The organism is Pseudomonas citronellolis (genome assembly GCF_001586155.1).
GTDB lineage: Bacteria > Pseudomonadota > Gammaproteobacteria > Pseudomonadales > Pseudomonadaceae > Pseudomonas > Pseudomonas citronellolis.
In genome coordinates, this window is record NZ_CP014158.1 from 1799749 (window position 1) to 2704016 (window position 904268).

Below are 904268 nucleotides of genomic sequence, written 5' to 3' on the forward strand. Positions count from 1 at the left end.
GGTCAAGGTGCTGCGCGCCCTGGAGCCGATCCCGCCGGAGCAACTGGCCGGCCGCGTGGTGCGCGGCCAGTACACCGCCGGCTTCATCGACGGCAAGGCGGTGCCCGGCTACCTGGAAGAGGAACACGCCAACCGCATGAGCGGCGCCGAGACCTTCGTCGCCCTGCGCGTGGACATCCGCAACTGGCGCTGGTCCGGCGTGCCCTTCTACCTGCGCACCGGCAAGCGCATGCCGCAGAAGCTGTCGCAGATCGTCATCCACTTCAAGAACCCGCCGCACTACATCTTCGCCCCGGAGCAGCGCTCGCTGATCAGCAACCGCCTGATCATCCGCCTGCAGCCGGACGAGGGCATCTCCCTGCAGGTGATGACCAAGGACCAGGGCCTGGGCAAGGGCATGCAACTGCGCACCGGGCCGCTGCAGCTGAGCTTCTCCGAGGCGTACCAGGCCGCGCGCGTGCCGGACGCCTACGAGCGGCTGCTGCTGGAAGTGATGCAGGGCAACCAGTACCTGTTCGTGCGCAAGGACGAAGTGGAGTTCGCCTGGAAGTGGTGCGACCACCTGATCGCCGGCTGGGAACGCCTGGGCGATGCCCCCAAACCCTACGCCGCCGGCACCTGGGGACCCCAGGCGGCCGTGGCGCTGATCGCGAGAGACGGGAAGGACTGGTATGGCGACCATTGATCTGAAACTGCCGGCCGGCGTGCGCTGGACGGCCTGGGAAAGCCCGGTGGCGCAGGCCCGCGGCCTGGCCGCCAATGTGGCCGAACAACTGCGCGGGGCCATCGCCGAGCGCGGCCGCGCGCTGCTGGCGGTGTCCGGCGGACGCAGCCCGGTGGCCTTCCTCGAAGCCCTGAGCGGCGAAGTCCTCGACTGGGACAAGGTGACCGTGACCCTCGCCGACGAGCGCTGGGTGCCGGAAGTCCACCCCGACAGCAACGCCGGCCTGGTGCGCCGCCACCTGCTCAAGGGCGCGGCGGCCAAGGCGCTGTTCTGCGGCCTGTATCACTCGGCGCCGAGCCTGGAGGAAGTGGCGACCATCGCCGACCGCCAGGTCGCCGAGCTGGCCCTGCCCATCGACGTGCTGGTGCTGGGCATGGGCGACGACGGCCACACCGCCTCGCTGTTCCCGGCCAGCCCGGGCCTGGCCGAGGCCCTCGACCCGGCCGGCGCGCGCCATTGCCTGCCGGCCTGGGCGCCGAGCGTGCCGCACCAGCGCCTGACCCTCAGCCGCGCGCTGCTGGCCGCCTCGCGGGTGCAACTGCTGGCGATCCAGGGCGAGGCCAAGCTGGCCACCCTGAAGGCCGCGCTGGCCGCCGAAGACGAAGCAAGCATGCCGGTGAGCGCCTTCCTCCGCGCTCCCCTGTCGATCCACTGGTGCCCTTGAGGCACGGAGTTACCGCAACATGAGTCTCGATTCCCACATCCAGCGCATCGACGCCCTCGCCGAGCGCGCCCGCATCCTGCCGGTGATCACCATCGATCGCGAGCAGGACATCCTGCCCATGGCCGACGCCCTGGCCGCCGGCGGCATCACCGTGCTGGAAGTGACCCTGCGCACCCCGCTGGGCCTGACCGCCATCCGCACCCTGGCCGAGCAGCGCTCGGAATTGTGCGTGGGCGCCGGCACCGTGCTGGACCCGCAAACCTTCCGCCAGGCGGAAGAGGCCGGCGCGCAGTTCATCGTCACCCCCGGCTGCACCGAGGAACTGCTGCAGCACGCGGTGAGCCGCCCGGTGCCGCTGCTGCCCGGCGTGGCCACCGCCTCCGAGATCATGGCCGCCTATCGCCACGGCCTGCGCCGCTTCAAGCTGTTCCCGGCCAAGGTGTGCGGCGGCGTGGAAGCGCTCAAGGCCTTCGCCGGCCCCTTCCCGGAGGTGCGCTTTTGCCCCACCGGCGGGGTAGGACCGGACAACCTGAACGACTACTACCGCCTGGACAACGTGATGTGCGTGGGGGGCACCTGGATGCTGCCCAGGGCCGCCGTCGCCAGCGGAGACTGGGCTGAGGTCGAGCGCCTGTCGCGCGAGGCCCTGGCGTTGCTCGAATCACACTGAGCTGTCCCATGATCGGACGTGCCCGGCCTTGTGCCGGGCTTTTTTATGCGTGCGGGCGGCTGCTCTTCGTAGGAGCGAGCTTGCTCGCGAACGGGGATCTGCCGGTGGCTTCGGTGCTTGCCCTGAAGAACGCCCTCTCCCTAACCCTCTCCCTGAAGGGAGAGGGGACTGTCCTCTGCCTGCTGAGGTCCCCGAGTGGTCCTGTGGTTTCCGGCTGACGCCTGACTTCCCAAGCACGCCGAACGGCCCCCTCTCCCTTCAGGGAGAGGGCTGGGGAGAGGGTGCTCTTAAACCCGGCACCTACGCCACCGGGAAACCCCGTTCGCGAGCAAGCTCGCTCCTACGAAAGACCCTCTTCCAGATAATCCCGCAACCGCTCCTGCAGATAGGGCACTGCCTCCCCCTCATCCAGCCCGAGGTACTCCTCCACCGCCATCAGCCGCCAATACTGCCCCTCGTCGCCGAAGCGGATGGCTTCGAGCTCCGCCGCCCGCAGCCGCGCCACCAGGAACCAGGCCCAGGGCGCCGGGCCGTGGGTGGCGCGGTAGCGGCGCTGCCATTCGATGCGCTCCTGGCCCAGGCGGATGGCGAACTCCTCCTCCAACTCGCGCAAAGCGCATTCGGCCGGGGTTTCCGCACCTTCGCGGCCGCCGCCGGGAAAGTCCCAGCAACCGGGGAAGGGGATGCCGGGTTTCTCGTCGCGCAGGTAGACCACCAGGTGGCCGTCGTGGAACAGCGCCAGCTTGGCGCCGGTGAAGGCGGATTGGTCGCTCAACTCGGTTTCCCCCTGAAAGCGGCGCGAATGGCAAAAGCGGCTAGGCTTTCCCGATCACGGACGGTGCTTTGCCGCGCCCAAGCGCGTATGATGCGCGACCTTTTTCTTCGTTGCATGACACACCGGGAGGTGCCCAGATGAACGACACGCACGAAACCACCGAAATCTCCCCCGCCGGCGAGAAGCTGCAGAAGGTCCTGGCCCGTCTGGGCGTCGGCTCGCGCCGTGACGTCGAGGCCTGGATCGAGGAAGGCCGGGTCAAGGTCAACGGCGTGGTCGCCAGCCTCGGCCAGCGCGTGGAAAGCCACGACGCCATCGCCGTCGACGAGCACCTGATCCGCCGCGAGCAGGCCGAAGAGCACGTGCGCCGCGTGCTGATCTACAACAAGCCCGAGGGCGAGGTCTGCACCCGCGACGACCCGGAAGGCCGCCCGACCGTGTTCGACCGCCTGCCGCGCCTGCGCAGCGGCCGCTGGATCAACGTCGGCCGCCTGGACATCAACACCACCGGCCTGCTGCTGTTCACCACCGACGGCGAGTTGGCCAACCGCCTGATGCACCCGTCCTACGAGATGGACCGCGAGTACGCCGTGCGCGTGCGCGGCGAAGTCGACGAAGAGATGATCGAGCGCCTGAAAGCCGGCGTGATGCTCGAAGACGGCCCGGCCAAGTTCAGCGACATCCAGCAGGCGCCCGGCGGCGAAGGTTTCAACCACTGGTACCACGTGGTGGTGATGGAAGGCCGCAACCGCGAAGTGCGCCGTCTGTGGGAATCCCAGGGCGTGGTGGTGAGCCGCCTGAAGCGCGTGCGCTTCGGCCCGGTGTTCCTCACCTCCGAGCTGACCATGGGCCGCTACCGCGAGATGGACCAGCGCGAACTGGACATCCTCAGCGAAGAGGTCGGCCTGAAGCCGGTGAAACTGCCGGAGATGACCACCAAGGCCAAGGACAAGCTCGAACGCCAGCAGCGCAAGCTGGCCAAGCCGCTGGCGCGCAGCGAGCGCCCGGATGCCGGTCGCGGCAACCGCCAGCGCAAGGAATCCTTCGGCGGCGAGCGCCCGGCCCGTGGTCCGCGTCCGGTGGCCGGCGAGCGTCCCGCCCGAGGGCCGCGTCAGGACTCCGACCGCCCGGCTCGCGCTCCGCGTCAGGATGCCGACCGTCCGGTTCGTGGTCCGCGCCAGGATGCCGACCGTCCGGTTCGTGGTCCGCGCCAGGACTCGGATCGTCCGGCTCGTGGTCCGCGCCAGGATTCGGATCGCCCGGCCCGTGGTCCGCGCCAGGACTCTGATCGTCCGGCTCGTGCTCCACGCCAGGATTCGGATCGTCCGGCTCGCGGCCCGCGCAAGGACTCCGACCGCCCGGCCCGTGGCCCGCGTCAGGATTCCGAGCGCCCGGCCCGCGCGCCGCGTCCGGAAGGCCGTGGCAAGGCCCCGGCCGGCGAAGCGCCGCGTTCGCGTCCGGCCAAGCCGAGCGCCGAGCGTGACGAGCGCCCGTCCAAGCCGGTGGCGCGCAAGCCGTTGAACAAGCGCCGCCCGCAGCCGGCCGGTGACGGCATGCGTCCGGGCTTCAAGCGCTAAGCGTCAGGCATGAAAAAAGGGCTCCGCGGAGCCTTTTTTTCGCCTTCCGGAAAGTCCGCTCAGCCAGCGCAGGCCAGGCGGTTGCGGCCGTCGCGCTTGGCTGCGTAGAGCGCGGCGTCGGCCCGGTGCAGCAGGTCGTCGACGCGCTCGCCGGCGATCAGGGTGGCGCAGCCGAGGCTGACGGACAGCGGCACCGGCTTGCCATCGACGGCAAAGTCCAGCTCCTGGATGGCATGCCGCAGCCTTTCGCCGACCTGGGCGGCGCTGCTGCTGGGCGTGTTGGACAGCAGCACGAGGAACTCCTCGCCGCCGAAGCGGAAGACCATGTCGACGTTGCGCAGGCTGGCCTTGATCGCCCTGGCCACGCAGCGCAGGGCTTCGTCGCCGTGGCTGTGGCCATACTGGTCGTTGATGCGCTTGAAGTGGTCCAGGTCGAGCATCAGCACCGACAGCGGCTGCAGGCTGCGCCGCGCCAGCTCGACCTCGCGGCCCAGGGCCTGGTCCATGGCGATGCGGTTGCCGGTGCCGGTCAGCGCGTCGCGCAGGGCGGCCTGGATGGCCGCGCGGTAGAGCAGGGCGTTGCGCAGCGGGTAGAGCAGGCTGGCGATCAGGCTTTCCAGCTGGCCCAGTTCGGTCTCGTCGAAGGGGCGGCGGCGGCGGAAGGCCAGCTCGCCCAGGTATTCCCCGGCATGGTTGAGGTTGTAGGTGGCGCCGTGGCTGGCCGCTTCACCGAACTCCAGGCGCAGGTCGGCGCTGCTGTTCTGGTAGCTCAGGTAGTCCAGCGGCAGCAGCGCCTGGATCTCCTGGAAGAACAGGCCCAGGACGCGTTCGATCTCGAGGCTGGTCTGCAACTGCACGGCGAGTTGCCGGCGCACGTCCGTCAGGCTGGCCGGGCGCCGGCCGCGCGGGCGGCCGCTCTCGACCTGGCTCAGGCGCTGGAGCTTGGCGGTATCGAAATCGATGGTGTTGGACTGCTTGGGCGGGGCCATGACGCGTGGCGACCTCTGGCGCAAAACGGCGACAGTGAGGGCTGAGCTATTTTCGTGCCAACCCGCGAAAAGTTCTGTTCTGACGGCTCAAGGGACCGTCTGGCGCGGGCTTGGTTCCGTAGGCTGGGAGTGCCCCGGAGGGTGGGATGTCAAAATGATGGCGAATTTTCCGGGGTGGCCGTAGGCTATTTCCCCGGGCGTAGTCGGAAAACCGGCGGGGCGGCTGTCGCGCCGCCCCGCGCCGGTCAGGCCTGGGCGTCGAAGGCCTGGCCGTTGACGCCGATGCTGTCCGGGCCCATCAGGTACAGGTAGACCGGCATGATCTCGTCCGGCGCCGGGTTGTTCGCCGGGTTCTCGCCCGGGTAGGCCATGGCGCGCATGCTGGTGCGGGTGGCGCCGGGGTTGACGCTGTTGGCGCGGACGGCGTTGGTGCCGTCGCACTCGTCAGCCATCACCTGCATCAGGCCCTCGGTGGCGAACTTGGACACCGCGTAGGCGCCCCAGTAGGCGCGGCCCTTACGCCCGACGCCGCTGGAGGTGAAGATCACCGAGGCGTCGCTGGCCAGCTTGAGCAGCGGCAGCATGGCGTGGGTCAGCATGAACACCGCGTTGACGTTGACCTGCATGACGCGCATGAAGTTTTCCCCGGAGATCTGCTCGATGGGCGAGCGCAGGCCGAGGATGGAGGCGTTGTGCAGCAGGCCGTCGAGCTTGCCGCATTCCTTCTCGATGGTCGCCGCCAGCTCGTCGTACTGGTGCGGCTGGGCGGTTTCCAGGTTGAAGGGGATGACCACCGGTTGCGGGTGGCCGGCGGCCTCGATCTGGTCGTAGGTCTGGTTGAGGTTTTCTTCGCTCTTGCCCAGCAGCAGCACGGTTGCGCCGTGGGCGGCATAGGCCCGCGCGGCGGCGGCGCCGATGCCGCGGCCGGCGCCGGTGACCAGGATCACCCGGTCCTTGAGCAGGTCGGGGCGGGCGGAATAGTCGAACATGGAAACTCCTTGGGAGCGCTGGAAGCCTGAAGCCGGAAGCTTGAAGTCGAGCGGCGGAGCGCTTCCGGCTTCAGGCTTCCAGCTTCAAGCTCAACAGGAACAAAGCGCGCGGTCGAGCACCGCCAGCAGGTCGCGCGGGTGGTCGACGATCACGTCGGCGCCCCAGTGCGCGGGGTTGTCCTCGGGGTGGATGTAGCCGTAGCGCACCGCCGCGGTCTTGGTGCCGGCGGCGCGGCCGGATTCGATGTCGCGCAGGTCGTCGCCGATGAACAGCACCTGGGCCGGGTCGATGCCCAGCTGGCTGCAGGCCAGCAGCAGCGGCTCCGGGTCGGGCTTGCTGTTGCTCACGTGGTCCGGGCAGACCAGCACCGCCGAGCGCTCGGCCAGGCCCAGCTGCTGCATGATCGGCTCGGCGAAGCGCACCGGCTTGTTGGTCACCACGCCCCAGATCAGGTTGGCCCGCTCGATGCTTTCCAGCAGCTCGGCCATGCCGTCGTAGAGGCGGCTGTAGACCGCGCAGTGGTCCTGGTAGCGGTCGAGGAATTCCTGGCGCAGCGTCTCGAAGCCGTCGGCTTCCGGGTCCATGCCGAAGGTCGCGGCGACCATGGCGCGGGCGCCGCCGGAGACCACGTCGGCGATGCGCTGGGCGTCGATCGGTGGGCGGCCGTGGGCGGCGAGCATGGCCTGGCACACGGCGATGAAGTCCGGCGCGGTGTCCAGCAGGGTGCCGTCCATGTCGAAGAGAACCGCTCTGAGCTGCATCGCCGTCATTCCTCGCGCAGGGTCTGGATCATGTAGTTGACGTCGACGTCGTCGGCCAGCTTGTAGTGCTTGGTCAGCGGGTTGTAGGTCAGGCCGATGATGTCCTTGACCGCCAGGCCCGCATCGCGCGACCAGGCGCCCAGCTCGGAGGGGCGGATGAACTTCTTGAAGTCGTGGGTGCCGCGCGGCAGCAGGCGCATGACGTACTCGGCGCCGACGATGGCGAACAGGTAGGCCTTGGGATTGCGGTTGATGGTGGAGAAGAACACCTGGCCGCCGGGCTTGACCATCTTGTGGCAGGCGCGGATCACCGAGGCCGGGTCGGGCACGTGCTCGAGCATCTCCAGGCAGGTGACCACGTCGAACTGCCCGGGCATTTCCTCGGCCAGCTGTTCGGCGGTGATGTGCCGGTATTCCACCGGCACCCCGGATTCCAGCTGGTGCAGCTGGGCCACCGCCAGCGGCGCCTCGCCCATGTCGATGCCCATGACGCTGGCGCCGCGCTGGGCCATGGCCTCGCTGAGGATGCCGCCGCCGCAGCCGACGTCCAGCACCTTCTTGCCGGCCAGGCTGGCGCGTTCGTCGATCCAGTTGACGCGCAGCGGGTTGATGTCGTGCAGCGGCTTGAACTCGCTCTCGCGGTCCCACCAGCGATGGGCCAGTGCCTCGAATTTGGCGATCTCGGCGTGGTCGACGTTGCTCATGGCGTACCTTCGTTGCAAATCATGGGAAATCGTGGCGCGCAGGCCGACTATGATGCCAGCTTCGCGCGGCGGATGGGCGCGGCATGACAGATTGTCGCAGCCGCGCCTGGCAGTGTTCAGGCGCCGGCGATGCGCCGGCCCCAGGCGCCGACCTCGGCGGCCAGGCGGCCCTCGTCCAGGCGCGTCAGGCGGCCGGCGTCCAGCAGCTGCTTGCCGCCGACCCACAGGTGGCGCACGCAGTCGCGGCCGCTGGCGTAGATCAGTTGCGAAACCGGCTCGTAGACCGGCTGCTGGGCCAGCCCGGAGAGGTCGAAGGCCACCAGGTCCGCGGACTTGCCCAGCTCCAGAGAGCCGATCTCCTGCTCCAGGCCCAGGGCGCGGGCGCCGTTCAGGGTGGCCATGCGCAGCGCGCGGTGGGCGTCCAGGGCGGTGGCCTGGCCGGCCACGGCCTTGGCCAGCAGGGCGGCGGTGCGCGTCTCGCCGAGCAGGTCGAGGTCGTTGTTGCTGGCCGCGCCGTCGGTGCCTATGGCTACGTTGACCCCGGCCTGCCACAGGCGTTCCACCGGGCAGAAGCCGCTGGCCAGCTTGAGGTTGGATTCCGGGCAGTGGATCACCGAGCTGTTGGTTTCCACCAGCAGCTCCAGGTCCTCGTCGCTCACCTGGGTCATGTGCACGGCCTGGAAGCGCGGCCCCAGCAGGCCCAGGCGGTGCAGCCGGGCCAGCGGGCGCTCGGCGCTCTTCTCCAGGGCCTGCTGGACCTCGAAGGCGGTCTCGTGGACGTGCATCTGGATGCCGGCGTCGAGTTCCTCGGCCAGCATCAGCACGTTCTCCAGCTTGTCGTCGCCGACCGTGTAGGGCGCGTGCGGGCCGAAGGCCACGCGGATGCGCGGGTGGTGCTTGAGGTCGTCGTGCAGCGCCACGCCCTGGCGGATTGCCTCCTGGGCGTCGCGGGCGCCGGGCATGGGGAAGTCCAGCACCGGCACGCAGACCTGGGCGCGGATACCGCTGTCGTGGACCGCCTCGCAGGTCACCCGCGGGTGGAAGTACATGTCCGAGAAGCAGCTGATGCCGCCCTTGATCTGCTCGGCGATGGCCAGCTCGCTGCCGGTGCGCACGAAGTCCTCGTCCACCCATTTCGCCTCGGCCGGCCAGATGTGCTCCTGCAGCCAGGTCATCAGCGGCAGGTCGTCGGCCAGGCCGCGGAACAGGCTCATGGCGGCGTGGCCGTGGGCGTTGACCAGGCCCGGGGCGAGCAGCATGCCCGGCAGCTCGCGGGTTTCCGCCGCCGGCTGGCGCAGGGCCTCGGCGCGCGGGGCGAGCAGGGTGATGCGGCCGTCGCGGATGCCCAGCGCATGGTCGCGCAGGACCACGCCGGCGGGTTCCACCGGGACTATCCAGGTCGGCAGCAGAAGCAGGTCGAGAGGGGCTTTGGCGTCGGGCATGGGGCGCTTCCTGCGGCGCGGGAACGGGTGGTCGGCAGTATACCCGAGCGCCTTGGCCTGCGGCTCGTTATACTCGCGGGTTTTCCCGGCCCTGGCCGGGCTCGATATCGGCGCGCCGCCCGGCGCGCCCGGACCTGATTAGAAGACGAGGTGTTCCATGCGTGAGCGACTGTTGGCGGCCGAGCGGGTCACGGCCATTGATTGGCGCAAGGGCACCCTTCGTCTGCTCGACCAGCGCCTGCTGCCGCTGGAGGAAACCTGGCTGAGCTACGACAGCGCCGCCGGCGTCGCCGAGGCCATCCGCCAGATGGTGGTGCGCGGCGCCCCGGCCATCGGCATTGCCGCGGCCTACGGCCTGGTGCTGGGCCTGCAGGCCCGCCTGAACAACGGCGGCGCCTGGCGCGAAGCCCTGGAGGACGACTTCCGCGTGCTGGCCGAATCGCGGCCCACGGCGGTCAACCTGTTCTGGGCGCTGAACCGCATGCGCGAGCGCCTCGAACGCCTGAAGCCGGGAGACGACCCGCTGCAGGTGCTGGAGGCCGAGGCCATCGCCATCCACGAGAGCGACCGCGAAGCCAACCTGACCATGGCCCAGCTCGGCGTCGAGCTGATCCGCAAGCAGCACTCCGGCCCGCAGAAGATCCTCACCCACTGCAACACCGGCGCCCTGGCCACCGGCGGCTTCGGCACCGCCCTGGGGGTGATCCGCGCGGCGCACCTGGAGGGCCTGGTCGAGCGCATCTACGCCGACGAGACGCGCCCCTGGCTGCAGGGCGCGCGCCTGACCGCCTGGGAACTGGCCAACGAGGGCGTGCCGGTCACCCTGAATGTCGACGCCGCGGCGGCGCACCTGATGAAGACCCAGAGCATCACCTGGGTCATCGTCGGCGCCGACCGCATCACCGCCAATGGCGACGTGGCGAACAAGATCGGCACCTACCAGCTGGCGATCAACGCCATGCACCACGGCGTGCGCTTCATGGTGGTGGCGCCCAGCTCGACCATCGACATGAACCTGGAGAGCGGCGAGGACATCCCCATCGAAGAGCGCAACGGCCGCGAACTCCTGGAAATCGGCGGCAAGCGGATAGCCGCCGAGGTGGATGCCTACAATCCGGTGTTCGACGTGACCCCGGCCGACCTGATCGATGCCATCGTGACCGAGCGCGGCGTGGTCGAGCGTCCGGACACCGAGCGCATGGCCCAGTTGATGAGCCGCAAGCGCCTGCATTGAGGGCGCCCGGCGGGGATAGGTGTTCCCCCTGGCTTGTGGTAAGCTCCGACGGTTCTCAGTGGGGCCTTTTTCTGGCCCCGTCGATTGCGCGGATCATTGACCTAAGTCGTTGATTTGTTGTGAGTCGATGGCGTTCTGATGGCGCTGTCGCACTCCGCCGGGCTCGGGACGGGCGAGGCGGAGTTCCATCTGCAAAAGGAACCAGGCTTCTCATGGGCGAACTGGCCAAAGAAATCCTCCCGGTCAACATCGAAGACGAACTCCGACAGTCCTACCTCGATTACGCCATGAGCGTGATCGTCGGTCGTGCCCTGCCCGATGCACGCGATGGCCTCAAGCCCGTGCACCGCCGCGTCCTGTACGCCATGAGCGAACTGGGCAACGACTGGAACAAGCCCTACAAGAAATCCGCCCGTGTGGTCGGCGACGTGATCGGTAAGTACCACCCGCACGGCGACACCGCGGTGTACGACACCATCGTGCGCATGGCCCAGCCGTTCTCGCTGCGCTACATGCTGGTGGACGGCCAGGGCAACTTCGGTTCGGTGGACGGCGACAACGCCGCGGCCATGCGCTACACCGAAGTGCGCATGGCCAAGCTGGCCCACGAGCTGCTGGCGGACCTGGACAAGGAAACCGTCGACTGGGTGCCCAACTACGACGGCACCGAGCAGATCCCGGCGGTCATGCCGACCAAGATCCCCAACCTGCTGGTCAACGGTTCCAGCGGCATCGCCGTGGGCATGGCCACCAACATCCCGCCGCACAACCTGGGCGAGGTGATCGACGGCTGCCTGGCGCTGATGGACAACCCCGAGCTGTCCGTCGACGAGCTGATGCAGTACATCCCCGGTCCCGACTTCCCGACCGCCGGCATCATCAACGGCCGCGCCGGCATCATCGAGGCCTATCGTACCGGCCGCGGGCGCATCTACATCCGCGCCCGCGCCGATATCGAGGACATGGAGAAGGGCGGCAACCGCCAGCAGATCATCATCACCGAGCTGCCCTACCAGCTGAACAAGGCGCGGCTGATCGAGAAGATCGCCGAGCTGGTGAAAGAGAAGAAGATCGAAGGCATCACCGAACTGCGCGACGAGTCCGACAAGGACGGCATGCGCGTGGTCATCGAGCTGCGCCGCGGCGAAGTCGGCGAGGTGGTGCTGAACAACCTCTACGCCCAGACCCAGCTGCAGAGCGTGTTCGGCATCAACGTGGTGGCCCTGGTCGACGGCCAGCCGCGCACGCTGAACCTCAAGGACATGCTCGAAGTCTTCATCCGCCACCGCCGCGAAGTGGTGACCCGGCGGACCGTCTACGAGCTGCGCAAGGCCCGCGAGCGCGGCCACATCCTCGAAGGCCAGGCGGTCGCGCTGTCGAACATCGACCCGGTGATCGAGCTGATCAAGACCTCGCCGACCCCGGCCGAGGCCAAGGAACGCCTGATCGCCACCCCCTGGGAATCCAGCGCGGTGGAAGCCATGGTCGAGCGCGCCGGCGCCGATGCCTGCCGTCCGGAAGACCTGGACCCGCAGTACGGCCTGCGCGAGGGCAAGTACTACCTGTCGCCGGAGCAGGCCCAGGCCATCCTGGAACTGCGCCTGCACCGCCTGACCGGCCTGGAGCACGAGAAGCTCCTGTCCGAATATCAGGAAATCCTCGCCCTGATCGGCGAGCTGATCCGCATCCTGACCAACCCGCAGCGCCTGATGGAAGTCATCCGCGAGGAGCTGGAGAAGGTCAAGGCCGAGTTCGGCGACGCCCGCCGCACCGAGATAGTCGCCTCCCAGGTGGACCTGACCATCGCCGACCTCATCACCGAGGAAGAGCGCGTGGTGACCATCTCCCACGGCGGCTACGCCAAGTCGCAGCCGCTGGCCGCCTACGAGGCCCAGCGCCGCGGCGGCAAGGGCAAGTCGGCGAGCGGAGTGAAGGACGAGGACTACATCGAACACCTGTTGGTGGCCAACAGCCACGCCACCCTGCTGCTGTTCTCCAGCAAGGGCAAAGTCTACTGGCTGCGCACCTTCGAGATCCCGGAAGCCTCGCGCACCGCGCGCGGCCGTCCGCTGGTCAACCTGCTGCCGCTGGACGAAGGCGAGCGCATCACCGCCATGCTGCAGATCGACCTGGAAGCCGTGCGCGCCCAGTTCGCCGGCGAGGAAGGCGATGACGACGACGTGGTCGCCGAGCAGGTCGCCGAGGTGGTGGAAGCCGAAGAGGCCGAAGAGGGCGACGACGCCGACTTCAGCCAGGACGAGCCGACCGGCGCGTACATCTTCATGGCCACCATGAAAGGCACCGTGAAGAAGACCCCGCTGATCCAGTTCACCAAGCCGCGTTCCAACGGCCTGATCGCGCTGAAGCTGGAGGAGGGCGATTCGCTGATCGCCGCCGCCATCACCGACGGCTCGAAGGACGTGATGATGTTCTCCGACGCCGGCAAGGTGATCCGCTTCAAGGAAAGCAAGGTGCGTATCATGGGCCGCAACGCACGTGGCGTGCGCGGCATGCGCCTGGCCGAAGACCAGCGCATCATCTCCATGCTGATCCCCGAATGCCGCGAGGCGCAGATCCTCACCGCCTCCGAACGCGGTTACGGCAAGCGCACCCCGCTGGCCGACTACCCGCGCCGCGGCCGTGGCGGCCAGGGCGTGATCGCCATGGTCATCAACGAGCGCAACGGCAAGCTGGTGGGCGCCGTGCAGGTGCTGGACGGCGAGGAGATCATGCTGATTTCCGACCAGGGCACCCTGGTCCGCACCCGCGTCGACGAAGTCCGCGGCGCGGGCCGGAATACCCAGGGCGTGATCCTCATCAAGCTGGCCGCCGACGAGACCCTGGTGGGCCTGGAGCGGGTGCAGGAGCCGACCGTGGTCGAGGGCGAAGTCGTGGACGACGAAGCGTTCGACGAGAATCAAGAAGCAGGCGAAGCCGCGGCCGAGGAAGCGCCGCAGGCCAGCGAAGACTGATTAGCGAGAGTGGATGTGAGCAAGCGAGCCTATAACTTCTGCGCAGGTCCAGCTGCGCTTCCCACCGAGGTGCTGGAGCGCGCCCGCGAAGAGCTGCTCGACTGGCAGGGCAAGGGCCTGTCGGTCATGGAGATGAGCCATCGCAGCGACGACTACGTGGCCATCGCCGAGAAGGCCGAGCAGGACCTGCGCGACCTGATGGGCGTGCCGTCGAACTACAAGGTGCTGTTCCTCCAGGGCGGCGCCAGCCAGCAGTTCGCCGAGATCCCGCTGAACCTGCTGCCCGAAGACGGCGTGGCGGACTACGTGGAAACCGGCATCTGGTCGAAGAAGGCCATCGAGGAAGCGCGCCGCTTCGGCAACGTCAACGTGGTCGCCAGCGCCTCCAAGTACGACTACTTCGCCATTCCCGGGCAGAACGAGTGGAACCTGACGCCGAACGCAGCCTACCTGCACTACGCGTCCAACGAGACCATCGGCGGCCTGGAGTTCGACTGGATTCCGGAAGTGGGTGACGTGCCGCTGGTGGTGGACATGTCCTCGGACATCCTCTCGCGCCCGGTCGACGTGTCGAAGTTCGGCCTGATCTACGCCGGCGCGCAGAAGAACATCGGCCCGTCCGGCCTGGTGGTGGTCATCGTCCGCGAAGACCTGCTCGGCCGCGCCCGCAGCATCTGCCCGACCATGCTCAACTACAAGGTCGCCGCCGACAACGGCTCCATGTACAACACCCCGGCCACCTATTCCTGGTACCTCTCCGGCCTGGTCTTCCAGTGGCTGAAGGAGCAGGGCGGCGTCGAGGCCATGGAGAAGCGCAACCGCGCGAAGAAGGACCTGCTGTACTCCTTCATCGACGCCAGCGACTTCTACACCAACCCGATCCAGCCCAGCGCCCGTTCCTGGATGAACGTGCCCTTCCGCCTGGCCGACGAGAAGCTCGACAAGGCCTTCCTCGCCGGCGCCGACGCCCGTGGCCTGCTCAACCTCAAGGGCCACCGTTCGGTGGGCGGCATGCGCGCCTCCATCTACAACGCCCTGGGCCTGGACGCCATCGAGGCCCTGGTAGCCTACATGGCCGAGTTCGAGAAGGAGCACGGCTGATGAGCGACGCTGACCAGCTCAAGGCTTTGCGCGTACGCATCGACAGCCTCGACGAGAAGATCCTCGAGCTGATCAGCGAACGCGCCCGCTGCGCCACCGACGTGGCGCGGGTGAAGATGCAGTCCCTGGCCGAGGGCGAGAAGCCGGTGTTCTACCGGCCCGAGCGCGAGGCCTGGGTACTCAAGCACATCATGGAGCTGAACAAGGGCCCGCTGGGCAACGAGGAAGTGGCGCGGCTGTTCCGCGAGATCATGTCCTCCTGCCTGGCCCTGGAGCAGCCGCTCAAGGTCGCCTACCTCGGCCCCGAGGGCACCTTCACCCAGGCCGCGGCGCTCAAGCACTTCGGCCATGCGGTAATCAGCACGCCGATGGCGGCCATCGACGAAGTGTTCCGCGAAGTGGCCGCCGGCGCGGTGAACTTCGGCGTGGTGCCGGTGGAGAACTCCACCGAAGGCGCGGTGAACCACACCCTCGACAGCTTCCTCGAACACGACATGGTGATCTGCGGCGAGGTCGAGCTGCGCATCCACCACCACCTGCTGGTGGGCGAGAACACCAAGACCGACAGCATCACCCGCATCTATTCCCACGCCCAGTCCCTGGCCCAGTGCCGCAAGTGGCTGGACGCGCACTACCCGAACGTCGAGCGCGTGGCGGTGCCGAGCAACGCCGACGCCGCCAAGCGGGTGAAGAGCGAGTGGAACAGCGCGGCCATCGCCGGCGACATGGCGGCCAGCCTGTACGGCCTGGACAAGCTGCACGAGAAGATCGAGGACCGCCCGGACAACTCCACGCGCTTCCTCATCATCGGCAGCCAGGAAGTGCCGCCGACCGGCGACGACAAGACCTCGATCATCGTCTCCATGCGCAACAAGCCCGGCGCGCTGCACGAGCTGCTGGTGCCGTTCCACACCAACGGCATCGACCTGACGCGCATCGAGACCCGCCCGTCGCGCAGCGGCAAGTGGACCTACGTGTTCTTCATCGACTTCGTCGGCCACCACAAGGACCCGCTGATCAAGGACGTGCTGGAGAAGATCAACAGCGAAGCCGTGGCGCTGAAGGTGCTGGGCTCCTATCCCAAGGCGGTACTCTAACAAGCGGCTGGAAGCCGGAAGCCCGAAGCTGGAAGTTGGAGTCGCGCGGTCGCTTCCAGCTTCAAGCCTCCAGCTTTCGGCTTTCAGCTCCAGCGGAGCTGAAAAAATGTCTTGCGACTTCCTCGCCCTGGCCCAGCCGGGCGTACAGAAACTCTCGCCCTACGTGCCGGGCAAGCCGGTGGACGAACTGGCCCGCGAACTGAACCTGGACCCGGCGAAGATCGTCAAGCTGGCCAGCAACGAGAACCCGCTGGGCCCCGGCGCCAAGGTGCTGGAAGCGATCCGCGGCGAACTGGCGGAAATGACCCGCTATCCCGACGGCAACGGCTTCGAGCTCAAGAGCAAACTGGCCGCCCGCTGCGGCGTGAGCACCGCCCAGGTGACCCTCGGCAACGGCTCCAACGACATCCTCGACCTGGTCGCCCGCGCCTACCTGGCGCCGGGCCTGAACGCCGTGTTCAGCCAGTACGCCTTCGCCGTCTACCCGATCTCCACCCAGGCCGTCGGCGCCGAGGGCAGGGCGGTGCCGGCGAAAGACTGGGGGCATGACCTGGAAGCCATGCTGGCGGCCATCGACGCCAACACCCGCGTGGTCTTCATCGCCAACCCGAACAACCCCACCGGCACCTGGTTCGGCCCGGATGCGCTGGAGCAATTCCTCTCCCGCGTACCGGAAAACGTCCTGGTGGTGCTGGACGAGGCCTACATCGAGTACGCCGAGGGCGACGAACTGCCCGACGGCCTGGCCTACCTGGCCCGCTACCCGAACCTGCTGGTCTCGCGCACCTTCTCCAAGGCCTACGGCCTGGCTTCGCTGCGCGTCGGCTACGCCATCTCCTCGGCGCAGATCGCCGACGTGCTCAACCGCGTGCGCCAGCCGTTCAACGTCAACAGCCTGGCCCTGGCCGCCGCCTGCGCCGCGCTGGACGACGCCGAGTACCTGGCCGAGGGCAAGCGCATCAACGACGCCGGCATGCAGCAGCTGCAGGACGGCCTGCGCGCCCTGGGCCTGGCCTGGATTCCGTCGAAGGGCAACTTCCTCGCCGTCGACCTGCGGCGCGACGCCGGCCCGGTCTACCAGGCCCTGCTGGCGGAAGGCGTGATCGTCCGTCCGGTGGGCGGCTACGGCATGCCGCAGCACCTGCGCATCTCCATCGGCCTGCCGGAAGAGAACGCACGCTTCCTCGAAGCCCTGGCCAAGGTGCTCGCCCGTGCCTGAGGTGACGCCGCGCAAGCTCCGCCGCCTGGTGGTGGTGGGGCTGGGCCTGATCGGCGGCTCCTTCGCCAAGGGGCTGCGCGAGAAAGGCCTGTTCGAAGAAGTGGTCGGCGTCGACCGCGACCCGCAGACGCGCCGCCTGGCAGTGCAGCTGGGCGTGGTCGACCGTTGCGAGGAGAGCCTGCGCGAAGGCTGCCGCGACGCCGACGTGATCCAGCTCGCCGTGCCCATCCTGGCCATGGAGAAGGTGCTCGCCGAACTGGCCACCTTCGACCTCGGCCACGCCGTGCTCACCGACGTCGGCAGCGCCAAGGGCAACGTGGTGCGCGCGGCCAGGGTCGCCTTCGGCGAGATGCCGGCGCGCTTCGTTCCCGGCCATCCCATCGCCGGCTCCGAGCAGAGCGGGGTGGAAGCGGCCAACGGCAAATTGTTCCGCCGTCATAAAGTCATCCTCACGCCGCTGGATAATGCCGATGCGGACGCGGTCCAGTGCGTCGAGGCGCTGTGGCGCGAGCTGGGCGCGGACGTCGAGCTGATGGAAGTCGAGCACCATGACGAGGTGCTTGCCGCCACCAGCCACCTGCCGCACCTGCTGGCCTTCACGCTGGTCGACTCGCTGGCCAAGCGCAGCGAAAATCTGGAAATCTTCCGTTATGCCGCCGGCGGCTTCCGCGACTTCACGCGGATCGCCGGCAGCGACCCGACGATGTGGCACGACATCTTCCTTGCCAACCGCAAGGCGGTGCTGCGCATCCTCGACGTTTTCCGCGACGACCTCGATGCCCTGCGCGAGGCCGTCGATGCAGGGGACGGGCAGCAACTGATGGGCGTGTTCACCCGCGCCCGCGTCGCCCGTGAACACTTCAGCAAAATCCTGGCCCGCCGGGCCTATGTGGACGCCATGCACAACAACGACCTGATTTACCTGGCCCAGCCGGGTGGCCGCCTGTCCGGGCGCGTACGCGTTCCGGGCGACAAGTCCATCTCCCACCGCTCGATCATGCTCGGCTCCCTGGCCGAAGGCACCACCGAGGTGGAAGGCTTCCTCGAGGGCGAGGACGCCCTGGCCACCATTCAGGCGTTCCGCGACATGGGCGTGGTCATCGAAGGCCCGCACCACGGCCGCGTGACCGTCCATGGCGTCGGCCTGCACGGCCTGAAACCGGCGCCGGGCCCCATCTACCTGGGCAACTCCGGCACCTCCATGCGCCTGCTCAGCGGCCTGCTGGCGGCGCAGCCGTTCGACAGCACCCTGACCGGCGACGCCTCGCTGACCAAGCGCCCGATGAATCGCGTGGCCAAGCCGCTGCGCGAGATGGGCGCGGTGATCGAGACCGCCGCCGAAGGGCGCCCGCCGCTGACCATCAAGGGCGGCCAGAAGCTGACCGGCATGCACTACGACATGCCCATGGCCAGCGCCCAGGTGAAGTCCTGCCTGCTGCTCGCCGGCCTCTACGCCGCCGGTGAAACCTCGGTGACCGAGCCGGCGCCGACCCGCGACCACACCGAGCGCATGCTGCGCGGCTTCGGCTACCCGGTGGAGGTGGAAGGCAGCACCGCCAAGGTCGAAAGCGGCCACAAGCTCAGCGCCACCAACATCGAGGTACCGGCGGACATCTCCTCCGCGGCCTTCTTCCTGGTCGCGGCGAGCATCGCCGAAGGTTCGGAGATCGTCCTCGAACACGTCGGTATCAACCCGACCCGTACCGGCGTCATCGACATCCTCAAGCTGATGGGCGCCGACATCACCCTGGAGAACCAGCGTGAAGTGGGCGGCGAGCCGGTGGCCGACCTGCGCGTGCGCTCGGCCAGGCTGAAGGGCATCGACATCCCCGAGGACCTGGTGCCCCTGGCCATCGACGAGTTTCCCGTGCTGTTCGTCGCCGCGGCCAATGCCGAAGGTCGCACCGTGCTGCGCGGCGCCGAAGAGCTGCGGGTGAAGGAATCCGACCGCATCCAGGTCATGGCCGACGGCCTGCTGGCCCTGGGCGTGAAATGCGAGCCGACCCCGGACGGCATCATCATCGACGGCGGCCCCTACGGCGGCGGCGAAGTCTGGAGCCACGGCGACCACCGCATCGCCATGTCCTTCAGCGTGGCCTCGCTGCGCGCCTCGGCGCCGATCCGCATCCACGACTGCGCCAACGTCGCCACCTCCTTCCCGAACTTCCTCGGCCTGGCCGCGGGCGCCGGCATCCGCGTGGCGGAGGAGGGCAACTGATGGCCGCCTCCGACTTCGCCGCGGCCTGGCCGGTGGTCGCCATCGACGGCCCCAGCGGCTCCGGCAAGGGCACCGTGGCCGGCATCCTGGCCAAGCGCCTGGGCTGGAACCTGCTGGACTCCGGCGCGCTGTACCGCCTGCTGGCCTTCGCCGCCGGCAACCACGGCATCGACCTGACCAACGAGGAAGCCCTCAAGGTCCTGGCCGCGCACCTGGACGTGCAGTTCACCCACGCCAAGGGCGGCGAGGGCCAGCACATCATCCTCGAGGGCGAAGACGTCACCGACACCATCCGCACCGAGCAGGTCGGCGCCGGCGCCTCCCAGGTCGCCGCGCTGCCGGCGGTGCGCGACGCCCTGCTGCAACGCCAGCGCGCCTTCCTCGAAGCCCCGGGCCTGGTGGCCGACGGCCGCGACATGGGCACCGTGGTGTTCCCCGGCGCGCCGCTGAAGATCTTCCTCACCGCTTCGGCCGAAGAGCGCGCCCGCCGCCGCTACCTGCAGCTCAAGGGCAAGGGCGTGGACTGCGACATGGCCGCGCTCACCGAGGAAATCCGCGCCCGCGACGAACGCGACAGCCAGCGCAGCGTGGCCCCGCTGAAACCAGCCGAAGGCGCCATCGTGGTGGATTCCACCAGCATGAGCATCGAGGCGGTGGTGGACAGCATTCTTGGTGAGGTCGAGAGGCTCGGTCTGACCGACTGAGGCCTGGGAATCCTTCAGCTGCGGCAGTTTTCGGCGTCGCGTGCTTGAAGATATTTCTGAGGATGATTCCTCTTGATGCTGAGGACGTTTCTTCTAGAGACGTCTTGCCCGGGCTGCCAAACTTCCGCGCTGTTCAATAGCGCCCGCTCGACCCGAGCGGGCCGTGAATAGCGTGGAGGCCCCTTGTCCGACAGTCCCGTCCCCGCCGCACTGCATTCTTCGCAGGGCGCGTGGGTCCAGTTGTTGCTCGCACTGACCCGGCGGGAAATCCTCGCACGCTACCAGGGTGCCCTGTTCGGGCGGTTGTGGCTGCTGCTGTCGCCCTTCCTGCTGCTGGCGGTCTACACCTTCGTTTTCGGCCAGGTGCTCAAGTCGCGCTGGGGGGCGGAGCAGAGCACGGCCTCCTTCGCCTTGACGCTCTTCGCCGGGCTGCTGCTCTACGGCATGCTGGCGGACAGCCTGTCCCGCGCGGTCACGGTGATGCACAACCACCGCAACCAGGTGAAGAAGCTGGTCTTCCCGCTGGAACTCCTGCCGCTTTCGCTGGCACTCTCCGCCCTGTCGAACGCCGTCATCGGCTTTCTCGTACTGCTCCTGCTGATGCCCTGGCTCGGGCGACCGCTGGGCTGGAGCATCCTCTACCTGCCGTTGGTCCTGCTGCCCTTCGTGCTGTGCGTGTGCGGCCTCAGCTGGATCATCGCCGTGTTCGGCGCCTATTTCCGCGATACCAGCCAGTTCATCCAGTTTCTGCTCGTATTGCTGCTGTTCCTCAGCCCGGTGTTCTACCCCGTGAGCGCCTTGCCGGAAGCCTTGCGCCCCTACCTGTTGCTCAATCCGCTGAGCGTTCCGGTGGAAGCGGTGAGGGCCTGCCTGTTCGGCATGCCGATGCCGCCGATGGGCGTCCAGTTGGGTTATGCCGCCATCGCCTGTCTGTTGGCGGTACTGGGCTGGCTGTGGTTCCGGCGTATGAAGGACGGTTTCGCCGATGTCCTCTGAACCGCTCGCCGACACCGTGCCGGCGGTCGTTGCCGATGCCCGTCCGCTGGGGCAGATGCTCGTCGAGCGCGGCCTGTGCAACGCCCAGGAGCTGGAACGCGCGCTGGAACTGCAGGCCAGGATCGGCGGGCGCCTTGGGGCGCTATTGCTGCGCTCGGGCGGTGTTTCGGAGGCGGCCCTGCTGGAAGTGCTCGCCGAACAACTGCGCCTGCCTTTGGTGGGCGTGGACCTGGAGGCCCCCGGCAACGCCGAGTTGCTGGCCTTCCTCGAAGCGACCTCCATCGGTGTGGAATGGTTCGTCGCCGAACAGGTGGTCGTCTGGAACGATGCCCAGGGCGGCCTGCTGGTCGCCTCCCGTGACCCGATGGCGTCCTTCGTCCTGGAGGTCCTGCGCTATTTCCATCCCGGGCAGCCGCTGCGCACGGTGCTGTGCCGTTCCCAGGATCTCGACGCCTGGCTGGAGCTGCTCAAGGCGCGCCTGCAGCAGGAGAGCCGCGAGGGGCTGCGCTTCGCCTCCGACGACATCCGCCAACTGCGGGAAATGGCGGAGGAGGCGCCCATCGTCGAGCTGGTCAACAACGTCATGAGCCAGGCGGTGGAGAAACGCGCCTCGGACATCCACATCGAGCCGCGCGAATTCAATTTCCATATCCGCTTCCGCATCGATGGCGTCCTGCAGTCGCAGCTGAGTCTGCCGCGGGAGCGCTTCGCCGCGGTGGTCTCGCGGATCAAGCTGATCTCCGCCATCGACATCGCCGAGCGGCGCCTGCCCCAGGACGGGCGGATGAGCACCAGAGTGGGCGGGCAGGACATGGACGTCCGCGTTTCCACGCTGCCCGGGGTGCATGGCGAGTCGGTGGTGATGCGCCTGCTGCCCAAGGCCCGCGAAGGTCTGCGCCTGGACCGCCTGGGAATGCTGGCGGACCACCTGGACCTGATGCGCGCCTGGATCGCCGAGCCCCACGGCATCGTGCTGGTCACCGGGCCCACCGGCTCCGGCAAGTCGACGACCCTCTACGGCACGCTCGAGGCCATCAACGACGGCATCCGCAAGATCATCACGGTGGAGGACCCGGTCGAGTACCAGGTGCCGAACATCACCCAGGTCCAGGCCCACGCCGACATCGGCCTGACCTTCGCCGCCGCCCTGCGCTCGATCCTGCGCCAGGACCCGGACGTGATCATGATCGGCGAGATCCGCGACCTGGAGACGGCGGAGATCGCCGTGCAGTCGTCCCTCACCGGCCACCTGGTGTTCTCCACGCTGCACACCAACGATTCGCTCAGCGCCTTCACCCGCCTGATCGACATGGGCATCGAGCCGTTCCTGGTCGCCTCGCCGGTACGCGGCGTCCAGGCCCAGCGCCTGGTGCGCACCCTGTGCCGGCATTGCGCGGAGCCCTGCGAGCCCGGCCTGGCGGCAGAGGACAAGGCCGCGCTGGACGCGGCGATCCAGCGCCTCTACCCCGGGCAGGCACCGAACTGGCTCCGCGCGAAGGGCTGCGAGCAGTGCCAGGGCACGGGCTATCACGGGCGGCTGGGAATCTACGAGATGGTGGACGTCGGCCCCGAACTGCAGGCGCTCATCCTGCAACAGGCGCCCGTCGAACAGATGCGCCGGCTGGCGGCCAGCCAGGGTTTCCGCAGCATGCGCGAAGACGGCTTCATCAAGGCCTGGCTGGGCCTGACCTCGCTGGACGAGGTACATCGGGTCACCAGCGGTTAACGGCATGCGCTTCGAATACCAGGCAGTGGACCGGCAAGGCCGGCGTTGCAGTGGCGACCTCGATGCCGGCTCTCGCAGCGACGCGCTTCGTCAACTGGAGGCCCAGGGCCTGACGCCCCTTAGCCTGGAGGCGGGCCAGCGTGCGCTGCAACCCGGGCGCCGGCGCCTGCGCGCGGAAGAATTGAACATGGCCCTGCACGAGTTGGCGACCCTGCTGGGGGCAGGCGTTGCCCTGGCCGACGCGGTCTCCGCCCAGGAGCGCTCGAGCAGCCATCCACGTCTCTGCGCGGCGCTGCAGAGCATGAGCGAAGGCCTGCGCCAGGGACGTTCCTTCCCTCAGGTGCTGGAGACAGCTGACTTGCCCCTGCCGCGTTACGCCTACCAGTTGGTGGCGGCGGGCGAGATGACCGGCAACCTGGCGGCGGCGCTGCGGGACTGCGTGACGCAGATGGAGTACGAGCGGCGCACCCGCGAGGAAGTGCGCAACGCTCTGATCTACCCGAGCGTGCTGGTGCTCAGCGGAATCGGGGCGGTCATGGTGATGTTCGTCTTCGTCGTGCCCAAGTTCGCCAACCTGCTGGAGCACGCCGACAAGCTGCCTTGGCTGGCCTGGGCAGTGCTCAGCACCGGCGTCTGGAGCAAGGCCAACGCCTTGCCGCTGCTGCTCGCCGGCCTGCTGCTGGGCGCCCTGGGGCTGCCGTTGGCCAGAAGCGAGAAGGTTCGCGGCCGCTTCCTCAACGGCTTGTTGCGTTTGCCATTGCTCGGCGACTGGCTGTTGCAGGCGGAGATCGCCCAGTGGGCCAAGGTCCTCGGCACCCTGCTGGGCAACCGCGTGGCGCTGGTCGAGGCCCTGCGCCTGGCCAGCGCGGGCGTGCGCATCGGTCTGCAACGCGAGCTGCTGGAAAGGGTCACCCAGGACGTGAGGGGCGGGACTTCCCTGTCCGAGGCATTGGAACTGCGCAGGGCGATCACCGCTACGGGCGGCAATCTGGTGCGCGTCGGCGAAAGGTCCGGGCGCCTGGCCGAGATGCTCGACAGCCTCGCCGAACTCTACGAGGGGCTGGGGCGTTCGCGCATGCGCAAGGTCCTGGCGCTGATCGAGCCGCTGGCGATCCTGCTGATCGGCGCGCTGTTCGGCGTGATCATCACCGGCGTGGTGCTGGCCATCACCAGCGCCAACGACATTGTGTTCTGAAAAAGGGGGAGTGGATGCGCGACGGGCATGAGGGAAGAGGACCCCGGCAGGGGAACAGGAAAGTGCCGGCGCCGGGACGCGAGCGCGGCTTCACCCTGCTGGAAATGATAGTGGTGCTGGTGATCATCGGGCTGCTCATGGGGTTGGTCGGGCCGCGCCTGTTCAGCCAGGCCGACAAGGCCAAGGTGCAGACCGCGGATACCCAGGTGAAGATGCTCAAGGGCGCGCTGATGACCATGCGCCTGGACATCGGCCGCCTGCCCAGCGAACAGGAGGGGCTGGCCCTGCTCAACGCGGCGCCTGCGGACGAGCGGATCAAGGCCTTCTGGAAAGGCCCCTATCTGGACGGCGGGGTACCGCTGGATCCCTGGAACCGCGCCTACGTCTACAGCAATGCGCCCAGTGCCGAACAGCCGTTCTCGCTGTACAGCCTGGGGGCCGACGGGCAGCCTGGCGGGGAAGGGGAGAATGCGGACATCGGCTTCCTGCCCCGGCAATGAGCGCTGCGGCGGTTTCACCCTGCTCGAACTGCTGGTGGTGCTGGCCCTGGTCGCCGCGGTGGGCGCCGTCGTCATGCCCAACCTGCTGAACATGCAGGAGGCCTGGCGTCGGCGTATCGACCTGCAGGACATCGCCAACCAGTTGCAGACGCTGGGCTACCGGGCCCGGCTGGAAGCCCGGCAGACCCTCATCGGGCCGGCTGGCGTCGAGCCGCCGCAGATGCTGAAGCTGCCCCAGGGCTGGACGCTGAGCGCAAGCGCGCCCGTCGTCTACCTGGCCAATGGCGTCTGCCTGGGGGGGACGCTGGAGTTGCGGCAGGGGGATGTCGCTCGGCAGTTGCAACTGGTTCCGCCGCAATGCCTGCCGGAGTTCGTCCAGTGAAGCGCGGGCGGCAAGCCGGTTTCACACTGCTGGAAGCTGTGGTCGCCCTGACGCTGCTGGCTGTGGTGGGCAGCGCGCTGCTGGCCTGGCTGGGGACGGGCTTCCGCAGCCTGGAGCGAATGAACGAGGTTCAGCGCCGCATCGATGCGACCCGCACCGGCCTGGCGTTTCTCGAGGGGCTCAACCCGATGCTCCAGCCGAGCGGCAGCGCCGCCCTTGGAAGCTACCGGCTGGACTGGGAGAGCCGGCTTCTCGCCGCTCCGCGCCCCGTCGTCAGCCGCTACAGCGGCCACCCCGGACCCTTCGACAGCGCCCTGTATCGCGTCCAGGCGACCTTGTCCGGCGAGGACCTGCCGCCGCTGCCCTTGAGCCTGGAACTGGCGGGGTACCGGATGGCTCGCCTGCCGGACGGTGGGGGTGCGCCATGAGCCGGCGCATTTCGCGGGGGCGGGAGCGGGGCTTCACCCTGCTGGAACTCATCGTGGTCCTGTTGTTGGCGGCGATGGTCACCACCCTGTTGATGCAGGGGATGGACTATGTCTCGCGGGCCAACGACAGCTTCCTGCGCCAGGGCGAGTCACGGCAACTACGGGTGTTGGCCTTCGGCTGGTTCGACGACGCGATAGCGCAGCTGGCTGCGCCGGCCAGGGGGGATGCGCCGGCTCGTTTCCGCGGCGATCCGCTCAGCTTCGAAGCCGTCTCCCTGGCCAGCGCCGAGCGTATCGAAGGCGTCCCGGTGCCCTTTGCCTTTCGCCTGGAACGGCTTGGCGAGCCGGGCCGGGAGCGGACCGCGATGATCTACGTGCGCCGGTTGCAGGCCAGCCGCTGGCCACTGCTGGAATTGCAGGGGGCTGCGCATTTTCTCTATCGCGACGAGCAGGGGGCCTGGCATGACAACTGGCCGCCCTTGCCGGTGCTGGCCGACAGCCTTCCTGCGGCGGTGGCGTTGAACGTGCCCGAGGAGCGCCTGTTCCGCCTGGCCAGGGTCGCGACGCCGCTTCGACGGGTGAATGCGGATGCGGACTGAGCGTGGTTTCGTGCTGGTCGGCGTCATCTGGTTTCTCGCCATCATGACCTTGGTGGTGGCCTCGGCCGTGACCTGGATCGAACGCTCGCTGGACGGTATCGAAAAGGAGCGTCAGGGGTTGCTGCGCGACATGACGGAACGCTCCATGCTCAGCCGGCTGACCTGGCTGGCATCGACCCAGCGCTTGACCCTGGCCGGATTGACCACACCCGACAGCCCGGCGCCGAGCCTTGCCGACATGGATATGTCGGTCCTGCCGGTAGGGGCCGAGCTGGCCCTGGATGGTCGCGAATACTGCCTGGCCAACGGCTGGTGCTTCGCCTTCGTCGACCGCGCATCGCGTCTTGGTCTGGAGCAGGCCCCGCCGGCGGCCTTGGCCTCGTTGCTGGAAGGGCTGGGGATAGCGCCGGAGAGGATAGCGCCAATGCTGGCGGAGCTTGCCGGCCATTTGCGCGGCCCACCGGGTAGCGCCGCGCTGCGCAGCCTGCATGCCCCGCAGGAAGTCTTCGTCCTCGACAGCTGGCGCCCCTGGGAGGCCGCATTGCGGGCTGCCGGCTGGGAGGAACTGGTCACGGTCGGCGAGCCGTCCCTGAACGTGAACACCGCCAGCGGCCAACTCCTGCGCCTGGCCTGGCGGCTGCCGGAGGACAGCCTGGCGCTGTTGCTCGCGGCACGCCATGAGCGGCCGTTGCGGGGCGTGGGCGACCTCGAGGGCGTGTTGGGCATGTATCTGCAGCAATTACCCGCGGAGAACTGGTCGCGCCTGGCCAGCGCCACCCTGTTCATCCGCCTGCGCCCCGCGGACGCCGTGGCGCGTTACGAATACCAACTGCGACTCGAGAGCGACGACCTGCAAGGGTCGCCCTGGCAATTTCTGCAACGGAGGTCCCTACCGCGCAATGTCCCCATCACCGACACAGCGCCCATCCATCATGAGGCGCCTGGACTGCTTTCCGCCCCGCTTGTGGCAAGCCCATGACGCGGATGGCTCGCCCTGCCTGGAGTGGCGGCGCCAACCCCGTGGCCTGGGGCGGATGCTCCGTACGCAGTGGGTCATCGAGCGTTCGCAATGCCTGTACCGCTGCCTGGACCTGTCCCATGTGCCGGCCAGCGGGAGGGCCCAGGCCCTTGCCCTGAAGCTCGCCGGCCTGTCGCCGTTCCGCTTGCCGGGGCACTACGCGGTCTGGCGCGACGGCTGGGTGCAGCTGTGGCTCTGGGACGAACAGCAGCGCCAGCGGCTCGCCGAAGCGCAACAGGCTGCGTCCGGCTGCCTCTGCCTGCCGGAAACCCTGCTGCAGGCTCCGCCGGCGGCGACTCCAGAGCCAAGTGTTCGCCTGGTGAGCGTCCAGGACGGTGTGGACCTGCAGGTCTGGCGGGCCGGCGTGCTGCGGGCGAGCATCTTCCAGGATGGCCTGCCGCTGTCCGCGACGGCCTGGCAGGCAGTGCGAGGGGTTCCCGGCGTACGCCTGCCCGAGCGGCTGGAGGAAGAGGTACCGGCCTGCCTCGAGCGTCCCTGGGCCTCCGGCGCCAGTCTGGTGGGACGGGACTGGGAGCGCTGGTTGCCCTATGGCCTGGCGGCCACCCTGCTGGCGGGCAGCGCTTTCAACCTGACGCAGGGGGCGCAATGGTGGTGGGCCGAGCGCGGCCTGGCGGGGCAGCAGGTCGTGCTGGCCCAGCAGGTCGAGCCGGTGCTGGCGGCACGTACTCGGGCCATGCAGGCCGAGAGCGAAATCCAGGCTCTGCTGCGCTTGCAGGATGCACCTTCGCAGGTCGAACTGCTGCGCACCGTGGCGGGGCTGCTGCCGGAGGATAGCCGCCTGCTGAGCTGGCGCTTCCGGGAAAGCGCGCTGGAACTGCTCATCCAGACCAGTCGCGCGGACCCGCGGTTCTTCGTCCAGCGGCTGCAGGAGGGCGGCAGGTTCCAGGATGTCCGGGTCGAACCCTCGCCCAGGGGCGATGGCCTGCAACTGGCCATGAACATTCGACAGGGGGAATAGATGGACGCTCGATTGCAAGAGATGCTGCCCCACTGGTCCCGGCTGCGCGAGCAGTGGCGGGAACAGCCCCGCCTGCGCCTGGCGGGATGGATGATCCTGGCGCTGCTGGTCGTGCATCTGCTGTTGCTGGGCAACGACTGGCGCGAAGCCCGCCGTCAGGCGTTCGAGGAGTCGGCCAGGCGCCTGGCGCAGATGCGCGCGCTGGCCGCCCAGGAGCACTGGCCGGACCGCGCCGTCCAGGCGGAAGACGTGCGCAGCGCATTGCGCATGCGTTTGTGGCAGGCACAGAACCCCTCGTTGGCCAGGGCCGATGTGCAGGCCTGGCTGGATGTCCAGACCAAGCAGAGTGGCCTGCAGGAGGCACGCATCTCGGTGTTGCCGCCCCTGGACTTCGAAAAGGAGGGCGTCGGCGCCCGGGTCCAGGCACAAGTGCGCGGACGTTTCGAGCCGAAGAGTTTCGGCCAGCTGCTGCATGCGCTGGAAACGGCGGAGCACTGGGTGAGCATCGACGCCCTCGAGTTGAACGACCGCGGCTCGCCGTCGGTGAGCCTGCAACTCACCTTCCATTTTCGTCCGAACGCAACGCCCCCTTGAGCGGATGAGCGCGGAACGCCCTGATTCGGACGGACATTCAGGCCATTCAGGCACTGTCGATCGTTCGCAGTCCCAGGTTGGGAAACTTCCTTCATGGAAAGCGGCAAAGGCAGCATTTCTGTAATGACAGAATCCCGCCTTCAACTTGTTTCGAATGCACCTTTCCCTAGCGGTATCGATTCATCGGTTTCCTATGACTTCCTTCTTCCCCTTCCGATTGGCCTGGGCGGCGCTTGCCGGCGGCGTCCTGCTGGCGCTGCTCTGGCAGCCACGGGCAGCCATACCCGAGGCTCCGGCTGAGACTGCGCAGTGGCGGCTACCGGAGGTCCGGCCTGTCTCCCGCAATGCCAGCATTCCGGCGCAGATCGCCAGCATGGCCTGGTGGGGCAGCGCCAGGGAGGAGGCCGAGAAAGCACGCTCGGCGCGCATCAGCGTGGACGAGCAGGGCGTGGCCCGGGTCAAGGTCCAATGGCTGTTTCGCGGTGTGGTCGCCGAGGGCGGACAGCGTTTCGCCCTGATCGCCAAGGATGCCGCCGCGCCGCTGTTGCGCTATGCCCCGGGCGACCAGCTACCGGGAGGCGAACGCCTCGAACGGATCGAAGGGCAGGGCATTCGTTTCTCGCTGTCCGAGGATGGCGCAACACAGGACTTTGAAAGGAAACTCTATGCCCCCCTCGAATGACGCCCTTGCAGGTTTTCCCCAGCATCCCCTGTGGCTCGCGATCTGCCTGGGACTGCTGGGAGGTTGCAGTACGGCGCAGCTTCAACTGCCCGCGCCCTTGCTGGAGCAGCGTCAGGCCACGGAAGAAAGCCTGCCGCAGGAAGGGGGCAAAGGGCCTTCGCAGCGACCGCAGCAATCCATGGGGCCGTTGGTGAGTGCGACGCCGACGCCACCCGCTGGGCCCATCGGCGGGCGCGTGGACAAGGCCGATCGCCTGGTGCTCGATGACAAGAATGCCGATCTGCAGGTAAACGTCGAGGATATCGCCCTGCCGGGCTTCATCAACGAAGTCTTCGGCAACCTGCTGGGGCTTTCGTTCGAGATCGACGGCAACCTGAAGAATCGCAACGACCGGGTCACCCTGCGCCTGGAGCAAGCGCAGACCCGGCAGACCGTCTACGACATCGCCTCGCAGGTCATGGCCAATTACGGCGTCGAGATCGTCAAGCAGGGCGGCATCCTGCGCTTCCAGGTCAAGCAGGTCGGCCTGAGTCCCGAGGAACCGCCGATCCTCATCAGCGGCGAGGCTCGGCCGGACGTGCCTATAGCCTACCGACCGGTCTTCCAGTTCGTGCCGCTGCACAACGTTGACCCGAAGGACGTGATCCCCTGGTTGAACAGTGCCTACGACAAATCCGGACTGTCGGCCAGCGCGGACAATCCGCGTGGTGGTCTGATGCTCAAGGGCATGGCCTCCATCGTCAGCCAGGCGGCGCAGGCCGTGAGGCTGCTCGATCAACCATTCATGCGGGGCCAGTACAGTCTGCGCATCGACCCGGCATTCATCACCTCGGCAGAGATGGCCAAGCAACTGAAGACATTGCTCGAGGCCCAGGGTTACAGCGTCAGCATCGGCGAAGCTTCCGGGAGCGTCGTACTGGTGCCGCTGGAAAACTCCAATGGCCTGATCGTGTTTTCCAGCCGGCGCTCGCTGCTGGACCTGGCGCGTGACTGGGCCGGACAGGTGGACCGGGTGCCGCTGGCCAGCGCTGTGGATTCCGCTGGCGCCGGAGCGGAAAGCGAGGGGCTGTTCTTTTATGAGGTGCGTAATACCCGGGCCCAGGAGGTCGCCCGTTCCCTGCGGTCGCTGGTTTCCGGCCTGGGGGCGGGGGGAGCCTATGGGCTGACGCCTGGCCTGGGCAATAGCGCTTCGAGCCGGGCCGCGGCCGCCGCTGGCAACAATGCCCCGTCTTCGCGCCTGGCGATGGGGCGGGGCGACGGTGACATGGGGGCCGGACGATCCGGCGTCGCCCCGCTCGTGCGGCTGGCCGGCGCCCAGGCTCTGCTCTCGGGCAACAACAGTAGCCTGATGGACAGCCTGGCGGCTGGTGTGTCGGGCAGCGGCACCATCGTCGAGGACGAGAATCGCAACGCCATCCTGTTCCGTGGCCCGGCCAGGGTCTGGCAGCAAATGCAGCCACTGCTGCGGCAGTTGGACAAGCCGGCGCGCCAGGTGTTGATCGAGGTGACGGTTGCCAGCGTCACCCTGGGCGACAACCAGGCCATGGGGGCGAACTGGTCGTTCCTGAGTGGGGTGGCGAATGTTGACCCCAGGTTCGCACGGGATATCTCCGGAGGGGAGTCCGGCTTCAAATACATGATCAACACCGCCGGGGGGACGAAAGCGACATTGACGGCTCTGGCCAACGACTCTCGTACGCGAATCCTGGCCACCCCTCGGATCCTGGTGAAAAGTGGCGAGCAGGCCAACATCAATGTCGGCACCGACATTCCGATCGTGACCGGCCGGCAAACCGATGGCAGCAACACCGGTGGAAACTCCAACCTGCTGCAATCGATCTCCTATCGCTCCACCGGCGTCATCCTCAATGTTTCTCCGGTCGTCTACTCGAACAACCGGGTCGACCTGACGGTCAGCCAGGAAGTCAGCGATGGTGGCGGCGGGGCCTCTACCGGGAGCGATGGAGGCGATGTTTCCTCTCCACCGATCAAGCGCACGTCGCTGGAGACCTCGCTGACCCTGCAAAGCGGCGGCTCCATCTTCATGGGCGGGTTGATCAACGAGAGCCATGTGGACAGCAATGCCGGCGTACCGTGGCTGAAGGATCTGCCGGTCTTAGGCTATCTGTTCGGCAAGCAGTCCCGGACCAAGTCCAAGGACGAGGTGGTGATGCTGATCCAGCCCTACATCATCGACGGCGCGGAAGACGCCAGGGAGATCACCGAGAAGCTTCGGCGGATGATCGAACCCGCAATCAACTGTGACAGGTCGCTGGCCGAGTGTCGCAGCGTGTAAGAATCGATTTTTATATTTCTGGTTTCAGTCTGAAATAAAGTTGATGTTTAGTAGGAGATTTCCTGTTTTTTCAAATTTGCTTATGCGGTCTTATTTGAGGGAATTGTTAGGTTCATGGCGTTGCAAATTACTCATCAGGGACGGGAATATCCACTCATGGAATGCCAGGTTAGTCTGTCGTTTCATATTCAGTTCTTGGGACGGTGCCGCTGAGGCTGAGTCCCTATTCTGGTAGTGATTATGGAGCCGGCTTGATTTGTTCCGGGTGAAAAGTTTTGCTCGGAGAAAATCGGAGTTCGGTCTATTGCCAGTGTTCGACTGAATGGAGTGAGTCAAATACAAATGGAGATTGAGATGAGAAAGACAATTCTGAGTGCGGCTATTGCTTCCATGGTTTTCGCAGGTGGAGCCAACGCAGGGGTTATCAGTATTGCAAGTGGGCAGGGCGGGGAAGGTGTCATCAAGAACTCTCCGGGCGTAGTCGATCAGTATGCTCCGGGGCAGGGCAATTACAAATCCGGAGCAAGCCTAGGGAGCGGTGCCGGCTATACCAGCCGAGCTGCCAATATGACCATAGCCCAGGAAGTATTCGGCAGGAATGCCGAACGAGTCGAACTGGTTCTTCCTGACGTTGAATACCAGTTGGATGCGGCTAAGGCAAAGCACATCAGGGCTGGGCACGCGATCCGTGTGACCCTGGACCGGTCGGGCGGACGTTTTGCCAACGGCGTGACTGCAAACCAGATTCAAATAGGTACCCTTGCTCCCGGCAAGGGCTTCGTTGTCGAGGGTAGCGTGGGGACCAGCACGCTGAGCCTGACGCTGGATGAACTTGGTGCCCTGGAGCTCGCAAAGGGGAGCGCCGAGAGTTCGATCGTTCGTTTCAATTTTCGAACGCCTAATACTTCCAGCCGGCAGTCTACTTCGGTCAATGATCTGAGCAACGCATTGCGGGGGGATTCGACTTTCCTGGGGCAGTCCGATATCGGCATAGCAGGAGGTGAGTTGTCGGATGATCGGCCGTTCCATGTGACGCTGTCCGCCCTGCTGGATACGACTGTCGGCCCCAATGCCGGGAGTGCGCAGAATAACGATTCGACTCAGCCCTTGATGATATTCACTTCCTTGCCTGCGGTATATTGGGATGTATTGAACGTCAATAAGTACGGTCAGAACAGGGTTCTGTATCCCTTGAATGGCTCTGATAGAAAGTTTGATACCTCTGCCTCCGCGAATCCGGAAGTGCGTGATAACTCCAACTATGGCGATAGCTATGCTCGCTTGGGTAGCGTGCGCTTGGGAGTGAATCAGGACGTACTGAACGCTTGGAGGGAAGGGGAAAGGCGGTTCTTCATCGAAACCAGCGATCAGCTTTCCACTTACATCGCTGGTAATTTCTCTGGTATCAAGTCGGTTGCTCTGACGACATCCAGTTGTCGAGAATATAAAGAGGGCGTTGCTGGAGTTGCGCATGTATGGCAGGGGAAAGAGCTCGTTGGAAAGCCTGAGGCCGACGGTGTAACCCAGCTGTGGTTCGGGTTGTCGAATAATGATGCGAACAAGGTCTACAACATTTGCGCGGTTGCCGATGGCGTAACGCCGATGGCCGCTCAGCAGAATTTTGCCGTCGGAAACTTGATCGTGAATTTCACCAATTACAATTATGTCGATCGGGTGCTCCCTGGCGGCAAACTCGATCATTTCTGGAGAAACAGCTGCGTTGCAAGCCTGTTCAACCTTCCAAACTCGAGCAACTCCGATATCTTTTATATTCGTTTGACGAATACCAGTAACGATGGTCGTTCTGGAGGGGTGCGTGGCGTTCTATATGATGAGAATGGAAAGCGCTACCCCGCGAAAGGCAGTGCGTCCCTTGTCGACCAGAGCGGAAAAACGATGCTGCGTGCGCATGAGACGGGTATCTACACCGTTCGGCAGGTAGCCTCGGCTTTTGGTGTGGATGGCACAAACTGGAACGGTGCGAATGGTCGAGCACGGTTGGTCCTGGAGGGCGATTTCCCGTCTTGTGAGGCTTTGGGCCTGCTGCGGATGGCGAATGGCACTTTGGTGAACATGACTGCGACTACCCAGGGCAATTTCAATGGTGATGGTCCTTCCACCACCGTTGGGCACAATGCAGGCAACAATCGCAATTGATCTGCTCTGGGGCGGGGAGAGGCGGGCTGTCTCTCTCCGCTCTTTTCGAAGGTGTCTCCCTGGACGCTGCAGCCGCAAGCATGGGGTCTGCATGAGCAGGCTGCTCACGAGTCTGCCGGCATTTGACGCCTGTGACAGCGGTTGCTAACATTCCAGACCTTGTATTGGGAGGCTTTCGTCCATAGTTGGCGGAGCAACCCGTAAAAATTGAATGTGGAGTGCCCGGCTTCGGCCTGGCGCGGCCAGGGGCCGGCAGGATACCAGTCTCGATCCTGCTGGCTTCTTTTTCATCACTTGACCGCGTTCGCTGGTGGCGCGGAGCCGGGCCTACAGGCCTTTGACTACAGGTATAAACATGAGCGAAAGCTTCGCAGAACTCTTTGAAGAAAGTCTGAAATCCCTCGACATGCAGCCGGGTGCCATCATCACCGGCATCGTGGTCGACATCGACGGTGACTGGGTCACCGTGCATGCCGGCCTGAAGTCCGAGGGCGTCATCCCGGTCGAGCAGTTCTACAACGAACAGGGCGAGCTGACCATCAAGGTGGGTGACGAAGTCCACGTTGCGCTGGACGCGGTTGAAGATGGCTTCGGTGAAACCAAGCTGTCCCGCGAGAAAGCCAAGCGTGCCGAATCCTGGCTGGTTCTGGAAGCTGCCTTCAACGCTGATGAAGTGGTCAAGGGCGTAATCAACGGCAAGGTCAAGGGCGGCTTCACCGTCGACGTCAGCGGCATCCGCGCGTTCCTGCCGGGTTCCCTGGTCGATGTCCGTCCGGTGCGTGATACCACTCACCTGGAAGGCAAAGAGCTCGAGTTCAAGGTCATCAAGCTGGACCAGAAGCGCAACAACGTTGTCGTTTCCCGTCGTAGCGTCCTGGAAGCCGAGAACAGCGCCGAGCGCGAAGCCCTGCTGGAATCCCTGCAGGAAGGCCAGCAAGTCAAGGGTATCGTCAAGAACCTCACCGACTACGGCGCATTCGTGGACCTGGGCGGCGTAGACGGCCTGCTGCACATCACCGACATGGCTTGGAAGCGCATCAAGCACCCGTCGGAAATCGTCAACGTCGGCGACGAGATCGATGTCAAGGTTCTGAAGTTCGACCGCGAGCGCAACCGCGTCTCCCTGGGCCTGAAGCAACTGGGCGAAGACCCGTGGGTTGCCATCAAGGCTCGTTACCCGGAAGGCACCCGCGTCATGGCCCGCGTCACCAACCTCACCGACTACGGCTGCTTCGCCGAGCTGGAAGAGGGCGTGGAAGGCCTGGTACACGTCTCCGAAATGGACTGGACCAACAAGAACATCCACCCGTCGAAAGTCGTTCAGGTTGGCGACGAAGTGGAAGTTCAGGTTCTGGACATCGACGAAGAGCGTCGTCGTATCTCCCTGGGCATCAAGCAGTGCAAATCCAACCCGTGGGAAGACTTCTCCGGCCGCTTCAACAAGGGCGACAAGATCTCCGGCACCATCAAGTCGATCACCGACTTCGGTATCTTCATCGGTCTGGAAGGCGGCATCGACGGCCTGGTTCACCTGTCCGACATCTCCTGGAACGAAGCCGGTGAAGAAGCCGTGCGTCGCTTCAAGAAGGGCGACGAGCTGGAAACCGTCATCCTCTCCGTCGATCCGGAGCGCGAGCGCATCTCCCTGGGCATCAAGCAACTGGAAGACGATCCGTTCTCCAGCTACGCCGGCCAGCACGAGAAGGGCAGCATCGTTCGCGGCATCGTCAAGGAAGTTGACGCCAAAGGCGCCGTCATCAGCCTGGGCGACGAGATCGAAGGCGTTCTGAAGGCTTCCGAAATCAGCCGCGACCGCGTCGAAGACGCCCGCAACGTGCTGAAGGAAGGCGAAGAAGTCGAAGCCAAGATCATCAGCATCGACCGCAAGAGCCGCGTCATCAGCCTCTCCATCAAGTCCAAGGACGTCGATGACGAGAAGGATGCGATGAAAGAGCTGCGTAGCAAGCAAGAAGTAGAAAACACCGGTCCGACCACCATTGGTGATCTGATTCGTGCGCAAATGGAGAATCAGGGCTAAGTCCTGATTCCTCTAAGAAAAAGGGCGACCTCGGTCGCCCTTTTTCGTTTTCCAGGAAGCCCTTACCAAGGAAGCACGATCGTGTCTTGCAGGCCGCGCCGAGGTGCTCTTCGTAGGATGGGTATCGCTTCGCTCAACCCATCCTACGGGGCTCGCGAATAAGCCCCCGCAGCGGAATCTGTTCGCGAGCAAGCTCGCTCCTACGATGCGTCCGCCTCCGAGGCCACCTGTAGGAGCAACTGTCTTGCCGACTGCGCCGAGATGCTCTTTGTAGGATGGGTTGAGCTTGCGAAACCCATGCGGCCGCGGTGATGGGTATCGCTTCACTCAACACCATCCTACGGGTTTTTTTGCCGGAAGGTGTAGGCGCGGGCCCTGCCCGCGAATCGCGCGCAGGGTCTAATCCTCCCCCGCCAGCTTGCGCTCGTACTGGAAGCGCCAGCGGGTGTACAGCAGCGCCGCGCAGAACAGGCTCACGCTGAGCAGCACCTCGGCCCAGCCGTAGATGCGCTGGCCCGGCTCGAAGGTGTTGAGCACCCCGGTGATGAAGTACAGGTTGACCACGTAGCAGGCCCAGGCGTGGCCGCGGGCGCTGCCGATCAGCATGCCCGGGGCGATGATCAGCAGCGGCAGCAGCTTGAGCGCGGTCCACACCTTCGGCACCCAGTCCGGCGCGCCGCGGGCGTCGGTGAACAGCAGGCCCCAGGTGAGGATCAGCAGGACCAGGCCCAGCAGGCTGCCCAGGCTCACCGCTCGGCTCGCGGCCAGGCGCGGGCGCAGGTGCTCGAGGGAGGGCAGGGGTTTCTTCTTGCGGGCCATTCAGCGCTCCAGTTTGCCGGCGACCTCGGCCAGGCGCTTGCCCAGCGCGCGGCACAGGGTGATCTCGTGTTCGTCCAGGGCGCGCTTGCCGTCGGCGCCGGCGAAGTGGCTGGCGCCATAGGGCGTGCCGCCGCCGCGGGTCTCCAGCAGGGCCGGTTCGCTGTAGGGGATGCCGGTGACCAGCATGCCGTGGTGCAGCAGCGGCAGCAGCATGGACAGCTGGGTGGTCTCCTGGCCGCCGTGCAGGCTGGCGGTGGAGGTGAACACCGCCGCCGGCTTGCCGACCAGGGCGCCGGTCAGCCACAGGCTGCTGGTGCCGTCGAGGAAGTACTTCAGCGGCGCGGCCATGTTGCCGAAGCGCGTCGGGCTGCCCATGGCCAGGCCGGCGCAGTCCTTGAGGTCGTCGAGGGTGGCGTAGAGCGCGCCTTCCTCGGGCAGGTCCGGGGCCACCGCCTCGCACTCGGTGGACACCGCCGGCACCGTGCGCAGGCGCGCCTCCAGGCCGCCCTGCTCGATGCCGCGGGCGATCTGCCGGGCCATCTCGGCGGTGGCACCATGACGGCTGTAGTAGAGCACCAGGATGTAGGGCGCGCTCAAGGCAGGATCTCCAGCACCTTCTCCGGCGGCCGGCCGATCACCGCCTTGTCGCCGGCCACCAGGATGGGCCGTTCGATCAGCTTCGGATGCGCGGCCATGGCCTCGATCAGCTGGGCGTCGCTGAGCTGCGGGTCAGCCAGGCCGAGGGCCTTGTATTCCTCCTCGCCGGTGCGCAGCAGCTGGCGCGCGCTGATGTCCAGCTTGCCGAGCAGCGCCTGCAGTTCGGCGGCGCTGGGCGGCGTTTCCAGGTAGCGCACGATGGTCGGGGCCAGGCCGCGCGCCTCGAGCAGTTCGAGGGCGCCGCGGGACTTGGAGCAGCGCGGGTTGTGGAAAAGTGTCAGTTGGCTCATATCCATGGGCTCGCTGGGCCGTTAAAGTGGCGGCTATTCTAACCGCCTCCCGAGGGTTGGCTGAACCATCGGCGTTCGGCCGGGCCGGCGGCCCTGCGACTTAAGGACACAGCATGCACCCGCGCCTGCGGAACCTGATCGAGTTCTGGCGTTATCTGCTCCAGCGTTTCCATGCCGACCGCGTCAGCAGCCATGCCGCCGCGCTGACCTACACCACGCTGTTCGCCGTAGTGCCGATGATGACCGTGACCTTCGCCATCGTCTCGGCCATTCCCACCTTCGAAGGCATGGGCGAGCGCATCCAGCTGTTCATCTTCCACAACTTCGTGCCGTCCACCGGCGAGGCGGTGGAGACCTACCTGCGCGCCTTCATCGTCCAGGCGCGCCACCTGACCTGGCTGGGGGTGGCCTTCCTGGCGGTCACCGCGTTCAGCATGCTGGTGACCATCGAGCGGGTGTTCAACGAGATCTGGCGGGTGCGCAAGCCGCGCCGCGGGGTGACGCGCTTCCTGCTGTACTGGGCGATCCTCAGCCTGGGGCCGCTGCTGCTGGGCGCCGGCTTCGCGGTGTCGACCTACGTCACTTCGCTGTCGCTGCTGTCCGGGCCCCATGCGCTGCCCGGCGCCGGCATGTTGCTGAAGTTCATGCCGCTGCTGTTCAGCGTGGCGGCCTTCACCCTCATCTACGCCGCGGTGCCCAACGCCCGCGTGCCGCCGCTGCACGCCCTGGCCGGCGGCGCGCTGACGGCTTTCCTGTTCGAGGCGGCCAAGTCGCTGTTCGGCCTCTACGTCGGCCTGTTCCCCGGCTACAAGCTGATCTACGGCGCCTTCGCCACTGTGCCGCTGTTCCTGCTGTGGATCTACCTGTCCTGGCTGATCGTGCTGTTCGGCGCCGAACTGGTCTGCAATCTGTCCTCGACGCGCCTGTGGCGGCGCAGGGCGTTGCCGCGGCTGCTGGTGCTGCTGGGCGTGCTGCGGGTGTTCTACGAGCGCCAGCGCCAGGGCGAGGCGACGCGCCTGGCGCACCTGCACCGCGCCGGCTGGATGCTGCCGGAGGACGAATGGGAGGAGCTGCTGGCCTTCCTCGAACGCGAGCAGATGGTCTGCCGCTCGGGCGGCAGCGACGATACCTGGGTGTTGTGCCGCGACCTGGGCAGCTACAGCCTGCATCGCCTGCTCAACCGCTGCCCCTGGCCGCTGCCGTGCCTGGAGACGCTGCCGGACAGCCTGGCGGAGGACTGGTACCCGCCCCTGCGCGAGGCCCTGCAGCGCTACCAGGCGGAGCGGGAGGTGCTGTTCGGCGGCAGTCTCGCAGAATGGTTGAGTCCGTCACATTCCAGGTGACGTAAAAGGTCAGTTTGCGGCGAAACGGAATGCTGGAAGCGGTCGGGCGGAGATGAAAATGCGTGGAATCGCGGGCCTCGAAAGTTTGGCACGCTTCTGGCTATAACCGGTTCAGGACAGTGGTGTTCCCCAGAAGTTCCGAGAAGGCCCGCATCTTCATGAACAAAGACCTGAACAAAGTTGTACACCTGCACCAGCGCGACCCGCAGAGCGCCCTGGAGCGGCTGAATAGAATCACCGGTCTGCAGTTCAGCAGCTGGCCCGAGTCGCTGCTGCCCAGCGTGCATGCCGCGCTCGACGAGCGGGCTACCAGCACCGCCGAGCCCGTCGGCGAACCCGCCCGCCAGCTGGGTTGAGCGCTACGACAGCTGGCCGGCGTTGATCCGCTGGTCGCTGGCGATCTGTTCCACCGCCTGGACGAAGAGTTCTTCCACCGTCAGGCGCGAAAGTCCCACCGCCGAACGCAATCTGATCTGCAGATTGTCGATCCTGTAGCGATACGGCAGCCGCGCGATGCCGGACAGCAGTATGCGTCCGCTGGCGTTGAGGGTGCCGTGGTCGATCACCACCTCGTGCTGCCGCTCGCCGTCGCCGTAGCTGGCCAGCAGCGTCACCGGCAACTGGGCCATGCCCGGCACCAGCAGCCAGGCGGCGACGTTGTAGTCGCAAGCCCGCCCACCGTTGCTGGTACCGAGGGGCCTGGCATTGGCCACTATGTGTTCGGGCACCCGGCTGACGATCTGATCCGTGGGCTGCATATGTCTGTCGCTTCCGTGAATGGGTTCGGCCGGCGTACTTGGCGCCTGCGTGTTCTGACAGGATGTAGGGCCTGGCGGAAGGAAAACTTCCGCAAGCCCCGCATTATAGGGAGCAACAGGCCCACAAAACGTGCGTGTTAGCGATCCTGGCTGTGACCTGTTTCCCAAATGACATCATCAGCCCAGCCGCAGCGGATGCCGGCTGACCAGGGGCGTGGCCAGGTTGGCCGTGGGCAGCGGGAGGATGGTCTGGTTGTCGAAGCTGGCCAGTTGCAGCCAGAGATTCTCGCCCTCGACGAATTGCCCCTGGGGCAGCCAGATGCCGTGGTACCAGCCGTTGCCCGGTTCCGGGGTGCTCTGCAGGACCGCCGGGTGCCGCTGTGCGTCAGGCGTGCGGCGCAGCCAGGCCGGCCGCGGCAGGCCCTTGAGGAAGCGCAGGCCCAGGTGCAGGCCGTCGCCATTGAGGTGACGCCAGCGCACCACCGCCAGGATCGGCGAGCCCGGCTTGTCGAGGATCAGCAGCAGTTGCCCGACCGGCAGGCGCTGTGCCTGGCTGCCCTGGCAGACGATGCGCGCCCCGCCGGGGCTGGCGTCGGCCATCTGCGCCTCGCAGCTGCCGGCGGCGCTGGCCAGCAGGTGGGCCTGGATGGCCGTCAGGCCGATCACCAGTTGGCAGCTCGCATGCTTCTCGGCGCGCGTATGACGGCGCGGCTGGTGGCCCAGCCAGTGCGGGCGGACACGCTCCAGCAGCAGGCTCTCGGCCGCCGGGCGCAGCGGTGCCGGGTCGTGCAGGGCGATCAGCAGCGCGCCCAGTTCCAGGCGGCGCAGGCGTTCGGGCGGTGCCTCGGGCTTCTGGTCGAAGCCCAGGCAGGGGCGGTCGTCGCCAAGGTCGACCAGGTAGCCTTCCTGCTCCTCTTCCTCGTCGTCCCAGTCCTGCAGCCGGGCCATGCCGGCCAGCGGCGCGAGGGCGCTGAACAGGTGCGGAGCCTCGCCCTCGGTGAGGTGGAAGGGGTTGCTCAGCGCCAGCAGCAGGGATTGCTGGTACAGGCCCCGCAGGGTTCCGGCCGGGGTGGGTTCGAAGGCGGCGGCGATGGGTTCGTCCAGGCACTGCTGGTATTCGCCTATCCAGTACAGCAGGTGGCTGTCGCGCCACAGCGAGCCCGGCGGCTGCTGGTACTGCTGGTAATGGCGCAGCAGGGCCTGGGCGAGGAAGTGCTCGGCCATGTACAGGCACCACGCCAGGTGCGGGCGCGAAGGCTTGTGGCCGTTGAGTATCTGCAGCAGCAGGCGCTTGAAGCCGGCGGCCAGTTCGCCGCACAGGTGCACGAAGAGAGCCGGCGGCGTCTTCTCGGCGCGGATCAGCCGGGTGTAATGGCGATATTCTTCGGCGAGGCTTTGCAGCGCGCGCTGCCTTTCCAGTAAGGTCAGTGCGCAACGGTTGAGCCTGAAGAGGACGCCCAGGCAGTGCTGCAGGCCTTCGTGCAGGGGCAGCCGCCGGGCCTGCAGCAGTCCTGCCGACAGGTTGCTCGCCGCGTCGCCGTTGTCTTCGAGAATGTCCGGCACTTCCAGGCGCAGGGCAGAGAGCATCATGACCACCCCGCATACACGAGGACTGAAGGCATGGGAGTACGGCTCCGTTTTGTCAGTGGACTGTTGGCCGGCCTGATCCTGGCCGGCTGCTCGGCGGATTACGGCGTCGATCAGCATGGAAAGAAGGTACCTACAGCAAGCCTAGATGGCCAGTGGCTAGTCATCAATTACTGGGCCGACTGGTGCGTGCCTTGCCGCAAGGAAGTGCCCGAGCTCAACCGCCTGGCGGAGGACAGCCGGGACAAGGGCGTGCGGGTGCTGGGGGTCAACTACGATGGCCTGCGCGACGCCGAGCTGAGCAAGGCCGCGCAAGACCTGGGGATCCGCTACACGGTGCTGGCCGACGACCCGGCGCCGCGCTTCAAGCTGCCGCGCAGCGAGGCGTTGCCGGTGACCTACATCGTCGACGCCAAGGGCCAGGTGCGCGAGCGCATGCTGGGCGAACAGACGGCCAGCGGCGTACAGGCTCGCCTGCTGGCCCTGCAAGGGGAGAAACGCTGATGGCGAGAATCTGCATGCACGGCTTCGTCAGTGGACGCGTGCAGGGCGTCTACTATCGCCAGGGCACCCAGGAGCAGGCCGACCGGCTGGGTATCGACGGCTGGGTGCGCAACCTGCCCGATGGGCGGGTCGAGGTGCTGATGGAAGGGGAGGAGAGCGCCGTCCACGCGCTGCGCGAGTGGCTGCACCAGGGCCCGGAGAAGGCCCAGGTGACGGACGTGGCGTTGCAGGACATGCCGGTCCAGGGCATCACCGGCTTCATCGTGCGGCGCTGAGCCCCGGCGGCGGCCCGGGCTCAGTTGCTGGCGCCGGGGTCCGCGGCCAGGCGGCCGGCGTCGCTCAGCAGGCGCTGGAGAAATTCCTTCTGCAGCTCCGGATCGTTGCGCGTCAGCTCGATCAGGCTCTGCTCCAGCTCGCTGGCTTCCTCTTCCAGGCCGAGGTCGGACAGGCGCTTGACGCGGTGCACCCAGTGCTGCACGTCCTCGCCTTCAAGGTCGTCGTAGATCAGCGCATGAGCTTCGTGCAGCTTGCCCCGCAGCGTCGGGCTGACCAGCAGGCTGGCCTCGGCGTGGGCGCTGTCCTGGGCATCGCGCACGCTCAGCTGCAGGCGGCCGGCGCGGTACACGGCGTCGTCGCTGAAGGGGCTGTCCAGCAGGTTCAGGCGCAGGATGCCGTGACGGTCGGTCAGCAGTTCCTGGGTCTCCTTGCCGACGCTCACCTGCACCGGGCGCTCGGCCCAGGGCAGGCTGGAGTACTCGGTGTGCCTGTTGCGCCGCTGTTCGTCGATGTTGGCCAGGTTCTGCTCGGCGCGGCCGTTGGATTGCACGTTCATGAACGGGTTCATGCCGTCGATGCCGTAGCTGATCCAGCCGCGGGTGACGCTTTCCGGCAGGTTGCCCAGGGCGAACACGTTGACCACGTTGGCGCCGATGCCGGCGACGAAGGTCAGCGCGCCCAGCGGCACTTCGTAGAACTCGCGCCAGCCCTGGTAGGGCGTGTAGCGGTCGTAGCGGCGGGTGACCTCGAAGGTGGTGACTTCGAAGGTCTTCTGCTCCTGCACGCGGACGCGGCGCTGCGGCAGCTGCAGGACGCCGGGCTCGCCGACGTCGATCTGCAGGCTGTGGTCGAGCAGCTTGCGCTCGACGCGCTCCTCGTGTTCGCTGCGCTGCGACATCTGGTTGGCGCAGCCGCTCAAGACAAGGCTGCCGCACAGGGCGGCAACCTTGAGGCCGGTGGTGCTTCGGGACATCGCGCTGCTCAGTTGCCGATCTTCGCCTTGAGGAAGCTCATCACGTCGGCCACGGCGACGTTCTGCGACTCGCTGTCGCGACGGCCCTTGTACTCCAGGGTGCCTTCGCCCAGGCCGCGGTCGCTGACCACGATGCGGTGCGGGATGCCGATCAGCTCCATGTCGGCGAACTTCACGCCGGGGCTGGTCTTCTTGTCGCGGTCGTCCAGCAGCACTTCGTAGCCGGCGGCGGTCAGCTCGGCGTAGAGTTTGTCGGTGGCCTCGCGCACGCTTTCGGTCTCGTACTTCAGCGGCACGATGGCGACCTGGAAGGGCGCCAGGGCGGCCGGCCAGAGGATGCCGCGCTCGTCGTTGTTCTGCTCGATGGCGGCGGCGACCACGCGGGATACGCCGATGCCGTAGCAGCCCATGATTAGGGTGACCGGCTTGCCCTGCTCGCTGAGCACGGAAAGGCCCATCGCCTCGCTGTACTTGGTGCCGAGCTGGAAGATGTGGCCGACCTCGATGCCGCGGCGGATCACCAGGGTGCCCTTGCCGTCGGGGCTGGGGTCGCCGGCGACGACGTTGCGCAGGTCGGCGACTTCCGGCAGCGGCAGGTCGCGTTCCCAGTTCACGCCGAAGTAGTGCTTGTCGTCGAGGTTGGCGCCGATGGCGAAGTCGCTCATCAGGGCCACCGAGCGGTCGACGATGCAGGGTAGCGGCAGGTTCAGCGGGCCGAGGGAGCCGGGGGCAGCGCCGATGGCGGCCTTGATCTCGGCTTCGCTGGCCATCTGCAGGGGGCTGGCGACCAGGGGCTGGTTGGCGGCCTTGATCTCGTTCAGCTCATGGTCGCCGCGGACCACCAGGGCGACCAGCTTGCCTTCCTCGGCGCCGCGCACCACCAGGGTCTTGATGGTCTTCTCGATGGGCAGGCCGAACTTCTCCACCAGGTCGGCGATGGTCTTGGTGTCCGGGGTATCGACCAGGCGCAGTTCCTCGGTGGCGGCGCCGCGCGCGGTTTCACGCGGTACGGCCTCGGCCTTCTCGATGTTGGCGGCGTAGTCGGAGCTGTCGCTGAAGACGATGTCGTCCTCGCCGGAGTTGGCCAGCACGTGGAATTCGTGGGAGCCGCTGCCGCCGATGGAGCCGTTGTCGGCCTGCACGGGACGGAAATCCAGGCCCAGGCGGGTGAAGATCTTGCAGTAGGCCGTGTACATGCCGTCGTAGGTCTGCTGCAGCGATTCCTGGTTCATGTGGAAGGAGTAGGCGTCCTTCATGATGAACTCACGGCCGCGCATCAGGCCGAAGCGCGGACGGATCTCGTCACGGAACTTGGTCTGGATCTGGTAGAAGTTGATCGGCAGCTGCTTGTAGCTGGACAGCTCGTTGCGCGCCAGGTCGGTGATGACCTCTTCATGGGTTGGGCCGACGCAGAACTCGCGGTCGTGGCGGTCCTTAAGGCGCAGCAGCTCGGGGCCGTACTGCTGCCAGCGGCCGGACTCCTGCCACAGCTCGGCGGGCTGCACGGCCGGCATCAGCACTTCCAGGGCGCCGGCGGCGTTCATTTCTTCGCGGACGATGGTCTCGGCCTTGCGCAGCACCCGCAGGCCCATCGGCAGCCAGGTGTAGAGACCCGAGGCCAGCTTGCGGATCATGCCGGCGCGCAGCAGCAACTGGTGGCTGATCACCACGGCATCGGCAGGGGTTTCTTTCAGGGTGGACAGCAGGTACTGACTGGTACGCATGGTTGGCCGTTATTCGATTGCGAGACAGAGGTAGGCGGGCATTGTACGGTGCGTGCCTGGCGCCGTACAGGGCGCGGCCGGGGGAGCCGGATGCCGCGGAACGCGGAAAAGGAAAAGCCCGGCGCGGGGCCGGGCTTTCCTTGACCTGCGGTCGTTCCGGTTACAGAACGGACAGCGGGTAGTCGACGATCAGGCGGAACTCGTCGATATCGCCTTCGGCCTGGTCGGAGTTGGCGCGGTGCCAGGCTTGGCGGATGCGGAAGGACAGGTCCTTCGCCGGGCCGCTCTGGACGACGTATTTGGCTTCCACGTTGGTTTCGTGGTGCTTGCCATCTTCGCCGTAGCCGTAGGCAGCGTAGGCGCTGGTCGGATCGATCTTGGTGCCGTCGATGTCCTTACCGTTGATGTAGCGAGCCATGAAGGTCAGGCCAGGTACGCCGTACTCGGCCATGTTCAGGTCGTAACGAGCCTGCCAGGATTTTTCGCCCGGGCCGTTGAAGTCGGAGTATTGGACGGAGTTGGCGAGGAAGATCGAGTCCGCCGCTTCGTTGTTGTCACCGATACCGATGTAGTCGAACGGAGTGTTGCCGTTCACCTTCTGGAAGGCCAGGGTGAAGGTGTGGGCACTCAGGGTGTAGGCGGCGGCCAGGGAGAAGGTGTTGTTGCTGATGTCGCCAGCTTTCGCGCTGCCTTCATCCTTGGTGTTGTAGTAGTTGAAGTCGAAGCCCAGGGACTGGGAGTCGGCGATCGGCAGGGTGTAGTTCAGGTTGACGTAGTACTGCTTCCAGATGTCTTCCAGCTTGGCGCCGTACAGCGATGCGCTGAAGTTGTCGTTGAAGGCGTACTTGCCGCCGACGAAATCGGCGGAGCTGGCGTCGATGCCGGCATAGGTGGCCCAGATGTCACCATCGCGGTTGGTGGTGGTCTGGCCAGTGCCGGAATAGTAGTGACCTGCCTCGACGTCCAGACCTGCGATCTCGCTGCTCATCAGGCTGAAGCCGGTAGCGGTCTGCGGCAGCAGGCGGGTACCGCCAACGGCGAATACCGGTGCGGTGGGCTGCATGTCGCCGAATTTCAGCTCGGTCTTGGATACGCGGACTTTGACGGCTGCACCGGCTTTGCCGTAGTCGTCGGCCTTGTCGCCGTCGTCGTGGACCGGCAGGTTGCCGGTGGCGCCATAACCGCTGCCGCCATCCAGTTTCAGGCCCAGGTAGCCGAAGGCGTCAACGCCGAAACCGACAGTACCCTGAGTGAAGCCGGAGTTGTAGTTGGCCCAGAAACCTTGGGTCCAGTCACGGGCGTCAGCGGCGCCATCTTTCTTGTTGCGGTTGAAGTAGTAGTTGCGAACCAGGAAGTTCAGGCTGCTGTCTTCGACAAAGCCTTTGGATTCCGCTTGGTCGCTGACGAAGGCTTCGGCCATGGCCAGTTGCGAGGTGGCTGCAGAAATCGCCAGGGCAATGGCGCTCCACTTCATCACTTTCATCGTGATTGCTCCTTTGGTTTTGAAATTATTTGCCATCACTATGTGCCGCGGTGACGGCTCGTTCTTCTTGTCGGCGCTAACTTATAGCACGCGTGTTGTCTTGGCGATAGTTGCCGGAAACTTCAAACGGTTTCTTTATGGCACTGTCGCAAACATGTATGACAAGTGTCGCTTCCAAGTAGGTCTCATCTTGAGAATCTGGTTACGCGACCACTTGACACTCGTTTCTTTTATTTCCCCTTGGTGATGTCGCGTATCTTCTGGTTGTTTTTTGCTCAGTTGCGATCCGCGCTTTTGTTTGTTCTTCCCGGTGGCGAGCATCTAGCAACATCCGTGCTCAAAACCCGATTCGTCCCCTCGAAGGTTTCGCCATCGTCCCGGATGCTGCACGGTGTATGCCGTTGGCGCGCAGATTTCAAGATGTTGCGAGAATATTTGCGGCTTGCCTTACTCCCTTGGTGCTCGCCCGGGGTTGCAGGTTCGTTCGAGAAGCCGGGGTTTTCCTGCCAGGTTCCTTTCCGTAGGCAGCAGATGCCCCTGCTTCCCTGTTGTCGGAAAGTGCCCCGATTTGGCGCAGTGCACGAATAGGGTGCCGTGCCGCCGCGGGACGGCTGCCGTTCCCCGCCTGCCTCTAGTATCCTGCGCGCCCAGCGCTCCCCCGAGGGGGCTAAGCTTCTATTTCAAGACTGGTCGAACAGGAGAAGTCAGATGTTCGTCTTGGATTCCCGCCTGCAGCAGGACACCATCGCGCTGGGCGACTTTCCCCTGAGCCGCCTGCTGCTGATGAACGATGCGCAATATCCCTGGCTCATCCTCGTGCCGCGCCGCGACGATGTCAGCGAGATCTTCCAACTGGCGCCGGACGAGCAGCAGGAGCTGTGGCGCGAGGCGACCCATCTGGCGGAAGTGCTCAAGGACACTTTCAAGGCCGACAAGATGAATGTCGCCAACCTGGGCAACGTGGTTAGCCAGTTGCACATGCACGTCATCGTGCGGCGCCGCGACGACGCGGCCTGGCCGGGCCCCGTCTGGGGCCGGCATCCGGCGCGCCCTTACACGCCCGAAGAGTTGCTGGCGGTGCGCGGCAAGCTGCGCATGGCCCTGGGCGACGCCTTTCGTTTCGAGGAGTGAATGCCATGAGCCTGGAGGAACGGGTAACCGATCTGGAGAGCCGGCTGGCGTTCCAGGATGACGCTCTGCAGACGCTGAGCGACGTGGTCTATGAGCAGGAGCGGCTGATCGAGCGCCTGCGCCTGCAGATGCAGGTGCTGCTCAAGCGCCTGGAAGACCTGCAGGGGCAGGTCGGTATTGCCGAGGATGATGTGCCGCCGCCGCATTATTGAGTGATGGTGGCAGAGGCAGCGTCGTTTACGGGGCTGGTGTCTGCCGGTGGCGTTTAAGAGCCCCCTCTCCCGAAGGGAGAGGGGGTTGTTCTGAGCGGCTTCTTGGTTTGGCGCCATCCTCCTGCCCTCGTCATTTCCGCGAGCGCGGGTTTCGCTCGGCCTTCTGAAGGGGCGTTTCGGCGTGCGCGGAGGTTTCTCTGGAAATCCGTAGGGCGCATAACGCCTACGGCGTTATCCGCCGAATCGCGGACAGGGTCCGCTCCTACACCCTCCGGCAAGCACAAGACCCGTAGGATGGTGTTGAGCGAAGCGATACCCATCGCCATGACCGCATGGGTTTCGCAAGCTCAACCCATCCTACGAAGAGCACCCCGGCGCGGCTTGCAAGACAGTTGCTCCTACGGTTACAGGGAAGCGCGGGCGTAGGAGCGGACTTGTCCGCGATTGGATTCACCGGCCACGCCGGACGCTCAGGTGGCACGAACAGCCCGCTCTCCCTTCCAGGCAGGGCGCGCAGCCGGGGGTTGGGAGAGGGCGCTCTTGAGCCAAAAATGAAAAATGCCGTTTCCCCATGGGGGAAACGGCATCTGTCTCAAGCAACCGGCATTGCGCCGATCGGCGCTTCGGCACGGGCCTCAGCGGCGGCCGGGCAGGGCGGCGATCACATCCTCCGCCTGCAGGCCCTTGTCGCGTTGCACCACGGAGAACTCCACGCGCTGGCCTTCGATGAGGATACGGTGCCCTTCGCCACGGATGGCGCGGAAGTGCACGAAGATGTCCTCGCCGGTGTCGCGGGAGATGAAGCCGAAGCCCTTGGAAGTGTTGAACCACTTCACGGTGCCGGTCTCGCGGTTCTCGTCGCTGATCGGGGCTTCGGGCGCTGTGCTTGCGCTGGGGCGCTTCTGCAGTCGGCCGGCGAGTTGCAGGGTCACGGCGACGGCCAGGATCAGCAGGGGCAGGACGATGGCCGGCTGGTCGCCGATGGACGGCAGCGGCGCCAGCAGGATGAGAATCTGCAGGACCACGGCCAGGGCGATCAGCGCCGATACCAGGCTCTGCAGCTGTTGTACCCGCTGGCTGGCGGGAGTGAGCAGCAGGGCGGTCAGGCCGAGCAGGGCCAGGTAGACGGCGTCGGGGTTCTGCAGGTAGGGGATGGCATCGGTGCGCAGCGAGGGTGCGAAGGACAACACGAGGGCGGCAACGCCCGTCAGCAGGTGGACGATTTTCAGCATGGTTATGGATTCACCTTGAGCGATAAGCGTAAAGAGAAGCAGCCGGTCGTGCGGTCTGGTTCGCAGCGATGAAAATGACCTGAAAGATGCCGGCGGCCTATGCGCGAGGCGCACGGGCGGTATTTAACAGCAAACCGATAGCCTTCTCAAATCAACCGCTTAGCGCCTGGGCGAGCAGAGGGGGCCCGGCATGATGCCGGGCCCGGCGGGGTGGTGTCAGTGGGCGAGCAGGCTGCGCAGCATCCAGGCGGTCTTCTCGTGGACCTGCATGCGTTGCGTCAGCAGGTCGGCGGTGGGCTCGTCGGCCGCCTTGTCGGCCAGCGGGAAGATGCTGCGCGCGGTGCGCACCACGGCTTCCTGGCCCTGGACCAGCAGGCGGATCATTTCCTGGGCGTCCGGCACGTCCTGCTCTTCCTTTATAGAGGAGAGGCGGGCGTAGGCAGCGTAGGTGCCCGGCGCCGGGAACCCGAGGGCGCGGATGCGCTCGGCGATGCTGTCCACCGCCAGGGCCAGCTCGGTGTACTGCCCCTCGAACATCAGGTGCAGGGTATTGAACATCGGCCCGGTGACGTTCCAGTGGAAGTTGTGGGTCTTCAGGTAGAGGGTGTAGGTATCGGCCAGCAGGCGCGAGAGCCCCTCGGCGATGGCGGCGCGGTCCTGTTCGGCGATGCCGATGTCGATTTCCATGGCGTCTTCCTCTTGGTGAAAATTCCTGGTCAGGCTAGCACGGGGGTGGGTAGGATCCTTTTGGTTTGAATCAAAGCTTTCGATAGTGGATTTCTATCGACTGCCCGCCGCGGGGGCCGCTGGAGGGCGGCTGCAAGTCATGGTTTTTTCAGGCTATAATCCGCGCCTTTGCCGCGGGATGCGGGCCCGCGGCCATGTAGCAGCCAAGGTGTCCCGATGCCGATTTACGAATACCAATGCCGTTCCTGCGGCCATCAGCTGGAAGCCATGCGGAAGCTCAGCGATGCGCCGCTGGTCGATTGCCCGGCCTGCCAGGCCCCGGAATTGAAGAAGATGGTCTCCGCCCCCGGCTTCCGCCTGAGCGGCGGCGGCTGGTACGAAACCGACTTCAAGACCGGCGCGAAGAAGAACCTGGCGTCCGCCGAGTCCGCCTGCCCCGCCACGGGCTGCGGCTCGGGCGCCTGTGCCGCCGGCGAATGAGCGGTTCCCTCGAATCCAAGACTTGCGAGAAGCGAAACACACCATGATGCGCAGCCACTATTGCGGCCAATTGAACGAGAGCCTGGACGGCCAGGAAGTCACGCTTTGCGGTTGGGTGCACCGCCGCCGCGACCACGGCGGGGTGATCTTCCTCGACATCCGTGACCGCGAAGGCCTGGCCCAGGTGGTGTTCGACCCGGATCGCGCCGAGACCTTCGCCAAGGCCGACCGCGTGCGCAGCGAGTACGTGGTCAAGGTCACCGGCAAGGTGCGCATGCGTCCGGAAGGCGCGCGCAACGCCAACATGGCCTCCGGCGCCATCGAGGTGCTGGGCTACGAACTGGACGTGCTGAACCAGGCTGAGACTCCGCCGTTCCCGCTGGACGAATATTCCGATGTGGGCGAGGAAACCCGCCTGCGCTACCGCTTCATCGACCTGCGCCGCCCGGAAATGGCCGCCAAGCTGAAGCTGCGCGCGCGCATCACCAGTAGCATCCGCCGCTACCTGGACGACAACGGCTTCCTCGACGTCGAGACGCCGATCCTCGGCCGCCCGACCCCCGAGGGCGCGCGCGACTACCTGGTGCCCAGCCGCACCTACCCGGGCCACTTCTTCGCCCTGCCGCAGTCGCCGCAGCTGTTCAAGCAGCTGCTGATGGTCGCCGGCTTCGACCGCTACTACCAGATCGCCAAGTGCTTCCGCGACGAGGACCTGCGCGCCGACCGCCAGCCGGAATTCACCCAGATCGACATCGAGACCAGCTTCCTCGACGAGAGCGACATCATCGCCATCACCGAGAAGATGGTGCGCCAGCTGTTCAAGGAAGTGCTGGACGTGGAGTTCGACGAATTCCCGCACATGCCCTTCGAGGAAGCCATGCGCCGCTACGGCTCGGACAAGCCGGACCTGCGCATCCCGCTGGAACTGGTCGACGTCGCCGACCAGCTGAAGGAAGTCGAGTTCAAGGTCTTCTCCGGCCCGGCCAACGATCCCAAGGGCCGCGTCGCCGCCCTGCGCGTTCCGGGCGGGGCGAGCATGCCGCGCAAGCAGATCGACGACTACACCAAGTTCGTCGGCATCTACGGCGCCAAGGGCCTGGCCTACATCAAGGTCAACGAACGCGCCAAGGGCGTGGAAGGCCTGCAGTCGCCGATCGTCAAGAACATCGCCGAGCCGAACCTGAACGTGATCCTCGATCGCGTCGGTGCGGTCGATGGCGACATCGTGTTCTTCGGCGCCGACAAGGCCAAGGTCGTCTGCGACGCCCTGGGCGCCCTGCGCATCAAGGTCGGCCATGACCTCAAGCTGCTCACCAAGGAGTGGGCGCCGATGTGGGTCGTGGACTTCCCGATGTTCGAAGAGAACGACGACGGCAGCCTGACTTCGCTGCACCACCCGTTCACCTCGCCCAAGTGCAGCCCGCAAGAGCTGGAGGCCAACCCGGCCGCCGCGTTGTCCCGCGCCTACGACATGGTGCTCAACGGCACCGAGCTGGGCGGCGGTTCCATCCGTATCCACGACAAGTCCATGCAGCAGGCGGTGTTCCGCGTGCTGGGCATCGACGATGCGGAGCAGGAAGAGAAGTTCGGCTTCCTCCTCGACGCCCTCAAGTACGGTGCCCCGCCGCACGGTGGCCTGGCCTTCGGCCTGGACCGCCTGGTGATGCTGATGACCGGCGCCGCGTCGATCCGCGAAGTGATCGCCTTCCCGAAAACCCAGAGCGCCGGCGACGTCATGACCCAGGCTCCGGGCACCGTGGACGGCAAGGCCCTGCGCGAGCTGCACATCCGCCTGCGCGAGCAGCAGAAGGCCGCCGAGTAATTCCAGATGAACCGCGGCGGCGCACAGCCTGCGCCGCCACCGCAACAAGCTAGACGGAGTGAGTTATGGCTGGTCATTCCAAATGGGCCAACATCAAGCACCGCAAGGAGCGTCAGGACGCCAAGCGCGGGAAGATTTTCACCAAGCTGATCCGCGAACTGACGGTCGCCGCCAAGCAGGGCGGCGGCAACCCGGCTGACAACCCGCGTCTGCGCCTGGCCGTGGACAAGGCGCTGACCGCCAACATGACCCGCGACACCATCGATCGCGCCATCGCCCGTGGCGCCGGCTCGAACGACGCGGACAACATGGAGGAGCTGACCTACGAAGGTTATGCGCCCAGCGGCGTGGCGATCATCGTCGAGGCCATGACCGACAACCGCAACCGCACCGCGGCGGAAGTGCGCCATGCCTTCAGCAAGTGCGGCGGCAACCTCGGCACCGATGGCTCGGTGGCCTACATGTTCGACCGCAAGGGGCAGATCAGCTTCGCCCCCGGCGTCGACGAGGATGCCCTGATGGAAGCGGCCCTGGAGGCCGGCGCCGACGACGTGGTGACCAATGACGACGGTTCCATCGACGTCTTCACCAGCTTCGCCGACTTCATCGCGGTGAACGAGGCGCTGACCGCCGCCGGCTTCAAGGGCGAGGAAGCGGAGATCTCGATGATCCCCTCGACCACCGCGACCCTGGACCTGGAGACCGCGCAGAAGGTACTCAAGCTGATCGACATGCTCGAGGACCTGGACGACGTACAGAACGTCTACTCCAACGCGGACATCCCCGAAGAGGTGATGGCGCAGCTTGGCTGACGCCATCCCCGACATGGGCCTCGCGCCGGAAGCCGGAGCCGTCGGATTCGACCGCTCCGGCTTCCGGCTTTTGGTTTCCGGCATATGACCCTGATCCTAGGCATCGACCCCGGCTCGCGCATCACCGGCTTCGGCGTGGTGAGGGACACCGGCCGCGGCTGCGAATACGTCGCCTCCGGCTGCATCCGCACCGGCAGCGGCGCCCTGCACGAACGCCTGCAGATCGTCTTCCGCGGCGTGCGCGAGGTCATCCAGACCTACCACCCGACCATGATGGGCATCGAGCAGGTGTTCATGGCGCGCAACGCCGACTCCGCGCTCAAGCTCGGCCAGGCCCGCGGCGCGGCCATAGTGGCGGCGGCGGAGGAGGGGCTGGAGATCGCCGAATACACCGCCAGCCAGGTCAAGCAGGCCATCGCCGGTACTGGCGGGGCCGATAAGCTGCAGGTCCAGATGATGGTCATGCACCTGCTGAAACTGACGCAGAAGCCGCAGATCGACGCCTCCGACGCCCTGGCCATCGCCCTGTGCCACGCCCACACCCGGCAGAGCCTGGTGCCCCATGGCCTGTCCACCGCGCGCCGCCGCGGCGGGCGCCTGCGCCTTTGACCGACAACCTGCAAGGACCCTGAGCCGTGATTGGACGCCTGCGTGGCACCCTGGCGGAAAAGCAGCCGCCGCACCTGATCCTCGACGTCAATGGCATCGGCTACGAGCTGGAAGTGCCGATGACCACCCTTTATCGCCTGCCCGCCCTCGGCGAACCGGTGACCCTGCACACGCACCTGGTGGTGCGCGAAGATGCCCACCTGCTCTACGGCTTCGCCGAAAAGCGCGAGCGCGAGCTGTTCCGCGAGCTGATCCGCCTCAACGGCGTCGGCCCCAAGCTGGCCCTGGCCCTGATGTCGGGCCTGGAAGTGGATGAGCTGGTGCGTTGCGTGCAGGCGCAGGATACTTCCACCCTGGTGAAGATCCCCGGGGTCGGCAAGAAGACCGCCGAGCGCCTGCTGGTGGAGCTCAAGGACCGCTTCAAGGCCTGGGAGAACATGCCGACCATCGCCCCCCTGGTGGCGGAACCGAAACTGGCCGCAACAGTCTCAAGCGCCGAGGCCGATGCCGTCAGCGCGCTGATCGCGCTAGGCTTCAAGCCCCAGGAGGCGAGCCGCGCCGTGGCCGCCGTGGAGGAAAAAGATTTGTCCAGCGAAGAACTCATCCGCCGCTCGCTCAAGGGCATGGTCTAGGTAGCCGCGCATGATCGAGACCGATCGCCTGATCTCGGCCGCCACTGCCGGCCCTCGCGAGCGCGAGGAGCAGCTGGACCGCGCCATCCGCCCGCTGAGCCTGTCCGACTATATCGGCCAGCCCAGCGTGCGCGAGCAGATGGAGCTGTTCATCAGCGCCGCCCGCGGCCGCAAGGAGGCCCTGGACCACACGCTGATCTTCGGCCCGCCGGGCCTGGGCAAGACCACCCTGGCGAACATCATCGCCCAGGAGATGGGCGTGGCCATCAAGAGCACTTCCGGCCCGGTGCTGGAGCGCCCGGGCGATCTCGCCGCGCTGCTGACGAATCTCGAGCCGGGCGACGTGCTCTTCGTCGACGAGATCCACCGCCTCTCGCCCATCGTCGAAGAGGTGCTGTACCCGGCGATGGAAGACTTCCAGCTCGACATCATGATCGGTGAAGGGCCGGCGGCGCGCTCCATCAAGCTCGACCTGCCGCCCTTCACCCTGGTCGGCGCCACCACTCGCGCCGGCATGCTGACCAACCCGCTGCGCGACCGCTTCGGCATCGTCCAGCGCCTGGAGTTCTACAGCGTCGACGACCTGGCGACCATCGTCGCCCGGTCGGCCGGCATCCTCGGCCTGGACATGGACCCGGCCGGCGCCTTCGAGATCGCCCGCCGCGCCCGTGGCACGCCGCGCATCGCCAACCGCCTGCTGCGCCGCGTGCGCGATTTCGCCGAGGTGCGCGCCAGCGGGGCGATCAGCAGCGAGGTGGCGGACAAGGCGCTGAACCTGCTGGACGTCGACGAACGTGGCTTCGACCACCAGGACCGGCGTCTACTGCTGACCATGATCGACAAGTTCGACGGCGGGCCGGTGGGGCTGGACAACATCGCCGCGGCCATCGGCGAAGAAAAACATACGATCGAGGACGTGCTGGAGCCCTATTTGATCCAGCAAGGCTATATCATGCGCACGCCGCGGGGACGGGTGGTCACCCGGCATGCATACCTGCATTTCGGCCTGAAGTTGCCGAAGCGGATGGGCGAGGGGGCGATGCCGGATCTTTTCTCCCCTGAAGATGGTAATTAATTGCATTTGTGGCTGATTGCCGATTGGCAAAGCCCCAACTTGGTTCTAGAGTATGCGCGCGCAACACGGGGGTCAGCCGTTCGAGCATCGATTCCGGGTCTATTACGAGGACACCGATGCAGGCGGCATCGTCTACTACGTCAACTACCTCAAGTTCATGGAGCGGGCTCGCACCGAGCGGCTGCGGGCTTTGGGCTTCGCCCAATCCCAGCTGGCAGGTGAGAACCTGCTTTTCGTCGTTCATTCGGTCGAAGCGCGCTACCACGCGCCGGCCCGTCTGGACGACGAGCTGATCGTCAGCGCCGAGGTCGAGGAGTTGAACCGTGCGAGCCTGCGGTTCCGCCAACAGGTTCGTCGAGCGTCGGATTCGGCCCTGTTATGCGAGGGCTGCTTCCTGGTGGCGTGCGTGCGGGCCGACAACCTGAAGCCCCGTGCCATCCCCGAAGCGTTGCGTGCGGCATTTGCCGGCACTCCGGACACCCTTTCAGCAGGAGAATAACGTGGAACCGAACGTCGTCGACCATACCTCCATGTGGAGCCTGATCAGCAACGCCAGTATCGTGGTGCAGCTGGTCATGCTCACCCTGGTGGCCGCCTCGGTCACTTCTTGGATCATGATCTTCCAGCGCAGCAACATGATGCGCTCGGCCAAGAAAGCCCTGGATGGCTTCGAAGAACGCTTCTGGTCGGGCATCGACCTGTCCAAGCTGTACCGCCAGGCCGGCAGCAACCCCGACCCGGATTCGGGCGTGGAGCAGATCTTCCGTGCCGGCTTCAAGGAATTCTCGCGCCTGCGCCAGCAGCCCGGCGTCGACCCGGACGCGGTGATGGAAGGCGTGGCCCGTTCCATGCGCGTGGCCATCTCCCGTGAGGAAGAGAAGCTGGAAACCAGCCTGCCGTTCCTCGCCACCGTCGGTTCCACCAGCCCGTACATCGGCCTGTTCGGCACCGTCTGGGGCATCATGAACTCCTTCCGCGGCCTGGCCGCCGTGCAGCAGGCCACCCTGGCCACCGTCGCCCCCGGCATCGCCGAGGCCCTGGTCGCCACCGCCATCGGCCTGTTCGCCGCGATCCCCGCGGTCATCGCCTATAACCGCTTCGCCGCGCGTTCGGAAATGCTGATCGGCCGCTACTACACCTTCGCCGACGAGTTCCAGGCCATCCTGCACCGCAAAGTCCACGCCAGCGACGATTGACCAGAGAGGTAAGCCGACATGGCAAGGGTCCGTCATAAACGCAAGCCGGTCGCGGAAATGAACGTGGTGCCATACATCGACGTGATGCTGGTACTGCTGGTCATTTTCATGGTGACCGCACCGATGCTGAACCAGGGGGTCAAGGTCGACCTGCCCAAGGTTTCCAGCGAAGTGCTCCCGCAGGACAACGATTCGCGGGTGCTGACCATATCGATCAAGGCCGACAAGACCTACTACTGGAACATGGGTTCGGAAGTCGATCCCGACCAGGGCAAGGGCAGTCAGACCGCGATCAATCTCGACCAACTGGTGAGCGCAGCCACCGGCATCATGGCCGAGAACAGCCGTCAGGGTAAGAAAGTGCAGGTCTTCGTGCGTGGCGACAAGGCTGTCGACTACGGCTCCGTCATGGCTGTCATGGGCGGGTTGCAGAAGGCCGGTGTGGGTAACGTCGGGCTGATCACCGAGGCGCCCGGAAGCTGATATGCACCAACTCGAACGCTCTCCATCGGAAAGCTACTTCTGGCCGGTCGTACTGGCGGTAGCGCTGCACGTCCTGATTTTCGCGATGCTCTTCGTCAGCTGGGCCATGACGCCCGAGTTGCCGCCTGCGCGTCCGATCGTCCAGGCTACGCTCTACCAGCTCAAGTCCAAGAGCCAGGCCACGCAGCAGACCAACCAGAAGATCGCCGGGGAGGCGAAGAAGACCTCTGCCAAGCAGTACGAGCAGGAACAGCTGGAGCAAAAGAAGGTCGAGCAGCAAGCCATAGCCGAAGCGAAAGCTGCGGAACAAAAGAAAGCCGATGAGGCTCGAAAGGCTTCGGAGGCCGAGAAAGCTGCGGAAGCAGCCAAGGCCGCCGAGGCGAAGAAGGCCGCGGACGCCGCCAAGAAGGCGGCCGAGGCCAAGGCTGCGGCGCAGAAGCAGCAGGCCGACATCGCCAAGAAGAAGGCCGAGGAAGAGGCCAAGAAGCAAGCCGAGGAAGAAGCCAAGAAACAAGCCGCGGAGGAGGCCAAGAAGAAGGCCGCCGAAGAGGCCAAGAAGAAAGCTGCGGAGCAGGCCAAGAAACTCGCCGCCGCGGAGGACGCCAAGAAGAAGGCGGCCGCCGACGCCGCGAAGAAGAAGGCTGCTGCCCAGGCTGCGGCGAAGAAGGCTCAGGAAGACAAGAAGGCCCAGGCCCTGGCCGAACTGCTGTCCGACGACACGCAGCGGCAGCAGGCCCTGGCCGACGAACAGGGCAACGAGGTGGCAGGCAACTTCGACGACCTGATCCGCTCCCGGGTATCCGAGGGCTGGTCGCGTCCGCCATCGGCCCGTAACGGCATGAGTGTTACCGTGCAGATCAATATGCTGCCCGATGGCACCATCACCAATGCGACCGTCGTCCGCTCCAGCGGCGACAAGGCGTTCGACAGTTCCGCGGTGAACGCCGTGAGGAACGTCGGTCGCATTACTGAAATGCAGGGCCTGAGTCCCAAGGACTTCAATCCCTACCGTTCCTTCAAGATGACCTTCACGCCTGAGGACCTCACGCTGTGATCAAGATTTTCAGAGGATTGCTCGTCGCCCTGCTCTGCGTGGCAGGCGTGGCGATGGCAGATGAGAAGAACATTCTGGTGACCAGCGGCGCCGATCGCGCCGTGCCGATCGCCGTGGTGCCCTTCGGCTGGCAGGGCGGCAACGTCCTGCCCGACGACATGGCCAACATCATCGGCAACGACCTGCGCAACTCCGGCTACTTCGAGCCGATCCCGCGGCAGAACATGATCAGCCTGCCGGCCCAGGCCAGCGAGGTGATCTACCGCGACTGGCAGGCCCTGGGCGCGCAATACGTGCTGATCGGCAACATCACCCCGGCCGGCGGCCGCCTGCAGGTGCAGTACGGCCTGTTCAACGTCGCCACCCAGCAGCAGATCGTCACCGGCAGCGTCGGCGGCAGCGTCGAGCAGCTGCGCGACATGTCGCACTTCATCGCCGACCAGTCGTTCGAGAAGCTCACCGGCATCAAGGGCGCCTTCTCCACCAAGCTGCTCTACGTGACCGCCGAGCGCTTCTCCGCCGACAACACCCGCTTCACCCTGCAGCGCGCCGACTACGACGGCGCCCGCCCGGTGACCCTGCTGCAGTCGCGCGAGCCGATCCTCTCGCCGCGCTTCTCGCCCGACGGCCGGCGCATCGCCTACGTGTCCTTCGAGCAGAAGCGCCCGCGCATCTTCATGCAGTACGTGGATACCGGCCGCCGCGAGCAGCTGACCAACTTCGAAGGCCTCAACGGCGCCCCGGCGTTCTCCCCGGACGGCAACCGTCTGGCCCTGGTGCTGTCGCGCGACGGCAACCCGGAGATCTACCTGATGGACCTGGGCTCGCGCCAGCTGCGCCGCCTGACCAACAACGCGGCCATCGACACCGAACCCTTCTGGGGCAAGGACGGCTCGACCCTGTACTTCACCTCGGACCGTGGCGGCAAGCCGCAGATCTACAAGATGAACGTCAACAGCGGCGCCACCGACCGCGTGACCTTCACCGGCAACTACAACGCCAACCCGAAACTTTCGGCCGACGAGAAGACCCTGGTGATGGTCCACCGCCAGGAAGGTTTCACCAACTTCCAGATCGCCGCCCAGGACCTGCAACGCGGCAATCTGCGGGTGCTTTCGAACACCACGCTGAACGATTCGCCCACTGTTGCGCCAAATGGCACGATGCTAATATACGCCACCCGCCAGCAGGACCGGGGCGTGTTGATGCTCGCCAGCATCAACGGACGTGTTCGGTTACCGCTACCCACCGCTCAGGGCGACGTGCGCGAGCCATCCTGGTCCCCTTACCTGAACTGACGGTTGCCAACTGTTCCAAACTTATACACTGGGGTTCATTAGGAGTTACATGATGGAAATGCTGAAATTCGGCAAATTTGCCGTTATCGCCCTCGCCATGGCCGTAGCCGTAGGTTGCTCGTCCAAGAAAGGCGATGCTACTGGTGAAGGCGCCAATGGCGGCGTTGACCCGAACGCTGGCTACGGCGCCAACAGCGGTGCCGTTGACGGCAGCCTGAGCGACGAAGCCGCTCTGCGTGCGATCACCACCTTCTACTTCGAGTACGACAGCTCCGACCTGAAGCCGGAAGCCATGCGCGCTCTGGACGTACACGCCAAAGACCTGAAAGGCAGCGGCCAGCACGTCGTCCTGGAAGGCCACACCGACGAACGCGGCACCCGCGAGTACAACATGGCTCTGGGTGAGCGTCGCGCCAAGGCCGTTCAGCGCTACCTGGTACTGCAGGGCGTGTCCCCGGCTCAGCTGGAACTGGTTTCCTACGGTAAAGAGCGTCCGGTTGCCACCGGCCACGACGAACAGTCCTGGGCTCAGAACCGTCGCGTTGAGCTGAAGAAGTAAGACCCTATGCGCCTGCGACTCCTGACCTTGATGGTCTGCGGCCTGCCGCTGATGGCGGCGGCCGCGGTTCCGGTGGTGGATGGTAACGATGGCGGCTACGCCAGCGCGCCGCCCGCGGGGTACGGCACCGCAGGTGCTGATGGTGCTTATGCCGGTGGCGGGGCGGCTTCGGCCGCTCCCGTCTCCGGGCAAGCCCAGCTGTTCCTGCAACTGCAGCAGATGCAGGACGAGATTGCCCGCCTGCGCGGCACCCTCGAAGAGCAGCAGAATCAGATCCAGCAGCTGAAGCAGGAAAGCCTCGAGCGTTATCAGGACCTCGACCGCCGCCTTTCCTCCGCTCCGGCAGCCCAGAACCCCTCCACCGACGGCAGCGCCGCCGGTGCGGGCGCAGCGGCCGGCGCCGCTGCCGCCCAGCAGCAACAGGCCCAGCCCGCGAGCAGCGAGCCGGGCGATCCGGCGAAAGAGAAGCTCTACTACGACGCGGCTTTCGACCTGATCAAGGCCAAGGACTTCGACAAGGCCAGCCAGGCCTTCGGCGCCTTCCTGCGCAAGTACCCCAGCAGCCAGTACGCCGGCAACGCGCAGTACTGGCTGGGCGAGGTGAACCTGGCCAAGGGCGACCTGCAGGGCGCCGGCCAGGCCTTCGCCAAGGTCAGCCAGGCCTACCCGAGCAGCCCCAAGGTGCCGGACTCGCTGTACAAGCTGGCCGACGTGGAGCGCCGCCTGGGCAACAACGACAAGGCCCGCGGCATTCTCCAGCAGGTGGTCGCCCAGTACCCGGGCAGCTCCGCCGCCCAACTGGCCCAGCGGGACCTGAAGAGCCTCAAGTAAGCCTCTTGTCGTTCATCTGAAAACGCCGTTTCTTCCAGCAGGGGGAAACGGCGTTTTTCATTCCAGCGGGACATGCTCCTCCTGTAGGAGCGAGCTTGCTCGCGAACCTTTATCCCGCGCTCCAATCCTCACCCTCGTCATTCCCGCGAACGCGCACTACTGTCCGGAATATTTTCGAGGGGGCGTCTGGAGGGCTTGCGGGGGCTGAAGGCACGGGTTAAACCGTTGAGCGCCAACTCAACCTCACAGCCCCCGCAAGATGTTCAGGATAAGCCGTTTTCACGATGTACTAAAAGCGCTGCCTCGCGGCGTCTTCGATCGACTGGTCGCCGAACACGGCGCCGACAAGCACAGCAAGCGCTTTGGCAGCTGGGATCACCTGGTCGCCATGGTGTATGCCCAACTGGCCGGCGTGAGCAGCCTGCGGGCGCTTGAAACCAGCTTCAACAGCCATCCCCATCAGCACTATCACCTGGGGACGGGCCCGATCCGGCGTTCCACCCTGGCCGATGCCAACGAACGCCGTAATACCGAGGTCTTCGCCCAGGTTGCGCACTACCTGATGGCGGGCGTCTGCCGGCAGTTACGCCGTGACGGGAAGGAACTGCTGTACCTGCTGGACTCCACCACGATCACCCTCAAGGGCCCTGGCTTCGACGAATGGACGCTGTCCAATCGAACCCGCTCCCAGGGGCTGAAAGTCCATGTGCTGTATGCCGAGCAGGCGGCAGCACCGGTGCATTGCAGCTTCAGCGCAGCCAACGTCAACGACATCGACGAAGGCCGGACGCTGGGTATCGAGCCACAGGCCACCTACGTATTCGACAAGGGCTATTACGACTTCAACTGGTGGGCGAGCCTGGATGCCCAGAAGGCCCGCTTCGTCACACGATTCAAGTCCAATGTGCGGCTCAAGGTCCTGGCCCAGCGCGAGGTTCCCCAGCAAGACCGGGAAACGATCCTGCGAGACGAAGAGGTGAGCTTCTCCAACCGCAACCCAGGTGGCCGACGGCGTAATCACTACACCCAGCCCCTGCGGCGGATCCTGGTGAACCGCCCAGGCGATGAGCCGCCTCTGAGCCTGGCGACCAACGACCTGAGCAGCCCGGCGGCAGAAATCGCCGAGCGCTATCGGGATCGCTGGCGGATCGAGCTGTTTTTCAAATGGATCAAGCAACACCTGAAGGTCAGGCGTTTCCTGGGCCGTAGCGAGAATGCCGTGCGCATCCAGATTCTCTGTGCGCTGATCAGCTACTTGCTGCTGAACCTTTACCAACGCAGGACGGGAACGCGGCAAAGCCTGTGGATGCTGATGGTGGAGGTACAGGCAACGCTGTTTCAGCGCCCAGGCCTGGAGGCCGAACGTTACCGACGACGGCAGGAGCGAATACGCGAGATCAACCTGCGTCAGGGGCAGCTGTTAATAGCATGAGGCGTGCCGGACAGCAGTGCGCGAACGCGGGAACCCAGCTGCCTTCTTGCTCGGTGTAGCGCGCCGCACCGAGTCTGCGGAGATTTTTTGTTTCGCCCCCTCGGGCGAGTCACTTTTGTCAGTCGGTGGAAGGCCACCCCCGCAAAAAGTAACCAAAAAGGCTTGCCCCGCATACGGGCCCGATGAAGCCGGGCTACCCTCGCGAATTCCCCCGCCACGGAGGCCCGCCCCGAGGGTACGTCCCTGTAGCCCATCGGGGCTCTCGCGACATCCATGTCGCATGACCTCCTGAGCGCGGGTTTCGCTCGGCCTTCTGAAGGGGCGTTCCGGTGCGCTCGGATATTTCTCTGGAAATCCCAAGAGCAAACGCGCTTTTGCTTTTGCTTTTCGTAGGAGCGAGCTTGCTCGCGAACCCCGCAGTCACTGGGTTTCCGCGTTCGCGGGAATGACAGGGTGGGATTAGGAGTATCAGGATGACTCCGAACTCTCCAGCAGCTCAGAACAGCCCCCTCTCCCTTCAGGGAGAGGGCTGGGGAGAGGGCGCTCTTGAACCCAACACCTACGTCACCGGTAACTACTGTTCGCGAGCAAGCTCGCTCCTACGAAAAGCCGCGCCCACCCAGCTACCGCCCGAACGAACGACACCACGCGCCGAGCGCCGGGTTTTCCGTTAGAATCGCCGCCACCCGGAGTCGCGGAGCGGTTTCAGCTCGGCTGATGTCTGCCCGCCCGGGAATTCCCGAACGCCCGGCGTTCGTTCGATTACACCGCAACGGAGGCGGATGGCCTGTGTCGCCGTCACGCCCGTGGCTGATATGCAACAGACCCTGCGAATCACCGAGATCTTCTACTCGTTGCAGGGGGAAGCGCGCACCGTCGGATTGCCGACCGTGTTCGTGCGCCTGACCGGCTGCCCCCTGCGTTGCCAGTACTGCGACTCCGCCTACGCCTTCAGTGGCGGCGAGATCCGCAGCCTGGACAGCATCCTCGAAACCGTCGCCGGCTACCGGCCGCGCTACGTCTGCGTCACCGGTGGCGAGCCGCTGGCGCAACCCAACTGCCTGCCGCTGCTACAGCGCCTGTGCGACGCCGGTTACTCGGTCTCCCTGGAGACCAGCGGCGCGCTGGACATCTCCGCCACCGACCGCCGCGTCAGCCGGGTGCTCGACCTGAAGACCCCGGGCTCCGGCGAGGTGCGCCGCAACCGCTACGAGAACATCGCCGAGCTCACCGGCAACGACCAGGTCAAGTTCGTCCTCTGCTCCCGCGAGGACTACGACTGGGCGGTGTCCAAGCTGATCGAATACCGCCTCGACGAGCGTGCCGGCGAAGTGCTGTTCTCGCCGAGCCACCACCAGCTGGCGCCGCGCGAGCTGGCCGACTGGATAGTCGCCGACAACCTGCCGGTGCGCTTCCAGATGCAACTGCACAAGATCCTCTGGAACGACGAACCGGGCCGCTGAGACGTGGACGGGAAGGGTAACCACATGACTCAGAAGAAAGCCGTCATCCTGCTCTCCGGCGGGCTCGACTCCGCTACCGTGGTAGCCATGGCCAAGGCCGAGGGCTACGCCTGCTACAGCATGAGCTTCGACTATGGCCAGCGCCACCGCGCCGAACTCCAGGCCGCCGAACGCGTGGCCCGCCAGCTGGGCGTGGTCGAGCACAAGGTCATCGGCCTGAACCTCAACGGCATCGGCGGCTCGGCGCTGACCGACAGCAGCATCGCCGTGCCCGAGGCGCCCAGTGAGGGCATCCCGGTGACCTACGTGCCAGCGCGCAACACCGTATTCCTTTCCCTGGCCCTGGGCTGGGCCGAGGTGCTCGGTGCGTGGGACATCTTCATCGGCGTCAACGCCGTGGACTATTCCGGCTACCCGGACTGCCGCCCCGAGTTCGTCGAGGCCTTCGAGCGCATGGCCAACCTGGCCACCAAGGCCGGGGTGGAAGGCGATGGCTTCCGTATCCAGGCGCCGCTGCAGTTCCTCTCCAAGGCGCAGATCATCCAGGCCGGCGTGGCCCGCGGCGTGGACTACGCGCTCACCGTGAGCTGCTACCAGGCGGACGACGCAGGCCGCGCCTGCGGCAAGTGCGACAGCTGTCGCCTGCGCGCCGAAGGCTTCGCCGCGGCGGGAATTTCAGACCCTACGCGATATTTCTGAAAAATTTTTCGTAAAGGTGTTGTTTTTGCGTTAGAAATCAGTATTATACGCCTCGCGTTGGGTCGTTAGCTCAGTCGGTAGAGCAGTTGGCTTTTAACCAATTGGTCGTAGGTTCGAATCCTACACGACCCACCACTTCGCAAAGCCCCTGGCCATCGGCCAGGGGCTTTTTCTTTGCCCGCGGGAAACTCAGAACGGCCGGCTGCCGCCCAGGCTGATGCGCTTCAGGCGGCGCCGCTCGCTGGCCGGGAAGGCGTTGCGGCCGTGCAGGGTGGCCTGGTTGTCCCACCAGACGATGTCGCCGATCTGCCATTTGTGGCTGTAGATCAGCTCCGGCTTCTGCAGGTGGGCGCGCAGGCGCTCGACCAGGGCCTTGCCCTGCTGCGGCTCATGGCCGGGGATTTCCACTTCGGTGTGGACGCTGAGGTAGAGCACGCGCTTGCCGCTTTCCGGATGGGTGCGCACCAGCGGGTGCTCGGTGCCCTGGATCGGCTCTATGTCCGGAGTGCGGTAGGTGACGAAGCCGCCCGAATAGCCGTTCTTCAGACGCACGAAGGGGTTGTAGCTGATCAGCCGCAGGTCGTCGATTTCCTTGCGCGTGGCTGCGTCCAGGCTCTGGTAGGCGAGCGCCAGGTTGGTGAACAGGGTTTCGCCGCCCTGGCTCGGCACTTCCAGCGCGTAGAGGAAGGAGCCGGAGGAGGGCAGCGGCGTCCACTGGTGGTCGATGTGCGCGGGCAGGGCGAAGTTGCCCAGTTCGCCATCGCCGGTATTGGCCACCTTGACGATGTCCGGGGCCTTGCCGTCGACGCCGGAAGACAGCACCGGCACGTCCGCCGGCGGCTGGAACACCGCGCCGAACAGGGTGGCGAAATTCAGGTACTGCCGATCGTCCAGTTGCTGGTTCCTGAAGATGAGGATGTGGTGGTCGCGGTGGGCCTGCTTGATCGCCAGGATCTGCTCGGGCGTCAGCGGCTGGCGTGCGTCCAGGCCGCGGACCTCGGCGCCCAGCGGGGCGTCGAGGGGGATGATGGTGAAGGTTTCGGGGGCGATCTTCAGGGCGGTGGATTGGCTCATGGTCTGGTGCTCCGTATGGGCTTGGGTTGCCCTCTCCCCAGCCCTCTCCCTTCAGGGAGAGGGTTAGGGAGAGGGGCTCTTGAAAGCAGGACTCAAACTTTCCTGACAGTCCGGCTCCGCTGCCCATCCACCCCCACCGGTACCTCACCGGCCAGCGTCACGCGCCGCACGATGCGCGGCTGGGTGCCGTAGTCGTCCACCGCGTAGTGCTGGGTGGCGCGGTTGTCCCAGATGGCCACGTCGCCGGCCTGCCAGCGCCAGCGCACGGTGTTTTCCAGGCGGGTAACGTGGCTCTGCAGCACCGCGAAGAGATGCTGGGAGTCGTGCTGCGACAGGCCTTTCAGGCGCTTCACGAAGTGCCCCAGCAACAGGTTGCGCTCGCCGCTGACGGGGTGCACGCGCACCACCGGGTGCTCGGTCTCGTAGACGGTGGAGGTGAACACCTTGCGGTACTGCTCCAGGCGCGCCGGGTCGGCGTTGGGCTTGATGGCGGCGTAGTCGTATTCGTTGCTGTGCACCGCCCAGAGCTTGTCGGCCAGGGCCTTGAGTTCGTCGCTGAGGTCGTCGTAGGCGCTCGCGGTGTTGGCCCAGACGGTGTCGCCGCCGGCCTGCGGGGCCACCACGTTGCGCAGGATCGAGGCCTTCGGGTAGGCCTCGACGAAGGTCACGTCGGTGTGCCAGGAGTTGGCCCGGCGGCCTTCGGCGCCGTCCAGTTCGAGCAGGTATTCGGTGCCGTCGCGCACCGGCACCGTCGGGTGCGCGACCGGCTCGCCGAGCAGCTTGGCGAAGGCTTCCTGGCCCTGGTCGTCGAGCTGGCTCTGGCCGCGGAAGAAGATCACCTTGTGCTTCACCAGGGCGGCCTGGATGGCCTCGACCGTGGCCGCGTCCAGGTGGCCGGAAAGCGTCACCCCGCGGATCTCGGCGCCGATGCGCCCGGCCACCGGGTGGATGTCGAGTTGTACGGCGGGTTGAATGGCTTGTGCTGCGTTGCTCATCTCGTATTCCTCATTGCTGTAGGTGGTACTGCAAGGGGCCGCGCGGGGCGGCGAGTGGGATCAGAAGTCGTAGCGAACCGAGGCGCCCAGGGTGCGCGGCTGGCCCACCGAGGCGGTGTAGGAGCCGTTGATGCTGGCGAAGGCGGCCAGGTAGTAGTCCTTGTCGAAGGCGTTCTTCAGCCAGACCGAGGCGTCCAGCTGGCCGTCGCCCAGATCGTGGCGCACGCCCACGGAGAAGTTCGCCAGGCCGTAGCCGGGGATTTTCGAAAGGTCGGAATCGTCCAGGGTGCCCTCGGCCTCGGAGCGGTACGAATAGCTGGCGTTGACGTAGGGCTCGAAGCGGTTGGCCAACTGCCACTTGTATTCGCCGTTGAGGTTGGCGATCCATTTCGAGGCGCCGACCACGCGCTTGCCGGTGAGGTCGCAGCTGGCCGGGGCGCCGGGCTGGGTGCTGATCTCGGCCGGGCACGGGGCGTCCTTGAACGACAGGTAGCTGACGTCGTTGTAGGAGCCGTTGAAGTTCAGCGTCAGGCCGCGCAGCGGCAGCGCGGTGGCCTCCAGCTCCAGGCCGCGGGAGCGCACGCTGCCGGCGTTGGACAGCACCTGCACCAGTTGGGTGGAGCCGGCCGGCTGGTACAGGGTGGTGGCCTGGTAGCCGTGGATGCCGGTCCAGAAGATGTTGGCGTTGAGCTGCAGGCGGCGGTCGAGCAGCGTCGACTTGATCCCCAGTTCGGCATCGTTGGCGCGTTCCGGGCCGACCAGCAGCGAGTCGGCGCCGGCGCTCGGCGCGCTGGCCACCGCCAGGTTCACCCCGCCGGACTTCTCGCCGTGGGACAGCGAGGCATAGCCCAGCAGCTCGTCGCTGAACTGGTAGCTCAGGCTGAGCAGCGCCGAGGGGGCGAAGCTGTAGACGCTGAGGTCGCCGGAATCGTAGGCGCCCAGCTGGCCGTTGCGCACCACCGCGCCGGCGCCGCTCACGGGCGCACCGCCCACCGGCGCGTAGCGCTTCACCTTGGCGTCCTTCTCCTCGTAGGTGCCGCGCAGGCCGGCGGTGAAGTCGAGTTTGTCGGTGAGGTGCCAGGTACCCTGGGAGAAGAGCGCGAAGCTGTCCGTCTCGATCTTGCCGTTGGCCTTGCTGGAGGTGTCGTTCAGGGCTTTGAGGTTGGTGCCCAGCAGGTAGCTGTCGGCGAAGGGGCCGTAGTCGGTGAAGGTCTTGTTGCCCAGGTTCTGGTTGAACGCGTAGGCGCCGACCACATAGTCGAAGGCGCCGCCGGTGGGCGAGGCCAGGCGGATTTCCTGGGAGAACTGGCGGTCGCGCACCGCCACCCCGGTATTGCGGATCGCCGAGACGTTCAGCTGCTCGTCGTTGGCCGGGGTGAAGTTCCAGAAGCGGTAGGCGCTGATGGAGGTCAGGGTGAAGTCGTTGGCCAGCTTCCAGTTGGCCTCCACCGAGCTGCCGCCCTGGTGCACGCTGACGTGCTGGCGGCTGTCGATGTTGACCTTGTGCCGGCCCGGATCGGCGATCGGCGAGGCGCCGACCAGCGCGGCGCGCTGCCAGAAGCGCGGGGCGGCGCCGTAGACCACCATGCTGCCGTTGCTGGAGTCCTCCTCGTTGTACTCGCTGATCCAGCGCAGGCTGAAGTCCTCGCTGGGCTTGTACAGCAGCTGGCCGCGGATGCCCTGGCGCTCGCCGCCGTTGAGCTTGTTGTCGTCGTGGATGTTGGTGATGTAGCCGTCGCTGCGCGTGCGGTAGGCGGAAACGCGCCCGGCCAGTTCGTCGGTGAGTGGCCCGGAGACCGTGCCGCGGCCCTGGAAGTAGCCTTCCTGGCCGCCGGAGACCTCCACCGTGCGCTCGGGGGTGAAGGTCGGCGCGCGGGTGCTGATGTTCAGCACGCCGGCGGTGGTGTTCTTGCCGAACAGCGTGCCCTGCGGGCCGCGCAGCAGCTCCAACTGCTCGATGTCCAGCAGGTCGAACACCGCCATGCCCGGGCGGCCCAGGTAGACGTTGTCCAGGTAGACCCCGGCGGAGCCCTCCAGGCCGTCGCTGGCCGGGTTGTTGCCGATGCCGCGCACGGCGATGCTCGACTGGCGGGCGTGGATGTAGGCGACGTTGACGCTGGGCAGCACCTGCTGCAGGTCCTGCACCTTGGTGATGCGTTGGTTCTCCAGGGTGGCGCCGTCGAGCACGGTGATCGGCGTGGGCACCTTCTGCGAGTCTTCCTCGCGGCGCCGGGCGGTGACCGTGACCTTGCCCAGGGCGGTGGCCTGGGTGCTGGTGCCCTTGTCGGCGGTGATGGCGGCCTCTGGCGTGGTGCTGGCGTCGTCCTGCTCGGCGGCCTGCAGCGGCAGCGCGCCGCCCAGGGCGAGCAGCAGGGCCAGGGCATAGTCGGGGGCGCCGGGCCGGGTTCGGCCGGGGCGCAGCGTGAACGGGGTTTGCAGCGAAGCACTCTGGCTCATCGTCTTTTCCTTGCATCAGGCACTGCCCGGCGGATCGCGGGCAACAGGGGGCCGCGCCATGCGGGGCATGGCGAAAACGGCTCTCTTCTAATCGGTGGGCGTCGTCCGGCGACGCCGGGGCTCAGCGGCTACAGCCGCGAGAGGGAAGCATTCGTGCCGGCAACGGGCGTGGGGCGAAAGGGTGCAAGGCCATTGGGGGCTCCTGGTCGAGGGGCATATTCTTATTTCTTAAAAGAATAAATTTAAGTTTTATTCTTCGTTGACGGAATAAGAGCTTGCATTTAAAACCAGCGCATCCCCGACGGCAAATGCCTTTGTCCAATATTTTCAATGCCGGTAAAGCATCATGGATCTGCGCCAACTGCGTTACTTCATCGCCCTCACCGAACACCGCAGTTTCGTCCGCGCGGCCGATGCCATGGGCATCACCCAGCCGGCCTTCAGCCGCAGCATCCAGGGCCTGGAGCAGGAGCTGGGCTGCCAGCTGGTGGACCGCGGCAGCAAGGAGCTGCGCCCCACGCCGGAAGGCCAGGTGGTGCTGCAGCACGCGCTGCGCCTGGTGCAGGGCGCGGCCAACCTGACCCAGGAAATCACCCAGTTGAACAAGCTGGATGCCGGCGAGCTGCACTTCGGCTGCGGGCCGGCGCCGGCGCAGAAACTGGTGCCCGACGCGGTGGCGCGGCTGATCCGGCGCCACCCGCGGCTGCAGATCGATTTCCAGGTGGACAACTGGGAGCGCCTGTCGCGCAGCCTGCTGCGCGACGAGATCGAGTTCTTCATCGCTGATATCCGCCACTTCGAGGCCGACCCCGGCTTCCAGACGCGGCCGCTGAGCCCGCGCCGGGGTTTCTTCTTCTGCCGCACCGGGCACCCGCTGCTGGCCAAGGAGAGCCTGTCCACCAACGACCTGTTCGCCTACCCGCTGGCCTCGGCGCGGATGCCGCCGGGCATCCGCAAGTTGCTGGCCAACCTCAGCGGCAAGAGCGACCTGCAGGCGAACATCCAGTGCGAGCACCTGGGCTCGCTGGTGCGCATCGTCAGCCAGACCGACGCCATTGGCGTGGGCAGCGAGGATGGTTTACGGCATGCGCTGGCCAATGGCGAGGTGGCGCGCCTGCATCTGCGTAACCTGCCGCATAACATCGACAGTCTGCAGGCGCGCTGTGGGATCGTCAGCCGTACCGGCTACCGCCTTTCGGCGGCGGCGCGGGCGTTGATCGAGATGTTGGTGGAGTTGGATGAGGAGGAGCGGAGTGCGGTGGCGTGAAGGTTTGCGGGGAGGGGGCGGCGGATAACCGCGAACGGTTATACGCCCTACGGTGGGCTTGGCGTAGGGCGAATAACGCTCCGCGTTATCCGCCGTTTGGCCTTGGTTCCAGGCGGCGCCGGGGTTGACCTGGGCGTTATCCGCGATTGAGCTCGCAGGCTGCTACGAGCTCAATCACTGCACCTGCGCCACCGGCTGCGCCGCAGCCAGCTTGGCGGCGGCTGCCAGGTAGTCCGGCTTGGCCCAGTCGGCGGCCTTGAAGTCGCGGCGGATCAGGCCGTACTGCCTGGCCGCCTGGATCGAGGCGTCGAGCTGGCCGAGGAAGCCGGCGTCCAGTTGCGGCGACAGGGCCTCGGCCAGCGGGCGGTCCTTGTATTCGGTCTGCAGGATGATCGGCGGGTAGCCGGCCTGGTTCGACACCAGGTCGATGAAGGCCGCGTGGTTGGCTTCGGCGCCGGCCCAGGCCAGGGCCTGCAGTTCCACCTTGAGCAGGCGCTGGGTGATTTCCGGGTGGGCGTCGACGAAGGCGCCGTTGCCTACCAGCACAGCTTGCAGGGTGCCGGCGCCGCCGAGGTCGCGGGTGCTCAGGGGGATTTCCGCCAGGCCCTTCTCGCGCAGGGCGAAGAGGCCGGCCAGGCCCCAGGTGGCGTCGATCTGCTTGGCCGCCAGCGCCGCCAGGGCGGCGTTGAAGTCCAGGCTGATGACTTTCAGGTCCTTCTCGCTCAGGCCCGCGCTGGCCAGGGCGTTGTCGAACGACAGTTGGCTGGCGGTGCCGCGGAAGATGCCCATGCGCTTGCCCTTGAGGTCGGTCAGGGTCTTGATCCCCGAGCCCGGCTGCACGCCCAGGTAGTGATTGACGCCGCGCCCGGTGGCGGCCAGCAGGCGGGTGTCCAGGCCGCTGGCCTTGCCGATGATGGCCGCCAGGTCGCCGAGGTAGGCGAAGTCCACCTGGCTGTTGGCGAAGGCCTCGTTGATCACCGGGCCGGCGCCCTTGAAGTAGGTCCACTTGATCTGGATGCCGTCGTTGGCGAACTCCTTCTCCAGCAGCTTGCGGGTGTAGAGCACGTCGACGAGGCCGCCGCCGGAATGGCTCTGCCCGGCGCCCACGTCGGGCACGGCGATGCGGATTTCCTTCGGCGCTTCGGCGGCGCTGGTGAACGGGGCGTAAGCGCCGAGCAGCCCGGCGAGCACCGGGGCGGCGAAGAGCGACAGCAACGGGTGGGTGAGGGCCTTCATGGCGCCTGCCTCCTGCGGGGGAATGGGAAAGGCACTAAGGCAGGTCATAGATGATTAATAAAATAATAAAAATTTATTTTTTAATAATTTGTGGAGATAAGTCAGTCCGCATCCCCGCTGCCGGGCGAATGCACGAAAGGCATAAAAAATATTCGTCGAATGCATTGGCCGCGCTGGGGAGGCTTCCCTTAAATGGGGACTCTTAGCTCATAAATGCATTGATAGATTTTTTCATATTCCAATGAAGAATATTTCTAAGGCACTCGCCTTGCCTGTGTACCCCACCGCAAGCGCTGCCGCCTCGCAGCGGCTGGCGCTGATCGCCCCGCGCTTGCTGCCCTGGCTGTTGCCGGTGGCCCTGTTCGTTCTCTGGTGGCTGGCCGCCACCCAGCACTGGATGTCCGCGCAGATACTGCCGGCGCCGTCGCTGGTCTGGCAGAGCGCCCGCGAGCTGTTCGCCGGCGAACTCTGGCAGCAGCTGTGGATCAGCCTGCAGCGGCTGTGCTGGGGCCTGCTCGCCGGCATCGCCAGCGGCGCGGCCCTGGGCGCCTGGCTGGGCTTCAGCCGCCGCGCCGAGCGCTTCGTGCTGCCGACCTTCCTGGCCCTGGCGCAGGTCCCCACGCTGGCCTGGATCCCGCTGTTCATGCTGTTCTTCGGCATCGGCGAACTGCTCAAGCTGGTGGTGCTGGTCAAGGCGGTGATAGTCCCGGTGGCGCTGCATACCCTGGTCGGCGTGCGCGATGCCCAGCCCAGGCTGCGCGAGGCCGCCGCCGTGCTGCGCCTGCCGCCGCCGCTGCTGGTGCGTCGGTTGCTGTTGCCGGCGGCGCTGCCGGCCTTCCTCACCGGCGTGCGCCTGGCCCTGGCCCAGGGTTGGACCTCGCTGCTGGCGGTGGAGCTGCTGGCCTCCAGCGAAGGCATCGGCTACCTGATGGTGCAGAGCCGCCAACTGTTCATGCTCGACGTGGTGTTCGTCTGCATCCTCGTCATCGGCCTGGTGGGCGCGGCCATGGACCAGGGCATCCAGGCCCTGGAGCGGCGCCTGGTGCACTGGCCGCAGCAGGCCGCCGGCGAGTTCCGCCGTAGTGTCCGCGGCCAGGGCTGGCAGCGCCTGCAGCCCTGGCTGTTGCCGCTGGCGCTGGTCGGCCTGTGGCAGGCGGCGAGCGTCGGCCAGTGGGTCGATCCGGCGATCCTCGCCAGCCCCACCGCGGTGGTCGAGACCACCTGGCGCGGCCTGCTCGACGGCAGCCTGCCGACGGCCTTGCTGGCCAGCCTGCAGCGTTCCCTGCTGGGCCTGCTGCTGGGCGGCGGCGCCGGCTTCCTGCTGGGCCTGGCCCTGGGGCTGTGGCGCCCGGCGGAGCGCCTGCTCGGCCCGTCGTTCTCGGCCCTGCGCCAGGTGGCGATCTTCGCCTGGGTGCCGCTGCTCACCGCCTGGTTCGGCCTGGGCGAGGCGGCCAAGGTGGTGTTCGTCGCCCTGGCCAGTTTCTTCCCGCTGCTGCTGGCCACCCAGCGCGGCATCGCCAGCCTGCCGGCGCAACTGGGCGAGGCCGCCCGCGTGCTGCGCCTGTCGCCCTGGCAGCGCCTGCGCCGCCTGGTCCTGCCGGGCGCGGCGCCGTCGATCTTCGCCGGCCTGCGCCTGGGCCTGATCTACGCCTGGCTGGGCACCATCGGCGCCGAGTACTTCATGCCCTCGGACGGCGGCATCGGCAGCCTGATGATCGGCGCCCAGCAGCTGTTCCGCATGGACCTGGTCAGCGCCGGGATGCTTCTGGTCGGCCTCACCGGCGCCCTGCTCGGCGCCCTCGGACAACGCATCGAAGCGCGTGCCACGCGCTGGAGACACGCATGAACGCTTTCACTTCCGCGCCGCTGGTGAGCTTCCGCCAGGTCGGCAAGAGCTTCCCGGTGGACGGCCGGCAACTGGAGGCCATCCAGCGCTTCGACCTGGACATCGCCACGGGCGAGTTCATCGCCATCGTCGGCGCCAGCGGCTGCGGCAAGTCCACCCTGCTGCGCCTGCTGGTGGGCCTGGACCGCGAGTACCGCGGCGAGATCCGCATCGGCGACAAGGCCATCGACGGCATCGGCGGCGAGCGTGGCATCGTGTTCCAGGAGCACCGCCTGTTCCCCTGGCTGACGGTGGAGCAGAACGTCGCCCTGGGCCTGGTCAACGAGCCGCTGAGCGAGGAGGGCAGGGCGCGCAAGGTCGCCGACTACCTCGAACTGGTCGGCCTGTCCGCGTTCAACCGCGCCTACCCGCACCAGCTCTCCGGTGGCATGGCCCAGCGCGTGGCCATCGCCCGCGGCCTGGTGGCCAGCCCGCGCATCCTGCTGCTGGACGAACCCTTCGGCGCCCTCGACGCGCTGACCCGCCAGCAGTTGCAGGAAGAACTGTTGCGCATCCGCGAGCGCGAGCGCATCACCACCTTGCTGGTGACCCACGACGTGGAGGAGGCGCTGTTCCTGGCCGACCGCGTGGTGGTCATGGCGCCGCGCCCGGGGCGCATCAAGCGTATCGTCGAGGTGCCCCTGGCGCACCCGCGCGAGCGCGGCGGCTTCGACTTCCTGCGCCTGCGCGAGGAGCTGCTGCACGAGCTGACCGGCGATGGCGACTACCTCGCGCCGCAGCCCAGGCGGGTGGAGAACCTGCCGTTCGAGTTCATCGCCTGCTGAGGCGCCTCTTCTTTTTTTGTAGGAGCAAGCTCGCTCCTACAAGGCCTACCCCAAACACCGACCGAGTTTCGACATGAGCAAACGCCCCAACTTCCTGGTGATAGTCGCCGACGACCTCGGCTTCTCCGACATCGGCGCCTTCGGCGGCGAGATCGCCACGCCCAACCTCGACGCCCTGGCCCACGCCGGCCTGCGCCTGACCGACTTCCACACCGCACCGACCTGCTCGCCGACGCGCTCGATGCTGCTCACCGGCACCGACCATCACATCGCCGGCATCGGCACCATGGCCGAGGCGCTGACCCCGGAGCTGGAAGGCAAGCCCGGCTACGAGGGCTACCTCAACGACCGCGTGGTGGCGCTGCCCGAACTGCTGCGCGAGGCCGGCTACCAGACGCTGATGGCCGGCAAGTGGCACCTGGGCCTGAAGGCCGAGCAGGCGCCCCACGCGCGCGGCTTCGAGCGTTCCTTCTCGCTGTTGCCCGGCGCCGCCAACCACTATGGCTACGAGCCGCCCTACGACGAAAGCACGCCGCGCATCCTCAAGGGCACGCCGGCGCTCTACATCGAGGACGACCGGTTCATCGAGCAACTGCCCGAGGGCTTCTATTCCTCCGACGCCTTCGGCGACAAGCTGCTGCAGTACCTCAAGGAACGCGACCAGGCACGGCCGTTCTTCGCCTACCTGCCGTTCTCCGCGCCGCACTGGCCGTTGCAGGCGCCCAAGGAGGTGGTGGACAAGTACCGCGGCCGCTACGACGCCGGCCCCGAGGCGCTGCGCCAGGAGCGCCTGGCCCGGCTCAAGGAACTGGGCCTGGTGGCGCAGGACGTCGAGGCGCACCCGGTGGTCGCCATCAGCCGCGAGTGGGAGGCCCTGAGCGACGAGGAGCGGGCCAAGTCGGCGCGGGCCATGGAAGCCTACGCGGCCATGGTCGAGCGCATGGACTGGAACATCGGCCGGGTGGTCGACTACCTGCGCCGGCAGGGCGAGCTGGACAACACCTTCGTCCTGTTCATGTCCGACAACGGCGCCGAGGGCGCGCTGCTGGAAGCCTTCCCGAAGTTCGGCCCGGACCTGCTGGGCTTCCTCGACCAGCACTACGACAACAGCCTGGAGAACATCGGCCGCGCCAACTCCTACGTCTGGTACGGCCCGCGCTGGGCCCAGGCGGCCACCGCGCCGTCGCGGCTGTTCAAGGCCTTCACCACCGAGGGCGGCATCCGCGTGCCGGCTTTCGTGCGCTATCCGCAGCTGGCGCGCCAGGGCGTGATCAGCGAGCAGTTCGCCACCGTCATGGACATCACCCCGACCCTCCTCGACCTGGCCGGCGTGCGCCACCCGGGCAAGCGCTGGCGCGGCCGCGAGGTCGCCGAGCCGCGCGGCAAGTCCTGGCTGGGCTGGCTCTCCGGCGAGACCGAACGCGCCCACGACGAGAAGACCGTGACCGGCTGGGAGCTGTTCGGCATGCGCGCCATCCGCCAGGGCGACTGGAAGGCGGTGTACATCCCCGCGCCGGTGGGGCCGGCCAGTTGGCAGCTGTACGACCTGGCCAGGGACCCGGGCGAGATCCACGACCTGGCCGAGGCCCAGCCGGGCAAGCTGGCGGAGTTGATCGAGCACTGGAAGCAGTACGTCAACGAGACCGGCGTGGTGGAAGGGGCTTCGCCGTTCCTGGTGAAGTGATGCGCTGAGCGACGAAAAAGCCCCGGGCAGTGATGCCCGGGGCTTTTGTTTTTTGCACCTCCTTTAGGCTGTTCAAAGCTTGAGCTGCGTGCTAAAAGAACCTAGAGCTGATCTAGCCGCTTGAAAAAGAAGGGAAAACCATGACCAAGTCGGAGTTGATCGAGAGAATCGTCACCCATCAGGGGCAGCTTTCCGCAAAGGATGTGGAGCTGGCGATCAAGACGATGCTTGAGCAGATGTCCCAGGCTCTGGCTACCGGCGATCGCATCGAGATCCGTGGGTTCGGCAGTTTCTCTCTGCATTACCGCGCACCGCGCGTCGGCCGGAATCCGAAGACCGGCGAATCGGTGCGTCTGGATGGTAAATTCGTTCCGCACTTCAAGCCGGGCAAGGAATTGCGCGATCGGGTGAACGAGCCCGTGTAGCCGGCTAGAGAACGATCGAGGATTTTTCATGCTTCGGCTCAAACGCTTTCTGGCCTTCCTGGCTGCCATCCTGCTCTGCGCAGTAGTGGTCGTCTTCGTCCTGGAGAACCTGCAGAAGGTCCAACTGGCCTTCCTGGGCTGGCAGACGCCGGAGTGGCCGCTGGTGGTCTTCATTACCCTGTCCTTCGTCCTGGGTGGTGTCATCGGCCTGCTGCTGAGCATTCCGTTCCGGGCGCGCACGCGCCTGCATCTCTCGGGGCTGCGTTCCGAAGTGTCGCGCTTCCGCAAGGAAAACCAGGCCCTGCGCGACCAGTCGCTGAAGACCCAGTGACACCGGGATGTCCAGCGTTGTAGCAATGTTGCTGTTCGTTTTGGCCCTGGCCGTCGGTTGGTGGCTGGGGCGTCGCTCGTTGCGCCCGGGCTCTTGGCCGGCTTCGGCTGACGAGGCGTTGCGCGAGCGGGTGCGCAACATGCACAACCTGCTCGACCGGCATTCCGACGACGCGCTGGAGCGCCTTTCCCAGGGGCTTTCGCTGAACGAGGAAACACTCGAAAGCCACGTTCATGTCGGCAACCTGTTCCGCCGCCGCGGGGATATCGAGAAGGCCATCCAGATCCACCAGGAACTGTTGGACAAGGCCTCCGCCAACGCCGAGCTGTCCGCGCAGATCAGTCTCGAGCTCGCCCGTGATTACATCGCCGGCGGGTTGCTTGGCAGCGCCGAGCAACTGCTGGATGAGCTGATGCAGCGAGATGGCCAGGCCATCTCGCTGGAAGCGCTGGACGAGTTGCGTCGCATCGCCGAGCGCGAGAAGGATTGGGCGCGTGCCGTGGAACTCGCTGCGCGTCTGGTGGGGCGGCGCCCTCAACTGAAGACGGTGCTGGCCAACTATTATTGCGAGCAGGCCCAGGAACGCATTCGCGCGGGCGACCGCGACGGTGCCCGTGAGCTTCTCAAGGAAGCCCGGCGGGTCGACCCCCAGTGCGTGCGCGCCTTGCTGATGCGCCTGGATTGCGAGCTGTGGCAGCGCAACTTCCAGGCTGCCGACGCCTCCATCACCGAGCTCTGTGCGGCCGATGCCGGCTTTCTCGGCGAGCTGCTGCCCATGCTGCGGCGCCGCGAGTGTTGTGCCGAGCCGGAAATCCTCGCCTGCCTGCGCCGTCTTGCCGAGGTGCCGGATGCATCGCCGGCGCTGCTGGCGATCCTGGCCCAGCTCGATGCGGATGGGCAGGGTTGGCGTGGCCGCTTGCTGGCCAAGGTCCAGCAGCAACCTTCCTGGCGAGGCTTGCTGGACATGCTCGGCACCCTGGGCGGCGGACGGGCGGACCAGGAGCTGTTCACCCACATGCAGCCGATCATCCTCGGCCTGTATCGATCGATGCCGCACTATCGCTGCGGCAATTGCGGTTTCGCCGGGCGTGAACTGCACTGGCAATGTCCGGGCTGCCACGGGTGGAATACGCTCAGGCCGATCGCTGCTCCCCAGCAGTGATGCCGATGCCCGGAATCATGGATGGTGCCCTGGCGCCTTGAATCTCTAGGAGTGGTGTTGAAAGTACTTCTGACCGGTGCGACCGGTTTTGTCGGGCGGGGCATTCTCGAAACCTTTGCCGCGATACCGGGACTGCGCCTGGCGGTGGCGGTGCGTTCCCGTCTGCCTGGCGAATTTCCCGGTGTGGAGGTCCATTCCATCGATGGCCTGAACGCAACCCAGGACTGGACTTCTGCACTGGCTGGCGTGGACGTCGTGGTCCATGCCGCGGCCCGGGTGCATGTCATGCGCGAAACCGCGGGCGATCCCCTGGCCGAGTTCCGCGCGGTCAACGTCGAGGGCACCCTCAACCTGGCGCGCCAGGCCGCAGCCGCAGGGGTGCGGCGTTTCATCTTCATCAGTTCGATCAAGGTCAACGGCGAGTCGACGCCGCCCGGCCAGCCGTTCCGTGCCGAGGATCGGCCGGCGCCGGCCGATCCCTACGGCCAGTCGAAGCTGGAGGCGGAAAGGGCGTTGTCGCGCCTGGCCGAAGAGTGCGCGATGGAGTGGGTGGTCATCCGCCCTCCGCTCATCTACGGCCCGGGCGTGGGGGCCAACTTCGCCAGCCTGATGCGCGTGGTGCAGCGGCAGTTGCCCCTGCCGTTCGCTCGGGTGCGCAACCGGCGGAGTCTGGTGGCCAGGGACAACCTGGTCGATCTGCTGCGCGTCTGCCTGGAGCACGAGCGTGCCGCCAACCAGGTCTTCCTGGTGAGCGACGATCACGATCTTTCCAGCGCCGAACTGTGCCGTCGCCTGGCCGTGGCGCTCGGCGTACGCCCGCGGCTGCTGCCGGTGCCGGTGGCCTTGCTGCAGGGGCTGGCCGCGCTATTCGGGCGAGGAGCCCAGGCGCAGCGCGTGCTGGGTTCGTTGCAGGTCGATATCGGCAAGACCCGCGAGCTGCTGGGCTGGCAGCCACCGGTGAGCGTCGACCAGGCGCTCGCGGAGACGGCGCGCTGGTACCGGGAGGCCCGCGCATGATCTTCCTCCTGCTGTTTCTCGCCCTGCTGCTGGCCTGGGCCGGTACCGCCGGGGTTCGCCACTATGCCCTGGCGCGCAGCGTGATGGACGTGCCCAACGAGCGCAGCTCCCACAGTGTGCCGACGCCGAGGGGCGGCGGGGTGGCGATAGTCCTGAGCTTCCTGCTGGCGCTGCTGCTGTCCTGGGGGATGGCCCTGACCGATACGCGCGCCATGCTTGCCCTGCTGCTGTCGGGGGGCTGGATAGCCCTGGTGGGATTCATCGATGACCACCGCCACGTACCGGCGCGCTGGCGCCTGCTCGGTCATTTCCTCGGCGCGGCCTTCCTGCTCTACATGCTGGGGGGGCTGCCGGCCCTGTCGTTCGCCGGCGCTCGTTGGGACCTGGGGCTATTCGGCTCGCTGCTGGCGTTGTTCTACCTGGTGTGGCTGCTGAACCTCTACAACTTCATGGACGGCATCGACGGCATCGCCAGCCTGGAGGCGATTACCGTCTGCGGCGGCGCGGCGCTCTGCTGCTGGTTGGCGGGGGCGGGGTCGGCCGCCTGGCTGCCGCTGTTGCTCGCCGCGGCCACCGCGGGGTTCCTGGCCTGGAACTACCCGCCCGCGCGGATATTCATGGGCGATGCCGGCAGCGGCTTCCTCGGCATCATGCTGGGCGGGCTCTCGCTGCAGGCGGCCTGGCAGGCGCCGCAACTGTTCTGGTCGTGGCTGATCCTGCTGGGCGCCTTCGTGGTCGATGCCACCTGGACCCTGGCGCGGCGCTTGCTGCGCGGCGAGCGGGTTCACGAAGCACACCGCAGCCATGCCTATCAGCGGGCTTCGCGGCGTCTTGGCCAGCATCGCGCCATCAGTTTGTCGGTGGCTGCGATCAATCTGATATGGCTGTCGCCGATCGCCGTTTTCGTGGCGCTGGGCCGAATCGACGGCGTCGCCGGTCTGTTTCTTGCCTATGCTCCATTGGTGCTGGTCGTGGCATCGCTGGGCGCCGGTGGGCCTGAAAACGGCCAACCGAAATGAACTCCATGGGAAATGGTGGTCAATGTAACGGGAGACTGCGCTCCCGGACTGGGAAGGATGAAAGGATATGCTGCGAGAGCGCCTGCTGAGGTTGCCCCGACGTTACAAGCGAATGCTGCAGGTCGTCACGGACGTGTTCCTGGTCTGGCTGGCCCTGTGGCTTTCTTTCGTGGTGCGCCTGGGCACGGATGACCTGACCTATCCCTTCCGTGTGCATGCCTGGCTGTTCATTGCCGCGCCCTTGATCGCGATACCGCTGTTCATCCGCTTCGGCATGTACCGGGCGGTCATGCGTTACCTGGGCAACGATGCGTTGATCGCCATCTGGAAGGCGGTGACCATTTCGGCCCTGGTGCTGTCGCTGGTGGTCTACTGGAACCGCTCGGTCGTCGAGGCGGTGCCGCGTTCCCTGGTGCTCAACTATTGGTGGCTGAGCCTGCTGATGGTAGGCGGGCTGCGCCTGGCCATGCGCCAGTACTTCATGGGCGACTGGTACAGCGCGATCCAGGTCGTGCCCTTCCTCAAGCAGGATGACGGCCTGATCAAGGTCGCGGTGTACGGCGCCGGCACCGCGGGTAACCAACTGGTCGCCGCGTTGCGCATGGGGCGGGTGATGCGGCCGGTGGCTTTCATCGACGACGACGACGAGATCGCCAACCGGGTGATCGCCGGCCTGCGGGTGTTCAAGCCCAAGCATATCCAGCAGATGATCGAAGAGACCGGGGCCCAGGAAATCCTCCTGGCGATTCCTTCCGCCTCGCGGGCGCGCCGACGCGAAATCCTCGGTCTGCTCGAACCCTATCCGCTGCACGTGCGCAGCGTGCCCGGCATCATCGACCTGGCCAACGGCCGGGTGAAGGTGGACGACATCCAGGAAGTGGACATCGCCGACCTGCTGGGGCGCGACCCGGTGGCGCCGCGCAAGGAGCTGCTGGAGCACTGCATCCGCGGCCAGGCGGTGATGGTCACCGGGGCGGGCGGCTCCATCGGTTCGGAACTGTGCCGCCAGATCCTGCCTTGCGGGCCCACGGTGATGGTGCTGTTCGAGCACTGCGAGTTCAATCTCTACCGCATCCACCAGGAACTGGAGCAGCGCGTCCGGCGACAATCCCTGCCGGTGCAGCTCGTGCCCATCCTGGGCTCGGTACGCAGCGCCGAGCGCCTGCTGGAGGTGCTGGGCAGCTGGAAGATCAACACCGTCTACCACGCGGCTGCCTACAAGCATGTGCCCATCGTCGAGCACAATATTTCCGAAGGGGTGCTGAACAACGTCCTGGGGACGCTGTATGCGGCCCAGGCCTCGATCCAGGCCGGCGTGCAGAACTTCGTGCTGATCTCCACCGACAAGGCTGTGCGACCGACCAACGTCATGGGCGGGACCAAGCGCCTGGCCGAGATGATCCTCCAGGCACTCAGTCTGGAGCCCGCGCCGGTGCTCTTCGGCGACAAGACCGGGGTTCACCATGTGAACAAGACCCGCTTCACCATGGTGCGTTTCGGCAACGTGCTGGGCTCGTCCGGCTCGGTCATCCCGCTGTTCCGCGAGCAGATCAAGCGTGGCGGCCCGGTGACCGTCACCCATCCGGCGATCACCCGCTACTTCATGACCATTCCCGAGGCCGCGCAGCTGGTGATCCAGGCGGGCTCCATGGGGCGCGGCGGCGACGTCTTCGTGCTCGACATGGGCCAGCCGGTGAAAATCCTCGAGCTGGCCCAGCGGATGATCCACCTTTCCGGGCTCAGCGTGCGCTCGGAGAGTTCGCCCCACGGCGACATCGCCATCGAGTTCAGTGGCTTGCGTCCCGGCGAGAAACTCTACGAGGAGCTGCTGATCGGCGATGAGGTAGGCGCCACCGAGCACCCGATGATCATGAAGGCGAACGAGGAAATGCTGCCCTGGGAGGCGTTCAAGACGGTGCTGGTCTCGCTGCTGAAGGCGGTGGAGCGGGGCGACTACGCCCAGGTGCGTATGCTGCTGCGCGAGACGGTCAACGGTTACTGCCCGGATGGCGACATCGTCGACCTGGTCCACCAGCAGCGCCGTATGGAGCCCTGACAGACCGATACCGGTGCTCGGTCGGACACTGCCTTGTTGCAGGAGGGGCTCTTCGTCCAATCGGCGAGGAAGCCCCTGATTCATTCAAAGTGTGATTTTCCCTTCTTCCCCTTGCCCCGCTCCTGTCGCTAAAGGTGAATGGCGAGCCCGTTCTGGCTCGCCATACCCAGTGACTAAAAGGAGTTGTTCATGCATAAGGCATTCGCGCTACTGCTGGTCGTGCTTTCCTCCCTTTCCCTGTCGGGCATGGCTGCCGCCGCTCCCGCGCCGGAGAAGCTGACGCCGGCGACGGTCACCATGCACGACGAGAAGGAAGGGCTGGTCAGCCTCAACACGGCGGACGCAGAGACGCTGCAAAAGCGGCTCAAGGGGATCGGCAAGGCCAAGGCCGAAGCCATAGTGGCCTATCGGCAAGCCAATGGCCCCTTCACCAGCCTGGATCAGTTGCTGGAAGTGAAGGGCATCGGCAAGGCGATCCTGGAGAGCAACCGGGAGGCGATCAGTCTCGACTGAGGCACTCCGCGATGGAAAGGCCGGTCCGGGGGGCCGGCCTTTTTCGTTGCACAGGCGGGATGACGCTTGACCCTGGCCAGCAGTGGGCATGGGGCGATCACCCTGGGAGGACAGGCCGAGGGTGTCTGGTGCTGGAGGCGTCCAGGCGACGAACCAGTGCTGTTCTCAGGGCAAGCAGAGAGCCTGCACCAGCGGGCTCGGGGTTGATGTATGCGGGAGAGATGGGACGGGAGAGGCCGCTCTTGGCAGATGGCCGGCTCTCGATCTAGAATCTCCCGATATGGGAGAAATGAGGCAGATGCGAGTTATTGCAAAGAGCACGCTGGTGAAGTTCTGGGGGATTCCTGGCCAGGAAGATACCAAGGCCCCTTTGGAGAGTTGGTACGACGCGGCGATCAATGCTGAATGGAAGACTCCGCAGGACGTGAAGAATCAATTCGGCAGCGCGAGCATCTGCGGCAACAACCGCGTGGTGTTCAACATCGGCGGCAACAAGTATCGCCTGGTTGTGGAGATGCAGTACCGCTGCGGCATCGCCTGGGTGAAGTTCATCGGCACTCATGCCCGGTACGACCAGATAGACGTGGAGACGGTGAATGAATATTAGGCCCATCCGAAACGACGAGGACCTGCGCGCGGCTTTCCAGCGCCTGGAATCCATCTTCCAGGCGGAGGAGGGCACGGCTGAGGCTGACGAAATGGAAGTGCTGGTGACGCTGATCGAGGCGTATGAGAACAAGCACTACCCGATAGGCCCGGCCGATCCCGTCGAGGCCATCAAGTTCAGCATGGAGCAGCGAGGGCTGACGCCGCGCGACCTGGAACCTTTCATCGGCAGCAGCGGCCGTGTCTCGGAGGTGCTGAATCGCAAGCGTGGCCTCAGCCTGGCGATGATCAAGCGCCTGCATGATGGCTTGAATATTCCCTATGAGAGCCTGCTGGCCGGGGCTGCCTAGGCCGGTCCCGGCGTTCCGTCATCGGCTCTGTCGAGGGCTGCTTTCTAGGCGCGTTGCGGTTAGGAGGCCCCGAAGGACGGGACACCCACAAAGAAAAAGCCCCCGGCATATACCGAGGGCTTTTGAATTTGGCTCCGCGACCTGGACTCGACGGCGTGAGCCGAACGCGCTTCAGCGCGGCCCCGAAGGGGGTATCACCTGGGACGCAGTCCCTGGCGAGAGTCCAGGGAGCCCCCCACAAAGAAAAAGCCCCCGGCATATGCCGAGGGCTTTTGAATTTGGCTCCGTGACCTGGACTCGACGGCGTGAGCCGAACGCGCTTCAGCGCGGCCCCGAAGGGGGTATCACCTGGGACGCAGTCCCTGGCGAGAGTCCAGGGAGCCCCCCACAAAGAAAAAGCCCCCGGCATATGCCGAGGGCTTTTGAATTTGGCTCCGCGACCTGGACTCGAACCAGGGACCCAATGATTAACAGTCATTTGCTCTACCGACTGAGCTATCGCGGAACAACGGGGCGTATCTTACTGATTAAAAAGGGGAAGTCAACATTCTGCCGATGACTTCCCCGATTTTTTTCAGAGCACCTGGACAATGGCGCGGGTGACGGTTTCCAGGTTGCCGTTGTTCAGCGCGGCGACGCAGATGCGGCCGGTGCCGACGGCGTAGATGCCGAACTCGTTCTTCAGGCGTTCCACCTGCTCGGCGGTCAGGCCGGAGTAGGAGAACATGCCGCGCTGCTGGGCGACGAAGCCGAAGTCGCGCTTGGCGCCCAGGGCAGCCAGTTGCTCGACCATGGCGACGCGCATGTTGCGGATGCGGCTGCGCATTTCGCCCAGTTCCTCTTCCCACAGGGCGCGCAGTTCCGGGCTGTTGAGCACGGTGGAGACGACGCTGGCGCCGTGGGTCGGCGGGTTGGAGTAGTTGGTGCGGATCACGCGCTTGACCTGGGACAGGACGCGGGCGGATTCCTCGCGGCTGTTGGTGACCACCGACAGCGCGCCGACGCGCTCGCCATACAGCGAGAACGACTTGGAGAAGGAGCTGGAAACGAAGAAGTTCAGGCCGGACTGGGCGAACAGGCGCACCGCGGCGGCGTCTTCGTCGATGCCGTCGCCGAAGCCCTGGTAGGCGATGTCGAGGAAGGGCACGTGGCCCTTGGCCTTGAGCACGTCCAGCACCTGTTTCCAGTCGTCCAGGCTCAGGTCGACGCCGGTCGGGTTGTGGCAGCAGGCGTGCAGGACCACGATGGACTGCGAAGGCAGGGCGTTGAGGTCTTCCAGCAGGCCGGCGCGGTTCACGCCGTGGCTGGCGGCGTCGTAGTAGCGGTAGTTCTGCACCGGGAAGCCGGCGGCCTCGAACAGCGCGCGGTGGTTTTCCCAGCTCGGGTCGCTGATGGCCACGGTGGCGTTGGGCAGCAGGCGCTTGAGGAAATCGGCGCCGGTCTTCAGCGCGCCGGTGCCGCCCACGGCCTGGGTGGTGACCACGCGGCCTTCGGCCAGCAGCTCGGAGTCGGCGCCGAACAGCAGCTTTTGCACGCCCTGGTCATAGGCGGCGATGCCTTCGATCGGCAGGTAGCCGCGCGGAGCGTGTGCTTCGATGCGGGCTTTCTCCGCGGCCTGTACCGCGCGCAGCAACGGGAGGCGACCCTCTTCGTTGTAGTACACGCCAACGCCCAGGTTGATCTTGCCCGGGCGGGTATCGGCGTTGAAAGCTTCGTTCAGGCCCAGGATGGGGTCGCGGGGGGCCATTTCGACAGCGGAGAACAGACTCATTTTGGCAGCAGCTCTAAGGCGGGAGTGAAGATGCAATTGCAACCCCCCGCGCACGGCGCTGGGGGATGCGTCGACGGGCCGGTATTATATAGGCCTCTATGGCAGGCGGCGAGTTGATCGCGCATGCTTTCGCCTGGTTTGACGCCGCAGCCGCGCCCGCGTCACACCCCACAGCGAGGTTCCCATGTCGACATTCCAACTGGATTCGCGCTTCAAGCCGGCGGGCGACCAGCCCGAGGCGATCCGACAGATGGTCGAGGGCCTGGAAGCGGGCCTTTCGCACCAGACGCTGCTGGGGGTGACCGGCTCCGGCAAGACCTTCAGCATCGCCAACGTCATCGCCCAGGTGCAGCGCCCGACCATGGTCCTGGCGCCGAACAAGACCCTGGCCGCGCAGCTCTATGGCGAATTCAAGACCTTCTTCCCGCACAACGCGGTGGAATACTTCGTCTCCTACTACGACTACTACCAGCCGGAGGCCTACGTCCCGTCCTCCGACACCTATATCGAGAAGGATTCCTCGATCAACGACCACATCGAGCAGATGCGCCTGTCGGCGACCAAGGCCCTGCTCGAGCGCGAGGACGCCATCATCGTCTGCACCGTGTCGTCGATCTACGGCCTGGGCGACCCGGCGTCCTACCTGAAGATGGTCCTGCACCTGGACCGCGGCGACCGCATGGACCAGCGCGAGCTGCTGCGCCGCCTGACCAGCCTGCAGTACACCCGCAACGACATGGACTTCGCCCGCGCCAGCTTCCGCGTGCGCGGCGACGTGATCGACATCTTCCCGGCGGAATCCGAGCTGGAGGCCATCCGTGTCGAACTGTTCGACGACGAGGTGGAGAGCATCTCCGCCTTCGACCCGCTGACCGGCGAGGTGATCCGCAAGCTGCCGCGCTTCACCTTCTACCCCAAGAGCCACTACGTGACGCCGCGGGAAACCCTGATGCAGGCGGTGGAGCAGATCAAGGAAGAGCTCAAGGTGCGCCTGGACTACCTGCGCACCAACAACAAGCTGGTGGAGGCCCAGCGCCTGGAGCAGCGCACCCGCTTCGACCTGGAGATGATCCTCGAACTGGGCTACTGCAACGGCATCGAGAACTACTCGCGCTACCTCTCCGGGCGCGGCCCCGGCGAGCCGCCGCCGACCCTCTACGACTACCTGCCGGCCAACTCGCTGCTGGTGATCGACGAATCCCACGTCAGCGTTCCCCAGGTCGGCGCCATGTACAAGGGCGACCGTTCGCGCAAGGAAACCCTGGTGGAATACGGCTTCCGCCTGCCCTCGGCGCTGGACAACCGGCCGCTGCGCTTCGAGGAGTGGGAGGCGATCAGCCCGCAGACCATCTTCGTCTCGGCGACGCCCGGCCCTTACGAAGAGCAACACGCCGGGCGGGTGATCGAGCAGGTGGTGCGGCCCACCGGCCTGGTCGACCCGCAGATCGAGGTGCGCCCGGCCTCCACCCAGGTGGACGACCTGCTCTCGGAAATCCGCCTGCGCGTGGCCAGCGGGGAGCGCGTGCTGGTCACCACCCTGACCAAGCGCATGGCCGAGGACCTCACCGACTACCTGGGCGACCACGACGTGCGCGTGCGCTACCTGCACTCGGACATCGACACCGTCGAGCGCATGGAAATCATCCGCGACCTGCGCACCGGCGCCTTCGACGTGCTGGTGGGCATCAACCTGCTGCGCGAGGGCCTGGACATGCCCGAGGTGTCCCTGGTGGCCATCCTCGACGCCGACAAGGAAGGCTTCCTGCGCTCCGAGCGCTCGCTGATCCAGACCATCGGCCGCGCCGCGCGCAACCTCAACGGCAAGGCGATCCTCTACGCCGACAACGTCACCGGCTCGATGCAGCGCGCCATGGACGAGACCGAGCGGCGGCGCAACAAGCAGATTGCCTTCAACGAGCAGCACGGCATCGTGCCCAAGGGCGTGAAGAAGGACATCAAGGACATCCTCGAAGGCGCCAGCGTGCCGGGCGCCAAGGGCAAGCGCCGCGGCGTGGCCAAGGTGGCCGAGGAGAGCGGGCGCTACGAGGGCGAACTGCGCTCGCCGAACGAGATCGGCAAGCGCATCCGCCAGCTCGAAGAGAAGATGTACCAGCTGGCCCGGGACCTGGAGTTCGAAGCCGCCGCCGCGGTGCGCGACGAAATCCACAAGCTGCGCGAACGCCTGGTGGAGGTCGGCTGACCTCCACCGCAGTGCTCAGTGCGCGCCGGCGCCAGCCTGGGCGCCCAGGCCCGCGGGCAGGGGGCGCGTCAGCAGGGCGGCGAGCATGCTCACGGCAAGGACGATGCCGATGGCGTGGAAGGCGTCGTTATAGGCCATGATCGCCGCCTGCTGGTGGACGATCACGCTCACTTCGCCCAGCGCCGCCTGCTGGCTGCCCAGTTGCGCGGCCAGTTGGGCCAGGCGCTCTTCCACCGCGCCATTCATCGGCACCACCGCTTCGCGCAGGTAGTCGTAGTAGACCTTGGCGCGGCTATCCAGCAGCGTCGCCAGCAGGGCGATGCCGATGGCGCCGCCGAGGTTGCGCAGGATGTTGAACAGGCTGGAGGCGGAGCCGGCGTCCTGCGGCTGCAGGTAGGCGGTGGCGATCAGCGAGATGGTCACCATCACCATCGGCTGGCCGAGGGCGCGCAGCAGCTGGATCTGGTTGAACTGCGGGCCGGCGAAGTCCGGGTTGAGCACCCCGGAACTGAAGCTGGCCAGGCCGAACAGGCCGAAGCCCAGGGCGCACAGCAGGCGCGGCTCGATGATCTTCATCAGCTTGGGGATCAGCGGGATGAGGAACAGCTGCGGCACGCCCATCCACATGATCACCTCGCCGATCTGCATGGCGTTGTAGCCCTGGATCTGCGCCAGGTACAGCGGCAGCACGTAGATCGAGCCGTACAGCCCCATGCCCAGGCCGATGCTGGAGATGCTCGCCAGGCCGAAGTTGCGGTTGCGCAGGATGCCCAGGTTGATCAGCGGGTTCGGCCGCGAGGTCTGCAGGATGACGAAGAGGATCAGGCTGACCAGGGCGATGCTGCCCAGGGCGACGATCAGGTTCGACTCCAGCCAGTCCTTGCGGTGGCCTTCCTCGAGGAATACCTGTAGGCAGCCCAGGCCGATGGCCATGGTGACGATGCCGGCGTAGTCGGTGCTCTTGAGCAGTTCCCAGTGCGGCGGCTTCTTCTCCAGGCCGTAGAGCAGCCCGGCGATCATCAGCAGCCCCGGCGGGATGTTGATGTAGAAGATGTATTCCCAGCCGAAGTTCTCGGTCAGCCAGCCGCCCAGGGTGGGGCCGATGGACGGCGCGAAGGTGGCGGTGATGGCGAACAGCGCCATGCCCTTGGGCCGGTGGTGCTCCGGCAGCTTGAGCAGGCTCAAGGTGAAGGCCAGGGGGATGAGCGCGCCGCCGGTGAAACCCTGCATGGCGCGGAACACGATCATGCTCTCCAGGTTCCAGGCGAAGGAGCACAGCAGCGAGGAGAACAGGAAACCGATCGACACCATCACGGCCAGGCGCCGCGCCGACAGCAACTGCACCAGCCAGGCGGTGAGCGGGATCATGATGATCTCGGCCACCAGGTAGGAGGTGGAGATCCACGAGCCTTCCTCCAGGGTCGCGGCCAGCGCGCCCTGGATGTCTTTCAGCGAGGAGTTGGTGATCTGGATGTCCAGCACCGCCATGAAGGCGCCGAGCATCGCCGAGAGCACGGCGATCCAGTCGCGCCGGGTGGGCTCCCCGGCGGGGCGGACGAGGACGTCAGCGCTCACCGAGCTGCACCTCGGCCTCGACCGACATGCCCGGGCGGATCAGGCCCTTGAGCGGGTTGTCGGCGGCGAAGGTGATCTTCACCGGGATGCGTTGCACCACCTTGGTGAAGTTGCCGGTGGCGTTGTCCGGCGGCAGCAGGCTGAACTGGGCGCCGGAGGCGGCGAAGAGGCTGTCCACGCAGCCTTCGATGGGGGTGTCGGGGAAGCTGTCGAGGACCAGGCGGGCCTTCTGCCCGGGGCGCATGTGGCCGACCTGGGTTTCCTTGAAGTTGGCCTGCACCCAGATGCCTTCGTCGGGCACCAGCGCCAGCAGCTGGCTGCCGACCTGCACATACTGGCCCACCCGCGCGCTGCGCTGGCCGACCAGGCCGGCGACGGGCGCGCGGATCTCGGTGCGCGCCAGGTTGATCTCGGCCTGGGCGATCTCCGCCCGGGAGGCGTCGATCTGCGCCTGCAGGCGCTTGATGTCGGCGTTCAGGGCGTCGATCTGGATGCGCTGGGCCTGCAGGTCGGCCTGGGCCTTGGCCACCTGCGAGCGGGCCACGTGGGAGTCGGCGGTCAGGGTGGTGACGCGCTCCTCGGAAACGTAGCCGGGCTTGCGCAGGGTCTGGGCGCGGTTGAGGTCGATCTGGGTGCGGCCGAAGGTGGCCTGGGTGGCGTTCAGGTCGGCCTCGCTGGCGGCGATCATGCTGCCCTGGCCCTTGAGCTTGCTGCGCGCCTGGGCCAACTCCGCCTCGTGGGTGGCGAGGGCTGCTTTGGCGCGGTCCAGGGCCAGGCGGAAGTCGGCATCCTCCAGCTTGACCAGCAACTGGCCTTTTTCCACGTGCTGGTTGTCGGTGACCAGCACCTGGTCGATGCGCGCGCCCAACTGGCTGGCGATGCGGGTGATCTCGCCCTGGACGTAGGCGTTGTCGGTGGTTTCCTGGAAGCGGCCGATGAAGTACCAGCGGCCCAGGAACGCCAGGGCGACCAGGCAGAAAATGACGAAGAAGATGCTCAGGCGGCGTTTCAATTGTGCGGGCATGATAAACGAGCGTTTGTTTGGCAGAATTTTTCCCGGCAATGTAACAGTGTTCCCGGCCGGGGCGCAGTCGCTACAATTCGGAAACTTTGTTGTTTATAAGGAACAATAATGGGGCTGGATGATGCGCTGATCTTCACCCGTGTCGTGGAATTCCACAGTTTCACCCAGGCCGCCCACAGCCTGGGCATGCAGAAGTCCACGGTCAGCCGGCGCATCGCGCTGCTGGAAGAGCGCCTGGGCGTGCGTCTGCTCAACCGCACCACGCGCAAGCTGCGCCTGACCGAGGTGGGGCAGGCCTACTACGACCGCTGCCGGCAGATCATGCTCGACTTCGCCGAGGCCGAGCAGGCGGTGATGCAGTTGCAGCAGGAGCCTTCGGGCCTGCTGCGGATCACCGCGCCCATCGAGTTCGGCCAGCTGTACCTGGCTGAAGTGCTCGGCGATTTCATGCGTCTTTATCCGCAGATCACCGCGGAAGTGGAGCTCAGCTCGCGCACCGTCGATCCGCTGGAGGAGGGCGTGGACATCGCCATCACCGTCGGCCAGCCGGAGGACTCGACGCTGATCGCCCGCCGCCTGCTGGTGACCAGCCGCTGCCTGTGCGCCAGCCCCGGCTACCTGCAGCAGCACGGGCGGCCGCTGCACGTCGAGGACCTGGCGCGGCACCGCGCGGTGTTGCTGGCGCAGGACTCGCAGCGCTACTGGCCGCTGTTGAACGAGAGCGTGCCCTGCCAGCGCGTGCTGTCCTGCAACAACATCTCTTTCGCCCGCGAGGCGGTGCTGGCCGGGGCGGGCATCGCCTCGCTGCCGGAGCTGATCGTCGACGTGGCGCTGGAAAGCGGCCGCCTGGAGCGCCTGCTGCCGGAGGTGCAGCTGCCCATCGGCGAGCTCTATGCGGTCTATCCCTCGCGGCGCTTCCAGGCAATGAAGGTGAAGACCTTCCTCGACTACCTGATCCACCGCCTGCCCATCGACGAAGCCCATCGGCTGGAGCCGGGGGCGGCGCGCCTGATAACATCGCACCCATGAATGCGGGCCGCGGTCCGCATCTTTCATTCCGGTTTTCACGAGAGCTTTCATGACCACTGTCCGCACCCGCATCGCGCCGTCCCCCACCGGCGACCCGCACGTCGGCACCGCCTACATCGCGCTGTTCAACCTGTGCTTCGCCCGCCAGCACGGCGGCAAGTTCATCCTGCGCATCGAGGACACCGATCAGGTGCGTTCCACCCGCGAGTCGGAACAGCAGATCTTCGACGCCCTGCGCTGGCTGGGCATCGAATGGGACGAAGGCCCGGACGTCGGCGGCCCGCACGGCCCGTACCGGCAGAGCGAGCGCGGCGCCATCTACAAGCGGTACAGCGACGAGCTGGTGGAGAAGGGCCATGCCTTCCCCTGCTTCTGCTCTGCCGAGCGCCTGGACGCCATCCGCGCCGAGCAGCAGGCGCGCAAGGAAACCCCGCGCTACGACGGCCACTGCATGCACCTGCCCAAAGAGGAGTCGCAGCGCCGCATCGCCGCCGGTGAATCCCACGTGGTGCGCATGAAGGTGCCGACCGAAGGCGTCTGCGTGGTTCCGGACATGCTTCGCGGCGACGTCGAGATTCCGTGGGACCGCATGGACATGCAGGTGCTGATGAAGGCCGACGGCCTGCCCACCTACTTCCTGGCCAACGTGGTCGACGACCACCTGATGGGCATCACCCATGTGCTGCGCGGCGAAGAGTGGCTGCCCTCGGCGCCCAAGCTGATCAAGCTGTACGAGTACTTCGGCTGGGAGCAGCCGGTGCTCTGTTACATGCCGCTGCTGCGCAACCCGGACAAGAGCAAGCTGTCCAAGCGCAAGAACCCCACCTCCATCACCTTCTACGAGCGCATGGGCTTCCTGCCCCAGGCACTGCTGAACTACCTGGGCCGCATGGGCTGGTCGATGCCCGACGAGCGCGAGAAGTTCAGCCTGCAGGAGATGATCGACAACTTCGACCTGTCCCGCGTCTCCCTCGGCGGGCCGATCTTCGACATGGAGAAGCTGTCCTGGCTGAACGGCCAGTGGATCCGCGAGCAATCCGTCGAGGAGTTCGCCCGCGAAGTGCAGAAGTGGGCGCTCAACCCCGAGTACCTGATGAAGATCGCCCCCCACGTGCAGGGCCGGGTGGAGAACTTCAGCCAGATCGCCCCGCTGGCCGGCTTCTTCTTCAGCGGCGGCGTGCCGCTGGACGCCAAGCTGTTCGAGCACAAGAAGCTTGACGCCACCCAGGTGCGCCAGATCCTGCAAGTGGTGCTGTGGAAGCTCGAAGCGCTGCGCCAGTGGGAGAAGGAGCGCATCACCGCGACCATCCAGGCCGTCGCCGAACACCTGGGCCTGAAGCTGCGCGACGTCATGCCGCTGATGTTCCCGGCCATCACCGGCCATGCCAGCTCGGTGTCGGTGCTCGACGCCATGGAAATCCTCGGCGCCGACCTGTCGCGCTATCGCCTGCGCCAGGCCCTGGAACTGCTGGGCGGCGCGTCGAAGAAGGAAGCCAAGGAGTGGGAGAAGATCCGCGACGCCATCGCCGGCTGACGGATCCCGCCTGACAAAAGGCCGGCCGCCTCCGGGCGCCCGGCCTTTTTCATGTCCATAATCCCTGTGGCCGGGCCGCGGCTTAAGGGGCTGAAGCCACGGCGCAGGGGAGGGGAACCGGGCTCCTTTGCTAAGTGATTGTTCTTTGGGAGAAAAAATTTAAAAAAGTCGAAAATTCTTGTTGACAGGGTTACCTCCCGCCCCTAAGATGCGCCCCGTTCCAGCGACGAACTGAACGACAGAGCGAAGCGGAACGGTAGATGTAGCGGTACTTTGGGGCTATAGCTCAGCTGGGAGAGCGCTTGCATGGCATGCAAGAGGTCGACGGTTCGATCCCGTCTAGCTCCACCAAATTACCAGTAGGTTTCGCCGCTTCGGGGCGGAGCCGAAAATCGAAGGTTTGCGTCCCCTTCGTCTAGTGGCCTAGGACACCGCCCTTTCACGGCGGTAACAGGGGTTCGAGTCCCCTAGGGGACGCCACTTATTCCAGCGACGATGCGTTCGCGTCGTCCGCCAGAGTCATCTGGGGCTATAGCTCAGCTGGGAGAGCGCTTGCATGGCATGCAAGAGGTCGACGGTTCGATCCCGTCTAGCTCCACCAAATCGCCAGAGTCCGCCAGGCGCGGATTTTCTCGAAGGATACGTCCCCTTCGTCTAGTGGCCTAGGACACCGCCCTTTCACGGCGGTAACAGGGGTTCGAGTCCCCTAGGGGACGCCAATTTTCCCGCTCTGCGGGGCCTATAGGGCCACTCAATTTTCGAGTGGCCTTTTGTTTTTTCCCCTTTCGAAAATCTTCTCGCCCGACCAGCGGTCGCCATCGACGCTTGCCGATTTTTATTATGAGCATAATATTTCACTCATAATATTTTTGGAGTGCGTCATGAGCCCGAAGACCGGCAGCAACGAAAAAGGCCTGGGTGAGAAGAAGGCCCAGACCCGTGAGCGCATTCTTTGCGCGGCCGCCGATGCTCTGGTCCGCCGCGGCCCGCTGGAGCCGAGCGTGGCCGAGGTGATGGGCGCCGCCGGGCTGACCGTCGGCGGCTTCTACGCGCATTTCCAGAGCAAGGATGCGCTGATGCTGGAAGCCTTCCGCCACCTGCTGTCTTCGCGCCGGGCCAAGCTCAAGCATTTCGACCCGGACATGCCGTTCAGCGAGCGCCGGCAACTGGTCGCGGCCTTCTACCTGTCGCGCAGGCACCGCGACAGCGAGGAGCCGGGTTGCCCCATCCCCAGTTCCCTGGGCGACATGGCGCAACTGCCGGAGAGCTTCCACGAAGCCCTGGCCGAACACCTCGAACTCATGGTCGCCGAGCTGGCCGAGCGTCCCGAGGACGCCGACACCGTGCTCGCCGACATCGCCCTGATGGTGGGCGGACTGGCATTGGCGCGGGCCCTGGGCCCGAGCGACCTGTCCGACCGTGTCCTGCGTGCCGCCAAGAAAGCGGTGGATTGAGACCTCGAAGGAGGGCCTGGCAATGAGCAGCTTGACCTGGATCCGTGGCGTCAACGCCACCCTGGGGCGTGTGGCGCCGGAATGGGCGGCGCGACGCATGCGTGAAGTCTTCATGACGCCGCGGGCGCTGCAGCTGCGCGACTGGGAGTTGCCGCTGCTGGCCAGTTCCGAGCGCATCACCCTGCGCTTCGGTCTCTCCGCGCTGCGCTGGGGCGAGGGGCCGGCGGTACTGCTGATGCACGGTTGGGAAGGGCGGCCGACGCAGTTCGCCCACCTGATCCGCGAACTGGTCGGCGCCGGCTACGCCGTGGTGGCGCTGGATGGCCCGGCCCATGGCCGTTCGCCGGGGCGTGAGGCCCATCCGTTGCTGTTCGCCCGTGCCTTGCTGGAAGCGGCCAGCGAGTTGCCGCCGCTGCGCGCGGTGATCGGCCATTCCATGGGCGGCGCCAGCGCCCTGCTGGCGACGCAGATGGGGCTGCGCACCGAGGCACTGGTCAGCATTGCCGCGCCGAGCCGGGTCATCTCCGTGCTGCGTCGCTTCGCCGGCTTCATGGGGCTGCCGGCCGAGGCGAGGCACCGCTTCATCCGTCAGGTCGAGGCCTACACCGGCATGCCGGCGGCGCAACTGGACGTCAGCCGCTACACGCTGAATATGCCCGGGCTGGTGGTGCACGCCGAGGACGACCCGCAAGTGCCCGTGGCGGATGCGCTGGACATCCATGCGGCCTGGCCGCGCAGCCGCCTGTTGCGCCTGGAAGGCGGCGGCCACCAGCGCGTGCTGGCCGACCCGCGCCTGAGCGACGCCGTGCTGGCGCTGCTGGAAGGCCAGGAAGAACAGTATCTGCTGCCCATGGCGTTGGCCTCCTGACGACAGGGGAGGGGCGGGACGCCGCCGAGCCCTGTAAACTGCCGGCTTCGATCATGCGGCCGGGTCCCGGACCCGGCCCCGGACTGGAGCAAGTGCATGGCCTGGGACCTGCCCGACCCCTTCGTCATCGACATCAGCGTGAACGCCGAGGACATCGACGGCCTCGGCCACGCCAACAACGCCGTCTACGTGAGCTGGCTGGAGCGCTGCGCCTGGCGCCACTCGCAGCGCCTGGGCCTGGACCTGGCCGAATACCGCCGGCTCGACCGCGCCATGGCGGTGGTGCGTCACGAAATCGACTACCTCGCCGCCGCCTACGAAGGTGAGGAACTGCAGATGGCCACCTGGATCGTCGAGTCCGACCAGAAGCTGCGCATGGACCGCCGCTTCCAACTGGTGCGCCCGGCCGACGGCGTGACCCTGCTGCGCGCCCGCACCACCTTCGTCTGCATCGAACTGTCCAGCGGCCGGCCCAAGCGCATGCCGGTGGAGTTCATCGAAGGCTACGGCCGCGCGTTGCTCGGCGCCGCGCCGGCCTGACGGCACTTTGCGCGGGCGGCGAGTCCCCCTAGAATTCGCCGCCTTCGACAGTAAAGGTTCCCCGCCGTGCAAATTGCCCTGGCCCCGATGGAGGGGCTGGTCGACGAAATCCTCCGCGACGTGCTGACCCGCGTCGGCGGCATCGACTGGTGCGTCACCGAGTTCATCCGCGTCACCGACCGCCTGCATCCGCTAGCCACCTACGAGAAGCTGGCGCCGGAGCTGCTGCACGGCAGCCGCACCCCCGCCGGCACGCCGATGCGCGTGCAGTTCCTCGGTTCCGACCCGCAGTGCCTGGCGGAAAACGCCGCCTACGCCTGCGAACTGGGTGCCCCGGTGATCGACCTGAACTTCGGCTGCCCGGCGAAGACGGTGAACAAGTCCCGCGGCGGGGCCGTGCTGCTCAAGGAGCCGGAGCTGATGTTCGCCATCGTCGAAGCCGTGCGCCGCGCGGTGCCGGCGCAGATCCCAGTGACCTCGAAGATGCGCCTGGGCTACGAGTCCCCGGACGGCGCGCTGGACTGCGCCCGCGCCCTGGCCGACGGCGGTTCCGCCCACGTGGTGGTCCACGCGCGGACCAAGACCGACGGCTACAAGCCGCCGGCGCACTGGGAGTGGGTGGCGAAGGTGGCGGACGCAGTGAAGGTGCCGGTGTTCGCCAATGGCGAGGTCTGGAGCCTCGACGACTACCTGCGCTGCCGCGCCATCAGCGGCGTCGACGACATCATGCTGGGCCGCGGCCTGGTCTCGCGCCCCGATCTGGCCCGGCAGATAGCCGCCTGGCGCGAGGGCAGGGAAGTGCAGCCGATGCCCTGGCACGAAGTGCGCGTGCTGCTCGACGACTTCTGGCGCCAGGCCCGGCGCAAGCTGGCGCCGCGCTACGCGCCGGGGCGCCTGAAGCAGTGGCTGGGCATGCTCACCCGCAGCTACCCCGAGGCGGTAGAGCTGTTCGCGCAGATCCGCCGCGAGAGCGACTGCGAGCTGATCGACCGGTTGCTGCAGGTCGAGGTGGAAGAAGCCGCGTAGGGAGGGTTGCGCCGGTGCTCTTCGTAGGAGCGGGCCCTGCCCGCGATTTCGCGCGCAGGGCGCGCTCCTACATGGAATGGTGCGGGTGGGGCGGCGTAGGAGCGGATCCTATCCGCGAATCGTGCCGGTGGTTCCGGCTATCGCGGACAAGGTCCGCTACGCTGTCCCGCCCACGTCATTCCCATGTAGGTGCGGGGGAAATGCGGTGCCTCACGGAGCGCGTAGGGGCACGGAGTCGAGCGAGCAGGCCTGCGGCCCCCTCACCCTAACCCTCTCCCGGAGGGAGAGGGGACCGTTCGGAGTGCATTGGTGTTTCGGCGTTAGCCGGCTAGCACAGGGATCGCCGGCTGAAACCAGGCCTCTTCTCGGCACGGACTAGCCCCCTCTCCCTCCGGGAGAGGGGACCGTTCGGAGTACATGGGTGTTTCGGCATTGGCCGGCTAGCACAGGGACCGCCGGCTGAAACCAGGCCTCCTCTCGGCACGGACTAGCCCCCTCTCCCTCCGGGAGAGGGCTGGGGTGAGGGGAAAGCCCGAGCGCCGATGTCATTCCCCTGTAGGAGCGCGCCCTGCGCGCGAATCGCGGGCAGGGCCCGCTACAGTTCGCCGTGAGGCATGGCGTTTACCCGTCCTACCGCCCGCCACTGACATCGACGAATGTCCCGGTGCTGTAGCTCGACTCCTCCCCGGCCAGGAACAGGATCGCCCGCGCCACTTCCTCCGGTTCCCCGCCACGGCCCAGCGGAATGGCGCTCTTCAGCCGCTCCACGCGCCCCGGCTCGCCGCCGCTGGCGTGGATTTCCGTGTCGATCAGCCCCGGCCGTACGGCGTTGACGCGGATGCCTTCGGCCGCCACTTCCTTGGCCAGGCCGATGGTCATGCTGTCGATGGCGCCCTTGGCCGCGGCGTAGTCGATGTACTCGTTGGGCGAGCCCAGGCGCGAGGCCATGGACGACACATTGACGATGCTGCCGCCCGCGCCGCCATGGGATTTCGCCATGCGCCGCACCGCCTCGCGGGCGCAGAGGAAGCTGCCGGTGACGTTGACCGCGAACACCCGCTGCAGGCGCGCCGCGTCCATGTCTTCCAGGCGCATCTGGCGTTCCAGCATGCCGGCGTTGTTCACCAGCACGTCGAGGCGGCCGAAGGCCTGGTCCAGTTCCCGGAACAGCTTCACCACTTCCTCTTCGCAGGCGACGTCCGCGGCGAAGGCCTCGGCCTGGCCACCGGCGTCGCGGATGCGCCGTACCAGCCCGTCGGCCGCTTCGCGCTGGCGGTGATAGTTGATGGCGACGGCATAACCGCGTTCGGCGGCGAGCAGCGCGGTGGCGGCCCCTATGCCGCGGCTGGCGCCGGTGATCAGCATGACTTTGCGCATGTGGCTGTTCCTTCGACGAGTGGTCTTGAAAGGCTGCGAGGCGACCCTATCTGTATCCGTGCGGGAGGCCGAAACCGGGTCCCGCTTCCGGAGTCCTGCAGACAGGCTCCACCAATGACCTTGCTGATTATTCAGGAGATTCGCCATGAGCAACGTACTTTCTCTTGCCCCGCTGTTCCGCCAGTCGATCGGCTTCGATCGTTTCAACGACCTCTTCGAATCGGCGTTGCGCAGCGAGAACGGCAGTTCCTACCCGCCCTACAACGTCGAGAAGCACGGTGACGACCAGTACCGCATCGTCGTCGCCGCCGCCGGCCTGCAGGAAGAAGACCTGGAGCTGCAAGTGGAGCGCGATGTGCTGACCGTTAGCGGCGGCAAGCGCGAGAAGGCTGCCAGCGACGTCACCTACCTGCACCAGGGCATCGCCCAGCGCGCCTTCAAGCTGTCCTTCCGCCTCGCCGACCACATCGAGGTCCGCGGCGCATCGCTGAAGAACGGCCTGCTGAGCGTCGAGCTGGTGCGCATCGTCCCGGAAGAGGCCAAGCCCAAGCGGATCGCCATCAACGGCCAGCGCCCGGCCATCGAGGGCTGAGCGGCTCCAGCGGTCGCTGAATGAAAAACGCCCGCCTGATCCAGGCGGGCGTTTTCTTTGCGCGGAGAAACTCAGCCGCGTTGCGTTTCGCCCAGTGCGGCGCCGCGGTCGCGCCACCAGGTGACGACGATGGCCAGCATCAGCACGAAGCCCAGGTAGCCCATGGCCGGATAGACCATGCCCACCAGCTTGACGAAGCCGAACTGGCTGCCGACGAAGGCCAGGATCACGGCGGCCACGGTGCACAGGCGGAACGGCAGGCCGTAGGCCGCGCAGCGCGCGACCAGGGCGTAGGTCAGGCCGGTGGTGGTGCAGTACAGCTTGACCAGCAGCAGCGCCAGCATCACGTCGCCGAACCAGGGCGCGATGTTGTTGCTCAGCAGCAGGGTGGGGATGGCGCTGGCGCCGATGACGTCGATCTGCACCAGCATCACCAGGGCCATGACCAGGATCAGCAGGCCCACGCCGGCGCCGCCGAGCAGGCCGCCGAGGCCGGCCTGGCGCAGGTTCGCCACGCTGCCGCCCATCACCACCAGCACCGCCGCGGTGGCGGCGATGTTGTAGGAGACGTAGAGGAAGGCGCTGAGCAGCCAGTTGGACGCCGGGTGCGGCATGGCGAGGGCGATCTGCTCCAGCTCCGCCAGCGGCTTCTCGACGTGGCTCAGCGCATAGACGGCGATGATCGCCACGATCAGCATCAGCACCGGGGTGATCAGGCTCATCAGGGTGATCACCCGCTTCAGCCCCAGGCACACGGTGATGATCGTCAGCACGCCGAGGACCACGCCGCCGATGGAATGGCCGATGCCCAGTTGCTGCTCGAACGACGAGCTGGCGCCGGCGAGCATCACCACCACGGTGCCGAACAGGAAGAAGGTGAGCATCAGGTCGACGACCCGGCCCAGGTGGCGGCCGCAGATGTACTCCATGGCCTCCTTGTGCGACTGGGTCTGCAGGCGGCTGCCGATCTGGTAGAGGTTCATGACCAGGAAGGCGAACAGCGCCAGCGCCAGCAGGGCGCCGATCAGGCCCATGACGCCGAAGCTGCCGAAGAACTGGAGGATTTCCTGACCGGAGGCGAAGCCGACGCCCACCACCAGGCCGATGAACGCGCCGCCGAGCTTGAGACTGGTCTTCATGAAGTGAATCCCTATTGTTCTTTTCGTTGGGAGGCCCGCGCCACCGGCCCCTCGCCGGCGCCGCGGGCGTGCAGGATCAGGCTTCGCCGACGTAGGCCTGGACTTCCACCTCGACGTCCACGCCCAGCGCCAGGCCGGCGGTGACGCAGGAGCGCACCGGCAGGCCCTGCTCGAAGTAGCGCTTGTAGACTTCGTTGAAGCCGGCGAAGTGGGCCATGTCGCTCAGCCACACGGTGGCCTTGACCACCTGGCCGAAGTTCGCGCCGCAGGCCTGCAGGCTTTCGCCGATGCGCTGCATCACCGCCTCGGTCTGGGTCTGGATGTCGCCCTTGACCACCTGGCCGTCCGCGCTCATCGGGATCTGCCCGGAGAGGAACAGGAAACCGCCGGCCTTGACCGCGCGGGAGAAGGGGAAGGGCAGGCTGCTGGGGTAACGCTGGATGTCGCTCATGTTCTGGTCTCCAGGGAAATGCTCAACGGAAGCGCGCCGGGCTCAGGCGCTGGGGATCGACGCCTTCCTGGCGCAGGGATTCGGGCAGCGGCTGCTCCAGCAGCAGCGCCTGGGCCAGGCGCGAGACGCCGTCGGCCGACTGGATGCCGTAGCCGCCCTGGGCGGCCAGCCAGAAGAACGCCGGGCAGTCCGGGTCGCGGCCGATCACCAGGTCGCCGTCGGCGACGAACGAGCGCAGCCCCGCCCAGCTGTGGCTGGGGCGGCGGATGTTCAGCGTGGTGTGCTCTTCGATGTGGTGCACGCCCAGGGCGATGTCCAGCTCTTCGGGCTGCACGTCCTGCGCCTCCACCGGGTCGGCGTTGGCCGGCGAGCCGAGCAACTGGCCGGCGTCGGGCTTGAAGTAGAAACTTTCGTCGATGCCGATCACCGCGGGCCAGGCGCTGCTGTCCATGCCTTCGGGCGCGGCGAAGGTGAAGGCGGTGCGGCGCTTGGGTTGCAGGCCCACCGGAGGGATGCCGCAGCGGCGCGCGACCTGGTCGGCCCAGGCCCCGGCGGCGTCGACCAGTTGCGCGGCGGCCAGGCTTTCGCCATCGCTCAGCTGCAGGGTCCAGGCGCCGTCGGCGAAGCTCGCCGCCAGCAGCTCGACGTTGCAGCGCAGCTCGCCGCCGCGCTGGCGCAGGCCGCGCAGGTAGCCCTGGTGCAGGGCGTGCACGTCGAGGTCGCGGGCATCGGGCTCGTAGAGCGCGCCGATGATGGCGTCCTCGCGCAGGCAGGGCAGGCGCTCCAGGGCCTCGGCGACGCTGATCGGGTGCACGCCCGGGGTGCCGGCGGCATCGCGCAGCAGTGCGTCGTGCCCGGGGCCGCCGACGTACAGGCAGCCGCGCGGGGAAAGGATCGGGTGCTCGCTGAAGCCTTCCGGCGGGCTCTCGTAGAAGGCCCGGCTGGCGCGGGTCAGCGCCTGGATCTGCGGGGTGCCGTAGGCCTCCATGAACATGGCGGCGGAGCGCCCGGTGGAGTGATAGCCGGGCTGCTCCTCGCGCTCCAGGACCAGCACGCGGTGGCTTTCGCTCAGCCGGTAGGCCAGCGACGCGCCGGCGATACCGGCGCCGATGATGACGAAATCGTAGGGTGGGGTAGGGCTCACGGCAGGGCCTTATGGATATTTCTCGTATGTGAGAAATCTAAGATATGAGAATTTTTACGTCCAAGGCAAGGGCCGGTAAACTCCGTCCATCCACTTTCGAGACCTCCCATGAGTGCCAGCGATACCCAGCCCCTGCCCATCGAGGGCGCTTCTTCGTCACTGGACCGGCATGAGGTCGGCGCGCGCCTGCGGGCCGTGCGCAAGCAGCAGAAGCTGACCCTGAAGCAGCTCTCCGAGCGCTCTGGCGTGGCGGTTTCGACACTGTCGAAGATGGAGCTGGCGCAGGTCGCGGTGAGCTACGACAAGCTGGCCGCCGCCGCCCGCGCGCTGCAGGTCGACATCGCCCAGCTGTTCCGCCCGCTGCAGCCGCGCGCGGTGCCGCCGGCGCAGGCGGTGGTGGTGAAGACCCGCGTCGACGAAGTGGCCGGCTACGACACCGGCGGCTACGAGTACTACCCGATCGCCGGCGATTTCCCGCAGCGCGCCATGACCCCGCTCTACGCGCGCATCTTCGCCCGCGACCTGGTCGAGTTCGACGACTATGTGCGCCACCCGGGCCAGGAATTCGCCCTGGTCATCGCCGGGCGCGTGCGCATCCAGTTCGAGAATGGCGAGTCGGTGAGCATCGGCCCGCGCGAGACGGCCTACTTCGACAGCAGCGTCGGCCACCTGTACCTGAACGACGGCGAGGACGACGAGGCGCAGGTGATGGTGGTGATGTCCGAGCGCTGACGCCCCACCACCACGCCATTCCCCAGCATGAGCGAGCATGGCTTTGCCGCAACCGCATGGGTATCGCAGGCTCGCCCCATCCGTTGAGGAGCGTCGCTTTTCGTAGGATGGTGTTGAGCGAAGCGATACCCATCACCGCAACCGCATGGGTATCGCAGGCTCGCCCCATCCGTTGAGGAGCGTCGCTTTTCGTAGGATGGCGTGGAGCGAAGCGATACCCATCGCCGCAACCGCATGGGTATCGCAGGCTCAACCCATCCTACGAAGAGCATCCCGGCGCGGCCTGTAAGACAGCGCCCGTAAGAGGGCGCCTCGGTTCAGACCACGCAGGCCATGGGCGCCACCGCCTGGGCGTCGAGCAGGGCCATGAAGGCCCGCGCGGCGTTGGACAGGGTGCGCTCGGTGTGCAGGATGTAGCCCAACTGGCGGCTGAGCTGGATGTCCTGCAGCGGCAGGCGCACGACGGTCTCGTCGAGCATGGTGCGCGGCAGCACGCTCCAGGCCAGGCCGATGGAGACCATCATCTTGATGGTCTCCATATAGTTGGTGCTCATGCCGATGTTCGGCGTCAGCCCCTCGGCCTCGAACATGCGCCGCACGATGTGATGGGTGAAGGTGTTGCCGCCGGGGAACACCGCCGGGTGCCTCGCCACGTCGGCGAGGAACACCGGGCCCTGCATGGCCAGCGGGTGCTCGGGGGCGGCGACGAAGTCCAGCGGGTCGTCCCACACCGGCACCGCGCGCACCGGCTCGGCGGTTTCCGGGGCCAGGGTGATCACCGCCAGCTCGGCGCGACCGTGGAGAATCTCCTCGTAAGCCACTTCCGAATCGAGGAACTGGATGTCCAGCGCCACCTGCGGGTGCGCCCGGGTGAAGGCGCGCAGCAGCGGCGGCAGGCGGTGCAGGCCGATGTGGTGGCTGGTGGCGAGCACCAGGCGGCCGCTGACCTCGCCGCTGAGGTTGGTCAGCGCGCGGCGTGTGTCGTCCAGCACGTTGAGGATCTGGTAGGCGCGCGGCAGCAGGGCGCGGCCGGCTTCGGTCAGGCTCACCTCGCGGCCGACGCGGTCGAACAGGCGCACGCCGAGCTGGCTCTCCAGGGCGGCGATGCGCTTGCTCACCGCCGGCTGGGTCAGGTGCAGGCGCTCGCCGGCTTCGGAAAAGCTGCCGGACTCGGCGATGGCGAGGAAGGTATTGAGGCTGGTCAGGTCCATTTTTTGGAGCTCCAAGCGGCAAGCCGCAAGCTTCAAGAAAAAAGCTGCGGCGTTCGCTTGCAGCTTGTGGCTTGAAGCTTATAGCTGGTGGATTCCATTTGGGAATCCTTTGAATAAAAAATATGAATTTGAGTTATTCGTCGACAGACCATAGCATCATCCCCACAAGCCCAAGGGGCATAGAAATACGCTGATGAGGAATCTCTGATGGCCGGCAAGACGCTCTACGACAAACTCTGGGAACTGCACGAGGTGAAGCGCCGCGATGATGGCTCGTCGCTGATCTACATCGACCGCCACATCCTCCACGAAGTGACCTCGCCGCAAGCCTTCGAAGGCCTGCGCCTGGCCGGCCGCAAGCCGTGGCGCATCGACGCCAACATCGCCACCCCGGACCACAACGTGCCGACCACCCGCGCCGAACGCCAGGGCGGCCTCGAAGCCATCGCCGATGAAGTCTCGCGCATCCAGGTCAAGACCCTGGACGAGAACTGCGACGACTTCGGCATCCTCGAATTCAAGATGAACGACGTGCGCCAGGGCATCGTCCACGTGGTCGGCCCGGAGCAGGGCGCGACCCTGCCGGGCATGACCGTGGTCTGCGGCGACTCGCACACCTCCACCCACGGCGCCTTCGGCGCGCTGGCCCACGGCATCGGCACCTCCGAGGTCGAGCACGTGCTCGCCACCCAGTGCCTGGTGGCCAAGAAGATGAAGAACATGCAGGTGCGCGTGGAGGGCAAGCTGCCCTTCGGCGTGACCGCCAAGGACATCGTCCTCGCGGTGATCGGCAAGATCGGTACCGCCGGCGGCAACGGCCATGCCCTGGAGTTCGCCGGCAGCGCCATCCGCGACCTGTCCATGGAAGGCCGCATGACCATCTGCAACATGTCCATCGAGGCCGGCGCCCGCGTGGGCATGGTGGCGGTGGACGAGAAGACCATCGAGTACGTCAAGGGCCGTCCGTTCGCCCCGCAGGGCGCCGACTGGGCCAAGGCCGTGGAAGCCTGGAGCGACCTGGTTTCCGATGAAGACGCCCACTTCGACACCATCGTCGAGCTGCGCGCCGAGGACATCAAGCCGCAGGTCAGCTGGGGCACCTCGCCGGAAATGGTCCTGGCCGTCGACCAGAACGTGCCGGACCCGGCCGTCGAGGCCGACCCGGTCAAGCGCGACTCCATCGTCCGCGCCCTCAAGTACATGGGCCTGAACGCCAACCAGGCGATCACCGACATCCAGCTGGACCGCGTGTTCATCGGCTCCTGCACCAACTCGCGGATCGAGGACCTGCGCGCCGCCGCCGCCGTGGCCAAGGGCCGCAAGGTCGCCTCCAGCGTCAAGCAGGCGCTGGTGGTGCCGGGCTCGGGCCTGGTCAAGGCGCAGGCCGAGCGGGAAGGGCTGGACAAGATCTTCATCGAGGCCGGCTTCGAGTGGCGTGAACCGGGCTGCTCCATGTGCCTGGCGATGAACCCGGACCGCCTGGAGAGCGGCGAGCACTGCGCGTCCACCTCCAACCGCAACTTCGAGGGCCGCCAGGGCGCCGGTGGCCGCACCCACCTGGTGAGCCCGGCCATGGCCGCCGCCGCCGCGGTGACCGGCCGCTTCATCGACGTCCGTGAATTGATGCAGGCCTGAGGAGACCGAACATGAAAGCCTTTACCCAGCACACCGGTCTCGTCGCGCCGCTCGACCGCGCCAACGTCGACACCGACCAGATCATTCCCAAGCAATTCCTCAAGTCGATCAAGCGCACCGGCTTCGGCCCCAACCTGTTCGACGAGTGGCGCTACCTGGACGTCGGCCAGCCGAACCAGGACAACTCCAAGCGCCCGGTGAACAAGGACTTCGTGCTGAACTTCCCGCGATACCAGGGCGCCAGCGTGCTCCTGGCCCGCGAGAACTTCGGTTGCGGTTCGTCTCGCGAGCACGCGCCCTGGGCGCTGGACGAGTACGGTTTCCGCACGGTGATCGCGCCGAGCTTCGCCGACATCTTCTTCAACAACAGCTTCAAGAACGGCCTGCTGCCGATCATCCTGAAGGACGAGGAAGTCGACGAACTCTTCCAGCAGTGCGAGGCCACCGAGGGCTACCAACTGACCGTCGACCTCGCCGCGCAGACCGTGACCCGCCCGGACGGCAAGCAGTACAGCTTCGAGGTGGACGCCTTCCGCAAGCACTGCCTGCTCAACGGCCTGGACGACATCGGCCTGACGCTGCAGGACGCGGACGCCATCCGCGACTTCGAGGCCGGCTACAGGCAGCGCCAGCCCTGGTTGTTCCGCGACGCCTGACGGCGTCGCATCATCACCCCGCGAGGAGAAAGTCATGACCCAGAGTCGCCACGAAGCAGTGGTCGAGCGCCAGTTCGGCGCCCAGGCCAACGCTTACCTGAACAGCGCCGTGCATGCCCAGGGCGAAGAGTTCGCCCAACTGCGCGAGCGACTGTCGGCGAGCAGCGGCGCCCGCGTGCTGGACCTGGGTTGCGGGGCGGGGCACGTCAGCTTCCATGTCGCGCCGCTGGCCGGCGAAGTGGTGGCCTACGACCTCTCCGAGCAGATGCTCGCCGTGGTGGCCTCGGCCGCCGCCGAGCGCGGCCTGGACAACATCCGCACGCGTCAGGGCGTGGCCGAGCGCCTGCCGTTCGAGGATGGCGAGTTCGACTTCGTCTTCAGCCGCTACTCGGCACACCACTGGCGCGACGTCGGCCAGGCCCTGCGCGAAGTGCGCCGGGTGCTGAAGCCGGGCGGCGTGGCCTGCTTCATCGACGTGGCGGCCCCCGGGCTGCCGCTGCTCGACACCCACCTGCAAGCGGTGGAAGTGCTGCGCGACACCAGCCACGTGCGCGACTATTCGCCGTCCGAGTGGGCGCGCCTGGTCGGCGAGGCGGGCCTGGCGCTCACCGCGTGCAGCCGCCAGCGCCTGCGCCTGGAGTTCACCTCCTGGGTCGAGCGCATGCGCACGCCGGAGGTGATGCGCCAGGCCATCCGCGCCCTGCAGCTTTCCGTGGGCATTGAGGTGCGCGAGTATTTCGAGATCGACGCCGAGGGCTCCTTCAGCACCGACGTGCTGGTGCTCTGGGCGAACAAGTAACGGCTGCAAGCGACAGGCTGCAGGCGGCAAGCAAGAGCCTGCAGCCTTTAACCTTTTCCGAAGGAAAGAAGTGATGAGCAAACAGATTCTGGTTCTCCCCGGCGACGGCATCGGCCCGGAAATCATGGCCGAGGCGATCAAGGTCCTGGAGCTGGCCAACGACAAATTCCAGCTGGGCTTCGAGCTGACCGAGGACGTCATCGGCGGCGCCGCCATCGACAAGCACGGCGTGCCGCTGGCCGACGAGACCCTGGAGCGTGCGCGCAAGGCCGATGCCGTGCTGCTGGGCGCCGTGGGCGGGCCGAAGTGGGACAGGATCGAGCGCGACATCCGCCCCGAGCGCGGCCTGCTGAAGATCCGTTCGCAACTGGGCCTGTTCGCCAACCTGCGCCCGGCCATCCTCTACCCGCAACTGGCCGACGCCTCCAGCCTGAAGCCGGAAATCGTCGCCGGCCTGGACATCCTCATCGTCCGCGAGCTGACCGGCGGCATCTACTTCGGCGCCCCGCGCGGCACCCGCGAGCTGGAAAACGGCGAGCGCCAGTCCTACGACACCCTGCCGTACAGCGAGAGCGAGATCCGCCGCATCGCCCGCGTCGGCTTCGACATGGCCCGCGTGCGCGGCAACAAGCTGTGCTCGGTGGACAAGGCCAACGTCCTGGCCTCCAGCCAGCTGTGGCGCGAGATCGTCGAAGAAGTGGCCAAGGACTACCCGGACGTCGAGCTGAGCCACATGTATGTCGACAACGCCGCCATGCAGCTGGTGCGCGCGCCCAAGCAGTTCGACGTGATGGTCACCGACAACATGTTCGGCGACATCCTGTCGGATGAGGCTTCCATGCTCACCGGCTCCATCGGCATGCTGCCTTCAGCGTCCCTGGATGCGAGCAACAAGGGCATGTACGAGCCGTGCCACGGTTCGGCGCCGGACATCGCCGGCAAAGGCATCGCCAACCCGCTGGCGACCATCCTCTCGGTGTCCATGATGCTGCGCTACAGCTTCAACCAGGGCGCCGCGGCGGACGCCATCGAGCAGGCGGTGAGCCAGGTCCTCGACCAGGGCCTGCGCACCGGCGACATCTGGTCCGAAGGCTGCAAGAAAGTCGGAACCCGCGAAATGGGCGATGCGGTAGTCGCCGCGCTGCGGAATCTGTAATCTCTCCGGTTCGCCCGCCCCTGGGCACCCGCACAGAACGGGCAGGGGCGGCGGTCCACTACTTATTCGAAGGTGTAGTAGCGATGAAGCGTGTAGGTCTGATCGGTTGGCGTGGCATGGTGGGTTCGGTGCTCATGCAGCGGATGCTGGAAGAGCGGGACTTCGACCTGATCGAGCCGGTGTTCTTCACCACCTCCAACGTCGGTGGCGAAGGTCCGTCCATCGGCAAGGACATCGCCACCCTCAAGGACGCCTACAGCATCGAGGAACTCAAGACCCTCGACGTCATCCTGACCTGCCAGGGCGGCGACTACACCAACGAAGTCTTCCCCAAGCTGCGTGAAGCCGGCTGGCAGGGCTACTGGATCGACGCCGCCTCCAGCCTGCGCATGCAGGACGACGCGGTGATCGTCCTCGACCCGGTGAACCGCCGCGTTATCGACCAGTCGCTGGACGCCGGCGCCAAGAACTACATCGGCGGCAACTGTACCGTCAGCCTGATGCTGATGGCCCTGGGCGGCCTGTTCGAAGCCGGCCTGGTCGAGTGGATGAGCGCCATGACCTACCAGGCCGCCTCCGGCGCCGGCGCGCAGAACATGCGCGAGCTGATCAAGCAGATGGGCGCGATCAACGCCGCCGTGGCCGACGACCTGGCCAACCCGGCCAGCGCCATCCTCGACATCGACCGCAAGGTCGCCGAGGCCATCCGCAGCGAAGCCCTGCCCACCGAGCACTTCGGCGCGCCCCTGGCCGGCAGCCTGATCCCCTGGATCGACAAGGAACTGCCCAACGGCCAGAGCCGCGAGGAGTGGAAGGGCCAGGCCGAGACCAACAAGATCCTCGGCCGCTTCAAGAACCCGATCCCGGTGGATGGCATCTGCGTGCGCATCGGCGCCATGCGCTGCCACAGCCAGGCGCTGACCATCAAGCTGAACAAGGACGTGCCGCTGACCGACATCGAAGGCCTGATCAGCCAGCACAACCCCTGGGTCAAGCTGATCCCCAACCAGCGCGAAGCCAGCATGCGCGAGCTGACCCCCGCCGCCGTCACCGGCACCCTGAGCGTCCCGGTCGGCCGCCTGCGCAAGCTCAACATGGGCTCGCAGTACCTCGGCGCCTTCACCGTCGGCGACCAACTGCTGTGGGGCGCGGCCGAGCCGCTGCGGCGCATGCTGCGCATCCTGCTGGAGCGCTGATCGCAGCCTCCCCGAAGACGCCGGCCCTGTGCCGGCGTCTTGCTTTGTACAGGCGGAAAAGGTCGATCACTCGACAGAACGGCGAAGTCGCCGGCGCCGGCGTCGTTTTCTGTGACGGAGCGCGGACTGGCATCCGGCGCCCTGTGATTATCCTCGCTGCCCGGCCCGTTCGGGCCGGCCGGTGGGTTGGGGCCGCCGGGGGAGTCATCGACAGCAGGGGATGGGGATGTTCCGCTTCGCGCACGTATTTCTGGCCGCCGCCGTCGCGGCCGCTTTCCTGCCGGCACGCGCCAGCGCGCTGGAACTGGGGGATATCGCTTCGCAGGCCGCGCTGGGCCAGACGCTGGATGCGCGGATCGAGCTGCGCGGCATGGGCGATCTCGGCGCCGAGGACCTCAAGGTCAGCCTGGTGCCGCAGCAGGAGGCCGAGCGGCTGGGCATGGAGCCCAACTACGTCTTCCTTTCCGGATTGCGCTTCACTCCGGAGGTCGGGCGCAACGGCCGCGGGGTGATCCGCGTGCAATCCAGCGGCCCGGTGCGCGAGCCCTACGTCAATTTCGTCCTGCAGGTGGCCTGGCCGCAAGGGCGGGCCATGCGCGAATACACCCTGCTGCTCGACCCGCCGAACTACCAGGCCGTCGCCCAGGCGCCCAGCGCACCGGTCGTTTCCGCCGCGCCGTCGGCGGCCATCGCGGCGCCAGTGAAGGCGCCAGTCGTCGCTGCGTCAGCGCCTTCGGGCAGCCACCGCATCGCCGCCGGCGACACCCTGTGGGCCATCGCCTCCCGCCACCGCCCGGCCGGGGATGCCTCGGTGATGCAGACCATGCGGGCGATCCAGGCGCTGAACCCGCAGGCCTTCATCGACGGCAACGCCAACCTGCCGCGGGTCGGCGCCGTGCTGCGCCTGCCCGACGCCAACCAGGTCCGTGCCCAGGGGCATGCCGAGGCGGTGAGCCACTTCCAGGCCCAGGAAGCCCGCTGGCGCGAACGCCCCCGCGCACTGGACGCCACCCGCAAGGCGGCGCCCGGCGCCGCGCCTGCCGTGGCGGAGGTGCGCGACCAACTGCGCCTGCAGTCCGGGCAGGCCTCGAAGCAACCCCAGGCGAAGGCCGCCGCGGAACGCCTGGCGCTGCTACAGGAAGACCTGGACAGCGCGCGCCGCCAGGGCGAGGAGCTGACCAGCCGGATCGGCGACCTGCAGAGCCAGTTGGACAAGCTGAACAAGCTCATCGAACTCAAGGATGCGCAGATCGCCACCCTGGTGGCGCGCCTGGCGGCGCAGTCGCGGCAACAGGCCGCGGGTGCTCCGGCCGAGCCGCCGGTCGCCGTGGCGGGCAGCCCAACGCCGCAGGCGGCGCCGGTTGCCGCGCAGGAAGTCGCCCGATAGGGGGAGGGCGCACGGCGATCGACGGCCACGGGCGCGATTGCCTGGGCGGGGAAGGGGGCAGTAAAGTGCTGCGTCTTGTTTCCTTCTAGCCCATGGGATTTTCGATGTCCGTCGACGTTGCTGTAGTAGGGGCCACCGGCCTGGTTGGCGAAGCGCTGGTCGAGTTGCTGGAAGAGCTGGATTGCCCCGTGGCCGAGCTGCACCTGCTGGCCAGCGGCGAGTCCGCCGGCAAGAGCGTGCCCTTCCGCGGCCGCAACCTGCGGGTGCGCGAGCTGGACGGTTTCTCCTTCGCCCAGGTGAAGCTGGCGCTGTTCGCCACCTCGGCCGAGGTCGCCGGCGAGCACGCCGCGCGCGCCCTGGCCCAGGGTTGCACGGTGATCGACCTGAGCGGCAGCGTGGAAGGCGCCCTGGTGCTGCCGGCGCTGAACCCGGCGCGCCTGGACGAACTCAGCTTCCCGGCGCTGCTGCGCGTACCCTGCGCCCCGGCTGCCGAGGTGGCCGAAGTGGTCGCCGCCCTGGGCGATTGCGTCGAACTGCAGGAACTGTCGCTGACCGCCTGCCTGTCCGCCTCGCAACTGGGCCGCGAAGGCGTGCAGGAGCTGGCCCGGCAGACCGCCGAGCTGCTCAACGCGCGCCCGGTGGAGCCGCGCCTGGTCGACCGCCAGTACGCCTTCAACCTGCTGGGCCTGGTCGGTGCGGCCGACGCCTCGGGCTACAGCGCCATCGAGCGGCGCCTGAATGCCGAGCTGAACGAACTGCTGCCGCAGCTGCAGGGCAGGGTGCAGGCGGACTGCCTGCTGGCCCCGGTGTTCTTCGGCGACGCCCTGAACCTCAACTTGCGCAGCGCCGTGCCGATAGCCTTGTCGGAAGTGCGGGCCGCTCTGGAGGCGGCCGAGGGCATCGAACTGGTCGAGGACGATTACCCGACGGTGATCGGCGATGCCCTGGGCCAGGATGCCATCCACGTCGGCCGGGTGCGTCAGGGTGCCGCCGGCCCTTGCAACGTCAATTTGTGGATTGCGTCTGATAATGTGCGAAAAGGCCTGGGACTGAATGCTGCGAACCTGGCTGCATTATTGATAAAACACTATCTGTAAAAGATACTTATCGAATATTTGAAGAAGCATTCTAGCTTGGCAATACTGGCTTGGACGGCCCTGGCGGGGGGATATCCCGGCGTTTTCGACGCCGGGCATAGCGGGCGCCAGGTGTTGTTCCGAAACGCTCGAATCCAGAAGAAAGCTGTTAAAACAAGGGATTAGATTATGGTCCGGCTTCGTAAACTGGTGCAGGCAATTGCGGCTGCTTCGGCGTTGACCACCGGCATGGCGCATGCGCTGGGGTTGGGAGACATCCACCTGCACTCGGCGCTGAACCAGCCGCTGAATGCCGATATCGACGTGACGGACGTCCGCGACCTGACGGCCGGCGAGATCATTCCCAAGCTGGCTTCGCCGGAGGACTTCAGCAAGTCCGGCGTCGATCGCAACTTCTTCCTCACCGGGCTCAAGTTCACCGCGGTGGTCCAGCCCAACGGCAAGAGCGTCATCCATGTGACCTCCGACAAGCCGGTGCAGGAGCCCTACCTGAACTTCCTCGTGGAAGTGCTCTGGCCCAGCGGCCGGGTGCTTCGCGAATACACCGTGCTGCTCGACCCGCCGCTGTACTCGCCGCAGGTGGCTGCCGCCGCCGCGCCGCGTGCGCCGGTCGCCGCGCCCGCGCCCATCGCGCGCCAGCCCGTGGCCCCGGCCACGCCCCGCGCCGTGGAGCCGGCCCCCGCGGCCAGCGCGCCGCGCCAGGCCCGCCTGGACGGTAACGAATACCGCACCGGTTCCCGCGACACCCTGTGGGAAATCGCCTCGCGCGCGCGTCCCGACGGCAGCGTGACCGTCAACCAGACCATGCTGGCGATCCAGGACCTCAACCCCGACGCCTTCCTCGACGGCAACATCAACCGCCTGAAGAGCGGCCAGGTGCTGCGCCTGCCCGATGCCGAGCAGATCCGCAGCCGCTCCGCGGGCGAGGCCGACGTGCAGGTGCGCGAGCAGCGCAGCGCCTGGCGCGAAGGCCGCAGCCTGGCCGGTTCCTCCCGCCAGCTCGACGCCACCCGCCGCGCCAATGCCGGCGCTGCGCCCGAGCAGGCCGAGAACAAGGACAACCTGCGCCTGGTCTCCGGCGAAGCCGGCAAGGCCAAGGGCTCCGACAAGGGCGCGAAGAACGGCAAGGCGCTTTCCGACAAGCTGGCCGTCACCCAGGAAAGCCTGGACAGCACCCGCCGCGAGAACGACGAACTGCAGAGCCGCATGACCGACCTGCAGAGCCAGTTGGACAAGCTGCAGAAGCTGATCGAACTGAAGGACGCACAACTGGCCAAGTTGCAGGGCGAGCTGGCGACTACGCCGCAGCCCGCCGCGCCGGGTTCCGCCCCCGCCGGCCAGCCGCCGGCGCCCGGCGCCGAAGTTCCGGCCGCCCCGGCAACGGCTCCGCAGCCCGATGCCACGCCTGCCGCCCCCGCTCAACCTGCCGCGCCGGCCGCCGCCAAGCCAGCCGAACCCAAACCGGCGGCGCCCAAGCCCGCTGCACCTGCACCGGCCGCCGAAAACGAGCCGGGGCTGATCGAGGAACTGCTGGCCAACCCGACGCTGCTGGCCGCCATCGGCGGCAGCCTGGTGCTGGTCCTGCTGCTGGTGCTGCTCCTGCTGCGCCGCCGCGCGGCCCAGGCCGAGGCCGCCAAGGTCGAGCCCGCCGCGGCCGGCCCGAGCGGAACGGACGAGCCGCTGGAACTGGCTGCCGGCGAATTCGACAGCCTGAGCCTGGAAGACGAGGACGCAGCCCCGGCAAGCGCGCCGGCCGCCGGTGAAAAGGTCGCCGCGCAGACCAGCGATCCGCTGGGCGAGGCCGACATCTACATCGCCTACGGCCGCTTCAACCAGGCCGCCGAACTGCTGCAGGGCGCCATCTACGACGAACCGCAGCGCGCCGACCTGCGCCTGAAGCTGATGGAGGTCCTGGCCGAGATCGGCGACCGCGAAGGCTTCGCCCGCCAGGAAAACGAACTGCGCGAACTGGGCGGCGCCGAACCGCAGGTGGAGCAGCTGAAGTCGCGCTACCCGGGCATGGTCGCGGCGGCTGCCGTGGCCGGCGGCCTGGCCGCGGCCGCAGCCAGCAGCGACGAGCTGGATCACTTCAGCCTCGATGACCTCGACCTGACCCACGACGGCGATGCGCCCGCCGGCGAACCGGTCGCACAGGCCGCCGGCGACCTGGACGACGCCTTCGACCTGGGCCTGGACGACCTGCAGCTCGACGACGAGGTGCCGCACGCCGCAGCCGAGCCGCAAGCCAAGGCCGACGAACTGTCGCTGGAAGACTTCGACCTCGAAGACGACCTGCGCCTGGACGAGTCTGCCGCGGTGGCCCAGCCGGCCCAATCGGCGAAGACGGACGACGACTTCGCCTTCGACCTCGACCTGGAAGACGACCTGGCCAAGGCCGCCCCCGCGGCGCCCACGGCCAGCGACGCGCTGGACGATTTCACCCTGGACCTGCCGGACGAGCCGGCGGCCCCCGCGGCCAAGGACGAGGACTTCCTCTTCGACCTGGGCGAGGAGGGCGCCGGGCTCGCCGCGAGCGCCGACGACGACTTCAGCTTCGACCTGGGCGCCGAGAGCGAGCCCGCGGCCAAGCCGGTCGAGGGCCTGGCGGACGACTTCGACCTGTCGCTGCCCGAAGAGGCTCCCCAGGAGCTGCCGGCCGACGACAGCTTCGCGGCCCAGCTGGACCAGGTCAGCGCCGAGCTGGACAAGCTCGCCAGCGACCTCGAGCAGCCGGCCAGCCCGGCGGCGCCGCTGGAGCCCGAGACCGAGCCGTCGCTGGACTCCGCGCTGGACGAGGGCGACATGGACGACGAGTTCGACTTCCTCTCCGGCGCCGACGAGGCCGCGACCAAGCTCGACCTGGCCCGTGCCTACATCGACATGGGCGACGCCGAGGGCGCGCGTGACATCCTCGACGAGGTCATCAGCGAAGGCAGCGACCAGCAGCAGCAGGAAGCTCGCGAGCTGCTCGAACGCCTGTCCTGAGCAGGTCGTAGGTAAAGCGATGGCAGCCTTCGGGCTGCCATCGTCGTTTCAGGGCGCGGACATTGCGCGCCTGGCGGCGCCGCGCCGGTCGCGGCGCATCGCCCGGGCGCGGCAATCCAGGCAGAATAGCCAGCTGAATTGCCTTTTCGGGATGGCCTGAGCAGTTGAACGAGTTCGAGAGCGCGGTGGGCGAGGTCGCCACCGCTGACGTCACCAGGATCGCCCTGGGCGTCGAATACAAGGGCGCGCGCTACCGCGGCTGGCAGCGCCAGGAGGACGGCGTGCCGTCGGTTCAGGGAGCGCTGGAGCGCGCCCTGTCCAAGGTGGCCGCCGAGCCGGTGAGCGTCATGTGCGCCGGGCGCACCGACGCCTCGGTGCACGGCAGCGGCCAGGTGGTGCATTTCGACACCCGCGTCGAGCGCCCGCTGAAGGCCTGGGTGATGGGCAGCAACGCCAACCTGCCGGCGGATATCAGCGTGACCTGGGCCAAGGTCATGCCGGCGGACTTCCATGCGCGCTTCTCGGCCGTGGCGCGGCGTTACCGCTACGTCATCTACAACGACCCGATCCGCCCGGCGCACATGGCCGAGGAGGTCACCTGGAACCACCGGCCGCTGGACGTCGAGCGCATGCGCGCGGCGGCGCAGAAGCTGGTCGGCACCCACGACTTCACCTCGTTCCGCGCCGTGCAGTGCCAGGCCAAGTCGCCGATCAAGACGGTGCACCACCTGCAGGTGCTGGAGCATGGCCGCTTCATCGTGCTGGACGTGCGCGCCAACGCCTTCCTCCACCACATGGTGCGCAACTTCGCCGGGGTGTTGATGACGGTAGGGGCGGGCGAGCGGGAGCCGGAATGGGTCGACGAGGTGCTGGCGGCGCGCGACCGCCGCGCCGGCGGCGTGACCGCGCACCCCTTCGGGCTCTACCTGGTGCGGGTGGAATACCCGGAAGCCTTCGAGCTGCCGCAGCGCTACCTGGGGCCACATTTCCTTTCATCTTTGCCCGATACGCTCGGCTGACGCTGTCCGGGGCATTTGCTACCATCGACGGATTGCTTTGAAGGAAGGTCGCCGCATCTTGTCCGCCGTTCGCATCAAAATCTGTGGCATTACCCGTGTCGAGGACGCCCTGGCCGCCGCCGAGGCGGGCGCCGACGCCATCGGCATGGTGTTCTACGCCAGGAGCCCGCGCGCGGTCAGCGTGCAGCAGGCGCGCGCCATAGTCGCGGCGCTGCCGCCCTTCGTCACCAGCGTGGGCCTGTTCGTCAATGCCAGCCACTGCGAGCTGGGGGAAATCCTCGATACGGTGCCGCTGGACATGCTGCAGTTCCACGGCGACGAGCGCGCCGCGGACTGCGAGGGCTACCACAAGCCGTACCTGAAGGCGCTGCGGGTGAAGGCCGGCGACGACATCGCCGCTCAGGCCGCGCTTTATCCCGGCGCCGCCGGCATCCTGCTGGACACCTACGTCGAGGGCGTTCCCGGTGGAACCGGCGCGGCCTTCGACTGGTCCCTGATTCCCGAAGCCCTGCCGCGCCCGCTGGTGCTGGCCGGCGGCCTGAACGCCGACAATGTCGCCGCGGCGATCCGCCAGGTGCGCCCCTATGCCGTGGACGTCAGCGGCGGGGTGGAGGCGAGCAAGGGAATCAAGGACGCCGAGAAGATCCGCGCCTTCATCCGCCGCTGCCGCGAGGCGGATTCCCGGTGAGGTGCATGTGACGGCAGGCGGTCTGCCACCGTCATTAGGAGCTGTTGACGTTTTGTCACGCGAGCGCCGGCCCCGTGTCGGCCTGGCGAAGGCGCCGCCCAGGGCGCGCCGCGATTTCGAGGGGCCGTGGCCGAGCCACGGCGCCGATGGTGATTTTTTCTGCTCACGGGCAGGCGCAAGGCTTCGGGCCGCTGAGCGCACTGTCCCCGCATTGGAGAACAGAGCATGAGCAACTGGCTGGTAGACAAGCTGATCCCTTCCATCATGCGTTCCGAGGCGAAGAAGAGCTCGGTACCGGAAGGCCTGTGGCACAAGTGCCCGTCCTGCGACGCCGTGCTGTATCGGCCGGAGCTGGAAAAGACCCTGGAGGTCTGCCCCAAGTGCGACCACCACATGCGCATTGGCGCGCGCACCCGCCTGGACATCTTCCTCGACGAGGAAGGCCGCGAGGAGCTGGGCGCCGAGCTGGAGCCGGTGGATCGCCTGAAGTTCCGCGATACCAAGAAGTACAAGGACCGCCTGGCCGCCGCGCAGAAGGACACCGGCGAGAAGGACGCGCTGATCGCCATGAGCGGCAAGCTGCAGGGCCTGCCGGTGGTGGCCGCGGCCTTCGAGTTCTCGTTCATGGGCGGTTCCATGGGCTCCATCGTCGGTGAGCGCTTCGTGCGCGCCGCCAACTACGCCCTGGAGCACCGCTGCCCGATGATCTGCTTCTCCGCCTCCGGCGGCGCGCGCATGCAGGAAGCGCTGATCTCGCTGATGCAGATGGCCAAGACCTCCGCCGCCCTGGCGCGCCTGCGCGAGGAAGGCATCCCGTTCATTTCCGTGCTGACCGACCCGGTCTACGGCGGCGTTTCCGCGAGCTTGGCCATGCTCGGCGACGTAATCGTCGGCGAACCCAAGGCCCTGGTCGGCTTCGCCGGCCCGCGGGTGATCGAGCAGACCGTGCGCGAGAAGCTGCCCGAAGGCTTCCAGCGCAGCGAGTTCCTCCTCGAACACGGCGCCATCGACATGATCGTGCACCGCGCGGAAATGCGCGACCGCCTGGCCAAGCTGCTGGCCAAGTTCACCAACACCCCCAGCACCGCCCTCGCAGGATGAGCCAGCGTTCCCTGGCCGACTGGCTCGGCTACCTCGAACAGCTGCATCCCTCGGCCATCGACATGGGCCTGGAGCGCTCCCGCGAGGTGGCCGTCCGCCTCGGCCTGGGGCGCCCGGCGCCGCGCGTGGTGACCGTCACCGGCACCAACGGCAAGGGCTCCACCTGCGCCTTCCTCGCCGAGCTGCTCGGCGAGCAGGGCCTGAAGGTCGGCGTATACGCCTCGCCGCACCTGCTGCGCTACAACGAGCGCGTGCTCATCGAGGGCCGCGAGGCCAGCGATGAAGCGCTCTGCGAAGCCTTCGCCGCCGTCGAGGCGGCGCGCGGCGAAATCTCCCTGACCTATTTCGAGATGGGCACCCTGGCGGCCTTCTGGCTGTTCGAGCGCGCCGGCCTGGATGCCGTGGTGCTGGAAGTCGGCCTCGGCGGCCGGCTGGACGCGGTGAACCTGGTGGACGCCGACGTCGCCGTGGTCACCAGCATCGGCCTCGACCATGCCGAATGGCTGGGCGACAACCGCGACAGCGTGGCCTTCGAGAAGGCCGGCATCTTCCGCGCCGGCAAGCCGGCCGTGTGCGGGGACCTGGAGCCGCCGCAGCCGCTGCTGGACCAGGCCCGCGCCCTGGGCACGCCGCTGCTGCTGCGCGGCCGCGACTTCGACCTGGCCATCGGCGAGCACGACTGGCACTGGCACGGCCGTGGCGCCGACGGCACTCCGCTGCGCCTGCACCACCTGAGCCTGCTCGACCTGCCCATGGAGAATGCCGCCCTGGCGCTGCAGGTCTATGCGCTGCTGGGCCTGCCGTGGCAGCCCGAGCGCCTGCTCGCGGCCCTGCTGCGGACCCGCGTGAGCGGCCGTCTGGACCGCCGCGAGGCGACCTGGCAGGGGCAGTCGCGCCACCTGCTGCTGGACGTCGGGCACAACCCCCATGCCGCCGACTACCTGGCCCGCCGCCTTGCCGCGCGGCCGCCGCAGGGCCGGCGCCTGGCGGTTTTCGGCCTGCTTTCGGACAAGGATCTGGACGGGGTGCTGGAACCCTTGCTCGGCTTGGTGCAGGATTGGGCGGTCGCCCCCTTGCCCACGCCGCGCTCGCGCCCGGCCGGCGAGCTGGCGGCAGCCTTGCTTGCGCGTGGCGCGCAGGCCAGCGTGCATGACGACATCGCCGCGGCGCTCGAAGCACAGTGCGCGCAGGCGTCGGCGGACGACGAGATCCTGGTGTTCGGCTCCTTCTACAGCGTGGCGGATGCCCTGAGCTGGCTGGACGGCAACCAGGACTGACAAGCGGTCAAGAAACGGGGGAGTGGCAATGGCTTTGCTGGATAAGGGGCTCAAGCAGCGGATCGTCGGTGCGCTGGTGTTGCTGGCGCTGGCGGTGATCTTCCTGCCGATGCTGTTCAGCCGCCAGGACGAGGTGCGCCAGGTGACGGTCGACGCCCCGGCGATGCCGAAGACGCCGGCCATGCCTGCGGTGGAAGTGCAGCCGACGCCGGTGCCCGAACCCCAGGCCCCGGTGGCCGAAGCGCCACAGGCCCCCGAGGCTCAGCCCCAGGTTCAGGCGCCGGTGCCCAGTCCCGCGCCGACCACTGCGCCTTCCACGCCCATCGCCAGCCTGCCGCAAACGCCGGCCCAGCAGCCCGCCGCCCCGGCGCCGCGCCCTGCCCAGCAACCGGCCACGCCGCCGGCCCAGGCCAGCGCGCCCGCCGCGCCGGCCCAGCGCCTGGACGCCGACAAGCTGGCGGTGAGCTGGTCGGTGCAACTGGCCAGCCTGTCCAACCGCGCCCGTGCCGAGGAACTGCAGAAGAGCCTCCGCAGCCAGGGCTACAACGCCTACGTGCGCAGCTTCGACGGCATGAACCGGGTGTTCGTCGGGCCGGTGATCGAGCGCGCCGAGGCCGACCGCCTGAAGGCGCAGCTGAGCAAGCAGCAGAAGCTCAACGGCTTCGTGGTGCGCTTCCAGCCCGAACGCGGCTGAAACCGGCGAGCGGCTCCCGATGCATCGGGGGCTCCGCTAAACCCCGGGGCTCTGCTAAAATGCGGGGCCTTTTTCGTTTCTGGGCCGCAACGTGGCATTTACCTGGGTCGATTGGACGATGATCGGCATCATCGTCATTTCCAGCCTGATCAGTCTGAGCCGCGGCTTCGTCAAGGAAGCCCTGTCCCTGCTCACCTGGATTGTCGCGGGTGCGGTCGCCTGGATGTTCGGCGGCGCGCTGGCCGAACGTCTCGCGCCTTACATCCAACTGCCCTCCGGCCGCGTCATCGCCGCCTGCGCGCTGCTTTTCGTGGTTACCCTGCTGCTGGGGGCGCTGGTCAATTTCCTCATCGGCGAACTGGTCCGGGTGACCGGCATGTCCGGCACCGACCGCGTGCTCGGCATGGCCTTCGGCGGCGCCCGCGGCGTGCTGCTGGTGGTGCTGCTGGTCGGCTTGCTGAGCCTGGCGCCGGTGCAACAGGACCCGTGGTGGCAGCAGTCGGTGCTGCTGCCGCACTTCCTGCTGGTCGCCGACTGGTCGAAGAACATCGTCCTCAACCTGGCCGGGCACTGGTTCGCCAGTGGCCAGCTGGCACCGCCGGTCGGGATGGGGAGTATGCTGCCCAGCCAGTGACGGCTGGGCCAGGGTGGCGCAGTGCGCCGCCCGACGCCGGCCCGGGTGGGGCGGCGGGAACGGAATTTTTTAGCCTGTAAACCAACTAGGGGTTGCGTCGCATGTGTGGCATCGTCGGTATCGTGGGCAAGTCGAACGTCAATCAGGCGTTGTATGACGCGCTCACCGTTCTCCAGCATCGCGGCCAGGACGCTGCCGGCATCGTCACCTGTCAGGACGACAGGCTCTACCTGCGCAAGGACAACGGCCTGGTCCGTGACGTCTTCCAGCAGCGCCACATGCAGCGCCTGGTGGGCAAGGTCGGCATCGGCCACGTGCGCTATCCGACCGCCGGCAGCTCCAGCTCCGCCGAGGCCCAGCCGTTCTACGTCAACTCGCCCTACGGCATCACCCTGGCGCACAACGGCAACCTGACCAACGTCGAGCAACTGGCCAAGGAGATCTACGAATCCGACCTGCGCCACGTCAACACCAACTCCGACTCGGAAGTGCTGCTCAACGTCTTCGCCCATGAGCTGGCGGTGCGCAACAAGCTGCAGCCCACCGAGGAAGACGTCTTCGCCGCGGTGGCCGGCGTGCACGCCCGCTGCGTCGGCGGCTACGCCGTGGTGGCGATGATCACCGGCTACGGCATCGTCGGCTTCCGCGACCCCAACGCGATCCGCCCGATCGTCTTCGGCCAGCGCCACACCGAGAACGGCGTGGAATACATGATCGCCTCGGAAAGCGTGGCCCTGGACGTCCTCGGCTTCACCCTGATCCGCGACCTGGCGCCGGGCGAAGCGGTGTACATCACCGAGGAAGGCAAGCTGTTCACCCGCCAGTGCGCGGCCAACCCGAAATACTCGCCGTGCATTTTCGAGCACGTCTACCTGGCTCGCCCGGACTCGCTGATGGACGGCATCTCGGTGTACAAGGCGCGCCTGCGCATGGGCGAGAAGCTGGCCGAGAAGATCCTCCGCGAGCGCCCGGAGCACGACATCGACGTGGTCATCCCGATCCCCGACACCAGCCGCACCTCCGCCCTGGAGCTGGCCAACCGCCTGGGCGTGAAGTTCCGCGAAGGCTTCGTGAAGAACCGCTACATCGGCCGTACCTTCATCATGCCCGGCCAGGCCGCGCGCAAGAAGTCGGTGCGCCAGAAGCTCAACGCCATCGAGCTGGAATTCCGCGGCAAGAACGTGATGCTGGTGGACGACTCCATCGTCCGCGGCACCACCAGCAAGCAGATCATCCAGATGGCCCGCGAGGCCGGGGCGAAGAAGGTCTACTTCTGCTCCGCGGCGCCGGCCGTGCGCTACCCCAACGTCTACGGCATCGACATGCCGAGCGCCCACGAACTGATCGCCCATGACCGCAGCACCGAAGAGGTGTGCGAACTGCTCGGCGCCGACTGGCTGGTCTACCAGGACCTGTCGGACCTGATCGACGCGGTCGGCGGCGGCAAGATCAAGATCGAGCACTTCGACTGCGCGGTCTTCGACGGCCAGTACGTGACCGGCGACGTCAACGAAGCCTATCTGAACCGGATCGAGCAGGCGCGCAACGACGCGACCAAGGCCAAGGCCAACGCGGTCAGCGCCATCATCGATCTGTACAACGACTGAAGGAGAGCAGGGGATGGCACAGGAATGGGAAGCCGGTCGCCTGGACAGTGACCTGGAAGGCGCCGCCTTCGACACCCTGGCGGTACGCGCCGGGCAGCAACGCACCCCGGAGGCGGAGCACGGCGAAGCGCTGTTCCCCACCTCCAGCTACGTGTTCCGCAGCGCCGCCGACGCCGCCGCGCGCTTCGCCGGCGAAGTGCCGGGCAACGTCTACTCGCGCTACACCAACCCGACGGTGCGCACCTTCGAGGAGCGCATCGCCGCCCTGGAAGGCGCCGAGCAGGCGGTGGCCACCTCCACCGGTATGTCGGCCATCCTCTCGCTGGTGATGACCCACTGCAGCGCCGGCGACCACGTGCTGGTCTCGCGCAGCGTGTTCGGCTCGACCATCAGCCTGTTCGAGAAGTACTTCAAGCGCTTCGGCGTGCAGGTGGACTACCCGCCGCTGAGCGACCTCAAGGCCTGGGAAGCGGCGATCAAGCCGAACACCAAGCTGCTGTTCGTCGAGTCGCCGTCCAACCCCCTGGCCGAGCTGGTGGACATCGCCGCCCTGGCCGAGATCGCCCACGCCCACGGCGCGCTGCTGGCGGTGGACAACTGCTTCTGCACCCCGGCGCTGCAGCAGCCGCTGAAGCTCGGCGCGGACGTGGTGATCCACTCGGCGACCAAGTACATCGACGGCCAGGGCCGCAGCATGGGCGGCGTGGTCGCCGGCAGCCGCAAGCTGATGGAGGGCGTGGTCGGTTTCCTGCGCACCGCCGGCCCGACACTGAGCCCGTTCAACGCCTGGATCTTCCTCAAGGGCCTGGAAACCCTGCGCGTGCGCATGCAGGCGCATTGTGCCGCGGCCCAGGACGTGGCCGAGTGGCTGGAACAACAGCCGGGCATCGAGCGCGTCTACTACGCCGGCCTGGCCAGCCACCCGCAGCACGAGCTGGCCAAGCAGCAGCAGAAGGGCTTCGGCGCGGTGGTCAGCTTCGAGGTGAAGGGCGACAAGGCCGCGGCCTGGCGCTTCATCGACGCCACCCGGATGATCTCCATCACCACCAACCTGGGTGACACCAAGACCACCATCGCCCACCCGGCGACCACCTCCCACGGCCGCCTGTCGCCGCAGGAGCGCGAGAACGCCGGCATCCGCGACAACCTGATCCGCGTCGCGGTGGGCCTGGAGGACGTCGACGACATCAAGAAGGACCTGGCACGAGGCCTGGCGGCACTGTGAGCGACCTGGCAGCGATCATCGGCAACGGCAAGGTCGCGCTGGTCACCGGCGCGGCGCGGGGCATCGGCCTGGGGATCAGCGCCTGGCTGATCGCCGAGGGCTGGCAGGTGGTGCTGGTCGACCAGGACCGCGAGCGCGGCGCCAAGGTCGCCGAGGCGCTGGGCGACAAGGCCTGGTTCATCGCCCTGGACGTAGCCCAGGAAAGCCAGGTGGCGCAGACCGTGGCGGAGGTGCTCGGGCAGTTCGGCCGCCTCGACGCCCTGGTGTGCAACGCGGCCATCGCCCGCCCGGGCGTCACGTCGCTGGAGAGCCTGACGCTCAACGAGTGGAACCGCACCCTGGCGGTGAACCTCAGCGGCCCGATGCTGCTGGCCAAGCACTGCGCGCCCTACCTGCGGGCGCACCAGGGCAGCATCGTCAACATCGCCTCGACCCGCGCGCACCAGTCCGAGCGCAGCTCCGAAGCCTACGCGGCGAGCAAGGGCGGCATCCTCGCCCTGACCCACGCGCTGGCCATGAGCCTGGGCCCGGAAATCCGCGTCAACGCGGTCAGCCCCGGCTGGATAGACGCCCGCGACCTCCACGAGCGCCAGGCGGCGCCGCTCACCGAGCTGGACCACGACCAGCACCCGGTCGGCCGCGTCGGCACGGTGGAAGATGTCGCTGCACTGGTGGCCTGGCTGCTGGGCGACAACGCCGGCTTCGTCACCGGCCAGGAGTTCGTCGTCGACGGCGGCATGACGCGCAAGATGATCTATCTCGACTGAGGTCGGGGGGGCTCCGTGACCGTCTCCGAAGCGCGCCTGGGATCGAGGTCAAACGGCGGATAACGCCGTAGGCGTTATGCGCCCTACGCCAAGGTCGAGCCTGGCGTAGGGCGAATAACCGTTCGCGGTTATCCGCCGTTACACCAGACTCATGCCCGGCGTCGCGGTCGGGCTCGAAGCGCCCGGAAAGCAGTGCTCCGTGACCGTCCCCGAAGCGCGCCTGGGATCGAGGTCAAACGGCGGATAACGCCCTAGGCGTTATGCGCCCTACGCCAAGGTCGAGACTGGCGTAGGGCGAATAACCGTTCGCGGTTATCCGCCGTTTCACAGAGCTTATGCCCGGCGTCGCGGTCGGGCTCGAAGCGCCCGGAAAGCAGTGCTCCGTGACCGTCCCCGAAGCGCGCCTGGGATCGACGTCAAGCGGCGGATAACGCCGTAGGCGTTATGCGCCCTACGCCAAGGTCGAGCCTGGCGTAGGGCGAATAACCGTTCGCGGTTATCCGCCGTTTCACAGAGCTTATGCCCGGCGTCGCGGTCGGGCTCGAAGCGCCCGGAAAGCAGTGCTCCGTGACCGTCCCCGAAGCGCGCCTGGGATCGAGGTCAAACGGCGGATAACGCCGTAGGCGTTATGCGCCCTACCAAGGTCGAGCCTGGCGTAGGGCGAATAACCGTTCGCGGTTATCCGCCGTTACACCAGACTCATGCCCGGCGTCGCGGTTGAGCTCGACGCACCCGGAAAGCGGATGCTCGCAGCGGCGCGCTACACCCAACCCCAAAGGCAGCTGGCTTCCCGCGTTCCCCCCAAAACGCGAAATTTCAAAAAAAATCCAATCAGGGCATTGACTTAGGAAATGCCGCCGGTAGAATGCGCCCCACTTCGAGACGAAGGGTGATTAGCTCAGCTGGGAGAGCATCTGCCTTACAAGCAGAGGGTCGGCGGTTCGATCCCGTCATCACCCACCATCTCGCAAGTTACGCGCAGCGGTAGTTCAGTCGGTTAGAATACCGGCCTGTCACGCCGGGGGTCGCGGGTTCGAGTCCCGTCCGCTGCGCCATCTTCCCCCTCCTGGAGTTCATCACCCCGAACTCGCCGCCACGTAGAGTCAAGGCTCCGTAGCGACAGGCAGGATGGAAGGCCGTAACACCCTTGGACGCAAGTCCAGCCGACGCGCAGCGGTAGTTCAGTCGGTTAGAATACCGGCCTGTCACGCCGGGGGTCGCGGGTTCGAGTCCCGTCCGCTGCGCCATATTCCAAGCCCTCAGGCAGCCATGCCTGGGGGCTTTTTCATTGCGCCGGGAAAAGTCCTCGGTCATGTGCGCTTCATCCACGCCGTCTAGGCTGCATCCATGACCTTGTCGAACGCGATGGGAGGCAGCCATGGACGACTACCAGGAAGAACTGCTCGAAGAGCACCGCGCCGAGTGCGATCCGCCGGAGCCGGCGGACGACGCCACCGAGATGTGATCAGCCGGCCTGCCGCTGCGCGCGGCGGTATTCCCCCGGCGGCTGGCCGCTCCAGCGCTTGAAGGCGCGCTGGAAGGCCTCGGCCGAGGCGAAGCCGAGCAGGTAGGCGATCTCGCCGAAGGCCAGGTCGGTGTCGCGGATGTAGATCATCGCCAGATCGCGGCGCGTCTCGTTGAGGATGCTGCGGAACTGCGTGCCTTCCTCGGCCAGCTTGCGGCGCAGCGTCCAGGTCGGCAGCTTGAGGCGCGCGGCGACCTCTTCCAGGTCCGGCTCGCGGCCGTTGAGCAGCGGCCCCAGCAGTTGCACCACGCGCTCGCGCAGGGTGCGCGTGCGGGTGCGCAGCTCCAGTTCCTTCTCGCAGATTTCCTGCATCTGCCGCCAGGTGCTGGGGCAGTGCTCGCGGTTGCCCAGGGCCAGGCTGGCCTGGTCCAGGCGCAGGCGGTTGGCACCGGCGGCGAACTCCACCGGGCAGCCGAAGAATTCCTCGTAGCGGGCCGCGTAGTCCGGCGCCGGGTACTCGATCTCCACCCGGAGCGGGCGCAGCGGCTGCCCGGCGATGCGCGCCAGGTAGCTGAGCCAGCCGGCCAGCACCGAATCCACCACGAAGCGGTTGTAGGCGTTGTACGGGCTGATGGAATAGAAGCTCAGCCAGGCGCCGCCGGCATCCTCGGCCAGGCTGGAGCGGCCGCGGTAATTCTGCGCGTAGAGCGGTTCGAAGCGGATCAGCGCGCGGCTGGCGGCGCGCAGGTCGGGGGCCAGGGCGGCTGTGACGCCGGGCAGGCCGAGTTGCTGGATGCGGCTGAACTGGCCCATGCGCAGGCCCAGGGCGGGGTCGCCGCTGAGCTGGATGGCCGCGTGGCCCAGGCGCATGTAGCGCGGGATCGACAGGCGCCCGCCGGGTTCGGCGAAGCGCGCCGCGTCCAGCCCGTACTGCAGCAGCAGCGGCTGCGCCGGCACGCCGCGGTCTTCCAGGGCGTCGGCCAGGCCGTGGACGAAGCCTATGGAGAGGTCGCCCAGCCGCATGCCCGGTTGCTTCATGGTCACAGCCAGAGGTTGATCAGGCGCGCGCCGGGGCCGTCTTCGGCGAGCTGCTGGCCGCCTCGGTCGACCACCAGACCGGGGCCGGAGCTGCCCAGGTCCCACAGCTGCCCGCGGAGGAACACCGCGATGCCGGCCTGGGCGCCGCTGGCGGCCAGGCGCCCGCCGAGGGCCAGCTGTTGCCAGGCCTGGCCTTCGCTCAGCTCACCGGGCTTGAGCTGCACGTCGGAAGGCGTGCGCGCGCCGTTGTAGCCGCGCCAGGGCTGCTGCCACTGGCCGTTGCCGGTGAGGAAGGCGGGCACCGCCAGCAGCTCGACCTTTTCCGAGGCCAGCACCGCGTAGTTGATCGGGTACCAGCTGTCGGCGCAGATCAGCACGCCCAGGCGCCCGGCCGGGGTGTCCAGCACCTGCAGGTTGTCGCTGTGGCCGGCGCGGATGAAGGGCTTCTCGTCGTCGATGGGGAAGACCTTGCGCTGCGGCTGGCCCAGCGGCTTGCCGTCGCTGCCGAACACCAGGCTGGCGTTGTACAGGCTGCCGTTGCCGGTGACCAGCACGCCGTCCTCCACCTTGGGGTTGGGCAGGACGATGGAGCCGGCTACCAGGGTGACGCCGAACTGCCGGGCCAGGCCGCCGAACAGCGTCTGGTAGTCGTGGGCCATGTCCACCGCCTTCATGCGGAACAGGGCGTCGGTGAAGCGGTCGCGGCCTTTGGCGATGAGCCAGCCGCGGGCCAGCTTCACCGGGTTGCTGACGGCCATCCACTGCATGGCCTCGGCCAGGTGCCGGGCCTGGTAGACCTCGGGCTTCTCGCCGGCGGCCACCAGCCAGGTGCCAATGTGCTCGGGGAACACCACCACCGTGCGCGGGCCGAGCAGGCCCTCGCTGCGGGCCTTCTCCAGGTAGGCCGCAAGCTTCAGGCGCAGGCGCTCGACGTTCTGGTAGTCGGGGGCGTAGAGCTCGGGCTGCACGCCCAGCAGGTTGCCGCGTTCGGAAGGCGCGCCCTGGTTGAGCACCACCTGGCTGCGCAGGTCGGACAGGTAGTGGCCCACCGGGCGGCGCTCGGCCCAGCCGGCGTAGGCGGCGAAGAGGGTGACCAGGATAAGGAATGTCAGCTTGCGCATGCGGGGCTCCGGGACTGGCCGTCAGGGTAGGGGAGCGGCGCCGGCTTGCCAAGCGGTGCTGTCATCTTCGATCAGTAAGTTGTCATTTCCGGTCATTGAGCGCGCCCGGGGCGCTGCTTAGAGTCTGCCCCATACCGACCGTGGCCCGTCCGAGGCCCCGGCACCATGCCCGATGTGGAGGAATCATGACCGCCGCCCGCTACCCGCACCTGCTCGCGCCCCTGGACCTGGGCTTCACCACCCTGCGCAACCGCACCCTGATGGGCTCGATGCACACCGGCCTGGAAGAGAAGCCCAACGGCTTCGAACGCATGGCCGCCTATTTCGCCGAGCGCGCCCGCGGCGGCGTCGGCCTGATGGTCACCGGCGGCATCGGCCCGAACGAGGAAGGCGGCGTGTACGCCGGCGCGGCCAAGCTGACCACCGCCGAGGAGGCCGAGAAGCACAAGGTCGTCACCCAGGCGGTGCACGAGGCCGGCGGCAAGATCTGCATGCAGATCCTCCACGCCGGGCGCTATGCCTACAGCCCGAAATCCGTGGCGCCCAGCGCCATCCAGGCGCCGATCAACCCGTTCAAGCCGCGCGAGCTGGACGAGGAGGGCATCCAGAAGCAGATCCAGGACTTCGTCACCTGCTCGGCCCTGGCCCAGCAGGCCGGCTACGACGGCGTCGAGATCATGGGTTCGGAAGGCTACTTCATCAACCAGTTCCTGGTCGCCCACACCAACCAGCGCACCGACCGCTGGGGCGGCAGCTACGAGAACCGCATGCGCCTGCCGGTGGAGATCGTCCGCCGCGTGCGCGAGGCGGTGGGGCCGAACTTCATCATCATCTACCGCCTGTCGATGCTCGACCTGGTGGAAGGCGGCAGTACCTGGGACGAGATCGTCCTGCTGGCCAAGGCCATCGAGCAGGCCGGCGCCACCCTGATCAACACCGGCATCGGCTGGCACGAGGCGCGCATCCCGACCATCGCCACCAAGGTGCCGCGCGCGGCCTTCACCAAGGTCACCGCCAAGCTGCGCGGCGAGGTGGGCATCCCGCTGGTCACCACCAACCGCATCAACACCCCGGAAGTGGCCGAGCAGGTGCTGGCCGAGGGCGACGCCGACATGGTCTCCATGGCCCGGCCGTTCCTCGCCGACCCGGACTTCGTCAACAAGGCCGCCGAAGGCCGCGCGGACGAGATCAACACCTGCATCGGCTGCAACCAGGCCTGCCTGGACCATACCTTCGGCGGCAAGCTGACCAGTTGCCTGGTCAACCCGCGCGCCTGCCACGAGACCGAGCTGAACTACATCCCCACCACCCACGTGAAGAAGGTCGCCGTGGTCGGCGCCGGCCCGGCCGGCCTGGCCGCCGCCACCGTGGCCGCCGAGCGTGGCCACCAAGTGACGCTGTTCGACGCCGGCGGCGAGATCGGCGGACAGTTCAACGTGGCCAAACGCGTGCCGGGCAAGGAAGAGTTCTACGAGACCCTGCGCTACTTCAAGCGCAAGCTGGAGACCACCGGCGTCGACCTGCGCCTGAACACTCGCGTGTCGGTCGACGACCTGGCCAAGGGCGGCTTCGACGAGATCCTCCTGGCCACCGGCATCGTCCCGCGCACCCCGGCCATCCCCGGCATCGACAGCCCGAAGGTGATCAGCTACCTGGACGCCATCCTCGAGCGCAAGCCGGTGGGGCAGAAGGTGGCGGTGATCGGCGCCGGCGGCATCGGCTTCGACGTCTCCGAGTACGTCACCCATGACGGCGAATCCACCAGCCTGGATCGCCACGCCTTCTGGAAGGAGTGGGGCATCGACGAGAACCTGGAAGCCCGCGGCGGCGTCGCCGGCATCCAGCCGCACCCGCATGCCGCGGCGCGCCAGGTGTTCCTGTTGCAGCGCAAGAAGTCCAAGGTCGGCGACGGCCTGGGCAAGACCACCGGCTGGATTCACCGCACCGGGCTGAAGAACAAGCGGGTGCAGATGCTCAACAGCGTGGAGTACCTCAAGGTCGACGACGCCGGGCTGCACATCCGCATCGCCGAGGGCGAGCCGCAGGTGCTGCCGGTGGACACCGTGATCGTCTGCGCCGGCCAGGAGCCGCTGCGCGAGCTGCACGACGGCCTGGTCGCCGCGGGGCAGAAGGTGCACCTGATCGGCGGCGCCGACGTGGCCGCCGAGCTGGACGCCAAGCGCGCCATCAACCAGGGCTCGCGCCTGGCCGCCGAACTCTGATCCCTTGCCTTTGCCGCCCGGATGCGCTGTCCGGGCGGCAAAGGGCGGAGCCCGTCACAGTTTTCTGTCTGTCGTACGTCGCCTTCTTACAGCCTGCCGAGTGACTGCCAACCCAGTCACATCGCCTGCGTCACTATTTCCCCTAGACTTGCCCCGGCAGCGGTGCGTTCGAAGCCCGGCTGCCGGCCCCTCTGCGGGCCCAACCCTGTTCGCGACAGTCCAGAGGTCCCGTCATGAGCCTGCAGAAAAAGCCTCAGATGGTCGAGGCCGTGGCCTTCTTCGATGAGCGAGGCATCTGCAAGCAGATGCTCTATCCCGAATTCGAGGCCCTGCTCGACAACGTCGTGCAGATGCACGAGTTCGCCGACCGGCAGATGCGCCTGGCCTATGTGCTGATCAACGGGCGCCTGCAGGTCAAGGCCGCGGTGTTCTTCTACCTGGATTTCGACGAGAACGGCGAGGCCGACCGCGGCTGGAACCTGCCGCTGCGCCAGCTCGCCGACCGCGCCGGGCGCGGCCCGGACATGGGCGCCGGGCCGATCCGCCTGGCCTGCCGCAGCCAATGCCCGGTGTCCTGGCACCAGATGCACCTGTGGGACCCGAGCCTGGTGACGGGCAACAACCACCTGGTGATGCTGCGCGACGCGATCCGGCGCAACCACCTCGGCCTGCTGGTCGAGGAGGAGCCCGCCGCCGTCGAGCCGCAGCGCCTGAAGGTGGCCGCCGAGCACCAGTGGTACGCGACGCCGGCGCAGGACCCGCAGGAGCAGGCCGAGAAGCTGGCCCAGGCGATGCTGGAGGAACATCGGCAGAAGACCGCCGAGCTGCTCGGCCAGCAGGCCTCGCGCCTGTCCAGCCTGAGCCAGCAGCACGAGCAGGAGCTGCAGCGCCTGCGCCTGGGCGCCGAGGAACAGGTCAAGGTGCTGCAGGCCGAACTGGCCGCGCTGCGCGAGGGGCTCAAGCGCGAGGAAGAAATCAATGCCGGCCTGCGCCGCGAGCTGGATGAGCGGGTGGACGGCTTCCAGCGCGGCCGCGAGGAACTGACCGCGCAACTGCGCAGCATCGAGCAGCAGGGGCGCGCGGAACTGGAAGAGCTGCGCACGCAGTTCGAGGGCGAGGCCGATGCGAAGGTCGCGGCGGTGATCGCCCAGTACAAGGAACAGTTGGCGCTGCGCGATGCCGAGCTGAGCTACCGCAACGAACTGGACCGCCAGCTGCAGCAGGACAACGAGGCCCTGCGCCGCGAGCTGGCTGCCCAGGCGGCGCGGGCGCAGAGCGATGCGCTGTTGGAGAAGCTGACCTCGCTCGGGGTGATCTTCGTGGTCTATCATCCCGGCGCCGGGCACCTGACCATTCCGCTGCAGGACATCCCGCGCTACCAGGAAAACCCCATGGCCTACGCCGCCGCCAAATGCTTCGTCTCCGAAGCCCAGTATTGCCAGTGGCTGGCCCACTACCAGCAGCCGACCTGCGACGGCCGCCTGTCCAACGGCGAACGCTGCGCGCTGCCGGTCGACCGCGTGGATACCCCGGGCCGCTTCGTCGACGGCGACAGCAACTGCTGCGCCCGGCACAAGACCAGCGGCGGCCTGCGTGGCGTGACCGCGGGCTAGGTGGCTGCCCTGCGATTCCCCGACTGGCGCCCGCTACCTCCCTTGCAACAGCTGCGCCTCGACTGGCTGGAACAAGCTGGCGTCGAGCTGGCACTGTTGCGTCTGGACCAGGTCGACGAGCGGGTGTCCGGCAACAAGTGGTTCAAGCTGGCGCCCTACCTGCGCCAGGCCGCCGAACAGGGCCTGGAAGGCCTGATCAGCCTGGGCGGCGCCCATTCCAACCACCTGCACGCCCTGGCCGCCGCCGGCCAGCGCTTCGGCTTCGCCACCGTCGGCCTGCTGCGCGGAAACGAACAGGACACGCCCACGGTGCGCGACCTGCGCGCCTGGGGCATGCAACTGCACTGGCTCGGCTACGCCGGCTACCGCGAGCGCCATGCCGAAGGCTTCTGGGCGCCCTGGCGCGAACGTTACCCGCGCCTGCTGGCGGTGGACGAGGGCGGCGGCGGTTTGCCCGGCGCGCTGGGTTGTGCGCCGTTGGTGGAGCAGCTGCGTGAGCAATTGCCGGGCATCGGCTGGAACGGCTACGACCAGCTCTGGGCCGCCTGTGGCACTGGCACCACTTTGGCCGGGCTGGTGCTGGGCGAGCAGAGCATGCACCCGCTGATCGGCGCCCTGGCGGTGCCGCCTGGCCATGGCGTGGAAGCCATGTTGCCACGGCTGCTGGCCGAGGCGGGGCATGCCGATGGCGGTTATCGCCTGCTGGACGCTAGCCGCGGCGGCTTCGGCAAGGTGGATGCCGGGCTGGTGCGCTTCATGGCTGACTTCGAGGCCGCAACCGGCGTGCCGCTGGAGCCGCTGTACACCGGCAAGCTGCTGCTGGTCCTGCATGATGAGGTAAGCGCTGGGCGGATACCCCGCGGCAGCCGCCTGGTCGCCGTGCACAGCGGCGGCCTGCAGGGTAGGCGGGCGATGGAAGAGCGTTTGGGGCGATTGTCATAGGGTATTCGTTCGCGCCAGACGGATAGATCGGCGCGGGTCGCGGATAAGATCCGCTCCTACGACCCACCCACGTCATTCGCGCGCCCTGCGCGCGGAATCGCGGGCAGGGCCCGCTTACAGGTGTAGGCCGTACTCCACGGCGAACACGTAGGGCACGGTTGTAGGCGTGACTGTCTTGCCGACCGCGCCGAGATGCTCTTCGTAGGATGGGTTGAGCTTGCGAAACCCATGCTGCCATGGCGATGGGTATCGCTTCGCTCAACCCATCCTACGGAACCACCCCGCCGCTCCGGGCAGCCATCAGTGGGAATAGCCGTTATGCACCCGCGGCCACTGGTCGCCGACCAGGAACAGCCGTTCGGCCTCGCACCATTCCCCCTGTTGTTCCTCCAGGCGCACCAGCAACTGCGGGAAGGCATCCGCCGGCAGTTGTTCCAGCCAGGCATCGAAGCGCTCCGGCGCCCAGCTCTGCTCGGCGGCCTTGCGCGCCGGAGCCAGCCATTCGCTGCGTGGCAGCGGCTGCCAGCGCCCCGTGCCCTGGGCGCGGTACAGCGGCCAGTGACTGCGGTGCAGCCAGGAGCCGCTCAGGTGCTCGGGGTTGGCGCCCTCCGGCGCCGGGCACTCGCCGGGCCAGGGGTAGAACAGGTAGCCGCCCAGCCAGAGCGCGGCTTGCACCGGGGCGCTGCTGAAACCGGCGATCAGGTCGCGGCCGCGTGGGGTGGAGGAGAGCGGTAGCTGGTGCTCGCGCAGGTGGCGCAGCTTGTTCGCCAGGCGGTCTTCGGCGCCGGGGCCGAGCCAGTCTTCCGGGCCTTCGCGGCTGGGGCCCAGGTAGAGCTTGATGGCCAGCTCCAGGTGGTGCAGGCCGTCGTCGTCCTCCAGCAGCAGGTCCAGCTCGCCCAGGGTGTGGCCGTTGTCGCGCACCGCCAGGTTGGCGCCGAGCAGGCGCAGGTCGGGGGCCTGCTGCAGGGCGAACTGCCAGAGGCGTTCATAGTAGCGGCCCAGGCGCTGCTGCGGCGAACTCTGCAACCAGGCCTGCAACGCTTCGCTGTGCCTTTCCTGTTCGCGCAGCCAGTCGCCCAGCAGCCGCGGCTCGGCCAGCCAGCGGCTCGCCGCCAGCGGATGGCGCAGGGGCAGGGCGCCACCGGCATCCAGCAGGGGTTCGCCGAGCAGGGTCCAGGCGAGGTCGCGTACCGCGGGTTGGCGCAGTTCGGCTAGCAGCTCAGCGAGCAGGTAGGCGGTCGACTTCATCCGTGCAGCCTAGCCGAACGCCCGCGCTGGTGCGCGGGTTTGCCGCTGTTCGGGGGTTTCCCCCATAATTCCGGGCACTACCCGCTCGCACCCGCCGCCTGGAGTCTCATGGAATCCTTTCGCAACATCGGCATCATCGGCCGCCTCGGCAGCACCCAGGTGCTGGAAACCATCCGCCGGCTGAAGCGCTTCCTGACCGAGCGGCACCTGCACGTGATCCTCGAGGACACCATCGCCGAAGTGCTGCCCGGCCACGGCCTGCAGACCTGCTCGCGGAAGATCATGGGCGAGATCTGCGACCTGGTCGTCGTCGTCGGCGGCGACGGCAGCATGCTTGGCGCGGCGCGCGCGCTGGCCCGGCACAAGGTGCCGGTGCTGGGTATCAACCGCGGCAGCCTGGGCTTCCTCACCGACATCCGCCCGGACGAGCTGGAAACCAAGGTGGACGAGGTGCTCGGCGGCCAGTACATCGTCGAAAGCCGCTTCCTGCTCGACGCCCAGGTGCGCCGCCACGGCGAATCCATCGGCCAGGGCGACGCGCTCAACGACGTGGTGCTGCACCCCGGAAAGTCGACGCGGATGATCGAGTTCGAGCTGCACATCGACGGCCAGTTCGTCTGCAGCCAGAAGGCCGACGGCCTGATCGTCGCCACGCCCACCGGCTCCACCGCCTACTCGCTGTCCGCCGGCGGGCCGATCATGCATCCGAAGCTGGACGCCATCGTCATAGTGCCGATGTACCCGCACACCCTGTCGAGCCGGCCGATCGTGGTCGACGGCAACAGCGAGCTGAAGATAGTGGTGTCGCCGAACATGCAGATCTACCCGCAGGTCTCCTGCGACGGGCAGAACCACTTCACCTGCGCGCCGGGCGACATGGTCACGGTGAGCAAGAAGCCGCAGAAGCTGCGCCTGATCCACCCGATCGACCACAACTACTACGAGGTCTGCCGGACCAAGCTCGGCTGGGGCAGCCGGCTGGGGAGCAGCGAGTGAGCGAACTCGACCCGGGCCGTGGCTACGACCTGATCGGCGATGTCCACGGCTGCGCACACACCCTCGACCGCCTGCTGGAGCGGCTGGGCTACCAGTTGCACGGCGGCGTCTGGCGCCACCCGCGGCGCCAGGCGCTGTTCCTCGGCGACATCGTCGACCGCGGCCCGCGCATCCGCGAGGCCCTGCACCGGGTGCACGACATGGTCGCCGCCGGCGAGGCCCTGTGCATCATGGGCAACCACGAGTACAACCTGCTCGGCTGGTCCACCCCGGCAGCGCCGGGCAGCGGCCGCCAGTACCTGCGTGAGCACACCCCGCGGCACGCGCGGCTGATCCAGGAAACCCTCGACCAGTTCGAGGGCCACCCCGGCGACTGGCGCGACTTCCTCGGCTGGTTCCGGCGCCTGCCGCTGTTCCTCGACGCCGGGCGCTTCCGCATGGTCCACGCCTGCTGGGACAACGAGCTGATCGATTCGTTGCGCCGGCAGTTCCCCGACGGGCGCATCGACGAGGCCTTCCTGCAGTCCTCCGCCGAGCACGGCAGCTTCGCCTACCAGGTGTGCAACCGCCTGCTGCGCGGCACCGACATGCGCCTGCCCAACGGCATGACCCTGACCGGCAGCGACGGCTTCACCCGCGCGTTCTTCCGCACCAAGTTCTGGGAAGAGGACCGCGAGCCGGAGACCTACGGCGACATCGTCTTCCAGCCCGACGCGCTGCCCGACGAGGTGGCCGCCGAGCGCCTGAGCGCCGAGCAGAAGTCCAGCCTGCTGAGCTACGGCGCCGACCAGCCGTTGCTGTTCGTCGGCCACTACTGGCGCCGCGGCACGCCGGCGCCGATCCGCCCGAACCTGGCCTGCCTGGACTACAGCGCGGTCATGTACGGCAAGCTGGTGGCCTACCGGCTGGACCAGGAAACGCGCCTGCAGCGCGACAAGTTCGTCTGGGTGGACGTGAAGCGTCCGGGAGAGGATGAGTGAGCGCGGTAGTGGCCATGCGCCTGCCCCTGGCGGCGGACCTCGCCGGTTTCGTCGGCCTGCTGCAACGCCTGAACCTGCCCTTCCGGGTCAGCGAGGAGGCCGGCGAACAGGTGCTCTGGGTGCCGGACGAAAGCCTGGCCGAGCAGGTGCGCGACCTCTACCGGCGCTACCCGCAGGGCGACCCCGAGCTGGCTTCCAGTACCTTGCCGCAGCGCCGCGGCCCGGGCTTCCTGGCCCAGGTGCGGGCCAGCAAGGTGACCGCCGCGGTGCTGCTGGTGACCTTCGCGGTCGCCGCCCTGACCCTGCTCGGCGGCAACCCGGACACCCTGCGCTGGTTCACCTTCCAGGACTTCCAGCTGGTCGGCAGCGACCGGGTGCTGTTCCAGCCGCTGGCCGAGGGCCTGGCGGCGGGGCAGTGGTGGCGCCTGTTCACGCCCATGCTGATCCACTTCGGCTGGCTGCACCTGGCGATGAACGCCATGTGGTACTGGGAACTGGGCCGGCGCATCGAATACCGCCAGGGCGGCGTCATGCTGCTGGGCCTGAGCCTGGGCTTCGGCCTGGTGTCCAACGTCGTGCAGTACCTGGCTTCCGGGCCGAGCCTGTTCGGCGGCCTGTCGGGCGTGCTCTACGGGCTGCTCGGGCACTGCTGGATATTCCAGCTGCTGGCGCCGACCCCGGCCTACCGCCTGCCGAAGGGCGTGGTGGCGATGATGCTGATCTGGCTGCTGGTGTGCCTGTCCGGCGTCATCGACCTGCTGGGCTTCGGCTCCATCGCCAACGGCGCCCACGTCGGAGGGCTGGCGATCGGCTGCCTGACCGGCGCGCTGGGCGGCATGCTGGCGCGCGGGCGCCAGGCCTGATCCTTGGCGCCGTAGGATGGCGTTGAGCGAAGCGATACCCATCGCCGCAACATCCAATTCATCACCGGCACCAGGGTTATCGGTTTCCCGCATGACCGCGAGCAGGCCGGCGGTCACGGCCAACCGGCGTATAACGCGGAGCGTTATACGCCCTACGTCCATGCCACCGTTTGACCTCTGTTCGTGCGCCAGGCCGCCCGGCCCGGTAGAATGCCGGTTTTGCCCCCAGCAGGAGCCGGCCCCATGTCGTCCTTCGCCGAAACCATCGAGAACATCACCCCGGAAATCTACGAGAGCCTCAAGCTCGCCGTGGAGATCGGCAAGTGGCCGGACGGCCGCAAGCTCACCCAAGAGCAGAAGGAGCTGTGCCTGCAGGCGATGATCGCCTGGGAGCTGCAGAACCTGCCCGAGGACCAGCGCACCGGCTACATGGGCCCGCAGGAGTGCGAGTCCCACGCCGAGCCGATCCCCAACATCCTCTTCTCGTCCAATTCGCTGCACTGATGGCCGGGCTTTGATGGAAGAGCTAGGACGCGGCGCCCTGAGCAAGATGTCGGCGCGCCTTGAAAGCCCCGTGCAGTACGCCTTCCGCCTCGGCGAGGAGGAAATCGCGGTCAACCCGCTGATCGGCAGGACGCTGCGCCTGGAATACCTGGGCGCCATCCACTGCTGCCATTGCGGGCGCAAGACGAAGAAGAGCTTCAGCCAGGGCTACTGCTACCCCTGCTTCACCAAGCTGGCGCAGTGCGACAGCTGCATCGTCAGCCCGGAGAAGTGCCACTACGACGAAGGCACCTGCCGCGAGCCTGCGTGGGGCGAGCGTTTCTGCATGACCGACCACGTGGTCTACCTGGCCAACTCCTCGGGTGTGAAGGTGGGCATCACCCGCGCCACCCAGGTGCCGACGCGCTGGATCGACCAGGGCGCGCGCCAGGCGCTGCCGATCCTGCGGGTGGCCACGCGCCAGCAGTCCGGGCTGGTGGAAGACCTGCTGCGCAGCCAGGTGGCCGACCGCACCAACTGGCGCGCCCTGCTCAAGGGCGAGGCCGAGCCGCTGGACCTGGCAGCCATCCGCGAGCAGCTGTTCGACCACTGCGCCGAGGGCCTGCGCGAGCTGCAGCAGCGCTTCGGCCTGCAGGCCATCCAGCCGGTGAGCGACATCGAGCCGATCGAGATCCGCTACCCGGTGCAGGCCTACCTGGCCAAGATCACCAGCTTCGATCTGGACAAGACGCCGGTGGTGGAGGGTACCCTGCAAGGCATCAAGGGCCAGTACCTGATCTTCGACACCGGCGTCATCAATATCCGTAAGTACACAGCTTATCAGCTAGCCATCAGCTATAAGCCTCAAGCGGCAAGCTGAGCCGGCGAACCACGAACTTGCGGCTTGAAGCTCGAAGCTTGAAGCTGCCCGGAGGGCCACATGCGCACCGATCAACCGAAAGTCATCTACCTCAAGGACTACCAGGCGCCCGAGTACCTGATCGACGAGACCAACCTGACCTTCGAGCTGTACGAGGACCACACCCTGGTCCACGCGCAACTGGTCATGCGCCGCAACCCCGAGCGCGGCGAGGGCCTGCCGCCGCTGATGCTCGACGGCCAGCAGCTGGAACTGCAATGGGTGGCCCTGGACGACCGCGTGCTGGAAGAGGGCGACTACCAGCTGGACGAGAACCACCTGACGCTGCAGCCGACCGCCAGGCAGTTCACCGTCGACAGCACCGTGCGCATCCACCCGGAGAAGAACACCGCCCTGGAAGGCCTGTACAAGTCCGGCAAGATGTTCTGCACCCAGTGCGAGGCCGAGGGCTTCCGCAAGATCACCTACTACCTCGACCGCCCGGACGTGATGAGCAGCTTCACCACCACCGTCTCGGCCGAGCAGCACAAGTACCCGGTGCTGCTGTCCAACGGCAACCCGGTGGCCAGCGGTTCGGAAGAGGACGGGCGGCACTGGGCCACCTGGCAGGACCCGTTCAAGAAGCCGGCCTACCTGTTCGCCCTGGTCGCCGGTGACCTCTGGGCGGTGGAAGACACCTACACCACCCTGAGCGAGCGCGAAGTCGCCCTGCGCATCTACGTCGAGCCGGAAAACATCGACAAGTGCCAGCACGCCATGGACAGCCTGAAGAAGGCCATGCGCTGGGACGAGAAGGTCTACGGCCGCGAGTACGACCTGGACATCTTCATGATCGTCGCGGTCAACGACTTCAACATGGGCGCCATGGAGAACAAGGGGCTCAACATCTTCAACTCCAGCTGCGTGCTGGCCAAGGCCGAGACCGCCACCGACGCCGCGCACCAGCGCGTCGAGGGCGTGGTGGCCCACGAGTACTTCCACAACTGGTCGGGCAACCGCGTGACCTGCCGCGACTGGTTCCAGCTGTCGCTCAAGGAAGGCTTCACCGTGTTCCGCGACAGCGAGTTCTCCGCCGACATGAACTCGCGCACCGTCAAGCGCGTCGAGGACGTGGCCTTCCTGCGCACCAACCAGTTCGCCGAGGACGCCGGCCCCATGGCCCACCCGGTGCGCCCGGACTCCTTCATCGAAATCTCCAACTTCTACACCCTGACCGTCTACGAGAAGGGCTCGGAAGTGGTGCGCATGATCCACACCCTGCTCGGCGCCGAGGGCTTCCGCAAGGGCACCGACCTGTACTTCGAACGGCATGATGGCCAGGCGGTGACCTGCGACGACTTCGTCAAGGCCATGGAAGACGCCAACGGCGTCGACCTGACGCAGTTCAAGCGCTGGTACAGCCAGGCCGGCACCCCGCGCCTGGCGGTGGAGGAAAGCTACGATGCCGCGGCGCAGAGCTACACCCTGACCTTCCGCCAGAGCTGCCCGCCGACCCCGGGCCAGAAGGACAAGCAGCCCTTCGTCATCCCGGTGGAAATGGGCCTGCTCGACCACCTGGGCAACCCGCTGCCGCTGCGCCTGGCCGGCGAGGAACACGCCCACGGCAGCAACCGCGTGCTGCAGGTGACCGAGGCCGAGCAATCCTTCACCTTCGTCGGCCTGGCCGAGAAGCCGCTGCCGTCGCTGCTGCGCGGCTTCTCCGCGCCGGTGAAGCTGAGCTTCCCCTACGACCGCGACCAGCTGATGTTCCTCATGCAGTACGACGAGGACGGCTTCAACCGCTGGGAAGCCGGCCAGCAGCTGTCGGTGCAGGTGCTCCAGGAACTGATCGGCCAGCACCAGCGCGGCGAGCAACTGGTGCTCGACGAGCGCCTGATCGCTGCCTTCCACACCCTGCTGCAGGACAACGCCCTGGACCAGGCGATGGTCGCCGAGATGCTCTCGCTGCCCAGCGAGGCCTACCTCACGGAGCTGAGCGAAGTGGCCGACGTCGAGGCCATCCACGCCGCCCGCGAGTTCGCCCGCAAGCGCATCGCCGAGGCCCTGCGCGAGCCGCTGTGGCAGCGTTACCAGGCCAACCGCGAGGCCTCGCGCAAGACGCCGTACCTGGCCGAGGCCGAGCACATCGCCCGGCGCAGCCTGCAGAACATCGCGCTGTCCTACCTGATGCTGGTGGGCGGCGACGAAGTGCTGGCGGCCTGCCTCGAGCAGTACGAGGCCTGCGATAACATGACCGAACGCCTGACCGCCCTGGCGGTGCTGGTCAACTCGCCATACGACGACGAGAAGGCCAAGGGCCTGGAAATGTTCGCCGACTATTTCAAGGACAACCCGCTGGTGATGGACCAGTGGTTCAGCGTGCAGGCCGGCTGCACCCTGCCCGGCGGCCTGGAGCGCGTGCAGGCGCTGATGGGCCACCCGGCCTTCACCCTGAAGAACCCGAACAAGATCCGCGCCCTGATCGGCGCCTTCGCCAACCAGAACCTGGTCAACTTCCATCGCGCCGACGGGGCGGGCTACCGCTTCCTGGCCGACCAGGTGATCACCCTCAACGCGCTCAACCCGCAGATCGCCTCGCGCCTGCTGGCGCCGCTGACCCGCTGGCGCAAATACGCCCCGGCGCGCCAGGCCCTGATGCGCGCCGAGCTGGAGCGCATCCTGGCCTCCGGCGAGCTGTCCAGCGACGTCTACGAGGTGGTCAGCAAGAGCCTCGCCTGACGCTGCTCCCGGCTGACGGAAAAAAGGTGTTATCGGCCCCGCCGGTAACACCTTTTTTTCGCCTGTGGACTTGCTGTCTCGCCAATCGCGCCGAGGCGTTCTTCGTAGGATGGGTTGAGCCAGCGAAACCCATGCGGTGGTGGTGATGGGTATCGCTTCGCTCAACACCATCCTACGGTTCTCCGGACAGCCCCCTCTCCCGCTTGCGGGAGAGGGTTGGGGAGAGGGCGCTCTTAACCTCAACGCACACAGCCGCCGGCAACTCCCGTTCGCGAGCAAGCTCGCTCCTACGGGAAAGCATCCGCCCGCCGACCGAGCCAAGTTCCCAAGTGTTCCCGCGAGCGCTTCCAGGTACCCGGAAATACCCGGAGTGTTACCGTCGGTATCTTTTTTCCTGTGCGCTGGAGGCCGCGTGGCGACTGGGCTGCAGCTTTCCCTAGTCCTTTCGGATGACTCCCGCTGCGCTTAACAAAAGATAACGTGCCTTTAATTGTCAGGCTGGGTAAAGGCTGGCATATAACGACCACTCCCTATCCGCCTGCAATAAAAACAAAGAGGTAAGGCTATATGCGTGAGCATCTGCGGCACGCCACCGGCGAGCTGTCCGTGCGTTCGTCCGGGCTCTCGGTTTCCGCCACCCCGTCCCCCCTGCGCAAGTCGCTTTCGCTGCTCGGCGCGTTCTCGCTGCTGTGGCTGGCGGCCGCGCCGCTGCATGCCGGCGCGAGCGAAGCCCCGGCCAGCGACACCGATGGCTACGCCATCGCCTCGGCCAAGGCCCCGAGCAGCCTGCTGCTGAGCGTCAGCCACGCCGGCAAGCGCCTGGTGGCGGTCGGCGACCGCGGGCACATCCTCTATTCCGACGACAACGGCAAGACCTGGACCCAGGCCAAGGTGCCCACCCGCCAGCTGCTGACCGCGGTGTTCTTCGTCAACGACAAGAAGGGCTGGGCGGTCGGCCACGACGCGCAGATCCTCGCCAGCGAAGACGGCGGCGCCACCTGGACGCGCCAGTTCGAAGACCTCAAGCGCGAAGCGCCGCTGCTGGACGTGTGGTTCCAGGACGAGAACCACGGCCTGGCCGTGGGTGCCTATGGCGCCATGCTGGAAACCCACGACGGCGGCAAGAGCTGGGAAGACGTCAGCGAGCGCCTGGACAACGAAGACCAGTTCCACCTCAACGGCATCGCCGCGGTGAAGGATTCCGGCCTGCTGGTGGTGGGCGAATCCGGCAGCCTGTTCCGCTCCAAGGACTGGGGCGCCACCTGGGAGAAACTGCAGGGCCCCTACGAGGGTTCGCTGTTCGGCGCCGTCGGCACCGCCCAGCCCGGCACCGTGCTGATCTACGGCCTGCGCGGGCACCTGTTCCGCTCCACCGATTTCGGCGACACCTGGCAACAGGTGGCGCTGCCCATCGCCGGTGACGGCACCCTGGAGTTCGGCCTGGCCGAAGGCTCGCTGCTGCCCGACGGCAGCATCGCCGTGGTCGGCAACAGCGGCAGCGTGCTGGTGAGCAAGGACGACGGGCGCACCTTCAACATCTTCAACCGGCCCGACCGCCTGGCGCTGGCCGGGGTCGGCGCGGCCGGCGACGGCAACCTGGTCCTGGTCGGCCAGGGCGGCATCCACCTGGCTTCGGCGACCGGCGCCGAGCTGACAGAACAACAATGAGCCGGGGAAGCCCTATGAACGCAGTCAACTCGCATCACCAGGACAAGGCGACCCTGCTCGAACGCCTGATCTTCAACAACCGTCCGATCGTTATCATCCTCTGCCTGCTGGCGACCCTGTTCCTCGCCTTCCAGGCGACCCAGGTGCGGCCGTCCACCAGCTTCGAGAAGATGATCCCGCTCAAGCACCCGTTCATCCAGAACATGCTGAGCCACATCAACGACCTCTCCAACCTTGGCAACACCGTGCGCATCTCGGTGGAAGCGGTGAACGGCGACATCTTCACCAAGGAATACATGGACACCCTGCGGCAGATCCATGACGAGGTGTTCTACATCCCCGGCGTCGACCGCTCCGGCCTGAAGTCGCTGTGGAGCCCCAGCGTACGCTGGACCGAGGTGACGGAAGAGGGCTTCGCCGGCGGCGAGGTCATCCCGCAGACCTACGACGGTTCGGCCAAGGCCCTGGACAAGCTGCGCGACAACGTCCTCAAGTCCGGCCAGATCGGCCGCCTGGTGGCCAACAACTTCAAGTCCAGCATCGTCGACGTGCCGCTGCTGGAGGTCTACCCCGACGCCCAGGACCAGAGCAAGCTGCTGAAGCTGGACTACCGCCAGTTCTCCCATGAGCTGGAAGAGAAGATCCGCGACAAGTACCAGGCGCAGAACCCCAACGTGAAGATCCACATCGTCGGCTTCGCCAAGAAGGTCGGCGACCTGATCGACGGCCTGGTCATGGTGGTGGGCTTCTTCGGCATCTGCTTCGTCATCACCCTGGTGCTGCTGCTGTGGTTCACCAAGTGCGTGCGCTCCACCATCGCCGTGCTCTCCACCACCCTGGTGGCGGTGATCTGGCAGCTCGGCCTGCTGCACACCATCGGCTTCGGGCTGGACCCGTACTCGATGCTGGTGCCCTTCCTGATCTTCGCCATCGGCATTTCCCACGGGGTGCAGAAGATCAACGGCATCGCCCTGCAGTCCAGTGACGCGGAAACCCCGCTGCTGGCCGCGCGGCGCACCTTCCGCCAACTGTTCCTGCCCGGCATGATCGCCATCCTCGCCGACGCCGTGGGCTTCATCACCCTGCTGGTGATCGATATCGGGGTGATCCGCGAACTGGCCATCGGCGCCTCCATCGGCGTGGCGGTGATCGTCTTCACCAACCTGATCCTGCTGCCGGTGGCGATCTCCTACATCGGCATCAGCAAGCGCGCCGTGGAGCGCAGCAAGAAGGACGCCGTGCGCGAGCACCCGTTCTGGCGCCTGCTGTCCAACTTCGCCAGCGCCAAGGTGGCGCCCATCTCCATCCTGATCGCCCTGGTGATGTTCGCCGGCGGCCTCTGGCAGGGCCACCATCTGAAGATCGGCGACCTCGACCAGGGCGCGCCGGAACTGCGCCCGGACTCGCGCTACAACCAGGACAACGACTTCATCATCCGCAACTACTCCACCAGCTCCGACGTGCTGGTGGTGATGGTCGAGTCGGCGGCCGAGGGCTGCTCCAGCCACCAGACGCTGCAGGCCATCGACGAGCTGTCGTGGAAGCTGGAGAACACCGAGGGCGTGCAGTCGGCCATCTCCCTGGTCACCGTGTCCAAGCAGGTGATCAAGGGCATGAACGAGGGCAACCTGAAGTGGGAAACCCTGTCGCGCAACAAGGACGTGCTGAACAACTCCATCAGCCGCGCCGACGGCCTGTACAACAGCGCCTGCTCGCTGGCGCCGCTGCTGGTATTCCTCAACGACCACAAGGCCGAGACCCTCGACCGCGCCGTGCACGCCGTGCAGGAGTTCGCCAAGGACCACGAGAAGGATGACCTGAAGTTCAAGCTCGCCGCGGGCAACGCCGGCATCGAGGCGGCCACCAACGAGGTGATCAAGCAGTCCGAGCTGATCATCCTGGTGCTGGTGTACATCTGCGTGGCGGTCATGTGCATGATCACCTTCCGCTCCTTCACCGCGACCCTCTGCATCGTCCTGCCGCTGATCCTCACCTCGGTGCTGGGCAACGCGCTGATGGCCACCCTCGGCATCGGCGTGAAGGTGGCGACGCTGCCGGTGATCGCGCTGGGCGTGGGCATCGGGGTGGACTACGGGATTTATATCTACACCCGCCTGGAGACCTTCCTGCGCCAGGGCCTGTCGCTGCAGGAGGCCTACTACGAGACGCTGAAGTCCACCGGCAAGGCCGTGCTGTTCACCGGCCTGTGCCTGGCCATCGGCGTGGCCACCTGGATCTTCTCGGCGATCAAGTTCCAGGCCGACATGGGCCTGATGCTGACCTTCATGCTGCTGTGGAACATGTTCGGCGCGCTCTGGCTGCTGCCGGCCCTGGCCCGCTTCCTGATCAACCCGGAGAAGGTCCGGGCGAAGAAGGCCTCGATCCTGGTCCACTGATCCTGGCGTGACCCAGAAAACCGCGGCTCCGGCCGCGGTTTTTTTGCTTGCCGGGGCGACGGCGGGCGGAGCCGCGGACGGGAAATATCCGGACGTGTAGGAGCGGGCCCTGCCCGCGAATCGCGCGCAGGGCGCGCTCCTACAAGGAAGCGCTGCTGAGGTGCTTTTCGTAGGCGCGAGCTTGCTCGCGAACGGGGTTTGCAGGGGACTTTAGGTGCTGGGCTTTAGAGCGCCCTCTCCCCAACCCTCTCCCGCAAGCGGGAGAGGGGGCTGTCCTGAGCGGCCGGAAAATCCGCAGCCATCCTGATACTCCTGGCTACGTCGCCACTCCCAGCGTAGGGCGAATAACCGTTCGCGGTTATCCGCCGTTGGCCTTGGCCGCCCCCCGGCTTCGTCGGAAATCCGCGCCACACCTGGCTCCGGCAAAGTTGGAACACTTCCTGCAAATACCCTGTCGGCGCCACTTTCGGCGTCAAAAATTCGTTGTAGCAGGGTAGGGGAGTTCGGGGTGGATCGTACGCAATTGATCGGAACAGTGCGCAGCAACCTGGCCGGCCTGGGCCGTGGCAACCTGGGCGTGCCGCTGCTGCTGCTGGCGATGCTGGGCATGATGACCCTGCCGATCCCGCCGTTCCTGCTGGACGTGCTCTTCACCTTCAACATCGCCCTGTCCATCGTCGTCCTGCTGGTCTGCGTGTACGCCCTGCGCCCGCTGGACTTCGCCGTGTTCCCGACCATCCTGCTGGTCGCCACCCTGCTGCGCCTGGCGCTGAACGTCGCCTCCACCCGCGTGGTGCTGCTCCACGGCCACGATGGCCACGCCGCCGCCGGCAAGGTGATCCAGGCCTTCGGCGAAGTGGTGATTGGTGGCAACTACGTGGTCGGCATCGTGGTCTTCGCCATCCTCATGATCATCAACTTCGTGGTGGTCACCAAGGGCGCCGGGCGGATCTCCGAGGTGAGCGCGCGTTTCACCCTCGACGCCATGCCCGGCAAGCAGATGGCCATCGACGCCGACCTCAACGCCGGCCTCATCGAGCAGGCCGAGGCCAAGAAGCGCCGCGCCGAGGTGGCCCAGGAAGCCGACTTCTACGGCTCCATGGACGGTGCCTCGAAATTCGTCCGCGGCGACGCCGTCGCCGGCCTGCTGATCCTCTTCATCAACCTGATCGGCGGCGTCGCCATCGGCGTGATCCAGCACTCCATGTCGTTCGGCGACGCCGGCAAGGTCTACGCCCTGCTGACCATCGGCGACGGCCTGGTGGCGCAGCTGCCGTCGCTGCTGCTGTCCACCGCCGCGGCGATCATGGTGACCCGCGTGTCTTCCTCCGAGGACATGGGCCAGCAGGTCAACCGGCAGATGTTCGCCTCGCCCAAGGCGCTGGCCATCTCCGCCGCCATCCTCATCGCCATGGGCCTGGTCCCGGGCATGCCGCACGTGTCCTTCATCGGCCTCGGCGCCGTAGCCGCCGGCGGCGCCTGGATGATCGTCCAGCGCCAGCGCAAGGCGGCCCAGGCCGAGGTCCAGGAAGCCCAGCGCCAGCAGGAGCTGCTGCCGGCCCAGCGCAGCCAGGAAACCAAGGAGCTGGGCTGGGACGACGTCACCCCGGTGGACATGGTCGGCCTGGAGGTCGGCTACCGGCTGATCCCGCTGGTGGACCGCAACCAGGGCGGCCAGCTGCTGGCGCGGATCAAGGGCGTGCGCAAGAAGCTGTCCCAGGACATGGGCTTCCTGATGCCCTCGGTGCACATCCGCGACAACCTCGACCTGCTGCCCAACGCCTATCGTTTGACGCTCATGGGCGTCAGCGTGGCGGAAGCGGAGATCTACCCGGACCGCGAGCTGGCGATCAACCCCGGCCAGGTGTTCGGCACCCTCAACGGCATCGCCGGCAAGGACCCGGCCTTCGGCCTGGAAGCGGTGTGGATCGAGCCCGGCCAGCGCGACCAGGCGCAATCCCTGGGCTACACCGTGGTGGACGCCAGCACCGTGGTCGCCACCCACCTCAACCAGGTGCTGCACAAGCACGCCCACGAGCTGCTCGGCCACGAGGAAGTCCAGCAACTGCTGCAACTGCTGGCCAAGACCTCGCCGAAGCTGGCGGAAGAACTGGTTCCGGGGCTGATTTCCCTGTCCACCCTGCTCAAGGTCCTGCAGAACCTGCTGCAGGAGCAGGTGCCGGTGCGCGACATCCGCACCATTGCCGAGGCCATCGCCAACGTTGCCGCCAAGAGTCAAGATCCCGCCGCCATGGTGGCAGCGGTACGCGTGGCGCTGAGCCGCGCAATCGTCCAAGGCATTGTGGGACTAGAGCCGGAGCTGCCCGTGATCACCCTGGAGCCCAGGTTGGAACAGATCTTGCTGAACAGTATGCAGAAGGCCGGGCAAGGTTCGGAAGACGGCATTCTGCTGGAGCCGGGCATGGCGGAAAAACTGCAACGCTCGCTGGTCGAGACCGCGCAGCGCCAGGAAATGCTCGGCAAGCCGGCGATCCTGCTGGTGGCCGGGCCGATCCGCGCGATGATGTCGCGTTTCGCGCGGATGGCGGTGCCGAGCATGAGCGTGCTGGCCTACCAGGAAATTCCGGATAACAAGCAAGTCACCATCGTCGCCACCGTTGGACAGAACTGAAGGACAGCGCCATGCAGGTTAAACGCTTCTTCGCCGCCGATATGCGTCAGGCCATGAAACTGGTCCGTGACGAGCTGGGCGCGGATGCCGCCATCATCGGCAACCGCCGGGTCGCCGGCGGTGTCGAGCTGACCGCGGCGCTGGACTATCAACCGCCGGCAGCGGCCAGCAAGCCGAACCCGGCGCTGGAGGCCGAGCTGCGCCAGACCCAGGCGCGCATCGCCCAGGCCCGCGCCGAGCTGGACAGCCCGGTGCGCGCCGCCGCCACCGCGCGCAAGGACCGTCAATTGTACGGCGCCGAGCCGGCCAGGCGCCCGAGCCTGGCCGAGGCCATGGCCGCCCCGGCGCCCGCCGCCGCGCCGGCCGCCGTCAGCCAGCAGGCGCTGGACGCCATGCGCTTCGAACTCAACGGCCTGCGCGAGCTGCTCGAAGTGCAGCTGGGCTCCATCGCCTGGAGCCAGCTGCAGCACCGGCGCCCGAAGCAGGCCGGCCTGTGGCGCCGCCTGCAGCGCATGGGCCTGCCGGCGGACCTGAGCCGCCAGCTGCTCGAACGCGTGGCCTCCATCGCCGAGCCCAAGCAGGCCTGGCGCATGCTCCTGGCCCACCTGGCGCGCGCCATCCGCACCCCCGACGAAGACCTGCTGGAGCAGGGCGGGGTGATCGCCCTGGTCGGCCCGGCCGGCATGGGCAAGACCACCACCCTGGCCAAGCTGGCGGCGCGCTACGTCCTCAAGTACGGTGCGCACAACCTGGCGCTGGTCAGCATGGACAGCTTCCGCCTGGGCGCCCAGGAGCAGATCAAGTCCCTGGGCCGCATCCTCAACGTGCCGGTGACCCTGGTCGACCCCGGCCAGTCGCTGCTGCAGGCCATGGCGCCGCTGGCGGGCAAGCGCCTGGTGCTGATCGACACCGCCGGCCTGCCGGCCAGCGACCCGGCGCTGCGCATGCAGCTGGAAGCCCTGGCGGCGCAGAGCCTGAACGTGAAGAATTACCTGGTGCTGGCCGCGACCAGCCAGAGCCAGGTGCTCAAGGCCGCCTTGCACGCCTATCGCAGCTGCGGCCTGGCCGGCTGCATACTGACCAAGCTGGACGAGGCGGGCAGCCTGGGCGAGGCCCTGGCGCTGGCGATAGCACAACGCTTGCCGGTTGCCTATCTGGCGGACGGGCCGCGAATTCCGGATGATCTGCAGGTGGCGCGCGCGCACCAGCTGGTCAGCCGCGCGGTCAGCCTGCAGGCTCCGGAGGAGCCGTGCGAAGACACCATGGCCGGCATGTTCGCCGGCCTCTACCAGCAGCCGGCGCGACACGTCGGCTGACGGATTCCAGGGGCGCCCCCGCACGCGGGGCGCCAGGCGGATACGGATGCTCGAGCAGATCCGTAAGCGCTGGTGGCGGGAGAGCACCGCGACCGGCAGACCCAGGCGCCAGACGCGCCGGGGACGATGAAGAGACAAGGTAAGACTATGGGTATGCATCCCGTTCAGGTAATCGCGGTCACCGGTGGCAAGGGTGGCGTCGGCAAGACCAACGTCTCGGTGAACCTGGCGATGGCGCTGGCCGACCTCGGCCGCCGCGTCATGCTGCTGGACGCCGACCTCGGCCTGGCCAACGTCGACGTGCTGCTGGGGCTTTCGCCCAAGCGCACCCTGGCCGACGTCATCGAAGGCGAATGCGACCTGCGTGACGTGATCCTCCAGGGCCCCGGCGGCATCCGCATCGTCCCGGCGGCCTCGGGCACGCAGAGCATGGTGCAGCTCTCGCCCATGCAGCACGCCGGGCTGATCCAGGCCTTCAGCGACATCAGCGAGAACATCGACGTGCTGCTGGTGGACACTGCCGCCGGCATCGGCGATTCGGTGGTCAGCTTCGTCCGCGCGGCCCAGGAAGTGCTGCTGGTCGTCTGCGACGAACCGACCTCGATCACCGATGCCTATGCGCTGATCAAGCTGCTCAACCGCGACTATGGCATGACGCGCTTCCGCGTGCTGGCGAACATGGCACACAGCCCGCAGGAAGGGCGCAACCTGTTCGCCAAGCTGACCAAGGTCACCGACCGCTTCCTCGACGTGGCGCTGCAGTACGTCGGCGCCATCCCCTACGACGAGTCGGTGCGCAAGGCCGTGCAGAAGCAGCGCTCGGTCTATGAAGCCTTCCCGCGCAGCAAGGCCTCGCTGGCCTTCCGCGCCATCGCCCAGAAAGTCGACAGCTGGCCGCTGCCGGCCAACCCGCGCGGGCACCTGGAGTTCTTCGTCGAACGCCTGGTGCAGCATCCCACCACGGGTTCGACCGTATGATGAGCGGCTCCGGAGCGCTTATGTACAGCAAGACGCAGGCGCGCAATGCCCAGGAAGAGCTGATCCAGCGCTATGCGCCGCTGGTCAAGCGGATCGCCTACCACCTGCTGGGCCGGCTGCCGGCCAGCGTGCAGGTGGAAGACCTGATGCAGGCCGGAATGATCGGCCTGCTCGAAGCGGCGAAGAAGTACGACCAGGGCAAGGGCGCCAGCTTCGAGACGTATGCCGGCATCCGCATCCGCGGGGCCATGCTCGACGAGGTGCGCAAGGGCGACTGGGCGCCGCGTTCGGTGCACCGCAACACCCGCATGGTGAGTGACGCCATCCGCACCATCGAGGCGCGGACCGGACGCGATGCTAAAGATCAGGAGGTCGCTGCCGAACTCAATATGAGTCTCGACGATTACTACGCGATCCTGAGCGACACCCAGGGCAGCCGCCTGTACAGCTTCGACGACCTGCTGCAGGAAGGCGCCCAGGGCCCGGCGGAAGACACCACGCACCTGGACAACGAGCCCTCCCACGGCCTGGAGGACGAGCGTTTCCAGCAGGCGCTGGCCGACGCCATCACCAAGCTGCCCGAACGCGAGCGCCTGGTGCTGGCGCTGTACTACGACGAGGAGCTCAACCTCAAGGAAATCGGCGAGGTGCTGGGGGTCAGCGAGTCGCGCGTCAGCCAGTTGCACAGCCAGTGCGCCGCGCGCCTGCGGGCCCGGCTTTCGGAGTGGCGGGCGCACTGAGCGACCGGTGGGCGCAAGGAAGTAACGGATTTTTCCGGCGGGGCGTATAGAATCCCGTCGGTTCGACACTGCTGGCCCTTTGCTATGAGGGCGGCGAAAAGGGCGGGGCACCCCGCCACCGACAAGCAACACGGCAGGCGCCGCCAAGGCGCCCGCCCAAGGGTATTCAAGGCGCGCCCGCCACGGCGCGCCGGGACTGGACGGAGGCAGGTTTGGACAAGAACATGAAAATTCTCATCGTGGACGACTTTTCCACGATGAGGCGCATCATCAAGAACCTCCTGCGTGACCTGGGGTTCACCAACACCGCGGAAGCCGATGACGGCACCACCGCGCTGCCCATGCTGCACAGCGGCAACTTCGACTTCCTCGTCACCGACTGGAACATGCCCGGCATGACCGGCATCGACCTGTTGCGCGCGGTACGCGCCGACGAGCGCCTGAAGCACCTGCCGGTGCTGATGGTCACCGCCGAGGCCAAGCGCGACCAGATCATCGAAGCGGCCCAGGCCGGGGTCAACGGCTACGTGGTCAAGCCTTTCACCGCCCAGGTGCTGAAAGAGAAGATCGAGAAGATATTCGAGCGGGTCGGCGGCTGAAGCCGACCAAGAGGGCGTCATGGATCTCGTCAACGAATCCAAGGGGGGCGACTTCGAGTCGACCCTGAAGAAACACGCGCGCGAATTGGTCGAGAGCCTGGAGCGCGGCGAAGTGCAGCAGGCCGTGCAGCTCATCCAGGAGCTCAACGAAGCCCGCGACCGCGGCCTCTACCAGGAGGTCGGCAAGCTCACCCGCGAGCTGCACAACGCCATCGTCAATTTCCAGATCGACCCGCGCTCGCGCCACGCCGAGGAAATGTCGCAGATCGCCGACGCCACCGACCGCCTGTCCTACGTGGTGCAGATGACCGAGAAAGCGGCCAACCGCACCATGGACCTGGTGGAAGAGTGCACGCCGCTGGTCGGCCACATCGAGGGCGAGGCCAAGGAGCTGCAGGAACAGTGGTCGCGCTTCATGCGCCGCGAGCTGGGCCCGGAGGCCTTCCGCGAGCTGGCCAAGCGCGTCGAGGCCTTCCTCTACAGCAGCGCCCAGGACAGCCGCAAGCTCTCCGCGCACCTGAACGACATCCTCCTGGCGCAGGACTTCCAGGACCTCACCGGGCAGGTGATCAAGCGCGTCACCAAGCTGGTCACCGAGGTGGAGAGCAACCTGGTCAAGCTGGTCTGGATGGCTGGGCAGGTGGATCGCTACGCCGGCATCGAGCACGACCACGAGGGCCTGCGCACGGCGGTGGAAAAAGAAAGATCGTCCAAGGGTGAAGGTCCGCAGGTTGCTGCCGATAAGAGAGTGGACGTCGTATCCGGTCAGGACGATGTCGATGACCTGTTGTCCAGCCTTGGTTTTTGAGGTGTGTGAACACACCGTGGGGAGCACCGAATGAGCTTCGACGCCGATGATGAGATCCTCCAGGACTTTCTGGTGGAGGCCGGCGAGATTCTCGAGCAACTGTCCGAGCAACTCGTCGAGCTGGAAAGCCGGCCCGACGACATGGACCTGCTCAATGCCATCTTCCGTGGTTTCCACACCGTCAAGGGCGGCGCCGGCTTCCTCCAGCTGAACGCCCTGGTGGAGTGCTGCCACATCGCGGAGAACGTCTTCGACATCCTGCGCAAGGGCGAGCGCCGCGTCACCTCCGAGCTGATGGACGTGGTCCTGCAGGCGCTGGACACGGTCAACGTCATGTTCGCCCAGGTCCGCGACCAGGAAGAGCCGACCCCGGCCACCCCGGAGCTGCTCGCCGCGCTGGCGCGCCTGGCCGAGCCGGGCGACGATGACGCCGTCGAAGCCGCGCCCCAGGAACAGGAAGAAGCCGCCGCGCCGCAGCCCGCCGCCGAACCGGCCGCCTATGGCGACATCACCGACGCCGAGTTCGAGCAGCTGCTCGACGCCCTGCAGCCGAGCAGCCAGGCCGCGCCGGCCGAACAGCCGCCGCAGGCTGAAGCGCCACAGGCCGAGGCTGCCGGCGCCGGCGACGAGATCACCGACGACGAATTCGAAGCCCTGCTCGACCAGTTGCATGGCAAGGGCCAGTTCAGCGGCGCCAGCAGCCAGCCGGAAGAGCCGGCCGCCGCCGCGCCCGCTCCGGCCGAAGCGCCGGCCGCTGGCGACGAGATCACTGACGACGAGTTCGAAGCGCTGCTCGACCAGCTGCACGGCAAGGGCAAGTTCGGCGGTGCGGCGGAAGAACCCGCCGCGCCGGTCGCCTCCGCTGCGCCGGCCGAAGCCGAGGCGCCCGCCGCTGGCGGCGACAACATCACCGACGACGAATTCGAGGCGCTGCTGGACCAACTGCACGGCAAAGGCAAGTTCAGTGCCGACGCCGCTGCCGCGCCGGCCCCGCAAGCCGCCCCCGCGCCGGCCAAGGCTGCCGAGTCGGCCGCCGTAGCCAAACCCAAGCCCGCGCCCAAGCCGGCCGCCAAGCCCGCGGAGAGCCCGCGCCAGGCTGCAGCTCCCGCGCCGGCCCATGAAAAGAGCGCCAGCGAGGCGGAAACCACGGTGCGCGTGGACACCGCGCGGCTGGACGAGATCATGAACATGGTCGGCGAGCTGGTGCTGGTGCGTAACCGCCTGGTGCGCCTGGGCAGCAACAGCGGCGACGAAGCCATGGCCAAGGCCGTGGCCAACCTCGACGTGGTCACCGCCGACCTGCAGATGTCGGTGATGAAGACGCGCATGCAGCCGATCAAGAAGGTCTTCGGACGCTTCCCGCGGCTGGTGCGCGACCTGGCGCGCAACCTGAAGAAAGAGATCAACCTGGAGCTTGTGGGCGAGGAAACCGACCTGGACAAGAACCTGGTCGAGGCCCTGGCCGACCCGCTGGTGCACCTGGTGCGCAACGCCGTGGACCACGGCATCGAGTCGCCCGAGGAGCGCGAGGCCGCCGGCAAGGCGCGTGGCGGCCGGGTGGTGCTGTCCGCCGAGCAGGAGGGCGACCACATCCTGCTGTCGATCTCCGACGACGGCAAGGGCATGGACCCGGACATCCTCCGCGCCAAGGCGGTGGAGAAGGGCCTGCTGGACAAGGACGCCGCCGAGCGCCTGAGCGAGTCCGACTGCTACAACCTGATCTTCGCCCCGGGCTTCTCGACCAAGACCGAGATTTCCGACGTGTCCGGCCGCGGCGTCGGCATGGACGTGGTGAAGACCAAGATTTCCCAGCTCAACGGCATCATCAACATCTACTCGGCCAAGGGCCAGGGCTCGAAGATCGTCATCAAGGTGCCGCTGACCCTGGCGATCATGCCGACGCTGATGGTGATGCTGGGCGACCAGGCCTTCGCCTTCCCGCTGGTCAACGTCAACGAGATCTTCCACCTCGACCTGTCGCGCACCAACGTGGTCGACGGCCAGGAGGTGGTGATCGTCCGCGACAAGGCCCTGCCGCTGTTCTACCTCAAGCGCTGGCTGGTGCCGGGCGCCGAGTGCGACGAATCCAGCGAGGGCCACGTGGTGATCATCTCGGTGGGCACCCAGCGCATCGGCTTCGTGGTCGACCAACTGGTGGGCCAGGAAGAAGTGGTGATCAAGCCCCTGGGCAAGATGCTCCAGGGCACCCCGGGCATGGCCGGGGCGACCATCACCGGCGACGGGCGCATCGCGTTGATCCTCGATGTGCCGAGCATGCTCAAGCGCTACGCGCGGCGTATCTGATCCGGCGCGCGGGGACGCCCGCGCGCCCGCAAGGCTTTAATCAGGAGTGTTTATGGCTGTCAAAGTCCTGGTAGTGGACGATTCGGGATTCTTCCGCCGCCGCGTCTCGGAGATTCTTTCCGCCGACCCGCAGATCCAGGTGGTCGGCACGGCCACCAACGGCCGCGAGGCGATCGAGCAGGCGCTGGCGCTCAAGCCCGACGTCATCACCATGGACTACGAGATGCCGCTGATGGACGGCATCACCGCGGTGCGCAACATCATGCAGCGCTGCCCGACGCCGGTCCTGATGTTCTCCTCGCTGACCCACGAAGGCGCCCGCGTCACCCTCGACGCCCTGGACGCCGGCGCGGTGGACTACCTGCCGAAGAACTTCGAGGACATCTCGCGCACCCCCGAGAAGGTGCGCCAACTGCTCTGCGAGAAGGTCCACAGCATCGCCCGCGCCAACCGCCGCTATGCCTCGGTCCTGAGCGCGCCGAGCAGCAGCGCCAGCGCCCCGGCGCCGGCCAGCAGCGCGCCGCGCGCCTCCACACAGCCGGCGCCTGCCTCGGCCCCGGCGGCCTCCGCCGCGCCAAAGCGTAAGCCCTACCGGCTGGTCGCCATCGGTACTTCCACCGGTGGGCCGGTAGCCTTGCAGCGGGTGCTGACCCAACTGCCGGCCAACTTCCCCGCGCCGCTGGTGCTCATCCAGCACATGCCGGCGGCCTTCACCAAGGCCTTCGCCGAGCGCCTGGACAAGCTCTGCAAGATCAGCGTCAAGGAAGCCGAGGACGGCGACCACCTGCGCCCCGGCCTGGCCCTGCTGGCGCCCGGCGGCAAGCAGATGATGATCGACTCGCGCGGGGTGGTGCGCATCCTCCCCGGCGACGAGCGCCTGAACTACAAGCCCTGCGTCGACGTCACCTTCGGCTCGGCGTCCAAGGCCTACGGCGACAAGGTCCTGGCGGTGGTGCTCACCGGCATGGGCGCCGACGGCCGCGAGGGCGCGCGGATGCTCAAGCAGAGCGGCAGCCAGGTGTGGGCCCAGGACGAGGCCAGCTGCGTGATCTACGGCATGCCCATGGCCATCGCCAAGGCCGGCCTGGCCGACGCCGTGTACAGCCTCGACGACATCGGTCGGCACCTTTCCGAGGCCTGTGGCTGATGGATGTGCTGAGCCTGGTCGGCCTGATCCTCGCGCTGGTCGCCATCATCGGCGGCAACTTCCTCGAGGGCGGGCACATCGGCGCCCTGGCCAACGGCCCGGCGGCGCTCATCGTGGTCGGCGGCACCCTGGCCGCGGCCCTGGTGCAGACCCCGGTGCTGGTGCTCAAGCGTGCCCTGAGCCTGCTGCGCTGGATAGTGCTGCCACCGAAGGTCGACCTGGCCGGCGGCATCAACCGCGTGGTGGGCTGGAGCATGACCGCGCGCAAGGAAGGCCTGCTGGGCCTGGAGACCATCGCCGACGCCGAGCCCGACCCCTACGCCCGCAAGGGCCTGCAACTGCTGGTGGACGGCGTGGAGCCGGAGGCCATCCGCAGCATCCTCGAAGTCGACCTGTTCAACCAGGAAGGCCGCGACCTGCAGGCCGCCAAGGTGTTCGAGGCCATGGGCGGCTATGCGCCGACCATCGGCATCATCGGCGCGGTCATGGGCCTGATCCACGTGATGGGCAACCTGGCCGACCCCAGCCAGCTGGGCAACGGCATCGCCGTGGCCTTCGTCGCCACCATCTACGGCGTGGGCATGGCCAACCTGCTGCTGCTGCCGGTGGGCAACAAGCTCAAGAGCCTGGTGCTGCGCCAGTCCAGCTACCGCGAGATGCTGATGGAAGGCCTGCTGTCCATCGCCGAAGGCGAGAACCCGCGCTCCATCGAACTGAAGCTGCAAGGCTTCGTCGGCTGAGGGGCGCTGCGCCATGGCCCGTCGACCGCCCCGCGAGGAGCATGAGAATCACGAGCGCTGGCTGGTGTCCTACGCGGACTTCATCACCCTGCTGTTCGCCTTCTTCGTGGTCATGTACTCCATCTCCTCGATCAACGAGGGCAAGTACAAGATCCTCTCCGAGACGCTGACCGGCGTGTTCAACCAGCCGGACCGCTCGATCCGCCCGATCCCGGTGGGCGACGACCGCCCGCACACCACCCAGCAGCCCAACGACGCCATGCAGCAGGGCGGCGACGACAACGTCGATGGCGACCCGCTGACGCAGATCGCCGACGCCGTGCGCGAACAGTTCGGCGACCTGATCGGCAGCGACCAGCTGAGCGTGCGCGGCAACGAACTGTGGATCGAGATCACCCTCAACTCCAGCCTGCTGTTCCCCAGCGGCGACGCCATGCCGGCGGACGCCGCCTTCGGCATCGTCGAGAAGGTCGCCAGGATTCTGGCGCCCTACCAGAACCCCATCCACGTCGAGGGCTTCACCGACAACGTGCCCATTCACAACGCCCAGTATCCCACCAACTGGGAGTTGTCCACGGCGCGGGCAGCGAGCATAGTCCGCCTGCTGGCCCAGGACGGCGTCGCCCCCTCGCGCCTGGCCGCGGTGGGCTACGGCGAGTTCCAGCCGGTGGCGGACAACGCCAGCGCCGAGGGCCGCGCGCGCAACCGCCGGGTGGTGCTGGTGATCTCCCGCAACCTGGAAGTGCGCCGCAGCGTGAGCGGAGTGGGCAGCGCCAAGGCGCAGCCCGACGGCGCCCTGCGCCAGGCTGGCACGCAACCTGCACCGGTGGCTGCCAGTGGTGCGCCCGCGGCCGGCGGCGTCAATTCCCCGCCGCCGGCGCCGGCGCCTGGAAGCTGAGAAAGATGAAGTACATGAACCGAGCATACGGACCGGGGAGAGCAGCATGAAAGTCTGGGCGGTAGCCAACCAGAAGGGCGGCGTCGGCAAGACCACCTCGTCCATCGCCCTGGCCGGCCTGCTGGCCGACGCCGGCAAGCGCGTGGTGGTGGTCGACCTCGACCCCCACGGCTCCATGACCAGCTACTTCGGGCACGATCCGGACACCCTGGAGCACAGCGTCTTCGACCTGTTCCAGCACCAGGGCGCGGTGCCCGAGGGCCTGCCGCGGCAACTGCTGCTGCCCACCAGCCACGAGAAGATCGCCCTGCTGCCGTCGAGCACCGCCCTGGCCACCCTGGAACGCCAGTCGCCCGGGCAGAACGGCCTGGGCCTGGTGATCTCCAAGGCCCTGGCGCAGCTGTGGCAGGACTTCGACCACGCCATCATCGACAGCCCGCCGCTGCTGGGCGTGCTGATGGTCAACGCCATGGCCGCCAGCCAGCACCTGGTGATCCCGGTGCAGACCGAGTTCCTCGCCCTGAAGGGCCTGGAGCGCATGGTCAACACCCTCAACATGGTCAACCGCTCGCGGCGCCAGGCGCTGCCCTTCAGCATAGTGCCGACGCTGTTCGACCGCCGCACCCAGGCCTCCATCGGCGCCCTGCGCATGCTGCGCGACACCTACCCGGAGACCCTCTGGCCGGCGTTCATCCCGATCGACACCCGCCTGCGCGACGCCAGCCGCCACGGCGTGGTGCCGTCGCGCCACGACGCCAACAGCCGCGGGGTGATCGCCTACCGCGCGCTGCTCAAGCACCTGCTCGGCCAGGTGCCGGCGAGCCAGGTGGCCTGAGCGATGTTTTTCCGACGGCTGCCTTCAAGTCCGGGCCCGGTCCAGCCGATAGACTGGGTGAACCCTTTGCGCGGATTTTCTGCATGAGCCGCTCCGCTACCGCCACACGCCCCCAGCTCGCGCTGCAGTCCTACCTGGACGCGCTGCTGCAGGAGGCCACATTCGACGATTTCGAGGTCGAGGCGCCGGTCCCCGCGCCGGCCGCCCCGGCCCTGGCCGCCGTGCCGGCGCCTGCATCGGAGCCGGTCGCCGAGCCCGTCAGCAGCGTCAGCCTCGACGAGTTCGAGGCCGCGGTGCTCGAAGAGCAGGTGCGCGATGCCCACCGCGTCACCCGCGCCGCTGTCCCGCTGCCGCTGGCCGAGGCGCCGCTGCCCGTCGCGCCGGTGATCGAAGCCGCGCCGCCGGTGGAGGCTGCCGACGAGGTGATCGACCTGCACCGCCCGGGCAGCGCGCAGATGCCCCCGGCGCCGCTGGCGCTGCTCGACGACGGCCGCCCGGAGTGGGCCGCCGAGCCCTTCGAGTGCCTGCTGTTCGACGTCGCCGGGCTGACCCTGGCGGTGCCGCTGGTGTGCCTGGGCTCGATCTACCCGCTGGCCGGCAAGGAACTGACGCCGCTGTTCGGCCAGCCGGACTGGTTCCTCGGCATCCTGCCCAGCCAGTCGGGCAACCTGAAGGTGCTGGACACCGCGCGCTGGGTGATGCCCGAGCGCTACCGCGACGACTACCGCGAGGGCCTGCAGTACGTGATCTCCGTGCAGGGCTACGAATGGGGCCTGGCGGTGCACCAGGTCAGCCGCTCGGTGCGCCTGGACCCGTCCGAGGTGAAGTGGCGCAGCCAGCGCCAGCAACGCCCGTGGCTGGCCGGCACGGTGATCGAACAGATGTGCGCGCTGCTCGACGTCTCGGCCCTGGCCGGGCTGATCGACAGCGGCGCGCTCCGCAGCCAGGCCCGTCACTGACGGGCCGGCAACGCAATTGAACGACAACCGCCGCGCTACTCTTCGAGCGTGGCCGAACACGAGAGGCTAGGGATATGAACAAGACGTCTGCGCAAGGTGCCGAGGATCCGATCCTGCAGTGGGTCACCTTCCGTCTGGACAACGAGACCTACGGCATCAACGTGATGCAGGTCCAGGAAGTGCTGCGCTACACCGAGATCGCCCCGGTGCCGGGCGCGCCCAGCTACGTGCTGGGGATCATCAACCTGCGCGGCAACGTGGTCACCGTGATCGACACCCGCCAGCGCTTCGGCCTGGCCCCGGCGCCGGTCTCGGACAACACCCGCATCGTCATCATCGAGGCGGACAAGCAGGTGGTGGGCATCCTGGTCGACAGCGTCGCCGAGGTGGTCTACCTGCGCCAGTCGGAGATCGAGACCGCGCCCAACGTCGGCAACGACGAGTCGGCCAAGTTCATCCAGGGCGTGTGCAACAAGAACGGCGAACTGCTGATCCTGGTCGAGCTGGACAAGATGATGACCGAGGAAGAGTGGTCGGAGCTGGAGAGCATCTGAGGTGCTCGAGCTCGTCATCCTGCTCGCCGTCGCCTGCCTCGGCCTGGGCGGCTTCTGCGCCTGGCTGCTGCAGGGGCAGCGCCGCCAGGCCGCGCAGCTGGCCGAGCAGGCCACGCGCCAGGCCGCACTGGAACAGCGCCTGAAGGAGCTGGCCAAGCGCAGCGAGGCCTACCAGCGCGTCAACGTGCGCATGGGCGAGGAACTGGGCGAGCTGCGCAAGCAACTGGCCAACCTGCCCGAGCGCCTGGCGCGCCTGGAGCAGCGCGACCCCACCAGCCTGTCCTTCAGCCAGGCTGCGCGCCTGGCCGGGATGGGCGCCTCGGCCTCTGATCTGGCCCAGGCCTGCGGGCTGTCCCAGGCCGAGGCGGAGCTGATCACCCGCCTGCACAGCGGCCACAAGCCCGAGGAATGATGCCGGGCGACCGCTCGGTATACCCTTAGGTGCTTTTCGGATTTGTCCGATCTCTTTCCTCGGAAGCTGTCTTTACAGTGGCTGCTGTCGCCATCTTCGAGGAAACCGCCATGTTGCCGCTGTCGCGCCGCACCCTGGTGTTCTGCCCGCATCCCGGCTGCCTGCAGCAGTACGGCATCCTGCTGAATCGCCTGGAAGTCTTCCACCTGAGCCTGTGCGTGAGCCTGGCCGAGGTGGACCAGGCGCTGTCCGGCGGGCAGCACTACAACCTGTTCATCTACGACAAGTTCAGCCTCTGCGAGGACGACCTCGCGACCCTGCTGCACCTGAGCCGCAACCCGCAGATCCAGCAGTTCCTGTTGGTCGGCAGCTTCAGCGACACGCAGCGCCGCGAACTGCTGGACTGGGCCTGGAACCAGCACGTGCCGTTGCTGCAGGTGCTGGAACGGCCCTTCAGCCTCGGCCAGCTGCGCGCAGTTGTCGCCAGCCTTGTCGACTATTCCGAAGCCGACCAGGGAAGCTTCCCGGGTGCCCACCCGCTGGTTCCCAGCGAGGCCCCGTCGTTGAAGCCGGTCCGCGGCATGCCGGAGTGGCCGGCGCGCGGGTAGGGCTGGCGTCCGCAAAGCCACGCCATCGATAGCGAAGGCACTTCACCCTGAAGTGCCTTCGCTGTTTCGCTAGGGCCGCAACATCAACGCCTTCGCGGCATTCTCTGGCGCTCGCGGCGCCGGGCACTTGCCCTTGAGGTACCAGGCGAAGGCGATGATTTCCGCCAGGGTGCGGTACAACGGCTCGGGGATGGCGTCGCCCAGCTCCAGGCGGGCCAGCAGGCGCACCAGTTCGCCGTTCTCGTAGATCGGCACTTCGTGTTCGCGGGCGATGGCGAGGATGGCTTCGGCCAGTTCGGCGTCGCCCTTGGCGCTCAGCGTCGGGGTGTTCTGCCCGTCGTAGTTGAGGGCGATGGCCTGGCGCGGCGCGGTCTGTCTGTTCATGCCTTTTCGTCCACCCAGCGTTGTTCCAGCGCGGTGCGCGCGCCTTGTGGCGCGCGGCCTTTGTTGCAGCACAGTTCGCGCACGGTGAAGCCGGCGTCCTGCAGGCGCTGGCGCAGGTAGCCGAGTTCGCTTTCCATCAGGCTCGCGGTGCTTTCGCGCTCGGCCCAGAACTGGCTGCTCAGGCCCAGCGGCGCGAGGGTGGCCTGGACCTGCAGCGGCCCCAGCGGGTCGAGGTCGAAGGCCAGGTCGATGCGCCACAGGCTTTCCCGCGGCTGCTCAGGGTCCTGGGAGTCGCGCCTGTCCTCGTGCTGGATGCGCACCTGCAGCGGCACCAGCGAATCCTCGGCGCGCATGGGCACTTCCATCTGCCAGGTGTGCAGTTGGCCGCCGCCGCGCAGCGGCTCGCTCTGCACCAGGCTGCTCAGTTGGTGCGTCTGCAGTCGCGCCACGGCAGCCGCGGCCAGTTTCAGCAGGGACTCCAGGTCGTCTTCGTCTTCCAGCTTCTGCAGCATGCGCGAGGGTAGCGGGAAGTCCGCCTGCTGCAGGCGCGGGCTGCCGTTCTGGTTGAGCGCGCCCAGGGCGTTGCGGACGAAGGCTGGCAGGCTGCTGGCCAGGTTGGCGGCGGCGTTGTTGGCGAGGTTCGCCAGCAAGCCCGGTGTGGCGTTGCCCTGTTCGGCGGGCAGCAGCTGGCCGAGCAGGCGCAGCAGGTTGGCCTTGAAGTCGCCCGGCAGCGGCGCCAGGCCTTGCAGCAGGCGCGCTTCCAGGAAGCCGCCGCTCTGTTGCAGGGCCTGGGCCAGGCCCTTGGCGTCGCTCAGTTGGCGCACGTCGGGCAGGCCGGCGAGCAGGCGCTCGACGGCGCCGCGCAGGGTCTCGGGCAACTGGTTGCCGGCCTTCAGCGCCAGCAGGTTGTCGAGCAGGCCCTCGGTCGAGGCCTGGCGGGCCTGCTGGGTGCCCAACTGGCTGGTCAGTTCGAGGCGGTCGAGGCGCCCGGCCAGGGGCAGGAAGAGCAGGGCGCGGCTGTCCTGGACCTGGGCGCTGAGCAGGCTGCCGGCCTTCAGCGGGCGCGCCGAGTCGATGTCCAGCAGGCGGCCGGCCAGGGGGCCGCCGAGCAGGCTGAGCAGCACCCGGTAGCTGGCCGGCTGCGCCGGGGTGCCGCCCTGGGGCGTGCTGGACAGCACCTTGCCCTGCAGCAGGCTGCCCACCGGCAGTTGTTCCAGGTCGAGGCTGTCCAGCGGCGGCAGGTCGCCCAGCGCCTGCTGGGCGCTGGAGAGCAGGGTGGCGGCCAGGCTGGTGGCGCTCAGGGCGGAGATGTTCAGGGTGCTGCCCTGGGGCAGGGCCTGCGGGCTCTCGGCGGTGACCAGCGTCTGCTGGCCGCCGGCCAGGGTCAGGCGCAGCAGCAACTGGAAGTTGTAGGCCGCCTGCTTCACGCCCAGCACCTCGGCCTGGGCGCTTTGCCCGGGCGGCAGCAGGTCGCCCAGGCTGCGGGCGAGCGTGAGCGACAGCTGCGCGGCGTTCTGCACGGAGCGGCTGGCCGTGGCCATGGGGAGCGGGCGGGAAGCGCCAATCTCGCTCGGCATCTGCGTCCTTCAGGGCTTGCGGCGCATCGTCGCGGGGGCGGCGAATGCCTGAAAAGCCTTAACAAGCTGTCGAAATTGCCGGCGCCGGGGCCGGAAACAGGCGTGTATAATGCGCCGCCCGTGGCCACTATAGCGGCCTGCGCTGCACCGACTTTAGCCTGATTTCGATTTTCCCGATGGGTGCCGATGCCTTGACCAGCCCGCTTCTCGAAACCGTGGCGCTCGCCTGCGAGCGGGACTGGCGCATGCTCTTCGAGCGCCTGGACCTGCGCCTGGGCGCCGGCGAGATGCTGCAGGTGGTCGGCCCCAACGGCAGCGGCAAGACCAGCCTGCTGCGCCTGCTCTGCGGGCTGATGCAGCCCACCGCCGGGCAGGTGCGCCTGAACGGCCGGCCGCTGGAAGAACAGCGCGGCGAACTGGCGCGCAACCTGCTGTGGATCGGCCACGCCGCCGGCATCAAGGGCCTGCTCAGCGCCGAGGAGAACCTCGCCTGGCTCTGCGCCCTGCACCAGCCGGCGGACAAGACGGCGATCTGGCGCGCCCTGGAGGCGGTCGGCCTGCGCGGTTTCGAGGACGTGCCCTGCCACACCCTGTCCGCCGGCCAGCAGCGCCGCGTCGCCCTGGCGCGCCTGTACCTGGAGGCGCCGCCGCTGTGGATTCTCGACGAACCCTTCACCGCCCTCGACAAGCAGGGCGTCGCCCAGCTCGAAGAGCACCTGGCGCGGCACTGCGAGGACGGCGGCCTGGTGGTGCTCACCACCCACCACACGCTGAGCCGCATGCCCAGCGGCTATCGTGACCTGGACCTCGGCCAGCACGTCCGCGAAACGGCCGGGGAGGGCGCATGAGCAACGTCTTCGGCCTGCTCCTGGCCCGCGAGGCGCGCCTGCAGTTCCGCCGCCCGGCGGAGCTGGCCAACCCGCTGGTGTTCTTCGCCATCGTCATCGCCCTGTTCCCCCTGGCCGTCGGCCCGGAAACCCGGATGCTGCAGGACCTCTCGCCCGGCCTGGTGTGGGTGGCGGCGCTGCTGGCGGTGCTGCTGTCGCTGGACGGCCTGTTCCGCAGCGATTTCGAGGACGGCTCCCTGGAACAGTGGGTCCTTTCGCCGCACCCCCTGCCTCTTCTGGTCCTGGCCAAGGTGCTGGCACACTGGCTGGTTTCGGGGCTGGCCCTGGTCCTGCTGTCGCCGCTGCTGGCCCTGATGCTGGGTTTGCCGGTACGCTGCCTGCCGGTGCTGCTGCTGTCGCTGTTGCTCGGCACCCCGGTGCTGAGCCTGCTCGGCGCGGTCGGCGCGGCGCTGACCGTGGGGCTCAAGCGCGGAGGGCTGCTGCTGGCGCTGCTGATCCTGCCGCTGTACATCCCCGTACTGATTCTCGGCAGCGGTGCCCTCCAGGCCTCGCTGCAGGGGCTGCCGACCGCCGGGCACCTGCTCTGGTTGGCCAGCCTGACGGCGTTAGCATTGACGCTGACGCCCTTCGCCATCGCTGCCGGCCTGAAGATCAGCGTGGGCGAATGACGCCTGCCGGTGCCGCGGAGCGGCGCCGGCACTAGAAAAAAGTGCCCTGACACACAGAGCCTGATGATGAACTGGACTTGGTTTCACAAGCTTGGGTCGCCCAAGTGGTTCTACGAGATCAGCGGACGCTGGCTGCCCTGGTTCGCCGTCGCCGCGGCGTTGCTGATGGCCGTCGGCCTCGTCTGGGGCCTGGCCTTCGCGCCGCCGGACTACCAGCAGGGCGACAGCTTCCGCATCATCTACATCCACGTGCCGGCGGCCTTCCTGGCGCAGTCCTGCTACGTGATGCTGGCGGTGGCCGGCGCCATCGGCCTGATCTGGAAGATGAAGATCGCCGACGTCGCCGTGCAGTGCGCCGCGCCCATCGGCGCCTGGATGACCTTCGTCGCCCTGGTCACCGGGGCCATCTGGGGCAAGCCGACCTGGGGAGCCTGGTGGGTGTGGGACGCGCGCCTGACCTCGATGCTGATCCTGCTGTTCCTCTATTTCGGCGTCATCGCCCTCGGCCAGGCCATCGGCAACCGCGACAGCGCGGCCAAGGCCAGCGCGGTGCTGGCCATCGTCGGGGTGGTCAACATCCCGATCATCAAGTTCTCCGTGGAGTGGTGGAACACCCTCCACCAGCCGGCCACCTTCACCCTCACCGAGAAGCCGCCGATGCCGCCGGAGATGTGGATTCCGCTGTTGCTGATGGTGCTCGGCTTCTACTGCTTCTTCGCCGCCGTGCTGCTGATGCGCATGCGCCTGGAAGTGCTCAAGCGCGAAGCCCGCGCGTCCTGGGTCAAGGCTGAGGTGGAGCGCGCGCTATGAGTTTCCATTCCTTCGGCGAATTCCTCGCCATGGGCCACCACGGCCCCTACGTGTGGTCGGCCTACGCCATCAGCCTGGTGGTGCTGGCGATCAACGTGGCCGCGCCCATCCTGGCGCGCAAGCGTTACCTGCAAGAAGAGGCGCGCCGTCTGCGCCGGGAGGCCAGCAAGTGAATCCGGTCCGCAAGAAGCGTCTGTACATCGTCCTCGCCATCGTCGCCGGTGTCGGCGTTGCCGTGGCCCTGGCGCTGTCCGCGCTGCAGCAGAACATCAACCTGTTCTACACGCCGACGCAGATCGCCAACGGCGAAGCGCCGCACGACACGCGCATCCGCGCCGGCGGCATGGTCGAGAAGGGCTCGCTGAAACGCTCGGCCGACTCCCTGGACGTGGAATTCGTGGTCACCGACTTCGCCAAGGAAGTCACGGTGAAGTATCGCGGCATCCTCCCGGACCTGTTCCGCGAAGGGCAGGGCATCGTCGCCCTCGGCAAGCTCGACGAGAGCGGCGTGCTGACCGCCGACGAGGTGCTGGCCAAGCACGACGAGAAATACATGCCGCCGGAAGTCACCAAGGCGCTGAAGGACAGCGGCAAGCTCGGTGAATACCAGCAGGGCGGCCAGCCCGGCGCCGCGGCCCAGGGGAGCAACTGACGATGATCCCGGAACTCGGCCACCTGTCTCTGATCCTGGCGCTGTGCATGGCGCTGGTGATGTCCTTCTTCCCGCTGGTCGGCGCCTGGCGCGGCGACCGCCAGTGGATGAGCCTGGCGCGCCCGGCGGCCTGGGGGCAGTTCGCCTTCCTGGCGTTCGCCTTCGCCTGCCTGGCCTGGGCCTTCCTGCATGACGACTTCTCCGTGGCCTACGTGGCCAGCAACTCCAACAGCGCGCTGCCCTGGTACTACAAGTTCAGCGCCGTGTGGGGCGCCCACGAGGGCTCGCTGCTGCTCTGGGCGCTGATCCTCGGCGGCTGGACCTTCGCCGTGTCGATCTTCTCCCGCGAGCTGCCCGAGCCGATGCTGGCGCGGGTGCTGGCGGTGATGGGGATGATCAGCACCGGCTTCCTGCTGTTCCTGATCATCACCTCCAACCCCTTCAGCCGCCTGCTGCCGCAGGTGCCGGCCGACGGCAACGACCTCAACCCGCTGCTGCAGGACCCGGGCCTGATCATCCACCCGCCGATGCTCTACATGGGCTACGTCGGCTTCTCGGTGGCCTTCGCCTTCGCCATCGCCGCGCTGCTCGGCGGCCGCCTCGATGCGGCCTGGGCGCGCTGGTCGCGGCCCTGGACCCTGGTGGCCTGGACCTTCCTCGGCATCGGCATCGTGCTCGGCTCCTGGTGGGCCTACTACGAGCTGGGCTGGGGCGGCTGGTGGTTCTGGGACCCGGTGGAGAACGCCTCCTTCATGCCCTGGCTGGTGGGCACCGCGCTGATCCACTCGCTGGCGGTGACCGAGAAGCGCGGGGTGTTCAAGAGCTGGACGGTGCTGCTGGCCATCGCCGCCTTCTCCCTCAGCCTGCTGGGCACCTTCCTGGTCCGCTCCGGGGTGCTGACCTCGGTGCACGCCTTCGCCTCCGACCCGGAGCGCGGGGTGTTCATCCTGGCCTTCCTGCTGGTGGTGGTCGGCGGCTCGCTGACGCTGTTCGCCCTGCGCGCGCCGGTGGTCAAGAGCCAGGTCGGCTTCGCCCTGTGGTCGCGCGAGACCCTGCTGCTGCTGAACAACGTGGTGCTGGTGGTGACCGCCGCGATGATCCTGCTCGGCACCCTCTACCCGCTGGTGCTCGACGCCATCAGCGGCGCCAAGCTGTCGGTCGGCCCGCCGTACTTCAACGCGCTATTCGTGCCGCTGATGACGGGGATGATGCTGGCCCTGACCGTGGGCGTGCTGGTGCGCTGGAAGGACACCCCGACGCAGTGGCTGCTGCGCATGCTGACGCCGGTGCTGATCGGCGCCGTGGTGCTCGGCGGCGTCGCCACCTTCCTCTACGGCGACCTGCACTGGCCGGTGCTGGCGGTGTTCCTGCTGGCCTTCTGGGTGATCCTCGGCGGCGTGCGCGACTTCCTCGACAAGGTCCGCCACAAGGGCCTGGTGGCCGGCGCCGCGAGCCTCAACCGCAGCTACTGGGGCATGCAGGTGGCGCACCTGGGCATCGCCGTGTGCGCCATCGGCATCGTCCTCACCAGCCAGTTCAGCGCCCAGCGCGACCTGCGCATGGCCCCGGGCGAGAGCGTGGAGCTGGGCGGCTACCAGTTCGCCTTCGAAGGCACCAGGCACTTCGAAGGCCCCAACTTCACCTCCGACAAGGGCACCATCCGCGTCACCCGCAAGGGTAGCGAAGTGGCCGTGCTGCACCCGGAGAAGCGCCTGTACAGCGTGCAGCGCTCGATGATGACCGAGGCCGGCATCCACGGCAGCCTGACCCGCGACCTCTACGTCGCCCTGGGCGAGCCGCTGGATAACGGCGCCTGGGCCGTGCGCCTGCACATCAAGCCGTTCGTCCGCTTCATCTGGCTGGGCGGCCTGCTCACCGCCCTGGGCGGCGTGCTGGCGGCCTGCGACCGGCGCTACCGGCTGAAAGTGAAAACCAAGGTGCGCGAGGCGCTGGGCCTCGCCGCCGGACAGGGAGCCTGAGTGTGAAGCGTGCGATCCTGCTGTTGCCGCTGGCGATTTTCCTGGTCGTCGCGGTATTCCTGTTCCGCGGCCTGTGGCTCGACCCCAGCGAGCTGCCCTCGGCGCTGATCGACAAGCCGTTCCCGGCCTTCGCCCTGCCCGGCGTGCTGGAGCCGGGCAAGACCTACACCCAGGCCGACCTCAAGGGCCGCCCGGCGCTGGTCAACGTCTGGGGCACCTGGTGCCCGACTTGCCGTTTCGAGCACCCGGTGCTGGCCAAGCTGGCCGAGCAGGGCGTGGTGATCGTCGGCATCAACTACAAGGACGACAACGCCGCCGCGCAGAAGTGGCTGCAGGACCTGCACGACCCCTACGTGCTGAACATCGCCGACGCCCAGGGCACCCTGGGCCTGGACCTGGGCGTGTACGGCGCGCCGGAGACCTATGTGATCGACAAGGACGGCATCATCCGCCACAAGCTGGTCGGCGCCGTCGACGAGAAGGTCTGGCGCGAGCAGCTGGCGCCGATCTACCAGCGCCTGGTGGACGAGGCGGGGGGCAAATGAAGCGATTCCTCGCCGCGGCCCTGCTGGGCCTGAGCCTCGCCGGCGTGGCCCACGCCGCCATCGACACCTACGAATTCCCCAACGAGGCCGAGCGCCAGCGCTTCCGCAGCCTGACCACCGAGCTGCGCTGCCCGAAGTGCCAGAACCAGGACATCGCCGACTCCAACGCGCCCATCGCCGCCGACCTGCGCAAGCAGATCTACGAGCAGCTGCAGCAGGGCAAGAGCGACGAGCAGATCGTCGACTACATGGTCGACCGCTACGGCGACTTCGTGCGCTACAAGCCGCCGGTCAACGCCCGCACCTGGCTGCTCTGGTTCGGCCCGGCAGCCCTGCTGGGCCTGGGTGTGCTGGTGGTGGGCGTGCTGGTGGCGCGCCGCCGCCGCAGCGCCGCCGGTCCGTCCGCCAGCCTGTCCGCCGAGGAACAGGCCCGCCTGAATCAATTGCTGGATAACCAAGACAAATGATCGACTTCTGGCTCGCCGCCGGCCTGCTCGCGCTGGTGGCCATGGCTTTCCTGCTGATTCCGCTGCTGCGTGGCCGCCGCGCCCAGGCCGAGGAAGACCGCACCGCCCTCAACGTCGCCCTGTACCAGGAACGCCTCGCCGAGCTGGACGCCCAGCACGCCGCCGGCACCCTCGACGACGCCCAGCTGCAGGCCGGGCGCGCCGAGGCCGCCCGCGAACTGCTGGCCGACACCGAAGGCGAGGGCGAGCGCCGCTCGCGCCTGGGCCGCGCCGCGCCGCTGCTGGCGGCCGTGCTGCTGCCGCTGCTGGGCCTGGGCCTGTACCTGCACTGGGGCGCCAGCGAGAAGCTGGCGCTGTCCCGCGAGTTAGCCGAGCCGCCGCACTCCATGGCGGAGATGACCGAGCGCCTGGAGAAGGCCGTGCAGGCCCAGCCGGATTCCGCCGAGGGCTGGTACTTCCTCGGCCGCACCTACATGACCCAGGAGCGCTTCGAGGATGCCGCCAAGGCCTTCGAGCGCGCCGCCAACCTCTCCGGGCGCCAGTCCGAGGTGCTCGGCCAGTGGGCCCAGGCGCTGTACTTCGCCAACGGCAAGAAGATGGCCGGCGCCGCCCAGGCCCTGGCCGACGAGGCGCTCAAGCAGAACCCGGAGGAAGTCACCACCCTCGGCCTGATGGGCATCGCCGCCTTCGAAGACCAGCGCTACGCCGACGCCGTGGACTACTGGCAACGCCTGGTCGCCGCACTGCCGGCCGACGATCCGTCGCGCGCGGCCATCCAGAGCGGTATCGAGCGCGCCCGCCAGCATCTGGTCGAGCGTGGCGAGAAGCTGCCGGAAGCGCCGGCTGCGGCAGCCACTGCCGGCGTGACGCTGAAGGTGCGGGTGGACCTCAGCGACGCGGTGAAGGGCCAGGTCAAGCCGGACGACAGCGTGTTCGTCTTCGCCCGCGCGGTGAACGGCCCGCCGATGCCGCTGGCGGTCAAGCGCCTGAAGGTGGCCGACCTGCCGGACGAGGTGTCGCTCAGCGATGCCGACGCCATGATGCCGCAACTGAAGCTGTCGGCCTTCCCGAAGGTGGAGCTGGTGGCGCGGGTGTCGCGCGCCGGCAATGCCATCAGCGGCGAATGGATCGGACGCAGCCAGCCGTTGTCTACTGCCGGCGCGGGCGATCAGGCGGTGACCATCGACAGCCCGGACCAGCATTGACCGAACCCTTCCTGGAGGTGCGCCCGTGAAAGGCCGAATCCTCGCCCTCGCGGCCCTGCTCGCCCTGGCCGGTTGCGCCGGCCAGCAGCCCCACACGCAAGCCCCGGCGCCGGCCCCGCAACCCGGCGCCAGCGGCCAGCCGCCGGCGGCCCTGCCGTCGAACAAGCCGGCGCCGCGCACGGCCATCACGCCGAACCCGCAGAACCCCTCGAACAAGCCCCGCAGCACCCACACCCAGTTCGCCCCGCCGCCGGGCGGCAAGGGCCGCTGGGACCCGAACCTGGGCGTCTACGTGATCCAGGGGCAGAAGGACCTGTACTACCGCCAGCGCACCTACTACCACTGGGACGGCGCCTGGTACTGGGGCGTGAGCCCGCAGGGCCCCTGGACCGCCACCGATGCCAACGGCGTGCCGCCGGGGTTGAGCCGCCGCTACGCACAGCCCTGAGGCCGGGGATTTTCGTAGGAGCGAGCTTGCTCGCGAATGGTGCTTCCCGGCGGCTGTGACGCTCGGGTTGACTCCGCTCCCTCACCCCAGCCCTCTCCCAGAGGGAGAGGGGGCTGTCCCGAGCGAGCGGCGAGGCCGGAGTCATCCTGAAACGCCTACGCGACTACCCGCCGCCGAGGCCGGCGAATCCAATCGAGGACGGACTCCGCTCCCATATGGCAGGTAGGCACATCGTCGTAGGATGGTGTTGAGCGAAGCGATACCCATCACCACGGCCTCCCTGGAACCGTTCACGGTTATCCGCCATACGGGCTTAGGTGTATCAGGATGACGCTGGATTTACCGCCCGCTCCGAACGGCCCCCTCTTCCTTCAGGGAGAGGGTTGGGGAGAGGGAACGGCGTCAACCCCAAACACCGCAGCCACCGGGAAACGCTGTTCGCGAGCAAGCTCGCTCCTACGAAGAGCCGTGCCAGTTCTTGCTTGGGGACTGCCGGCCCGTAGGGCGCATAACCGCGGACGCGGGAATGGCGGAAGTAGATGGGAGTGTCAGGATGACTCCGAATTTACCGCCCGCTCCGAACGGCCCCCTCTCCCTCTGGGAGAGGGCTGGGGTGAGGGGGCGGAGTCAACCCCAAACACCGCAGCCACCGGGAAACGCTGTTCGCGAGCAAGCTCGCTCCTACGAAGAGCCGTGCCAGTTCTTGCTTTGGGACTGCCAGCCCGTAGGGCGCATAACCGCGGACGCGGGAATGGCGGAAGTAGATGGGAGTGTCAGGATGACTCCGAATTTACCGCTTGCTCCGAACGGCCCCCTCTCCCTTCAGGGAGAGGGTTGGGGAGAGGGAACGGCGTCAACCCAAACACTGCAGCCACCTGGAAACGCTGTTCGCGAGCAAGCTCGCTCCTACGAAGAGCCGTGCCACATCTTGCTTTGGGACTGCCAGCCCGTAGGGCGCATAACCGCGGACGCGGGAATGGCGGAAGTAGATGGGAGTGTCAGGATGACTCCGAATTTACCGCTTGCTCCGAACGGCCCCCTCTCCCTTCAGGGAGAGGGTTGGGGAGAGGGAACGGCGTCAACCCAAAACACCGCAGCCACCTGGAAACGCTGTTCGCGAGCAAGCTCGCTCCTATGAAGAGCCGTGCCACATCTTGCTTTGGGACTGCCAGCCCGTAGGGCGCATAACCGCGGACGTGGGAATGGCGGGAATAGATGGGAGCTTCAGGATGACTCCGGATTTACCGCCCGCTCCGAACGGCCCCCTCTCCCTCTGGGAGAGGGCTGGGGTGAGGGGGCGGAGTCAACCCCAAACACCGCAGCCACCGGGAAACGCTGTTCGCGAGCAAGCTCGCTCCTACACAAAAGCTCACTCCAAGGTCCCATGGGGCGAGGCATCCATCACTTCCACCCGGTTGCGCCCGCTGGCCTTGGCCCGGTACAGGGCCTGGTCCGCCGTGCTGTAGAGCCTCTCGTAAGTGCTCGACACGCCGCTGGCCAGGCCGGCGATGCCGAAGCTGGCGGTGAGGTAGAGCAGGCCGTCCTTCATCGGCAGCGGGGTGTCTTCCAGCAGCTTGCGCAGCTTCTCGGCTATCACCCGGGCCTGGGGCGCGGCGGTGTCCGGCAGCAGCAGGAGGAACTCCTCGCCGCCCAGGCGCGCCACGCTGTCGCTGCTGCGGGTGTGCTTGCGCAGCAGGGTGGCGGTGTGGCGGATCACCTCGTCGCCCAGCGGGTGGCCGTAGCGGTCGTTGATGAACTTGAAGTGGTCCAGGTCGATCATCAGCAGGCTCACCGGCATCGGCTGGCGGTCGCAGCGCGCCAGTTCCTGCTTCACCAGCTGGTCGAACTGGCGGCGGTTGAACAGCCCGGTCAGCGGGTCGTGGCCGGCCAGGTATTCCAGCTGCAGGTTCTTCTCTTCCAGTTCCTTGCGCTGCCGGCGCAGGTGCTGGCGCTGGCGCAGGTTGCGCAGATGGCCGAACCAGAGGATCTGCGACAGCAGCAGGCCGATGCCGCAGATGGTCAGGCCGCCCATCTGGTTGGACAGGCGCAGCTGCGGGTCCGGCTGGGCCATTTCCATGGCCAGTTCGAAGGCGATGAACAGCACGACGTAGAGCAGCGTGGCGAACACCGGGCGCAGCAGCAGGATCAGCGCCGTGGCCACCGCGCCCATGAGGAAGGGCGTGATGCTGCTGGTCACCTCCTGGTCGAAGCAGGTGATGACCAGGCCGAAGCCCAGCAGCACGCCGGCGCCCAGCAGCGCCAGCAGCTCGCAGTACCACGGCGGCGGCGCCTGCGGGCGCTGCCGGGCCTGCCAGGCGAGCAGGCCGAGGCCGAGCAGCAGCGCGGCCACCACCGCGTGGGTGAGGATGATGTGCTGGCGCCAGCCGTCGAATTCCGGAAGGCTGCCCTGCAGGTTGAGCCAGAACACCAGGATGTGCACCAGGCCGAAAGGCACGGCCAGCAGCGCCAGCCAGACCAGGCGCCTGAGGTTCTCCGTGGCCACCGGTCGCGCCAGGGAGCGGGCGAGCCGGAATTGCTGGCGAAGGCGTTGCGGGAACGGCTGGGACACGGGGCTCGTCCTGTGCGCGATGGCATCCGGCTATGAGCATAGCCATATGCCGCCAGGCTGTCCCGCCGCCTGCCGGGGGAGCGCGGCTTTTCGCTTGCAGCCTGGCCTGGCGGCTGGGCATAGTCCGCTACCTGTCAGGCAGCACGGCGAAAGGAGTAGGACATGGGCGAACGGGTACTGCGGTTTTCCGCACAGGACGGCCTGGATGCCGAACGCGCCGCCCTGGACCAGGTGTTCAGCGGCCAGGCCGACAGCCGCCTGCTGTTCTGGCGCCCGCTGCAGCAGGCGCTGGTGATGCCGCGCCGGCTCAGCCGCCTGGCCGGTTTCGCCGAGGCCGAGGCGCGCTGCGCCGAACTCGGCTGGCCGATCGCCCTGCGCGACACCGGCGGCGAGCCGGTGCCGCAGTCGCCGGCGGTGCTCAACGTCGCCCTGTGCTACGCGGTGCCCGATGGCGACAACGAGCAGACGCGCATCGACACCGCCTACCTGCGCCTGTGCCAGCCGCTCTGCTACTGGCTCGCGGCCATGGGCCTGGACGCCGGCGTGGGCGAGGTCGACGGCGCCTTCTGCGACGGCCGCTACAACGTCAACATCGGCGGCCGCAAGCTGGTCGGCACCGCCCAGCGCTGGCGCCGCCGGCAGAGCGACGGGCGCTACGTGGTGCTGGCCCACGGAGCCATCCTCATGGAGAACCAGCGCGAGGCCATGGCCGAGGTGGTCAACGCCTTCTACCGCGCCGTCGAGTTGCCGGCCGACATCCGTGGCACCAGCCACGTCGCGCTGGACGAACGGCACGCGCAGCCCTGGCAGCAGGTCGAAGCGCTCGCCGGGCAGTTCCAGCGCCACCTGATCGACCAGGGCCTGCCGCCGGTCTGATCGACACCCTTTCCGTTCCACCCGCCCGGCCGCGCGCCGGGCCTCATCCTGCCAAGGAGCGTTCCGGCATGGAGCATGGTTCCAACTATCTGCAATCGACGGTGGTCTTCCTCATCGCCACCGTCTTCATGGTGCCGCTGGCCAAGCGCCTGCAACTGGGCGCGGTGCTCGGCTACCTGCTGGCCGGGGTGCTGATCGGGCCTTCGGTGCTGCGCCTGATCGACGATCCGGAAAGCGTCTCCAGCCTGTCCGAGCTGGGCGTGGTGCTGCTGCTGTTCATCATCGGCCTGGAGCTGTCGCCCAAGCGCCTGTGGGTGATGCGCAAGGCGGTGTTCGGCATCGGCCTGGCCCAGGTGCTGCTCACCGCGCTGGTGATCGGCGTGCTGGCGCACCTGGCCTTCGAGTTGCCGCTGAACACCTCGGTGGTGCTCGGCGGCGGCCTGGCGCTGTCGTCCACCGCCTTCGGCCTGCAGATTCTCGCCGAGCGCAAGGAACTGGCCAGCCCCCACGGCCGCCTGGCCTTCGCCATCCTGCTGTTCCAGGACATCGCCGCCATCCCGCTGATCGCCGCGGTGTCGCTGCTCGGCGCGCGGGCCGACGAGGCCGCGCCGGGCGGCGACTGGCGCCACTTCCTGGAAGTGGTGGGGAGCATCGCCGTGGTGGTGGTCGGCGGGCGCTACCTGCTGCGCCCGGTGTTCCGCACGGTGGCGCGCACCGGCATGGCCGACCTGTCCACCGCCACCGCGCTGCTGGTGGTGGTCGGCACCGCCTGGCTGATGGAGCTGGCCGGGGTGTCCATGGGCCTGGGCGCCTTCCTCGCCGGCCTGCTGCTGGCCGACTCGGAGTACCGCCACGAGCTGGAATCGCAGATCGAGCCGTTCAAGGGCCTGCTGCTGGGGCTGTTCTTCATCAGCGTGGGGATGAGCGCCGACCTCGGCCTGCTGTTGCATTCGCCGCTGCTGGTGCTGGGCCTGACGCTGCTGCTGATCGGCCTGAAGCTGCCGCTGCTGTACCTGCTCGGGCGCCTCACCGGCGGCCTCGACGGCCATTCGGCGCTGCGCCTGGGCATCGTCCTGGCGGCCGGCGGCGAATTCGCTTTCGTGGTGTTCAAGCTGGCCCGCGCCGAAGGGCTGCTGGACGCCAACCTGCACAGCCTGCTGGTGCTGTGCATCACCCTGTCGATGGCGGTGACGCCGCTGCTGGTGCTGCTGGCCGCGCGCCTGATGAAGCCCGAGCCCGTGCCGGTGCGCGAGGCGCCGGAGGAGTACAAGCGCATCGAGGGCGACGCGCCGCGGGTGGTGATCGCCGGCATGGGCCGCATGGGCCAGGTGGTCGCGCGGATCATGCGCGCCCAGCGCGTGCCCTTCATCGCCCTGGACACCTCGGTGGACACCATCGAGCTGAGCCGCAGCTACGGCAGCATCCCGATCTTCTACGGCGACCCGCTGCGCCCGGAAATCCTCCGCGCAGCCCAGGTGGACAAGGCCGAGTTCTTCGTCGTCGCCACCGACGACCCGCAGACCAACATCGACACCGCGCGCCTGGTGCGCAAGCTCTACCCGCACGTGAAGATCATCGCCCGGGCGCGCAACCGCCAGCACGTCTACCACCTGCTCGACGCCGGGGCCAGCCCGGTGCGCGAGCTGTTCCACTCCAGCCTGGAGATGAGCCGGCGGGTGCTGGTGGAAATGGGCCTTTCCGAGGAGCAGGCGCTGGCGCGCATCCGCCGCTTCCGCCGCCACGACGAGGAAGTGCTGATGGCCCAGTACAAGGTCTACGACGACGCCGCAGCGGTGATCCAGACCGCCCGCGAGGCGCGCCAGGAACTGGAGACGCTGTTCGAGGCCGACCAGTTGGAAGACCGCGGCGTGGGCAAGCCCTGAGCGGGCTGGGCGCTACGGATGGACCGGCCGCGCTTCAGCCGCGCACGCGGCGGCGCGGCGGTTCGTCGATGCGGATGGGCTCGCCGGGCGAGCGCAGGTCGGCGTGGGCCAGGCGCGAACCGCCGGGGCCGTCCAGCGGCTGCTGCGGCGGGGCCGGCCTGGGCGCCGCGGGCCAGCAGGCCGCAGAGCAGCAGGGTGGCGAGCCGCCATGGGCGTTCGGCCATGGGGCTGCCTCTTGCCAGGGGTTTTCCTCAGCCTGGCCGGCATGGCTCAGCGCGGGTAGAGCGGTGGCAGGCTGTTGCCCTCGGCCGTCGCCGCGCTGCCGCCTTCCGCGGCGGGCAGGGTGCGGATCGCCCGCCAGAGGTCCTCGCCTTCCCAGTTGTGGCCACCCTCGCTGTCGCTGTAGAGCGCGCCGTTGAGGCCGTCCATGGCGTCGGACAGCGGCACGAAGCGCGCCGCCATGTCGGCCAGGGTTTCCGGCTGCTGGCGCGCCCAGGCGTCGAGGGCCTGGCGGGTGGCGTGGGGGTCGTTGGCCTGGCAGCAGCGGCGCAGTTCGTCGAGCAGGGTGCGGGCGCTGGGCGCGTTGGCCGCGGCGCGGACGATGGCCGGCTGGCGCCGGGCACGCCACCAGAGGCCGAAGCCGAGCAGGCTGGTCAGGGCCAGCAGCAGGGTCGCCAGTTGCCACGGCCAGAGGCGCTGGCCGTCGGGGCTCACGGCGCCTTCCAGCGGCGCCGGGGGTGGGGCCGCCAGCTGCGGGTTGGCGCCGACGTCCAGGCTGCGGCCGGGCAGGGTGGTGTGCTCCAGGCGGTCTTCCTGGGTGTTCCACCAGGTGATCTCGATGTCCGGCAGGCTCAGCTGGCCGGCCTGCTCCGGGATCAGGGCCTGGCGTTCCTCGCGGCTGCCGATCACTCCCTGGTCGCCCTGTTCCTCGGCCAGCTGCGGCTGGTCGGGGTAGTGCCGCAGCCCGGCCGGCAGGGCCTGGGGCAGCGGCGGCAGCTGGGCGCTGGAGAGGCCTTCGACGCGCAGCATCAGGTTGCGCGTCAGGGCTTCGCCGGCCTTGGCCTGCTCCGGCTGCGGCGCCCAGCTTTCGCTGAGGGCGACGGCGCGGGCCGGCAGCCAGGGCGCGTCGGCCGGGTAGTCGGCGGGCTTGGGTTTCACTTCCAGGGGAATCTCCGGCGAGCTCACCCGCAGGCGCTTGCCGGGCAGCACGCCGAAGGCGCCGCCGGGGCTGTTGCGCGCCACCCGGGTGGCGCTGAAGTTCAGCGCCGGGATGGTCAGCTCGCCGCTGTGCTGCGGGAAGATCGCGAAGCGCACCTCGATGACGCCGTGGCGCACGCCGTTGATTTCCTTCTCGTAGGTGCGCGGCTGGCCGAGCTGCTCGACCTTGGCGTCGTCGATCTGCAGCGGGCTGAGGCTGCTGTCGTCGTACAGCGACACCGAGTGGTAGATGCGCAGGGTGAGGATGGCCTGGGCCTGCACGTAGACCGACTCGTGGTCGAGGCTGGCGTCGATGAACACCGGCGAGAGTTTCTGCTGCTCGTCCGCGTCCTCGGCCTTGAGCACCTGCAGGGCGATCGGCTGGGTCTGCCCGTTGCCCATGCGCAGCGCCGGTATCTGCAGGGCGCCGCTGCGGGTGGGGCGCAGGGTGATGATCCAGCGCGTGGTGGCCTGGGCCTGGCCGTCGAGGGTGGTCAGGCGGTTGACCTGGCGGGTGCCGAGGATTTCGAAGGCGTCGCCCAGGGGCGTGAGGTCCGGCTTGCCGAACTGCGTGGGGTCGTCGGACTCCAGCGTCAGGTCCAGGCTCTCGCCCTCGGTCAGGCGCGCGCGGTCGACGCTGGCGGTGAAGCTGGCCTGCGCCTGGAATGCGAGCAGGCTGAGCAGGATCAGGCAGATCATCCGTTTCATGGCAGGTTTTCCTGGCGCTGCTGCTGTTGGTACCAGAACTTGCGGCGCAGCAGTTCGGAGGGTTCGTCGGGAATCTGCCGCAGCCATTGTTCCAGGGCCTGGCGGCTTTCGTCGCTGAGCTTCCCTTCGTCCGCCGTGGGGGCGGGGAGTTCCGTCGAATCGGCGGGCGGCTCGTCGTCCGGGCCGGCGGCCTGCAGGCGCTCGGCGCTGGCCTGCTGGCGATTCTGCAGGGCCGCGGAGGGGCGCGTGGGCCGTTCTTCCAGGTTCTGCTGCTGCGAAGGCTTGGCCGCTGTCGTTGGCGCCGCTTCGGTTTCGCCGCTGCGGCTGGCCTGGGAGGCATTGGGGCGCTGCTGGGCGGCGTCCTGTTCGCGCTGGCGCAGCAGGTCCTCCAGCAGCGCCTTGTTGCGCTGGGCCTGTTGCAGGCCGGGCTGCAGTTCCAGCGCCCGCTCGTAGGCGTCGATGGCGGCCTCGTACTGCTCGGCGCGGGCCAGGGCGTTGCCGCGGTTGTAGTGGTCGGCGGCGCTGTCGCCCAGGGCGAAGGCGTGGGCCGCGCCGTCGTAGTCGCCGGCCTGGTAGAGGGCCAGGCCGCGCCAGCGGAAGTCGGCGAAATGCCGGGCGGCGTCGGCCGGGCGCTGCTCGGCGAGCAGGCGCTGGCCCTGCTGGTCGGGGCGCAGCCAGAGGTCGGCGAACTCGAAGGCCATGGCCGGTTGCGGCGCGCCCAGCCACAGCGGCAGCAACAATGGCAGGCTGAACAGCCAGCCGCGGCGGCCGGCGCAGGCGGCCAGCAAGAGCAGCGGCAGGAGCAGCCAGTAGCCCTGGTCGGCCCAGCGCTGCAGGCGCAGCACAGCGTCGTTGCCGGCGGCTTCCAGGCCGCGGTTGGCGTCCAGCAGGCCGAGGGCCCTGAGGTCGCGGTCGCTGGCGCCCAGGCGCTGGTAGCCGGCGTCGAGGCTGGCGGCGAACTGGCGCAGCCCGGCCTCGTCGAGGCGCGGCAGGAGGATGCCGCCCTGGTCGTCCTTCAGGTAGGTGCCGTCTTCCTGCGGGATGGGCGCGCCGCCGGCAGTGCCCACGGCGAGGATGGCGAAGTCCCGGCCGTGGCCATGCAGGGCCTGGCGGATGCCCTGCCGTTCGCTTTCCTCCAGCCCGCCGGTGAGCAGCAGCAGGCGCCCGTTGCCCTGGGCGCCCTGGTCGAGCAGGCGGCGCGCCTGCTGTACGGCGAGGTCGGCGCGCTGCCCCGGCTCGGGCATGATCGACGGCTTGAGCGCATCGAGCAGGTTGCGCGCGGTGAACAGGTCGTTGGACAGCGGCACCAGGGTGTGGGCGCTGCCGGCGTAGACGACGATGGCGGTCTGCGCGTCGGGGCGCGCGCGCAGCAGGTCGAGGAGCTTGCGCCGGGCCTGTTCCAGGCGGCTGGGCGGCAGGTCGCCGGCGAGCATCCGCGGCGTCAGTTCGAGGATCACCACCAGCGGGTCGCTGCGCTGCATGGCCGGCTGCTCGACGCGCTCCCAGCTCGGCCCGAGCAGCGCCAGCACCGCCAGCAGCCAGGCCAGGCCCAGGTACAGCCAGGGGCGGCGGTCCGGGCGGCCGCTGCCGCCCTGCAGCAGCCAGGGGTGGAAGGCCGCCGGCAGCAGCAGTTGCCAGCGCCCGGCGCGGCGCTGGCGGTGCAACAGCTTCCACAGCAGCCAGGCGAGCAGCGGCAACAGCAGCAGCCAGCCGGGGTAGAGCAGGTGCGGCCAGAGGCTCATGGACGCCTCCACGGCCAGCGCCAGTGCTGCTTCGGCCAGAGTTCCGCGGCCACCAGCAGCAGGCTCAGCAGCAGCGCGGCGGCCAGCGGCCAGTGGTAGAGCGCCAGGGCCGGGCGCGCCTGGGTGGGCTTCTGCGTCACCGGTTCGAGGCTGTCCAGGGTGCTGGAGACGGCCTCCAGCTCGGCGCCGTTGCGGGCGCGGAAGTATTCGCCGCCGGTGAGGCCGGCGATCGCCTTCAGGGTGGCTTCGTCCAGGTCCAGGCCGGGGTTGAGGCCGAGCATGCCGAGCACGCCGCCGGGCTGCGGATCGGCGCCGATGCCGATGGTGTAGATCTTCACGCTCTCCTCGGCAGCCAGGCGCGCGGCGGTCAGCGGCGGGATCTCGCCGGCGGTGTTGGCGCCGTCGGTGATCAGCACCAGCACGCGGCTTTGCGCCGGGCGCTGGCGCAGGCGCTTGACGGCAAGGCCGATGGCGTCGCCCAGGGCGGTGTCCTTGCCGGCGATGCCGATCAGCGCCTCGTCCAGCCAGACGCGCACGGTGTGGCGGTCGAAGGTCAGCGGCGCCTGCAGGTAGGCCTTGCTGCCGAACAGGATGAGGCCGACGCGGTCGCCGCGGCGCGCCTCGATGAAGTCGCCGAAGAGCTTCTGCACCAGGTTCAGGCGGCTGATCTCGCTGCCCTGCCAGGTGAGGTCGGCGGTGTCCATGGAGCCGGAGACGTCCACCGCCAGCAGCAGGTCGCGGCCGCTGGCGGGGATCGGCAGCGGCTCGCCGACCCACTGCGGGCGCGCCGCCGCCAGCAGCAACAGCAGCCAGAGCAGCACGAAGGGCGCCTGCAGGCGCCAGGCCGGCAGTTGCGCGCGGGCGCGGCGGCCGGCCAGGCCTTCGAGTTCGGCGAGGAAGCTGACCTTCAGCGCCGCCTCGCCGCTGTCGGCCGGCGGCAGCAGCACGCGCAGCAGCCAGGGCAGCGGGGCGAGCAGAAAGACCCAGGGCCAGGCGAACTCAAACATGCTTGCGCACCCAGGTTTCCACGGCGGCGGCGAGGCCGTCGATGGCCTTGTCGTCGAGCTTGCATTCGGCGCGGTAGCCGCCTTCCACCAGGATCATCCAGCGTGTCAGGCCGGCGGCCGGGCAGCGGTTGTCGAGGAACGCCAGCCAGGCGCGGCCGCTCAGGGTGTGGCAGCTGTCGTCCGGCCAGCGCGCCCGCGACAGGCGCTTGAGCAGGGCGTTCTGCGCCTGCAGCCAGGGGCCGGCGGGGGCGCCGCCGTAGGGCCGCGGCAGGCGCGCCAGTTCTTCCAGGGCGGCGACGCGGATAGGCTCCAGCGGCGCTTCCGCCGGAACTGGCGCGCGGCGGCGCGGCAGCAGGCGGTGGCGCCAGCGCCACAGCGCCCAGGCCAGCGGCGGCAGCAGCGCGGCCAGCAGCCACCAGCCCGGCGCCGGCGGCCACCAGGGCACGGCGGCCGGCTGGATCAGCGGTTCCAGGGCGTCGAGGGGATTCACGGGCGTTTCCCCGCGGCGGGCTGTTCGAGTTGGTCGAGCAACTGTTCGACCAGGTCCAGCTGGGTGCTCAGCGGCAGCAGCGGCACGCCCAGGCGCTGGCTGACCCGCGCCCAGCGCTCGCGGCGCGCCTCGCCCAGGGCGCGGTAGGCCAGGCGCTGTTCGTCGACGTGGGTGTCCACTTCGAGCAGGGCCTGGCCTTCGGCGAAGCGCATCAGCCCGGCGGCCGGCAGGGCGTGGTCGAGCGGGTCGGACACCGGCAGCAGGACCAGGTCGGTGTGCCGCGCCAGCAGGCCCAGCTGTTGCTCGGCCAGGTCGCCCTGGGGCGAGTGGGCGAGGGCGCGTTCGTCGCAGACGATCATCACCAGGCTGCCCGGCCGCAGCACCTCGCGGGCGCGGCGCAGGGCCAGGCCGAAGTTGTCGCCGGAGGACGCCGCGGCGCTGTCGGTGAGCAGCGCGTGGTTGGCGCGGACGATCAGGTTGAGCAACTGCAGCTGGCTCTGCTTGCTGCGCCGCGGCTTGATCTCGTGGGTGTCGTGGTCGCTCAGCACCAGGCCGCCGATGCGGTCGTTGTGGGCCAGCGCGGCCCAGCCGAGCAGGGCCGCGGCGCGCGCGGCCAGCACCGACTTCAGGCACAGGCCGGAGCCGAAGAAGGTCCGCCGGCTCTGCTCGACGAGGACGAACACCGGGCGCTCGCGCTCCTCGTGGAACAGCTTGGTGTGCGGCTCCTGGGAGCGCGCGGTGACGCGCCAGTCGATGGTGCGCACGTCGTCGCCGGGCTGGTACACGCGCACCTGGTCGAAGTCCACGCCGCGCCCTCGCAGGCGCGAGTGGTGCAGGCCGATCAGCGGGCTGCGCCGGGCCGGGGTGGAGAACAGCTGCACCTCGCGCAGGCGATGGCGCATGTCGATCAGCTCTTGCAGGCTGACCGTCACGCCGTTGCTGGCGGTGTCCGGCATCAGGCCACGGCGACCACGTCGAGGATGCGCTGGACCACGCGGTCCTGGTCGATCCCCGCGGCTTCCGCCTCGAAGGAGAGGATCAGGCGGTGGCGCAGCACGTCGAACAGCACCGCCTGGATGTCCTCGGGGCTGACGAAATCGCGCCCGGCCAGCCAGGCGTGGGCCCGCGCGCAGCGGTCCAGGGCGATGGAGCCGCGCGGGCTGGCGCCGTAGGCGATCCACTCGGCCAGCTCGGCGTCGAACTTGGCCGCGGTGCGGGTGGCCATGACCAGCTGCACCAGGTATTCCTCCACCGCGTCGGCCATGTACAGGCCGAGGATTTCCTTGCGCGCGGCGAAGATCGATTCCTGGGTCACCTGGCGCTCCGGCCGCGTCTCGCCGTTGAGCGCCTCGCCACGGGCCTGCTGGAGGATGCGGCGTTCCACCGAGGCTTCCGGGTAGCCGATCTTCACGTGCATCAGGAAGCGGTCGAGCTGGGCCTCGGGCAGCGGGTAGGTGCCTTCCTGCTCGATGGGGTTCTGGGTGGCCATCACCAGGAACAGCGGCGGCAGGTCGTAGGTGCTGCGGCCGATGCTGACCTGGCGCTCGGCCATGGCTTCCAGCAGCGCCGACTGCACCTTGGCCGGGGCGCGGTTGATCTCGTCGGCCAGCACCAGGTGGTGGAAGATCGGCCCCTGCTGGAAGCAGAAGGTGCCGTTTTCCGGGCGGTAGATCTCGGTGCCGGTGATGTCCGCCGGGAGCAGGTCGGGGGTGAACTGGATGCGATGGAACTCGGCCTCCAGGCCTTCGGCGAGGTCCTTGATGGCCTTGGTCTTGGCCAGCCCGGGCGCGCCTTCCACCAGCAGGTGGCCGTCGGCGAGCAGGGCGATGAGCAGGCGCTCGACGAGCTTTTCCTGGCCGAGGATCTGGCTGGAGAGGAAATGTCGCAACGCGAGGAGCGACTCACGGTGTTCCATCGAATGCGGGTTCCTGGAGTGGGGAAGGCGGCGTGCCGGGGCCGCCGGGGGCATTACTTTACTGCATCGGCGCAGGCGCGTGCAGGGTGGCGTGGCGCCGCCGCGCGGCTCCCCGCTTCCACGGGCCGACGAGGAGGCTTCCCACGGGACAAGGACGCGTTTCCGAAGCGCACTGCCACTAATTTGGGAAGCTCCTCATGGACAACGTGGAGTAGATGGACATGGAACGCAATGCTCTGCATTTCCCGGCCGTCCTGGCCGGCCTGCTGTTCTTCGCTCACCCGCACGCCGCGGCCGCGCCGCTGAGCCTGGCCCCCGGTTCCGGCAACGCCGGCCTGGGTTCCGCCGGCAACGGCGTACCCGTCGTCAACATCGCCACCCCCAACGCCAATGGCCTGTCGCACAACAAGTTCGGCCAGTTCAACGTCGGCCGCGAAGGCCTGATCCTCAACAACTCGCCGGGCGGGGCGCAGTCGCAGCTGGGCGGCGCCATCGCCGGCAACCCCAACCTGGGCAAGGGCGCGGCGCGCAAGATCCTCGGCGAGGTCACCGGCGGCAGCCCCTCGCAGTTGCTGGGCGCCATCGAGATCGCCGGGCCGGGCGCGCACTTCATCCTTGCCAACCCCCACGGGGTGACCTGCAACGGCTGCGGCTTCATCAACATGCCGCGGGCCACCCTGACCACCGGCAAGCCGATATTCGACGGCGACCGCCTGGCGGGCTACGACGTCGACGGCGGGCACATCGGCATCGAAGGCGCCGGGCTCGATGCCCGCCAGGTGGGGCGCTTCGAGCTGATCACCCGCAGTGCCACGCTCAACGCCGCACTGTATGCGCAGCAGCTCGACGTGGTGGCCGGGCGCAACCGCGTGGACGGCGAAAGCCTGGCGGCCAGCGCCAAGGCCGACGATGGCCGCCCGCGGCCGCGCCTGGCCATCGACAGCTCGGCGCTGGGCGGCATGTACGCCAACGCCATCCGCCTGGTCGGCACCGAGCAGGGCGTGGGCGTGAAGCTGACCGGGGAACTGGCCGCCAGCGCCGGCGACATCCGCATCGACGCCAACGGCCGCCTGGAGCTGGCGCGCCTGCAGAGCGCCGGCGGCGTGCGCCTGAAGGCCGGGGACATGCACCTGAGCGGGCCGGTCAGCGCAGGGGGCGACGCCGAGCTGTGGGCTTCCGGGAGCCTGACCAACCAGGGCCGGCTGGACAGCGCCGGCCGCCTGTTCATGCGCCTGGGCGGCGGCCTGGTCAACCGGGGCGGCGAGCTGCGCGCCCAGAGCATGGACCTGAGCCTGGCCGGGGCGCTGGACAACAGCCGGGGGCTGATCGAAAGCCGCGGCGGCCTGCGCCTGCACGCCGCGTCCCTGAGCAACGGCCAGGGGTGCATCCGCGCCCGCGGCTGGGAGGGCGGCACCGACATTGGCATCGGCGGTGTGCTGGACAACCGCAACGGCAGCCTGGAGACCTACGCCCGCGACCTCGACCTGCGCAGCGGCAGCCTGCTCAACGACAACGGCTGGGTCTGGCACGGCGGCAACGGCCGCTTCGGCATCGACCTGGCGCAACTGGGCCTGGCCGGCGGCCGCTTCGTCACCCGTTCCGTGCTGCACATCAAGCGCGACCACTGGCTGAACAACAGCAGCCTGCAGGCCCGCGAGCTGATCCTGGAGGTGGGCGAGCTGGAGCAGGGCGCCAGCGGGCGCCTGAACGGCACCCTCGGCGTGCGCGGTAGCGGCCACGACTGGCGCAATGCCGGGTTGATCGCCAGCGAGTCCGGGCTGTCGCTGGAGCTGAGCGGGCGCTATAGCGGCAGCGGCCGGTTGCTCAGCCAGGATGGCTTGAGGATCAGTGCCGATTCCCTGGAGCTGGAGCGTGGTGGCAGCCTGATCAGCGGGATGTATGCCCAGCTCGACATCCGTAACGCGATCGTCAACCACGGCACCCTCCTGGCCTATGACGAGATCTGGCTGAATGCCGGGCGGTTGGTCAACTACGGGGTGCTGGGCAGCGGCTCCGAGTTGTACCTGGACGTGGGTAGCCTGGAGGATGAAGGGAACATGTTCAGCAATGGCGATGTGGAGTCGCATATTCCCTGGAAGTGGACGCTCTAGGCCGGTGCTCCGAGCCTGATGCCGTTTCTCTGCCCGGGAGAAGCGGCCCCGTAGGATGGGTTGAGCGAAGCGATACCCATCACCCTGGCCCGATGGGTATCGCAAGCTCAACCCATCCTACGAAAAGCACCTCGGCGCGGCCTGCAAGACAGCTGCAGGGAAGCACGGGCGTAGGAGCGGACTCCGTCCGCGATTGGATTCACCGGCCACGCCGGACGCACCGGTGGCACGAACAGCCCCCTCTCCCGCTGCGGGAGAGGGTTGGGGTGACGGGGCCCCGGAAAGGGACGCTCAGTCCTTGCCCGAATGAACAGCCTCAGGCACCCCGAACCGGGCTTCTTCCTCTGGCCCGGCGGCTGCGCCGGGGATCGGCGTCAGGCAGCGCAGCGGGCTGTTGCCGTTGTGCACCTGGCGCATCTTCGGCGCGCCGCCGAGCACCACCGCCAGGTAATAGACCCAGGCCAGCGGGCGGGGCATGCCGGCATTGCGCAGCATCCGCAGGAACAGGCGGTCGGCGCTGGCCTTGTCCAGCGGCGAGACGTTGAGGAACTGGTAGAGCGCGTCGTGCACCAGGCTGGCATGGTGCGCCACCGGCCAGAACACCTGCTTGCGACGGACCTCGCCATCGCGGATGCAGGCCACGTCTTCCAGGTGCTCCCACCAGTCCGGGGTGCCGAAGATCGCCAGCCAGTAGAAGGGCACCTTCGGCGAGCAACCATCCCAGGCGTAGGTGCGCGGTCGGTCGAAGTGGTAACGCACCTCGCCGCGGGCCAGGTCGACCTCGCTGTGCCCGGGGTTGACGATGATGCGCCCGTCGTGGATCACCAGCCATTCGCTATAGAAGAAGCGGCCGCGGGCCTCTTCGCAGAACACCGTCAGCGGGAAGTCGATGTAGTTGACCCAGGGGCCGGGCCTGTCGCGGCTGCAGAAGCCCCAGCGCTCCACCGAGGCTGCCCGCGCGGCACGCACGCGCCGCAGGCGCTCGCGGCGGCCGACCAGTTGCGGCAGCAGCACGCCCAGGTACACCGGCAGGGCGCCGGCCAGCAGGTATTGCAGCAACAGCGGCTGCAGCAGCCAGGCCAGGCCCAGCAGGAGCAGGCCGAGCAGGGTGACCAGCAGGTTGGCGAGGTGGCGCAGCAGCGGGCGCTGCAACGGGGGAACGGCTTGCATGGCATCCTCCGTGATGTCGGGGATGCCATTGTGCCATTATCGTTGGCCGGCTTCAGTCGACCTGTCGCCATTGCGCCAGCAACTGCCGGTGCGCCGCCAGCGCTGCGGGTTGCACGCTGGGCCGCAGGCGCAGCTCGGCGCCCGGCAGGCATTGCGCCAGGCGCGCCAGGGCCCTGGGGCTGAGGGCGCCCAGGCGCGGGTAGCCGCCGATGGTCTGGCGGTCGTTGAGCAGCACTATCGGCTGGCCGTCCGGCGGCACCTGCACGGCGCCCAGGGGAATGCCCTCGGAGATCATCGGCCGGCCCAGGTACTGCAACGCCGGGCCGAGCAGGCGCATGCCCATGCGGTCGGCGCGCTGGTCGAGGGTCCAGGTGGCGTCGAAGGCGTCGAACAGGCTCTGCCCGGCGAAGTCGCCTGCCTGGGCGCCGAGCACCAGTTCCAGTTCCGCCGGGCCGTCGTAGCGCGGTTGCTGGTGGGCCTGCATATGGCGCTGCGGGGGCGTTCCGCCGGCGGCGCGCAGTTCGTCGCCGGCCATCAGCGGCTTGCCCTGGCCGTCGAGGCCGCCGAGTCCTTCGCGGACGACGGTGGCGTAGCTGCCCAGCACCGCTTCGCCGAGGAAACCGCCGGGCGCCGCCAGGTAGGCGCGGGCACCGCTGCGCGGCTGGATGAAGATCAGGCGTTGCCCACTGCGCAGTTCGAAGGCCTGCCAGGGCGCCAGCGGCTGGCCGTCGATTTCCGCCGCCAGGTCCGCGCCGGCCAGGGCCAGGCGCACGTCGGCATGGGCGCGCAGGGTCACGCCGCCCAGGGGAATCTCCAGCACCGCCGCGTCCAGGCGGTTGCCCAGTAGCCAGTTGGCCCAGGCCTGGGCTTCCCAGTCCAGGGCGCCGCCCTGGGTCACGCCCAGGTGGCGCACGCCGAAGCGGCCGCCGTCCTGCAGCTGGGCCAGCGGGGTGCTCTTTTCCACGTGGAGGATTTTCATGCCTGGCCCTCCTCGGCGGGCATGGGCGTGTCGTCGCCGCCCAGGCGGATGAATTCGGCGTGGTCGATGGCCTCGAAGCGCACCCGGTCGCCGGGTTGTAGCAGGCTGTAGCCGTCGCGCCCGCGGTCGAACAGGCGCGCCGGGGTGCGCCCCAGCAGGTTCCAGCCGCCGGGGGAGGCCAGCGGGTAGGCGGCGGTCTGGCGCTCGGCGATGCCGACGCTGCCGGCGGCGACGCGCTGCCGCGGGGTGGCCAGGCGCGGGGTGGCCAGGGCCGGCTCGACCAGGCCCATGAAGGCGAAGCCCGGGGCGAAGCCGAGGGCGAACACCTGGTAGGCGCGGCCGCTGTGGCGGCGGATCACCTCGGCCACGGCCAACCCGGTGTGCCGCGCCAGGCGCGCCAAGTCGGGGCCGACGCTGGGGTCGTACCACACCGGCAGGACCTGCTCGCGGCTGTTCTCGCCGGCCAGCGGCTGCAGGCCGTCGAGGGCGGCGAACAGGCGCTCGCGGATCGCCAGCGGCTCCAGCCGCAGCGGGTCGAAGCGCAGCATCAGGGTGGTATAGGAGGGCACCAGCTCCAGCAGCTCGTCGCCGAAGACCGCGCGCAGGCGCTGCGCGGCGGCCAGCAGCCAGGGCATGTTGGCTTCGTCGATGGCGTCGAACAGGCGCAGCATGTAGCTGTCCAGGGCGACCACTTCCAGGCGCGGCCTCATGCCGGCACCAGGGCGCCGAGGGCGGCGCGCAGCTGGCGCACGGCTTCCACCGAGCCGGGGTTGTCGCCGTGCACGCAGATGCTGTCGGCGCGCAGGCGCAGCGCGCTGCCGTCGCTGGCGCCGAGCGCCTCGCCGCGGGCCAGGGTCAGCGCCTGGGCGATCACCTGGCGGCTGTCGTGGTGTACCGCGCCGGGCAACTGGCGCGAGACCAGGTGGCCTTCGGCGGTGTAGGCGCGGTCGGCGAAGGTCTCGAACCACAGGCGCAGGCCGAACTCGGCGGCCATGGCCAGGGCGCCGTGGTTGTCGCGGGTGGACAGCAGCATCAGCGGCAGCCCGCGGTCGTAGGCCGCGACCGCGCGCATCACCGCGCGCAGTTGCTCGGGCTTGCGCATCATGTCGTTGTACAGCGCGCCGTGCGGCTTGACGTAGCTCACCCGCGCGCCCTGGGCGCGGCAGATGCCGTCGAGGGCGCCGATCTGGTAGTGCAGCATGTCCTCGATCTCCTGCGCGCTGCAGTCCAGCGAGCGGCGGCCGAAGCCGAGCAGGTCGGGGTAGCCGGGGTGGGCGCCGATGCGCACGTCGTACTCCAGCGCCAGGGCCACGGTGCGGCGCATGCTGCCGGGGTCGCCGGCGTGGTAGCCGCAGGCGATGTTGGCGCAGTCGATGTACGGCATGACCTCGGCGTCCAGGCCCATTTTCCAGGCGCCGAAGCTTTCGCCGATGTCGCAGTTGAGCAGGGGGAGGTGCATGGTCGTCCTCGTAGGTCGCTGCGGCTCAGGGTTCCAACTGCTTGCCGCGGGTTTCCGGCAGGCTCAGGGCGGCGAGGATGACCACGCCGTAGGACACCGCGGCGAAGCCGCCAATGCCCAGGCCCAGCGGCACGTGCTGGCTGATCATGCCGATGAGCATGGGGAAGAGCGCGGCGATGGCGCGCCCGGCGTTGTAGCAGAAGCCCTGGCCCGAGCCGCGGATGCGGGTGGGGAAGAGTTCGGTGAGGAAGGCGCCCATGCCGCTGAAGATGCCCGAGGCGAAGAAGCCCAGGGGGAAGCCCAGCCAGAGCATGGCTGCGTTGGGGATTGGCAGCTGGGTGTAGAGCAGCACCACGATGAACGAGCCGACCGCGAACAGGATGAAGTTCTTCTTGCGCCCCAGCAGGTCGGTGAGGAAGGCGCTGATCACATAGCCGACGTAGGAGCCGAGGATGACCATGGCCAGGTAGCCGCCGGTGCCGAGCACGCTGAGGTGGCGTTCGGTCTTCAGGTAGGTCGGCAGCCAGGAGGTGATGGCGTAGTAGCCGCCCAGGGCGCCGGTGGTGAGCAGCGAGGCGCGCAGGGTGATGCTGAGCATGCCGGGGGCGAAGATTTCGTGGAAGCCGATCTTTTCGTTGCTTTCCAGGGCCTTGGCGCGCTGGTAGACCTCCGGCTCCTTGACCAGGCGCCGGACGAACAGCACGAACAGCGCCGGCAGCAGGCCGAGGAGGAACAGCGCGCGCCAGGCGTACTCGGGCGGCAGCACGCTGAACAGCAGGGCGTAGAGCAGGGCGGTGACACCCCAGCCCAGCGCCCAGCCGGACTGCACCAGGCCCACCGCCTTGCCGCGGTCGCGGGCGCGGATCACCTCGCCGATCAGCACCGCGCCGGCGGTCCACTCGCCGCCGAAGCCGAAGCCCATCAGGGTGCGCGCGATCAGCAACTGTTCGTAGTTCTGCGCCAGCCCGCAAAGGAAGGTGAAGAAGGCGAACCACAGCACCGTCAACTGCAGGGTGAGGACGCGGCCGATGCGGTCGGAGAGAATGCCGGCAACCCAGCCGCCGGCGGCGGAGGCCAGCAGGGTGAGGGTGTGGATCAGGCCCGCCTCGCCGGTGCTGATGCCCCACAGGGCGATCAGCGTGGGAATGACGAAGCTGAGCATCTGGGTATCCATGCCGTCCAGGCCGTAGCCGATCTTGCAGCTCCAGAAGGTCCGTCGTTCCTGCTTGTCCAGGTCACGGTACCAGCCGAAATAGCTGCCGCTGCTCACGTCGAGGGGGACGGCCGGGCTCGCCTGCTTTTCCATGGGGGATCTCCGCTCTTGCGTTCTTGGAATTGTTCTAGCGGCCGGTGCCACATCTCGCCGTCGCCTGGGCCCTGATTCTTCGAGGCGCGGGGGCATGCGTCCAACTAATTTATGCGGTCGCCGGTGACAAGAATTTCCGATACCCGCCCCTGGCGCGGCATTCGCGGTGCCGGCGGGGCGGGGTTATGCTTGCGCGTCCCCGTCCGGTACCGGCCATGAACCTGAAATTCCTCGAGACCTTCGTCTGGGTCGCCCGCCTGAAGAGCTTCCGCCTCACCGCCGAGAAGCTCTTCAGCACCCAGGCCGCCATTTCCAGCCGTATCGCCGTGCTCGAAGGCGATCTGGGCGTGAAGCTGTTCGTTCGCGATTCCCGCGGCGTGACCCTGACCCCCGAGGGCCACCAGGTACTGGAGTATGCCGAGCGCATGCTCGACACCGCGCAGTCGCTGCGCCAGGCCATAGATGCCGGTCGCGTCGGCCAGGGGCGTATCCGCATCGGCGCCATGGACACGGTCATCCACACCTGGCTCAGCCCCCTGGTGGCGCGTGGCATGGAGCGCTTCCCGGACCTCGAGATCGAGCTGATGGCGGACACCGCGATCAACCTCGCCGAGCAGTTGCGCAAGGGCTACCTGGACCTGATCTTCCAGACCGACGCCATCCGCCACGAATCGGTGCTCAACCTGGAGCTGGGCAGCTACCCGCTGCGCTGGGTGGTGCCCCGGGGCTCGCCCTACGACCGCGACTACACGGGGCTGGAGGACCTGTTCCGCGAGCGTGTGCTGACCTTCTCCAAGCATTCGCGGCCGCACCTGGACCTGCTCACCATGCTCCAGGCCCGCGACGTCAGCCTGCCGCGGCTGAACTGCGTGAACTCGGTGGCGGCGATGACGCGCCTGGTGCGCGATGGCTTCGGCATAGGCGCGCTGCCGCCGGCCCTGGTGGTCCAGGAGCTGGAGCGCGGCGAACTGCGGGTGCTGGACGTGGAGCCGTCGCCGCCGGAGCTGCCATTGGTGGCCTCCTGGCGCGGCGGCAGCGGCCTGGAGCTGGTGGAGCAGGTGGTGGAAATGAGCCGGACGGTGCTCGCCGACTATGCGGCCGGCGCCGGCGAGTCGCGCATCGTGCTGCTGCCGGCGGGCCGCTGAATCAATTTTTCCGATGCCCGGGGGCGGAAACTATTTGTTGGACGGCCTCGGCGCCGGCCGACTAGAACGGGGGCCTTGCCCACCATCAGGAGACCGCCGATGACCCCGGCCCAGCACCACGATCTCGCCTCCCTGAGCCCCCTCGAACTGCGCCGGCTGATCCGCCGCGGCGACTACGCCGGGCACACCAGCGGCCTCGGCCAGCGCCACCTGCAGGCCAACATCGTGATCCTGCAGCGTTCCTGGGCCGACGAGTTCCTGCGCTTCTGCGTGCTCAACCCGCGCGCCTGCCCGCTGCTGGACGTCACCGAACCCGGCTCGCCGCGCTTGCACAAGCTCGGCGTCGACATCGACGTGCGCAGCGACGTGCCGCTGTACCGCGTGTATCGCCGCGGCCAGCCCCACCGCGAAACGAGCGACATCGGCGAGCTGTGGGAGGGCGACTTCGTCGCCTTCGCCATCGGCTGCTCGTTCTCCTTCGAGCAGGCGCTGCAGGACGAAGGCATCGCCCTGCGCCACATCGAGCAGGGGCGCAACGTGGCCATGTACCGCACCCATATCGCCAACACCCCCTCCGGGCGCCTGGCCGGCCACATGGTGGTGTCGATGCGTCCGCTGAAGGCCGCCGACGCGGTGCGCGCCAGCCAGATCACCGGGCGTTTCCCGCTGACCCACGGCGCCCCGGTGCACATCGGCGACCCGGCGCTGATCGGCATCGCCGACCTGCAAGCGCCGGACTACGGCGAGCCGGTGGCCCTGGCCGCCGACGAACTGCCGGTGTTCTGGGCCTGCGGCGTCACCCCGCAGGCGGTGCTGGCCGAGGCCGAGCCGGAGCTGTTCATCACCCATGCGCCGGGCTGCATGCTGGTCAGCGACCTGCTCTACGGCCAGCTCTGAGTCCCGCGCCCAGAGCGCCTGTTGCGGGGGTAGCTCGGCTGTCTGGGCGCCCCCGCTGCCCTTGCATGCCCGCTACCGCGCAGGCGCTGCGCCAGGCCATCCACGCCTGGCCCAGCCCGCAGGCGGCACGGATAACGGAGCGTTTCCCGGCGTGTTACCGGCCACCTTAGGCCGTGCAGCCTGCTCGTTGCCTGGTTTGTCGCTGTTACCGCCGGGGCGCTGGGTAGCCTTTCGCTAGCACGCTGCTCCATTTGGTAACGCCCGCCCCGTAGTGGGGCATGTGGGCGCCGGCACTTCCCCCGAAAGCGCGGATTTTTTCCTTCCCAACGCCATTTTCAGTCGGCCTTCTTATTAATTGGCATCAAGTTTGATTACTCGTAACGCAAAGATTGTTGAACAATCACCGTACGAGGGCTTCACCATGAAACAGCGATTTGCAGGCAAGGCGGGCTGGCTGGCGGCACTGGCGTTACCCGGCGTACTGGCGCTGGCCGCACCGGCCATGGCGGCGGTAACCGGCACCCTGGAGGCGGGCCGCTTGAGCATCGGCTCGGACCTCACCTACCCACCCTACGCCTACCTCGAGCAGAGCCAGCCCGCCGGCTTCGACCCGGAGTTCATGAGGGCGCTGGGCAAGCAGTTGCAGCTGCAGCCGGAGTTCCGCGACACCCGCTTCGCCAACCTGGTGATGGGCGTCAACGCGCGGCGCTTCGACGTGGTCGCCTCGGCGCTCTACGTCACCCCCGAGCGCGCCCGCCAGGTGGACTTCCTGCCCTACCTGAAGAGCGGCGCCTCGCTGCTGGTGCGCAGCGACGACGACTTCCGCCCGCAGCGCGCCGAGGACCTGTGCGGCAAGCGCGTGGCCTCGATCAAGGGCGGCTCGTGGATTCCCAGGCTGCTGGAGGTGTCCCGCCAGTATTGCGAGGCCCAGGGCAAGCCGGCGATCCAGTCGCGCGAGTTCCCCACCTCGCCCGAGGCCGCCCAGGCGCTGCTGGCCAAGGCGGTGGACGTGCAGTTCGAGAACGCCGCGGTGGCCAAGATCACCGCCGAGAAGCTCCAGGGCCGCCTGCAGATCGCCTCCCGCGAGCTGATCTACCCGGTGGTCATCGGCCTGGCCGTGCGCAAGGGCAACGGCGAACTGCTCGACGGCCTGCGCCAGGGCTTCGAGGCCATGAAGCAGGACGGCGAATACCAGGCCCTGCTGGCGCGCTACAACCTCGCCGAACCGAGCGCGGCGGACGTCGCCCAGGCGCTGGGCAACTGAACCGACGACCGGCCGAGCAATACGGAGCAAGAACATGCATTTCGATTGGCACTATGCCCTGGGCCTGCTGTGGAACGCCGATTTCTGGCACGCGGTGGGCACCGTGGTGGAGCTGAGCCTGGAAACCTGGCTGCTGGGCATCGTCCTCGGCTTCCTGGTGGCCCTGGCCCGGCAATCCTCGCGGCGCTACCTGCGCGACGCGGCGGCGCTGTACATCTGGTTCTTCCGCAGCCTGCCGCTGCTGGTGCTGCTGATCTTCGTCTACAACCTGCCGCAGGTCTTCCCCGGCACCAGCGCGCTGCTCTCCAACCCCTACGGCGCCGGGCTGATCGCCATGGTCCTGAGCGAGACGGCCTATATAGCGGAGATCCACCGCGGCGGCCTGCTGGCGGTCGCCAAGGGCCAGCTGGAGGCGGGCAAGGCGCTGGGCATCGGCTACCGCGGCGTGCAGTGGCTGATCGTGATTCCCCAGGCGCTGCGCGTGGCGCTGCCGACCCTGGCCAACGAGTACATCACCATCGTCAAGCTGACCTCGCTGGTCTCGGTGATTTCCCTCAGCGAAATCCTGCTGGTCGGCCAGCAGCTCTACACGCAGAACTTCCTGGTGATGGAGACCATGCTGGCGGTGGCCTTCTACTACGTGTTCATCGTCACCGTGTTCAGCTACCTGCTGCGGCGCCTGGAGAACCACCTCGACGTCACCCGCCGGCAGCCGCGCCCGGTGCCGGTCGGCGAGCTGCCGGCGGTGGTCTCGCGGCGCAGCGAGGCCAGCGCCGGGCAGGGCGCCTTCGCCCTGCAGGTGCGCGGGGCGCGCAAGCACTACGGCCAGTTGGAGGTGCTCAAGGGCATCGACCTCGACGTGCGCTGGGGCGAGGTGGTGTCGATCATCGGCCCCTCGGGTTCGGGCAAGACCACCCTGATCCGCACCCTCAACGGCCTGGAAGCGCTCGACCAGGGCGAGGTGACTCTCTGCGGCAAGCCGTTCCTGCGTGGCGCGCGCGAGCCGGGCGGGCCGCTGGGCAACAAGGTGCACATGCAGGGCATCGTCCAGGTCGGCATGGTGTTCCAGGGCTTCAACCTGTTCCCGCACAAGACGGTGCTGGAGAACGTCATGCTCGCCCCGCACCACCATGGTCACGCCGACGCCGCCGAGCTGCGCCAACTGAGCCTGGCGCTGCTGAACAAGGTGGGCATGCTCGAACACGCCGGCAAGTACCCGCACCAGCTCTCCGGCGGCCAGCAGCAGCGCGTGGCCATCGCCCGCGCGCTGGCCATGCGCCCGGCGGTGATGCTGTTCGACGAGCCGACCTCGGCGCTGGACCCGGAGCTGGTCGGCGACGTGCTGGCGGTGATCGAGGAGCTGGCCAAGGAGGGCATGACCATGGTCATCGTCACCCACGAAATGAACTTCGCCTTCCGCCTGTCCGACCGCGTGGTGTTCATGGAGGCCGGGCGCATCGTCCAGGCCGGGCCGCCGCGCGAGCTGCTGGAGCAGCGCAGCGAGCGCATGGGGCGGTTCCTCAAGGACGTTCAACTGGCCTGAGGAGGGCCGCAGATGAAAAACAAAGACGCCGGCGGCCTGTCGCTGTCGGCCCAGGTCGCCAACGAACTGCGCGAGGACATCATCGGCGGGCGCCTGCTGCCGGGCATGGCGCTCATCGAGAGCGAGCTGGTGAAGGGCTACAACGCCTCGCGCAACACCATCCGCGAGGCCCTGCACCAGCTCGGCCGCGAGGGCCTGGCCACCTACGTGCGCAACAAGGGCGTGATGGTGCGCCGCCTGGGCCTGGCCGAGGTGCGCGACATCTTCCTGGTGCGGCGCACCCTGGAGCTGCAGGCGATCCTCGCCAGCAAGCCGCTGCGCGAGTACCAGTCCGACCGCATGCTGGAGGCCATAGAGGCCGCCGAGCTGGCCCAGGACCGCGAGGACTGGCAGGCCTTCGGCACCCACAGCCTGCACTTCCACCAGCACATCGTCGGGCTGATGCGCAGCCCGCTGTTCGACGAGTTCTTCGCCAACGTCGCGGCGCAGATGCGCCTGGTGTTCTCCCTCGCGCCCAACGAGGAGAACTTCCAGCGCCCCTGGATCGACCGCGACCGGCACATCCACGACCTGCTCGGCGCCGGCCGCAAGCACGAGGCGGCGGAGGCCATGGCCAGCTACCTCGAGGATTCCGAAAACGCGCTGCTGGACCTGCTCGGCACGCCCCACTCCCTCTGAACCAGGAGACACCGAACATGTACAAGGACTATCCCGCCGCCTACCAGGCCAACAAGGGTTCCGCCCTGCAGGTGGACAAGGCGTTCTACGACCGCCTGCGCGAGGACAAGGACGCGCGCAGCCTGATCGAGCAGTTCGAGGTGCCGATCCGCACCGGCCGCGCCTGGAAGGTGCCGGCCGGGCACCTGTTCCGCGTCACCACCCCGGTGGGTCCGCAGGTCGGCGACTTCAACGTGTGGAACGCCAACGACCCGCGCGAGCGCATGTGGGCCGCGCGCACCCGCCAGCTGCAGGGCGCCCACGTCAGCACCTACGACCGCCTGTGGTCGAACCTGCCGTTCCTCCGCCCGCTGCTGACCATCACCGACGACAGCCTGGCCGCCTACGGCATCGACGAGCACGGCGGGCGCGTGCACGACCTGCTCGGCACGCGCTGCGACCCCTACGTCAACAAGATGCTCACCGGCGAGGACTTCCACCACCACTGCCACTCGAACCTGACCCGCGCGGTGCTGCCCCACGGCCTCACCGAGTTCGACGTGCACGACGTGCTGAACATCTTCCAGTGCACCGGCCTGAACCACGACGACATGTACTTCATGAAGGCCTGCCCGGCGAAGCAGGGCGACTACCTGGAGTTCTTCGCCGAGATCGACGTGCTCTGCGCGCTGTCCACCTGCCCGGGCGGCGACCTGTCGCTGCCCATGTGGGGCCCCGAGGCGCAGGACCCGCTGAGCGTCTGCCGCCCGCTGGGCGTAGAGATCTACCGCGTCGAGCCGGCCCTGCTCGAAGGCTGGCAGCCGCCGCAGCGCGCGGCCTACGACGGCCTCCACGGCCTGCGCCTGCAGAAGCCCGACTGGGAGCGCTGAGCCCGCCGCGACGGGCGTGCCGGCCGGCGGCCGGCACGCCCCCGCTACCCCTGCATGAACGAATATGTCGCGGCTTGGTAATCCCATTGCCGCGCCGTCTCGTTAAGCTCCGCAAGTGAATCGTGACCGGGCGGTCCGGCCGCCTACCTGGATGCTTCCCCTGCCTGGATTAATGCCCAGCATCTGCTGAACTTCATCGGAAGACGGTGGCCCGGCGCCACTCCCGGGGCGATTCGCAGCTCGAGAAAGCCCTTGCTTCACCCAATGACAAGCCAAGCGGAGCATTGACCATGGCGTTCTTCACCGCGGCCAGCAAAGCCGATTTCCAGCAGCAACTGCAATCGGCCCTGGCGCAGCACGTCGGCGAAAAGGTGCTGCCACAAGTAGCCCTGTTCGCCGAACAGTTCTTCAGCCTCATCTCCCTCGACGAATTGACCCAGCGCCGCCTGTCCGACCTGGTCGGCTGCACCCTGTCCTCCTGGCGCCTGCTGGAGCGCTTCGACCCGGCCGAGCCGGAAGTGCGCGTGTACAACCCCGACTACGAGAAGCACGGCTGGCAGTCCACGCACACCGCCGTGCAGGTGCTGCACCCGGACCAGCCGTTCCTGGTCGACTCGGTGCGCATGGAGCTGAACCGCCGCGGCTACAGCATCCACACCCTGCAGACCACCGTGGTCAGCGTGCGCCGCAACGCCAAGGGCGAGCTGCTGGAAGTGCTGCCGAAGAACAGCCAGGGCAAGGACGTGCGCCATGAGTCGCTGATGTACCTGGAGATCGACCGCGCCTCCCATGTCGGCGAGCTGCGCACCCTGGAGAAGACCCTGCTGGAAGTGCTGGGCGAGGTGCGCCTGGCGGTGGCCGACTTCCCGGCCATGCGCGCCAAGGCCGAGGAACTGCTGGCCTGGCTCGGCAAGTCCAAGGCCAAGGCCCGCGCCGAGGAGACCGCCGAGGTGCGCGCCTTCCTCGAATGGCTGCTGGACAACCACTTCACCTTCCTCGGCTACGAGGAGTTCACCGTGGTCGACGAGGCCGACGGCGGCCGGGTGAACTACGACGAGAAATCCTTCCTCGGCGTGACCAAGCTGCTGCGCACCGGCCTGAGCAAGGAAGACCTGCACATCGAGGACTACGCGGTGGCCTACCTGCGCGAGCCGCTGCTGCTGTCCTTCGCCAAGGCCTCGCACCCCAGCCGCGTGCACCGCCCGGCCTACCCGGACTACGTGTCCATCCGCGAGATCGACGCCAAGGGCAAGGTGCTGCGCGAATTCCGCTTCATGGGCCTGTTCACCTCCTCGGTGTACAACGAGAGCGTCAGCCAGATCCCGTCGATCCGCGGCAAGGTCGCCGAGGTCGAGCGCCGCTCCGGCTTCGACGCCAACGGCCACCTGGGCAAGGAACTGGCCCAGGTGCTGGAAGTGCTGCCGCGCGACGACCTGTTCCAGACGCCGGTGGACGAGCTGTTCGCCACCGCCATGGCCATCGTGCAGATCCAGGAGCGCAACAAGATCCGCCTGTTCCTGCGCAAGGACCCATACGGCCGCTTCGCCTACTGCCTGGCCTACGTGCCGCGCGACATCTATTCCACCGAGACGCGGATCAAGATCGAGCAGGTCCTGCGCGAGCGCCTGAAGGCCAGCGACTGCGAGTTCTGGACCTTCTTCTCCGAATCGACCCTGGCGCGGGTGCAGTTCATCCTGCGGGTGGACCCGAAGACGCGCATCGACATCGACACCAAGCTGCTCGAGGAAGAGGCCATCCAGGCCTGCCGTTCCTGGCAGGACGACTACGCCGCGCTGGTGGTGGAGAACTTCGGCGAAGGGCAGGGCACCAACATCCTCGAGGACTTCCCCAAGGGCTTCCCGGCCGGCTACCGCGAGCGCTTCGCCCCGCACTTCGCGGTGGTCGACCTGCAGCACCTGCTCAGCCTGTCCGAGGCCCGCCCGCTGGTGATGAGCTTCTACCAGCCGCTGGCGCAGAGCGAGCAGCAGCTGCACTGCAAGCTGTACCACGCCGATGCGCCGCTGGCGCTGTCCGACGTGCTGCCGATCCTGGAGAACCTCGGCCTGCGCGTGCTCGGCGAGTTCCCCTACCGCCTGCGCCACGCCAACGGCCGCGAGTACTGGATCCACGACTTCGCCTTCACCTATGCCGAAGGCCTGGACGTGGACATCCAGCAGCTCAACGAAATCCTCCAGGACGCCTTCATCCACATCGTCAACGGCGATGCCGAGAACGACGCCTTCAACCGCCTGGTGCTGACCGCCAGCCTGCCGTGGCGCGACGTCGCCCTGCTGCGCGCCTACGCCCGCTACCTCAAGCAGATCCGCCTGGGCTTCGACCTGGGCTACATCGCCAGCGCGCTGAACGCCCACGTGGACATCGCCCGCGAACTGGTGCGGCTGTTCAAGACGCGCTTCTACCTGGCCCGCAAGCTCACCGCCGAGGACCTGGAAGACAAGCAGCAGAAGCTCGAACAGGCCATCCTCAGTGCCCTGGACGACGTCCAGGTGCTCAACGAGGACCGCATCCTGCGGCGCTACCTGGACCTGATCAAGGCCACCCTGCGCACCAACTTCTACCAGCCCGACGCCGCCGGCCAGAACAAGAGCTACTTCAGCTTCAAGTTCAACCCCAGGGCGATCCCCGAGCTGCCCAAGCCGGTGCCCAAGTACGAAATCTTCGTCTACTGCCCGCGGGTGGAAGGCGTGCACCTGCGCGGCGGCAAGGTCGCCCGCGGCGGCCTGCGCTGGTCCGACCGCGAGGAGGACTACCGCACCGAAGTGCTCGGCCTGGTCAAGGCCCAGCAGGTGAAGAACGCGGTGATCGTCCCGGTCGGCGCCAAGGGCGGCTTCATCCCGCGGCGCCTGCCGGTGGGCGGCAGCCGTGACGAGATCCAGGCCGAGGCCATCGCCTGCTACCGCATCTTCATCTCCGGCCTGCTGGACATCACCGACAACCTCAAGGAAGGCGAGGTGCTGCCGCCGGCCAACGTGGTGCGCCATGACGAGGACGACCCCTACCTGGTGGTGGCCGCCGACAAGGGCACCGCGACCTTCTCCGACATCGCCAACGGCATCGCCGCCGAGTACGGCTTCTGGCTGGGCGACGCCTTCGCCTCCGGCGGCTCGGCCGGCTACGACCACAAGGGCATGGGCATCACCGCCCGCGGCGCCTGGGTCTCGGTGCAGCGGCACTTTCGCGAGCGCGGCATCGACGTGCAGAAGGACAGCGTCACCGTCATCGGCATCGGCGACATGGCCGGCGACGTGTTCGGCAACGGCCTGCTGATGTCCGACAAGCTGCAGCTGGTGGCCGCCTTCAACCACCTGCACATCTTCCTCGACCCCAACCCGGACCCGGCGGTGAGCTTCGCCGAGCGCCAGCGCCTGTTCAACCTGCCGCGCTCGGCCTGGTCGGACTACGACGCCTCGCTGATCTCCGCCGGCGGCGGCGTGTTCCCGCGCAGCGCCAAGAGCATCACCCTGAGCCCCGAGGTGCGCGCGCGCTTCGACATCCAGGCCGAGCGCCTGACCCCCACCGAGCTGATCAACGCGCTGCTCAAGGCGCCGGTGGACCTGCTGTGGAACGGCGGCATCGGCACCTACGTCAAGTCCAGCAAGGAAAGCCACGCCGACGTCGGCGACAAGGCCAACGACGCCCTGCGCGTGGACGGCCGCGAGCTGCGGGTGAAGGTGGTGGGCGAGGGCGGCAACCTGGGCGTGACCCAGCTGGGCCGCGTCGAGTTCGGCCTCAATGGCGGCGCCTGCAACACCGACTTCATCGACAACGCCGGTGGCGTGGACTGCTCCGACCACGAGGTCAACATCAAGATCCTGCTCAACGAGGTGGTGGCCGCCGGCGACATGACCGGCAAGCAGCGCAACGTGCTGCTCGCCGAGATGACCGAGCAGGTCGGCGACCTGGTGCTGGGCAACAACTACAAGCAGACCCAGGCGCTGAGCCTGGCCGAACGCCGCGCCCGCGAGCGCATCGCCGAGTACAAGCGGCTGATGAACGACCTGGAGGCGCGCGGCAAGCTCGACCGCGCCCTGGAGTTCCTGCCCACCGACGAGGCCCTGGCCGAACGCATCGCCGCCGGCCAGGGGCTGACCCGCGCCGAGCTGTCGGTGCTGATCTCCTACAGCAAGATCGACCTCAAGGAGTCGCTGCTCAAGTCGCTGGTGCCGGATGACGACTACCTCACCCGCGACATGGAAACGGCCTTCCCGCAGACCCTGGTGGCCAAGTTCGGCACGGCCATGCGCAAGCACCGGCTGAAGCGCGAGATCGTCAGCACGCAGATCGCCAACGACCTGGTCAACCACATGGGCATCACCTTCGTGCAGCGCCTGAAGGAGTCCACCGGCATGACCCCGGCCAACGTCGCCGGCGCCTACGTGATCGTCCGCGACGTGTTCCACCTGCCGCACTGGTTCCGCCAGATCGAGCAGCTCGACTACCAGGTGCCGGCGGAAGTCCAGCTGACCCTGATGGACGAACTGATGCGCCTGGGCCGCCGCGCCACCCGCTGGTTCCTGCGCAGCCGCCGCAACGAGCAGGACGCCGCCCGCGACGTGGCCCACTTCGGCCCGCGCATCGCCGCCCTGGGGCTGAAGCTCAACGAACTGCTCGAAGGCCCGACCCGCGAGCTGTGGCAGGCGCGCTACCAGGCCTACGTCGACGCCGGCGTGCCGGAACTGCTGGCGCGCATGGTCGCCGGCACCAGCCACCTTTACACCCTGCTGCCGATCATCGAGGCGGCAGACGTCACCGGCCGCGACCCGGCCGAAGTGGCGCGCGCCTACTTCGCCATCGGCAGCGAGCTGGAGCTGACCTGGTACCTGCAGCAGATCAGCAACCTGCCGGTGGAGAACAACTGGCAGGCGCTGGCCCGCGAAGCCTTCCGCGACGACCTCGACTGGCAGCAGCGGGCGATCACCGTCTCGGTGCTGCAGATGCAGGACGGCCCGCAGGACATGGGCGAACGCGTGGCGCTGTGGATAGAACAGCACCGCGAAATGGCCGAGCGCTGGCGCGCCATGCTGGTGGAACTGCGTGCCTCCACCAGCACCGACTACGCCATGTACGCGGTGGCCAACCGCGAACTGCTGGACCTGGCGCAGAGCAGCCAGCACGGCGCGAGCGTCGCTGCCTGACGCCCGCCGGCTGAGCCCGTCGCTGTTCCCGAGCCCCGCCTTGTGCGGGGCTTTTTTTGCCCGGACGTCAGGCGTGGAGCTGCCTTGCCGCTTTTCGTAGGATGGGTTGAGCCTTGGCGAAACCCATGCGGCCATGGCGATGGGTATCGCTTCGCTCAACGCCATCCTACGACGGCCCCATCCACGCCATTTCCATGTAGGAGCGCGCCCTGCGCGCGATTCGCGGGCAGGGCCCCGCGGCGCGGCCTATGGAACAGGAGAAGCACCGTCGTAGGAGCGGACCTTGTCCGCGATAGCCGGGTATATCGGCGCGGTTCGCGGACACCCCACGCCCACCTCCGAATCCACCTGTAGGAGCGCGCCCTGCGCGCGAAATCGCGGGCAGGGCCCGCTCCTACGGGGGCGGGTGGGGCTTATCGGCCGGTTCCGCCGAAGATTTCCCTTGGCTCGGTTTCGCCATCGCCGCCCAGGCTCATGAGCCTGGCCAGCTCCTTGGGCCGAAAAGGCGCCTGGAGCACGCCCAGCAACGGGATGCGTTGCGCTCTCGCCCAGCGGAACAGCGCCTGGCGCTCCTGCGAGTTGGCGTCTGCCACCGCGATGATCGAGCCTATGGCCTCATACCAGGCCAGTAGCTCCAGCGAGCGGGTATGGAGGCTCTTGCCGAGGTCGTCGACGAGCAGCAGTTCGAATCGTTCGCCTCGCTCCAGAAGCTCCACCAGCTCTTCCACCGAGCCACTGAGGACGACGCTGTAATGCCCCAGTTCGTTGAGGGCGCTCCAGTAGTTCAGCAGCGAGCCGGGGTGTATTCCGAGCACCGCGATCTTTCCTTTCTCGTGCACCCCTGGGCTCCCGGTAAATGGGAAGTACCGTAGTGCGGGAAGGCGTGGGGCAACACGGGAGGCTTCCCGATTTCCTCCGGGGATCGTCTGGAATGGGGCTCGGCGGGGGAGGGCGAGGTACGACCAAGAAAAGTCTCCTACCATGGTGAGAAAAATCAGGAAAATTCCTGGCAAGCGGCTTGATGTCTTCGTGATGCCTTGCCTGCAAACTTTCTTGCGAAATAGCAGGAAATACGCTGCGGAAAACGAGAAATTTCGGTCGTGCCCAGGCTGGCTCATACGACGTCACATGGCGTCGCAGGCCGCATGGCTCGCGCTTCTTGCACTCCTCCCACCCAGGTTGCCCGAGACTCATGAGCAAGACTGTACTGATCGTCGATGACCATCCCCTGATCTGCCAGGCCATACGCCAGGCGCTGGCCTCCGTCGGTTTCGAGACGCTGGGCGAGACGGCCGACGGCGTGGACGCGCTGCGGATGATCGAAACCCTGAAGCCGGACATCGTGATCCTCGACATCGGCCTGGAGAAGCTGGATGGGCTGACGGTGCTCAAGCGCATCACCCGGGAGCGCCTCGACACCCGCGTGCTGGTGTACAGCTCGCAGACGAAGGAGACCTACGCCACGCGCTGCCTGCAGGCGGGCGCCAGCGGGTTCGTCAGCAAGAGCGAGCCGATCGGCAAGCTGATGAAGGCGATCGAGACCATCGCCGAAGGCTACGTATTCTTCCCCAGGGACGCGATGCCGCTGCCCGGCGGCGGCGACGGCGCGGTGGGCGACCTGGAGGACCTGACCGACCGCGAGTTGCAGGTATTCAAGCTGCTGGCGGAGGGATTCTCCAACCGGGAGATCGCCGACAAGCTCAGCCTGAGCAACAAGACCGTCAGCGGCCACAAGGTCAACATCCTGACCAAGCTCAGCGTCACCTCGATCGTGGAGCTGGCCGATATCGCCCGCCAGCACAACCTCATCTGACCGGCCGTCGGTGAAGCCGTTGCCGATCCTTCTGCGCTGCCTCGTGTGGCTATCGCTCGTGCTCTGCGGCGTCACGGGCGGGGCCTGGGCGCAGGACCTCACGCCCATCGCGCGGCAGTCGCTGGATGAGCTGAAGGTGCGGCTCACCGAGCAGGAGCGCGGCTGGCTCGCGCAGAGGAAGACGCTGGTGGTCGGCGTGCTCCACGACCCCTTGCCGCCGCTGCGCATCTTCGTCGAGCGGCAGGGACTGGAAGGGATCATGGCCGACTACCTGGTGGCCCTGCAGCGCGAGCTGGGCGTGCCGATCCGGGTGCGCCCGTTTCACAGCCGCGACGCGATGTACGACGCGCTGCAGGCCGGAAGCATCGACCTGGTCAGCAACGTCACCCCGCTGATGGCGCAGCACCGTGGGCTGGTGCTGACGCCGCCCTACGCGCTGACCGAGCTGGCGCTGTTCGCCGAGGGCGGCGACCTGCGCGAATACAGCACCACCGATGGCAAGACGCGCATCGCCGTGGCCAACGACGTCATGCTGGACATGTACCGCGCCGCCGGCGGACGCGGCATCATCCAGCACTACCCCTCGGCGCTGGTGGCCATGGCCGCGGTGCTCACCGGCGATGCCGACGTCTTCCTGGGCGACACGCTGTCCACCCACTACCTGTCCAGCCAGCTGTTCAGCAACCAGTTGGCGATCAACCAGAGCGCGCAACTGCCCGAACTGGCGGTGGGCTTTGCCCTGGAGCCGGGGAATACGCTGCTGCAGGGTATCTTCCAGCGTGCCCTCGGCGGCCTCACGCGCTGCCAGACCGTCAACGCGCAGTACCTCTGGGGCGACCTCGAGGGTTGCGAACTCAACGATTTCCGCAGCCGCCTGAGCGAGTCGGAGCGGGCCTGGCTGGAGCGCGCCGACACCGTGCAACTGGCCGTCAGCGAGGACCTGGCGCCCTACGCCTTCTTCAACAGCCGCGGGCGTTTCAACGGCATCGCCTCGGATGTGCTGGACATCATCCGGCGCAAGACCGGCATGCGCTTCAAGATCGTCCGCGTCAGCTCGCTGAGCGAGGCCGACGCCTTGCTGGACCGTGGCGAAGCGAGCCTGAGCATCCTGCCGGAAATCACCCCGCGCCAGCCGCCGTACCTGCATACCCAGCCCGTCGCCACCGCGCCCTACCTGTTCGTGATGCGCCAGGATGCCGGCCAGGGCGCGCTGGATGCCGGCAGCCGGGCGACGGTGGCCATCGCCAGGGGCTACCTGCTGCCGGAAATGCTTGCCAGCCACTATCCGCACCTGGCGTTCAAGCAGACCGAGACCATGGGCGAGGCCTTCAAGCTGGTGCGCGACGGCAGCGCCGACATCGTGCTGGCGCCGGCCAACGTGGCGCGCTACTACCTGTCCTACAAATACGAGACCAGCCTGAAGATCGGCGGCATCTTCGACGGCCCCGGGGCGCAGATCGTGTTCGCCGCGCCTAATGGGCAGCCACAGCTGATCTCGATCCTCGACAAGGCGATGCTGGAAATCACGCCCCGCCAGTACCTGCAGATCGTCGGCCGCTGGCGCGCCAACTCGGCCACCGACGACAAGTACTGGGAAGGCGTGGCCTCGTACATCCAGCGCTCCTTCGAGGTGCTCGGCGTGCTGCTGGTGGTGGCGGCTCTGCTGATCCTCGTCCAGCGCGGGCGCATCCGCCGCAAGCGCCGCGACCTGGAGCAACGCCAGTTGCTGCTGGACGAACTGCGGCGGGCCAAGGAGTCGGCGGAAAAGGCCAGCCGCGCCAAGTCAGTGTTCCTCGCCACCATGAGCCATGAAATCCGCACGCCGCTCAACGCCATCATCGGCATGCTGGAGCTGGTGCTGACGCGCAGGGACGACGCCGAACTGAATGCGCAGTCGGTGCACATCGCCTACGAGTCGGCCATCGGCCTGCTGGCGTTGATCGGCGACATCCTGGACATCTCGCGCATCGAGTCGGGCAAGCTGACGCTGGTGCCGGAGCCTGCGCGGATGAAGGACCTGCTGGAGTCGGTGGGCAACGTGTTCTCGGCCCTGGCGCGGCAGAAACAGCTGCGCCTGAGCCTGGACATCGACCCGCTGGCCGCCGAGCTGGTGTGGGTCGACGGGCTGAAGGTCAAGCAGATCCTTTCCAACCTGGTGAGCAACGCCATCAAGTTCACCGAACGGGGCGGCGTCGACGTCCGTTGCACGGTAGCGCCGGCTGGGGCGGCGCTGCGCTTCGTGATCGAGGTCGTCGATAGCGGTGCGGGGATTCCTGCGGCGCAGCTGGACCAGGTGTTCAGGCCGTTCTTCGTGGCCGATGGCGCGGTGAACGACCCCAACGCCGGCGCCGGCCTCGGCTTGGCGATCAGCCAGTCGCTGTGCCTGCTGATGGGCGGCACCCTGGACGTGCGCAGCGAAGTGGGCGTCGGTACGCGGATGACCTTCAGCGTCAGCCTGGACCGGGTGATCGCCGAGCCTGCCCAGCCCAGGGCCACCGAAGGCGAAGAGGCGGGGCAGGGCGCCGAGGGGCCGCTGACGGTGCTGATCGTCGAGGACCACCTGCCCAGCCAGTACCTGCTGTACCAGCAGGTCAGCTACCTCGGCCACCGGGCGCTGACCGCCAGCAACGGCCTGGAAGGGCTGGCCGCGTGGCGCGAGCATGAAGTCGACATCGTCATCACCGACTGCAACATGCCGGAGATGGACGGCCACGAGATGACCCGCGCCATCCGCCGCCTGGAGCAGGGGCAGGGGATTCGTCCCTGCCTGATCATCGGCCTCACCGCCGACGCCCAGCGCGAGGAACTGGAGCGTTGCCGCGCCTCGGGCATGGACCATGCGCTGGCCAAGCCGATCAACCTGGCCGGGCTCAACCGCCTGATTCCCAAGTTCGGCGCAGGCCAGCCGCAACCCGCGGGCATGCCGTCGCGCATGGACGGCATCCGTGCGGCCATGGCCGAACAGGTGGTGCGCAGCAACGAAAGCGAGCGCGCGGCCATGGGCCACGCGCTGGATGGCGGCGACCTGCCGGCCATCAGGCGCATCGCCCACAAGCTCAAGGGCACTGCCTACCTGCTGAACCATCAGAAGCTGCTGGAACAGTGCGTGGAGGTCGAGGACCTGTGCGCCGCCAACGTGCTGTCCGACGACCTGCGCGAGGCGATAACCGCGCTGCTGGAAACCCTGGGCGAGATCGATCGCGCGTTGCGCACGAGCTGAATCCCGCGGGCGGGAAAAGTCTCGTTCCGACTCGGGAAGAGCCCCGGTCGAACCCCCGATGCGTCTGTGAGGGTGCGGAAGACCGCTCGCATAAGCTTTCCGGGTGATTCGAAGCGAGGTTCCAGCCGTCATGCCCCAGCATTCACTGAGCGCCCTGCTGCTGAGCAGCGAAACCAGCCGCCGCGCCTACGCCTCGCAATTGCGCCGGGAATGCCCCAACGCGCTCATCCTCAGCGCCAGGGACTGCCAGCACGCCCGGGCCTTGCTGCAGCAGTTCGGCCCGGTCGACGTCGCCCTGTGCGAGGCGCAGCCGAATCCGGAGCGACTGGCCTTCCTCCAGCAGGCGCGGCGCGGGCGCAAGTTCCGCTCGCTGCTGCTGCTCGCCGGCAACCCGGCCATCGAGCGTGGCATGCGCCACTGGGCACAACTGCGGGGGATTCCGCTGATCGATCGGCTGGCCGACTATTCGCCGGCGCTGGGCATGCTGGATGCCGATGTCGTTGCCGAACCGCCCAGCGCCGAGGACCTGCGCCTGGGGCTCTGGCATCGGGAGTTCCAGGCCTACGTGCAGCCGAAGTTCGACCTGCGCAGCGGTGCGGTGCGGGCGGTGGAAGTCCTGGCGCGCTGGCAGCATCCTTTCCGTGGCCTGCTCGCGCCGGCCAGCTTCATCCCCCTGATGAGCCGCGAGGGGTTGCTCGACGATCTGTTGTTCGACCTGCTGGAACAGGGCCTGGCCTGCCAGCTCGAGCTGCATCGCCAGGGCCACGACCTGGCGTTCGCCTTCAACCTCAGCCTGGGCCAGGCGAGCGACGCCGCGCTGATCCAGCGCCTGGTCGAGCGCCTGCGGCAGCATCCCCTGCCGCTGTCGCAACTGACCTTCGAGATCACCGAAGACGGCCCGGCCAGCGCTGGTGCGACCTGCGTGGAAAACCTCATCCAGCTCAGCCTGCTGGGCGTGCGGCTGTCCATCGACGACTTCGGCACCCAGCATTCCTCGCTGCTGCGCCTGTGCCAGTTGCCCTTCGACGAGATCAAGCTGGCCGCCGAGTTCACCCGGCAGATCGCCGACAGCGAGCACTACCGCAGCGTGGCCCGTCACGTGCTGGCGCTGGCCGGCGAGCTGGGCATGCAACTGGTGGTGGAGGGCATCGAGACCGAGGCGCAGCGTCATTGCCTGGTGGACATGGGCGTGCGCACCGGCCAGGGTTACCTGCGCGCTGAACCCTTGAGGGCGGATCTTCTGGAAAGCTGGCTGAAGTTGCAGGGCGCGGGCTTCGCCGCCTGAGATCGATGAACCGGCGCAGGGACGTGGCCCTGCGCAGGAGGATCAGTCGTATTCGAGAATGTAGTTGAGCACGGCATTGGCCATGCCTGGAGTGACTGGATCCGCGCCCTTGCGCACGTATTGCGCCTTGACCGGCAGGCGGTAGCGCTCGCCCGTGGCTTCGGTCCTGATCCAGCTCATGTTCAGCGCGCTGGCCTTGGCGAAGGGCAGCTTCAGGCCCCAGTCGGTGGTCAGCGCGATCTCCACGCCCTTGGCGCCGCCCGGCGTCAGGTTGAGACGGCCGGGGCCGTCCGAGTTGCCGTCGAAATAGACCTTGACCGGCAACTGCGAGCCCGCCGGCACGCCCGTGCAGAGTACGTCGATGTCGAAGTCGCGGGAGGCCTCCTGCTGGCCCAGCCTGTCCGCCGTTACCCGCCCTAAGGGAATGCTGAGAAATTTGCTGCCCACGCAGCTGGAAAAGGAGCCGCGGCTGGCCAGTTGCGACGTGAGGGGGGTCCTGATCTCCAGGATATACTCGTCGTTTACGTAGAGCCCCAGCGAGGGGTAGGTCAGGTAGATGTTATCGCCGGTCGCTACCTTCTGCCCGGTACGGATGAGCTCGATGTCGATCGTGGGCGGGATCGGGACGTGCGCCCCGGGATGGTTCCCATATTCCCCGCTTGTCATCCTGTAGGGGTGCAGAAAATACCGAACGCCCAGCCCGGGCACGTTGGTCGTGTACACATCCGAGTAGCCTGGCGCCAGAGAGGCATTCGTTGGCGTGAAGCGCCAATAGACGTAGTCCACGAAGGGGGAGCAAATGGGCCAACTTGTACCGAGCCCCTGTCCCAGGTTGTCCTGATAGACAAACAGGATGACGGTGGCCATCGGCTGACCGATTGGTACATTGTCCAGGTCTATTAGGTTAGGCGGCAACTCGGTCTTGGTTTGGCGGAACTGGGGGGCTTGGGGCCAGCCACACATGGGAAGGGCGTGGGCTGTGCCGATGCTTGCGGCGGCCAGGGCTGTCAGGAGGAGCGCAAGAATGGACATCTTCATGGGGGCATCTTCTTTCGTTGGACGGATGGGCAAGGCAACCCAGGGGAGGGGGCTCGGTTTGGATTCCTTGCTGCCTGAGTAGGCGGAAGAGGCGCAGGACATGGCCCGGCGCAGGCGTTTCAGTTGTATTCGAGAATGTAATTGAGCACGGCGTTGGCCTTGCCTCCCCCGACCGGCTCCTTTCCCTTGCGTACGTATTGCGCCCTGATCGGCAGGCGGAAGAGCTCGCCCTTGGGTTCGCTGCGGATCCACTTCATGCCCAACGCGTCAGCCTTGGTGAAAGGCAGCTTCACGCCAGGGTTGTCGGTGGTCAGCGCAATCTCCACGCCCTTGGCGCCGCCCGGCGTCAGGTTCAGGCGGCCAGGGCCATCCGAGCTGCCTTCGAAATAGACCTTGACCGGTAGCTTCGAGCCGGCAGGCAAGCCACTGCACAATACGTCGAGGTTGAAGTTCTGGGCCGCCTCCTGCTGGCCCAGCTCGCTGGCCATAACCCGCCCCATGGGGAGATCGAGCATCTTGACGCCCGTGCAGCCGGAAAAGTAGCCATTGTTGATCAGGTTGATCTGGCCGACGAGCCCAACTTCCGCGGCAGTCCAGCCGTTCACCACGAACTTCACCCAGTGGTTCAGCTGGAGGTTGCCTCCCGCCACCTCACGAGCGGTACGGACCAACACGAGCCTGGCCGTCCTCGAGAGAGAGACTGTTGAAGTCGGTGAGTTCTCGTATTCACCGCTCCCAGACAGCCCCCGCTCCCAAGCGATATGAATACCCACTCCGGGCAAGTTGGTCTTATGCACATTATCGTAGAGTCCTACGTTGGTCCCTTTCCCGTCGTCCGAATATTGCCAGCGGACACGAGGAACGCTCATGGCACATTTGACTTTCTCTATATCGCCGATGAGGGGCGTGATAGATACATCGATAACCGCCATCGACTTGCCGATAGCTGCCTCATACAGACGCGTTGAGGCGGGCAGCCTAGCGTTCTCGATACGAGTCTGCTGGTCATTCATGTTGGGGTACCAGTAACAGAGGTCGGCGGCGTGGGCTGTATCGATGCCTGCCGCGCCCAGGATGATCAAGGGAAGGAGAGCGAGTTTCTTCACGGATTTGCTCCGTCGCTGGATGGAACGCCGCAGACGAGTTGCACCTGGTCGTAGGTCAGGGATGCGTCCCTGCTCGGCAGTTCGTAGGGCGCCGAGCAACTGCCATCGGCCCAACTGACGGTCAGCCGGCCCTGGTCCTCGAGGCCGAACACCAGGGCGCGGGACTGGTTGTCGACCACCGCCAGCAGCTTGCCGCTGGCGTCGGACACCTGGGCGCCGAAGGGTAATTTGCTACCGTCGGCCAGGCTCAGGTCGAGTTGTACGCGGCGGCCGGAGGCGGCGGCGAAACGTGCCTTGACCACCGCGCCACGGCGTGGCACCACGCGTTGCGAGGTCTCGTCGACGTCCACGTCGACGCCCAGAGTCTGGGTGTCGAGGTCCAGGTAGTTGTAGCGGTAGGGCTGCACGTAGCCTTCCACGGTGTAGCCGGCGTCATCCGTGCGCGCGGTCGAGCCGCCGATGCCCACGCCTTTCACCCCGGGCACTTCCACCAGCGCGAAGGTTTCGCCCACGGGCTGGCTGAAGGTCACGCCACCGCTATGGGCCACCATGGAGCCGGAGGCGGTGAGGTCCAGGTGGCGCGAGTCGCCGGACTTCGAATAGTTGCCGGCGAGCTTGGCCGAGGGCGCGTCCCAGGCCAGGCCGACGCTGCCCGAGTGCTCGCTGCCGTACCGCCCGGTCTGGGCCGAGTAGGACAGGGTGTTGGCGTCGTCGAGGTAGCCGGAAACGCCGGCCTGCAGGCTGTCGTCGCCGCGGCTGCTACTCGTGTAGCTGCTGTAGAGGCGTTGCGAGCGCGTTGAGCCGAAGGGAATGCTCACCGAGAAGGACAACTGATTGTCCGTGTCGGCCCAGCCGCCCGCACTCCGGGTATGCGAGGCGGAAATGCTGTAGCTGACCTCGCCGAGGTTGCCGCTGTAGCCCAGTTGCAGGCGCCGCGTGTTGCCGCTGCGGTCCCAGTAGTTGGTTTCGCCGGCGCTGAGGAAGAGCGAACCGTAGCCGCCCAGCGTCTGGTTGATGTTGAGATCGAGGCGGTTTTTCGGGCGGCCCCTGGCGAAGCTCTGGTGGTCGACCTCGCCCATTTCCTGGATGTGTTCGCTCAGGGTGCGGTAGCCCACTGTCGAATAGCGGTAGCCGACCATGGTGAAGGTGGTGTTGGTGCTGTTGAGCGTCTTGGAGTAGAGGAAACGCGCGCTCTGGCCACTGGTGGCCTTGCCGCGGTCGGGCCGCGAGCGGCTGTTGGTCACGTCCAGCGAGGTCCCGCCCAGGGGGGTGTTGAGCCCCAGGCCGAAGTTGAATGCCGTGTAGCCGTCGGCGCCGAGCATGCCGCCGTAGGTGGTCAGGTTGTCGGTCGCGCCGTAGACCGCCGTGCCCTGCATCAGTTGCGGCGATTCCGAGCCGTCGTTGTCGTACTTGCCCAGCGACAGGCTGTACTGGAAGGTGCCGCGGCGGACCATCACCGGCAGGTAGGAATAGGCTTGGGTGAATTTGCGCTTGCGCCCGTCGGATTCGATGACGGTGATTTCCAGGTCGCCGTTGGAGCCGCCGGGGTAGATGTCGCGGATCTCGAAGGCGCCCGGGGACACGCTGGTGGAATAGATCACGTAGCCGTTCTGGCGCACTTCCACGGTCGCGTGGCTTTCGGCGATGCCACGCACCACCGGCGCATAGCCGGCCTCGTTGTCGGGCAGCATGCCGACGTCCGAGCCGAGCTGGACGCCGCGGAAGCGGCTGCTGTCGAAGATGTCGCCACTGGTGTACAGCTGGCCGATGGCGAAGCGGCCCTTGAGGGCGGTGACGTCGTGCTCCAGGTAGGTGCGATTGCTGGAGAAGTTGCGTGATACGCCGGTGCTCTGGCTGATCGACGACTCGTTGCGCAGGTGCCACTGGCCGAGGTTGAAGCCGTTGCGCAGCCCCAGGTAGCCATAGTCGCTGCGCCTGCCGTCGCCGCTGTTGCGGTTGAAGTTCAACTGGTAGTTGCTGAAGAACGCGGCCACGCCGTCGTCCCACAGCGACGGGTCGACGTAGCCGCGCGAGTGGCGCTTGATATAGGCCTGGGGCACGCTGAGATACAGCGCCAGTTTCGAGACGTCCATTTCGACGGACGCCCCCTCGATGCGCAGCAGGGCGACCGGTTCGGCGTCGCCGCTATCAATGGGAACGATGCCTTCCTTCTTCAGGCGCTCCACGTCCACACCGATCTCGCGCAGCAGGCCGAGGCTCAGGACCGGTTGCGCATCGTCTTTTTCGGCGTTCTCGTCGGTCTTGAAGGCGATGTCCTGGCGGCGCTCCAGGCGCTGGTTCAGGTAGAGGTCGACGCTGTAGGTCCCCGGCAGCATGCCGTTGCTTTTCTCGAAGAAACGCAGATCGACCTGGGCACCCTTGTCCTTGAGGAACATTGGGTTGAATTGCGTGGCGGATACCGAGGTCGCACCCAGCAGGCTGACGGCGGCCAAGTAAGGGAATCCTTTGTTGAAACGCATCCTGGCGTCCTTTCTGCTCGGTTTCTTCCTGATGTTTTTCATCTTTCTCGAAAGGAGTGGGCGCCCTGCCGGAACAGTGTTTTTCTGCGCAGGAAGCCCCATGGGCGTGATATCCCACGAAGTACATGAGGAGTGTGTGGAGAGGATTCAAAAACGCGTCAGAGTTGAATCGCAGCCTTGTGTTTTATCAGGGCGCCATAATCATTTATGGATTCCCAGTGAACTTCCGCGCTATCTCTAAACGTTTTCGGAAGACCTTCGATCTTCATCTTTTCGCTACTCTGCGGACTTATCATCGCGGCTTGGACCGGATATTCCTTCTGCCCGGCAATGACCTTCACCTGGCCGAATGAAACATGGAAGGCCGAATCATTGGCGGCCTGCAGCACCAGCCCGTCGGCAGTTTCCAGGACCTTCCAGCTCAGCTTGTTCGCCGCCTCGTCGGCCGTGCCCGGCAGCCCCTTCGGCCGGTAGAAGATTTTCAGGCGCTGGCGGAAGGCGACCTGCAGGCTGTTCTCGGTCCTGGAGACCTGGGGAATCTCCTGGACGCTGAGCCAGACCACGGATTCGCGATCCTCCGGCAGGCCCTTGCCCTGGTAGAAGATGCGCAGCATCTGCTGCTTCTTGTGGCCCAGGCGCGCCAGCGACGGAGTGATGGCGAAGGGCAGGTCGCTTTCCGACTGGCCCGGCGCGGCTTCGATCCAGGATTGGATCATGATGTCCTCGGTGCCTTCGTTGCGTACCTGGATGGAGGCTTCATGGTCGGTCGCGGGGAATACGACCCGCGTGCCGCCGACCTGGATGGCGGCCAGGCACAGGCCGGAAAGGGAGCAAAGCGCCAGCAACAGGCTGGTGCGAAACAGGAACCTGGGTTTCATCGTTCGACTCGCAGGGTGACGGGAGCGCTGGGCGCTCCCGTTCGGTGGCTTACTCGTAGGTCAGGGTGAAGGGCAGGGTGCCGTTGGCGGTGCCGGGCTGGAGTTGGTTGCCGTTGGCCACGTAGGAGGCACGCATGTTCAGCGTTGCGCTGTACTGGGCGTCCTGGCCTTCTCCGGTCTTGATCAGCGGGGCGACGTAGGTTTCGTTGGCGGACAGGTTGATCAGGTGGCTGTCCGCATCGAACATGCCGATGCCCACGCCGCTGGCGGTGCCGGTGGTCTTCAGCAGGCTGTTGTTCTTCGGGTCGACGCCCGAGCCGGACAGCGGGTCGAAGCCGAACTTGACGGTGCTCAGGCCAGCGGCGGTGTTGCCGCAGTCCAGGTTCAGGTTGATCGCGGTGCCGGCGGCCAGGCCCGCTTCGGCGGAACCGCCCAGGGCGTCCATGCTGACCTTGCCGAGGTTCACGTCGATGATCTGATTGCCTTTGCTACCGCTGACGGAAGCGCCGGCGCCTCCCGAAGCGACGCAGGAAGCAGCAGTGATTTCACCGGTGAAATTGATGACGCCGTCGGCGGCCAGCACATGGTTCGCCATCAGGCAGGTGGCGGAAGTCAGCAGCAGGAGTTTGAAAGGTTTCATTGGACCGATATCCCTTAGATAAGAGCTTGAATGCTTCAAGTACGGCTCATCTTGAGCCGCGGCAAAGAATATCGGGGGCCATGCTCCTCAAATACCAGACACTCGCCAGGGATCAACCGAGAACTTTCTTGTTCTGATGGGGGCACCTGCGAAATATATGGGGTAATGGGTGCGTGGATATTTTGCTGGGCAAGACTTGAAAACTATTCGGAGGAAGTGGCTGGAGTTCAAAATAAGGGCCGTATATTTAATACGGCAACATAATCATGAATATGCCGAAAAAATAACGCCGTTATTCTCACTGTCCCCATCGACAGCGTTCAGAAGAATGGCGCGACGTCGAGGGAGCCTGATACCGACACTTTCCCCATCACCCTGCCTTCCTCCTTCCACCCACAGGATCCTTTTCCGGACAGGAGGTAGTTCTGAAATATCTTGTTACTTTTATTTTCGATCCTTCAGAAGAACCGACTATGGTCAATGGCTATTGGCCATCCATCGACGGGTTTCCCGATAAACAAGAATAAATGTCGATATTTATCGGTATTAAGGCCCCCGAATGGCCTCTCCTGTGAAGTCGTAGCGCACCTCCGTCAAAAAATCGCGCTGCCAGGTTTCAGCTGTATTCGTCAATTTATTGTCTTCCGCTTCGCCGAGATGAGTGGTTCGTCGTAGGACGTCAGCGTTTTTTCACGAACGGCAGTTGACTAAATTCTGACGGAAAGCTTTTCTTCTCGCCTCAATGTCAATAAACCGGCATGCGGCGGCTGCGTCAGTTATCGACAGAGTGTCGGCTTTCGCGCGGCTTCCATGCAGTTAGGGATGATTGCTTCGTGCTGTCCAAGACCTCCTTGTCCTTTCTCGCTTCGCAGCTTCTCCAGCGACGGCTCCCCATGGGCGGTTGCCTGGCCGTGCTGCTGCTCGGCAGCGCCTGGGCCCAGGCCGCCGAGGATTACGACCAACTGGTGCGCGAGGCCCGCGCCGGCAATTACCAGCCGGCCTTGCAGCGCCTGCGGCAGAACCCCGACGACCCCGCGCGCCTCGACGATCACCTGATCATCGCCGGCTGGGCGGGGCTGGACGAGGAGGTGCTGCAGACCTACCAGCGCCATCCCCAGGCGCGGTTGTCCAACGGCGCCTGGGCCTCGGTGGCGCGGGCCTATCGCAACCTCAAGCGCTGGCCCCAGGCATTGGAGGCCTACCGTCGCGGCCTGGCCGCCTACCCCGGCGACCAGGTTCTGCTGCAAGGCCAGGCGATGACCCTGGTGGATGCCGGGCGTGGCGCCGAGGCGCTGCAGAAGGCCGCGGCCCTGGTCGCCGCCGCGCCGCGCGATGCCGAGCGGCGCCTGGCCCTGGCCTATGTCCACCAGCAGATGGGCGAGCCCTATGCGGCGCTGTTCCAGGTGGACCAGGCCCGCCAACTGGCCCCGCAGCAAAGCCGCGTGCTCAGCGAATACGTCGATGCCTTGCAGGCTGCCGGCCTGCCGCGCCAGGCGCTGGCCTTCGGCGAGCGCCACCCCGGCGTGCTGTCGGCGGCGCAGCAGCGCAGCCTGCAGGCCGACCGCGTCGCCGAGCTGGTGCGCCTGGCGGAAGTGTCGCCCCTGCGCGACAGCGAGCGCTTCGTGGTCGCCGACCGGGCCATCGCCCTGGCCGACCAGTCCCTCGCGCAATGGGCCGGCGACCCGGCCGCGGCACAGGAAGTGCGCCGGGTGCGCATCGACCGCCTGGGCGGCCTCTATGCCCGGGCGCGCATGGCCGAGGTGGTCGAGGAATACGAGCGGCTGCATGCCGAGGGCGTGCAACTGCCGCCCTACGCCCTGCGCTGGGTCGCCGGCGCCAGCCTGTACCAGCGCCAGCCGGAGCGGGCCGCGGAACTCTACCGCCAGGTGATCGCCAGCGAGAACGACAAGGACAGCGACTGGATGGACGACCACCAGGGGCTGTTCTACGCCCTGGTGGAAAGCGAGCAACTCGACGACCTGTCTGTCCTGTCCGACGACCTGGTGGCGCAGCAGCCGATGCGGCTGCATCCGCCGGGCATGGGCGTGGCCCTGCCCAACGACGACTGGCTGGAGGCCCGCCTGCTGCAGGCCAACGGCCGGCTGTACCGCAACGACCTGCCGGCGGCGCAGCAGGACTACGAAAGCCTGGTGGAAAGCGCGCCGGACAACTCGCGGCTGCGTACCGGCCTGGCCAGCACCTACCTGTCCCGCGGCTGGCCGCGGCGCGCCGAAGACCAGCTGAAGATCGCCGAAAGCACCGACCCGCGCGGCGTGGCCCTGGAAACCGAGCAGGGCATGGTGGCGCGCGAGCTGCAGGAATGGCGGCAGCTGGACCTGCTGGCCGACGACGTCATCCAGCGCTTCCCCGAACAGTTGCAGGCCCAGCGCCTGGACTACCTGCGCCAGGTCCACCACATGGCCGAGCTGCGCATCAGCGCCTACGGCGGCCATGCCAATGGCGGCGAGGTCAACGGCAGCCGCGACCTGGGCTTCGACAGCGTGCTCTACAGCCCGCCCATCGTCGACCACTGGCGGCTGTTCGGCGGCGCCGGCTACGCCACCGGCGATTTCGAGGAAGGCACCGGGCATTACCGCTGGCAGCGCGTCGGCAGCGAATGGACCGGGCGCAACACCACGCTGGAGGCGGAGGTGTCGCACAACGATTACGGCGACGGCGACAAGCTGGGCCTGCGGCTGTCCGGCGTCCACGACATCGACGACCAATGGCAGTACGGCTGGAGCGCCGCGCGCCTGTCCCGCGAGACGCCGCTGCGGGCGCTCAACAGCGGCATCCGCTCCGACCGCCTGGACGGCTACCTGCGCTGGCGCCAGAACGAGCAGCGCGAATGGCGCCTGGCCTATTCACCCTCGCACTTCAGCGACGGCAACATGCGCCACGAACTCGCCCTGACCGGCAGCCAGCGTGTCTACAGCTCGCCCTACCTGGTGGCGGACCTCGGCCTGGAGGTTTCCGGCAGCCGCAACAGTAAGTCGGAGGACGTCCCCTATTTCAACCCGAAGTCGGACTTGCTGCTGCTGCCCAGCCTGAACCTGGAGCACACCCTCTACCGCCGCTACCAGACGCGCTGGACCCAGCAGGGCCAGCTCGGCGCCGGCAGCTACAGCCAGCAGCACCACGGCACCGGCGCCGTCGGCCTGCTCGGCTACGGCCAGCGCCTGAGCCTGGACGACCGCTTCGACGCAGGCTTCAACCTGTCCGCCGTCAGCCGCCCCTACGACGGCGACCGCGAGCTGGACTACCGCCTGGTCTTCGACCTCAGCTACCGCTTCTAGGACCCGAACATGAGAGCCACCTACCGTTTCCTGCTGTTGGGGCTGGCGCTGCTGATCGGGGCTTGCGCCAGCGAGGCGCCCCCCTTCGTCGAGCCGGCGCAGCGCACCCTTGCCGCCAACGAGAAGCCCTGGCCGTCGGGGCGCATCCTGACCCTGGCCTACCACGAGATCGCCGACCGCGACGCCAATCAGGCCTTCATGACCGTGCGCACCGCCAACCTGGTGGACCAGCTGGCCTGGCTGCACGAGCAGGGCTTCCAGGCGATTTCCGTGGACCAACTGCTGGCCGCCCGCGCCGGCCGCGGCAGCCTGCCGGAGAAACCCCTGCTGCTGAGCTTCGACGATGGCTACAGCAGCTTCTACCAGCGCGTGCTGCCGATCCTGAAGGCCTACGACTGGCCGGCGATCATGGCGCCGGTAGGCGTCTGGCTGGATACCCCGGACCAGCAGCGCGTGGACTTCGGCGGCCTGGCGGTGGAGCGCCGGCGCTTCCTCACCCGCCAGCAGCTCGCGGAAATCGCCCGGTCCGGCCTGGTGGAAATAGGCGCGCACACCGAGGCCCTGCACTTCGGCGGCCCCGGCAACCCGCAGGGCAGCCAGCTGCCGGCAGCGGCCAACCGCCTGTACCTGGCCAATGCCGGGCGCTACGAAACCGAGGCCGAATACCGCAACCGCGTGGGCATCGACGTCAAGCGCATCAGCCGTACCCTGCAGGGCATCACCGGCAAGGCACCGCGGGTGTGGGTGTGGCCCTACGGCGCGGCCAGCGGCACCGCCTTGCAGGTGGTCGGCGACGACGGCTACGCCCTGGCCCTGACCCTCGAAGACGGCCTGGGCAGCATCGACCACCTGGACAACCTGCCGCGCTTCCTGCTCAACGGCGACCCCAACCTGCATCACTTCACCTCGGCCATCAGCCGCGTCCAGGCGCAGGACAACCTGCGCGTCGCCCACGTCGACCTGGACTACGTCTACGATCCCGACCCGCAGCAGATGGAGGCCAACCTCGGGCAACTGGTGCAGCGCATCGCCGACCTGCGCATCAACACCGTGTTCCTCCAGGCCTATGCCGACCCGCTGGGCGACGGCACGGTGAAGGCGCTGTACTTCCCCAACCGGCACCTGCCGATGCGCGCCGACCTGTTCAACCGCGCCGCCTGGCAGCTGCGCACCCGCGCCGGCGTGGAAGTGTTCGCCTGGATGCCGGTGCTGGCCTTCGACCTGTCGCCGCAGCTGCCGCGGGTGCAGCGCTGGGACCCGCACAGCGGGCGCCTGGAGATCGACCCGCAGCAGTACCGGCGGCTGTCGCCGTTCGACCCCGAAGTACGCCGGCAGATCACCGAGATCTACGAGGACCTGGCGGGGCACGCCGCCTTCGCCGGCCTGCTGTTCCACGACGACGCGCTGTTCTCCGACTTCGAGGATGCCGGGCCCCAGGCGCTGGCGGCCTATCGCGCGGCCGGCCTGCCGGGCGACATCGCCAGCCTGCGCGGCGATGCGCAGACGCTGCAGCGCTGGACGCGCTTCAAGAGCCGCTACCTCATCGACTTCACCCGCCAGCTCGCCGAGCGCGTGCGCGCCATCCGCGGCCCGCAGGTGCAGACGGCGCGCAACATCTATGCGCTGCCGATCCTTGAACCGCAGAGCGAAGCCTGGTTCGCGCAGAACCTGGACGACTTCCTGGCCGCCTACGACTGGACCGCGCCCATGGCCATGCCGCTGATGGAGGGCGTGCCCCTGGAGCAGTCCGAGGCCTGGCTGCAGCGCCTGGTGCGCGAAGTGGCCAAGCGCCCCGGCGCGTTGCAGCGCAGCGTCTTCGAACTGCAGGCGCGCGACTGGCGCGAGGGGCGCGAGGCGCCCATCGACGCCGCGCAGTTGCGGCGCTGGATGCACCGCCTGCAGTGGGAGGGCGTGCGCAGCTTCGGTTACTACCCGGACGATTTCGTCAACGACCAGCCCGAACTCAAGGCGCTGCGTCCGGCCATCTCCAACGCCTGGTACCCCGAGCCATGATCGATCGCATCGTTGCCTTGCTGGTCCTGCTGCTGTTGCTCGGCGGCCCGATCGGCGTAGCCATCGTCCTCACCGGCGAGATCCTGCTGAACTTCGTGTTTTTCTATCCACTGTTCATGTCGGCCCTGTGGATGGCCGGCGGCATCTACTTCTGGGCGCACTGGGAACGCCACTGGGCCTGGCCGGAGGACGTCCCGCAACTGGAGGGCGAGCCGCTGGTGTCGATCCTGATCCCCTGCTTCAACGAGGGCGACAACGCCGCCGACACCATAGGCGCGGCCCTCGCGCAGCACTATCCGAACATCGAAGTCATCGCCATCAACGACGGTTCCTCCGACAACACCGCGCAGGTGCTCGATGCCCTGGCCGAAGGCGAGCCGCGGCTGCGCGTGCTGCACCTGGCGCAGAACCAGGGCAAGGCCGTGGCCCTGCGCATGGGCGCGCTGGCCGCGCGCAGCGAGTACCTGGTGTGCATCGACGGCGACGCGCTGCTCGACGCCAACGCCGCGGCCTACCTGGTGGCCCCGCTGATCGACAACCCGCGGGTCGGCGCGGTGACCGGCAACCCGCGCATCCGAACGCGCTCGACGCTGATCGGCCGCGTCCAGGTCGGCGAGTTCTCCTCGATCATCGGCCTGATCAAGCGCACCCAGCGCGTCTACGGGCGGGTCTTCACCGTCTCCGGCGTGGTCGCCGCGTTCCGCCGCACGGCCCTGGCGCGGGTCGACTACTGGAGCACGGACATGATCACCGAGGACATCGACATCAGCTGGAAGCTGCAGCTGGATCACTGGTCGATCTTCTACGAGCCGCGCGCGCTGTGCTGGATCCTCATGCCCGAGACCTTGCGCGGTCTGTGGAAGCAGCGCCTGCGCTGGGCGCAGGGCGGGGCCGAGGTGCTGCTGAAGAACGTCCGCAGCATCTGGACCTGGCGCTACCGCTACATGTGGCCGCTGCTGATCGAGTTCAGCCTGTCGGCGGCCTGGGCCTTCACCTTCCTGCTGTCGATCCTGCTCTGGGCGCTCGGCCTGGTGGTCGAGATGCCGCCCAGCCTGCGCGTCGCCAACATAGTGCCGCCGGCCTTCACCGGACTGCTGCTGGCCTGCGTGTGCCTGCTGCAGTTCGCCCTGAGCCTGCTGATCGAAAGGCGCTACGAGCGCCACCTGGCGAGTTCGCTGTTCTGGGTGATCTGGTACCCCTTCGCCTTCTGGCTGGTCACCTTGCTGACCACCCTGGTGAGTTTCCCCAAGGTCATGCTCAAGACGCGCCAGGCCCGGGCGCGCTGGACCAGCCCCGACCGTGGCATCAAGAGGAGTTCGTGATGAACCTGATCAAGACACCGCAGCACTGGCTGCCCCGGAGCCTGGACGTTCTGCTGACCCTGTGCGCCTGGGCGATCTTCGTCTGGCTGATGGAGCGCGGCATCGCCAGCCTGCTCGCCAGCGGCTGGCGAGGGCCGCGCCTGGACTGGGGCGGGCAGTTCCTGCAGACGCTCGATACGCTGATGGTCTATGTGCTGTGCAGCGCCTTGATCGCCGCGCTGCTGGTGTCCTGGGCCCGCTACAACCAGATTCGCGCGGCGCGCTACGAACGCCGCTCACGCATGCCCGACCTGTCCCGGCAGGCGCTGTCGCGCAGCTTCAACATCAGTGGCGATACCCTGGCCCGCCTGCACGGGGCCCAGGTGGTGACCCTGCACAACGACGAACATGGCAACCTGGTGTGGGTGGAGAACCCGGCGGAGATGGAAGTCGAGACGCCCTGAGCGGCCTCAGCTGCCGCTGTTGCCGTGGTGCGGCTCGGTCAGGGCGCGGCGGTAGCGCGCGTAGAGGTCGCTGTCCATGTTGCTGGCGCTGAGGATCTTCAGGGCGAAGGCCTTGACCTCGGCGTCGCTGTACGCCCGCTGGGGCTCGGTGGCGGCCGGTTGCGCGGCGCAGCCCACCAGCACGGGGACGGCCAGCACCAGGCTGGAAAGGGATCGGAACATGGCGGGTTCACCCGGGGCATGGATAGTGGGGATGGACAAAGGCTAGCGATGGCTCGCCGGCCTGGGAAATCATCTCGGTCGATAGTCGCTATCGTCCGAGCCGGCTTCCGACACCCGGGAGCGCCAATAGGTTCCGGCGGCCCAGCAAGCCGGGCCGAATCCGGCTATCCTTCGCGGCCTTCGCCACTTCCCGGGACCGCGCCATGAAAGAACAGCTCGTCGAACTCCTCACCCTGATCAGCTCCGGCTGCATGGGTGCGGAGGAAATCCGCCAGATCGCCGAGGATGCCGCCGCGGCCTACGCCGACCCCGAGGCCTTCCTCGCCGCCAACCCGGACATCAACTACGACGACAGCTTCCCCATCCCGCTGGGCGAGTGGGTGGTGGTCGGCAGCCTGCCGGACATCGTGCTGTTCCAGGGCGACGACTACAAGGAACTGTTCGAAGGCATCCGCGCCTCGTTCGACGCCAGCGTGAACTTCGTGCTGCAGGCCAAGCAACTGCACAAGGCCGAGCCGCTTGCCGCGCTGAAGCGCATCCAGGTGCAACTGAGCGCGCTCTATCCGGAAAAGGGCGGCTACGTGCTGCTGGACTTCAGCGAACCGCTGGACGACGAACTGCAGGCGGTGCTGGTGTACCGCTGCGACCTGGAAAGGGTCATGGCCCTGTGCCTGGAAATCGGCATTCCGGCGGCGCCGGCCTACGAACGCCTGGTCGAGGCCAGCCGGGAAGAGTGATGCCCCCTCGGCCGCCGTCCTTCCGGCGGCCCCTGCCAGGGAAAAACGCCCTGGCTATTCTCAAGGCACGGCGGATGACCGCGCACCTGCTCCCGGTGGGCTGCTTATAAATGTGGGAGTTCCGGCGTGTTCAGGGCTTTGGTTTCCCGTCCGGTCGTAGGAATGCTCTGAGGTCAACCAGGCGATGTCCTGCAATTACCCGCGTCGGCAGCTTGCCGTTGGCGATCCATTCCTCCAGAACCTCCGGCTGATCGGACATCCCGAGCAATTCGGCGAAACGCTCGAGGCTCAGGTAATAGGTTTCGTCCTCGGGAGCGGGGGAGAAGGGTTCTTCCACTTTCATGTGGTGTCCTGCACCATGGCCTGCGCTATTAGGGGAGAGAGACTAAATGACTCTCTCGAGACAATACACTAAATATTAGTGTTTTTGTATGGTGCTTCGAATGTCCGGAAATGGATTACAGATCGTGAAGAAACGTTTCCTTTTTACCGCTGGGGAAAGACTACGTGGCCTGCGTGAGCTGACCGGGCTCAAACGCCCGGAATTCGCCAAGATCGTCGGCATGAAGGCCAAGACGGTGGAGAACATCGAGTTCGGTCGCCAGCGCATGCGCGACGAGGATTTCGAGAAGGTCTGCAGCGTCTATCCGGATTTCGCCCGCTGGATCACCTACGAAGGGCCCATCGACTCGGCATCGGTGGCCTGGGAGATCGCCGATTCGGCGCAGTCCGCCGCCGTCTACCTGGTGGAGCAGAACCCCGCATTGCTGGAGAGCAGCAGCTTCAGCCTGGAGGAGTGGCGCAACCGCCACCACGACGTGCTCGAGCGCCTGCGCCATGAGCCGGGGCGCGAGCTCGTCGCAGAGACCGACGACGATGACGACGAGTCCGAAGAAGAGACGCGGGACTAGGCGACGCAGCCGCGCAGGTAGCCCAGCAGGTCCGGGGCGCCGATGCTGCGCAAGCCGGCGCCGAATTCGTCGGCTTGCGGGTGGTCCTTGGGCAGCAGCAGGGATTCCGGCGTTTCGCTGTTGAACAGGCCGAAGCGCGCATAGGGCAGGCCGGTGTCCAGCAGCAGGCCCATGAACCCGGCATCGCTCCAGGCCTGGGTCGGCATCGCCAGCATGTGGTAGCGCCGCTCCAGGTCGTCCAGGGCGCTGCCCTGCAGGCTGAACTGGCGCACCCTGCCGGGCAGGCGCAGTTCCAGGCCGCGGCGGCGCGCATAGGCCACCGCGCAGGCGAACGCCTCGGTGTGGTTGTCCAGCTCCAGGAACAGCCGCTGGCCATGCCAGTCGGCCCGGCGCAATTGCAGCTCCACGCCGCGCTCGAAGCCGGGCAGGGCCTGCCCGAGCGCCTTGCCGAAATCCCGGTAGCTGATGATCCGCACCTTGCGCCCGGCGTCGCCGGCCGCCACGGCTTCGAAGTCGGGTAGCGCCGAATTCGCCAGGGGGCCGCGGGTGCACAGGCCGTCCACCTCGCGCAGGTCGACATCGTGCAGCTCCAGCAGACGGGAGCCGACCAGTTTCTTCAGTGCGGCATGGGCGCGCGCCTTGTCTTCCTGCACCGGCCCGGACAGGGCGCCGCGCGGCAGGTCGATCAGGCGGTACAGCGGCGCGCCGGACTGCCAGCCGATGCCGCTGGGCGGGCTCGCCGGGGCGCTGAAGCTCAGGGCCAGGGACCGGGTGCGCTGCGAGACCTTGTGCAGGTCGGCGTTGCCGAGCCCCAGGCGCTGGGCGATGGCCGCGAGGCGCTGGGCCATGTTGCGGGGTGGATTCATGATCGAAGGCAAACTCCCGATGCCCGGCCGACAGCCCTAAGCATAGGTAAGCCAGTCGCGGTTGTGCTTCCGGGCAGTGACAAATGTTGCTTCCTTCCTTTCAAGGGCGGGCGCCATGCCGGGGCCCGCCGCGGCCGCGCCTCGCCTAGGGGCAGGCCGGCCGGCTATACTAGCGCCCCATTTTGCCGACCGATGCCCGACCATGTATAGCCTGGCCCGCGAGCTGCTGTTCAAACTGTCCCCGGAAACCTCCCATGAGCTGTCCATCGACCTGATCGGCGCCGGCGGCCGCCTAGGGCTCAACGGCCTGTTCTGCCCGAAGCCGGCCAGCCTGCCGGTGCAGGTCATGGGCATCGACTTCCCCAACCCGGTGGGCCTGGCCGCCGGCCTGGACAAGAACGGCGACGCCATCGACGGCTTCGCCCAGCTGGGCTTCGGCTTCGTCGAGATCGGCACCGTCACCCCGCGCCCGCAGCCGGGCAACCCCAAGCCGCGGCTGTTCCGCCTGCCGCAGGCCACCGCGATCATCAACCGCATGGGCTTCAACAACCTGGGCGTCGACCACCTGGTGGAGCGGGTCAAGGCCGCGAAGTACCGCGGCGTGCTGGGCATTAACATCGGCAAGAATTTCGATACCCCGGTCGAGCGCGCGGTGGACGACTACCTGATCTGTCTGGACAAGGTCTACGCCCACGCCAGCTACGTCACGGTCAACGTCAGTTCGCCGAACACCCCGGGCCTGCGCAGCCTGCAGTTCGGCGACTCGCTCAAGCAACTGCTGGAGGCCCTGCGCCAGCGCCAGGAAGACCTGGCCGAACAGCATGGCCGCCGCGTGCCGCTGGCGATCAAGATCGCCCCGGACATGACCGACGAGGAAACCGCCCTGGTCGCCGCGGCGCTGGTGGAGGCGGGGATGGATGCGGTGATCGCCACCAACACCACCCTGGGCCGCGAAGGCGTCGAGGGGCTGCCGTTCGGTGACGAGGCCGGCGGCCTGTCGGGCGCGCCGGTGCGCGAGAAGAGCACTCACACGGTCAGGGTGCTGGCTGGCGAACTGGGCGGCCGCCTGCCGATCATCGCCGCCGGCGGCATCACCGAGGGCGCCCACGCGGCGGAGAAGATCGCCGCCGGCGCGAGCCTGGTGCAGATCTACTCGGGCTTCATCTACAAGGGGCCGGCGCTGATCCGCGAGGCGGTGGACGCCATCGCCCAGGCGCAGCGCGCAGGCAAATAAAAAGGGCTCCTTTCGGAGCCCTTGGGCTTACGCCCTGCCGCCCGGATGGGGCGTGCCTTGGGGAAATCGGTGTGATCCTTTGGTCAACTGGTGGCGTGTTGCATCTGATTCAGACGTTGAAGACCGGCGGTGCCGGTGAGGCCATCCCAGTTGTCGCCGCGACCCTCGCGCCAGCCGTTGAGCCAGGACTGCCGGGTGGTGGGATGGGTGAAAGGACAGAGATCGCGAGACTTGCCACTGATGCCGTACTGGTAACCGCGCATAAAGGCTCTTTCCAACGGATCACGCTTGAGTCTTCTCATAGGGTGTTGCCCTCACTTGTTGACTGTTATGTCCCGTTGGCCCCCTGGGGAGGCCTGGCGGACAGTTCCGCCAAAAAGGGGCCTGTTGCCGGCGTGACAGACCCCGCCCGACACCTTTGCGGCGACGGGTTAAGCTGAGTTCTAAACCATGGGCTTCGAGCCTGTGAACAACCAATTTGTCATAAAGACTTAACTCTTATGGGTTCAAGCCATAAGTTTTTCCCCCGGGCGGGTCGGGCAAATTGCCCGAAACCGCATGTTCAGGGGCTTGTGCGAGGCAGCCTGGCGAACTGCCAGGAAATTGAGAGGTTCTCTCATCCCGACGAGCGGGCAAGTACCTGCGACCTCGGGTCGCAGGTTTTGTGAAACCTTTTGAAATGAACCATGGCCGGGTGCCAGCGTTTTCACGCGGCATCCGCTCAACAGGGGCCGAGGCCCCTCTGGAAAGGGCTGCGGCCCGGGAATGGCGATGTCGGAACACTACGAACTCTTCCTCACCTGCCCCAAGGGCCTCGATGGCCTGCTGCTGGACGAGGCACAGGCGCTGGGTCTGAGCGATGCCCGCGCGCAGGTGTCCGCCGTGCGCGGCCGCGGCGACCTGGAGACGGCCTACCGGCTGTGCCTCTGGTCGCGCCTGGCCAACCGCGTGCTGCTGGTGCTGGCGCGCTTCCCGGTGGCCAACGCCGAGGAACTGTACCTGGGCGTGAACGCGGTCAACTGGAGCGATCACCTGGACCCCGGCGGCAGCCTGGCGGTGGAGTTCAGCGGCAAGGGCTCGGGCATCGACAACACCCACTTCGGCGCGCTCAAGGTCAAGGACGCCATCGTCGACAACCTGCGCGCCGAGTTCGGCCGGCGGCCGACGGTGGACAAGGTCAACCCGGACATCCGCGTCCACCTGCACCTGGACCGCGGCCAGGCGGTGCTGTCCCTGGACCTCTCCGGGCACAGCCTGCACCAGCGCGGCTACCGCCTGCAGCAGGGCGCCGCGCCGCTGAAGGAAAACCTCGCCGCGGCCATCCTCATCCGCGCCGGCTGGCCGCAGCTGGCCGCCGAGGGCGGGGCGCTGTCCGACCCCATGTGCGGCGTCGGCACCTTCCTGATCGAGGCCGGCCTGATGGCCGCCGACATCGCCCCCAACCTCAAACGCGAGCACTGGGGCTTCGACAAGTGGCTGGGCCACGTCCCGGTCCTCTGGCGCAAGCTGCTGGCCGAGGCCGAGCAACGCGCCTCCGTCGGCCTGGCGCGGCCGCCGCTGTGGATCCGTGGTTACGAGGCGGACCCGCGGCTGATCCAGCCGGCGCGCAACAACATCGAGCGCGCCGGTCTGGGCGAGTGGGTGAAGGTCTACCAGGGCGAGCTGGCCACCTTCGAACCGCGCCCGGACAAGGGCCAGCGCGGCCTGGTGATCTGCAACCCGCCCTACGGCGAGCGCCTGGGCGACGAGGCCAGCCTGCTGTACCTCTACCAGCACCTGGGCGAGCGCCTGCGCCAGGCCTGCCTGGGCTGGAACGCCGCGGTCTTCACCGGGGCGCCGGAACTGGGCAAGCGCATGGGCATCCGTAGCCACAAGCAGTACGCCTTCTGGAACGGCGCGTTGCCGTGCAAGCTGCTGATGTTCGAGGTGGAGCCGCGCCAGTTCGTCACCGGCGAGCGCGGTGCCGAGGCGCGCCAGGACGGCGCCGTGCAAGCTCCGGCGGAGCCGGCGCGCCTGAGCGAGGGCGGGCAGATGTTCGCCAACCGCCTGCAGAAGAATCTCAAGCAACTGGGCAAATGGGCCAGGCGCGAGAAGATCGAATGCTACCGCGTGTATGACGCGGACATGCCCGAGTACGCCCTGGCCGTGGACCTGTACCGCGACTGGGTGCACGTGCAGGAATACGCCGCGCCCAAGTCCATCGACCCGGCCAAGGCCCAGGCCCGCCTGCTCGACGCCCTGGCGGCGCTGCCGCAGGCCCTCGGCATCCCCAGCGAGCGCATCGTCATCAAGCGTCGCGAGCGCCAGGCCGGCAGGAAGCAGTACGAACGGCAGAACAGCGAAGGCCGCTTCATGGAAGTGGAGGAGGGCGGCGTGCGCCTGCTGGTCAACCTCACCGACTACCTGGACACCGGGCTGTTCCTCGACCACCGGCCGATGCGCCTGCGCCTGCAGCGCGAGGCCGCCGGCAAGCGCTTCCTCAACCTGTTCTGCTACACCGCCACCGCCACCGTGCATGCGGCCAAGGGCGGCGCGCGCAGCACCACCAGCGTCGACCTGTCGAAGACCTACCTGGACTGGGCGCGGCGTAACCTGTCGCTCAATGGTTTCTCCGACAAGCAGAAGCTGGTGCAGAGCGATGTCATGGAATGGCTGCGGGCGGACCGCGGCGAGTACGACCTGATCTTCATCGACCCGCCGACCTTCTCCAACTCCAAGCGCATGGAAGGGGTGTTCGACGTGCAGCGCGACCAGGTCGAGCTGATCGACCTGGCCATGACGCGCCTGGCCAAGGGCGGCGTGCTGTATTTCTCCAACAACTTCCGCAAGTTCGAGCTGGAGCCGAGCCTGGCGGCGCGCTACCAGGTCGAGGACATCAGCGCCCAGACCCTCGACCCGGACTTCGCCCGCAACCCGAAGATCCACCGGGCCTGGCGCATCAGCGCTCGCTGATTCGCCAGGGCCCCGCGGCTGGTTTCACTGGCCGCGGGTGGAGGCGTAGAGGTCCAGCAGCACCTGGTCGAGGATGGACGAAGCGCCCCACGGCCGGTTGCTGTTGAGGATGGCCACCACCACCCAGTTGTTGCCGCGGGCGTCGCGGCTGAACCCGGCCAGGGCGCGGACGGTGTTGAGGGTGCCGGTCTTGACGTGGGCCTCGCCGGTCATGGGCGTGTGGCGCAGGCGTTTGCGCATGGTGCCGTCGACGCCGACGATCGGCAGCGAGGAGATGTACTCCGAGGCGTAGGGGCTGTGCCAGGCGGCCTGCAGCATGGCAGCCATCTCGCGAGCGCTGACGCGCTCGTCGCGGGACAGGCCGGAGCCGTTCTCCATCACCAGGTGCGAAGCGGTGATGCCCTTGCGCGCCAGCCACTGGCGGATCACCCGCTGTGCCGCCAGGCCATCGTTGGCGTCCGCGCTGGTGCGGTTCTGCGCGCCGATGCTGAGGAACACCTGGCGGGCCATGGTGTTGTTACTGTACTTGTTGATGTCGCGGATGATGTCCACGGTGTCCGGCGACAGCGCGCGGGCCAGCAGGGTGGCGTTCTTCGGCACGGTGCCCTGGCGGTCGGCGCCGCTGATGCTGCCGCCCAGTTCCTGCCAGATGCCGCGGATGGCGCCGGCGGTGTAGCCCGGATGGTCGAGCAGCGACATGTAGGTCTGCGCGCTGCAGCCGCGCGGAATCTCGCCGGCGGCCACCAGCACGGTGCCCTCGGCGCGGGTTTCCGGCACGAAGCGCAGCTTCGGCCAGGCCGGGCAGTTGGCCGGGCCGCTGACCTTGATCTGGTTCTCCAGGCGCACGTTGGCCAGCGGCGGGTCCATCATCACCGAGGCCTGGTTGCCTTCGCTGCGCACCACCAGGCGCACGCTCTTGAGGTTGACCATGGCGGCGTCGGGGCCGACCAGGAACGGCTTGTTGTCGTCGCCGCCGTCATCGTTGAACACCGGCAGCTGCGGCTGGTTGAAGTAGCTGCGGTCCAGCACCAGGTCGCCGTTGACCTTGAGCACGCCGTTGGCGCGCAGGTCGCGCATCATCAGCCAGAGCTTTTCCAGGTTCAGCTTGGGGTCGCCGCCGCCCTTGAGGTAGAGGTTGCCGTTGAGCACGCCGTCCTGCAGCTTGCCGTCGGTGTAGAACTCGGTCTTCCACTGGTAGGTGGGGCCCAGTAACTCCAGGGCGGCATAGGTGGTGAACAGCTTCATGGTCGAGGCCGGGTTCACCGAGACGTCGGCGTTGAAGTAGGTGGGCGTACCCGGGCCGTCCAGGGGAATCATCACCAGCGACAGGGCGTCGTTGGTCAGCTTGCTGGCCTTGAGCGCCTTCTCCACCCGTTCGGGCAGGGCGGACTTGATCGGGGCGGCCAGGGTGGGCAGGGCGAAGGGCAGCAGGGTGGCGAAGGCGAGAACACGCAGTGACTTGAACATATTTGAAGTGAAATCCCGGTTCAGGGCATTGACATGACGAAGGTGACGAAAGAAGACACTGACGATAGACGATTGCGCCAGTGACGCGGCAACGCGCCGGCGCATTATGCCGCAAGCCGTTGCGGGATGCGCTGGGGTTTGTGAGCCGATGCGCGTGGGAGCGCCGCGCCCGAGCTGCTAGAGTCTGTGCGGGGCGGCTCCCGCCCAGCCCCGCATGCCGTCATCAATCGAGGAGATCCGCCACATGGCCAGCAACCGTTCCCGTCGTCTGCGCAAGAAACTCTGCGTCGATGAATTCCAGGAACTGGGGTTCGAGTTGTCGCTCGACTATCGCGAAGGGCTCCCCGAACAGGAGCTGCAGGCCTTCCTGAAGCGCTTCGTGGAGCAGGCCATCGGCGCCAACGGCCTGGCCTATACCGGTTGCGACGATTTCGGCTTCGTGTGCCTGGCGCGCCGCGGCTCGGTCACCGAGGAGCAGCGCAAGGCCGTGGAGGACTGGCTGAAGCAGCAGGGCGAGCTGAGCGGCAGTTCGGTCAGCCCCCTGCAGGATGCCTGGTATCCGGAGCAGCCCATTCACCAGCCTGGCTGAGAACGGGCTGAGGGTGGGCGCCCGCCCCGGGTTCAGCCCGGTGGGTTCTGCGCGCCCTCCAACTCCAGCGCGGAGCCGGCTTCCGCCTCCGGCGGTTGCAGGTCGACGCCCGTCCAGTGGCGATAGGCGTCCTCCGACATCGGCCGGGCGAACAGGAAGCCCTGGCCGAACCGGCAGCCCAGTTCGCGCATGCGCTGCAGTTGCTGGTAGGTCTCGATGCCCTCGGCGATCACCCGCAACTGCAGGTGGCGCGCCAGCACCAGGGTGCTGGCGACCGACTCGTGGGTGCGCGGGTTGTGCTGCATGTCGCGGATGAAGGAGGCGTCCAGCTTGATTTCGTTGCAGGGCAGGTCGCAAAGGCGCTGCAGCGAGGAGTAGCCGGTGCCGAAGTCGTCGATGGCGACGTTGCAGCCGAGCAGGCGCAGGCGGGTGAGGTTCTCCAGGCTGGCCAGGGGCGTGGTCGCCAGCCCCCCTTCGATGATCTCGATGGTCAGGCTGGCGGGGTCGACGCCGGTCTGCCGCAGTTTTTCCTTCAGGTGGCCGGCCAGGTCGCGCTGCTGCAGCACCTCGAGGTCGATGTTGATCGACAGCGCCCGCTGGGTGCCGTGGCGCAGCTCGCGCCGGGCGAAATCCAGGGCCTGGTCCAGGACCAGGTCGAAGAGGTCGGGCAGCAGTTTCATCCGGCGGATCGCGGCGAGGAAGTAGGCCGGGCGCAACAGCCCGTGGACCGGGTGGTCCCAGCGCACCAGCACCTCGGCGCCGATCTCCTGCAGGGTGTCTAGGTCGACCTTGGGCTGGTAGTAGGCCCTGAGCTCCCGGTTGCGCATGGCCTGCCAGACCTCCAGCGCCGATGGCGTCGGCCGCGGCAGCGGCGGGGCGGCGGCGGGCGCAGGGCTGTAGTGGCGCAGGCGTGCCTGCAGGCTGGACATCTGCAGCGGCTTGGTCAGCTCGCCGAGCACCGACAGGCCGTACAGCGTGGCGATGTGGGCGATGGCCCGGCGCAGGTCGGCGGGTACCTCGCTGACCACGATGATCGCCCGCAGCAGCTTCTCCTGGGCCGCCAGGCGCAGGAACCCGAGCAGGTCCATGCCCGGCGGCAGCACGTCGCAGATGCAGATGTCGACTCCGCCCTTCTGCCTTAGCAGTTCGATGGCGCTGTCCCCGTCGCCGGCGGCCAGGACCTGCTCGTAGCCGAGGACCCGCAAGCCGTGCACGGTGGCCTCGCGCAGAAATGCATGGTCCTCCAGCACCAGCAGGCTGGATGGGATCGATATGTTCATGGTCGCGCGTACCGAATTGGATAACGGCCGCAGTGTGCCGGCTGGCGGGTGCCATTTATTTAAAAAACTTCCATTTCCGTTGTAGGAAATTGCATTAGGAGGTGTTGAAAAAGTCCGGCTTGAAAATTAACGGAAGTTGGTCGATCAAGTTTGTGTAGGAATTTATACTTTGATGTATGGGAATTTACTTAAGATGTTAAAAGTGGCACCAGTTAATCTCGACACTGATTTCCTAGACGATATCTTACGGCGCACTCTTGGGAAGTCTGTCGGAGATTGAAAATTGAGCAAGGTTCTTATCGTCGATGATCATCCGGTGATACGGATGGCAATGCGCGTTCTGCTGGAAAAGGAAGGTCATACCATCATCGGGGAAACCGACAACGGCGTGGACGCCCTGTCCCTGGTGAAGGATCTGCTGCCGGAGCTGGTGGTGCTGGACATCGGTATCCCCAAGCTGGACGGGCTCGAAGTCATCAGCCGTCTGACCGCGTTCAACCTGCCCCTGAAGATCCTCGTGCTGACCGGCCAGAGCGCCTCGCTCTATGCCATGCGCTGCATGCAGGCCGGGGCCTCCGGGTTCGTCTGCAAGCAGGGCGGGCTGGCCGAGTTGATCAGCGCGGTCAATGCGGTGATCGCCGGGTACAACTATTTCCCCAGCACGGCCGTGCGCCCGGCGCGCAAGAACAACGGCAGCATGGATGACCATGAACTCATCCAGCGCCTCTCCGACCGGGAAATGTCGGTATTGCAATACCTGGCCAATGGTTATTCGAACAAGGACATCTCCGAGCAGATGTTCATCAGCAACAAGACCGTCAGTACCTACAAGACGCGCCTGCTGCTGAAGCTCAATGCCCATTCGCTGGTCGACCTGATCGAGTTCGCCAAGCGCAACGCACTGGTCTGAGACAGTCGCCATGGGCTCGAAGTGCAGGGCGCTGCTGGGTGCCGTTCTCGGTGCGATGCTGGCGATGGGGGCCTGGGCCGCAGAGGTCCAGGCCCCCGCGCCCTGGACGCAACTCGCCTTGCTGGCCCGTACCGCGGCGCTTCCCGAGAGGCCGCGGGTCGAGCTGCCTGAGTCGGACTGGCAGTGGCTGCGCGAGAAGCGCACGTTGGTGGTGGGGGTGGCCGCGCCGGACTATGCGCCACTGATCGTCACCGTCAGCGGCAGCGAGCTGGAGGGAGTCACCGCCGACTACCTCGGGCTGGTCAGCGAAGCGCTCAACGTCCGCATCGAGATGCGCCGCTACCCGTCCCGGCGCCAGACCATCCAGGCGCTGCAGGATGGCGAGATCGACCTGATCGGCCGCGCCACCGGCTTCGAGGCCGAGATCCCGGACCTGCTGCTGTCGCGCCCGTATTCCCTGAACCAGCCGGTGATCGTCGGGCAGCAGGACATGCGCCTGGAAGGCGACCTGCAACTGGCCGGCCGGCGGCTCGCCGTGGTGGGCGACTACTTCTCGCCGAAGGAGCTGGCCGACCATTTCCCCGATGCCGAGGTGGTGCATTTCGACTCGCTGCGCCGCGCCCTGGAATCCGTCGCCCTCGGGCAGGTGGACGCCTACGTTGGCGACGCCCTGAGCGCGCAGTACCTGATCAGCCAGGGCTACCTGGTCAACCTCAAGCTGCTGAACTTCGCCAACTTCAACGGCGTCGGCTTTTCCTTCGCCGCGCGCAAGGACGGCAGCCCGCTGCTCTACAGCGTCAACGAAGTGCTGCAGAACATCAGCGCCCAGCAACACCTGTCCATCCAGCGGCGCTGGAGCGTGGGCGGCGTGTTCTCCATCTCCAACCACCGGCTGAACCTCACGCCCCAGGAGCTTCGCTGGCTGGAGCACAACCGGCGGCCGCGCCTGGGCATCGACCAGTCGCTGGCCCCGCTGACCTTCTTCGACTCCCAGGGCAATTTCCGCGGCATAGTCGCGGACCTGCTGGACCTGATCCGCACCCGTACCGGCCTGCAGTTCGAGGTGGTGCCGACCTCGTCGATCTCCGGCATGTTCACCCAGGTGCGCCGGGGCCAGGTCGATGCCCTGGCCACCATGTCGCCCACCGTCGAGCGCGAGGCGCACGTAGACTTCACCCGGCCTTACCTGAGTACCTCCTTCGTGCTGCTCACGCACAAGGACAACACCCGGCTGAACAACCTCGCCGACCTCAACGGCAAGCGCGTGGCGGTGGCCCATGGCAGCTCGCTGGTGTCCTACGTGCGCGAGCAGTTCCCGCGGGTGAAGCTGGTCGAGGTGGACAACTACAGCGATGCCCTGCCGTTGCTGCAGGAGGGGAAGGCGGACGCCGCGCTGCAGCCGATGCTCACCGCCACCTTCCTGGTCAACCGCTACTACCGCGACCTGCGCATCGCCGCGACCCTGGACCTGGAGCCGGCGCAGATATCCCTGGGCGTCTCGCGGGCCGACCCGGAGCTGCTGAGCATCCTCAACAAGGCCCTGCTGGCGATCTCGCCGGAAGACATGGCCAGTATCATCAGCCGCTGGTCCACCAGCGGCGCGTCGCCGGACAGCGTCTGGGAAGGCTACCGCTCGCAGTTCTTCTGGCTGCTGTGGGGCGGGCTGGCGCTGCTCGGGCTGATCCTGCTGTGGAACTGGTACCTGCTCCTGCGGATGCGCGCGCGCCGCCGCGCCGAGCTGGAGCTGCAGGACCGCCTGGCGTTCAAGCGCGCACTGATCGACGGCATTCCCCAGCCGGTCTCGGTGCGCGACGCCGATGGGCGCCTGATCACCTGCAACAGGGCGTTCCGCGAGGCCACCGGGCTGCCGGAAGACCTGGCGGTGGGCTCGCAGCTGGCGGACTGCACCTGGCTTTCGGCGGAACAGGCCGAGGGCCTGCACCGGGAATACCTCCAGGTGATGGCCAGCGGGGAGCCGGTCGCCGTCGACCGCATGTTGGAGATCAACGGCGAGACGCGCCAGGTGCACCATTGGCTCACGCCCTACCACAGCGCGTCCGGCAAGCTCCGCGGCGTGGTTTCCGGCTGGGTCGACGTCACCGAGCGCGAGCGCCTGCTCCAGCAACTGGAGATCGCCAAGGAGCAGGCCGAGGAAGCCAGCCGGGCGAAGAGCACCTTCCTGGCGACCATGAGCCACGAGATCCGCACGCCGATGAATGCGGTGATCGGCATGCTTGAACTGGCGTTGACGCGCAATCGCTGCGGCGGTTGCGGCGAACAGGGGCCGATCGAGGTGGCCTACGAGTCGGCCAAGTCGCTGCTGCTGTTGATCGGCGACATCCTCGACGTCGCCAAGATCGAGTCCGGCCGCCTGACGCTGCTGCCCGAACGGGCGCGCCTGCGCGAACTGATCGAATCGGTGGCCCGCGTCTTCGACGGCCTGGCCCGGCAGAAGGGCCTGCTGCTGAAACTGGAGATCGAAACCGAGGCCGCCTGCGACGTGCTCATCGACCCGCTGCGCTTCAAGCAGATTCTCTCCAACCTGGTGAGCAACGCCATCAAGTTCACCGATGCGGGCAGCGTCTGGGTGCGGGTGTCGGGCGAGCCGCTGCCGAACGAGCGGCTGGCGCTGGAGGTGTGTGTCGAGGACAGCGGCATCGGCATCGCCGAGGAAGACCAGAAGCAGCTCTTCGAACCCTTCAGCCAGGTACAGCGCGAGGGGCGCACCAACCATGGCGGCACGGGGCTGGGGCTGACCATCTGCCGCAAGCTGGCGGAAATGATGGGCGGCTCGGTGCGCCTGGAGAGCGTGGCCGGCATGGGCACCAAGGTGCACGTCAGGTTGGTGCTGCAGGTGCTGGAGCCCCTGGCGCCGGAAGACGATTCGATCATCCTGCGCAGTGCGGTAGTGCAGAGGACGCTGCGCGTACTGGTGGTGGACGATCACCCGGTCAACCGCCTGCTGCTGGCGCAGCAGCTGGAACACCTCGGGCACACCGTGGCCATGGCCACGGACGGCGGCGAGGCGCTGCAGATGTGGCGGCCCGGTGAATTCGACCTGGTCATCACCGACTGCAACATGCCGGTGCTCAGCGGCTACAGCCTGGCCCGGCGAATCCGCGAGATCGAGCGGGAGAGCGGCGCGGCGCGTTCCCCCATCCTCGGTTTCACGGCCAATGCCCAGCCCGACGAAATCGTTCGTTGCAAGGAGGCCGGCATGGACGACTGCCTGTTCAAGCCAATCAGCATCGAGCAACTGCGTGAGCAGCTGGAGCAACTTCAGCGCGGCGAGATCATGCCGCCGGAGCCGGTTCCTGAAAAACACCCGCAGGAGGAGGGCGACCTGGACATCGGCGCCCTGCTGGAGATGACCGGCGGCAACGCCCAGCTGACGCGCAACCTGATGGCCGAGCTGGTGTCGAGCAACGAGGCGGACGCCGAACAGCTCGAACCCTTGTTGCACGCCCAGGACAGGCGGCGCCTGGCCGAGCTGGCCCACCGCATCAAGGGCGCGGCGCGGCTGGTAGGTGCCATGGCCCTGCATGATCGTTGCGCGGAGCTGGAGAAGGTCTGCACCGAGCGCGCCGAGTTCTCGACCTTGCGCAGTGCCGTGGAGCAACTGCGCAGGGCGCTGGATGCGCTGCAGGCCAGCCTGCATGGCCACCTGAAGCGACTGGACGAGGAAGGCCAGATCCGCCCGGCGCAGTCGGCCACCGAGGACGATCCGGCCTAGCGCCGTAAGGATGCCGTTTCTCCGTCTGGGAGAAACGGCATTTTTCATTTGGGCTCATGGCGTGGTCTGGGAGCCCGGCCGAATCGCGGACGGAGTCCGCTCCTACCCCCGGTAAACACCACACCCCGTGCCACCACCGCATGGGTTTCGCAGGCTCAACCCATCCTACGGGGCTGCCTTGCCGGCCATGCCGTGGGGCTCTTCGTAGGAGCGGACCCTGTCCGCGATAGCCGGACATATCGGCGCGATTCGCGGATGAGAGCCGCTCCTACGCCGCCCACCCGCACCATTCCCATGTAGGAGCGCGCCCTGCGCGCGAAATCGCGGGCAGGGCCCGCTTACAGTTCCAGGAAGGCACGGACGTAGGACTCCGTCCGCGATTGGGCTCACCGGCCACGCCGGAAATCCCGGCGGCACGGATGGCGGTGGAGGTCATGCGCCCTACGCTCCTGCCTTCGCCAACTCAAAGCATCGCTTAAATGAACGGCATTGGGCCTCGCGCCGGGGTTTCGTCGCGGCCGCGACGAAACCGGGCCTCACACCGGGCTGGAGCGCCCGGTCATCTCCCGCGCCATTTCGGTGGCGTAGCTGTCGGTCATCCCGGCGATGAAGTCGATGACGCGCAGGAAGGCCTTGTGCAGCGGCCAGTCGGGGTCCGGTGCGTTGTGCCCGAGCAGGTCGAGGATGCGCTGGTTCTTGAACGACGGGCTGCGCCCGCCATGCTGTTCCAGGGCCGCGCCGCAGAAGGAATTGAGGAGGATTTCCAGGGTGGTGTAGGCGCCGATCTCGTGCAGCGTCTTGCGCTTGTCCTGGAAGATTTTCTGCCGCGCCAGCGCCTTGGCCTGCTGCACGCAGCGCTTGGCCGGGCCGCTCATGTGCTCGACCAGGTCGCCGCCCAGGCGCCCGTCCAGCAGGGCCTGCTTCTGCTCGACGAAGGCTCGCGCGGCGGCATTGCTCAGGTGCTCGATGGCCTTGCCGCGGAGGATCGCCAGGCGCCGCCGGCGGGAATCGCTGGGGCCGAGCTGGCGGTAGGTCTCGGGGATGTCGTCGCCGACCAGGTCGAGCAGCAGGGCTTCCACCTCGGGGTAGTCGAGCAATTCCATTTCCAGGCCGTCTTCCAGGTCGATCAGGCCGTAGCAGATGTCGTCCGCCGCCTCCATCAGGTAGACCAGCGGGTGGCGCGCCCAGCGCTCGTCGTCGAGCTTGGGCATGCCCAGCTTCTCGGTGATCTGCTCCAGCAGCGGCAGCTCGCTCTGGTAGCAGCCGAACTTGTGCTTCTTGTAGCCGAGGGAATCGGCGTGGCGCGCGGTCCAGGGGTACTTCAGGTAGCTGCCCAGGGTGGCGTAGGTCAGGCGCATGCCGCCGTCGAACTGGTGGTACTCCAGCTGGGTGAGCACCCGGAAGCCCTGGGCGTTGCCCTCGAAATTGAGGAAGTCGGCGCGCTCGTCGGCGTCCATGGCGTCCAGCCAGCCCCGCGCGGCGGCCTGTTGGAACCAGTGGCGGATGGCGTCCTCGCCGGAATGGCCGAAGGGCGGGTTGCCGATGTCGTGGGCCAGGCAGGCCGACTGCACGATCACCCCGAGGTCGCTGGGGTCGCACCATTCCGGCAGTTCGCCGCGCAGCATCTCGCCGACGCGCATGCCCAGTGAACGGCCGACGCAGCCGACCTCCAGGGAGTGGGTCAGGCGCGTGTGGATGTGGTCGTTGCTCGACACCGGGTGGACCTGGGTCTTGCGCCCCAGGCGGCGGAAGGCGCCGGAGAAGATGATGCGGTCGTGGTCCTTGTGGAAAGCGCTGCGGCCGAGTTCCGCGCTGCTGTGCACGGGTTTGCCGAGGCGCTCGCGGGGGAGCAGGGTATGCCAGTCCATTCGCTCGTCCGATTGCTCGTGGTGCAGCCAACGCTACCCCTTGCCCGCGGCAATCTCAATCGCGGCCTACAGGCCTTCGGCGTCGATGTCGATCAGCAGCAGGCGGCGGCCCTGGTCGATGAACTGTCCGGCGGTCATGCAGTACTGGTTGGAGGTGGCGTCGCGGTAGGTGTTGGACAGCGTCAGCCGGCGCTCTTCCCAGCCCTCGGCGAGCAGTTGGTAGAAGTAGGGGCGCCAGGACCAGTTGTGGCCGACGTAGCGCCGGTCCTCCTTCCAGAACAGGCCGTTCCATTCCAGGTTGGGCGAGATCTGCGTGCCGTGGCGGTCGCACTGGTAGACGCGCAGCAGGCGCGGGAAGCCGTCGGGCGTGGGCAGGCTGGCCAGGCGCGCGCCGCCCTCGGCCCAGGGGCGCAGGTTGGCGACCAGCTCGGCCAGTTGCTGGCGCAGTTGCACCAGCCGGGCGCGTTCGCTCAGCTTGCGCTGCACGTAGCGGTCGCGCCACTGGCCGAAGGCGTCGAGATAGGCGTCGCTGGCGGGGAAGTCCAGGGCCGGGCGGGCGAACAGGTAGCCCTGGACGAAGCGCGCGCCGCATTCCAGGGCGAAGTCCAGTTCCGCCTCGGTCTCCACGCCTTCGGCGATGATCCAGCAGCCGGTCTTCTCGGCCATCTGCGCCAGGGCCTTGACCACCTCGCCGCTGGGGCCGCCGCGGGCGGCCTGCTGGAACAGGCGCATGTCCAGCTTGAGGATGTCCGGTTGCAGCGCCAGCACGCGGTCGAGCTGGGAGTAGCCGGCGCCGAAATCGTCGATGGCGATGCGCGCGCCGGCGTCGCGGTAGCGCGCCACCACCTCGGGCAGGCGCTGGTTGCCGCCGCCCAGCTCGGTGATCTCGAAGACCACCCGGTGCGGGTCGACGCCGTGCTGTTGCAGTTGCTTGAGGCTGGGCAGCGGCTGGTTGGGGCGCAGCCGGCTGATCCAGCGCGGCGAGATGTTCAGGCTGAGGAACCAGTCCGCCGGCGCTTCCGGCAGGCGCGCCAGGGCGTCGTCGCGGATCTGCCGGTCGAGGCGGCGCAAGGTGGCCGGGGGAATCTTCGGATCGACGAACAGCGGGCCCACCGAGAGCAACTGGCCGTCGGCCTGGCGCATGCGGCCGAGGGCCTCGACCCCGGCGATGAGGCCGGTGGCGGTATCGATGAAGGGCTGGAAGCAGGCGATCGGTTGCCCGTCGATCAAGGGACACATCCTTAGTGGGAGGAAAAGGAAGGCGTTGCCGCCGGCCCGGGATTGCCTCCTAGCAAGAATGCAGCCAGGGCGCTCAGCCGCCCTGGTCCGCAGTCGGTTTCGCCGGTTTGCCCGCCGTCTGCCGCAGCTTGAGCAGCAGGGGCGCCAGCACCACGGCCAGGCGCAGCAGACGCACCAGGCCGCGTTTGCGACGCAGCATCAGGGCGGCCGCGGCTGCTGCGCCGCCGGCGGCCCACAGGGAGGCGCCGCCGCTAAACTGCTGGCGCACGCCCTGGCCCAGGTCGCGGGCCTGGCGCAGCGGCTGCAGGAGCTTCTCGCTTTCCTGGCGCAGTTGCTGGCGCTGGACTTCCAGGCGCAGGCGCAGCACCGCCTTGCGCAGTTCCCGCCGCGAGGGGCGGGGGGAGAGTTGCGGCAGTTCACTCATGGCAGCAGTTGCTCCCGGTCGCGGGCCAGTTCTTCCAGGGTGGCGCTGAACGGCGAGCTGTCGTCATCCACCAACTGGTACAGGCGCCAGGCGCACAGCCCGCCGCCCAGCGCATAGAAGGCGCACAGGCCGAGCACCGCGGCCAGCCGGTCGCTGTCCCAGAACAGCACCAGCACCAGCAGCGACAGGCCCAGTATCAGCAGCAGGGCGAACAGCAACGCCAGCCCGGCGAACAGCAGCAGCGCCAGGGTGCGGCTCTTCTGTTCCTGCAGTTCCAGGCCGAAGAGTTCGACATGGCCATGCAGCAGGCCCAGCAGTGCGGCGCCGAAGCGCCGCACGGAAGGGCCATGGTGTTGCGGGGCGTCCGTGGCGTCGCTCATCGGTCAGCGCCGTCCGACCAGCAGGCCGAGCAGGAAGCCGACGCCGGCAGCCACGCCCACGGCCTGCCAGGGATGTTCGCCGACGTAGTCCTCGGTGGCGTCCACCGCGGCGCGGCCCTGGTCGCGCACGGCGCTCTGCGCCGCATCGATGCGTTCGCGGGCCCGGCCCAGGCCGGAGCGCAGCTGCTCGCGCAGGGCGTCGGCTTCCTCGCCGGCCAGTTCTGCGGAGGTCTGCAGGAGTTTCTCGGTATCGGCCACCAGGGCCTGGAACTCGGCCAGCAGTTCGTCCTTGGTGGTATTCGCAGTGCTCTTGCGGGGCATTGTGAGGCTCCTTGTGTTTGCGAGGGGTTCACTGGTTTCTGAGCCCCGTGGCGTTGGGAAGTTTCCCATAAATCGCCGGCGAAGCGGCGATGCAGAGCAGGGCCCAGGCCCGTTCATTGAAGACCAGTCCGCGCCGCTTCGCCCGTTTCACGCATGGTATGCCGCTTGCAACGCCATGGTGCGTCATCCGGTGCGAGTGCCCCAGAGAGGGGCGTTCAGGGACGTCCGAAGACCGCCGGAAAATCCATTAACCATATGAAAGACAAAAGAAAAATCAAAAAAACAGAGGTGCCCCCGCGCATCCTCGTGTGCTGTGTGGAGCAGTGGGGTGGACCTTATCGGTGCGTCTGCGCTTCATGCTGGTGCGGCGCGCCGGGGCGATGAGCTGTTTTGGTGCTTTTTCGGTCTGATCCGGGGCTGCCTGATTCATGGAAAACCTCAACAGTGCCGTGGAAACCCTGATCCACGGTTCCAATACCCTGTTCATCCTGCTGGGCGCCGTGATGGTGCTGGCCATGCATGCCGGCTTCGCCTTCCTCGAGGTCGGCACGGTGCGCCTGAAGAACCAGGTCAACGCGCTGTCGAAGATTCTTTCGGACTTCGCCGTGTCCAGCCTGGCGTATTTCTTCATCGGCTACTGGATCGCCTACGGCGTGGATTTCCTCAAGCCGGCCAGCGAGCTGAGCGCGGAGAACGGCTACGCGCTGGTCAAGTTCTTCTTCCTGCTGACTTTCGCCGCCGCCATCCCCGCGATCATTTCCGGGGGCATCGCCGAGCGCGCCAGATTCGCCCCGCAGCTGTGCGCCACGGCGCTGATCGTGGCCTTCGTCTACCCCTTCTTCGAGGGCATGGCGTGGAACGGCAACCATGGCCTGCAGGCCTGGCTGGCGCTGAAGTTCGGCGCGCCTTTCCATGACTTCGCCGGCTCCGTCGTGGTGCACGCCTTCGGCGGCTGGCTGGCGCTGGCCGCGGTGCTGCTGCTGGGCCCGCGCAACGGCCGCTACCGCGAGGGCCGGCTGGTGGCCTTCGCGCCGTCGAACATCCCGTTCCTGGCCCTGGGCGCCTGGATCCTGGTGGTCGGCTGGTTCGGCTTCAACGTGATGAGCGCGCAGACCCTGGACCACGCCAGCGGCCTGGTGGCGGTGAACTCGTTGCTGGCCATGGTCGGCGGCACCATCGCCTCGTTGCTGGTGGGGCGCAACGACCCCGGCTTCCTGCACAACGGCCCGCTGGCCGGGCTGGTAGCAGTGTGCGCCGGTTCCGACCTGATGCACCCGGTGGGCGCCCTGGCCACCGGCCTTGTAGCCGGCGCGCTGTTCGTCTGGGTGTTCACCGCGGCGCAGACGCGCTGGAGGCTCGACGACGTACTCGGCGTGTGGCCGCTGCACGGCCTGTGCGGCGCCTGGGGCGGTATTGCCTGTGGCATCTTCGGTCAGCAGGCGCTGGGCGGTTTGGGCGGTGTGAGCCTGGCCAGCCAGGCGCTGGGCACCCTGCTGGGCGTGGTCATCGCCTTCGCCGGCGGGCTGCTGGTCTACGGTGGGATCAAGGCGGTGGTGGGCATCCGCCTGAGCCAGGAGGAGGAGTACTACGGCGCGGACCTGTCGATCCACAAGATCGGAGCGATCAATCACGATTGAATGCTGTCCGCGCCATCTGGGGCATCCGGCGTGGCTGGTGAGTCCGCTCCTACGAAAAGCACTTCGGCGCAGGACAAGACCATTGCTCGGAGATATGGTGTTTTCCGGGTGTTGGGGTTCAAGAGCGCCCTCTCCCCAACCCTCTCCCGCAAGCGGGAGAGGGGGCAGTCCGTGCCGAGAAAAGAATTGGCTCCAGCCGGACATCACCGAGGCTGCCGGCTAACGCCATAACATCAAGCCCTGCCCAACGGTTCCCTCTCCCTTCAGGGCGGGGCGCGCAGCCGAGGGTTAGGGAGAGGGGCGGAGTTGAACTCGTGCGCGGATGTCACCGGCCAGTTCGCGAGCAAGCTCGCTCCTACGAAAAAACAAATGCGCATTCGCTCTTGCTTTTGGACTTCCAGAGAAACCTCCGCGCACTCCGAAACGCCCCTTCAGCAGGCCGAGCGAAACCCGCGCTCAGGAGGTCATGCGACATGGATGTCGCGAGAGCCCCGATGGGCTACAGGGACGTACGCTCGGGGGGGGACGCCTAGTTCGGGCCTCCGTGGCGGGGGAGTTCGTGAGGGTAGCCCGGCTCCATCGGGCCCGTATGCGGGGCAAGCCTTTTTGGTTCCTTTTTGCGGGGGTGGCCTTCCACCGTTTGACAAAAGGGACTCGCCCGAGGGGGCGAAACAAGACGGTCGGGCAGACTCGGAGCGGCGCGCTACACCAAGCCCCCACGCCACTGGGTTATTCCCCTTCGGGCCAGCGCAAGCGCTGTTCGCGATGGAGCCGCGTCCCGCGTTCGCGGGAATGGCGGGGATGAGTTGGGCGCCACAGAGCAAACTCGTATAGCCCACATGAAAATGCCGTTTCCCCCAGGGAGAGAAACGACATTTTCATGAGTGGCCCAAATTACCACCAAGGCCACTGGCACCAGGCCGGAAGGCCACTACGCATGGCCCCCCAGCGGCTGTCCGCTACCAGAGCGGCATGGTGTAGCTGAGGATCAGACGGTTCTCGTCCGCAGCGTTGCTGGCCACAGAGTTCCGGCTGAAGTTGCTGCGAGTGGTCGCGTTACGCCATTTCACGCCGAAGCCCTTGAGCGCACCGTCCTGGAACACGTAGGCGATGTCGGTATCGCGTTCCCATTCCTTGCCTTCACCGCTGGTGGTCATCAGGTCGATGTTGTCGCCCTTGACGTAGCGGGTCATGAAGGTCAGGCCGGGGATGCCGATGCCGGCGAAGTTGTAGTCGTAGCGGGCCTGCCAGGACTTCTCGTCCTTGTTGGCGAAGTCGTTGATCTGTACGAAGTTCACCAGGTAGGGATCGGTGCCGTTGATGTAGGCGAAGCCGGTGTCGCCGCTCATCTTCTGGTAGCCGAGGCCGAAGGCGTGGTAGCCCAGGCTGTAGGTGAACATGGCGTTGAGCGCCTTGTTGTCGACATTGCTGGTGCCGTCGTCGTTGGACTTGGCCCAGCGCAGGTCGGTCTTCAGCGACTGGCCCTCGGTGATCGGCAGGACGTAGGTCGCGGTCAGGAAGTGCTGCTTGTAGAAGTCCTCCAGCTGGCCGTAGTGGTAACCGGTGCTGAAGTTCTTGGTCCAGGCGTAGGTGCCGCCGGCGAAGTCGAATTCGTTGGTGGTGGTGCCGGTGCGGAAGCTGATGTTCTTCTTGCCGCCGCCGGTGATGGTCATCTCCTGGTAGTCGGAGGAGTCACGCAGGTTGGTCTGGTTCAGGCGGCCGGCGTCGAAGGTCAGGCTGTCGAGCTGGGTGGAGTTGAAGGCGCCACCCAGGAACACCTGCGGCAGCAGGCGGCTGTCGTTGGGCATGATGACCGGCAGTTTCGGGATCAGGGTGCCGACCTTCAGGGTGTTCTTCTCGTAGCGCAGCTTGGCGGTCATGCCCAGCTTGCTGTAGTCGTCGGCGGCGTCGCCGCTGGCGGTCTTGGGCAGCAGGCCGGTGCCGGTGCGGTCCGCGCTGGAATCCAGCTTCAGGCCGAGCATGCCGATGGCGTCTACCCCCACGCCAATGGTGCCCTCGGTATAGCCGGACTCGTAGCGCAGGATGAAGCCCTGCGCCCACTCTTCGGCCTTGCTCTGCTGGGCCGGGGTGGAGGTGCGGAAATCGCGGTTGAAGTAGAAGTTGCGCAGTTCGACGCTGGCCTTGCTGTCCGAGATGAAGTCGGCGTGAGCCAGGGCGGGGATGATGCAGGTGGAACCCAGCGTGGCCATGGCCACGGCGCGGGCGATCGGAGTCTTGCTCATTGTTATTGTCTCCTCGAGCGCTTTGAGCAGTTCGGTGATGCCTGGACTACGCCGGCATGTCGATCTGTTACAGCCTGCCTACTAAATCATTACAGGCTTTTTCCGACTCTTAGACCTTAGTCGCTGTTCTCCGAGTTATCCCGCTGATTTGCCTGGAGTTGGCCTACCCCCTGTGCCCTGCACCAAAGGAGGGCCTTTCACTGGACCCAGCGCGGGTAGTAGCCGAGGCGGTCCTGTACCTGCGCGTCGTGGGCCGGGACCACGGTGATTTCCGGGTGCGCCAGGAGCATTTCGTGGACCTTCGCCAACTGCGCCAGGGTCTGCCCGCGGTCGCGGTCCACCAGGCGGCTGCTGACCCAGAACTTCTGCCGCGGGCCGGTGAAGCCTTCCAGGCGCCAACTGGTATCGCCGCTGAAGAAGAAGCGGCGGCCATCCTCCAGCGTGAGGAACAGGCCGACCGAGCCGGGCGTGTGGCCGGGCATCGGCACCAGTACCAGGCTGCCGTCGCCGAACAGGTCCAGGCTCTCGTCGAAGGCCAGGAAGGGCGTGGGCGAGAACGCGTAGGGCCGCCAGGGCGTCGCCGCGCTGAACTGGCTGGGGAACACCGCTGGCGGCGTGGCGATGTGGGCATAGTCGATCTCCGCATAGGGCGCCCACACCGGCACCTCGGGGAAGTCCACCAGCGCCGAGGCATGGTCCCAGTGGGTATGGGACAGGTAGATGCGGTCGATGCGGATGCCGCTGCCGGCCAGTTGCTCGCGCACCGGATGCACCTCGCCGAAACGGAACAGCGGCTTGTCCCACCAGGGCATGTCCTGGGCGAACTGCGCCTGCGCCTGGCTGCCCAGGCCGGTGTCGAACAGCAGCGTGGCCGCATGGTGCTGGATGAGCAGCGCTGTGTGGTTGACGCGCACCTTTCGCGTCCAGTCGCCGTCGGCCAGGGTCAGGGCGTCGAGGGTGGTGAGCCCGGAGGTACGCACCAGGGCGAAGCGTAGCCCGTCGGCGTGGCCGGGCAGGCTGGCCAACCCCAGCAGCAGGGCGAGGAAGCATCTGGCGAGGCGCATGTTCGGCATCCTTTTCGACGGCTCAGAGCGTGGGCAGGGGGAGGTAGCCGGGGAGGGCGCGGATGCGTTCCTGCCAGGCCTGCACGTGGGGGTAGGCAGTGGTGTCCAGGCCGCCTTCGGGGGCCAGGGCGACGTAGGGGTAGACCGCGATGTCGGCGATGCTCGGCCCGGCCGTACGGGCCAGCCAGGGTTGCCGCGATAGTTCTCCGTCGAGCAGTTCCAGGGCCTGGCGCGCCTTGGCCTGGGCCGCGCCGAGGTCGCCGGGGCGCTTGAACAACTGGATGACCCTCGCCTGCGCCGGCCCGTGCTGGATCTCGTTGGCGGCGAAGCTCAGCCAGTGGGCGATGCGCCCCTGGGGCTCGGCGTCCAGCGGGTACCAGGACGGCTCGGCATAGCGGCGCGCCAGGTAGACCAGGATGGCCTGGGAGTCGCCCAGGCCGAAATCGCCGTCCTCCAGGGCCGGCACCTGGCCGCGCGGGTTGATGGCGAGGAAGGCGGGGCGCTTGTGCACGCCGCTGCGCAGGTCGACGTTGACCAGTTCGGCGCTCTGGCCGATCAGGCTGAGGAACAGGCGGACCTTGTAGGCATTTCCGGAGAGCGGGATGTCGTGCAGTTTCATGGCGGTGTTCCTGCTGGGTGTTGTTGTGGGGAACGGCTCCGGCAAATATTAGACAGACAAGTCTGTATAGTTCAAGCTCGAAATACGGTCATCCCGTGCCCGCCGGTTCAAGAGCGCCGACGCCTCGCGCATAATGGCCGCCCAGGAGGTGCCCATGACGTCCAGCAAGGCTTCCAGCAAGCGCGAGCAGTTGCTCAATACCGCCCTCGAGCTGTTCTACCGCGAGGGCTACCACGCCACGGGCATCGACCGCATCCTGGCCGAGTCCGGGGTGGCCAAGATGACCCTGTACAAGCACTTCAAGTCCAAGGACGAGCTGATCATGGCCGCCCTGGAGGAACGCCATGCGCGCACCTTGCGGCGTTTCGGCGATGCGCCGCGGCGGGCGCCGCGCGAGGCCATCCTGGCGGTCTTCGACAACCTGCACGGCTACCTGCACGAGGACGGCTTCAGCGGTTGCGCCTTCATCCACGCGGCCGCCGAGTTCCATGACCGCGGGCACCCGATCCACCGCCAGGCCGCCGAGCACAAGGGCTTCGTCGAAGCGTTCTTCCGTCGCCAACTGGAGGCCCTCGGCGTGCACGAACCGGGCAAGCTGGCGCGGCAGCTGCAATATTTGCTGGAAGGGGTGCTGGTCATGGCGCACATGCACGGTCCGGCCGACCAGGCCCTGGAAGCGCGCGAGGTGGCGGAAACCTTGCTGCGCCAGGCCGGCCATTGACGGGGGAGGAGACGATGGGCCCTGAATGCCAACTGTTCGGAACCCTGGGCTGCCACCTGTGCGAGGTGGCGGAGGCGGTGCTGATGCCTTTCGTCGAGCACGGCCTGCTGGTGGAACTGGTCGACATCGCCGACCGCGAGGACTGGGTCGAGCGCTACGGCCTCAGCATCCCGGTGCTGCGTCGTTGCGACACGGGGGCGGAGCTGAACTGGCCGTTCGACGCCGAACAGGTAGCTGCTTTCTTGCGCTGCTGATTTTTCCTCCGACGTTTCTGCGTCTGGCGCTGCCCTGTGTCAGTCTTGCGCTGTCGTACCCTTTCGTTGGAGACAGCACTATGAAAATCGGATTCCTCGGCCTTGGCGGCATGGGCGCCGGCATGGCCGCGAACCTCATCCGCGGCGGCCACCAGGTGCACCTGTGGAACCGTTCGCCGGCGGCGCTGGAGCCATTGCTGGCCCTGGGCGGCCTGGCAGCGGCCGATCCGCTCGCGGCCTTCGATGCCGACGTGGTGATTTCCATGCTCGCCGACGACACCGCGACCCGCGCGGTGCTTCTCGACAGCGGTGCCCTGGACTCGGCGCGGCCGGGGCTGATCCACCTGAGCATGGCCACGCTGTCGGTGGCCCTGGTGGGCGAGCTGGCCGAGCGCCATCGCCAGCGCGACCTCGCCTTCATCGCCGCGCCGGTGTTCGGCCGCACCGACGTGGCCGCGGCTGGCAAGCTCAACATCCTCGCCGCCGGGCCCGCCGAGGCCATCGCCGAAGTGCAGCCGCTGCTGGACCTGATGGGGCAGAAGACCTGGCCGCTGGGCGACGATCCCCTGAGTGCGGCGGCGGTGAAGATCGCCGGCAACTTCATGATCGCCAGCGCCATCGAGGCCATGGGCGAGGCTTCGGCCCTGGCCAAGGGCTTCGGCGTGGAGCCCGCGCAGTTGCTGGACATCATGGGCAGCACTCTGTTCAACGCACCGGTGTACCGCAACTACGGCGCGCTGATCGCCGAGCAGCGCTATGAGCCGGCGGCGTTCCGCCTGGTGCTCGGCCTGAAGGACGTGAGCCTGGCCCTGGCGGCAGGGCAGAGCCGTCACGTGCCGCTGCCGTTCGCCAGCGTGCTGCGCGACAACCTGCTGGAAGCGGTGGCCCAGGGCGACGGCGAACGGGACTGGGCGGCGCTGGCGCAGGTGGCGATGCGCCGTTCGGGGCAGGCCTGAAGCCAGGCACTTGTAGGAGCGGAGTCCCTCCGCGATGGCATGAACGCCGGCCTTGCCGGCGGAATCGCGGATAAATCCGCTCCTACGCTCTCCCGGACAGCATGTAGGCGCGCGCCCAGTGCGTGATTCGCGGGTGGGGAAATGCCTGCCGGGAAAAATCGCAGGCAATAAAAAACCCGCCGGTTAAGGCGGGTTTTTCGGGATTTGGTCGGAGCGACTGGATTCGAACCAGCGACCTTCTCGTCCCGAACGAGACGCGCTACCAAGCTGCGCTACGCTCCGTTTGATGGCGCGCATTCTACCGAAAAACTTTTGATGCACAAGGGGTTAGCGAAAATTTTTTCAGAAATATTTTCCGCCCCCCGAAAAAGCCGACGCCCCGCGGGACTCTGAGTCCGGCGGGGCGCCCGGGTGCTGGCGGTCGGGGATCAGAGATCCTTGACGGTACGCACCTGGTCCTTGTTCACGCGTACGCGTTTGCCGTCCAGTTGTTCGAATTCATAGAAACCGGTGTCGTCGTCGTACTTGGGCGTGTCGACGGACTGGATCTCGCGGCCGTCGTTCAGGGTAATGACGCTGGGGCTGGAGCAGCCAGCGAGTGCGCCAAGGCCCAGGACGAGCAGGAAAGCTGGGAGCGCGCGATTGATCATTCGTATATCTCCTGTACGAATCGAAGTTTGTTCGGAGTTTCCGACTGGGAGAGTAGTGGCAAAGTTCCCGGTAAATTCTCGAAAGACAGAGTATCGGCTGTCTAGCCCGGGCCGTTCAGCAGTTCGGGGGAGTTCAGGTTGGCCAGGCGGGGGTCCCCCTTGGCGCAGGCCACGGGACGCGCGCCCAGGGGCAGCAGGACCTGGCGCGGGCTGCGCTCGCCGCGTTGCCAGGCGGCTTCCAGCTGCGGCGCCAGGGCCTTGGGCAGGATGCAGAACAGCGGTTCCCAATGGTCGCCGTCGTGCAGCATGTGCGGCGCCTGTGGTTGCGCCGCGGCGGCCTGGCGCAGGCGTTCGATGAGCTCTTCGTCGAACAGCGGGGCGTCGCAGGGCAGCACCAGCAGCCAGGGGTGGCGGGCGGCCTGCAGGCCGGCGCGGATGCCGGCGAGCGGGCCGGGGTAGTCCGGGGTGTCGTCGTGCACCAGTTGGTCGGCGTAGGCCCGGTAGATGTCGGCGTTGCGGTTGCAGGAGATGATCAGGTCGTCGCTCAGCGGGCGCACGCGTTCGTGCAGGTAGCTGATCAAGGGCCGCCCGCGCCATTCCAGCAGGCCCTTGTCGCGTCCCCCCATGCGTTGGCCGCGCCCCCCGGCGAGCAGCAGGACGGAACAGGGCGGCAGGGTGGCGTCAGGCATGGCGAGGTCTCCGGAACGGGCCTGTGATATAACACCGGCATCCCCGTCTCTCAAGCAAGGACACCGTCCATGAGCCATTTGGCCACGCCCGAATTCGTGCCGCTGAACATCGCCGTGCTCACCGTCAGCGACACCCGCACGCTGGAGACCGACACCTCCGGCCAACTGTTCGTCGACCGCCTCACCGCCGCCGGGCACAACCTGGCCGCGCGGGTGCTGCTGAAGGACGACCTCTATCGCATCCGCGCCCAGGTCGCCGCCTGGATCGCCGAGGAGCAGGTGCAGGTGGTGCTGGTCACCGGCGGCACTGGCTTCACCGGCCGCGACAGCACCCCGGAGGCGGTCACCTGCCTGCTGGACAAGCTGGTGGACGGCTTCGGCGAGCTGTTCCGGCAGATCTCGGTGGCCGACATCGGCACCTCCACCGTGCAGTCCCGCGCCCTGGCCGGGCTGGCCAACGGCACCCTGGTGTGCTGCCTGCCGGGTTCCACCAACGCCTGCCGCACCGCCTGGGACGGCATCCTCGCCGAGCAACTGGACGCCCGCCACCGCCCGTGCAACTTCGTGCCGCACCTGAAGCAGGCCGCGCCCTGCGAGAGCCGCGGATGAGCGGCTGCGACAAGCCCGGCCTGCTGCCGGTCGAGGAGGCCCTGGCGCGGCTGATGGCGCTGGCGGCGCAGGCGCCGATTTCGGAAGTCGAACAGGTCCCCCTGAGCGAGGCCGAGGGCCGCGTGCTGGCCGCGCCGTTGCTGGCCGGCCTGGACCTGCCGCCCTGGGACAACAGCGCCATGGACGGCTACGCGCTGCGCCTGGCCGACTGGCAGGGCGAGCCGCTGCTGGTGAGCCAGAAGATTTTCGCCGGCATCGCCCCCGAGCCGCTGCAACCCGGCACTTGCGCACGCATCTTCACCGGCGCGCCGGTGCCCCATGGCGCGGATTGCGTGGAGATGCAGGAAAACGTCGAGGTGCTGGCGGACGGCCGCGTGCGCTTCCGCGAAGCGCTGCGCTTCGGCCAGCACATCCGCCCGCAGGGCCAGGAGACCCGCCAGGGCGACCAGGTGCTGCCGGCCGGCACGCGCCTGGGCGCCATCGAGCTTGGCCTGGCCGCCTCGCTCGGCCAGGCCGTGCTGAACGTGCGGCGCAAGCCGCGGGTGGCGCTGCTGTCCACCGGCGACGAGCTGGTGGAGCCGGGCCAGCCGCTGCGCACCGGGCAGATCTATAACAGCAACCGCGCCCTGCTGAAGGCCTGGCTGCTGCGTTCCGGCTGCGAGGTGCGGGATGCCGGCATCCTCCCCGACGACCTGGCGAAGACCCGCGAAGTGCTTGGCTCGCTGGGCGGCGCCGACCTGATCCTGACCACCGGCGGCGTCTCCGTGGGCGAGGCCGACTTCCTCGGCGCGGCCCTGCGCGAGGCCGGCGAGCTGGCGCTGTGGAAGCTGGCGATCAAACCGGGCAAGCCGCTGACCGTGGGCCGCTACCAGGGGACTCCGGTGATCGGCCTGCCGGGCAACCCGGCCTCCACCCTGGTCACCTTCGCCCTGCTGGCGCGTCCCTACCTGCAGCGCCGCCTGGGCGTGGACGAGGTGACGCCGCTACGCTTCGAGGTGCCCGCCGGCTTCGCCTGGAAGCACGCCGGCAACCGCCGCGAATACCTGCGCGCGCGGCTGGAGAACGGCCGTGCGCTGATCTACCCGAACCAGAGCTCCGGCGTGCTGCGCAGCGCCGCCTGGGCCGACGGCCTGGTGGAAGTGCGCGAGGGGCGGACGCTGGAAGAGGGCGAGACGGTGCCCTTCATTCCCCTGAGCGAAGTGCTGTTGTAGGGCGAATAACCGTTCGCGGTTATCCGCCGACACACCGAGGCCATGGCCAACGCCAAGGTCAACCCCGGAGCCGCCGGGCACCGAGGCCAAACGGCGGATAACGCCAGGCCCGACCGTGACGTAGGGCGAATAACCGTTCGCGGTTATCCGCCGATACACCGGGGCCACAACCAACGCCAAGGTCAACCCCGGAGCCGCCGGGAATCAAGGCCAAACGGCGGATAACGCCGTAGGCGTTATTCGCCCTACGCTCCGGGAGAGACCGCTCACCCCGCCGCCGGCCGATGGCGCTGGCGGTATTCCCCGGGCGTCTCCCCGGTCCAGCCCTTGAAGCTGCGGTGGAAGGAGCGCGATTCGGTGAAACCCAGGTACTGGGCGATGTCCTGGATCTGCAGGTCGCTGTGCAGCAGGTAGTGCTCGGCCAGCTCCTGGCGCAGGGTGTCGAGGATCTGCTGGTAGCTGGTGCCGGCCTGCTGCAGGTGGCGCTGCAGGGTGCGCACGGTCATGTCGAAGCGCTCGGCGACGCGCTCCTTGCGCGGCAGGCCGTCCTTCATCAGCAGGCGCAGGGCGTTCTTCACCCGTAGCGGCAGCGGTTCGTCGTCGTCCAGTTCGGCCATCATGGCCAGGGCGTGTTCTTCCAGGGTGCGCAGCAGGTTGGCGTCGGCCTGGCGCAGCGGGAAGGCCAGCAGGGGCAGCGGCACCAACAGGGCGCTGCAGGGTTTCTCGAAGCGCACCGGGCAGCCGAACAGCCGCTCGTACTCGGCCAGCTCGGTGCCGGCCGGCTGCGGGTGCTCGAACCGGACTTCCTCGGGCGAGCCCTCGAAATCGGCGATCCAGCGCGCGTAGAGCAGCCACGAGGCCAGCACGTTCTCCACCATGTGGCGGCGGATCTCGGCGGCCTGGTGGCGGCAGTTCCAGACCAGGCGCACGTGGCCGTCGCCCGGTTCGACGCGGCTCACGCCCATGTCCCCCACCAGCTTCTCGTAGGGAATGATGCGGTTCATCGCCTCGCCCAGGGTGGCGCAGTTCATGGTGATGTAGCCGAGCACGCTCCACGAGCCCGGCTGCACGAAGCGCGCGGCGTGCAGGCCGAACAGCGGATCATTGGCGTGTTCGCAGAAATACCCCAGCAGGCGTTCGTGGGCTTCGCTGGGCAGGCGCTGGCTGTTGTCGGCCAGCTGCGCGCGGGTGAGGTCGGCGGCCCGCAGGGCGGCGTCGACGTCCAGGCCGAGGTGCTCGGCCTGGCGCAGGTACTTGAGCAGGGCGGGTACGGAGGTATAGCCGAGGGCGTGCATGGTGCGCTCTTGTTCTGGTGGCTCTATTGGCGACTGGCGCTGGCCCGATCCGACAGTGACAGGCCCGGGCGGCCGACTAGTATAGGCAGCCATTGCGAGCGACCGGAACAGGAGCACGGCAGGCATGCGACGCTGGAATGGCTGGGGTGAGGAAAGCACTTCGATGGAACTGCCCGGCTCGGGCCGGACCTTTCTCGCCGAGCAGATAGGCCCCGGCCTCGCACTGCCCGATGCCAGCCTCGACGCCGTGCTGGCCAAGGTGCCGGCCTCGCGCCTGGCCGAGCACCCGCTGCTGCTGCGCGAACCCATGGACCGCCTGTTGCACGCCCGCGGCCAGAGCCTGCCGGACTGGCTGGCCATGCGCGAGGGCGAGTTCGGCCGCTTCCCCGACGGCGTGGCCTACCCGCAGAGCGCCGAGCAGATCCGCGAACTGCTGCGCTACGCCGAGCGCACCGATTGCCTGCTGATCCCCTACGGCGGTGGCACCTCGGTGGCCGGGCACATCAACCCGCCGGCCTCCGACAAGCCGGTGCTGACCGTTTCCCTGGCGCACATGAACCGCCTGCTGGAGCTGGACGAGGAAAGCCTGGTGGCCACCTTCGGCCCCGGCGCCAACGGCCCGCAGGTGGAAAGCCAGCTGCGCGCCCGCGGCTACACCCTTGGCCACTTCCCGCAGTCCTGGGAGCTGTCGACCCTCGGCGGCTGGGTGGCCAGTCGCTCCAGCGGCCAGCAGTCGCTGCGCTACGGACGCATCGAGCAACTGTTCGCCGGCGGCACCCTGGAGACCTTCGCCGGGCCGCTGGAAATCCCCACCTTCCCGGCATCCTCCGCCGGCCCCGACCTGCGCGAGCTGGTGCTGGGCTCGGAGGGCCGCTTCGGCGTCATCTCCTCGGTCAAGGTGCGCGTCTCGCGGCTGGCCGAGCAGGAGCGCTTCTACGTGGTCTTCCTGCCGTCCTGGGAACAGGGCCTGGCGGCCATCCGCAGCCTGGCCCAGGCGCGGGTGCAGCTGTCCATGCTGCGCCTGTCCAACGCGGTGGAAACCCGCACCCAGCTGACCCTGGCCGGCCATCCCGGGCAGATCGCCTGGCTGGAGCGCTACCTGAAGTGGCGCGGGGCGGGCGAGGGCAAGTGCATGCTGACCTTCGGCGTCACCGGCAGCCGCGCGCAGAACGCCGCCTCGCTGAAGCTCGCGCGGCGCCACCTGAAGGGCTTCGGCGGGGTGTTCACCGGCACCCTGCTGGGGCGCAAGTGGGAAGCCAGCCGATTCCGCTCGCCCTACCTGCGCGAGACGCTCTGGCAGGCCGGCTACGTGGTGGACACCCTGGAAACCGCCACCGACTGGAGCAACGTCGACAACCTGATGCAGCGCATCGAGGCCAGCCTGGGCGACGGCCTGGCGGCGGAGGGCGAGCGGGTGCACGTGTTCAGCCACCTGTCCCACGTCTATGGCGAAGGCTCCAGCATCTACACCACCTACGTGTTCCGCCCCGCGCCCAGCTATGCCGCCACCCATGAGCGCTGGCGCCGGCTCAAGCAGGCCGCCAGCCGGACGATTGTCGAGAACCGCGGCACCATCAGCCACCAGCACGGCGTGGGCCGCGACCACGCGCCGTACCTGGCGCTGGAGAAGGGCGAACTGGGCATGGCCACCCTGCGCGCCCTGGCCGGCCATTTCGACCCCGCGGGCCGGCTCAACCCCGGCACCCTGCTGCAGGACTGACGCCATGTGGAACGCCGCCTGGCGTCGGCAGGCGCTGGCCGAACTGGCCGGGCGCGACTGGGACCTGATCGTGGTCGGCGGCGGCATCACCGGCGCCGGTATCCTCCGCGAGGCCGCGCGGCGCGGCTGGCGCTGCCTGCTGCTGGAGCAGCGCGACTTCGCCTGGGGCACCTCCAGCCGTTCCTCGAAGATGGTCCACGGCGGCCTGCGCTACATCGCCAAGGGCCAGTTCGGCCTGACCCGCGACTCGGTGCGCGAGCGCCAGCGCCTGCTCGGCGAGGCGTCGGGGCTGGTGGAGCCGTTGAGCTTCATCATGCCGCACTACCGCGGCGGCTTCCCCGGGCCGAAGGTGTTCGGCGGCCTGCTGGCCGTGTACGACGCCCTGGCCGGCAAGCGCAACCACCTCTACTACCCGCTGCAGCAACTGCGCTACCTGGCGCCGGGGCTGAAGGAGGACGGCCTGCTGGGCGGCACGCGCTTCGCCGATGCGGTGGTGGACGACGCCCGCCTGGTCATGCGCGTGCTGGACGAGGCCCGCGCCGACGGCGGCGAGGCGCTCAACAGCCTGCGCGTGCTGGAACTGAGCCGGGAAGGCGGCCGGGTGACCGGCCTGCTGGCCGAGGACCGGGAAAGCGGCGAGCGCTTCGCCTTGCGCGCCGGCGTGGTGGCCCTGGCCACCGGCGCCTGGGCCGATGGCCTGCGCCGCAGGGAAGGCGACGAGCACATCCGCCCCCTGCGTGGCAGCCACCTGCTGCTGCCGGCCTGGCGCCTGCCGGTGGCCCACGCCTTCAGCTTCATGCACGCGGCGGACCGGCGCCCGGTGTTCGTCTTTCCCTGGGAAGGCGCCAGCGTGGTCGGCACCACCGACCTGGACCATGGCGACGGCCTGGACAGCGATGCCTGCATCAGCGAGGAGGAAGTCGACTACCTGCTGGCCGCCTGCGCGCAGCAGTTCCCCGCCGCGTGCATCGGCCGGGCCGATATCCGTTCGACCTGGGCCGGCGTGCGTCCGGTGGTCAGCAGCGGCGCGGCGCAGAAGAAACCCTCGGACGAAAAGCGCGAGCACGCCCTGTGGCAGGAGCCCGGCTGCGTGACCCTGGCCGGCGGCAAGCTGACCACCTTCCGCCTGCTGGCCCTGGAAGTGCTGCAGGCCTGCGCGCCCATGCTCGGCAAGACGCTGGAGGATAGCGGCTCAGCAATTTTTGCCGCAGTGCCCGAGGTCGACCTGCCCGGCCTGGGCCCGCAGCAGCGGCGGCGCCTGGCCGGCCGCCACGGGCGCAACCTGCCGCACCTGGCGAGGTTGCTGGCGGAAATCGGCAACGGGCGAGTGGGCGACAGCGACTGCCTGTGGGTCGAACTGGCCTGGGCCGCCGAAGGCGAGCTGGTGCTGCACCTGGACGACCTGCTGCTGCGCCGCACGCGCCTGGGCCTGCTGCTGGAGAACGGCGGCGCCGCCGAACTGCCGGCCATCCGCGCGCTGTGCCAGGCGCGCCTGGGCTGGGACGATGGGCGCTGGAACGAAGAAGAACGCGCCTACCTGGAGCTTTGGCGGCGCTGTTATAGCTTGCCGGGGGGAGAGTGATGGGTATCGCAGGCTCAACCCATCCTACGTGGAGCCCGTGCCATCGGCGCGGCGATACCTATCACCGGCAAGGCCCCCTGACGAGAAGGATCGCACCTTGAGCGAACAGAGCTACCTGCTGGCCATCGACAACGGCACCCAGAGCGTGCGCGCGCTGCTCTTCGACCTCGCCGGCAACCTGGTGGGCAAGGGCAAGGTCGAGCTGGAGGCCTACTATTCCAGCCAGCCCGGCTGGGCCGAGCAGGACCCGGAGTATTACTGGGCCAAGCTCGGCGAGGCCTGCCAGTTGCTCTGGGCGCAGAGCGGCATCGACCGCAGCCTGATCCGCGGCGTGTCGCTGACCACCCAGCGCGGCACCGTGATCCACGTCGATGGGCAGGGCAAGCCGCTGCGTCCGGCGATCCTCTGGCTGGACCAGCGCCGCGCCGAGGTCGAGGGCCGCATCGAGGGGCCCTGGGGCTGGCTGTTCAAGCTGGCCGGTGCCGAAGGCGCGGTGGATTACTTCCGCAGCCAGGCCGAGGTCAACTGGGTCGCTCAGCAGCAGCCGGAGTTGCACGCGGCCACGCACAAGGTGCTGCTGTTGTCCGGCTTCCTCACCCATCGCCTGTGCGGGCGCTTCGTCGACTCCCTGGCGTGCAGCGTGGCCTACCTGCCGTTCGACTACAAACGCCTGAAGTGGGCTGCCCCGCGGGACTGGAAATGGCAGGCGGTGAAGGTGCGCCAGGAGCAGTTGCCGGAGCTGTTCAAGCCCGGCGCGAAGCTCGGCGCGATCAGCGCCGAGGCCAGCCGCCACACCGGCATCCCCGAGGGCCTGCCGCTGATCGCCGCCGGCGCCGACAAGGCCTGCGAGGTGCTCGGCGCCGGGGCCATCGAACCCAGCGTGGCCTGCCTGTCCTACGGCACCACCGCGACCATCAACACCACCCGTGCGCGCTACCTGGAAACCATCCCGCTGATCCCGCCGTACCCGGCGGCGATTCCCGATCACTTCAACACCGAAGTCATGATCTACCGCGGCTTCTGGATGGTCAGCTGGTTCAAGCGCGAGTTCGGCCTGCGCGAGATGCAGCGCGCCGCCGAGCTGGGTGTGGAGCCGGAGAAACTGTTCGACGAACTGGTCGAGCAGGTGCCGCCCGGCTCCATGGGCCTGATGCTGCAACCCTACTGGACGCCGGGCATCCGCGAACCCGGCCTGGAAGCCAAGGGCGCGGTGATCGGCTTCGGCGACGTGCACACCCGCGCGCACCTCTACCGCGCCATCCTCGAAGGCCTGGCCTATGCGCTGCGCCAGGGCAAGGAGCGCATCGAGAAGCGCTCCGGCACCCGCATCGAGCGCCTGCGCGTGGCCGGCGGCGGCTCGCAGAGCGATGCGGCCATGCAGCTGACCGCCGACATCTTCGGCCTGCCAGCGGAGCGCCCGCATGTCTACGAGGCCTCCGGCCTGGGCGCGGCCATCGACTGCGCGGTGGGGCTGGGGCTGTTCCCGGACTTCGCCGCCGCCATCGCCGCCATGACCCGCGTCGGCCAGGTGTTCCAGCCGCGCCCGCAGGCGCAGCGCACCTACGAGCGGCTGTACCGCGAGGTCTACCAGCGCATGTACCGGCAACTGAAGCCGCTGTACCGGAGCATCCGCGAAATCACCGGCTACCCGGCCTGAACTTCGCGCCCCGGTTCGATGGTCCATAGTGAATGGATTTCGAGGAGGGGAGAGGGACCATGGCGAAACCCGAAGCGATGCTCATCCTGCACGGCAAGCAGGCGGCCAACGATGAGGTGCGCGCGGCGGTGCTGGCGCGCCGCGAGGCCGGCTGGCGGCTGGACGTGCGCGTCACCTGGGAGGAGGGCGATGCCGAGCGCCTGGTCGGCGAGGCCCTGGCGGCCGGCTACCCGACGCTGGTCGCCGGCGGCGGCGACGGCACCGCGCGGGCCGTGGCCGAGGCGCTGTACCGCGCTGACGCCGAGGCCAGCCTGGCGCTGCTGCCGCTGGGCACGGCCAACGACTTCGCCCGCGCCGCCGGCATCCCGCTGGAGCCGGCCGCGGCGCTGGGCCTGCTGGAGGAAGCGGCGCGGCCCATCGATCTGGGCGAAGTGGAGGGACGCATCTTCCTCAACATGGCCACCGGCGGCTTCGGTTCCACGGTCACGGCCAACACCTCCGAAGACCTGAAGAAGGCCCTGGGCGGCGCGGCCTACCTGCTGACCGGGATCAGCCGCTTCTCCGAGGTGCACTCGGCCGAAGGCCACTTCCGCGGCCCGGGCTTCGACTGGCAGGGCGAATTCCTCGCCCTGGGCATCGGCAACGGCCGCCAGGCCGGCGGCGGGCATCCGCTGTGCGCCCAGGCGCTGGCCGACGACGGCCTGCTCGACGTCAGCATCCTGCCGGCGCCGGGCGACATGCTGTCCGCCCTGGGCAGCCTGCTCGGCAGCGGCGGCGGACTGCAGGAACTGTTCGTCCGCGCGCGCCTGCCGTGGCTCGAACTGGAGGCCGGCGAGGGCCTGGCGATCAACCTCGATGGCGAGCCCCTTCAGGCCAGCCGGGCGCGTTTCGAGGTGCGTCCGGCAGCGCTGCGCCTGCATCTGCCGGCGGACTCGCCGCTGCTCGGCGGCTGATCGCCGGGGCTGGCCCGGAACGGGCTTCTGAGGCATGATGGCGTTACGCCAGTATTTCGTCGCCGGAATTCTGGCCGATACAGCGACACGCTATTCATCCCGATTTCAGGAGCCCCCATGGCCGGCATTCTCGACAGCGTCGATCAACGCACCCGACTGGTGGGGCAGAACCGCCTGGAGATCCTGGTGTTCCGCCTGGCCGGCCGGCAGCAGTTCGCGATCAACGTGTTCAAGGTCCAGGAGGTGCTGCAACTGCCGCGCCTGACGCTGATCCCGCAGCGCCACCCGATGATCTGCGGGGTGATCAACCTGCGCGGCCAGACCCTGCCGGTGATCGACCTGTCCCACGCCATCGGCATGCGCCCGCTGCGCCCCGAGGAGCGCAGCACCATCATCGTCACCGAGTACAACCGCTCGGTGCAGGCCTTCCTGGTCGGTGGCGTGGAGCGCATCCTCAACCTCAACTGGGAGGCGGTGCAGCCGCCGCCCGGCGGGGCCGGGCGCCAGCACTACCTGACCGCCATCACCCGCATCGACGAGCGCCTGGTGGAAATCATCGACGTGGAGAAGGTGCTGGCCGAGATCGTGCCGATGAACACCCGCGTCTCCGCCGAGCGCCTGGACGACGACCTGCTGGCGCAGACCAGCGGCCGCGAGGTGCTGGTGGTGGACGACTCCAGCGTCGCCGTCAACCAGCTGCGCGACACCCTTGGCCAGCTCGGCCTGAAGCTGCACGTGGCCACCGACGGCCTGCGCGCGCTGCGCCAACTGCAGGCCTGGGCCAACGCCGGCGAGGACATGGACGAGAAGCTGCTGATGGTCTTCACCGACGCCGAGATGCCGGAGATGGACGGCTACCGCCTGACCACCGAGATCCGCAACGACCCGCGCCTGGCCGGGCTCTACGTGGTGCTGCATACCTCGCTGTCGGGCAGCTTCAACGATGCCATGGTGCGCAAGGTGGGCTGCGACGACTTCCTCTCCAAGTTCCAGCCGGACCTGCTGGTGGACGTGATCCGCCGGCGCCTGGAGAGGTTGCCGGCCTGAGCCGTGACCGCCCGGCACGGCTGGGTGGTTCGGCGTCAACCTGTCTTACGGGTCGCGCCGAGGTGCTCTTCGTAGGATGGGTTGAGCCTGCGAAATCCATGCTGCCACGGTGATGGGTATCGCTTCGCTCAACCCATCCTACGGTGAAATACCATGCCTCCCGTGTAGAGCGGGCCCTGCCCGCGATTTCGCGCGCAGGGCGCGCTCCTACATTGGAATGGCGCGGGTGGGGCGGCGTAGGATCTCATCCGCGAATCGCGCCGGAACCGCCGGCCATCGCTCCTACGGGGAGGCGCCATGCCTCACGGCGGATTGTAGGCGGATCCTATCCGCGAATCGCGCCGACAGGTCCGCGATGCCCGATTGCGAGGCGCCGGCCCGCCCCGTATAACGGCTTCTTTGCCGCATCAAGGAAGCCGCCAGCATGATCACCCTCAGCGCCCTCTACCGTTACCCGCTCAAGTCCGGGCAGTTCGAGCCCCTGGAGCGCATCGGGCTGGACGCCCTCGGCCTGCAGGGCGACCGTCGCTGGATGGCGGTGGAGGCTTCCAGTGGGCGCTTCCTCACCCAGCGCCTGCTGCCGCAGTTGGGCCGCATCGAGGCGCGCTGGCAGGACGGCGGCAAGGCCCTGCGCCTGCGCGCGCCGGGCATGGAGGACCTGCTGGTGGCGGTGCCCGGCGTGGACGAGTCGCTGCGTGGCGTGACCATCTGGCGCGACAGCCTGCAGGTGCCGGATGCCGGCGAGGCCGCGGCGGACTGGCTGAGCCGCTTCCTCGGCCGCCCGTGCCGGCTGGTGGAGATTCCCGAGCAGCGCGCGCGGCAGGTGGACACCGCCTATGCCGAGCCGGGCGAGAAGGTGCATTTCGCCGATGGCTTCCCGCTGCTGCTGATGAGCCAGGCTTCGGTGGACGACCTGGCCGCGCGCGTCGGCCATCCCCTGGAGATGCTGCGCTTCCGCCCCAACCTGGTGCTGGAGGGCAGCGCGCCCTATGCCGAGGACGGCTGGAAGCGCATCCGCATCGGCGACGTCGAATTCCGCGTGGCCAAGCCCTGCGGCCGCTGCATCCTCACCACCATCGACCCGCACACCGGCGAGCGCGACCCCAACCGCGAACCCCTGGCGACGCTGCTCAAGTACCGCCAGGTGGACGGCGAGGCGCTGCTGGGGCAGAACCTGCTCCCCCTCGGCCGCGGCGAACTGCGCGTGGGCATGCCGGTGGAAATCCTGGAGTGATCCAGCTCCCGCGGATGCGCATCCGCCCGCACCTGTAGGAGCGGGCCCTGCCCGCGATTTCGCGCGCAGGGCGCGCTCCTACAGAAGAGCGGCGAGGAGCGGATCTCATCCGCGAATTGCGCCGGAATGTCCAGCTATCGCGGACCAGGTCTGCTCCTACCCACGCCGGCAAACCACCCCGTAGGATGGTGTTGAGCGAAGCGATACCCATCACCGCAACCGCATGGGTTTCGCAAGCTCAACCCATCCTACGAAGAGCATCTCGGCGCGGCCGGCAAGACAGTTGCTCCTACATTCTTCGGTAGACACAACCCTAGGATGGGTGGAGCGAAGCGATACCCATCGCCACGATTCTGGAAGGCGCTCCGGCCCGCGCTAGAAGTGCGCGGATGCGAAGGTCAGGCGGCGGATAACCGCGAACGGTTATCCGCCCTACGCCAAGCGTGCGGGAGGGGCGATCAAAGCTCGTCGAAGAAGCGCTCGTGCCAGTCCACCAGCGGCTGCGGCACGCCGATCTTCTGGCCGTAGATGACCGCGTAGGACAGCACGTTCTGCACGTATTGGCGGGTTTCGTCGAAGGGGATGCTCTCCACCCAGACGTCGAAGGACAGGTGGCGGGCGTCCTTCAGCCACTGGCGTACGCGGCCGGGGCCGGCGTTGTAGGCGGCGGTGGCGAGCACGCGGTTGCCGTTGAACTGGCCCTGCACCTGGCTGAGGTAGGCGGCGCCGAGGCGGATGTTGAGGTCCGGCACTATCAGCTGCTGCGGCCCGGCCAGGGGAATGCCGAACTTTTTCGAGGTTTCCTTGGCGGTGGCCGGCATCAGTTGCATCAGGCCGGTGGCGCCGACTCCGGAGCGCGCATCGGACATGAAGGCGCTTTCCTGGCGGGTGATGGCGAACACCCAGCTGGGGTGCAGGTCGCGGTTGCGCGCTTCGCGCAGCAGGCTGTCGCGGTGCGCCACCGGGAAGCGGATGTCGAGGTCGTCCCAGTACTGCGCCTGGCTGATGGCGCGGATGGCCGGGAAGTACCACTGCATGTCGTAGGCCATGCGGGCCTGGGCCAGCAGTTCGTCGCGGTTGAACACCCGCGCGGCGTAGTACCACTCGCGGCGAGCGCTGATCACGTCGCCGCGGGCGTAGAACTCCAGGGCGCGACGGGTGCTGGCGGCGTTGCGCACACGCTGCATCACCTGCGGGCTGATGCTCACCGGGCGGTTGTTCAACTGGTAGGGCGCGTTGATCCGGTCGGCGGCGAGGAAGCCGTAGAAGTCGCGCTCGCGCGCCAGCGGCTGGTACAGCGCCATGGCCTGCGGGTTCTGCGGCTGGGCCAGTTGCAGGGTGCGCGCCTGCCAGTAGCGCCAGCGGTTGGTCTCGGCGAGGTCCTTGGGCAGCTGGCGCGTCAACTGGTAGGCGTCTTCCCAGCGGCCCAGGCGCATCAGCAGGCGCAGGCGCCATTCGCTGACGGTGTTGTCGCGCAGCTCGGGATCGTAGCGGGTCATCAGCGGCAGGGCGCGCGGGTCGTAGCGGCGCGCCAGGCCCAGGCCGATCTGCCGGGCGATGTTGACCTTCTCCTCGCCGGTGAACGGCAGGCTGCTCTCGTAGCCATCGAGCAGGCCCAGGGCGCGTTCCGGGTCCTGCTTGGCCAGGCGCCGCAGGCCCAGGCCGACCACGTCGGCCATGGCGTGGGTGCGCAGGCTGAAGCGTTCGGTCTGGCTCAGCTGGGCGGGGTTCTGCGCCACCTTGACCATCAGCTCGCCGAGGCTGCCGAGGGTCGGCAGGCGCTTGGCGAGGGTGGTGGCCAGGCCGTAGTTGCCTTTCTCGGCCGCCAGCTTCAGGCGCCTCCAGACCATGTCTTCGGTGAGTTGGCCGTCGGTCTGCCAGAGGTCGAACAGGGTGTCGCAGGCGTCGGGTTGCGATTTGCCCACCAGCCACAGCTTCTGCGCGGTCTCGTAGCCGGCGGCTTTCTGCCCGTGGGTGAGCTGGTACTGGCCGTACAGGCAGTCCAGCTCGGTGAAGTTCATCTTCGGGTCGTAGTAGTTGAGGAAGGTCTTCCAGTCCTGGCGGTCGGCCAGCTGGCGCAGCCAGCGCAGCTTCAGCCAGTTGATCTGCGGCAGGTCGCCGTGTTCGGTGAGGAAGCCTTCGATCTCGGCGTCGCTGGCGCTTTTCAGACGGTTGGTCAGGTCGTCGTAGCCCAGGTAGGGTTCCAGCGGATAATCCGCCAGGGCCTGGCGGTAGCGCAGGTAGGGGCCGTTGTCGTTGCGCGCCAGGGCGGCCTTGGCCTCGTCGTACATCTGCCGCTGTTGCTGCAGCGGGGCAGCGTGCGCCGGCGCGGCGCTGGTCAGGGTGAGGATCAGGCAGGAGAACAATAGTGAAAGGCGACCGCGCATGACTCTTCCGCAAAGTGATTCGTGGCGCGGTCTGGCCGGCGCCGATAGGCACAAGCTTAGCCTGTTGCGACGCGATGGCGGAAGCGTTGCGGCGGTACCGTCGGGCACAAAAGATGACAGCCGCGGCGCTCCTGCAAGGCTCTGACTTTTTTCGAGTTTCCCTTACACTGCGGCCCCAGTTTCCGGAGATGCCCCATGACCCTGCTGAAGTTCACCGATGTATCCCTCGCCTTTGGCACCACGCCGCTCCTGGACAAGGTGTCCTGGCAGATCGAGAAGGGCGAGCGGGTCTGCATCATCGGTCGCAACGGCACCGGCAAGTCGAGCATGCTCAAGCTGGTCAAGGGCGAGCAGATGCCCGACGACGGCGACATCTGGCGCGCCCCGGCGCTGAAGATCGGCGAGCTGCCGCAGGAGCTGCCGGTGGCCGACGAGCGCACGGTCTACGATGTGGTCGCCGAGGGCCTGGCCGAGGTCGGCGAGCTGCTCAGCCGCTACCACCACCTGAGCCTGCACATCCAGGGCGAGGACGACCTGACCCAGTTGGCGCGCGTCCAGCAGGCCCTGGAGGCCCGCGACGGCTGGCGCCTGCAGCAACTGGTGGAAACCACCCTGACGCGCCTGCAACTGCCGGCCGACAAGACCCTCGCCGAGCTTTCCGGTGGCTGGCGCCGCCGCGTGCTGCTGGCCCAGGCGCTGGTCGCCGAGCCGGATCTGCTGCTGCTGGACGAGCCGACCAACCACCTGGACATCGGCGCCATCGCCTGGCTGGAAGAGGCGCTGTCCGGCTTCCCCGGCGCGGTGCTGTTCATCACCCACGACCGCGCCTTCCTGCAGGCCGTGGCCAACCGAATCCTCGAACTGGACCGCGGCCACCTGATCGACTGGAAGGGCGACTACGCCAGCTTCCTGGTGCACAAGGAGCAGCAACTGGCGGCGGAAGAGGCTGCCAACGCGCTGTTCGACAAGCGCCTGGCCCAGGAGGAAGTGTGGATCCGCCAGGGCATCAAGGCCCGGCGCACCCGCAACGAGGGCCGCGTGCGCGCGCTCAAGGCCATGCGCAACGAGCGCGCCGAGCGCCGCGAGCGCACCGGCAAGGCCAGCTTCCAGATGGAGACGGCGGAGAAGTCCGGCAAGCAGGTGATAGTCGCCGAGAAGGTCGGTTTCGCCCACCCTGGCGGCGAGCCGCTGATCCGCGATTTCTCCCTGGTGCTGCAGCGCGGCGACCGCATCGGCCTGCTGGGCGCCAACGGCACCGGCAAGACCACCCTGCTCAAGCTGCTGCTGGGCGACCTGCAGCCGACTTCCGGCAGCATCAAGGAAGGCACGCGCCTGGAAGTGGCCTATTTCGACCAGTTGCGTCACCAGCTGGAGCCGGAAAAGACCGTCATCGACAACATCGCCGAAGGCCGCGAATTCATCACCATCAACGGCCAGAATCGCCACGTGCTGAGCTACCTGGGCGACTTCCTGTTCTCCCCGCAGCGCGCCCGCACGCCGGTCAAGGCGCTGTCCGGCGGCGAACGGGCACGGCTGTTGCTGGCCAAGCTGTTCAGCAAGCCGGCCAACCTGCTGGTGCTGGACGAACCGACCAACGACCTGGACGTGGAAACCCTGGAGCTGCTGGAAGAGGTGCTGCTGGGCTTCGACGGCACCGTGCTGATGGTCAGCCACGACCGCGCTTTCCTCGACAACGTGGTGACCAGCACCCTGGTGTTCGAAGGCGAGGGCCGCGTGCGCGAGTTCGTCGGCGGCTACCAGGACTGGCTGCGCCAGGGCGGTTCGCCGCGCCTGCTGGGCGTGGGCGAGGAGAAGGCGGCGAAACCCGAGCCGGCCCCGCAGGCAGCTGCGGCACCGGCCGCGGCGCCGGAGGCGGCGAAGAAGAAGCTCAGCTACAAGCTGCAGCGCGAACTGGAGGCCATTCCCGGGCAGATCGACGCCCTGGAGGCCGAACTGGCCGGCGTGCAGGAAGAAATCTCGGCGCCCAGCTTCTACCAGCGCCCGGCGGAGGAGACCCGCGTGGTGCTGGAGCGTCTGGACAGCCTGCAGGCCGAGCTGGACCGGCTGATCGAGCGCTGGGCCGAACTGGAAGAATGACCCGCCCCGTCGGGAAGGTGCCCGGGGGCTGCCGCTGCGGCGGCGATCGGCGAGTTGGGGAAGGGCATGGCGATCGAGTACCGCATCAATCTGGATGACGAACAGGGCTTCAGCTACCGCATCGAACTGGAACGCCGCTTCGATGGCGAGCAGGCCGTCGGGGCGCCGGCGTGGACGCGCCTGGAGCACAACCAGTGCAGCAACTGCCCGCTGTCCCGCGAGCAGCACAGGCATTGCCCGGCGGCGGTGGACCTGCACCGGGTGATCGAGGATTTCCGCGGCCTGCCGGCGCTGAAGAAGGTGGACGTGCTGGTGCGCACCCCCGAACGCGAGTACCGCAAGCAGGTCGGCCTGGAGGAAGGCCTGCGGGCGCTGCTGGGGGTGATCATGGCCACCAGCGCCTGCCCGCTGCTGGGGCGGCTCAAGCCCATGGCCCAGCAGCACCTGCCGTTCGCCAGCAACCAGGAGTTCATCACCCGCGCGGTGTCGCTATACCTGATGCGCCAGTACTTCAACTACCGCGAGGGGCGCCACGCCGACTGGGAACTGAAGGGGCTGGTGCGCCTGTACCAGCAGCTGCAGCTGGTCAACCAGGCGTTCTGGCAGCGCATCCACGACAGTTGCGTGGGCGACTCCAACCTCAAGGCCTTCCTCAGCTTCTTCTCCATGTCCTCGAGCATGAGCTATTCGCTGGAGGCGCAGTTGCAGAAGGTTCGCCCGGTCCTGATGAGCGGGGGAGAGGTGTTCTGAAACCGGGCGCCCGCCGCGGCAGGCGCCCGGGCTGACTCACTCGGTCTTCTGCAGGCGCACCGCCAGCACGTCGCAGGGCGCGCCGTGCAGCACGTCGTTGGCGGTGGAGCCCAGCAGCAGGGCCAGGCCGTGGCGGCCGTGGCTGCCGACGATGATCAGGTCGCAGCCCTGTTCCTTGGCCAGGCGGTGGATTTCCTGGCGCGGCTGGCCGTAGACCAGGTGGCTCTGGGCGATGGACACCTGCGGGTAGCAGAGGGTGAACTGGTGCATGCGCTCCTTGGCCTGGTCGAACTGCTGTTGCTGCAGCATCGACAGGTCCATCGGCACGTCACCGCCGAAGGCCATGGCCATGGGCTCGACCACATGCACGGTGGACAGCTGCGCCTGGGTGCTGGAGGCCAGCGCCACGGCGCGCTTCATCACCGGATCGCATTCGTCGGTGAGGTCCACGGCGACCAGGATGTGTTGGTAGGGCATGAGCGTCTCCTCCGGGGGACAGTTATGAATGCAAGTATGGCCCTTTGGGCCGAGGTATACCCGATATGACGGTCTGGTGGTCGATTCTGCTCCTGGCGCTGGTGCTCAGCCCGCTGGCCTGGCTGATGCCTTCGCGCGGCCAGCGCGGGCAGATGGACCTGCGCCTGCAGGCGCGGCGCCTGGGGCTGGCCATGCAGATGGCGCGCCAGGAGTGGCCGCACTGGCTGGAGCGGCAGCCGCCGCAGAGCTGCGCGCAGTACCACCGCGGCCGCAGCCGCGGGCGCAACGACGAGTGGCGCTACTGGCAGAGCGCGCCGGGCGTGTGGCTGGATCGCTGGCGCGAGCCCTGCGCCGACGCGGAACTGCTCGCCGACCTGGCGACGCTGCCGGGCGACGTGTACATGGTCGAGGCTTCGGCGCAGTTCATCGCCCTGTACTGGGGCGAACGCGGCGACGCCAGCCACCTGCAGCGCATCGCCGAGTTCCTTTCCCGGCGCGCCTGAGCGCCGTGGCGCTGCCGTCATTCAGAGCTGCGCCGCGGCATAGTGGCCGGAGACCTGCTCCAGGTCGGCGATGATGCCGTCGGAGTACTTGTCGATGAGGAAGGGCACGTTGCTCTGCGCGGCGCCCTGCAGCGATTTCTCGATGAATCGCCACTTGGTGGAGATGGCCCGCAGCTCGCGGCCGATCTCCGGGCTGGTCTGCGGCGCCTGCTGCAGTTGCAGCAGGTTGATGGCGAAGCGGTTGGTCAGGTCGTCCAGGGCCTGCTGGTCCTCGCTGCGCACCGGGTTGGCGCCCACCGAGGCGTTGCGCGACACGTAGTTCCAGGTGATCGACTGCATCAGCAGGCTCTGCTCGCGGCTCTGCTGGGTGAGCGGCGGCACCTGCTGGCCGCTGTCCTTCTGGATGCCCTCGTAGAGCTGTTCGGCGGTATCCAGCAACTGGCTGTTGCGGCGGGCCAGGTCGCCCAGGGGCTGGAAGTCGTTGTAGCCGTTCTGCTTCTGCGCCTGCAGCTGCTGCTCCAGGGCCTGGCGGTAGCCGTCCCACTGTTCCTGCAGCTTGCTCCTGAGCTGCGCCGAGGCGCTGCCGGGCATCTGCCCCAGGCGCTCCAAGGCGCCGCCGGCCTCGGCCGTGGAGCTGGCCACCAGGCCCGCGTAGCGCGGGTCCCCGGCCATGGCGTTGAGCAGGAACAGGTCGCTCAGGCTGCGCTGGGCGGCCAGGCGCATCTGGTGCAGCGCCAGCAGGTCGCCGGCGGGCTCGGCGTGGGCCAGAAAGGGCAGGGCGGACAGGACGAACAGGGACAACAGGCGGGCCAGCGGGCGGCATGGCATGGGCGCGTCTCCTTGGGGCCGTGGGGCTTCTTGTTGTTCTTCGCGATGCTCGGCGACAAGCGATTCGCCGGACTCTAACCCGCGTCCGGGCATTTTGCCAACGACGGGGCTGGCTGCGGGCCAGACAGCGGCACGGGGCGCCATGGTTTTGCTGAATGTCGCGGCAGAACCTCGCTGAATGCGGCGAACCAGAGGCCTTTCGGACAGCCGTCCGCGATTGACAAGCGCAGGCTTTTCGAAGAAGGTGTGCACACCCGAATCAAACGGGCGTATGAATCGAGCGTTTGCCATGTACGAACGGTCGAACCAAGGCCCCGACTATCGCATCGGCGGGTGTGCCGCAGGCTTTGGGACTATGCTCCGCGACTGCGGAACGGTCCCGATACACGGCGTCCGATGCGTGAGTTCAAGCTTCCCTAGCGTGGAGATCAGTTGATGATTTACCAAGGTAAAGCCATCACGGTTAAGGCTCTTGAGAGCGGCATCGTCGAGCTGAATTTCGACCTCAAGGGCGAGTCCGTCAACAAGTTCAACCGGCTCACCCTGAACGAACTGCGTGAAGCAGTCGATGCGATCAAGGCCGATGCGTCCGTCAAGGGCGTGATCGTGACCAGCGGCAAAGGCGTGTTCATCGTCGGCGCCGACATCACCGAATTCGTCGACAACTTCAAGCTGCCGGACGAAGAACTGCTGGCCGGCAACCTCGAAGCCAACAAGATCTTCAGCGCCTTCGAGGACCTCGAGGTCCCGACCGTCGCCGCGATCAACGGCATCGCCCTGGGCGGCGGCCTGGAAATGTGCCTGGCCGCGGACTTCCGCGTGATGAGCGCCACCGCCAAGATCGGCCTGCCGGAAGTCAAGCTGGGCATCTACCCGGGCTTCGGCGGCACCGTGCGCCTGCCGCGCCTGATCGGCGTGGACAACGCCGTCGAGTGGATCGCCTCGGGCAAGGAAAACCGTGCCGAGGACGCCCTGAAGGTCGGCGCCGTCGACGCCGTGGTCGCCCCCGAGCAGCTGCAGGCCGCGGCCCTGGACCTGGTCAAGCGCGCCATCGCCGGCGAGCTGGACCACAAGGCCCGCCGCCAGCCCAAGCTGGAAAAGATCAAGCTCAACGCCATCGAGCAGATGATGGCCTTCGAGACCGCCAAGGGCTTCGTCGCTGGCCAGGCCGGCCCGAACTACCCGGCCCCGGTCGAAGCCATCAAGTCGATCCAGAAGGCTGCCAACTTCGGCCGTGACAAGGCGCTGGAAGTCGAGGCCCAGGGCTTCGTCAAGCTGGCCAAGACCTCGGTTGCGCAAAGCCTGATCGGCCTGTTCCTGAACGACCAGGAACTGAAGAAGAAAGCCAAGCAGTACGACGAAGTCGCCAAGGACGTGAAACTGGCCGCCGTGCTCGGCGCCGGCATCATGGGCGGCGGCATCGCCTACCAGTCGGCGGTCAAGGGCACCCCGATCCTGATGAAGGATATCCGCGAAGAGGGTATCCAGATGGGCCTGAACGAGGCCTCCAAGCTGCTCGGCAAGCGCGTCGAGAAGGGCCGCCTGACCCCGGCCAAGATGGCCGAGGCGCTGAACGCCATCCGCCCGACCATGTCCTACGGCGACTTCGGCAACGTCGACATCGTCGTCGAAGCCGTGGTCGAGAACCCCAAGGTCAAGCAGATCGTGCTGGCCGAGGTGGAAGGCGTGGTGAAGGAGGACGCGATCCTCGCTTCCAACACCTCGACCATCTCCATCAGCCTGCTGGCCCAGGCGCTGAAGCGCCCGGAAAACTTCGTCGGCATGCACTTCTTCAACCCGGTGCACATGATGCCCCTGGTCGAGGTCATCCGCGGCGAGAAGTCCGGTGAAGTGGCCGTCGCCACCACCGTGGCCTACGCCAAGAAGATGGGCAAGAACCCCATCGTGGTGAATGACTGCCCCGGCTTCCTGGTCAACCGCGTGCTGTTCCCGTACTTCGGCGGCTTCTCCAAGCTGCTGGGCTTCGGCGTCGACTTCGCGCGCATCGACAAGGTCATGGAGAAGTTCGGCTGGCCCATGGGCCCGGCCTACCTGTCCGACGTGGTCGGCATCGACACCGGCCACCATGGCCGCGACGTGATGGCCGAAGGCTTCCCGGACCGCATGGCGGTGGAAGGCAAGACCGCCGTCGACGTCATGTACGAGGCCAACCGCCTGGGCCAGAAGAACGGCAAGGGCTTCTACGCCTACGAGACCGACAAGCGCGGCAAGCCGAAGAAGGTCAGCGACCCGCAGGCCTACGAACTGCTCAAGGCCATCGTCAGCGAGCAGCGTGAGCTGACCGACGAGGACATCATCAACTACATGATGATCCCGCTGTGCCTGGAGACCGTGCGCTGCCTGGAAGACGGCATCGTCGAAACCGCCGCCGAGGCCGACATGGGCCTGATCTACGGCATCGGCTTCCCGCCCTTCCGTGGTGGTGCGCTGCGCTACATCGACTCCATCGGCGTGGCCGAATTCGTCGCCCTGGCCGACAAGTACGCCGACCTGGGCCCGCTGTACCACCCGACCGCGAAGCTGCGTGAAATGGCCAAGAACGGCCAGAAGTTCTTCGGTTGAGTGCGAACGAATAGAGCGAGAGTGAATTTATGAGCCTGAATCCGAGAGACGCCGTCATTGTCGACTTCGGCCGCACCCCGATGGGCCGTTCCAAGGGCGGGATGCACCGCAACACCCGTGCGGAGAACATGTCCGCGCACCTGATCAGCGGCGTGCTTGCACGCAACCCGAAGGTCGACCCGGCGGAAGTCGAGGACGTCATCTGGGGCTGCGTGAACCAGACCCTGGAGCAGGGCTGGAACATCGCGCGCATGGCCTCGCTGATGACCCAGATCCCCCACACCAGCGCCGGCCAGACCGTCAGCCGCCTGTGCGGCTCGTCGATGAGCGCCCTGCACACCGCCGTGCAGGCGATCCAGACCGGCAACGGCGACGTCTTCGTCGTCGGCGGCGTGGAGCACATGGGCCACGTCGGCATGATGCACGGCGTCGACCCGAACCCGCACCTGTCGCTGTACGCCGCCAAGGCCTCCGGCATGATGGGCCTGACCGCCGAGATGCTGGGCAAGATGCACGGCATCACCCGCGAGGCCCAGGACAAGTTCGGCGTGCGTTCGCACCAGTTGGCGTGGAAGGCCACCCAGGAAGGCAAGTTCAAGGACGAGATCATCCCGATGGAAGGGTATGACGAGAACGGCTTCCTGAAGGTCTTCGACTTCGACGAGACCATTCGTCCGGAAACCACCCTGGAAGGCCTGGCCTCGCTGAAGCCGGCGTTCAACCCCAAGGGCGGCACCGTGACCGCGGGCACCTCCTCGCAGATCACCGACGGCGCTTCCTGCATGATCGTCATGAGCGCCCAGCGCGCCAAGGACCTGGGCATCCAGCCGATGGCCGTGGTCCGCGCCATGGCCGTGGCGGGCGTCGACCCGGCGATCATGGGCTACGGCCCGGTGCCCTCGACCAACAAGGCGCTCAAGCGCGCCGGCCTGACCATCGACGACATCGACTTCGTCGAGCTCAACGAAGCCTTCGCCGCCCAGGCCCTGCCGGTGCTGAAGGACCTCAAGCTGCTCGACAAGATGGACCAGAAGGTCAACCTGCACGGCGGCGCCATCGCCCTGGGCCACCCGTTCGGCTGCTCCGGTGCGCGCATCTCCGGCACCCTGCTGAACGTGATGAAACAGAACGGCGGCACCCTGGGCGTGTCCACCATGTGCGTGGGCCTCGGCCAGGGCATCACCACCATCTTCGAACGCGTCTAAGCTTTCGTCGATGGACGAGCCGGGGCCTTGTGCCCCGGCTTTCGTTTTTCCGGGCGGCGGGGTTGCCCCGATCGCCCTGGGCCTGGAGAATCGCGGCTTTTTTGCCGAGGAGGGCAGCGAATGGAACTGCAGACCGGCCTGTACCGTCACTACAAGGGCCAGCACTACCGCGTGCTGGGCGTGGCGCGGCATTCGGAGAGCGAGGAGACCCTGGTGGTCTACCAGGCGCTGTACGGCGAGTTCGGCCTCTGGGTGCGCCCGCTGGGCATGTTCACCGAAGCGGTGGAGGTGGACGGCGAGCTGGTTCCGCGCTTTGCTCTGGTGAGCGCCGAAAACGACCCGCTGGGATTGACCCAGGTCGGTTTCGGCGAATCCTGAACTTGACCTTGGGCGGACCACCACTATATATAGCGGTGCCGTTCCGGGCGCCTCCCTCCTTATATTCATCTTCTCGAAGCAGGAATCTTCCGATCCATGGGTAAATCGCTGGTCATCGTGGAATCACCGGCCAAGGCCAAGACCATCAACAAGTACCTGGGCAGCCAGTACGTGGTGAAGTCGAGCATCGGCCACATTCGCGACCTGCCCACCAGCGGTTCGTCCAGCGCGAAGGAGCCGGCCGCGGCCAAGGCCCGCAAGAGCGCTGCCGAAGCCCCTGCGCTGTCGCCGAAGGAGAAGGCCAAGCGCCAGCTGTTCACCCGCATGGGCGTGGACCCGGAGCACGGCTGGAAGGCCAAGTACGAGATTCTCCCCGGCAAGGAGAAGGTGATCGAGGAGCTGCGCCGCCTGGCCAAGGATGCCGACACCATCTATCTCGCAACCGACTTGGACCGCGAAGGGGAGGCCATCGCCTGGCACCTGCGCGAGGCCATCGGCGGCGACGACAGCCGCTACAAGCGCGTGGTGTTCAACGAAATCACCAAGAAGGCCATCCAGGAAGCCTTCTCGCAGCCTGGCGAGCTGGACATCAACCGCGTCAACGCCCAGCAGGCGCGGCGCTTCCTCGACCGCGTGGTGGGCTACATGGTCTCGCCGCTGCTGTGGTCGAAGATCGCCCGCGGCCTGTCCGCCGGCCGCGTGCAGTCGGTGGCGGTGAAGCTGGTGGTGGAGCGCGAGCGCGAGATCCGCGCCTTCGTTCCCGAGGAATACTGGGAAATCCACGCCGACCTGAACACCCCGCGCGGCGATAAGGCCCGCTTCGAAGTGGTGCGCGAGAAGGGCGAAGCCTTCAAGCCGCTCAACGAAGCCCAGGCCATGGCCGCCCTGGAGAAGCTCAAGGCCTCCAGCTACAGCGTGGCCAAGCGCGAGGACAAGCCGACCTCCAGCCGGCCCTCTGCGCCCTTCATCACCTCGACCCTGCAGCAGGCCGCGAGCAACCGCCTGGGCTTCGGCGTGAAGAAGACCATGATGATGGCCCAGCGTCTCTACGAGGCCGGCTACATCACCTACATGCGTACCGACTCGACCAACCTGTCGGCCGACGCCATCGACATGGTGCGCGGCTTCATCGACAGCGAGTTCGGTAAGAAATACCTGCCGGCCAAGCCGAACTTCTATTCCAGCAAGGAAGGCGCCCAGGAAGCGCACGAAGCGATTCGTCCGTCCGACGTCAACCTGCGTCCGACCCAGCTGTCGGGCATGGAGCGCGACGCCGAGCGCCTGTACGACCTGATCTGGCGCCAGTTCGTGGCCTGCCAGATGCCGCCGGCCGAGTACCTGTCCACCACCGTCAGCGTCGCCGCCGGTGACTTCGAGCTGCGCGCCAAGGGCCGCATCCTCAAGTTCGACGGCTACACCAGGGTGCTGCCGCAGCAGGGCAAGCCGGGCGAGGACGACGTGCTGCCGATGATGGACCAGGGCGATGCGATGAAGCTGCTCAAGCTCGACCCGAGCCAGCACTTCACCAAGCCGCCGGCGCGCTATTCCGAAGCCAGCCTGGTCAAGGAGCTGGAGAAGCGCGGCATCGGCCGCCCGTCGACCTACGCGGCGATCATCTCGACCATCCAGGAGCGCGGCTACGTCACCACCCACAACCGCCGCTTCTACGCCGAGAAGATGGGCGACATCGTCACCGACCGCCTCAACGAGAGCTTCTCCAACCTGATGGACTACGGCTTCACCGCCGGCATGGAAGAGCACCTGGACGACGTGGCCCAGGGCGAGCGCGACTGGAAGCACCTGCTCGACGAGTTCTACGGCGACTTCAAGAAGAAGCTCGAAGTGGCCGAGGTCAGCGAGAAAGGCATGCGCGCCAACCAGCCGACGCCGACCAGCATCCCCTGCCGCGAGTGCGGCCGGCCGATGATGATCCGCACCGCCTCCACCGGCGTGTTCCTCGGCTGCTCCGGCTACAGCCTGCCGCCGAAGGAGCGCTGCAAGGCCACCATCAACCTCATCCCCGGCGACGAGATCGCCGCGGACGACGAGGGTGAGTCCGAATCCCGCGTGCTGCGCGGCAAGCACCGCTGCCCGATCTGCAGCACGGCGATGGATGCCTACCTGCTGGACGAGAAGCACAAGCTGCACATCTGCGGTAACAACCCGGACTGCCCGGGCTACGAGATCGAGGAAGGCCAGTACCGCATCAAGGGCTACGAAGGTCCGAGCCTGGAATGCGACAAGTGCGGCAGCCAGATGCAGCTCAAGACCGGCCGCTTCGGCAAGTTCTTCGGTTGCACCAACCCGGCCTGCAAGAACACCCGCAAGCTGCTGAAGAACGGCGAGCCGGCGCCGCCGAAGATGGACGCCATCCGCATGCCCGAGCTCAAGTGCGAGAAGGTCGACGATGTCTACGTGCTGCGCGACGGCGCTTCCGGCCTGTTCCTGGCCGCCAGCCAGTTCCCCAAGAACCGCGAGACCCGCGCGCCCCTGGTGAGCGAGCTGATCCCGCACAAGGACGAGCTGGACCCGAAATACCACTTCCTGCTCGCCGCGCCGCAGAAGGACCCGGATGGCCGCCCGGCGGTGATCCGCTTCAGCCGCAAGACCAAGGAGCAGTACGTGCAGTCCGAGGTGGACGGCAAGCCCAGCGGCTGGCGCGCCTTCTTCGACGGCGGCAAGTGGAAGGTCGAGGACAAGCGCTGATGGGCGGCGCGCCCCGCGCAGGCGGGGCGCGCATATACTGCCGAGTGACCGCATGAGGGCGCGCTGATGGCTCAGGAACTCTACACCCGCACCAACCAGAAGCTGTATTTCGCCGGCCTGGCCCTGGAAGCCTGGCGCAAGGCGGAAGAGGCGCGGCCGATGAACGCCCAGGCGCTGGTGCAGGCCGAGCGCGAGGCGGCGTTGTTCCACCTGTATGGCGCGGTGCTGGGCGTAGCCCATGAGATCGCCGGCTACTACCGCCTGCCCGAGGCCAATGCGCCGCGCGTCGAGCTGCTGCTCAACGCCGAGGTGCTGGCGGCCTCGCCGAGCCCGGAACTGGCCGAGCTGGTGGAGCTGGCGCAGCAGCCGGAAACCTGGCTGGCGCAGCTGCTGGCCGCCTACGCCGAGCTGTTCCAGCCGCCGCGCGAGCCGCGCAAGGCCAAGGTCGACCCGACCCAGCCGCTGATCCAGGCCGTCAGCCTGGACGAGGAAGAGCCGCAGGCCCTGGGCAACGCCGAACTGGAAGCCTGGCGCAAGTCGCTGAAGGAAATGGTGTTGCGCTTCCGCGGGGCGCTGACCGAGCTCTGAAGCCTGCCGGAAGTCGGTTGGGCTAGGGGAGAGCGGCCATGACTGTTACAATGGCCGTTCTGCTGTGAGAGAACCTAGCCATGCCGACCTCATTCCTGGAAATCGTTGAACTGCCCGATGGGCGCATCGTACTGCGCCGCGCGGAAGACGAGGAGGCGCTGGTGACCCTGGAGTTCTCCAACGACGCCAAGGGCTTCCTGCAGGGCCAGCACATCGAGATCGCCAAGGCGATGTTCAACGTCGGCGTGCAACTGGCCGGCCGCCTCGCCGAAGGTGGCGAGGTCGAGCAGGACGGCCCGCGCGTCCTGCACTGATCCCCCTTCCTTTACTACCCCAGACGGATATTCAGGCTCTGCGCCTGCCCGGCGAGCGCCGCACGGGACAGTTGCGCGCGCGCCTTGCCGCCGAGCGCCGATAGCCAGCTGACCACCGTGTGGCTGTGGCCCAGGCGCAGCGCCTCGCAGGCCAGGCTCAGGGCGGAGGCCTGGTCGCGCGCCGGCAGCAGCAGGATGCGCTCGCGGTTCAACCCGGCCTTGCGCAGCCAGTCGTGGGTGAGGCTGGCCGGCGGGGCGATCAGCGTCAGCCAGCGGGCATCCTTCTCTTCGCTGAGTTCGCGCAGGATGGGCGCCAGCAGGCTCTGGCAGTGGCCCGGCAGGCCGCGCAGCGACAGTTCGCTGAAGGCTTCGTCCTCGACGGCATCCGGTTCTGCCAGCTTGGCCAGCAGGGGCTCTTCGGCGTTGGCCCAGAGCGCCTCCTGGAATAGCGGCAGTTGGGGCAGGTCCAGCGGCTGGGGATACTGCATGGGGCCTCCTGTCAGCGGCGGATGACGCCGACGCTCAAACCTTCGATGGTCAGTTCCTGTTCCTCGAGGTCGACCTCGATGGGCGCGAACTCGGGGTTCTCGGCGATCAGCCAGACCTTGCTGCCCTCGCGCTTGAAGCGCTTCACCGTGACCTCTTCGCCAAGGCGGGCGACGACGATCTGGCCGTTGCGCGCCTCGCGGGTGACGTGCACGGCGAGCAGGTCGCCGTCGAGGATGCCGACGTCCTTCATGCTCTGCCCGCGCACGCGCAGCAGGTAGTCGGCGCGCGGGTTGAAGAAGGCCGGGTTGATGCGGCAGGCGTCCTCGACGTTCTGCTCGGCGAGAATCGGCGCGCCGGCGGCGACGCGGCCGATGATCGGCAGTTCGTCCTCGTTGGCGGCGGCCTTGGGTTCGAAGCCGGGGATGCGGATGCCGCGCGAGGCGCCGGGGGTCATCTCGATGGCGCCCTTGCGGGCCAGGGCCTTGAGGTGCTCCTCGGCGGCGTTGGGCGACTTGAAGCCGAGCTCCTGGGCGATCTCGGCGCGCGTCGGCGGGTAGCCGTTGTCTTCCAGGCAACGCTTGATGAAGGAGAGAATCTCGGCTTGGCGCGGCGTCAGCTTCTGCATGTCCCTACTCTGTCTTTTTGTACAGTGGCTGGGATTATATACAGTGGTCGGCCACTGGCAACGAATTATTTCATCGGCCGGGGCTGTAATTCGGCGGATTCGGCCAACGTCCCGCTGGCATCGTTCGTCGTATTGCCCGAGAATCCGCAACAATCCCCCCGCGCCAGGCTTGACAATGGATTGATTTGAAACGTAAGTTTCAAACAAGTGTTTGTCAGGTGAAATCATCCATGGCCCAGTCGGAAACCGTCGAACGTATCCTCGATGCTGCGGAGCAGCTGTTCGCGGAAAAAGGCTTCGCCGAGACCTCGTTGCGTCTGATCACCAGCAAGGCCGGGGTCAACCTGGCGGCGGTGAACTACCACTTCGGCTCGAAGAAGGCGCTGATCCAGGCGGTCTTCTCGCGCTTCCTCGGGCCTTTCTGCGCCAGTCTGGAAAAGGAACTGGACCGGCGCCAGGCCAAGCCCGACGCGCCGCGCGCCAGCCTCGAGGAACTGCTCGAACTGCTGGTGGTGCAGGCCATGGCGGTGAAGCCGCGCAGCGGCAACGACCTGTCGATCTTCATGCGCCTGCTGGGCCTGGCCTTCAGCCAGAGCCAGGGGCACCTGCGCAAGTATCTCGAAGAGGTCTACGGCAAGGTGTTCCGCCGCTACATGCAGTTGGTCAACGAAGCCGCGCCGCGCCTGCCGCCCATCGAACTGTTCTGGCGCGTGCACTTCATGCTCGGCGCCGCTGCCTTCAGCATGTCCGGGATCAAGGCGTTGCGCGCCATGGCCGAGAACGACTTCGGCGTGAACACCTCCATCGAGCAGGTGATGCGCCTGATGGTGCCGTTCCTCGCCGCCGGCATGCGCGCCGACAGCGGCGTCAGCGACCCGTCCCTGGCCGGCGCCCAGCCCAAGCCGCGCAGCAAGGCGCCGGCGCCGGCCAAGGTCTGACCGCGCTGGGCCTGCCACGGCCGATCGGCTAAAGTAGCGGGCCATTCCTGCTGTCGCTGGCGGACGATGCCCGATCTCGACCTGCTGCACATTTCCCTCGCCGACCAGGTGCTCTACGGCTTCGCCGCGCAGCGTCTGGTGCTGCGTTTGCCCGTCTCCACCGCGCTGAACGGCGCCGGCGAGCGCCAGGGCTCCGGCTGCACGCCGCGCGGCCTGCACCAGGTGCGGGCGAAGATCGGCGAGGGCCTGCCCTGCGGCGCGGTGTTGCGTGGCCGGCGCTGGACCGGCGAGGTGTGGAGCCCGGCGCTGCACGAGCAGTTTCCCGGGCGCGACTGGATCCTCACCCGCATCCTCTGGCTGAGCGGCTGCGAGCCCGGCGTCAACCGCCTGGGCGAGGTGGATACCTTCCGTCGCTACATCTACCTGCACGGCACGCCGGACTGCGAACCCATGGGCGCGCCGTTGTCCCATGGCTGCGTGCGCCTGCGCAACGCCGACCTGCTGCAACTCTTCCCCCGTGTGCCGCTGCACTGCTCCGTGCGCCTCGACGAGGCGCCGCAGCCGCAGTGGCGCGCGGCCGAACTCTGTTAAGGATTCCCCCATGCAAGGCTCCCTGATGCTCGACATCGGCGGCACCTGGCTCACCGCCGAGGACCGCCGGATCCTGCGCCACCCCGAAGTGGGCGGGCTGATCATCTTCGCCCGCAACATCGAAAGCCCGCGCCAGGTGCGCGAACTCTGCGCGGCCATCCGCGCCCTGCGCCCGGACCTGCTGCTGGCGGTGGACCAGGAGGGCGGCCGCGTGCAGCGCCTGCGCCAGGGCTTCCTGCGCCTGCCGGCGATGCGCGCCATCGCCGATAACGACAATGCCGAGCGCCTGGCCGAGCAGTGCGGCTGGCTGATGGCCACCGAGGTGCTGGCGGTGGGCCTGGACCTGAGCTTCGCCCCGGTGCTGGACCTGGACCACCAGCGTAGCGCCGTGGTCGGCAGCCGCGCCTTCGAGGGCGACCCGGCGCGCGCCACGCGGCTGGCCGGCGCCTTCATCCGCGGCATGCACGCCGCCGGCATGGCCGCCACCGGCAAGCACTTCCCCGGCCACGGCTGGGCCGAGGTGGATTCCCACGTGGGGATTCCCGAGGACGAGCGCAGCCTCGACGAGATCCGCCGCAGCGACCTGGTGCCCTTCCAGCGCCTGGCCGGCGAGCTGGATGCGGTGATGCCCGCCCACGTCATCTACCCGCAGGTGGATGCCGGCCCTGCCGGTTTCTCGCGGCGCTGGCTGCAGGACATCCTGCGCGGCGAGCTGGGCTTCGACGGGGTGATCTTCAGCGACGACCTGTCCATGGCCGGCGCCCACGTGGTGGGCGACGCCGCCAGCCGCATCCAGGCCGCGCTGAATGCCGGTTGCGACATGGGCCTGGTGTGCAACGACCGTGGCTCGGCGGAACTGGCCCTGGGCGCCCTGCAGCGCCTGAAGACGAAAGCTCCCGAGCGCCTGGCGCGGATGCGCGCCAGGGCCTGGCCGGGCATCGAATACAAGCAGCTGCCGCGCTGGCAGCAGGCCGTGGGCGAACTGCGCGCGGCACAACTGATCGACTGAGGATTCGCCATGACCGTCTACGCCATCATCGGCGGCACCGGCCTGACCCAGCTGGAAGGCCTGACCCTGAAGGATTCGCTGAACCTGGACACGCCCTACGGCGCGCCCTCGGCGCCGATCCAGCGCGGCGAGTACGCCGGCCGCGAGGTGCTGTTCCTGGCCCGTCACGGCCACCCGCACCGCTTCCCGCCGCACCAGGTGAACTACCGCGCCAACCTCTGGGCGCTCAAGCAGGCCGGCGCCCAGGCGGTGCTGGCGGTCAACGCGGTGGGCGGCATCCACGCCGCCATGGGCAGCGGCCACCTCTGCGTGCCGCACCAGATCATCGACTACACCTACGGCCGCGAGCACACCTACTTCGCCGGCGACATCGATCATGTCACCCATATCGACTTCAGCCATCCCTATGACGAGGGGCTGCGCCAGAAGCTGGTGGCGGCGCTGCAGGCGCTGGGCCACCCGCACAGCAGCCATGGCGTCTACGCGGCGACCCAGGGCCCGCGCCTGGAGACGGTGGCGGAAATCGCCCGGCTGGAGCGCGACGGCTGCGACATCGTCGGCATGACCGGCATGCCCGAAGCCGCCCTGGCCCGCGAGTTGGAGCTGCCCTACGCCTGCCTGTCGCTGGTGGTCAACCCGGCGGCCGGCAAGTCCAGCGGCATCATCACCATGGCCGAGATCGAACAGGCCCTGCACGAGGGCATCGGCAAAGTGCGCGAGGTGCTGGCGCGGGTGTTGGTGGGCTGATAGGCCTGCCGCCGCGATTCGTGCTGATCGCGGACAAGGTCCGCTCCTACAATGGAACGCCATGCCTCCCGGCGGCTGTAGGAGCGGGCCCTGCCCGCGATTTCGCGCGCAGGGCGCGCGTATGGTGTGAGGGCGTACCCGTAGGAGCGGATCTTATCCGCGAATCGCGCCGGGAGGTCCGGTTATCGCGGACAAGGTCCGCTCCTACAATGGAACGCCATGCCTCCCGGCGGCGGTAGGAGCGGGCCCTGCCCGCGATTTCGCGCGCAGGGCGCGCTCCTACATGAGAATCGTGCGGCAGGTCAGGCTTTCGGCAGGGGCGCGAAGAGGGCGTCTATATCGCTGTCCTGCAGCTGAAGACCGCTGTCCTTGCCTTCTTCCAGCACACCGGCGGCCAGCGCTGCCTTCCTTGCCTGCAATTGCTGGATCTTCTCTTCCAGGGTGCCGCGGGCGATCAGCTTGTAGACGAACACCGGCTTGTCCTGGCCGATTCGGTAGGCGCGGTCGGTGGCCTGCTGTTCCACTGCCGGGTTCCACCAGGGGTCATAGTGGATCACGGTGTCGGCGGCGGTGAGGTTGAGGCCGGTGCCGCCGGCCTTCAGGCTGATCAGGAACAGCGGCACGCGGCCCTGCTGGAAGTCTTCCACCGGCTGGCGGCGGTCGCGGGTGTCGCCAGTGAGCAGGGCGTAGGGGATGCCGCGTTGCTCCAGCTCCGCCTGGATCAGTTCGAGCATCGAGGTGAACTGCGAGAACAGCAGCACGCGGCGGCCTTCCTCCAGCAGTTCGTCGAGCATTTCCAGCAGGCCGGCGAGCTTGCCCGAGCCCGCCGCCGGCAGGGTTTGGTCCAGCAGGCGCGGATCGCAGCAGACCTGGCGCAGCTTGAGCAGGGCTTCGAGGACCACGATGTGGCTGCGTGCCAGCCCCTTGCGCTGGATTTCCGCACGGACCTTGCTGTCCATGGCCAGGCGCACGGTTTCGTAGAGGTCGCGCTGGACGTCGCTGAGTTCCACCCAGTGGGTGATCTCGCTCTTGGGCGGCAGTTCGTTGGCCACCTGTTCCTTCTTGCGCCGCAGCAGGAAGGGCTTGATGCGGGCGTTGAGGTGGGCCAGGCGCTGGCTGTCGCCGGCCTTTTCGATGGGAGTGCGGTACAGGCGGGCGAAGCTGCGCGCATCGCCCAGCCAGCCGGGCATGACCAGGTCGAACAGCGCCCAGAGCTCGCCCAGGTGGTTTTCCAGCGGCGTGCCGGTCAGGCACAGGCGCTGGCGGGCGTCGAGCTTCGCCGCGGCCCGGGCCGACTTGCTGCTGGCGTTCTTCAGGTACTGCGCCTCGTCGAACACCGCCAGGTGCAGCGGCTGGCGGCTCAGCGCCTCGATGTCCCGCGGCAGCAGGGCGTAGGTGCTGAGCAGCAGGTCGTACTGGCCGAGTTCGTCGAAGCCCTTGTGGCGGTCGCTGCCGTGCAGGGTGAGCACGCGCAGGTCCGGGGCGAAGCGTTGTGCCTCGTCCTGCCAGTTGGCCACCAGGCTGGTGGGCATCAGCACCAGGGCCGGGCGGTCCAGGCGCCCGGCGCGTTTTTCCGTGAGAACGTGCGCCAGCACCTGCAGCGTCTTGCCCAGGCCCATGTCGTCGCCGAGGATGCCGCCCACTTCCAGTTCGCGCAGCGCCTGCATCCAGGCCAGGCCCTGCAACTGGTAGGGGCGCAGCTCGGTCCGCAGGCCCTCGGGGGGCTGGCACGCTTGCTGGTGGTGGTCGCGCAGGCGCTTGGCGAAGCGCAGCAGGCGTTCGCCGCCCTGCCAGTGCAGGGGATGTTCGTCGAGCGGGGCGAGCAGCCCGGCGTCGGCGCTCGACAGGCGCAGGCTGTCGCCGTTGTTTTCCGGGCTGGCGAGGTACAGCCCCTCCAGAACCTGCAGTATCGCCTTGACCCGCTCCAGCGGCAGGCTGACCTTCAGCGGCTTGCCGTCGGCCTGGCGATGCGCGTGGAGCCGTATGGGCAGCTCGGCTCCGGGGGCGTTGGCTGCGCCATCACGCAGCGCCTCGGGGCGCTGGCGGAGCAGTTCCAGCAGCGGTTGCAGCAGGCTGACTTCCTGGCCGTCGACGCGGATGCCCAGCTCCAGGTCGAACCAGGCGTTGCCGGCCTCTTCCTCTATGTGGACGAACCAGTCCTCGACTTCGCTGAAGTCGAGGAGGAACTCGTCGGCCATCTCCACCACCCAGCCCTGTTCGCGCAGTTTCGGCAGGCCGCGGAGAACCGCGGGCCAGCGCTCGGCATCCGCCGAGAAGACTTCGGACTTGTACTCCAACTGGCGGGGAGTGTCGTATTTGCCGAGTTTCTCCAGGCCCAGCTTCTGCAAGCTCTTGCGCAAGGCCTGCTCGATCTTGGGTTGGCGCTCGATGGTGACGAAGCTGCCATCGACGTGGAAGCGGATCGGCTGGTCCTTGCGTGCAGGGCCATGCACCCGCTGCCCCTGGTAGGCGAAGTCAAGGGCGGCGAGGTGGCGCAGCTCCTCGACGAAGCCATAGCGTTCCCTGCTGTAGGAGCGCTGGGTCAGGCTGGTCAGGTACAGGTGGGGAACGGGGCGGACGTCTTCCAGGCGCTGCTCCGCGTAGCTCACCGGCAGGGGCGCCTGGGGCGCCAGTTCCTTCAGTTGCAGGGCGAACAGCATGGCCTCTTCCTCGCTCACCGGCGGTGCGCTCGGCAGATAGCTGGCCAGGGCCTCGGGCAGGCCGTGGTGCAGCGGGCCCACGCGCAGGTTCTTGCGGTCGAGGTACCAGGGTGGCGTCAGTTGCGTCAGCAGTTGTGGCCGGGGCTCGGCGTCGGTATCCCAGGCGACCCTGTAGTCACCGTACTCGTCCCTGCGCCAGGCGAGCCGAGCGGGCAGTTCCGGGCCTGCGAGCAACTGGCTGGCCGGCGGGCCCAGGTCGAGGAACAGGCGCCCGCTGCGCAGGATCAGCTCCAGCAGCTCGGCGCCCTTGCGGCCCTTGAGCGCTATTTCGCTGGTGTGGGGCTGGGTGCCCGGGGCGTCCAGTGCGCGGACCAGGATTTGCTGGTCCACGGCATCCACGCAGGGCAGGCTCTGGGCTATCGAGGAGATGCGCAGGTAGCCCTGGAGCTTGCCGCCTGCCGTATGGGCGGCGGTGTGGATCAGTATTCGGCCGCTCTTGGTCAGGCGGTAGTACAGGGGCGACTCGTGCAGCGCCGTGCCGGGCGGCTGCTCCCTGAGGACGGCGGGCAGCTTCCTCAGCCAGTGCTGCAGGTCGTAGGACAGCTCGGTGGCGGTCCTCTGGGGTGGGCGGGCGGCTGGCGCGGGCTCCGCGGAGGTCGAGGGGGGCAGGCCTTCCAGCAGGTGCAGCAGCGCCGCCGCGCAATGCTTGCAGTCGAAGCCGACCGGGCAATCGCACTGGCACTCGAGGGTGTCGCCGCTGGCGGAAAGGCCGATGCGCTGGCGGTAACGATTGCTGCCCGAGCCATCGCACACGCTGTCCAGCGTGCGCTCGGTCAGGCGGGTGATCTGTATCCGGCCCTCGCGGGCGTAGGCTTCGCCGCGGACCAGGGTGACGCTGGGGAACAGGCGGCGCCAGGGAATGCGTCGCAGGTGCTCGATGAACGGCGGCATGCTGCCCCCCTTTGCGTTTACTGCTGGTCTGGCTCGCTCGCCGGCGGGGCGTCGAAGCCGCCGTTGGCCGGGGCTTCCGGGGCGGGTTGCTGCGGTTGCCCGGCCGGCGCCTCTTCCTGCATTTCCGCCGGCGGCGGGGTGGTCGGCTTGGCGTTGAGCGGGCTGACGCGGATCAGCATGCCCAGGCTGGGATGGTCGAGGTAGGCCAGCACGTCGTTCTTCAGGCTGACGTCCTGGACCATGTGCTGGCTGTTGGCGAGCAGGCCGTCGGCGCCGAACTGGTTGATCCAGAAGTCCACCTGGGTGTCGACGAAGCGCTGCTGGCGCAGGCTGATGGTGCCTTCCACGGGGAAGTGGTCATCCTGCTGGCGGCCTTCGCTGAGGGCGATCTTCACCGGCGTGTCGCCGATGGACTGTTTCCAGGCCTTGTGCATCAGCACGTGGTAGCCCTGGGCCTGGGCCAGCTTGTTGGCCTGGGCGTCCATCGCCGTCGGCCGGCGGGCGTCCTCGCCCAGCGGCTGGGCGCCCTTGGCCCAGTCGTCGGGCGCCGGCTGGCTGGAGTAGACGACGTCGCCTTCCTGCTGGAACAGGATCAGTTCGACCTGGTAGAGGTCGTCGGCGAAGCTCGCCGGGGCGATAAGGGCAAGCAGCAGCGGCAGGTAGCGGAACATACTGGTCCTTTCAGGATGCGTTGGGCGCGAGGCGCTCGAACAGCGCCTCGAGGGTGTTGAAGCGTTCTTCCGGGCGCTCCATGGGCACCTGGAACTTGAACAGGGTCGCGCCTTCGAACTTGTAGCGGTTCGGCTGGCTCTGGATCAGCTTGATCAGCACCAGCGGGTCGACGCAGGTATCGGCGGCGAATTCTACCCGGCCTCCCTGGGGGCCGGCATCCACCTTGACGATGCCGAGCTTCTCCGCCTGCAGTTTCAGGAGCGTCAGACGCACCAGGTTCTTCGCCGGCTCGGGCAGCAGGCCGAAGCGGTCGATCATCTCCACCTGCAGTTCGCGCAGGCCGTCCTCGTCCAGCTGGTTGGCGATGCGCTTGTAGAGGATCAGCCGCGCGTGCACGTCGGGCAGGTAGTCCTCGGGGATCAGCGCCGGCACCCGCAGGTTGATGTCCGGGCCGCCGCCCAGGGGCTGCTCCAGGTTGGGCTGCTCGCCCTTGCGGATGGCTTTCACCGCGCGTTCGAGCATTTCCATGTAGAGGGTGAAGCCCACCGCCTGGATCTGCCCGCTCTGGCCTTCGCCGAGCAGCTCGCCGGCGCCGCGGATTTCCAGGTCGTGGGTGGCCAGGACGAAGCCGGCGCCCAGGTCCTGGGCGTTGGCGATGGCCTCCAGGCGTTTCTCGGCGTCCGGGGTCATCTGCTTGCGCGGCGGCGTCAGCAGGTAGGCGTAGGCCTGGTGGTGGCTGCGGCCGACGCGCCCGCGCAGCTGGTGCAGCTGGGCCAGGCCGAACTTGTCGGCGCGCTCGATGAGGATGGTGTTGGCGCTGGGCACGTCGATGCCGGTCTCGATGATGGTCGAGGCCACCAGCACGTTGAAGCGCTTGTGGTAGAAGTCGCTCATCACCCGTTCCAGATCGCGTTCGTGCATCTGCCCGTGACCGATGCCGATGCGCGCCTCGGGCACCAGTTCGGCCAGGTCGCGGGCGCACTTCTCGATGCTCTTCACCTCGTTGTGCAGGTAGTAGACCTGGCCGCCGCGCAACAGCTCGCGCAGCAGCGCCTCCTTGATCACCGCGTTCTGCTGTTCCATGACGAAGGTGCGCACCGACAGGCGGCGCGCCGGCGGCGTGGCGATGATCGACAGGTCGCGCATGCCGGCCACCGCCATGTTCAGCGTGCGCGGGATCGGCGTGGCGGTGAGGGTGAGGATATCCACCTCGCTGCGCAGGGCCTTGAGCTGCTCCTTCTGGCGCACGCCGAAGCGGTGTTCCTCGTCGATGATGACCAGGCCGAGGTTCTTGAAGCGCACGTCCTCCTGCAGCAGCTTGTGGGTGCCGATGACGATGTCCACCTTGCCTTCGGCGAGCTGGCCGACCGCGCCCTCGACTTCCTTGGCGGTCTTGAAGCGGCTCATCACCTCGACGGTCACCGGCCAGTCGGCGAAGCGGTCGCGGAAGCTGTTGTAGTGCTGCTGGGCTAGCAGGGTGGTGGGCACCAGCACCGCTACCTGCTTGCCGCTGTGCACGGCGACGAAGGCGGCGCGCATGGCCACCTCGGTCTTGCCGAAGCCGACGTCGCCGCACACCAGGCGGTCCATCGGCTTGTCGGCGAGCATGTCGGCCACCACGGCGTCGATGGCCGCCTGCTGGTCTGGCGTCTCCTCGAAGGGGAAGCCGGCGGAGAAGGTGGCGTAGTCGGCCTGCGGGTCCTTGAATGCGTAGCCCTTGCGCGCGGCGCGGCGGGCGTAGATGTCGAGCAGTTCGGCGGCGACGTCGCGGACCTGCTCGGCGGCCTTGCGCTTGGCCTTCTGCCAGGCCTCGGAGCCGAGCTTGTGCAGCGGCGCCAGGGCGTCGTCGCTGCCGGTGTAGCGGGCGATCAGGTGCAGGTTGGCCACCGGCACGTAGAGCTTGGCCTCGTCGGCGTACTCCAGGGCCAGGAACTCGGCGTTCTGCCCGTCGATCTCCAGGGTGATCAGGCCCATGTAGCGGCCGACGCCGTGGTCGATGTGCACCACCGGCGCGCCTTCGCGCAGCTCGGTGAGGTTCTTGATGACGTTCTCGCCGCCGTCGCGGGTCTTCTCGCGGCGCCGGCGCTGCATCACGCGCTGGCCGAACAGCGGGCTCTCGGCGATCAGCGCGACTTCGCCGCTCAGCAGCAGGCCGTCGTCCAGCGGCGCGATGGTGATGGCCAGGCGCTCGGGCTGGGCGAGGAAGGCCGGCCAGCCGTCGACTTCGCCGGGGCGCAGCTTCAGCCGCGCCAGCAGTTCCAGCAGCACCTCGCGGCGCCCGGCGGATTCGGCGCTGAACAGGATGCGCCCGGGGAATTCCTCGATGAAGCGGCGCAGCCGGGCCAGCGGCTCGCTGGCCTTGGCCTCGATGGCCAGGTCCGGCAGGGGCTCGGCGGGGAAGCTCTCGCGGCCCACGCCCGGCTCGACCGGCTCGGCGCTGACCACCACGCGCGGCCAGCTCTTCAGGCGGGCGAAGCAGTCCTCCACCGGCAGGAACAGCTCGGCCGGCGGCAGCAGCGGCCGCTCGGGGTCGTAGCGGCGGTCCTCGTAGCGGCTGCGCACGTCGTTCCAGAACTGCTCGGCGGCCTGCTCGATGCCCGGCAGGGAGAACACCTGGGTGTCCTGGGGCAGGTAGTCGAACAGGGTGGAGGTCTCGCCCTCCTCGAAGAACAGCGGCAGGTAGTACTCGATGCCGGCCGGGGTCAGGCCGCTGGCCAGGTCCTGGTAGATCGGGCAGCGCCGGTAGTCGACGTCGAAACGCTCGCGGAAGCGCCCGCGGAAGCCGGTGACCGCCTCCTTGCGCAGGGGGAATTCGCGCGCCGGCAGCAGGCGGATGCTCTGCACCTTGTCGATGGAGCGCTGGTTCTCCGGGTCGAAGGTGCGCAGCGTTTCGATCTCGTCGTCGAACAGGTCGATGCGGTAGGGCAGCTCGCTGCCCATCGGGAACAGGTCGATGAGCGCGCCGCGCACGGCGAACTCGCCGTGTTCGTAGACGGTGTCCACGCAGCGGTAGCCGGCGGCTTCCAGGCGCAGGCGCATCTGCTCGACGTCGAGCTTCTGGCCGACGTCCAGCACCAGGCTGCCGCCCAGCAGGAACTTCACCGGCGCCAGGCGGTGCAGGGCGGTGGCGATGGGCGCCACCAGCACGCCGCGGCGCAGCTCGGGCAACTGGTAGAGGGTGGCGACGCGCTGGGAAATGATGTCCTGGTGCGGCGAGAACACGTCGTAGGGCAGGGTTTCCCAGTCCGGCAACTGCAATACCGGCAGGTCCGGGGCGAAGAAACGCAGCTCCTGTTCCAGGCGCTCGGCGCTCTGGCTGTCGGTGGTCAGCAGCAGGGTGAAACGGCTGGCCCGGGCGGCGGCCTCGGCCACCGCCAGGCTCAGGGCGGCGCCGGGCAGGTTGCCCCAGGTTTGCTTGCCGGCCGCGGCCGGCAAGGCGGGAATACGCAATACGGACACGGGCGTAGCGGGCTCCGGTCGGAAATTTGACCGGGTGGATTGTAACTATCCCGATTGACGGCTGTCAGTCTTTGCAGCGCTGCAGATTGCCGGCGATGGCCTGCACCGTCATAATGTAGCCCCTTTTTTCTTCTCCTACATGTGGAAGGTAATGCCCGTGAATCAGAAGCCCGACCAGTGTCTCGGTGAGTGGATCGATCGTGAAGCCCTCGCGGAAGCCATGATTCCGCTGATCGGCCAGCTCTACCGCAACAACAACGTGGTGACCTCGATCTACGGCCGTGGCCTGATCAACCGTTCGGTGATCGACATTCTCAAGGCGCACCGTTTCGCCCGCCACCGCCTGGCCGACGAAGCCGAGCTGTCGGTTCACGACACCTTCCCCGTCCTCAAGGCCATGAGCGAGCTGAAACTCGGCGCCGCCTCGGTCGACCTGGGCAAGATGGTCGCCAAGTTCAAGGCCGAGGGTAACGGCCGCAGCATCGAGCAGTTCACCAAGGACGAGCTGGCCGACGTGGTCGGCAAGCAGAACGGCGCCGCCCGCGAAGGCACCGACGTCGTGCTGTACGGCTTCGGCCGCATCGGCCGCCTGCTGGCGCGCATCCTCATCGAGAAGACCGGTGGCGGCGACGGCCTGCGCCTGCGCGCCATCGTCGTGCGCAAGGGCGCCGAGAACGACCTGGTCAAGCGCGCCAGCCTGCTGCGCCGCGACTCCGTGCATGGCAAGTTCGACGGCACCATCACCATCGATGAGGCCAACAACACCATCACCGCCAACGGCAACCTGATCCAGGTGATCTACTCCAACGATCCGTCCTCGGTGGACTACACCCAGTACGGCATCAAGAACGCCCTGCTGGTCGACAACACCGGCAAGTGGCGCGACGCCGACGGCCTCGGCCAGCACCTGAAGTGCCCGGGCGTCGACCGCGTGATCCTCACCGCTCCGGGCAAGGGCGCGCTGAAGAACATCGTCCATGGCATCAACCATGGCGACATCACCGCCGACGACAAGATCGTCTCCGCCGCCTCCTGCACCACCAACGCCATCGTGCCGGTGCTCAAGGCAGTCGATGACCAGTACGGCATCGTCAACGGCCACGTCGAAACCGTTCACTCGTACACCAACGACCAGAACCTGATCGACAACTTCCACAAGGGCAGCCGCCGCGGCCGCAGCGCTCCGCTGAACATGGTGATCACCGAGACCGGTGCCGCCACCGCCGCCGCCAAGGCCCTGCCGGTGCTCAAGGGCAAGCTGACCGGCAACGCCATCCGCGTTCCCACCCCGAACGTGTCCATGGCCATCCTCAACCTGAACCTGAACAAGTCGACCTCCCGCGAGGAGATCAACGAGTACCTGCGCCAGATGGCCATGCACTCCGACCTGCAGAAGCAGATCGACTTCGTCAGCTCGCAGGAAGTGGTCTCCACCGACTTCGTCGGTTCCCGCCACGCCGGCGTGGTCGATGCCGAAGCCACCATCTGCAACGACAACCGCGTCGTGCTGTACGTGTGGTACGACAACGAGTTCGGCTACAGCTGCCAGGTGGTCCGCGTGATGGAAGAGATGGCTGGGGTCAACCCGCCGGCCTTCCCGCGCTAAGCCAGGCCTGAAAATCGAAAACGGGAGCTCTCGGGCTCCCGTTTTTCGTTAGTCTTCGCGCTTACCCGCGCACCATAACGATAAAAATGCCAACCCCTCTACCGAGGAACCCCGCAATGGATGGACACCCCCATCTGCATGAAGGCTCGCTCAAGCGTGGCCTGAAGAACCGCCACATCCAGCTGATCGCCCTGGGTGGCGCCATCGGTACCGGCCTGTTCCTGGGCTCGGCCGGTGTACTGCAATCCGCCGGCCCGTCGATGATCCTCGGCTACGCCATCGGCGGCTTCATCGCCTTCCTGATCATGCGCCAGCTCGGCGAGATGATCGTCGAGGAACCGGTCGCCGGTTCCTTCAGCCACTTCGCCCACAAGTACTGGGGCGGCTTCGCCGGCTTCATGTCCGGCTGGAACTACTGGGTGCTGTACATCCTGGTCGGCATGTCGGAACTCACGGCGGTCGGCAAGTACATCCAGTTCTGGTGGCCGGAGTTCCCCACCTGGGCCACGGCGGCGATCTTCTTCGTGCTGATCAACGCCATCAACCTGTTCAACGTGAAGGCCTTCGGCGAGACCGAATTCTGGTTCGCGATCATCAAGGTCGCCGCCATCATCGGCATGATCCTGCTCGGCATCTGGCTGCTGGCCAGCGGCCACGGCGGCCCGCAGGCCTCGGTGAGCAACCTGTGGAGCCACGGCGGCTTCTTCCCCAACGGCATTTCCGGCCTGGTGATGGTCCTGGCGATCATCATGTTCTCCTTCGGCGGCCTGGAGCTGGTGGGCATCACCGCGGCCGAAGCGGCGGAGCCGAAGAAGGTGATCCCCAAGGCGATCAACCAGGTGATCTACCGCATCCTGATCTTCTACATCGGCGCCCTGGCCGTGCTGCTCTCGCTGTACCCGTGGGACGCGCTGCTGCAGAGCATCAACAGCTCCGGCGACCCGTACAGCGGCAGCCCGTTCGTCAAGGTGTTCTCGCTGCTGGGCAGCGACGTGGCGGCCAACGTGCTGAACTTCGTGGTGCTGACCGCGGCGCTGTCGGTCTACAACAGCTGCGTGTACTGCAACAGCCGCATGCTCTTCGGCCTGGCCGAGCAGGGCGACGCCCCGCGCGCCTTCGCCAAGGTCGACGACCGCGGCGTGCCGCTGCTGGCCATCGGCGTCTCGGCCTTCATCACCCTGGCCTGCGTGGTGGTCAACTACGTGATCCCGCACCAGGCGCTGGAGCTGCTGATGTCGCTGGTGGTGGCGGCGCTGGTGATCAACTGGGCGATGATCAGCCTGGCCCACCTGATGTTCCGCCGCGCCAAGAACCGCGAGGGCGTGCGCACCAGCTTCCGCGCCCTGTGGTACCCGTTCGGCAACTGGCTGTGCCTGGCCTTCGTGGTGTTCATCCTCGGCATCATGCTGCAGATCCCGGGCATCGACGTGTCGGTGTACGCCATCCCGGTATGGGTGGTGCTGATGGGCATCTGCTACCTGCTCAAGCGCAAGGGCGAGGCACGGGCTACCGCCTGATCCCGCCGGCGCTGGACGAGAAAGGGCCGCATTCCTACCGGGGTGCGGCCTTTTTGTTTCCAACGGCGGATAACCGCGAACGGTCATGCGCCCTACGTCATGGTTGGGCATTGCGTAGGGCGGATAACGCCTACGGCGTTATCCGCCGTTTGACCGTGATTCCAGGCGTGTTCCGGAGCACCTGTTCCCGGGCACTCCGGGCCCGACCCGCCATGGCGATGGGTATCGCTTCGCTCAACCCATCCTACGGGGGAATGGCGTGGGTGGGGCAGCGCGGATCTCATCCGCGAACCGCGCCGATACCTCCGGCTATCGCGGACAAGGTCCGCTCCTACAGATTGCCCGGAGACATGGCGTTCCCACTCGTAGGATGGGCCCCACCGGCGGCGCTGTAGGCCGGCCAGCGCCGTACTACAGCTGCCCGTCGCGGTAATCCCGCGCCACCGCCTCCAGCCCGGCCTGGGCGAACAGCTGCAGGTGGCGGGCGAGGTCTTCCGGCGGTTGCTCGAACAGGCCGGTCAGCGGCGTGGGGATTTCCCGGCTGATCACCTGCAGCGTCAGGTAGGGCGCTATCACGCTGAACAGGCAACGCAGCAGCGCCGGCTCCTGGGCGGGGATGCCGGTGACCTCGCCGAGCAGCGCCAGCACCAGGCGCACCTTGGGCATGGCCTCCTGGTCGATGAGTTCGGAGAGGAAGGGCGAGGGCGTCAGCAGCTCGCGGGCCCACAGGCGCGCCTGCCAGCGCTGGCCGTTGGCAACGTTGAGGGTCAGCGCCGCGATCAGGTCGGCGAGCTTGTCGCGGGCCGGGCGCTGGCCGCAGGTCAGTCGTTCGAGCTGGTCGTAGCCGATCAGGTGCTTGTGCATGTCCTGCAGCACCGCGCGGTAGAGGCCATCGCGGCTGCCGAAGTGGTAGTTCACCGCGGCCATGTTGCACTGTGCGCGCTGGCAGATGGCCTTGCTGGTGGTGTCGGCGTAGCCACGCTCGGCGAACAGTTCGCCGGCCGCCAGGAGTATCCGGCGACGAGTGGCTTCGCCGTCCTGGCGCGGCGCGCGGGGCGGCTCCTGGCGAGCCTTGCGGGGTGGTCCAGGCATGCTTGCACCCTGCTGGATGGGAGTCTGTGCAGACTAGATCCGGGCTAGATCAAATTCAAATTTGAATTCGTTGTCTATGCTTGCCCCTTGTCGTCAACCGATAGCGGGTCGTCATCATGCGCAAGAAGCTCGTCGTTGTCCTGCTGCTGCTCGCCGCGGCGGGCCTTGGGGCCTGGTACTACTTCCACTCGAAGGCCGAGCAGGGCGGCGACCTGGTGCTCTACGGCAACGTCGACATCCGCCAGGTGTCCCTGGCCTTCACCGGCAGCGAGCGCATCGCCGAGATGCGCGTGGAGGAGGGCGACGCGGTCAAGGCCGGGCAGGTCCTGGCCAGCCTCGACAGCCGCACCCTGAAGCTGCAGATCGACCAGGCCAAGGCGCAGATCGCCGCCCAGGAGGCCAACGTGCTGCGTCTGCACAACGGCTCGCGCCCCGAGGACATCGACCGCGCCAAGGCCCAGGTGGACGGCGCCAGGGCCCAGGTCGAACTGGCCGGCATCCAGCTGCGCCGCCTGCAGGGCATCCGCGCCAACAGCCCCGGCGGGCGCGCCGTCAGCCAGCAGGACCTGGACAACGCCAGCGCCCAGCTGAAGGTCGACCAGGCCCGGCTGGAGGATGCGCAAAAGGCCCTGCGCCTGGCGAAGATCGGCCCGCGCGCCGAGGACATCGCCCAGGCCGAGGCCCAGCTGCAGGGCGCCCGTGCCCAGCTCGCTCTGCTGCAGCACAACCTTGACGAAACCCAGTTGCGCGCCCCGCAGGACGCCACGGTGCGCTCGCGCCTGCTGGAGCCGGGCGACATGGCTTCGCCGCAACGCGCGGTCTACGCCCTGGCCATCACCGATCCGAAGTGGGTGCGGGTGTACGTCAACGAAACCCAGCTCGGCCACATCAAGCCGGGCATGCGCGCCAGCGTCAGCACCGACAGCCATCCGCAGCAGCCGGTACAGGGGCACGTCGGCTACATCTCCGACGTCGCCGAGTTCACCCCCAAGGCCGTGCAGACCGAGGAGCTGCGCACCGCGCTGGTCTACGAGGTGCGGGTGATAGTCGAGGACAAGGACAACCGCCTGCGCCTGGGCATGCCGGCCACGGTGCGCATCGCCGAGGGCGACCAGCTGCGCGACGGGAAGGCCGACTGATGGACCTGGTGATAGACGCCCGCGGCGTCGCCAGGCAGTTCCTGGTCAAGGAATCCGGGCAGATAGTGCAGGCCCTGCACGGCCTCGACCTGCAGGTGCGCAAGGGCGCGCTGACCGCGCTGGTGGGCCCGGACGGCGCCGGCAAGACCACCTTCCTGCGCCTGGTGGCGGGGCTGCTGCGCGCCGACGGCGGCGAGCTGGAGGTGCTTGGCATCGACGTCAAGGCGCACCCGCAGCGCGTGCAGGACCTGATCAGCTACATGCCGCAGCGTTTCGGCCTCTACGAAGACCTGAGCGTGCAGGAAAACCTCGATCTCTACGCCGACCTCCACGGCGTCGGCGCGCAGCAGCGCCGCCAGCGCTTCGAGCGCCTGCTGCAGATGACCGACCTGGGACGCTTCACCGACCGCCCGGCGGGCAAGCTGTCCGGCGGCATGAAGCAGAAGCTCGGCCTGGCCTGCACCCTGGTGCGCTCGCCGCAACTCCTGCTGCTCGACGAACCGACCGTGGGCGTCGACCCGCTGTCGCGCCGCGAGCTGTGGGAAATCGTCCAGCAGTTGGTGGAGGAGGAGAGTCTCAGCGTGCTGCTGACCACCTCCTACATGGACGAAGCCGAGCGCTGCTCGGAGGTGTACCTGCTGCACCAGGGCCAGTTGCTGGCCCAGGGCCTGCCCGAGGACATCCGCCGCCACGCCGACGGCCTCTGCCGCATCGCCGTGCCGCCGGCCGGCGAGCCGGCGCGCAAGCTGCAGGCGCGGCTGCTGGACGATCCGCAGAACATCATCGACGCGGTGCCCCAGGGCGGCGAGGTGCGCTTCATCCGCCAGCGCGATGCCGATGAAAAGCGCCTGGACGAACTGCTCGACGGCGCCCCGGTGCGCGAGGTGGAAGCGCGCCTGGAGGACGGCTTCATGGTCCTGCTGCGGGCCAGGAGCGGCGCCGAGCAGGTGGATACCGAGGCGCTCAAGGCCGCCGCGCCGGGCGGTACTTCCGGCAACGGCGAGGCGGTGATCGAAGTGAAAGACCTGGTGCGCAAGTTCGGCGACTTCACCGCGGTGGACCGCACCAGTTTCAGCGTGGCCCGCGGCGAAATCTTCGGCCTGCTGGGGCCCAACGGCGCCGGCAAGACCACCACCTTCCGCATGCTCTGCGGGCTGCTGCCGGCGTCGTCCGGCAGCCTGCAGGTGGCCGGCGTCAACCTGCGCCACGCCCGCGCCCAGGCGCGCCGGCGCATCGGCTACGTGTCGCAGAAGTTCTCGCTGTACGGCAACCTCTCGGTGCGCGAGAACCTGCAGTTCTTCGGCGGCGCCTACGGCCTGGCCGGCAGGCAGCTGGGGCGGCGCATGGACGAGGTGTCGCGGCAGTTCGACCTTTCCGGCCACGAGGGCGAGCCCAGCGGCCAGCTGCCCGGCGGCTACAAGCAGCGCCTGGCCATGGCCGTGGGCCTGCTCCACGAGCCGGAAATCCTCTTCCTCGACGAACCCACCAGCGGCGCCGACCCCCTGGCCCGGCGCGGTTTCTGGCAGCGCATCACGGCGCTGGCGGCCGGCGGCACCACCATCATCATCACCACCCACTTCATGGAAGAGGCCGAGTACTGCGACCGCATCGTCATCCAGGACGCCGGGCGCATCCTCGCCATGGGCACGCCGCAGCAGGTGCGCGAGCAGGCCGGCGGCCAGGGTAGCTTGCTGAACATGGAGCAGGCCTTCATCGAGATCGTCGAGCAGGCCCGCCAGCACCAGCAGGAGGCGCGCGCATGAGCGGTTCGTTCTGGCGCCGGCTGCTGTCGCTGACGCGCAAGGAGGTGCGCCAGCTGGTGCGCGACCGCAGCAACCTGATGATCGGCATCGGCCTGCCCATCGCGCTGATCCTGATCTTCGGCTACGGCCTGTCGCTGGACGTGCGCCACAGCCTGGTGGCGGTGGTGCAGGACGACCCGGCGCCGCAGGCCCGCGACCTGCTCGCCAGCATCAGCGACTCGGAGTACCTGCGGCCGCTGCCGCTGAAATCCTTCGAAGAGGGCCGGCGGCTGCTGGAGTCGCGCCAGGCCGACGCCCTGGTCTACCTGCCCGCCGACTTCAGCCGCCGCCTGCAGGACGGCGATGCCCAGGTGCTGGTACTGGTGCAGGGCTCCGACGCCACCCGCTCCTCGGGGGTGAGCAACTACCTCAACCAGGCCCTGGCGCTGTGGGGCGAGAAGCAGGTGGCGCGCAACGCCGGCCTGCAATCCGGCGGTGTGCGCATCGAGCAGCGCATGTGGTTCAACGCCGCCAACACCAGCACCTGGTACCTGGTGCCAGGGCTGATCGTGCTGATCATGACCCTGGTGGGCGCCTTCCTCACCGCGCTGGTGATGGCCCGCGAATGGGAGCGCGGCACCCTGGAGGCGCTGTTCGTCACCCCGGTGCGCTCGGTGGAAATCCTCCTGGCGAAGATCATCCCCTGCTTCCTGGTCGGCCTGCTGGGCCTGGCGCTGTGCCTGCTGGCGGCGCGCCTGCTGTTCCACGTGCCCATGTACGGCTCGCTGCTGGCGCTGCTGGTCAGCTCCATGCTCTACCTGTTCGTCGCCCTGGGCATCGGCCTGCTGATCTCGGCGGTGACCAAGAACCAGTTCCTCGCCAGCCAGATTTCCCTGCTCGCCAGCTTCCTCCCGGCGATGATGCTCTCGGGCTTCATCTTCGACCTGCGCAACGTGCCCACCGCCGTGCGGGTGATCGGCAACCTGCTGCCGGCCACCTACTTCATGGAGCTGGTGAAGTCGCTGTTCCTGGCCGGCGACTTCTGGCCGCTGATCATCCGCAACTGCCTGATCCTCGCCGGCTACGCCGTGGTCCTGCTGGGCCTGGCGCAGTTGGCCACGCGCAAGAGGCTGGACTGAAATGGGCGCCTTCGCCGAACTGCTGCGCCGCCTGGCCAATCTCTGGCGCAAGGAGCTGCTGGTGATCCTCAAGGACCCGGCCAACCGCATCGTGCTGCTGGCGCCGGTGCTGATGCAGAGCCTGCTGTTCGGCTACGCGGTGACCTTCGACCTCAACGACGCGCCCTACGCGCTGCTCGACCAGAGCCACAGCGAGTCGTCCCAACGCCTGGCCAACCGCCTGGACGGCAGCGGCATCTTCCACCGCGTGGCGACCCTGCGCGCGCCGCGCGACATCGCCAGCGTGATCGACGCCGAGAAGGCGCTGCTGGTGATCCAGATTCCCGCCGACTTCGAAACCCGCCTGACCCGCGGCGAGCCGGCGCCGCTGCAGGTGATCCTCGACGGGCGCAACTCCACCACCGCCGGCGCCGCGGCGGCCGGGCTGGCCAGCGTGGTCAACGACTTCAATCGCGAGCGCGGCCTGGTCCAGGCGCCGGTCAGCGTGGTCACCCGCGCCTGGTACAACCCCAACCTGGAGACGCGCTGGCCGCTGATCCCGGCGCTTATCGCCTCGCTGAGCATGCTGCAGACGCTGATGCTCAGCGCGCTCTCGGTGGCCCGCGAGCGCGAGCAGGGCACCTTCGACCAGTTGCTGGTCACGCCCTATTCGCCCATGGAGATCATGCTCGGCAAGGCCCTGCCGCCGATCCTCATCGGCCTGGTGCAGGCGTCGCTGGTGCTGCTGATGGCGCTGTACTGGTTCCGCATCCCCATGGCCGGCTCGCTGCCGGACTTCTACGGCGGGCTGCTGGTGTTCATGGTCTCCTGCGTCGGCCTGGGCCTGTCGATCTCGGCGGTGTCGCTGAACATGCAGCAGGCGATGCTCTACACCTTCGTGCTGATCATGCCGATCATGCTGCTCTCGGGCCTGGCCACGCCGGTGCGCAACATGCCCGAGGCGCTGCAGATGGCCACCTACATCAACCCGCTGCGCTTCGCCATCGACCTGATCCAGCGCATCTACCTGGAAGGCGCCAGCCTGTTCGAGGTGGCCCATGACCTGTTGCCGATGCTGGTGGTGGCGAGCGTGACCCTGCCGCTGTCCGCCTGGCTGTTCCGCAATCGACTCGCCTGACCGGAGGCCGCCATGTCGTCGTCGCCCAATCCCTACCTCCTCCTGCCACTGCTGCTGGCGCTGGGCGCCTGCGCGGTGGGGCCGGACTACCAGGCGCCGCAGCCGCAGGCCCCGGCCGACTGGCGCGCGGCCCATGCCGGCGATGCCGCGCTGCTGGGCGCGGGGCAGGGCGGCCAGGCCATCCCCGCGCAGTGGTGGACGCAGTTCGCCGACCCGGCGCTGGACTACCTGCAGCGCCGCGCCACGGCGGCCAGCCCGGACCTGCAGAGCGCCGCGCTGCGCTTCGCCCAGGCGCGCATGCAGCGGCAAATGGTCGCTGCCCAGCGCGGGGTGAACGTCGACGGCAAGGCCGACGTGCAGCGCCAACGGCAGAGCGAGCGTGGCGCCAGCGCGCGGATGATCTCCAGCCTGGCGCCGGGCGACAGCGACGAGCTGGCGAAGACCCTGGCCCAGCCCTTCACCCTCTACGAAGCCGGCTTCGACGCCTCCTGGGAAATCGACTTCTGGGGCCGCGTGCGCCGCTCCATCGAGGCCGCCGACGCCCGCGTCGAGCAGCAGCGCGCCTTGCTGGAACAGGCGCGGCTGCTGGTCGCCAGCGAGGTAGCGCGCGGCTACTTCGAGCTGCGCCGGGTGCAGCAGCAGATCGCCGTGACCCAGGAAGACCTGCGCGCCACCGAGGAATCCCTGGAACTGGTGCAGGCCCGCGCCGACGGCGGCCTGGTGGACGACTTCGACCTGGTGCGCCAGCGCAGCCAGCTGGAAGAGCTGCGCTCGCGGCTGCCGCAACTGCAGGCGGCCGAGGGCCAGGCGATCAACCAGCTCGGCGTGCTGGTCGGCGCGCAGCCGGGCGAGCTGCAGGCGCAGCTGAAGACGCCGCCCGCGCAACCCGCCGTCTTGCCCGACCTCAGCCCCGGCCTGCCCTCGGAAGTGGCGCGGCGGCGCCCGGACATCCGCGCCGCCGAAGCGCAATTGCACGCCGCCACGGCCAACATCGGGGTGGCGGTGGCCGAGCTGTACCCGAGCATCCGCCTGGGCGCCAGCTTCGGCTATTCCTCCTTCGAGAGCGGCGACCTCTCCGACTGGGGCAGCCGCCAGTGGGCGGTGGGGCCGAGCCTGAGCGTGCCGATCTTCGACAACGGCCGGCGCCGTTCCCAGGTGACCCTGCGCAAGCTGGAGCAGCAGGAAGCCGCGGTGAACTACCAGCAGACCGTGCTCAAGGCCTGGCAGGAAGTGGACGATGCCCTCAGCGGCTACGGCGCCGAGCGCCAGCGCAACGCCCAGTTGCAGGCGCGGCTGAACAGCGCCGGGCAGGCCTACGACATGGCCAAGGCGCGCTATGCCGGCGGCATGACCGATTTCCTGGTGGAGCTGGACGCCCAGCGCAACTACCTGCAGGCGCGCCGCGACCTGGTGGACAGCGACGGCCAGCTGCGCCTGGACCTGGTGGCGCTGTACAAGGCCCTGGGCGGAGCTGACTTACATTATCAGGCTCGCCCTGGGGCGCTAATCGAAAAGCGCTAAGGGTATCGACAGGGGGATAAACCTCGTGCCGATTGTGGCCTTGTTGAAGTGAGAGACACCGGCACAAGGCCGGTGTCGGTGGTAACGTCAATTTCATGCTTCTTTAGAAGATGAAAATGCATAAAAGTAACATTAGGTCAATTGTTAAGATAATTTGGCCTAGAGTGCAAAATTTTTGGGCGCTATTTGTATAGCTTTTCTGTATAAACACCACCAGGGACCAATTGCTATAATTCTTTGCCCTGTCTTGGCATAGGGATATGCCGCAATCATTAAAGTTAGATAGAATAGACTAAGTGCTGCAAAGAAATAATGAGTCATTGGATTAATACTCAATAGGACCAGTACTGAAATTTGGTCCAGGAATACCACCCATAAGTCCTCCGTAAGCGCAAAATGTTCCGTCGGGATTTAACTGCCCACCTACAAATAGCCCTGCGCGTCCGGGAGCTCCGGACACTGCTCCCCCACTGGGAATATTGTCTTTCCAGTCTGGACCGCAGCTTGTTTCGGGTGGTGGTGGCATTTCGCATACTAATATTGCAGCTCCTAAGCCGCCAACACCAATACTTCCTGTTGCTGCTGAGTCCCCTTGAATATACGAAGTACATGGTGAAAGTCGCTAATGAGCGCTACAGCCTATTGCAGGCAGTAGCGCTCAGGGTGACACAGTTTCAATCTCATCATTGAACACATAAGACATCTGCAGAACTCAAGCCTTCAGAAGCCCAGGATACTCACCCCAAAGCCTAAATGAATTGAAGCGAGAGCGTTCCGCCTAAAAGACTGAGTTCTGCCAGCGTAGAAGGCGACAAAAACCTCCTTCCTGCTCCTCTGAATCATTGACAGGCAAAACCAAATTAACCTCAAGATATTCAGGTTTTATCTTTTCTTTGATTTCACGAATGCGGTCATACCTCCGAGATGAATCCAAAGCGCTGGAATCATATCGTCCATCCGGCAAGAGTTTGGAAACGTCAACGAGAACCTGACAAACGATAGCTTCAGTCGGGTTTTTACGGTAGATCTAGCAAGCTCGCCACGGATACCTAACTCTGACGCCGCTGCTCCAAACATAAGGCGCTGGCCCAGCGTGATACTTAAACCGAAAAGGTCTAAACACCCTGCTGGTGAAATTAATACAGTTGATGCCGAGATGACCGGCCTTTTGACGATATTGAAGAATGGTATGAGATTACTCAGACACTCAGAGAAGGAGTCTGGGTGAAGCGCTACGACATCCCCTCAAGCCGTAGCGCTTCGCATGCATCATGATCCAACCTAAAAATCATCCTCGTGGAGTAGGACAAGGATCTCACTTTCATCCAGCAACTTGGCAAGTTCAGCTGGTGAAACTCCATCATCATTTAGAGCTTCAGGATTTGCGCCATGCTTTAGAAGATAATCGACAGCGTCTCTATGGCCCTGTTCAACTGCATCGTGCAGAGCTGTATATCCATGCTCCCCTTTACAGTTAATGTCAGCTCCTTGACTCAATATCAGCTGAATCTCATTAATGTCGCCACGTGTTGCAGCAATGTGAATGGGCTTATCTCCAAATAAGCTCGCGCTATTAACGTCTGCACACTCTAAGCCACTAAACTCGGGAAGGTTCGAGTATTCCGCTAGCAGCAGTGAAAGTTTCTCTTGGTTAGTTGCATTGCTCACCGCAAACCCTCCGTAGGAAATCCTTCAAATTCTCAATAGCCTTTCTGGTATTGTTTATCTCTGTAATATGCCCGGCTTCATTATCGTTGAACCATTTCTTACTGAAATTCTCACGTAACGCCAAGCATTGCTGAAGTCTATCGAGATTAGCTTTAGCATCTTTGCATTGGTCTCCAGTCGGCGGTATCGGAGTTTTGCAAATCCGACTGTATTCCTTACGCTCCCTAGCCTTGTCCGCAGCACTTCCTGGGCTCGAATCTGCAGATGCACCACCATCTTCATTAGCGTTCTCGTGATAAGCATCCCAAGCGGCATTTGCACCCCAGGCACCTACCCCAAGACCAATAAGCCCCCCAACCACTGCTCCAGGTGGCCCTGCGACAAAAAAACCGCCTGCTGCACCTGCCCCGGCTGTAGGGCTCAATCCGTTAGGATCGACCAGTCCAACTGGATTAGACCCTGCATAAGCGTAAGTATTTAGCCCGCCATTGAGCCCAATCGGATCACTCTCCACATACCGTCCGGTCTGCGGGTCGTAGTCCCTGAAGTAGTTGTAGTGCAGGCCGCTCTCGGCGTCGTAGTACTGCCCAGGGAAGCGCAGGTTCACCACGGCGTTGTCCGGGCTGCTGGGCTGGCCGTTGCCGAAGGCGTCGGATTGCCATTGCCAGGCCAGGCGCTGGTCGTCGTCGCTGGCCAGCCGCGGGGTGTCGAGGTGGTCGCTGTGCAGGTAGAGCACGCGGGGGTTGCCCGGATGGCCCTGGTCGTCGTAGGCCGTGCTCAGGGTGGCCAGGGGCAGGCGGTCGAGCCACAGGTAGTACTGTTCGCGGCGGGACTGGCCATTCCGATCGTAGGCGGCTTCGCCGAGCAGTTGGCCGTCGGGGCCGTAGAGGTAGGTGGTGAAGCCTTGCGCGGTCAGCTTGGCGATGCGCTGGCCGTGGGCGTTGTAGCGGTACTGGGCGACTTCCTGGCCGTCGATCCGCACGTTCGCCAGGCGGCCCTGGGCGTCATAGCCGAGCAGGCGGCTGGCGCGGTCCTGGAGCAGGTTGCCGGCGGCATCGCTGGTCACCGTGTGGCCATTGAGGGCGGTGAGGCGGTTGCTGTCGTTGGCGTAGCGGTAGCTGTCCTGCAGGGATTCGCCGTCGGCCAGGCGCGTGGCGCTCTTCTCGGTGCGGTTGCCCACGGCGTCGTAGCCGTAGCGGCGCTCGGCCTGGCTGCTGCGTTCCGTGGTCAGGCGGTCCAAGGAGTCGTACTGGTAGTCCAGCGTGCCCCAGAGGCTGTGGGCCAGTTGGGTGATGTTGCCGTTGGCGTCGTGCCGGTAGTCGCTCTGCCAGGGGCCGATGCGCTGGCGGATCAGTTGGTAGTCCTGGTCGTACTCGCGGGCCAGGCTGATGCCGTTGGCCCAGCTCAGGCGTTGCAGGGGGCCAAAGGGCAGATAGGCGATATCGCTGGCCAGGACGAGGGGCGCCTGGCTGCCTACGCCCAGGGTGACGCTGCTCACCTGGCCGCCGGCATTGCGCGGGTAGCCGAGGGTGTAGCCGGACGGATAGCCGATGCCAACCAGGCGGTCGGCGGCGTCGTACTGGAAGCTCAGGGACGCTTCCAATACCTGGCCGTTGACGCTCAGGCTGCGCGCCTGCTGCACCAGATTGCCGCGCGCGTCATAGCGATAGGCGAGACGGCCGCTGCCATCCTCGATGGCCGTCAGGCGGCCGATGCCGTGGTTGCCGTCGGCACTGCCGTCGTACTGGTAGCGCACGTCGAAGGCCGGGGTGGCCGGGTAGCGGCGTTCGCTCAGGCGGTTCAGGGCGTCGTAGCTGAACTCCACCACCACGCCACGCGCATCGGTCTGGCGGATGACGTTGCCGGCTGCGTCGTACTCGAAGTGGGTGGTGCCGCTGTCGGGGCTGATGCGCTGGGTGAGGTTGCCCAGGCCGTCATACACATAACGCGTCGTGACGCCGCGGGGATCGCGGACCTGGGTGAGGTTGTCCTGGGCGTCGTAGGTCAGCTGGGTGACGCCATCGAGCGCGTCGGTATGGCTGACCAGGCGATCGAGGGCGTCGAACGCCTGGGTGCTGGCGTACTGGCGCGGGTTGGTCCGGCCGGTGGGGTTGTCGTTGAGATCGTACCGGTAGCGGTGGGTCTGGCCGGCGGCGCCGACCGAGCGCAGCAGCCGGCCGAGTTCGTCGTACACCCACTGCTGCTGTCGCACCAGGCTGCCGCTGGCGTCCTTCAGCCGCTGCGCCGTGCGGTTGCCCTGGGCGTCGACGTCGTATTCCAGGCGCTCGCCGAGGTTGTTGGCGATGGCCACCAGGCGCCGCGCGTCGTCGTAGGTGTAGGCCAGCCAGCTGCCGTCGCCACGGGTCAGGCGGGTGATCTGCCCGACCGCGTCGTATTCGAAGCGGGTGGTGCTGCCGGCGCTGCCGATGGACGCCAGACGCGCGTCGATGCCGCTGTAGGTCAGGGTGCTGACCACGCCGTTGGCGTCGGTGAGGGTGCCGGGGTTGCCGCGCTCGTCGTGGTCGGCCAGGCGAGTGACGTGGCCAAGGGCGTTGGTCACGGCGGTGAGGTTGCCCTTGGCGTCGTAGCTGTAGCGGGTGATGTCCTGCACGTCGGTGCGCGGGCCGTCGGCGCTCTCGATCAGGCCCAGGTCGTTGTAGCTGTAGGACCAGCTGCGCTCGGCGGCCTGGGCGGGATGCCCAAGCAATATCGCCAGGGACAGGGCGCCGAATAATTTCGTTTTCATGTCAGCCTCCTTGCTCAAAGCGCTTCGGTGGTTTGCGCAATGACGCGACCACGGTTGTCGTACTGGTAGCGGGTGACCTGCCCCGGCTCGGTGACGCTCAACGGCAGCGCGAAGGTCGGATGCCAGGTGGTGGTGATGGTGCGTGCCTGCGGCGTGCCGGCCGCTTCGGTGCGCGAGACTTCCAGGCCGCGCTCGTCGTACTGGTGGGTGGTCAGGTTGCCGTTCCAGTCGGTTCGGCTGGCCGGCAGCCCATTGGCCAGGTAGGTGACCTGCTGGCTGGCGGCCGGGCAGTGGGCGCTGGCTTCGCCGTCCCGGCGGGTGACCAGGCGGCGCTGGTCGAAGGTCTGGTAGTGGTAGAGCGTCGACTTGCCCAGCGGGTTGGTGATCCGCACGCGGTTGGCATCGAGATAGGCGAATTGCACGGTGCCGGCCTCGCCGGCATGGCTGCTGGAGGTGGCGCGCCCCTGGCCGTCATAGGTCCAGGTGGCGAAGCGCAGGCCGCGGGCGTCGGTGATTCCCGTGAGCAGGTGCGGGCGCTCGGCGACTTCGTAGTGGTAGTGCTGTTCTTCGTCGCCGCGCAGGACGCTGGCGAGGCGACCGTGCTCGTCGTAGCGGTAGCTGATGCTCCAGTTGCCGAACTGCAGGTTCGCCAGCCGTTCACCGGCATAGCCGAGGGTGATCTGGCGGCCACCCGCATCGCTGATCCGGACCAGCCGGCCAGCCGAATCCCGGGCAAAATGCAGGCTGCCGCCGAGCACCGGATCGAGGCGTTTCAACTGCCCGAGCGCATCGTAGGTTTCGACGCTGGCGTCGGCGCCGGTGAGGCTCCAACCGCCATGGTCGGGCAGTTCGACCAGCATGAGTCGCTCGTCGGCGGAAGCCGTCCACTTGCCCGCCACGCGGGTGAAGGCCACTGCCCGGCCATCGTCGCGATAGGCCTTGAGCCGGTCGGCCGTGAGCTTGGCAATGCGCTGGTTCCAGCCATGGCTCCAGCCGACGCCGAGGTCGCCGGCCTGGTTGCGGCTGCTCCAGTAGTTGCGGCTGAACCCCAGCCGCGAACCGGGCACGCTCAGGTCGACCTCGATCTGCACCTTCTGCCCGGTGGCGCCAAGGATGGGATTGCTGTCATTGCATTCGTTGCTCTGGCATTGCGCGCAGCACTGGCCGCTGCCATCCAGCACGCCGCTGGGGCACAGGTCCGGCCCGCCGGAAAGGTAGACGGAGGAGAAGTGGTAGGTGTCGGGAAGCCAGCGACCGAACAATTTGCGTTCGATCGTGAAGCGGCAGAAGGCTTCGCCACCGATGTCGGTGAGCGAATAGTTGTTGATGCGCCATTGCTGGCGGGGATTCTGCTCACGCTTCTGGAGCAGCAGGCGGATGCTCTCGCCCTGTTCGCAGGCCGCTTCGGCCGAGGGCCAGGCGGTCCTCGTCGCGTCGTGCCACTGGTATTGCGCCAGGCTGGCCTGGCTGGCTAACAAGGCTCCCAACCCTGGGAGCAGGCAATGCAGAACTAGACGGGGGCGCATGCTTGGGTCCTCCATGAACAGTGGAGGCCCCAGTCAAGCGATGGCGGCAGGCGAAGAACGTTAACGCCTAGCCACTCCTGAAATCAGCAAAACATCCCACGCCGATCGAGGCCCCTGCCTACGCGCAGGACGCCATCTCTGGCAGATAAATCCAGGGAAACGTTGATTGCCTTGATCGAACTGGACTACCCCGGGTGGAAGATGGTCGTCCAGCTTTCCGGCCTGAGCCAGGAGCGTATTTCCGATGAAACCACCCTGCTCAACGTCCGCCGCCTGCGGGTTCTTGTTTCTGTATGAGAGGGCTTTGGTCAATATGCTGACGTGGTCAACGAACCTTTACCGCCTGGGCAACAGTAAGCCCCGCCGTTTCCGGTAGAATGTGCGCCGCCCGTGCCGGGGCAGGGGAATGGAGGTGGCGCGTTGCGAGGCATCTGGCTGTGCTTGGGGCTGTTGGCGTTGGCCGGTTGCGGCGAGCGTGTCGAGCGCTTCGGCGGCCCGACCATGGGCAGCAGCTATTCCGTGCAGTACCTGCCGACGGCGCAGAGCCCCGCGCCGCAGCGCCTGCAGGCGGAGGTCGAGGGCATTCTCGGCGAACTCGACCGGCAGTTCTCCACCTACCGCGACGACTCCGAGGTCTCGCGCTTCAACGCCCTGCCGGCCGGCGCCTGCCAGGCCATGCCGACCGAGCTGGTGGAGCTGCTGCGCTACGGCAACGAGCTGTCCGAGGCCAGCGCCGGCGCCTTCGACCTCAGCGTCGAGCCGCTGATGAATCTCTGGGGCTTCGGCCCGCAGTCCCGCGGCGAGCTGGTGCCGGCGCCCGAGGCGCTGGAGCGCGAGCGGGCGCGTGTCGGCTACCGCCACCTGCGGGTGGACGGCAGCCTGGTGTGCAAGGACGTGGCGGCGCAGCTGGACTTCGACAGCATCGTCGCCGGCTACGCGGTGGACCGTGTCAGCCAGCGCCTGGCCGAGCTGGGCGTGAAGAATTACCTGGTGGAGATCACCGGCGAACTCAAGGCCGTGGGCCACAAGCCCGACGGCTCGCCCTGGCGGGTGGCGCTGGAGGTGCCCAGCGGCGAACGCGAGCGCAGCGTGGCGCGCTCGCTGGCGGTGGACGGCTACGGGGTCTCGACCTCGGGCGACTACCGCAACTATTTCGAGGAAGGTGGGCAGCGCTACTCGCACACCTTCGACGCGCGCACCGGCACGCCGGTGCGGCACAGGCTGGCGGCGGTGACCGTGGTCGACCGCTCGACGCTGCACGCCGACGGCTTGTCGACCCTGCTCATGGTGCTGGGCCCGGACGAGGGCTACCGCTACGCCGAGCAGCACGGGCTGGCCGCCTGGTTCGTCGTGCACCAGGGGCAGGGCTTCGCCATGCGCGCCAGTACGCGCTTCGCCGAGCTCTTCCCCGATCCGGCGCGGCCATGAAAGCCGCACCAAATGTAGTGATGGCAAAATTCGCCTACCGCACGACCAAGCGCTAATGTGCAGCAATTTGTCACGCGGCTAAGCTGCCAACATCGATTCGATCGCTCCCGGCGCCAGGCGTGCCGGGACTTTGCCGGAAGCGCCACAGGGGCGCCCCGGCCTGTTCTGAAGGAGTACGCATGGCTGTCTACAACTACGACGTGGTGATTCTCGGCACGGGCCCGGCGGGCGAGGGGGCGGCGATGAACGCCTCCAAGTACGGGCGCAAGCTGGCGGTGGTGGACAGCCGTCGCGTGGTCGGCGGCAACTGCACGCACCTGGGCACCATCCCGTCCAAGGCGCTGCGTCACTCGGTGAAGCAGATCATCGAGTTCAACACCAACCCGATGTTCCGGCAGATCGGCGAGCCGCGCTGGTTCTCCTTCCCCGACGTGCTGAAAAGCGCCGAGAAGGTGATCAACAAGCAGGTCTCCTCGCGTACCGGCTACTACGCGCGCAACCGCATCGACATGTTCAACGGCACCGCCAGCTTCGTCGATGAGCGCACCGTCGAGGTGGTCACTCCCAGCGGCGCCGTGGAGCGCCTGGTCGCCGACCAGTTCGTCATTGCCACCGGCTCGCGCCCGTACCGCCCGGCGGACATCAACTTCAACCACCCGCGGGTCTACGACAGCGACACCATCCTCTCGCTGAGCCACACCCCGCGCCGCCTGATCATCTACGGAGCCGGCGTTATCGGCTGCGAGTACGCGTCGATCTTCAGCGGCCTGGGCGTGATGGTCGACCTGATCGACACCCGCGACCAACTGCTGAGCTTCCTCGACGACGAAATCTCCGACGCCCTGAGCTACCACCTGCGCAACAACAACGTGCTGGTGCGCCACAACGAGGAGTACGAGCGCGTCGAGGGCCTGGACAACGGCGTGATCCTGCACCTGAAGTCGGGCAAGAAGATCAAGGCCGACGCCCTGCTGTGGTGCAACGGCCGTACCGGCAACACCGACCGCCTGGGCCTGGAGAACGTCGGCATCAAGGTCAACAGCCGCGGCCAGATCGAGGTGGACGAGAACTACCGCACCTCGGTGTCGAACATCTATGCCGCCGGCGACGTGATCGGCTGGCCGAGCCTGGCCAGCGCCGCCTACGACCAGGGCCGCTCGGCCGCCGGCAACATCGTCGAGCAGGACACCTGGCGCTTCGTCAACGACGTGCCCACCGGCATCTACACCATTCCGGAGATCAGCTCCATCGGCAAGAACGAGCACGAGCTGACCGCGGCGAAGATTCCCTACGAAGTGGGCAAGGCGTTCTTCAAGGGCATGGCCCGCGCGCAGATCTCCAACGAGCCGGTGGGCATGCTGAAGATCCTCTTCCACCGCGAGACCCTGGAGATCCTCGGCGTGCACTGCTTCGGCGACCAGGCCTCGGAGATCGTCCACATCGGCCAGGCGATCATGAACCAGCCGGGCGAGCTGAACACCCTGAAGTACTTCGTCAACACCACCTTCAACTACCCGACCATGGCCGAAGCCTACCGCGTAGCGGCGTTCGACGGCCTCAACCGGCTTTTCTGAAATACCCCGACCGGCGGCCTGAGCCGGCCGGGGGCGACCCGCTCAGCGATTCCCGAGCGTGGCAGTGGCCAAACCGGGAAAGTCTGTAATCAGGCTGTCCACGCCGAAGTCGGCGAGCCGGCGCATCAGCGCCGGTTCGTTGACCGTCCACACCGACACGTGCAGCCCCTGCTTCTGCGCCTTGAGCAGCCGCTCGGGGGTGCACAGCGTCCAGTTCAGCGCCAATAGCTCGCAGCCATAGTTCGCCGCCACCTTCAGCGGGTCGAGCCAGGCGTATTCGGCCACCAGCCCGCGGGACAGGTCCGGCGTCAGCTGCTGCAGCGCGCGCAGCACGGTGCGCGAGCTGGAGGTCACGGTGATGCGCTCGCGCAGGCCGAAGCGCCCGACCAACTGGTGGATGGCCTGCACGGTACGCGCCGCGCGCTCGCGCGAAGCGCTCTTCACTTCCAGTTGCCAATGCTCGAACTCGCAGCGCTCGAACAGCTCGGCCAGCCGCGGGATGGGGCAGGGGCGCACCCAGCCCGGCCCGCCCTGGCGCGCGTCGTAGGTGACCAGGTCCTCGGCCAGTTGCTCGGACACCTTGCCGCGGCGCCCGGTGGTGCGCTTGAGCGTCGGGTCGTGGATCACCATCAGTTCGCCGTCGCGGGACAGGTGCAGGTCCAGTTCGCAACGCGTCACGCCGTGCTCCAGGCAGCGCTGGAAGCTGGGCAGAGTGTTTTCCGGCGCTTCGCCTTTGGCGCCGCGATGGCCATAGATGAGAGTCACTGGGGCTCCTTGGGAGAGGGAAGGATCGGGTTCTGCGGGCGATGCGCGCGAACCGCGTCGACCACGTGATCGTATTCGAAATAGACGCTGAATTCGCGGTAGTCCCAGCGGGTGATCGGCGGGCTGCCCACGGCCGGGTGCTCCTCGTCGGGCAGGCCGAAGCGCTCCAGCACGGCGCGCCGGCTCTCGCCGCGGGCGGGCAGGGCGATGCTGGCGTCGCCCTGGGCGCCGACGGGGATTTCCAGGGTGTCGGCCGCGGCCGGCAGGGCCATGCCCAGGCACAGCAGCAGGAAGGGGATGTGCAGGGCCTTCATGGGTCGTCGCGGTCCTTCGCCTGGCGCCGTTCGGCCGCCTGTTTCTGCAGGATGTGCCGGGCCAGCAGCTGGCGCTGCGGCTCCTCGATGTTCTCGAACAGGGTGCCGATCTCGTACTCGCCCAGCCCGCGCGACTCGCAGTGGGTGACCCGCGCGCGCAGGCTCAGGCCCAGGGCCTGGGGCAGCAGCACCAGCTTCAGCGCCAGCAACTGCCCGGGGTGGAAGGGCTCGGGGGCGATGAAGGCGATGCCGCCCTCGGAGAGGACCACCGGCTGCGCCGGGCCGACCTGCTCCAGCAGCCCGCGGGCGAGGGCGCCGGCCACCAGGTCCAGGCGCTTGTCGAGCAGCTTCAGGTAGCTGGCCAGGGGGCGGTCGCGCTCGGCGATCTGCCGCAGCAGGTGCTGCGCCTCCACCTCCAGCAGGTGCAGGTCGCCGAGCAGGTTGAACAGCGGCGAATCATCCTGTAACGCTTGCGCCACCTGCTCCGCGTCCTCCGCAAGAGGGCGAAATTCCAGTGCGAGGTGATCCTCGATACGGTAGTATTCGCGGCGGTCATCCGCGTCTGGAGTGGACATGGCGAACCCACGGCGGCAGTGATGGTCTGAGTGTAAAGCCGCCCGCCGTAGCTCGCCACAACGGCCTCCGCAAACCCTTGCGCGGTAGCGGACGCCGGCCGGATCGACGCCCCAATCCCCTGACAACGGCCCTACATGTTCAGACCTCTTTCCGTCTATATCGGGACGCGCTACACCCGCGCCAAGCGCCGCAGCCACTTCGTTTCCTTCATCTCCCTGACTTCCATGATCGGCCTGGCGCTCGGCGTCATGGTGATGATCGTGGTGCTCTCGGTGATGAACGGCTTCGACCACGAGATGCGCACCCGGGTGCTGGGCATGGTGCCGCACGCCACCGTCGAGGCCTACCAGCCGATCGACGACTGGCGCGGCCTGGCCACGCAGATCAAGGCACAGCACCCCAACGTGCTGGAAGTGGCGCCCTTCATCCAGATGCAGGGCCTGCTGAGCAACAACGGCGTAGTGCAGAAGATTCTCATCAATGCCGTGGACCCGGCCGAGGAAGGCAAGGTCTCGATCATCGGCGACTTCTTCCGGCAGGGCAGCCTGGCCAGCCTCAAGCCCGGCGAGTTCGGCATCATCATCGGCGACAAGGCCGCGGCCAACCTGGGGGTGAAGGTCGGCGACAAGGTCACCTTCGTCGCCCCCGAGGTCTCGGTGACCCCCGCCGGCATCTTCCCGCGCATGAAGCGCTTCACCGTGGCCGGCATCTTCCACGTCGGCGCCGGCGAGCTGGACGGCTACGTGGCCCTGGCCAACGTCGAGGACGCCGCGCGCATGCAGCGCTTCAAGGACGGCGAGGTCCAGGGCCTGCGCCTGAAGCTCGACGACCTGTTCCAGGCGCCGCGCACCGCCTGGGAAATCGCCCAGACGCTGAAGGGCAACGACTTCTACGCCCGCGACTGGACGCGCACCCACGGCAACCTCTACCAGGCCATCCAGATGGAGAAATCCATGATCGGCCTGCTGCTGCTGCTGATAGTCGCGGTGGCGGCGTTCAACATCATTTCCACGCTGGTGATGGTGGTCACCGACAAGAAGTCGGACATCGCCATCCTCCGTACCCTGGGCGCCACGCCGGGGCAGATCATGGCCATCTTCATGGTCCAGGGCAGCGTGATCGGCGTGATCGGCACCCTGATCGGCGGCGTGCTCGGCGTGCTCGCGGCGCTCAAGGTGAGCGACGCCATCGCCCTGCTGGAGAAGCTGATCGGCCACAAGTTCCTCAGCTCGGACGTCTACTTCATCGATTACCTGCCCTCGCAGCTGATGCGCGAGGACGTGATCCTGGTGTGCGCCGCCGCGCTGATCCTGAGTTTCTTCGCCACCCTGTATCCGGCCTGGCGTGCCGCGCGCACCCAGCCCGCGGAGGCCCTGCGTTATGAGTGACAAGACCGTCCTGAGCTGCCGCAACCTGCGCAAGAGCTACGAGGAGGGCCCGCAGTCGGTCGAGGTGCTGGTCGACGTGCAACTGGAGCTGTTCCCCGGCGAGCGCGTGGCCATCGTCGGCAGCTCCGGCTCCGGCAAGAGCACCCTGCTGAACATGCTCGGCGGCCTCGACATCCCCAGCAGCGGCAGCGTCTGGCTGGCCGGCGAGGAGCTGTCGGCGCTCAACGAGAAGCAGCGCGGCCTGCTGCGCAACCGCGCGCTGGGCTTCGTCTACCAGTTCCACCACCTGCTGCCGGAATTCACCGCCCTGGAGAACGTCTGCATGCCGCTGCTGATCGGCCGCATGCCGATCCCTGAGGCCCGCGAGCGCGCCGCCGCGCTGCTGGAGCGGGTGGGCCTGAAGCCGCGCCTGCAGCACAAGCCGTCGGAGCTGTCCGGCGGCGAGCGCCAGCGCGTGGCCATCGCCCGCGCCCTGGTCAACCAGCCGCAGCTGGTGCTGCTCGACGAACCCACCGGCAACCTCGACCAGCACACCGCGCATTCCATCCAGGAGCTGATGCTCGAACTGTCGCAGTCGCTGCAGACGGCCTTCCTGGTGGTAACCCACGACCCGCACCTGGCGCAGCAGATGGACCGCGTGCTGCGCCTGGAGGACGGCCGCCTGATCGCTGCCTGATCGAGCCGCAGACGCCATGTTCAGACCCTTATCGATCTTCGTCGGCACCCGCTACACTCGGGCCAAGAAGCGCAACCACTACATCTCCTTCATCTCCCTGACCTCGATGATCGGCCTGACCCTCGGGGTGCTGGCGATGATCGTGGTGCTCTCGGTGATGAACGGCTTCCAGAAGGAAATGCGCTCGCGCATCCTCGGCATGGTGCCCCACGCCGTGCTGCAGAACGCCGACGGCAAGCCGCTGGCCGACTGGCAGGCGGTGGCCGCCGAGGCCTCGAAGCAGCGCGAGGTGGTCGGCGCGGTGCCCTACACCGAGCTGGACGGCATGCTCTCGTTCAAGGGCATGATGCAGCCGATCGAGGTGGATGGCGTCGACCCGGCCCTGGAGCCGAAGGTCTCGATCATCGGCTCGCACATGGTCCAGGGCAGCCTGGACGCGCTGAAGTCCGGCGAGTCCGGGGTGGTGATCGGCCAAATCACCGCACGGCGCTTCCGCGTCAACGTCGGCGACAGCCTGCTGCTGATCGTTCCCGAGTCCACCTCCGCCGCCGGCGGCGTGACGCCGCGCATGCAGCGGTTGAATGTGGTCGGGGTGTTCAAGGTCGGCGCCGAGCTGGACGGCACCCTGGCGCTGGTCCACGTCGACGACGCCGCGCACCTGCTGCGCTGGGAGCCGGGCCAGGTGCAGAGCGTGCGCATCGCCCTGAAGGACCTGTTCCAGGCGCCGGAAGTCGGGCAGCGCATCGCCGCCGACCTGGGCCCGGGCTTCCGTTCGGTGGACTGGACGCACACCCAGGGCAGCCTGTTCGGCGCCATGAAGATGGAAAAGACCATGATCGGCCTGCTGCTGCTGCTGATCGTCGCGGTGGCGGCCTTCAACATCATCGCCACGCTGATCATGGTGGTGGCCGACAAGCGCACCGATATCGCCATCCTCCGCACCCTGGGCGCCACGCCGGGGCAGATCATGACCATCTTCATGGTCCAGGGCACGGTGATCGGGGTGATCGGCACCCTGGTCGGCGGTACCCTGGGCGTGCTGGCGGCGTTCAACGTCACCGCCATCGTCTCGGCGATGGAGAAGGCCCTGGGCACCCATGTGTTCAGCTCCGACGTCTACTTCATCAACTACCTGCCCTCCGACGTCCAGGTGACGGACGTGGTGCTGGTGTGCTGCGCGGCCCTGCTGATGAGCTTCCTCGCCACGCTGTACCCGGCCTGGCGCGCCGCCAGGACGCAGCCGGCCGAAGCGCTGCGCTACGAATGAACGAAGCCGCCCCGAGGGGCGGCTTCTTCGTTCCGTGGGCGCTGTCTTGCCGACTGCGCCGATCTGCTTTTCGCAGGATGGGTTGAGCTTGCGAAACCCATCGGGCCATGCTGATGGGTATCGCTTCGCTCAACCCATCCTACGGGGGCGTGTTTGCCGGAGGGTGTAGGAGCGGGCCCTGCCCGCGAAATCGCGCGCAGGGCGCGCTCCTACAGGGGAATGGCATGGGTGGGGCAGCGTAGGAGATCTCATCCGCGAACCGCGCCGATGCCTCCGGCTATCGCGGACAAGGTCCGCTCCTACGAGGGAATGCCATGCCTCCCGGCAAATTGTAATTGCTACCCGGCATTCTGTAGCGGGCCCTGCCCGCGAAATCGCGCGCAGGGCGCGCTCCTACAGGGGAATGGCGTGGGTGGGGCAGCGTAGGAGCGGATCTCATCCGCGAATCGCGCCGATACCTCCGGCTATCGCGGACAAGGTCCGCTTACGGGGAGGAATGCCGTGCCACCCGGCGACCTGTAGGAGCGGGCCCTGCCCGCGATTTCGCGCGCAGGGCGCGCTCCTACAGGGGAATGGCATGGGTGGGGCAGCGTAGGAGCGGATCTCATCCGCGAACCGCGCCGATACCTCCGGCTATCGCGGACAAGGAAGGGGCTCATAACCCCTGCCGCAGATTGCGCAACGCCTGGCGCCGCCGCCAGCTGCGGCCTATCCACCAGCGCCAGTAGGCCTGGGTGGCCAGGTAGCCGAGCAGGCCCACCAGCAGCCCGCAGATGATCGAACCGAGCAGGAACGGCTGCCAGAGCAGCGACAGCTCGCCGCTGATCCATTCCCAGGTGAGGTTCTCCGGCAGCGTGCGTGCCGGCACGCCCATGACCCAGGCGCCCATCTTGTAGGTGCAATAGAACACCGGCGGCATGGTGATGGGGTTGGTCAGCCAGACCAGCCCCACCGAGATCGGCAGGTTGGCGCGCACCCACACCGCCAGCGTGGCGGCCAGCAGCATCTGCAGGGGAATGGGCACGAAGGCGGCGAACAGGCCCATGCCCATGGCGCGGGATACCGACCTTCGATTCAGGTGCCAGAGGTTGGGCGAGTGCAACAGGGGCCCGAAGCAGCGCAGGGACTTGTGGTTCCTGATCAGCTCGGGGTCCGGCATGTAGCGCTGGAAAAGTCGGCGCGGCATGGGGAAATCTCTGGCAGACGAACACCGGCCATTATGCCTAGCTAGATGACAGCTTCTGTTCACCAACTATGTCCATGTGTAACCGGGCGCGGTGCACCGGACTTCGCTGCCAGGGAGGCAATTCGTGCGCACAGGGATGATGGCGCTGGCCTGCGGCCTGGTGCTGCTGCGTTTCCTGCCCCAGCTGCCACCCTTGGCGGCCCTGCTGCCATTGGTCGGAATGGCGCTGCTGTGCCTGTATCGGCGACATCACGCGGTGGCGCTCTTCCTGCTCGGCTTCGCCTGGGCCTGCCTGTTCGCCCATGACTCGTGGGAAGGGCGCCTGGCTCCCGAACTGGACGGGCGGACGCTGTGGCTGGAAGGGCAGGTTGCCGGCCTGCCGGCTAGCGCGGATGGCATCGTCCGCTTCGAGCTGGAGGACGTCCAGGCGCGCCTGGACCTGCCCGGGCGCATCCGCGTGTCCTGGTACGGCGGCCCGGAGGTGCGGGCCGGGGAGCGCTGGCGCCTGGCGGTCACCCTGCGCCGCCCCCATGGCCTGGCCAACGACTTCGGTTTCGACTATGAAGCCTGGCTGGCGGCCGACGGCATAGGCGCCACCGGCAGCGTCAAGGATGGCCGGCGCCTGGCCGAGGCCGCCGGCCCCATGGCCTGGCGCGAAGCCTGGAAGGACCGGCTGCTGGCGGTGGATGCCCGGGGACGCAACGCCTACCTGGTGGCCCTGGTCCTCGGCGACGGCAGCGGCCTGGGCCGGGACGACTGGGACATGCTGCAGGACACCGGCACCCTGCACCTGATGGTGATCTCCGGCTCGCACATCTCCCTGCTGGGCGGCTTGCTCTACGCCCTGGTGGCGGGTTTGGCGCGCCTGGGAGCCTGGCCCGCGCGCGTGCCCTGGCTGCCCTGCGCCTGTGCCGTTGCACTGGCTGGCGCCTGGGGCTATGGCTGGATCGCCGGACTGCAGGTGCCGGCGCTGCGTGCCTGCCTGATGCTCAGCATGGTGCTGCTGTGGCGCCTGCACTTTCGTCGCCAGGGCGTCTGGCTGCCGCTGCTCGGCGCTCTGCTGGTGGTGCTGCTGGTCGATCCATTGGTCAGCCTGACGCCCGGCTTCTGGCTGTCCTTCGCCGCCGTGGCGCTGCTCGTCTACGGCTTCGCCGGGCGCCTGGGGCGGGGGGCCGGCTGGCTGGCCTGGGGGCGCGCGCAGTGGCTCATGGCTCTCGGCCTGGCGCCGGTGTTGCTGGCCCTGGGCCTGCCGCTGAGTCCCGCCGGCGCGCTGGCGAACCTGATCGCGGTGCCCTGTGTCGAGTTGCTGGTGGTGCCCCTGGCGCTGGTCGGCAGTCTGCTGCTGTGGCTGCCGGTGGTGGGCGAGGGGCTGCTGTGGCTGGCGGGTGGCGTGCTCGACGTGCTGCTGGGCCTGCTCGGGCGCCTGTCGCTGTATTCCCCGGCCTGGCACCCCATGGCGCCGCCGCCCTGGAGCATCGCCCTGGCCCTGTTCGGCGCGCTGCTGTGCCTGGCGCCGGTCGGGCTGCCGCTGCGTCCGCTGGGCCTGGCGTTGCTGTTGCCGATGTTCTGGCCGCATTCCAGCGCGCCGCCCCATGGCCATGCCGAAGTGCGGGTGCTGGACGTGGGCCAGGGGCTGTCCGTGCTGATCCGCACCCGCCAGCACACCTGGCTGTACGACGCCGGACCGCGCCGGGGCGATTTCGACCTCGGCGAGGTGGCGGTGCTGCCGACTCTCCGTGGCCTGGGCATCGAGCGCCTGGATATGCTGCTGCTCAGCCACGCCGACAATGACCACGCCGGCGGCGCCCGCTCGGTGGCGGCGGCCGTGCCGGTAGCGCGGATCATCAGCGGCGAGCCCGGGCGTTTGCCGGACAGCCTGCCTGCCGGCCCCTGCGGCAACGAGGCATGGCAGCTGGACGGCGTGCGCTTCTCCACCTGGCAGTGGCCCGATGCGACGGACAGCAACGGCCGCTCCTGTGTGCTGTACGTCGAGGCCGGCGGCGAGAGCCTGCTGCTCACCGGCGACCTGCCGGCCGCGGGCGAGGCCGCCTGGCTGGCCAGCCATCCCGGGCTTGGCGCCGACTGGCTGCTGGCCGGCCACCATGGCAGCCGCAGCGCCTCTTCCGCGGCCTTCGTCAGGCAACTGGCGCCCCGCGCGGCGCTGGTTTCCCGCTCGCGGCACAACGCCCATGGCCATCCGTCCAGCGAGGTATTGCAACGCTTTGCCGAGCAGGGGACGAAGGTGCACGATGTGGCCCGGGAGGGCGCCCTGCGCCTGCTCCTGGGCCAGCGTGGAACGCTGCGCGGCGTGCGCGAAAATGCCGGATTCTGGAGGGAAAAATGAGAACGGCGACGGTCGGCGGGGCAGGGGCCCTGTGCTAGAGTGTCGCCACTTTTTTTCAGGGGATTCGCCACTGTGTGGGAACTGGTCAAAGCCGGCGGCTGGATGATGCTGCCGATCATTCTGAGCTCCATCGCCGCCACCGCCATCGTCGCCGAACGACTCTGGACCCTGCGCCGCAGCCGCATCGCCCCGCCGCAGCTGCTGGGCCAGGTGTGGAAGCAGATCAAGGACAAGAAGCTGAACAGCCAGGCGCTCAAGGAACTCAAGGCGTCTTCCCCGTTGGGCGAGGTGCTCGCCGCCGGCCTGGTCAACTCCAAGCATGGCCGCGAGATCATGAAGGAGTGCATCGAGGAGGCCGCCGGCCGGGTGATCCACGAGATGGAGCGCTACCTCAACGCCCTCGGCACCATCGCCGCCATGGCCCCGCTGCTCGGCCTGCTGGGCACGGTGTTCGGCATGATCCAGATCTTCAGCGCCTTCATGGGCGACGGCATGGCCAACGCCCCGCAGCTCGCCGGCGGCATCTCCAAGGCCCTGGTGACCACCGCCTCCGGCCTGATCGTGGCCATCCCGGCCGTGTTCTTCCATCGCTACCTGCTGCGTCGCGTCGATGAGCTGGTGGTGGCCATGGAGCAGGAAGCGATCAAGCTGGTGGAAATGGTCCAGGGCGACCGCGAGGTCGACCTCTCCGAGGATGGCAAAGCGTGAAATTCCGCCGCAGAAACGGCAGCGCCGCCCGCGATGACGTGTTCATCAACCTGGCGTCGCTGATCGACGTGATCTTCGTCCTGCTGCTGTTCTTCGTGGTCACCACCACCTTCAGCCGGCCGACGCAGCTGAAGGTCGAGCTGCCCGAGGCGGTCAGCGGCACGCCGCCGGAAGCCACCGACATCAAGCCGCTGGAACTGGACATCGACGCCGCCGGCCACTACGCGCTGAACGGCCAGACTCTGGTCAACGGCGACATCGCCACCCTGATGGCGGCGATGCAGAAGGAATCCGCCGGCGACAGCAGCCTGCCGCTGGTGATCACCGCCGACGGCAAGGCCACCCACCAGTCAGTGGTCACCGCCATGGACGCCGCCGGCAAGCTCGGCTTCAGCCACCTGCGCATCACCACCGTCGAGGCGCAGCCGGCGGCCAAGCCCTGATGGCGTTTTCCGAGCGCCTGCTGCAGGCCTGGTACCAGGGCCACCCGGCCCTCGGCCTGCTGCGCCCGCTGGAGGCGCTGTACCGGCGCGTCGCCCTGCGCAAGCGTGCCGACTACCTGGAAGGCCGCCGCCAGGCCTTCCGCGCGCCGGTGCCGGTCGTCGTGGTCGGCAACGTCACCGTCGGCGGCACCGGCAAGACGCCGATGATCCTCTGGCTGATCGAGCACTGCCGCGCCCGCGGCCTCAAGGTCGGCGTGGTCAGCCGCGGCTATGGCGCCAAGCCGCCGAGCCTGCCCTGGCGGGTGCGCGCCGAACAGAATGCGGCGCAGGCCGGCGACGAGCCGCTGATGATCGTCCAGCGCTGCGGCGTGCCCCTGGTCATCGACCCGGACCGCCCGGCCGCGGTGCGCGCGCTGCTGGCCGAGGAACCGGTGGACCTGATCCTCTGCGACGACGGCCTGCAGCACTACCGCCTGGCCCGCGACCTGGAGCTGGTGCTGATCGACGCCGCGCGCGGCCTGGGCAACCGCCGCTGCCTGCCGGCCGGCCCCCTGCGCGAGCCGGCCGAACGCCTGGAGTCGGTGGACGCGGTGCTCTACAACGGCGCCAGCAGCGATCCGGCCGGGGCCTTTTCCTTCGTCCTGCGGCCGAGCGCACTGGTCAACCTGCGCAGCGGCGAGCGCCGCGACCTGACGCACTTCCCGCCGGGCCAGCAGGTCCACGCCCTGGCCGGCATCGGCAACCCCCGGCGTTTCTTCGCGACGCTCGAGGCGCTACACTGGCGGCCTGTTCCGCACGCCTTCCCGGACCACGCGGCCTACAGCGCCGAGCAGCTGCAATTCAGCCCGCCGCTGCCCTTGCTGATGACCGAGAAGGATGCGGTGAAATGCCGGGCCTTCGCCGCCGCCGACTGGTGGTACCTCGCGGTCGACGCGCAGCCATCCCCGGCCTTCGTCGCCTGGTTCGACGCCCGGCTCGAGCGTCTGATCGCGCGCTGACGGGTGGCGCCGCCACCCATTGCTTTCCAAGGATTCCGCCATGGACCCGAAACTCCTCGACATCCTCGCCTGCCCGCTGTGCAAGGGGCCGCTGAAGCTCACCGACGACAAGTCCGAACTGATCTGCAAGGCCGACGGCCTGGCCTACCCGGTGCGCGACGGCATCCCGGTGATGCTCGAGGGCGAGGCCCGCACCCTGAACGTCGACGAGCGCCTGGACAAGTGACCGAGACGCAGCGATGAGCCAAGCCTTCACCGTCGTCATCCCGGCCCGCTTCGCCTCCACCCGCCTGCCCGGCAAGCCGCTGCAGGACATCTGCGGCAAGCCCATGGTCCAGCACGTCTGGGAGCAGGCGCGCAAGAGCGCCGCATCTCGCGTGGTGATCGCCACCGACGATGCGCACATCCTCGAGGCTGCCAACGTCTTCGGCGCCGAGGCGCTGCTGACCCGCGTCGACCACAACTCCGGCACCGACCGCCTGGCCGAGGTGGCCGATGCCCTGGGCCTGGCCGACGACGCCATCGTGGTCAACGTGCAGGGCGACGAGCCGCTGATCCCGCCGGCCATCATCGACCAGGTGGCCGCCAACCTGGCGGCCCACCCGGAAGCCGGCATCGCCACCCTGGCCGAGCCGATCCACGAGCTGGCCGCGCTGTTCAACCCGAACGTGGTGAAGGTGGTGACCGACCTCAACGGCCTGGCGCTGACCTTCAGCCGCGCGCCGCTGCCCTGGGCCCGCGACGCCTTCGCTAAGGAGCCGGACGGCCTGCCGCAGGGCGTGCCCTACCGCCGCCACATCGGCATCTACGCCTACCGCGCGCGCTTCCTCCGCGACTTCGTCGCCTGGGGCCCGTGCTGGCTGGAAGACACCGAGTGCCTGGAGCAGCTGCGGGCGCTCTGGCACGGCGTGCGCATCCACGTCGCCGACGCCCTGGAGGCGCCGCAGGCCGGGGTGGACACCGCCGAGGACCTGGAGCGCGTCAGGCGCATCCTGGGGGGCTGATGCGGGTTCTCTTCGTCTGCCTGGGCAACATCTGCCGTTCGCCCACCGCCGAGGGCGTGTTCCGCCACAAGCTGCGCGAGGCCGGGCTGGAGGCGCGGGTGACCGTCGATTCCGCCGGCACCGGCGACTGGCACGTGGGCAAGGCGCCGGACGCCCGCACTCGCGTCGCTGCCATGCGCCGTGGCTATGACCTGTCGGCGCTGCGCGCGCGCCAGGTGAGCGCTGCCGATTTCGCCGACTTCGACCTGATCCTGGCCATGGACCTGAGCAACCTGGCTCATCTCGAACGCCTGGGACGGGGCGCCGGCCCGGCCGAACTGGACCTGTTCCTGCGCCGCTACGCCGGCGCGCTGGACGAGGTGCCCGATCCCTATTACGGCGGCGAGGCCGGTTTCGAGCAGGTGCTGGACCTGATCGAGCTGGCCTGCGACGCCCTGCTGCTGGAAGTGAAGGGGCGCCTGTGAGCCTGGTTCTGCAGAAAGACGTTTCCCTGAAAGCCTTCAATACCTTCGGCATCGAAGCGCGGGCGCGACTGTTCGCCGAGGCTCGCGACGACCAGGAAGTGATGCAGGGCCTCGCCCTGGCGGTGGAGCGCGACCTGCCGCTGCTGGTGCTCGGCGGTGGCAGCAACCTGCTGCTGACCCGCGACGTCGAGGCCCTGGTATTGCGCATGGCCAGCCGTGGCGTGCGCATCCTCGAAGACGACGGCGATCGGGTGCGTATCGAAGCCGAGGCCGGCGAGGTCTGGGACGACCTGGTGCGTTGGAGCCTGGAGCAGGGCTTCGCCGGCCTGGAGAACCTCAGCCTGATCCCCGGCACCGTCGGCGCCGCGCCCATGCAGAACATCGGCGCCTACGGCGTGGAGCTGAAGGACGTGTTCGACAGCCTGGTGGCGCTGGACCGCCACAGCGGCGGCCTGCGCGAATTCCACCTGGACGATTGCGCCTTCGCCTACCGCGAGAGCCTGTTCAAGCGCGAGCCGGGGCGCTGGGTGATCCTGCGCGTGCGCCTGAAGCTCGCGCGCCGGGCCAGCCTGCATCTGGACTATGGTCCGGTGCGCCAGCGCCTGGTGGAGGAGGGCATAGACGCTCCTGGCCCCGCCGACGTGGCGCGGGTGATCTGCGCCATCCGCCTCGAGAAGCTGCCCGACCCGGCCGTGCTGGGCAATGCCGGCAGCTTCTTCAAGAACCCGCTGGTATCCGCCGTCGTGGCTGAGCGCCTGCGTGGCGAATACCCGGACCTGGTGGCCTATCCCCAGGCCGACGGCCAGGTCAAGCTGGCCGCCGGCTGGCTGATCGACAAGGCCGGCTGGAAGGGCTTCCGCGACGGCGCCGCTGGCGTGCATGCCCAGCAGGCGCTGGTGCTGGTCAACTACGGCGGCGCCAGCGGGGCGCAGATCCAGGCGCTGGCCGAGCGTATCCGCGAGGACATCCGCCAGCGCTTCGGCGTGGAGCTGGAGATGGAGCCCAACCTCTACTGAGGTGTGCGGGCTTGGAAAAAGGCGCTTGCCGTTGCCGGCAAGCGCCTTTTTTTGTCCGTGCTGCTTTTCGTAGGAGCGAGCCGTGCCCACCGGTATGGGGGTAGGAGCGGACCTTGTCCGCGATAGCCGGACATCCCGGCGCGATTCGCGGATGAGATCCTACACTGCCCCACCACTCCATTCCCCTGTAGGAGCGCGCCCTGCGCGCGATATCGCGCGCAGGGCCCGCTCCTACAGTTGTTGTCGTGAGGCATGGCGATCTACCCCACGCAACCCAGGAGCCATAAAAAAAGGGGATGCCTAGGCATCCCCTTTTTCAGCACGCGGGCGATCAGCCGTGGTGCTTTTCCACTTCTTCGCGGTGCTGCTCGGCCTTGTCGGCTTCGACTTGCTCCTCGACGGCCTGGATGGCCTGCTCGCCTTCGGCAGCTTCGGCAGCTTCGGCAGCTTCGGCAGCTTCGGCAGCGGGTGCTTCGGCGGCTTCGGTGGTGGCAGACGCTTCGACAGTCTCCTGGGCCGCTTCTACGACGCTTTCTTCCGCGGCCTCGACTTGCTGCTCGGCGATGGCTTCCACCTCGGCGGCCTGTTCGACCCCGGCGGTTTCCACTACGGCCGGGGCGGCAGCGGCGGCTTCCGCGGCTTCACGGGCCAGGCGCTCGGCTTCGCGCTGCAGGCGACGACGCTCGCGCGGGTCGTTCAGGGCGCGGCCGGTGGCGTTGGCTGCCGGCTGGGCTTCGTCCTGGCTCGGCGCGGCAACAGCAGGCTCGGCCTGGGCGACCGTTTCGACCACCTGGGGTTCGACGTGAGCGGTCTCGACGACCGGAGCGGCTTCGACCACGGCTTGCGCAGCAGGCTGCTCGACCGATTCGGCGGCGGCCGGGGCGGATTCGCTCGGCTGCAGGCTGAACTCGACGATCTGCTCGCCGGCGCTTTCCTCGCGGGTCTCGGTGACCACGACGGTGTCGGCGCCGGCTTCGACGGCAGCGGCCGGCTCGGCGGTTTGCTCGCTGGCGGCTTCGACGACCTGCTCGGCGACCACGGCTACCGCGGCAACGCCGGTTGCGGCCAGGGCCGGGGCGGACGGCGACTCGCTGCCTTGCGGCTGCTCACCGGCCTCCGGGCCTTCCACGCCGACTTCGCGCTGACGCTCGCGGCGGTTGCTGCGGCGGCGCTGGCCACGGGAGCGGCGGCGCGGACGATCGTCATCGCTGCCTTCCTGGTCGTCCTGCTCCAGCAGTTCCTCGTTGTTCGGCTCTTCGGCTTCCAGCGCGGCTTCGCGGGCCTGGCGCTCCTCGCGGGGCTGGCGTTCGCCACGTTCGCGACGCTCACCACGCTCTTCGCGCGGCTGGCGTTCCTCACGGGGCTGACGCTCTTCACCCGGCTGGCGCTCGGCACGTTCTTCACGCGGTTGGCGCTCCTCGCGGGGCTGGCGCTCGGCGCGCTCTTCACGCGGCTGGCGTTCCTCGCGGGGTTGACGCTCGGCACGCTCTTCACGCGGTTGGCGCTCGGCACGCTCTTCGCGCGGCTGACGTTCCTCGCGGGGCTGACGCTCGGCGCGCTCTTCACGCGGCTGACGTTCCTCGCGCGGCTGACGCTCGGCACGCTCTTCGCGCGGTTGACGCTCCTCGCGCGGCTGGCGTTCGGCGCGTTCTTCGCGGGGCTGGCGTTCTTCGCGGGCCGGGCGCTCGGCGCGCTCTTCACGACGGCGCTCGTTGCGCTCGCCACGCTCCTCGCGGGGCTTGCGCTCGTCGTCGCGACGGCCGCCGTCACGGCGACGGTTCTGCTGACGGCCGTTGCGGCGCTCCTCCGGCGTCGAACTGCGCTCGCTGGCGGGTTTTTCCGCGCTGACGGCCGGCTTGGCTTCTTCTTCCTTGCCGGCGAACAGGCTCACCAGCGACTTGACCAGGCCCTGGAACAGGCTCGGCTGCGGCATCGGCTTGGCGGCTTCCACCGGTTGCGGAGCGGCGGCCTGTTCGGCCTGCTGCGGGGCGGGAGTCTGCGGGGAGACGGTCTTCACCGCGGCTTCCTGGCGTACCAGGGTGCGGGTGGCGCTGACCGGCTGGACTTCCTCGTGCTCGACCTGGGCCATCTCGTAGCTGGTGTGGCCGACCAGCAGGTCCGGGTTGTCGTCACGCAGGCGCTGCACTTCGAAGTGCGGGGTTTCCAGGTGCTCGTCCGGCAGGATGAAGATGCGCGCGCGGGTGCGCAGCTCGATCTTGGTGATGGCGTTGCGCTTCTCGTTGAGCAGGAAGGCGGCGACCTGGAAGGGCACGCGGGCGCGGACTTCCGCGGTGCGGTCCTTCAGCGCTTCTTCCTCGATCAGGCGCAGGATGGCCAGCGACAGGGATTCCACGTCGCGGATGATGCCCTGGCCGTTGCAACGCGGGCAGACGATGCCGCTGGTCTCGCCGAGGGACGGACGCAGGCGCTGGCGGGACATCTCCAGCAGGCCGAAGCGCGAGATGCGCCCGACCTGCACGCGCGCGCGGTCGGCCTCGAGGGCTTCGCGCACGCGCTCTTCCACGGCGCGCTGGTTCTTCGCCGGGGTCATGTCGATGAAGTCGATGACGATCAGGCCGCCGATGTCGCGCAGGCGCAGCTGGCGGGCGATTTCCTCGGCCGCTTCCAGGTTGGTCTGCAGGGCGGTTTCCTCGATGTCGCCGCCCTTGGTGGCGCGCGCCGAGTTGATGTCGATGGAGACCAGGGCCTCGGTCGGGTCGATGACGATGGAGCCGCCGGAGGGCAGCTTCACTTCGCGCTGGAAGGCGGTCTCGATCTGGCTCTCGATCTGGAAGCGGTTGAACAGCGGAACGCTGTCCTGGTACAGCTTGACCTTGCTGGCGTACTGCGGCATCACCTGGCGGATGAAGTTCAGGGCTTCTTCCTGGGCGTCGATGCTGTCGATCAGCACTTCGCCGATGTCCTGGCGCAGGTAGTCGCGGATGGCGCGGATGATGACGTTGCTTTCCTGGTAGATCAGGAAGGGCGCGCCGCGCTCGCCGGAGGCTTCCTTGATGGCGCCCCACAGTTGCAGCAGGTAGTCCAGGTCCCATTGCAGCTCTTCGGAGCTGCGGCCCAGGCCCGCGGTGCGGACGATCAGGCCCATGTCGGCGGGGGCGTTCAGGCCGTTCAGGGCTTCGCGCAGTTCGTTGCGCTCTTCGCCCTCGATGCGGCGGGAGATGCCGCCGGCGCGGGGGTTGTTCGGCATCAGCACCAGGTAGCGGCCGGCCAGGCTGATGAAGGTGGTCAGGGCCGCGCCCTTGTTGCCGCGTTCTTCCTTCTCGACCTGGACGATGACTTCCTGGCCTTCGCTGAGCACATCCTTGATGTTGATGCGCCCTTCGGGGTTCTTCTTGAAGTACTCGCGGGAAATTTCCTTGAGGGGGAGGAAGCCGTGGCGCTCGGCGCCGAAGTCGACGAAGGCGGCTTCCAGGCTGGGCTCGACGCGGGTGATGCGGCCCTTGTAGATGTTGGCCTTCTTCTGTTCGCGCGCGCCGGACTCGATGTCCAGGTCGAACAGACGCTGGCCATCTACCAGCGCTACACGCAACTCTTCGGGTTGAGTTGCGTTGATCAGCATTCTTTTCATGTAGTACCAATGGTTTCCGGGGCCACCGGAAACGGCAATCGGCACCCACGACTCTCACGGTCGGTGCTCAGGCGCGTACTCAGGAACGGCGGACCATTCCCGTGTCCAGCGACGTCCGGCCAGCAACGGGCCGGGTCGCGACTACGTCTCCTGCTTGTCCTGCGAACAAGCAATCAACAGGAGGAGGAATCAGCTGTCGGAGGCGGACGAAAGAGTGCGTCTGAAACAAGGCTATGCCAGCTACGCGGTCCGACAGTTGTGCATCTCCACCCTGCACGTTTCCTATTGAAGAAGCGGGTGCCGCTCGCAGAATCCGGGAGCGGGTTGGCTTTTCACGGCTACCGAGGCAGCCGTGCGTCATGTCTCAAGGCTCGGGTTCCGAATCGTTGCGGCGAGGGATTCATGGGTCCGCCACGGCAACGCTTCGCAGGACTGCCTCACGTCCGTTCAATGTGCTTGCAGGCAGCGGGGATGGCGATTTCGCTGACATCCGCGGGCCCGGCCACTTTTGGCGGCCTCCCGAATATAGCAGCAATGATTAAGTGCTTCAATTGAATGAAAAATTGCTATGATGGGTGGATGACGACTTCCACCCCTCCGACTTCCGGCGTCCAGCTGCTTGAAGTCGCGCCGGAATATGCCGGCCAGCGCATCGACAATTTCCTCAGAACTCAGCTCAAAGGCGTACCCAAGACCTTGATCTATCGCATCCTGCGCAAGGGCGAGGTGCGGGTGAACAAGGGGCGGATCAAGCCCGAGTACAAGCTGCAGGCCGGGGACGTGGTGCGTGTGCCGCCGCTGCGCCTGGCCGAGCGCGACGAGCCGGCGCCGCTGGCCCAGGGGCTGCTCGAACGCCTGGAGGCCGCCATCGTCTACGAAGACAAGGCGCTGATCGTGATCAACAAGCCCGCCGGCATCGCCGTGCACGGCGGCAGCGGCCTCAGCTATGGCGTGATCGAGGCCTTCCGCCAGCTGCGCCCGGAGGCCAAGGATCTGGAGCTGGTGCACCGTCTGGACCGCGACACTTCCGGCCTGCTGATGATCGCCAAGAAGCGCAGCATGCTGCGCCACCTGCACGACGCGCTGCGCAACGAGCACGTGGTGGACAAGCGCTACCATGCACTGGTGCGCGGCAGTTGGCCGGCGGCGAAGAAGCAGATTCGCGCGCCGTTGCTGAAGAACAATCTGCGCTCCGGCGAGCGCATGGTGGAGGTCAACGTCGAAGGCAAGGACGCGCTCACCGAGTTCAAGGTGCTGCGCCGCTTCGGCGATTTCGCCACCCTGGTGGAGGCGCGGCCGATCACCGGGCGCACCCATCAGATTCGCGTGCATGCCAAGCACGCCGGGCATTCCATCGCCGGCGACGCCAAGTACGGCGACGACGAATTCTCCCGCGAGATCCGCGAGCTGGGCGGCAAGCGCCTGTTCCTGCATTCCGCGCAGCTGCGCGTGCCCATGCCCGACGGCTCCACCCTGGAGCTGGAGGCCGAGGTGGACGACATCTGGCGCAGCACCCTGGAGCGCCTGGATGCCTGATTACGCGCTGCTGGTCTTCGACTGGGACGGCACTCTGGTCGATTCCGTCGGCCGCATCGTCGAGTCGATGCGGGTGGCGGCCGAGCGTTCCGGCCTGCCGCGGCGCAGCGACGAAGCCATAAAAGGCATCATCGGCCTGGGGCTGCCGGAGGCGATCCAGACGCTGTACCCGGAAGTCGACGATGAGGCGGCGCTGACAGTCTTTCGTGGCGATTACGCCGAGCATTATCTGATGCTGGAGGTCGAACCTTCTCCTTTGTTCCCTGGCGTAGCCGATGCGCTGGAGCATTTCCGCCAGTCCGGCTACCGTCTGGCGGTCGCCACCGGCAAGAGCCGCCGCGGCCTGGACCGGGTGCTGAAGGGGCAGGGCTGGGAAGGCTTCTTCGACATCACCCGCGCCGCCGACGAGTCGGCGAGCAAGCCCGATCCGCGCATGCTGCATGAAATCCTTGCGCATTGCCGGGTCGAGCCGGGCCGCGCGCTGATGGTCGGGGATGCGCCCTTCGACCTGGAGATGGCGCGCCGGGCGGGCATGGATTCGGTGGCGGTGTCCTACGGGGCGCAGCCGCTGTCCGTGCTGCGCGAATACGGCCCGCGCCTGGAGATCGGGCATTTCAACGAATTGCGCGCCTGGCTGGATGGCCGGGCGCAGGACCTACGGATCGAGGTGAACGAGCATGTCGGATGAGTGGAAGGCCGAGGAGCCCGGCAAGGAAGACGCGAAGAGCTGGAAGCTGCTGGAGAAGGCAGTGCTGGCGGGCGTGCAGGAACAGCGCCGGGCCCGTCGTTGGGGTATCTTCTTCAAGCTGCTGACCTTCATCTACCTGTTCGGCGCCCTGGCGCTGTTCACCCCGTTGAGCGGTCTGTCCAAGTCCGCCTCGCGCAGCGGCAGCCATACCGCGCTGATCGAGGTGAAGGGCATGATCGCCGACGACGAGCCGGCCAGCGCCGACAACGTCGTCGGGGCGCTGAAGGCGGCCTTCGAGGACAGCGGCACCAAGGGCATCGTCCTGCGCATCAACAGCCCGGGCGGCAGTCCGGTGCAGTCCGGCTATATATATGACGAGATCAAGCGCCAGCGCGGCCTGCATCCGGACGTGAAGGTCTACGCGGTGATCAGCGACCTGGGGGCGTCCGGCGCCTACTACATCGCCAGCGCCGCCGATGAAATCTACGCCGACAAGGCCAGCCTGGTCGGCTCCATCGGCGTCACCGCCGCCACCTTCGGCTTCGTCGGCACCATGGAGAAGCTCGGCGTCGATCGCCGCGTCTACACCTCCGGCGAGCACAAGGCCTTCCTCGATCCCTTCCAGCCGCCCAAGGCCGAAGAGACGCAGTTCTGGCAAGGCGTGCTGGACACCACCCACAAGCAGTTCATCGACAGCGTGAAGAAAGGGCGCGGCGATCGCCTGAAGGACAAGGACCACCCCGAGCTGTTCTCCGGGCTGATCTGGTCCGGCGAGCAGGCGCTGCAGCTCGGCCTGATCGATGGCCTGGGCAGTACCAGCTACGTGGCGCGCGATGTGATCAAGGAAAAGGAAATCGTCGACTACACCGTGCAGGAAACGCCGTTCGACCGCTTCGCCAAGAAGATCGGCGCCAGCGTCGCCGAGCGCCTGGCGCTGTGGATGGGCTGGCAGGGGCCGGCGCTGCGCTGAGGCCCTGGTGTTCGAAACGAGCCGCTGCCTTTATATATAGAGGCAGCGGCTTTTTCGTTTCCGGGCGGGCCTTGTCGACCTCCGCTCCTACACCGCCCGCCCATGCCATTCCCCTGTAGGAGCGGGCCCTGCCCGCGATTCGCGCGCAGGGCGCGCTCCTACATGTTCCGGAAGGGGGCCGATTGTAGGGGGGGGGGGCGGACTCCGTCCGCGATGCTCAGGGAATCTGCACGCCTTCCGCCAGCAGCATGTCCACCAGGCGAATCAGCGGCAGGCCGACCAGGCTGGTGCCATCCTCGCCCTCGGTCGCGCGGAACAGGCTAACGCCCAGGCCCTCGGCCTTGAAGCTGCCGGCGCAATCGAAGGGGCGTTCGGCTTCCAGGTAGCGGCGGATGCGCGCCTCGTCCAGTTCGCGGAAGTGCACGCGGAAGGGGATGCAATCCACCTGGCAGCGGCCGCTGGCGCTGTCCAGCAGGGCCAGGCCGGTGAGGAAGCTGACGCTGCTGCCGCTGGAGGCCTTGAGTTGCTCCATGGCCCGCTCCAGGGTGTGCGGCTTGCCGAGGATCGCCTGGCCCTGGACGGCGGCCTGGTCCGAGCCGATGATCAGGTGCTCGGGAAAGCGCGCCGCCAGCGCCCGCGCCTTGGCTTCGGCGAGGCGGCGCACCAGTTGTTCGGCGCTTTCGCCGGGCAGCGGGCTTTCATCTATATCCGGGCTTGCGCATTCGAAGGGCAGGCGCAGGCGTTGCAGCAATTCGCGGCGGTAGGGCGAGCTTGAGGCGAGAATCAGTGGGCGCATCGGGAGTCTCCTGGGCGAAGTCCGCGATTCTAGCGAAAAGGCTGTCCATACAGCGGTTTATGCCTAATTTCCTTTGACAGAGGCGGGTGCATCCCTATAATGGCGCGCTTATGTTGAATGGGCCGATACCACCTCACGTCGATCCGCGCAAATTGGTAGAGCGCGAAGCCACCCTCGAGGGTGTGCTGCCGCTCGCCAGTATGCCGCGGGTTTGCGAACAGCTGACCAGCAGCGAAGGCAACGTCCGGGCGAAGTTCTTCTTCCACCGCGACGAGCAGAAGCTGGCGGTCATGCATGTCGAAGTCGACGCGCAGGTGAGCATGGTATGCCAACGCTGCCTCGAGCCGGCGACCTTCCAGGTCACCAGCGAGTCCGACTTCGCCATCCTCTGGGAAGGCCAGTCTGCCGAAGGGCTGCCGAAGGGGTACGATGCGCTGGAAGTGGGGGAGGAACCCCTCGACCTGCCGCCTCTGGTCGAGGACGAGCTGTTGCTCGCCTTGCCCATCGTTCCGGCCCATGACCCTGAAGAATGCCAGCATCCGGCGGGATTTGCAGCAGCGCCCGAGCCGAGCGAGAACGTGGAAGAACGTCCCAACCCGTTCAGCGTACTGGCGCAGTTGAAGCGTGACCCAAACGTTTAGGAGTTAATCAATCATGGCTGTTCAGCAGAACAAAAAATCCCGTTCCGCTCGTGACATGCGTCGTTCCCACGATGCGCTCGATGCGAACGCTCTGTCCGTGGAAAAGAGCACCGGTGAAGTCCACCTGCGCCACCACGTCTCCCCGGACGGCTTCTATCGCGGCCGCAAGGTCGTAGACAAGGGCTCTGACGAGTAATCCTTGTCCGCACCAATCATCGCGATTGATGCAATGGGTGGGGACTTCGGTCCCCACTGCATTGTTCCGGCCAGCATTTCCTTCCTGGCCCAGCACCCCGCTCTGCAACTGGTCCTCGTCGGCCAGGCTCCCCTTCTCGAAGAACTCTGCGCCCGCGTTCCCGCGGTCGACCGCCCGCGCCTGCACATCCAGCACGCCAGCGAAGTCATCGGCATGGACGAACGCCCGTCCCAGGCCCTGCGCAGCAAGCCCGACTCCTCCATGCGCGTTGCCCTGGAACTGGTCCGCGACGGTACGGCCCATGCCTGCGTCAGTGCCGGCAATACCGGCGCGCTGATGGCCCTGTCGCGCTATCTGCTCAAGACCCTGCCGGGCATCGACCGGCCGGCCATGGTCACCGCCGTGCCGACCCAGACCGGGCATTGCCATCTGCTGGACCTGGGGGCGAACGTCGATTGCAGTGCCGAGCACCTCTACCAGTTCGCCGTGATGGGCGCGGTGGCGGCCGAGGCGCTGGGCAAGGCCAACCCGAGGGTGGCGCTGCTCAACGTCGGCACCGAGGAAATCAAGGGCAACCAGCAGGTCAAGCTGGCCTCGACCCTGCTAGAGCAGGCCCGCGGCATCAACTACATCGGCTACATAGAAGGCGACGGCCTGTACCGTGGCCTGGCCGACGTGGTGGTGTGCGACGGCTTCGTCGGCAACATCCTGCTGAAAGCCAGCGAGGGGCTGGCGGCCATGGTGGTCAGCCGCCTGGAGCAACTGTTCGCGTCCAGCCTGTCGGCCAAGGCCATTGGCCTGGTGGCCATGCCGCTGCTGCGCCGCCTGCGCAGCGACCTGACGCCGGCCCGGCACAACGGCGCGAGCTTCCTGGGGCTGCAGGGCATCGTGGTGAAGAGCCACGGCAGCGCGGCCGAGGAGGGCATCCAGAGCGCTCTGCGCCGGGCCCTGGCGGAAATCCGCGAGAACCTGCCGCAGCGGCTCCATGGGCGGCTCGAGAGCCTTCTCTAAGTAACTGAATAGAAAGGAAATAGAGATTTCTGGCGGTAATGGAAGTATGCTTGCGCACCGCGCTCGCAAGGCTGCCCAGCGAGATGAAGTGCTCGCCCTGGCAATGTGACCGCGCGGTCGAGGCCGTCATCCAACTGTCAGTTCCATGCGCCAGGCTGCTGCTGGCGTTACCCTTCGACGAAACAGACACAAGGGACCCGTTGCAATGTCCGCATCCCTCGCATTCGTTTTCCCCGGCCAGGGCTCGCAATCCCTCGGCATGCTGGCCGAGCTGGGCGCGCAGCACGCACTGGTGCGTGACACCTTCGCCGAAGCCTCGTCGGCCCTGGGCTACGACCTCTGGGCGCTGGTGCAGGAAGGCCCGGAAGAGCGCCTGAACCAGACCGACAAGACCCAGCCCGCCATCCTCACCGCCTCCATCGCCCTGTGGCGCCTGTGGCAGGCCGAGGGCGGCGCCGCGCCGGCCTACGTCGCCGGCCACAGCCTGGGCGAGTACTCGGCCCTGGTCGCCGCCGGCAGCCTGGGCTTCGCCGAGGCGGTGAAACTGGTCGAGCGCCGCGGCCAATTGATGCAGGAAGCGGTGCCCGCCGGTACCGGCGGCATGGCCGCGATCCTCGGCCTGGAAGACGCCGACGTGCTGGCCGCCTGCGCCGAAGCCGCGCAGGGTGAGGTGGTCAGCGCCGTCAACTTCAACGCTCCCGGCCAGGTGGTGATCGCCGGTGCCGCCGCCGCGGTCGAGCGTGCCATCGAGGCCTGCAAGGCGCGCGGCGCCAAGCGCGCCGTGGCGCTGCCGGTCAGCGTGCCGTCGCACTGCGCGCTGATGCGTCCGGCCGCCGAGCGCTTCGCCGAAGCGGTGGAAGCCATCGCCTGGCAGGCTCCGCAGATCGCCCTGGTGCAGAACGTCAGCGCCCAGGTGCCGGCGGACCTCGACACCCTCAAGCGTGACCTTCTGGCGCAGCTGTACAGCCCGGTGCGCTGGGTCGAGACCGTGCAACTGCTCGCCGCCAAGGGCGTGAGCGATCTGGTAGAGTGCGGCCCTGGCAAGGTCCTGGCCGGCCTGAACAAGCGTTGCGCCAAGGGCGTGAACACCCACAATCTGGATTCGGCGGACGCCTTCGCGGCGGCTCGTGCGGCTCTGGCTTGAATAGGAGATAAGAGCATGAGTCTGCAAGGTAAGGTTGCCCTGGTCACCGGTGCGAGCCGCGGCATCGGCCAGGCCATCGCCCTGGAACTGGGCCGCCTGGGCGCCATCGTCATCGGCACCGCCACCAGCGCCTCGGGCGCCGAGAAAATCGCCGAATACCTCAAGGCCAACGGCATCGAAGGCGCCGGCCTGGTCCTGGACGTTTCCAGCGACGAATCCGTCGCCTCCACCCTCGAACACATCCAGCAGCACCTCGGCCAGCCGCTGATCGTGGTCAACAACGCCGGCATCACCCGCGACAACCTGCTGATGCGGATGAAGGACGACGAGTGGTTCGACGTGGTCAACACCAACCTCAACAGCCTCTACCGTCTGTCGAAAGCCGTGCTGCGCGGCATGACCAAGGCTCGCTGGGGTCGCATCATCAACATCGGCTCGGTGGTCGGCGCCATGGGCAATGCCGGGCAGACCAACTATGCCGCGGCGAAGGCCGGCCTAGAGGGCTTCACCCGCGCCCTGGCGCGCGAAGTGGGCTCCCGTGCCATCACCGTCAACGCGGTGGCCCCGGGCTTCATCGACACCGACATGACCCGCGAGCTGCCCGAAGCCCAGCGCGAAGCGCTGCTCGGCCAGATTCCGCTCGGGCGTCTCGGCCAAGCCGAAGAGATCGCCAAGGTGGTAGGATTCCTCGCCTCCGATGGTGCCGCCTATGTGACCGGCGCCACGGTACCGGTGAATGGCGGAATGTACATGAGCTGAATGTGACCTTACTCTTCGCGGATGTGTCATATGCGCTGTCTAAAATCCGTTATATAGATGCAACTGGGTTATAGACAGAACATCGTGGTGGTCGCGAAGGGGCGTCGGCGTTCAGCTTGAAATGCAGAAAACCCTTTCTATACACTTACCCGCAGCCCAGCTGTACGGATTGTCCATAGGAGTGAAAACAAGGTATGAGCACCATCGAAGAACGCGTCAAGAAGATCGTTGCTGAGCAACTCGGCGTTAAGGAAGAAGAAGTCACCAACAGCGCTTCCTTCGTCGAAGACCTGGGCGCGGACTCCCTTGACACCGTTGAGCTGGTGATGGCTCTGGAAGAGGAATTCGAGACCGAAATCCCCGACGAGCAAGCCGAAAAGATCACCACCGTGCAGGAAGCCATCGACTACATCGTTGCCCACCAGCAATAAGTAGCCGTTTCCGACGGAAGAAGCCGCACGGCCTGCAAAGGCGTGCGGCTTTTCTTTAGCATGGCGCTGGACAGCCCTGGTCGCGGTCCGGCGCCTATGCCGTGTATTCGCAAAATGAGGAAGTCGTAGTGTCGCGCAGACGCGTCGTCATCACTGGCATGGGTATGCTCTCGCCGCTGGGCGTGGACGTGCCGAGTTCCTGGCAGGGTATCCTGGCCGGCCGCAGCGGTATCGCCCCGATCGAGCACATGGACCTTTCCGCCTTTTCCACCCGCTTCGGCGGTTCGGTGAGGGGGTTCGACGTCGAGCAGTACATGTCCGCCAAGGAAGCCCGCAAACTCGACCTGTTCATCCAGTACGGCCTGGCCGCCAGCTACCAGGCGGTGCGCGATTCCGGTCTGGAAGTCACCGACGCCAACCGCGAGCGCATCGGCGTCGCCATCGGCTCGGGCATCGGCGGCCTGACCAACATCGAGAACACCTGCCGTTCTCTGTTCGAGCAGGGGCCGCGGCGCATTTCGCCGTTCTTCGTGCCCGGCTCGGTCATCAACATGGTTTCCGGGTTCCTGTCGATCAACCTCGGTCTGCAGGGCCCCAACTACGCCATCACCACCGCCTGCACCACCGGCACCCACAACATCGGCATGGCCGCGCGCAACATCGCCTACGGCGAGGCTGACGTGATGGTCGCCGGCGGTTCGGAAATGGCCACCTGCGGCCTGGGCATCGGCGGTTTCGGCGCCGCCCGCGCGCTGTCCACCCGCAACGACGAGCCGGCCAGGGCCAGCCGTCCGTGGGACAGGGATCGCGACGGCTTCGTGCTCTCCGACGGCGCCGGCGCCGTGGTGCTGGAAGAGCTGGAGCACGCCAAGGCCCGCGGCGCGCGCATCTACGCCGAGCTGGTAGGCTTCGGCATGAGCGGCGACGCCTTCCACATGACCGCGCCGCCGGAAGATGGCGCCGGCGCTGCCCGTTGCATGAAGAACGCCCTGCGCGACGCCGGCCTGAACCCGGAGCAGGTCGACTACATCAACGCCCACGGCACCTCCACCCCGGCCGGCGACATTGCCGAGATCTCCGCGGTGAAGTCGATCTTCGGCGAGCACGCCTACAAGCTGTCGATGAGCTCGACCAAGTCCATGACCGGCCACCTGCTCGGTGCCGCCGGCGCGGTGGAAGCCATCTTCTGCATCCTGGCGCTGCACGACCAGGTGGCGCCGCCGACCATCAACCTGGACAACCCGGACGAAGGCTGCGACCTCGACCTGGTGGCGAACCGGCTCAAGGAGCGCAGCATCGAAGTGGCGGTGTCCAACTCCTTCGGCTTCGGCGGCACCAACGGTTCCCTGGTGTTCCGCCGGTTCAACGGCTGATGTCCGCCTGGGTCGACGGCCGGCCCGCCGAGGCCCTGTCCGTGCGCGATCGCGGGCTGGCCTACGGCGATGGCCTGTTCGAGACCATCGCTGTGCGCGCCGGCCGGCCACGCCTGCTGGCGCGGCACCTGGCGCGCCTGGAAGAGGGCATCCGGCGCTTGTTCCTGCCGGTGTCGCTGGCCCAGGTCGAGCAGGAACTGCTGGCCTTCGCCGCGCAACTGGGCGAGGGCGTGGCCAAGCTGATGCTGACCCGCGGCGAAGGCCTGCGCGGTTATGCCGCGCCGGCCGATGCCCAGGCGCGGCGCATCCTCATCGGCTCGCCGGCGCCGGCCTACCCGGTGGCCCATTTCGACGAGGGCATCGCTCTTTTCCCCTGCGCCACCCGCCTGGCCGAGCAGCCGTTGCTGGCCGGCCTCAAGCACCTCAACCGCCTGGAGCAGGTGCTGGCCCGCAGCGAATGGAGCGACCCGGCCTTCGCCGAGGGGCTGATGCGCGACCAGGGCGGGCGCGTGGTCGAAGGCGTATTCAGCAACCTGTTCCTGGTCCGCGACGGCCGATTGATCACGCCCGAACTGAGCCGCTGCGGAGTGGCCGGGGTCATGCGCGCCGAACTGCTGGAATGGGCGGCGGGGCAGGGCATTCCCACTGCGATCCGGGATGTTGCCTACGCCGAACTGTTGCAGGCCGATGAGGTCTTTCTCTGCAACAGCCTCTATGGTGTCTGGCCGGTGCGTCGACTCGAAGCCCATGCCTGGCCGGTCGGGGCGATCACCCGTAAACTGCAAGCCCACTTCCGCGAACGCCTGGATTCCTGACCTGTGATGCGCAAATTGCTGGTGCTGCTGGAAAGCGGCCTGCTGTTGGCCGGGCTGTTGCTCGGCCTGGCCGGCTGGGAGCAGCGCCGGGCCCTGCAGCAGCCGCTGCAGCTGACCGAAGAACGCCTGCTGGACGTCCCTTCCGGCGCCACGCCGGGGGCGCTGCTGACGCGCCTGCAGGACGAGGAAGTGCTGCACGGCGCCTTCTGGCTGCGCCTGTACTGGCGCTTCAACCTGGCCGGGCAGGCCCTGCACAGCGGCGAATACCGGCTCAAGCCGGGGATGAGCGGCGATGACCTGCTGGAGCTGTGGCGCGAAGGCGACGTGGTGCAGTACAGCCTGACCCTGGTCGAGGGCTGGACCTTCCACCAATTCCGCGAACTGCTGGCGCGCCAGCCCAAGCTGGAAGCCACCCTGGCCGGCCTCAGCGACGAAGAGGTGATGAAGCGCCTGGGCAAGGCCGGCGTCGTGCCCGAGGGGCACTTCTTCCCGGACACCTATCGCTACGTCCGCGGCATGCGCGACATCGACCTGCTCAAGCTGGCCTACCAGCGCATGGAGCGCATCCTCGACCAGGAGTGGCAGGCCCGCAGCGGCGACCTGCCCTACAAGGACCCGTACCAGGCGCTGATCATGGCATCGCTGGTGGAGAAGGAAACCGGCGTGCCCCAGGAGCGCCCGCAGATCGCCGGGGTCTTCGTGCGCCGCCTGCAGAAGAACATGCTGCTGCAGACCGACCCGACCGTGATCTACGGCATGGGCGAGCGCTACAGCGGCAAGATCAGCCGCGCCGACCTGCGCGAGCCCACCCCCTACAACACCTACGTGATCGCCGGCCTGCCGCCGACGCCGATCGCCATGCCCGGGCGCGAGGCGATCCATGCCGCGCTCAATCCGGCCGATGGCCAGAGCCTGTATTTCGTCGCCCGTGGCGATGGCAGCCACGTGTTTTCCGACAACCTCGACGACCACAACAAGGCGGTGCAGGAATACCAGCTGAAGCGGCGCGCGGACTACCGGTCCAGCCCCGCGCCGATTCCCGCACCGGCGCCGGCGGAAGCTCCCGGGCAACTGCCGGCGCAGCAGTAGCACAGACAGAAGGAGAGCCGAGTGAGCGGCCTGTTCGTCACCCTGGAAGGCCCCGAAGGCGCGGGCAAGACCACCAACCGCGAGTACCTGGCCGAGCGCCTGCGCGAACGCGGCGTGGAAGTGCAACTGACCCGCGAGCCCGGCGGCACGCTGCTGGCCGAGCGCATCCGCGAGCTGCTGCTGGCCCCCAGTGACGAGCCGATGGCGGTGGATACCGAGCTGCTGCTGATGTTCGCCGCCCGCGCCCAGCACCTCGCCCAGGTCATCCGCCCGGCCCTGGCCCGCGGCGCCGTGGTGCTCTGCGACCGCTTCACCGACGCCACCTACGCCTACCAGGGCGGTGGCCGCGGCCTGCCGGAGTCGCGCATCGCCGAACTGGAACGCTTCGTCCAGGGCGAGCTGCGCCCGGACCTGACGCTGGTCTTCGACCTGCCGGTGGAAGTCGGCCTGGCCCGCGCCGCCGCCCGCGGCCGCCTGGACCGCTTCGAGCAGGAAGGCCGCGAATTCTTCGAGGCGGTGCGCCAGACCTACCTGCGCCGCGCCGCCGCCGAGCCGCAACGCTACCAGGTGCTCGACGCCGCGCAGCCGCTGGCGCGCGTACAGGCCGACATCGAGGCCCTGCTGCCGAACCTGCTGGAGCGCCTGCATGGCTGAGATCTACCCCTGGCAGGCCACGCTCTGGCAGCAGCTCAGCGGCCGCCCGCGGCATGCCCACGCCTACCTGCTGCACGGCCCCGCGGGCATCGGCAAGCGCGCCCTGGCCGACAACCTGGTGGCCCTGCTGCTCTGCCAGCACCCGGCCGGCGGCCGCGCCTGCGGCCAGTGCAAGGGTTGCCAGCTGCTGGCCGCCGGCACCCATCCGGACTTCTTCCTGCTGGAGCCGGAAGAGCCGGAGAAGCCCATCCGCGTCGACCAGGTCCGCGAACTGGTGGACTTCGTGGTGCAGACCGCGCAGCTGGGCGGGCGCAAGGTGGTGCTGCTGGAGCCGGCCGAGGCGATGAACCTCAACTCCGCCAACGCCCTGCTCAAGAGCCTGGAGGAGCCCTCCGGCGACACCGTGCTGCTGCTGATCAGCCACCAGCCCAGCCGCCTGCTGCCGACCATCAAGAGCCGCTGCGTGCAGCAGGCCTGCCCGCAGCCGAGCGCCGAGCAGAGCCGCGCCTACCTGGCCAGCGTGCTGCCCGGCGAGGACGCCGCCGCGCTCGACGAACTGCTGGTCCTGGCCGGCGGCTCGCCGCTGACCGCCCAGCGCCTGTACGGCCAGGGCGTGCGCGAACAGCGCGCGCTGGTGGTGGAGGGAGTGAAGAAGCTGCTCAAGCAGCAGATCGCCCCCGGCCAACTGGCGGAAAGCTGGAACGCCGTGCCGCTGCCGCTGCTGTTCGACTGGTTCTGCGACTGGGCGCTGGGCATCCTGCGCTACCAGCTGACCCGCGACGAAGCGGGGCTGGGCCTGGCGGACATGCGCAAGGTGCTGCAGTACCTGGCGGAGAAGTCCACCCAGCCCAAGGTCATGGCGATCCAGGACTGGTTGCTGGAGCACCGGCAGAAAGTCCTGAACAAGGCCAACCTCAACCGTGCCCTGCTTCTCGAAGCCCTGCTCGCGCAGTGGGCAAGCCTGCCGGGGCCGGGCTAGAATCGGCCAATCGGATCATCGCTAGGACAGCCCAATGAGCTTGCCACCGAACCTGGGACCGCGTAACGGTATCCTGTCCCTGACCATCAAGGACAAGTCCGTACTCTATGCCGCGTACATGCCGTTCATCCGCAACGGCGGGCTGTTCATCCCGACCAACAAGACCTACAAGCTGGGCGACGAGGTCTTCATGCTGCTCAACCTGATGGACGAGCCGGAGAAGATCCCGGTGGCCGGCAAGGTGGTCTGGATCACCCCCAAGGGCGCCCAGGGCAACCGCGCCGCGGGCATCGGCGTGCAGTTCAACGACGGCGACAACACCGCGCGCAACAAGATCGAGACCTACCTGGCCGGGGCGCTGAAGTCCGACAGGCCGACTCACACCATGTAATCCGCGGCAGACGTACCGTCGAACGCAGGAGGCGCCCGAAGGGGCGCTTCGTCATTTCCGGAGTAGCCTTTCCATGCTCGTCGATTCCCATTGCCACCTCGACCGCCTCGACCTGGCCGCCCACGGCGGCTCGCTCGACGCTGCGCTGGACGCCGCGCGCGCCCGGGGCGTCGGGCAGTTCCTGTGCATCGGCGTCAGCGCCGACAACGCCCGGGCGGTCAAGGCCTTGGCCGAACGCTACGCCGACGTGCACTGCTCGGTGGGCGTCCACCCATTGGACCTGGAACCCGGCGCAGCCCCGGCCCTGGACTGGCTGCTGGCCGAACTGAACCACCCGCGCGTGGTGGCCATCGGCGAGACCGGCCTGGACTACCACTACGAACCCGAGGCCGCCGAACTGCAGCAGCAAGCCTTCCGCCTGCACCTGGAAGCGGCGAAGCTCACCGGCAAGCCGGTCATCGTCCACACCCGCGAGGCCCGCGCCGACACCCTGGCGCTGCTGCGCGAGGCGGCGCTGCCCCAGGCCGGCGTACTGCACTGCTTCACCGAGGACTGGGAAATGGCCAAGGCGGCGCTGGACATCGGCTTCTACATCTCGCTGTCGGGCATAGTCACCTTCCGCAACGCCGAAGCCCTGCGCGAAGTGGCCCGCCAGGTACCGGCCGACCGCCTGCTGGTGGAAACCGACTCGCCGTACCTGGCGCCGGTACCGCACCGCGGCAAGCCGAACCTGCCGGAGTACGTGCGCGAAGTGGCCGAGTACCTGGCGGTGTTGCGTGGGGTGAGCTTCGAGGTGTTGGCCGAGCAGACTACGGCGAACTTCAGGCGGTTGTTCCCGTTGGCGGCGTGATCTGATCGCCGGCCTGTAGGAGCGAGCTTGCTCGCGAATGGGGTTTGCCGGCGGCGTAGGTGTTGGGGTTAAGAGCGCCCTCTCCCCAACCCTCTCCCGCAAGCGGGAGAGGGGGCAGTCCGTGCCGAGAAAAGAATTGGCTCCAGCCGGACATCACCGAGGCTGCCGGCTAACGCCATAACATCAAGCCCTGCCCAACGGTTCCCTCTCCCTTCAGGGCAGGGCGCGCAGCCGAGGGTTAGGGAGAGGGGCGGAGTTGAACCCGTGCGCGGATGTCACCGGCCAGTTCGCGAGCAAGCTCGCTCCTACGAAAAGCAAAAGCGCGTCCGCTCTTGTTCTTGGACTTCCAGAGAAACATCCAAGCGCACCGAAACGCCCCTTCAGAAGGCCGAACGAAACCGGCGCTCAGGAGGTCATGCGACATGGATGTCGCGAGAGCCCCGATGGGCTACAGGGACGTACCCTCGGGGCGGGCCTCCGTGGCGGGGGAATTCGTGAGGGTAGCCCGACTGCGTCGGGCCCGTATGCCGGGGCAAGCCTTTTTGGTTCCTTTTGTGGCGACTGACAAAAGGGACTCGCCCGAGGGGGCGAAACAAGACGGTCGGGCAGACTCGGAGCGGCGCAGAAACACCCAAGCCAAGGCAACTGGGTTATTCCCCTTCGGGCCAGCGCAAGCGCTGTTCGTGATGGAGCCGCGTCCCGCGTCCGCGGGAATGTCTGGGGTGGGGATGGAGGTGCGGGCCAAGGTTCGCGAGCAAGCTCGCTCCTACAGGCATGAAAGGGCACGCACAGCCCAATTATTTCACGCACATAAAAAAAACCCGGGTTCTGGGGGATGAATCCGGGTCAAGACCATTAGGAGTGTAACAATAAGGTACGCGATCCTCGGTACCTTCACTGGCGGGGCACTTGGGGGGAGATGCCGCACACCAGTAAGTTCAAGTATTGGCCAAGATGGCGGAGCTTCCACAACCGCCCGGCGGTTTTTTAAACGGATTTGGAATACTGCCGGGCCCATGGCCCGCCATTTGCCGCCTGCCCCCGGGGCCAGGCCCCCTGGCTCGCGGGTTGCGGCTTATTCCCGGGCCAGGGCCGAGATGATGGCCAGTGTGTCCTCTATCACGTTTTCCGGGGTATAGAAGTGCGGCGAGAAGCGCACCCCGGCGCCGCGCTGGATGCAGACTACCTGTTCGGCCTTCAGCCGCTCGTGCAGGCGGGCGTTGTCCCAGCCGTCGAGGCTGAAGGTCAGGATGCCGGCCCGGCGCTCGGGTTGCTGCGGGCTGTGCAGGCGCGCTCCGGGGATGCGTTGCAGGCCATCCTGCAAGGCCTGTACCCGTTCGGCCAGGGCTGCGCCGACCGCCGGCATGCCGAATTCCTCCAGCAGCCCCAGGCTGGCGTCCAGGGCCACGGCACCGAGCATGTTCGGGCTGCCGCATTCGAAGCGCCGTGCGCTGCGCGCCGGCTGCCAATCAGTCTGGTTGTAGTTGCCGGCGTTCTCCAGCATGTGCCAGCCGTATTCCTGCAACGACAGCAGGTCGCGCTCGGCGGCGCGGCAGTAGAACACCCCCAGGCCCTCGGGGCCGAGCATCCACTTGTGGCCGTCGGCCATGGCGAAGGCGCAGTCGTAGGCCTGGGCGTCGAAGGGCAGGGCGCCCAGTTGCTGGATGGCATCGATGCAGAACAGCACTCCCCGCTGGCGGCAGCCGGCGCCGAGGCGCTCCAGGTCCATGCGCAGGCCGCTGGCGTACTGCACGGCGCTGATCGACAGCAGGCGCGTGCGCGGCCCGCAGGCGGCCAGCAGGTCGGCCTCGGGATCGGCGCCTTCCAGGCTCACCTGGATGACCTCCACCCCGCGCGGCTTCAGGGCTTCCCAGACGACGCGGTTGGAGGGGAATTCCTGGTCGCTGATCACCACCTGGTCGCCGGGGCGCCAGTCGAGTCCGAAGGCCACGAAGGAAAGGGCTTCGGACGTATTCTTCACCAGGGCGACGTCGCCCGTGGTGGCGGCGCCGACCAGCTGCGCAAGGCGCTGGCGCAGGCGGTTCTCCACCTGCAGCCACTGCGGATAGTCGCGCGCGCCCAGGCGGATGTTCTCGCTGGCGAAGGCGGCGACGGCGTCGGCGCTACGCTTGGGCCAGGGTGCCACGGCAGCGTGGTTCAGGTAGCGCAGGCCGGGTTCCTGGGGAAACTCTAAAGAAAGCGGATTCATGGCGGATGTTCCGTGCATTTTGTCGCTGAATAGGCATAATACGCGGCTCCGGATTTTGACTATTTTTGACCGAACAGTCTTTTTATGCAGAAAGAGCCACGCAAGGTTCGCGAATTCCGTCGTCGCGAACAGGAGATCCTCGACACCGCCCTCAAGCTGTTCCTTGAGCAGGGCGAAGACAGTGTCACGGTCGAGATGATCGCCGATGCCGTGGGTATCGGCAAAGGCACCATCTACAAGCACTTCAAGTCGAAGGCGGAGATCTACCTGCGCCTGATGCTCGACTACGAGCGCGACCTGGCGGCGCTGTTCCACTCCGAGGACGTCGCCCGCGACAAGGAACGCCTGTCGCGCGCCTACTTCGAGTTCCGCATGCGCGATCCGCAGCGCTACCGCCTGTTCGACCGTCTGGAAGAAAAGGTGGTGAAGAACAGCCAGGTGCCGGAGATGGTCGAGGAACTGCACAAGATCCGCGAATCCAACTTCGAGCGCTTGAGCCAGTTGATCAAGGAGCGCATCGCCGCCGGCAAGCTGGAGGACGTGCCCGCGTACTTCCACTACTGCGCGGCCTGGGCCCTGGTGCACGGCGCCGTGGCGCTGTACCACTCGCCCTTCTGGCGCGAGGTGCTGGAGGACCAGGAGGGCTTCTTCCAGTTCCTCATGGACATCGGCGTGCGCATGGGCAACAAGCGCAAGCGCGACGGCGACACCCCTGCCGCCTGAGCCAATGCCGGCGGCGCTTTCGGGCCGCCGCCGCGGCCCGGCGGGGATATACTGATAGAACCACTCTCCGCCGGAGTCGATCGATGATCGTCGACCGCCAGGGCAGGCGCTTCCGCAACCTGCGCGTCAGCCTTACCGCCGCCTGCAACTACGCCTGCACCTATTGCGTGCCGGACGGCAAGCGCCTGGTCGCCGCGCAGGACGAGCTGTCCGCGCAGAGCCTGGTGCGCGGCGTGGCCTACCTGATCGAGGCCGCCGGCATCGAGCGCCTGCGCATCACCGGCGGCGAACCCCTGGTCAGCCCCAAGCTCGACGAATTCCTGCATGGCGTCAGCCGCCTGGGCTTGAAGGACATCAGCCTGACCAGCAACGGCCAGTTGCTTTCGCGCAAGCTGCCGCTGCTGCTGGAATGCGGTATCCGCCGGTTGAACGTCTCCCTCGACACCCTGGACGCCGCGGCCTTCCGCGGCATCGCCCGCGGCGGCGACCTGGCCACTGTGCTCAAGGGGCTGGACGAGGCCAGCGCCGCGGGCATGAAGGTCAAGGTCAACATGGTGCCGCTGCGCGGGCAGAACCTCGACCAGGTCGTCCCGCTGCTGGACTACTGCCTGGCGCGCGGCTTCGAGCTGCGCTTCATCGAGCTGATGCGCATGGGCCACCTGGCCCGCGACGGCAACGCCTTCGCCGGCCAGTTCGTCGGCCTGCGCGAGCTGCTCGAACTGATCGGCCGCGACCATCCCTACGTCCAGGCCGATGCGCCGGTGGACGCCACCGCGCTGCGCTACGAAGTGCCGGGGCAGGGCTTCTTCGGCGTGATCGCCAACGAAAGCGTACCCTTCTGCCGCACCTGCTCGCGGCTGCGCCTGTCCTCCACCGGCTGGCTGCACGGCTGCCTGTCCTCCAGCAACCGCCACTACGTCGGCGACCTGCTCGACAAGCCGCGCCACCAGGCCCTGCCGGCCCTGCAGCGGCTGCTGGTGAAGGCCCTGGCGGACAAGCAGGAAGTGGCCTTCTCCGGCGGCGTCACGGTGATGAAGATCATCGGCGGCTGAAACCCGACATTCCCCAAGCCAAGCGATCCATGCACGACTTCCCCATTTCCTATATCGAACCGGTGTTCCGCCCGCCGAGCGAGGCGCATTCGCTGATCCTGCCGGTGACCAACGGCTGCTCCTGGAACCAGTGCGGCTTCTGCGAGATGTACACCCAGCCGCAGAAGAAATTCCGCGCCCGCGACGAGGCCGAGGTGCTGGAGGAGATCCGCCGCTGCGGCGAGCGCCTGATCGTCCAGCGCGTGTTCCTCGCCGACGGCGATGCCCTGGTGCTGCCGACGCGGCGCCTGCTGAACGTCCTGCGGGCGATCCGCGAGCACCTGCCGGAGGTGCGGCGGGTGTCCAGCTACTGCCTGCCGCGCAACCTGCGCAAGAAGTCGGTGGCGGAACTGAAGGAACTGGCCGACGCCGGGCTGGGCATGGCCTACGTCGGTGCCGAGTCCGGCGACGACGAGGTGTTGGCGCGGGTGAACAAGGGCGAGACCTACGCCTCGACCCTCGACGCCCTGGACAAGCTCGGCCAGGCCGGCATCAAGCGCTCGGTGATGATCCTCAACGGCCTCGGCGGCCAGGGCCTGAGCGAGCAGCACGCGGACAACTCGGCGCGCCTGATGAACGCCGCGCAGCCGGAGTTCCTCTCCACCCTGGTGGTCAGCTTCCCCACCGGCGAGCAGCGCTTGCGCGAAGGCTTCCCCGACTTCCAGCCGCTGGGCCAGGCCCAACTGTTCGCCGAGGTCGAGCGCCTGCTGCAGGGCCTGGAGTTGCGCGACACTGTGTTCCGCAGCGACCACGCCTCCAACTACCTTGTGCTCAAGGGTGTGCTCGGCGCTGACAAGCCGCGCCTGCTGGCCCAGGTGCGCGAGGCCATCGAACGGCCACAGCAGGCGAAGCTGCGCCAGGAATGGCAGCGCGGCCTGTGATGGCGCGGAAGCTGCATCCGTCCGGCCAACGCCGGTTTTTCGACGCCGGCCGCGGAGAGATCGAATGCGCTACCTGTTGTTGACCCTGGCCCTGGCTGCGCTGGCCGGCTGCATGAAGCCCAGCGACATGGCCGAACGCACCGGCTACTACATGGGCGACGCCGGCTTCCTCGACCACAGCCACACCCACCGCACGGGGAACTGGCGGGTGCAGCCGGACTCCTTCATCTACATCGCCCAGGGGCACTTCGTGCCGCCGGGGCATCCCTACGCGCGGCCCAACGTGGTGGCGGAGGAGGCCTTCAAGGGCTTCGTCGAATACTTCCCGCAGGTGCGCCGGGCCAAGGCCCCGGAGGGCCTGGACGAGGCCATGCAGGAGGCGCGGGCGGCCGGCGCCGACTACCTGCTGTACACGCGCTTCGCCCGCGGCGAGGACAATGTGGGAAACTGGGAAGAGTACGAAGACACCGACAACGACGTCGGACGCGACCGCAGCGTGATCCAGGTGATGCTGATCGACACCGGCAACCGCTTCCTGCTGGACAGCGCCACCATCCGCAGCCGCGGCGGTTTCCTGACGTTCTACGACGCCCGGCCCGAGGACCTGATCGGGCCGCCGCTGGAAGACTACGCCCGCAGCCTGCTGGGGGTGAAGACGACCGAGGAGTTCCAATGACCGATACAGGCAAGGCCGGCGACCTGCTGGCGCAGATTCCCGCCAGCAAGGGCCTGCCGCCCGTGCACCTGTGGAACCCGCCGTTCTGCGGCGACATCGACATGCGCATCGCCCGCGACGGCACCTGGTACTACCTGGGCACGCCCATCGGGCGCAAGCCGATGGTCAAGCTGTTCTCCAGCATCATCCGCCGCGATGGCGACGACTACTTCCTGGTCACCCCGGTGGAGAAGTGCGGCATCCGCGTCGACGACGCGCCTTTCGTCGCCGTGACGCTGAGCGTGGAAGGGCAGGGCGAGGCCCAGCAACTGCGCTTCACCAGCAACGTCGAGGACGAGTTCGTCGCCGGCCCCGACCATCCGATCCGCGTCGACATCGACCCGCAGACCCAGGAGCCGGCCCCCTACGTGCTGGTGCGCAGCAACCTGGAGGCGCTGATCCACCGCAACGTCTTCTACCAACTGGTCGAACTGGCCGTGCCGCGCCTGATCGATGGCCGGGAATGGCTGGGCGTGTGGAGTGGCGGCGAGTTCTTCGCCATCGGCCCGCAGCCGTGACCGGCGGGTCCCGGAGCGGCCGGTAGTTCGCGGAAGGTGTCGCTACAGCGGTTGGGGCCTCAAGCCCCTGCGCCCGTACTCCTTGTAGGAGCGCGCCCTGCGCGCGATTCGCGGGCAGGGCCCGCTCCTACAGTCCAGCAACTGTCTTGCCGGCTGCGCCAGGTTTGCTCTTACGACAGGCACAAAAAAACGCCGTTTCCTGTGAGGGAAACGGCGTTCTTTCTACGCGAGGGCCTTACATATTGGGGTAGTTCGGCCCGCCGGTGCCTTCCGGGGCGACCCAGGTGATGTTCTGCGCCGGGTCCTTGATGTCGCAGGTCTTGCAGTGCACGCAGTTCTGCGCGTTGATCTGGAAGCGCTTGCTGCCGTCGTCGTTGCTTACCACTTCGTACACGCCGGCCGGGCAGTAGCGCTGCGCGGGCTCGTCGTAGAGCGGCAGGTTCTTGGCGATCGGCACGCTCGGGTCGGTCAGCTTGAGGTGGATCGGCTGGTCTTCCTCGTGGTTGGTGTTGGAGAGGAACACCGAGGAGAGCTTGTCGAAGCTCAGCTTGCCGTCCGGTTTCGGGTAGTCGATCTTCGGCGCTTCGCTGGCCTTCTTCAGGCAGGCGTAGTCCGGGGTGGTGTCGTGCAGGGTGAGCGGAATCTTGCCGCCGAAGAAGTTCTGGTCGATGAAGTTGAAGGCACCGCCGCCGATGGCGCCGAACTTGTGGATGGCTGCGCCGAAGTTGCGGCTGCGGAACAGCTCGTCGTACAGCCAGCTGGCCTTGAAGGCGTCCACGTAATTGCTCAGCTCGTCGCCGCCTTCACGGCCGGCGGCCAGGGCTTCGGCGATGGCCTCGGCGGCCAGCATGCCGGACTTCATGGCGGTGTGGCTGCCCTTGATCTTGGCGAAGTTCAGGGTGCCCAGGTCGCAGCCGATCAGCGCGCCGCCGGGGAAGACCATCTTCGGCAGCGAGTTCAGGCCGCCCTTGCAGATGGCGCGGGCGCCGTAGGCCACGCGCTTGCCGCCTTCGAGGTACTGCTTGATCACCGGGTGGTGCTTGTAGCGCTGGAACTCGTCGAAGGGCGACAGGTGCGGGTTGCTGTAGGACAGGTCGATGATCAGGCCGACCACCACCTGGTTGTTCTCCAGGTGATAGAGGAAGGAGCCGCCCGGGTTGTCGTCGTTCAGCGGCCAGCCGGCGGTGTGCACCACCAGGCCCTGGTCGTGCTTGGCCGGGTCGATGTCCCAGATTTCCTTGATGCCGATGCCGTAGTGCTGGGCGTCGGCGTAGCTGTCGAGCTTGTACTTCCTGATCAGCTGCTTGCCGATGTGGCCACGGCAGCCTTCGGCGAACAGGGTGTACTTGGCGCGCAGCTCCATACCGGGGGTGTAGTACCCTTCTTTCGGATTGCCTTCGCGGTCGACGCCCAGGTCGCCGGTGACGATGCCGCGGACCACGCCGTTCTCGTCGACCAGCGCTTCCTGGGCGGCGAAGCCCGGGTAGATCTCGACGCCCAGGCCTTCGGCCTGCTGGGCCAGCCAGCGGCACAGGTTGCCCAGGGAGATGATGTAGTTGCCCTCGTTGTGCATGGTCTTGGGCACGAAGAAGTTCGGCACCTTGGTGGCGGCCTGGTCGTTCTTCAGGACGTAGATGTCGTCGCGCTTGACCGGGGTGTTCAGCGGGGCTTCGAGTTCCTTCCAGTTGGGGAACAGCTCGTTCAGCGCGCGGGGCTCGAACACGGCGCCAGAGAGAATGTGGGCGCCTACTTCGGAACCCTTCTCGACCACACAGACGCTGATTTCCTGACCCGCGTCGGCGGCCTTCTGCTTCAGTCGGCATGCGGCGGACAGACCGGCAGGGCCGGCGCCGACGATGACGACGTCGAATTCCATGTATTCGCGTTCCACTTCTCGATCTCTCCTAACTCAAGGCTCTACAGGCTATTTGTTGGTATGGGGCCGGGGGCGCTACCCCGGACAGAGCGGGGCGCAATTATAGCGACAGGGCCCAGCATAGTTATACCCCCCGTTTTGGGCAATACAAACGTTTGTTTGAAATGCGCGGAAGCCTGATAGAATCGGCTTCCGCGCCTTATGAACGGGCATTCACGCGTATTGACCCGACAGGGCGATGCGGTCAAGATAGCCACGGTTTTGCGGTCGCGGTCTCGCTGGATGTAGTCGCAGATGGCGTGCACTACCGGCCAGGCCTGTCTGGCGACATTCCTATTCACCGGAGAAAAACGAGGAATCCATGAAGGTTCTTGTAGCTGTCAAACGAGTGGTTGACTATAACGTCAAGGTCCGCGTCAAGGCGGACAACTCCGGCGTCGATCTCGCCAACGTGAAAATGTCCATGAACCCCTTCTGCGAAATCGCCGTGGAAGAGGCCGTGCGTCTGAAGGAAAAAGGCGTCGCCACTGAAATCGTCGCCGTCTCCGTCGGCCCGACCGCGGCCCAGGAACAACTGCGCACCGCCCTGGCCCTGGGCGCCGACCGCGCCATCCTGGTCGAGACCAACGAAGAACTGAATTCCCTGGCCATCGCCAAGGCCCTGAAGGCCGTGGTCGACAAAGAGCAGCCGCAGCTGGTGATCCTCGGCAAGCAGGCCATCGACAGCGACAACAACCAGACCGGCCAGATGCTGGCCGCGCTGACCGGCTACGCCCAGGGCACCTTCGCCTCCAAGGTCGAAGTGGCTGGCGACAAGGTCAACGTCACCCGTGAAATCGACGGCGGCCTGCAGACCGTTGCGCTGAACCTGCCGGCGATCGTCACCACCGACCTGCGCCTGAACGAGCCGCGCTATGCGTCGCTGCCGAACATCATGAAAGCGAAGAAGAAGCCGCTGGACGTGGTGACCCCGGACGCCCTCGGCGTTTCCACCGCTTCCACCGTGAAGACCCTGAAAGTGGAAGCTCCGGCTGCCCGCAGCGCCGGCATCAAGGTCAAGTCCGTGGCTGAACTGGTCGAGAAACTGAAGAACGAGGCGAAAGTAATCTGATGGCTATCCTGGTAATCGCTGAGCACAACAACGGCGTCCTGGGCGCTGCCACCCTGAACACCGTCGCTGCCGCCCAGAAGATCGGTGGCGATGTCGCCGTGCTGGTCGCCGGCCAGAACGTCGGCGCCGTGGCCGAAGCCGCCGCCAAGATCGCGGGCGTTGCCAAGGTGCTGGTCGCCGACAACGCCGCCTACGCCCACCAACTGCCGGAGAACGTCGCTCCGCTGGTGGCCGACCTCGGCAAGGGCTACAGCCACATCCTGGCCGCCGCCACCACCAACGGCAAGAACTACCTGCCGCGCGTCGCCGCGCTGCTGGACGTCGACCAGATCTCCGAGATCATCGAGGTGGTCAGCGCCGACACCTTCAAGCGCCCGATCTACGCCGGCAACGCCATCGCCACCGTGCAGTCCTCGGCTCCGGTCAAGGTCATCACCGTGCGCACCACCGGCTTCGACGCCGTCGCCGCTGAAGGCGGTTCGGCTGCCGTCGAGCAGGTATCCGGCCCGGCCGACGCCGGCAAGTCCGCCTTCGTCGGCGAAGAGCTGGCCAAGTCCGACCGTCCGGAACTGACCGCCGCCAAGATCGTGGTCTCCGGTGGCCGCGGCATGGGCAACGGCGACAACTTCAAGATCCTCTACGCCCTGGCCGACAAGCTGGGCGCCGCCGTCGGCGCTTCCCGCGCCGCGGTCGACGCCGGCTTCGTGCCGAACGACATGCAGGTCGGCCAGACCGGCAAGATCGTCGCGCCGCAGCTGTACATCGCCGTGGGCATCTCCGGTGCCATCCAGCACCTGGCGGGCATGAAGGACTCGAAAGTCATCGTGGCCATCAACAAGGACGAAGAGGCGCCGATCTTCCAGGTCGCCGACTACGGCCTGGTGGGCGATCTGTTCGAGCTCGTACCGGAGCTGGAAAAGGCCGTCTGAGCCTGAACCGCTGACGAAGGAACCCGCTCCCAGGAGCGGGTTCTTTCATTTCCGGCCCCGGGTTTCCCGTGTTCGCCGCAGGGTATGACCCATTGGTCACGAATCTTCTCCCGGTTGCGCCCAAGAGAAGGTGTCTCATCTACAATGCGCGACGTCTTCAGTACCTGAACCTGTTCTAACGGCACCTGGCAAACGAGGTTTTCATGATCATCAAACCGCGCGTGCGTGGCTTCATCTGCGTCACTACCCATCCGACCGGCTGCGAAGCCAACGTCAAGGAACAGATCGAGTACGTCGAGGCGCATGGCCCCATCGCCAACGGTCCGAAGAAGGTCCTGGTGATCGGCTCGTCCACCGGCTACGGCCTGGCCGCGCGCATCAGCGCCGCCTTCGGCGCCGGCGCCGCCACCCTGGGCGTGTTCTTCGAGCGCCCCGGCAGCGAGACCAAGGCCGGCACCGCCGGCTGGTACAACTCGGCGGCCTTCGAGAAGTTCGCCCACGCCAAGGGCCTGTATGCCCGCAGCATCAATGGCGATGCCTTCTCCGACGAGGTGAAGAAGGTCACCATCGAAACCATCAAGCAGGACCTGGGCAAGGTCGACCTGGTGGTCTACAGCCTGGCCGCCCCGCGCCGCACCCATCCGAAGACCGGCGAAGTCTTCAACTCGGTGCTCAAGCCGGTGGGCAAGACCGTCAACTTCCGCGGCCTGGACACCGACAAGGAAGTGATCAAGGAAAGCGTGATGGAGCCGGCCACCCCCGAGGAAATCGCCAACACCGTCGCGGTGATGGGTGGCGAAGACTGGCAGATGTGGATGGACGCGCTGCAGGAAGCCGGCGTACTGGCCGATGGCGCCAAGACCACCGCTTTCACCTACCTGGGCGAAGAGATCACCCACGACCTGTACTGGAACGGCTCCATCGGCGCGGCCAAGAAGGACCTGGACCAGAAGGTCCTGGGCATTCGCGAGAAGCTGGCCGCCACCGGCGGTGACGCCCGCGTGTCGGTGCTCAAGGCCGTGGTCACCCAGGCCAGCTCGGCCATCCCGATGATGCCGCTGTACCTGTCGCTGCTGTTCAAGGTGATGAAGGAGAAGGGCACCCACGAGGGTTGCATCGAACAGGTCGACGGACTGTTCCGCGACAGCCTCTACGGCAGCCAGCCGCACCTGGACGCCGACGGCCGCCTGCGCGCCGACTACAAGGAGCTGCAGCCGGACGTGCAGGACAAGGTGAAGGAACTGTGGAACCAGGTGACCAACGAGAACCTGTACCAACTGACCGACTTCACCGGCTACAAGACCGAGTTCCTGCGCCTGTTCGGCTTCGAGATCGCCGGGGTGGACTACGAGCAGGACGTCAATCCGGACGTGCAGATACCCGGCCTGATCCAGCTTTAAGCGCTGATCTTCGCTCCGCACAGAACCGGCCGCCCAGGCGCCGGTTCTGCATTCCGGCTTCAGCGAATCGCGGTGCGCTGGGCCTTGGCCTGTTCGAGGAAGTCCAGGTAGCGGCCGGCGGTCTCTTCCGGGCGCTCGATCATCGGCACGTGGCCGCAGTCGCGCAGGATGGCCACGCTGGGATGCCTGAGCAACGGCTTCATCACCTCGATGCTGGAAACGTCCAGCACGCGGTCGCGGTCGCCCCACAGCAGCAGGGTGGGCGCGGTGATCTTCGGCAGCTCCGGCTCCAGCGGGATGTAGCGCTCGCGCAGCTGGCCGAAGATGTAGGCGTTGAGCTGGCTGCGCTGCACGCCGCGCTCGCCCAGGTACAGTTGCAGGCGCTCGGGCATCGGCGGGCGCTGGTAGAAGACGAAGTCCATCAGCCCGGAAAAGTCCTCGGGGCGGCTCAGCACCAGCGGGTTGGACTGCCCGCCGAGCACGCGCCTGAACAGCTCGCTCTGCTGCGGGGCCATGATCCCGGCGTTGTCGAACAGGCCCACGGAGAAGGCCATGTCCGGATGCCGCGCGGCCATCAGCGCGACTATCTGCCCGCCCATGGAGTTGCCCACCAGGTGCAGGCGGCCGATGCCCAGGGCCTTGGCGAAGTCCACCAGGCGCTCGGCCTGGGTGCCGACGTCGTAGCTGATGGCCTGGGGCTGGCTGCTTTCGCCGAAGCCGGGCAGGTCGGGGATGAGCACGTGGTAGCGCGAGGTCAGGTAGCGGGCGAAGCGCGGCCAGTTGTCCTTGTCGGCGCCAAAGCCGTGGACCAGCAGGACGGTCTCGGCCTCGCGCGGGCCACCCTCGTAGTAGCGGATGTCCAGGCCGTCGACGCGCACGCTCTGCTCGTCCAGGCCGGCGCGGGTGCGCTCGACGAACTGGGCGCTGGCCAGCAGGGTGGAAGGGAAGACGTAGAGCACGCCGGCGCCGGCGGCCAGCAGCAGGACGAGGGCGAGCAGGACTTTCTTCATCGGTGATCCTTGTGACCGTGGGAGCGGAAATCGAGGATAGGGAAGGGAACGCGACGGTTCCCGGCTTGGCGTATCCACCTGAACAGTGACATGCTGCACTGGCGTCCGAATTCGCCTAGTCTGACCCTTCGCTCAGAACTTTTTCTTACAGAAGCTAGCATGCCGTCGTCATACGCATCGCCCTCCCTTTCGCCGGTTCGCGAGGACCGCGCATGATCAGGCGCAGCCGCGTCCTGCTGGCCATGGTCGGCCTGCTGGCGCTGTATGCCCACGCCCAGAGCAGCCAGTGTTCGGTGCTGGTGGCCAGCGGCAACCCGGAATACCCGCCGTTCCTCTGGCGCGACCCCGCCCAGCCGGAGCGCCTGGTCGGGGCCAGCGCCGAGCTGCTGGAGCAACTGGGCAAGTCCATGGGCGTGAGCATCCGCGTGCGCTACACCGGCTCCTGGGCCCGCGCCCAGGAAGAGGCGCGCCTGGGCCGCGTCGACCTGCTCGCCGGCGCCTTCCTCACGCCCGAGCGCGAGGCGATCATGGACTACATCCGCCCGGCCTTCCTCAGCACCGACAACGTGGTCTGGGTGCACAAGGGCGAAGGCTTCCCCTACGCCCGCTGGGAAGACCTGCGCGGCCACAAGGGCGGCACCCTGGTGAACAACAGCTTCGGCGCCGCCTTCGACGACTTCGCCGAGCAGCAACTGACCCTGGAAGAGGTGCCCAGCGTAGCCCAGGCCTTCCAGAAGCTGGCCCTGGGGCGCACCGACTACGTGCTCTACGAGCGCTTCCCCGGCCTGGCCACGGCGGCCCGGCTCGGCCTGCAGCAGCGCCTGCAACCGCTGGAGCCGCCGATCTCCAGCGAAGGGCTGTACCTGACCCTGGCCCACGCCTCGCCCTGCTACGGCCCGGAACTGCGCGGACAACTGCAGGAAAAGATGACAGAATTGATTGCCGCCGGCGTACCGCAGCGCCTGTTGCAGCGCAACCTGCAGCGCTGGCAGGCCGAGCAAGCGCGGTCCGCCGCCTCTCCCACGCAGTAGAGAAGATTTCGTGAGCAAGCCAAGCATGACCCTCCCCGGGCTGTTGCTGTGCGCCCTGGCGGGATGCGCCAACGACCCGCTTCCCAACGAGCAGATGCGCCTGACCGAACAGGCCCTGGACCAGGCCCGGGCGGTCGGCGCCACGGACGCGGTGGCCGAGTTCAAGCTGGCCGAGGACAAGTACCAGGCCGCCCGCGAGGCCCTGGCCGGCGCCGCCAACAAGCGCGCCCGGCAGCTCGCCGAGCAGGCCGAGCTGGACGCGCGCCTGGCCGAGGCCAAGGTGCTGACCGGCAAGAGCGCCGCGCAACTGGCCGAGCAGGGCAAGAGCATCCAGCGCCTGCGCCGCCAGCTGGGGGAAGTGAAATGAGCCCGCGGCGGTTGATGCCATGCGGCCTGGTCGCCGCCGCCCTGGCCCTGGCGGGCTGCACCCACGGGCAGCTCGCCGAGCAGTCCCTGGAGCGCGCGCGCAGCGAGTTCCAGGCGGTCAAGGACGACACCGGCGTGCTGCACAGCGCGCCGCGCGACGTGATCCGCGCCGGCGAGTCCCTGGCCCGCGCCGAGCGCCTGTCCAGCTACTGGGGCAGCAACGACGACGTGCTGCAGTACGCCTACCTCAGCCAGCGCTACAGCGAGATCGCCCGCGAGCGCAGCAACCTGGCGCTGAATCAGGAACGCCTGGCTCGCCAGCAGCTCGACCGCGAGCGCCTGCAGCTGGCCCTGCGCGAGGCCAAGCTGGCCAGCGTGCAGGAGCAGAGCAAGTGGCTGGAAGAGCAGATGGTCAGCCTGGCCACCGACCAGACCGAACGCGGCCTGGTGCTGACCCTCGGCGACGTGCTGTTCGACAGCGGCGAGTCCGACCTCAAGCCCGCCGCCAACCGCACCGTGCTCAAGCTGGTGCAGTTCCTCCAGCTCAATCCGCGGCGGGTGATCCGCATCGAGGGCTACACCGACAACCAGGGCGACGAGCAGGAGAACCAGCAGTTGTCCCGGGACCGCGCCCAGGCGGTGGCCGACGTGCTCACCGACCTCGGCGTGGACGCCAAGCGCATCCAGGTGCAGGGCTTCGGCGAGGCCTATCCGGTGGCGGACAACGCCTCGTCCCTGGGCCGCGCGCAGAACCGCCGCGTGGAAATCGTCTTCTCCGACGACAAGGGCCAGCTCGGCGCCCAGCGCTGAGCCCCTGGCGCCGGGCGGGCCGGCCCGGCGCTGCTAACCTGTTGGCAGGGTGGCATCTCGAAGCTGTTCGAGGGTCGCCTTGGCGAAAATACGCCGATGGGACCACCCCACTCCGGGGCGTCCGCCAGCAGGAACCCGCAATGCCCTTCAAACGTGAAACTCTCAAAGCCCTCGTCGCCGATGCCCAGCCGCTGACCGGCTGGGGGTTGCAGCGCTACCTGGCCGACCAGAGCCAGGTGCAGGTGCTGGACTGGGTCACCGATACAGATTCGCTGCTGCGCCAGTTGAGCGAACGCCCCGACCTCGATCTGCTGATCACCGAGATGGCCTTGCCCGGCTCGCGCGGGCGCGATGGCGTGCACTTGCTCGAATGGCTGCAGCGCAACTACCCGCAGCTCAAGGTGCTGGTCTACTCGGTATCGGGGGCGCCGCTGATGGCGCGGGCCTCGCTCAAGTGCGGCGCCAGCGCCTATGTCTGCAAGCGCAGCCCGTTGTCGGTACTGGACGAGGCGGTGACGCGGATTCGCCAGGGGCTGACCTACACCGACCCCACCCTGCGCCCGCAGCGCCATACCGGCCAGCCGCTGAGCCCCACCGAGATCGACATCCTGCTCCGCCTGTCCCATGGCGCCACGGTCGGCGAGATCGCCGAGCGCACCAGCCGCAGCGTTTCCACCATCAGCACCCACAAGCGCAACGCCATGAGGAAGCTGGGCGTGACCAACGACGCGCAACTGGTGATCGCCGGCATGCTGGACTGGCTCGGGGAGTTCTGAGGCGCTCTGGCGCGCGGCCTGCGCCGATCATCGGCGGCGGGCTGTATCGGCATGTTTCCCTGCTACTGTTCTGGAACAGTTTCGAGTTTTTGGCTACTGTTTCGGTCCAATGCCCGAGGGATCGCCGCCATGAGCAATCTGCTTCTGTACCAACGCATCGCCCAGCAACTCGCCGAGGACATCCGCCGCGGCGTCTACCAGCCGGGCGAGCGCGTGCCCTCGGTACGCAAGCTGAGCACCCAGCTCAACGTCAGCCACGCCACCGTGCTGCAGGCCTACGCCACCCTGGAGGACCAGGGGCTGATCCGCGCGCGCCCGCAGTCCGGCTTCTACGTGCACCACACCCCGGCGCTGACCGCCTCGACCCCCGACATCGCGCGGGTCGAGCGCCCGGGCCTGGTGACCCGCAGCAGCATCATCAACCAGGTGCTGGCCGAGGCGCGCCGCGAGGGCGTGTTCCCCCTGGGCGCGGCGGTGCCCCACGTGGACTACCTGCCGGTGCGCGCGCTGCACCAGCAACTGGCCAAGGTCACCCGCTTCTCCAGCCCGCGGGCCTTCAGCTACATGTTCAGCCCCGGCTACGAGCCGCTGCGCCGCCAGGTGGCGATCCGCATGCGCGACGCCGGCGTGGTGGTCGACCCCAGCCAGGTGACCATCACCCACGGCTGCGTGGACGCCATCCACATGGCGCTGCGGGTGATGACCCGCCCCGGCGACCTGATCGCCACCGAGTCGCCCAGCTACTACGGCCTGCTGCAACTGGCCGACATCCTCGGCCTGAAGGTCATCGAGATCCCCAGCGACCCGCTCACCGGCATCAGCCTGGAAGCCCTGCAGCTGGCCGCCAACCAGTGGCCGATCAAGGCCCTGGTGCTGACCGCGCGGCTGTCCAACCCGCTGGGCGGGACCATCCCCGAGGAGCGCCAGAAGCAACTGCTCAAGCTCACCGCCGAGCACAACATCGGGGTGATCGAGGACGACATCTACGGCGAGCTGATGTTCGACGAGGGCCAGACCAAGTCACTCAAGGCCCACGACCGCGAGGGCAGGGTGGTGTATTGCTCGAGCTTCTCCAAGACCATCTCGCCGGGGGTGCGCATCGGCTGGATCATCGCCGAGCGCTACCAGGAGGAAATCCGCCGCCTGCAGACCTTCACCACGCATTCGGCATGCACGGTAACGCAGATGGGCGTGGCCGCCTACCTGGAGAACGGCGGCTACGACCGCCACCTGCGCTACATCCGCCAGGAGTACCGCAAGAACATGACCGCCTACCAGCTGGCGGTGCAGCAGTACTTCCCGGAGGGCACGCAGATGACCCGGCCCAAGGGCGGCTTCATCCTCTGGGTCAGCCTGCCGGCCAAGGTGAACACCAAGGAACTGCACGTTCGCGCGCTGGAGCAGGGCATCAGCATCGCCCCGGGGCTGATCTTCAGCAACACCGAGCAGTTCAACAACTGCCTGCGCCTGACCTGCGGCATCCCCTGGAACCGCGAGGCGGAGCGGGCGATCATGACCCTCGGCATGCTGGCCTGCCAGCTGTGCCAGGAGGAGCAGATCGCTGCCTGAAACACCTGGGGTTGAATAGGGTTGATGCTTAACCCGTTTTGGCTGACGGCCTCGTCTGAAGGTTTGACTCCTTCACCGAGGCCGCCGTCATGTCCCTTCCCGCTTCCGCCTTCCGTCCCGTCGCCATCGGCCTGCTGCTGGCCGTGGGCGGTTGTGGCCAGTCCACCCAGCAACAGGCCGCCCAGCCTTCGATGACGAAACAGGCGCCGCTCGCCGACCTGGCCGCCAAGCGCGAGGCCCGCCGCGCCATGCCGACCGCCGCCCCGATGCTGGAAAGCTACGCCCTGCCCGTGGCGCCCGAGCCGTTGCCGGCCGGCTATCGCGACCAGGACCGCGAGCAATACCAGAAGCTGGCGCAGAACCCGGTACACAGCGTCGCCGAGGCGCCGGTGTCGACCTTCGGCATCGACGTGGACACCGGCAGCTACGCCAACGTCCGCCGCCTGCTCAACGATGGCCGCCTGCCGCCCCAGGGCGCGGTGCGCCTGGAAGAGATGCTCAACTACTTCCCCTATGCCTACGCGCCGCCCAGCGACGACAGCCCCTTCGGCATCACCACCGAGCTGGCGCCGTCGCCGTGGAACCCGCACACCCGGCTGCTGCGCATCGGCATCAAGGCTTCGGAGCGCAGCGTCGAGCAACTGCCGCCGGCCAACCTGGTGTTCCTGGTGGACGTCTCCGGTTCCATGGACCGCCGCGAGGGCCTGCCGCTGGTGAAGGGCACCCTCAAGCTGCTGGTGGACCAGTTGCGGCCGCAGGACAAGGTGTCGCTGGTGGTCTATGCCGGTGACTCGCGGGTGGTGCTGGAACCCACCTCGGGCAAGGACAAGGCGAAGATCCGCGCCGCCATCGAGCAATTGCAGGCCGGCGGCTCCACCGCTGGCGCGGCAGGCATCGAACTGGCCTACCGCATGGCGCAGCAGGGCTTCATCGACAAGGGCATCAACCGCATCCTGCTGGCCACCGATGGCGACTTCAACGTCGGCGTCAGCGACTTCGAGACGCTCAAGGCCATGGCCGCCGAGAAGCGCCGCAGCGGGGTATCGCTGACCACCCTGGGCTTCGGCGTGGACAACTACAACGAGCGCCTGATGGAACAGCTGGCCGACGCCGGCGACGGCAATTACGCCTATATCGACAACCTGCGCGAGGCGCGCAAGGTGCTGGTGGAACAACTCAGCTCGACCCTCGCGGTGCTGGCGAAGAACGTGAAGCTGCAGCTGGAATTCAACCCCGCGCAGGTCAGCGAGTACCGCCTGCTGGGCTACGAGAACCGCGCGCTGAAGCGCGAGGACTTCAACAACGACCAGGTCGACGCCGGCGAGATCGGTGCCGGGCACACGGTCACCGCGCTCTACGAGATCGTCCCGAAAGGGCAGAAGGGCTGGCTCGAGCCGCTGCGCTACCAGGCCGAGGCCAGGCCCGCCGGCAAGGGCGACGAACTGGCCTGGCTGCGGGTGCGCTGGCAGAAGCCGGAGGGCGGGCCCAGCCAGCTTGTCGAACGCCCGATAGCCAGCAGCGGCGCCAGCGACCTGGTCCGGGCCAGCGACGACCTGCGCTTCGCCGCGGCGGTGGCGGCCTTCGCCCAGCAACTCGACGGCGCGCGCTACACCGGCGGCTTCGACCTGGGCGATACTCTGGCCCTGGCCCGAAGCGCGCGCGGCGAGGACCCGTTCGGCCTGCGCGGCGAATTCCTCCAGCTCGTCGAGCTGGCGCGCAGCCTGCAAACCCCTTTGGCACGGAACCCCTGACTTGACCACGGACGAAGACGACGCCGCGCTGCTGCGGCGCTACCGCAAAGGCGATGCCGAGGCCTTCGCCGCGCTCTACGCGCGCCATCGCCTGGGCCTGTACCGCTTCCTTTGCGGCCTGGGCGGCGACGTCGCGCTGGCCGAGGAAGTGTTCCAGGAAACCTGGCTGAGCCTGATCCGCAGCGACAGCGAGTCCGAGGGCCGGGCCAGCTTCCGCACCTGGCTGTACCAGATCGCCCGCAACCGGTTGATCGACCACTGGCGGCGCAACGGCCGGCGCAGCGCGCAGCACGAGGCTTTCGACGAACAGCTACATGGCGAGGCGCTGCCCGGCGAGGCCGAGGACCCGCTGCGGCAACTGAGCCTGAGCCGCGACCGCGAGCGCCTGCAGCAGGCCCTGGAGGCATTGCCCGGCGAGCAGCGCGAAGTGTTCCTGCTGCGCGCCCATGGCGACCTGGAACTGCAGGAGATCGCCGAACTGACCCGCACGCCCGCCGAGACGGTGAAGAGCCGCCTGCGCTACGCGTTGCAGAAACTGCGCCGGTTGCTCGCCGACCCGGCGGCGACCCAGGAGGTAGCCCCATGACCCGCCATCCGCAGCGGCCGGACGCCGAGGAAGCCGAGCTGCTCGAGCATTTCCGCCGGCACGGCGGCGAGCAGCCCCCGGCGCAGCTGGACGCCCGCATCCTGGCGGCGGCCCGCGCCGCCGTGCAGCCGCGCGCGAGCGCCTGGCAACGCCTGGGCCGCTGGCTGTTCGGCCGGCCACAGCGCTGGTCGGTGGCCCTGGCCGGGGTGGCGACCCTGGGCATCGGCCTGAGCCTGGCCTTGCGCACCTTCGAGGAAGCCCCGCGCTACGACGCCGTCGCGCCGGCCATGGCCCCGGCGCCCAAGGCCGAATCCATGGCCCGCTCCGCCCGCCAGGCCGCCCCGGCGCTGTACTCGGCGCCGGCCGCCCCCGCCGCGGCGCCGGCGCCGCAGCTGGAGCAGCGCAAGCAGATGGCGGAAAGCGCGGTAGCCGCCGACGAGGCAGCGCCCATGGCCAAGCGCAGCGCCGAGCCGGCCCCGGCGGAACCGCAGGCCAGCCTGCGGCGCCTGGCCGAGTTGCAACGGCAGGGCGACCAGGCGGCCGCCGCGAGCCTGCGCGAGGACCTGCAGCGACGTTATCCGCGGCTGGATATCGACGCCGAGCTGCGGCGCCTGGAGGCCCGCCCTTGAGAGCCTGAGCGCGTCCATCGGAATTGCCTTCGGATTGGTCCGAGCCTCTTGTCTTACAGATCAACTAAGGCGAGGATGGCGCGCCCCTGGCCATTTGCCTGCCCCGTGATGTTGCGACGCTTCGTTCTGCTGACCCTCCTGCCGCTGTTGCTGAGCGCCTGCGGCGATGCCGACAAGACGCCACCGGCCAAGGCCGGGGCGCCCGCGGTGGCGCCTGCCGCCCCGGCGGAAAAGGCCCCGCCGCCCGAACCCGCGGCGCAGCCCAGGCCGGCGCCCGCCGCCAGCGCGAAGCCGGCCGCGCCCAAGGCGGAACTGGGCAAGCCCCTGGCCCCCGCGCGCCTGCCAGTGGCCGACGCCAAGCCGAAGAAAGCTCCCGAGCCCAGCGTGAACAAGCCGCTGCCGCCCTCCAAGCTCGACCTGCGCCTGCCCAGGGACGTGCTGCACGGCCTGGAACCGGGCCGCGCCCTGCGCGAGGATATGGACAAGCCGCTGCTGCCGCCGATGTTCGAGGAGAAGGAGAGCCCGTTCCAGGTGGGTGGCCGGTTGATCCAGCGGGAGCGCGGGGAGCGCAGTGATCCCAGTGACGACAGCTGGCATTCGGAGATTCGTGGGGCGGAGGTGCAGTTTCAGTTTCGGAATTGAGTCGGGGGGCTTTTCGTAGGAGCGAGTTTGCTCGCGAATGGAGTTTCCCTGTAGCTGCGGTGCTTTCGCTGGACTCCGTACCCTCTCCCCAGCCCTCTCCCTGAAGGGAGAGGGGGCTTGTCCGTGCCGGCTGAAGGTATGGTTTCAGCCGGATGCCGTAACGTCCGGCTGACTCAGGAATATCCAAGCACTCCGAACGGTCCCCTCTCCCTTCAGGGAGAGGGTTAGGGAGAGGGCGCTCTTCAGGGCACGCACCACGCCCAATTTGGAAACCCCTTCGCGAGCAAGCTCGCTCCTACGGAAAGCCCGTCAGAACCGATGTTCCCCGCGCTGGATGGCCCCGAACACCCCCTCATCCAGCAGCCGATAATCCACCTCGCCCGGCAACCGCACGAACAGCGCCTCGCCAACCTGCCGCGGATCGAATCCGGCGCTCTTCAGGTCCGCCTTCTTGTACTTGAAGGTCCCGGTGGTTTCCACCTGCTGCAGCAGGCGCAGGAACAGCGGCACGGCATAGGCCGGCAGTTCGCGGTCCAGGTGTTCGGCCAGTGCCTTGCCGTCCAGCGCCTGGCCGGGCGCCAGGCGTAGCGCGGCCATGCCGCAGCGGCCGTCGGTGCCGGGGATTTCCACGCCGTAGACCACCGCGTCTTCCACGCCGGGGAAGGCGCCGAGGACGTTTTCCACCTCGGTGGTGGAGACGTTCTCGCCCTTCCAGCGGAAGGTGTCGCCCAGGCGGTCGACGAACTGGGTGTGCTTGAAGCCCAGGTCGCGCATCAGGTCGCCGGTGTTGAACCAGGCGTCGCCCTTCTTGAACACGTCGCGGTAGATCACCGCCTGGGTCTTGGCCGGGTCGGTGTAGCCGTCGAACGGCCACTTGTCGCTGATCTCGCTGATCAGCAGGCCCGACTCGCCCTTGCCGACCTTCTCCATGAAGCCCTTGGCGTCGCGCAGCGGGCGGTCGTTCTCCAGGTCGTAGCGGACGATGGCGTAGGTGGCCGGGGAGAAGCCCACGGTATTGTCGAAGTTGAAGACGTTGGTGAAGCCGATGTTGCCTTCGCTGGCGGCGTAGAACTCGGTGATGCGCTCGATGCCGAAGCGCGCCTTGAACTCGCCCCAGATGGACGGCCGCAGGCCGTTGCCGATCATGCAGGTCAGGCTGTTGTCGCGCTCTTCCTCGCAGGCCGGCTGGTTGAGCAGGTAGCGGCACAGTTCGCCGATATAGCCGAAGCAGGTCGCGTTGTAATGGCGCACGTCCTTCCAGAACGCCTTGGCGGAGAACTTGCGGCGCAGGGCGATGGCCGCGCCGCCGGCCAGCACCGCGCTCCAGCACACGGTGACGGCGTTGTTGTGGTAGCAGGGCAGTGTCAGGTAGAGCACGTCGTCGCGGCCCAGGCCCAGGCCGGAGTGGCCGAAGCCGCCGTAGGCCTTGATCCAGCGCCCGTGGCTCATGATCGAGGCCTTCGGCAGGCCGGTGGTGCCGGAGGTGTAGATGTAGAAGCAGGCGTCCTTCAGGCGCACCTGGGCGGTTTCCGCCAGGTTGTCGGAGCCCTGGGCCTGCGCCAGGCGCATCAGGTTGGCCCAGCCCGCCGGGGCCTGGCCGGGGTCGCGCAGGGTGTCGTCGTCGGCCACCCAGTACAGGCGTTGGGCGCCGCCCTGCAGGCTGGCGCGGACCTCGTCGAAGGCCTCGCGCAGTTCCTCGCCGACCACGAAGTGGCCGGGGCTGACCAGGTTCAGGCTGTGGGCCAGCACCTGGCCGCGCTGGGTGGTGTTGATCAGCGCGCCCACGGCGCCGAGCTTGGCCAGGGCGGCGAGGGTCACCAGCAGTTCGGCGCGGTTCTCCAGCATCACCGCGACCACGCTGGCGTGCTTCACGCCCTCGGCCTGGAAGGCGCGGGCCAGGCGGTTGGCCCAGCCGTTGAACAGGGCATAGGACAGGCGCCGCGGGCCTTCCAGCAGGGCCGGGGCGTCCGGGTACAGGCGCGCCGCGCGCTCCAGGGCCCAGCCCAGGGACAGGTTCTTCTCGCGGTTGCGGATGCCGGTGTAGTAGAGCCCGCGCAGCATGCGCGGCACGCGCCCGAGGGTGGCGGGCAGGTGGGCGATGAAGCGGGTGGGGGTGATCAGGTCGGCATGGCTCATTGACGCGGGCCCTTGTTGTCATTGTTGTCTGGCGTGTGCACGCCCGTTCGACTCTAGGGCGCTGGCGAGGCTGGGGATATGACTCTGGCGCGTTTTGCGGGGGGCAGTTGGGTCAAGGGGGAGCTGGAAGCTTGAAGCCGGAAGCTGGAAGTCAAAAGCTGCGACGCCTCCAGCCTTTAGCCCAGAAACAGATCCGGCACCAGCGGGCCGCCCTGCGGATCGAAGCGGTATTGCTCGAAGTCGCTCACGCCCTGTTCGCGGAGGATGTCTTCGTCGATCAGCAGGCGCCCGCTGATGCTGCGGCCCGTGCTGTCGAGGATGGCGTGGGCGGCGTCAGCCATGATCGCCGGCGTGCGGGCGCGCTTGAAGGCGTCGCGGCTGCCCAGTTCGAACTCGATGGCGGCGGTGGCGATCATGGTCTTCGGCCACAGGGCGTTGACGCTGATGCCGTACTTCCCGAACTCCTGGTGCATGCCGAGGGTGAGCATGCTCATGCCGTACTTGGTGACCGTGTAGGGGCCGTGCTGGGCGAACCATTTTTCGGCCAGGTTCAGCGGCGGCGACAGGCTGAGGATGTGGCCCTGGCTCTGCTTCAGGTAGGGCAGGGCGGCCTGGCTGCAGACCATCACCGCGCGGGTGTTGATCTGGTACATCAGGTCGAAGCGCTTGGGCTCCAGGCGCTCCACGCCCACCAGCTTGATGGCGCCGGCGTTGTTGACCAGCCCGTCGATGCCGCCGAAGTGCTCGGCGGCGCGGGCCATGGCCTCGCGCACGGCGTTCTCGTCGCGCACGTCCAGCTGCAGGGCCAGGGCCTTGCCGCCGGCGGCCTCGACTTCCTCGGCGACGCTGTGGATGGTGCCGGCGAGCTTCGGATGGGGTTCGGCGCTTTTCGCCGCGATCACGACGTTGGCGCCGTCGCGCGCGGCGCGCAGGGCGATCTCGCGGCCGATGCCGCGGCTGGCGCCGGTGATGAAGAGGGTCTTGGCGTTCAGGGACATGGTTTGGCTCCGTGTTTTTCATCGTTGTGCGGGTGCCGGGCTCGGCCCATCGCGGACGGAGTCCGCTCCTACGCCGGGGTTTCCCGCATACCCGTAGGAGCAACTGTCTTGCCGACTGCGCCGAGATGCTCTTCGTAGGATGGGTTGAGCTTGCGAAACCCATGCGGTGGCGGTGATGGGTATCGCTTCGCTCAACGCCATCCTACGGGGTGGTTTGCCGGCGGGGGTATGGACTCCATCCGCGATCCGTGGTCTTTCAGGCGTCTTCGGCCTCGACCTCCACCAGCAACTGGCGGCTCTTGACCTGTTCGCCCTTGCTCACCTGGATGCGGCGGATAATGCCGTCGACCCCGGCCTTGAGCGGATGTTCCATCTTCATCGCCTCCAGCACGAGCAGCAGTTGGCCCTTGCTGACCCGCGCGCCTTCGCTGACCAGCACGTCGACGATGGCGCCGTCCATCGGCGCCTTGACCGTACCCGACGCCGCGCCGCCCTGGGCGCCGGCGGGCTCGTGGCTGACGTCGCGCAGCTCCAGGTTGCCGCCGGCGCCATACAGCCAGACGCGTTCGCCCTGGGTATGGTGGGCGATGCGTCGGCGGATGCCGTTGACCTCGGCGACCACCCAGCGCTCGTCGATGGCGATCAGGCTCAGCGCCACCACCGATTCGCCGATGTAGGCCAGCAGCTTGGGCTGCGCGCCGGGCTCCAGCACGTCCAGTTCCACCGCGTGCTTCTGCTCGCCGTCGTGCAGCTGGTAGCGCCAGGGCAGGCTGCCGGCGTTGCGCCAACCGGCCAGGCCGCCCTGGTGCGCGCGGGCGCTGGCCGAGGCCTGGTAGAGCAGGGCGGCGGCCAGGGCCAGTTCGGCGGGCTGTGGCGCCTGCGGGCGCAGGCTGGGGTCGTCGGCGAAGTGTTCGGCGATGAACGCCGTGGTGGCGTTGCCGGCGGCGAATTCGGGGTGCCGGAGCAGGTTGGCGAGGAAGCGCTGGTTGGCCTTCACGCCGAGCAGCACGCAATCCTCCACGGCGCGCACCAGCTTGCGCCGGGCCTCGTCGCGGGTGGCGCCGTAGGCGATCACCTTGGCCAGCATGGGGTCGTAGAAAGGCGTCACCGCCTGGCCTTCCACCAGGCCGTGGTCGATGCGGATGCCGTCCAGCAGTGGCGGCTCCCAGCGCAGCACTTCGCCGGTCTGCGGCAGGAAGCCGTTGCCGGCGTCCTCGGCGTACAGGCGCACCTCGATGGCGTGGCCGCGCAGCTGGATTTCCTCCTGCTTCAGCGGCAGCGGCTGGCCTTCGGCCACGCGGATCTGCCAGGCCACCAGGTCCTGGCCGGTGACCAGTTCGGTGACCGGGTGCTCGACCTGCAGGCGGGTGTTCATTTCCAGGAAGTAGAAGGCGCCGCTGGCGTCCAGCAGGAACTCCACGGTGCCGGCGCCGACGTAGTTCACCCGCGCCGCCGCCTTCACCGCCGCCTCGCCCATGGCCTGGCGCAGTTCGGCGCTCAGCACCGGGCAGGGCGCTTCTTCGATCACCTTCTGGTGGCGGCGCTGCACCGAGCAGTCGCGCTCGCCGAGGTAGACGAGGTTGCCGTGGCTGTCGCCGAACACCTGGATTTCCACATGACGCGGGCGGATCACCGCCTTTTCCAGGATCAGCTCGTCGCTGCCGAAGGCGTTCAGCGCTTCCGAGCGCGCAGTGCGCAGTTGCGCGGCCAGCTCGTCGGCCGCCTGCACCAGGCGCATGCCGCGGCCGCCGCCGCCGGCGCTGGCCTTGATCATCAGCGGGTAGCCGATGCGCTCGGCCTCGCGGGCCAGGGTGGCGTCGTCCTGCTCGGCGCCTTCGTAGCCGGGGATGCAGGGCACGCCGGCCTCGAGCATGGCCAGCTTGGACAGGCGCTTGCTGCCCATCAGGTGGATGGCTTCCACGCTGGGGCCGATGAAGACGATGCCGGCGGCCTCGCAGGCGCGGGCGAACCCGGCGTTCTCCGAGAGGAAGCCGTAGCCGGGGTGCACGGCGCCAGCGCCTGTACGCTGAGCTGCGTCGAGAATGGCCGCAGCCTTCAGGTAGGACTGGCCGACCGGCGCCGGGCCGATGCACACGGCCTCGTCGGCCAGCTGCACGTGGCGCGCCTCGGCGTCGGCCTCGCTGTGCACCGCCACCGTGCGGTAGCCCAGGGCCTGGGCGGTGCGGATCACCCGGCAGGCGATCTCGCCGCGGTTGGCGATGAGGATCTTGTCGAAGCTGGGCATGCTGGTTTCCCTCTCCCCAACCCTCTCCCTGAAGGGAGAGGGGGCTGTCTGTTGCGGACGGCGGCTACTGCGCCCACTGCGGTTTGCGTTTCTGCACGAAGGCCAGGGTGCCTTCGGCGCCTTCCGCGCCGGTCACGGCGGCGGCGAACTGTTTTGCGGCCTCGTCCAGCAGCGGGCCCAGGGCCTCGGTCTCGCTGGCCAGCAGCAGCGCCTTGGTCTGCGCGTTGGCGCCGGGGGCACAGCGGCGCACCTGTTCCAGGCATTCCGCCAGGCGCTGGCCGAGCGCATCGGCGCTGGCTTCGCTGAAGTGCACCAGGCCCAGGCGCAGCGCCTCGCGGCCGTCGAAGCGGGCGGCAGTGAGCGCCAGGCGGCGGGCCTGGGTCAGGCCGATGCGCTTGACCACGAAGGGGGCGATCTGCGCCGGCAGGATGCCCAGGCTGGTTTCCGGCAGGCCGAACTGGGCGCTGTCGGCGGCGATGGCGATGTCCGACACGCAGGCCAGGCCGAAGCCGCCGCCGAGCACCGCGCCTTCCAGCACCGCGACCAGCACCTGCGGCTGCGCCTGGGCCTCTTCCAGCAGGCCGCCGAAGGCGCGGTTCAGCGCGGCGTAGGCGTCCGGGCCGGCGGCGCGGGCGCCGGCCATGTCCTTGATGTCGCCGCCGGCGCAGAAGTGCCCGCCGGCGCCGCGCAGGACGATGGCGCGCACTTCGCGTTCATCGCGCACCGCGGCCAGCACCGCACGCAGTTCGCCGACCATGGCCAGGCTCATGGCGTTGCGGCTGTCCGGGCGGTTCAGGGTGACGTGCAGCACGCCGCCATCGCGTTCCAGCAGCAGGGTTTCGCAGTTCGGCAATTCGCTCATGCCGCAAATCCTCATACGATCGCTTCAGGCTTCAGGCTTCAGGCTTCAGGCTTCAGGCTTCAGGCTTCAGGCTTCAGGCTTCAGGCTTCAGGCTTCAGGCCAGGGCGACGCATCGCCTGCCGCCTGTAGCCTGCCGCCGCTCTCAGCCCTTCTTCTTGCCCGGCAGGGTGCCCATCAGCTTGCAGATGATGCCGAGCATGATCTCGTCGGCGCCGCCGCCGATGGACACCAGGCGGGTGTCGCGGTAGGCGCGGGAGATCGGGTTGTCCCACATGAAGCCCTGGCCGCCCCAGTACTGCAGGCAGGCGTCGGTGACCTCGCGGGCCAGGCGGCCGACCTTGAGCTTGGCCATGGAGGCCAGGCGGGTCACGTCCCTGCCGCGGATGTACTGTTCGGTGGCCTGGTAGGTGAGGGCGCGCAGGCACTCGATCTCGGTCATCAGCTCGGCCATGCGGAAGTGGATGACCTGGTTGTCGATCAACGCCTGGCCGAAGGTCTTGCGCTCCTTGCAGTAGTCGATGGTGGCGTTGACGCAGTACTCCATGCCCTTGATCCCGCTGGCCGCGCCGAACAGGCGCTCCTCCTGGAACTGCAGCATCTGCATCATGAAGCCCGCGCCCTCGGCGCCGATGCGGTTGCGCTGCGGCACGCGCACGTCGTCGAAGAACACCTGGGCGGTCTCCGAGCTGCGCATGCCGAGCTTGTCCAGGTGCGGGCTGACGCTGATGCCCTTGCTCTTCATCGGCACCATGATCAGCGACTTGTTGACGTGGGGCTTGTCGTCGGAGGTGTTGGCCAGCAGGCAGATGAAGTCGGCCGACGGCGAGTTGGTGATCCACATCTTGCTGCCGTTGATCACGTAGTCGTCGCCATCCTTGCGCGCAGTGGTCTTCAGCCCGGCCACGTCGGAACCGGCGCCGACCTCGGAGACGCCGATGCAGCCGACCATCTCGCCGGCGATGGCCGGGCGCAGGAACTCCTCGCGCAGCTCGTCGGAGCCGAAGCGGGCCAGGGCCGGGGTGCACATGTCGGTCTGCACGCCGATGGACATGGGCACGCCGCCGCAGTGGATGGTGCCGAACTCTTCGGCGGCGACCACCGAGTAGCTGTAGTCCAGGCCCATGCCGCCGAATTTCTCCGGCTTGGAGATGCCCAGCAGGCCGAGGGCGCCGGCCTTCCTGAACACTTCATGGATGGGGAAGCGGCCGTCCTTTTCCCATTGGTCGACGTAGGGGTTGATCTCCTTGTCGACGAAGTTGCGGACGGTGCGGCGGAGTTCTTCGTGTTCCTGGGTGAAGAGCATTTGTTGTTTTCCTCCTGAGCCTTGGGTGTTCACTTCCCTTTCCCCTCTCCCCAACCCTCTCCCTGAAGGGAGAGGGGGCTGTTCGGAGCGGGCGGGAAGTTCGCTTTACGCCGGATCGCTTTGGCGCCCTCTCCCTGGGAGAGGGCGCCTGTATCAGAACCTCGCTACCCCGAAACTGTTGCCCTTGAGCGGCCGTACCGCCGCCTCCGCGCAGATGTCCAGCAGATAGCCCAGCAGCCGGCGGCTGTCGCGCGGGTCGATCAGCCCGTCGTCCCACAGGCTGGCGGTGCCGTAGAGCGCGGTGGACTGGGCGTCGAGCTTCTGCGCGGTCATCTGTTCGAGCATGTCGAGCATCTTCGCGTCGGCTTCCTTGCCCTCCTTGGCGTGCTTTTCCTCGGTGACGATGCGCAGCACCTTGCCGGCCTGGGCGCCGCCCATCACCGCGGTGCGGCTGTTGGGCCAGGCGAAGATGAAGCGCGGGTCCAGGCCGCGGCCGCACATGGCGTAGTTGCCGGCGCCGTAGGAGCCGCCGACCACCAGGGTGAGCTTGGGCACCGTGGCGTTGGCCACCGCCTGGATCATCTTCGAGCCGTGTTTGATCACGCCCAGGCGTTCGGACTCGGTGCCGACCATGAAGCCGGTGGTGTTGTGCAGGAACAGGATCGGCGTGTTGCTCTGCTCGCACAGCTGGATGAACTGCGCCGCCTTGGCCGCGCCCTGCGGGGTGATCGGGCCGTTGTTGCCGATCAGGCCGCAGGCGTGGCCCTCGATGTGCAGGTGGCCGCAGACGGTCTGGGCGTCGAACTCGTTCTTGAAGGTGAGGAAGCGCGAACCGTCGGCGATGCGCGCGATGATCTCGCGCACGTCGTAGGGCTTGCGGGCGTCCGCCGGGACCACGCCGAGCAGTTCCTCGGCCGGGTACAGCGGCTCGTCCCACTGTGTCGCCGGGCGCGCCGGCAGCTGGGCGTTCCACGGCAGGGCGGCGAGAATCTCGCGGGCCAGGCGCACGCCGTCGGCGTCGTTCTCGGCCAGGTATTCGGCGGTGCCGGCGACCTGGGCGTGCAGCTCGGCGCCACCCAGTTCCTCGTCGGTGGCCACCTCGCCGGTGGCGGCCTTGAGCAGCGGCGGGCCGGCGAGGAACATCTTGGCCTTGCCGCGCACCACCACCACGTAGTCCGACAGCCCCGGCTGGTAGGCGCCGCCGGCGGTGCTGGAGCCGTGCACCACGGTGACCTGCGGGATGCCGGCGGCCGACAGCCGCGCCTGGTTGGCGAAGCCGCGGGCGCCTTCGACGAAAATTTCCGCCGCGTAGTTGAGGTTGGCGCCGCCGCTCTCGGTCAGGGCCACCAGCGGCAGCTTGTTCTCCAGCGCCACCTGCTGCAGGCGCAGGGTCTTCTTCAGCCCGGTGGGCGAGATGGTGCCGCCCTTGATCGCGCTGTTGCTGGCGCTGACCAGGCAGCGCACCCCGGCCACGTAGCCGATGCCGGAGATGATGCCGCCGCCGGCCTGGGTGCCGTCCTTGTCGTCGTGCAACTTGTAGCCGGCCAGGGAGCAGAGTTCGAGGAAGGGCGCGCCGGGGTCGAGCAGCAGGTTCAGGCGCTCGCGCGGCAGCAGCTGGCCGCGCTTGTCGAACTTCGGCTTGGCCTCGGCGGCCTTGTCCAGCACCTTCTGCTCGACCTCGCGGAAGCTCGCCACGGCGGCCAGCATGGCCTCGCGGTTGCGGGCGAAGTCCTCGCCCTGGGTGTCGAGTTCGGAGACGATCACCGGCATGGCTTACTCCTGGTCCTTCAGCACGTCGGGCAGGTAGGCGCGGTGGAAGCCGTTGTAGGAACGGCTCTGCCCGGGCTTGGCCTTGCTCAGCGGGAAGGCACGGCTGCCCTGGCTGGCGGCGCCATCGATGCGGATGGTGTTGCCGCTGATGAAGGCGGCGCCGGGGGAGAGCAGGAAGACGATGGCGGAGGCCACTTCCGACTCGGTGCCGATGCGCTTGAGCGGCACGTGCTCGCGCAGGGTCGGGATCACCGCCTTGAACGCGCCCTCGTAGGTGTCCATGCCGCTGGAGGCGATCCAGCCCGGCGCCACGGCGTTGACCCGCACCCCGGCGTGGCCCCACTCGACGGCGGCGGTCTTGGTGAAGTTCTCCATGCCCGCGCGGGCGGCGCCGGAGTGGCCCATGCCGGGCATGCCGCCCCACATGTCGGCGAGCATGTTGACGATGCTGCCGCCGTGCTTGCCCATGCTCTGGTTGAACACTTCGCGGGCCATCAGGAAGCCGCCGACCAGGTTGGTGCGCACCACCGCCTCGAAGCCCTTGAGGTTGATCGAGGCCAGCGGCGCGGGGTACTGGCCGCCGGCGTTGTTGACCAGGTGGTGGATCGGCCCGCGCTCGGCGAGCACCTGCGCCACCAGCGCCTTCACCGCCTCCTCGTCGCGGATGTCGCAGCTGTGCCAGCTGGCGCTGCCGCCGTCCTCGACGATTTCGCCGGCGGTCTTCTCCAGCTTCTCGGCCTTGCGCCCGACCAGCACCACATGGGCGCCCAGGGCCGCCAGCTCATGGGCGGTGCAGCGGCCGATGCCGCTGCCGCCGCCGGTGACGATTACAGTCTGGCCGGCGAACAGGCCGGGCTTGAAGATCGAGTCGTATGCCATTGTTCTTGTCGTCCTGCTCAAGCGTTCGTTCTTGTCGTAGAAGAGCTGAGTTCATCGGCGATGTGTTTTGGCACCGCCACCGGGAATTCCAGCAACTGCTGGGCGAAGGCCTTGCCCTGCGGGTCGATGCGCAGGCTGGCCACGCCGCCGCCGCCCAGGGCGTGCTCCAGCAGGAAGTTCAGGCTGTGGCTGGCCGGCAGGTACCAGCGGCTGACGCGGCCCAGCTGCGGATCCAGCACGTGCTGCATCCACTCGGCCACCGCGCCTTCGCTCAGCGCCTCGGCGATCCACGGCAGGTATTCGGGCTTGCGCGCCATCACGCCGATGTTGCTGTGGTCGCCCTTGTCGCCGGAGCGCGCCACCGCCAGCTTCACCAGCGGCACGCTGGCCGTGGCCTGGCCGGTGGCGGCAGGGGCTTGCGCGGCCTCGGCCAGGTTCGCCGGGTCGAAGTGCTCCAGCTGCGGCAGGGCGACGGCATGGCTGTCCTCGCCGATGCGCACCGCCAGTTGGCAGCGCGCCTTGTCCACCAGGAAGGAGAACAGGCGGATCACCGGGTAAACCGTGGGCCGCCCGCCGACGATGCCGGTCAGGCCCGGGGCCATGCCGGTGGCGGCCTGGGCGATCTCGCGGGAGAACAGCAGCAGTGCCTCCTTGCGGGCGTGGCGCACGGCGAGCTTGACGACGATCTCGCGGCTGTCCTGGCGGCGGCCGTGGGGGCCGTAGGTGGCTTCGCTGCCGAGCAGTTCGATGCTGGTTTCGCGGTAGGGGCCCCAGCCGCGTTCGGCGAACATTTCCTCGGTCCTGGCGATGATCGCCCGGCTCACGCGCTCGGCCTTCTTCACTGCGTCGATGCCGGCGATCAGGCAACTGGCGGTGCAGCGGAAGCCGTCGGGATAGGTGGCGCTGACCTTGTACTGGCCGGTGGGCGGCAGGCCGCGGGCGCCGCTGAGGGCGACGCGGTCGGCGCCGGCCTGGCGCAGCTGCACGCCGGTGAAGTCGCAGACCACGTCGGGCAGCAGGTAGGCGCGCGGGTCGCCGATCTCGTAGAGCATCTGCTCGCCGACGCTCAGCGGGGTGACCAGGCCGCCTGTGCCTTGCGGCTTGGTGACCACGAAGTCGCCGCTGGCCTGCACTTCGACGATGGGGAAGCCGATGTGCTCGTAGTCCGGCACGCTTTCCCAGTCGGTGAAGTTGCCGCCGGTGCACTGCGCGCCGCATTCGATGATGTGCCCGGCCAGCGCGGCCTGGGCCAGTTTGTCGTAGTCGTTCCAGGCCCAGCCGAACTCGTGCACCAGGGCGGCGCTGACCACCGCGCTGTCCACCACGCGGCCGGTGATGACGATGTCCGCGCCCAGCGCCAGTGCCTCGACTATGCCGGGCGCGCCCAGGTAGGCGTTCATCGACACGCACATCGGCGGCAGCGGCGTGCCGCTGAACATTTCCACGGTCCCGGCCCTGGCCAGTTCGCCGGCCTGGGGCAGCAGGTTGTCGCCCTCCAGCACGGCGATCTTCAGCTGCACCCCGGCCTTCTCGCAGGCGGCCGCCAGGGCCTTGGCGCAGGCCTGCGGGTTGACCCCGCCGGCATTGCTGATGACGCGGACGCGCTTGCCGGCGATCTCGCCCAGCAGCGGCGCCAGCACCTCGACGAAGTCGGTGGCGTAGCCCGCCTCGGGGGTCTTCAGGCGCGCGCCGGCCATGATCGACAGGGTGATTTCGGCCAGGTAGTCGAACACCAGGTAGTCCAGCTCGGCGCCCTTCACCAGCTGGGCGGCGGCGCTGCAGGTGTCGCCCCAGAAGGCCGAGGCGCAGCCGATGCGTACGGTCTTGGTCATTTTTCTGCCCGTGACGGTCGAGAGGTGTTTCGACATTACCAAGCAAGCGCTTGGTTGAAAAGAGGGCATAAGCGCCAGACAACCCAACCAAGTGATGGCCAAGCGCTTGCTTGGTCGACGCCGCAGGCATACATTTCACCTGTATGCACAAGTACTTGCGTGGCGATCATGGAATCGCCCTGAACAGTGGTGGCCGGATGGCGGACGAGGGGAGAGCAGAGCGTGGATGACCAGAAAGCGCGCGAAGTGATGCTGGAGCTGGTGGCGAACGGGCAGGTCACCGACCCGGAGAGCGCCCGCGGCAAGCTGCTGCAGACCGCCGCCCACCTGTTCCGCGCCAAGGGCTACGAACGCACCACGGTGCGCGACCTGGCCGGCGCCGTGGGCATCCAGTCCGGCAGCATCTTCCACCACTTCAAGAGCAAGGACGAAATCCTGCGCTCGGTGATGGAGGAAACCATTCTCTACAACACCGCGCTGATGCGCGCCGCCCTGGCCGACGCCGAGGACCTGCGCGAGCGCCTGCTGGCGCTGATCCGCTGCGAGCTGCAATCGATCATGGGCGGCACCGGCGAGGCCATGGCGGTGCTGGTCTACGAGTGGCGCTCGCTGTCGCCGGAGGGCCAGGCCTACATCCTCGGCCTGCGCGACATCTACGAGCAGATGTGGCTGGACGTGCTCGGCGAGGTGCGCGCCGCCGGCTACTGCGAGGGCGACCCGTTCATCCTGCGGCGTTTCCTCACCGGCGCGCTGTCCTGGACCATGACCTGGTTCCGCCAGGACGGCAGCATGACCCTCGACGACCTGGCCGAGCAGGCCCTGCTGCTGGTCTACAAGGCCGCCTGATCAGCCCAGGCCCAGGTGCAGCGGGTAGCTCAGCAGCAGCAGGTGCACGCTGTTGACCACCCCGTGCAGGAGGATGGGCACCAGCATGCGCCCGCTGAAGTGCAGCGCCAGGCCGTAGCCGAGCCCGGCGATGCCGGCCACCACGGCGAACTGGCCGCTGAAGGGCAGGTGCGCCAGGCCGAACAGCAGGCTGCTGACAATGATCCCGGCGGGGGCGCCCAGGCGCTCCACCAGCGAGGTCTGCAACAGGCCGCGGAAGATCAGTTCCTCGGTCAGGGCGATCACCGCGAAATTCACCAATAGCCAGATCCACAGGCCGTCGGGCCATTTCGGCCGCCACACCACCAGGCCCAGGGCGGTGGCCAGCAGCGGCACGGCGAACAGGGTGGCGACCACGGTGATGCCGGCATAGTCCGGCGAGGCCCCCGCCAGCGGCGGCCGGCGCAGCCACCAGGCGAGCAGGGTGACGCCGGCCAGCGCCTTGTCCCAGGACAGGCGCAGCGCGTAGGCCGGGGCGTCGGCGGAGAGCTGCCGCGGCGGCCAGAGCGTCCACGACTGGGTGCCGGGCAGCAGGTGCGCGGCCAGGGCGAAGCTCGCCAGCAGGCACACCGGCCACCAGAGCAGCCAGGGCAGGCGTTGTTCGCCGTAGAGTGTCCAGGCGACGAAGAGTGCGCCTATCAAGAGCCCCAGGGGTTGGACGAATCCGAGGGCGAAACCGCCGAGCAGGAGCAACCCTGGCAGCAGCGGGAGTAGCTTCCTGAGCATCGTGTCCTCCATCCACCGGCCGCAGTCTAGGCAATTCGCCCTGCCTGATCCATGCCTGCGGCGGTGAATGAGGGAAATGACCTCGGGCGCCGGGGCGGCCGGCGGCGCTCAGCGCTTGTCGTCGCGGGCGTCCTGGGCGTCCATTTCGGCGTTGCGCTGATGGATGCGCTTGAGCTGCTCCTCGGTCAGCGGCAGCTTGCGGGCGCTGTCGCGCAGCAACAACAGGCCGCCGAGGATGGAGCCCAGGGCGAGGGCGATGATCAACCAGGCGTACCAGGGCATGGCGTTCTCCTTGGGATGCGAGCTTTCACCATAAACCCGCGCGCCCGGCTTGTCAGTGTGTGGCGGTGGCCGGACGCAGGCTTGTTGCCGGCGTATGACCTTCCCGTGAAGGATGCGTGGCGCGCGACCGCTGTCACATGATGGCAATCTGGACCTGATTGACTGGCGGACATTTCAGCCAGCGGAGTCCGCCGATGACCACCAGCGCCCTGCACGCACTCCTGCGCGCCGTGGAACCGCTGCAGGCGCAGATGAGCCTCAGCGACGTCGCCGACCGCCTGCTCACCGCCGAGCACCGCGCCTTCCTCTCGCTGCCGGTGGTGGACGGGCAGGGCCGCCCGCTGGGGCTGATCAGCCGCTACACCCTGCAGGACATCTTCATGCAGCGCTTCGGCCGCGACCTCTGGGGCCGCCGCCCGGTCAGCGAGATGATGAATGCCAGCCCCTTGCGGGTGGATATCGAATGGAGCCTGGAACAGGCAGCGCAGCAGGTCACCGCGCAACTGAAGTACCCGATCACCGAGGACTTCATCCTGGTCGACGGCGAAGGCGTCTACCTGGGCCTGGGCACCGTGCTCGACCTGCTCAAGGCCATGGAGGCGCGCATCGCCCAGCGCAACCGCGTGCTGCGCAAGGCCCTGGTCGACCTGCGGGAATCCCAGGCGCAGCTGGTGCAGTCGGAGAAGATGGCCTCCCTGGGGCAGATGGTCGCCGGCGTCGCCCACGAGCTGAACACCCCGCTGGGCTACGTGCGCAACAACCTCGAACTGATCCGCGAACAGCTCCTGCCGCTGCTGCAGCTGGCCGAGAGCCAGGCCGAGCTGGCGGACTGCCTGAACGACGCGGCCTGCGACGAGGCGCGCCTGGCCCAGGCCCTGCAAACCGCCGGGCAGGTGCGCGCGGAAGCCGCCCTGGAGCAACTGCTGGGCGACCTCGACCAACTGTTCGGCGACACCACCTACGGCCTGGCGCAGATCGGCGAGCTGGTCGGCGGGCTCAAGGACTTCGCCCGCCTGGACCGCGCCATGAGCGAGGAGGTGGACCTCAATGAGTGCGTGAAGAGCGCGCTGCTGATCGCCCGCAACAGCATCAAGGACAAGGCCGAGATCATCCGCCAGCTCGGCGAGCTGCCGCCCATCGCCTGCGCGCCGTCGCAGATCAACCAGGTGCTGCTCAACCTGTTCACCAACGCCGCCCAGGCCATGCGCGGCTTCGGCCACATCCACGTGAAGACCTGGGCCGACCAGGAGGCGGTGTTCGTCTCCGTGCAGGACAACGGCCAGGGCATGCCCGCCGAGGTCATGGCGCGCATCTTCGACCCCTTCTTCACCACCAAGCCGCCGGGCCAGGGCACCGGCCTGGGCCTGTCGATCAGCTACAAGATCATCCAGGACCACGGCGGCAGCATTCGCGTCGCTTCCGAACCCGGGCGCGGCACACGCTTCCTCATCCGCCTGCCGCGCGCGCAGGCCAGCGACCTGAAACGGAGTGCCTGACATGACCCAGCCGCTCAAGGCCCTGCCGCAGTCCGGCCAGGCCCGGCCCACCGGCCTGACCCGCATCCTCTTCGTCGACGACGAGGAGCGCATCCTGCGCAGCCTGGCCATGCAGTTCCGCCGGCACTACGAGGTGCTCACCGAGTCCGACCCGCGGCGCGCCCTGGAGCGCCTGCGCAGCGAGCCGGTGCAGATCCTCGTCAGCGACCAGCGCATGCCGCAGATGAGCGGCGCCGAGCTGCTGGCCCGGGCCCGCGAGATCGCCCCGGACTGCCTGCGCATCCTGCTCACCGGCTACTCCGACCTGGACGCGGCGGTGGAAGCGCTGAACAACGGCGGCATCTTCCGCTACCTGACCAAGCCCTGGGACCCGCAGGAAATGGCCTTCACCCTGCGCCAGGCGGCGGAGATCGCCGGGCGCCAGGCCGCCGCGCCCGACCTGCAGGCCATCAGCCGGCTGGCCGCGCCGCTCAACGTATTGCTGCTGGACGACGACGCCGACACCCTGGCCTGCGTCGGCGACTTCTGCGCCGCCGGCAATCACCAGCTGCACCGCGCGCGCAACCTGGCCGAGGCGCTGTTGCGGCTGAACGCCGAGCCCATCGACATCCTGGTCAGCGACCTGAAGCTCGCCGGCGAGGACACCGCGCCGCTGCTCAAGTCCCTGGCCCAGGCCCACCCACGCCTGCTCAGCCTGGTGGTGACGCCGTTCCGCGACACCCAGGACCTGCTGGCGCTGATCAACCAGGCGCAGATCTTCCGCTACCTGCCCAAGCCGATCCGCCGCGGCCTCTTCGAAAAGGGCCTGAAGGCCGCCGCCGAACAGGCCCAGCTGTGGCGCGCGCAACCGCAGCCGCAGGTGGCGCGCCTGGCCGAGGCGCCGCGCGAGGAGCGCGAGCGGGAGAAGGTCGGCAGCCTGCTGGGCATGCTCGGCCGCCTGCGCGAGCGCCTGAGCGTATAGGACGGGCAACGCGTCGCCGGAAGCTGCCGGCGGCGGCGCTTTCTGCGACAATGCGCGGCGTTTTTCAGAATCCCCCCGCGAGAGAGCCCATGTCCGTCTGCCAGACCCCGATCATCGTCGCCCTGGATTTCCCCACCCGCGAGGCCGCCCTGGCGCTGGCCGACCAGCTCGACCCGAAACTGTGCCGGGTGAAGGTGGGCAAGGAACTCTTCACCAGTTGCGCCGCGGGTATCGTCGAGACGCTGAACGGCCGCGGCTTCGAGGTGTTCCTCGACCTGAAATTCCACGACATCCCCAACACCACCGCGATGGCCGTGCGCGCCGCCGCCGAGATGGGCGTGTGGATGGTCAACGTGCACTGCTCCGGCGGCCTGCGCATGATGGCGGCCTGCCGCGAGACCCTCGACGCCTTCGATGGCCCGAAACCGCTGCTGATCGGCGTGACCGTGCTGACCAGCATGGAGCGCGAGGACCTGGCCGGCATCGGCCTGGACGTCGAGCCCCAGGAGCAGGTGCTGCGCCTGGCGGCCCTGGCCGAGAAGGCGGGCATGGACGGCCTGGTCTGCTCGGCCCAGGAAGCCCCGGCCTTGAAAGCCGCGCACCCGGCCCTGCAACTGGTCACCCCGGGCATCCGCCCGGCCGGCAGCGCCCAGGACGACCAGCGCCGCATCCTCACCCCGCGCCAGGCCCTGGACGCCGGCTCCGACTACCTGGTGATCGGCCGCCCGATCAGCCAGGCTGCCGATCCGGGCGCGGCGCTGGCGGCGATAGTCGCTTCCCTGGCTTGAACGAGGGGCTGTTCGTGCCACCGGGGTGTCCGGCGTGGTTGATGAACCAATCGCGGACGGAGTCCGCTCCTACGTCCGTGCTTCCCTGAACCCTGGGATGGGTTGAGCGATACCCATGCTGCCGTGGTGATGGGTATCGCTTCGCTCAACGCCATCCTACGAAAAGCCGTGCTTCCTGGAACCGTAGGAGCGGACTCTGTCCGCGATTCGGACTTCCAGAGAAACCTCCGAGCGCACCGGAACGCCCCTTCAGCAGGCCGATTTGGTTCCTTTTTGCGGGGGTGGCCTTCCACCGTTTGACAAAAGGGACTCGCCCGAGGGGGCGAAACAAGACGGTCGGGCAAACCCGGAGCGACGCAGAAACACCCAAGCCAAGGCAGCGCAAGCGCTGTTCGCGGGAATGACGAGGGTGGGAGGATGGCGCCTGACCGACGCATCGCTCAGGACAGCCCCCTCTCCCGCTTGCGGGAGAGGGCTGGGGAGAGGGTGCTCTCGAGTTCAGCACCGAAAGTCCCCGGCAAACACCGTTCGCGAGCAAGCCCCCCCTCAACGCACCAATACCTCCCGTGGCCGCTCCACCCACCGCGCCCGCAGCGCGTCATACCCCCAGTTGAAGCCAATGGTGTACGGCAGGAAGAACAGAATCAGCCCGATATCCAGCACGAACGCCTCCACCAGACCGATACCCAGCCACCAGGCCGCCAGCGGCACCAGCATGAAGATCAACCCCAGCTCGAACAGCGAGGCGTGCAGCACGCGCACCGGCAGGGTGCGGGCGAACTGCAGGCGCCGCTGGGCGCGGTCGAACAGAGTGTTGTAGACCATGTTCCACAGCGTGGCGATCAGCGAGAACATCAGCGTCAGGGCGCCCATGTGGCCCAGCGGCTGGTCCATCAGCCAGGCCAGGGTCGGGGCGCAGATGGCCAGGGCGATGAATTCGAAGAGCAGGGCGTGGAACAGCCTTTCCTTCAGCGTCTTTTGCATGCTCATGGGTTTTCTCCAGATAAAGAGGGGCCCCACCGGGCCGGCTGGCGGCTATTCTCATCGGTTGAAGGGTTGTTTCGAAGTTGGCTAGCATCGGCAAAACCGATGGACGAGGCCCCCATGCAATATTCCCCCGAATCCCTCCAGGCCTTTGCCGAGGCCGCCTGCCTGGGTTCCTTCAGCGCCGCCGCGCGCAAGCTGGGCAAGAGCCAGTCCACCGTCAGCGAGGCCATCGCCCGCCTGGAGATCGACCTGGGCCTGGAGCTGTTCGACCGCAGCGCGCGCCAGCCGAAACTGACCGAGGCCGGCAAGGCCCTGCTCGGCCGCGTCGAGGAAGTGCTGATGGCCAACGACCGCCTCGGCCAGTTGGCCGGGCAGCTCTCGGCGGGAATGGAGCCGCGGCTGACCCTGGCGATGTCCGACACCTACCAGTCCGAACCCTTCGAGAAGCGCCTGGCGGAAATCGACCAGCACTTCCCGGACATCGAGTTCGAATGGCTGATCGCCGAGCACGGCGACGTCATCGACCTGGTCGGCCAGGGCCGCGCTTCCCTCGGCCTGCTCGCCGCGCAGCCGAACTACCCGCCGGACATCGGCTCGGCCACCCTCGGCGAATGCGCCGAGTTCGGCCTGTTCGTCAGCCGCGCGCACCCGCTGGCGCAGCTGGAGAAGGTCGAGCGCAGCGACCTGCTGGGCCACCGCAACCTGCGCCTGAACACCTTCATCGACGACGCCGAGCCGCCCCTGGGCGGGCGCTGCTGGTCGGCGCCGACCTACCTGTTGCTGCTGGACATGGCGGTGCTCGGCTTCGGCTGGGTGGAGCTGCCGACCTGGATGAACCAGCGCTTCGCCAACGGCCGCCTGCACCCGCTGCAGGTGCCCGGCTGGCCGCGCAGCGTGGCGGTCGACGTGGTCTGGTCGCGGCAGCGCAGCCTGGGCCCGGCGGCGCGCTGGCTGGTGCAGCGGCTGCTGGCCAGTTGAGCCGGCCCTGTCACAGTTTGTGGCGAAGCGGCCTGTTCGCTATCGCGGCGGGCCAGTAGGATCGGACTTTTCGTCTGCACGGCACGAGGTGAGGATGCGCGGCAAGCTGGAGCAATGCCTGGAAGCGGTGGACCGGATCCTGCTGGGCAAGCAGGTCCAGGTACGCCTGGCGATGACCTGCCTGCTGGCCCGCGGGCACCTGCTGATCGAAGACCTGCCGGGGATGGGCAAGACCACCCTCAGCCATGCCCTGGCGCGGGTGCTGGGGCTGAGCTTCCAGCGCATCCAGTTCACCTCCGACCTGCTGCCCGGCGACGTGCTCGGCACCTCGGTGTTCGACAAGGACACCGGGCAGTTCGTCTTCCACCCCGGGCCGATCTTCGCCGAGCTGGTGCTGGCAGACGAGATCAACCGCGCCACGCCCAAGGCGCAGAGCGCGCTGCTGGAGGCCATGGAAGAGGGCCAGGTGACCATCGAGGGCGCCACCCGGCCGCTGCCCGAGCCCTTCTTCGTGATCGCCACGCAGAACCCGGTGACCCAGGGAGGCACCTTCGCCCTGCCCGAATCCCAGCTCGACCGCTTCCTCATGCGCCTGTCCCTGGGCTACCCGGGGCGCGCGGCGGAGAAGGCCCTGCTGCTGGGCGAGGCGCGGCGCGACCTGCTGCCGCGCCTGGAGCCGATCCTCACCCCCGACGAGCTGGCGGCGCTGCAGGCCGAGGTGCCGAAGGTCCACGTCAGCGACGCCCTGGTGGACTACGTGCTGCGCCTGGCCGAGGCCACCCGCAGCCAGCCGGCCTTCGCCCTCGGCCTGTCGCCGCGCGGCAGCCTGGCGCTGCTGGCCGCGGCGCGCGCCTGGGCCCTGCTGGCCGGGCGTGACTACGCCATCCCCGAGGACGTCCAGGCGGTGCTGCCGTCGGTGGCCGGGCACCGCCTGCGCGACCAGGCCGACCCTTCCGGGCACGGCGGCGGCGCCCTGGTGCAATGGCTGCAGCGCGAAGTCCCGGCGCTGTGAGCGGGGCCCGGCCATGCTGGTGAAGGTCCGCCCGCTGTGGCAGAGCTGGATCGCCCGGCGCATTCCGCCGTCGCCCTCGCTGCAACTGAACCAGCGGCGTATCTTCATCATCCCCTCGGGGCAGGGCGTGGCCTTCGGCGTCGCCGTGGTCCTGCTGCTGCTCACCGCCATCAACTACCAGAACAGCCTGGCCTACGGCCTGACCTTCCTGCTGCTGTCGCTGTTCATCGTCGCCATCCTGCACACCTACCGTAACCTCGGCGGCCTGCGCCTGACCGCGCTGGGCGCGCTGCCGGTGTTCGTCGGCGAGCAGGTCTGCTTCCGCGTGCGCCTGGAGGGCGAGGGGCGCGAGCGCCGGGCCATCGGCCTCGGCTGGTCGGAACAGGCGCTGCAATACGCCGACGTGCGCGCCAATGGCGCCGAGGAACTGCTGCTGACGCTGCCGGCCGAGCGCCGCGGCTGGCTGCGCCCGGGCCGCCTGCGGGTGGAGAGCCGCTTCCCCCTGGGCCTGCTGGTGGCCTGGAGCTGGCTCGACCTGGACCAGGCCGGCCTGGTCTACCCGCGCCCGCTGCCCGCCGACCTGCCCCTGGAAGGCGGCCGCGCCGACGAGCACGACGAAGGCCTGCGCGCCACTGGCAGCGGCGCCGACGATTTCCAGGGCCTGCGCCCCTACCAGAGCGGCGACTCGCGCCGGCGCCTGCACTGGAAGGCCTACTCCCGCGGCCAGGGCCTGCTGGTGAAGGACTTCGCCGCGCTCAGCGGGCGCGACCTCTGGCTGGACTTCGAGCTGCTCGGCGGCGACGTCGAGACGCGCCTGTCCTGCCTCTGCCACTGGGTGCTGCAGCTGTCCCTGCGCGGCCAGAGCTTCGGCCTGCGCCTGCCCGGCGTGCAACTGCCGCTGGCCAGCGGCGACGCCCACCGCGGCGCCTGCCTGCGCGAGCTGGCGCTGTTCGGAGTACGGCCGTGAGCCAACAGCCGATCCCGCGCATCGCCCTGACCTGGCTGCTGGTGGCCCAGGCCCTGGTGATACTGCCGCACCTGGAACACCTGCCGTTCTGGGTGGTGGGCTTCTGGCTCGGCTGCGCGGCCTGGCGCGTGCAGGTCTACCGCATGCGCGCGCGCTACCCCAACGGCCTGGCCAAGCTGGCCCTGGTGATCGCCGCCGGCATCGGCGTGTGGCTGTCGCGCGGCTCGCTGATTGGCCTGGACGCCGGCGTGGTGCTGCTGATCGCCGCTTTCGTCATCAAGCTGGTGGAGCTGAAGACGCGCCGCGACGCCCTGGTGCTGATCCTGCTCGGCTTCTTCGCCGTGGCCACCAGCTACCTGTTCGACGCCAGCCTGCTGGCCGCGGCCTTCAGCCTGCTGCCGGTCACCGCGCTGCTGGCGGCGCTGATCGGCCTGCAGCAGAGCAGCTTCGCCGAAGGCCCCTGGCGCACCCTGCGCCTGGCCGGCGGCCTGCTGCTGCAGGCGCTGCCGCTGATGCTCCTGCTGTTCCTGCTGTTCCCGCGCCTGGGTCCGCTGTGGTCGCTGCCGCTGCCCGGCGGCCAGGCCACCACCGGGCTCAGCGACTCGATGATGCCCGGCGACTTCGTCGAGCTGAGCCAGTCCACCGAGCTGGCCTTCCGCGTCAAGTTCGACGACGCCGCGCCGCCCCAGGAGCAGCTCTACTGGCGCGCCCTGACACTGGAGAATTTCGACGGCCAGCGCTGGACGCAGTCCTGGCAGGGGCGCAGCGAACGGGCGCCGGACTGGCGCCGGCAGGGGCCATCGCTGAGCTACCAGGTGATCATGCAGCCCAGCTCGCGGCCCTGGCTGTTCACCCTCGACGTCGCCGAGGGCGGCCCGGACGATGCGCGCATGATGAGCGACTTCCGCCTGGAGCGGCGGCGCCCGGTGCAGGACGTGCTGATGTACCGCGCCAGCTCCTGGCCCCGGGCCCTGCGCGAGCCGGACAGCAGCGCCACGGCGCTGCGCCGCGACCTGCAGCTGCCGGCCCGCGGCAACCCGCGCGCGCGGGCCTGGGCCGCAGAGCTGCGCGAGCGCTACCCGCAGCCCGAGGCGCTGGTGCAGGCGGTGCTGCGCCACTTCCACGACCAGCCCTACGCCTACACCCTGCGTCCGCCGGCCACCGGCGAGGAGCGCATCGACGGCTTCCTGTTCGACACCCGCCGCGGCTTCTGCGAGCACTACGCCGGGGCCATGACCTTCGTCCTGCGCGCGGCCGGCATCCCGGCGCGGGTGGTCACCGGCTACCAGGGCGGCGAGCTGAACCCGGCCGGCGACTACCTGCTGGTGCACCAGTTCGACGCCCACGCCTGGGTCGAGTACTGGTCGCCGGGCGCGGGCTGGCGCAGCGTCGACCCGACCTTCCAGGTCGCCCCCTCGCGCATCGAGCGCGGCCTGCAGGCGGCGCTGGCGGAGGAGGGCAGCTTCCTCGCCGACTCGCCCTTCGCCCGCCTGCGCTATGGCGGTTTCGGCCTGCTCAGCCAGCTGCGCCTGAGCTGGGACAACCTCAACTACGACTGGCAGCGCTGGGTGCTGGGCTACCAGGGCGAGCAGCAGGCGGGCCTGTTGCGGGCCTGGTTCGGCGAGCGCGACAGCCTCTGGACCGGCGTGCTGCTGGTGGGCGGCGGGGCGCTGTCGCTGGGCCTGCTGGCGCTGCTGCTGTTCAAGCCCTGGCGGCGGACGCGGGATGCGCAGCTGCGCAGCTTCGAGCGCTTCGAACAGCTTCTGGCTGCCCAGGGCCTGCAGCGCCACGCCGGCGAAGGGCCGCGTGCCTTCGCCGAGCGGGCGATGGTTGCGCTGCCGGCCCAGGCCGCGAGCATCCAGGCCTACCTGGCGGCGTTCGAACGCCAGCGCTACGCCGGCGCCGCTTCCGCGCCGCAGGAACTGCGCGGGCACCTGGCGCGGCTGCGCCGGCAACTGCCCTGGCGGCTGGCCCGGCGCGGCCGTTGAAACGCCTTGCGACCATCGGCCACGGGCGGCGGCTTGCCGCCGATGCGCCGCCAGCTAACCTCATAGATTCCAGGCCCCGACGGACGGAGTTCGCCGTGTCATCCTTCAGCGACTATCTGGTTTCCCATGTGATCGAGCAGGAGGTGGCCCTGTTCGCGGCCTCCGAGCGCCTGCGCGCGCGCTCCGACAGCGAGGCCCTGCACGACCTGCGCATCGCCGTGCGGCGCCTGCGCAGCCTGCTGCATCCGGCCCAGGGCATGCCCGGCATCGACGAGATCGAGGCGGCGCTGAGCGAACTGGGCCGCCTGAGCGGGCCGCTGCGCGACCTCGAAGTGCTGCTGCCGGTGCTGGAAGCCGAAGGCCTGGAAAAGGCCGCCGCATTGCGCCGGCCGGCGCTGACCTCCGGCTACCTGGCGCTGCTCGCCAGCCCGCAGTGGGACCGGCTGATGCGCCTGCTCGACGGCTGGCCGATGCTCTGGCGCACCGCCGAACGCCACGGCGTGCTCGAAGGCCTGCACGCCCAGGTGCGCAAGCGCCTGGCCAAGCAGTGGCACAAGCTGCGCGAAGCCCTCAAGGACCCGGCCCACGACCGCCATCGCCTGCGCCTGCTGATCAAGCGCGTGCGCTACGCCCTGGAGGCCTACCCGAAGGATTCGCCCTTGCCGCAGAAGGTGCTGGCGCCGCTGAAGGAGGCCCAGTCCACCCTGGGCACCTGGCACGACTACGAGCAGTGGCTGATCCGCAGCGAGCGCGAACTCGACCTGATGCCCCTGCAACCGCACTGGAACGCCCTGCACGACCTGGCCGAGCGGGATGCCGACGAGAGCCTGGAGCGGCTGCTCAAGGCGCTGGGCTGAGCGCCATCCGCCGTTTTCAGCGACGGATGATCGCGGACGGAGTCCTACCTTGCGCGGAGGTGCTCTTCGTAGGATGGGTTGAGCTTGCGATACCCATGCTGCCGTGGCGATGGGTATCGCTTCGCTCAACGCCATCCTACGAAAAGCCGTGCTTCCTGGAACCGTAGGCGCGGACTCCGTCCGCGATTGGTTCATCAACCACGCCGTTTGACCATGGCATCCGGCCGCTCCGGGTTCGGCCTTGGCGCGGCTCATGGCTTGGGTATCTCGGCGGATAACCGCCACAGGGTCATGCCTCACTCCCATCTATGAACGAACATTCGCCCCTTGAGTGGACCCGCGTTCAGCCCTAAGGATGGTTGCCAGCCCCGCCGCCTTTCCCCCTAAGATGCCCCCTGACCCAGTCAGCAGGAGGCGACGATGACCTTTCCCGAACTCATCCAGGCGGTGCGCAATGCGCCGGAAAAAGTGGTGATCCCGGCGCAGTGGGGCCAGGGCCGCGCCAGTTTCGGCGGCCTGGTGGCGGCCATGGCCTACGAGGCGATGGCCGCCGTTGCCGAGGCCGGGCGGCCATTGCGTTCGCTGGCCGTTACCTTCGTCGGCCCCGTCGAGCCGGAAGTGCCGGTGAGCTTCCAGGCCGAGGTGCTGCGCGAGGGCAAGGCGGTCAGCCAGGTGTTCTGCCGCGCCGTGCAGAACGGCCAGGTACTGACCCTGGCCCAGGCCAGCTTCGGCCTGCCGCGCGAATCGGTGGTGCAGGTCGAGGGCCTGCCGGCGCCGGCCTTCAAGGCGGTGGACGAGTGCCAGGAGCTGCCCTTCATCCGCAAGCTGATGCCCGAGTTCACCCGCCACATCGCCATGCGCTGGGCCGTGGGCGGCATGCCCTTTTCGTCGAGCACTTCACGGGAGATGGGCGGCTGGATGCGCTTTCGCGGCGACGGCGTGGGCGACGAGCCCATGGAGGTCGGCCACCTGCTGGCGCTGATCGACGCCTGGCCGCCGGCGACCCTGCCGATGCTCAAGACGCCGGCGCCGTCCAGCTCGCTGACCTGGACCATCGAATTCGTTCAGCCGCAACCGGCCCTGCCGGCCAACGGCTGGTGCCAGTACCTGGCGACCATCGAACACGCCCGCGACGGCTACGGGCACATCGCCGCCCAGTGCTGGACGGCGGACGGCCAGTTGCTGGCGATCTCGCGGCAGACCGCGACCATCTTCGGCTAGGGCTCAGCGCCGGCGGTTGCGCCAGGCGCGCCACCAGGCGCCGCTGAGGACGAAGCGCGGGAAGGTGACGAACTGCTCGGCGAGCAGGCGGCTCACGGCGTCCTTGCGGTCGCTGAACGGCTCGGGGGCCTGTTCCTCCAGCTTGTGTCCGCGGCCCTGGATGGCCAGCGCCGCGGCCATGCCGATGACGCCCAGCAGGATGCTGCCCAGGCTCAGCTTGAACAGCCCGCCCAGCAGCACCAGGGCGGCGACCACGAACAGCGGCACCGCCACCAGGTGCAACGCCAGGTTGGTCGGGTTGCGGTGGTTGGCGGCGTAGCCTTGCCATTGCCAGGCGAACAGGTTGGGATGACGTTTGCCCATAGGCGGACTCCTTTTCCGGTCTTGCCCGTTTTCACGGACGCTTGCACAAAGTCTAGGTCTCTGGCGGGTGCGCGGCGAGTGACTATCGCCTATGGCTTCGATAGCCGGAAACGACGCGGCCCGGACAATGCCGGGCCGCGTGGGGCAGGGCGGGGCGATTACAGGCGCAGCTGGCGGATCGCCCGGCTCAGCTCGCCGGCCAGCTCGGCCAACTGGTGGCTGGTGCCGGCCGAATCCACCGTCTGCTGCACGGTCAGCTCGGTGACGTCGCGGATGCCCACCACCGAGCGCGTCATTTCCTCGGCCACCTGGCTCTGCTGCTCGGCGGCCACGGCGATCTGCGTGTTGCTCTCGCGCATCAGCGCCACCGCACCGGCGATGGCCGCCAGCGCCTCGCCGGCCTCCTGGGCCTGCTCGACGCAGCCGTCGGCCTTGATCGAGCTTTCCTGCATGAATTCCACGGCGTCGCGGGTGCCGGACTGCAGCGCGTTGATCATCTGGGTGATCTCGTCGGTGGAGTCCTGCACGCGCTTGGCCAGGTTGCGCACCTCGTCGGCCACCACGGCGAAGCCGCGGCCCATCTCGCCGGCGCGGGCGGCCTCGATGGCGGCGTTGAGGGCGAGCAGGTTGGTCTGCTCGGCGATGCCATGGATGACGCTGACCACGCTGCTGATCTTCTGGCTGTCCTCGGCCAGCTGCTGGATCATCTGCGCGGTCTGTTGCACACCCTGGGACAGCCCGGCGATGGACTCGCCGACGCGGCCCACCACCTGCTGGCCGGCGCCGGCCAGGCGGTCGGCTTCCTGCGACTGGTCGCGGGTGTCGGCGGCGTGCTGGGCGATGTGGTGCACGGTGGTGGACATCTCGTTGATCGCGGTGGCGGCCTGGTCGGTCTCGCTCTGCTGGCCGAGCATGCCCTGGCGCACCTGGCCCATGCTCTGGGCGAGGGTGCGCGCGCCTTCGTCGAGGCGCCCGGCGGCCTGGGCCACGGTGCCGACCACGCGCTGGTAGCCGGCCTGCATGGCGTTGAAGGCAGTGGCCATCTGGCCCACCTCGTCGCGGCTGTCCAGCGGCACGCGGGCGGAAAGGTCGCCGCTGCGCTCCACGTGCTGCATCACATCGCGCAGCTTCAGCAGGTGGGTGAGGATGAAGCGGATCAGCAACTGCGAGGCGGCCAGCAGGGCCATCATCAGCACCAGCACCGCGCCGGCGTAAGCCAGGGCGCGCTCGCCGAACACCTGCCAGAGATCGGCCCCGGGGGCCAGCACCGCGATGCGCTGGCCGTCGCCGGCATCCCGCACCCAGGCGCCGGCCAGCGGGCCGAGGCGGCTGGAGGCGCCGCCCAGGTCGACCCAGCCGTTGCCGCGAGCCAGCGCGCCGGTGTCCACGCCCGGCAGTTGCGGGGCGCTGCCGCTGGCGAAGCTCAGCAGGTTGTCGGCGCTGGGCAGCGCCGTGCCGGCCGGCCAGTTCTGCAGCAGCCGGGCCTGGGCCTCGGCGCCCTGGCGGGCGGCCTGGTTGCGTGCGTCCACCTCCTGGTGCATGGCGAACAGCACGAGCAGCAAGGTGGTGAAGAAGGCGACCGCGTTCACGGCCCAGAACTTGTACTTCAGAGAGATATCGCGGATCCAGGCGCCCATGGGGATGCTTCTTGTAGTGGGAATGATGGCTTTTGGCCTTCATTCTCGTTGAAGAGAAGAAGTCTGTCTTGATGAGGGTCAAGACAGCTTCGCCTCCCAGGTTAGCGTCGCTTTCCGGACATTCTTGAGGGGTATTCGTCAGCCTTGTTCGGCAATTTCCGACAGGCCAAAGAAGCGCCGGGCGCAGGCCGTGGTATGGGCCGCCAGGTCGTCTTCCGTCTCGCCGCGATGCAGGGCGGTGATGCGCAACACCTCGGGGAGGAAGGCCGGCTCGTTCTGCCCGTGCTTCGGCTTTGGCCGCAGGCTGCGCGGCAGCAGGTAGGGGGCGTCGCTCTCCAGCATCAGGCGGCCGCGGGGGATTTCCCGCACCAGCTCCTGCAGGTGGGTGCCGCGGCGCTCGTCGCAGATCCAGCCGGTGATGCCGATGTGCAGGTCGAGATCGAGATAGTTGTATAGCGTGCGCCGCTCGCCGGTGAAACAATGCACCACGGCGGCCGGCAACTGGTCGCGGAAGCCCTTGAGGATGGCCAGCAGGCGCTCGCCGGCGTCGCGCTCGTGGATGAACACCGGGCGCTGCAGCTCCACGGCCAGGGCCAACTGCTCCTCGAAGGCCTTTTCCTGTTGCGGTCGCGGCGAGAAATCCCGATTGAAGTCAAGGCCGCACTCGCCGACCGCGCGTACCCTGTCTTCCGCCAGCAGGCCCCGCAGGGTGGCGGCGCTGGCGCTGTTCCACTGCGAAGCATCGTGCGGGTGGACACCGGCGGTGCAGAACAGCCGTTGGCCGCTTTCGTCGTATTCGCGGCACAGGCGCAGGGCGGCTTCGCTCTCGTCGAGGCTGGTGCCGGTCAGCACCATCTGCACCACGCCGGCGCCGATGGCCTGCTCGATGACCGCCTGTAGCCGGTTGGCGAAAGTCGGATGAGTGAGGTTGACGCCAATGTCGATCAGTTGCATGTTTCTTCCCTTCGGGCGGGCAGCATAGCAGAATCTTCTTTTTTCTTAAGAAAGCCTTAAAAAACAGCCTGTTGAATGCACTTGTGAAAGTGCTTCGGGAATTTTGGATTGGCATCGATCTCCGCTTGTGAGACGCTCGCGCCCCTTTTTTCGGGGCCGGGAACTTGTAAGGGACGCCGCTTTCTCAGGACCGCCGGCGAATCACCAATCCTTGGAGACCTGGATGACGCGACTGCTGCTGCTCTCCCTCTGCCTGCTGGCACTGCTGCCGCAGCCGGCGGCCGCGCGCCTGACCAGCCAGCCGGACAACTGGCAGCGCGAGAGCGCCGACACCCGCGACCTGGCCAGCATCCGCAGCAGCGGTGTGCTGCGCGTGCTGGTCAACCAGAGCCGCAACAGCTCCGGCGAGATCAAGGGCGAGCCCATCGGCGTCGAGTACAACCGCCTGCGCGCCTTCGAGCAATACCTCAACGACAACGCCCCCGGGCGCAAGCCGCTCACCCTGAAGTTCATTCCCAAGGCCAAGGACCAGTTGCTGGCCGCGCTGCTGCGTGGCGAAGGCGACCTGGTCGCCCCCGGCGAGGTGCTGGTGGCCCGCGACGGCCAGGACGTCGCCGCCAGCCTGCCGTGGCGCCAGGATGTGCCGCTGGTGCTGGTTTCGCGCCAGGGCAACAAGCGCTATGCGCGCCTGGAGCAACTGGCCGGCAAGCGCATCGCCCTGGCCCCCGGCAGCGCCGCCGGCGAGGCCATCGGGCAGGTCAACGAGCGCCTGGCGCAACGCCGCCTGGCGCCCATCGGCATCGACTGGGTGGACCCGTCCCTGGCGGTGGAAGACGTGTTGGAGATGGTCCAGGCCGGCATCTATCCCTGCACCGTGGTGGAACAGCCGATCGCCGAGCGCTGGGCCAAGGTGTTCAAGAAGATCCGCATCGACCGCCACCTGGTGCTCGACAACCGCCGGAACATGACCTGGTACGTGCGCCGCGACGCCTCCATGCTGCACGCCAGCGTCGACCGCTTCCTCAAGGACTACCACGCCCCGGCGGAGCAGGACGGCAACTTCCAGCGCCTGTACCGCCATGCCTACCAGGTGCGCAACCCGCTGGAGAAGGGCGACCGCAAGAAGCTCGAAGCGGTGCGCCCGACCCTGCAGCGCTTCGCCGAGCAGTACCGCCTCGACTGGCTGGCCCTGGCCGCGGTGGCCTACAAGGAATCCAACCTCACCCCCGGCGCCCGCGGCGCGTCCGGCGCCACCGGGCTGATGCAGGTCACCCCGGCGGCGGCGCGCAGCGTCGGGCTGCGTTCGGTGGAGGGCAAGGAGAACAACGTGCAGGCCGCCAGCAAGTACCTGGCCATGCTGCGCCGCAGCTACTTCAACAGCCCGCGCATGGACGAGCACGAGCGCCTGGGCTTCATCCTCGCCGCCTACAACATCGGCGCCGAGCGCGTCCAGGGCCTGCGCGCCCAGGCCCGCCGCCAGGGCCTGAACCCGGACCGCTGGTTCTTCCAGGTGGAGCGCGTGGCGGCCCAGGAAGTGGGCATGGGCGTGGTGAACTACGTCAGCAGCGTCAACAAGTACTATCTTGCCTATCAGCGGGAGCGCGATGGGTTGGAGTCCCGGCAGCGGGTAGCTTCCGTCCAGAAGTAATCGGTCTTTCCGATATGTTTTAGCGTGTTTTTGCGCTTTTTGTATCGATTGAATGATCTATATTGCTTCTCACGCAACGACGGTTGCCTCACCCTTTCCTCTGCACAAGGACGCACCATGAACGCTCTGGTCAAATCCATTCTGTCCACCAACGCCGGCGTCGGCCTGGCCGTGCTGCGCATCACCACCGGCCTGACCTTCATGGCCCACGGCTCGCAGAAGCTCTTCGGCCTGTTCGGCGGCCCGGGCCTGTCGGGCATGGCCCAGTGGCTGGAGTCCCTCGGCGTGACTCCCGGCTACCTGATGGCCACCCTGGCGGGCAGCGCGGAGTTCTTCGGCGGGCTGTTCCTGGTGCTCGGCCTGCTGGTGCGCCTGGCCAGCATCCCGCTGATCGTCGCCATGCTGGTGGCCGTGTTCAGCGTGCACATCGCCAATGGCTTCTTCATCACCAACAACGGCTTCGAATACGCCTTCACCCTGATCATGATCAGCGTGGCCCTGCTCATCAGCGGCGCCGGCCCCTTCTCCCTGGACCGCAAGCTCTCCAGCTGAGCGATCCCGCGGCCATGAAAAAGGCGGATGCCCAGCGGCATCCGCCTTTTTTATTTTCATTGTGCTTCAGCCCAGCAGGTGCTGCACGCCGCTGTTGATCAGGCCGCCGCCCAGCAGCAGGAAGACGAACAGCCCGGCGCCCAGCAGCAGCGGTTTGGGGCCTTCGCGGCGCAGGTCGCCGAGGCGGGTGGCCAGGCCCAGGGCGGCCATGGCCATGCCCAGCAGTACGTCGTCCAGCTGCTGCAGCGGCGCCAGCCAGGCTTCCGGCACCAGGCCCAGCGAGCGCAGGCCGGTGACCAGCAGGAAGGCCACGGCGAAGCCGGGGATGTGCAGGCGGCGCTTGCCTTCGGCCGCCTCCTCGCTGGCGGCGAAGCGCCCCAGGCAGAGCAGCGCCGGGGCCAGCAGCAGGACGCGGAGCATCTTGCTGATCAGCGCGGCGTCGGCGGCGGCCGGGTCCATGGCGCGACCGGCGGCGACCACCTGGGCCACCTCGTGGATGGTCGAGCCGCTGAAGATGCCGAAGGCCTTGGCGCTGCCGAACAGGTGCGGCAGGTGGGCGAACAGCAGCGGGTGCAGGAGCATGGCCAGGGTGCCGAACAGCACCACGGTGGCCACCGCCACGGCGGTGTGCTCGGCGCGGGCGCGCAGCACCGGGCTGCTCGCCATGACCGCGGCGGCGCCGCAGATGGCGCTGCCGGCGCCGATCAGTAGGGCGCTCTCGCGCGGCAGCTTGAGCCAGCGCACGCCGACCCAGCCGGCGACCAGCAGGGTGCTGGCGACCATCAGCACGTCGATCACCAGCGCCGCCGGGCCGAGGGCGGCGATGTCCTGGAAGGTCAGGCGCAGGCCGTAGAGCACCACGCCCAGGCGCAGCAGTTGCTGGCGCGACAGCTCGACGCCGGGGCGCAGGCCGCCGAAGCGGGCCAGGCCGAGGTTGCCCAGCAGTAGGCCGAGGAGGATGGCCAGGGTCAGGCTGCCCAGGCCGAGGTGACTGATGGCGGGGATGCGCACCAGCAGGTTGGCGGCGCCGGCGATCAGCAGGCAGAGCAGGGCGCCGGGGACCAGGTAGGGCGTGCGGCGCAGGCGGGTAAGCATGACGGGCTCCTTGTGTAAGGTGCTGCCATGGTGCGCGGCGGGCGCTTAGTGTAAAAACGGATTGTTCTTATTGGATCAAACGGTTTTATCGATATGGCCCCGCGAATCACCCTGCGCCAGCTGGCCACCTTCACCGCCATCGCCGAGCACGGCAACGTGACCCAGGCGGCCGCCGCCATCGCGCTTTCGCAATCGGCGGCCAGCCAGGCGTTGCAGGAGCTGGAGCGCACCCTGCAGACGCGCCTGTTCGACCGCAGCGGCAAGCGCCTGGCGCTCAACGACAACGGCCGCGCCCTGTATCCCCGGGCCTGCGCCCTACTGGCCCAGGGCGCCGAGCTGGAGACGCTGTTCCAGCACGCGCCGGTGCAGCTGGCCCTGGGCGCCAGCCGCAGCATCGGCGGCTACCTGCTGCCGCGGGTGATGGCCGGGTTCCTCGCCGAACTGCCGGACAGCCGCCTGCAACTGCAGGTGGCCAACAGCCGCGAGATCCTGGCCGCGCTCTGCGAGTTCCGCCTGGACGTGGCCTACATCGAGTCGCCCATCCAGCATCCGCAGGTGCAACTGTTGCCGTGGATCGAGGACGAGCTGTTGCTGGTCGCGGCGCCCGAGCATCCGCTGGCGCGGGCGGCGCAGGTGACATTCGAGCAGTTGGCGGCGACACGCTGGATCCTCCGCGAGGCTGGCTCCGGCACCCGGGTAACCTTCGAGCAGCAGGTGCTGCCGCGCCTGGGCAGCCTGGCGGCGCCGCTGGAGGTGAGCAACGCCGAGGCGATCAAGCACCTGGTGGCCAGCGGGGCCGGCATCAGCTGCCTGTCGCGGCGGGTGGTGGCCGACGAGCTGGCCAGCGGCGAGCTGGTCGCCCTGGACAATCCCCTGGGGCCGCTGCGGCGCACCTTCTTCCGCGCGCTGCACGTGGACAAGTACCCGACCCAGGGGCTGCGTCGCTTCCTCGATTACGCCGAGGCGTGGGCGGCGCTCAATCGCTGAGCGTCCGTTCGCCGTCCAGGGGCCAGCGGCCGATGGCCCGGTAATGCACGCCGTGGGGACCGTTTTCCGAGCTGTACAGCACCAGCTCGCGGGCTGGCCAGGCGAATTGCGCCTCGGCATCGGGTGCATGGCGGCAGTGACGGGCCAGGGTCAGGTGCGGGCGGAAGGGCCGCCGCTCGATCTCGAAGCCGCTGACCTGCAGGGCATCTTGCAGGGCCTGGACCAGGCTGGGCAGCGCCGGCGGGATGGTCGTCGGCGCCAGGTGCAGGATGCCGTTGCGCCAGCGTTCCAGGCGATCCAGCAGCAGTTCGAAGGGCGTGCGCGGCAGGCTCGCGCCCAAGGCCAGCAGCTCGGCCTTGCGGGCGCGCGGCACCGAGCCGAGAAAGGCCAGGGTGAGGTGCAGGTTGGCCGCCGCCACTGGCTGGCCGTCGATGACCAGGCCGTCGCGCCAGGCGGCCAGGGGCGCGCGGATTTCCTCCGGGCAGGGCAGGGCGAAGAACAGGCGCAGGGGTGGGGTGCTCATCGGGGCTCTCTCGTCGGCCGGAAGTCGCCTTGACAGTATCGCCGGGGCTTCTCTAGGATGCCGCACAGCGCCGATTTAAGTAGCAACTTGCGGGGCGCTGATGCCTCAGGGGCATCGAAATACCGCTAAAGCGCTGGTTCGGTGTGCCTCTCGCCGCGTCCAGCAGGACCCCAGAGGCGGAGACATGACACCATGACCTGTCCCAATCCCCAGGTGCGCCTGGCCCCCATCACCACCGGCCTTTTGCGGCGCAACCCACGCATCCTGCTGTGCGGCCACCACCAGCCCACCCTGGTTCGCTACCTTGAAGGCTGGCCGAAGCGCTGGCAGGGCTCGCGCACCTTCCTCATCCAGTTCGCCGCCGACCTCGCGGAAATCGCCCGCTTCCCCCGCGACCATTTCGACTTCGCCGTGATCCAGTCGCCGCGCGCCGAGGAACTGCAGCCGCTGGTCCACGAGCTGACCCGCGTCGCCCGTCAGGGGCTGATCACCCGCCGGCCGCCGGTGTTCTGAGGGGGCGATAGCCGGAACCACCGGCGCGATTCGCGGATGAGATCCGCTCCTACGCTGCCCCGCCCGCGCCATTCCCTTGTAGGAGCGCGCCTTGCGCGCGAAATCGCGGGCAGGCCTGCGGCCCCCTCACCCTAACCCTCTCCCGGAGGGAGAGGGGACCGTTCGGCGTGCGTTGGTGTTTCGGCGTTAGCCGGCTAGCACAGGGATTGCCGGCTGAAACCCGGCCGTCTCTCGGCACAGCCTGGCTCCCTCTCCCTCCGGGGGAGGGCTGGGGTGAGGGGAAAGCCCGCTCCTACAGGTTGCACGGCATTCCCCCGTAGGAGCGGACCTTGTCCGCGATAGCCGGAACCACTGGCGCGATTCGCGGATGAGATCCGCTTCTACGCTGCCCCGCCCGCGCCATTCCCTTGTAGGAGCGCGCCCTGCGCGCGAAATTGCGCCCCCTCACCCTAACCCTCTCCCGGAGGGAGAGGGGACCGTTCGGAGTGCGTTGGTGTTTCGGCGTTAGCCGGCTAGTACAGGGATCGCCGGCTGAAACCCGGCCGCCTCTCGGCACGGCCTGGCTCCCTCTCCCTCCGGGAGGGGACCGTTCGGAGTGCGTTGGTGTTTCGGCGTTAGCCGGCTAGCACAGGGATCGCCGGCTGAAACCAGGCCTCCTCTCGGCACGGCCTGGCTCCCTCTCCCTCCGGGAGAGGGCTGGGGTGAGGGGAAAGCCCGCGCGCCGATGTCATTCCCCTGTAGGAGCGCGCCCTGCGCGCGATTCGCGGGCAGGGCCCGTTACAGGTTGCACGGTATTCCTCCCCCCGTAGGAGCAACTGTCTTGCGCCGAGGTGCTCTTCGTAGGATGGGTTGAGCTTGCGAAACCCATGCGGTTGCGCTGATGGGTATCGCTTCGCTCAACGCCATCCTACGAAAAGCCGTGCTTCCTGGGACCGTAGGAGGGGGCCTTGTCAGCGATTGCACCGCGGGGCTTCGCTCAGGGATAGTCGATCTCGACCACGAACCAGAGCTTCTCGCCCGCCGGCGTCCGCACCACTACCTCGGCGTCCAGTTCCTTGCCCACCAGGGCGCGGGCCAGGGGCGAGTCGATGCTGATCTGGTTGCTGCGCAGGTCCAGTTCGTCCGGGCCGACGATGCGGTAGCGGGCCTGTTCGCCGTCCTCGTCCTCCAGCGTCACCCAGGCGCCGAAGTAGACCTTGTTCGGGTCGCCCGGACGGTCGCGCACCACCTTGAGGTTCTCCAGGCGCTTGCGCAGGAAGCGCACGCGGCTGTCGATCTCGCGCAGCATCTTCTTGCCGTAGATGTACTCGGCGTTCTCCGAGCGGTCGCCGAGCGCGGCTGCCTCGCTCACCGCCTGGGTCACCTGGGGGCGGCGCACGTTCCACAGTTCGTGCAGTTCGGCGCGCAGGCGTGCTTCGCCTTCGGGGGTGATCAACGGGGTTCCGGCGGTGCGCGGCGGGCGATAGCGGCTCATGGGGTTCCGGCTGTGGCTGGGCAGGCCAGGAAGTCTATCAGCCTTCGCGGAGCAGGCGCAGCGGGCTCAGGGTCAGCGCCCGGCGCGTGCCGAACAGCCCGGCGCCGCCCACCAGCAACGCGCCCAGCAGCGGCAGGCCGAGCAGCCAGGGGTGCGGATGCCAGGGCAGCTGGAACACCAGGCTGTAGAGCAGGTAGCTGATCAGCTCGCAGCCCAGGGCCGCCAGCACGCCGCTGACCGCGCCGAGCAGGGCGAACTCGCTGCGCCGGGTGCGTTGCAGCAGCTCGCGCTCGGCGCCCAGGGCGCGCAGCAGGGCGCCCTGGCGCAGGCGTTCGTCGAGGGTCGCCTGCAGGCCGGCGAAGAGCACCACGAAGCCGGCGGCGAGGACGAACACCAGCACGTATTCCACCGCCAGGGTGACCTGGTCGAGGATGCTGCGCAGCTGCGCCAGCAGCACGTCCACCGGCAGCAGGGTGACGGTGGGGAAGGCGCGGGCCAGCTCGATGGCGCTGCGCTGGTCGCTGGCGGGCAGGTAGAAGCTGGTCAGGTAGGTCACCGGCAGGTCGGCGAGGGTGCCGGGCTGGAAGACCATGAAGAAGTTCGGCTGGAAGTTGTCCCACTTCACCGAGCGCAGGCTCTGCACCTGCACCTCGCGGGTCTGCCCGGCGACGTTGAAGCTCAGGCGGTCGCCGAGCTTGATGCCGAGGTTGCCGGCGAGCTTTTCCTCCACCGAGACGCCGGGCAGTTCGCCGGCCGGCGCGTCGTTCCACCAGCGCCCGGCCACCAGCTGGTTGCCGGCGGGCAGCTTCTGCGACCAGGTCAGGCCGAGGTCGCGCTGCAGGGCGCGCTCGCTGCGCACGTCTTCGCTGAGCGCCTGCACCGGCTGGCCGTTCACCGCCACCAGGCGCCCGGGGACCATGGGGAACAGCCCTTCGGCGTTGGGCGAGACCTGGCGCACGCGGGCTTCGAAGGCGTCCTTTTCCGCCGGCAGGATGTTCAGGGCGAAATAGTTGGGCGCGTTGGCCGGCAACTGGGCGTGCCAGGTGTCCAGCAGTTCGCCGCGCAGCAGGGCGATCAGCGCCATGGCCAGCAGGATCAGGCCGAAGGCCAGGCTCTGCCCGGCGGCGGCCAGCGGGTGGCGCAGCAGCTGGCCCAGGCCGAGGCGCCAGGGCAGGCTGGCGCGCGACAGCAGGCGGCGCAGGCCGTTCAGGGCGAGCAGCAGCAGGGCGCCGAGGATGGCCGCGGCGACCACGCCGCCGCCCAGCAGGGCCAGGGTCAGGCGCAGGTCCAGGCTCAGCCGCCACATGATCAGGCCCAGCGCCAGCAGCGCGCAGCCGTAGGCCAGCCAACTGCGCATGGGTACTGGCAGCAGATCGCTGCGCAGCACACGCAGCGGCGGCACCCGGCCCAGGGCGGCCAGCGGCGGCAGGGCGAAACCGGCGAGGGCGACCAGGCCGGTGGCCACGCCGGCCAGCGCCGGCACCGGCCCGGCCGGCGGAATCTGTGGCGGCAGCAGGTCGCCCAGCAGCGTCACCAGGCCGAGCTGCGCCAGGTAGCCGAGCAGCGCGCCGAGCAGGCTGGCGGCCAGGCCCAGGCTGAACAGCTGCAGGCCATAGAGCAGCAGTGCTTCGCGGCGCGTCAGGCCCAGGCAGCGGAGCAGGGCGCTGGCGTCGAAGCGGCGGGCGGCGAAGCGGTTGGCCGAGAGCGCCACCGCCACGCCGGCGAGGAGGATGGCCGCCAGGCTGGCGAGGTTCAGGTAGCGCTCGGCGCGTTCCAGGGCGTCGCCGATCTGGCGGTTGCCGTGGTGCGCGTCGAGCAGCCGCTGGTTCGCCGCAAGCCCCGGCTCCACCGCGCGGCGGTAAGCCTGCAGGGCCTGGCCGTCGCCTTCCCAGAGGTCGCGGTAGCGCACCCGGCTGCCGGGCTGGACCACGCCGGTGGCCTCCAGGTCGTGCAGGTTCATCATGACCCGCGGGGTGAGGCTGTAGAAGTCGCCGGCGCGGTCCGGCTCGTAGGTCAGCACGCGGGCGATGCGCAGGGCCTGGCGGCCGATCTCGATGCTGTCGCCGACCTTCAGGTCGAGGCTGGTGAGCAGCCGCGACTCCACCCAGACCTCGCCGGGTTGCGGCCGGCCGCCGGCGCGTTCCGGCTCCAGGGGCGCGGCCGCGCTCTTCAGCTCGCCGCGCAGCGGGTAGCTGTCGTCCACCGCCTTGACGCTGCTGAGCTGGATGCCCTGGTCGGTGGCGATGACGCTGGAGAACTCGACGCTGTAGGCGTGCTTCAGGCCCAGGCGGTTGCCGCTGTCGATCTGCTCTGGCATGGCCGGCTGGGTGCCGCTGAGGACCAGGTCGGCGCCGAGGAATTCCGAGGCGCGCACCAGCATGGCGCCGTTCAGCCGTGCGCTGAAGTAGCCGATGGCGGAGCTGGCGGCCACCGCCACCAGCAGGGCGAAGAACAGCACGCGCAGCTCGCCGCTGCTCCACTCGCGCAGCAATTGGCGCAGGGCCAGGCCGAACAGGCGCGACAGCGGCAGCGACTTCATCGGCTCAGGGCTCCGCGTGGTCGATCAGGTGGCCGCTTTCCAGGCGGATCTGCCGCTGGCAGCGGTGCGCCAGGCGCTCGTCGTGGGTGACCAGGACCAGGGTGGTGCGGCGCTCGCGGTTGAGTTCGAAGAGCAGGTCGCTGATGCGCTCGCCGGTGGTGCTGTCGAGGTTGCCGGTGGGCTCGTCGGCGAACAGCACGTCGGGTTCGGCGGCGAAGGCGCGGGCGATGGCGACGCGCTGCTGCTCGCCGCCGGAGAGCTGGCGCGGGTAGTGGGTCAGGCGCTGGCCCAGGCCGACGCGCTCGAGCAGGGTTCGGGCGCGCTCGCGGGCGTCGCTGCGGCCCTCCAGTTCCAGCGGCAACATGACGTTTTCCAGGGCGTCGAGGCTGTCGAGCAACTGGAACGACTGGAAGACGAAGCCGACGTGGGCGGCGCGCACCCGCGCGCGCTGGTCCTCGTCGAGCTCGCCCAGGCGGTGCCCGGCCAGTTCCACGCTGCCGCCGCTGGGCTCGTCGAGCCCGGCCAGTAGGCCGAGCAGGGTGGACTTGCCGGAGCCGGAGCTGCCGACGATGGCCAGGCTGTCGCCGCGCTGCAGGGCCAGGGAGAGGTCGTGGAGGATGGTCAGCTCGCCTTCCGCGCTGGGAACGACCTTGCTAAGGTTGCGCGCGGTGAGAATGCTTTCGCTCATGGAGGGTCCGATGCGTGCATGGCTATCGAGCGTCTGCCTGGCGTTGCTGCTGGTCGCCCAGCAAGCCGCGGCGCAGACGCTGCTGGTCGTCGGCGATAGTATCAGCGCCGGTTTGGGGGTGGATACCGGCCGCGGCTGGGTCAGCCTGCTGGAGCAGCGGCTGAAGGACGAGGGTTTCGACTACCGGGTGGTCAATGCCTCGGTCAGCGGCGACACCAGCGCCGGTGGCCTGGCGCGCCTGCCGGCGCTGCTTTCCGGGGAGAAACCCAGCGTCGTGGTGATCGAGCTGGGCGGCAACGACGGCCTGCGCGGGCAGGCGCCGCAGCAATTGCAACAGAATCTTGCTTCGATGGTCGCGGCCTCGCGCCAGGCCGGGGCCAAGGTGCTGCTGCTGGGCATGCGCCTGCCGCCCAACTACGGTGAACGCTATACCCAGGCTTTCGCCCGGGTGTTCCAGCAGGTTGCCGAGCAGGGCGGGGTGCCGCTGGTGCCGTTCTTCCTCGATGGCGTGGGCGGCGTGCCGCAGATGATGCAGGCCGACGGCATCCATCCGGCCGTGGCTGCGCAGCCGCGCCTGCTGGACAACGTCTGGCCGCAGCTCAAGCCGCTGCTCTGATCGCCGGGCTGTCGGAAGGCTTCCCCGCGCGGGGGCTTTCCGCTATGTTTGCGCACCCTTCAGGAGCCGCCATGTCCCGCCCCGCCTGGACCCTCTTCGCCTACCAGCTGATCGAACCCGATTCCCAGCTCGATCTGTTCGCCTGCCGCGAGGTGCGCGTGCATCTCGTCGCCCGGCAGCTGGAGCTCGGCTCCCCCGCGGACCGCACCCTGTGCGGCGGCCTGCTGCCGGCGCAACCGCTCTGGCGCGAGGCCCGGCGGCCGCAGCTGCGCGACCGGCGGCTGTGCCCGGAATGCCTGAAACGCCTGGAACAGGAAAAACGCGGGCAACGATTTTCCTGGGTATTGTGAACTCTCCCGGAAAATAGGGTCTGAGTGGTACACTACCGCCCCCTCTGTCAACTGTGCTCTCGCCAAGGATCTCCGGATGTTGTCGCGTGTTATCGCCGCCTGCTCGCTGTCTTTTGCCGCGCTGCTCTCGGCCGGCCCCGTTTCCGCCCTCGAGCTGCCGCTGCCGGCGCCCGGCGAGGATATCGTCGGCCAGGTGCAGGTCATCAAGGCCAAGTACGAAGACACCTTCGCCGACCTCGGCCAGACCTATGACCTGGGCTACCAGGAGATGCTCGCCGCCAACCCGGGCGTCGACGCCTGGCTGCCCGGCGTGGGCACCGAGGTCATCATCCCGACGCGCTTCATCCTGCCGCCGGGCCCGCGCGAAGGCATCGTGATCAACATCGCCGAGTACCGCCTGTACTACTTCCCCAAAGGCAAGAACGTGGTCTACACCTACCCGCTGGGTATCGGCCGCGAGGGCTGGGGCTCGCCCATCGCCCACACCAGCATCGTCGCCAAGACCAAGGACCCGGCCTGGTACCCGCCGGCGTCGATCCGCGCCGAGCACGCCGCCGACGGCGACCCGCTGCCGACCGTGGTGCCGCCGGGGCCGGACAACCCGCTGGGCCCGTTCAAGATGTCGCTGGGCGTTCCCGGCTACCTGATCCACGGCTCGAACAAGAAGTTCGGCATCGGCACCCGCACCAGCCACGGTTGCTTCCGCATGTACAACGGCGACGTGACCGAGCTGTTCCCGATGGTGCCGGTGGGCACTTCGGTGCGCATCATCAACGAGCCGTACAAGTTCGGCCGCAGCGAAGGCAAGATCTACCTCGAGGCCCATACGCCGATCGACGACCACGGCAACCCCTCGGTCGTGGATAAGCACACCGCGGTGATCAACGCGCTGCTCAAGCGTGAAGACATCGCCAACCAGATGCAGATGGACTGGAACGTGGTGCGCGAAGTGGTGGCGGCCGAAGACGGCCTGCCGGTGGCCATCGCCATGCCGCAGCAGCCCGGTTCCTCGGTGGCTGCCAGCGAGAACACCACCGTGCAGATGCCCTGACGCCTGCGCCGTTGTGCCGAGCCCGCCGACCGCAAGGTCCGCGGGCTTTTCATTGCCTAGGAGAAAGTCCGGGCAATAAAAAAGCCGACCTCGAGAGGTCGGCTTTTCGAACAGATCCGAGGATCTATTACTTGCGGCTGGCTTTGTCCAGCATACGCAGAGCGCGCTCGTTAGCCTCGTCAGCAGTCTGCTGGGCTTTCTGAGCAGCGGCCAGAGCTTCGTCAGCGTGACGATAGGCTTCGTCAGCGCGGGCTTGGGCACGGGCAGCGGCGTCTTCAGTAGCGGTCAGACGGGCTTCGGTTTCTTTCGAGTGGCTGCTGCAACCGGTGGCCAGAACAGCAGCCAGAGCCAGAGCAGAGAATTTCAGAACGTTGTTCATCGTGTTCCCCTTAAGGTGGACATTTCCATTAAAGCAATTCCCCATGGGACTGGGAAATTAGCCGGACTACATAGTACTCATTACTTGTAGTAAGTAAACTGACCAAGCGCAAGTACGGCACTTTTTTTTCATGCCGGGCCTGCTTGAACTCTTAATTGCCCGGTAGTTGTGCAAAAAATGTGCAAGTGTCCGCGGCTGCCCTACAGCGGGGCTGTTGGGAGGAGCCGAGGCGAGGGCGGAATATCCGAGTATAGACGTCCGAAGTAATGCTAAAACGCGATAGGACGAAAGTCTGCTGGGAACTAATGGCGACTAACTGTGTCGCCAATTGCAAGGGTGCATTGCGAGTGCAACGCGCTGGAACGAAAAAGCCCGGCTAACTTCATCAGTCAGCCGGGCTTTTTGATCTGGCGGTGAGGGAGGGATTCGAACCCTCGATACGGTTTCCCGTATACACACTTTCCAGGCGTGCTCCTTCAACCGCTCGGACACCTCACCAGGGTTTCGACAGCGCTGTGTCTGTCGAGGCGCGCACTTTACTCAAAGGTTTTCCGAAAGGCAAATGTTTTTTCAACGGATTCATCGGCTTAAGGACGTCGAGGGGAAACCGGGGCGGCCCGCCTTGCTAAACTGGCGGCTTCCTTCCAAAGGCGAGTGCGATGGCGAGCTGGGACATCTTCTGCTGCGTGGTGGACAACTATGGCGACATCGGCGTGACCTGGCGCCTGGCGCGCCAGCTCGCCGGCGAGCATGGCCAGGCGGTGCGCCTGTGGGTGGACGACCTGAATGCCTTCGCGCGGCTGTGCCCCGGGGCCGATCCGGCGCTGCCCGGCCAGCGCCAGGCAGGCGTCGAAGTCCGCCACTGGCCCGCGCGTTGGGAAGACACGCCGGCCGCCGACGTGGTCATCGAGGCATTCGCCTGCCCATTGCCGCCGGCTTACGTGGAGGCCATGCGCGAGCGCGCCGTGCCACCGCTGTGGCTGAACCTGGAATACCTCAGCGCCGAGGACTGGGTGGCTGCCTGCCACGGCCTGCCTTCGCTGCAGGCCAACGGCCTGCAGAAGTACTTCTATTTCCCCGGGGTGCAGCCGGGCGTCGGCGGCCTGCTGCGGGAGGCGGGGCTGATCGAGCGGCGCCGGGCCTTCCAGGCGGACGACGCCAGCCGCCGGGCATTCCTGGCCTCCCTTGGCGTGGAAGTGGAGGGTAGGGAGCGTCTGATTTCCCTGTTCGCCTACGAGAACCCGGCGCTGGCGCCCTGGCTGGACGCGCTGGCGCAAGACGCGCAGCCGACGCTGCTGCTGATCCCCGAAGGGCGGGTGCTGGGCGATGTCGCCGACTGGCTGGGCCTGCCGGGGCTGGCGCCGGGCGACCGCCATCGGCGCGGCAACCTGCGCCTGCAGGTATTGCCGTTCGTCCGCCAGGAGGACTACGACCTGCTGCTGTGGAGCTGCGACCTCAACGCGGTGCGCGGCGAGGATTCCTTCGTCCGCGCGCTCTGGGCGGGGCGGCCATTCGTCTGGCACATCTATGAGCAGGAGGAGGGCGTGCACCTGGAGAAGCTGGACGCCTTCCTCTCTATCTATACCCAGGGCATGGAGCCCGGGCTCGAGGCTGCCCTGCTGGCCTACTGGCACGCCTGGAACGGCCTTGGCGACGCGGCGACGGCCTGGGCGGCGCTGCAGCAGCGGGCCGGAGCCTGGCGGGAATGGGCGCTGCGCTGGAGCGAAAAGCATGCCGCACAGCCGGATCTCGCCGCGGGGCTGGTGCGTTTTTATACAAATTGGCTATGATACGTCCCCTGTTTTTTGTCTCCAATCCAAATCGGATATTCGTATGAAAACCGCTCAAGAGTTCCGCGCAGGCCAGGTTGCCAACATCAACGGCGCCCCCTGGGTCATCCAGAAGGCCGAGTTCAACAAGTCCGGCCGTAACAGCGCCGTCGTCAAGATGAAGCTGAAGAACCTGCTGACCGGCGCCGGCACCGAGACCGTGTTCAAGGCCGATGACAAGCTGGAACCGATCATCCTCGACCGCAAGGAAGTGACCTACTCCTACTTCGCGGACCCGCTGTACGTCTTCATGGACAACGAGTTCAACCAGTACGAGATCGAGAAGGGCGACCTGGAAGGCGTGCTGACCTTCATCGAAGACGGCATGACCGACGTCTGCGAAGCGGTTTTCTACAACGACAAGGTGATCTCCGTCGAACTGCCGACCACCATCGTTCGTGAAATCGTCTACACCGAGCCGGCCGTCCGTGGCGATACTTCCGGCAAGGTCATGAAGACTGCTCGCCTGAAGAACGGTGCCGAGCTGCAGGTTTCCGCGTTCTGCGAAATCGGCGACTCCATCGAGATCGATACCCGCACCGGCGAGTACAAGTCCCGCGTCAAGGCTTGAGCCTTCGCGTGATGTGAAAAGCCCGGCAGATGCCGTAGAGCTTTTCACTCAAGAAAGAATGCCGTTTCTCTTTCTGGGAGAAACGGCATTTTTTCATTCGCGAACTCCCCGCCACGCAGGCCCGAACCAGGCGCCCCGGGCGTAGGAGCAACTGTCTTGCCGGCTGCGCCGAGGTGCGCCTCAACGCATGGGTTGACCATGCGGTCGTGGTGATGGGTATCGCTTCGCTCAACGCCATCCTACGGGTCTTGTGTTTGCCGGAGGGGGTAGGAGCGGGCCCTGCCCGCGATTCGCTCCCCTTGTAGGAGCGCGCCCTGCGCGCGAATCGCGGGCAGGGCCCGCTCCTACAAGTTGCCGGGAAGGACTCCGTCCGCGATTGGAACCACCGGCCACGCCGGACGCCCCGGTGGCACGAACTGCCCCCTCTCCCTTCGGGAGAAGGTTGGGGTGAGGGGGCAGATGCCGGGCCTTTTCGGTTCTGGCGCGGGTTATTTCAGGTGCGCCTTCAACTCCTCGCCGGCCTGGCGCATGGCGGCCTGCACGGCGGGCACCTTGGCCAGCGGGTTGAGCAGGCCGTAGTCGTGGATCATGCCGTTGTAGCGCGTGGCGGTGACGGCCACGCCGGCGGCGTCCAGCTTGCGGGCGTAGGCTTCGCCTTCGTCGCGCAGCACGTCGAACTCGGCGGTCTGCACCAGTGCCGGCGGCAGGCCTTTCAGTTGCTCGGTGCTGGCGCGCAGCGGCGAGGCGTAGATTTCGGCGCGCTGCTTGGCGTCGGTGGTGTAGCTGTCCCAGAACCACTGCATCATCGGCTTGGTGAGGAAGTGCCCCTGGGCGAACTGGCCGTATGAGCCCGTTTCGAAGCTGGCGTCGGTCACCGGCCACAGCAGGGCCTGGAAGCGCAGCTTCGGCGTGCCCTTGTCCTTGGCCATCAGCGCGACCACCGCGGCCATGTTGCCGCCGACGCTGTTGCCGGCCACCGCCAGGCGCGCGCCGTCGACGTCGATTTCCTTGCCGTGCTCGGCCACCCACCTGGTGGCGGCGTAGGCCTGGTTGATCGCCACCGGGTAATGGGCCTCGGGGGAGGGCGTGTAGTCGACGTACACCGCCACCGCGCCGGAGTTCACCACCAGGTCGCGGATCAGTCGGGCGTGGGTCGGGTAGTCGCCCAGCACCCAGCCGCCGCCGTGGAAGAACATGAAAGCGGGCAGGGTGCCCTTGGCGCCTGCCGGGCGCACGATGGTCAGCCTGATGCGCTGGCCGTCGGTCTGGATGGTCTTCTCGCTGACGTTGGTGCCGGAAAGGTCGACCTTCACCGAGGCCTGGGCGCCGCTCAGTACCGCGCGGGCGTCTTTCGGCGACAGGGTTTCCAGAGGTTTGCCGCCGCCGGCCTGCAGGGCTTCGAGGAAGGCCTGGGTGTCGTGCTGCACGCCGGGGCTGCCGGCGGCGAAGGCGTTGCCGACGGCCAGGGCGAGCAGGCCGCCTGCGAGGGTTTTGCTGAGCGCTTTCATGTTCGGGGTCTCCTTGGGCTGCGTGGGTCAGACGGCGATGTTCAGGCGCACGTCGATGTTGCCGCGGGTGGCGTTGGAGTACGGGCAGACCTGGTGGGCCGCGGCCACCAGTTCCTCGGCGACGGCGCGCTCCAGGCCCGGCAGGGCGATGTTCAGTTCCACTTCCAGGCCGAAGCCGCCAGGGATCTGGCCGATGCCGACCTTGCCGGTGATGGAGGCGTCGGTGGGCAGTTGACGCTTGCTCTGACTGGCGACGAACTTCAGCGCGCCGATGAAGCAGGCCGAGTAGCCGGCGGCGAAGAGCTGTTCGGGGTTGGTCGCGGCGCCGCCCTGGCCGCCCAGTTCGCGCGGGGTGGTCAGTTTCACGTCGAGGTTGCCGTCGGAGGAGACGGCGCGGCCGTCGCGGCCTCCGGTCGCGGTGGCAGTGGCGGTGTAGAGGGCTTTGATGGTTTGCATGGCGGTGTCTCCGGATATCTGTTTGCTCTTTAAAATTTTGCGCGATAAATAAGTGTGTGAGGCAGAAGTTAGTCCTGAGTTATTTTGCGCGCAATATATTTATTGGAAGAATTCGCGATAAGAAATGGCGATGTAGGGAATAAGCGTCTAGTCCGAGCCTTGCAGGCTGCCGCGCAGGTCCACCAGTTCGTTCTTCAGCCTGCCCAGTTCTTCGAGGGACAGGCCGCTGGCGGCGAGGATGCAGGCCGGGATGCTCTCGGCCTGCTGGCGCAACTCCCGGCCCTTGTCGGTCAGGCGCAGTTCGACCACTCGCTCGTCGCTGGCGCTGCGCTTGCGGGTGATCAGGCCTTCGCCTTCCAGGCGCTTGAGCAGCGGGGTGAGGGAGCCGGGGTCGGTGAGCATGCGCGCGCTGATCTCGCCGACGGTGATGCCGTCCTGCTCCCAGAGCACCAGCATGGCGATGTACTGCGGATAGGTCAGGCCCAGTTGCTGGAGCAGGGGCTTGTACACCTTGGTCATCTGCAGCGAGGTGGAGTAGAGGGCGAAGCACAGCTGGTTGTCGAGCTTGAGCGATTCGCAGGCGTCCTTGGGTTGGCTCATGACGGGCCTCCGAATAGATGATTGCGCCTTAATTTAGCGCGCTGGCTATTTCTTCGCCAGTTCCTTGCCTGCCAGGTGCGCGGCGAGGGCGCTGTCCCAGGGTGGCGGGAAGCCGAAGCGCTCGACGAGGAAGGCCAGCAGGCGCTGGCTGCGCGGGTGGGTGCCGCGCTCCAGGCGCAGGGCGTGGATGCCGCCCGGTTCGGCTTCCGGCAGGCCCGGCTCGCAGAACAGCGGCTGCAGTTCGCCGCGCACCAGGTATTCGCTGCACAGCCAGGTTGGCAGGTGAGCCACGCCGAGCCCCTGCAGGGCGCCTTCGACCAGGGTTTCCGCGTTGTTGGCGGTCAGCCGCAGGCGCCGTGGGCGCAGGTGCTGCAGGCGCCCGTCGACGGCGAAGCGCCAGGCCAGCGGCGGCGCCAGGCCTTCCCAGTCCAGGCCGACGTGCTCGGGCAACTGCAGCGGCGAGGTCGGCCGGCCGTGGCGGGCCAGGTAGTCGGCGCTGGCGCAGACGATGCGGCGCATGGGCGCCAGCGGCGTGGCCACCAGGCGGCTGTCCGGCAGCGGGCCGATGCGCAGCACCAGGTCGACCTGGCCGAGGTTGTCGCCCTGCAGGTCGGTGAAGCTGTCGATCAGGCGCAGCTGCACGTCCAGGCCGGGGTTGGCCTTGAGGAAGTCGGCGATGGCCGGCGCCAGGTGGCGGCGGCCGAAGGGCACGGGCGCGTCGATGCGGATCAGGCCTTCGGGCGCGGTGCTCAGCGACACCGCCTCGGCGCGGGCCTGGCGCAGTTCCTCGACTATGCGCCGGGCGCGCTCGGCGAAGGCCAGGCCCGCCGGCGTGGCGCGCACCACGTGGGTGCTGCGGGCCAGCAGCGGGCTGCCGAGGCCGCGTTCGAGGGCATCCATGCGCCGCGCCACCGCCGAGGGTGTGAGCTGGCGCAGGCGCGCGGCGGCGGAAAAGCTGCCGCTGTCGAGCACGTCGAGGAACAGATCCAGCTGGTCTTCCAGGGCGGTGGGAGTCATGGTGCTTGCCTATGCGTAAAGCGCAAAGCCATTGTGCTGGGCTTTGCGTTTCCCATCCAGCGGCGGTTTTCTAGCATGGTCTCGACGTATTTGGAGGTTCGCATGCTGGAGATGGGGCTGGATTTCGTCCTGGGGTTGGTCCTGGGTTGCCTGGGCGGGTTGTTCGGGATCGGCGGCGGCCTGCTGGCGATCCCGGCGCTGGGCGTGCTGTTCGGCCTCGACCAGCAACTGGCCCAGGGCACGGCATTGGTGATGGTGGTGCCCAACGTGCTGCTGGCGCTGCGCCGTTATCACCAGCGCAATCGTATCGATCCCGGCCAGGCGGCGGTGCTTGCGGTGACCGGCCTGCTCTGCGCCTTCCTCGCTTCCAGCCTGGCGCTTCGCATCGACGCGGCGCACATGCGCACGGCCTTCGTGGTGTTCCTGCTGGCCCTGGCCGGCTACCTGCTGCTGCGCCAGCGCAGCGAGGCGCAGCCGCGCGAGGAAACACCGGGCCTGCCCTGGTTCGCCGCCCTCGGCCTGGGGGCGGGTTCCCTGGGCGGGCTGTTCGGGGTGGGCGGCGGCGTGCTGGCCACGCCGGTGCTGACCTCGCTGTTCGGCTTCACCCAGGTGGTGGCCCAGGGGCTGGCCCTGGCGTTGGCCGCGCCGAGCACGGCGGTGGCGCTGGGCACCTATGCGCTGCATGGCCACGTCGACTGGCGCATGGGCGCTTGCCTCGCGGCCGGCGGCCTGCTGAGCATCTCCTGGGGCGTGAAGCTGGCCCATGCGCTGCCCGAGCGCGCTCTGCGCTTCGCCTTCAGCCTGTTCCTGGTGGTTTGCGCGCTGCTCCTGCTGCGCCAGTGAGCCGGCTCAGGCGGCGAAGCCTTCGACGATGTAGTCGGCCAGCTTGTCGGTGACCGGCGACTGCCGCGCCGGGTTGCGCAGCAGCACGATGCTCGCCGAGGGCAGGGCCGGCAGGCCTTCCTCCTCGCCGATGATGCGCAGGTTGCCGGTGAGCAGGCTGCGCAGTTGGGCGGTGACCGCCAGGCCCGCGCTGGCCACGGCGAACAGCGCGGAGAGGCTGGGGCTGCTGTAGGCGATGCGGTAGTCGATCTCCAGCGCTTCCAGGGCATTGCAGGCCCAGGCGCGGCAGAAGCAGGTGGTATTGAACATCGCCAGCGGCAGCGGGCGCTGTTCCTGCGGGCAGAAGCTTTCCGCGGCCATCCAGACGAAGGGCTCCTGGCGCAGCAGCTGGCCGATCTCGGTGCCCGGCTCGCGGGTGACTATGGTCAGGTCCAGGTCCTTGCGGGTGAGCAGTTGCGAGGAGCTCTCGCAATGCACTTCCACCTGCACCAGCGGGTAGGCCTGGGCGAAGCGCGAGAGGATTTCCGGGAGGAAGCGCATCACGTAGTCGTCCGGCGTGCCGATGCGCACCGCGCCGACCATGTGCGGCTGGCGCAGGGTGTTGAACACCTCGCCCTGCAGCCGCAGGATGCGCCGCGCGTAGCCCAGCAGCACCTGGCCTTCGGGCGTCAGGCGCACCTGGCGGCCGTCGCGCTCGAACAGGGTGCGTTCCAGTACGTCTTCCTCCAGGCGCTTCATCTGCATGCTCACCGCCGACTGGGTGCGGTTGACCACCTCGGCGGCGCGGGTGAAGCCGCCGTGGTCGGCGATGGCGACGAAGGTGCGCAGCAGTTCGCTGTCGATGCTGGGGAAGGCGCTCATACATCAATCTCCAAGATGGGATGCATAAGAATGATTCGTTGGATTGATCTTATGCCCGGCGCGAGACTGGCGCCAACCCCACAGGGAGGACGACACGATGAAAGCGCAATTCGGTTTCGTGATGACACCCTCGGCATTCACCCGCCGGCACGCCGGCGCGGCCTTCTGGCAGCGCCTGCTGGGCCGCATCCGCCGCTGGCGGGAACTGGCCCGGCAGCGCGAGCAGTTGGCCAGGCTCAGCGATGCGGCGCTCAAGGACATCGGCCTGAGCCGCGCCGACATCCTGCAGGAGGCAGAGAAGCCCTTCTGGATCGACCACCTGCGTCGCTGATCCTCTTCCATATCCACGAGCACAAGGAAAGGCCCATGCCGCACCACTACCACCTGGCCCAGGTCAACATCGCCCGGGCCAGGGCTCCTCTCGACCACCCGCTGATGCAGGATTTCGTCGACCAGCTGGCGCCCATCAACGCCCTGGCCGAGGCCAGCCCCGGCTTCGTCTGGCGCCTGCAGGACGAGGCGGGCGACGCCACCGGCGTCCAGGCCTTCGCCGACCCGCGGATCATCGTCAACCTGTCGCTCTGGGAGTCCCTGGAGGCGCTGCGCGACTATGTCTATGGCGGCGAGCACCTGAGCGTACTGCGCCGGCGCAAGGAATGGATGGAGAAGCTGCCGGGGCCGAGCCTGGCGCTCTGGTGGCTGCCGGCCGGGCAACTGCCGACCCTGGAGCAGGCCCGCGCGGCCTTGCAGCGCCTGGCCGAGCACGGGCCGAGCGCCGCAGCCTTCAGCATCGCCCGGCCGTTCCCCGCGCCCAGCGCGCAAGCCCTGCCGGCCTGATGTCGGCGTTGGCGGCTTTGGCGTAGGATCGGGGCTTCGATCCAGCCGGCAGGAAGTGCCCATGACCGACAGCCTGTCCCTCAAGCAAGCCCGCCGCCTGGCACTGGCGGCCCAGGGCTTCGCCAGCCGGCGGCCGCGCGCCCAGGTGCAGCGCCGGCACCTGCAGCAGGTGCTGGAACGCCTGGGCGTGCTGCAGATCGACTCGGTCAACGCCCTGACCCGCTCGCACTACCTGCCGCTGTTCTCGCGCCTGGGCAGCTACCCGCAGGCCCTGCTGGACGAGGCGGCCTGGAGCGCCGGGCGGCATCGGCGGATGTTCGAGTACTGGGGGCACGAGGCGTCCCTGCTGCCGCTGGAGCTCTATCCGCTGATGCGCTGGCGCATGCGCCGCGCGGCCGTGGGGCAGGGCATCTACAAGCAGTTGGCGCGCTTCGGCGAGGAGCGCCGCGAGGTGATCGAGCGCGTGCTGCAGGCGGTGCGCGAGCAGGGCGCCCTGGGCGCCGGCAGCCTGACCACCCGCAGCGAGCGGGCCGGCCCCTGGTGGGACTGGAGCGACGAGAAGCACGCCCTGGAATGGCTGTTCGCCGCGGGCGAGGTGACGGTGGCCGGGCGCCGAGGTTTCGAGCGGCTGTATGACCTGCCGGAGCGGGTGCTGCCCGCCGCCGTGCTGGATGCGCCCGAGCTGGATGCCGAGCAGGCCCAGCGTGGCCTGCTGTTGCACGCCGCGAACGCCCTGGGCGTGGCCAGCGAGACCGACCTGCGCGACTACTTCCGCCTGGAGCCGGCGGACAGCAAGGCGCGCCTGGCCGAACTGGTCGAGGCCGGCGCGCTGCGCCAGGTGCGCGTGCAGGGCTGGCCGCAGGCGGCCTACGTCGCCGGCGAGCCGGTCATTCCGCGCAAGGTGGCGGCCAGCGCGCTGCTGTCGCCCTTCGACTCCCTGGTGTGGGAGCGCACCCGCACCGAGCGGCTGTTCGACTTCCGCTACCGCCTGGAGATCTACACCCCGCAGCACAAGCGGGTCTACGGCTACTACGTGCTGCCCTTCCTGTTCGACGAACGCTTGGCGGCGCGCATCGACCTGCGCGCCGAGCGGGCGGCGGGGCGCCTGGCGGTCCATGCCGTGCACGAGGAGCAGCAGCCGCTGGGCGAGGAGGGCATGCTGGCGCTGGCCGGCCAGTTGCGCGAAATGGCCACCTGGCTGGGCCTGGAGGATGTGCGCGTGAACTGCCGCAAGGCGGAGGGCGTCCGCCTGCGGGCGCTGCTCGGAGCCGGGGCTGGCGCCTAGCTGTCAGGCCTTGGCCGCCAGCTCGTCGAGGTGGGCGATGACTTCGTCCGGCTTGAGCACCAGCACGTCGCTTTCCAGGGCATCGAGCACCACCTCGGCGGTGTTGCCGATCAGCGCGCCGGAGAAGCCGGTGCGCGCCACGGTGCCGATCACCGTCACCGCCGCGTCCAGCTGGTGCGCGGTACGCGGGATGAGCACGTCGGCCGGGCCTTCCTCGATGTGCAGATGCTGGTCGTCCACCCCGTACTCGGCCTGGAACGCCTTGCAGGCCTCGCGGTAGCGGGCCTCGATGGTCTCGCTGAGCTGGAAGGTCGGGTCGGCGGCGGACAGCATCGGCGAGGGGTGGGCGCTGATCACGTGCAACTGGCCGTGGGTCAGCCCGGCGATGTCGTAGGCGTGGCTGACGATATTGGCATGCAGCGCGTGGTGCTCGGCGTCGTTGTTGCCGACGTCGACCGCGGCGAGGATGTTGCGCCCGGCCCAGGGCGTGGCGCTCTTCACCAGCAGCACGGGAGCGGGGCAGTAGCGCAGCAGCTTCCAGTCGTCGGGGGTGAGCAGCGCCTTCTTCAACGGGCTGTCGGGGTGGTGCTGCTTGACCACCAGGCCGCAGCCCTCGGCCTGCTGCTCGGCGATGATGGTGGCGTGCAGGCTGTCGTGCCAGGCCTGCCGGCAACTGCTGCTGTAGCCTTCCTCGCGCAGGCTGGCGGTCAGCTCCTCCAGCCGGGCGCCGGCGTCGCCTTGCTTGCTGCAGGCCAGCAGGTGCAGGTGGGATTGAGTGACGCTGGCGATCAGCTTGGCGCGCTTGAGCGCCAGGCCGTCGGGCTGGTCGGGGGCCACTACTACGAGAATGCTGCGGATGGCTTGCATGGTCGTCTCCCTTGGCACTTGCCGTTGCTTTGCAGCAACTGTAGACGCGATCCGGCCGCGCGGTTCTTGAGGTGCATCAAGTGTGGCGCTGGCCGTGCGCCGCTGCATTCGTATAATGCTCCGCCTTTGGCCGCCGGCGAACCCTTTTGCGCGGCGGCGATGAGTGACTGGAGCCCGTCATGTTGTCCGAAATCCGCGAATTCCTCGGTTGCGCCACGCCCGATGCCTGGGTCGAGGCCGCGTTGCGGGACCAGGAAGTGCTGCTGATCGACCACAAGAACAACGAGTTCAAGGCCGCCAGCACCGCCCTGGCGCTGATCGCCAAGTACAGCGCCCACGAGGAACTGGTGAACTTCATGTCGCGCCTGGCGCGCGAGGAACTGCGCCACCACGAGCAGGTGCTGGCGATCCTCAAGAAGCGCGGCATCGCCCTGCGGCCGATCTCCGCCGGCCGCTACGCCTCGGGCCTGCGCGCGGCGGTGCGCAACCACGAGCCGCACAAGCTGGTCGACACCCTGATCGTCGGCGCCTTCATCGAATGCCGCAGCTGCGAGCGCTTCGCCGCCCTGGTCGACCACCTGGATGCGGACCTGGCGAAGTTCTATGGTTCGCTGCTCAAGTCCGAGGCGCGGCACTTCCAGGGATACCTGGCATTGGCGCGGCGGTATGGCGACGAGGCCGATATCCAGCGGCGGGTGGAGGATATTCGTGAGGTTGAGGCGGCTCTCATCAGTTCGCCGGACGAGGAGTTCCGCTTTCATAGCGGTGTGCCGCGGGTGGCTTGAGGCCTTTGGCTTTCAGGTTGGGGGGAAGGGGCTCGGTGCTACCGGATAACCCAGCGTGGCCGGCGGCCCCAATCGCGGACGGAGTCCGCTCCTACACCTCCGGGAAAGCACGGTTTTTCGTAGGATGGCGTTGAGCGAAGCGATACCCATCATCACGACCGCATGGGTTTCGCCAAGGCTCAACCCATCCTGCGAAGAGCGCCTCGGTGCAGCCGGCAAGACAGTTGCAAAGCACGGGCGCAGGAGCGGACTCCGTCCGCGATTGGTGGATAACGCCCCATGCAATGGGGGCGCCTTCAGCGCTCGATGATCTGCCGAATCTGCGACTGCGGAATCATCTGCTCCCGCCCCTCTGCATCCTCGAAGCGAATCATCCCGCTGGCCTTGTCCAGCTTCGGCTTGTTGTCGGTAGTGATCATCTGGCCATCGGCAGTGCTGATGATGTACTCGCTGGAACAACCGGCGAGGGCGAGCAGGCAAGCGGCGAGCAGCAGGTGTTTTTTCATGGCGATCCCGGACGATGCGGCTATGGATGCATTGAGCATAGCTGCTGGCCCGGGGCCATGAAGTTGATCCGCGTCAGTGGCCGGACGGCTCCGCTTCGAGACTGAAGGGCGCCTGGTGCAGGCCGTTGGCGTCGGCCTGCAGGGCCCAGCCTTGACGGTCCCAGTCGCCGAGGACTATGCGCCGGGCCGGCTGGCCGTCGAGCTGCAGTTCGTGCACCGCCGGGCGGTGGGTGTGGCCGTGGATCAGGGTGCGCACGCCATGCTGGCGCATGACCTTCAGCACCTCTTCCGGCGTCACGTCGACGATCTCGCTGGCCTTCATGCGCGTCTGCGCGCGGCTTTCCTTGCGCAGCTTGCGCGCCAGCTGGTGGCGCCTGGAAAGCGGCAGGTTGCGCAGGATGAACAGCGAGACCGGATTGCGCAGCCAGCGGCGCAGCTTCATATAGCCGACGTCCAGGGTGCACAGGCTGTCGCCGTGCATCAGCAGCACCTTCTCGCCGTTCAGCTCGATGAGGCTGGGGTCGCGCAGCAGGGTGCAGCCGGCCTCGCGGCAGAACGCCTTGCCGATCAGGAAGTCGCGGTTGCCGTGCATCAGGTAGATGCGCGTACCGCTATCGGCCAGTTCGCGCAGGGCGCGGGCGATGGAATGCTGGAACTCGTCCATGCCGTCGTCGCCGATCCAGGCCTCGAAGAAGTCGCCGAGTATGTAGAGCGCTTCGGCCTGGCGGGCGCGGCTGCGCAGGAAATGCAAGAACGCCCGGGTGATGTCCGGGCGTTCCGCTTCCAGATGCAGGTCCGAGATGAACAGGACGCTCATCGACTCACTCGACGATCTCGGCCTTCTCGATGATCACGTCTTCGCTCGGCACGTCCTGATGGCCGGCGCGCATGGTGGTGGCCACGCCCTTGATCTTGTTGACCACGTCCATGCCATCGACCACCTGGCCGAACACGCAGTAGCCCCAGCCCTGCACGGTCGGCGCGCTGTGGTTGAGGAAGTCGTTGTCGGCGACGTTGATGAAGAACTGCGCGCTGGCCGAATGCGGCTCCATGGTGCGGGCCATGGCCACGGTGCCGACCTTGTTGCCGACGCCGTTGTTGGCCTCGTTCTTGATCGGGGCGCGGGTGCTCTTCTGCTTCATGCCCGGTTCGAAACCGCCGCCCTGGATCATGAAGTTGTTGATCACGCGGTGGAAGATGGTGTTGTCGTAATGACCGCTCTTCACGTACTCCTTGAAGTTGGCCACGGTCTCCGGGGCCTTGTCTTCGAAGAGTTCCAGGGTGATGACGCCATGGTTGGTGTGCAGCTTGATCATGAGGGGATTCCACTCTGTCGGGAAAATCGAAGGCCTGTCAGGGGGTTGACAGCTTCGGCTATGATAAGCGCTTTGGTTTGGCCGGCCTACCCTGGCCGAACGTCAGTAACGATCAAGGACACCATGAGCAAGCCCACCGCCGATTCGAAAGAAGCCACTGTCGCCGCCAACTTCCTGCGCCCCATCGTCCAGGCAGACCTGGACAGCGGCAAGCACCAGAAGATCGTCACCCGCTTCCCGCCGGAGCCCAACGGCTACCTGCACATCGGCCACGCCAAGTCGATCTGCCTGAACTTCGGCCTGGCCCGTGACTTCGGCGGCGACTGCCACCTGCGCTTCGACGACACCAACCCGGCGAAGGAAGACCAGGAATACATCGACGCCATCGAGGCCGACGTGAAGTGGCTGGGCTTCCAGTGGGCCGGCCCGGTGCGCTTCGCCTCCGACTATTTCGACCAACTGCACGCCTGGGCGGTGGACCTGATCAAGGCCGGCAAGGCTTTCGTCTGCGACCTCAATGCCGAAGAGATGCGCGAATACCGCGGCAGCCTGACCGAGCCGGGCAGGAACAGCCCGTTCCGCGAGCGCTCGGTGGAAGAGAACCTCGACCTGTTCGCGCGCATGAAGGCCGGCGAGTTCCCCGACGGCGCCAAGTCGCTGCGGGCGAAGATCGACATGGCCTCGCCGAACATCAACCTGCGCGACCCGATCCTCTACCGCATCCGCCACGCCCATCACCACCAGACCGGCGACAAGTGGTGCATCTACCCCAGCTACGACTTCACCCACGGCCAGTCGGACGCCATCGAGGGCATCACCCACTCCATCTGCACCCTGGAGTTCGAGGACCATCGCCCGCTGTACGAGTGGTTCCTGGCCAACCTGTCGGTGCCGGCGCAGCCGCGCCAGTACGAGTTCGCCCGGCTGAACCTGAACTACACCATCACCAGCAAGCGCAAGCTCAAGCAACTGGTCGACGAAGGCCACGTGAGCGGCTGGGACGACCCGCGCATGTCGACCCTCTCCGGTTACCGCCGCCGCGGCTACACCCCGGCCTCGATCCGCAACTTCTGCGACATGATCGGCGTGAACCGCGCCGGTGGCGTGGTCGACATCGGCATGCTGGAATTCGCCATCCGCGACGACCTGGACGCCAACGCCGCGCGCGCCATGTGCGTGCTCAAGCCGCTGAAGGTGGTCATCACCAACTACCCCGAAGGCCAGGTCGAGAACCTCGAGCTGCCGCGCCATCCGAAGCAGGACATGGGCGTGCGCGTGCTGCCGTTCAGTCGCGAGATCTACATCGACGCCGGCGACTTCGAGGAGGTCCCGCCGGCCGGCTACAAGCGCCTGGTCCCCGGTGGCGAAGTGCGCCTGCGCGGCAGCTACGTGATCCGCGCCGACGAAGCCATCAAGGACGCCGCCGGTAACATCGTCGAACTGCGCTGCAGCTACGACGAGAACACCCTGGGCAAGAACCCGGAAGGCCGCAAGGTCAAGGGCGTGATCCACTGGGTGCCGGCCGCCGAGAGCGTCGAGTGCGAAGTGCGCCTGTACGACCGCCTGTTCCGCTCGGCCAACCCGGAAAAGTCCGAAGAGGGCGGCAGCTTCCTCGACAACATCAACCCCGAGTCCCTGGTGGTGCTCAAGGGTTGCCGCGCCGAGCCGTCGCTGGCCAGCGCCGGCGCCGAGGATCGCTTCCAGTTCGAGCGCGAAGGCTACTTCTGCGCCGACAGCAAGGATTCCAAGGCCGGCGCCCTGGTCTTCAACCGCACCGTGACCCTGCGCGATTCCTGGGGGCAGTAAATGGCGCTTTCCCTCTACAACACCCTGAGCAAGGCCAAGGAGCCGTTCCAGCCGCTGGTCGGCAACCAGGTGCGCATGTACGTGTGCGGCATGACCGTGTACGACTTCTGCCACATCGGCCACGCCCGCGTCATGGTCGCCTTCGACGTCATCGCCCGCTGGCTGCGCCAGCGCGGCTATGAGCTGACCTACGTGCGCAACATCACCGACATCGACGACAAGATCATCCGTCGCGCCCAGGAGAACGGCGAGCCCTTCGACGCCCTGACCGAACGCATGATCGCCGCGATGCACGAGGACGAGGCGCGCCTGTCGGTGCTGCGCCCGGACGTCGAGCCGCGCGCCACCGGCCACATCGCCGGCATGCACGCGATGATCCAGACGCTGATCGACAAGGGTTTCGCCTACGCTCCGGGCAATGGCGACGTCTACTACCGCGTCGGCAAGTTCGTCGGCTACGGCAAGCTGTCGCGCAAGAAGATCGAAGACCTGCGCATCGGCGCGCGCATCGAGGTCGACGAATCCAAGGAAGACCCGCTGGACTTCGTGCTGTGGAAGGCGGCCAAGCCCGGCGAGCCGAGCTGGGAATCGCCCTGGGGCGCCGGGCGCCCGGGCTGGCACATCGAATGTTCGGTGATGTCCACCTGCTGCCTGGGCGAGACCTTCGACATCCACGGCGGCGGCCCGGACCTGGTATTCCCGCACCACGAGAACGAGATTGCCCAGAGCGAGGCGGCCACCGGCAAGCCCTACGCGGCCACCTGGATGCACGCCGGCGCGGTGCGCGTGGACGGCGAGAAGATGTCCAAGTCCCTGGGCAACTTCTTCACCATCCGCGAGGTGCTGGAGAAGTACCATCCCGAGGTAGTGCGCTTCCTGCTGGTGTCCAGCCACTACCGCAGCCCGATCAACTACTCCGAGGACAACCTCAAGGAAGCCAAGGGCGCGCTGGAACGCTTCTACACCGCGCTGCGCGGCCTGCCCGAGGTCGAGGCGGCCGGTGGCGAAGCCTTCGCCGAGCGTTTCGCCGCGGCCATGGACGATGACTTCAATACCCCGGAAGCCGTTGCCGTGCTGTTCGAGATGGCCCGCGAAGTGAACCGCCTGCGTGAGGCCGACCTGCAGGCAGCAGCGGCCTTGGCGGCGAAGCTTCGCGAGCTGGCCGGCCTGCTCGGCGTACTGCAACTGGAGCCGGATGCCTTCCTCCAGGCTGGCGCCGCCGGCAAGGTCGACGCCGCCCAGGTGGAAGCGCTGATCCAGGCCCGCCTGGAAGCCCGCGCGGCGAAGAACTGGGCCGAGTCGGACCGCATCCGCGACGAGCTGACCGCCATGGGCGTGGTTCTGGAAGACGGCAAGGGCGGCACCACCTGGCGTTTGGCCGAGTGATCCGCCGCTGATAAGAAAAGAAGGCCGCTGATGCGGCCTTTTTTCTGCCGATTGCGCCGAGGAGCTCTTCGTAGGATGGGTTGAGCTTGCGATACCCATGCTGCCGTGGTGATGGGTATCGCTTCGCTCAACGCCATCCTACGGGGCTGCAACGTAAGCGGACCTTGTCCGCGATAGCCGGGCGTTCCGGCGCGATTCGCGGATGAGATCCTACGCTGCCCCAGCACTCCGCCCCCTGTAGGAGCGCGCCCTGCGCGCGAATCGCAGGCAGGGCCTGCTCCTACAAGGTGCCGGGATGCAATGGTTTCGCCATGAAAAAAGGCCGCGGATGCGGCCTTTTCCCGTCGGGGCAGGGCTGCCGGTCAGACGTGCAGCTCTTCCGCAGCGTACAGGGTGTTCTCCAGCAGGCAGGCGCGGGTCATCGGGCCTACGCCGCCCGGCACCGGGGTGATCCAGCTGGCGCGCTCGGCCGCCACTTCATATTCCACGTCGCCCACCAGCCGGCCGTCGGCCTGGCGGTTGATGCCCACGTCGATGACGATGGCGCCTTCCTTGATCCACTCGCCCTTGACCAGGCCCGGCTTGCCGGCGGCCACCACCACCAGGTCGGCGCGGCGCACGTGGTCGGCCAGGTCGCGGGTGAAGCGGTGGGTGACGGTCACGGTGCAGCCGGCCAGCAGCAGCTCCAGGGCCATGGGGCGGCCGACGATGTTGGAGGCGCCCACCACCACCGCGTCCATGCCGTACAGGTCGGCGCCGGTGCTTTGCAGCAGGGTCATGATGCCTTTCGGGGTGCACGGGCGCAGCAGCGGGATGCGCTGGGCCAGGCGGCCGACGTTGAACGGGTGGAAGCCGTCCACGTCCTTGTCCGGGTTGATGCGTTCCAGCAACTGCGAGGCGTCGAGCTGGGCGGGCAGGGGCAGCTGGACCAGGATGCCGTCGATCGCCGGGTCGGCATTGAGGCGGTCGATCAGGCCCAGCAGTTCTTCCTGGGTGGTGCTTTCCGGCAGGTCGTAGGCCTGGGACAGGAAGCCCACTTCCTCGCAGTCCTTGCGCTTGTGCGCGACGTAGACTTGGGAAGCCGGATCGCTGCCGACCAGGATCACCGCCAGGCCGGGAATGCGCAGCCCTTGCTGGCGGCGCTCGGCGACGCGTTGGGCTATCTGCTGGCGGAGGCTGGCGGCGATCGCTTTGCCGTCGATCAGTTGTGCGGTCATGTCGGAGGAGCAACCATAGAGACGGGGAAAAAAGGACGCGCATTTTCGCACGCCGTCCACATAAGGCAAAGGCGGGCCGTCCCCGATTTGCCGTAACTCCTTTATCTCTTTGAAATTTTTTTGAAAAAACCGTTGACGAGGGTAGGGCTCGTCGCTAACATGCGCCCCGCTTGCCGAGCACAGCCTGAAGCAAGAAAGCCAAGGCAGTGCAAACCGGTTCAGTGGTTTCCACTGATCTGCTTAGCAAGGGTTGCAGCCACTAAAGCGCCCGTAGCTCAGCTGGATAGAGCATCCGCCTTCTAAGCGGATGGTCGCAGGTTCGAGTCCTGCCGGGTGCGCCATACTGGCGTTCGGTGAAGCATGTAATATGGTGGGCGTAGCTCAGTTGGTAGAGCACAGGATTGTGGCTCCTGGTGTCGTGGGTTCGATTCCCATCGTCCACCCCATATTCCGAAGCGCCAGGCCCCGAGCCTGGCGTTTTCGTTTCTGCGGTTCCCTGCGGACGTGGTGAAATTGGTAGACACGCCGGATTTAGGTTCCGGTGGCGCAAGCTGTGAGAGTTCGAGTCTCTCCGTCCGCACCATTCTTTTCCAGAAGCTCTCGCAGCCCGAGTATTTCCGCCGCTTTCAGCCTGGGTGACTTCTGCATTTCTTGTGACTAGAATGCTTGCCCTTGATTCTGGGAGCCGGAAGGACCGGCTTACGTCTGTGCCACGAGGAATATCCATGCAAGTTTCCGTTGAAAGCACCTCCGCTCTTGAGCGCCGCATGACCGTTGGCGTGCCGGCCGAGCGCATCGAGACCGAAGTCAACAAGCGTCTGCAGCAGACCGCTCGTCGCGCCAAGGTTCCCGGCTTCCGTCCCGGCAAGGTGCCGATGAGCGTGATCCGCCAGCGCTACGAAGCCGCCGCTCGTCAGGAAGCCCTCGGTGACCTGATCCAGGAAACCTTCTACGAAGCCGTGGTCGAGCAGAAGCTGAACCCGGCCGGCGCTCCGTCCGTCGAGCCGAAAGTGTTCGAGAAGGAGAAGGGCCTGGAATACGTGGCCACCTTCGAAGTCTTCCCGGAATTCCAGGTTGCCGGCTTCGACGGCATCGAGGTCGAGCGCCTGCAGGCCGACGTGGCCGACGCCGACGTCGACAACATGCTGGAAATCCTGCGCAAGCAGAACACCCGCTTCGAGGCCGTCGAGCGCGCCGCGCAGAACGACGACCAGCTGAACATCGACTTCGTCGGCAAGATCGACGGCGAAGCCTTCGCCGGCGGTTCGGCCAAGGGCACCCTGCTGGTGCTGGGCTCCGGCCGCATGATCCCGGGCTTCGAAGAAGGCCTGGTCGGCGCCAAGGCCGGTGAAGAGCGCGTGCTCAACCTGAGCTTCCCCGAGGACTACCAGAACCTCGACCTGGCCGGCAAGGCCGCCGAGTTCACCGTCACCGTGAACACTGTCAGCGAGCCCAAGCTGCCGGAACTGACCGAAGAGTTCTTCGCCCTGTTCGGCATCAAGGAAAGCACCCTGGAAGGCTTCCGCGCCGAAGTTCGCAAGAACATGGAGCGCGAACTGCGCCAGGCCATCAAGTCCAAGGTGAAGAACCAGGTGATGGAAGGTCTGGTGGCCGCCAACCCGATCGAAGTGCCCAAGGCCCTGATCGGCAACGAAGTGAACCGTCTGCGCGTGCAGGCCGTCCAGCAGTTCGGCGGCAACATCAAGCCCGAGCAACTGCCGGCCGAGCTGTTCGAAGAGCAGGCCAAGCGCCGCGTGGTCCTGGGCCTGATCGTCGCCGAGCTGGTCAAGCAGCACGAGCTGAAGGCCGACGAAGCCCGCGTTCGCGAGATGATCGAAGAGATGGCTTCGGCCTACCAGGAGCCCGAGCAAGTGGTCGCCTGGTACTACAAGAACGACCAGCAACTGAACGAAGTGCGCTCGGTTGTACTGGAAGAACAAGTTGTAGATACTGTCCTGCAGAAGGCCAAAGTGACCGATAAGCAGGTATCCTACGAAGACGCGGTCAAGCCTGCTGAAGCTCCTGTGGCGGCCTGATCCAACCCTTCGTTCGATCGTCATAAGCCAGCCCTCGGGCTGGCTTATGTCTTTGAGACATATCTATTTCATTAGGGAGTGATCGTCGGACATGCCGAATACCTTCATGCCGCAAGTTCCGAACATCCAGGCCGCCGGTGGCCTTGTGCCGATGGTGGTGGAGCAGTCCGCCCGCGGTGAGCGTTCCTACGACATCTATTCGCGCCTGCTGAAGGAGCGGATCATCTTCCTGGTCGGCCAGGTCGAGGACTACATGGCCAACCTGGTGGTGGCCCAGCTGCTGTTCCTCGAAGCCGAGAACCCGGACAAGGACATCCACCTGTACATCAACTCGCCGGGCGGTTCGGTGACTGCCGGCATGTCCATCTACGACACCATGCAGTTCATCAAGCCGGACGTGTCGACCATCTGCGTCGGCCAGGCCTGCAGCATGGGCGCGCTGCTCCTGGCGGGCGGCGCCGCCGGCAAGCGCTACTGCCTGCCGCACTCGCGGATGATGATCCACCAGCCGCTGGGCGGCTTCCAGGGCCAGGCCTCGGACATCGAGATCCACGCCAAGGAAATCCTCTTCATCAAGGAGCGCCTGAACCAGGTGCTGGCGCACCACACCGGCCAGCCGCTGGACGTCATCGCCCGCGACACCGACCGCGACCGCTTCATGAGCGGCGAGGAAGCGGTGCAATATGGTCTGATCGATCAGGTTTACACTCAGCGCCCCTCGGCCGCCTGAGTCTTTCCGCTCGAACACGGCCGGGCGACCGGCCGTTTCGCGGGCTTGAAAATGCCCGCATTTGCCTTCATCTTGTGTTTCAAGCCCTATCCGACTGGAACGATCTAATGACTGACACCCGCAACGGCGAGGACAACGGCAAGCTGCTGTATTGCTCCTTCTGCGGCAAGAGCCAGCACGAAGTGCGCAAGTTGATTGCCGGCCCCTCGGTCTTTATCTGCGACGAGTGCGTCGACCTGTGCAACGACATCATCCGCGAGGAGGTGCAGGAAGCACAGGCGGAGAGTAGCGCGCACAAGCTTCCGGCGCCGAAAGAGATCCGTTCCATCCTCGATCAATACGTGATCGGCCAGGAACGTGCCAAGAAAACCCTGGCGGTAGCGGTCTACAACCACTACAAGCGCCTGAATCAGCGCGACCGCAAGGACGACGTCGAGCTGGGCAAGAGCAACATCCTGCTGATCGGGCCGACCGGCTCGGGCAAGACGCTGCTCGCCGAGACCCTCGCGCGCCTGCTGAACGTGCCTTTCACCATCGCCGACGCCACCACCCTGACCGAAGCCGGCTACGTGGGCGAGGACGTCGAGAACATCATCCAGAAGCTGCTGCAGAAGTGCGACTACGACGTAGAGAAGGCCCAGATGGGCATCGTCTACATCGACGAGATCGACAAGATCTCGCGCAAGTCGGACAACCCGTCCATCACCCGTGACGTGTCCGGCGAAGGCGTGCAGCAGGCCCTGCTGAAGCTGATCGAGGGCACCGTCGCCTCGGTTCCGCCCCAGGGCGGCCGCAAGCACCCGCAGCAGGAGTTCCTGCAGGTCGATACCCGCAACATCCTGTTCATCTGCGGTGGCGCGTTCGCCGGCCTGGAAAAGGTCATCCAGAACCGTTCCACCAAGGGCGGCATCGGCTTCAGCGCCGAAGTGCGCAGCCAGGAGATGGGCAAGAAGGTCGGCGAGGCCCTGCGCGAAGTGGAGCCCGAAGACCTGGTCAAGTTCGGCCTGATCCCGGAATTCGTCGGCCGCCTGCCGATCATCGCCACCCTCGACGAGCTCGACGAGGCGGCGCTGATGCAGATCCTCACCGAGCCGAAGAACGCCCTCACCAAGCAGTACGCCCGGCTGTTCGAGATGGAAGGCGTGGACCTGGAGTTCCGCCCGGACGCCCTCAAGGCCGTCGCCCGCAGGGCCCTGGAGCGCAAGACCGGCGCCCGTGGCCTGCGTTCGATCCTCGAAGGCATCCTGCTCGACACCATGTACGAAATCCCCTCGCAGACCGAGGTCAGCAAGGTGGTCATCGACGAGAGCGTCATCGACGGCTCGTCCCAGCCACTGCTGATCTACGAGAACAGCGAGCAGCCTGCCAAGGCTGCGCCTGAGGCATAAAGAAAAGGGGGCCTTCGGGTCCCCTTTTTCCTTCCCGTCTACCGCGCTTGTTTTTTCCCTGGCCTAACCCCATCTTAGGTCCAAGGGTCTAACCCCATCTTTTTTGGCCAAGTGCCGCTGTAGAGCCGAATATCATGAAAACACTCGTCGAGTTGCCCCTGCTTCCCCTGCGTGACGTAGTGGTCTATCCGCACATGGTCATCCCCCTGTTCGTGGGGCGCGAGAAATCCATCGAGGCCCTGGAGGCCGCGATGACCAGCGACAAGCAGATCCTCCTGCTGGCGCAGAAGAACCCCGCCGACGACGACCCGGGCGAAGACGGCCTGTACCGCATGGGCACCGTGGCCACCGTGCTGCAGCTGCTGAAGCTGCCCGACGGCACCGTGAAGGTCCTGGTGGAAGGTGAGCAGCGCGGCCATGTCGAGCGTTTCATCGACGAAGACGCCCATTGCCGCGCCGAAGTGTCGATCATCGACGAGGCGCCGGTCGGCGAGCGTGAGTCCGAGGTCTTCATCCGCAGCCTGCTGAGCCAGTTCGAACAGTACGTGCAGTTGGGCAAGAAGGTCCCGGCCGAAGTGCTGTCGTCGCTGAACAGCATCGACGAGCCGGGCCGCCTGGTCGACACCATGGCCGCGCACATGGCCCTGAAGATCGAGCAGAAGCAGGAAATCCTCGAAATCACCGAGCTGGCCGCCCGCGTCGAGCACGTGCTGGCCATGCTGGATGCCGAGATCGACCTGCTGCAGGTCGAGAAGCGCATCCGCGGCCGCGTGAAGAAGCAGATGGAGCGCAGCCAGCGCGAGTACTACCTGAACGAGCAGATGAAGGCCATCCAGAAGGAACTGGGTGACATCGACGAGGGCCACAACGAGGTCGAGGAGCTGAAGAAGCGCATCGACGCCGCCGGCCTGACCAAGGAGGCGCTGGCCAAGGCCAACGCCGAGCTGAACAAGCTCAAGCAGATGTCGCCGATGTCCGCCGAGGCCACCGTGGTGCGTTCGTACATCGACTGGCTGGTGAACGTGCCGTGGAAGGCCGAGAGCAAGGTGCGCCACGACCTGGACAAGGCCGAGGACATTCTCGACACCGACCACTACGGCCTGGAAGAGGTCAAGGAACGCATCCTCGAATACCTCGCCGTGCAGAAGCGCGTGAAGAAGGTCAAGGGCCCGGTGCTCTGCCTGGTCGGCCCGCCCGGCGTGGGCAAGACCTCGCTGGCCGAGTCCATCGCCCGCGCCACCAACCGCAAGTTCGTGCGCATGGCCCTGGGCGGCGTGCGTGACGAGGCCGAGATCCGCGGCCACCGCCGCACCTACATCGGCTCCATGCCCGGCCGCCTGATCCAGAAGATGACCAAGGTGGGCGTGCGCAACCCGCTGTTCCTGCTCGACGAGATCGACAAGATGGGCAGCGACATGCGCGGCGACCCGGCCTCGGCCCTGCTGGAGGTGCTGGACCCGGAGCAGAACCACAACTTCAACGACCACTACCTGGAAGTCGACTACGACCTCTCGGACGTGATGTTCCTCTGCACCGCCAACTCCATGAACATCCCGGCGCCGCTGCTGGACCGCATGGAAGTCATCCGCCTGCCGGGCTACACCGAGGACGAGAAGGTCAACATCGCCTCGAAATATCTTGTACCGAAGCAGACTGCGGCCAATGGTCTCAAGAAGGGCGAGCTGACCTTCGACGAAGCGGCCATCCGCGACATCATCCGCTACTACACCCGCGAGGCGGGCGTGCGCAGCCTGGAGCGGCAGATCGCCAAGGTCTGCCGCAAGGCGGTGAAGGAGGGGGCCAGGGCCAAGCGCATCGAGGCCAAGGTCACCACCGAGACCCTCGAGAACTACCTGGGCGTGCGCAAGTTCCGTTACGGCCTTGCCGAGCAGCAGGACCAGATCGGCCAGGTCACCGGGCTGGCCTGGACCCAGGTGGGCGGCGAACTACTCACCATCGAGTCGGCCATCGTCCCCGGCAAGGGCGCGCTGACCAAGACCGGCTCGCTGGGCGACGTGATGGCGGAGTCCATCACCGCTGCGCTGACCGTCGTGCGTAGTCGTGCGAAAAGTCTGGGAATTCCGGCGGACTTCCACGAAAAACACGATATCCATATCCACGTCCCGGAAGGCGCCACGCCCAAGGACGGCCCCAGCGCCGGCATCGGCATGTGCACCGCGCTGGTCTCGGCGATCACCCAGATCCCGGTGCGCGCGGACGTCGCCATGACCGGCGAGATCACCCTGCGCGGCCAGGTGCTGGCCATCGGCGGGCTCAAGGAAAAACTTCTGGCGGCCCACCGCGGGGGAATCAAAACCGTGATCATCCCGGAAGAAAATGTCCGTGATCTCAAGGAAATTCCGGATAACATTAAGGCAGATCTCGTTATTAAACCGGTTAAATGGATTGACGAGGTCCTGCAAATTGCGCTGCAATACACGCCGGAGCCCTTGCCCGATGCGGCTCCCGAGATGGTTGCAAAGGATGAAAAACGCGAGTCTGATTCCAAGGAGCGAATCAGCACGCATTAGCCGGGGGGCTTTCTTGACACTGTTTTTGGGCCCTTGTTATAAAGCGGCACTTGCTTTGTCAGTTGGCAAACCAGCACCTGCTTTTGCTTACACCTAACACATAGAAACATACTCAACAGAAATAAGGGGACTTAGAGTGAACAAGTCGGAACTGATCGATGCAATTGCCGCATCTGCTGATATCCCGAAAGCTGTTGCCGGTCGCGCTCTGGACGCGGTAATCGAGTCCGTCACTGGCGCCCTGAAGGCGGGTGACTCCGTCGTACTGGTTGGCTTCGGCACCTTCGCTGTCAAAGAGCGTGCTGCCCGCACCGGTCGCAACCCGCAAACCGGCAAGCCGATCAAGATCGCTGCCGCTAAGATCCCGGGCTTCAAAGCCGGTAAAGCCCTGAAGGATGCTGTCAACTAAGCGTCTTTCTGGACTTGACCTGTCCGGTCCGGCCTAGCGTCGGATCGGCCGCGGAGCGGCGCTCGGGATGGGTTACCATCCCGCATCGCCGGGGGTCGCGGGCCTAGCCCGCTAGCTCCGCCAGTTGCGAGAAGGCGCATCCTCGGATGCGCCTTTCTCATATCCGCATCTTAAATACCCACGCCTCGCCGACACTGACGGCAGGTGCGTGGCCGCTTTTGGGGGCCGCATGCTGCAAAACATCAGGGACAATTCCCAGGGCTGGATCGCCAAGACCATCATCGGTGTCATCGTCGTGCTGATGGCGCTGACCGGTTTCGATGCCATCATCCGGGCTACCCATCATGAGAATGTCGCTGCCAAGGTCAATGGCGATGACATCAGCATCCCCGAGCTGCAGCAGGCTCAGGAAATGCAGCGCCGCCAGCTGCAGCAGCGCCTGGGCAAGGACTTCGACGCCTCGACCCTGGACGACAAGCTGCTCAAGGACGCCGCACTCAAGGGCCTGATCGAGCGCAAGCTGCTGCTCCAGGCCGCACAGAACGACAAGTTCGCCTTCACCCAGCAGCAGGTCGACCAACTGATCCTGCAGACTCCCGAATTCCTGGTCGACGGCAAGTTCAACGCCGACAAGTTCGACCAGGCGCTGCGCCAGAACGGCTACACCCGCATGCAGTTCCGCCAGATGCTCGAGCAGGAAATGCTCATCGGCCAACTGCGCGCCGGCATCGCCGGCTCCGGCTTCGTCACCGACAACGAGCTGCAGGCCTTCGCCCGCCTGGAGAAGCAGACCCGCGACTTCGCCACCCTGACCTTCAAGGCCGATCCGTCCAAGGCCAAGGTCGAGGACGCCGACATCAAGGCCTACTACGACGCCCACAAGGCCGAGTTCATGAGCCCGGACCAGGTGGTGATCGACTACATCGAGCTGAAGAAGTCGTCCTTCTTCAACCAGGTCGTCGCCAAGGACGAGGACCTGCAGGCCCAGTACCAGAAGGAAATCGCCGGTCTCTCCGAGCAGCGCGACGCCGCGCACATTCTCGTCGAGGTCAACGCCAAGCAGACCGATGCCCAGGCCAAGGCCAAGATCGAAGAGATCAAGGCGCGCCTGGCCAAGGGCGAGGACTTCGCCAAGCTGGCCAAGGAGGAATCCAACGACGTCGGCTCCGCCAACAGCGGCGGTGACCTGGGCTATGCCGGCCGTGGTGTCTATGACCCTGCCTTCGAGGACGCGCTCTACGGCCTGAAGGCCAAGGGCGATGTGTCCGAGCCGGTGCGTACCCAGTACGGCTGGCACCTGATCAAGCTGCTGGGCGTGCAGGCGCCGGAAGTCCCGAGCTTCGCCAGCCTGAAGCCGAAGCTGGAACAGGACCTGAAGAGCCAACTGGTGGAGCAGCGCTTCGTCGACGCCACCAAGCAACTGGAAAGCTCCGCCTACGAAGCCTCCGACCTGGCCCAACCGGCCCAGGAACTGGGCCTGAAGGTCGAGACCAGCAAGCCCTTCGGCCGCGAAGGCGGCGAGGGCGTCGCCGCCAACCGCCAGGTCGTCCAGGCTGCCTTCAGCACCGAGGTGCTGGAGGATGGCGCCAACAGCGGCGCCATCGAGCTGGACCCGGAAACCGTGGTGGTGTTGCGCGTCAAGGAGCACCACAAGCCGCAGCAGCAGACCCTGGAGGAAGTCACCGCTTCCATCCGCGAAGTGCTGCAGCGCCAGCATGCAGCCGATGCCGCCAAGGCACAGGGCGAAGCCCTGCTGGCAGGCCTGCGCGATGGCAAGACGCCGCTGGCCCAGGCCCAGAACGGCCAGACCTGGAAAGTGGTGGAGGCCGCTTCCCGTGGCCAGGACGGCGTCGATCCGCAACTGCTCCAGGAAGTGTTCCGCATGGCGCGTCCGGTCAAGGCCGAGCAACCGACCTTCGCCGGCGTGACCCTGGGCAATGGCGACTACGTGCTGATCCGCCTGAACGGCGTCAGCGAGCCGAACGCCACCCTGAGCGACCAGGAGAAGGCCATGTATCGCCAGTTCCTCGCCTCGCGCAGCGGCCAGGAAGACTTCGCCGCCTTCCGTCGCCAACTGAGCGACAAGGCCGAGGTCGAGAAGTACTGATCCATCGGCTGTGAGAAAAGGCGGAGCAGGGTGACCTGCTCCGCCTTTTTCGTATCCGCCGCATACCGACGCCATCCCATGTAGGCGCGAGCCGTGCTCGTCTGCAACGTAGGAGCGGACCTTGTCCGCGATAGCCGGACGATCCGGCGCGATTCGCGGATGAGATCCGCTCCTACGCTGCCCCACCCACGCGATTTCAATTGTAGGAGCGCGCCCTGCGCGCGAAATCGCGGGCAGGGCCCGCTCCTACAGGGTGCCTTGAGGCCCGGCATTCCCACCCGTAATTCGATCTCGATCGGTGGATAACGCCGCAGCGTTATGCGCCCTACGGGGCCGCTACGTAGGATGGGTTGAGCGAAGCGATACCCATCGCCATGGCCGCATGGACTGCCTCATCCTTCCCTTCGTGGCGAGCCTCAGCCGAAGCGGTAGATGTCCATGCCCAGGGCGCCCAGGGTGAAGCCAGCGTGCTCGACGTGCATGGCGGGGCCGCCGGCGCCGCGGGCGAAGTACAGCGGCAGCAGGTGTTCGTCGCTGGGGTGGTTTCGCGTTGCCGACGGTGCCTGCTGGCGATAGTCGAAAAGCGCGGCTTCGTCGTTGCTCGCCAGCTTCTCGACGATCCAGTCGCGGAAGGCCCGGGCCCAGGGTTCGACCACGTCGGGGCCGGCGTGCCAGTCCAGTTCGCCGAGGTTGTGGGTGATGCTGCCCGAGCCGATGAGCAGGATGCCTTCCTCGCGCAACTGGCGCAGGGCCTTGCCGACATGGTCCTGCAGGCGCGGACCGAGGCGGCTGGGCAGCGACAGCTGCAGCACCGGGATGTCCGCGGCCGGGTACATCAGGCTCAGCGGCACCCAGGCGCCGTGGTCCAGTGGCCGCTCGGCGTCCAGGCTGGCCGGGATGTTCTGGCTGGCCAGCAGTTCGACGACGCGTTGGGCCAGCTCCGGGGCGCCGGGCGCGGGGTACTGGACCTCGTAGAGGGCGCGGGGGAAGCCGTAGAAGTCGTGCCAGGTCTCCGGCCGGGGATTGGCGGTGACGCGCAGGTCCGGCGTTTCCCAGTGCGCCGATACCACCAGGATCGCCTTCGGCCGGGGCAGCTCGGCGGCCAGGCGCTGGAGAGGCGCCGCGCTGGCACCGGGCTCCAGCGCCAGCATGGGGGAGCCGTGGGATATGAACAGGGTGGGGAGCATGGAACACCTCCAGGGGAATGGCGTTATGTTCCCGCTGGGATAGATCGAAATCCAGTATGGGTTTTCGACCATAACAATCCGTTAATTCGATGCCATCAAGCTGTGCCGCGAAGCGACGGTCGGGCGGAACCTGGATGGCCAGTGGCCGCTCCAATACCAGCGGTCGCTCTCGACTGTGACGGGGTCGAGGCGTTTTTGCCGGCTGCGTCGCAAAGCCATCTATTCTCGGAAAAGAGCCACAGCAAGTTGCGGCTTGCGTCTCTTTGGCTGAGGGGCGGGGGTGAGGATAATTCGCGCCCCGCGGTGCAGTCGTCGTTTCCAGCGTTCGAGGTTCCATCCATGCAAGCCTTCAGGCAAGAGCTGATCCTTCGGGAAGGCGATCGTTTCGTGCTCGACGACGGTACCGAACTCATCGTCCGCCGCATCCGCGCGGGGCGGGTGAGCCTGGGGGTGGTCGAGCAGCGCGAGCAGGCCGAGCGCCACGGCTGGCTGCACTGGCCGCTGCGGCCGGCGTTGCTGCGCGGTCGCTAGCGGCAGACGCCCGGCTGGGCGATCATGGGCATCCGGCGGAGCCGCTCCGCCGATTCCGTGCAGGCAATCCGGCCTGCACCGCAGCAGGAATGGAGCCCATGCACGAAGACTTCTGGCAGGCGCGCTGGTCGCGCAACGAAATCGGTTTCCACCTCGCCGAGGTCAATCCCTACCTCGTTCGTCACTGGCCGGCGCTGGCCCTGCCAAGGGGCGCGCGCGTGCTGGTGCCGCTGTGCGGCAAGTCGCGCGACCTGGTCTGGCTGGCGGAGCAGGGCTACCGGGTGCTGGGGGTGGAGCTGGCCGAGCGTGCGGTGAAGGATTTCTTCGCCGAGCAGGGCTGGCAACCCGAGGTGGAGCAGCGTGGCGCGCTGTGCTGTTACCGGTATGGCGCCGTGGAAATCCTCCAGGGCGACTTCTTCGACCTGACGGCCGAGCACCTGGCCGATTGCCAGGCGCTCTACGACCGGGCCGCGCTCATTGCCCTGCCGCCGGACATGCGCGAGGACTACGCGCGGCACCTGTCCACCATCCTGCCGCGGCCGCTGGATGGGCTGCTGGTCACCCTGGAATACCCCCAGGAGCAGATGTCCGGACCGCCGTTCGCGGTGCTGGCGGATGAAGTGAGGGAGCGCTTCGCGCAATGGCAGGTCGTGGAGCTGGAGCGCCTGGATGTGCTGGGCGAGAACTGGAAGTTCCTCGACCGCGGGGTGAAGCGCCTGGAAGAGGTGGTGTTCCGGCTGCACCGGGACTGAAAGAAGAAGGGCGGCCCCAGGGCTAATGCCAGTCAGTTAAGCTGACTGGCATTTTCATTTTCGTGTCGAATATTTTGCTGGTCGCTGCTTCACCGTTCTCGGGAACCAGCGATCAGGTCGCCGATGAGGTAGGACATACTGCGCCGCTGAGGCCTGCAAATCTGCCAGAAATCCTGGCAAGTTACCGGGATGGTTCAGCGACGTGCCATGCAGCAAGCCCAGGATTGCCCAACTGCAGGCGGTAAAACTCATTTCGCATGGGTATACCCCCGGGCACTGCCTCGACATCTGTACCATCTGATAACGTAACAGGTTGTAGCCCAGCAGCACGCCCCACAGTTCTTGCGCAATCATCTCCGGAGTCTTGCTTCTCAGGGTGTATTCGCCGCCCAAAAGTCCTTGCTTGATCTCCCGATAGCCCAGTTCGATTTCCCAGCGCTGACTGTAAAGATCGACGATCTCATCGCCAGGGAAACGCAGCGGATCGGTCATTGAGGTCAAGACGCTCACCACCTTTCCTTTGATCGTTTTGCTCAGCAACCTCGCTCGAATTTCCAACGGCAAGTCTGGCCATTGTTTGCGAGCCTGAGGCGATGTACGCAGAACGACCTGGGCATCATTGCGCCCAAGCTTGTGCTCTACCTCATACTGAGTGCCCTTTTTCAAAGGGATCAGCCAGTGTCGATGCTCGCCGTGCGATTGCCAGTGATGCAGCAAGCCCAACGAGTAGAAACCTTTGTCGAACAGGGTCAACGAATGATTCGGCGTGGTGGCGATCAGCTGTTCTGCCAGCTTCATTTCGCTACTGTGATAGCCCTCGAAAGTGCTGCTTATCAGTAGATGGCTGGTCAGCTCCATCTGACAGACCATCCGAACTTGAGGAAAGCTGCCGTCACCATGCTGGTTGGTCGCGCTGCCGTAGCACGCACGATTTTCTGCGGTATCAGGCGTATTCCAGACAACGCCGTCCACGCCAAGCAGCGTCAATCCCAACCACTGCGGATGTTTGGTTTCTTCGTGCCATCGCTGCTGGGTCAGCGTAAAGACTTCGCGTACAGCTTCGCTACCCAGCCGCTGCCGCCCTTGCACAACAGCGCTGGGCGCCACCAGCGGCCGCTTGTCCGGTAGCATGATGTCCATGTGGTTCACGACATCCCAAGCCGACATCCGGCGGAACAACGCCATGCCGATGATGCACCACACCAGGCTTTCAAGCGGAAGACGACGCTTGCGAATGGTCGAGACACCTGCAGTCTCGAAAGCCTGTTTCACGATGTCTGGATCGAGCAAAGCTCCCAGCCCCTCCAGCGCATGAGGCCGCGATGCCATTTCGTGAGTGAGGGACAGGGCTTGTGACAGGCGCATAAAAAATCCGATGCTCGTTTCCAAGCATCGGATTTTGCGGCCTGCAGACTAAAGGTCAATGTGTCAGCCTTAACTGACTGGCATTAGCCCCAGGGCCGCCCTTGTTTCATCAGCGCGCGTTGCGCAGCGCCTCGATGCGTTCTTCCAGCGGCGGGTGGCTCATGAACAGGCCGGCGAGGCCGTGCTTGAGGCCGCCGTTGATGCCGAAGGCGGTCAGGCTGTCGGGCATGTGCACCGGCACGCCCTGCTCGGCGCGCAGGCGCTGCAGCGCGGCGATCATCGCATTGCTGCCGGCCAGGTGGGCGCCGGCGGCGTCGGCGCGGAACTCGCGGCGGCGCGAGAACCACATGACGATGATGCTGGCGAGGATGCCCAGCACCAGTTCCGCGACTATGGTCGCGATGTAGTAGGCCGGGCCGCGGCCTTCTTCGGTCTTGAACACCGCCTTGTCGACGAAGTTGCCGAAGATGCGCGCGAAGAACATGACGAAGGTGTTCACCACGCCCTGGATCAGCGCCAGGGTGACCATGTCGCCATTGGCCACGTGACCGATCTCGTGGGCGAGCACCGCGCGCACCTCGTCCGGCGAGAAGCGCTCGAGCAGGCCCTGGCTGACGGCCACCAGGGCGTCGTTGCGGTTCCAGCCGGTGGCGAAGGCGTTGGCCTCGTAGGCCGGGAAGATCCCCACCTCGGGCATCTTGATGCCGGCTTCGCGCGAGAGCTGCTCGACGGTCTGCAGCAGCCACTGCTCGTGGCGGGTGCGCGGCTGGCTGATGATTTCCGTGCCGGTGGTGGTCTTGGCCATCCACTTGGACAGGAACAGCGAGATGATCGAGCCGGCGAAGCCGAAGACGGCACAGTAGACCAGCAGCGCTTGCAGGTTGAGGTCGACGCCGTTGGCGGCCATGACCCCGTTGAAGCCGAGCAGGCTCAGGGTGATGCTGGCGACGAGCACGACCGCCAGGTTGGTGGCCAGGAACAGCAGGATGCGCATCATGGGTAAGACTTCTCCTCGCGACTTGGGCGCACGGCGCGCAGGGGCGCGCCGGTGCCCCGGGCGTGCGCGCTCCGGGGCCGGGCTGGATTATGCGGGGTATATACGGTCGGCCCCTAGGCGATTCAACGTGGGGACTATTTCAAACTATGTCTCTTTTTCCACGCCAGCGCATTCGAAGAGTAGCCGGGCCAGGCGCGAGATGCGTTCGCTGTGCGCATCGGCCAGCGCGTCGCGCAGTTGCTGCGCGAGGGTGGCCTGCTGGCGCCGCACGCTGGCGGGCAGCTGCGCGTCGTCATCGCTGCCGCGGGGCAGGGCGCGGCTCAGGCGCAGGAAGCCCTTTTCGCTGAGCACGGCCTGGTCCAGGGCTTCGTGGCGGATGCAGCTGTCGTAGCGCAGGTAGCCTTCCTCGGCCAGCCACAGCAGCGCGCCCAGGCAGGCCTGGTGACGCTTGCTGGGCAGGCCGAACTCGTCGTGTTCCTCGCGGCCGATGAGGTCTTCCACGTACAGGGCGATCTTGCGCGGGAAGGCCTGGTAGAGCAGGAGCATCCCGGCGGCGGCGTCCTTGTAGAAGTCGTCGATCTGCAGGTCCATGGTTACTGACGATAGCTGCCGAGGAAGTTGCCGATGCGCCCGATGGCCTGCTCCAGGTCGTCGACGCGGGGCAGGGTGACCACGCGGAAATGGTCCGGCCACGGCCAGTTGAAGGCGGTGCCCTGGACGATCAGCAGTTTCTCCGAGAGCAGCAGGTCGAGGACGAACTTCTCGTCGTTGTGGATAGGGCAGACCTTGGGGTCGATGCGCGGGAAGGCGTAGAGCGCGCCCATGGGCTTGACGCAGCTGACCCCGGGGATGTCGTTGAGCAGTTCCCAGGCGCGGTTGCGCTGTTCCAGCAGGCGGCCGCCGGGTAGCACCAGGTCGTTGATGCTCTGGTAGCCGCCCAGGGCGGTCTGGATGGCGTGCTGGCTCGGCACGTTGGCGCACAGGCGCATGTTGGCCAGGATGTCCAGGCCCTCGATGTAGCTCTGCGCCTTGTGCTTGGGCCCGGAGATGGCGATCCAGCCGGAGCGGAAGCCGGCCACCCGGTAGGCCTTGGACAGGCCGTTGAAGGTGAGGCAGAGCACGTCCGGCGCCAGGGAGGCGGTGGAGATGTGCACGGCCTCGTCGTAGAGGATCTTGTCGTAGATCTCGTCGGAGAAGATCACCAGGTTGTGCTGGCGCGCCAGTTCGACGATGTCCAGCAGCACTTCCTTCGAGTAGACCGCGCCGGTGGGGTTGTTCGGGTTGATCAGCACCAGCGCCTTGGTGTTGCTGGTGATCTTCGCCTTCATGTCGGCGATGTCGGGGAACCAGTTGGACTGCTCGTCGCACAGGTAATGCACCGGCTTGCCGCCGGCCAGCGACACCGAGGCGGTCCACAGCGGGTAGTCGGGGGCCGGGATCAGCACTTCGTCGCCGTTGTTGAGCAGCGCCTGCAGGGCCATGACGATCAGCTCGGAGACGCCGTTGCCCAGGTAGATGTCCTCGATGCCGACGCCTTCCACCTGCTTCTGCTGGTAATACTGCATCACCGCCTTGCGCGCGCTGAACAGGCCCTTGGAGTCGCTGTAGCCCTGGGCCGTGGGCAGGTTGCGGATGACGTCCTGGAGAATTTCGTCAGGGGCTTCGAAACCGAACGGCGCCGGGTTGCCGATGTTCAGCTTGAGGATGCGATGGCCTTCCTCTTCCAGGCGTTTGGCGTGCTTGAGCACCGGCCCGCGGATGTCGTAGCAGACGTTGGCGAGCTTGTTCGATTTGCTGACCTGCATGATGTGGCGTTCCCGAAATGAAGGTTCCCGCGCTCCGGCCCTGGCTTGGCAGGCTGTAACGCGGGTGACAGACTGGCGTCTATACGAGGTGCGGAATGTCGCGCGTCCTGGCGGTGAAACTGAAAAAACGCCTGGTTAACGGAGAAACGAACGAAAAAAAGCCCATAAAAAGGCTTTTTTATCGTCGATGATCCCTTGTGCGGCAGATTCTGCATCCAACGATGACGTCACGCATCATACGTGCGGCCCGTTTCCCGCGAAAGGGCGCGGACGGGCTTTTTTCAAGCTTGCGAGGTACAGCGATGGAAAAGATCGAGAAGCCCCTGGAAAGCTGGCGCGAGGAGCTCGACGAACAGCAGTTCCACATCTGCCGCCTGGGCGGCACCGAGCGTGCCTTCACCGGCGAGTACTACGCGACCAAGACCCCCGGCATCTACCACTGCGTGTGCTGCGGCGCGGCGCTGTTCGACTCGGACGCCAAGTACGATTCCGGCAGCGGCTGGCCGAGCTACTTCCAGCCGGTGTCGAAGGATGCCATCGCCGAACTGGAAGACTTCAGCCATGGCATGCACCGCATCGAGGTGCGCTGCGCCGCCTGCGAAGCCCACCTGGGCCACGTGTTCCCCGACGGGCCGCGGCCGACCGGGCTGCGCTACTGCATCAACTCGGCTTCGCTGAAGCTGGTGCCGCGCGACGAGGCTTGAGTGACGCAAGGCCCGCCGGTCGTCGGCGGGCCTTTTTTCGATGCAAATAAATTGTGTGCAATTTAATTGCGAGCTATCTTGATCATTCCCACTTTCCTGGAGCCGGTTCCATGAGCGACGCACTGCTGGATATCCCCTGCACGACCATCAAGGGCGAGCAGAAGACCCTGGCCGATTTCGGCGGCAAGGCCCTGCTGGTGGTGAACACCGCCAGCCAGTGTGGCTTCACCCCGCAGTACAAGGGCCTGGAGGCGCTGTGGGAGAAGTACCGCGACAAGGGCCTGGTGGTGCTGGGCTTCCCCTGCAACCAGTTCGGCAAGCAGGAACCGGGCGACGAAGGCGAGATCTCGCAGTTCTGCGAGCTGAACTTCGGCGTCAGCTTCCCGCTGTTCAAGAAGATCGACGTCAACGGCGCTGACGCCCACCCGCTCTACGTGCAGTTGAAGAAGCGCGCGCCGGGCGTGCTGGGCAGCCAGGGCATCAAGTGGAACTTCACCAAGTTCCTGGTCAGCCGCGACGGCAGCCAGGTCAAGCGCTTCGCCCCGTTGACCAAGCCGGAGGAGCTCACCGCCGAGATCGAAGCGCTGCTTCGATGAGCCGCCGCGAACCGGAACAGGCGCTGCTGCTGGACAACCAGCTGTGCTTCCGCCTGTACGCCGCCTCGCGGGCGATCATCCGCGGCTACCGGCCGATGCTCGATGCGCTCGGCCTGACCTACCCGCAGTACCTGGTGATGCTGGTGCTGTGGGAATGGCAGGACAAGCCGCCCGCGCAGCCGACCGTGAAGGCCCTGGGCGAGCGCCTGATGCTCGACTCCGGCACCCTGACGCCGCTGCTCAAGCGCCTGGAGCAGTTCGGCCTGGTGCAGCGCCGGCGGGCGCGGCAGGACGAGCGCGAGGTGCACCTGGGCCTGAGCGGGGAGGGCATCGCCTTGCGCGAGAAGGTAGCGCCGCTGCGCGAGGCGCTGCTGTGCGCCAGCGGCCTGGACCTCAATGCGATGGATGAGCTGCGCGGACGCCTGGACGACCTGCTCGGGCAACTGCTGGCGCTGGAGCCGTAAGGCGCCGCCGGCCTCAGGCATCCAGCCGGGGCTGCGCCCAGCGCTCCAGCATCGCCGCCATCTCGTCGCGGTGGAAGGGCTTGGCCAGGTAGTCGTTCATGCCGGCCAGGCGGCAGCGCTCGCGCTCGTCGGGCAAGGCGTTGGCGGTCAGGGCGATTACCGGCAGGTCCTTCCAGCGCGGCTGCTGGCGGATCAGGCGGGTCGCCTCGTAGCCGTCCATCACCGGCATGTTGCAGTCCATCAGCACCAGCTCGAAGTCTTCCTCGGCCAGGGCATCCAGGGCCTCCTGGCCATCGGCGGCGACCCGCACCCGGCAGCCGAGCTTCTGCAGCAGGCCCCGGGCCACCAGTTGGTTGACCGGGTTGTCTTCCACCAGCAGCACCCGCGCGGCGAACTGCTCCGGGGCCTCGCCCGGCAACTGCCGCTGGGGCTGTATGGCCGGGCGGCGGAGGGCCTGCTGCAGGGCCTGGTGCAGGGTGGCGCGGCTGAGCGGGCGGGCCAGTTGGCGCAGGGGCGCCAACTGCTGCGCCAGTTCGGCCTCAAGGAAGCTGCCGTAGGCGGTGACCAGCAGCACCGGGCGGTCCTTGAGGTGCTGGCGCAGGCCGACCAGGCAGTCCGGGCAGTCGGACACCAGCACGTCCAGCTCCACGCCCAGCAGGCTGGCGTCGATGTCCAGGCGCCGGTAGTCCAGGCCCCAGCGTGGCAGCCAGGTCTGCAATAGTTCAGCCAGACCGCTGCCGGACGGGCATTGCGCTACCACCTTGCCGCTCAGGGGCTCCAGCGCCTGCGCGGGGTCCAGAGCGGGCAGCGGCAGGGTTGCGGCGAACTCGCTGCCCAGGCCCGGTTGCGAGCTGACGCTCAGCTCGCCCTGCATGGCCTCGCAGAGCTTGCGCGTCAGCGCCAGGCCCAGGCCGGTGCCGCCGAACTGGCGGGTAATGCCGGCATCCGCCTGGGTGAAGGGCTGGAAGATGCGCTGCAGGGCGTCGGCGGCGATGCCGATGCCGGTGTCGCGGACGCTGATGCGCACGCCGTCCTCCCAGGGCTCGACGCGCAGGTCGACGCGGCCCAGGCGGGTGAACTTGAGGGCGTTGGAGAGCAGGTTGCTGACGATCTGCCGCACCCGCGTCGGGTCGCCTTCCAGCTGCGCCGGCAAGTCGGGGCTGACCAGGCAGGTCAGCTCCACCGCCGGGGCGGCGTTCTGCGACAGCAGGCTGGCGGTGTCCTCCACCAGGGTGGCGAGGTCGAAGGGGATTTTCTCCAGCTCCAGTTGGCCGGACTCGAACTTGGACAGGTCGAGCACGTCGTTGAGCAGGTCCACCAGCACCTTGCCCGAGTCGTGGGCGATGGACAGCTGCTGGCGCTGCTCCGGGCTCAGCGGGCCGTCCAGGGCCAGGCCGAGCATGCCCAGCAGGCCGTTGAGCGGGGTGCGGATCTCGTGGCTCATGTTGGCCAGGAAGGTGGCGCGGGCCTGGGCCATGTCCAGGGCGTTGAGGCGGGCGCGCTCCAGTTGCTGGTTGGACTGCGTCAGGCGGGCGTTGGCCGCTTTCAGCTCGGCGGTGCGCGCCGCCACTATGTTCTCCAGCTCGGCCAGGTAGCGGGTCAGGCGGTCCTCGGCCTCGCGGCGCTGTTCCATCTCCACGGCGATGTGGCTGAGCTGGCGGTTGGTCACCTCCACCAGCACGCCGATCTCGTCGCGCTCGTGGCCCTGGGGGCAGGGCAGGCGCAGGCGCGTGGGCGAGCGCGGGTCGTGGCGGGCGAGCACCTCGATCAGGCTCACCAGCGGCTTGGTCAGCAGGCCGTAGAACAGCACCAGGAGGATCAGCGACAGCAGCAGGCTGCGGACGAAGCCGGAGATCAGCGTCATGCCGGCGCGGCGCAGGAAGTCGTTGCCGAAGACGAAGGTGTCGATCTCCAGGCGCAGCACGCCGAGGGACTCCTTGGGTTGGTGCTCTATATACAGCGGCTCCTCGTAGACGCGCATGTGCCCGAAGAGGAAGTCGCTGAGCGGGCGCAGGCGGCTCTCCGCCGGTGGCCGGCCGGCGCTGGCCAGGGCCACGTCGGCGCTGTCGATGATTTCCGCGCGGATCACCGCCGGCGAGCGCAGCAGGCCCACCACCAGTTCCTGGGCCAGTTCGGCGTCGATGTTGTAGGCGATGCGCGCCGCCGGGTTGTGGCTGACGTCCAGCAGGGCGCGTACTTCGCGGTTGATGGAGGCGTCCTGGCTGGCATAATCGACGCCCACCTGGATGAGGCTGAGCAGGGTGCCGAGGATGAAGGCGACCAGCACCGTCAGGCTGGCCTGCTTGAACGAGAGGCGATGGGTGAGCGCAATATCCATGAGGTGCGGTACTTCGCCTCGAGAAGGCTTTCCAGGCGCGTAGCATAGCCCAAGCCGGCAGGCTGTCGGCAGAGGCGATGCCATCCATGTGACATGACCGAACGACAGCGTCGCTACGCTGAAGATCCCAGGGAGAAAGCCGTGGATTCCCGTCTGAATGATTTCCTGGCCCGCGCCGAAAGCGTGCTGGCCCGGCTGGAGCCGTTGCTCCCGGCGCTGCGCGAGCCCATCGACTGGCAGCGCTGCCTGGCCGCCCGTTGGCACCGCGATGGCCGCAGCGGCTACCTGCAGGCGCTGCAGGTGAGCCTCGACCTGCGCCTGGACGACCTGCTCGGCGTCGACAAGCAGCGCGAACAGCTGGCTCGCAACACCCGCCAGTTCGTCGCCGGCAGGCCGGCCAACCACGCTTTGCTGTGGGGCGCCCGGGGGACCGGCAAGTCCTCGCTGGTGCGCGCGCTGCTGGCCGAGCTGGCCGGCGACGGCCTGCGCCTGATCGAGATCGAGCGCGACCACCTGGCCGACCTGCCGCGGGTGGTGGAGCAACTGCACGGGCTGCCGCAGCGCTTCGTGCTGTTCTGCGACGACCTGTCGTTCGACGCCGGCGAGGGCGACTACCGGGTGCTCAAGAGCGTGCTCGACGGCTCGCTGGAGCAGGCCCCGGACAACGTCCTGCTGTACGCCACCTCGAACCGCCGCCACCTGGTCTCGGAGAAGCAGAGCGACAACGAGAACTGGAAGATGGTCGACGGCGAGCTGCACCCCAGCGAGGCGGTGGAGGACAAGATCGCCCTGTCGGATCGTTTCGGCCTGTGGCTGTCGTTCTACCCCTTCACCCAGGAGCACTTCCTGGACGTGGTGCGGCACTGGGTGGAAGTGCTGGCCGGCCGTTCGGGGCTGGCCTTCACCTGGGACGAGCCGCTGGAGAAGGAAGCCATCCGCTGGGCCCTCGGGCGCGGCAACCGCAACGGCCGCTGCGCCTATCAATTCGCCCGCCAGTGGGTGGGCCGTCAATTGCTCGAAGGAGAAGAACCATGATCGACCTGCAACAGACCGGCGCCGGGCTGGGTGGCTACGCGCTGCTGGCGGCGCAGGCCGAAGCGCTGTTCGCCGACGAGCGCGACTTCATCGCCAACGCCTCGCAGTTCGCCGCCCTGCTGTTCCATGAGCTGGGCGACCTGAACTGGGCCGGCTTCTACCTGAACAAGGACGAGGAACTGGTGCTGGGCCCGTTCCAGGGCAAGGTGGCCTGCGTGCGTATTCCCTTCGCCAAGGGCGTGTGCGGCGCCGCGGCGCGCACCCGCCAGACGCAGCGGGTGGAAGACGTGCACGCCTTCCCTGGGCACATCGCCTGCGACAGCGCCTCCAACAGTGAGTTGGTGGTGCCCCTGGTCAAGGACGGCCGGCTGATCGGCGTGCTCGACCTGGACAGCCCGAGCGTCGGCCGCTTCAGCGCCGAGGACCAGGCCAGCATCGAGCGCCTGGCCGAGATCTTCCTGCGCCTGACCGATTGCTGAGGCACGAATTGTAGGAGCGGGCCCTGCCCGCGAAATCGCGCGCAGGGGAATGGCATCGGCGCTCGGGCTTTCCCCTCACCCCAGCCCTCTCCCGGAGGGAGAGGGGGCAGTACGTGCCGGTTGGGAGTGAGGTTTCAGCCGGAGAATCCTTACTCTCCGGCTAACTCCAATCTCCCCGAGCACGCCGAACGGTCCCCTCTCCCTTCGGGAGAGGGTTAGGGTGAGGGGGCCGCAGGCCTGCTCGCTCGATTCCGTGCCCCTATGCGCTTCGTGAGGCACGGCATTTCCCCCGCACCTGTAGAGCGGGCCCTGCCCGCGAAATCGCGCGCAGGGCGCGCTCCTACAGGGGAATGGCATCGGCGCTCGGGCTTTCCCCTCACCCCAGCCCTCTCCCGGAGGGAGAGGGAGCCAGTCCGTGCCGAGAGAAGGCCTGGTTTCAGCCGGCGATCCCTGTGCTAGCCGGCTGACGCCGAAACACCAACGCACTCCGAACGGTCCTCTCCCGGAGGGAGAGGGAGCCAGTCCGTGCCGAAAGAAGGCCTGGTTTCAGCCGGCGATCCCTGTGCTTGCCGGCTGACGCCGAAACACCAATGCACGCCGAACGGTCCTCTCCCGAGGGAAGGAGCTAGTCCGTGCCGAGAGAAGGCCTGGTTTCAGCCGGCGATCCCTGTGCTAGCCGGCTAACGCCGAAACATCCATGTACTCCGAACGGTCCTCTCCTGGAGGGAGAGGGAGCTAGTCCGTGCCGAAAGGAGACCTGGTTTCAGCCGGCGATCCCTGTGCTAGCCGGCTAACGCCGAAACACCAACGCACGCCGAACGGTCCCCTCTCCCTCCGGGAGAGGGTTAGGGTGAGGGGGCCGCAGGCCTGCTCGCTCGATTCCGTGCCCCTATGCGCTCCGTGAGGCACGGCGTTTCCCCGCACCTGTAGGAGCGGGCCCTGCCCGCGAAATCGCGCGCAGGGCGCGCTCCTACAAGGGAATGGCGCGGGTGTGGCGGCGTAGGATCTCATCCGCGAACCGCGCCGATACCTCCGGCTATCGCGGACAAGGTCCGCTCCTACGGGGGATGTACGCCGTGCCTCGACCGACGGCGTCTTTCTATTCAGGCCGGCGCCTGGGCGATGCGTGCGCGAATCTTCTCGACGACCCGCTGTTCACCCTCGAGAAGCGCTTGCAGGGCAGGGCGCTGCAGCATGCGCTGGAAGTGCGCGGCCAGACGCGGCCAGCGCCCGGCATCCAATACTTCCCCACCATGGCGCATGTTCACCAGTTGGCTGGCCACGGCGATGTCCGCCAGGCTGAAGCGGTCGTCGACGAAATACTCGGCTTCGCCCAGGCAGCCTTCCAGGTAGTCGAAGTGCGGCGGCAGTTTCTCCTGCAGCGCAGCTTCCACCGCCGCCTCGTCGCACGGCTTGCCCAGCAGCGGCTTGAGCAGGCGGTTGCGGAACACGGTGAAGGTGGCCAGGGGCGCCACTTCGTAGTCGGCGTATTTTTCCAGCCAGCTGATCCGCGCGCGGGCCAGGGCGTTGCCGCCGCACAGGGGCGTGGCCTGGGGATCGCGGTCGTCCAGGTAGTGGCAGATGACGCTGGAGTCGGCCAGGGTGACGTCGCCGTCGCGCAGGGCAGGGATGCGTCGCAGCGGGTTGAGGTCGGCGTACCAGTCCGGCTGGTTGAACGGGTCGACGTTCTCCAACTGGTAGTCCAGGCCCTTCTCCGCCAGGCACAGGCGGACCTTGCGGACGAAGGGGGATAGGGCGGCGCCGTAGAGGGTCAGGCTCATGCGGGTCTCCTCAGTCGTAGAGATTCTTCTTCTTCCAGATGTCGTCTTCGTCCAGCGCCTTCAGGCCTTCGGTCAGCTCGGTGTTTTCCTCGGCGGAGGGCTTGCTGCTTTCCAGGACCAGGGCGTTGGCGCGTTCGAGCTGTTGTTCCAGTTGCTTCAGCTGGGCCTGGTAGCGGCCGAGGTCGGCCTGCTTCTGCAGGTACTGCACGCCGCGCTCGAAGGCCAGGCGGGCCTGGCGGGGCTGGCCCTGCTGCAGCGCCTGCTGGCCGATGTTGGTGAAGAACTCTATATGCAGCTGGGTGAGCAGGTGGCGGATTTCCTTCAGCCAGCGCTGGGCGTCGTTGCGCGACAACAGGCCGTCCTGGGCGAAGCGGTTGATCTGGGCGTGCAGGCCCTCGAAAAGGAAGCGGACTTCCTTGGCCTTGGCTTCGGTGAGGATCAACTGCGGGGCGTTGCGCACTTCCATGGCGCTGCCCTGGCTTACCAGACGGTTGAGTTCGGCGACGCGCTCGGCGACCTGGGGCGTCTTTTCCAGCTTGAGCAGGCGTTCGCCCAGGGCGAGTTCGAAACGGCTGAGCAGCAGCTTGAGGTCCGCGGAGATGAACTGGCCGGGCAGGCTCTCGGCGATGGCGCCGCAGCGGCGGAAGCGATCCTGCAGGTCGGCTTTCTCCCGGGCCTTCTCCAGCTTGCGGTTTTCCAGCTGCTGGTTGATGAAGACGATGGCGATCAGAATGACGATGCCGGCGACGACCAGGGCGGTGATGACGAGTGGCGACACCTTGGAAACTCCCTGAAGGATTTTTCCCGAGTGTAATGGCTCGCTGACACCGGTCATAGCGGCGGCGCAAAATTTGACCAGAAGTCTTTGATTTAAAAAAATTTTTCCGGAAGGGTTGACGCCCCTCCAAAGGCTCCATAGAATGCGCGCCACTTCGACGCGAAAGCCGAAAGGCAGAGCGAAGAAGCCGGAAAGAATGTTGTAAGTTCCGGGCCGCGTCCCCTTCGTCTAGTGGCCTAGGACACCGCCCTTTCACGGCGGTAACAGGGGTTCGAGTCCCCTAGGGGACGCCATTGCGGGAATAGCTCAGTTGGTAGAGCACGACCTTGCCAAGGTCGGGGTCGCGAGTTCGAGTCTCGTTTCCCGCTCCAAATTCTCGGTCATCGCTCCGGCGGTGAACGGAAAGCGAAATGGCGTTACCCTCCGGCCGAAAGCTGGAGGTTGCAACAAGTCGATGCGGGAATAGCTCAGTTGGTAGAGCACGACCTTGCCAAGGTCGGGGTCGCGAGTTCGAGTCTCGTTTCCCGCTCCAATCCGGATCGCCTTCGCGGTGATCCACACAAAAAGGCTGCCTCAGGGCAGCCTTTTTGCGTTTCCGTCCCCTCGCTTATCCGCAGGCGCCGGCTCGCTGCCCCGCGTTTCCCGCTCCAGCGCCTGGCGCAGGCTGGGCATGGCCGGTTGCGCGAGGTCGTCCAGGCGCCAGGCTCCCCCGCGCCTGACCAGGCGCAGCAGCACGCCGCGGCGCCACTGCTCGTGCACCAGGATCACCCTGGCCGTGGCCCGGCCCTCGCCGGCCAGGCTGACGTGCAGTTGCTCCAGCTCCAGGCCTGGTGAACGCCGGCAGACGCAGAGCGGGTCGTTCTCCAGCAGCCCCGCGCCTTCGTGGCGGGCTGCGCGGTAGGCCTTCAGCGCCCGCGCCAGCGCCGGGCTCAGCCAGCGCCGGGCGCGCGCCTCGCCGATATCGCCGGACAGCGCCCCGGGGCCTTCGTCGCCGTACAGCCGGCGCACGAAGCTTTCCACCTCGACCTTCGCCGTCCGCTGCCCGCCCTGGCTCTGTCCCTGGCTGCTGGGCGCCAGACTCGCCAGCAGCACCAGCAGCAGGGCGAGGATGCTGCCCGAGCGCAGCCGCAGCCCTCCATGGCTGGTGGTCATCGGTGGAAGGTGCGGCATGGGGAGGTCCTGCGATAGCGCCTTGGCGAAGTGTTCCGGCCAGCTTGGCAAGGCTTGCCCGGCCGGTGGAATAAGGCGCAGGCGCGGGCGCCGGTGAGACGTTTCCTCGCCCCCGGGCAATGCCGGCGCCGGGCAGCGAGTTCGGATTGCCCTTATTGGGTCCGCCGGGGGGATTTGCTGTGAGAGCGACGGCTTCCCCGGCGCCCCCATCATCTATCCACCGGGGCCCCGCTCGCCGGCGCACCGGCAGCGGCGCGGCCACGGGCGAGCCAGTAGTACAGCAGGCCGCTGGTTGACATGCCGACGAAGAACGAGAAGTTCGCCAGCATGCTCAGGGCAGGGAGGGTAACGCAGAGAATGCCGAGCGACGCTGCCGGCACCAGTGCCTTGAGCGCAATGGGGTTGACGCCCCCGCAGTACCAGTAGCGCCCCCCGGGAGCGTTGCTGAACAGGTCGGCGACATCGATCTTTCGATGCTGGACCAGCCTGTAGTCGACGATCAGAATCCCGTACAGCGGGCCAATGAAAGCCGCCAGCATGTCGATGGTGTAGTGGATGATCGCCGGCGAGTCGTACAGGTTCCAGGGCGTCAGGAGCGCCGAGGCGACGGCGGCTATCAGGCCTGCGCCACGCCAACTGATTCGATCCGGCGCGACGTTGGAGACATCGAAGGCGGCGGAGACGAAGTTGGCCACGATGTTCACCCCCACTGTCGCCGTGACGAAGGTGAATGCCAGCAGTACCACCATGGTGGTGTTGTCGATCAGGCCGATGGTTTCCATCGGGTCTTCGATCATCCGGCCGAAGACCGCCGGGGTGCCCGAGATGATCACGACCGAGATCAGCGAAAACACCGTGAAGTTGACCGGCAGCCCCCAGAAGTTGCCGCGCCGCACATCCTTCATCGACCGGCAATAGCGCGAGAAGTCTCCGAAGTTCAGCGTCGGCCCGGCGAAGTAGGCCACGATGAGCGAGGTGCCCACCAGGGCCTGCCCCAGTGTCTCGAGGGGCGTCAGGGTCTTTTCGGACAGGGACAGGCTGATCTCGCTCCAGCCCGCCTGGTAGACGATCCAGCCCATCAGCATGAACATCACCAGGTAGACGGCGGGCCCCGCCCAGTCCATGAACACCTTGATGGCATCCATCTTCATCAGGAACAGGGCGGTCTGCAGCGCCCACATGCTCAGGAAGCCGATCCAGCCCAGGTAGGACAGGTTCAGGAAGCTGTGCTCGGTCAGCACCGCCAGCCCGGGGAAGACGCGCAGCAGGATGATGCTCAACGCCACAGATGCCAGGTAGGTCTGGATGCCGTACCAGACGATGGCGATGATGCCGCGGATCAGCGCGGGGATATTGGCCCCGTAGACGCCGAAGGAAAGCCGCGCGATCACCGGGAAGGGCACGCCGCTCTTCTGGCTGGGTTCGGCTATCAGGTTGGCGAGCAGCATGACGATGCATATTCCGCCCACCAGCACCAGGAAGATTTGCCAGGACTGCAGGCCCAGCGTGAACAGGGTGCCGGCGAAAACGTAGCCGCCCACGCTGTGCACGTCGGACATCCAGAAGGCGAAGATGTTGTACCAGTTCCAGGTCTGCTTCGTCGGCAACAGGTCCTCGTTGGCCAGGGAGGTGTCCGTGTCGCTCGGCGGCCGGGATGGATCGGAATCGGGCGAGTGTGCGCGGTGCTGCGAGTCGTGCTGGGTCATTGCGGCACTACCTCCATGCTGGGGCGAGCGAGCACCCCGTATGCTTGTGTGGCCCAGTCTATGGCTCTTGCCGGTCCATCCACCTGTCGCTCGCTGACAAGCGCCTGGCTTTGGACGCCAATCATGGTGACGCCCGCTAGACGGTCACGCACAGCATTCGCTGGCGGAATTGCTGCGGGCTGCAGCCGAACCAGCGGTGGCAGGCGCGGTTGAAGTTGCTGGGGTCGGAAAAGCCCAGCAGGAAGCTGATCTCGGTGACGCTGGTCTCGCTGTGCGCCAGCAGGTCGTAGGCCATTTCCTTGCGGCCGTTGTCCACCAGTTGCTTGTAGCAGCAGCCGGCATCGTCGAGCCGACGCTGCAACGTCCTGGGCGACAGGTTCATGACCCGTGCCACCTGGCACAGGGGCGGCTCGCCCGCGGAAAGCATGCGTTGAATGTGGGCGCGCACCCGGTTGAACACGTCGTTCTCGCGAAAGTGCGACAGGTAGCCGTTGATCAGCTCTTCATTGACCTGGACCAGTTGGGGATTGCCGCCGGCATAGGGCTCGATCACGTTCTCGTAGTGGAAGGTGATGGAGTCGCACTCCGCGCCCAGGCATACCTCCGTTCCGAAGTACGCATCCAGGGCCCGGGCCTGCGGTCCGGCCGCCATGACCGAGGTGACCCCCAGCGGCACCACCGGATGCTGGGCGAGGGAACAGGCCTGGCGGCTGATGAAGGCCAGCATCGCCAGGCTGAGCGGGCGCTGGCGTATGTCGTCCTCGTCGGTGTGCAGTATCACCCGCGTGCGCCGGCGCTCGTGCTGCAGCTCGATGCTCAATGAGGTGCAGACGAGCCTGCTGTAGTTCGCGAACAGTTCCAGCAACTGGGCCAGCGAGCCGCTGGCCATCAGGGCCAGCCCCAGGGAATGGAGCGCGGGAGCCTGCACCTCCTTGCCTACCCGCAGGCCAAGCAATGGGTCTGCGCTGGCGCGGATGGCGAGGCGCCAGAACCACTTGACCGCCTCTCCGTCATAGCGCGCCGCGGGGACGTTCAGCAGCCGGACCTCCAGCCCGGCCGCCTCCATCAGCGCGATCGGGTCCACGTCGTATCCCCTGAGCGTCTGACAGACCGATCGAACCAGGCTGGAAAGCACCGAGGTTCTGACGCCAAGGCGACCCCCGTCGCCTGGTTTCCTCTCGTTGGTGACTGCTGCTTCTGACATTTGTCACATGCCCCTGTACATGGGAAAGGGCATCCCGGGCGCCTCAGGCCGCTGCGTAGGTCGCACCCGAGGCTTGCGTCGAAATACGCGTGCCGGCCTGCCCGGCGATGATCCGTTCGATGTCCTGCAGCGCGCCGATGACCGCCGGGCATCCCGTGGCGCGGGCGAAGTCCACCGCTGCCTGCACCTTGGGCCCCATCGAGCCCGCGGCGAATTTGAACTGCAGGATCGAGTCGGGGTCGGCAGCGCTGATCCGTCGCCGCGTGGGTTTGTCCCAATCGACGTAGACACCATCGACATCGGTGGCTATGACCAGCAGATCGGCCTGGACCGACTGCGCCAGGAGCGCCGTGGCCAGGTCCTTGTCGATCACCGCTTCGGCTCCGCACAGCATGCCTTGGGCGTCATAGTAGGCCGGAATGCCCCCTCCGCCCGCGCAGATCACGATGCAACCATGCTCAATGAGCAGTTTCAGCGGGGTCAGACCGAATATTCTTACAGGGCGCGGGCTGGGGACCACGCGCCGGTAGTGGCCGTTGTCGCGGGCCATCGTCCAGCCCTTCTCGGCGGCGATCCATTCGGCCTCTTCCCGCTCGTACACCGGGCCGACCGGCTTGCTGGGGCGCTGGAAGGCCGGGTCTTCGGGCGCCACCTCGGTTTGCGTCAGTATGGTCGCCAGCGAGGCGCTCCTGGGCACGAAGTTGGCCAGCTCCTGCTGGATCATGTAGCCGATCATGCCCACCGATTCGGCCCCCAGCACGTCCAGCGGGTACATGGGGACGTCCTTGTAGGCGTTGCTTTGCAGCGCCATCAGGCCGACCTGCGGGCCGTTGCCGTGGGTGACGATCAACTGGTTGCCCTCATAGGCCCTGGCGATCTGCTCGCAGGCCGCGCGGACGTTCTGCCGCTGGTTCTCCGAGGTCATCGGTTCGCCGCGCTTGAGCAGGGCGTTGCCGCCCAGTGCGATCACGATTCTCATGTCTTGCCCCCTGTGTTCAGTATTTGCAGACACGCATCGGTTCGCCGATGGGCTCGCCCTGGATGCCCGTGTCGGCCTGGTACACCAGATGGCCGCGCACCAGCGTGTGAGTGATGCGGCAACCGATCCGCATGCCCTCGTAGGCGCTCATGCGGTTCTTGTAGTGCAACTGCGCAGCCGTGACGGTATAGCTCTGGCAGGGGTCGAGAATGGCGATGTCGGCATCCTTGCCCAGGGCGATTTCCCCTTTCGCCGGCAGGCGGAAGCGCCGTGCCGGTTCGGTCGCCAGCGCGTTCATCAGGATCGTCGGGCTGATGCTGCGTTTCAGAACGGCCGCGTCGAACATCGCATCCACGCTGTTCTGGCAACCGCTGATGCCTCCCCAGGCATCGAAGGCGTTGGGCGATGCCTTGAGCTGCGGCGTACAAGGCGAATGGTCCGAACCCAGGATGGCGATCCGCCCTTGCTCCAGCAGTTGCCACAGGCGCGCCTGGTTCGCGCGGTCGCGAATGGGCGGGGAGCATTTCGCGCGGGGGCCTATGGCGTCCAGGTCCTCGGTGGCCAGCAGGAAATAGTGCGGGCAGGACTCGCAGGACGCATCGACGCCCTCCGCCTGTGCCTGCAGCACGGCCTCGATGGCCTCCGGGCAACTGCAATGGGCGATGTGCACACGGCAGCCGGTTTCCCTGGCCAGCAACAGTACCCGCTGCACGGCCTCCACCTCGGTGAACACCGGCCGCGTCGCGACATAGTCGGACACCAGTGTCTTGCCCTGCGCCCTGGCCTGCTGGCCGAGCCCGTCGGTAATGGCCGCGTTCTCGCAGTGGACCACCAGCAGGTCACCGGTACGCGCCAGTGTCTGCATGCCGAGGTAGAGCTGGTAATCGTCGACGTTCCTGAAGTCGCCCGGCTCGTCCGAGCCGCAGGTGGCGACGAAGCACTTGTAGGCCGCGACGCCGGCCGCGGACAGCGGCTCGAGGTCGGCCAGGTTCCAGGGCACCAGCCCGGCCATCGCTGCGTAGTCGACGTAGCATTGGCCGCGAGCCGCGGCCAGCTTGATCTCCAGGGCGGCGAGGTCGGTGGTGGCGGGGAGGGTGTTGAGCGGCATTTCCACGAAGGAGGTCGTGCCTCCCGCCGCCATGGCCCGGGTACCGGTGCGGTAGCCTTCCCATTCGGTGCGCCCGGGTTCGGAAATGTGCATATGCACATCGACCATGCCCGGCAGCACGTAGCTGCCCTGGGCGTCGATCGTCCGCGCCGCCTCGCCCAGTTCGGTGCCTATGGCGGCGATCCGCCCGTCGTGCAGGCCCAGGTCGAGCCGTTTCACCTCGTCCCGGAGCACCACCAGTCCATTCTTGATCAGGGTGTCGAACATGCTCGGATCTCCCTACAGACCTAGCGAGAGGCTTTGCATCAGATACAGCGCTGCGCTGGCGATCGCGCCCAGCATCAGCATCAGGGGCGTATAGAACCGCAGCCATTTGCCGTACTCGATACGGGCGATGCTCAGCGTCGCCACGAAGAACCCGGAGGTGGGGAAGAATACGTCGGTGAGCTGGCCGCCCCAGGCATTGGCCGAAACCACCGCCTGCTGCGAGATATCGAGCAGCGAGGCCAGCGGGGAAATGATCGGCATGGTCAGCACGGTGAGCGCCGTCGCGCTGGGGATCAGGAAGTTGAAGAGCGACTGCTCCCAGAAGATGGCGATCGCACTCAGTTCCGGAGGGACCGAGCGCATCATGTTCTCCAGCCAGTACACCAGCGTATCGGTGATGACGCCCTGGTCCATGACGACCGCGATGGCGCTGGCCACGCCGCACAGCAGGGCCGCCACCATCATGTCGCGCATGCCGGCATTGAGGTCGTCGCAGATCTGCTGCGGCCGCTTGCCCGCCACCGCCGCAGTGATCACGCCTATGCACAGGAACAGGCCGCCGATGGCTTCGAAGCCGAGGTTCTGCGTCAGGATCAGGGCGATGGCGATCGGGAACATCGCCAGGCAGGCGATCCCGGCCAGCTTCTGGCGGGCGCTGAAGGTCAGCTTTCGATCCTCGCCTTCTTCCTCGGCGATCTTCGCGCGGATTTCCCGGTCGGACTCGAGGCTCAGGCTGGATGCGGGGTCGCGTTTGACCCGCGCGGCATAGCGCATCACATAGGCGATGCCGACCAGCAGGACGACCAGCAGCACAAGGGCCCGGAAGGCGGAACCGGAAAACATCGGCAGCTGTGCGATCTGCTGGCCGACGCCGATGGAGCTGGGAATGGTCAGCCCGAAGGTGAAGCCCAGGCAGGGGCCGAGCAGGGCCACGGCCGTCGCCGTCATGCCGTCGTAGCCGAGCCGATAGAACAGCGGCAGCAGCACCGGCAGGTAGGCCAGCGACAGCTCCGGGGTGCCGATGAAGGCCGCCAGGCTGGTGAAAATGCCGATCAGGATCGGGATCACCATGAAGCCTTTGTCGCCGACGGCCCTGTTCAACTGCAGCACGCCCATGTCGATCAGGCCCGCGCGTTTGATCAGGCCCATGCACCCGCCCATCATGAAGGTCAGGAACACGACCCCGGCACCGCGCTTGAGGCCGTTGGGGATCGCCGATACCAGGTCCATGACGCCCACCGGCTGCTGCTCGATCCGATGGTAGGTGCCGGCGATCACCAGCGTCTGCTGGCCCCGTGAGGTTTCCACGGTCTGCCTTTCGTACTGCCCGGCCGGGATCACGTAGGTGAGCGCGGCCACGGCCAGGATGAACAGCACCAGCACGATGTAGATGTCCGGCATGCGGAACTTCGGGCGTCCCCCGTCTATGGGGGGCGGGGCATGGGGCGTCATCATCAGTTCACTCCCACGACTGCGCACAGCAGCGCCATGCGGATGGCGACGGAGAAGCCGATGGCGCGGAAGTACAACTGGTGCTCGGTGTTGTCGATGGCGAAGTCGAACTCGCCGGGATTGCGCGGCAGTGAGTGGTGTACGCCAACCACCTTGCCGGTCTTCTGGCGGATCTCCTGCAGCATTTCCATGCTCAGGTAGTACTTGGCCATGGTCTTGACGAAGTCTTCGCGGTTCGGATCGTCCTTCTTGACCGAGCAGCCGGGCAGATAGATCAGGTCTACGTCCCTCTCGATGTACAGCTCCTTGTTCTGGCTTTCGCTCAGGTCGAAGTGCTCCTCGAATTGCGCGCCCATGCGCACCAGCTTGTCGCGTACCACTGCGGGAGTGCGCAGTTCGCTGGTGCCGGTGTAGATGATCTTGGCGCCCATCGCCGCCAGCGCCAGGGCGAACGACTGCCCGGAGCGGGCCCGCGACAGGTCGGGCGTGGCGATGGCCACCGTCACGCGGCTGAGGTCGCCGAAGGCGCGCCAGCAGGTGTAGCAGTCGAGCAGGCCCTGCGTGGGGTGGGTCACGTGCCCATAGCCGCCGGAGATCACCGGCGACGCATGGCCCTCCAGCTCGGCCAGCGTCTCCAGCGCTTCGCGGTCATCGGGATGGCGCATGACGATCACGTCGGCATATTCCGAGGTCACCCGCAGGCTGTCGTACAGGCTTTCGTTCTTGGCGGCCGATGAGTTGTGCAGCGGATCCGACTCGGTGATGACGCTGCCGCCCAGGCGCAACATCGCATCCTCGTGGCTGCAGCGCGTGCGGGTCGATGGCTGGAAGAACAGGGTATAGAGCACCTTGCCCCGCAGCAGGTCCAGCCCGGTGCGCATGAAGGGCTCCAACTGCCGCGCAGCCTGGAAGAGAGCGCCGAGCTGGTCGCTGCTGAAGTCATCCAGGAAGGTGATGTTCCGGCCTCGCATTTGCGTGGCGGCGAGGTGGTCGCGGATATCCAGTGTCTTGAAGTTCTGATCGAGTGCCATGAGATGCTCCTACTGTGTCGTTGCGGATTCGTAGGGAAGCCGGGCGGCCTCGTTGGCGGGACTGGTGGCGTCCGGCGCTGGATTGCTCAAACCTCGACGTCGCGGTGGCAATCCTTGGAGTAGATGTAGGTGAACGGCTCGCGTCCGACGCCGTAGGCGGCCTGCTTGCAGTACGGGCCGAACCAGATGAAGTCGTCCTTCTGGATCAGGTACCAGTCCTCGTCCAGCAGGTAGCAGCCCTGGCCCTCGTAGACGTAGGCGCCGTGCTCCTGGACGTGGGTCTCGATGATGTTGTGGCTGGCGCCCGGGTCGAAGCTGAGGATGTGCATGTTCATGTCGAAGCACGGCTCGACGGGCAGCAGGTCCTTGATATGGACGTTCGCCATGCCCTCGTAGTCGGTCCAGGCGATGTCGTTGGCATTGGCGAACACCGCGTATGGGCACGAGCCGGCCGGGTGGGGGATGAAACGCTGCTTGTAGAGCAGGATGCGGCCGGGCTGGCCGTTGGCATTCTCGAAAGCGATGCCCGTTCCCGGTGGCGCGTAGGCGTATCCGCCCTGGCGCAGGGTGGTGCTGTCGTCGCCCACGCGAACCTTCAGCTGCGCCTCGCCGTCGAGCAGATAGAGGAAGGCTTCCTCGTGGGGTAGCCCGCCGTAGGCCTGGGTGGTGCGAGCCTGCGGGCCCAGCGTGCCGATCAACTGCACGAAGCTCGCACCTACCTTGGGCGTGGCCAGCAGCGTCATGCAGCAGTCGACGATGCCGGGGATGCTGTTTATGACGCGCCCGTCCGGCGAGATGACGGCGTAGTTGCCGTGCTTGACGACGGAGCGGTTCTTCAATAGTCCCTCGGGATACCCTCGCATGACGCATTCTCCTTTTCCGGTGGTGCGCGGTTCGATTGGTGCGTTGCGGAAAAGGTACGGCGCGGGGTTTTCGGCGGGGATAGCCGGGCATGACAACGACCTGTCTTTTGATGCCAAAAGCGCGGCGGCTCCATTTTTCGCCCTTTTCAGGGCCCCCGCTGCGTGCATTCGGATTGTCCCTATAGGCCCTGTCCGGGGCCTTTGTTGAGATGGCGCCTCCCGCAGGAAGGGCGCGCGCCATGGCCCGCCTTTCTCCGCCAGGCGGAGCGACAGCGCGCTCCGTCCCATGGTGTGCGCGGGTTGGCCGTTCATCTGTGGACTATTTCGATCATGCAAAACGATTTCGTAGGGCCGCTTCTAGAGGAAGTCTGCCGCCGCTTCGACATGGCGCCGGAAAACGCCGGGAAGCTCCTGGGCCTGCTGGCTCACCTGGTGCTCGACGAGCAGCGCGGCGGCTGGGCCGGTTTCGTCCAGCACCTGCGCCGGCAGGGACTGGGCGCCTGGCTGCAGGGTGGCCCCCCTGCGCAGGCGCCCGATCGCGTCCAGCTGGAGCAGGTGTTCGACGCCAGCACGCTGGGCCGCTTCGCCCGGCACCTGGGGCTGTCCGACGAGGGGCTGGAAGAGGCGGTCGCCGCCTGCCTGCCGGAGCTGCTGGCCGGACTCGACGCCGCCGGTGGCTCGGCGCAGGCCGGAGCCGAGGGGCTGACTGTGCTGATGGCCGACACCGCCGAATTGTTGCCGGCGCTGCGGCCGGAGGCGATCGGCGAGCCGGCCGGGCCGCGACCGGAGGCGAAGCGTGGGCTGGCGCCCTGGCTGGGCGCGCTGCTGGTGCTGTCGCTGCTCACCATGGTGCTGTCGTTCCGCCATTGCTCGTCCACGCCCGTGGCCCAGGCGCGGGTGGCGGCAGCCGTGGAGGTGGCTCCGCAGCCCGAGGCCAGCCCGGTGCTGGAGGCGCCGCGCTTCATGCTCGAACTGCGCGAGGGCAAGGTGCGCATCAATGGCCAGCTCACCAGCATCGACGAGCGCGCGGCGCTGCTGGGGCGGCTGAAGGAGGTCTTCGGCGCGGAGCGCCTGCGGGGCGACATCCTGGTCAAGCGGCAAACCAGCCCCGCGGCCTGGCTCGACGGCCTGCTGGAGCTGCTGCCGGAACTGAAGGTCGAGGGGCTCAAGCTGGGCTTCAACGGCGAGCGCATCCGCATGGATTCCACCGCGCTGAGCCAGGGGCAGCGCATCGAGCTGTCGCAGAAATTGCGCGAGACCTTCGGCGGCTTCGAATTCCTGGGGCTGTGGAACCGCACCCTGGCCGCCCTCAACGGCCTGCCGCCGGGCTCCGGCGCCCGGCAACTGGCCGATGCCCTGACCCAGTTGGGGATTCGCTTCGACAACCGCTCGAGCACCATCAGCCGCGACAGCGACGAAGTGCTGGCCGAAGCCGCCGAAGCCATCCGCCAGGCGCCGCCGGGCACTCTCGTGGAAGTGGGCGGACACACCGACGACAGCGACGATTCGCAAAGCAGCCAGCAGGCCTCCCGCGTTCGGGCCGAGGCCGTGGTGGCGCGCCTGGTGGAACTGGGCGTGGCACCCGACCGCCTGCAGGCCAAGGGCTACGGGCGCAGCCAGCCGCTCTTCAGCAACGCCACCGAGGCGGGCAGGGCGCGCAACCAGCGTATCGAGTTCAGTGTGCTGGAGTGAGCCGGGCCTCGCCGTAGCGCGCCTGGCTCAGCGCACGGCGCGCAGGGCCTGGCCCTGGGGCTGCCGGAGCAGGCCGAACAGGTCCTTCGGGTCCTGCGGCCGCGGCACCAGCTCGATGTCGCGGCCGATGCCGCGTTCGCGCGCGGCGTCGTGCAGCCAGCGCAGGGCGGAGAAGTCTTCCAGGGCGAAGCCCACCGAGTCGAACACGGTGATCTGCTCGGCGTTCTGCCGGCCCTCGGCGGCGCCGGCGAGGATGCGCTGGAACTCGATCACCGGGAAGTCCGCCGGCATCTGCTGGATGTCGCCTTCGATGCGGGTCTGCGGTTCGAACTCGACTATCACCCGCGCGCGCTCCAGCACTTCGGCCTGCAGCTCGGTCTTGCCCGGGCAGTCGCCGCCCACGGCGTTGATGTGCATGCCCGGTTCGAGCATGTCGGCAGTGAGGATGGTGGCGTTGGTCTTGTCGGCGGTGACCGTGGTGACGATATCGGCGCCGCGCACCGCTTCACGCACCGAGTCCGCCACCACCAGCTTCAGGCCGGGGAGGCCGGCGAGGTTGCGCTGCAGCTTGGCGGTGGCCGCCGGGTCGATGTCGAACAGGCGGATTTCCTCGATGCCCAGCAGCTCGTGGAAGGCGATGGCCTGGAACTCGCTCTGCGCGCCGTTGCCGATCAGCGCCATGCGGCGGGCGTCGGGGCGGGCCAGGCAGCCGGCGAACAGCGCCGAGGTGGCGGCGGTGCGCACGGCGGTGGTCAGCGTCAGTTCGCCGAGCAGCAGCGGGTAGCCGGTGTCCACCGTGGCCAGCACGCCGAAGGCCATCACCGTGGGCAGGTCGACGCGGTGGTTCTTCGGGTGGCCGTTGACGTACTTGAAGGCATACAGCTTGCCGTCGTCGGCGGGCATCAGTTCGATCACGCCGAGGGCGGAGTGGTTGGCGACGCGGGCGCACTTGGTGAATTCATCCCAGCGTCGGTAGTCGGCCTCGATGTAGCCGGCCATGGCACGGATGGCCGCGCCCGGGCCGATTTCGCCGAGCAGTCGGCCAACGTCCTGCACATCCAGATAACGGGTCATGCTGCCATCCTCCTGAGTGGGAGCGCCGCGCGTTCATCGGGCGCCTGGGGTCAGTCTATGCCGCTGGCCGGGAATAACTGTGCTTTCTGACTGCATGGGCTAGGCTTCTGCGCAATGACAGACTCAGGATGAGAGAAATGAAGAAAAGAAATTCCAGCGTGGCCGACCTGGATGCCACCGACCTGGCGATGCTGCGCCTGTTGCAGGACGACGCCAGCCTGTCCAACGCCGAACTGAGCGAGCGCCTGGCGCTGAGCGTCACGCCCTGCTGGCGGCGGCGCAAGCGCCTGGAGGAGGAGGGCTACATCCGCGACTACCAGGCCAACCTCGACCGCCGGCGTCTGGGCCTGGATATCCTGGCCTTCGTCCACGTGCGCTTCGCCGCCCACTCCGACGACGCCTCGGACCGCTTCGAGGCGACCGTGCGCGACCTGCCGGAGGTGCTGGCCTGCCACAAGATCACCGGCGATGCGGACTTCCTTCTGCAGGTGCTGGAGAAGGACCTGGATGCCTACGCGGAGTTCGTCGAGAAGGTGCTGCGCAAGCAGCCGGGCATCGCGTCGATCCAGTCGACCCTGGCGCTGCGGGAGATCAAGGATTGCCACCGGATACGGGTGCCGGAGGAGGGGTAGGGCGGCCTGGCGGCCGGATCGCGGACGCAGTCCTCCTACGGTTCCAGGAAGCACGGCTTTTCGTAGGATGGCGTTGAGCGAAGCGATACCCATCGCCGCAACAGCATGGGTTTCGCAAGCTCAACCCATCCTACGAAGAGCACCTCGGCGCAAGACAGTTGCTCCTACGATCGTGCTTCCCTGCCAATGCCCAGGCCAACCCCGGAGCCGCCGGGGATCGAGGCCAAACGGCGGATAACGCCGTAGGCGTTATGCGCCCTACGCGGTGTCCCCGTATCCGCGATTGCGTCGGCTCAATGCTTGGCCGAGTCTTCCGGCAACGCCAGCAAAGCCTTTTCCTTGTTCCAGTCGAAAGGCTCGCCGTTTTCCTCGGCGGCGAAGCGGCGTTCGTCCAGTTGCTGGTACAGGTCGATCTCTTCGTCGGGCATGAAGTGCAGGCAGTCGCCGCCGAAGAACCACAGCAGGTCGCGCGGCACCAGGTGGGCGATCTGCGGGTAGCGGTGGAAGGTCTGGGAAATCAGGTCCTGGCCCAGGTACTGGGCGCCCACCGGGTCGCGCGGCAGTTCCTGCAGCAGTTCGTCGAAGCGTTCGAGGAACAGGCCATGGTTCTCCTCCGGGACCTGCTCGGCTTCGCCCAGGGCGCCGAGGATCATGCGCAGGTGCTGCAGCAGGGCGAGGTGGTGGTCAAGGTAGGCGCTGGCCATGGTGGGGTCCTCTGCGGAAACGGCTGAAACGGGGGCGGAGTATATAGGGTTTCGCCGCCCCCAGCCGCGCGGCGGGGTTCAACGCAGCGGCCGAGATTGCGTCTGCCGGCGCTGGTTGTCGATCATCCGCCGCTGCATGTCGAGCTGCTGCTGTTGCTGCTGCAGGCGGAACTGCTGCAGGTCGGTGCGCTGGCGCTCGATGGTCTGGTCCTGCAGGCGCTGTTGCTGGCGCTGGCGCTCCAGGGCCTGCTGCTGGTCCTTGAGCTGTTGCTGCTTGAGCTGCAGGCGCTGGTCTTCGTATTGCAGGCGCTGGTCCTGCTGCTGCACGCGGCGTTGTTCGGCCTGACGCTGCAGGCTGTCGATCTGCTGCTGTTGCGCGTCCAGGTCGACCAGCGGCGCCGGTGGCGGGCTGTTGCGGCTCGGGTAGAGCCAGGAATCGGCCTGCGCCGTGGTTGCCAGGGCCAGGCCGACGAGGAGGATGGGCAGGATGCGCATGGGCGTTCTCCCGGTTGCCTTTGCCTGCCAGTGTGCACCCATCCGCCTGCACTGGCAGCCCCCGGGGCGAAAACGCCAAGGGCGCCGTGTCGGCGCCCTTGGCGTACTGCTCCCTTCATGGGGTAGGGAAGGGTTCTGGGTGGTCAGACCTTGCCGGGCTGGCCGAGTTCCTCCTTGGCGAAGTCGTCGACGTCGATCACCTGGCGCCGGGCCTTCTCCGCGGCGTGCAACTGCTGGCTCTGGTCTTCGTCCAGCACCCGCGCGGCTACCGCAGCGTCGATCGGCGACTGGCCGGGCGCCGGGCGCACCTTGCCTTCCTTGAGCGCCTTGTGCAGCTGTTTCTGCAGGGGCGCGACTTCACGCAGGGCGGTGAGGGCGCGCTCCAGGTCAGCCAGCGGGTCGTCTTGCGCCGTGGGCAGGAAGGCGCCGTAGAGGATCGCCTGCAGCGCCGGGTCGTCCAGCGGGCGGCCGAGGATGCCGGCGATCTCCGCGTCCAGCGCATCGCTCGGGCCCTTGTGGCGGCGGCCCAGGGGAAACACCAGGAGCTTGAGCAGGCAGCCGACGCAGCGGTTGGGGAAGTTCTCCAGCAGGGCGGCCAGGGCTTCCTCGGCCTTCGCCAGGTTCTCCTCCAGGGCCCAGCGCAGCAGCGGTTGCAGGTGCTCGGCGTGGTTCAGGTCGTGGTAGCGCTTGAGCGCCGCCGAGGCCAGGTAGAGGTGGCTGAGGGCATCGCCCAGGCGCGCCGAGAGGCGTTCCTTGCGCTTCAGTTCGCCGCCCAGCAGCATCATGCTGAAGTCGGCGAGCATGGCGAAGCTGGCCGCCAGGCGGTTCACCGCGCGGAAGTAGGGGCGCGTCAGGCGGTCACCGGGCACGTGGTCGAAGCGGCCGAAGCCCAGGCCCAGCAGCAGGCTGCTGGCGGCGTTGCTCACCGCGAAGCCGATGTGCCGCAGCAGCAGGCGGTCGAACTCGTGGGCGGCGTGGGCCTGGTCTTCCTGCTGGGCCAGGGCCATTTCCTTGAGCACGAAGGGATGGCAGCGGATGGCGCCCTGGCCGAAGATCATCAGGTTGCGCGAGAGGATGTTGGCGCCTTCCACGGTGATGAAGATCGGCGCCGTCTGCCAGGCGCGGCCCAGGTAGTTGCGCGGGCCGAGGATGATGCCCTTGCCGCCGTGGATGTCCATGGCGTGGCTGATGCATTCGCGGCCGCGCTCGGTGAGGTGGTACTTGAGTATGGCCGAGAGCACCGAGGGCTTCTCGCCCAGGTCCACCGCGTGGGCGGTGAGGATGCGCGCGCAGTCCATCATCCAGGCGTTGCCGCCGATGCGCCCGAGGGCTTCCTGAATGCCCTCGAAGGCGCCGATGGGCACGTTGAACTGCTCGCGGATCTGCGCGTAGCGCCCGCTGCTGTAGCTGCAGCCCTTGGCCGCGCTGGTGCCCACCGCCGGCAGGGAGATGGAGCGGCCCACCGACAGGCAGTTCATCAGCATCATCCAGCCTTTGCCGATCATCGCCTGGCCGCCAATGATGCAGTCCAGCGGCAGGAACACGTCCTTGCCCGAGTTCGGCCCGTTCATGAAGGCCGCGCCCAGGGGCACGTGGCGCCGGCCGATCTCCACTCCGGGAGTGTCGGTGGGCACCAGGGCCAGGGTGATGCCCAGGTCTTCCTCGCCGCCCAGCAGGTGCTCCGGGTCGTGGCACTTGAAGGCCAGGCCGAGCAGGGTGGCCACCGGGCCCAGGGTGATGTAGCGCTTCTCCCAGGTCAGGCGCAGGCCGAGCACTTCCTCGCCCTGCCACTGGCCCTTGCAGACGATGCCGATGTCGGTCATGCCGCCGGCGTCGGAGCCGGCCTGCGGGCTGGTCAGGCCGAAGCAGGGGATTTCCTCGCCGCGCGCCAGGCCCGGCAGGTAGCGCTGGCGCTGCTCGTCGGTGCCGTAGTGCAGCAGCAGCTCGGCCGGGCCCAGGGAGTTGGGCACCATCACGGTGGAGGCCAGGTCGCCGCTGCGGCTGGCCAGCTTCATCACCACCTGGGAGTGGGCGAAGGCGGAGAAACCCTTGCCGCCGTATTCCCTGGGGATGATCAGGCCGAAGAAGCCCTGTTCCTTGATGAAGGCCCAGGCTTCCTCCGGCAGGTCCATGCGCCGGGAAATGTCCCAGTCGTTGACCATGGCGCAGAGCTGCTCGGTGGGGCCGTCGATGAAGGCCTGTTCCTCCTCGGTGAGCTGCGGCGCAGGGGCGCCCAGCAGCTTGCTCCAGTCCGGGCGGCCGCTGAACAGGTCGCCGTCCCACCACACGGTGCCGGCCTCTATGGCCTCGCGCTCGGTGTCGGACATCGGCGGCAGCACCTGCTTGAACCAGGCGTACAACGGGCCGCTGAACAGCTTGCGGCGCAGGTCGGGCAGGGCCAGGGCGGCGGCCACCGCCAGCCAGGGCAGCCAGAGCAGGATCATCCAGCCGTGGGCGTGGCTGAACAGGCCCATGAAGATGAGATAGACGGCGACTATGCCCAGCGCCGGGGCCGGCGCCACGCGCCGGTGGGCCAGCCAGGCGACGCCGAGCACGAGAACGATCAACCAGAGCAACGACATGCACTTTCCTCCATGACGAACGACGGGGCGATCCCTCACAGCTTAGCCGGGTGTTGGCGCCTTCCTCGGCGAGCTTGGCCGGATCGTCCTCCACGGTGCGCGGACGGGCTGTTTAGACTGGCCGGAACCGTGAAGGAGATTCCCCCATGCAGGCTTACCTCGAACCCGGCCGCTACCTGGATAGTGACCACCCCGCGGTGATCGAGTTCGCCCAACGGCACCGTGGCGCCTCGCCGCAGCTGCGCGAGCAGGCGGTGGCGCTGTACTACGCGGTGCGCGACGGCATCCGCTACAACCCCTATGTGTTCAGCCTCGATGCGCAGACGCTCAAGGCCAGCCACGCGCTGCAGGCCGGGCAGTCCTACTGCGTGCCCAAGGCCGCGCTGCTGGCGGCCTGCGCCCGGCATTGCGGCATCCCCGCGCGCATCGGCCTGGCCGACGTGAAGAACCACCTGGCCAGCGGGCGCATGGTGGAGATGCTGCGCAGCGAGGTGTTCGCCATGCACGGCTACACCGAGCTGTTCCTCGACGGCCGCTGGGTCAAGGCCACGCCGGCCTTCAACCGCGAGCTGTGCGAGGCCTTCGGCGTGCTGCCGCTGGAATTCGACGGGCGCCAGGACAGCGTCTTCCACGAATTCGACCAGGGCGGCCGGCGGCACATGGAGTACCTGTGCGACCACGGCCAGTTCGCCGACGTCCCCGAGGACCTGTTCTTCGGCCACCTGCGCGCCTGCTACCCGCACCTGTTCGACGCCGGCCCCACGCCGCTGTCCGGCGACATGCAGGCCGAAGCGCCGAAGCATGAAGGCAATCGATAGTCATCATCAGTCCGCACGCCTTTCTTCTTGCCGCGCCGACCGGTAGGGTGCTTGGATTCACCGGCCGACCTGCCCTGGTCGCGCCCACCCTCCGAACAAGAAGAGAGCGAACGCCATGCTGAAGATCTGGGGCCGCAAGAATTCGTCCAACGTGCGCAAGGCGCTGTGGTGCGCCGAGGAGGCCGCGGTGGCCTACCAGCGCATCGACGCCGGCGGCGCCTTCGGCGTGGTGAACGAGCCGGCCTACCGCGCGCTCAACCCCAACGGCGTGGTGCCCACCCTGGAGGATGGTGACTTCGTGCTCTGGGAATCCAACGCCATCGTCCGCTACCTGGCAGCGAAGTACGCGCCCGACAGCCTCTACCCGCAGGACCTGCAGCAGCGCGCCAGCGCCGAGAAGTGGATGGACTGGACCACCTCGACCTTCGCCGGGCCCTTCCGCACGGTGTTCTGGGGTACCCTGCGCACCCCGCCGGAGCAGCGTGACGAAGCGGCCATCGCCGCCGGCATCGAGGCCTGCGTGACGGCCCTGGCGGTGCCCGAGCAGGCCCTGGGGCGCCAGCCATACTTGTCCGGCGAACGCTTCGGCATGGGCGACATCCCCCTGGGCAGCTTCATCTACGCCTGGTTCGAGATGCCCATCCAGCGTCCGCCGATGCCGCACCTGGAGGCCTGGTATGCCCGCCTGCGCGAGCGCCCGGCCTACCGCAGCGCGGTGATGAGCGAGCTGACCTGAACCGCCCGCGGCGCCGGTGAAGGTTGCAATTGCCGGCGCCGGCCCTTATCTAGCTGTTCCATTTTCATGCGCCGCCCAGCCACGGGAAATTCCATGAGTTCCGCGCTTACCCTCCGTCAACTGACGAAAACCTACGGCAACGGTTTCCAGGCCCTCAAGGGCATCGACCTGGACGTCGCCGAGGGCGATTTCTTCGCCTTGCTCGGCCCCAACGGCGCCGGCAAGTCCACCACCATCGGCATCCTTTCCACCCTGGTGAACAAGACCAGCGGCACGGTCACGGTGTTCGGCCACGACCTCGACCGCGAGCCGCTGAAGGTCAAGCGCTGCCTGGGCGTGGTGCCCCAGGAGTTCAACTTCAACCAGTTCGAGAAGGTCTTCGACATCGTCGTGACCCAGGCCGGCTACTACGGCATCCCGGCGAAAATCGCCAAGGAGCGCGCCGAGAAGTACCTCAACCAGCTGGGCCTGTGGGACAAGCGCAACTCGGCCTCGCGCGAGCTTTCCGGCGGCATGAAGCGCCGGCTGATGATCGCCCGCGCGCTGATCCACGAGCCGCGCCTGCTGATCCTCGACGAGCCCACCGCCGGGGTGGACATCGAGCTGCGCCGCTCGATGTGGAACTTCCTCACCGAACTGAACCAGCAGGGCATCAGCATCATCCTCACCACCCACTACCTGGAGGAGGCCGAGCAGCTCTGCCGCAACATCGCGATCATCGACCACGGCACCATCGTCGAGAACACCAGCATGCGCAAGCTGCTGACCCAGCTGCACGTGGAGACCTTCGTGCTCGACCTCAAGGGCGCCGTGGCCCAGCTCCCGCAACTGCCCGGCTACCCGGCGCGGCTGCTGGACGACCACACCCTGGAGGTGCAGGTGGACAAGGCCGCCGGCATCAACGGCCTGTTCGCCCTGCTGAACGGACAGGGCATCGAGGTGCTGAGCCTGCGCAACAAGACCAACCGTCTGGAGGAGCTGTTCGTGTCGCTGGTCGAGAAGAACCTGTCGAGGGTGGCGGTATGAGCGAGCTGCGCGCCAACTGGGTGGCCCTGAACACCATCGTCTACCGCGAAGTCCGCCGCTTTACCCGAATCTGGCCACAGACCCTGCTGCCCCCGGCGATCACCATGGTTCTGTACTTCGTCATCTTCGGCAACCTGATCGGCCGGCAGATCGGCGGCATGGGCGGCTTCAGCTACATGCAGTACATAGTGCCGGGGCTGATCATGATGTCGGTGATCACCAACGCCTACGGCAACGTGGTGTCGAGCTTCTTCGGCAGCAAGTTCCAGCGCTCCATCGAGGAGCTGCTGGTGTCGCCGGTGTCGCCGCACACCATCCTTCTCGGCTACACCGTGGGCGGCGTGTTGCGCGGGCTGGCGGTGGGCGTCATCGTCACGGCGCTGTCGCTGTTCTTCACCAAGCTGCAGGTGCACCACCTGGGCATCACCGTGCTGGTGGTGGTGCTGACGGCCACCATCTTCTCCATGGGCGGCTTCGTCAACGCGGTGTACGCGCGCAACTTCGACGACATCTCGATCATCCCGACCTTCGTGCTGACGCCGCTGACCTACCTGGGCGGGGTGTTCTATTCCATCCACATGCTGCCGGAATTCTGGCAGACGGTATCGCTGGCCAACCCCATCCTGCACATGGTCAACGCCTTCCGCTACGGCATCCTCGGGGTGTCGGACATCCAGATCGGCACGGCGCTGATCTTCATGCTGGTGGCGACGGTGATCCTGTACTTCTTCTGCATCCGCCTGCTGGTGAGCGGGCGGGGGATGCGCCAGTAACGGCACGGTTTTGCGCTTGAACGAAGGCCCCGGTTTCGTGAGGAACCGGGGCCTTCTGTTTTTGCTCGCGAACCAATGGTTCAGGACAACGCCGAACGGCCCCCTCTCCCTTGAGGGCCGGGCGTGCAGCCGAGGGCTGGGGAGAGGGAGCGGCGTCAACCCAAGACGCCGATGTTGCCGGGTAGCCCCATCGCGGGCAGGGCCCGCTCCTACAGTTTGCTGTGAGGCACGGCATTCCCCTGTAGGAGCGGATTCATCCGCGATTGCGCCGGCAGGGCCGGCGATGGGTATCGCTTCGCTCAACCCATCCTACGAAGAGCGCCTTGCCGCGCTCCATCAGAACGCCACCTTCACCCCCGCCTCGATGCCGCGTCCCGCCGCCGGCACGCTATCGCGCAGGATCGAGCTGGCGTAGCGCACCGTCTGGTTGGTCAGGTTCTCGCCCTTGACGAAGGCCAGCCACTGGCTGCCGCCCATGTCGAACCTGTAGCCGACGCTGGCGCCCAGGGTGGTGTAGCCGTCGGTGGAGAGTTCTTCGTCCGGCACGCGGTGCTGGGAGGCGGCGTGTTCCACTTCCAGGCGCGCCTGCCATTGCTGCAGTTCCCAGATCAGCGCGCTGTTCAGGCGCAGCGGGGCGATGCGCGGCAGCGGCTGGCCGGTGTCGCGGTTCTTCGCCCGGGTGTAGTCGCCGGACAGCTCCAGGTCGAAGTTGCCGTAGGGGCTTTCCAGCAGGTGGATGCGGTCCTGCGCCTCGACGCCGTAGAACTCCGCGCGCACGCCGCTGTAGAGGTATTCCGGCAGGGCCTCGTCGCTGTCGGCGGCGACCACCTCGCCTTCCTCGTCGCGGTAGCGGCCGCTGGCGAGCAGGCCGATGTAGTTGGAGAAGCGGCTGTAGAACACGCCGACGCTGCCCTTGTGGATGCCGTTGTCGAAGCGCAGGGCCAGGTCGGTGGAGACCGCCTTTTCCTTGTCCGCATCGGCGTCGCCCACCTCGTAGGTGCCGGTGGCGGCGTGCGGGCCGTTGGCGTACAGCTCGTAGAAGGTTGGCGCGCGCTCGGTGTAGCTGAGGGTGGCGGCCAGCGCCCAGATCGGCGTCAGCTGGTACACCGCGCCGGAGGACAGGCTGCCGGCGGTGAAGCTGCGGCTGCCGTCGTTCTCGGCGAAGCGCTCGTTGTCCTTGGCGTCGGGGTCGACGCGGCTGTGTTCGACGCGGCCGCCGAAGCTCAGCGCCAGGCGCTCGCTGGCTTGCCAGTTCTCCAGGAAGAACAGCGCCGCGCTGTCGGTTTCGGTGTGCGGCACGAAGGCCTCTTCGCCCAGGGCCGAGAAGCGGCTGTTGGCCACCTGCGCGCCGACCACGCCCTGCAGCGGGCCCAGCGGCTTGTGGCGGGCCTCGATGCGCGCCTCGTAGCCGTCGTTCTTGAAGGTGGTGCCGGTCTCGCCGTCCTCGATCTCCTTGTGCTGGTACTCGGTGTAGGCGGCGTCCAGCTTCACCGAGCTGAACGGGCCTTCCAAGTCGCGGATCTCCGAGGCGAAGGCGTAGCGGTCCTGCTGCATCTTCAGGCGCACGTCGTCCTCGGCGGGGGAGCCGTAGTTGCCGTCGTAGCCGCTGTAGGAAAGCCCGGCGTAGCCGTGGTCCCAGTGGTAGCTGCCGCCGATGGCGCCGCTGTCCTGGCGGCCGTCGCTGTTCTCGACGCGGTGCCTGGAGTCGTCGCCGTCGATCGCGCGCTGGGCGCGGGAATGGGCGTAGCCGGGGATGCGCAGGTCGTTGAACTCGCGGGAGCCGGCGTCCAGGTGCAGGGCGAAGTTGCCGTCGCCGGCTTCCACCGCGCCGGCGGCGCTGCGGGTGGTGTCGGCGCCGCCGTAGCGCAGCTCGCCGCGGCCGTGGACGCCGTCCACCGCTTCGCTGGGGATGCGGTTGTCGAAGCTGTTGACCACCCCGCCGATGGCGTTGCCGCCGTAGAGCAGGGCGGCCGGGCCACGGACCACTTCGATGCGCTCGACCACGTTGGGGTCTTCCGGCACCGCGTGGTCGTAGGACAGCGACGAGGCATCCAGCGCGCCCACGCCGTTGCGCAGCAGGCGGATGCGGTCGCCGTCCATGCCGCGGATGATCGGCCGGCTGGCGCCGGGGCCGAACCAGGTGGAGGACACCCCCGGCAGGCCGTCGAGGGTCTCGCCCAGGCTGCCTTTCTGGCGCAGCGTCAGGTCGTCGCCCTGTAGCACGCTGCTGGGCGCGGCGGGTTGCACCTCGCCCAGCGGGTTGGCGGTGATCACCTGGGGCTGCAGCTCGGCAGGGCGGGTGTCGGCGAGCGCGGGAACGGCGAACAGCGCGAGGGTCAGCGGCGCGAGTGGCCAGCGGGGCAGGGGGCGGGACGTGGACATCGGGGGCTCCTTGGTTTTTTCGGGCAGAACGCGCCCCTCCCGTGGCGACTCGGGCTGTGCGAAGGCTCTAGGCAGGGGCTTGGCGGGTCGCTCGGTGGGGCGGCCTTGATTTATGTTGTTATAACATAACATTCCCTGTGGTTTGAAAATCAAGTGCTTTCAGATCAGAAAGTGCTAGCCGCTGGCTGCACAGGGCGGGCGTCCTGGAGTTTTTCGCAACAAGTCCAGAGCTTTTCGCAAGAATGCCGGGGCAGGGTGCCACTAGATTCCGCCATTCGCCCATCCGGGTTGCACCTTGAGTGCAACCGTTCGGCGATTCGGTGCAACAAGGGCTTTTCCTTGCGTTAGAATCCGCCGCCCGCGCGTGTCCCCGGACGTGCGCCGGGCAATGTGGCGACGGCTGCCCCGGGACGGTGAGGGGGCGCCGAAGAATCAGCCGCCCGCGTGGTGCAACCGCGACGGGTGGCGACAGGGGGGGTAGCGGAGCTTGCGCAGGGCCGCTGCCGCCCCGCCGTGCCGAAGGGCACGGCAGGGGGACCGACGCCAACCGCGCCGGCCCCGACGAGCAAGGGCCCGGATTACCCACCGGGCCTGGATAAAAACAAGCTTCAGGGGAGCCCCCATGAGCGTCAACACGCCAACACTGGTCACGTTCGTGATCTACATCGCGGCTATGGTCCTGATCGGATTCGCCGCCTACCGTTCCACCAACAACTTCTCCGACTACATCCTCGGCGGCCGCAGCCTCGGCAGCTTCGTCACGGCCCTGTCGGCCGGTGCCTCGGACATGAGCGGCTGGTTGCTGATGGGCCTGCCGGGGGCGATCTACCTCTCCGGCATCTCCGAAAGCTGGATTGCCATCGGCCTGATCGTCGGCGCCTACCTGAACTGGCTGTTCGTCGCCGGGCGCCTGCGCGTGCACACCGAGCACAACGGCAACGCGCTGACGCTCCCCGACTACTTCACCAACCGCTTCGAGGACAACAGCCGCATCCTGCGCGTGCTCTCGGCGGTGGTGATCCTGGTGTTCTTCACCATCTACTGCGCCTCGGGCATCGTCGCCGGCGCCCGCCTGTTCGAAAGCACCTTCGGCATGTCCTACGAGACCGCCCTGTGGGCCGGCGCCGCCGCGACCATCGCCTACACCTTCGTCGGCGGCTTCCTGGCGGTGAGCTGGACCGACACCGTGCAGGCCTCGCTGATGATCTTCGCGCTGATCCTCACCCCGATCATCGTGCTGTTCGCCACCGGTGGCGTGGAGCCGACCTTCGCCGCCATCGAGCTGAAGGACGCGGCCAACTTCGACATGCTCAAGGGCGCCTCCTTCATCGGCGTGATCTCGCTGATGGCCTGGGGCCTGGGCTACTTCGGCCAGCCGCACATCCTGGCGCGCTTCATGGCCGCCGATTCGGTCAAGTCGATCCCGGCCGCGCGCCGCATCTCCATGACCTGGATGATCCTCTGCCTGGGCGGCGCCGTGGCCGTGGGCTTCTTCGGCATCGCCTACTTCCAGGCCAACCCGGAGCAGGCCGGCGCGGTCACCGAGAACCATGAGCGCATCTTCATCGAACTGGCGAAGATCCTGTTCAACCCGTGGATCGCCGGCGTGCTGCTGTCGGCCATCCTCGCCGCGGTGATGAGCACCCTGAGCTGCCAGCTGCTGGTGTGCTCCTCGGCGCTGACCGAAGACTTCTACAAGGCCTTCCTGCGCAAGAACGCCAGCCAGCTGGAGCTGGTCTGGGTCGGCCGCGCCATGGTGCTGCTGGTGGCGCTGATCGCCATCGCCCTGGCGGCCAACCCGGAAAACCGCGTGCTGGGCCTGGTGTCCTACGCCTGGGCCGGCTTCGGCGCCGCCTTCGGCCCGCTGGTGCTGTTCTCGGTGCTGTGGAAGCGCATGAACCGCAACGGCGCCCTGGCCGGCATGCTGGTCGGCGCGGTCACCGTGATCGTCTGGAAGCAGTTCGGCTGGCTCGGCCTGTACGAGATCATCCCCGGCTTCCTGTTCGCCAGCGTCGCCATCGTGGTCTTCAGCCTGCTCGGCCCGGCCCCGTCCAGGGCCATGCAGCAGCGCTTCGACGAAGCCGAGGCGGAGTACGGCGAGGCCCACCTGCCGGCCTCGGCTCCCGCCGCCGGCCGCTGATTCGCTGAGCGGTAGCCAAGGCCGCGGTCCCGCAAGGGGCCGCGGCCTTTTTCATTTGTGTCCGTTGCGCAGCGCTTCGGCATAGCGCCAGCAGGCGAACAGGCACAGCGCCAGGCCGGCCATGGCCACGGCGCCGCCGACGTTGCCGATCTGCGCCAGGCCGATGCCGCCGACCACCCGGCTGCCGAGCAGCGCGCCGCCGCCGATGCCGACGTTGTACAGCCCGGAGAACATGGCCATGGCCACGTCGGTGGCGTCGTGGGCCAGTTGCAGCACCTTGGCCTGCAGGGCCAGGCCGAAGCACAGGATGGCGGCGCCCCAGAACAGGCTCAGGCCGAGCAGCGCCAGGGGCTCGCGGGCCAGCGGCAGGAGCAGCAGCAGGCAGCTGCCGAGCACGGCGATGGTCAGGCACGGGAAGCCGCGCGGGAAGCGCTCGCTGTAGCGGCTGAAGAGGATCGAGCCGAACAGCCCGGCGCCGCCGAACAGCAGGAGCAGCAGGGTGGTGCGCTGGCTGTCCAGCCTGGCCACCTCGCGGGCGAAGGGCTCGATGTAGCTGTAGGCGGTGAACTGCGCGGTGATCACCAGCACGGTGAGCACGTACAGCGCCACCAGCGCCGGGCGCCGCAGCAACAGCGGCAGGCTGCGCAGCGAGCCGGAGTTCTGGCTGGGCAGCAGCGGCAACGCGCGGGCCAGCCAGAGCACCACCACCAGCGAGACGCCGGCGATGGCCAGGAAGGTCGCGCGCCAGCCCATGGCCTCGCCGAGCACGCGGCCCAGGGGGATGCCCAGGACCATCGCCAGGATGGTCCCGGTGGCCAGCAGGCCCAGGGCCTTGGCCTGCTGGCCCGGCGGCGCCACGCGCACCGCCAGGGATGCGGTGATCGACCAGAACACCGCATGGGCGAAGGCGATGCCGAAGCGGCTGAGCATCAGCGTGGTGAAGCTCCAGGCGACGCCGGAGAGCAGGTGGCTGCCGATGAACAGGCAGAAGATCGCCACCAGCAGGCGCCGCCGCTCCATGTTGCGCGTGGCCAGCATCAGCGGCAGCGAGGTGAGCGACACCACCCAGGCGTACAGGGTGAGCATCAGCCCGGCCTGTTCCGGGCGCATGTCGAAGCTGCGGCCGATGTCGCTGAGCAGGCCCACCGGTACGAACTCGGTGGTGTTGAAGATGAAGGCGGCGATGGCCAGGGCGATGACGTTCAGCCAGCTGCCGGTGCGGGTGTCTTGCGGGTTGTGCATGGGAATCCTGAGTGAGGGTGGGGCTCAGGCCGAGTCCCCCGGCCACGCGTGATGCCCCGGCGGCGAAGGGCCGGGTGCGGGCGGGCGAAGAGGAATCGTTGTTGGTATGGGGGCTGCGGCAGTCGCGGCGGCCATTCTACGCCGTGCGCCGGGCGCCTGTCTGCGCCTGGGCTGCGCGCTTGGCGGCTTGCTGCTAAGGTGCGCGCACTTACGCACCGACGACGAAGCCCGACCATGAGCGAGAAACCCAAGGACCCGCTGCACGGCATGACCCTGCAGACCATCCTCGAACGCCTGCTGGAGCAGTACGGCTGGGAGGGATTGGCCAAGCGCATCGACATCCGCTGCTTCAAGAGCGAGCCCAGCATCAAGTCCAGCCTAACCTTCCTGCGCCGCACGCCCTGGGCGCGGGAGCAGGTGGAGAAGCTCTACGTGCAGATGGTGCGCGGGCGGGGTTGAGCGGATGGCCCGGCCCCCGGCGACCTGTAGGAGCGGGCCCTGCCCGCGAAATCGCGCGCAGGGCGCGCTCCTACAGGGGAATGGCGCGGGTGGGGCAGCGTAGGAGATCTCATCCGCGAATCGCGCCGGGGCGTCCGGCTATCGCGGACAAGGTCCGCTCCTACGGGGGGAGGAATACCGTGCCTCCCGGCAACCTGTAGGAGCGGGCCCTGCCCGCGATTTCGCGCGCAGGGCGCGCTCCTACAGGGGAATGGCGCGGGTGGGGCGGCGTAGCGGATCTCATCCGCGAATCGCGCCGGTATGTCCGGCTATCGCGGACAAGGTCCGCTCCTACGGGGGGATACCGTGCCTCCCGCGGGCCTTGCCCGCGATTCGCGCGCAGGGCGCGCTCCTACAGGGGAATGGCGCGGGTGGGGCGGCGTAGGATCTCATCCGCGAATCGCGCCGGGGCGTCCGGCTATCGCGGACAAGGTCCGCTCCTACGGGGGGCGGATACCGTGCCTCCCGGCAACCTGTAGGAGCGGGCCCTGCCCGCGATTCGCGCGCAGGGCGCGCTCCTACAGGGGAATGGCGTGGCGTAGGATCTCATCCGCGAATCGCGCCGATACCTCCCGGCTATCGCGGACCATACCGGTGCACATGGCTTCTCGTAGGAGCGAGCTTGCTCGCGAACCGCATGGCACCGTGTTTGTTCGCGAGCAAGAACTAGGCGTCCCCCTCGATCCTACGAAGAGCACTTCGGCGTCACCTCAATTGGGCTTCGCCTGCGCCGGCAGCCAGAACTCGATGACCCCGGGCGAGGCCTGCAGGCTTGCCGCCAGCGGCAGGGCCACGGCCTTGTCGCTGAACTTCCGCGCCAGCCAGCGGGCGCATTCGCCGTCGCGGCGGGCGTGGTAGATGAAGGTCGGCCGCGGCCAGGGCAATGGCGGCGGCGAACCGCGGCGGGCGGCGGCGCTGACCACGTTCTCGATGCCCGGGGTGCTGATCCCGCTGCCTTCCAGCAGCTTGAGGAAGTCCCGCGCCGTGCGTTGCTCGTCGGCCGAGTAGATCTGCGTGTAGAGCACCACCGGCCGCCTGCCTTCGCGCATGCAGGGGTTGGCCACCGGCTCTGCTTCGGGCGCAGGCGCGGCGCTGGCCGTGACGGCGGGCGGTGGCACCATCTCGGCGCTGACAGGCGGTGATGCCGGCGCCGCGGCTGGCGGTGGCGGTGGCGGTGGCGGTGGCGGGGCGCTGGCCAGCGCCGGGTTGTCTTCCGGCAGCGGAGTGAAGCCGAACCAGTATTGCTGCACCGGGCTGTTGGGGTGCGGGTCGCTGGTGAGCTGGCGCAGGTAGTTGCAGTCGGCCGACTCGGTACCATTGGCGCAGGCCGCGCTGGCACGCTCGAACAGGGTGCGCATGTCGCTGGCGAACTCCACCGACAGGCCGTTGCGGCTGGCGAAGTTCTCCAGGTGGCCGATGCGCGTGCGCAGGGCGTCGCTGACCTTGTTGCCCTTGGCGTAGAGGTCGGCGATGGCCTCCAACTGGCTGGCGTACTTCGACTCGCTGTCGGCGATGTTGCCGCGGTACTGCTCCAGGCCCTGCCAGAGCGCCACCACCAGGCTGGCGGAAAGGCCCACGCCGAGGGTGGTGCGCACGTTCTGGGCGATGCGCTGGCGGCGGTTCGGGCCGTTGGCCGGGGCCGGCTGGCCGACTGCGGTGAGGGTCACGATGCTGGCCAGGTCGGCCCAGCCCGGCAGGCGCTGGAGGAAGTCGCGGCTGAGCACCGAGCCCAGCGCCAGGCCCAGCTGGTGGTAGGCCTCCCACTGGCTTTCGTCGAAGAACTGGTCGTCGGTGCCCTGCTGCGGGAAGGCCGGGTTGCGGTCGGCGTAGCCCACCAGGTCGAAGGGCAGCTCCAGCAGCGGCGAGTCGCAGCGGTGCGGCTTGACCACCAGCAGGGTGCCGCGCCTGTGGCTGGCGTAGGTGATGCGCGCCAGCAGCAGGTATTCGCGGCCGCAATCCGGCGAGATGGACTCCGGGGTGCCGAACAGCAGGGCGCGGGCGTCGCCGGCGGAGACCCGCGCCAGGCTGTCCGGGTCGATGAATTCGATGTCGGCGTCGTAGTCGATCTTGGCCTTGCGCACCAGGTTCTCCAGGTCCTCGAACAGGTAGCGCGGGTCGGCGCCGCAGTCGCTGGCGACGATCAGGTCGACCTCGCGCTTGAGCAGGGCGTAGACGCCGCTGTTGTCGAAGTGGCCGCCGTCGGACAGGTACCAGAAGGGCGCGCGCAGGCCGGGGAACTGGGCGAGCATCTCGGCGCGGGTGGCCAGGTACTTGGCCAGGCGCGCGCGCCAGCCGGTCTCGGCGGCGCGCGTCGGGTTGGGCAGCCAGAAGCCCAGGCGCAGGCCGGTCATGAACACCAGCGCGGCCAGCCCGGCGCTGGTGCGCGAGCCCATGCCGGTGCTCAGGGCGGCGCCGGAGATGGTCGCCCATTGCGCCAGGCTGCTGCGCTCCAGGCCCTGGGGCGGCCGCGGGCCGTGGGTGCCGGTCTCCACGCCCAGGGCGCTGACGGTCAGGGCCACGCCCTTGCGGTCGGCGTTGTAGCTGTGGGTGCGGTCGTCGAGGGTCTGGTTGATGCAGCAGTTGATCAGGTGCAGCGGCCCGCCGTAGGCGTGCGGCTGGTAGTCGGCCAGGGCCACGTCGTCGCCGGGCAGTATCTCCCGCAGCGACTCGATGCCCTCGATCAGCCGGCGCTCGGCCGGTACCAGCAGCGAGGCTGGGAAGCGCGCCTCGGGGCCGCCGTGGTTGGCCACCGCGACGTAGGTGCGGGCCAGGCGCGAGCGGTAGAAGTAGTGCAGCGAGGCGAGGTTCAGCTGGGTGAGGTTGGCGCCGCTGATACCGATGTAGAAGCCCAGCGCGGCCAGCACCAGGGCCCAGTACAGCAGCGGCAGCCAGGGCTGCATGGCGGCGCCGGGGCTGAGCAGGTTGCCGCCCAGGTAGAGGAAGGCCTGCAGCAGCGTCAGCCAGGCCAGCAGCAGGAACGCCAGCAGGGCCAGGCCCAGCAGGTTGGCCAGCTGGCTGCCGTAGGCGCTCGGCAGGCCCTGCTGGCGCAGGCGCTCCAGCAGCGTCGGCAGCAGGGCGCGCAGCAGCACCACGGCAAGGCCCGTGGAGCCCAGCACGCTGGAGGAAATGAGGGTGAAGTTGCCGCTCTCGCGCAGGCGCACGACCAAGTGCCAGGTGACCGCCTCGCAAACGCCCAGCAGCAATACCCCGGCGCCGCCCAGCAGTACCCAGCCCAGCCAGTGGGTCAGGCGCAGGCGCTGCTGTTCCGGCGGGCAGGCGCGCAGCGGCAGGCGCAGCAGCCAGCCCAGCGGGGCGATCAGCAGGGCGCCGACCAGCAGGGCGTAGGCCAGCAGCCGCGGGCCCAGCTCGATGTCGCTCTGCAACTGCGGCCACAGGCCCTGCACCGCCAGGGCCAGCGCGGCGAGCAGGGCCAGCAGCACCGAGAGCAGGTCGCGCAGGGCGTGGTCCTGGCGGTCGCGGCTGAACCAGTAGGCCCAGCACAGCGCGCCGGCGGCCAGCAGCAACAGCGGCACGACGAGGAACCACAGCGACCAGAGGTTGCCGAGGAACACCGGCGGCGTGCCCAGCAGCGCCAGCAGCACGTGGGGCAGCACCGTGAACATGCCGATGCACAGCAGCAGGATGCCGATCTCCAGCTGGGTGGCCATGAAGCCACGGAGCATCGAGGCGCCGGCCATCAGCAGGTCGCGGCCGCCGGCCGGGGCCAGGTAGCGGCCGTTGTTGCGCAGCCACCAGAGCAGCAGCGAGTCGTCCGCCGCCAGGCCGTTCTCCACCTCGCGGGCGCCCTGGGCGGGGCCGTACAGGCGGCCGAGCATGGCGCCGACGTAGCCGCCGCCGGACACCGTGGAGAGGTAGTCGAAGCGCTTGAGCACGTGGTTCTTCGCCAGCGCCCGCAGCAGGCCGAAGTTGAAGGTGGCGCTGCGCACGCCGCCGCCGGAGAGGGCCAGGCCCCAGCTGAAGTCGCTCGGCACGTCGATGCCGGCCTGGGCGCGGCGCTGGCGCAGCAGCGCCTGTTCCTGGTCCCTGAGGTTCCCATGGCGGCGCGGCATAGCGGTGCCCTCCGGCTCCGGACCCGCGCGGCAAGGGGCGCCGCGCCAGGTCATGCTGACGGCCGGCCGGACCTCCCGGCGCCGAACCCTTGGCGCCGTGCTTCCCTGGCCTTTCCCGGGTTCAGGCCGCGGCGGCGCGCGGCCTCACAGCCAGCTCACCCGCAGGGTGTCCTGGGGCGCGTGGCACTCGGTGCCCGGCTCCAGGTAGTGCTGCAGCATCGGCGCCATGCCCTTGAGCACCTGCACCGGCAGCGCCGAGGTGAACTTGAAGTTGCTCGACGCGCTGCCGGCCACGTAGGCGGTGAGGGTGCCGAAGTGCCGCGGGCCGAGGTAGAACACGAAGGTCGCGGTGCGGTTCAGCGAGCGCGAACTCTTCACCGCCCCGCCGCGGGTGAAGCTTTCGATGCGGTTGTCGCCGGTGCCGGTCTTGCCGCCCATCACCAGCGGGCTGCCGTCGTCGCGGCGGAAGCTGCCGGACAGCCGCCGCGCGGTGCCCTGGTCGACCACCTGGGACAGCGAGTCGCGCAGGGTGCTGGCCACCTCCGAGGTCATCACTCGGGTGCCGACGTTGGCCTGCGGCGCCAGGCTCACCTCGTAGGGCGTGCCGGCGGCGAAGTGCAGGCTGTCGATGCGCAGGGTGGGCAGGCGGATGCCGTCGTTGAGGATGATGCCCATCAGCTCGGCCAGCGCCGCCGGGCGGTCGCCGGAGCTGCCCAGGGCGGTGGCCAGCGAGGGCACCAGGTGGTCGAAGGGGTAGCCCAGCTGCTTCCACTGCTGGTGGATGTCGAGGAAGGCCTCTACCTCCAGCATGATGCGGATGCGCTTGTCGCGGGCGGCCTTGTAGCGCGACTTGTACAGCCAGCCGTAGACCTGCTTGCGCTCGGCGTTGCTGGCGGCCACCGCGTCGGCGAAGCTGGCTTGCGGCTGGCGCTGCAGGTAGCCGAGCAGCCACAGCTCCAGCGGGTGCACGCGGGCCACGTAGCCCTGGTCGTTGAGGTCGAAGGCCCCGGGGCCGTAGCGCTTGTAGAGATCGGCGATGCGTTTGTCGGTGAGCTTCTCGCCGGTGTAGTGGCTCTGCTTCAGGCGGTCCTGGAGGAAGGCGGCGAAGGTCGCCTGGTCGGCCTGGGGCTGCAGGTAGCGGTGGATCGCCGCCAGGCGCACCGGCCACGGGCGCAGGCCGTCGAGGAAGGTGTCCAGGCGCTCGTCGGCGTTCTGCCCGCGGTACTTCTGCCAGAAGCGCAGCAGGTAGACGCGGCTCTCCTGGTCGACGAAGCGGTCCAGGTACAGCTGGCGGCGCGGGTCCTTGTCGTCCTGCAGCACGGTCAGCTTGTTGCCGTCCTTCTGGTACATGTCGTGGCGCACCAGGTCGCGCAGCAGGCGCACGAAGGGCAGGTTGATGGATTCGCGCAGCGCTTCGAGCAGGGTGGGGATGCGCCCGTTGTCCTCCCGGCGGAAGTTGGAGAAGGTGTGCACGCCGCCGCCGGTGAAGAAGCTCTCGTAGGGGCTGGCCGAGTACTTGCGCTGCATGGCCGCGGCGAGCATGGCCGAGAGGTCGGCGTTGGGGTTGGCGATCAGGTAGTCGATGGACCAGCGGCTGATGAAGTCCAGCGGCTCCACCGGCACCTTGCGCAGCTCGGCGGCGGGCTTGCCGTTGTAGGCGCGGTACTGGTCGGCGATGCGCTCCAGATAGTTGGACAGCACCCGCAGCTTGGCGGTGGAACCCAGCTCCAGCTTGCTGCCCTCGTTGATGTCGAAGGGCTGGTCGGTGCTGTCGGTCTGCACGCGCACGCGGTTGCCGTCGGCGGTGCGCTCGAACAGCACGAAGCTGTAGCGCACGTCGGCGGTCTTGTCCTTGGACAGCAGGTGCTCGCCGAACAGGCCGATCTGCGAGGCGAAGTCCGGATCGGCCAGTTGCTTGAGGTAGGCGCTGACCTTGTTCTGCAACTCGTCCTGCAGGGTGGTGCTGAAGCTCAGGTCGAGGCGGTCCAGGTCATACAGCGGCACGTTGAGCATCCCCGCCAGGCGGGTGCGGGCCAGGCTCACGCCCTTGTTCGGCTCCAGCGGCTGCACCGTCGGCTGGTTCTGCGGGTCGCGGAACTCCAGGCGCTGGGCCAGGGCGGCATCGCGCAGCGGCGCCTCGATCACCCCGGCCTGGGCCAGCAGGCGCAGGTAGCTGTCGGTCAGCTCGCCCAGCGGCTTGCGCCCGCGCGCCAGGTAATAGGACGGGCGGCGGTGGGCGATCATCAGCGACACCACCTGGCGCAGCGCCCGGCCCTGGGCCTCGAGCTCGGCGCCCTGGCCGACGGGGGAGGAGAGCAGGCGGTTGACCTGCTGGTAGTCGGCGCCGTACCAGATCCACAGACCGTCGGGCAGGCCGCTGACCTCGCCGTAGCCCGGCTGCGCCGAGAGCGGCACCGAGTTGAGGTAGGTGAGCACCACGTTGCGCCGCGCCGGCAGGTTCTCGGCGCCGCCCTGGTAGGCGCGCACGCTGGCCGAGGCCATCTGCCGCAGCTTGTCGCGGATGGAATTGGTGCGCCCGTCCACCGAGTGGCGGTACTTCTCGATCTGCGTGGCCAGGGTGCTGCCGCCGGGGGCGTGGTTGCCCATGCCGACCAGGCGCCCGGCCTGGGCCACGGCGGCCTGGGTGAAGCGGCTCCAGTCGATGGCCGGGTTGAGGTAGGGGCGGCTGGCGTCGAGCAGGTCGCGGTTCTCGATGTACAGCAGGCTCTGCACGATCAGCGGGGCGATGGCGTCGTAGCTGGCGTAGAGCCGCTGCGGGTAGCGGAAGTTGTAGATCGGCAGGCCGCGGCAGTCGCTGATGTCGACGCCGGCCTGGGCCTTCTCGGCGTAGGGCGGGAACATGCCGTAGCCGGCGTATTGCAGCAGGGCAGGGGAGAAGCGCGCCTGGTCGAGGGTGACGAAGTCGCGGTCGTGCAGGCGCTGCAGGAAGTCCGGCAGTTGCAGGTAGCCCAGGCGGCGGTCGAAGGGGCCGTCCTTCGGGTAGACCACCTGGTCGCTGGAACCGGCGCCGACCTGCCAGGTCAACTCGCCGGCCAGGCGCGCCAGCTCGCGGGCCTGCAGCTTGGAGGTATGCGCCTCGTAGAGCAGCGCCGCGCCCATCGCCGCCAGCAGTGGCAGGACGAACAGGAACAGCAGCAGGAAGCGGTGGTGGCTGGGTTTTTTCGGGGAAAAGCCAGGCTCCGGCACGCCCGGTTGAGAATGCAGTTGACCGGTATGCTCCGTATGCGCCATATCACGACCTGCCCATGCTTGCGAAAGCCTGAGTAAGCGGTCTCCGCCGACGTGACGACCGGCACCCATCCCGGTGCCGCGAAAGCCCCCGTGCCAGCGGCCTCCCCTTTCTTTGAGCGTAGTAGGCGGGGAAAATTCTGCTGAATGTCGTGCCTTCGTCCGGCCCAAGCCGCGACAATGCCCGACGAGTGACCTGGAAAACGACCCGATGCGCCTGTTCCTGATGTTCCTGCCGTTGATCGTCAGCCTGAACGCCCATGCCGCGCCCATGCCGTTCTACCTGTGGCAGAGCCGCGTGGACGGCCACCTGACCTGCAGCCAGACCTCGCCGGGGGAGGGCTGGACGCGGCTGTCCGGGCCGTTCGGCGATGCGGGGTGCCGGCAGCCGTTGAAGAGCGGGCCCTCGACCAGGGGGCTGGCGGTGCCGAAGGGGTTGTGAGGGGCGGGCTTTTCTTTTGTAGGAGCGAGGGGGACGCCCAGTTCTTGCTTGCGAATGGAGTTTCCCGATAGCTGCGGTGCAGGTCCCGAAGAGCGCCCTCTCCCTAACCCTCTCCCTGAAGGGAGAGGGGACCGTTGGGCAGAAACGGGGGCTCTGGAGTTAGCCGGCAGCACCGAAAGTTTCCGGCTGGAACCACCCCTTTCTCTCGGCACGGACTAGCCCCCTCTCCCTTCAGGGCGGGGCGCGCAGCCGAGGGCTGGGGAGAGGGTACGGAGTCCACCGAAAGCACCGCAGCCACCAGCAGAACACCCTTCGCGAGCAAGCTCGCTCCTACGAAAAGCCTTTGCCTAGAATGAAGGCGCCATTCCCCACAGCGGACCCTCACCATGCCCGACAACCCCACCCGCATTCGCCACAGCTGGGACAGCAACCCCAGCGCCTGGACCCGCGCGGTGCGCGAGCAGCGCATCGACAGCCGCCGTCTGGCCACCGACGAGGCTATCGTCCGCGCCGTGCTGGAAGGTTCGCCGCATCGTGTGCTGGACATCGGCTGCGGCGAAGGCTGGCTGTGCCGGGTGCTGGAGGCCCGGGGTTGCGAAGTGGTGGGCATCGACGCCTCGCCAGCCCTGATCGAGGCCGCGCGCCAGGCCGGCGAAGGGCAGTACGAGGTGCTGAGCCAGGCCGAACTGGTGGGCGAGGCCGGGGCGCGCCTGGGGCGGTTCGACGCGCTGGTGTGCAACTTCGCCCTGTTCGACGAGGATCTCGCGCCCCTGCTGCGTGGCCTGCAGCAGCGCCTGGCGCCGGGCGGGCGGCTGCTGATCCAGACCCTGCACCCCTGGAGCGCCTGCGGCGACGAGCCCTACGAGGACGGCTGGCGCCTGGAGACCTTCAGCGCCTTCGGCGACGAGTTCCGCGAGCCCATGCCCTGGTACTTCCGCACCTTCGAATCCTGGCTGGCCCTGCTGCACGCCAGCGGCTGGCGCCTGCTGGCGCTGCGCGAGCCGCGGCGGCCGGATACCGGCGTGGCCTGCTCGCTGCTGCTGGTGGCCGCGCCGGCCGGGTAAGCCTTTGGTCTCGTTCGCACCATAAGGGGGCAGACGCCCCGGCAATCTTGTGCAACACTCCGCGGCGACCTCAGTGGTTCACTCCCGCAATGCCCACGTCCGCTCCACAAGGGCGGGCAGCCTCTTCCGGTGTGCAGTCCCGGAAGGCCCCAGACGAATCCTCCCCGTGCCCACCGGCGCGGTGGCGGCGCTTTTTCCGTCGCGGGCCTTCCTCATCCCGATTGCGCTTCGAGTCGCCGCTGATATACCCAACAACAAAATCGAGGTTGCACCATCATGTCGTCCCATGATCTCCAACGGGATCTCAACGAGCGGCACATCCGTCTCATGGCCCTCGGCGCCTGCATCGGCGTCGGCCTGTTCCTCGGCTCCGCCAAGGCCATCCAGATGGCCGGCCCGGCCATCATGCTCTCCTACATCATCGGCGGCCTGGCCATCCTGGTCATCATGCGCGCCCTCGGCGAAATGGCCGTGCACAACCCCGTGGCCGGCTCCTTCGCCCGCTACGCCCAGGACTATCTCGGCCCGCTGGCCGGCTACCTGACCGGCTGGAACTACTGGTTCCTGTGGCTGGTGACCTGCGTCGCCGAGATCACCGCGGTGGCCATCTACATGGGCATCTGGTTCCCCGAGGTGCCGCGCTGGATCTGGGCCCTGGCGGCCCTGGCGAGCATGGGCACCATCAACCTGATCGCGGTGCGCGCCTTCGGCGAGTTCGAGTTCTGGTTCGCCCTGATCAAGGTCGTCACCATCCTCGCGCTGATCCTGGTGGGCGGCGGCATGATCGTCTTCGGCCTGGGCAACGGCGGCGTGGCCACCGGCATTTCCAACCTGTGGAGCAACGGCGGCTTCATGCCCCATGGCATCACCGGCGTGCTGATGTCGCTGCAGATGGTGATGTTCGCCTACCTGGGCGTGGAGATGATCGGCCTCACCGCCGGCGAGGCGAAGAACCCGCAGAAGACCATCCCGGGGGCGATCAACTCGGTGTTCTGGCGCATCCTGCTGTTCTACGTCGGCGCGCTCTTCGTGATCATGTCGATCTACCCGTGGAGCGAGATCGGCACCCAGGGCAGCCCCTTCGTGATGACCTTCGAGCGCCTGGGCATCAAGACCGCCGCCGGCATCATCAACTTCGTGGTGATCACCGCCGCGCTGTCTTCCTGCAACGGCGGCATCTTCAGCACCGGGCGTATGCTCTACAGCCTGGCCCAGCACGGCCAGGCGCCGGCGGTCTTCGCCAAGACCTCCAAGGGCGGCGTGCCGCGCAATGCGCTGATCCTGTCCATAGTCGCGCTGCTGTTCGGCGTGCTGCTGAACTACCTGGTGCCGGAGAAGGTGTTCACCTGGGTGACCTCCATCGCCACCTTCGGCGCCATCTGGACCTGGGCCATGATCCTGCTGGCGCAGCTGAAGTTCCGCCGCGGCCTGAGCCCGGCCGAGGCCGGCAAGCTGCAGTTCAAGATGTGGCTGTACCCGCTGAGCTCCTACCTGGCCATGGCCTTCCTGGTGCTGGTGGTGGCGCTGATGGCGTTCTTCGAGGACACCCGCATCGCCCTCTACATCGGCCCGGCCTTCCTGGTCCTGCTGGTGGTGCTGTACCGCGTGTTCGACCTGGCGCCGAAAGGCGAGCAGGGCGCGGTCGCCAGCGGCGCGTGAGCCTGATGGCGAAATGACAAAGGGCCTCTTCGGAGGCCCTTTTCTTTTGTGTGGCGAATCGCGGACGGAGAGGAAACTCCATGCCTCACGACAACTGTAGGAGCGGGCCCTGCCCGCGAAATCGCGCGCAGGGCGCGCTCCTACATGGGAATGGCGCGGGTGGGGCAGCGTAGGAGCGGATCTTATCCGCGAATCGCGCCGGAACCTCCGGCTATCGCGGACAGAGTCCGCTCCTACGAAAAGCCGTATCCGCCAGCAACGGCGGCATCGGGCAGTCGAGGATGTCGGCCACCGCGCGCAGCAGTTCCGCCTCGGCCACGCTGATGCGCCCGTCGTATTCGCCGCAGCGGACCATGGCCTTGAGCAGCTGCGGCTTCTGCAACGGGCGCAGTTGCGCCAGGCGCCGCAGCGCCGCTTCCAGCTCGCGCAGGGTGCCGGCCTGCGGCGGCTGCCGCACGGCGAAGGGCAGGGTGGCCCAGGCCTGGGCGAAGGCCTGTTCGGCATGGGCCGCTTCGGCTCCGTCGACGCCGGCGAGGAAGGCCAGCAGGACCGCCGCCTCGTCGCCCAGCTCGGCCAGCGGCAGGTTGCCGATGCGCGTCGGGGCCGGGCGCAGGTTGCGTTCGACGATGCGCAGCAGCGTCCACTCCAGCAGTTTCACCCGGCGATCGGCCTTGATCAGCAGCGCCATGTTGCCCAGCAGGCTCGTCACCTGGGTGGCGTCCAGCTGCTTCAGCGCCGGCATGGCCAGGTCCAGCAGGGGCAGGCGCAGACCCGGGTCGAGGGTGTGCAGGTGCTCCTCCAGGCGGTCGAACTGGAAGGCCATGCCCAGCTCCAGGCGCGGCTTGAGCAGCTGCAGTTGCTGGGCGCGGGCCAGCGCTTCGGCGTCCAGCAACAGGCCGTAGACCAAGGCCTGCGCGCCATCGACCTTGTGCGCCGCCGCCCGCAGGCTTTCATCCAGCCGTTGCAGGGTGTGCCGCGCTTCCGCCAGGTGCGCCCCGGCCGGCTCGCCGATGGCCTCGACCGCGGCCAGCGCCGCGCCCGAGGGGTAGCCGCGTAGGGCGGCGTTCCAGGTCTCGCGGTCCACCAGCGGGGTGTCCAGGCGCGGTTCCAGCTTCGAGTAGAGGCCGTCCCAGCCCGGCTCGATGCGGCGGATGCGCTCCTCCAGCGGCGGGTGGGTGGCCAGGCCGAACCAGTGGTTGGCCAGGCCGTCGCTGAAGTACAGGTGGCTGAACTCGGCGCGGTGCAGGGCGCCGAGCAGCGAGCCGTAGCCGCCGACCTTCTTCAGCGCCCCGGCGATGCTGGCCGGGTTGCGGGTAAACTGCACGGCGGAGGCGTCGGCGAGATATTCGCGCTGGCGGTTCACCGCGGCCTTGATCAGGCTGCCGAAGAAGGTCCCGACCGAGCCCAGCCCCCACAGGCACAGGCCGGCGACGAAGGCCAGCGCGATGAAGCCCAGGGCCGAGCCGGAGCCGCTGTCGTTGCCGGCGTTGCTGCGCTGCATGCGGATGCGCGCCACGTCGTCGGCGCGGTGGCTGTCCCACAGGCCGCGGACCATGGTCTGGCCGATCAGGCCCAGCAGCAGGATGCCGTGCAGCAGCGCCACCAGGCGGGTGTTCAGGCGCATGTCGCCGTGGTGGATGTGGCTGAACTCGTGGGCGATCACCCCCTGCAGCTCGTCGCGGCTGAGCAGGGCGATGGTCCCGCGGGTGACGCCGATGACCGCGTCGCGCGGCGTCAGGCCGGCGGCGAAGGCGTTGATGCCGCTGTCCTCCAGCAGGTACACCGGCGGCACCGGGGTGCCCGAGGCGATGGCCATTTCCTCGACCACGTTGAGCACCCGGCGTTCATCGGCGTCGCGGGCGTCCAGGTTGATCAGCCGGCCGCCCAGGCGCTCGGCCACGGCGCGGCCGCCCAGGCGCAGCTGGCGGTGCTTGTACCAGGCGCCGACGATCACCACGCCGACCACCACCAGCGCCACCCACAGGTAGAGTTCGAAGTCGGGCAGGCGCTGCGGCGAGGTCCAGTGGCTGGCGGGCTCGCCGATGTGGCGCCAGAGCCAGCCCAGGACCAGGCTGGTGAGCGTCACCAGGCAGGCCACCGCCGCGGCCAGGAGCAGGATCAGCCGGCCGGTCTGGCGGCGGGCGCGGTCCTGGTGCTGGAAGAAGTTCATCGCGCGGGCCGCCCGTCAGAAGGCGACCTTGGGCGCGTCCTGGATCTGCTGGCTGTCGGCGAACTCCAGCTGCGCGACCTCGGCCTTGTGGCCGAAATTCGCCGCCAGCACCACGGCGGGGAACGACTGGCGGTAGGCGTTGTATTCCATCACCGCGTCGTTGTAGGCCTGGCGGGCGAAGGCCACCTTGTTCTCGGTGCTCGACAGCTCCTCGGTGAGCTGCTGCAGGTTCTGCGAGGCCTTGAGGTCCGGGTAGGCCTCCATGGTCACGTTGAGCCGCCCCAGCGCGCCGCCCAGGGCGCCCTCGGCGTTGGCCAACTGGGCCAGGCCGGCGGCGGCGCCGGGCTGGCTGGCGGCGGCCTTGAGCCCGGCCACCGCGGCATTGCGCGCGGCGATCACCGCCTCCAGGGTTTCCCGCTCGTGCTTGAGGTAGGCCTTGGCGGTTTCCACCAGGTTGGGGATCAGGTCGTAGCGCCGCTTGAGCTGCACCTCGATCTGCGCGAAGGCGTTGCGGTAGCGGGCGCGCAGGTTCACCAGGCGGTTGTAGATGGCGATGACGCCGAAGAACAGCACGGCGAGGACGAGCAGGGTGACCAGGGAGGAAACCGACATGGGAGGTCCTTTTCGAGCGTCGGGAAAGGTCCGCCGATGATAGCGGAAAGCTTCCACGGCGGAAGGAAAGGCATCACGGGCTGTGCCCGGAAGCGGAAGCATGCTGTAAAGGGCTGCCCTTGACGCCCCGCCGCACCGATGGTCAGATGCGGGCCGTTCCAGGTGTCTCATGCCGCCGTGCATGAGGTGAAACGGGAAGCCGGTGCGTCGCCCTTGGCGATCAGTCCGGCGCTGCCCCCGCAACGGTAAGCGAGCGGGGCATCCACGAGGCCACTGTGCTCAGGCATGGGAAGGCGGATGCTCCAGAACCCTCGCAAGCCCGGAGACCGGCCTGGAGCGTTGTTGGCAAACCCGCGGTGGGCGGGCGTGAGCCGGATTCCGGACGCGCTCGCGCCGGAACTCGCTGCGCCGCCTGCGAAATTCCCGTTTCGAGGCGATCACCTTGCACTTCCCTTCTTCCGAATCCGCACTTCGGCTTGCCCCCTGGCTCGCCGGCCTGTGCCTGAGCCCCTGCCTGAACGCCGAGCCCCTGGGCCTGCGCGATGAAATCGTCAGCGCCCCTTCGGTGGAGTCCACCACCGTCGCCGAGATGGCCCGCTACGGCAGCAAGCTCGAAGTCATCGAGCGCGAGCAGATCGAGCGCGCCGGCCCTAGCGCCGACATCACCCGCGTGCTGCAGATGTACGTGCCCGGCCTGTTCGTGGCGCCGAAGAACGGCCCCTTCGACTACGGCACCTACTCGCTGCTGGGCGGGCGCAACGACGACACCCTGATCCTGCTCGACGGCGTGCGCCTGAACAACCGCCTGTACGGCGGCCTCTACCTGGACACCCTGCCGATCACCGCGGTGGAGCGCATCGAGGTGCTCAAGGGCGGCCAGGGCCTGCTGTTCGGTACCCAGGCGGTGTCCGGGGTGATCAACATCGTCACCCGCAGCGCGCGCAGCCGCGAGGCTTCCGGCGAGGTCAACCTGGGCCTGGACAGCTTCCGCGGGCGCAATGGCGATGCGCGGGTGGAGAAGGTGCTGGAGAACGGCCTGGGCGACCTCGGCCTGCTGGCCTACGTCAGCCACAACCGCTCCGACGGCTACAAGCCGTTCCGCGAACAGGACATGACCGCCACCGTCAGCGACAAGCGCCGCTCCTACGACGTCAACGTGTTCGGCGCCAAGGCCATCCAGGCTTTCGGCGACAGCTCGCGCCTGGAGCTGTTCTACCAGTACGCCGACGCCGACCTGGACTTCGCCCGTCCGGCGGACAACCACCACACCAGCAACGACCGCATCCAGCAGATCGCCACGGCGACCTTCGAGCAGCGCCTGAACGACGACTTCAGCTGGTTCGCCAAGGCCCACCTGAACGACTGGGACACCCGCTACACGCGCATCTACAACCTCGCCGGCGGCGGCACCCGCACGCTCAACCACAACGACTACTGGGGCTTTACCGACTGGGGCGCGCAGCTGGAGGGCAAGGCGCGCCTGGCCGGCGGCCACGAGCTGGTCTTCGGCAGCGACAACCAGTGGTACAAGGGCCAGGACGACGTGCTGATCATCGACAACGACAAGGCCGAGTCCCACGCCCTGTACGCGCAGTTGCGCCCGCAGCTGGACCTGCTGCCGAACTGGCACCCCAGCCTGGGCGTGCGCCGCGAGGAAATGAGCGGCGGCGAGGGCGCCACCGTGTGGATGCTCACCTCGCTCTACGACCTCAGCGACCAGCTCAAGCTGCGCGGCCAGCTGGGCACCGCCTTCAAGCTGCCCAACGCCGAGCAGCTGTTCGTCAACGAGCCGGGCAGCGAGATCGGCAACCGCGACCTCAAGCCTGAGCGCAGCCGCAACGCCGAGCTGGGCCTGGACTACAGCGGCGCGCTGTTCGGCCAGCCCTGGAGCGGCAGCGTCACCATCTTCCGCCGCGAGATAAAGGACCTCATCACCCTGGCCGGCGACCAGTGGGTGAACGGCGACGGCGAGATCGAGGTGCGCGGCATCGAGGCCAACGGCCAGTGGCGGCTGGGCGAGCACTGGCAGCTGGACGCCGACGCCACCCGCAACCTGGTGGACACCCGCGAGGGCGTGACCGTGAACAACATCCCGCACTTCTTCGCCCGCACCCGCCTGGGCTACGACCAGGGCCCGTGGGGCTTCGGTATGGCGCTGCGCTACGTCGGCTCCATCGTCAGCCCCCAGGGCGACGACTACGGCCACTACAGGGTGCTCGACGGTGATGCCTACCGCTACCTGGACGGCGCCCGCCGCCACCGCCTGAGCCTGCTGCTGGAGAACCTGCTGGACCGCGACTACGCCACCAGCCGCACCACCAACGGCATCCGCCAGGTGGACAACCTGGGCCGCCCGCGCACCGCCGAGCTGCGCTACACCTTCAGCTTCTGAGGTGGCCATGGACCAGGCGCTGCTGATTGTAGGCCCCCTCGCGGGCGCCCAGGGCGAGGCCTTGCGCGCCGAGCTGGCGGCAACCCACCGCGCCGTGACGCTGGTCGATACCAGCGACGGCTTCGACGCCCTGTGGCCGGCCATCCGCGCGCAGCTGCAAGCGGGCAGGGCGCTGTTGCTGGTGGATATGGAACCGGCCAGCGACGGCGCCTACCTCGACTGGCTGCGCGGCGAGGTGGCGCAACTGGCCGGCGACTTCCCCCAGGCGCCGTGCCCGCGGATGACCGCCTCGGCCCTCGGCCGCCGTGGCCTGGACGCCCGGCTGGTCGGTGCAGCCATCGACGACGGCCGCCAGCAGCTGGAATGCCGCACCGTCGGCCCGGTGCCGGAACAACCGGACTGGTCGGCGCCGCCGCCGCACAAGCGCCAGGTGTTCCTCTGCACCGGCCCGCGCTGCGTGCGCCGCGGCGCTTTGCCCTTGTGGAAGGCGCTGCGCCGCGAACTGGCCCGGCGCGAGCTGATCGAAACCGCCGAAGGCGTGCTGCTGACCCGCACCGGTTGCCAGTTCCCCTGCAACCGCGGGCCGCTGCTGACGGTCTACCCGGATCGTTGCTGGTACGGCGTGCATGACGAGGCCCAGGTGCTGCGGGTGGTGGAGCAGCACCTGGCGGGCGGCGAGCCGGTGGCCGAACTGCTGATCGAGGGCGCGCCATGAAAGGCTTCGCCCTGCTGCTGGGGCTGTTGGTGGCGGCGTCGGCCCTGGCCGCCGAGGACTACCGCAACTGCGGTGAGACCTGGCACCTGGCCAAGGCGCCCGAGCGCATCCTCGCGCTCAACCAGCACGCCGCCGACCTGCTGCTGGAACTGGGCGCCGGGGCGCGGCTGGCGGGTGTGGCCTATCTGGACGACCCGGGGCCGCAGTTGCAGGGCGACCGCTACCGCGGCGTGCCCGTGGTGTCGGCGCGCTATCCGTCCACCGAACTTCTCTACGCGTTGCGCCCGGACCTGGTGGTGGGTGGCTTCGCCACGGCCTTCGACCCCGGGCGCGGGCGCGCCGAACTGGCCGCCGCCGGGATCGCCAGCTACCTGCTGGAGGCGGCCTGTGCTCAGCGCACGGGAGATGGCTTCGGCAACGTGCGCGACGACCTGCGCACCCTGGGCCGGCTGCTCGGCGTCGAGGCGCGCGCCCAGGCGCTGATCGACGCCCAGCAGGCCGATCTGCGCGCGGCGGCCGCCAGGGCTGACGGCCGCGCGCCGCTGCGGGTGTTCTACCTCGACAGCAGCGACGCCGGCCTGGCCAGCCAGGGCGGGCGCGGCTTCGTCAGCGAGCTGCTGCGCGCCGCCGGAGCGCGCAACCTGTTCGAGGCGGTGGCGCTGCGCGGCTACCTGGCCAGCCCCGAAACGCTGCTCGCGGGCGACCCGGACGTGATCCTGCTGGCCGATGCGCGCTGGTCGCCGGCGGCGGAGAAGGTCCGCTACCTGCGCGCGCACCCGCTGCTCTCGCGGCTGCGCGCGGTGCGCGAAGGGCGCTTCGTGACGTTGCCGTTCAGCCAGTTGGTGCCGGGCGTGGAAAGTGGCCGTGCGGCGCGGTCGCTGGCCGAGGCCCTGTATCCCTGAGCCCGCTCAGAAGCGCACGTCCACCACCACGCTGTCGCTGTAGGTGCCGGCTGGCGGCGTGGGCTGGTCGGGGAGGATTTCCGCGCGGTAGTCGAAGCCCTGGTAGGTGAGGCCGTCGAGGCTGCCGGGGTTCAGTTCGGCGCTGCTGCTGGGGCGCCTTTCAGTGCCCGCAGAGCCCCAGCGCTCGCTGCCGCTGCTCGACTTGTACAGCTCGTAGGCCAGGCGGTTGCCGCCGCTGGCCATATGCCGCTGGCCGCCGCTGGCGTTGACGCCGTCGCTCAGGCCGACGTCGTAGCTCGTGCCCTTGGAGCAGCGCACCTGGATGCGCTGCTGCACCGGGCGGAAGCCGGCGATCAGCGGCGCGCTGCCGAAGTTCACGGCGGGCGCGTTGAGCTGGCAGTCGCGGCGGACCTGCACCGTCAGTTGCAGGCTGGTGAGCACGCCCGTGCCCCAGTCGGTCGGCGCCGAGGTGCAGACTTCCAGCAGGCAGCCGCCGCTCACGCCGGGCGTGATGTCCCAGCCGGGGAAATAGCAGGCGCCCAGCACCCGGCCGGCCACGCAGATGCGCCAGTGCCAGCGCAGCTGGATGGTGGCGGTGTAGGTGCCGGGCGCCACGTTGGCTGGGCGCAGGCGGGCGTGCAGGGGGAACTGCGAGACGTCCGGCGTGCCGCCGGGAAACGGGAAGCGGGAATAGTCGTAGAACAGGCCCTGCTGCAGGCGCTGGGTCAGGCCGGCGTCGCCGTACAGCTCGAAGGGGATGGCGTCGCCCGTGGTGGCGTTGCGCAGCACGCCGCCGTTGAGGTTCTCCGGGAGCAGGCGTATCCAGTTTTCGCGGATCGGATAGCCCTTGAGGCTGCATTGGGCGCCGCCGGAGAGCTGCCTGGCCGGGGCGCCGTTAGCGATGGTCATCGAGCCGTGGGTGCCGAAGCTCGCGTTGCCGGGGTTGGGCTTGCATTGCTCGGTCACGGTATGGGCCAGGCCGGTGAGTGGCGCCAGGGCCAGGAGGGGGAGCAGGTAGCGCGGTATGGTCATGGTCGACTCCGGGGTTCAGCGGCAGGGCAACGGGCCCAGCTGCGCCAGTTCTTCGGCCTGCGGGTCGAGGTCGAAGACCAGGCTGCAGGCCTGGCCGTCGGGCAGGCTTACGCGCAGGCGGTTGTGCGCCTGCAGGTGTTCCAGGTAGACCAGCCCGTCCCAGCCCACGGGCACCGGCGGGCCACCGTTGACGCGGGCCTGGGCGCCGATCGGCAGCGGCCGGCCGTGGCTGTCGTGCAGCAGCAGGCTGGCGGCCAGCACCCGCTGCAACGGGAAGCGCAGCAGGTAGCCGCTGCCGGAGCGCACCGCCACGCGCTGCTCCACCAGCGGCGCCACGACGTTGGAGGCCAGGCCCAGCGGGTCGATCTCGTACTTGCCGGCGTAGTAGGCGCTGCTCCAGGGCACCAGCAGGTGGCCGTCGGCGTTGGTGTGGCCGACCAACTGGTTCTCGTAGCGCACCGGAACGCCGGCCTGGCCGTCGGTGCTGACCAGCACGAAGGCGTCGTGCACGCGGTTGGCGGGGAACAGCGCGCCGTCCATCCAGGCCAGCGAGCCGCTGGCGTCGGCCCAGTGGGTCTGCTCCCGCGCGCTGCCATAGACGCCGCCCTGGAGCTGCAGGCGGTCGCCGCGCCAGTTCAGCGCGGCATGGCGCCAGTCCTCGGCCCGGCCGTTGTCGACGTAGCCGAGGTTCCAGCCGAAACCGCCCTCGCTGGGCGCCGACTCGCTGTAGTCGACGCGGCGGCTGCCGTCCCCGCTGGCGCTGCGTTCGACGCCGACGCTGAGGGTGCCGCGCAGGTCGAACGGCACCACCAGTTGCACGGCGCTGCTCCATTTGCCGTTGCCCAGCTCGCGGTTGGCGGACAGGTAGAGGCTGGCATCGCCCCACAGCGGCCGGCTCCAGGACAGGTTGAGCAGGCGGGTGCGGCTGCCGTCGCCGGCCTCGACGTCGAAATAGCCGGCGCCCAGGCTGCCCCAGTCGTCCAGCGTCACGCTGGCGGTGGCCTGGGTGCTGCTGCGGCTGGGGCGTAGGCGCCAGTAGCGGTCATCGTCGTCGTCCTGGCGGCGCCGGGGGCGCTGCCGGGTGTCGTCGTAGCGGGCCAGGTCGCTGTAGTCGGTATCGCGCTGCAGGCGTTGCACGGTGAAGCTGAAGCGCCGCGCGTTGTACTGGTAGCCGAAGCTCAGCTGCCTTCCGCCGTCGCCGCCGTGCTGGCCGTGGCTGATGGCGCCGTTGAGCACGCCCAGGGTGCCCAGGCGCAGCATGCCGCCCAGGCCGGCCTGGGCGAGGCCGGCGGCGGCTTCGGCCTGGACCTCCAGGGTGAAGGTGTCGCTCAGGCCGTGGCGCAGGGCGCCGGTGAAGGCGCCTGGCCCGTAGGCGAAGTTGTCCTGGCCATAGCCGCGCCGGAGGTTGCCCAGGCCCAGGGAGAAGTCGCTCAGGCCCGGGCGCAGCAGGTCGCTGCTGACGTAGAAGGGCACGCTGGTGGAGATCTGGCGGCCCAGGGCGTCGGTGGTCTGCAGCACCGCCTGGCCGGCGCCGTTGATGTAGGGCAGGTTGCCGATGCTGAAGGGGCCGGGCTGCAGTTGGTAGCTGCTGTTGCGGTAGCCGTCGATGAACAGGTCCAGGGTGCTGGGTAACGCCGCTTCGCCGGCGAAGCGCGGCAGCGGGTAGGTCAGCACGTCGGGGCGGATGGCGAAGTTGCGCGACAACTGCAGCCCGCCCAGGCGCACCGGCGTGCTCCAGGCCAGGGAGCGGCTGACCAGGTCGCCGGCCTCGTAGGTCAGCAGGCGTTCCTCGTCGTCGTAGCGCCAGTTGCTGTCGTAGCGCAGGTAGCGGCTGGGCTGTGCCGAACCGCCATGGACCTGCTGGTAGACGCCGCTGTGGCTGAAGACGCCGAAGCCGCCGAACAGGCGCAGGTCGGCCCAGGCCGTGCTCGTATCCTGGCCGCGTCGCGGGCTGCTGGCGTAGAACTGGTAGTTGAGCAGAGCGCCGAAGCTGCTGCGTGCCGGCACGTAGCCGGTGGCGCGCGCCTGGCCGAGCTGCTGCTCGGGCAACCACTGCGGCGGCACCTGCAGCAGCAGGCGCTGGCTGGCGGCCTCGTAGCGCACCTCGACGCCGGGCAGGCCGCCGACGTCGACCTGGCCGTCGCGTGGCACCGGCAGGCCGGCCGCGCGCAGGTCGGCGGCCTCGACCCAGAAGCGGCCCTGGCGCAACGTCACCGCCACCACCTGGCCGCTCGTGCGCAGGTTCACCAGCAGCTCCAGGTAGAGTTGCTGGTCGTCGGACAGGGCGCCCGCATCCCGGGGCGGCGGTGGCAGCGGCGCACTCGACAGGCGTTCCGCCTCGAACAGCAGGGTGGCGCCGGTGAGCAGCGGCAGCCAGGGGCGCGTCTGCCTGCCCATGCTTCAGGGCGCCGCGGCGGGAATCTCGCCGCGCACGCCATTGATCTCGGCCCACAGGCGCCCGCCGCTGGCGGGCTTGCGCGGCATTGGCCAGCGCATGGCGCTGCCGGCCAGCACGTAGCCGAGCAGGTCGTCGCCCACCGGCAGGGTACCGTCGCCCTGTTCGATGGCCGCCCGCGTCAGGCGGACATGCACCGCGCCGCGGTTGCGCACCTCCAGGTAGGTGCGGCCGCCTTCGTCGACCAGGCGCCAGTCCAGCCGCGCGGCCGTCGCGTCCTTCGCGCCGAGCCCGTCGCCGTAGAGGAACAGCGGCACCGAATAGCGCAGCTGGAAGCGGATGTCGCTGCCCTCGGCCGCTGGCTGCTGGGCCTGCGGCGCGGGAATCTCGTCGATGACGATGCGGTAGGCGCGCTCGCTGCCGGGGGCGGTCGGCGCCAGGCGGGTGAGGCGCACCAGTTGCCTGGCCCCCGCTGGGATGCGCAGCATCGGCGGGCTGCCAACCACCTCGCGCTGCGCCTGGAAGTGCTCCTCGCCGCCGGCCTGGCTCCAGGCGAAGATGCGCAGTTGCAACTGGGCCGGCTCGGCGCCGCGGTTTTCCAGCCAGAGCGCGCTGGCCCGCTGGTCGTGTTCCAGCACCGGGTCGATCGGCCAGATCAGGATCGAGCTGGCGGCGCGGGCCGTGGCGGCCGGCAGGGCGAGGGCGGCGAGCAGGGCCGCGACGAAGCGCAGGCGGGTATCGGGCAAGGGCATCACGGGGCTCCTGGCGCGCTCACCATGACAGGGTCACGGTGAGCCGGTCCTGGTAACGCCCGGCGGACTGGTTGCCGGGCAACTGGAGGGCGGCATGGATCGGCAGGCGGATGTCGTCGGGGTTGCCGTAGTCGATGCTCAGGTTGCCGCCGATGGGGATTTCCCGGCTGAGGCCGGCATCGGCGTACAGGCGATAGGCCAGCCGCGCGTTGCCCGCGCCAAGGTGGCGCAGGCCGCCGGTGGCGTGCTGGCCGCCATCGACCGTCATGCGCAGGGCGATGCCGGGGGTGCAGGCGAGGGTGATGGCGCCATTGGGCGTCAGCTGGGCGCCGATCCTGGCCGTGGAAGTGGCCGGATGGCGGCCGAAGTCCAAGCGGCCGAGGCTGCCCAGGTTGCCGCCGTTGCCGGGCGGCGCATGGTTGACCAGGCAGCCCTGGGTAACGCTGGCGGAGACGCGGAAGCCGGCCCGGGTGGCGGCATCGCTGCCCGGCGCCTGCAGCAGGCTGGCGAGCAGCAGGGCCAGCCCGGTCGCCGCGGCGCGGGGCAGCAGGTGAGGACGCGTCATGGCGGGGAAGGACCGGCCGGTTTCGCCCTGGGCGATTGCGGCAGCGGCCTCAGAATTCCAGCGTGAGGGTCAGCGTGTCCCTGTAGACGCCGCTGCCCTTGGCGTTGGCGTTCGGTGCGATGGTGCCGTAGATCGGCACATCCACGGCCTTGCCGTCGGCGGGAACCCTGAAGGTTGCCCCTCTGTTGATGACATAGGGGCTCTTGCCGGCGGAGTCCCGGTACAGCAAGTAGCTGACCGTGTCGGTGCCGCTGCCGTTGAGCAGTGAGCGGTCACCGCGCAGGCCGCCGTCGATGATGACATTGAAGAAAGTGGTGACCGGGTCGCAGGTGACCTGAAGGCTGTTGCCGTCCGGGCCGGCCAGGCGTGCCTTGAGCGCGCGGGTCCAGGTCGGGCTGGTCCGGGGGAAGTTGAGCGTACCGAAGTTGAGGATGCCTTCGCTGGAGGCGCTGCCCTGGGTCACCTGGCAGCCTTTGGAAACCTCCAGGACGACACCCACCTGGCCCTTGATGTCCGCCGCGGCCTGGCTCAGGGGCAGGGCGAAGGCGGTGGCTAGGACGTACTTGAGCTTGTGATGCGGCATGGTCTTGGCCTCGCTAAGGGAATTGCGGAAATTTTCCCCAGGAATGACCAAGTCGAACTATCTGAAACTGCTGCTGGGTTCGTAGGCTTATTCGCCAGATCGAGCAGGTGTTTTTTGTAGGCCGATGTAGGCCTTGCAGGCCTCAAGAATCGACGGCTTTGTCTACAGTGCCGATGGGGGAGGGTGTCTGGAAAAAGCGGGGAGATGGCGGGGTAGGAAAGCGGGTCCCGATGACGGGACCCGCGGCGGAAAATGGCTGGCCGGAGGCGGTCAGGCCTTTCCTATGAGCGATTGACTCAGCGGCCGGGATTCGATCCACCAGCCGAACACCAGCCCGACGGTGCTCCAGAGGATCGCCTGGATGCCCAGGGACACCAGGCGGAACTGCCACAGCAGGTCGGCCGGGAAGTCCGCCGGCACTTCGCGCACGGCCGGGAACAGCAGGCCGGCGACGGCGCAGATGCCCAGGTACACGGCGATGCCGGCGACGGCGCCGGTCCAGGCGCCGTGCTCGGCGAGCAGGCGGCGGCCCAGGTTCAGCGAGATGACGGCGGCGGCGATGGACAGCGCGATCATCAGGAAGAACAGCGCGGTGCGCTGGCGGATGCTCTCCGGGTCGCCCACCGACGGCGGGTTGGCCGGGTACTTCAGGCTCGGCACCAAGTACAGGGTGACGAAGGCCGCCAGGGCCAGCAGGGCGCTCAGCGCGCGCGGGCTCAGGCGCCCGGTGCGGCCCAGGCCGTAGGCGAACACCAGGGCGAACAGCCCGCCCATGGCGGCGCCGTAGACCACCACGCCGGTGAGCAGGCCGAAGCTGGCCTGGACCTCGCGGCTGACCAGCTCTTCCTCGTGGTCGTGGGTGGCGCCGCCGCTGGTGGCTTCCTCGGCCTCGTGCAGGGCCGACATCTGTTCTTCGAAGGCGATGGCGCGGTCCACCTGGGGCTCGCCGAAGACGAAGGCGAATGCGAAGACGATCAGGCCCGCCAGGACGCCGACGAGCATCCCGCGCAGCAGGAGTTTTCCAGTCATGTCAGGGAGTCCCCGGGTCAGTGGCAGGGGAAGCCCAGCAGGTGGCGGCCGTCGTGGACGAATTCGTGCACGTACATGCCCTTGAACATCGAGGTGGCGCCCTGTTCGGCGCCGACGAAGTACAGCGCCAGGAGCAGCAGCAGGCCGCCGAAGATGGCCCAGGGCAGCAGCTCGGAAAGCGGGATGACGGGGAGCGATACGCCGGTATCGGCGTGGGTGGCTGAATGAGCCATGGAAACCTCCTAGGATTGCGCGTCCTGAAACGGTTGGCGGTTCGTTTTGTGGGGAAGGGTCTGACTCTCGGTGCCGGGACCGAATACAGTGGCGCGACCGTGCCGGGTTTTCACCGGCTTCCTTCCAAGTAACAAAGTGCTACGAGAGCGTCGGGCAGTGTAAACCCCGGCGCCTGCGAATGGGAGAGAATTCGATGCCGAGCCGCCTGAGCTTCGTCTGCCACGGGCGCACCGCCGCCCAGCGCCAGGGCTGCTTCGCCCAGGCCGACGAGCCATTGGAGCCGGGCCAGGACGAACGCCTGGCCGAGCGTCGCGCCGGGCTCAAGGCGCCGCGCCGGGTGCTCTGCGCCCCCGAGCTGCGCGCCCGGCAGACCGCCGCCGCCTGGGGCGCCGAGCCGCAGCTGGTGGAAGCCCTGCGCGACTGCGACTACGGCGCCTGGCGCGGGCAAAGCCTGGAGGCCCTTCAGGCCACGGCAGCGCAGGACCTGGCCGCCTGGCTGACGGACCCCGCCGCCGCGCCCCACGGCGGCGAATCCCAGGTGCAGCTGTGCGAGCGCGTGGGCGCCTGGCTCGACGCCTTCGACGAGGATGGCCACTTCATCGTCGTCAGCCATCCCGCGGTGCTGCGCGCCGCCGCGCTGCACGTGCTGCGGGCCGATGCGGCGGCGTTCAACGCCATCGACGTCGAACCGCTGGGCGTGCTGCGCCTGGTCCGCAACGGCCGCTGGCGCCTGCGCCTGTGACGGGCCGCGGTCTATGCTGTGTGGGCCCCAGCGCCACGAGGAGACCGCCATGGCCAGCCATCCCCGCCTGATCCCCTGCCTGCGCTACCGCGACGCGCCGGCGGCCATCCACTGGCTGTGCGACACCTTCGGCTTCGTCCGCCAACTGGTGGTGGACGACGGCGAAGGCGGCGTAGCCCATGCCCAGCTGTGCCTGCCCGACGGCAGCGGCATGCTGATGCTGGGCTCGGCGGTGGACAACGAGTACGGCCGGCTGATGCGCCGGCCCGAGGACGTCGGCGGCTGCACCCAGAGCCTGTACCTGCTGGTGCCCGACGCCGAGGCCCTGTACCGCCGCGCGCTGGACGCCGGCGCGCGGATGGTCATCGACATCCGCGACGAGGACTACGGCGGCCAGGGCTTCACCTGCCGCGACCCCGAGGGCCACGTGTGGAGCTTCGGCACCTACGACCCCTGGCATTGAACGAAGAAGGAGCAAGGCATGAAAGAGGTGGTATTCGCCGATGGCGCGCGGGTTGCGGCCATCGGCCAGGGCACCTGGCGGCTGGGCGAGGACAGGGCGGCGCGCAAGCGCGAGGTGGCGGCCCTGCGCGAAGGCATCGAGCTGGGCCTGACGCTGATCGACACCGCCGAGATGTACGGCGAGGGCGGCTCGGAAGAGGTGGTCGGCGAAGCCATCCGCGGCCTGCGCGAGCAGGTCTTCCTGGTCAGCAAGGTCTACCCGCACAACGCCAGCGCCCGCGGCGTGCCGGCGGCCTGCGAGCGCAGCCTGAAGCGCCTGGGCACCGACTGCCTGGACCTCTACCTGCTGCACTGGCGCGGCCAGTACCCACTGGAGGAAACCGTCGAGGCCTTCGAACGCCTGCGCCAGGACGGCAAGATCCGCCGCTGGGGCGTCTCCAACTTCGACCTCGACGACATGCGGGAGCTGGGCGCCCTGCACTGCGCCACCAACCAGGTGCAATACAGCCTGGAAGAACGCGGCATCGAATGGGACCTGCTGCCCTGGTGCCAGGAACAGCGCATGCCGCTGATGGCCTACTGCCCGGTGGGCCAGGGCGGCCGCCTGCTGCGCGATGCCAGCCTGCGCGAAGTGGCCGAACGCCACGGCGCCACTCCGGCGCGGGTGGCCCTGGCATGGCTGATCCGCCAGCAGGGGGTGATCGCCATTCCCAAGGCGGTGGAGGCTGTGCATGTCCGCGACAATGCGGCGGCGCTGCAGCTGCGGCTGGATGGGGAGGACCTGGCGAAGCTGGACGCGGCTTTCCCGCCGCCAAGGCGGAAGATGCATCTGGCGGTGGTTTGAGGCTGGGCTGGCTTTTCGGCTTTTCCGGCTGTCCGTGCTTTTGGCTTTCTGGCTTTCTGGCTTTCTGGCTTTCTGGCTTTCTGGCTTTCTGGCTTTCTGGCTTTCTGGCTTTCTGGCTTTCAGCTTTCAGCTTTCAGCTTTCAGCTTTCAGCTTTCAGCTTTCAGCTTTCGGCTTTTCGTAAGCGAGTTTGCTCGCGAATGGTGTTTGCCGGCGGCGTAGGTGCTGTGTTCAAGAGCGCCCTCTCCCCAGCCCTCGGCTGCGCGCCCCGCCCTGAAGGGAGAGGGGGCTTGTCCGTGCCGAGAGGAGGAATGGTTCCAGCCGGAAACCTTCGGTGCTGCCGGCTGACTCAGGAATACCCACGCACTCCAAACGGTCCCCTCTCCCTTCAGGGAGAGGGTTAGGGAGAGGGAGCGGAGCCAAGCCCGAGCACCCAGGTACCCGGTAGGCACCCTCCGCAAGCTCTCTCACCCGACCACCGCTCCTGTAAAAATCCCCCCCGCCATGATAAGAAGCGCCCATCAGCAAGCTGGAGGCAGTCATGGGCAAGTTGCGTGTCGGGGTGATTTTCGGTGGGCGTTCGGCGGAGCACGAGGTATCGCTGCAGTCGGCGAAGAACATAGTCGATGCCCTGGACCGCTCGCGGTTCGAGCCGGTGCTGATCGGCATCGACAAGGACGGCCGCTGGCACCTGAACGACGCCTCCGACTACCTGCTCAACCAGGAGAACCCGGCGCTGATCGCGCTCAATCGCTCCAACCGCGAGCTGGCCGTGGTGCCTGGCAAGGCCGAGCGGCAACTGGTGGAAACCGGTAGCCGGCAGTTGCTCGACCACGTCGACGTGATCTTCCCCATCGTCCACGGCACCCAGGGCGAGGACGGCTGCCTGCAGGGCCTGCTGCGCATGGCCGACATCCCCTTCGTCGGCGCCGACGTGCTCGGCTCGGCCATCTGCATGGACAAGGACGTGAGCAAGCGCCTGCTGCGCGACGCCGGCATCGCCATCACCCCCTTCATCACCCTGACCCGCGCCACCGCCGCGCGCACGCCCTTCGCCGAGGCGCAGCGTCAACTGGGTCTGCCGCTGTTCGTCAAGCCGGCCAACCTGGGTTCCTCGGTGGGCGTGAGCAAGGTCGAGGACGAGGCCGGCTACGTCGCCGCCGTGCAAGAGGCCCTGGCCTTCGACGACAAGGTGCTGGTGGAGGCCGCGGTGAACGGCCGCGAGATCGAGTGCGCGGTGCTCGGCAACGACGAGCCCATCGCCAGCGGCTGCGGCGAGATCGTGGTGCGTGGGGGCTTCTATTCCTACGACAGCAAGTACATCGACGAAGACGCCGCCCGGGTGGTGGTGCCGGCGGACATCGATGCCGCGGCCTGCGAGCGCATCCGCCAGCTCGCCGTGGAAGCCTTCCAGGTGCTGGGCTGCTCGGGCCTGGCGCGGGTCGATGTGTTCCTCACCGGCGATGGCCAGGTGCTGGTCAACGAACTCAACTCGCTGCCCGGCTTCACCCGCATCAGCATGTACCCCAAGCTCTGGCAGGCCGCCGGCATGAGCTACAGCGAACTGGTCAGCCGGTTGATCGACCTGGCCCTGGAACGCCACGCCGCGCGCCGCCGCCTGCAGACCAGCCGCTGAGGCGGGCGCGGCGGGGGCCGGTTACTCCGGGCGCTCCTCGTGGGTGCGCTGGTGCGCAGCCTCGACCAGTGCCTGGGTGTCGGCGTGGAGCATGCGCAACGTCGCGCTCCAGCGCGCCAGGTCCCACTGCGAGGCACTGGCGGCGGGGTGCTCCTCCAGCAGGTCGAGTACGCCGCCGAGCGCCCGCAGGCGCTGCAGGGCGGTGTCGAGCAACTGCGTCGAGGGAGCCAGCGTGTCGATGTAAAGCACTTCGGAGAAGGCCTGCGAGCTTTCCGGAAGGGGTTTGAACTCACGAATCCTGAAAGGCTCTTGAATGCCCGGGCGGGCGTTCTTCGCGCGGAGGGGCGCGGGCTTGGAAGGGAACTGGTGCATTTCCTTACGCTCCTTGGACCGGATGGAACCCGCCGCTTCCGTTGCGACACGGAGGGCGGCGAGCCGTGCAGGGGTCGCAAACCGGAGGTCCAAGGAGAATCCGGCCAGGCGGAAGCCTGCCCTGCACGGCCAGCCATGACCAAGGCAAACGCTAGGCGCACGTGGCGCCTTTGCTTTGAATGCTGCTGCTGTGCTGAAGGACCTTTGGGTTGCGACACCCTGTCATGGCAAACGCCATGACGGCGGGAAGACTATCGATCCGGCTCGTGGGAGCTGAGCGTTATGTGCTGTAGGGAAATTCCTTGATGAGGGTTTTCTCGATGGCGTTCCCGGTTTACCGAGGCCATGCCTAGTGGCTGCAAATTTGACCGTCCAGCCTCTACACTCCTCGAAGTCACATTGGCCAGCCTAAGGAGCCAGACGATGAGTTCTTCCTCGCGGACGGTATTGGCGGCAGCGCTGGCGGCGCTGCTGGTTGCTGTTGTTCCGGTCGCACACAACCCGGCCTGGGCCGAGGACGCCGCACCGCCCAGCGGCATGGAGGCCGACGACCAGCAGGGCCCGCTGGGCGACCTCAGCGAATACGGCCGCCTGGCCGAGGAGTCGCTCGACGCGGTGGGCGCCGACGACTTCGCCACCGCCCGGGCCAAGGTCGACGCCCTGCAGGCCAAGTGGCGCGCCGCCGCCGCCGAGCTCAAGCGCAAGAGCCCGGAGGACTGGAAGGCCGCCAACGCGGCGGTCGAAGGCGCGGTGCGGGAACTGCACGCCAAGTCCCCGGACAAGGACCGCAGCCTGGACTCGCTGAACACCCTGCTGTCCACCTTCAACGACATCCAGGGCATCAGCGACTGACCCCCGCCCGGCCAGGGCCCGCCGACGGCCCTGGCCCTGCGGAGCGTCGGCCTCCCGAGCGGCGGCCGGCGCTCAACGAAATCCTCACATTCGCCTCGCGGAGTTTTCACCTTCGCCCGTGCAGGATGGCGGCCAGCATCCGGCAGCGTGCCGGGTGCGTTCCGAACCATCGAGCGTGAGGCCTGTGGCGAAGTGAGGCAGATTCCGGAAACCTGGCGGCGTCCATCCGGACGGGTAATGGCCCTGGCCTGTGGGCTGCTCGGCCTGCTGGCCGTGGCCCTGTGCGGCGCGGCCAGCGTCGCGGCGCAGCGCCCGCCGCTGCCGGGCGAGGACGACCTGGCCCGCCACTGGCGCCTGGGCGAGGTGGTGGTGCTGGTGCGCCACGCCGAGCGCTGCGACCGTTCCGACGCCCCCTGCCTGGGCGCCGAGGACGGCATCACGGTGCGCGGCGGGGCGCTGGCCACGGCCCTGGGCGACGACTACCGCAGCCGCTTCGGCCTGGACAACGCCGACGTCTACGCCAGCCCGCTGACGCGCACTCTGCAGACCGCCAGCCTGATGTTCGGCGACGGCACCCTGGGCCAGGCCTGGGTCGCCGACTGCACCGGCAACCTGCTCAACCACGTGCTGGAACACAAGGCCAGCCACCGCAACCTGATCCTGGTCACCCACAGCGAATGCATGGAGCAACTGGCCCAGGCGCTCAGCCACCGGGACCTGGAAACCCCCGGCTACGGCACCTCGCTGGTGCTGTTCAGCGACGCCCGCGGCGGCCTGCAACTGGCCGGCGAGATCGCCCCGCGGGACTGGGCCCGCCTGCAACTGCGCTGAGCCGGCGGCGCCGCTGCGCTTGCGGCATCGGCGGAAGCGGTCCTAGGCTTGCGGGGGAGGGCGGTGCCGTCGTCCGCCCCGGGAGCCGCCAATGCCACGCGTCCAGCTCGGCGGGGTCAAGGAAACCCTGCTGATCACCTTCTACGCCAAGGCCATGGAAAGCCGCCTGCCCGATTCGCTGCTGCAGGACCGCTTCGCGGCCGCCGCGCTGGCGCGCCTGGACTACGACTTCGCGCGCTTCCGCCTGGGCCGCAGCAGCTACGTCGGCATCGCCCTGCGCGCCTGGAAGCTCGATCGTTGGGCCGCCGAATTCCTCGCCGCCCACCCCGACGCCTGCGTGGCGCACCTGGGCTGCGGCCTGGACAGCCGGGTGTTCCGCCTGGACCCGCCGCCCAGCGTGGCCTGGTTCGAAGTGGACTACCCGGACGTGCTGGCGCTGCGCAGCGAGGTATACCCGGCACGCGAAGGTTGCACCCTGCTGCCCGGCGCCATGGGCGACCCGTCCTGGCTCGACGCGCTGCCCACCGGCCGCCCGCTGCTGATCGTCGCCGAAGGCCTGATGCCCTACCTGCGCGAAGCTGAGGTGAGCGCATTGCTGCGCGGCCTGCTGGCGCGCTTCCCCCAGGGCGAGCTGATCTTCGACGGCTACAACCGCTTCGGCATCCGCATGCTGGGGCTGTTCCTGCCGTTCTGGGCACGCGGCGCCCGGGTGCACTGGGCACTGGACGAGCCCAGGGAGCTGGAGGCGCTGGTGCCGGGCCTGCAACTGGTCGAGGAGCGCCTCACCTACACCCCCGAGGAATGCCGGCGGATGGCCTGGTCGTCCCGCGCATTCGTGCAACTGATGCAGCGCTGGCCCACCCTGGGCCGTATCGGTCGGTTGCTGCGTTATCGCTGGTAGGGCCGTTCACGGTCATACGCGGCCTGTCTGGCGGCTGCGGCGAGAGGCTTTTCGTAGGATGGGTTGAGCTTGCGAAACCCATCGGGCCAGGGTGATGGGTATCGCTTCGCTCAACCCATCCTACTGGGCTAGTCCGTGCCGAGAGGCAGCCTGGTTCCAGCCGGCAATCCCTGTACCAGCCGGCTAACGCCGAAACACCCGCGCACGCCGAACGGTCCCCTCTCCCTCCGGGAGAGGGTTAGGGTGAGGGGGCCACAGGCCTGCTCGCTCGATTCGCTCCTACAAGAAGCCATGCGCACCGGTATGGAGCAACTGTCTTGTGCCGAGGTGCTTTTCGTAGGATGGCGTTGAGCGAAGCGATACCCATCACCACGGCAGCATGGGTATCGCAAGCTCAACCCATCCTACGAAGAGCAGTGCTTCCCGGAACCGGAGCGGGCCTTGCCCGCGATTCGCGCGCAGGGCGCGCTCCTACAGTGGGAATAACATCGGCGCTCGGGCTTTCCCCTCACTCCAGCCCTCTCCCGGAGGGAGAGGGGGCTAGCCCGTGCCGAGAAGGGAGATGGAGTCAGTTGGGAATCCCGTAGTTGCCGGCTAACGCCGAAAACACCCGTGCACGCCGAACGGTCCCCTCTCCCTCCGGGAGAGGGTTAGGGTGAGGGGGCCGCCGCCTGCTCGCTCGATGCCATTCCCCTACGCTCTCCGCGAGGCACAGCACTCCCCCACACCTGTAGGAGCGGGCCCTGCCCGCGATTCGCGCGCAGGGCGCGCTCCTACAATGGGAATGACATTGGAGCTCGGGCTTTCCCCTCACCCCAGCCCTCTCCCTGAAGGGAAAGGGCTCTTCAGGCCACAAACCGCAGGCCGCGCTCAACCCCCGCCCACGTCGAGAGTGTCGGCAGGTCAGCACCTTTCGCGCAGCGGGCCTACTGGAGCCGGGGACTACTCCAGGATCGCCCCGACCAGCGAAAGCACGTAGTTGGTGACGGAATCGGGAGCCTTTTCCTTGAATGCGGCTCGGCGCGCCCTCCAGTCCAGCGTCCGCACCTGGTGGCTGTGGACATTGCCCTGGGTGTCGGTGCCTTCGCCCATCAGGGTGACAAGGAAGCCCTGGTTGCGCGCCACATTGGATGCGCCTTGCGAGATGGGGCAGACCAGGGCCAGGCCTATTTCATTAAATTCGCGTTTCGACAGGACCAGGCAAAAGTGGTCGCCGATCATTTCACGGCCCGTCGAGGGATCGAACTGCAAGTGCCAGATCTCACCGCGGTCGGGAACGCTCGGCGGACGCCTCACCATTGTTCCGCGCCTACGGCCGGCATGCTGTCCCAGTCCGGGGCGAGCGAGTCTTTGGGCGTTTCGGCGATCAGCTGGGCCAGGCTCGGGCGCGTTATCGGCTTGATCACCAGGGCCCCCTCAACGATGTTGCACTCAACCTGACTGCCGGCGTGCAGTTTGTTCTGGGCGACGAAGGCCGAGGGAACCGAAATGATCAGGGACCCCCCGGATTTGCGCAGGGCAAGCGTGGTCATGGACATGCCTCCTGTTGGGGTTTTACAGAAGTATAACTCGTCGAGTTTTATTTTTATAAAACCACTCGTCTCGAAGCCTGTCTGTTCAGGGGCGGCATCTTTCCGGGATGGATCGAACGCTCCGCTCCACCCCTCCTACAAAACCCCCGCCCACGCCGACAGCACCAGAAGCACCGCCAACCCCCGATTCAACCGCTGCAGCGCCCGCGGCGAGCGCAACAACCGCGCACTGCCGGCGCCGAGCCCGGCCCAGGCGCTCAGGCAAGGCACGCCAACCATGAAGAACAACAGCGACATCAACTGGATGCGCAACAGGCGGTCGTCGCCCTGGCCGGCATAGACGCCGATCACCGCCAGGGCCACCGTCCAGTTCTTCGGGTTCACCAACTGCAACAGCGCCGCATCCAGCAGGCCGACACGCCGTGCCGGCACGGCGCTTTCCAGGCCAGGCGGCGGGCTGCTCCAGATCTGCCAGGCCAGCCAGGTCAGCCACAGCACCCCGGCGGCGGCCATGATGCCCTGCACCTGCGGCCGCCCGGCGAGCAGCTCGCCCAGGCCGCTGCCCACCGCCAGCACCACCAGCGCCGCGCCGCCGCAGCCGCCGAAGACGATGGGCAGCGCCGCGCTCCAGCCGTGGCGGGCGCTGTTGCTGAAGATCAGCAGGTTGGTCGGCCCGGGGGTGATGGCGGCGACGAAAGCGAACAGCAGGAAGGGCAGCCATTGCTGCAGGGCCTGGATCATGGCGGGGGCTCCGTGGGACGTGGAGCCGCTATCCTCGCCGCGGCCCGGCCGTCAGTCTGGAAGCTTTGAGCAGCGCTGCCGGTAGTACGCCGGGGTAACGCCATAGGCGCGGCGGAACCAGCGCCCCAGATGGCTCTGGTCGGCGAAACCGAGGTCGGCCGCAACCTGTGCCGGAGCCAGGCCGCGGCCCAGCAACTGGCGTGCGCGGGCCAGGCGCAGCTGGATCAGGTAGGCGTGCGGCGGCAGGCCGAAGGCCTCCTTGAACGCGCGGCTGAGGCGGAAGCGGTCGCAGCCGGCGGCGCGGGCCAGGTCGTCGAGGTCGATGTCCTGCATCAGGTTGGCGTGCAGGTAGTCCCGGGCGCGCAGGGCCACCAGCGGCAGGCGCGGGTGGTCGTCGATGCGCTTGCGCCAGTGCAGGCGCTGGGTGAGGCCGCCGAGCAATTCGTCGAGGGCTGCCTGGCGCACGATGCGCAGGTCCTGGCCGTGCACGGCCTGGAAGGCGGCATCGATGGCGGCGGCCATGCGCGCGTCGTCGAACAGCACCTGGGGCACGCTCAACTGGCAATCGGCCGGGGCCTCCTCGAACAGCGCGCCCACCTCGCGCTCCAGCCACTGCGGGTCGAGATAGAGCATGCGATAGGTGAAACCGCCGGCAGTGGGCGCATCGCCATCGTGGATCTCCCCGGGTTCGAGGAAGAACACCTTGCCCGGCGTGCTGACGTTGCGCGCCTGGCGGCAGCGGAACTGCTGCACACCGGTTTCGGTGAAGCCGATCAGGTAGGCGTCGTGCCAGTGCGGATCGTAGGCATGCCCCTTGAAATGGGCGCGCAGCGTCTCGATGCCGGTGTCGGCATCCTGCGCCAGGTCGATCCAGTTGTCGCTGTGCATGCCGCGCCTCCGCCGCGCCCGCGAGTCGTTCAGGATACCGCGCGCCCGGGCGGCGTCTGGAAGATTTGTGCAGCCGGCCGTCAGGGCCAGGTGCCCTCCGGATTCCAGGTCGAGACCATCAACCGCACCTGCCCCTTGATGGCGGCGGCGTCGGGGTTGCCGTGGACATCGCTGTCGATCGGCAGCAACACCTGGATGCCACTGCCGTCCAGCTCCTTGGCCTGCAGCGGGATGGTCGCGGTGTTCATCCCGGTGTTCTGCCAGGCGTAGCGGATGGTCCACTGGTCACTGCCGTCGGTGGGGCGCTCCAGCTGGATGATCACGGTGTCGCGGTACAGGTAGCTGCCTTCGTAGTGGCTGTTGGGCCAGAAGCGCTTGTCGATCTCGTAGTCCGGCACCCGCACGCCGAGGGTGAGGCTGTAGGCCAGGCCGGGCAGTTCGGGGTCGACCTTGCCGAACTCGGCGAGGAACACGCTGGACAGGTACAACTGCGTGCCCGGCTTCCACTGCGCCTGGGTTAGGCAGGCCGCGGAGTCCTCCTCCGCCGTACGCCGCGACAGGTACCAGGGCTTGCTGCGCGGCGAGGCCAGCAGCTCGATCTGGTAGAGCGCGTTGACCGGGTCGCCCTTGGCGGCGTCGAGCACCTCCTTGGGCAGGCGCAGCTCGTCGATGTCCAGCCAGATGTCGACGCGCACGTTGCCGAACAGGAAGCGCACCAGGTTCTGGAAACTCTCCTCGCTGTTGACGATGCCGAAGAAGCCGGAATGCGCGCGGTAGGCGAATGCCTTGGCGCATTCCTCGCCGAGCGTGCCGTCGGCGTTCAGGCCGTGCAGCGTGGCGTTCTCGATGCGCACCAGGCCGTCGCTGCCGTGGCCGACGAAGGTGCGCGACAGGCCCGCGGCCACCTCGTAGTCGCTGCGGTTGGTGCCCACCATGCAGAACACGCGGCTGGAGGGCAGGGCGCTTTCGGGCAGCAGGTCGACCTTGTCGTAGCCCTTCGGCAGCTTGGGCAGGCGCAGGTAGTCGCGCATGCGCTTGTCACGGTTGAAGTTGTCGATGTCGAACGGTAGCGAAAAGGCCGGGACATTGAGGCCTGCGACGTCGATGCCGTTGTGCGGCGTGGCGTAGGTGAAGAACTTGTCCACCGCCGCGCGTGCCTCCGGCGAGCCGCAGGCCGGGTTCTGCAGGAAGGTGCGGCACACCAGGCCGCCCATGGAGTGCGCCACCAGGTGGCAGCGGAAGTCTTCCTTCTTCGCCAGCTCGTTGGCCGGGTTGGCGAAGGCCAGGTCGCGCAGGTGCAGGATCAGGTCGTTCAGGCCCTGGGCGAACTGCTCCATGCTCGGCGTCTTGCCGACGCCCAGCAGCGTGGAGGCCGGGTCGTAGTAGCGGTAGATGACGATGGAGCGGGCGGCCAGCTTGTTGTTCTTCTGCGTCAGCCAGTTGGGGTCGAGGACGTCATAGCCGTCCTCGTACACGTCGCCGTAGCCGAACTGGCTGGCCAGGCGGATCACCGGCGATTCGAAGACGAACTTGCGCGGCGGCGCGCCCGCGGTGGCCACCGCGCGCATCACCGTGGAGCCCAGGTTGAAGCCGCAGAAGGGGTCGGCGGTGGTCTCGTCGATTTCGCCGCGGCTCATGGCGTAGCCGCGCACGTAGATGATCGGGTAGAAGGGTGCCTTCATCGGTTGCTGTTCCATGCTCGGTCTCCTGCTCAGGGCCACTGGATCTTCAGTGCGCGCGCGGTGGCCGGGCCGACGACGCCATCGGCGACCAGGCGGTGGGTGGTCTGGAAGGCGGCCACGGCCGCGGTGGTGTGCGGGCCGTAGGCGCCATCGATCTTGCCGGGGTCGAAGCCGGCCGCCTTCAGCGCCTGCTGGATTTCCGTCACCTTCGGCCCTTTCACGTTCGGCTGCTCCAGGCGGATGACCGAGGGCGGCGGCTTGAGCCTGGGCGTGCCCGGGTTGCTGCTGTAGCTCACACCGGGCAGGCGGCAGTAATAGTCCCAGACGCGCCCGGTGACATTGCCGGCGCGCACGCCCAGGCCGGTGCCGGCGGCCTCCATGGTCTTGCCGGCGCCGTCGGTGATGGCGACGTGGCCCATGTGCCCAGGCAGCGGCGGCTTGCGCACCAGCACCACGCCGGCGGTGAGCATGGCGTCGGCCTCGTTGGTGGGGATGAGGGTGCCGTTGCTGGCGTCATGCACCCAGGCGCCGGAATAGGCCTCGGTGGTCGCCGGGTTGCCCTGGTTGTTCACGCAGCCGTAGAGCTTCTTCAGCTTCTGGTAGGCCACCCAGGACACGAATTCCGCGCAATCCCAGGGGCCGTTCCAGTTGGGGTTGTCCTTGGGGACCAGCACGTTGGCGTACTTCTGGTTCTTTTTCGTGGCGGCGAGCGTGTACAGATCCAGTCCGGTGACCATGGTGCGTTCCTCGGTAATGGGGCAGGGCTCAGGCGAGTTCCACCGTCTGCGGGGTGGCGCCTTCGCCGTTGGGGGCGTCGAGCGGGAGGATGCGCAACTCCAGGTCGATGAAGTCGTTGCCCTGCCGGTAGCTGCGGTTGATGTGGTAGGGGTTGGGCTGGTCGCGCAGGAAGGCGCCCTCGGTGCGGAACAGCTCGTCGTCGCCATCGCTGGCCAGGCGCCCGGCGGTGAAGGCGGTCAGTTCCTTGAGCAAGGCGACCACGGCGGCGGAGCCAGGGTTGGCCAGCATCACCGCCTTGAGTCCCAGGTCGGCGGCTTTGCTGCCGACCACGTCGCGGATGCGCTCGCCCGCCTCGCGCAGGTCGCGGTCGGATTCCATCATCAGCAACGACAGCGCGACGTACTCGCCGGGGTTGGCCGGGCCATACAGCAGATGGCCGTCGCCGAGCATGCTCACCGTCGAGCCCTGGCGAACTTTCGGGAAGGGCATGTAATTGAAAGTAAGGGCACCCTGCTGGATATTCGAAGTATCGATGGCGAGGGAAACTATATAGGGCTCGCTATAACGGTCGAATAACAGGTCGGCGCGTTTCAATAAAGTGAATTGGCCGAGGGTGATTGCAATACGGGAATTGAAGCGATCGAAGGCCATCTTCGTACTTCCCTGTGGATGGTGGAGGGTGCCAGGACTGCGGCGTTCAAGCTGAAGCTAGCTGTCGTTCGCCTACCTGTCCAAGGCGCCCGCAGAGTATTTTTCGATAATCTTGGAATGAAATCATGTAGGAAATTCTTATTTGATTTTGTTATTGGAATTGTAAATTCCAGGTGACAGTTTCCGTGGTCTTTTGAACCTCTGCCGAATATAAGGCGCCAGGAATTTACATACATTGTCGATAATAAAAAGCGACCACTGGACAACGCGTCGCCGGTCGGTTGGAGTGCAGCCCCCGGCAGGCTGTGCTACCACTTGCCGCTGGCACACCCACAGCAAACAGGCGGTCCGCCATGGCGCTCGTGCTCTACGGTCACCCGTTTTCCTCGTACACCCAGAAGGTGCTGATGGCGCTGTACGAGAACCAGACGCCCTTCGAATTCCGCTGCATCGGCCCCGATACGCCGCAGCACGCGGCGCAGTGGTTGCGGCTATGGCCGCTGGGCAAGTTCCCGCTCTTGCTGGACGGCGAGCGCAGCCTCGCCGAGAGCAGCATCATCATCGAATACCTGCAGCTCACCCACGGCGGCCCCGTGCGCTGGCTGCCGGACGACCCGCTGGCGGCGCTGGACGTGCGCTTTCTCGACCGCTTCTTCGACCTGCACGTGATGACGCCGGTGCAACACGCCGTGGGCGGCGCGCTGACGGGCGATGCGACCAAGCGCCAGGAAGCCCTGGCCGACGCGGTGGAAAAGCTCGAACGCGCCTACGCCTGGCTGGAAGGCCAACTGCCGGGCCGCACCTGGGCCGCGGGCGAAGCCTTCACCCTGGCCGACTGCGCGGCCGCGCCCTCGCTGTTCTACGCCGACTGGACGCACCCCATCGGCGAAACCTACCCGACCCTGCGCGCCTACCGCGCCCGCCTGCTGGCACGCCCCTCGTTCGCCAGGGCGGTGGACGAGGCCCGGCCCTACCGCCCGCTGTTCCCGCTGGGCGCGCCCGACCGCGACTGAACCCGCACGAAAAAGGCCGGCCCCGTTGGCACGGGCGCCGGCCTGGTCAGGCAGTGGAGCGGGGTTACGCGTTGACGGGGGCCAGTGCGCGCTTGCGCGCCAGCTCGTACAACTGCCGGGCCTCGCCCACCAGCGGCACCAGGGCGGAGGCGACCCGCGCTGTTTCATGGACCAGCACATCGTGGCCTTCGTGCACCTCCAGCACCCGCAGCAGGTCCTCCAGCGCGTTCAGCCGGCGCTCGGCCACGTCGTAGAGATGCTCCGCAGGGGCGGAAAGGTCGACATACAGCACGCCATCGAAGGCCTGGGATTGCAGCGGTACCAGCTTGCGATCAGGCATGACGCACCTCCGGGATGGAGGCGAAGGGGAGGGAGGACAGCAAGGCACGTACAACGAACAGTGGGTGTTTAGGCATTTCCGTTGCTCCTGTTTCGGAGGAAGGAGCCGCCCGCCCGGAAAGGGCGGCGGACCGTGCGGGGTCGCAGTACCGGTTAACCAACGTAAAGACCGGCCAGGCCGAAGCCTGCCCCGCACGGCTCGCCATGGCTGCACATAACAGCAGGCAAGAAAAAGCGCCTGTGCAAGGTGCGTCGGCGCTTCGTGCACGTTGGTTATCGCCGGACTGCGATCCGGACCACGGGATTGACCGTGGCAGGAACGGAATCTATCGACGGGGTTTGTAGGCTCACAAGGGCGAATGTGGGTGGGAGATTTCGGATGGGGCAGGGGCCGATTTCGCTGAGGTCAGCCCTGGCCCTGCTGCTTGTTGAGCATCGACTGGATGTGCAGCACCGAGTCCTGGGTGCGCTTGGCCAGGTTGCGCACCTCGTCGGCCACCACGGCGAAGCCGCGGCCCTGCTCACCCGCCCGCGCCGCCTCGATGGCCGCGTTCAAGGCCAGCAGGTTGGTCTGCTCGGCAATGCCCTTGATCACGCCCGCCATCTGCGAAATCTCGGCGTAGGTGTTCTGGATGCTCACCTGCTCCCGCTCGCGCAGGGCCTGCGCGGCCTTCTCATCGGTGATTTCCCGGGTAGCGCCGGTCACCCGCAACAGCACGCCATTGGCATCGCGCAGGCAACGCCCGCGCTCGCGGAACCATAGGTCGCCGCGGGTCTTGTGGCGCATGCGGTACTCGACGACATAAATGCGCTGCCCGGTGGGGTCGGCCATCATCTCGCCGAAAGCCTGCATCACCCGCTGCTGGTCCTCGGGTTGGGTGATGGCGAAATAGCTGTCCCAGCCATCGGGAAACTCCTGGCGGTTGTAGCCGATCAACGAACGGAACTGATCCGACCAGCGAATCACGTTGTCGGGATGATCGGGGTTGCCATCGACCACGCTGAGGTCCCAGCAACCCTCGGTCAGCGTCTGCTTGGTCAACTCCCACACCTGCTGCTCCTCCAGCAGCCGCGCCCGCTCCGCTTCGACCGCGGCAGCCCACTCCTCGGCACGCTTCAGCGCCTGCTCGGCTTCGGCCTGCTGTTGCTCGCGCAAGTTGAGTGCGGCCTGTAGTTCCTGCAGCTGGGTTTCATCGACGCGGTCGTGACGTTCCGCCAGGCGTGCGAGGGTGGCGCGGTCTTCCTGCCAATGGCTCTGAACGTCCTGCAGAGCCAGCGCAAGCTCGCGATGGCGGCTCAGCGCGGCATACTCGGCCGGGCCACGCCAATTCCCCGCCAGCCACTGCCGGCACAGCTCACCCACCTCATCCGCCAGTTCCTTCGCTCCCTTTGCGAACCACATGCCTCGCCACTCCTCGCCGCTTGCGGTGATGTCAAATTAGTATGAAGTCATATCTTATATGTAAATGGGGTGGCGAGGGAGGGGGGAGGGGGTATTTTGGGGAGCGCGCGAGGGGGAGGGCTTTGTCTGGCATCACTTGGCCTTTCTGAGCGAGGTGCTGATTCTGGTTTAGGAACTGGCAAGCTTCATGATTGGCCTGTGTGTTGGCCCAGCCATCGATATCGCAGTAACTTTAATTAGCTGTTCGTGAGCGGCTGCTTCTGACTTGGACTGGTCGCTTACGGGGGGAGCAATCAGTTAGAAGCAGTCATTGTGCGTCTACAGAAAATGGGCGATTAGGTAACGCGCGAGGGAGAGTGAGAGGTTAGTGCATGCAAAAAGGAAAGCGAAATCTATTAAATTCTAGTTTATTTAAAAATCAATAAATAGTGATTGGGCGGGGCGGCATAACAGGCATCCAGCTTGAAATGGGGGGTTACTTTGTGATGGATCAAAAAATTAAAAATTGGTCTACTCGTCCAATAACATCGGTTCATTCCAGTTCTCAGTATGGATTACGCCGTTTGTTGCGCCCGCAATTTCAGCTAGTCTGCACGCGAAAAAACGGCTGACATGGTTTCCAATACCACTTGGGATCTCTTTCAAGTTGAAGCGAATATCTTTAACTATAGAGCTCCGTCTATTCGGTGGCACAAAAATATTGATTGGCAGTCGGATGTAGGCGAGCACTTCTCCATGCTCGAATATCCGATCGATCTCCAGTCCTTTGGCATTCTCATCCCGAGGAGGGTTGGCAGTGCCGTTCCAGCCTGTAACGGGAGATGAATTGAACGCGATAACTCTTTTGACTCGAATTGGATCTAATGGATTTTGCGGCAGGGCATAGGCGAACTGTTGTGCAAGCCCGCCACCGAGTGAGTGGCCAAGGGCAATAATAGTGACATTTGGTGGTAGTCTACCTTGCTTAATACGATTCCGGACCTCAGCCTCGAAGGCTTTTGCTACATAGTCCCTAGTAATACCATACTGGTCTTCATTTTTTAGCCATTTAGGGATAAACCATCTGGCGTTTGAGAGCCAATCTTCAAGTTGATCAGCTTCAGTTCCACGGAACACTATGGCTACTTCAGAGACATGGTCGTTCTCCTGACCTGTTCGGTGCTCCCAGACACTAAAGAATAGTTTCGGAGTATCTGCCTTTTCTAGTACTTTGGGAGGTGGGAAATCAGGCCAGGCATACCAGTCCGGGGTAGGAATTAGCTCTTCGGTATTCTCGCGGCAGGATTTTGAAAAGCGAACTTTTATATCTCTATTAATGGAGTTTGTATTGGCTTTGATAATTTTATCTTTATAGGTTGGCCAGTTGAGGAGGTAGGAATTTGCCGCTAGGGCTGTGTACTGCCAATAATTTTTTGCAGTATCAACAAAATCTCCTTTTTTATACTCAGTCGCCTCCGGGTTTCTAATTAATACGGTATCGTTCTTTTGAAATAAAACACTGCATCCAACTAGCGCGATACATAGCAGACTCAGCGCGGACTTCCTAGTTGTTCTCATTCTTAAATTCTCTAAAATTAATATTAATTGAGTGTCATCATGATAATATATAAGGTGTCAATCTTGCATGTTTCCAGCAGTGGGTTTTGGCTGGAAAGCTCTCGGATGATCGCGTATCTATTCAAGTTTTTAGTGATGAGCGGCGAACGTCAAATTACTCGCCGTTCATTTGATTTCAATCCATTTTTTTAGTCAGGGCGCATCCAGCTCCGACGATCAGCATCATAAATTTTAGTAATTCCACTAGTTTGGAAAATCCTAGCGCCTCAAGTTTTGGAATCCATTTTTCCAATTTTGGCTTTACATGCTCATCATATTTTTTACAAAGCTCTTTTACATCTAAGCTTTTAGGGCTGTAACTCTCTGTTACTAGATGCTTGTGAATTTCCTCAAGCTCTTTTGAATCCTCTATAATATTTCCCATTTCCGGTGCTCCGATTGTTGGCTTGATTACAACAGAATTAGCACTCACTCAGTTAGCGATGGTGCTATTTAATTGGTAGCTCTTTTTCCTGTTAAGTATTTGATGAGATTGAAAATATGTGACAGATGTCACATATTGCGTGATTGAATTATTTCGAATTTTCATTTGGGTTGGTACTGATAGTTCCTGTTAGTCTAATGATGGGGTTGCATAATATAAACGCTGTCGAATATTTCCGATGTCCATGTTTAAGTCGGCGTAAATGTAGTTGCTGTGATCTTTTAGGCTTACTCAGAAATGGGTCGATAACCAACACGGCAGGTGGTGGTTTCCGAGCTGAAGCGTGTGATGTGCAGGGAAAGGGGGCCGGGAAAAGAGGATAGACTTATTTCTACTGCTCTAAACATGTCCGGCCGGACAGAGTTGGAGTGGTGAAAATAAATATTTCCCTTTTTCCAATACATGGCTGGATCAAGGCCAATCGCTTTTTACCAAAGCTTTGACGATTCGGGCGTATTACCGGATGGAGAGATGTTCTGAAACATGTAGCCGGCTTGGAAAAAGGCAATCCTCGCTCTGGAGATGGGCTTGATGTATCCAGGCTTCCAGAGCCACCCGCGTTTACTCTGTAATCTCAAACTGCACTGGACGCTGGGTTTTCTGCTGCATCACGATCGCTCGCGAAGATACGTGTTCCCCATGGGCAACATCGCGGACACGAAGCTTGGTCAAATCGCAGGCTCGTAGCTTGCTGTCGATGGCCAGATCGAAGAGAGCCAAATCCCGGGTTTCTTCCGCGATTTGGAGCCTTACTCGAATGGCCCAGATATCTTTGAGCCGGAGCGGGGCTTTCTGCCCGACCAGTTTTCCTTTGTTCCAAGGTTGATGGTTGTATGTCGCAATGGTGTTCATGGCTTGTCCTCCATGTGGGGGAGGACAAGGATGGCCAGCCGGAGCGAGGGACGTTTACCGACCCATAGCAGCCCTTCAGGACGGGCTCCTAGCGGCCGATAGCTACCATTTCCCTTTTTCAGATATGCACTGCCACATTGGAATTGAGGGGCGAGGCCATTTAACATCCGCTCACCTAGCATTTCACTAAGGTCAGCTATATGGACATTTTAAACAACAGGGAAATCGCAATCGCACTGTGGCTGATTCTCGCCGCAACGTATATTTGCTCTGCCAAAAGGATGGGAGAGGTCCGATTAGCCTTCAAAAAACTAGCATTTGTATTTCAATTACGCCCCCTGATGATAGTTTTCTCGTTGGCAGCCGTGTACACCGCCGCTATGGTCTATCTCTTGTTAGATTGGGAGCTATGGAATATTGATCAGTTGAAAAATACGGTATTTTGGTTTTTTTCCGTGGGGTTGCTGTCGATTTACAATTTGGAAAAAATAAAAACCGACCCGCATTTTTTCAAAAACTCTGTAATCGGCAATCTGAGGCTGCTCGCCATCTTGCAGTTCGTGGTCGGGATCTACAGCTTGCCACTTCTGGCCGAATTGTTTTTAGTCCCATTTATGGTAGTGGTGGGTATGATGATCCCTATCGCAGAGTCAGATATTAAGTACCTGCAAGTCAAAAAACTTCTCAACGGAATTGTTATTTCCTTCGGGCTTTTTACGCTGGCCTACACGGCTTACATGCTCGCTACTGATTTCAAAGAGCTTGGCCAGGAAAAGATATTTTATGACTTTATTGTTCCCGCTCTGCTGACAGTAATGTATTTGCCTTTCGTGTTTGCAATGATGATATATTCGACCTATGAGACGGTTTTCGTGCGACTTCAATTCACTGTGCAAGACAGAAGGCTACGTCGTCTTGCAAAGTTGTATGCGGTAGTGCTATTTAATTTTAGGCTTGACGCTATCCAGCGTTGGGCAGATCACATCGCCAGGGTTGAGGTGGTTTCGTACAAACAACTATTAAGCACCTTTGTCCATTTGCGCAAGCTAAAAAATCTGGAAAAGATGAAGCCGGAAGTTTTCGGCTCACAAGGATGGTCACCATACCTTGCAAAGGACTTCCTTTTAAGTGAGGGAGTTTCAACGGGATATTATAATCTTATCTTTGCCGATAAATGGTGTGCATCTTCGAAAATGTACGATATCGGAGATGACCTACTTTGCGATAATTTCGCATACTACGTAGAGGGTGTCGAAGGTATTGCAAAGGTATTAAAAATCAAGCTGAACGTGAACGACAATAGCCGCGCGCGCCAAGCAAATGAGAGGCTCCTCGTATTGTCGGGAGTTTTAGTCCGAAAAAGCCTTGGGATTGATATTTCTGACTCCGCTAAGGATGCACTGCGATTTGGTGTACCGTACCGCGAGTCCCATGGTGATAAACAAATAATCGTTAAGAAGGCAAGCTGGGGAGGACATAAGCTCGGTGGATATGATCTTAAAATCGAGGTCGTCGCCACCTGATACATCGACCAAGCAATGGGCTGGCTGATTTAGTTGTTGCAGAACCCTCGCTGAAGTCTTGCACAGCTACCGTGATGACCGCCTATGGTCGGAAGCTGCCGTTCGTTCAGCGCTGTTATCGTCCCATTGCAGCCATTCGTGAGTGACGGTAAGAAAAGGGACCAAGAAAAGGGACCAGATTTATTTCTACTGCTCTAAACCTACCCGACCGGACAGAATTAGAGTGGCAAAAATAAATCTGTTCCCTTTCTTTTAGGGCAAGGTATCGAGGCGCAATCGCGTCGAATGGGTACACGCGGAGGGGGCCAGGTAGACCCTGCACGATTTGCAGCACTCCATGGACGGTTCGCTTTAACGAAGGCGTTCGCTTGTCCGCGTGCGGTGTGCCTGCGCTGGCGGGCACGGCGCCGCCCCTCTGCAGCTGACGGCAAGGGGCCAATCGCGCCCGGAGCCTACCGTCGTGAGCTGTAGCCTCGCCTTTGCTTATCGATCGCTTTGATTGCTGCTTGCCGCAGCGGGCCGGTACGCAGCACGTTCCTGCTGTCGCGGCTGGAGGGGTTGGGCTACCAGGAGATCGCCGAGCGCCTGGGCATGAGCCTGAGCTCGGTGGAGCAATCCCTGATCCTCGCCGCCAGCAGCCGACAGGTCGAACACAGCGCCATGAATGCCGGCGCCTGGACACGTGGCCAGCCGTAGCGCATCAGCCATGCGCCGCAGCCCTAAACGGTTTCCTCGATATCCACGTGTACTGATTTGCCGGTGACGTAGAACTGGCCACCTGTCGTGTAGTGCAGGCTGCGCCATGCCGCGTCCGCCTGATCGAATTTCCATCGGCCATTTTCGAAGGCTCGCGTGTCGGACCAGGCGGCGAAAACCTCGCCGATGAAAAGGTCGTAGTTGTGCTGAATGTGTGGCTCGCGAATGAGCCGGCAGGCAAGCCAGGCAGAGCATCCCGACACAAGTGGCACTGCACATCCGTCCTGCTCGAACAATTCGACACCAGCATGCTTGAGCTTGTGCTCGTCACCGTGCCGGCTGGTCGTGCCAACGCGATAGACCAGCTCAACCTGTGCAGCCGTCGGGATCTGGATGGAGAAGACGCCGCTTTGCTCGATCAGGGAGCGGGTAAAAGCCCCCTTCGCCAAGACCACCGTGAGTTTGCCGGGGTCATAGTCCAACGCTGTTGCCCAGGATGCAGACATCACGTTGCTGACGCCGGCATGACGTCCGCCAACCAGGACGGTAGGGCCATGGTTGAGCGTGCGGTACGCCTTGGCCAATTCAATGGGGGCAATGTAGCGATTCATGCGCGGGTCCTCTGTTGTTCTATCTCTCAGGCAGCGTCAGCTCAGCGTCAGTGGCGGCGCAGGCACGCATCGTGTCAGGGTGGCAATTATCATGTATGACTCATGCATATGAGTCAATCAGTAAAAAACGAACGAAAATTGGCTGAGGGAGATCACCGACGGCAGTCGATAGTGTCGGGAAACGCCGGCAAGGCTGTTCGGCAGGGTGGCGATGCCCGTCGAGATGGATTCGGGGGGCTGACGATTTGCAAGTTAGCGTTGGCGCAGACTTTCAGGAAGGCACGAGGCTGCTTCGATCCTGGGGCACAGGCTGCCGCAACTTGACTCGTCGCACAGTGCGCAGACCTGATAAGAGTCCAGTTCGTTTCTGACATTGCCCGCAATGACCTCCCGCGAGAGCCCGGCCAGTGTGGAAAGCTGATCGGAGGACAGCACGGAAAGGAAACTGCCGGCCGTGTCCTGACGCACCTGCAGAATGGCTGCGGCCACATCCCGGCCTTTGGCCGTGATCCTCAGCCCCACTTGCTTCTTCTGGTCCTTGGGAAGCCTTTCGACCAATGCGTCGGCTTCCAGGCGATCCACCAAGCGAACGGCGGCTGAATGCGTCAGTTCCAGGACGTTGGCCAGCCAGCCGATGTTGAAGGTCTGGCAGTTCTGGATGGAGACCAGTGCAGCCAACTCGGAGAGCGGCCGATTGAAGCGCCCCCGCAGCGCCGAAGAGATCAACTGATCGAGGCGCCAGGCGAAAGCGGATATTTGATTCAGCGAGTCGAGAGGACTGCTCATGGCCGGTACTGGGGTGTGGGAGTCATGGGGCGGATCATAGCAGGTAGCGATGCCCACCATTGGCCGTAGGCTTTTGCCATGGCGCAACGTCCGCTGGCTGAAGGAGCGGCAGCCCGGACAATCGGGCCCCTTGAACCGGTTTCGAATTCGTCAGGCCCAGTCAGGTTCCGGCGTGGGCGAGCCCATTGAACGGCTTTGCGCCGTCCAGGAACGGTCCTCGCCGCATGGCAATGTCAGGTGCAGGCGAGCACAAGCCGCCCCCCTCAAAAAGAGCGTACCGCCGGACTGGCCAATTTCTGCAGGTAGGTGAGGTCGCACAGCCGCCATTGCCGGAGGCGGCCCTGGATGCGCCCTGCCTGTTGCCAGTCGGAGAGCAGACGGCTGAGGGATTCCGGGCGAATGCCCAGGTGGGTGGCGAGTTGGCGCTGGCTGATCGGCAGCATCAGGCTTTCGCCCTGGCGACGGTGCAGGCCCAGCAGGTAGGCGGCCAGGCGCTGGGAGGCGGAGCTGGCGGTCAGCCAGTCGACCTCGTTGACCTGGCGATAGAGACGCAGGCTGAGGCTTGCCAGCATGCGCATGGCCAATGGCGGATGGCCCTCGCAGGCCTTGTGCAGCGCGTTGCGGCTCAGGCGGAAGAATTCGCCGCTACCCTGGCAGCGGGCGTTCATCGGGTAGCGGCCGTGGGGCATGAACATGGCCGCCTCGGCGATCAGCTGACCTTCGCGGAACAGCTGGAAGACATGCTCTTCGCCGTCGCAGGTGAAGCGCAGCATTTCCACGCAGCCACGCCGCACCAGCAGGAAGTGCTCGGCCGGGTCGCCTTCGCGGAACAGCAGTTTGCCGCCCTCGGCGCGCAGCAGACTGGCCGAGTCGCACAGGCTGGCCATGAGGCCCTGCGGCAGGTCGGCGAAGAGGGGGATGGCGCCCAGCAATCGCAGGCATTCGCTGCGGTCTGGCGCGAACTTAACATTTGTCATTCGTGGCGTGCGGGCGGGCTGCAATGATCTGCGAATGAAGATAAGTCTTATTCGCAAGTCAATCAATCGAAGGCTCCCCCGCCTGCTCCTTTCTTTCGTTCTGGCGGCAGGCGCGTGCCTGCAGGCGCCTGCCGGTACGGCCAGGGAAGCGGTGCTGCGGCTGGGCGGCCCCGGCGCGGTGGTGAGCTTCCCGTTGCTGCACATGGTGGAGAGCGGCGCTCTGCAACAGTACGCCGAGCGCGTCGAATTCCGCCTCTGGCAGAACCCCGACCAGTTGCGCGTGCTGCTGGCCAAGAACGAACTCGACTACAGCGCCGCCCCGGTGAACCTGCCGGCGCTGATGGCCGGGCGCGGGCAGCCCGTGCGGCTGCTCAACGTCTCGGTGTGGGGAATCATCTGGCTGGTGAGCCGCGACCCCCAGGTGAAGGGCTTCGCCGACCTGGCCGGCAAGGAGGTGGTGCTGCCGTTCCAGCGCGACCTGCCGGCGATCCTGGTCGATGAACTGCTGCTCAGCCACGGCCTGAAGCCGGGCAGGGACCTGACGCTGCGCCCGGTCCGCGATGGCCAGGACGCCCAGGCGCTGTTGCTGGCAGGCCGCGCCGATCATGCCCTGCTGGTGGAGCCGGCGGTGTCCCTGCTGCTTTGGCGCAACCGCAGCCAGGGCGGGGCGCCGCTGTACCGCGTGCAAAGCCTGGAGAGCGCCTGGCGGCAGGCCTTCCCGCAGCAGGCCGAACTGCCTCAGGCAGGGCTGATGAGCAGCCCGCAGCGCGCCGAGGACGGCGAACTGGCGCGGGCGGTGGATGCCGCCTACGCCGAGTCCGCCCGTTGGTGCAGCGCGCACCCGCGGGCCTGCGCGGAGCTGGTCCATCGGCACCTGCCGCACCTGCCGGTGGAGGCGCTGGAAGCGTCCATCCGCGTCACGCGCCTGGAGAGTGTTTCCGCCAGCGCGGCGCGTGGGCCGCTGGAGGCGCTGTTCGGGCTGATCGCCAAGCGCCATCCACAGGCAATCGGGGGCGCCCTGCCGCCCGCCAGCTTCTATGGGCCTTGAGATGAGACCCATGACTTCCCGACGCTGGGCCTTGCTGGGCGGCGCGCTTCTGCTGGTGGGCTGGCAACTGCTGGCGCTGCGCCTGGGCCCGCTGCTCATGGCAACGCCATGGCAGACGCTGCAAGCCATGGTCCGCCTGCCTTTCGAGGCCGACTTTCGCCTCAACGCCGGCGCCAGTCTGCTGCGTATCGTCCTGGGCGTCGGCCTGGGCTGCCTGCTGGGCTTCTGCCTGGGGCTGTTGGCCGGGCTCGATGCCCGTGTGCGCGGTCTGCTGGAGCCGCTGCGCTGGCTGCTGATGTCGGTACCGCCGGTGGTGGTCGTGGTGCTGGCGATGCTCTGGGTCGGGCTCGGGTCGGCCATGGTGGTGCTGATCAGTGTGCTGATGCTGGCGCCGGGCATGTACGTGAACACCGTCAAGGGCATGCAGATGGTCGACCGCGGCCTGCTGGAGATGGCGCGGGTCTACCGCTTCAGCCCCTGGCAGAAGCTGCGGCGGCTCTATATCCCGTCACTCACCGCGCCGCTGGGCGCGGCGCTGTTGATCGCCACCTGCGGCGGCGTGCGCCTGGTGGTGATGGCCGAAGTGCTGGGCGCGGAAAGTGGCGCCGGTTTCGCGCTGGCCAATGCGCGCAGCACCTTCGATAGCGCCGGGCTGTATGCCTGGACGCTGCTGATCCTGTTGCTGGTCGCCGCGCTGGAGTTTCTTCTGTTGCAGCCGCTGCAGCGGCGCATGGGCCGTTGGCAGGAGGCCGCCCATGCTTGAGTGGCACGGCGTCGATCTGGCGCTGGGCGAGCGTCGAGTGTTTGCCGATGCCTCCCTGCGCCTGCTGCCTGGCGAGCGGGTCGGCATTCTCGGGCCCAGCGGCGCCGGCAAGAGCAGCCTGCTGCGCCTGGCTGCCGGCCTTCTGAAGCCCCGCCGGGGGTGGGTGGAGAATGGATTCCGCCATCCCGTGCTGGCCTTCCAGGAGCCGCGCCTGCTGCCTTGGTGCCGGGTCGCGGAGAACCTGGAAATCCCCCTGCGGGCGAGCGGCCTCGAGCGTGCGGCTGCGCGGCGGATGGCCAGCCACTGGCTGGAACGTGTCGGCCTCGCCGGGCACGAGCGCACCTGGCCGCATCAACTGTCCGGCGGCATGGCCCAGCGCGTTGCCCTGGCGCGCGCGTTCTCGATCGAGCCGGACCTGCTGCTGCTCGACGAGCCATTCAGCGCGCTGGACCCGGCCCTGCGTGAATCCCTGCTCGATCTCTGCCGCGACTGGCTCGCCAGCTCGGGCGCGGCGCTGCTCTGCGTCAGCCACCATCCGGCCGAGCTGATCGGCCTGGTGGAGCGCTTCGTGCTGGTCAACGACGGCGCGTTGCAGCCCTTCGACCTCACCGGATACGCCGCCGACCAGGCGGCGACGGTGCTGCATCAGACCCTGCTGGCCCTGGAGGCACCCGCGTCATGATCTATCCCATCCTGCTGACCCTGCACCTGTTCGCCGCGCTGATGTTCGTCGGCACGGTGTTCTTCGAGGTGCTGATCTTCGAAAGCGTGCGCAAGCACGTGCCGGCCGCGGTGATGCGCCAGGTGGAGCAGGGCATCGGCAAGCGTGCGCGGCGGCTGATGCCCTGGGTGCTGCTGGTGCTGTTCGGCGCCGGCCTGGGCATGGTCTGGACGCGCTACCTGCCGCTGCTGGCGGACCCGCTGGCATCGTCCTTCGGCACCTTGCTGAGCCTGAAGATCCTGCTCGCCCTGAGCGTGCTCGGGCACTTCTTCAGCGCCATGTTCCTGCTCCACAGCGGGCGCATGAATTCGACGTATTTCCGCCGAATCCACCTGAGCGTCTTCAGCCACATGGTCGGCATCGTGCTGCTGGCCAAGGGCATGTTCTACCTGAGCTGGTAAGCCAGATTTCGTGCAGACGGAGCTTGTCATGAGTCGTTGTCCTTCCCCCAAACGCCATTTTTCCTCGAAACTTTCACTTCCCCTGCTGGCCCTCGGCCTGCTGCCACTGGCGGTGGCGGCGGAGGACCGCCTCGAGCTGGAGCCGATGCAGATCAGCGAAAAAAGCCTCGCGCCGGTCAGCCAGTCCGCGCAGGCCGAGCGCCAGCGCCTGGCCCGCGTACCGGGCGGCACCAACCTCGCCGAGCCGCAACAGGAGACACGCCTGGCGACCCTGCGCGATGCGCTGGACTACCAGCCCGGCCTGGTGATCCAGGACTTCTTCGGCGGCACCGACCAGCCGCGCCTGAACATCCGGGGTTCGGGCATCCAGAGCAATCCGGTCAACCGCGGCGTGCTGCTGCTGCAGGACGGGCTGCCGCTCAATGAGGCCGACGGTTCCTTCATCATCGGCCTGCTGGAGCCGCGTAATGCGTCGTGGATCAGTGCCCGTCGCGGCGCCAACGCCGGCAGCCCCGGCGCCACCGCGCTGGGTGGCGAGCTGGAGTTCAACTCGCTGACCGGCGCCGACGAAGCCGGACGCGTCCGCCTGGAGGCCGGCAGCTTCGGCCGCCAGGGCCTGCAGGCTGCCGCCGGGCTGGATGAGGGGCGGTACGATGGACGGGTGAGCGTCAGCCACGACGAGTACGACGGCTATCGCCACCACTCCGCTTCCCATCGCACCCTGATGCAGAGCAACTTCGGCCTGGACCTGGGCAACGGCGTACAGAATCGCAGCTACCTGTCCTACAGCGACCTGACTTTCGAGATTCCCAACGTCATCACCAAGGCGCGCCTGAAGGACGATCCGCGCAGCGTGCTGGGCGACGGCAACACGCCGCAGGACCGCCTGCTCAACGTCTACCAGCGTGACCCGCACCGCGATACCCAGCAACTGCGGCTGGCCAACCGTACGCAGTGGAGCGGGGCGGGCTGGCAGCAGAGCTTCGGCATCTACGGGCAGAACACCCAGGACGATTTCACCGATCCGCTCAGCCACACCCTGACCGACAGCGACACGCTCGGTGCGCAATGGCTGCTCGAAGGCGAGCAGCGCCTGTTCGGCTACCGCCTGGGCGCCAGTTGGTCCTACAGCGACATGACCCGCGAGCTGTATGCCAACAACCCCCAGAACGGAAGCCGCATGCAGCGTTTCGGCAACTTCGACCTCACGGCCTCCAACCTCGATCTGCTGCTTGGCCTGGACTGGAACCTGGCGGCGGACTGGACCCTGGTGACCGAGGTGAAGTGGAGCGACGTCAGCCGCGATGCGGATTCGCGCGATGGCGCCGGCCATCTCGACCAGGGCTGGAACTTCGCCACGCCGAAGATCGGCCTGAACTGGACGCCCAGCCCGGACCTGCGCTGGTACGCCAACATCAGCCGCAGCCACGAAGCGCCGACGTTCTGGGAAATCGTTTCCGCCGAAGTCTCGCCCGCAGCCCCGGCGACGGCGCAGGCGCAGCTGGTCGACCTCGACGTGCAGCGCGCTACCACCTACGAGATCGGCGGCGCCGGTCGCATCGCCCGCACCGACTGGAGCCTGACGCTGTACCAGAGCGACGTGGAAGACGAGCTGATCTCCACCAGCGACGCCTACGGGGTGAAGGTGGGAACCTACAACTACGGCTCGCGCACCCGCCACCGCGGCGTCGAAGCAGGGCTCAACGGCTTGCTGCCGACGGCATCCAGCATCGGCGGCGACCTGGCCTACCGGGTGGCGTGGACCTTCAGCGACTTCCGCTTCCGCGGCGGCGAGTTCCAGGGCAACCGGATCGCCGGCGTGCCGCGCCAGCTCTGGTCGGCCGAGCTGCTCTACCGGCGCGGGCCGTGGAGCGTCGGGCCCAACCTGCGCTGGCTGCCCCAGGACACCCCGACCGACCACGCCAACACCCGCAACAACTATCAGGACGCTTACGCGCTCTGGGGCCTCAAGGCCGCCTACAAGGCGCGCGAGGGCCTGAGTGTGTACGTGCAGGGCGACAACCTGGCGGACAAGACCTATGCCAGCAGCTATGTGATCCGCAACCGCGCCGATGCCAGCCAGCCGACCTTTCTCAGCGGCAACGGGCGCAGCCTGACCGTGGGGGCGGAATACGCTTTCTAGAGACGGTTGCTCCCAGCCTGCTCGCCACGCCGCACCGCCAGCGCCTGCGGGTTCGCAACGTTCTTCGGCTTGCCTTCGAAGAAGGCCAGCACATTGTCGAAGGCATCGCCGAAGTACAGCTCATAGCCGTTCTTCTCCACGTACCCCAGGTGCGGGGTGCAGAGCGCGCGCGGGTGGTTCAGCAGGGGATTGTCGGGGGCGAGCAGGGGTTCCTGTTCGTAGACGTCCACGGCTGCGTAGCCGGGGCGTCCGGCGTCCAGGGCCTGGAGCAATGCGCCGGGGGCGATCAGCTCGGCGCGGCTGATGTTCACCAGCAGGGCGGTGCTTTTCATCCGCGTGAGGTCGGCGAGGGTGACGCCATGGCGCGTGCGTTCGGACAGGCGCAGGTTGAGGCTGAGGATGTCCGCTTCGGCGAAGAAGGCTTCGCGAGAGGTCGCTGCCTGATGGCCGTCGGCCGTGGCGGCCGCCCGGCTGCCTTCGCTGCCCCAGACCAGCACCGGCATGTCGAACGCCTGGGCGTAGCGCGCCAGGCGCCGGCCGATCTTGCCGTAGCCCCAGATACCCAGCGTTTGCCCGGCCAGTGCCTGGCCCACATTGACCTGCCAGTGGCCCGCCTTGAACGCTTCGATGGCCGGTACCAGTTGTCGACGCGCATCGAGGATGAGCGCCCAGGCCAGTTCGGCGGGCGCCACGGGCGAGCCGCGGCCTTCGGTCACGACGATGCCGCGTTCGGTGCAGGCGTCGAGGTCGAGATGGCCCGAGACCTTGCCCGTCTGGCTGATCAGCTTGAGTTTCGGCAGCCTGTCGAGCAGCGCGGCATCGATGCGTGTGCGTTCGCGGGTGAGCACCAGGGCGTCGGCGTCGGCGAACCGCGTCGCCAGTTCGTCCGGCGACGCCGGGCCCAGGTCGTGGATCAGGCTGACCTCGTGCCCGGCCAGGCGGGCGAAGCAGTCGAGCGTCTGGATGGCGTGTTGGTAGTCGTCGGGGATGACGATGTGCATGTGGGTTCGGTCCCTGCGGTCATGTGAGCGACCTCGGGACGATAGCCGATTTCCGGGGGGATTTCGTGGGTGACGGTTTGCAGCCCGGAGCGTGCAGCTTGCCATCAGCGCGCCTGTGCTAATGTGCGCGCACCCCACCTCCAGGTCCCGAATGCCCATGTCCATCGCCGACAGCCTGCTTGCCTTTACCTTCGCTGCCACATTGCTGGCGCTGACTCCCGGCCTGGATACCGCCCTGGTGCTCAGAACGGCCGCGGTGGAAGGCAAGCGGGAAGGGCTGCGCGCCGCACTGGGCATCAACGCCGGCTGCCTGCTTTGGGGCGCCGCTGTCGCTTTCGGGCTGGGCGCATTGATCGCCGTGTCCGAGTTGGCCTTCAACGCGCTGAAGTACTGCGGCGCCGCCTATCTGGCATGGCTCGGGTTGAACCTGCTGCTGCGGCCGCGGCATAGCCTGGCGCCGGTCGAAACCCAGGGCAGGGCGGAAACCAACTGGTTCCTCAAGGGCATGCTGGGCAACCTGCTGAACCCCAAGGTCGGTGTCTTCTACGTCTCGTTCCTGCCCCAGTTCATCCCGCAGGGCCAGCCCCTGGTGGCCTGGACCTTCGGCCTGGTCGGCATCCACGTGGCGATCGGCCTGCTCTGGTCGCTGGTCCTCATCGGCGCGACCCGGCCGCTGGCGGGGGTGTTGCGTCGCGAAAAGGTCATCAAGTGGATGGACAGGACGACGGGCACGGTCTTTGTCCTGTTCGCCGCGCGGCTGGCGTTGAGCCGGCGTTGAGGCCCGCCGCGCCAAAGATGGCGTTATCCGCCGAATCGCGGACAGAGTCCGCTCCTACAAGGTAGCCGGGAAGCACGGCATTCCTCCCCCCGAGCGGACCTTGTCCGCGATAGCCGGAGGTATCGGCGCGGTTCGCGGATGAGATCCCCTACGTAGCCCCACCCGCGCCATTCCCCTGTAGGAGCGCGCCCTGCGCGCGAATCGCGGGCAGGGCCCGCTCCTACGAAGAGCAGCGCATGCTCCTGCAGGCTGCCGGCAAGAGCCTGCCCCTACCACGCCCGTAGGATGGGTGGAGCGAAGCGATACCCATCGCCGCCGCAGAATGGGTTTCGCAGGCTCAACCCATCCTACGAAGAGCGCATCGGCGAGTGGCTCTTACGTTCCCCGTCCGCGATGGGATTCACCGGCCACGCCGAACGCCCCGGTGGCACGGCCTGCTGCCGAACCACGGTTGCGACGGGGCCTTGCGGTCAGATGCCCTCTGAAACCGGTGATAGACTGGGCCGTTTCAGCGCCCCTGCCTGGCCAAGGAGATTCATCCATGTTCGGAGTGACCGATTACGGCGCGTTCCTCGTTGCGTTCATCGTTCTGCTGGCCATTCCCGGGCCGGGTAACTTCGCGCTGATCACGGCCACCGGCAAGGGCGGCATCAAGGCCGGGCTGGCGGCGACCTGCGGGGTGATCCTGGGCGACCAGGTGCTGTTGTGGATGGCGGTGGCGGGCGTGGCGACCTTGCTGGCCACTTACCCCGCGGCCTTCCACGCGGTGCAATGGCTGGGCGCCGCCTACCTGGCGTGGCTGGGGCTGCGGATGCTGTTGAGCAAGCCGGGCGGCGCACCTCGCAAGAGCAGCATGCAAAGCGGCCATTACCTGCGCCAGACCATGCTGATCACGCTGCTGAACCCCAAGGCGATCGTGTTCTACATGGCCTTCCTGCCGCTGTTCATCGACCCGGTGAGGCACCAGGGGCTGGTGACCTTCGCCTTCATGGCGGTGACCGTGGCAGTGGTGACCTTCCTCTACGGCCTGGCGGCCGTCCTGCTGACCCACAAACTGGCCGAGCGCATGCGGGCCAATCCGCGCGTCGCCAATCTGCTGGAGCGCCTGGCCGGGGCCTGCCTGCTGGGGTTCGGCATCAAGCTGGCGGCAATGCGCTAGGCACCGGCCAGCGCAGGTGTCCGGCATTCGCCAGGTGCTCGGGAGAATTGCGCCGGGCAGGGCAAATCCAGTATTGTTGAGAACGATTATCATGTTTAACAAGACTGGAAGTTCATGGACCGCGAGCAGGCATTCGAACGGGATGTTGAACGGCTCTACATTGCCCACCACGGCTGGCTGAAGGGCTGGCTGCAGCGTCGCCTGGGCGGGCATGCCGATGCCGAGGACCTGGCTCAGGACACCTTCGTGCGCGTGATGCGTTCGCGCAGCCCCCTTGCCGACCTGCGCCAGCCGCTGGCCTACCTCGCCACCATCGCCAATAGCCTGCTGGTCAACCGTTGGCGACGCCAGGCAGTGGAGCGTGCCTACCTGGAGGCGCTGGCCGCGCGCCCGGAGCGGGTGGCGCCTTCCGAAGAAGAGCGCCTGCTGCTGATCGAAGCGCTGGTGGAGGTGGATGAACTGCTGCACGGCCTCGCGGCGCAGGTGCGAGAGATCTTCCTGATGTCGCAGCTCGACGGCCTGACCTACCCGCAGATCGCCGCGCACCTGGGCCTGAGCGTCAACCAGGTGCAAAAGGCCATGGGCAAGGCCTTCGCTGCCTGCTACGCCAGCCGCTTCGAGTGAGTGCCATGTCCCGCGATACCGACTCCCGTCCCATCCCCGCGCTCATCCGCGACCAGGCCATCGCCTGGTTCACCCTGGCCCAGTCGGGCTGCATGAGTGATGCCGAGCAGCGCCAGTTGCTGAACTGGCGCGAGGCGAGCAGCGAGCATGAGCGCGCCTGGCAGCGCCTGAGCAGCATTCCGCTCAGCCTGCAGCGCCACGCCGGCCCGCTGGCCGACCCACTGGCGCGGCAACTGGCCGGGCGCCGCCACTACAGCGAGCTGGACCGGCGCAAGGCGCTCAAGGTGCTGGTCGGCTTCGGCCTGCTCGGCGGGCTTGCCTGGCAGGGGCGCGACAGCCACTGGGTGCAAGGCGCCATGGCCGACTACCACACCGGCACCGGTGAACGCCGCCAGCGGACGCTGCCCGATGGCACGCGCCTCTGGCTCAATACCGCCACGGCAGTCGATGTGCGTTACACCGACAGCGCGCGCGAGTTGCACCTGCGCTATGGCGAAATCGAGATTCTCACCGCCAGCGATGCCGCGGGGCGGCCGTTCCGAGTGATCAGCCAGGAGGCGGTGCTGCAGCCCCTGGGGACGCGCTTCCGCGTCCGGCGGGAGAACGACGGGCAGGGCACCTTCCTGGCGGTCACCCAGGGACGCGTCGCCGCCAGTTCCCTGGCGGGCGGTGCGCCGACGGTGATCGAGGCGGGCTGGCAGGCGCGCATCGGCGCGGCTGGCGTGGGCACGCCGCAGGCGCTGGAGGTGAACGAGGGCGCCTGGGTCGATGGCTACCTGATCGCCGAGCGCATGCGCCTGGCGGACTTCCTCGCCGAGCTGGATCGCTATCGCCCCGGCCTGCTGCGTTGCGACCCGGCGGTGGCGGACATCCGCCTGAGCGGTTCCTACCCGCTGGGCGACACCGACCAGGTGCTGGCCATGCTGGCGGACAGCCTGCCGGTCAGGGTCCAGCGGCGTACCCGCTACTGGGTGACGGTGGGCCCTCGCTGAGGCGGATAGCCCCTCCAGCGTGGCGATGAAAATAATTCTCAGAAAAGTGGCAGGTTTTCGTTTCTCGCTTGGCCTAGGGAGAAATCCCTGCTCGCACACGCGGGCCCACAACGAGAAACGGACCCTCTGCCCATGACGCTTCACCCCATCGCTCGCGCTCTGCGCCAATCGCTCGGTTTGGCCATGCTCTCCTGTTCCGCGCTCGCCCTGCTGCCGGCCTTGCCGGCGCAGGCCGAATCCACGGCCACGCGGACCCAGCAATACGCCATCCCCGCCGGCCCGCTGGACCAGGTGCTGGGCGAGTTCGGCCGGCGCGCGGGCATTCCGATCTCGGTGAACGCCGGGCTGACCGAAGGCAAGCGCAGCGCCGGGCTCAACGGCGAGTACGGCATCGACGACGGCTTCGCCCGCATCCTTTCCGGCACGCGGCTGAGCGTGCGTCGCCTGGGCAACGGCGGTTACGGCCTGGTGCCCGCGCCGCAGTCCGGCGCGGTGCTGGAGATGGGCGCCACGACCGTCTCCAGCCAGCAGCTCGACCCGACCACCGAGGGCACCCAGTCCTATTCGGCCCGCGCGGTGACCATCGGCAAGGGCGCGCATACGCTGCGTGAAACGCCGCAGGCGGTGACCGTCCTGACCCGCCAGTACATGGATGACCGCAACATCACCACCATCGACCAGGCCATGGAGAAGACCCCGGGCATCACCGTGTACGAGTCGCCCATGGGCGGCAAGTACTTCTACTCCCGCGGCTTCATGATGCAGGGGCAGTACCAGTACGACGGCGTGCCGCTGGATGTCGGCGGCGAATACGTCCAGGCCAACAGCTTCTCCGGCGACATGGCCTTCTACGACCGCGTCGAGGTGCTCAAGGGGGCGGCGGGCATGATGAAGGGCTCGGGCAGCTCCACCGGCGGGGTCAACTTCGTGCGCAAGCGTGGCCAGAGCACGCCGGCCACCCACCTGACGCTCTCGGCGGGCTCATGGGACAACTACCGCGGCCAGGTGGACAGCGGCGGCCCGCTCAACGAGTCCGGCACGCTGCGCGGGCGCACCGTGGTGGCGCTGCAGGACCGGCAGTATTTCTACGACCTGGGCAAGCGCAAGGACCAGGTCCTCTACGGCGCCCTGGACTACGACGTGACGCCGGACACCACCGTCGGGCTGGGCGTCGCCTACGAGCGGCTAGACGCCAGGCCCTGCTGGCACGGCCTGCCGCGCTACAGCGACGGCTCGGACCTGAAGCTCAGCCGCTCGACCTGCCTGGGGGCGTCCTGGAACAGCTGGGACAGCGAGCGCACCACCGTCTTCGCCGACCTGTCCCACCAACTGAACGAGGACTGGGCCTTCAAGTTCGCCGGTGTCTGGACGCACAACGACCAGGACATCAAGTACGCCCTGTCCGAGACGCCGGGCGGCGTTACCCCGGGCGCGACCACGGCGCCTTCCTCGGTCTACTCCGGGCTGTTCGACTACGACCAGACCGACTACGGCTTCGATGCCTACCTGGACGGAAAATTCGATGCCTTCGGCCTGCAGCACGAGCTGATCGTCGGCGCCAACGCCAGCCGCGCGAAGACCCATGACCATTGGGCGCTGATCAACATGACCGGGCTGCTCGGCATCTCCCAGGACCCCTTCAACCCCAACCCGCACATGCCCGAGCCGGCGGACAGCTTCTACGCCTCCAACTCTTACCGGGGCGGCCCGGTTCCCACCGAGTCCGACACCCGGCAGTTCGGCACCTACGCCACGCTTCGGCTGAAGCTGGCCGAGCCTCTGACCTTCGTCCTCGGCTCCCGCGTCAGTTGGTACCGCAACGACCGCGACTCCTACACCCAGGCCTGGGACTACTGGCAGCACGACAAGAGCCAGGAGAACGGCCAGGTCACGCCCTTCGCGGCGCTCATCTACGATCTGAACGAGGAATGGTCCGTGTACACCAGCTACGCGGATATCTTCCAGCCCCAGAGCACCTACACCGACGAATCCGGCAGCCCGCTGCAGCCCAAGACCGGCGGCAGCTACGAAGTCGGGATCAAGGGTGAGCTGATGGACGGCCGCGTCAACACCGCCTTCAACCTCTTCCGCACGATCGAAGAGCACCGGGCCGAGGCGAACTACGACAGCGCCTGCCCCGGCTCTTCGGACGGCTACTGCTACAGCGACGCGGGCAAGGTACGGGCGCAGGGCTTCGAAGCGGAAATCAGCGGCGAGGTGATCGACAGGCTGCAGGTGCTGGCCGGTTATACCTACACCCAGACCAAATACCTCGAGAGCGCGGACGACAACCCGCAGGAAACGGCCTTCGCGGTCACCTATTTCCCGCGCCACCTGTTCCGCGCCTGGGCCGACTACCAACTGGCCGGCGAGCTGGATCGGTGGAGCGTGGGCGCCGGCGTCACGACGCAGAGCGACACCTCTGCCACGTCGTCCAGCGTGAAGTCGGTGCAGTCCGGCTACGCCATCTGGAGCGGCCGCCTGGGCTACCGCATCGACGACCACTGGTCGGTCGCCCTCAACGGCAACAACCTGTTCGACAAGAAGTACTACCAGAGCGTGGGGGCCATTTCCTGGGGCAACTTCTACGGCGAGCCGCGTAACTTCATGGTCACGCTGCAGGGCTCGTTCTGACCTCTGCCTCTTCAGGCGCCTCGCATTGTGAGGCGCCTTTCACAGGCACGGGAACGGAAGTTCGCTTCTGCTCGATGGAGGACGGTTGTTCATGGAGATGGGCAATGGTCACTGGCAGCTTCCGACCCAGGCTGGGTGAAAACGTCGTCCTCTCCTGCCGTAACTGGGCGACCGTCCTATCACCCCGCTGTACTGTTGAAGGTTTACATCTACGGTTACCTCAACCACATCCGGTCCAGTCGTCGCCTGGAGCGCGAATGCCAGCGCAACCTTGAACTGATGTGGCTGACTGGACGGCTGGCGCCGGACTTCAAAACCATCAGCCATCAAGCCAGGCCAGCCGCCCGGTGTCATCGCCGTCGGTTATTCGGACGGCAATGCACATTGGCGATTTTGCGCTAGCACCAGTTCAGAATTGGATTGGCATCGCCCCAACGAGTTGCTGGAAACTTTATAGTTTTCAGAACTTGCCTCTCAGGGTCACCATGAAGTTGCGCGGTGAGCCATACCAGTTGCCGTAGTCGCTGCTGGCCACGGTCTGGTAGTACTTCTTGTCGAACAGGTTGTTGCCGTTGAGAGCGGCGGTCCAGTGCTCGTCGATGCGGTATTCCACCAGCGCATTCCACAGTGCGTAGCCGGCCTGGGTGTACTCGAAGCTGTTGATGCTGGGGCTCAGTGATCCGTCTTCCAGGCGGCGCTGCACTTCACCGCTGACGTAGTTGCTGCTCTGAATAGTAGCGCCGGTGCCGACCTTCCAGCGCTCCAATTCGCCGGGCAGCTGGTAGGTGGTGAAGAACTTGAACAGATGCTTGGGCGTCTGTGTGCTGATAGGTTTGCCTACGGCGGTATCGTCGCCAGTCTTGCGCTGCTCGTTGAGGTTGAAGGTGTATCCGGCGGTGAGCTGCCAGCCCGGCGCCAGTTCGCCGGAGATTTCCGTGTCGAAACCTTTGCTGATCATCTTGCCGCCGGCTACATAGCAGCAGGCGTTGGTCGGAGTGTCCTCGTAGTACAACTGGATCGCGTTGTTCTCCTGCCTGGTGTAGTAGATCGCCGAGGACAGGTTCAACTGCCCGCCGAACAGCTCTCCCTTCACGCCCATCTCATAGGTGTCGCCGGTAATGGCCTTGAGCGGCTTGAGGTCCGCTCCAAGGATTTCCGGCTGCGGTTTGTAGATCTGCGCATAGCTGGTGTAGAGCGACCACTCGGGCGTGACGGAATACACTAGCCCGCCGAAGGGCGTGACGATGCCGCTGTCGCGGCCGCCATCCTTGCTGTCGGTGCCGAAGGAAGGCACCACGGCGTGGATGGTGTTGGAGTAGTCGGAGTAGCGTGCGCCGACGATCAGCTTGAGCGGATCGGCCAACTCCAGGCGAAGGGTGCCGTACGCGCCGCTCTTGCGCAGGTTCCAGTCCGGGTACTCGTAGTACAGATCCGGACTGGCTGGCTTGGGCAATGAGCCGATGTCGGTGGAGAACACGTCCACCGGTTGCCGTGACGCCCACTCGCTGTGGTCGGCATAGCTGCGCTGGATGTCCGAGTAATCGACGCCCATCAGGACTTCGTGACGGCGGCCGAAGGCGCTGAAGGCGCCTTGCAGGTTGGCGTCGAACAGGTCCTGGTCGATGGAGTAGTTGCGCACAATGCGCTGGAAGGTTGCGCCTTCGAGGGTGTCGGGATTGACCGGGCCGCTCACTGCACCCATGTCCTGCTCGGTGTCGTAGCGGCTGCGGGTGAAGCTGGAGTTGACCTTCCAGTTCTCGTCGAAGCTGTGCTCGACCTTGAGGAAGCCTTCCTTGCGCTCGTAGTTATTGCTCGACCAGTCCGCTGCCAGGGTAGTGCTGCGCGACAGACCCAGCGGGTCGCCGGTGGTGAAGCGTGGCAAGCCGTTTTCCCAGTAGCCGTCCATGTCGCGCCATTCGTAGGTGCCGCCGACGCTGACTAGGGTGTCGGGGGTGACGTCGGCTTCGAGCACGCCGAACAGGACATGCTTGTCACTGTTGGCGCCGCTGTAGAAGTAGCGTTTGTTCTCCTGGGAGGCGGCGAAGCGTCCGCGCAGGGCGCCGTCAAAGGCCAGCGGCCCGGTGACGTCGACTTCGCTGCGGTAGTTGTCCCAGCTGCCGGCGGACAGGTTGACCTGGGTCTGGGCATGGGGCAACGCGCGCTTGCGCACCAGGTTGATCACCCCGGAAGGCTCCCCGGTGCCGCCAAACAGGCCGTCGGAGCCGCGCAGTACCTCGATGTGGTCGTAGGCGGTGGTGTCGGCCAGGGAATCATAGGTCTGCTCGCGGAAGCCGGGTGTGCCGCCATCGACCTGCACGTTGGTCAGGGCGAAGCCGCGCGAAAGGATCTTGGTGTTGGCGTCGTTGCCGCCGACCAGGGTAATGCCGGTGGTCTGGTCGAGCGCTTCGCCGATGGTGGTGATGCCCTGGTCCTCCATGCGCTGGCGGGTGATGATTGAAATGGACTGCGGAATGTCCTTCAGCGCCCGGGCGCTCTTGCCGCCGATGTTGGCGGCACCGGTGGTATACGAGCCGGTGCCCTCGGTCATGCCGTCCAGAGACTGGCCGACCACCAGGGTGTCGTCCAGCGCCAGCGCCGCATTGGGGTTGCGCACCAGGCCGTAGACGCCATCGCCGCGGAACACCGCTTGCAGACCAGTGCCGCGCAGCAGGGCGGCGAGACCTTCTTCGACGCTGTAGTGGCCGCGCAGCCCGCTGGAGTTCAGGCCCTGGGTCAGGTCCGGGGAGAATTGCACGGTGATCTGCGCCTGGGCGGCGAAGCGGCTCAGCGCCTGGCCGAGGCTGCCGGCCTGGATGCTGTAGGTGTGCCCGGCGGCTTCCGGCGCGGCCTGGGCCGGCGGCATCGCCGACTGCAGGGCCATGGCCAGCGCGCTGAGCGCGAGCAAGCGGCGGGGTTGCGCCAGGCGCTGGCCGGGGGCGGCGCGCCGCGTTGTGGAGGCGGGGGTGATGCGGTAGGTCATGAATGGGTTGTCCTTTGTGTGTGGCAGTTCCACATCAAAGGACTGATGGCGGGAAAAAAGAGGCCAACATTTTTCAGCGCTTGCTGATGCTGATCCAGTAACGCGTGCGGTAGCTGACATCCACCGGCAGGGTGGCGGGCAGGGCGGCGAGGATCGCGTCGGTGTTGTCCAGCTGGAAGCCGCCGCTGATGCGCAGGCGCGCCGCCTCGTTGTCGCAACGCAGCCAGCCGTTGCGATAGCGCCCCAGTTCGCGGAGGAAGTCGCCCAGCGGCATGTCGTCGGCCACCAATTGGCCTTGGGTCCAGAGCAGGCTGTCTGCCTGGGCGGGGCGCGGCTTTTCCACGGCCCGTTCGCTGAACAGCACTTGGCTGCCCGCTTCGACGACCTGCCCGTCGCCTTGCCGCGGCATGACCAGCACCTTGCCCTGCAGTACCTGCAGTTGCGTCAGGCCGTCGAGCTGGCGGACGCTGAAGCGCGTGCCCAGCGCCTGCAGCAGGCCTTGTTCGGTGGCGACGCGCAAGGGGCGATGCGTCGGGCTTTGGCTGTCCGCGCCGCTCTCGACGAGGATTTCCCCGCGCAGCAGATGGATGAGGCGTTGCTCGTCGCTGAAGTCGAGGTCCACGGCGGTATCGGTGTTCAGGTCCAGCAGGCTGCCGTCGGCCAGGCGCAGGTGCTGGCGTTCGCCCACGGCCGTCTGGTAGTCCGCGGTCCAGCGCGTCCACGGGGCCTGGCGGTAGCCGAGGTAGCCGACCGGCAATAGCGCGGCCAGCACCAGCAGTTTTTTCATCGCCTGGCGCCGTTCGCGGTTGAGCGTGCCCATGGCCAGGTCGCGCGGCAGCAGGCCGAGGCGTTCCTGCACCCGTTGCACACGCTGCCAGGCTCGCTCGTGTTCCGGGTCGGCCGCGCGCCAGCGCCTGCAGGCCTGCTGCTGGCCGTTGTCCGCCGCGCCTTCGTGCAGGCGCATCAGCCAGTGCGCCGCCTGGCGGGCCACTTCGGGGCGGATCGGCGCGCCATTGTCGCCGCTCATCCCAGGTCGTCCTCGAACAGGATGCAGGCCTCGAAGGCGCTGACCATGTGGCGCTTCACGGTGCGTTCGCTGATGCCGAGCTGCTGGGCGATCTGGGCGTAGGTGAGGCCGTCGAGCTGGGACAGCAGGAAGACGCTGCGCACCATGGGTTTGAAGCGGTCGAGGAGGGCGTCGAGCTGCTGCAGGGTTTCGCGCATCAGCCAGAGGTCCTCGGCGGACAGCGCGAAGGCCTCGGGCACGCGGGCGAGCACATCGAGGTAGGCCTGTTCCAGGGAGTGGCGGCGGAAGTGGTCGTACACCAGGCGCCGACCGACCGTGGCCAGGTAGGCCCGCGGGCGTTGCAGGTCGAGGGCATCGCCGGTCTTGCGCTGGGCCTGGAGCAGGCGCAGGAAGGTGTCCTGGGCCAGGTCGGCCGCCTGGCTGGTGCAGCCCAGGCGACGGTACAGCCAACCCTTCAGCCAGCTGTTGTGCTCCATGTACAACAGCCCCATCTGATCCTTGCTCAAACCGACTCCCCCCACCCGGAAGTCGCGAACAATAATTGATAATTATTCTCACTTCAATGGGCGGCTGTCGGCTCGGCGTGCGGGCCTGTCTGGGGGGATCGCCGATGTCCTTTAAGCGCTTGCGCTCTTCTTCTGCAGGATCACCGACGCTTCGTTATAGGCACGCTGGAAGGCGTCGCTTTCGAGCCAGGTCAATGCCGTGTCTTCGTCTTCGCCGTGGAAGATCGCGCGATAGACGATCAGCAGGCCCATGATGAAATCGGTCGCAGCCTCTTCCGGCTCCTCGGCGACCACCAGCTGCAGCACCGGGTATTGCAGGAACACCAGGCACATGGCGAGCAGGCTGATGTCTTCTGCGTCTCTCATGGCCTGGAACAGATCGTCGAAATATGCCGGGTCGAAGCCGTTCTCCTTGATGTCCTCCAAGTCGAAGGCGTCCGGGTCGAAATCGAAGTCCTCGAACGGATCGTTGACCAGCAGATCGGTCAGAAGCGAATGGATGTCATGGGCTTTCGATTTGGCCATGCGGTTCTGCTTGGCCTTGGCTTTGGCCCGTCGGGCACGCTTCTTCTGTTTGTCTGGGGAGGCCATGGAGGCGGATTCCTTCTTGGCTGGGTTCTATCGTCGAATTTGGCGACTCAGAGCCCCCGAACCAGATCGGGGCTCGGACACAACGCACATTTTCACTTCTGGCCGTTCTCTGCCGGTCGTGACTGGCAGAACACGAAGGGACAAGGAGCGCCGGCAATGGCGTAGCCTACCTGGGATCGCGGCCTGGGTGGCGAACCAGACAAGAGCGAATGCATGAAGCTACTCAAGTACGCACGACTCCGGCCTGGCTCCGAACCCGTTCTTCGGCGTCTGTTCGCTGGCGCTCATCGCCCCGCAGGCAACCCGCTTGCCTGCCTGGCGAGGGTCCGTTCCACGAATGCCACGATCGCTTCGTTCATCTGCCCCAGGCCAGGCTCTTCCAGCGGATAGTGCCCGGCGTTGTCCAGCATCCGGGTCGTCACCTCGACGCGGCCGAGGCGCTGCAGGAAGGGTTGGCTGAGGGCGAGCGGGGTCCAGCGGTCGGCCGCTGGCTGTGTCAGCAGGACCGGGCACACGTCGAAGGCCTCCGGCTCGATGGCCGGTACATAGCCCATGTAGGCGCTGAGGAAGCGCAGGCTGGCCCAGTTGCCGGCCGAGGTGGGGTCCTTCAGGCAGGCCTTCAGCGCGGCGCGGTCGTTGACCAGCGTGTGCATCTTGCTGGCCAGCCACATCGGCATCTTCAGTCCGGCCAGTGGCGTGCGCGCCAAGGCGTGGATCATCGGAACGCCCAGTCGGCCCATCAGCGGGGTGAGCGCGGTCTGTTCGCGCACCCGCGGGACGCGCTGGTCGAGGAAGGTCATGCCGATGATGCCGGACACGTGCCCGTTCAGCGCGGCGGCGTGGTAGGTGAGCATGCCGCCCGCGCTCAGGCCGTAGAGGAAGATCGGCCGGGGATCACGGAAGCGCTCATGGTCGATGAAGGCGCTGGCGAGCTCCACCCAGGTGTCGTAGCGGACTTTCGCGCCGGCGGCGACCTTCGTTTCGCCGTAGCCGGGCATGTCGATGGCCACGGTTTCCAGCCCCTGCCGGAACAACGGCAAGCCGGCGATGGTGGACATCTGCCGGCCGTTGGTGCCGACGCCGTGGAAGAGGATGACCCTGGCCGCAGCCGCAGGATTGGCATAGCGGTCCAGATGCACCTGGTGGCCGCGCCAGGGCCAGTATTCTTCCTGCGGCGCGTTCGTGCTGTCGATGCGGTACTCGGGCGGCAGGAAGGCCTGGATCGCCTGCCATTGGGTCTGTTCTGCGTAGCTCATCGACGTCCTCGCACTGGACAAGAGAGGGTGGGTAAACCTATAAAGATGACATTTGTCACTTTCAAGAACATAACATATGTCTGATTTTCCGGATGTGCAAGCGCCGTTGCCGTCACCCAAGGGTAAGAGGGCGGGCCGGCTGCCCCAGCAGGAGCGTTCGCAGACGCGCATCGCCAAGGTGCTGGAGGCGGCGGAGCGGTTGCTGGGGGAGGTCGGGCCCGATGCGGCGTCGATCCCTGAAATCTCCAAGCTGTCGGGGGTACCGCGGGCGAGCATCTACCAGTTCTTTCCCGACAAGTACGTGCTCTTCGCCCACCTGGCGCGGCTGCAGATGGAGCGCATCGGTGCGCTGATAGTCGACCTGCAGCCGCTGGCGGACGAGGGCTGGAAAGGCGCGATCCACCGCATCGTCCGCGGCGTGGCCGAGTACTACAACACCCACCCGGCAGCCGCGGCGTTGCTGATGCGCGGCAACTTCACCCCCACCGACCGCAAGGCCCACGAGGAAAAGGACGCGATGATCGGCAACCTCCTGCGTGGCTACCTGCAGGCCCAGGGCGTGCTCGCCGGCCTGCCGCAGCAGCCGGACGCGGCGACGCTGTCGGTGGAGATCGCCTTCGCCTGCATGAAATACGGCTATCTGGCCCAAGGGCACATCAGCGAGGCGATCTGCGACGAGGCCGCCGCCGCCGCGATCGTCTATCTGTCGCGCTGGGAGTAGCGACAGCGGCGGGAGAGTGATGTCGCAGTGTCCCGTCCTCTCGATGACGGAAAACGACCATCGAGCCCGGCGGCGTGCTCGGGCGGGGGCACGGCCACAAGGACAGGCCGGGCACTGTCTACATCCTGCAGGGAATCATCACCGACCATCGCAACGGCGTCGCCACGGACTACGGGCCGGGCGTGGGCTGGCCCGAGGACAGGAACACCACGTACTGGCTGGAGAACACCAACTGCCGCGCGCCGGCGAGAGCGGCCAGCCCCGCCATTGCAGCGGGCGCTGGCCGGCAGGGGTTCAACGCCGGACCTTCGGCTTCGGCCGGCCCTGCACGCACTTGAAGCGCGGGTTGGACTTGCAGATCACGTACAGCCGGCCACGCCGTTTCACCACCTGGCAATCGCGGTGGCGCAGCTTGGCCTTCTTCAGCGAGGCGAGGACTTTCATCACGCCCCCTTGTTGCCGACGAACCCGGCAAAGCGCTTGTTGAAGCCGGCCACGCGGCCCTCGGCCTTGGTCTTGCGCTGCTCGCCGGTGTAGACCGGGTGCGAGGCGCTGGACACGTCCAGGGTCATGTAGGGGTAGGTGTTGCCGTCGACGTAGGTGTGGGTCTTGTCCGTCTGCGCGGTGGAGCGGATCAGGTAGAACACGTCGGCGGCCGTGTCGTGGAACAGCACGGGGCGGTATTCGGGGTGGATGCCTGGTTTCATGATGTCTCCTTTATGTAATGTAATAATATTACATTTGAACGAGAAGGATTCGCAATACCGCATGTCCGGAGGCTCAAGGTCGGGCCTTTCAGGGAGGAGAAGGGGCTACTGCATGGACATGCCTGCCCTTGTTGCACGTGTCTCCAACGATCAACGCGCGGGTGCGTTTGAATACACCCGTACTTGCCGCCGTCCAGCGTTCACGAAATGGAACGCTGAAGGCCATTTGGCGCGACTACCGGCAGCATCGTTGCGGAATTACCGTGACTGCCGTCGGCTACGTCGAAAGCGCTGGAGGCCTCGCCCCCAGACCGTTTCAGCTTCGACACCGGGACCGGCACGCGTCGCTCCCGGTCCGCATTCCCTTCGTATTTGCCGGCAGCCAGGGCAGGCGGCACGGGTTCGGCTTGTCCGCGCTCCGTGAATTGGGCCCAGGCCCGAGCGCCCGCCGTGGCGGGCACCTTTCCGATTTCAAGAACAAGAGTACGGAGTCACGCTCATGAACCCGCAAAACACCTCCCACGTCATCGAAGTCCCCGTGCTGATCGTCGGCGGCGGCCCCTCCGGCCTGACGGCTTCGCTGCTGCTGTCGCGCTATGGCATCCGCAACCTGCTGGTCAACAAGTACCGCTGGACCGCCAACAGCCCGCGTGCGCACATCACCAACCAGCGCACGATGGAGGTGTTCCGCGACGCGGGCGTCGAGGCGCAGGTGGTGGCCGCCGCCAGCCCCCACGAGCTGATGGCCAACAACGTCTGGGCCACCAGCTTCAGCGGCCGGGAACTGGGCCGCCTGCTCACCTGGGGCAACGCCATCGAACGCAAGTCCGACTACGAGCTGGCCAGCCCCTCGGCCATGTGCAACATCCCCCAGCACCTGATGGAGCCGATCCTCGCCAACGAGGCCCTGCGCGCGGGCAGCGAGATGCGCTTCAACAACGAACTGCTGGACTTCACCCAGGACGGGGAGGGCGTCACCGCACGCATCCTCGACCGTGGTACCGGGCGTGAATTCACCGTGCGCGCCCAGTACATGATCGGCGCCGACGGCGCCCGCAGCCGGGTGATGGAACTGCTCGGCATCCCCCTGGAAGGCGAGATGGGCCTGGGCTGCGCAGTGAACGTCTGGCTGCGCGCCGACCTGCGCCGCTACTGCGAGAGCCGTCCGGGCGTACTCTACTGGATGGTCCAGCCGGGCAACGACTACTGGGTTGGCAGCGGCACCTTCATCTGTGTCCGCCCGTGGAACGAATGGGTGATGCTGTTCATGTACGACCCCGCCCAGGGCGAGCCGGACCTCGGCGAGGCCGCGGTGATCGAGCGGGCGCGGCGGGTGATCGGCGATGCCGACATCCCGGTGGAGATCCTGGCCACCAGCAAGTGGCAGATCAACCACGTGGTCGCCCAGCGCTATGCCGAGGGCCGGGTGTTCTGCTGCGGCGACGCCGTGCACCGCCATCCGCCGGCCAACGGCCTGGGCACCAACACCTCGGTGCAGGACGCCTACAACCTGGCCTGGAAACTGGCCCTGGTGCTCAAGGGCCAGGCCGGCCCCGGGCTGCTGGACAGTTACTCCGCCGAGCGCCAGCCCGTCGGCCGCCAAGTGGTGGACCGGGCCATGGAAAGCGTGCGCAACATGCTGCCGATCTCCAACGCCCTGGGCTTCAAGCCGGGCCAAAGCGAGGCCGAGGGCTGGAACAGCCTGCACGAACTGAGCGCCGACAGCCCGCTGAGCCGCGAACGCCGCGCCGCCCTGGAAAAGGCCATCCAGCTGCAGCACTACCAGTTCAGCTGCCACGGCGTGGAACTGGGGCAGCGCTATGGCAGCGGCGCGGTACTCGCCGACGGCAGCGAAGAACCGGCCTACACCCGCGACCGCGAACTCTACTACCACCCCACCACCTGGCCCGGCGCCCACCTGCCGCACGCCTGGCTGCACGACACCGCTGGGCGCAAGCTCTCCACCCTCGACCTCTGCGGCCAGGGCCGCCTGACCCTGCTCACCGGCCACGGCGGCGATGCCTGGTGCCGGGCTGCCGAGACGCTGGCCCGCGAACTGGGTATCGACCTGGCGGTGCGCCGTATCGGCCTCGGTCTCGATTACGAAGACAGCTATGGCGACTGGGCGCGGCTGCGGGAGATCGACGAGGAGGGATGCCTGCTGGTGCGGCCGGATCAGCATGTGGCTTGGCGTTCGCAGGGTGCTCCGGCTGATGCTGAGGCGGTGTTGCTGGGGGCGGTCAGGGCGGTGTTGGCGCGGGGGTGAAGTTTCGTTCCGCGCTCAGTGGGATAGCGGCCCAGGGAGGGGCCGCGGTGGTTAGCTGATGAGTTATTCGAGGATAGAAAAGTAAATCTCTCTATCTACCAGACTGTTTGTGACCGATAACTGCTTTTGGCGAGGGGCTGCTTCCGACCCAAAGGAGACTTTGATTGACCCAGCGGCGCTTCTCTAGGCACTATTCTTCGGTATATGAACTGCTAAATTTTGAACATGAATAGGGGGGGAAGGATGGAGGACGAGGCATTTAGTATCTGGACGCCGCACCAGGCGTTCTACATTCAGTCGATGCTCTTCAATACGGCCTCTGCCTTCCAGTCGTGCAACATTGCAGAAAAGATCATCCAGAAGATCTCAGATGGGGAGATTGATCCGCAAGAGAAGAAGGACATACTACTGGACTGCTTGCAGAACGTCGTCAACCAGTCTGGAGCTATATCGCGATACTTCTTCCCGTCGCGTGATGGTGTGAAGGGAACGGACAAGAAGACCATTCACAGGGATCGCGGACAGTATCTATCAAAGGTCTTTGGTGTAAAGGACGACAGCCCCCTGATGAATAGGGCATTAAGAAATTCGATTGAACACTTTGACGAGCGGCTTGATCTTTATCTTCAAGACGGGATAGTCGGATACATCTTTCCTAGCCTCATTCTTCCTGAGCCTGAAAACTCGGATGTGCCTCATCACATTTTCAGGGCTTACTACTTGAAGGAAGGCATTTTTCAAGTGCTAGGTGAGCGATACGAGATCCAGCCAATTGTTGATGAGATGGCCAGGATTCATGATCTCTTAGTCAAGTTTGACGGCAATGGCGGTGTCTTCCGCTCGTAAAAAGGGAGTAAACCTCCTTTTTATTGTGCTGACGCATAGATCTTGTCCAAGACGAAGTTCGCCACCTTGGCGATCTCTGGAGCCTCTGACGAATGTCCACTTTTGGCCGAAAGCTGCCGCTCAACGTGTCGAAATCAACGAGCCAGAAAGCCACGAACCCAGTTTTGGAGCCTGCGAAAACTCGAGCAACAGGAGGCACTGGGCTGCTCTGTCATAGTGGTTTTTAGGGGGCGATTTTCTACACATGAAAGGTTTGCTTCCGGCTGTGGATTCAACCGGTGGCTCGGCTACTGCGTGGTGACCTGGTACCCCAAGAAGACGAGTCAGGGGACCTTGGCAGGATCAATTCAACGACGTTGTGCCGCAGGCAGGGCAGGGGCTGAAATGATGAAACCCCAGCTAGTAGCTGGGGTTCCATCATCGGTGAATCGTTGTGGTAGTCGGGGCTCGTGATCGTTGGCTTGATTCAACGGCTTTGCATCGAAGGCCGGGATCTATGCCTCGGGGCTAGTCAACCGCCGCAGCCATGTCCGCATTGGCAGCCATCTTTCTTGCGCAGAATTTCGTAGAGATCATCCTTGAGCTGCAGCTTCTGCTTCTTCAGCGACTCGATGGTGTCGTGGGTTGCGGGAGTGATGCCCGCTTCCATGTTCTTGATCTCCTGGTCGAGCTCGTTGTGGCTATGGAAGAGCTTTGCAAAATGCGGATCCTCGGTCTTGAGGCGAGAAATTTTTTCGCGGAACTCGGGAAACATGAGGGTTCTCCAGGGGAGTGAAAAAGGCACTTTGCGGGATTCGAACCTGGCCAGTGTTGAGATAGATCACTGAAGACGCCACACGAAAGGGCTTGTCCGCTCCTGGCCGATAACCACCGTCTCCTTACGGCAATCTTCAGCCCACCGCTACCGTCGAAAAGCTCACCCTCATACTGACCGGCGACTGGAACCGCCTGACCCTGGGTGGCGGCGCCAGCTGGAACTCCAGCAACTTGCTGTACTTCAGCCGCTACAACAGCCGCGTGGGGCAGGACGACTACACCGTGGTCAACCTGATAGCGCGCTACCGGCTCACCGACCATCTCTCGACCACACTGAACCTGAACAACCTGCTCGACGAGAAGTACTACGCGGGGTTCTCCGGCAGCTATGGCCACTACGGGCCGCCGCGCAACCTGATGATGAACGTGCGTTACGACTTCTGAGTCCAGGCTTCATTGGTCGAGGCGTGGAGGGGCAGCGCGGCCCAGGGAGGGGCCGCGGCTGTCAGCTGTCGCACGAGGTGGCGGCTCGGTAACATGCGGTTTTCGTCGCCAGCGGATCCCGGTGGTGCTGCGTTCTTGATCTGCACTGCCATTGGCGCAAAACAATAAATCCGCCGCATCGACCAAGGGACTGGAGAGCAAATCGCCATGAGCGTGACCATCAGCAACGAACAGCCCGAAGACATCGATACCATCACTCGGCTGACCACAGCGGCATTCGAAAACGAAGCACACTCAAGCCGTACCGAGCAATTCATCGTCAACGCCCTGCGCCACTGCGGGCAACTCACCGTCTCCCTGGTGGCGGTAGAAGATGGTGAGGTCGTCGGCCATGTCGCCATCTCACCGGTTCGAATTTCGTCTGGCGCAAGTGGCTGGTACGGACTCGGGCCGATCTCCGTATGGCCGGATCGTCAGGGCCAGGGCATTGGCTCGGCCTTGATGAAAGCGGCCCTGGCAGAGCTGCAACGCCTCGGTGGCATTGGCTGCGTAGTGCTGGGCGATCCTGGCTACTATGGCCGCTTCGGTTTCAAGGCTCATCCGGCTTTGGAATTGCCTGGAGTGCCCCAGGAATACTTCCAGGCGCAGGTATTTGCTGGTGAATTACCGACCGGTACTGTTCAGTACCATGAGGCGTTTGAGGCTATCGAGTAGTCGTGTCCTCCCTGATTGCGGTTTACGCTTAAAAAGGAACAGACTCATTTTTCTACTCTGAAGCTGCCTAAGTTTTTAGAATTAGGCTTTTTGAATGAATCTGTCCTCTTTTTTTAGGTTAAAATCAGAAAAAGAGGACGGATTTATTTTCTATTCTAAAGCTGGCTGTATGGGCGGATATGGATTATTTTAAATAAATTCGTCTCCTTTTTTGTTGGTATATATTAGCCAGGTAAACGTGGCAGTCCCCAACCTCCTTGTCCATCTAGAGACATTATGGACAGCAAATAGTTATCGATTTGCCGAAGACTGATGGCGTGATGAAGGTTCTCCTCCATCAAATCGCGTAGGTCCAAGATACATGTACACCAGTCCTTGTAGCGATCGACTTTTCCAAAGACTCGCCAGCCTTTGTAGCTATGGCCCAAGTCGTCCATAACCCACGACCAACCTTCACGAACATACGAATCCACAATGGGGAAAAAAGCTGGCCGATGAAAGTGTAGGTATTTAGATGCGAGACTGCTGTTTTCGCGGTTGTTAGCGGCCGCCAATGCTTGGCAGAGCTCAAGATGGATAGCAGCGGCCTCCGGTAAGCGGTCATGTGTGAGTTTGTCGTCCATTCCGATGGTGTCTAATAACTCTGCACATTTTGACTTGGCAATGGCCTCTGCAGCCTCAATGACGACTTCAAGCGCTTGCCTTTCATCCTGAACATGTCCCTTGGTCTTTCTGCGCTCCACGGAGGCAGAGTAGGTGCGCCCAATTAGCATTAGCTTTCCAATGACCTGCGGTTTATCGGAGTTGCTAGGGTTAGCTGCCACAATGCCATATAGCATCGTGTTCAGTACATCGAAGGGTGGGCAGCCCTGCTCATTTCCAAGCCAGTGGCGCTGCGGAGGGAACAGGGGGAGGAGGTTCTTGTTTTTCATTGAGCGCTTATCCGTAATCTAGTTTTATCACGTGTTTCAGAAGTGGGCGAGGAGGACTGAGCGGGTGGGGAGTTATTTTTCCACTCTGAAACCTCCTATACGGTTAGGGTTGGTTTTTTTAAATAATTCTGATTACTTTGTCATGCAGACTTTGTGATGCCTGAATTAAGTCGCGACGCAAAACAGTCTTGGCTTGAGTGAATCGTTAGCTTGCGCGACCTTCTGTATCAGACTTGCAGAACCCCGAAAATTTAATAACGCGGTGCGTAACTTTTCGCCCTTCACCACCTACCCCCGCGGCAATAGATGCCTCGTTTGCGCTCAAACCCGCATGTCCTTTTCCAGATGCATCATAGTATTCCGTGATCTCCACCTCATTTGAGGTAGAGATGCGCTCTGCGATAGCAACTTCTTGCGAGACGCGCGCTTGATGGGCTTGGAACTCCATAATTATTTTTTGCTTCGCAGCCTCCATCTCAAGTTCAATGATACCTTTTGCCTCGGCCGTTCTTATGTCCCCTTGAGAGTCAGACATGGCTGATCTTATTACCTTGACGTAACCCGGAACAAACAGCTCATAGGCAACGTCTTCTGCAATCTCGGCAAGGCTTTTCTTGGTCAAACTATAATCTCCATTATTGGGCGGCTATAAGTAAGAATCATATGTGGGTAATCTTCCAGCCTCTTGTGTCGCATAGTGCTCCTTGTCCATATTTAACACCCTAATTAGAGTGAGCTTAGTGTTAAAGGCATAGGGCTGGCTAAAGGCAGATTTATTTTTTACTCTGCAGTTTTCTGTGGTAAGTATTGGTCTGTTTAAGTGATCTGTCCTCTCTTTATCTCAGTCCCTTTTTGTCTCCTTTTTCTAATCATAGGTTTTGTAGATTACTTTCGATTCTTGTCGCATAACCCCATATAAAAGCTGCAGGGGTTATCCAGAAAAATATTGTTGCGAGTATGTATACTGTTTGTTTTGGTGTTTCCCAGCCTGATGAACATATGGAGTATAGGGGGAAGGAAAGAAAAATTTGAAAAATCACAATAAGAAAAGAATTGCCATGCTCTCTCATGTGTCGATACGATTCAATGTATTCGGCGTTGTCGATGATTTGGCGCTTTTTAATTATTTCCTGGTAATATTTCAGGGATTTTCCCCATTTTGACCCAAATATATTGATGATAATTAATGCTTGCATGCAGAGTATGCAGGCGTAGCTACAAATTGCTCCAAAGCCAACGCTGTCTATTACTTTCAGAGTCATAAGGAGTAACGGGATTCCAATTGGTATCGCAAGCATGGCGAGCATGCGAGATAATATTCCCTTGTATGGAGTTGGGTTTATAGCGTTTTTAAAGAGCAGCCCTCTTCCGGCGTGTAAGACGAGTATTGGGGCGCTAGATATATAGCAGAATGTTAGTCCATATATGGCGAGCAGGGTGAGATGCGCCATTCCAAAATCTTTTGGATCATCTGGAAGAAATAATAATCGTTTTAGGGATTCGTTTTGAGAGAGTAGTAGGTATACAATTGCTGCTCCGGTTACGGCTCCTTGTGCATACCTTATTCCATAGAACTCCCACCAGTTCTTCTCTGAACTTTTACTCATGTGGATCTCCAGTGTGTTGTTTTATAATTTATAAGAAAAGGAAATGTTAAATTATTTATTGGTAGGTCTTTAGTTGGTCGAAAGTGGCTGTTGTTTCACTTCCTCACATAACTCTTCCGCCCACCCGGCGTCAGGCAATAAACCCCACCACGAGGCCCCGTACAGAAACTACCGGAGCCACACCCACACTCGCTGGAGGCCCCCGAGAAGCGCTGCGGAGACGGACCGGTCTGATTACGGGCGCTGCCTGACGTACCGAGAACAGCCGAACAACTCCGCTTCGACCCACTGATCGAACCGTCATTGCAAAGAAAGAGATCGCCATCGCAACGAGCAATCCCGCCCTTGCTACCCGAGCAGGGCTTGTTGCCGGCATGTGCTTGGAGCGAAAGCCCAGCAAGCGCGATGGCGAAGAGGAAGAGGCGTAGCGGTCCAGTCACGTCGAGCATCCTTGCAGGTAATGGCCCGATGCTATCCCTCGGACCTGCCCTCAGACAAGGAATAGACCTTCAGACTTTACCTTCGTCGTATACCCCGACCAGCCCCGCCATTGCAGCGGGTACCGGCCGAAGGTGAAGGCTCACACTAAGATCAGGCCCCATTAGCCTCGAAGCTGTCACTGCGCGCCATGCGCCACATGCGCTCGTAGAACTCCCCTTCGATATTGCCGCTGAGCAGTTCGCCCGGCTTGAGGAAGTAGTGCAGGTGGGCGAACAGGCGGATTTCGCTGGACGACACGCGGCGCACCAGGTGTTTGGCTTCCACTTCCGAGGGGTGGCGCAGGCCGGCGGCGGCGAGCATTTCGGCCAGGGTCTTGAGGGTGTTGCGGTGGAAGTTGTAGACGCGCTCGGCCTTGTCCGGCACTACCAGGGCGCGTTGGCGCAGTGGGTCCTGGGTGGCTACGCCGGTGGGGCATTTGTTGGTGTGGCAGCTCTGGCTCTGGATGCAGCCGATGGCGAACATGAAGCCGCGGGCGGAGTTGGCCCAGTCGGCGCCCATGGCCAGTACGCTGGCGATGTCGAAGGCGCTGACCACCTTGCCGCTGGCGCCGACGCGGATCTTGTCGCGCAGGTTCAGGCCGACCAGGGTGTTGTGCACGAACAGCAGGCCTTCGCGCATGGGCAGGCCCATGTGGTCGACGAATTCCACCGGGGCGGCGCCGGTGCCGCCTTCCTTGCCGTCGACCACGATGAAGTCGGGGAGGATGCCGGTTTCGTGCATGGCCTTGGCGATGCCCATGAATTCCCAGGGGTGGCCGATGCACAGCTTGAAGCCCACCGGCTTGCCGCCGGAGAGTTCGCGCAGGCGGACGATGAAGTCGAGCAGTTCCTTGGGCGTGCTGAATTCGCTGTGGCTGGAGGGCGACACGCAGTCCTGGCCCATGGGCACACCGCGGGTGGCGGCGATCTCGGCGGTGAGCTTCTCCTTCGGCAGGATGCCGCCGTGGCCCGGCTTGGCGCCCTGGCTGAGCTTGATTTCGATCATCTTCACCTGCGGGCTGGCGGCCTGGGCGGCGAAGCGCTCGGCGTCGAAGCGGCCGTCGTCGCCGCGGCAGCCGAAGTAGCCGCTGCCCAGTTCCCAGGTCAGGTCGCCGCCGTACTCGCGGTGGTAGGGGCTGATGCTGCCTTCGCCGGTGTCGTGGATGAAGTTGCCCATGCGCGCGCCCTTGTTCAGCGCGCGGATGGCGTTGGCGCTGAGGGCGCCGAAGCTCATGGCGGAGATGTTGAACACCGAGATGGAGTAGGGCTGCTTGCACTCGGGCCCGCCGACCATCACGCGGAAGGTGCTGGGGTCGGCCAGCGGCGCCGGGCGGATGGAGTGGGCGATGAATTCGAAGCCGGACTCGTAGACGTCGATGAGGGTGCCGAAGGGTTTGTCGGCGGTTTCCTGCTTGGCGCGGGCGTACACCAGGCCGCGCTGGGCGCGGGAGAAGGGCAGGGCCTCGCGGTCGCCTTCGAGCAGGTACTGGCGGATTTCCGGGCGGATGCCTTCGACCAGGTAGCGGATGTTGCCGAGGATGGGGTAGTTGCGCCTTACGGCGTGGGGCGCCTGCAGCAGGTCGAACACGCCCAGCAGGCTGAGGGCGAGGGTCACCAGGGTGAAGGGCCAGACCCAGTCGTGCCCGAGGAAGGGCAGGCTGAACAGGGTGAAGAGCACACAAGCGGCGAAGAAGGCGTAACGGCTTAGCAGCGACAGGTTCATGGAATCTCCAGTCGTCGGGCTTGATCACGGGGTGGGCTGCCGGCATGGCGCAGCGGACCGCCATTGAGCATGGCAGGCGTTGCGCCGCTGCGCTCGGGCGGAGGTCAATGGGCTGGGCGTTGCGGGCGGATTCTTATGCTGTGGAAGGCTTGCGAGGCCGAACTTAGCCCGAAGCGGGGAAAAAAGAAAGCAAGCTAACGATATTTTCTGTCGCTGAGAAAGCTTGTGGCGCGAACTGCAATATTGGCGCGCCGGCCGCCGTTCGCTAGCGGCCGGCGCTGCGGCTCAGAGCGTGGCCTTGACCTGCAGGCCGAAGACCAGGGCGTTGTCGATGCTTTGCCCGGAGAAGACGCCCGGCTCGATCACGTATTGCACGTCCGGGCGCAGCAGCAGCCAGGGCGTGGCCTGGAAGCCGTAGCTCAGTTCGACCAGGCGTTCGGCGTTGTCCAGCTCGGGGTAGGCTTGGCCGTTGGCCAGGGCGTTGTCTTCCTGCACTTCGCGGCTGCGCGGGTTGGGCACGGCGCGGCCGAAGCCCAGGGCGAGGGTGTCGCGCGGGCGGCCGGCGAAGGGCTGGTAGAGCACCACGCCTGCGCTGTACCACTTGGTGAAGGGCGAGGCCGCCGAACTGGCCACCGAGGCCTGGCCGAAGAGGTGCAGGCTTTGCCCCGGGCGACCCGGCGCGTGCCACACGGCCTGGTCGGCCAGCAGGTAGTGGCCGCCGCGTCCGGCGACCTTCTCGTCGCTGCCGATGCGCTGGGCGTCGGAGCTGTCGTAGTACCAGCCCAGCTTGTATTCGCCGGGCAGCTCGTCGAGGCGCTTGTAGACCAGTTCGATGGGCACCACGGTGCCGGTGCTGTGCTTGGGCGTGAGGTGCCAGGCGCGGCTGGAGTTGCCGTTGCTCTCGGGGTCGACGTTGAAGGCCGCCACGCGCAGCTGCCAGGCCGGCGAGAAGCTGTATTTCAGGCGCACGCCCAGGTGGGCGTTGGGGTAGTTGCTCCAGCCGCTGCCGCCGGACATGTTCAGCGGATGGCCGCAGAAGCCGGCGTTCATGAAGTTGCAGAGGATGCCGCTGTCCAGGCCGCCGAGGTCGTTGCCCATGGCCATGTAGCCGAGCTTCACGTCCAGTGCCGGGGTGAACAGGCTGCGCTCGTAGCTCAGTTCGGTGAGGCGGGTGTAGAGGCCGCCGTAGTTTTCCTGCACCGGCAGGCGGTTGCCGACCAGGTCGCCGGAGCCGTCGTTGCCGCGGCGGTCGTTCACGGTCAGTTGCACCAGGCCGCCGTTGTCCAGGCCGTACAGCTTGCCCAGGTCGAAGCGCACGCCGAGCTTGAGGTTCTGCGAGTAGCGCGCCGAGCGCTTGAGGCCGCCGTCGGCGTTGTACACAGTCTCGCCGCTGTATTCGCCGGTGAAGCGGATGCCCTGGTCGTCCAGTTCGTGGCGCAGGCCGCCCCAGTCGCCGCTCAGCGTCGAGCGTTCGAGCGGGTCGTCGGCCAGGGCCAGGGACGGGGTGAGGCAGGCGGCGCCCAGCAACAGGCGCAGGGAAGTGGAGGGGAATCGCATGACGGAACACTTACCGGATGAGGGGAGACGCGGCCCTGGGCCGCGCCGGAAGAGGGCGCCCGCCGAGGGCGGGCGCGGGGTTCAGGGCAGGGCGTAGGCCAGCACGTAGTCGCCGCGGTCCGGCGACTGGCGGGCGCCGCCGGCGGTGACCACGATGTACTGCTTGCCGGTCTTGGGCGAGACGTAGGTCATCGGGCCGCCCTGGCTGCCCACGGGCAGGCGGGCCTTCCAGATTTCCTTGCCGTTGCCGCTGTCGTAGGCGCGCAGGTAGAAGTCCTGGGTGCCGGCGATGAACACCAGGCCGCCCTGGGTGGACAGGGTGCCGCCGAGGGTCGGCAGGCCGATGGGGATCGGCAGGTGCATGCGGATGCCCAGCGGGCCGGTGTCCTCGACCGTGCCCACCGGCACCTGCCAGGCGACCTTGCGGGTCTTCAGGTCGATGGCGCTGAGGGTGCCGAAGGGCGGCGCCTGGCAGGGGATGCCGGCCACCGAGAGGAAGCGGTTCTTGTTCACCGCGTAGGGCGTACCCTTGAGCGGCACCGCGCCCATGCCGGTGTTCAGCGCCTCGCCGCCGGAAGCGGCCTGGCCCTTGTTGGCCGAGGGGACCATCTGCACCCACAGGCCCAGGCGCATATCGTTGACGAAGATGAAGCCGTGCACCGGGTCGGTGGAGATGCTGCCCCAGTTCATGCCGCCCAGGGAGCCGGGGAAGCTCAGCGAAAGGTCGGTGCCCGGCGCGGTGTAGAGGCCGTCGTAGCGCATCTTCTTGAAGTCGATGCGGCACAGCAGCTGGTCATAGGGCGTGGCGCCCCACATGTCCGACTCGGTGAGGGTCTGCGCGCCTATCTGCGGCATGCCCACCGACTTGGGCTGCGTCGGCGAGTAGGGCTCGTTGGGGATGTTGGCGGCTTTCACCGGCACTTCGTCGACCTGGGTCAGCGGCTTGCCGGTGGCGCGGTCGAGCACGTAGATCTGCCCGGCCTTGGTGCCGATCACCACGGCCGGCACGCGCTTGCCGTCGGCCACGGGGAAGTCCACCAGGCTCGGCTGCATGGGCAGGTCGAAGTCCCAGAGGTCGTTGTGCACGGTCTGGAACACCCACTTCTCGGCGCCGGTGGTGGCGTCCACGGCGAGGATCGAGGCGCCGTAGGTGTGGTCGAGTTTGGTGCGCTCCACGCCGTAGATGTCGGTGGAGGAGCTGCCCATGGGCAGGAACACGGTGTTCATCGCCGCGTCGTAGGACATCGGCGCCCAGCTGTTGGGGGTGCTGCGCACGTAGGTGCTGCCCGGCGCCGGGGCCTGCTTGTCCTGCGGGTTGCCCGGGTCGAAGGCCCAGCGCATCTGCCCGCTGATGACGTCGAAGCCGCGGATCACGCCGCCGGGCATGTCGGTCTGGACGTTGTCCGCCACGCGCCCGCCGACCACTACGGTGGTGCCGGCCATCAGCGGCGCGGAGCTGAGCTGGTAGTAGGAGTCGGGCACGTCGCCCAGGCCGGCTTTGAGGTCCACCTGGCCGTCGTTGCCGAAGCCCTGGCAGAAGGCGCCGGTGTCGGCGTCCACGGCGATCAGGCGGGCGTCGATGGTGTTGGTCAGCAGGCGGCGCTGGCAATTGGCGCCGGCCGGCACGCTGACGGCGGTGACCGGCGTGCTGTTGGGCTGGGTGGGCTGGGCGACGGTCTTGGTCGCGTCGAAGTAGGCCAGGCCGCGGCAGCGCTGCCAGACCTTGGATTGCGCGTTGATCTGGTTCTTCCACAGCTGTTTGCCGGTGTCGGCGTCCAGCGCGATCAGGTCGTTGTGCGGGGTGCAGATGAACACCTTGTCGCCGACCTGCAGCGGGGTGAGCTGGTCCTCGGCGCCGTTGCCGTCGCTCTCGGCCACGTCACCGGTGTGGTAGGTCCAGGCCACCTCGAGCTTGTCGACGTTGCCGCGGTTGATCTGGTCCAGCGCGGCGAAGCGGCTGCCGCCCTCGGTGTTGCCGTAGTGGGCCCAGTCCTTCTGCGCGTGGGCCGGGTCCACCGGCGTCAGCCCCGGGCCGTCGCCTGTGGGGGCGACGCTGGGATGGGCGACGAACATGTTGCCGGCGGCCACCGCCAGCAGCACGGCGAGCACCGCGGCCACGCCATAGGCGCCGCGCCCGCCGACGCCGCCGGAGGCGCGCACCAGCATGGGGTAGACCAGCGCCACCGCCAGGCCGATGGCGCCGAACATGAACAGCCGCGAGAACAGCGGCCAGAAAGCCAGCCCGGCGTCGGCCAGGGCCCAGAGGGCGGTGCCCGCCAGGAAGGCGGCGAACAGCCAGGCGCCGGCCGGCTTGCGCAGCGCCAGCAGGACGCCGGACAGGGCCATGGCCAGGCCGCCGATGAGGAAGTACCAGGAACCGCCCAGGCTGGCCAGGCGGGCGCCGCCGGCGGCCAGGGCGAGGCCGAGGAGGGCGATGACCACCCCCAGGCCGACCAGAATGAAGGTGCTGGCGCCAGAGGCGCGCTGTGCTTGTCTCATGCCGGGAATCTCGCAGTGTGGGAGTGCGAATTATACCCTTAGCAAGCTAATTAACTAGATGGTTAATGGTGTTTTGTCCGATTTCCGACCAGGCGGTCGTGCTCAGCAGGCGATCACGTTCACCGCCAGGCCGCCCTTCGAGGTCTCCTTGTACTTGTCCATCATGTCGCGGCCGGTGTCGCGCAGGGTGTCGATGGCCTTGTCCAGCGACACCAGGTGCTGGCCGTCGCCGCGCAGGGCCAGTTGGGCGGCGTTGATGGCCTTGAGCGAGGCCATGGCGTTGCGCTCGATGCAGGGCACCTGGACCAGCCCGGCGACCGGGTCGCAGGTCAGTCCGAGGTTGTGTTCCAGGCCGATTTCTGCGGCGTTCTCCACCTGTTCCAGGCTGCCGCCCAGCACTTCGGCCAGGCCCGCCGCGGCCATGGCGCAGGCCGAGCCGACCTCGCCCTGGCAGCCCACCTCGGCGCCGGAGATGGAGGCGTTGAGCTTGCACAGGATGCCGACGGCGGCGGCGGTCAGCAGGTAGCGCTCGATGGCGTCCATGGGCGCGTCGGCCTGGTAGTGGGCGTAGTAGTGCAGCACCGCCGGGACTATACCTGCCGCGCCGTTGGTGGGGGCCGTCACCACGCGGCCGCCGGCGGCGTTTTCCTCGTTCACCGCCAGGGCCCAGAGGTCCACCCAGTCCATGGCGCCCAGGGTGCTGGCGATCAGGTTGCCGCTGCCGGCCTCGTTCAGGCGGCGGTAGAGCATGGGCGCGCGGCGGCGCACCCTGAGGCCGCCGGGCAGGGTGCCCTCGGTCTCCAGGCCGCGGCGCACGCAGGCCTGCATTTCCGCCCAGATGTGCGCCAGGCCTGCGTGGATCTGTTCTTCGCTGCGCAGGCTCAGCTCGTTGGCCCACATCAGGTCGCTGATGCGCCGGAAGCCATGGGCATGGCACAGCCGCAGCAGTTCCTCGGCGCTGTGGAAGGGGTAGGGCATGGGGTTGTCGGGCAGGGCGCGGTCGGTGTTGAAGTCGGCCTCGTCGACCACGAAGCCGCCGCCCACCGAGTAGCAGGTGCGCTCGGCCAGCACGTGGCCGGCGGCGTCCAGGGCGCGCAGGCGCATGCCGTTGGGGTGGGCCGGCAGGCTGCCGTCGTGGAACACCAGGTCGCGGCCGGGGCTGAAGTCGATGACGTGCTCGCCGTCCAGGGCCAGGCTGTGTTCGGCGAAGATGGCGTCCACCAGCGGCGCCAGGGCGGCGGGGTCGGCGTCCGCTGGGTCGATGCCGAGCAGGCCGATCAGGCAGGCGCGGTCGGTGGCGTGGCCCTTGCCGGTGGCGCTGAGCGAGCCGTAGAGGTTCACTTCCACGCGCGTTACGCGGGTCAGCAGGTCGGCCGCGCGCAGGCGCTCGACGAACTCGCGGGTGGCGCGCATGGGGCCGACGGTGTGCGAGCTGGACGGGCCGACGCCGGGCTTGAACATGTCGAAGACGCTGAGGGTCATGGTTGTGGTCCTCCTGTGTTCAAGCATGGACCTGTTTGGGGGGATGGTCGATTGGGGCTGGTTGGTGGTTTTGGTGTGTTGGGTTCAAGAGCGCCCTCTCCCCAACCCTCTCCCTGAAGGGAGAGGGGGCTGTTCGGAGCGGATGGAGAATCCGGAGTTATCCTTTCACCACGCCACTCCCGCGAACGCCGGAAGCCAGAGCCTTGCACAGGGGGGCAGGGAGCTGGGTGATTGCGCTTCACGCCGAACGGTCCCCTCTCCCGCTTGCGGGGGAGGGTTAGGGTGGGGGAGCGGAGTACGGGGCTGGCAGTGGAGTGTCGGCGAAGTCCATTGCCCTCACCCCAGCCCTCTCCCGGAGGGAGAGGGGGCTGTTCGGAGCGGATGGAGAATCCGGAGTTATCCTTCCACCACGCCACTCCCGCGAACGCCGGAAGCCAGAGCCTTGCACAGGGGGTCAGGGAGCTGGGTGGTTTCGCTTCACGCCGAACGGTCCCCTCTCCCGCTTGCGGGGGAGGGTTAGGGTGGGGGAACGGAGTACGGGGCTGGCAGTGGAGTGTCGGCGAAGTCCATTGCCCTCACCCCAGCCCTCTCCCGGAGGGAGAGGGGGCTGTTCGGAGTGGATGGAGAGTTTGGAGTCAGCCTGAAACGCCTATCAATCCCCATCATTCCCGCGAACGCGGGAGCCCAGTGGCTGCACAGGGTTTCAGGGAGCTTGGTGGTTTCGCTTCACGCCGAACGGTCCCCTTTCCCGCTTGCGGGGGAGGGTTAGGGTGGGGGAGCGGAGTACGGGGCTGGCAGTGGAGTGTCGGCGAAGTCCATTGCCCTCACCCCAGCCCTCTCCCGGAGGGAGAGGGGGCCGATCGGCGTGGGTGGATAACGCCGCGTCAGCCGGCAAGTTCGTAGGGCGCATAACCGTTCGCGGTTATCCGCCGCCGGCCTATGCACCGAAGCCTGGCGACGCCCCTTACCCCTGCGCCTGCAGAAACAACGAAAACAACTCCGACTGCGACTTGATCCCCAGCTTGCTGTACATGTGCTTGCGGTGCACCTTCACCGTCTCCGCCGAAATCGCCAGCTTGCGGGCTATCTCCTTGCTGGAGCAGCCGCTGAGCATCAGCCGGCCCACTTCCAGCTCGCGTGCGGTCAGCGGGGTTTCCAGGCGTTCCACGGTTTCTTCCAGGCGGCTCTGCCAGCGCGGCGCCGGTGGGGTGGCCTGCTCCAGCAGTTCGCGTTCGAAGGCCATGCGCTGGCGCATCAGCCCGGCCACCCAGGGGCGCAGCAGGTCGAGCAGGGCGGCCTGTTCGGCGCTGAAGCGGCCCTTGCTGCCCAGGGACAGGCACAGGGTGCGCTCGGCGTCGAGCTGCACGTTGAACTGCACCTCGTCGGCCACCACGTTGAGGCGGAAGTAGCGCTGGTAGTAGTCGGTCTGCTCGAAGCATTCCGGGGCCACGTCGGCCAGGCGCAGCAGGCCGCTGCCCGGGGCCTCGCGGCTGGCGATGTAGAAGGGATCGAGCAGGTACAGGCCCTTGAGGTAGTCCTGGAACAGCGGGTCGGGGCCGCCGTCCTCGCCCGGGCATTCGGCGAACACCTGCGGGCGGCCGTTGCTGAAGAGCAGCGCCACCCAGCTGTCGAATGGCACATACTCGTTCAGCAGGCGCACCAGGGCGAGCCAGAAGTTGGGCTTGTCCAGCGTCTCGATCAGTTGCCCGACCGAGCGGTGCCAGGCGATGTCCTGCAGCGTAAGGTTCATGCCTCTACCCCTGTTGGGTTACCACGTGGGCGTAATTACCCGGGCGCGATGGCGAACTGCATACTCGGTGAATGCCTTGCACCGGCCCGGCGCGCATTCTGACCCTTTTGCGCCGGGCGGTCATGTTTCCCGCCAGGATGGCCGATCCACCCCGCGCGGCGAACGAGCCCGCAACAAGAACGACAGGAGCTGCAATGAAGGTCGAACTCGTCCAACTGGCCGGCCGCGACGGCGACACCGCCTACAACCTCGGGCGTACCCTGGCGGCGATCCGCGCCTGCGCCGCGGATACCGACCTGGTGGTGTTCCCCGAGACCCAACTGATGGGCTTCCCCACCGAGGACAACGTCGCCCGCCTGGCCGAGCCGCTGGACGGCCCCAGCGTGCGCGCCGTGCAGCAGGCCGCGCGGGAGCGCGACGTCGCCGTGGTGGTGGGCATCGCCGAGGCCGGCGACGACGGCCGCTTCTACAACACCACGCTGCTGGTCACCCCCGAGGGCATCGCCCTGAAGTACCGCAAGACCCACCTGTGGGCCTCCGACCGCGGCATCTTCACCCCCGGCGACCGCTACGCCACCGCGCTGTTCAAGGGCGTGCGGGTGGGCATCCTGATCTGCTTCGACATCGAGTTCCCGGAAAGCGCCCGCGCCCTCGGCCAGCTGGGCGCCGAGCTGATCCTGGTGACCAACGGCAACATGGACCCCTACGGCCCCACCCACCGCACCGCGATCACCGGCCGGGCCATGGAGAACCAGGCCTACGCGGTGATGGTGAACCGCGTCGGCGAAGGCGACGGCGGCCTGGTGTTCGCCGGCGGCAGCGCGGTGGTCGACCCCTTCGGCCAACTGCTCTGCGAGGCCGGCCGCGAGGAATGCCGGATGCGCGTGGAACTGGACCTGGCGCGCCTGCAGCAGGCGCGCCGCGACTACAGCTACATCGCCGAGCGCCGCTTCGTGCTGCCCGGCGAGACGCGCGAGCACGCCGACGGCCTGCGCGAGCTGCTGATTCCGGGCTGAGCCCCGGAAGGCGCAGGGCCGCGCCAACGATCCAGCCAAGAAGTACCGGCGGGAGCGCCCCTCCCGCCTGCGTCTCCCGGGTGAGGGGAGGCGCCTTTGCACGCGTCGATTTCGACTCTGCCATAACAAACACAACTCGGAGTAAGCACTCAATGGCTCGACTCAAGCGCACCCTCTCGCTGGGTTCGGTGGTGCTGTTCGGCATCGCCTACATGACCCCCATCATCGTCCTCGGCACCTTCGGCATCCTCGCCGAAACCACCGGCGGCGTGGTGCCCGCGGCCTACCTCGTGGCCTCGGTGGCGATGCTCTTCACCGCCCTCAGCTACGGGCGCATGGCCGCCGCCTTCCCGGTGGCCGGCTCGGCCTACACCTACGTGCGCAAGTCCATCAGCCCCAAGCTGGGCTTCCTCGCCGGCTGGGGCGTGCTGCTGGACTACCTGTTCCTGCCCATGGCCATCTGGCTGATCGGCGCGGCCTACCTGCACTCGGCCTTCCCGGCGGTGCCCCAGGCGCTGTGGGTGCTGGCCTTCATCGGCGTGACCACCGGCATCAACGTCATCGGCCTGCGCCTGGCGAAGAACGTCAACAGCGTGCTGATGCTGGTGCAGTTCCTGGTGCTGGCGGCCTTCGTGCTGCTGGCGGTGCACTACGTGCTGGGTGACGCCAGCAAGCCGCTGTGGTCGCTGGAACCCTTCTTCAAGGAAGGCGTGCAACTGCCGCTGATCATGAGCGGCGCGGCCATCGCCTGCTATTCGTTCCTGGGCTTCGACGCGGTCAGCACCCTGACCGAGGAAACCCACGAGCCGCGCAAGAACATCCCGCGCGCCATCCTGCTGATCACCCTGATCGGCGGCTTCATCTTCATCGCCGCCAGCTACTTCGTGCAGCTCGCGCACCCGTCCACCGAGTTCCAGAACGCCGACTCGGCCGCCTACGAGATCGCCCGCAACATCGGCGGCGACCTCTTCGTCAGCCTCTTCCTCATCGGCCTGATCGTCGGCCAGTTCACCTCCGGCCTGTCGGCCCAGGCCAGCGCCTCGCGCCTGCTGTTCGCCATGGGCCGCGACGGCGTGCTGCCCAAGGCCTTCTTCGGCACCCTGAGCGAACGCTTCGGCACCCCGGTGGGCAGCATCGTGCTGTGCGGCGTGGTGGCCCTGCTGGCGCTGGAGATGGACGTGACCACCTCCACCTCGTTCATCAACTTCGGCGCCTTCCTGGCCTTCAGCCTGGTCAACCTGTCGGTGATCTTCCACTACTGGATTGCCCGCGGCGAACGCGGCCTGCGCGGCGCGGTGCTGTTCCTGGCCTTCCCGCTGATCGGCCTGGTCGCCGACCTCTGGCTGATGGCCAGCCTTGACCACCTGGCCATCTACCTGGGCCTGGCCTGGCTCACCGCCGGGGTGCTGTACCTGGCCGTGCTCACCGGCGGCTTCCGTCAGCAGCCGCCGGAGATGCACTTCGAGGAGGCCTGACTCAGGCCGGGTGCGGGCCGGCGGGCAACGGCCGGCCGCGCTCGGGTGCGTCGGGCTCCGCCGCGGCGCCCGCGGCCAGTTCGCGGGCGTCGGCGCGTTCGGCGCTGGACAGCTCGCCGGCCCGGAAGCCGGTGATGCGCAGCAGCGCCAGGGTGCAGGTCAGCGAGACCAGGGCGTAGAGCCCCGAGGCGATGGCCACGCCGACGATGCTGCCGGTGCTGTTGAGGATCCACTGCGCCAGCACCGGCGTGCCGCCGCCCACCAGCAGCGAGCACAGCTGGTAGGCCAGCGACAGCCCGGTGTAGCGCACCCGCGCGGGGAAGGCGCGGGCGAGGATGCCGCCCACCGCGCCGTAGAACATCGCATGGGGCACCGTGGCCAGGCACATGCCCACGGCGGCTATCCAGTAGACGTTGGTTTCCACGGCGAAGAACATCGCCGGCATCAGGATGAACTCCGGCAGCACCATCAGGCAGGCCGCCTTGCGCATGTCGATGCGCGAGGCCAGCAGCGCGCCGAACGGCTGGCTGAAGAACTGCACCACCAGGGCGATGACGATGATGCTGAGGAAGGTGCCCTGGCTGTAGCCGAGGGTCTTGGTGGCCCAGGACAGGGCGAAGGTGCTCTTGAAGTAGGTGACGTGGATGATCGGCAGCACCCCGGCGCCGAGCAGCACGATCAGCCAGTGCTCGCGCAGCACCTCCACCAGCGGCAGCTTCACGGTCTTCTTCTGCTGCAGCAGGCGCTTCATGTCCTCGGACTCTTCCAGCTTCAGGCGGATGACCATGCCGACGATCACCAGCGCCGCGGAGATCAGGAACGGGATGCGCCAGCCCCAGAGCATGAAGTCCGGCATGGGCAGGGCGCTGAGGGCGAAGAACACCAGGGTCGCCAGCAGGTTGCCGGTGGGCGAGCCCTGCTGGGCGAAGGCGGCGTAGAGGATGCCCTTGCCCTTGGGCGCGCTTTCGCTGGCGATGAGGATGGCGCCGCCCCATTCGCCGCCCACGGCGACGCCCTGGATCACCCGCAATGCCACCAGGGCGACGGGCGCCCACACGCCGATCTGCGCGTAGACCGGCAGCAGGCCGATGCAGGTGGTGGCGATGCCCATCATGATCAGGGTGATCACCAGGGTGTTCTTGCGCCCGATCCGGTCGCCCAGGTGGCCGAAGATGATGCCACCCAGCGGGCGGGCGACGAAGCCGGACCAGAGGGTGACGAAGGACAGCAGCGTGGCCAGGCCCGGGTCCATGTCGGTGGGGAAGAACACCTTGCCGAACACCAGGGCGGCGGCCAGGCCGTAGATGTAGAAGTCGTACCACTCGATGGTGGTGCCGATGAAGGAGGCGATGCCGGCTTTGCGGGCCTTGCGGTGCAGCGCTGCGTCTGCGGAGGAGGGCGTGCTGGGCATGGGCGGGTCCTGCTTATTGTTGTTGTTCTGGTCGCCGACGCGCAGGCCCCGCGCGCGCCCTCCGGGGGAGGGCGCGGGGTGGCGACTGGCGTGCGTCGGTGTTGCCCCGGGTTGGCTCGGAGTCTATGCGGCGCCCCTGCGGATCAATAGTTTTTTTATCTTATGGTGCGATAAGCGATTGCGTATCGACGCCCTCGTCCAGGCAGGCCTTGAGCGTGGCCAGGAAGGCCTGGGCCGCATGGGGCGCGTCCTGCGCGGCGAGGATGGCGTGGATTTCCGAGCGCGCGCCGCTCTGCTCGATCTCCAGGTAGCGCACCTGGTTCTTCCAGGCCAGGCACAGCGTCTGCGGCAGCAGGGCCACGCCCATGCCCAGGCCGACCATGGCCGCGATGGTCTGCCACAGCCGCGCCTCGTGGCGGATGTGCGGGCTGAAGCCGGCGTCCACGCAGCGGGCGATGATCAGGTCGTGGTAGTGCGGCGACAGGCTGCGCGGGAAGAGGATGAAGCCCTCGTCGCGCAGCTCGGCGAGGTCGATGCGCGCCCGCCCGGCCAGGCGGTGGCCGGCCGGTACGCAGCAGAGGAAGGGGTCGGCGACCAGGCATTCGGAGGCGATCCCGGCCGGCAGCCTGGCCCAGTGCACGAAGCCGATGTCGATCTGCCCGCGTTGCAGCGCCAGGGCCTGTTCCGAGGTGTTCATCTCCATCAGCACCACTTCCATGCTCGGCTGCTCCGCCTCGAAGCGCGCCATGGCCCGCGGCAGGCCGCGGTAGAGCATGGAGTTGACGAAGCCCACGCGCAGCTGGCCCACCGCGCCTTCGGCGGAGAGCAGCGTCAGGCGCTTCACCTTCTCGGCCTGCAGCAACAGGCTGCGCGCCTCGTCGAGCAGCACCTGGCCGGCGTTGGTCAGCTTCACCGACTTGTTGTTGCGCACCAGCAGCTGGATGCCCAGTTGCTCCTCCAGCTTCTTGATGTCGAAGCTCAGCGCCGGCTGGGAGATGAACAGGCGCGCGGCGGCGCGGCCGAAATGCAGCTCCTCGGCGACGGCGATGAAGTAGCGCAGTTGCTTGAGGTCCATGGCAGGGCACCCGGGTTTCTACGATTTGTTTTTCTTATCGTGGATGATTTTTATTGTATTGGATACTTATCGTCACGCGCTCCTAGTCTCGGTGCCAGAACAAGACCCGGAGACGCGCCATGACCGCCATGCCTGAAGTCCGCCCCGAAGACGCCCTGAACATCCCCGACAGCCGCGGCATCAACCTGTATGCCTGCGACCCCTCGCTGCAGCACCTGCTGGAGGTGTACCTGCCGCCGGAGGTGCTGGCGCAGTGGCGCGACACCCTCGAACGCCTCGGCGCCCGCGCCGGCGACGAACTGGACGTGCTGGCCCTGTCGGCGGACAGGAACCCGCCGCAGCTGGCGCCGCGCACCCGCCGCGGCGAGGACCTGCAGAGCATCCGCAAGCACCCGGACTACGTCGCCCTGGAGCGCGTGGCCTATTCGGAACTGGGCCTGGCCTCCATGAGCCACCGCCCGGACGGCGCGCTGCCGCTGGTGAAGTACGCGCTGACCTACTTGTTCGTGCAGGCCGAGTTCGGCCTGTGCTGCCCGGTCAGCATGACCGACTCGCTGACCCGCACCCTGCGCAAGTTCGGCGCGCCGGAGCTGGTGGAGCGCTACCTGCCGTCGCTGGCCTCGCGGGACTTCGACAGGCTGTTCCAGGGCGCCATGTTCATGACCGAGCAGGCCGCCGGCTCCGACGTCGCCCGCACCCGCACCCTGGCGCGGCAAGAGGACGGGGAGTGGAAGCTGTACGGCGACAAGTGGTTCTGCTCCAACCCCGACGCCGACCTGGCCATGGTCCTGGCCCGCCCCGAGGGCGCACCCGAGGGCATGAAGGGCGTGACCCTGTTCCTGCTGCCCAAGCACCGCCCGGACGGCTCGCGCAACGCCTACCGCATCCTGCGCCTGAAGGACAAGCTGGGCAGCCGCTCCATGGCCAGCGGCGAAATCTGCCTGGAAGGCGCCACCGCCTACCTGATCGGCGAGGTCGGCCGCGGCTTCCAGCAGATGGCCGACATGGTCAACATGTCGCGCCTGTCCAACGGCGTGCGCGCCGCCGGCCTGATGCGCCGGGCGCTGAGCGAGGCGCTGTTCATCGCCCGCCACCGCCGTGCCTTCGGCAAGCACCTGATCGACATGCCGCTGATGCAGAAACAGCTGCTGAAGCTGATGCTGCCGGCCGAGCAGGCGCGCTCCACGTTCATGCAGATCGCCACCCTGCTGCCGCGCGCCGACGCCGGCGACGCCGCGGCGCAGAAGTGCGTGCGCATCCTCACCCCGCTGATCAAGTTCCGCGCCTGCCGCGATGCCCGGCGCGTCACCGGCGACGCCATGGAAGTGCGCGGCGGGGTGGGCTACATCGAGGAATGGAGCGATGCGCGCCTGGTCCGCGACGCCCACCTGGGCTCCATCTGGGAAGGCACCAGCAACATAGTCGCGCTGGACATCGCCCGCGCCGTCACCCGCGAACAGGCCCTGGAGCCGCTGCACCAGTACCTGCGTGGCCTGCTGGCCGAGAGCGGCCTGCCGGACGCCAGCCGCACCCGCTTCGAGGCGCTGCTGGAGCGCAGCGTGGCACTCATGGCCGACGTGGCCGAGGCGCGCCAGGACGAGCAGGTGCGCCAGGCTGGCAGCGTGCTCTACCACATCGCCAGCGCCATCTTCATGGCCTGGGAAGCCGGCCGCCAGGCCAGCGACCGCCGGCGCCTGGCCCTGGCCCACCTGGTGCTGCAGCACAAGTTGCTGCCGCGCGACCCGCTGGGCCTGCAAGCTGGGGGGCCGCTGCTGGCCCGGCTGCTCGACGAAAGCGAGATGAGCCTGGACGAAGCCATGCAACTGCTGCCGGCCTGACCTCCCGCAACCGACAAGAATCGACAAGAGAGAGTTGCCATGAACCCCGAGACCGGTGCCCTGCGTGGCCTGAAAGTCATCGACCTGAGCCGCGTGCTGGGCGGCCCCTACTGCTCCCAGGCCCTGGCCGACCACGGCGCGGAGGTGATCAAGCTGGAGCCCCTGGGCGGCGACGAGACGCGCGGCTGGGGCCCGCCCTTCGAGGGCGACACGGCTTCCTATTTCCGCGGCGTGAACCGCAACAAGAAGGGCATCGCCGTCGACCTGTCCAGGCCCGAGGGCATCGAGTTGCTGCTGCAACTGCTGGAAGGCGCCGACGTGCTGATCGAGAACTTCAAGCCCGGCACCCTGGCGCGCTGGGGCATCGGCTACGCCGAGGTGCTCAGCCCGCGCTTCCCGCGGCTGATCCACTGCGCGGTGTCCGGCTTCGGCGCCGACGGCCCGCTGGGCGGGCTGCCCGGCTACGACGCGGCGATCCAGGCCATGGCCGGGCTGATGAGCGTGAACGGCGAGGCCGAGGGCGGGCCATTGCGCATCGGCCTGCCGATCGTCGACATGGTCACCGGTCTGAACGCCGTGGCCGGCATCCTGCTGGCGCTGCACGAGCGCGAACGCAGCGGGCGTGGGCAGTCGGTGGACATCGCCCTGTACGACTGCGGCATCTCGCTGCTGCACCCGCACCTGCCGAACCATTTCGCCTCCGGGCGCACGCCGCAGCGCACCGGCAACGCCCACCCGAACATCGCCCCCTACGACAGCTACCGCACCGGCGGCGAGCCGATCTTCCTCGCCGTGGGCAACGACCGCCAGTTCGCCAGGCTGTGCGACTACCTGGGCGCCGGCGAATTGCTGGAAGACCCACGCTTCGCCGACAACGGCCAGCGCTCGGTCAACCGCGAAGCGCTCAAGCAGGCGCTGGAGGGCCACCTGGCGACGCACGACGGCCGCGAGCTGGCCGAACGGCTGATCTGCCTGGGCGTGCCCTGCGGCGCCATCGCCACGGTGGACCGCGTGGTGGAGCACCCGCACACCGCGCACCGTGGCCTGGTGGTGCAACTGGGCGACTACCGCGGCATCGCCTCGCCGGTGAAGCTCTCGCGCACTCCGGCCAGCTACCGCAGCGCGCCGCCGGCCCTGGGCGGGAATACCCGCGAGGTGCTCGCGGAGCTGGGCCTGGCGCCGGAGACCATCGAGGCCCTGTACCGGCGCGGCATCGTCCGCGGCTGAGTCTTTCCGGCGGTTTTGCCCACGTGGGGGACCTGCGCCAGGCGATGGCGCCGTTCCGCTGCGAGCGGTCTATGCTTTTGGGCCGACCCGTCATTGGCAGAGGCAAGCACCATGAGCGACCGTCGCATCACCTTCTACCACTCCCCGCAAACCCGTTCCTCCGGCACCCTGGCGCTGCTGGAGGAACTGGGCGCCGACTACGACCTGCACCTGCTCAACATGCAGGCCGGCGAGCAGCGCCAGCCGGCCTACCTGGCGATCAACCCGATGGGCAAGGTCCCGGCCATCCGCCATGGCGAGGCGCTGGTGACCGAGCAGGGCGCCGTCTACATCTACCTCGCGGACCTGTACCCGGAAGCCGGACTGGCGCCGGCCATCGGCGACCCGCTGCGCGGGCCCTACCTGCGCTGGCTGGTGTTCTACGGCTCCAGCTTCGAACCGGCGGTGACCGACCGCTCCCTCGGCCGCGAGCCGGCGCCCCAGGCGCGCAGCCCCTACGGCGATTTCGAGACGGTGATGAAGGTCATCGACGAGCAGCTGCAGAAGGGGCCCTACCTGCTCGGCGAACGCTTCACCGCGGCGGACGTGCTCTGGGGCTCGGCGCTGGCCTGGACCACGCACTTCGGCATAGTGCCGAAGACCCCGGCCATCGAGCGCTACATCGCGAAAGTCACCGCGCGGCCCTCCTTCGCCAAGATCGCCGAACGGGACGCGCAATGGCACGCGGAACACGCCGAGGTGGCGGGAAAGGTGTAGGAGCGGGCCCTGCCCGCGATTCGGCGGATAACGCCGTAGGCGTTATCCGCCCTACGGATTTCCGACGGGGTTGCGGCAGGGGTTGGGGCTCTACAAAGAGCGCCCTCTCCCCAGCCCTCTCCCGCAAGCGGGAGAGGGGGCTGTTCGGAGTGGCCGGAGAATCCTGAGTCATCCTGAAACGCCTAACCCCCACCCCGTCATTCCCGCGAACGCGGGAGCCCAGGGTTCGCGAGCAAGCTCGCTCCTACGAAAAGCAAAAGCGCGTTTGCTCTTGGGACTTCCAGAGAAACATCCGCGCACTCCGAAACGCCCCTTCAGAAGGCCGAGCGAAACCGGCGCTCAGGAGGTCATGCGACATGGATGTCGCGAGAGCCCCGATGGGCTACAGGGACGTACCCTCGGGGCGGGCCTCCGTGGCGGGGGAATTCGCGAGGGTAGCCCGGCTCCATCGGGCCCGTATGTCGGGGCAAGCCTTTTTGGTTCCTTTTGTGGCGTTTGACAAAAGGGACTCGCCCGAGGGGGCGAAACAAAAAATCTCCGCAGACTCGGAGCGGCGCGTTACACCCAAACAAGAAGGCAGCTGGGTTATTCCCCTTTGGGCCAGCGCAAGCGCTGCCCGCGATTTCACCCCTTCGCCGCGCTGACCCCCTCCAGGGTGGCGAAGGAGGTGTCCTTGGCCGTCAGCAGGAAATCGCGCATGAAGGGCGCGTCCAGCATGTCCGCGCGGATGGCCGCGTAGAGCGTGCAGTACAGACCCTTCTCGCCCAGGCGCTTGGCCGTCACGTAGCCGCGCGAGCTGTATTCGTGCAGCGCCCAGTTGGGCAGGCTGCACACGCCGCGGCCGGAGGCCACCAGCTGCATCATCATCACCGTCAGTTCCGAGGTGCGCACCTGGGCCGGCTCGATGTCGGCCGGCTCCAGGAAGCGGGTGAAGATGTCCAGGCGGTCGCGCTCGATGGGGTAGGTGATCAGCGTCTGGCTGGCCACGTCTTCCGGCACTATGTAGGGCTTGCCGGCCAGCGCGTGGTGGTTGTCCACCGCCAGCAGCGCCTCGTAGGTGAACAGCGGCACGTAGGTGATGCCGGCGATGTCCACCGGGTCGGAGGTCACCACCAGGTCGAGGTCGCCGCGGGCCAGGGCCGGCAGCGGGGCGAAGGAGAAGCCCGAGGCCAGGTCCAGTTCCACCTCCGGCCAGGCGTCGCGGAACTGGTCGATGGTCGGCATCAGCCACTGGAAGCAGCTGTGGCACTCGATGGCCATGTGCAGGCGCCCGGCGGTGCCGCCGGCCAGGCGCGCCAGGTCGCGTTCGGCGGTGCGCAGCTGCGGCAGCAGGGAGTCGGCCAGTTGCAGCAGGCGCAGGCCGGCGCTGGTGAAGCGCACCGGCTTGGTCTTGCGGATGAACAGCGACAGGCCCAGGCGGTCCTCCAGTTCCTTGAACTGGTGGGACAGGGCGGATTGGGTCAGGTGCAGGCGTTCGGCGGCTTCCACCAGACTGTCGGCTTCACGCAGGGCGTGGAGGGTTTTCAGGTGACGAATCTCGAGCATGGCGCCGCTTCCAACATGAGTAAAACTTGATTACATCCGAAACTGGATTGAGTTTGTCTCATGCGCGGCCGGCTGTCGACCCGCCCGTGCCGCCGCCGATCTACCAACTCAGATAGAACATGCCCTTGGCCAGCAGCACTATGCCCAGGACGTGGGCGAAGACGCTGTAGTGGATGATCCGCGAGCGCCGTCCGGTCATCCCGCCGCTGTGCATCAGGTACATGGCGCAGAAGAAGTGGCAGAGCACGCTGGCGGCCAGCAGCAGCTTCAGGCTCAGCAGGGTGGCGAAGGGCGAGTCCAGCGGATGGGCCAGCAGCGGCAGGTAGCGCAGCTTCAGCATGCCCAGGCCGCTGCCGAAGAGCGTCAGGATCACCCAGGGCATCACCCGCCGCAGGCGCTGGCCGAGGGCGCGCTCCACGGCGCGCAGGGCATCTGCCGGCACATGGCGGCGCACCCGTTCGAGAATCAGCACCTCGAAGAACACGGTGCCGACGAAGGCGATGGCGGCCAGCAGATGCAGGACCAGCAGGATCGGATAGCTCATGGGCGCCCCTTGGCGAACGGCTGCTTCCCTGGAACCATGCCGGGCCGGCCGCGCCCGTGCCATGACGCCGGTCAGGCTGGCGGCGACCGCTCGGCGCCTTTCATCAAAGTGTCACGGTTGTGTGGCAGAGCGATGCACGAAAATTCATCAGAATCGGCTTTCACTGGGGTTCTACATTCCGGATTTTCACATGCGTGCGTTTCTCTTGGCGCTGGCACTGTCGTGCCTGGCGCCCCTCACTGCCTTTGCCGGCGATCGTTGCGACCCACGGGTGCCCACCGACACCCTGGACCTGGGCGACGTGCGCCTGGCCTACCAGAGCATAGGCTCGCCGAAGGACCCGACGCTGCTGCTGATCATGGGCCTGGGCGGCCAGCTCATCCACTGGCCCGACGAAGTGGTGCAGACCCTCTGCCAGCAGGGCTTCCGCGTCATCCGCTACGACAACCGCGACGTCGGCCTGAGCGCCTGGCGCGTGCCCACGCCCGGCGCCAACCTCACCTACGAGGTGATCCGCTACCGCCTGGGCCTGCCGGTCAGCGCGCCCTACAGCCTCACCGACATGGCCTGGGATGCCCTGCGCCTGCTGGACGGGCTGCACGTCGAGCAGGCCCACGTGCTGGGCGCGAGCATGGGCGGGATGATCGCCCAGCACGTCGCCGACCTGGCGCCGCAGCGGGTGCTCAGCCTGACCCTGGTGATGACCAGCTCCGGCGCCGAGGGCCTGCCGGCGCCCAGCGACAGCCTGCTGAAACTGCTGGCCCGGCGCGAGGCCGGCAGCCGCGAACAAGCCATCGAGCAGCAGGCCGACCTGCTCGCCGCCCTGGGCAGCCCGGAGGTGAAGGACGACCGCGAGCAACTGCTGCAGCAGGCGGCGCAATCCTACGACCGCGCCTTCAACCCCGAGGGCGTGCAGAGGCAGATGCTGGCGATCCTCGCCGAGCCCAGCCGGGTCGACCTGCTCAACCGTTTGAATGTGCCTACCCTGGTCATCCATGGCACCGCCGATCCGTTGTTGCCAGTGATGCATGGGGTGCATGTGGCGGCGCATATCCACGGGGCGGAGCTGAAGCTGATTCCGGGGATGGCCCATCGTTTCCAGGAGGCGTTCAAGGCGCCGTTGCTGGCTGCGGTGTTGCCTTACCTGCGGGCGCATCAGACGGCGGGGCATGTGGCGCAGTTGTAGGGGGCTTTCGTAGGGCGCATAACGCCTACGGCGTTATCCGCCGTTTGACCTGGGCCATGCCCCCGCTCGCTGCCGAGCACGGAGTCGCTGTCGAAGCCACGCCAGGTTCAGCCATGGAGTGGCTGGCAAGAAAGGTGAGGCGGCGGATAACCGCGAACGGTTATTCGCCCTACGTCCATGGTGGGCTTGGCGTAGGGCGCATAACGCCTACGGCGTTATCCGCCGTTTGGCCTTGGCCATGCCCCCGCTCGCTGCCGAGCACGGAGCCGCCGTCAAAGCCGCGCCAGGTTCAACCACGGAGTTGCCGGCAAGAAAGGTGAGGCGGCGGATAACCGCGAACGGTTATTCGCCCTACGCTCCCGGATGACCCACCCCTCAAACCGCCTTCGGCAAAGGCGCGAACAGCGCATCGATATCGGCATCATCCAACTGCCAATCCGTTCCCGCGCCTTCGAGGATGCCGGCCGCCAGCGCGGCCTTCTCCCGCTGCAGCAGCTGGATCTTCTCTTCCACCGTGCCGCGGGCGATCAGTTTGTAGACGAACACCGGCTTGTCCTGGCCGATGCGGTAGGCGCGGTCGCTGGCCTGGTTCTCGGCGGCCGGGTTCCACCAGGGGTCGTAGTGGATCACCGTGTCCGCCGCAGTCAGGTTCAGGCCCACGCCGCCGGCCTTCAGGCTGATCAGGAACAGCGGCACGCGGCCCTGCTGGAAGTCTTCCACCGGCTGGCGGCGGTCGCGGCTGTCGCCGGTCAGCAGGGCGTAGTCGATGCCGCGTTGCTGCAGGGCTTCGCCGACCAGCGCGAGCATCGAGGTGAACTGCGAGAACAGCAGCACGCGGCGGCCTTCGGCGAGCAGTTCCTCGAGCATGTCCAGCAGGTATTCCAGCTTGCCCGAGGTCACTGCCTTGGCGCGGCCGCTGGCCGGCGGGGCGTCCTTCTGCACCAGGCGGATGTCGCAGCACACCTGGCGCAGCTTGAGCAGCGCCTCGAGGATGATGATGCGGCTGCGCGCCAGGCCGCGGCGGGCGATTTCGTCGCGGACCTTGCGGTCCAGGGCCAGGCGCACCGTCTCGTAGAGGTCGCGCTGGGCCTCGCTGAGCTCGATGTGCTGGATGAACTCGCTCTTGGGCGGCAGCTCCGAGGCCACCTGCTCCTTGGTGCGGCGCAGCAGGAAGGGGCGGATGCGCGCGGCCAGGTGGGCCAGGCGCGCCTGGTCGCCGTGGCGCTCGATGGGCGTGCGGTAGTGCTGGGCGAACTGCTTGGCATCGCCCAGCCAGCCGGGCAGCAGGAAGTGGAACAGCGACCAGAGCTCGCCCAGGTGGTTCTCCAGCGGCGTGCCGGTCAGGCACAGGCGGTGCCGCGCGTTCAGCTGGCGCGCGGCCTGGGCCGCCTTGGTGCCGGCGTTCTTGATGTTCTGCGCCTCGTCGAGGATCAGCAGGTGGTAGGCGTGCTTGCCGAGCTTTTCCGCATCGCGCGGGAGCAGGGCGTAGGTGGTGAGGATGAGGTCGTGCTCCTCGATCTTCGCGAAGTCGCGCCGCCGGCCCGCGCCGTGCAGGGCCAGCACGCGCAGGCCGGGGGTGAAGCGCTCGGCCTCGTCCAGCCAGTTGGGGATCAGGCTGGTGGGCATCACCACCAGGGCCGGCGCGCTGAGGCGCCCGGCCTGCTTCTCCAGCAGCACGTGGGCCAGGGACTGCAGCGTCTTGCCCAGGCCCATGTCGTCGGCGAGGATGCCGCTGGCGCCCACCGCGCGCAGCGTCTGCATCCAGCTCAGGCCCTCGTGCTGGTAGGCGCGCAGCTCGGCGCGCAGGCCCTCGGGCAGCGGCGCCGGCTGGGCGCGGTAGTCGCGCAGGCGCAGGGCGATCTCGCGCAACTCGTCGCCGCCCTGCCAGCGCAGCGGCAGCTCTTCCAGCTCGGAGAGCCGCGCGGCGTCCGGCGCGCCCATGCGCAGGCGGCGCACCGGCGCCTGGTCGCCCAGGTAGAACTCCGACAGCGTGCCCAGCAGCGGCTTGAGCTTGCCGAAGGGCAGGGCCACCCGCAGCGGCCGCTCCGAGGCGGTCTGCCAGCTGTGCACCGGGTTGCGCCCGGCGTCCAGGCGCAGCACCAGTTGCTCGTCGTCGGGGTGGCGGGCCAGGGCCTGCGGGTCGAGCAGCGCCGGCATACGCCGGATCAGCTCGATCAGCGCCGGCAGCAGGCTGATGCGGCGGCCGTCGACCTCGATGCCCAGTTCCAGGTCGAACCACTGGCGGTCGTCGGTCTCCTCGATCTCGGCGTACCAGTTCTCGATGGGCGTCAGGTCGAAGACGAACTCCGGGCGCACGTCCACGTCCCAGCCGAGCTCACGCAGCTGCGGCAGGCCCTCGCGCATGAACTGTTGCCAGGTGGCGTCGTCGGGCAGCTCGAACATCTCCCCGGCGCTTTCCTCCAGGGCGTCGCTGCGGCGCATCGCCGGCTTGAAGCCGAACTGGCGCAGTTGCTGGCGCAGCTGCTGCTCGCGCTCGGGCTGGCGGCTGAGGCGGACGATGCGGTCGTCGCGGAACACCCGCAGCTCGCTGCCGGTGCGCGGGTTGATCGGCCCCGAGACGGGCATGCCGGCGTACAGGAAGGCCAGCGCGGCGCGGTGCCGGGCGATGTTCTGCATGCGCCCGCTGCGCAGGTCGAAGCCGCTGTGCACGTGGCTGCCCAGGGTCAGGCGCGGGCGCGGCGCCAGGTCGGCGGGCGCCGCGGGCGGCTCGGCGGGTGGGGTCATCGGAGGTTCCTTCCGGCAAGCCCGGGGAAATACACAAACGCCCGATGATACCCCTATTTCCCGCGACGCGCTGCCACAGGCGGCTCAGCGGGCGAAGCGCCGCGCCCCCGCCACGCAGGCCACCACCGCCAGGGTCGAGACGGCCATCAGCGGGCTGACCTGCTCGTGCAGCAGCAGGCCGGCCAGGGCCAGGCCGAAGAAGGGTTGCAGCAGCTGCAGCTGGCCCACCGCGGCGATGCCGCCGCGGGCCAGGCCGTGGTACCAGAAGAAGAAGCCGATGAGCATGCTGAACAGCGACACGTAGCCCAGGCTCAGCCAGGCCGGCAGGCTGGCTGCGGCGAGGTCGGCCGGCCAGGTCCACAGGGTCAGTGGCAGCATCAGCGGCAACGACAGCACCAGCACCCAGCAGATCACCTGCCAACTGCCCAGGTGCCGCGACAGCCGCGCGCCCTCGGCGTAGCCCAGGCCGCAGGCGAGGATGGCCGCCAGCATCAACACATCGCCCAGCAGGCTGCCGGCGCCGCCCTGGCTCAGCGCGTAGCCGGCTACCGCCGCGCTGCCGAGCAGCGAGAATGCCCAGAACGCCGGGCGCGGCCGCTCGCCGGCGCGCAGCACGGCGAAGCTGGCGGTGGCCAGCGGCAGTAGGCCGACGAAGACGATGGCGTGGGCCGAGCTGACGTGGCGCAGGGCCAGGGCGGTGAGCAGCGGGAAGCCGACCACCACGCCCAGGGCCACCACCAGCAGCGCCGGGATGTCCTGGCGCGCCGGGCGGCGCTGGCGCAGCACGAAGAGGATGGCCGCGGCCAGCAGCCCGGCGATGCTGGCCCGGGCCAGGGTGAGGAAAGTCGGTTCGAAGCTGCCCACCGCCACCCGCGTGGCCGGCAGCGAGCCGCTGAAGATGAGCACGCCGAGGAAACCGCTGAACCAACCGCCTAAAGAAGCATTCATCGAGCATTCGCCAAGAGCAGAGGGGAGTCTCGATGGTGGCGCCGGGAAGGGCGGGCGGCCAGTGACAGATCAGTACAATTCGAACAAACTGTCCTGGATTTTCATCGGTACAGTCGAGGTGGCCATGGCCGTGACACGGGTGGACGGGGTGATGCGCCAGGTGCGCGAACGCCTGGCGGCGCGCAGCCTGGTGCCGGGCGAGCGGCTGCCGTCGATCCGCGCGCTGGCACAGAGCCTGGAGGTGTCCAAGAGCACCGTGGTGGAGGCCTACGAACGCCTTGCCGCCGAGGGGCTGATCGCCGCCCGGCGCGGTTCCGGCTTCTACGTCTGCGGCCGGCTGCCGCCGCTGTCGCTGGCCGAGATCGGCCCGGCGCTGGACCGCAGCATCGACCCGCTGTGGATTTCCCGCCAGGCGCTGGAGGCCGCAGAGGATTCGCTCAAGCCCGGCTGCGGCTGGCTGCCGCCGTCCTGGCTGCCGGAGGACGAGCTGCGTCGCGCCCTGCGCCAACTGGCCCGCGAGCCGCAGTCGAGCCTGCTGGAATACGGCCGCCCCTACGGCCACGCCGGCCTGCGCGAGCAGCTGGCACGGCGCCTGGGCGACTACGGCCTGCAGGTCGGCGCGCAGCAGATTGTGCTCACCGACGGCGGCACCCACGCCATCGACCTGGTCTGCCGCTTCCTGCTGGAGCCCGGCGACGAGGTGCTGGTGGACGACCCCGGCTACTTCAACTTCCAGGCCCTGCTGCGCGCCCATCGCGCGGTGGCCATCGGCGTGCCCTACACGCCGCAGGGGCCGGACATCGAGGCCCTGGCCGGCATCCTGCAGCGCCACCGGCCGCGCCTGTACATCACCAACTCGGCCTTCCACAACCCTACCGGCGCGCAGCTCTCGCCGCTGGTGGCGCACCGCCTGCTGAAGCTGGCCGAGGCCCATGACCTGCTGATAGTCGAGGACGACATCTTCGCCGACTTCGAGCACGAGCAGGCGCCGCGGCTGTCCGCCTTCGACGGCTTGCAGCGGGTGATCCAGGTCGGCAGCTTCTCCAAGACGCTGTCCGCCTCGGTGCGCTGCGGCTATATCGCGGCGCGGCCGCAGTGGTGCGAGCAACTGGTGGACCTGAAGCTGGCCACGTCCTTCGGCAACAGCCCGTTCAACGCCGAGCTGCTCCACGAACTGCTGCGCAAGGGCGGCTACCGCCGGCATATAGAAAGCCTGCGCGTGCGCCTGGCCGACGCCATGGGCGACACCCTGGCGCGCCTGCGCGGCCTGGGCCTGCAGCCCTGGCTGGAGCCGCGCGGCGGGGTGTTCGTCTGGGCGCGGCTACCCGGCGCTCTGGATGCCGCCGCGGTGTCCCGCGCGGCGCTGGAACAGGGCATGGTGCTGGCGCCGGGCAACGTCTTCAGCCTGGGCCAGAACGCGCCGGACTTCCTGCGCTTCAACGTCGCCCAGTGCCAGTCGCCGCGGGTCTTCCAACTGCTCGAACGGGCCATGGAGAAGGCCCGCCGGGGGCGCTGAAAACTTTTCTGATTTTTCTGCAGGTTTTCCACGGTCGTTCGGCCTCTGTGCAATCCCGCCTGTGCGAACGAGGAAATCCACAGCATGTCCCGCTTCCCCAACACGTCGCCGCGCCCGCTGCTGCGCGCCCTGCGCCCAGGACAACTTCCTGCCGGCCTCGGGCGCGCTCAGCCACAGCGCCTACGCCCGGCCTGGAATGCCCTGATGGTGGGGAAGAGGCGCGGGATTATTCACATCCGTTCTTGCGTATCTCTTTCAAATGCGAACGCATTTCATATAAATTTCCGCTTTTGCCCACCCCTGTTCGGGGTGAACTTCTGTCAGCAGGTGAGCACAGCCATGCACCCGTCCGGATTCCCGCCGTTCCAGCCCGAGGTACGCCCATGAGCAGCAAGGGCCGCTTCGGCGCGCAACTCAGCGCGCGCATCCTGGCCGCATTGTTCGGCGGCTATGCCCTGGCCTACACCAGCACCGCCTTCCTCAGCGTCTACCTGCCGCTGGCCCGCGCCGACCGCGTGGCCTTCGCCAGCCTGGGCTGCTTCATGGTCTGGGTGGTGGCCATCCTCTACGTGTTCGCCGCCCGCAGCACCTGGCGCGCCTGCCTGGTGCCGCTGGCGTTGAGCGCGCTGCTGGCGCTGGCCGCGTTCCTGCCCCACGACTTCGGAGTGCGCCCATGAGCCTGCGCCAGTCGATGTCCGGACTGCATACCTGGAGCGGCCTGCTGGTCAGTTGGCTGCTGTTCGTGGTGATCTTCTCCGGCAGCCTGTCGTGCTTCGAGCCGGAGCTGACGCGCTGGATGCTGCCGCAACTGCACGAGGCGCAGCAGCCGGCGGTGGGCGTGGACCAGGTCCACGCCGCCCTGGTCGAGCGTGCGCCCAAGGCCCATGCCTACTGGATGCTGCCGCCGACCGAGCGCGGGCCCTACTGGACCGCCGGCTGGGTGCCCAGCGACCTCAGCGCCTTCCGCTCCTTCCTGATCGACGCCCAGACCGGCGAGGAACTGCCGAAAACCGTCGGCGGCGGCTTCTTCTTCGAGCTGCACTACGCCCTGCACGCCGGCATCCTGGGCATCTACATCGTCGGTATCGCCGGGATGTTCATGCTGGTGGCGCTGGTCAGCGGGGTGATCGTCCACCGGCGCATCTTCAAGGACTTCTTCACCCTGCGGCCGAAGGCGGCGCGCCAGCGCAGCTGGCTCGACGCGCACAACGTGCTGGGGGTGATCGGCCTGCCGTTCCACGTGCTGCTGGCCTACACCGGGCTGGTGATCTTCATCACCCTGTACATGCAGGCCGGCATCAAGGTCGCCTACAAGGGCGATTTCGAGCGCTTCGAACACGAGGTGCAGCACGCCTTCGACCGCGAGGAGCTGGGCCGCCCGGCCAAGCCGCCGAAGCCGATCTCGCGCATGGTCGAGCGCGCCCGCGAGCAGTGGGGCGACGACAGCCGGGTGGGCTGGATCAACCTCGAACACCCCAACGACGCCTCGTCCATGGTGCAGATCCGCCGGGCCGTGGACCGCGGCATGGTCAACGACCAGCGCACCGTTTCCTTCGACGCCGCCACCGGCGCGCTACTGCACGTGCAGCCGCCCTACGGCAACGGCTACAAGACCTACGCCTGGCTGACCGGGCTGCACATGGCGCAGTTCGGCGGCACCCTGGTGCGCATCCTCTACCTGCTGCTGGGCCTGGTCGGTTGCGGGATGATCTTCGGCGGCCTGCAGGTCTGGGTGGCCAAGCGCGAAGCCCGCGGCAGCGCCGGCCTGGGCCTGGTGCGCACGCTCAACGCCGCGGTCTGCGGCGGCCTGCCGCTGGCCAGCCTGGGGCTGCTGGCGGCCTCGCGCCTGCTGCCGGCGGAACTGGCGCAGCGCGATCGCTGGGAAATCACCAGCTTCGTGGTGGTCTGGCTGCTGGCGCTGCTGCACGCGGCGTGGCGCCAGGGCAGCGGCCGCACCGCCCGCGAGCAGGCGCTGGTCGCCGCCGTGCTGGCCCTGGGCCTGCCGCTGCTGGGGCTGTTCGGCCCCGAGCCGGGCCGCCTGACCAGCAGCCTGGCCCGCGGCGATTGGCTGCTCGCCGGTATCGACCTGGCGCTGCTGCTCAGCGGCGCGCTGTGCGCCGCCCTGGCCTGGCGCCTGGGCCGCCCGCCGGCGCCCGAAGCCAGGTCGCGCCGCCGTGAACGGGTGGAAGGGGAGTACGCCTGATGCTGCTGGTCTTCGGTCTCAACCTGCTGGCGATGACCGCCGCCTGCCTGGGCCTCGCCCGCCACCACCGCGAGCTGTTCGGCCGCGCGCCCAGCGAGGCCCGCGTGCGCCTGCTGCGTGGCGTGGCGCTGGTGGACGGCGGCCTGGCGCTGGCCTACTGCATCCACCTGCTGGGCATCGAGCTGGGCCTGGTCTACTGGGCCTGCCTGCTGATGCTCGCCACCACCACCCTGGTGGCCCTGCTGGCCTGGCTGCCGCGCCTGGCGCTGCCGGCGGCGGCGGGGGTGCCGCTGGTGGGTGGGGTGTTGGCAGTTTTGGGGTGATTGCTGGGGGGATGGGCTTTTCGTAGGAGCGAGGGGGACGCCTAGTTCTTGCTCGCGAATGGGGCTTATCCTGGCGTCATTGGTGTTTGGATGAACTCCGTCCCCTCTCCCCAACCCTCTCCCTGAAGGGAGAGGGGGCTGTCCGTGCCGAGAGAAGGCCAGATTTCAGCCGGTAGCTTTCGATGCTGCCGGCTAACTTCAGAACATCCGTTTCTGCCCAACGGTCCCCTCTCCCTTCAGGGAGAGGGTTAGGGAGAGGGCGCTCTTAACCCCAACACCAGAGCAACCGGGAATACTCCATTCGCGAGCAAGAACTAGGCGTCCCCCTCGCTCCTACGAAAAGCCTCGTCGCTCAGCTGTTGAACGCCGCGCGGTATTCCCCCGGCGTAGCCCCCAGCGCCGCGCGGAAGCGGTTGCCGAAGTGGCTGGCGCTGGAGAAGCCGCAGGCCAGGGCTATCTCGCTCTGCGCCAGGCTGCCCTGGCGCAGCAGTTCGCAGGCGCGGGCCAGGCGCCGGGCCAGCACGTACTGGTGCGGCGGCATGCCGAAGCTTTCGCGGAACATGCGCGCGAAGTGGTATTCCGAAAGCGCTGCCAGCACCGCCAGCTCGCCCAGGCTGAGCGGTTCGGCGAGGTTCTGCTCGATGTAGTCGCACAGCCGCCGGCGCAGGGCAGGGGCCAGGCCGCCCTTCAGGCGCAGGCCGTCGCGGCGGCCGACCTGGGTCAGCAGGGCGTGGTCGACGATGGCCTGGGCCAGGCTGCTGGTGTGCAGGCGTTCGCCCGGCTCGTTCCAGTCCAGTTGCACCAGTTGGCGGAAGCGCGCGGCCTGCTGCGGGTCGTCGAGGAAGGTGTGTTCGCGCAGCCGCAGCTCGCGCGGTTCGCGGTCGAGCAGCTGCACGCAGCCCAAGGCGAAGCGTTCCGGGCTGAAGTACAGGTGCGCCAGGCGGATGTCGCCGTTGACGATCCACGAGGCTTCCTCGCCGGCCGGCATGATGCACAGCTTGTCCGGCGCGCCCTTGGCGCCGGGGGCGCCGCGGCGGAAGGTGCCGGTGCCGCCGGCCAGGTAGCAGGACAGCGTGTGGTGGTCGGGGCTGAGGTAGTCGCGGGCGTCGTGGCGGTTGCTCCACATGGCCGCGGACAGGCCGTCGCCCAGCTCGGCGCAACGCTCCAGGCGGGCGTTGGGCGAACTGTTCATGGACTGGAAGACCTGCAGCTGTTCGATGGCGGACATGGGGCGACTCCTTCAGGTCTCCACTCTACCCGCGCCCGCGCGCGTTGCCAGCCCGGTTGTCGCAATAAGCGCAAGAATCTGCAAGCGGCGCCCGGGCGCGCGGGCGGACACTGGCTTCCCATGATCGGAGGCCAGCCATGAACCTGTCGCTCTACCTGCTCACGGTGCTCATCTGGGGCACCACCTGGATCGCCATCAAGCTGCAGGTCGGCGAGGTCGCTATCGCGCTGTCCATCGCCTACCGCTTCGCCCTGGCGGCGCTGGTGCTGTTCGCCATTCTCCTGCTCAGCCGCCGCCTGCAGCCGCTGGGCCGGCGCGGCCAGGCGCTGTGCCTGGCCCAGGGCCTGTGCCTGTTCTGCGTGAACTTCCTGTGCTTCTACACCGCCAGCCAGTGGATCCCCAGTGGGCTGATCGCCGTGGTGTTCTCCACCGCCACCCTGTGGAACGCGCTGAATGCGCGCATCTTCTTCGGCCAGCGCATCGCGCCGAACGTCGCCGGCGGCGGCGCCCTGGGGCTGCTCGGCCTGGCCCTGCTGTTCTGGCCGGAGCTGAGCGGCCATGCCGCCAGCCGCGAGACCTTCTACGGCCTGGGCCTGGCGCTGCTGGGCACGCTGTGCTTCTCCGCCGGCAACCTGCTCTCCAGCCTGCAGCAGAAGGCCGGGCTGCGCCCGCTGAGCACCAATGCCTGGGGCATGCTCTACGGCGCGCTGATCCTGCTGGCGATCTGCCTGGTGCAGGGCGTGCCCTTCACCTTCGACGGCAGCGCGCGCTACGTCGGTTCGCTGTTGTACCTGGCGATCCCCGGCTCGGTGATCGGCTTCACCGCCTACCTGACCCTGGTCGGGCGCATGGGGCCGGAGCGCGCGGCCTACTGCACCGTGCTGTTCCCGGTGGTGGCGCTGAACGTCTCGGCGTTCATGGAGGGCTACCAGTGGAGCGCGCCGGCCCTGGCCGGGCTGGCGCTGGTGATGGCCGGCAACGTGCTGGTGTTTCGCAAGCCGAAGCCGGTTGCGGCGGGGCAGGTGGCTCTTCGTAGGATGGGTTGAGCTTGCGAAACCCATGCGGTCGCGGCGATGGGTATCGCTTCGCTCAACACCATCCTACGAAGAGCATCCCGGTGTGGCCTGTAGGGACTTCGTCCGCGATCAGCCCTTCCACACCTGCGGGTTGACCAGGTTCTTCGGCCGCTCGCCGCGTAGCGCCGTCTCGAAGTTCTCCAGGGCGCATTCGGCCATGGCCAGGCGCGTTTCGTGGGTGGCCGAGCCGATGTGCGGCAGGGTCACCGCGTTGGGCAGGGCGAACAGCGGCGATTCGGCCAGGGGCTCCTTCTCGTACACGTCCAGGCCGGCGGCGAGGATGCGTTTTTCCTGCAGCGCTTCTACCAGCGCCGCTTCGTCGATCACCTGGCCACGGGCGATGTTGACCAGGATGGCGCTGGGCTTCATCAGCTCCAGCTCGCGCTTGCCGATCAGCTTGCGGGTGGCGTCGGACAGCGGCACCACCACGCAGACGAAGTCGGCCTCGCCAAGCAGTTCGTCGAAGCCGCAGTAGCGCGCGCCCAGTTCCTGCTCCAGCTCCGGCTTGCGGTTGTTGCCGTGGTAGAGCACGTCCATGTTGAAGCCGAAGCGGCCGCGGCGGGCGATGGCCGCGCCGATGCGGCCCAGGCCGAGGATGCCGAGCTTCTTGCCGTGCACGTCGACGCCGAACAGCGGCGCGTCCACGGTGCGCTTCCACTGCCCGGCCTTGGTCCAGGCGTCCAGCTCGGCGGTGCGCCGGGCGGCGGCCATGATCAGGGCGAAGCCGAGGTCGGCGGTGGTTTCGGTGAGCACGTCCGGGGTGTTGGTCAGGGCGATGCCGCGCTGGTTCAGGTAGGCCAGGTCGTAGTTGTCGTAGCCCACCGAGACGCTGGAGATGACTTCCAGCTGCCCGGCCTGGGCCAGTTGCTTCTCGCCCAGCGGGCGGCCGACGCCGATCATGCCGTGGGCCTGGGGCAGGGCGGCGGCGAACTGGGCGTCGACGTCACCCAGTTTCGGGTCGAGCACGGTGACGTTGAATTGCGCGCGCAGGCGTTCGAGGTGTTCGGGCGCCAGGCGGCTGAAGACGAAGACGTTCTTTTTCATGGTGGGGAAGGCAACGACTGACAGACGGGAGCGCAACCCTAGCATCCCCGCCACCGCCCTTGGCAAGCCCGGCGGCCCCGGCGGCGAGGATGCGGGGCGGTTATCGCGCGGCCGAAGCCGCGCGGGCGCGGGCTAGGCCAGGTGCGGGCGGGCCATGCCGGCCTCGTCGGCCTGCAGCACGCCGGGCAGGTTCTCGCGCAGGTAGCCGACCCAGGTCTTGATCTTGGCGTCCAGGTACTGCCGCGACGGGTACAGGGCGTAGACGTTGAGCAGCTGCAGCTTGTGGTGCGGCAGCACGCGCACCAGCGAGCCGTCCTCCAGGCCTTCCAGCGCCGAGTAGACCGGCAGCGCGCCTATGCCCATGCCGCAGCGGATGGCCTCGGTCATGGCGTCGCCGACGTTGACCTGGAAGGTCGGCGGGCCGACGGTGATCATTTCCTGGCCGTTGGGGCCGTCGAATAGCCACTTGTCCAGGGCCAGCACCGGGCTGACCAGGCGCAGGCAGTCGTGGTTGACCAGGTCGCTGGGGGTGCGTGGCGCGCCGCGGGCCTCTATGTAGGAGGGCGAGGCGCAGAGGATGCTGTAGGTCTCGCCGATGCGCTGCGACACCAGGCCGGAGTCGGGCAGCTCGGTGGCGACCACGATGGCCACGTCGAAGCCTTCGTCGAGCAGGTCGGGCACGCGGTTGGCCATGGTCAGTTCGAAGCTGACTTCCGGGTGCTGCTGGCGGTAGCCGGCGATGGCGCGGATCACGTAGTGCTGGCCGATGCCGGTCATCGAATGCACGCGCAGGCGCCCGGCGGGGCGGGCGTGGGCGTCGCCGGCCTCGGCTTCGGCTTCCTCGACGTAGGCGAGGATCTGCTCGCAGCGCAGCAGGTAGCGCTGGCCCGCCTCGGTCAGCGCGATGCGCCGGGTGGTGCGGTTGAGCAGGCGCGCGCGCAGGTGGGTTTCCAGGTTGGCCACGGCGCGCGAGACGTAGGCGGTGGTGGTGCCCAGCTGCTGGGCCGCGGCGGTGAAGCTGCCGGTCTCGGCCACGCAGACGAACGCGCGCATGGTTTGCAGAGTGTCCATTCGGAGCCCTCGGGAACGACAGGGTGGCTTATTGTCACATGAGACATCCGGCCACATTATTTCATTATCGGTAATAAAGATTCACAAATTGGCCGTCTTATCCGTTTCGCCGCGTCTCCCTAGAATTTACTCGCCCGAATGGTTTCTTCGGCATCCTCTACGCTGAAACAGCAAGCTCACCCTCCAGGATCCTCAATCGTGTCGCGTCACCTCGTGAAAGGACTGGCGTTCGTCGGCTCCTTTGTCGTTTTCTCAACAATTGCCGGTTGCATCAGTACCCATGGCATCGCCCCGCAGGAACAGCGCCTGGGCAATGACCAACTGGCCACCGATGCCGCCATCCAGTCCGCCAACCGCGATGCGAAGTGGCCGGCCGAGCAGTGGTGGCGCGCTTTTGGCGACCCGCAGTTGAACACCTGGGTGCAAACCGCCCTGGACAACAGCCCGAGCCTTTCCGAGGCCGAGGCGCGGGTGCGCATGGCGCTGTCCATGGCCGGGGTGGCCGAGTCCGCCGAGTCGCCGCAGGTCGGCGCGGATGCTTCGCTGACCCGTCACAAGTGGCCCACCGACTATTTCTACGGCCCGGGCGACCTGGCCGACACCACCAGCTGGAACAACAACGCTTCCCTGGGCTTCTCCTACAACCTAGACCTCTGGGGCCGCGAGCGCAGCAACACCGAGCGCTACATGAACGTGGCCTACATGACCGCCGCCGAGGCGCGCATGGCCCAGCTGGAGCTGGAGAGCAACCTCGTCCGCGCCTACATCCAGATGTCGCTGCAGTACGCCGAGCTGGACATCGCCGAGGCCATGCTGGAACAGCAGCAGCAGATTCTCTCCCTGGCCCAGCGCCGCCTGGCCGGGGGCCTGGGCACCCAGTTCGAGGTCAGCGAGGCCGAGGTGCCGCTGCCGGAGACCAAGCGCAAGATCGACGCCATCGAGGAAGCCATCGCCCTGTCGCGCAACCAGATCGCCGCCCTGGCCGGCAAGGGCCCGGGCGCCGGCGCCGCGCTGGTACGGCCGAAGCTGGCCCTGGCGAAGCTGCCGGGGCTGCCCAGCGCGCTGCCGCTGGAACTGGTCGGCCGCCGTCCGGACGTGGTCGCCATGCGCTGGAAGGTCGCCGCCCAGGCCAAGGGCGTGGACGTGGCCCGCGCCGAGTTCTATCCCAACGTCGACCTGATCGCCAGCCTGGGCTACAGCGCCGTCGGTGGCGGCATGCTGGAGTTCATCACCGCGCGCAAGTTCACCTACAGCGCAGGCCCGGCGATTTCCCTGCCGATCTTCGACGGCGGCCGCCGCCGCGCCCAGCTGGGCCAGGAGTCGGCCGGCTACGACGCCGCCGTGGCGCAGTACAACCAGACCCTGGTGCGGGCGCTCAAGGGCGTTTCCGACCAACTGATCCGCACCCACTCGATGGAGAAGCAGCAGAGCCTCGCCGAGCAGGCGGTGGCCTCCGCGCAGAAAACCTACGACATCGCCACCAAGGCCTACCGCGGCGGCCTGACCGACTACCTCAACGTGCTCAACGCCCAGACCCGCCTGTTCCAGCAGCAGCTGACCCTGCAGCAGGTGCAGGCCGCGCGCCTGGAAACCCACGCCGGCCTGGTGGTGGCCCTGGGCGGCGGCCTGATGGCGGCCAAGGACGCGCCGGGCGAGCACAGGATGGTCCCCGAGACCGTCTCCGTGCGGCCGCTGAGCGAGCGCTGAGATGGCCAGCAGCCAAGCCTTGCAGACCCGCTCGCCGCTGGAGGAGGTGCGCCGCGCCTTCTTCGAATGGGCGCGCAGCGACGGCGTGACCTGGGTCTACGTCGCCAAGGTGCTGACCGCCGCCATGCTCACCCTGTGGCTGGCCATGCGCCTGGAGCTGCCGCAGCCGAGCACCGCGACCATCACCGTGTTCATCGTGATGCAGCCGCAGAGCGGCCAGGTGTTCGCCAAGAGCTTCTACCGCATCCTCGGCTCCCTGGTGGGGCTGACGGTGATGGTGGCGCTGATCGCCGTGTTCGCCCAGGAGCGGGTGCTGTTCCTGCTGGTGGTGGCGCTGTGGGTCGGCGCCTGCACCGCCGGCGCCGCGCGCTACCGCGACTTCCGCTCCTACGCCTGCGTGCTGGCCGGCTACACCGCGACGCTGATCGGCCTGCCCGCCACCCAGCACCCCGAAGCCGCCTTCATGTCGGCGGTGTGGCGGGTGCTGGAGATCAGCCTGGGCATCCTCTGCTCGACCGTGGTCAGCGCCGTGGTGCTGCCGCAGACCTCCGCCGCGGCCATGCGCAACGCCCTCTACCAGCGCTTCGGCGCCTTCGCCTGGTTCGTCCTCGACAACCTCGGCGGCGGCCAGCGCCAGCGCTTCGAGGCGGCCAACGTCAACTTCGTGTCCCAGGCCGTGGGCCTGGAGACGCTGCGCACCGCGACCATGTTCGAAGACCCGCACATGCGCCTGCGCGGCGGCCGCCTGGCGCGGCTGAACAATGAGTTCATGGTGCTGACCACGCGCTACCACGCCCTGCACCAGTTGCTCGAACGCCTGCGCGGCCAGGACAGCCAGCGCGTGCTGCAGGCCCTGGAGCCGTGCCTGGAACTGCTGCGGGAAATGCTCCAGCCGTGGAAGGGCAAGCCGCTCACCGACAGCGACGCGGCGGTGCTCGCCGAGCAGATCGCGGCGCAGCGCCAGGACATGATGCAGCGCATCCGCGAGGCCCGCGCCGGGCTGCGCGAGAAGGTCGAGGACGTTTCCGAGCGGCTGGACTTCAACACCGCCGGCGAGCTGCTCTACCGGCTGGTCGCCGACCTGCACGACTACACCCTGACGCATGCCTCGCTGGCCGAGCACCGCCACGAGCGGGAGAACTGGAAGTTCGGTTTCTCGCCCAAGGCCAACCTGGTCGGCGCGCTGGTGGCCGGCGGCCGCACCGCGGTGATGGTGCTGCTGTTCGGGGTGTTCTGGATCGAGACCGCCTGGCCCAGCGGCAGTACCTTCGTGCTCAACGCCGCCGCCGTCGCGGCGCTGGTCTCGGCCGCGCCGGACCCCTCGAAGATGGCCGCGCAGATGGCCGTGGGCACCTTCTTCGCCGCCATCCTGGGTTTCGCCGAGACCTACTTCGTGTTCCCCCACCTGGACGGCTTCCCCCTGTTGTGCGTGGCCATCGCCCCGGTGTTCGTGATCGGCGCCTACCTCTCGGTGAAACCGGCCTATGCCGGCTACGGCATGGGCCTGCTGATCTTCTTCTGCTTCGGCGCCGTCCCGGCCAACATGACCGTCTACGACGCCGGCCGCACCCTCAACGAGTACATCGCCCTGGTGCTCTCGCAGGGCGCCGCGGCGGTGCTGGTCGGCGTGCTCCTGCCGCCTACCGCGGCCTGGCTCTGGCGGCGCCTGGAGAAGGATCTGCGGATGCGCGTGGTGCAAGCCATCAGCGGCAGGCTCGCCGGCCTGGGCGCGACCTTCGAGAGCGCCACCCGCGACCTGATGAACCAGGCCTACGGCCTCGCCGCGCGCCGCCCGGACGTGCAGCGCAGCCTGCTGCGCTGGATGTTCCTGGTGCTGGAAGTGGGCCACTCGATCATCGAGCTGCGCGAAGAGCAGGAGCGGCTGCCCGACGAGCCCTGCTACGCCGAGGACATGCCCTGGCGCCAGGCCATCCGCAGCATGGGCCGCGCGCTGATCCGCCTGTTCGTGCAGCCGGGCGAGGCCAACCGTGAGCGCGCCCTGGCCGCCGTGGAACATGCCATCCTCACCACCAAGGCCACCGAGGAGCCGTGCGCGCCGGACTTCGAGAGTTCGCCCCTGCGCCGGGTGGTCAGCTACCTGCACTTCATCCGCACCACGCTGCTCGACCCGCAGTCGCCGCTGCGTGATGCCAGCCAAGGAACCGCCAGCCATGCTGCTTGACGACCTGCCGCGGGAAATCGCCTTCCACGGCGTCTACATGCCGACCCTCACCGTGCTCTTCGTGGTCGCGGCGGTGATCTGCTGGGGCATCGACCGCGTCTTCGCCTCCATCGGCCTGTACCGCTTCACCTGGCACCCGGCGCTGTTCCGCGTGTGCCTGTTCGCCTGCCTGTTCGGCGGCCTGTCCCTGACCGTCTACCGATAACGAGCCAGTTACCCATGACCTTGAAATCCGTCTTCAGCCTGCTGGCGACCCTGATCATCCTGGTGGTCGCCGTGTTCATCGGCCGCACCCTCTGGGTGAACTACATGGACACCCCCTGGACCCGCGACGGCCGCGTGCGCGCCGACATCATCAACGTCGCCCCGGACGTGTCCGGCGTGGTGGTCGAGGTGCCGGTGCGCGACAACCAGCAGGTGAAGAAGGGCGACCTGCTGATGCAGATCGACCCCGACCACTACCGCATCGCCGTGAAGCAGGCCGAGGCCCAGGTCGCCTCGCGCCTGGCCACGCTGAAGATGCGCCAGCTCAACGCCAGGCGCCGCGCCGCCATGGACAACGAAGTGGTGTCCCGCGAGAGCCTGGACGATGCCAGCAACACCGCCGCCGCCGCCGAGGCCGACTACCAGCAGGCCCTGGCCGCGCTGGACGCCGCCAAGCTGAACCTGGAGCGCACCCAGGTGCGCGCCTCGGTGGACGGTTACGTGACCAACCTCAACGTGCACCGCGGCGACTACGCCCGCGCTGGCGAGGCGAAGATGGCGGTGGTCGACGAGAATTCCTACTGGGTCTACGGCTACTTCGAGGAAACCAAGCTGCCGCACATCGCCGTGGGCGACCCGGCCGAGCTGCAGCTGATGAGCGGCCAGCGCCTGAAGGGCCACGTGGAAAGCATCGCCCGCGCCATCTACGACCGCGACAACCCGGAAAGCCGCGAGCTGGTCGCCGACGTCAACCCGACCTTCAACTGGGTGCGCCTGGCCCAGCGCGTGCCGGTGCGCATCCACATCGACGAAGTGCCGGAAGGTGTGCTGCTGGCGGCGGGTATCACCACCACGGTGATCGTCAACCCGGGCAGCCAGGACGCGACGGCGCAGTGAGCGCAATGCGCGTCAGGTAAAAAACGGGGGCTTCGGCCCCCGTTCGTTTTTCCCGGCGCAGGGTGCGAAATGGCGCGGGTGGGGCAGCGTGCAGGAGCGGATCTCATCCGCGAATCGCGCCGGGACGTCCGGCTATCGCGGACAAGGTCCGCTCCTACGGGGGAGGAATACCGTGTTTCCCGGCAACCTGTAGGATCGGGCCCTGCCCGCGATTCGCGCGCAGGGCGCGCTCCTACATGGAATGGCGTAGGTGGGGCAGCGTGTAAGCGGATCTCATCCGCGAACCGCGCCGGAACCTCCGGCCATCGCGGAGAAGCCCGTAGGATGGGTTGAGCGAAGCGATACCCATCACCATGACCGCATGGGTATCGCAAGCTCAACCCATCCTACGAAAAGCGCTTCAGCGCTTGGCCAGGGTGGCGCTGCGCCCCAGGTTCTGTGCCTTGGCCACGCTGCAGCTGGCGCCGGCGAGGAATTGCGAGTTGCTCAGCCATTCCTGCTGCGGGTAATAGGCGAACACGTAGCTGCCTTTCTGCAGGGTGTCGATCAGCTTCTGCGCCACCTGCGGACGCACCGCCGGGCAGCCCTGGCTGCGGCCCAGGCGGCCGAGGTCGGGGACCACCCTGGGATCGGCGTAGGCTGCCGCGTGCATGACGATGGCGCGCTCTTCGCTGTTGTCGTTGAAGCCCGGTTCCAGGCCCAGCAGGCGCAGCGAGCGGCCGTGCTTGCCGCGGTAGGTCTGGCCGGTCTGGTACAGTCCGATGGACGACTGGTAGCTGTTCGGGCGGTTGGAGAACGAGGTGGCGAGGTCGTCGCCGCTGTTCTTGCCGTGGGCCACCCACTCCTCGAACAGCAGCTTGCGCCGCTGCAGGTCGAACACCCACAGGCGCTTGTCGCGCGAGGCCTTGGAGTAGTCGATGACGGTCAGCAGTTCGTCGCGCCCGCCCAGTTGCGCGGCGTTGGCGCACTGGTAGGCGCTGAGCGCCAGGCGCAGGGCCTGCAGGTTGGTGGCCGGGGCCAGGCGGTGGAGTTCCTCGGCGCTGGGCAGCGCCGCTTGGGCGAGGCTGCTGCCGAGCGCGTAGAGCGCGCCCACGGCGAGCAGCGGCCGGAGTTTCCCCCAGACGGTGGATATGGACGGCATGGCGCCGTTCCCCCCTTTGTCACTTCCTAAGGTCTGTTTTCGATTGCGCATGCAAGTGCGCGAAATTAGGGGGGATTCTCGCTCATTTTTTGACCGGTGCCGGTACCGCTTGTCGGTCGTTGGTGGTGATCACCGTGAAGTCCGGGTTGCTGCGCGTCTCGCGGCTGGACGGCAGGTCGGTGATGACCAGGGTGCTGCCGACGTCCATGGCCAGCAGCAGCGAGTGCAGGAAGTGCGCGTCCATGCTGAACTGGCCGAGCTGTTCGGCGGGGGTCAGGCCGGCCTGCGGGTTGCTCACTTGTACCGCGCTCCAGCGCAGGTTGGGGCTGGCGCTGGCCAGCTGTTCCGGGGTGGGCCGCTCCAGCAGCGAGAAGGCCGCCACGCCGGTGCGCGCGCCGGGGTTGTCGAGGGCCACCGGGGCGCTGCCGATCTGGGTGCCGCCGCGGTATACGTAGGCGCGGCGGTCGGCGCGGCTGATCAGCACCGAGATCGGCCCGAGGCTTTCGCCCGGGTCGCTCCAGTAGGGTTCCACCGCCGGGCTGGCCGGGCCGCTGGCCTTGCCTTCGCTCACCTGCGGGGCGAGCAGGCCGGGGTGGTAGACCTCCACCGGCGAGCTCCTGGCGTCGGAGATGATCACCGTGGTGTTGCTGAAGCCGGTGACCTCGTAGAGCTTCTTGGCGAAGGCCATGGGCAGGCGGATGCAGCCGTGGGAGGCGGGGTAGCCGGGCAGGTTGCCGGCGTGCAGGGCGATGCCGTCCCAGGTCAGGCGCTGCATGTAGGGCATGGGCGCGCTGTCGTACAGGTCGGAGTGGTATTCCACCTTCTTCTGCAGGATGGTGAACACGCCGGTGGGGGTTTCCTTGCCGCGCTTGCCGGTGCTGACCGTGGCAACGCCGATGGCGATGCCGTTGCGGTACACGTAGGCGCGCTGCTCGGTGAGGCTGACCACCACCGTGACCGGGCCCTGCGGGGAAATCTCCGGGTACCAGAGGAACTGCCCGGGCTTGAGCTTCTTCAGCGCCGCCTGCAGGTCGTTGAGCGGCGAGGCGTGGCTGGAGTTGGCCTCGACGGGGAGGGCGACCAGGCTGAACAGCAGCAGGGCGAAAGACAGGATCTTCATCGTATTCCTTCGATGCGCGGGCGTCCTCGCAGCTTAGTCGGGGCCGAGCCGCCCCTGCAATTCGCGATGCCGGACGGCAGGCCTCAGCCCAGCGCGGCCAGCTCGGCGGCGCTCAGGGCTCGGTACTGGCCCGGCGCCAGCTGCGGGTCCAGGGCCAGGCCGCCCATGCGTTCGCGGTGCAGGCGGGTGACCTTGTTCTGGAAGTGCCCGAACATGCGCTTGACCTGGTGGTAGCGGCCTTCATGGAGGGTCAGGCGCGCCGCCCGCGGTGCGAGGATCTCCAGCTGCGCGGGGAGGGTGGTGAGGTCCTCGTAGCGGAAGTACAGGCCGCGGGCGAATACTTCGGCGTAGTGCGCCTCGATCGGCTGCTCGGTCTCCACGTAGTAGACCTTGGGCAGTTTGCGCCCGGGCAGGGTCATGCGCCGCGACCACTGGCCGTCGTTGGTGATCAGCAGCAGGCCGGTGGTGTTGAAGTCCAGCCGCCCGCCGATGTGCAGTTCGTGCTTGTCCGGTTCGTCGAGCAGGTCGAGCACGGTGCGGTGCTCCGGGTCGCGGGTGGCGCTGACGCAGCCGGCGGGCTTGTGCAGCATGAAGTAGCGCGCCGGGCGGCCGGCCTGCAGCACCTCGCCATCCAGCTCCACGCGGCTGAACTCGCGCACCTCGTGGCGGCCGTCGCGGACCACTGCGCCGTCCACCGTCAGGCGTCCGGCGGCCAGCAGCAGGCGCGCGTCCTGGCGGCTGAAGCGGGGCAGGTTGGTGAGGAAGCGGTCCAGGCGCATCAGGCGGGTTCGTCGTCGGGCGGCAGGCTCTGCGCGCAGCGCGGGCACAGGCAGGCGCGGTCGAGCAGTTGTGGCGGGACGCGGGCCAGGGCGGCGGGGTCGATGCGCGTCTGGAAGCACCAGCAGAGCGTCCCGTCGGCGTCCGGGTCGGCCTGGCTGCAGCTGTTGCGCTGGCCGCAGAGGGGGCAACGGGTGGGATCGGGGGTGTCGGTCATGGTGCGGGTCGGTGCTTTGCCGGGGGCACAGGGTGCAGCGGGCGGCGCCGGGGTGCAAGGGGAATCGGATGCCTGGGGGTGTTCATGCCACCGGGGTGTCCGGCGTGGCCGGCAAGCACGAGGCCCGTAGGATGGTGTTGAGCGAAGCGATACCCATCAGCGCCACCGCATGGGTATCGCAAGCTCAACCCATCCTACGAAGAGCCCCCCGGCGCGGCTTGCAAGACAGTTGCTCCTACGCCCGCGATTCGGCAAATAACGCCATAGGCGCCTGGAGCCCAAATAAAAAATGCCGTTTCTCCCAGGGGAAGAAACGGCATTCCTTTCAAAGCCCCGCCGTACCGGCCAGGGCTTTCCTCACGCCGAAAGGCTTAGGCTTGAACGACCGGAATCTTGGCGTTCGCAGCAGCTTCCTTGAACTCGGCGATCTGGTCGAAGCTCAGGTAGCGGTAGATATCGGCAGACATGCTGTCGATGTCCTTCGCGTAGGCCATGTACTCCTCGACGGTCGGCAGCTTGCCGATGATCGAAGCCACGGCGGCCAGCTCCGCCGACGCCAGGAACACGTCGGTGGAATCGCCCAGGCGGTTCGGGAAGTTACGGGTGGAGGTGGAGACCACGGTGGAACCGGTCTGTACGCGCGCCTGGTTACCCATGCACAGCGAGCAGCCCGGCATTTCCATGCGCGCGCCAGCCTTGCCGTAGATGCCGTAGTAGCCTTCCTCGGTCAGCTGGTGGGCGTCCATCTTGGTCGGCGGGGCCAGCCACAGACGGGTCGGAATGCCGCCCTTGACCTTGTCCAGCAGCTTGCCGGCGGCGCGGAAGTGACCGATGTTGGTCATGCACGAACCGATGAACACCTCGTCGATCTTGCGGCCTTGCACGCTGGACAGCAGGCGGGCGTCGTCCGGGTCGTTCGGGGCGCAGAGCACCGGCTCCTTGACGTCGGCCAGGTCGATCTCGATGACCGCGGCGTATTCGGCGTCCTTGTCGGCTTCCAGCAGTTGCGGGTTGGCCAGCCAGGCTTCCATCGCTTGCGCGCGGCGCTCCAGGGTGCGGGCGTCGCCGTAGCCTTCGCCGATCATCCAGCGCAGCAGGGTGATGTTCGACTTCAGGTATTCGGCGATGGCCTGTTCCGGCAGCTTGATGGTGCAACCGGCGGCGGAGCGTTCGGCCGAGGCGTCGGACAGCTCGAAGGCTTGCTCGACGGTCAGGTCGTTCAGGCCTTCGATCTCGAGGATGCGGCCGGAGAAGATGTTCTTCTTGCCTTTCTTCTCGACGGTCAGCAGGCCCTGCTGGATGGCGTAGTAGGGGATGGCGTGGACCAGGTCACGCAGGGTGATGCCCGGTTGCAGCTTGCCCTTGAAGCGCACCAGGACCGATTCGGGCATGTCCAGCGGCATTACGCCGGTTGCGGCGGCGAAGGCCACAAGGCCGGAACCTGCCGGGAAGCTGATGCCGATCGGGAAGCGGGTGTGCGAGTCGCCGCCGGTGCCGACGGTGTCGGGCAGCAGCATGCGGTTCAGCCAACTGTGGATGATGCCGTCGCCCGGACGCAGGGACACGCCGCCGCGGGTCATGATGAAGTCCGGCAGGGTGTGGTGGGTCTTGACGTCGATCGGCTTCGGATAGGCCGCGGTGTGGCAGAAGGACTGCATCACCAGGTCGGCGGAGAAGCCCAGGCAGGCCAGGTCCTTCAGCTCGTCGCGGGTCATCGGGCCGGTGGTGTCCTGGGAACCGACGGTGGTCATCTTCGGTTCGCAGTAAGTGCCCGGACGCACGCCCTTGCCTTCCGGCAGGCCGCAGGCGCGACCGACCATCTTCTGCGCCAGGGTGTAGCCCTTGCCGCTGTCGGCGGGGGCTTCGGGCTTCTTGAACAGCTCGGACGGGGCCAGGCCCAGTTCGGCGCGCGCCTTCTCGGTCAGGCCGCGGCCGACGATCAGCGGGATACGGCCGCCAGCGCGGACTTCGTCGAGCAGAACCGGGGTCTTCAGCTCGAAGGTGGTGACCAGTTCGCCGCTGTCATGACGCACGACCTTGCCTTCGTAGGGGTACACGTCGATGACGTCGCCCATGGCCAGGTTGGTGCAGTCGAACTCGATCGGCAGGGCGCCGGCGTCTTCCATGGTGTTGTAGAAGATCGGGGCGATCTTGGTGCCGAAGCAGAAGCCGCCTGCGCGCTTGTTCGGCACGTAGGGGATGTCGTCGCCGAAGAACCACAGCACCGAGTTGGTGGCGGACTTGCGGGACGAACCGGTGCCGACCACGTCGCCGACGTAGGCGACCGGGAAGCCCTTGGCCTTGACCGCTTCGATCTGCTTCAGCGGGCCGACGGCGCCGGGTTGTACCGGCTCGATGCCGTCGCGGGCCATCTTCAGCATGGCCAGGGCGTGCAGCGGGATGTCCGGGCGCGACCAGGCGTCGGGGGCCGGGGACAGGTCGTCGGTGTTGGTTTCGCCGGGCACCTTGAACACGGTCAGGGTGATCTTCTCGGCGACCGCCGGGCGGGCCTGGAACCACTCGCCGTCGGCCCAGGACTGCAGCACGGCCTTGGCGGCGGCGTTGCCTTTCTTGGCGCGTTCGGAAACGTCGTGGAAGGCGTCGAACATCAGCAGGGTGTGCTTCAGTTGCGCGGCGGCGACTTCGGCCAGCTCGGCGCTGTCCAGCAGTTCGACCAGGGTGGCGATGTTGTAGCCGCCCTGCATGGTGCCCAGCAGCTCGACGGCGCGGGCCTTGCTGATCAGCGGGGAGGTGGCTTCGCCCTTGGCGACGGCGGAGAGGAAGCCGGCCTTGACGTAGGCGGCCTCGTCCACGCCCGGCGGGACGCGGTTGGTGATCAGGTCGAGGAGGAATTCTTCTTCGCCGGCCGGCGGGTTCTTCAGGAGTTCGACCAGACCGGCGGTCTGTTCGGCGTTCAGCGGCTGGGGCACGACACCCTGGGCGGCACGCTCTTCTACGTGTTTGCGGTAGGCTTCAAGCACAGTATTTCCCTCATCAGTGGTCCCGTGGGACGCGTATCCAGGAGACCTCGCCGATCCATTCGTCAGGCATGGTGGACGGTAATCCACGGACCTACGACGGCACCGGCAGCCTCCAGACAGAAGCTGTTTTCAAAGTTTTACGCCGGAGGGCCTGGGACGAGGGGGACTGGGCGCTTGAGGGGGGCGCCCAGACCGCGCGGCTGCCGGAATCTGTGCTTCGTGACGCTTTGAAAACAGCTTCGAACGGGCATTGCGCCTTGTGAAAGGCGGGCTGATTCTACTGGAATTCATTGCCGAAAGTAAGCGGCAATGCTGGGCGGGCAAGGGTGATATTGCCTAGACAAAGGGCTAAGATGCCGCACTGCCTTATGCCTCAAGAAGCTGTTCCGCCCATGTCCTCCCAGCGCATCAAGACCCCCTGTGTCGGCCTCTGTTCCACCGTCTACGGCGACCTCGTGTGCCGTGGCTGCAAGCGTTTTCACCACGAGGTGGTGAACTGGAACCTGTACGGCGAGGAGGAGAAGCGCGCGGTGTGGAAGCGCCTGGAGGTGCTGCTGGTGCAGGTGATGGTGGCCAAGCTGGAGGTGTTCGACGCGCCGCGGCTGCGCGCCCAGCTGGAACAGCGGCAGATCCGCTTCGTCCCCGAGCAGTCGCCGTACTGCTGGGCCTACCAGCTGATCGCCCGCGGCTCGCGGCTGATCCAGAACCTCGATGCCTACGGCGTGGCCCTGCTGCCGGAGTTCCGCGAACGGCCGCTGCCGGAGCTGCGCGATGCCATCGACCGCGAGTTCTTCCTGCTTTCCGAGGCCCATTACGACCGCTACATCGCCCCGCGCTTCCTCCGCGAGGGCATGGACCTGCGCGTCTGAACCGGCGCCCGCCGCGCGGGCGCCGTTCGTCGGCTCAGCGCCGCGCCTGCTTCAGCGTCTCGGCGATGAGGAAGGCCAGCTCCAGCGACTGGTCGGCGTTCAGCCGCGGGTCGCAGTGGGTGTGGTAGCGGTCGCTGAGCCCGGCTTCGGTGATCGGCCGCGCGCCGCCGATGCATTCGGTGACGTTCTGCCCGGTCATCTCGATGTGGATGCCGCCGGCGTGGCTGCCCTCGGCCTTGTGCACCTCGAAGAACTGCCGCACCTCGGCGAGGATGCGCGCGAAGTCGCGGGTCTTGTAGCCGCTGGAGGCCTTGATGGTGTTGCCGTGCATCGGGTCGCAGCTCCACAGCACCTGGCGGCCTTCGCGCTGAACGGTGCGGATCAGCCGCGGCAGGCCGTCGCCGACCTTGTCGGCGCCCATGCGCACGATCAGGTTGAGGCGGCCGGGGTCGTTGTCCGGGTTGAGGATGTCGATCAGCCGCAGCAGCTCCTCGTCGCCCATGCTCGGCCCGACCTTGACGCCGATGGGGTTGCCCACCCCGCGCAGCATCTCGACGTGGGCGCCGTCCAGCTGGCGGGTGCGGTCGCCGATCCAGAGCATGTGCGCCGAGCAGTCGTACCAGCCGCCGGTCAGGCTGTCGCGGCGGATGAAGGCTTCCTCGTAGTTCAGCAGCAGCGCCTCGTGGGCGGTGAAGAAGCTCACCTCGCGCAGTTGCGGGGCCGTGTCCAGGCCGCAGGCGCGCATGAAGGCGAGGGTTTCGTCGATGCGCCCGGCGAGCTGGCTGTATTTTTCCGCCAGGGCCGAGTTGGCGATGAAGTCGAGGTTCCACTGGTGCACTTCGTGGAGGTCGGCGAAGCCGCCCTGGGCGAAGGCGCGCAGCAGGTTGAGGGTGGCGGTGGACTGGTGGTAGGCCTGCAGCAGGCGCTGCGGGTCCGGCACGCGGTTGGCCTCGTCGAAACCGATGCCGTTGACGATGTCGCCGCGGTAGGCCGGCAGGGTCAGGTCGCCCACGGTTTCCTCGCCGCAGGAGCGCGGCTTGGCGAACTGCCCGGCCATGCGCCCGACCTTCACCACCGGGCAGCCGGCGGCGAAGGTCATCACCACCGCCATCTGCAGCAGCACCTTGAAGGTGTCGCGGATCTTCGCCGCGGAGAACTCGGCGAAGCTCTCGGCGCAGTCGCCGCCCTGCAGCAGGAAGGCGCGCCCGGCGGTGACCTCGGCGAACTGCCGGCGCAACTCGCGGGCCTCGCCGGCGAACACCAGCGGCGGGTAGCCGGCGAGCGTCTGCTCGACCTGCTGCAGGCGCGCGGCGTCGGGGTAGGCGGGTTGCTGCTGGATGGGGCGGCTTCTCCAGCTGTCGGGGCTCCAGGTCTGGCTCATCGGGGGCTCGCGGGGCAATGGCGGGTAGTCGCCCATGGTAACACCGGGCGCGGCCACCTTCAGCGCGGCGGGGCTGGTATCCTTCGCCTTCCATGAGCCCGCGGCCGTCGCCGTCCTTGCCCTGCGGAGAGCCCGCGTGTACCAGAGCCTGCCTTCCAATACCCTTCCGCATCGCCGGCCGCGCGCTGGCGCCCGTTGCCGTGGCCGGGGGCGCCGGGCATGAGCGAGGACCTGCTGATAGCCGAGGAGCGCGACGCCTACGGGGTGATCCGCGTGGTGGAGCAGGGCGGCTACCGCTACCTGGAGTTCGGCGAGGAGGTGGAGCAGAGCTGCGTGCGCATCGGCGATCCGGCCTGGTTGGAGTACGACTATTCCCGCGCCATGCTGCTGGGCGCGCTGTGCCACCCCGCGCCGCGCCGCGCGCTGTTCCTCGGCTTCGGCGCCGGCAGCCTGACCCAGGCCTGCCTGAAGCACCTGGCGCTGGACGAGGCGGAGGCCGTCGAGCTGCGCCCGGCGATCCCGCGCCTGGCCCGCGAGCACCTGGGCCTGGTGGACGAGCCGCGCCTGCGGTTGCGCATCGGCGATGCTGTGGAGGAGCTGGGCAACTGCGCGCCGGCCGACCTGATCTTCCTCGACCTCTACACCGACACCGGGCCGGCGCCGGCGCACCTGGGCTGGGACTTCCTCGGCGCCTGCCGCGACAAGCTGCGCCCCGGCGGCTGGCTGATCATCAACCAGTGGAGCACCGACGACGGCCGCCCGTTGGGCGCGGCCCTGCTGCGCGGGCGCTTCCACCGCCACTACCTGGAATGCCCGGTGCCGGAGGGCAACGTGATCGTCTTCGTGCCCGCCGACGTCGAGCAGAGCCTGGAGCCGCGCGGGCTGAAAAAGCGCGCCAAGGCCCTGCAGGGCGACCTGGGCTACGACCTGGGCGTCTACATCGACGCGCTACGCCCCGCGCAGTAGCGGCGGGCGCCCGTTCAGGGGAGCTGGTAGCTGAGCGTCAGGTTCAGCCGCGGGCTGCGCTCGTCGTTGTCGATGGCGCGGTCGGCGAACGGCTTGGCCACTTCCATTCCCAGCACGTACTGCTTGCGGTTGGAGAAGCGCACCCCGACGGCGCCGGAACCGAGCTTGGCGCCGGGCTGGCCGTTGGCGTTGTAGTGGGTGCGCGCGCCATCCACCACCAGGTAGGGCTGCAGCTGGTTCATCCACCTGTTCTGCCAGAGGAACGAGTAGTTCACCTCGTAGGAGGCGCCCCAGCCCTTGTCGCCGGTGGCCTGGTCGTCCGGATAGCCGCGGCCGAAGTTGGCGCCGCCGTAGGTGATCTGCTCGGAGTCCGGCAGGCTGTCGTGGGCCCACTGGAAGCTGACGTTGGCCACGCCCTGCATGCGTTCGCCGAACTGGTTCTGCTGGGCGCCGAAGCCGAGCACGCGGGTGAAGTCCTTCTTCGCCGGCGCGGTGCTCTGCGCGTCGAAGGCGTTCAGGCCCTTGTAGACGGCCAGGCTGCCGGCGCGCGCCTGCTTCTCGGCGAACTGCTGGACCAGGGTATCGACACCCACCACGCGCAACTTGCTGCGCAGCTTCACGCTGTAGGGCGTGGCCGGCGCCAGCAGGTCGTAGCGGCTGCTGTCGTCGACCGTGTAGGCGCGCAGGTTGACGTCCCAGGTGAGGTCGCGGCGCAGCAGCACGGGGATGCCCAGGCCGGCGCTTACCCGTTCGTTCTCGCGCTTGCGCGCGTACTGCAGCGGGCCGATCACCACGCGGTCTTCCAGGCTGGCGTTGTAGTGGCTGTAGCCGGCCATCAGTTGCAGGCCGTTGTCGCCCAGCAGCTGGCTGTAGTTCCAGGCGCGGTAGTGCTCCTTGTCGTCGCCGGGCGGGTAGAGGTAGCTGAACTGCAGTTGTTCGCCGCGGCCCAGCAGCGAGGCCAGGGTGGCGTTGAACAGCCCGCGCGGGTTGCCGTGGCGCGAGTCGAAGTCGGCGCCGGTGGTGACCATCTCGTGCCTGCCGAGCATCTCCAGCACGGCGCCGCCATCGGTGGTGGTCGGCGGGTTGAGGACCATGTCCATCTTCAGGCCGGGAACCCGGCTCATCAGCACGCTGAAGCGCTCGAAGCTGGCGCGGGTCAGCGGCTGCTCGGCCTTCAGGCGCTCGATCCAGCGCTCCACGCGGGCCTGGTGCACGCCCAGGTCGCCGGCGCTGCGCACTTCGCGCAGGTGGCCTTCGATCAGCATGATGCGCCCGACGCCGCCGCGGAAATCCTGGTTGGGCACGTAGGCGAAGGAAATGAGGTAGCCGTCGTCCTGGTAGCGCCGGGTGATGGCCTTGGCCGCCGCCACCAGTTCGCCGATCTTGATCTCGCGGCGGGTCAGCGGCTCCAGCAGGGGCTTCCAGGTGGCGATGGGGTAGTGGCCGCCGCCGGCGACTTCGATGCGCCGCAGGCGGATGCGCCGTTCGAGCAACTGCTGCGGCTGCGCGGCCGCCGGGGTGCTGACCCGCGGCGCCTGCGGGCGCACGTCGCCGCCGGGCAGGTTGGGCCTGGGCAGGCTCTGTTCGATGTCGGAACCGGGCAGTTGGATGGGGCGGTCGGCCCAGGCGAGGGGGCTGGCTAACAACAGCGTTACTACGGTCAGCTTGCGCATGGCTTCTCCCTGAAGCCGTTAAATGAAAGGGCGAAGGGCCGTTGCCGACCCTTCGCCGTTCGCTTTGGCGGGCTTGCCGTCAGTTTCCGGACTTGCCGCCCAGGCTGCCGGTCACGCCGCCCAGCAGGCCGCCCACGGTGCCCAGGGTGCCGCCGAGCAGGCCGCCGTTGCTGGCCAGGCCGTTGCTGCCGACGCTGCCGGTGACGCCGCCCAGGGTGCCGGTGACGCCGGAGAGCAGGCCGCCGACCGGATTGCTGCTGCCGGTGGCGCCGCCCAGGGTGCCGGTAACGCCGGAGAGCAGGCCGCCGACCGGGCTGCTGCCGCCGGTGACGCCGCCCAGGGTGCCGGTGACGCCGGAGAGCAGGCCGCCGACCGGGCTGCTGCTGCCGGTGGCGCCGCCCAGGGTGCCGGTAACGCCGGAGAGCAGGCCGCCGACCGGATTGCTGCTGCCAGTGGCGCCGCCCAGGGCGCCGGTGACGCCCGAGAGCAGCCCGCCGATCGGGTTGCCGGGGCTGCTGCCGGCCGGTGCGTTGACCAGGCCGCCCGTCGCGCTCACGGCCTCGCCGACGTTGGTCACGACGCTGCCCACCGGCGCGAGGACCGGCGTGGCGCTGCCGAGCTGGGTGCCGACCTGGCCCACCAGGCCGCCGACCGTGGTCACCAGGTTGTTCACCGGCGCGCCCAGGCCGGTGGTGGCGCCGACCTGCTGGGTCACGCCCTCGACCTGGCCGACCAGGCCGGCGGTGGTGGCGCTGAGCTGCTTGGTCAGCGGGCTGAGCGGGCCGCTGGTGACGGCGCCGCTGAGGGAGTCGCCGAGCATGCTGATCTGCCCGCCGACACCATCGACCACGCCGCCCAGGGTGGCGGTCACCGGCTTCAGCGGGGTGTTGGCGCCCACCGCGGCGACGGTGCCGCCCAGGTCGCTGACCGCGTTGCCGACGCTGCTAACCGTGCCGGTGGCGCCGGCGACCGTGGTGCCCAGGGCATTGGGATTGCTGCCGAGCTGGCCGATGCCGTTGGTGATACCGCTGCCCAGGCTGTTCACGCCCTGGCCGACGTCCTGGATGACGTTGCTGGCGCCTTCGCTCACGCCACTGCCGACCACCGGCAGGTCAATGCCCTTGACCACGCCGCCGACGCCGTTGACGGTGTTGCCCAGGGCGCTGACCGCTTCGCCGGTATTGCTGAGGATGGTGCTGGTGGTGCTGGGAGTGGTACCGCCGGTTCCGCCGCCATTGTTACCGCCGTCGCCGCCACCGTTGTTGCCGCCGGTCCCGCCGTCGCCACCGCTGCCGTTGCCGCCAGTACCGCCGGAACCGCTGCCATCGCCACCGCTACCCGAGCCGCCGTCGCCGGCGCCCTGGCCGGAACCGCTCCCGGAACTGGCGACGCTGCTGTGATGGCCGCCCTTGCTGCTGCACCCTTGCAGCGACATGGCAACGACCAGAAGAGACAATGCGAATACACGAATGGGACCAGACATCTTGTTGGGCTCCTCCCTGACGGGCTCTGGTGTTTCAGGGGAAGCCTCGATCCGCCAGCGGGAAGAGCGCCTCTCCTGATTTCCGGCACAGTCTTCGTGCTTTGTCGGGAGGGCGAAATTGCCTCTTGTAGATAGTCGTTTGGTCGTTTTCGCCCTGGCGATTCACCGGTGCTTTCAAGGCGATTGGCGGCCTTCGCGGGGCGATTTAATACTTTCGATATAGCGCTTTGCCGGGGTGCGGCGAAGGCGCGCGGGCGTCGTCGCGAAGGGCGGGGCGCCGGGGCTAGTTGCCGGAGAAGTTGCCTTCGCGTCTTTCCAGCAGCGACTGCAGGCCTTCGCGGGCATCCTCGCTGGCCAGCAGGGCCTTGAGTTGCTGCGGCAACTCGCGGATGGCCTGCGCCGTTCCCTGTTCCTGGGCGCGCCGCGCCGAGGCCAGGGTGGCGCGCACGGCCAGCGGGGCGCGGCGGGCAATGCGCGCGGCCAGCTTCAGGGCTTCGGGCAGCAGCTCTTCGGGCGGGTGGATTTCCTGCACCAGGCCCAGGCGCCAGGCTTCGTGGGCATCGAACTCGTCGCCGCTGAGCAGCCAGCGCATGGCGTTACCCCAGCCGGCCACCTGCGGCAGGCGCAGGGTGGCGCCGCCCAGGGGCAGCAGGCCGCGGCGCACCTCCATCTGGGCGAAGCGGGCGGTGCTGGCGCACAGGCAGATGTCCGCCGCCAGCATCAGCTCGATGCCGATGGTGTAGCAGTAGCCCTGCACGGCGACCACCAGCGGCTTGCTCAGCCGCGGCCCGCCGAGGGTGCCCCAGGGGTCGACCGCGCCGGCCGGCAGTTGCCAGCCGTCGTGCAGGCGCTGGCTGACGTCGGCCAGGTCGAGGCCGGCGCTGAAGTGTTCGCCGTGGGCGACGATCAGCGCGCAGCGCAGGTCGTCGTCGCGTTCGTAGTCGCCCAGGGCCAGCATCAGTTCGTCGAGCATGCGCTGGTCGAAGGCGTTGCGCTTCTGCGGCCGGTTCAGGCCCAGCAGCAGGAGGTGGCCGCGGCGCGTGACGGTGACGCGGGGTTCGCTGGTAGGGTTCACGGCGCGTGCTCCTGGCAGGTGGCCCTGCTCGGTATAGACGGCGGGTGGCCGATTGTGCAAGTCTTGACCGTTCGGCCAGCGACAGCGGAAAAGCCGCACATCGACGGCATTTTTCCGGTATGATACGCGCCGGCCTGTCACGGCCCTGTTCGGGACCGCATCTTTCGGAGCCTGCACGCTCTGGCTGTGCATCCGCATCCGCGGACTTCCTTGACGTATTCTTCCAACAGTTCAGTTCGCAAATCCCCGCTTCCAGCTGCCTGGGTGACTTCAGTGTCGTACAGGGCATGCGCAGCTCGGCCATTGGGTCTTTGCGGATGTATTTAGAGGCAAAACCCATGACCCAGGAAACCGGCGGCTTCGCCGCGCTCGGCATTCATTCCAATATCCTCGCTGCCATCGCCGCGGTCGGCTACGAAGAGCCATCGCCCATCCAGGCCCAGTCGATCCCGGTGATCCTCGAAGGCCACGACATGATCGGCCAGGCCCAGACCGGCACCGGCAAGACCGCCGCCTTCGCCCTGCCGCTGCTGTCGAAGATCGAACCGACCCGCCGCGAGCCCCAGATGCTGATCCTGGTGCCGACCCGCGAACTGGCCCTGCAGGTGGCCACCGCCTGCGAAACCTACTCCAAGCAGATGCCCGGCGTCGGCGTGGTCGCCGTCTACGGCGGCGCGCCCATGGGCCCGCAACTCAAGGCCCTGCGTCAGGGCGCCCAGGTGCTGGTGGCCACCCCCGGCCGCCTGTGCGACCACCTGCGCCGCGACGAGAACCTGCTGGGCACCGTCGAGCGCCTGGTCCTCGACGAGGCCGACGAGATGCTCAAGCTCGGCTTCATGGACGACCTGGAAGTAATCTTCGAGGCCATGCCGGCCAGCCGCCAGACCGTGCTGTTCTCCGCGACCCTGCCGGCCTCGATCCGCAGCATCGCCGAACGCCACCTGAAAGAACCCAAGCACGTCCGCATCGCCGCCAAGACCCAGACCGTGGCGCGCATCGAGCAGGTCCACCTGATGGTCCATGCCGACCAGAAGGCCGCCTCCATCCTGCGCCTGCTGGAAGTCGAGCAGTTCGACGCGCTGATCGGCTTCGTGCGCACCAAGCAGGCCACCCTGGACATCGCCGAGCTGCTCGAGCGCCAGGGCTACCGCGCCGCCGCGCTGAACGGCGATATCCCGCAGGCCCAGCGCGAGCGCGTCATCGAGTCGCTCAAGGACGGTTCGCTGGACATCGTCATCGCCACCGACGTGGCCGCCCGCGGCCTGGACGTGGCGCGCATCACCCACGTGCTGAACATCGACATGCCGTACGACCCCGAGTCTTACGTGCACCGCATCGGCCGTACCGGCCGCGCCGGCCGCGAAGGCCGCGCGCTGCTGCTGGTGACCCCGCGCGAGCGCCGCATGTTGCAGGTGATCGAGCGCGTCACCGGGCAGAAGGTCGGCGAAGTGCGCCTGCCCGACGCCGACACCGTGCTGGAAGCACGCCTGGCGCGCCTGGCCGCCGGCCTGCAGCCGCTGCTGGAAACCGCCGTCGCCACCCGTGGCGCCGTGCGCGACGAGCTGTGCCGCCGCCTGGGCACCGATGCCGAAACCCTGTCCGCGGTGCTGCTGGCCAAGCTCACCGAAGGCAAGGCCCTGGACCTGGAATCGGTGCGCCGCGAACAACCGCTGACCCCGGCCGCCCCGCGCGAGCGCAGCGACCGCTACGAGCGTGGCGAACGCGGTGAGCGCAGTGACCGTGGCGAACGCTCCGGCGAGCGCCGCCCGATGGTCGCCCCGGCCGAAGGCAAGGCCCGCTGCCGCACCGCCCTGGGCGCGCGCGACGGCGTGGCGGCGAAGAACCTGCTGGGCGCCATCCTCAACGAGGGCGGCCTGTCCCGCGAGGCCATCGGCCGCATCCAGATCCGCGAGACCTTCAGCCTGATCGAACTGCCCGAAGACGGCCTGGAGCGCCTGCTCGGCAAACTCAAGGACACCCGCGTCGCCGGCAAGGCCCTGCGCCTGCGCCGCTACCGCGAGGATTGATCCGCGCGCCACGCGCCGCGATCGAATGAAAACGCCGCAGCCGGGTGACCGGGTGCGGCGTTTTTGTTTGGAGCAATTGTCTTGCCGGCCGCGCGGGGTGCTTTTCGTAGGATGGGTTGAGCTTGCGAAACCCATGCTGCCATTGGTGATGGGTATCGCTTCGCTCAACCCATCCTACGAAAGCTGTAGGAGGCATGGCGTTCCCACCCGTGCCATTCCCCTGGGGCGCGCCCTGCGCGCGAAATCGCGGGCAGGGCCCGCTCCTACAGTTTGCTGGGAGGCATGGCGTTCTCGCCCGTAGGAGCGGACCTTGTCCGCGATGGCCGGCGGCTGCGGCGCGATTCGCGGATGAGATCCGCCTACGCCGCTTCACCCGCGCCATTCCCCTGTAGGAGGCATGGCATTCTCGCCCGTAGGAGCGGACCTTGTCCGCGATAGCCGGAGGTTCCGGTGCGATTCGCGGATGAGATCCGCTACGCCGCTTCACCCGCGCCATTCCCCTGTAGGAGCGCGCCCTGCGCGCGAATCGCGGGCAGGGCCCGCTCCTACAGTTTGCTGGGAGGCATGGCGTTCTCGCCCGTAGCGGACCTTGTCCGCGATAGCCGGAGGTTCCGGCGCGATTCGCGGATGAGATCCGCTCCTACGCTGTCCGGCAAACACAGCGCCCCGCCCGTCTGCTCAGTTGTCTTCCAGCGGCCCCATCGCGGTGGTGTTGAAGCCGCCGTCGACGTAGAGGATTTCGCCGCTGATGCCGCTGGCCAGGTCGGAGCAGAGGAAGGCCGCGGCGTTGCCGACTTCTTCGATGGTCACGTTGCGCCGCAGCGGGGTCTGGCGTTCGTTGGCGGCGAGCATCTTGCGGAAGCTCTTGATGCCGGAGGCGGCCAGGGTGCGGATCGGGCCGGCGGACACCGCGTTCACCCGCGTGCCCTCCGGGCCCAGGCTGCCGGCCAGGTAGCGCACGCCGGCTTCCAGGCTGGCCTTGGCCATGCCCATCACGTTGTAGTTGGGCATGGTGCGCTCGGCGCCCAGGTAGGTGAGGGTCAGCAGGCTGCCGTTGCGGCCTTTCATCATCTCGCGGCCGGCCTTGGCCAGGGCGACGAAGCTGTAGGCGCTGATGTCGTGGGCGATGCGGAAGCCGTCGCGGGTGGTGACGCTGGTGAAGTCGCCGTCCAACTGGTCGCCCGGGGCGAAGCCCACCGAGTGGACGATGATGTCCAGGCCGTCCCACTGCTTGCCCAGTTCGTGGAACACCGCCTCGATGTCGGCGTCGTTGGCCACGTCGCAGGGGAAGCACAGCTCGGCGCTGGAGCCCCAGCCGGCGGCGAATTCCTCGACGCGGCCCTTGAGCTTGTCGTTCTGGTAGGTGAAGGCGAGTTGCGCGCCTTCGCGGTGCATCGCCTCGGCGATGCCCGAGGCGATGGACAGCTTGCTGGCCACGCCGACGATCAGCGCGCGTTTACCGGCTAGAAAACCCATGTTCGTCCCTTCCTTGCAGGTCAGTCTTCAAGCGCCGCCGCCGGGGCCATGAAGGCGGCCTCCAGCAGTTGCTGGGTATAGGGGTGCTGCGGCGCGCTGAAGATTTCCTGCGCCGGGCCGCCTTCGACCACCTTGCCCTGGCGGATCACCAGCAACTGGTGGCTCAGGGCCTTCACCACCGCGAGGTCGTGGCTGATGAACAGGTAGGTGAGGTTGTACTTGGCCTGTAACTGGCGCAGCAGGTCGACCACCTGGCGCTGCACCGAGCGGTCCAGCGCCGAGGTCGGCTCGTCCAGCAGGATCAGCGCCGGCTTGAGCACCAGGGCGCGGGCGATGGCGATGCGCTGGCGCTGGCCGCCGGAGAATTCGTGGGGGTAGCGGTGGCGCGCCTGCGGGTTCAGGCCGACTTCCAGCAGCGCGTCGATGATGCGCTGCTGCTGTTCCTTCTCGTCGCAGATGCCGTGGACTTCCAGGCCCTCGCCGACGATCTGGCCCACCGACAGGCGCGGGCTGAGGCTGCCGTACGGGTCCTGGAAGACCACTTGCATCTCGCGGCGCAGCGGGCGCACCTCGGCCTGGTTCATGGCGTCCAGGGCGTTGCCCTCGAAGCGGATGCCGCCGCGGCTGTCGATCAGCCGCAGGATGGCCAGGCCCAGGGTGGACTTGCCCGAGCCGCTTTCGCCGACGATGCCCAGGGTCTGCCCGCGGGGCAGGCTGAAGTCGATGCCGTCCACCGCCTTGATGTGGTCCACGGTGCGGCGGAACACGCCCTTCCTGATCGGGAACCACACGCGCAGGTCCTGCACGCTCAGCAGCTCCTCGCCCGGCGGGTTGGCCGCCGGCGCGCCGCTGGGTTCGGCGCCGAGCAGCTCGCGGGTGTAGGGGTGCTGCGGGGCTTCGAACAACTGCTCGCAATCGGCCTGCTCGACGATCCTGCCCTGCTGCATCACGCACACGCGGTGGGCGATGCGCCGCACCAGGTTGAGATCGTGGGTGATCAGCAGCAAAGCCATGCCCAGGCGCGCCTGCAGTTCGGCCAGCAGGTCGAGGATTTTCAGCTGCACGGTGACGTCCAGTGCCGTGGTCGGCTCGTCGGCGATCAGCAGCTCCGGTTCGTTGGCCAGGGCCATGGCGATCATCACCCGCTGCCGTTGGCCGCCGGACAGCTCGTGGGGGTAGGACTTCAGCCGCGTGGCCGGGTCGGGGATGCCGACCAGGTCGAGCAGTTCGAGGGTGCGCGCGCGCGCCGCCTGACCCTGCAGGCCCTTGTGCAGGGCGAGCACTTCGCCGATCTGCTTCTCCACGGTGTGCAGCGGGTTCAGCGAGGTCATGGGCTCCTGGAAGACCATGGCGATGCGGTTGCCGCGGATGCCGCGCAGCTTGCGTTCCGGCGCCTTGAGCAGGTCCAGCCCGGCGTAGCGGACGCTGCCGCTGGGGTGGCTGGCCGTGGGGTAGGGCAGCAGGCGCAGGAGGGAAAGGGCGGTGACCGACTTGCCCGAGCCGCTTTCGCCGACCAGGGCCAGGGTCTCGCCGCGGCGGATGTCGAAGCTGACTTTGTCCACGGCGTGGACGCATTCCTCGCCGCAGGCGAAGTCGACGCAAAGGTCGCGGATTTCCACCAGGTTGTCTTGGGCGCTCTGGCTCATCTCACTTCCTCGGGTCGAAGGCATCGCGGGCGGCCTCGCCGATGAACACCAGCAGGCTGAGCATCAGCGCCAGCACCACGAAGGCGCTGATCCCCAGCCACGGCGCCTGCAGGTTGGACTTGCCCTGGGCGACCAGCTCGCCGAGGGACGGCGAGCCGGCCGGCAGGCCGAAGCCGAGGAAGTCCAGGGAGGTCAGGGTGGCGATGGCGCCGGTGAGGATGAACGGCATGAAGGTCAGGGTGGAGATCATCGCGTTGGGCAGGATGTGGCGGAACATGATCTTGCCGTTCTTCATGCCCAGGGCGCGGGCCGCGCGCACGTATTCCAGGTTGCGCCCGCGAAGGAACTCGGCGCGCACCACGTCCACCAGGCTCATCCAGGAGAACAGCAGCATGATGCCCAGCAGCCACCAGAAGTTCGGCTGCACGAAGCTGGCGAGGATGATCAGCAGGTAGAGCACCGGCAGGCCCGACCAGATTTCCAGGAAGCGCTGGCCGAGCAGGTCGACCCAGCCGCCGTAGAAGCCCTGCAGGGCGCCGACCAGCACGCCGATCAGCGAGCTGAGCAGGGTCAGCACCAGGGCGAACAGCACCGAGATGCGGAAGCCGTAGATCACCCGCGCCAGCACGTCGCGGGCCTGGTCGTCGGTGCCCAGCAGGTTCTCCGCGCTGGGCGCCGAGGGCACCGGCACGCGCAGGTCGTAGTTGATGCTGTCGTAGCTGTAGGCGATCGGCGGCCAGAGCACCCAGGCGTCCTTGTCGGCCAGCAGCTGGCGCATGTAGGGCGCCTTGTAGTTGCCCTCCAGGGGGAACTCGCCGCCGAACACGGTCTCCGGGTAGCGCTTGAGCACCGGGAAGTACCACTGGCCGTCGTAGCGCACCGCCAGCGGCTTGTCGTTGGCGATCAGCTCGGCGCCCAGGCTCAGCCCGAACAGCGCGAGGAACAGCCACAGCGACCACCAGCCGCGCTTGTTGGCCTTGAAGCGCGCCCAGCGGCGCTGGTTCATCGGGGACAGGCGCATCGGATCACTCCCGGTTCTCGAAGTCGATGCGCGGATCGACGAGGGTGTAGAGGACGTCGCTGACCAGCTTCATGATCAGACCGAACAGGGTGAAGATGAACAGGGTGCCGAACACCACCGGGTAGTCGCGGTTGAGCGCCGACTCGAAGCTGAGCAGGCCCAGGCCGTCGAGGGAGAAGATCACCTCGATCAGCAGCGAGCCGGTGAAGAACACCCCCAGCAGCGCCGAGGGCAGGCCGGCGATGATCAGCAGCATGGCGTTGCGGAACACGTGGCCGTAGAGCACCTGGCGCTCGGTCAGGCCCTTGGCGCGGGCGGTGACCACGTACTGCTTGCCGATCTCGTCGAGGAAGCTGTTCTTGGTCAGCAGGGTGATGGTGGCGAAGTTGCCGATGACCAGGGCGGTGATCGGCAGGGCCAGGTGCCAGAAGTAGTCCTTGACCTTGCCGAAGGTGCTCAGCTCGTCGAAGTCGTTGGAGGTCAGCCCGCGCAGGGGGAACCAGTCCCAGTAGCTGCCGCCGGCGAACAGCACCACCAGCAGGATGGCGAAGAGGAAGGCGGGGATGGCGTAGCCGATGATGATCGCCGAGCTGGTCCAGATGTCGAACTGGCTGCCGTTGCGCACCGCCTTGGCGATGCCCAGGGGGATGGACACCAGGTACATGATCAGGGTGCTCCACAGCCCCAGGGAGATGGACACCGGCAGCTTCTCGATGATCAGGTCGGTGACCTTGGCGTCGCGGAAGAAGCTGCTGCCGAAGTCCAGGTGCACGTAGTTCTTGAGCATGATCCAGAAGCGCTCGGGCGCCGGCTTGTCGAAGCCGTACATGCGCTCGATTTCCTTCACCAGTTCCGGGTCCAGGCCCTGGCCGCCGCGGTAGTGCGAGCCGCCGGAGGAGGCCAGCTCGCCGCCGGAGCCGGCGATGCGCCCGGTGGCCCCGCCGGCGGCGGCGTTGACGCCTTCGAGCTTGGCGATCATCTGGTCCACCGGCCCGCCGGGGGCGGCCTGGATGATGATGAAGTTGATCAGCAGGATGCCGAACAGCGTCGGCACTATCAGCAGCAGGCGGCGCAGGATGTAGGCGAGCATCAGCGGGTCTCCTGCGCCTGGGCCGCGGCCTGGGTCGGCTCGGCCTTGTCGCGGGCCTGCCACCAGGTCATCAGCGCGTAGCTGTAGGGCGGCAGCTTGGCGGGGTGGGCGATGCGGTTCCAGTAGGCCAGGCGCCAGGTGTCCAGGTACCAGTTGGGCACCACGTAGTGGCCCCACTGCAGGGCGCGGTCCAGGGCGCGGGCGTGGCGCACCAGGGATTCGCGCGAGTCGGCCTTGATCAGGCTGTCCACCAGTGCGTCGATGGCCGGGTCGCGCAGGCCGATGAAGTTGCGGCTGCCGGGGTTGTCGGCGCTGGCCGAATGCCAGAACTCGCGCTGCTCGTTGCCCGGCGAGTTGGACTGTGGCCAACTGGCGACCATCATGTCGAAGTCCCGCGAGCGCAGGCGGTTGATGTACTGGGAGATGTCCACCACGCGGATCTGCATGTCGATGCCCAGTTCGGCGAGGTTGCGCTTGTAGGGCAGCAGCACGCGCAGGAAGTCGGCCTGCACCAGCATGAATTCGAAGCTCAGCGGCTTGCCGTCGGGGCCGACCATGCGGTCGTCGACGATCCTGTAGCCGGCGTCCAGCAGCAGCTTGTAGGCCTTGCGCTTCTGCTCGCGGATGATGCCGCTGCCGTCGCTGACCGGCGGCTCGTAGACGCTGTCGAAGACCTGCGGTGGCAATTTGCCGCGCAGCGGTTCGAGGATCGCCAGCTCCTGCGCGTCGGGCAGCTCGTGGGCGGCCATCTCGGAGTTCTCGAAGTAGCTGCGGTCGCGCTTGTAGGAGCCGAAGAACAGCTGCTTGTTGGTCCACTCGAAGTCGAACAGCAGGCTGATGGCCTCGCGCACCCGCGCGTCCTGGAACACCGGGCGGCGGAGGTTGAAGGCGAAGCCCTGCATGCCCCAGGGATTGTCGTTGTGCAGTTCCTGGCGGACGATGCGGCCGTCGCGTATCGCCGGCGAGTCGTAGGCGGTGGCCCAGTTCTTCGCGATGCGCTCCTCGTTGAAGTCGAACTGCCCGGCCTTGAAGGCTTCCAGGGCCACGGTCAGGTCGCGGTAGGAGTCCACCACCACGGCGTCGAAGTTGTTGAAGCCGCGGTTCACCGGCAGGTCTTTGGCCCAGTAGTCCTTGACCCGCTCGTAGCGGATCGAGCGGCCCGGGTCGACCTTGGCGACGCGGTAGGGGCCGCTGCCCAGCGGCGGCTCCAGGCTGGTCTTGGCGAAGTCGCGGCTGGCCCACCAGTGCCTGGGCAGGATCTGCAACTGGCCGAGGATCAGCGGCAGCTCGCGGTTGCCCGGGCGCTTGAAGTCGAAGCGCACGCGCAGCTTGTCCTCGGCCACCACCTTGTCGACGTCCGCGTAGTAGTTGCGGTACATGGGGTCGCCCTGCTTGATCAGCGTTTCGAAGGTGAAGACCACGTCGTCGGCGGTGACCGGGGTGCCGTCGTTGAAGCGCGCCTGGGGGCGCAGGTAGAAGCGCACGAAGCGCTGCTCGGGGTCCTTCTCGATCTTCTCGGCGAGCAGGCCGTATTCGGTGAAGGGCTCGTCCAGGGAGTGGAAGGTCAGGGTGTCGTAGATCAGGCTGATCTGCGAGGCCGGGTTGCCCTTGGGGATGAACGGGTTGAGGCTGTCGAAGCCGCCGGTGTCGGAGAGCCGCAGGGTGCCGCCCTTGGGGGCGTCGGGGTTGACGAAGTCGAAGTGGCGGTAGCCGGCCGGGTATTTCGGCGCCTCGTCGTAGAGGGTGATGGCATGTTGCGGCGCGGCCTGCAGGCCGGCGCCCAGGCCGAGCAGGCCGAGCAGGAGGAGGGCGCGGAGCTTCATCGACGGCGCTCCGCCGCCGATCCGGTGGTGGGCGCGGGTGCGGGGCGAGGGGCGCTGGTCGGCATTCTGGGCATGGTCTGCTCGTAGGTGCGTTCGGGCTGGCATCGTTTGTACTGGTTGGGGCCGCTCCCGTGCAAGGGGTGGCAGCGGACGCACGACGCGGCGGGCGACGGCGCGCCGGCGTTTGCACGGGCGTCCCGAGAGGGCCACGGTAACAGCTTGTATTGCGGGGAAAAAGCTCGGGCCGGATGCTTAGGCCGTGCTTTCGGGGAAAAAGTTGCCGGGGGCGGGTGGCTCCGTGCTCGGCGCCGAGGGAGCTGTGGCCAAGGTCAAACGGCGGATAACGCCGTAGGCGTTATGCGCCCTACGCCAGGCCCACCCTGGGCGTAGGGCGAATAACCGTTCGCGGTTATCCGCCGTTACACCGCGATTCCCGCCAACGCCATGGCTGGGCCGGACGGGAAATCAACGGCTCGCGGTATCGAGATAAAGCGTCAGCGTCTGCCCAGGCTTGAGCGCATGGGCGCTGCTGCGCGGGTTCCAGCGCTTGATGTGCTGCATCTCGACATTGAAGCGCTTGGCGATCAGGTACATGGAATCGCCCTGCTTGACCTTGTAGTAGGTCGCCGCTTCCTGCTGCTGCTTGGCCTTGCCGTTGGCGCCGCTGCGCGATGCCAGCTGGGTGGCGCCTTGCAGCTTGAGCACCTGGCCGGGCTTGACGCCGTGGCTGTCCAGGCCGTTCCAGCGCTTCAGGTCGTCGACGCCGACGCCGGTGGCGCGGGCGATCTGCCAGAGGTTGTCGCCGCTCTTGACCTTGTAGCTGCGGGTGGCGTTGGCCAGGCTGGGCGCCTTGGTCGCGCCGGCCTTGGCCACCTGGCGCGCGGGCTCCAGTTCCGGCATGCGGCTGCCCTTGGCCGGGATCAGCAGCGCCTGGCCGTTGCGCACGCGGTTGGAACTCAGGCGGTTGCTGCTCTTGAGCTCGGCCACGCTGATGCCGTGCCTGGCCGCGATGCTGCGCAGGCTGTCGCCGCGGCGCACCTTGTACTGCTTCCAGCTCACCAGGTCCTGGGGCTGCAGGGAGGCGAGGCCGGCCTTGAGCCGTTCCACCTTCTCCTTGGGCACCAGCAGCTGCTGCGGGCCGTCCATGGTGATGCGGCGCTTGAAGGCCGGGTTGAGCAGGTACAGCTCGTCCTCGTCGAGTTCGGCCAGCGCCGCGACGCGCGACAGGTCCAGGCCGGGCTTGACCTTCACCGCGGCGAAGTAGGATTCGTTGGCGATGGGGTTGAGGTTGATGCCGTAGGCTTCCGGCGACATCACCAACTGCGACAGGGCCAGCAGCTTGGGCACGTAGTCCTGGGTTTCCTGGGGCAGCGGCAGGTTCCAGTAGTCGGTCGGCAGGCCGAGCTTCTGGTTGCGCTCGATGGCGCGGCTGACGGTGCCTTCGCCGGCGTTGTAGGCGGCCAGGGCGAGCAGCCAGTCGCCGTTGAACATGTCGTGCAGGCGGTTCAGGTAGGTCAGCGCCGCGTTGGTCGAGGCCTTGATGTCGCGGCGGCCGTCGTACCAGCTGGTCTGGCGCAGGTTGAAGTGGGTGCCGGTGGTGGGGATGAACTGCCACAGGCCCACCGCCTGGGCGCGGGACACGGCCAGGGGGTTGTAGGCGCTCTCGATCATCGGCAGCAGCGCCAGTTCCAGCGGCATCTGCCGTTCTTCCAGGCGCTCCACCACGTAGTGCATGTAGGGGCTGCCGCGCTCGGAGGCCTGCTCGATGAAGGCTTGGTTGCTGACGAACCACAGGCGCTGGCGTTCGATGCGCGGGTTGGTGTCGGTGGCGTCGGCCTGCAGCTGGAAGCCGTGGCGCATGCGCTGCCAGATGTCGCTGTCGGCGTAGGCCGGGTTGAACTGTACGTCCACCGCGCGGCTGGCGGGGCGGTAGGTCAGGGTGTCCTGGTCGGTGCCGCTGTGCTGGCTGGTCTGGCAGCCGGCGAGGGCGCCGGCGCCGAGCAGGACGGAGACTCGTATGGCACGAGCCAATGCGTCTAGATCGCTGGTCTTACTGGTCTTTGGCGGCATTGGCGGATGACTTTGTCCAGGGTAAAAATTTCGGGGATTCTAGAAACCGCGCCGGACGTGGTCAAGATTTCGCCAGACCTCAGAATTTATCTTTCCATTGCCGAATGACCGCAAAAACCTCTGCGGGGCTGGCTGTGGGCCCGCCGTTCCGCTCGTCGGCGGCTTTTTTAACGCTGTTTTCCGAGGTGCGCAAAAAGGGGTTGGTGGCCCGTTCCAGGGCGATGCTGGAGGGCAGGCTGATGCGGCCCTGCTGGCGCCAGGCGCTGACCTCGTCGAAGCGCGCTGCCAGCTCGGCGTTGCCGGGCTCCACCGCGCGGGCGAAGCGCAGGTTGCTCAGGGTGTATTCGTGGGCGCAGTACACGCCGGTGGCGCCCGGCAGCGCGGCGAGGCGGCCCAGGGAGGCGTGCATCTGCGCCGGGGTGCCCTCGAACAGGCGGCCGCAGCCGCCGGCGAACAGGGTGTCGCCGCAGAACAGCAGGGGCGCGTCGGCGTCCGCATGGTAGTAGGCGATGTGCCCGAGGGTGTGGCCGGGCACCTCGATGACCTCGAAGCCCAGCCCCAGCACTTCGACCTGGTCGCCGTCGCGCAGCGCCTGGTCGATGGCCGGGATGCGCTCGTCGGCCGGGCCCAGCACGCGGGCGCCGCTGGTCTGTTTCAGGCGCGCCACGCCGCCGACGTGGTCCTGGTGGTGGTGGGTGACCAGGATGTCGGCCAGGCGCCAGCCCGGGTGCGCGGCCAGCCAGGCCTCCACCGGCGCGGCGTCGCCCGGGTCGACCACCGCGCAGGTCCGGGTGGTCACATCCTGCAACAGCCAGATGTAGTTGTCGGAAAAGGCGGGTAGCGCGTCGATCTGTATCATGGCCGGATGTCGCTAAGCGGAATAGGTTGGCGCATAGTAGTGCGAATGTGCCGTCCTGTGTTCGCCGAACGGCGTCGACCGCCCTCCCGGCGGCGACAGCCAACCTGTTTCAGGGGGTGGTGAGAATGGAACGAGAACCCTTCGCCCAGGCCGATGCCGACTGGCTGGAGCTGATCGCCGAGGCGCGCGACTGGTTCGCCGGGCCGCTGGGCGCCATGATGCTGGCCGAGGAGCAGCGCTTGCTCTGCGACGAGCTGCAGCGCTACTTCGGCGGCTACCTGGTGCACTACGGCCCGCACGCCGAACTGCCGGAGAGCACCGGCAACATCCAGCGCGGCGTGCGCCTGGGGCCGCCGTTGCCGGGCGTGGAGATCGCCTGCGACGAATGCGCCTGGCCGCTGGGCGAGCACGCCGCCGACGTGGTGCTGCTGCAGCACGGCCTGGACTTCTGCCTGTCGCCGCACCGCCTGCTGCGCGAAGCCGCGCGCAGCGTGCGCCCCGGTGGGCACCTGCTGGTGATCGGCGTCAACCCGCGCAGCGCCTGGGGCCTGCGGCATTATTTCGCTTCCGACGGCCTGGGCCGGGCGCGCTGCATTTCCCCCGGGCGCGTCTGCGACTGGCTCAACCTGCTGGGCTTCGCGCTGGAGAAACGCCGCTTCGGGTGCTATCGTCCGCCGCTTGCCTCGGCTGCCTGGCAGGCGCGCCTGGCGCGCATGGAAGGCTGGGGCGCGGGCCTGAAGGGCACCGGCGCTGGCTTCTACCTGCTGGTGGCGCGCAAGCTGGTGGTCGGCCTGCGGCCATTGCGCCAGGCCCGCCGCGAGGCCCGCGGCCAACTGGTGCCGCTGCCGGTGGCCAAGGTCAGCCGGCGGGATTCCGAAATCTAGCGACGGCCTTCGCCAGTCCCTCGTGCCACCATCCCGGGGCGGGACGCCGCGGGCCGTACTGAAGGTGATATGAGCGAAGAAGAGAAGGTCGTCATCTATACCGACGGCGCCTGCAAGGGCAACCCCGGCCGCGGTGGCTGGGGCGCGGTGCTGTTCTACAAGGGCGCCGAGCGCGAACTCTGGGGCGGCGAGCTGGAGACCACCAACAACCGCATGGAGCTGACGGCGGCCATCATGGCCCTGGCGGCGCTCAAGCGGTCCTGCGAGATCCGCCTGGTCACCGACTCCGAGTACGTGATGAAAGGCATCAAGGAATGGCTGCCTAACTGGAAGAAGCGCGGCTGGAAGACCGCCGCCAAGCAGCCGGTGAAGAATGCCGACCTGTGGCAGGCGCTGGACGAGCAGGTCAACCGGCATAATGTCGAATGGCAGTGGGTGCGCGGCCACACCGGGCACCCCGGCAACGAGCGCGCCGACATGCTCGCCAACCGCGGCGTCGCCGAACTGCCACGCTGAATAATGCAACGGGCGCCCGCGGGCGCCCTCCCTGGTCAAAGCAACAAGGTCCCGAAATGCGCAGCGTCGTACTGGATACCGAAACCACCGGCATGCCGGTCACCGATGGCCACCGGATCATCGAGATCGGCTGCGTCGAGCTGGAAGGCCGCCGCCTCACCGGCCGCCACTTCCACGTCTACCTGCAGCCCGATCGCGAGATCGACGAGGGCGCCATCGCCGTCCACGGCATCACCAACGAGTTCGTCAAGGACAAGCCGCGCTTCCGCGAGGTGGCCGACGAGTTCTACGAGTTCATCCACGGCGCCCAGCTGATCATCCACAACGCGGCGTTCGACATCGGCTTCATCAACAACGAGTTCGCCCTGCTGGGGCAGAGCGAGCGCGCCGAGGTCAGCGACTACTGCTCGGTGCTCGACACCCTGATGATGGCCCGCGAGCGCCACCCGGGGCAGCGCAACAACCTCGACGCCCTGTGCAAGCGCTACGGCGTCGACAACTCCGGCCGCGACCTGCACGGCGCACTGCTCGACGCCGAGATCCTCGCCGACGTCTACCTGGCGATGACCGGTGGCCAGACCAGCCTGTCGCTGGCCGGCCAGGGCGCCGAGGGCGACGGCAGCGGCCGCCCGCAGCCCAGCGCGATCCGCCGTCTGGCGGCCGGCCGCGCGCTGACCCGGGTGATCCGCGCCAGCGACGAGGAACTGGCGGCCCACGCCGCACGCCTGGCCGCGGTGGAAAAATCCGCCGGCGGCCCCTCGCTATGGGCGCAGATGGACGCCCCCGCCGCACAGGAATAGCCATCGGCGTAGGGCGGATAACCGTTCGCGGTTATCCGCCCTACGGCTCCGCCCAGCCCCTGGTCCGCTCCACCGCCTTCTTCCAGCCCGCATACAGCCGCTCCCGCTCGGCCGCCTCGCAGTTGGGCTGGAACACCCGCTCGATCACCGCCTTGCCCTTCAACTCGTCCAGGCCCTGCCAGAAGCCACTGGCCAGCCCCGCCAGCACGGCGGCGCCCATCGCCGTGGTCTCGCGCATCTGCGGGCGCTCCACCGGTGTGCCGAGGATGTCGGCCTGGAACTGCATGAGGAAGTTGTTGGCCACCGCGCCGCCGTCCACGCGCAGGGCGCGCAGCGGCTCGCCGGCGTCCTGCTGCATGGCGTCGAGCACGTCGCGGGTCTGGTAGGCGATGGATTCCAGGGTGGCGCGGATCAGGTGGTCGGCCTTCACCCCGCGGGTCAGGCCGAACAGCGCGCCGCGGGCGTACGGGTCCCAGTAGGGCGCGCCCAGGCCGGTGAAGGCCGGCACCAGGTAGACGCCGTTGCTGTCCTTGACCTTGCTGGCGAAGTACTCGGAGTCGTGGGCGTCGTTGATCACCTTCAGCTCGTCGCGCAGCCACTGCACCGTGGAGCCGCCGTTGAACACCGCGCCTTCCAGGGCGTACTGCGGCTCGCCGCGGGGGCCGCAGGCAATGGTGGTGAGCAGGCCGTGGGTGGACTTCACCGCCTTGGCGCCGGTGTGCATCAGCAGGAAGCAACCGGTGCCGTAGGTGTTCTTCGCCTGGCCGGGCTCCACGCAGAGCTGGCCGAATAGCGCGGCCTGCTGGTCGCCGGCGATCCCGGCGATGGGCGTGCGGTACACGCCCAGGCCGCCGACCCGCGCCTGGCCGAACACCCCGGAGGAGGCCTGCACCTTCGGCAGCATGGCCCGGGGAATGTCCAGGGCCGCCAGCAGGCGGTCGTCCCAGTCGAGCTTGTGGATGTCGAACAGCAGCGTACGCGAGGCGTTGCTGTAGTCGGTGACGTGCACCTCGCCCTCGGTGAGCTTCCACACCAGCCAGCTGTCCACGGTGCCGAACAGCAGCTCGCCGCGGCGGGCGCGCTTGCGGGCGCCGTCGACGTTGTCGAGGATCCACTTCAGCTTGGTGCCGGAGAAATAGGGGTCGATGACCAGCCCGGTGGTGTCGCGGATGTAGGGCTCCAGGCCGTCGGCGCGCAATTGCTCGCAGATGCCCGCGCTGCGCCGGCATTGCCAGACGATGGCGTTGTGGATCGGCCGGCCCGTGGCCTTGTCCCACACCACCGTGGTCTCGCGCTGGTTGGTGATGCCGATGGCCGCCACCTCGCCGAAGCCGATGCTGGCCTGGGCCAGGGCCTCGACCAGGGTCGAACTCTGGGTGGCCCAGATTTCCATGGGGTCGTGCTCGACCCAGCCGGCCTGGGGGTAGATCTGCGCGAACTCGCGCTGGGCCACGCTGACCACGTTGGCGTCGCGGTCGAAGATGATGGCGCGGGAACTGGTGGTGCCCTGGTCGAGGGCGACGATGTATTTCTTGTGCTGGCTGTCGGTCATGACGTTGGCCTTGTGCTGCATCCGGCAGAGCCCGGGTCGTCTGCGACCTTAGGCCATTCCGCGCGCCGGGTGAAGGGCCGCGCGCAGGCGGATTCGGCTGCCGGCCCTTGCTATGCTTGGGCATCGTTCACGGACAGACCCCGGACCGCCATGACCCCCGCCATCGACCTGCTGAAGAAGGCCCGCGCCGAGCACCGCGTGCTGAGCTACGACCACGATCCCAAGGCGCCGTCCTACGGCCTGGAGGCCGCCGAGAAGCTCGGCCTGGAGCCGGCGCGGGTGTTCAAGACGCTGCTCGCCGCCACCGAGAAGGGCGAGCTGCTGGTGGCCGTGGTGCCGGTGGCCGGCAGCCTCGACCTGAAGGCCCTGGCCCACGCCGCTGGGGCGAAGAAGGCCGACATGGCCGAGCCTGCCGCCGCGCAGCGCGCCACCGGCTACCTGGTCGGCGGCATCAGCCCGCTGGGGCAGAAGAAGCGCCTGCGCACCTTCATCGACGAGTCCGCCCGGCAGTACCCGAGCATCCACGTCAGCGCCGGGCGCCGCGGCCTGGAGGTGGAGCTGAGCGCCGAGACCCTGGCCGGGCTGACCTCGGCCAGTTTCGCCGCCATCGGCCGGGCCTGAGGGCACGACTGTGCCGATGCGAAAGTCGCACACTGTATAGCAGCGCCGAACGCGCGGGACGGCATGCTGGAGCCCCACTCAGAGGAGAACGCCATGCAGCTCGAATTCCACCAGGTCGATGCCTTCACCCACCGTCCGTTCGCCGGCAACCCGGCCATGGTCTATCGCCTGGACGCCTGGCTGGCCGACGAGCTGATGCAGAACATCGCCGCCGAGCACAACCTGTCGGAGACCGCCTTCCTGGTCCGCGAGGCCGATGGCTGGCGCATCCGCTGGTTCACCCCGGCCGCCGAGGTGCCGCTGTGCGGCCACGCCACCCTGGCCAGCGCCCATGTGCTGTTCGAGGTGTTCGGCGAGCCGGGCGAGCGCCTGGAGCTGAACTCGCTGTCCGGCCCGCTGCGGGTGTACCGCGAGGACCAGCGCCTGGCCCTGGACTTCCCGGCGCAGCCGCCCCACGAGGCGGGCAGCACCGTGGAGCTGGAGCAGGCCCTGGGCCTGCCGGTGGTCGATGCGCTGAGCACCACGGCGCACCTGATGGTGCTGCTGGAATCGGAAGAGGCGGTGCGCGCCTGCAAGCCGGACTTCGTCGCCCTGGCGAAGCTGCCGTACCTGGGCGTGATCGTCACCGCGCGCGGGGAGGGCGACCACGACTTCGTCTCGCGCTTCTTCGCCCCGGCCATCGGCATCAACGAAGACCCGGTCACCGGCGCCGCCCACTGCTGCCTGATCCCCTACTGGTCGCAGCGCCTGAGCAAGCTGCAGCTGCGCGCCTTGCAGTGCTCGGCCCGCGGCGGCGAGCTCTGGTGCCGGCTGGAAGGCGACCGCGTGCGCATCGCCGGCCAGGCGCGGCTGGTGGCGAGTGGGCGGTTGGTGATTTGACGGTGGGCTTGGGTGTGGCGGCGTATAACCGCGAACGGTTATACGCCCTACGGTGGGCTTGGCGTAGGGCGCATAACGCCTACGGCGTTATCCGCCGTTTGGCCTTGGTTCCAGGCGGCTCCGGGGCTGATCTGGGCACGGCTGGGGGCTTGGGTGAGGCGGCGGATAACCGCGAACGGTTATTCGCCCTACGTTTCCGGCGGTAATTCGATGATGAGGCGTGTCCAGCCGTCTGCCGATTCGGCGCGGATGCGGCCGCCGTGGGCCTGGACGATGGAGCGGCAGATCGCCAGGCCGAGGCCGGCGTGCACGCCCTGGCCCTCGCGCTGGGCCGCCTCGCGGTGGTGGAAGCGGTCGAACAGCCTTGGCAGTTGCTCGGCGGGGATCGCCGGGCCCTGGTTCTCCACGCTGACCTGGCCGGGCCGCAGGCGCACGCGGACGGCGCCGCCCGCGGGGGTGAAGCGCAGGGCGTTGTCCAGCAGGTTGGCCAGCGTCCGGCGCAGCATGCCGCGGTCGCCGCGCACCTGCGCCTGGCCCTCGCGCGCCAGGTGGACGCCCTGGTCCTCGGCCAGCGGCGCGTAGAACTCCAGCAGGGCGTCCACTTCCGCGGCCAGGTCCAGGCTGTCGCGCCCGGGGGCCAGCAGGCCGTGGTCGGCCTTGGCCAGCAACAGCATGTCGTTGACCATGGCGGTCAGCCGCTGCAGCTCCTCCAGGTTGCCGTGCAACGCCTCGCGGTAGTCGTCCTCGCCGCGCGGGCGCGACAGCACCACCTGGGTCTGCGTCAGCAGCGCGGTGAGCGGCGTGCGCAGTTCATGGGCGATGTCCGCGGAGAACGCCGACAGGCGCTGGAAGGCTTCCTCCAGGCGCGCCAGCATGGCGTTCAGCTCGCTGGCCAGGCCGCGCAGCTCGGCGGGCAGGCGGCTGGCGTCCAGGCGGGTGGTCAGCGACTGCGCCGAGACCTGCGCCGCCACCTCGCGCATGCGCCGCAGCGGACGCAGGCTGGCGCGGGTGGCCCAGGCGCCGAGCAGTGCGGTGGCCAGGGCGGAGAGGCCCATGGTCAGCCAGATCAGCTGCTGCATGCGGCCGAGGAAGTGCTGGTGGTGGGTGATGTCCAGCACCAGGGTCAGCTGGCGCCCGGCGGGCTCGGCCGGGTCCAGCGGCACGCGCATCTCGCGGTAGGCGGGCGGCTCGCCCATGCCCTCCATGCCGCTGCTCATGCGCGGCGGCTCGTCCAGCCAGCGCTGGCCGTCGGCGCCCTCCAGGCGCAGGCCCAGGTCCGGGTGGCGCGTCAGTTCGTACTCCAGCGTCCCGCGTTGCGTGGCCAGGCCGGCGGGATCGCGCACCGGGCCGAGCAGTTCGCGGAAGAAGGGCAGGCGGCCGGCCATCACCTGGCGGTCCAGTTCGACGAAGTGCGCCTCGCTGGCGCGGCTGAACACCACCCCGGCGATCAGCGACACGGCCGCGGTGCAGGCGGCGAACAGCAGGCTCAGGCGGACGCCCAGCGAAATCCGCGCGGCGGCGCTCACGGCGCGCGCTCTTCGAGCACGTAGCCCATGCCGCGCACGGTGTGGATCAGGCGCTGCGGGAAGTCGTCGTCGACCTTGGCGCGCAGGCGGCGGATGGCCACCTCGATGACGTTGGTGTCGCTGTCGAAGTTCATGTCCCACACCTGGGAGGCGATCAGCGACTTGGGCAGCACCTCGCCATGGCGGCGCAGCAGCAGCTCCAGCAGGGCGAACTCCTTGGCGGTCAGCTCGATGCGCCGGCCGCCGCGTTGCACCCGGCGGCGCAGCAGGTCCAGCTCCAGGTCGGCCAGTTGCAGCACGGTCTCCTGCAACTGCTGGCCGCCGCGGCGCAGCAGGGTGCGCACGCGGGCCAGCAGCTCGACGAAGGCGAAGGGCTTGACCAGGTAGTCGTCGGCGCCCTGTTCCAGGCCGCGCACGCGGTCCTCCACGGCGTCGCGCGCGGTGAGGAACAGCACCGGCAGGGTCAGGCCGGCCTGGCGCACGGCCTGGAGGATCTGCCAGCCATCGCGGCCGGGCAGCATGACGTCGAGGATCGCCAGATCGTAGCCGCCGGACAGCGCCAGCTGTTCGCCCTCGGCGCCGTCGCCGCAGAGGTCCACGGCGTAGCCGGCCTCGCTCAGGCCCTGGCGCAGGTACTGGCCGATGCGGGGTTCGTCTTCGACGATCAGCAGTTTCAAGGTGGATGGCCTCCGTGGCGGGAATGCCGGTCATTGTATCCAGCGCTGCCGATGGCGCCGCCAAGCTGACACAACTGTAATCTTCCCGACAGCCAACCGGCAGGTGGCCGGCGGCAACATGGGGGCAATCATCTGCAAGAGGTCCGCATCATGGGTACACGCCAGCTGTTCAACGCCGCCATCCTCGGCCTCGCCGCCGCCTTCGCCCTGCCGGCCCTGGCCGACGCCGGCCACGGCCATGGGTACGACTTCGGCAAGCCGGCCGCGGCCGCGCAGGCCACCCGCAGCGTCGAGGTCACCCTGGGCGAGATGTACTTCGAGCCCAAGTCGCTGCAGGTCAAGGCTGGCGAGACGGTGCGCTTCGTCATCCACAACAAGGGCAGCCTGCTGCACGAGTTCAACCTGGGCAACGCCGCCATGCACGCCGAGCACCAGAAGGAAATGCAGCGCATGCAGGCGATGGGCATGCTCACGCCCACCGGCATGGGGCACGGCATGGACCATTCGAAGATGATGAAGCACGACGACCCCAACAGCGTGCTGGTGGAACCGGGCAAGACCGCCGAGCTGACCTGGACCTTCACCCGGGCCGCCGAGCTGGAATTCGCCTGCAACATCCCCGGCCACTACCAGGCCGGCATGGTCGGCCGCCTGACCGTCGAGCCCTGAGCGCAGGCCTTGCCGACGCAATCGCGGATGAATCCGCCTACGCCTCCAGGGAAGCACGGCTTTTCGTAGGATGGCGTTGAGCGAAGCGATACCCATCAGCGCAACCGCATGGGTTTCGCAAGCTCAACCCATCCTACGAAGAGCACCTTGGCGCAAGGAGCGGACTCCGTCCGCGATCCGCCCCAAGGCCGCCAGCCGTCACGAAGGCATCCCGCGCCTGCTGAAACCACCGGGGCATTTGTATACACTTGCCCGGCCCGCCACCCCGGCGGGCGCCGACACGATTTCCGCAGGTCCATTGCATGCAGCATCCCGCCGAACACTCGCCGCTGGGCAAATCCAGCGAATATGTCTCCACCTACGCGCCCGGGCTGCTGTTCCCCATCAGGCGCGCCACCAAGTGGGCCGAGCTGGGCCTGGACGGCGCCAACCTGCCGTACCGCGGCGTGGACATCTGGAACTGCTACGAACTGTCCTGGCTGACCCCCGGCGGCAAGCCAGTGGTGGCCATCGGCGAATTCGCCATCCCGGCGCAGTCGCCGAACATCATCGAGTCGAAGTCCTTCAAGCTCTACCTCAACTCGCTGAACCAGAGCCCGTTCGACAGCCGCGAGGCGCTGCGGGCGGTGCTGGAGCGCGACCTGTCCGCCGCCGCAGGCGCGCCGGTGAGCGTGCGCCTGCGCAGTCTCGATGAAGTGGCTGAGGAGGGCGTGGCGAAGCTGCCTGGCCGCTGCATCGACGACCTCGACATCGCCGTGGACGGCTACGACCACCCGCGCCCGGAGCTGCTGCGCTGCGACGACGCCCGGCGGGTGGACGAGGTGCTCTACAGCCACCTGCTGAAATCCAACTGCCCGGTCACCGGCCAGCCGGACTGGGGCACCCTGGTGGTGGACTACGCCGGCCCGGCGCTCGACCCCGCCAGCCTGCTGGCCTACGTGGTTTCCTTCCGCCAGCATCAGGATTTCCATGAGCAGTGCGTGGAGCGCATTTTCCTCGACCTGCAGCGTCTGCTGCAGCCCAGCCGGCTGACCGTTTATGCGCGCTATGTGCGTCGTGGTGGGCTGGATATCAATCCCTACCGCAGCAGCGGTGAGATCGCGCCGGACAACCGCCGGTTGGTGCGGCAGTAACGATACGGCTTCATCGCGGACGGAGATTCCGGCGCGATTCGCGGATGAGATCCGCTCCTACGCTGCGCCACCCGCGCCATTCCCCTGTAGGAGCGCGCCCTGCGCGCGATTGACCTCCGGCCGCGCGACCGTAATCCCCTCGTCCTTTTCGCCGAATGCCTTTCCCAATGCTGAATGGCATTCTGACTCTACGCCTTGCGGCCACCGCCCTGGGGAAAGAGCGCACGGCCAATGAAGCTGGCGGTATCGCGCAAACTGCTGCCGATGCTTTCCAGTTCATCGCGGCGATGTTGGGCGCTGATGCCAATGGCGGAGATGATGAAGCGCGGCTGCCGGTCGCGGTCGGTGACCGCGCTGGCGACCATGCTCACGCCGCGGTACAGGTGGTCCTGGTCCATGGCCCAGCCGCGTTCCAGGGCTTCGTGGGCGTCGGCCTGGTACTGCTCGAAGGCCGGCGGGTTCTCCCAGCGCACCCGCGACAGGCGCCGGCGCAGTTCGTCCTCCGGCAGTTGGCGCAGGCCGGCGATGCAGCGCCCGGCGGCGCCCACCAGTTCCGGCAGGCGCGTGCCCATGGCCACGTTGACGTGGGCGATCTGCGGCTCGGAGCGGGCGATCACGCGGATGTGCGCATCGTCCGTGACCTGCCAGAGGGCGACGAGTATCCGGTGGGCCAGGCTCAGGCGCTCCAGTTCCGGCTGGATCAGGTCGGCGTAGCTGCGGCCGATGAAGCTCACCGCCAGTTCCGACAGGCCCAGGCCCAGCTGGTAGGTCTTGGTCTCGTTGTCGAACGACGCCAACTGCTCGTTGTGCAGCGTGCGCAGGATGTTGAAGGCGCTGCTCGGGCTGATGCCGGTGGCACGGGCGATGGCGGCCACGCCTTCGGGGGCTTCGGCGTGGGCCAGGTGGCGGAGGATCTGAATGGCGTTCACCACGGCCCCTACATCCTTGGTGCTGGCGCTCTTGGTACTGGCTTCCGGTGCGGTTTCGTTGTTTTTCATATTCAGTATTCAGGTTGACATTCAGCGGAGTGAATATATGCTGGCTTCACGGAGCGCACAACCGCTGCCCTGAAGTCGCCGGTTGGTGCGTCCACGTCACTGCACTTTGCAGCAAAGGTCGAACAAGAATAAAGGAGGACCTACGTGGCAGATCTCCCCGAGTGCGTCGTTCCGGGCCCCGAGGCCCAATACCTCGCCTTCCTGGCCCAGGGCCGCTTCATGCTGCAGCGCAGCCGTGCCACCGGGCGCTACGTCTTCTACCCGCGCAACCTGGTGCCGGGCAGCGGCGAGACGGACCTGGAATGGATGCCGGCCAGCGGCCTGGGCACCCTCTACGCGATCACCGTGAACCGCGCCCGTGGCGGCGACTACAACGTCGCCCTGGTCGACCTGGACGAAGGCGTGCGCATGATGTCGCGCGTCGAGGGCCATCTCGAAGTGCCCATCGGCACCCGCCTGAAGGCGCGCATCGTCGAGCAGGAAGGCACCCCCGTAGTGGTGTTCGACGCGCTTGCGCAGGTGCAGCCATGAGCCAGGTCCTGCGCGGCAAGACCGCCATCGTCGGCATCGGCAGCGCCGGCATCGGCGAGGCCCCCGGCCACAGCGCCATCGAACTGCTCGGCCAGGCCTCGGTGAAGGCCATCGCCGACGCCGGGCTGAAACTGTCCGACATCGACGCGGTGTTCGCCGCCACCAGTTCCCATGCCTTCCCGACGCTGTCGGTCTGCGAATACCTGGGCATCCGCCCGAAGTTCGTCGACGGCACCAACATCGGCGGCTCCAGTTTCGAGCTGCACCTGCTGCAGGCCACCCTGGCCCTGGAGGCCGGGCTGTGCGACGCGGCGCTGATCTGCTACGGCTCCAACCAGCGCACCGCCGGCGGCAAGCTGGTGTCGATGAGCGAGCCGCAGTGGCACGAGACGCCCTACCAGCCGCGCCACCCGATCACCGCCTACGCCCTGGCCGCCAGCCGCCACATGCACCAGTACGGCACCACCCGCGCGCAGCTGGCGGAGGTGGCGGTGGCCGCGCGGGGCTGGGCCAACCTCAACCCCGAGGCCTTCGCCCGCGGCCCGCTGAGCATCGAAGAGGTGCTCGCCGCGCGCATGGTCAGCGACCCGCTGAGCAAGGCCGACTGCTGCCTGGTCACCGACGGCGGCGGCGCCTGCGTGCTGGTGCGCGCCGAGCGTGCCCGCGACCTGCCGAACGCGCCGGTGTATTTCCTCGGCGCCGCCGGCGCGCAGTGGCACCGCTCCATCGTGGCGATGCCCGACCTCACCGTCACCGCCGCCAGTGAAAGCGGCCCGCGTGCCATGCAGATGGCCGGGGTGACGCACGCCGACATCGACCTGGTGATGCTCTACGACGCCTTCACCATCAACACCCTGCTGTTCCTCGAAGACCTCGGCTTCTGCCCGAAGGGCGAGGGCGGGCGCTTCGTCGAGGGCGGGCGCATCGCCCCCGGCGGCGAGCTGGCGGTGAATACCAATGGCGGCGGGCTGTCCTGCGTGCATCCGGGCATGTACGGCATGTTCCTGATCATCGAGGCGGTGACGCAGTTGCGCCGCCAGGCCGGCGAGCGCCAGTTGCGCAAGGCCGACGTCGCCCTGCTGCACGGCAACGGCGGCACCCTGTCCAGCCAGGTCACGGCCCTGCTCGGCACCCAGTCGGTGCTCTGAAACCCCCGGGTTCGGCGCCCCACCGGTGGCCGCTTCGGCGGCCCGCCGTGGACGCGCTCGCCCTCGCGCCGGGACGCACGCTCCGGCAACCGTCAACAGTTCAGGTGGAAAGCCATGTCAGTGAGTCACTCGCAACACCCTGGCAACGCCTCGTGCTTCGCCAGCCTCACGCCCCTGCTGCAACCGCGTTCCGTGGCCGTGGTCGGCGCCTCCAGCGACCCGCACCGCATCGGCGGCCGGCCCATCGCCTACATGCTGCGCAACGGCTTCGGCGGCCGCATCCTGCCGGTGAACCCCAACCGCAGCGAAATCCAGGGCCTGCCGGCCTTCGCCAGCGTCGAGGCGCTGCCCGAGGCGCCCGACGTGGCCATAGTCGCGCTGCCGGCGCCGCAGGTGCTGGAGACCATCCAGGCCCTGGGCCGCAAGGGCGCGCGCAGCGCCATCGTGTTCTCCTCCGGCTTCAGCGAGGTGGGCGGCGAGGGCGTGCTGATGCAGGAAGCCATGGTCGAGGCCGCCCGCGCGGCGAACATGCGCCTGCTGGGCCCCAACGCCCTGGGCGTGTTCAACGCCAACCTGGGCTACTACGCCTTCTTCTCCACCAGCCTGGAGCGCGGCATTCCGCTGGCCGGGCGCGTCGGCATCGCCACCCAGTCCGGCGCCTACGGCGCGCACCTGCTGGGCCTGGCGCGGCAGCGCGGGCTGGGCACGCCGATCTGCGTAGCCACCGGCAACGAGGCCGACGTCACCCTGGGCGACGCCATCGGCTGGCTGGTGGAGTCGCCGGAAGTCGACGTGGTGATGGCCTACGCCGAATCCATCCGCAACGTCGACAGCTTCCTCGCCGCCCTGGCGGCCGCCCACCGCGCCGGCAAGCCGGTGATCCTGCACAAGGTCGGGCGCAGCGAGCTGGGCGGCCGCGCGGCCATGTCCCACACCGCTTCCCTGGCCGGCGACGACAAGGTGCTGGACGCGGTGCTGGCCGACTACGCGGTGGTCCGCGCGCGCAATACCGAGGAACTGATCGACATCGCCTACCTCGCCACCCAGCGCATCTACCCGGTGGCCAACAGCCTGGGGATGATCACCGTCAGCGGCGGCGCAGGGATCATCGTCAGCGATGCCGCCGAGGACGTCGGCCTGCCGATGCCGCCCATGCCCGAGGCGGCCCAGGCGCGGCTGAAGCAGCGGCTGTCGTTCGCCTCGCCGATCAATCCGGTGGACTGCACCGCCCAGGCCCTGAACGACCTGAGCCTGGTGCACGATTTCACCGAATCCATGGTGGTGGACGGCGGCTACAAGTCGCTGATCGCCTTCTTCACCCAGGCCGGCACCGTCGCCTCCATCGGCCCGAAGCTGGCCGAGCAGTTCGGCCGGATCAAGGCCGACCACCCGGACCGCCTGTTCGTGGTCTCGGTGATGGGCGAGGGCGACGAGCTGGAACCCTACCGCAAGGCCGGCTTCGCCCTGTTCGAGGACCCGACCCGCGCGGTGCACGCCATCCAGGCCATGGGCCGGCTCGGAGAAGCCTTCGCCCGGCCGTTGCGCCAGGTGCCGGCGGTCGGTGGCGTGGAGTTGCCGCCGCGCACGCCGGGGGAGGCCGAGGCCAAACACTTGCTGGCCCGCGCCGGCATCGAGTCGGCGCCGGAGCGGGTGCTGGTCAGTGCCGGGGAGGCCGCCGCCTTCGCCGAGCAGATCGGCTTCCCGGTGGTGCTGAAGATCGCCTCGGCGGACATCCTGCACAAGTCGGAGATCGGCGGCGTGTTGCTGGGCGTGGACAGCGCGGCGGCGGTGCGCGAAGGCTTCGACCTGCTGCTGCAACGTGCCGCCGAGCATGCCCCGCAGGCGCGCATCGACGGCGTGCTGGTGGCGCGCCAGCTGCAGGGCGGCGTGGAGTGCTTCATGGGCATCCAGCGCGACCCGCTGTTCGGTCCGGTCGCGGTATTCGGCCTGGGCGGCATCTTCGTCGAAGTGCTGAAGGACGTGGTATTCCGCCGCTGCCCGTTCGGCGCGGAGGAGGCCGAGGCGATGATCCGCAGCATCAAGGGCGCGCCGTTGTTGCTCGGCGCACGCGGCCGCCCGGTGACCGACGTGAAGGCGCTGGCGCAGGTGCTCTCGCGGCTCTCGCAGTTTGCCGCCCAGGCCGGGCCGCGGCTGCGCTCGGTGGACCTCAACCCGGTGTTCGCCATGCCCGAGGGGCAGGGCGCCTGGGCCGCCGACGCGGTGCTGGAAGTGCAGGAGGTGGCCGATGGCGCTGAATCCTGAGCACCTGCTGAACTACCGCATCCCCGCGGTGCGCCAGCGCTACAGCCGCGAGGACAGCGCCTTCTACGCGCTGTCGGTGGGCCTGGGCGCCGATCCCATGGACGAGCACCAACTGGCCTTCGTCGACGCCAACCGCGATCTCCAGGCGCTGCCCTGCATGGCCGTGGTGCTGGGCCACCCGGGCTTCTGGCTGGGCAACCCGGACACCGGCGTCGACGCCCTGCGCCTGGTGCATGGCGAGCAGAGCGTGGAGTGGCTCAAGCCGCTGCCACCGGAAGGCGAGGTGATCGGCCGCACCCGCGTCACCGGCCTGGTGGACAAGGGCGCCGGCAAGGGCGCGCTGCTGTACAGCGAGAAGGTGCTCAGCGACGCCGCCAGCGGCGAGGCGCTGGCCATCGCCCGCGGCACCACCTTCCTGCGCGGCGACGGCGGCTTCGGCGGCGACAGCCAGTCGCTTAGTCAGCCGCACCGCCTGCCCGAGCGCGCGCCGGACCTGGCCATCGACCTGCCGACGCGTCCGGAGCAGGCCCTGTACTACCGCCTCAACGGCGACGACAACCCGATCCACGCCAGCCCGGCGGCCGCGGCCCGCGGCGGCTTCCCCCGGCCAATCCTGCATGGCCTGTGCACCCTCGGCGTGGCCTTCCACGCGCTGCTGCGCGGCTTCGCCGATTACCGCGCGGAACGCTTCGGGCAGTTGCAGGTGCGCTTCTCCGCACCGGTGTTCCCCGGCGAGACCCTGCGCACGGAAATCTGGAACGACGGCTCCTTCCGCACCCGCGTGGTCGAGCGTGATCGGGTGGTGCTGGACAACGGCCACGTGCGCCTGGCGCCGGAGGCGAACAGCTGAGCCGGGCGGCATGGCGACAACCCCCTCAACCAACCTGCGAGAACAAGAACAATGAGCGCATCCATGAGTCCTCCCCAGGACGCCGGGTTCCCCCGGCGGACCCTGGTCATCGCCTTCTTCTTCTGCTTCCTCGGGCTGCTCGCCGACGGCGTCGACCTGATGTTCCTCGCCTACAGCCTGAACAGCCTCAAGGCCGAGTTCGGCCTGAGCAACTTCGAGGCCGGCTCGCTGGGCAGCATCACCCTGGCCGGCATGGCCATCGGCGGCATCTACGGCGGCTGGTGCTGCGACCGCTTCGGCCGGGTGCGGGTGGTGACCTGGACCATCGTGATCTTCTCCCTCGGCACCGCGCTGCTGGGGCTCACCCACAACTACTGGCAGTTCGCGCTGATCCGCTTCCTGTCCTCGCTGGGCCTGGGCTCGCTGTTCGTCGCCTGCAACATCCTGATGTCCGAGTTCGTCGCCACCAAGTACCGCACCACCATCCTGGCGACCATGCAGGCCGGCTGGACCGTGGGCTACCTGGTGGCGACCATCCTCGCCGGGCAGATCATCCCCGAGTTCGGCTGGCGCACTCTGTTCTTCACCGCCCTGGCGCCGGCGCTGATCTGCCTGGCGCTGCGCCCCTGGGTGCCGGAGTCGCCGTCGTGGCTGGCGGCCCGCGCCCAGCGCCGCCAGCAGCCGGCCGGCGTGCGTGCCGCGCCCGCCGCCGGCGGTGGCGTGCAGGGCCTGCTGGCCGATGCGGGCACGCGGCGCATGTTCCTGCTGTGGACGCTGACCTCGTGCTTCCTGCTGTTCGGCTACTACGGCACCAACAACTGGATGCCCTCGTACCTGGAAAGCGAGCTGGGCATGAACTTCAAGTCCATGACCGGCTACATGGTCGGCACCTACACCGCGATGATCCTCGGCAAGGTGGCCGCCGGGGTCGCCTCGGACTACTTCGGCCGCCGCGCCACCTTCGCCGCCGGCGCCATCGGCAGCGCCATCTTCATGCCGCTGATCGTGTTCTGGCACACGCCGGACAACATCGTCTGGATCCTCACCCTGTTCGGCTTCATCTACGGCGTGCCGGTGGGCGTGCTGGCCACCTACATGACCGAGAGCTTCTCCACCCGGGTGCGCGGCGCCGCGGTGGGCACCGCCTACAACCTCGGCCGCGTCGGCGCGGCGGTGGCGCCGGCGGCCATCGGCCTGCTCGCTTCGCACATCTCCATCGGCGCCGGCTTCCTGGTGATGGGCATCACCTACGTGATCACCGGCCTGATCCCGGCGCTGTTCATCCCTGACCGCCTGTACGACCCGAACCGCGCATCGAGCGACGCCGATGCCAGTGTCGAGCCGGTCGCCCCGATGCGCGCCGATGCCACCGAGCCGCGGCCGCTGAAGGCCTGAGCCCATGACGGAGCCCCTTGCGATGAACGATTCACCCATGGCGGCCAGCCTGGCCGAGCCCGCGACGGTGTTTCCCACCGGCCGCTTCACCTTCCAGGAGTTCATCGGCCTGGAACGCTGGGCCGAGGGCGAGCTGGCGCGCATCCGCCTGAAGCACCGCGCGGAGCTGATGAACTACCTCGGCCACTTCCACGGCGGGGTGCTGATGACCGTGCTCGACGCCGCCATGGCCGGCGCCATCCGCATCTGCTCGCCGGGCTGCTCGATGGTCACCATCGACATGGCCACGCACTTCATGGGCACCGCCCGCGGCGAGCTCAACGCCGTCGGCCGGGTGCTGCGGCGCACGCGCAACCTGTGCTTCTGCACAGCCGAGATCCACAACGAGGACGGCGAACTGGTCGCCAGCGCCTCGGGCAGCTTCAAGTACCGGGCCGCCGAGGCCGGGAGCCGTTCCACCGACACGAGTACGACGACATGACCGACACCGCCGAACTGGCCCGCGAGCGTGAGGAGCGCTTGCGCATGATCCGTGACAGCGCCGCCTCCCTGGTCCCGCCCGACGGCGACCTGGGCCGGGTGCGCCGCCTGCGCTTCAGCGCGCCGGGCGTGGACCGCGCAGCCTGGGCCGAAGTCTGCGCCATGGGCTGGCCGGGCCTGCGCCTGGACGAAGCGCAGGGCGGCAGCGGCCTGGGCATGGCCGAATACGCCGCGCTGCTGGAGGAACTGGGGCGCGGCCTGCTGCCGGAACCGCTGATCGAAGCGAGCCTGGTGGCGCCGCTGCTGCCGGACGCGGAGCGCGAAGCGCTGCTGGCCGGTGAAAAACTGGTGTTGCCGGCAGGCATCGCCTACGACGAAGGCGCCATGCTGCCGCAACTGCGCGACGGCAAGCTGCATGGCGAGGTCGGCCATGTCGCCCTGGGCGCCGCCGCCGACGCCTGGCTGGTGGCCTGCGACGGCGGCCTGGCGCTGGTGGAGCGCGGCGCCGAAGGACTGCGCCTGAGCCAGGAGCCGACCCAGGACGGCGGCCACCTGGCGCGCCTGCGTTTCGACTCCACTCCGGCCCGTGCGCTGGCGGCACCGCCCGCCGCGCTGGACGAAGCTGCGCTGGCTTGCGCGGCCTACCTGGTGGGGCTGATGGACGCCGCCTTCGAGCGCACCCGCGACTACCTCGGCGTGCGCAGCCAGTTCGGCCGCGCCATCGGCAGCTTCCAGGCCCTGCAGCACCGCATGGTCGACCTGAAGATCCAGATCGAACTGGCGCGCGCCGTGGTCGCCCAGGCCGCCGACGCCATCGACGCCCGGGCGCCGCTGGCCGAGGTCCGGCGCCTGGTGTCCACCGCCAAGGTGCGCGCCGCCGAGGCCGCGCTGCTGGTCACCCGCCAGGCGATCCAACTGCATGGCGGCATCGGCTTCACCGACGAGGCCGACATCGGCCTGTTCCTGCGCCGCGCCATGGTGCTGCTCAACGCCCAGGGTTCGCTGGCCTTCCACAAGGCGCGCTACATCGCGCTGCTGCAACGCGAGGTGGCCTGATGAGCGAGATGCTGCTGCAAGAGACGCACGGCAGCGTGCGCCTGCTGCGCTTCAACAACCCGGCGCGGCGCAACGCGCTGGCCCCGGCGCTGCGCCAGGAACTGCTGCAGGCCCTGCGCGAGGCCGACGCCGACGCGCAGGTGCGCAGCGTGGTGATCACCGGCAGCGCGGAAGTGTTCTGCGCCGGCGGCGACCTCAGCGACATGAACGTCGCCGGGCTCGGCGCCGGCCGCGCGCGCATGCACGACAACGCCGCCCTGGTGCGGCAGATGGTGCGCATGGGCAAGCCGCTGATTGCCGCTATAGAAGGCTGGGCGGTGGGCGCCGGGCTGTCCGTGGCGCTGGCCTGCGACAGCCTGGTGTGCGGCGGCACGGCGCGCTTCGCCGCCGGCTTCGGCAAGGTCGGCCTGCTCGCCGACCTCGGCCTGCTGCATACCCTGCCGGCGCGCATCGGCGTGGGCCGTGCGCGACAGGTGCTGATGTTCGGCCAGGTGCTGGAAGCCGAGGAGGCGCTGCGCATCGGCCTGGTGGACCAGCTCTGCGCGCCCGGCGCCGCATTGGACGCAGCTATGGCCCGCGCCGCCCTGGTCGAGCAGCAGGCGCCGTTGCCGCTGGCCATGACCAAGGCCCTGCTCGCCGACGGCCTCGACCTGCTGCTGGAGCGCGAGGGCGAGCTGCAGAGCCAGTTGTTCCTCAGCGCCGACCATGCCGAAGGCAAGGCGGCCTTCCTGGCCAAGCGCACCCCCGCATTCACCGGACAATGAGCCGAGGGCACTGAAATGACCGACTACAACGCCATGGGCGATGGCGAGTTCCGCCTGATGGTGCGCGAGTGGATCGCCGCCAACTACCCGCAACGCATCCGCAACCCGGCCCACCGCCTGGGCCGCGACGACACCTGGGAGTGGTACCAGGCGCTGTCGCGCCAGGGCTGGCTGTGCCCCGGCTGGCCGGTGCGCTACGGCGGCATGGGCCTCTCCGCCGGCAAGCAGCTGATCATGATCGAGGAAATGGAAGGCTACGGCTGCGCGCGCCTGCCCGACAGCGGCATCACCATGCTCGGCCCGCTGCTGATCCGCTACGGCAGCGACGCCCAGCGCGAGCGCTTCCTGCCGCGCATCCTCAGCGGCGAGGACATCTGGTGCCAGGGTTACAGCGAGCCCAACGCCGGCTCCGACCTGGCCAGCCTGCGCACCGAGGCAGTGCTGGAGGGCGGCCACTGGCGGATCAACGGCCAGAAGACCTGGACCACCATGGGCAGCGAGGCCAACTGGATCTTCGTGCTGGCGCGCACCGAGCGCGGCGGCAAGCCGCAACAGGGCATCAGCTTCCTGCTGGTGCCGATGGACAGCCCCGGCGTCGAGGTGCGGCCGATCCTCAACCTGGAGCTGCAGGGCGAGTTCTGCGAGGTGTTCTTCAACGACGTGCGGGTGCCGGCCGACCACCTGGTGGGCGAGGTCAACCAGGGCTGGAGCATGGCCAAGGCGCTGCTGGGCTTCGAGCGCATCTTCCTCGGCTCGCCCAAGCAGGCCACCTTCGCCTTCGAGCGCCTGGCGCGCCTGGCCCGGCGCCAGGGCCTGTGGGATGACCCGGCGTTCGCCCAGCGCTTCGCCGCGCTGAGCATGGACCTGGACTGCCACAAGGCGCTGTACGGGCACTTCGCCGAGCGCCTGCGGCGCGGCGAGAGCCTGGGGCCGGAGGTGTCGATGCTGAAGGTCCACCAGTCCGAGCTGTACCAGCGCATCAGCGAACTGGGCCTGGAGATCGCCGGCCCCGACTCGGCGCTGCTGCAACCCCTGGCCGACGACCCAGAGCTGCACCCGGCGGGCATCTTCATCCAGTCGCGGCCCACCACCATCTACGGCGGCACCAACGAAATCCAGCGCAACATCCTGGCCAAGAGCCTGCTCGGCCTGCCGGGCTGAAGGCCGCAGCCGAATCCATACGAGAGGAAAGAGCGATGACCGAACGACTGAACGAAGGCAAGGTAGCGATCGTCACCGGCGCCGGTGGCGGCATCGGCCGCGAGATCGCCCTGGCCCTGGCCGACAGCGGGGCGAAGGTGCTGATCAACGACATCGGCGTGTCGCTGGGCGGCGAGGGCGGCTCGGCCTCGCCGGCCGAGGAAACCCTCGGGCTGATCCGCCAGCGCGGCGGCGAAGGGGCGATCAACACCGACAGCGTGTCGGACTGGGACAGCGCCCGGCGCATCGTCGCCAGCGCCCTGGACGCCTTCGGCCGGCTGGACATAGTGGTGAACAACGCCGGCATCCTGCGCGACGCCATCTTCCACAAGATGAGCGCCGAGGACTGGCTGTCGGTGATCAACGTGCACCTCAACGGCAGCTTCTTCGTCAGCCGCGCCGCCGCCGAGCGCTTCCGCGAACAGGGCAGCGGCGCCTTCGTGCACATGACCAGCACCTCGGGGCTGATCGGCAACTTCGGCCAGGCCAACTACTCGGCGGCCAAGCTGGGCATAGTCGCGCTGTCCAAGTCCATCGCCCTCGACATGCAGCGCTACAAGGTGCGCTCCAACTGTATCGCGCCCTTCGCCTGGAGCCGCATGACCGACTCCATCCCGGCCGATACCCCGGAACAGAAGGCGCGGGTGGAGAAGCTGCAGCGCATGACCCCGGACAAGAACGCGCCGCTGGCCGTGTACCTGGCCTCCGACGCCGCCCGCGAGGTCAACGGCCAGGTGTTCGCCGCGCGCAACCACGAGCTGTTCCTGATGAGCCAGAGCCGCCCGCTGCGCAGCGTGCACAGCGAGCACGGCTGGACGCCGCAGAGCATCGCCGAGCACGGCATGCCGGCGCTGCGCGGCAGCTTCATGGACCTGGCGCGCAGCCCGGACGTGTTCTCCTGGGACCCGATCTGACCACGGAGGCGTCATGGGCATCTTCAACACCCGTTTCACCGAGACCTTCGGCGTCGAGCACCCGATCATGCAGGGCGGCATGCAGTGGGTGGGGCGCGCCGAGCTGGCCGCGGCGGTGGCCAACGCCGGCGGCCTGGCGACGCTGTCGGCGCTGACGCAGCCGAGCCCGGAAGCGCTGGCCGGGGAGATCGCGCGCTGCCGCGAGCTGACCGACAAGCCCTTCGGCGTCAACCTGACGCTGCTGCCGACGCAGAAGCCGGTGCCCTATGCCGAGTACCGCGCGGCGATCATCGAGGCCGGCATCGGCGTGGTCGAGACCGCCGGCAACAACCCCGGCGAGCACATCGCCGAGCTGCGCCGGCATGGCGTCAAGGTGATCCACAAGTGCACCTCGCTGCGCCATGCGCTCAAGGCCGAGCAACTGGGCGTGGACGCGGTGTCCATCGACGGCTTCGAGTGTGCCGGCCACCCGGGCGAGGACGATATCCCCGGGCTGGTGCTGATCCCGGTCGCGGCCAACCGCCTGCGGGTGCCGATCATCGCCTCCGGCGGCTTCGCCGACGGCCGCGGGCTGGTGGCGGCGCTGGCCCTGGGGGCGGACGCGATCAACATGGGCACGCGCTTCCTCAGCACCCGCGAATGCCCGATCCACCCGCAGGTGAAGGCGGCCATCCGCGCCGCCGACGAGCGTTCCACCGACCTGATCATGCGCAGCCTGCGCAACACCGCGCGGGTGGCGCGCAACGCGGTGAGCCAGGAAGTGCGGGCGATCGAGGCAGGCGGCGGCGCCACCTACGCCGACATCGCCGCGCTGGTCAGCGGCCAGCGCGGGCGCGGCGTCTACGAGCAGGGCGACACCGACCTGGGCATCTGGTCGGCCGGCATGGTCCAGGGCTTGATCGATGACGAGCCAAGTTGCGCCGAGCTGCTGCGCGGCATCGTCGAACAGGCCCGCGCCCTGGTGCGCCAGCGCCTGGAGGGCATGCTCGCCGACTGATCGCCATTCTCACGCGGCGCCGCAGGAGGGCGCCGCCTCACCTCACCGAACGAAGAGACAACAACAATGAAAAATCTTCCCGCACGGGCGTTGGCCTCGGTCGCCGCCTGCCTGCCGTTCTGCGCCCAGGCCGACTTCATCGGCGACAGCAAGGCCAGCCTGGAACTGCGCAACTTTTACTTCAACCGCGATTATCGCCAGGCCGGCGCCAGCCAGTCGTACTCGGAGGAGTGGGCCCAGGGCTTCCTGCTGCGCTACGAGTCCGGCTACACCGAGGGCAGCATCGGCGTGGGCCTGGACGCCCTGGGCCTGCTCGGGCTCAAGCTCGATTCCAGCCCGGACCGCTCCGGCTCCGGCCTGCTGCCGTACTCGGCCGGCGACCGCCGCGCCGCCGACGACTATTCCGACCTGGGCCTGACCGCCAAGCTGCGCGCTTCCAACAGCACGCTGAAGATCGGCACCCTGACGCCCAGGCTGCCGGTGGTGCAGTACAACGACACCCGCCTGCACCCGCAGACCTTCCAGGGCGGTTTGGCGGAAATCAACGAGATCGACGGCCTGGCCGTGCAGCTCGGCCAGCTGCGCCAGGTGAAGCAGCGCGACTCGAGCAACGCCGAGGACCTGAGCATCACCCGCGGCAACAAGCGCAACATCCAGCCCGGGCGGCACAGCACCAGCGACCGCTTCAACCTGGCCGGCGGCAGCTACCGCTGGAGCGACAACCTGAGCACCAGCTACCACTACGGCAACCTGGAGGACTTCTACCGCCAGCACTACCTGGGCCTGGTGCACGTCCTGCCGATCGCCAGGGACCAGTCGCTGAAGTCCGACATCCGCTGGGCGCGCTCCACCGACGAGGGCGGCAGCAACGTCGACAACCGCGCGCTCAACGCCCTGTTCACCTATCGCCTGGGCGGCCATGGCTTCGGCCTGGGCTACCAGCGCATGTCCGGCGACACCGGCTACGCTTACCTGGCCGGCACCGACCCGTACCTGACCAACTTCGTGCAGATCGGCGACTTCGCCAACAAGGACGAGCGCTCCTGGCAGCTGCGCTACGACTTCGACTTCGCCGCCGTCGGCCTGCCCGGGCTGACCTTCATGACGCGCTACCTGCGCGGCGACAACATCGACCTGCTCGATGGCCGGGGCAACGGTAAGGAATGGGAACGCGACACCGACATCGGCTACGTGGTGCAGAGCGGGGCGCTGAAGAACCTGGGCCTGAAGGTGCGCAACGGCAGTTTCCGCAGCGACTTCGGCAACGACGTGGACGAAACCCGCGTCATCATTAGTTACACATTGCCGCTCTGGTAAAGGCGATGCGGCCCGCGCCAAGAGGGGGCGGGCCGCCGGGGGAAGGGTTCAGATGCCCATGTTGGCCAGGCTCTGCATGATCGAGCGCAGGGTGCCGGCGAGGGTCGGGTGGCTGACCTCGAAGCGCTCCACCGCCAGGTTGACGCCATCCAGCAGGCTGTCGTCGGCGAGGGCTTCCTCGTTGGCCAGTTGCAGTTCGATGTCTTCTATCAGCGTCTCCAGCTCCCCGCGCTGCTCTTCGCTCAGCGGCGGCTGCTGTTCCAGCTGGTCGCGCAGTCGCTGCAGTTCTTCACGCAGTTGACGTGTCGGCATGGTGGTTTCCTTCTGCGGTGGCTACCCAGGATGGACCGCCGCGCGGCGGCGAAAAATCCATCTCCATGCCACACAGCTTAACCCGCCGAACGCAACCGTGTCTGATGCCCGTCAATGCGCAGCAGGCGCTCCAGCAGCGGGAAGAAGTGCGCGAGCTCCGGGGTGCGCATGGCCGGGTCCTTGCCCAGGTCGTCCAGGCGCCGCAGGGTGACGGCGTCCTGGGCGTAGGGGGCGCTGAGGAAGGCGCTGGCGCCGCGCTCGTCGAAGGGCCCGCCCTGCAGCGCCAGGCTGTGCCGCGAGGCGGGCGACAGGCCGGCGTGATAGGCCGCGTCCACCGCGCACAGGTAGCGCTTGGCGGCCACGTGCAGGCGGACCGGCTGCCACACCGATTCGGGCAGCAGCTCGCGCAGCAGCTTGGCGCCGACTTCCTCGTGGCGCAGGTCGCGGGCCTCGATCTCGTCGGGGTTCTCGTAGAGGTGGCCGATGTCGTGCAGCAGCGCGGCGATCACCAGGGCGTCGGAGCAGCCGGCGCGCTCGGCCAGGGTGGCGCACTGCAGGGCGTGCTCGGCCTGGCTCACCGATTCGCCGTAGGGCTCGGCGCCGTGGCTGGCGAAGCGTTCGGCCAGCTCGTCGAGGAAGGCGTGGCGGGCGCGGTTCATGGCTTTTCTCCTTTGGCGCGGCGGCTGGCGATGTCCAGCAGGCAGGAATCCAGCTCGCCCAGGTGGTCGATGACCGAGTGCACGCCCAGGCGGTACAGGCCGAAGGTCGCCTGGGCGCGGCGCAGGTCGCGCTGGTTGCCGTCCAGCGCCTCCCAGTCGCGCATCGACAGGCCACAGAGCGGGCCGCTGGCGGCCAGGCCGATGGTCCACAGCCCGGCATTGAGGCCGGCCTGGAGCAGCCGCGGCTGGCTGCTCACCAGCACGCAGCCGTCCAGTTGCGGGGTGCCCAGCTCCATCAGCGCGCGCCAGCAGCCGTCCGGCGCCGGCCAGGGCCGCCCGGCGTGGGCGATGCCGCTGTCCAGGGCGCCGTCGAGGGCGGCGGCCAGGCGTTCGCTGGCCGGCTCCGGCAGTTCCTCCAGCCAGGCGCAGGGCACGCCCTGGCGGTTCAGCTGGTGCAGGGCGGGCAGGGCTTCGGCGATGGGCTCGGCATGGGCGTCGGCGGCTTCGGCAAGGCGTTTGCGGAAGCGCGCGACCTCCTCGGCGCTGGGCAGGCGGCCGAGCACGTGGCCCAGGGCCTGCTGCGGAGCCAGGGTGGCGGCCTCGGCGAGGCGTTCCTGCGGGCAGTCCGGGTAGCTGGCCTGCAGGGCGCGGGGCAGGGTGCGGGCGCCGAAGTCCACCAGGTCGCCGGCGAGTCCGAAGAGCAGGGAGGTGAAGCGGGGCAGGTCGGCGGCGGTCGAGGCGGGCATGGCGGGGTGTCTGGACAATGGTCTAGGCCAGACTAGACGCGCATTGTGACGATCCGGTGAAGCCGGCCTGCGCGCGGGCCCGCTGCCTTTATAATGGCGCGCCTTTCGCTGGAGAGCCCGCCAGGGCGGCCGAACGATCCCTGCATTACCTGCGCATCCGCGACCAGTTGGCCGGGGACATCCGCCAGGGCGGCCTGGCCGCGAAGCTGCCGGGCGAGCCGGGGCAGTTCCTCGAACGCCCGTGCCTCCCTGTAACCGTAGGAGCGGACTCTGCCCGCGATTCGGGCTTCCAGTAGCGTAGGGCGAATAACCGTTCGCGGTTATCCGCCGCCTCACCTTTCTCATCGACCCTGCCTCGGTCGGTCCGGGGGAATGCGTGACCAGCGCCAGGCTCGACGCCGAGCGGGCCGGTAACCAAGGTCAAACGGCGGATAACGCCATAGGCGTTATGCGCCCTACGGATTTCCAGGGAGCTTTGGGTGCTGGCCCAGCACCGCAGCCCCAGGCAAACACCGTTCGCGAGCAAGCTCGCTCCTACGAAGAGCCTTCCGAGGCAGTCGGCAAGAGCGTCGCATCGGCACAAAAGCTGGCTCTTGGCTATCGTGAGGGGAGGGCGGCGCTTCCGGCCGCGCGCCGGGTGCGAAGGCGTTAGAAACAATCCGATGTCTGCAAATCGAACTTGGAACTATATACTGCGCAGCGGTTCGAGGCCGCGGCGGCGGCCTCATGAGACTTTCAAAGGAGAAACCCGATGCGCCCACACGGCGTCAACTGGATGCAGCGCACCGCTCGCCTGCTGGCCGGAGCCAGCCTGGCCATGCTCCCCTTCCTGGCCCAGGCCGCGAGCGAGGACGACCCCTGGGAGAGCGTCAACCGCCCGATCTTCGTGTTCAACGACACCCTCGACACCTATGCGCTCAAGCCCCTGGCGCAGGGTTACCAGAAGGTGACGCCGAATTTCGTGCAGGACGGCATCCACAACTTCTTCAGCAACATCGGCGATGTGCGCAACCTGGCCAACGACCTGCTGCAGGGCAAGCTCGAGCACGCCGGCGTCGACACCAGCCGCCTGCTGTTCAACACCACCTTCGGCCTGGCCGGCTTCATCGACGTGGCCACCCGCATGGGCCTGCAGCGCAACGACGAGGACTTCGGCCAGACCCTCGGCTACTGGGGCGTGGGCAGCGGCCCTTACGTGATGCTGCCGCTGCTGGGCCCGAGCACCCTGCGCGACGCGCCGTCGAAGATCCCGGACGCCTATACCGGCATGTACCCGTACATCGACGACGTGTCCGTGCGCAACAGCATCCGCGCCGTGGACGTGGTCGACACCCGCGCCGACCTGCTCAGGTCCGAGAAGCTGATTTCCGGCGACAAGTACAACTTCATCCGCAACGCCTACCTGCAGAACCGCGAGTTCAAGGTCAAGGACGGCCAGGTCGAAGACGACTTCTGACACACCCGCCACCCATCCGCCCCGGGGCTGCCGCAAGCGCGCCGTGCCGCCGTCTTGAACCCTTGGGCGGATGGGAGTAGTGTCTGCGCCTTGTCGCACCCGACCCGCGCCGTTTTCATAGCCATGCGCGCCCACTCCACCACCTCCGGCGCCGTTTGCCTGGATAACCCATGCACAAACCCAGTGCCACGCTGCTGATCATCGATGACGACGAGGCCGTTCGCGAAAGCCTCGCGGCCTACCTGGAAGACAGTGGTTTCAAAGTCCTGCAGGCGACCAACGGCCAGCAGGGCCTGCAGGTCTTCCAGCACGAACTGCCCGACCTGGTCATCTGTGACCTGCGCATGCCGCAGATGGACGGCCTGGAGCTGATCCGCCGGGTCAGCGAGATGGCGGTGGAAACGCCGGTCATCGTGCTTTCCGGGGCCGGGGTGATGAGCGACGTGGTCGAGGCCCTGCGCCTGGGCGCCGCGGACTACCTGATCAAGCCCCTGGAAGACCTGGCCGTGCTGGAGCACTCGGTGCGCCGCGCCCTGGACCGCGCCTACCTGCGTTCGGAGAACCGCCGCTACCGCGAGAAGCTGGAAGCCGCCAACCGCGAACTGCAGGCCAGCCTGAACCTGCTGCAGGAAGACCAGAACGCCGGGCGCCAGGTGCAGATGAACATGCTGCCGGTGACGCCCTGGGAAGCCGAGGGGCTGAAGTTCGCCCACCAGATCATCCCGTCGCTGTACCTGTCAGGCGACTTCGTCGACTACTTCCGTGTCGACGAACGGCGCATCGGCTTCTACCTGGCCGACGTCTCCGGCCATGGCGCCTCCTCGGCGTTCGTGACCGTGCTGCTGAAGTTCATGACCACCCGCCTGCTGTACGAGTCGCGGCGCGCGGGCACGCTGCCCGAGTTCAAGCCCTCCGAGGTGCTCGGGCACATCAACCGCGGGTTGATCAACACCAAGCTGGGCAAGCACGTGACCATGCTCGGCGGGGTGATCGACCTGGAAACCGATCGCCTGACCTACAGCATCGGTGGCCACCTGCCGCTGCCGGTACTCTATGTCGACGGCGAAGCACGCTACCTTGAGGGCCGCGGCCTGCCCGTGGGCCTGTTCGAGGACGCCACCTACGACGACCGGACCATGGACCTGCCCAGGTCCTTCAGCCTGTCGTTGTTCTCCGACGGCATACTGGATGTGCTGCCCGGGGCTACATTGAAAGAAAAGGAGACGGCCCTGCCCGAGCAGGTCGTCGCCGCCGGCGGGACGCTGGACGGCCTGCGCCAGGTCTTCGGGCTGGCCAAGTTGTCCGAGATGCCGGATGATATCGCCTTGCTGGTGTTGAGCAGGAACCTTGCATGAGTACCGGTAAAATCCAGTTCGCCGAGCAGGATGGCTCATTCGTCCTGAAGTTCGTGGGCGAAGTCCGACTGACCCTGTGTTCGGCGCTGGATGCCACCATTGAAAAAATCTTCGCCGCGTTGAATTTCACGGCGATCATCATCGATCTCACGGAAACCCAGAGCATCGACAGCACCACCCTGGGCCTGCTGGCCAAGCTGTCGATCCTCTCGCGGCAGAAGGTGGGGCTGTTGCCGACCCTGGTGACCACCAACCCGGACATCACCCGGTTGCTGCAGTCCATGGGCTTCGACCAGGTGTTCAACATCGTCGACCGGCCCATCCCCTGCACGGACTACCTCACCGACCTGCCGCCCCAGGACCAGTCCGAGGAAGTGGTGCGCAGCAAGGTGCTGGAGGCCCACCGCATCCTCATGGGCCTGAACGAGTCCAACCGTGAAGCCTTCCACGACCTGGTGAGTGCCCTCGAGCACCACTGATCCGCCGGAGCCCGTCGATAGATAGAACGCAAACCGGCGCCCTGGGGCGCCGGTTCGTTTTGCTGCGCGTGGGTTTCAGCAGCCGCCGAGCAGGGCTTCCAGCTTCTCCTGGTCGCGGGCGAACAGGCGGATGCCCTCGGCCAGCTTTTCGGTGGCCATGGCGTCCTCGTTCATCTGCCAGCGGAAGGCGCTCTCGTCCAGCACCTGGCGCGCCTCGCCGCCGCCGGGCTGCAGGGTGCGCGGCAGCTCGCCCTGGGCGTCGGCCAGTTGCTGCAGCAGGTCCGGGCTGATGGTCAGGCGGTCGCAGCCGGCCAGTTGCTCGATCTGCCCGAGGTTGCGGAAGCTCGCGCCCATCACCACGGTGCGGTAGCCGTTGGCCTTGTAGTAGCGGTAGATGCGCGACACCGACTGCACGCCCGGGTCCTCGGCGCCGACGTAATCGCGGGCGTTGGCCTTCTTGTACCAGTCGTAGATGCGGCCGACGAAGGGCGAGATGAGGAACACCCCGGCGTCGGCGCAGGCCGCGGCCTGGGCGAAGGAGAACAGCAGAGTGAGGTTGGTCTGGATGCCGTCGCGCTCCAGCTGCTCGGCGGCGCGGATGCCTTCCCAGGTGGCGGCGATCTTGATCAGCACGCGATCCTTGCCGACGCCTTGCTCGTCGTACAGCTCGACCAGCCGGCGGGCGCGGGCCAGGGTGTCCTCGGTGTCGAAGGACAGGCGCGCGTCCACTTCGGTGGAGACGCGACCGGGAATGACCCCGAGGATGTCCTTGCCCACCGCCACGGCGAAGCGGTCGCAGGCCAGGCCCGCGTCGCCGCCGCTGGCCGCAGTGGCGCGGGCCAGGTGCTCGGCGTAGCGGGGCAGGGCGGCGGCCTTGAGCAGCAGCGAGGGGTTGGTGGTGGCATCCACCGGCTTCAGGCGGGCAATGGCGTCGAAATCGCCGGTATCGGCGACGACGGTGGTGTACTGCTTCAGTTGTTCCAGCTTGGAGGTCATGGCAGGTCTTCCGAGTGCGATCCCCATGACCTTACCCGAGCGCAACCCCGCGCTCAACGGGACCTAGCGGCCTGCGAGAAGTTCGATGGCCTGGTCGAGCACCCGCAGCGGATCGGCGGCCTTGTGCACGTCCACCGAAAGCAGCTGGCGGAAGCGCCGCGCGCCGGGGAAACCCTGGCCAAGGCCGAGCACGTGGCGCGTCACATGGTGCATGGCGCCGCCCTCGGCGATGTGCCGCTGGATGTACGGACGCATCCGCGCCAGGGCCTCGGCGCGGCTGATCGCCGGGGCCTCGGCGCCGTACAGCGCGGCGTCCACCTGGGCCAGCAGGTAGGGGTTGTGGTACGCCTCGCGGCCGAGCATCACGCCGTCGAAGGTGCGCAGGTGCTCCTGGCATTCGGCCAGGGTCTTGATGCCGCCGTTGAGGACGATCTCCAGGCCCGGGAAATCCCGCTTGAGCTGCGCCGCCACTTCGTAGCGCAGCGGCGGAACCTCGCGGTTCTCCTTGGGCGAAAGCCCTTCGAGAATGGCGATGCGCGCATGCACGGTGAAACTGCGGCAGCCGGCCTCGCGCACCTGGCCGACGAAGTCGCACAGCTCGGCATAGCTGTCGCGCCCGTTGATGCCGATGCGGTGCTTGACCGTGACCGGAATGGAAACCGCCTCGCGCATGGCCAGGACGCACTCGGCCACCAGCGCCGGATGGGCCATCAGGCAGGCGCCGATCATGTTGTGCTGCACCCGGTCGCTGGGGCAGCCGACGTTCAGGTTCACCTCGTCGTAACCCGCAGCCTCCGCCAGCTTCGCCGCCGCCGCCAGCTCGGCCGGCACGCTGCCGCCCAGCTGCAGCGCCAGCGGGTGCTCGCACTCGTCATGGCGCAGGAAGCGCGCGGCATCGCCATGCAGCAAGGCCCCGGTGGTGACCATCTCGGTGTAGAGCAGGGCATGGCTCGACAGCTGGCGCAGGAAGAACCGGCAGTGGCGGTCGGTCCAGTCCATCATCGGTGCCACGGAAAATCTATGGGAAAAATTCATTTAAAATCAGTATTCGGCATGAAAAAACGCCCGGTAAAGGGCGTTTGGGGACGTCGCGGGCAACCGGTGTCGCCAGATGGCGCCTAGTATACCTCGGTTGGTTGAGCCCTATAGGCATTGCCATTCGCCGAAGCCGGGGCCGACGTAATGTCGGACGCTGCTGCATCGGCTGTCGTAGTCGTCGAACACCTCCACCTCGATGGCCGGGGTTCCGGTCTTGGTGAAGAAGGTGTAGATGCGCCCTGGCGTACCTGCCCAACGCGCTGGTCTACAGCTGGGTGCCGGTGTACCTGCAGAAGGGCCTGGGCATGACGCCGCTGCAATCGGGCTGCACGGCGATGGCGGCGACCCTCGGCGTGATCGTGTTCAACCTCGGCGTTTCGGCCTGGTCGCGGCGCCTGCTCAAGCGCGGCGTGCCGGTGCAGACAGCGCAGGTGCGCCTGCTGGTGGTCTGCGCGCTGCTCGGCCTGCGCCTGATCGCCCCCGAGCGCACCCGCCAGGTGCTGCACGGCAGCGCCGCCACGGACCTGCCCGCCACGGCATGAGCCGCGGCGGCCGGCCGCCGCCCCCCCCTGACCACCCGCTGCCCGGGCGCGACGGCGAGCCGCTAGCCCTCGACGTGGCCCGCGACGGCACGGAGGATGCCGGAGGCGAGCGAGCCCTGGCGGGCGCCGATCTGGTCGATGGCATGGGTGATCTGCGGCGGCTCGGCGGACAGCGGAGCGACGTTCAGCGCGGCAAGTTGTACGGGGGCCGCGGCGGCGCCGGTTTGGGGCTCGGGTTCCGCGGCGGGGGCGACTTCGGCGGAAGGCAGCAGCAGGCCCAGAACCGGGCTGACCACCTGCTGTTCAGTGGCGCTCGCTGCCTGCAGGTCGAAGGCGACCGGGCCTTGCTGCGGGTCGTCCTGGCCCATCATGGCGCGCAGGAGCTCGCCGTCATGCTTGAGGACATGCAGGCGGGCGTCGTGGCTGAAGAACTGCTCGAACTTCAGCGCCGGGCGGGCTTGCTCCTGGGATCGGAAAGCCAACAGCAGGTCTTCTCCGGAGCGTTCGGCAACCAGCGCATCGCTCAGGGAAGCATGCTGGGGCTCCTGCAATACGTACAGGTTGCCAGGCTTGCTCATCAGGACTTGTTCAGGCGCGGCCTGGCTTGCATCCAGGGTATATGCCTGTATGAGGGAGTCTTCGGTCACGACCGAGAAATTTATTTTGCTATCGATCAGATTTTTCATTTAGGTACGGATAGTCAGATAGTTACAGGGCCAACCCTCTTCCCGCATCCTGCAGCAGGCGCGAACCCACAAGCGTCTCGAAAAGTGCCGATACCCGCGGGGCGGGCGACATGAGTCTTCAGGGTCGCTTTCGGCGCTTGAGAAACAGTTCTCCGGTGGATTTCCGAAGGAGAAATTCAGCGCTGATCTGTTTAGAAGAAGTTGCGTCGTCTTGCGGGGAGAAGAGTAGGGCCGCGCCCTGCGGGGCAGGTATCTGACGAGTTCTAAAATGGCCTGGATCGGCGCCTTACTTTTCGTCAATTCGATATGCCGGGATCGCGCGGCAGGCGGGGTGGCCTCCTTGGAAAAGGCCGTTCCATGCGTCTCTTCCGGGGAGATATCGGGATCGGCCTGATGGCCGCCGCTACTGGGTCGATGCACTTCCTGCGCGCGTTCTGAAGTCGATGTCCGCTGATATGCCTGGAAGATGATCGCAGCGTGTAGTGGCAAGGAGGGTTGGCCGCTACTTCCGTCCGTAGCCTGGGGTGGTCGTACTCGGCGGAATGGTGGGGCGAAGAAATCAGACGGCGTCGCATGGTGCTGCCGGAGTTCACCTGGATACCATCCTGGCTGCCCGGAACCGGTTCGGGACCTGCCGATAGCATTTGCTTGGCTTGAAACAACTTGAATGGCGCCGGTCTTGCCTCGTGGATATTTCGAGGAAAAGACTCCAGGAAATGGAACTTCGCCCCTGTCGTGGATGAAAGATTCACACTCAATCATCGGGTGTGGGTCTTCGGCTGTTGCTTGAACCTGTGCCCTGTATTTATTGAAAGGATCGCGTGAATGAAATCGAGAAACACCTTAGGCGTCGTTGTGGGTGCCGTGGTCGCCTTGTCTGCCATGGATGGCTTCGCCCAAGGCCGGAATTCGGTCGAGGTCGAGGCTTTCGGCAAGCGCTACTTCACCGACAGCAATCGCAACATGCAGAACGGCGACCTGTACGGCGGCTCCCTCGGCTACTTCCTGACCGACGACGTCGAGCTGGCGCTCTCCTACGGTGAGTACCACGACCTGCGCGGCACCTCCGCGAGCGGCAATGCCAAGGTGCATGGCAGCCTGGCCTCGCTGGACGCCATCTACCACTTCGGCGCTCCCGGCGCGGGCCTGCGCCCGTATCTCTCCGCCGGCATCGGCCACCAGAGCCTGACCAACGTCAACAGCGAGAACGGCGGCCGTCAGAACCTGACCATGGCCAACATCGGCGCCGGCCTGAAGTACTACTTCACCGAGAACTTCTATGCCAGGGCCGGCCTCGACGGCCAGTACGGCCTGGAGAAGCGCGACAACGGCCACCAGGGCGAGTGGATGGCCGGCGTCGGCGTCGGCCTGAACTTCGGCGGCGGTTCCAAGCCGGCCCCGGCGACCGAGCCGGCCCCGGCGACCGAGCCGGTCGCCGAAGTCTGCTCCGACGAAGACCACGACGGCGTCTGCGACAACGTCGACAAGTGCCCGAACACTCCGGCCAACGTCACCGTCGACGCCAACGGCTGCCCGGTCGTGGCCGAGGCCGTGCGCGTCCAGCTGGACGTCAAGTTCGACTTCGACAAGTCCAGGGTCAAGCAGAACAGCTACGCGGACATCAAGAACCTGGCCGACTTCATGAAGCAGTACCCGTCCACCTCCACCACCGTTGAAGGCCACACCGACTCCGTCGGCACCGACGCCTACAACCAGAGGCTGTCCGAGCGTCGCGCCAACGCCGTTCGTGACGTGCTGGTCAACGAGTACGGCGTGGAAGGCGGCCGCGTGAGCGCCGTGGGTTATGGTGAGAGCCGCCCGGTCGCTGACAACGGCACCGCCGAAGGCCGCGCCGTCAACCGTCGCGTGGAAGCCGAAGTGGAAGCCCAGGCCAAGCAGTGATCGGCCGGAGCTGACGAGTCAGCCCGATCTAGGCTGCAATGCCGTTCACTCAAGCGGAGCAGCCTTTCCATCCACTGGATCGGGACCTTCACCGCCCAGGGCCTCGATGGCCCTGGGCGGTGATCCAGCAGCAAACCCCCGATACCAGCCCTCAACGCAGGCAAACGCCTTTCCATCGGCCAAACGCATCCCGCTACGCCGGCAGGGGCTCGGTTGGGCCTCCGCAGAAGGTCGGCAACCCAGGCCTGCGCCCTCGGCTCCACGGGCGCTCCCGGCGCTATTCCGTTGGTTTCACTGCGTCTACGCCCGCACCTGGGCGGTGATATTCCCGATGGCGCCGATTCCATCAGCCGCTGAAATTGCGCGCGGTGACGTAGGCACGCTTCCAGTAGGGGGAGGCGAGGGAGTCGATGCGGATCTTCTTGCCCGTGCTGGGGGCGTGAATGAAGCGGTTGTCGCCGATGTAGAGGCCGACGTGGCTGACTCTATCGCTGCCGTTGTGGCTGAAGAACACGGCGTCGCCAGGCTGTAGTTCGTGGCGGGCGATAGTCGCGTCGCGCCGCGCAATCATCGACCGGGTGGTGCGTGGCAGGCGCTGGTCGGCGACGCTGCGATACAGGTAGACCAGCAGGCCGCTGCAATCGAACCCGGTTTCCTCCGATTCGCCGCCCCGGCGGTAGCGCTGGCCGACGAGTTGGTGCGCGCGGGCGACGATGAGCTGGCGCGTGTCCGGATTGACGGCGCTAGACCAGTCCGCTGGTACTGGTTGGGCCGATGCGGGCGAGTAGCGGCTCCACTGCCGGGCATCGAAGTCATCGGCGTGGGCGAGGGGAACGATCAGCACAAGAAGTAAAAGAGCGATAAACCAATGAAGAGCACGCATTTCGGAACACTACGGGGCGAAGGTTGAGTCGTGGCGCAATCCTTCTGCTGGCAAGCCTGCACCGGGTCCTGGTCCGCGCGGACGAGGGAGGCATGGGTGATGCAGGGCTGGCCGCTACTTCCCTGGTAGCTGCTGGGGCTCTCCAGTATTCGTGCCGGCCAGGGGTGGCCTGACTTCGCCGCGAGGCGGGCAGGTGGCTGGCGGGGCGGGCGTTTCCGTCAAGGGCATTGCGGCAGATGCCTGAATCCCTTCTGCGACTGGTCCGGGTTCGGCTCCGGAGGGAAGGCGTCGCAATGAAGGGATCGATCCGATGACGGGAGCACTGGAGCGCGGCGAGCAATGTAGCGGCCCGGGCTCGACGAGCGTATGGGATTGATCCGGAACTTGCCGGAAATCCATATGACCCCGTTCCGTCCTGGTGAAAGCGCCCGGGCGCCGCAGTCCTGGCGGACGATTTCGTTCAGACGGATAGTTTCAGGCGAAGGTCGTCGGTGGAAGGCTCTGCGGGGCTGGCCATCCAGCGCCAGTCAGCGGCGAGTTGCCGAGCCGCGTGAGTTCCTGTGGCCTCGGCACGAGTGAGGCATGTGAACCTTGAGCAGGCCTCTGTTGCAAAAGAAGTATCCGGTACAGCCGAGCAGGGCATAGCGGGTGGCCCGATAACAGGCGGTGGCGTACGAGCACTCCAGGCGCTTGATCTTGCGATAGGCCCATCGCCAGCGGCGCACAACACTTCTTCTTGAGGGAGGGTGGACGGGATGCGTGGAGAGTTGTGTCATGGCCTGCTCCTGATGGGATGGTGTTTTTATTCTGGGAAACAAGGTCTGGAGAGGGCAGCGAAAACTTTATGTAACTGGTGACGGAGGTCGGTCTTTCGTTTCGCCGACAATGATTCGAACATCGGCTTTTTATCCTGCAGGTCGAATCATGTTGCCTTTCCATAGATGAAACTTTTCTCGAAAGACCGGCGGAGTGGCCGGAAACTTCAATCGAATGAGTGAGTTTTGTTTCTTCGAATGTTACAGGGGCAAGTAGATACCTGTTTCAAACCAGAGAAAATATGACGTGTCTGATTAAATCCATGCCTGACGACTAAATGAATAATTGGAAGACATTCGGGGCAGGGGTGATAGCCGGTAGGCAACACGCTATGTTTTAGTGCGGATTCTAGTCCTCGTCGATCTCGCGCCCTTCCAGTCCAAGGGCTGGGCGGTGGTTGTCCTTGAGCGGCTTCCGGAACTGCTCGATCTGTTCCCGCGACAGTTCTATCGGGCGCTCGTACAGGACTCGCTGCCGGTAGTTCACTTGCAGGGATGCAGATCGCAAAGCCAAGGCAAGAGTAAAAAAGAAGGCGCAATCAAGAGCCGGCATACAATGACAGGCCTAGGAGTGACTTGATTGCGCCTCAAGGGGTGCGATGGTTGCGTCGCGATTGCAAGAGTTCTGCTCTTGCGCCATCAATTAAAATGTATTTCCTGATGGACTCATATCTGACTTTTTCGAAAAGACAGTGGCGCAAATGATTCACGGCGATAGGGTGAGCGGCGGGGCAGGTTCGGGATCGGTGAAGGGACGCTGGCAGAAAGCACGGAGCCCCCGGGCGTGGGTTATTCCTGGCGATGCGGTTAGGATTTCGTGTATCGGCCTTGGAACTTTCGCCGGCGCGGCGGTCTGAGGTGTCAATCTGCCATTGATCAGCCAGGGAGGCTGTATGAAGGGTGTTCTCGTTGCTGTTCCGCTGCTGTTCTGCGCCGCCTGGGCGCAGGCGGATACGATCTACAAGTGCGTCGATGCGCAGGGCAAGGTGACCTTCACCAAGCAGGCCTGCCCCAACGGCGGCAACGCCGGCGTCGAGCTGAACGTGGAGAACCGCCGGCCCAGTGGCGGCGGCGAGGGGGCGGTGATGGCGCAGCCGGCGCTTCAGGCGCCGGCTGCGGATTACGCTCCGGCGGGGGCCTATCCGGCGCAGCAGCCGGCGGCCCCGGCTCCGGCCGGTGGCACGCGGGTGACCGTGGTGGGTGGCTCGGAGGAGCGGCCGGGCTGCTCCACCGGGCTTTCCGAGCGCGACCTGCGGACCGCCATGGTGCGCAAGGAAATCGTCCCGGGCATGAGCCGCAAGGAAATCGAGAGCATGTTCGGCACCCCGAGCAAGCAGGCCAGCGCCCACGGCGCCGGCAGCAGCACCTACTGGAACGACAAGTACCTGAACTTCTTCAGCATCAATTACGACGCCAATGGCTGCGTGGTGAACAGCTACCAGTCCGGTTCATCTCAATAAGTCGGGTTTATCGAGGTGGAGACAGCAAGCGCTCGACCTCGATTGCCAGCTTTGTATCCGGACTGGAGATTCTCAGGCTTCTGGCCTGAAACTCGCCAAGGATCGGCAATGATCTCGACAGATATTGTCCTTTGACCGAAACGGAAAGCAGGGCACCTCGCTCTGCATTCAGGAAACCGGCCAGTGAAGTTGCACAGGGATCGGTCAGTTCGACCTGTACATAGGCATGCCCCTCAAGGTCGTGTGATACCTCGGAGCGTTTGACGCATTCTCGTGTCAGCAGATAGCTGCGATTCTCGACACTGAACAGGACCCCTTCCTCAGCTGTGCTGGCGCAGGCCGCAACCAGAAACATTGCGGGAAGCAGGATGGTCTTTTTCATCTCGGTATTCCCTAACGAACGGTAATGGCAATCACTTGCCCGACGCTGTGGCTTCTGAACCTGATCCGAGATACACAGACGCAGATGCCGCTGGTGAAATTGTGTGTTCCCGGGCCAACGACGATATCGCTCATTTCAGTGCCTCCCTGGAAATAACGAATCTCGGCGTCGAAGGTCGAGCTGCCTGAAATAGTTTCGAATTCGACTTTGTAAGAGAGTGGGCCCCCCATCTGTTCGCCGATGACTATCCAGGGTCCCCAGGCCCGCGCCGGCGGAGCCCAGCCTTCCAATTGGTTCATGGACGTCTCCTTTTGCTGTTCTGAAGCCAAGGAGCCGAAAATGACATGTCGTTTGCTTTTGTCATGTCTTGCAGCATTGCATCCGATTATTCGCTTTTTATCTCGGATGGCCGGGACTAGGCGCTGTAGGAATTGCTGTCGGGAACGCTAATTCCTCCGCCGGCTCTCCACTCCCTTGGTCGGCAGTGTCCTGTGCTCAGGGGCTCGGTAAGGCTGTGGATCGAAGCGCAACAGTGCACCGCCCCGCAATGACGGCCACACTACCGACTAAGGGACGATAGCCGCGGCCGGCAAATGGTCGCCTAATGGCCCTGACAACAATAATTCAGGGCCTGCGCCAACCCGGGTGTTCCACGGGGCGGGCGATGGCTGGAGAGGTGCCCTCATGGACCCGACGCGTTCGCGTATCTTCCTCGTTCTTTCCCTGCAGACCACCGGCCTTCTCGCGCTGTTCATCGCCCAGTCGCTGGGCGGCTGGCCGCTGTCGCTGTGCCTGCTGCTCGGTTTCGCGCTGCTCTGGCTGCCGTGGTTCGTCGGCCAGCGGCGCAGTCTGCCCGGCGTATCCGCCGCCGCGCCGGAACTGGCCGCGCTGACCCGCGACCTGTCCCGCAGCACCAGCCACAATGCGCTGTCCGCCGCCGGCGTGTCCTACTCGGTGCAGCGCCTGGTGGAGCGCCTGGAGTCGCAACTGGCGGCGGCCGAGCAGATCGTCGGCAGCGCCGAGGTGATGATTCACACCGAGCGCGCCACCTCTTCCCTGGCGCGCCAGGCCATGGACGCCGCCACCCAGGCCCGCGCCGGCAGCGATGTCGGGCGCAGCGAGCTGCAGCAGGCCATCGCCCGCATGCACCAGCTCAGCGGTCGCGCCGGTGAAAGCCGCGCGCTGATCGAGGCGCTGAGCCAGCGCAGCGAGGACATCCAGCGCGTCACCCAGGTGATCCAGTCGATCGCCAGCCAGACCAACCTGCTGGCCCTCAACGCCGCCATCGAGGCGGCCCGCGCCGGCGAGCACGGCCGCGGTTTCGCGGTGGTCGCCGACGAAGTGCGCGGGCTGGCTGCGCGTACCGCCGAGGCCACCGAGGAGGTGGGGCAGATGGTCGAGGACATCCAGCAGCGCACCGCCCAGGTCGCCGAGCAGATTCTCCAACTGGCAGCCGACCTCGACGAAGGCGTGGCCCAGGTGGAGCGTACCGGCGGGCAGCTGGAAGGCATCGCCGGGCTGGCCGCCGGCGTCGAGCGGCAGATCACCGAGATCGCCGAAGGCGCGGAGATCAACCGCCACCAACTGGACAACCTGTTCGCCGCGGTGGAGCGCATGCGCGCCGACATCCGCGTCAGCGACGAGCAGACCCACCGCCTGGCCGACGCCGCTGTGCACCTGGAGGCCCAGGCCGAGGCCATCAGCGAGCGCCTGGCCGAAGTGGGCCTGGACGACTATCACCAGCGCGTCTACGACCTGGCCCGCGAAGGCGCATCGAGCATAGGCGCGCGCTTCGCCGCCGACCTGGAGGACGGGCGGATTTCCGCCGAGGACCTGTTCGACCGCCACTACCAGCCGATTCCGGGCACCGAGCCGCAGAAGTACAGCACGCGCTTCGACCGCTACACCGACGAGGTGCTGCCGAAGATCCAGGAAGACCTGCTGCAGCGCCACGAGGGCCTGGTGTTCGCCATCGCCTGCACCGCCGAGGGCTACGTGCCGACGCACAACCGCGCCTTCGCCCAGGCACCGACCGGCGACCCCGAGGTGGACCGCCTGAAGAGCCGCAGCAAGCGCCTGTTCGACGACCGCACCGGGATCCGCTGCGGCAGCCACCAGCAGGCGCTGCTGTTGCAGACCTACTGCCGCGACACCGGCGAGCAGATGCACGACCTGTCGGTGCCGATCTTCGTCAACGGCCGCCACTGGGGCGGCCTGCGCCTGGGCTACCGGCCCGAGAGCATGCCGCTGAGCGAGACGCCGGCGCTGCGCAGCCCAGGCCGGCGCGAGGCCGCCTCGGCCCGTTGAGAGCCGGGGGGAGCAAAAAAGGCCGTGCATCCGAGGATGTGCGGCCTTTTCGTTTGAGTCGGGGCGGAGCGGATCTCATCCGCGAATCGCGCCGGGATGTCCGGCTATCGCGGACAGAGTCCTACGAAGAGCAGCTCGGCGCACGCAGGGGAATGGGGCACCGTAGGGCGCATAACCGTTCGCGGTTATCCGCCGTCGGCGTTATGCGCCCCACACATTGTAGGAGCAATTGTCTTGCCGGCTACGCCGAGGTGCTTTTCGTAGGATGGGTTGAGCTTGCGAAACCCATGCAGTCGGGGGTGATGGGTATCGCTTCGCTCAATGCCATCCTACGACGGCTCGCGAATGGGGGCCGCTCGTGTCACCGGGCGCGACCCGCCGCGACGTCAGAACCGCTTCGTCGCCCGCGCCACCACGGTCGCCGTGCAGATGTCCTTGAAGCCCTGCCAGTTGAAGCATTCGCTCTGCGACAGGTCGGTGTCGATGTAGCTCAGCGACCAGTCGATGCCGGCGAACTCCCTGTCCAGCCTTGCCTCCCATTCGTGATAGGTGCTGCGCGTGCCGCCGTCGCCGGCGAGGTACAGCGGGTCCTTGGCGTCGTTGCGGCCGTAGCGCAGCTTGGCCTGGAAACCGGCCGGCAGTTCGAAGCCGTAGCCGACGTAGCTGTAGAGCTGGCTCTGGTCCTTGCCGACGTAGGTGGTGATGTCCTTGGAGTAATAGCTGGCCAATTCGAAGCCGTAGGCGTTGAGGACGGCGTAGACCTCGCTCTGGTTGAACTGGCCTTCCTTCGGGTAGCGGTACTGGATGTAGCCCAGGTCCAGGCTCACCGCGTCGGTGGCCTGCCAGTACCAGCCGGCGTAGTAGTCCAGCTCCTGGCGCGTCTTCAGGCCGTAGCCGAAGTCGACGTTGGAGCTCCACACGCCCAGGTACAGGCCGCTGCTGTGCTGCAGGGTGGCGGCGGCCTGGATGGCCGGGTCGTTCTGCGTCTGCGAGATGCCGCGGGTGCGGTAGTCGCTGGCCAGGGTGGCCTCCAGCTGGACCGAGAGGTCCTCGGTCAGCTCCAGCGCATGGCTGCTGGTGAAAGGCGCGCAGGCGAGCGCCGCGCCGAGGACGAGTGCTTTGTACTTCATGGACTTACCCTTTGTTGTGCTTGTGTGGGCTGTGCTTGTGTGGGCAGGAAAAAAGCCCGCGCAGCCCCCTCCCGCCGGCGAGCCGGGAAGCGAAAGGGAAGGGGCGGCGGGAAGGGCCGGGCTTCAGCCCGGCAGTGGAGCGAACGGCGTCAGAGCGCTTCCTGGCCGTCGGCGCGGTAGACCTCGCGGCCGCCGAACAGGGTGTGCAGCACCTTGGCCTCGCCCAGTTCGGCGTCGGGGACGCTGAACAGGTCGCGGTCGAGCACCACCAGGTCGGCCTGCTTGCCGGGGGCCAGGCTGCCGATCTTCTCGCCCAGGCCTATGGCCTTCGCGGCATTGGTGGTGTACGCGTAGAACATGGCCTGGCGGTCGATGCGCTGCTCGGGGTTGAGCACGCCCTTCGGGCCCTGGCGCGTCACCGCCTGGTACATGGCCTTCAGCGGGTCGGGGGTGGACACCGGCCAGTCGCTGGCCCCGGCGATGGTGGCGCCGGCGTCCAGCAGCGACTTCGCCGGGTACATGTAGCGGAAGGCGTCGTCGGCGATGTAGGGCTTGACCAGGTCGAGGGTGTAGTCCTCGGCGGTGGCCCAGTCCAGCTGCATCGAGGCGATCACGCCCAACTGCTTGAAGCGCGGGAAGTCCGCCGGGTTGACCAGTTGCAGGTGGGTGATGGAGTGGGTGACGCCGCTTTGCCAGTCCTTGCGCGCCTGGGCGATGCCGTTGAGCGACTCGCGCACCGCGCGGTCGCCGATGGCGTGGATGTGCACCAGCCAGCCGCGAGCATCGGCGGCGCTGACCAGCTCGCCGAAGTGCCGCGGATCGAGCAGCAGCTCGCCGGGCTTGTGCAGGTTGCTGTAGTTCTCCAGCAGCGCGGCGGACTGCGCCGGGTATTCCAGCACGCCGTCGGCGAACACCTTGATGCCCGGCAGGCTGAGGTTGGGGATGCCCTGGAACTGCTGGCGCACCTTGTCGATCACCGCCAGGTCCGCCGGGCGGCTCTTCGGGTTGACCACCAGCAGCGCGGCGACGTGGGCGCTGAGCCGGCCCTGTTGCGCCAGGTCGCGGTACACCGGCAGCACGCCGACGGTGCGTTCCGTGGGCTTGATGTCGAACAGCGCCTGGCCCGGGCTGCCGTTGGCCGCCGGGTCCATCCAGGCGGTGATGCCCAGGCTGTTGTTGTACTGCACGGCGGCCAGGCCGGCGCGGTCGAGGGTCTGCTGGTCGGCGGCGGGCATGGCCGCGGCGACGCGGTCGAAGCCGGAGTCGACGACGAAGCCGCTGGGGGTGAAGTCCGGCGCGTGGCCGATGTTCTGCTGCTCGGTGGCCGGCAGCGAGCGCACCAGCGCCGCGTCCAGCCTGGCGCGGCGCAGCATGGCGGCGTTGGCCCAGGCGGTGTGGTGGTCGCTGCCGATGAGCACGATGGGCACCTGCGCCCATTCGCCGGCATTGAAAATCTTCGCCAGGCCCTCGGCCTGGGACCAGTAGCTGGAGTGCATGCCGTTCAGCACCAGGATGTCGCCGACCCGAGCCTTGCCGTTGTCGCGGGCCTCGCGCAGGCGTTGCGCCAGTTCGTCGAGGCCGACCTGCTCGTCCTCCATGCTCGCGGCGATCAGCTCCAGGCCGCCGAAGATGGCGTGCGAGTGGCTGTCGATGAAGCCGGGCATCAACAGCTTGCCGCCCAGGTCCACCTGGCGGCTGTGGGCGTCGGCGAGGGCGCGTACTTCCTGGTCGCTGCCGACCTTCAGCACCTTGTCGCCGGCGATGGCCAGCGCCTGTTGCAGCGGCTGCCCGGGCTCGGCGGTGAAGACCTTGGCGTTGTACAGGATCAGGTCGGCGGTTTGTGCGTGGGCTTCCAAAGTGCCCAGTGTGATTGCGACAGCGAGTGCGCCCTTGATGAGCCTTCGCATGCTTCCCCCTTGCTTGGTGGTTGATTTTTATTGGTCTGGGCAAGAGGCTAATGGCCCGGGGCTAGTTCCCGAAAGCCAGTCGCTGGCACAAGACTTGTGAAAATCTGGAAAGAATATGGACAGGTTCAGCAGCCTCGCCCTTTTCGTCGCCTGCGCCGAGACCGGCAGTTTCAGCCGCGCCGCCGAGCAACTGGGCAAGACGCCCTCGGCGGTGACCAAGGCCATCGGCCAGCTGGAGGCCAGTCTCGGCGCGCGCCTGTTCGAGCGCACCACCCGCAGCATGGCCCTGACCGAGGCCGGGCAGCTGTACCTGGACAGCGCCCGCGAAGTGCTGGCGCGCATGCACGAGACCGCCGAGGAGATCGGCCAGTTGCAGCACAGCCTGCGCGGCAGCCTGCGGATCACTGCGCCGTTGGCCTTCGGCGCGGCCTTCCTCAATGACGTCTGCGCCGACTTCCTCATCCAGCACCCGCAACTGCGCCTGCAGGTGGACCTGAGCGACAGCTACGTCGACCTGCTCGACGGCCGCTACGACCTGGCCCTGCGCCTGGGCCACAGCAACCTGCCGGGGCTGATCGTGCGGCCGCTGGTGGAGAACCGCCTGGTGCTCTGCGCCAGCCCCGAGTACCTGGCGTGCCGCGGCGAGCCCCGGCACCCGCTGGAGCTGGCCGAGCACGACCGCCTGACCTACTGGCACCCGGCGCTGGATACCCGCTGGTGGCTGGAGCGCGACGGCGAGCGCTTCTCCATCCTGCGCGAGGGGCGCCTGAGCAGCGACAACCACGAACTGCTGCTGGCCGCCTGCCTCAAGGGCAGGGGCCTGATGCCCTGCCCGCTGTGGAGCGTCCAGCCCTACCTGCGCGACGGGCGCCTGCGCAGCGTGCTGGAGGACTACCACTTCGACCCCGACGCCTTCGGCCAGCGCATCCTCGCCGTCTACCCCAGCCACAGGCGCGCCACGCGCAAGATCCTCGCCTTCATCGAGCACCTGGAAGAGGCCCTGCGCCAACTGGGCATCGAGGCCTAGCGCCCGCGGAAACGCCCCGGCGGCACGCCCTTCCAGCGCTTGAAGGCATGGATGAAGTTGGACACCTCGCCATAGCCCAGGCGCTCGGCGATCTCTTCCAGGCGGATGGCGCCGGTGCCCAGCAGTTCCTCGGCCAGGGCCTGGCGCACCTCGTCGAGCAGGGCGCGGTAGCTGCTGCCCTCGTCCTGCAGGCGGCGGCGCAGGGTGCGCGAGGTCATGTGCAGTTCTTCCGCCACCTGCTCCATGTCCGGCAGGCGCCCGGGCGTGCGCAGCAGGCGGTCGCGGATGCGCCCGGCCAGGCCGCCCAGTTCCTGGCGGCGGGCCAGCAGCGCGCGGCACTCTTCCTCGCAGTGCCGCGCCACCTGCGGGTTGGCGCCGGGCAGCGGCAGGTCGAGGGCGGCGCTGGCGAAGACGATGCGGTTGGCGGGCTGGCCGAACGCCGGTTCCACGCCCAGCTCGGCCAGGTACAGGCTGCCGTCGGCAGGCCGGGGGCGGCGGAATTCGGCACGCAGGATCGGCAGCGGGCGCCCGGTGAGGTCGCGCTGGATGCGCAGCACGCCGCCCAGGTCGCGTTCGCAGGCGAAGGCGCGGACGTCCTTCGGCACGCCGCTGTCGTCCAGCAGCAGGTGGGCCTCGGCGCCGTCCTCCAGCAATTCCAGGCGGGTGAACACGTAGGTCAGCCCCAGGTAGCGCAGGCCGAGCAGGGCGGCGCTGCGGAAGGTCGGGCTGCTGAGCAGGGCGAAACCCCAGATGCCGTAGGCGTTCAGGTGGTAGCGCAGGCCGGCCTGCAGGCCGCTGCCGGCGGGCAGCCGTTGCGCCAGGTTGCGCAGCACCTGCAGCTCGCAGGCGGCGTCGATCTCGCGGGCCGGGTCGGCGAGCACCGCCAGGTCCAGGCCGCTGCCGTGCAGGCAGTCCTCCAGCGCCAGGCCATGGTCGAGGCCGAACTGGGTGAGCAGTTGCACGCTCAGGGCGCTGCGGCGGCTGGGTCGGGGCTGCTCGGGCATCGCGGGCTCCGTCTTGTCCGGAAATCACAATTTAATGTCCGACTATGCCATAAACCGGCGCCGCCGGCGGCACTAGCCTATGCTCATCCGCCAGCGCGGCGGATGACGGCAGGCCCCGCGCGGCCGCCGTCCAGCCAAACCGGGAGCACAACAATGCACAATACTTCCCGTGATCCGGCACCCTTGCGCGTGCTGATCATCGGCGCCGGCTTCGGCGGCTTGGGCCTGGCCGTCCGCTTGCAACAGGCCGGCATCCACGACTACCTGATTCTCGAAAAGGCCGCCGACGTCGGCGGCGTGTGGCGCGAGAACAGCTACCCCGGCGCCGCCTGCGACGTGCCTTCGCACCTGTATTCCTTCTCCTTCGAGCCCAAGGCCGACTGGAGCCGCAAGTTCGCCCCGCAGGGGGAAATCCTCGACTACCTGCGCCACTGCGCCGACAAGTATGGCCTGCGCGAACGCATCCGCTTCGGCTGCGAGGCGGTGGATGCCAGCTTCGACGAGGCCGCTGGAGAGTGGCAGGTGCGCTGCGCCGACGGGCAGACGCTGCGCGCCCGCGCCCTGGTCTGCGCCACCGGCCAACTGAGCCGGCCGCTGTACCCGCGCATCGCCGGGCTCGACGGCTTCAAGGGCGTGGCCTTCCACTCGGCGCGCTGGGACCACCGCGCCGACCTGCGCGGCAAGCGCGTGGCGGTGATCGGCACCGGCGCCAGCGCCATCCAGTTCGTCCCGCGCATCGCCCCGCAGGTGGCCGAGCTGCTGCTGTTCCAGCGCAGCGCGCCCTACGTGATCGCCAAGCCGGATCGCCCCTACGCCGCCTGGGAGCGCCGCCTGAAGGCGCGCCTGCCCTGGCTGCAGCGCCTGGACCGCGGCCTCAAGTACCTGCAGCACGAGGCACGGGTGCTGGCCTTTTCCACCTTCCCGCCGCTGATGAAGTTCATGCAGCTGAGCTTCCGCCTGCACCTGCGCCGCGGCATCGCCGACGCGCAGCTGCGCCGGCGGCTGGTCCCGGACTACCCGCTGGGCTGCAAGCGCATCCTCATCAGCAACGACTACTACCCGGCGCTGGCGCGGGACAACGTGCGGGTGATCGACAGCGGCATCGAGCGGGTGACCGGGGACGCCGTCGTCACCCGCGACGGCCAGCGCCACCCGGTGGACGCCATCGTCTTCGGCACCGGCTTCGCCGCCACCGAGTTCCTCGCCCCGCTGCGCGTCCAGGGCCTGGGCGGGCGCTGGCTGGAGCAGGCCTGGGCCGGGGGCGCCGAGGCCTACAAGGGCATCAGCGTCGCCGGCTTCCCCAACCTGTTCATCCTCTACGGGCCGAACACCAACCTGGGGCACAACTCCATCGTCTACATGCTGGAGAGCCAGTTCCCCTACGTGCTGGCCTGCCTGCGCCACCTGGACCGCCAGGGCCTGCGCTACCTGGACGTGAAGCCCGAGGTGCAGCGCGCCTACAACCAGGCCCTGCAGCACGGCCTGCAGCACACCGTGTGGGAGAGCGGCTGCGACAGCTGGTACAAGACCGCCGCCGGCCGCAACACCAACAACTGGCCGGGCTTCACCTTCCGCTACCGCCAACAGACTCGCCAGCCGGAGTTCGCCGACTATGAATGCGCCCGTTGAGTTCGCACCGCCCGTTTCCACCTCGCAGCGCCTGCTCGCCGGCCTGCTGCGCGGCACCCTGCGCCTGCTGTTCCGCGGGCTGATGCGCCCGTCGATCCCGGTGTCGATGCAGCGCCGGGTGCTGAGCGCGCTTACTGCCGCGACCCTGACCCCGCGCGGCGTGCAGCGCAGCGCGGAAGTCATCGCCGGGGTGCCCTGCGAATGGCAGCGCGCGGGCCAGAGCGAAGGCCGCACGCTGCTCTACCTGCACGGCGGGGCCTACCTGGTGGGCTCGCCGGCCACGCACCGGGCGATCACCGCCAACCTGGCGCGCCTGGGCCGCCTCGACGTGTGCGCGGCGGACTACCGCCTGGCCCCGGAACACCGCTTCCCGGCGCCGCTGGAAGATGCCCTGGCGGTGTACCAGGCGCTGCTGGCGCGCGGCCAGGACCCGGCGCGGCTGGCCGTGGCCGGGGATTCGGCCGGCGGCCACCTGACCTTGCAACTGGCCGTGGCGCTGAAGGAACGCGGCCTGCCGCTGCCCGGCGCGCTGGTGGTGTTCTCGCCGGTCACCGACGTCAGCTGCACCCAGTGGCACCAGCCAAAGGCCGGCGACCCGCTGATCAGCCGCGCCTGGGTGGACAGCGCCATCGCGATGTTCTGCCCGCCCGGCGTGGCGCGCGACTCGGCGCAGCTGTCGCCGCTGTTCGCCGACCTGGCCGGGTTGCCGCCGCTGCTGATCCAGGTCGGCGAGGACGAGGTGCTGCGCAATGACAGCCTGCGCCTGGCCGGCGCGGCGCGTAAGCGGGGAGTGGACGTCACCCTGCAGCGCTACCGCGACTGCTGGCACGTGTTCCAGGCCCACGCCGGGGTGCTGCGCATCGCCGACCAGGCCCTGGGCGAGGTGGCGGGCTTCCTCGGCCGGCACCTCGGGGGAGGGCGCTGATGCACGGCATCCTCATCACCGGGGCGGCTTCGGGCATAGGCGCGGCCAGCGCGCGGCTGTTCCATGCCCGCGGCTGGCGCGTCGGCCTGCTGGACATGAACGCCGAGGCATTGGCCGGGCTCGCCGCCGAATTGGGCGGTGCCTGGCAGCGGGCGCTGGACGTGACCGATGCGGCGGCGGTGCGCGCGGCCGTGGCGGACTTCGTCGGCGCCGGCGACGGCCGCCTGCGCCTGCTGTTCAACTGCGCCGGTATCCTGCGCTTCGGCCGCTTCGAGGAAATCCCCGCGCAGGACCACGCCCGCCTGCTGGCGATCAACGTCCAGGGCCTGCTCAACTGCTGCCATGCCGCTTTCGAGCACCTCAAGGCCACGCCCGGCGCCCAGGTGCTGAACATGGGCTCGGCCTCGGGGCTGTACGGGGTGCCGGAGATGGCCACCTACTCGGCCTCGAAGTTCGCCGTGCGCGGCTTCACCGAGGCGCTGGAGCTGGAATGGCGGCGCCATGGCATCCGCGTCGCCGACCTGATGCCGCCCTTCGTGCGCACGCCCATGGTCACCAGCCAGGGCTACGAGCCGCCGGTGCTGCGCCGCCTGGGCGTGCGCCTGAAGGCCGAGGACATCGCCGCGGCGGCCTGGCGCCAGGCCCACAGCGACAAGGTGCACCGGCCCATCGGCGCGCTGTTCCGGGCGATGTATTGGTCCGGCCAGCTGTCGCCGCCGGCGCTCAACCGCTGGGTGATGGGTTGGCTCAGCCGCGACTGACGGAAAGGGGCTTGCACCCATGGGGCGCAGCCCGGATGCTGTAGGACTGGTCCGCGGCCGTAGGAAGTCGGCCGCCTTTCCCTTCGCCTGTCGCAAGGAAGCCGCCATGCCTTTCGCCTATTTCTGCCTGGCCCTGTCGATGCTGCTGGTCGGCGGCAACATCGCCATCGGCAAGCTGGTGCTGGAAGAACTGCCCGTCTACCTGTTCGCCCTGCTGCGCTTCCTTATCGCCAGCCTGGTGCTGCTGCCCGGCCTGGCCCTGCCGCGGGTGCGCGCGGGGCTGGATGGCGGCGCCTGCCGCGGGCTGTTCCTGCAGGCCTTCTTCGGCTGCTTCCTGTTCAGCCTGTGCATGCTGCACGGCGTGCAGCTGACCTCCGCCACCAGCGCCGGCATCATCACCAGCGCCACGCCCAGCGTCATCGCCCTGCTGGCCTGGCTGTGGCTGCGCGAGCGCCTGGAGCCGCGCGGCCTGCTGGCCATCGCCCTGGCGGTGCTGGGCATCGCCGCGCTGAACCTGCTGGAGCGCCCGGCGGGCGGCCGCAGCGGCGTGCTGGGCAACGCCCTGGTGCTGGGCGCGGTGCTCGCCGAGGCGCTGTTCGCCATCTACTCGCGGCGCCTGTCGCTGCACCTGCACCCCTGGACCATGGCCCTGGGCGTCAACCTCGCCGGGCTGCTGCTGTTCCTGCCGCTGGCGCTGCCCGAGGCGCGGACGCTGGACTGGCGCGCGGTGCCGGCGGCGACCTGGGGCTGGACACTGTTCTACGCCCTGAGCGCCAGCGTGCTGTCGTTCCTGCTGTGGTACCGCGGCATTTCCCGGGTGCCGGCCAGCACCGCCGGGCTGTTCACCGGGCTGATGCCGGTGGGCTCGGCGCTGGTCGGCGTGAGCCTGCTGGGCGAGCGTTTCGGCGCCGGCCACGCCCTGGGCATGGCCCTGGTGCTGGCGGCCCTGCTGCTGGCGACGCGCCCCGCGGCGCTGCCGCCCGTCGCCGCCGAACGTACCGACTGACCGGTAGGGCGGCATTCGGCCTGCATAGACGCTACTCTGAAACTGTTGGTTGCCGGCAGACGGGCCTTCCTGCCTGCCAGTTCAAGACCTTTGGCGACCAATTGGGGGACGTTGAAGCATTTTTGGCGTTTCCTGTGGCACAGCGAGTGCCCGCCGCGGGCCCGGTCGCAAGCCAGGTCCGCATCGGCTGGGAAACTAGGTGAAACCCTGAACGTCTCGAAAGGAGGTGCGTACCATGGAAAAGCCCCTCTCGGAGGATATCAGTGTCAATGTGCTGCGCCGGATGAAGGAAGGGGGCTTCGATTTCGCCCGCATTCATCCCATCGACTTCTTCGCCATCTTTCCCGATGAACAGAACGCCCGCCAGGCCGCCCGGCAATTCCGCGGCGAATCCCTGAGGGCCCAGGTCGAAGCCCGCTCCGACGGTGGCTGGAACCTGCAGATCAGCAAGGTGATGTTCGCCACCCACGCGGCGATCGGCGCATTCGAACACGACCTGGAGGAAGTCGTGGCGCCGCTCGGAGGTGTGCTCGACGGCTGGGGCGTTACCCAGGAAGTGAGCAGCCTGCGTCCCTGATCCAACACCTTCGTCTCGCCGCCAGGCCGCGTCGGCCGGCGGCTTCCCACTCCCATGAACCCCATGCGCCCGCGCCGCCGGAAGGCGGTGCGGGCCTGCCCGCGGGCGCGCTGGGGGTTATGGTCGCGCGCCTTTTGCGGCAGACTGCCGCGCGGAGGTAAGCATGACCGATATCCTGATCCTGACCCACGCCGACTTCTGCCCGCCGGGCCACCTGGCCCGCGTGCTCGACCGCGCCGGCCTGGGCTTCGAAGTGCGCCGCGCCGACCACGGCGAGCTGGACGGCTACGACCTGGAGCGCCCGAAAGCCGTGGCCATCATGGGCGGCCCCATGAGCGTGAACGACGACCTGCCCTGGCTGCGCACCGAGGTGGCGGCGCTGCGCCGCTTCATCGAGCGCCGGGTGCCGCTGATTGGCCACTGCCTGGGCGGCCAGTTGCTGGCCAAGGCCCTGGGCGCGTCCATCCGCCAGCAGGGCTACACCGAGATGGGCTGGCAGCCGATGCGCCGCCTGGAGTCCGCGAGTCCGTGGCTGGCGCACCTGCCCGAGGAATTCCCGATCTACCAGTGGCACGGCGATACCTTCGAGCTGCCCGAGGGCGCCGAGCACCTGCTGTCCAGCCCCTGGTGCGCCAACCAGGGCTTCTCCTGGGGCGGCTTCGTCCTCGGCCTGCAGGGCCACCCGGAGATGACCGAGGAGCTGGTCAGCGGCTGGATCAACGGCTGGCCGCAGTACCTGGACCCCAGCCAGCCGAGCCAGGAAAGCGCCGAGGTGATGCTCGCCGACCTGCCGCGCAAGGTGGCCGAACTGAACCGCGTGGCCGAGGGCTTCTACGCCCATTGGCTGAAGCTGGCCGGCCTGGCGTGAGCCGGCGGGGCGCACGGCCGTGCGCCCCGGGGTTTGCTGTAATCCGGCGGTTTACAGCTGTGTATACTGCGGCTCCAGGCTTCTTCCAGCACAGGACCGCGTATGACGGAAAACAGCTTCGCCTTCCGCCTCAAGGAATTGCTCGAGCTCAACAAGCTGACCCTGCAGGCCGTGGCCACCGCGCTGGGCATCTCGCGCACCGCGGTGCACAAGTGGACGCGCGGCGGCGAGATCGACTACGACAACCTGCGCAAGCTGGCCGCCTTCCTCAAGGTCAACTGGATCTGGCTGCGTTATGGCGAGGAGGCGGTGCGCGACCTGCAGGCGCTGGAGCCCATCGAACTGCCGATGACCGACGTGCGCCGCCGCTACACCGCCGAGATCATGGAGAGCGAGGCGCGCATGAAGCTGGCCCAGGAGAGCGCGCGCATCGTCACCTGGGAGTGGAACCTGATCAGCGACGAGGTGACCTACTCGCCCAACGTGGAGGAGGTCTACGGCTGGCCGGTGAGCCACAACCAGGACTTCTGGCCGCACCTGCCGGCCGAGGACGTGGCCGCCATGCGCGCCATGTACGACCAGGCCATCGCCGAAGGCAGCGGCTGTGAGTGCGACTTCCGCATCTACCGCCCGGACGGCCAGTTGCGCTGGATCGCCTCCCGCGCCCGGGTGATCAAGGACAGCGCCGGGCGCTCGGTGAAGATAGTCGGCATCAGCATGGACAACACCGCGCGCATGGCCGCCGAGGAAGAGCTGCGCAACAGCGAGGAGCGCTTGCGCGCCATCTTCGAGCTGACCTGGGGCGCGCTGGCCTACATCGGCCTGGACGGCACCTGGCAGCGCGTCAACGGCAGCCTCTGCGAACTGCTCGGCTACAGCGCCGAGGAACTCTACGGCATGACCTTCCAGCAGCTCACCCACCCCGACGACCTGGAGCGCACCCTGCAGCTGCTGCGCAGCATGCTGGCCGGCGAGATCGACCGCTACGTGGTGGAAAAGCGCTGCCGGCGCAAGGACGGCCGCTACGTCTGGGTGCGCGCCCGCACCTCGCTGCAGCGCCGCCGCCAGGACGGCCTGCCGGAGCACCTGATCAGCGTCTACGAAGACATAGGCCCGGCCCGCGCCGAACGCGAACGCCTGCAGGCGCGCATCGCCGAGCTGGAGGCGCAGTTGGCCGGGTAGGCGCGGGCTGCGCCCGCGATATCGCGCGCAGGGCGCGCTCCTACAGGGGAATGGCGCGGGTGGCGCAGCGGATCTTATCCGCGAATCGCGCCGGGATGTCCGGCTAGCGCGGACAAGGTCCTACGGGAGGAATACCGTGCCCCCCGGCGACCTGTAGGAGCGGGCCCTGCCCGCGATTTCGCGCGCAGGGCGCGCTCCTACAGGGGAATGGCATGGGTGGGGCAGCGTAGGAGCGGATCTTATCCGCGAATCGCGCCGGAATGTCCGGCTATCGCGGACAAGGTCCGCTCCTACGGGGAGGAATACCGTGCCCCCCGGCGACCTGTAGGAGCGGGCCCTGCCCGCGAATCGCGCGCAGGGCGCGCTCCTACGGGGGGATGGTGTGGGTGGGGCAGCGTAGCGGATCTCATCCGCGAATCGCGCCGGAACGTCCGGCTATCGCGGACAAGGTCCGCTCCTACGGGAGAGGGCAAGAGCTTCTACAGCGACCAGGCCTCGCGCCTGCTGCTGACCCCCGCCGACAGCACCCTGTCGCGCCTGACGCGCCTGGGCCGGCAGGAAAGCGCCAACATCGCCAGCCTGATCGAGCAGGTGGAGCCGGAAGCGTTCGCCCGCGTGGTGGAACTGCTGGCCGGCGCGCGCCGCGTGCGCATCCACGGCATGCGCCAGTTCACCTCGCTGGCGCTGTTCATGTCCTACGGCCTGGGGATGCTGCGCCCCGATGTGGCGGCGCTGGACTCCAACCGCCAGGGCGTGGCCGATGCGCTCGCCCAACTGGATGCCGGCGACGTGCTGGTGGTCGCCAACTGCTTCCCCTATACGCCCAGCGTGCTGGCCACCGCCGAAGTGGCGGCGCGCCACGGCATCGAGGTGGTGGCCCTGACCGATTCTTCGAGTTCGCCGTTGGCGCGGGTGGCGGCGCACAGCTTCTACGTGCCCAACCACAGCCTGTTCTACAGCAACAGCATGTGCGCCTTCATGCTCCTGGCCCAGGGGCTGCTCAGCGAGGTGGCCGGACGCCTGGGCGAGAGCGCGCTGGCCTCGCTCAAGCACCGCGAAGCGCTGATCAGCGAGTTGAACGCCTCGCTCTGAAGCCTGCTCAGGCTACCTGCACGCTGGCCTTGCGCGGGTGTTCGCGCGCCAGGTACTCGGCCAGGCGCAGTTTCTGCGCGGCATCGAGGAACAGCCCCAGCTTGCTGCGGCGCCAGAGAATGTCATCGGCGTTCTCGGCCCATTCCTCGCGGCACAGGTAGTCCACCTCGCGGGCGTAGAGCCCGGCGCCCAGGTGTTCGCCCAGGTCGGTTTCGCCCTTCACCCCGTCGAGCAGGCGCCAGCTGCGCGTGCCGTAGCTGGTGGCCCAGCGCCGCGCCAGGCCGGCCGGCAGCCAGGGATGCCTGGCCAGCAGCTCGACGGCCAGGTCCTCGGGGCTGCTCATGTTTTCGCCGCCGGGCAGCGGGGCATCGGCGGTCCAGGCCGGGCCCAGGCGCGGGAAGGTCGGCGCCAGCTCGGCCAGGGCGGCCTCGGCCAGCTTGCGGTAGGTGGTCAGCTTGCCTCCGAACACCGACAGCAGCGGCGCCTCGCCTGGCGCGCCCTGCAGCGCCAGGGTGTAGTCGCGGGTGACGGCGGACGGCTCGTCGGACTCGTCGTCGCACAGCGGGCGCACCCCGGAGAAGCTCCAGAGGATGTCTTCGCGATGCAGCTGGCGCTTGAAGTGGGCGTTGACCACCGCCAGCAGGTAACCGGTTTCCTCGTCGCTGATCTGCACCTTCGCCGGGTCGCCCAGGTATTCGCGGTCGGTGGTGCCGATCAGGGTGAAGCGCCCCAGGTAGGGGATGACGAAGACGATGCGGCGGTCCTCGTTCTGCAGGATGTAGGCCTGCTCGCCCTCGTACAGCCGCGGCACCACCAGGTGGCTGCCCTGGATCAGGCGGATGCCGTAGGGCGGCCGCTGGCGCAGGTCGTCGCGGAGGAACTGCGCCACCCAGGGCCCGGCGGCGTTGACCAGGGCGCGGGCGCGGATGGAATAGAGGCTGCCGTCGTCGCGCTCCAGGTGCAGGTGCCACAGGCCCTTGCTGCGCCGCGCGCTGACGCAGCGGGTGCGCGGGTGCACGTGGGCGCCGCGCTCGCGGGCGGCCATGGCGTTGAGCACCACCAGGCGGGCGTCGTCGACGGAGCAGTCGGCATACTCGAAGCCGCGGCGCAGGTGCTCCTGCAGCGGGCTGTCGGCGCCGAAGCGCAGGCCGCGCGAGGCCGGCAGCTTCTCGCGCCGGCCCAGGTGGTCGTAGAAGAACAGCCCGGCGCGGATCATCCAGGCCGGGCGCAGGTGCGGCTGGTGCGGCAGGACGAAACGCAGCGGGTGGACGATGTGCGGCGCCTTGGCCAGCAGCACTTCGCGCTCGGCCAGGGCCTCGCGCACCAGGCGGAATTCTCCGTGCTCCAGGTAGCGCAGGCCGCCGTGGACCAGCTTGCTGCTGGCCGAGGAGGTGTGGCTGGCCAGGTCGTGCTGTTCGCAAAGGAAGGTGAGCAGGCCGCGCCCGGCGGCGTCCGCCGCGATGCCCGTGCCATTGATGCCGCCGCCGACCACCGCCAGGTCGTAGACCTCAGCCAGGGGAGCGGAGCGCTTGTGGGAATGGCTCATGGGGCGTCCTCTTGGCTGTAAATGAACATGAATGCGTTCGAATTCGAAAATAGAATAGGCGAGCAAGCGCCGAATGGCTAGGCTGGAACCCAGCCATTCGGCTGATTTACCGGGGATTTTCGGATTCGAACGCAGGCCGCGTCAGACCAGCTCCAGCTGCACCTTGTGCTGGGCCAGCAGGCGCGCCACGGCGGGCGGCGGCGCGGCGTCGGTGAACAGGCGGTCGACCAGGCCGATCGGCCCCAGGCGCACCAGGGCGTTGCGCCCGAACTTGCTGGAGTCGGCGGCGAGGAACACCTGCCGGGCGTTGTCGATGATGGCGCGGGAGACGCGCACTTCCTGGTAGTCGAAGTCCAGCAGGCTGCCGTCCTCGTCGATGCCGCTGATGCCCACCAGGGCGAAGTCGGCGCGGAACTGCTCGATGAAGTCCACCGCGGCCTGGCCGACCACGCCGCCGTCGCCGCGCACGGTGCCGCCGGCCACCAGCACTTCGAAATCGTCCTTGGCGCTGAGGATGGCGGCGACGTGCAGGTTGTTGGTGATGATCTTCAGGTGGCGATGGCCGAGCAGGGCGCGGGCGATGGCCTCGGTGGTGGTGCCGATATTGATGAACAGCGAGGCGTCGTCGGGAATCTGCGCCGCCACCGCCTCGGCGATGCGCTGCTTCTCGTCGCGCATCTGGTCGGCGCGGGTGTTGTAGGCGGTGTTCTCGATGCTCGAGTCCCAGGCCGCGCCGCCGTGATAGCGGCGCAGCAGGCTGCGCTCGGCGAGCTGGTTGATGTCGCGGCGGATGGTCTGCGGGGTGACGGCGAACTGCTGGGCCAGCTCCTCGATGCTCAGGTAGCCGCGTTCGCGGACCAGGTCGAGGATGTCTTGCTGTCGGGGGGGCAGGTTCATCTGCGCTCTCGTGGGGGCGGGGCGGAGGGTCAAGGATGCCGGAGTGGGGCGGGGCTGTCATGTGGGGGTATTCGTGCCGCCGGTGAATCCGATCGCGGACGGAGTCCGCTCCTGCGGGCGCAGGTCTCCTCGTAGGATGGGTTGAGCGAAGCGATACCCATCACCCTGGCCCGATGGGTTTCGCTTCGCTCAACCCATCCTACGAAAAGCGCCTCGGCGCAGTCGGTGACCTCCGCGCGCTGGCGAGAGGGCGCTCTTGAAGCCGACCTCCCCAGCCCCGCCTTTCGCCCGTGCGACCTATTCTTATAGCCAGCAGCCGGCCCTATTCCCCTGCGGAATGTAAGCCCATACGCTGCAGGGGATCGACGGAAAGCCTCCGTCAGCATTCGGGGCTCACAATGTATAAAGATCTGAAATTCCCCATCCTCATCGTCCACCGCGACATCAAGGCCGACACCGTCGCCGGCGACCGCGTCCGCGGCATCGCCCGCGAACTGGAACTGGACGGCTTCAGCATCCTGTCCACCGCCAGCGCCACCGAGGGGCGCATCGTCGCCTCCACCCACCATGGCCTGGCCTGCATCCTGGTCGCCGCCGAGGGGGCGGGGGAGAACCAGCGCCTGTTGCAGGACGTGGTGGAGCTGATCCGCGTGGCGCGGGTGCGGGCGCCGCAGCTGCCGATCTTCGCCCTCGGCGAGCAGATGACCATCGAGAACGCGCCGGCCGAGTCCATGGCCGACCTGCACCAGCTGCGCGGCATCCTCTACCTGTTCGAAGACACCGTGCCCTTCCTCGCCCGCCAGGTCTCGCGGGCCGCGCGCAAGTACCTGGAGGGCCTGCTGCCGCCGTTCTTCCGCGCCCTGGTGGAGCACACCGCGCAGTCCAACTATTCCTGGCACACACCCGGCCACGGCGGCGGCGTGGCCTACCGCAAGAGCCCGGTGGGGCAGGCCTTCCACCAGTTCTTCGGGGAGAACACCCTGCGCTCGGACCTGTCCGTTTCGGTGCCCGAGCTGGGCTCGCTGCTGGACCACACCGGCCCGCTCGCCGAAGCCGAGGCCCGCGCCGCGCGCAATTTCGGCGCCGACCACACCTTCTTCGTGATCAACGGTACCTCCACGGCGAACAAGATCGTCTGGCACTCCATGGTCAGCCGCGACGACCTGGTGCTGGTGGACCGCAACTGCCACAAGTCGGTGCTGCACTCGATCATCATGACCGGCGCCATCCCGCTGTACCTGTGCCCGGAGCGCAACGAGCTGGGCATCATCGGGCCCATTCCGCTGTCCGAGTTCAGCCGCGAGTCGATCGCCGCGAAGATCGCCGCCAACCCCCTGGCCCGCGGCCGCGAGCCGAAGGTGCGGCTGGCGGTGGTGACCAACTCCACCTACGACGGCCTGTGCTACAACGCCGAGCTGATCAAGCAGGCCCTGGACGGCAGCGTCGAGGTGCTGCACTTCGACGAGGCCTGGTACGCCTACGCCGCCTTCCACGAGTTCTACGACCGCCGCTACGGCATGGCCACCAGCCGCGGCGAGGACGGCCCGCTGGTGTTCACCACGCATTCCACGCACAAGATGCTGGCGGCCTTCAGCCAGGCCTCGATGATCCACGTGCAGGACGGCGGCAAGCGGCGCCTGGACCGCGCGCGCTTCAACGAAGCCTTCATGATGCACATCTCCACTTCGCCGCAGTACGGCATCATCGCCTCGCTGGACGTGGCCTCGGCGATGATGGAAGGCCCGGCCGGGCGTTCGCTGATCCAGGAGACCTTCGACGAGGCCCTGAGCTTCCGCCGCGCCCTGGCCAACGTGCAGCAGAACCTGGCGGCCGGCGACTGGTGGTTCTGCGTGTGGCAGCCGCCGGGGGTGGAAGGCACCGACGAGGTGCGCACCCGCGACTGGCTGCTGGAGCCCGACGCCGAGTGGCACGGCTTCGGCGAGGTGGAAGACGACTACGTGCTGCTCGACCCGATCAAGGTCACCCTGGCCACCCCGGGCCTGAACGCCGCCGGGCGTCTCGAGGAGCACGGCATTCCCGCCGCGGTGGTCGGCCGCTTCCTCTGGGAGCGCGGCCTGGTGGTGGAGAAGACCGGCCTGTACTCCTTCCTGGTGCTGTTCTCCATGGGCGTGACCAAGGGCAAGTGGAGCACCCTGGTCACCGAGCTGCTGGAGTTCAAGCGCAGCTACGACGGCAACGCGCCGCTGTCCGAGGCCCTGCCCAGCGTGCTCCAGGCCGCCCCGGCGCGCTACGCCGGCATGGGCCTGCGCGACCTCTGCGAGCAGTTGCACGCCTGCTACCGCGAGCACGCCACGGCCAAGGCCATGCGCCGCATGTACACCATCCTGCCGGAGCTGGCGCTGCGCCCGGCCGATGCCTACACCCAGCTGGTGCGCGGCGAGGTCGAGGCGGTGCCCATCGAGCGCCTCGAAGGGCGCATCGCCGCGGTCATGCTGGTGCCTTACCCGCCGGGCATCCCGCTGATCATGCCCGGTGAGCGCTTCACCGAGGCGACGCGCTCGATCCTCGACTACCTGGCCTTCGCCCGGACCTTCGAACACGACTTCCCCGGTTTCGATTCCGATGTGCATGGCCTGCAGGTGCAGGACGTGGACGGCCGGCGCTGCTATACAGTTGAGTGCATCGTGGAAAATGCCGACAGCTGATTCCGTCGTCCAGGGCGGCGGAACCTAAGGAGCGAGGATGAGCGGGGGAGAGGCTGCCAAGAAAGGCAGCATGGGGTTCTGGAGCTGTACCGCGCTGGTGATCGGCAACATGGTCGGCTCGGGCGTCTTCCTGCTGCCCTCCAGCCTCGCTGCCTATGGCGGGCTCAGCCTGTTCGGCTGGCTGGTCTCCAGCACCGGCGCGGTGCTGCTGGCCTTCACCTTCGCCCGCCTGGCGCGGCTCAACCCCGGCGCCGGCGGGCCCTACGCCTACACCCGCGAGGGCTTCGGCAGCTTCGCCGGCTACCTGTGCGCCTGGACCTACTGGAAGGCCGCGTGGATCGGCAACGCCGCCATCGCCGTGACCCTGGTGGGCTACCTGCGGGTGTTCATCCCGGCGCTGGCCGACCCGCTGCTGATGGTGGCCACCGCCATCGGCGCCATCTGGCTGTGCACTTTCATCAACCTGCGCGGCATCGCCACCTTCGCCGTGGTGCAGAACCTGCTCACCGCGCTCAAGCTGATCCCGCTGCTGCTGGTCGGGGTGCTCGGCTGGCTGCACTTCAACCCCGACTACCTGGCCATCCCGCCGCGCGAGCAACTGCCGAACATGGGCTACGCCCAGGCCATCGCCACCACCGCGGCGCTGACGCTCTGGTCGTTCATCGGCCTGGAGTCGGCGACGGTGCCGGCCGACGACGTGCGCGACCCCAAGCGCACCATCCCGCGCGCCACGCTGTTCGGCACCCTGGCCGCGGCCGGGGTGTACGTGTTGTCGATCACCTCGGTGCAGGGCCTGATGCCGCCGGAGGTGCTGGCCAAGTCGACCTCGCCCTTCGCCGACGCCGCGCGCGTGCTGATGGGCGACTGGGGCTACTACCTGGTGGCCGCCGGCGCGGTGATCGCCTGCCTCGGCGCGCTCAACGGCTGGGTGCTGCTGCAGGGGCAGATCCCGGTGGCGCCGGCGCGCGACGGGCTGTTCCCCGAATCCCTCGGCAAGCTCAACAAGCACGGCGCCCCGGCCAACGGCCTGTGGGCCTCGGGGCTGCTGGTGACGGTGCTGGTGCTGATCGACGGCCAGGGCGACCTGGTGGACGTGTTCAACGTCATCATCCTGCTCGGCACCATGACCGGCGTGGTGCCCTACGCCTTCTGCACCGCGGCGCTGCTGCAACTGCTGGCGGTGCGCACCAGCGAGTTCTCGCCGCGCTCGCGGCCGCAGCTGATCGCCGTCGGCTCGCTGGGCTTCCTCTACTCGCTGTGGGCCCTCTACGGCACCGGCGAGCAGGCCATCTTCTGGGGCTTCCTGGTGTTCATGGCGGGCATCCCGATGTACACCTGGCGGCAATGGCGCAACCGCCAGCAGGGCCTGCCGGTGGCGGAAATCGACTAGCGCCCGTTCGCAGCTGGAGCGTGCCCTGTGTCACATAGGCCGGCATCGACTTTTGCCCTTGCCTTGTTATAGTGGCACGCCATCACTACAAGAACTGCCGCGCACAGCAGAGCAGGGCATTCCCGAGGGTTTCCCCCGTGACCGAGTACAAAGCATTTCGCGTCGAACTGGCCGACAAGATCGCGCATGTGATCATCAATCGCCCGGAAAAAGTCAACGCGATGAACGCCGATTTCTGGCGCGAGATCGTCGATATCTTCCGTTGGGCCGATGAAACGGATGAAGTCCGCGTGGTGGTGATTTCCGGCGCCGGCAAGCATTTCTCCGCCGGCATCGACCTGATGCTGCTGGCCCAGGCCGGCAGCCAGCTGGGCAAGGACGTCGGCCGCAACGCCCGCGCCCTGCGCCGCAAGATTCTCGAGCTGCAGGCCTCGTTCAACGCCATCGACGCCTGCAGCAAGCCGGTGCTCGCCGCCGTGCAGGGCTATTGCCTGGGCGGCGCCATCGACCTGATCTCGGCCTGCGACATGCGCTACTGCAGCGAAGACGCGCAGTTCTCCATCAAGGAAATCGACATGGGCATGGCCGCCGACGTCGGCACCTTGCAGCGCCTGCCGCGGCTGATCGGCGACGGCATCATGCGCGAGCTGGCCTACACCGGGCGCATGGTCGACGCCGCCGAGGCGGTGCGCATCGGCCTGGTCAACCGCAGCTACGCCGACAGCGCGGCGCTGCTCGACGGCGTGTTCGAACTGGCGCGGCAGATCGCCGGCAAGTCGCCGATCGCCATCCGCGGCACCAAGGAGATGATCCGCTACGCCCGCGACCACAGCGTCGAGGACGGCCTGGAATACATCGCCACCTGGAACGCCGCCATGCTGCAATCGGCCGACCTGCAGAAGGCCATGGCCGCCCACATGAGCAAGCAGCAGCCGGAGTTCGCCGACTGATGCCCCATTACTCCCTCGCGCAGGAGGCGCGTTAGCCCGATGGTCACTGGAGCCACCTCCCTCAGTCTGGTGCGCGATGAACTCTTCGCCACCATGGAGCAGGCCGAGCAGAACCTCGAGCAATTCATCGCCGAGCGCCAGAACGGCAGCCTGCTGCAACATGCGGTCGAATGCCTGGCGCAGATCCGCGGCACCCTCAACCTGATCGAACTGGCCGGCGCCGAGCTGCTGGCCCAGGAAGCCCTGCAGCTGGCCACCGACATCCCCACCGGTGTCGGCGAGGAGCGCGACGGCCAGCTGGCCGCCCTGGGCAACGCCCTGTACGTGCTGCGCCGCTACCTGGAGAACCTGGAGGCCAACCGCCAGGAAATCCCCGAGCTGCTGCTGCCGGCGATCAACGACGTGCGCCTGGCCGCCGGCCAGCCGGTGCTGCCGGAGAGCTTCTTCTTCAGCGCGCGCCTGGACCTGCCGCGCCCGGCGGCGCCCCGCGCGGTGCCCACGGTGGCCGACCGCGCCCAGGAAGTCCGCCGCCTGCGGCACATGTACCAGGTCGGCCTGCTCGCCCTGGTGCGCGAACAGGATCATTACTCCGGCCTCAAGCTGATGGGGCGCGCCCTGGCGCGCCTCGACGCGCTGCTCGGCTACGGCCAGCGCAGCCGCCTGTGCTGGATAGGCGCGGGCGCCCTGGAAGCCCTGGTGGATGCGCAGATGCTGCCGCGCAAGGCGCGCAAGCAGCTGTTCTCGCGCCTGGACCGGGAACTCAAGCAGCTGCTGGCCAACGCCAACTACGAGGCGCCGCGCCAGCTGCTCAAGGAACTGCTCTACCTCACCGCCCTGGCCGACACCCGCGGCCCGCGGGCCAGCGAGCTGCGCGAGGTGTTCGGCCTGGCGCCGCTGCCGTTCACCGACCACCTGCTGGAAGACGAGTCGCAGCGCCTGTCCGGTCCCGGCCAGGCGGTGATGCGCTCGCTGTCGGCGGCCATCCGCGAGGAGCTCACCACGGTCAAGGACCAGCTCGACCTGATCGAGCGCGGCGTGTCCCCGGCCGATGCCCTGGGCACCCTGCACACCCAGCTGGGCAAGCTGGCCAAGACCCTCGGCATGGTCGGCCTGAACTCCGCGGCCAACGTGCTGCAGGGCCAGGTTTCGGTGGTGTCCGGCTGGGTGGCCAGGGGCGCGGTGGAGTCGCCGGTGGCGCTGAACGCTCTGGCCGACGCGCTGCTCTACGTGGAAAGCCTGGTCGGCAGCCTGGAACGCGGCGAGCGCATGGCCGCCCCCGCCATCATCGACCTCGAGCCCAGCGCCGAGTCCTTCGCCGTGCACCAGCTGGCCGAGGCGCGCATCGTGGTCATAGACGAAGCCCAGGGCGGCCTGGCCCTGGCCAAGCGGGCGATCACCGCCTACCTGGAATCCAACGGCGACAAGCTGCACCTGGCCAACGTCCCCGGCAGCCTGCAGGCCGTGCGCGGCGGGCTCTGGTTCCTCGGCCAGGAACGCGCCGCCCGGCTGGTCGGGGCTTGCGCCGACTACATCCAGCGGCAGATGATCGAAACCACGCAGATGCCGTCGGAGCAGATGCTGGAAACCCTGGCCGATGCCCTGACCGGCCTCGAATACTACCTGGAGGGCGGCGCCGTGCTGCGTCCCGAAGGCCAGCCCGACGTGCTGGACGTGGCCAGCGAGAGCGTGCGCGCCCTCGGCCTGGAGGTGGCTGCCTGATGCGTACCGGACGTTGGGAGTCCGCCTGGCTCGACCCGGCGGAAAAGGGTGGTTGGGCCGTGGCCCATTACCGCCAGCAATTCCTCGGCGATGCCAATGGCGTGCTCTTCCCCCGTGACTGGCTCAAGCGCCAGGACCTGCCGGTGCTCTCCGAGCAGGGCGTCGGCCACTTCGATGGCGATGCCGTGTACCTGCTGGAGCTGGAGTCTCCCGCCAGCGTCGAGGGTTGCAGCTGGATAGGCCTGCGCCACGTCATGCTGGAAGCCGAGGAAGACCAGTTCGCCATGCTCGGCTTCGCCAGCCAGGTCGGCACCTGGGCCCGCGAGAACCGTTTCTGCGGCGGCTGCGGCCAGCCGATGCGCGCCGTGCCGCGCGAGCGCGCCATGCGCTGCGACGCCTGCGACATCCAGCGCTACCCGCTGCTGTCGCCGAGCATGATCGTCCTGGTCACCCGCGGCGACGAACTGCTGCTGGCGCGCTCGCCGCGCTTCGTGCCGGGCATGTACAGCACCCTGGCCGGCTTCGTCGAGCCGGGCGAGTCGGTGGAGCACTGCGTGGCCCGCGAGGTGAAGGAAGAAGTGGGGCTGCAGGTCGGCAACATCCGCTACCTGGGCAGCCAGAACTGGCCCTTCCCGCATTCGCTGATGCTCGGCTTCCACGCCGAGTACGTCAGCGGCGAGATCGTCTGCCAGCCGGACGAGATCGAGGACGCCCAGTGGTTCCCCTACGACTCGCTGCCGCGCCTGCCGGCCGGGCGTTCCATCGCCCGCTACCTGATCGAGAGCTGGCTGGCGCGCCGCGCCGGACGGCCCGATCCCATCCTGCCGGGCGGCGGCTACTGACGCCCGGCGTTTTCCCTGCGCTTCAAGCCGCGCTGAACCAGTGCTGCCAGACCAGGCGCGCGGTCAGCGCCAGCACCACCAGGATGAACACCGGGCGGATGAACTTGGCGCCGCCGCCGATGGCGGTGCGCGCACCCAGGTAGGCGCCGACCATCAGCGCGCTGCCCATGCACAGCCCGAGCAGCCAGACCACCTGGCCGGAAGCGACGAACACCGCCAGCGCCACTATGTTGCTGACGAAGTTCATGGTGCGCGCCACGCCGCTGGCGCGGACCAGGTCCAGTGGGTACATCAGCAGGCTGCTGACGGTCCAGAAGGCGCCGGTGCCGGGGCCGGCCACACCGTCGTAGAAGCCCAGGCCCAGGCCTTGCGGCCACTGGCGCCTGCGCCCGACCGGGGCGTCGGCGTCCAGCGGCGCCTTGGGCGTGCCGCCGAAGAGCATGTAGATCCCGCAGGAGAACACCACCACCGGCAACATGCGGTTCAGCCATTCCGCCGGCAGCAGGTGCGCGGCCCAGGCGCCGACGGCCGCGCCTATGGCGGTGGCGAGCAGGCCGTTGCGCCACTTCGCCGGGTGGAACAGCTTGCGCTTGTAGAAGGTGTAGCTGGCGGTGGCCGAGCCGAAGGTGGAACTCAGCTTGTTGGTGCCCAGCGCCAGGTGCGGCGGTACGCCGGCGGTGAGCAGGGCGGGGATGGTCAGCAGGCCGCCGCCGCCGGCGATGGCGTCGATGAAGCCGGCGAGGAAGGCCACGACGGCGAGGATCAGCAGGGTGAGCGGGTCGATGGCCAGCTCGAAGGGGAGGGTGAAGGGCATGAAAAGTACGACCTGGGTTCAAGGCTGCGATGCCACGGCTGGCCGTCGCGTCGAGGGGTGCGCATAATGCCGGCAATTCTACCCGCAAGGAACTGATTCAATGCAGTACGACGGCCTGGCCTGGACGTTCGCGCTGATCGCCCTGCTGGCGCTGCTGGTCGCCGCACGCATCCTCTTCGACCGCCACTGGTTCCTCGGCTGGCTGCGCGGCTGCGCCGGCCTGGCCTTCGTCGCCGCCGCGCTGGCGCTGGGCCTGGCGGCCTGGGACCTGCGCAGCTACGACGCGTTGCCCGCCGAGCGGCCGCTGGCGACCCTGAGCTTCCAGCGCCTGGCGCCGCAGCGCTACGAGGTGAAAATCCTCGAAGGCGACCGCGAACGCCGCGTCGAACTGGGCGGCGACCTCTGGCAACTGGACGTGCGCATCATGCAGTGGCGTGGTTTGGCCGCACTGATCGGCCTGGACCCCGGCTACCGCCTGCAGGGCCTGGCCGGCCGCTACCTGGCCATCGAGCAGCAACAGGCCCAGGCCCGCCAGCAGGTGCTGGCGCAAAGCCCCTACGGCTTCGACCTGTGGCGCTGGCTGCGCGACGGCCAGCACGACCTGCTGACCTTCCGGCCGCTGGCGGCGCGGGTGAACTTCCTGCCCATGGCGGACCAGGCGGTCTACAGCGTGCGCCTGGGCCCCGCGGGCCTGGAGGCGGAACCGGTCAACGCCGCGGCGCAACAGGCGCTGCGGGAGTGGCGGTAGGCGGGCCGCACCGGAGCAACTGTCTTGCCGGTTGCGCCGAGAGGCTTTTCGTAGGATGGGTTGAGTTTACGCAACCCATGCGGCCGTGGTGATGGGTATCGCTTCGCTCAACGCCATCCTACGTCGCCCCACCCGCCGGGAGGCACGGCATTCCTCCCCCGTAGGAGCGGACCTTGTCCGCGATGGCCGGACACCCCGGCGCGATTCGCGGATAAGATCCGCTTACGCTGCCCCACCCGCGCCATTCCATGTAGGAGCGCGCCCTGCGCGCGAATCGCGGGCAGGGCCCGCTCCTACAGGTCGCCGGGAGGCACGGTATATTCCTTCCCCCGTAGGACCTTGTCCGCGATAGCCGGACGCCCCGGCGCGATTCGCGGATGAGATCCGCTCCTACGCTGCCCCACCCGCGCCATTCCCTTGTAGGAGCGCGCCCTGCGCGCGAAATCGCGGGCAGGGCCCGCTCCTACAGGTCGCCGGGAGGCACGGTATTCCTTCCCCCGTAGGAGCGGACCTTGTCCGCGATAGCCGGACGCCCCGGCGCGGTTCGCGGATAAGATCCGCTCCTACGCCGCCCACCCGCGCCATTCCCCTGTAGGAGCGCGCCCTGCGCGCGAAATCGCGGGCAGGGCCCGCTCCTACAGGTCGTTGGATGGCACGGTATTCCTTCCCTCGTAGGAGCGGACCTTGTCCGCGATAGCCGGACATCCCGGCGCGATTCGCGGATAAGATCCGCTCCTACGCCGCCCACCCGCGCCATTCTCTGGTAGGAGCGCGCCCTGCGCGCGATTTCGCGGGCAGGGCCCGCTACAGGTCGCCGGGAGGCACGGTATTCCTTCCCTCGTAGGAGCGGACCTTGTCCGCGATAGCCGGACGCCCCGGCGCGATTCGCAGATGAGATCCGCCGCCCCACCCGCGCGCATCCGTGCATCGACGGATCGCCCAACGAAAAAGGGAGCCCGAAGGCTCCCTTGTTCATTGCGCTTGCGCGATCAAGCGAGGAACCCGCCGTCGACGTTCAGCGCCACGCCGGTGGTGTAGCTGGAGGCGTTGCTGGCCAGGTACAGCACGGCGCCGGCCATTTCGCTCGGCTCGGCCACGCGCTTGAGCGGGATGCGCTGCAGGGCGACGTTGCGGATGGCGTCGTTCTTCACCAGCGCCGAGGCGAACTTGGTGTCGGTCAGGCCCGGCAGCAGGGCGTTGCAGCGGATGCCGAACTGCGCGCATTCCTTGGCGAAGACCTTGGTCATGCTGATCACCGCGGCCTTGGTCACCGAGTAGATGCCCTGGAACTCGCCGGGGCTGACGCCGTTGATCGAGGCGACGTTGATGATGCTGCCGCCGCCGTTCTCCTTCATCAGCTTGCCGCCTTCGATGGACATGAAGTAGTAACCGCGGATGTTCACGTCCACGGTCTTCTGGAAGGCGCCCAGGTCGGTGTCCAGCACGTTGCAGAACTGCGGGTTGGTGGCGGCGTTGTTGACCAGGATGTCCAGGCGGCCGAACTGCTCGCGGATCTGCGCGAAGACGCTCTGGATCTGCTCCATCTCGCCGATGTGGCAGGCGATGGCGGTGGCCTTGCCGCCGGCGGCATTGATGGCCTCGGCCACTTCCTGGCAGCCCTCGATCTTGCGGCTGGAGACGATCACGTGGGCGCCTTGCTGGGCCAGCAGCTTGGCGATGGCCTCGCCGATGCCGCGGCTGGCGCCGGAGACGAAGGCGATCTTGCCGTCGAGGTCGAACAGGTTGGTCTTGGACATGGGGTTCCCCTTGTTGTGATCGTCGTTACAGGCGCGATTTGCCGATGACCTGCAGGCTCATCTGCTCCAGCAGCTTGTTCATGTGGATGAACTGGGCGAAGCGCTTGTCCTGGGTCTGGCCGTGGAAGTAGCGGTAGTAGATCTGCTGCACGATGCCGGCCAGGCGGAACAGGCCGTAGGTGTAGTAGAAGTCGAGGTTGTCGATGCGCGGCAGGCCGGCGCGTTCGGCGTAGTAGTCGGCGAACTGCTGGCGCGTCAGCATGCCCGGCAGGTGGCTCGGCTGGCGGCGCATGAGCTGCACCGGCGCCGGGTCGTCGGCTTCGATCCAGTAGGCGAGGGTGTTGCCCAGGTCCATCAGCGGGTCGCCGATGGTGGTCAGCTCCCAGTCCAGCACGCCGATGATGCGCATCGGGTCCTTGGGGTCGAGGATGACGTTGTCGAAGCGGTAGTCGTTGTGCACGATGCCCGGCTTGGGGTGGTCGGCCGGCATCTTCTCGCGCAGCCAGGCCTTGACCGCTTCCCAGCTCGGCGCGTCGGGGGTCAGGGCCTTCTCGTAGCGGTCGCTCCAGCCTTCGATCTGGCGCTGCACGTAGCCCTCGGGCTTGCCCAGGTCGCCCAGGCCGCAGGCCTGGTAGTCGACGTTGTGCAGTTCCACGAAGCGGTCGATGAAGTTCTTGCACAGGGTGTTGGCCTGCTGCGCGTCGAGCTTGAGCTCCGGCGGCAGGTCGGCGCGCAGGATGATGCCGTTGACGCGCTCCATCACGTAGAACTCGGCGCCGATCACCGACTCGTCGGTGCAGTGCACGTAGGCCTTCGGGCAGTACGGGAAGCCGGCGTTGAGCTGGTTGAGGATGCGGTACTCGCGGCCCATGTCGTGGGCCGACTTGGCCTTGCGGCCGAACGGCGGGCGGCGCAGCACCAGCTCGTGGCTGGGGTATTCCAGCAGGTAGGTCAGGTTCGAGGCGCCGCCAGGGAACTGGCTGATCTTCGGCTCGCCCTGCAGGCCGGGAATGTGGGCCTTCAGGTAGGGATCGATGACCGCGGCGTCGAGCTCTTCGCCTTGGCGGATGCGGGTGGACTGGTCAGTCAGCGACATGCTTATCCCTTTCTTGTAGTCGGTAGTTGCCGGGGCAGCGGCGCCCGGGATCCATCATGCAGGGCAATAATGGTGTCCCGAGATAATTGGCTAATCTAATGCTCGCCTGCTACCCCCACAAGCGCCGCAGGGCGTTATTGGCGAGCGTGTTGGACCCCGATCAGGCTGCCTGATACGCCTTTGCCAGAGCGGCGCGGGCGAAAAAAAACCGGAGCCGCGGGGCCCCGGTTTCTCGTGCCGGCAGGCAGCGCTCCAGGTCAGACCGGGAACAGCTCGCCCAGCTTCATGGCCAGCATCATGTCGCCTTCGGCGCGCAGCTTGCCGGCCATGAAGGCCTGCATGCCGTCGGTTTCGCCGCTGGTGATGCCCTTGAGGGTCTCGCTGTCCATGATCAGGGTGACGTTGGGGTTCGGCGCATCGCCCTGCACGACTTCGCAGGTGCCATCCTTGACCACCAGGTAGTGGTTGTCGCCGTCCTCGATGTTGAACTGGAAGACCAGGTCCAGGCCGGCGGCGGCGCCAGCGTTGAATTTGCTCTTCATGGTGGAGACGATGTCAGCAACGCTCATGGTTCTATCCCTTTTCTAGGTTTTCTCGCGCGCCCGGGGGCGCAATGGGCCGGGCTCATCTATAGGTGATGAGCTCCGGCGCCCTCAACAGTTCCAGGTGCACGTGACTGTTGAAGGAAGCCAGGGACACTTCGTCGCCGCGGAACTTCAGGCGGCTGAGCGAAGTGTTGACGATCTGCCAGTTCAGCTCGAAGGCCTTGATCGCCGGCATGCCGACGATCTGCTGGAGCACGGCGGTGATGGTCCCGCCGGAGGTGAACACGGCGATGTTGTCCTTGCCGCTGGCCTGGCGCAGCAGGCGCTGCAGGCCGTCGTGCACGGTGTCGAGGAATTCCTGCCAACTGACCAGGCCGTCCTTGTGGTGCTCGCCGGAAACCCAGCGGGCGATCACGTAGGAGAACAGGCGCTGGAACTCGCCGCGGTGCTGCGCGGCGTTGCGCAGGATGTGCAGGGCCTGGGGCTCGTGCTGCAGCAGGTCGTCGAGGTGGGCGCGGATCACCGCGTCGGCTTCGAACTCGTTGAAGGCGGCGTCGATCTCCAGCTCCGGCACCTCGAGCCCGGCTTCGCGCATGCGTCCCAGGGCTTCGCTGGCGGTGTGGCGCTGGCGCTGCAGGTCGCCGGCCAGGCAGCGGTCCAGGCGCAGGCCCAGGCCGGCCAGGTGTTCGCCCAGGACCTGGGCCTGGCGCACGCCGGTCGCCGAGAGCACGTCGTAGTCGTCGGCGCCGAACGAAGCCTGGCCATGTCGAATCAGATAGATGCTGCCCACGCACGGACCTCGGCTGGGGGAAAGTTCCGGCGAGGGTATGAGGAAGGCCCTGGGCTGTCAACGAAAAAACATACGCTTGTTTGAATGCTATTCCCAACGCTGATGAAGGCGTTCGCCAGCGCTGGCTGCGGCCCGGCGGGCTGGGTATGCTTGCGGGATTCCCCGGCCCGGTCGGCGGGCGGGGCACAGGTTGATAGGGGGAAGTGTGGAGTTTCTTCTGGATTACGCGGGTTTCCTGGCCAGGACCTTCACCGTGCTGGTGGCGGTGCTGGTGGTGCTGGTGGTGGTCGCCGCCCTGCGCGGCCGCGGGCGGCGCAGCTCGGGCCATCTGGAAGTGCGCAAGCTCAACGACTTCTACAAGGACCTGCGTGAGCGCCTGCAGGGCAGCGTGCTCGACAAGGACAAGCTCAAGGCCCTGCGCAAGTCCGAGCACAAGGCCGCCAAGCAGGCGAAGAAGGCCGGCGCGCAGAAGAGCCGCGTCTACGTGCTGGACTTCGATGGCGACATCAAGGCCTCGGCCACCGAGCACCTGCGCAACGAGATCACCGCGCTGCTCAGCCTGGCCACGCCCAAGGACGAAGTGGTGCTGCGCCTGGAGAGCGGCGGCGGCATGGTCCACAGCTACGGCCTGGCCGCCTCGCAACTGGCGCGCATCCGCCAGGCCGGCGTGCCGCTGACCGTGTGCGTCGACAAGATCGCCGCCAGCGGCGGCTACATGATGGCCTGCATCGGCGAGCGCATCCTGTCCGCGCCCTTCGCCATCCTCGGTTCCATCGGCGTGGTGGCGCAGCTGCCCAACGTGCACCGCCTGCTGAAGAAGCATGACATCGATTTCGAGGTGCTCACCGCCGGCGAGTACAAGCGCACCCTGACGGTGTTCGGCGAGAACACCGACAAGGGCCGCGAGAAGTTCCAGGAGGACCTGGAGTCCACCCACGAGCTGTTCAAGGGCTTCGTCGCCCACTACCGGCCGAAGCTTGCCATCGAGGAAATCGCCACCGGCGAGGTCTGGCTGGGCCAGGCGGCGCTGGGGCGCAAGCTGGTGGACGAGCTGAAGACCAGCGACGAGTACCTGGCCGAACGCGCCCGCGAGGCGGACGTCTACCACTTGCAGTACGTGCAGAAGAAGAGCGTCCAGGAACGCCTGGGCGTGGGCGCCAGCACGGTGATCGACCGCGTGCTGCTGAGCTGGTGGGAGCGCCTGGGGCGCAGCCGTTACTGGCAATGATTCCGGCGCGGGCGCAGGGGCGCCCACGCGGCAGGCTTTGCAGAAGGAGAGCGTGATGAGTGCATTCAAGGCCCTCTGGGTTACCGAGTCCCCGCATGGCATCTACGAGCAGCAGGTGGTCGAGCGCGACACCAGCCAGCTGCCGGCCGGCGAGGTGCTGATCCGGGTGCGGTATTCGTCGCTGAACTACAAGGATGCGTTGTCGGCCAGCGGCAACCGTGGCGTGACCCGCAAGTACCCGCACACCCCCGGCATCGACGCCGCCGGGGTGGTGGAGGAATCCTCGGTGGGCGAGTTCGTCGCCGGCGACGAGGTGATAGTCACCGGCTACGACCTGGGGATGAACACCCCGGGCGGCTTCGGCCAGTACATCCGCGTGCCGGCCGCCTGGGTGATCAAGCGCCCGCAGGGCCTGAGCCTGCGCGAGGCGATGATCCTCGGCACCGCCGGCCTGACCGCGGCGCTGTGCGTCGACAAGCTGGAGCGGGCCGGCGTGACCCCGGCCTCCGGCCCGGTGCTGGTCACCGGCGCCAGCGGCGGCGTCGGCAGCATCGCGGTGATGCTGCTGGCCCAGCTTGGCTACAGCGTGGCGGCCTCCACCGGCAAGCTGGAGCAGGCCGAGTTCCTCAACGGCCTGGGCGCGCGGCAGATCATCGACCGCGCCACCGTCGCCGATGGTGTCGACAAGCCGCTGCTCAAGGAGCAGTGGGCCGGCGCCGTGGACACGGTCGGCGGCGACATCCTGTTCAACGTGGTCAAGTCGCTGCAGTACGGCGGCAGCGTGGCCTGCTGCGGGCTGACCGCCGGCGCCGCGTTCAAGGCCACGGTGCTGCCGTTCATCCTGCGCGGGGTGAACCTGCTGGGCGTGGACTCGGTGGAGCTGCCGCTGGTGGTCAAGGCGTCCATGTGGGACAAGCTCTCGCTGCAGTGGAAGCTGCCGCGCCTGGAGGAGCTGGTGCGCGAAATCCGCCTCGACGACCTGCCCACCGCCATCCACCAGATCCTCGCCGGCAAGCTGGTCGGCCGGCTGCTGGTGAACCTCGACTGATACCCGCGCCGGGGCCGGGCGTTCAGCCCAGCTCCGGCAGCAGGTAGCCCTCCCACAGCGTGTCGGCGAACTGCTCGCGGAAGAACCCGAAGTGGCCGATGCGTTTCACGCCCAGCTGTTCCGGGGCGATGCGCCGGCTCACCTTGGGCGCGCTGCGGTAGAAGCCGAGCAGGGCTTCGGTGCTGCGCTGGGACATCATCTCGTCGTCGGTGAATGACAGCGACACGATGGGCGTGTGCACCGCCGAATAGCGGATGCGCATCTGCTCACCTTCGCCCAGGGCGTACTGCGGGTGCAGGCACCAGCGCCGCCATTGCTTGATCACCCCGCGCGGCAGGTCGCCGACGATGCCCAGGCGGCGGCCCGGGAAGTAGCCCAGCAGCGGCGTGACGGTCGGCGCGATGAAGTGCCAGAGCAGCCAGGCGCGGCCGCGCAGGCCGGCGGTGTTGTCGCGCCAGTAGCCGCTGCCGCTGGCGATGCTGAAGGCCCGGGTGATGCGCGCGCGGCCGTCGACGAAGGGCAGGATCTGCCCGCCCAGGCTGTGGCCGATCCAGTACAGCGGCTTGTCCTGCGCGGCCTCGGCCACCGCTGCGAGCACGGCGCTGCAGTCGTGGCGGCCCCAGTCGACGACGTTGGCCTTTACTTCACGTAGTGGGCCGCTGCGCGACTGGCCCATGCCCTGGTAATCGAAGGTCACGACCAGATAGCCGCGCTCGGCCAGCCAGTTGGCGAAGGCGCCGTAGAAGCGCTGCTCGACGCCCATGGCCGGGACGATCAGGGCGGCGCCGAGCATCTCGCCCGGCGGCCGGTACCAGTGGCTGGCCAGGCGCTGGCCATGGCCGTTGTCGATCTCGCGGGGCTGCGGGGTGGTCATGCTGCATGCTCCTGGGGCTGGCCGGTTAGGTTGCGTGGATTCGGGTTGAAGGATGGCTGCGCGTCAGGGCAGTATACGAAGGCTAGAAATTAATTCTAGAAAAATATTCTAGAATCGATCCGCACAAGGAACCCCATGGGCCGAGCTTCCCGCAAAGACGACATCCTCCAGGCCGCGCTGGCCTGTTTCAGCGAATCCGGGGTGGACGCCACCACCATCGAGATGATCCGCGACCGCTCCGGCGCCAGCATCGGCAGCCTGTACCACCACTTCGGCAACCGCGAGCGGATCATCGGCGCGCTCTACCTGGAAGGCATCGGCCAGTACGCGGCCCTGCTCGACGCCGGGCTGCGCGAGGGCATGGGCGCCGAGGCCACGGTCAAGCTGTTCGTCACCTGCTACATCGACTGGGTGGTGACGCACCCGGACTGGGCCCGCTTCATCCTGCACAACCGCGGCCGGGTGGAGGCGGGGGAGATGGGCGAGCAACTGCGCGAAGCCAACCGCCAGCAGGGCCGGCGCATCGCCGAACTGCTGGCGGTGCACCGCCAGGCCGGCGCTTTCCGCGAAATGCCCTTCGAGCTGTTCAACTCGGTGGTGATAGGCCCCACCCACGATTACGTGCGCAACTGGCTGGCCGGGCGGACGCGGGTGGAACTGGCGGATTGCCGGGACCTGCTGGCGCAGATTGCCTGGGAGAGCGTCAGGGCGTAGGGCGGATGACCGTTCGTGGTTATGCGCCGTTGGCCGTGCCTCCGGGGTGTGCGACGTGGCCGGTGAGTCCAATCGCGGACAAAGTCCGCTCCTTGCGCCGAGGAGCTCTTCGTAGGATGGGTTGAGCTTGCGATACCCATGCTGCCGTGGTGATGGGTATCGCTTCGCTCAACGCCATCCTACGAAAAGCCGTGCGTCCGGGGTGTCCGGCGGGGGCGTTGAGTCCAATCGCGGACAAGGTCCGCTCCTACGCCCGTGCTTCCCTGTAACTGTAGGAGCGGACTTTGTCCGCGATTCGGACTTCCAGAGAAACCTCCGCGCACTCCGAAACGCCCCTTCAGAAGGCCGAGCGAAACCGGCGCTCAGGAGGTCATGCGACATGGATGTCGCGAGAGCCCCGATGGGCTACAGGGACGTACCCTCGGGGCGGGCCTCCGTGGCGGGGGAGTTCGTGAGGGTAGCCCGGCTCCATCGGGCCCGTATGGCGGGGCAAGCCTTTTTGGTTACTTTTGTGGCGATTGACAAAAGGGACTCGCCCGAGGGGGCGAAACAAGAAGGCCGGGCAAACTCGGAGCGGCGCAGAAACACCCAAGCCAAGGCAGCTGGGTTATCCCCCTTCGGGCCAGCACAAGCGCTGTTCGCGATGGAGCCGCGTCCCACGTTCGTGGGAACGACGATGGGGAAGAGAAGCGTGACGCCGACCCAACGAAAAAGCCCCGCCAGGGCGGGGCTTTTCAGGTCAGGCCAACTGCCGGCGGCGGAACAGCGGCTGCGGCTGGGTCACCGAGGTCTGGTAGACCTCGCTGAAGTCGTCCAGGCTGGCCAGCGCATCATATGGATCGCGGTCCGCGCGAATGGCGTAGGCATCGAAACCGCAGCTCTGCATGTAGAACAGCTGGTCGCGCAGCACGTCGCCGATGGCGCGCACCTCGCCCTTGTAGCCGTAGCGCTCGCGCAGCAGGCGTGCGGTGCTGAAGCCGCGGCCGTCGGTGAAGGCCGGGAAGTTCACCGCGATCACCTGGAACTTGTCCAGGTCCCCGGCGATGGCTTCGGGCTCCTCGTCGGAGTCCAGCCACACGCCCAGGCCGCCGTCGCGGCCGCGCAGGGCCGGGCCGTGTTCCAGCCACAGGGCCAGCGGGATGATCACGTCGTCGCTGTTGGGCACGCTCTCCAGGGTGGCGTCCTTGGGCAGCAGGTGCCAGCGGTCGTCGACCACTTCGCGGTGCTTAATGATTCGCTGCATATACGCGCTCCTTGAAGGGGTCGATGCCGATGCGGCGGTAGGTATCGAGGAAGCGTTCCTCTTCGGTGCGCCGTTCGACGTAGACCTTGATCAGCTTCTCGATCACGTCGGCCATCTGGTCCTGGGCGAAGGACGGGCCGAGGATCTGCGCCAGGCTGGCTTCGCGGCCGGCGCTGCCGCCGAGGGACACCTGGTAGAACTCCTCGCCCTTCTTGTCCACCCCGAGGATGCCGATGTGGCCCACGTGGTGGTGGCCGCAGGCGTTCATGCAGCCGGAGATGTTGAGGTCGATGTCGCCGATGTCGAACAGGTAGTCGAGGTCGTCGAAGCGGCGCTGGATGGCTTCGGCCACCGGGATCGACTTGGCGTTGGCCAGGGAGCAGAAGTCGCCGCCCGGGCAGCAGATGATGTCGGTCAGCAGGCCCACGTTGGGGCTGGCGAAGCCCAGCTCGCGCAGTTCGCCCCAGAGGGTGAACAGCTGCGCCTGCTCGACGTCGGCGAGGATGATGTTCTGGTTATGGCTGTTGCGCACTTCGCCGAAGCTGTAGCGGTCGGCCAGCTCGGCGATGGCGTCCAGCTGCTTGTCGGTCACGTCGCCCGGGGCGGTGCCGGTGGGCTTGAGCGACAGGGTCACGGCGACGTAGCCGGGCTTCTTGTGGGCGAAGGTGTTGCGCTCGCGCCAGCGGGCGAAGCCGGGGTGCTCGGCGTCCAGGGCGGCGAGGGCGGCGTCCTGGTCTTCCAGGGCCTTGTAGGCCGGGTCGACGAAGAACGCGGAAACGCGCTGCACTTCCGCCTCGGTCAGGGTGCTGGGGCCGTCCTTGAGGTGCGCCCATTCGGCGTTGACCTTCTCGGCGAAGACTTCCGGGGTCAGCGCCTTGACCAGGATCTTGATGCGCGCCTTGAACTTGTTGTCGCGGCGGCCATAGCGGTTGTACACGCGCAGGATGGCGTCCAGGTACGACAGCAGGTGCTTCCAGGGCAGGAATTCGTTGATGAAGCTGCCGACGATCGGGGTACGGCCCAGGCCGCCGCCGACCAGCACGCGGAAGCCCAGCTCGCCGGCCTCGTTCTTCACCGCTTCCAGGCCGATGTCGTGCACCTCGATGGCGGCGCGGTCGCTCGCGGCGCCGTTGACGGCGATCTTGAACTTGCGCGGCAGGTGGGCGAACTCGGGGTGGAAGGTCGACCACTGGCGGATGATCTCGCACCAGGGGCGCGGGTCCACCAGCTCGTCGCGGGCGATGCCGGCGAACTGGTCGGTGGTGGTGTTGCGGATGCAGTTGCCGCTGGTCTGGATCGAGTGCATCTGCACGGTGGCCAGCTCGGCGAGGATGTCCGGCACGTCTTCCAGCGCCGGCCAGTTGAACTGCACGTTCTGCCGGGTGCTGATGTGGGCGTAGCCCTTGTCGTAGTCGCGGGCGATCTGCGCCAGCTTGCGCAGCTGCCGGGAGGCGAGCAGGCCATAGGGCACGGCGATACGCAGCATCGGCGCATAGCGCTGGATGTACAGGCCGTTCTGCAGACGCAGCGGGCGGAATTCCTCGCCGGTCAGTTCGCCCGCCAGGTAGCGGCGGGTCTGATCGCGGAACTGCTTGACGCGATCCTCTACGATCCTCTGATCGTATTCGTCGTATACGTACATGAAAAATCCTGCTGTCAGGCTATAGCGCTCGGGCGTACTACGCTTCCGAGCGCGCACGGCAACGCGCTCCACGCGGAGTGGCGGGCAAGATACCAGTTAGGGAATATGCGTAAAAGTGAAGTTTGAGTATATGGCGAGAACTTTCTGATATAAGCGCGGCATCCGTGGGAACCTTCTCCACCCACCGGCGCCGCGCCAGGGCTTGCGGCGCCTGGCCGCAGGCCCTCGCGGCGGGTCCTCAGCCTTCGCGGCCGTGGGCCTGGGCGCCCAGCTGAGCGGCATCGACGCGGACGAAAATGGAGTCGCCGATGGCGGTCAGCACGTCGCCGGCGTACACCTCGCAGATGATCCGGCTCTTGCGCCCCAGCTCGCCTTCCACGTGCGCGCGCAGGGTCAGCGGCACGCCCATCGGCGTGGGCTTGATGAATTTGATGCCGAGGTTGCCGGTGACGCAGTCCAGGCGCGGCAGGCTGCCCGGCTCGCGGCCTTCGGCGCGGTAGTGGTAGGCCATGGCCGTCCAGTTCGAGTGGCAGTCCACCAGCATGGCGATCAAGCCGCCGTAGACCAGCTCCGGCCAGCCGGTGTACTTGGCCTCGGGTAGGTGCTTGGCCATCACGTGGATGCCGTCCTCGTGCCAGTAGCTCTTGATGTGCAGGCCGTGGGGGTTGCTGCCGCCGCAGCCGTAGCAGATGCCTTCGGGCGCGGCGCGGTCTTGCAGGGAGAGGTTGTCCATGGGGTGCCTTGTTCTTGTCGCGGAAACCGCCCCAGCCTAGCCGGTTTCGCCGCCCTCATGAAGGGCCGCGCCTTGTCGCTGCCCGTGCCCTGGTCTTAACTGCTGGTGGGTCCACCGAAAACAGCAATAACAAATGGGGGAAACATGAGCGAAGAATCCCGTAACGAGAACCGCGACAGCGTGATCGACGCCCGCGCGGCCTTGATTCTCATCCTGCTGGTGGTGGCTACGGCGATATTCTGGGTGAGCCATCAATAATTTAGCTCCACCGGTCAGGGGTGGGCGAACACAATGAAGGCAAATGGCTATACTTCGCCGGCTTCCGGTCGGTGGGGTGTGGGTTCTTGAGTCTTCTGTGCAGGTCCTGGTTGCTGGTCGTCGGTCTGTCGCTGTCGTTGGGCTGCCAGGCGGCGTCGGTGGTGTTCCTCAACCCGGGGCGGTCCAACGAGCCCTACTGGGTCAGCTATACCCACTTCATGCAGGCCGCCGCCGGCGACCTGGGCATGCCGCTGCGCGTGCTCTACGCCGAGCGCGACCCGCAACGCTCGCTGCAGCAGGCGCGCGAGCTTTTGCGCGACGGCCAGTTGCCCGACTACCTGGTGTTCACCAACGAGGGCTACATCGGCCCGGAACTGCTGCGCCTGTTCGCCGATACCCCGGTGCGCCTGTTCGCCGTGAACAACATGCTGACCACCGACCAGCAGCGCATCGTCGGCGGCAGCCGCGAGCGCTACCGCAACTGGATCGGCAGCCTGGTGGCCAACGAGGAGGAGGCGGGCTACCTGATGGCCCACGGCCTGCTCCAGGCCGGCGCGGCGGCGGGGCGGGGGCTGGACCTGCTGGCCTTCTCCGGGCTGGCCCAGGCGCCGGTGGCGCAACTGCGCGAGCAGGGCATGCGCCGGGCCCTGGCCGATTTCCCGCGGGCCCGGCTGCTGCAGGTGGTGTATGGCGGCTGGGACCGCCAGCGCGCCTATGGCCAGGCGCAGCAACTGCTGCGCCGCTACCCGCAGGTGCGGCTGGTGTGGTCGGCCAATGACGAGATGGCTTTCGGCGCCATGAAGGCGGCCCGCGAGGCGGGGCGCGTGCCGGGCCGCGACATGCTGTTCAGCGGCCTGAACAACTCCCCGGAGCTGCTCGGCGCGGTGATCGACGGCAGCATCAGCGTGGCCATGAGCGGCCATTTCACCCTCGGCGGCTGGGCCATGGTGCTGCTGCACGACTACGACGCCGGGGTGGACTTCGCCGCCCATGGCGGCAAGGACCGCCAGTTGCCGGTGTTCATCCTGCTGGACAAACGCCGCGCGCAGAAACTGCGCGCCAACCTGGCGCGTCCCGGCTATGGCCTGGACTTCCGCGACTTCAGCCTGGCCCTGCACCCGAAGCAGAAGGCCTACCGTTTCTCCCTGCAGCCGCTGCTGGACTAGACGCCGGCCAGGTGCAGCACCAGGCGCACCAGGGCGTAGAGCAACAGGACGAAGACCAGGGTGAAGCCCACGCCGAGGACGATGAAGTGGCTGGGCTTGCCATGGGTGAAGTCGCGGGCGCGGTTCTTCCCGCTCTGCACGCCGAAGGCGGCGGCCAGCACGCTTTGCAGCATCTGCCAGAAGCTCGGCGGGCGGTTCTGCGGATCGTCGTTCATGCAAGCCTCCTTTGCTGTGGGACAAGCATAGCTGGCCTCAGAGTTCTATCTGCGTCCACTGGCGCTTCTGCCACATCACCGCGAAGATCGCCGAGGCCAGGCCGCGCTGGATGATCTGCATGCTCCAGATCGCCAGCAGGCCGCCGCCCAGCACCGGGCCGACCAGGTAGGCCAGGGGCAGGAAGAACAGCCACTGGTTGCCCAGGCTGACGGCCATCACCGTGCGCGTGGCACCGGCGCCGAGCAGCGCCTGGGTCAGCACCAGGGCGGTGGCGTCGATGACCATGCCCAGGCCGGTGAACATCAGCGGCACGCGGCCCAGCTCGATCAGCGCCGGGTCGCTGACGAACAGCCGCAGGATCGCCTCGGGGAACATCCAGAACGGCGTGCCCAGCAGCGCCAGGCCGCAGGCGGCGACCTTGACCACGTCCCAGCCCCAGCGGTGCGCGCTGTCGAAGTCGCGCTCGCCCATGCACTGGCTGACCAGGGTGGTGGCCGCCATGCCCAGGCCGATGCCGGGCAGGATCAGGAACAGCGCCAGGTTGATCAGCACGTGGGCCACCGCCAGCTCGCGGGTGCCGACCTGGGCGATGATCCAGAACAGCAGGGTGATGCCGGCGGCGAAGAAGAACTGCTGCAGCGAGTTGGGCAGCGACAGGCGCAGCATCACGCGGATTTCCCGCTCGCTCGGGCGGCGCGCGAGGAAGCCGTGCCGGCGGGCGTCGCGCCAGGTGATCCAGGCGTAGATCGCCGAGCCCAGGTACAGCGCCAGGGTGGTGCCCAGGCCGCTGCCCACCGCGCCCATGCGCGGCAGGCCGAACAGGCCGTGGATCAGGCTGTAGCTGATGGCGGCGTTGGCCAGGTGCATGACCACCAGGGTGCGCATGTAGGTGCCCGAGCGCCGTGTGCCGTTCCAGTAGCCGCGGAAGGAGAAGTTCAGGCCTACGGCCAGTACCGAGAGCGTGCGCCACTCGAAGTAGGGCACGCCGATGGCCAGCACTTCGGGGTCGGGCGACAGCAGGCTGACGATGGGTCTGGCGAACAGCAGGCAGGCCAGGCTGATGGGCAGGGCCAGGCCCAGGGCCACCAGCAGCCCGCAGTTCAGCGGCGCGGCCAGGTCGCCGTTGCAGCCCTGGCCGCGGCGCCGCGCCACCAGCGCCTGGACGCCGGCGCCCAGGCCCATGACCAGGGAAATGGCGACGAAGTTGGCGTAGCTGCCGATGCCCACCCCGGCCAGGGACTTTTCCCCCAGGTGGCCCACCATGGCGGCATCCACCAGGTTGAGCAGGCTCTGGCTGAGCATGCCGCCGATGATCGGCAGCCCCAGGCAGAGGATATTGCGAAGGCGCTCGCGCTCTAGCATGGCGTCCCCGAACTGCAGGTGATCCGGCGATTGTTGGTCGAGGGCGGCGGCGTGCCGGTGACCGCGCCCCTCATGCCAAAGCCTAGCGTAACGGGCGCGGCGATGCCCGCTCGATCGTCGCGCGGGCCCGGCTTCAGCGACGGCTGACGCTCATGGCGATCAGCCGCGAAACCACCAGGGCGAGGTACATCACGCCGGCAAATTCCTCGATCATCACCAACGAGCGGGCCGCGGGTGTCAGCGGCAATATGTCGCCCAGGCCGACCCCGGACAGGGTGGTGAAACTGAGGAACAGCAGCTCGGTCCAGGTGCGCGGCGCCTCGGCGTCCAGCGCGGCGCTGAAGCTGCCGGGGACGGCCAGTTGGCAGAAGCTGAACAGGTGGGCGAAGGCCCAGGCCAGCAGGGTGAAGGTGGCGCCGGCGGCGTACAGCTCGTCGGTGGTGGCGCGCTGGTCGGCGTTCATGTACGCGATCAGGCTGGCCGCGGCATAGAAGTAGAAGGCCGCCTCCAGCGCCGGCACCAGCAGCTCCAGCATGCGGCTGGCCAGCCAGAGGTCGAGCAGGCCGAGGGTGAGCACCAGCAAGGCCAGCACCGCGGCGACCCAGCTATGCACCGGGCTGCGCTTGACCACCTGCAGCGCCAGGCCCAGCACCAGCAGGCCGAAGGCGCCGAACAGCGCACGGCCCAGGGTGCTGTCGTCCATCCAGGGGTAGAGCAGCACGCCGAGCAGCTGGACGAACAGCAGGATGGCGGAGGGGTGGCGCTTGAGGTGGGCGAGGGCGGGCATGATGTCGCTCGGTTACGGGTCGACTTAACCATAGCCGCTGCCGGCCCTGCGGGCCGGATTGCGGACGGAGTCCGCTCCTATGGGGAGGCGCCATGCCTCACGGCGAACTGGAGCGGGCCCTGCCCGCGATTTCGCGCGCAGGGCGCGCTCCTACAGGTAATGGCGCGGGTGGGGTGGTGTAGGAGCAGATCTCATCCGCGAATTGCGCCGGAGGTTCCGGCTATCGTGGACAAGGTCCGCTCCGGGGAAACGCCATGCCTCCCGGTGGATTGGGCGGGCCCTGCCCGCGATTCGCGCGCAGGGCGCGCTCCTACAGGGAATGGCGCGGGTGGGGTGGTGTAGGCGGATCTCATCCGCGAATCGCGCCGAGGCGTCCGGCTATCGCGGACAAGGTCCGCTACGGGGAAACACCATGCCTCCCGGCGGATTGTAGGAGCGGGCCCTGCCCGCGATTCGCGCGCAGGGCGCGCTCCTACAGGGGAATGGCGTGGGTGGGGCAGCGTAGGAGCGGATCTCATCCGCGAATCGCGCCGGAGGTTCCGGCTATCGCGGACAAGGTCCGCTCCTACAGGGAAATGCCATGCCTCACGGTGGATTGGGCGGGCCCTGCCCGCGATTTCGCGCGCAGGGCGCGCTCCTACAGGGAATGGCGCGGGTGGGGTGGTGTAGGCGGATCTCATCCGCGAATCGCGCCGAGGCGTCCGGCTATCGCGGACAAGGTCCGCTACGGGGAAACACCATGCCTCCCGGCGGATTGTAGGAGCGGGCCCTGCCCGCGATTTCGCGCGCAGGGCGCGATCCTACAGGGAATGGTGTGGGTGGGGCAGCGTAGGAGCGGATCTCATCCGCGAATCGCGCCGGAGGTTCCGGCCATCGCGGACAAGGTCCGCTCCGGGGAAACGCCATGCCTCCCGGTGGATTGGGCGGGCCCTGCCCGCGATTCGCGCGCAGGGCGCGCTCCTACAGGGAATGGTATGGGTGGGGCAGCGTAGGAGCGGATCTCATCCGCGAATCGCGCCGGAGGTTCCGGTTATCGCGGACAAGGTCCGCGGGGCAGGGGCGCCGAGGTGCTTTTCGTAGGATGGGTTGAGCCTGCGAAACCCATGCGGTCACGGTGATGGGTATCGCTTCGCTCAACCCATCCTACGAGGGCCTCCATCCGTCCACGATTGCCCGGATGTGTAGGGCTCCGTCAGTCGAGCAGCCCGTGCCAGCAGTCGCTCAGCTCGCCGAGCTCGGAGGAGGTGCACCAGGTCTGGCTCTGCAGCCACTGGCGGACGGTTTCACGGTCGGCTTCGTCGAGGCTGCCGACGGCATTCAGGCACAGGTAGCCGGTGAACTCGCCGTCCTCGGTGGCGCCGCCGACGAACAGCCAGCCCTGGGATTCGACGAAGGCGATCCACTGGTCCAGCACTTCGTCCAGGTCGCCGCTGTAGTTCACTTCCAGGCTGAAGCCCAGTTCCTTGAACTCGGCCAGGCGCAGTTTCTTGCGCAGGCGGCGCTTGCGCGGTTTTTCCATCTGTTCGGGGGTGAGGTATTTCATCTTTCGCTCCTGGAAGGTGGATCAGGCGTCGTAGCCCAGGTTCGGCGACAGCCAGCGTTCGCTGACCGCCACGTCCTGGCCCTTGCGGGCGCTGTAGGCGTCGATCTGGTCCTTGTCGACCTTGCCCACGGCGAAGTACTGCGCCTGCGGATGCGCGAAGTACCAGCCGCTGACCGCGGCCGCCGGGAACATGGCGTAGTGTTCGGTGAGGGTGACGCCGGACAGGCCCTTGGGGTCCAGCAGCTGGAACAGGGTGCCTTTCTCGGTGTGGTCCGGGCAGGCCGGGTAGCCGGGGGCCGGGCGGATGCCGACGTACTGCTCGCGGATCAGCGCGTCGTTGTCCAGGTGTTCTTCGGGCTGGTAGCCCCAGTATTCCTTGCGCACGCGCTCGTGCAGCCATTCGGCGCAGGCTTCGGCGAGGCGGTCGGCCAGGGCCTTGACCATGATCGCGTTGTAGTCGTCGCCCTGGGCCTCGTAGGCCTTGGCCACTTCCTCGGCGCCGATGCCGGCGGTGGTGATGAAGCCGCCGACGTAGTCCTTGATGCCGCTGTCTTTGGGTGCGACGAAGTCGGCCAGGCTGAAGTTCGGCTTGCCGTCGGGCTTGATGGTCTGCTGGCGCAGGTGGTGCAGGGTGGCCAGCTTGTGGCCGTCCTCGGCGTACACCTCCAAGTCGTCGTGGTTGACCTGGTTGGCCGGCCAGAAGCCGAACACGGCGCGGGCCTTGATCAGCTTGCCGTCGATCAGCTTGCGCAGGATGTCCTGGGCGTCGTTGAACAGGCTGGTGGCGGCTTCGCCGACCACTTCGTCGCTGAGGATGCGCGGGTACTTGCCGGCCAGGTTCCAGGAGACGAAGAAGGGCGTCCAGTCGATGTACTCGGCCAGCACGTTCAGGTCGATGTCCTCCAGCACCTTCACGCCGGTGAAGGTGGGCACCGGCGGCTGGTAGCCGGCCCAGTCGAACTGCGGTTTGGCGGCGATGGCCGCCGCGTAGCTCAGGCGCTCGGTGCGGGCGCTGCGGTTGGCGGTGCGCTCGCGGACCTCGGCGTACTCCTCGCGCAGCTTGCGCGCGTAGTCGGGCTTCATTTCCTTCGACAGCAGGGTGGTGGCCACGCCCACCGCGCGCGAGGCGTCGGTGACGTAGACCACCGCGTCGTTGCTGTACTGCGGGTCGATCTTCACCGCGGTGTGCGCCTTGGAGGTGGTGGCGCCGCCGATCATCAGCGGCAGGCTGAAGTTCTGCCGCTGCATTTCCTTGGCGACGTGGACCATCTCGTCCAGCGATGGGGTGATCAGCCCGGACAGGCCGATGATGTCGCACTTCTCGGCGATGGCGGTCTGCAGGATCTTCTCCGCCGGCACCATCACGCCGAGGTCGACGATGTCGTAGCCGTTGCAGCCCAGCACCACGCCGACGATGTTCTTGCCGATGTCGTGCACGTCGCCCTTCACCGTGGCCATGAGGATCTTGCCCTTGGCCTCGGGCTTGTCGCCTTTCTCCGCCTCGATGAAGGGGATCAGGTGGGCCACCGCCTGCTTCATCACCCGGGCCGACTTGACCACCTGCGGGAGGAACATCTTGCCGGCGCCGAACAGGTCGCCGACCACGTTCATGCCGCTCATCAGCGGGCCTTCGATGACCTCGATGGGCCGCGCGCACTTCTGCCGGCATTCCTCGGTGTCTTCGACGATGTAGGTGGTGATGCCCTTGACCAGGGCGTGCTCCAGGCGCTTCTCGACGCTATGGCTGCGCCATTCCTCGTCTTCCACTTCCTTGGCGGCGCCGTCGCCCTTGTACTTGTCGGCGATCGCCAGCAGGGCCTCGGTGCCTTCCAGGGTGCGGTTGAGGATCACGTCCTCCACCGCGTCGCGCAGCTCCTTCGGGATCTCGTCGTAGATCTCCAACTGGCCGGCGTTGACGATGCCCATGGTCAGGCCGTTCTTGATGGCGTAGTAGAGGAACACCGAGTGGATGGCCTCGCGCACCGGGTTGTTGCCGCGGAACGAGAAGGACACGTTGGACACCCCGCCCGAGGAGAGCGCGTAGGGCAGGTTGTCGCGGATGTAGGCGCAGGCGTTGATGAAGTCGACCGCGTAGTTGTTGTGCTCCTCGATGCCGGTGGCCACCGCGAAGATGTTCGGGTCGAAGATGATGTCTTCCGGCGGGAAGCCCACTTCGTTGACCAGGATGTCGTAGCTGCGCTGGCAGATTTCTTCCTTGCGCGCCTGGGTGTCGGCCTGGCCGGCCTCGTCGAAGGCCATCACCACCACCGCGGCGCCGTAGCGCCTGCACAGGCGGGCGTGGTGCTTGAACTGCTCGACGCCTTCCTTCATGGAGATGGAGTTGACGATGCCCTTGCCCTGGATGCACTTGAGGCCCGCTTCGATCACCTCCCACTTGGAGGAGTCGATCATGATCGGCACGCGGGAGATGTCCGGCTCGCCGGCGATGAGGTTGAGGAACTTCACCATCGCTGCCTTGGAGTCGAGCATGCCCTCGTCCATGTTGATGTCGATCACCTGGGCGCCGGCTTCCACCTGCTGCTGGGCCACTTCCAGGGCCTCGGCGTAGTTCTCCTCGCGGATCAGCCGGGCGAACTTCGCCGAACCGGTGATGTTGGTGCGCTCGCCGACGTTCACGAACAGCGAGCTGCGGTCGATGGTGAACGGCTCAAGACCCGACAGGCGGCAGGCCCTGGGGATTTCCGGGATCGCCCGCGGCGGGTACTTGGCCACCGCCTCGGCGATGGCCTGGATGTGCGCCGGGGTGGTGCCGCAGCAGCCGCCGATGATGTTGAGGAAGCCGGACGCGGCGAACTCCTCGACCACCTCGGCCATCTGCGCCGGGGTCTCGTCGTATTCGCCGAAGGCGTTCGGCAGGCCGGCGTTGGGGTGCGCGGAAACGTGGGTGTCGGCCTTGGTCGCCAGCTCCCCCAGGTAGGGGCGCAGGTCCTTGGCGCCGAGGGCGCAGTTCAGGCCGACGGAAATCGGCCTGGCGTGGCGCACCGAGTTCCAGAAGGCCTCGGTGGTCTGCCCCGACAGGGTGCGCCCGGAGGCGTCGGTGATGGTGCCGGAGATCATGATCGGCAGCTCGAAGCCGAGCTCGTCGTAGACGCCCTGCACGGCGAAGATCGCCGCCTTGGCGTTGAGGGTGTCGAAGATGGTCTCGATCAGGATCAGGTCGGCGCCGCCCTCGATCAGGCCGCGGGTAGCCTCGCTGTAGTTCGCCACCAGCTCGTCGAAGGTGACGTTGCGAAAGCCCGGGTCGTTGACGTCCGGGGAGATCGAGCAGGTGCGGCTGGTCGGGCCCAGCACGCCGGCGACGAAGCGCGGCTTGTCCGGGGTCTCGGCGGTCTTGGCGTCGGCCACTTCGCGGGCCAGGCGCGCGCCCTCGACGTTCAGCTCGTAGACCAGTTCTTCCATGCCGTAGTCGGCCTGGGACACCTGGGTGGCGTTGAAGGTGTTGGTCTCGAGGATGTCGGCGCCGGCGTCCAGGTAGGCTTTTTCGATGGCCTGGATGACGTCCGGGCGGCTGAGCAGCAGCAGGTCGTTGTTGCCCTTCACGTCGCTCGGCCAGTCGGCGAAGCGCTCGCCGCGGTAGTCCTCTTCCTGCAGCTTATAGCTCTGGATCATGGTGCCCATGCCGCCATCGAGGATCAGGATGCGCTCCTTCAGGGCTTTCTGCAGGGCTTGCTGGCGGGCGGCACGATCGGACATGGGAACTACCTGGAAACGGCTGTGGCAAAGGGTCGCTGATGATAGCAAACCTGCAGAGGATTTGAGCCGACCGGGCTTTTACATGAGCGCAGTTCATGTTGTACCGGCCATCGGTTGGCCGCAAAAGCCCGCGGAGCCGCTAGAATCCGCCTATTCACGAGGTATGGAGTCCCCGATGTCCTTGCGCGCATCCTTTGCGTTGACCATTGCGTTCATGCTGCTTTCAGCCGTTGCTCAGGCAGCCGGCATTTCCTACAGCAAGGACATACAGCCGATCTTCACCGACAAGTGCGTGGTCTGCCACGCCTGCTACGACTCGCCGTGCCAGCTCAACCTGAGCGCCGCCGAGGGCGCCCAGCGCGGCGCCAACAAGCTGCCGGTGTACGACGGCACCCGCACCAAGGCCCAGGAAACCACGCGCCTGTTCCTCGATGCCCACGGCGCCGACGCCTGGCGGCGCAAGGACTTCTGGTCGGTGCTGGACGCCCGCGGTGGCCAGGCGGCGCTGATGCAGCGCATGCTCGACCTCGGCCAGGCCCACCCGCTGGTGCCCAACGTGAAGATCCCCGAGGGCCTGGACCTGTCGATCAACCGCAGCAACCAGTGCCCGACGCCGGACAGCATCGACGAGTTCGTGCAGAAGAACCCGCGCAGCGGCATGCCCTTCGCCGTCACCGGCCTCAGCGCCCAGCAGTACGCCACCCTGAAGCAATGGCTGGCCGAGGGCGCGCCGGTGGACGAGCAGGCCTGGCAGCCCGGCGCCGGCGAGGCGCGGCAGATCGCCGAGTGGGAGCGCTTCCTGAACCAGCCCGGCGCCCGCGAGAGCCTGGTTTCGCGCTGGCTCTACGAGCACCTGTTCCTCGCCCACCTGTACTTCGAAGAGCAGGGCGCGCCGGGGCACTTCTTCCAGTTGGTGCGCTCGCGCACGCCCAGCGGCCAGCCCATCGACCCCATCGCCACGCGGCGGCCCAACGACGATCCCGGCGCGGCCTTCTACTACCGCCTGTGGCCGATCCAGGGCGTGATCGTGCACAAGACGCACATCACCTACCCGCTGAGCCCCGCGAAGCTGGCGCATACCCGCGAGCTGTTCTTCGCCGGCGCCTGGGCGGCCGACAAGGTGCCCGGCTACGGCCTGCAGCACCGCGCCAACCCCTTCGAGACCTTCGCCGCCATCCCGGCGCGGGCGCGCTACCAGTTCATGCTGGACAACGCCGAGTACTTCGTCCGCACCTTCATCCGCGGCCCGGTGTGCCGCGGGCAGATCGCCACCGACGTGATCCGCGACAACTTCTGGGCGATCTTCCAGGACCCGGCCCACGACCTCTACGTCACCGATGCGGCGTACCGGGCCCAGGCCACGCCGCTGCTGGGCCTGCCCGGGCAGATCGACGACATGGGCCAGATGCTCCAGCAATGGACCAGCTACCGCGACAAGCGCAACGAATACGAGGCGCTGCGCCTGGACGCCTACGAAGAGGCCGCGGCGCCGACCTGGGCGGACATCTGGCACGGCAACGACAACGCGCTGCTGTCGATCTTCCGCCAGTACGACAGCGCCTCGGTGCGCAAGGGCCTGATCGGCGGCGTCCCGCAGACGCTGTGGTGGATGGACTACCCGCTGCTGGAGCGCACCTACTACCAGCTGGTGGTCAACTTCGACGTCTACGGCAACGTCTCGCACCAGGCGCAGACGCGCTTGTACTTCGACCTGATCCGCAACGGCGCCGAGCAGAACTTCCTGCGCCTGATGCCGGTGGCCGCGCGCAAGCACCTGCTCGACGACTGGTACCAGAACAGCGGCCGGCTGAAGATGTGGCTGGACTACCAGAACCTCGACAACGACGCGCCCAGCGGCCTGGACCTGCCGGAGAAGGGCGCCAAGAATGCCTTCGCCGTGCAGTTGCTGAGCCGCTACGCCAGCCTCGATGCGCGGCCCGACCCGATCAACCTGTGCCAGGACGGCGGCTGCTACCGGCGCAACGTCCCGCGCCCGCTGCAGGACGCCGAGCAGGCCTTCAGCCGCCTGGTCAGCCGCCCGGCGGCGGGGCTGAAGGTGATCGAGCAGTTCCCCGAGGCGACCATCCTGCGCGTCGAGCTGCCCGGCGGAAAACGCGAGATCTACACGGCGCTGCGCAACCGCGCCCACAGCAACGTCGCCTTCATGCTCGGCGAGTCGCTGCGTTACCAGCCGGGGCTGGACACCCTGACCATCTACCCGGGCGTGCTCTCCAGCTACCCGAACTTCATGTTCGATCTCAAGGCGGAGGAGGCCGGCGACTTCGTCTCGGCCCTGGAGCGCGTGCAGAGCCAGGAAGACTTCGACAAGGTGGTGGAACGCTGGGGCATCCGCCGCAGCAACCCGCAGTTCTGGCGCTACTTCCACGACCTCGACGCCTACCTGCGCGAGACCGAGCCGGTGGAGGCGGGCATCCTCGACATGAATCGCTATGAAAATCTTTGAGGCGGCTGCAGGCGGCAGGCAAGAGCGCTTTGGAGCCTGCGGCCTGAAGCCTGAAGCTTGAAGCTTGAAGCTTGAAGCTTGAAGCTTGAAGCTTGAAGCTTGAAGCTTGAAGCTTGAAGCCGCTACTTGCGAACTATTCCTACTAAATTGGTAGGGCTTTATCCGGGGCGGGCGAATGGCGTAAACTGCCCCCACGTTTGCGAGGAGTTGCCATGAGCGCCATCACCATTACCGAAGCTGCCCAGGATTACCTGGCCGAACTGCTGGTCAAGCAGGACACCCCCGGGATCGGCATTCGCATCTTCATCACCCAGCCGGGCACCCAGTACGCGGAAACCTGCATCGCCTACTGCAAGCCGGGCGAGCAGAAGCCGGAAGACACCCCGATCGGCCTGAAGGACTTCACCGCCTGGGTCGACGGCATCAGCGAGCCCTTCCTGGAAGACGCCGTGGTCGACTACGCCACCGACCGCATGGGCGGCCAACTGACCATCAAGGCGCCGAACGCCAAGGTTCCAATGGTCAACGAAGACAGCCCGATCACCGAACGCATCAACTACTACCTGCAGACCGAGATCAACCCCGGCCTGGCCAGCCACGGCGGCCAGGTCAGCCTGGTCGAGGTGGTCGAGGACAACATCGCCGTGCTGCGCTTCGGCGGCGGCTGCCAGGGCTGCGGCATGGTCGACATGACCCTCAAGGACGGCGTCGAGAAGACCCTGATCGAACGCATCCCGGAACTGAAGGGCGTGCGCGACGTCACCGACCACAGCAACAAGGAAAACGCCTACTACTGAGTGGTGGGTGTTTCGGCAAGAAGGCCGCCCCGAGGGGCGGCTTTTTTGTGCGCGTGGTTCCGCGAATCGCGCCAGAATGGCCGGCCATCGCGGACAAGATCCGCTCCTACGGGGGCGGAATACCGTGCCCCCCGGCGACCTGTAGGAGCGGGCCCTGCCCGCGATTCGCGCGCAGGGCGCGCTCCTACAATGGGAATGGCGCGGGTGGGGCGGCGTAGGATCTCATCCGCGAATCGCGCCGGGATGGCCGGCTATCGCGGACAAGGTCCGCTCCTACGGAGAGGAATACCGTGGCTCCCGGCGACCTGTAGGAGCGGGCCCTGCCCGCGAATCGCGCGCAGGGTGCGCTCCTACAATGGGAATGGCGCGGGTGGGGCAGCGGATCTCATCCTCGAATCGCGCCGATACCGCCGGCTATCGCGGACAAGGTCCGCTCCTACGGGGGAGGAATACCGTGGCTCAGGCGCTGGCCGGCTGGCGTCGGCGCGCCGGCCAGAGCAGCGCCAGGGCGAACGCCAGCACCGGCCACACCAGCAGGTTCACCGCGCTCCAGCCCAGGCTGGTGATCAGCGCTCCAGAGCTGAACGACATCAGCGCCGCCATCAGGCTGTTGCCTTGCTCCATCAGCCCCTGCGCCTGGCCGCGCTCGTCCGCGCCGTGGCCTTCGCCGAGCAGGGTGGTGCCGGCCACCAGCAGCAGGTTCCAGCCCATGCCTAGCAGCAGCGAGCTGGCCAGGAAATGGCCATGGTCCAGGCCGGCCAGGGCCACGGCTGCGCTGGCCGCCAGCAGGGCGATGCCGAGCAGGGCCACGCAGCGGCTGCCCAGGCGGTCCACCAGCGGGCCGGCGACGAAGGCCGGGAGGAACATGCCGAGGATGTGCCACTGGATCACGCTCGCCGAGCTTTCCAGGGACAGCCCGCAGAACTGCATGGCCAGCGGTGTGGCGTTCATGATCAGGATCATCAGCCCGTGGCCGGCGGCGGTGCAGGCCATGGCCGCGCGCACCAGCGGCCGGCCGAGCAGGGCGCGCATGGCTGCGATGCCGCCGTGCGGTGGGCGAGGCGCGGCGCCTTCGCGCAGGCGCGCCATCAGCAGCAGGCCGACGAGCGCCAACGCGGCGATGGCCAAGTAGGCGCCGACGAAGGGCGTGGGCAGCGCCTCGCGGGCCCACAGCGCCAGGCTCGGGGCGAGCAGGGCGGCCAGCACGCCGCCGCCGATCACGTAGGCGCTGGCGCGGCCCTTCTCGGCCTCGCCCACCGCCTCCAGGGCGGCGAAGCGGTAGTACATCGCCGAGGCCTGGTAGGCGCCGATGGGCAGGGCGCCCAGGCACAGCAGCCAGAACGAGCCCAGTTGCACGCCCAGGGCGCAGGTCAGCCCGCCGAGCACGCCGCCGGCGGCGCCGAGCATCAGCCCGGGGCGGCGGCCGTGGCGCTGCATGAACAGCGATAGCGGCTGCACCGCCAGCAGGTTGCCCAGCACCAGCAGGGCCAGGGGCAGGGTGGCCAGGCCGTTGAGCGGCGCCAGTTGCGCGCCGATCAGCGAGGTCAGGGTGATGCCGATCAGCGAGCACGACCAGTACAGCGCCTGGCCGAGGAACAGCAGGCGCAGCGCGCCGTTGCGCAGTAGCAGCATGTCCGCGCCCTCAGTTCCGGCAGCCGCCGGGCTTGAGCACCCGCTGCGTCGAGGCCGGGTGGCGCAGCAGCGCCTCGCTCGGGCGCCGTGGCCGTTGCAGCAGTTCGCCGCCGCAGTTCGGGCACTGGCCGCCGAGCACGCTTTCGGCGCAGTCGCGGCAGAAGGTGCATTCGAAGGTGCAGATGCGCGCGTCCGGGCTGTCGGCCGGCAGGTCGCGGTCGCAACATTCGCAGTTGGGGCGCAGTTCGAGCATGGCGAGGTCCTTCTGGCTGGGGGATCAGGCGTCGGTGAGCTGGCCGAAGCGTTCGGCGTATTCCTGGGGGCTGACCGCCAGGTGCTTGTGGAAGGTGCGCCGCAGGTTCTCCGGGTGGCCGAATCCGCACAGCCGGGCCACGGTGGCGATCGATGCCCTGGCGTCCTGCAGCAGGGCGCGGGCGGCCTCCAGGCGCACCTTCTCCACGTAGCGGCCGGGCGCCACGCCCAGCTCATTGATGAACACCCGCGACAGGGTGCGTGGGCTCATGCAGGCCTGTTCGGCCAGGGCCTCTAGCGACAGGTCGGCGCCGAGGTTGGCCGGGATCCACTCCAGCAACGCGGCCAGGCGCGGCGCGCGCACCGGTTCCGGGGTCAACCAGGTGCTGAACTGCGCCTGGCCGCCGGGGCGCCTGAGGAACATCACCAGGCGCCGGGCCACGGCCAGGGCCAGCGGGCGGCCGAGGTCGGCCTCCACCAGCGCCAGGGCCAGGTCGATGCCGGCGGTGACTCCGGCGGAGGTGAACACGTGGTCGTCGCCGTCGCGGCGGCTGGGGTCGTAGGTGTGCAGGCGGTCGCCCTGCACGTGGACTGCGGGGTGGCACTCGCGCAGGGTGTCGACGTCGGCCCAGTGGGTGGTGGCGCTGCGCCCGTCGAGTACCCCGGCGGCGGCCAGCAGCAGGGCGCCGGAGCACACCGAGCCGAGGCGCCGGACCTGGCCTTCGGCGGCGCGCAGCCAGGCCAGCAGCGCGGGGTTGGCGCACTGCGCTTCCACGCCGAGGCCGCCGGGTACCAGCAGGGTGTCGAGGCTGGCGGCGTCGGTATCGCCCCAGGCGGCGTCGGCGCAGATGCGCAGGCCGGCGGAGGTGGCCACCGGGCCTTCGTTTTCGCCCAGCACCAGCAGTTCGTAGGGCGCCGACAGGCCCTGGCGCTGGCGCTCGATGTTGGCCGAGGCGAACACCTGCAGCGGGCCGGTGACGTCCAGGCTCATCACGTCGGGGTAGATCAGGCTGGCGATGCGGCGGATGGCGGGCATGGCGGGCGGCTCCGGGGTTTGCCGGGAGTGTGCGCCGGGTGGGGAGTGGCGGCAATGTCATGGAGCCCACGGATCTTGCCAATCGCTCGGTGGCTTTTCGTAGGAGCGAGCTTGCTCGCGAACGAGGCTTCCAGGAACTCCGTCGCCAGGCCTGAGAGCGCCCTCTCCCTAACCCTCTCCCTGAAGGGAGAGGGGACCGTTCGGAGTGTGGGGATATTTCTGAGTCAGCCGGATGTTTTGGTATCCGGCTGAAACCACACATTCAGCCAGCACGGACTAGCCCCCTCTCCCTTCAGGGAGAGGGTTGGGGAGAGGGGACGGAGTTCAGCCGGGCTCCGAAATAACCGGGAAACTCTGTTCGCGAGCAAGCTCGCTCCTACAACAGCCCCCGCTCCCCAAAACGCCCTGCCGGAAATAAAAAACGCCGTTTCCCTCCCCGAGGAAAACGGCGCTTTTCAAGCACCGGGCCACAAGGCCTGGGCTTCACTCCGGCATATGCCATTCCTGCAGGTCATAGCCTTCGCGGTTCAGCTCTTCGCGGGCCTGGGTCAGCAGGTCGGCCAGGCGCGCCGGGTCGGAGTATTCGGTGCAGGGGATGCGCGTCAGGCCCAGCAGGCGCGTGCCGGTGCGGTCGAGGACGGACAGGTCGAGGCTGCCGTCGCCGCCGGACTGGTCGATCCAGGTGACGCAGTGGAAGGGTTGGAAGGCTCGTCCGGTGATCAGCAGAGCCTCGTTGAAACGAAGGGTCGCGTTCATGGTGGTTACACTCTCTGCGCAGGTCATCCATTGCTCTGTTAAGGGGACGGCGCTTCACTGATCCGTCCGATCTGTACAGCCCATTGACACCGCGAGCCGCGCAAAAAGTCACAACGCCTGTCGCTTTTGTGCACAAGGTTGTCGCATTGGAAACCGGAAAATTGCCGGCAATCTTCCGGGAAACCGCCGGTAAATGGCTCTGCCACGCGGCTTTCATCGAACTTGCGGGGTGCGCCGTTGCGTCGCAGGGGGCGCGAGCCCTTGGGCCGGCTTTTCCACGGCCAATTCGTGACAGCCGGGGCAGGGCGCCGCAAGATAGGGGCTTTGCATCCGCTTTTGCCTGAGGAGGTTTCATGGAGATTCGCTGCGACTTCGACAGCGGCAACATCCAGGTGCTGGATGCCAGCGACCCGCAGGACGTGCGCCTGGCCCTGCGCCCGGACCTGAACAGCCCGCACTTCCAGTGGTTCCACTTCTGCGCCGACGGCCTGACCCCGGGCCAGCGCTACACCTTCGACCTGACCAACGCCGGGCACTCCAGCTACACCGGCGGCTGGCCGGGCTACCGCGCGCTGGCCTCCTACGACCAGCGCGACTGGTTCCGCGTGGACAGCAGCTACGACGGCCAGTCCCTGCGCTTCAGCCTCGACGCCGAGCAGCCTCGGGCCTGGTTCGCCTACTTCGAGCCCTACAGCCGCGAGCGCCATGCCGCGCTGGTGCGCCAGGCCATCGAGCAGGCCGGCGCCGAACTGGTGGCCACCGGGCGCAGCATCGAGGGCCGCGACATCCCGCTGCTGCGCATCCGCCGCAACCCGCAGGCCACGCGCAAGCTGTGGCTGATCGCCCAGCAGCACCCCGGCGAGCACATGGCCGAATGGTTCATGGAAGGCCTGATCGAGCGCCTGCAGCAGAAGGATGCGGAACTCGACTACCTGCTGCAGCACGCCGAGCTGTACCTGGTGCCGAACATGAACCCCGACGGCGCCTTCCGCGGCCACCTGCGCACCAACGCCGCCGGCACCGACCTCAACCGCGCCTGGGCCTCGCCCAGCGCCGAGACCAGCCCGGAAGTGCTGTTCGTCCAGGCGCACATGCGCCAGCAGGGCGTCGACCTGTTCCTCGACATCCACGGCGACGAGGAAATCCCCTACGTATTCGCCGCCGGCTGCGAGGGCAACCCCGGCTACAGCGAGCGCCAGGCCTACCTCGAAGCGGAGTTCCGCAAGCGCCTGGAGGAGCGTGGCGAGTTCCAGAGCCTGCACGGCTACCCGCGCAGCGCGCCGGGCAAGGCCAACATGACGCTGGCCTGCAACCACGTCGGCGAAACCTACCAGTGCCTGGCGCTGACCCTGGAGATGCCGTTCAAGGACCACGACCTGGCCCCCGACGCCCGCACCGGCTGGAGCGGCGCGCGCGCCAAGCGCCTGGCCGGCGCGGTGCTCTCGACGCTGTCGAGCCTGGTGGAAGAACTGCGCTGACTGGAATCTTCGCCGCCGCGTGCCAGTCTAAAGCTGTGAGGAACTTGCATGCGGAGGTGTCCATGTACAGGACGCGCAAGCTGTTGACCCCCCAGGAGATCGAGGACCTGCAGGAACGCATGGAGGCCATGGAGGAACTGGACTTCCGCGAACGCCGCGAAGTCCGCAAGAACCGCACGGGCGACCATCGCCCGCGCCTGGCCGCAGCGCCGGCCTGACCGGCGCGCCGCGCACCCGGCCGCCGGCCGGGTGCGTATAGGGCGCCTGCCCTGGCAGCCCTGGCCGGGCTGCGTGGCAGGGGGGAGGGCGGACACCCGCGCTGCCATTAAGTTGCCAGTACGCGGATTATTAATCTCGCTGTCATAAAGCGTACATATTCACGGCATTAAATCATCACGTCTTCTAACCAACCGGGGACTTCCCGGACTTCCTCCCATATTGAGGTATTGACGTGATGCTGCTCAGCAAAACCCGCTTGTCCGTCCTGCTGGCTTCCATGGCCCTGACCGGCCTGGCCCATGCCACTGATGTCACCGGCGCCGGCTCCAGCTTCGTTTACCCGGTGCTGTCGAAGTGGTCCCAGGAATACAGCAAGTCTTCCAGCAATCGCATCAACTACCAGTCCATCGGCTCCGGCGGCGGCATCGCCCAGATCAAGGCCGCCACCGTCGACTTCGGCGCCTCCGACGCCCCGCTGTCGGCCGACGACCTGAAAGCGGCCGGCCTGGGCCAGTTCCCCAGCGTGATCGGCGGCATCGTGCCGGTGGTCAACCTGGACGGCGTCGAGCCGGGCAAGCTGCACCTGGACGGTGAAACCCTGGCCAAGATCTTCCTCGGCAGCATCACCGACTGGAACGACCCGGCCATCGCCGCGCTGAACCCCGAACTGAAGCTGCCGGCCACCAAGATCACCGTGGTCCGCCGTTCCGACGGTTCGGGCACCTCCTACAACTTCACCAACTACCTGTCCAAGGTCAGCCCGGAGTGGAAGGACAAGATCGGCTTCGGCACCACCGTACCCTGGCCGGTCGGCATGGGCGGCAAGGGCAACGAAGGCGTCTCCGCCTACGTCAAGCAGATCAAGAACTCCATCGGCTACGTCGAGTACGCCTACGCCCTGCAGAACAAGATGGCCTACGCCTCGCTGAAGAACGCCGCCGGCAAGTTCGTGCAGCCCAACACCAAGAGCTTCCAGGCTGCCGCCGACACCGCCGACTGGGCCAACGCCAAGGACTTCAACCTGCTGATGACCAACGCCCCGGGCGACACCGCGTGGCCGATCACCGCCACCACCTGGATCATCATGTACAAGCAACCGAAGAACGCGGAACAGGCCCAGGCCGCCTTCCACTTCTTCAAGTGGTCCCTGGAGAACGGCCAGCAGCAGGCCGCCGCCCTGGACTACGTGGCGCTGCCGGAGTCCCTGGTCAAGCGCATCGAAGGCTACTGGAAGTCGGACTTCGCCCGCTGATCGGGTGAATGACCAGGACCGCCGCCCGGAACCCCGTGCGGCGGTTCGCTTGCTTGGATGAACCGATGTCTACCGAATCCTCACCGTCCCTCGCCATGCCCAACCTGAAGGCCGCCGAAGCCGAAGACCGCGCCCAGCGCGACCAGCGCCACGATCGCTGGTTCCGCAACGCCATGTTCGGCTCCGCGCTGCTGGTGCTGTTGCTGCTCGCCGGCGTCGCCGGCTCCACCCTATGGGGCGGCAGCCTGGCCTTCTCGCACTTCGGCCTGGACTTCCTCACCAGCACCGAATGGGATGCGGTGAACAACAAATTCGGCGCCCTGGTACCGATCTACGGGACCCTGGTCACCTCCTTCCTGGCGCTGCTGATCGCCGTACCGGTCAGCTTCGGCATCGCCATCTTCCTCACCGAGCTGGCGCCGCCGTGGCTGCGCATGCCGGTGGCCGCGGCCGTCGAGCTGCTGGCCGGGATCCCCTCGATCATCTACGGCATGTGGGGCCTGTTCGTCTTCGGCCCGTTCATGGCCCAGCACATCGCCCCCTGGCTGAACGACTACCTGGGCGCGCTGCCGCTGATCGGCGGCCTGTTCCAGGGCCCGCCGCTGGGCATCGGCATGCTCAGCGCCGGCATCGTCCTGGCGATCATGATCATCCCCTTCATCACCTCGGTGATGAACGAAGTGTTCAACAGCGTACCGACCACCCTGAAGGAATCGGCCTACGCCCTGGGCAACACCACCTGGGAAGTGGTCTGGGACATCGTCCTGCCTTACACCCGCTCGGCGGTGGTCGGCGGCATCTTCCTCGGCCTCGGCCGCGCCCTGGGCGAGACCATGGCGGTGACCTTCGTGCTGGGCAACTCGCAGCACTTCTCCGCCTCGCTGCTGATGCCCAGCAGCTCCATCGCCTCGGTGATCGCCAACGAGTTCAACGAGGCCTACACCGACCTGCACCGCTCCTCGCTGATCGCCCTGGGCTTCCTGCTCTTCGTGGTCACCTTCATCGTTCTCGCCGCCGCTCGCCTGATGCTGCTGCGCCTGGCCCAGAAGGAGGGCAAGTGACATGGCCGGCAACGAAAGCCTGTATCGCACCCGCGCGCTGAAGAACCGCGCCGCCATGCTGCTCAGCTGCGGCGCCACCCTGTTCGGCCTGATGTGGCTGGCGTGGATCCTGCTGACCACCATCAGCCACGGCATCGAGGCGCTGAACCTCAACCTGTTCACCAAGATGACGCCGCCGCCGGGAGCCGAGGGCGGCCTGGCCAACGCCTTCTACGGCAGCGTGCTGATGAGCGCGCTGGCGCTGCTGATCGGCACCCCCATCGGCCTGATGGCCGGCATCTGGCTGGCCGAATACGCCCGCCACACCCGCATGGGCACCGTGGTGCGCTTCATCAACGACATCCTGCTGTCGGCGCCGTCCATCGTCCTGGGCCTGTTCGTCTACACCAGCGTGATCCTGCCGCTGAACTACCTCACCGACCACCGCGTGGGCTTCTCCGCCATCGCCGGCGCCCTGGCCCTGGCCCTGCTGGTGATCCCGGTGGTGGTGCGGACCACCGACGAAATGCTCCAGCTGCAGCCGACCACCATGCGCGAAGCCGCGCTGGCCCTGGGCGTGCCGCAATGGAAGCTGACCCTGCAGATCGTCCTGCGCGCCGCCCGCGCCGGGGTGATCACCGGCATCCTCCTGGCCCTGGCGCGCATCACCGGCGAAACCGCGCCGCTGCTGTTCACCGCCTTCGGCAACCAGTTCTGGAGCAGCGACCTGCTCAAGCCCATGGCCAGCGTGCCCGTCGTGGTCTTCCAGTACGCCATGAGCCCATTCAGCGACTGGAACGCCCTGGCCTGGGCCGGCGCCCTGGTGCTGACCCTGTTCGTACTGCTGCTCAGCCTCACCTCCCGTCTCATCCTTCTGCGCAATAGGGCATCCTGATGACTGCCATGACCACCGCCATCGCCGCCGAACGCACCAAGATCCGCGTTCGCGACCTGGAGTTCTTCTACGGCGAGCACCGTTCGCTCAAGTCCATCAACATGGACATCCCGGAGAAGTGCATCACCGCCATCATCGGCCCGTCCGGCTGCGGCAAGTCGACCCTGCTGCGCATCTTCAACCGCATCTACTCCCTGTACCCGAAGCAGGAAGCGCGCGGCGAGGTGCTGCTCAACGGCGAGAACATCCTCGCCCCCGGCTACTCCATGAACCGCCTGCGCAGCCAGGTGGGCATGGTGTTCCAGAAGCCGGTGCCGTTCCCGATGACCATCTACGAGAACATCGCCTACGCGGTGCGCCACCACGAAAAGGTCAACCGCCGCGAGATGGACGACCGCGTCGAGCAGGCCCTGCGCGGCGCGGCCCTGTGGGACGAAGTGAAAGACAAGCTGAACGCCAGCGCCCAGGGCCTCTCCGGCGGCCAGCAGCAGCGCCTGTGCATCGCCCGCACCATCGCACTCAAGCCCCAGGTGCTGCTGCTCGACGAGCCGACCTCGGCGCTGGACCCGATCTCCACCGGGCGCATCGAGCAGCTGATCACCGAACTCAAGCAGGAGTTCACCGTGGTCATCGTCACCCACAACATGCAGCAGGCCGCGCGTTGCTCGGACTACACCGCCTTCATGTTCCTCGGCGACCTGATCGAGTTCGGCGACACCGACACCCTGTTCACCAAGCCGGCCAAGGAGCAGACCGAGGACTACATCACTGGTCGCTTCGGCTGAGCCCCAGCGCTCCCCCGACGCCCGCCACGGTGCAAGCCGTGGCGGGCGTTTTCATTGCGGCGCCGGCAAAGCCTTGCCGCAGCCTGGCAGGCGTTTGCCTTGCGTAGCAGCGAGCTTGCTCGCGAACCGCACGGCAACGCTGCAACCGGGAACGCCCGTTCGCTAGCAAGCTCGCTCCTACAGGGGAGGGCGGCGCCGTCATGACCGCCGGCCGGCATCCTGGCGTGTTTCTTGCCCGATACAGGCTCCCCCCTTCGGCACGGGAGACCTGCCCATGAACATCATCGACGGCCTGAGTGGCATCGGCCTGGCGACCAAGCTGGTGCGCGGCGTGGTCGCCGGCGCCAGCGAGTTCGCCAGCTACCTGGCCAACGCCAGCAGCGCGAGCGCGACGACGAGCGGTACGAGCGAGGCGCCCTCCGGCGCGGTAGCATCCTCCGGCGGCGCCGCGCAGAGTGGCGGCGGCCCCCTGGACGAATTCCTCGCCTACATGAAGCTCAGTCCCGGCGAAAAGCTGCGGCACAGCGTCATGCAGGACATGGACATCACCCAGGAACAGCTCGACGCCATGCCCGCCGAGGACCGCGAGCGCATCGAGAACGAAATAGCCCAGCGCATCAGGGAAAAGATCACGCAGCAGGCCGACGCCGGCAGCCAGCCGGTCGCACCCACTGCCACTCCGGTGGCCCTGAAGCAGATGTATGGCGTCGAACGAACCCAGCCCAGCCTCGACCTCCTCGGTTGACCCCGCCCCGGCCGGCCCTCGCGCCGGCCTCAAGCCTTGTATCGGAACCGATACGGGACGCTACCCGATGCTGGCTGCATCGCTGAACTCCCTTGCCTAGACTGCGGTCTTCCGCAGTGAACCCACGTTTGTGCACATGTCTTCCATGCAATCCCACAGCAGACTCATCAGCCACGTTCCCCGGCACCTGATCCAGCAGGCCGTAGCGAAGAAGGTCGGGCGCGGCTGGCGCGCCGACTTCAACGTCGCGGTGTGGCTGCACCTGGCCACCGCCGGCGACGCCCAGGTGACGCTGAAAGTCAGCTACCAGGACGGCGAGACCGTCCGCGAGCAACTGATCGACCGCGGCCGCGTCGGCTTCAACCAGCGCATCCTGCTGTGCGGCATCGCGCGCCTGGAATACAACCAGGCCATCGAATCCATGAGCCTGTCGCTGCTGTGCGAGGAACCCATCCAGACGCTGATGGTGGACGAGTTGTTCGTCCAGGCGGTGGAATTGCAGCGCGACGGCGAGCGCAGCCGCAAGGGGCGCCGTTGAAGATTCATCCCAAGGAGTGATACGCCGGGGCTGGCCGATGCGTTGAAATGATCCTGCCCGTCAACTTCCACCGGATGGCCCATGAGCTTCGACCCTTCGCACCTGCAGTCCTACACCGAATACCGTGGCATCGAGATTCCCTTTCTCGACCACCTGAAGTTCCGCTACCAGCCGGCCGGCGCCGGCGAGCACGACGGCCACCTGGTGCTGCGCGTGGAGCGCGAGCACCTCAACGGCTGGCGCAACGCCCACGGCGGCGTGCTCATGAGCCTGCTCGACGTGGCCATGGCCCTGGCCTGCAGCCATGTCGACGAGGAAGGCCGCGGCTGCGTGACCGTCGAAATGAAGACCAGCTTCCTGCGCCCCGGCGGCGACGTCGGAGAAGTGCTCGAAGCCTTCGGCCAGGTCCGCCACCGCACCCGCTCCATCGCCTTCTGCGAGGCCGAAGTCCGCAACGCCGCGGGCGAAACCGTGGCCACCGCCAGCGGCACCTTCAAGTACCAGAACAAACAGCGCCCGGTGATCGACGCCTGAGCCCGCGCCCCGGAATGACTGTAGGAGCGGACCTTGTCCGCGATAACCTGAACCACCGGCGCGATTCGCGGATGAGATCCGCTCCTACAACGTGCACCCCGTAGGAGCAACTGTCTTGCCGGCTGCGCGAAGGCGCGCCTCAACGGATGGGTTGAGCCTTGGCGAAACCCATGCGGTCGTGGTGATGGGTATCGCTTCGCTCAACGCCATCCTACGGGTCTGGTGTTTGCCGGAGGTATCGGCGCGAATCGCGGATGAGATCCGCTACGCTGCCCCAGCCGCGCCGCTCCCCTGTAGGAGCGCGCCCTGCGCGCGAATCGCGGGCAGGGCCCGCAGCTGGGAAATCGCAGTGTTCCCCCCGTAGGAGCGGACTCCGTCCGCGATCCCTCCCATGGCACCCTGCCATCTCCAGCCGCTCTGGCCCGCAGCTTTTCGTGAGGCGAAAGGCGCTTCTGTCATGATTCTGTCATCAGTCGTAACTACATTTTTCTGTCATGAAAATGTCACGCCTGAGTGACGGAGCCAGTGACGGCCCATACCGACCTTGCGAGTGCTGACCCCATGCTGCTCAACGACAAGACCCTGCCCCAGCGCATCCGCCAGGAGGCGCTCGACGACCGCGACGAGGAACTCGAGCTCGACTGGCAGGAGCTCTACGACCTCGACGGCCTGCGCGCCGACACCCTGGAAAACTTCGAACAGCACCTGCTGCGCCAGCGCTACTTCGGCGAACTGTTCCGCCTGCAGGGCGAACTGGTGAAGTTGCAGAACTGGGTGGTCAAGACCGGGCACAAGCTGGTGGTGCTCTTCGAAGGCCGCGACGCGGCGGGCAAGGGCGGGGTGATCAAGCGCATCACCCAGCGCCTCAACCCGCGCGTGTGCCGGGTGGCCGCGCTGCCGGCGCCGAACGACCGCGAGCGCACCCAGTGGTACTTCCAGCGCTACGTCTCGCACCTGCCGGCGGCGGGGGAGATCGTGCTGTTCGACCGCAGCTGGTACAACCGCGCCGGGGTGGAGCGGGTGATGGGCTTCTGCAACGACGAGCAGTACGAGGAATTCTTCCGCAGCGTGCCGGAGTTCGAGCGCATGCTGGCGCGTTCGGGCATCCAACTGGTCAAGTACTGGTTCTCGATCACCGACGAGGAGCAGCACCTGCGCTTCCTCAGCCGCATCCACGACCCGCTCAAGCAATGGAAGCTCAGCCCCATGGACCTGGAATCGCGGCGGCGCTGGGAGGCCTACACCAAGGCCAAGGAAACCATGCTCGAACGCACCCACATCGCCGAGGCGCCCTGGTGGGTGGTGCAGGCGGATGACAAGAGGCGCGCGCGGCTGAACTGCATCCACCACCTGCTCGGCCAGGTGCCCTACGAAGAAGTGGCGCAGAAGCCCATCGAACTGCCGGCGCGCCAGCGCCACGCCGACTACGTGCGAATCCCCACGCCAGCGGAAATGCTGGTGCCGGAGCAGTATTGAGCCCAGGCCTGGCGTAGGGCGCATAACGCCTCTGGCGTTATCCGCCGTTTGACCTCGGCCACCGTCCACTCGGCATCGAACCTGGCATTACCACCCCGACCAGCGGCCCCCCACCCAGGCGACGACCTGCGCCTTCCCGTAATAAATGTGTGGCTATGCTTGGGCCCATGGACATCCGGATCGAACAGACCGATGGTGATCCGCCCGCATGGAAGGTCTTCCTGGGGACGTTCTTCATCGTATGCGCCAGTGAAGACGAAGCCTCAGCCTGCGCCGAGGCCGCGCGCCGCTACGCCAGCGCCAACCCCGCCATCCACTGCGACCTGCCCAGCCCGCCGGCGGCCGTGGCGCCGTTGCGCGCCGGCTGCCGCCCACCCAGCGGCACCGAACTGGAGGCCTGGGAGCTGCGCTGGCCGGAGCGCTACCTGGGCACCTGAGCGCCAACGCCAGGCAAACACCCTCTGAATCCCGGCCCGCCGCCAAAGCCCCGCCCGTCACCTGCCCACGCCACACTCTTGCCGGAGACGGGCGGATTTCCGACAGTTCTGCCTCGCCCTTGCCGTAGCTGATTTCCGCAATTGCGCCGAGCGTTGTGGGACTTGACCCCAGGGGTTCGCCGCGTGAGCCGGCGGTCAAGTTCTGCGCGGCGCGCCACCCCTAAGATCGCCCCCACGCGCCGGACCAGGCCTTGCCGTGCACCGGTCGCACCCACGACAAGAACAACCAATGGGGGACCACCACCATGCAGATTCGAAGCGGCGGCTGGACGGCCCGGCAGCGCTGGCGCATCCAGATCTTCGCCATCACCTGGCTGGCCTACGCCGCCTTCTACTTCACTCGCAAGGCCTTCTCCGTAGCCAAGCTCGGCATCGGCGAAGACCCCGGCTTCGCCCTCGACAAGGCGGCCATGGCCGACCTGGACGCCCTCTACCTCGCCGCCTACGCCGTGGGCCAGTTCGTCTGGGGCAGCTTCGCCGACCGCTTCGGCCCACGCGTGGTGGTGGGCGGCGGGCTGTTCGTCTCGGCCCTGGCGGCGCTGGCCATGGGCACCTTCGCCACCGTGCCGATCTTCGCCACCTGCATGGTCGTCCAGGGCCTGGCGCAGTCCACCGGCTGGTCGGGGCTGTGCAAGAACATGGGCGGCTTCTTCTCCACCGCAGAGCGCGGCCGCGCCATGGGCTACTGGAGCACCTGCTACGCCTTCGGCGGCCTGGTGGCCACGCCTTTCGTCGGCTGGTGCGCCTACCAGCTCAGCGACGACTGGCAGGTAGCCTTCATCGCCTCCGCCGGCGTGGTGCTGGCCGTGGGCTGCTTGTTCCTGCTGCTGCAACGTAACCGCCCGGAAGACGTCGGCCTGCCGCCAGCGGACGACGAACAGGAAACGCAGGCGCAAGCCACCACCGGCCTGTGGGACGCGTTGCGCCAGGTGCTGCGCAACCGCACCGTGCTGGTCCTGGGGCTGGCCTACTTCCTGCTCAAGCCGGCGCGCTACGCCATCCTGTTCTGGGGCCCGGTGATCATCTACGAACGCATGCCGGAAATCGGCAAGGTCGCCGCCGCCGTCGTCCCCACCGCCTTCGAGGTCGCCGGCCTGCTCGGGCCCATCCTCATCGGCTTGGCCTCGGACCGGCTGTTCGGCGCCCGGCGTATGCCCGCCTGCGTGCTCAGCCTGCTGGCGCTGGCGGCGTGCCTGGCGCTGTTCACCCCGGTGCTGCTCAGCGGCAGCCTGTACCTGGTGGTGGGGCTGCTGTTCCTCATGGGCGTCACCCTCTACGGTCCCGACTCGATGATCAGCGGCGCCGCCGCCATCGACTTCGGCACCCGCCAGGCCGCCGGCACCGCTACCGGCTTCGTCAACGGCTGCGGTTCGGTGGGGGCGATCCTCGGCGGCCTGCTGCCCGGTTACTTCGACACCTTCTCGGTGTTCATCCTCTTCACCTGCGCCGCGCTGACCGCCTGCCTGCTGCTGGTGCCGTTCTGGCACAGCCTCCCGCAGGGGAGGGCAGGCGCCGCACCCGCCACCGCCCTGCAAGCCCGCTGAGCCACCACCGGGCCGCCCGCGGCCCGACCAGCATTCCCGACTGAACAAGGAGAACGCCCATGGCCCTCGCACTCTTCGACCTGGACGACACCCTCATCGACGGCGACTGCGCCAGCCTGTGGAGCCGGCACATGGCCGACCTGGGCTGGGTGGAAGGCGACGCCTTCGTCCGCCACGAACGGGCACTCATGGCCCTGTACGCCGAAGGCCGGCTGGCGATGGAAGACTACATGGCCTTCACCCTGGCGCCCCTGGCGGGGCGCACCGCCGAAGCCGTTGCCGCGGCGGTCGAACCCTTCGTCACGGAAGTCATAGGCCCCTGCATCCGCTTCGACGCCATGGGCTGCCTGAACCAGCACCGCGAAGCCGGCGACCGCCTGCTGGTCATCTCCGCCTCGGCGCACTTCCTGGTCGCCAGCATCGCCGCCCGCCTGGGCGTGGCCGAAGTCCTGGCCATCGACCTGGAACAGCACCAGGGCACCTACAGCGGCCGCACCCAGGGCACCCTGACCTACCGCGAAGGCAAGGTCACCCGCCTGCAAGCCTGGCTACAGGAGCAGGGCGAAAGCCTGGCCGGCGCCCACTTCTACTCCGACTCCCGCAACGACCTGCCCCTGCTATCCCTGGTCCAGAATCCCCGAGCAGTAAACCCCGACCCAGCCCTACGCCACCACGCCGAAACAGCCGGCTGGCCGATCCTCGACTGGCGCTGAAATCACTTAAAAGCGGCTCTAGCGTTGCAGGCCGATGCCGCCCCTCCCGCCACACCAAACGGCCCCTCTCCCTTCAGGGAGAGGAAGCGGCATAACCCCAAACACCGCAATTCACCGGCAAACACCCGTAGGATGGGTTGAGCGAAGCGATACCCATCACCATGGCCCGATGGGTTTCGCAAGCTCAACCCATCCTACGAAAAGCACCACAGCGCAGCCGGAAACAGCCGTGTGGCCCCCCAAGTCGACACCGACTCTCCCCGCCACGCCGAACGACTCCCTCTCCCTCTGGGAGAGGGCCGGGGTGAGGGCGCGGAGCAACCCCAAACACCGCAATCACCGGCAAACACCATCCACAAGCAAGCCCCTACAACCCAGCACGTCACACCGCCCCCCTTGTAGGAGCGCGCCCTGCGCGCGAATCGCACACCCTGCCGCCCCAACTCAGACACAACTGCCGCGGCCCGCCATCGCCGCCCTGACAACGCACCTCCGGCACCTCCTGCGTACTGATCCACCGCCGCTATTTTTCCCTGCAATCTCCCCGGCTCATTCGCCGCCTACGTAATTTTCAGCTTCCGCCATCAGCAATTGCTAAGAAATGAAGCTCTATATACCGATGAGGTCCGAACTGCATGAGGAGTGGCTCCCGCTACTTCACACCACTGAGCTTGAGCAGGCCGACAAGTAGAAACAACCATGCTGAACCCGCGAGCAGAAGGCTGCCTGAAATGAGCATGAGCCGCCTGATATCAGGTGGAAAATTACGTAGGTCTTCGGGGCTCAGATGGCCACGACGAATATTGATTCTTGTCAGTAGGAACATGAAACCCGCTGTGCTGGCGACCTGCATGCAGCGCGAGCGGAAACTGGAGCCCGCCCATATTCGGTTGTAATTATTGACGCCAGGACTATTGGGAAACGCAGCGAGGATTCGCTCATAGTGGCGGTGCGTTGTATAGGCCAGGACCGCTGCACCGGACAACAAGATCACGAAGGGTAAAAGAAGACAAGCAATTTGCACATCCAAGGGCCAGGATTCAAACCACATGCCGAAATTCATGGCTGGCTCCTTTCATATATTTTCCCCTGCAATCTCCCACGACCATTCGCCGCCTTTGCCTCCCAGCGTAACTTGTAGTTTCCGCCATCAGAAATTTCTAAGTGGTGAAGCTTTACGTACCGATGAGACCCGAACTGTATGGGGGCTGTTAGTTCACACCACTTAGCTTCAGTAGGGCGAGCATCAGGCCCAGCCAAGCCATTCCCACGATAACCATCCAGGTTGAAATCAGTAGGCGGCGCCTGAGTGCGGGCGGGAAGTTGCGCATGTCCTCCCTATCAAGAAGGCCTCGGCGAATACTCCTGTCGGGAAGCAGAAGGGCACCGCCGATGGAGCTGACCAGATGGCAGCGAGAGATAAGGTCTTGGCTACCCAAGATGAGACTTGTTCGTTTGGGTAGCTCGCTATTTGAAAGCGCTACCAGTATGCCCTTGAAGTCGCGGCTGCAAGCAATGTAGATGCCAAGAGCCATACCGGACAGGCTAACTAGGAATGGGCTGAGCATGAATGAAAATGCCCACCATGAATTCCAGAATTCGTTCATATTGTTGTTTGTAATATGTAAATTTGATTTGTGATTTCTGCAAAGCTCATCCTTCGGCCTGAAAGGATTTCAGTGCTTCAGGATGGATGGAGGGATGGTTAGCTAAATAATAGTGATCCCGTGATTATCCATGTCAGACTTATGCCAAGTAGCCAAGACGATAGAAGTGCTCTGAACTTAATATTTTGGGGGACGTTTAGTAGTTCTTCGTGCTCAAGCTCTCCGCGGCTCAGGTAGTACCGGGACATGAGTATTGCCCCGCATATTGTATTTAGCTGCATGTAGCGAGAGAGAAAGCCAGAGCCTTTCCAGATTATAGTCTGTCTTTTCACGTAGATGCTTTTTGGAAATACTGAGAGCAACGTTTCAAGATCGTGTCTGACCATGAAGAGAGTGATTAATTTTCCTGCTACCCCTATAGCGAAGGGCGTTAAGAAAAATGTTATCTGTAATAAGAATGGCCAATCGTCAAACCAGCTTTCAAAGCTCACTTCTTGTGGACTCCTTCATAGATTTTCTCTCCAGCCGTTTCACCAAATTTCTCACCGGTCGAGCCTGCTGCAAATGAGGCACCTCCAACTACAAGAACTACGCAAACAGCACCGCCAATTCCCGCAGAGCCGAGTCCAATCGCTGCGCAGATCGGTATGGCAGCAAAACGGCCAACCAGAGGAACGGCAATTGCGCCTCCTCCAAGTCCTCCTACGAAACTCCCTGTTTCAGTAAATCGCGCTCTTTCGCAAGCCTCGGACTCTCCAGCCCGACACACCTCCTGCACCTTCAACGCAGACGCAGTAGCCCCAAAGCCAATGCCGATATAGCCGCCGTACTTCAGATACCGCGCCGCCTTGGCCACCTCCTCGATGTGTGTGGCATAGCCAGGAATCTGCCCCGGCGCGCCGGAGCGGCTCCAGTGGTGGACCAGGCTGCGGGTGGAAATGCCCAGGTCACGGTGCAGCAGAGGGTGGTGGCCGAGGTTGAGCTGCTTGTTCATGAAGGTGGCCTTGAGCTGGGAGTCCAGGTGGGTGAGCAACTGTCGACGGCTGACGAAGAAGTTATGGCTGCGCAGGTGGCCGTGGGTGGCGAATTCGGTCTGATGCAAGTATTCGATGTCGCGCAGGGTTTCGCCGATCTGCCGCAGGCCCTTGTCCAGCACGTCCTTGGTCAGCCCCAGCGAGGTGCCGGCGCCGCCGAGGATGTTGGCGATCTCGGCCTGGTGCCTGACCATGAAATCCGCTTCCTCCTCGCTCAGCGGTTCCAGGGCCGTGCGTACTTGAGCGGCGGCGGCCATCAGCTCGGCTTCTTCGCGCAGGCAGGCGGTGGGGTTGAGCAGGTCGCCGATTACGAAGATTTCCCCGGCCTTGAAACCCTGGGCATGAGTGGGGTTGAGCGCCTTGAGGCGGCTGATGAGGTAGGAATGGGCCTTTTCGGGGAAGAGGTGCGCCAGCAACTGCTCGAAACTCATGCTGCGCTGCATGATATGGAAGCCGGGCTCCAGCTTGGCCGGGCGCTTGAACAGGCCGGGTGATGGCCGATCAACCTCGGGTACGCGTTCGGGCTTGGGCTCCCAGGCCACGAAGGAGGCGCCGCCGTTGTCCTGGCGGCGCTTGGGTGGTTCGGTGAAGCGGCTCCAGCCCTTGTCCGGTGCCCAACTGCGGTCGGTGTGCCAGTCGCTGGAAGGCTTCCAGTCGGGCTCAGGGGCCCAACTGCGGTCGAAAGGATAGGCGGCTGCTCGGAAATCATCCGCGCTCATGCTTGTTGCCCTGCTTGGCCGGGGTGAAGCGGGCCAAGCTAGACAAGCGATCGAGCCTTGAATGTCGGGCGGATTCCTAGGACTGAGCTAGGTGTTTGTGGGAATTTTCCGTTCGATCAGCATATATGGCGTCGGTAGCATTCAGGCTGGTGTGAGCATTAGCCCGCAATGGGCATCGCGCTCTGTATAAACCCTACCGCAACCGACGAGCCCACTCCCGCCAACCCGCCCGCGCTTCAGCAGACCCCCGCACCACCCGCGGCAACTCCGCCATGTTCACCCACAACTGCCCCTGCCAATCCAGCACCCGCACACCCTGCCGCCCCCAACTCAGGCACAACTGCCGCGGCCCGCCATCGCCGCCCTGACAACGCACCTCCGGCACCACCTGCGTACTGATCCAGCGCCGCAACCCACCCAGATCGGCATGGGCGAAATGGAACAACAACGCATAAGCACCGGACTCGCTGACCAGCAGCCGCTCCAGGCTGCCGCCATCGTCCAGGCGCAGCCACTGCGTGCACAACTGATCATCCTCCAGGCGCCTGGCCAGCCGCTCGCTGCTGGCATGGCCGATCAACCGGCGCAGATCGTCCAGCACGAACCAGACTTGGTCGTCGAGCAACAGGGCGCGGAGGGTGCGGTGCTTGTGGAAGAAATAGAGCGGGGTGGGGAGGGTGGATTCGTCCATGGGAGTGGTCCTTTTTCTAGTGAATTTAGGGCCGCGACCAGCCGCTGCTAATCGGATGGAGGCGGAACCGCACAGGGTTAGCAGACCGACCACTAGAAGCCGGCAGACCCGAAGGTCTCCCCATGCGGCCCGCCATAACGGATTTCTTTGGGCGAATGACATCACCGAAAGAACGCCTAGCGTTTCCGCTTCTAGTGAGTTCGGGCTGCTAAACCCGGCCCCGCCGTTTTCACGGGGCGAGTGGAGGGTAGGGACGATGGAGGGGAATGGTCAAGAGAAAATGTTGGTGTGTTATCTGCTGACACTTGGAGGTTCTGGATAAGGGGGCGGGATGGCGGTTAACGATCCATTTCGGCTGTCCAAAGCGCCCAAAGATAAGGGACTGATTCACGAAGTGGTTGAGAAAATAAAGTTTCGAGATGGTCCTTCTTCTTTGTTAAGTTTCAAAGTTGTGTAGTTGATCTTCTAAATATGGCTCTGGGTTGTTTAAGGTGGTTAAGTTTCTAACTTCGGATGCCTGGTTAGGAAAATGTGCATGCTGCTGGAGTTGTTTCTTTGGGTGCTGCTTCATATCGCAATTTTGATGGGGTGAATTTTTATGTCTGCCGTAAATCAGGGTTGATTGTATTTTTATTTATGGAGTTATATGATTTGGTTGTTTTCGAGGCTAAAGATTGAGTTTCTCAATCCACATATTTATTCCTTTTGTGTCGGGATGGAGTTTAGAGGAAATCTCTCCTCGAGATGGATCTTCCAGTACAACAATCTTGGCGCTCTTTGTCGACTTGTCTAGAGATATGTAGAGCAGCTTTGGAGGGCTTTCTGCGTTTTTGTGAATATGCCTTATGTGTGTTGCAATGCTGTTTGCCAAGGAGTGCCAGTTTTTGTTTTTGAATTCTGCTATTTCCTTTTTTGATTCTCTGGTATTAGGGTTTTCTAGTTGGTTTTTTGCAATCCTTTCAAGATATCTGTCTAGACCATTAAATATTGATGAAAGTTTTATCTCTAGTTTTTCTGCTGGGCCTTGGATGTAGGGTTTGATGCTTTTTGATATGCCATGGATATAGGCTTTTTTATTCGGATTGAGTTCGCCGTGCCAAAGAAGCTCAATTTCGGGGGATGCTTCGTTAGTGTTGTTTATTTTTATTTCATCTATGGCTTCGCTTATTAGGTTCTTTGCGAGGTTTAACTGTTCTTGGGAGATATTTTTGTTTCTGGATATATTTTCAAGTCTTGTTAGTATTTTTGCTAGCTTGTTTTCTCTGCTTTTCATTATCTTGGCCTTGGGCGTTGCATGATAATAGGGTGGATAAATGTATTTTTAGTATTTTGCCTACTTCCCGTTGAGATTGCAGGGGTTCATTATTAATTATGCAAGTTATAGGTCAGATTACAAGAATGTTATTTCATGCTCATTTTCTGAAGATTGATATATATCGTCTTATTCCCCTCCCACCCCATTCCTCTCATGCCGGTAAACACTCACCGCCTCATAAACCGCCTTCCTTAACCGGTTGATCCCGCCGATCGGCCGATGCTCCGGCAGGGCGTGCCAGGGATTGAAGGAAAGGTTGTCGCACATCAGGTTCTGGTCGCGGCTGTCGAAGTCCTGCGGGGGGATGCTGACCAGGGCGACGGTCTGGAAGGGGGAGTCCTTTTCTTTCCATTCCACGCTGGTGTCTTCGATGGGCATGTATTTGTTGGCGTCCTGTTTTTGCACTTGTAGCGCGAAGCAGGCCGGGACGCGGTCTATCGAGAGCTGCTGGTAGAGCGCGGTGCGCAGGAAGTTCGGCAGTTTTTCGTTGAGCTTGGGCAACTGGTAGTTGGGGCAGGCGCCTGGGGCGGGGACGGTGCGGAACTTGATGTTGTTCTGTTCGCCGAGCTTGTACGGGGCTATGCCGAAGTAGCTGGCCTGCAGCGGGCTGGCCGGGGCCGGGGCGAGGGTTTGCAGGGCGATCAGCAGGTGGCGGATTTCCCAGGTGTTGGGCTTCCAGCTGGGGAAGAAGGCGAGGATCTTCTGGCCGTTGGCCTGGGCGTTGAAGTTCTGCCGGTACTCGGCCACGTCGCGGACGAAGAACACCGGGTGGTTGAACATGACGAAGTCCTGCTCGCCGTCGTGGCCCTTGCCGGGCATCAGCTTGGCGCCGGGCACGTCGAGCAGCTTGATGGCCATGCCGCGGGCGTCGTTGGCGCTGTCCTGCTGCGGGTAGGCGTTGCCGTTGGAGAAGCGCACCCAGGCGTTCCACACCTTGCCCGGCTGGGTGAACACGCCCTGGCGCAGGTCGGCGGGCAGGTTGGGGTTGACGGTGACTTCGGCTTTCACGCAGCCGTGGGCCTTGGCGTGGGCGTCGCGTAGCACGCGGGTGTTGTCGCGGTGCTGTTCGACGATGCGGATGGCGTCTTCGATGATGGCCTGGGTCTGCTGGGCTTCGTCCGCCGGGATCTGTTCCTGGGTCGAGACCGGGCCGCTGAACTTGATGCTGTAGTACACCCAGCCGATGCCCAGGCCGACGAGGCCGAGCAGGGCCAGGCAGAGGATGGGCAGCGCCACCCATTTGCCGAGGAGGTTCCAGATCCGGGTGAGCACTGCGCGCATGGGGCGGTCCTTTGCGGGGGGCTTTCTTGGTTTTCTTCTGTGGGCTTCGTGTGTGCGGGGAGTTTTGCCCTCTCCCCAACCCTCTCCCTGAAGGGAGAGGGGGCTGTCCGGCGCGAGGCGGGGCTACTCCGTCAGCCGGTCAGCTCCGCTCGGGCATCACTCGCATTTCGGGCCTGGGGTCCAGGGTGGGGTGGGCTCGTCGGTCAGGCGGCTTTCGTAGGCCGGGTTGCCCAGCACCTTCAGGTATTCCACCAGCGCCCAGCGTTCGTCCGGGCTCAGGGCGCGGCCGATGGCGCCGTCCTTGCGGCAGCCGTCGCGGAATTCGTGGCCGCGGTTGCTGTTGCCGGTGACGCTGGTCTTGTACAGGAAGCCGCCGGGGAAGCGTTCGGTGCGGTAGCCGACGAATTTCGGGTCGAAGTCGAAGGTGCCGACGTAGAACTGGGTGTCGCGCTCGGCCACCGGCGAGAGCAGCTGGAACAGGTTGGGCACCGAGCCGTTGTGCAGGAACGGCGGGGTGGCCCAGATGCCGTCCAGCGGGCGGGCCTTGTAGGCGGTCAGTTCGCGCACGCCGATCTCCAGGCCGTAGCCGTTCATGCGCTTCTGTTCCTCGGGGCCGATGTTGGCGTTCTTGTAGGCGCGCTGCTCGACGTAGGCGGTGATGTAGGCCAGGCCCTTGGCGGCGGAGAGTTTGGACAGGTCCAGCGGCTGGCTGGGCGGCGGCATCAGCACCACGTTGAGTTTGTTCAGCTCGTCGAGCTGCCATTTCAGCGGGGTGAGGTCGTAGGTGTGGTTGGCGATGTTGTCCGCGGTGGTCGGGTCGGTGCCGATCACCGTGGTGGGGATCATGCTCATCTTCCATTCCGGGTCGCGTGCGGGGGCCAGGCGCTGGTCCGGTTCCACCACGTGGGGGCCGTGGCAGCGCTGGCAGTTCTCGCGGAACAGCGCGCGGCCCTGGGAGGCGCGCTTGAGGTCGATGGCGCCGAACACCTGCTCCGGCCAGGCCGGCGGCTTGAGGGTCTTGAGGCCTTCTTCCAGGGCATGCAGGTCCTGCACCCGCACGCTGGAGGCGTAGCGCGCGTCGCCCAGCACCGGCTGGCCGTCGGCGTCGAGCAGGCCGAGGGTGGCGCCCACGCCCAGGGCTTCGCCGATGTTGCGGGCCATGGGCTGCATGGCCGAGCCGTTCCACTGCACCCAGTCGAACTTCCAGATGTCCCACAGCTGCGGGTAGTTCACCGGGGCGTTGGCCACGCGGTAGTTGTCGGCGCTGATGTGGTCGCCGAACACGCCGTTGGCGATGCGCCCGAAGGCGTCGGCGCGGCCGGGGCCTTCTTCGGTGGGGTAGAGGCGCCGGCGGGTGTCGTTCCAGGCGGTGCCCAGCAGGGTGCCGAGCACGTCCTTGAAGCCGGCGCGCAGTTCGGCCTTGGCTTCCTTATCGGGGTTCTTGCCCAGCACGTCTTCGGCGAAGCGGTCGAACTTCCAGGGATTGATGTAGGTGAACAGCATGCTCATGCCCAGCGCCTGGCCGAAGGCGCCGCCGCGCACGGTGGGCACGGTGGAGGCGATGGAGTGCATGGCCGCGCCGCCGTCGATGCGCACGGCCTGGCCGTTGTAGCGCAGCTCGCCGGTGTGGCAGGCGGAGCAGGTGATGTCGAGGTATTCCGGGCCGTTCTCGCCGTTGCGATGGCGGGCGAAGCCCACCGGCAGGTTGCCGGGGTTGTTCGGGTCGAGCTTGCGCTCCTTCGCCGGCTTGAGCTGCTCGGGGTCGATGAGGAAGCCGTAGCGGGCGAGGTTGGCCGGGGCGGCGAATTTCTCGCTGGAGAAGGGCTGGCGCAGGTGGATGAACCAGTCGTAGAGCAGGCCCTTCACCTGGGTGCCCTGGGGCGTGTAGTAGTAGTGCTCGCGGGCCTGCTGGTCCCATTGCGGGAGGAGGTTGAGCTTGTCCGGCGCGGTGTACTGCGGCACGTTGGGATGGGCGACGTACCACAGCAGCACGCCACCCACGAGCAGGAGCAATAGGACGATAGCGAGTATGATCCGTCCGATTATGCGCATCGCAACTTCCTTGTTTCTTGAGGCCCGGGGCCATCGTTATGCCAATACCGGCACCGGTTGGCAAGGTGATGCCGCACACAAGCCAGGGTTTTTGCCTGCCACCATGCACCCCGTAGCAGGCACAGGCCAGGTCCGTCCGCGGTTTATCCGCCGTTTTGCAAGGGACATCACTGTCGGTGATGTCGAAAGGTGTGTCTTGAGTTCCAACCATTCCCTCGACGACGAATCGGTGGCCACGCGGGTGCTGCGGCACTTCCGCGTGGCCCTGGACGAGCGCGGCTACAGCGCCGACGGCTCGCAGCAGTCGGCCATCGAGCACCTGGCCGACTGGCTGGACGGCTTCCTCGGCGGCCGCCGCTCCTGGCTGCGCAAGCCGCCCGCGGGCGTGTACCTGTGGGGCAGCGTCGGCCGCGGCAAGAGCTTCGTGATGGACTGCTTCTATGCCGCGGCGCCGCTGCAGGCCAAGCGCCGCGTGCACTTCCACGCCTTCCTGCAGGAGCTGCAGCAACGCATGATGGCCTTCGCCGGCCAGGCTGACCCGCTGGCGCGGGCCGCCCGCGACATAGCCGCGCAGACTCGGCTGCTGTGCTTCGACGAGTTCCACGTGCACGACATCGGCGACGCCATGCTGCTCGGGCGCATGCTCAAGGTGCTGGTGGAGGAGGGCGTGGGCATGGTCTGCACCTCCAACTACGAGCCTGACGGCCTGTGCCCCAACCCGCTGTACCGCGAGCGCTTCCGCCCGGCCATCGAGCTGATCGAGAAGCGCTTCGACGTGGTGCCGCTGGACGGCGGCGAGGACTACCGCCTGCGCGCCACGCCCCTGGAGAACTGGGGCAGCTACCTGTGGCCGGCGCGCGCCGACGACCTGGATCTGATCGGCCAGCGCCTGGGCCTGGACGAGCAGGCGCAGTTCGACCAGGTGCTGGACGTCAACCACCACCCGCTGCGCATCCACGCCCTGGAGGAGGGCCGCGCCTGGCTCGACTTCAGCGAGCTGTTCGAACGCCCGCGCTCGGCGGCCGACTACCTGTGGCTGATCGAGCACTTCCCGCGCATGGCGGTCAGCGGCCTGGGCCCGCTGGGCGACTACCCGCCGGACGTGAGCATGCGCTTCCTCAACTTCATCGACATCGCCTACGACCGCCAGCTGCGCCTGCAGCTGTTCGCCAGCGTGTCGCTGGAGCGCCTGGCCGAAGGTGGCACCGCCATCGATTTCGGGCGGACCCTGAGCCGCTTGCGGCAGTTGAAGCTGGAGCCGTTGTAGGGGAAGCGGGCCCGGCTTCGGCTGGGCGGGTGTGCCTGGTGTATCGGCGCACAGGTCGATCATGACGTAGGGCGAATAACCGTTCGCGGTTATCCGCCGCCTGACCTTGGCATGACCCACCTCGGGCTCGGCCTGGACTGCCCCTCTGTAGGTGTGGGCGATTATCGCCCCATTTCATTTGCGATTATCGCCCGACGCTTCGATAATCGGCCGAATCCGCCGCCAACAGGACCTCGCCATGACCGACGAACATTCCGCCAGCCAGGCCACCCTGGCCCCGCCCATCGTCGCTTCGCCGGCCAAGCGCATCGAGGCCTTCACCGGCGACCCCAACTTCATGACCTCGCTGGCCCGCGGCCTGGCGGTGATCCATGCGTTCCAGGAGCGCAAGCGCCACCTGACCATCGCCCAGGTCAGCCACCGCACCGAGATTCCCCGCGCTGCCGTGCGCCGTTGCCTGCACACGCTGATGAAGCTGGGCTACGTGACCACCGACGGGCGCACCTATTCGCTGCTGCCCAAGGTGCTGACCCTCGGCCACGCCTACCTGTCCTCGACGCCGCTGGCGGTCACCGCGCAGCCGCTGCTGGACCGCGTCAGCGAGCAACTGCGCGAGGCCTGCTCCATGGCCACCCTGGAGGGCGACGAGATTCTCTACATCGCCCGCTCGGCCACGCCGCAACGGCTGATCTCGGTAGACCTCAGCGTAGGCAGCCGGCTGCCGGCCTACTGCACGTCCATGGGCCGCATCCTCCTGGCCGGGCTCGACGACCAGGCCCTGGAGGACTACCTGGCCCACGCCGACCTGCAGGTGAAGACCAGCCGCACGGTGTGTACCCCGGAGGGCCTGCGCGCGAGCATCGCCGAGATCCGCCGGCAGGGCTGGGTGATCATCGACCAGGAGCTGGAGATGGGCCTGCGCTCGGTGGCGGTGCCGCTGAAGGATTCCGCCGGCCAAGTGCTGGCGGCGCTGAACGTCGGCACCCACGTCGGCCGGGTGTCGCGCCAGGAGCTGGAGACGCGCTTCCTGCCGGTGCTGCTGGAGGCCAGCCGGGAGCTGAGCACGCGGCTGTTCCACTGAGCACCAGGGTTGTGGTCGATAACCGCCCGCAATGGCGATTATCGAATTGAAGCTCTGACAGGCAATTCGTACTGTGGGCCGTCCGCCCGCGAGGGCATCGAATAACAACAATGAGTGACGGCCGCGATCGCCAGCGCGGCGGTGGTGATGATGGGTATCGCTTCGCTCAACCCATCCTACGACGGTGTTCCGCCACCCGTAGGGCGGATAACGCCTAAGGCGTTATCCGCCGTTTGGCCTTGACTCCCAGAGACTCCAGGGTTGGTCCGGGCGTTGGTCGTGGCCTCGGTGTATCGGCGGATAACCGCGAACGGTTATTCGCCCTACGCTCCCGGGAGGCTCCGTCGCAGGAGCGACTGTCTTGCCGGCTGCGCCGAGGCGCTTTTCGTAGGATGGGTTGAGCCTTGGCGAAACCCATTCGGTCGTGGTGATGGGTATCGCTTCGCTCAACCCATCCTACGACGGTGTTTCCCCACCCGTAGGGCGCATAACGCCTAAGGCGTTATCCGCCGTTTGGCCTTGACTCCCAGAGACTCCAGGGTTGGTCCGGGCGTTGGTCATGGCCTCGGTGTATCGGCGGATAACCGCGAACGGTTATTCGCCCTACGCTCCCGGGCGGCTCCGTCGCAGGGGCGACTGTCTTGCCGGCTGCGCCGAGGCGCTTTTCGTAGGATGGGTTGAGCCTTGGCGAAACCCATGCGGTCGTCAGCCCCGGCAAACCCCCTTCGCGAGCAAGCTCGCTCCTACGAAGAGCCGCCCCGAAAAACGACAACAGACGAGCGGTCACCCCCCACCTGCGAGCGGTAGCGAATGTATCGCCGATGAAAAATTAAGGACACATCCCGCCGCTAACGCCGGCTCGACAATAGGCCCATCGCATCCCGGCCCTCGGCCGGGGTTTCACGCAACTGTCGTTCGAGCGGTTCGGGCCATGAGCTTTGTCATTCACCCGCGCAGACCTGTACCCAGGGAGGGGGCCGGCGGTCAGCGTGCCTTCACCCTGATCGAGTTGATGGTGGTAGTCGCCCTGGTGGCGATCTTTGCCAGCATCGCCGTGCCGGCCTTCGGTTCGCTGATCGAGTCCAGCCGGGTGAAGTCCTCCGCCTCGGCGCTCTATCGTCTGCTCCAGGCCGCCCGCGCCGATGCCGTGAGCACGCGCACCGCCACCAGCCTGTGCCAGAACGGCAGCGCCTACGAGTGGCTGCTGGTGCGCGCCGGCAGTTGCGCCTCGCTCGATTCCAGCCTGGTGTCGCAGCGCCTCAGCCTGCCCACCAGCATCGGTATCAGCAGCAGCGTCAGCGCACTGACCTTCCATGCCGACGGCAGCGCCGCGGTGGCCAGCCTGAGCCTCAGCGGCAGCAAGAGCGGCAGCAGCTACAGCATCAAGGTCGCCGCTTCGGGCTACATGAGCTTTGGCTCGGGGAGCAGCCAATGACGCGCCGTGGCCTGGCCGGCTTCAGCCTGATCGAAGTGCTGGTGGCGCTGCTGGTGATCTGCGTCGGCGTGCTGGGCATGCTCGCCATGCAGGGCAGGGCGATCGCCTATTCCCAGGACATGGCGGTGCGCGGCACGGCGGCGGCGCTGGCCGACGAGCTGATGGAGACCATCCGCACCGACCTCTATTCCACCCAGGACGCCGGCACGCCGCTGACCCCGCCGGCCAGCTCCGACTACTACAAGGCCACCGGCAGAGCCTTCCCCGCAGCACCGAGCAGTTGTGCCTCGCTCGCTTCGCTGAGCGCCTCGCAGCGCCTGGGCTGCTGGGCGCAGCGGGTGCAGCAGGCGCTGCCCGATGCCGCCAGCCTGATGAGCAGCGACTTCCACATCTGCCGCAGCAACGGCGCCAGCACCTGCAGCGGCACCGGCTCGGCCATCGAAATCCAGCTGGCCTGGCGGGTGAAGTCCGGCGAGTGCCTGGAGGCCAGCCCCGGCAGCGACCCGACCATCTGCCACTACGTGCTGCGCGAGGAGCCCTGAATGCCCGCCCATTCCCGCCGCCAGGCCGGCCTCTCGCTGGTCGAGCTGATGGTGGCCATGACCCTCGGCCTGTTCCTGATACTGGGCGTCACCCAGATGTACCTCGACGGCAGCACCCGCACCCGCTACTTCGCCGGCCAGTCCGAGAACCTCGACAACGCCCGCTACCTGCAGCAGGTACTGGACGCGCGCCTGTCCCGGGCCGGCTACCGGCGCCAGCCGTCGGCGCGCATGAGCACCGCCTTCCCGGCGCAGAGCAAGAACGGCTGCAGCTTCGCCGCCGGCCAGGCGCTGGTGCGGGTGGACGCCAACACCCTGTGCCTGCGCTACCAGCCGCGCGACGCCGCCGACACCGACTGCACCGGCGCCTCCCTGGCCAGCCTGCCGGGGCTGACCACGCCCTACGCGACCTTCAGCCCGAGCAACGACGTGGTGGAGAAGATCGGCCTGACCAGCGGCCAGCTCAGCTGCAACGGCAGCGTGCTGGCCGACAACGTGGCGGCGGTGCACTTCGACTACGGCGTGGACACCGGCACCGACGAGAACGCCCGCCAGGTCGCCAGGTACGTCGCCAGCCCGGGCAGCGCGCAGACCGTGCGCAGCCTGCGCTACACGCTGCTGCTAGCCAGCAGCGAGAGCAACCTGACCGGCGGTATGAGCACCACCACCTGCGCCAACTGGACGACCCTGAGCGGCGGCAGCGCCTGCACCGACGGCGACGGCACCCTGCGGCGCATCGTCAGCGGCAGCAGCATGTTGAGGAACCTGATGCCATGACTATTTCCGTGCACGGGCGGCAGCGCGGCGCCGTGCTGTTCGTCGCCCTGGTGATGCTGCTGGTGCTGACCCTGCTGGCGGTCGGCGGCATGCGCGAGATGCAGCTGGAAGGGCGGATGACCGGCAACCGCCTGGAGCTGCAGCGGCTGACCAGCGCCGCCGAGTCGGCCCTGCGCGAAGGCGAGGGCAGGGTGAGCCAGAGCAGCCGCGCGCTGGAGGCCTGCTCGTCGTCCAGCCCCTGCTACACCGGCCTGGCCAGCAGCTATGCCGCGGACTTCTCCGGCGCCACGGCCTACACCGGGCTGGACGGCGCCACCAGCCTGCCGCGCAACGCGCGCTGGTACCTGCGCTACATCGGCAACAGCTGCAAGGGCGGCTCCGGCGGCAGCGCCAACGCCTACCTGTCCAAGGGCCAGTCCGGCTGCACCTATTACTACGAAGTCAACGCCCAGGCCTACAAGGACAGCGCCAGCACCGGCTGCGCCGCCAATACCCTGTGCCTGCGCTCCAGCACCGCGCTGGTGATCCCATGAGGCCCGCAAGGAGGCTCCCCGCCATGAAACCGCTGCGCATGCTGGCGCTGTTCCTGCTGTCCTGCCTGCTGTCCTGCCTGCTGTGCGCCGGCGCCCGGGCCTCGGTGCTGGCGCAGACGCCGCTGTTCGTCAGCAACATCGCCCCGCCGATGAACATGCTGGTGGTCGGCCGCGACCAGAAGCTCTACTTCCCGGCCTACAACGACGCCTCGGACATCGACGGCGACGGCCAACTGGACATCTACTACAAACCGAGCATCGACTACACCGGCTATTTCGACTCGTACAAGTGCTATTCCTACGACGACAGCAACGGTGTGTTCGTTCCTGCATCCACAACCAGCACCAAGAAGTGCAGCGGGAAGTGGAGCGGCGACTTCCTCAACTACCTGACCATGTCGCGCATCGACGTGCTGCGCAAGGTGCTCTACGGCGGCTATCGCTACGAGGACACCACCAGCAGCACCGTACTGGAGCGCCAGTTCATCCCCAACGATGCCCACACCTGGGGCAAGGAGTACCTGAGCGTTGCCCGCGACGGCTATAACATCGCCGACTACTCGCCCCTCACCGCACCCAGCAACGGCAAGTACATCCTCTTCGCTAACACCTCCCGGCCGAGCAGCGGCAACACCATCACCAGCTACACCGACGGCGCAGTGCCCAAGCTGCGCATCATCAACAGCACCCAGCAGGGCAGTAACAACTACCGCATCTGGGGCTGGGTGTCGCGGGAGGTGGCCCAGGGCACCAACGCCATCACCAGTGCCGACACCAGCCGCACCGACACCAGCATCACGCCACAGTACGACCTGACGGTACGGGTGAAGGTTTGCGTCAGCGGGCTGCTGGAAAGCAATTGCACCGCTTATGGCAGCAGCAACAAGCCCACAGGCCTGCTGCATGACTATGCCGCCTCGAACAAGATGTACTTCGGCCTGCTCACTGGCACCTACACCAACAACCTGCAGGGCGGCGCCCTGCGCCGGGCGCCCACCAGCAGTTTCACCAGCGAGTACGACAGTTCCGGACGGTTCCTTACCAGTAGCGCGTCCAACAACAACAGCAAACGTACCTACGTCGACGGCAGTGGCATCGTCGCCAACCTTGACCGCCTGATCTACACCGACGTCTGCAGCAGCGCCTATAAGGCGACGTTCTCCAACGGCGACTGCCTCGACTGGGGCAACCCCCTGGGGGAAATGGCCTATGAGGCGTTGCGCTACTACGCGGGCCTGACGCCGTTCTCGTCCTATGCGTCCGGCAGCAAGGACACCAGCCTGGGGCTGACCAGCCTGAGTAGTTGGAGCAACCCGTACAACACCTATCCGTACTGCACCAAGCCCTATATGACGCTGGTCAGCGACGTGAACCCCAGCTACGACTCCGACGTGCCCGGCGGCACCCTGGGTAGCAGTCCGATCCCCTCGGAAAAGATCAACGGCTTTACCTTCGACTTCAGCAAAATAGGCGCGACGCTCTGGAACGCGGAGATCGGCAAGAGCGTTTCGGTGAACATCGGCCAGTCCGGCAGCACCAGCGATTCCGCACCGACGGCGAAGACCGCCAGCAGCTTCTCGACCATTCGCGGGCTGCCCGAGGAGCCTACCCGGCAGGGTAGCTATAGCACCGCCGCAGTCACTTATTTCGGCAGCCAGAACGGCCTCTCCGCCACCGGTTCGCACCCGGTGCAGTCGTTCTCCGTGGCGTTGTCTTCGACGTTGCCGAACATCCAGGTGCCGGTGAACTCCAGTACCGTGACCTTCAAGCCCTACGGGATGGTGGCCGATTCCAGCGGCATTGTGATGCAGATCACCGGCTTCTATATCGACAGCATGGCCAATACCTCCAGCGCCAACCTGGACTCGTCGATCAATGGCGGGCGGCCCTACTACAAGTTCCGCGTGGTGTACGACGACGCCGGGCAGAACGCCGACTTCGACATGGACTCCATCATCCTTTACACCGTCCAACTGGGCGCCGACGGGCGCGTGTCGGTCACCAGCGAAAACGAGTATTCGGTATCCGGTTCCGAGTCGCACATGGGCTACACCATTGCCGGTACCACCAAGGATGGCATCTACCTGGAGGTTGCCGGTGGCGTGGGGGGGACCAGCGGCACGGCGAGTTCTACACCAACGCGCTTCAAGTTCGACACGCCCGAGGGCACCGATGCCGGCGGCTGCGTGAGCAACACCAACAGCTGTTCGCGGCTGCCCGGGCGCTCGGGCGGGAACAAGGCGCTGAGCGCCGGCTCCTCGCACACCCGCTACTTCACCGCCAGCAGCTCCACCGCCGTCACCACCCTGCAGGACCCCCTGTGGTACGCCGCCAAGTACGGCAAGAGCGACCTCAGCACCTGGGATACCGACGGCGACGGCACCCCGGACAACTACTTCCTGGTGAGCAACCCGAGCAAGCTGGCCAGCCAGCTGAAGTCGGCCTTCGACGACATCCTCCAGCTCAACGCGTCGGTCACCGCGGTGGCGGTGGACTCGCAGTCGCTGGACGACGGCGACTACGTCTACAGCACCAACTTCAGCTCCAGCGACTGGACCGGCGACCTGATCAAGAAGCAGAAGATCAAGACCACCTCCAGCAGCGGCGCCACCAGCACGACCACTACCACCCTGTGGAAGGCCTCGGCGCAGTTGCCCAGCAGCCGCAACATCTACTTCGCCAAGAACGGCAGCCTGACCTCGTTCACCTGGGCCAACCTCAGCAGCGCCCAGCAGACCGCGCTCAACCGCACCGCCGCCGGCGTGGTCGACAGCAAGGGCTCGACCCGCGTGGACTTCCTGCGCGGCAGCAACACCAGCTTCCGCAGCCGTTCCTCGCTGCTCGGCGACATCGTCAACTCCTCGCCGGTGCTGGTCAGCGGCGCCGACTACATCACCGCACGGGCCGACGCCCTGGAAGGCAGCACCAGCTACGCCGCCTACGCCAGCGAGCAGGCCGCCAAGCCGGCGGCGGTCTACGTCGGCGCCAACGACGGCATGTTGCACGCCTTCAACGCCAGCACCGGGGCCGAGCTGTTCGCCTTCATCCCCAGCGCGGTGATCGCCAACCTGAACATCCTCACCGCCAGCGACTACGGCCAGGACGAAGGCACCGAGCACCGCTACTTCGTCGACGGCACCCCGGTGGTGGCCGACGTCTACTACGGCTCGGCCTGGCACAAGGTGCTGCTCGGCAGCCTCGGCGCCGGCGGCCGCGAGGTGTTCGCCTTGGACATCACCGACCCGGCCTCGCCGAGCCTGCTCTGGGAGTTCACCAGCGACAACGACGCCAGCCTCGGCTACACCGCCGCCAAGCCCAGCATCGCCCGCCTGCACGACGGCAAGTGGGTGGCCCTGGTGCCCAACGGCTACGAAAGCGGCAGCAACAGCGCCTCGCTGCTGATCATCGACATCCAGAGCGGCGCCCTGCTGAAGAAGATCACCGCCACCCCCAGCCTGACCACCACCGACACTGGCGCGCTCGACAGCCTGGCCAACGGCCTGTCGCGGCTCTACGTAGCCGACGTGAACAGCGACGGCATCGCCGACTACGCCTACGCCGGCGACCTGCTGGGCGACCTCTGGCGCTTCGACCTGATCGACACCAGCGCCAGCAGCCCGCTCACCGCCAGCGCCGCCGACGCCAAATTCGCCGTGGCCTTCGGCGGCAACCCGCTGTACGTGGCGCGCAACGCCAGCAACGTGCGCCAGCCGATCACCGCGGCGCCGAGCCTGGTCGAACACCCCAGCGGCACCGGCTACATCGTCGCCTTCGGCACTGGCCGCTACCTGACCACCTCGGACAAGACCTCCACCGCCACCCAGAGCGTCTACGGCATCTGGGACCGCAAGACCGCCGGCGAGGCCACCAGCGCCTCGCTGACCGCGGCCAGGACGCGCAGCGACCTGCAACAGCAGACGCTGACCGCCGGCACCACCGACGGCACCACCACCTATACCCTGAGCGAGAGCGACGTCGCCTGGTACGACAGCAGCGGCAACACCGCCGACGCCAACGTCGCCACCTGGGGCTGGTACTTCGACTTCCCGCGCACTGGCGAGCGGCTGATCTACGACATGACGCTGTACGGCTCCAGCCTGATCTTCGCCAGCTCCACGCCGCAGACCGGCACCTGCGCCGCGGGGTTGTCCGGCACCGTCTACGCGGTGGACCCGGAGAGCGGCGGCAAGACCGACTACAACGTCTTCGACCTGAACAGCGACGGCACCTACGAGTCGATATCCGGCTTCGTCACCGACGGCGGCGACATCACCCTGTCCGGCGGCTACACCTGGGGCAACTCCGAAAATACCCTCGACGGCGTGGCCACCAACACCGGCACGGTCAGCGGCCGGCGCAGCTGGCAGGTACTGCCGAGCGATTCCAACTGAAAGGGCCAGCGATGAAACCTGCACAGCGAAGCCGCGGCTTCACCCTGATAGAAATGATGATCGTCGTGGTCATCCTGGCGATACTCGCGGCCATCGCGCTGCCCAGCTACCAGAAGTACGTGCTGCGCAGCCACCGCGCCGAAGGCCAGGCGCTGCTCAGCGAGGCCGCGGCGCGGCAGGAGCGCTACTTCGCGCAGAACAACAGCTACGCCAGCAGCGCCGCGGCGCTGAACATGACCAGCTACGTCGCCGGCCTGCAGTACTACGGCCTGGCCATCTCCAACGTCAGCGCCTCGACCTACACCCTGACCGCCACGGCCACCGGCAGCCAGGCCAGGGACAGCGAATGCCTGACGCTCACCCTCGACCAGGCCGGCACCCGCGGCGCCACCGGCACCGGCACGGCCAGCAGCTGCTGGCAATGAGCCGGGGCGAAAGCGTGCGATAAGCGAACACTGCGCCACAGGTCGAATTGCGCCGCCCGCCTTCCGGCCTTTAGGGTGGCCGGACGGCAGGCGGGCCAGCCGTCCCCGATCCGGGGTGGCCCGCACGACCGTCCATCTCTGCCGGGCCCCGCCATCCCGGCCCCGGCATAGACTGGACGGGCACGAGCCGCGACGAAGAGCGCGGACGACAACAACAAAGAGTGAGTGCCTGTATGCAGAACCTGCTGAGCGAGCGCAGCCGGGTATTCGAGCGAGCCGACCCCTACGCGGTGTCCGGCTACGTCAACCAGCACGTCGGCAACCACGCCCTGCGCATGCCCGCCCACGGCCGCCCCGAGGCCAGCCTCAACCACCGCAAGTTCGCCAGCCTCGACCTCTGCCGCATCCGCTACGGCGCCGCCGTGCGCGTCACCTCGCCGGCGCTGGAGACCATCTACCACCTGCAGGTGCTGCTGCACGGCCACTGCCTGTGGCGCGGCCAGGGTCGGGAGCACTACCTGGAGCCCGGCGAACTGCTGCTGATCAACCCGGACGACCCGGTCGACCTGACCTACTCGGACGACTGCGAGAAATTCATCATCAAGATCCCCACCGCGGTGCTCGAAGGCATCTGCGCCGAACAGCGCTGGGCCCACCCGCGCCAGGGCCCGCGCTTCACCGAGAGCCGCTACCGCCTGGGCGAACTGGAAGGCTTCGTCAACCTGCTGGGCATGGTCTGCATGGAAGCCGAATCCAGCCAGCGCCTGCCGCGCATCGAGGAGCACTACCAGCAGATCGTCGCCAGCAAGCTGCTGACCCTGCTGCAGACCAACGTCAGCCGCGAATGCCTGGCCGCGCCCATGGCCTGCTTCGAGCGCATCGACGACTATATAGGGCGCAACCTGCGGCAGGACATCGACATCGAGGAACTGGCCCGCCAGGCGAAGATGAGCCTGCGCTCGCTCTACGCCCTGTTCGAACGCCACGCCAGCAGCACCCCGCGCCAGTACATCCGCCGGCGCAAGCTCGAACGCATCCACGCCTGCCTAGCCGACCCCAGCTGCAACGTGCGCAGCGTCACCGAACTGGCGCTGGACTACGGCTTCCTGCACCTGGGGCGCTTCTCCGAAAGCTACCGTCAGCAGTTCGGCGAACTGCCCTCGGAAACCCTCAAGCGCCGCGGCTGAGCCCGGGCGACCCGCACATTCCTGACCCTCTGCGTAGGGCGCATAACGCCCACGGCGGATAACCGCGAACGGTTATGCGCCCTGCACCGGAGTGCTTTTCGTAGGATGGCGTTGAGCAAAGCGATACCCATCACCGCAACCGCATGGGTTTCGCAAGCTCAACGCCATCCTACGAAAAGCCACGCTCGCTCATGCCCTGCGGATTTCCAGGGAAATCTCCGCGCGCCCCCGCAAGCCCCCCGAAACACCCCGCAACCCCGCCTGCAAAAACCGGATAACGCTCTGCACAAAGCGGATATTGCCCCCGCCCACCCAGCCCTAACCTGAGCCTGCCTGAACAATAACAACGGAGGCCCCGGCCATGACCCTGGGTATCGACTACTTGCGTTCCCTGCTCGAAGAAGACCCCGCCAAGGGCGTCTACCGCTGCAAGCGCGAAATGTTCACCGACCCGCGCCTGTTCGAACTGGAGATGAAGCACATCTTCGAAGGCAACTGGGTCTACCTCGCCCACGAAAGCCAGATTCCCGAGAAGAACGACTTCCTGACCACCATGATCGGTCGCCAGTCGATCTTCATCGCGCGCAACAAGGACGGCGTGCTCAACGCCTTCCTCAACGCCTGCAGCCACAAGGGCGCCATGCTCTGCCGGCACAAGTCGGGCAACCGCTCCAGCTACACCTGCCCGTTCCACGGCTGGACCTTCAACAACTCCGGCAAACTGCTCAAGGTCAAGGACCCGGCCGAGGCCGGCTACCCGTCGAGCTTCAACTGCGAAGGCTCCCACGACCTGACCAAGGTCGCCCGCTTCGAGTCCTACCGCGGCTTCCTCTTCGGCAGCCTCAACCCCGACGTGCGCCCGCTGGTGGAGCACCTGGGCGAGTCGGCGAAGATCATCGACATGATCGTCGACCAGTCCCCCGAGGGCCTGGAAGTGCTGCGCGGCTCCTCCAGCTACATCTACGAAGGCAACTGGAAGCTCACCGCCGAGAACGGCGCCGACGGCTACCACGTCAGCTCCGTGCACTGGAACTACGCCGCCACCCAGAACCAGCGCAAGCAGCGCGAGGCCGGCGAGGAAGTGAAGACCATGAGCGCCGGCGGCTGGGCCAAGCACGGCGGCGGCTTCTACTCCTTCGAGCATGGCCACATGCTGCTCTGGACGCGCTGGGCCAACCCCGAGGACCGCCCGGCCTTCGAGCGCCGCGAGCAACTCGCCGCCGACTTCGGCCAGGCCCGCGCCGATTGGATGATCCAGAACTCGCGCAACCTCTGTCTGTACCCCAACGTCTACCTGATGGACCAGTTCAGCTCGCAGATCCGCATCGCCCGGCCGATCGACGTCAACCGCACCGAGATCACCATCTACTGCATCGCGCCCAAGGGCGAGAGTGCCGAGGCCCGCGCCCAGCGCATCCGCCAGTACGAGGACTTCTTCAACGTCAGCGGCATGGCCACCCCGGACGACCTGGAGGAGTTCCGCTCCTGCCAGCAGGCCTACCAGGGCAGCGCCGAAGGCTGGAACGACATGTCCCGCGGGGCCGCGCACTGGATCGACGGCGCCGATGCCGCCGCGCAGGAAATCGACCTGCACCCGCAGCTCTCCGGCGTGCGCACCGAGGACGAAGGCCTGTTCGTGCTGCAGCACAAGTACTGGCTGCAGGCGATGAGCGAAGCCCTGGCCGCCGAAGAAGCCAGGCGCATTCCGCTCGAGGAGGCCGTGTGATGAGCCGCTACGAAAGCATCCGCGACTTCCTCTACCGCGAAGCCCGCTACCTCGACGACAAGGACTGGGATGCCTGGCTGGAGCTGTACGCCGCCGACGCGACCTTCTGGATGCCGGCCTGGGACGACCGCGACGAACTGACCCAGGACCCGCAGCGGGAAATCTCGCTGATCTGGTACGGCAGCCGCGGCGGCCTGGAAGACCGCGTGTTCCGCATCAAGACCGAACGCTCCAGCGCGACCATGCCGGACACCCGCACCTCGCACAACATCAGCAACATCGAAGTGCTGGGCGAGGAAGACGGTATCTGCCAGGTGCGCTTCAACTGGCACACCCTGAGCTTCCGCTACAAGACCACCGACAGCTACTTCGGCACCAGCTTCTACGCTATCGACCTGCGCGGCGAGAACCCGCTGATCAAGGCGAAGAAGGTGGTGCTGAAGAACGACTACGTCCGCCAGGTCATCGACATCTACCACATCTGAGGTGGCCGCCATGAGCTATTCGATCGCACTGAACTTCGAAGACGGCGTCACCCGCTTCATCGACGCCAACCCCGACGAAACCGTCGCCGACGCGGCCTATCGCCAGGGCGTGAACATCCCGCTGGACTGCCGCGACGGCGCCTGCGGCACCTGCAAGTGCTTCGCCGAAGCCGGCCGCTACGACCTGGGCCAGGACTACATCGAGGACGCGCTGAGCGAGGAAGAAGCCGAGCAAGGCTACGTGCTGACCTGCCAGATGCGCGCCGAAAGCGACTGCGTGGTGCGCGTGCCGGCGTCCTCGGATGTCTGCAAGACCCAGCAGGCCAGCTACCAGGCCGCCATCAGCGAGGTGCGCCAGCTGTCCGAGAGCACCATCGCCTTGTCGGTCAAGGGCGAGTCCCTGAGCAAGCTGGCCTTCCTGCCGGGGCAGTACGTCAACCTGCAGGTGCCGGGCAGCGGCCAGAGCCGCGCCTATTCCTTCAGCTCGCTGCAAAAGGACGGCGAGGTCAGCTTCCTGATCCGCAACGTGCCCGGCGGGCTGATGAGCAGCTTCCTCACCAGCCTGGCCAAGGCCGGCGACAGCCTGGAACTGGCCGGCCCGCTGGGCAGCTTCTACCTGCGCGACATCAGGCGGCCCTTGCTGCTGCTGGCCGGCGGCACGGGCCTGGCGCCCTTCACCGCGATGCTGGAGAAGATCGCCGAGCAGGGCAGCGAACACCCGCTGCACCTGATCTACGGGGTGACCAACGACTTCGACCTGGTGGAGCTGGACAAGCTCGAAGCCTTCGCCGCGCGCATCCCCAACTTCAGCTTCAGCGCCTGCGTGGCCAACCCCGAGAGCAGCTACCCGCACAAGGGCTACGTCACCCAGCACATCACGCCTGCGCATCTCAACGAAGGCGAGGTGGACATCTACCTGTGCGGCCCGCCGCCGATGGTCGAGGCGGTGAGCGCGTACATCCGCGAGCAGGGGATTACGCCGGCGAATTTCTACTACGAGAAGTTTGCGGCGAGTGCGGCTTGAACGGGTGGCTAAGAGCCCCTCTCCCTAACCCTCTCCCTGAAGGGAGAGGGGACCGTCCGTACCGCGGCGGAATTCGATGTTAGCCGGCTATCACGAAGCACCGATATTGGCCCGAGCATCGAGCTCAGCCGGGGAGCACGAATAGCTCCCTCTCCCTTCAGGGAGAGGGCGGGGGGAGAGGGCAGCCGGACCCGCACCCACCTCCCAGGACGCAACCCCAACCGAGGTACCCATGAACAGATTCCCCCACAAAGTCGCCCTGGTCACCGGCGCCGCCCAGGGCATCGGCCGCCGCGTCGCCGAGCGCCTGGCGCAAGAGGGCGCCCGCCTGGTCGCCGTGGACCGCTCCGAGCTGGTCCACGAACTGCAGGACGAACTCGGCCAACACGCCGAAGTGTTGACCCTCACCGCCGACCTGGAGCAATTCGCCGGAGCCCAGCGCGTGGTCAACGAAGCCGTGCAACGCTTCGGCCGCCTGGACATCCTGGTCAACAATGTCGGCGGCACCATCTGGGCCAAGCCCTTCGAGCACTACGCCGAGCACGAGATCGAGGCCGAGGTGCGGCGCTCGCTGTTCCCCACCCTATGGTGCTGCCGCGCTGCCCTGGTGCCGATGTTGGAGCAGGGCGCCGGGGCCATCGTCAACGTCTCCTCCATCGCCACCCGCGGCGTCAACCGCGTGCCCTACGGCGCGGCCAAGGGCGGGGTGAACGCGCTGACCGCCTGCCTGGCCTTCGAGACCGCCGAGCGCGGCGTGCGAGTGAATGCCACCGCGCCGGGCGGCACCGAGGCGCCGCCGCGGCGCATCCCGCGCAACACCGCCGAGCAGAGCGCGCAGGAGAAGGTCTGGTACCAGCAGATCGTCGACCAGACCGTGAACAGCAGCCTGATGAAGCGCTACGGCAGCATCGACGAACAGGTCGGCGCCATCCTCTTCCTGGCCTCCGACGAAGCCTCCTACATCACCGGCGTAACCCTGCCGGTAGGCGGTGGCGACCTGGGCTGAAAACCCGACCCGAACCAACCCGTAGGATGGCGTTGAGCGCAGCGATACCCATCACCCGAGGCGATGGATATCGCCTCCGGCCCAACGCCATCCCACGCAAAGACGGACCGCCCACGACGCGGCCCCAACGGCTTCTCGCACAACAACAAAAAAGAGAGTGATGCCATGCGGAAAATCGACGTACACGACGTCATCGACAACGCGCGCTTCGGCCGCTTCCACTGGATGGTCATGGCCTGGTGCGCCTTGCTGCTGATCTTCGACGGTTACGACCTGTTCATCTACGGCGTGGTGCTGCCGGTGCTGATGAAGGAGTGGGGCCTGACCCCGCTGCAGGCCGGCGCCCTGGGCAGCTACGCGCTGTTCGGCATGATGGCCGGCGCGCTGTTCTTCGGCCCGCTGGCCGACAAGGTCGGGCGCAAGAAGGGCATCGCCATCTGCTTCGTGCTCTTCTCCGGCTTCACCGTGGTCAACGGCTTCGCCAGCAACCCCACGCAGTTCGGCATCTGCCGCTTCATGGCCGGCCTCGGCATCGGCGGGCTGATGCCCAACGTGGTGGCGCTGATGAACGAATACGCGCCGAAGAAACTGCGCAGCACCCTGGTGGCGGTGATGTTCAGCGGCTACTCCCTGGGCGGCATGCTCTCTGCCGGCGTGGGCATCTACATGCTGCCGCGCTTCGGCTGGGAGGCGATGTTCTTCGCCGCGCTGCTGCCGCTGCTGATGCTGCCGCTGATCCTCTGGCAACTGCCGGAGTCGGTAGGCTTCCTGCTGCGCCAGGGGCGCATCGAGCAGGCCCGCGCCATCCTCCGCCGCGTCTCCCCGGAAACCACCCTGGAGGCCGCCGCCGAGCTGCACCTGGGCGAGAGTAAGCCGCAGGGCGCGCCGGTGCTCGAGCTGTTCCGCGAGGGCCGCGCGCTGCGCACCCTGATGCTCTGGGTGGCGTTCTTCTGCTGCCTGCTGATGGTCTACGCGCTCAGCTCCTGGCTGCCGAAGCTGATGGCCAACGCCGGCTACAGCCTGGGTTCGAGCCTGTCGTTCCTGCTGGCGCTGAACTTCGGCGGCATGTTCGGGGCCATCTTCGGCGGCTGGCTGGGCGACCGCTTCAACCTGCCCAGGGTGGTGGCGCTGTTCTTCGTCGCCGCCGCCGTTTCCATCACCCTGCTGGGCTTCAATACGCCGATGCCGGTGCTCTACCTGCTGATCGGCATCGCCGGGGCCACCACCATCGGCACGCAGATCCTGCTCTACGCCAGCGCCGCGCAGTTCTACGGCCTGGCCATCCGCTCCACGGGCCTTGGCTGGGCCTCGGGCATCGGCCGCAACGGCGCCATCGTCGGCCCGCTGCTGGGCGGCTCGCTGCTGGCCATCGAGCTGCCGCTGCACCTGAACTTCATGGCCTTCGCCATCCCCGGCGCGCTGGCGGCCCTGGCCATGTACCTGGTCAGCCGCAGCGAGCGGGTGCTCGCGCCCCTGGCCGAAGCCCGGGCCTGAACCGACAACGCAAGGGCGGGGCCGGCCACTCCGGCGCCCGCCGCAGGCTTCCGCGCTGACGGGAGCCAAGGAGGGAACAGCATGCAACGCAGAGATTTCATGACCGGTGCCGCGGCCTTGTCCGCCGGCTTGCTGCTCGGCAGGAACGCGCTGGCCGCCAGCGTGAAGCAAGGGCAGGCGGCGCTCGCGCTGCCGGATGCGCCGCTGTGGCAATGGCAGGCCAGCGAGCTGGCCGCCGGCATCGCCAGCGGCGCCATCAGCAGCCGGGAGGCGGTGGAAAGCTGCCTCGGGCGCATCGCCGAGGCCAACCCCGGGCTCAAGGCGGTGGTCCACGAGATGCGCGACGAGGCCCTGCGCGCGGCGCAGCGCGCCGACCAAAGGCGGGGGAGCGACGCGCTGCCGCCGTTGCACGGGGTGCCGGTCACCGTCAAGGTCAACCAGAACGTCGCCGGCCAGCCCAACACCAACGGGCTGCTGGCGCGCCGCGACAACATCGCCGCCGACAACAGCCCGGTGGTGCAGAACCTGCTGGACAACGGCGCGGTCATCATCGGCCTGACCAGCACGCCGGAGTTCTCCTTCCGCTGGTACACCGAAAGCCCGCTGTACGGCCGCACGCTGAACCCCTGGCGCGCCGACATCACCCCGGGCGGCTCCAGCGGCGGCGCAGCCTCGGCCGTGGCCGCGGGCATGTGCCCGATCGCCCACGGCAACGACATCGCCGGCTCCATCCGCTACCCGGCCTATGCCTGCGGCGTGGTCGGCCTGCGCCCCAGCGTCGGGCGCATTCCCACCGGGCTCGGCCTGGGCTTCGCCGGGCAGCAGATCGCCACCCAGGGGCCGCTGGCGCGCAGCGTGGCCGACGTGCGCCTGGCCTTCCTGGCGATGGCCAGCAGCGGCGGCGCCGACCCCAACTGGGTGAGCCCCGTGGCGTCGCCCGAGGCGCGCGAGAAGCGGGTGGTCGGCCTGGTCAACGAACTGCCCGGCATCCCCCTCGACGCTTCGGTGCGGGACAACCTGGCGGCGGTGGCGAAGATGCTCGAGGACGCCGGCTACCGCGTCGAGCCGGTGAGCCTGCCGGACCACGAGCTGGCCACCCAGACCTGGCTGCGCATCGTCATGACCGAGATCCGCCTGCAACTGCTGCCGGTCATGCGGCGCGAGGGCAGCGAGGCGCTGCAGGCGGCCGTGCAGGGCATGCTGGAGGCGACGCCGGAGACCGGCCTGGACGAATACGTCGTCGCGCTGGCCACCCGCAACAACCTGCGGGTGAAGTGGCGCGCGCTGTTCCAGCGCTACGACGCGCTGATCGCCCCGGTGTCCGCCAGCGCGCCGCTGCCCTGGGGCCTGGATGCCCAGGGCGGCGCGGCCATGGCACAGATCATGCGCCAGCAGGCGATCCTGATGAGCGTCGCGCTCAGTGGCCTGCCGGCGCTCAGCGTGCCCAGCGGCCTGCAGGGCGAGCGCCTGCCGGCCGGCGTGCAGGTCATCGCCGACCACTACCGCGAGGACCGCTGCTTCCAGGTGGCCGCCGTGATCGAGGCGGCGGCGCGGATGCCGCGCGCCTATCAGACCGGGCCCGTCTGAGCGCCCATGCCAGACGACAACAACAATGAAGAGGCATGACCCGATGCACATAAGCGAAACCCGGGCCCGGCGCTTCGCCGGCCCCCTGGCGCTGCTGGCGCCCTTCACCGCCGAACTGGCCCTGGCCGACGAGCGCCGCCTGTTCGAAGATAGCTCGCTGGTGCTGAACACCCGCCACTGGTATTCCCATGAAATCGCCCGCAAGGACAGCTACTTCCGGGTGCCCGACGACGAGGGCGGGCGCCCGGTGCGCGACCGCGTGGCCTGGCTGCAGGGCCTGAAGCTCGACTACCGGTCCGGCTACAGCCAGGGCGAGCAGGGCCTGGGCATGGACTTCTCGCTGTACGGCGCGGTGGCCCTGGAACGCAGCCGCGAAGCGGTGGCCGGCGGCAGCACCCGCCTGCTGGTGGAGCGCGACGGCGAGGTGGTGGACCAGTGGGGCAAGGTGGGCATCGCCGCGCTCAAGCTGAAAGCCGGCGAAACCGAGGCGAAGCTCGGCCGCCAGCAGATCCGCACGCCGGTGATGAGCTACGCCGACACCCGCACCCTGCCGGCCTCCTTCGATGGCTTCTCGCTGGAGAGCCATGACCTGCCCGGGCTGACCTTCAAGGCCGGGCACTTCCAGCGCGCCACGCCGCGCACCGGCGCCGGCAGCCAGGACCTGAGCCTGACCTTCGCCACGCGCCTGGTGGAAAGCGACTGGATCGCCTATGCCGGCGGCGACTACCGCCTCGGCGAGCGGGGCCGGGCCAGCCTCTACCTGTCGCGTTTCGACGACATCTGGGACCGCACCTACGCCGGCTGGGCGCAGCGCTACCGCCTGGGCGAGCTGGACCTGGGCCTGCGCCTGGACTTCTACGACACCCGCTCCAGCGGCCGCGAGAACGCCGGGCGCATCGGCCAGCGGGCCTATGGCGCGAGCGTCGCGCCGGGCTACGCCAACCACACGTTGAAGCTGGCCTTCCAGCAGATCGACGGCGACGAGTACTTCGACTTTCCCGCCGAGTCCAACGCCTTCGACCTGCCCAACGCCATGCTCTCGTACTACAACGGGCCCAACGAGCGCTCCTTCCAGGTCAGCTACGGCACCGACTGGACGCCCTACGGCCTGCCGGGCTTCAAGAGCCTGTTCTGGTACGTCAAGGGCTGGGGCATCGACGGCAGCGGCTACGACGGCGGTCCCCGCGCGGCCTACAACTCGGTGCTGGGGCAGAAGGGCGAGAGCCACTACGAGGTCGGCGGCCTGTTCAGCTACGCCGTGCAATCCGGGCCGCTGCGCGGCGTCGGCCTGTCGACCGGCTACATCTGGCACCGCGCCAGCGCGGGGCAGATCGAGGGCAACCTGGAGGAGTTCCGCCTGATCATCGACGCGCCCCTGAGGCTGCTCTGAGTGGCATGCTCAGTGGTTGACCTGCTCGATCAGCGCCAGGCAGCGCTGGACCATGGCGCTGACATCGCCGGCGCGGCGGCTGAGGACGATCGGCGACACCGCCTCGGGTTCCAGCACGGCGACGTAGCCGATGTCCGGGCGGTGCTGCTGCTGCACCGAGGCCGGCACCAGGGCCACGCCCAGGCCGGCGGCGACCAGGCCGATGGCGGTCTGCAGCTCGTTGGCCCACTGCGCCACGCGGATGCCCAGGCCGTGGTTGGCGAACAGCGCCAGCACGTGGTCGGCATAGCTCGGCCGCGGGTTGGCCGGGTACAGCACGAAGGGCTCGCGGGACAGCCGCTGCAGGCTCACCGGCGCGCCCAGCAGCGGGTGCCCGGTGGGCAGCACCGCCACCAGCGGGTCCTCGCGCAGCACCTGCTGGTGGATGGCCGGGTCGTCGAAACGCATGCGCCCGAAGCCGATGTCGATGCGCCCGCTCTTCAGCGCCTCGACCTGCTGCAGGGTGGTCATTTCCTGCAAGCCCAGCTCCAGCTCGGCGTCGCCGCGCAGCTCGCGGATCAGCTCCGGCAGCACCGCGTAGAGCGTCGAAGGCGCGAAGCCGATGCCCAGCCACTGGCGCTGGCCCAGGCCGATGCGGCGGGTGTTGTCGCAGATGTTCTGCAGCTGTTCCAGCAGGGTGCCGCTCTGCTCGTAGAAGAAGCGCCCGGCCTCGGTCAGGCGCAGCGGCCGGCCGCGTTCCAGCAGCTCGACGCCGAGCAGTTCCTCCAGCTGCTGGATCTGCCGGCTCAACGGCGGCTGGGCGATGTGCAGGCGCTCGGCGGCGCGGGTGAAGTTGAGGGTTTCGGCGACCGCCTGGAAGTACCGCAGGTGTCGAAGCTCCATGATACCTCCAGGGTATGGAACGAGAGGGCAATGATATTGGACTGCTCGCCACCGCTGGCGCAATCCTTCGGTGTGCAACAAAAGACCTGGAAGGTATCGGCCGCACCAGACGGCCGGGCCTCGACAAGCAGCCTAGCGTGATATGGAACCCGAGATGACCCAAGCCCTGATCGAACGCCTCGAAGCGATCATCGTCGACCTGCCGACCATCCGCCCGCACAAGCTGGCGATGCACACCATGCAGCAGCAGACCCTGGTGATCCTGCGCCTGCGCTGCAGCGACGGCATCGAGGGCCTCGGCGAGGCCACCACCATCGGTGGCCTGGCCTATGGCAACGAAAGCCCGGAAAGCATCAAGGCCAACCTGGAGGCGCACTTCGCGCCGCTGCTGATCGGCCAGGACGCCTGCAACATCAACGCCGCCATGCAGCGTCTGGACAAGGCCATCAAGGGCAACACCTTCGCCCGCTCGGCGGTGGAAACCGCGCTGCTCGACGCCCAGGGCAAGCGCCTGGGCCTGGCCGTCAGCGAACTGCTCGGCGGCCGCGTGCGCGACGGCCTGGAAGTGGCCTGGACGCTGGCCAGCGGCGACACCGCCCGCGACATCGAGGAAGCCGAGCGCATGCTCGACCTGCGCCGCCACCGCATCTTCAAGCTGAAGATCGGCGCCCATGCGCTGGAGCAGGACCTCAAGCACGTGGTGGCGATCAAGCGCGCCCTGGGCGAGCGCGCCAGCGTGCGCGTGGACGTCAACCAGTACTGGGACGAATCCCAGGCCATCCGCGGCTGCCAGGTGCTCGGCGAGAACGGCATCGACCTCGTCGAGCAGCCCATCTCGCGGATCAACCGCGCCGGCCAGGTGCGCCTGAACCTGCGCAGCCCGGCGCCGATCATGGCCGACGAATCCATCGAGAGCGTCGAGGACGCCTTCAGCCTGGCCGCCGACGGCGCCGCCAGCATCTTCGCCCTGAAGATCGCCAAGAACGGTGGCCCGCGCGCCGTGCTGCGCACCGCGCAGATCGCCGAGGCGGCCGGCATCGCCCTGTACGGCGGGACCATGCTCGAAGGCGCCATCGGCACCCTGGCCTCGGCCCACGCCTTCCTCACCCTCAAGCAGCTGACCTGGCACACCGAACTGTTTGGCCCGCTGCTGCTGACCGAGGAGATCGTCAGCGAGCCGCCGGTGTACCGCGACTTCCAACTGCTGGTGCCCAACGCCCCGGGCCTCGGCCTGAGCCTGGACGAGGAGCGCCTCAAGCGCTTCCGCCGCCCCTGAATTCCGCTGCCCCTGATTTCGAGAGAGGAGAAGCCCCATGCTGTTCCACGTGAAGATGACGGTGAAACTGCCCGTCGACATGGACCCGGCCCGCGCCGCCCAGCTCAAGGCCGACGAGAAGGAACTGGCCCAGCGCCTGCAGCGCGAGGGCAAGTGGCGCCATCTGTGGCGCATCGCCGGGCACTACGCCAACTACAGCGTCTTCGACGTCGCCAGCGTCGAGGAACTGCACGACACCCTGATGCAACTGCCGCTGTTCCCCTACATGGACATCGAGGTCGACGGGCTCTGCCGCCATCCGTCCTCCATCCATGCCGATGACCGCTGAGCCCTGAACCCCAACGACGAAACCCTTGTATAAGAACAAGACGAGGTGAACATCATGACCGTGAAGATTTCCCAGACTGCCGAGATCCAGAAGTTCTTCGAAGAAGCCGCCGGCTACGGCAACGACAACGGCAGCCCGCGCCTTAAGCAGATCGTCCTGCGCGTGCTGCAGGACACCGCGAAGATCATCGAGGACCTGGAAGTCACCGACGACGAATTCTGGACCGCCGTGGACTACCTGAACCGCCTGGGCGGCCGCGGCGAAGCCGGCCTGCTGGTGGCGGGCCTGGGCATCGAGCACTTCATCGACCTGCTCAACGACGCCAAGGACGCGCAGATCGGCAAGACCGGCGGCACCCCGCGCACCATCGAAGGCCCGCTGTACGTGGCCGGTGCGCCCATCGTCGAGGGCGAGGCGCGCATGGACGACGGCAGCGAAGACGGCGTGGCCACCGTGATGTTCCTCGAAGGCCAGGTGCTGGACCTGGACGGCAAGCCCATCGCCGGCGCCACCGTCGACCTGTGGCACGCCAACACCAAGGGCAACTACTCCTACTTCGACCAGAGCCAGAGCGAGTACAACCTGCGCCGCCGCATCATCACCGACGCCGAGGGCCGCTACCGCGCCCGCAGCATCGTCCCCAGCGGCTACGGCTGCGACCCGCAGGGCCCGACCCAGGAATGCCTGGACCAGCTCGGCCGCCACGGCCAGCGCCCGGCGCACATCCACTTCTTCATCTCGGCGCCGGGCTACCGCCACCTGACCACCCAGATCAACCTGTCCGGCGACCAGTACCTGTGGGACGACTTCGCCTACGCCACCCGCGACGGCCTGGTCGGCGAAGTGAAGTTCGCCGAGAACGTCCGCGGCATCGACGGCCGCGTGGCCGAGCTGGAATTCAGCTTCCAGCTGCAGAAGGCTGCCAGCGCCGAAGACGAACAGCGCAGCCAGCGCCCGCGTGCGCTGCAGGTGCAGGGCGCCTGAGGCGCTGTCCACTGGGTTCCCGCCTGCGCGGAGACCCAGAAACAGCGTAGGAGCAACTGTCTTGCGCCGAAGCGCTCTTCGTAGGATGGGTTGAGCTTGCGATACCCATCGGACCCTGGCGATGGGTATTGCTTCGCTCAACGCCATCCTACGAAAAGCCGTGCTTCCTGGAACCGTAGGACCTTGTCCGCGATAGCCGGAACCACCGGCGCGAATCGCGGATGAGATCCGCTACGGTGTTACCCCCAGGCATCGTCCCGAGCCGGCTTGCCGGCACGGCGAAGCCTTGCGTGCAGAACAAGAAAAAGTGAGGCGCCATGAAAGACCTCATCCGCGACTTCTCGCTGTCCGCCCTGGTGGCCGGGTTGATCGCCACCCTGATTTCCTATGCCGGCCCCCTGGTGATCATCTTCCAGGCGGCCAAGAGCGCCGGCCTGCCCGACGCCGCGGTGTCGTCCTGGGTGTGGGCGATCTCCATCGGCAGCGGCGTGCTCGGCATCCTCCTCAGCCTGCGCTACAAGGTGCCGCTGGTGATCGCCTGGTCGGCGCCCGGCTCGGCGCTGCTGGTGGCGCTGCTGCCGGGCATCAGCCTGAACGAGGCGGTGGGCGCCTACCTGGCGTCGAGCCTGATCATCTTCCTGGTGGGCATCTCCGGCGCCTTCGACCGCGTGGTCGGCAAGCTGCCGCCGGCCATCTCCGCGGCCATGCTGGCCGGCATCCTGTTCAGCTTCGGCACCCAGCTGTTCGTCTCGCTGCAGGCCAAGCCGGCGCTGGTGCTGGCGATGTTCGTCGCCTACCTGCTGGGCAAGCGCCTGGCGCCGCGCTACGCGGTGGCCCTGGTGCTGCTGGTGGGCTGCGCCATGGCCATCGGCGGCGGCGAGCTGAACGCCTCGGCGCTGGTGATCGGCCTGGCCACGCCGCAATGGATCGCCCCTGAATTCAGCCTCCATGCGCTGCTCAACATCGCCCTGCCGCTGGTGGTGGTGGCGCTCACCGGGCAGTTCGTGCCGGGCATCGCCGTGCTGCGCAACGACGGCTACCAGACCCCGGCGCGCCCGCTGATCGCCAGCAGCGCCCTGGGCACCTTGCTGCTGGCGCCCTTCGGCTGCCACGGCCTGAACCTCGCCGCCATCACCGCGGCCATCTGCACCGGCCGCGAGGCCCACGAAGACCCGGCGCGGCGCTATGTCGCCGGGGTGGTGGGCGGCGTCGCCTACCTGCTGCTGGGGCTGTTCGGCGCCACCCTGGTGTCGCTGTTCAGCGCCTTCCCCCGCGAGCTGATCGCCGCGCTGGCGGGCCTTGCGCTGTTCGGCGCCATCGGCGGAGCCCTGGCCGGCGCCATGGGTGTGCCGGAGGACCGCGAGGCGGCGCTGATCACCTTCCTGGTCACCGCCTCGGGCATGTCCTTCCTCGGCCTGTCGGCGGCCTTCTGGGGCCTGATCTTCGGCCTGGCCGCGCACCTGCTGCTGGTGCGCCGCCGCGCTCCTCGACGCGAGGCGCGCGCCGTGCGCGCCTGACCACCGGGCAACGGCAAGCGGGCGCCCGGCCGGGGCGCCCGCCCAAGGCAACACGGCAGCGGAAGCAGGGCAGGGCGGCTGAGCGAAGCGGACAGCCCCGGGCCCCCGTCGCCGGTACATGACTCCCCGCCCTGCGCCAAGCCGCGGCCCTCCGGTCGCTCGGCAGGGGATCGCACAACCATAAGAACAAGAGAAAACCATGAGCAATCGCGTATGCGTGACCGCCGTCGCGCTGGGCATCGGCGTGGCCGCCGCCCAGCCGGCGGCCGCGGCCGAAGGGCTGATCGAAGGTGCCAGCGCCACCCTGCAGGCACGCAACTACTACTTCAGCCGCGACTTCTCCGACATCGTCGGGCCCAACCGGCAGTCCAAAGCGGAGGAGTGGGCCCAGGGCTTCATCCTCGACTTCCGTTCCGGCTACACCCCTGGGCCCATCGGCTTCGGCCTGGACGCCATCGGCGTATTGGGCCTGAAGCTGGACAGCAGCCCCGAGCGCACCAACAGCGGCCTGCTGCCGGTGGGCGGCGACGGCCGCGCGCCGGACGACTACAGCCGCCTGGGCGTGGCCGGCAAGATGAAGTTCTCCAAGACCGAGCTGAAAATCGGCGAGCTGCAGCCCAACCTGCCGGTGCTGGTGTTCAGCGACATCCGCCTGCTGCCGCCCAGCTACCAGGGCACCTCGCTGACCTCCAGCGAAATCCCCGGGCTGACCTTGCAGGCCGGGCACCTCACCTCCACACACCTGCGCAACGAGGGCGGCGACGAGAAGATGCTCGCCATGCTCAGCTACCAGCCGCAGCGCCAGGCCGAGAGCGATGCCTTCAACTATGCCGGCGGCGACTACGACTTCAACGCCAAGCGCACCCGCGTCAGCGCCTGGTACGGCCAGCTGGAAGACATCTACAAACAGCGCTTCCTCGGCCTCAAGCACGCGCAGCCGCTGGGCGACTGGGTGCTGGGCGCTGGGCGCCAACCTCGGCTACTTCGACGCCAGCGAGGACGGCAAGCACCTGCTCGGCGACATCGACAACCGCGCCTTCTACTCGCTGTTCTTGGCCAGGCATGGCGGGCACACCTTCTACCTCGGCTACCAGGGCATGTTCGGCGACAGCGCCTTCCCCCGGGTGTTCGCCAACGTCTCGCCGCTGGGCAACGAGGTGCCGACCTACGAGTTCGCCTCCACCGACGAGCGCTCCTGGCAGGCGCGCTACGACTACGACTTCGTCGCCCTCGGCGTGCCCGGCCTGACCACCACCGTGCGCTACATCAGCGGCAACAACGTCGACACCGGGCAGGGCTTCGAGGGCAAGGACCGCGAGCGCGACCTGGACATCGGCTACACCGTGCAGAGCGGCCCGGTGGCCGGGCTCAACCTGCGCGTGCGCAACGTCATGGCGCGCTCCAACTACCGCAGCGACATCGACGAGAACCGCCTGATCCTCAGCTACACCTGGAAGCTGTTCTGAACCTCTCCGGGGCCGCTTGGCCCCCTGTCCGCCCCGGCTACCGGGGCGGATGGAGGAGGGCGCCCGAGGGTATTTCCGGTATTCCTGTAAGGGATACCTGAGAGCGCTTTTTTGATTATCCGCTTATAGGCGGTCTCCCTAGACTCGGCGAAAAACAAGCCTATGCAGGAGGTCGCCGTGTCCCATTCCTTGCTCCGCCACTACATCGCCGGAGCTTTCGTAGCCAGCAGCCGCACCTTCGACAACGTCTCCCCGGTGGATGGCCGCGTCCTCGGCCAGGTCTGCGAGGCCGGCGAGGTGGAGGTCGATGCCGCGGTCAGCGCCGCCGCGCAGGCACAGAACGGCCCCTGGGCCAGCTACAGCGCCGCCCAGCGCGCCGAGCTGCTGGAACGCATCGCCGACGGCATCGAGCGGCGCTTCGAGGACTTCGTCGCCGCCGAGGTGGCCGACACCGGCCGCCCCGTGCACCAGGCCCGCAGCCTCGACGTGGCCCGTGGCGTGCAGAACTTTCGCACCTTCGCCGACCTGGTGCGCCAGGGCGGCAGCGAGTTCTTCGAGATGCGCACCGGCGACGGCAGCGACGTGTTCAGCTACACGGTGCGCAAGCCTCATGGCGTGGTGGCGATCATCTCGCCGTGGAACCTGCCGCTGCTGCTGCTCACCTGGAAGGTCGCGCCGGCCCTGGCCTGCGGCAACTCGGTGGTGGTCAAGCCCTCGGAAGACACGCCCTCCAGCGCCACCCTGCTGGCCGAGGTGATGCACGAGGTGGGCGTGCCCGCCGGGGCCTTCAACCTGGTCCACGGCTTCGGGCCGAACTCCGCCGGCGAGTTCCTCACCCGCCACCCGGAAGTCGACGCCATCACCTTCACCGGCGAGTCGCGCACCGGCTCGACCATCATGCGCGCCGCCGCCGAAGGCGTGCGCGAAGTCTCCTTCGAACTGGGCGGCAAGAACGCCGCGGTGGTCTTCGCCGACTGCGACTTCGACGCCGCCGTGGCCGGGGTGCTGCGTTCCAGCTTCACCAACTCCGGGCAGGTCTGCCTGTGCTCCGAGCGCGTCTACGTCGAGCGGCCGATCTACGAGCGCTTCGTCGCCGCGCTCAAGGCGGGCGCCGAGCAGCTGAAGATCGGCTACCCCGACGAAGACGGCGTGAACATGGGCTCGCTGATCTCCCACAAGCATCGCGACAAGGTGCTGGGTTACTTCCAGCTGGCCCGCGAGGAGGGCGCCACCGTGGTCAGCGGCGGCGGCGTGCCGAAGTTCGGCGATGCGCGCGACAACGGCGCCTTCGTCCAGCCGACCATCTGGACCGGCCTCGCCGACGACGCCCGCTGCATGCGCGAGGAAGTCTTCGGCCCGGTCTGCCACATCGCGCCCTTCGACAGCGACGAGGAAGTGCTGCGCCGCGTCAACGACTCCGCCTACGGCCTGGCCGCCTCGCTGTGGACCCGCGACCTGGGCCGTGCGCACCGCGTCTCGCGGCGCATCCACGTGGGCATGGTGTGGGTCAACACCTGGTTCCTGCGCGATTTGCGCACGCCCTTCGGCGGCGCCCGGCTGTCCGGCCTGGGCCGCGAGGGCGGCCGCCACTCGCTGGATTTCTATTCCGAACTCACCACCATCTGCGTCAACCCCTGAGGCCAGGAGAAGCCCATGCATCCAGCCATCGCCGAAGCCGCCGCGCGTCTGCGCCAGGCCCGTGAACAGGGCCAGCCGTGCGCGCCGGTGCGCGACCTCGTCCAGCAGGCCGCCAATGAACAAGGGGCTGCCGCCCTCGACCTGGCCTACGCCGTACAGCAACGCAACAACGTCGCCGACATCGCCGCCGGCTGGCGCCCGGTGGGCCACAAGATCGGCCTGACCTCTCGCGCCGTGCAGCGCCAGCTGGGCGTCGACCAACCGGACTTCGGCCGCCTGTTCGCCCAGATGGCCCGCGGCGACGGCCAGCCCATCGCCTGGACGGACTGCCAGCAGCCCAAGGTGGAGGCGGAAATCGCCCTGGTCCTGGAACACGACCTGTGCCACGAGCGCCACACCCTGGCCGACATCATCCGCGCCACCGCCTTCGCCCTGCCGGCCATCGAGGTCGTCGGCAGCCGCGTCGCCAACTGGGACATCAGCCTGCTCGACACCGTGGCGGACAACGCCTCCTCCGGGCTCTTCGTCCTCGGCAGCCGTCCGGTGCGCCTGGAGCGGCTGGACCTGGTGAACTGCGGCATGAGCCTGAGCCTGCGCGGCGAGCCGGTATCCGTCGGCGCCGGCGCCGCCTGCCTGGACAACCCGCTGAACGCCGCGCTCTGGCTGGCCGACACCATGGCCCGCCTGGGTGAGCCGCTGCGCGCCGGCGACGTGGTGCTCACCGGCGCCCTGGGGCCGATGGTGGCGGTGCGCCCGGGCGATGTATTCAGCGCCGAAATCCAGGGGTTGGGGCGCGTTACTGCGGCCTTCCAGGGCTAAGAGCCGAAAAAAGCGCTGAAGGCTGGAGGCTGAACGACAAGCGATCCCTGCCACGGCGGAGGTCGGTGCTCTTTCGTCCAGCCTCCAGCCTCCAGCGCTCTTAATCGAGCTCTTTGCTCTTGATCGAATGCTTTTCGAGGGGTGTTTATGAGTAAGAAGAGAAAAGCCGCCATCATCGGTTCCGGCAACATCGGCACCGACCTGATGATCAAGATCCTGCGCAACTCGCAGCATCTGGAAATGGCCGCCATGGTCGGTATCGACCCGGCCTCCGACGGTCTGGCCCGCGCCGCCCGCATGGGCGTGGCGACCACCCACGAGGGTGTCGAAGGGCTGGTGAAACTGCCGGTGTTCGCCGACATCGACTTCGTTTTCGATGCCACTTCCGCCAGCGCCCACGTGAAGAACGACGCCTTCCTGCTCGGCGTTAAGCCCGGGCTGCGGATAATCGACCTGACTCCGGCCGCGATTGGTCCCTATTGCGTGCCGGTGGTCAACCTGGAGCAGCACCTCACGGCCAGCAACGTGAACATGGTGACCTGCGGTGGGCAGGCGACCATTCCGATGGTGGCTGCCGTGTCCCGTGTGGCCAAGGTCCACTACGCGGAAATCATCGCTTCCATCGCGTCGAAATCCGCCGGCCCCGGCACCCGCGCCAATATCGACGAGTTCACCGAGACCACCTCGAAAGCCATCGAAGTGATCGGCGGCGCGGCGAAGGGCAAGGCGATCATCATCATGAACCCGGCGGAGCCGCCGCTGATCATGCGCGACACCGTGTACGTGCTGAGCGAAGCGGTGGACCCCTCCAAGGTCGAGGCCAGCATCGAGGAAATGGCCGCCGCCGTGCAGGCCTACGTCCCCGGCTATCGCCTGAAGCAGAAGGTCCAGTTCGACCTGGTGACCGACCTTAACATCCCCGGCCACGGCAGCTTCAGCGGCCTGAAAACCTCGGTGTTCCTCGAAGTGGAAGGCGCCGCCCACTACCTGCCGGCCTACGCCGGCAACCTCGACATCATGACCTCCGCCGCGCTGGCCACCGCCGAGCGCATGGCACAGGCAATGGAGGCTTCGGCATGAGCCAGAAACTCTATATCTCCGACGTGACGCTGCGTGACGGTATGCACGCGATCCGTCACCAGTACAGCCTGGAAGACGTGCGGGCCATCGCCGCCGCCCTCGACCTCGCCAAGGTGGACTCCATCGAAGTGGCTCACGGCGATGGCCTGCAAGGCTCGTCCTTCAACTATGGCTTTGGCGCCCACACCGATCTGGAATGGATCGAAGCGGCGGCGGACGTGGTGAAGCACGCGAAGATCGCCACGCTGCTGCTGCCGGGCATCGGCACCATCCACGACCTGAAGAACGCCTACAACGCCGGCGCTCGCGTGGTTCGCGTGGCGACGCACTGCACCGAGGCCGACGTCTCCAAGCAGCACATCGAATATGCCCGCGAGCTGGGCATGGACACCGTCGGCTTCCTGATGATGAGCCACATGCAGACGCCCGAAGGTCTCGCTCAGCAGGCGAAGCTGATGGAGAGCTACGGCGCCACCTGCATCTACGTGGTCGACTCCGGTGGCGCGATGAACATGGACGATATCCGCGCGCGCTTCCGCGCCGTGAAAGCGGTCCTGAAGCCCGAAACCGAAACCGGCATCCACGCCCACCACAACCTCAGCCTCGGTGTGGCGAATTCCATCGCCGCGGTGGAGGAGGGCTGCAACCGCATCGACGCCAGCCTGGCCGGCATGGGCGCGGGCGCCGGCAATGCGCCGCTGGAGGTGTTCATTGCCGCCGCCGACAAGCTCGGCTGGCACCACGGCACCGATCTCTACGCGCTGATGGATGCGGCGGATGACCTGGTGCGCCCGCTGCAGGACCGCCCGGTGCGCGTCGACCGCGAAACCCTCGCCCTGGGCTACGCAGGCGTCTACTCCAGCTTCCTGCGCCACGCCGAAGTGGCCTCGGCCAAGTACGGCATCAAGGCGGTGGACATCCTCGTCGAACTGGGCAAACGCCGCATGGTCGGCGGCCAGGAAGACATGATCGTCGACGTGGCCCTGGACCTGCTGGCCGCCCGCGCCTGACCTCGACCTCGACTGTAGGAGCAGGCCCTGCCTGCGATTCGCGCGCAGGGCGCGCTCCTACAGAGGAACGACGTGGCGGAGGCGCAGGAGAAACACCTCCGTAGGATGGGTTGAGCGAAGCGATACCCATCGCCATGCCCGATGGGTTTCGCAGGCTCAACCCATCCTACGAAAAGCCTAAATCGCAGGAGTAGTGCACATGAGCACCGACATCCCCCGCATCGCCCAGGCCCTCGACCAGGCCGCGCGGCATGCCGAACCGCTGGCGCAGTTCAGCGCCAGCACGCCCTTCAGCCTGGATGACGCCTACCGCATCCAGCGCGCTTCCATGCAGCGCCGCTACGACGACGGCGAGCGCAGCATCGGCGTCAAGCTGGGCTTCACCAGCCGCGCCAAGATGGTCCAGATGGGCGTCGACAGCCTGATCTGGGGCTGGCTCACCGACGCCATGCTGGAAGAGGACGGCGGCCTGGTCGACCTGGCCCGCTACATCCACCCGCGCGTCGAGCCGGAAGTCTGCTTCCTCACCCGCCGCGCCATCGATCGCCCGCTGACGCTGCTGGAAGCCGCCGACTACATCGAGGCCGTGGCCCCGGCGCTGGAGATCATCGACTCGCGCTACCAGGCCTTCAAGTTCAGCCTCGAGGACGTGGTGGCGGACAACTGCTCCTCCGCCGGCCTCACCGTCGGCCCCTGGTCGCGGGACTTCGGCGCCCTGGCCAATGCCGGCGTGGTGCTGCGCCTGGACGGCCGCGTGGTCCAGGCCGGCTCCACCGCCGCCATCCTCGGCAACCCGCTGCGCAGTCTGGTGCAGGCCTCGCGCCTGCTGCACCAGGCGCAGATCGAACTGCCCGCCGGCAGCCTGGTGATGGCCGGCGCCGCCACCGCCGCCGAGGCGCTGCGCCCCGGCATGCACGTCAGCGTCGAAGTCCAGGGCCTGGGGCAGAGCAGTTTCAGCGTCCGCAACCCTCAAGGAGCAGCAGCATGAGCGAAACCAAATCCACCGTGGTCGCCGGCAAGGCCACCCCGCGCGGGCGCTTCCCGCACATCAAGCGCGCCGGTGATTTCCTCTTCGTCTCCGGCACCAGCTCGCGGCGCCCGGACAACAGCTTCGTCGGCGTCGAGGTGGATGCCATGGGCACCACCAACCTCGACATCCGCGCCCAGACCCGCGCGGTGATCGAGAACATCCGCGACATCCTCGCCAGCGAGGGCGCCAGTCTGGCGGACGTCGTGGAGATCAGCAGCTTCCTCGTCGATATGAACGACTTCGGCGGCTACAACCAGGTCTACGCCGAGTTCTTCGACGAGAACGGCCCGACCCGCACCACCGTGGCCGTGCACCAACTGCCGCACCCGCACCTGCGCATCGAGATCAAGGCGGTGGCCTACGCCCCCCGCACCCGTTGAACCGCTGGGAGACAACAACAATGGACAAGCACCACTTCAGCGCACCCTTCAATTTCAACCGCTGGCTCGACGAGCACGCCCACCTGCTCGAGCCGCCGGTGAACAACCAGCAGATCTGGCAGGGCAGCGACTACATGGTCACCGTGGTCGGCGGCCCCAACCAGCGCACCGACTTCCACGACGACCCGGTGGAAGAGTTCTTCTACCAGTTCAAGGGCAACGCCTACCTGAACATCTGGGACCGCGGCCGCTACGAGCGGGTGGACCTCAAGGAAGGCGACATCTACCTGATGGCCCCGCACGTCATCCATTCGCCGCAGCGCCCCGAGCCCGGCAGCCTGTGCCTGGTCATCGAGCACCGCCGCCCGGCGGGCCAGCACGATGCCCTGCAGTGGTCCTGCGCGCGCTGCGGCTGCCTGATCAAGCGCTACGAAATGCAGTTGCAGAGCATCGTCGCCGACCTGCCGCCGGTGTACGAGCAGTTCTACGCCACCTCCGACGAGGAACGCCGCTGCCACGAATGCGGCGAGATCCACCCCGGCCGCGACTGGCAGGCCTGGCACCAGACACTCAACGAGTTCCATCGCCCATGAAGATCGACATCCACTCGCACTTCTTCCCGCGCATCACCCAGGCCGAGGCCGCGCGCCTGCACCCGCAGAGCGCGCCCTGGCTGCACACCGAGGGCCGCCACGGGCAGATCATGCTCGGCGACAAGCCGTTCCGCCCGGTGCACGACGTGCTCTGGGACGCCCAGCGGCGCATCGAGCACCTGGACGAGCAGGGCCTGGACGCCCAGGTGATGTGCGCCACCCCGGTGATGTTCGGCTACGACCAGCCCATCGAGCGCGCCTTGCCCTGGGCGCAGTTGATGAACGACCGCGCCCTGGAGATGACCGCCATCGCCCCGGAGCGCCTCAAGGTGCTGGCCCAGGTGCCGCTGCAGGACATCGACGCCGCCTGCCGCGAAGCCAGCCGGGCCATGGCCTGCGGCCACGTCGGCGTGCAGATCGGCAACCACGTCGGCGAGCGCGACCTGAACGACTCCGGCCTGGAGATCTTCCTGCGCCACTGCGCCAACGAAGGCATCCCGCTGCTGGTGCACCCCTGGGACATGATGGGCCGCGAGCGCATGAAGAAGTGGATGCTGCCCTGGCTGGTGGCCATGCCGGCGGAAACCCAGCTGGGCATCCTCTCGCTGATCCTCTCCGGCGCCTTCGAGCGCCTGCCCGAGTCGCTGCGCATCTGCTTCGCCCACGGCGGCGGCGGCTTCGCCTTCCTGCTCGGCCGCGTGGACAACGCCTGGCGCCACCGCGACATCGTCCGCGAGGACTGCCCGCAGCTGCCGTCCAGCTACGTCAAGCGCTTCTTCGTCGACTCGGCGGTATTCGACCCCGGCGCGCTGCGCCTGCTGGTGGACGTGATGGGCGCCGACCGCGTGATGCTCGGCTCCGACTCGCCCTTCCCGCTGGGCGAACAGAGCATCGGTGCCGGCGTGCTGGAGCACCCGCAGCTCAGCGAGCAGGACAAGGCGCGCATCTGCGCCGGCAACGCCCAGGCTTTCTTCGGTCTTTGAAAGGGGATACGGCGGCGGCTTCCGACCCGGCGGCCGCGAGCCGGGCGGCGTGGCGAGCGCAGCGGCACTCAGCGGATCGAAGCCGCCGACTATGCGGATAGACCGGCAGGGCGCGGCGGCCGGTAATGGCTGGGCGTGCCGGGCCGGTACCGGCCAAGTGACCCATAACAACAATAGAAGGTAGAACACGATGAAAGCTCTGCGCATCCTGGGCGCCGTCGGCGCCGCCTTGCTGGCGCTGCATGGCGCCCCCGCCTCCGCGGCGGCGGAAGACAGCATCAAGGTGACCCTGCTGGGCACCGGGACCCCCATCCTCAACGTCAACCGCTTCGGCATGAGCACCCTGGTCGAGGCCGGCCCGCACAAACTGCTGTTCGACGCCGGGCGCGGCGCGGCCATCCGCCTGCACCAGTTGCAGGTGCCGCTGCGCGATATCGAGGCGGTGTTCATCACCCACCTGCACTCCGATCACCTCACCGGCCTGCCGGACCTGTACGCCACCGCGCCGCTGCCTACTGACGACGGCCGGCGCACCCAGGCCCTGCCGGTCTATGGGCCCAAGGGCATCGACAGCGTGGCGCGGGGCATCGAGCAGATGTTCAGCGAGAACAACCGCATCCGCGGCAAGGAGACCAACGCGCAGGCCGCGCGTATCGCCGACCAGGCCATAGCGGCGGACGGCGGCGTGGTCTTCGACAAAGAGGGGGTGAAGGTCACCGCGTTCCTGGTGGACCACGGCTACGTGAAGCCGGCCTACGGTTATCGCATCGACTATGCGGGGCGGTCGGTGGTGCTTTCCGGCGACACCACCTACGCCCCCAACCTGGTTAGCCAGGCCAAGGGCGTGGACCTGCTGGTGCACTCCCTGTCGATCGCCAGCCATCAGTTGGAAAAGGCCTACCCCGACTACGTGAAGCACTTCTACGACTACCTGGCCAACCCGGAGACGGTGGCGAAGGTGCTCAGCGAAACGCGCCCGCGCGATGCGGTGTTCTCGCACATCTCGCTGTACAGCCGCGGCGACATCGGCCGCGCTTCCGAAGAGGACATCCGTTCGCGCGTGGCCCAGGGCTACGACGGTTCCTTCGTCATCGGCCAGGACCTGATGGCCTTCGAGCTGACGCCCAAGGGCGTAGTGCGCGAGCCCTACGACGCCGCGTTGCGCCAGCGCGAACCGGTGAACTGACGATTCCGCTACCGACTCATTCCTGCCGCCGGGCTGCCGGTGGCAGGGGACGCTTTGCCTACAACAACGAGAAGAGTGCAAGCAGCATGAGCAATCACCCCAAACTGTCCCTGGCGGTGCTCGCCTCCGGCACCCTGGCGGCGCTGCCCCAGGTCGAGGCCGGCGAGGGCCTGGTCGAGGGCGCCAGCGCCACCCTGCAGGCGCGCAACTACTACTTCAGCCGCGACTATTCGGACATCGTCGGCGCCAGCCGGCAATCGAAGGCGGAGGAGTGGGCCCAGGGCTTCATCCTCGACTTCCGTTCCGGCTACACGGCGGGGCCCGTGGGCTTCGGCGTGGACGCCATAGGCCTGCTCGGCCTGAAGCTGGACAGCAGCCCGGACCGCGCCAACACCGGCCTGCTGCCGGTGGACGGCGACGACCGCGCGCCGGACGACTACAGCCGCCTGGGCGTGGCGCTGAAGGCGAAGGTCTCGCACAGCGAACTCAAGCTCGGCGAACTGCAGCCCAACCTGCCGGTGCTGCCGGCCAGCGACAACCGCCTGCTGCCGCCGACCTACCAGGGCGCCATGCTGGCCTCCGCGGAGATTCCCGGCCTGGCCCTGCAGGCGGGCCGGCTGAAGTCATACAGCATGCGCAACGAGGCCGGCACCAGCGACCTGCAGGCGATGGTCGGCGCGACGCCCTACCGCCAGGTGGAAAGCGACGCCTTCAACTTCGCAGGCGGCGACTACGACTTCAACGCCAAGCGCACCCGCGCCAGCCTGTGGTACGGCCAGTTGGAAGACATCTACCGCCAGGGCTTTGTCGGCCTCAAGCACAGCCAGAGCGTCGGCGACTGGGTGCTGGGCGGCAACCTCGGCTACTACGACGCCAACGAGGACGGCAAGCGCCTGCTCGGCAACCTGGACAACCGCGCCTTCTACGCGCTGCTCTCGGCCAGGCGCGGCGGGCACAGCTTCTACGTCGGCTACCAGGGCATGTTCGGCGACGACGGCTTCCCGCGGGTGTTCCCCAACGTCGCGCCGCTGGGCAACGAGGTGCCCACTTTCATGTTCGCCTCGGCCGACGAGCGTTCCTGGCAGGTGCGCCACGACTACGACTTCGCCGCCCTCGGCATCCCCGGCCTGAGTACCACGCTGCGCTACCTGCGCGGCAGCAACGTCGACACCGGCAGGGGCTTCGAGGGCCGCGACCGCGAGCGCGACCTGGAGCTGGCCTACACGCTGCAGGGCGGCCCGCTGGCCGGGCTGAACGTCCGCCTGCGCAACGCCGTGGCCCGCTCCAACTACCTCACCGACGTCGACGAGAACCGCCTGATCCTCAGTTACACCTGGAAGCTCTTCTGAGCCGGCCCACCCCCTAGCAACGAGAAGAACGCCATGAACAGACAAACCCTGCGCGTCAGCGACCTGATCGACAACAGTCCGCTGTCCGCCCTGCAGATCCGCGTGTTGCTGCTGTGCTTCCTGGTGGTGGTGCTCGACGGCTTCGACACCGCCGCCATCGGCTATATCGCCCCCGAGCTGATCCGCGACTGGGGCATCACCCGCGGCCAACTGGCCCCGGCCTTCGCCGCCGGGCTGTTCGGCATGCTGGTGGGCAGCGTCGGCTTCGGCCCGGTGGCCGACCGCAAGGGGCGCAAGTTCGTCCTGCTGCTCAGCCTGGGCATAGTCGCCCTGGGCACCCTGGCCTGCGCCCTGGCGCCGAACATCGAGGTGCTCACCGCGCTGCGCTTCTTCACCGGCCTGGGCCTGGGCGGCGTGCTGCCCAATGCCATCACCTTGAGTTCGGAATACTCGCCGGCGCGGCGGCGCATGCTGCTGGTGACCCTGAGCTATTCCGGCTTCACCCTGGGCCTGGCCCTGGGCGGCTGGGTGGCCGGCCTGCTGCTGCCGCTGGTGGGCTGGAAGGGCCTGCTGCTGTGCGGCGGCCTGACGCCGCTGGTGCTGTTGCCGGCGCTGGTCCTGGCGCTGCCGGAGTCCACCTGCTTCATGGCCGGCAGCCCGGCGCACGCCCAGCGGCTGCGGGCGATCCTCGGGCGCATCAGCGCTCGCCAGGACCTGGACGAAGTGACCCTGGTCGGCGACGTCGCCGCCGCGCAACAGCGCTCGCCGGCCTCGACCCTGTTCGCCGAGGGCCGGGCGCTGCGCACCCTGATGCTGTGGCTGACCTTCTTCTGCTGCCTGTTCGTTTTCTACCTGCTGACCAGCTGGCTGCCGACCATCCTCCGCGGCAGCGGCTACGGCACCCAGGAGACCTCGCACATCGCCGCGATGATCCCCTTCGGCGGGGTGATCGGCGGCATCGTCATGGCCCTGCTGATGGACCGTTTCGGCGCCCAGCGCCTGCTGCCGCCGCTGTGCCTGTGCGCCGCCGTGGCCCTGGCGCTGACCGGCACCCAGCTGGGCAACGGCCTGGCGCTGCTGCTGATGGTCTTCGCCGTGGGCTTCACCCTCACCGGCGCGCTGAACAACCTGAGCATCCTCGCCGCCACCCTGTACCCCACCCACGCCCGCGCCACCGGCGTGAGCTGGGCGCTGAGCGCCGGGCGCGCCGGCTCGATCATCGGTTCGCTGCTCGGCGCCTGGCTGTTCGAGGCCGCCGGTGGCCTGCAGGTGTTCTTCATCTGGCTCGCCGCGCCGGCGCTGCTGGCCAGCCTGGCGCTGTTCGTCATGGCCCTGCGCCGCGCACCGGGCGCCGCGCGGGGTGAACTCGCCTGAGGCGCCCGCGGCTGGCCGACAACGACAGGAAGGAGGGCCTCATCCCCATGCATACCTTGCTCAAGTGGCTGGCCGCTGCGCTGCTGGCCAGCGCATTACCCTTCGCCCAGGCCGCCGACGGCGGCCAGCGGCCCAACGTGCTGCTGATCGTCGCCGACGATCTGGGCTTTTCCGACATAGGCGCGCTGGGTGGCGAAATCGCCACCCCCAACCTCGACCGCCTGGCCCGCCAGGGCATGACCTTCCTCGACTTCCACGCCACGCCCAGTTGCTCCACCACGCGCTCGGCGCTGCTCTCGGGCAACGACCCGCACCTGGTCGGCGTCGGCATGATGGCCGAATGGCGTGGCCGCCTGCCACCTGCGCAGCGCGAACGCCTGCGCCCCGGCTACGAAGGTGTGCTGGCGGCCAGGGTGCCGACCCTCGCCGAGCTGCTGGGCGATGCCGGCTACCACACCTACATCGCCGGCAAGTGGCACCTGGGCAAGCAGCCGGAACTGCAGCCGCAAAAGCGGGGCTTCGAGGAGTCCTACGTGCTGCTCGAAGGCGGCGCGGCCAACTTCAAGCAGGCCAACATGGCGCTGCTGCCCAACTACAGCACCACCTACCTGCACGACGGCCAGGGCATCGAGCTGCCGGATGATTTCTATTCCAGCACCTGGTACACCGACTGCCTGATCGAGATGATCGACCGCCGCGCCGGCGACGGCCGGCCGTTCTTCGCCTTCGCCGCCTACACCGCGCCGCACTGGCCGCTGCAGGCGCCGGATGCCTACCTGGCGAAGTACCGCGGGCGCTACGACGCCGGCTACCAGGCCATCGCCGACCAGCGCCTGGCGCGCCAGCGCGAACTGGGGCTGATCCCCGAGGGCTATCCCTTGCAGGCGCAACTGGAAGGCGTGCCGGCCTGGTCCACGCTGAGCGAAGAGCAGCGGCGCCAGTCGGCGCGCACCATGGAGGTCTATGCGGCCATGGTCGAGGCCTTCGACGCCGAGGTCGGCCGTCTGCTCGACCACCTGCGCCGCAGCGGGCAACTGGACAACACCCTGGTGCTGTTCATGTCCGACAACGGCCCGGAAGGGCGCGACAGCATGGACGCCAGGTGGGTGGCGGAGCACTTCGACAACCACCTGGAAAACTATGGCCGGCGCGACTCCTTCCTGCTGCAGGGCAGCGCCTGGGCGCAGGTCAGCGCGTTGCCCGGGCGGCGCTACAAGATGACCACCTACCAGGGCGGCTACCGGGTGCCGCTGTTCGCCTACATGCCCCAGCGCATCGCCGCCGGGCGCACCACGCAGCTGGCGCGGGTGCACGACCTGCTGCCGACCCTGCTGGAGCTGGCCGGCGCCGAGCAGCCCGGGCCGCGCTACCGGGGCCGCGAGGTCATCCCGCCGCAGGGCCTGTCGATGCTGCCGCTGCTGTTCGGCCGCGACGCGCGCGTGCATGCCGCCGACGAGCCGCTGGGCTGGGAGCTCAATGGCAACGCCGCCCTGCGCAAGGGCTCGCTGAAGCTGCTCTACGACGTCAAGGACGCCCAGGCGCGCTGGCGCCTCTACGACCTCGCCACGGACCCGGGCGAGCGCCACGACCTGGCCGCGCAGCGGCCCCAGGCACTGGCCGAACTGCTGCGCGACTGGCGCGCCTATGCCCAGCGCAACAACCTGCGCCTGGACGCGCAGGGCAGGCCGCTGGTGCCGCAGCTGCTGGAAGCCGCCAGCAGCCGATGAATCCCTTTGCAGGCCCGGCCATTACGGCCGGGCCACCTCCGTTGCCATTTCCGACATGAGGACCGCCCATGCCGATGCTCGCCCGTACCCCGAAGAAACCCTCTCCGTTCACTCCCAGGCCGGGCCTGCCGGCGCTCACCCGGGCTGGCGACGCCACGGCTTGCCTGTCGATGCGTGGTACTTTCCGTTTCTGAGCTGGATGTCGGGGTAGTCGATGAAGTCGAGTGTGGTATCGGTCGCACGCAAGCTGAAGTTCTACCAGTTGGTGGTGCTCGACCAGGTGGTGCAGAGCGGTTCGCTGCTGCGCGCGGCGCAGGTGCTGAACCTGACCCAGCCGGCGGTGACCAAGGTCATCCACGAGCTTGAGTCGTACTTCGATGCGCCGCTGCTCGAACGCAGCAACCGCGGGGTGAAGGTCACCGAACTGGGCGAGCTGGTGCTGCGCCGGGCGCGCTCGATGCTCGCCGAGCTGCGGGCCCTGAGCGACGAGGTGGAGGCCTTCCGCGACGGCACTTCCGGGCACGTGGTGGTGGGCACCCTGATCTCCGCCTCCACCTCGCTGCTGCCGCGCGCCCTGCGCCTGCTCAAGAGCCGCGCGCCGCGGGTGCTGGTGTCGGTGCGCATCGGCCAGTTCGACCAATTGTTCCCGGCCCTCATCGGCGGCGAGGTGGACCTGGTGGTGGGCCGCGTGCCGGACGACTGGCAGGCCCGTGGCGAGGCGCGGGCGCTGGGCGTGGACGTGCTCTACGACGAGCGCCTGTGCATCGTCGGCGGCCATGGCCACCCGCTGCATGCCGGCGGCGCGGTGGGCCTGGCCGAGCTGCACGCCTACCCCTGGGTGCTGCCGCCGCCCGGCTCGCTGCTGCGGCAGACGGTGGACCACCTGTTCGCCCAGGCCGGCCTGGCGTTGCCGGGCAACGTGATCGAATCGCTGTCGGTGCTCACCAACGTCGCCCTGATGCAGGACCAGCAGACCGTCGGCCTGCTGCCCCTGGAAACCGCCCGGCAACTGGCCGATGGCGGCGGCGTCCGCGCCTTCGAGCTGGACATCGCGCTGCGCTTCGGCGACATCGGCTGCTTCCACCCCAGCGGCCGCGAACTGGGCCCGGCGGCGCGGCTGTTCCGCGAATGCCTGCGCGCCGCCAGCGAGGAGCTGGGCGAGGAAGGCTGAAGTCACCGCCGCTTTCGTAGGATGGGTTGAGCTTGCGATACCCATGGGGCCATGGTGATGGGTATCGCTTCGCTCAACGCCATCCTACGAAAAACCGTGCTTCCTGGAACTGTAGCGGGCCCTGCCCGCGATTTCGCGCGCAGGGCCCGCTCCTACCAAACAATGCAGGGCCGCGGTGTTCCGGGCCAACGGCGGATAACCGCGAACGGTTATTCGCCCTACGCCCAGCCCACCCGCAGCGTTCACGGGTTCAATTGTTGCTCTGGGTGAATTTCTCCAGGTACAGCCGGCCGTTCTCCAGGCCCTGCGCCTGCAACCATTCCTTCACCGACTCGACCATCGGCGGCGGGCCGCACAGGTACATGTCGAAGGGCGCATCGCGCAGGGCCGCGGCGTCGAAGTGCTCGGTGACGTAGCCGCGCTTTCCATCCCAGCCGGCGTCATCGCTGATCACCGGGGTGAAGGCGAAGCCCGGGATGCGCTCGGCGTAGCCGGCGATGCGCTCCAGTTCGCAGAGGTCCGCCGCCTGGCGCACGCCGTAGTACAGGTGCACCGGCTGGCCGCAGCCGCCGGCCTCGGCCAGCTCGTCGAGCATGCCGAGGAAGGCCGACAGCCCGGTGCCGCCGGCCACCAGCAGCAGCGGGCGTTCGACGTGGCGCAGGTAGAAGGCGCCCAGCGGCGCCTCGAAGCGGATTTCGTCGCCCGGCTGGCAGCGCTCGCGGATGTAGTCGCTCATGGCGCCGTCGGGCAGCAGGCGGATGAGGAACTGCAGCTGGTTCTGCGCGTTGGGCCGGTTGGCGAAGGAGTAGGAGCGCACCGCGTCCGTGCCCGGCACACGCAGGCGCGCGTACTGGCCGGGCAGGTAGTCCAGCGCCGGGCCTTCGACCTGCAGGCGCAGGATGGCGGTGCTCGCCGAGACCTGCTCGACGCCGCTGACCACGCCGCGGTGGCTGGCCGGGCCGGCGGCGCTGCACAGGCTGGAGTCGAAGTCGAAGTAGAACGCGGCGTCGGACTGCACGCGGGTCTGGCAGCTGAGGATCTTGCGCTGGGCCAGGTCCTCGGCGGAGAGGGTTTCCTCGTCGGCATAGTCCATCGCGTAGCTGCCGGATTCGCAGCGGCCCATGCAGGTGCCGCAGACGCCCTCGCGGCAGTCCAGGGGAATCTTGATGCCGTTGCGCAGCGCCGCGTCGAGCAGGATTTCGTTGCCCTGCACGGGGAAGAACAGCGTCTTGCCGTCGGCGAAGCTGAAGGCGACCTTGTGGTTCATCGGGCCATCCTCACAGGTGGTAGAAGTCGAGCACCGAATCGATGCGGTCGTTGAGCAGCAGCACGTGCTTGCGGGCGATCAGCCAGCTCTCGCCATGGGGGCGCAGGCGGTAGGTGGCGTGGCCGAAGAACTGCCCGGGCGTCTCCAGGCGGTAGAACAGCGTGTGCCAGTTGGCCCGCACTTCCAGCTCGCCGCCGTCCAGTTCGCGGATGCGCACGTTGTCGATGCCGTGCAGGGTGCGCGGCATGGGGATGGTCGAGGCGGCCTTGCCGGTGCGGATGCGGAACACCCGGTCCTCCAGGCCGGCGCGGCTGGGGTAGTAGATCAGCGACATGCCGCGCTTGGGGTCGGTGGTGTAGACGTGCTCGGAATCCCACTGCGGGACGTGGAACTCGCTGTCCTCGCTGAACATGTCGAGGTAGGCGTCCCAGTCCTGGGCGTCGCAGGCCTCGGCGTTGCGGTAGAGGAACTGTTCCACCCGGTATTGCAGTTGCGCGTTCATGCCTGCACCTCCTTGAGCGCCAGGGCCTTGCGTTGCAGGCCGTCGAGGAGGAAGCGCTGCCAGTGCTGGTGCTGGTTGACGTAGAGGCCCTCGTGGGTGATCTCGGTGCCGGTGAGCACGGGGGCGATGCCCAGCGTCCGGCTGTTCGGCGTCGGGCCCTCGACCCACTTGCCGTGGCCGCGGGAGATGTCGCTCCAGCGCTCCAGGCGGCCCTGGAAGCCGCGCTGCTGCTCGCGGAATTCCTCCAGGTCGTCCGGCGTGCCCATGCCGGAGACGTTGAAGAAGTCCTCGAACTGGCGGATGCGGTTCTCGCGGTCCTGGTCGGACTCGCCCTTCACGCCGATGCACTGGCTGATGACTTCGGTCCGGTTCCAGGCGATGGGGCGGACGATGCGCAGCTGCGAGCTGATCTGGTCCATGAAGAACAGGCTGGGGTAGATGTTCAGGTTGCGCAGGCGGTGCATCATCCACTCGGCCCTGGCCTGGCCGTGTTCCTCGACCAGACGCGGCATCACGCTGGCGTAGCCGGGGCGCACGGCGGGGTTGGGCATGTCGCTGAACAGCACGCTGTGGCCGTTGCGGAAGCTGAACCAGCCGTCGTCGGTCTGCGCGTCGCCGGCGCCGAGCTTGCTGTAGTCCAGGGTGCCGCTGGCCGTGCCGTTCTCCACGTTGACCTGCTGGCGGTGCTGCACGGTGGCCACGTAGTTGTAGTGCACGGTGCTGACGTGATAGCCGTCCAGGCCGTTCTCGTTCTGCAGCTTCCAGTTGCCCTCGAAGGTGTAGGCGGAGCGGCCCGGCAGCACTTCCAGCTCGCCGGTGGGGGACTGCGCCACCATCATGTCGAAGAACACTTTCGCATCGCCGAGGAAGTCTTCCAGGCTGTCCGTGGCGCTCGCGTCCAGGCTGATGAAGACGAAGCCCCTGTAGCTGTCGATGCGCGCCTTCTTCAGGCCGCGGCTGGCCTTGTCGAAGTCCGCCGGGTATTCGCCGGGCGCCTTGACCTTCACCAGGCGCCCGTCGCTCTTGTAGCACCAGGCGTGGAAGGGGCAGGTGAAGGTGGACTGGTTGCCCTTGCACACTCGGGTGAGGGTGGCGCCGCGGTGCTGGCAGGCGTTGACCAGGGCGTTCAACTGGCCGCCGGCATCGCGGGTGACGATCATCGGCTGACGCCCGGCGCGCAGGGTGATGAAGTCGTTGGGGTTGGGGATTTCGCTTTCGTGGCAGGCGTAGATCCACTGCTTCTCGAAGATCAGCTCCATCTCCAGGTCGAACAGTTTCGGCTCGGTGAACATGTCCCGGGCGATGCGGTACACCCCTTCGGCGGGGCGGAAATCCAGGCAGCCACGGATGTAGTCCTGCCACTGCGCAAGGCTCTTGCTTGGTGCGTTCATTGTTGTTGTCCCATCGGGCGGATCGGTGGCGCCATTTCACGGCCGGCGCGCCATGGCGGTCTATCCGCCCAGTGGGGGAAGGCGATCCGCAAAATTGGCGGCGGCGGGGTAACACCGCGGTGCGGGGGCTGGGTAGAAGCTGCCCAGCCGCGCTGCGCCGGGCGGCGGCGGAGGGGGCGGGTGGGGCGCCGGCGGGGTGCGAATGGTCCGGAAAATGGTCGAACACTATCCGCATACTGAGGCTTTGCCGACGATCCGTGGCCCGCGGGTACGCGTCTTGCTGCACACTGGGCGCAAGCGCCGTCAGAGCCGCCCCGAACAAGCCGTGAGTGCCCAGCGATGAATCCGAAGAACCCCGGTCACTTCCGTGACATCCACGCCGATCGCCTCGACCTTGCCGCCGCCCGCAACTGGATGTCGGCCATCTGCGGGCCCCACCGCCTGCATGCCGGCCACCCCGAGGCGGTGCGCTTCCAGCACAGCGGCAGCGTGCTCAAGGGCATGTCCACCACCCTGGGCTGCATCGAGTACGGCACCGAGGTGACCATCGGCATCGTCGAGACCGAGCGCTTCAACAGCTACAGCCTGAGCCTGCCGCTGGTGGGCGAGCAGGAGCTGAGCGTGGCCGGGCGCTACCTGCAGTCGAACCCGCAGCGCGGGGTGATCGTCTCGCCCAACCAGAGCCAGGAGCTGAACATCACCGGCGACTGCCGCAAGCTGCAGGTGGTGATCCCGCTGCTGGCCATGCGCCGGACCCTGGAGGAAATGCTCCAGCGCCCGGCCGAGCAGCCCCTGGTGTTCGAGCCGGAGATGGACGCCCATGACGGCGCGGCGGCCGCCTGGTGGCGCATGGTCCGCCACCTGAACGAGGAGATGGCGCTGAGCGAGCTGTTCGGCCAGGCCTTCTTCAGCCGCGACCTGGAGCGCGCGCTGCTCAAGGGGCTGATCCTCGCCCAGCCGAACAACTACAGCGAGGCGCTGCGCCGCTGCCTGGCCGAGAAGGTGCCGCACTATCTGCTGCGCGCCCGCGAACACATCCATGCCCATGCGCGCGAGGCCCTGTGCCTGGATGACCTGGAGGCGGCGGCCGGGGTATCGCGGTTCAAGCTGTTCGAGGGGTTTCGCAAGTACTTTGGCAGTGCGCCCATGACCTATCTGAAGCATTACCGGCTGCATGGGGTGCGCGAGGATATTCTTGCGGGTGGGGCGCGTAGCATTTCCGAGATTGCGATGGGGTGGGGCTTTGCTCACCTGGGGCGTTTTGCGGGGGACTATCGCAAGTTGTTTGGGGAGACGCCCAGTGCAACGCAGCAGCGGTTGCAGAGGCTTGGTGGGAGAGGGGGAGTGTAGGAGGGGGGAAGGGAGTTTGTTGGGGCTGTGGTGTCATGCTGAAGAGCGCCCTCTCCCTAACCCTCTCCCTGAAGGGAGAGGGGACCGTCCTCTGCCAATCGAAGCATCAGCGCACTCCTGCAACTTCCGGCGTAAGCCTGACTACCAGAGCACACCGAACGGCTCCCTCTCCCTTCAGGGCGGGGCGCGCAGCCGAGGGCTGGGGAGAGGGAAAGGCGTCAACCCGATACACCACAGCCACCGGTAAACTCCCTCCTCAAGCCACCAATAAAAAACCGGCCTCAGGGGCCGGTTCTTCGTGGCGCAATTGCGACCTCAGCGATATTCGCAGAGGTAAGCAGTATCCACCGCGACCTTCAGCTGGAACTTGCTGTTCCCCGGCACGGTGAACTGGCTGCCGGCGGCGAAGGTTTCCCACTCGTCGCTGCCTGGCAGCTTGACGGTCAGGGCGCCGGCGACCACGTGCATGATCTCCAGCTGGGCGGTGCCGAATTCGTACTCGCCGGGGGCCATCACGCCGATGGTCGCCGGGCCCTCGGTCATGCCGAAGGCGATGGATTTGACGGTGCCGTCGAAGTACTCGTTGACCTTGAACATGGGGCTGCTCCTGCAACAGGGGGTAGGGAGGGCGAAAAAAAGGAGCGCCAGTATGCCCAAGGCGATGGGCAGCGTCACTACGCGGCCGTCACAGCGCCAGCGGCAGCAGCCGGGCGGTGTTGCGCGCGTCTTCCAGGGCGCGGTGCTGCTGGCCCTGGAAGTGCAGCCCGGCCAGTTGCAGCGCGGTGTTCAGGCCCACCGGGCGCTTGAGCTGGCGGGCCTGGGCGAAGCGCTGCTTGAGGTTCAGGTGCGGCACCTGGCTGAGGTGGCTGTCGATGTGCTGCTGGCGCCATTCCAGCTCCAGCTGGCGGCGGTCGTAGTCGCCCCAGCTGGCCCAGCCGGCCAGGCGCGGGCTGTGCTGCGCGAGCCAGCGCTCGAACTGCGGCCAGACCTCGGTGAGGGGCGCGGCGCCGTCGACGTCGGCCTGGCTGATATGGGTGAGTTCGCGGCAGAAGCTGGTCAGCAGCGGGCGGCGCTGCGGCCGCACGAAGCGCTGGAAGTGGTCCAGCTCGCGGCCGTCGGCGGCGGCCACGAGGCTCGCGCCGATCTCGATGATCTCCATTTCCTCGACCGGCCAGCCGCCTTCCTCGGTGGTGGCTTCCAGGTCGATCACCAGCCAATGGGGCATAGGGCCTGCTCGTGCGCTGAAGTGGGACGGTCCGGACCGCGTGCGCGGCGCCTGGCATGCAGTATGGAAGGCCTTTCGGGGCTCGGCAAACCGCTGCTAGGCTAGCCCGATCGACAACAGGGGAACCGAGCCATGGCGAAAGTCGCGTTCATCGGCCTGGGCGTCATGGGCTATCCCATGGCCGGGCATTTGCAGGCCAAGGGGCATGAGGTCTGCGTCTACAACCGTACCCCGGCGCGCGCCGCGCAGTGGTGCGCCGAGCATGGCGGCAGCAGTGCGCCCACGCCGCGCGAGGCTGCGGCGCAGGCGGAATTCGTGATGTGCTGCGTGGGCAACGACGACGACCTGCGCAGCGTGGTGCTGGGGCCGGACGGTGCCCTCGCCGGGATGCAGCCGGGCAGCGTCTTCGTCGACCACACCACGGCCTCGGCGGCGGTGGCCCGGGAGCTGGCGGTGCAGGCCGCCGAGCGCGAGCTGGGCTTCCTCGATGCGCCGGTCTCCGGCGGCCAGGCCGGCGCCGAGAATGGCGTGCTGACGGTGATGGTGGGCGGTGAGGAGGTCTTCTACCGGCGCGCCGAGCCGCTGATCGCCGCCTATGCGCGGATGGTCCGGCTGATGGGCCACAGCGGCGCCGGACAACTGACCAAGATGGTCAACCAGATCTGCATCGGCGGCCTGCTCCAGGGCTTGTCCGAGGCCCTGCATTTCGCCCGGTGTGCGGGGCTGGACGGCGAGGCCGCCATCGAGGTCATCAGCAAGGGCGCGGCGCAGTCCTGGCAGATGGAGAACCGCCACAAGAGCATGCTGGAAGGGCGCTTCGACTTCGGCTTCGCCGTGGACTGGATGCGCAAGGACTTCGGCATCGTGCTCGACGAGGCGCGGCACAACGGCGCGCAATTGCCGGTGACGGCGCTGGTCGACCAGTTCTATGCCGAGGTGCAGGCCGCCGGCGGCGGGCGCTGGGATACTTCCAGCCTGATCACCCGGCTGAAGCCGCGCGGGTGAATCAGCTGCGGAAGATGAAGTAGACCGCGCCCAGCAGGCACAGGCCCGCCCACAGGTAGTCCAGCTTCAGCGGCTGCTGCATGAAGAACACGCTGAAGGGCACGAACACCGCCAGGGTGATGACCTCCTGCATGATCTTCAGCTGGCCCACCGACAGCGCGGTATAGCCGATGCGGTTGGCCGGCACCTGCAGCAGGTACTCGAACAGCGCGATGCCCCAGCTGACCAGGGCGGCGATGATCCAGGGCTTGGTGTTCAGCGTCTTCAGGTGGCCGTACCAGGCGAAGGTCATGAACAGGTTGGAGAACGCCAGGAGGGTGGCGGTTTGGGCCCAGACCGGCATGGGGAGCTCTCGGAGGTGAGGAGGGCGCCAGCCTAAATCGCCGCGCTCGTGCCGCCAAGGGGGAGGGCGATGCAAGGCCCTTGGCGGCGGGCGTCGCTGGGCTTATCCTTCGCGCGCGCACCGGCCCTGCGGTACGCGATCTTCCTCCGTGCCTTTTTATGAGCCCAGCAACGATGCAATGCCGTGCCGGCTGTGGCGCCTGCTGCGTGGCGCCGTCGATTTCCTCGCCTATCCCCGGCATGCCCGGCGGCAAGCCCGCGGGCGTGCGCTGCGTGCAATTGGACGAGCGCAACCTCTGCCGCTTGTTCGGCCGGCCCGAGCGCCCGGCGGTGTGCGCGGCTTTCGACGCCGACGCCGAGGCTTGTGGCAGCAGCAACGAGGAGGCGCTGCGCATCCTCGCCGAATGGGAACGGATCACCGCCGCCTGAGTGACTTGGAAGTCACGTTTCCAGGGGCCATACTGGCGCCCATCCTGACTGCCGAACCGCTCAGGATCGCGGATTTGCAACGGGTACGGCCCTTCGCCGGCCCGGCCAGACCAACAATAACCAGAGGAAGATGACGATGCGTGGCATCCTGCGTATGACCCTGTTGAGCGCCGCCCTGCTGGGCGCCTCCGGCGCCGCCATGGCCGAGGACTGGCAACTGGCCAAGGACGAGGACGGCGTCAAGGTCTACCTGAGCAGCGTCCCGGGCTCCAAGTACAAGGCCTACCGCGGCGTGGTCGACATCAAGGCCGACGTGGCCAGCATCAATGCCCTGCAGGAAGACGTGAAGGGCTCCTGCAAGTGGATCCACGCCTGCGCCGAGATGCGCCTGCTCAAGAGCGAGGGCGACAATTCCTGGACCTACTCGAAGATCGACATGCCCTGGCCCGTGACCGGCCGCGACGTGGTGATCCACGTGACCACCGAGAAGACCGCCGACGGCGGCCTCATCCGCCACCTGCAGGCCGAGCCGACCTACATCCCGGAAGAGAAGGGCGAGATCCGCGTGCCCAAGCTGGTCGGCGAGTGGAAGCTGGTGCCCAAGGGCGCGGGCGTCACCGAGGTGACCTACCAGGTGCAGACCGAGCCGGGCGGCAGCATTCCGTCCTGGCTGGCCAACAGCTTCGTGGTGGATGCGCCGATGAATACCCTGAAGGGGCTGCGTGCGGCGGCGGAGAAGCGCTGAGGCTTGGTGTTATGGAAAAGGCCGCCTGGGCGGCCTTTTTTTGTGTTTGGGGGTTGGAGTGGGGGGCTTGGTGCTTGGGTTCAAGAGCGCCCTCTCCCCAGCCCTCTCCCGCAAGCGGGAGAGGGGGCCATTCGTGCCACCGGAGTGTCCGGCGGGGGCGTTGAGTCCAATCGCGGACAAGGTCCGCTCCTACGCCCGTGCTTCCTGGAGCCGTAGGAGCGGACCTTGTCCGCGATTCGGATTTCCAGAGAAATACCCGAGCGCACCCAAACGCCCCTTCAGAAGGCCGAGCGAAACCGGCGCTCAGGAGGTCATGCGACATGGATGTCGCGAGAGCCCCGATGGGCTACAGGGACGTACCCTCGGGGCGGGCCTCCGTGGCGGGGGAATTCGCGAGGGTAGCCCGGCTCCATCGGGCCCGTATGTCGGGGCAAGCCTTCTTGGTTACTTCTTTGGCGTTTGAAAGAAGTGACTCGCCCGAGGGGGCGAAACAAGACGGTCGGGCAAACTCGGAGCGGCGCAGAAACACCCAAGCCGAGGCAGCTAGGTTATCTCCTTCGGGTCAGCGCAAGCGCTGTTCGCGATGGAGCCGCGTCCCGCGTTCGCGGAATGACAGGTTTGAGTTGCGGAGTGAGAAAGGAGGGCTTGGGCAACAAAAAAGGCTGCCGAAGCAGCCTTTTCCGTATCCCGGCGAAACTTACTTGCGAGCGCCGAGCTCGACGAAATCGCGCTGGGTGTGGCCGGTGTACAGCTGGCGCGGGCGGCCGATCTTGTACGGGCCGGAGAGCATTTCCTGCCAGTGCGAGATCCAGCCCACGGTACGCGCCAGGGCGAAGATCACGGTGAACATGCTGGTCGGGATGCCGATGGCCTTGAGGATGATGCCCGAGTAGAAGTCCACGTTCGGGTAGAGGTTGCGCTCCACGAAGTAGGGGTCGTGGCGGGCGATCTCTTCCAGCTTCATGGCCAGTTCCAGCTGCGGATCGTTGATGCCCAGCTCGCTGAGCACCTCGTCGCAGGTCTGCTTCATGACCTTGGCGCGCGGGTCGAAGTTCTTGTACACGCGGTGGCCGAAGCCCATCAGCTTGAACGGATCGTTCTTGTCCTTGGCCTTGGCCACGAACTTCTCGATGTTCGAAACGTCACCGATCTCGTCCAGCATGCGCAGTACCGCTTCGTTCGCACCACCGTGGGCCGGGCCCCAGAGGGCGGCGATGCCGGAGGCGATGCAGGCGAACGGGTTGGCGCCGGAGGAGCCGGCCAGGCGCACGGTCGAGGTCGAGGCGTTCTGCTCGTGGTCGGCGTGCAGGATGAAGATGCGGTCCATGGCCTTGGCCAGCACGGGGCTGATCGGCTTGGTCTCGCAGGGGGTGTTGAACATCATGTGCAGGAAGTTTTCTGCGTAGCTCAGGTCGTTGCGCGGATACATCATCGGCTGACCCATGGAGTACTTGTACACCATGGCGGCGATGGTCGGCATCTTGGCGACCAGGCGATGCGCGGAAATCTCGCGATGCTTGGGATTATTGATGTCCAGGGAGTCGTGGTAGAAGGCGGAGAGGGCGCCGATCACGCCGCACATGATGGCCATCGGGTGGGCATCGCGGCGGAAGCCGTTGAAGAAGGTCTTCAACTGCTCGTGAACCATGGTGTGGTTCTTGATGGTGCCGACGAACTGTTCCTTCTGCTCGGCGGTGGGCAGTTCGCCCTTGAGCAGCAGGTAGCAGGTTTCCAGGTAGTCGGATTTCTCGGCCAGTTGCTCGATCGGATAGCCGCGGTGCAGCAGCACGCCCTTGTCGCCGTCGATATAAGTGATCTTCGACTCGCAGGAGGCGGTGGACATGAAGCCAGGATCGAACGTGAAGTGGCCCGTGGAGGTCAGACCCCGCACATCCACTACATCGGGGCCCAGCGTGCCGGAGAGGACGGGCAGTTCGACGGGGGCTGCGCCCTCGATGATCAACTGCGCTTTCTTGTCAGCCATGATTAGGCCTCCTATTAATGCTTGAAATCATCTGTACGACCCCCCACGCAGGGCCCGCACCACTATAGAGAGATAAATCCGATTGTCAATTTGCAAGAATCGGTAGCGGACAGCCCCTCCAACTGCCTGTTTTGGCGAAAAAAATCGCCTATTTACGCCTTTTATGGGGGTGCGGCAATAAGTCCTTAGGCGAAGGCGATTCCGTTGTCATTAGGAGCCTAACTGTCTATACTCGGCGACCAGCCGCCGGGGCCCTCCAGGCCTCGCTCCACAGGCGGTTGTCACTCCCGAAGGTGATGGGTACCTGACAAGTGCACCTCCCGACAACTAGCCCTGCAGTTCGAAGGGCTCTCAGTGTGAAAAAAGCCGTGAATAGCAAACGACCTGTAAACCTAGACCTAAGGACCATCAAACTCCCTGTCACTGCTTACACGTCCATTCTCCACCGCATCTCTGGCGTCATCCTGTTCCTGGGCATTGCCGTGCTGCTGTTCGCGCTCGACAAGTCCCTCGCATCGGAAGACAGCTTCGAGCAGGTGAAGGCGTGTCTGGCCCATCCGTTGGCCAAGCTTGTGATCTGGGGCCTGCTCTCCGCGCTGCTGTACCACCTGGTAGCCGGCATCCGTCACCTCGTCATGGACGCAGGTATCGGCGAGACGCTGGAAGGTGGCAAGCGTGGTTCGAAAATCGTCATCGCCATTGCCGTGGTGCTGATCGTTCTGGCGGGGGTCTGGGTATGGTAACTAACGTCACAAACTTCTCGCGTTCCGGCCTCTACGACTGGATGGCCCAACGCGTTTCTGCGGTCGTTCTCGCGGCTTATGTGCTTTTCCTGCTGGGTTACCTGATCGCACACCCGAACATCTCCTACGAGGAGTGGCATGGTCTGTTCTCCCACGGCCTGATGAAGATCTTCAGTCTTCTCACGCTGGTTGCCCTGAGCGTGCACGCCTGGGTCGGCATGTGGACCATCACCACCGACTACCTGACTCAGATGGCGCTGGGCAAGCCCGCGACCATCGTGCGTTTCCTCGTCCAGGCGGTATGCGGCATGGCCATGTTCGCATTCTTCGTCTGGGGTGTGCAGATTCTCTGGGGTAACTGATCCATGGCAAGCATTCGCACTCTCTCCTTCGACGCCATCATCGTGGGTGGCGGCGGCGCCGGCATGCGTGCCGCGCTGCAACTGGCCCAGGGTGGTCACAAGACCGCCGTGGTGACCAAGGTCTTCCCGACCCGTTCGCACACCGTTTCCGCCCAGGGCGGCATCACCTGCGCCATCGCCTCGGCCGACCCGAACGACGACTGGCGCTGGCACATGTACGACACCGTCAAGGGCTCCGACTACATCGGTGACCAGGACGCCATCGAATACATGTGCTCCGTCGGCCCGGAAGCCGTGTTCGAGCTGGAACACATGGGCCTGCCGTTCTCCCGTACCGAGCAGGGCCGCATCTACCAGCGTCCGTTCGGTGGCCAGTCCAAGGACTTCGGCAAGGGGGGGCAGGCCGCCCGTACCTGCGCCGCGGCCGACCGTACCGGTCACGCCCTGCTGCACACCCTGTACCAGGCCAACCTGAAGAACGGCACCTCCTTCCTTAATGAGTGGTACGCCGTCGACCTGGTGAAGAACCAGGACGGCCACGTGGTCGGCATCATCGCCATCGACATCGAGACCGGCGACACCATCTATATCCGCTCCAAGGCCGTGGTCCTGGCCACCGGCGGTGCAGGCCGTATCTACGCCTCCACCACCAACGCCCTGATCAACACCGGCGACGGCGTGGGCATGGCCCTGCGCGCCGGCGTACCGGTGCAGGACATCGAGATGTGGCAGTTCCACCCGACCGGCATCGCCGGCGCCGGTGTACTGGTCACCGAAGGCTGCCGCGGTGAAGGCGGCTACCTGATCAACGCCCATGGCGAGCGCTTCATGGAGCGTTACGCGCCGAACGCCAAGGACCTGGCCGGCCGCGACGTGGTCGCCCGCTCCATGGTCAAGGAAGTGATCGCCGGCAACGGCGTGGGCCCGAACAAGGACCACGTGCTGCTGAAGCTCGACCACCTGGGCGAGGAAGTCCTGCACAGCCGCCTGCCCGGCATCTGCGAGCTGTCCAAGACCTTCGCCCACGTCGACCCGGTGGTCGCGCCCATCCCGGTCATCCCGACCTGCCACTACATGATGGGCGGCGTCGCCACCAACATCCATGGCCAGGCCCTGACCATGGACGCCAACGGCAACGACCAGATCGTCGAAGGCCTGTTCGCGGTCGGCGAAGTCGCCTGCGTATCGGTACACGGCGCCAACCGCCTGGGCGGCAACTCGCTGCTCGACCTGGTGGTCTTCGGCCGCGCTACCGGCCTGCACCTGGAAAAGGCCCTGAAAGAGGGCATCGAGCACCGCGGCGCCTCCGAGTCCGACCTGGAAGCCTCCTTCAAGCGCCTGAACGGCGTGAACGAGCGCACCAGCGGCGAAGAAGTCGCCCCGCTCAAGCGCGAACTGCAGCAGTGCATGCAGAACTACTTCGGTGTATTCCGTACCGGCGAATACATGCAGAAGGGTATCGCTCAACTGGCTGACCTGCGCGAGCGTATCGCCACCGTCAAGATCAACGACAAGAGCCAGGCTTTCAACACGGCGCGCATCGAAGCGCTGGAACTGCAGAACCTCCTCGAGGTGGCCGAAGCCACCGCCATTGCGGCCGAAAACCGCAAAGAGTCCCGCGGCGCCCATGCCCGCGAAGACTTCGAGGAGCGCGATGACGAGAACTGGCTGTGCCACACCCTGTACTTCCCGGGTGAGAAGCGCGTTGCCAAGCGTGCCGTCAACTTCGCGCCGAAGACCGTTCCGGCATTCGAACCCAAGGTTCGTACTTACTAAGGGTGCCCGTCATGTTGAAAGTAAGTGTTTACCGCTACAACCCGGAGAAGGACTCTGCACCCTACATGCAGGACTTCGACGTCGATACCCAGGGCAAGGACGTGATGGTCCTGGACGTGCTGGCGCTGATCAAGGAACAGGACGAGGGCTTCTCCTATCGTCGCTCCTGCCGTGAAGGCGTTTGCGGCTCCGACGGCATGAACATCAACGGCAAGAACGGCCTGGCCTGCATCACTCCGCTGTCGGCCGCCGGCCTGAAGGGCGGCAAGCTGGTGCTGCGCCCGCTGCCGGGCCTGCCGGTGATCCGTGACCTGGTCGTCGATATGCGCATCTTCTACAAGCAGTACGAGAGCGTTAAGCCGTATCTGCAGAACAAGTATGCCGCGCCGGCGATCGAACGCCTGCAAACCCCCGAAGAGCGCGAAAAGCTGGACGGTCTGTACGAGTGCATCCTGTGCGCCTGCTGCTCGACCTCCTGCCCGTCGTTCTGGTGGAACCCGGACAAGTTCCTCGGCCCCGCCGCGCTGCTGCAGGCCTATCGCTTCCTGGCCGACAGCCGCGACACGGAAACCCAGGCGCGCCTGGCCAGCCTGGACGATCCGTTCAGCGTGTTCCGTTGCCGTGGAATCATGAACTGCGTGAATGTCTGCCCGAAAGGCCTGAACCCGACCAAGGCCATCGGTCACATTCGCAACATGCTGCTGCAGAGCGGGACCTGATCCCACTTCGCCGTCGCGTGCGACAAGAGCAATACCCGTGCCGCCGGAACATTGTCCGGCGGTGCGGTTGCAACGGGCCCCAGCCCACAAAGCCGGGGTCTGACTCGAAAACGTATATATGACCAGCAGGGGCATCCGGGCTGGTACCCGGACTATCTGCGGGAACCTTTGTGGCTACCAGTCGCTGCACAGGGCTGGGTCCCCCGAGAGTTCCATCAGGTGGAGTCCCCTTACCGAGGGTGACCAAGCATGCACGAAAGCGTAATGCAGCGGATGTGGAACAGTGCCCATTTATCCGGTGGGAACGCTGCCTACGTCGAAGAGCTCTACGAGCTCTACCTGCACGACCCGAACGCTGTGCCAGAAGAGTGGCGCACATACTTCCAGAAGCTCCCCGCCGACGGCAATCCCGCTCCCGACGTCTCGCATTCCTCCATCCGTGATCATTTCGTGCTCCTGGCCAAGAACCAGCGCCGCGCCGCGCCCGTTTCCGCCGGCAGCGTAAGCACCGAGCACGAGAAGAAGCAGGTCGAAGTCCTGCGCCTGATCCTGGCGTACCGGCTGCGTGGGCATCAGGCCGCGAAGCTCGATCCGCTGGGCCTCTGGGTGCGTACCGCGCCTTCGGACCTGTCGCTGGATCACTACGGCCTGACCGCCGCCGACCTCGACACCACCTTCCGCACCGGTGAGCTCTACATCGGCAAGGAAGAGGCGACCCTGCGCGAGATCATCGACGCCCTGAAGCAGACCTACTGCAGCACCATCGGCGCCGAGTTCATGCACATCGTCGATTCCGAGCAGCGCCACTGGTTCGCCCAGCGCCTGGAAAGCGTGCGCGGTCGTCCGGCGTACTCCACCGAGGCGCGCGCCCACCTGCTGGAGCGCCTGACCGCGGCCGAGGGCCTGGAGAAGTACCTAGGCACCAAGTACCCGGGCACCAAGCGTTTCGGCCTGGAAGGCGGCGAGAGCCTGATCCCGATGGTCGACGAGATCATCCAGCGCTCCGGCTCCTACGGCGTCAAGGAAGTGGTCATCGGCATGGCCCACCGTGGCCGTCTGAACGTCCTGGTCAACACCCTCGGCAAGAACCCGCGCGACCTGTTCGACGAGTTCGAGGGCAAGAAGCTGGTCGAGCTGGGTTCCGGTGACGTGAAGTACCACCAGGGCTTCTCCTCCAACGTCATGACCCCGGGCGGCGAAGTCCACCTGGCGCTGGCGTTCAACCCCTCGCACCTGGAGATCGTCTCCCCGGTGGTCGAGGGCTCGGTACGCGCCCGCCAGGACCGTCGCAAGGACGGCAGCGGCGACAAGGTCGTGCCGATTTCCATCCACGGCGATGCCGCCTTCGCGGGGCAGGGCGTGGTCATGGAAACCTTCCAGATGTCCCAGACCCGTGCCTACAAGACCGGCGGCACCATCCACATCGTGATCAACAACCAGGTCGGCTTCACCACCAGCCGCCAGGACGACGCGCGCTCCACCGAGTACGCGACCGACGTTGCCAAGATGATCCAGGCGCCGATCTTCCACGTGAACGGCGACGACCCGGAAGCGGTGCTGTTCGTCACCCAGCTGGCCGTCGACTACCGCATGCAGTTCAAGCGTGACGTGGTCATCGACCTGGTCTGCTACCGCCGCCGCGGCCACAACGAGGCCGACGAGCCGAGCGGCACCCAGCCGCTGATGTACCAGCAGATCGCCAAGCAGCGCACCACCCGCGACCTGTATGCCGACGAGCTGATCGCCGCCGGTGTGCAGACCGCCGAGCAGGCCCAGGAGAAGGTCGACGAATACCGCGACGCCCTGGACAACGGCCTGCACGTGGTGAAGAGCCTGGTCAAGGAGCCGAACAAGGAGCTCTTCGTCGACTGGCGTCCGTACGTCGGCCATGCCTGGACCGCGCGTCACGACACCCGCTTCGACCTGAAGACCCTGCAGGAGCTGTCCAACAAGCTGCTGGAGACCCCGGACGGCTTCGTCATGCAGCGCCAGGTGCAGAAGATCTACGAAGACCGCGCCAAGATGTCGGCCGGCGGCATGCCGATCAACTGGGGCTTCGCCGAGAACCTGGCCTACGCCACCCTGCTGTTCGAAGGCCATCCGGTGCGCATGACCGGTCAGGACGTCGGCCGCGGCACCTTCTCGCACCGCCACGCGGCGCTGCACAACCAGAAGGACGACTCGGTCTACATCCCCCTGGCCCACCTGTTCGACGGCCAGCCGCGCGTCAGCCTGTACGACTCCTTCCTCTCGGAAGAAGCGGTGCTGGCCTTCGAATACGGCTACGCCACCACCATGCCGAACGCGCTGGTGATCTGGGAAGCCCAGTTCGGCGACTTCGCCAACGGTGCGCAAGTGGTGATCGACCAGTTCATCACCAGCGGCGAGACCAAGTGGCAGCGCCTGTGCGGCCTGACCATGCTGCTGCCGCACGGCTACGAAGGCCAGGGCCCGGAGCACTCCTCCGCGCGTCTGGAGCGTTACCTGCAGCTGTGCGCCGAGCAGAACATCCAGGTCTGCGTGCCGACCACCCCGGCGCAGGTCTACCACATGCTGCGCCGCCAGGTGATCCGTCCGCTGCGCAAGCCGCTGATCGTCATGACGCCGAAGTCGCTGCTGCGCCACAAGCTGGCCATCTCGACCCTGGAGGAGCTGGCCAACGGCTCGTTCCAGACCGTCATCAACGAGATCGACAGCCTGGATCCGAAGAAGGTCGACCGCATCGTCCTGTGCAGCGGCAAGGTGTACTACGACCTGCTGGAGAAGCGCCGCGCCGAAGGCCGCGAGAACATCGCGATCGTCCGCCTGGAACAGCTCTACCCGTTCCCGGAAGACGACCTGGCCGAGGTCCTGTCGCAGTACAAGAACCTCAAGCACATCGTCTGGTGCCAGGAAGAGCCGATGAACCAGGGTGCCTGGTACTGCTCGCAGCACCACATGCGCCGTGTCATCGCCGCGCACAAGAAGGGCCTCAACCTGGAATACGCCGGCCGCGACGGCTCGGCCGCCCCGGCTTGCGGCTACGCTTCGATGCACGCCGAGCAGCAGGAAAAACTGCTGCAAGACGCCTTCACTGTTTAACGCCAACGCGCAGTAGATACCGAATTTAAGGAAACACACAGAATGGCTATCGAAATCAAAGCCCCAACCTTCCCGGAATCGGTTGCCGACGGCACCGTCGCCACCTGGCACAAGAAGGTCGGTGAAGCCGTCAAGCGTGACGAACTGATCGTCGACATCGAGACCGACAAGGTGGTCATCGAGGTGCTGGCCGAGGCCGACGGCGTACTGGCCGAGATCGTCAAGAACGAAGGCGACACCGTCCTCTCCAACGAACTGCTCGGCAAGCTGAGCGAAGGCGGCGCCGCTGCCGCCGCTCCGGCCCCGGCCGCCGCAGCTCCGGCTGCTGCCCCGGCTGCCGCTGCCGCTCCGGCCGCCGCCGGTGAAGACGCCATCCTCTCGCCGGCCGCGCGCAAGCTCGCCGAAGAGAACGGCATCGACCCGAACAGCATCGCCGGCACCGGCAAGGGCGGTCGCGTGACCAAGGAAGACGTGGTCGCCGCCGTCGAGGCCAAGAAGAACGCCCCGGCTGCCGCTCCGGCCGCCGCCAAGCCGGCCGCTCCGGCCGCCGAGGCCCCGGTGTTCGCCGCCGGCGACCGCGTCGAGAAGCGCGTGCCGATGACCCGCCTGCGCGCCAAGGTCGCCGAGCGCCTGGTCGAAGCCCAGTCCTCCATGGCCATGCTGACTACCTTCAACGAAGTCAACATGAAGCCGATCATGGACCTGCGCAACAAGTACAAGGACCTGTTCGAGAAGAAGCACAACGGCGTGCGCCTGGGCTTCATGTCCTTCTTCGTCAAGGCCGCCACCGAAGCCCTGAAGCGCTTCCCCGGCGTCAACGCCTCGATCGACGGCAACGACATCGTCTACCACGGCTACCAGGACATCGGTGTCGCCGTGTCCAGCGACCGCGGCCTGGTGGTACCGGTACTGCGCAACGCCGAGTTCATGAGCCTGGCCGAGATCGAGAACGGCATCGCCACCTTCGGCAAGAAGGCCAAAGACGGCAAGCTGTCCATCGAAGACATGACCGGTGGTACTTTCACCATTTCCAACGGTGGCGTATTTGGTTCCCTCTTGTCGACTCCGATCGTCAACCCGCCGCAGACCGCCATCCTCGGCATGCACAAGATCCAGGAACGCCCGATGGCCGTTAACGGCCAGGTGGTGATCCTGCCGATGATGTACCTGGCGCTGTCCTACGACCACCGCATGATCGACGGCAAGGAAGCGGTGAGCTTCCTGGTCGCCATGAAGGACCTGCTGGAAGACCCGGCTCGTCTGCTGCTGGACGTCTGATTCGTCATTTCACCTGACGGCCCCGTACTACACGACGGCCCCGCGAGGGGCCGTCCGCTTCACCGGAATAAGGATTGAGATATGAGCCAGAAATTCGACGTGGTTGTGATTGGTGCCGGCCCCGGCGGCTACGTGGCTGCCATCCGTGCCGCCCAGCTCGGCCTGAAGACCGCCTGCATCGAGAAGTACATCGGCAAGGAGGGCAAGGTCGCCCTCGGCGGTACCTGCCTGAACGTAGGCTGCATTCCGTCCAAGGCGCTGCTGGACAGCTCCTACAAGTACCACGAGGCCAAGGAAGCCTTCGCCGTCCACGGTATCGAAGCCAAGGGCGTCACCATCGACGTACCGGCCATGGTCGCGCGCAAGGCCAACATCGTTAAGAACCTGACCGGCGGCATCGCCACCCTGTTCAAGGCCAACGGCGTCACCTCCTTCGAAGGCCACGGCAAGGTGCTGGCCAACAAGCAGGTCGAAATCACCGGCCTGGACGGCAAGGTGCAGGTCCTGGAAGCCGAGAACATCATCATCGCTTCCGGTTCCAAGCCGGTCGAGATCCCGCCGGCCCCGCTGACCGACGACATCATCGTCGACTCCACCGGCGCCCTGGAATTCCAGGCCGTGCCGAAGAAGCTGGGCGTGATCGGCGCCGGCGTCATCGGCCTGGAGCTGGGTTCGGTCTGGGCCCGCCTGGGTGCCGAAGTCACCGTCCTGGAAGCCCTGGACAAGTTCCTCCCGGCCGCCGACGAGCAGATCGCCAAGGAAGCCCTGAAGGTCCTGACCAAGCAAGGCCTGAACATCCGCCTGGGCGCCCGCGTCACCGGCACCGACGTGAAGAAGAAGCAGGTCACCGTGACCTTCACCGACGCCAACGGCGAGCAGAAGGAAACCTTCGACAAGCTGATCGTGGCCGTGGGCCGTCGCCCGGTGACCACCGACCTGCTGGCCGCCGACAGCGGCGTGACCCTCGACGAGCGTGGCTTCATCTTCGTCGACGACCACTGCAAGACCAGCGTTCCGGGCGTCTTCGCCATCGGTGACGTGGTCCGCGGCGCCATGCTGGCGCACAAGGCCTCGGAAGAGGGCGTGATGGTCGCCGAGCGCATCGCCGGCCACAAGGCCCAGATGAACTACGACCTGATCCCGTCGGTCATCTACACCCACCCGGAAATCGCGTGGGTCGGCAAGACCGAGCAGCAGCTCAAGGGCGAAGGCGTCGAAGTCAACGTCGGCACCTTCCCGTTCGCCGCCAGCGGCCGCGCCATGGCTGCCAACGACACCACCGGCCTGGTCAAGGTCATCGCCGATGCCAAGACCGACCGCGTCCTGGGCGTCCATGTGATCGGCCCGAGCGCCGCCGAGCTGGTCCAGCAGGGCGCGATCGCCATGGAATTCGGCACCAGCGCCGAAGACCTGGGCATGATGGTCTTCTCCCACCCGACTCTGTCCGAAGCGCTGCACGAAGCGGCCCTGGCGGTGAATGGCCACGCCATCCACATCGCCAACCGCAAGAAGCGCTGAGGCGGTAGGACCACGGCGGGGCAGGGCGGCAGTCATTCGCGAGGGGCTGTCGTGACCACCCCGCCGGATTCCCGCGCCGCGGCGCGGGAATCACAGGTGGTGCGGCGCCACGAGCGCTGCGCCGAATGCGCAATACCCAAGACGAAAAAACGGTAGACAAGCATGAATCTCCACGAGTATCAGGGTAAGCAGCTGTTCGCTGAGTACGGCCTGCCCGTATCCAAGGGCTTCGCCGTCGACACACCCGAAGAGGCCGCAGAAGCCTGTGAGAAAATCGGTGGCACCGAGTGGGTCGTGAAAGCCCAGGTGCACGCCGGTGGCCGCGGCAAGGCGGGCGGTGTGAAGCTGGTCAAGAGCAAGGAGGACGCCAAGGCGTTCGCCGCCAACTGGCTGGGCAAGCGTCTGGTGACCTACCAGACCGACGCCAATGGCCAGCCGGTCAGCAAGATCCTGGTGGAATCCTGCACCGACATCGACAAGGAGCTGTACCTCGGCGCCGTCGTCGACCGTTCCAGCCGTCGCATCGTCTTCATGGCCTCCACCGAAGGTGGCGTGGACATCGAAAAGGTCGCCCACGACACTCCCGAGAAGATCCTCAAGGCCACCATCGACCCGCTGGTCGGCGCCCAGCCGTTCCAGGGCCGCGAACTGGCCTTCCAGCTGGGCCTGAAAGGCGACCAGATCAAGCAGTTCGTGCACATCTTCGTCGGCCTGGCCAAGCTGTTCCAGGACTACGACCTGGCCCTGCTCGAAGTCAACCCGCTGGTGATCAAGAAAGACGGCAACCTGCACTGCCTGGACGCCAAGATCAATATCGACTCCAACGCCCTGTACCGTCAGCCCAAGCTGCGCGCCATGCACGACCCGTCCCAGGACGACGCCCGTGAAGCCCATGCGCAGAAGTGGGAACTGAACTACGTCGCGCTGGAAGGCAACATCGGCTGCATGGTCAACGGCGCCGGCCTGGCCATGGGCACCATGGACATCGTCAACCTGCACGGCGGCAAGCCGGCCAACTTCCTCGACGTTGGCGGCGGCGCGACCAAAGAGCGCGTGACCGAAGCGTTCAAGATCATCCTCTCCGACAGCAACGTCGCTGCCGTACTGGTGAACATCTTCGGCGGCATCGTCCGCTGCGACATGATCGCCGAAGGCATCATCGGTGCCGTTAAAGAAGTCGGCGTGAAGGTTCCGGTTGTCGTCCGTCTGGAAGGCAACAACGCCGAACTCGGCGCCAAGGTACTGGCCGAAAGCGGTCTGAACATCATCGCGGCGACCAGCCTGACCGACGCTGCCCAGCAAGTCGTCAAGGCCGCGGAGGGTAAGTAATGAGCATCCTGATCAACAAAGACACCAAGGTCATCTGCCAGGGCTTCACCGGCTCGCAGGGCACCTTCCACAGCGAACAGGCCATCGCCTACGGCACCAAGATGGTCGGCGGCGTGACCCCCGGCAAGGGCGGCACCACTCACCTGGGCCTGCCGGTGTTCGACACCGTCAAGCAAGCCGTCGAAGCCACCGGCGCCGAAGCCTCGGTGATCTACGTTCCGGCTCCGTTCTGCAAGGACTCGATCCTGGAAGCCGCCTTCGGTGGCATCAAGCTGATCGTCTGCATCACCGAAGGCATCCCGACCCTCGACATGCTGGACGCCAAGGTCAAGTGCGACGAGCTGGGCGTGCGCCTGATCGGCCCGAACTGCCCGGGCGTGATCACCCCCGGCGAGTGCAAGATCGGCATCATGCCCGGTCACATCCACCTGCCGGGCAAAGTGGGCATCGTGTCGCGTTCCGGCACCCTGACCTACGAAGCCGTGAAGCAGACCACCGACGCCGGCTTCGGCCAGTCCACCTGCGTGGGCATCGGCGGCGACCCGATCCCGGGCTCCAACTTCATCGACATCCTGAAGCTGTTCCAGGAAGACCCGAAAACCGAAGCCATCGTCATGATCGGCGAGATCGGTGGTTCGGCTGAAGAAGAAGCCGCTGCCTACATCAAGGCCAACGTGACCAAGCCGGTGGTGTCCTACATCGCTGGCGTCACCGCACCGCCCGGCAAGCGCATGGGCCACGCCGGCGCCATCATCTCCGGTGGCAAGGGCACCGCGGACGAGAAGTTCGCCGCCCTGCAGGACGCCGGTGTGAAGACCGTGCGTTCGCTGGCCGACATCGGCAAGGCCCTGGCCGAGCTGACCGGCTGGGCGACCAAGTAAGCGTTTCGCTTATTGCTCGTCGCGAGAGGCCACCTTCGGGTGGCCTCTTGTTTTGGCGAGGCGTCGCAAGAAGTGTCGTTCAGGCGACACGCCCTTTCATCCCGCCGACGAGCTGACATACGTCAGTACAGTTCATCGGGATAGATCGTTAGGCTAGCAACTATCCCCAGCACTGCGTTCCCCACAAGGGAAGGCGTGCTAACCGCCAACTCCTACCCGGAGCGGCGGCTATTCCGGACCGTCATGGATGGCGGGACAACCAGAATGCAGGAGCAAAGGGGCCACGAGCCCATGGAAAACCTCTGCTATCGGACTTCCAAGAACAATCTCCCGTGCAGGTATGAACGCAGGCATCCCCGATGCGGCTGCGCCGTGCCCGTTCGGCTGTTGTGCCTTGGGAGGCCACGAAACCCGTTTAAGCACTGTGGTATTCCCCTAAATGAACGTCTTGAAAGGCCAGGACATCCTGGCGCTCGGCTTTATGACCTTCGCCCTGTTCGTCGGGGCCGGCAACATCATCTTCCCGCCCATCGTCGGCCTGCACTCCGGCCCGCACGTATGGATGGCGGCCCTCGGCTTCCTGATCACCGCGGTCGGCCTGCCGGTCATCACCGTGGTCGCCCTGGCCAAGGTCGGCGGCGCCATGGACACCCTGAGCCACCCCATCGGTCGCGTCGCCGGCGGCCTGCTGGCGGCGGTCTGCTACCTCTCCGTGGGTCCGCTGTTCGCCACCCCGCGCACCGCCACCGTGTCCTTCGAAGTCGGCCTGGCGCCGCTCACCGGCGACGGCCCGCTGCCGCTGTTCCTCTACAGCCTGGTGTACTTCGCCATCGTCCTGGTGATTTCCCTGTACCCCGGCAAGCTGCTGGACACCGTGGGCCGCTTCCTCGCCCCGCTGAAGATCATCGCCCTGGCCGCGCTGGGCATCGCCGCCTTCATGCTGCCGGCCGGGACCATCGGCCAGGCCGAGCCGAGCTATGAGCACGCGGCCTTCTCCCAGGGCTTCATCAACGGCTACCTGACCATGGATACCCTGGGCGCCCTGGTCTTCGGCATCGTCATCGTCAACGCCATCCGCTCCCGCGGCGTGCAGTCGCCGCGCCTGATCACCCGCTACGCGGTGATCGCCGGGCTGATCGCCGGGGTAGGCCTGGCGCTGGTGTACATCAGCCTGTTCCGCCTGGGCTCGGGCAGCCACGACATCGCCGCCGGCGCAACCAACGGCGCGGCCGTGCTGCACGCCTATGTGCAGCACACCTTCGGCTCCCTGGGCAGCGGCTTCCTCGCCGTGCTCATCGCCCTGGCCTGCCTGGTCACCGCCGTGGGCCTGACCTGCGCCTGCGCCGAATACTTCTGCCGCATCCTGCCGCTGTCCTACCGCAGCCTGGTGGTGATCCTGGCCGGCTTCTCGCTGCTGGTGTCCAACCTCGGCCTGACCAAGCTGATCCAGTTCTCGGTGCCGGTGCTGACCGCCATCTACCCGCCGTGCATCGTGCTGGTGGCGCTGAGCTTCTGCGCCGGCCTGTGGAAGTCGCAGACGCGCATAGTCGCGCCGGTGATGGCGGTGTCGCTGGCGTTCGGCATGGTCGACGCGCTCAAGGGCGCCGGCTTCGCCGTGCCGGAATGGCTGGCCCATCTGCCGCTGTCCGAGCAGGGCCTGGCCTGGCTGATCCCCTCGGTGGCCATGCTCGCCGTGATGGTGGTGATCGACCGCCTGCTCGGCGAACCGAGCGAAGCCGTGGCCTGACCGGGCCCGCCGCAATGAGAAAGGCCGCCCACGAGGCGGCCTTTTTCGTTGCGCGACTGCCTTGCCGACGCGCCGAGGTGCTTTTGCTTGCTCGCGAATGGGAGTCGTCGGTGGCTACAGCGTTGGGTGTAAGAGCGCCCTCTCCCCAACCCTCTCCCGCAAGCGGGAGAGGGGGCTGTCCGGCGTGGGTGGTGAGTCCGGAGTCATCCGGATGCTCCCCAACCACGCGAACACGGGAACGTAGGGCGTATAACCGTTCGCGGTTATACGCCGTTCGACGTGCCTCTCAGATGTACTCCACCGAGAACTCCAGCTTCGCCGTGACGCGGCCGCTTACGGTGCCCGTGGTCCCGGCGCGGTAGTAGTGGGCGTGGTAGTCGAAGGTCATGACCGAGTCGGCCACCTGCGGGGAGTTGTTTTCGTTGGTCATCAGGTCGATGGTGGCGTAGGTGCCGTTGCGCAGCTGGATTTCGATGTCCGAGTTGCCGTCGCCGCTCTGGTTCCGGAGGTTGCCGGTCGCGGGGTTCACCCCGGTGGAGGCGAACTTGGGGCGGACCCAGGCCGGCGCGCCGCTTTCACCGCAGCCGGTGAGGGTGATGGTGAACGGCGTGTCGCCGGCGAAATCCCCGGCGTTCTGCAGCTTTTCCCAGCCGACCGGCTTCAAGGTCACGGCGCCATGTTCGCCCTGGCCGTTGACGGCGACGGCGCAGGTGGAAGGGGTGATGTATCCGTCGAAGCCCACCGAGCCTGCGGCGGCTTGGGCGTTGCTGGCCAGTAGGGTTGTGGACAGGGCGAAGGCAAAGGCGATTGTTTTCATTTTGGTCCAACTACAAGTGAGGGAGGTCGGGTTTGTGCGCTTGCTCACGACTCACTGGGCGATCTGCACAGATGCGCCGGGAATGCCGTGATGGCCGCCGCGATTCTAGGACAGGGCTTTTGAGGGAAAGGCTCGTTTGCTTGTAGGAATTGCCTTCGGTTTGGGGCGGTCAAATGTCCCGATGGGGGAGGTGACGCAGCTTCGTGTCTTCCCGCCGACATCCGGCGTCTATCTGCCGCGTTCTCCCTCAATCACCCGATCAACAGGCCCGGCCCGCCGACAGGGCCCGCCAAGGAAGCCCATGACCGACGTCGTCGACCTCTTCGATATCCAGTACCTGTGGAACCTGCTGGCCATGCTCTGGTTCGCCTTCTGCTGGGTCGGCTATGCCCGCTACGCCAGCCACAGGGCCCGCGACACCGCGTGCCTGGCCAGCGTGCTGCACCTCTACCGCAAGGACTGGATGCGCCGCCTGCTGCTGCGCGACAACCGCGTGGCCGATGCCAGCGTGATCGGCAACCTGGAGCGCAACGCCTCGTTCTTCGCCTCCAGCACCCTGATCATCCTGGCCGGCATCCTCACCCTGCTGGGCTCGGCCGAGCGCACCGTGTCGGTGCTGGCCGACCTGCCTTTCGTGGCCTCGCCGACCCGCGGGCTGTCGGAGTTGAAGCTGCTGTGCCTGGCGGTGGTGTTCGTGTATGCCTTCTTCACCTTCAGCTGGTGCATGCGCCAGTACAACTTCGCCGCGGTGCTGGTGGGCTCGGCGCCGATGATCGGCGAGCGCCACGTCGGCGAGCAGGAGCGCAACGCCTTCGCCGAGCGCGCCGCGCGGGTGGTGTCCATGGCCGCGCACCAGTTCAACCAGGGCCTGCGTTCCTACTACTTCGGCCTGGCCATGCTGGCCTGGTTCATCAACCCGTGGATCTTCATGCTGGTCACCGCCGGGGTGGTCGGGGTGCTGTACCAGCGCGAGTTCCACTCCGATGTGCTCAAGGTGATGGTGTTCACCCCCACGCCCCACGCGGAGCCGGCGAAAGAGCCGGAGTGAAGAAACGACAAGGCCCGCGAATGCGGGCCTTGTGCGTTGTACGGGGAGCGGGCGGTTACTTCTGCTCCTCGTTGGACGGCGCCGGCGCGGTGTCCGGAGCCGGGGTGGTCGGCGCCGGAGCGGCTTCGTTGGCCGGCGGCGTGGTCGGCGCGGGGGTCGCCGGCTGCTCGGTGCTCGGCGCGGCCGGCGGGGCCTTGGGCTCTTCTTTCTTGTCGCAACCGGCCAGAGTCAGGCCTGCAACCAGCATCAGAGCGAAGGGAAGGGTTTTTTTCATCGTGGAGCCTCCATGTGCGGCGTTCCTGGTGTTAGCCCTTTGAGCTGAGGCCCGCCTCAGAAGTTCAACGCAAGTTTGCGCCGGCGCTACGATTATTCACTGCAGGGCCCGTTGGCGGCGGAGTATCATGCGCTTTCGAGCAGCCCGGGGCCCCGATCCGCATGAGTGAAATGTCCATTCTAGAGCGTGCGCAGCGCTTCCTCGCCGTCCTGCGCCATTGCCAGGTGCTGGGCATCGCGGCCCATGCCGCGGACGAAAAGGGTTTGACCCTGCGCCTGCCTTATAGCGAAGCGATCGTTGGCAACCCGGAAACCGGGGTGATCCACGGCGGCGCCATCACCACCCTGATGGACACCACCTGCGGCATCTCCACCATCTGCGTGCTGCCGCAGTTCGAGATCTGCCCGACCCTCGACCTGCGCATCGACTACATGCACCCGGCCGAGCCGCACAAGGACATCTTCGGTTTCGCCGAGTGCTACCGGGTGACGCCCACCGTCATCTTCACCCGCGGCATCGCCTACCAGGACGACCCCGAGCAGCCCATCGCCCACGTGGTCGGCACCTTCATGCGCCTGGGCAAGGGCGCCACCGGCGCGCCGGCGGGCGCCAAGGGGGAGGGCTCATGAGCACGCCGGACATCGAGCAGCTGCTGCGGCAGATGCACCAGGACAACGACTTCAGCCCGCTGCTGGACATGATCCCCTACGCCCGGCTGATCGGTATCCGCTGCCTGCGCCTGGGCGAGGAGGTGATCTTCCACCTGCCGGCCAGCCGCGACAACATCGGCAACCCGACGCTGCCGGCGCTGCACGGCGGGGTGATCGCCGGCTTCATGGAGCACGCGGCCATGCTGCACCTGCTGATGCTCATGGGCGTGCCGCACCTGCCGAAGATCATCGACTTCTCCGTCGACTACCTGCGCGCCGGGCATTTCCGCGACACCTACGCCCAGTGCCAGGTGTGGCGCCAGGGCCGGCGCGTGGCCAACGTCGCCATCACCGCCTGGCAGACCAGCCGCGCCGAGCCGATCGCCACCGCGCGGGCGCATTTCAAGGTCGACGGCGCCTGAGGCCGGGGGCTCGATGGACACGCTGCTGATCCTCGGCGGGCTGCTGCTGATCCTGGCCGGCTACGCCTGGCTGGTCATGCTGGCGTTCGCGCGCGGCCCGCTGTGGGGCCTGGCCTGCCTGCTGCCGCCCCTGGCGCCGGTGTTCCTGGCGCGGCACTGGGGCTTCGCGCGCAAGGCGCTGTTCCTCGGCGCCCTGGGCTGCATTCCCCTGGTCGTCGGCCTGGCCATGCTCGCCAGCCGCGACAGCGCGCGGCTGGAGGCCATCCTCAGCCTGCAGTGGCTGCGCAGCGAGCCCGCGGCGGCGCCGGAGCTGGACATCGCCCTGCGCGGCGAACTCGATGGCCAGGCCTTCGCGCCGCAGCAGGCGGAGCTGATCGACGGCGTGCTCAGCCTGCGCGAGGGCCAGGACTTCTATGCCCACCGCGAGGTGCGCATCCGCCTGGCCGCCCAGCCGCACGGGCCGCTGCGCCTGGACGTGCTGCCGGACGACCGCGGGCCGCGGCCCGTGGTGGAGGTCAGTTGGCTGGCGCCGGGCGCCGACCTGCCCGAGGCCGTGCGCCTGGAACGTGGCTACAGCCTGCACCTGGACCTGCGGCCCGAGGCGCCCAACCGCCTGCGCGGCGACTTCCACCTGGTGCTGCCGACGCAGTACCGCACCACCCTCAGCGGCCGCATCGAGCTGTACACCGACCGCCTGCGCTACCGCGACGGCCAGGTGGACACCCGTTTCGACTCCGCCGACACCCTGGCCTACGTCCTGCGCGACTACCTGCAGCGGCGCTTCCCGGGCCGCCAGCTGGAATTGCCCGCATCGCGCCTGGAGCCTCTGGGCTCGATCATGCAGGTGCCGCTGGACTTCCGCCTGGACGGCGAAGCGCAACACCTGGACCTGGAGCTTGCGCGCAGCGCCAACCGCGGCTGGGCGGTGCGCGGCGACCGCTACCCGAAGCTGGCGCCGCGCGCCGAGGCCAGCGCCCCGGCGGCCGAACCCGGGCCCGCCGCGCCGCAGCCCGGCAGCGCGACGCGGCCGCTGAGCCTGGAGCGCCTGCAGGCCGAGCCGCAACGCTACGTCAACCGCGGCATGCGCGTGACCACCGAGCGCGGGCGCGTGGCCGAAGGCGTGTTCACCGGCCTGGACGCGAACGGCCGGGTGGTCATCCGCCACCTGCTCACCGGCGCCGGCCAGGCCAGCTACAGCCTGCGGCCTGCGGAGATCAGCGCCATCGAACTCCTGCCGCAATGACGTTCGTCGCGGCAAACCCTTGAAAAGCTTCAGGAAGCCCCCATCTCGCTGACATCCGCCGCCCGATGCGGCTTTTGTCATCCTCGGAGCGAGAAACGATGAGCGTGGAGACTCAAAAAGAGACACTGGGCTTTCAGACCGAAGTGAAGCAACTGCTTCACCTGATGATCCATTCCCTGTATTCGAATAAGGAAATCTTCCTCCGCGAACTGATTTCCAACGCCTCCGACGCGGCCGACAAGCTGCGTTTCGAGGCCCTGGCCAAGCCCGAGCTGCTCGAAGGCGGCGCCGAGCTGAAGATCCGCGTCAGCTTCGACAAGGACGCGAAGACCGTCACCCTCGAAGACAACGGCATCGGCATGAGCCGCGAGGAAGTGATCGCGCACCTGGGCACCATCGCCAAGTCCGGCACCGCCGACTTCCTGAAGAACCTCTCGGGCGACCAGAAGAAGGACTCGCACCTGATCGGCCAGTTCGGCGTGGGCTTCTACAGCGCCTTCATCGTCGCCGACAAGGTCGACGTCTTCACCCGCCGCGCCGGCGCCCCGGCCAGCGAGGGCGTGCACTGGTCGTCCAGGGGCGAGGGCGAGTTCGAAGTCGCCACCATCGACAAGCCCGAGCGCGGCACCCGCATCGTCCTGCACCTGAAGAGCGGTGAGGAAGAGTTCGCCGACGGCTGGCGCCTGCGCAACATCATCAAGAAATACTCCGACCACATCGCCCTGCCCATCGAGCTGCCGAAGGAATTCCACGGCGAAGAGAAGGACAAGCCGGCCGAGCCGGAATGGGAAGTGGTCAACCGCGCCAGCGCCCTGTGGACCCGTCCGCGCACCGAGATCAAGGACGAGGAATACCAGGAGTTCTACAAGCACACCGCCCACGACTTCGAGAACCCGCTGACCTGGAGCCACAACAAGGTCGAAGGCAAGCTGGAGTACACCTCGCTGCTCTACGTGCCCGGCCGCGCGCCCTTCGACCTGTACCACCGCGAGGCCCCGCGCGGGCTGAAACTGTACGTGCAGCGCGTGTTCATCATGGACCAGGCCGAGCAGTTCCTGCCGCTGTACCTGCGCTTCATCAAGGGCGTGGTGGACTCCAACGACCTGTCGTTGAACGTCTCCCGCGAGATCCTCCAGTCCGGCCCGGTGATCGACTCGATGAAGTCGGCGCTGACCAAGCGCGTGCTGGACATGCTGGAGAAACTGGCGAGCAGCGACGCCGAGGCCTACAAGGGCTTCTGGAAGAACTTCGGCCAGGTCCTCAAGGAAGGCCCGGCGGAAGACTTCGCCAACAAGGAGAAGATCGCGGGCCTGCTGCGCTTCGCCTCCACCCACGACGACTCCGGCGAGCAGAGCGTGTCCCTGGCCGACTACATCGGCCGCATGAAGGAAGGCCAGGACAAGATCTACTACCTCACCGGCGAGAGCTACGCGCAGGTGAAGAACAGCCCGCACCTGGAAGTCTTCCGCAAGAAGGGCATCGAGGTGCTGCTGCTCACCGACCGCATCGACGAGTGGCTGATGAGCTACCTGCCGAGCTTCGACGGCAAGGACTTCGTCGACGTCGCCCGCGGCGATCTGGACCTGGGCAAGCTGGACTCCGAGGAGGACAAGAAGGCCCAGGAGGAAGTGGCCAAGGCGAAGGAAGGCCTGGTGGAGCGCCTGAAGGCCGCCCTCGGCGAGGAAGTCGCCGAAGTGCGCGTGTCGCACCGCCTGACCGACTCGCCGGCGATCCTCGCCATCGGCGAGGCCGACCTCGGCCTGCAGATGCGCCAGATCCTCGAGGCCAGCGGGCAGAAGGTGCCGGAATCGAAGCCGATCTTCGAGTTCAACCCGGCCCACCCGCTGATCGAGAAGCTCGACGCGGAGCCGGACGAGGACCGCTTCGGCGAACTGGCGCACATCCTCTTCGACCAGGCCGCCCTGGCCGCCGGCGACAGCCTCAAGGACCCGGCCGCCTACGTGCGTCGCCTGAACAAGCTGCTGGTGGAACTTTCCGCCTGAGCCGGTAACCTCACACAAAGCCCGCCTTAAGCGGGCTTTGTGCTTTTCCTACTCCCACTGAAGGAAGTCACCCCATGAGTCAGATCAGCGTCCAACCCGTCGCTTATGAAGTCGATGGCGTGTCCTTCGAAGGTCAACTGGTGTTCGACGCCTCCAGCACCGTGCAGCGCCCCGGCCTGCTGATGGCGCCGAACTGGATGGGCGTCGGCCAGGGCGCGCTGGACATCGCCCGCCAGGTCGCCGGCCACGGCTACGTGGTGCTGGTGGCCGACCTCTACGGCAAGGACGTGCGCCCCGACGGCCCGGAGCAGGCCGGCGCCGCCATGATGCCGCTGAAGAACGACCGCGCCGCGCTGCGCCGCCGCATGCAAGCGGCCTTCAAGGCGCTGCAGGCCCAGGCCGGCAAGGCGCCGATCGATGGCGCCAGGCTGGCTGCGTTCGGCTTCTGCTTCGGCGGCTGCTGCGCACTGGACCTGGCCCGCGACGGCGCGCCGCTGGCCGCGGCGGTGTCCTTCCACGGCACCCTGGATTCGCCGAATCCGGCGGATGCGAAGAACATCAAGGGTTCGGTGCTGGTCCTCGACGGCGCCATCGACCCGCTGGTGCCGCGCGAGCAGTTGCTCGACTTCGCCAAGGAAATGAACGACGCCGGCGTGGACTGGGCGCTGACCAGCTACGGCGGCGCCGCGCATTCCTTCACCGATCCGCACGCGCAGATCCCGGGCAAGATGCAGTACGACGCCAAGGTGGCCCGCCGGGCGTTCCAGGCGATGTACGACCTGCTGGATGAGAAGTTCGGCGAGTAGAGCGGTTTCGTTCTGCCATGCAAAAGTCCGGCACACCGGGGCGTCCGGTGCGGCCGCTGAGTCCAATCGCGGACAAGGTCCGCTCCTGCGCCCGTGCTTCCCTGCGGACCGCACCGAGGCGCTCTTCGTAGGATGGTGTTGAGCGAAGCGATACCCATCAGCGCAACCGCATGGGTTCGCAAGCTCAACCCATCCTACGAAGAGCCATGCTCGCTCATGCTGTAGGAGCGGACTCCGTCCGCGATTGCCCCCTTCAGCGCACCCCTTCCACCCGCGTCACCCTGGCCTCATCCGCCTGATACCCCCGCGCGCCGAACCAGCAGATGTACAGGTAGCACACCAGCGGAATGGCGAAGGACTGCAACAGGCCGATATGGTCGGCAAAGAAGCCTTGCACCAGCGGCACCAGGGCGCCGCCGACGATGGCCATGCACAGCAGGCCCGAGCCCTTGCTGGTCAGGTTGCCCAGGCCTTCCAGGGCCAGGGAGAAGATGGTCGGGAACATGATCGAATTGAACAGGCCGATCAGGATCAGCGCCCACATCGCCACATGGCCGCCCACGCCGATGGCCACCGCCAGCAGCACGGCGTTGGTCACCGCGTTGAAGGCCAGGATGCGGTTGGGGCGGATGCTGCGCATCAGCACGCTGCCGATGAAGCGGCCGAGCATGGCGCCGCCCCAGTACAGCGAGAGGAACTTGCTGGCCTGCTCGCCGGGCAGGCCGGCGATGTCCGGTTGGCCCATCAGGCTGACCAGGTAGCTGCCGATGGCCACCTCGGCGCCGACGTAGGCGAAGATGCCGACCACCCCGTACACCAGGTGCCGATGGGCGAGCAGCGACTGCCGGCCGGCGGCCGCGCCGTCGCTGGGTTCGTCGTGGCTGATGCGCGGCAGGCGGAACAGGCCGATCAGCACGGCGACGGCGAACAGCAGGGCGGCCAGCACCAGGTAGGGCATCTTCACCGAGTCGGCCTCGGCGGCGGCGCTGCCCAGTTCGCTGGCCGCGCCCGCGCCAATGGCCAGGATGGTCACCGAGCCCACCAGCGGGCCGACGGTGGTGCCCAGGGAGTTGAAGGCCTGAGTCATGTTCAGCCGGCTGGCCGCCGACTGCGGGCTGCCGAGCACGTTGACGTAGGGGTTGGCCGCCACCTGCAGCAGGGTGATGCCCGAGGCCAGGATGAACAGCGCGGCGAGGAACGCCGGGTAGGACTGCGCGCTGGCCGCCGGCAGGAACAACAGGCATCCGACGCCGGCGGTGACCAGGCCGACGATGATCCCGCGCTTGTAGCCCAGGCGCTCCACCAGCCGCCCGGCCGGGAAGGACATGACGAAGTAGGCGGTGAAGAAGCTGAACTGCACCAGCGACGCCTGCACGTAGTTGAGGGTGAACACCGCCTTCAGGTGCGGCACCAGGATGTCGTTCAGCGAGGTGATCAGGCCCCACATGAAGAACAGCACGGTGAGCACCGTGAGTGCGCCGGTGTGACGATTCTGCTCTGGCATGGCAGCTCCAGGACGTGGAAGGAAAGGGGAGGGCCGCGGCTCAGCGCGGCAGCTCGATGCGCTCGCGCTCGCCGGGGACCGTCGGCCAGTCGCCGGCGGCCCAGCGCCGGCGGGCCTCGTCGATCAGCGCGGGGTCGCTGGCGACGAAGTTCCAGTTCATCCGCCGCGCGCCGTCCAGCGGCTCGCCGCCGATCAGCACCGCGCGGCAGTCGGCGCAGGCGCTCAGCACCGGGCTTTCGCCCTCGGGCAGGACCAGCAGCTGGCGCAGCGGCGCGGGATCGTCGTCGAGCAGCGCCTCGCCTTCCAATAGATAGAGCGCCCTTTGCGGATGTTCGGGCGGCAGCGTCAGGGTGCTGCCGGCAACCATCTCGATGTCGGCGTACAAGGTCGGCGACAGCACCGGCACCGGCGAGACCAGGCAGAAGCCGCTGCCGGCGATCAGGCGGATGCGCACGCCCAGGCTCTCGCTCTGCGGCAGGCTGGCCAGCGGGTGATGACTGTAGCTCGGCTCGCGGCCTTCCTCGGCCTGCGGCAGGGCCAGCCAGACCTGCAGGCCGTGCAGGCGCGAGCCGCTTTCGCGCAGCGCCCGCGGGGTGCGCTCGACGTGGGCGACGCCGCGCCCGGCGGTCATCCAGCTGACGTCGCCGGGCAGCACCAACTGGTCCGAACCCAGGCTGTCCTTGTGCTGCACCTGGCCCTCGAACAGGTAGGTGAGGGTGGACAGGCCGATGTGCGGGTGCTGGTTGATGTTCATGCCCTGGCCCGGCGCGAAGTCGGTGGCCAGCATGTGGTCGAAGAACACGAAGGGGCCGATGCTGCGGAATTGCGCAGAGGGCAGGGCGCGCAGGATCGGCATGCCCTCCACGTCGTCGGCGTGGGGGCGGATGGCGAAGGGGGCGGCGGTCATGGCGAGGCTTCCGGAAGGCTATGGCCAATAGGATAGCCGCTCGCCGCCGCAGCGCTGCGCCCGGGTGCGGGCCGCCTCGTTTCGTGCGCCGGCTGCCTGCCGCCGCCGGGCCGACGGTCAGATTTGTGAGTCGCAGTGGCGCGACCTGTCATTGCGGAGCCTTCGCTGCCTGAAGTCCAATCCGTCTGGATCGCGCTTTCGTGCGATGGGCGTTCATGCTTTCGGGTTGGCAAGTGAGGAAACAGTTTGTTACCTTGCTTGCACTATAGTGCCAGATTCAGCGTGCAGGGGATTCGCCAGAGGAGCCAGCCGGCGCCGGCAAGCGCCATCCGAGGAGTTGTACTGCTGGGCCGCCAGACCGGCCAGCAGCCGAGAAACGAATAACAACAGCGCCGGACGCAATGCCCGGGGCGATAAATCTTGGCCGTCATGGAGGTAATGCTTCGATGAACCGTCGTACGTGCATCGAAAGGGGTTGGGGCAACCCGTCGTTCTGGGCGCCCAGGCGCGCCGGCGCGCTCATGGGGCTGCTGCCGTTGCTGGTGGCGGGCAGTGTCCAGGCCGTCGAGTTCAGCTTCGCCGACAACCAGGTCACCGGCTCCCTGGACAGTACCCTGTCGTACGGCGCCATGTGGCGCGTGCAGGGCCGCGGGACCGAGAACATAGACGACATCAATACCGACGACGGCAACCGCAACTTCGACAAGGGCCTGGTCTCCCAGGTGTTCAAGCTCACCTCGGACCTCTCGGCCAAGTACCAGAACTACGGCCTGTTCATGCGTGGCACCGCCTACTACGACACGCAGATCATGGACAAGCGCAACGACTACCTGAGCACCACCGACGGCGTCGAGCGCCCCAGCCAGTCCTACCCCGACGACGACCGTTTCACCGAGGACACCCGCCACATCGCCGGGCGCAAGGCCGAGCTGCTCGATGCCTACCTCTCCGGCGACTGGGACGTCGCCGAGCACCCGGTCACCGGCCGCGTCGGCCGCCAGGTGCTGAACTGGGGCGAGAGCACCTTCTACCGCGGCGGCATCAACACCATCAACCCGGTGGACGCCTCGCGCTTCCACCTGCCGGGCTCGGAGCTCAAGGAAGTGCTGGTGCCGGTGGAGGCGCTGAGCTTCAACCTGGGGCTGACCGACAACCTGTCGATGGAAAGCTACTACCAGTGGAAGTGGAAGGAGACGCGCCTGGACCCGGTGGGCACCTATTTCGCCGACACCGACCTGTTCGCCGACGGCGGCGACGTCGCCTACACCACCGAAGACAGCCCGGAGTTCAAGCAACTGCTGGCCGGCTACCCGCTGGTAGCCGGGCTCGGCCTGCTGGGCAACGGCCCGGCCGGCCCGAACGCCTACCTCAACCCCAACACCGGCACCTTCAAGGTCGCCAGCATCGGCAAGGACCTCGACGCCCGCGACAGCGGCGAATACGGCGTGGCCTTCCGCTACATCGCCGAGCAGCTCAACTCCACCGAGTTCGGCCTGTACTTCGTCAACTACCACGCCAAGGAACCCCAGGTGGCGGTGGACCTGCGCAGCTACCAGGGCGCCGACATCGCCGCCCTCAACGGCGTGCTCGGCCCGCTGGGCCTGGGCGAGGCGGTGCCCGGCCTGGCCACCCTGGACCTGGCCAGCAACGCCCAGGCGCGCCGCGACTACGTCGAAGACATCCGCATGTACGGCTTCAGCTTCAACACCACCCTGGGCGACGCCTCGGTGGCCGGCGAGCTGGCCTACCGGCCGAACATGCCGATCAGCATCGCGGCCACCAACGACCTGCTCGGCGACCTGCTGACCCAGGGCGTGCTCGGCCTGACCAACCTTTACGACGCCAACACCCCGGCCGACCAGGCCTGTGCGGCAGTGTCCGGCAAGCAGCTGTGCCGCGGCTCGCTGTTCCAGAACTACGAGCGCGCCGAGACCTACAACGCCTCGCTGACCGGCATCTACAACTTCGGCCCGCACATGACCTTCGACTCGGTGGTGGGCGTGGCCGAGCTGGCCGGCGAGTTCATCCGCGGCAGCAGCCTGGAGTACACCGCCTGGGACGGCAGCAAGCGCCGCTTCGTCGGCGCCCAGGACAAGTCCTATGTCGGCGGTTCCGACGACGGCGACCAGATCAGCCGCGACAGCTACGGCTACACCCTGCTGCTCAGCGGCACCTGGAACGACGTGTTCGCCGGCGTGAAGCTCAGCCCCTACGTGGTCTACCAGGACGACTTCAAGGGCAACTCCGACCGCACCGGCAACTTCATCGAAGGGCGCAAGGCCTACACCCTTGGCGCCGACGCCACCTACCTGAACACCTTCCAGGTGGGCATGCAGTACACCAACTACTACGGCGCCGGGGTGAACAACTCCATGCGTGACCGGGACAACGTCTCGATCAGCGCCAAGTACTCGTTCTGATCAGCCAGGTGATGGAGACTCGCATGATCGCCAAGAAACCCATGATCGCGCTGCTGGCCCTGGCGGCCCTGGTGGCGACCGACGCCCGCGCGGCGGTGAGCGCCGACCAGGCCGCACAGCTCAAGAGCAGCCTGACGCCGCTGGGCGCCGAGAAGGCCGGCAACGCCGCCGGCAGCATTCCCGCCTGGAGCGGCGGCCTGACCCAGGCCCCGGCCGGCTACAAGGGCCCGGGCAGCCACCACGTCGACCCCTTCGCCGGCGACAAGCCGCAATTCACCATTACCAAGGCCAATCTGGAGCAGTACAAGGCGAACCTGACCCCCGGCCAGATCGCCCTGTTCAACACCTACCCGGACAGCTTCCAGATGCCGGTCTACCCGACCCGCCGCAGCGGCGCGGCGCCGCAGTGGGTGTACGACAACACCTTCCGCAACGCCACCAGCGGCAAGCTGGTGGAAGGCGGCAACGGCTTCGCCGACGCCTACGGCGGCATTCCCTTCCCGATCCCGCAGAGCGGCCTGGAAGCGCTGTGGAACCACATCGCCCGCTACCGCGGCAGCTACATCGAGCGGCGCTCGGCGCAGACCGGCGTGCAGCGCAACGGCGCCTACTCCCTGGTCACCAGCCAGGACGCCGCGCTGTTCCGCTTCTACGACCCGAAAGGCAGCTTCGACCAGCTGGGCAACACCCTGTTCTACTACATGACCTTCACCACCGCCCCGGCGCGCCTGGCGGGCGAGGGCGCGCTGGTGCAGGAGACCCTCGACCAGGTCAAGGAACCGCGCCAGGCCTGGGGCTACAGCCCCGGCCAGCGCCGCGTGCGGCGCGCGCCGACGCTGGCCTACGACACCCCGATCGAAGACTCCGACGGCCTGCGCACCGCCGACGACACCGACATGTATAACGGCGCGCCGGACCGCTACAACTGGACGCTGGTGGGCAAGAAGGAAATCTACATTCCCTACAACAACTACCGGGTCACCAGCCCTGAGGTGAAGTACAAGGACCTGCTCACCCCCGGCCACATCAACCCGAAATACACCCGCTACGAGCTGCACCGGGTGTGGGTGGTGGAAGGCAAGCTCAAGCCCGGCGCGCGGCACATCTACAGCAAGCGCACCCTGTACCTCGACGAAGACAGCTGGGGCGCGGCGGTGGTCGACCAGTACGACGGCCGCGGCGAGCTGTGGCGGGTGTCGATGGCCTACCTGAAGAACTTCTACGAACAGCCCATGGTCTGGACCGCGCTGGACACCTTCCACGACCTGCAGTCGCGGCGCTACAGCGTGCAGTGGCTGGACAACGAGGAGCCGGGCACCGCCGACTTCAGCAAGCCTGCGCCGGACGTGGCGGAGTTCAGCCCGGCGGCGCTGCGGAGGAAGGCTTCGCGCTAGGGCGTGCTTTTTTGTAGGAGCGAGCTTGCTCGCGAATGGAGTTTCCCGGAGGCTGCTGTGCTTTGGGTTGACTCCGCCCCCTCTCCCTAACCCTCTCCCTGAAGGGAGAGGGGACCGTTCGGCGTTGGGCGATAGTCAAGCGCCAGCCGGTAATTACAGGAGTACTCCGTTATTTCAGCTGGCAGAGGACAAGCCCCCTCTCCCGCTTGCGGGAGAGGGCTGGGGAGAGGGTGCTCTCGCATCGCCCAGAAGCCCCGGCAAGCGTAGGGCGAATAACCGTTCGCGGTTATCCGCCGATACACCGGGGCCACAGCCAACGCCCAGGCCAACCCGGGAGCCGCCGGGAACCAAGGCCAAACGGCTGATAACGCCGTAGGCGTTATGCGCCCTACGGTTCGACCCCGTCCCCCCGGGAAATGAAAAGCGGCCACACCGGCCGGCGGTCCTGAGCGAGGGCCCGGCCGGGGTGACCGTAAGCATCAGCCGCGCTGGTGCACCGAGCGGCCGTGGGCGAAGGTTTCGCGCACCGCGCGGTCGTCGCCGAGGATGATCAGGGCGAAGAGTCTTTCCTCCAGGCTCTTCGCCTGCCGCAGGCGGTAGTCCAGCAGCGGGGTGGCCTTGTAGTCCAGCACCACGAAGTCCGCCTCGTTGCCCTGGGCGAAGCTGCCGACCTTGTCCTGCAGCTCCAGCGCGCGGGCGCCGCCGAGGGTGGCCAGGTACAGCGACTTGAACGGATCGAGCTTGATGCCCTGCAACTGCATCACCTTGTAGGCCTCGTTCAGCGACTGCAGCTGGGAGAAGCTGGTGCCGGCGCCGACGTCGGTGCCCAGGCCGACCTTGACCTTGTGCTTCTCCAGCTTCGCCAGGTCGAACAGGCCGCTGCCGAGGAACAGGTTCGAGGTGGGGCAGAAGGCCACCGCCGAGCCGGTCTCGGCCAGGCGTTGGCATTCGCCGTCGCACAGGTGCACGCCGTGGGCGAACACCGAGCGCGCGCCGAGCAGGCCGTGGTGGTCGTAGACGTCCAGGTAGCCGCTGCGCTCCGGGAAGAGTTCCTTCACCCACTCGATTTCCTTGCGGTTCTCCGACAGGTGGGTGTGCAGGTACACGCCCGGGTGCTCCTTGAGCAGGCGGCCGGCGGCGTCCAGCTGTTCGGGGGTGCTTGTGGGAGCGAAGCGCGGGGTCACCGCGTAGAGCAGGCGGCCCTTGCCGTGCCAGCGCTCGATCAGCGCCTTGCTGTCGCGGTAGCTGCTTTCGGCGGTGTCGGTCAGGTAGTCCGGGGCGTTGCGGTCCATCATCACCTTGCCGGCGATCAGCCGCAGGTCGAGCTTCTCGGCAGCGCCGAACAGCGCGTCCACCGACTGCGGGTGCACGCTGCCGAACACCAGGGCGGTGGTGGTGCCGTTGCGCAGCAGCTCCTTGAGGAAGATGCCGGCGACGTCGGCGGCGTGGGCCGGGTCGGCGAACTGCTTCTCGGTGGGGAAGGTGTAGGTGTTCAGCCAGTCCAGCAGCTGCTCGCCGTAGGAGGCGATCATGCCGGTCTGCGGGTAGTGGATGTGGGTGTCGATGAAGCCGGGGGTGATCAGCGCGTCGCGGTATTCCACCACTTCCACGCCGCCCAGTTGCGGCAGCAGCTCGGCGGCGTGGCCGAGGCGGGCGACCTTGCCGTCCTCCACCAGCAGGATGCCGTCTTCGAAGTACTGGTAGGATTTGTCGACGCCCACTTCGGCGGGGTCGGCGACGCTGTGCAGGATGCTGGTGCGGTAGGCTTTGCTGGTCATGTCGTTCTCTCGATCTGGGAATCGATGGGTATCGCTTCGCTCAACCCATCCTACGAATGTCGGTTACCTGCCGTTTTCGGCGGTACGGGCGCGGCGGCTGCTGGGCAGGAGTTTGGCCACCGAGTGTTCGCCGCTGGCCTTTTCCTGGCCGAAGGCGGCGTTGTAGGTGGCTATCACTTCGCCGGCGATGGACACGGCGATCTCCACCGGCAGCTTGCCCTTCACCTCGGCGATGCCCATGGGGCAGCGCATGCGTTGCACGCTCTCGCTGGCGAAGCCGCGGTCGCGCAGGCGGTGTTCGAACTTGGCGCGCTTGGTGTCCGAGCCGATCAGGCCGAAGTAGCCGAAGTCGTCGCGTTTGAGTATCGCCGCGGTCAGCTCCAGGTCCAGGGCGTGGTTGTGGGTCATGACGATGTAGTAGCCGCCCGCCGGCATATTCTCGACCTCATCGAGCACTTCGTCATTCAGCACTTTCTCGACGCCGGCCGGGATGCTTTCCGGAAACTCGGCTTCCCGCGAGTCGATCCAGCGCACCTTGCACGGCAGGCTGGCCAGCAGCGGCACCAGCGCGCGGCCGACGTGGCCGGCGCCGAACACCGCTATGTGCGCCTGGGGCTGGCCCATCGGCTCGAACAGCAGCACGGTGGCGCCGCCGCAGCACTGGCCGAGGCTGGCGCCCAGGCTGAAGCGCTCCAGGCGCGGCTGCCGGGTGCGCTGCCGGAGCATCTCGCGGGCGATCTGCAGGGCCTTGAACTCCAGGTGGCCGCCGCCGATGGTGTCGAACAGCCTGTCGGCGCTGACCACCATCTTCGAGCCGGCGTTGCGCGGCGTGGAGCCAAGCTCCTCGATGATGGTCACCAGCACGGCGGCTTCTCCGCGTTGCTGCAGGTCGGCGAGGGCGCTGATCCAGTTCATGACGTCTACCTCGGTAGATGGCTCTTCGTAGGAGCGAGCTTGCTCGCGAAGGGTGGTTGGGTTGTTCGCGAGCAAGCTCGCTCCTACAGGGTTACGCTGGTTCGGCTTGGGTTTGGGTGGGCTCGGCCTGCGCAGCTTTCAGCCTGCGCATCTGCTCCACCCCCCAGAGCACCCGCTCCGGCGTCGCCGGCGCGTCGATCTGCGGCTGCACGCGGTAGTCGGCCAGGCTCGCCACCGCGTCCTTGATGGCGCAGAACACCGAGATGCCGAGCATGAACGGCGGCTCGCCCACGGCCTTGGAGTGGAATACCGTCTGCTCGGGGTTCTTGCGGTTCTCCACCAGCTTCACCCGCAGGTCCAGCGGCATGTCGGCGATGGCCGGAATCTTGTAGCTGGCCGGGCCGTTGGTCATGAGTTTGCCCTTGGCATTCCACACCAGCTCTTCCATGGTCAGCCAGCCCATGCCCTGGACGAAGCCGCCTTCCACCTGGCCGATGTCGATGGCCGGGTTCAGCGAGTCGCCGACGTCGTGGAGGATGTCGGTGCGCAGCATGCGGTACTCGCCGGTGAGGGTGTCCACCAGCACTTCCGAGCAGGACACGCCGAAGGCGTAGTAGTAGAACGGCCGGCCGGCGGCCTTGTCGCGGTCGTAGTAGATCTTCGGCGTGCGGTAGAAGCCGGTGGAGGACAGCGACACCTGGCCGAAGTAGGCCTGCTGGATCAGCTCCTCGAAGGGCACGATCAGGTCGCGGATGCGCACCTGGTTGTTGCGGAACTCGACGTCTTCCTCGGTGACCTTCCAGTGCCGCGCGGCGAATTCCACCAGGCGCTGCCTGATGGTCTCGGCGGCGTTCTGCGCGGCCTTGCCGTTGAGGTCGGCGCCGCTGGAGGCCGCAGTGGGCGAGGTGTTCGGCACCTTGTCGGTGTTGGTCGCGGTGATCTGCACGCGGTCGATGTCGACCTGGAAGACTTCCGCCACCACCTGCGCCACCTTGGTGTTCAGGCCCTGGCCCATCTCGGTGCCGCCGTGGTTCAGGTGGATGCTGCCGTCAGTGTAGATGTGGATCAGCGCGCCGGCCTGGTTGAGGAAGGTGGCGGTGAAGCTGATGCCGAACTTCACCGGGGTCAGCGCCAGGCCCTTCTTGAGGATCGGGCTGGCGGCGTTGAACGCGCGGATCTCGGCGCGGCGCTTGGCGTACTCGGCGCTGGCCTCCAGCTCGGCGGTCATCTCCTGCAGCAGGTTGTGCTCGACCTGCTGGTGATAGTGGGTGATGTTGCGCTCGTCCTTGCCGTAGTAGTTGCGCTTGCGCACTTCCAGCGGGTCCTTGCCCAGGTGGCGCGCCACCGCGTCCATCACTTCCTCGATGGCGACCATCCCCTGCGGGCCGCCGAAGCCGCGGTAGGCGGTGTTCGACGCGGTGTTGGTCTTGCAGCGGTGGCCGTTGATGGTGGCGTTGCCGAGGAAGTAGGCGTTGTCGGAGTGGAACATGGCGCGGTCGACGATGGAGCCGGAGAGGTCCGGCGAGTAGCCGCAGTTGCCGGCCAGGTCCATGTGGATGCCGTGCAGCAGGCCGTCGTCGTCGAAGCCCACGTCGTACTCGACGTAGAAGGGGTGGCGCTTGCCGGTCATCTGCATGTCTTCGACGCGCGGCAGGCGCATCTTCGCCGGGCGCCCGGTCAGGCGCGCGATCACCGCGCACAGGCAGGCCGGCGCCGCGGCCTGGGTTTCCTTGCCGCCGAAGCCGCCGCCCATGCGGCGCATGTCGATCACCACCTTGTTGAAGGAGATGCCCAGCACCTCGGCCACCAGCTTCTGCACCTCGGTGGGGTTCTGCGTGGAGGTGTAGACGATGACGCCGCCGTCCTCGCTGGGCATCACCGAGGAAATCTGCGTCTCCAGGTAGAAGTGCTCCTGGCCGCCGATGTGCAGGGTGCCCTGGATGCGGTGCGGCGCGCTGGCCAGCTGGGTGGCGGAATCGCCGATCCTGTGGGTGTGGCTGTCCAGTACGAAGTGCTTCTTGCGCAGCGCCTCGACCACGTCGAGCACCGGCTCCAGGTCCTCGTACTCGATGATCGCCGCCATGGCCGCCTTGCGCGCGGTCTCCAGGCTGTCGGCGGCCACCGCGATGACCATCTGGCCGACGTACTCGACCTTGCCGTCGGCCAGCAGCGGGTCGCCGGCCACCACAGGGCCGATGTCCAGCTGGCCGGGCACGTCGTCCTTGGTGATGGCGATGGCCACCCCGGGGAAGGCGTAGCAGGGGCTGACGTCCAGCTTGGTGATGCGCGCATGGGCGCGGTCGCTCATGCGGGCGTAGACGTGCAGCTGGTTGGGGAATTCCAGGCGGTCGTCGATGTACACCGCCTCGCCGCTGACGTGCTTGGGCGCGCTTTCGTGCTTGACGCTGCGGCCCACGCCGGTGGTCAGGTCGGCGCGGAACAGCGCCTGGAGTTCTTCCTGGGTCTTGTTGTGCTTATGCATATGCGGTCACCCGAGTCACGGCCTGGGGCGCTTCCAGTTCGAGGAAGCATTTGCGCAGCAGGTTCTGCGCGGTGAGCAGGCGGTATTCCTTGCTGGCGCGGAAGTCCGAGAGCGGGGTGAAGTCCTCGCCCAGGGCGATTGCCGCGCGTTCGAAGGTGGCGGCGTTGAACGGCTGGCCGAGCAGCGCCGCCTCGCAGGCGCGTGCGCGCTTGGGGATCGCCGCCATGCCGCCGAAGCCGCTGCGCACGGCGCTGATGCGGCAGTCCTCGACGCTGATGCTGAAGGCCGCGCAGACCGCCGAGATATCGTCGTCCAGGCGCTTGGACACCTTGTAGGCGCGGAACGCCTGGTTGGCCTGCGGGCGCGGGACTATGACCTTCTCGATGAACTCGCCTTCCTGGCGCGCGGTGACCTTGTAGTCGATGAAGTAGTCCTCGATGGGCAGTTCGCGGCTGCTCTCGCCCTTGCGCAGCACGATGCGCGCGCCCAGGGCGATCAGCAGCGGCGGCGAGTCGCCGATGGGCGAGGCGTTGCCGATGTTGCCGCCGAGGGTGCCCTGGTTGCGGATCTGCAGCGAGGCGAAGCGGTGCAGCAGCTCGCCGAAGTCCGGGTAGTCGTGGGCCAGGGCCGCATAGCAGTCGGTCAGCGGCGCGGCGGCGCCCAGCTCGATGCGGTCGGCGAGGACTTCGACGCGTTTCATCTCCTCGACGTGGCCGACGTAGATCATCACCGGCAGCTCGCGGTGGAACTGGGTGACTTCCAGGGCCAGGTCGGTGCCGCCGGCCAGCAGGCGCGCCTGCGGGTTGGCGCTGTAGAGGTCGGCCAGGTCGGCGATGGTCAGCGGCAGCAGGCAGCGCTTGTCGCCGCTGTTCAGCTCGGCGGTCTCGCGCGGGGCGATGGCCTTGAGCTGGGCGATGGTCTGCTCCTGGGCGGCATCGAACTGGTCCGGGCGCTTCTGGCAGCAGGACTGCTCGGCGGCGTCGAGGATCGGCCGGTAGCCGGTGCAGCGGCACAGGTTGCCGGCCAGCGCCTCGTAGGCCTCGGCCTTACGTTCTTCGGGCGTTTCGCCGGCGCTGTTCTTCTGCAGGGCGAACAGCGACATGACGAAGCCGGGGGTGCAGAAGCCGCACTGCGAGCCGTGGCAATCCACCATGGCCTGCTGCACGCCGTGCAGTTCGCCGCGGTGCTTGAGGTCGTCGACCACGATCAATTGCTTGCCGTGCAGGGCGGAAACGAAGGTCAGGCAGGAGTTGAGGGTGCGGTAGCGGATGCGCTCGGCGCCTTCGGCGCCGACCAGCTCGCCCACCACCACGGTGCAGGCGCCGCAGTCACCGGAGGCGCAGCCCTCCTTGGTGCCGGTCTTGCCCAGGTGCTGGCGCAGGTAGTTGAGCACGGTGAGATTCGGGTCGAGGCGGTCTTCGACACGCAGCTCGCGATTGAGCAGGAACCTGATCAAGGCATGCCTCCAGGCTTTCTTGTTGTTGGGCGGGGCGCGATGGAGGTGAATCTAGGAAAAGCTGACTTTTAAGTCAACAAAAATTCTGATCTTTCGGTCAGCTATTTCCGGCAAGGCGCTTTTTCGTAGGAGCGGGGCGTTGTGTTTACCGGCAGGTGTAGGAGCGGGCCCTGCCCGCGATTCGCGCGCAGGGCCCGCTCCTACATGGGTACGCCATGGCTGATGCATCGCAGTAACGTAGGGCGAATAACCGTTCGCGGTTATCCGCCGATACACCGGGGCCAGAGCCAACGCCAAGATCAGCCCCGGAGCCGCCGGGAGCCGAGGCCAAACGGCGGATAACGCCGTAGGCGTTATGCGCCCTACGCTCCCGGAGGCGCAAAAAAAACGGCAGCCGGGGGTACGTGGCTGCCGTAAAGGCGTGGAACGCTATGGGCTCAGGCGCGCTGGGTATCGCTCAGCTGGTATTCCTCGCCGGCGTAGTAGGCGCGCACGCGGGGGTTCATCACCGCGCGCCACAGCGGCGGGAACAGCGCCAGGACGATCATCCCGGCGTAGCCGTTGGGCAGCTGCGGGCTGTCGTCATAGTGGCGCAGCACCTGGTAGCGGCGCTTGGCGTAGGCGTGGTGGTCGGAGTGGCGCTGCAGGTGGAACAGGAACAGGTTGGTCAGCAGGAAGTTGCTGTTCCACGAGTGCTCGTGGGTGGTGCGCTCGTAGCGACCGTCGTCCAGGCGCCGGCGGTGCAGGCCGTAGTGCTCGACGTAATTGACGATCTCCAGCAGGGTGAAGGCCATGGCCGCCTGGCCGAGGAAATACACCGCGCCGAGCCAGCCGAAGGCGAGGCTGAAACCGAGCAGGAAGAGGGCGCTGACGGCGTACCACCAGATCAGCTCGTTGCGCCAGTGCAGCGCCGGCAGGCCCTTGCGCTTCAGACGCTGGGCCTCCAGGCGCCAGGCGTTGAGGAAGTTGTGCTTGTAGGCGTGGGGCAGGAAGGCGTACAGGCTCTGGTCGTAGCGCGAGGAGGAGGCGTCCTCCGGGGTGGAAACGTGCACGTGGTGGCCGCGCACGTGCTCCACCTTGAAGCCGGCGTAGCACACCGCCGCCAGCAGCAGGCCGCCGGCGCGCTGCTCCAGCTGCGGGTCCTTGTGGATCAGCTCGTGGGACACGGTGATGCCGATGGCGCCCATCACCGTGCCCACCGAGAGAGTCCAGCCCAGCTTGCCCACCCAGTTCCATGCCTCGTAGTGGGTGATCACCCAGCCGCCGTAGACCAGCATGCCCAGCAGCAGCGGCACGGTCATCAGGCTGAGGAAGCGGTAGTAGCCTTCGCGCTCCAGTGCTGGCACTTCACTGGCCTCGTCGGGGTTGGCCGGGTCGCGGCCGACGATGGCGTCGAGCACGGGGATGACCAGGAACACCACGGCGATGACGAACCAGGCCCAGGCGTTGGGGTGGCCGCTGCCGTAGGACCACCAGTAGCTCAGCGGAATGCCGAACACCGGCACCAGCCAGATCCAGTAGCCGGCCTTCTTCAGGCGCAGCATCCAGGCAGGGGATAGGAAGGCGAACATGGCGCGACTCTCGTTGTAGGATTGTCAGACAATCCTGCGCCCAATCCTTTCTTCGTACGCACCAACCTTCGTTCAGTCGAGCCCCTTGACCGGGGCGTTGCCGGGTAACACCCTGTGTTACACTTCGCGGCCGCAAGCCCCATTCCATCAGCCCTCCAGCGATAAGGACACCCATGACGTTCAAGGCCCCGGACAGCCTGGCTGAGCAGATTGCCCACCACCTCGCCGAACGCATCATCCGGGGCGAGCTCAAGGAACGCGAACGCATCCAGGAGCAGAAGGTCACCCAGGCCCTGAACGTCAGCCGCGGCTCGGTGCGCGAGGCGCTGCTGATCCTCGAACGCCGCCACCTGGTGGTGATACTGCCGCGCCGCGGCGCGCAGGTCTCGGAGCTGTCCGCCAGCCACGTGGAAAGCCTCTACGGCCTGGTCATGGAGCTGTACATCATGCTCGCCAGCGCGGTGGCGCGGACCTGGCGCGAGGAGGGCGACCTGCAGCCGTTCCTGGCCATTCAGCAGCGCCTGCTGGAAAGCCTGCAGCGCGGCGACATCGACGCCTTCGTCGAGTCCAGCTTCGACATCATGCGCGCGGCCTTCCCCTTCGCCGCCAACCCCTACCTGCAGGAGACGGTGGAGAACCTGCTGCCGGCCATCAGCCGCACCTACCACCTGGCCCTGGAACGGCGCAAAAGCGAGATGAGCCAGTTCCTCGACAGCTTCGCCCGCCTGCTGCAGGCGGTGATCGACCGCGACGAGGCAGTCATCCGCGAGGTGCTTCTGGACTACGGCCGCCACAACAGCCAACTGGTGCTGGCTGCCCTGGCCGAACGCTGAGGAGAGCGGCATGCGCCTCAAATGCATCAAGCTGGCGGGCTTCAAGTCCTTCGTCGACCCCACCACCGTCAGTTTCCCGAGCAACATGGCCGCCGTGGTCGGCCCCAACGGCTGCGGCAAGTCCAACATCATCGACGCCGTGCGCTGGGTGATGGGCGAAAGCTCGGCGAAGAATCTGCGCGGCGAGTCGATGACCGACGTCATCTTCAACGGCTCGAATACGCGCAAGCCGGTGACCCAGGCGTCCATCGAGCTGATCTTCGACAACAGCGACGGCACCCTGGTGGGCGAATACGCCGCCTACGCCGAGATTTCCATCCGCCGCCGCGTCACCCGCGACGGCCAGAATACCTACTTCCTCAACGGCACCAAGTGCCGGCGCCGCGACATCACCGACATCTTCCTCGGCACCGGCCTGGGCCCGCGCAGCTACTCGATCATCGAGCAGGGCATGATCTCCAAGCTGATCGAGGCCAAGCCGGAGGATCTGCGCAACTTCATCGAGGAAGCCGCCGGCATCTCCAAGTACAAGGAGCGCCGCCGCGAGACCGAGAACCGCATCCGCCGCACCCAGGAGAACCTGGCGCGCCTGACCGACCTGCGCGAGGAACTGGAGCGCCAGCTCGAACGCCTGCACCGCCAGGCCCAGTCGGCGGAGAAGTACCAGGAATACAAGGCCGAGGAACGCCAGCTCAAGGCCCAGCTGGGCGCCCTGAAGTGGCGCGAGCTGAACGAGCAGGTGGGGCAGAAGGAGCGGGTGATCGGCGACCAGGAAGTGGCCTTCGAGGCCCTGGTGGCCGAGCAGCGCAGCGCCGATGCCAGCATCGAGCGCCTGCGCGATGGCCACCATGAGCTGTCCGAGCGCTTCAACCAGGTGCAGGGCCGCTTCTACTCGGTGGGCGGCGACATCGCCCGCGTCGAGCAGAGCATCCAGCACGGCCAGCAGCGCATGCGCCAGCTGCAGGACGACCTGCGCGAGGCCGAGCGCACCCGCCAGGAAACCGAATCGCACCTGGGCCACGACCGCACCCTGCTGGCGACCCTGGCCGAGGAGCTGGAAATGCTCGCGCCCGAGCAGGAAACCAGCGCCGCCGCCGCCGAGGAAGCCAGCGCCCTGCTGGAGGAATCCGAGGCCGGCATGCACGACTGGCAGCAGCGCTGGGACGCCTTCAACCAGCGCAGCGCCGAGCCGCGCCGCGAGGCCGAGGTGCAGCAGTCGAGCATCCAGCACCTGGAACACAGCCTGGAGCGCCAGGGCGAGCGCGAACGCCGCCTGAGCGAGGAACGCGCGCAGCTGGCCGCCGACCCGGAAGGCGCGGCCATCCTCGAATTGAGCGAACAACTGGCCGCCGTCGAGCTGCAGCTGGAAGAGCTGCAGGCCGAGGAACTGGAACTGGTCGAGCGCCTGGAGCAGGTGCGCCAGGGCCTGCAGGACGGCAACGCCGCGCAGCACCAGGCCCAGGGCGAACTGCAGCGCCTGAACGGCCGCATCGCCTCCCTGGAGGCCCTGCAGCAGGCCGCCCTGGACCCGGGCGCCGGCGCCGCCGACTGGCTGCGCGAGCAGGGCCTGGAGCAGCGTCCGCGCCTGGCCGAGGGCCTGCGCGTGGAGCCGGGCTGGGAGCTGGCGGTGGAAACCGTGCTCGGCGCCGACCTGCACGCCGTGCTGCTGGAGGATTTCGCCGGGCTGCCCTATGCCGGCCTGGAAAAGGGCGAGCTGCGCCTGCTCGACCTGCCGCGCGGCGCCGCCAGTGCCGCCGGCAGCCTGCTGGACAAGGTCAGCGCCGACCACGACCTGTCGCCCTGGCTGGCCGGCGTGCGCCCGGTGGAAAGCCTGGAGCAGGCCCTGGAACTGCGCGCCTCGTTGGGCGCCGGGCAGAGCCTGGTCAGCCGCGACGGCTACTGGGTCGGCAAGCATTTCCTGCGCGTGCGCCGCGGCGACTCCGCCGAATCCGGCGTGCTGGCCCGCGGCCAGGAGCTGGAGCGGCTGTACGCCGAACGCGAAGAACTGGAAGAACGCCTGGCCGCCCTGGAAGAACAGCTGGAAGCCCAGCGCCAGGCCCAGCGCCAGGCCGAGGACGGCCGCGAGCAACTGCGCCGGCGCATCCAGGAGGAAGGCCGCCGCCACGGCGAGCTGAAGGCCGCGCTTTCGGCCCAGCAGGCCAAGGTCGAACAGCTGACCCTGCGCCGCCGCCGCCTCGACGAGGAACTGGCCGAACTGGCCGAGCAGCGCGCCCTGGAGCAGGAACAGCTGGGCGAGGCGCGCCTGCACCTGCAGGTGGCGCTGGACGCCATGGCCGAGGACACCGGCCGCCGCGAGGCGCTGCTGGCCGAGCGCGACGAACTGCGCGAACGCCTCGACCGCATCCGCCAGGAAGCCCGCCAGCACAAGGACCACGCCCACCAGTTGGCGGTGCGCGTCGGCTCGCTCAAGGCCCAGCACGAATCCACCCGCCAGGCCCTGGAGCGCCTCGACGTGCAGGCCGTGCGCCTGGTCGAGCGCTGCGAGCAGCTCAGCCTCAACCTGGAGGAGGGCGCCGCGCCCCTGGAAGAACTGCGCATGCGCCTGGAAGAGCTGCTGGAGCGGCGCATGGGCGTGGAAGAGGAACTCAAGACCGCGCGCCTGACCCTGGAAGACGCCGACCGCCAGCTGCGCGACGCCGAGAAGCGCCGCACCCAGGCCGAGCAGCAGTCGCAGCTGCTGCGCGGCCAGCTGGAGCAGCAGCGCATGGAGTGGCAGGCTCTGACCGTTCGTCGCAAGGCGCTGCAGGAGCAGCTCGGCGAAGACGGCTACGACCTGCACACGGTGCTCGGCACCTTGCCCCACGACGCCGCCGAGAAGGTCTGGGAAACCCGCCTGGAGGAACTGGCCGGGCGCATCCAGCGCCTGGGCGCGATCAACCTCGCGGCCATCGACGAATACCAGCAGCAATCCCAGCGCAAGCGCTACCTGGACGAGCAGAACGACGACCTGGTGGAAGCCCTGGACACCCTGGAAAACGTCATCCGTAAGATCGACAAGGAAACCCGCAACCGCTTCAAGGAAACCTTCGACCAGATCAATGCTGGCCTTCAGGCATTGTTCCCCAAGGTGTTCGGCGGCGGTCACGCCTACCTGGAACTTACCGGCGAAGATCTACTCGATACAGGGGTGGCGATCATGGCGCGCCCGCCGGGCAAGAAGAACAGCACCATCCACCTGCTGTCCGGCGGCGAGAAGGCGCTGACCGCGCTGGCCCTGGTGTTCGCCATCTTCCAGCTCAACCCGGCGCCGTTCTGCATGCTCGACGAGGTCGATGCGCCGCTGGACGACGCCAACGTCGGGCGTTATGCCCGCCTGGTCAAGGAAATGTCCGAGAAAGTGCAGTTCATCTATATCACCCACAACAAGATCGCCATGGAAATGGCCGACCAGTTGATGGGCGTGACCATGCACGAACCGGGATGTTCGCGCCTGGTGGCGGTCGACGTGGAAGAAGCCGTGGCACTGGCGGAAGCCTGACGAAGTGCCTCCTGGACAAATTTCGTACAGTATTCGCCAGCGCCGGGCGCCGACTTGTGCTGTACTGGGGGATATGCCTAACCCCTTGATTCGATTGGGGTAAGCCTGATCTTGGGCGGGCTCGGGAAAAGTTGCGATTATTGCTGCGGACAACAGCCGCAGACGGTGTAAAAGTTGTGTCGGGCATGCTAGCTTAATGCCCACTTTGTTACGCGCGAACATACAACTCGAGGTTCGCGTTTTACCGGGATAGGACATCCCTTTTTCATCATCATTTTTATCAGGGGCACTGGGATTAGATGGATATCGGTCTGCGCGAATGGCTGATCGTCATTGGGCTTATCGTGATCGCCGGCATTCTGTTCGATGGCTGGCGGCGCATGCGGGGCGGAAAGGGCAAGCTGAAGTTCAAGCTGGACCGCCACTTCGCCAACCAACTGGACGACGATGACGACGGCGGCAGCGCCGAGGTGCTGGGCCCCTCGCGGGTGGTCGAGCACCACGAACCTTCGCTGGACGAGCACGACCTGCCCAAGGTCAGCGCCAAGGACCCGGCCCGCGGCAAGCGCCGTGGCGAGCCGCGCCAGGGCGACCTGGCCCTGGACGACCCGGCGCCGAACCTGCTCGGCCCGCTGGACGAGGAAGACTTCCCCGATCCCCTGGCCGAGGCGCCCAAGGAAAAATCCCGCGGCAAGGAACGCAGGAAGGACAAGGAAAAGGACAAGGAGCGTCCGGCGCCCGCCGCCGCCCCGGCTCCGGTGGAAGAAGTGCTGATCATCAACGTGATCTGCCGCGACGAGGGTGGCTTCAAGGGCCCGGCGCTGCTGCAGAACATCCTCGAGAGCGGCCTGCGTTTCGGCGACATGGACATCTTCCACCGCCACGAGAGCATGGCCGGCAACGGCGAAGTGCTGTTCTCCATGGCCAACGCGGTCAAGCCGGGCACCTTCGACCTGGACAACATCGACCAGTTCAGCACCCGCGCGGTGAGCTTCTTCCTCGGCCTGCCGGGCCCGCGCCATCCGAAGCAGGCCTTCGACGTGATGGTCGCCGCCGCCCGCAAGCTGGCCCACGAGCTCAACGGCGAGCTGAAGGACGAGCAGCGCAGCGTGATGACCGCGCAGACCATCGAGCACTACCGCCAGCGCATCATCGAGTTCGAACGCCGCGCGCTGACGCAGAAAAGATAAGCTGGAAGCCTAAAGCTCGAAGCCGGAAGCGACCCCTGTCCTTCCGGCTTTGCTTTTTGGCTTTCAGCTTCTAGCTTCCAGCTTCCAGCCTTTCGCTTATGGCTTCTTCTATGACCACCCAGACCGCCGCCCAACGCATCGCCCAGCTCCGCAGCGAGCTGGACGCGCACAACTACCGCTACTACGTGCTCGACGAGCCCAGCGTGCCGGACGCCGAGTACGACCGCCTGTTCCGCGAACTGAAGGAACTGGAGGCCGAGCACCCCGACCTGGTCACCCCCGAATCGCCGACCCAGCGCGTGGGCGGGGCCGCCGCCTCTGCCTTCGGCGAAATCCGCCACGAAATCCCCATGCTCAGCCTGGGCAACGCCTTCGAGGAACAGGACCTGCTGGACTTCGACCGCCGCGTGCGCGAAGGCCTGGCCGACCTGCTGCCGGGCGGCGACCTGCTCGGCGGCGGCGCCGAGGTGGACTACAGCTGCGAGCCCAAGCTCGACGGCCTGGCGGTCAGCCTGCTGTACGAGAACGGCCGGCTGACCCGCGGCGCCACCCGCGGCGACGGCACCACCGGCGAAGATATCAGCGCCAACGTGCGCACCGTGCGCAACATCCCCCTGCGCCTGCACGGCGAGGGCTGGCCGGCGGTGCTGGAAGTGCGCGGCGAGGTATTCATGTCCAAGGCCGGCTTCGAGGCGCTCAACGCCCGGCAGATGGAAGCCGGCGCCAAGACCTTCGCCAATCCGCGCAACGCCGCGGCCGGCAGCCTGCGCCAGCTCGATCCGAAGATCACCGCCAGCCGCCCGCTGGAGCTGTGCGCCTACGGCTTCGGCCGCGTCGAGGGCGGCAGCCTGCCGGACACCCAGATCGGCATCCTCGAAGCCTTCAAGGCCTGGGGCATCCCGGTCAGCCGCGAGCTGAAGCTGGCCCGCGGGGTGAAGGGCTGCCAGGACTACTACGCCGACATCGGCGAGCGCCGCGACAGCCTGGCCTACGAGATCGACGGCGTGGTGTTCAAGGTCAACCGCATCGACTTCCAGCGCGAACTGGGCTTCCGCGCCCGCGAGCCGCGCTGGGCCATCGCCCACAAGTTCCCGGCCCGCGAGGAACTCACCGAACTGCTCGACGTGGAATTCCAGGTCGGCCGCACCGGCGCCGTGACCCCGGTGGCGCGCCTGAAGCCGGTGCAGGTGGCCGGCGTCACCGTATCCAACGCCACCCTGCACAACATGGACGAAGTGGCGCGCCTGGGCCTGATGATCGGCGACACCGTGATCATCCGCCGCGCCGGCGACGTGATCCCGCAGGTGATGCAGGTGGTCGTCGAGCGCCGCCCGGCCGACGCGCGCCCGGTGCACATCCCCGAGACCTGCCCGGTGTGCGGCTCGCAGGTCGAACGCACGCAACTGGTCAAGCGCGCCAAGGGCCGCGAGTCGGTCAGCGAAGGCGCCATCTACCGCTGCGTCGGCCGCCTGTTCTGCCAGGCGCAGCTCAAGCAGTCGATCATCCACTTCGTCTCGCGCCGGGCCATGGACATCGACGGCCTCGGCGACAAGATCGTCGAGCAACTGGTGGACAAGGGCCTGGTCAAGTCGCCGGCCGACCTCTACCGCCTGACCTACGAGCAGGTGATCGAGCTGGAAGGCTTCGCCGAGGTGTCCAGCAACAAGCTGCTCAAATCCATCGCCGACAGCCGCCGGCCGAGCCTGGCGCGCTTCGTCTACGCCCTGGGCATCCCCGACGTCGGCGAGGAGACCGCCAAGCTGCTGGCCCGCGCCCTGGGTTCGCTGGCGCGCATCCAGAAGGCCCTGCCGGAAGTGCTGACCTACCTGCCGGACGTCGGCGCCGAGGTGGCCTACGAGATCCACAACTTCTTCGCCGACGAGCACAACCGCAAGGTGATCGCCGAACTGCTCGACGCCGAGCACGGCGTGCAGTTGCAGGAGGAGGGCGAGGTGGCTGCCGAGTTCGCCGCCTGCGCCACCCTGGCCGGCTTCATCGACAAGCTCAACATCCCCTTCATCGCCGCCACCGGCGCGGAAAAGCTGGCCAGCCGCTTCGGTTCGCTGGAAGGCATCATCCACGCCGACTGGCTCGACCTGCGCCAGGTCGAGCGCCTGCCCGAACGCGCGGCCAAGAGCCTGCGCGAGTTCTTCGACGACGCCGGCAATGCCAAGCGCACCCGTGAGATCGAGGAGCAACTGCGCGAGTTCGGCATGCACTGGGCGAGCGAGAAGAAGCAGGCCGAGGGCCTGCCGCTGGCCGGGCAGACCTGGGTGCTCACCGGCACCCTGGAGGCCATGAGCCGCGACGTCGCCAAGGAGAAACTGGAAAGCCTGGGCGCCAAGGTCGCAGGCTCCGTGTCGGCCAAGACCCATTGCGTGGTGGCCGGCCCCGGCGCCGGCTCCAAGCTGGCCAAGGCCCAGGAACTCGGCGTGGCGGTGATGGACGAAGAGGGGCTGCTGAAGCTGCTGGCCGACCACGGCCTGAACGCCTGAACCCATTCCCAAGACCATTCGGAGAAGCAACACATGGCAATGACCAAGGAACAACTGGTACGCGACATCGCCGAGTCCCTCGACCTGACCCAGGCCTCGGTGCGTGGCGTGTTCGAGCAACTGGCGCAGATCGTCCAGGACAGCCTGGAGAACGACGGCGAGCTGACCCTGCCGGGCATCGGCAAGCTCAAGGTCAGCGAGCGCGCCGCGCGCACCGGGCGCAACCCGCAGACCGGCAAGAGCATCGAGATCGCGGCGAAGAAGGTGGTGCGCTTCGTCCCGGCCAAGGCCCTGGCCGACAGTCTCAACTGACCGGAGGCGGCGATGGACAAGGCTAGAAAGCAGCGGCTCGCGGGGCTGATCGCCCTGGTCCTGCTGTTCGCCCTCTACGTGGCCTGGACCGAGCGTCCGCAGATCCAGCTGCACTACGACGCCAACGCCAGCGCGCCGGCGAGCTACAGCTTCAAGGAGAACGGCGAGGAAACCCTCTCCGGGGAAATCCAGCCGGGCGCCGTGCTGAACTTCCCGCTGCGCCTGCTGCGCGGCAGCAACTACCGCGTGGCCTTCACCTTCCACCGCGGACAGGAGAAGTACGCCAGCTTCAGCAGTCGGCCCGGCTTCGAGAAGAGCGACCTCTACCTGGGGCCGAACCTGGAGGTCTCCACCCAGCCGATTCCCGGCGGTATGATCCGCGCCGAATGAGGCTATCCCCCACGCCGCCGGGCGAGTGGGGGAGGGGAAACTCAGAGGTAGGTGATGTTCAGCATCAGCGGCCGCCCGCTGCTGCGGCCGTCCAGGTTGCGCAGCACCAGGTTCATGCCGCCGTCCTGCGCCTCGTTCTCGGCGCCGAGGTCGACCTTGCGGCCGTCCAGGTCGGTCACCGCCAGTTGGCGGGCCGCTTCCTGCCCGGACGGTTCGCTGAACGACAGGCGCGAGGTCTCGCCGCAGCCGGCCAGGTCCAGGCGTGCCTGTTGCGTGCTGGCCTGGCTGGTGAAGTCGATGATCTTGCACGGCGGCGAGTAGACGTGCCCGCTGAAGCTGATGGTGCCGCCATTGGCGAAGGCAGTGGAAGAGAGAGACAGGCCCAGGGCCAGAACAGCGAAAGCAGACTTGATCATCGGAATTCTCCCAAAGCGTTGAGGGCTGAAGCGCCGAGGGGGAGTCCTTCCCCTCCACCTCACCAGTGCCATGGCAGTGTGCCATCATGTCGCGGAGCAAAGTGATATCAAAATGCTATTTATGTGTATGCCATCGCGGAATTCACCGGTAAGTGCTTGAAGTGCTTGTAACTTGCGCTGGGCTCGGTACAATGTCGCCGCCCGCCACCTAGGCGGGCTTCGTTATGGTGGCCCTGTCGGTCCCCCCGCAACGATCAGCCGTGAACCCGGTCAGGCCCGGAAGGGAGCAGCCGCAGCGGTGACATCGTGTGCCGGGGTGTGGCTGGCGGGGCCACCTCCATTTTCGGGGGGCGCTTTTCCTAGCCACAATTCCCCGTGCACGCCTTCCACCTCCCCCCTTTTTGCCTTCGGGCTCGTCTGATTTTTCCCTACGGCATAGCCGACCTCTCTGTTCCTGTTGAACGAACCCGTAGCCGCGCGTCGGCCTTGGTCCGCCTTGTTTTCCGTCATCCACTGGTACTTGGGTGCCATGTGGGATTTTTCTTATATTGATTGAATAGGCGCTTTTGAGGTGCCGTTTTTCAGGAGCTTCCATTAGATTAGGCAGCCGAGAAAGTTTGCTGTTGTATCGAGTTATCGTCGTTTGTGAGGTTTCCTTGAAAAAGATCAAGATCGTTCTGGCGGATGATCACGCAGTCGTATTGATGGGAGTCCGTGGGATTCTGGAGCGCCATCCGCAATATCAAGTGGCATGTGAGGTGCGAACTTCTGGTGAGTTGGTCGAGGCATTGCGACGGGAACATTTCGATATCGCGATCATCGACTTCAGCATGCCCGGGGACGAAGTCTACGGGGACGGTGTGCGCTTCATCGGCTACCTGGTGCGCAACTTCCCCGAGGTGAGGTTCCTGGTCTTCACCATGCTGTCCAACCGCCTGGTGCTGGACCGCCTGTGCGAGCTCGGGGTGCAGGGCGTGGTACGCAAGGATGCGGGCATGGCCCAGCTGCTGTCGGCCCTGGACGCCCTGTGCAAGGGCCGCCGGGTGCTCAACCCCTGCACGGGCGACGGCGGCGACCTGCACAGCCGCCTGACCTCGCTCTCGGTCAAGGAATACGAGGTGTTGCGGCTGTTCGTCTCGGGCTTGCGCGTGTGTGAAATAGCGCGCCTGCTGCGGCGCAGCGACAAGACCATCAGCGCGCAGAAGGCATCGGCCAAGCGCCGTCTCGGCGTGACCACGGACCAGGAACTGCTGGCCTGCTGCCTGGAGAAGCATTTCTTCGACTGATGGCCAACAACCTCCAGCCACTCGGAAAAAGCGGGCCTATGCAGCCCGCTTTTTTATTTCCATTTTTCATCCGTGGCGATGTGGCGACAGTTTGATTTTCAGAATGGGTTAAGAATTTTCCGATGGCATATCGGAATTTATCGGCTTGGGTTGGTTCAGGATAATCCTAATTATTGCCGGTGATGAATTTTTAATACTGCCCATCGCTGAAAAGGAATTTCCGAGTTCGCTATTGAATGGCCCGGGCTGGATATTACATGGCACTGGGACAATTCCTTTTCGAGTCATCCCGTGTTCACGAAATTGAAGAAATAGCCTTATCAGGCGGGAGCTCACATGGCCGCAATTCAACTGATTGCGAAAAGTTCGGGGCAGGTTACCGATGTCAGCGGCAAGAACCTGTTGTCGCTGGCGCACCCTTGCGTGGTGAAGATCGCGGCCGCGCCCGACAGCATCCAGTCCATCGGCCGAAATGGCGACAGCCTGGTGATCCGTCTGAAGAACGGCGAAGTCATCAATATTGACAATTTCTTCCAGGCCGTGAACGGCGTGCGCCACGACCTGGTGCTGGAGGCCCCCGGCGGCGAGCTGTGGCTGGCGGACCAGAACGAGCCCTGGGTGACCACCGAGCTGGACTCCATCGAGCAACTGCTGGCGGAACGCAGCGACGACACTTACGCCGTCTTCGGCGTGCTGCCGCTTGCCGGCCTCGGCGCCCTGGGTGTCGGCGGCCTGGCCGCAGCGGCGGGGGGCGGCGGTGGCGGCGGTGGCTCGGACGGCGGCACCGTTACCACCGTCGCCGATGAGAACGGCAACTGGGCATTCCCGGAGAATCCGCTGGAAAGCAGCGAGAGCGGCAGCATCACCGAGCCCCCGGGCAATGTCGGCCCGCCGATCGTGACCGAACCGGCCGACGTGATCGCGCCGGAACCGCCGGTCATCACCGACAACAATGGCGACGGCCTGAGCGGCACCGGCGAGCCGGAAGGCATCGTCACCGTCGAACTGCCGGACGGCAGCACCGTGACCACTGTCGTAGACGAAAACGGTAATTGGGAATTCCCGGAGAACCCGTTGGAGAACGGCGAGTCCGGCAACATCACCATCACCGATCCCTCGGGCAACGTCAGCCCGCCGACTACTACCGAACCGGCCGACGTCATTGCACCGGAACCGCCGGTCGTCACCGACAACAACGGCGACGGCCTGAGCGGCACCGGCGAGCCGGAAGGCATCGTCACCGTCGAGCTGCCGGATGGCAGCACCGTGACCACCGTCGTCGACGAAAACGGTAATTGGGAATTCCCGGAGAACCCGTTGGAGAACGGTGAGAGCGGGACCATCACCATCACCGATCCCTCGGGCAACGTCAGCCCGCCGACTACTACCGAACCGGCCGACGTCATCGCGCCGGAGCCGCCCGTCATCACCGACAACAACGGCGACGGCCTGAGCGGCACTGGCGAGCCGGAAGGCATCGTCACTGTCGAGCTGCCGGACGGCAGCACCGTGACCACCGTCGTCGACGAAAACGGCAACTGGGAGTTCCCGGAGAGCCCGCTGGAGAACGGCGAGAGCGGCAGCATCACCATCACCGACCCCTCGGGCAACGTCAGCCCGCCAACCATCACCGAACCCGCGGATACCGCCGCCCCCGACATCTCCCAGGCCGAGGCGGGCCTCAGCCTGATCGACGATGTCGGCGCCATCACCGGGCCTATCGCCCAGGGCGGCCATACCGACGACGACCACCCCGAGTTCAAGGGCCAATTGGTCGGCGGCGATGCCGTGCTGGTGAACATCTACGACAACGGAGAGCTGATCGGCAGCAGCCTGGTCGCCGCCGACGGCAGCTGGAGTTTCATTCCCACCCAGCCGCTGGCCGATGGCGAGCACAACCTGCAGGCCAGCGCGATGGATGCCGCCGGCAATGTCAGCGAGCTGCTGCCGGCCGACGGCTGGCGCTTCACCGTAGACACCCTCGCGCCCGTCGAGCTGCCGGAGGAGGGCGGCTCGCTGAGCCTGCTCGACGACGTCGGCAGCGTCACCGGCGAGATCGCCCGCGGCGGCGTGACCGACGATGCCAGGCCGACTTTCGGTGGCAGCGGCGTACCGGCCGACATCGTCAGCGTGAACGTCTACGACAACGGCGTGCTGATCGGCAGCGCCAGCGTCAGCGACGGCCAGTGGAGCTTCGAGCCGGCGCTGCCGCTGCTGGCCGGCGAGCACAACTTCCAGGCCGCGCTGGTGGATGCCGCCGGCAACGAAGGGCCGAAGAGCGCCGACTGGCCCTTCAGCCTCAAGCTGACGCCGCCGGCTGCGCCCTCCATCGAACACGTCATCGACGACCAGGCGCCGATCACCAGCGGCCACCTGCAGCCGGGCGCGCAGACCGACGACCGCAGCCCGACCGCCAAGGGCACCGCCGAGCCGGGCACCGTGGTGCATCTTTACGTCAATGGCAGCGAGGTCGGCAGCGTCGCCACTGACGCCGAGGGCAACTGGTCGATCGACCTGGCCGACCTCGGCGCCGACGGCCTGAAGACCCTGACCGCCAAGGCCGTGGATTCGGCCGGGCAGTGGAGCCCGGCCACCGGCGGCTTCGACATCCTGCTGGACACCAGCGCGCCGGCCGTCCCGGACGCGCCAAGCGCCCTGGACAACGTCGGCGCCGTCACTGGCCCCATCGCCGGCGGCGTGACCGACGACAGCACCCCGACATTCGGCGGCAGCGCCGAGCCGGGCGCCACCGTCACCATCAAGGATGGCGACAACGTGCTGGGCACCGCCATCGTCGACGGCGACGGCAACTGGAGCTTCACCCCGGCCGAGGCGTTGGGGGAGGGCGAGCACAGCATCAGCACAGTGGTCACCGATGCCGCCGGCAATGCCAGCGAGCCCAGCGACGCGCTGGTGCTGGTGGTCGACACCCGGCCGCTGCAGGTCAGCGTGGCCAAGGCGCTGGACGATGCCGGCAGCCTGACCGCCGAGCTGGGCACCGGCGCGGTGACCGACGACCGCACGCCGACCCTGGTGGGCAGCGCCACCGCCGGCGCCCTGGTCACCGTCATGGACGGCGCCAGCGTGCTCGGCTCGGTCGTGGCCGATGCCACCGGCGCCTGGAGCCTGGAGCTGCCGGCGCAGGCCGATGGCAGCTACTTCTACAGCGTCACCGCCAGCAACGGCACCAACAGCGCCAGCACCCTCTTCGAACTGAGCATCGACGGCAGCGCGCCGGAGAAACCCGGCGCGATCCTCGCCGTCGACAACCAGGGCGACGTCACCGGCCCGATCGACAACGGCGTGACCGATGACAGCACCCCGACCTTCAGCGGCAGCGCCGAGCCGGGCAGCGTCATCACCATCAAGGACGGCGACAAGGTGCTGGGCACCGCCACGGTCGATGGCGACGGCAACTGGAGCTTCACCCCGGCGCAGCCGCTCACCGACGGCGAGCACGCCATCAGCGTGAGCGCCAGCGACGCGGCCGGCAACGTCAGCGAGCCGAGCGACGTGCTGACGATCCTGGTCGACACCAGCGACGTGGTGGTCAGCATCGAGGCGGCCATCGACGACGTGGGCGAGACCCAGAGCCTGAGCAACGCCGCCCTGACCAACGACACCACCCCGACCCTGGTCGGCAAGACCCTCGCCGACGCGCTCGTGGTCATCTCCGCGGGCGGCGTCGAGATCGGCAGCGTCAGCGCCGATGCCGAGGGCAACTGGAGCTTCCAGTTGCCGGAACAGGCCGACGGCGAACACAGCTATACCGCCAGCGTCTCCAACGGCGCCAACAGCGGCAGCGCCGAATTCAGCCTGACCATCGACGGCAGCGCGCCGGCGTCCGCGGAAGTGGTAGTGGCCACTGACGACCAGGGCCTGGTCCGCGGCCCGATCGCCGCCGGCGGCGTCACCGACGACGCCCTGCCGGTGTTCTCCGGCAGGACCGAGGCCGGGGCCATCGTCACTCTCTTCGATGGCGCCGAGGTGCTCGGCAGCGTCACCGCCGACGCCAATGGCGACTGGAGTTTCACCCCGGCCCAGCCGCTGGCCGATGGCGAGCACAGCATCCGCGCGCAGGTCGCCGATGCCGCCGGCAACGCCAGCGAGCCCGGCCCCGCACTGGAGTTCAGCGTCGATACCGCGCCGGTCAGTGTCAGCGTGATCAAGGCCAGCGACAACGTCGGCGCCAAGCAGGGCGACCTGGCCGACAAGGCACTCACCGACGACAACCGCCCGAGCCTGGCCGGCACCGCCAGCGCCGGCGCCATCGTCAGCATCCTCGACGGCTCGACGCTGCTCGGCTCGGTGCTCGCCGACGCCGCCGGCCAGTGGAGCCTGGAGTTGCCGGAGCAGGCCGACGGCAGCCACGTCTACGACATCCTGGCCACCGCCGCCAACGGCAACGAGGCCAGCACCCGCTTCGAACTGACCATCGACACCCAGGCCCCGGACGCCCCGGCGCTGGTCGTGGTGACCGATAACGTCGGCACGCAGCAGGGCGCCCTGGAGGCGGGCGCCGCCAGCGACGACAGCGCCGCGGTGATCAGCGGCAGCGGCGCCAACCCCGGCGACCTCATCACCATCCACGACAACGGCAGCCCGATCGGCAGCGCCATCGTCGACGCCAACGGCAACTGGAGCTACAAGCCGGAAACCCCGCTGGCCGAAGGCGAGCACGCGATCAGCGCCTCGGCCACCGACGCCGCCGGCAACGAAAGCGCGCAGGGCCCGGCGCTGAGCTTCGTGGTCGACACCACCGCGCCGGGCGCCATCACCGACCTGGCACTGCTCGACGACGTGGAAGGCGGCGCCTTCGGCGGCATCGTCCAGGGCGAGCCGAGCAACGACGCCACGCCGACCTACAGCGGCCATGTCGAGGGCGGCGCCGTGCTGGTGCGCATCTACGACAACGGCGAGCTGATCGGCACGGCCAGCGTGGACGAAGCCGGCAACTGGCGCTTCGAGCCGCAGACGCCGCTGGCCGATGGCGCGCACAGCTTCCAGGCCGAGGCGCTGGACGCCGCCGGCAACCTCGGCCCGCGCAGCGAGGCCTGGGACTTCGTGGTCGACACCGCGCTGCCCGAGACGCCGCGCATCACCCGCGTGCAGGACGACTTCGGCCCGCAGCAGGGCGACCTCGACAAGGGCGCCAGCACCGACGACGCCAACCTGAGCCTCAGCGGCACCGGCAGCGCCGGCGCCACCCTGTTCCTCTACGTGCGCCTGAGCGACGACCCGCAGGCGCCCAGCGAACTGCTGGGCTCCACCGTCATCGACGCCAACGGCGAATGGAGCCTGGCCACCGGCGACCTCGCCCGGTTCGGCGGCGACGGCATGAAATACTTCTGGGCCAGCTCGCAGAGCCCTTCGGGGCAGATGAGCGAGACGCCCAGCGAGGACTTCCCGGTCGAGTTGCACACCGCGTTGCCGGAAGCCCCGCAACTGCTGGCGCTGCAGACCGAGGCCTTCACCAGCCAGGTCTGCGGCAACCTCACCAGCGACGCCACGCCGAGCATTTCCGGCAGCGGCGCCCCGGGCTCGCTGGTGCTGGTCTACGACAACGGTGAGGCGCTCGGCTCGGCGCTGGTGGACGAGGCCGGCAACTGGAGCTTCACCCCGCAAGAGCCGCTGGCCGACGGCCCGCACGCGCTCACCGCGACCCTCACCGACGCGGTGGGCAACGTCACCGAGCCCAGCGCGCCCTGGCTGTTCGTGATCGATACCCTGGCGCCGAACGTCGGCCTGGACATCAACACCGCCGAGCAACTGGCCGGGCAGACCGAGCCGGGGGCGATAGTCACGGTGATCGACAAGGCCGGCACGGCGCACAGCGTCACCGCCGACCAGAACGGCCGCTGGAGCCTGCAGCCCAACCCGCTGGGCCTGGGCGAGGACGGCAGCATCTTGGTGGCGGACGCGGCGGGCAACCAGTCGCAACCCATCGTCATCCAGGGCGACCTGCTGGCCAGCTACGACCTCACGCGCTACACCAGCCAGGTGAACACCACCGAGGCCGGCCCGCAGGCCAACCCCAGCGTCACCACCCTGGCCGACGGCAGGATAGCGGTGGTCTGGCAGGGCGGCGATACCGCCAGCAACAATGCCGAGGTTTACATGCAGCTGTTCGAGGCCGATGGCGTGACGCGCATCGGCGGCGAGCAGCAGGTCAACCAGCGCAGCAGCTACAACCAGGACAGCCCGCAGGTGGTGGCCCTGGCCGACGGCGGCTACCTGGTGGTCTGGGAGTCCTGGCAGGCCGGCCCGGACACCAGCAACGACGGCATCATGGCGCGCCGCTACGGCGCCGATGGCAGCCCGCTGACCGACGAATTCGCCGTCAACCAGCTGACCGCCGGCGGCCAGCTGTCGGTCTCCGTGGTGGCGCACCCGGGCGGCGGCTACACCATCTCCTGGATCAGCGATCCCGATGGCGGTTCCACCGACAGGATCGTCCAGCGCAGCTTCGATGCCGACGACCAGCCGCTCGGCGGTGACGTGGTGGTGGGCAGCGGCATTGGCTATGGCGCCGAGGGCGCGCCGGCCATGGCGGCGTTCGTCGATGCCGCGCACCAGGGCATGTACGTGACCGTGTGGAGCGGCCGCAACGGCCCGGGCGACAGCTCCGGCACCGGCGTCATCGGCCAGCTCCACGCGGCCGACGGCACCCCGCTGGGCGGCAACTTCCAGGTCAACGCCGGCACCGGCAACAACCAGGACTACCCGGACGTGATCACCCTCAAGGACGGCAGCTTCGTGGTGATCTGGGAGGGCAACCCGCCGGGCAGCACCGGCTTCGACGTCTACATGGCGCACTACAGCGTCGACCCGGCTACCGGCGCCGTGCAGCAGATCGGCCCGGGCGACGTGCGCGTCAACACCGGCATCGCCGGCGACCAGTACAAGCCCACCGCGGTGGCGCTGGACGACGGCGGCTACCTGGTCATCTGGGGCTCGGCCGGCGGCGACGGCAGCGGCTCGGCGATCTTCGCCCAGCGCTACGACGCCCAGGGCCACAAGCTGGGCCGCGAGTTCCTGGTCAACCCGACCACCGAGGGCAACCAGGGCTGGGCCGGCGACAACGTCGACATGAAGAACCTGCTGGACGCCACCCTGATGGCCGACGGCAGCGTCTACGTGACCTGGCAGAGCGACAAGGCCGACAACAGCGGCTGGGGCATCGAGGCTACGGTGATCGACATCGACGCCGGCTACTACTCCGAATTCCGCGTCAACGGCACCCTCGGCGGCGCCCAGGACCATTCGGCCACCGCGAGCCTGCCCAATGGCGGCTTCGTGGTGGTCTGGGAGTCGGCCTCGGGCGATGGTTCCAACGACTGCGTCATGGTCCAGCTGTTCGATGCCAGCGGCATGCCGCTGGGCGGCGAGTTCGTGGTCAACACCAGCACCGGCGACTTCCAGGGCAAGCCGGCGGTGGCGGTGCTGGCCGACGGCAGCTTCGTGGTCAGCTGGACCAGCTACGCCGGCGGCAACGACGCGATCATGCAGCAGAAGTTCGGCTACACCTACGACCCCGACGGCAACATCAGCGGCGCGCAGCCCCAGGGCGGCGAGTCCAGGGTCAACCTCAACGATGCCGACAGCCAGCGCTATTCCAGCATCACCGCGCTGGAAGACGGCGGCTACATGCTCACCTGGAAGTCCTGGGAGGGCGGCGGCTGGCGCATCTACGCCCGCCAGTACGACGCCGACGGCTCGCCGGCCAGCGGCGACCTGCTGGTCAGCGCCACCCACTACACCAGCGACATCATCGGCGCCTCCATCAGCACCCTGGCCGATGGCCGCGTAGTGTTCACCTACGCGCGCAACCTCGGCGGCGGCGACGCCTACTTCCGCATCTACGATCCGAACACCCAGAGCTTCGGGCCCGAGATCGTCGCCAACCAGACCACCGCCAACAGCCAGGCCTCGCCCAGCGTGTCGGGGCTGGCCAACGGCAACTTCATCGTCACCTGGGATTCCAACGACCACAGCGGCCCGGACCAGTCCGGCTACGGCATCTGGGGGCGCATCTTCGACGCCGCCGGCGTGCCGGTGGGCAACGAGTTCCTGCTCAGCACCAGCACCCTGGGCGACCAGGCCATGCCGGTGGTGGTGCCGCGCGCGGACGGCAGCTTCGTCGTGGTCTACCAGTCGGCCACCGACGCAGCGCCGGGCGCCGGTACCTGGGGCATCTACGCCCAGTTCTTCGACGCCGCCGGCAACAGGGTCGGCCAGGAGCTGCACATCAACCAACTGGTGAGCGGCGACCAGACTCAGGTCGACGCCACCTTCCTCGACAGCGGCAAGCTGTTCGTCAGCTGGACCGACAATGGCGTCGGCGATGGCAACGGCAGCGCCATCAAGGGCAGCCTGGTGGACCTCGACGAGAGCCTCGGGCTGATTCCGCCGCCGCCGCTGGGCGAGGGCGCCACCGGCCTCGACTACGTGCCGGCCAGCCCGCCGCAGATCAGCGTGCTCAGCGTCGGCCTGGACACCAACAGCGCCGAGCGCCTGGGCGGGCGCACCGAGCCGGGGGCGACCGTCAGCGTGGTCGACGCCCAGGGTGTCAGCCACACGGTGGTCGCCGACCAGTACGGCCGCTGGGACTTCTACCCCAACCCGCTGGCCCAGGGCGAGCAGGGCAGCCTGTCGGCCCATGACGGGGCCGGCCACCAGGCGCCGGCGGTGGCCATCCAGGGCGCGGCCCTGGCCGACTACCAGCTGGACCGCCACACCGTGGAAGTGAACAGCACCGAGGCCGGCCCGCAGACCAACCCGAGCGCGGCGACCCTGACCGATGGCCGGATCATCGTGGTCTGGCAGAGCGGCACCGGCACCGACGTGTTCATGCAGCTGTTCGAGGCCGACGGGGTGACCCGCGTCGGCAGCGAGCAGCAGGTCAACCAGCGCAACAGCGGCGACCAGGACGGCCCGCAGGTGGTGGCCCTGGCCGATGGCGGCTACCTGGTGGTCTGGGAGTCTTACCAGGCGGGCCCGGACACCAGCGGCGACGGCATCATGGCGCGCCGCTATGGCGCCGACGGCACGCCGCTGACCGACGAGTTCGCGGTCAACCTGGGCACTGCCGGCGACCAGCGCCACCCCAGCGCCGTGGCGCACCCGGACGGCGGCTACACCATCAGCTGGACGAGCAACCCCGACTCCGGCTCCACCGACCTGGTGGTGCAGCGCACCTTCGATGCCGACAACCAGCCACTCACCGGCGATGTGCTGGCGGGCAGCGGGCAGGCCTATGGCGCCGAGGGCGCTCCGGCCATGGCGGTGTTCGGCGATGCCGCGCACCAGGGCATGTACGTGACCGTGTGGACCGGCCGCAATGGCCCGGGCGATGCCTCCGGCACCGGCGTCATCGGCCAGCTCCATGCGGCCGACGGCACCGCGCTGGGCGGCAACTTCCAGGTCAACACCGGCATCGGCAACGACCAGAACAACCCGGACGTGATCGTCCTCAAGGACGGCAGCTTCGTGGTGGTCTGGGAAGGCAACCCGCCGGGCAGCAGCGGCTTCGACGTCTACATGGCGCACTACAGCGTCGACCCGGCCACCGGCGCCGTGCAGCAGATCGGCCCGGGCGACGTGCGCGTCAACACCGGCATCGCCGGCGACCAGTACAAGCCCACCGCGGTGGCGCTGGACGACGGCGGCTACCTGGTCATCTGGGGCTCGGCCGGCGGCGACGGCAGCGGTTCGGCGGTCTTCGCCCAGCGCTACGACGCCCAGGGCAACAAGGTCGGCCGCGAGTTCCTGGTCAACCCGACCACCGATGGCAACCAGGCTTCGAACGAGGCCGGCTCGAACGTGCTGGATGCGACGCTGATGGCCGACGGCAACGTCTACGTGACCTGGCAGAGCGACAAGTCCGACAGCAGCGGCTGGGGCATCGAGGGCACGGTGATCGACATCGACGCCGGCTACTTCTCCGAGTTCCGCGTCAACGGCACCCTGGGCGGCGCCCAGGACCATCCGGCCACCGCGAGCCTGCCCAACGGCGGCTTCATCGTCGTCTGGGAATCGGCCACGGGCGATGATTCCAGCGACTGCATCATGGCCCAGCTGTTCGATGCCGCCGGCATGCCGGTGGGCGGCGAGTTCGTGGTCAACGCCACGACCGGCGACTTCCAGGGCAAGCCGGCGGTGGCGGTGCTGGCCGATGGCAGCTTCGTGGTCAGCTGGACCAGCCATGCCGGCGGCAACGATGCGATCATGCAGCAGAAGTTCGGCTACACCTACGACCTCGACGGCAACATCAGCGGCGCGCAGCCCCAGGGCGGCGAGTCCGGGGTCAACGTCAACGACGTCGGCCAGCAGCGCTTTTCCAGCATCACCGCGCTGGAAGACGGCGGCTACATCGTCAGCTGGAGCGCCAACATCAGCGGCACCAGTGGCAAGTGGCAGATATTCATGCGCCAGTACGCCGCCGATGGCTCGCCGGTGGGCGGCGACCGGCTGGTGGGCGACGCCACCTACCACACCACGGCGGGGCCGGACGCGGCGTCCCTGGCGACCCTGCTGGACGGCACCGTGGTGATCGCCTACAACCGCGATATCGGCGGCGCAGCGGGGGTGGAGTCCTACTTCCGCCTCTACGACCCGGCGACCGGGCTGCTGGGCGAGGAAATCCGCGCCAACCAGACCTCGGCCAACAAGCAGTCCTCGCCGGCGGTGTCGAGGCTGGCCAACGGCAACTTCATCGTCACCTGGGATTCCAACGACCACAGCGGCCCGGACCAGTCCGGCACCAGCACCTGGGGGTGCATCTTCGACGCCACCGGCGCGGCGCTGGGCAGCGAGTTCCTGGTGTCCAACAGCACCACCGGCGACCAGTCCGAGCCCATGGTGGTGGCCCGCGAGGGCGGCGGCTTCGTGGTGGTCTACGTGTCGCGCAGCGAGGCGGCGCCGGGCTCCGGCAGCTATGGCGTGTACGCCCAGTTCTTCGACGATGCCGGGCGCAAGGTCGGCCAGGAACTGCACATCAACCAACTGGTGAGCGGCGACCAGACGCAGGTCGACGCCACCTTCCTCGACAGCGGCAAGCTGTTCGTCAGCTGGACCGACAGCGGCGTCGGCGATGGCAGCGGCAGCGCCGTCAAGGGCCGCCTGGTGGACCTGGACGAGACCCTCGGGCTGGCCCCGGCGGTGGCCGAGGGCGGCGCCACCCACGTCGACTACCTGCCGGTCTCCGACGCCGTGGGCACGGCCGCCGACGACATGCTCGACGCCCGCGGCTACACCACCGCCAGCGGCGGCGAAGGCAACGACGTCATCCTCATCGACGGCACCGGCTTCGCCCACATCGACGGCGGCGCCGGCTACGACATCCTGGTCTGGGCCTCGCGCAATGCGCTGGACCTGGGCCAGGTCGCCGACAGGCTGGAGGGCATCGAGGCCATCCGCCTGAGCGAAGGGCTGAGCCAGTCGCTGACGCTGAGCCTGGCCGACCTGCTGAAGGTCACCGAGCCCGACGGCGAGGCCCGGCACAGCCTGAGGATCACCGGCGACAGCGGCCAGAACGGCGTGGTCGACAGCGTCGACATCGACCTCGCGGACTGGGTTCGGCAGGCGCAGCAGGTCACCGAGGGCGCCGTCACCTACGACGTCTACACCTCGAAGAGCGCGTCTTATGCGCACCTGCTGATCCAGGAGGGCCTGTACGTGGTCTGAGTCGCCCGGCGCCGGGGCGGCCGCTCCCGGCGCGCTGGCTCCCACCTGCGGCGCGAACCTCGTTCGCGCCGTTTTTCATTGCGGCCGGCGCGCGGGCCCGAGTCCGAAAAACAGCGGGCGGCTTGAGGGATTTCCTAAAAGCCCGTCCCGGGCGGCGGAGTTCCTACGGCTTTAGGGAGTTTCCTAACCCATGCGCCGGCCCGCTGCTCTAGTCTGCCCGCGGTTCGTGGCGAGTACCCATGGCGCATGGGCGATGTCACTTCATTCACTTCGGGGAGAAATTACCAGATGGACGCAATTGAACTGATCGCGAAAAGCTCGGGGCAGGTGACCCCCGTGACCGGCAATGGCCCCCTGAGCCTGTCGCGGCCCGGCGTGGTGAAGATCGCCGCGGCGCCGGAGGACGTCCAATCCCTCAGCCGCAACGGCGACCACCTGCTGGTGCGCCTGAAGACCGGCAAAGTCATCACCGTCGAGAACTTCTTCCAGGGCTTCGATGGCGTACACAACGACCTGGTGCTGCAGGCGCCGGACGGCCAGCTGTGGCAGGCCAGCTACGAGGAGCCCTGGGACGGCATGGAACTGACCCGCCTGGACTCCGTCGACGAACTGCTGGCGTTGCAGTCGGACGACCACAACGTCGCCTTCGGCCTGCTGGTGCCGGCGGCGGGGCTGGGCGCCATCGGCGTGGGCAACATGCTCACCCAGCGCGACGGCGGTGGCGGCGGCAGCCCGCGCTCGGTGGGCCCGTTGCCGGAAGGACAGGCGCCAGGCGCGCCGCAGATCCTGTTCAACAACCAGCAGGGCCTGACCGGCACCGCCGAGCCCGGCAGCCTGATCACCCTGACCCGCCCGGACGGCAGCACCGAGACCGCCACCACCAATGCCGATGGCACCTGGAGCTTCCTGCCCAACCCGCTGGAGGACGGCCAGTCCGGCAGCGTCACCGCGTCCAACGGCGACGGCGCCAGCCCGGCGGTGGACACCGGCCCGGCGGACCTGACGCCGCCGAAGGACCCAGTCGTCAGCGAGAACAACGCCAATGGCCTGTCCGGCACCGGCGAGGCGGGCGACACCATCATCCTCACCAAGCCCGATGGCAGCACCGTCACCACCGTCGTGGACGAGAACGGCAACTGGAGCTTCCCGGAAAACCCGCTGGGCAATGGCGAGTCCGGCTCGCTGGTGGAAGTGGACCCGGCCGGCAACCACAGCGGCAGCGTCGATACCGGTCTGGCCGACCTGGAAGTGCCGGAGCCGCCGGTGGTCACCGAGAACAATGGCAATGGCCTGGGCGGCACCGGTGAGCCGGAAGGCATCGTCACCGTCGAGCGGCCGGACGGCAGCACCGTGACCGCCATCGTCGATGAAAACGGCAACTGGGAATTCCCGGAGAACCCGTTGGAGAACGGCGAAAGCGGCAGCATCACCATTACCGACCCCGCGGGCAACGTCAGCCCGCCGACCGTCACCGAGCCGGCCGACGTGGTTGCGCCGGAACCGCCCGTAGTCACCGAGAATAACGGCAACGGCCTGGGCGGCACCGGCGAGCCGGAAGGCATCGTCACCGTCGAGCTGCCGGACGGCAGCACCGTCACGGCCATCGTCGATGAAAGCGGCAACTGGGAATTCCCGGAAAACCCGCTGGAGAACGGCGAGACCGGCAGCGTCACCATTACCGACCCCGCGGGCAACGTCAGCCCGCCGACCATCACCGACCCGGCCGACCTGCTGCCGCCCGTACTGCCTGAAGGGCACGAGTGGCTGCAACTGATCGACGATATCGGCGAGGTGACGGGCGAGATCGCCAAGGGCGGCGTGACCGACGACGCGCGTCCCGAAGTGATTGGCGACTGCGGCGCCGACAGCGATGCCGTGCTGGCCTTCATCTACTTCGACGGCGCGCTGCTGGGCAGCGCCACCGTCACCGCGGGCAAATGGAGTTTCCCCCTGGAAAGCGATCTTGCGGCGGGCGCCCACCAGTTCCAGGTGGAACTGCAGGACGCCGCCGGCAATCGCAGCGCCAAGAGCGAACCCTGGGACTTCACCCTGGAGCTTCCCGATGCGCCCGAGGCGCCAAGCATCGACTGGGTCCAGGACGACCAGGAGCCGCTGGTGGTCGAACTGCAACCCGGGGACAGCACCAACGACCGCAGTCCCATCGTCGGCGGCAGCGGCGTGCCGGGCAGCCTGCTGACCCTGTACGTCGACGACCAGGCCGTGGGCAGCGTGACCGTGGGCGAGGACGGCAAGTGGGAAATCGCCATCGCCGACCTGGGCGCCGATGGCGCCAAGCGCATCAGCGCCGACCAGGCCAGCGCCGGCGGGCCGAGCGGCCCGCGCAGCGAGGTGGTGGAGATCGTCCTGGACACCCAGGCGCCGGCCCGGCCGGTCATCGAGCGGGTCTACGACAACCTCGGGGACCAGCACGGCGACATCGAACCCAATGGCGTGACCGACGATTTCTGGCCGGAAATCAGCGGCCGCGTCGAGGGTGGCGATGCGACTTACGTGAAGCTCTTCGACAAGGGCATGCCGATCGGAACCGCCACGGTCAACGCGGACGGCACCTGGTCCTTCACCCCCGTCTCGTCGCTGGGCATAGGCCAGCACAGCCTGCAGGTCATCGCGGTGGACGCGGCAGGCAACGAGAGCCCGTTGAGCGACGCCTGGTCCTATGAAACCTACGTGCCGCCGTCGTTGGAACCGAGCATCACCGGCGTCCGGGACGACTACGGTGCCGAACAGGGCGCCCTGCAGAAGGAAGACTTCACCGACGACAGCACGCCGGTGGTGCGTGGCACCGGGCGTCCCGGTGATGTCATGGAGCTCTACCTGCAACTGGAGGACGGCGCGCTGAATCTGGGAACCGCCTACCTGGTGGGCTCGGCCGTGATCGATGCGAAGGGCCACTGGCAGATCGAGTCCGACGACCTGGCCCAGTATGGCGGCTATGGCATGAAGTTCCTCTATGCCTCTTCCTATAACGAGGGTGGCGACCGCCCGGCGCCCACCGGGGCATACCCCATCTACCTGGAGGATCCCGCCGCGCCGGAGCAGTTGCGTTCGTTGTCATCGGCGCTGGACGAACCGCAGGAGCCGGGCGTGGCGGAGGGCGAGGGCGCCGGGCTGATCCAGCAGGTGCTCGGCCTGGCCGTGGGCACGGGGGCCGCGCTGCCGGCCGGCCCCGAGCCGGACCTGGCCGGGTTGCTGACCGATATCCGGCTGCCACGGCAGTTCCAGTTGGAGGCTGATGGGAGCCGGGGCATCACCGAGCCCACCGGCGAGGTCTTCGCGCCGCTGTCGTCGGGCGAGCGCCTCGACCTGCTCGGCCTGCAGCACAGCCAGCAACTGGTGCTCTGACGCCCGGCTCCCGCCGCCCGCGGCGGGGTTCGTCACGAAGGGCGCGAACCTTGGGTTCGCGCCCTTTTTTGTTCGCGGCGGGCGCTTTCCGGGCCTTGTGAGGGCTTGCCCTTCGCGTGCGCTGGCCCGAAGGGGAATAACCCAGAGACTTTTGGGTTGGGGGTTTGGTGTAGCGCGCCGCTCCGAGTGCTCGGATGTTTCTTGTTTCGCCCCCTCGGGCGAGTCCCTTTTGTCAAACGCCACAAAAGGAACCAAAAAGGCTTGCCCCGACATACGGGCCCGATGGAGCCGGGCTACCCTCGCGAATTCCCCCGCCACGGAGGCCCGAACTAGGCGTCCCCCCCCGAGCGTACGTCCCTGTAGCCCATCGGGGCTCTCGCGACATCCATGTCGCATGACCTCCTGAGCGCGGGTTTCGCTCGGCCTTCTGAAGGGGCACTCCGGTGCGCTCGGCTATTTCTCTGGAAGTCCAAGAGCAAACGCGCTTTTGCTTTTGCTTTTCGTAGGAGCGAGCTTGCTCGCGAACCCCGCAGTCACTGGGTTGCCGCGTTCGCGGGAATGACGAGGTGGGGGGCAGGTGTTTCAGGATGACTCAGGATTCTCCCTTCGCTCAGGACAGCCCCCTCTCCCGCTTGCGGGAGAGGGCTGGGGAGAGGGCGCTCTTTGCAGAGCCCCAACCTCTGTCGCAACCCCGTCGGAAATCCGATTGGATTCATCGGCCACGCCGGACGCTCCGGTGGCACGAACAGCCCCCTCTCCCTCCGGGAGAGGGCTGGGGTGAGGGCAACGGACTCCGCTGCTACTCCATCCCCAAACCTGCACTCCGCCCCCAACCCTCCCCGCAAACGGGGCAGGGTACCGCCACCTCGTGCTTCCCCCACCCCTCAGACATCCACCTGAATGCCCCGGTCTTTGAGGGATTCCTGAAGGGAGGTCGCTGGCGATTTGCCTAGGATCGCCGGTGGGGCATCGCCGGCGGCGCCGGCGTTCGTTGCCCGCTGATTTCAGCCTCCCGCACACCGGGTGGCGATGACTGCCAATTGACGATTTGAAGGAGTCTCGGCGCATGACCGACAAGAACTGGAACGACGATCAGGACCGGCCGCAGGCCAGCCTGCCCTTTGCACAGGACGCATCCGCCGGACAGGGCGCGCCCGCGCCGCGTGCGGACAAGCCCCAATTCCTCATCGAGGACGATATCGGCACGCTCAAGGGCGTGGTCGAGTCGGGCGGATATACCAACGACAAGACGCCGACCTTCAAGGGCAAGGACCTCACGCCGGGCCAGGAAGTGTTCATCCGCGTCGTTCTCGAATCCGGTGAGGTGCAGGACCTGGGCAGCGCCGTGGTACGCAAGAACGGCACCTGGGCCCTGGACATCGACATGCCGTTCCAGGATGGCGTGGTCGATTTCTACATCACCGTCGACGGCGTCGATTCCGACCCCTACCGGGTGACCTTCGATAGCCAGTTGCCGGAGCCGGTCGAGCTGGAAGAGCCCCTGCAAGTGCTGGCCGGCGAGCGCCCGTTGACGATGGACGGTGGCCAGGTGCAGGCCAACGCGCAGCCGAGCTTCGTGGGCAAGTTCGCCGGCCAGGCCAGCGAAGCGGACATGTATGCCGTGCTGCTGGAAATTCACTATGGCACGCAACTCGTCACTGTCACGGCCGAGATCGGTAGTGATGGCACCTGGCGCTGTGACTGGCCAGAGGGCCTGGCGGAGCAGCAGGGGGACTATACGCTCAAGTTCTTCATGATCGATGCTGCCGGTAACGTGCATACCGAGGGGGGGCAGTACAAGCCCTTCCAGCAGCTGGAACTGACGCTCGACATGACCCCGCCCGGTGACGATGCCGTGGTGAGCTTCACCCTGCACGACGACTTCGGCCCGGTCACCGGGGTCATCGCCGCCGGCGGCAAGACCGACGACACCACCCCGAGGCTCGAGGGCCAGGTGGCGAACGCTGCCGCCAACGGCGTCAAGTGGGTGGAAATCCGCCTCGACGGCAACGTCCTGGCGCGGGTGCCGGTGGATGAGCAGGGCAACTGGGAGTACACCCCGGACGCACTGGCTTCCGGCGCGCATCGCTTCGAAGTCGTCCCGCTGGACGCCGCCGAGAACTATGGCAAGAGTGCCTCCATCGACTTCGAAGTGGCCGGGCCGGATGTGCCGCCCTTGTCGCCGCCGGTCATCGAGGAAATCCGTGACGACCAGGGCTCGGTCAGCGGCCTGCTGAACGATGGCGACGTCACCGACGACACCAGCCTGTCGCTCAAGGGCCACGCCGAGGCCGGCAACCTCGTATTGCTGTATGTCGGTGGGGTACTGGCCGCCAGCGCAGTCGCCGACGAAAACGGCAACTGGACTGCCGAACTGCCGCTGGCCGGCGATGGCGAGCATGTCATCATCGCCAAGGCCCAGGACGACTTCGGTCGCCACAGCGACGAAACCGCCCCGGTGTCCATCACCCTCGACACCATCGCGCCGGAACAGCCGGGCATGGTGGATGCCCAGGACAACACCGGCGCCATCACCGGCCCCATCGAGCCGGGCAGCGTGACCGACGAAACCCAGCCGACCCTCAGCGGTTCGGGCGAGCCGGGCGACACCGTCAGCGTCCTCGACAACGGCGAGGTGATCGGCACTGTCGTGGTCGATGAAAACGGCCAATGGGAATTCACCCCGGAACAGCCGCTGGAAGAGGGCGACCACAGCATCAGCGTGGTGGTCACCGATCCGGCCGGCAACGCCAGCGAACCCAGCGAGTCCCTGGACTTCAGCGTCGACAGCAGCGTACCGGCCATGGTCATCGACCATCTCGAACTGCAGGACGACTTTGGTCCGGTAGTCGGCGCCATCGCCAACGGCAGCTCCACCGACGACGCCACCCCGACCGTGGTGGGCCATGTCGAAGGCGAAGCCGCCTGGGTGGAAATCTACGATGGCGAGACCCTGCTGGGCACCGCCCTGGTGGACGGCGACGGCAACTGGAGCTTCCAGGCGCCGGAACTGGAGAGCGGCGAGCACAGCATCAGCGCCCGCCCGGTGAGCGCCATCGGCCAAGTGGGCGAGGCCAGCGACAGCATCGGCTTCACCCTGGTGGGTGACGAGACGCCGCTGCCGCAACTGCCGGTCATCGATGAAATCCTCGACGACCAGGGCACATTCACCGGCCTGCTGAACGATGGCGACCTCACCGACGACGCCAGCCTGTCGCTCAAGGGCAGCGCCGAAGCCGGCAAGCTCGTGCTGCTGTACGTGAACGGCGAACTGGCCGCCAGCGTGGTGGCCGACGAGCAGGGCAACTGGACCGCCGAGCTGCCGCTGGCCGGCGATGGCGAACAGGTCATCACTGCCAAGGCCCAGGACGATGCCGGCCGCCACAGCGACGAAACCGCTCCGGTATCCATCACCCTCGACGCCACCGCGCCGGACAAGCCGGAACAGGTGGGCGCCGACGACAACGAAGGCGTGGTGCAGGGCCCGATCACCCAGCATGGCGCCACCAACGACAACACCCCGGAATTCAGCGGCCAGGCCGAGCCGGGCTCCACGGTCATCATCAGCGACAACGGCATGCCCCTGGGCAGCGTGGTGGCCGACGCCCAGGGCAACTGGAGCTACACCCCCGAGCCGCCGCTGGCCGACGGTTCGCACAGCATCACCGTGCAGGCCCAGGACGCCGCCGGCAACCTCAGCGAGCCCAGCGACGCGCTGGAATTCAGCGTCTGGAGCGAGGCGCCGCAGGTGAGCATCGACCACGCCCTGGACGATGTCGAGCCGGGCCTGGAGAACGTGGCCAGCGGCGGCATCACCAATGACCTGCAGCCGACCCTGGTGGGCACCGCCACCGCCGGCGCGCTGGTGGTCCTTTCCGAGGCCGGGCTGGTGCTCGGCAGCGCGGTCGCCGACGCCGAGGGCAACTGGAGCATCACCCTGGACCGTAACCAGTCCGAAGGACCCCACACCTACACCGCGGAAGTCCGTTGCGCCACCGGCGAGTTCGCCCAGGCCGACTTCGTCCTGGTGATCGACAACAATGCCCCGGACCGCCCGATCCTCGACGCCGTGCTGGACAACGCCGGCCTGGTCCAGGGCGCGCTGGCCAGCGGCGACACCACCGACGACGCCACCCCGACCCTGCAGGGCGGCGAGGCCGAGCCCAACGGCCTGGTCAAGGTCTACGACAACGGCACCCTGGTCGGCAGCACCCTCGCCGACGAGAACGGCGACTGGAGCCTGGAGCTGCCGGAGCTGGCCGATGGCGCCCATAGCCTGACCGTCACCTCCAGCGATGCCGCGGGCAACGAGAGCAAGCCGACCCGTCCGTTCGAACTGACCGTGGACACCGCGGTAGCCGACCTGGTCATCGACAGCATCGAGCTGGTGGACGACTTCGGCGAGGTCCAGGGCCTTATCGCCGACGGCGGCAAGACCGACGACACCACGCCGCTGCTGCAGGGCCACGTCGAAGGGACGAATGCCGCCTACGTGGAAATCTACGACGGCGAAACCCTGCTGGGCACCGCCGCGGTGGACGCCCAGGGCAACTGGAGCTTCCAGGCGCCGGAGCTGGCAAGCGGCGAATACGCCTTCAGCGCCGTACCGGTGGACAGCCTCGGCAAGACCGGCGAAGCCAGCGAAACCATCCGCTTCGAAGTGGTGGGCCCGGAGGTCGCCCTGCCGAACGCACCGGTCATCAGCGAAATCCTCGATGACCAGGGCTCGGTCAGCGGCCTGCTGAACGACGGCGACGTCACCGACGACACCAGCCTGACCGTCAACGGCAGCGCCGATGCCGGCAACCTGGTGCTGCTGTACGTCAACGGCGAACTGGCTGCCAGCGTGATAGCCGACGAGCAGGGCAACTGGACTGCCGAACTGCCGCTGGCTGGCGATGGCGAACAGGTCATCACCGCCAAGGCGCAGGATGAAGCTGGCCGCCACAGCGACGAGACTGCACCGGTCAGCGTCATCCTTGACACCACCGCGCCGGAACAGCCGGGCATGGTCACCGCCGAGGACAACACCGGCGCCATTACCGGGCCCATCGAGCCGGGCAGCGTGACCGACGAAACCCAGCCGACCCTCAGCGGCTCGGGCGAGCCGGGCGACACTGTCAGCATCCTCGACAATGGCGAGGTAATCGGTACGGTCGTGATCGACGAGAACGGCCAGTGGGAATTCACTCCCGAGCAGCCGCTGGAGGAGGGCGACCATAGCATCAGCGTGGTGGTCACCGACCCGGCCGGCAACGCCAGCGAGCCGAGCGAGTCCCTGGACTTCAGCGTCGACAGCAGCGTGGCGCCGATGGTCATCGACCATCTCGAACTGCAGGACGACTTCGGTCCGGTAGTCGGCAGCATCGCCAACGGCAGCTCCACCGACGACGCCACCCCGACCGTGGTGGGCCATGTCGAAGGCGAAGCCGCCTGGGTGGAAATCTACGACGGTGAAACCCTGCTGGGCACCGCCCTGGTGGACGCCGAAGGCAACTGGAGCTTCCAGGCGCCGGAACTGGAGAGCGGCGAGCACAGCATCAGCGCCCGCCCGGTGAGCGCCATCGGCCAGGTCGGCGAAGCCAGCGACAGCATCGCCTTCACCCTGGTGGGTGAGGAAACCGATCTGCCGCAGCCGCCGGTCATCGACGAAATCCACGATGACGTGGGTTCGATCACCGGCCTGCTGAACGACGGCGACGTCACCGACGACATCAGCCTGTCGCTCAAGGGCACCGCCGAGGCCGGCAACCTCGTGCTGCTGTATGTGAACGGTGAACTGGCCGCCAGCGTGGTGGCCGACGAGCAGGGCAACTGGACTGCCGAACTGCCGCTGGTCGGCGATGGCGAACAGGTCATCACCGCCAAGGCGCAGGACGCCGCCGGTCGCCACAGCGAAGAGACCGCTGCGGTCTCCGTCACCCTCGACACCACCGCGCCGGAACAGCCGGGCATGGTGATCGCCGAGGACAGCACCGGCCCCGTCACCGGTCCCATCGAGCCGGGCAGCGTGACCGACGAAACCCAGCCGACCCTCAGCGGTTCGGGCGAGCCGGGCGATACCGTGAGCATCCTCGACAACGGCGAGGAGATCGGCACCGCCACCGTCGACGAGAACGGCAACTGGACGTTCACCCCGGAACAGCCGCTGGAGAACGGCGACCACAGCATCAGCGTGGTCATCACCGATGCGGCCGGCAACGTTGGCGAGCCCAGCGAGGCCTTGGACTTCGTGGTGGATTCCACGCCCGCGTTCGTCACCATCGACATGGCCCTCGACCAGGTCGAGAGCAGCACTGGCGAGGTGGCCAACGGCGGCATCACCAATGACCGGCAGCCGACTCTGGTGGGCACCGCTACCGCGGGCGCGCTGGTGATCCTCTCCGAGGCCGGGCTCGTTCTCGGCAGTGTGGTCGCCGATGCCGAAGGCAACTGGAGCCTGCGCCTATCGGTGGGCCAATCCGACGACGAGCACCACTACACAGCCGAGGTGCAGAGCGCCACCGGCGCCACCGCCCAGGCCGAGTTCAGCCTGGTGATCGACACCAAGGCCCCGGACCGTCCGATCCTCGACGCCGTGCTGGACAACGCCGGCCTGCTCCAGGGCGCGCTGGCCAGCGGCGACACCACCGACGACGCCACCCCGACCCTGCAGGGCAGCGAGGCCGAGCCCAACGGCCTGGTCAAGGTCTATGACAATGACGTCCTGGTCGGCAGCACTCTCGCCGACGAGAACGGCGACTGGAGCCTGGAACTGCCGGAACTGGCCGATGGCGCCCATAGCCTGACCGTTACTTCCAGCGATGCCGCGGGCAACGAAAGCAAGCCGACCCGTCCGTTCGAACTGACCGTGGACACCGCGGTGGCCAACCTGGTCATCGACAGCATCGAGCTGGTGGATGACTTCGGTCCGCTCACCGGCCTGATCGCCGATGGCGACAAGACCGACGACACCACGCCGCTGCTGCAGGGCCATGTCGAAGGCGAGGCGAAGTATGTGGAGGTCTACGACGGCGAAACCCTGCTGGGCACCGCCGCGGTGGACGCCCAGGGCAACTGGAGCTTCCAGGCGCCGGAGCTGGAAAGCGGCGAATACGCCTTCAGCGCCGTACCGGTGGACAGCCTCGGCAAGACCGGCGAAGCCAGCGAAACCATCCGCTTCGAAGTGGTGGGCCCGGAGGTCGCACAGCCGAACGCACCGGTCATCAGCGAAATCCTCGATGACCAGGGCTCGGTCAGCGGCCTGCTGAACGACGGCGACGTCACCGACGACACCAGCCTGACCGTCAACGGCAGCGCCGATGCCGGCAACCTGGTGCTGCTGTACGTCAACGGCGAACTGGCTGCCAGCGTGATAGCCGACGAGCAGGGCAACTGGACTGCCGAACTGCCGCTGGCTGGCGATGGCGAACAGGTCATCACCGCCAAGGCGCAGGATGAAGCTGGCCGCCACAGCGACGAGACTGCACCGGTCAGCGTCATCCTTGACACCACCGCGCCGGAACAGCCGGGCATGGTCACCGCCGAGGACAACACCGGCGCCATTACCGGGCCCATCGAGCCGGGCAGCGTGACCGACGAAACCCAGCCGACCCTCAGCGGCTCGGGCGAGCCGGGCGACACTGTCAGCATCCTCGACAATGGCGAGGTAATCGGTACGGTCGTGATCGACGAGAACGGCCAGTGGGAATTCACTCCCGAGCAGCCGCTGGAGGAGGGCGACCATAGCATCAGCGTGGTGGTCACCGACCCGGCCGGCAACGCCAGCGAGCCGAGCGAGTCCCTGGACTTCAGCGTCGACAGCAGCGTGGCGCCGATGGTCATCGACCATCTCGAACTGCAGGACGACTTCGGTCCGGTAGTCGGCAGCATCGCCAACGGCAGCTCCACCGACGACGCCACCCCGACCGTGGTGGGCCATGTCGAAGGCGAAGCCGCCTGGGTGGAAATCTACGACGGTGAAACCCTGCTGGGCACCGCCCTGGTGGACGCCGAAGGCAACTGGAGCTTCCAGGCGCCGGAACTGGAGAGCGGCGAGCACAGCATCAGCGCCCGCCCGGTGAGCGCCATCGGCCAGGTCGGCGAAGCCAGCGACAGCATCGCCTTCACCCTGGTGGGTGAGGAAACCGATCTGCCGCAGCCGCCGGTCATCGACGAAATCCACGATGACGTGGGTTCGATCACCGGCCTGCTGAACGACGGCGACGTCACCGACGACATCAGCCTGTCGCTCAAGGGCACCGCCGAGGCCGGCAACCTCGTGCTGCTGTATGTGAACGGTGAACTGGTCGCCAGCGCCACCGCCGACGAGCAGGGCAACTGGAGCGCCGAACTGCCGCTGACTGGCGATGGCGAGCACGCCATCACCGCCAAGGCACAGGACCCGGCTGGTCGCCACAGCGAAGAGACCGCTGCGGTCTCCGTCATCCTCGACACCACCGCGCCGGAACAACCGGGCATGGTGACCGCCGAGGACAACACCGGCGCCATCACCGGGCCGATCGAGCCGGGCAGCGTGACCGACGAAACCCAGCCGACCCTCAGTGGTTCGGGCGAGCCGGGCGACACCGTCAGCATCCTCGACAACGGTGAAGTGATCGGTACGGTCGTGATCGACGAGAACGGCCAGTGGGAGTTCACTCCCGAGCAGCCGCTGGAGGAGGGCGACCACAGCATCAGCGTGGTGATCACCGATCCGGCCGGCAATGCCAGCGAGCCGAGCGAGTCCCTGGACTTCAGCGTCGACAGCAGCGTACCGGCCATGGTCATCGACCGTATCGAACTGCTCGACGACTTCGGCCCGGTCGTAGGCGCCATCGCCAACGGCAGCTCCACCGACGACGCCACCCCGCTCGTGCAGGGCCATGTCGAAGGCGAGGCGACGTACGTGGAGGTGTACGACGGCGAAACCCTGTTGGGCACCGCCGCGGTGGACGCCGAAGGCAACTGGAGCTTCCAGGCGCCGGAGCTGGCTCCCGGCGAACACGCGATCTCGGTCCGTCCGGTGAACGCCATCGGCCAGATCGGCGAGGCCAGCGACAGCATCGCCTTCACCCTGGTGGGTGAGGAAACCGATCTGCCGCAACCGCCGGTCATCGACGAAATCCGCGACGACCTGGGTTCGGTCACCGGTCTGCTGAACGATGGCGACGTCACCGACGACACCAGCCTGTCGCTCAAGGGCACCGCCGATGCCGGCAACCTCGTATTGCTGTATGTCGGTGGGGTACTGGCCGCCAGCGCGGTCGCCGACGAAAGCGGCAACTGGAGCGCCGAACTGCCGCTGGCCGGCGATGGCGAACAGGTCATCACCGCCAAGGCACAGGATGAAGCCGGTCGCCACAGCGAAGAGACCGCTGCAGTCTCCGTCATCCTCGACACCACCGCGCCGGAACAGCCGGGCATGGTGACCGCCGAGGACAACACCGGCGCCATCACCGGGCCGATCGAGCCGGGCAGCGTGACCGACGAAACCCAGCCGACCCTCAGTGGTTCGGGCGAGCCGGGCGACACCGTCAGCATCCTCGACAACGGTGAAGTGATCGGTACGGTCGTGATCGACGAGAACGGCAACTGGGAGTTCACCCCGGAACAGCCGCTGGAAGAGGGCGACCACAGCCTCAGCGTGGTGGTCACCGACCCGGCCGGCAACGCCAGCGAGCCCAGCGAGTCGCTGGACTTCCAGGTACAGGCCCAGGTGCCGACCCTCAGCCTCGACTCGGTCTACGACGATGTCGAAGGCATTCTCGGCGAGATCGCCCAGGGCGGGCTGACCAACGACGCCCAGCCGATGCTCTCCGGCACGGCCGGCAACGGCGCGGTGCGGGTGCTCATCCATGACGGCCAGACGCTGCTGGGCAGCGCACTGGTCGATGGCGACGGCAACTGGCAGTTCGAGCTGCCGGAACTGGCCGACGGCGAGTACAGCCTGAGCCTGGTAGCCGAAACCGCCAGCGGCACGCCGAGCGAAAGCCTCGAGTGGAGCTTCACCGTCGACACCCAGGCACCGGAGGCCGTCACTGGCCTGGACCTGGTCGACGACGAGCCGCTGATCACCGGCACCATCGAGCAGAGCGGCCTGACCAACGACGCCACGCCGACCTTCAGCGGCCAGGCCATCGGCGCCAAGTGGGTGAACATCTACGACGGCAGCCTGCTGATCGCCAGTGTCTCGGTGGACGCCGAGGGCAACTGGAGCTTCACGCCGGAGGAGGCGCTTTACGAAGGCGTGCATCGCTTCAGCGCCGCCGCCGTGGACGAGGCCGGCAACGAAGGCGAGCGCAGCGTCGGCTGGAACTTCACCGTGGATGTCACCGCACCGGGCCGTGTCACCAACCTGGGGCTGTACGACATGATCGGACCGAACCCCGAGACGGACTGGGGCGATGTGCCGAAGGGCGGGAAGACCGACGACCCCTGGCCGAACTTCTATGGCCAGGTCGACACCTTCGGCGTGAAGTACGTGTACGTCTACGACGATGGCAAGTTCCTCGGCTCGGCCACGGTCAACCAGACCACCCTGGAGTGGGCGTTCGAACCGCGTCTGCCGCTGCAGTCGGGCAAGCACAGCCTGCAGGCCTGCGCAGTGGACGAAGCCGGCAACATGGGCCCGCTCAGCGAGCCCTGGGACTTCACCATCGCCCTGCCGATCGCTGCCGACCCGTCGATCATCAACGTGCGCGACGACGTCGCTGGCGTCTACCTGCAGAAGGAGGACTTCACCGAGGACGTGACTCTGACGGTCAAGGGTTCCTCGCCGCTGGGCACCACCGTGACGCTCTATGCCAACGGCGTAGCGGTGGGCTCGCAGACGGTGGATGAGGATGGTTACTGGTACATCACCACCAGCGACCTGAGCCTCCTGGCCAACCCCGATGGTTCCGTGAGCCTGGTGGCCGCGGCCGAAGGGCTGGCGCCCACCGGTCCGTTCACCATCTTCCTCGAGGACAGCGTGCTGCAACCGCAGATGCTGGCCGAGCCCCTGGGGGGCGAGGAAGCGCTGATGGCCGGGCTGTTCGCGGCGCTGGAACTGCACCAGGAGCCGGTCGCGCAAGCGCAGCCGCTGTCGTTGCAGGGCCTGCTGCAGGCACCGGCCGGGGCACAGGCTCCGGGCGTGGCGGCAACCCCGCCGGCAGCCGAGGCGCCAGTGCCCGACAGCATGCTGGTGAAACAGGACCTGCTGGCGCTGCAACAGCAGCAGCTGGTCTGACCGACCCGGCCCGTCCGGCGCTTCGGCGCCGGGCGGCCCGGTTTTCAGGCGGCATGGGCGCAAGCCCGTGCCGTTTTTTTTCGCCTGAAAAACACGCTGCGCCCATTATCGAGCGGGCCTGTAGGCGCGCGCCCTGCGCGCGAATCGCGGACAGAGTCCGCTCCTATCGGCGCTGGGAAAATACTGTCGTAGGATGGGTTGAGCGAAGCGATACCCATCGCCATGGTTGGCCGGCGGACGGAGGTTCAATGATGGAGCATCGGCGAAGTCCGTTGCCCTCACCCCAACCCTCTCCCGGAGGGAGAGGGGGCTGTCCGTGCCGAGAGGATAAATGGTTTCAGCTGGAAATCTCTGTGCTAGCCGGCTGACACCAGAACGTCCGACCCTGCCCAACGGTTCCCTCTTCCTGAAGGGAGAGGGGGCTTGTCCGTGCCGAGAGAGGAAATGGTTTCAGCTGGAAACCGCCGGAGCTGCCGGCTGACTCCAGAATGCCCGACCCTGCCCAACGGTCCCCTCTCCCTTCAGGGAGAGGGTTAGGGAGAGGGCGCTCTTCGAAGCCACGTCATGCCTTCCCGGTGGAACTCCATTCGCGAACAACGGCGCCAGGTTCAACTCCGGAGCCGTGTTGATGTCCGTAACCCTCTCCCCAGCCCTCTCCCGCAAGCGGAAGAGGGGGCCGTTCGGAGCGGGCGGTGAATTCGGAGTCATCCTGAGACTCCCAGCCCCCACTCGTCACTCCCACGAACGCGGGACACGCCACGACCATGCGCCCCTGGAACCGCCGGCCAGAACACCGCTCTCCATGGGGACGCCGAGGCTCCCCCATCCCGCCATGAACGCCCCGTCCCCTCCGCGAACAACCTTTTCCGCCCCCCCTCCGACAGCCGCCGACCAATGCCGCCGGACTTTAGGGAGCGCCTTAGATACACGGCAGCGATGGCCTTTTAGCATCCTCCCTCGCCTGCCGGACGCCCGCACAGACGGGGCCAAGCGGCAGGCCTGCCAAACGAACGGCGGCGAGCCCGGCTCGCCGCCGTTCGACACTAGACTCAGGAGTACCACATGACTGTCAGCAAGAACCTGTCCCGCGAGGCGGCCGCTTCCGTGCTCGCCCAGAACGATCCGCTAGAAGTGCCCGTGGCGCCGCCCGCCCCGCACATCAGCTACGTGCTCGACGATGCCGGTACGCCGGCCTACCAGGGCATCGTCCAGCTCAACGGCTACACCGACGACACCACGCCGACGCTGATCGGCAACGGCGCGGCCGCCGGCGACCTGATCAAGGTCTACCACGGCGACCGGGTGATCGGCAGCACCATCGTCCAGGGCAACGGCTCCTGGCGCTTCACCCCCTCCGAGGAACTGCGCGAGGAGGGCGTGCAAGTGCTGCGCGCCACCGCTACCGACAGCAGCAACGGTCTGGAAAGCGACTTCAGCCCGCCCTTCAGCTTCATCCTCGACCTGACCCCGCCCAGCGCCCAGGCCACCATCCAGAACGTTTCCGAAGCCCTGCCCGAGCAACCGCTGGTCACCGTGGACTCCACGCCCATGCTGTTCGGCAGCCTGAGCACCGCCCTGGCCGCTAACGAGAAGCTGCAGATCAGCCTGGACACCGGCGCCACCTGGCAGGACGTCGCCTCCGTCAGCGGCGCCTACTGGCAATACCAGGACGTGCGCGAGCTGCAGAACGGCAACTACACCTACCTGCTGCGCACCATCGACGCCGCCGGCAACCAGGGCGCCATGACCGCCCAGCAGATCACCATCAGCCGCGAGGTGACCCCGCAGCCGGTGGAAGGCATCAAGGTCAGCATCATCGGCATCACCCCGGACACCGGCGTGGAAGGCGACTACATCACCAGCGCCTCGAAGATCACCCTGCTGGGCACCCTCAGCGAGGAACTGCCGGCCGGCGCCAAGCTGCAGGTCAGCGTCGATGGCGGCAACAGCTGGAAGACCGTGCAGGCCTTCGGCACCGACTGGATCTACATCGACCCCAGCGTGCACAACCTCGGCACCCAGGTGCGCTACGAAATGCGCGTGCTGGACGCCCAGGGCAACCCGGTGGCCAGCAGCTACGCGGCCCAGGACGTGGTCTTCGACGCCGGCAACCCGCTGCCGGACATGTACTCCAGCATCGAGCTGGGCACCGACACCGCGGTGGAGATCGCCGGCCAGTACAGCAACGCGCAGAGCGCGCAGAACAACGACTTCATCACCCGTGATAACAGCGTCACCTTGTCCGGCAAGCTCAGCGCCGCGCTGCAGATCGGCCAGCACCTGCAACTGTCCCTGGACGGCGGCAAGACCTGGGAGACGCTGATGTCCAACGGCGGCCAGCTGTGGAGCTACACCAGCGAACCGCTGTCGGCCAGCCAGCAGCTGGGCGTGAAACTGCGGGTGGCCGACAACGCCGGCAACAGCGTCGAGCTGGGCGAGCGCACCCTGGTCGTCGACATCGACTCGCCGGTGCCCTTCGCCTTCGCCCCGCAGCTCGGTGAGCAGGCCTTGAGCGGCGAGCGCGCCTACTACTCCAGCGCCCAGTACGGCCTGGCCGAGGCCGGCGCCACCGTGGCCCTGGTGCAGGACGTCAACCGCGACGGCCGCTACCAGGAAGGCCTGGACAAGATCGTCGGCTACGCCGTGGCCGGCAACGACGGCCGCTGGAGCTTCGACGCCATCCTGCCCGAAGGCCAGCAGCAACTGGGCTTCGTCACCTGGGACGTGGCCGGCAACAACTCCGGCTTCGGCCCGCAGGTGCTGATCGACGCCCACCGCCCGGTCAACGAGGCCGGCTTCAGCGTCCATGACACCGGCTGGGGCGGCACGGTCGCCTCGGTACGCGGCTCCAACACCGCGGCCATGGCCATGAGCGCCGACGGCACCTGGTCGTTCTTCCAGAGCACCGGCTACGCCCTGAGCTCCACCGCCTACAAGAACGCCGGCCACGTCTTCAGCGGCCTGGACCGTGACGAGTACCGCGCCAGCTACCTGAGCGAGCCGCTGAAGGTCACCTCGGACGGCAACGGGCACATGATCTCCAAGGCCACCTTCGCCGACTACAACCGCGACGGCCTGATGGACGTCATCGCCAATGTGAGTGGCAACTCCGCGGACCTGCCGGTATGGACCGCCAAGGCGGACGGCACCTACAGCGCAGGCTCGGTCAACAACCCCAACCGGCTGAACATCGGCGGCGTGATCGCCTGGGACGGCAACGGCGACGGCTACACCGACTTCATCGTGGTCGACAACACCATCGGTAGCTGGGGCTTCAACCTCATCCGCAACGACAATGGCGTGCTGAAAGGAGAGCGCAAGGGCAACACCTGGTGGGGTTCGGAGATCAGCGGCGTCGACCTCAACAACGACGGCGCCGTGGACCTGGCCGGTCACAACGACCAGCACGGCAACACCGCCCTGGGCGTATTGCTGACCCAGAGCGACGGCAGCTGGAGCAAGGAGCAGACCTTCGGCAGGATGTTCCGCAGCGATAGCGCCGGCAGCACGGAATACAACAACCTGGCCACCTCCATGACCTGGGCCGACTTCGACGGCGACGGCGACCTGGACCTGTTCCTGGCCCGCGGTGCTCGCAGCTCCACCGGCCATAACGGCAATTCCGACGACAGCCGCATCTACCTGAACAAGGGCACCGATGCCAACGGCAAGTGGCTGGGGATGGACAACGACAACCCGCTGTTCTTCAACGACGCCCTCGGCCAGGACCAGAAAGGCAACCTGGTGCACTTCGACGGCGGCCCGTCCTTCGCCGTGGACTGGAACCATGACGGCAAGATGGACGTCATCGAGGCGCCGCGGCAGAACGCCGCCTGGTCCTCCACCAATGCCGCCATGACGCCGGTGCTGTTCATCAACCAGGGCAATGGCGACTGGATGAACAGCGGCCAGCTGCTGGGCAACGAGGCCTACGACAACGTCACCGGCGCGGTGGCGGTGGACTATGACTTCGACGGCGCCGTGGACCTGCTGCTGTACCGCACCTCCGGCAAGGACCACCTGGGCATGAACACCAACTCCTCGCCCACGGTGCTGATCCGCAACGAGAACCACGTGGCGGAAGGCACCAGCCTGATCCTGCGCATCCTCGACAAGAACGGCATGAACAGCTACTTCGGCAACACCGTGCAGCTGTTCGACGCGGCGGGCCGCCTGGTCGCCAGCCAGATCCTCAACCCGCAGTCCGGGGTGACCAACGACAGCTCCGGCCTGGTGTACTTCTACGGCCTGGACGCGAACCAGACCTACAGCGCCAAGCTGCTGGCCGAGCCTGCCATCGGCAACGGCAACATGGTCCCGGGCCGCTTCGAAGAGGACCTGGGCCTGATCAACCCGACCTGGGGCAACCTGGTCACCGGCGCCGCCGAGCACGCCTACGTGCTGACCGCCGGCAAGCCGACCGTGAGCTTCGACAGCCAGGGCGCCGGCACCGTGGGCACCGGCTACAACGACAGCTTCATGGCCACCGAAGGCAACGACGTCATCAACGGCGGCGGCGGCTGGAACCTGCTGGCCGACGGCAGCAAGCAGTGGAGCGCCACCCAGGGCCTGGACGAAGTGGACTACCAGTTCGCCAAGCAGGGCGTGCAGGTCAATCTGCAGAGCGGCCAGTCGCTGGGCATGGGCAACGACACCCTGATCGGCATCGAGGCCGTGAAGGGCAGCTGGTACGCCGACGCCTTCATGGACAACGCCGCCAGCAACCGCCTCGAAGGCCGCGGTGGCGACGACGTCTACTACCTCTTCGGCGGCGGCAACGACACCCTGGCCTATCGTCCGGTCGATGCCTGGGACGTTTCCGCCGATGGCAGCAACGGCCATGACATGGTGTTCGGCTTCGGCCTGGGCAACGTGCTGAACAACAGCAACGCCGACATCATCGATCTGCGCGGGATGCTCGGCTACGGCGGCCCGGTCAGCCTGGTCCGGGATGACGGCGTGCTGCAGCTGGATGCCTCGTCCCAGGGGCTGCTGGACTACCTGTCGAGCCGCGTCGAGGGCAACAACACCATCATCAGCGTCGACCGCGACGGCATCGGCCAACAGGTCGGTTCCACCGACCTGATCACCCTCATGGGTGTGCGTACCGACCTGCTGAACCTGATCCAGAACCACCAGATCATGGTCTGAGGCCCTGAACCGCCCCGGCGCTTGCGCCGGGGCACCGATTCGTTTTCAGCGGCGCCGAATTTTCTCCCCCTTGGTGGCGCCGCTTTTTTCTTTCCGGGCGCGAGCAGGCTCGTGACCCCACATCGGCCTGGCGGCCTTTCTTCGAAGTTCAGAAAAATCTGGCTGATGTAGGTCGTTTTGCTTCCCCAGATTCGGACATCCCCGGTGTTTCCGCCCGGGCTCCATCGGTAGAAAGACCCATCGCCGAACGACAACCCAAAGGCTCCTGACCTTGAGTACCGAAACACCCCTGTTCCGCACCGAGGCCCTGCAAGGGCAGGGCGCCCACTGGCTGGGCCCGATCATCCTCATACGCCCGCTGTCCTTCAGCGTGCTCACCGCCCTGGCCACCCTGTTCGCCCTGCTGGTGGCGGGTCTCTTCATCTGGGGCAGCTACACCAAGCGCAGCACCGTGGTCGGGCAACTGCTGCCGGTCAACGGCCAGGCCAAGGTGCACGCGCCGCAGATGGGCGTGATCATCGAGAAATCCGTCCGCGAAGGGCAGAAGGTCGAGCGCGGCCAGACCCTCCTGCGCCTTTCCAGCGAACGCTACAGTGGCCAGGACCAGGCGGTGCAGGCCGGCATCAGCCATCAGCTGGAGGCCAGCCGCGAGTCCCTGGAACAGCAGCTGGAGAAGCTGCAGCGGCTGCAGGCCGACGAACGCCGCAGCCTGCAGGCCAAGGTCGTCAGCCTGCGCGAGGAGCTGGCCACCCAGGCCGCCCAGCTGCAGAGCCAGCGCAAGCTGCTGGCCATCGCCAGCGACGCCGAGGGCCGTTACCGCGGGCTGATGGAGAAGGGCTACATCTCCATGGACCAGTTCCAGCAGCGCCAGGCCGAGCTGCTCGGCCAGCGCCAGACCCTGCAGCGCCTGGAGCGCGAGCGCACGGCGCTGCAACAGCAACTGCGCGAACAACAGGCCACCCTCGACGGGCTCGATGCGCGCCACGCCAACCAGCGCGCCGAGCTGCAACGCCAGCTCAACGGCGTGCGCCAGCAACTGGGCGAGAGCGAGGCCAAGCGCACCCTGCGCATCGTCGCGCCGGAAGCGGGTATCGCCACCGCCGTGCTGGCCGAGGTCGGCCAACTGGTCGACCCCTCGCGGCCGCTGCTGAGCATCGTCCCCGAGAACGCCGAACTGGTCGCCGAACTCTATGCGCCGAGCCGCGCGGTGGGCTTCATCAAGGTCGGCGATACGGCGCGGATCCGCTACCAGGCCTACCCCTACCAGAAATTCGGCCAGTACAACGGCAAGGTGCTGTCCATCTCGCGCACCTCGCTGCCGTACAACGAGCTGGCGGCCATGGCCGGCAGCGTGCCGGGCGTCGGCCAGAGCGGCGAGCAGTACTACCGCATCCGCGTGCGACTGGACGAACAGCAGGTGCGCGCCTACGGCCAGCCGCGCCCGCTGCAGAGCGGCATGCTGCTGGAGGCCGACCTGCTGCAGGAAACCCGCAAACTCTACGAATGGGTCCTCGAACCCCTCTACAGCCTGTCCGGCAAACTCTGAGGTATCGCGCCGTATGGCTATCTTCGACTCCCTCGCGCTGCGCTTCGGCCGGCGCCTGCCCAGCATCCAGCAGACCGAGGCCGCCGAGTGCGGCATCGCCTGCCTGGCCATGGTCGCCGGCTACCACGGCAGCCACCACGACCTGCGCGAAATGCGCCAGCGCTTCAACGTCTCGCTCAAGGGCATCACCCTCAAGCAACTGATCGAGGCGGCGCAGCAGATGGGCATGGCCACGCGCCCGCTGAAGCTGGGCCTGGCCGACCTGCCCAAGCTGCGCACCCCGTGCATCCTGCACTGGGACTTCAAGCACTTCGTCGTGCTCAAGTCGGTGAGCCGCCGCGGCGCGGTGATCCACGACCCGGCCCACGGCATTCGCAAGGTGGGCGTGGAGACGCTGTCGCGTTCCTTCACCGGCGTGGCCCTGGAGCTGTGGCCCGACGCCGCCTTCGAGAAGAAGGAGGCCAAGCCGAACCTGCGCCTGCTCGGCATGCTCGGCAAGGTCAGCGGCCTGTACCGCTCCCTGGGCCAGGTGCTGCTGCTGTCGCTGGCCCTGGAGGTGTTCGCCCTGGTCAGCCCGTTCTTCATGCAGTGGACCATCGACAACGTCATCCCCAGCAACGACCGCGACCTGCTGACCACGCTGCTGATCGGCTTCGGCCTGATGATGCTGATGCAGCAGATCATCGGCGCCGTGCGCCAATGGGTGGGCATGCACATGGGTACGCTGCTCAACGTGCAGTGGCGGGCCAACGTCTTCACCCACCTGCTCAACCTGCCCACGCAGTATTTCGAGAAGCGCCACCTGGGCGACATCGTCTCGCGCTTCGGCGCCGTCGACAGCATCCAGTCGACCCTGACCTCGGCCTTCCTGGTGGCGGTGCTCGACGGCCTGATGACCATCGCCACCCTGGGCATGATGCTGGTCTACAGCCCGCTGCTGGCCAGCATCGCCATCGTCTGCATGGTGCTCTACGCCCTGGTGCGCTGGGTCTCGTACCAGCCGCTGCGCAACGCCACCGAGGAAGAGATCATCCATGGCGCGCGGCAGCAGACGCACTTCCTCGAAACCATGCGCGGCGTGCGCCCGCTGAAACTGTTCCAGCGCCAGACCGAGCGCCGCGCCACCTGGCTGAGCCTGCTGGTGGAGCAGGTCAACGCCGGCCTGCGCACGCAGAAGCTGGGGCTGCTCTACGGCCAGGTCAACGGCCTGCTGTTCGGCATCGAGAACCTGCTGGTGATCTACCTGGGGGCGAACATGGTGATGGACGGCCACTTCACCGTGGGCGCGCTCATGGCCTTCCAGTCCTACAAGGGCCAGTTCGACAGCCGCGTGGGCAGCCTGATCGACAAGTTCTTCGAGCTGCGCATGCTGCAGCTGCAGGGCGAGCGCCTGGCCGACATCGTCCTCGAAGCGCCGGAGCAGGGCGGCAGCGGCATCGACCCCGACCTGCTGCGCCAGCGCGAGTTCGGCATCGAGCTGCGCGGCCTGCGCTACCGCTACTCGGAACACGAGCCCTACGTGCTCGACGGCATCGACCTGGACATCCGCGCCGGCGAGTCGGTGGCCATCGTCGGGCCCTCCGGCTGCGGCAAGAGCACCCTGGTCAACATCATGCTCGGCATCCTGCCGCCATCCGACGGGGCGATTCGCGTGGCCGGCATGGAACTGTCGCAGATCGGCCTCGACGGCCTGCGCAGCGTGGTCGGTACGGTGCTGCAGGACGACAGCCTGTTCGCCGGCTCGCTGGCGGAGAACATCGCCTTCTTCGATCCTGCGATGGACATGGAGTGGGTGATGGAGTGCGCGCGCCTGGCGGCCATCCACGACGAGATCATGATTGCGCCCATGGGCTACAACACCCTGGTCGGCGACATGGGCACGGTGCTCTCCGGCGGCCAGAAGCAGCGCATCCTGCTGGCCCGGGCGCTGTACAAGCGGCCGCAGATCCTGTTCCTCGACGAGGCCACCAGCCACCTCGACGTGGACTGCGAACGCCGCGTCAACGAGGCCATCCGCTCGCTGAACATCACCCGGGTGATGGTCGCCCACCGTCCCGAGACCATCGCCTCGGCCGACCGCGTGGTGGTCATCGCCGGCGGCAAGGTGGTGGGCGAGCGGGCCGTCGACCCCGGGCTGCTGGAGGGCGAGCCGGCATGAAGCGCATCCTCCCGTTCGCCCTGGCGCTGGCCGCGGGCCCCGAGGCCCTGGCCGGGCCGGACGTCTTCCGCACCGAGCGCACGCTGCCCCAGGCGCCGGTCAGCGAGGCGCGGCACGGCGGCGTGCCCTGCCTGTTCAACGGCGTCCAGGCGGAACTGGCGCTGGACGAGGCCATCGAGCGCATGCTCTGCCAGGACCCGCAGACCCGCCAGGCCTGGGCCGAGGCCAAGGCCCAGGCGGCGCAGATGGGCGTCGCCTGGTCGGCCTACCTGCCGCGCCTGGGCGCCAGCGTCGGTGCCAGCGACGGTCGCAGCCGCACCGACTACCTGGACTTCGACGGCGTCGAGACCTCGACCCGCCAGAAGAGCCTCGATGCCCGCCTCGACCTGAGCTGGGTGCTGTTCGACTTCGGCAAGCGCCGCGCCGCGCTGCGCAGCGCCCGGCACCTGCTGGTGGCGGCCAACGCCAGCCACGACGCGATACTGCAGAACGCCTTCGTCAACGCCGCCCAGGTCTACTACGACGCCCTGGCCGCCCAGGATGCCCTGGCCGCGGCGCAGCAGGTCAAGGACATGGCCGAGGAGAACTTCCAGGCCGCCGACGCCAAGTACCGGGCCGGCGCGGCGGCGCTTTCCGACCGCCTGCAGGCGCAGACCGCCGCGTCCCAGTCCGAGCTGCGCCTGGTGCGCGCCCGCGGCAACCTGGACAACGCCCTGGGCACGCTGGCCTTGCGCATGGGGCTGGCGCCGGACAGTGCGCTGAAGCTGTCCAGCGAACTGACGCCGATGCCCGATACCGGCTTCGTCGGCGCCATCGACCGGCTGCTGGCCCAGGCGCGCAGCCACCATCCCGAGCTGATCGCCGCCCAGGCGCGGCTGGACGCGGCCCAGGAAAAGGTCCGCGAGGCGCGCGCCGAAGGCCGGCCGACCCTGGCCCTGACCGGCAGCCTCAGCCATTCGCGCAACGACCTGCCGCTGGCGCTGAACGGCGACACCCGGCAGCGCGATTCGAGCCTGGGCCTGCAACTGAACATCCCGCTGTTCGAGGGCTTCGAACGCAACTACCGGGTGCGCGGCGCGCGGGCCCAGGTCGAGGCCAGCCGCGCGGCCCTGGCCGGTGCCGAGCAGCAGGTGTCGCTGCTGGTGTGGGGCAGCTACCAGCGGCTGATGGTCGATACCCGCAGCCTGAAGAGCACCGACGCCCTGGTCGAACAATCGCGCCAGGCCCTGGAGGTGACCCGCGGGCGCTACCGTTCCGGGGTCGGCAGCATGATCGAACTGCTCAACGCCCTGAGCGCCTACGCCGATGCCCAGGAGCAGCACATCCGCGCCCTGGCCGACTGGCAGAATGCCCGCCTGCAACTGGCGGCGGGATTGGGCCGCCTGGGGTTCTGGGCGTTGCAGTGAGGAGCGGCGGCAAGTAGCGGGTATTTCCGGTCGCTAAAACAAAAGCCGCTTCGGTATGAACCGAAGCGGCTTTTTTGTCTTCAGGAGACGCTGGGTTATTCATATATTCGGCTCGCGAACTATCTTTCGCGACCATTATCCGCTCACCATTCATAAGATTATTTTGTACGAAACTTCCAGGTTCGCTGGTTGTATTTTTATGGCCTTTTGCCAGGAAATCTGAATGGCGATTTAGTTCGCCGATTTAAGGTTGTCATGGGTATTTCCATACAGAACAATCACCTGGTCGCGCCACATAAGTGGTAGCGCAGCAAGAAAGCCAACATAAGCACTCAATGTGCAAGGAGTACGAAAATGCAAGAGTTGAACATTCACGAAGTAGAGATGGTCGCCGGCGCTGGCATCATCGATGACGTTATCGGTCGCATCGGCGCCGCCATCATGCTGATTCCGCTGTCCCTCAGCACCGGCGTGGCGAAGGGCGTGGTAACCGGTGGTTCGGTGGGCGGCATTCTGGGCGTCGGCGTCGCCAGCGGTGCCTTCGGTGGCGTCATCGGTGGCGTTCTCGGCGTTATCCATGCCGTTACCTATGGCCTGGTGAATGGCTGGGGCATGTCGCTGGAAACCTTCAACGCCAACGCCGAAGGTTGGTGGAGCATGAACGTTCCGGCCCCGCAGGTCGGCCAAGGCGGCGGTCTGCTGGGCAGCCTGGTGGGCGGCGGCGGTTCCTCCACCGGCCCGCGTTGATCCGGCATCGACCCGAATGAATGCCACCGCTTGGCTGGGTGGCATTCCCATCTGTTCGGTGGAACAGGGAGCCTGCCGGTATCCGGCAGGCTCCTCTATGCGCTCGATGATGGAGGCATGATGAAAGAACTCAATGGGCAGGAACTGGAAATGGTCGCCGGCGGAGCCTCTTCCGGCTTCCTCGACAGCATCGGCGGTGCGCTCTTCGGCACCTTGAGCGGTGCGCTGGGGGGCATCACCCAGGGGCTTTCCAGCCTGCTGGGCGGCAACCCGATCGGCGCTATCCTCAACGTCACCGTGGGCACGATCTTCGGTGCCATCTCCGGGTTGTTCAATGGCCTGGCACAGGGGACTTCCTCGCAACTCCAATCCTTGGGAAGTCTCTTGGGCAATCCATTCTCCGGCAATAATTCCGGCTCTGGAAACGGGCCGCGTTGATATCGCAGTACGCTGTCTTATCGAAAATAAGCCACTACTTCGGTAGTGGCTTTTTTTGTTGTCTGGCGATAGTCCCTGGTTGATTTATTAAATATATCAATCGGAATTTTCTTAATTTTATCTATAAGAGATTTCCTACAGGTCAGGTTGGATTTCTCCACTGTCTGGCTATTCGGCTCGCGTAATAGCCTATTGCCTGATTCTTTAGCGGTTCGAGGCTTTTTCAGGATATCCCCGAAGAATGTCCACGACCTGACTCGTAGCATTGCGGCTCGATTTTTCAGGGTGGTTCAGATGTTTCTCAACAAGTTGCATTGGGGTGCGCTGGCCTGGCTGGCATTCACCCCGCTGGTGGTCCTCGGCGCCGAGCCGGAGGGCAAGGGCGGCAAGCGCCTGCTCTGCCAGCCCGAATGCGGGTGGCAGGATGCCCCGCGGAAGAAACTGGACCTGTCGGTCGACCACCTGACCCGCGACTGGCAGTCGTCGGACGCCGGAGCGGGGCAGGGCGGTACCCTGGACCTGTGGCATGCGGTCAGCCTGGCGGTGCAGACCTACCCGTCGATCCGCGATGCCGCGGCCCAGCTCGACCAGCAGCGCGAGGCCATCAACGTGGCCAGGGCCGGCTACCTGCCGACCATCCAGACCGGCCTGAACACCGGCAAGCAGGGCGCCTACGGCAGCGGCCAGAACCTGTCGCTGTCCGCCTCGCAGATGATCTACGACTTCGGCAAGGTGGCCAACGCGGTCAAGGGCGCCGAAGCCGGCGTGCAGGTGCAGCGCTTCCAACTGATGAGCGAGGTGGACGAGGTCGCCCGGCAGTCGGCCCAGGCGCTGATCGAAGTGGCCCGCTACCGCGCCCTGCGCGACAGCGCCCGGACCCTGGTGGACGGCCTGCAGCGCCTGCGCCAGTTGGCCCGGCAGCGCGCCAGCGAAGGCGCCAGCACCCAGGCCGACCTGATCCAGGCGCAGTCGCGGGTGGAGGCGGCCGAAGCCTCGCTGCTGGCCATCGAGACGCAGCTGCGCCAGCAGAAGAGCAAGCTGCGCACCATGATCGGCCGCGAGGTGGACGAGGCCGCCGTGGACGTGCCCGCCGAGCGCCTGCAACAGGCCGTGCGGCTGATCGAGCCGAACCCGCGGATGCCGGTCGGCGTGCGCATGGCGGTGGCCGAGCGCGAGGAGGCCGAGGCCCAGCTGTCCCTGGCGCGCGCCAACACGCGGCCGACCTTCACCGTCGACGGCGGCGTCAACAAGTACTTCGGCAATGCCGGCGACATGGCCGGCGAACGCGTCTACACCCTGACCCTCGGCGTCAAGCACGACCTGTTCGCCGGCGGCGCGCCCTCGGCGCGGGTGCGCGGCGCCGGCCAGGCGCTGCGGGCGGCCGAGGAGCGCCTGCACACCCGGCAGCTGGAGGCCCGCGACCAGTGGGTCGCCCTGCAGGAACAGATGGGCGGCCTCGACGAGCGCCTGCGCGTGCTCGCCGACCGCCAGAAAAGCATCGTCGACACCCAGCGCCTGTACCGCGAGCAGTACCTCTCGCTGGGCACCCGCACGCTGCTCGACCTGCTCAACGCCGAGCAGGAGATCTACCAGGCGCAGAGCGATTCGGTGAACGCCCGCCACGACCTGTGGAGCGCCCAGGTGGCCTTCATCAACGCCACCGGGCGGATGCACGACGTCTTCCAACTCGAGAGTGATTCCCTATGACCGCGCAAGCGCAACGCCCGGATGCCGTCAGCAGCCCGTGGCTGGAAGCCATGCTGATGGTGGCCCGGCATTACCGCCTGGACGTTTCCGAAGAACGCGTCCGCGTCGGCCTGCAATGGCGCCAGGGCCAGGACCTGGACGGGCAGCTGCAGCACATGGCCCGCGACATGGGCCTGACGCTGCGCGCCGAGGCCCTGGACAAGGGCGTGCTCGACCCCTGGCGCCTGCCGGTGCTGGCGCAGTTCTCCGGCGGCCAGGTCGGCGTCATCGAAAGCATCGACGGCCAGGGCCGCGTCGGCGTGCGCCTGAGCGGCGAGCAGGGCGTGCTGCAGGCCCTGCCGGCCGAGGAAGTGGTCGAGCGGGTGGAGCGCGTCTACTGCCTGCGCCCCGAGGTCGCGGTGGCCGACGTGCGCGTCGACGACTACATCAAGCCCTACCAGCCCAACTGGTTCTGGAGCCTGGTGCTGCGCGACTGGCGGCGCTACGGCGACGTCATGCTCGCCTCGCTGGTGGCCAACGTCCTGGCCCTGGCCTCCATGCTGTTCTCCATGCAGGTCTACGACCGCGTGGTGCCGTCGCAGTCCGAGCCGACCCTCTGGGTATTGTTCGGCGGGGTGCTGCTGGCGGTGCTCATCGGCTTCGGCATGCGCCTGGCGCGCACCCACATCTCCGACCTGATCGGCAAGCGCGCCGACCTGCGCATTTCCGACCGCGTCTTCGGTCACGCCCTGCGCCTGCGCAACGAGGCCATGTCCAAGTCCACCGGCTCGTTCATCTCGCAGATCCGCGAGATGGAGCAGGTGCGCGAACTGATCACCTCGACCACCCTGGGCGCGCTGGCCGACCTGCCGTTCTTCTTCCTGTTCCTGGTGGTGCTCTGGTCGGTGGGCGGGGTCATGGCCCTGGTGCCGCTGGCGGTGCTGCCGCTGCTGCTGATCCCCGGCCTGCTGGCGCAGAAGCCGCTGGCGCGGCTGTCCAAGGAAGGCATGCGCGAGTCGGCGATCCGCAACGCCATCCTGGTGGAGGCGGTGCAGGGCATCGAAGACGTCAAGCAGCTGCGCGCCGAGCAGCGCTTCCAGAACCAGTGGAACCACCTCAACGAGGTCTCGGCCACCGTCAGCATGCGCCAGCGCTTCATTTCCGGCGCGCTCATGGCCTGGACCCAGGAAGTGCAGACGCTGGTCTACGTGCTGGTGGTGCTGGTCGGCTGCTTCCAGGTGATGAGCGGCGACATGACCACCGGCGCGCTGATCGGCATGTCCATCCTGTCCTCGCGGATGATCGCGCCGCTGGCGCAGATCTCCGGGATCATGTCGCGCTGGCAGCAGGCCAAGGTCGCCCGCGAGGGCCTGGAGGAGCTGATGCAGCGCCCGGTGGAAAGCGCCGAGGGCGGCAAGCGCCTGCACCGCCCGGTGCTGCACGGCGACTACCAGCTCGAAGGCGTGCGCTTCCGCTACGGCCAGGACGACAAGCGCGCGGCCATCGAAGTGGGCCAGCTGCGCATCGCCGCCGGCGAGAAGGTGGCCATCCTCGGCCGCAACGGCGCCGGCAAGTCCAGCCTGCTGCAACTGCTGGCCGGCATGTACCGGCCGCAGGAGGGCAGCCTGCTGCTCGACTCGCTACGCCTGGAACTGATCGACCCCTACGACGTGCGCCGCGACGTGGCCTTCCTCAGCCAGCAGGCCAACCTGTTCTTCGGCACCCTGCGCGACAACCTGACCATGGGCCGGCCCAACGCCAGCGACGAGGAACTGCTCGAGGCCCTGCGCCTGAGCGGCGCCCTGGGCATGGTGCAGGCGCTGCCCGACGGCCTGGAGCACATGGTCCAGGAAGGCGGCCGCGGCCTCTCCGGCGGCCAGCGCCAGAGCCTGCTGCTGGCCCGCACGCTGCTGCGCCAGCCGCGCGTTCTGCTGCTCGACGAACCCACCGCCTGGCTCGACGAGGTCGGCGAGCAGGGCCTGATCCGCCACCTGGAGCCCTGGCTGGCCTCGCGCACCCTGGTGGTGGCGACGCACCGCCCGGCGGTGCTCAAGTGGGTCGACCGCATCATCGTGGTCGACAACGGCCGCGTCGTCCTCGACGACACCAAGCAGGCGGTGCTGGCCAAGCTCGCCGGCGGGCCGGCGGCCAAGCCCGGCGAGAAGGCCCCGGCCGTCGCCTGAGCCACCACTGAATTCGCAGAGGACGCGGGCCCTGGCCCGCGTCGGGAGTGACCATGCAAGCCAATTCGATTCAAGCGCCCGGGGCCGCGCCCCTGGCCCCCTACTTCCAGGCGAAGGAGCACGCGCCGCGCGCCACCTGGCTGATCTGGAGCGTACTCGGCGGCATGCTGCTGCTGTTCGCCTGGGCCTACCTGTTCGAGCTCGACGAGGTTTCCACCGGCACCGGCAAGGTGATCCCCAGCTCGCGCGAGCAGGTGGTGCAGTCCCTGGAGGGCGGCATCCTCGCCGAGCTGCGGGTCAAGGAGGGCGACCGCGTCGACGCCGGGCAGGTGCTCGCCCAGCTCGACCGCACCAAGACCGAATCCTCGGTGGGCGAGAGCACCTCGCGCCTGCGCGCCGCCCTGGCCATGGCCGCGCGCCTGCGGGCGGAAGTGGATGGCGGCGAACTGGTGTTTCCCGCGCAGGTGCTGGAGGAGCCGGACCTGGTGAAGTCCGAGACCGCCCTGTACAAGTCGCGGCGCAACAGCCTGGAGAAGAGCCTCAAGGGCATCAACGAGGCCCTGGCCCTGGTCGACAAGGAACTCAAGCTGACCACGCGCCTGGCCGAGATCGGCGCGGCGAGCAACGTCGAGGTGCTGCGCCTGAAGCGCCAGGCCAACGAGCTGGAGCTCAAGGCCACCGAGACGCGCAACCAGTACTACGTCAAGGCCCGCGAGGAGCTGGCCAAGGCCAACGGCGAAGTGGAGGCGCAGCAGTCGGTGACGCGCGGCCGCGCCGACTCGCTGACGCGCCTGACCGTGCTCTCGCCGGTGCGCGGCATCGTCAAGGACATCGAGGTGAACACCGTCGGCGGCGTCATCCCGCCCAACGGCCGCTTCATGGTCATAGTGCCGGTGGAGGACCAGTTGCTGGTGGAGGCGCGCATCTCGCCGCGCGACGTGGCCTTCATCCACCCCGGGCAGCGTGCCACGGTGAAGATCAGCGCCTACGACTACGCCATCTACGGCGGCCTGGAGGGCAAGGTGACGCACATCTCGCCGGACACCATCCAGGACGAGGTTCGCCGCGACCAGTACTACTACCGGGTGTTCGTGCGCACCGAGACCGATTCGCTGCAGAACAAGGACGGCAAGAGCTTCCCGATCTTCCCCGGCATGGTCGCCACGGTGGACGTGCACACCGGCAGCAAGACCGTCTGGGACTACCTGACCAAGCCGCTCAACCGCGCCCGCGAAGCGCTGCGCGAACGCTGAGGAGGGCAAGCATGGCCAAGCAACGCACGCCCAGCTACCGCGAACGCCGCGAGGTCGAGGCCGCCGGCCGGCGCGCCAGCGCCCTCTACGCCCAGGGCCGGCACGAGCAGGCCCTGCAACTGTGCCTGCAGACCGCCCGGCGCTGGCCGCAGCTGGCGGTGGCCTGGACCGACGCGGCGGTGAACTGCATCAAGCTGGAGCGCTGGCAGGAAGCCATCGAGCATGCCGGCCGCGCCCTGGCCGCCGGCGGCGACAGCCTGGCGCTGTTCGACGCCCTGTCCCACGCCCATTGCGCCCTGCGCCAGTGGGACCAGGTGCGCCGCCATGGCCTGCACGCGCTGAGCCTGCGCGAGCGCCAGTTCGGCGTCGAACCGCCGATCGCCCATGCCCTGCCGGCATTGCCGCCGCCGCCCGGCGCCGCCACCCGCGAGCGCAACCTGATCGCCTTCTCGCTGTTCGGCGCCAGCGCCAAATACTGCGAGACGGCGGTGCTCAACGTGCTGGAACAGCCGCGCATCTACCCGCACTGGACCTGCCGCTTCTATATCGACGACAGCGTGCCCGAGGCCATCGTCCGCCGCCTGCTCGACAACGGCGGCCAGGTGGTGCGGGTGGACGAGGCCGCGCGCCAGTGGCCGGGGCCGATGTGGCGCTTCCTCGCCCTGGACGACGCCCAGGCCCAGCGCATCCTGTTCCGCGACGCCGACTCGGTGATCAGCGAGCGCGAGGCCGAGGCGGTGGCCCAGTGGCTGGCCAGCGACAAGCACTTCCATGCGCTGCGCGACAACGGCACCCATACCGAACTGCTGCTGGCCGGGCTCTGGGGCGTCGTCGGCGGGGCGCTGCCGCCGCTGGCGCAACTGGCCCGGCTGTTCTTCGCCGAACCGGTGGCTTCGCGGCATTTCGCCGACCAGCACTTCCTGCGCCGCTACGTCTGGCCCTATGCCCGGCGCAGCCTGCTGCAGCACGACTCGATGTTCGGTTTCCTCGATGCCGCCGGCTTCCCCGGCGGGCCCATGCCGGACGACTTCCACGTCGGCTACGCCGAAGGCTCGCCCCGCTTCGAACTGCCCTGCGCCCTGGCCGAAGGCAGCCGGGTGCGCTGGACCCTGTACCGGCGCGAAGGGGAGGGCGAGCAGGCGATCTGCGACTACGCCGCCACGGTGAACGCAGGCAGGGTGCAAGGGCACATCCCGGCACGCTACGCCGAGTGGATCCGCCGCGGCGAAGCCCGCATAGCGGTGGCCCCGGAAGCGTAGGGCGAATAACCGTTCGCGGTTATCCGCCGCTTCACCTTTTTCATCGCCAACGCCATCGCCAGCCCTGGCGCGGCCATCAGCGATAGTGATCGAGAATGCGCTCGATTTCCCCGGAGGCCTTGAGCTCGGCCAGGGCGTCGAGCACCGCCTGGGTCGGCAGTTGCGGATCGTCGAGGACCATGCAGCCCAGTTCGGCCTGGTCGAGCTTGGCGGCGGGGTAGAGGCGGCGCTCGGCCGGCCGCTGGAGGTTGAACCAGTTCAGCGCCACCTCGCTGGACACCGCATAGTCGTAGCGCCCGGCTTCCAGCTTCTTCAGCACCAGCTCCTGGTTGCGCGCATCGTCGCGGTGCAGGCGCCCGCTGGCGAACGAGCGCTGCAGGTGCGGGTAGGAGTAGCCCAGCACGGTGCCGATACTCTGCCCGGCCAGCGTGGCGACTTCCACCGGCGCACGTTCCCGGGCCACCAGCAGGTCGCGCTGGGTCAGCAGCGGCACGCTCCAGCGGTAGTCGCTGAACGCCTCGCTGAGCCAGGCCGGGGCGATGTAGCAGCGCACGTCGATGCTGTGGCTGTGCAGCGCCTGTTCCACCCGGGCCCGCGGCAGGATATGGAAGGACGGGGCCATGCCGACCTTGTCCGCGGTGCGGGTGAACAGCTCGAAGAGGATACCGCCGGTCAGTTGGCCGTCCTCGACCTGCGCCAGCGGCATGGCCCAGCCCTCGATCACCGAGAAACTCAGCTGCCGGGGATCGGCCTGGGCCAGGCCGGCGACCAGCAGGAGGGCGGGGAGGAGTGCGCGCATTCGGGCTCCGGACGTGCGGAAGCAGGACACAATGCCTGTTTCGGAGGGTTCTTGCCAAGCCTGGCCCGGCATCGGGTGCAATTTCCGGTCCTCTTCGCTAGGATTAGCCCACTTCCGCCTACCAGCCGCGATGGATTTCAATGAGTTATCAGGTTCTTGCCCGCAAATGGCGTCCGCGTTCGTTCCGCGAAATGGTCGGCCAGACCCACGTCCTCAAGGCCCTGATCAACGCGCTCGACAACCAGCGCCTGCACCACGCCTACCTGTTCACCGGGACCCGCGGCGTGGGCAAGACCACCATCGCGCGCATCCTGGCCAAGTGCCTGAACTGCGAGACCGGCATCAGCTCCACCCCCTGCGGCCAGTGCTCGGTGTGCCGGGAGATCGACGAGGGCCGCTTCGTCGACCTCATCGAAGTGGACGCCGCCAGCCGCACCAAGGTCGAGGACACCCGCGAACTGCTGGACAACGTGCAGTACGCGCCGAGCCGCGGGCGCTACAAGGTCTACCTGATCGACGAAGTGCACATGCTCTCCTCGCACTCGTTCAACGCCCTGCTCAAGACCCTCGAAGAGCCGCCGCCCCACGTCAAGTTCCTGCTGGCCACCACCGACCCGCAGAAGCTGCCGGTGACCATCCTCTCGCGCTGCCTGCAGTTCAGCCTGAAGAACATGCCGCCGGAGCGCGTGGTGGAGCACCTGAGCCACGTGCTCGGCGCCGAGAACGTGCCCTTCGAGGAGGACGCCCTGTGGCTGCTCGGCCGCGCGGCCGACGGCTCCATGCGCGACGCCATGAGCCTGACCGACCAGGCCATCGCCTTCGGTGAGGGCAAGGTGCTGGCCGCCGACGTGCGCGCCATGCTCGGCACCCTCGATCACGGCCAGGTCTACGGCGTGCTCCATGCGCTGCTCGAAGGCGACGCCCGGGCGCTGCTGGATGCCGTGCGCCACCTGGCCGAACAGGGTCCGGACTGGGGCGGGGTGCTGGCCGAAATCCTCAACGTGCTGCACCGCGTGGCCATCGCCCAGGTGCTGCCGGACGCCGTCGACAACGGCCAGGGCGACCGCGACAAGGTGCTGGCCCTGGCGCAAGCGCTGCCCGGCGAGGACGTGCAGTTCTACTACCAGATGGGCCTGATCGGCCGCCGCGACCTGCCCCTGGCGCCGGACCCGCGCAGCGGCTTCGAAATGGTGCTGCTGCGCATGCTGGCCTTCCGTCCGGCCGATGGCGGCGCGCCACCGAGGTCACCGCTAAAGGACCTGGGGATCAGCACGGCCACGGCTGATTCCAACCGCAACCCAGTGGCCGGCGCCGCCGTTGCGGCGCCGGCAGCCGTTGCCAGCGCGGCCAGCGTGCCGGTGGTGTCCACCGTGCCCGCCGCCGTTGCGCAACCGGCACCCGCGCCGCAGCCTGTGGCGGCTCCGGCTCCGGCTCCGGCTCCGGCTCCGGCTCCGGCTCCGGCTCCGGCTCCGGCTCCGGCTCCGGTAGCCGAGGTTGCGCCCGAGCCTGCGCCGGCGCCTGTCGTCGAGGCTGCGCCCGCACCCGTCGAGCCCGCCCCGCAGGCCGTGGTCGAAACCGTGCCCGAGGTGCCCGCGGTCGAACCGCCGGCCGCTGTGGCTGAACCGGCGCCCGTCGTCGACCTGCCCTGGGAAGAGCCCGCCGCGCCGGCCGCCACCGTACAGCCGCCGGTCGAGCCCGAACCTGCGCCGGCGCCCGAGCCCATTGCGGCGCCCGAACCGGCGCCGATCGCCATGGCCGACAGCGAGGACGACGACCGCGACGAAGAGCCGCCGCCGGCCGAGGACTACTATGAAGTCGACATGGATTCGCTCAGCTACCTGGAAGGCGGCGACGAGTCGCAGGCCGGCGCCCAGCCCGAGCCCGAACCGGAACCGGCGGCCCTGCCGGCCACGGGCCTCGCCGCCGAATGGCTGGACCTGTTCCCGCGCCTGGGCCTGGGCGGCCTGACCGCGAGCATCGGCGCCAACTGCACCCTGGTCGCGGTGGATGGCGACACCTGGCACCTGCACCTGGACCCGGGGCAGAGCGCGTTGTACAACGCCACCCAGCAGCGCCGCCTGAACGACGCGCTGAGCCAGTACCACGGGCGCACCCTGACGCTGGAAGTGACCATCCAGAAGCCCGAGCAGGAAACCCCCGCCCAGGCCGCGGCGCGCAAGCGCGCCGAGCGCCAGCGCGAGGCCGAGCGCTCCATCGAGGCGGACCCGTACGTGCTGCAGATGCGCCAGCAGTTCGGCGCGGTGGTCCGCGCCGGTACCATCGAACCCCTGGCGGCGAAGGCCTGAAGGCCGGCGCCCAACCAACCCTGAACGACAGAAGGTGATCGAAATGATGAAAGGTGGCATGGCCGGCCTGATGAAGCAGGCCCAGCAGATGCAGGAAAAGATGCAGAAGATGCAGGAAGAGCTGGCCAACGCCGAAGTCACCGGCCAGTCCGGCGCCGGCCTGGTGAGCGTGGTGATGACCGGCCGGCACGACGTCAAGCGCGTCAGCCTGGACGACAGCCTGATGCAGGAGGACAAGGAAATCCTCGAAGACCTGATCGCCGCCGCGGTGAACGACGCCGTGCGCAAGATCGAGCAGAACAACCAGGAGAAGATGGCGGGCATGACCGCCGGCATGCAGCTGCCCCCCGGCTTCAAGATGCCGTTCTAAGCAAGTGGGCTGGAAGCTGGAGGCCAGAAGCAAAAGCCGCAGGCTCTTCCAGCTTCCAGCTTCCAGCTTCCAGCTTCCAGCTTCCAGCTTCCAGCTTCCAGCTTCCAGCTTTTAGCCCTTCTTCCACCCCTTGCAGTCAGATACTTCCATGAGCTTCAGCCCGCTGATCCGCCAACTCATCGACGCCCTGCGCATTCTCCCCGGGGTGGGGCAGAAGAGCGCCCAGCGCATGGCGCTGCAGTTGCTGGAGCGTGACCGCACGGGCGGGCTGCGCCTGGCCCAGGCGCTGACCCAGGCCATGGAAGGGGTAGGGCACTGCAAGCAGTGCCGCACGTTGAGCGAGGAGGAGCTGTGCCCGCAGTGCGCCGACCCGCGCCGCGACGACTCGCTGCTGTGCGTGGTGGAAGGCCCGCTGGACGTGTTCGCGGTGGAGCAGACCGGCTATCGCGGGCGCTTCTTCGTGCTCAAGGGCCACCTCTCGCCGCTGGACGGCCTGGGCCCGGAGGCCATCGGCATTCCCGAGCTGGAAGCGCGGATCAAGGCCGGCAACTTCGCCGAGATCATCCTCGCCACCAACCCCACGGTGGAAGGCGAGGCCACCGCCCACTACATCGCCCAGCTGCTGGCCGGCAGCGGCCTGGTGCTCAGCCGCATCGCCCACGGCGTGCCCCTGGGCGGCGAACTGGAGCTGGTGGACGGCGGCACCCTGGCCCACGCCCTGGCCGGGCGCCGGCCGATCGTCTAGTCCAGAGGCATCGGGCCGAAACGGCCCAGGCGATGGCGCAAGTCTCGCCTTGAAAACCAAGCAAGCGCTCGGTAAGTTTTCAGGCAACCCGCCTGGAGGCCCGCCATGTCCGCATTCACCGAATACTTCGACGACAGCCACCGCCTGGTCCGCGACTCGGTGCGGCGTTTCGTCGAGCGGGAAATCCTCCCGCACATCGCCGATTGGGAAGAAGCCGAGGAGTTCCCCCGCGAGCTCTACCGCAAGGCCGGCGAGGCCGGCATCCTCGGCATCGGCTACCCCGAAGCCTACGGCGGCAGCCACGAGGGCGACCTGTTCGCCAAGCTGGCGGCCAGCGAGGAACTGATGCGCAGCGGTTCCGGCGGCCTGGTGGCCGGCCTGGGCTCGCTGGACATCGGCCTGCCGCCGCTGCTCAAGTGGGGCCGCGCGGAACTGCGCGAACGCATCGTGCCGCAGGTGCTGGCCGGCAAGAAGATCATGGCCCTGGCGGTCACCGAGCCCTCCGGCGGCTCCGACGTGGCCAGCCTGAAGACCCGCGCCGTGCGCGACGGCGACCACTACCGCGTGACCGGCAGCAAGACCTTCATCACCAGCGGCGTGCGCGCCGACTACTACACGGTGGCGGTGCGCACCGGCGGCGAGGGCTACGGCGGCGTCAGCCTGCTGCTGGTGGAGAAGGGTACGCCCGGCTTCACGGTGGGCCGCAAGCTGAAGAAGATGGGCTGGTGGGCCTCGGACACCGCCGAGCTGTTCTTCGACGACTGCAAGGTGCCGGTGGAAAACCTGATCGGCATGCAGAACATGGGCTTCGCCTGCATCATGGCCAACTTCCAGAGCGAGCGCCTGGCCCTGGCCACCATGGCCAACATGACCGCCCAGCTGGCCCTGGAGGAAGCCCTGAAATGGGGCGCCGAGCGCGAAGCCTTCGGCAAGCCCATCGGCAAGTTCCAGGTGCTCAAGCACCGCCTGGCGGAGATGGCCACCCAGGTGGAAGTCTCCCGCGAGTTCACCTACCGCCAGGCGGCGAAGATGGCCGTTGGGCAGAGCGTGGTGAAGGAAATCTCCATGGCCAAGAACTTCGCCACCGATGTCGCGGATCGGGTGGTCTATGACGCGGTGCAGCTGCTGGGTGGCATGGGGTATATGCGCGAGAGCCTGGTGGAGCGCCTGTACCGCGACAACCGCATCCTTTCCATCGGCGGCGGGACGCGGGAGATCATGAACGAGATCATCGCCAAGCAGATGGGGCTTTGAGGGGGCGGGCTGTTTGTAGGAGCGAGCTTGCTCGCGAACCCATGGAGTTACCTGGCTGCGCTGGTGTATGGCCGGACCTCGTTCCCTCTCCCTAACCCTCTCCCTGAAGGGAGAGGGGACCGTTCGGAGCGCTTGGGTATCCCTGAGTCAGCCGGCAACTCCGATGGTTTCCGGTTGAAACCATTCCTTCTCTCGGCACGGACTGCCCCCTCTCCCTTCAGGGAGAGGGCTGGGGAGAGGGAGCGGAGTCAATCCCAAACACCGCAGCCGCCGGGAAACGCCATTGTTCGCGAGCAAGCTCGCTCCTACGAAAAGCCAAAACGCATTCGCTTTGGCTTTTGCTCTTGATACTTCCAGAGAAACATCCGCGCACTCCGAAACGCCCCTTCAGCAGGCCGAACGAAACCGGCGCTCAGGAGGTCATGCGACATGGATGTCGCGAGAGCCCCGATGGGCTACAGGGACGTACCCTCGGGGCGGGCCTCCGTGGCGGGGGAATTCGTGAGGGTAGCCCGACTCTGTCGGGCCCGTATGGCGGGGCAAGCCTTTTTGGTTCCTTTTGTGGCGATTGACAAAAGGGACTCGCCCGAGGGGGCGAAACAAGACGGTCGGGCAGACTCGGTGCGGCGCAGAAATACCCAAGCCAAGGCAACTGGGTTATTCCCCTTCGGGCCAGCGCAAGTATTGTTCGCGGCAATGACGAGCTTAAGGCCGGAGTGGGGCAAGCCTCGCGAGCCAAGCCATAACCCCAAATGAAAAATACCGTTTCCCCCAGGCAGAGAAACGGCATCCTTTCTTAAGTGAACAGCATTACGCTCCAAGAAGCGGGCTTCCCCTTTCACTACTCCCTACTTGGCCTCATACCCCTCCGTCCGCGCCTTGCCCTTGGGCGCAAAACGCGCCGCCAGACGCATGCTGACGGTAACCACCTTCTGGTACCACACCGGCAACACCCGCAGCATCACATCGATGGCATGGGCATCCGCGCCGATGAGGATGCGCCGTGCGTCGCGCTCCACGCCGCGGATGATCACCTGGGCCGCCTTGTCCGGGGTGGTGCGCAGCAGCTGGTCGTTGAACTGCTGGCGCGCGGCGTTGGCGTTCTGCCCGGTGACCTTGGCCAGGCTGTCGTTCATCCGCGCGGTCCGGGCGATGTTGGTCTTGATCCCGCCGGGGTGCACGCAACTGGCCGAGACCGCGCCGCCTTCCATGTCCAGCTCCTGGCGCAGCGATTCGGTGAAGCCGCGCACGGCGAACTTGGTGGCGTTGTAGGCGCTCATGCCCGGCTGCGAGAACAGCCCGAACACGCTGGAGACGTTGACGACGTGCCCCTCGCCGCTGGCCTTGATGTGCGGCAGGAAGGCCTTGGTGCCGTAGACCACGCCCCAGAAGTTGATGTTGGTGATCCACTCGTACTCTTCGTACTCGCTGCCTTCCACGGTGCCGGCATGGGCCACCCCGGCGTTGTTGAACACCAGGTTGACCTTGCCGTGCTCGGCCACCACCTTGTCGGCCCAGGCGTGGACCTGCTCGCGCTCGGCGACGTTGACCACCTCGGTGGAGATGCGCACGCCGTAGGAGGCCAGGGCTTGGCGGGTTTCCTCCAGCCCCGCGGCGTTGACGTCGGCCAGCGCCAGGTGGCAGCCGCGCGAGGCCAGCTCGCGGGCCAGGGCGCGGCCGATGCCGGAACCGGCGCCGGTGATGGCGGCGACTTTGTTCTCGAAGGACTTCATGCCGGGACCTCCTCGGCGCGGGGTTGCTGGGTGACTGCGGTTTCCTCGAACGGCCTGGCCTTCAGATGATAGGCGGCGGCGTCGAAACTGCGGGTGAGCAGGCGGAAGCGCCAGGTGAAGCCCGGCCACAGGGTGCAGTTGCGCCCGCTCACCGGGTGCAGGTACCAGCTCTTGCAGCCGCCGGTGTTCCACACGCTATGGTTGAGCCCGCGCTGCAGCTTGAGGTTCCAGCGCTGTTGCTCGTCTTCCTTGACCTCCAGGCTGAGCAGCTCGCGGCGCTGCATCAGCTTCAGCGCGCCGAGCACGTAGGCGATCTGCGACTCGATCATGTAGACCATGGAGTTGTGGCCCAGGCCGGTGTTCGGGCCCATCAGGAAGAACAGGTTGGGGAAGCCGCGGGTGACGGTGCCCTTGTAGGCCTCCGGGCCCTGCGGCCAGGTATCCAGCAGGTCCACGCCGCCGCGGCCGAACACGGTGCCGCGGGGGATGGGGTCGTTGGCGGTGAAGCCGGTGCCGAAGATGATCGCGTCCACCTCGCGCTCCTGGCCGTCGGCGGTGACGATGCTGTGCTCGCGGATCTCGCGGATGCCGTCGGTGATCACCGAGGCGTTCGGCGCGGCCAGCGCCGGGTAGTAGTTCGGCGACATCAGGATGCGCTTGCAGCCGATGGTGTAGTCCGGGGTCAGCTTGCGGCGCAGTTCCGGGTCCTTGACCTGCTGGTGAATGTAGCGCACCGCCAGCTTGCCGATCATCTTCATCGCCCAGGGCGCGAAGGTGAAGCCCAGCACGCGGCCTTCGAGCATGCTGTAGAGCGCGCCGCGCCAGAGCTTCTGCACCAGCGGGAAGTGCTTGAAGCGCGCCCGTTCCTTGTCGCTGATGGCGCGGTCGGGCTTGGGCAGGATCCACGGCGCGGTGCGCTGGTAGAGGTCCAGGCTGGCCACCAGCGGCTGGATTTCCGGAACGAACTGGATGGCCGAGGCGCCGGTGCCGATCACCGCCACGCGCTTGCCCTTCAGGTCGTAGTCGTGGTCCCAGTGCTGCGAGTGGAAGGCGTGGCCCTTGAAGCTGTCCAGGCCCTTGAGGTCGGGGATCGAGGGGATCGACAGGGCGCCCATGCCGGAGACCACCGCCTGGGCGGTGTAGTGGTTGCCGGCGGCGTCGCGCAGGTGCCAGAGGTCGCGCGCCTCGTCCCACTCCAGGCGCTGGATCTCGGTATTCAGCAGGGTGCGGCCTTCCAGGCGGTATTTCTTCCAGCAGTTCTCCAGGTAGCCGCGGATTTCCGGCTGGCGGGCGAACATGCGCGTCCATTCCGGGTTCGGCTCGAAGGAGAAGGAGTAGACGTGGGACTGCACGTCGCAGGCGCAGCCGGGGTAGTTGTTGACCCGCCAGGTGCCGCCGACGCCGGCGTCCTTCTCGAACAGCAGGAAGTCGTCCTCGCCCTCCTGGCTGAGGCGGATGGCCATGCCCAGGCCGGAGAAACCGGTGCCGATGATGGCCACCTTGCAGTGTCTGACCGCGGCAGTCTTAGGTTGAGTTCCCATTTACCTGGCTCCTGTTATGCTTGTGTGCAGGCGTATACAACTGTCTACGTGGTGCCAATGTAGACATCTGTATACTTCGCGGGCAACCAATCTTTAGGGTGGGCGAGGTGGGGCAAGGATGAGTCTGGAACCGGACGCGGTAACACAACGCCAGGATGCACCGGGCAAGCGCCTGCTGATGGAGGCGGCGCTGCGCCTGGCCTCCAGCCGGCGCAGCCTGAGCAGCATCGGCCTGCGCGAGCTGGCCCGCGAGGCCGGGCTGAACCCCAACACCTTCTACCGCCACTTCGCCGACGTCGACGACCTGGGCCTGGCGATCATCCGCGACATCGCCACCCAGCTGCGCCAGCCGCTGCGCGAACTGCGCCGCGAAGCGGCCGGGCGCGCGCCGGCGGCGGGCAGCGCGGCGGCCACCCCGCTGGGCCTGGACTTCGCCCGCGGCCAGCGGGTGTGCGAGGAGACGGTGCGGCTGTTCTTCGATTTCGTCGAACGCCACCCCGAGGCCTTCATCATCGGCGTGCGCGAGCTGCACGGCCCCTCGGTGGCATTGCGCGAAGCGCTGGGCCAGGTGATGGACGACTTCGGCGCCGACATGGCCGAGGACATCGCCCTGTTCCGCCTGCTGCCGGAGGTGCCGGCGCAGGAGGTGGCGCAGCTGTCGAGGCTGATCAGCCGGCAGCTGTTCCAGCTGTCGCTGGATTACCTGGAATTGCCGGAAGGGCAACGGGGCGAGGTCCGCGCACTGGCGGAGCGGCAGGTGCTGCTGCTGTTCACCGGGGCGGCGGTGTTGCAGGCGTTGGGGTTGTAGGAGCGTTCCTGTCGTGCAGGGTGCGGAACCCGACTCTGCTCCCTCACCCTAACCCTCTCCCAGAGGGAGAGGGGACCGTTCGGTGTGCTTGGTTGTCATGGCGTTAGCCGGCGACCGCAGAGGTTTCCGGCGCAATGCATTGCTCATCTCGGCACGGACGGCTCCCTCTCTCTCCCAGAGGGAGAGGGGACCGTTCGGTGTGCTTGGCTGTCATGGCGTTAGCCGGCGGCCGCAGAGGTTTCCGGCGCAATGCATTGCTCATCTCGGCACGGACGGCTCCCTCTCTCTCCCAGAGGGAGAGGGGACCGTTCGGTGTGCTTGGCTGTCATGGCGTTAGCCGGCGGCCGCAGAGGTTTCCGGCGCAATGCATTGCTCATCCCGGCACGGACGGCCCCCTCTCTCTCCCAGAGAGAGAGGGGGCCGTTCGGTGTGCTTGGCTGTCATGGCGTTAGCCGGCGGCCGCAGAGGTTTCCGGTGCAATGCATTGCTCATCCCGGCACGGACGGCTCCCTCTCCCTCTGGGAGAGGGCTGGGGTGAGGGAACGCGGTTGTTCCGAGATCCGTCCTCACAGGGAGAGTAGGGAGAGTCTGTTCGCGAGCAAGCTCGCTCCTACGAGAAGCCGTGCTGCACCTGTAGGAGCGCGCCCTGCGCGCGATTCGCGGGCAGGGCCCACTCCTACAGGTGAGGGGGCGGCTCAACCAGCGAAGTCGAGCTTGTCCTTCCAGTACTTCTCCAGCGTCTTGGTGTCGTGGTCGAAGGGGTGGAAGCCGGGGCGGAAGTAGTCCAGCCAGGGCAGCACGAGCTGGGTGAAGTAGCCGTTGCGCAGGCCGAACAGGGTGACCAGGCCGTGCTTCCAGCTGCGCCAGTTGAACAGCTGGCGGTCGCGGCGCAGCAGGTGGATCTGGAAGCCGCCGATCACGCCGAGGAAGATCACGGTGGTCAGCAGCATCACCGCGGTGCGGGTGAAGTAGCCGCCGTAGACCTGCTGGTAGACGTCGTAGGCCACCGCCTTGTGCTCGTTCTCCTCGATGGCGTGCCACATCCACAGCTTGTACATCTTCGGCGAGCGCATCTGCGTGCTCAGGTCCTCGCGGCGCAGCAGGCGCTCGGCCATGGTCGCGGTGAAGTGCTCCAGGGCGCAGGTGATGGCCAGGTCCTGCTTCTTGGTGGTGACCTTGCTGACCGCGCCGAGCAGGTGCTTGATGCGCAGCTCCAGGCGTTCCAGGTCGATGCCGTGTTCCTCGGCGTATTCGTTGTAGGCCGCGTGTTCCTTGGAGTGCATGGCCTCCTGGCCGATGAAGGCGGACACGTCCTTCTGCAGCTGCGGGTCCTGGATGCGGTCGCGCACGGCGCGCACGCTGTCGACGAAGAACTTCTCGCCATAGGGGAACAGCGAGGACAGGTTGTTCATGAAGTGCGACATGAAGGGCTGATCGTCCCACCAGTACTTCGGCGTCTCGGTGAAGCTGAAATCCATGCGCCGGACGGGGAAGTGGGCGCGGAGCGGTTCGGTCTGGGCGTTCATGGGCGACTCCTTGTTGTTGTTCGACGAGCCCCGGCGGCGGCATGGGCAGGCAGTGGCGCCGGCGGGACGGAGGGCCTGACACGGTGAATGTGTCATTGGTTGATGTAATTGTTGGAAGGATTGTCGGACAAGGGAGAGGTCCGATCCGGCCATGGAAGGGTTATTTGCGGCCAAGGAGGGGCCGGCCCGACCTTGGATAGGGGGGAAGGGGGCGCGGCTGTAGGAGCGAGCTTGCTCGCGAACGGTGTTTACCGGCGGCTACGGTATATCGGGTTGACACCGTCCCTCTCCCCAGCCCTCGGCTGCGCGCCCCGCCCTGAAGGGAGAGGGGGTCGTTCGGTGTCTGTGGGGAGAATGGAGTCAGCCGGCGACCCTGGTCATTCCGGCGAATGCGGGAACTTCGCGGACAGCCCCCGCGGCAGGTCAGCCTTGCTGCGCTTCCCGCGCCTCGCGGGCGGTGACCTGCTGGCACAGCTCGATCAGCTGCTCGCGCATCCAGCGGTTGGCCGGGTCCTGGTCGGTGCTTTCGTGCCAGTACAGGTGGGTTTCCAGCTTGGGCACGTCGCTCACCGGCAGGTCCACGTAGTGCAGGTTGTGGTGGCGGGCGAAGCGCTCGGGCACCGTCACCGCCATGTCGGTCTGTTGCACCACGTTGGAGGCCATCAGGTAGTGCTGCGAGCGCAGGGCGATCTTGCGCTGCAGGCCCATCTTGCCCAGCGACAGGTCGATATAGCCCAGGCCGCTGCGGCGGCTGGAGATCTGGATGTGCGTCAGCGACAGGTACTCCTCCAGGCTCAGCTTCGGCCTGGCCAGCGGGTGGCCGTGGCGCATGGCGCAGACGTAGCGGTCCTCCATCAGCTTGACGTGGCGCACCTGCGGGTCGGTGTTCAGCGGCGCGTCCACGGCGAAGTCCAGGCGCCCGGCGGCCAGTTCCTTGGTGGTCTCGCGGCGCTTGGAGAGGAAGCTCTCGATGTGCACGTTGGGCGCCTGGCGGCGCAGGCGCTGGAACAGCGGCGGCAGGATGATGGCCTCGGTGAGGTCGGTCATGCTGATGCGGTAGGTCTTGCTCGCCTGCTGTGGGGTGAAGGTGCGGCTTTCCTGCACCGATACGCGCAGCAGCTGCAGGGCGTTGCGCACCGGGCCGATGATGTTCTGCGCCATGGGCGTGGGCACCATGCCCTGGGCGGTGCGCACGAACAGCGGGTCGTTGAAGGTCTCGCGCAGGCGGGCGAGGGCGTTGGACACCGCGGGTTGGGTGATGCCGACGATCTGTCCGGCGCGGGTGAGGTTGGCTTCGGTGTAGATGGCATCGAAGACGATGAACAGATTCAGGTCGACCTTGTTCAGGTTCATCCCGTGGCTCCGCTTGTCATTGTTGTGGCCGGATCATACCCGGGATGGCGGACCATCATGCGGGTTATGAATGTTCATTGATTCGGATAATAGGCTAGGTAAATCGTGCTGCCTGTTCTAGCATCTTCCTCGACACAAGACAAACCCCTGCCAGAAGGTAGCCCCCATGGATTTCGCCTATTCCGCCAAGGTCCAGGACCTGCGTGAGCGCGTCACCGCGTTCATGGAAGCTTATGTATATCCCGCCGAGAGCGTCTTCGAGCAACAGGTAGCCGAAGGCGACCGCTGGCAGCCGACCCAGGTCATGGAGGACCTCAAGGCCCGCGCCAAGGCCGAGGGCCTGTGGAACCTGTTCCTGCCCGAGTCCGAATACGGCGCCGGCCTGACCAACATGGAGTACGCCCCGCTGGCGGAGATCATGGGCCGCTCGCTGATCGGCGCCGAGCCGTTCAACTGCTCGGCCCCGGATACCGGCAACATGGAGACCCTCGTCCGCTACGGCAGCGAGGAACAGAAGCGCACCTGGCTGGAACCGCTGCTGCGCGGCGAAATCCGCTCCGCCTTCGCCATGACCGAGCCTGGCGTGGCTTCCTCCGACGCCACCAACATGCAGGCCAACGCCGTGCGCGACGGTGACGAGTGGGTCATCAACGGCCGCAAGTGGTGGACTTCCGGCGCCTGCGACCCGCGCTGCAAGGTGATGATCTTCATGGGCCTGACCAACCCGGACGCGCCGCGCCACCAGCAGCACTCGATGATCCTGGTGCCCAGCGACGCCCCCGGGGTGAAGATCCTCCGCCCGCTGCCGGTGTTCGGCTACGACGACGCGCCCCACGGCCACGCCGAGGTGCTCTTCGAGAACGTCCGCGTGCCCTACGAGAACGTGCTGCTGGGCGAGGGTCGCGGCTTCGAGATCGCCCAGGGCCGCCTCGGCCCGGGCCGCATCCACCACTGCATGCGCTCCATCGGCATGGCCGAGCGCGCCCTGGAACTGATGTGCAAGCGCGCCACCAGCCGCACCGCCTTCGGCAAGCCGCTGGCGCGCCTGGGCGGCAACATCGACCACATCGCCAACTCGCGCATCGAGATCAACCAGGCCCGCCTGCTGACCCTCAACGCCGCGTACATGATGGACACCGTGGGCAACAAGATCGCCCAGAGCGAGATCGCCCAGATCAAGGTGGTGGCGCCCAACGTCGCCCTGCAGGTGATCGACCGCGCCATCCAGATCCACGGCGGCGCCGGCGTCTCCAACGACTTCCCGCTGGCCTACTGGTACTCCATGCAGCGCACCCTGCGCCTGGCCGACGGCCCGGACGAAGTGCACCGCATGGCCGTCGGCAAGTACGAGATCGGCAAGTACATGGGCAAGTGAGTGCTGGTTGGTAGTTGAGGCCCGGTGAGGGTCACGGGAACGCCGTTTCTCCGAAAGGGAAACGGCGTTTTTGTGTGTGGGTCGCATTCGGGCGGTTTTTTTGTAGGAGCGAGCTTGCTCGCGAATGGGGTTTCCCGGTGGCTGCGGTGTATCGGGTTGACTCCGCTCCCTCACCCCAGCCCTCTCCCGAAGGGAGAGGGGGCCGTTCGGAGTGGGCGGTGAGTCCGGCGTCATCCTGAAACGTAGGGCGTATAACCGTTCGCGGTTATACGCCGCAGCCTAACGGGGTTTCCCCGGTGGCTTAGGTGCTGGGGTTGAGAGCGCCCTCTCCCCAACCCTCGGCTGCGCGCCCCGCCCTGAAGGGAGAGGGTGCTGTCCTGAGTGGCTTGGAGGTCAGGCACCATCCTTCCCCCTCGTCATTCCCGCGAACGCGGGACGCGGCTCCATCGCGAACAGCGCTTGCGCTGGCCCGAAGGGGAATAACCCAGTGACTGCCCGGTTCGCGAGCAAGCTCGGTCCTACAGAATCACCCCGCCACCTGCCTCGCCTTCAGCCAGGCCGCGAACCCTTCGGCCGGTAGCGGTGGGGACAGCAGGTAGCCCTGGGCCACCCTGTAGCCCTGGGCTTCGAGGATGCGCAGTTGCTCGGGGTTCTCGATGCCTTCGGCGACCACCGTCATGCCCAGGCTGCGGCCGATGTTCAGCACGGCGTCGCTGAGGGTGCGGCTGGTGCTGTTGCTCTCCAGGTCGCGGACGAAGCTGCGGTCCAGCTTCAGTTCCTGCACCGGCAGGCGGTTCAGCCGGGCCAGGCTGGAGTAGCCGGTGCCGAAGTCGTCCAGGGCCAGGCGGATGCCCAGTTCGTGCAGCTGGTCGAGCACGCCCAGGGTGTCGCTGTCGGCTTCCATCAGCGCGCTTTCGGTGATTTCCAGGGTCAGGTCGGTGCCGTGCAGGCCGTGCTCTTCCAGGGTGCGCAGCACCGCGACGGGCAGTTGCGGGTCCTGGAAGTCGCCGGCGGACAGGTTGACCGATATCTCCGGCACCTGCAGGCCCGCGTGGCGCCACTCGGCCAGTTGCCGGCAGGCTTCGCGCAGCACCCAGCGACCCAGTTCGATGCTCAGCCCGCATTCCTCGGAGAGGGGAATGAAGCGCTCCGGGGAGATGTTGCCCAGCTGCGGGTGGTGCCAGCGGGCCAGGACCTCGGCGCCGCGCAGGCGGCCCGCGCGGATGTCCACCAGCGGCTGGTAGTTCAGGTGCAGGCGCTGCCTGGCGAGGGCTTCGCGCAGGGCGCTCTCCAGCGCCACGCGTTCCTGCGCCAGGCGCTCCAGTTCCTCGCTGAAGAACACCTGGCCGCCACGGCTCTTGCCTTTGCCCTTGGCCTGGTTCATCGCCATCGCCGCGTGGCGCAGCAGGCTCTGGAAGTCCTCGCCATCCTCCGGGAACAGGCTGATGCCGATGCTCGCCGAGGGGTTGTGGGGCGCGCCGGCGACGCGCCAGGGCGCGTCGAGGGCGGCCTTCAGGCGGGCGAGGTGGACGCCGGCCGCCGCGCGGTCGCAGGCCGGCAGCAGGACGACGAATTCGTCGTTGGCCTGGCGCCCGACGTGGTCCTCGTCGCGGCAGGCCTGGCGCAGGCGCCGGGCGATGGTGCGCAGCAGCTCGTCGCCGGAGGGGCGGCCGAAGGAGTCGTTGATCTGGCGGAAGCGGTCCAGGCCGATGTACAGCACCGCCAGGCCCTGCCGGCGCGCGGCGGCGCCGGCCAGTTCGGCGCTGGCCAGGTTCTGCAGCAGGTGGCGGTTGGGCAGGCCGGTGAGGTCGTCGTAGTAGGCGAGCTGGTGGATGCGCGTGCGCGCCTGGTCGCGCTCCAGCACCAGCGCGCAGAGGTGCGTGCAGATGTCCAGCAGGCATTGTTGCGTCGCGCAGGGCGCCTGTTCCCCCCGGCCGTAGCAGACGAAGCTGCCGATCAGCTGGCCGGTGCTGGAGCGGATCGGCGTGATGCTGCAGCTGCGCAGCTCCGGTGGCAGCAGGTGGCGGTAGGCGGACCACAGCGGATGGCGCTCGACCTCGCCGGCCCAGGCGCCCTCGCTGCCCGGGCCGTCGCCCAGGGGCAGGCCGTCCAGGGCCTGCAGGTAGGCGGGCGGCAGGCTCGGCCCGGCCAGCGGGTGCAGGCGGCCTGCGTTGACGCGCAGGACCGAGGCGCTGGTCCGCGGCAGCAGCCGTTCGATCTCCAGGCAGGCCGCTTCCATCAGGTGTTCCGGCGGCTCGTCGCGGGCCATGCCTTCGAGCAGGCGGTCCAGCAGCACTTCGTGGATTTTCGACTGGGTGATCTCGGTGAGCGCCAGCAACTGCAGGTCGGGCTCGCCCGTGGCGCGGTTCAGCCCGGTGCTGGCGATGCCGCACCAGATGCGCCGGCCGTCATGGCAGCGCACCAGGGCTTCCACGCGGTCGTTGGCCGCCGGCCGCGCGTCCACCAGCTCGTCGAACGGGCGGCCCACCAGGCTTTCCGGGGCATGGCCGAGCAGCCGGCCGAAGGCGCGGTTGCAGTACAGCAGGCGCTGCCCGTCGTCGTTGATGCAAAGAGCGGTCTCGGCATGCTCCAGGGCTTCGGAGAGCATCCGGGGGAGGTCGGGAATACTGCGGATCGGCATGCTTGCACTCCGGCCTGGTGGTCGAGGAACGGGGCTAGAGCTTGAAGCGCAGCACCATGTCGTTGAGCTCCACCGCCACGCGGTTCAGCGACTGGATCTGCTGGTCGCTGCTGCGGGCGCTGTTCCAGCCGGTGAGGATCGAAAGCAGGAGGGCGGCGGCCAGGACGATGAGCATTCCCGTGCGTATTTTCAGCTTGGACAACATTGCGGACTTCCTTTCGTGGCAAACCACCATCGGACCGGCTGCGCCATGGGGGCGAAGTGATGGCAATCAGCCCTATCCTGTTCCCCCGTGAAAAGGAAAGTCAATTAGTCAATGATCTATTAAGAAACATTTATAGACGTCATGCGTCCTTCAGCCGCACGCAAGCTCCCCTGAAAATGGCTTGAGGCGTTATATCGGATGATGTATGAGGTCAATTCGCATGAAAGGTCGGAGCGTGGTCCATGAAGTCGGCGCAGCCATCGCCAACCGCCGCAGGGCCAAGGGGCTGACGCAGGCACAGATAGCAGAGGGGATAGGGGTGGAGAAGGAAACCATCAGCCGCATGGAGAACGGTGTGATATCGCCGACCTTGCAGCGCCTGGGACAGATCGCGGAAATCCTCGAATGCCCGCTGAGCGACCTTTTCCGCAAGGATTCGATCGACGTCGCCGAGCAGGCCGAGGCCATCGGCGACCTGCTTCAGGGGTTGGCGGAGAGCGAGCGGGCGCTGGTGGTGAACCTGATCGGCGAGATCGTCAAGGTGCTCAAGGGCCGGCGCAGCCACTAGCGCCGCTGCGAGCGCCCCGCCGGCGGCGGGCGGGGGGCTCAGGTGCGTTCGTTGGGTTCGTCTTCGCCGCGCTGCTGCCACCACTGGCGGCGCACATGCAACTGGGCGGCGAAGGCGCGGGCCAGGGATTCCTGGGAAAAGCGCAGGCCGCGGCGGCCCAGGCGCACCAGCCACCAGGGCCGGCCCTGGACTTCAATGGCCTCGATCTTCACCTCGTCCTGCATGCAGGGTCTCCCGGCTGACGATTTCCAGCTCCTGCTCGCCTGCCTTGCGCGTCTTGAGCAGTGACAGCAGTATGCCACCAGCGAGCAGGCCGAAGGTTACCCCAAGCGAGAGCACGGCGGGAACCTTGCCGATGAAGCCGTGGGCGAAGATCTTCGCGCCGATGAACACCAGCACCAGGGCCAGGGCGTACTTCAGGTAGACGAAGCGGTGGATCATCGCCGCCAGCGAGAAGTACAGGGCGCGCAGGCCGAGGATGGCGAAGATGTTCGAGGTGTAGACGATGAACGGGTCCTTGGTGATGGCGAAGATCGCCGGCACGCTGTCCACCGCGAACACCACGTCGGCCAGCTCGATCAGGATCAGCGCCAGGAACAGCGGGGTGGCGAAGCGCACCAGCTTGCCGCTGGCGTCCGGCTTGCGCACGAAGAAGTGGTGCTCGTGGAGCTGCTCGGTGACGCGGATGTGCTTGCGCAAAAAGCGCAGCACCGGGTTGTTGGCCAGGTCGGGCTCTTCCTCGTGCCTGGCGAAGAGCATCTTCACCCCGCTGAACAGCAGGAAGGCGCCGAACACGTACATGATCCACTCGAACTCGCTGACCAGGGCGGCGCCCAGGCCGATCATGATGGCGCGCATGACGATGGCGCCGAGGATGCCCCAGAACAACACCTGGTGCTGGTAGCGGCGGGGGATGCCGAAGAAGCCGAAGATCATCGCCATGACGAACACGTTGTCCATCGACAGCGATTGCTCCACCAGGAAGCCGGTGTAGTACTCCATGGCGCTGGTGGCGCCGAACTCGTACCAGACGAAACCGCCGAAGGCCAGGCCGCAGCTGAAGTAGCCGGCCGAAAGCAGCAGGCTCTCGCGCACGCCGATCTCGTGGTGGTCGCGCTGCAGCACGCCCAGGTCGAGGAACAGGAGGAGGATGACGATGGCCAGGAACAGCAGCCAGAACCAGGCGGCGGTGCCGAGGAAGGGGGTGTTGAGGAAATCCAATAGGGGTGCCATGCGGGCCCTCTCTTGCTGTCGTTGTCGAAAGTGACTCCGACATGGCGGTCAGCGACCGTCAGAGGGGCCCGGCGTCACGGCGGGAAAAATAGCAGAGCAGGGTCGCGAGGCAAGCGGGGGAAAGTAACAAGTTCCTACGACCTATTCACTCCTACAGTAACAGCCTAGACCAGGGGCGAGCGCCCTGGGCTGCCCTGGGTCAGTACACCCAGACCTCCACGCGGCGGTTCTTCACCCGGCCTTCCTGGTCGTCGTTGGCCGCCACCGGCAGCGCCGCGCCCATGCCCTCGATGCCGTGGAAGACCACGCCTTCCCTGGCCAGTTCGCGGCGCACCGCCATGGCCCGCAGCTTGGACAGCAACTGCGCGCGGGCCGGGTCCTGGCGGGCGTCGCCGAAGCCGACCAGCACCGCCTTGCCGTCGAGCTTGTCGTGCTGGCGCAGGTAGGCCAGCAGGCGCTCGACGTCGCGCTGGGCCTTGTTGTCCAGGGTGGCGCTGCCCTCGTGGAAGCGGAAATTCACTGACAGCCGGCGGGCCTCGCGGGCCAGGGCCTTGTACTGCTCGGGCATGCCCTCGGCGGGCTGCACGCGCATGGCCTGCACGCGCTGGCCGACGAAGCCGCTGCCGCTGACCAGGGCCTGGCCGCGGTCGCCCTGGGCGAACTGCACCAGGGCCTGGGCCCAGGGGTTGCGCTCGTTGGGCTTGATGTACAGGTACAGGCGGCGCGACAGCGGGTAGTCCTCGGTGGCGATGCTGCCGGGGGAGGGCAGCATCGCCCGCGACTCGCCGTCGGCGATGGCCAGGGCGCGCGCCTTGAGCACCGAGGCCAGGCCGACGAAGCCGATGCCCTGCGGGTCCGCGGCGACCTGGGCCGACAGCGCGTCGCTGGATTCGAAGCGCTGGGCGGAGGCGGCGAGGGCCTTGCCCTGGCTGGCCAGCACCAGTTCCTTGAAGGTATCGAAGGTGCCGGAGTTGTCGTCGCGGGCGTACAGGTGGATGGCGCCGCCGCGGCCGCCGAGATCTTCCCAGGTCGTCACCTCGTCGGCGAAGACCTGGGCCAGCTGGGCGGTGGTCAGCTCGCGCAGCGGGTTGTCCGGGTGCACGACGATGGCCAGGCCGTCGATGCCGATCACCTGCTCGGCCTTGGCGCCGCGCAGGTTGCCCGAGGCGGAAAGGGCCGCGGCCTCGGCGTCCTTGATCGGCCGCGAGGCGGCGGCGATCTCGGCGCTGCCGTCCTTCAGCGCGGCGAAGCCGGTGCTGCTGCCGTGGGCGGCGATCTCCACCACGACGTCGCGGCCCTGGGCGTCGCGGGCGCGGACCCGCGTCTCGTTCTGCGCCTGGCCGGGTTCGGCGAGGATGGCCTTGTAGCCCTGTTCCAGCAGTAGCCCCTTCACCAGTTCCGGCAGCAGGTGCGCGCCTATGGTGTTGGAGCCCTGGATGCGCAGCACCGGCTGGCCCTCCGGGGCGGCGGGCAGGGCGGCGAAGGCGTGCCAGGGCAGGGCGTAGCAGACGAAGGCGATGATCAGCCAGGCGAGGGTGACGGGCCAGGCGTCCTTGTCGTGGCGCGTGAAGTGCGGCATCGGTGATTCCAGGGCGGTTGCGGACGAGGTCGGGAGCATAGGCGGGCAAGGTTTCAGTGCGGTGACGCCGGGCCTCGCGGGCGCGCCGGGTGGGCGCCGCCGCTTTGTCTATAGTCATTCAGCAGCGGCCTGTCCGGGCTGCCGAGCCATTCCCGCAAGGAGCGCCATGTCCCCAGTACGCGGCCTCATCTTCTGCTGTGCCCTGCTGCTGGGCGCGGCGCCGGCCCTGGCCATCGACCAGCCGCCGCTGCAGCCGCTGACCCTCTCCGGCTACAGCGCGCACATGCCCGACAGCTGGCTGAGCCCCGCCGAGCGGGCCTGGCTGGCGCAGCGCGGCCCGCTGCGCGTCGGCGTGGCGCAGATTGACCGGCCGCCGCTGCAGATCGTCGGCGGCGGCCGCCTGGAGGGCGTCAGCGCCGACTACCTGGGGCTGCTGGCCGGCGGCTATCAGCGCGTCTACGCCTACCCCTCGCGGGAGGCGGCCCTGGAGGCGCTGCGCAAGGGCGAGATCGACATGGTCTGCGGCGGCACCGCCAGCGAGGCCGAGGCCCGCGGCCTGCTGCTCAGCCGCACCTACCTGCAGGACCAGCCGGTGCTGGTCAGCGACGATGCCCGCCCGTTCGACGCCAGCCGCCCCGGCACCACCCTCGCGCTGGTGGCCGACTACCTGCGCCTGGCCCAGGTGCAGGCGGCCTATCCCAACAGCCGCGTCCTGCTCTTCGCCTCGCCGCTGCGGGCCCTGGAGGCGCTGAGCCTGGGCAACGTCGACGGCATGCTCGGCGATGCGCTGTCGGTGCACTACCTGATCAACATGAACTACCTGTTCAACCTGCGCATCGACAACTTCGCGCCGCTGGAGAGCGCCGGCTTCGGCTTCCTCATGCGCCCCGGCGAGGAGCGCCTGCTCGGCCTGGTGGACCGCGGCCTGGCGCGCATCGACGTGCAGCGCAACGAGGAAATCCTGCGCCGCTGGAGCGCCGGCGAGCGCCTGCGCCTGGGCGGCCAGCGGGTGGTGCTGACGCCGCGGGAAAACCGCTGGCTGGCCGAGCACCCGCGGGTGCCGGTGGTGGTCAACCGCCACAGCGGCTCGCTGGCCCAGGCCGACGCCGACGGGCGCGTCAGCGGCATCGCCCGCGATTACCTGGACCTGCTGGGCCAGCGCTCCGGCCTGCGCTTCGCCTATGCCGCGGTGGACGACTACGCCGACGTGTTCCGCGAGCTGCACGCCGGGCGCGCCTGGCTGACGCCGGTGGTGCCGCCGAGCAACGAGGGCCTGGCGCTGCTGCCGCCCTACCTGCGGGCCACCATGCTCCTGGTGATGCGCAAGGACGCGGCGGCCGTCCACGACCTCCACGACCTGGCCGGCAAGCGCGTGTCCATCGCCATCGACCCCTACCTCAACCGCGCGCTCATCGAGCGCTACCCGGACACCCGCCTGGAGTCGGCGGGCAACCAGCGCCAGGCCCTGCGCGAGGTGGCCGAGCAGCGCAGCGAGGCGGCCGTCAGCACCCTGTTCAGCGCCCGCGCGCTGATCGCCGGCGAGTTCAAGGACAGCCTCAAGGTCGCCGGCATACTCGAAGACCTGAGCACCCCCTTCAGCATCGGCGTGCGCCCGGACCAGCCGGAACTCTACTCCATCCTGGAGAAGGCCCAGCTGTCGGTGGACCCGGAGGAGGTGGCCGAACTGGTGCGGCGCTGGGAGCCGCGCCTGGCCTCCGGCGGCGGCGACTTCTGGGCCGAGCACCGCCAGGCGATCCTCAGCGGCGCCGCTCTGGCCGGCGCGCTGGTGCTGCTGTCGCTGGTCTGGGGCTTCTACCTCAACCGCCAGGTGCTGCGCACGCGGCGCGCCGAGCGGCGCCTGGGCGCCCAGGTGGGGCTGCTCAACGAATTGATCGAGGCGCTGCCCAACCCGGTCTACCGGCTCGACCGCGAGGGCCACCTGGACCTCTGCAACCAGGCCATGCTGCGCATGTTCGACGCGCGCCCGGAGGACTGCCTGGGCAAGGCCATCGGCGAGCTGGGCTGGTTCCCCGAGGAGGAGGCCGAGCGCCTGATGCAGGTGCACCGCCAGCAGGTGACCGACGGCGAGATGCCGGCGCCGGGCGACTACGTGCTGCGCCTGCGCGACGGCGATCACTACGTCTACCACTGGGCGGTGGCCCAGCACGATGGCGACGGCGTGGTGCAGGGCGTAATCGGTGGCTGGGTCGACCTGACCGAGCGCCAGCAACTGATCAACCAGCTGGAGCGCGAGCGGCAGCGCGCGGACCAGGCCAGCGCCGCCAAGAGCCAGTTCCTCTCGACCATGAGCCACGAGATCCGCACGCCGATGAACGCCATCGTCGGCCTGCAGGAGCTGGTGCTGGAAAAGGCCCGCGACGGCGTGCTCGACCGCGAGGCGCTGGAGGTGGCGCAGGACGCCGCGCGGGCCCTGCTGATGCTGATCGGCAACGTGCTGGACCTGGCGCGCATCGAGTCCGGGCGCATCGACTCCACGCCGCAGCCGGCGCTGCTGCGCCGCGAGATCGAAGGCGCGGTGGCGCTGTTCGCCGGCCTGGCCACGCAGAAGGGCCTGGGCCTGGACCTGGAAACCGAGGGCGAGCTGGACCACTGGGTGCTGCTGGATGCGCTGCGCTTCAAGCAGGTGCTGTTCAACCTGCTGAACAACGCGGTGAAGTTCACCGAGCGCGGCGGCGTGCGCGTGCGGGCCAGCGCCCGGCGCCAGGGCGAGCGCCTGGAGCTGCTGGTGGAGGTGATCGACAGCGGCATCGGCATTTCCGCCGAGGACCAGGCCCGGCTGTTCCAGCCCTTCGTCCAGGTGGAGCCGGGCGCCAGGGGCCAGGGCACCGGCCTGGGCCTGCACATCAGCCAGCGCCTGGTGCAACTGATGGGCGGCGCCTTCGGCCTGCGCAGCGAGCCCGGCCAAGGCTCCTGTTTCAGCGTGCGCCTGCCGCTGGCGCTCACCGAGGCGCCGCCGGACACCGCGCAACCGGGCACCAGCGCCAGCGTCCCGGGCGGCCTGCGGGTGCTGGCGGTGGACGACCATCCGGCCAACCGCATGGTGTTCCGCCAGCAGTTGGCGCACCTGGGCCACAGCGCCACCCTGGCGGCCGGCGGCGAGGAGGGCTGGCAGGCCTGGCTGGCCGGCGACTTCGCCGCGGTCATCACCGATTGCCGGATGCCCGGCGTCGACGGCTACGAGCTGAGCCGGCGCATCCGCGCCCACGAGCGTGAGCAGGGGCGGCGGCCGTGCCGGGTGATCGGCGCCACGGCCAACGCCCAGGAGGAAGAAGTGCAGCGCTGCCGCGACGCCGGCATGGACCAGGTGCTGTTCAAGCCGCTGACCCTCGACGTGCTCGCCCAGGCGCTGGCCGGCGTGCAGGCCGCGGCGCCGGCCGGGCCAACTGACGACGCGGTCTTCGACTTGAGCGGCCTGTTCGGCCCGCAACCGCTGGAGAGCGAGGCGGCGCGGGAGTTCGTGCGCACCCTGGCGCAGGCCAATGCCGGCGACATCGAGCAGTTGCACCAGGCCCGCAGCCGCGGCGACCGCAAGGCGCTGGGCGACCTGGCGCACCGCCTGGCCGGCGCCGCGGCGATCATCGGCGCCGCCGAGGCGGAAGGGCATTGCCGCGCCCTGCAGAGAATCTGCGAAGGCGACGGCGAGGGGTTGGAAGCGCGCCTGGGCCAGGCCGACGCGGCGCTGGCCGGACTGCAGCGCGCGCTGGCCGACTGGCTGGCGCGCGCCGCTGGCTGATCAGCTCAGCTTGAGCCAGATGGGCGCGTGGTCGGAGGGTTTTTCCATGCCGCGGATCTGGTAGTCGATGCCGGCGTCGGCCAGGCGCGGGCGCAGCGCCTCGGAGGCGAGGATGACGTCGATGCGCAGGCCGCGCTTGGGCTCGTCCTCGAAACCGCGGCTGCGGTAGTCGAACCAGCTGAAGCGGTCGTCCACCTGCGGGTGCAACTGGCGGAAGCTGTCCACCAGGCCCCAGGCCTTGAGCTTGCCCAGCCACTCGCGCTCCTCGGGGAGGAAGCTGCACTTGCCGGTGCGCAGCCAGCGCTTGCGGTTCTCCTCGCCGATGCCGATGTCGCAGTCTTCCGGCGAGATGTTGATGTCGCCCATGATCACCAGGCGCTGCTCGGGCTTGAACTGGCTTTCCAGCAGCTGCTGCAGGTCGGCGTAGAAGCGCTGCTTGGCGGGGAACTTCACCGGGTGCTCGCGGCTTTCGCCCTGGGGGAAGTAGCCGTTCATCACGGTGATCGGCTGGCCGTCGGCGTCGGCGAAGGTGCCCCAGATGAAGCGGCGCTGGGCATCCTCGCCGTCGTTGGGGAAGCCGTAGCGGATTTCCAGCGGCGCCTGGCGCGAGAGCAGGGCCACGCCGTAGTGGCCCTTCTGGCCGTGGAAGTGCACCTGGTAGCCCAGGGCCTCGATCTCTTCGCGGGGGAACTGGTCGTCGGCGACCTTGGTTTCCTGCAGGCCGATGACGTCGGGCTGGTGCGTCTCGACGATCGCCTTGAGTTGGGCGGGGCGGGCACGCAAGCCATTGATATTGAAAGAGACGATTTTCATCCGCAGCGTCCTGGGCAAAGTGACGATGCTAGCCGCTGGCGCCGGCAGCGGCAAATGCCGCGACGGCCCGGCTGCGTTCGCTGGCGGTGCGGGCGCGGCGCTGCTAGGGTTCGGCTCTGGGCCCAAACACGATAACAAGAGGTGTCCGCATGCCTGAGACGCTCGCCGAAGTCCGCCTGCTGGGCGATTCCTACGCCCGGGAAATCCGCTCGCTGCTCTACCACGCCTACCGCCACGAGCCGACCTTCGCCTACCTGTTCGAAAGCGACCGCCCCGGCTTCGACCAGCGGGTGCGCGCCACCGTGCGCGAGCTGACCAACCGGCATCTGTCCGAGGACCTGCCGGTGCTCGGCCTGGTGATCGACGAGCGCCTGGTGGCGGTGGCGCTGATCGCCCCGCCGCAACGCCGCCTGGACATCACCGACAGCTGGGCCTGGCGCATGCGCATGCTGCTCACCACCGGCTTCCGCTGCACGCGGCGCTACCTGGCCTACCACGAGGCCGTGCTCGGCTGCCTGCCGCCGGGGCCCTACCACGTGCTGCCGCTGCTGGGCGTGCACCCGGAATTCCAGGGCCGCCACCTCGGCGAACAACTGCTCGACGCCCTGCATGCCTGGTGCGTCGACGACGTGGATTCTCAGGGCCTGGTGCTGGACACCGGCAACGCCCGCTACCTGGATTTCTACCGCCGCCACGGCTACGAGGAGGTGGGCGAAGTGGCGCTGGGGCCGCTGCGCGAACACGTGCTGTTCCACCCCAATCCGCAGCCGGAAGCGCGCCTGGCCCGCGAGGGCTGATAGCCCCTCGCCATTGCGCAAAGCCGCGGCGCAGGGGCCGCGGCGCTGGATTGTCACGGCCATCGTGCTAGCATCTCGCGCCATGAGACTCCAAGGAACGATTCGGCTAGCGCTGATGGGCCTGCTGTGCTGGATCGGCGCGGCTGTGGCAGCGGAAAGCCAGCTCGATGTACGTATCGACCCCGCCAGCTCGGCGCTCAAGGCCAATATCGAGGCCTACGTGGGCAGCGTCGAGGGGCGCGACGAAACCGCCCTGCGACGCCTGCGTCGCACGGTCCAGCAGCAGGCCGTGCAGGCCGCCCAGGCGCTGGGCTACTACCAGGCGCGCATCCGCGCGCGGGTGCGTGGCGACGCCAAGAACCCGCGCCTGCGCATCGACGTCTCGCCCGGCGAGCCGGTGAAGCTGCGCACGGTCGACATCCGCATCGAGGGGCCGGCGGCTAAGCTGAAGAGCTTCCGAGTGCCCGGCGGCGATACTTTGAAGCCCGGCGCGCAGCTCAACCACGGCACCTACGAGGACGCCAAGCGGCTGATCCAGAACCAGGCCTCGCGCTTCGGCTTCTTCCGCGGCCAGTTCACCCGCCAGCAACTGCGCGTCGACCCCGAGGCCGGGGTGGCCGACATCGAGCTGGTCTACGCCAGCGGCCCGCGCTTCGCCCTCGGCGCGGTCAGCTTCAGCGGCGACTACCCCTTCGACGAGGAACTGCTGCGGCGCATGGTGCCCTTCCGGCAGGGCGAGGCCTACGACTCCGAACTCATCGCCGACCTCAACCAGGCCCTGCAGTCCAGCGGCTACTTCGACGGCGTGCGCGTCGACGCCTCGCCGCTGCAGGCCAAGGGCGCGAGCATCCCGGTGGCGGTCCACCTCACCGCGCGCAAGCCGCGCTCGCTCGGCGTCGGCCTGGGCTTCTCCACCGACGTGGGGCCGCGCGCCAAGTTCAGCTGGACGCGCCACTGGGTCAACCCCCAGGGCCACAGCCTGGGCACCGAGGCCGAAGTCTCCGGGCCGCGGCAGAACGTCGGCGCCTGGTACGAGGTGCCGCTGGACCCGCCGCTGACCGACAAGCTGCGCTTCACCACCGGCTACCAGAACGAAGACCTGGTGGACACCGAGAGCAAGCAGTTCACCCTCGGCGGCGAATGGCTGCGCAAGCTGCCCAGCGGCTGGCAGCGCTCGTTCTCCCTGGGCTGGCTGCACGAGGAGTACCTGCTGGGCGACGACTCGGGCAACAGCAGCTTCCTCATGCCCGGCTTCGGCTACTCCATCCTGCACGCCGACAACAAGGTCGACCCCCATCAGGGCTACCGCCTGCAGCTGGAAACCAAGGTAGCCAAGGAGGGCCTGCTGGCCGACGCCGACCTGGCCCACGTCAGCGCCATGGCCAAGGGTTTGACCACCTTCGCCGGCGGCCACCGCCTGCTGGGCCGCGCCCAGGTCGGCTTCATCGCCACCAACGACTATTCGAGCATCCCGCCGTCGCTGCGCTTCTTCGCCGGCGGCGACCAGAGCGTGCGCGGCTACGACTACCAGACGCTGTCGCCGAAGAACTCCCGGGGCGACCGCATCGGCGGGCGCTACATGGTCGCCGGCAGCGTCGAGTACCAGTACCCGCTGGCCGAGAAATGGCGCCTGGCGACCTTCATCGACCAGGGCAACTCCTTCAACTCGCTGGACTTCCCCTCGATCAAGACCGGCGTCGGCTTCGGCATCCGCTGGGTGTCGCCGGTGGGGCCGCTGCGCCTGGACCTGGCCGACGGCCTGGACGAGGGCGGCGGCTGGCGCATCCACTTCTCCATGGGGCCCGAGCTGTGAAGCGCCTGTTGAAATACCTGGTGGCCGCGCTGCTCGGCCTGATCCTGCTGCTGGCCGTGGCGCTGGCCGCCATCCTCGGCAGCGAGGCCGGCAGCCGCTGGGCCCTGGGCCTGGTGCCGGGCCTGCAGGTGCAGGGCTATGCCGGCCGGCTGGGCGGCGCCTGGCAGGCCGAGCGCCTGGCCTGGAGCGACGGCGCCACCGAGCTGGAAGTCGAGCGGCCGCAGTTCGCCTGGTCGCCCGCCTGCCTGCTGCAAGGCGTGTTGTGCATCGACCGTCTGATCGTCGAGCGCGTGCAGCTGCGCCTGGCGCCGGGGCCAGCGGAGCCCAGCGAGGGGCCGATCCAGCTGCCGGCGCTGAAACTGCCGCTGGCCGTGCGCCTGGGCGAAGTGCGCCTGGGCAGCTTCCTGCTCGATGGCAACGAACAGGTCAGCAACGTCCAGGCCAGCGCCCACTGGGAGGCCGACGGCCTGCACATCGACGTGCTCAAGGCCGCCCGCGGCGACCTCGCCGTAGACCTGAGCGGCCTGTTCACCCCGCAGGGCAACTGGCCGTTGCAGGCCCAGGGCAGCCTGAGCCTGCCGGCGCCCGGCGAGCAGCCCTGGGAGTTGAAACTGCAAGCCAAGGGCGAACTGCTCGGCCACCTGCTGCTGGAAGCCGACAGCAGCGGCTACCTGCAAGGCCACCTGAGCGGCGACCTGCAACCCCTGGCGGAGAACCTGCCGGCCAGCGCGAAGATCAGCGCCGACGGCTTCCGCGGCGCGGCCGACCTGCCCGACACCCTGGTGCTGAACAAGGTGCAGCTGCAAGCGGCGGGCGACCTGGCCGCCGGCTACCGCATCAACGGTTCGGCCGTGCTGCCGGGGGAGGGCGGCGACGTCGCCCTGGCCTTGCAGGGCCGCGTCGACGCCAAGGGCGCGGACATCGCCGCGCTGAACCTCACCGCCGCGCCGGAACAGCGCCTGGGCCTGAGCGGCCGTCTCGACTGGCAGGAGGGCTTCGCCGCCGACGCCAAGCTGGACTGGCTGGACTTCCCCTGGCTGCGCCTGTACCCCATGGAGCCGCCGCCGGTCTCCATGCACCGCCTGCAAGCCGACCTGCAATACCGCGACGAGGCCTACCTGGGCAACTTCGCCGCCGAGCTCAACGGCCCGGCCGGCGCCTTCCAGCTCAGCAGCCCGGTGTCCGGCAACCTCGCCGAGGTGCACCTGCCGTCGCTGCAGCTCGTCGCCGGGCAGGGCAAGGCCGAGGGCAGCCTGGGCCTGAAGTTCGCCGACACCCTGGCCTGGGATGCGCAACTGAAGCTGAGCGACTTCGACCCGGCCTACTGGGTCGCCGAACTGCCGGGCAAGCTCGGCGGGCCGCTGAGCAGCCAGGGCAGTTTCAAGAACGGTGTGCTCGCCGTGCAGGCCAACCTCGACCTGCAGGGGCGCCTGCGCGGCCAGCCGGCGGTCTTCAAGACCGCCGCCAACGGCCAGGGCCAGAACTGGAAGGTCGACGGCCTGGAACTGCGCCTGGGCGAAAACCGCATCAGCGGCCAGGCCAGCCTCGACCAGCGCCTGGCCGGGCGCCTGGACATCGCCCTGGCGCGCCTGGGCCAGCTCTGGCCGCAATTGCAGGGCCAACTGAACGGCCGCCTCGACCTGGCCGGCAGCCTCAAGGCGCCCCAGGGCGAGCTGAGCCTCAAGGGCCAGCGCCTGGCCTTCCAGGACAACGGCGTGCGCAGCCTCGACCTCAGCGCCCGCCTCGACGCCGCCCAGCGCGGCCGCCTGGAGCTGCTGGCCGACGGCGTGCGCGCCGGCGACACGCGCCTGGGCCAGTTCAAGGCCAGCGGCCAGGGCGACCTGCAACGCCAGCAACTCGACCTGTCCCTGCAGGGCCGCCCGCTGGTGCTGGCGCTGGGCTTCGACGGCACTTGGAACGGCCGCGACTGGCGCGGCCGCCTGGCCAAGGGCGAAATCCACAGCGGCGGCCAGGACTGGCGCCTGCAACAGCCGGCGCGCCTGGAACGCCTGGCCGACGGCCGCCTGAACCTGGGCGCGCACTGCTGGGCCTCCGGCCCGGCCAGCCTCTGCGGCGGCGAACAGCGCCTGCTGCCGGAGCCGCAGCTGCGCTGGCAACTGCGCGACTTCCCGCTGGACAGCCTGGCGCGCTGGCTGCCCGAGGACTTCGCCTGGCAGGGCAAGCTCAACGGCGACGTCAAGCTCGACCTGCCGGCCCGCGGCCCCAACGGCAACATCCTGCTGGACGCCGGCGCCGGCACCCTGCGCCTGAAAGAACAGGACCAGTGGCTCGACTTCCCCTACCAGAGCCTGCGCCTGGAAAGCCGCCTGACGCCCACCCGCATCGACAGCAGCCTGCAGTTCCACGGCAACCAGCTCGGCACCCTGGACGCCCAGGCGGTGCTCGACCCGCGGCCGAAGAACAAGCCGCTGAGCGGCAGCTTCACCCTCGCCGGGCTGGACCTGGCGGTGGCGCGGCCCTTCGTGCCCATGGTCGAGACGCTCAAGGGCCGCCTGGACGGCAACGGGCGCATTTCCGGCGGCCTCATGCAGCCGCGCCTGGACGGCGAGCTGCGGCTCTCCGGCGGCGAGCTGTCCGGCGGCGACCTGCCGACGCGCCTGGCCAACCTGCAGGTGCTGGCGCGCATCGCCGGCGAGCGCGTCGACCTCAGCGGCACCTGGAGCGGCGGCGACAAGGGCAACGGCAGCCTGGGCGGCTACCTGGCCTGGAGCCAGGGCCTGGACATGGACCTGGCAGTGCGCGGCACGGACCTGCCGGTGAGCGTCGAGCCCTATGCCAACCTCGAAGTCACCCCGGACCTGGCGCTGCGCATGGCCGACCAGAAGCTCAGCGTTTCCGGCAAGGTGCAGGTGCCGCGCGGGGCCATCGTCATCCGCCAGCTGCCGCCCTCGACGGTGAAGCTCTCCGACGACACCCTGATCGTCGGCGCGCCGCTCAAGGAGCAGGGCGGCCCCCACCTGGCCATGGACGTGGACGTGCTGGTCGGCCAGGACAAGCTGACCTTCAGCGGCTTCGGCCTGAGCGCCGAGCTGGCCGGCCAGGTGCACATCGGCGACGACATGGACACCCGCGGCGAGCTGAGCCTGAACAAGGGCCGCTACCGGGCCTACGGGCAGAAACTCAGCATCCGCCGCGCGCGCCTGCTGTTCGCCGGCCCCATCGACCAGCCGTACCTGGACATCGAGGCGATCCGCAAGGTCGACGACGTGATCGCCGGCCTGCGCCTGACCGGCAACGCCGAGCAGCCGCGCAGCGAAGTGTTCTCCGAGCCGGCGATGAGCCAGGAGCAGGCGCTGTCCTACCTGGTCATGGGCCGCCCGCTGTCCACCGGCGAGGACAGCAACATGCTCGGCGAGGCCGCCCTGGCCCTGGGCCTGGCCGGCAGCGCACCGATCACCGGCGAGGTGGCCAGGCAGCTGGGCATCAAGGACTTCGAGCTGGGCACCGAGGGCACCGGCACCAGCACCAGCGTGGTCGCCAGCGGCCAGCTCTCCGAGCGCCTGAGCCTGCGCTACGGCGTGGGCGTGTTCGAGCCGGCCAACACCATCGCCCTGCGCTACCTGCTGAGCAAGAAGGTCTACCTGGAGGCCGCCAGCGGTTTGGCCAGTTCGCTGGACATCTTCTACAAGCGCGACTTCTGAGAGAGGCAGTCAGGTTGCGAATGATGTCAGCGAATTTTCGCGCATCATTCTCGGCCCATATCTGACTGCGACATGGATATCGTGACCGCCCACTCAACTCCACGGACGGCGCGATGGTTTCGGTCTATCAACTCAAATCGAGCTTCCAGAATCTGCTGCGGCCATTGGTGGTGCGCCTGCATGCCCGGGGCGCGACGGCCAACCAGGTGACACTGGCGGCCTGTGCGCTATCGATGCTGGTGGCCTCCTTGGTGGCTGGCCTGGCTGCGCACCCTTGGGTGTTTGCCCTGATCCCGCTGTGGATGTTCCTGCGCATGGCACTCAATGCCATGGACGGCATGCTGGCCCGCGAATTCGGGCAGCAGTCGCCCCTCGGCGCCTACCTCAACGAACTTACCGACGTGGTTGCCGATGCCGCGCTCTACCTGCCGTTCGCCCTGCTGCCTGGGGTGACCCCGGCCTGGGTGGTGCTGGTGGTGTTGCTGGCGCTGCTCGCCGAATACGCCGGCGTGCTGGGGCACATGGTCGGCGCCTCGCGGCGCTACGACGGCCCCATGGGCAAGAGCGACCGAGCGCTGTGTTTCGGCGTGCTCGGCGCCGGAATCGCCAGTGGATTGTTGCCGACGGCCTGGATCGACCCAGCCATGTGGTTGCTGGCTGCGCTGCTGGCGCTGACCGTGGTCAACCGCGTCAGCCAGGGCCTGGCCGCGCCGCGTCAGGACTGATGGCCGCGCTCGTCTGCCGGTTCACCCTGGCCCCCTGAAGGAACCCACGGATGCTGGAAAAACTCCTCGCCTACGTCATCATCGCCAGCGCCCGCACGGTCACCGGCCTGCGCAGCCTGTGGCTGGGCACCACGCCGAAGGCGGTACAACGCATCTACTATGCCAACCACAGCAGCCATGGCGACTTCGTCCTGCTCTGGGCCTCGTTGCCGCCGGAGCTGCGCCCGCGTACCCGGCCGGTGGCCGGCGCCGACTATTGGGGCAAGCCCGGCCTGCGCGGCTTCGTCATCAACCGGGTGTTCAACGGCGTGCTCATCGAGCGCCAGCGCAGCGAAGCCGATGGCAACCCGCTGGCGCCGATCGAACGCGCGCTGGCCGCCGGCGACTCGCTGATCCTGTTCCCCGAGGGCACGCGCAACCTGGACGACGAGGTGCGCCTGCTGCCGTTCAAGAGCGGCATCTACCACCTTTCCCGCGCCCATCCGCAGGTGGAGCTGGTGCCGGTGTGGATCGCCAACCTAAACCGGGTGATGCCCAAGGGCCGCGCGCTGCCGTTGCCGCTGCTGTGCACCCTGAGCTTCGGCACGCCGCTGGCGGCGCAGGCCGACGAGGCCAAGGAGGCTTTCCTCGAGCGCGCCCGTGAGTCGCTGCTGGCCCTGGCGCCGGCGGAGGGGTACTGAAATGGACGGGCAGACCTGGCTGTTGTTTGCCGGCATCGGCGCGATCCTCCTCGGCGCTTCGATAATCGGTACCGTCCTGCGCTGGCGCGTGGCCCCCGGGCCACACGCGGTGATCGACAACCTCAACGCGCGGATCAAGGCCTGGTGGGCCATGGTCGCGGTGATCGGCTGCGCCTTCGCCCTTGGCAACTGGGCGGTGATCCTGCTGTTCTATGGCGTGTCGTTCTACGCGCTGCGTGAATTCATGACCTTGATGCCGACCCGGCGCAGCGACTACCCGGCACTAGTGGCGGCGTTCTACTTCGTGCTGCCGATGCAATACCTGCTGATCGCCATCGACTGGTACGGGATGTTCTCCATCTTCATCCCGGTCTATGTGTTCCTCCTGCTGCCGATCCTGGCCTCGCTGGGCGGCGACGCCAAGCACTTCCTCGAACGCGCCTCCAAGGTGCAGTGGGGGCTGATGCTGGCGGTGTACTGCATTTCCTTCGTGCCGGCGCTGCTGACCCTGGACATACCCGGCTTCGAGGGCCGCAACCTGCTGCTGATCGCCTATCTGGTGATAGTGGTGCAGCTCTCCGACGTGCTGCAGTACGTGTGCGGCAAGCTGTTCGGCAGACGCAGGATAGCCCCCAACCTGTCACCGTCGAAAACCGTGGAAGGCTTCGTCGGCGGCGTGGCGCTGGCCACTGCGATCGGCACCGCGCTTTACTGGATCACCCCCTTCGCGCCCTGGCAGGCGTTGCTGATGGCGCTGTTGCTGAACGTGCTGGGCTTCTTCGGCGGCCTGGTGATGTCGGCGATCAAGCGCGACCGCGGAGTCAAGGACTGGGGGCACATGATCGAGGGCCACGGCGGCATGCTCGACCGGCTGGACTCGGTGTGCTTCGCCGCGCCTATCTTCTTCCACGCGGTGCGCTACTGGTGGACCTGAGGGCCGCCGGCCGCGCCTTCATGGCACCTTAAGGAACTCCTCGCAGACTCCCGCTGCCGCCGGTCAGGGCGGCAGTGATCGGGGAGTCGTCATGCGTTTCGAACAGATCAGGACCCACCTGCTGGAGTTCCTCAACAAGGGCCTGCCCGCCCGGCAGCTGCGCCGGCTGGTGCTGCTCGACCTGCTGCGCGGCTCGGCGGCCGGGCGCCAGGCGCCGGCGCAGCTGGCCCAGGGCATGCTGGAATGGTCGGTGCTGGAGCCGCAGGCGCTGTTCGAGCGCCTGGGCAGCCGCCGCGAGGGCCTGAGCGAGGCCGAGGCCGCCGAGCGGCGGGAGAGCGTCGGGCTCAACGAGGTCGACCAGGAGCGCCCGATGCCCTGGTGGCGGCACCTGTGGCTGTGCTACTGCAACCCCTTCAACCTGCTGCTGAGCGTGCTGGCGCTGGTGTCGTTGTTCACCGGCGACAGCGAGGCGGCGGTGGTGATCGGCGCCATGGTGGGCATTTCCACGCTGCTGCGCTTCGTCCAGGAGAAACGCTCCAACGATGCCGCCGAACAGCTCAAGGCCATGGTCAGCAACACCGCCACCGTGTTCCGCTACCCCGAGGGCGGGCAGGGCGCGGCGCAGCGCCTGGAGGTGCCGATCCGCCAGCTGGTGCCCGGCGAGGTGCTGTGGCTGTCGGCCGGCGACATGGTGCCGGCGGACGTGCGCCTGTTCAGCGCCAAGGACCTGTTCGTCAGCCAGGCGGCGCTCACCGGCGAGTCGCTGCCGGTGGAGAAGTTCGCCCAGGTCCGCGACGCCCGCCAGGGCAACCCGCTGGAGCGCGACAGCCTGTGCTTCATGGGCACCACCGTGGTCAGCGGCTCGGCCCGCGCGGTGGTGGTCGGCACCGGCGCGCAGACCTACTTCGGCTCCCTGGCCGAACGGGTGATCGCCAGCGACCACACGCCCACCGCCTTCCAGGCCGGGGTCAACAAGGTCAGCTGGCTGCTGATCCGCTTCATGCTGGTGATGGCGCCCATCGTCCTGCTGCTCAACGGCTTCACCAAGGGCGACTGGCTGCAGGCGGCGCTGTTCGCGCTGTCCATCGCGGTGGGCCTGACCCCGGAAATGCTGCCGATGATCGTCACCTCGACCCTGGCCAAGGGCGCGGTGGTGCTGAGCCGGCGCAAGGTCATCGTCAAGCGCCTGGACGCCATCCAGAACTTCGGCGCCATGGACATCCTCTGCACCGACAAGACCGGCACCCTGACCCAGGACCGCATCGTCCTGGAACGCCACACCGACGCCTTCGGCGAGGTGGAGGACCGGGTGCTGCAGCTGGCCTTCCTCAACAGCCACTACCAGACGGGGCTTAAGAACCTGCTGGACGTGGCCGTGCTCGAGCACGTGGAGCTGCGCCAGGCGCTGCGGGTGGACAGCCGCTACCGCAAGGTCGACGAAATCCCCTTCGACTTCGCCCGCCGGCGCATGTCGGTGGTGGTCAGCGAGCGCGACGACCACCACCTGCTGATCTGCAAGGGCGCCTTGGAGGAAGTGTTGGCGGTGTGTACCTCGGTGCGCGAGCAGGAGCGCGTCGAACCGCTGACCGGCGAACGCCTGGCGTGCATCCGCGCGGTGGCCGAGGCGCTCAACCAGGACGGCCTGCGGGTGGTCGCGGTGGCTACCCGCGAGCTACCGACCAACCGCGACACCTACGGCCTGGCCGACGAGCAGGGGTTGTGCCTGGACGGCTACATCGCCTTCCTCGACCCGCCCAAGGAAACCACCGCCCCGGCCCTGCGCGCCCTGGCCGCCAACGGCGTGGCGGTGAAGGTGCTGACCGGCGACAACGAGCGGGTGACGCTGAAGGTCTGCCGCGACGTCGGCCTGCAGGTGGACGGCGTGTTGCTGGGCCCGCAGCTGGACGACATCGCCGACGCCGAGCTGGGCGAACTGGCCGAGCGCACCACGCTGTTCGCCAAGCTGACACCGACGCACAAGGAGCGCCTGGTCCGCGTGCTGCGCGAGCGCGGCCACGTGGTGGGCTTCCTCGGCGACGGCATCAACGACGCCCCGGCGCTGCGCACCGCGGACATCGGCATCTCGGTGGACTCGGCGGTGGACATCGCCAAGGAAGCGGCCGACCTGATCCTCCTGGAAAAGAGCCTGATGGTGCTGGAGGAGGGCGTGGTGGAAGGGCGGCGCACCTTTGCCAACATGCTCAAGTACATCCGCATGACCGCCAGCTCCAACTTCGGCAACGTGTTCAGCGTGCTGGTGGCCAGCGCCTTCATCCCGTTCCTGCCGATGCTGCCGATGCAACTGCTGGTGCAGAACCTGCTGTACGACATCTCGCAGATCGCCATCCCCTTCGACGGCGTGGACGCCGAACAGCTGAGCCGCCCGCAGCAGTGGAACCCCGACGGCCTGGGACGCTTCATGGTGTTCTTCGGGCCGCTGAGTTCGATCTTCGACATCACCACCTTCCTGGTGCTCTGGCACGTATTCGGCGCCAACGCCCCGGCCCGCCAGGCGTTGTTCCAGTCCGGCTGGTTCGTCGAGGGGCTGCTCTCGCAGCTGCTGGTGGTGCACATGATCCGCACCCGGCGCATCCCCTTCCTGCAGAGCCGCGCCTCCTGGCCGCTGCTGGCGATGACCGCGGGCATAGGCGCGCTGGCGATCTTCCTGCCCATGGGGCCGCTGGCGCGCTACTTCCACATGCAGCCGCTGCCGCCGGGCTACTGGCCGTGGCTGGTGGCGATCCTGCTGGGCTACATGGGGCTGACCCAGGCGGTGAAGGGGTGGTTCGCGCGGCGGTATGGGTGGTCGTAGGGCTTGAGAGATCGCGGACGGAGTCCGCTAGGTGCCAGGAAGCACGGCTTTTCGTAGGATGGCGTTGAGCGAAGCGATACCCATCACCACGGCAGCATGGGTATCGCAAGCTCAACCCATCCTACGAAGAGCACCTCGGCGCAAGACAGTTGCTCCTACAGGAAGCACGGGCGTAGGAGCGGACCTTGTCCGCGATGGCCGGATGCTCCGGCGCGGTTCGCGGATGAGATCCGCTCCTACGCTGCCCCACCCGCGCCATTCCCATGTAGGAGCGCGCCCTGCGCGCGATTCGCGGGCAGGGCCCGCTCCTACAGTTCCAGGAAAGCCCCGTAGGATGGGTTGAGCGAAGCGATACCCATCACAAAGCACGGGCGTAGGAGCGGACCTTGTCCGCGATGGCCGGATGTTCCGGCGCGGTTCGTGGATGAGATCCGCTACGCTGCTCCACCCGCGCCATTCCCATGTAGGAGCGCGCCCTGCGCGCGATTCGCGGGCAGGGCCCGCTCCTACAGTTCCAGGAAAGCCCCCGTAGGATGGGTTGAGCGAAGCGATACCCATCACCACACTAAGCCACATCAAGCCCCTCCGACAGAACACCCTTCGCGAGCAAGCTCCTACAAACCACGCCCCCCGCGACAAACCTCAGCGCAACGTCGCCTGCACCTGCTCCGGTTCCAGCGCCTCGTCGAAGAAGCGCTGCGCATCGCCGATCAGGTGGCGATGAATGGCCACCCGGTCCACCCCTTCGGCGTCCTTGCACAGGCCCGGCGTGGCGGCGGTTTCCTCTTCGCTGCAGGGGGCCATGAAGACGAAGTGGCCGGCGCCCAGCAGCACGTGGAAGTCGGCGCTGCGCGGCAGCTTGCGGGCCAGGGCGGCGGCGTTGCGCGTCCAGTCCAGCACCTTGTCGGCGTCGCCGCTGTAGATCAGCACCGGGACGTTCACGTCGGCCAGTTCGCGGCTGCCGAACATCAGCCCCAGCGGCGCCAGCAGCATCACCGCGCCCACCCGCGGGTCGGCCATGGGCGCCAGGTCGTTGCGGTCGGCCAGCAGCTCGCCGCCGGCGCTGCAGGCGTCGCGGTCGTCCGGGCGTTGCGTGCAGTAGCGGCGCAGGCGCTCCAGGCGCGGTTGGGCGCCGGCGAGGATCAGCGCCGTCTCGCCGCCGGCGGAGTAGCCGATCACGCCGATGCGCCGGGGATCGAGCAGCGGCGCCAGGCGCTCGTCGGCCAGGGCCGCGCTGATGGCTTCGGAAACCTGCAGCGGACGGCCGTAGAGGTTGCTCAGGGCGCCCAGGCGGCTCTGGTCGTGGAGGTTGTCGCCGGGGTGCAGCAGGGTGACCACCACGAAGCCGCGCCGGGCCAGGGCCAGCACCAGGTCGCGCAGGGCCAGCGGGGTGCCGCCGTTGCCGTGGGAGACGACCAGCAGCGGGTGGCGCCCGGCCACCGCCGGGGCTTCCTCGGCCAGCGGCAGGGTGAACGGGCCGAGGGTGGTGGGGGCGGTTGGCGCCCGCGTCGGGTAGAAGGCGATGGCGCGCATCGGCTGGTGGTCCAGCGGGTCGTCGAGGGTCAGGCGATGGAAACCGGCGTTCAGCGTTTCGGCGCCGGCCGCCAGTGAGAAGATCAGTAGCACAACGCAACAGACGAATCGCCCCAACATGGTGCTCTCCACCCCCAACGCAGCCTCTGGATCGGGCGTTGCCGGGCGCCTGGGCGCGGCCGGCCGCCGCGGTGCGGACATCCTTGCAGGGTACGCGCCAATTTCGCAGGCGTGCGGGGCGGCGGATCGACGGTGGGGAAGGGCGTTGCGGGGAGGGAGGGGGCAGGGGATGCCGGCGCGGCATCCCCTGCGGGTGGCATCAGACGATCACGCCCTGGCTGCGCAGGTAGTCGTCGTAGCTGCCGCTGAAGTCGGTCACGCCGTTTTCCGACAGCTCGATGATGCGGGTGGCCAGGGAGGACACGAACTCGCGGTCGTGGCTGACGAAGATCAGCGTGCCCGGGTAGTTCTCCAGGGCCAGGTTGAGCGCCTCGATGGACTCCATGTCCAGGTGGTTGGTCGGTTCGTCCATCACCAGCACGTTGGGCTTCTTCAGGATCAGCTTGCCGAACAGCATGCGCCCCTGTTCGCCACCGGAGATCACCTTGACCGACTTCTTGATGTCGTCGTTGGAGAACAGCATGCGCCCGAGGGTGCCGCGCACCAACTGCTCGCCGCCCTGGGTCCACTGGGCCATCCAGTCGAACAGGTTGTAGTCGTCCTCGAAGTCCTCGGCGTGGTCCTGGGCGAAGTAGCCGACCTCGGCGCTGTCGGTCCACTTCACTTCGCCGGCCTGCGGCGGCATCTCGCCGACCAGGGTGCGCAGCAGGGTGGTCTTGCCGATGCCGTTGGGGCCGATGATGGCGATGCGCTCGCCGGCTTCCACCTGCAGGCTCAGGTTCTTGAACAGGGGCACGCCGTCGAAGCCCTGGCTGACTTTCTCCAGGGTCACCGCCTGGCGGTGCAGCTTCTTGAACTGCTCGAAGCGGATGAACGGGCTGACGCGGCTGGACGGCTTGACCTCTTCCAGCTGGATCTTGTCGATCTGGCGCGCGCGGCTGGTGGCCTGCTTGGCCTTGGAGGCGTTGGCCGAGAAGCGGCTGACGAAGGTCTGCAGCTCGGCGATCTGCGCCTTCTTCTTGGCGTTGTCCGACAGCAGGCGCTCGCGGGCCTGTTCGGCGGCGGTCATGTACTCGTCGTAGTTGCCCGGGAACAGGCGCAGTTCGCCGTAGTCCAGGTCGGCCATGTGGGTGCAGACGCTGTTGAGGAAGTGACGGTCGTGGGAAATGATGATCATGGTGCTGTTGCGCGCCGTGATGACGTTTTCCAGCCAGCGGATGGTGTTGATGTCCAGGTGGTTGGTCGGCTCGTCGAGCAGCAGCAGGTCGGGGTCGGAGAACAGCGCCTGGGCCAGCAGCACGCGCAGCTTCCAGCCCGGGGCCACGGCGCTCATCGGGCCGAAGTGCTGCTCCAGGGGGATGCCCAGGCCCAGCAGCAGCTCGCCGGCGCGGGACTCGGCGGTGTAGCCGTCGAACTCGGCGAACTGCACTTCCAGCTCGGCCACGGCCATGCCGTCGTCCTCGCTCATTTCCGGCAGCGAGTAGATGCGGTCGCGCTCGGCCTTGACCTTCCACAGTTCCTCGTGGCCCATGATCACGGTGTCGATCACCGAGAAGTCCTCGTAGGCGAACTGGTCCTGGCGCAGCTTGCCCAGGCGCACGTCGTTTTCCAGCATGACCTGGCCGGAGGAGGGCTCCAGCTCGCCGCCGAGGATCTTCATGAAGGTGGACTTGCCGCAACCGTTGGCGCCGATCAGGCCGTAGCGGTTGCCGTTGCCGAACTTGACGGAAACGTTCTCGAACAGCGGCTTGGCGCCGAACTGCATGGTGATGTTCGCTGTGGAAATCAAAGTTTTACCTATCAATGACTGGCGAGCCGCTGGGCCGGTCTGGCAGCGGGCCGATACCGATTCGATACCAATGTTGGCTTTCCGGGCCCGTTGACATGGGCGCCGGGGGAATCCAGCGGACGTGCGCGAAGGGCAGCATCTGGACGCGATGTCCAGGCTTTTGCGCTTGAAGAGCGGGGGACATGCCGGACAGGCCGCGGATTATCTCATAGGTGGGCCTGTCCTTGCATGGCGGGTCGCTTTGCGGTGGTGGCCAGCCGTCAGCCGGGCGTCTGCTGCTCGAAGGCGGCCTCGGCCTCCAGGCTCTGCCGGTCGCGCCCCACGGTGGCGACGGCGAGCGCCTTGCCGTCGCGCCAGTAGGTCACCCGGCAGTCGTGGGCGGCGGGGTCGCCGTCGATGTCCACGCGGTCCCAGCGCTGCGCGTGGCCGACGTAGTCGATGGTGGTGTCGTACTGGTGCGTCCAGAAGAACGGCACCGCGGTGAAGCGCTGGGCGTGGCCGAGGATGTTGCGCGCCGCCGCCATGCCCTGGCGCTCGGCGACCGCCCAGTGCTCCACGCGGATCGCCTCGCCGCTGCGGGCGTCCGGCCAGCGGGCGATGTCGCCCACGGCATAGACGTCCGCGGCGCTGGTGCGCAGCCAGGCGTCCACCAGCACGCCCTTGTCCAGCTTCAGGCCGGCGTCGCGGGCCAGCTCCAGCTCGGGGCGGGCGCCGATGCCGATCACCACCAGGTCCGCCGGCAGCGTGCCGCCAGTGGACAGCCTGACCTGCTGCGCCTCGATCGCCGTGACCCCGGCGCCGAAATGGAAGCTCACGCCATGGGCTTCGTGCAGGGCCCGGAGCATGTCGCCCAGGGCCTCGCCGAAGACGTTCTCCATGGGTCGCGCGCCCGGCGCCACTATCTGCACGTCCAGGCCGCGGCTGCGCAGCGAGGCGGCCACTTCCAGGCCGATGAAGCCGGCGCCGACCACCACGCAGCGGCGGGCCGTGGCGCAGCGGGCGATCAGCTCGTCGCAGTCGGCGAGGCTGCGCAGCACGCGGACGTGGGGCAGGTCGGCGCCGGGCACGTCCAGGCGCGCCGGCGCCGAGCCGGTGGCCAGCACCAGGGCGCCGTAGTCCAGCTCTTCGCCGTTGGCCAGGGTCAGCTTCTTGTGCGCCGTGTCGATGTGGCTGACGCGGGTGTTGCAGCGCAGCTCGATGCGCTGACTGGTATAGAAGTCCGCCGAACGCAGCGGTAGCCAGGCGGGGTCGGCGCTGCCGGCCAGGTAGTCCTTGGACAGGTTGGGCCGGTCGTAGGGCGCGGCGGGGTCGGCGCTGAGCAGGGTGATGGGCCCGTCGTAGCCCTCGTGGCGCAGGCCGAGGGCCGCCGCGTTGCCGGCGGCGCCGCCACCGATGATCACCACCGAGGCCGGTGCCTGAGCACCGGCCGGCAGGTCCGCCGGGGCAGCGGGCAGGGGCGCGCCGACGTAGGCCTTGCCGTCGCGGCAGTCCACCTGCCAGCGCGGCAGGTCGTCCAGCGCCGGCGGGGCGAGCAGGCGCCCGTCGTGCAGGCGGAAGCAGGCGTGGTGCCAGGGGCAGCGCAGGGTGTCGCCGTCGACCAGGCCCTCGGCCAGGGGCGCGCCGTAGTGCGGGCAGGTGGCGCCTATGGCGTACAGCTGCCCGGCCTGGCGCACCAGCAGCGCCGCTTCGCCGCCGACGTGGCCGGCGAGCGGGCTGCCTTCGACGACGTCCGCCAGGGGCACGCCCTGGGCGAAGTCGGGGCCGGGCGGGGACGATGGATGGTCGCTCATCGCTCTCTCCTCGTCTTTTCCTGAAGGTCACCGCTTCAGGATAGCCCCCCGCGCCCGGGCGGACGCCTACGCTCGTCGAGGCGATTTCAGGCCGCGTGCTCCTTGCCCTGGCTTGCGCGCACGTCGAAGGCGCCGCCGGTGACCACTCCCTCCACCGTCACCCGGCCCTTGCCCGGCAGCAGCGGGAATACCAGTTCGGCGAAGCGGTAGGCCTCTTCCAGGTGCGGGTAGCCGGACAGCACGAAGCTGTCCACGCCCAGTGCCGCGTACTCCAGCAGGCGCGCCGCCACCGTTTGCGCATCGCCCACCAGCGCAGTGCCGGCGCCGCCGCGCACCAGGCCAACGCCGGCCCACAGGTTGGGCGCGACTTCCAGGCGCTTGCGGTCGCCGCCGTGCAGCGCGGCCATGCGCCGCTGGCCTTCGGAATCCATCTTCGCGTAGTTGGCCTGGGCCGCGGCGATGGTGGCGTCGTCCAGGTGGCTGATCAGCTCCTCGGCGGCGGCCCAGGCCTTCTCGTTGGTCTCGCGCACGATCACGTGCAGGCGCACGCCGAAGCGCACCGTGCGGCCGTGGCGGGCGGCGCGCTGGCGCACGTCGGCGATCTTCTCGGCCACCGCTGCCGGCGGCTCGCCCCAGGTCAGGTAGGCGTCCACGTGCCTGGCCGCCAGCTCGTGGGCGGCGGGCGAGGAGCCGCCGAAGTACAGCGGCGGGTAGGGCTTCTGCACGGGCGGGAAGAAGTTCTGCGCGCCGCGCACTTGCAGGTGCTTGCCGTCGTGGTCGACGGTCTCGCCGCCGAGCAGGCGCCGCCAGATGCCGAGGAACTCGTCGGAGGCCTCGTAGCGTTCGTCGTGGGAATAGAAGACGCCGTCGGCGGCCAGTTCGGTGGCGTCGCCGCCGGGCACCACGTTGAGCAGCAGGCGGCCGCCGCTGGCCTGGTCGAGGGTGGCTGCCTGGCGCGCCGAGGCGGTGGGGTTGCCCAGGGAGGTGCGCAGCGCCACCAGCAGCTTGATGCGCCGCGTCACCGGCACCAGGCTGGCGGCGGTCACCCAGGGGTCGAGGCAGCTGGCGCCGGTGGGGATCAGCAGGCCGTCGTAGCCGAGCTGATCGGCGGCCACGGCGATCTGCCGCATGTATTCGTTGGTCGCCGGGCGGCCGCTGTCGGAATGGCCCAGGTAGCGGGTGTCGCCGGAAGTGGGCAGGAACCAGAAGATATCCAGACTCATGATGTGTCCTCGTTGCCATCGTCGAAAGGGGCAGGGCCCCATGGGTGCACGCGTGGCGGGGAGTCTTGTTGGAATGGGCGAACGCTCGCGGAGGGCGCCGACGCCGCGCTGGGATGCGGGCGTGGGATTCGCAGTGGGAGCCGTTGAAGCGCTAGCGGCTGTCAGGCAAGCCCCATGCCAGCGACGCAGGTGCCGTGGCGCGGGGCCTGGCGAGCTGCGGGCGGTGGCACGCTGTTGCTGGGTGGGCAGATTGTTGGATAGCTGTTGGCAAGCGGACAGTTGGTTCATGCTGGTGCAGGAGAAACGCCATCCTACGGGGACATGCCGTGCCTCGTGGCGCACACGTAGGGCGAATAACGCTCCGCGTTATCCGCCGTTTAGCGGTGATCCCCGGCGGCGCCGAGGTCGGCCTGGACCTTGTCCGCCCTGCCGGCGGAATCGCGGATGAATCCGCTCCAGTTCCAGGGAAGCCCCGTAGGATGGGTTGAGCGAAGCGATACCCATCACAGTGACCGCATGGGTTTCGCAAGCTCAACCCATCCTACGAAGAGCATTTCGGCGCGGGGCAGGGCAGTCGCTAAAGTGGTCGAGGCTTAGATTCTTTATTCACTACGGTTATTGGCTAAGCACTGGAATGCATATCCATCCCGTGGTTTTCCCTGCCGCTTGAGCAACTGTCGCTGCCATGACGTCGAATCCGTCGTCACCACGCCGAAAGGTTCCGCGGCACCGGGCTTTTCGCCGTGGCGGGCGAAGCGGACCGGCGCTGGGCCGCCAGCTTGTCCGGTTCGCCGGCCTCCCTAGAATCGGCTCCATCAGCAGTTACCCATTCCGTCCAGTTCAGGGAGTTCCACCATGATGAATGCAATGCAGATGCCGATGAACGCCAACCCGATGATGCCCATGATGGGCATGCCGATGATGATGGCGACCCTGCAGTGCGAAATGCAGGACGACGGCATGATGTGCAAGATGATGCCGGCCATGGGCATGGACGCGGCCATGTTCCGCAACAATGCGGAAATGATGGCGATGATGATGAACTGCGGCATGCCGATGATGATGCACTGCGGCAACATGTCGATGATGTGCATGTCCCAGACCGGCATGGCGATGATGCCGATGATGGGCATGATGAACATGATGCCGATGATGATGGGCATGCCCATGCCGTCGATGAAGTGCATGATGGAGTGCTCCATGCAGGGCGACGCCATGATGTGCAAGATGATGCCGATGCAGGGCATGAACATGGAGATGTTCAAGAACTGCTGCATGCTGATGAACAAGATGATGGAATGCGGCATGCCGATGATGATGAGTTGCAACGGCATGCCGATGATGTGCTGCACCTGCTGACCGCGGCGCGCTGAACGACAAAGGCCCGATGGGGAAACCCGCCGGGCCTTTTGCTTTGTGCCGCCGCCTCAGTCCAGGCGTTCGGCGTAGGTGGTCACCAGGTAGGCCACGGCCTCGCTGTCGGCCGGGTTGCGGTAGCTGTGCGGCTGGTCGGCGTAGAACAGGATGGAGTCGCCGGTGCCGAGCAGGAAGCGTTCTTCGTTCACCGCGATCTCCAGCACGCCCTGGGCCACCACCAGGTTTTCCTGGGTGCCGGGGGCGTGGCCGGCGGAGTGCTCGATGGCCAGGCCCGCCAGGCGCAGTTCGTAGAATTCCACCTGGCGCGAGACGTCGAAGGGGAACAGCGCGCGGCTGACGAAGGCGCCGTCGCCGCTGACCAGGCGCTTGCTCTCGCGCGCCGGCAGCAGGGCCACGCCGTCGAAGGCGCGGTCGTCGAGGAAGGCCGCCACCGAGACCTTCAGGCCCTGGGCGATCTTGCACAGCACCTTGATCGAGGGAACGCTGCGTCCGGATTCGATCTGCGCCAGCATCGCCCGGCTCACCCCGGACAGCCGGGCCAGACCGTCCAGGGACAGGTTGCGCTTGCCGCGCAGGCGCAGCAGGTTGTGGGCCACGCGCTGGCCGATGGGGTCGTCGGCCGCCGCCGGGGCGGTTTCGAGGCCCGCCTCGGTGGCGTCGCTGGAAAGCGGCAGGCCCACGTTCAGGCCTCGCGGATGCCGTTGTCGCGCTGCTGCACCCACTGGGCGGCGCCGAAGCCGGCGCGGCTCGCGTACATCGCCCACATCAGCTCGGCCATGCGCCGCGCCTGGCGGCGGGTGCGGTAGCGGGCGAGGTCGATGACGTTGTCGGTGCGGTCCATGGCGACTCCTCAGGGAACTGCGGTGAAGGATGGGGCTAGCCTAGCCGGGGCAATGTTAGAACCATAAATACTGAGTTTTCATTTATTAAGCACTTATAGGACTAAGCATTTCCCTCGCCTGTAGGTGGCGCTTGATGCTTTGTCTTTATTGGTTACGATCGATCTTCAATCGAAACGACTCTGTCTGCGCAGGAGGCAATTGGCATGGCCACCACCGGCAAGACCCGCTCTGTCACCGCCCAGGTTCCCGTCGAACCGGCGGCGCGCGTGGACGAAACCGCCGCGCGTAGCCGCCTGACCCGCGAGGCCCTGGCCGATGTGGATGCCGGCCGGGTGATCGATCATCAGGCCGTCCAGGCCTGGGCGGACAGCCTTGACTCCGACACGTCGCTACCGCTGCCGGAACCGTGCTGACGATTGGCCTAGGCTGAAAGCAACCCACGCCACCGCCAGGAGCCCCCCATGAGCCTTCGCCCCTTCCACCTCGCCATTCCCGTCCACGACCTGCCCGCCGCCCGCCGTTTCTACGGCGAGGTGTTCGGCCTGGAGGAGGGCCGCTCCAGCGACCAGTGGGTGGACTTCGACTTCTATGGCCATCAGTTGGTGATCCACGAGCACCCGCGCACCGCGTCCCAGGAAAGCGCCCACTGCAACCCGGTGGACGGCCACGACGTGCCGGTGCCGCACTTCGGCATCGTGCTGGATTGGGAGCAGTGGGAAGCGCTGGCCGAGCGCCTGCGTTCGTTCGACGTGCGCTTCGTGATCGAGCCCTACGTGCGCTTCAAGGGCCAGGTGGGCGAGCAGGCGACCATGTTCCTCCTCGACCCCTGCGGCAACGCCCTGGAGTTCAAGGCGTTCAAGGACATCGGCCAGCTGTTCGCCAGGTAGCTCAGGGCAGCAGGCGCATCACGCCGCCCGCCTAGCCGACCCGCAGCCAGATCGCCGAGGCGTCGTCGCTGGCCTTGAAGCGCGGGTAGCGCAGGCAGGCTGCGTCGTCCTGCTCGATACCGCGCAGTTCTTCCGCCAGCGGCCCCAGGCCGTGTTCGAGCACGCGCGCGACCAGGCCGGCGGCATCGTAGGCGCCGTAGGTGTCGAGCAGCGCGGCGAAACCGTCGCTCATCAGCAGCAGGTCGTCGCCCCGGTCCAGGGGCGCGCGGGCCTGGCGCAGGTCTGCCCTGGCCTGGGCGGCATCCACGCCCAGCACGGCCCGGGGACGTTCGCGGGCGGAGCGGCGGTCGGCCAGCACGTGAGGCGTGCGCACGCCGCCGGCACCAGCGCCAGGGCCGAGGGCGGCGGCTTCTGCGAGCTCCTCCGCGCGGTCCGGCACGGGGGTCAGGAAGGCCACGCCGGTGGCGCTGCGATGGATGACCACGCAATCGCCGAGGAAGCCGCAGGCGAGGCTGTCGCCCTCTATCGCCACCGCAGCGAACGAGGCGCGCGGCAGTTCCCAGGCGGCGACCGGTTCGCGGCGGCGGTCGCGCCGATAGTCGTCGGCGACCGCGTCGAAGACGCTTTCGCACAGGTTTGCCAGCTTGCCGGAGGCCGTGGCGAAGGCGCGGTGCGCGGACGCGGCCAGCCAGGCGGCGCCGCCGCGCTCGCCCAGCAGGCCCGGTTCGCCGAGGTCGGTCGCCCCGTCGATGACCCAGGCATGCCGCTCGGCGCAGCCGATGCGGTCGTCGTTGGGAACGTCCAATTTGCCGGCGAGGCTGAGGACCTGGAGTAGATCGAAGTGCATGGGCAGGGTTTCTCCCGTCGAGCGTGGGTGTCTGGCTGCCGGCACGGGGTTCGGCACCGGCCAAGGGCAGAGCCTGTCAGCCGGGCGGCGTGCTGTCCACCCCGTGCGGGTTGCATCCGGGGTTCGCTATGCACAATTCTATACAGCGAAACCCCGAGGACTCCGCAGAGACTGCCCGAATGAATACCGCCGTGTACGCCAAGGAAGCCGTGGGCGCGAACTATGCGCCGGAACTGATGAAATACGCCCAGGCCCGCACCTGGGAGGCCGTGGACGCCATCGCCGCGGCCATCCGCCCGGGGATGAGCGAGTCCGAGGCCACCGCCATCGGCAAGCAGGTGCTGGCCGAGTTGGGCATGGAGCGCATCTGGCACCCGCTGCTGATCCGCTTCGGCGCCAATACCCTGAAGACCTTCAAGCAACGCTCCGACGGCGACCCAGTTCTGGGCGCGAACGACATCTTCTTCATCGACATGGGCGTGGTCTGGCGCGGCCACGAAGGCGACGCCGGGGCCACCTTCGTGGTCGGCGACGATCCTGAGATGGCGTCCTGTGCGGCGGCGGCCAGGGAGCTGTTCCAGCGCGTCGAGGCGCACTGGCGCGACACCCGCTGCAGCGGCGTGGCGCTGTACGACTTCGCCCATGCCCAGGCCGAGGCGCTGGGCTGGAAGCTCAACCTGGACATCAAGGGCCACCGCGTCAGCGACTTCCCCCACGCCATCTACCGCGCCGGCGACCTGGGCGACTACGCCGAGCACCCCAACGGCGGGCTGTGGATCCTGGAAATCCAGATCGCCCACCCGCACAAGCCCTACGGAGCCTTCTACGAGGACCTGCTGGCCTGAGGTGGCCGCGTTCAGCCTGCTGGCGCGGCCAGCCCCAGCGCCTGCTCCAGCCAGCTGCAGAACTGCCGGGCCTGGGGGCTGCGGGCGCTCTGGTGGTTGACCAGCAGCGACCAGTTCGGCCCGCGCACCCGCTGCTCGCTGAGCGCCACCAGCGTGCCGCCTTCTAGGGCGCCGGCGGCCAGCAACTGGCTGACCAGCGCCACGCCCAGGCCCTGGCTGGCGGCATCGAGCAACTGGCCGGGGTCGGAGAA

General features: G+C 67.4%; 762 protein-coding genes, 17 tRNA genes, 1 other RNA gene, 10 pseudogenes and 1 riboswitch (2 of these 791 only partly in view). Of the genes and pseudogenes, 494 read left to right on the forward strand and 296 right to left on the reverse strand.

Annotated elements, in window-relative coordinates:
• The 3 genes in view from zwf to PcP3B5_RS08200 are tightly spaced (at most 19 nt apart) and all read left to right on the forward strand, a layout consistent with a single transcriptional unit that may run on beyond the window.
• On the forward strand, positions 1-685 hold the 3' portion of the coding sequence (gene zwf / locus PcP3B5_RS08190; RefSeq protein ID WP_043267599.1) for a glucose-6-phosphate dehydrogenase. The gene continues 785 nt to the left of window position 1, outside the view; 685 of the gene's 1470 nt are visible here — the last part of the coding sequence; its start codon lies beyond the left edge, outside the window; it ends in the stop codon at positions 683-685.
• Positions 672-1388 carry a 6-phosphogluconolactonase gene (gene pgl / locus PcP3B5_RS08195; protein ID WP_061560987.1) on the forward strand — a complete coding sequence of 239 codons (717 nt, stop codon included), beginning with the start codon at positions 672-674 and terminating at the stop codon, positions 1386-1388. The genes zwf and pgl overlap by 14 nt, the downstream gene beginning before the upstream one ends.
• A 19-nt stretch (positions 1389-1407) precedes the next feature.
• Positions 1408-2058 (forward strand): bifunctional 4-hydroxy-2-oxoglutarate aldolase/2-dehydro-3-deoxy-phosphogluconate aldolase, encoded by a 651-nt coding sequence (locus PcP3B5_RS08200; protein WP_061560988.1) that lies wholly within the window; start codon positions 1408-1410, stop codon positions 2056-2058.
• A 340-nt stretch (positions 2059-2398) separates the two neighbouring features.
• Here PcP3B5_RS08200 and PcP3B5_RS08205 read toward each other — a convergent pair whose 3' ends face one another.
• On the reverse strand, positions 2399-2833 hold the full coding sequence (locus PcP3B5_RS08205; protein WP_061560989.1) for an NUDIX hydrolase: 435 nt from the start codon (positions 2831-2833) through the stop codon (positions 2399-2401).
• Between the two features lie 137 nt (positions 2834-2970).
• On the opposite strand from PcP3B5_RS08205, the pseudogene rluB reads away from it, so the two are divergent.
• Positions 2971-4161 (forward strand): annotated as a pseudogene (gene rluB, locus PcP3B5_RS32100) (23S rRNA pseudouridine(2605) synthase RluB); the annotation flags it as partial.
• A gap of 308 nt (positions 4162-4469) precedes the next feature.
• On the opposite strand, the gene PcP3B5_RS08215 reads toward rluB, so the two are convergent.
• From PcP3B5_RS08215 to PcP3B5_RS08235, 5 genes are all read right to left on the reverse strand, one after another.
• Positions 4470-5399, reverse strand: a complete 930-nt coding sequence (locus PcP3B5_RS08215; RefSeq protein ID WP_061560990.1) for a GGDEF domain-containing protein — start codon at positions 5397-5399, stop codon at positions 4470-4472.
• A 245-nt stretch (positions 5400-5644) separates the two neighbouring features.
• A complete protein-coding gene (locus PcP3B5_RS08220) occupies positions 5645-6388 on the reverse strand; it encodes a YciK family oxidoreductase (protein WP_009620945.1) in 744 nt (247 codons plus the stop codon).
• 90 nt (positions 6389-6478) lie between these two features.
• Entirely contained in the window at positions 6479-7159 is a 681-nt protein-coding gene (gene mupP, locus PcP3B5_RS08225; RefSeq protein ID WP_145923861.1) for an N-acetylmuramic acid 6-phosphate phosphatase MupP, read from the reverse strand.
• A complete protein-coding gene (gene ubiG / locus PcP3B5_RS08230; protein ID WP_061560992.1) occupies positions 7156-7854 on the reverse strand; it encodes a bifunctional 2-polyprenyl-6-hydroxyphenol methylase/3-demethylubiquinol 3-O-methyltransferase UbiG in 699 nt (232 codons plus the stop codon). Before ubiG ends, mupP begins: the two co-directional genes overlap by 4 nt.
• Before the next feature lie 116 nt (positions 7855-7970).
• Positions 7971-9296, reverse strand: coding sequence for a TRZ/ATZ family hydrolase (locus PcP3B5_RS08235; RefSeq protein WP_061560993.1), 1326 nt, complete (start codon positions 9294-9296; stop codon positions 7971-7973).
• A 157-nt stretch (positions 9297-9453) separates the two neighbouring features.
• Here PcP3B5_RS08235 and mtnA point away from each other — a divergent pair, with 157 nt between their 5' ends.
• The 21 genes from mtnA to rpsA all read left to right on the forward strand — a co-directional run bounded on the left by mtnA (position 9454) and on the right by rpsA (position 35431).
• Positions 9454-10530: an S-methyl-5-thioribose-1-phosphate isomerase gene (gene mtnA / locus PcP3B5_RS08240; protein WP_043267580.1), complete on the forward strand. Its 1077-nt coding sequence runs from the start codon at positions 9454-9456 to the stop codon at positions 10528-10530.
• Positions 10531-10742: 212 nt separating this feature from the next.
• Complete coding sequence (gene gyrA, locus PcP3B5_RS08245) at positions 10743-13502, forward strand: DNA gyrase subunit A (RefSeq protein WP_043313489.1); 2760 nt, start codon at positions 10743-10745, stop codon at positions 13500-13502.
• A 15-nt stretch (positions 13503-13517) separates the two neighbouring features.
• A complete protein-coding gene (gene serC, locus PcP3B5_RS08250; protein ID WP_061560994.1) occupies positions 13518-14603 on the forward strand; it encodes a 3-phosphoserine/phosphohydroxythreonine transaminase in 1086 nt (361 codons plus the stop codon).
• Positions 14603-15700: a prephenate dehydratase gene (pheA, locus tag PcP3B5_RS08255; RefSeq protein WP_061560995.1), complete on the forward strand. Its 1098-nt coding sequence runs from the start codon at positions 14603-14605 to the stop codon at positions 15698-15700. Before serC ends, pheA begins: the two co-directional genes overlap by 1 nt.
• 106 nt (positions 15701-15806) lie before the next feature.
• Positions 15807-16919 (forward strand): histidinol-phosphate transaminase, encoded by a 1113-nt coding sequence (gene hisC, locus PcP3B5_RS08260; RefSeq protein WP_061560996.1) that lies wholly within the window; start codon positions 15807-15809, stop codon positions 16917-16919.
• A complete protein-coding gene (locus PcP3B5_RS08265; RefSeq protein WP_061560997.1) occupies positions 16912-19137 on the forward strand; it encodes a bifunctional prephenate dehydrogenase/3-phosphoshikimate 1-carboxyvinyltransferase in 2226 nt (741 codons plus the stop codon). Before hisC ends, PcP3B5_RS08265 begins: the two co-directional genes overlap by 8 nt.
• A complete protein-coding gene (gene cmk, locus PcP3B5_RS08270) occupies positions 19137-19841 on the forward strand; it encodes a (d)CMP kinase (RefSeq protein WP_009620966.1) in 705 nt (234 codons plus the stop codon). The genes PcP3B5_RS08265 and cmk overlap by 1 nt, the downstream gene beginning before the upstream one ends.
• Positions 19842-20024: 183 nt before the next feature.
• The gene (locus PcP3B5_RS08275) at positions 20025-20837 is read left to right on the forward strand and encodes an ABC transporter permease (RefSeq protein WP_061560998.1); all 813 of its coding nucleotides are present in this window, start codon (positions 20025-20027) and stop codon (positions 20835-20837) included.
• The gene (locus PcP3B5_RS08280) at positions 20827-22563 is read left to right on the forward strand and encodes a GspE/PulE family protein (protein ID WP_061560999.1); all 1737 of its coding nucleotides are present in this window, start codon (positions 20827-20829) and stop codon (positions 22561-22563) included. The genes PcP3B5_RS08275 and PcP3B5_RS08280 overlap by 11 nt, the downstream gene beginning before the upstream one ends.
• A 4-nt stretch (positions 22564-22567) precedes the next feature.
• Positions 22568-23758: a type II secretion system F family protein gene (locus PcP3B5_RS08285; protein ID WP_061561000.1), complete on the forward strand. Its 1191-nt coding sequence runs from the start codon at positions 22568-22570 to the stop codon at positions 23756-23758.
• Positions 23759-23772: 14 nt separating this feature from the next.
• The gene (gene gspG / locus PcP3B5_RS08290) at positions 23773-24258 is read left to right on the forward strand and encodes a type II secretion system major pseudopilin GspG (protein WP_082816270.1); all 486 of its coding nucleotides are present in this window, start codon (positions 23773-23775) and stop codon (positions 24256-24258) included.
• Positions 24227-24640, forward strand: coding sequence for a prepilin-type N-terminal cleavage/methylation domain-containing protein (locus PcP3B5_RS08295; RefSeq protein WP_009620977.1), 414 nt, complete (start codon positions 24227-24229; stop codon positions 24638-24640). The genes gspG and PcP3B5_RS08295 overlap by 32 nt, the downstream gene beginning before the upstream one ends.
• On the forward strand, positions 24637-25068 hold the full coding sequence (locus PcP3B5_RS08300; RefSeq protein ID WP_082033718.1) for a PulJ/GspJ family protein: 432 nt from the start codon (positions 24637-24639) through the stop codon (positions 25066-25068). The genes PcP3B5_RS08295 and PcP3B5_RS08300 overlap by 4 nt, the downstream gene beginning before the upstream one ends.
• Positions 25065-25667 (forward strand): prepilin-type N-terminal cleavage/methylation domain-containing protein, encoded by a 603-nt coding sequence (locus tag PcP3B5_RS08305; RefSeq protein ID WP_061561001.1) that lies wholly within the window; start codon positions 25065-25067, stop codon positions 25665-25667. Before PcP3B5_RS08300 ends, PcP3B5_RS08305 begins: the two co-directional genes overlap by 4 nt.
• Positions 25657-26646 (forward strand): hypothetical protein, encoded by a 990-nt coding sequence (locus tag PcP3B5_RS08310; protein ID WP_009620984.1) that lies wholly within the window; start codon positions 25657-25659, stop codon positions 26644-26646. The genes PcP3B5_RS08305 and PcP3B5_RS08310 overlap by 11 nt, the downstream gene beginning before the upstream one ends.
• A 55-nt stretch (positions 26647-26701) precedes the next feature.
• Positions 26702-27664, forward strand: coding sequence for a hypothetical protein (locus PcP3B5_RS31945; RefSeq protein ID WP_061561002.1), 963 nt, complete (start codon positions 26702-26704; stop codon positions 27662-27664).
• Between the two features lie 21 nt (positions 27665-27685).
• Complete coding sequence (locus PcP3B5_RS08320; protein ID WP_070065490.1) at positions 27686-28258, forward strand: hypothetical protein; 573 nt, start codon at positions 27686-27688, stop codon at positions 28256-28258.
• 193 nt (positions 28259-28451) lie between these two features.
• Entirely contained in the window at positions 28452-28940 is a 489-nt protein-coding gene (locus PcP3B5_RS31950) for a hypothetical protein (RefSeq protein WP_009620988.1), read from the forward strand.
• Complete coding sequence (locus tag PcP3B5_RS08330; RefSeq protein ID WP_061561003.1) at positions 28924-31236, forward strand: type II secretion system protein GspD; 2313 nt, start codon at positions 28924-28926, stop codon at positions 31234-31236. Before PcP3B5_RS31950 ends, PcP3B5_RS08330 begins: the two co-directional genes overlap by 17 nt.
• Positions 31237-31590: 354 nt before the next feature.
• Positions 31591-33393, forward strand: coding sequence for a hypothetical protein (locus PcP3B5_RS30550; RefSeq protein ID WP_082816440.1), 1803 nt, complete (start codon positions 31591-31593; stop codon positions 33391-33393).
• Between the two features lie 355 nt (positions 33394-33748).
• Entirely contained in the window at positions 33749-35431 is a 1683-nt protein-coding gene (gene rpsA / locus PcP3B5_RS08335) for a 30S ribosomal protein S1 (RefSeq protein WP_043267558.1), read from the forward strand.
• Between the two features lie 399 nt (positions 35432-35830).
• On the opposite strand, the gene PcP3B5_RS08340 is transcribed toward rpsA, so the two are convergent.
• The 3 genes from PcP3B5_RS08340 to arsC are packed head-to-tail and all read right to left on the reverse strand — an operon-like array spanning position 35831 to position 37197.
• The gene (locus tag PcP3B5_RS08340) at positions 35831-36250 is read right to left on the reverse strand and encodes a DUF2069 domain-containing protein (protein ID WP_043267557.1); all 420 of its coding nucleotides are present in this window, start codon (positions 36248-36250) and stop codon (positions 35831-35833) included.
• Entirely contained in the window at positions 36251-36847 is a 597-nt protein-coding gene (gene wrbA / locus PcP3B5_RS08345) for an NAD(P)H:quinone oxidoreductase (RefSeq protein WP_009616906.1), read from the reverse strand. It abuts the gene before it with no gap.
• The gene (gene arsC, locus PcP3B5_RS08350) at positions 36844-37197 is read right to left on the reverse strand and encodes an arsenate reductase (glutaredoxin) (RefSeq protein ID WP_061561004.1); all 354 of its coding nucleotides are present in this window, start codon (positions 37195-37197) and stop codon (positions 36844-36846) included. The genes wrbA and arsC overlap by 4 nt, the downstream gene beginning before the upstream one ends.
• Before the next feature lie 113 nt (positions 37198-37310).
• On the opposite strand from arsC, the gene PcP3B5_RS08355 reads away from it, so the two are divergent.
• Together PcP3B5_RS08355 and PcP3B5_RS08360 are read left to right on the forward strand one after the other, a co-directional pair.
• Positions 37311-38540: a YihY family inner membrane protein gene (locus tag PcP3B5_RS08355; protein ID WP_009616908.1), complete on the forward strand. Its 1230-nt coding sequence runs from the start codon at positions 37311-37313 to the stop codon at positions 38538-38540.
• A 158-nt stretch (positions 38541-38698) separates the two neighbouring features.
• Positions 38699-38896 carry a hypothetical protein gene (locus PcP3B5_RS08360; protein WP_061563222.1) on the forward strand — a complete coding sequence of 66 codons (198 nt, stop codon included), beginning with the start codon at positions 38699-38701 and terminating at the stop codon, positions 38894-38896.
• Between the two features lie 3 nt (positions 38897-38899).
• On the opposite strand, the gene PcP3B5_RS08365 is transcribed toward PcP3B5_RS08360, so the two are convergent.
• Both PcP3B5_RS08365 and PcP3B5_RS08370 read right to left on the reverse strand, forming a co-directional pair.
• Positions 38900-39298 carry a hypothetical protein gene (locus PcP3B5_RS08365; protein ID WP_009616910.1) on the reverse strand — a complete coding sequence of 133 codons (399 nt, stop codon included), beginning with the start codon at positions 39296-39298 and terminating at the stop codon, positions 38900-38902.
• Between the two features lie 177 nt (positions 39299-39475).
• A complete protein-coding gene (locus PcP3B5_RS08370) occupies positions 39476-40888 on the reverse strand; it encodes a PilZ domain-containing protein (protein ID WP_061561005.1) in 1413 nt (470 codons plus the stop codon).
• A gap of 30 nt (positions 40889-40918) precedes the next feature.
• Between PcP3B5_RS08370 and PcP3B5_RS08375 the strand changes: the two genes are divergently transcribed.
• Positions 40919-41389, forward strand: coding sequence for a TlpA disulfide reductase family protein (locus tag PcP3B5_RS08375; RefSeq protein WP_058072040.1), 471 nt, complete (start codon positions 40919-40921; stop codon positions 41387-41389).
• Complete coding sequence (locus PcP3B5_RS08380) at positions 41389-41664, forward strand: acylphosphatase (RefSeq protein WP_061561006.1); 276 nt, start codon at positions 41389-41391, stop codon at positions 41662-41664. Before PcP3B5_RS08375 ends, PcP3B5_RS08380 begins: the two co-directional genes overlap by 1 nt.
• Positions 41665-41684: 20 nt before the next feature.
• On the opposite strand, the gene PcP3B5_RS08385 is transcribed toward PcP3B5_RS08380, so the two are convergent.
• The 3 genes from PcP3B5_RS08385 to PcP3B5_RS08395 all read right to left on the reverse strand — a co-directional run bounded on the left by PcP3B5_RS08385 (position 41685) and on the right by PcP3B5_RS08395 (position 45845).
• Entirely contained in the window at positions 41685-42638 is a 954-nt protein-coding gene (locus PcP3B5_RS08385; protein ID WP_061561007.1) for a hypothetical protein, read from the reverse strand.
• Positions 42639-42646: 8 nt separating this feature from the next.
• Entirely contained in the window at positions 42647-44362 is a 1716-nt protein-coding gene (locus PcP3B5_RS08390; protein WP_061561008.1) for a proline--tRNA ligase, read from the reverse strand.
• A 160-nt stretch (positions 44363-44522) separates the two neighbouring features.
• Positions 44523-45845: an OprD family porin gene (locus PcP3B5_RS08395; RefSeq protein ID WP_009616916.1), complete on the reverse strand. Its 1323-nt coding sequence runs from the start codon at positions 45843-45845 to the stop codon at positions 44523-44525.
• 708 nt (positions 45846-46553) lie between these two features.
• Between PcP3B5_RS08395 and PcP3B5_RS08400 the strand changes: the two genes are divergently transcribed.
• Together PcP3B5_RS08400 and PcP3B5_RS08405 are read left to right on the forward strand one after the other, a co-directional pair.
• Positions 46554-46976 carry an HIT family protein gene (locus tag PcP3B5_RS08400; RefSeq protein ID WP_009616918.1) on the forward strand — a complete coding sequence of 141 codons (423 nt, stop codon included), beginning with the start codon at positions 46554-46556 and terminating at the stop codon, positions 46974-46976.
• A gap of 5 nt (positions 46977-46981) precedes the next feature.
• Positions 46982-47188 carry a SlyX family protein gene (locus tag PcP3B5_RS08405; protein WP_009616920.1) on the forward strand — a complete coding sequence of 69 codons (207 nt, stop codon included), beginning with the start codon at positions 46982-46984 and terminating at the stop codon, positions 47186-47188.
• A 635-nt stretch (positions 47189-47823) separates the two neighbouring features.
• Here PcP3B5_RS08405 and PcP3B5_RS31325 read toward each other — a convergent pair.
• The 3 genes and pseudogenes from PcP3B5_RS31325 to PcP3B5_RS08415 all read right to left on the reverse strand — a co-directional run bounded on the left by PcP3B5_RS31325 (position 47824) and on the right by PcP3B5_RS08415 (position 49107).
• The gene (locus PcP3B5_RS31325; RefSeq protein WP_134163507.1) at positions 47824-48054 is read right to left on the reverse strand and encodes a cold-shock protein; all 231 of its coding nucleotides are present in this window, start codon (positions 48052-48054) and stop codon (positions 47824-47826) included.
• 108 nt (positions 48055-48162) lie between these two features.
• Positions 48163-48420 (reverse strand): annotated as a pseudogene (locus PcP3B5_RS32425) (cold shock domain-containing protein membrane protein); the annotation flags it as partial.
• 216 nt (positions 48421-48636) lie between these two features.
• Complete coding sequence (locus PcP3B5_RS08415; RefSeq protein WP_009616923.1) at positions 48637-49107, reverse strand: Dps family protein; 471 nt, start codon at positions 49105-49107, stop codon at positions 48637-48639.
• Between the two features lie 216 nt (positions 49108-49323).
• Here PcP3B5_RS08415 and PcP3B5_RS08420 point away from each other — a divergent pair, with 216 nt between their 5' ends.
• The 17 genes from PcP3B5_RS08420 (at position 49324) to PcP3B5_RS08500 (ending at position 63687) form a co-directional block, all read left to right on the forward strand.
• On the forward strand, positions 49324-49587 hold the full coding sequence (locus PcP3B5_RS08420) for an FmdB family zinc ribbon protein (RefSeq protein ID WP_043267539.1): 264 nt from the start codon (positions 49324-49326) through the stop codon (positions 49585-49587).
• A 43-nt stretch (positions 49588-49630) separates the two neighbouring features.
• Entirely contained in the window at positions 49631-51409 is a 1779-nt protein-coding gene (gene aspS / locus PcP3B5_RS08425) for an aspartate--tRNA ligase (RefSeq protein WP_061561010.1), read from the forward strand.
• A gap of 65 nt (positions 51410-51474) precedes the next feature.
• The gene (locus PcP3B5_RS08430) at positions 51475-52221 is read left to right on the forward strand and encodes a YebC/PmpR family DNA-binding transcriptional regulator (RefSeq protein ID WP_009616929.1); all 747 of its coding nucleotides are present in this window, start codon (positions 51475-51477) and stop codon (positions 52219-52221) included.
• Between the two features lie 84 nt (positions 52222-52305).
• Positions 52306-52830 carry a crossover junction endodeoxyribonuclease RuvC gene (ruvC, locus tag PcP3B5_RS08435; protein WP_061561011.1) on the forward strand — a complete coding sequence of 175 codons (525 nt, stop codon included), beginning with the start codon at positions 52306-52308 and terminating at the stop codon, positions 52828-52830.
• 26 nt (positions 52831-52856) lie between these two features.
• Entirely contained in the window at positions 52857-53462 is a 606-nt protein-coding gene (gene ruvA, locus PcP3B5_RS08440) for a Holliday junction branch migration protein RuvA (protein ID WP_009616936.1), read from the forward strand.
• A gap of 10 nt (positions 53463-53472) precedes the next feature.
• The gene (ruvB, locus tag PcP3B5_RS08445) at positions 53473-54537 is read left to right on the forward strand and encodes a Holliday junction branch migration DNA helicase RuvB (RefSeq protein WP_009616937.1); all 1065 of its coding nucleotides are present in this window, start codon (positions 53473-53475) and stop codon (positions 54535-54537) included.
• Between the two features lie 52 nt (positions 54538-54589).
• A complete protein-coding gene (ybgC, locus tag PcP3B5_RS08450; RefSeq protein WP_061561012.1) occupies positions 54590-55036 on the forward strand; it encodes a tol-pal system-associated acyl-CoA thioesterase in 447 nt (148 codons plus the stop codon).
• Between the two features lies 1 nt (position 55037).
• Complete coding sequence (gene tolQ / locus PcP3B5_RS08455; protein WP_009616939.1) at positions 55038-55733, forward strand: protein TolQ; 696 nt, start codon at positions 55038-55040, stop codon at positions 55731-55733.
• Positions 55734-55751: 18 nt separating this feature from the next.
• Positions 55752-56216: a protein TolR gene (gene tolR / locus PcP3B5_RS08460; RefSeq protein WP_009616940.1), complete on the forward strand. Its 465-nt coding sequence runs from the start codon at positions 55752-55754 to the stop codon at positions 56214-56216.
• 1 nt (position 56217) lies between these two features.
• The gene (gene tolA / locus PcP3B5_RS08465) at positions 56218-57270 is read left to right on the forward strand and encodes a cell envelope integrity protein TolA (RefSeq protein ID WP_009616941.1); all 1053 of its coding nucleotides are present in this window, start codon (positions 56218-56220) and stop codon (positions 57268-57270) included.
• 53 nt (positions 57271-57323) lie between these two features.
• Positions 57324-58568 carry a Tol-Pal system beta propeller repeat protein TolB gene (tolB, locus tag PcP3B5_RS08470; protein WP_218585322.1) on the forward strand — a complete coding sequence of 415 codons (1245 nt, stop codon included), beginning with the start codon at positions 57324-57326 and terminating at the stop codon, positions 58566-58568.
• 52 nt (positions 58569-58620) lie between these two features.
• Complete coding sequence (gene pal, locus PcP3B5_RS08475) at positions 58621-59127, forward strand: peptidoglycan-associated lipoprotein Pal (protein WP_009616943.1); 507 nt, start codon at positions 58621-58623, stop codon at positions 59125-59127.
• Between the two features lie 6 nt (positions 59128-59133).
• Complete coding sequence (gene ybgF, locus PcP3B5_RS08480; RefSeq protein ID WP_009616944.1) at positions 59134-59958, forward strand: tol-pal system protein YbgF; 825 nt, start codon at positions 59134-59136, stop codon at positions 59956-59958.
• A 259-nt stretch (positions 59959-60217) separates the two neighbouring features.
• The gene (locus PcP3B5_RS08485; protein ID WP_061560270.1) at positions 60218-61390 is read left to right on the forward strand and encodes an IS4 family transposase; all 1173 of its coding nucleotides are present in this window, start codon (positions 60218-60220) and stop codon (positions 61388-61390) included.
• A gap of 815 nt (positions 61391-62205) precedes the next feature.
• Complete coding sequence (gene queE / locus PcP3B5_RS08490; RefSeq protein ID WP_024128550.1) at positions 62206-62853, forward strand: 7-carboxy-7-deazaguanine synthase QueE; 648 nt, start codon at positions 62206-62208, stop codon at positions 62851-62853.
• A gap of 24 nt (positions 62854-62877) precedes the next feature.
• On the forward strand, positions 62878-63552 hold the full coding sequence (queC, locus tag PcP3B5_RS08495) for a 7-cyano-7-deazaguanine synthase QueC (protein WP_061561013.1): 675 nt from the start codon (positions 62878-62880) through the stop codon (positions 63550-63552).
• Positions 63553-63611: 59 nt separating this feature from the next.
• Positions 63612-63687 (forward strand) — tRNA-Lys (locus tag PcP3B5_RS08500).
• A 54-nt stretch (positions 63688-63741) separates the two neighbouring features.
• Here PcP3B5_RS08500 and PcP3B5_RS08505 read toward each other — a convergent pair.
• The 3 genes from PcP3B5_RS08505 to PcP3B5_RS08515 all read right to left on the reverse strand — a co-directional run bounded on the left by PcP3B5_RS08505 (position 63742) and on the right by PcP3B5_RS08515 (position 68078).
• Positions 63742-64626: a TauD/TfdA dioxygenase family protein gene (locus PcP3B5_RS08505; RefSeq protein ID WP_061561014.1), complete on the reverse strand. Its 885-nt coding sequence runs from the start codon at positions 64624-64626 to the stop codon at positions 63742-63744.
• Between the two features lie 92 nt (positions 64627-64718).
• The gene (locus PcP3B5_RS08510; RefSeq protein WP_061561015.1) at positions 64719-65621 is read right to left on the reverse strand and encodes a TauD/TfdA dioxygenase family protein; all 903 of its coding nucleotides are present in this window, start codon (positions 65619-65621) and stop codon (positions 64719-64721) included.
• Positions 65622-65681: 60 nt separating this feature from the next.
• Positions 65682-68078 carry a TonB-dependent receptor gene (locus PcP3B5_RS08515; protein ID WP_145923862.1) on the reverse strand — a complete coding sequence of 799 codons (2397 nt, stop codon included), beginning with the start codon at positions 68076-68078 and terminating at the stop codon, positions 65682-65684.
• Between the two features lie 346 nt (positions 68079-68424).
• Between PcP3B5_RS08515 and PcP3B5_RS08520 the strand changes: the two genes are divergently transcribed.
• Positions 68425-69345, forward strand: coding sequence for a LysR family transcriptional regulator (locus PcP3B5_RS08520; protein WP_009616950.1), 921 nt, complete (start codon positions 68425-68427; stop codon positions 69343-69345).
• Between the two features lie 174 nt (positions 69346-69519).
• Here the strand turns inward: PcP3B5_RS08520 and PcP3B5_RS08525 are convergent, their stop codons facing one another.
• Positions 69520-70581 (reverse strand): ABC transporter substrate-binding protein, encoded by a 1062-nt coding sequence (locus PcP3B5_RS08525; protein WP_061561016.1) that lies wholly within the window; start codon positions 70579-70581, stop codon positions 69520-69522.
• 241 nt (positions 70582-70822) lie between these two features.
• Between PcP3B5_RS08525 and PcP3B5_RS08530 the strand changes: the two genes are divergently transcribed.
• The 12 genes from PcP3B5_RS08530 to PcP3B5_RS08585 all read left to right on the forward strand — a co-directional run bounded on the left by PcP3B5_RS08530 (position 70823) and on the right by PcP3B5_RS08585 (position 82414).
• The gene (locus PcP3B5_RS08530) at positions 70823-72427 is read left to right on the forward strand and encodes an ABC transporter permease (RefSeq protein ID WP_061561017.1); all 1605 of its coding nucleotides are present in this window, start codon (positions 70823-70825) and stop codon (positions 72425-72427) included.
• Positions 72424-73251: an ABC transporter ATP-binding protein gene (locus PcP3B5_RS08535; protein WP_043267518.1), complete on the forward strand. Its 828-nt coding sequence runs from the start codon at positions 72424-72426 to the stop codon at positions 73249-73251. The genes PcP3B5_RS08530 and PcP3B5_RS08535 overlap by 4 nt, the downstream gene beginning before the upstream one ends.
• 73 nt (positions 73252-73324) lie before the next feature.
• The gene (locus tag PcP3B5_RS08540) at positions 73325-74935 is read left to right on the forward strand and encodes an arylsulfatase (RefSeq protein WP_061561018.1); all 1611 of its coding nucleotides are present in this window, start codon (positions 73325-73327) and stop codon (positions 74933-74935) included.
• Between the two features lie 140 nt (positions 74936-75075).
• Positions 75076-75360: an integration host factor subunit beta gene (gene ihfB, locus PcP3B5_RS08545; RefSeq protein ID WP_009621012.1), complete on the forward strand. Its 285-nt coding sequence runs from the start codon at positions 75076-75078 to the stop codon at positions 75358-75360.
• Between the two features lie 28 nt (positions 75361-75388).
• Complete coding sequence (locus PcP3B5_RS08550; protein ID WP_043267514.1) at positions 75389-75691, forward strand: LapA family protein; 303 nt, start codon at positions 75389-75391, stop codon at positions 75689-75691.
• 25 nt (positions 75692-75716) lie between these two features.
• Positions 75717-76853, forward strand: a complete 1137-nt coding sequence (locus PcP3B5_RS08555) for a tetratricopeptide repeat protein (protein ID WP_237143076.1) — start codon at positions 75717-75719, stop codon at positions 76851-76853.
• A 57-nt stretch (positions 76854-76910) separates the two neighbouring features.
• Positions 76911-77870: a UDP-glucose 4-epimerase family protein gene (locus PcP3B5_RS08560; RefSeq protein ID WP_082816272.1), complete on the forward strand. Its 960-nt coding sequence runs from the start codon at positions 76911-76913 to the stop codon at positions 77868-77870.
• Positions 77867-78889 (forward strand): MraY family glycosyltransferase, encoded by a 1023-nt coding sequence (locus tag PcP3B5_RS08565; protein WP_061561021.1) that lies wholly within the window; start codon positions 77867-77869, stop codon positions 78887-78889. Before PcP3B5_RS08560 ends, PcP3B5_RS08565 begins: the two co-directional genes overlap by 4 nt.
• 67 nt (positions 78890-78956) lie before the next feature.
• Positions 78957-80945, forward strand: coding sequence for a polysaccharide biosynthesis protein (locus tag PcP3B5_RS08570; RefSeq protein ID WP_009621021.1), 1989 nt, complete (start codon positions 78957-78959; stop codon positions 80943-80945).
• 189 nt (positions 80946-81134) lie between these two features.
• Positions 81135-81458, forward strand: coding sequence for a ComEA family DNA-binding protein (locus tag PcP3B5_RS08575; RefSeq protein WP_043313517.1), 324 nt, complete (start codon positions 81135-81137; stop codon positions 81456-81458).
• A gap of 298 nt (positions 81459-81756) precedes the next feature.
• Positions 81757-82065, forward strand: a complete 309-nt coding sequence (locus PcP3B5_RS08580; RefSeq protein WP_043313611.1) for a type II toxin-antitoxin system HigB family toxin — start codon at positions 81757-81759, stop codon at positions 82063-82065.
• Entirely contained in the window at positions 82055-82414 is a 360-nt protein-coding gene (locus tag PcP3B5_RS08585) for a helix-turn-helix domain-containing protein (RefSeq protein ID WP_009621028.1), read from the forward strand. Before PcP3B5_RS08580 ends, PcP3B5_RS08585 begins: the two co-directional genes overlap by 11 nt.
• Positions 82415-82843: 429 nt before the next feature.
• Here PcP3B5_RS08585 and PcP3B5_RS08590 read toward each other — a convergent pair.
• Both PcP3B5_RS08590 and PcP3B5_RS08595 read right to left on the reverse strand, forming a co-directional pair.
• Positions 82844-82919 (reverse strand) — tRNA-Asn (locus PcP3B5_RS08590).
• A 69-nt stretch (positions 82920-82988) separates the two neighbouring features.
• The gene (locus PcP3B5_RS08595; RefSeq protein WP_009621029.1) at positions 82989-84185 is read right to left on the reverse strand and encodes an amino acid aminotransferase; all 1197 of its coding nucleotides are present in this window, start codon (positions 84183-84185) and stop codon (positions 82989-82991) included.
• 184 nt (positions 84186-84369) lie between these two features.
• Here PcP3B5_RS08595 and uvrB point away from each other — a divergent pair, with 184 nt between their 5' ends.
• Entirely contained in the window at positions 84370-86385 is a 2016-nt protein-coding gene (gene uvrB, locus PcP3B5_RS08600; protein ID WP_061561022.1) for an excinuclease ABC subunit UvrB, read from the forward strand.
• 15 nt (positions 86386-86400) lie between these two features.
• Here uvrB and PcP3B5_RS08605 read toward each other — a convergent pair whose 3' ends face one another.
• Both PcP3B5_RS08605 and PcP3B5_RS08610 read right to left on the reverse strand, forming a co-directional pair.
• Positions 86401-87960 (reverse strand): MDR family MFS transporter, encoded by a 1560-nt coding sequence (locus tag PcP3B5_RS08605; protein ID WP_058072027.1) that lies wholly within the window; start codon positions 87958-87960, stop codon positions 86401-86403.
• The gene (locus tag PcP3B5_RS08610; protein WP_043313521.1) at positions 87950-88984 is read right to left on the reverse strand and encodes an HlyD family secretion protein; all 1035 of its coding nucleotides are present in this window, start codon (positions 88982-88984) and stop codon (positions 87950-87952) included. The genes PcP3B5_RS08605 and PcP3B5_RS08610 overlap by 11 nt, the downstream gene beginning before the upstream one ends.
• Positions 88985-89092: 108 nt before the next feature.
• Here PcP3B5_RS08610 and PcP3B5_RS08615 point away from each other — a divergent pair, with 108 nt between their 5' ends.
• From PcP3B5_RS08615 to PcP3B5_RS08660, 10 genes are all read left to right on the forward strand, one after another.
• The gene (locus PcP3B5_RS08615) at positions 89093-90013 is read left to right on the forward strand and encodes a LysR family transcriptional regulator (RefSeq protein WP_009621033.1); all 921 of its coding nucleotides are present in this window, start codon (positions 89093-89095) and stop codon (positions 90011-90013) included.
• A 49-nt stretch (positions 90014-90062) separates the two neighbouring features.
• Positions 90063-91547, forward strand: a complete 1485-nt coding sequence (gltX, locus tag PcP3B5_RS08620) for a glutamate--tRNA ligase (RefSeq protein ID WP_061561023.1) — start codon at positions 90063-90065, stop codon at positions 91545-91547.
• Between the two features lie 275 nt (positions 91548-91822).
• Positions 91823-91898: transfer RNA gene (locus PcP3B5_RS08625), tRNA-Ala, on the forward strand.
• Between the two features lie 53 nt (positions 91899-91951).
• Positions 91952-92027, forward strand: a tRNA-Glu gene (locus PcP3B5_RS08630).
• Positions 92028-92072: 45 nt separating this feature from the next.
• A tRNA-Ala gene (locus tag PcP3B5_RS08635) sits at positions 92073-92148 on the forward strand.
• 42 nt (positions 92149-92190) lie between these two features.
• Positions 92191-92266: transfer RNA gene (locus PcP3B5_RS08640), tRNA-Glu, on the forward strand.
• Positions 92267-92461: 195 nt separating this feature from the next.
• Positions 92462-93001, forward strand: a complete 540-nt coding sequence (locus PcP3B5_RS08645; RefSeq protein ID WP_043313613.1) for a TetR/AcrR family transcriptional regulator — start codon at positions 92462-92464, stop codon at positions 92999-93001.
• 22 nt (positions 93002-93023) lie between these two features.
• Positions 93024-93869 carry an alpha/beta fold hydrolase gene (locus PcP3B5_RS08650; protein ID WP_061561024.1) on the forward strand — a complete coding sequence of 282 codons (846 nt, stop codon included), beginning with the start codon at positions 93024-93026 and terminating at the stop codon, positions 93867-93869.
• A gap of 96 nt (positions 93870-93965) precedes the next feature.
• A complete protein-coding gene (locus PcP3B5_RS08655) occupies positions 93966-94409 on the forward strand; it encodes an acyl-CoA thioesterase (protein WP_043267492.1) in 444 nt (147 codons plus the stop codon).
• Between the two features lie 66 nt (positions 94410-94475).
• On the forward strand, positions 94476-95435 hold the full coding sequence (locus PcP3B5_RS08660; protein WP_061561025.1) for a tRNA dihydrouridine synthase: 960 nt from the start codon (positions 94476-94478) through the stop codon (positions 95433-95435).
• 630 nt (positions 95436-96065) lie between these two features.
• Here the strand turns inward: PcP3B5_RS08660 and PcP3B5_RS08665 are convergent.
• Positions 96066-96812, reverse strand: coding sequence for an SDR family oxidoreductase (locus PcP3B5_RS08665; RefSeq protein WP_061561026.1), 747 nt, complete (start codon positions 96810-96812; stop codon positions 96066-96068).
• Positions 96813-96957: 145 nt separating this feature from the next.
• Here PcP3B5_RS08665 and PcP3B5_RS08670 point away from each other — a divergent pair, with 145 nt between their 5' ends.
• A complete protein-coding gene (locus PcP3B5_RS08670) occupies positions 96958-97404 on the forward strand; it encodes an Hsp20 family protein (protein WP_058490808.1) in 447 nt (148 codons plus the stop codon).
• A 71-nt stretch (positions 97405-97475) separates the two neighbouring features.
• On the opposite strand, the gene PcP3B5_RS08675 is transcribed toward PcP3B5_RS08670, so the two are convergent.
• From PcP3B5_RS08675 to PcP3B5_RS08685, 3 genes are all read right to left on the reverse strand, one after another.
• Positions 97476-98543, reverse strand: a complete 1068-nt coding sequence (locus tag PcP3B5_RS08675) for a YkvI family membrane protein (protein WP_061561027.1) — start codon at positions 98541-98543, stop codon at positions 97476-97478.
• Between the two features lie 76 nt (positions 98544-98619).
• On the reverse strand, positions 98620-98994 hold the full coding sequence (locus tag PcP3B5_RS08680; RefSeq protein WP_058072020.1) for a RidA family protein: 375 nt from the start codon (positions 98992-98994) through the stop codon (positions 98620-98622).
• 22 nt (positions 98995-99016) lie between these two features.
• Entirely contained in the window at positions 99017-100138 is a 1122-nt protein-coding gene (locus PcP3B5_RS08685) for an NAD(P)/FAD-dependent oxidoreductase (protein ID WP_061561028.1), read from the reverse strand.
• Between the two features lie 108 nt (positions 100139-100246).
• On the opposite strand from PcP3B5_RS08685, the gene PcP3B5_RS08690 reads away from it, so the two are divergent.
• A complete protein-coding gene (locus PcP3B5_RS08690; RefSeq protein WP_058072018.1) occupies positions 100247-100870 on the forward strand; it encodes a helix-turn-helix domain-containing protein in 624 nt (207 codons plus the stop codon).
• A gap of 317 nt (positions 100871-101187) precedes the next feature.
• Here the strand turns inward: PcP3B5_RS08690 and PcP3B5_RS08695 are convergent, their stop codons facing one another.
• The gene (locus PcP3B5_RS08695; RefSeq protein ID WP_043267485.1) at positions 101188-102081 is read right to left on the reverse strand and encodes a LysR family transcriptional regulator; all 894 of its coding nucleotides are present in this window, start codon (positions 102079-102081) and stop codon (positions 101188-101190) included.
• Positions 102082-102288: 207 nt separating this feature from the next.
• Between PcP3B5_RS08695 and leuC the strand changes: the two genes are divergently transcribed.
• The 20 genes from leuC (at position 102289) to PcP3B5_RS08795 (ending at position 123251) form a co-directional block, all read left to right on the forward strand.
• The gene (leuC, locus tag PcP3B5_RS08700) at positions 102289-103716 is read left to right on the forward strand and encodes a 3-isopropylmalate dehydratase large subunit (RefSeq protein ID WP_009621042.1); all 1428 of its coding nucleotides are present in this window, start codon (positions 102289-102291) and stop codon (positions 103714-103716) included.
• Positions 103717-103727: 11 nt separating this feature from the next.
• On the forward strand, positions 103728-104372 hold the full coding sequence (gene leuD, locus PcP3B5_RS08705; protein WP_061561029.1) for a 3-isopropylmalate dehydratase small subunit: 645 nt from the start codon (positions 103728-103730) through the stop codon (positions 104370-104372).
• 34 nt (positions 104373-104406) lie between these two features.
• Positions 104407-105171, forward strand: a complete 765-nt coding sequence (locus PcP3B5_RS08710; protein ID WP_061561030.1) for a class I SAM-dependent methyltransferase — start codon at positions 104407-104409, stop codon at positions 105169-105171.
• 73 nt (positions 105172-105244) lie between these two features.
• A complete protein-coding gene (gene leuB, locus PcP3B5_RS08715; protein ID WP_061561031.1) occupies positions 105245-106327 on the forward strand; it encodes a 3-isopropylmalate dehydrogenase in 1083 nt (360 codons plus the stop codon).
• Positions 106328-106410: 83 nt separating this feature from the next.
• Complete coding sequence (asd, locus tag PcP3B5_RS08720; protein ID WP_009621046.1) at positions 106411-107523, forward strand: aspartate-semialdehyde dehydrogenase; 1113 nt, start codon at positions 106411-106413, stop codon at positions 107521-107523.
• Positions 107524-107749: 226 nt separating this feature from the next.
• Positions 107750-108910 carry a type IV pilus assembly protein FimV gene (locus PcP3B5_RS08725; protein WP_237143077.1) on the forward strand — a complete coding sequence of 387 codons (1161 nt, stop codon included), beginning with the start codon at positions 107750-107752 and terminating at the stop codon, positions 108908-108910.
• Positions 108911-109014: 104 nt separating this feature from the next.
• Positions 109015-110007: an aspartate-semialdehyde dehydrogenase gene (locus PcP3B5_RS08730; protein ID WP_082816273.1), complete on the forward strand. Its 993-nt coding sequence runs from the start codon at positions 109015-109017 to the stop codon at positions 110005-110007.
• Between the two features lie 168 nt (positions 110008-110175).
• Positions 110176-112992: a motility hub landmark protein FimV gene (locus PcP3B5_RS08735; RefSeq protein WP_061561033.1), complete on the forward strand. Its 2817-nt coding sequence runs from the start codon at positions 110176-110178 to the stop codon at positions 112990-112992.
• 164 nt (positions 112993-113156) lie between these two features.
• Complete coding sequence (gene truA, locus PcP3B5_RS08740) at positions 113157-114011, forward strand: tRNA pseudouridine(38-40) synthase TruA (RefSeq protein WP_024128268.1); 855 nt, start codon at positions 113157-113159, stop codon at positions 114009-114011.
• Between the two features lie 58 nt (positions 114012-114069).
• Positions 114070-114699, forward strand: coding sequence for a phosphoribosylanthranilate isomerase (locus PcP3B5_RS08745; protein WP_061563225.1), 630 nt, complete (start codon positions 114070-114072; stop codon positions 114697-114699).
• Positions 114700-114924: 225 nt separating this feature from the next.
• The gene (gene accD, locus PcP3B5_RS08750) at positions 114925-115800 is read left to right on the forward strand and encodes an acetyl-CoA carboxylase, carboxyltransferase subunit beta (protein ID WP_061561034.1); all 876 of its coding nucleotides are present in this window, start codon (positions 114925-114927) and stop codon (positions 115798-115800) included.
• Positions 115797-117077, forward strand: coding sequence for a bifunctional tetrahydrofolate synthase/dihydrofolate synthase (gene folC / locus PcP3B5_RS08755; protein WP_061561035.1), 1281 nt, complete (start codon positions 115797-115799; stop codon positions 117075-117077). Before accD ends, folC begins: the two co-directional genes overlap by 4 nt.
• Positions 117078-117105: 28 nt before the next feature.
• A complete protein-coding gene (locus PcP3B5_RS08760) occupies positions 117106-117771 on the forward strand; it encodes an SPOR domain-containing protein (protein ID WP_061561036.1) in 666 nt (221 codons plus the stop codon).
• Positions 117772-117862: 91 nt separating this feature from the next.
• Positions 117863-118405: a CvpA family protein gene (locus PcP3B5_RS08765; RefSeq protein ID WP_134163391.1), complete on the forward strand. Its 543-nt coding sequence runs from the start codon at positions 117863-117865 to the stop codon at positions 118403-118405.
• Between the two features lie 101 nt (positions 118406-118506).
• Positions 118507-120012, forward strand: a complete 1506-nt coding sequence (gene purF, locus PcP3B5_RS08770) for an amidophosphoribosyltransferase (protein ID WP_043267465.1) — start codon at positions 118507-118509, stop codon at positions 120010-120012.
• A gap of 13 nt (positions 120013-120025) precedes the next feature.
• Positions 120026-121237 carry an O-succinylhomoserine sulfhydrylase gene (locus PcP3B5_RS08775; RefSeq protein ID WP_061561037.1) on the forward strand — a complete coding sequence of 404 codons (1212 nt, stop codon included), beginning with the start codon at positions 120026-120028 and terminating at the stop codon, positions 121235-121237.
• Between the two features lie 5 nt (positions 121238-121242).
• Positions 121243-122004 carry an SDR family oxidoreductase gene (locus tag PcP3B5_RS08780; RefSeq protein ID WP_145923974.1) on the forward strand — a complete coding sequence of 254 codons (762 nt, stop codon included), beginning with the start codon at positions 121243-121245 and terminating at the stop codon, positions 122002-122004.
• An 887-nt stretch (positions 122005-122891) separates the two neighbouring features.
• Positions 122892-122967 (forward strand) — tRNA-Val (locus PcP3B5_RS08785).
• Positions 122968-122982: 15 nt separating this feature from the next.
• Positions 122983-123059 (forward strand) — tRNA-Asp (locus tag PcP3B5_RS08790).
• Between the two features lie 115 nt (positions 123060-123174).
• Positions 123175-123251 (forward strand) — tRNA-Asp (locus tag PcP3B5_RS08795).
• 218 nt (positions 123252-123469) lie between these two features.
• On the opposite strand, the gene PcP3B5_RS08800 is transcribed toward PcP3B5_RS08795, so the two are convergent.
• Both PcP3B5_RS08800 and PcP3B5_RS08805 read right to left on the reverse strand, forming a co-directional pair.
• Positions 123470-124507, reverse strand: coding sequence for an AraC family transcriptional regulator (locus PcP3B5_RS08800; protein WP_009621073.1), 1038 nt, complete (start codon positions 124505-124507; stop codon positions 123470-123472).
• Between the two features lie 2 nt (positions 124508-124509).
• Positions 124510-125628, reverse strand: a complete 1119-nt coding sequence (locus tag PcP3B5_RS08805) for a carbon-nitrogen hydrolase family protein (RefSeq protein ID WP_009621074.1) — start codon at positions 125626-125628, stop codon at positions 124510-124512.
• 185 nt (positions 125629-125813) lie between these two features.
• Between PcP3B5_RS08805 and PcP3B5_RS08810 the strand changes: the two genes are divergently transcribed.
• From PcP3B5_RS08810 to PcP3B5_RS08820, 3 genes are all read left to right on the forward strand, one after another.
• The gene (locus PcP3B5_RS08810; RefSeq protein ID WP_061561039.1) at positions 125814-127850 is read left to right on the forward strand and encodes an NADPH-dependent 2,4-dienoyl-CoA reductase; all 2037 of its coding nucleotides are present in this window, start codon (positions 125814-125816) and stop codon (positions 127848-127850) included.
• Between the two features lie 233 nt (positions 127851-128083).
• On the forward strand, positions 128084-129463 hold the full coding sequence (locus PcP3B5_RS08815; RefSeq protein WP_061561040.1) for a hypothetical protein: 1380 nt from the start codon (positions 128084-128086) through the stop codon (positions 129461-129463).
• 42 nt (positions 129464-129505) lie between these two features.
• The gene (locus PcP3B5_RS08820) at positions 129506-130405 is read left to right on the forward strand and encodes a 1-aminocyclopropane-1-carboxylate deaminase/D-cysteine desulfhydrase (protein WP_061561041.1); all 900 of its coding nucleotides are present in this window, start codon (positions 129506-129508) and stop codon (positions 130403-130405) included.
• 300 nt (positions 130406-130705) lie between these two features.
• Here the strand turns inward: PcP3B5_RS08820 and PcP3B5_RS08825 are convergent, their stop codons facing one another.
• On the reverse strand, positions 130706-131653 hold the full coding sequence (locus PcP3B5_RS08825; RefSeq protein WP_061561042.1) for a DUF1853 family protein: 948 nt from the start codon (positions 131651-131653) through the stop codon (positions 130706-130708).
• Positions 131654-131761: 108 nt separating this feature from the next.
• Between PcP3B5_RS08825 and PcP3B5_RS08830 the strand changes: the two genes are divergently transcribed.
• The 23 genes from PcP3B5_RS08830 to PcP3B5_RS08940 all read left to right on the forward strand — a co-directional run bounded on the left by PcP3B5_RS08830 (position 131762) and on the right by PcP3B5_RS08940 (position 158167).
• Complete coding sequence (locus PcP3B5_RS08830) at positions 131762-132649, forward strand: NAD(+) kinase (RefSeq protein WP_009621081.1); 888 nt, start codon at positions 131762-131764, stop codon at positions 132647-132649.
• Positions 132646-133629 (forward strand): metallophosphoesterase, encoded by a 984-nt coding sequence (locus tag PcP3B5_RS08835; RefSeq protein WP_061561043.1) that lies wholly within the window; start codon positions 132646-132648, stop codon positions 133627-133629. The genes PcP3B5_RS08830 and PcP3B5_RS08835 overlap by 4 nt, the downstream gene beginning before the upstream one ends.
• The gene (locus PcP3B5_RS08840) at positions 133626-134492 is read left to right on the forward strand and encodes a rhomboid family intramembrane serine protease (RefSeq protein ID WP_061561044.1); all 867 of its coding nucleotides are present in this window, start codon (positions 133626-133628) and stop codon (positions 134490-134492) included. The genes PcP3B5_RS08835 and PcP3B5_RS08840 overlap by 4 nt, the downstream gene beginning before the upstream one ends.
• A 243-nt stretch (positions 134493-134735) precedes the next feature.
• Positions 134736-134996: a YeaC family protein gene (locus tag PcP3B5_RS08845; RefSeq protein ID WP_009621084.1), complete on the forward strand. Its 261-nt coding sequence runs from the start codon at positions 134736-134738 to the stop codon at positions 134994-134996.
• A 13-nt stretch (positions 134997-135009) separates the two neighbouring features.
• Positions 135010-135855 (forward strand): DUF2797 domain-containing protein, encoded by an 846-nt coding sequence (locus PcP3B5_RS08850; RefSeq protein WP_061561045.1) that lies wholly within the window; start codon positions 135010-135012, stop codon positions 135853-135855.
• Between the two features lie 60 nt (positions 135856-135915).
• Positions 135916-138573 (forward strand): aminopeptidase N, encoded by a 2658-nt coding sequence (pepN, locus tag PcP3B5_RS08855; protein WP_061561046.1) that lies wholly within the window; start codon positions 135916-135918, stop codon positions 138571-138573.
• A gap of 567 nt (positions 138574-139140) precedes the next feature.
• Positions 139141-140241 carry a YCF48-related protein gene (locus PcP3B5_RS08860; RefSeq protein WP_145923863.1) on the forward strand — a complete coding sequence of 367 codons (1101 nt, stop codon included), beginning with the start codon at positions 139141-139143 and terminating at the stop codon, positions 140239-140241.
• A gap of 14 nt (positions 140242-140255) precedes the next feature.
• Positions 140256-142637 (forward strand): efflux RND transporter permease subunit, encoded by a 2382-nt coding sequence (locus PcP3B5_RS08865; protein ID WP_009621088.1) that lies wholly within the window; start codon positions 140256-140258, stop codon positions 142635-142637.
• 508 nt (positions 142638-143145) lie between these two features.
• Positions 143146-145269, forward strand: a complete 2124-nt coding sequence (gene flhA / locus PcP3B5_RS08870; protein ID WP_009621090.1) for a flagellar biosynthesis protein FlhA — start codon at positions 143146-143148, stop codon at positions 145267-145269.
• Between the two features lie 11 nt (positions 145270-145280).
• Entirely contained in the window at positions 145281-146585 is a 1305-nt protein-coding gene (gene flhF, locus PcP3B5_RS08875) for a flagellar biosynthesis GTPase FlhF (RefSeq protein ID WP_061561047.1), read from the forward strand.
• Between the two features lie 126 nt (positions 146586-146711).
• On the forward strand, positions 146712-147563 hold the full coding sequence (fleN, locus tag PcP3B5_RS08880) for a flagellar synthesis regulator FleN (RefSeq protein WP_370311049.1): 852 nt from the start codon (positions 146712-146714) through the stop codon (positions 147561-147563).
• Positions 147560-148303, forward strand: a complete 744-nt coding sequence (gene fliA / locus PcP3B5_RS08885) for an RNA polymerase sigma factor FliA (protein ID WP_043267440.1) — start codon at positions 147560-147562, stop codon at positions 148301-148303. Before fleN ends, fliA begins: the two co-directional genes overlap by 4 nt.
• 224 nt (positions 148304-148527) lie before the next feature.
• The gene (locus tag PcP3B5_RS08890; RefSeq protein WP_009621098.1) at positions 148528-148902 is read left to right on the forward strand and encodes a chemotaxis response regulator CheY; all 375 of its coding nucleotides are present in this window, start codon (positions 148528-148530) and stop codon (positions 148900-148902) included.
• 19 nt (positions 148903-148921) lie between these two features.
• Complete coding sequence (locus tag PcP3B5_RS08895) at positions 148922-149710, forward strand: protein phosphatase CheZ (protein ID WP_043313563.1); 789 nt, start codon at positions 148922-148924, stop codon at positions 149708-149710.
• Positions 149711-149740: 30 nt separating this feature from the next.
• Complete coding sequence (locus tag PcP3B5_RS08900) at positions 149741-152014, forward strand: chemotaxis protein CheA (protein WP_061561048.1); 2274 nt, start codon at positions 149741-149743, stop codon at positions 152012-152014.
• Between the two features lie 52 nt (positions 152015-152066).
• Positions 152067-153161, forward strand: a complete 1095-nt coding sequence (locus PcP3B5_RS08905; RefSeq protein ID WP_058072004.1) for a protein-glutamate methylesterase/protein-glutamine glutaminase — start codon at positions 152067-152069, stop codon at positions 153159-153161.
• Complete coding sequence (locus PcP3B5_RS08910; RefSeq protein WP_009621106.1) at positions 153161-153901, forward strand: flagellar motor protein; 741 nt, start codon at positions 153161-153163, stop codon at positions 153899-153901. The genes PcP3B5_RS08905 and PcP3B5_RS08910 overlap by 1 nt, the downstream gene beginning before the upstream one ends.
• Before the next feature lie 13 nt (positions 153902-153914).
• On the forward strand, positions 153915-154799 hold the full coding sequence (gene motD / locus PcP3B5_RS08915) for a flagellar motor protein MotD (protein ID WP_061561049.1): 885 nt from the start codon (positions 153915-153917) through the stop codon (positions 154797-154799).
• Positions 154800-154845: 46 nt separating this feature from the next.
• Positions 154846-155634, forward strand: a complete 789-nt coding sequence (locus PcP3B5_RS08920) for a ParA family protein (protein WP_009621108.1) — start codon at positions 154846-154848, stop codon at positions 155632-155634.
• Positions 155635-155717: 83 nt separating this feature from the next.
• Positions 155718-156593, forward strand: coding sequence for a CheW domain-containing protein (locus PcP3B5_RS08925; RefSeq protein WP_061561050.1), 876 nt, complete (start codon positions 155718-155720; stop codon positions 156591-156593).
• Between the two features lie 74 nt (positions 156594-156667).
• Positions 156668-157147 carry a chemotaxis protein CheW gene (locus tag PcP3B5_RS08930; protein WP_009621111.1) on the forward strand — a complete coding sequence of 160 codons (480 nt, stop codon included), beginning with the start codon at positions 156668-156670 and terminating at the stop codon, positions 157145-157147.
• A 1-nt stretch (position 157148) separates the two neighbouring features.
• Positions 157149-157559: a DUF2802 domain-containing protein gene (locus tag PcP3B5_RS08935; protein WP_061561051.1), complete on the forward strand. Its 411-nt coding sequence runs from the start codon at positions 157149-157151 to the stop codon at positions 157557-157559.
• Between the two features lie 77 nt (positions 157560-157636).
• Positions 157637-158167 (forward strand): hypothetical protein, encoded by a 531-nt coding sequence (locus PcP3B5_RS08940; protein WP_145923864.1) that lies wholly within the window; start codon positions 157637-157639, stop codon positions 158165-158167.
• 69 nt (positions 158168-158236) lie between these two features.
• Here the strand turns inward: PcP3B5_RS08940 and PcP3B5_RS08945 are convergent, their stop codons facing one another.
• Together PcP3B5_RS08945 and fliK are read right to left on the reverse strand one after the other, a co-directional pair.
• Positions 158237-158551, reverse strand: coding sequence for an EscU/YscU/HrcU family type III secretion system export apparatus switch protein (locus PcP3B5_RS08945; protein WP_061561053.1), 315 nt, complete (start codon positions 158549-158551; stop codon positions 158237-158239).
• Positions 158548-160128 (reverse strand): flagellar hook-length control protein FliK, encoded by a 1581-nt coding sequence (fliK, locus tag PcP3B5_RS08950; RefSeq protein ID WP_061561054.1) that lies wholly within the window; start codon positions 160126-160128, stop codon positions 158548-158550. Before fliK ends, PcP3B5_RS08945 begins: the two co-directional genes overlap by 4 nt.
• Before the next feature lie 176 nt (positions 160129-160304).
• Here fliK and ccmA point away from each other — a divergent pair, with 176 nt between their 5' ends.
• The 10 genes from ccmA to PcP3B5_RS09000 all read left to right on the forward strand — a co-directional run bounded on the left by ccmA (position 160305) and on the right by PcP3B5_RS09000 (position 167750).
• Positions 160305-160976 carry a cytochrome c biogenesis heme-transporting ATPase CcmA gene (gene ccmA, locus PcP3B5_RS08955; protein WP_145923865.1) on the forward strand — a complete coding sequence of 224 codons (672 nt, stop codon included), beginning with the start codon at positions 160305-160307 and terminating at the stop codon, positions 160974-160976.
• Entirely contained in the window at positions 160973-161644 is a 672-nt protein-coding gene (gene ccmB, locus PcP3B5_RS08960; RefSeq protein WP_009621123.1) for a heme exporter protein CcmB, read from the forward strand. Before ccmA ends, ccmB begins: the two co-directional genes overlap by 4 nt.
• 63 nt (positions 161645-161707) lie before the next feature.
• Positions 161708-162454, forward strand: a complete 747-nt coding sequence (locus PcP3B5_RS08965) for a heme ABC transporter permease (RefSeq protein WP_099049042.1) — start codon at positions 161708-161710, stop codon at positions 162452-162454.
• Positions 162451-162627: a heme exporter protein CcmD gene (gene ccmD / locus PcP3B5_RS08970; protein WP_009621127.1), complete on the forward strand. Its 177-nt coding sequence runs from the start codon at positions 162451-162453 to the stop codon at positions 162625-162627. Before PcP3B5_RS08965 ends, ccmD begins: the two co-directional genes overlap by 4 nt.
• Positions 162624-163106, forward strand: a complete 483-nt coding sequence (gene ccmE / locus PcP3B5_RS08975; RefSeq protein WP_009621129.1) for a cytochrome c maturation protein CcmE — start codon at positions 162624-162626, stop codon at positions 163104-163106. Before ccmD ends, ccmE begins: the two co-directional genes overlap by 4 nt.
• Positions 163107-163108: 2 nt before the next feature.
• Positions 163109-165085: a heme lyase CcmF/NrfE family subunit gene (locus PcP3B5_RS08980; protein WP_043267424.1), complete on the forward strand. Its 1977-nt coding sequence runs from the start codon at positions 163109-163111 to the stop codon at positions 165083-165085.
• A gap of 2 nt (positions 165086-165087) precedes the next feature.
• Entirely contained in the window at positions 165088-165630 is a 543-nt protein-coding gene (gene dsbE / locus PcP3B5_RS08985) for a thiol:disulfide interchange protein DsbE (RefSeq protein WP_009621133.1), read from the forward strand.
• A complete protein-coding gene (gene ccmH, locus PcP3B5_RS08990) occupies positions 165627-166097 on the forward strand; it encodes a cytochrome c maturation protein CcmH (protein WP_009621135.1) in 471 nt (156 codons plus the stop codon). The genes dsbE and ccmH overlap by 4 nt, the downstream gene beginning before the upstream one ends.
• Positions 166094-167302: a c-type cytochrome biogenesis protein CcmI gene (gene ccmI / locus PcP3B5_RS08995; protein ID WP_061561055.1), complete on the forward strand. Its 1209-nt coding sequence runs from the start codon at positions 166094-166096 to the stop codon at positions 167300-167302. Before ccmH ends, ccmI begins: the two co-directional genes overlap by 4 nt.
• Before the next feature lie 25 nt (positions 167303-167327).
• The gene (locus PcP3B5_RS09000; RefSeq protein WP_043313584.1) at positions 167328-167750 is read left to right on the forward strand and encodes a hypothetical protein; all 423 of its coding nucleotides are present in this window, start codon (positions 167328-167330) and stop codon (positions 167748-167750) included.
• 1369 nt (positions 167751-169119) lie between these two features.
• On the opposite strand, the gene PcP3B5_RS09005 is transcribed toward PcP3B5_RS09000, so the two are convergent.
• Positions 169120-170319 carry a GGDEF domain-containing protein gene (locus PcP3B5_RS09005; RefSeq protein WP_061561056.1) on the reverse strand — a complete coding sequence of 400 codons (1200 nt, stop codon included), beginning with the start codon at positions 170317-170319 and terminating at the stop codon, positions 169120-169122.
• Between the two features lie 162 nt (positions 170320-170481).
• On the opposite strand from PcP3B5_RS09005, the gene PcP3B5_RS09010 reads away from it, so the two are divergent.
• The gene (locus PcP3B5_RS09010) at positions 170482-171195 is read left to right on the forward strand and encodes a lipoate--protein ligase family protein (protein WP_061561057.1); all 714 of its coding nucleotides are present in this window, start codon (positions 170482-170484) and stop codon (positions 171193-171195) included.
• 68 nt (positions 171196-171263) lie between these two features.
• A complete protein-coding gene (locus PcP3B5_RS09015; RefSeq protein ID WP_061561058.1) occupies positions 171264-173078 on the forward strand; it encodes a monovalent cation:proton antiporter-2 (CPA2) family protein in 1815 nt (604 codons plus the stop codon).
• Between the two features lie 270 nt (positions 173079-173348).
• Here PcP3B5_RS09015 and PcP3B5_RS09020 read toward each other — a convergent pair whose 3' ends face one another.
• Genes PcP3B5_RS09020 through PcP3B5_RS09045 form a run of 6 tightly spaced genes read right to left on the reverse strand, consistent with a single transcriptional unit; the run spans position 173349 to position 180137 of the window.
• Complete coding sequence (locus tag PcP3B5_RS09020) at positions 173349-174983, reverse strand: BatD family protein (RefSeq protein WP_061561059.1); 1635 nt, start codon at positions 174981-174983, stop codon at positions 173349-173351.
• A complete protein-coding gene (locus PcP3B5_RS09025; protein WP_061561060.1) occupies positions 174980-176725 on the reverse strand; it encodes a VWA domain-containing protein in 1746 nt (581 codons plus the stop codon). The genes PcP3B5_RS09020 and PcP3B5_RS09025 overlap by 4 nt, the downstream gene beginning before the upstream one ends.
• A complete protein-coding gene (locus PcP3B5_RS09030; protein ID WP_061561061.1) occupies positions 176722-177732 on the reverse strand; it encodes a vWA domain-containing protein in 1011 nt (336 codons plus the stop codon). Before PcP3B5_RS09030 ends, PcP3B5_RS09025 begins: the two co-directional genes overlap by 4 nt.
• A complete protein-coding gene (locus tag PcP3B5_RS09035; protein WP_043313594.1) occupies positions 177725-178222 on the reverse strand; it encodes a DUF4381 domain-containing protein in 498 nt (165 codons plus the stop codon). The genes PcP3B5_RS09030 and PcP3B5_RS09035 overlap by 8 nt, the downstream gene beginning before the upstream one ends.
• Positions 178219-179178, reverse strand: coding sequence for a DUF58 domain-containing protein (locus PcP3B5_RS09040; protein ID WP_061561062.1), 960 nt, complete (start codon positions 179176-179178; stop codon positions 178219-178221). The genes PcP3B5_RS09035 and PcP3B5_RS09040 overlap by 4 nt, the downstream gene beginning before the upstream one ends.
• Positions 179178-180137 (reverse strand): AAA family ATPase, encoded by a 960-nt coding sequence (locus tag PcP3B5_RS09045; RefSeq protein WP_009621155.1) that lies wholly within the window; start codon positions 180135-180137, stop codon positions 179178-179180. The genes PcP3B5_RS09040 and PcP3B5_RS09045 overlap by 1 nt, the downstream gene beginning before the upstream one ends.
• Before the next feature lie 221 nt (positions 180138-180358).
• Between PcP3B5_RS09045 and PcP3B5_RS09050 the strand changes: the two genes are divergently transcribed.
• Complete coding sequence (locus tag PcP3B5_RS09050) at positions 180359-182248, forward strand: filamentous hemagglutinin N-terminal domain-containing protein (protein WP_061561063.1); 1890 nt, start codon at positions 180359-180361, stop codon at positions 182246-182248.
• Positions 182249-182539: 291 nt separating this feature from the next.
• On the opposite strand, the gene PcP3B5_RS09055 is transcribed toward PcP3B5_RS09050, so the two are convergent.
• From PcP3B5_RS09055 to PcP3B5_RS09075, 5 genes are read right to left on the reverse strand one after another with little or no spacing between them, the layout of a single operon-like run.
• Entirely contained in the window at positions 182540-183418 is an 879-nt protein-coding gene (locus PcP3B5_RS09055; RefSeq protein ID WP_061561064.1) for a DUF1353 domain-containing protein, read from the reverse strand.
• 52 nt (positions 183419-183470) lie between these two features.
• Positions 183471-184397, reverse strand: coding sequence for a 5-oxoprolinase subunit C family protein (locus PcP3B5_RS09060; RefSeq protein ID WP_061561065.1), 927 nt, complete (start codon positions 184395-184397; stop codon positions 183471-183473).
• Positions 184394-185107, reverse strand: a complete 714-nt coding sequence (gene pxpB / locus PcP3B5_RS09065) for a 5-oxoprolinase subunit PxpB (RefSeq protein ID WP_061561066.1) — start codon at positions 185105-185107, stop codon at positions 184394-184396. Before pxpB ends, PcP3B5_RS09060 begins: the two co-directional genes overlap by 4 nt.
• Positions 185104-185856: a 5-oxoprolinase subunit PxpA gene (locus tag PcP3B5_RS09070; protein ID WP_061561067.1), complete on the reverse strand. Its 753-nt coding sequence runs from the start codon at positions 185854-185856 to the stop codon at positions 185104-185106. Before PcP3B5_RS09070 ends, pxpB begins: the two co-directional genes overlap by 4 nt.
• Before the next feature lie 25 nt (positions 185857-185881).
• Positions 185882-187162: an MFS transporter gene (locus tag PcP3B5_RS09075; RefSeq protein ID WP_061561068.1), complete on the reverse strand. Its 1281-nt coding sequence runs from the start codon at positions 187160-187162 to the stop codon at positions 185882-185884.
• 215 nt (positions 187163-187377) lie between these two features.
• Between PcP3B5_RS09075 and PcP3B5_RS09080 the strand changes: the two genes are divergently transcribed.
• The 7 genes from PcP3B5_RS09080 to PcP3B5_RS09110 all read left to right on the forward strand — a co-directional run bounded on the left by PcP3B5_RS09080 (position 187378) and on the right by PcP3B5_RS09110 (position 198714).
• Positions 187378-188307, forward strand: a complete 930-nt coding sequence (locus tag PcP3B5_RS09080; RefSeq protein ID WP_058071987.1) for a LysR family transcriptional regulator — start codon at positions 187378-187380, stop codon at positions 188305-188307.
• A gap of 99 nt (positions 188308-188406) precedes the next feature.
• A complete protein-coding gene (locus PcP3B5_RS09085; protein WP_061561069.1) occupies positions 188407-189204 on the forward strand; it encodes a putative hydro-lyase in 798 nt (265 codons plus the stop codon).
• A 421-nt stretch (positions 189205-189625) separates the two neighbouring features.
• Positions 189626-190468 (forward strand): ABC transporter substrate-binding protein, encoded by an 843-nt coding sequence (locus tag PcP3B5_RS09090; RefSeq protein ID WP_061561070.1) that lies wholly within the window; start codon positions 189626-189628, stop codon positions 190466-190468.
• Positions 190469-190502: 34 nt separating this feature from the next.
• Entirely contained in the window at positions 190503-192011 is a 1509-nt protein-coding gene (locus PcP3B5_RS32370) for an amino acid ABC transporter permease/ATP-binding protein (RefSeq protein ID WP_061561071.1), read from the forward strand.
• 12 nt (positions 192012-192023) lie between these two features.
• Positions 192024-192689: a GntR family transcriptional regulator gene (locus tag PcP3B5_RS09100; protein WP_043267379.1), complete on the forward strand. Its 666-nt coding sequence runs from the start codon at positions 192024-192026 to the stop codon at positions 192687-192689.
• 17 nt (positions 192690-192706) lie between these two features.
• Positions 192707-193558: an urea carboxylase-associated family protein gene (locus PcP3B5_RS09105; RefSeq protein ID WP_061561072.1), complete on the forward strand. Its 852-nt coding sequence runs from the start codon at positions 192707-192709 to the stop codon at positions 193556-193558.
• Positions 193559-193848: 290 nt separating this feature from the next.
• On the forward strand, positions 193849-198714 hold the full coding sequence (locus PcP3B5_RS09110; RefSeq protein WP_061561073.1) for an NAD-glutamate dehydrogenase: 4866 nt from the start codon (positions 193849-193851) through the stop codon (positions 198712-198714).
• Positions 198715-199127: 413 nt separating this feature from the next.
• On the opposite strand, the gene PcP3B5_RS09115 is transcribed toward PcP3B5_RS09110, so the two are convergent.
• A complete protein-coding gene (locus PcP3B5_RS09115; RefSeq protein WP_145923866.1) occupies positions 199128-199553 on the reverse strand; it encodes a hypothetical protein in 426 nt (141 codons plus the stop codon).
• Between the two features lie 353 nt (positions 199554-199906).
• Between PcP3B5_RS09115 and PcP3B5_RS09120 the strand changes: the two genes are divergently transcribed.
• From PcP3B5_RS09120 to PcP3B5_RS09130, 3 genes are all read left to right on the forward strand, one after another.
• Positions 199907-200527 carry a response regulator transcription factor gene (locus PcP3B5_RS09120; RefSeq protein ID WP_009621263.1) on the forward strand — a complete coding sequence of 207 codons (621 nt, stop codon included), beginning with the start codon at positions 199907-199909 and terminating at the stop codon, positions 200525-200527.
• A 43-nt stretch (positions 200528-200570) separates the two neighbouring features.
• Positions 200571-203747 carry an ATP-binding protein gene (locus PcP3B5_RS09125; protein WP_237143078.1) on the forward strand — a complete coding sequence of 1059 codons (3177 nt, stop codon included), beginning with the start codon at positions 200571-200573 and terminating at the stop codon, positions 203745-203747.
• Positions 203748-203877: 130 nt separating this feature from the next.
• Positions 203878-205032, forward strand: coding sequence for an EAL domain-containing protein (locus tag PcP3B5_RS09130; RefSeq protein ID WP_061561074.1), 1155 nt, complete (start codon positions 203878-203880; stop codon positions 205030-205032).
• Positions 205033-205074: 42 nt separating this feature from the next.
• Here the strand turns inward: PcP3B5_RS09130 and PcP3B5_RS09135 are convergent, their stop codons facing one another.
• The 5 genes from PcP3B5_RS09135 to PcP3B5_RS09155 all read right to left on the reverse strand — a co-directional run bounded on the left by PcP3B5_RS09135 (position 205075) and on the right by PcP3B5_RS09155 (position 211174).
• The gene (locus PcP3B5_RS09135) at positions 205075-206070 is read right to left on the reverse strand and encodes a fimbrial protein (protein WP_061561075.1); all 996 of its coding nucleotides are present in this window, start codon (positions 206068-206070) and stop codon (positions 205075-205077) included.
• 119 nt (positions 206071-206189) lie between these two features.
• Positions 206190-207176 (reverse strand): fimbrial protein, encoded by a 987-nt coding sequence (locus PcP3B5_RS09140; protein ID WP_009621267.1) that lies wholly within the window; start codon positions 207174-207176, stop codon positions 206190-206192.
• On the reverse strand, positions 207173-209656 hold the full coding sequence (locus tag PcP3B5_RS09145; RefSeq protein WP_082816275.1) for a fimbria/pilus outer membrane usher protein: 2484 nt from the start codon (positions 209654-209656) through the stop codon (positions 207173-207175). Before PcP3B5_RS09145 ends, PcP3B5_RS09140 begins: the two co-directional genes overlap by 4 nt.
• 158 nt (positions 209657-209814) lie before the next feature.
• The gene (locus PcP3B5_RS09150; RefSeq protein ID WP_009621270.1) at positions 209815-210534 is read right to left on the reverse strand and encodes a fimbrial biogenesis chaperone; all 720 of its coding nucleotides are present in this window, start codon (positions 210532-210534) and stop codon (positions 209815-209817) included.
• Between the two features lie 49 nt (positions 210535-210583).
• On the reverse strand, positions 210584-211174 hold the full coding sequence (locus PcP3B5_RS09155; RefSeq protein ID WP_061561076.1) for a fimbrial protein: 591 nt from the start codon (positions 211172-211174) through the stop codon (positions 210584-210586).
• 893 nt (positions 211175-212067) lie between these two features.
• Between PcP3B5_RS09155 and pgaA the strand changes: the two genes are divergently transcribed.
• The 4 genes from pgaA to pgaD are packed head-to-tail and all read left to right on the forward strand — an operon-like array spanning position 212068 to position 218248.
• Positions 212068-214470, forward strand: a complete 2403-nt coding sequence (pgaA, locus tag PcP3B5_RS09160) for a poly-beta-1,6 N-acetyl-D-glucosamine export porin PgaA (RefSeq protein ID WP_061561077.1) — start codon at positions 212068-212070, stop codon at positions 214468-214470.
• Positions 214471-214479: 9 nt separating this feature from the next.
• Positions 214480-216483 (forward strand): poly-beta-1,6-N-acetyl-D-glucosamine N-deacetylase PgaB, encoded by a 2004-nt coding sequence (pgaB, locus tag PcP3B5_RS09165; RefSeq protein WP_061561078.1) that lies wholly within the window; start codon positions 214480-214482, stop codon positions 216481-216483.
• Positions 216480-217805: a poly-beta-1,6-N-acetyl-D-glucosamine synthase gene (pgaC, locus tag PcP3B5_RS09170; protein WP_061561079.1), complete on the forward strand. Its 1326-nt coding sequence runs from the start codon at positions 216480-216482 to the stop codon at positions 217803-217805. The genes pgaB and pgaC overlap by 4 nt, the downstream gene beginning before the upstream one ends.
• The gene (pgaD, locus tag PcP3B5_RS09175; RefSeq protein ID WP_009621281.1) at positions 217805-218248 is read left to right on the forward strand and encodes a poly-beta-1,6-N-acetyl-D-glucosamine biosynthesis protein PgaD; all 444 of its coding nucleotides are present in this window, start codon (positions 217805-217807) and stop codon (positions 218246-218248) included. The genes pgaC and pgaD overlap by 1 nt, the downstream gene beginning before the upstream one ends.
• A gap of 6 nt (positions 218249-218254) precedes the next feature.
• Here the strand turns inward: pgaD and PcP3B5_RS09180 are convergent, their stop codons facing one another.
• Positions 218255-218470: a hypothetical protein gene (locus tag PcP3B5_RS09180; RefSeq protein ID WP_043319087.1), complete on the reverse strand. Its 216-nt coding sequence runs from the start codon at positions 218468-218470 to the stop codon at positions 218255-218257.
• Between the two features lie 203 nt (positions 218471-218673).
• Here PcP3B5_RS09180 and PcP3B5_RS09185 point away from each other — a divergent pair, with 203 nt between their 5' ends.
• Entirely contained in the window at positions 218674-219207 is a 534-nt protein-coding gene (locus tag PcP3B5_RS09185; protein ID WP_061561080.1) for a hypothetical protein, read from the forward strand.
• Between the two features lie 130 nt (positions 219208-219337).
• Here PcP3B5_RS09185 and PcP3B5_RS09190 read toward each other — a convergent pair whose 3' ends face one another.
• Positions 219338-219550: a MerR family transcriptional regulator gene (locus PcP3B5_RS09190; RefSeq protein ID WP_009621285.1), complete on the reverse strand. Its 213-nt coding sequence runs from the start codon at positions 219548-219550 to the stop codon at positions 219338-219340.
• A 124-nt stretch (positions 219551-219674) separates the two neighbouring features.
• Here PcP3B5_RS09190 and PcP3B5_RS09195 point away from each other — a divergent pair, with 124 nt between their 5' ends.
• Complete coding sequence (locus PcP3B5_RS09195) at positions 219675-220118, forward strand: helix-turn-helix domain-containing protein (protein WP_420820158.1); 444 nt, start codon at positions 219675-219677, stop codon at positions 220116-220118.
• Here the strand turns inward: PcP3B5_RS09195 and PcP3B5_RS09200 are convergent.
• Entirely contained in the window at positions 220115-220984 is an 870-nt protein-coding gene (locus PcP3B5_RS09200) for a DUF6685 family protein (protein ID WP_043267363.1), read from the reverse strand. The two genes, PcP3B5_RS09195 and PcP3B5_RS09200, sit on opposite strands and share 4 nt — an antisense overlap.
• A gap of 202 nt (positions 220985-221186) precedes the next feature.
• On the opposite strand from PcP3B5_RS09200, the gene PcP3B5_RS09205 reads away from it, so the two are divergent.
• Complete coding sequence (locus PcP3B5_RS09205) at positions 221187-222218, forward strand: quinone-dependent dihydroorotate dehydrogenase (protein WP_061561081.1); 1032 nt, start codon at positions 221187-221189, stop codon at positions 222216-222218.
• An 83-nt stretch (positions 222219-222301) separates the two neighbouring features.
• Here the strand turns inward: PcP3B5_RS09205 and rmf are convergent, their stop codons facing one another.
• The gene (rmf, locus tag PcP3B5_RS30555; RefSeq protein ID WP_009621292.1) at positions 222302-222520 is read right to left on the reverse strand and encodes a ribosome modulation factor; all 219 of its coding nucleotides are present in this window, start codon (positions 222518-222520) and stop codon (positions 222302-222304) included.
• A gap of 469 nt (positions 222521-222989) precedes the next feature.
• Here rmf and rlmKL point away from each other — a divergent pair, with 469 nt between their 5' ends.
• Positions 222990-225170, forward strand: coding sequence for a bifunctional 23S rRNA (guanine(2069)-N(7))-methyltransferase RlmK/23S rRNA (guanine(2445)-N(2))-methyltransferase RlmL (gene rlmKL / locus PcP3B5_RS09210; protein WP_061561082.1), 2181 nt, complete (start codon positions 222990-222992; stop codon positions 225168-225170).
• Positions 225171-225194: 24 nt separating this feature from the next.
• On the opposite strand, the gene dacB is transcribed toward rlmKL, so the two are convergent.
• Positions 225195-226637, reverse strand: coding sequence for a D-alanyl-D-alanine carboxypeptidase/D-alanyl-D-alanine endopeptidase (dacB, locus tag PcP3B5_RS09215; RefSeq protein ID WP_058071977.1), 1443 nt, complete (start codon positions 226635-226637; stop codon positions 225195-225197).
• 244 nt (positions 226638-226881) lie between these two features.
• On the opposite strand from dacB, the gene PcP3B5_RS09220 reads away from it, so the two are divergent.
• On the forward strand, positions 226882-227226 hold the full coding sequence (locus PcP3B5_RS09220) for a YggL 50S ribosome-binding family protein (protein ID WP_058490700.1): 345 nt from the start codon (positions 226882-226884) through the stop codon (positions 227224-227226).
• Positions 227227-227258: 32 nt separating this feature from the next.
• Here PcP3B5_RS09220 and PcP3B5_RS09225 read toward each other — a convergent pair whose 3' ends face one another.
• Positions 227259-228506, reverse strand: a complete 1248-nt coding sequence (locus PcP3B5_RS09225; RefSeq protein WP_009621301.1) for an EAL domain-containing response regulator — start codon at positions 228504-228506, stop codon at positions 227259-227261.
• Between the two features lie 283 nt (positions 228507-228789).
• On the opposite strand from PcP3B5_RS09225, the gene PcP3B5_RS09230 reads away from it, so the two are divergent.
• Both PcP3B5_RS09230 and PcP3B5_RS09235 read left to right on the forward strand, forming a co-directional pair.
• Positions 228790-229416: a response regulator transcription factor gene (locus PcP3B5_RS09230; protein ID WP_024128782.1), complete on the forward strand. Its 627-nt coding sequence runs from the start codon at positions 228790-228792 to the stop codon at positions 229414-229416.
• A gap of 118 nt (positions 229417-229534) precedes the next feature.
• Positions 229535-233149, forward strand: a complete 3615-nt coding sequence (locus PcP3B5_RS09235; RefSeq protein ID WP_237143080.1) for a transporter substrate-binding domain-containing protein — start codon at positions 229535-229537, stop codon at positions 233147-233149.
• A gap of 536 nt (positions 233150-233685) precedes the next feature.
• Here the strand turns inward: PcP3B5_RS09235 and PcP3B5_RS09240 are convergent.
• From PcP3B5_RS09240 to PcP3B5_RS09260, 5 genes are all read right to left on the reverse strand, one after another.
• Positions 233686-235017 (reverse strand): deoxyguanosinetriphosphate triphosphohydrolase, encoded by a 1332-nt coding sequence (locus PcP3B5_RS09240; RefSeq protein ID WP_061561084.1) that lies wholly within the window; start codon positions 235015-235017, stop codon positions 233686-233688.
• 66 nt (positions 235018-235083) lie between these two features.
• Complete coding sequence (locus tag PcP3B5_RS09245; protein WP_024128783.1) at positions 235084-236247, reverse strand: EAL domain-containing protein; 1164 nt, start codon at positions 236245-236247, stop codon at positions 235084-235086.
• A gap of 82 nt (positions 236248-236329) precedes the next feature.
• Positions 236330-236680 (reverse strand): hypothetical protein, encoded by a 351-nt coding sequence (locus PcP3B5_RS09250; RefSeq protein WP_043319073.1) that lies wholly within the window; start codon positions 236678-236680, stop codon positions 236330-236332.
• Positions 236677-237060 carry a phage holin family protein gene (locus PcP3B5_RS09255; RefSeq protein ID WP_009621313.1) on the reverse strand — a complete coding sequence of 128 codons (384 nt, stop codon included), beginning with the start codon at positions 237058-237060 and terminating at the stop codon, positions 236677-236679. The genes PcP3B5_RS09250 and PcP3B5_RS09255 overlap by 4 nt, the downstream gene beginning before the upstream one ends.
• A gap of 3 nt (positions 237061-237063) precedes the next feature.
• Positions 237064-237381: an ElaB/YgaM/YqjD family protein gene (locus PcP3B5_RS09260; protein WP_009621315.1), complete on the reverse strand. Its 318-nt coding sequence runs from the start codon at positions 237379-237381 to the stop codon at positions 237064-237066.
• A gap of 428 nt (positions 237382-237809) precedes the next feature.
• Between PcP3B5_RS09260 and PcP3B5_RS09265 the strand changes: the two genes are divergently transcribed.
• A complete protein-coding gene (locus PcP3B5_RS09265) occupies positions 237810-239018 on the forward strand; it encodes an ammonium transporter (protein WP_061561085.1) in 1209 nt (402 codons plus the stop codon).
• A 959-nt stretch (positions 239019-239977) separates the two neighbouring features.
• Here the strand turns inward: PcP3B5_RS09265 and PcP3B5_RS09270 are convergent.
• The 3 genes from PcP3B5_RS09270 to PcP3B5_RS09280 form a co-directional block, all read right to left on the reverse strand.
• On the reverse strand, positions 239978-241261 hold the full coding sequence (locus tag PcP3B5_RS09270; protein WP_061561086.1) for an OprD family porin: 1284 nt from the start codon (positions 241259-241261) through the stop codon (positions 239978-239980).
• Between the two features lie 197 nt (positions 241262-241458).
• Entirely contained in the window at positions 241459-242325 is an 867-nt protein-coding gene (locus PcP3B5_RS09275; protein WP_145923868.1) for an MBL fold metallo-hydrolase, read from the reverse strand.
• 22 nt (positions 242326-242347) lie between these two features.
• Positions 242348-242944, reverse strand: a complete 597-nt coding sequence (locus tag PcP3B5_RS09280; protein WP_043319065.1) for a glutathione S-transferase family protein — start codon at positions 242942-242944, stop codon at positions 242348-242350.
• Positions 242945-243098: 154 nt separating this feature from the next.
• Between PcP3B5_RS09280 and PcP3B5_RS09285 the strand changes: the two genes are divergently transcribed.
• The 3 genes from PcP3B5_RS09285 (at position 243099) to PcP3B5_RS09295 (ending at position 244875) form a co-directional block, all read left to right on the forward strand.
• A complete protein-coding gene (locus tag PcP3B5_RS09285; protein ID WP_061563229.1) occupies positions 243099-243665 on the forward strand; it encodes a TetR/AcrR family transcriptional regulator in 567 nt (188 codons plus the stop codon).
• Positions 243666-243679: 14 nt separating this feature from the next.
• Entirely contained in the window at positions 243680-243919 is a 240-nt protein-coding gene (locus PcP3B5_RS09290) for a glutaredoxin family protein (RefSeq protein WP_009621323.1), read from the forward strand.
• A gap of 80 nt (positions 243920-243999) precedes the next feature.
• A complete protein-coding gene (locus tag PcP3B5_RS09295; RefSeq protein ID WP_061561088.1) occupies positions 244000-244875 on the forward strand; it encodes an NAD(P)-dependent oxidoreductase in 876 nt (291 codons plus the stop codon).
• A 205-nt stretch (positions 244876-245080) separates the two neighbouring features.
• Here the strand turns inward: PcP3B5_RS09295 and PcP3B5_RS09300 are convergent.
• The 3 genes from PcP3B5_RS09300 to mobA all read right to left on the reverse strand — a co-directional run bounded on the left by PcP3B5_RS09300 (position 245081) and on the right by mobA (position 246214).
• Positions 245081-245157: transfer RNA gene (locus PcP3B5_RS09300), tRNA-Pro, on the reverse strand.
• Positions 245158-245303: 146 nt separating this feature from the next.
• Complete coding sequence (locus PcP3B5_RS09305; RefSeq protein WP_009621327.1) at positions 245304-245525, reverse strand: YgdI/YgdR family lipoprotein; 222 nt, start codon at positions 245523-245525, stop codon at positions 245304-245306.
• A gap of 101 nt (positions 245526-245626) precedes the next feature.
• Positions 245627-246214, reverse strand: coding sequence for a molybdenum cofactor guanylyltransferase MobA (gene mobA, locus PcP3B5_RS09310; RefSeq protein ID WP_009621328.1), 588 nt, complete (start codon positions 246212-246214; stop codon positions 245627-245629).
• 69 nt (positions 246215-246283) lie between these two features.
• Between mobA and moaB the strand changes: the two genes are divergently transcribed.
• Together moaB and PcP3B5_RS09320 are read left to right on the forward strand one after the other, a co-directional pair.
• Entirely contained in the window at positions 246284-246823 is a 540-nt protein-coding gene (gene moaB / locus PcP3B5_RS09315) for a molybdenum cofactor biosynthesis protein B (protein ID WP_009621330.1), read from the forward strand.
• The gene (locus PcP3B5_RS09320; protein WP_061561089.1) at positions 246820-248034 is read left to right on the forward strand and encodes a molybdopterin molybdotransferase MoeA; all 1215 of its coding nucleotides are present in this window, start codon (positions 246820-246822) and stop codon (positions 248032-248034) included. The genes moaB and PcP3B5_RS09320 overlap by 4 nt, the downstream gene beginning before the upstream one ends.
• A gap of 266 nt (positions 248035-248300) precedes the next feature.
• Here PcP3B5_RS09320 and gliR read toward each other — a convergent pair whose 3' ends face one another.
• Positions 248301-249329: an AraC family transcriptional regulator GliR gene (gene gliR, locus PcP3B5_RS09325; RefSeq protein ID WP_061561090.1), complete on the reverse strand. Its 1029-nt coding sequence runs from the start codon at positions 249327-249329 to the stop codon at positions 248301-248303.
• Positions 249330-249453: 124 nt separating this feature from the next.
• Here gliR and PcP3B5_RS09330 point away from each other — a divergent pair, with 124 nt between their 5' ends.
• The 6 genes from PcP3B5_RS09330 to PcP3B5_RS09355 all read left to right on the forward strand — a co-directional run bounded on the left by PcP3B5_RS09330 (position 249454) and on the right by PcP3B5_RS09355 (position 257522).
• Positions 249454-251049, forward strand: coding sequence for an FAD-binding oxidoreductase (locus PcP3B5_RS09330; protein ID WP_061561091.1), 1596 nt, complete (start codon positions 249454-249456; stop codon positions 251047-251049).
• A gap of 4 nt (positions 251050-251053) precedes the next feature.
• Complete coding sequence (locus PcP3B5_RS09335; protein WP_061561092.1) at positions 251054-252631, forward strand: glycerol-3-phosphate dehydrogenase/oxidase; 1578 nt, start codon at positions 251054-251056, stop codon at positions 252629-252631.
• 97 nt (positions 252632-252728) lie between these two features.
• On the forward strand, positions 252729-254288 hold the full coding sequence (locus PcP3B5_RS09340; RefSeq protein ID WP_061561093.1) for an FGGY-family carbohydrate kinase: 1560 nt from the start codon (positions 252729-252731) through the stop codon (positions 254286-254288).
• Positions 254289-254347: 59 nt separating this feature from the next.
• The gene (yegS, locus tag PcP3B5_RS09345) at positions 254348-255241 is read left to right on the forward strand and encodes a lipid kinase YegS (RefSeq protein WP_061561094.1); all 894 of its coding nucleotides are present in this window, start codon (positions 254348-254350) and stop codon (positions 255239-255241) included.
• A 117-nt stretch (positions 255242-255358) separates the two neighbouring features.
• On the forward strand, positions 255359-256288 hold the full coding sequence (locus PcP3B5_RS09350) for a chemotaxis protein CheV (protein ID WP_058490681.1): 930 nt from the start codon (positions 255359-255361) through the stop codon (positions 256286-256288).
• A gap of 424 nt (positions 256289-256712) precedes the next feature.
• Entirely contained in the window at positions 256713-257522 is an 810-nt protein-coding gene (locus PcP3B5_RS09355; protein WP_061561095.1) for an MOSC domain-containing protein, read from the forward strand.
• 458 nt (positions 257523-257980) lie between these two features.
• Here PcP3B5_RS09355 and PcP3B5_RS09360 read toward each other — a convergent pair whose 3' ends face one another.
• The gene (locus PcP3B5_RS09360; protein WP_058488911.1) at positions 257981-259909 is read right to left on the reverse strand and encodes a transglycosylase SLT domain-containing protein; all 1929 of its coding nucleotides are present in this window, start codon (positions 259907-259909) and stop codon (positions 257981-257983) included.
• A gap of 195 nt (positions 259910-260104) precedes the next feature.
• On the opposite strand from PcP3B5_RS09360, the gene PcP3B5_RS09365 reads away from it, so the two are divergent.
• The gene (locus tag PcP3B5_RS09365; protein WP_061561096.1) at positions 260105-262006 is read left to right on the forward strand and encodes an ATP-binding cassette domain-containing protein; all 1902 of its coding nucleotides are present in this window, start codon (positions 260105-260107) and stop codon (positions 262004-262006) included.
• A 66-nt stretch (positions 262007-262072) separates the two neighbouring features.
• A complete protein-coding gene (locus tag PcP3B5_RS09370; protein ID WP_043267330.1) occupies positions 262073-262756 on the forward strand; it encodes a DUF6901 family protein in 684 nt (227 codons plus the stop codon).
• 36 nt (positions 262757-262792) lie between these two features.
• Here PcP3B5_RS09370 and PcP3B5_RS09375 read toward each other — a convergent pair whose 3' ends face one another.
• Positions 262793-263233, reverse strand: a complete 441-nt coding sequence (locus PcP3B5_RS09375) for a universal stress protein (RefSeq protein ID WP_043267328.1) — start codon at positions 263231-263233, stop codon at positions 262793-262795.
• 65 nt (positions 263234-263298) lie between these two features.
• Here PcP3B5_RS09375 and PcP3B5_RS09380 point away from each other — a divergent pair, with 65 nt between their 5' ends.
• A complete protein-coding gene (locus PcP3B5_RS09380; protein ID WP_061561097.1) occupies positions 263299-263736 on the forward strand; it encodes a hypothetical protein in 438 nt (145 codons plus the stop codon).
• 21 nt (positions 263737-263757) lie between these two features.
• Here the strand turns inward: PcP3B5_RS09380 and PcP3B5_RS09385 are convergent, their stop codons facing one another.
• Positions 263758-264564: a hypothetical protein gene (locus PcP3B5_RS09385; RefSeq protein ID WP_061561098.1), complete on the reverse strand. Its 807-nt coding sequence runs from the start codon at positions 264562-264564 to the stop codon at positions 263758-263760.
• Positions 264565-264999: 435 nt separating this feature from the next.
• On the opposite strand from PcP3B5_RS09385, the gene fadB reads away from it, so the two are divergent.
• The 6 genes from fadB to PcP3B5_RS09415 all read left to right on the forward strand — a co-directional run bounded on the left by fadB (position 265000) and on the right by PcP3B5_RS09415 (position 272338).
• The gene (gene fadB, locus PcP3B5_RS09390; RefSeq protein WP_058071960.1) at positions 265000-267147 is read left to right on the forward strand and encodes a fatty acid oxidation complex subunit alpha FadB; all 2148 of its coding nucleotides are present in this window, start codon (positions 265000-265002) and stop codon (positions 267145-267147) included.
• 29 nt (positions 267148-267176) lie between these two features.
• A complete protein-coding gene (fadA, locus tag PcP3B5_RS09395; protein WP_043319022.1) occupies positions 267177-268352 on the forward strand; it encodes an acetyl-CoA C-acyltransferase FadA in 1176 nt (391 codons plus the stop codon).
• A 120-nt stretch (positions 268353-268472) separates the two neighbouring features.
• Positions 268473-268730: a DUF1653 domain-containing protein gene (locus PcP3B5_RS09400; protein WP_009621354.1), complete on the forward strand. Its 258-nt coding sequence runs from the start codon at positions 268473-268475 to the stop codon at positions 268728-268730.
• A gap of 96 nt (positions 268731-268826) precedes the next feature.
• Positions 268827-271436, forward strand: a complete 2610-nt coding sequence (topA, locus tag PcP3B5_RS09405) for a type I DNA topoisomerase (RefSeq protein ID WP_061561099.1) — start codon at positions 268827-268829, stop codon at positions 271434-271436.
• Between the two features lie 66 nt (positions 271437-271502).
• On the forward strand, positions 271503-272024 hold the full coding sequence (locus tag PcP3B5_RS09410; RefSeq protein ID WP_009621356.1) for a DUF6586 family protein: 522 nt from the start codon (positions 271503-271505) through the stop codon (positions 272022-272024).
• A gap of 80 nt (positions 272025-272104) precedes the next feature.
• On the forward strand, positions 272105-272338 hold the full coding sequence (locus PcP3B5_RS09415) for a hypothetical protein (protein WP_009621357.1): 234 nt from the start codon (positions 272105-272107) through the stop codon (positions 272336-272338).
• Positions 272339-272352: 14 nt separating this feature from the next.
• On the opposite strand, the gene sulA is transcribed toward PcP3B5_RS09415, so the two are convergent.
• Both sulA and lexA read right to left on the reverse strand, forming a co-directional pair.
• Positions 272353-272826 (reverse strand): SOS-induced cell division inhibitor SulA, encoded by a 474-nt coding sequence (sulA, locus tag PcP3B5_RS09420; RefSeq protein WP_058488915.1) that lies wholly within the window; start codon positions 272824-272826, stop codon positions 272353-272355.
• A gap of 11 nt (positions 272827-272837) precedes the next feature.
• Positions 272838-273452, reverse strand: coding sequence for a transcriptional repressor LexA (gene lexA, locus PcP3B5_RS09425; protein WP_043267317.1), 615 nt, complete (start codon positions 273450-273452; stop codon positions 272838-272840).
• A gap of 230 nt (positions 273453-273682) precedes the next feature.
• Between lexA and PcP3B5_RS09430 the strand changes: the two genes are divergently transcribed.
• From PcP3B5_RS09430 to PcP3B5_RS09445, 4 genes are all read left to right on the forward strand, one after another.
• A complete protein-coding gene (locus PcP3B5_RS09430) occupies positions 273683-274390 on the forward strand; it encodes a TetR/AcrR family transcriptional regulator (RefSeq protein ID WP_009621360.1) in 708 nt (235 codons plus the stop codon).
• A gap of 66 nt (positions 274391-274456) precedes the next feature.
• The gene (locus PcP3B5_RS09435; protein WP_061561100.1) at positions 274457-274981 is read left to right on the forward strand and encodes a L,D-transpeptidase; all 525 of its coding nucleotides are present in this window, start codon (positions 274457-274459) and stop codon (positions 274979-274981) included.
• Positions 274982-274991: 10 nt separating this feature from the next.
• Positions 274992-275990 (forward strand): beta-N-acetylhexosaminidase, encoded by a 999-nt coding sequence (gene nagZ / locus PcP3B5_RS09440; RefSeq protein ID WP_061561101.1) that lies wholly within the window; start codon positions 274992-274994, stop codon positions 275988-275990.
• A 9-nt stretch (positions 275991-275999) separates the two neighbouring features.
• Complete coding sequence (locus PcP3B5_RS09445; RefSeq protein WP_043267310.1) at positions 276000-276737, forward strand: S-methyl-5'-thioinosine phosphorylase; 738 nt, start codon at positions 276000-276002, stop codon at positions 276735-276737.
• Positions 276738-277039: 302 nt separating this feature from the next.
• On the opposite strand, the gene PcP3B5_RS09450 is transcribed toward PcP3B5_RS09445, so the two are convergent.
• The 3 genes from PcP3B5_RS09450 to mfd are packed head-to-tail and all read right to left on the reverse strand — an operon-like array spanning position 277040 to position 284479.
• Positions 277040-280348, reverse strand: coding sequence for a DEAD/DEAH box helicase (locus PcP3B5_RS09450; RefSeq protein ID WP_082816278.1), 3309 nt, complete (start codon positions 280346-280348; stop codon positions 277040-277042).
• Between the two features lie 17 nt (positions 280349-280365).
• Positions 280366-281019 carry a CsiV family protein gene (locus tag PcP3B5_RS09455; protein WP_009621368.1) on the reverse strand — a complete coding sequence of 218 codons (654 nt, stop codon included), beginning with the start codon at positions 281017-281019 and terminating at the stop codon, positions 280366-280368.
• Between the two features lie 10 nt (positions 281020-281029).
• Positions 281030-284479, reverse strand: coding sequence for a transcription-repair coupling factor (gene mfd, locus PcP3B5_RS09460; RefSeq protein ID WP_061561102.1), 3450 nt, complete (start codon positions 284477-284479; stop codon positions 281030-281032).
• A 139-nt stretch (positions 284480-284618) separates the two neighbouring features.
• Between mfd and PcP3B5_RS09465 the strand changes: the two genes are divergently transcribed.
• Positions 284619-286085 (forward strand): glyceraldehyde-3-phosphate dehydrogenase, encoded by a 1467-nt coding sequence (locus PcP3B5_RS09465; RefSeq protein ID WP_043267306.1) that lies wholly within the window; start codon positions 284619-284621, stop codon positions 286083-286085.
• Positions 286086-286201: 116 nt separating this feature from the next.
• Positions 286202-287602: an amino acid permease gene (locus PcP3B5_RS09470; RefSeq protein ID WP_058071953.1), complete on the forward strand. Its 1401-nt coding sequence runs from the start codon at positions 286202-286204 to the stop codon at positions 287600-287602.
• Between the two features lie 411 nt (positions 287603-288013).
• On the opposite strand, the gene PcP3B5_RS09475 is transcribed toward PcP3B5_RS09470, so the two are convergent.
• Positions 288014-288694: a TetR/AcrR family transcriptional regulator gene (locus PcP3B5_RS09475; RefSeq protein ID WP_061561103.1), complete on the reverse strand. Its 681-nt coding sequence runs from the start codon at positions 288692-288694 to the stop codon at positions 288014-288016.
• 116 nt (positions 288695-288810) lie between these two features.
• Here PcP3B5_RS09475 and PcP3B5_RS09480 point away from each other — a divergent pair, with 116 nt between their 5' ends.
• From PcP3B5_RS09480 to PcP3B5_RS09500, 5 genes are read left to right on the forward strand one after another with little or no spacing between them, the layout of a single operon-like run.
• Complete coding sequence (locus PcP3B5_RS09480; RefSeq protein ID WP_061561104.1) at positions 288811-289833, forward strand: HlyD family secretion protein; 1023 nt, start codon at positions 288811-288813, stop codon at positions 289831-289833.
• The gene (locus PcP3B5_RS09485) at positions 289833-291596 is read left to right on the forward strand and encodes an ATP-binding cassette domain-containing protein (RefSeq protein WP_061561105.1); all 1764 of its coding nucleotides are present in this window, start codon (positions 289833-289835) and stop codon (positions 291594-291596) included. Before PcP3B5_RS09480 ends, PcP3B5_RS09485 begins: the two co-directional genes overlap by 1 nt.
• Positions 291593-292714, forward strand: a complete 1122-nt coding sequence (locus PcP3B5_RS09490) for an ABC transporter permease (protein WP_061561106.1) — start codon at positions 291593-291595, stop codon at positions 292712-292714. The genes PcP3B5_RS09485 and PcP3B5_RS09490 overlap by 4 nt, the downstream gene beginning before the upstream one ends.
• A 1-nt stretch (position 292715) precedes the next feature.
• The gene (locus PcP3B5_RS09495; RefSeq protein WP_043318999.1) at positions 292716-293831 is read left to right on the forward strand and encodes an ABC transporter permease; all 1116 of its coding nucleotides are present in this window, start codon (positions 292716-292718) and stop codon (positions 293829-293831) included.
• A gap of 12 nt (positions 293832-293843) precedes the next feature.
• Complete coding sequence (locus PcP3B5_RS09500) at positions 293844-295352, forward strand: efflux transporter outer membrane subunit (protein WP_061561107.1); 1509 nt, start codon at positions 293844-293846, stop codon at positions 295350-295352.
• A gap of 1281 nt (positions 295353-296633) precedes the next feature.
• Here the strand turns inward: PcP3B5_RS09500 and PcP3B5_RS30560 are convergent.
• The 3 genes from PcP3B5_RS30560 to PcP3B5_RS09515 are packed head-to-tail and all read right to left on the reverse strand — an operon-like array spanning position 296634 to position 301244.
• Positions 296634-297020, reverse strand: a complete 387-nt coding sequence (locus tag PcP3B5_RS30560; RefSeq protein WP_082033926.1) for an ankyrin repeat domain-containing protein — start codon at positions 297018-297020, stop codon at positions 296634-296636.
• A complete protein-coding gene (locus PcP3B5_RS09510) occupies positions 297004-299766 on the reverse strand; it encodes an RHS repeat-associated core domain-containing protein (protein ID WP_061561109.1) in 2763 nt (920 codons plus the stop codon). The genes PcP3B5_RS30560 and PcP3B5_RS09510 overlap by 17 nt, the downstream gene beginning before the upstream one ends.
• Before the next feature lie 14 nt (positions 299767-299780).
• On the reverse strand, positions 299781-301244 hold the full coding sequence (locus PcP3B5_RS09515) for a DUF6531 domain-containing protein (protein WP_061561110.1): 1464 nt from the start codon (positions 301242-301244) through the stop codon (positions 299781-299783).
• Positions 301245-301463: 219 nt separating this feature from the next.
• Here PcP3B5_RS09515 and PcP3B5_RS32315 point away from each other — a divergent pair, with 219 nt between their 5' ends.
• From PcP3B5_RS32315 to sthA, 3 genes are all read left to right on the forward strand, one after another.
• Positions 301464-301589, forward strand: coding sequence for a hypothetical protein (locus PcP3B5_RS32315; RefSeq protein ID WP_257724420.1), 126 nt, complete (start codon positions 301464-301466; stop codon positions 301587-301589).
• A gap of 123 nt (positions 301590-301712) precedes the next feature.
• The gene (locus tag PcP3B5_RS09520; RefSeq protein ID WP_082816279.1) at positions 301713-302720 is read left to right on the forward strand and encodes an FAD:protein FMN transferase; all 1008 of its coding nucleotides are present in this window, start codon (positions 301713-301715) and stop codon (positions 302718-302720) included.
• A gap of 179 nt (positions 302721-302899) precedes the next feature.
• The gene (sthA, locus tag PcP3B5_RS09525; protein ID WP_043267287.1) at positions 302900-304294 is read left to right on the forward strand and encodes a Si-specific NAD(P)(+) transhydrogenase; all 1395 of its coding nucleotides are present in this window, start codon (positions 302900-302902) and stop codon (positions 304292-304294) included.
• 42 nt (positions 304295-304336) lie between these two features.
• On the opposite strand, the gene PcP3B5_RS09530 is transcribed toward sthA, so the two are convergent.
• Genes PcP3B5_RS09530 through PcP3B5_RS09540 form a run of 3 tightly spaced genes read right to left on the reverse strand, consistent with a single transcriptional unit; the run spans position 304337 to position 305948 of the window.
• Positions 304337-305059 (reverse strand): glycerophosphodiester phosphodiesterase, encoded by a 723-nt coding sequence (locus tag PcP3B5_RS09530; RefSeq protein WP_009621382.1) that lies wholly within the window; start codon positions 305057-305059, stop codon positions 304337-304339.
• On the reverse strand, positions 305056-305373 hold the full coding sequence (locus PcP3B5_RS09535) for a hypothetical protein (RefSeq protein WP_009621384.1): 318 nt from the start codon (positions 305371-305373) through the stop codon (positions 305056-305058). The genes PcP3B5_RS09530 and PcP3B5_RS09535 overlap by 4 nt, the downstream gene beginning before the upstream one ends.
• Entirely contained in the window at positions 305370-305948 is a 579-nt protein-coding gene (locus PcP3B5_RS09540; protein WP_058488930.1) for a PilZ domain-containing protein, read from the reverse strand. Before PcP3B5_RS09540 ends, PcP3B5_RS09535 begins: the two co-directional genes overlap by 4 nt.
• A gap of 135 nt (positions 305949-306083) precedes the next feature.
• On the opposite strand from PcP3B5_RS09540, the gene PcP3B5_RS09545 reads away from it, so the two are divergent.
• The 3 genes from PcP3B5_RS09545 to PcP3B5_RS09555 are packed head-to-tail and all read left to right on the forward strand — an operon-like array spanning position 306084 to position 309280.
• A complete protein-coding gene (locus PcP3B5_RS09545; protein WP_009621388.1) occupies positions 306084-307337 on the forward strand; it encodes a lipoprotein-releasing ABC transporter permease subunit in 1254 nt (417 codons plus the stop codon).
• A complete protein-coding gene (lolD, locus tag PcP3B5_RS09550) occupies positions 307330-308013 on the forward strand; it encodes a lipoprotein-releasing ABC transporter ATP-binding protein LolD (protein ID WP_009621390.1) in 684 nt (227 codons plus the stop codon). The genes PcP3B5_RS09545 and lolD overlap by 8 nt, the downstream gene beginning before the upstream one ends.
• A gap of 16 nt (positions 308014-308029) precedes the next feature.
• Positions 308030-309280, forward strand: coding sequence for a lipoprotein-releasing ABC transporter permease subunit (locus PcP3B5_RS09555; RefSeq protein ID WP_043267283.1), 1251 nt, complete (start codon positions 308030-308032; stop codon positions 309278-309280).
• Between the two features lie 655 nt (positions 309281-309935).
• Here the strand turns inward: PcP3B5_RS09555 and PcP3B5_RS09560 are convergent.
• Complete coding sequence (locus tag PcP3B5_RS09560; RefSeq protein WP_061561111.1) at positions 309936-310466, reverse strand: DUF2062 domain-containing protein; 531 nt, start codon at positions 310464-310466, stop codon at positions 309936-309938.
• A 136-nt stretch (positions 310467-310602) separates the two neighbouring features.
• On the opposite strand from PcP3B5_RS09560, the gene PcP3B5_RS09565 reads away from it, so the two are divergent.
• From PcP3B5_RS09565 to murB, 8 genes are all read left to right on the forward strand, one after another.
• Positions 310603-312810 carry a DNA internalization-related competence protein ComEC/Rec2 gene (locus tag PcP3B5_RS09565; protein WP_203228559.1) on the forward strand — a complete coding sequence of 736 codons (2208 nt, stop codon included), beginning with the start codon at positions 310603-310605 and terminating at the stop codon, positions 312808-312810.
• A 72-nt stretch (positions 312811-312882) separates the two neighbouring features.
• The gene (locus PcP3B5_RS09570) at positions 312883-313518 is read left to right on the forward strand and encodes a MotA/TolQ/ExbB proton channel family protein (RefSeq protein WP_009621398.1); all 636 of its coding nucleotides are present in this window, start codon (positions 312883-312885) and stop codon (positions 313516-313518) included.
• A complete protein-coding gene (locus PcP3B5_RS09575; protein WP_009621400.1) occupies positions 313515-313961 on the forward strand; it encodes an ExbD/TolR family protein in 447 nt (148 codons plus the stop codon). Before PcP3B5_RS09570 ends, PcP3B5_RS09575 begins: the two co-directional genes overlap by 4 nt.
• A complete protein-coding gene (gene lpxK / locus PcP3B5_RS09580) occupies positions 313961-314959 on the forward strand; it encodes a tetraacyldisaccharide 4'-kinase (protein WP_061561113.1) in 999 nt (332 codons plus the stop codon). The genes PcP3B5_RS09575 and lpxK overlap by 1 nt, the downstream gene beginning before the upstream one ends.
• A 40-nt stretch (positions 314960-314999) precedes the next feature.
• Positions 315000-315185, forward strand: coding sequence for a Trm112 family protein (locus PcP3B5_RS09585; protein ID WP_009621404.1), 186 nt, complete (start codon positions 315000-315002; stop codon positions 315183-315185).
• A gap of 13 nt (positions 315186-315198) precedes the next feature.
• On the forward strand, positions 315199-315963 hold the full coding sequence (gene kdsB / locus PcP3B5_RS09590) for a 3-deoxy-manno-octulosonate cytidylyltransferase (RefSeq protein WP_009621406.1): 765 nt from the start codon (positions 315199-315201) through the stop codon (positions 315961-315963).
• A complete protein-coding gene (locus PcP3B5_RS09595) occupies positions 315963-316427 on the forward strand; it encodes a low molecular weight protein-tyrosine-phosphatase (RefSeq protein ID WP_061561114.1) in 465 nt (154 codons plus the stop codon). Before kdsB ends, PcP3B5_RS09595 begins: the two co-directional genes overlap by 1 nt.
• Positions 316424-317443 (forward strand): UDP-N-acetylmuramate dehydrogenase, encoded by a 1020-nt coding sequence (gene murB / locus PcP3B5_RS09600; protein WP_061561115.1) that lies wholly within the window; start codon positions 316424-316426, stop codon positions 317441-317443. The genes PcP3B5_RS09595 and murB overlap by 4 nt, the downstream gene beginning before the upstream one ends.
• A gap of 331 nt (positions 317444-317774) precedes the next feature.
• Here the strand turns inward: murB and rne are convergent, their stop codons facing one another.
• Positions 317775-321032 (reverse strand): ribonuclease E, encoded by a 3258-nt coding sequence (gene rne / locus PcP3B5_RS09605; protein ID WP_061561116.1) that lies wholly within the window; start codon positions 321030-321032, stop codon positions 317775-317777.
• 579 nt (positions 321033-321611) lie between these two features.
• On the opposite strand from rne, the gene rluC reads away from it, so the two are divergent.
• Genes rluC through sppA form a run of 3 tightly spaced genes read left to right on the forward strand, consistent with a single transcriptional unit; the run spans position 321612 to position 324226 of the window.
• The gene (gene rluC / locus PcP3B5_RS09610) at positions 321612-322568 is read left to right on the forward strand and encodes a 23S rRNA pseudouridine(955/2504/2580) synthase RluC (RefSeq protein ID WP_061561117.1); all 957 of its coding nucleotides are present in this window, start codon (positions 321612-321614) and stop codon (positions 322566-322568) included.
• Entirely contained in the window at positions 322561-323256 is a 696-nt protein-coding gene (locus tag PcP3B5_RS09615; protein ID WP_043267266.1) for an HAD-IIIA family hydrolase, read from the forward strand. The genes rluC and PcP3B5_RS09615 overlap by 8 nt, the downstream gene beginning before the upstream one ends.
• Complete coding sequence (sppA, locus tag PcP3B5_RS09620; RefSeq protein WP_061561118.1) at positions 323246-324226, forward strand: signal peptide peptidase SppA; 981 nt, start codon at positions 323246-323248, stop codon at positions 324224-324226. Before PcP3B5_RS09615 ends, sppA begins: the two co-directional genes overlap by 11 nt.
• 217 nt (positions 324227-324443) lie before the next feature.
• On the opposite strand, the gene PcP3B5_RS09625 is transcribed toward sppA, so the two are convergent.
• Positions 324444-325022 carry a Maf family protein gene (locus PcP3B5_RS09625; RefSeq protein ID WP_061561119.1) on the reverse strand — a complete coding sequence of 193 codons (579 nt, stop codon included), beginning with the start codon at positions 325020-325022 and terminating at the stop codon, positions 324444-324446.
• 110 nt (positions 325023-325132) lie between these two features.
• Here PcP3B5_RS09625 and PcP3B5_RS09630 point away from each other — a divergent pair, with 110 nt between their 5' ends.
• The 13 genes from PcP3B5_RS09630 to PcP3B5_RS09690 all read left to right on the forward strand — a co-directional run bounded on the left by PcP3B5_RS09630 (position 325133) and on the right by PcP3B5_RS09690 (position 335355).
• A complete protein-coding gene (locus PcP3B5_RS09630; RefSeq protein WP_058488940.1) occupies positions 325133-325663 on the forward strand; it encodes a YceD family protein in 531 nt (176 codons plus the stop codon).
• A 13-nt stretch (positions 325664-325676) separates the two neighbouring features.
• Entirely contained in the window at positions 325677-325859 is a 183-nt protein-coding gene (gene rpmF / locus PcP3B5_RS09635) for a 50S ribosomal protein L32 (protein WP_009621425.1), read from the forward strand.
• 3 nt (positions 325860-325862) lie between these two features.
• A complete protein-coding gene (gene plsX / locus PcP3B5_RS09640) occupies positions 325863-326870 on the forward strand; it encodes a phosphate acyltransferase PlsX (protein ID WP_081884555.1) in 1008 nt (335 codons plus the stop codon).
• Between the two features lie 205 nt (positions 326871-327075).
• Positions 327076-328014 carry an ACP S-malonyltransferase gene (gene fabD, locus PcP3B5_RS09645; RefSeq protein ID WP_043316160.1) on the forward strand — a complete coding sequence of 313 codons (939 nt, stop codon included), beginning with the start codon at positions 327076-327078 and terminating at the stop codon, positions 328012-328014.
• A 15-nt stretch (positions 328015-328029) separates the two neighbouring features.
• The gene (gene fabG / locus PcP3B5_RS09650; protein WP_009621431.1) at positions 328030-328773 is read left to right on the forward strand and encodes a 3-oxoacyl-ACP reductase FabG; all 744 of its coding nucleotides are present in this window, start codon (positions 328030-328032) and stop codon (positions 328771-328773) included.
• A 194-nt stretch (positions 328774-328967) separates the two neighbouring features.
• Positions 328968-329204, forward strand: a complete 237-nt coding sequence (gene acpP, locus PcP3B5_RS09655; RefSeq protein ID WP_007160597.1) for an acyl carrier protein — start codon at positions 328968-328970, stop codon at positions 329202-329204.
• 128 nt (positions 329205-329332) lie between these two features.
• Positions 329333-330577, forward strand: a complete 1245-nt coding sequence (gene fabF / locus PcP3B5_RS09660) for a beta-ketoacyl-ACP synthase II (protein ID WP_082816280.1) — start codon at positions 329333-329335, stop codon at positions 330575-330577.
• Positions 330577-331392 carry an aminodeoxychorismate lyase gene (gene pabC, locus PcP3B5_RS09665; protein ID WP_061561121.1) on the forward strand — a complete coding sequence of 272 codons (816 nt, stop codon included), beginning with the start codon at positions 330577-330579 and terminating at the stop codon, positions 331390-331392. Before fabF ends, pabC begins: the two co-directional genes overlap by 1 nt.
• Positions 331393-331398: 6 nt before the next feature.
• Positions 331399-332481, forward strand: coding sequence for an endolytic transglycosylase MltG (gene mltG / locus PcP3B5_RS09670; RefSeq protein WP_061561122.1), 1083 nt, complete (start codon positions 331399-331401; stop codon positions 332479-332481).
• A 21-nt stretch (positions 332482-332502) separates the two neighbouring features.
• Entirely contained in the window at positions 332503-333135 is a 633-nt protein-coding gene (tmk, locus tag PcP3B5_RS09675) for a dTMP kinase (protein WP_061561123.1), read from the forward strand.
• Entirely contained in the window at positions 333128-334114 is a 987-nt protein-coding gene (locus PcP3B5_RS09680) for a DNA polymerase III subunit delta' (protein WP_043267251.1), read from the forward strand. Before tmk ends, PcP3B5_RS09680 begins: the two co-directional genes overlap by 8 nt.
• A 34-nt stretch (positions 334115-334148) precedes the next feature.
• On the forward strand, positions 334149-334505 hold the full coding sequence (locus tag PcP3B5_RS09685) for a PilZ domain-containing protein (protein WP_009621447.1): 357 nt from the start codon (positions 334149-334151) through the stop codon (positions 334503-334505).
• Positions 334506-334578: 73 nt separating this feature from the next.
• Positions 334579-335355 (forward strand): TatD family hydrolase, encoded by a 777-nt coding sequence (locus tag PcP3B5_RS09690; RefSeq protein WP_061561124.1) that lies wholly within the window; start codon positions 334579-334581, stop codon positions 335353-335355.
• A 1075-nt stretch (positions 335356-336430) separates the two neighbouring features.
• Here PcP3B5_RS09690 and PcP3B5_RS09695 read toward each other — a convergent pair.
• A complete protein-coding gene (locus PcP3B5_RS09695; RefSeq protein ID WP_061561125.1) occupies positions 336431-337564 on the reverse strand; it encodes an aminotransferase class V-fold PLP-dependent enzyme in 1134 nt (377 codons plus the stop codon).
• 84 nt (positions 337565-337648) lie between these two features.
• On the opposite strand from PcP3B5_RS09695, the gene PcP3B5_RS09700 reads away from it, so the two are divergent.
• From PcP3B5_RS09700 to PcP3B5_RS09720, 5 genes are all read left to right on the forward strand, one after another.
• Entirely contained in the window at positions 337649-338287 is a 639-nt protein-coding gene (locus tag PcP3B5_RS09700; protein ID WP_009621451.1) for a TetR/AcrR family transcriptional regulator, read from the forward strand.
• Positions 338288-338370: 83 nt separating this feature from the next.
• On the forward strand, positions 338371-339339 hold the full coding sequence (locus tag PcP3B5_RS09705; RefSeq protein ID WP_061561126.1) for a GTP 3',8-cyclase MoaA: 969 nt from the start codon (positions 338371-338373) through the stop codon (positions 339337-339339).
• A gap of 29 nt (positions 339340-339368) precedes the next feature.
• Complete coding sequence (locus PcP3B5_RS09710; RefSeq protein ID WP_009621455.1) at positions 339369-340259, forward strand: radical SAM protein; 891 nt, start codon at positions 339369-339371, stop codon at positions 340257-340259.
• A 64-nt stretch (positions 340260-340323) separates the two neighbouring features.
• On the forward strand, positions 340324-340935 hold the full coding sequence (locus tag PcP3B5_RS09715) for a DUF4823 domain-containing protein (protein ID WP_061561127.1): 612 nt from the start codon (positions 340324-340326) through the stop codon (positions 340933-340935).
• Entirely contained in the window at positions 340932-341492 is a 561-nt protein-coding gene (locus PcP3B5_RS09720) for a DUF1285 domain-containing protein (protein ID WP_061561128.1), read from the forward strand. Before PcP3B5_RS09715 ends, PcP3B5_RS09720 begins: the two co-directional genes overlap by 4 nt.
• Before the next feature lie 235 nt (positions 341493-341727).
• Here PcP3B5_RS09720 and PcP3B5_RS09725 read toward each other — a convergent pair whose 3' ends face one another.
• A complete protein-coding gene (locus tag PcP3B5_RS09725; protein ID WP_061561129.1) occupies positions 341728-343383 on the reverse strand; it encodes an electron transfer flavoprotein-ubiquinone oxidoreductase in 1656 nt (551 codons plus the stop codon).
• 346 nt (positions 343384-343729) lie between these two features.
• Here PcP3B5_RS09725 and PcP3B5_RS09730 point away from each other — a divergent pair, with 346 nt between their 5' ends.
• The 3 genes from PcP3B5_RS09730 to fabV all read left to right on the forward strand — a co-directional run bounded on the left by PcP3B5_RS09730 (position 343730) and on the right by fabV (position 346808).
• Entirely contained in the window at positions 343730-344479 is a 750-nt protein-coding gene (locus tag PcP3B5_RS09730; protein ID WP_009621462.1) for an electron transfer flavoprotein subunit beta/FixA family protein, read from the forward strand.
• Positions 344479-345408, forward strand: a complete 930-nt coding sequence (locus tag PcP3B5_RS09735; RefSeq protein WP_043267238.1) for an electron transfer flavoprotein subunit alpha/FixB family protein — start codon at positions 344479-344481, stop codon at positions 345406-345408. Before PcP3B5_RS09730 ends, PcP3B5_RS09735 begins: the two co-directional genes overlap by 1 nt.
• A gap of 203 nt (positions 345409-345611) precedes the next feature.
• Positions 345612-346808 (forward strand): enoyl-ACP reductase FabV, encoded by a 1197-nt coding sequence (fabV, locus tag PcP3B5_RS09740; protein WP_058488948.1) that lies wholly within the window; start codon positions 345612-345614, stop codon positions 346806-346808.
• A gap of 59 nt (positions 346809-346867) precedes the next feature.
• Here the strand turns inward: fabV and PcP3B5_RS09745 are convergent, their stop codons facing one another.
• The gene (locus PcP3B5_RS09745; protein ID WP_061561130.1) at positions 346868-347818 is read right to left on the reverse strand and encodes an alpha/beta fold hydrolase; all 951 of its coding nucleotides are present in this window, start codon (positions 347816-347818) and stop codon (positions 346868-346870) included.
• 212 nt (positions 347819-348030) lie between these two features.
• Here PcP3B5_RS09745 and PcP3B5_RS09750 point away from each other — a divergent pair, with 212 nt between their 5' ends.
• From PcP3B5_RS09750 to PcP3B5_RS09790, 9 genes are all read left to right on the forward strand, one after another.
• Positions 348031-348849: a substrate-binding periplasmic protein gene (locus PcP3B5_RS09750; protein WP_043267233.1), complete on the forward strand. Its 819-nt coding sequence runs from the start codon at positions 348031-348033 to the stop codon at positions 348847-348849.
• Positions 348850-348874: 25 nt separating this feature from the next.
• Complete coding sequence (locus PcP3B5_RS09755; RefSeq protein WP_058071003.1) at positions 348875-349216, forward strand: DUF4398 domain-containing protein; 342 nt, start codon at positions 348875-348877, stop codon at positions 349214-349216.
• The gene (locus PcP3B5_RS09760) at positions 349213-350025 is read left to right on the forward strand and encodes an OmpA family protein (RefSeq protein WP_009621473.1); all 813 of its coding nucleotides are present in this window, start codon (positions 349213-349215) and stop codon (positions 350023-350025) included. Before PcP3B5_RS09755 ends, PcP3B5_RS09760 begins: the two co-directional genes overlap by 4 nt.
• A gap of 140 nt (positions 350026-350165) precedes the next feature.
• Positions 350166-350801, forward strand: a complete 636-nt coding sequence (locus PcP3B5_RS09765) for a response regulator (protein WP_061561131.1) — start codon at positions 350166-350168, stop codon at positions 350799-350801.
• Between the two features lie 129 nt (positions 350802-350930).
• Positions 350931-352370, forward strand: coding sequence for an aminotransferase-like domain-containing protein (locus PcP3B5_RS09770; RefSeq protein ID WP_058071001.1), 1440 nt, complete (start codon positions 350931-350933; stop codon positions 352368-352370).
• 89 nt (positions 352371-352459) lie between these two features.
• A complete protein-coding gene (locus tag PcP3B5_RS09775) occupies positions 352460-354121 on the forward strand; it encodes a vWA domain-containing protein (RefSeq protein ID WP_061561132.1) in 1662 nt (553 codons plus the stop codon).
• A 1-nt stretch (position 354122) separates the two neighbouring features.
• Positions 354123-354707 (forward strand): RNA polymerase sigma factor, encoded by a 585-nt coding sequence (locus PcP3B5_RS09780; protein WP_082816281.1) that lies wholly within the window; start codon positions 354123-354125, stop codon positions 354705-354707.
• The gene (locus PcP3B5_RS09785) at positions 354704-355336 is read left to right on the forward strand and encodes a hypothetical protein (protein WP_061561133.1); all 633 of its coding nucleotides are present in this window, start codon (positions 354704-354706) and stop codon (positions 355334-355336) included. Before PcP3B5_RS09780 ends, PcP3B5_RS09785 begins: the two co-directional genes overlap by 4 nt.
• Before the next feature lie 108 nt (positions 355337-355444).
• Positions 355445-355978 carry a hypothetical protein gene (locus tag PcP3B5_RS09790; protein ID WP_061561134.1) on the forward strand — a complete coding sequence of 178 codons (534 nt, stop codon included), beginning with the start codon at positions 355445-355447 and terminating at the stop codon, positions 355976-355978.
• A gap of 309 nt (positions 355979-356287) precedes the next feature.
• On the opposite strand, the gene PcP3B5_RS09795 is transcribed toward PcP3B5_RS09790, so the two are convergent.
• From PcP3B5_RS09795 to PcP3B5_RS09830, 8 genes are all read right to left on the reverse strand, one after another.
• Entirely contained in the window at positions 356288-358114 is a 1827-nt protein-coding gene (locus PcP3B5_RS09795; RefSeq protein WP_061561135.1) for a long-chain-acyl-CoA synthetase, read from the reverse strand.
• A 176-nt stretch (positions 358115-358290) separates the two neighbouring features.
• Positions 358291-359112 carry an SDR family oxidoreductase gene (locus PcP3B5_RS09800; RefSeq protein ID WP_061561136.1) on the reverse strand — a complete coding sequence of 274 codons (822 nt, stop codon included), beginning with the start codon at positions 359110-359112 and terminating at the stop codon, positions 358291-358293.
• A 256-nt stretch (positions 359113-359368) separates the two neighbouring features.
• Positions 359369-361357 carry a geranyl-CoA carboxylase subunit apha gene (gene atuF, locus PcP3B5_RS09805; RefSeq protein ID WP_061561137.1) on the reverse strand — a complete coding sequence of 663 codons (1989 nt, stop codon included), beginning with the start codon at positions 361355-361357 and terminating at the stop codon, positions 359369-359371.
• Positions 361358-361421: 64 nt separating this feature from the next.
• Positions 361422-362219, reverse strand: a complete 798-nt coding sequence (atuE, locus tag PcP3B5_RS09810; RefSeq protein ID WP_061561138.1) for an isohexenylglutaconyl-CoA hydratase — start codon at positions 362217-362219, stop codon at positions 361422-361424.
• A gap of 142 nt (positions 362220-362361) precedes the next feature.
• Positions 362362-363522 (reverse strand): citronellyl-CoA dehydrogenase, encoded by a 1161-nt coding sequence (gene atuD, locus PcP3B5_RS09815; protein WP_061561139.1) that lies wholly within the window; start codon positions 363520-363522, stop codon positions 362362-362364.
• A gap of 153 nt (positions 363523-363675) precedes the next feature.
• Entirely contained in the window at positions 363676-365292 is a 1617-nt protein-coding gene (atuC, locus tag PcP3B5_RS09820; RefSeq protein WP_061561140.1) for a geranyl-CoA carboxylase subunit beta, read from the reverse strand.
• Positions 365293-365295: 3 nt separating this feature from the next.
• A complete protein-coding gene (locus PcP3B5_RS09825) occupies positions 365296-366171 on the reverse strand; it encodes an SDR family oxidoreductase (protein WP_061561141.1) in 876 nt (291 codons plus the stop codon).
• A 17-nt stretch (positions 366172-366188) separates the two neighbouring features.
• Complete coding sequence (locus tag PcP3B5_RS09830; protein WP_061561142.1) at positions 366189-368003, reverse strand: acyclic terpene utilization AtuA family protein; 1815 nt, start codon at positions 368001-368003, stop codon at positions 366189-366191.
• 222 nt (positions 368004-368225) lie between these two features.
• Between PcP3B5_RS09830 and PcP3B5_RS09835 the strand changes: the two genes are divergently transcribed.
• On the forward strand, positions 368226-368849 hold the full coding sequence (locus PcP3B5_RS09835; RefSeq protein ID WP_061561143.1) for a TetR/AcrR family transcriptional regulator: 624 nt from the start codon (positions 368226-368228) through the stop codon (positions 368847-368849).
• Here PcP3B5_RS09835 and PcP3B5_RS09840 read toward each other — a convergent pair whose 3' ends face one another.
• Positions 368850-369614: a CPBP family intramembrane glutamic endopeptidase gene (locus tag PcP3B5_RS09840; protein ID WP_009621524.1), complete on the reverse strand. Its 765-nt coding sequence runs from the start codon at positions 369612-369614 to the stop codon at positions 368850-368852.
• Positions 369615-369722: 108 nt separating this feature from the next.
• Positions 369723-369896, reverse strand: coding sequence for a DUF2897 family protein (locus PcP3B5_RS30380; protein WP_009621525.1), 174 nt, complete (start codon positions 369894-369896; stop codon positions 369723-369725).
• 194 nt (positions 369897-370090) lie between these two features.
• Here PcP3B5_RS30380 and PcP3B5_RS09845 point away from each other — a divergent pair, with 194 nt between their 5' ends.
• From PcP3B5_RS09845 to pyrF, 3 genes are all read left to right on the forward strand, one after another.
• Positions 370091-371392 carry a sensor histidine kinase gene (locus PcP3B5_RS09845; RefSeq protein ID WP_061561144.1) on the forward strand — a complete coding sequence of 434 codons (1302 nt, stop codon included), beginning with the start codon at positions 370091-370093 and terminating at the stop codon, positions 371390-371392.
• A gap of 1 nt (position 371393) precedes the next feature.
• Positions 371394-372353 carry a response regulator gene (locus PcP3B5_RS09850; protein WP_058070989.1) on the forward strand — a complete coding sequence of 320 codons (960 nt, stop codon included), beginning with the start codon at positions 371394-371396 and terminating at the stop codon, positions 372351-372353.
• A gap of 89 nt (positions 372354-372442) precedes the next feature.
• Positions 372443-373141 carry an orotidine-5'-phosphate decarboxylase gene (gene pyrF / locus PcP3B5_RS09855; RefSeq protein ID WP_058488961.1) on the forward strand — a complete coding sequence of 233 codons (699 nt, stop codon included), beginning with the start codon at positions 372443-372445 and terminating at the stop codon, positions 373139-373141.
• 546 nt (positions 373142-373687) lie between these two features.
• On the opposite strand, the gene PcP3B5_RS09860 is transcribed toward pyrF, so the two are convergent.
• The gene (locus PcP3B5_RS09860; RefSeq protein WP_043316109.1) at positions 373688-374131 is read right to left on the reverse strand and encodes a multidrug/biocide efflux PACE transporter; all 444 of its coding nucleotides are present in this window, start codon (positions 374129-374131) and stop codon (positions 373688-373690) included.
• A gap of 114 nt (positions 374132-374245) precedes the next feature.
• Between PcP3B5_RS09860 and PcP3B5_RS09865 the strand changes: the two genes are divergently transcribed.
• The 6 genes from PcP3B5_RS09865 (at position 374246) to PcP3B5_RS09890 (ending at position 381151) form a co-directional block, all read left to right on the forward strand.
• Positions 374246-375106 carry a LysR family transcriptional regulator gene (locus tag PcP3B5_RS09865; protein WP_009621535.1) on the forward strand — a complete coding sequence of 287 codons (861 nt, stop codon included), beginning with the start codon at positions 374246-374248 and terminating at the stop codon, positions 375104-375106.
• Between the two features lie 94 nt (positions 375107-375200).
• Positions 375201-376118 (forward strand): AAA family ATPase, encoded by a 918-nt coding sequence (locus PcP3B5_RS09870; RefSeq protein ID WP_009621537.1) that lies wholly within the window; start codon positions 375201-375203, stop codon positions 376116-376118.
• A gap of 13 nt (positions 376119-376131) precedes the next feature.
• A complete protein-coding gene (locus PcP3B5_RS09875) occupies positions 376132-377085 on the forward strand; it encodes a DUF58 domain-containing protein (protein WP_061561146.1) in 954 nt (317 codons plus the stop codon).
• Positions 377082-379073, forward strand: coding sequence for a transglutaminase TgpA family protein (locus PcP3B5_RS09880; RefSeq protein WP_061561147.1), 1992 nt, complete (start codon positions 377082-377084; stop codon positions 379071-379073). The genes PcP3B5_RS09875 and PcP3B5_RS09880 overlap by 4 nt, the downstream gene beginning before the upstream one ends.
• A gap of 95 nt (positions 379074-379168) precedes the next feature.
• The gene (locus PcP3B5_RS09885; RefSeq protein WP_009621543.1) at positions 379169-379930 is read left to right on the forward strand and encodes a CHAD domain-containing protein; all 762 of its coding nucleotides are present in this window, start codon (positions 379169-379171) and stop codon (positions 379928-379930) included.
• Positions 379931-380350: 420 nt separating this feature from the next.
• The gene (locus PcP3B5_RS09890; RefSeq protein WP_061561148.1) at positions 380351-381151 is read left to right on the forward strand and encodes an acyl-CoA thioesterase; all 801 of its coding nucleotides are present in this window, start codon (positions 380351-380353) and stop codon (positions 381149-381151) included.
• 3 nt (positions 381152-381154) lie between these two features.
• Here PcP3B5_RS09890 and PcP3B5_RS09895 read toward each other — a convergent pair whose 3' ends face one another.
• The 3 genes from PcP3B5_RS09895 to PcP3B5_RS09905 form a co-directional block, all read right to left on the reverse strand.
• Positions 381155-381514 carry an Mpo1-like protein gene (locus PcP3B5_RS09895; RefSeq protein ID WP_061561149.1) on the reverse strand — a complete coding sequence of 120 codons (360 nt, stop codon included), beginning with the start codon at positions 381512-381514 and terminating at the stop codon, positions 381155-381157.
• Positions 381515-381672: 158 nt separating this feature from the next.
• The gene (locus tag PcP3B5_RS09900) at positions 381673-383151 is read right to left on the reverse strand and encodes a methyl-accepting chemotaxis protein (RefSeq protein ID WP_009621550.1); all 1479 of its coding nucleotides are present in this window, start codon (positions 383149-383151) and stop codon (positions 381673-381675) included.
• Positions 383152-383289: 138 nt separating this feature from the next.
• The gene (locus tag PcP3B5_RS09905) at positions 383290-384105 is read right to left on the reverse strand and encodes a TatD family hydrolase (protein WP_009621553.1); all 816 of its coding nucleotides are present in this window, start codon (positions 384103-384105) and stop codon (positions 383290-383292) included.
• 223 nt (positions 384106-384328) lie between these two features.
• Between PcP3B5_RS09905 and PcP3B5_RS09910 the strand changes: the two genes are divergently transcribed.
• A complete protein-coding gene (locus PcP3B5_RS09910) occupies positions 384329-385753 on the forward strand; it encodes an MltF family protein (protein WP_061561150.1) in 1425 nt (474 codons plus the stop codon).
• Positions 385754-385870: 117 nt separating this feature from the next.
• A complete protein-coding gene (locus PcP3B5_RS09915) occupies positions 385871-386305 on the forward strand; it encodes a DoxX family protein (RefSeq protein WP_009621557.1) in 435 nt (144 codons plus the stop codon).
• A gap of 66 nt (positions 386306-386371) precedes the next feature.
• Here PcP3B5_RS09915 and PcP3B5_RS09920 read toward each other — a convergent pair whose 3' ends face one another.
• Positions 386372-387400: a YeiH family protein gene (locus PcP3B5_RS09920; RefSeq protein WP_061561151.1), complete on the reverse strand. Its 1029-nt coding sequence runs from the start codon at positions 387398-387400 to the stop codon at positions 386372-386374.
• 93 nt (positions 387401-387493) lie between these two features.
• Between PcP3B5_RS09920 and PcP3B5_RS09925 the strand changes: the two genes are divergently transcribed.
• Entirely contained in the window at positions 387494-388387 is an 894-nt protein-coding gene (locus PcP3B5_RS09925; protein WP_009621560.1) for a LysR family transcriptional regulator, read from the forward strand.
• Here PcP3B5_RS09925 and thpR read toward each other — a convergent pair.
• On the reverse strand, positions 388377-388910 hold the full coding sequence (thpR, locus tag PcP3B5_RS09930; RefSeq protein WP_061561152.1) for an RNA 2',3'-cyclic phosphodiesterase: 534 nt from the start codon (positions 388908-388910) through the stop codon (positions 388377-388379). The two genes, PcP3B5_RS09925 and thpR, sit on opposite strands and share 11 nt — an antisense overlap.
• 192 nt (positions 388911-389102) lie before the next feature.
• Here thpR and PcP3B5_RS09935 point away from each other — a divergent pair, with 192 nt between their 5' ends.
• The gene (locus PcP3B5_RS09935; protein ID WP_009621564.1) at positions 389103-389423 is read left to right on the forward strand and encodes a hypothetical protein; all 321 of its coding nucleotides are present in this window, start codon (positions 389103-389105) and stop codon (positions 389421-389423) included.
• A 976-nt stretch (positions 389424-390399) separates the two neighbouring features.
• On the opposite strand, the gene greB is transcribed toward PcP3B5_RS09935, so the two are convergent.
• From greB to PcP3B5_RS09950, 3 genes are read right to left on the reverse strand one after another with little or no spacing between them, the layout of a single operon-like run.
• Positions 390400-390897, reverse strand: coding sequence for a transcription elongation factor GreB (greB, locus tag PcP3B5_RS09940; RefSeq protein ID WP_009623511.1), 498 nt, complete (start codon positions 390895-390897; stop codon positions 390400-390402).
• A gap of 37 nt (positions 390898-390934) precedes the next feature.
• Positions 390935-393427, reverse strand: a complete 2493-nt coding sequence (locus tag PcP3B5_RS09945; RefSeq protein WP_145923977.1) for an ABC transporter permease — start codon at positions 393425-393427, stop codon at positions 390935-390937.
• A 13-nt stretch (positions 393428-393440) separates the two neighbouring features.
• Positions 393441-394124, reverse strand: coding sequence for an ABC transporter ATP-binding protein (locus PcP3B5_RS09950; RefSeq protein ID WP_061561154.1), 684 nt, complete (start codon positions 394122-394124; stop codon positions 393441-393443).
• Between the two features lie 10 nt (positions 394125-394134).
• Here PcP3B5_RS09950 and PcP3B5_RS09955 point away from each other — a divergent pair, with 10 nt between their 5' ends.
• The 3 genes from PcP3B5_RS09955 (at position 394135) to PcP3B5_RS09965 (ending at position 396141) form a co-directional block, all read left to right on the forward strand.
• A complete protein-coding gene (locus PcP3B5_RS09955) occupies positions 394135-394740 on the forward strand; it encodes an arylesterase (protein WP_009623508.1) in 606 nt (201 codons plus the stop codon).
• Positions 394741-394811: 71 nt separating this feature from the next.
• On the forward strand, positions 394812-395090 hold the full coding sequence (locus PcP3B5_RS09960; RefSeq protein ID WP_009623507.1) for a hypothetical protein: 279 nt from the start codon (positions 394812-394814) through the stop codon (positions 395088-395090).
• Between the two features lie 76 nt (positions 395091-395166).
• Positions 395167-396141, forward strand: coding sequence for a L,D-transpeptidase family protein (locus tag PcP3B5_RS09965; protein ID WP_009623505.1), 975 nt, complete (start codon positions 395167-395169; stop codon positions 396139-396141).
• A 127-nt stretch (positions 396142-396268) separates the two neighbouring features.
• Here the strand turns inward: PcP3B5_RS09965 and oprI are convergent, their stop codons facing one another.
• Complete coding sequence (gene oprI / locus PcP3B5_RS09970; RefSeq protein WP_024128796.1) at positions 396269-396520, reverse strand: outer membrane lipoprotei OprI; 252 nt, start codon at positions 396518-396520, stop codon at positions 396269-396271.
• Between the two features lie 408 nt (positions 396521-396928).
• A tRNA-Ser gene (locus PcP3B5_RS09975) sits at positions 396929-397018 on the reverse strand.
• A 161-nt stretch (positions 397019-397179) separates the two neighbouring features.
• On the opposite strand from PcP3B5_RS09975, the gene earP reads away from it, so the two are divergent.
• Complete coding sequence (earP, locus tag PcP3B5_RS09980) at positions 397180-398310, forward strand: elongation factor P maturation arginine rhamnosyltransferase EarP (protein WP_061561155.1); 1131 nt, start codon at positions 397180-397182, stop codon at positions 398308-398310.
• A gap of 43 nt (positions 398311-398353) precedes the next feature.
• The gene (gene efp, locus PcP3B5_RS09985; protein ID WP_009623501.1) at positions 398354-398920 is read left to right on the forward strand and encodes an elongation factor P; all 567 of its coding nucleotides are present in this window, start codon (positions 398354-398356) and stop codon (positions 398918-398920) included.
• 488 nt (positions 398921-399408) lie between these two features.
• Here efp and PcP3B5_RS09990 read toward each other — a convergent pair whose 3' ends face one another.
• The 4 genes from PcP3B5_RS09990 to PcP3B5_RS10005 all read right to left on the reverse strand — a co-directional run bounded on the left by PcP3B5_RS09990 (position 399409) and on the right by PcP3B5_RS10005 (position 402501).
• A complete protein-coding gene (locus tag PcP3B5_RS09990) occupies positions 399409-400428 on the reverse strand; it encodes an alpha/beta hydrolase (RefSeq protein ID WP_061561156.1) in 1020 nt (339 codons plus the stop codon).
• Positions 400429-400455: 27 nt separating this feature from the next.
• Positions 400456-400884 carry an organic hydroperoxide resistance protein gene (locus tag PcP3B5_RS09995; RefSeq protein ID WP_061561157.1) on the reverse strand — a complete coding sequence of 143 codons (429 nt, stop codon included), beginning with the start codon at positions 400882-400884 and terminating at the stop codon, positions 400456-400458.
• Positions 400885-401031: 147 nt separating this feature from the next.
• Complete coding sequence (locus PcP3B5_RS10000; protein ID WP_043316076.1) at positions 401032-401484, reverse strand: MarR family winged helix-turn-helix transcriptional regulator; 453 nt, start codon at positions 401482-401484, stop codon at positions 401032-401034.
• Between the two features lie 45 nt (positions 401485-401529).
• Positions 401530-402501, reverse strand: coding sequence for a LysR family transcriptional regulator (locus tag PcP3B5_RS10005; protein WP_061561158.1), 972 nt, complete (start codon positions 402499-402501; stop codon positions 401530-401532).
• A 102-nt stretch (positions 402502-402603) separates the two neighbouring features.
• Between PcP3B5_RS10005 and PcP3B5_RS10010 the strand changes: the two genes are divergently transcribed.
• On the forward strand, positions 402604-403344 hold the full coding sequence (locus PcP3B5_RS10010; RefSeq protein WP_061561159.1) for a sulfite exporter TauE/SafE family protein: 741 nt from the start codon (positions 402604-402606) through the stop codon (positions 403342-403344).
• A 6-nt stretch (positions 403345-403350) separates the two neighbouring features.
• Here the strand turns inward: PcP3B5_RS10010 and PcP3B5_RS10015 are convergent, their stop codons facing one another.
• Complete coding sequence (locus PcP3B5_RS10015) at positions 403351-404205, reverse strand: LysR substrate-binding domain-containing protein (RefSeq protein ID WP_009623491.1); 855 nt, start codon at positions 404203-404205, stop codon at positions 403351-403353.
• A 97-nt stretch (positions 404206-404302) separates the two neighbouring features.
• Between PcP3B5_RS10015 and PcP3B5_RS10020 the strand changes: the two genes are divergently transcribed.
• The 3 genes from PcP3B5_RS10020 to PcP3B5_RS10030 all read left to right on the forward strand — a co-directional run bounded on the left by PcP3B5_RS10020 (position 404303) and on the right by PcP3B5_RS10030 (position 406327).
• On the forward strand, positions 404303-404536 hold the full coding sequence (locus PcP3B5_RS10020; RefSeq protein ID WP_009623489.1) for a DUF1127 domain-containing protein: 234 nt from the start codon (positions 404303-404305) through the stop codon (positions 404534-404536).
• Positions 404537-404571: 35 nt separating this feature from the next.
• Complete coding sequence (locus PcP3B5_RS10025) at positions 404572-405042, forward strand: DUF3291 domain-containing protein (RefSeq protein ID WP_061561160.1); 471 nt, start codon at positions 404572-404574, stop codon at positions 405040-405042.
• Between the two features lie 61 nt (positions 405043-405103).
• Positions 405104-406327, forward strand: a complete 1224-nt coding sequence (locus tag PcP3B5_RS10030) for a winged helix-turn-helix domain-containing protein (protein ID WP_420820159.1) — start codon at positions 405104-405106, stop codon at positions 406325-406327.
• 3 nt (positions 406328-406330) lie between these two features.
• On the opposite strand, the gene PcP3B5_RS10035 is transcribed toward PcP3B5_RS10030, so the two are convergent.
• Positions 406331-407194 (reverse strand): universal stress protein, encoded by an 864-nt coding sequence (locus PcP3B5_RS10035; protein WP_009623480.1) that lies wholly within the window; start codon positions 407192-407194, stop codon positions 406331-406333.
• Between the two features lie 179 nt (positions 407195-407373).
• Between PcP3B5_RS10035 and PcP3B5_RS10040 the strand changes: the two genes are divergently transcribed.
• Positions 407374-407979: a MiaE family protein gene (locus tag PcP3B5_RS10040; protein WP_061561162.1), complete on the forward strand. Its 606-nt coding sequence runs from the start codon at positions 407374-407376 to the stop codon at positions 407977-407979.
• Between the two features lie 296 nt (positions 407980-408275).
• Here PcP3B5_RS10040 and PcP3B5_RS10045 read toward each other — a convergent pair whose 3' ends face one another.
• The 3 genes from PcP3B5_RS10045 to PcP3B5_RS10055 all read right to left on the reverse strand — a co-directional run bounded on the left by PcP3B5_RS10045 (position 408276) and on the right by PcP3B5_RS10055 (position 409801).
• A complete protein-coding gene (locus PcP3B5_RS10045) occupies positions 408276-408485 on the reverse strand; it encodes a YgdI/YgdR family lipoprotein (RefSeq protein ID WP_061561163.1) in 210 nt (69 codons plus the stop codon).
• A 73-nt stretch (positions 408486-408558) separates the two neighbouring features.
• Complete coding sequence (gene lpxH, locus PcP3B5_RS10050; RefSeq protein ID WP_061561164.1) at positions 408559-409302, reverse strand: UDP-2,3-diacylglucosamine diphosphatase; 744 nt, start codon at positions 409300-409302, stop codon at positions 408559-408561.
• A 4-nt stretch (positions 409303-409306) separates the two neighbouring features.
• Positions 409307-409801 (reverse strand): peptidylprolyl isomerase, encoded by a 495-nt coding sequence (locus tag PcP3B5_RS10055; RefSeq protein ID WP_009623469.1) that lies wholly within the window; start codon positions 409799-409801, stop codon positions 409307-409309.
• 123 nt (positions 409802-409924) lie between these two features.
• On the opposite strand from PcP3B5_RS10055, the gene PcP3B5_RS10060 reads away from it, so the two are divergent.
• Positions 409925-411607: a glutamine--tRNA ligase/YqeY domain fusion protein gene (locus tag PcP3B5_RS10060; protein ID WP_061561165.1), complete on the forward strand. Its 1683-nt coding sequence runs from the start codon at positions 409925-409927 to the stop codon at positions 411605-411607.
• Complete coding sequence (gene cysS, locus PcP3B5_RS10065) at positions 411608-412993, forward strand: cysteine--tRNA ligase (RefSeq protein ID WP_061561166.1); 1386 nt, start codon at positions 411608-411610, stop codon at positions 412991-412993.
• Between the two features lie 362 nt (positions 412994-413355).
• Here cysS and folD read toward each other — a convergent pair whose 3' ends face one another.
• Entirely contained in the window at positions 413356-414210 is an 855-nt protein-coding gene (gene folD, locus PcP3B5_RS10070) for a bifunctional methylenetetrahydrofolate dehydrogenase/methenyltetrahydrofolate cyclohydrolase FolD (protein ID WP_061561167.1), read from the reverse strand.
• Positions 414211-414474: 264 nt separating this feature from the next.
• Between folD and PcP3B5_RS10075 the strand changes: the two genes are divergently transcribed.
• The 9 genes from PcP3B5_RS10075 (at position 414475) to PcP3B5_RS10115 (ending at position 423411) form a co-directional block, all read left to right on the forward strand.
• Positions 414475-414551 (forward strand) — tRNA-Arg (locus tag PcP3B5_RS10075).
• A gap of 29 nt (positions 414552-414580) precedes the next feature.
• Positions 414581-414656, forward strand: a tRNA-His gene (locus PcP3B5_RS10080).
• Positions 414657-414708: 52 nt separating this feature from the next.
• Positions 414709-414793, forward strand: a tRNA-Leu gene (locus tag PcP3B5_RS10085).
• A gap of 142 nt (positions 414794-414935) precedes the next feature.
• Positions 414936-416246 (forward strand): trigger factor, encoded by a 1311-nt coding sequence (tig, locus tag PcP3B5_RS10090; protein WP_061561168.1) that lies wholly within the window; start codon positions 414936-414938, stop codon positions 416244-416246.
• Positions 416247-416337: 91 nt separating this feature from the next.
• On the forward strand, positions 416338-416976 hold the full coding sequence (gene clpP, locus PcP3B5_RS10095) for an ATP-dependent Clp endopeptidase proteolytic subunit ClpP (RefSeq protein ID WP_009623460.1): 639 nt from the start codon (positions 416338-416340) through the stop codon (positions 416974-416976).
• A 107-nt stretch (positions 416977-417083) separates the two neighbouring features.
• Complete coding sequence (gene clpX / locus PcP3B5_RS10100) at positions 417084-418364, forward strand: ATP-dependent Clp protease ATP-binding subunit ClpX (RefSeq protein ID WP_009623458.1); 1281 nt, start codon at positions 417084-417086, stop codon at positions 418362-418364.
• Between the two features lie 134 nt (positions 418365-418498).
• Entirely contained in the window at positions 418499-420895 is a 2397-nt protein-coding gene (gene lon / locus PcP3B5_RS10105) for an endopeptidase La (RefSeq protein WP_009623456.1), read from the forward strand.
• A gap of 136 nt (positions 420896-421031) precedes the next feature.
• Entirely contained in the window at positions 421032-421304 is a 273-nt protein-coding gene (gene hupB, locus PcP3B5_RS10110; RefSeq protein ID WP_003087931.1) for a nucleoid-associated protein HU-beta, read from the forward strand.
• Positions 421305-421533: 229 nt separating this feature from the next.
• The gene (locus tag PcP3B5_RS10115; protein WP_061561169.1) at positions 421534-423411 is read left to right on the forward strand and encodes a SurA N-terminal domain-containing protein; all 1878 of its coding nucleotides are present in this window, start codon (positions 421534-421536) and stop codon (positions 423409-423411) included.
• Positions 423412-423827: 416 nt separating this feature from the next.
• Here the strand turns inward: PcP3B5_RS10115 and PcP3B5_RS10120 are convergent, their stop codons facing one another.
• Positions 423828-424598 carry a DODA-type extradiol aromatic ring-opening family dioxygenase gene (locus tag PcP3B5_RS10120; protein ID WP_058488992.1) on the reverse strand — a complete coding sequence of 257 codons (771 nt, stop codon included), beginning with the start codon at positions 424596-424598 and terminating at the stop codon, positions 423828-423830.
• Positions 424599-424937: 339 nt separating this feature from the next.
• Between PcP3B5_RS10120 and PcP3B5_RS10125 the strand changes: the two genes are divergently transcribed.
• Both PcP3B5_RS10125 and PcP3B5_RS10130 read left to right on the forward strand, forming a co-directional pair.
• Entirely contained in the window at positions 424938-425129 is a 192-nt protein-coding gene (locus PcP3B5_RS10125; RefSeq protein WP_009623417.1) for a hypothetical protein, read from the forward strand.
• 98 nt (positions 425130-425227) lie between these two features.
• The gene (locus tag PcP3B5_RS10130; RefSeq protein WP_061561170.1) at positions 425228-425881 is read left to right on the forward strand and encodes a thiopurine S-methyltransferase; all 654 of its coding nucleotides are present in this window, start codon (positions 425228-425230) and stop codon (positions 425879-425881) included.
• A 54-nt stretch (positions 425882-425935) separates the two neighbouring features.
• Here PcP3B5_RS10130 and PcP3B5_RS10135 read toward each other — a convergent pair whose 3' ends face one another.
• The 4 genes from PcP3B5_RS10135 to PcP3B5_RS10150 form a co-directional block, all read right to left on the reverse strand.
• The gene (locus PcP3B5_RS10135; RefSeq protein WP_061561171.1) at positions 425936-427246 is read right to left on the reverse strand and encodes an IS4 family transposase; all 1311 of its coding nucleotides are present in this window, start codon (positions 427244-427246) and stop codon (positions 425936-425938) included.
• A 109-nt stretch (positions 427247-427355) separates the two neighbouring features.
• Complete coding sequence (gene htpX, locus PcP3B5_RS10140) at positions 427356-428243, reverse strand: protease HtpX (RefSeq protein WP_009623413.1); 888 nt, start codon at positions 428241-428243, stop codon at positions 427356-427358.
• A 144-nt stretch (positions 428244-428387) separates the two neighbouring features.
• Positions 428388-428834 (reverse strand): hypothetical protein, encoded by a 447-nt coding sequence (locus tag PcP3B5_RS10145; protein WP_009623411.1) that lies wholly within the window; start codon positions 428832-428834, stop codon positions 428388-428390.
• 2 nt (positions 428835-428836) lie between these two features.
• Entirely contained in the window at positions 428837-430048 is a 1212-nt protein-coding gene (locus PcP3B5_RS10150; RefSeq protein ID WP_009623409.1) for a pyridoxal phosphate-dependent aminotransferase, read from the reverse strand.
• Between the two features lie 302 nt (positions 430049-430350).
• Between PcP3B5_RS10150 and msrB the strand changes: the two genes are divergently transcribed.
• From msrB to PcP3B5_RS10165, 3 genes are all read left to right on the forward strand, one after another.
• The gene (gene msrB / locus PcP3B5_RS10155) at positions 430351-430752 is read left to right on the forward strand and encodes a peptide-methionine (R)-S-oxide reductase MsrB (RefSeq protein ID WP_009623407.1); all 402 of its coding nucleotides are present in this window, start codon (positions 430351-430353) and stop codon (positions 430750-430752) included.
• 110 nt (positions 430753-430862) lie between these two features.
• Entirely contained in the window at positions 430863-431348 is a 486-nt protein-coding gene (locus tag PcP3B5_RS10160; RefSeq protein WP_043267143.1) for a glutathione peroxidase, read from the forward strand.
• On the forward strand, positions 431345-431812 hold the full coding sequence (locus PcP3B5_RS10165) for a MarR family winged helix-turn-helix transcriptional regulator (protein WP_061561172.1): 468 nt from the start codon (positions 431345-431347) through the stop codon (positions 431810-431812). Before PcP3B5_RS10160 ends, PcP3B5_RS10165 begins: the two co-directional genes overlap by 4 nt.
• A gap of 13 nt (positions 431813-431825) precedes the next feature.
• Here the strand turns inward: PcP3B5_RS10165 and PcP3B5_RS10170 are convergent, their stop codons facing one another.
• The gene (locus tag PcP3B5_RS10170) at positions 431826-434150 is read right to left on the reverse strand and encodes a hybrid sensor histidine kinase/response regulator (protein ID WP_061561173.1); all 2325 of its coding nucleotides are present in this window, start codon (positions 434148-434150) and stop codon (positions 431826-431828) included.
• Between the two features lie 141 nt (positions 434151-434291).
• On the opposite strand from PcP3B5_RS10170, the gene PcP3B5_RS10175 reads away from it, so the two are divergent.
• Both PcP3B5_RS10175 and PcP3B5_RS10180 read left to right on the forward strand, forming a co-directional pair.
• Positions 434292-435185: an ATP-binding protein gene (locus PcP3B5_RS10175; protein WP_009623402.1), complete on the forward strand. Its 894-nt coding sequence runs from the start codon at positions 434292-434294 to the stop codon at positions 435183-435185.
• The gene (locus PcP3B5_RS10180) at positions 435182-435664 is read left to right on the forward strand and encodes a GAF domain-containing protein (protein WP_043267136.1); all 483 of its coding nucleotides are present in this window, start codon (positions 435182-435184) and stop codon (positions 435662-435664) included. The genes PcP3B5_RS10175 and PcP3B5_RS10180 overlap by 4 nt, the downstream gene beginning before the upstream one ends.
• Before the next feature lie 1103 nt (positions 435665-436767).
• Here PcP3B5_RS10180 and PcP3B5_RS10185 read toward each other — a convergent pair.
• The gene (locus PcP3B5_RS10185) at positions 436768-437445 is read right to left on the reverse strand and encodes a glutathione S-transferase family protein (protein ID WP_058489000.1); all 678 of its coding nucleotides are present in this window, start codon (positions 437443-437445) and stop codon (positions 436768-436770) included.
• Between the two features lie 10 nt (positions 437446-437455).
• Positions 437456-438223, reverse strand: a complete 768-nt coding sequence (locus PcP3B5_RS10190; protein WP_009618909.1) for a hypothetical protein — start codon at positions 438221-438223, stop codon at positions 437456-437458.
• Between the two features lie 217 nt (positions 438224-438440).
• Here PcP3B5_RS10190 and PcP3B5_RS10195 point away from each other — a divergent pair.
• The 3 genes from PcP3B5_RS10195 to PcP3B5_RS10205 all read left to right on the forward strand — a co-directional run bounded on the left by PcP3B5_RS10195 (position 438441) and on the right by PcP3B5_RS10205 (position 438755).
• Positions 438441-438516, forward strand: a tRNA-Glu gene (locus tag PcP3B5_RS10195).
• Positions 438517-438518: 2 nt separating this feature from the next.
• Positions 438519-438594, forward strand: a tRNA-Gly gene (locus PcP3B5_RS10200).
• Positions 438595-438679: 85 nt separating this feature from the next.
• Positions 438680-438755, forward strand: a tRNA-Gly gene (locus tag PcP3B5_RS10205).
• Positions 438756-438796: 41 nt separating this feature from the next.
• Here PcP3B5_RS10205 and PcP3B5_RS10210 read toward each other — a convergent pair.
• The 8 genes from PcP3B5_RS10210 to allE all read right to left on the reverse strand — a co-directional run bounded on the left by PcP3B5_RS10210 (position 438797) and on the right by allE (position 448003).
• Entirely contained in the window at positions 438797-439393 is a 597-nt protein-coding gene (locus tag PcP3B5_RS10210; RefSeq protein ID WP_009618910.1) for a hypothetical protein, read from the reverse strand.
• Positions 439394-439602: 209 nt separating this feature from the next.
• On the reverse strand, positions 439603-441099 hold the full coding sequence (locus tag PcP3B5_RS10215) for an NCS1 family nucleobase:cation symporter-1 (protein ID WP_237143081.1): 1497 nt from the start codon (positions 441097-441099) through the stop codon (positions 439603-439605).
• Positions 441100-441235: 136 nt separating this feature from the next.
• Positions 441236-442183: an AraC family transcriptional regulator gene (locus PcP3B5_RS10220; protein ID WP_051878413.1), complete on the reverse strand. Its 948-nt coding sequence runs from the start codon at positions 442181-442183 to the stop codon at positions 441236-441238.
• Between the two features lie 163 nt (positions 442184-442346).
• Complete coding sequence (gene arcC / locus PcP3B5_RS10225) at positions 442347-443282, reverse strand: carbamate kinase (protein WP_061561174.1); 936 nt, start codon at positions 443280-443282, stop codon at positions 442347-442349.
• 16 nt (positions 443283-443298) lie between these two features.
• A complete protein-coding gene (allB, locus tag PcP3B5_RS10230; protein WP_009618914.1) occupies positions 443299-444657 on the reverse strand; it encodes an allantoinase AllB in 1359 nt (452 codons plus the stop codon).
• A gap of 12 nt (positions 444658-444669) precedes the next feature.
• Complete coding sequence (locus PcP3B5_RS10235; protein ID WP_202964461.1) at positions 444670-446058, reverse strand: YfcC family protein; 1389 nt, start codon at positions 446056-446058, stop codon at positions 444670-444672.
• A gap of 53 nt (positions 446059-446111) precedes the next feature.
• Positions 446112-447140: an aspartate/ornithine carbamoyltransferase family protein gene (locus tag PcP3B5_RS10240; RefSeq protein WP_009618916.1), complete on the reverse strand. Its 1029-nt coding sequence runs from the start codon at positions 447138-447140 to the stop codon at positions 446112-446114.
• An 86-nt stretch (positions 447141-447226) separates the two neighbouring features.
• Entirely contained in the window at positions 447227-448003 is a 777-nt protein-coding gene (allE, locus tag PcP3B5_RS10245) for a (S)-ureidoglycine aminohydrolase (RefSeq protein WP_009618917.1), read from the reverse strand.
• Positions 448004-448333: 330 nt separating this feature from the next.
• On the opposite strand from allE, the gene PcP3B5_RS10250 reads away from it, so the two are divergent.
• Positions 448334-449695: an OmpA family protein gene (locus tag PcP3B5_RS10250; RefSeq protein ID WP_145923869.1), complete on the forward strand. Its 1362-nt coding sequence runs from the start codon at positions 448334-448336 to the stop codon at positions 449693-449695.
• A 27-nt stretch (positions 449696-449722) separates the two neighbouring features.
• Here PcP3B5_RS10250 and PcP3B5_RS10255 read toward each other — a convergent pair whose 3' ends face one another.
• Complete coding sequence (locus PcP3B5_RS10255; RefSeq protein WP_061561176.1) at positions 449723-450769, reverse strand: ornithine cyclodeaminase; 1047 nt, start codon at positions 450767-450769, stop codon at positions 449723-449725.
• 137 nt (positions 450770-450906) lie between these two features.
• On the opposite strand from PcP3B5_RS10255, the gene PcP3B5_RS10260 reads away from it, so the two are divergent.
• Positions 450907-451401 (forward strand): Lrp/AsnC family transcriptional regulator, encoded by a 495-nt coding sequence (locus PcP3B5_RS10260; RefSeq protein ID WP_061561177.1) that lies wholly within the window; start codon positions 450907-450909, stop codon positions 451399-451401.
• A 293-nt stretch (positions 451402-451694) separates the two neighbouring features.
• Here PcP3B5_RS10260 and PcP3B5_RS10265 read toward each other — a convergent pair whose 3' ends face one another.
• The 3 genes from PcP3B5_RS10265 to PcP3B5_RS10275 all read right to left on the reverse strand — a co-directional run bounded on the left by PcP3B5_RS10265 (position 451695) and on the right by PcP3B5_RS10275 (position 455182).
• Complete coding sequence (locus PcP3B5_RS10265; RefSeq protein WP_043267118.1) at positions 451695-452105, reverse strand: PA2817 family protein; 411 nt, start codon at positions 452103-452105, stop codon at positions 451695-451697.
• A gap of 78 nt (positions 452106-452183) precedes the next feature.
• Positions 452184-452600 (reverse strand): PA2816 family glutamine-rich protein, encoded by a 417-nt coding sequence (locus PcP3B5_RS10270; protein ID WP_043315061.1) that lies wholly within the window; start codon positions 452598-452600, stop codon positions 452184-452186.
• A 143-nt stretch (positions 452601-452743) separates the two neighbouring features.
• Positions 452744-455182 (reverse strand): acyl-CoA dehydrogenase, encoded by a 2439-nt coding sequence (locus PcP3B5_RS10275; RefSeq protein WP_061561178.1) that lies wholly within the window; start codon positions 455180-455182, stop codon positions 452744-452746.
• 146 nt (positions 455183-455328) lie between these two features.
• Here PcP3B5_RS10275 and PcP3B5_RS10280 point away from each other — a divergent pair, with 146 nt between their 5' ends.
• From PcP3B5_RS10280 to PcP3B5_RS10295, 4 genes are all read left to right on the forward strand, one after another.
• Positions 455329-456000, forward strand: coding sequence for a transglutaminase-like domain-containing protein (locus tag PcP3B5_RS10280; RefSeq protein WP_061561179.1), 672 nt, complete (start codon positions 455329-455331; stop codon positions 455998-456000).
• 115 nt (positions 456001-456115) lie between these two features.
• Complete coding sequence (locus tag PcP3B5_RS10285) at positions 456116-456736, forward strand: glutathione S-transferase family protein (RefSeq protein ID WP_061561180.1); 621 nt, start codon at positions 456116-456118, stop codon at positions 456734-456736.
• A gap of 93 nt (positions 456737-456829) precedes the next feature.
• Positions 456830-457762 (forward strand): ABC transporter ATP-binding protein, encoded by a 933-nt coding sequence (locus PcP3B5_RS10290; protein ID WP_061561181.1) that lies wholly within the window; start codon positions 456830-456832, stop codon positions 457760-457762.
• The gene (locus PcP3B5_RS10295) at positions 457759-458535 is read left to right on the forward strand and encodes an ABC transporter permease (RefSeq protein WP_009618941.1); all 777 of its coding nucleotides are present in this window, start codon (positions 457759-457761) and stop codon (positions 458533-458535) included. The genes PcP3B5_RS10290 and PcP3B5_RS10295 overlap by 4 nt, the downstream gene beginning before the upstream one ends.
• Positions 458536-458871: 336 nt before the next feature.
• Here PcP3B5_RS10295 and PcP3B5_RS10300 read toward each other — a convergent pair whose 3' ends face one another.
• A complete protein-coding gene (locus PcP3B5_RS10300; protein WP_061561182.1) occupies positions 458872-460917 on the reverse strand; it encodes a TonB-dependent receptor in 2046 nt (681 codons plus the stop codon).
• Positions 460918-461539: 622 nt separating this feature from the next.
• Between PcP3B5_RS10300 and putP the strand changes: the two genes are divergently transcribed.
• On the forward strand, positions 461540-463057 hold the full coding sequence (gene putP, locus PcP3B5_RS10305) for a sodium/proline symporter PutP (RefSeq protein ID WP_009618943.1): 1518 nt from the start codon (positions 461540-461542) through the stop codon (positions 463055-463057).
• A 51-nt stretch (positions 463058-463108) separates the two neighbouring features.
• Here putP and PcP3B5_RS10310 read toward each other — a convergent pair whose 3' ends face one another.
• Entirely contained in the window at positions 463109-464299 is a 1191-nt protein-coding gene (locus PcP3B5_RS10310; protein ID WP_061561183.1) for a sugar transporter, read from the reverse strand.
• A 234-nt stretch (positions 464300-464533) separates the two neighbouring features.
• On the opposite strand from PcP3B5_RS10310, the gene PcP3B5_RS10315 reads away from it, so the two are divergent.
• Complete coding sequence (locus tag PcP3B5_RS10315) at positions 464534-464758, forward strand: VF530 family protein (protein WP_009618945.1); 225 nt, start codon at positions 464534-464536, stop codon at positions 464756-464758.
• A gap of 749 nt (positions 464759-465507) precedes the next feature.
• On the opposite strand, the gene PcP3B5_RS10320 is transcribed toward PcP3B5_RS10315, so the two are convergent.
• Positions 465508-468867, reverse strand: coding sequence for a patatin-like phospholipase family protein (locus tag PcP3B5_RS10320; RefSeq protein WP_061561184.1), 3360 nt, complete (start codon positions 468865-468867; stop codon positions 465508-465510).
• Between the two features lie 144 nt (positions 468868-469011).
• The gene (locus tag PcP3B5_RS10325; protein ID WP_061563234.1) at positions 469012-472023 is read right to left on the reverse strand and encodes a transglycosylase domain-containing protein; all 3012 of its coding nucleotides are present in this window, start codon (positions 472021-472023) and stop codon (positions 469012-469014) included.
• A 304-nt stretch (positions 472024-472327) separates the two neighbouring features.
• On the opposite strand from PcP3B5_RS10325, the gene PcP3B5_RS10330 reads away from it, so the two are divergent.
• The 3 genes from PcP3B5_RS10330 to PcP3B5_RS10340 all read left to right on the forward strand — a co-directional run bounded on the left by PcP3B5_RS10330 (position 472328) and on the right by PcP3B5_RS10340 (position 475281).
• Entirely contained in the window at positions 472328-472558 is a 231-nt protein-coding gene (locus tag PcP3B5_RS10330; RefSeq protein ID WP_061561185.1) for a hypothetical protein, read from the forward strand.
• 386 nt (positions 472559-472944) lie between these two features.
• Positions 472945-473622, forward strand: coding sequence for a class I SAM-dependent methyltransferase (locus PcP3B5_RS10335; RefSeq protein WP_061561186.1), 678 nt, complete (start codon positions 472945-472947; stop codon positions 473620-473622).
• A 276-nt stretch (positions 473623-473898) separates the two neighbouring features.
• Entirely contained in the window at positions 473899-475281 is a 1383-nt protein-coding gene (locus PcP3B5_RS10340) for an amino acid permease (protein WP_061561187.1), read from the forward strand.
• A gap of 211 nt (positions 475282-475492) precedes the next feature.
• On the opposite strand, the gene PcP3B5_RS10345 is transcribed toward PcP3B5_RS10340, so the two are convergent.
• Both PcP3B5_RS10345 and PcP3B5_RS10350 read right to left on the reverse strand, forming a co-directional pair.
• A complete protein-coding gene (locus PcP3B5_RS10345; protein WP_061561188.1) occupies positions 475493-477451 on the reverse strand; it encodes a M48 family metallopeptidase in 1959 nt (652 codons plus the stop codon).
• A gap of 15 nt (positions 477452-477466) precedes the next feature.
• The gene (locus PcP3B5_RS10350; protein WP_061561189.1) at positions 477467-478063 is read right to left on the reverse strand and encodes a LemA family protein; all 597 of its coding nucleotides are present in this window, start codon (positions 478061-478063) and stop codon (positions 477467-477469) included.
• A gap of 143 nt (positions 478064-478206) precedes the next feature.
• Positions 478207-478412: riboswitch (cobalamin riboswitch) on the forward strand.
• A 93-nt stretch (positions 478413-478505) separates the two neighbouring features.
• Between PcP3B5_RS10350 and PcP3B5_RS10355 the strand changes: the two genes are divergently transcribed.
• The 3 genes from PcP3B5_RS10355 to PcP3B5_RS10365 are packed head-to-tail and all read left to right on the forward strand — an operon-like array spanning position 478506 to position 482072.
• The gene (locus PcP3B5_RS10355) at positions 478506-480455 is read left to right on the forward strand and encodes a TonB-dependent receptor plug domain-containing protein (RefSeq protein WP_145923871.1); all 1950 of its coding nucleotides are present in this window, start codon (positions 478506-478508) and stop codon (positions 480453-480455) included.
• A gap of 7 nt (positions 480456-480462) precedes the next feature.
• A complete protein-coding gene (locus PcP3B5_RS10360; RefSeq protein WP_061561190.1) occupies positions 480463-481170 on the forward strand; it encodes a (2Fe-2S) ferredoxin domain-containing protein in 708 nt (235 codons plus the stop codon).
• Positions 481167-482072, forward strand: coding sequence for an ABC transporter substrate-binding protein (locus tag PcP3B5_RS10365; protein WP_061561191.1), 906 nt, complete (start codon positions 481167-481169; stop codon positions 482070-482072). Before PcP3B5_RS10360 ends, PcP3B5_RS10365 begins: the two co-directional genes overlap by 4 nt.
• A gap of 6 nt (positions 482073-482078) precedes the next feature.
• Here PcP3B5_RS10365 and PcP3B5_RS10370 read toward each other — a convergent pair whose 3' ends face one another.
• From PcP3B5_RS10370 to PcP3B5_RS10400, 7 genes are all read right to left on the reverse strand, one after another.
• Entirely contained in the window at positions 482079-483104 is a 1026-nt protein-coding gene (locus PcP3B5_RS10370; protein ID WP_061561192.1) for a Csu type fimbrial protein, read from the reverse strand.
• Positions 483105-483119: 15 nt separating this feature from the next.
• Positions 483120-485501 (reverse strand): fimbria/pilus outer membrane usher protein, encoded by a 2382-nt coding sequence (locus tag PcP3B5_RS10375; RefSeq protein ID WP_061561193.1) that lies wholly within the window; start codon positions 485499-485501, stop codon positions 483120-483122.
• 3 nt (positions 485502-485504) lie between these two features.
• Positions 485505-486251, reverse strand: a complete 747-nt coding sequence (locus PcP3B5_RS10380; RefSeq protein ID WP_058070116.1) for a fimbrial biogenesis chaperone — start codon at positions 486249-486251, stop codon at positions 485505-485507.
• A 19-nt stretch (positions 486252-486270) separates the two neighbouring features.
• Positions 486271-486816: a Csu type fimbrial protein gene (locus PcP3B5_RS10385; RefSeq protein WP_061561194.1), complete on the reverse strand. Its 546-nt coding sequence runs from the start codon at positions 486814-486816 to the stop codon at positions 486271-486273.
• A 49-nt stretch (positions 486817-486865) separates the two neighbouring features.
• Positions 486866-487399, reverse strand: coding sequence for a Csu type fimbrial protein (locus PcP3B5_RS10390; protein ID WP_009618970.1), 534 nt, complete (start codon positions 487397-487399; stop codon positions 486866-486868).
• Positions 487400-487669: 270 nt separating this feature from the next.
• Positions 487670-488401 carry a CbtA family protein gene (locus PcP3B5_RS10395; protein WP_237143103.1) on the reverse strand — a complete coding sequence of 244 codons (732 nt, stop codon included), beginning with the start codon at positions 488399-488401 and terminating at the stop codon, positions 487670-487672.
• A gap of 44 nt (positions 488402-488445) precedes the next feature.
• Positions 488446-488661 carry a CbtB domain-containing protein gene (locus PcP3B5_RS10400; protein WP_061561196.1) on the reverse strand — a complete coding sequence of 72 codons (216 nt, stop codon included), beginning with the start codon at positions 488659-488661 and terminating at the stop codon, positions 488446-488448.
• A gap of 194 nt (positions 488662-488855) precedes the next feature.
• Between PcP3B5_RS10400 and PcP3B5_RS10405 the strand changes: the two genes are divergently transcribed.
• The 4 genes from PcP3B5_RS10405 (at position 488856) to ddlA (ending at position 492344) form a co-directional block, all read left to right on the forward strand.
• Positions 488856-489404: a histidine phosphatase family protein gene (locus tag PcP3B5_RS10405; RefSeq protein WP_043315082.1), complete on the forward strand. Its 549-nt coding sequence runs from the start codon at positions 488856-488858 to the stop codon at positions 489402-489404.
• Positions 489405-489453: 49 nt separating this feature from the next.
• Positions 489454-489867: a VOC family protein gene (locus PcP3B5_RS10410; RefSeq protein ID WP_061561197.1), complete on the forward strand. Its 414-nt coding sequence runs from the start codon at positions 489454-489456 to the stop codon at positions 489865-489867.
• 18 nt (positions 489868-489885) lie between these two features.
• Positions 489886-490710, forward strand: coding sequence for an aldo/keto reductase (locus PcP3B5_RS10415; protein WP_061561198.1), 825 nt, complete (start codon positions 489886-489888; stop codon positions 490708-490710).
• 539 nt (positions 490711-491249) lie between these two features.
• Entirely contained in the window at positions 491250-492344 is a 1095-nt protein-coding gene (gene ddlA, locus PcP3B5_RS10420; RefSeq protein ID WP_061561199.1) for a D-alanine--D-alanine ligase, read from the forward strand.
• A 21-nt stretch (positions 492345-492365) separates the two neighbouring features.
• On the opposite strand, the gene PcP3B5_RS10425 is transcribed toward ddlA, so the two are convergent.
• Positions 492366-492716, reverse strand: a complete 351-nt coding sequence (locus PcP3B5_RS10425) for a hypothetical protein (RefSeq protein WP_058070122.1) — start codon at positions 492714-492716, stop codon at positions 492366-492368.
• Positions 492717-493139: 423 nt separating this feature from the next.
• Between PcP3B5_RS10425 and PcP3B5_RS10430 the strand changes: the two genes are divergently transcribed.
• From PcP3B5_RS10430 to PcP3B5_RS10440, 3 genes are all read left to right on the forward strand, one after another.
• Entirely contained in the window at positions 493140-493568 is a 429-nt protein-coding gene (locus PcP3B5_RS10430) for a hypothetical protein (protein ID WP_145923872.1), read from the forward strand.
• A gap of 237 nt (positions 493569-493805) precedes the next feature.
• The gene (gene pmrG / locus PcP3B5_RS10435) at positions 493806-494399 is read left to right on the forward strand and encodes a lipopolysaccharide core heptose(II)-phosphate phosphatase PmrG (protein ID WP_061561201.1); all 594 of its coding nucleotides are present in this window, start codon (positions 493806-493808) and stop codon (positions 494397-494399) included.
• Positions 494400-494490: 91 nt separating this feature from the next.
• Positions 494491-495300 carry a class I SAM-dependent methyltransferase gene (locus PcP3B5_RS10440; RefSeq protein ID WP_061561202.1) on the forward strand — a complete coding sequence of 270 codons (810 nt, stop codon included), beginning with the start codon at positions 494491-494493 and terminating at the stop codon, positions 495298-495300.
• Between the two features lie 942 nt (positions 495301-496242).
• On the opposite strand, the gene PcP3B5_RS10445 is transcribed toward PcP3B5_RS10440, so the two are convergent.
• From PcP3B5_RS10445 to PcP3B5_RS10475, 7 genes are all read right to left on the reverse strand, one after another.
• Entirely contained in the window at positions 496243-496551 is a 309-nt protein-coding gene (locus PcP3B5_RS10445; protein WP_237143082.1) for a type II toxin-antitoxin system PemK/MazF family toxin, read from the reverse strand.
• Positions 496552-496592: 41 nt separating this feature from the next.
• Entirely contained in the window at positions 496593-496832 is a 240-nt protein-coding gene (locus PcP3B5_RS10450; RefSeq protein ID WP_061561204.1) for an AbrB/MazE/SpoVT family DNA-binding domain-containing protein, read from the reverse strand.
• A gap of 135 nt (positions 496833-496967) precedes the next feature.
• A complete protein-coding gene (locus tag PcP3B5_RS10455) occupies positions 496968-497573 on the reverse strand; it encodes a LysE family translocator (RefSeq protein WP_061561205.1) in 606 nt (201 codons plus the stop codon).
• 51 nt (positions 497574-497624) lie between these two features.
• On the reverse strand, positions 497625-498461 hold the full coding sequence (locus PcP3B5_RS10460; protein ID WP_058489028.1) for an AraC family transcriptional regulator: 837 nt from the start codon (positions 498459-498461) through the stop codon (positions 497625-497627).
• An 80-nt stretch (positions 498462-498541) separates the two neighbouring features.
• Positions 498542-500158, reverse strand: a complete 1617-nt coding sequence (locus tag PcP3B5_RS10465; RefSeq protein ID WP_203228545.1) for a lipase family protein — start codon at positions 500156-500158, stop codon at positions 498542-498544.
• A 14-nt stretch (positions 500159-500172) separates the two neighbouring features.
• The gene (locus tag PcP3B5_RS32115) at positions 500173-500880 is read right to left on the reverse strand and encodes a peptidoglycan-binding domain-containing protein (protein ID WP_051878371.1); all 708 of its coding nucleotides are present in this window, start codon (positions 500878-500880) and stop codon (positions 500173-500175) included.
• A gap of 28 nt (positions 500881-500908) precedes the next feature.
• Positions 500909-501532: a hypothetical protein gene (locus tag PcP3B5_RS10475; RefSeq protein WP_009618994.1), complete on the reverse strand. Its 624-nt coding sequence runs from the start codon at positions 501530-501532 to the stop codon at positions 500909-500911.
• Here PcP3B5_RS10475 and PcP3B5_RS32535 point away from each other — a divergent pair.
• Both PcP3B5_RS32535 and PcP3B5_RS10480 read left to right on the forward strand, forming a co-directional pair.
• Complete coding sequence (locus PcP3B5_RS32535) at positions 501513-501587, forward strand: hypothetical protein (RefSeq protein WP_371263857.1); 75 nt, start codon at positions 501513-501515, stop codon at positions 501585-501587. The genes PcP3B5_RS10475 and PcP3B5_RS32535 overlap by 20 nt on opposite strands.
• A 298-nt stretch (positions 501588-501885) precedes the next feature.
• Positions 501886-502545: a glutathione S-transferase family protein gene (locus tag PcP3B5_RS10480; protein ID WP_061561206.1), complete on the forward strand. Its 660-nt coding sequence runs from the start codon at positions 501886-501888 to the stop codon at positions 502543-502545.
• A 64-nt stretch (positions 502546-502609) separates the two neighbouring features.
• Here PcP3B5_RS10480 and PcP3B5_RS10485 read toward each other — a convergent pair whose 3' ends face one another.
• The 6 genes and pseudogenes from PcP3B5_RS10485 to PcP3B5_RS10495 all read right to left on the reverse strand — a co-directional run.
• Positions 502610-502885, reverse strand: coding sequence for a hypothetical protein (locus tag PcP3B5_RS10485; protein ID WP_061561207.1), 276 nt, complete (start codon positions 502883-502885; stop codon positions 502610-502612).
• Between the two features lie 417 nt (positions 502886-503302).
• Positions 503303-503500 (reverse strand): annotated as a pseudogene (locus PcP3B5_RS32375) (methyl-accepting chemotaxis protein); the annotation flags it as partial.
• Between the two features lie 102 nt (positions 503501-503602).
• A pseudogene (locus PcP3B5_RS10490) lies at positions 503603-504286 on the reverse strand (PAS domain-containing protein); the annotation flags it as partial.
• Between the two features lie 510 nt (positions 504287-504796).
• Positions 504797-505843: a lipase family protein gene (locus PcP3B5_RS30570; protein WP_082816284.1), complete on the reverse strand. Its 1047-nt coding sequence runs from the start codon at positions 505841-505843 to the stop codon at positions 504797-504799.
• A 175-nt stretch (positions 505844-506018) separates the two neighbouring features.
• The gene (locus PcP3B5_RS31335; protein WP_145923873.1) at positions 506019-506315 is read right to left on the reverse strand and encodes a hypothetical protein; all 297 of its coding nucleotides are present in this window, start codon (positions 506313-506315) and stop codon (positions 506019-506021) included.
• 410 nt (positions 506316-506725) lie between these two features.
• Positions 506726-507179 (reverse strand): annotated as a pseudogene (locus PcP3B5_RS10495) (tyrosine-type recombinase/integrase); the annotation flags it as partial.
• A 200-nt stretch (positions 507180-507379) separates the two neighbouring features.
• On the opposite strand from PcP3B5_RS10495, the gene PcP3B5_RS10500 reads away from it, so the two are divergent.
• Together PcP3B5_RS10500 and PcP3B5_RS30575 are read left to right on the forward strand one after the other, a co-directional pair.
• Positions 507380-508702: a hypothetical protein gene (locus PcP3B5_RS10500; RefSeq protein ID WP_145923874.1), complete on the forward strand. Its 1323-nt coding sequence runs from the start codon at positions 507380-507382 to the stop codon at positions 508700-508702.
• Positions 508703-509197: 495 nt separating this feature from the next.
• A complete protein-coding gene (locus PcP3B5_RS30575) occupies positions 509198-509398 on the forward strand; it encodes a sigma factor-like helix-turn-helix DNA-binding protein (RefSeq protein ID WP_420820160.1) in 201 nt (66 codons plus the stop codon).
• A gap of 23 nt (positions 509399-509421) precedes the next feature.
• On the opposite strand, the gene PcP3B5_RS10505 is transcribed toward PcP3B5_RS30575, so the two are convergent.
• The 3 genes from PcP3B5_RS10505 to PcP3B5_RS10515 form a co-directional block, all read right to left on the reverse strand.
• A complete protein-coding gene (locus PcP3B5_RS10505) occupies positions 509422-510009 on the reverse strand; it encodes a flavin reductase family protein (protein WP_061561210.1) in 588 nt (195 codons plus the stop codon).
• A gap of 252 nt (positions 510010-510261) precedes the next feature.
• Positions 510262-510795: a MarR family winged helix-turn-helix transcriptional regulator gene (locus tag PcP3B5_RS10510; protein ID WP_145923875.1), complete on the reverse strand. Its 534-nt coding sequence runs from the start codon at positions 510793-510795 to the stop codon at positions 510262-510264.
• A gap of 263 nt (positions 510796-511058) precedes the next feature.
• Entirely contained in the window at positions 511059-511772 is a 714-nt protein-coding gene (locus tag PcP3B5_RS10515; protein WP_061561211.1) for a Crp/Fnr family transcriptional regulator, read from the reverse strand.
• A gap of 151 nt (positions 511773-511923) precedes the next feature.
• Here PcP3B5_RS10515 and PcP3B5_RS10520 point away from each other — a divergent pair, with 151 nt between their 5' ends.
• Genes PcP3B5_RS10520 through PcP3B5_RS10540 form a run of 5 tightly spaced genes read left to right on the forward strand, consistent with a single transcriptional unit; the run spans position 511924 to position 516848 of the window.
• Positions 511924-512820, forward strand: a complete 897-nt coding sequence (locus PcP3B5_RS10520) for an ABC transporter substrate-binding protein (RefSeq protein ID WP_082816286.1) — start codon at positions 511924-511926, stop codon at positions 512818-512820.
• 10 nt (positions 512821-512830) lie between these two features.
• Positions 512831-513583 (forward strand): ABC transporter permease, encoded by a 753-nt coding sequence (locus PcP3B5_RS10525; protein ID WP_043315096.1) that lies wholly within the window; start codon positions 512831-512833, stop codon positions 513581-513583.
• Positions 513576-514265: an ABC transporter ATP-binding protein gene (locus PcP3B5_RS10530; protein WP_061561212.1), complete on the forward strand. Its 690-nt coding sequence runs from the start codon at positions 513576-513578 to the stop codon at positions 514263-514265. Before PcP3B5_RS10525 ends, PcP3B5_RS10530 begins: the two co-directional genes overlap by 8 nt.
• A complete protein-coding gene (locus PcP3B5_RS10535) occupies positions 514262-514705 on the forward strand; it encodes a CopD family copper resistance protein (protein ID WP_043315098.1) in 444 nt (147 codons plus the stop codon). Before PcP3B5_RS10530 ends, PcP3B5_RS10535 begins: the two co-directional genes overlap by 4 nt.
• Before the next feature lie 28 nt (positions 514706-514733).
• A complete protein-coding gene (locus tag PcP3B5_RS10540) occupies positions 514734-516848 on the forward strand; it encodes a TonB-dependent receptor family protein (protein ID WP_043315099.1) in 2115 nt (704 codons plus the stop codon).
• Here the strand turns inward: PcP3B5_RS10540 and PcP3B5_RS10545 are convergent.
• Positions 516845-517849 (reverse strand): D-2-hydroxyacid dehydrogenase family protein, encoded by a 1005-nt coding sequence (locus PcP3B5_RS10545; protein ID WP_043267040.1) that lies wholly within the window; start codon positions 517847-517849, stop codon positions 516845-516847. The genes PcP3B5_RS10540 and PcP3B5_RS10545 overlap by 4 nt on opposite strands.
• Before the next feature lie 157 nt (positions 517850-518006).
• Here PcP3B5_RS10545 and PcP3B5_RS10550 point away from each other — a divergent pair, with 157 nt between their 5' ends.
• The 6 genes and pseudogenes from PcP3B5_RS10550 to PcP3B5_RS30580 form a co-directional block, all read left to right on the forward strand.
• Entirely contained in the window at positions 518007-518627 is a 621-nt protein-coding gene (locus PcP3B5_RS10550; protein ID WP_043267038.1) for a LysE family translocator, read from the forward strand.
• Positions 518628-519168: 541 nt separating this feature from the next.
• Entirely contained in the window at positions 519169-519786 is a 618-nt protein-coding gene (locus PcP3B5_RS10555) for a LysE family transporter (protein WP_043267037.1), read from the forward strand.
• A 114-nt stretch (positions 519787-519900) separates the two neighbouring features.
• Positions 519901-520410, forward strand: a complete 510-nt coding sequence (locus PcP3B5_RS10560) for a sigma-70 family RNA polymerase sigma factor (protein WP_043267035.1) — start codon at positions 519901-519903, stop codon at positions 520408-520410.
• A gap of 5 nt (positions 520411-520415) precedes the next feature.
• Entirely contained in the window at positions 520416-521402 is a 987-nt protein-coding gene (locus PcP3B5_RS10565; RefSeq protein WP_051878369.1) for a FecR domain-containing protein, read from the forward strand.
• A 132-nt stretch (positions 521403-521534) separates the two neighbouring features.
• Positions 521535-524036, forward strand: a complete 2502-nt coding sequence (locus PcP3B5_RS10570; protein WP_043267033.1) for a TonB-dependent siderophore receptor — start codon at positions 521535-521537, stop codon at positions 524034-524036.
• Between the two features lie 153 nt (positions 524037-524189).
• Positions 524190-524363 (forward strand): annotated as a pseudogene (locus tag PcP3B5_RS30580) (transposase); the annotation flags it as partial.
• Positions 524364-524496: 133 nt separating this feature from the next.
• Here the strand turns inward: PcP3B5_RS30580 and PcP3B5_RS10575 are convergent.
• From PcP3B5_RS10575 to PcP3B5_RS10595, 5 genes are all read right to left on the reverse strand, one after another.
• Positions 524497-527016 (reverse strand): TonB-dependent siderophore receptor, encoded by a 2520-nt coding sequence (locus PcP3B5_RS10575; RefSeq protein ID WP_051878366.1) that lies wholly within the window; start codon positions 527014-527016, stop codon positions 524497-524499.
• A gap of 73 nt (positions 527017-527089) precedes the next feature.
• Complete coding sequence (locus PcP3B5_RS10580; protein ID WP_043267032.1) at positions 527090-528043, reverse strand: FecR domain-containing protein; 954 nt, start codon at positions 528041-528043, stop codon at positions 527090-527092.
• Positions 528040-528534: a sigma-70 family RNA polymerase sigma factor gene (locus PcP3B5_RS10585; RefSeq protein WP_043267030.1), complete on the reverse strand. Its 495-nt coding sequence runs from the start codon at positions 528532-528534 to the stop codon at positions 528040-528042. The genes PcP3B5_RS10580 and PcP3B5_RS10585 overlap by 4 nt, the downstream gene beginning before the upstream one ends.
• Before the next feature lie 126 nt (positions 528535-528660).
• On the reverse strand, positions 528661-529140 hold the full coding sequence (locus PcP3B5_RS10590) for a hypothetical protein (RefSeq protein WP_043267028.1): 480 nt from the start codon (positions 529138-529140) through the stop codon (positions 528661-528663).
• Positions 529141-529424: 284 nt separating this feature from the next.
• Positions 529425-530396 (reverse strand): alpha/beta hydrolase, encoded by a 972-nt coding sequence (locus PcP3B5_RS10595; protein ID WP_043267026.1) that lies wholly within the window; start codon positions 530394-530396, stop codon positions 529425-529427.
• A 76-nt stretch (positions 530397-530472) separates the two neighbouring features.
• On the opposite strand from PcP3B5_RS10595, the gene PcP3B5_RS10600 reads away from it, so the two are divergent.
• Positions 530473-531117, forward strand: a complete 645-nt coding sequence (locus PcP3B5_RS10600; RefSeq protein ID WP_070065493.1) for a TetR/AcrR family transcriptional regulator — start codon at positions 530473-530475, stop codon at positions 531115-531117.
• A 47-nt stretch (positions 531118-531164) separates the two neighbouring features.
• Positions 531165-531455: pseudogene (locus tag PcP3B5_RS32540) on the forward strand (hypothetical protein); the annotation flags it as partial.
• Here the strand turns inward: PcP3B5_RS32540 and ykgO are convergent.
• Both ykgO and PcP3B5_RS10610 read right to left on the reverse strand, forming a co-directional pair.
• Positions 531412-531561 (reverse strand): type B 50S ribosomal protein L36, encoded by a 150-nt coding sequence (gene ykgO, locus PcP3B5_RS10605; protein WP_009619020.1) that lies wholly within the window; start codon positions 531559-531561, stop codon positions 531412-531414. The pseudogene PcP3B5_RS32540 and the gene ykgO overlap by 44 nt on opposite strands.
• Positions 531561-531824 (reverse strand): type B 50S ribosomal protein L31, encoded by a 264-nt coding sequence (locus PcP3B5_RS10610; protein WP_009619021.1) that lies wholly within the window; start codon positions 531822-531824, stop codon positions 531561-531563. Before PcP3B5_RS10610 ends, ykgO begins: the two co-directional genes overlap by 1 nt.
• Positions 531825-532323: 499 nt before the next feature.
• Between PcP3B5_RS10610 and PcP3B5_RS10615 the strand changes: the two genes are divergently transcribed.
• Together PcP3B5_RS10615 and PcP3B5_RS10620 are read left to right on the forward strand one after the other, a co-directional pair.
• Positions 532324-534090 (forward strand): FAD-dependent monooxygenase, encoded by a 1767-nt coding sequence (locus PcP3B5_RS10615; RefSeq protein WP_061561213.1) that lies wholly within the window; start codon positions 532324-532326, stop codon positions 534088-534090.
• 243 nt (positions 534091-534333) lie between these two features.
• Positions 534334-534936 carry a hypothetical protein gene (locus tag PcP3B5_RS10620; RefSeq protein WP_061561214.1) on the forward strand — a complete coding sequence of 201 codons (603 nt, stop codon included), beginning with the start codon at positions 534334-534336 and terminating at the stop codon, positions 534934-534936.
• 511 nt (positions 534937-535447) lie between these two features.
• Here the strand turns inward: PcP3B5_RS10620 and PcP3B5_RS10625 are convergent.
• Entirely contained in the window at positions 535448-535690 is a 243-nt protein-coding gene (locus tag PcP3B5_RS10625; protein ID WP_009619027.1) for an HP1242/YdcH family protein, read from the reverse strand.
• 164 nt (positions 535691-535854) lie between these two features.
• Between PcP3B5_RS10625 and PcP3B5_RS10630 the strand changes: the two are divergent.
• Together PcP3B5_RS10630 and PcP3B5_RS10635 are read left to right on the forward strand one after the other, a co-directional pair.
• Positions 535855-536136: pseudogene (locus PcP3B5_RS10630) on the forward strand (TonB-dependent siderophore receptor); the annotation flags it as partial.
• Between the two features lie 207 nt (positions 536137-536343).
• On the forward strand, positions 536344-536850 hold the full coding sequence (locus PcP3B5_RS10635) for a GNAT family N-acetyltransferase (RefSeq protein ID WP_061561216.1): 507 nt from the start codon (positions 536344-536346) through the stop codon (positions 536848-536850).
• Between the two features lie 224 nt (positions 536851-537074).
• Here the strand turns inward: PcP3B5_RS10635 and PcP3B5_RS31340 are convergent, their stop codons facing one another.
• The 9 genes from PcP3B5_RS31340 to PcP3B5_RS10660 form a co-directional block, all read right to left on the reverse strand.
• Positions 537075-537782 carry a hypothetical protein gene (locus PcP3B5_RS31340; protein WP_145923876.1) on the reverse strand — a complete coding sequence of 236 codons (708 nt, stop codon included), beginning with the start codon at positions 537780-537782 and terminating at the stop codon, positions 537075-537077.
• A gap of 205 nt (positions 537783-537987) precedes the next feature.
• On the reverse strand, positions 537988-538404 hold the full coding sequence (locus tag PcP3B5_RS31345; RefSeq protein ID WP_145923877.1) for a hypothetical protein: 417 nt from the start codon (positions 538402-538404) through the stop codon (positions 537988-537990).
• 247 nt (positions 538405-538651) lie between these two features.
• Entirely contained in the window at positions 538652-539389 is a 738-nt protein-coding gene (locus PcP3B5_RS31350) for a hypothetical protein (protein ID WP_145923878.1), read from the reverse strand.
• A gap of 95 nt (positions 539390-539484) precedes the next feature.
• Positions 539485-539838: a YdcA family protein gene (locus tag PcP3B5_RS32125; protein ID WP_082816288.1), complete on the reverse strand. Its 354-nt coding sequence runs from the start codon at positions 539836-539838 to the stop codon at positions 539485-539487.
• 142 nt (positions 539839-539980) lie between these two features.
• Complete coding sequence (locus tag PcP3B5_RS10640; RefSeq protein ID WP_061561217.1) at positions 539981-541591, reverse strand: FMN-binding glutamate synthase family protein; 1611 nt, start codon at positions 541589-541591, stop codon at positions 539981-539983.
• Between the two features lie 285 nt (positions 541592-541876).
• Entirely contained in the window at positions 541877-543148 is a 1272-nt protein-coding gene (locus PcP3B5_RS10645; RefSeq protein ID WP_061561218.1) for a carbohydrate porin, read from the reverse strand.
• Positions 543149-543229: 81 nt separating this feature from the next.
• A complete protein-coding gene (locus tag PcP3B5_RS10650) occupies positions 543230-545647 on the reverse strand; it encodes a glucose/quinate/shikimate family membrane-bound PQQ-dependent dehydrogenase (RefSeq protein WP_061561219.1) in 2418 nt (805 codons plus the stop codon).
• A 102-nt stretch (positions 545648-545749) separates the two neighbouring features.
• Positions 545750-547129 (reverse strand): L-serine ammonia-lyase, encoded by a 1380-nt coding sequence (locus PcP3B5_RS10655; protein WP_061561220.1) that lies wholly within the window; start codon positions 547127-547129, stop codon positions 545750-545752.
• A 964-nt stretch (positions 547130-548093) separates the two neighbouring features.
• On the reverse strand, positions 548094-548879 hold the full coding sequence (locus tag PcP3B5_RS10660) for a helix-turn-helix transcriptional regulator (RefSeq protein ID WP_009619040.1): 786 nt from the start codon (positions 548877-548879) through the stop codon (positions 548094-548096).
• 194 nt (positions 548880-549073) lie between these two features.
• Here PcP3B5_RS10660 and PcP3B5_RS10665 point away from each other — a divergent pair, with 194 nt between their 5' ends.
• Both PcP3B5_RS10665 and PcP3B5_RS10670 read left to right on the forward strand, forming a co-directional pair.
• Positions 549074-549895, forward strand: coding sequence for a carbon-nitrogen hydrolase family protein (locus PcP3B5_RS10665; protein WP_009619041.1), 822 nt, complete (start codon positions 549074-549076; stop codon positions 549893-549895).
• Between the two features lie 152 nt (positions 549896-550047).
• Positions 550048-551370, forward strand: a complete 1323-nt coding sequence (locus tag PcP3B5_RS10670) for an APC family permease (RefSeq protein ID WP_061561221.1) — start codon at positions 550048-550050, stop codon at positions 551368-551370.
• 1 nt (position 551371) lies between these two features.
• Here the strand turns inward: PcP3B5_RS10670 and PcP3B5_RS10675 are convergent, their stop codons facing one another.
• Both PcP3B5_RS10675 and PcP3B5_RS10680 read right to left on the reverse strand, forming a co-directional pair.
• On the reverse strand, positions 551372-552781 hold the full coding sequence (locus PcP3B5_RS10675) for an MFS transporter (protein ID WP_061561222.1): 1410 nt from the start codon (positions 552779-552781) through the stop codon (positions 551372-551374).
• Positions 552782-552941: 160 nt separating this feature from the next.
• The gene (locus tag PcP3B5_RS10680) at positions 552942-553856 is read right to left on the reverse strand and encodes a LysR family transcriptional regulator (protein WP_061561223.1); all 915 of its coding nucleotides are present in this window, start codon (positions 553854-553856) and stop codon (positions 552942-552944) included.
• 119 nt (positions 553857-553975) lie between these two features.
• Here PcP3B5_RS10680 and PcP3B5_RS10685 point away from each other — a divergent pair, with 119 nt between their 5' ends.
• The 3 genes from PcP3B5_RS10685 to PcP3B5_RS10695 all read left to right on the forward strand — a co-directional run bounded on the left by PcP3B5_RS10685 (position 553976) and on the right by PcP3B5_RS10695 (position 557677).
• A complete protein-coding gene (locus PcP3B5_RS10685; protein ID WP_061561224.1) occupies positions 553976-555694 on the forward strand; it encodes an acyl-CoA dehydrogenase family protein in 1719 nt (572 codons plus the stop codon).
• 39 nt (positions 555695-555733) lie between these two features.
• Positions 555734-556921: a CaiB/BaiF CoA transferase family protein gene (locus PcP3B5_RS10690; RefSeq protein WP_061561225.1), complete on the forward strand. Its 1188-nt coding sequence runs from the start codon at positions 555734-555736 to the stop codon at positions 556919-556921.
• 111 nt (positions 556922-557032) lie between these two features.
• Entirely contained in the window at positions 557033-557677 is a 645-nt protein-coding gene (locus PcP3B5_RS10695) for a glutathione S-transferase family protein (protein ID WP_043267000.1), read from the forward strand.
• A 624-nt stretch (positions 557678-558301) separates the two neighbouring features.
• Here PcP3B5_RS10695 and metR read toward each other — a convergent pair.
• Both metR and PcP3B5_RS10705 read right to left on the reverse strand, forming a co-directional pair.
• Entirely contained in the window at positions 558302-559222 is a 921-nt protein-coding gene (gene metR / locus PcP3B5_RS10700) for a transcriptional regulator MetR (protein ID WP_061561226.1), read from the reverse strand.
• Between the two features lie 100 nt (positions 559223-559322).
• Positions 559323-559766 carry a CopD family copper resistance protein gene (locus PcP3B5_RS10705; protein WP_009619061.1) on the reverse strand — a complete coding sequence of 148 codons (444 nt, stop codon included), beginning with the start codon at positions 559764-559766 and terminating at the stop codon, positions 559323-559325.
• 190 nt (positions 559767-559956) lie between these two features.
• Between PcP3B5_RS10705 and PcP3B5_RS10710 the strand changes: the two genes are divergently transcribed.
• Positions 559957-560952: an alpha/beta fold hydrolase gene (locus PcP3B5_RS10710; RefSeq protein ID WP_061561227.1), complete on the forward strand. Its 996-nt coding sequence runs from the start codon at positions 559957-559959 to the stop codon at positions 560950-560952.
• A 375-nt stretch (positions 560953-561327) separates the two neighbouring features.
• Here the strand turns inward: PcP3B5_RS10710 and PcP3B5_RS10715 are convergent, their stop codons facing one another.
• Entirely contained in the window at positions 561328-563697 is a 2370-nt protein-coding gene (locus tag PcP3B5_RS10715; RefSeq protein WP_043266992.1) for a DEAD/DEAH box helicase, read from the reverse strand.
• A gap of 84 nt (positions 563698-563781) precedes the next feature.
• Positions 563782-564645, reverse strand: a complete 864-nt coding sequence (locus PcP3B5_RS10720) for a DMT family transporter (protein WP_043266990.1) — start codon at positions 564643-564645, stop codon at positions 563782-563784.
• Between the two features lie 124 nt (positions 564646-564769).
• On the opposite strand from PcP3B5_RS10720, the gene PcP3B5_RS10725 reads away from it, so the two are divergent.
• The 4 genes from PcP3B5_RS10725 to PcP3B5_RS10740 all read left to right on the forward strand — a co-directional run bounded on the left by PcP3B5_RS10725 (position 564770) and on the right by PcP3B5_RS10740 (position 568687).
• Positions 564770-566161 carry an aminotransferase-like domain-containing protein gene (locus tag PcP3B5_RS10725; protein ID WP_061561228.1) on the forward strand — a complete coding sequence of 464 codons (1392 nt, stop codon included), beginning with the start codon at positions 564770-564772 and terminating at the stop codon, positions 566159-566161.
• A gap of 383 nt (positions 566162-566544) precedes the next feature.
• On the forward strand, positions 566545-566838 hold the full coding sequence (locus PcP3B5_RS10730; protein WP_009619068.1) for a DUF3649 domain-containing protein: 294 nt from the start codon (positions 566545-566547) through the stop codon (positions 566836-566838).
• Positions 566835-568364, forward strand: a complete 1530-nt coding sequence (locus PcP3B5_RS10735; protein ID WP_061561229.1) for a PepSY-associated TM helix domain-containing protein — start codon at positions 566835-566837, stop codon at positions 568362-568364. The genes PcP3B5_RS10730 and PcP3B5_RS10735 overlap by 4 nt, the downstream gene beginning before the upstream one ends.
• Positions 568364-568687, forward strand: a complete 324-nt coding sequence (locus tag PcP3B5_RS10740; RefSeq protein ID WP_009619072.1) for a DUF3325 domain-containing protein — start codon at positions 568364-568366, stop codon at positions 568685-568687. The genes PcP3B5_RS10735 and PcP3B5_RS10740 overlap by 1 nt, the downstream gene beginning before the upstream one ends.
• Before the next feature lie 352 nt (positions 568688-569039).
• On the opposite strand, the gene PcP3B5_RS10745 is transcribed toward PcP3B5_RS10740, so the two are convergent.
• A complete protein-coding gene (locus PcP3B5_RS10745) occupies positions 569040-569915 on the reverse strand; it encodes a helix-turn-helix domain-containing protein (RefSeq protein ID WP_061561230.1) in 876 nt (291 codons plus the stop codon).
• 137 nt (positions 569916-570052) lie between these two features.
• Between PcP3B5_RS10745 and PcP3B5_RS10750 the strand changes: the two genes are divergently transcribed.
• Positions 570053-570961 (forward strand): DMT family transporter, encoded by a 909-nt coding sequence (locus PcP3B5_RS10750; protein ID WP_061561231.1) that lies wholly within the window; start codon positions 570053-570055, stop codon positions 570959-570961.
• Between the two features lie 99 nt (positions 570962-571060).
• Here PcP3B5_RS10750 and PcP3B5_RS10755 read toward each other — a convergent pair whose 3' ends face one another.
• Together PcP3B5_RS10755 and PcP3B5_RS10760 are read right to left on the reverse strand one after the other, a co-directional pair.
• Positions 571061-572035, reverse strand: a complete 975-nt coding sequence (locus PcP3B5_RS10755) for a 2-hydroxyacid dehydrogenase (RefSeq protein ID WP_061561232.1) — start codon at positions 572033-572035, stop codon at positions 571061-571063.
• A gap of 132 nt (positions 572036-572167) precedes the next feature.
• Complete coding sequence (locus tag PcP3B5_RS10760; protein WP_009619078.1) at positions 572168-573106, reverse strand: LysR family transcriptional regulator; 939 nt, start codon at positions 573104-573106, stop codon at positions 572168-572170.
• Positions 573107-573304: 198 nt separating this feature from the next.
• On the opposite strand from PcP3B5_RS10760, the gene PcP3B5_RS10765 reads away from it, so the two are divergent.
• From PcP3B5_RS10765 to PcP3B5_RS10780, 4 genes are read left to right on the forward strand one after another with little or no spacing between them, the layout of a single operon-like run.
• Positions 573305-574813: an efflux transporter outer membrane subunit gene (locus tag PcP3B5_RS10765; protein WP_082816289.1), complete on the forward strand. Its 1509-nt coding sequence runs from the start codon at positions 573305-573307 to the stop codon at positions 574811-574813.
• Position 574814: 1 nt separating this feature from the next.
• On the forward strand, positions 574815-576995 hold the full coding sequence (locus PcP3B5_RS10770; protein ID WP_061561234.1) for an FUSC family protein: 2181 nt from the start codon (positions 574815-574817) through the stop codon (positions 576993-576995).
• 4 nt (positions 576996-576999) lie between these two features.
• The gene (locus PcP3B5_RS10775; RefSeq protein ID WP_024128300.1) at positions 577000-577200 is read left to right on the forward strand and encodes a DUF1656 domain-containing protein; all 201 of its coding nucleotides are present in this window, start codon (positions 577000-577002) and stop codon (positions 577198-577200) included.
• 14 nt (positions 577201-577214) lie between these two features.
• Positions 577215-578096 carry an efflux RND transporter periplasmic adaptor subunit gene (locus PcP3B5_RS10780; RefSeq protein WP_009619086.1) on the forward strand — a complete coding sequence of 294 codons (882 nt, stop codon included), beginning with the start codon at positions 577215-577217 and terminating at the stop codon, positions 578094-578096.
• 400 nt (positions 578097-578496) lie between these two features.
• On the opposite strand, the gene PcP3B5_RS10785 is transcribed toward PcP3B5_RS10780, so the two are convergent.
• The 5 genes from PcP3B5_RS10785 to acnB form a co-directional block, all read right to left on the reverse strand.
• Positions 578497-579237 carry a murein L,D-transpeptidase catalytic domain family protein gene (locus PcP3B5_RS10785; protein ID WP_061561235.1) on the reverse strand — a complete coding sequence of 247 codons (741 nt, stop codon included), beginning with the start codon at positions 579235-579237 and terminating at the stop codon, positions 578497-578499.
• An 82-nt stretch (positions 579238-579319) separates the two neighbouring features.
• On the reverse strand, positions 579320-580357 hold the full coding sequence (locus PcP3B5_RS10790) for a L,D-transpeptidase (protein WP_009619088.1): 1038 nt from the start codon (positions 580355-580357) through the stop codon (positions 579320-579322).
• 83 nt (positions 580358-580440) lie between these two features.
• Complete coding sequence (locus PcP3B5_RS10795; protein WP_043266974.1) at positions 580441-581136, reverse strand: pseudouridine synthase; 696 nt, start codon at positions 581134-581136, stop codon at positions 580441-580443.
• Positions 581136-581351, reverse strand: a complete 216-nt coding sequence (locus tag PcP3B5_RS10800) for a cysteine-rich CWC family protein (protein ID WP_009619090.1) — start codon at positions 581349-581351, stop codon at positions 581136-581138. The genes PcP3B5_RS10795 and PcP3B5_RS10800 overlap by 1 nt, the downstream gene beginning before the upstream one ends.
• A 371-nt stretch (positions 581352-581722) precedes the next feature.
• Positions 581723-584332, reverse strand: coding sequence for a bifunctional aconitate hydratase 2/2-methylisocitrate dehydratase (gene acnB, locus PcP3B5_RS10805; RefSeq protein ID WP_009619091.1), 2610 nt, complete (start codon positions 584330-584332; stop codon positions 581723-581725).
• A 392-nt stretch (positions 584333-584724) separates the two neighbouring features.
• Here acnB and PcP3B5_RS10810 point away from each other — a divergent pair, with 392 nt between their 5' ends.
• Positions 584725-585201, forward strand: a complete 477-nt coding sequence (locus PcP3B5_RS10810; protein WP_009619092.1) for a DUF1289 domain-containing protein — start codon at positions 584725-584727, stop codon at positions 585199-585201.
• Positions 585202-585235: 34 nt separating this feature from the next.
• Here the strand turns inward: PcP3B5_RS10810 and PcP3B5_RS10815 are convergent, their stop codons facing one another.
• Complete coding sequence (locus PcP3B5_RS10815) at positions 585236-586582, reverse strand: class II 3-deoxy-7-phosphoheptulonate synthase (RefSeq protein WP_061561236.1); 1347 nt, start codon at positions 586580-586582, stop codon at positions 585236-585238.
• 219 nt (positions 586583-586801) lie between these two features.
• Between PcP3B5_RS10815 and PcP3B5_RS10820 the strand changes: the two genes are divergently transcribed.
• Positions 586802-587548 carry a spermidine synthase gene (locus PcP3B5_RS10820; RefSeq protein WP_009619094.1) on the forward strand — a complete coding sequence of 249 codons (747 nt, stop codon included), beginning with the start codon at positions 586802-586804 and terminating at the stop codon, positions 587546-587548.
• 14 nt (positions 587549-587562) lie between these two features.
• Here the strand turns inward: PcP3B5_RS10820 and PcP3B5_RS10825 are convergent, their stop codons facing one another.
• The 3 genes from PcP3B5_RS10825 to PcP3B5_RS10835 form a co-directional block, all read right to left on the reverse strand.
• Positions 587563-589221 carry a ShlB/FhaC/HecB family hemolysin secretion/activation protein gene (locus PcP3B5_RS10825; protein WP_061561237.1) on the reverse strand — a complete coding sequence of 553 codons (1659 nt, stop codon included), beginning with the start codon at positions 589219-589221 and terminating at the stop codon, positions 587563-587565.
• Between the two features lie 79 nt (positions 589222-589300).
• A complete protein-coding gene (locus PcP3B5_RS10830) occupies positions 589301-590656 on the reverse strand; it encodes a collagen-like triple helix repeat-containing protein (protein ID WP_237143083.1) in 1356 nt (451 codons plus the stop codon).
• Positions 590657-590987: 331 nt separating this feature from the next.
• The gene (locus PcP3B5_RS10835) at positions 590988-591779 is read right to left on the reverse strand and encodes a crotonase/enoyl-CoA hydratase family protein (protein WP_009619097.1); all 792 of its coding nucleotides are present in this window, start codon (positions 591777-591779) and stop codon (positions 590988-590990) included.
• A gap of 338 nt (positions 591780-592117) precedes the next feature.
• On the opposite strand from PcP3B5_RS10835, the gene PcP3B5_RS10840 reads away from it, so the two are divergent.
• Positions 592118-593806 carry a DEAD/DEAH box helicase gene (locus PcP3B5_RS10840; RefSeq protein WP_009619098.1) on the forward strand — a complete coding sequence of 563 codons (1689 nt, stop codon included), beginning with the start codon at positions 592118-592120 and terminating at the stop codon, positions 593804-593806.
• Between the two features lie 678 nt (positions 593807-594484).
• Here the strand turns inward: PcP3B5_RS10840 and fabI are convergent.
• The 7 genes from fabI to gloB all read right to left on the reverse strand — a co-directional run bounded on the left by fabI (position 594485) and on the right by gloB (position 603791).
• The gene (gene fabI / locus PcP3B5_RS10845; RefSeq protein ID WP_061561239.1) at positions 594485-595282 is read right to left on the reverse strand and encodes an enoyl-ACP reductase FabI; all 798 of its coding nucleotides are present in this window, start codon (positions 595280-595282) and stop codon (positions 594485-594487) included.
• Positions 595283-595302: 20 nt separating this feature from the next.
• Positions 595303-596928 (reverse strand): ABC transporter ATP-binding protein, encoded by a 1626-nt coding sequence (locus tag PcP3B5_RS10850; RefSeq protein ID WP_061561240.1) that lies wholly within the window; start codon positions 596926-596928, stop codon positions 595303-595305.
• A 1-nt stretch (position 596929) separates the two neighbouring features.
• Entirely contained in the window at positions 596930-597949 is a 1020-nt protein-coding gene (locus PcP3B5_RS10855) for an ABC transporter permease (RefSeq protein ID WP_009619102.1), read from the reverse strand.
• Positions 597950-597953: 4 nt separating this feature from the next.
• Positions 597954-599039 (reverse strand): microcin C ABC transporter permease YejB, encoded by a 1086-nt coding sequence (locus PcP3B5_RS10860; protein ID WP_009619104.1) that lies wholly within the window; start codon positions 599037-599039, stop codon positions 597954-597956.
• Positions 599039-600862, reverse strand: coding sequence for an extracellular solute-binding protein (locus tag PcP3B5_RS10865; RefSeq protein WP_061561241.1), 1824 nt, complete (start codon positions 600860-600862; stop codon positions 599039-599041). Before PcP3B5_RS10865 ends, PcP3B5_RS10860 begins: the two co-directional genes overlap by 1 nt.
• 465 nt (positions 600863-601327) lie before the next feature.
• Entirely contained in the window at positions 601328-602932 is a 1605-nt protein-coding gene (locus PcP3B5_RS10870) for a LysM peptidoglycan-binding domain-containing protein (RefSeq protein ID WP_061561242.1), read from the reverse strand.
• Between the two features lie 79 nt (positions 602933-603011).
• Positions 603012-603791 carry a hydroxyacylglutathione hydrolase gene (gloB, locus tag PcP3B5_RS10875; protein ID WP_061561243.1) on the reverse strand — a complete coding sequence of 260 codons (780 nt, stop codon included), beginning with the start codon at positions 603789-603791 and terminating at the stop codon, positions 603012-603014.
• Positions 603792-603916: 125 nt separating this feature from the next.
• On the opposite strand from gloB, the gene PcP3B5_RS10880 reads away from it, so the two are divergent.
• From PcP3B5_RS10880 to dnaQ, 3 genes are all read left to right on the forward strand, one after another.
• Positions 603917-604675: a class I SAM-dependent methyltransferase gene (locus PcP3B5_RS10880; RefSeq protein ID WP_061561244.1), complete on the forward strand. Its 759-nt coding sequence runs from the start codon at positions 603917-603919 to the stop codon at positions 604673-604675.
• Positions 604676-604744: 69 nt separating this feature from the next.
• The gene (gene rnhA, locus PcP3B5_RS10885) at positions 604745-605191 is read left to right on the forward strand and encodes a ribonuclease HI (protein WP_009619116.1); all 447 of its coding nucleotides are present in this window, start codon (positions 604745-604747) and stop codon (positions 605189-605191) included.
• A gap of 56 nt (positions 605192-605247) precedes the next feature.
• Positions 605248-605991 (forward strand): DNA polymerase III subunit epsilon, encoded by a 744-nt coding sequence (gene dnaQ / locus PcP3B5_RS10890; protein ID WP_043266954.1) that lies wholly within the window; start codon positions 605248-605250, stop codon positions 605989-605991.
• Between the two features lie 40 nt (positions 605992-606031).
• Here dnaQ and glpK read toward each other — a convergent pair whose 3' ends face one another.
• Entirely contained in the window at positions 606032-607543 is a 1512-nt protein-coding gene (gene glpK / locus PcP3B5_RS10895) for a glycerol kinase GlpK (protein WP_061563238.1), read from the reverse strand.
• 150 nt (positions 607544-607693) lie between these two features.
• On the opposite strand from glpK, the gene ybaK reads away from it, so the two are divergent.
• Together ybaK and PcP3B5_RS10905 are read left to right on the forward strand one after the other, a co-directional pair.
• Entirely contained in the window at positions 607694-608164 is a 471-nt protein-coding gene (gene ybaK, locus PcP3B5_RS10900; RefSeq protein WP_061561245.1) for a Cys-tRNA(Pro) deacylase, read from the forward strand.
• A 93-nt stretch (positions 608165-608257) separates the two neighbouring features.
• Positions 608258-609043 carry a PhzF family phenazine biosynthesis protein gene (locus PcP3B5_RS10905; RefSeq protein ID WP_061561246.1) on the forward strand — a complete coding sequence of 262 codons (786 nt, stop codon included), beginning with the start codon at positions 608258-608260 and terminating at the stop codon, positions 609041-609043.
• Between the two features lie 188 nt (positions 609044-609231).
• Here the strand turns inward: PcP3B5_RS10905 and PcP3B5_RS10910 are convergent, their stop codons facing one another.
• Complete coding sequence (locus PcP3B5_RS10910; protein ID WP_061561247.1) at positions 609232-610569, reverse strand: heavy metal sensor histidine kinase; 1338 nt, start codon at positions 610567-610569, stop codon at positions 609232-609234.
• Positions 610566-611246 (reverse strand): heavy metal response regulator transcription factor, encoded by a 681-nt coding sequence (locus tag PcP3B5_RS10915; protein ID WP_009619123.1) that lies wholly within the window; start codon positions 611244-611246, stop codon positions 610566-610568. Before PcP3B5_RS10915 ends, PcP3B5_RS10910 begins: the two co-directional genes overlap by 4 nt.
• A 150-nt stretch (positions 611247-611396) precedes the next feature.
• Here PcP3B5_RS10915 and copI point away from each other — a divergent pair, with 150 nt between their 5' ends.
• The gene (gene copI, locus PcP3B5_RS10920; RefSeq protein WP_061561248.1) at positions 611397-611915 is read left to right on the forward strand and encodes a copper-resistant cuproprotein CopI; all 519 of its coding nucleotides are present in this window, start codon (positions 611397-611399) and stop codon (positions 611913-611915) included.
• 302 nt (positions 611916-612217) lie between these two features.
• Complete coding sequence (gene queF / locus PcP3B5_RS10925) at positions 612218-613048, forward strand: NADPH-dependent 7-cyano-7-deazaguanine reductase QueF (RefSeq protein ID WP_061561249.1); 831 nt, start codon at positions 612218-612220, stop codon at positions 613046-613048.
• Between the two features lie 188 nt (positions 613049-613236).
• Here the strand turns inward: queF and PcP3B5_RS10930 are convergent, their stop codons facing one another.
• Positions 613237-614046, reverse strand: a complete 810-nt coding sequence (locus PcP3B5_RS10930; protein ID WP_061561250.1) for an IclR family transcriptional regulator — start codon at positions 614044-614046, stop codon at positions 613237-613239.
• A 144-nt stretch (positions 614047-614190) separates the two neighbouring features.
• Between PcP3B5_RS10930 and PcP3B5_RS10935 the strand changes: the two genes are divergently transcribed.
• The 12 genes from PcP3B5_RS10935 (at position 614191) to PcP3B5_RS10990 (ending at position 626960) form a co-directional block, all read left to right on the forward strand.
• The gene (locus PcP3B5_RS10935) at positions 614191-614577 is read left to right on the forward strand and encodes a Zn-ribbon domain-containing OB-fold protein (protein WP_061561251.1); all 387 of its coding nucleotides are present in this window, start codon (positions 614191-614193) and stop codon (positions 614575-614577) included.
• Positions 614574-615725: a thiolase gene (locus PcP3B5_RS10940; RefSeq protein WP_061561252.1), complete on the forward strand. Its 1152-nt coding sequence runs from the start codon at positions 614574-614576 to the stop codon at positions 615723-615725. Before PcP3B5_RS10935 ends, PcP3B5_RS10940 begins: the two co-directional genes overlap by 4 nt.
• A 114-nt stretch (positions 615726-615839) precedes the next feature.
• Entirely contained in the window at positions 615840-617987 is a 2148-nt protein-coding gene (locus tag PcP3B5_RS10945) for an acetate--CoA ligase family protein (RefSeq protein WP_061561253.1), read from the forward strand.
• Positions 617971-618837, forward strand: a complete 867-nt coding sequence (locus PcP3B5_RS10950; RefSeq protein WP_061563239.1) for a MaoC/PaaZ C-terminal domain-containing protein — start codon at positions 617971-617973, stop codon at positions 618835-618837. Before PcP3B5_RS10945 ends, PcP3B5_RS10950 begins: the two co-directional genes overlap by 17 nt.
• Before the next feature lie 51 nt (positions 618838-618888).
• Positions 618889-620232, forward strand: coding sequence for an MFS transporter (locus PcP3B5_RS10955; protein WP_061561254.1), 1344 nt, complete (start codon positions 618889-618891; stop codon positions 620230-620232).
• Positions 620233-620269: 37 nt separating this feature from the next.
• Complete coding sequence (locus tag PcP3B5_RS10960) at positions 620270-620713, forward strand: PaaI family thioesterase (RefSeq protein WP_024128305.1); 444 nt, start codon at positions 620270-620272, stop codon at positions 620711-620713.
• Positions 620710-621768, forward strand: coding sequence for an acyl-CoA dehydrogenase family protein (locus tag PcP3B5_RS10965; RefSeq protein WP_061561255.1), 1059 nt, complete (start codon positions 620710-620712; stop codon positions 621766-621768). The genes PcP3B5_RS10960 and PcP3B5_RS10965 overlap by 4 nt, the downstream gene beginning before the upstream one ends.
• Before the next feature lie 8 nt (positions 621769-621776).
• Positions 621777-622532: an enoyl-CoA hydratase/isomerase family protein gene (locus tag PcP3B5_RS10970; protein WP_145923979.1), complete on the forward strand. Its 756-nt coding sequence runs from the start codon at positions 621777-621779 to the stop codon at positions 622530-622532.
• 15 nt (positions 622533-622547) lie between these two features.
• Positions 622548-623693: an acyl-CoA dehydrogenase family protein gene (locus PcP3B5_RS10975; protein WP_061561257.1), complete on the forward strand. Its 1146-nt coding sequence runs from the start codon at positions 622548-622550 to the stop codon at positions 623691-623693.
• A 35-nt stretch (positions 623694-623728) separates the two neighbouring features.
• Entirely contained in the window at positions 623729-624646 is a 918-nt protein-coding gene (locus PcP3B5_RS10980) for an SDR family NAD(P)-dependent oxidoreductase (protein ID WP_061561258.1), read from the forward strand.
• 13 nt (positions 624647-624659) lie between these two features.
• Positions 624660-625643 carry an NADH:ubiquinone reductase gene (locus PcP3B5_RS10985; RefSeq protein ID WP_061561259.1) on the forward strand — a complete coding sequence of 328 codons (984 nt, stop codon included), beginning with the start codon at positions 624660-624662 and terminating at the stop codon, positions 625641-625643.
• Between the two features lie 66 nt (positions 625644-625709).
• Positions 625710-626960: an OprD family porin gene (locus tag PcP3B5_RS10990; protein ID WP_061561260.1), complete on the forward strand. Its 1251-nt coding sequence runs from the start codon at positions 625710-625712 to the stop codon at positions 626958-626960.
• 48 nt (positions 626961-627008) lie between these two features.
• Here the strand turns inward: PcP3B5_RS10990 and PcP3B5_RS10995 are convergent, their stop codons facing one another.
• The 3 genes from PcP3B5_RS10995 to PcP3B5_RS11005 form a co-directional block, all read right to left on the reverse strand.
• Positions 627009-627272, reverse strand: a complete 264-nt coding sequence (locus PcP3B5_RS10995) for a DUF4404 family protein (protein WP_009619150.1) — start codon at positions 627270-627272, stop codon at positions 627009-627011.
• A 77-nt stretch (positions 627273-627349) separates the two neighbouring features.
• A complete protein-coding gene (locus PcP3B5_RS11000) occupies positions 627350-627931 on the reverse strand; it encodes a phosphonate degradation HD-domain oxygenase (RefSeq protein WP_061561261.1) in 582 nt (193 codons plus the stop codon).
• Positions 627928-628677: an HAD superfamily inactivated hydrolase PcrP gene (locus PcP3B5_RS11005; RefSeq protein ID WP_061561262.1), complete on the reverse strand. Its 750-nt coding sequence runs from the start codon at positions 628675-628677 to the stop codon at positions 627928-627930. The genes PcP3B5_RS11000 and PcP3B5_RS11005 overlap by 4 nt, the downstream gene beginning before the upstream one ends.
• A 751-nt stretch (positions 628678-629428) precedes the next feature.
• Between PcP3B5_RS11005 and PcP3B5_RS11010 the strand changes: the two genes are divergently transcribed.
• From PcP3B5_RS11010 to rssC, 3 genes are all read left to right on the forward strand, one after another.
• A complete protein-coding gene (locus tag PcP3B5_RS11010) occupies positions 629429-630133 on the forward strand; it encodes an MlaA family lipoprotein (RefSeq protein WP_061561263.1) in 705 nt (234 codons plus the stop codon).
• 170 nt (positions 630134-630303) lie between these two features.
• Positions 630304-631488, forward strand: a complete 1185-nt coding sequence (rssB, locus tag PcP3B5_RS11015; protein ID WP_009619157.1) for a two-component system response regulator RssB — start codon at positions 630304-630306, stop codon at positions 631486-631488.
• Positions 631485-631967 carry an anti-sigma factor antagonist RssC gene (gene rssC / locus PcP3B5_RS11020; RefSeq protein ID WP_061561264.1) on the forward strand — a complete coding sequence of 161 codons (483 nt, stop codon included), beginning with the start codon at positions 631485-631487 and terminating at the stop codon, positions 631965-631967. The genes rssB and rssC overlap by 4 nt, the downstream gene beginning before the upstream one ends.
• Positions 631968-632042: 75 nt before the next feature.
• On the opposite strand, the gene tal is transcribed toward rssC, so the two are convergent.
• Together tal and dusA are read right to left on the reverse strand one after the other, a co-directional pair.
• A complete protein-coding gene (gene tal, locus PcP3B5_RS11025; RefSeq protein ID WP_061561265.1) occupies positions 632043-632963 on the reverse strand; it encodes a transaldolase in 921 nt (306 codons plus the stop codon).
• A gap of 63 nt (positions 632964-633026) precedes the next feature.
• Entirely contained in the window at positions 633027-633998 is a 972-nt protein-coding gene (dusA, locus tag PcP3B5_RS11030) for a tRNA dihydrouridine(20/20a) synthase DusA (protein WP_061561266.1), read from the reverse strand.
• A gap of 284 nt (positions 633999-634282) precedes the next feature.
• On the opposite strand from dusA, the gene PcP3B5_RS11035 reads away from it, so the two are divergent.
• On the forward strand, positions 634283-634543 hold the full coding sequence (locus PcP3B5_RS11035) for a hypothetical protein (protein ID WP_061561267.1): 261 nt from the start codon (positions 634283-634285) through the stop codon (positions 634541-634543).
• Between the two features lie 62 nt (positions 634544-634605).
• Here the strand turns inward: PcP3B5_RS11035 and PcP3B5_RS31355 are convergent, their stop codons facing one another.
• On the reverse strand, positions 634606-635229 hold the full coding sequence (locus PcP3B5_RS31355) for a hypothetical protein (RefSeq protein WP_145923879.1): 624 nt from the start codon (positions 635227-635229) through the stop codon (positions 634606-634608).
• A gap of 825 nt (positions 635230-636054) precedes the next feature.
• Between PcP3B5_RS31355 and PcP3B5_RS11045 the strand changes: the two genes are divergently transcribed.
• Positions 636055-637131, forward strand: a complete 1077-nt coding sequence (locus PcP3B5_RS11045; protein ID WP_061561269.1) for an OmpA family protein — start codon at positions 636055-636057, stop codon at positions 637129-637131.
• Positions 637132-637477: 346 nt separating this feature from the next.
• On the opposite strand, the gene PcP3B5_RS11050 is transcribed toward PcP3B5_RS11045, so the two are convergent.
• Positions 637478-638014 carry a C40 family peptidase gene (locus PcP3B5_RS11050; RefSeq protein WP_082816291.1) on the reverse strand — a complete coding sequence of 179 codons (537 nt, stop codon included), beginning with the start codon at positions 638012-638014 and terminating at the stop codon, positions 637478-637480.
• A 1708-nt stretch (positions 638015-639722) separates the two neighbouring features.
• Here PcP3B5_RS11050 and PcP3B5_RS11060 point away from each other — a divergent pair.
• Positions 639723-640289 (forward strand): DUF4124 domain-containing protein, encoded by a 567-nt coding sequence (locus PcP3B5_RS11060; RefSeq protein WP_058489099.1) that lies wholly within the window; start codon positions 639723-639725, stop codon positions 640287-640289.
• A 7-nt stretch (positions 640290-640296) separates the two neighbouring features.
• Here the strand turns inward: PcP3B5_RS11060 and PcP3B5_RS31365 are convergent, their stop codons facing one another.
• Positions 640297-640671: a hypothetical protein gene (locus tag PcP3B5_RS31365; protein ID WP_145923881.1), complete on the reverse strand. Its 375-nt coding sequence runs from the start codon at positions 640669-640671 to the stop codon at positions 640297-640299.
• An 11-nt stretch (positions 640672-640682) separates the two neighbouring features.
• Positions 640683-640970, reverse strand: a complete 288-nt coding sequence (locus PcP3B5_RS11065; protein WP_043266896.1) for a colicin Z C-terminal domain-related protein — start codon at positions 640968-640970, stop codon at positions 640683-640685.
• Positions 640971-641742: 772 nt separating this feature from the next.
• Here PcP3B5_RS11065 and PcP3B5_RS11070 point away from each other — a divergent pair.
• A complete protein-coding gene (locus PcP3B5_RS11070) occupies positions 641743-642978 on the forward strand; it encodes a methyl-accepting chemotaxis protein (RefSeq protein ID WP_370686625.1) in 1236 nt (411 codons plus the stop codon).
• Positions 642979-643364: 386 nt separating this feature from the next.
• On the opposite strand, the gene PcP3B5_RS11075 is transcribed toward PcP3B5_RS11070, so the two are convergent.
• Positions 643365-644108, reverse strand: a complete 744-nt coding sequence (locus PcP3B5_RS11075) for a TorF family putative porin (protein WP_061561271.1) — start codon at positions 644106-644108, stop codon at positions 643365-643367.
• 149 nt (positions 644109-644257) lie between these two features.
• Positions 644258-646015 (reverse strand): amidohydrolase, encoded by a 1758-nt coding sequence (locus tag PcP3B5_RS11080; RefSeq protein WP_061561272.1) that lies wholly within the window; start codon positions 646013-646015, stop codon positions 644258-644260.
• 115 nt (positions 646016-646130) lie between these two features.
• Between PcP3B5_RS11080 and PcP3B5_RS11085 the strand changes: the two genes are divergently transcribed.
• Positions 646131-647042 carry a LysR family transcriptional regulator gene (locus tag PcP3B5_RS11085; RefSeq protein ID WP_061561273.1) on the forward strand — a complete coding sequence of 304 codons (912 nt, stop codon included), beginning with the start codon at positions 646131-646133 and terminating at the stop codon, positions 647040-647042.
• Here PcP3B5_RS11085 and PcP3B5_RS11090 read toward each other — a convergent pair.
• Complete coding sequence (locus tag PcP3B5_RS11090; protein WP_061561274.1) at positions 647039-648046, reverse strand: AraC family transcriptional regulator; 1008 nt, start codon at positions 648044-648046, stop codon at positions 647039-647041. The two genes, PcP3B5_RS11085 and PcP3B5_RS11090, sit on opposite strands and share 4 nt — an antisense overlap.
• 153 nt (positions 648047-648199) lie before the next feature.
• Here PcP3B5_RS11090 and PcP3B5_RS11095 point away from each other — a divergent pair, with 153 nt between their 5' ends.
• The 8 genes from PcP3B5_RS11095 to PcP3B5_RS11130 all read left to right on the forward strand — a co-directional run bounded on the left by PcP3B5_RS11095 (position 648200) and on the right by PcP3B5_RS11130 (position 656086).
• Positions 648200-649675: a flavin-containing monooxygenase gene (locus tag PcP3B5_RS11095; RefSeq protein ID WP_061561275.1), complete on the forward strand. Its 1476-nt coding sequence runs from the start codon at positions 648200-648202 to the stop codon at positions 649673-649675.
• Positions 649659-650600 carry an alpha/beta hydrolase gene (locus PcP3B5_RS11100; RefSeq protein WP_061561276.1) on the forward strand — a complete coding sequence of 314 codons (942 nt, stop codon included), beginning with the start codon at positions 649659-649661 and terminating at the stop codon, positions 650598-650600. The genes PcP3B5_RS11095 and PcP3B5_RS11100 overlap by 17 nt, the downstream gene beginning before the upstream one ends.
• Positions 650600-651361, forward strand: a complete 762-nt coding sequence (locus PcP3B5_RS11105; protein ID WP_043266879.1) for an SDR family oxidoreductase — start codon at positions 650600-650602, stop codon at positions 651359-651361. Before PcP3B5_RS11100 ends, PcP3B5_RS11105 begins: the two co-directional genes overlap by 1 nt.
• Positions 651362-651467: 106 nt before the next feature.
• Positions 651468-652367 carry a DMT family transporter gene (locus tag PcP3B5_RS11110; protein WP_061561277.1) on the forward strand — a complete coding sequence of 300 codons (900 nt, stop codon included), beginning with the start codon at positions 651468-651470 and terminating at the stop codon, positions 652365-652367.
• 235 nt (positions 652368-652602) lie between these two features.
• Positions 652603-652944 (forward strand): ribonuclease E inhibitor RraB, encoded by a 342-nt coding sequence (locus PcP3B5_RS11115; RefSeq protein WP_009619201.1) that lies wholly within the window; start codon positions 652603-652605, stop codon positions 652942-652944.
• Between the two features lie 163 nt (positions 652945-653107).
• On the forward strand, positions 653108-653812 hold the full coding sequence (locus PcP3B5_RS11120) for a type 1 glutamine amidotransferase (protein WP_058489109.1): 705 nt from the start codon (positions 653108-653110) through the stop codon (positions 653810-653812).
• Positions 653813-653914: 102 nt separating this feature from the next.
• Positions 653915-654994, forward strand: a complete 1080-nt coding sequence (locus tag PcP3B5_RS11125) for a PAS domain-containing protein (RefSeq protein WP_061561278.1) — start codon at positions 653915-653917, stop codon at positions 654992-654994.
• 591 nt (positions 654995-655585) lie between these two features.
• A complete protein-coding gene (locus PcP3B5_RS11130) occupies positions 655586-656086 on the forward strand; it encodes a MurR/RpiR family transcriptional regulator (RefSeq protein WP_237143084.1) in 501 nt (166 codons plus the stop codon).
• Between the two features lie 7 nt (positions 656087-656093).
• On the opposite strand, the gene glpD is transcribed toward PcP3B5_RS11130, so the two are convergent.
• Together glpD and PcP3B5_RS11140 are read right to left on the reverse strand one after the other, a co-directional pair.
• Complete coding sequence (gene glpD, locus PcP3B5_RS11135) at positions 656094-657632, reverse strand: glycerol-3-phosphate dehydrogenase (protein WP_061561279.1); 1539 nt, start codon at positions 657630-657632, stop codon at positions 656094-656096.
• A gap of 141 nt (positions 657633-657773) precedes the next feature.
• A complete protein-coding gene (locus PcP3B5_RS11140; protein ID WP_061561280.1) occupies positions 657774-658529 on the reverse strand; it encodes a DeoR/GlpR family transcriptional regulator in 756 nt (251 codons plus the stop codon).
• A 398-nt stretch (positions 658530-658927) separates the two neighbouring features.
• Between PcP3B5_RS11140 and PcP3B5_RS11145 the strand changes: the two genes are divergently transcribed.
• From PcP3B5_RS11145 to nudC, 5 genes are all read left to right on the forward strand, one after another.
• Positions 658928-661195, forward strand: a complete 2268-nt coding sequence (locus tag PcP3B5_RS11145) for an Orn/Lys/Arg family decarboxylase (RefSeq protein WP_009619217.1) — start codon at positions 658928-658930, stop codon at positions 661193-661195.
• A gap of 37 nt (positions 661196-661232) precedes the next feature.
• Positions 661233-662585: an amino acid permease gene (locus PcP3B5_RS11150; protein WP_009619219.1), complete on the forward strand. Its 1353-nt coding sequence runs from the start codon at positions 661233-661235 to the stop codon at positions 662583-662585.
• Positions 662586-662722: 137 nt separating this feature from the next.
• Positions 662723-663535: a crotonase/enoyl-CoA hydratase family protein gene (locus tag PcP3B5_RS11155; RefSeq protein WP_043266857.1), complete on the forward strand. Its 813-nt coding sequence runs from the start codon at positions 662723-662725 to the stop codon at positions 663533-663535.
• Positions 663536-663574: 39 nt separating this feature from the next.
• Positions 663575-665254 carry a FimL-related protein gene (locus PcP3B5_RS11160; protein ID WP_043266856.1) on the forward strand — a complete coding sequence of 560 codons (1680 nt, stop codon included), beginning with the start codon at positions 663575-663577 and terminating at the stop codon, positions 665252-665254.
• Entirely contained in the window at positions 665254-666096 is an 843-nt protein-coding gene (nudC, locus tag PcP3B5_RS11165; protein WP_061561281.1) for an NAD(+) diphosphatase, read from the forward strand. The genes PcP3B5_RS11160 and nudC overlap by 1 nt, the downstream gene beginning before the upstream one ends.
• 22 nt (positions 666097-666118) lie before the next feature.
• Here nudC and PcP3B5_RS11170 read toward each other — a convergent pair whose 3' ends face one another.
• Positions 666119-666910 carry a TSUP family transporter gene (locus tag PcP3B5_RS11170; protein WP_043315350.1) on the reverse strand — a complete coding sequence of 264 codons (792 nt, stop codon included), beginning with the start codon at positions 666908-666910 and terminating at the stop codon, positions 666119-666121.
• Positions 666911-667010: 100 nt separating this feature from the next.
• On the opposite strand from PcP3B5_RS11170, the gene PcP3B5_RS11175 reads away from it, so the two are divergent.
• Positions 667011-667658: a hypothetical protein gene (locus PcP3B5_RS11175; RefSeq protein ID WP_061561282.1), complete on the forward strand. Its 648-nt coding sequence runs from the start codon at positions 667011-667013 to the stop codon at positions 667656-667658.
• Between the two features lie 989 nt (positions 667659-668647).
• Here the strand turns inward: PcP3B5_RS11175 and PcP3B5_RS11180 are convergent.
• From PcP3B5_RS11180 to PcP3B5_RS11195, 4 genes are all read right to left on the reverse strand, one after another.
• Entirely contained in the window at positions 668648-669415 is a 768-nt protein-coding gene (locus PcP3B5_RS11180) for an SDR family oxidoreductase (protein ID WP_061561283.1), read from the reverse strand.
• A 25-nt stretch (positions 669416-669440) separates the two neighbouring features.
• Positions 669441-670511 carry a phosphotransferase family protein gene (locus tag PcP3B5_RS11185; RefSeq protein ID WP_009619226.1) on the reverse strand — a complete coding sequence of 357 codons (1071 nt, stop codon included), beginning with the start codon at positions 670509-670511 and terminating at the stop codon, positions 669441-669443.
• A 257-nt stretch (positions 670512-670768) separates the two neighbouring features.
• Positions 670769-671080 (reverse strand): SCP2 sterol-binding domain-containing protein, encoded by a 312-nt coding sequence (locus PcP3B5_RS11190; RefSeq protein WP_009619228.1) that lies wholly within the window; start codon positions 671078-671080, stop codon positions 670769-670771.
• Between the two features lie 55 nt (positions 671081-671135).
• Positions 671136-671846 carry a histidine phosphatase family protein gene (locus PcP3B5_RS11195; RefSeq protein ID WP_009619230.1) on the reverse strand — a complete coding sequence of 237 codons (711 nt, stop codon included), beginning with the start codon at positions 671844-671846 and terminating at the stop codon, positions 671136-671138.
• 205 nt (positions 671847-672051) lie between these two features.
• On the opposite strand from PcP3B5_RS11195, the gene sohB reads away from it, so the two are divergent.
• Together sohB and PcP3B5_RS11205 are read left to right on the forward strand one after the other, a co-directional pair.
• Positions 672052-673074 (forward strand): protease SohB, encoded by a 1023-nt coding sequence (gene sohB / locus PcP3B5_RS11200; RefSeq protein ID WP_009619232.1) that lies wholly within the window; start codon positions 672052-672054, stop codon positions 673072-673074.
• 55 nt (positions 673075-673129) lie between these two features.
• A complete protein-coding gene (locus PcP3B5_RS11205; protein WP_009619234.1) occupies positions 673130-674122 on the forward strand; it encodes a YhdH/YhfP family quinone oxidoreductase in 993 nt (330 codons plus the stop codon).
• Positions 674123-674144: 22 nt separating this feature from the next.
• Here the strand turns inward: PcP3B5_RS11205 and PcP3B5_RS11210 are convergent, their stop codons facing one another.
• Positions 674145-674996 carry an alpha/beta hydrolase family protein gene (locus PcP3B5_RS11210; RefSeq protein WP_061561284.1) on the reverse strand — a complete coding sequence of 284 codons (852 nt, stop codon included), beginning with the start codon at positions 674994-674996 and terminating at the stop codon, positions 674145-674147.
• Between the two features lie 135 nt (positions 674997-675131).
• Here PcP3B5_RS11210 and PcP3B5_RS11215 point away from each other — a divergent pair, with 135 nt between their 5' ends.
• Entirely contained in the window at positions 675132-675710 is a 579-nt protein-coding gene (locus tag PcP3B5_RS11215) for a TetR/AcrR family transcriptional regulator (RefSeq protein ID WP_061561285.1), read from the forward strand.
• Between the two features lie 739 nt (positions 675711-676449).
• On the opposite strand, the gene PcP3B5_RS11220 is transcribed toward PcP3B5_RS11215, so the two are convergent.
• From PcP3B5_RS11220 to PcP3B5_RS11230, 3 genes are all read right to left on the reverse strand, one after another.
• Entirely contained in the window at positions 676450-676953 is a 504-nt protein-coding gene (locus PcP3B5_RS11220) for a DUF934 domain-containing protein (RefSeq protein ID WP_009619240.1), read from the reverse strand.
• The gene (locus tag PcP3B5_RS11225) at positions 676937-678595 is read right to left on the reverse strand and encodes a nitrite/sulfite reductase (protein ID WP_009619241.1); all 1659 of its coding nucleotides are present in this window, start codon (positions 678593-678595) and stop codon (positions 676937-676939) included. Before PcP3B5_RS11225 ends, PcP3B5_RS11220 begins: the two co-directional genes overlap by 17 nt.
• Positions 678596-678833: 238 nt before the next feature.
• Complete coding sequence (locus PcP3B5_RS11230; protein WP_058489119.1) at positions 678834-679328, reverse strand: PaaI family thioesterase; 495 nt, start codon at positions 679326-679328, stop codon at positions 678834-678836.
• Between the two features lie 344 nt (positions 679329-679672).
• On the opposite strand from PcP3B5_RS11230, the gene PcP3B5_RS11235 reads away from it, so the two are divergent.
• The gene (locus tag PcP3B5_RS11235) at positions 679673-680752 is read left to right on the forward strand and encodes an ABC transporter substrate-binding protein (protein ID WP_061561286.1); all 1080 of its coding nucleotides are present in this window, start codon (positions 679673-679675) and stop codon (positions 680750-680752) included.
• Here PcP3B5_RS11235 and PcP3B5_RS11240 read toward each other — a convergent pair.
• From PcP3B5_RS11240 to metH, 5 genes are all read right to left on the reverse strand, one after another.
• The gene (locus tag PcP3B5_RS11240) at positions 680749-680967 is read right to left on the reverse strand and encodes a DUF2970 domain-containing protein (protein ID WP_009619245.1); all 219 of its coding nucleotides are present in this window, start codon (positions 680965-680967) and stop codon (positions 680749-680751) included. The two genes, PcP3B5_RS11235 and PcP3B5_RS11240, sit on opposite strands and share 4 nt — an antisense overlap.
• A 37-nt stretch (positions 680968-681004) precedes the next feature.
• Entirely contained in the window at positions 681005-682330 is a 1326-nt protein-coding gene (locus tag PcP3B5_RS11245; protein ID WP_061561287.1) for an MATE family efflux transporter, read from the reverse strand.
• A gap of 133 nt (positions 682331-682463) precedes the next feature.
• Positions 682464-683117 carry a potassium channel family protein gene (locus tag PcP3B5_RS11250; protein WP_058072495.1) on the reverse strand — a complete coding sequence of 218 codons (654 nt, stop codon included), beginning with the start codon at positions 683115-683117 and terminating at the stop codon, positions 682464-682466.
• Between the two features lie 1192 nt (positions 683118-684309).
• Positions 684310-684660, reverse strand: coding sequence for a 50S ribosome-binding protein YggL (locus PcP3B5_RS11255; RefSeq protein WP_043266831.1), 351 nt, complete (start codon positions 684658-684660; stop codon positions 684310-684312).
• 21 nt (positions 684661-684681) lie between these two features.
• Complete coding sequence (gene metH / locus PcP3B5_RS11260; protein ID WP_061561288.1) at positions 684682-688374, reverse strand: methionine synthase; 3693 nt, start codon at positions 688372-688374, stop codon at positions 684682-684684.
• A 175-nt stretch (positions 688375-688549) separates the two neighbouring features.
• Here metH and PcP3B5_RS11265 point away from each other — a divergent pair, with 175 nt between their 5' ends.
• Positions 688550-690838, forward strand: a complete 2289-nt coding sequence (locus PcP3B5_RS11265; RefSeq protein WP_061561289.1) for a fatty acid cis/trans isomerase — start codon at positions 688550-688552, stop codon at positions 690836-690838.
• Between the two features lie 212 nt (positions 690839-691050).
• Positions 691051-691635 (forward strand): Fe-S biogenesis protein NfuA, encoded by a 585-nt coding sequence (gene nfuA / locus PcP3B5_RS11270; protein ID WP_043316265.1) that lies wholly within the window; start codon positions 691051-691053, stop codon positions 691633-691635.
• Positions 691636-692094: 459 nt separating this feature from the next.
• On the opposite strand, the gene PcP3B5_RS11275 is transcribed toward nfuA, so the two are convergent.
• From PcP3B5_RS11275 to PcP3B5_RS11290, 4 genes are all read right to left on the reverse strand, one after another.
• Complete coding sequence (locus PcP3B5_RS11275) at positions 692095-693264, reverse strand: MFS transporter (RefSeq protein WP_145923980.1); 1170 nt, start codon at positions 693262-693264, stop codon at positions 692095-692097.
• 13 nt (positions 693265-693277) lie between these two features.
• Positions 693278-693520, reverse strand: coding sequence for a DUF1272 domain-containing protein (locus tag PcP3B5_RS11280; protein WP_058489125.1), 243 nt, complete (start codon positions 693518-693520; stop codon positions 693278-693280).
• A 24-nt stretch (positions 693521-693544) separates the two neighbouring features.
• Entirely contained in the window at positions 693545-694555 is a 1011-nt protein-coding gene (locus tag PcP3B5_RS11285; RefSeq protein WP_061561291.1) for a GlxA family transcriptional regulator, read from the reverse strand.
• Between the two features lie 483 nt (positions 694556-695038).
• Positions 695039-695311, reverse strand: coding sequence for a hypothetical protein (locus PcP3B5_RS11290; RefSeq protein ID WP_009619255.1), 273 nt, complete (start codon positions 695309-695311; stop codon positions 695039-695041).
• Positions 695312-695664: 353 nt separating this feature from the next.
• Here PcP3B5_RS11290 and PcP3B5_RS11295 point away from each other — a divergent pair, with 353 nt between their 5' ends.
• The 13 genes from PcP3B5_RS11295 (at position 695665) to PcP3B5_RS11350 (ending at position 707027) form a co-directional block, all read left to right on the forward strand.
• Positions 695665-696789, forward strand: a complete 1125-nt coding sequence (locus tag PcP3B5_RS11295; protein WP_043266821.1) for a M14 family metallopeptidase — start codon at positions 695665-695667, stop codon at positions 696787-696789.
• Between the two features lie 62 nt (positions 696790-696851).
• Positions 696852-697007 (forward strand): hypothetical protein, encoded by a 156-nt coding sequence (locus PcP3B5_RS31960; RefSeq protein WP_009619258.1) that lies wholly within the window; start codon positions 696852-696854, stop codon positions 697005-697007.
• A gap of 236 nt (positions 697008-697243) precedes the next feature.
• The gene (gene pstS, locus PcP3B5_RS11300) at positions 697244-698260 is read left to right on the forward strand and encodes a phosphate ABC transporter substrate-binding protein PstS (RefSeq protein WP_009619259.1); all 1017 of its coding nucleotides are present in this window, start codon (positions 697244-697246) and stop codon (positions 698258-698260) included.
• Between the two features lie 95 nt (positions 698261-698355).
• Positions 698356-699321, forward strand: coding sequence for a phosphate ABC transporter permease subunit PstC (pstC, locus tag PcP3B5_RS11305; RefSeq protein WP_371263856.1), 966 nt, complete (start codon positions 698356-698358; stop codon positions 699319-699321).
• A gap of 1 nt (position 699322) precedes the next feature.
• Complete coding sequence (gene pstA, locus PcP3B5_RS11310) at positions 699323-700195, forward strand: phosphate ABC transporter permease PstA (protein WP_009619261.1); 873 nt, start codon at positions 699323-699325, stop codon at positions 700193-700195.
• The gene (gene pstB, locus PcP3B5_RS11315) at positions 700195-700980 is read left to right on the forward strand and encodes a phosphate ABC transporter ATP-binding protein PstB (protein WP_370686624.1); all 786 of its coding nucleotides are present in this window, start codon (positions 700195-700197) and stop codon (positions 700978-700980) included. Before pstA ends, pstB begins: the two co-directional genes overlap by 1 nt.
• A 274-nt stretch (positions 700981-701254) precedes the next feature.
• Positions 701255-701725: a hypothetical protein gene (locus PcP3B5_RS11320; RefSeq protein WP_061561293.1), complete on the forward strand. Its 471-nt coding sequence runs from the start codon at positions 701255-701257 to the stop codon at positions 701723-701725.
• 136 nt (positions 701726-701861) lie between these two features.
• Positions 701862-702263, forward strand: a complete 402-nt coding sequence (locus tag PcP3B5_RS11325) for a hypothetical protein (RefSeq protein ID WP_225617133.1) — start codon at positions 701862-701864, stop codon at positions 702261-702263.
• Between the two features lie 81 nt (positions 702264-702344).
• Positions 702345-702797, forward strand: coding sequence for a PaaI family thioesterase (locus PcP3B5_RS11330; protein WP_043316278.1), 453 nt, complete (start codon positions 702345-702347; stop codon positions 702795-702797).
• A 561-nt stretch (positions 702798-703358) separates the two neighbouring features.
• A complete protein-coding gene (gene ppk2, locus PcP3B5_RS11335) occupies positions 703359-704273 on the forward strand; it encodes a polyphosphate kinase 2 (protein ID WP_061561294.1) in 915 nt (304 codons plus the stop codon).
• 167 nt (positions 704274-704440) lie between these two features.
• Complete coding sequence (locus PcP3B5_RS11340; protein WP_009619271.1) at positions 704441-704710, forward strand: hypothetical protein; 270 nt, start codon at positions 704441-704443, stop codon at positions 704708-704710.
• A 305-nt stretch (positions 704711-705015) separates the two neighbouring features.
• On the forward strand, positions 705016-706314 hold the full coding sequence (locus PcP3B5_RS11345; protein ID WP_061561295.1) for an MFS transporter: 1299 nt from the start codon (positions 705016-705018) through the stop codon (positions 706312-706314).
• A 59-nt stretch (positions 706315-706373) separates the two neighbouring features.
• Positions 706374-707027, forward strand: a complete 654-nt coding sequence (locus PcP3B5_RS11350) for an HAD family hydrolase (RefSeq protein WP_061561296.1) — start codon at positions 706374-706376, stop codon at positions 707025-707027.
• Positions 707028-707679: 652 nt separating this feature from the next.
• On the opposite strand, the gene PcP3B5_RS31370 is transcribed toward PcP3B5_RS11350, so the two are convergent.
• The 7 genes from PcP3B5_RS31370 to PcP3B5_RS11375 form a co-directional block, all read right to left on the reverse strand.
• Complete coding sequence (locus PcP3B5_RS31370; RefSeq protein WP_145923882.1) at positions 707680-708090, reverse strand: hypothetical protein; 411 nt, start codon at positions 708088-708090, stop codon at positions 707680-707682.
• A gap of 148 nt (positions 708091-708238) precedes the next feature.
• Positions 708239-708634: a hypothetical protein gene (locus PcP3B5_RS11355; protein ID WP_043266808.1), complete on the reverse strand. Its 396-nt coding sequence runs from the start codon at positions 708632-708634 to the stop codon at positions 708239-708241.
• 487 nt (positions 708635-709121) lie between these two features.
• Positions 709122-710387 carry a hypothetical protein gene (locus tag PcP3B5_RS11360; RefSeq protein WP_061561297.1) on the reverse strand — a complete coding sequence of 422 codons (1266 nt, stop codon included), beginning with the start codon at positions 710385-710387 and terminating at the stop codon, positions 709122-709124.
• Between the two features lie 193 nt (positions 710388-710580).
• Entirely contained in the window at positions 710581-711078 is a 498-nt protein-coding gene (locus PcP3B5_RS32360) for a BRO-N domain-containing protein (RefSeq protein ID WP_061561298.1), read from the reverse strand.
• Positions 711079-711745: 667 nt separating this feature from the next.
• Entirely contained in the window at positions 711746-712351 is a 606-nt protein-coding gene (locus tag PcP3B5_RS31385) for a hypothetical protein (protein ID WP_145923885.1), read from the reverse strand.
• A 168-nt stretch (positions 712352-712519) separates the two neighbouring features.
• Positions 712520-713674, reverse strand: coding sequence for a catalase family protein (locus tag PcP3B5_RS11370; protein ID WP_061561299.1), 1155 nt, complete (start codon positions 713672-713674; stop codon positions 712520-712522).
• Between the two features lie 156 nt (positions 713675-713830).
• Positions 713831-715726 (reverse strand): c-type cytochrome, encoded by a 1896-nt coding sequence (locus PcP3B5_RS11375; protein ID WP_061561300.1) that lies wholly within the window; start codon positions 715724-715726, stop codon positions 713831-713833.
• Positions 715727-715922: 196 nt separating this feature from the next.
• On the opposite strand from PcP3B5_RS11375, the gene zapE reads away from it, so the two are divergent.
• The 16 genes from zapE to PcP3B5_RS11455 all read left to right on the forward strand — a co-directional run bounded on the left by zapE (position 715923) and on the right by PcP3B5_RS11455 (position 736076).
• Complete coding sequence (gene zapE, locus PcP3B5_RS11380) at positions 715923-716993, forward strand: cell division protein ZapE (protein ID WP_061561301.1); 1071 nt, start codon at positions 715923-715925, stop codon at positions 716991-716993.
• A gap of 238 nt (positions 716994-717231) precedes the next feature.
• Positions 717232-718074: an IclR family transcriptional regulator domain-containing protein gene (locus PcP3B5_RS11385; RefSeq protein ID WP_043266799.1), complete on the forward strand. Its 843-nt coding sequence runs from the start codon at positions 717232-717234 to the stop codon at positions 718072-718074.
• 931 nt (positions 718075-719005) lie between these two features.
• Positions 719006-719509, forward strand: coding sequence for a GspH/FimT family pseudopilin (locus PcP3B5_RS11390; RefSeq protein ID WP_009619284.1), 504 nt, complete (start codon positions 719006-719008; stop codon positions 719507-719509).
• Positions 719506-720051 (forward strand): type IV pilus modification protein PilV, encoded by a 546-nt coding sequence (gene pilV, locus PcP3B5_RS11395; RefSeq protein ID WP_061561302.1) that lies wholly within the window; start codon positions 719506-719508, stop codon positions 720049-720051. The genes PcP3B5_RS11390 and pilV overlap by 4 nt, the downstream gene beginning before the upstream one ends.
• Complete coding sequence (locus PcP3B5_RS11400) at positions 720052-720828, forward strand: PilW family protein (protein WP_061561303.1); 777 nt, start codon at positions 720052-720054, stop codon at positions 720826-720828.
• Complete coding sequence (locus PcP3B5_RS11405) at positions 720825-721361, forward strand: pilus assembly PilX family protein (protein ID WP_061561304.1); 537 nt, start codon at positions 720825-720827, stop codon at positions 721359-721361. Before PcP3B5_RS11400 ends, PcP3B5_RS11405 begins: the two co-directional genes overlap by 4 nt.
• Positions 721362-721384: 23 nt before the next feature.
• The gene (locus PcP3B5_RS11410) at positions 721385-725752 is read left to right on the forward strand and encodes a pilus assembly protein (protein ID WP_061561305.1); all 4368 of its coding nucleotides are present in this window, start codon (positions 721385-721387) and stop codon (positions 725750-725752) included.
• Between the two features lie 11 nt (positions 725753-725763).
• Complete coding sequence (locus PcP3B5_RS11415) at positions 725764-726177, forward strand: type IV pilin protein (protein ID WP_043266788.1); 414 nt, start codon at positions 725764-725766, stop codon at positions 726175-726177.
• 233 nt (positions 726178-726410) lie between these two features.
• Positions 726411-727364 (forward strand): AraC family transcriptional regulator, encoded by a 954-nt coding sequence (locus PcP3B5_RS11420; protein ID WP_061561306.1) that lies wholly within the window; start codon positions 726411-726413, stop codon positions 727362-727364.
• A gap of 361 nt (positions 727365-727725) precedes the next feature.
• On the forward strand, positions 727726-729090 hold the full coding sequence (gene benA, locus PcP3B5_RS11425) for a benzoate 1,2-dioxygenase large subunit (protein WP_043266784.1): 1365 nt from the start codon (positions 727726-727728) through the stop codon (positions 729088-729090).
• Entirely contained in the window at positions 729090-729575 is a 486-nt protein-coding gene (gene benB / locus PcP3B5_RS11430; protein ID WP_061561307.1) for a benzoate 1,2-dioxygenase small subunit, read from the forward strand. The genes benA and benB overlap by 1 nt, the downstream gene beginning before the upstream one ends.
• A 10-nt stretch (positions 729576-729585) precedes the next feature.
• Complete coding sequence (gene benC, locus PcP3B5_RS11435) at positions 729586-730599, forward strand: benzoate 1,2-dioxygenase electron transfer component BenC (protein WP_061561308.1); 1014 nt, start codon at positions 729586-729588, stop codon at positions 730597-730599.
• Positions 730600-730831: 232 nt separating this feature from the next.
• Positions 730832-731605 (forward strand): 1,6-dihydroxycyclohexa-2,4-diene-1-carboxylate dehydrogenase, encoded by a 774-nt coding sequence (locus tag PcP3B5_RS11440; RefSeq protein WP_061561309.1) that lies wholly within the window; start codon positions 730832-730834, stop codon positions 731603-731605.
• A gap of 165 nt (positions 731606-731770) precedes the next feature.
• Positions 731771-733099, forward strand: a complete 1329-nt coding sequence (locus PcP3B5_RS11445) for an MFS transporter (protein WP_061561310.1) — start codon at positions 731771-731773, stop codon at positions 733097-733099.
• Between the two features lie 81 nt (positions 733100-733180).
• On the forward strand, positions 733181-734686 hold the full coding sequence (locus PcP3B5_RS11450) for an amidase (RefSeq protein ID WP_082816293.1): 1506 nt from the start codon (positions 733181-733183) through the stop codon (positions 734684-734686).
• Between the two features lie 43 nt (positions 734687-734729).
• Positions 734730-736076 carry an OprD family outer membrane porin gene (locus PcP3B5_RS11455; protein WP_043266776.1) on the forward strand — a complete coding sequence of 449 codons (1347 nt, stop codon included), beginning with the start codon at positions 734730-734732 and terminating at the stop codon, positions 736074-736076.
• 9 nt (positions 736077-736085) lie between these two features.
• Here the strand turns inward: PcP3B5_RS11455 and PcP3B5_RS11460 are convergent, their stop codons facing one another.
• Complete coding sequence (locus PcP3B5_RS11460) at positions 736086-736958, reverse strand: LysR family transcriptional regulator (protein WP_043266775.1); 873 nt, start codon at positions 736956-736958, stop codon at positions 736086-736088.
• A gap of 154 nt (positions 736959-737112) precedes the next feature.
• Here PcP3B5_RS11460 and PcP3B5_RS11465 point away from each other — a divergent pair, with 154 nt between their 5' ends.
• From PcP3B5_RS11465 to PcP3B5_RS11550, 18 genes and pseudogenes are all read left to right on the forward strand, one after another.
• Positions 737113-738234: a muconate cycloisomerase family protein gene (locus PcP3B5_RS11465; protein WP_043266773.1), complete on the forward strand. Its 1122-nt coding sequence runs from the start codon at positions 737113-737115 to the stop codon at positions 738232-738234.
• Between the two features lie 37 nt (positions 738235-738271).
• The gene (gene catC, locus PcP3B5_RS11470) at positions 738272-738562 is read left to right on the forward strand and encodes a muconolactone Delta-isomerase (RefSeq protein ID WP_009619311.1); all 291 of its coding nucleotides are present in this window, start codon (positions 738272-738274) and stop codon (positions 738560-738562) included.
• Between the two features lie 54 nt (positions 738563-738616).
• Complete coding sequence (catA, locus tag PcP3B5_RS11475; protein ID WP_043267893.1) at positions 738617-739546, forward strand: catechol 1,2-dioxygenase; 930 nt, start codon at positions 738617-738619, stop codon at positions 739544-739546.
• 317 nt (positions 739547-739863) lie between these two features.
• Positions 739864-741063 (forward strand): benzoate/H(+) symporter BenE family transporter, encoded by a 1200-nt coding sequence (locus PcP3B5_RS11480; protein ID WP_043266769.1) that lies wholly within the window; start codon positions 739864-739866, stop codon positions 741061-741063.
• 199 nt (positions 741064-741262) lie between these two features.
• A pseudogene (locus tag PcP3B5_RS11485) lies at positions 741263-742529 on the forward strand (OprD family porin).
• A gap of 162 nt (positions 742530-742691) precedes the next feature.
• Positions 742692-744167: a 2-hydroxymuconic semialdehyde dehydrogenase gene (locus PcP3B5_RS11490; RefSeq protein WP_043266767.1), complete on the forward strand. Its 1476-nt coding sequence runs from the start codon at positions 742692-742694 to the stop codon at positions 744165-744167.
• Positions 744168-744182: 15 nt separating this feature from the next.
• Positions 744183-744986, forward strand: coding sequence for a 2-keto-4-pentenoate hydratase (locus tag PcP3B5_RS11495; RefSeq protein ID WP_043266766.1), 804 nt, complete (start codon positions 744183-744185; stop codon positions 744984-744986).
• Positions 744987-745133: 147 nt separating this feature from the next.
• Positions 745134-746066 carry an acetaldehyde dehydrogenase (acetylating) gene (locus PcP3B5_RS11500; protein WP_043266764.1) on the forward strand — a complete coding sequence of 311 codons (933 nt, stop codon included), beginning with the start codon at positions 745134-745136 and terminating at the stop codon, positions 746064-746066.
• The gene (gene mhpE / locus PcP3B5_RS11505; protein ID WP_009619332.1) at positions 746063-747076 is read left to right on the forward strand and encodes a 4-hydroxy-2-oxovalerate aldolase; all 1014 of its coding nucleotides are present in this window, start codon (positions 746063-746065) and stop codon (positions 747074-747076) included. The genes PcP3B5_RS11500 and mhpE overlap by 4 nt, the downstream gene beginning before the upstream one ends.
• A 199-nt stretch (positions 747077-747275) precedes the next feature.
• Positions 747276-748064 carry a 2-keto-4-pentenoate hydratase gene (locus PcP3B5_RS11510; RefSeq protein WP_009619334.1) on the forward strand — a complete coding sequence of 263 codons (789 nt, stop codon included), beginning with the start codon at positions 747276-747278 and terminating at the stop codon, positions 748062-748064.
• Positions 748061-748486: a RidA family protein gene (locus PcP3B5_RS11515; RefSeq protein WP_043266762.1), complete on the forward strand. Its 426-nt coding sequence runs from the start codon at positions 748061-748063 to the stop codon at positions 748484-748486. Before PcP3B5_RS11510 ends, PcP3B5_RS11515 begins: the two co-directional genes overlap by 4 nt.
• Before the next feature lie 20 nt (positions 748487-748506).
• Positions 748507-749079 carry a 3-hydroxyanthranilate 3,4-dioxygenase gene (locus PcP3B5_RS11520; RefSeq protein WP_043266760.1) on the forward strand — a complete coding sequence of 191 codons (573 nt, stop codon included), beginning with the start codon at positions 748507-748509 and terminating at the stop codon, positions 749077-749079.
• Positions 749076-750062, forward strand: coding sequence for an amidohydrolase family protein (locus tag PcP3B5_RS11525; RefSeq protein ID WP_061561312.1), 987 nt, complete (start codon positions 749076-749078; stop codon positions 750060-750062). The genes PcP3B5_RS11520 and PcP3B5_RS11525 overlap by 4 nt, the downstream gene beginning before the upstream one ends.
• Before the next feature lie 190 nt (positions 750063-750252).
• Positions 750253-751248, forward strand: a complete 996-nt coding sequence (locus tag PcP3B5_RS11530; RefSeq protein WP_051878337.1) for an MBL fold metallo-hydrolase — start codon at positions 750253-750255, stop codon at positions 751246-751248.
• Positions 751249-751334: 86 nt separating this feature from the next.
• Positions 751335-752597, forward strand: coding sequence for an OprD family porin (locus PcP3B5_RS11535; protein ID WP_043266756.1), 1263 nt, complete (start codon positions 751335-751337; stop codon positions 752595-752597).
• Between the two features lie 33 nt (positions 752598-752630).
• On the forward strand, positions 752631-753971 hold the full coding sequence (locus PcP3B5_RS11540; RefSeq protein WP_043266754.1) for an MFS transporter: 1341 nt from the start codon (positions 752631-752633) through the stop codon (positions 753969-753971).
• A gap of 47 nt (positions 753972-754018) precedes the next feature.
• Positions 754019-755698 (forward strand): arylsulfatase, encoded by a 1680-nt coding sequence (locus tag PcP3B5_RS11545; protein WP_043266752.1) that lies wholly within the window; start codon positions 754019-754021, stop codon positions 755696-755698.
• 214 nt (positions 755699-755912) lie between these two features.
• The gene (locus PcP3B5_RS11550) at positions 755913-756869 is read left to right on the forward strand and encodes a LysR substrate-binding domain-containing protein (protein ID WP_009619353.1); all 957 of its coding nucleotides are present in this window, start codon (positions 755913-755915) and stop codon (positions 756867-756869) included.
• A 250-nt stretch (positions 756870-757119) separates the two neighbouring features.
• Here the strand turns inward: PcP3B5_RS11550 and antC are convergent, their stop codons facing one another.
• The 3 genes from antC to antA are packed head-to-tail and all read right to left on the reverse strand — an operon-like array spanning position 757120 to position 760029.
• Positions 757120-758136 carry an anthranilate 1,2-dioxygenase electron transfer component AntC gene (antC, locus tag PcP3B5_RS11555; RefSeq protein WP_009619355.1) on the reverse strand — a complete coding sequence of 339 codons (1017 nt, stop codon included), beginning with the start codon at positions 758134-758136 and terminating at the stop codon, positions 757120-757122.
• Between the two features lie 10 nt (positions 758137-758146).
• Positions 758147-758638 (reverse strand): anthranilate 1,2-dioxygenase small subunit, encoded by a 492-nt coding sequence (gene antB / locus PcP3B5_RS11560; protein ID WP_009619357.1) that lies wholly within the window; start codon positions 758636-758638, stop codon positions 758147-758149.
• Complete coding sequence (antA, locus tag PcP3B5_RS11565) at positions 758635-760029, reverse strand: anthranilate 1,2-dioxygenase large subunit (protein WP_061561313.1); 1395 nt, start codon at positions 760027-760029, stop codon at positions 758635-758637. Before antA ends, antB begins: the two co-directional genes overlap by 4 nt.
• 339 nt (positions 760030-760368) lie before the next feature.
• Between antA and PcP3B5_RS11570 the strand changes: the two genes are divergently transcribed.
• On the forward strand, positions 760369-761379 hold the full coding sequence (locus PcP3B5_RS11570; protein ID WP_009619361.1) for an AraC family transcriptional regulator: 1011 nt from the start codon (positions 760369-760371) through the stop codon (positions 761377-761379).
• 315 nt (positions 761380-761694) lie between these two features.
• Here the strand turns inward: PcP3B5_RS11570 and ppnP are convergent, their stop codons facing one another.
• Positions 761695-761976 carry a pyrimidine/purine nucleoside phosphorylase gene (gene ppnP, locus PcP3B5_RS11575; protein WP_009619363.1) on the reverse strand — a complete coding sequence of 94 codons (282 nt, stop codon included), beginning with the start codon at positions 761974-761976 and terminating at the stop codon, positions 761695-761697.
• Positions 761977-762064: 88 nt separating this feature from the next.
• The gene (locus tag PcP3B5_RS11580; RefSeq protein WP_009619365.1) at positions 762065-762604 is read right to left on the reverse strand and encodes a 3'-5' exonuclease; all 540 of its coding nucleotides are present in this window, start codon (positions 762602-762604) and stop codon (positions 762065-762067) included.
• A 132-nt stretch (positions 762605-762736) separates the two neighbouring features.
• Here PcP3B5_RS11580 and PcP3B5_RS11585 point away from each other — a divergent pair, with 132 nt between their 5' ends.
• Positions 762737-763609 (forward strand): NAD(P)-dependent oxidoreductase, encoded by an 873-nt coding sequence (locus tag PcP3B5_RS11585; protein WP_043316224.1) that lies wholly within the window; start codon positions 762737-762739, stop codon positions 763607-763609.
• A gap of 1 nt (position 763610) precedes the next feature.
• Here the strand turns inward: PcP3B5_RS11585 and PcP3B5_RS11590 are convergent, their stop codons facing one another.
• Entirely contained in the window at positions 763611-763952 is a 342-nt protein-coding gene (locus PcP3B5_RS11590) for a DMT family protein (protein WP_009619370.1), read from the reverse strand.
• A 173-nt stretch (positions 763953-764125) separates the two neighbouring features.
• On the opposite strand from PcP3B5_RS11590, the gene PcP3B5_RS11595 reads away from it, so the two are divergent.
• Entirely contained in the window at positions 764126-764380 is a 255-nt protein-coding gene (locus PcP3B5_RS11595; RefSeq protein WP_009619371.1) for a YkgJ family cysteine cluster protein, read from the forward strand.
• A 136-nt stretch (positions 764381-764516) separates the two neighbouring features.
• The gene (locus PcP3B5_RS11600) at positions 764517-765125 is read left to right on the forward strand and encodes an START domain-containing protein (protein ID WP_009619372.1); all 609 of its coding nucleotides are present in this window, start codon (positions 764517-764519) and stop codon (positions 765123-765125) included.
• A gap of 697 nt (positions 765126-765822) precedes the next feature.
• Here PcP3B5_RS11600 and gltA read toward each other — a convergent pair.
• Positions 765823-767109: a citrate synthase gene (gene gltA, locus PcP3B5_RS11605; RefSeq protein WP_009619373.1), complete on the reverse strand. Its 1287-nt coding sequence runs from the start codon at positions 767107-767109 to the stop codon at positions 765823-765825.
• A gap of 356 nt (positions 767110-767465) precedes the next feature.
• On the opposite strand from gltA, the gene sdhC reads away from it, so the two are divergent.
• From sdhC to brnQ, 10 genes are all read left to right on the forward strand, one after another.
• The gene (gene sdhC, locus PcP3B5_RS11610; protein ID WP_009619374.1) at positions 767466-767852 is read left to right on the forward strand and encodes a succinate dehydrogenase, cytochrome b556 subunit; all 387 of its coding nucleotides are present in this window, start codon (positions 767466-767468) and stop codon (positions 767850-767852) included.
• Positions 767846-768214, forward strand: coding sequence for a succinate dehydrogenase, hydrophobic membrane anchor protein (sdhD, locus tag PcP3B5_RS11615; protein WP_009619375.1), 369 nt, complete (start codon positions 767846-767848; stop codon positions 768212-768214). The genes sdhC and sdhD overlap by 7 nt, the downstream gene beginning before the upstream one ends.
• A 3-nt stretch (positions 768215-768217) precedes the next feature.
• Entirely contained in the window at positions 768218-769990 is a 1773-nt protein-coding gene (gene sdhA, locus PcP3B5_RS11620) for a succinate dehydrogenase flavoprotein subunit (RefSeq protein WP_009619376.1), read from the forward strand.
• Positions 769991-770001: 11 nt separating this feature from the next.
• Positions 770002-770709, forward strand: a complete 708-nt coding sequence (locus PcP3B5_RS11625; protein WP_009619377.1) for a succinate dehydrogenase iron-sulfur subunit — start codon at positions 770002-770004, stop codon at positions 770707-770709.
• A 249-nt stretch (positions 770710-770958) separates the two neighbouring features.
• Positions 770959-773790: a 2-oxoglutarate dehydrogenase E1 component gene (locus tag PcP3B5_RS11630; RefSeq protein ID WP_009619378.1), complete on the forward strand. Its 2832-nt coding sequence runs from the start codon at positions 770959-770961 to the stop codon at positions 773788-773790.
• 42 nt (positions 773791-773832) lie between these two features.
• Complete coding sequence (gene odhB / locus PcP3B5_RS11635; protein WP_009619379.1) at positions 773833-775068, forward strand: 2-oxoglutarate dehydrogenase complex dihydrolipoyllysine-residue succinyltransferase; 1236 nt, start codon at positions 773833-773835, stop codon at positions 775066-775068.
• Positions 775069-775149: 81 nt separating this feature from the next.
• Positions 775150-776586 carry a dihydrolipoyl dehydrogenase gene (gene lpdA, locus PcP3B5_RS11640; protein ID WP_061561314.1) on the forward strand — a complete coding sequence of 479 codons (1437 nt, stop codon included), beginning with the start codon at positions 775150-775152 and terminating at the stop codon, positions 776584-776586.
• A gap of 162 nt (positions 776587-776748) precedes the next feature.
• Positions 776749-777915: an ADP-forming succinate--CoA ligase subunit beta gene (sucC, locus tag PcP3B5_RS11645; RefSeq protein WP_009619383.1), complete on the forward strand. Its 1167-nt coding sequence runs from the start codon at positions 776749-776751 to the stop codon at positions 777913-777915.
• Positions 777915-778796, forward strand: coding sequence for a succinate--CoA ligase subunit alpha (sucD, locus tag PcP3B5_RS11650; protein WP_009619384.1), 882 nt, complete (start codon positions 777915-777917; stop codon positions 778794-778796). Before sucC ends, sucD begins: the two co-directional genes overlap by 1 nt.
• A 439-nt stretch (positions 778797-779235) precedes the next feature.
• Positions 779236-780543, forward strand: a complete 1308-nt coding sequence (brnQ, locus tag PcP3B5_RS11655; RefSeq protein WP_009619386.1) for a branched-chain amino acid transport system II carrier protein — start codon at positions 779236-779238, stop codon at positions 780541-780543.
• A gap of 286 nt (positions 780544-780829) precedes the next feature.
• Here the strand turns inward: brnQ and PcP3B5_RS11660 are convergent, their stop codons facing one another.
• Positions 780830-781360 carry a fimbrial protein gene (locus PcP3B5_RS11660; protein WP_009619388.1) on the reverse strand — a complete coding sequence of 177 codons (531 nt, stop codon included), beginning with the start codon at positions 781358-781360 and terminating at the stop codon, positions 780830-780832.
• Positions 781361-781661: 301 nt separating this feature from the next.
• Here PcP3B5_RS11660 and PcP3B5_RS11665 point away from each other — a divergent pair, with 301 nt between their 5' ends.
• Positions 781662-782408: a DUF599 domain-containing protein gene (locus tag PcP3B5_RS11665; protein WP_009619389.1), complete on the forward strand. Its 747-nt coding sequence runs from the start codon at positions 781662-781664 to the stop codon at positions 782406-782408.
• A gap of 55 nt (positions 782409-782463) precedes the next feature.
• Here the strand turns inward: PcP3B5_RS11665 and PcP3B5_RS11670 are convergent, their stop codons facing one another.
• On the reverse strand, positions 782464-782682 hold the full coding sequence (locus PcP3B5_RS11670) for a hypothetical protein (protein ID WP_009619390.1): 219 nt from the start codon (positions 782680-782682) through the stop codon (positions 782464-782466).
• A 161-nt stretch (positions 782683-782843) separates the two neighbouring features.
• Between PcP3B5_RS11670 and PcP3B5_RS11675 the strand changes: the two genes are divergently transcribed.
• The 5 genes from PcP3B5_RS11675 to PcP3B5_RS11695 all read left to right on the forward strand — a co-directional run bounded on the left by PcP3B5_RS11675 (position 782844) and on the right by PcP3B5_RS11695 (position 787806).
• The gene (locus PcP3B5_RS11675; protein WP_061561315.1) at positions 782844-783311 is read left to right on the forward strand and encodes a PaaI family thioesterase; all 468 of its coding nucleotides are present in this window, start codon (positions 782844-782846) and stop codon (positions 783309-783311) included.
• Positions 783308-783754 carry a PaaI family thioesterase gene (locus tag PcP3B5_RS11680; RefSeq protein ID WP_043266720.1) on the forward strand — a complete coding sequence of 149 codons (447 nt, stop codon included), beginning with the start codon at positions 783308-783310 and terminating at the stop codon, positions 783752-783754. Before PcP3B5_RS11675 ends, PcP3B5_RS11680 begins: the two co-directional genes overlap by 4 nt.
• Positions 783755-783767: 13 nt before the next feature.
• Entirely contained in the window at positions 783768-784997 is a 1230-nt protein-coding gene (locus PcP3B5_RS11685; RefSeq protein ID WP_061561316.1) for a hypothetical protein, read from the forward strand.
• 98 nt (positions 784998-785095) lie between these two features.
• Positions 785096-787000 carry a molecular chaperone HtpG gene (gene htpG, locus PcP3B5_RS11690; protein WP_061561317.1) on the forward strand — a complete coding sequence of 635 codons (1905 nt, stop codon included), beginning with the start codon at positions 785096-785098 and terminating at the stop codon, positions 786998-787000.
• Positions 787001-787074: 74 nt separating this feature from the next.
• On the forward strand, positions 787075-787806 hold the full coding sequence (locus tag PcP3B5_RS11695) for a dienelactone hydrolase family protein (RefSeq protein ID WP_061561318.1): 732 nt from the start codon (positions 787075-787077) through the stop codon (positions 787804-787806).
• Positions 787807-788059: 253 nt separating this feature from the next.
• On the opposite strand, the gene PcP3B5_RS11700 is transcribed toward PcP3B5_RS11695, so the two are convergent.
• The gene (locus tag PcP3B5_RS11700) at positions 788060-789310 is read right to left on the reverse strand and encodes a sugar MFS transporter (RefSeq protein WP_061561319.1); all 1251 of its coding nucleotides are present in this window, start codon (positions 789308-789310) and stop codon (positions 788060-788062) included.
• Between the two features lie 40 nt (positions 789311-789350).
• Positions 789351-790217 carry a pirin family protein gene (locus tag PcP3B5_RS11705; RefSeq protein WP_061561320.1) on the reverse strand — a complete coding sequence of 289 codons (867 nt, stop codon included), beginning with the start codon at positions 790215-790217 and terminating at the stop codon, positions 789351-789353.
• 446 nt (positions 790218-790663) lie between these two features.
• Between PcP3B5_RS11705 and PcP3B5_RS11710 the strand changes: the two genes are divergently transcribed.
• Together PcP3B5_RS11710 and PcP3B5_RS11715 are read left to right on the forward strand one after the other, a co-directional pair.
• Entirely contained in the window at positions 790664-792637 is a 1974-nt protein-coding gene (locus tag PcP3B5_RS11710) for a DUF1302 domain-containing protein (RefSeq protein WP_061561321.1), read from the forward strand.
• Positions 792638-792660: 23 nt separating this feature from the next.
• The gene (locus PcP3B5_RS11715; protein ID WP_061561322.1) at positions 792661-794031 is read left to right on the forward strand and encodes a DUF1329 domain-containing protein; all 1371 of its coding nucleotides are present in this window, start codon (positions 792661-792663) and stop codon (positions 794029-794031) included.
• A 479-nt stretch (positions 794032-794510) separates the two neighbouring features.
• Here the strand turns inward: PcP3B5_RS11715 and guaD are convergent, their stop codons facing one another.
• The 5 genes from guaD to PcP3B5_RS11740 form a co-directional block, all read right to left on the reverse strand.
• Positions 794511-795809, reverse strand: coding sequence for a guanine deaminase (guaD, locus tag PcP3B5_RS11720; RefSeq protein ID WP_061561323.1), 1299 nt, complete (start codon positions 795807-795809; stop codon positions 794511-794513).
• A gap of 63 nt (positions 795810-795872) precedes the next feature.
• A complete protein-coding gene (gene xdhC / locus PcP3B5_RS11725; RefSeq protein ID WP_058489170.1) occupies positions 795873-796724 on the reverse strand; it encodes a xanthine dehydrogenase accessory protein XdhC in 852 nt (283 codons plus the stop codon).
• Between the two features lie 91 nt (positions 796725-796815).
• Complete coding sequence (xdhB, locus tag PcP3B5_RS11730; RefSeq protein ID WP_061561324.1) at positions 796816-799206, reverse strand: xanthine dehydrogenase molybdopterin binding subunit; 2391 nt, start codon at positions 799204-799206, stop codon at positions 796816-796818.
• On the reverse strand, positions 799199-800662 hold the full coding sequence (gene xdhA / locus PcP3B5_RS11735; RefSeq protein WP_058489172.1) for a xanthine dehydrogenase small subunit: 1464 nt from the start codon (positions 800660-800662) through the stop codon (positions 799199-799201). Before xdhA ends, xdhB begins: the two co-directional genes overlap by 8 nt.
• Positions 800663-801099: 437 nt before the next feature.
• Complete coding sequence (locus PcP3B5_RS11740; RefSeq protein ID WP_061561325.1) at positions 801100-802233, reverse strand: alkane 1-monooxygenase; 1134 nt, start codon at positions 802231-802233, stop codon at positions 801100-801102.
• A 173-nt stretch (positions 802234-802406) separates the two neighbouring features.
• Between PcP3B5_RS11740 and PcP3B5_RS11745 the strand changes: the two genes are divergently transcribed.
• From PcP3B5_RS11745 to PcP3B5_RS11770, 6 genes are all read left to right on the forward strand, one after another.
• Positions 802407-803066: a GntR family transcriptional regulator gene (locus tag PcP3B5_RS11745; RefSeq protein WP_043266695.1), complete on the forward strand. Its 660-nt coding sequence runs from the start codon at positions 802407-802409 to the stop codon at positions 803064-803066.
• A 10-nt stretch (positions 803067-803076) separates the two neighbouring features.
• A complete protein-coding gene (smc, locus tag PcP3B5_RS11750) occupies positions 803077-806565 on the forward strand; it encodes a chromosome segregation protein SMC (RefSeq protein ID WP_043266694.1) in 3489 nt (1162 codons plus the stop codon).
• A gap of 299 nt (positions 806566-806864) precedes the next feature.
• Positions 806865-807755, forward strand: a complete 891-nt coding sequence (gene zipA, locus PcP3B5_RS11755) for a cell division protein ZipA (RefSeq protein WP_009619415.1) — start codon at positions 806865-806867, stop codon at positions 807753-807755.
• A gap of 110 nt (positions 807756-807865) precedes the next feature.
• Complete coding sequence (ligA, locus tag PcP3B5_RS11760) at positions 807866-810250, forward strand: NAD-dependent DNA ligase LigA (protein WP_058071923.1); 2385 nt, start codon at positions 807866-807868, stop codon at positions 810248-810250.
• Between the two features lie 33 nt (positions 810251-810283).
• A complete protein-coding gene (locus tag PcP3B5_RS11765; RefSeq protein ID WP_009619418.1) occupies positions 810284-810562 on the forward strand; it encodes an HU family DNA-binding protein in 279 nt (92 codons plus the stop codon).
• 12 nt (positions 810563-810574) lie between these two features.
• On the forward strand, positions 810575-810952 hold the full coding sequence (locus PcP3B5_RS11770) for a cbb3-type cytochrome c oxidase subunit 3 (protein ID WP_061561326.1): 378 nt from the start codon (positions 810575-810577) through the stop codon (positions 810950-810952).
• 41 nt (positions 810953-810993) lie between these two features.
• Here the strand turns inward: PcP3B5_RS11770 and PcP3B5_RS11775 are convergent, their stop codons facing one another.
• Positions 810994-811368: a fimbrial protein gene (locus PcP3B5_RS11775; protein ID WP_009619420.1), complete on the reverse strand. Its 375-nt coding sequence runs from the start codon at positions 811366-811368 to the stop codon at positions 810994-810996.
• 234 nt (positions 811369-811602) lie between these two features.
• Between PcP3B5_RS11775 and ffs the strand changes: the two genes are divergently transcribed.
• The 15 genes from ffs (at position 811603) to PcP3B5_RS11850 (ending at position 856738) form a co-directional block, all read left to right on the forward strand.
• An RNA gene (ffs, locus tag PcP3B5_RS11780) (signal recognition particle sRNA small type) lies at positions 811603-811699 on the forward strand.
• 373 nt (positions 811700-812072) lie between these two features.
• On the forward strand, positions 812073-812654 hold the full coding sequence (locus PcP3B5_RS11785) for a response regulator (RefSeq protein ID WP_324288154.1): 582 nt from the start codon (positions 812073-812075) through the stop codon (positions 812652-812654).
• A 336-nt stretch (positions 812655-812990) separates the two neighbouring features.
• Positions 812991-824339, forward strand: coding sequence for an Ig-like domain-containing protein (locus tag PcP3B5_RS11790; protein ID WP_061561327.1), 11349 nt, complete (start codon positions 812991-812993; stop codon positions 824337-824339).
• Positions 824340-824627: 288 nt separating this feature from the next.
• Positions 824628-827702, forward strand: coding sequence for an Ig-like domain-containing protein (locus PcP3B5_RS11795; protein WP_061561328.1), 3075 nt, complete (start codon positions 824628-824630; stop codon positions 827700-827702).
• Positions 827703-828768: 1066 nt separating this feature from the next.
• A complete protein-coding gene (locus tag PcP3B5_RS11800; RefSeq protein ID WP_061561329.1) occupies positions 828769-838911 on the forward strand; it encodes an Ig-like domain-containing protein in 10143 nt (3380 codons plus the stop codon).
• 1062 nt (positions 838912-839973) lie between these two features.
• Entirely contained in the window at positions 839974-844062 is a 4089-nt protein-coding gene (locus tag PcP3B5_RS11805) for a VCBS repeat-containing protein (RefSeq protein ID WP_061561330.1), read from the forward strand.
• Between the two features lie 289 nt (positions 844063-844351).
• Entirely contained in the window at positions 844352-845608 is a 1257-nt protein-coding gene (locus PcP3B5_RS11810; protein WP_043314445.1) for an HlyD family secretion protein, read from the forward strand.
• A gap of 13 nt (positions 845609-845621) precedes the next feature.
• The gene (locus PcP3B5_RS11815; RefSeq protein WP_043266669.1) at positions 845622-847766 is read left to right on the forward strand and encodes a peptidase domain-containing ABC transporter; all 2145 of its coding nucleotides are present in this window, start codon (positions 845622-845624) and stop codon (positions 847764-847766) included.
• Positions 847763-849172: a TolC family protein gene (locus PcP3B5_RS11820; protein WP_061561331.1), complete on the forward strand. Its 1410-nt coding sequence runs from the start codon at positions 847763-847765 to the stop codon at positions 849170-849172. The genes PcP3B5_RS11815 and PcP3B5_RS11820 overlap by 4 nt, the downstream gene beginning before the upstream one ends.
• Positions 849173-849526: 354 nt before the next feature.
• The gene (locus PcP3B5_RS11825; RefSeq protein WP_051878328.1) at positions 849527-849919 is read left to right on the forward strand and encodes a hypothetical protein; all 393 of its coding nucleotides are present in this window, start codon (positions 849527-849529) and stop codon (positions 849917-849919) included.
• A 117-nt stretch (positions 849920-850036) separates the two neighbouring features.
• Positions 850037-850357 (forward strand): hypothetical protein, encoded by a 321-nt coding sequence (locus PcP3B5_RS11830; RefSeq protein WP_061561332.1) that lies wholly within the window; start codon positions 850037-850039, stop codon positions 850355-850357.
• Between the two features lie 294 nt (positions 850358-850651).
• Positions 850652-852064, forward strand: a complete 1413-nt coding sequence (locus PcP3B5_RS11835) for a TolC family outer membrane protein (protein WP_043266663.1) — start codon at positions 850652-850654, stop codon at positions 852062-852064.
• Positions 852061-854226 (forward strand): type I secretion system permease/ATPase, encoded by a 2166-nt coding sequence (locus tag PcP3B5_RS11840; protein ID WP_009619434.1) that lies wholly within the window; start codon positions 852061-852063, stop codon positions 854224-854226. Before PcP3B5_RS11835 ends, PcP3B5_RS11840 begins: the two co-directional genes overlap by 4 nt.
• Positions 854227-854279: 53 nt before the next feature.
• Positions 854280-855479 carry an HlyD family type I secretion periplasmic adaptor subunit gene (locus tag PcP3B5_RS11845; RefSeq protein WP_009619435.1) on the forward strand — a complete coding sequence of 400 codons (1200 nt, stop codon included), beginning with the start codon at positions 854280-854282 and terminating at the stop codon, positions 855477-855479.
• Between the two features lie 11 nt (positions 855480-855490).
• Positions 855491-856738 carry a tetratricopeptide repeat protein gene (locus PcP3B5_RS11850; protein ID WP_061561333.1) on the forward strand — a complete coding sequence of 416 codons (1248 nt, stop codon included), beginning with the start codon at positions 855491-855493 and terminating at the stop codon, positions 856736-856738.
• A gap of 76 nt (positions 856739-856814) precedes the next feature.
• Here the strand turns inward: PcP3B5_RS11850 and PcP3B5_RS11855 are convergent, their stop codons facing one another.
• Positions 856815-857537, reverse strand: a complete 723-nt coding sequence (locus PcP3B5_RS11855) for a substrate-binding periplasmic protein (protein WP_061561334.1) — start codon at positions 857535-857537, stop codon at positions 856815-856817.
• Positions 857538-857677: 140 nt separating this feature from the next.
• Between PcP3B5_RS11855 and dnaX the strand changes: the two genes are divergently transcribed.
• The 4 genes from dnaX to PcP3B5_RS11875 all read left to right on the forward strand — a co-directional run bounded on the left by dnaX (position 857678) and on the right by PcP3B5_RS11875 (position 862212).
• Entirely contained in the window at positions 857678-859843 is a 2166-nt protein-coding gene (dnaX, locus tag PcP3B5_RS11860) for a DNA polymerase III subunit gamma/tau (RefSeq protein WP_061561335.1), read from the forward strand.
• A gap of 43 nt (positions 859844-859886) precedes the next feature.
• Positions 859887-860213: a YbaB/EbfC family nucleoid-associated protein gene (locus PcP3B5_RS11865; RefSeq protein WP_009619439.1), complete on the forward strand. Its 327-nt coding sequence runs from the start codon at positions 859887-859889 to the stop codon at positions 860211-860213.
• A gap of 148 nt (positions 860214-860361) precedes the next feature.
• The gene (recR, locus tag PcP3B5_RS11870; RefSeq protein WP_009619440.1) at positions 860362-860958 is read left to right on the forward strand and encodes a recombination mediator RecR; all 597 of its coding nucleotides are present in this window, start codon (positions 860362-860364) and stop codon (positions 860956-860958) included.
• 105 nt (positions 860959-861063) lie between these two features.
• A complete protein-coding gene (locus tag PcP3B5_RS11875) occupies positions 861064-862212 on the forward strand; it encodes an acyl-CoA dehydrogenase family protein (protein ID WP_061561336.1) in 1149 nt (382 codons plus the stop codon).
• 848 nt (positions 862213-863060) lie between these two features.
• Here the strand turns inward: PcP3B5_RS11875 and PcP3B5_RS11880 are convergent.
• Positions 863061-863945, reverse strand: coding sequence for an SDR family NAD(P)-dependent oxidoreductase (locus tag PcP3B5_RS11880; protein WP_043266653.1), 885 nt, complete (start codon positions 863943-863945; stop codon positions 863061-863063).
• Positions 863942-865526 (reverse strand): annotated as a pseudogene (locus PcP3B5_RS11885) (flavin-containing monooxygenase). The gene PcP3B5_RS11880 and the pseudogene PcP3B5_RS11885 overlap by 4 nt, the downstream one beginning before the upstream one ends.
• Before the next feature lie 78 nt (positions 865527-865604).
• Here PcP3B5_RS11885 and PcP3B5_RS11890 point away from each other — a divergent pair.
• Positions 865605-866294 (forward strand): TetR family transcriptional regulator, encoded by a 690-nt coding sequence (locus tag PcP3B5_RS11890; RefSeq protein WP_043266649.1) that lies wholly within the window; start codon positions 865605-865607, stop codon positions 866292-866294.
• Positions 866295-866989: 695 nt separating this feature from the next.
• Here PcP3B5_RS11890 and PcP3B5_RS11895 read toward each other — a convergent pair.
• On the reverse strand, positions 866990-867820 hold the full coding sequence (locus PcP3B5_RS11895; protein ID WP_043266648.1) for a metal-dependent hydrolase: 831 nt from the start codon (positions 867818-867820) through the stop codon (positions 866990-866992).
• A gap of 423 nt (positions 867821-868243) precedes the next feature.
• Positions 868244-869173 (reverse strand): LysR family transcriptional regulator, encoded by a 930-nt coding sequence (locus PcP3B5_RS11900; RefSeq protein WP_009619446.1) that lies wholly within the window; start codon positions 869171-869173, stop codon positions 868244-868246.
• A 166-nt stretch (positions 869174-869339) separates the two neighbouring features.
• Here PcP3B5_RS11900 and PcP3B5_RS11905 point away from each other — a divergent pair, with 166 nt between their 5' ends.
• Positions 869340-870548, forward strand: coding sequence for an acyl-CoA dehydrogenase (locus PcP3B5_RS11905; protein WP_043266646.1), 1209 nt, complete (start codon positions 869340-869342; stop codon positions 870546-870548).
• Positions 870549-871074: 526 nt separating this feature from the next.
• On the opposite strand, the gene PcP3B5_RS11910 is transcribed toward PcP3B5_RS11905, so the two are convergent.
• Positions 871075-873189, reverse strand: a complete 2115-nt coding sequence (locus PcP3B5_RS11910) for a putative bifunctional diguanylate cyclase/phosphodiesterase (protein WP_061561337.1) — start codon at positions 873187-873189, stop codon at positions 871075-871077.
• A gap of 34 nt (positions 873190-873223) precedes the next feature.
• Positions 873224-873394 (reverse strand): hypothetical protein, encoded by a 171-nt coding sequence (locus PcP3B5_RS31810; RefSeq protein ID WP_156060048.1) that lies wholly within the window; start codon positions 873392-873394, stop codon positions 873224-873226.
• Between the two features lie 220 nt (positions 873395-873614).
• On the opposite strand from PcP3B5_RS31810, the gene PcP3B5_RS11915 reads away from it, so the two are divergent.
• Positions 873615-873962, forward strand: a complete 348-nt coding sequence (locus PcP3B5_RS11915; RefSeq protein WP_009619450.1) for a helix-turn-helix domain-containing protein — start codon at positions 873615-873617, stop codon at positions 873960-873962.
• Positions 873963-874000: 38 nt separating this feature from the next.
• Here the strand turns inward: PcP3B5_RS11915 and PcP3B5_RS11920 are convergent, their stop codons facing one another.
• The 3 genes from PcP3B5_RS11920 to PcP3B5_RS11930 all read right to left on the reverse strand — a co-directional run bounded on the left by PcP3B5_RS11920 (position 874001) and on the right by PcP3B5_RS11930 (position 876774).
• On the reverse strand, positions 874001-874186 hold the full coding sequence (locus PcP3B5_RS11920) for a hypothetical protein (RefSeq protein ID WP_009619452.1): 186 nt from the start codon (positions 874184-874186) through the stop codon (positions 874001-874003).
• Positions 874155-875195: a TerC family protein gene (locus tag PcP3B5_RS11925; protein ID WP_009619453.1), complete on the reverse strand. Its 1041-nt coding sequence runs from the start codon at positions 875193-875195 to the stop codon at positions 874155-874157. Before PcP3B5_RS11925 ends, PcP3B5_RS11920 begins: the two co-directional genes overlap by 32 nt.
• 199 nt (positions 875196-875394) lie before the next feature.
• The gene (locus PcP3B5_RS11930) at positions 875395-876774 is read right to left on the reverse strand and encodes a substrate-binding domain-containing protein (RefSeq protein WP_043266644.1); all 1380 of its coding nucleotides are present in this window, start codon (positions 876772-876774) and stop codon (positions 875395-875397) included.
• A 166-nt stretch (positions 876775-876940) separates the two neighbouring features.
• Here PcP3B5_RS11930 and PcP3B5_RS11935 point away from each other — a divergent pair, with 166 nt between their 5' ends.
• The gene (locus PcP3B5_RS11935; protein WP_061561338.1) at positions 876941-880528 is read left to right on the forward strand and encodes an ATP-binding protein; all 3588 of its coding nucleotides are present in this window, start codon (positions 876941-876943) and stop codon (positions 880526-880528) included.
• On the opposite strand, the gene xthA is transcribed toward PcP3B5_RS11935, so the two are convergent.
• Positions 880529-881341 (reverse strand): exodeoxyribonuclease III, encoded by an 813-nt coding sequence (xthA, locus tag PcP3B5_RS11940; RefSeq protein WP_061561339.1) that lies wholly within the window; start codon positions 881339-881341, stop codon positions 880529-880531.
• 149 nt (positions 881342-881490) lie between these two features.
• Between xthA and PcP3B5_RS11945 the strand changes: the two genes are divergently transcribed.
• From PcP3B5_RS11945 to mgtA, 7 genes are all read left to right on the forward strand, one after another.
• A complete protein-coding gene (locus PcP3B5_RS11945) occupies positions 881491-882138 on the forward strand; it encodes a GNAT family N-acetyltransferase (RefSeq protein WP_061561340.1) in 648 nt (215 codons plus the stop codon).
• Positions 882139-882253: 115 nt separating this feature from the next.
• A complete protein-coding gene (locus PcP3B5_RS11950) occupies positions 882254-883951 on the forward strand; it encodes an autotransporter assembly complex protein TamA (protein ID WP_145923888.1) in 1698 nt (565 codons plus the stop codon).
• Entirely contained in the window at positions 883948-887613 is a 3666-nt protein-coding gene (locus tag PcP3B5_RS11955; protein WP_061561342.1) for a translocation/assembly module TamB domain-containing protein, read from the forward strand. Before PcP3B5_RS11950 ends, PcP3B5_RS11955 begins: the two co-directional genes overlap by 4 nt.
• A 113-nt stretch (positions 887614-887726) precedes the next feature.
• The gene (locus tag PcP3B5_RS11960) at positions 887727-888338 is read left to right on the forward strand and encodes a CDP-alcohol phosphatidyltransferase family protein (protein WP_009619461.1); all 612 of its coding nucleotides are present in this window, start codon (positions 887727-887729) and stop codon (positions 888336-888338) included.
• A gap of 50 nt (positions 888339-888388) precedes the next feature.
• Positions 888389-889018, forward strand: a complete 630-nt coding sequence (locus PcP3B5_RS11965; protein WP_061561343.1) for a lysophospholipid acyltransferase family protein — start codon at positions 888389-888391, stop codon at positions 889016-889018.
• Position 889019: 1 nt separating this feature from the next.
• Positions 889020-889952 carry a phosphatidate cytidylyltransferase gene (locus tag PcP3B5_RS11970; RefSeq protein WP_061561344.1) on the forward strand — a complete coding sequence of 311 codons (933 nt, stop codon included), beginning with the start codon at positions 889020-889022 and terminating at the stop codon, positions 889950-889952.
• Between the two features lie 91 nt (positions 889953-890043).
• A complete protein-coding gene (gene mgtA / locus PcP3B5_RS11975; RefSeq protein ID WP_061561345.1) occupies positions 890044-892764 on the forward strand; it encodes a magnesium-translocating P-type ATPase in 2721 nt (906 codons plus the stop codon).
• Between the two features lie 642 nt (positions 892765-893406).
• Here mgtA and PcP3B5_RS11980 read toward each other — a convergent pair.
• From PcP3B5_RS11980 to ssuD, 4 genes are all read right to left on the reverse strand, one after another.
• Complete coding sequence (locus PcP3B5_RS11980; protein ID WP_061561346.1) at positions 893407-894417, reverse strand: alpha/beta hydrolase family protein; 1011 nt, start codon at positions 894415-894417, stop codon at positions 893407-893409.
• A gap of 199 nt (positions 894418-894616) precedes the next feature.
• Positions 894617-896206 carry an ABC-F family ATPase gene (locus PcP3B5_RS11985; RefSeq protein ID WP_061561347.1) on the reverse strand — a complete coding sequence of 530 codons (1590 nt, stop codon included), beginning with the start codon at positions 896204-896206 and terminating at the stop codon, positions 894617-894619.
• Between the two features lie 260 nt (positions 896207-896466).
• A complete protein-coding gene (locus tag PcP3B5_RS11990; protein WP_061561348.1) occupies positions 896467-897996 on the reverse strand; it encodes an FAD-dependent oxidoreductase in 1530 nt (509 codons plus the stop codon).
• Between the two features lie 86 nt (positions 897997-898082).
• Positions 898083-899219, reverse strand: a complete 1137-nt coding sequence (gene ssuD, locus PcP3B5_RS11995; RefSeq protein WP_061561349.1) for an FMNH2-dependent alkanesulfonate monooxygenase — start codon at positions 899217-899219, stop codon at positions 898083-898085.
• A gap of 855 nt (positions 899220-900074) precedes the next feature.
• Here ssuD and PcP3B5_RS30605 point away from each other — a divergent pair.
• On the forward strand, positions 900075-900578 hold the full coding sequence (locus PcP3B5_RS30605; RefSeq protein WP_081884540.1) for a hypothetical protein: 504 nt from the start codon (positions 900075-900077) through the stop codon (positions 900576-900578).
• 68 nt (positions 900579-900646) lie between these two features.
• On the opposite strand, the gene PcP3B5_RS12005 is transcribed toward PcP3B5_RS30605, so the two are convergent.
• Both PcP3B5_RS12005 and PcP3B5_RS31975 read right to left on the reverse strand, forming a co-directional pair.
• A complete protein-coding gene (locus PcP3B5_RS12005; RefSeq protein WP_051878473.1) occupies positions 900647-901270 on the reverse strand; it encodes a helix-turn-helix domain-containing protein in 624 nt (207 codons plus the stop codon).
• Between the two features lie 8 nt (positions 901271-901278).
• A complete protein-coding gene (locus tag PcP3B5_RS31975) occupies positions 901279-901437 on the reverse strand; it encodes a hypothetical protein (protein WP_009619479.1) in 159 nt (52 codons plus the stop codon).
• Positions 901438-901641: 204 nt separating this feature from the next.
• Between PcP3B5_RS31975 and PcP3B5_RS12010 the strand changes: the two genes are divergently transcribed.
• Entirely contained in the window at positions 901642-901851 is a 210-nt protein-coding gene (locus PcP3B5_RS12010) for a hypothetical protein (protein ID WP_043266623.1), read from the forward strand.
• 48 nt (positions 901852-901899) lie between these two features.
• Positions 901900-902325, forward strand: coding sequence for a VOC family protein (locus tag PcP3B5_RS12015; protein ID WP_009619483.1), 426 nt, complete (start codon positions 901900-901902; stop codon positions 902323-902325).
• A gap of 31 nt (positions 902326-902356) precedes the next feature.
• On the opposite strand, the gene PcP3B5_RS12020 is transcribed toward PcP3B5_RS12015, so the two are convergent.
• Entirely contained in the window at positions 902357-903172 is an 816-nt protein-coding gene (locus tag PcP3B5_RS12020) for a protein phosphatase 2C domain-containing protein (RefSeq protein ID WP_043266621.1), read from the reverse strand.
• Between the two features lie 179 nt (positions 903173-903351).
• Here PcP3B5_RS12020 and PcP3B5_RS12025 point away from each other — a divergent pair, with 179 nt between their 5' ends.
• The gene (locus PcP3B5_RS12025; RefSeq protein WP_043266619.1) at positions 903352-904017 is read left to right on the forward strand and encodes a M24 family metallopeptidase; all 666 of its coding nucleotides are present in this window, start codon (positions 903352-903354) and stop codon (positions 904015-904017) included.
• Positions 904018-904028: 11 nt separating this feature from the next.
• Here PcP3B5_RS12025 and PcP3B5_RS12030 read toward each other — a convergent pair whose 3' ends face one another.
• Positions 904029-904268 carry the final stretch of a LysR substrate-binding domain-containing protein gene (locus tag PcP3B5_RS12030; RefSeq protein WP_043266618.1) on the reverse strand. 627 nt of this gene lie beyond the right edge of the window, so only the last 240 of its 867 coding nucleotides appear in the window; its start codon lies beyond the right edge, outside the window; its stop codon occupies positions 904029-904031.

What these genes read in the sequence shown, in the direction of transcription:
- rpsA (WP_043267558.1), top strand. Translation starts at nt 33,749, where the DNA reads ATGAGCGAAAGCTTCGCAGAACTCTTTGAAGAAAGTCTGAAATCCCTC.
- PcP3B5_RS09840 (WP_009621524.1), bottom strand. Translation starts at nt 369,614, where the DNA reads ATGCTCAGGAAGCTACTCCCGCTGCTGCCAGGGTTGCTCCTGCTCGGC.
- PcP3B5_RS10210 (WP_009618910.1), bottom strand. Translation starts at nt 439,393, where the DNA reads ATGCCGCACCTTCCACCGATGACCACCAGCCATGGAGGGCTGCGGCTG.
- PcP3B5_RS11820 (WP_061561331.1), top strand. Translation starts at nt 847,763, where the DNA reads ATGAAGCGCATCCTCCCGTTCGCCCTGGCGCTGGCCGCGGGCCCCGAG.
- PcP3B5_RS11150 (WP_009619219.1), top strand. Translation starts at nt 661,233, where the DNA reads ATGAGCGGGGGAGAGGCTGCCAAGAAAGGCAGCATGGGGTTCTGGAGC.
- PcP3B5_RS11360 (WP_061561297.1), bottom strand. Translation starts at nt 710,387, where the DNA reads ATGAGCGCGGATGATTTCCGAGCAGCCGCCTATCCTTTCGACCGCAGT.
- PcP3B5_RS11770 (WP_061561326.1), top strand. Translation starts at nt 810,575, where the DNA reads ATGGACAAGGCTAGAAAGCAGCGGCTCGCGGGGCTGATCGCCCTGGTC.
- PcP3B5_RS08530 (WP_061561017.1), top strand. Translation starts at nt 70,823, where the DNA reads ATGAAGAATATTTCTAAGGCACTCGCCTTGCCTGTGTACCCCACCGCA.
- PcP3B5_RS10860 (WP_009619104.1), bottom strand. Translation starts at nt 599,039, where the DNA reads ATGCTCGCCTACATCCTGCGCCGCCTGCTGCTGATAGTGCCGACGCTG.
- PcP3B5_RS11085 (WP_061561273.1), top strand. Translation starts at nt 646,131, where the DNA reads ATGGACAGGTTCAGCAGCCTCGCCCTTTTCGTCGCCTGCGCCGAGACC.
- PcP3B5_RS10430 (WP_145923872.1), top strand. Translation starts at nt 493,140, where the DNA reads ATGAGTTCTTCCTCGCGGACGGTATTGGCGGCAGCGCTGGCGGCGCTG.
- PcP3B5_RS10370 (WP_061561192.1), bottom strand. Translation starts at nt 483,104, where the DNA reads ATGACCATACCGCGCTACCTGCTCCCCCTCCTGGCCCTGGCGCCACTC.
- PcP3B5_RS11180 (WP_061561283.1), bottom strand. Translation starts at nt 669,415, where the DNA reads ATGTCCAAGACCAACCTGTTCGACCTCGACGGCAAGATCGCCTTCGTC.
- PcP3B5_RS10970 (WP_145923979.1), top strand. Translation starts at nt 621,777, where the DNA reads ATGCTGCTGCAAGAGACGCACGGCAGCGTGCGCCTGCTGCGCTTCAAC.
- PcP3B5_RS11540 (WP_043266754.1), top strand. Translation starts at nt 752,631, where the DNA reads ATGAACAGACAAACCCTGCGCGTCAGCGACCTGATCGACAACAGTCCG.
- PcP3B5_RS11140 (WP_061561280.1), bottom strand. Translation starts at nt 658,529, where the DNA reads ATGAACCTGCCCCCCCGACAGCAAGACATCCTCGACCTGGTCCGCGAA.
- PcP3B5_RS11965 (WP_061561343.1), top strand. Translation starts at nt 888,389, where the DNA reads ATGCTGGAAAAACTCCTCGCCTACGTCATCATCGCCAGCGCCCGCACG.
- PcP3B5_RS11835 (WP_043266663.1), top strand. Translation starts at nt 850,652, where the DNA reads ATGTTTCTCAACAAGTTGCATTGGGGTGCGCTGGCCTGGCTGGCATTC.
- lon (WP_009623456.1), top strand. Translation starts at nt 418,499, where the DNA reads ATGAAAACACTCGTCGAGTTGCCCCTGCTTCCCCTGCGTGACGTAGTG.
- PcP3B5_RS09745 (WP_061561130.1), bottom strand. Translation starts at nt 347,818, where the DNA reads ATGAAGAAAGTCCTGCTCGCCCTCGTCCTGCTGCTGGCCGCCGGCGCC.
- queE (WP_024128550.1), top strand. Translation starts at nt 62,206, where the DNA reads ATGCAACAGACCCTGCGAATCACCGAGATCTTCTACTCGTTGCAGGGG.
- PcP3B5_RS09795 (WP_061561135.1), bottom strand. Translation starts at nt 358,114, where the DNA reads ATGAGCCATGCCGACCTGATCACCCCCACCCGCTTCATCGCCCACCTG.
- ybaK (WP_061561245.1), top strand. Translation starts at nt 607,694, where the DNA reads ATGACCCCCGCCATCGACCTGCTGAAGAAGGCCCGCGCCGAGCACCGC.
- PcP3B5_RS09850 (WP_058070989.1), top strand. Translation starts at nt 371,394, where the DNA reads ATGACCCAGCCGCTCAAGGCCCTGCCGCAGTCCGGCCAGGCCCGGCCC.
- PcP3B5_RS11080 (WP_061561272.1), bottom strand. Translation starts at nt 646,015, where the DNA reads ATGCGAAGGCTCATCAAGGGCGCACTCGCTGTCGCAATCACACTGGGC.
- PcP3B5_RS11630 (WP_009619378.1), top strand. Translation starts at nt 770,959, where the DNA reads ATGCACGAAAGCGTAATGCAGCGGATGTGGAACAGTGCCCATTTATCC.
- earP (WP_061561155.1), top strand. Translation starts at nt 397,180, where the DNA reads ATGGCGAGCTGGGACATCTTCTGCTGCGTGGTGGACAACTATGGCGAC.
- PcP3B5_RS10670 (WP_061561221.1), top strand. Translation starts at nt 550,048, where the DNA reads ATGGCTCGACTCAAGCGCACCCTCTCGCTGGGTTCGGTGGTGCTGTTC.
- rlmKL (WP_061561082.1), top strand. Translation starts at nt 222,990, where the DNA reads ATGTCGGAACACTACGAACTCTTCCTCACCTGCCCCAAGGGCCTCGAT.
- PcP3B5_RS09360 (WP_058488911.1), bottom strand. Translation starts at nt 259,909, where the DNA reads ATGCGCGGTCGCCTTTCACTATTGTTCTCCTGCCTGATCCTCACCCTG.
- PcP3B5_RS11880 (WP_043266653.1), bottom strand. Translation starts at nt 863,945, where the DNA reads ATGAAGTCCTTCGAGAACAAAGTCGCCGCCATCACCGGCGCCGGTTCC.
- PcP3B5_RS11390 (WP_009619284.1), top strand. Translation starts at nt 719,006, where the DNA reads ATGAGCTTTGTCATTCACCCGCGCAGACCTGTACCCAGGGAGGGGGCC.
- PcP3B5_RS11230 (WP_058489119.1), bottom strand. Translation starts at nt 679,328, where the DNA reads ATGGACAACCTCTCCCTGCAAGACCGCGCCGCGCCCGAAGGCATCTGC.
- PcP3B5_RS11970 (WP_061561344.1), top strand. Translation starts at nt 889,020, where the DNA reads ATGGACGGGCAGACCTGGCTGTTGTTTGCCGGCATCGGCGCGATCCTC.
- PcP3B5_RS08400 (WP_009616918.1), top strand. Translation starts at nt 46,554, where the DNA reads ATGTTCGTCTTGGATTCCCGCCTGCAGCAGGACACCATCGCGCTGGGC.
- PcP3B5_RS31365 (WP_145923881.1), bottom strand. Translation starts at nt 640,671, where the DNA reads ATGAAAAAGACCATCCTGCTTCCCGCAATGTTTCTGGTTGCGGCCTGC.
- PcP3B5_RS11400 (WP_061561303.1), top strand. Translation starts at nt 720,052, where the DNA reads ATGCCCGCCCATTCCCGCCGCCAGGCCGGCCTCTCGCTGGTCGAGCTG.
- clpX (WP_009623458.1), top strand. Translation starts at nt 417,084, where the DNA reads ATGACTGACACCCGCAACGGCGAGGACAACGGCAAGCTGCTGTATTGC.
- PcP3B5_RS11170 (WP_043315350.1), bottom strand. Translation starts at nt 666,910, where the DNA reads ATGCCCTTCACCCTCCCCTTCGAGCTGGCCATCGACCCGCTCACCCTG.
- PcP3B5_RS08575 (WP_043313517.1), top strand. Translation starts at nt 81,135, where the DNA reads ATGCATAAGGCATTCGCGCTACTGCTGGTCGTGCTTTCCTCCCTTTCC.
- PcP3B5_RS10125 (WP_009623417.1), top strand. Translation starts at nt 424,938, where the DNA reads ATGCAAGCCTTCAGGCAAGAGCTGATCCTTCGGGAAGGCGATCGTTTC.
- PcP3B5_RS11060 (WP_058489099.1), top strand. Translation starts at nt 639,723, where the DNA reads ATGAAGGGTGTTCTCGTTGCTGTTCCGCTGCTGTTCTGCGCCGCCTGG.
- PcP3B5_RS11495 (WP_043266766.1), top strand. Translation starts at nt 744,183, where the DNA reads ATGCATCCAGCCATCGCCGAAGCCGCCGCGCGTCTGCGCCAGGCCCGT.
- fabI (WP_061561239.1), bottom strand. Translation starts at nt 595,282, where the DNA reads ATGGGTTTTCTAGCCGGTAAACGCGCGCTGATCGTCGGCGTGGCCAGC.
- PcP3B5_RS09285 (WP_061563229.1), top strand. Translation starts at nt 243,099, where the DNA reads ATGACGTCCAGCAAGGCTTCCAGCAAGCGCGAGCAGTTGCTCAATACC.
- PcP3B5_RS11695 (WP_061561318.1), top strand. Translation starts at nt 787,075, where the DNA reads ATGAGTCAGATCAGCGTCCAACCCGTCGCTTATGAAGTCGATGGCGTG.
- PcP3B5_RS10945 (WP_061561253.1), top strand. Translation starts at nt 615,840, where the DNA reads ATGTCAGTGAGTCACTCGCAACACCCTGGCAACGCCTCGTGCTTCGCC.
- PcP3B5_RS09020 (WP_061561059.1), bottom strand. Translation starts at nt 174,983, where the DNA reads ATGAAACGGATGATCTGCCTGATCCTGCTCAGCCTGCTCGCATTCCAG.
- PcP3B5_RS08665 (WP_061561026.1), bottom strand. Translation starts at nt 96,812, where the DNA reads ATGCGCAAAGTCATGCTGATCACCGGCGCCAGCCGCGGCATAGGGGCC.
- PcP3B5_RS31370 (WP_145923882.1), bottom strand. Translation starts at nt 708,090, where the DNA reads ATGAATTTCGGCATGTGGTTTGAATCCTGGCCCTTGGATGTGCAAATT.
- PcP3B5_RS10760 (WP_009619078.1), bottom strand. Translation starts at nt 573,106, where the DNA reads ATGGACACTCTGCAAACCATGCGCGCGTTCGTCTGCGTGGCCGAGACC.
- PcP3B5_RS11420 (WP_061561306.1), top strand. Translation starts at nt 726,411, where the DNA reads ATGCAGAACCTGCTGAGCGAGCGCAGCCGGGTATTCGAGCGAGCCGAC.
- uvrB (WP_061561022.1), top strand. Translation starts at nt 84,370, where the DNA reads ATGTCGACATTCCAACTGGATTCGCGCTTCAAGCCGGCGGGCGACCAG.
- PcP3B5_RS11110 (WP_061561277.1), top strand. Translation starts at nt 651,468, where the DNA reads ATGCCTTTCGCCTATTTCTGCCTGGCCCTGTCGATGCTGCTGGTCGGC.
- PcP3B5_RS09290 (WP_009621323.1), top strand. Translation starts at nt 243,680, where the DNA reads ATGGGCCCTGAATGCCAACTGTTCGGAACCCTGGGCTGCCACCTGTGC.
- PcP3B5_RS11700 (WP_061561319.1), bottom strand. Translation starts at nt 789,310, where the DNA reads ATGCCAGAGCAGAATCGTCACACCGGCGCACTCACGGTGCTCACCGTG.
- topA (WP_061561099.1), top strand. Translation starts at nt 268,827, where the DNA reads ATGGGTAAATCGCTGGTCATCGTGGAATCACCGGCCAAGGCCAAGACC.
- PcP3B5_RS09260 (WP_009621315.1), bottom strand. Translation starts at nt 237,381, where the DNA reads ATGCCCCGCAAGAGCACTGCGAATACCACCAAGGACGAACTGCTGGCC.
- PcP3B5_RS09040 (WP_061561062.1), bottom strand. Translation starts at nt 179,178, where the DNA reads ATGCCGGACACCGCCAGCAACGGCGTGACGGTCAGCCTGCAAGAGCTG.
- PcP3B5_RS10130 (WP_061561170.1), top strand. Translation starts at nt 425,228, where the DNA reads ATGCACGAAGACTTCTGGCAGGCGCGCTGGTCGCGCAACGAAATCGGT.
- PcP3B5_RS11490 (WP_043266767.1), top strand. Translation starts at nt 742,692, where the DNA reads ATGCAGGAGGTCGCCGTGTCCCATTCCTTGCTCCGCCACTACATCGCC.
- PcP3B5_RS11465 (WP_043266773.1), top strand. Translation starts at nt 737,113, where the DNA reads ATGACCCAAGCCCTGATCGAACGCCTCGAAGCGATCATCGTCGACCTG.
- PcP3B5_RS08485 (WP_061560270.1), top strand. Translation starts at nt 60,218, where the DNA reads ATGTTCAGGATAAGCCGTTTTCACGATGTACTAAAAGCGCTGCCTCGC.
- glpK (WP_061563238.1), bottom strand. Translation starts at nt 607,543, where the DNA reads ATGACCGACAGCCAGCACAAGAAATACATCGTCGCCCTCGACCAGGGC.
- ybgC (WP_061561012.1), top strand. Translation starts at nt 54,590, where the DNA reads ATGCGCGCGCAACACGGGGGTCAGCCGTTCGAGCATCGATTCCGGGTC.
- PcP3B5_RS11280 (WP_058489125.1), bottom strand. Translation starts at nt 693,520, where the DNA reads ATGCTCGAACTGCGCCCCAACTGCGAATGTTGCGACCGCGACCTGCCG.
- arcC (WP_061561174.1), bottom strand. Translation starts at nt 443,282, where the DNA reads ATGAGAATCGTGATCGCACTGGGCGGCAACGCCCTGCTCAAGCGCGGC.
- PcP3B5_RS10855 (WP_009619102.1), bottom strand. Translation starts at nt 597,949, where the DNA reads ATGCGCCTGTCCCCGATGAACCAGCGCCGCTGGGCGCGCTTCAAGGCC.
- PcP3B5_RS11890 (WP_043266649.1), top strand. Translation starts at nt 865,605, where the DNA reads ATGAGTCTGGAACCGGACGCGGTAACACAACGCCAGGATGCACCGGGC.
- PcP3B5_RS08675 (WP_061561027.1), bottom strand. Translation starts at nt 98,543, where the DNA reads ATGAAGACCAGTCTCAAGCTCGGCGGCGCGTTCATCGGCCTGGTGGTG.
- PcP3B5_RS11455 (WP_043266776.1), top strand. Translation starts at nt 734,730, where the DNA reads ATGCACATAAGCGAAACCCGGGCCCGGCGCTTCGCCGGCCCCCTGGCG.
- pmrG (WP_061561201.1), top strand. Translation starts at nt 493,806, where the DNA reads ATGGCCCTGGCCTGTGGGCTGCTCGGCCTGCTGGCCGTGGCCCTGTGC.
- PcP3B5_RS09625 (WP_061561119.1), bottom strand. Translation starts at nt 325,022, where the DNA reads ATGCGCCCACTGATTCTCGCCTCAAGCTCGCCCTACCGCCGCGAATTG.
- PcP3B5_RS10715 (WP_043266992.1), bottom strand. Translation starts at nt 563,697, where the DNA reads ATGACCCCACCCGCCGAGCCGCCCGCGGCGCCCGCCGACCTGGCGCCG.
- moaB (WP_009621330.1), top strand. Translation starts at nt 246,284, where the DNA reads ATGAGCCATTTGGCCACGCCCGAATTCGTGCCGCTGAACATCGCCGTG.
- nudC (WP_061561281.1), top strand. Translation starts at nt 665,254, where the DNA reads ATGCGTACCGGACGTTGGGAGTCCGCCTGGCTCGACCCGGCGGAAAAG.
- PcP3B5_RS08730 (WP_082816273.1), top strand. Translation starts at nt 109,015, where the DNA reads ATGTCCGTCGACGTTGCTGTAGTAGGGGCCACCGGCCTGGTTGGCGAA.
- PcP3B5_RS10455 (WP_061561205.1), bottom strand. Translation starts at nt 497,573, where the DNA reads ATGATCCAGGCCCTGCAGCAATGGCTGCCCTTCCTGCTGTTCGCTTTC.
- PcP3B5_RS09690 (WP_061561124.1), top strand. Translation starts at nt 334,579, where the DNA reads ATGCTCGTCGATTCCCATTGCCACCTCGACCGCCTCGACCTGGCCGCC.
- hisC (WP_061560996.1), top strand. Translation starts at nt 15,807, where the DNA reads ATGTCTTGCGACTTCCTCGCCCTGGCCCAGCCGGGCGTACAGAAACTC.
- rluC (WP_061561117.1), top strand. Translation starts at nt 321,612, where the DNA reads ATGACGACTTCCACCCCTCCGACTTCCGGCGTCCAGCTGCTTGAAGTC.
- PcP3B5_RS10415 (WP_061561198.1), top strand. Translation starts at nt 489,886, where the DNA reads ATGAAAGAGGTGGTATTCGCCGATGGCGCGCGGGTTGCGGCCATCGGC.
- lpdA (WP_061561314.1), top strand. Translation starts at nt 775,150, where the DNA reads ATGAGCCAGAAATTCGACGTGGTTGTGATTGGTGCCGGCCCCGGCGGC.
- PcP3B5_RS11375 (WP_061561300.1), bottom strand. Translation starts at nt 715,726, where the DNA reads ATGCGCATAATCGGACGGATCATACTCGCTATCGTCCTATTGCTCCTG.
- rssC (WP_061561264.1), top strand. Translation starts at nt 631,485, where the DNA reads ATGAGTACCGGTAAAATCCAGTTCGCCGAGCAGGATGGCTCATTCGTC.
- PcP3B5_RS11065 (WP_043266896.1), bottom strand. Translation starts at nt 640,970, where the DNA reads ATGAACCAATTGGAAGGCTGGGCTCCGCCGGCGCGGGCCTGGGGACCC.
- PcP3B5_RS08200 (WP_061560988.1), top strand. Translation starts at nt 1,408, where the DNA reads ATGAGTCTCGATTCCCACATCCAGCGCATCGACGCCCTCGCCGAGCGC.
- PcP3B5_RS09500 (WP_061561107.1), top strand. Translation starts at nt 293,844, where the DNA reads ATGTCGTCGTCGCCCAATCCCTACCTCCTCCTGCCACTGCTGCTGGCG.
- PcP3B5_RS11240 (WP_009619245.1), bottom strand. Translation starts at nt 680,967, where the DNA reads ATGAACGACGATCCGCAGAACCGCCCGCCGAGCTTCTGGCAGATGCTG.
- PcP3B5_RS11545 (WP_043266752.1), top strand. Translation starts at nt 754,019, where the DNA reads ATGCATACCTTGCTCAAGTGGCTGGCCGCTGCGCTGCTGGCCAGCGCA.
- PcP3B5_RS08220 (WP_009620945.1), bottom strand. Translation starts at nt 6,388, where the DNA reads ATGTTCGACTATTCCGCCCGCCCCGACCTGCTCAAGGACCGGGTGATC.
- PcP3B5_RS09225 (WP_009621301.1), bottom strand. Translation starts at nt 228,506, where the DNA reads ATGAACATATCGATCCCATCCAGCCTGCTGGTGCTGGAGGACCATGCA.
- efp (WP_009623501.1), top strand. Translation starts at nt 398,354, where the DNA reads ATGAAAACCGCTCAAGAGTTCCGCGCAGGCCAGGTTGCCAACATCAAC.
- PcP3B5_RS11405 (WP_061561304.1), top strand. Translation starts at nt 720,825, where the DNA reads ATGACTATTTCCGTGCACGGGCGGCAGCGCGGCGCCGTGCTGTTCGTC.
- PcP3B5_RS09180 (WP_043319087.1), bottom strand. Translation starts at nt 218,470, where the DNA reads ATGTTCCGATCCCTTTCCAGCCTGGTGCTGGCCGTCCCCGTGCTGGTG.
- PcP3B5_RS10595 (WP_043267026.1), bottom strand. Translation starts at nt 530,396, where the DNA reads ATGAGCTACGCAGAACAGACCCAATGGCAGGCGATCCAGGCCTTCCTG.
- rnhA (WP_009619116.1), top strand. Translation starts at nt 604,745, where the DNA reads ATGAGCGAAGAAGAGAAGGTCGTCATCTATACCGACGGCGCCTGCAAG.
- tig (WP_061561168.1), top strand. Translation starts at nt 414,936, where the DNA reads ATGCAAGTTTCCGTTGAAAGCACCTCCGCTCTTGAGCGCCGCATGACC.
- ppnP (WP_009619363.1), bottom strand. Translation starts at nt 761,976, where the DNA reads ATGTTCAAGGTCAACGAGTACTTCGACGGCACCGTCAAATCCATCGCC.
- oprI (WP_024128796.1), bottom strand. Translation starts at nt 396,520, where the DNA reads ATGAACAACGTTCTGAAATTCTCTGCTCTGGCTCTGGCTGCTGTTCTG.
- PcP3B5_RS10950 (WP_061563239.1), top strand. Translation starts at nt 617,971, where the DNA reads ATGGCGCTGAATCCTGAGCACCTGCTGAACTACCGCATCCCCGCGGTG.
- folD (WP_061561167.1), bottom strand. Translation starts at nt 414,210, where the DNA reads ATGACCGCACAACTGATCGACGGCAAAGCGATCGCCGCCAGCCTCCGC.
- PcP3B5_RS31355 (WP_145923879.1), bottom strand. Translation starts at nt 635,229, where the DNA reads ATGAAAAATCTGATCGATAGCAAAATAAATTTCTCGGTCGTGACCGAA.
- PcP3B5_RS09275 (WP_145923868.1), bottom strand. Translation starts at nt 242,325, where the DNA reads ATGCGCCTCGCCAGATGCTTCCTCGCCCTGCTGCTGGGGTTGGCCAGC.
- PcP3B5_RS10320 (WP_061561184.1), bottom strand. Translation starts at nt 468,867, where the DNA reads ATGCCGCGCCGCCATGGGAACCTCAGGGACCAGGAACAGGCGCTGCTG.
- PcP3B5_RS09965 (WP_009623505.1), top strand. Translation starts at nt 395,167, where the DNA reads ATGTTGTCGCGTGTTATCGCCGCCTGCTCGCTGTCTTTTGCCGCGCTG.
- PcP3B5_RS08320 (WP_070065490.1), top strand. Translation starts at nt 27,686, where the DNA reads ATGCTGCCCCACTGGTCCCGGCTGCGCGAGCAGTGGCGGGAACAGCCC.
- putP (WP_009618943.1), top strand. Translation starts at nt 461,540, where the DNA reads ATGAGCGTCAACACGCCAACACTGGTCACGTTCGTGATCTACATCGCG.
- PcP3B5_RS11990 (WP_061561348.1), bottom strand. Translation starts at nt 897,996, where the DNA reads ATGAGCGACCATCCATCGTCCCCGCCCGGCCCCGACTTCGCCCAGGGC.
- PcP3B5_RS08980 (WP_043267424.1), top strand. Translation starts at nt 163,109, where the DNA reads ATGATCCCGGAACTCGGCCACCTGTCTCTGATCCTGGCGCTGTGCATG.
- pyrF (WP_058488961.1), top strand. Translation starts at nt 372,443, where the DNA reads ATGTCCGTCTGCCAGACCCCGATCATCGTCGCCCTGGATTTCCCCACC.
- PcP3B5_RS10410 (WP_061561197.1), top strand. Translation starts at nt 489,454, where the DNA reads ATGGCCAGCCATCCCCGCCTGATCCCCTGCCTGCGCTACCGCGACGCG.
- PcP3B5_RS09075 (WP_061561068.1), bottom strand. Translation starts at nt 187,162, where the DNA reads ATGGAAAAGCAGGCGAGCCCGGCCGTCCCCCTCGACGTGAGCAGCGGC.
- PcP3B5_RS09060 (WP_061561065.1), bottom strand. Translation starts at nt 184,397, where the DNA reads ATGAAAATCCTCCACGTGGAAAAGAGCACCCCGCTGGCCCAGCTGCAG.
- PcP3B5_RS09685 (WP_009621447.1), top strand. Translation starts at nt 334,149, where the DNA reads ATGAGCTTGCCACCGAACCTGGGACCGCGTAACGGTATCCTGTCCCTG.
- cmk (WP_009620966.1), top strand. Translation starts at nt 19,137, where the DNA reads ATGGCCGCCTCCGACTTCGCCGCGGCCTGGCCGGTGGTCGCCATCGAC.
- PcP3B5_RS10550 (WP_043267038.1), top strand. Translation starts at nt 518,007, where the DNA reads ATGTCCATCGCCGACAGCCTGCTTGCCTTTACCTTCGCTGCCACATTG.
- PcP3B5_RS11765 (WP_009619418.1), top strand. Translation starts at nt 810,284, where the DNA reads ATGGCAATGACCAAGGAACAACTGGTACGCGACATCGCCGAGTCCCTC.
- PcP3B5_RS08540 (WP_061561018.1), top strand. Translation starts at nt 73,325, where the DNA reads ATGAGCAAACGCCCCAACTTCCTGGTGATAGTCGCCGACGACCTCGGC.
- PcP3B5_RS32370 (WP_061561071.1), top strand. Translation starts at nt 190,503, where the DNA reads ATGCATTTCGATTGGCACTATGCCCTGGGCCTGCTGTGGAACGCCGAT.
- PcP3B5_RS08670 (WP_058490808.1), top strand. Translation starts at nt 96,958, where the DNA reads ATGAGCAACGTACTTTCTCTTGCCCCGCTGTTCCGCCAGTCGATCGGC.
- PcP3B5_RS11535 (WP_043266756.1), top strand. Translation starts at nt 751,335, where the DNA reads ATGAGCAATCACCCCAAACTGTCCCTGGCGGTGCTCGCCTCCGGCACC.
- PcP3B5_RS09955 (WP_009623508.1), top strand. Translation starts at nt 394,135, where the DNA reads ATGCGTGCATGGCTATCGAGCGTCTGCCTGGCGTTGCTGCTGGTCGCC.
- PcP3B5_RS10005 (WP_061561158.1), bottom strand. Translation starts at nt 402,501, where the DNA reads ATGACTCCCACCGCCCTGGAAGACCAGCTGGATCTGTTCCTCGACGTG.
- PcP3B5_RS08800 (WP_009621073.1), bottom strand. Translation starts at nt 124,507, where the DNA reads ATGAAGCAACCGGGCATGCGGCTGGGCGACCTCTCCATAGGCTTCGTC.
- PcP3B5_RS09455 (WP_009621368.1), bottom strand. Translation starts at nt 281,019, where the DNA reads ATGTTCCGCTACCTGCCGCTGCTGCTTGCCCTTATCGCCCCGGCGAGC.
- PcP3B5_RS11670 (WP_009619390.1), bottom strand. Translation starts at nt 782,682, where the DNA reads ATGAAAAAAACCCTTCCCTTCGCTCTGATGCTGGTTGCAGGCCTGACT.
- PcP3B5_RS11715 (WP_061561322.1), top strand. Translation starts at nt 792,661, where the DNA reads ATGATCGCCAAGAAACCCATGATCGCGCTGCTGGCCCTGGCGGCCCTG.
- PcP3B5_RS09480 (WP_061561104.1), top strand. Translation starts at nt 288,811, where the DNA reads ATGCGCAAGAAGCTCGTCGTTGTCCTGCTGCTGCTCGCCGCGGCGGGC.
- PcP3B5_RS09950 (WP_061561154.1), bottom strand. Translation starts at nt 394,124, where the DNA reads ATGAGCGAAAGCATTCTCACCGCGCGCAACCTTAGCAAGGTCGTTCCC.
- PcP3B5_RS10625 (WP_009619027.1), bottom strand. Translation starts at nt 535,690, where the DNA reads ATGTTTCCCGAGTTCCGCGAAAAAATTTCTCGCCTCAAGACCGAGGAT.
- PcP3B5_RS11830 (WP_061561332.1), top strand. Translation starts at nt 850,037, where the DNA reads ATGATGAAAGAACTCAATGGGCAGGAACTGGAAATGGTCGCCGGCGGA.
- PcP3B5_RS10345 (WP_061561188.1), bottom strand. Translation starts at nt 477,451, where the DNA reads ATGAACTTCTTCCAGCACCAGGACCGCGCCCGCCGCCAGACCGGCCGG.
- PcP3B5_RS10620 (WP_061561214.1), top strand. Translation starts at nt 534,334, where the DNA reads ATGGAGGACGAGGCATTTAGTATCTGGACGCCGCACCAGGCGTTCTAC.
- pxpB (WP_061561066.1), bottom strand. Translation starts at nt 185,107, where the DNA reads ATGAGGCCGCGCCTGGAAGTGGTCGCCCTGGACAGCTACATGCTGCGC.
- PcP3B5_RS08965 (WP_099049042.1), top strand. Translation starts at nt 161,708, where the DNA reads ATGATGAACTGGACTTGGTTTCACAAGCTTGGGTCGCCCAAGTGGTTC.
- PcP3B5_RS09860 (WP_043316109.1), bottom strand. Translation starts at nt 374,131, where the DNA reads ATGAGCATGCAAAAGACGCTGAAGGAAAGGCTGTTCCACGCCCTGCTC.
- PcP3B5_RS10060 (WP_061561165.1), top strand. Translation starts at nt 409,925, where the DNA reads ATGAGCAAGCCCACCGCCGATTCGAAAGAAGCCACTGTCGCCGCCAAC.
- PcP3B5_RS09010 (WP_061561057.1), top strand. Translation starts at nt 170,482, where the DNA reads ATGGGCGAACGGGTACTGCGGTTTTCCGCACAGGACGGCCTGGATGCC.
- PcP3B5_RS09120 (WP_009621263.1), top strand. Translation starts at nt 199,907, where the DNA reads ATGAGCAAGACTGTACTGATCGTCGATGACCATCCCCTGATCTGCCAG.
- PcP3B5_RS10480 (WP_061561206.1), top strand. Translation starts at nt 501,886, where the DNA reads ATGGCGCTCGTGCTCTACGGTCACCCGTTTTCCTCGTACACCCAGAAG.
- mobA (WP_009621328.1), bottom strand. Translation starts at nt 246,214, where the DNA reads ATGCCTGACGCCACCCTGCCGCCCTGTTCCGTCCTGCTGCTCGCCGGG.
- xthA (WP_061561339.1), bottom strand. Translation starts at nt 881,341, where the DNA reads ATGAAAATCGTCTCTTTCAATATCAATGGCTTGCGTGCCCGCCCCGCC.
- PcP3B5_RS10720 (WP_043266990.1), bottom strand. Translation starts at nt 564,645, where the DNA reads ATGAATGCTTCTTTAGGCGGTTGGTTCAGCGGTTTCCTCGGCGTGCTC.
- PcP3B5_RS09540 (WP_058488930.1), bottom strand. Translation starts at nt 305,948, where the DNA reads ATGTCCACTCCAGACGCGGATGACCGCCGCGAATACTACCGTATCGAG.
- PcP3B5_RS10555 (WP_043267037.1), top strand. Translation starts at nt 519,169, where the DNA reads ATGTTCGGAGTGACCGATTACGGCGCGTTCCTCGTTGCGTTCATCGTT.
- sppA (WP_061561118.1), top strand. Translation starts at nt 323,246, where the DNA reads ATGTCGGATGAGTGGAAGGCCGAGGAGCCCGGCAAGGAAGACGCGAAG.
- PcP3B5_RS09750 (WP_043267233.1), top strand. Translation starts at nt 348,031, where the DNA reads ATGATCAGGCGCAGCCGCGTCCTGCTGGCCATGGTCGGCCTGCTGGCG.
- PcP3B5_RS09990 (WP_061561156.1), bottom strand. Translation starts at nt 400,428, where the DNA reads ATGAAAGCGCTCAGCAAAACCCTCGCAGGCGGCCTGCTCGCCCTGGCC.
- PcP3B5_RS30380 (WP_009621525.1), bottom strand. Translation starts at nt 369,896, where the DNA reads ATGCCCTGGTACGCCTGGTTGATCATCGCCCTCGCCCTGGGCTCCATC.
- PcP3B5_RS11705 (WP_061561320.1), bottom strand. Translation starts at nt 790,217, where the DNA reads ATGACCGCCGCCCCCTTCGCCATCCGCCCCCACGCCGACGACGTGGAG.
- PcP3B5_RS11895 (WP_043266648.1), bottom strand. Translation starts at nt 867,820, where the DNA reads ATGAACGCCCAGACCGAACCGCTCCGCGCCCACTTCCCCGTCCGGCGC.
- PcP3B5_RS11520 (WP_043266760.1), top strand. Translation starts at nt 748,507, where the DNA reads ATGGACAAGCACCACTTCAGCGCACCCTTCAATTTCAACCGCTGGCTC.
- PcP3B5_RS10795 (WP_043266974.1), bottom strand. Translation starts at nt 581,136, where the DNA reads ATGCGCCTGGACCGCTTCCTCACCAACCTGCCCCGCTTCAGCCGCCAG.
- PcP3B5_RS09205 (WP_061561081.1), top strand. Translation starts at nt 221,187, where the DNA reads ATGTATAGCCTGGCCCGCGAGCTGCTGTTCAAACTGTCCCCGGAAACC.
- PcP3B5_RS31945 (WP_061561002.1), top strand. Translation starts at nt 26,702, where the DNA reads ATGCTCCGTACGCAGTGGGTCATCGAGCGTTCGCAATGCCTGTACCGC.
- PcP3B5_RS10990 (WP_061561260.1), top strand. Translation starts at nt 625,710, where the DNA reads ATGAAAAATCTTCCCGCACGGGCGTTGGCCTCGGTCGCCGCCTGCCTG.
- PcP3B5_RS08805 (WP_009621074.1), bottom strand. Translation starts at nt 125,628, where the DNA reads ATGCGCAAGCTGACATTCCTTATCCTGGTCACCCTCTTCGCCGCCTAC.
- nagZ (WP_061561101.1), top strand. Translation starts at nt 274,992, where the DNA reads ATGCAAGGCTCCCTGATGCTCGACATCGGCGGCACCTGGCTCACCGCC.
- gspG (WP_082816270.1), top strand. Translation starts at nt 23,773, where the DNA reads ATGCGCGACGGGCATGAGGGAAGAGGACCCCGGCAGGGGAACAGGAAA.
- PcP3B5_RS09785 (WP_061561133.1), top strand. Translation starts at nt 354,704, where the DNA reads ATGACCCGCCATCCGCAGCGGCCGGACGCCGAGGAAGCCGAGCTGCTC.
- PcP3B5_RS10315 (WP_009618945.1), top strand. Translation starts at nt 464,534, where the DNA reads ATGAGCGAGAAACCCAAGGACCCGCTGCACGGCATGACCCTGCAGACC.
- fadB (WP_058071960.1), top strand. Translation starts at nt 265,000, where the DNA reads ATGATTTACCAAGGTAAAGCCATCACGGTTAAGGCTCTTGAGAGCGGC.
- PcP3B5_RS09430 (WP_009621360.1), top strand. Translation starts at nt 273,683, where the DNA reads ATGGCCCAGTCGGAAACCGTCGAACGTATCCTCGATGCTGCGGAGCAG.
- motD (WP_061561049.1), top strand. Translation starts at nt 153,915, where the DNA reads ATGGCCCGTCGACCGCCCCGCGAGGAGCATGAGAATCACGAGCGCTGG.
- PcP3B5_RS09775 (WP_061561132.1), top strand. Translation starts at nt 352,460, where the DNA reads ATGTCCCTTCCCGCTTCCGCCTTCCGTCCCGTCGCCATCGGCCTGCTG.
- PcP3B5_RS11005 (WP_061561262.1), bottom strand. Translation starts at nt 628,677, where the DNA reads ATGCCCGCCTCGACCGCCGCCGACCTGCCCCGCTTCACCTCCCTGCTC.
- antB (WP_009619357.1), bottom strand. Translation starts at nt 758,638, where the DNA reads ATGAACGCGCAACTGCAATACCGGGTGGAACAGTTCCTCTACCGCAAC.
- ihfB (WP_009621012.1), top strand. Translation starts at nt 75,076, where the DNA reads ATGACCAAGTCGGAGTTGATCGAGAGAATCGTCACCCATCAGGGGCAG.
- PcP3B5_RS11250 (WP_058072495.1), bottom strand. Translation starts at nt 683,117, where the DNA reads ATGCCCGCCCTCGCCCACCTCAAGCGCCACCCCTCCGCCATCCTGCTG.
- PcP3B5_RS11525 (WP_061561312.1), top strand. Translation starts at nt 749,076, where the DNA reads ATGAAGATCGACATCCACTCGCACTTCTTCCCGCGCATCACCCAGGCC.
- fabD (WP_043316160.1), top strand. Translation starts at nt 327,076, where the DNA reads ATGTCCGCATCCCTCGCATTCGTTTTCCCCGGCCAGGGCTCGCAATCC.
- PcP3B5_RS11385 (WP_043266799.1), top strand. Translation starts at nt 717,232, where the DNA reads ATGACCGACGAACATTCCGCCAGCCAGGCCACCCTGGCCCCGCCCATC.
- PcP3B5_RS11095 (WP_061561275.1), top strand. Translation starts at nt 648,200, where the DNA reads ATGCACAATACTTCCCGTGATCCGGCACCCTTGCGCGTGCTGATCATC.
- fabG (WP_009621431.1), top strand. Translation starts at nt 328,030, where the DNA reads ATGAGTCTGCAAGGTAAGGTTGCCCTGGTCACCGGTGCGAGCCGCGGC.
- PcP3B5_RS10265 (WP_043267118.1), bottom strand. Translation starts at nt 452,105, where the DNA reads ATGGCCAGCGCCTACCTTGACCACCACCTCGCCCTGCTGCAGCACCTG.
- PcP3B5_RS31385 (WP_145923885.1), bottom strand. Translation starts at nt 712,351, where the DNA reads ATGAAAAGCAGAGAAAACAAGCTAGCAAAAATACTAACAAGACTTGAA.
- PcP3B5_RS10365 (WP_061561191.1), top strand. Translation starts at nt 481,167, where the DNA reads ATGAAAGGCTTCGCCCTGCTGCTGGGGCTGTTGGTGGCGGCGTCGGCC.
- fadA (WP_043319022.1), top strand. Translation starts at nt 267,177, where the DNA reads ATGAGCCTGAATCCGAGAGACGCCGTCATTGTCGACTTCGGCCGCACC.
- PcP3B5_RS10865 (WP_061561241.1), bottom strand. Translation starts at nt 600,862, where the DNA reads ATGAAGCTCCGCGCCCTCCTCCTGCTCGGCCTGCTCGGCCTGGGCGCC.
- PcP3B5_RS08810 (WP_061561039.1), top strand. Translation starts at nt 125,814, where the DNA reads ATGACCGCCGCCCGCTACCCGCACCTGCTCGCGCCCCTGGACCTGGGC.
- xdhC (WP_058489170.1), bottom strand. Translation starts at nt 796,724, where the DNA reads ATGAACTGGATCAGCGCCCTCGCCGACCTGCAGCAACGCGGAGAAGCC.
- PcP3B5_RS32115 (WP_051878371.1), bottom strand. Translation starts at nt 500,880, where the DNA reads ATGGTCACCGGACTGGATCTGTACACGCTCGCCGCCACGAAAAAGAAC.
- PcP3B5_RS10500 (WP_145923874.1), top strand. Translation starts at nt 507,380, where the DNA reads ATGGACATTTTAAACAACAGGGAAATCGCAATCGCACTGTGGCTGATT.
- PcP3B5_RS11120 (WP_058489109.1), top strand. Translation starts at nt 653,108, where the DNA reads ATGACCGATATCCTGATCCTGACCCACGCCGACTTCTGCCCGCCGGGC.
- mhpE (WP_009619332.1), top strand. Translation starts at nt 746,063, where the DNA reads ATGAGCCAGAAACTCTATATCTCCGACGTGACGCTGCGTGACGGTATG.
- PcP3B5_RS10145 (WP_009623411.1), bottom strand. Translation starts at nt 428,834, where the DNA reads ATGGACCTGCAGATCGACGACTTCTACAAGGACGCCGCCGCCGGGATG.
- nfuA (WP_043316265.1), top strand. Translation starts at nt 691,051, where the DNA reads ATGAGCGCCATCACCATTACCGAAGCTGCCCAGGATTACCTGGCCGAA.
- gloB (WP_061561243.1), bottom strand. Translation starts at nt 603,791, where the DNA reads ATGATACAGATCGACGCGCTACCCGCCTTTTCCGACAACTACATCTGG.
- sthA (WP_043267287.1), top strand. Translation starts at nt 302,900, where the DNA reads ATGGCTGTCTACAACTACGACGTGGTGATTCTCGGCACGGGCCCGGCG.
- ccmD (WP_009621127.1), top strand. Translation starts at nt 162,451, where the DNA reads ATGAGTTTCCATTCCTTCGGCGAATTCCTCGCCATGGGCCACCACGGC.
- PcP3B5_RS11175 (WP_061561282.1), top strand. Translation starts at nt 667,011, where the DNA reads ATGCAGTACGACGGCCTGGCCTGGACGTTCGCGCTGATCGCCCTGCTG.
- PcP3B5_RS09280 (WP_043319065.1), bottom strand. Translation starts at nt 242,944, where the DNA reads ATGAAACTGCACGACATCCCGCTCTCCGGAAATGCCTACAAGGTCCGC.
- rpmF (WP_009621425.1), top strand. Translation starts at nt 325,677, where the DNA reads ATGGCTGTTCAGCAGAACAAAAAATCCCGTTCCGCTCGTGACATGCGT.
- PcP3B5_RS11345 (WP_061561295.1), top strand. Translation starts at nt 705,016, where the DNA reads ATGCAGATTCGAAGCGGCGGCTGGACGGCCCGGCAGCGCTGGCGCATC.
- PcP3B5_RS10335 (WP_061561186.1), top strand. Translation starts at nt 472,945, where the DNA reads ATGCCCGACAACCCCACCCGCATTCGCCACAGCTGGGACAGCAACCCC.
- PcP3B5_RS09085 (WP_061561069.1), top strand. Translation starts at nt 188,407, where the DNA reads ATGACCCCGGCCCAGCACCACGATCTCGCCTCCCTGAGCCCCCTCGAA.
- smc (WP_043266694.1), top strand. Translation starts at nt 803,077, where the DNA reads ATGCGCCTCAAATGCATCAAGCTGGCGGGCTTCAAGTCCTTCGTCGAC.
- PcP3B5_RS10120 (WP_058488992.1), bottom strand. Translation starts at nt 424,598, where the DNA reads ATGCTCCCCACCCTGTTCATATCCCACGGCTCCCCCATGCTGGCGCTG.
- leuB (WP_061561031.1), top strand. Translation starts at nt 105,245, where the DNA reads ATGAGCAAACAGATTCTGGTTCTCCCCGGCGACGGCATCGGCCCGGAA.
- PcP3B5_RS10235 (WP_202964461.1), bottom strand. Translation starts at nt 446,058, where the DNA reads ATGCCGGACATCTACATCGTGCTGGTGCTGTTCATCCTGGCCGTGGCC.
- PcP3B5_RS09305 (WP_009621327.1), bottom strand. Translation starts at nt 245,525, where the DNA reads ATGATCAATCGCGCGCTCCCAGCTTTCCTGCTCGTCCTGGGCCTTGGC.
- PcP3B5_RS09380 (WP_061561097.1), top strand. Translation starts at nt 263,299, where the DNA reads ATGACGGTCTGGTGGTCGATTCTGCTCCTGGCGCTGGTGCTCAGCCCG.
- arsC (WP_061561004.1), bottom strand. Translation starts at nt 37,197, where the DNA reads ATGAGCCAACTGACACTTTTCCACAACCCGCGCTGCTCCAAGTCCCGC.
- PcP3B5_RS09910 (WP_061561150.1), top strand. Translation starts at nt 384,329, where the DNA reads ATGACGCGACTGCTGCTGCTCTCCCTCTGCCTGCTGGCACTGCTGCCG.
- PcP3B5_RS11415 (WP_043266788.1), top strand. Translation starts at nt 725,764, where the DNA reads ATGAAACCTGCACAGCGAAGCCGCGGCTTCACCCTGATAGAAATGATG.
- PcP3B5_RS11580 (WP_009619365.1), bottom strand. Translation starts at nt 762,604, where the DNA reads ATGCCCCATTGGCTGGTGATCGACCTGGAAGCCACCACCGAGGAAGGC.
- tolR (WP_009616940.1), top strand. Translation starts at nt 55,752, where the DNA reads ATGGCAAGGGTCCGTCATAAACGCAAGCCGGTCGCGGAAATGAACGTG.
- PcP3B5_RS09145 (WP_082816275.1), bottom strand. Translation starts at nt 209,656, where the DNA reads ATGCGTTTCAACAAAGGATTCCCTTACTTGGCCGCCGTCAGCCTGCTG.
- PcP3B5_RS08285 (WP_061561000.1), top strand. Translation starts at nt 22,568, where the DNA reads ATGCGCTTCGAATACCAGGCAGTGGACCGGCAAGGCCGGCGTTGCAGT.
- PcP3B5_RS10460 (WP_058489028.1), bottom strand. Translation starts at nt 498,461, where the DNA reads ATGCACAGCGACAACTGGATCGACCTGGCGCAGGATGCCGACACCGGC.
- PcP3B5_RS09485 (WP_061561105.1), top strand. Translation starts at nt 289,833, where the DNA reads ATGGACCTGGTGATAGACGCCCGCGGCGTCGCCAGGCAGTTCCTGGTC.
- PcP3B5_RS10600 (WP_070065493.1), top strand. Translation starts at nt 530,473, where the DNA reads ATGTCTGATTTTCCGGATGTGCAAGCGCCGTTGCCGTCACCCAAGGGT.
- PcP3B5_RS08735 (WP_061561033.1), top strand. Translation starts at nt 110,176, where the DNA reads ATGGTCCGGCTTCGTAAACTGGTGCAGGCAATTGCGGCTGCTTCGGCG.
- folC (WP_061561035.1), top strand. Translation starts at nt 115,797, where the DNA reads ATGAGCCAGCGTTCCCTGGCCGACTGGCTCGGCTACCTCGAACAGCTG.
- PcP3B5_RS10825 (WP_061561237.1), bottom strand. Translation starts at nt 589,221, where the DNA reads ATGCGCAAGCTGACCGTAGTAACGCTGTTGTTAGCCAGCCCCCTCGCC.
- accD (WP_061561034.1), top strand. Translation starts at nt 114,925, where the DNA reads ATGAGCAACTGGCTGGTAGACAAGCTGATCCCTTCCATCATGCGTTCC.
- PcP3B5_RS11460 (WP_043266775.1), bottom strand. Translation starts at nt 736,958, where the DNA reads ATGGAGCTTCGACACCTGCGGTACTTCCAGGCGGTCGCCGAAACCCTC.
- PcP3B5_RS11800 (WP_061561329.1), top strand. Translation starts at nt 828,769, where the DNA reads ATGACCGACAAGAACTGGAACGACGATCAGGACCGGCCGCAGGCCAGC.
- PcP3B5_RS10575 (WP_051878366.1), bottom strand. Translation starts at nt 527,016, where the DNA reads ATGACCTACCGCATCACCCCCGCCTCCACAACGCGGCGCGCCGCCCCC.
- PcP3B5_RS09615 (WP_043267266.1), top strand. Translation starts at nt 322,561, where the DNA reads ATGCCTGATTACGCGCTGCTGGTCTTCGACTGGGACGGCACTCTGGTC.
- PcP3B5_RS09510 (WP_061561109.1), bottom strand. Translation starts at nt 299,766, where the DNA reads ATGAAAACGAAATTATTCGGCGCCCTGTCCCTGGCGATATTGCTTGGG.
- PcP3B5_RS11370 (WP_061561299.1), bottom strand. Translation starts at nt 713,674, where the DNA reads ATGCGCGCAGTGCTCACCCGGATCTGGAACCTCCTCGGCAAATGGGTG.
- PcP3B5_RS10425 (WP_058070122.1), bottom strand. Translation starts at nt 492,716, where the DNA reads ATGCACCAGTTCCCTTCCAAGCCCGCGCCCCTCCGCGCGAAGAACGCC.
- PcP3B5_RS31975 (WP_009619479.1), bottom strand. Translation starts at nt 901,437, where the DNA reads ATGGACCGCACCGACAACGTCATCGACCTCGCCCGCTACCGCACCCGC.
- PcP3B5_RS09565 (WP_203228559.1), top strand. Translation starts at nt 310,603, where the DNA reads ATGATGGCGCTGGCCTGCGGCCTGGTGCTGCTGCGTTTCCTGCCCCAG.
- mltG (WP_061561122.1), top strand. Translation starts at nt 331,399, where the DNA reads ATGCGCAAATTGCTGGTGCTGCTGGAAAGCGGCCTGCTGTTGGCCGGG.
- PcP3B5_RS11845 (WP_009619435.1), top strand. Translation starts at nt 854,280, where the DNA reads ATGCAAGCCAATTCGATTCAAGCGCCCGGGGCCGCGCCCCTGGCCCCC.
- PcP3B5_RS11450 (WP_082816293.1), top strand. Translation starts at nt 733,181, where the DNA reads ATGCAACGCAGAGATTTCATGACCGGTGCCGCGGCCTTGTCCGCCGGC.
- glpD (WP_061561279.1), bottom strand. Translation starts at nt 657,632, where the DNA reads ATGAGCCATTCCCACAAGCGCTCCGCTCCCCTGGCTGAGGTCTACGAC.
- PcP3B5_RS10680 (WP_061561223.1), bottom strand. Translation starts at nt 553,856, where the DNA reads ATGGACCTCAAGCAACTGCGCTACTTCATCGCCGTCGCCGAGGAGCTG.
- PcP3B5_RS11145 (WP_009619217.1), top strand. Translation starts at nt 658,928, where the DNA reads ATGTATAAAGATCTGAAATTCCCCATCCTCATCGTCCACCGCGACATC.
- PcP3B5_RS11225 (WP_009619241.1), bottom strand. Translation starts at nt 678,595, where the DNA reads ATGTACGTATACGACGAATACGATCAGAGGATCGTAGAGGATCGCGTC.
- atuC (WP_061561140.1), bottom strand. Translation starts at nt 365,292, where the DNA reads ATGCCGGTGATCGTCTCCGAACTCGACACCCAGGGCGAGGACTTCGCC.
- tolB (WP_218585322.1), top strand. Translation starts at nt 57,324, where the DNA reads ATGGCAGATGAGAAGAACATTCTGGTGACCAGCGGCGCCGATCGCGCC.
- ruvB (WP_009616937.1), top strand. Translation starts at nt 53,473, where the DNA reads ATGATCGAGACCGATCGCCTGATCTCGGCCGCCACTGCCGGCCCTCGC.
- PcP3B5_RS10870 (WP_061561242.1), bottom strand. Translation starts at nt 602,932, where the DNA reads ATGCCGCCAAAGACCAGTAAGACCAGCGATCTAGACGCATTGGCTCGT.
- benC (WP_061561308.1), top strand. Translation starts at nt 729,586, where the DNA reads ATGAGCTATTCGATCGCACTGAACTTCGAAGACGGCGTCACCCGCTTC.
- PcP3B5_RS08680 (WP_058072020.1), bottom strand. Translation starts at nt 98,994, where the DNA reads ATGAGCGACATCCAGCGTTACCCCAGCAGCCTGCCCTTCCCCTTCTCC.
- PcP3B5_RS11840 (WP_009619434.1), top strand. Translation starts at nt 852,061, where the DNA reads ATGACCGCGCAAGCGCAACGCCCGGATGCCGTCAGCAGCCCGTGGCTG.
- PcP3B5_RS09595 (WP_061561114.1), top strand. Translation starts at nt 315,963, where the DNA reads ATGCGGGTTCTCTTCGTCTGCCTGGGCAACATCTGCCGTTCGCCCACC.
- PcP3B5_RS09925 (WP_009621560.1), top strand. Translation starts at nt 387,494, where the DNA reads ATGGCCCCGCGAATCACCCTGCGCCAGCTGGCCACCTTCACCGCCATC.
- PcP3B5_RS11935 (WP_061561338.1), top strand. Translation starts at nt 876,941, where the DNA reads ATGTCCCCAGTACGCGGCCTCATCTTCTGCTGTGCCCTGCTGCTGGGC.
- PcP3B5_RS10185 (WP_058489000.1), bottom strand. Translation starts at nt 437,445, where the DNA reads ATGAGCCTGACCCTCTACGGCGCCGCCCTATCCCCCTTCGTCCGCAAG.
- PcP3B5_RS10530 (WP_061561212.1), top strand. Translation starts at nt 513,576, where the DNA reads ATGCTTGAGTGGCACGGCGTCGATCTGGCGCTGGGCGAGCGTCGAGTG.
- PcP3B5_RS11515 (WP_043266762.1), top strand. Translation starts at nt 748,061, where the DNA reads ATGAGCGAAACCAAATCCACCGTGGTCGCCGGCAAGGCCACCCCGCGC.
- thpR (WP_061561152.1), bottom strand. Translation starts at nt 388,910, where the DNA reads ATGAGCACCCCACCCCTGCGCCTGTTCTTCGCCCTGCCCTGCCCGGAG.
- PcP3B5_RS09155 (WP_061561076.1), bottom strand. Translation starts at nt 211,174, where the DNA reads ATGAAACCTTTCAAACTCCTGCTGCTGACTTCCGCCACCTGCCTGATG.
- atuD (WP_061561139.1), bottom strand. Translation starts at nt 363,522, where the DNA reads ATGCTCTTCACCCAGGAACACGAAGAACTCCGCCGCACCGTCCGCAAC.
- PcP3B5_RS09695 (WP_061561125.1), bottom strand. Translation starts at nt 337,564, where the DNA reads ATGAATCCGCTTTCTTTAGAGTTTCCCCAGGAACCCGGCCTGCGCTAC.
- PcP3B5_RS09585 (WP_009621404.1), top strand. Translation starts at nt 315,000, where the DNA reads ATGGACCCGAAACTCCTCGACATCCTCGCCTGCCCGCTGTGCAAGGGG.
- PcP3B5_RS08580 (WP_043313611.1), top strand. Translation starts at nt 81,757, where the DNA reads ATGCGAGTTATTGCAAAGAGCACGCTGGTGAAGTTCTGGGGGATTCCT.
- PcP3B5_RS09100 (WP_043267379.1), top strand. Translation starts at nt 192,024, where the DNA reads ATGAAAAACAAAGACGCCGGCGGCCTGTCGCTGTCGGCCCAGGTCGCC.
- fleN (WP_370311049.1), top strand. Translation starts at nt 146,712, where the DNA reads ATGAAGAGACAAGGTAAGACTATGGGTATGCATCCCGTTCAGGTAATC.
- PcP3B5_RS11875 (WP_061561336.1), top strand. Translation starts at nt 861,064, where the DNA reads ATGTCCGCATTCACCGAATACTTCGACGACAGCCACCGCCTGGTCCGC.
- PcP3B5_RS11685 (WP_061561316.1), top strand. Translation starts at nt 783,768, where the DNA reads ATGGACACGCTGCTGATCCTCGGCGGGCTGCTGCTGATCCTGGCCGGC.
- PcP3B5_RS09355 (WP_061561095.1), top strand. Translation starts at nt 256,713, where the DNA reads ATGATCACCCTCAGCGCCCTCTACCGTTACCCGCTCAAGTCCGGGCAG.
- PcP3B5_RS08615 (WP_009621033.1), top strand. Translation starts at nt 89,093, where the DNA reads ATGGGGCTGGATGATGCGCTGATCTTCACCCGTGTCGTGGAATTCCAC.
- PcP3B5_RS11905 (WP_043266646.1), top strand. Translation starts at nt 869,340, where the DNA reads ATGGATTTCGCCTATTCCGCCAAGGTCCAGGACCTGCGTGAGCGCGTC.
- PcP3B5_RS10160 (WP_043267143.1), top strand. Translation starts at nt 430,863, where the DNA reads ATGAGCGACGCACTGCTGGATATCCCCTGCACGACCATCAAGGGCGAG.
- PcP3B5_RS09905 (WP_009621553.1), bottom strand. Translation starts at nt 384,105, where the DNA reads ATGCAACTGATCGACATTGGCGTCAACCTCACTCATCCGACTTTCGCC.
- PcP3B5_RS09375 (WP_043267328.1), bottom strand. Translation starts at nt 263,233, where the DNA reads ATGCCCTACCAACACATCCTGGTCGCCGTGGACCTCACCGACGAATGC.
- rne (WP_061561116.1), bottom strand. Translation starts at nt 321,032, where the DNA reads ATGAAAAGAATGCTGATCAACGCAACTCAACCCGAAGAGTTGCGTGTA.
- PcP3B5_RS09335 (WP_061561092.1), top strand. Translation starts at nt 251,054, where the DNA reads ATGTGGAACGCCGCCTGGCGTCGGCAGGCGCTGGCCGAACTGGCCGGG.
- PcP3B5_RS10820 (WP_009619094.1), top strand. Translation starts at nt 586,802, where the DNA reads ATGAGCGAGGACCTGCTGATAGCCGAGGAGCGCGACGCCTACGGGGTG.
- PcP3B5_RS10840 (WP_009619098.1), top strand. Translation starts at nt 592,118, where the DNA reads ATGACCCAGGAAACCGGCGGCTTCGCCGCGCTCGGCATTCATTCCAAT.
- PcP3B5_RS08920 (WP_009621108.1), top strand. Translation starts at nt 154,846, where the DNA reads ATGAAAGTCTGGGCGGTAGCCAACCAGAAGGGCGGCGTCGGCAAGACC.
- PcP3B5_RS10880 (WP_061561244.1), top strand. Translation starts at nt 603,917, where the DNA reads ATGGAACGAGAACCCTTCGCCCAGGCCGATGCCGACTGGCTGGAGCTG.
- PcP3B5_RS10360 (WP_061561190.1), top strand. Translation starts at nt 480,463, where the DNA reads ATGGACCAGGCGCTGCTGATTGTAGGCCCCCTCGCGGGCGCCCAGGGC.
- htpX (WP_009623413.1), bottom strand. Translation starts at nt 428,243, where the DNA reads ATGATGCGCATCCTGCTGTTCCTGGCCACCAACCTGGCGGTCGTGCTC.
- ppk2 (WP_061561294.1), top strand. Translation starts at nt 703,359, where the DNA reads ATGCTGCTCAACGACAAGACCCTGCCCCAGCGCATCCGCCAGGAGGCG.
- PcP3B5_RS10675 (WP_061561222.1), bottom strand. Translation starts at nt 552,781, where the DNA reads ATGCCCAGCACGCCCTCCTCCGCAGACGCAGCGCTGCACCGCAAGGCC.
- PcP3B5_RS10545 (WP_043267040.1), bottom strand. Translation starts at nt 517,849, where the DNA reads ATGCACATCGTCATCCCCGACGACTACCAACACGCCATCCAGACGCTC.
- PcP3B5_RS10660 (WP_009619040.1), bottom strand. Translation starts at nt 548,879, where the DNA reads ATGAACCTTACGCTGCAGGACATCGCCTGGCACCGCTCGGTCGGGCAA.
- PcP3B5_RS08690 (WP_058072018.1), top strand. Translation starts at nt 100,247, where the DNA reads ATGAGTGCCAGCGATACCCAGCCCCTGCCCATCGAGGGCGCTTCTTCG.
- PcP3B5_RS11050 (WP_082816291.1), bottom strand. Translation starts at nt 638,014, where the DNA reads ATGCGTGCTCTTCATTGGTTTATCGCTCTTTTACTTCTTGTGCTGATC.
- PcP3B5_RS11010 (WP_061561263.1), top strand. Translation starts at nt 629,429, where the DNA reads ATGCGCCCACACGGCGTCAACTGGATGCAGCGCACCGCTCGCCTGCTG.
- PcP3B5_RS11295 (WP_043266821.1), top strand. Translation starts at nt 695,665, where the DNA reads ATGGAGATTCGCTGCGACTTCGACAGCGGCAACATCCAGGTGCTGGAT.
- PcP3B5_RS11500 (WP_043266764.1), top strand. Translation starts at nt 745,134, where the DNA reads ATGAGTAAGAAGAGAAAAGCCGCCATCATCGGTTCCGGCAACATCGGC.
- PcP3B5_RS10770 (WP_061561234.1), top strand. Translation starts at nt 574,815, where the DNA reads ATGGCCAGCAGCCAAGCCTTGCAGACCCGCTCGCCGCTGGAGGAGGTG.
- pstC (WP_371263856.1), top strand. Translation starts at nt 698,356, where the DNA reads ATGCCCAACCTGAAGGCCGCCGAAGCCGAAGACCGCGCCCAGCGCGAC.
- PcP3B5_RS11285 (WP_061561291.1), bottom strand. Translation starts at nt 694,555, where the DNA reads ATGCCCGCCATCCGCCGCATCGCCAGCCTGATCTACCCCGACGTGATG.
- PcP3B5_RS10930 (WP_061561250.1), bottom strand. Translation starts at nt 614,046, where the DNA reads ATGAAAAACAACGAAACCGCACCGGAAGCCAGTACCAAGAGCGCCAGC.
- sulA (WP_058488915.1), bottom strand. Translation starts at nt 272,826, where the DNA reads ATGCAGTATCCCCAGCCGCTGGACCTGCCCCAACTGCCGCTATTCCAG.
- tal (WP_061561265.1), bottom strand. Translation starts at nt 632,963, where the DNA reads ATGACCTCCAAGCTGGAACAACTGAAGCAGTACACCACCGTCGTCGCC.
- guaD (WP_061561323.1), bottom strand. Translation starts at nt 795,809, where the DNA reads ATGACCAGCAAAGCCTACCGCACCAGCATCCTGCACAGCGTCGCCGAC.
- PcP3B5_RS10905 (WP_061561246.1), top strand. Translation starts at nt 608,258, where the DNA reads ATGCAGCTCGAATTCCACCAGGTCGATGCCTTCACCCACCGTCCGTTC.
- PcP3B5_RS09190 (WP_009621285.1), bottom strand. Translation starts at nt 219,550, where the DNA reads ATGAAAGTGGAAGAACCCTTCTCCCCCGCTCCCGAGGACGAAACCTAT.
- zipA (WP_009619415.1), top strand. Translation starts at nt 806,865, where the DNA reads ATGGATATCGGTCTGCGCGAATGGCTGATCGTCATTGGGCTTATCGTG.
- odhB (WP_009619379.1), top strand. Translation starts at nt 773,833, where the DNA reads ATGGCTATCGAAATCAAAGCCCCAACCTTCCCGGAATCGGTTGCCGAC.
- PcP3B5_RS10340 (WP_061561187.1), top strand. Translation starts at nt 473,899, where the DNA reads ATGTCGTCCCATGATCTCCAACGGGATCTCAACGAGCGGCACATCCGT.
- PcP3B5_RS11925 (WP_009619453.1), bottom strand. Translation starts at nt 875,195, where the DNA reads ATGGCACCCCTATTGGATTTCCTCAACACCCCCTTCCTCGGCACCGCC.
- lpxK (WP_061561113.1), top strand. Translation starts at nt 313,961, where the DNA reads ATGGCGTTTTCCGAGCGCCTGCTGCAGGCCTGGTACCAGGGCCACCCG.
- PcP3B5_RS10570 (WP_043267033.1), top strand. Translation starts at nt 521,535, where the DNA reads ATGACGCTTCACCCCATCGCTCGCGCTCTGCGCCAATCGCTCGGTTTG.
- PcP3B5_RS09715 (WP_061561127.1), top strand. Translation starts at nt 340,324, where the DNA reads ATGCGCTACCTGTTGTTGACCCTGGCCCTGGCTGCGCTGGCCGGCTGC.
- xdhB (WP_061561324.1), bottom strand. Translation starts at nt 799,206, where the DNA reads ATGCATAAGCACAACAAGACCCAGGAAGAACTCCAGGCGCTGTTCCGC.
- pgaA (WP_061561077.1), top strand. Translation starts at nt 212,068, where the DNA reads ATGGGCGGTTGCCTGGCCGTGCTGCTGCTCGGCAGCGCCTGGGCCCAG.
- PcP3B5_RS09790 (WP_061561134.1), top strand. Translation starts at nt 355,445, where the DNA reads ATGTTGCGACGCTTCGTTCTGCTGACCCTCCTGCCGCTGTTGCTGAGC.
- antC (WP_009619355.1), bottom strand. Translation starts at nt 758,136, where the DNA reads ATGAACCACAAGGTCGCCTTCAGCTTCGCCGACGGCAAGACGCTGTTC.
- PcP3B5_RS10960 (WP_024128305.1), top strand. Translation starts at nt 620,270, where the DNA reads ATGGCGGCCAGCCTGGCCGAGCCCGCGACGGTGTTTCCCACCGGCCGC.
- PcP3B5_RS11105 (WP_043266879.1), top strand. Translation starts at nt 650,600, where the DNA reads ATGCACGGCATCCTCATCACCGGGGCGGCTTCGGGCATAGGCGCGGCC.
- PcP3B5_RS10705 (WP_009619061.1), bottom strand. Translation starts at nt 559,766, where the DNA reads ATGAGCTATCCGATCCTGCTGGTCCTGCATCTGCTGGCCGCCATCGCC.
- PcP3B5_RS10150 (WP_009623409.1), bottom strand. Translation starts at nt 430,048, where the DNA reads ATGCAGGTCAGCAAATCGAACAAGCTCGCCAACGTCTGCTACGACATC.
- PcP3B5_RS10260 (WP_061561177.1), top strand. Translation starts at nt 450,907, where the DNA reads ATGAAGAAAAGAAATTCCAGCGTGGCCGACCTGGATGCCACCGACCTG.
- PcP3B5_RS09045 (WP_009621155.1), bottom strand. Translation starts at nt 180,137, where the DNA reads ATGGAACACCGTGAGTCGCTCCTCGCGTTGCGACATTTCCTCTCCAGC.
- PcP3B5_RS10525 (WP_043315096.1), top strand. Translation starts at nt 512,831, where the DNA reads ATGACTTCCCGACGCTGGGCCTTGCTGGGCGGCGCGCTTCTGCTGGTG.
- kdsB (WP_009621406.1), top strand. Translation starts at nt 315,199, where the DNA reads ATGAGCCAAGCCTTCACCGTCGTCATCCCGGCCCGCTTCGCCTCCACC.
- PcP3B5_RS10010 (WP_061561159.1), top strand. Translation starts at nt 402,604, where the DNA reads ATGCTGGAGATGGGGCTGGATTTCGTCCTGGGGTTGGTCCTGGGTTGC.
- PcP3B5_RS09710 (WP_009621455.1), top strand. Translation starts at nt 339,369, where the DNA reads ATGCACGACTTCCCCATTTCCTATATCGAACCGGTGTTCCGCCCGCCG.
- PcP3B5_RS08330 (WP_061561003.1), top strand. Translation starts at nt 28,924, where the DNA reads ATGCCCCCCTCGAATGACGCCCTTGCAGGTTTTCCCCAGCATCCCCTG.
- PcP3B5_RS09735 (WP_043267238.1), top strand. Translation starts at nt 344,479, where the DNA reads ATGGCTATCCTGGTAATCGCTGAGCACAACAACGGCGTCCTGGGCGCT.
- PcP3B5_RS11910 (WP_061561337.1), bottom strand. Translation starts at nt 873,189, where the DNA reads ATGCCGATCCGCAGTATTCCCGACCTCCCCCGGATGCTCTCCGAAGCC.
- PcP3B5_RS08650 (WP_061561024.1), top strand. Translation starts at nt 93,024, where the DNA reads ATGAGCAGCTTGACCTGGATCCGTGGCGTCAACGCCACCCTGGGGCGT.
- PcP3B5_RS09255 (WP_009621313.1), bottom strand. Translation starts at nt 237,060, where the DNA reads ATGAGCGACGCCACGGACGCCCCGCAACACCATGGCCCTTCCGTGCGG.
- PcP3B5_RS10015 (WP_009623491.1), bottom strand. Translation starts at nt 404,205, where the DNA reads ATGAGCGCCTTCCCCAGCATCGACAGCGAACTGCTGCGCACCTTCGTC.
- PcP3B5_RS09830 (WP_061561142.1), bottom strand. Translation starts at nt 368,003, where the DNA reads ATGACCAAGACCGTACGCATCGGCTGCGCCTCGGCCTTCTGGGGCGAC.
- pilV (WP_061561302.1), top strand. Translation starts at nt 719,506, where the DNA reads ATGACGCGCCGTGGCCTGGCCGGCTTCAGCCTGATCGAAGTGCTGGTG.
- PcP3B5_RS09535 (WP_009621384.1), bottom strand. Translation starts at nt 305,373, where the DNA reads ATGAAGGCCCTGCACATCCCCTTCCTGCTGCTGTGCCTGGGCATGGCC.
- PcP3B5_RS09050 (WP_061561063.1), top strand. Translation starts at nt 180,359, where the DNA reads ATGGAACGCAATGCTCTGCATTTCCCGGCCGTCCTGGCCGGCCTGCTG.
- PcP3B5_RS10710 (WP_061561227.1), top strand. Translation starts at nt 559,957, where the DNA reads ATGCGTGCGTTTCTCTTGGCGCTGGCACTGTCGTGCCTGGCGCCCCTC.
- dusA (WP_061561266.1), bottom strand. Translation starts at nt 633,998, where the DNA reads ATGAATTTTTCCCATAGATTTTCCGTGGCACCGATGATGGACTGGACC.
- PcP3B5_RS10035 (WP_009623480.1), bottom strand. Translation starts at nt 407,194, where the DNA reads ATGCAAGCCATCCGCAGCATTCTCGTAGTAGTGGCCCCCGACCAGCCC.
- PcP3B5_RS10385 (WP_061561194.1), bottom strand. Translation starts at nt 486,816, where the DNA reads ATGACGCGTCCTCACCTGCTGCCCCGCGCCGCGGCGACCGGGCTGGCC.
- PcP3B5_RS10985 (WP_061561259.1), top strand. Translation starts at nt 624,660, where the DNA reads ATGGGCATCTTCAACACCCGTTTCACCGAGACCTTCGGCGTCGAGCAC.
- PcP3B5_RS09915 (WP_009621557.1), top strand. Translation starts at nt 385,871, where the DNA reads ATGAACGCTCTGGTCAAATCCATTCTGTCCACCAACGCCGGCGTCGGC.
- lpxH (WP_061561164.1), bottom strand. Translation starts at nt 409,302, where the DNA reads ATGAGCGTCCTGTTCATCTCGGACCTGCATCTGGAAGCGGAACGCCCG.
- ligA (WP_058071923.1), top strand. Translation starts at nt 807,866, where the DNA reads ATGACCACCCAGACCGCCGCCCAACGCATCGCCCAGCTCCGCAGCGAG.
- PcP3B5_RS10655 (WP_061561220.1), bottom strand. Translation starts at nt 547,129, where the DNA reads ATGACCCTCAGCGTCTTCGACATGTTCAAGCCCGGCGTCGGCCCGTCC.
- queF (WP_061561249.1), top strand. Translation starts at nt 612,218, where the DNA reads ATGCAGCATCCCGCCGAACACTCGCCGCTGGGCAAATCCAGCGAATAT.
- PcP3B5_RS11740 (WP_061561325.1), bottom strand. Translation starts at nt 802,233, where the DNA reads ATGTTCGCCTTCCTATCCCCTGCCTGGATGCTGCGCCTGAAGAAGGCC.
- PcP3B5_RS08695 (WP_043267485.1), bottom strand. Translation starts at nt 102,081, where the DNA reads ATGGACCTGACCAGCCTCAATACCTTCCTCGCCATCGCCGAGTCCGGC.
- PcP3B5_RS10615 (WP_061561213.1), top strand. Translation starts at nt 532,324, where the DNA reads ATGAACCCGCAAAACACCTCCCACGTCATCGAAGTCCCCGTGCTGATC.
- PcP3B5_RS10535 (WP_043315098.1), top strand. Translation starts at nt 514,262, where the DNA reads ATGATCTATCCCATCCTGCTGACCCTGCACCTGTTCGCCGCGCTGATG.
- PcP3B5_RS09890 (WP_061561148.1), top strand. Translation starts at nt 380,351, where the DNA reads ATGACCTTTCCCGAACTCATCCAGGCGGTGCGCAATGCGCCGGAAAAA.
- PcP3B5_RS09680 (WP_043267251.1), top strand. Translation starts at nt 333,128, where the DNA reads ATGGCTGAGATCTACCCCTGGCAGGCCACGCTCTGGCAGCAGCTCAGC.
- pheA (WP_061560995.1), top strand. Translation starts at nt 14,603, where the DNA reads ATGAGCGACGCTGACCAGCTCAAGGCTTTGCGCGTACGCATCGACAGC.
- PcP3B5_RS09490 (WP_061561106.1), top strand. Translation starts at nt 291,593, where the DNA reads ATGAGCGGTTCGTTCTGGCGCCGGCTGCTGTCGCTGACGCGCAAGGAG.
- PcP3B5_RS09130 (WP_061561074.1), top strand. Translation starts at nt 203,878, where the DNA reads ATGCCCCAGCATTCACTGAGCGCCCTGCTGCTGAGCAGCGAAACCAGC.
- PcP3B5_RS10790 (WP_009619088.1), bottom strand. Translation starts at nt 580,357, where the DNA reads ATGAAGATCCTGTCTTTCGCCCTGCTGCTGTTCAGCCTGGTCGCCCTC.
- PcP3B5_RS11585 (WP_043316224.1), top strand. Translation starts at nt 762,737, where the DNA reads ATGGCGAAAGTCGCGTTCATCGGCCTGGGCGTCATGGGCTATCCCATG.
- PcP3B5_RS32125 (WP_082816288.1), bottom strand. Translation starts at nt 539,838, where the DNA reads ATGCTCGACGTGACTGGACCGCTACGCCTCTTCCTCTTCGCCATCGCG.
- PcP3B5_RS08925 (WP_061561050.1), top strand. Translation starts at nt 155,718, where the DNA reads ATGAGCCGCTCCGCTACCGCCACACGCCCCCAGCTCGCGCTGCAGTCC.
- rssB (WP_009619157.1), top strand. Translation starts at nt 630,304, where the DNA reads ATGCACAAACCCAGTGCCACGCTGCTGATCATCGATGACGACGAGGCC.
- mupP (WP_145923861.1), bottom strand. Translation starts at nt 7,159, where the DNA reads ATGACGGCGATGCAGCTCAGAGCGGTTCTCTTCGACATGGACGGCACC.
- PcP3B5_RS08420 (WP_043267539.1), top strand. Translation starts at nt 49,324, where the DNA reads ATGCCGATTTACGAATACCAATGCCGTTCCTGCGGCCATCAGCTGGAA.
- PcP3B5_RS09090 (WP_061561070.1), top strand. Translation starts at nt 189,626, where the DNA reads ATGAAACAGCGATTTGCAGGCAAGGCGGGCTGGCTGGCGGCACTGGCG.
- pabC (WP_061561121.1), top strand. Translation starts at nt 330,577, where the DNA reads ATGTCCGCCTGGGTCGACGGCCGGCCCGCCGAGGCCCTGTCCGTGCGC.
- PcP3B5_RS08860 (WP_145923863.1), top strand. Translation starts at nt 139,141, where the DNA reads ATGCGTGAGCATCTGCGGCACGCCACCGGCGAGCTGTCCGTGCGTTCG.
- PcP3B5_RS11210 (WP_061561284.1), bottom strand. Translation starts at nt 674,996, where the DNA reads ATGACCACCCCGCAGCCCCGCGAGATCGACAACGGCCATGGCCAGCGC.
- ssuD (WP_061561349.1), bottom strand. Translation starts at nt 899,219, where the DNA reads ATGAGTCTGGATATCTTCTGGTTCCTGCCCACTTCCGGCGACACCCGC.
- PcP3B5_RS10650 (WP_061561219.1), bottom strand. Translation starts at nt 545,647, where the DNA reads ATGAGACAAGCACAGCGCGCCTCTGGCGCCAGCACCTTCATTCTGGTC.
- sdhD (WP_009619375.1), top strand. Translation starts at nt 767,846, where the DNA reads ATGGTAACTAACGTCACAAACTTCTCGCGTTCCGGCCTCTACGACTGG.
- PcP3B5_RS09015 (WP_061561058.1), top strand. Translation starts at nt 171,264, where the DNA reads ATGGAGCATGGTTCCAACTATCTGCAATCGACGGTGGTCTTCCTCATC.
- PcP3B5_RS11410 (WP_061561305.1), top strand. Translation starts at nt 721,385, where the DNA reads ATGAAACCGCTGCGCATGCTGGCGCTGTTCCTGCTGTCCTGCCTGCTG.
- pgaD (WP_009621281.1), top strand. Translation starts at nt 217,805, where the DNA reads ATGAACCTGATCAAGACACCGCAGCACTGGCTGCCCCGGAGCCTGGAC.
- PcP3B5_RS10450 (WP_061561204.1), bottom strand. Translation starts at nt 496,832, where the DNA reads ATGACCACGCTTGCCCTGCGCAAATCCGGGGGGTCCCTGATCATTTCG.
- tolA (WP_009616941.1), top strand. Translation starts at nt 56,218, where the DNA reads ATGCACCAACTCGAACGCTCTCCATCGGAAAGCTACTTCTGGCCGGTC.
- leuD (WP_061561029.1), top strand. Translation starts at nt 103,728, where the DNA reads ATGAAAGCCTTTACCCAGCACACCGGTCTCGTCGCGCCGCTCGACCGC.
- ubiG (WP_061560992.1), bottom strand. Translation starts at nt 7,854, where the DNA reads ATGAGCAACGTCGACCACGCCGAGATCGCCAAATTCGAGGCACTGGCC.
- sucC (WP_009619383.1), top strand. Translation starts at nt 776,749, where the DNA reads ATGAATCTCCACGAGTATCAGGGTAAGCAGCTGTTCGCTGAGTACGGC.
- PcP3B5_RS08525 (WP_061561016.1), bottom strand. Translation starts at nt 70,581, where the DNA reads ATGAAGGCCCTCACCCACCCGTTGCTGTCGCTCTTCGCCGCCCCGGTG.
- PcP3B5_RS09555 (WP_043267283.1), top strand. Translation starts at nt 308,030, where the DNA reads ATGTTCAGACCCTTATCGATCTTCGTCGGCACCCGCTACACTCGGGCC.
- PcP3B5_RS10165 (WP_061561172.1), top strand. Translation starts at nt 431,345, where the DNA reads ATGAGCCGCCGCGAACCGGAACAGGCGCTGCTGCTGGACAACCAGCTG.
- PcP3B5_RS09330 (WP_061561091.1), top strand. Translation starts at nt 249,454, where the DNA reads ATGCGACGCTGGAATGGCTGGGGTGAGGAAAGCACTTCGATGGAACTG.
- PcP3B5_RS10685 (WP_061561224.1), top strand. Translation starts at nt 553,976, where the DNA reads ATGACCGCCATGCCTGAAGTCCGCCCCGAAGACGCCCTGAACATCCCC.
- PcP3B5_RS11960 (WP_009619461.1), top strand. Translation starts at nt 887,727, where the DNA reads ATGGTTTCGGTCTATCAACTCAAATCGAGCTTCCAGAATCTGCTGCGG.
- PcP3B5_RS08235 (WP_061560993.1), bottom strand. Translation starts at nt 9,296, where the DNA reads ATGCCCGACGCCAAAGCCCCTCTCGACCTGCTTCTGCTGCCGACCTGG.
- ykgO (WP_009619020.1), bottom strand. Translation starts at nt 531,561, where the DNA reads ATGAAAGTCCTCGCCTCGCTGAAGAAGGCCAAGCTGCGCCACCGCGAT.
- PcP3B5_RS10240 (WP_009618916.1), bottom strand. Translation starts at nt 447,140, where the DNA reads ATGGCACTCGATCAGAACTTCAAGACACTGGATATCCGCGACCACCTC.
- PcP3B5_RS11530 (WP_051878337.1), top strand. Translation starts at nt 750,253, where the DNA reads ATGAAAGCTCTGCGCATCCTGGGCGCCGTCGGCGCCGCCTTGCTGGCG.
- PcP3B5_RS11665 (WP_009619389.1), top strand. Translation starts at nt 781,662, where the DNA reads ATGACCGACGTCGTCGACCTCTTCGATATCCAGTACCTGTGGAACCTG.
- antA (WP_061561313.1), bottom strand. Translation starts at nt 760,029, where the DNA reads ATGAACGCACCAAGCAAGAGCCTTGCGCAGTGGCAGGACTACATCCGT.
- PcP3B5_RS08385 (WP_061561007.1), bottom strand. Translation starts at nt 42,638, where the DNA reads ATGTCCCGAAGCACCACCGGCCTCAAGGTTGCCGCCCTGTGCGGCAGC.
- PcP3B5_RS31340 (WP_145923876.1), bottom strand. Translation starts at nt 537,782, where the DNA reads ATGAAAAACAAGAACCTCCTCCCCCTGTTCCCTCCGCAGCGCCACTGG.
- purF (WP_043267465.1), top strand. Translation starts at nt 118,507, where the DNA reads ATGTGTGGCATCGTCGGTATCGTGGGCAAGTCGAACGTCAATCAGGCG.
- PcP3B5_RS12015 (WP_009619483.1), top strand. Translation starts at nt 901,900, where the DNA reads ATGAGCCTTCGCCCCTTCCACCTCGCCATTCCCGTCCACGACCTGCCC.
- allE (WP_009618917.1), bottom strand. Translation starts at nt 448,003, where the DNA reads ATGCGAGGGTATCCCGAGGGACTATTGAAGAACCGCTCCGTCGTCAAG.
- pepN (WP_061561046.1), top strand. Translation starts at nt 135,916, where the DNA reads ATGCGCACCGATCAACCGAAAGTCATCTACCTCAAGGACTACCAGGCG.
- PcP3B5_RS08555 (WP_237143076.1), top strand. Translation starts at nt 75,717, where the DNA reads ATGTTGCTGTTCGTTTTGGCCCTGGCCGTCGGTTGGTGGCTGGGGCGT.
- PcP3B5_RS08360 (WP_061563222.1), top strand. Translation starts at nt 38,699, where the DNA reads ATGAACAAAGACCTGAACAAAGTTGTACACCTGCACCAGCGCGACCCG.
- PcP3B5_RS08775 (WP_061561037.1), top strand. Translation starts at nt 120,026, where the DNA reads ATGGCACAGGAATGGGAAGCCGGTCGCCTGGACAGTGACCTGGAAGGC.
- PcP3B5_RS10380 (WP_058070116.1), bottom strand. Translation starts at nt 486,251, where the DNA reads ATGCCCTTGCCCGATACCCGCCTGCGCTTCGTCGCGGCCCTGCTCGCC.
- PcP3B5_RS08395 (WP_009616916.1), bottom strand. Translation starts at nt 45,845, where the DNA reads ATGAAAGTGATGAAGTGGAGCGCCATTGCCCTGGCGATTTCTGCAGCC.
- ccmB (WP_009621123.1), top strand. Translation starts at nt 160,973, where the DNA reads ATGAGCAACGTCTTCGGCCTGCTCCTGGCCCGCGAGGCGCGCCTGCAG.
- PcP3B5_RS08415 (WP_009616923.1), bottom strand. Translation starts at nt 49,107, where the DNA reads ATGGAAATCGACATCGGCATCGCCGAACAGGACCGCGCCGCCATCGCC.
- PcP3B5_RS11825 (WP_051878328.1), top strand. Translation starts at nt 849,527, where the DNA reads ATGCAAGAGTTGAACATTCACGAAGTAGAGATGGTCGCCGGCGCTGGC.
- PcP3B5_RS09560 (WP_061561111.1), bottom strand. Translation starts at nt 310,466, where the DNA reads ATGCCGCGCCGACTTTTCCAGCGCTACATGCCGGACCCCGAGCTGATC.
- PcP3B5_RS08550 (WP_043267514.1), top strand. Translation starts at nt 75,389, where the DNA reads ATGCTTCGGCTCAAACGCTTTCTGGCCTTCCTGGCTGCCATCCTGCTC.
- catA (WP_043267893.1), top strand. Translation starts at nt 738,617, where the DNA reads ATGACCGTGAAGATTTCCCAGACTGCCGAGATCCAGAAGTTCTTCGAA.
- PcP3B5_RS10815 (WP_061561236.1), bottom strand. Translation starts at nt 586,582, where the DNA reads ATGAGCCAGACCTGGAGCCCCGACAGCTGGAGAAGCCGCCCCATCCAG.
- PcP3B5_RS10055 (WP_009623469.1), bottom strand. Translation starts at nt 409,801, where the DNA reads ATGATCAAGCTGCACACCAACCATGGCGTCATCACCCTGGAACTCTTC.
- pgaB (WP_061561078.1), top strand. Translation starts at nt 214,480, where the DNA reads ATGAGAGCCACCTACCGTTTCCTGCTGTTGGGGCTGGCGCTGCTGATC.
- PcP3B5_RS08710 (WP_061561030.1), top strand. Translation starts at nt 104,407, where the DNA reads ATGACCCAGAGTCGCCACGAAGCAGTGGTCGAGCGCCAGTTCGGCGCC.
- htpG (WP_061561317.1), top strand. Translation starts at nt 785,096, where the DNA reads ATGAGCGTGGAGACTCAAAAAGAGACACTGGGCTTTCAGACCGAAGTG.
- PcP3B5_RS09250 (WP_043319073.1), bottom strand. Translation starts at nt 236,680, where the DNA reads ATGAGTGAACTGCCGCAACTCTCCCCCCGCCCCTCGCGGCGGGAACTG.
- PcP3B5_RS10020 (WP_009623489.1), top strand. Translation starts at nt 404,303, where the DNA reads ATGAAAGCGCAATTCGGTTTCGTGATGACACCCTCGGCATTCACCCGC.
- PcP3B5_RS08905 (WP_058072004.1), top strand. Translation starts at nt 152,067, where the DNA reads ATGGCTGTCAAAGTCCTGGTAGTGGACGATTCGGGATTCTTCCGCCGC.
- PcP3B5_RS09700 (WP_009621451.1), top strand. Translation starts at nt 337,649, where the DNA reads ATGCAGAAAGAGCCACGCAAGGTTCGCGAATTCCGTCGTCGCGAACAG.
- PcP3B5_RS11915 (WP_009619450.1), top strand. Translation starts at nt 873,615, where the DNA reads ATGAAAGGTCGGAGCGTGGTCCATGAAGTCGGCGCAGCCATCGCCAAC.
- PcP3B5_RS10440 (WP_061561202.1), top strand. Translation starts at nt 494,491, where the DNA reads ATGCCACGCGTCCAGCTCGGCGGGGTCAAGGAAACCCTGCTGATCACC.
- PcP3B5_RS11205 (WP_009619234.1), top strand. Translation starts at nt 673,130, where the DNA reads ATGAGTGCATTCAAGGCCCTCTGGGTTACCGAGTCCCCGCATGGCATC.
- PcP3B5_RS11480 (WP_043266769.1), top strand. Translation starts at nt 739,864, where the DNA reads ATGAAAGACCTCATCCGCGACTTCTCGCTGTCCGCCCTGGTGGCCGGG.
- PcP3B5_RS30570 (WP_082816284.1), bottom strand. Translation starts at nt 505,843, where the DNA reads ATGAGAACAACTAGGAAGTCCGCGCTGAGTCTGCTATGTATCGCGCTA.
- PcP3B5_RS10995 (WP_009619150.1), bottom strand. Translation starts at nt 627,272, where the DNA reads ATGCCGACACGTCAACTGCGTGAAGAACTGCAGCGACTGCGCGACCAG.
- PcP3B5_RS08760 (WP_061561036.1), top strand. Translation starts at nt 117,106, where the DNA reads ATGGCTTTGCTGGATAAGGGGCTCAAGCAGCGGATCGTCGGTGCGCTG.
- PcP3B5_RS09435 (WP_061561100.1), top strand. Translation starts at nt 274,457, where the DNA reads ATGCCCGATCTCGACCTGCTGCACATTTCCCTCGCCGACCAGGTGCTC.
- PcP3B5_RS08910 (WP_009621106.1), top strand. Translation starts at nt 153,161, where the DNA reads ATGGATGTGCTGAGCCTGGTCGGCCTGATCCTCGCGCTGGTCGCCATC.
- PcP3B5_RS09295 (WP_061561088.1), top strand. Translation starts at nt 244,000, where the DNA reads ATGAAAATCGGATTCCTCGGCCTTGGCGGCATGGGCGCCGGCATGGCC.
- PcP3B5_RS10250 (WP_145923869.1), top strand. Translation starts at nt 448,334, where the DNA reads ATGCAAAACGATTTCGTAGGGCCGCTTCTAGAGGAAGTCTGCCGCCGC.
- PcP3B5_RS08830 (WP_009621081.1), top strand. Translation starts at nt 131,762, where the DNA reads ATGGAATCCTTTCGCAACATCGGCATCATCGGCCGCCTCGGCAGCACC.
- PcP3B5_RS09265 (WP_061561085.1), top strand. Translation starts at nt 237,810, where the DNA reads ATGGAAAACCTCAACAGTGCCGTGGAAACCCTGATCCACGGTTCCAAT.
- PcP3B5_RS08945 (WP_061561053.1), bottom strand. Translation starts at nt 158,551, where the DNA reads ATGAACAGACAGACCGCGCCGCGCCAGGCCATCGCCCTCAACTACGAC.
- catC (WP_009619311.1), top strand. Translation starts at nt 738,272, where the DNA reads ATGCTGTTCCACGTGAAGATGACGGTGAAACTGCCCGTCGACATGGAC.
- PcP3B5_RS11805 (WP_061561330.1), top strand. Translation starts at nt 839,974, where the DNA reads ATGACTGTCAGCAAGAACCTGTCCCGCGAGGCGGCCGCTTCCGTGCTC.
- PcP3B5_RS08370 (WP_061561005.1), bottom strand. Translation starts at nt 40,888, where the DNA reads ATGATGCTCTCTGCCCTGCGCCTGGAAGTGCCGGACATTCTCGAAGAC.
- PcP3B5_RS11930 (WP_043266644.1), bottom strand. Translation starts at nt 876,774, where the DNA reads ATGCCGCACTTCACGCGCCACGACAAGGACGCCTGGCCCGTCACCCTC.
- PcP3B5_RS10690 (WP_061561225.1), top strand. Translation starts at nt 555,734, where the DNA reads ATGAACCCCGAGACCGGTGCCCTGCGTGGCCTGAAAGTCATCGACCTG.
- PcP3B5_RS10255 (WP_061561176.1), bottom strand. Translation starts at nt 450,769, where the DNA reads ATGACCCGTTATCTGGATGTGCAGGACGTTGGCCGACTGCTCGGCGAA.
- PcP3B5_RS10610 (WP_009619021.1), bottom strand. Translation starts at nt 531,824, where the DNA reads ATGAAACCAGGCATCCACCCCGAATACCGCCCCGTGCTGTTCCACGAC.
- flhF (WP_061561047.1), top strand. Translation starts at nt 145,281, where the DNA reads ATGCAGGTTAAACGCTTCTTCGCCGCCGATATGCGTCAGGCCATGAAA.
- PcP3B5_RS09270 (WP_061561086.1), bottom strand. Translation starts at nt 241,261, where the DNA reads ATGAGCAAGACTCCGATCGCCCGCGCCGTGGCCATGGCCACGCTGGGT.
- PcP3B5_RS08355 (WP_009616908.1), top strand. Translation starts at nt 37,311, where the DNA reads ATGCACCCGCGCCTGCGGAACCTGATCGAGTTCTGGCGTTATCTGCTC.
- PcP3B5_RS09870 (WP_009621537.1), top strand. Translation starts at nt 375,201, where the DNA reads ATGCGCGGCAAGCTGGAGCAATGCCTGGAAGCGGTGGACCGGATCCTG.
- PcP3B5_RS10750 (WP_061561231.1), top strand. Translation starts at nt 570,053, where the DNA reads ATGAACCTGTCGCTCTACCTGCTCACGGTGCTCATCTGGGGCACCACC.
- PcP3B5_RS09055 (WP_061561064.1), bottom strand. Translation starts at nt 183,418, where the DNA reads ATGCAAGCCGTTCCCCCGTTGCAGCGCCCGCTGCTGCGCCACCTCGCC.
- PcP3B5_RS10785 (WP_061561235.1), bottom strand. Translation starts at nt 579,237, where the DNA reads ATGCCGTCCATATCCACCGTCTGGGGGAAACTCCGGCCGCTGCTCGCC.
- clpP (WP_009623460.1), top strand. Translation starts at nt 416,338, where the DNA reads ATGCCGAATACCTTCATGCCGCAAGTTCCGAACATCCAGGCCGCCGGT.
- PcP3B5_RS11000 (WP_061561261.1), bottom strand. Translation starts at nt 627,931, where the DNA reads ATGAACCGCGCCCGCCACGCCTTCCTCGACGAGCTGGCCGAACGCTTC.
- PcP3B5_RS10215 (WP_237143081.1), bottom strand. Translation starts at nt 441,099, where the DNA reads ATGACCCAGCACGACTCGCAGCACCGCGCACACTCGCCCGATTCCGAT.
- PcP3B5_RS12020 (WP_043266621.1), bottom strand. Translation starts at nt 903,172, where the DNA reads ATGCACTTCGATCTACTCCAGGTCCTCAGCCTCGCCGGCAAATTGGAC.
- PcP3B5_RS08565 (WP_061561021.1), top strand. Translation starts at nt 77,867, where the DNA reads ATGATCTTCCTCCTGCTGTTTCTCGCCCTGCTGCTGGCCTGGGCCGGT.
- PcP3B5_RS11115 (WP_009619201.1), top strand. Translation starts at nt 652,603, where the DNA reads ATGGAAAAGCCCCTCTCGGAGGATATCAGTGTCAATGTGCTGCGCCGG.
- PcP3B5_RS08895 (WP_043313563.1), top strand. Translation starts at nt 148,922, where the DNA reads ATGGATCTCGTCAACGAATCCAAGGGGGGCGACTTCGAGTCGACCCTG.
- PcP3B5_RS11350 (WP_061561296.1), top strand. Translation starts at nt 706,374, where the DNA reads ATGGCCCTCGCACTCTTCGACCTGGACGACACCCTCATCGACGGCGAC.
- PcP3B5_RS08535 (WP_043267518.1), top strand. Translation starts at nt 72,424, where the DNA reads ATGAACGCTTTCACTTCCGCGCCGCTGGTGAGCTTCCGCCAGGTCGGC.
- pstB (WP_370686624.1), top strand. Translation starts at nt 700,195, where the DNA reads ATGACTGCCATGACCACCGCCATCGCCGCCGAACGCACCAAGATCCGC.
- PcP3B5_RS10505 (WP_061561210.1), bottom strand. Translation starts at nt 510,009, where the DNA reads ATGAATCGCTACATTGCCCCCATTGAATTGGCCAAGGCGTACCGCACG.
- PcP3B5_RS11445 (WP_061561310.1), top strand. Translation starts at nt 731,771, where the DNA reads ATGCGGAAAATCGACGTACACGACGTCATCGACAACGCGCGCTTCGGC.
- PcP3B5_RS09895 (WP_061561149.1), bottom strand. Translation starts at nt 381,514, where the DNA reads ATGGGCAAACGTCATCCCAACCTGTTCGCCTGGCAATGGCAAGGCTAC.
- PcP3B5_RS09865 (WP_009621535.1), top strand. Translation starts at nt 374,246, where the DNA reads ATGCAATATTCCCCCGAATCCCTCCAGGCCTTTGCCGAGGCCGCCTGC.
- PcP3B5_RS08215 (WP_061560990.1), bottom strand. Translation starts at nt 5,399, where the DNA reads ATGGCCCCGCCCAAGCAGTCCAACACCATCGATTTCGATACCGCCAAG.
- PcP3B5_RS10590 (WP_043267028.1), bottom strand. Translation starts at nt 529,140, where the DNA reads ATGGCCTCCCCAGACAAACAGAAGAAGCGTGCCCGACGGGCCAAAGCC.
- PcP3B5_RS09105 (WP_061561072.1), top strand. Translation starts at nt 192,707, where the DNA reads ATGTACAAGGACTATCCCGCCGCCTACCAGGCCAACAAGGGTTCCGCC.
- PcP3B5_RS10515 (WP_061561211.1), bottom strand. Translation starts at nt 511,772, where the DNA reads ATGACAAATGTTAAGTTCGCGCCAGACCGCAGCGAATGCCTGCGATTG.
- PcP3B5_RS08725 (WP_237143077.1), top strand. Translation starts at nt 107,750, where the DNA reads ATGTTCCGCTTCGCGCACGTATTTCTGGCCGCCGCCGTCGCGGCCGCT.
- PcP3B5_RS11675 (WP_061561315.1), top strand. Translation starts at nt 782,844, where the DNA reads ATGAGTGAAATGTCCATTCTAGAGCGTGCGCAGCGCTTCCTCGCCGTC.
- PcP3B5_RS08380 (WP_061561006.1), top strand. Translation starts at nt 41,389, where the DNA reads ATGGCGAGAATCTGCATGCACGGCTTCGTCAGTGGACGCGTGCAGGGC.
- PcP3B5_RS10485 (WP_061561207.1), bottom strand. Translation starts at nt 502,885, where the DNA reads ATGCCTGATCGCAAGCTGGTACCGCTGCAATCCCAGGCCTTCGATGGC.
- PcP3B5_RS11320 (WP_061561293.1), top strand. Translation starts at nt 701,255, where the DNA reads ATGAACATCATCGACGGCCTGAGTGGCATCGGCCTGGCGACCAAGCTG.
- PcP3B5_RS11710 (WP_061561321.1), top strand. Translation starts at nt 790,664, where the DNA reads ATGAACCGTCGTACGTGCATCGAAAGGGGTTGGGGCAACCCGTCGTTC.
- PcP3B5_RS09475 (WP_061561103.1), bottom strand. Translation starts at nt 288,694, where the DNA reads ATGCCTGGACCACCCCGCAAGGCTCGCCAGGAGCCGCCCCGCGCGCCG.
- PcP3B5_RS09755 (WP_058071003.1), top strand. Translation starts at nt 348,875, where the DNA reads ATGACCCTCCCCGGGCTGTTGCTGTGCGCCCTGGCGGGATGCGCCAAC.
- gyrA (WP_043313489.1), top strand. Translation starts at nt 10,743, where the DNA reads ATGGGCGAACTGGCCAAAGAAATCCTCCCGGTCAACATCGAAGACGAA.
- PcP3B5_RS11570 (WP_009619361.1), top strand. Translation starts at nt 760,369, where the DNA reads ATGAATCCGAAGAACCCCGGTCACTTCCGTGACATCCACGCCGATCGC.
- PcP3B5_RS08280 (WP_061560999.1), top strand. Translation starts at nt 20,827, where the DNA reads ATGTCCTCTGAACCGCTCGCCGACACCGTGCCGGCGGTCGTTGCCGAT.
- dnaX (WP_061561335.1), top strand. Translation starts at nt 857,678, where the DNA reads ATGAGTTATCAGGTTCTTGCCCGCAAATGGCGTCCGCGTTCGTTCCGC.
- PcP3B5_RS11595 (WP_009619371.1), top strand. Translation starts at nt 764,126, where the DNA reads ATGCAATGCCGTGCCGGCTGTGGCGCCTGCTGCGTGGCGCCGTCGATT.
- PcP3B5_RS10115 (WP_061561169.1), top strand. Translation starts at nt 421,534, where the DNA reads ATGCTGCAAAACATCAGGGACAATTCCCAGGGCTGGATCGCCAAGACC.
- benB (WP_061561307.1), top strand. Translation starts at nt 729,090, where the DNA reads ATGAGCCGCTACGAAAGCATCCGCGACTTCCTCTACCGCGAAGCCCGC.
- PcP3B5_RS09495 (WP_043318999.1), top strand. Translation starts at nt 292,716, where the DNA reads ATGGGCGCCTTCGCCGAACTGCTGCGCCGCCTGGCCAATCTCTGGCGC.
- acpP (WP_007160597.1), top strand. Translation starts at nt 328,968, where the DNA reads ATGAGCACCATCGAAGAACGCGTCAAGAAGATCGTTGCTGAGCAACTC.
- PcP3B5_RS10940 (WP_061561252.1), top strand. Translation starts at nt 614,574, where the DNA reads ATGAGCCAGGTCCTGCGCGGCAAGACCGCCATCGTCGGCATCGGCAGC.
- asd (WP_009621046.1), top strand. Translation starts at nt 106,411, where the DNA reads ATGAAGCGTGTAGGTCTGATCGGTTGGCGTGGCATGGTGGGTTCGGTG.
- ddlA (WP_061561199.1), top strand. Translation starts at nt 491,250, where the DNA reads ATGGGCAAGTTGCGTGTCGGGGTGATTTTCGGTGGGCGTTCGGCGGAG.
- PcP3B5_RS08405 (WP_009616920.1), top strand. Translation starts at nt 46,982, where the DNA reads ATGAGCCTGGAGGAACGGGTAACCGATCTGGAGAGCCGGCTGGCGTTC.
- PcP3B5_RS08595 (WP_009621029.1), bottom strand. Translation starts at nt 84,185, where the DNA reads ATGAGTCTGTTCTCCGCTGTCGAAATGGCCCCCCGCGACCCCATCCTG.
- PcP3B5_RS11680 (WP_043266720.1), top strand. Translation starts at nt 783,308, where the DNA reads ATGAGCACGCCGGACATCGAGCAGCTGCTGCGGCAGATGCACCAGGAC.
- PcP3B5_RS09080 (WP_058071987.1), top strand. Translation starts at nt 187,378, where the DNA reads ATGAACCTGAAATTCCTCGAGACCTTCGTCTGGGTCGCCCGCCTGAAG.
- PcP3B5_RS09470 (WP_058071953.1), top strand. Translation starts at nt 286,202, where the DNA reads ATGGATGGACACCCCCATCTGCATGAAGGCTCGCTCAAGCGTGGCCTG.
- PcP3B5_RS09900 (WP_009621550.1), bottom strand. Translation starts at nt 383,151, where the DNA reads ATGGGCGCCTGGATCCGCGATATCTCTCTGAAGTACAAGTTCTGGGCC.
- PcP3B5_RS09730 (WP_009621462.1), top strand. Translation starts at nt 343,730, where the DNA reads ATGAAGGTTCTTGTAGCTGTCAAACGAGTGGTTGACTATAACGTCAAG.
- PcP3B5_RS09240 (WP_061561084.1), bottom strand. Translation starts at nt 235,017, where the DNA reads ATGGACTGGCATACCCTGCTCCCCCGCGAGCGCCTCGGCAAACCCGTG.
- PcP3B5_RS10645 (WP_061561218.1), bottom strand. Translation starts at nt 543,148, where the DNA reads ATGCGATTCCCCTCCACTTCCCTGCGCCTGTTGCTGGGCGCCGCCTGC.
- dacB (WP_058071977.1), bottom strand. Translation starts at nt 226,637, where the DNA reads ATGTTCAAGTCACTGCGTGTTCTCGCCTTCGCCACCCTGCTGCCCTTC.
- PcP3B5_RS09185 (WP_061561080.1), top strand. Translation starts at nt 218,674, where the DNA reads ATGAAAGAACAGCTCGTCGAACTCCTCACCCTGATCAGCTCCGGCTGC.
- PcP3B5_RS12010 (WP_043266623.1), top strand. Translation starts at nt 901,642, where the DNA reads ATGGCCACCACCGGCAAGACCCGCTCTGTCACCGCCCAGGTTCCCGTC.
- PcP3B5_RS11220 (WP_009619240.1), bottom strand. Translation starts at nt 676,953, where the DNA reads ATGCAGCGAATCATTAAGCACCGCGAAGTGGTCGACGACCGCTGGCAC.
- ruvC (WP_061561011.1), top strand. Translation starts at nt 52,306, where the DNA reads ATGACCCTGATCCTAGGCATCGACCCCGGCTCGCGCATCACCGGCTTC.
- PcP3B5_RS10955 (WP_061561254.1), top strand. Translation starts at nt 618,889, where the DNA reads ATGAGCGCATCCATGAGTCCTCCCCAGGACGCCGGGTTCCCCCGGCGG.
- PcP3B5_RS09320 (WP_061561089.1), top strand. Translation starts at nt 246,820, where the DNA reads ATGAGCGGCTGCGACAAGCCCGGCCTGCTGCCGGTCGAGGAGGCCCTG.
- PcP3B5_RS10695 (WP_043267000.1), top strand. Translation starts at nt 557,033, where the DNA reads ATGAGCGACCGTCGCATCACCTTCTACCACTCCCCGCAAACCCGTTCC.
- PcP3B5_RS10310 (WP_061561183.1), bottom strand. Translation starts at nt 464,299, where the DNA reads ATGCACAACCCGCAAGACACCCGCACCGGCAGCTGGCTGAACGTCATC.
- PcP3B5_RS10275 (WP_061561178.1), bottom strand. Translation starts at nt 455,182, where the DNA reads ATGTCGTTGCTCTGGTTGATCGTTCTCGTGCTCGGCGTCGCCTGGCTG.
- PcP3B5_RS08815 (WP_061561040.1), top strand. Translation starts at nt 128,084, where the DNA reads ATGAGCCTGCAGAAAAAGCCTCAGATGGTCGAGGCCGTGGCCTTCTTC.
- PcP3B5_RS09150 (WP_009621270.1), bottom strand. Translation starts at nt 210,534, where the DNA reads ATGAAACCCAGGTTCCTGTTTCGCACCAGCCTGTTGCTGGCGCTTTGC.
- pgaC (WP_061561079.1), top strand. Translation starts at nt 216,480, where the DNA reads ATGATCGATCGCATCGTTGCCTTGCTGGTCCTGCTGCTGTTGCTCGGC.
- PcP3B5_RS11850 (WP_061561333.1), top strand. Translation starts at nt 855,491, where the DNA reads ATGGCCAAGCAACGCACGCCCAGCTACCGCGAACGCCGCGAGGTCGAG.
- PcP3B5_RS10740 (WP_009619072.1), top strand. Translation starts at nt 568,364, where the DNA reads ATGCTGCTGGTCTTCGGTCTCAACCTGCTGGCGATGACCGCCGCCTGC.
- PcP3B5_RS10400 (WP_061561196.1), bottom strand. Translation starts at nt 488,661, where the DNA reads ATGGCTCATTCAGCCACCCACGCCGATACCGGCGTATCGCTCCCCGTC.
- PcP3B5_RS10300 (WP_061561182.1), bottom strand. Translation starts at nt 460,917, where the DNA reads ATGTCCACGTCCCGCCCCCTGCCCCGCTGGCCACTCGCGCCGCTGACC.
- PcP3B5_RS10040 (WP_061561162.1), top strand. Translation starts at nt 407,374, where the DNA reads ATGTTGTCCGAAATCCGCGAATTCCTCGGTTGCGCCACGCCCGATGCC.
- PcP3B5_RS09365 (WP_061561096.1), top strand. Translation starts at nt 260,105, where the DNA reads ATGACCCTGCTGAAGTTCACCGATGTATCCCTCGCCTTTGGCACCACG.
- leuC (WP_009621042.1), top strand. Translation starts at nt 102,289, where the DNA reads ATGGCCGGCAAGACGCTCTACGACAAACTCTGGGAACTGCACGAGGTG.
- PcP3B5_RS09350 (WP_058490681.1), top strand. Translation starts at nt 255,359, where the DNA reads ATGGCCGGCATTCTCGACAGCGTCGATCAACGCACCCGACTGGTGGGG.
- PcP3B5_RS09760 (WP_009621473.1), top strand. Translation starts at nt 349,213, where the DNA reads ATGAGCCCGCGGCGGTTGATGCCATGCGGCCTGGTCGCCGCCGCCCTG.
- PcP3B5_RS11945 (WP_061561340.1), top strand. Translation starts at nt 881,491, where the DNA reads ATGCCTGAGACGCTCGCCGAAGTCCGCCTGCTGGGCGATTCCTACGCC.
- PcP3B5_RS08655 (WP_043267492.1), top strand. Translation starts at nt 93,966, where the DNA reads ATGGCCTGGGACCTGCCCGACCCCTTCGTCATCGACATCAGCGTGAAC.
- PcP3B5_RS11290 (WP_009619255.1), bottom strand. Translation starts at nt 695,311, where the DNA reads ATGAACGCGACCCTTCGTTTCAACGAGGCTCTGCTGATCACCGGACGA.
- PcP3B5_RS10510 (WP_145923875.1), bottom strand. Translation starts at nt 510,795, where the DNA reads ATGAGCAGTCCTCTCGACTCGCTGAATCAAATATCCGCTTTCGCCTGG.
- PcP3B5_RS10280 (WP_061561179.1), top strand. Translation starts at nt 455,329, where the DNA reads ATGCAGGCTTACCTCGAACCCGGCCGCTACCTGGATAGTGACCACCCC.
- PcP3B5_RS11590 (WP_009619370.1), bottom strand. Translation starts at nt 763,952, where the DNA reads ATGCCGGTCTGGGCCCAAACCGCCACCCTCCTGGCGTTCTCCAACCTG.
- yegS (WP_061561094.1), top strand. Translation starts at nt 254,348, where the DNA reads ATGGCGAAACCCGAAGCGATGCTCATCCTGCACGGCAAGCAGGCGGCC.
- PcP3B5_RS10285 (WP_061561180.1), top strand. Translation starts at nt 456,116, where the DNA reads ATGCTGAAGATCTGGGGCCGCAAGAATTCGTCCAACGTGCGCAAGGCG.
- PcP3B5_RS10000 (WP_043316076.1), bottom strand. Translation starts at nt 401,484, where the DNA reads ATGAGCCAACCCAAGGACGCCTGCGAATCGCTCAAGCTCGACAACCAG.
- PcP3B5_RS10640 (WP_061561217.1), bottom strand. Translation starts at nt 541,591, where the DNA reads ATGAACCTGTCGCTGCTAAGCCGTTACGCCTTCTTCGCCGCTTGTGTG.
- PcP3B5_RS09415 (WP_009621357.1), top strand. Translation starts at nt 272,105, where the DNA reads ATGCCGACCTCATTCCTGGAAATCGTTGAACTGCCCGATGGGCGCATC.
- recR (WP_009619440.1), top strand. Translation starts at nt 860,362, where the DNA reads ATGAGCTTCAGCCCGCTGATCCGCCAACTCATCGACGCCCTGCGCATT.
- PcP3B5_RS10585 (WP_043267030.1), bottom strand. Translation starts at nt 528,534, where the DNA reads ATGGGGCTGTTGTACATGGAGCACAACAGCTGGCTGAAGGGTTGGCTG.
- PcP3B5_RS11625 (WP_009619377.1), top strand. Translation starts at nt 770,002, where the DNA reads ATGTTGAAAGTAAGTGTTTACCGCTACAACCCGGAGAAGGACTCTGCA.
- PcP3B5_RS08930 (WP_009621111.1), top strand. Translation starts at nt 156,668, where the DNA reads ATGAACAAGACGTCTGCGCAAGGTGCCGAGGATCCGATCCTGCAGTGG.
- PcP3B5_RS08365 (WP_009616910.1), bottom strand. Translation starts at nt 39,298, where the DNA reads ATGCAGCCCACGGATCAGATCGTCAGCCGGGTGCCCGAACACATAGTG.
- PcP3B5_RS11440 (WP_061561309.1), top strand. Translation starts at nt 730,832, where the DNA reads ATGAACAGATTCCCCCACAAAGTCGCCCTGGTCACCGGCGCCGCCCAG.
- PcP3B5_RS10830 (WP_237143083.1), bottom strand. Translation starts at nt 590,656, where the DNA reads ATGTCGCTGCAAGGGTGCAGCAGCAAGGGCGGCCATCACAGCAGCGTC.
- PcP3B5_RS09960 (WP_009623507.1), top strand. Translation starts at nt 394,812, where the DNA reads ATGTCCCGCCCCGCCTGGACCCTCTTCGCCTACCAGCTGATCGAACCC.
- gltX (WP_061561023.1), top strand. Translation starts at nt 90,063, where the DNA reads ATGACCACTGTCCGCACCCGCATCGCGCCGTCCCCCACCGGCGACCCG.
- PcP3B5_RS10270 (WP_043315061.1), bottom strand. Translation starts at nt 452,600, where the DNA reads ATGCGCATCCTGCCCATCCTCCTCGTCGGCCTGGCCCTGGCAACCACG.
- PcP3B5_RS11900 (WP_009619446.1), bottom strand. Translation starts at nt 869,173, where the DNA reads ATGAACCTGAACAAGGTCGACCTGAATCTGTTCATCGTCTTCGATGCC.
- PcP3B5_RS09400 (WP_009621354.1), top strand. Translation starts at nt 268,473, where the DNA reads ATGGAACTGCAGACCGGCCTGTACCGTCACTACAAGGGCCAGCACTAC.
- mgtA (WP_061561345.1), top strand. Translation starts at nt 890,044, where the DNA reads ATGCGTTTCGAACAGATCAGGACCCACCTGCTGGAGTTCCTCAACAAG.
- PcP3B5_RS09220 (WP_058490700.1), top strand. Translation starts at nt 226,882, where the DNA reads ATGGCCAGCAACCGTTCCCGTCGTCTGCGCAAGAAACTCTGCGTCGAT.
- pstA (WP_009619261.1), top strand. Translation starts at nt 699,323, where the DNA reads ATGGCCGGCAACGAAAGCCTGTATCGCACCCGCGCGCTGAAGAACCGC.
- dnaQ (WP_043266954.1), top strand. Translation starts at nt 605,248, where the DNA reads ATGCGCAGCGTCGTACTGGATACCGAAACCACCGGCATGCCGGTCACC.
- PcP3B5_RS31960 (WP_009619258.1), top strand. Translation starts at nt 696,852, where the DNA reads ATGTACAGGACGCGCAAGCTGTTGACCCCCCAGGAGATCGAGGACCTG.
- PcP3B5_RS09720 (WP_061561128.1), top strand. Translation starts at nt 340,932, where the DNA reads ATGACCGATACAGGCAAGGCCGGCGACCTGCTGGCGCAGATTCCCGCC.
- PcP3B5_RS11980 (WP_061561346.1), bottom strand. Translation starts at nt 894,417, where the DNA reads ATGTTGGGGCGATTCGTCTGTTGCGTTGTGCTACTGATCTTCTCACTG.
- brnQ (WP_009619386.1), top strand. Translation starts at nt 779,236, where the DNA reads ATGAACGTCTTGAAAGGCCAGGACATCCTGGCGCTCGGCTTTATGACC.
- gltA (WP_009619373.1), bottom strand. Translation starts at nt 767,109, where the DNA reads ATGGCTGACAAGAAAGCGCAGTTGATCATCGAGGGCGCAGCCCCCGTC.
- PcP3B5_RS09025 (WP_061561060.1), bottom strand. Translation starts at nt 176,725, where the DNA reads ATGAGCCTCTGGCCGCACCTGCTCTACCCCGGCTGGCTGCTGCTGTTG.
- PcP3B5_RS10330 (WP_061561185.1), top strand. Translation starts at nt 472,328, where the DNA reads ATGCGCCTGTTCCTGATGTTCCTGCCGTTGATCGTCAGCCTGAACGCC.
- PcP3B5_RS10665 (WP_009619041.1), top strand. Translation starts at nt 549,074, where the DNA reads ATGAAGGTCGAACTCGTCCAACTGGCCGGCCGCGACGGCGACACCGCC.
- metR (WP_061561226.1), bottom strand. Translation starts at nt 559,222, where the DNA reads ATGCTCGAGATTCGTCACCTGAAAACCCTCCACGCCCTGCGTGAAGCC.
- PcP3B5_RS10725 (WP_061561228.1), top strand. Translation starts at nt 564,770, where the DNA reads ATGGCCGTGACACGGGTGGACGGGGTGATGCGCCAGGTGCGCGAACGC.
- PcP3B5_RS10405 (WP_043315082.1), top strand. Translation starts at nt 488,856, where the DNA reads ATGCCGAGCCGCCTGAGCTTCGTCTGCCACGGGCGCACCGCCGCCCAG.
- PcP3B5_RS11790 (WP_061561327.1), top strand. Translation starts at nt 812,991, where the DNA reads ATGGCCGCAATTCAACTGATTGCGAAAAGTTCGGGGCAGGTTACCGAT.
- PcP3B5_RS11215 (WP_061561285.1), top strand. Translation starts at nt 675,132, where the DNA reads ATGGGCCGAGCTTCCCGCAAAGACGACATCCTCCAGGCCGCGCTGGCC.
- PcP3B5_RS08570 (WP_009621021.1), top strand. Translation starts at nt 78,957, where the DNA reads ATGCTGCGAGAGCGCCTGCTGAGGTTGCCCCGACGTTACAAGCGAATG.
- PcP3B5_RS10295 (WP_009618941.1), top strand. Translation starts at nt 457,759, where the DNA reads ATGAGCGAGCTGCGCGCCAACTGGGTGGCCCTGAACACCATCGTCTAC.
- PcP3B5_RS09410 (WP_009621356.1), top strand. Translation starts at nt 271,503, where the DNA reads ATGGCTCAGGAACTCTACACCCGCACCAACCAGAAGCTGTATTTCGCC.
- msrB (WP_009623407.1), top strand. Translation starts at nt 430,351, where the DNA reads ATGGAAAAGATCGAGAAGCCCCTGGAAAGCTGGCGCGAGGAGCTCGAC.
- PcP3B5_RS09445 (WP_043267310.1), top strand. Translation starts at nt 276,000, where the DNA reads ATGACCGTCTACGCCATCATCGGCGGCACCGGCCTGACCCAGCTGGAA.
- PcP3B5_RS11265 (WP_061561289.1), top strand. Translation starts at nt 688,550, where the DNA reads ATGTCCTTGCGCGCATCCTTTGCGTTGACCATTGCGTTCATGCTGCTT.
- PcP3B5_RS10755 (WP_061561232.1), bottom strand. Translation starts at nt 572,035, where the DNA reads ATGAAAAAGAACGTCTTCGTCTTCAGCCGCCTGGCGCCCGAACACCTC.
- greB (WP_009623511.1), bottom strand. Translation starts at nt 390,897, where the DNA reads ATGAGCCGCTATCGCCCGCCGCGCACCGCCGGAACCCCGTTGATCACC.
- PcP3B5_RS09370 (WP_043267330.1), top strand. Translation starts at nt 262,073, where the DNA reads ATGGCGATCGAGTACCGCATCAATCTGGATGACGAACAGGGCTTCAGC.
- PcP3B5_RS10745 (WP_061561230.1), bottom strand. Translation starts at nt 569,915, where the DNA reads ATGTCCGCCATCGAACAGCTGCAGGTCTTCCAGTCCATGAACAGTTCG.
- PcP3B5_RS32360 (WP_061561298.1), bottom strand. Translation starts at nt 711,078, where the DNA reads ATGGACGAATCCACCCTCCCCACCCCGCTCTATTTCTTCCACAAGCAC.
- PcP3B5_RS09825 (WP_061561141.1), bottom strand. Translation starts at nt 366,171, where the DNA reads ATGGCATACGACTCGATCTTCAAGCCCGGCCTGTTCGCCGGCCAGACT.
- PcP3B5_RS08610 (WP_043313521.1), bottom strand. Translation starts at nt 88,984, where the DNA reads ATGCCCGCACAATTGAAACGCCGCCTGAGCATCTTCTTCGTCATTTTC.
- PcP3B5_RS11355 (WP_043266808.1), bottom strand. Translation starts at nt 708,634, where the DNA reads ATGAACGAATTCTGGAATTCATGGTGGGCATTTTCATTCATGCTCAGC.
- PcP3B5_RS10540 (WP_043315099.1), top strand. Translation starts at nt 514,734, where the DNA reads ATGAGTCGTTGTCCTTCCCCCAAACGCCATTTTTCCTCGAAACTTTCA.
- PcP3B5_RS09200 (WP_043267363.1), bottom strand. Translation starts at nt 220,984, where the DNA reads ATGAATCCACCCCGCAACATGGCCCAGCGCCTCGCGGCCATCGCCCAG.
- PcP3B5_RS09030 (WP_061561061.1), bottom strand. Translation starts at nt 177,732, where the DNA reads ATGTTTGAGTTCGCCTGGCCCTGGGTCTTTCTGCTCGCCCCGCTGCCC.
- PcP3B5_RS08520 (WP_009616950.1), top strand. Translation starts at nt 68,425, where the DNA reads ATGGATCTGCGCCAACTGCGTTACTTCATCGCCCTCACCGAACACCGC.
- PcP3B5_RS10810 (WP_009619092.1), top strand. Translation starts at nt 584,725, where the DNA reads ATGTCCTCCCAGCGCATCAAGACCCCCTGTGTCGGCCTCTGTTCCACC.
- sdhA (WP_009619376.1), top strand. Translation starts at nt 768,218, where the DNA reads ATGGCAAGCATTCGCACTCTCTCCTTCGACGCCATCATCGTGGGTGGC.
- PcP3B5_RS30550 (WP_082816440.1), top strand. Translation starts at nt 31,591, where the DNA reads ATGAGAAAGACAATTCTGAGTGCGGCTATTGCTTCCATGGTTTTCGCA.
- PcP3B5_RS11865 (WP_009619439.1), top strand. Translation starts at nt 859,887, where the DNA reads ATGATGAAAGGTGGCATGGCCGGCCTGATGAAGCAGGCCCAGCAGATG.
- PcP3B5_RS08890 (WP_009621098.1), top strand. Translation starts at nt 148,528, where the DNA reads ATGAAAATTCTCATCGTGGACGACTTTTCCACGATGAGGCGCATCATC.
- PcP3B5_RS31950 (WP_009620988.1), top strand. Translation starts at nt 28,452, where the DNA reads ATGACTTCCTTCTTCCCCTTCCGATTGGCCTGGGCGGCGCTTGCCGGC.
- atuE (WP_061561138.1), bottom strand. Translation starts at nt 362,219, where the DNA reads ATGAGCGAATTGCCGAACTGCGAAACCCTGCTGCTGGAACGCGATGGC.
- PcP3B5_RS08305 (WP_061561001.1), top strand. Translation starts at nt 25,065, where the DNA reads ATGAGCCGGCGCATTTCGCGGGGGCGGGAGCGGGGCTTCACCCTGCTG.
- lexA (WP_043267317.1), bottom strand. Translation starts at nt 273,452, where the DNA reads ATGCAGAAGCTGACGCCGCGCCAAGCCGAGATTCTCTCCTTCATCAAG.
- PcP3B5_RS10390 (WP_009618970.1), bottom strand. Translation starts at nt 487,399, where the DNA reads ATGCCGCATCACAAGCTCAAGTACGTCCTAGCCACCGCCTTCGCCCTG.
- PcP3B5_RS11775 (WP_009619420.1), bottom strand. Translation starts at nt 811,368, where the DNA reads ATGATCAAGTCTGCTTTCGCTGTTCTGGCCCTGGGCCTGTCTCTCTCT.
- fliA (WP_043267440.1), top strand. Translation starts at nt 147,560, where the DNA reads ATGATGAGCGGCTCCGGAGCGCTTATGTACAGCAAGACGCAGGCGCGC.
- PcP3B5_RS08865 (WP_009621088.1), top strand. Translation starts at nt 140,256, where the DNA reads ATGAACGCAGTCAACTCGCATCACCAGGACAAGGCGACCCTGCTCGAA.
- PcP3B5_RS31810 (WP_156060048.1), bottom strand. Translation starts at nt 873,394, where the DNA reads ATGTTGTCCAAGCTGAAAATACGCACGGGAATGCTCATCGTCCTGGCC.
- PcP3B5_RS11550 (WP_009619353.1), top strand. Translation starts at nt 755,913, where the DNA reads ATGAAGTCGAGTGTGGTATCGGTCGCACGCAAGCTGAAGTTCTACCAG.
- PcP3B5_RS10560 (WP_043267035.1), top strand. Translation starts at nt 519,901, where the DNA reads ATGGACCGCGAGCAGGCATTCGAACGGGATGTTGAACGGCTCTACATT.
- PcP3B5_RS11190 (WP_009619228.1), bottom strand. Translation starts at nt 671,080, where the DNA reads ATGAGCGTTGCTGACATCGTCTCCACCATGAAGAGCAAATTCAACGCT.
- PcP3B5_RS10465 (WP_203228545.1), bottom strand. Translation starts at nt 500,158, where the DNA reads ATGGAACAGCAACCGATGAAGGCACCCTTCTACCCGATCATCTACGTG.
- cysS (WP_061561166.1), top strand. Translation starts at nt 411,608, where the DNA reads ATGGCGCTTTCCCTCTACAACACCCTGAGCAAGGCCAAGGAGCCGTTC.
- PcP3B5_RS10290 (WP_061561181.1), top strand. Translation starts at nt 456,830, where the DNA reads ATGAGTTCCGCGCTTACCCTCCGTCAACTGACGAAAACCTACGGCAAC.
- gliR (WP_061561090.1), bottom strand. Translation starts at nt 249,329, where the DNA reads ATGCACGCCCTCGGCTATACCTCCGTACCCGCCCTGCTCAAGTACCTG.
- PcP3B5_RS09705 (WP_061561126.1), top strand. Translation starts at nt 338,371, where the DNA reads ATGATCGTCGACCGCCAGGGCAGGCGCTTCCGCAACCTGCGCGTCAGC.
- PcP3B5_RS09935 (WP_009621564.1), top strand. Translation starts at nt 389,103, where the DNA reads ATGACCTGTCCCAATCCCCAGGTGCGCCTGGCCCCCATCACCACCGGC.
- PcP3B5_RS30605 (WP_081884540.1), top strand. Translation starts at nt 900,075, where the DNA reads ATGATGAATGCAATGCAGATGCCGATGAACGCCAACCCGATGATGCCC.
- PcP3B5_RS08585 (WP_009621028.1), top strand. Translation starts at nt 82,055, where the DNA reads ATGAATATTAGGCCCATCCGAAACGACGAGGACCTGCGCGCGGCTTTC.
- PcP3B5_RS10975 (WP_061561257.1), top strand. Translation starts at nt 622,548, where the DNA reads ATGACCGACTACAACGCCATGGGCGATGGCGAGTTCCGCCTGATGGTG.
- ybgF (WP_009616944.1), top strand. Translation starts at nt 59,134, where the DNA reads ATGCGCCTGCGACTCCTGACCTTGATGGTCTGCGGCCTGCCGCTGATG.
- mtnA (WP_043267580.1), top strand. Translation starts at nt 9,454, where the DNA reads ATGCGTGAGCGACTGTTGGCGGCCGAGCGGGTCACGGCCATTGATTGG.
- PcP3B5_RS10180 (WP_043267136.1), top strand. Translation starts at nt 435,182, where the DNA reads ATGATCGACCTGCAACAGACCGGCGCCGGGCTGGGTGGCTACGCGCTG.
- PcP3B5_RS10475 (WP_009618994.1), bottom strand. Translation starts at nt 501,532, where the DNA reads ATGGCCTTCGATCGCTTCAATTCCCGTATTGCAATCACCCTCGGCCAA.
- PcP3B5_RS09995 (WP_061561157.1), bottom strand. Translation starts at nt 400,884, where the DNA reads ATGCAAACCATCAAAGCCCTCTACACCGCCACTGCCACCGCGACCGGA.
- PcP3B5_RS10135 (WP_061561171.1), bottom strand. Translation starts at nt 427,246, where the DNA reads ATGCGCCTGTCACAAGCCCTGTCCCTCACTCACGAAATGGCATCGCGG.
- PcP3B5_RS11160 (WP_043266856.1), top strand. Translation starts at nt 663,575, where the DNA reads ATGGTCACTGGAGCCACCTCCCTCAGTCTGGTGCGCGATGAACTCTTC.
- PcP3B5_RS09070 (WP_061561067.1), bottom strand. Translation starts at nt 185,856, where the DNA reads ATGCACCTCCCCCTGCTCAACTGCGACATCGGCGAAAGCTTCGGCGCC.
- PcP3B5_RS08825 (WP_061561042.1), bottom strand. Translation starts at nt 131,653, where the DNA reads ATGAAGTCGACCGCCTACCTGCTCGCTGAGCTGCTAGCCGAACTGCGC.
- PcP3B5_RS10730 (WP_009619068.1), top strand. Translation starts at nt 566,545, where the DNA reads ATGAGCAGCAAGGGCCGCTTCGGCGCGCAACTCAGCGCGCGCATCCTG.
- metH (WP_061561288.1), bottom strand. Translation starts at nt 688,374, where the DNA reads ATGTCCGATCGTGCCGCCCGCCAGCAAGCCCTGCAGAAAGCCCTGAAG.
- ccmH (WP_009621135.1), top strand. Translation starts at nt 165,627, where the DNA reads ATGAAGCGATTCCTCGCCGCGGCCCTGCTGGGCCTGAGCCTCGCCGGC.
- PcP3B5_RS10850 (WP_061561240.1), bottom strand. Translation starts at nt 596,928, where the DNA reads ATGAGCCAGAGCGCCCAAGACAACCTGGTGGAAATCCGCGACCTTTGC.
- PcP3B5_RS11245 (WP_061561287.1), bottom strand. Translation starts at nt 682,330, where the DNA reads ATGCTAGAGCGCGAGCGCCTTCGCAATATCCTCTGCCTGGGGCTGCCG.
- PcP3B5_RS08515 (WP_145923862.1), bottom strand. Translation starts at nt 68,078, where the DNA reads ATGAGCCAGAGTGCTTCGCTGCAAACCCCGTTCACGCTGCGCCCCGGC.
- PcP3B5_RS10735 (WP_061561229.1), top strand. Translation starts at nt 566,835, where the DNA reads ATGAGCCTGCGCCAGTCGATGTCCGGACTGCATACCTGGAGCGGCCTG.
- PcP3B5_RS09465 (WP_043267306.1), top strand. Translation starts at nt 284,619, where the DNA reads ATGTGGAAGGTAATGCCCGTGAATCAGAAGCCCGACCAGTGTCTCGGT.
- PcP3B5_RS11660 (WP_009619388.1), bottom strand. Translation starts at nt 781,360, where the DNA reads ATGAAAACAATCGCCTTTGCCTTCGCCCTGTCCACAACCCTACTGGCC.
- benA (WP_043266784.1), top strand. Translation starts at nt 727,726, where the DNA reads ATGACCCTGGGTATCGACTACTTGCGTTCCCTGCTCGAAGAAGACCCC.
- PcP3B5_RS09385 (WP_061561098.1), bottom strand. Translation starts at nt 264,564, where the DNA reads ATGCCATGCCGCCCGCTGGCCCGCCTGTTGTCCCTGTTCGTCCTGTCC.
- PcP3B5_RS11330 (WP_043316278.1), top strand. Translation starts at nt 702,345, where the DNA reads ATGAGCTTCGACCCTTCGCACCTGCAGTCCTACACCGAATACCGTGGC.
- queC (WP_061561013.1), top strand. Translation starts at nt 62,878, where the DNA reads ATGACTCAGAAGAAAGCCGTCATCCTGCTCTCCGGCGGGCTCGACTCC.
- PcP3B5_RS11075 (WP_061561271.1), bottom strand. Translation starts at nt 644,108, where the DNA reads ATGAAGTACAAAGCACTCGTCCTCGGCGCGGCGCTCGCCTGCGCGCCT.
- PcP3B5_RS11795 (WP_061561328.1), top strand. Translation starts at nt 824,628, where the DNA reads ATGGACGCAATTGAACTGATCGCGAAAAGCTCGGGGCAGGTGACCCCC.
- allB (WP_009618914.1), bottom strand. Translation starts at nt 444,657, where the DNA reads ATGTTCGACACCCTGATCAAGAATGGACTGGTGGTGCTCCGGGACGAG.
- PcP3B5_RS10565 (WP_051878369.1), top strand. Translation starts at nt 520,416, where the DNA reads ATGTCCCGCGATACCGACTCCCGTCCCATCCCCGCGCTCATCCGCGAC.
- PcP3B5_RS11815 (WP_043266669.1), top strand. Translation starts at nt 845,622, where the DNA reads ATGGCTATCTTCGACTCCCTCGCGCTGCGCTTCGGCCGGCGCCTGCCC.
- PcP3B5_RS08850 (WP_061561045.1), top strand. Translation starts at nt 135,010, where the DNA reads ATGGAAGAGCTAGGACGCGGCGCCCTGAGCAAGATGTCGGCGCGCCTT.
- PcP3B5_RS10780 (WP_009619086.1), top strand. Translation starts at nt 577,215, where the DNA reads ATGACCTTGAAATCCGTCTTCAGCCTGCTGGCGACCCTGATCATCCTG.
- PcP3B5_RS08900 (WP_061561048.1), top strand. Translation starts at nt 149,741, where the DNA reads ATGAGCTTCGACGCCGATGATGAGATCCTCCAGGACTTTCTGGTGGAG.
- rmf (WP_009621292.1), bottom strand. Translation starts at nt 222,520, where the DNA reads ATGAGAAGACTCAAGCGTGATCCGTTGGAAAGAGCCTTTATGCGCGGT.
- PcP3B5_RS10045 (WP_061561163.1), bottom strand. Translation starts at nt 408,485, where the DNA reads ATGAAAAAACACCTGCTGCTCGCCGCTTGCCTGCTCGCCCTCGCCGGT.
- aspS (WP_061561010.1), top strand. Translation starts at nt 49,631, where the DNA reads ATGATGCGCAGCCACTATTGCGGCCAATTGAACGAGAGCCTGGACGGC.
- PcP3B5_RS08505 (WP_061561014.1), bottom strand. Translation starts at nt 64,626, where the DNA reads ATGAGCCAATCCACCGCCCTGAAGATCGCCCCCGAAACCTTCACCATC.
- atuF (WP_061561137.1), bottom strand. Translation starts at nt 361,357, where the DNA reads ATGCCCAGCTTCGACAAGATCCTCATCGCCAACCGCGGCGAGATCGCC.
- PcP3B5_RS11855 (WP_061561334.1), bottom strand. Translation starts at nt 857,537, where the DNA reads ATGCGCGCACTCCTCCCCGCCCTCCTGCTGGTCGCCGGCCTGGCCCAG.
- PcP3B5_RS10025 (WP_061561160.1), top strand. Translation starts at nt 404,572, where the DNA reads ATGCCGCACCACTACCACCTGGCCCAGGTCAACATCGCCCGGGCCAGG.
- sucD (WP_009619384.1), top strand. Translation starts at nt 777,915, where the DNA reads ATGAGCATCCTGATCAACAAAGACACCAAGGTCATCTGCCAGGGCTTC.
- PcP3B5_RS12025 (WP_043266619.1), top strand. Translation starts at nt 903,352, where the DNA reads ATGAATACCGCCGTGTACGCCAAGGAAGCCGTGGGCGCGAACTATGCG.
- PcP3B5_RS10635 (WP_061561216.1), top strand. Translation starts at nt 536,344, where the DNA reads ATGAGCGTGACCATCAGCAACGAACAGCCCGAAGACATCGATACCATC.
- ccmI (WP_061561055.1), top strand. Translation starts at nt 166,094, where the DNA reads ATGATCGACTTCTGGCTCGCCGCCGGCCTGCTCGCGCTGGTGGCCATG.
- PcP3B5_RS10580 (WP_043267032.1), bottom strand. Translation starts at nt 528,043, where the DNA reads ATGAGCGGCGACAATGGCGCGCCGATCCGCCCCGAAGTGGCCCGCCAG.
- PcP3B5_RS09770 (WP_058071001.1), top strand. Translation starts at nt 350,931, where the DNA reads ATGAGCAATCTGCTTCTGTACCAACGCATCGCCCAGCAACTCGCCGAG.
- PcP3B5_RS10375 (WP_061561193.1), bottom strand. Translation starts at nt 485,501, where the DNA reads ATGGGCAGGCAGACGCGCCCCTGGCTGCCGCTGCTCACCGGCGCCACC.
- PcP3B5_RS10965 (WP_061561255.1), top strand. Translation starts at nt 620,710, where the DNA reads ATGACCGACACCGCCGAACTGGCCCGCGAGCGTGAGGAGCGCTTGCGC.
- PcP3B5_RS09875 (WP_061561146.1), top strand. Translation starts at nt 376,132, where the DNA reads ATGCTGGTGAAGGTCCGCCCGCTGTGGCAGAGCTGGATCGCCCGGCGC.
- PcP3B5_RS09845 (WP_061561144.1), top strand. Translation starts at nt 370,091, where the DNA reads ATGACCACCAGCGCCCTGCACGCACTCCTGCGCGCCGTGGAACCGCTG.
- PcP3B5_RS11325 (WP_225617133.1), top strand. Translation starts at nt 701,862, where the DNA reads ATGTCTTCCATGCAATCCCACAGCAGACTCATCAGCCACGTTCCCCGG.
- PcP3B5_RS11745 (WP_043266695.1), top strand. Translation starts at nt 802,407, where the DNA reads ATGACGTTCAAGGCCCCGGACAGCCTGGCTGAGCAGATTGCCCACCAC.
- pstS (WP_009619259.1), top strand. Translation starts at nt 697,244, where the DNA reads ATGCTGCTCAGCAAAACCCGCTTGTCCGTCCTGCTGGCTTCCATGGCC.
- PcP3B5_RS08375 (WP_058072040.1), top strand. Translation starts at nt 40,919, where the DNA reads ATGGGAGTACGGCTCCGTTTTGTCAGTGGACTGTTGGCCGGCCTGATC.
- PcP3B5_RS09765 (WP_061561131.1), top strand. Translation starts at nt 350,166, where the DNA reads ATGCCCTTCAAACGTGAAACTCTCAAAGCCCTCGTCGCCGATGCCCAG.
- PcP3B5_RS11070 (WP_370686625.1), top strand. Translation starts at nt 641,743, where the DNA reads ATGGACGCCGCCACCCAGGCCCGCGCCGGCAGCGATGTCGGGCGCAGC.
- PcP3B5_RS08390 (WP_061561008.1), bottom strand. Translation starts at nt 44,362, where the DNA reads ATGCGTACCAGTCAGTACCTGCTGTCCACCCTGAAAGAAACCCCTGCC.
- PcP3B5_RS11100 (WP_061561276.1), top strand. Translation starts at nt 649,659, where the DNA reads ATGAATGCGCCCGTTGAGTTCGCACCGCCCGTTTCCACCTCGCAGCGC.
- fabV (WP_058488948.1), top strand. Translation starts at nt 345,612, where the DNA reads ATGATCATCAAACCGCGCGTGCGTGGCTTCATCTGCGTCACTACCCAT.
- pal (WP_009616943.1), top strand. Translation starts at nt 58,621, where the DNA reads ATGGAAATGCTGAAATTCGGCAAATTTGCCGTTATCGCCCTCGCCATG.
- lolD (WP_009621390.1), top strand. Translation starts at nt 307,330, where the DNA reads ATGAGTGACAAGACCGTCCTGAGCTGCCGCAACCTGCGCAAGAGCTAC.
- PcP3B5_RS10800 (WP_009619090.1), bottom strand. Translation starts at nt 581,351, where the DNA reads ATGACCGACACCCCCGATCCCACCCGTTGCCCCCTCTGCGGCCAGCGC.
- PcP3B5_RS11255 (WP_043266831.1), bottom strand. Translation starts at nt 684,660, where the DNA reads ATGAAATACCTCACCCCCGAACAGATGGAAAAACCGCGCAAGCGCCGC.
- PcP3B5_RS08340 (WP_043267557.1), bottom strand. Translation starts at nt 36,250, where the DNA reads ATGGCCCGCAAGAAGAAACCCCTGCCCTCCCTCGAGCACCTGCGCCCG.
- fliK (WP_061561054.1), bottom strand. Translation starts at nt 160,128, where the DNA reads ATGCCGAGCGAGATTGGCGCTTCCCGCCCGCTCCCCATGGCCACGGCC.
- PcP3B5_RS11950 (WP_145923888.1), top strand. Translation starts at nt 882,254, where the DNA reads ATGGGCCTGCTGTGCTGGATCGGCGCGGCTGTGGCAGCGGAAAGCCAG.
- PcP3B5_RS11185 (WP_009619226.1), bottom strand. Translation starts at nt 670,511, where the DNA reads ATGTCGCTGACTGACCAGTCCACCCGCATCCGCCAAGGCGAAGAGCTC.
- pgl (WP_061560987.1), top strand. Translation starts at nt 672, where the DNA reads ATGGCGACCATTGATCTGAAACTGCCGGCCGGCGTGCGCTGGACGGCC.
- PcP3B5_RS08510 (WP_061561015.1), bottom strand. Translation starts at nt 65,621, where the DNA reads ATGAGCAACGCAGCACAAGCCATTCAACCCGCCGTACAACTCGACATC.
- PcP3B5_RS11340 (WP_009619271.1), top strand. Translation starts at nt 704,441, where the DNA reads ATGGACATCCGGATCGAACAGACCGATGGTGATCCGCCCGCATGGAAG.
- PcP3B5_RS09800 (WP_061561136.1), bottom strand. Translation starts at nt 359,112, where the DNA reads ATGTCCCTGAACGCCAAGACCCTCTTCATCACCGGCGCCAGCCGCGGC.
- PcP3B5_RS09135 (WP_061561075.1), bottom strand. Translation starts at nt 206,070, where the DNA reads ATGAAGATGTCCATTCTTGCGCTCCTCCTGACAGCCCTGGCCGCCGCA.
- PcP3B5_RS08295 (WP_009620977.1), top strand. Translation starts at nt 24,227, where the DNA reads ATGCGGACATCGGCTTCCTGCCCCGGCAATGAGCGCTGCGGCGGTTTC.
- PcP3B5_RS09920 (WP_061561151.1), bottom strand. Translation starts at nt 387,400, where the DNA reads ATGCTTACCCGCCTGCGCCGCACGCCCTACCTGGTCCCCGGCGCCCTG.
- ccmA (WP_145923865.1), top strand. Translation starts at nt 160,305, where the DNA reads ATGGGTGCCGATGCCTTGACCAGCCCGCTTCTCGAAACCGTGGCGCTC.
- PcP3B5_RS10395 (WP_237143103.1), bottom strand. Translation starts at nt 488,401, where the DNA reads ATGCTCGTCGGCGTCCTGGCGGGCCTGATCGTCTTCGCATTCGCCTTC.
- PcP3B5_RS10170 (WP_061561173.1), bottom strand. Translation starts at nt 434,150, where the DNA reads ATGGATATTGCGCTCACCCATCGCCTCTCGTTCAAGCAGGCCAGCCTG.
- PcP3B5_RS11045 (WP_061561269.1), top strand. Translation starts at nt 636,055, where the DNA reads ATGAAATCGAGAAACACCTTAGGCGTCGTTGTGGGTGCCGTGGTCGCC.
- PcP3B5_RS10350 (WP_061561189.1), bottom strand. Translation starts at nt 478,063, where the DNA reads ATGTCGGTTTCCTCCCTGGTCACCCTGCTCGTCCTCGCCGTGCTGTTC.
- copI (WP_061561248.1), top strand. Translation starts at nt 611,397, where the DNA reads ATGGGTACACGCCAGCTGTTCAACGCCGCCATCCTCGGCCTCGCCGCC.
- PcP3B5_RS11090 (WP_061561274.1), bottom strand. Translation starts at nt 648,046, where the DNA reads ATGCCCGAGCAGCCCCGACCCAGCCGCCGCAGCGCCCTGAGCGTGCAA.
- PcP3B5_RS09110 (WP_061561073.1), top strand. Translation starts at nt 193,849, where the DNA reads ATGGCGTTCTTCACCGCGGCCAGCAAAGCCGATTTCCAGCAGCAACTG.
- PcP3B5_RS10980 (WP_061561258.1), top strand. Translation starts at nt 623,729, where the DNA reads ATGACCGAACGACTGAACGAAGGCAAGGTAGCGATCGTCACCGGCGCC.
- PcP3B5_RS31350 (WP_145923878.1), bottom strand. Translation starts at nt 539,389, where the DNA reads ATGAGTAAAAGTTCAGAGAAGAACTGGTGGGAGTTCTATGGAATAAGG.
- PcP3B5_RS11920 (WP_009619452.1), bottom strand. Translation starts at nt 874,186, where the DNA reads ATGCAGGACGAGGTGAAGATCGAGGCCATTGAAGTCCAGGGCCGGCCC.
- PcP3B5_RS08430 (WP_009616929.1), top strand. Translation starts at nt 51,475, where the DNA reads ATGGCTGGTCATTCCAAATGGGCCAACATCAAGCACCGCAAGGAGCGT.
- PcP3B5_RS11600 (WP_009619372.1), top strand. Translation starts at nt 764,517, where the DNA reads ATGCGTGGCATCCTGCGTATGACCCTGTTGAGCGCCGCCCTGCTGGGC.
- PcP3B5_RS08310 (WP_009620984.1), top strand. Translation starts at nt 25,657, where the DNA reads ATGCGGACTGAGCGTGGTTTCGTGCTGGTCGGCGTCATCTGGTTTCTC.
- PcP3B5_RS11785 (WP_324288154.1), top strand. Translation starts at nt 812,073, where the DNA reads ATGGGAGTCCGTGGGATTCTGGAGCGCCATCCGCAATATCAAGTGGCA.
- PcP3B5_RS10030 (WP_420820159.1), top strand. Translation starts at nt 405,104, where the DNA reads ATGACCGACAGCCTGTCCCTCAAGCAAGCCCGCCGCCTGGCACTGGCG.
- PcP3B5_RS09630 (WP_058488940.1), top strand. Translation starts at nt 325,133, where the DNA reads ATGTTGAATGGGCCGATACCACCTCACGTCGATCCGCGCAAATTGGTA.
- PcP3B5_RS09450 (WP_082816278.1), bottom strand. Translation starts at nt 280,348, where the DNA reads ATGCCGCCGTTCATCGAGCACCTGCGACGCATTCCCTGGCGCCGCCTG.
- PcP3B5_RS08845 (WP_009621084.1), top strand. Translation starts at nt 134,736, where the DNA reads ATGTCGTCCTTCGCCGAAACCATCGAGAACATCACCCCGGAAATCTAC.
- PcP3B5_RS09545 (WP_009621388.1), top strand. Translation starts at nt 306,084, where the DNA reads ATGTTCAGACCTCTTTCCGTCTATATCGGGACGCGCTACACCCGCGCC.
- PcP3B5_RS11510 (WP_009619334.1), top strand. Translation starts at nt 747,276, where the DNA reads ATGAGCACCGACATCCCCCGCATCGCCCAGGCCCTCGACCAGGCCGCG.
- PcP3B5_RS11125 (WP_061561278.1), top strand. Translation starts at nt 653,915, where the DNA reads ATGACGGAAAACAGCTTCGCCTTCCGCCTCAAGGAATTGCTCGAGCTC.